A 922,746-nucleotide genomic window follows, 5' to 3' on the forward strand; every position below is an offset into this window, starting at 1 on the left:
CGGGAACTGCACCGGCCGTCGACCGCGGCCACCCTGAACCTGGCCGCCGTCGCGGCCCAGGCGGCGAGAATCTACCAGCCGTACGACGCCGGCTTCGCCGCCCGGCTGCGCGCAGCGGCCGAGCGGGCATACACCGCGGCCCGGGCCAACCCGGCGCTCTTCGCACCGTACGAGGACCGCAGCGGCGGGGGGCCCTACAACGACGGGGACGTGTCCGACGAGTTCTACTGGGCCGCCGCCGAGCTGTACCTGACCACCCGGGACGCCACCTACCTGGCCGCCGTCCGGGTCAGTCGGTTCCACACCGCCGGCACGGCCTTCAGCCAGAACGGCTTCTACTGGGGCTCGGTGGCCGCGTTGGCCCAACTCGACCTCGCGCGGTTCGGCACCGAACTGAGCGACCGCGAGCAGATCAAGGGGTGGGTGGTCGCCGCCGCGGACCGGTTGATCTCGTTCCAGAAGGCCGAACGCTTCGGGCAGACCTACTCCCCCACCACGGGTCGCTACGACTGGGGCTCGAACGCGTCCATGCTGAACAACCAGGTGGTCCTGGCCACCGCCCACGACCTCACGGGTAACGCAAGGTACGCCGACGCCGTCTTCGAGGGCCTCGACTACCTGCTGGGCCGCAACGCCCTCGGGCAGTCGTACGTCACCGGCTACGGCAGCAACGACGCGAAGAACCAGCACAGCCGGTGGTACGCCAGATCGTTCGACGCCCGACTGCCGAACCCGCCGGTGGGGTCGGTCGCCGGTGGGCCCAACTCCAGCCTCCAGGACCCGCTCTCGGCGAGTTGGCTGCACGGGTGCGCTCCCCAGCTCTGCTACGTCGACAATCTCGAAGCCTGGTCGGTCAACGAGATCACCATCAACTGGAACTCCGCGTTGACCTGGGTGGCGGCGTTCGCCGCCGATGTGGCCGGCCGGCGATGAGCAGGCCGACGGCGCGGGCAAGGGACCAGGTCGCTCCCGAGGTGAGACGGCATGCTGATCTCCGCTGACTCCTCGACGCGTCTGATCGGGCGGACGGCCGAGCTCGCGGTGCTCAACGGGGCCGTGGAACGGCTGCGTGGCGGTACCGGCACCGTGGTCTGGGTCGAGGGCGAACCGGGGATCGGCAAGTCGGCAGTGGTCGCGGCGGCCGCCCAGATCGGCCGGGAGTGGGGCTGCCAGGCGTCTGTGGGTGTCGCCGACCAACTGGCGCACCCGCCACTGCTCGGTGTGTTCCTCGACTGCCTGGAGATCGGGCGGCGCTCGGCGGATCCCCGTCGGGCGAGGATCGCGGCCTTCCTCAGTGACCGGCGTGCCACGCTCGACCTCGCCGACGCGACGCGCACGGCGGCGGCCGTGGAGATGGTCGTCGCACTGGTCGACGAGTTGTGCGCCGCCGGCCCGACCATGCTCGTCGTCGATGACGTGCAGTGGGCCGACGACGCGTCGCTGGACGTGTGCCGTCGACTGGTCCCGGTCGCCGCGCACCTGCCATTGCTGCTGGTCATGTCGTACCGTCCCGGCGCACACGGGTCGACGGTGCGACGGCTGCGCGACGTCACCCGACGGCGGGATGTGGTCCGCGTCCCGCTGGGTCCACTCCCCCCGGACGCGGTCCGGGACCTGCTCGCCGCACTTGTCGGCGTGCCACCAGGTGACGGACTCGTCACGCTCGCCAGTCAGGCGGTTGGCAACCCGCTCTTCCTACAGGAACTGGTCGGAGCACTGGTCCGGGAAGATCTGTTGGACATCAGCACGCGAGCCGAGGTGCGCGAATCCCGTACCGGCGTCGTGCCGCGGTCGCTCGCCGCGGCCCTCGACGACAGACTGAGTTTCGTCCCGGCGGGCACCATCGAGCTGATGCGGGCGTCGGCGCTGCTCGGGGGCGAGTTCGCGGTCACCGAACTCGCGGCGCTACTCGGCCGAACGGCGATCGACCTCTGCGCCGACCTCCACGAGGCGGTCACGGCGGGCATCCTGGTCGAGGCCGGCCCGCGGATGCGGTTCCGGCATCCGTTGCTCCGGCAGGCTCTCCTGGACGGGATGCCGGCCGCGCTGCGCGCCGCGCTGCACCTGGACGTGGCGCGGGCCCTGGAGGCCGCCCGCGTCGAGCCGCAGCGGGTCGCCCAGCATCTCCTCACCTCCGGCGTGGTCGGCGACCGCTGGGCACGACAGTGGCTCGCCGATGTCGCACCGGTGCTGGCTGCCTGGGCGCCGCACCTCGCGGCCGAACTGCTCCGCCGGGAGGTGGATCATGACCCGGGCGACGAGCACGAGCGGTCGGGGCTCACCATGAACCTGGCCCGGGTCCTTCTCGCCACCGGCGACCACGAGGAGGCCGCGAAACGGGTACGGCAGGCCCTTGGCGCGATCGTCGACCCGGGTGACCGGGGCCATCTGCACTGGATACTCGCCCGCGCGCTGTTCAGCGGCGGGCACAACGACGCGGCGGTGGCGAACCTGCACCGGGCCCTCCGCGCCGACGACCTCCCGGACCCGTGGCGGGCGCGGTTGCTCGCCTCGCTGGCGATGTTCCAGCGCGCGGGTGTCGGGGACCTGACGGCGGCGGACGCCACCGCCCGGGGCGCGCTGCGCACCGCGGCGGTGGCCGGGGACGCCTTCGCGACGGCGTACGCGCTGACCGGCCTCTGGGCGGGCCACTCGGTCCGGCGGCAGCACCGGCTCGCGCTCAAGAGCGTGGAGCAGGCGATCGAGACGCTGGGCACAGGAGTCGATCACGTCGACCTGATGGCGTTCGTGCTACATGGACGGATCTTCTCGCTGCAGAACCTGAGCCGGTGGACGGACGCGGAGGCGGCGCTGCGGGATGCCCGGGACGTCCTGCGCGCGGCCAACCGCATCGACGACACGACCTCCGGCGTGACCGCCGCGGTGTTGCTGTTCTGGCTGGGGCGGTGGGACGACGCCCTGGCTGAACTCAACGCCGTGGCACAGAGCACCTCATCGGCGACGTACCGTGGGCTGCGCGAAGGTGGCCCGGGGTGGCTCCGGCACGGAGTCGCCGCGCTCATCGCCGGCCATCGGGGCGAGCGGGGCCGGGCCGCCGCGCACCTGCGAGCGGGATTCGACCGGCCTCTGGTCACCGTCGCGGACCGGGAGAACATCGACTTCCTGCTCGTGGCGCGGTCCGTCGCCGCCGAGCAGGACGGCAACCTGCGGGCGGCACTGGACCATCTGAACGATCTACTCGAACGGCGGCCGGGCGAGATGACACTGACCCACCAGTGGCTACCTCGGTTCGTCCGGCTCGCTCTCGCTGCCGACGACCGGTCCGCGGCGGAGGCCGGGGTACGCGCCTGCCTGACCGAAGCCGCGGCGGAACAGGTGCCGGCCAGAGCCACTGCGGCGGCTGACCGGTGTCGTGGCCTGTACCACGCTGACGCGGCGGCTATCCGTTCGGCGGTGGCGCACTACCGGGCCAGCGGGGTGCCGGTGGAACTCGCCGGGACGCTGGAGGATCTCGCCGTCGTCCTCGCTGAGCGGGACGACAGCGCGCCGGCACGGGCCGCCTTGGACGAGGCGATCGACCTGTACGACGGTTTCGGCGCGGCCTGGGACGTCCGTCGGGCCGAGGCCAGGTTGCGCAGTCGGGGCATCCGGCGCGGGGTACGGGGTTCCCGGGCCAAACGGGCCGGGCACGGCTGGGACGCGTTGACCCCGACCGAACGGAAGGTCGCCACGCTCGTCGCTGCCGGCCGTTCGACGCCGGAGATCGCACAGAGCCTGTTCCTCACCCGCCGGACGGCCCAGACGCACATCTCGCGAATCCTGGCGAAACTCGACCTGCGCAGCCGGGTGGAGATCGCCGGCGTGGTGCTGCGTCAGGCCCCGGGCGGCGTTCTCGACTCCTGACCGGGTGGCCACCCGTCCGGACCCTTGGGTCCGGACGGTGCCACCCGGTCCAGTGTCAGCCGGCCGGTCCGATGAGCCGCCAGGGTTCCAGGTCCGAGTTGGCCCCGGTGCCGGGCACGTTGCCCTGGGTCCACCACTTGGCCTGCCAGACCTTGCCCGCGTACTTCACGGTGATGTTCTCCACCGACTGGGTCGCCGGGTTGTAGACCTTGCCGGCGTCCCAGGCCGGCGCCGAGCATCCGCCGGTCGCCGGGATCACCTTCGCGGCGCCCCGGTTCTGCTCCGGCACCGAGGAGAACGTGGTGCCGCCGAGCTTGAGTGTCGTGTTCACCGGCCCGGTCGCCGGGATGTAGTAGATGATCGGCACGTCCAGGCTCTGCCCGGCCGGGATGATCTGGCAGTGGTCGAGGGTGAGGCTGACCCGGTGGAAGGTGCCGGAGAGCCCGGTGCCGACATTGGGGCCAGTGTGCCCGGCCTGCACCTTCCATCGGCCGCCCTGGGCGCCGGTCTGCCAGTTGCCGTCCTTGATCAGCGGGGGCGTCGAGGTCGGCAGGTCGAAAGAGATGACGTTGTCCCGGCCGCCACCGATGGTCACCCCGGTGTTGTTGCTGATCCGGACGGTCGGGGTCAGCGGCCACAGACTCGCCGTGTCGGTCGGGTAACGGATCAGGTCGACGCTCACGTCGAGGGCCAGTGCCGGACGCTGCACCGAGCTGCCGGCGCTGCGGTTGTCGCCGTACGCGGCGGTGCCCTGGAGCCGTTCGTGCAGCCGGTTGGTCAGGGTGTGACCCATCACGCAGGGGTTGTCGGTGGTCGCCTCGGCCGGGCACTCGTAGTCACCGGAGAGCTCCCACATCATCACGCCGCCCGCGCCCTTGCGGTTGACGTAGTCGACGACGTGGTCCAGACCCTCGGTGTCCTGGATGGAGAGGTAGGTCTTCTTCTCCGGGTTCCACAGCCACGCGGTGCGGGTGGTCGCGTCCCAGTGCCGGTCGTACGTGCCGGTGCGCCGGTCGTTCGGGTCGCTGTCCGGGGTGAGGCCGACCGCGTTGGCGTAACGGGGGGTGAGGTCGCGCTCCAGGTTCTTGGCGTGCCACATCGGGTTGACCCCCGCGCCGACCTCCCGACCGTTCGCGTCGCGGTCGTGCCAGATGTTGTCGATGCCGACCGCACCGTCACCGCACGGGCGGACCAGGCCGGTACCCGGCTGGCAGGCGCTGCCGACGGATCTGCCCCACATACCGTTGCTGCCGCCGGTGACGTTGCGCCAGCCCCGGCTGTAGTACGGGATGCCGATGTTGATGCGCCCAGCCTGCATCGCGCCGCGCAGGTGGTGGAAGGCCCAGTCGGTGTTGAAGTAGCCGAGCTTCTGGTACTCCGGCGTGGAGTAGAGGTCGCTCAACTCCGGGTCCTTGCCGTCGTCGTGCAGGGCGGCGTTCGGGCCGACCACGTCGTTCCAGGAGCCGTGGTAGTCGTACGCCATCAGGTTCGTGTAGTCCTGGTAGCGCAGCGCCTTCTGGTTCTCCATGCCCCGCACGAGATAACCGGAGGCCGACGTGGCGGAGGTGAGCAGGTAGTAGCGGCCGTTGGTGGCGGACGCGCGGTCCAACTTCTCCCGCAGCGTCTTCATCAGGGCCGTGTACGAGGTCGGCAGTCCCTTGCGACGGGAACGCGCGTCGCCCCAGTCGTTCGGGTTGCCGGTGTCGTCCAGCACCGTCGGGTACTCGAAGTCGATGTCGACGCCGTCGAAGCCGTACCGGCCGAGGAAGTCGACGACCGAGTCGGAGAAGGTGTTGATCCCGGCCTGGTTGGTCGTACCGTCGGCGTTGGTGGTCATGCCGTAGAAGCCGCGGCTCTCCGCCCAACCGCCCACCGAGATCAACGTCTTCACCCGGGGGTGCAGACGCTTGTAGGTGGTCAGCAGGTTGAAGTGCCCCCGGTACGGCAGGCTCTGGTCCATCTCCGTGCCGGGGACCGACCAGGTCATGCCGATGGCCGGGTTGTTCGGGCCGTCCGCGCCGACCGAGATCCGGTTGTTCTCGACCCGGGCGAACGCGTAGTTGATGTGCGTCAACCGGGACCACGGCATGTTCTTGACCAGGTAGTAGGGCTTGCCGTCGGCGCCGGTGCGGCTGCCGTTGAAGTAGCCGATCACCCGGCGGCTGCGGCCCTGGCCGAGCCACTCCCGTCCGTCGCCCTGGTAGACCCCGCAGTAGGGGGTGCTGGTGCCGGCGGTCGGGATCATGCCGTCCGGGCGGCACTGCGCGTGGTCGGTCGGCACGACCGGTCGGGTGCCTCCGTTGTCACCGCCGGCATGCAGCTCCATCGGGTCGCCGGCCCCGCCGTTGCGGCTGCCGCCGGCACGGCCGGCGGGATTGCGGGCAACGATCTCGTCGATCAGCTTTCCGCCCGGGAAGTCCATCATCACGATGCCGAGCCGGTCCATGGTGTCTCGCCCGCCGAAGTTGCCTGCCCGGTTCGGGTAGAACTCCGGGCACCTGTCGTTGCTGGCCCGCAGGCACTGGGTGAGGAACTCGTTGACCCCGGTCGCCGTCGGGGTGCCACCGGCGACCGTGTACGGATGGGCCCAATCCCCCGTGCCGCTCGTGTAGTTCAGGTAGAGCGAGCCCGGCTCGTGGTCGTGTCGGGTCTGCTCGCCACGGTTGGCGTCCCACACCCCGTTGGTCTTGCGCAGATGTGCCCGGACCTTCTCCCATTTGTCGTCGATGTCGCTGACCTGGGGAACGCTGTAGTCGTCCTGCGCGTAGCCCTCGTAGGAGCCGCCAGCGGGGTAGAGCTGCCCGATGCCGTAGCCGCCGTAGATGCCGCCGGCCGGTCCCCGGAACCCGAGCAGGACGATCTTCCCGCGTACGGCGCCGAGGGTCGGCGTGGTCGTCTGCTCGACACCGTTGACGGAGTTGGCCCAGAACAGGCTGTCCCAGGCTTTACCCTGCTTCGTCTCGTCACCGTTGCCGGTGTGGTAGCGCCCGGTGAGGTACGAGTCGAAGACCTTCCGGCGCCATTCGGTGCTGTCGTAGCCCTGCGCGTCGGCACAACTCGCTCCGCTGCCCAGACACTCGGCCTTGAGGTTCAGCAGCACCGTCTCGGTCGGGTTCGCCCGCAGGAACGTCTCGATCTTCGTGAGCACGTCGGTGAAGTTGGCCCACTGGTAGTAGACCCCGTGGTGGACGGTGAACGTCAGTCCGGCGTCGCCCTTGTCCACCCGGACCCGGATGTCGATCGACCGGATGCCGGCGTCCAGTTGGATGGCCAGGGTCTCGGCGCTGTAGCCGTGGCGTTCCTGCGTCTGGGTGAGGCTCGTCGAGATGAACTCGCAGTCGCCGTTGCCCGCTGACTGGCCGCAGAGCGCGAGGGTGTCGTGGGTGCCGGGAATCGACAGGTCGGCCAGGCTGGCGTCGTCCGACACCCGTGCCATCCAGTCCCGGTTCGCCTCGGCGGCGGACTCGATGGTGCCGTAGTGGTCGTTGGCGAAAGCCGGCGTGGCCGGAGCGGAGACGACCGTCGCGGTCGTCACGACCAGTGCCGTGGCTAGCAGTGCGATCACCAGCCGTGGCCGTCGGGCTCGCCGCCGCCACCGGAGGTTCGGCGTCTTCGCCGAACCCGGTGGCGCGGATGCTGGGTGTGTCGTCGACATGGCAGACCTCCGGCAGGCGTGATCGCACGTGCGACCACGCATCGATGGAACTGCCTGCAGTCTTGGCGCCGCGTCACGTCGAGACATCTGTCAGATGACGACGATGTACGCCCCGGCTCGGCTACGCAATTACCACCGATGCGGTGCCGAGCCCCGCTGACGGATGGTCTACCCGTCACGAATACGTCGTGATCGAGCAGACGGGGAAACCACATGATCACCCAGACCGATGTCGCCACCACCGCTACGGCACCGACCCGCTGGCAGGATCGGACCGGACGCATCCTGATGGCGATCACGGCAGCGGCCACCCTGGTGCCGTTCGTCGAGGGCCTCACCCGCCTCGGTGACCTTCCCGAAGACCAGATCCTGACCGAATACTGGCGGACCTGCGCGTACCTCGTCTTCGCCGGCATGTGGGCCCTGCTGGCGGTCGCGCCCCGCAAGCAGCGCGGCATGTGGGAACTCCTGCTGCTCCACAAGATCGCCGTCACCGTCCAGGCGGCGTTCATCCTCGATGTTGCGCACGCGGCACGGACCCTGATCGCCGACGCGTCCGTCTCGCTGACCACCATCGCCGGCTACGTGCTGTGCCGTGGTTGGTACGCCTGGCGTCGCGGAGCGCTGGGCCCCACCGACAACCGCTGACCACGTCGTCCTCGTGGGCGAGCAGGTGGCAGTGGTACAGGTACGGCGTGTCGCGGCCGGCGCTGCCGTCGCATCGGCGACAACTGCGTACGTGCGCGGCCGACAACCCGCACGCCTGGCGTCCTCAGTGAGGCACGGACGGCCGCTCGGGTGGTTTGCCGCTGGCGCGCGCCAGGTCGGCGACGGCGATAGCGGCCAGCACGACAACGGCGGCGACGGCCACAATCAGCGGCGGCACGAAGGTCATGGTGGGCGCGATCCCGGCGAGCACGAGTGCGCCGATCAGCCGAGAGCGGGAGACCCGGGCGAACACCGCGTGCTCCACCAGGGCGCGCCCGATCAGGAACAGGATCGGACCCCCGAGAATGACGACGGTCCAGGCTGCCTTGGTGTGCCCGAGCGGGTGCCTGATCACGATCTCGTAGCCCACGGCGACCGCGACGATGCCCGTGATCATGAGGACGTGCGCGAGGAACGCCTCACGGATGAGACGGGGTGGCTCGCGAGCGGCGGCGAGCGCTTCGGGTAGCAGTTGGCCCGCCTTGAAGAGATAGACCCGGAACAGCAGCACCGTGGTGACGAACGAGACCGCGAAGGCCGCGGCGGCCCCACCCTGCCGGTGCGAGGCGTCGCTGTAGGCCGATCCGGTCGTCAGGATGAGCTCGCCGAGGGCGATGATGAAGAACTGCCGGTAGCGCTCGGAGATGTACTCGGCGGAGACGGGCCACTGCTGTGGAGTGCGCAGCGTCCACGGCGCGGGGTAGAAGAGCAGCAGTGCCGTGGCGTCGATGGCGATCGCGAGCGCCCACAGCACTCCGCGAGCCGGTTCGGGCAGGATCGCGCCGGCGATCCACGGCACGGCGGACAGCGAGAACCAGAGGAGCACCCCGGCGGCACGGCGCTGCGCCGCGTGACCGCGTAGCGCCGGCACGATGACGAGACCACGGATGATGTGGACCCCGACGTACGCCCCGGCGAACGCCAGGCTCCCGTCGCCGAACGCCCGCGGCACCGCGACCGCCATGATCGTGGCACCGAGCATGGCCGTGTAGACCATCCCCTGGAGCTGCGGCGTCTGCAGGTCGTAGATGTCGGTGACCCACGCCGTGACGAACCAGAGGACGAGGAAGGCCAGCAGCAACAGCACCGTCTCGCTGGCGTCGGAGAGAACCGCTCGCCCCTCGTTGAGATCCTCCACCAACCGGTGGGAGAGCCGGTTCAGGGCGAAGACGAACACCAGGTCGAAGAAGAGCTCCAGGAGATTCGGCCGTTCCGGTTGCCCCGGCTTACGAAGCAGCGTTGCCGCCCTCGTTGACATCCGGCCGCCGATCCTGCCAGCTTCGTTCGTTCTCCGGGAATTAGTACCATTCCTGGCGTTCTGCCGGTGCTGTTACCGCCAGCAGCAGCGTTCTTTCACCCGCCCGGGCGGTCTCGTCAGGGCCGCGGGTCACTGCCTGGGGAGTACGGCCGACGCTGTCGATGCGTTCGCGGTGATGGTGCGTGCCGTCGGCGCCGGCGTTCTCCCACAGTGGCTAGCGGCGGGGCTCCCAGCGGAAGAGCCGGTTGGCGAGCAGGACGGCGACGACGACCCAGGACAGGGTCGGCGCCAGGAGGACGAGCGATTCGCTCAGGGCGACGCCGCCGTTCCAGGCGTTCACGGTCAGCTCGGTGGCCGCACCCCCGGGCAGCAGCCGCTTGAGCGCTGTGAGGTCGGTGGTGCCGGTGGTGCCGACCCAGGTGGCGACACCGATCACGCCCAGGCTGACGGGCAGGGTGGTGACCTGGGCGTGCTCCGGTGAGTTGGTCAGCCCGGCGGTGGCCAGGGCGAGACCGATCATCATGGCCAGGGTCGCGAGGACCGCCACCGCCAGCAGGACGACGTTGCCCGGCTCGCCGGTGATCGAAGCCAGCACGGTCAGGATCGCGGTCACCTGCACCAGGGCGATGGCGGTGGCGGGCAGCAGCAGCCCGACGAGGATGCCGCTGTCACCTGCGGCGGTCGAGCGCAGCCGCTTGAGGAACAGGTTCTGTCGGCGGGACGCCAGGGTGGTCACGGCAGTGGTGTAGAGCCCGAAGGCGGCCACTGTGAACATCACGATGGCCGCGATGTAACCGAGGCTGCCGATGGCGGCGAAGGTCTCGTGTTGGCGGACGAAGAGCGCGCTCACCGCCACGGGGATGATGAGGCCGGTGACCAGCACCAGCCGGTTGCGGAAGATCTGGATCAGCTCGCCGAGTGCGATGGGAAGCATGATTCTGGTCCTTTGCGGGTCAGGAGTCGGCAGCGGGCGTGCCGCTGATGGCGCGGAAGACGTCGTCGAGCCGGGTTGCCCCGGCCTGGAGGTCCCGCAGTTCGACGGAGTGGTCCTGCGCCCAGCGGAGCAGGGCGTGCAGGTCGTTCTGCAGGTCGAAGGTCTCGATCACGACCTTTCCGTCGGAGCCGACGACGGCCTGCGAGGGCAGCGTCGACACCGGCGCCGCCAGCTCGAAGCGGATGACGGCCGGCAGGGTGCGGGTCAACTCGGCGACGGTCCCCTCCCGGTGGAGGGCGCCCTCGTGCATGAGGCCGATGCGGTCGGCGCGCTGCTGCGCCTCCTCCAGGTAGTGCGTGGTGAGCACGACGGTGGTGCCGTTCTCGCGCAGCCGGTCAACCGTCGCCCACAGGGCGTCGCGGGACTGGATGTCCAGGCCGGTGGTCGGCTCGTCCAGGAAGATGAGCTTCGGGGTCCCGTAGACGGCGGTGGCGAAGTCCAGCCGCCGCTTCTCGCCGCCGGAGAGCTGTGCGACCTTCCGGCCGGCCCGACCGGTGAGGTCGACGAGGTCGAGCACCCGGTCGGCGTCGTCGGTGCGGCGGGTGAGCCGGCCGATCAGGTGCACCGACTCCCGGACGGTGAGGTCCGGGGAGAATCCGCTCTCCTGGAGCATGACACCCATCCGGGGACGAACCGCCCGTCGGTCCTGCGGGCTGCGCCCGAAGATCCGTACGGTGCCGGAGGTGGGGGCCCGGTGGCCCTCGATGGTCTCCAACGTCGAGGTCTTGCCCGCACCGTTCGTGCCGAGCAGCGCGTAGAGCTCGCCGGGTCGCACGTCGAAGGAGAGGTCCTTGACGGCGTGGAAGTCACCGTAGGTGAGGTTCAGCCGGTCGACTTCGATGACTGGTGTGGTGGACATGTCCCCATGACAGCGCGGATCCGCGCAGGCCGTCAGTGGCGCCACGTCACCACCGCATGTGACGCGGTGTCACTGGTCGTTACCGCTGCTTACCGGATACTGAGATGGTGACCGCACGATCGGAGCGCTTCACCGAGTCGACGCAGGGACGGCTGCGCCGGCTCACCCTGGTGACGTCGCTGCCGCCCGTCCTGATCGCCGCGGCCGTCCTCCTGTTCAGCGACGCGCACACCTGGTGGCACTTCCTCGTCCTCGCCCCCGGTGTCGGCGCGGCGTTGGTGGCCTTCGAGCGGTGGACCGCGAACGACCTCGCCCGGGTCGCCCTCCCGTGTCTGACGGTGGCGGCGGCGGTGTGGCCACTGGGGGTGCTGGTGACCGGCAGCCCCAACGCGTACTGGGGGTTCTGCGCCGTGGGCTCCCTGGCCCTGCGCGACGTGCGGCGGAAGGTCAGGGCATCGGTCGCGCTCCTGTCCTACGTGGCTGTCGTCGGCGCGACCCGGCTCCTGGTGGAGCGCGACGACCCGGGAAGCGTGCTGTTCACCTACGTCCTCGTGCCGACCCTCATCACCGTCCTGGTGACCGCCCTGACGGTCGTCGGCGAACGGTTCTACGACCTGATCCGGGAGCTCGAACAGACCCGGGAACGCGAGGCGGAACTGGCCGTCGTCCGGGAACGCGTCCGGTTCGCCAGCGACCTGCACGACATCCAGGGCCACACCCTGCACGTCGTCAAACTGAAGATCGCGCTGGCGCGCAAGCTGCTGCTCGCCGACGCCGGGCGGGCGGAGAAGGAACTCCGCGAGACGTACGACCTGGTCAGCGACACCATCGCCCAGACCAAAGATCTGGCGTACGCCCAGCGGCGGCTCAACCTCTCCACGGAGATCGAGAACGCGAAGAACCTGTTCGAGGCGGCGGGCATCCGGGTGCGGGTGAGCAGGGAGGCCGAGGTGAACGTCCGCACCAGCGAGCTGTTGGGTCAGGTGTTGCGGGAGACGACGACGAACATTCTGCGGCACGCACAGGCCACCCAGGTGCAGATCACGCTGTCCGAGTCGGGCATCACCATCGACAACGACGGCGCGGCCGGTGACGGCCCGGGCGAGCTCAGAGGGCTGTCCGCCCTGCGGCAGCGCGTGGCGGGCGACGGGGGTGAGTTGACCGTGGAACAGCAGCAGGGACGGTTCCGGACGGCCGCGGTGTTCCCGCCCGCCCGTGCCCGCACGTCAGCGGGCGCGCCGGAGGGCGGGCGATGACGACGATCGTGCTCGCCGACGACGAGGTGCTGCTCCGGACGGCGCTGGCCACGCTGCTGCCCATGGAGGGCGACATCACCGTCCTCGCCGAGGCGTCCGACGGTGCGACGGCGGTCGGGGCCACGCTGCGGCACCGGCCGGACGTACTGGTCATCGATCTGGAGATGCCGGGCCTGGACGGGCTCGGCGCGGTCGCGCAGATCCGTCGTGAGCGTCCCGAGCAGGTCGTCCTCATGCTGACCCGGCATGCCCGGCCCGGTGTGTTGCGTCAGGCTCTGAAGCTCGGTGTGCAGGGCTTCGTCAGCAAGTCCGCCGAGCCGTCGCACATCACCTCGGTCATCGCCACCCTGCACGCCGGCAGACGCTGGATCGACCCGGAGGTGTCCGCGCTGGCCGTCATCGACGACTGCCCCCTCACCGAACGGGAGATCGACGTGCTGCGGGTGACCGGCGAGGGCTACTCGGTGGCCGACATCGCCGCCCGGCTGCACCTCGCGCAGGGGACGGTGCGAAACTACCTCTCCAACGCGATGCAGAAGACCCAGACCCGGACCCGCCACGAGGCGGCGCGTTACGCGCGGGAGCACGACTGGCTGTGACACCAGCACGTCGCAGCCCCATCGGGTACGCAAACCGGGTGGCGGAACGTGAAAATGACCTAACCCGACAATTCCTCCCCTAGGTTCGATGCGCAGGAGGCCGCCGAACCGGGGAGAGACGTGGACAGCTATCCGGCGATCGAAGATCACGGGCTCATCGGCGACCTGCAGACCGCCGCGTTGGTGACCTGTGACGGAACGGTCGACTGGTTCTGCGCGCCCCGCTTCGACTCGCCGAGCATCTTCGCCGCGCTGCTCGACAAGGACAAGGGCGGGTACTTCCGGATCGCGCCGTGCGACGTGCGGTACGTGACCAAGCAGCTCTACCTCCCCGGCACACCCATCCTGATCACCCGGTTCATCAGCGCGGACGGCGTGGCCGAGGTGATGGACTTCATGCCGGTCACCGGCGAGCGGGCCACCGACACGCACCGCCTGGTCCGCCTCGTCACCATGGTCCGCGGCAGCATGCGCTTCAAGGTCGAGTGCCGGCCCCGGTTCGACTACGCCCGCGAAGAGCACCAGTTGGAGACCCACCGCCACGGCTACGTCTTCCGCAGCAGGTCGGCGAGCCTGACGTTCAACCCGGTCGACCCGGTCCGGCACCTGATCGCCGAACGCGGCGACGTCCGTCTCGAGAACGGCGACCTGGTCGCGTACGGCACCCTCAACCAGGGCGACACCGGCGGGGTGGTCCTGGAGACGGGCGACGTCGACCCGCGGATTTTCTCGCCCGAAGAGGTCCAGGGGATGTTCGAGTGGACCCGGGACTACTGGCGGCGCTGGCTCGAACGCTCGCGCTACACGGGGCGCTGGCGGGAGATGGTCGAGCGCTCCGCCATCACGCTGAAACTCATGACGTACGCCCCGACCGGGGCGATGATCGCCGCGCCCACCGCCGCCCTGCCCGAACTCGTGGGCGGAACCCGCAACTGGGACTACCGCTACACCTGGGTACGCGACACGTCGTTCTCGGTGCACGCGCTGCTCGGCCTCGGCTTCACCGAGGAGGTCAGCCGGTACATGGACTGGCTGGACGAGCGGATCCGCGAGGCCGGCGACCTCCAGGACCCCCTGAAGATCATGTACCGGGTCGACGGCTCCTCCGACCTGCACGAGGAGACCCTCGATCACCTGGAGGGCTACCGCGGCTCGCGTCCGGTGCGCATCGGCAACGGCGCCGCCGACCAACTTCAGCTCGACATCCACGGCGAGGCGCTCTACGCCATGCACCTCGCCGACGAGCAGGGCATCCGCGTCTCCCACCAGGTGTGGAAGAGCACCGTCCGGCTGGTCGACTGGCTCTGCCGCCACTGGGACCAGGCCGACGCCGGCATCTGGGAGAGCCGCCACCACCCCCGCAACTACACCTTCGGCCGGGTGATGTCCTGGGTCGCGCTGGACCGGGCCGTCCGCCTGGCCACCCGGACCGGCCGACCCGGCGACATCACCAGCTGGACCGACCAACGCAACCGTATCTACAACCAGGTCATGGAGCGCGGGTACGACCGGGGTCGCGGCACCTTCGTGCAGGCGTACGACGAGAGCGTGCTCGACGCGGCGTTGCTCGCCATGCCGGCGGTCGGGTTCGTCACGCCGAGCGACCCACTGTGGCAGTCCACGTTGGCCGCGATCGAGCGCGAACTCGTCTCCGACAGCCTGGTCCACCGGTACGACCCGGTCCACTCCCCCGACGGCCTCCCCGGCCACGAGGGCACCTTCAACATGTGCACCTTCTGGTACGTCGAGGCGTTGGCCCGCTCCGGTCGCCTCGACGACGCGCGACTCACGTTCGAGAAGATGTTCACCTTCAGCAACCACCTTGGTCTGTACGCCGAGGAGATCGCGTCGACCGGTGAACAGATCGGCAACTACCCCCAGGCGTTCAGCCACCTGTCGTTGATCAATTCAGCCCTGACCCTCAACGACCTGCTCGACGCCGAGGCCGACGCCCGACGCCGCCGGTAGAGCGGGCAGCCGTCCGCACCGCGGTAGTACTCGTCGAGGAAAACCGCGTAGCGCCCGGCGTCGTAGGATTCCTACACCCAGGCGATCTCGTCGAGGATCTGGCGGGCTTCATCGGTGCGCAGAGCACTGACGTACTCCTGGGTCCTGGCCACGCCTGCTCCCAGCATCAACTCGGCGTCGATGGCACCTGTCGCATCCATACTGGTCCCGCGTGCGCGGCTCAGCAGCAACGCGTCCTCGACGGCGCCGGCGTGCCAGAGTTGGACAGCGCAGATCCGCATCAGCTCTGTGTTGCCGGGGACCGTGCCCGTCCCTGCGTAGAAGTCTGCCTCGTGCCGGGTCTCGCGGATCAGAATGTCGCGAACGATCGGAACGCAGCCAGCGTCGACGCGAAGGCCATGGGCCGCCAGGTGCTCGGCGGCGTCCCGCTCGTGCTGGTCGATGAGGTCCATTCCCACCCGCCGTGTGTAGCAGGAGCGGAGCCCCTTCGGCCAGCAGCCGGACGAGTCGAGTGCGTCAGCGGGCGGCACCGATTTGCGAGCGACAAGCGGCACCGGCACTGGTAGGCATGACCTGGTGAGCGAGAATCCGCAGTCGAACCCCGGCATGTACGACGCCTTCGCCGAGGAGTTCCTCGAACACGCCCGTGACGGCGCCTACAACGCCTACTACGACCGGCCCGCGGTGCTGTCCGTCCTGGGCCCCGTGCGTGACCTCGCGGTGCTCGACCTGGGCTGCGGGCCGGGGCTGTACGCCGAGAGCCTGGTGGCGCAGGGCGCTCGCCGGGTCGTCGGTGTGGATGCCAGCGCGGCGATGGTGCGGTTGGCGGGTGAGCGGGTTCGCGGACCGGTCGAGTTCCGTCGACACGATCTCGACACCCCGATGGCGTGGGCCGCCGACGGGGAGTTCGACGCGGCGGTGATGCCGTTGGTGCTGCCGCACGTCGAGAACCGGGTCGGTGCCCTGCGGGAGGTCGCCCGGCTGCTCCGGCCCGGTGGGCGGCTCGTCGTCTCCACCCATCACCCCATGGACGACTGGCGTCGTCTCGGCGGGAGCTACTTCACTGTGGAGAGGGTGCGGGAGAGCTGGAACAGGGGGTGGGAGGTGGCCTACTGGCGTCAACCGTTGGACGTGACGTGTGACGAGTTCCGCGAGGGAGGTTTCCTCATCGAGCGGATCCACGAACCGCGACCGTCCGAGCTGATGCGCGAGCGCTACCCGGAGGTCGCCGAACGACTGTCGTCCTGCCCCGCCTTCGTCGTGTTCTCACTCGTGAACTCGTCCGGCCACCGCTACTGATCAACGGCAGGCCGACCCTCGGCGAGCTGGTCCGGGCGGCCGTTCACTCGTACCGGTACCGGAGCGCGTCGGCCTCCGCCTGCTCGATGTCGGCGATCGTCAGCTCCGGCATCCGCAGCTGGGCCAGCGTCACCTCGGCCGAGGTCGGCTGCGCGTCCGCCGGCAGCCACTGCTCCGGCTTCCAGGCCCCGCTGCGCAGCAGCGACTTGGGGCAGTGCGGGTAGACCTCGTCGATTCCCACCACCAGGGCGCTGGCCGGGGGCTTACCCACGGCGGTCAGCTGCGACAGCAGGTCGGGGCGGGTGGAGACGCAGGCCCGACCGTTCACCCTGAGCGTCGTGGTGCGCCCCGGGATGACGAACAGCAGCCCGGCACGCCCGGTCGTCACGATGTTCTGCAGACTGTCCAGACGCTTGTTGCCCGTCGCGTCCGGTATCGCCACCGTCCGCGCGTCCAGGACGGCGACGAAACCGGCGGGGCCGCCGCGCGGGGAGACGTCACAGTTACCCTCGGCGTCCACGCTGGCGACCAGGACCAGCGACGAGCAGGCGATCAGTCGTCGGGTCTGCTCGGTGAGCTCGGTCATCTGCTTGCGCACTGCCATGTCGCTGGGGAGTGCGTAGGCCCGGCGCAGCGTCTCGTGGTCGCGGACAGCGTCGAGGCGCAGCGAGTCGAAGGCGCTGGTGGCAGGGGCTGACGTCATACCGCCGACCCTAACGGAGCAGCTCGGCGGGGGCCGTCCCGAGAACGTGGGAAGGCCTCGGGGCGACGCTGGCGCAGACCGCGCTGCACGACCGGCTGGCGCAGCTCGATCGCGCCGTCGGCCACCTTCCATAAAATTTCCGGAACTGCTCGGCAGCGGACACGTTTCCCGAATAGGTGGGCGGGAGTGTCAATAAGATAATCGCGATAGCCGACGACCCGGAACCGCAAGGGATTGAGATTCCCCTCTCTTCCGGCCTTCTTCCTGGCCGACCCGAAAAGCCACTCCTATGCTTGCCGCCGAATGCACTGCGGCTCATCCGGGCCGAGGGGACACCATTGCGAGGACTTGCGAATGCACCGGAAGTCTGCCCTGAACGACGGCACCACCGGGGTCAGCGACGTGACACCGGGCGGCGAACCGCCGGCCCCCACCACCGAGGGCGTCGCGCGCCGGTCCGCGGTCGCCGAGGAACAGGCGTTTCTCGACCTGGCCACGGCCCAGCGCGACAGGCTGGTCGACCACCTTCAGGTCGAGCTGTCGTCGGATGCCCTGGACCCGTTGGAGCAGGCCCGGCAGCGGATGCTCCGCCGGCAGTACGAGGAGCTACGGCGCGCACGGGAAGGGCTGGTCTTCGGCCGACTCGACGGTCGTGACGGCACAGTGCGACACGTGGGCCGGGTCGGACTCCGCACCGACGACGAGGACGCTGAGCCGCTGCTGCTCGACTGGCGCGCTCCCGCAGCTCGCCCGTTCTACACCGCGACGGCGCTCGACCCACAGGGTCAGGCACGACGCCGTCACATACGCACCAGGGATTCGGTCGTCGTCGGTGTGGACGACGAACCACTGGACGGGACGGTCACCGGGGACCTCGTGGGTGAAGGCGCCCTCCTTGCCGCCCTCGACCAGCGGCGCACCGGCCACATGTCGACGGCGATCTCCACGCTGCAACGCGAACAGGACGACATCATCCGGGCCGAGGCGACCGGGCCGCTGATCGTGCAGGGCGGTCCCGGCACCGGTAAGACGGTTGTCGCCCTGCACCGCGTCGCCTACCTGCTGTTCGCCCACCAGAGGATGGCCGACCAGGCGGTCCTGGTCCTCGGCCCTTCGCCGCGCTTCCTCGAGTACATCGCCCAGGTGCTGCCCGCGCTCGGTGAGACCGCCGTCGTCTCGGCGACCTGCGACACCCTGCTACCCGGGATCCGCGTGGGCCGCGACGAGAGCAGGCTCGTCGCCGAGATCAAGGGCCGCGCGCTCTGGCAGCTCGCGCTGGAGAACTACATCACGTCGCTGCTTCCCCGGCCCCGCGAGATGACGTTGCGCTGGGAGGGTGAGTCCTACGTCATCGCCGCCGAACTGGTGGCGCAGGCGCTCGCCTCGGCGGTGCAGGGACGCCCGTACCACCGCGCCCGCGTGGCGTTCGCCGAGCAGGTGCACCACCTCCTCGCCGAGGCCGTCGTCGAGCATCGCGAGGCGCTGCTGGCGGAGATGGAGGAGGGCTTCGAGGACATCCTCGCCCGCGTCGACAGGGACCTGCGGCAGGACCACCATTCCAGCCGGAAGCCCGCCGGCAGCGACATCGACGGACTGCTGTCCGAGGAGGAGGTCGAACACCTGCGTGACCGCATCGCCGAGAACGCCACCATCGCCCGGTTCGTCGAGGCCTGGTGGCCCACCCTCGACGCCGAAACCCTGCTGGGCGGCTTCCTGACCGACAGCGCCCTGCTGACCCGCTTCGCACCGCAGCTGTCCCCCGAGGAGATCACCGCCGTCTCGGCCGAGCCTGCACAGTGGGCGTCGAGCGACATTCCCCTGATCGACGCTCTCGCCGACCTGCTCGGCGAGGTCGGCGCCCCGCAGCCACCGGGCGAGTTCGTCGCCGACCGCGCTCGCCGGCAGCGGGGGTGGGTGTACGGCCACGTCGTCGTCGACGAGGCGCAGGAGCTGTCCGAGATGCAGTGGCACATGGTGCTGCGGCGGTGTCCCAGTCGCTCCGTCACGGCGGTCGGCGACATCGACCAGGCGGAGGCAGCGCACCGCCACACCAGTTGGGCGGAAGCGGTGCGGGCTGCTCTCGGTGACCGCTGGACCGCCGCGGAACTGACTATCTGCTACCGGACCCCGCGTGAGGTCATGGACCTCACCGCACCGGTCCTGGAGAAGGCGGGCAGCCACAACGCGCCGCCGCGGGCGGTGCGCTCCTCCGGCGTCGCCCCCTGGGAACTGACGGTCACACCCGCCGAGCTTGCCGGCACCGCCGCCCGGGCCGTGCGACAGCTGCGGCAACGGTGGTCCGGCGGCACGGTCGGCGTCATCGCCCCCGCGGACCTCGTCGCCGAACTCCGGGCCGTCCTGGGTGACGTGCCAGTGCTCACCGCCACCCAGTCCAAGGGGTTGGAATGGGACGCGACGCTGGTCGTCGACCCCCAGCGGATCGCCGCCGAACCGCGTGGCTGGAACGGTCTCTACGTCGCCCTGACCCGATGCACGCAGGAACTCGGCCAGCTGATTCTCACCCGGTGACCGACGAAGAAGCCGCACGCACAGACTCCGAAAAGGTTGGATATCGACTCGATTCGATGTAGCGTGGGAACGCTCCCAGACCGCATCCACCATCACCTTGATCGAGGAGCTGACCATGTCGCGACGACGTCGCCCGGCCACCATTCTGGCCGGGCTGCTCATCCTCACCCTGTCCGCGCTCCTGTCGCCGCCGACGTCGGCGACCGCCAGTGCCGGCCCGTCCCGCACCCGTGCGGTGCCCCTCACCGACCTGACCGTGGTGTCCGAACGGGTGGCCTTCGGTCTGCAGCGCCCGATCGCGATCACCGGGCTGCCGGACGGCCGGATGCTGATCGCCGAGAAGGCCGGCACCGTCCGCGCCTACCACCCCGACACCGGCCTGGCGGCCGACCCGGTGCTCGACCTGACCGCCCGGATCGACGCGTCGGACAACGAGCGTGGCCTCCTCGGCATCACGCCCGCGCCGAACTTCGCGCGCACCGGGATGCTCTACGTGGCCTACACGAGCCTGCCGGCCGGCGCGCTGACCCTGGCGCGGGTGCCCCTCGGGGCGCCCGACCGGTTGCAGGTGCTGCTCACCCAGGAGCACGCCGAGTACGGCAACCACAACGGCGGGCAGGTGGCGTTCGGCCGCGACGGCTACCTCTACTGGTCGACCGGCGACGGCGGCGGCGCGAACGACCCGTTCAAGTCGGGCCAGAACCTCGGCACCCTGCTCGGCAAGATCGTCCGGATCGACGTCAACCGCTCCTGCGGGGGAAAGCCCTACTGCGTACCCTTCGACAACCCGTTCGTTCGCACGCCGGGCGCGCGGCCGGAGATCTGGGTGTACGGGCTGCGCAACCCGTGGAAGTTTTCGATCGACCCGGTCGACAACTCACTGTGGATCGGTGACGTCGGCCAGGGCCTGATCGAGGAGATCAACCACATCCGCCCGTCGCAGCGGGGCGCGAACCTCGGCTGGTCCTGCCGCGAGGGCACGCCGGTCTTCGACCAGACGCAGTGCCGGCCGGGCGTGCGGCTCACCGACCCGATCGCCGAGTACGACCACTACATGACGGAGAACTGCTCCATCATCGGCGGTCTGGTCTACCGGGGTTCCGTCACCCCGGAGGCGCGCGGGACCTACATCGCGAGCGACTACTGCTCGACCCGCGCGTTCGCCATCCGTCCCAAGTCCACGGGTGGCTACGAGTCCGCTGAGATCGGCACCTTCCCCACCCAGCCGACGGCGTTCGGCGCCGATGTGAACGGCGAGCTGTACGTGCTCAGTGACCTCCCGGGGTGGCTGAGCAAGGTGCGGTTCGAGCGGGTCCAACCCGTCTCGAACCGCTGATCCTCGAAGCACTCCGCGACACCCGTGGGGACGGCCGCTCTCGGGCGGCCGTCCCCGATCAACGGGTCAGAGACCGGCGGCGTGTGCGGCGGCGGTGCCACCGACCACGGGAAGGACGATGGTGCTGCTCTTGAGCGACACCTTCAGGTTCGCGGCGGTGGTGTCCGCCTGGCTGGAGTACTGCGGGTAGCTGGCCACGATGATCACGCCGATCCGGTGGCCGGGCTTGAAGACGTAGTCCTCCGGCAGCAGCGGGAAGCTGAAGTTGTACGACTCCCCCGGCACCAGCGGCACGCCGACGCGGATCGACTGCCGGTTCTGGGCGTCCATGATGCCCTTGGTGACCAACTCGTAGTCGGCGGTGGCCACCCGCTTCGCCGTCTGCTTGTAGCAGCCGTCGTCGGTCGGGCTGCTCTGGCCCCAGCAGTCCTCAGTGGTCAGGGTGATGATCCCCTCGCCGGAGGCCCGGTGGGCGACCCGCTCGTCGGTGCCGTAGTCGACCAGGATCGCCCCGAGGTTGGTGTCGGTCTGGTCGGCGGAGGCCCGCAGCTGCACGGTGGGGGTGCCGGAGATGTGCAGCGGCGCGGTCAGTGGCGCGGAGAGGAAGGCCAACCGGTTGGGCTGCACCACGTCCGGGTTGAGGATCATGGTGTTCTGGCTCTGCGTACGGTTGTCCTGGAAGGCCCCGGTCGCCGGCTTCGCGGTGGGCACCAACCCGAGACCGCCCGCGCCGGTGGTGCCGGGCTGCAGGAACACCTCGGTGTCGGCCTTGCCGGGGATCGGCCAGTCGGCGTGGGTCTCCCACACGTCGGCGGAGCGCTCCAGGTCCACCCTCGGCTCGTCCATGATGCCGTTGGCGACGCCCTGCAACCAGAAGTCGAACCACCGGTGCAGCGTCGACACCCACACCGCGCGGCGCGAGTCGAACGGGTCGACGTGCCCCTCCTGCGACAGCCACAGCTTGCGCGGCACGTTGTTCTCCGCCAGGGCGTACCAGAACTTGCTGAAGTGGTCCGGCCGGACGTTGTCGTCGTTCAGGCCGTGGTAGAGCAGCACGCTGGCGGTGACGTTGGGGACCTTCTTGACGTAGCTACGCTCGTTCCAGAAGGACGTGTAGTCGCCGTGCTCGTCGCCGTCGGCGGCCCCGATCGCGTCGCGCACCGGCTTGCAGTAGTCCCGGCGCTCCGGGTTGGTGACCGTGTTGGCCAGCGACGACACGTAGCTGTTGCCACGGGTGATGACGCCGTTGCTGCGCACGTAGTCGTAGTACTCGGTCGGTCCGCTGATGGGCACGACGGTGGTCAGGCCCTTCACGCCGGTCACCGCCGTGGCCATGGCCAGCGAGCCGTCGTACGACTTGCCGATCATCCCGGTCTTGCCGTTGTGCCAGTCCGCCTTGACGATCTGACCGGCGGCGTTGCGGGCGGTGGCCCGGCCGTTGAGCCAGTTGATGGCCTGCTTGGCGCTCAGGTTGTCCTGGTTGGCGTTGGTGGTGGGGCAGCCGGTGGAGTTGTTGGTGCCGACCATGTCCAGCAGGATGACCGCGTAGCCGCGCGGCACGAAGTAGTTGTCGTAGAACAGCGGCCACTTGTCCAGCAGCCCGTCGCCGTCGAGGTCCGCCTTGCACTCGGACTCGTTGCCTCGGCAGACGGTCGAGTAGTAGGGGCTGGCGTCCATCACCACGGGGGCCTTGAGGCCGTGCGCGGTGGCGGCCGGCCGCATCAGGTCGAACGCGATGATGTCGCGCAGGCCGTCGTTGTCGCTGTCGAAGGTGGAGTCGATGAAGAGGCGTTCCCGGATGGCGTCGGCGTAGCCGAACACCGGCTGGGTGACACCGTCCTGGACGACGATCGACGGCGGGTCGTCGGCCGCCTGCGCCTGCGGCGCCGCACCGAGGGCGGCGAGCACTGTCGCGGACAGTACGGCCGCGCCCGTGCGCCAGCGCGTTCCCCTTGTAGCCATGCGGTCTCCTTGATGTGTCCGAGGTTGCGTAACGCTACGAGCCGCCGGTTCGGTGCCACCACCTGCACGTGTAGGAACTTCGCCGGGTGTGGTTCGACGGGACTACGGCCGGTCGGCCAGCACCAGCTCCCGCAGCCGTTGGTCGAGTGCCGGGGCGTCCAGGCCGCCCGGCCAGCCGCGGAGCAGGGCGCCCCCCTTGGCCACCAGCACGACGGCCGGCGGCTCCCGCACCGCGTACGAACGCGCGATCGTCTGCTGGTCGTCGAGGACGACCGGATATTCCACCCGGTGGGCGCGCAGGTAGTCCTGGACCTCGTCGGCCTGGTCCGCGCCGGCCACGCCGACGAAGATCACCCGGTCCCGGTAGCTGCGGGCCAGCTCGCTGAGGGCCGCCTGGCGGTCGGCGCAGGTGGTGCACCAGGAGGTGAAGAAGGTGAGCACGACGGGACGCTGCGCCCACACGTCGGCGACGGCGAACGGTGTGCCGTCGGTCAGCGCGCCGGTGAACGCCGGGGCGGCCGGAGCGGTGCTGGGCGCCGGGCGCAGCGCCAGGTCGGCGGGGACCGGGCCGGGCAGCGCCGCCGCTCCGCCGACGGGCGGCGGTGCGGGCGCGGGCTCGGGCGTGCGGCATCCGCCCAGCAGTGCCGCCGCCAGCACCATCGGCAGGAGTGCCCGCCTCATGACGGGACCACCGCCACCAGCGCCGGGCCCTCGCTGCTGTCCGACGTCAGGTCGAGCGGCGGCCGGCCGTCCACCTCCAGCCGGTAGGAGTCCCGCTGCGGTACGCGTACCGGGATGGCGAACTCGCAGTAGGTGGGTAGTCGCTCGACCCCCAGGTCCTCGGTGAACGCGGCCACCGCGGTCCCGGCCGTCAGCTGACCGCTGGCCACCGCCGCCCCGTCCGGGTCGAGGACGCGGTACGGCGACCGGTTGTGGAAGTGCTGGTACGGACCGGTGCCGGCGCAGTCCACCCCGGCGGCCCGGATGTTGATGTCGCGGACCAGGACCCGGACCGTCGTCGGGGAGACCGTCTCCTCGGCGGCGCCGACGGCGCCGCAGCCGGTCACGCCGGCCAGCAGCAGGGGCAGCAGCGCCATGGTGCTTCGCCGCACGTCATCCTCCTCTCGCCCGCCTGCCGGGTCCGCGGCGGTTGGGCACCGCGGACCCGCCAGGAGCGGGGTCAACCTCGGGCGTGGGTCAGGACTTCTCGACCCGGCACTGCTTGGTCACCGTCTTCGTCGGGTCGCTCTCCGAGGTCGCGGTGAGCTTCACGAAACCGGTGTCCGCCGCGGCGGCGGTTGCACCCACCGACACCCTGACCGTGGTGGCCTTGCCGAACGGCGCGGTGGCGAGCTGGTTGGGCAGCCAGGTCCGCCAGCCCTTGCCGGCCACCTCCGCCGACAGGCGGTAGACGTCCGACTTCAGGTACGCGCTGACGTTCTCCGGGTGCTGCTGCCCGCCGGCCGAGTACGTACCGGTGTTGGTCAGCTCGAACGAGCAGGTCACCCCACGGTTGGTCGGCTTGCCGCCGCCGGTCACCTCGCCCTTGCCCAGCGCCACGTCGTGGCTGCTCGGCCCGCCGGTGCCGTCCAACGAGCGCACCGCCACGGTGTACGACAGCGAGCCGGCCGCGTCCCGCTTGAGGTCGATGACGTAGAAGTGCAGCCGGTTGGCCTCGTCGACGTACTCGTACTGGCTGCCGGTGTCCGCGCCGGCGTGGAACAGCGCGTCGGAGAGCTGCCGGTAGTCACCCATGGTGATCTTTTGCGGGGTGCCGTCCGGCCGGTAGAAGTCGATCATGTCGATGTCCTGCGGGTTGGCGTCCACCACCCACTGGAACGGCGCGCTGTCGGCGTTCTTCGTCTTGCTCAGCAGCACGCCGCTGTCCGGGGTGAACGAGTCCGCGCCCATCCGGTCGACGACCTCGACCGTGTAGTTGTTGAAGCTGCCACCGTCGCAGAGCGGGTCGGTGCTGACGCCGCACGCCGGCGACAGGTCCTTGTTCAGCGCGATGTTCACGCCGCTCAGACCCTTCGGGCCGGCGTCGACCGCCCGGGCCGTGACCTGCGCGACCACCATCCCGGAGGAGGCCAGCGACTCCCGGGACAGCCGCAGCACGTGCTCCTCGCCGAGCAGGCCGATCTTGAGCTTGTCGCGCAAGGTGTGCAGTGAGCCCATCGAACCGCCGTTGGTGGGCGGGATCTGCCAGCGGGTGTGTGGACCGCCCGGGCCGTTGAAGGACCCGCGCGACATCATGCTCCAGATCCCGGTGTACGCCCGGCGCAGCGGCTCACCGTACGGGTTGTTGTAGTTGTCGCCGATGCCCAGCAGATGGGTCAGCTCGTGGGCGTAGACGCCCATTCCGGAACTCTCGCCCTGCGTGGAGGAGCCGCCGCCGGCGTTCGGCCACAGTGTCGCCGCCGCCTTCCACGAGGTCCAGTCCACGTAGCGGGTCTTGGCCCAGTTCGGCAGGTTGGGGTCCGGCGGGCCCCAGGCGTCCGGCACGTCCTCCTTGTTCTGGAAGATCATCTGCCCGAACTCCTGCCAGGTCGACGACTCGTCCTGGCCGGCGCTGAGGATGAACACCAACTCGTACTGGTTGGCCACCTCCTCGCCGACGGCCGCCCGCCAGGCGCCCAGGCCGTCGGTACGGATGTTCTTGCCGCACACGTCCCCGCTCGGGCAGGCGCCGGGGTTGAAGCCGTTGTCCAACCCGTACTGGTAGGACTTGGCCGGCATCTGGTACGGCCCGAACCCGGTGAGGTCGACGCCGTAGCGGCCGTTGGAGTCCTGCATCCAGTACTCGTGCAGGGTGTGGCCCTTGTTCAGGGTGTTCGGGGTGTTCAGGAAGTCCTGGTAGAACTTCGGCACGTCCGTGCGAGGAATGTTGGTGGCGACGGACTGGGGGTTGCCGAAGACCGTCGAGCGGGCCCGCTGGGAGACCGCGAACGTCTCGTCGGGATAGTCGAGCGCCACCAGGGCGATCTTGAAGTTGCGGACCGAGCCCGACACGCTCGGGTCGGCCCAGTTCTTGCCGGGCACTGCCCGGTAGTCGTTCCAGGTCATCGTGTCCGGGTTCTGCCAGGCCTGCGGGTCGAGGACCTGGAACGGCGCGGTGCCGCCGGCCGGGTTGGCCGGGGCGGCGGCGGCCTGCGCCGCCCCGGTCGCCACGAGCGTGGTCACCACTGCTGCGGCCAGCACGGCCCGCCGCAGCCGGGTTCGATGGGGGGTACGGTGCACGGAACCACCTCTCGTCGGAGGACAACGCGGTGCCGACGTCCCGGTGAGGGGGCATCGCGGGACACCTGTCAGCAGGCCGCGCAGCGAATCTAGGAGGGCGGGCCGGTGCCGGTCACCGTGCAGATGTCGGCAGGTGGGCCGGCGACTTCCGACACCTGAAGGACCGGCGCTCGTCGGCGGATCAACCAGGGCTGCCCCCGGAGGCCGGTTCGACGGTGGCCGCGAGAGCCCGCAGCACGTCCCGACGCACCCGCTCGGCGGCAGCCACGGGCAGGGGCCCACGTGGTGGACGGCACCGCCCGCCGAACCGCCCCGCGCAGGCCATGGCGAGCTTGACGGCCTGCACCGACTCCGGCCGGGTGGCCCAGCCGAGGATCGGGTGCAGCTCGGCGTAGAGCGGCAGCGCCCGGCCCAGGTCCCGGGCGACGCCCAGCTCGTACAGGCGCACGGCGTGCCGGGGCAGCGCGTTGGGCAGGGCAGCCACCCATCCGGTGGCACCACACAGCACCAGTTCGAGGGCCACGTCGTCGGCGCCGACCAGCACGTCGACGTGCGGGCAGAGGTCCCGCAGACGGTGCAGCCTGCGTACGTCACCGGTGACCTCCTTGACCGCGACGATCCCGTCGATCTCGGCGACGGTCGCCAGCAGGTCCGGCGTGAGGTCGATCCGACTGGCGCACGGCTCGTTGTGGGCGACCACCGGCAGGCCGACGGCCGCCACCTCGCGGTAGTGGGCGACCACGTCGGCGTCGCGGGCGGCAGGCCCGTCGGGTGGCCGTGCGAGCACGCCGTGGGCGCCGGCCTCGGCGGCCTGCTCTGCCCAGCGGCGGGCCTGCCTGCTGCCGTAGCCACCGACGCCGGGCAGCACCGCGCAGCCGGCGGGCGCCGCCTCGACCGTCGCCCGGACCACTGTGGCCCGCTCGTCGTCGGAGAGCGCCCGGTACTCCCCCATCGACACACAGGGCGCGAAACCGTGACACCCCTCGGCGGCGAGCCACCTGACGTGTTCCTGGAGTTGGTCGATGGCGACCGACAGGTCGGCGCGAAACGGCGTGGTGACGGCGACCAGCACGCCGCGCCAGGGCCTACCAGTTTCCACTCGGATGTCCCCTTCTCCGCCGACGCCGCCCGGTGCCGGGGCGCTGGCACGGTGCGTATCGGAACCCTAGGAACGCCCGCCGCCTCCGGTCTTCGGACAGATGCCGGAAGCGTCGCGACGCCGCCCGTCTTTTTGTCGCGGATTCGACAGTGGACCTTGCGCGATGACCCATCCGCACCGGAGGGTGAGGACTGGCGGTCGCGCGATCCCTGTCACGCAGCGCAACCATGGGAGTCGTATGCACGGTGAGCTCCAGCGAATCGTCGACGCCGTCGCCGCCCGGGTGGGGCGACCCGCCCTCATCGAGGACCGGCGACAGCGGGTGGTCGCCTACAGCGAGCACGACGGCCCGATGGACGAGGTCCGCCGGACGTCCATCCTGCGCCGGCAGACCACGCCGGAGGTGATCGCCTGGTTCCGGGGCATGGGCGTGCTCACGGCGTACGCGCCGATCCGCACACCCGCGTGCCCCGAACTGGACCTGCTGGCGAGGGTCTGCGTGCCGATCCGACACGACGACCTGCTGCTCGGGTTCGTGTGGTTCATCGACGCGGACGGTTCGATGACCGACGCCGACATCGCCACGGCGACCGGTCCCTTCGCCGATCTGTCGCTGGCCCTGTACCGGGAGAACCTGCTCGGCGAGCTCGCCTCGCAGCGGGAGACCGAGGCCACCCGTACCCTGCTGGTGGAGAGCCGGCAGGCGCGCGAGCACGCGGCGCGGGCGCTGCTGGAGGAGGGCGTGGTGGCCGGCGACGGGACGACCGTCGCGCTCGTCGCGCAGCTCGTGCCGGCCGGCGGGCGGCAGCCCGACGAGGTCGCCCGGATCGCCCTGGAGCAGGCGCTGGTCACCACGCGCCGCTGGATCGGAGTGCGGGAGACGCTGCACCTCGTCTGTCACGACCACGGGGTGCTGCTGGTCTGCGGCGACCGGGTCGCCGGCCGCCCCTCGCCGGAGGTCTCCGCCGGGCACCTGGACGAGGCGCTGGGCACCGCGACCAGGGGTCTCGCCTCGGTGGACCGGACGGTGACCGGGATCGGTCAGCCCCGCGCTGGCCTGTCCAGTGCGGTGGAGTCCTACCAGGAGGCTGCGCAGGCCGCCCGGGTCGGTGCACAACTGCCGGCGCTCGGCCGGGTGGTCTCCTGGGCCGGCCTGGGCATCTACCGGGTCCTGTCCCAGCTGGACAGTCAGCACCTCGACGTCGCGGGCGTTCACCCCGGGTTGGAGCGCCTGCTGCGCGACGATGCCCACCAGGTGCTGCTGGAGACCCTGGAGGCGTACCTCGACCTGGCGGGCAACGCGCACGCGACCGCCGAGAAGCTCCGGCTGCACCGGACGACCCTCTACTACCGGCTGCAACGGGTGGAACACCTCGCCGGGACGGACCTCAAGGACGGCAACGAACGGCTGTGCCTGCACCTGGCCATGAAGCTCGGTCGGCTCAGCGGCCACTACCGCACGGCGTGACCGCCAGGATCTGTAAACAACCCTTGATATTAATCGTCACGAACGTCAATATGTGGAGGTCGCGGGTCGCCGAAGCCTGGGGAGAGAGCCATGAGAAGCCGCCGGATCCTCGCAGTGCTGGCCGGGGCGGCGATGACCGTCACCGCCACCGTCGCCTTCGTGCCCAGCAGCACGGCAGCCGTGACCTCGGCCAACGCCGTCCCGATGGTCGCCTGCACCGCACCGGGCTGGGCCGAGGGCAGCACCTACCAGGCGGGCGCCCAGGTCACCTACGGCAGCCGGCTCTACCAGGCGCTGGTCACCCACACCGCGCACCCCGGCGCCGGCTGGAACCCGGCGGCGACCCCGTCACTGTGGCGGGATCTCGGCGCGTGCTCGGGGACCACGCCACCACCCACCACGCCACCACCCACCACGCCACCGCCGACGACCCCGCCGCCCACCACGCCGCCACCGACCACACCTCCCCCGACCACGCCGCCGCCGACCGGCGGAACCTGTGCGGTGAAGTCGCGGCCCACCGGCAAGGTGTTGCAGGGCTACTGGGAGAACTGGGACGGCGCCTCCCACGGCGTGCACCCTGGGCTCGGCTGGATCCCGATCACCGACAGCCGGCTCACCCAGCACGGCTACAACGTGATCAACGCGGCGTTCCCGGTGATCCGCTCGGACGGCACGGTCCTCTGGGAGAACGGCATGGACGCCGGCGTGAAAGTCGCCACCCCGGCCGAGATGTGCCAGGCCAAAGCGGCCGGCGCCACCATCCTGATGTCGATCGGCGGGGCCGCCGCCGGCATCGACCTGAGCTCCGCCGCCGTCGCCGACCGGTTCATCGCGACGATCGTGCCGATCCTGACGAACTACCACTTCGACGGCATCGACATCGACATCGAGACCGGCCTGACCGGCAGCGGCACCATCAACACCCTGTCCACGTCGCAGGCCAACCTGATCCGGATCATCGACGGCGTGCTGGCCCGGATGCCGTCGAACTTCGGCCTGACCATGGCACCGGAGACCGCCTACGTCACCGGCGGCAGCGTGGTCTACGGCTCGATCTGGGGCTCGTACCTGCCGATCATCAAGAAGTACGTGGACAACGGCCGACTCTGGTGGCTGAACATGCAGTACTACAACGGCAGCATGTACGGCTGCGCCGGCGACTCGTACCCGGCGGGCACCGTGCAGGGCTTCACGGTGCAGACGCAGTGCCTGAACAACGGCCTCACCATCCAGGGCACCACGATCCGCGTGCCGTACGACAAGCAGGTCCCGGGCCTGCCCGCGCAGATCGGGGCCGGCGGCGGCTACCTGTCGACCTCGCTGGTCACGCAGGCCTGGAACTCCGTACCCGGCCTCAAGGGCCTGATGACCTGGTCGGCCAACTGGGACGGGTCGAAGGGCTGGACCTTCGGCGACAACGTGAAGCGCCTGCAGGGCCGCTGACGGACGGGGGCACGGGCGGCGCGTCCGCCCGGCCGGAGTGGTCAGTCCTCGGCAGCGGGTCGGCTACGCACCACCAACTCGTCGATCTCCAACCGGCCGACGCGCAGCTCCCGCACGATCGCCCGGCGGATCGCCAGCCGCCCGATGACCAACGCCCCGACGGCGACGGCTCCGACGGCCAGCGCCCCCACGGCGAGGGCTCCGAGCGAGGCCGCCCCCGCAGCCCGCGCGCCCGTGGCCGCCGCGCCGGTCGCCGGCGCACCGTTGGCCCGCGTCCCGGTCAACCGCATCACGCCCACCTCTCGCCTCATTCCTGCATTGTCGGCGTACCGCCGCCTACTCGCCCTCTCAGCTGCCGAAGAAAGTCAAGGCCGGCAACCCCCACGGGTTCCCGTCACCGGCTGTTCTGTTCCGGGCCGGCAGGCCGGACGTGCCTTAGGATTCCGCGAGGTATCCGCGCCGTCGGCGCGGAGGGCGGCACCGATCCGAGCGGCGAGACGGTGCCACCGGGTCAGGCGTGCGGTTCGAGGGAGTGTCGCAACGATGAGCAGCGCCGCACAAGGGCCGTTCACCAGGGACGATGTCTTCGCTGGCGACGGCGAGGTCGGCCGTGACCTCGCGAAGGTGGACTGGGCGTCGACTCCGCTGGGGGATCCCGCCGGGTGGCCGCAGAGCCTGCGGACGGCGGTGAGCATCCTGCTGTCGTCGCGCTTCCCGATGTGGATGGCCTGGGGTCCTCAGCTGACCTTCTTCTGCAACGCCGCGTACCGGCGCGACACCCTCGGCCGCAAGTACCCGTGGGCGCTGGGTCGACCGGCCAGTGAGGTGTGGGCGGAGATCTGGCCGGACATCGGCCCTCGGATCGATCGGGTGCTGACCACCGGCGTCGCGACGTGGGACACGGCGCTGCTGCTGTTTCTGGAGCGGTCCGGTTACCGGGAGGAGAGCTACCACACCTTCTCCTACAGCCCGCTGCGCAACGACGACAACGCCCTCATCGGCATGTTGTGCGTGGTCAGTGAGGACACCGACCGGGTCGTCGGCGAGCGGCGGATGGCCACGCTGCGTGATCTCGGGTCCGATCCCAGTGTGGTGCGTACCGAAGAGGAGATGTTGACCTTCGCCGGCCGGCAGCTCGGCCACAACGACCTCGACCTTCCGTTCACGGCGATCTACCTCCTCGACGACGACGGCAGCGCTCGCCTGGCGGCGGCCGCCGGCATCCCCGCAGGTCACCCCGCAGCCCCGAGCACGATCGCGGCCACCGAGTCGACCCCGGTATGGCCGGTGGCGGCGCTGGCGCGGGGCGAGTCACCGCTTGTCCCACTCGATGGCGCTCCGTTCGCAGACCTGCCGACCGGGGCCTGGTCGCAGCCGCCCACCCAGGCACTCGTGGTGCCGCTGCTGCAACAGGGCGACACGCCGTACGGCTTCCTGGTGGCCGGCCTGAACCGGTACCGACCGCTCGACGACGGGTACCGGGGCTTCGTCGAACTGGCCGCGGGCCACGTCGCTGCCGGTATCGCCAGCGCCCGCAGCTACCAGGCGCAGCAGCAGCGGGCCGAGGAACTCGCCGAGATCGACCGCGCGAAGACGGCGTTCTTCTCCAACATCAGCCACGAGTTCCGCACTCCACTGACGTTGATCATGGGTCCACTGGACGAGTTGCGTACCCGCCTCGGCGACACCGACGAGGGGGTACGCGAGGAGTTGCAGGTCATGCACCGCAACGGGCTGCGACTCGGAAAGCTGGTCAACGCGCTGCTGGACTTCTCCCGGATCGAAGCCGGACGGATGCAGGCCCACTACGAGCCGGTGGACCTCGCCGCGGTCACCGCGGATCTCGCCAGCGTGTTCCGCTCCGCCGTCGAACGCGCGGGTCTCACCTTCGAGGTGGACTGCCCCCCGCTACCCGAGCCGGTGTACCTCGACCGTGGCATGTGGGAAAAGATCATCCTGAACCTCCTCAGCAACGCCCTGAAGTTCACCTTCGACGGCGCCATCCGGGTGTGGGTGCGGGCAGAGCACGACCGGGCCGTGGTGACAGTTGTCGACACGGGGATCGGTGTGCCCGCCGAGGAGATGCCCCGACTGTTCGAACGGTTCCACCGCATCGACAACGCCCGCTCCCGCTCGAACGAGGGCAGTGGCATCGGCCTGGCGCTGGTGCGGGAACTCGTCGGGCTGCAGGGTGGTGACATCAGCGCCGACAGCACCGTCGGCCAGGGCACCACCTTCACCATCGGGCTGCCCTTCGGTAGCGGTCACCTGCCGCCGGGCACCGTCGCCTACGGCGGGGAGCGCGACGTGTCCGCCGCCGCCGAACCGTTCGTCGAGGAGGCGCTGCGCTGGCTCCCGCAGGAACCATCAGCGGGTACGCCCACCGAGGTCGCCGGACACGGCGGGTGGGAGACGACGACAGACGTACAGCCAAACTCGGCGCGCATCCTGGTCGCCGACGACAACGCCGACATGCGGGAGTACCTCAGCCGTCTGCTGCGCGCGGCCGGCTACCGGGTCGAGGCGGTCACCGACGGTCACCTGGCCCTGCAGGCGGCCCGCGCCCATCGACCCGATCTCGTCGTCAGCGACGTGATGATGCCCGGCCTGGACGGTCTGCAACTGGTAGCCGCGCTGCGCGCCGAACCCCGTACCGCCGGAACTCCGGTCCTGCTGCTGTCGGCGCGGGCAGGGCAGGAGGCCTCCATCGAGGGGTTGGAGGCGGGGGCGGACGACTACCTGGTCAAGCCGTTCGCCGCCGCCGAGCTGCTGGCCCGGGTGCGGACGAACGTGACGTTGGCCCGGCTGCGCAACCACCACGCCCGGTGGCGCACCGCCCTGATCGACTCGCTTCAGGAGGCCTTCTTCGTCTGCGACGAGGACGGCTCCGTCGTCGAGATCAACACCACCTTCACCGACATCCTCGGCTACGGCCCCGAAGGGCTTCCCTATTCCGCAAATCCCCCGTGGTGGCCGAGCCAGGAGACCGAGCCCGAGGCATACCAGCAGGTCACCGAAGCGCTCGCCCAGCTCACCGGTCAGACCAGCGGTGCGTACACCATCCCGGTGACGCACCGGGACGGCCACCGCCTGTGGGCCGCCGCCGCCTTCAACCAGGTGCAGGACCCGGACACCGGCCGACGGGTGATCGTCGGCACCTTCCGCGACGTCACGGCGGAGCACTACGCGGTGCAACGGGAGAGCGCACTGGCCGCCCTGAGCATCCGCCTGTCGCAGGCGGACAACCTCGCCGACGCGTTGCACGGCGCCCTCGACGAGCTACGGGGGCTGTGGCGGGCCACACGCGTGCTCGCGGCTGTCTTCGACGGCTCCCACACCCCGACGATCACCGCGACCGATCCTCACCAGCGCTGGGACACCCTCACCGACCAACGTCGGCGGACGCTCACCGACCTGCGCAATCGGCCCCTGCTCACCACTGTCGCGGACCACACCACGGGCGTCGGCATCGCCGTGGAACATCCCCACGGCACGATGGCCCTGTGGATCGACCTCGGCGAGAGGCGCCCCGTCACCGAACAGGACGAGACCCTGCTGGCCCTGCTGGCCGGCCACCTCGGCCAAGGGCTGCGCCGGGTGCAGCACATCGATCAGCAGCGGGAGACCGCCCTCGCGCTGCAACGGGCCATCCTCGGCCCCGCACAGCTGCCCAGCGGCTTCGCCGCGCGCTACGCTCCCGCCACCCGGCCGTTGAAGGTCGGCGGCGACTGGTACGACACCATCGCGCTCGTCGACGGGCAGATCGGCATCGTCGTCGGCGACTGCGTCGGTCACGGACTGCGCGCCGCCACCGTCATGGGCCAGCTCCGCAGCGCCTGCCGTGCCCTGCTGCTGCAGGACTCCAGCCCGTCGCGCACGCTCACCGCACTCGACCGTTTCGCCGCTCAGTTGCCCGGTGCCCTGTGCGCGACGGTCTTCTGCGGCGTCCTCGACCCGGCGACCGGTCAGCTGCGTTACGCCAGTGCCGGGCACCCTCCGGCCATCGTCACCTCACCCGACGGCAGCACCCGGTTGCTCGACCAGGGCCACTCCCGCCCCCTCGGCGTTCGCGGCAGCGCCGAGCGGCCCGAAGCCGAGGAACGAGTGCCGGCACGGGCCACCCTGATGCTCTACACCGACGGGCTCGTCGAACGCCGCCGCAAACCGCTCACCGCCGGCATCGGCCACGTCGTGACGGTGATCCAGAACGGACGCGCCCACCCCATCGAGACGCTCGCCACCGACGTCATGGACCAACTCAGCCCGCCGGGGGGATACGACGACGACGTCGCGGTCCTGCTCTACCGCCATCCCGGCCCGCTGGAACTCGACTTCGCCGCCGAACGCACCGGCCTCGCACCCGTGCGCAGCGCGCTGCGAAGCTGGCTCGAGCGCTGCGGACTGAGTCCCACCAACGCCTACAACGTCCTGGTGGCCGCCGGCGAGGCCTGCGCCAACGCCATCGAACACGGACACCGCGACAACCCCGGCGGACGGATCCGGCTACGGGCCACCGCCACCGCCGACGGCCTGCACCTCAGCGTCACCGACAGCGGGCACTGGAAGCCACCTCAGCCGGAAGCCGGCACCCACCGGGGACGAGGCCTGCTCCTCATGCGGGCCCTGATGGACGCCATCACCGTCACGCCCAGTGCCACCGGCACCACCATCGACATGCAGGCGAGGATCCCATGAGCACCACACTGACCCTCACCACCGGCCAGCAGCCCGACGGCGCCCTCGTACTGACCGCCATCGGGGAGGTCGACATGAGCAACGCCGCCGACTTCGGGGACGCTCTCACCCGCGCCGTGGAAGCCACCCCCGGCCCGCTGACTGTCGACCTGACCGCACTGGAATACCTCGACAGCGCGGGCTTGGCCGTCCTGTTCCCCCACGTCGAGCGGATCCACCTCATCGCCAGCCCACTCCTGGCTCCCGTCCTGACCATCGCCGGGCTCGCCGACCTGATGACGGTCACCGCTGCCTGACCTCCGACGGCAGGAGATGCCCACCGATGAAAGGCCGTTACGCCAACCTGAACCGAATCCGGACCCTCGACCCCGAGCGCGACTACCTGGACATCTACCAGACGATGCTGCGCTACGAGTTCCCGTGGGACATGAAGCTCGGCCTCAACCTCGCCTTCAACAGGTCCTTCTCCATCCCCGCCATCGCCGCGGTGCACACCACCACCGGTGAGCTGACCGATCGCACCCAGAAGCGGATCGACGACACCGGCCTGCTGATGTACGAGATGGTGCTCAACGGCTTCGATAAGCCCCGTGGTCGGGACGCGTTGCGGCGGGTCAACCAGATCCACCGCCCGTACGACATCGGCAACGACGACTTCCGCTACGTCCTCGGCTGCCTGGTGGTCGTTCCGACGCGGTGGCTGCAGGAGTACGGCTGGCGTCCGCCCTGTTGCCACGAGCGGCAGGCCACCTACCTGTTCTACCGGCAGCTCGGCCGACAAATGGGCATCACTGACATCCCCGGGTCGTACGAGGAGTTCGAAGCCTGGTTCACCGCGCACGACGCTGCTCACCTCCAGCCCAACGACGACGCGGCGGCCATCGAACGGGCCACCCGGATGCTGATGCTCACCCGGATCCCCCGGATGCTCGGACCGCTGGGAAACACACTGGTCAGTGCCATGTACGACGCGCCACTGCGGCAGGCGATGCGCGTCGACACGCCGCCGTGGCCGGTCCGGGCCGGCCTGCACGTGGCGCTGAAGCTGCGATCGCGGTCGCAACGGTGGTTCGGCGCGCCACGGACGACGGCGCTGTTCGCCGACGGGATCAAGACCAAGAGCTACCCCGACGGGTACGAGATCAGCCAGCTCGGCCCGCAGCACGACAGCCTGCACGAGTAGGACGACGCCTTGACCTGGTCCAGGCCGGCGAGGCCGACCTCTTCGGTGTGAACTCTCGGCAAGTCGGTTGGATGGGGCGTGGAACGAGGTCAGACCGACCGGCGCGCCTTGATCGACTCCGTTTCGGCGAAGTCGCGGTATCAACCCGTCCCGGATACCCCCACATCAGCGAAGTCGTGTGGATCATGCGTGAGATGGGCGGTCTGTCCGCAGGCGCGGGTGGTCAGGGACCTCGCGTCGGGGTTGAGGCTTCGCAATGTGTCCTGTTTGGGGGCATGGGCGTGTGGTCGGTGCCACCCGTCGGCAGCATCATGCAGATCACCGCCGCCGGCGTCCTCCTGCCCAGCCAACGCATCCCTGTCGGCGAGCCGGAGTTGCCACGCAGACACGAGAGGCAGCCTCTGCCAGGTGGCAGACTCAGCCCATGATCCGCTACGGCATTCAGGACTACCAGCCGCAATGGCTCAACGGCCGTAGCAACATCGCAGCCGCCCACGCCCGACGCCTCGCCGGACTGGTCGGCCTCACCCTGCAGCATGTCTGGTTGGTTTGGGACCTCGATGATGACGAGTGGTTCACCGACGCGCCCGTCCTGCTCGACTTCGGTGCCGAGCAGGTCGAGATCGATCATCAGAAGTTTGACGACCTCTCCATCACCTGGAACACCATCAACCCGCTCCGGGCAATCGAGGATCCCTACTTCCACCTCGCCTGGCGCCCGGACCCGACGCCGGAGCTTGTTGACCTTCCTGGCCACACGCTGCGCCACGTTGAACTGCTCGAATGGATCGGAGGTGACCAGGACATGGCAGACGGCAGTCTTGCGGTCGGCTTCGACCTCGATCCAGCATGGCTGACCGTCTTCAACGCCCTGGACGAGAACGGGCTCGAATGCCAGAAACCAGGACAGCGCTACCGGCGTAACCGCATCGACCCATGACCAACCCCACCGCGCGGTAGAGCCGCACCTACGTCGAACGCCGACGAGCGCCTGCGCAACGTTGTCGCACAGACCACCGTGACATGAATCAGGTGACGACCAGGCGGAAGACCTGCCGGGAACCGCCTTCCCGGCCCGGATCGGCAGCCTCGGCAGGGGTGAAACCAAGGCGCTCGTAGAAGACACGTGCACCGCTGACGGAGGCACCAGGGTGATCGGCCCCAAAGGTGACCACCTCAACGGTGCCCGGGCCCGACACAAACCTCCGCGTCACCTCCGCCATCAGCGCACGACCGACGCCCTTCCCCCGTGACTGCTCAGATACGACAAGCCAGAGGACGTGGTAGGTCGGGGCCTTCGCCGCGAACAACAGCCCACCCAGGAGATCCGGACCCGAGGAAACAGCGACGATCGCCGTCGACCGACGAACATGCTTTCGCACGGCGTCATGGAAGCCGAGATCCTCGACCATCGGGCCGAACCAGCACTCGACCTGAGCCGCCAGGCCAAGGAAACCATCGAAGTCCTGCTCTCCCGCAAGTCTGACGATCATCCGAGCAGTCTGACAGGAACAGGGCAAACCTTGCCTGACGCGGCACCAGCTGCGTACGCCTTCCGCTGAGGTCCGTGGGAGTGCGTGGCTCTGGGCCTCGGTTGTCGCCAGTTCCTCACCGCGCTCGACGCAGTGCCCCCGCGCCTGACCGTCAGGGCGATACCGGTACCGAACCCGCGACCTCTTCGGTGTGAACTCTCGGCAGGCTGATCGGACCGGGCACGATGGGAGGTCAGACGGCCTGTTGGTGCGCCTCTCGGCTCGGTTTGGCTGGCACCGATGCTGTACTGCTGACATCAGACGAGGCGCTGGATCCGCACCTTCGGGTGCACGTTCCTCAGGTGGCCGTGCTTGTGTTGGCGAACCTGTTCGTCCCAGACCTCCTGGTCGTAGTCCGAATCTGGCGGGATCCACCTGTGGGAGCCGTCGCTGTAATGGAACTTCTCGTCGCCGGGCCGCAGGATGCTCACCGAAGCCAGCCGAGGAACCGTCTGTGCAGCGCCCCCGCCGGCACCCAGGTCAGGTCCTCGGAGGCCCGTACCAGTTGGGCACCCAGGTAAATGGCCAGGGAGATCGGCGCGCCGTCGAACTCGGCGCGTAGCTCGCGCTGCCGGGTGCGGCAGGGCCACGGAGCATCGCAGCCACCGCAACTCCAGATCGGCAGCACCGGGCCATGCGTGGTCACGCGCGGCCTCCGAGCAGCGCCGCCGTCAGAGACCGCGCCTGCCGGGTGGTCGCCCAGTTCACCTGCCAGCACGGGTACGGCGTGAGCCGCGACCACCACGCCCGGCAGCCGGCGCAAAGACCGTCTTGCCCGGGCAGATGTACGAGCAGGATGTGCCGCTCGGCCTCGTTGATCACTGCTCCTCCTCGGTGGGCCAATGCCCCCGGTTGATCGGAATGCGGTGCCGGCTGCGACAGGGCAGTTCCGCCCCACAGCGGCAGTTCCAGCTCCACTTCCGCCACGACCACGCCGGGCGGTGTCGCCGTGCCAGGGTCATCGCGACGGCGATCAGGTACTGGTCGTAGGTCACTCGTCGCCATGGCGATGTCCTGTCCCGCATCACTGGCTCCCTCCACCGGGCAGCACTCCATGGCCGACCCCGAAACGACGGAACCGGATCTGGAACGTTCGGTAACTACGACGCTACGATCACGACGACGGCGGTTGGACTCACCCGCAGTACGAGTGAGCAGGCCAGATGAGCTGCCGCAGCCTTGATTCACGGCGGAACGTCGACCACGGGTCAACGTAGGGATGACGCATGAGAGGTCCCGGACGATCAATAGCGCATCGCGGCGAGGTGACCGGCTACCTGTTCAAGCTGATCCGGGAGTCGATCCCGCTCACTCAGGAGCAGATCGCCGTCGACCTGGACGTCGATCGCGTGACCGTGCAGAGCTGGGAATCCGGGCGCCGGCCATTCACCGCAGTACCGCTCGGGCAGACGATCGCCGTCCGACGCCGGCTCGGACAGCTCGGCGCGAACACGCTCCTGCTCGCCGCACTCGACGACGCCGCCGAGGCGGACCTCACCCTCGCCGCCGTCCTCGACGCACATGTGGACCGCTGCGACATCGCCGAACACCCGCTGGGCTGGTCCGTACTCACCCATCGTCTGACCGACTTGATCCTCTGGGCCGTCCTCGGGCAGACACCGACCTTCGCCAAAGGGCTACCCATCGCCCATCCCCGGCGTGGCCCAGTCGCGTCCGGACCGACCCTGCCCGTCGACGAGCAACGTACGTTCTTCGCTCAGCTTCACGTGCTCGCCGATCGCGCCGCAGCCGGACGGCATCGGAACGTGCTGCTGCACCGGCAAGCCTGCTTCCTCGCGGGCATGGACCCCACCAAGGCAGCAGCAGGATGGCTCACCCAGACCACCGCCCGAGCACACCGCACGACCACCTTTCACACCTGGTCACCGCTGTGGCCCGACGCCCGCTCCGTCGTCACGTCCCTCGCCAACCAGGGTGATCCGGAACCGTTACGGGACTTCATCGCTCGCGCCCACCCCGACGACGCCTGCGAGCGAGCAGCTCTCAACTACTCGGCCTACTGGGTGGGCGAGATCCCCTTCCGCCACCGCGACGACTCCTTCATGCCCAAAACGCTCGCTGACTGGCACGGCTCAGTCCTTCTTCGGCACCTGGTCCAGCGCCTCGATCCCGGGCATCCCTTCGTCGACCTCAACATCCACAACGCCTGGGCTTTGCTGGCCGCACGCCGCGGTCTCGCTCTCGACAACCCCACCACGACTCGGGCGCTCCTCGACCGCAGCGTCCCGCTGCTGGACAGTGACCGGATCTCCGCGCAGTCACGGCAGGAACTAACCTCTATCGTCTACAGCCTGCGGGCGGACGGACTCACCGGCACAGGGACGGGCAGATGACCGACGACCACGACGCCGCCGGAGCGATGAACTTCATCTTCGAAGCCGGCGTCCTCAAACGCGCCGCTCGAACCGGCTGGTGGTTCGCCGGCGTCAAGCAACCCGAATCCATCGCCGAACACTCGTTCCGAACGGCTCTCATCGGAATGATGCTCGCCGCCATGGAGGGCGCGGACCCAGCCCGGGTGTCGATGCTCTGCGTCCTGCACGACACCCAGGAAACCCGGATCACCGACATCCCCCACATCGCCAAGCGCTACCTCACCGCCGTACCCAACACCGCCGTCACCGCCGACCAGGTCGCCGCCTGTCCACCGGCCGTCGCCGACGTCATCACCGCCGCCGTCGCCGAATACGAAGCCGGCGAGACACTGGAAGCCGTCGTCGCCCGCGACGCCGACAAGCTGGAATGCCTTGTCCAAGCCGTCGAGTACCGCCACCAGGGCATCGACAACGTGCAGCGCTGGATCGACAGCTCACGAGCCGCTCTGAAGACCGCCAGCGCCCACCGCCTTGCCGACGCGGCGCTCAACGGACAACCCCTGGCCTGGCTCATACCCCCGCCGCAGCAGAAGTAAGCCTTCAACACTTGGCGTTGTGTTGACCGTTGACGGCCTGGCTCCACATGATGTGCGACGTGATCAGTTGGCTTCGGCGCCTGCCGGGCATCAACGTTTCGGCGGCGCAACGCGACGTGTGTCGACGATTCGCGGTCGAGCCATCGCCGCCGACCCAGCAGACGATGGTCGGCATCGCCCTGTCGCGCCCCGCGAGTTGGAGCCGCTCAACGCCCTGCGGCATCCGATTGCCGGCAACAGCAACGGCTGGTTCGTGTGGCGCGGCCCCGAGATTCCTCAGGATGACGACGGGTTCTTCGCGCCAGTGCATATCGAGCACCTCGACGAATACGCCCGCGAACTCGAGCCGTACCTGGCGCTTCCGCCGGGTTGGGGCGTTGTGTTGGCACCTGATTACGAGGACGTCTGGTACGACGAGAGCCTCCTCGACGTCTGACTCCGGCACGTCGTCGGTCGGCCGACGCAGCAGAGCACTAAGTTCGGCAACGCCGTCACTGACCTGCCCGATTAGCCGGTCGGTTCGGGCTTGATGCGAGATCAGACGGCCTACTCACTCACCTCGGCTCAATTTCTGCTGGCACCGTTGCTGAACCTGGCCGCCGCACTGCTGGCACGGCTTGGCCGTTCTCTCTGGTCCATCCAAGGAAGCGTCGGTGCAGCAAGCCGGCCGGTGTCCAGGGCATGTCCTCGGTCGCCTGGACGAGGTAGGACCCGAGGTAGAGAGCCATCGACACCGGAGCATCCGCATACTCCGCGAGCAGTTCGTGCTTCCGGGTGGCGCAGGGCCAGGGCAGGCCGCAGCCGCCGCAGCTCCAGATCGGCATGACCGGGCCATGGACGGTCACCGTAGACCCGCCAAGAGGCCAGAGGCGTTCGCCCGTGCCTGCCGGCGAGTCGCCCAACCGACCTGCCAGCACGGGTACGCGGTGAGCGGCGCCCACCACGTCCGACCGCCGCTGCACATCCCGTCGAATCCTCGGACGTGCACCGCAGTGACTGCCTTTTGCTGCCCGTTGATCACTGCTCACCTTCCTGCGGCCAGTGACCACGACCGATCGGTACCCGGTGCCTGGCGCGGCATGGCAGGTCTGCTCCACAGCGACAGACGTACTGCCAGAGCCGCCACGACCACACCGGCCGATGCCTACGGGCGAGAGTCAGCGCGGCGGCCGAGAGGTATTCGTCATACGAGACGCGCCGCACCGACCCTCCCTCGTTCGACCACGAGGACGGCTTCCTGCCCTCGAAGCTGGAGGGACGCGGCGACCAGGCGATACCGCACCGCCCACCGCATCCCGTGAGCACGAAGCTACGGTGGGTCGCGGAGCGGAATGGGTAAGGTTCCTACCCCTGGATCACGAGAGCAGCCCGACCTTGACCGCAAGGTCACGGGCGTCGTCACGAGTGGAACGCGGGCCGTCGAGCAGGTCCAAGGTGATCTGACGGGCGTACCCGTTGAAGCGGATCGTCTCCGGGGCCGACTCGTACGCCTGCCGGAGGGTCGACACGGCCGCCTCCTTGTCATCCTTGCCGTAGTGCGCCCGCGCGACCTCGATGAGATGACGGGCCCGCCGCGGCCTCGACGGGATCGCCGCAGAATCATGACGGTGCGCCTGTCGCACCGCCTCACCGGACTTCTGCAACTCCACGGCCACGGTCACCGCATGGGCACCCATGATGACCTGCGAAAACGATGTCTGCGGCTGATAGAAGCCCTGCGGCAGGCGCTGCGCCACGCGGTCCGCGCGATCCCAGTACCGCCAGGCCCGCCCTTCCTCACCAGCACGAGCGGCGGTGTAGGCAGCCTCGAAGTTCAGTGCACCCCAGAGCGCCAACAGGTTCGTGTTCCCGTCGGCCGCGCCCAGCTCCAGCGCCGACAGGAGGTCCAAGGTCACGGCCATCGCGGTGTCCCAGTCACCGGCATCCCGATGCACCTGGCACAGGAACCATCCCGCGCACGCCACCGCCTCCGGGTCGCCGGACTCCTGCGCCGCCACCATCGCCCGGTCCGCGACCCGCCACAACAACTCCGCAGCGGGCTGATAAGCAAGGAACATCTGCGTCAGCCCGAATGTCTCCGCCAACAAGGCCTGAGCATGCTGACGCTCAACGCCCTCGTACGCCAACGCGGCGCGCTGCACGTCGCGCAGCAGCCCCGGCAACAACCCGCCCAGCACCGTGCGGTGATCCGACGCCTGATGGCGTGCCCGCCATGCCACGGCAAGGCGCTCCTTCAAGCTCGTCAACGACTCCGGAGGATCCTCGTCGGACATCGTGAAGCGGTTCAAGGCGTCCCGGACGGACCCCAGCGCGGGGTGTTCCGGCCCGTTCACCGCAGCAGACCGGCCACCCAACTCCCCGGCCAACGCGGATACCTCGACTTTTAGAGCACGAGCGATGCGATCCAGCATGTGAATGCGCGGCGGCAGGATGCGGTCGGTCTCCACTGCCTTGACCCACTCGGCGCTACGCCCCACCAACCCACCGAGCACCGCACGAGTCTTCCCGGACCGCTCGCGATAGACCTTCAACCGCTGCCCGAAAGTCAACTCCGGCAAGGAATCCATCCCGGACCTCCTCGTAGCACGGGACGCATCGTCGGCACCCAGGCCCCCGTACCACCGACGCTACCGGCCTGTCCGCTGCCTCATAACCCCCACACGCCGCGAGTCAGCTTGCCGCTCAACCTGAAGGTGACCTACGTGCCCGACTCGAAGTTCTGGAGCCTGCAGTGGCGGGAGTTCGGCGTCCTGATCGCGATGACCGCCGTGCTGTCCCTGCTGTCGCTCTGGTGGGTACGCCGCAGACTGGTGCGACGGCACGGCCGGTGAGGGGGTAGGCGGCGCGACTGCCGCCACCGGCCAGCGCGGGGAAACGGCTTCCCTTAGTGTTCGGCAATGCAGATCATCGAAGGCGCTGGTCGATGGACCGCCCCCGCCGGGACCGTCAACGACTGGGTCGAACACCTGAGGGTGCCGGACCTGTCGGTGGGGACGTACTGCATCCCAGCGGACGGTCTCGACGATCAGAGCCCGCACACCGAGGACGAGATCTACGTGGTCACCGCCGGGCGGGCCCGGATCGTGACCCCGGACGGCGCAGCCGAGGTGGGCCCGGGTTCGGTGATCTTCGTGCCGGCCGGCGAGGAGCACCGGTTCGACGAGGTGACCGAGGACCTGGCACTGCTGGTGGTGTTCGGTCCGGCGTACGGCTCGCGCGCACCAGACCGGCGAGCCGGGTAGTCGGTCCCAGCCCTGGCTACAGGTCGACGGCCCGCTCCGGGCAGCGCCGTACACCCGCTCAGATCGCTCAACGGCGCACCCGATAGCGCAGGTGGAGCACCCGGTTGCCCTGAATCACCACGTCGGGATCCTCCAACAGGTGCTGCGCGTCGACCGACCCGAAGTAGCGCTTGCCGGACCCCAACACCACGGGTACGACGTCCATGCGCACCTCGTCGATCAGCCCTGCGGCAAGCACCTGGCCACCGACGTCGCCGGCGGCGACCTCGACGAGGCGGTCACCCGCCAACTCCTGCGCCTTGGCCACGGCCGCCTCGACACCGTCGACGAAGTGGAACGGCGCATCGGGGTCCCAGCCCTCGGGCGCCGGTCGGTGCGTCACGACGACCACGTGGTCGACCCCGCCCGGAGGCTTCCCGTCCCAGCCGTCCGTCATGTCGAAGACGTGGCGGCCGGCGATTGTCGTCCCGATCTGGTCCCAGTACGGCCGGGTGTGGTCGTAGGACGCCTGCGACACCTTCAACACGCCGCTCTCGTCGAGCGGCACGTCACCGCTGAGCAACCAGTCGAACAGCGGGCCAGGCTGGTCGTTCTCGTCCGCGATGAAGCCGTCCACCGACACCGAGCCGTACATGACTACATCGCCCACAGGCGCTCCTCTGTTTGGGGAATCCCCACAGGTTAGAGCCTCGCGGGCCGCCACTCTTGTAAGAAATCAATCGGCCGGCAGCGGCCAGCCGTCCAATACGTGACCGGGGTGTTCGCGCAGGAACCGCCGACGGACCTCGACGTACCGGGTCGGTGTGAGCCCGGTGAAGGCCCGGAACTCGTGGCCGAAGTGAGCCTGGTCGAAGTAGCCCGCGCTGTTGGCGAGGTCGGCCCAGTCGATCGGTTCGGCCGGGTTGATCGAGAGCACCGTGGCGGTGAAACGGTAGGCACGGGCCAACCGCTTCGGTGTGACGCCGACGAGCTCCTTGAACCGCCGCGCCAGGTGAGTGCTGCTGACACCGGCGGAAACCCTCAGGTCGTCGATAGCTGCCGCCCCGCTGGTCGCCGCGATGATGCGGCTCGTATGGCGGACCAGCCCCAGGCCGGCGGTCTCGCACAGCCGTCGCATCAGCTCCTCCTCGATCAGCGTCAGCATCTCGTACGGTCCCTTGGCGGTAGCCAGCCGGTCTCGCAGCTCGGCGATGGCGGGTCGACCCCACGCCTGCTCCAAGGACACCGGCCGGTCACACAGCTCGGCCGCTGGCATCGGCAGGAACGGCGCCGGCCCCCACGGCTTGAAGTGCACGCCGACGGACCGGGTCCAAGGTGGGTAGCCGAACTCCAACGCGCGGCTGGGCGTGGTGACCACGCAGCCGTCGGCGTACTCGGTCGTCTCGATGTCGGTGCCGGCACGGATGCGGAACGGCGCCCCGAGATTGACGATGAGGAACGCCGCCGGACTTGCCGGCAGCGTCAGCCGGGCGTACGGCGGAGCGCCCTCCAGGTAGTAGAGGTCGTCGATCAGCCCGTCCAGCGGCGGTCGCGGCACTCTGGACACGTACTCCACGCCCACAGCATCACCGACGCCCCGTCGGAGACGTGCGCCGGGATGGCCCCGACCGACGCCGATCCGGAGACCAGTTCAGGTTCTGTCGCGGTGGCGGCGGGATTCGATGTCGCGCAGCACGTCGGGGTCCCACTGGCTGGCATTCCAGTCGTCGGATTGGGACTAGCGATAGGCGCCTCTTCGAACGACAAGCCCGCGCATCGGCACCGCACGTGCCGTGGCGGTCGGATCAAGGGCTTGGTCGGCGCACCAGCGGAGGACGACTCTCAGGCGGGACGGTGGCTGGTTGACCGCTTACAGATCCATGGCGTAGACCCGGACCTGGCGGCCGGTATCCGGCTGCACCGTCTCGCGCTCCAGGGTCATGCCCAGCTTGACCATCACTCGCGCTGACGCCTCGTTGCCGACAACATGGATGCTGACCAGCCGCCGCAGTCCAAGCTCGGCACGAGCATGGGCGACCACGGACTGGGCCGCCTCGGTGGCCAGGCCTCGGCCCCAATGCGCACGGCCAAGCCGCCAGCCGATCTCCACGGCCGGCATGATCTCGGGCAGGAAGGTTGGCACGGCCAGCCCGGTGAAACCGGCCAGCTCGCCGGTCTCCTTGACTTCCACCGCGTACAACCCGAAGCCGTGCTCATCCCAGTGCCGCCGATAAATGGCCAAGCGCTCTGCGGTGGCTGCCCGGTCCAGGGTGCGACCGTCATGGATGTAGCGCATCACCTCAGGCTGTGCGTTCACCGCAGCCAAGCCGTCCAGGTCGTTGCTCTGCCAGCGTCGCAACAGCAGCCGCGGAGTTTCCAGGGACGTGGGATCAAGGAGACTGGTCATGTCAGGTGCGTCCCTTCGTAGCAAGACGGCGACGGAACTCGGCTCCGAGCCGCGATGTCCCGACGGCCGGTGGCACCGTCGATGAGCGAACGACAGCGACCGGGACAAGGCCTGCCTGACGTCAGGCGAGCCGGGACGCCGACGGGCTCCTGACTCGCTAGCCGGCGCTTGCCTCACGTTGGATCTGCTCGAATTGAGCGGCCATCGCAGCGGCCAGGGCCTGCGCGGCGGACAGCGGACGCACCATGACCGTGAAGTCATCGATCAAGCCGCGCTCGTCCAGGTGCAGGAAGTCACAACCCTCGACGGCCACGTCGCCTATTCGCGCCTCGAAAACCAGCGCGTGATCGCGGCCGCCCTCGCCGCTCAGCTCACGGACATACCGGAAGTCCTCGAAGACCCGCAGCACACCCCGCAGGATCGCTGCGGTGATTGCCTTGCCCGGATAGGGCTTGAAGGCCACCGGGCTGCGAAACACCACGTTGTCGGCCAGGGTTGCCGCAAGGGCATCGGGGTCCCGTGCTTCCACCGCCGCACGAAAGTCGATCACCACCCCAGCGTACGGGTCTCGCCTGAAGGCCCATCGTCGATGCCGCTTGGGATGAGATCCACATGATCCAGAACGATTCCAGCGGCGTTGACTCGGAGCCAGGTAAGCGCAATCCTGTGGAAGCGCTCCCATCGTCGAGCTTCTATTCGAAAGGAATGCTCGTGCGTCCCACCACCGCTCTCCTCCCGGTCGTGCTCGCCACGGCCCTCGGCGGTCTGGTCCTGCCGGAGCCCGCCCTGGCCGTAGCCGGCCCGGCGCTGGCCGTGGACACCACCGCCGCCCGGCACCAGATCAGCCCGTACATCTACGGCATGAACTTCGCCGACGAGGCGCTCGCCCGCGACCTGCGGCTGCCGGTGCACCGGTACGGCGGCAACGCCACCACCCGTTACAACTATCGTGCCGACACCACGAACCGCGCGGCCGACTGGTACTTCGAGAACATCCCCAACGACAACCCGAGCCCGGAGGACCTCCCGGCGGGCTCGGAGTCCGACCGGTTCGTGCGGCAGAACAAGGCCACCGGCGCCGCCACGGTCATGACGATGCCGATGCTCGGCTGGATCGCCAAGGACCGGTCGCGGGCCTGTGGCTTCAGCGTCACGAAGTACGGCCCGCAGGAGTCCACCGACCAGTGGGCACCGGACTGCGGCAACGGCAAGAAGCCGGACGGGTCACTGGTCACCGGCAACGATCCGACGGACACCAGCATCGCCGTCGGTCCGGAGTACGCCACCGACTTCGTCAACCACCTCAAGGGACAGTTCGGCGCCGCCGCCGACGGTGGAGTCCAGTTCTACAACCTGGACAACGAGCCGGACCTGTGGCACTCCACCCATCGCGACGTCCGCCCGACCGGGCTGGGCTACGACGAGCTCCGCGACCGCACCTACGAGTACGCCGCCGCGATCAAGGCCGCCGACCCCGGCGCGAAGACACTCGGCCCCGTCGGCTGGGGCCTGAACTCGATCTTCTTCTCGGGCCTGGACCAGGACACCTGCTCGCGTACCGGCTGCTGGTCGAACCCACCGGACAAGGCCGCGCACGGCGGCCAGGACCTCGGCCCCTGGTACCTCGACCGGATGCGCGAGTACGAGCAGCAGCACGGCACCCGCATCCTCGACTACTTCGACGTCCACCTCTACCCGCAGCAGTCCGGCGTGCTCGGCGACGCGGCCGGCGACGCCGCCACCCAGGCGCTGCGACTGCGCTCGACCCGCCAACTCTGGGATCCGACCTACGTGGACGAGAGCTGGATCAACCAGCCGGTCCGGTACATCCCGCGCCTGCGTGAGCTGGTCGACCAGCACTACCCGGGCACGAAGATCGCGATGACCGAATACAACTGGGGCGGCTACGGGTCGCTCAACGGCGCCCTCGCCCAGGCCGACGTCCTCGGTATCTTCGGTCGCGAAGGACTCGACCTGGCGACCCTCTGGACCGCACCGACGGCCGACCAGCCGGTGGCCAACGCCTTCCGCGTCTACCGCAACTACGACGGCAAGGGCGGTGCGTTCGGCGAGACGTCCGTCCAGGCCACCAGCGCCGACCAGGGCAAACTGGCGGTGTACGCCGCCGAGCGGAGCGCCGACAAGGCACTCACCATGGTCGTGGTCAACAAGACCGGTGACGACCTGACCAGTTCGGTCGCCCTCACCGGCGCGTCCGCCAGCACCGCCCAGGTCTACCGCTACAGCGGGGCCAACCTCGCCGGTGTCGTCCGGGAGGCCGACCAGCCGGTGACCGCCGGCGGCCTCACGACCACCTTCCCGGCCAACTCGATCACCCACCTGGTGCTGCCGCGCGGCGCCACGCCCGGCGACACCCAGGCACCGACCGTCCCCGGTAAGCCGACCGCCGGAACGATCACCAGCCAGAGCATCGCGCTGGCCTGGACACCATCCACTGACGACACCGCCGCCACCGGGTACGACGTGCACCGGGTCGACGCCGCCGGCACCGTGAAGGTGGGCAGCGCCACCGGCACCACGTACACCGTGACCGGGTTGACGCCGGACACCCCGTACACCTTCGTGGTGACCGCCCGTGACGCGGCGGGCAACGTCTCGGCGGCCTCGCCCGGCCTGAGCGTGCGGACCGCGCCCACCGCGCCGACCAGCGGCTGCACGGTCGCCTACACGGCCAATAGTTGGCCCGGCGGCTTCACCGCGAGCGTGACGATCAAGAACACCGGAACCACCGCGATCGACGGCTGGAAACTCGCCTTCGACTTCCCGACCGCCGGCCAGAAGGTCGACCAGGGCTGGTCGGCCACCTGGAAGCAGAACGGAACGAGTGTCACCGCGGACAGCATGAGCTGGAACGGCAAACTCGCCCCCGGCGCCTCGACCGGCATCGGCTTCAACGGCACGTGGAGCGGCACCAATCCGGCACCGACCGCCTTCACCCTCAACGGCCAACGCTGCGGGTGACCTGAGAAACCCCTACTCCGTCCCACACCGGCGGGAGAGAGGGCCGGGGCGCACCGACGCCTCGGCCCAAATCTCGGGTTACTCCCGCGGCGCGATCAGCCGGTCGTCGCTGGTGTCGCGAACGGTGATCGCCTCCACCGGGCACGAGTCGGCGGCGTCGATGACGACCTCGTCCGGGGCGACGACCTCGGCCCGCGGCGCGGACAGGCCGTCGACCAGGCGGAAGTGCTCGGGCGCGGTGCCGGCGCAGATGCTCGTGCCGATGCAACGGCGCGAGTTCACACCGATCCGCCAGGTGGCGCTCACCAGGCCACCGGCATGCCGAGCAGGCCCCGCACCAACATGCCCCGCTTCCACTCCAGCTCGGCCTCCGGTACGGCGAGCCGCAAGCCGGGCAGCCGAGTGACGATGGTGGCGACGGCGACCTGCAACTCCATGCGGGCCAGCTGCGCGCCGACGCAGTGGTGTACGCCGTGACCGAAGCCCAGGTGCGGGTTCTGCTCACGGTCGAAGTCCAGCCGGTCCGGGTCGGCGAAGACGGTACCGTCCCGGTTCGCCGACGACAGTGAGCCCAGAACCGGCTGACCGGCCCGGACCAGCACCCCGCCGACCTCGACGTCCTCCTTGGCGTACCGGGCGAAGGAGGATCCGACGCCGAGCGGCACGTACCGCAACAGTTCCTCGACCGCGGCCGGCACGAGCGACGGGTCGGCCCGCAGCCGAGCGAGCTGGTCGGGGTTGTGCAGCAGGACGTAGATGAAGTTGGGGATCTGGGTCACCGTGGTCTCGTGGCCGGCAGCCAGCAGCCCTCCGGCCAGCTCCACCAGCTCGGTCTCGCTGAGCCGATCCTGATTCTCGTCGCGGGCCCGCACCAACGCACCGAGCAGGTCGTCGATCCCCGGGTCGCGGCGGCGCTCGGCGACCAGACCACCGATGTAGCCCCAGAGATTGTTCAGGTACTCCTGGACCGTCTCCTCTGGCAGGGAGGTGGTCGAGACGATCGCCTCGGACCAGATGTGGAAACGGTCGCGGTCGGCGTACGGGACCCCGAGCAGCTCGCAGATCACCTGGATCGGCAGCGGCGTGGCGACGTGCTCCACCAGGTCGGCCGGAGGACCGAGCCGGATCATGTCGTCGATCAGCGTGTCGGCGATCTCCTGGGTTCGGGGACGCAGCGCCTCCACCCGACGTGCCGTGAACGCCTTCGCCACCAGCCGGCGCAGCCGGGTGTGATCGGGCGGGTCCATGGTCAGCATGCCGCTGTACTGCTGGCGTGGGGTGAGCCTGGGCTCGTCGCGCTCGACGGCCGGGGCGCGGCCGAAGCGCACGTCGCCGAGGACCAGACGGACGTCCTCGTACCGGGTGGCGAGCCACGCCTCCTCGCCGTAGGGGCACTTCACCCGGGTCATCGGCTCGTTCTCGCGCAGCTCGCCGTAGGTCGGATCGACGACGAGGCGGTCGGGCACACTGAACGGGTACGGTCGCGCGGGCGGAATGACACGGCTCTCGGTGGTCTGCGCGCTCTCCGTCATCCGGGTTCCCTTCGTCGAGACGGCGTGATCCTCGGGCCGGACCACGTTCAAAGCGGCGCCGCGTTGCCCGAGTCCAGCGCTTGCGGACAGCACATATCCACGCTCAGTGATCTCTCGACATCGGATCGTAGCGATAGATGACGATGATCGCCATGGAGGTCGGCCCGCCACCATCGCGACAGCGGACTTGTGGCCCGGGAGACGACGAGGTGCCCGCTATCCTCCGCCGCCGTACACGAAGGGCTGCACAGCCCAGTAGTGCGCGGCGGCAGACGGCACCGAGCCGACGGCGAGAACCCACTCGTCGCCGAGCGTGCCGATGACGAGGTCGCCCTTCTCGAACCGCAACACGATTCCAGCGGAGACCGTGTCGCCGCCGTGGCCGAGGATGACCGCGCCATCGGTGAGCCGGGCGCCGATGAACCTGGACAGCACGTCCGGATGCCGCGTCGGGCCGACCCTGATCTCGCCGTACTCGTCCAGGTCGGTGGATCGGTACGGCTTCTCCTTCGCGAGCAGGAGTTGGTCGCCACGGCCGTGCAGATTGACCGGCATCCCGCCTTCGAAGTACAGCCAGGCATGCAGCAGGCTCGCGGCGTCCGGTTCGCGCCGTCCCTCGGACCAGTGCCGGGCCTCGGTCACGGCGTCGAGCCGTCGGCCCACCGCGCCCTTCAGCCACGACGCGATCATTTCGGGATCGCTGAAGCCCACGTACGGCACCGGGTGCTCGATACTCAGCGCCTGCCACACGGCGCGGGCGGTGGCCTCGTAGACATCGCCCAGGCCGGTGTCGACGTCGGTGGTGACAACGTCGGTGACAGTTACCCGTACCTCGGTGGGAGATCTGTGCAGAGCCCACCGGGCGCCCAGCTCAGCTTCCCGCCGGTGTTCGTCGGTCGCGGCGGCGGTCACCTCGACGTCGGACCGATCCGACGCTGCGACCTCGACCGTCACCTTGGCGAATCGCGCGGAACGACTCGTCTGTGCCAGCAGGCGGAAGGTCGTCACGACTCCGATGGTTCCAGGCAGGTTCCGGCGTTGGCGTGCCGGGGGCCGGGCAAGCCGACACGACGCTCGTCGCTCGATGACTCCGTCCTGATTGCCGCGACATCCTGCTTGTCCACGTCGGAGAACGGAGGCCGGCGAAGCCTTACCATGCGAGCGTGGCTCACATTGCCCGGTCCCGTGGGCCGTACCCGCTACTTGTCGCCGCTGTGGTTCTGCTAGCGCTCGGTGCGGCGACGGCCTGGGCGGTCGGTGACGCGCTGGGGCTGCGCCACTCCCCCGCCGCCGTGCCGCGCGAGGACGCTGTCGCCGCGCCGGCGCGGACGCCCGCCCCGGTCCCGCCGTTGGCGTCCCTCGTCGTACCCGACGAGCCGCGCGTGAGGAAGGCCGCCGGCGCCGTCGCCGACGCGGTGGTCTTCCGCGGCCTGCCCCGGCCGGCGCTCGTCCCGGCCGCGTCGAACCCGCCCAGGTCCGCGCCGGGCACCGGCACGGCGCGTAGCGCGGCCCCGGACCTGTCGGCGGTGACCACGCTGCGGGCCGGCGTGCAGGCCACCCTCAGCGGTACGCCCGAGTCGTACCGGCTTGACGTGCGCGACGCCGAGTTGGCCGTCCAGGGCGGCGACGTCGCGGGCGTGGCAGCCGGGATGTACCGGCTGGCCGACGGGATCCGCTCCGGCGCCGAGGTGCTTCCCGCGGCGGACGCGGGTCGGGTGGTCATCCCCCGGCTCGGCCTGCGGCTGACCGACGCGGGTTCGGTAGGGCGCGAGGCCGACCCGGCCGTCTTCGCCGCCGGCGACGACTACGGCCTGAACACCGACGTGGTCACCTCGGCGGTGCTGCCGGGCGCGCCGTGGGTCGACGCCGCCGCGGTGGCCCGCATCGACGCCCAGTTCCGGCAGTTCGTCGACCACTCGGTGGCGCAGGGATTCAACGGAATCGTCGTGCCCGGCTTCCTGGAGTACGTCACGTTCGCGAAGGTCGGCGACGGGCGCGCGGTCTACCCGCCCGGAGACCCGCACGTCGACCGCGCACGGGCGATGGTCGCGGCGTTCGGCCCCGTTTTCCGGTACGCCGAGGACATGGGTGTGCGGGTCTTCCTGCTGACCGACATGCTCGCGGTGTCGCCCCCGCTGGAGGCGTACCTGACGCGGACCGTCGGCGGCCTCGACACGGCCGACCCCCGGCTGTGGGCGGTCTACCAGGCCGGCCTGGCCGAGCTGTTCGAGAGCATGCCGTTCGTCGACGGCCTCATGGTCCGCGTCGGCGAGGGCGGCGAGGTGTACGCCGGAAACGGCTGGGACTACTCGTCACGGCTCGCGGTCACCACGGAAGCGTCCGTGCGGGCGATGCTGCGGGCGCTGCTGAACACCGCCGGCCCCGCCGGGAAGGAGATCATCTTCCGTACGTGGACGGTGGGCGTCGGCGCCGTCGGAGACCTGCACACCAACCCGGAGTCGTACGCGCAGGTCCTCGGCGGGTTCGACGACAGGCACCTGATCGTGTCCACCAAGTACACCCTGGGCGACTTCTACAGCCACCTGCCGCTCAACACCACCCTGCTGGGCGGCGGACACCGCCGCATCGTGGAGTTCCAGGCCCGGCGCGAGTTCGAGGCGTTCGGCTCGCTGCCCAACGACCTCGGTCCGCTGCACCGCCAGGCGCTGCGCGCGTTCCTCGCCGGCAACCCGAACGTCGAGGGGGTCTGGAACTGGACCCAGGACGGCGGGCCGCTGCGCGCCGGGCCCATGTCGCTGTACCTGCGCGCCGGGTTCTGGCAGCTCTACGACCTCAACACGTACGCCGTCGGTCGCCTGGCCTGGGACCCGAACGCCGACCCGGCGCAGGTCACGGCGGACTGGGCGTACCGTACGTTCTCCGGCGACCCGGCCACCGTCGCCGCGATCGGGCAGGCCATGGCGCTGTCCCGGCAGGCGGTCACCAAAGGCCTCTACATCGGTCCGTACGCCGACCGGTCGGTGCGGGCGCTCGGGCTGGAACCGCCGCCCATGATGTGGATCTTCGAGTGGGACATCCTGACCGGCGACTCCGCGGCGTTGGACAGCATCTACGCGGTGACCGGCGGTCGCGTTGACGAGGCGATCGAGGAGGGCGCGCAGGCCGTCGTGCTGGCCCGGCGCATGCGCGACCTGGTCGCCGCGACCGATGCGGCGACCTGGCGGGACGCCGAACTGCGCGGGCGCTTCACCGCGACCCTCGACTACCAGGTCGACCTGTTCGAGACGCTGAGCGCGTACCGGACCATGGTGCTGCGGCACGCGCAGTGGCTGGACACGGGCGCACCGGCCGCCCGTGACGAATGGCGGCGGGCGTCGGCGGCGTACCACGACGCGCGCGACGCGCACCGGCAGCGCTACGGCGCCGACCTGGACCTGCCCGCGTACAACTTCACCGCCGCCGACCTCGGGGCGCAGCGCGCGGACCGGGACCCGGCGATGGCCTGGGCGGCCCGGGCGATGCTCGGGTCGATCCTGCTGGTGGTGCTGCTCGGCCTGTACCGGCGCGGGTTCGGCGCAGCCGCCGCGCGCGCGCTGCTGCTCGGTGCGCTCCGGCCGTGGCGGGTCGCCGCGCTGCCGACGCCCGCGACGCGGGCGGACCGGGTGCTGGTGTGGCTGGTCCCGGCCGTGGTGCTGGTGGCGAGCCGGCTCGTGCTGACCTGGTTCGCCGCGCCGGCGCACCTGCTGGTCACCCTCGGTGGGTGGGCGCTGTTCGCCCTCGTCGTACGCCTCGTCGTCGGCCGCCGTGATCCGTTCCACCTGTGGGCAGTGGTCGGCGGCGTCGCGCTGCTGCGCAGCGTCCTGCTGCTGGCGGCGCTCGCCGGGCGCGGACCGGGCGGGTACTGGTTCGCCTTCTGGACCGCGCCGGGCCTGCGCGCGGCGTACGTCACCGTCGCGTTCGCGGCGTTCTGCTGGCTGTTCGTGGCCGTCGCCGTGGTGCTGCGGGACCGCTACGGCCTACGCCGCCGAAGCGCCGTCGGGCTGACCCTCGCCGCCGCGGGTGTGCCCCTCGGCGTGCTGTCCGCAGTGGTCTGGGCAGTGGGCCTGGAACGCGCGCTGACGGTGTGGAACGACCAACTCGCGCTGCTGCCCTGGGGTCTGTCCCGCATCCTCGGCATCACCGTCCACCTGGGCGTCCCCGTCGAACTCCCGGCATACACCGCCGCCGCCGGAGTCGCCCTGGCCGCCGCCGGCCTGCTCCTGTCACTGGGCCGGCGGCGACAGTCGGCCTGACCGCCCTACCCCGAGGCCGTCGCTCAGGTCGCCGGGCTCCGCAGCAGGTCGATGGTGGCAGCGGCCTGACCGGCGATGTCGCGGAGCACTCGGGCAGCAGGCGAGACGTCGTGGACGAGGCTCACGGACTGGCCCGCGTACAGGGCCATGGCGGCCAGGTCACCGGTCATCCCGGGCAGCGGCATCAGGTCCTCGTACCGATGATGCTCCTGACCGGACGCGTCAGCGGCGACGACATCACCCTCGCCGGGTCGCAGTGGGGCAGGCGGTGAGCCGGCCGTCTGCCAACGCCGCACTGTCGTGTTGCGCAGTGCGCGATGCGGGGCGTTCGGCCACCCGCCGTCGAAGCAGAGGGTGTGCACGGTGTCCGCTCCGGTGGCCGCGATCAGGTGCTGCCGGTACACCTCATGGGTGGCTGCTTCGTCAGCGGCGAGGAAGCGGGTGCCCAGCATGGCGGCCTGGGCGCCGAGCGCGAGCGCGGCCGCGACACCACGCCCGTCCGCGATCCCTCCCGCAGCCACCACCGGTACCGGCCCGACCGCGTCGACGACGGCCGGCACCAGGGACATGGTGGTCGTGCCGCCACGGACGTGACCGCCTGCCTCCCACCCTTGAGCCACCACGACGTCGACGCCGGCCGTGACGGCGTGCACGGCCTCGGCGAGGTCACCGATCGTGTGCAGGTGAAGCGCACCGGCCTGCTGGATCCGGCTGTGCACCGGCGACGGGTCGCCCCAGAAGGTGGAGATGATCGGCAGCTTCTCCTCCAGGCACACGGTGAGCACATCGTCCACCGGGAAGTCGAGAACCACGTTCGCGCCGAACGGCCGGGTGGTGAGCTCCCGGGTACGCCGGATGGACTGCCGTGCCTGATCGGGGTTCTGCCACGTCAACGCCAGCATGCCGAGACCGCCGGCCTCCGACACCGCCGCCACCAGTTCCGGTACGGCCGCGGAACCCACGGGCGCCTGAATGATGGGCAGGTCGATGCCCAACCTGCCACACAGCGCGGTGCGTAATCGCCTCACGAAGCTGCCCCGATCGCTTCGGAAATCGAATCATTTCACGGGACGGTACTGTATCGGATATCGAAGCATCAAGAGGGGGCGGCGCAGGCGATGACGGCACCCAGGCCGGGCCAGCAGGTACGCGGATCGAGCACCGGACGACCTCTCATGGCCGCCCTCGACCTGTTCGGGCGTCGCTGGAACCTGCGCATCGTCTGGGAGTTGCACCACGGGCCGGTCGGCTTCCGCGCGCTGCAGCAGCGCTGCGACAACATGTCATCCAGCGTCCTCCGGCAGCGGCTGACCGAACTGGTCGACGCCCACCTCGTCGCCCAGCAGCCGGACACGGCGTACGCGCTCACCGACCTCGGCCGCGGCGCCTACCAGGCCCTGCGCCCGCTCGTCCGCTGGTCCGACACCTGGGCCTCAGTCCTGAGCGCGGACGACAAGACCTGAATCGCGGCACGTCGACCCTGGCGCTTGGCGAACAGAGTCGCTACCGTGCTTCTGAATCCGAAGCATTCGGAGGTTGGTCATGCGCAACCGTGCGCCCGGCGCTTCCCGGTTCGTCGACGTCACTGCCACCTGATGGCCAGCCCACCGGTGGCGGTGGTGAACGCCTGCACCCGCCACGGACAAGGCGGCAGCCCCACCACAGTCGTGATCGACGATAACGTGCTCACCGACGACGAACGGCATGCGATCGCCCGGAGGGCCGGCACCTCCCACACCGCGTTCGTCGACACCAGCACAGCGGACGTTCCCAGGGTGCGGTTCTTCACCAGCGCCCGGGAACTCACCAACTGCGGGCATGGAATCATCGCGGCACAGGCCGTCCTGCTGCAGCGCAGCGGCGGCACCGAGCACCACGGCCGCCAATGCAGCGCAGGCCGCACCTTCGCCACGACCGCCATCCGACGCCACGACGGCATCGAGGTCTGGTTCGACCAGGGCGTCATCGCCCTACCGGACGGCGCTCACGCGACCGACCATGGCATCATCGCCGCCCTCGGCCTGGAACGAACGGACATCGCCGCCGACGTACGGGTCGCCTCACCCGGCACACCACGACTCCTCGTCCCCGTCCGTGATCGCCGGACGCTGCTGTCCATACAGCCCGACCACGATCGACTGGCAACCGAGTGTCGGCGACTCGGTTATCTCGGCTGCTTCGTCTACGCGCTGTCGCCGACCACGAGAACGGGCACCGCCCGGATGTTCGCCCCGGCGATCGGCGTCGACGAGGACATCGCGAACGCCAACAGTGTCGGCTGCCTCGCCGCACACCTGCTCGACACCACCGGCAACGGCGCAATCGAGATCCACCAGGGCGACGGGCTCCAGAGCCCGTCATCGGTGTCCGCCATCGCGACACACACCGCAGACGGCATCGTCGCCAGAATCGGCGGAGTGGTCGGTCTCAGCGCACCGCATGCTCCTTAGCAGCACCGCCGCCAGCGCTTCTATCCAGGACTGGCACCCCGACGGCGTTCCTCATCGCGACCTTCGACCAGCGCGAAGCCACGGGCCAGATAATTTGCCAGCGCGTGCGGATGATCCCAGCTTGAGGTACGCAACCAGACCCGACGGGTTTGCCCGCCAAGCCCCGCACCGTTCTGCGGCCCCGGCACGTCCCAGGCGCGCTGAGTCAGTAGTGCCAGGGCGTAGCCGCCGTATCCATGCCCAATGCACTCCGGTATGAGGCCGAATGTGTCCAGCTCCACCTCCGGCCCCGAGTGCCAGCGCAGACAGCCCCAACCAGCCAGCTGGTCGTCTACCTCTATCCACCAGTGACGCAACGCAGGGTCGCTGAGCCATTCGACCCAGTTCCGATGCGACCATGTCAAACTCGACCATCGATGCGCCGAGCCGATGCGATCATGCACCTCACGCAGCTGCGGCAGGCTCACCCCAGCCGGGTCGTCGATCGGCACCAGGACCAGGCCCTCGACAACCCTCGCCCACCGAAGCTGGCCCGGACTCGTCATCTGAAGGTGTGTGATCACCTTGTCGGACCCCATGCCTGTTCTCCTTTCCCGGTCAAGACAAGAGAGCCATAGAGCCAGCATCATCAGTGGCGCGGGGGTCACAGATGCCTGCGATGGATCTGACTTTCCCAGCCAATGGGCGGCGACCGTCCGCTCGGCACCGTCGCACGCTCTCGGTGTGCCCTTCGGCTTTCTCGACCGGGAGGCTTCGCTCGTCGACCTGCCCCGATGGTGGGACTCCCAGCCTGCTGATGGGCCTGCACCCACTCCCTGCTGATGCAGGGTTGGTCCGGGGGAAACGCACTGATCTCGGCTACGTGCGCCCGTCCCGGGTGGATCGTGTCCCGGCCCGGAAGGACTCGCTGCGGAGCCGCGGACCGCCGCCTCGGCTCTAGAGTTCTGCCGTGTCTGGACCTGAGCCGAAACGCGGCACGGTGGTGCGCGGAGTCATCTCAGAGATCCATAACTTCGGTGTCTTCGTACGCCTCGAAGCGGCGGAGAGCACGGCTGGGATTCGGGAACGGCACGAGGGCCATAAGATTCACCTCCATGGTCCGCACCACGCCTCCGCGCCCCCTGGACATCGCCGCGCTCTTCCCCGAACTGCGGGAGCACTCCCGCACGGCTACCCGCCTGCATCCTCGCCGCGGCGCTCCGACCGTCACGGACAGCTCGGTCGGCGGACCACTGCTGTGGCCGGCCGACGAGGTGTGGCCGGTCTGCGACGACGCCGGGGCGCACGAGTCATACAACCTGACCACCCCGGCCGCCCTGCGCCGCAGGCGGGAGATCCTCGCGATTGCAGAAACCCGGGGCCGGTTGCCGGGCGGGGACTTCTTGACCGCGGAGGAGCGGGCCGAGCTCGACGCGGCCGACGCTCTGGACCTGGACGACCTGATCGAGGATCCGATCCCGTTGGTCCCGGTCGCGCAGCTGTACCGACGAGACATCCCGGACTACGCCGGTCCGGACGGCACCGACCTGCTCCAGGTGCTGTGGTGCCCGGTAGACCACTCAGACCGGCACTACGGCCCTCGCGTCTTCCTCCACTGGCGCGACAGTTCCGCCGTCGGCCCACTGCTCGGAGCGGCCCCCGAGCCACCGGTGGTCAGCCACATGTACCTGCCGATTCCGTGCGTGGTGCATCCTGAGCAGGTCCGCGAGTACCAATACGCCGATCTGCTCCCCGACGACCTACGCGAGCGAATCGACGCCTGGGATGACGACGAGGACGAGAGCCGTCCCCACTATCAGAGCGACTTGTCGCTGGCACCGGGATGGAAGGTCGGCGGATACGCGAACTGGTCACTGACCGATCCGTACCCGATGGACTGTGCGGTCTGCGGCACCACGATGACCTTGATTTTCACGGCGGGCTCAAGCGACTGGAACGGTATGGACTGCAGCTGGCGCCCTTCCGAGGAAGATCCGGCCGCGTCGCCGGACACCGCCGATGTGCAGATCGGGCGCGGCTACTCCCTGTACACCTTCCAGTGCCCCGAATCATTCGACCATCCCCCGGCCACCGCCATGCAGTGACGCGGCTCGGAAGCAGTCGCCACCGCGATCGGGCTAGATGGGCTCTCCGGCCACGCCGCTGAATCCGACGAGGCCGTTGTCCTGTGCCAGGGACAGAATCTCTGGCAGATAGTCGAGCTGGCGGACAGACAGCGTCAGAAGCACGTACTTCAGTGCGTCGTCCGGACTGTCCTCCAGGTCGAACGTCGAGGGCTCCAGCACGTCCTCGATGTCCGTCCAGCGGGCAAGCAGCCCGTCCCGGAACCGTTTCACACCCGGGTCTGTCGCCAGGTCGCTGGTGTCACCCTCAGCGAGCCGGTCGAAGATGTCGGCAGGATCACCCGTGCCGCGCTTCCAGAAACCAAAGTCGCTACTCACAGCGGCATCCTAGGAGTGGATGTCGTGTCTGCCCAGGCGAGCACGGCGGCAGACGCGGGCAGCCGCCGTAGGTCGACCGGCTCCAGATCACCGCCGGCAGGTCCGGCACGCCCGCCTAGCGCTCCTGTCCCGGTACGGTGGGCCGGTGGAACCCTTGTGGCGACGCCGTGCTCCAGGGCCCACGATCGAGTGGTTGCTCTGCCACCCCAGGCTGCCGATGATCGCCGGCTGGGACACCGGACGCCCAGCGCCGCCGATGCCGACCGGCCATGCGACGCTCAAGCTCCGCGACCAACGGGCCACGCCCCGTGACCCCCGCCATAGCCGCTCAATTCCTGGCATGACAGCACGGCACCCTCAACTCCAGACCCCTTGTGCCCGGAGGAACGACGACCATGGACAACGCATCTCAGCTCATCCAGGAGCGCAGTGCCCCGCCAGCCACGCTGGTGATCTTCGGTGCCTCCGGTGACCTGACCCGGCGCAAGCTGCTGCCCGCAATCGAGAGCCTGGCACGGCACGAGCGGCTCCCGGACCAGTTCGCGCTGGTCGGCGTCGCGCGCACGCCGATGACCAACGAGCAGTTCGCCGAGAGCGCCCTCGGCGAACGCACCCTCGCCAGCAAGCGCCAACTCCAGGGCAGCGTGCGGTACGTGGCCGGCGGCTACGACGACCCGGAGACCTACAAGCGGCTCGTGGAGACCCTCGACGAGTTGGACGCGCAGCGGGGCACGTCCGGCAACCGGCTCTTCTACCTGTCCACGCCGGCCGGGGCCTTCGAGCCGGTGATCAACGGGCTGGCCGGTGTCGGGCTCAACCAGCCCCGCGAAGGCTCGTTCTCCCGCCTGGTCATCGAGAAGCCGTACGGTCGCGACCTGGTCACGGCGCGCGAGCTCGACGGCGTCGTGCACAGCGCGTTCGACGAGCACCAGGTCTTCCGCATCGATCACTACCTGGGCAAGGACACCGTCCAGAACGTGCTGGCGTTGCGCTTCGCGAACTCGATCTTCCAGCCCATCTGGGATCGCTCCTGGGTCGACCACGTGCAGATCACCGTCGCCGAGACCCTGGGGGTCGGCAGCCGGGGCGGCTTCTACGAGGAGGCCGGCGCGATGCGGGACATCGTGCAGAACCACGTGCTCCAGGTCCTCGCGCTGGCACTGATGGAACCACCGGCCTCGTTCGAGGCCGAGGGCCTGCGCAACGAGAAGGTAAAGCTGCTGCAGGCGATCCGGCTCCCCACCGACCGGGACATCGCCGAGGCCGCGGTCCGGGGACAGTACACCCGGGGCGGCACCCGCGAGGACCTGATGGCTGGCTACCGCGAGGAGCCCGGCGTCGACCCCCTGTCGCGGACCGAGACCTACGCGGCCATGCGGCTCAACGTGGACAACTGGCGGTGGGCCGGGGTGCCGTTCTACGTCCGCACCGGAAAGCGCCTGCCGGCCCGGCTCACCGAGGTGGCACTGCAGTTCCAGCGCCCGCCGCACCTGCCGATCCCGACCGACCAGCTCACCGGCCTCGACGCCGACGCGCTGATCCTGCGGATCCAGCCGAACGAGGGCATCTCGCTGCGCTTCGGCGCCAAGGTGCCGGGTCACTCCTTCCGGGTCCGCACCGCCACGATGGAGTTCTCCTACGACCAGACGTTCGTCGAGGAGTCCCCGGAGGCGTACGAGCGTCTGCTCCTGGACGCGCTGATCGGTGACGCGTCGCTGTTCATCCGCAGCGACGAGGTGCAGCAGTGCTGGCGGATCGTCGACCCGATCATCGACAACTGGGCGAAGGACCACTCACCGATCCCCACATACGAGGCCGCCTCCTGGGGCCCGACCGACGCCGACCGGCTCATCGGCCGCAACGGCCGCAAGTGGCGCAACTCCGCATGACCCTGCCACACCGCGGCTGATCGCACTGCTGAGGCTTGGTTGCCAGTGGACACGCGGTCAACCAAAGCCCGCGACCGACGGCATCGTCCCGTGACGCCGTCGCCCAGGTTGAGGTCGCCGAAGGGCCGCCGGTGCGCATTGCGCATCGGCGGCCCACCGTCTCAGCCGTTGTCGATCAGGCTGGCGATCTCGTTGTAGATCAGGTGCGCCTTCGCGCCCTGGTTCGACGGACAACCGCCGAGGTGGTGCAGGGCGATCACCCGGTGGCTGGCGTTCAGTACGGGTGAACCCGAGTTGCCGCCGGAGGTGTCACAGCTGTAACTGATGTTCCAGGTGTTGTAGTTCGCGTTGCGGACGGCGCAGGTCGCCCCGTTCTGGGTGTCCTCGAAGATCGACAGCCGTTTCGCGGTGCCGTCGCCGTGCCCGGGGATGTAGATCCGGGTGCCGTTGCTGGTGGCGGCAGTTGCCAGGTACAGCGTGCCGAATCCCTGGATGGCGGCGAAGTTGTTCACCGAGAACAGGGCGTAGTCCAGCTGACTGGAGCCACCGCTGCTCACCTTGTAGAGGGTGGCACCGCTGACCTTGGTGCCGGCACCGGGATTCCCGCCACCACAGGTGGCGCACTGGTAGTTGAACTGCATCTCGCTGCCGCTCACGGCGGACTGCGTCTCGAAGCAGTGCTTGTTGGTCAGCATCCGGTTGGTGTTGCCGACCCGCCAGGTGGTGCACAGTCCACCGCCGCTGATCAGCAACCGCGCCACCGCCCTGCCCCGGGCGTACTCGGTGGGGTGGCTGTTCTGGTAGCAGACCACGTCGCGGCGGGCGTCGGTGCTGCACACGGACTGCGTGGAGAAGTTGTGCGCGGTGATCTCGCTGCGGTCGTATCCGCGCCAGAACCGGTCGATGGTGGCGGCGTTGCCACGTGCGGGGCGGCTGCTGTGCAGTGTCACCACGGCGGTGTCGCCCTCCACCGACATCGCCCAGAAACCCGGCTGTCCGTCGGTGGTGTAGTCCGAACCGGTCGCCCGGTTCAGGTGGCGGTCGTACCGGTAGCTCTCCTTGCCGTCGCGGCTCGACACGGTGACGTAGTCGCCTTCGGCCAGTCGCAGTGAGCTGAAGTGAACCTTGACGTAGGTGGCGCCCGGGTGCTGGATGATCTGCGTCCCGCCGTTGGGGGCGGAGGACAGGGAGCTGTCGACGGTACGGAGCTCACCGACCGTGGTCACACCCTCTGCCGAGAACTGGTCCGATTCCGGTGCTCGCTGGGACGGTGGGGCGACAGGGGCGACCGGGTACGCCTCGGCGGCGGGTACCGACAGGATGCTCAGCCCGAGTGTGCAGGCAGCGAGCGCGACTGCGCCCGTTCGTAGGCGGCGCAGGGCATGTTTCATCTGTCGCTCCCTCTCAGGATTCAGCACCGAGACGTGCTTTCGGTCTTCCTACCTGAGATCACGCAAGACATGTAATCCCATCTATGTCATAGCTGCGTGCAGAGCCGCTTCACCTGCGGTGGGGATGCGCCCTGATGTTCGGCCTCACCGGCGGATGAAGGGTGCAGGCGAGGGCGACGTCAGAATTCCCGTGGTCTGCCGCGACAGCCGAGGAAAGCGCAGGGGCTGGAATTACCACATCCTCCGCTCGCGCGGAGGTTCCCGAGTTGAACGGGAATAGAAGGAAGCACCTGCATGGCCTCGGCTGTCGCCGCTCACTCAGGGATCAGCTCGCTGAGTCGAGCCAGTGTATATGCCTCCGACCCGTCCGGAAGGCCCTCGGGCTCCTGAACGCCGATGAACGTGACCGGCTCGTCCGGTAGCCGACCGTCCCACGTCACCACCTCGGCCTCTGCGCGCCAACGGTCGACAAGGTAGGCGACGGTGAGGTAGCGCCGCTCCATCAGTGCTCGCACTCGGTCGGCCGTGGTGAATGTGTTGTCCTCCACCCGGTTGAACGACGGCCAACCCCGCAGATACAGGTGCAGCCAGATGGCCTGCCAGCCGGCCTCGCTCCTGGCGAACACCATCGGCAGCGCGATCCGACCCTTGCCGCGCAGGTGCGAACGCGCCCGGACCGTCCGTGCGTCGAACGGGGCACCGCGCTGGTCCTGTGTGCGGGTCTGGTAGCCGAACATCGACTCGGCGACCTCGTCGAACGACTCGCCCGCGTAGATGTAGACCTGCGGAACGACATAGTGCCCGCCGCCCGTCAGGGGCATGTCGATGAACTCTGTCGCACCGTTCGTCGCCTCGGTGATGTCGCCGGAATGCACCACGCCGTCGTGGTGGTAGTTCGTCCACGACACGTGGCCTGCATCGTGGAACTCGTCATCGAGCAGCAGCACCGACAGGTCGTAGTCGGTGCGACGATGTGCCTGCCGCCAGTACATGAAGAAGCGCAGCAGCTCACCGGACACCGGTGACCGCGATCCCCTCGGAAGGACAGCGAAGCCGCCCTCCGCTGCTCTGCCGGACAGCGGCAGTGCGACGTCGAGCACCTCCGGGTCCACCAGTAACGGTCGATCCTGCTGCGGCAGTCGGGCGCTGATCTCGGTGTCGAGCAGCGACGACAGCTCGGCCACCAGCTCGGCCGGCAGCGGTGGCCGCTCGTCGGGACCTACCCACGCGCTGCGCGAGCGGCTCGCGAACATCCGGGCCGACGCGCGCGTCAGCCGGTTGTCGACATGCTCCCGCAGCGAGAGCAGCACCCGTCCGGACGCCGAGCCGAGCGCACCGGTGACTGCGTCGACGACAACGGCTCGCTCCGGCTCCGACGCCAGCCGCAGCAGCCGGTCCGCAGATCGCAGAAGCAGGCCCGGCGCGGCGGACAGCACCGAGGTGGCCGAACTGATGGCGCCGGCGCGGATCGCCGCCTCCGCCCGACCGGCCAGGTTACGTACGCGCCGCTCGCCACGCGCGACCTCGAACACGGCCTGTGCGTGTGGCCACTGGTCGTACTCGTGCGGGTGCAGCCGCTCCCCGAGCCGCTTCCACCGCTCCGCGTAACGCACGACATCGCCGAGCTTGCCGGGACTCGCGCCGACGACGCCGTTCAGCGCGGCGAGAAGCACCCTGCGCTCGGGGCGTCGGAAGGCACGGAATCGCGTGGACGTCACGAGCGACGCGTCCCCGCCCGAGACCTGGCAGGCGAGGCGCAGCACGTCGGTCGTCGAGTCCACACCGACCAGCGGCCGACCGAGGACGAGCCGAATCCCGTTGAGCACGGCACGGTTCTCCCGTACCGGGATCTCGACCGGCTGCGCCCCGTCCACGCAGGCGACCGCGAGCTCGCTGAGGATCACGAGGTCCGCTTCGCCAAGCGGTGTGGAGCTACCGGCCAGCGCCAGGTACAGCCGCGTTGCCTCCACGTCGACGGCGTCACCGAGGCGTAGCAGGGTCACCCGGTCACCGGCCGCGGTGACCAGCTCGTCGTGCGCGGCCAACAGCTCGGCATAGGTGTGCTGGTAGGTCCCATAGGCCGGCAGGTCCAGCAGGTTCACCGCACCCGAGGCGACGGCGTCCCGCAACTGCTCGTCGGTTGCCGTGACTCCGACGGTGAGAACGGCCGCCCGCAGCCGATCCGCCCAGAACTCGGTGGTGTCCGGCACGTCATCAGGGAAGCCGATGAAGTAGGCGTTGTGTCTGACATGGTCGCCCACCAGTTCGCGCACGGCGGAGACCACCATGGCTGCCAGGTCCATCGCCGGCGCAGGGGCCAGGGCACCGATGTGCTCCAGCAGAGCCCGCGACGCCGAGAAACCGACATCGAGGAGCGCCGCGTCCAGCTGTCGGGCCACGGCCGTGCCATCGCCAGCCGCGTCAGTGCTGACCGGCACGCGCAGGGTCTTCTGGATGATCAGTTTCTCGAGCACGTGGTTCCCCGTTCCGGTCAACTCCGGCAGTTGCCGCTCCGCAGCCGCGGCACAGTGGGTCGCCGGGGACTCGAACCCCGAACCCTTCGATCCAACCAGGAGAAGGAAGCACACCCATCACCGCGCAAGCGGGGAGCGGACACGCTACTCAGTCGAATGCTCTAGCCAGTTGAGCTAGCGACCCAGATGTCGATCATCGCACCGGCCGGTCCGACATGGCTATTCCGTTTCGAGCTCGCCGGTTGGGCTACGCCCGCTTGTCCCGAAGACGCGATATCCGAGATCGGTCGGACCGGCGTGGTGGGACACCGCCGTCCGCGCGGGCGAGCGGCGGGCCAGGAGATACCCGATCACTGCGGCGGTGAGGCCGGCGAGCCCGGCCGTCGCGAAACCGCCCGCCGGCGCGGAGAGGTCGATCGCCACGCCGACGAGCGGGGATCCGAGCGCGAAACCAGCGCTCTGCGCCGACGACTGGAGGCCGATGACCTCACCCCGTACAGCAGGTGGCGCGAGCCCGCTCACCGCGTCAGCCACCCTGGCAAGGGTCGGCGCGGTGAGTAGCCCGCTACCGACGACTGCCACACACAGCCAGGGCCAGTCGTGGGCCAGCCCGGCGGGAATCGTCACGAGCCCGAGCAGGCCGAGCAGCAACCAGGTGGGCAGTGGGCGGGTCAGCGCGCCGTAGATCAGTCCGCCGATGACGGACGAGACGCCGAACACCACGACGACAACGGCGGCCCAGGACACCTGACCCGCCTCCCGCAGCGTGGCGACGATGGCGAGGTCGACGCCACTGAGCAGTGTTGTCGTCCCGAACGCCATGATCAAAGCGGCGACCATCGTGCCGCTCAGCCACCGCCTCCGTGGGGGGCGCTCCGCCGCGGCGGCGTCCGCCTCGCCCTCGGCGTGCAGGGGCGGGTTGAGTACGGCGATGCCGACACCGCCGGCCAGGATGGCGGCACCGACCCCCCACGCCACCACCTCGGGAGACACCGTGGCCGCGCCGAGAATCACCACCGCCGGCCCCACGATGTACGACAGTTCGCCCTGCACCGATTCCAGCGCGAACGCGGCCCGGCGCTGCGTCGGCGTCGTCATCGCGGCGATCGCCTGTCTGCTCAGCGCCTGGGCCGGCACCATCAGCAGGCCGGCCACGAAGCTGGCGACCAGCAGGAGCCCGTACGGCAGGATCGGCACGCCCAGCCAGAACACGACCTGCACGGTGACGGTCACCAGCAGGACGAGGCGCAGGCCCCGCGAGTCGATCATGCGACCGAGCAGCGGCCCGCCCAACGCCACGCCGGCGGTCAGGGCCGCCGCCACACCACCCGCCGCCGCGTAGTTCAACTTCAGGCCGAGGACGACGAAGAGGGTCAGCGCCATCACGTCCGCGGTTATCGCGGTGCGGGCGATCAGCGAGACGCCCAGCAGCGGTGCCATCCCTGGCACCGCGAGCACCTGCCGATATCCGCTCACCCAGATGACGCTAATTCCCCTAGCGCCCCATAAGAAGACGCCATCTTGTTCAGGCCGGCATAATGAATGCTTATGGCAAGGGACCTGGAGACCGCCCTGCTACGGTCGTTCGTCGCCGCCGTGCGAGAGGGCAGCATCAGCCGCGCCGCCACCGCCCTCGGGCACAGCCAACCCGGTCTCAGCCAGCAGTTACGCAAGCTCGAGAGCACCGTCGGCCGTCCGCTGCTGCACCGGTCGTCGTCCGGTGTCTCGCCGACCCGGGCAGGCGAAGAACTCCTGCCGTACGCCGAGCGCATTCTCTCGCTCGCCGCCCAGGCCCTCGCCGAAACGACCGGCACGCTCACCGGCCACTGCGGCGTCGGGTTGCTCGAAGACCTCGCCGCGTCCCACCTTCCGCAGGCCCTCGCCGACCTTGCCGGGCTCCATCCCGGCGCGACGCTGGAGGTGCTCAGCTGTTCGAACGCCGCCATGCGGGAGGCCTACGACGCGGGCCGCGTGCAGCTCGTGCTCGACGCGGTTCCGGACATTCCCGGGCCGCCGCGCTGGACGGTGCGCGCCCCGCTGGTCTGGGCGTCCGGGCAGGGTGTGGAGGTGGCCGCCGATCCACTGCCCGTGGTGTTGTTCTCCAACCCGTGCTCCTGGCGTACGTCAGTGCTGGACACACTGGAACGCGCCGACCGGCGTTGGCGGGTGGCCTTCGAGAGCAACAGCCTGGTCGGGGTGCTGGCCGCGGTACGGGCCGGGCTCGGCGTCGCGGCGCTCATGCCCGCGAACCTCGAACCGGGCATGATCTGCCGCGATGCGAGTGCCCTGCCCGTCCTGCCGGATGTCGAGTTCGGTCTCGCCCGGCACCCCCGGACCGAGGGTGATCCGCTCGTCGACGCGGTGGAGACGGCGCTGCGTCGCATCGTCTGAGCACGTGGCGACACTGCCGTCACCGGCTGATGGGTCGTAGGGTTCCGGTATGGCACAACGACTCGTCAGCGTGTGGCAACCGTTCTTTCTGGCCAGCGGGAGTCGCGGCGCTGCCGTCGATGCCGCGACCGAGTTGGAAGAACTCGGCTATTCACGGATCTGGTTCTCCGGCGGCTTCGGCGAGAACGTCGCCCCGCGCTTCCGGGAGATCCTGGACGGGACGACACGCATCGGGGTCGCGTCCGGCATCGTGAGCATCTGGCACTCGTCGCCTCCCGAGGTGGCGGCGTTCGTCCAGGACGCGCAGGTGGCGCATCCCGGCCGGTTCCTGCTCGGTCTCGGCGCCAGCCACGCGGTGCTGGTGGAGGGCAACGGCACCGACTATCGCAAGCCGTACTCACGGATGGTGGACTACCTGGACGGCCTCGACGCGGCCGGCGTGGCGCCCGAGCGACGCATCCTGGCCGCACTGGGCCCGCGGATGCTCGACCTCTCCCGCGACCGTTCCGCCGGGGCACACCCGTACTTCGTCCCGGTCGAGCACACCGTCGAGGCCCGGGCGGCAATCGGGCCCGACCGGCTGCTCGCCCCCGAGGTCGCGGTGGTCCTGGACGCAGACGCCACCACCGCGCGCGCCACCGCCCGGCAGTACGCGAACCTTTACCTGGCGCTGCCGAACTACACCAACAACCTGCGGCGATTCGGCTGGACCGACGAGGACTTCGCCGGCGGCGGCAGCGACCGCCTCATCGACGCCCTGATCCCCTGGGGCACCGTCGAGAAGGTGGCTGCCGGGCTGGAGAAGCACTACCAGGCCGGCGCGGACGAGGTGGCGATCCAGGTGCTCAACGGCGGCGACGCCACGACGTTCCCCGCCGACGCGTTCCGCGCTCTCGCAGCGGCCCTGATCTGACCCTCGCACAACCCACGTCCGTACGGCGCCGATGCGGCCACGGCTACGGCCTCAAGACCATGCCGTGCCAGCCGACGGGACGTGGCCAGCGTGGTCCCAGAAGGCCCGTGCGCCCTACGATGTGGACGAGTACGGCGATGACTGAGGCTTGGCGTCCAGCCAAGGTCGGGCCCATCGTCGCTCAGTTGGTCACCCGGCACGGCTGTTCACGGTGAGCCCTCCACCGTCCAGGCTCGGCGTCGTAGCTCGTCCACCACTGTGCCGGCACGGAACGCCCAGAAGATCACAGCTTCGTCGTGGTCGTTCCGCACGAACTTGACGCCGTCTGCCAGCACGGGGATTCGGCCGATCCGGGAGATCGATACAAGGTTCGTACGGGTGACGCGAAAGTCTCCGAACAGGGACGAGACGGTGATGCCGCTCGCTCCCACGCGGAGCCGGGCGAACGGCCACGTGGCACTCCGGTAGGGCTGAGAACCCTGCCCCCACGACCTCAGGCCGGGGTCGACGTAGGCGACACCCCCACGCGTGCTGAACCCCCCATCAACCACCCGCCGATCATCACCGACGCTCGCAACCTCTGTGCCGATGATCAGACGGGGGTACGTGCCGCCCAATGCCCGGCGTGGGATCCGCCTACCGGGGCCGTCGGCTCGGCTGACACCACCAGGGTGGCCGCGACATCCAGCTCAGGGCGTAGCGGGCAACCCGGCCCGGCACAGTTCGAGAGCGTCTCGCGCACCGCGCAGGGCTGCGATCACATTGGGTGAGGGGTGCACGTGTACTTCAGGAAAGTCGATACCGGCCGATCCGTCGGTGATCGGGTAGGCCAGTTGTTCATGCCCGAGCCGGAACTGGGCGTCGATGCCGGTGCGGTTGCCGCGCGGGTCCTGGCGATGCCAACGGCCGTCGAGGTATACGGCGACGAGGCCGTGCAGGAAGGGCTCTCCCCCGTCGGTCAGCTGTTGGTAGCACAGCCCGGCCGGGACGCCGGCGGCCCGAGCCACGGCCACCAGCAGGTGCGACTTGGCATAGCAGAGGCCGACGCCAGCGCCGAGCACCTCGCCGGCGGTGACGGTGATCCGCGGATCCTGGGCGTCCACGGAGTGCCGGATCCGGTCACGAACCCAGGCGAAGGCGGCTCGCATGAAGTCGACGTCGTCCGGATGCGCCGCGCGTAGTTCACCGACTAACGCCCGTACTGCCGGATGGTCCACCTCGACGACCAGGTCACCGCCCAGGTACTCCATCGGATCGCCCGCGACCAGTTGCATAGCTGTCCCTCTCCCGCCGCTTGTTCAGACGGGTTCGATGCTGCTCCTTCGCGCCATGACCCATCCCGTCGCGGATGCGGCGCTATCTCACCGCAGCCACGCTTCTCCTGTCACCCTCGTTCCCGGACGCAGCTACGGCAACGCGCACTGTCGGCTTGGTCAGGCCCAGGCGTGGTCGAGGGCCAGTGCGAGCCGTCTGGCCCACTGCTCGGCGGTGCCCGTGATTCCGGCGTACTCGTCGGTGAAGTTGGACCAGTCGACGTTCCACGACAACACGGTCTCGGCCCCGAAGGCATCGGCCTCAGCGCCGAGTTCCGGGCGCATGAGCTGGCGGACGAGAGATTGGTCGACAGTGGTGTGCTCGGCGAGGAGGACCGCGTCGTAGAGGTCCTTGCCCTGCGGGTACCTGTCGGTGGCCAGCCACAGCAGCTTCCACGCCAGGGACAGCGAGGCGGACGCGGCCAGTAACGGCTTGTCGACGTCAGGCAGGATCAGCACCTCTGGGGGCAGCGGAAGGTGTTCACCGAAGACGATGTCGATCTGCACGTGGCCGGGCGGTGCCTCCGGGGTGCTGAACGGGATGAGCAGACGGCGTCCGTCCGCCCGTTCGTAGGTCCAGATGGCGGACTCGGTGATCTGGTCTGGTCGTACGCCGGCGCCCGTTGCGGCTCGGATCGCGGTCTTGATGTCATCGAGCAGTGTGCGGGCGTCGGTGCTGTCGCTGGTGATGGTGTGTGGGGTGACGACGAAGTCGAGGTCGCCCGGCTCACGGGCGGCCTCGCCGACCCAGGCCGCCATGGTGACGCTGCCGCGCAGGACCAGGTGCTGACCCGAGGTGGTTGCGGCGATGGCCGCCAAGACATGATGCATGGCGGCGCGTCGGGCTTTGGTCCACACCTGGCCGGTGGCCGCCACAACGAAGTCGGGCTCCCCGGCACGGTAGGCGTTCGCGTACTGCTTGAGGGCCGGGTCGAACGCCGCCCGCTGGCGCACGGCCGAGCCGGCGGACAGTGGCTGGTAGGTCGGCGGGTAGTCCGGCAGGCCGGCGGGCGCGGACCTCATCCTGTTCTCGCGCTCCACCGTCCAATCGCTGGGGCCGGCATTGGGCGAGTCCAGCCAACCCTCGTCGTAACGGAGGTGGCTGTCGAAGACGACGTACTCCTGCTCCACCGTCGTGGGCTGGTGGCCCGCGGCCCGGAGGGTCTCGACGAGCTCATCCAGCCGCTGCCTGGCCGTGTCGAGTCCAACCCCGTGACAGCGCTGGTTGACGAACCGCTCCTGCGCACCGTCGGCAAACTGCCGACGGGCGTTGCGGGACAGCCGCGCGCCGTGCGGCGCGACCAGATCGGTCAGAGCCGTCAGATCCGCCACCGCCGCACTCGGTAGCAGCAGTTTGATGTGACGTTCGAAGTACCGGCCATCCGGCTCCGCTGCCGCCTGCAGGTCTGACTCGGGTACGCCGGCGCACCACGGCGCTGCCTCGATCTTCGAGCGGCACGGGTGTATCCCCGCCTCACGCAACTCGCGTTGCCAACGCTGCACCGCGCCCTGCTGCTCAGTCAGCGTGCCTCGCCCGTTCAGGCTGAGCATCGGTTGGGAGACGTACGCGCCGCGGTCGAGCATGATGTGGACGAACTTCACACCATGCTCGATGGCGAACGCCCGCAGCTTCTCGGCCTGAGAAGCGTACGCCGTAATGTGGATCTCGAAGTCCCCCGACACCTCAAGCATCGGCGGAGTTTATGGCACGGCCCTCAGGCCGGAGAACCCGATTACCCGATGCGGCGGGACGCAGCCTTCCGGAGCTGGTTTCGGGCGTCACTCCCGCCCAGGTCCGGTGCCCGGCCACGGCGATGAGTGGATGTTTGCTCGGCGAGGGCCTGGATACTTGTCGCGCATGTTTGACGGTTTCGAGGACGAACGGATCGATGTCGGGGAGGTGAAACTCCGGGTCCGGTACGCGGGGCGCGGGCCCGCGGTCCTCCTCATTCACGGTCATCCGCGTACGGGGTCGACATGGCATCGAGTCGCGCCGCAGCTGGTTGATCTCGGGTTCACCGTCGTCTGTCCCGACATGCGGGGCTACGGGCGATCCGGCAAGGCGAAGATCCTCGCCGATCACTCCCAGCAGTCCAAACGGGTGGTCGCCGCGGACATGGTCCGGCTGATGGACGGACTGGGCCATTCGACGTTCGCGACGGTCGGTCACGACCGTGGGTCGTACGTGGCGTTACGCCTGGCGCTGGACCATCCCGACGCGGTCAGCCAACTGGTGGTCATCGACGGTGTGCCCATCAGTGAGGCCCTGGCCCGATGCGATGCGAAGTTCGCCCACGACTGGTACCACTGGTTCTTCTTTGCCCAACCCGACAAGCCGGAGCGCGCCATCGCCGCCGACCCGGATGCCTGGTACGCCAGTAAGGCCCGGCCCGACAGCATGGGAGCCGACAACTACCAGGAGTTCCGGCAGGCCATCCACGATGCGGCCACCGTGCGGGCCATGCTGGAGGACTACCGGGCCGGCCTCGGCGTCGACCGAGCACACGAGGAGGCCGACCGGCGTGACGGTCGCGGTGTCCGCTGCCCAACTCTCGTGCTCTGGTCGACCCGCGATGACCTCGAAGACCTGTACGGCGACCCGTTGGCTGTCTGGCGCCCGTGGGCCGCCGATCTCCGCGGCCACTCGATCGATTCCGGCCACCACGTCGCCGAGGAGAACCCCGACGACCTGACCGCAGCGCTGCACGACTTTCTGTCCTGAGCCTCCCGCCGCGCACGCCACCACCAAGGTCAGCGGCCCGGACCACGGTGGCACGTCGTCCTTCGACGAGATCGCGGGCGCATCCAACGCTCCTACCGAGCGTTGACAGAAGAAGTGCACCTGTCGTTCGCTGAATGCCACAGCCCCGGCCTGCCATGGCCTGGAGGAGCCGGGAGACCCCAGGATGAGAAGCCAGAAAGCGCGCCAGGTTCACCTCGCGACGTTGGTGGTGATGGGCGTGCTGTTCAGCGGATGCGCGCGGCAGGGCCACCCGGAGGCGGCAGGCCCCAAGCCGCCGGTCACGGCCACCACGGGGGCGACCGTACCGCTGTCGCCGGAAATGTTGATCGGATCCTGGACGCTCGTTGACGTTGCCGACCCCGGCGCGGGTACGATCCTGCGCCTTGCGGACGGTGAGCTGCACGTGATCGGCAGCCACTGCGGCACCCTGGGCGGGTCCTGGTTGGCCAACGACGAAGGCGTTTTCCTCGCCGACGTCTCGTCGGCTTCCGCTGTCGTCGTCGACAGCACTCCTGGCTGCGAGAAGGCTAGCCAAGAGACGCCCGGGTGGCTGCGGAGCGTGAGCGCCTACCGGTTCGACGCGGCGGGCTCGCCCGTTCTCCTGGACGGACGAGGGCAAACGGTCGCCCGGCTGATCCCCGGAGCGACACCGACTCCCGAGCCCGACACGGCCGACTCCGTGCTGGAGCCACCGGTGGTCACCGACGAAGCGCGACGGGCCCTGGCGCCGGCCGTCGCACTACCGGCGACGCTCGTTCCCGTCGACCAGCGCCAGCCAACAGGCCGTTGGGCGCCCAAGCGCGGACACAAGGCGGCCTACCTGGAGTTCACCGCCGACGGGGAGTGGCACGGATCCGACGGCTGCAACGACCAGAGCGGCCGGTGGATCACCGCCGCCGGCGGCACCCTGCTCGCCACCTCACGAGCAGCCACATTGGCGTTCTGCACCGACAGCGTGCCAATCGAACAGTGGGTCACCACGGCCAGACGAGCCGGTCTCGACGGCAAGGCCCTCGTGTTTCTCAACGCCCACGGCGACGAGACAGGCCGGCTGCAGCCCAAGAACTAGACGCACCTGTCACGCACAACGCCAGCAGCGCTCCGAACGCCTTGCGCAGCATCACGACTTCCACAGGGCCAACCCGCTGGTCTTCCTACGCCACACCCCTTGATCGAGGTGTCGCGACGACCACGTGAACCCGCCCGGTACACGTCGTTCCGGTTCACCACCCACCCCCGGGCGCGTGGGTCGCGCTCAGGGGCCCTGACGGTTCCCGATGCTGAACGGATCGATCCCGGGGAACGGTGGAGCGTCGCCGCCGCTGCGTACGTAGCTGTAGATCGCCAGCACCGAGGCGAGCTGGGCGAGCGCGAAGGTCGCCTGCGCGGTGGCGTTGCCCATCCGATACCCGATCAGCAGCATCCGCACCGGCCGGAATCCGGCCGTGCCGAGCTGCCGCACCGTCCTGAGGTCCATCGACATCGAGGTCAGCGACAGCACCGCGAACGTCAGCGCGGACCGCAGCAGGATCAATCGGTCCACCGGCTCGCCGATCAGCGCGTTGAGCGCGGCGTCGGCGCCGAACGCCAGGACCGACACAGCGGTCAGGGCCAGCGACTTGGTCGGACCCCGGCGGCCGGGCAGGCGCCGCCACAGGACGCCGAGGACGAAGCCGCCCGCGGTCCAGTTCAGCACCCCCAGGACCACACCGCCCACCAGCCCGGTGACCAGCATCATCTGATCGGCCGGGCGCAGCCAGGGCGACGTCGTCCAGTCCGCCCACAGCAGCCACGCGGTGGCGGGGAGCCCGATCAGCGTTGCGGCCACCGCGCCGGCCACGCCGTTGCGAAACGCCGACCGGTACGGGCCGACCACGAACAGCGCGTCCAGGGGTGTCACCCCGGCCGGGAGGGCCACGGCGGGTGCGTCCGGTGCCGTCTCCGGCTCGACGACCGGGGTGGGCCGGCTCAACCAGTGCAGCCGGCCGATCAGCGGAACTGTTCGCCGGCCGCCGTCGCCGGGAGTCGCCTCGCCCTCGGCACTCACGGCGCGTTCCCGGGCAGCGGCGCGGCTCTCCACCGTCCGCCATCGATCCGCCTCGGCGACGAGCACCGAATGCGGGACGTCCGCCAGTGCCCGCCACAGCGGATCGTTGAGCCGGCCGACCGGCCCGGTGAGCACGAACAGGCCGGCCAGGCCCACGGTGAGACCGAACGGGAACCACCAGCCCGCCCAGGCGTCTCCGAGCGGAAGGCAGACCAGCCCGTAGCCGAGGCAGGTCACGGCCCGGACGCCCGGGGGCAGAGTGAGGTCGTCATCGGTGAGCAGGTCGCGCAGCAGCGGTACCAGCAGCACCGCCGCCAGGAAGTACGCGAAGCCGTAATTCCAGTTCACCAGGTCGTTCGCGTACGCCGCCAGGTCGTTGCCGAAGACCGACATCCGGGAGTCGATCGGGAACTGCACCCACCGGAGCCGTTTCCAGTCGGCTCCGGAGTCGAGGTAGCGCTGCAGCAGGACGGCGGCGGTGACCGGCACGGCCAGCAGCAGCGACCAGCGGCCGGAACGGGACCGCAGGAAGGCCCGGGTCGTGAGCCGCTGCGGCAAGCGGCCCCGCAGCGCAGCCTGGACCGTGTATCCGAACGCCAGGCATGCCAGCAGGGTCAGCGCGGCTGCGCCGGCCAGCCGGAAGCCCCACTGGGCCGGCTCGTCGCGGACCACCAGCGGCGCGATGCCGGACACCGCCAGCAGCACGGCGGCGACGAAGCCGACCAGCAGCCTGGGCAGCCACAGCAGCAACGCCGCGACGACCAGGGTCACGCTCCACAGTGCCGTGGTCAGGTAGTGGAACCAGTGCCAGGGGATGGTGCCGGGGCCGTCGCCGATCCAGTCGTCGCCGACGTATCCGGCCACGATGAGCACCGGGATTGCCAGGATCAGGCTGGCCACCCGACGGGTCGGCCGGGTCAGCCCCGGGCGGCGGACCCGTCGCAGCGCCACGATCAACAGGATCAGCAGGGCCGCGTCGAACACCCAGAACAACACGTCGGACGCCCATCGCCAGCCGTCGTGCTGAGACAGGTGGGTACTCAGAATCCGGGCGTCCGGCTGGACGAAGACACCGGGCACCTCGGCGTCCCACGCGGGTTTCTCCCAGGTGGCGCCGCGCGAGCCGGCCACCGTCGGCGGCCAGGGGAACACCCCGGTCGCCCACGAGTCCGGCAGCTCGACGCGGACCTGCGTGAAGGTGGCCTTTTCCAGGACCGGTGACCGGAGTAGCTCAACCCGCCAGGGTGTCGACGAGGTGGTGATCGACCAGGACCCGACTCGTACCGGGTTCCGCTCGTCGAAGTGCACGTCGCCGTAGACGACGTCGGTGAAGGACACGAACCCGTCGGCGATCGAGACCGCAGGGGTCCGGTCCCGACTCTCGGACCACGAAATGTCGGCCGGTTCGTAGGACAGCAGGCATCGCATCGCCAGCCGGCGGATCTCCGAGTCCGGGCTGGCGCTCAGGCCGATGCTGAGCGGCCAGTCCTGCGGGACCCGCACCGTCGTGGTGCTCGTGGCCTTGGGCAGGTCGAGATCGCGGGCTTCGATGCGCAGCTGGGTGGAGACCGTCGTAGTGCCGGTGAGCCCGGCTGGCTCACACCAATCGGCGGGATCGGCCGACGCGGATGCGGTGGGCCACATCCCCGCCAGCAGGCCGGCAGTGAGAAGGCCCACGAATCCGACAAGACGACGTCCCGGCCTACCCATCGAGCAGATGCTGTCTAACCGGCCGGCCACGCCCGGCAGCCTACTCGCGCCCATCCGGTCGACCACGCGCACGTCGTGTCGGATCACCCTGGCCGCGGAGCCGGTCGCAATGGCGCTGCAGCCGTCACGGAGGAGAGCTCTGGCAGCGGGCAATGACACTCAAGCCCCCGTGGCCACGCCCGCTGCCAGAGGCTCGTAATGTTACGCATACACCGTGTAGCTGTGTCAATCCTTGATTCCATCAAGGATCTTCGTGTAAACCTTGTGTTCCAAGTCGCAGGGAGTCCCGATGGTCGCGGCGGACGATTCAGCCGGCGAGACGTTCGCCGAACGGCTCGACTGGCTATTTCTCCACGTCACCGACCCTGCGGGCAAGCCCTACAGCGTCCGGCACGTCGCGAACGAGTTGACGCAACGAGGCTGCAAGATCTCCCACACTCACCTGAGTAACCTCCGACAGGGCCGATCGCCCGACCCACGGCGTTCGGTTGTCGACGCCATCGCGGCGTTCTTCGGGCAGCCGCCCACCTTCTTCGCTGAGACGTCAGAGGATCAGCATGAACACAGGCTCGCCCAGGCTCTGTCCGATCCGCACATCAAGCAGGTAGCCATGCGCCTGATAGACGCCCGGCTGTCACCCGAGGGCCACGCGGCAGTCGTCGCCATGATCGAGCAGGTGCAGCGACTTGAGGCTGCCGCCCGTAGCCGGCTGAAAAACACTGATCGGCAGCCATGAGCGACGTCCCCAGACAATCAAGCCACCGACCGCCGGTCACCGCCGGCTGCGTACGGCTGCAGGGCTGGTGGTGGCACGACGGCCGGACCACAGCGTGGAACGAGCAGCAGATTCGCCGATGTGACGAGGTCCTGCACAGCCTGACCCTGTCAACGCCCTTCACGGTGGGCGAGCTCTGCACGGAACTGGAGCGGGCCCGAGGCCGACCGCTGGTGGTGAATGCTGTCCGCGCGCGCCAGGCAGCCGCTCGCGCCATGTGGTGCCGCGGCGCGACGACGGACCACATCCTGATCGTCTCGGCTCTCCCTCGCCTCCATCGGGACCATCTCGTTCTGCATGGCGTCGGCCACATGGTCTTCGACCACGTCGGTAGCCCCGCCGTCGACCGCGATATCAGGAGGGCGCTTCACACAGCTGATCTGGCCGGCCTACGGCGGGATCTCAAGCGCGTCGTCTATACCCACCGCGAGGAGCACCAGGCCGAGGTGTTCGCCACCCGGGTGCTGCAACTGACGAATGGCTGGGTGGCACCGAAACCATCGTCAGGATCCCAGACACAGATGCTGGAGCAGCTCTCCTCCGTTCTCGAGTACCACGCGGGCAGGGCGGTGCGGTGCGGCCGCTGAGTGTTCGCCACGGGACCACACCACGTCGAAGCCCGATGAGCAGGGAATGCGATGCAACGCCATCCCGATAGCAGCGTGAGCCAAATGCGACAGCAGGCGACGCAGCTCCTCGCCGCACTCAAGCTGCCCTCGACCTTCACCTTCGCCCAACTTCACGACCGGGTCGAGCATCGCCGCGGTCGACAGGTCCACCTCATCCCCCGACACCTGCCCGCCCTTGCCCCGCACGGCCTTTGGGTGGCGGGCGAACTCGCCGACTACGTCTTCTACGACGCCAACGCCAGCAAGGTGCGACAGAGCCTCATCATCGGCCACGAATACGGGCACATGATGTTCGACGACGTCGCCATCCCGAATGATCTCGAATGTCTTGCGGCCATGCTCATGCCGTCGGTGGATCCGTCGGTACCCGAGATCGCACTGGCGCGTCTCGCCTACGACGAGCCGATCGAGCGTCGGGCGGAGGTCTTCGGGACAGTCGCCGTGCAACGCGCCGAATCGTGGTCCACGATTCCGACCTCCGTGCCAGCTGATCCTCGAGTCTTCGCCAGGCTGGTGGCGACGCTGGAAGGCCGGGCCACCTGATGGTGAGCATCGCTCACGGCCTCATGACCGCGGTAACGCTCGTCTGCTGGGGTATGAGCCTCTACAAGTTGCGCGACCTGGCGCGGGACCGGGACAACCGCCCCCTTCGGGCACTGTGCCTCGCCCTGATCGCGATCACCATATCGATGACCCTTCAGCCGCTCGCAGCAAAGATCGACGAGCTGTTGGGGATCCCGGACATCACTCGCCTGCTGTCCAACTGCCTCTCACTGGTGTGCGCCACAGCGGCGCAAGCATTTCTCCTCTTCATGACCAGTGCCGACGTCAGCACCCGGCGGCGGGTGCGGCGGCGGACCATCGCTCTGGCGCTCACCGTCGCCGTCATGATCATGATGTTCGTCGTGACACTCCTGGACGGCAGTCGCTCCGATCCGCGCGTTCGCGTCACCGAGTACGACGGCGGGCCTTCCCACCCTCCATTCCAGTTCGCGTACCTGGCTTACCTGCTCGCGTACCTGGCCTACCTGGGCTGGTCACTGACGCAGGTGGTGGTCCTGGCGAACCGTTACGCTGCCATCGCCCATCGACCGCTGCTGCGCTTCGGCCTCCGAATGATCACGGTCGGCTCGCTGTGGGGGCTCGCGTATGTGGCCGCCAGGCTCGTGGCCATCGTCCTGGCAAACAGGTCCTCCGACTGGGCTCTGATCACGGATGCGGTAGTGGTACTGGCGTTCAGCACGTCGATCCTGCTGGTCCTCATCGGATCCACAATTCCGTCCTGGGGTCCTCGCGTCGGCCTGGACCGGCTGTGGGCAGGGGCGGCAGCCGTCCGTGACTACTACCGGCTGTACCCGCTATGGACACGGATCCATGCCGTGCTACCTGAAATCGCGCTGCTTCCGCCGCCGTCAGGCGTCCGCGGCGCTCTCTCGATCGCCCGGGACGCGTCCCTGCGACGGGTCAGGATCACCGTGGAGATTCTCGACGGCTACGCCACCCTGCGGCCGTGGATGTCGGCATCAGTGGCCGCCCACGCGCACGATGCCGCCCAGGAAGGTGGCCTCCTCGGTGACCAGCAGACGGCCATGGTCGAAGCCGCCGTCATCGGTGCGGCGCTGGCGTCCCGACTCGACGGCACGCCCCCGTCCGGTGAGGCCGCCGAAGCAGTCGCCCTGCCGCTGGGGCCGTCCCGAGACTCGGCCGCCGGTGACCTCGACGCCGCCGACCAGGTGACGTGGCTCGCCCAGGTAGCCCGCGCGATCGAATCCCCGATGGCCGCACAGATCATCACACGCGCCACATCCGAGACGTCGTCTCTTGATACGCAGCCGTCCGAGAGGTAGAACCCCATCGTGCCCGCACTCGTTGACCTGCCCGCCGACAGCACCTACCGAGTGGCACGGGTCGTCACCGAAGCATGTGCACCGGCCGTCTTCGCGGCCCTGATGCCGCTGATCATCGCCCTGCACAGCACCGCCCCCGCCGTGACGACCGGCCTCGGGTGGGCACTGCTCGCCATACTGTTCTGCTCCGTCGTCCCCTACGCCGTCATCTGGGTCGGAGTACGACGGGGACGACTCACCGACCACCACATCGGCGTACGCGAGCAGCGCCGCATGCCCCTGGTCTACGGACTGCTGTCCGTCCTCGTCGGTCTCGCCGTGCTCGTCCTCGCCGGCGCGCCCCGACCGCTCGTCGCCATGGTCGTGGTGATGTTCGCCGTGCTGCTCATCGTCACCGCGATCAACCAGGCGTGGAAGCTCAGTGCACACGCCGCGGTCGCCAGCGGCTCGATGTGCGTACTGATCATCGTGTTCGGGGCGGCGCTGATCCCATCGCTGGCGATCGTCGTCCTGGTGGGCTGGTCCCGCGTACGGCTGGGTGATCACACCATCGGGCAGGTTGTCGCAGGCGCTCTGGCCGGCGTCCTCATCGCTGTGCCGACGTTCATCCTCCTCGCGTGAACCGACGTTGCTTCCGGCGGAGAGTCGGCAGTTGGCGCCCCGCCGCTCAGTGCCGTAGGGACCGTCAACCACCGGGCGAATCGCGGCTACCGCGCTGCTGCGGGCCGCTCCGGTGACGCGCGACACCCGTCCACCGACCGATCTGCGACGTTGACATGCCATGACGTCGCGGTCACGGCTGTCGCTGCGCCGTGGTGGTAGGTCGCAGCGGTCAGCCAGGCCACCGCGAGGGCGGAGGAGTCCTGCTGGTTCAAGCGGCCGAACGCGTCGCGACTCCGTCGGTGACCCGCGCGCCGTAGTTCACGTAGCACGGACGCGGCTGTCGGCAGTTGGGCGTCCATGAGCGCCCGCGCGTCCCGGTCGACGTCCGGCACCAGGGCGGCGCGGCCGGCGGCGACCACCCGTTGCAGGTGGTGGGTGAGGAGGTGCAGCGGCGGTTGGGGTTGGTCGTTGTCGTAAGGCTCTGTGGTTCCGGCGTCGGGTAGGTCGGCACGCTGGATCTGGTCGACACCAAGGTCGACGTGTCCGCCGAAGCGGTCCGGCAGCCAGGGCGCGGCCACGGCGAGTCCGTGGACCTGGCGGGGTCCGTGGAAGCGCCCGATCATCCGTACCGGCATGGCGGTGGCGTGAGCGGCGAGCAGCCGCAGGTTCGCGACGTACGGGAGCACCGGATCGTCGTGTGGAGCGACGACGACGACCGGCCCCGGCAGTTGCGTCGTCCGCAGGAGTAGGCCTCGTCGGTCGGCGGCGAGGACACCGTCGAGGAAGGCGAGGTCGTGACCGGCGGGCCGCTCGTGTGGGGCGACGTCGAAGGCGTTCAGCCAGCGGGCGGCCTGTTCGGGGATCGGTTGCCGCCAGAGGACGTCGGCGGGTTCCTCGTGCCAGGTGCGGCCGGTGGTTCGTACGGCCTGCACGGTCCTGCCCTGGCTGAGACGCCGGTCGGCGGACGCCTGGGCGTTGACGACGGTGATCCCGGCGCGGTCCAAGTCCCGGTGGCTGATCGTCACGTCGCCGAGGTTCACGCTCGCCTGGGCGGTGTTGCGGGCTGTGTCGCCGTCGCCGGGGCGGGCCTGTGCCAGGCTCCAGATGGTCGATGCGCCGTCGGTCAGGTAACTGATCGCGCCGACGTGCCCGGTGGTGGTGCGCAGCGGCTCGGTGCACAGCCCGTACAGGTGCAGATCGCCGGCCGGGCCGTAGCCGCGCCGACTCACGCCCCGGGCGGCCTGCTGGTCACCGATGCCGCTGATCAGGAGGTGCGAGACGGTCAGCACGTCGCGCAGTGCCTCGGTGAGGTCGGCCAGCCGGAATGCGGGGACGCTCTGGCGGGCTGCGCGGAGGAGTTCCACCACTGTGGTCGCGGCTGTCGCCAGTCGGGGCAACCCGATGGCGCGTGCCTGGTGGATGGCGCGGAGCAGGTCCGCCTGGGTCACCGCGCCGGCGCCTGCCACCCCGTGTTCGAGGATCTGCGCAACCACGTCGCGCGTCCGGGTGGCGGCGGCCTTCTCGTCGGCGGTGGCGGCCGCAGCGGCGGGATCGGCCTCCGTGGTCACGACGGACTCGACGCTGGCCCCATCCGAACCGGTCGCGGCCGCGTGGTGTGGCTGCGTGCTCAGGACGGGGGCGGCGCTGAGCACCGCGGCTCGGTGCAGGCAGCGTGGTGCGAGCAGGCAGGTGCAGGTAGCTCGTTCGGCGGTGTCGAGTGGGGTGGTGAGGGTGACGGTGACCTGGTCGTCGATGGTGATCGTCGCGCCCGAGTCGGACGTGGTGACGGTCCAGGTCGACTGCCTCTCGAGAGCCTGGTCGAGCTTGGACCGCAGCCGGGCGGGAAGGGCGGCGACGGCGTCGGCGACGACGTCTGGTGCGACGGCGGGCAGGTTCATCGGACCTGGTCTCCGATCCAGCGGGCCAGTTCAGTGGGGCTCAGCGCGGCGACAGGCATCCCGGCGGCAACGAGTTGCCCGGCGACGCCGGTGCTGTAGCGGGGTTGACCTCGGTCGTCGAGGCTGGCGCAGCCGAGCAGGGTCACCCCGTCGTCGGCGAGTGCCCGGACGGCGGCCAGTAGCCCGCCGATGGGATGTCCCTCCTCGAAGTCGCTGACGAGCACGACGAGACTGCGGCTGGGGGTGGTGACGAGCTGCCGGGCGTAGCGCAGGGCGGCGGCGATGTGGGTGCCGCCGCCGACGCTGATCTCCAACAGCAGACTGAGCGGGTCGGCGACCCGGTCGGTGAGATCGACGACCTCGGTGGAGAAGGTGACGAAGTGGGTTCGGAGGGTCGTCACGCCGGCGAGGACGGACGCGGTCAGCGCCGCCCAGATCGTGGACGGTTCCATCGACCCGGACACGTCGACGAGGAGGATGACCTGCCAGTCGACGCTGCGTCGACCGCGGCTGCGGAAGACGAACCGTTCGGGGCGGATCTGCGCCGCGCCGTGGGAGTCGAGGTGCGCGGTGTGCAGGTTGGCGTGCACGGTGGCGCCGAGGTCGAGGCGTCCGGCGGGTCGGCGGGTACGTCGTGGTGTGGCGAGCCCGGTCAGTGCCGGTCGGATCTGTCGGGCCAACTGCGCGGTCAGCTCGGTGACGAGCCTGGCGACGAGTGGGCGCAGTCGGTTGAGCCGCGCCTCGGGAAGCCCGCCGGCCAGCGCCAGGACGGTGTGCAGCAGTTCCACCGAGGGGCGGACGTCGTCGGGTGCGATGGTGAGCAGGGCGTCGGCACGTCCTCGTTCGGCGGCGCGGGCGAGCACCTCGTCGCGTACCGCGGCGCCGAACAGCGCTTCGAGGTCGTCGGCCCAATCCCGCACCTGCGGGTATGCGGGTTGTCTGCCACCGCCGGGTCCGGCGGCGGTGTGGGAGCCTTCTCCCCTACCACTGCCGTACAGCTCGTCGAGTGCGGTGGCGAGTCGACGGGCGTGCGGTGGCAGGTCGTCGGGGCGGCGGCCGAGCAGCAGCCGCCAGCGCTGCGCGGCGGGCAGCGTGTGCGCTCGGTGAGCCGGGCGGGGCTGCGCCGGCGACGGTGGTGGAGCCGATTCCTCGGCGGTGTGGTCGTCCGTGCCCGGTGGCAGCCCGAGGGCGGTCAGGGCCTGCCGTCCCGACTGGTCGACGGCGAGCCAGTCCGCGAGCAGGCCGGGTGCGACGCTCACGGACGGGTCGAGGTCACCGATGCGATGCCGGACGGTGTCCAGAACACGGTCCCGGTCGGCGGGGCTCAACACCTCGAAGCCACCGCGCAGCGCCGGCAGCCGGCGGATGAAGTGCTCGTCGTCCCAGCCGTCGATGGTCTCCAGCAGCGGAGTCAGCGTGTCCCCACCGGCTTCGAGCAGGGCGCCGGCGAGACTGAGCGCTCCGCGGAGTCGGTCGGTGCATTCGGCGGCCGGCATCTCGGTCCAGGACGCCAGGACCACGCCGAACGCGTGGGGGGCGGCGATGCCGAGCAGCACCTGGACGGCGTGGGCTGCCCCCCGCATCAGGGGTGATCCGTCGCGGGCGAGGCGGCTGACGGCGTGGCCGAGGCGCAGCAGGTGGCCGCTGTCGTCGGCGTTGCGGACAAGGTCGAGCAGCGCGCGGGCGTCCCCGGGGTCGGTGGATCCGGCCAGCCCGTCGATGGCGCGGACTGCCGCGGCGTGCAGGTGTGTCAGGTGCTCGTCGAGGCCGGCTGGTGGTGACGGGGTGGCGGGGATGTGCCCCCGGCGCAGCCGCTGGAGCAGTTGGGTGGCGGCGGCGAGGTCGGCGAGGGTGGCGGTGCCGGTCACGGCGGTGTGCAGGTCGGCAAGGCGGACGTCGACGGCGTCGGGTAGTCCGCACGCGGCGGCGCGGGTGAGCCCGGCGACAGCTTGTGCGGCGGTGGGGCCGCCGTCGGTCACCTCTCGGCGGCGCCGGGTGTTCAGCATGCCGGCGGCGGCCTGGGCGAGGGTGACACCGTGCGGGCTGGCGGCGGCGAGTCCGGCGTCGGTGCCGGGCTGCCAGTGCAGCCGCCAGCGGGTGGTGAGGGTGTCGGCGGTGGTGGTCTCGACCGGCTCGGCGTAGGGCACCTGGCAGGCGTGCAGTCGCTGCAGGGTGGCCTCTCGTCGCCGGTCGAGTGGGGTACGCAGGGGATCAAGCCGAACGGTGCGGGGCGGGTCACCGGGGCCGGGCAGGCGCAGTTGCTGTAGCAGGGCCGTGGTGGCGGGAGTCAGCCCGCAGACGGGTGTGTCCGGGCAGGGGTGACCGCGGCGCTGTCCGATCAGAGTGTGCTGCATGGCGACGGCGACTGCTCGGCCCCGGCCGGCCGGTTCGCCCTGGGCGAGGACGGTCTGCAACGCTTCGACGAGTTCACCGCGTCCGGCGGCGGGCAGGTTCCGCAGTCGGGCCAGGTCGTGGGCGAGCCGGGTGATCTCGGCGGCCTCCGCCGGGCCCGTGGGGTGTCCCTGGTCCCGCAGGTGCCGGGTGATCTCGACGGCGAAACCGCGTAGGTGGGTGGCCAGCGCGCTGGGATCGGCGTGCGCCTCGTGGACAGCCTGTTGCCATCGAGGGTCGCGGATCCCGGCGGGATAGCCGGACCGCGCGTCGAGCAGGTCGAACGAGTACGGCACCAGAGAGACGACCGGGGTACGTCGTTGTGCCTGGGCCTCAGGTGTCGGTGGCGTGGTGGATGCCGGGTGTCCCGGTGTGGTCAGCGCGGGGGCGTGGAAGGCGCCGACGACGACGGCGAGCCGGCCGGGGGTCTCCGCGATCTGCTGCCGCATCCACGCCTCGCGCCGCTGGTCGAGGGCGCCGATGCCGTTGGCGGCATCGGTGCGGAGCGCCCAGCCGACGGCCAGCGCCGACCGGCGTACCGCCTCCGGCGGCGAGCCGGGGGCCGCCGCCTCGACCCAGCGGTCCCACAGGTCGTCTCCGGTCCGACCGGTCAGGGTGGCCCGCACGCTGTCGGCGTAGCCCTTCACCTGCGATCCGACGGCTGCCGGACGTTCCTGCCATGTCGGGTCGCTCAGCGGAAGATCGCAGCAGCGGGCCGGCACGCCTCGCCGATGCGCCCACCGCAGCGCGGCGAGCTCCGGGGAGAAGTCGGCGAACGGGTAGAAGGCGAGCGGTCCGCCCTCGTCACCGCTGGCGGCGGCCAGGGCCACCGGCGCCCGGGTGTCGGGGTGCGCCAACCAGGTCAGCCACGGCTGCATGTCGGCGGGCAGCTCGACCAGCACCGCGTCCGGGGCCGCCGCGTCCAGCAGGGCGGGGATCGCCGCGGCGAGCACCGGCGAGTGATGCCGCACGCCGATCAGGGTGACGCGGCCGGTGTCGCTCAGACGTGCGACGGCGGCGCGCGGGTCGTCAGCGGTGCTGTCGTCAGTCACGCAGGACATCGCGCTGTTCCCACAGCTGCCGCCACATCCGGCCGCCGGCCTCGGCGCGGCGGCGCAGGGCGCCGTCCCAGTACGCCAGCAGCCGCGCATGGTCGGCCGGGTCGTCCTTGCGGACGACACCCACCAGGTGCCCGGGCAGCAGCGACAACGGGTCCGGGCCGGGAAGGTACGCGGTGGACAGGCCGATCGACGCGGCGACGGCGACCGCCTCGGCGGTGCTCATGACCGAGGACGGACGTTCCACCTCCCAACCCTCGACGGTGCTGCCGGTGCGCAGGTCACGGAAGGCGGTCACCAGGGTCTCCAGCACCGCCTCGTCCACCGCGTACGCGGCGCCGACCCGTTCCACGGCGGCGCGGGCCTGCCGGGTGACGAGGGCGACCTCGGCGTCGAAGTCGGCGATCGGAGGCACCACCTCGAAGTTGAACCGCCGTTTCAACGCCGCGGACATCTCGGACACGCCCCGGTCCCGCAGGTTGGCCGTGGCGATGACGCAGAAGCCAGGAGCCGCGTAGGCGACGCTGTCGTCGGGGAGTTCGGGCAGGACCAACCGACGGTCGGACAGGATCGACACCAGCGCGTCCTGCACCTCGGGCAGGCAGCGGGTGATCTCCTCGACCCGGGCGACGGCGCCGGAGGTCATCGCGGTGAGCACCGGTGAGGGCACCAATGCCTCCCGGGACGGCCCCTTGGCCAGCAGGAGCGCGTAGTTCCAGCCGTAGCGCAGCTGTTCCTCGGTCGTCCCGGCCGTACCCTGCACGGCCAGGGCGCTGGTGCCGCACACGGCGGCGGCGAGCAGCTCGGACAGCATCGACTTGGCGGTGCCCGGTTCGCCGACGAGCAGCAGGCCCCGTTCTCCGGCGAGGGTCACCACACACCGCTCGACCAGGGCCCGCTCCCCCACGAACTTCGCCGCGAAGGTGACCTGACGACCGTCGGGGCCCTGCACGGGGCGGCCGGCGGAGCCGGCGATGAACGTGACCACCGCCTGGGGGGTCAGCGTCCAGCCGGGCGGGCGGGGACCACGGTCGGCGGCCGCCAGGAACGCCAGCTCGTCGGCGTACCGGTGCTCCGGCGGGTCGATCTGTCGGGTGTTCACGCCTTCTCCTGCAGGTCGAGGTAGCGAGGTTTGTCGCCGGCGCTCACGCGATCCCACACCGCGCGGAACAGCTCCGGCATCGTGCGGTTGACGAGCGTCAACCCGTTGAGGAACAGGTACAGCGGCTGCTTCCAGGTCTCCATGGGTGGGGTGGGGTTCTTCGCCGCGAGCCAGCCGCCGGGCAGGAAGACTCCGCGACCGGCCCGTTCCCGCTTGCCTGCCACCACCAGCCCGGAGTCGAGCAGAGCCGCCTGGGCGTGTTTGAGGGTGGCGGGCTTCCACGCGTTCCAGGTCCGCACGTTGACATCCGTGGGGTTCGGCAGGGCGAGCAGCTGCAGGTAGTAGCCGGCCGAGTCCCGGTCGAGGCCGGTGTGAGCTGCGACGGTGTCGACCAGGTCGGGTGCGCTGACCCGGGGGTCGCGATGGTCGCCGCTGGCTCCGTCCGGTGTGGCCAGTGTGGCGGCGATGTCCGGGGAGAGCACCAGCCGCAGCGTGTCCGTGACCGGGCCGAAGATGAAGCTGATCGCCGGGTCCTGCGGTCCGCTGAGCCGGGCCGGGGCGAGGTGGTGCACGACCACGTTCCCGACGGCGGCTCCGGTCACCAGCGCCGGTCCGACCTGGGGTGGCTCGTCCGCATCGTGTCGCCCGGCGCCGATCAGCAGCCGCGGGTTGCGCAGCCGCTGCCGCAGCAACTCCAACGCCCGGGGCAGAGCATCGCGCATCGGGTCACCCCACGGCAGCTGGTACGCCAGCCACAGCAGCGCCACCGTGCACCCGTACAGGTGGTTGCCGTCGAACGGGGTACCGCTCGTGGCGGTGGTCTCCAGTCGGCCCCAGTCGCCGGGCTGGCTCTCCCCGTCGGTGGTCAGCCAGCTTCCGGGTGCCGGATCGGCGATCGTCTGCAGGATGTCGGCCGCTCGGTTCGTGGGCAGGACGCGGGTGGCGTCGGCGAGCAGTTGCTCGCCGATGACGACGCGGGCGCCACGCAGTGCCAACCAGGCCGTGGCGAGACGGTCGACGTCCGGGCCGGTGCGCCACAGATCGGCGGGGTCCTGCGGCATCGCCGCGTCCACCAACGCGATGCGGTGCCCGTACGACAGCGACTTCAACGCGTCGCGGGCGGTGCGCGCCTGGGTGCTGTTAACCCCGAGGATGCGCCGCTGGTCGGGGGTGAGGAAGTTCGCCTGCCAGTCATCGATGCCGGGAAGACCAGCCAGCAGCAGGGCGGCCTCGGCCCGCGTCATGCCCGTGCGCCGCACCAGGTCGTCGACGCATTCCGCGCGCCACGGGGCCGGGCCCTGCTCGGCGAGCAGCCGGCAGAACGCCCTGATGCGATCGGCGCCCCGCCAGCCGGCCGCGACGGTCTCCGCCTCGACGGTGGCGCCGGGCGGCGGGGTGAACCGCCCGTCCGCGGCCCACTGAACGGCCGTACGCCGAAACTGCCTGCCTCGCCCGGCGTACCAGATGGGGCTGTTCTCTGGCAGTAGCACCGTGACCTGGGCTCCGTCGCGCTGCACGACCCGGTGGTTCTCCGGGGGTGCCTCGTCCCACGCCGCGGTGAGCACCCGCACCGCCTGTGCCGGGTCGGCCAGAACGGTACCGGCCAGGGTGGACAACACCTGGGCCAGTGCGGAGCGCTCCTGCTCACCGGTGGCCGGCGCGGCGGCGCGGAGGGCCAGGGCACCGAGCCCGCCGAGCGCGTCCACCCAGGTCGGGGTGGCCTGCGGTACGTCCTCGACCGTTGCGGCCGCGAGGACATCGGCGACCGCGGTGATCTGGCGGAGGATCTCCCGCCGCGTCTGGGCACGGCCGCTGTAGTAGGTGAACCGTTCCGCCGGCAACAGCCCGGACCAGGCGGTGCGCAGCAGGTCGTCGGCGACGGCGTCGGCAGTGCCTTCGTCGACCGGCTCGGTCGCCACCAGCTGCGGCACCCCTTCCAATCGCCGACGCAGCCGTACCGCGCGCACCACCTTGTCCGCCACGGCGGTGCGCAGCACCGGGTCGGTCACCTCCGTCAGCACCTCGGTGACGAGGGCCAGCGCCACCGCGTTGATCTCGGTGGACGTCGTGACGGTGTCGTCGACCGCCATCAGCCGGGCCGCGTCGGCGGCGTCGAGCCGCCGCAGCCGGGCCGAGCCCGGCACGTCGCGCGGGGCCAGTGCGTGCCACCAGGCCAGCGGCGGAACGTGCCGGGATGGTCGGCACCGGTCCACCGGTTCTCGGCCGTCGGCGCTCCACACGGTCAGCTCCAACTCGGCCCGGTGATGGGGCCGCCCGGTCACCGGTAGCACGACGTCGCTGCCCGGTAGCCGGAGACCGGCAACCAGCGCGTCGCTGTGGAACGGGTGGCGGCTGGCCCGGACCGCGCTCGGATGCCAGGACACCCGCCGTCCGTCGACCCCCTCCCCCACCTGCGTTCCGTCCGACAGGCGGGTCACCCGCCAACCGACCAGCCCGTCGCGCCAGCCCAGTGGCGACGAGGCGAACTGTGCCGGTGCCGGCCGCAACTCGCACAGGTCAGCGAGAAGGGTCGCACCCGGGGGCAGGTCGGCGGCGAAGAACGCGGGCAGGCTGTACCGGCCGCCCTCGCCCGTCGCCGGGTCGTACTCCCGCCAGCGCCGCTCCCTGTCCATCGGGTCGGTGGGCTGTTCGCACCGCCAGAACGAGACGCCGTCACCAGCGACCGGATACGTCGCGGCCGGACTGCGGGTGTCCCCGGCGTGCCAGGGCCGACTGCCGGTGGTCGTCGCGCCATCGGGTAACGGCAACGGGATCGACCGGCGGCCCCACAGGGCGTGGGCGGTCGACTCGCCGGGCTCGATCAGCTCCTCCGGGTCGGCCGACCAGTAGCCGGCGGACCGGCCGCCGGTGCTGTGCCAGGTGACGAGGAGCTGCCCGTTGACCAGGCGGCAGCTGGTCTCGGCGTGGGGGTAGCGCGCGTGCGGGCTGTCCGAGGGCGGGTACCGGAAGATGTGTTCACTGGTCGGAACGTCGTCGTCGACGTCGACGACGTGTGCCGTCCGGTTGTCGTGCACCACCAACTGCGGCCAAGCGTCGCCGAAGCGTCGACCGAGCTTGTCCTCGGCCACCTGCTCATATGCCGGCCAGGACAGCTCCGCCACCAGACCGGCCCGCAGTGACCGGGCGAGCACCCCAGGCACGTCGACCTTCGCCAGGGCGGTGAACGCGCCCGGCGCCAAGGCCACACCGGCAGGCGACCACACGGCCGCGAGCTGGGACAGCGCCTCGTCCAAGCCGATCACGGTGCCCTCCGACACCCGGGCCGCCCGTTCGACGAGTAGCTCCGCCAGCACCTCCCGCAGACCGGCCGCGCCCAGCGTCTCGGTGATCAACCGCGCCGGCAGTGGCCCCGATCCTTGACTGTCGTGCAGCTCCGACAGGGCGTCGGCGGTCCCCCGTGCCAGCAGCACCCGACACCTGGGGTCGGCGGCGACGGCGCGTAGGTCCCGCCGGCCGGGGCCGGCGTCGCGCACCCAGGCCGACACGGTGAACGCGGCGCTGTCGGTGTCGATCACCACCGGCACCCCACCAGCGAGGCACACGTCGAGAACATCCAGGTCGGCCCGGTGAGCGAAGTCGTTCCACAACGTCACCGGCCGGCCCTCCGCCCGCAGCCGCGGCACCAGGTCCGCGACGACGCGGACGAGCCGCTCACAACGACGCCGGCTGCCCCGTTCCCGCAACGCCATCAGCCGCTCCAGCCACCGCGCCGCGGACATCGTCGCCGCCCCGTCCCCCAGCAGATCGAGCGTGCCGGTGGCGTCCAGCAGTTCCAGCCAGAAGTCGGTGACATCCGTGGACCAGCCGGGCGGCTCGGGGAGAATCTCCGCCAGCCGCGCCCGCACCGCCGGGTCGCGCTTGGCCAGCCGCAGCAGGGATCTGCGATACGCCTTCCACACCGCCTCGCTCGAGCGGACCATCGCGGGGAACGCCAGTAGCTGCCGGATCACCTCCTCGGCCTGCTCCTCGACGTCCACGCCGGCCGCCTTCGCCAGCCGCCGCAGGTCCTCCGCCATCCCGGCGTACGGCGGCAACCCGCCGGCGACGCGACGAATGGCCAGGGTCCGCACCAGCTCGTACGCCTCGGTCGCCGGTCGCCGCGTCGCAACCGCGCGGGAGTACTCGGTCAGCGCCTTCGCCGTCAGCGCACCGGCGAAGGCGAACTCCAGGTGCACGTCCCGCAGCCGCTCCTCGTCCACCGGCAGCCCGTGCACCTGCTCGGCCCGGCGGGCCTCGGCGAAGCAGCCGCCGGCCATCCGCGGGTTGTCGGCGGCGCGGAACGCCCGCCCGGCCTCCTCCCAGAACGTCGGCAGGAAGTGCGGCGCCGCCGCGCCCAACCGGTCGGCGAGCTGCTGGTAACCATCGCGGGCGTTACCCGGCTTGGAAGCGGCGCTTCGCGCGAGCCGGGCCATCTCCTTGACCATCGCCAGCGCGTGCCGGCCGTTCGCCGGATCATTGATCAACGCCCAGGCCGGAAACCCGAGCGACTGCCGCCGGGCCGTGCCCACCGGCGTCGGCTCGGCGGTACGGCTGAAGCCGAGGAACTCCATCGACAGGTCCTCGGCCTCGCCCAGGGTCGCCCCGGCGAGACGGACGACGGTGCGGCCGGTCAGCGCCGGATGGGTGTAGTGGCGCGCGGTCACCACATCACGGTCGGTCTGCGCCTCACCGTCAGGCAGGATCCCTCCCGCCTCCAACAGGGCCTCACTCATGCCCGCTCACCGTCCTCGTCGACAACCCGGCCGGCGTGAAGATTCGCCGCCATCCGCATTCCTTCCGACCACGCCACCGGCCCCACCGCCGCCAACCCGACCGCCTCGCCATCCGGACCGGTGAAATAGAGCGGGCCGGTCTCGGTCTCGTACAACGGGTCGCCCTCGCCGATCCACACCGACGCGACCATCGGGACGCCGTCCTCCCACACCCGCACCGACGCGGCGCCGCCCTGCACGCGGTAGCCCGCCGACGTCGCCCGCGCCTGCACGTGGCGCAACTCCTTGTAGCGGCCCCCGGCATACCGGGCCAGGTCGCGCCGCCGATCGTCGAGTGACTCCGGCAGCGCCCACACCTCACGGAACAACTGCAACGTCTCCTGCCGCACCCCAAGATCCGCGGCGAACTCCCGCAGATCTGACAGATCAGGCAGACGAACCGGGTGCGGCAGAACTACCTGCACGGCGGTGAGCCGTCCGCTCTCGCCGTCCAGGTCCACCACACCCAGACCCTTCTCGGGGTCCGCGTCACGCAGCAGGCCCGCGCGGTCGGTGTCCCATCGCCCCGCACCGTCGACCGGCACGACGACCAGATCACGCAGCGACGTACGCCATGCCTCGTCTGCCCACACCTCGCAGATCACCGTGGTCGGCACGGGCAGCGACCGCACCATCCACTGCTCGACCTCGCGTCGGCAGGAGATCTCGTGCCGCTTCAACCACTGGGAGAGCTGCCGCAAGCCGACCACCACGTCGGTGTCACGCAACGCCTTCGGCAGGCTCTTGAGCAGCCTGCCCTGGCGGTTACGCGCGATCACCTTCCCTCGTTCCAGGCCTACTTCATAGTCGACACCGACTGCCAGCCAGCCCATGTTGATCTCCTCCCGCCGAGCAGTGAGCGGGATTGTGCCACCCGGGACCGACACTCGAGATCACCGTCCGATGAGAGCTCGCACCGGCAAGCAGGGCTCTCCACAGAGCGGCACGGCTACCACGGCCAGTGCTGACCCAGGTGGGTCGGGTCGTCGCCCGGAGCCACCACGAACACGTGCTCGCCGCTGTCGCCGAACACCAGCAACGGCCCCGTCTGCGACGCCAGCGCCACCGTCGCGGCCAACACCGCCCTGCCGGACGGCTTACGGAGCCCGATGTCGGTCACGGCCTGGCCCAACTCCACAGGCGCGTCCCCGCTGGCACCATCGACTCCCACGCTGACCTCCCCCAGGTCCAGGCCACCCACAGATGGGCAGGTGGCCGGATCCGGGCAGCCCGGAAGTTCGCTGGTCACGTCATGTCCGGCTAGCTGGAACCACGGCACGCCGTGACAGCCGGCCCTCCGGAACGCAGCCAGCACCTGCGCCACCGTCGGCAGCTCACGAGGGGCCGGTGGCTCGTCCGGCAGACCAAAGGACGACTCGGCTTCAGCCACCCACTCACGTCCACCGCCTGAGGCCGCCACATGCAGCGGCGTGACCATCAAGTGCCAACTCACAGCACGCATCGTGCCATCCAACGCCCGCCACCCGAGACGCGAACAGTCCCCTTCGGGACGGCCTCGACCTACCATCGCTGCCGAACCTGTCGATCTCGACTCGGCGTCAAAATCCTCCGACGCCGATCCGTCAACCATCATGCGAGCCCAGGCATTGCCGGCGGCCGGCGCGTCCTCCGTCGGCTGATGGCGGCCCTACCGACTCTCCTCGTCAAGCAGTGGTTCGAGTTGCCGGAGCAGGGTCGCCCGGTCGACGTTGGGCGGCAGCTCGATCCGCAGGCTGATGGTCGCTCCTTCAACCGTTAGCACCGCCGACTTTTCCCGGTTTCGGAGGCGCCAGTTGCGTATCGCGGTGACCAGCGCCTCGGCCTGCGGCTGCAGCGTTGCCAGGGTGGCCAGGTTTGCCAGCACGGCGACGCCCTCGATGGCCATGGTGATCGCCCCGGCATCGCGAACTCCCTCGTAGGGCAGATCGAGCTCCTCTATCACTTCCGTCGGCAGTAGCAGCTTGACGCTGTTCACTTTTCCCCTCTCACGAGTGAGGCGATCCGCTCCTGGATGGCCGGCTCCAGTCCGCACAGGGTGGGCGAGGCGGTCGCGCCACTGAAGTAGCCCTGCACGTGATGAATGCCCAACCGAAAGATGTCGTAGAGGCGGACGGGTGCGTCATCGTCGAAACCCTCGACGATGACCGTCCTGGGTTGCCCAGTATGTCCTTGGTCGCTGGCGTAGCGGGCGATTTGCGTAACGAGTGTCAGTTCCTCCAGCGCCATGGGGTGGTGCAGGATCGCCCGGTCGACCTTGATCTGGGTTAGCGGCAGCTCGGCCATCCGCGCCAGCGAGGCGTAGCCCACTCCGAAGTCGTCAACCGCGAAGCTGATCCGCAGCTTTTTGGCCAACGCCGTAAGTCGGTTGTGGAAATAGACCAGCGGCTCCTGCGGCCATAGTTCTCCCGGCTCGGGCGTGATCGGATCCTGCTCGGATATCTCCAGCGTCAGGGTCCGAGGGTGCAACCCCGCCTCAGCGAGCGCCTTGCTCACCTGACTGAGGTATGCATCGCTGAGCAGCGAGCGGACCGCAACATTGACCGAAAGCGGCTTGGTGCCCTGCCACCCGGAGGCAGCGTCCGCCTCTGCGTAGGAGTGGATTGCCCTGGTGACGAGGATTGCATCGCGTTCGACGATGAAGCGGTCGCCCCAGTCATGGGCCATTCGCAGCGCCGACCAGGGTGCGCGCGGCTCGCCGTCGTTACGGCGGGCCAGCGCCTCAAAGCTCTGGACACTCACGCCGGTCGCGCGCTGGTCCAGCTCGACGACCGGCTGAAATACCATGATCATCGATCTGATGAGCTGCTGATAGAGACTGAAGGCGTCTTCGTACAGCTTGAGCGGCAGTCGCCCGCAGGACCTGCGCAGGGCGGTCAGGACCGTCATCTCCGACTGCAGGGGATCGGCTGCCGGGTCGGAATCCCAGACCGCTCGGAGCATGACAGCCAGCGGTTCGCCCATGTCCAACTGAGCAGCAGCCGGGTCGACCACGGCAAGGGTGAGCGTTCGGTCGCCGGCAAAGGAAAGTGGCACGCAGAGCATGCGGCGACTGATGCCGTGCGAGACGACGTATCCCGGTGTAGCAGTCGGATGTTTCATCCGGTCGGTGGCGGCAGTCTCCAGCATTGGCGACAGCACATCCTTGTCGAACAGTGCCGTCTGGTTGACTACGCCGAAACTGCTACCGGTGAACTCCACCACTGCCGCTGATTCCGCGTCCAGCGCGTACCGGATGAGGTCCACGCGCCCGTCGCGTTTGTCCTGGTGGGATTGGTGCGCCCAGCGCGTGTCGGCGCGGAACAGGCGGTCCAGCAGTTGCCGGATCGAGCTCGTCTGGTCATCGAGTGGATTGAGGCAAGGGCGCGTGATCCCGGGGTTCGCCGGGCTGTTGAGGACCTGCCGGTCGTGCCGCGACATGGGTCGATGCGTCAGCACCGTGGTGGCCCCGTAGACGTGCGCCGTGTGCACGGGCGGCGGATCCATCCCCTGTCTGGACACGTACGTGGCCATCTGCGCGAATGATACCTGTCCCGCCTCGTCGCCGGCCTCACCCCGCAGCGCCCGCAACACGTGATAGGTCAACATGCCGTGCCCGTTCTCGACGCTTTCCCGGGTCACCGATCCGCTCGGGCAGGCAAGCAGCGCATTGTGCCTGGGCCGGTCCACCGCTTCGACGTACGACTGCAGCACCTTGGCGTTGCGGCGGTCGGCGTCGGCGTAGATGCCCGCGTGGCAACAGTCGAGCACGAGAAACGATGCCCCCGCGAAGGCGTCGAAGATGTCCCGTTTGAGGAAAGACATCCGCAACCCGTTGTCTGGTTCGTGAGCAAGCACCGTCGGATCGAGGTCTGCCGTCACCAGGTATGCATCCAGATTGTCCATCCACTGTGGGACGAGAGTGTGGCCCGCAAAGTAGACGAACAGGACATCCGACGGTGCAGCCTGCAGAGCCAGATCGCGGAGGAAGACCTTTATGTCACGCCAGGTGGCCTCGGTGCCGAGGAACATCCTCACCGCGCCGTCGAAGGAGCCGACCTCCTGGTCCAACAACACGTCGCGCAGCGCGAGAGCATCGCTCTCGGCGAACCGGAGGGGAGGCAACTGGACGTCGCGGCCGCACTGGTCGACTCCGATCAGGACCGCCCAACGCTTGCTCGGTGCCATCAACCCCCCAAAGCGGGCCCGCAGCGGTTACCACGTGAGTTCAGACGGATGCCAGCTGTCACCCTACCGACCACGTCGGGAACTGGGTGCCCTGAGCTGGAGGTCAGATTTCCGTCACGTCTTGCCACAGTGCCCCTGCGGTAATGGGCGTCGGTCAGCAAGAAGTCAGCGAGCGTCGACCCTCGGCACCAGGGAGTCGGCGCGCCGCCTGGCCCGAGAACGCAGATGAGGCGGCAGGTCAGCGTTCCAGGAGCCCTGCGCACCATCCGGCCCGCAGGGCCGACGAGATCCTTCACTGGCTGGAACAGCGTCTCGGCCCACTGCCGATGACGCTGGCGTCGTGGATCCGGCATCGTGGGCGACGTATGGCTGGTCGGAACACACCCGCAATGGCCTGACACGGCGGCAGCCGACCCGCACGCTCTGGAGCTGACGGGATCCGTCGAGGTCAAGACAGCACGGTACCTCGGGGCGCTGGACCCGCCGGTGCGCAACGACCTACTCCGCTGCCGATGTTCCGGAACCCCGGCGAGGGCCTGCAACAACCCCGGCGTGTCCTGTTTCGACAGCGGGAAGAGGCGTCGCTGCACCGATTTCGACTCCTACGCGACAAGACGCCAGCGTGAGGCCCGGCCATCTGGGCGCCATTGATGTCGGTCTTGACTCTATGCACCGCTCTGCTCATGATTTACTGCGGCGGTCCAACAGTGAGGGTCAATGTGATGACGCAGGCAGAGCCACCGGCAGGAGGCCCCACATCATCCGCCACTCGCAGTGAGCCTGAACAAAATGGCCGACTCGTGCGCGCCGGTCACGCCACGAGGGACTGGCTGACACGGGGGACCCATCGGCGGGAACTGATTATCGCGAGCCTCGGTTCAGTGCTCCTCGCTGTCGCGATGATCTGGCTGATCCCGCCGTACGCGCTTCGCGTGACGACTGCCGGCGCCAGGACTGCGCCGATCGCCGACCCGGCCCACACCATCGTCGGTGACGCGGGTGACCCGACGGCCCAAGCATGGTTGGTGGGATGGAATGGCCACGCTCTCACTCACGGTCTGCGCGGCCTGTGGGACACCAACGCTTTCTATCCCGACAAGTACGGCCTGGCCCTGAACGACAGCCTGCTCGGCTACGCCCCGGCAGGGCTGATAGGCAGCGGTGTAGTCGGTGCCGTGCTGCGCTACAACATCCTGTTCGTGCTGGCCTTCGCGCTCGCCTTCCTCGGCGGCTACGCGCTCCTGCGCCAACTTGGCGCGAACAAGGTCGCCGCCGCGGTGGCCGGGGCCGCCCTCGCCTACGCACCCTGGCGCTACGGCCACGCCGGCCATCTGAATATTCTGTCCACCGGTGGCATCACTCTGGCTCTGGCGATGCTGGCGCGCGGCCACGGATTTTCGTTCACCCGTGGCTACCTTGCCGAACGGGTCCGGCCGGGATGGGCGTTCGCCGGCTGGCTCGTCGCGGCCTGGCAGGTCAGCCTAGGCTTCGGCGTGGGGCTGGGATTCGTGTACGTCCTCGCCGCCCTGTGCCTGATCACACTGACGGCCTGGCTGATCCACCGCCCGCGCCTCAGCCCGCGACTGATCGTCAGTGATCTGACCGGCGGGCTGGTCTTCGCCGCGGTGACCGGATACTTCGCGTACGCGTACCAACAGGTCCGCGAGCTCAACCCATCTGTCACGCGAGACTGGGACTACGTCGCGTACTTCTCCCCGACCCTGCGCGGACTTCTCGTGGCTCCGCAGTCCTCGCTGCCCTGGGGCACCCTGCACAACGACGCCCGCATCGCTCTTGGTGGCGCATCGACTGAGAAAGTGCTGCTGTGCGGGTACGCACTGTACCTACTGGCCTTCGCCGGTCTCTTCCTATCCCGCTGGTCACCGACGCAACGGCTGCTGCTGCTGCTGGGGACGGTCGTCGGAGTGCTGTTCGCCCTGGGCACGAACGGGCCGATCTACCGCCTGCTCTATCTCTACGTGCCCGGGTTCGATGGATCCCGTACACCAGGTCGGTTGATCTTGTGGCCCACTCTCTGCCTGGCCATCCTCGCGGCCGGCCTGGTCGCCCACCTGGCCGACGTGGCTCGCAGGGACGCCAAGCCGACATGGTCGGTGGACGCGGCACGGCTACTGACCGTTCCGTTGCTGGTCCTCGTGCTAGCTGAGGGCCTGCCCAACCTCGACCACCCCCCAACCCCCGCCAAACCGGCCGCGATGACGCTAGCCTCCACGCACGCCCCGATCATGGTGTTGCCGTCCAACGACGGCATCGACCTCCACGTCCTGCTGTGGTCGACCGACGGTTTCCCCACCATGGTCAACGGTGCGGCCAGCTACACCACACCCAACCGTCAGGCGATCCGCGACGTCATGACGACCTTCCCCAGCCAGGCTGCCTTGGATCAGTTGCACCGGCTCGGCATCCGCAGCGTCGTCCTGCTGCGCGACCGGGTCCTGGGCACCCCATACGAACCACTGCTCAACATCCCCGACGTACCCGGCATCACCCGCCACGACGTCGGAGCAGACGTGGTCTACACCATCGACGCCAACACGAAGTGATGGCGAGCGTGTCCTCGGGATACGAGTATCGTTCTGCGACAGCCAGCTACTCACCTCGGTCGCAGCGACGTCATTGACGTGGGCTGTAGTCGATTGCCGCGCCGAGTTCACGACGGGAACTGATGCCGAGTTTGGTGAAGATTTTCCGCAGGTGCCACTCGACCGTCCGCGGGCTGAGGAACATCACGGCGCCGATTTCCGGGTTCGTCCGGCCTGCCGCACCGAGCCGGGCGATCTGCGTCTCCTGCGGGGTCAACTCTTCCGGTACGCCCACGGCCCGCTTGCGGACCGTCTCGCCGGTGGCAGCCAGTTCCCGGCCCGCCCGTTGGGCGAACGCCTCTGCCCCCATCGTGGAAAACGCCTCGTACGCCGACCGCAGCTGGGCCCGGGCGTCGACACGGCGGTTCGAGCGGCGCAGCCACTCCCCGTACAACAGCCTGGCGCGGGCCAGTTGCAGGCCAAGCTGGGTGCCGGCGAGCCGGTCAATCGCCGTCCGGTAGCGTTCGTCCGCTTCCTCGTCCGGCCCGGCGAGCGCGTCCGCGAGGGCCTGCGTGCCGATCGCCCAATCCGTCGCGGCCGGGCTGGTCCGCTCGGCGAGACGGTCGCGTGCCTGCGCCGCGACGGCGTGCGCACCCGAGCGTGCGGCGGCCTCGACCAGCTCACCGAGCGCCCACTGCTGAACGGCCAGGTCGTCCTGCTCGGTCGCCCATCGCACGGCGTCCAGCGCGGCCGGGTAGTTGCCGAGCCCGTTGAACAGCACTGCCCTGCTGTAGCCGGCGACGCTGAGCAACCAGCCCATGCCGCCCGTTCCGGCTTCCTTGGCCAAGGCGTCGATCAGCTCGGTGGCCGGCTCCTCCCGGCCCCGGTAGGCCGCCAGGATGACTGCGGTGGCCGGGTGTGGCGACGGTCCTGCCGCGTACGCGAGGGCCTCGGCCTCCTCGAGCAGGTCGGACGCGTCGGCGAACCGCCCGGCGAAGATCAGCGCGGTGGCCCGGAACGTCAGCGCGGTGGGCAGCAGCGACAACCGCCCCGTCTCCCGGGCGAAGTTCACGGCCTGTTCGGTGAGCGTCAGAAAGGCACCGTCGTCCCACACCTCGTGCAGCACCAGACCGACCAGCCAGGCCAGATCCACGTCGGTCTCCACGGTGACCGCGTGCAGCGCCCGGGCGAAGAGCGGCACGGCCGCGGCCTGCCCGTCGAGGCTCCACGTGGTGAAGGCCGCCAGAAGCAGGCCGGCCGGCTCCGCCCCCTCCGGCACTCGCCGGGCGGCCTGAGCAATGAGCCGCAGGTCGTCGCCGCCGAACCGTCCGGCATTCAGAGCCGCGCCGACCGCTGAAAGATAGGTCTCCCGGGCCGCGGCCGGGTCCAGCGCCTCCAGCCGACGGGCGGCCTCGAGCAGTGGTGGAACCGCCGCCCGGCCGGAATGCAGGGCGAACGCGACGCGGGCCCGCAGCCGCTGCACCTCAGCGAGCTGAGCCGGGTTCAGGGAGCTCAGCTCGGCGGCGGCCAGCAGGCTGGCTACCTGGTCGGTGGCGCCGGCGGCGAATCGGGCCTGCGCCGCGTCCAGGAGCCGCCGGCCGCGGACCGTGGGATCAGCGGTGAGCTCGGCGGCCCGTTCGAGGAAGGCCGCGGCCGCAGCCCGACCGCCACGGGCCAGCGCTCGGCCTGCCGAGCGTTCCAGCTCATCGGCGACCTCCTCGTCCGGCCCCACCGCGGCATGCGCCCGGTGCCAGGCGCGTCGGTCCGGGTCCTGCCGCGGGTCGGTGACGTCGGACAGCGCCCGGTGCACCGCGCGCAGTTCGGCGGGGTGGGCCGCACGCCGGCTCGCCGAGCGCACCAGCGGGTGGCGCAGCCGTACCCGGGTGCCCAACTCGACCAGGCCGGCCGCCTCCACCGGCACCGCCGCCTCGGGACCGACACCCAGCCGGTCCAAGGCACGCCAGAGCAGCGACACGTCGCCGACCGGCTCCACCGCGGCGGTCAGCAGCAGCCGCCGACTGTCGGCCGGCAGCGCCGCGATACGCCGCTGGAAGCCCTCCTCCATCCGGCCGGCCAGCGGCGTTCCGCTGCGCCCACCGAATCCGAACGCCAGCTCCGCCGGGGACAGACCGCGGGGCAGCTCAACAAGCGCGAGCGGGTTACCGCGGGTCTCGGCGATGATCCGATCCCGGACCTGGGTGTCGACCAGACCCGGTAGCACCGAGTCCAGCAACGCACGCGCGTCCGTGTCGGGCAGGCCGTCGACCCGCAGCTCCGGTAGGCCGCCGAGTAGTTGCTCATCGGTGGGGCTACGCACGGCGAAGAGCAACGCGACCGACTCCGCGTCCAGACGGCGGGCGACGAAGGTAAGGATGGTCTCGGACATCCGGTCCAGCCACTGCGCGTCGTCCACGACACAGACCAGAGGCTGCTCGGCCGCTGCCTCAGCCAGCAGGCCGAGCACGGCGAGACCGACGAGCAGCCCTTCCGGCGGACGACCTACCTGGAGGCCGAACGCGGTGGCAAGCGCGTCCCGCTGCGGTTCGGGGAGCCGATCCAGGTGTCTCAGCAGCGGAACGCACAGCAGCTGAAGCGCCGAGTACGCCAGGTCGGTCTCCGCCTCGACACCCGAGGCTCGCACCACGCGATCGGTCGGCGTCCGCTCGGTCAGGTAGTCCAGCAGGGCAGTCTTGCCCACCCCGGCCTCGCCGCGCAGCACCAGCACACCGCTCTGGCCGGCCCGGACGTCGCGCATCAGCCGATCGAGCACGTCGCGCTCACGGTGCCGGCCGAGCAGCCCGAAACACATGTTGTCACTCGGCACGTTGTCCCCCAGCCGAAATTACTACAACGCTGACGCACGTCGCGGGCGGGCCGGTCAGTATGCGACGTGCGATCCAGGGACGTGGCGCTCTGGTGGGTTACACGGGTACTCACTCGGTGAGCACCGGGTCCTGGGCCGTCTCTCGGGTGGTCGGTGCGGCCCCTGCGTCGTCGCGGCCCGGCTTGAAGCAGCAGGGCGAGCATTGTTCCGGCAACCACGTGCGGAGTGGGCCCGAGGAAGCCGGTGCCGGTCGCGTGCGCGAAGGCGTCGAGCACGGATTCCCGGACCGCAGGTGGCAGCAGGGCGATCGTCTCCGGCCCGGCCGGGTCGACGGTGCCGCTGACCGGCGGGTCGTGCAGTCGGTCGGTGAGGTCGCCGGTCAGCAGGCTGCCGACGATGGCAACACCGACGGCGGTCGCGGAACCGGACGCCCCGGGACGAACGATCACATCCGCCCCTGAACCCCCGGGCTCAACCCCACCCACACGCGCGGCACAGTGCGGAAGCCGACGCGCAGGCGGTCACCCGCCGGCCGAGCAGACAGCGCGCTCGCGATCATCCCCGGGGCGACTCACGGGGCGTCAACCAGTGGGTCGAGGCGGAGAACCAGGGTATGACACGGGCTCGCCGGGCTCCGCGGTCGGACAGTCTGTGAGGACGTCAGTCGGGAGATCCAGGAGAAGGCGATGTCCGTGATCCATTTTGTTGAGGCGACAACCGCGACGCCGGAGCAGGTTCTTGCGGCGCTCACCGATTTCGGGCCGGGCCGCTCGGAGGTTTTCGGCAACAGCGCCGGCGAATATCTGAAGGTGCATGGCCAGGGTCCCGGCTGGGCTGACGTCACGGAAGGCTCGGGCGGTATCTGGGAGCGGCTGCGCTACGACTGGTCGAACCCCCGCCGTGTCACCATGACGACGACCGACTCCAACATCTGGGGCGGCCGGTCGGGTCACACCTACACGCTGCGGCCGCAGCCGGACGGGACGACGGTCCTGGACGTCGTGGTGGTCCGCGAGGGCAAGAACGTCAAAGGCCGCTTGACCGGCGCTGTGCTGGGCTCGGTCGGCAAGGGCGTGCTGGGTAAGGCGTTGAAGAACACGCTCAGAGCCATCGAGACCCGCAGCACCGCCATCGGTGGTTGACCGCACGCTCGGCGCTGCGGGCGCGGCACGGCCGCACCCCCGGGCCGACCGACGGTGTACGCCTGATGGGTCGGGCGTCCGCCGACACCAGGGATGACCTGCTCCTCCCCCGGTTGCTGGACCACCCCGGCACCGGGCGTCAATTGACCCGGGTGCCCTCGAGGGACCAGACACGTTGCTCGGACACGACCCTGCGGATCGGCGTGCCTATCAAGATCTGCGCCCCTCGGGGAGCACGGAAAGGAATGACACAGTGACAACGGCACAGCGCCCCATCAACTCGGGATTCACCGCGGCCTCCACAACCCAGGACGTCCTGGCCTCGGTCGACCTGACCGGCAAGACCGCGATCGTGACCGGCGCCAACTCCGGACTGGGACTACAGACCGCGCTGGCGTTGAGCTCCGCGGGAGCCCACGTGGTGGTCCTCGACCGCGATGTCGCCAATGCCCGGGCCGCGTTGGCGGCAGCGTCCGCGGAATACGCGGTGATGGACCTCAGCGACCCGGCCTCGGTCGACAGAGTGGCAAAGGACTTCGTCGACTCCGGCCGACCCGCGCACATCCTGGTCGCCTCGGCGGGGATCATGGCCGCCCCGTTCGGGCGTGACTCGCGCGGCAACGAACTCCAGCTGTCGATCAACTATCTCGGTCACTTCCAGCTCACGGCCCGGTTGTGGACAGCTCTGCGGGCCGCAGGGGGCGCCCGCGTCGTGACCCTCACCTCGCTCGGACACCGTCACTCGCCCGTCGTGTTCGACGACCCGAACTTCACGCACCGCGAGTACGACCCCTGGGCCGCGTACGGCCAGTCCAAGACGGCCATGTCGCTGTTCGCGGTCGAACTCGACCGGCGTGGACAGGCAGATTGCGTACGCGCCTTCGCCGCCCACCCCGGCAGCATCGTCGCCACCGGACTGAAGCAGTATCTGACGATCGAGCAGCTGGCGGCGGCCGGTATGACCAACCCCGACGGCAACCCGATCCTCGACCCGAGCAAGCAGCTCAAGACCCCCGAACAGGGTGCCGCAACTCCGGTCTGGTGCGCCACGAGCCCACAGCTCGCCGGCATGGGTGGCGTCTACTGCGAGAACTGCGACATCGCCGAGATCGCCCGCGACACCGACGCCGACACCGCGAACCTCGGCGGCTTCAACGACCTCTCGGGAGCCGCGCCACACGCGATCGACCCGGCGCAGGCCAAGCACTTGTGGACACTCAGCGAGGAACTGACGGGCGTCCACTTCCTGTAGTAATCGACCGAGACCGGCGTTCGCCAGCCCGCCGGATCGCGGCGGGTTGGTTTCGCCACTGCTACCTGCCCGAGGTCAGCTGGTGACCATGACCAGACTGATTCGCGCGACCGGGCTGCGGACGCCGGTCGAAGGCTACGTCGACCGGTCGCGCTTAGCGGACACAGATGCTCCAGAGCCGGTGGACCGGGTCGGCAAGCCGCCCGGCCACGGCGAAGCCGGCCGTGCCGCGGGTGCAACAAGCCCGGGCGTGCCCGGGTCCTGGACCAGGGCGCACACCAGTGCCCCACCCTGGGGTCACGTCGCCCCGATTCGGTGAGGGTAAGGGTATGAAGCGACGCTTGATGATTCTGATGGCCGCAGCGGTCCCGCTAGCGGCCTCCCTCACGCCCGTGGCTGTGAACGCCGCCACCCGCGACGGCGGTACGACCGCCGCCACCACCTGCGCCGCCGTTCCGGTCTCCGCGCCGCCTGGCACCGCAGTGGTGTCGGTCAAGGCTGTCGCCAAGGCCGGCGGCGACTTCACGTTCCCCTCCACCCCGGGGCTTCCGCAGAATCCGCCGATCAACGCCGTGCCTGCCTGGTGCGACATCAACGTCGTGGTGACCCACCCGGGCGCAAACGACACCGTCACCATCAAGGTGTCGCTCCCTCAGGATGCAAGGAACTGGAACGGACGTTTCCAGGCCACCGGCGGCAGCGCCTACTCCGCCGGCGACCTCAGCGATCTGAGCGTCCCGCTGATCAGCGCGGTCAAGGGCGGATACGTGGGCGCGGCCACCGACGCTGGCGTCAAGACCGGTCTCGACGCCAGTTGGGGGCTCACCCCCGACGGAGAGATCAACACCGGCCTGCTCACCAACTTCGCCTCCCGCTCGGTGCACGACATGGCGGTCATCGGCAAGGACGTGGCCAACAAGTTCTACCACCGCACGGTCAGGTACTCCTACTTCACCGGCTGTTCGACCGGCGGCCGCCAAGGCTACGCGGAGGCACAGAACTACCCGACGGACTTCCAGGGCATCCTGGCCAACGCGCCGGCCATCGAGTGGAACCGATTCGAGATCGCCACACTGTGGTCGCAGGCCGTCTACAACGAAGAGAAGGTCGCTCCCTCGCAGTGCGAACTGGCCGCCTTCAACACCGCGGCGGTCGCGGCCTGCGACACCCTCGACGGCGTCAAGGACGGCGTCATCGACAATCCGCAGGACTGCACGTGGGACGCCCGCCGCCTGGTCGGCACGAGGGTCGTCTGCGAAGGCAAGGAAATCACCATCACCAAGGCGGTCGCCGACGCGGTCAACAAGATCTGGGCCGGCCCGGTCTCACCATCCGGCAAGAAGCTCTGGTACGGCCAGAACAAGGGCTCCGCGTTCAACTACATCGCCAACCCCGGCGCGCCCTTCCAGGTGCCCGACCAGTGGGCCAAGTACTTCGTGACGAAGAACCCGTCGTTCGACAGCACCAAGCTGACCTACCAGACGTTCACGCAGCTCTTCACCTCGGCGACCAAGCAGTACGACAGCATCATCGCCAACAACAACCCGAACCTGTCGAGGTTCGCCAAGGCTGGCGGCAAGCTGCTCACCTGGCACGGCCAGTCAGACCAGCTCATCCCGACCCAGGGCACCGTCGACTACCGCAAGCACGTCAACGCCACCCTCGGCGGCAACAAGCGCGTCAACAACTTCTACCGCGTCTTCTTGCTGCCCGGCGTGGACCACTGCGGGACGCCGCTGTTCAGCACCGGTCCGCTGGTCAACCCAGGCGCCGACCTCGACGCTCTGGTCAACTGGGTCGAGAAGGGCCACGCCCCGGCGACTCTCCCCGTCACGTCCGTGGACGGCAAGACCACCAGCAACATCCACCACTACCCTCGGTGACCCACCAAACCAACCACGACTACACCAACGAGGCGGCGAAGTTCCGCCCCGTGGCGACCTGACCTGAACCGCGTCAACACGGCGGCCCCGGATCGACATCCGGGGCCGCCACTGCAGATTCGCTGTTGAGCAAAGGTGCGGTTCACCATTTCGCATCCGGAACGGCACCATCGACTCGAACCTACGAGCGTGCGCCGCGGCGAGTCAGGCGTCCGGGGCACCAACCCGTACCCGGGGCCCACACCAGGGACGGTGTCGGGGTCAGTCCCCGGTGCGCTAGGTGTTTCGCATGACCACTTCCGCGATCACGTTCCATTTCGAGGTGACCGTGCTGCCGGCTACCGACGTCGACCGCGCCGAATCCTTCTACGAAGGGCTCGGGTGGCGACTCGACGCTGATTCTCCGGTCGACGGTGATCCATGCGTCACCCCGTTCACCCCGCCCTCGCCGGGCAACCGTGGGTCACCCAGCAACACGACATGGTCGGCTTCCACATCGAAGCCGAGCACCGGATGCAGGTAGTCGCCCTCGGGAGCCATCAGGACCGGCTTGCCCAGCCTGCGCCCGATCGCCGCAAAGAACTCGCACAGCATGTCCAGTCGCTGCTGACCTTGCAGTTCCCTCACGTCGATATCGAAGTCGATCTCGACCGCCGAATATGGCCAGAAGTTGACCAGGACGCCGGCGACCGGCCACACCCGAAAGATCGGCAGCTCAGCGCCGACAGGTCGCGCCAGCACTTCGGCTGCTGAGGGAAGTGGTACGAGGTCGTTACCGACGGAGTACTCCCACTTCCAGCCCTGCGTCTGGACCAGGTCAAAGACCGCCTGCCAGTCCTCCACCGACGCATCTTCGACACGCACGTCTGGCAACGCACCCATCAGGTCCGGGTCGAAGAAGTTCTTGGCGTCGTCCCACACAAGGTCAGGCACCCCGTCATGCTGACTGAACCGCGACTGGGACGCAGCCCTATTGCGCCACCATGCGCTTGCGTCTTGGCACCTCCACCGCGAGCGATCCCTCGCTTGCACGTTCTGGGCGCTCCGTCCTGGCTGGTCCGCGCATGTCTCGGACATCGGAAGATGGTCCGCTGCCAGCGCCTCCAACAACGGTGCGGTCATGGTCGCCTGGCAGGACGTCACCCTCGGCCGCGTTCATGCCGGCAAGACCGTCACCATCACCGTCTCGGACACCGCGCTGGCGATCGAGTGCGACGACGGCATCCGCACCGTCCACCGCATCAACCCCCACCCGGTCACACGCATCAAATCCCATCGCCCCCCGAACGGCCGCACCCGTGCCTCGATCCACGCCGGTGGAACCCGCACGTCACGCGCAACTCTCCACGATCCGACGTGGTGCGCGCTCATGCCGATGTCAGCGCTTTCGACCAGCTACCGCTAGGGCCGGCATTCTCAAAGATCGACTCGGTCCCAGGTGCGGGCGCTAAGTCCTAGGGTCCGCCTCTATACGCTGTGTGGATGCCTTCAGCGAAGCAGCTTCTGCTGCTCCTCGGGGCCGCGCTGCTCGCAGTCGTGGGCGCACTGTTCGGGTCCCCCTGGGCGACCGGGGCCGGCGGCGTCGTCGTGCTGGGCGTCCTCGCCGTCCACCCCGCGGTGACCGGTCCCGCCGTGTCCTGGTCGACGCGTCTGCTGCTTCAGGGTGGCCTGCTCCTACTCACCGTCGCGGGCGTCGTCGAGATGTGGGCATGGGCGGCTTCGCCATTCGGCGACGCCCCACCGAGCCCGAGCGAGCTGGTCGCGCTGGTGACCGACCCCGCACGGCAGCGGACGCAGTTCTTGCGACAGCTAGCCGTGGCAAGCTGTCTGATCCTGGCCTGCGCCTGCCTCGGCGTCGCTATCGGGCGGTTGCCGCGGGATCGGCTGCGTCGGATCGGCCGGGCCGCGCCGGCTGTGGGCGTGCTCACGCTGGTCACCCTGGTATTCGTCGCCCTCCTCCCGTCGGGGCTGACCGCCCTGCTCGGCTCGTTCACCAATGTGGCCGTTGCGGCGTTGCTCGTACTCGGGGGGTATGTCTGGGTCGTGAGCCGCTCGGTCCGGCGCCATGGCACCGCCCCGATCGTCGCAATGGGTGCCACGCTGCTAGCCGCGGTGGCCTGGCTCGCGGTGGACGATGCCTGGCGGAGTCGGCCGGAGCCGCGCGGCAGCGACGCCTTCTACCAGGCGGGCGTCAATGTGTCCGTGACCGTCGAGACCGGGCCCGACGTCGAGACCGCCGTCGCCGTCGCGGCGCTGTTGCTCGGAGCTGCCTTGACCGTGCTGGCCTGCGCGAGGCTCAGCACGACCCACAGCCAGAGGGGCTGAGCTTGGCACCCTTCAGCGGTGACTTCTGAATGGCGAGCGCGCACATCTACCGATGACAGGTTGTCGCGGCGGCGAGCACGACGGACCCTGCGTACCCTGCCGTGGTGCAGATCGACCTGGTTGCCCTGATCGTTGACGAGTACGACCCCGCGATCGCGTTCTTCACCGACGTACTCGGCTTCGATCTCGTCGAGGATTCCCCATCGCTGACCACTGACGGACGGCCCAAGCGGTGGGTCGTCGTCCGGCCGCCGGGGGCCCAGACCGGCATTCTCCTCGCTCGCGCCGACGGAGAACACCAACGTGCCGCAACCGGTAACCAGGTAGCCGGCCGAGTCGGGTTCTTCCTCCGAGCCGACGACTTCGACGCCGCTTACCGACGGATGGCCGAGGCCGGTGTCACCTTCGTCCGGGAGCCACGAGCCGAGCCCTACGGCCGGGTCGCGGTCTTCCTCGACATCGCCGGCAACCGGTGGGACCTCCTCGGATCCGCCTGACGTCGCCGCAGTTGCCAGTCGAGGCGCCCAGGTCAGACGTCCTGATTCGCTGCTGACAAGGCGCGGTGACCGTGGGCGTGCTTTCCCGATCGACCGACGCGGCTGAGGAGCCAGCGCTGGTGCCAACCGTAGCGGAGGGCCGGCAGCTCACGAGCGGTCGGCGGACCGGTGCGAGCCCGGTCTGGGGCCTGTGTCGAAGTCGGTTGGCACGCCCCGTTTAGTCCGAGTTGAACCAGACGAGTACACCGGGGCCGTCCGGAGTGAGCACCGGTATCCATGCCTCGTCGGCCTCGCGGATCCGGCTCTCGTCCAGTCGCAGGGCGTGTGGCTCCTCGCGGCGTCCATCACACGCCCAGTAAGAGATGCCGCCGATGATCTGGCGGAGCCTGTTCCGCTCCTCGTTCGGCCATGGATAGTTCCACGTACCGGCGCCACGGAAGTCCTTCTCGAACAATTGGCGAAGTGCGGTCACCGCGTCGGCGCCTGCCATCGGAACGAGGAAGCCCTCCACCTGCCCCTGTCGACACGCCGTGCCGCCGTACTGCTGCTGGTAGAACACACCAGTCTGGGCCTCTACGACCACGTAAAGCCACCCACCGGCCATCCCGTCAGGGTCCAGGAAGACGAACCGTCGAGAGCTCATGGTGCCAGTCTTCCTGGTAACAGGCCGTACGCCGAACGACATTCCAAACGGACGGAACACGCCATGAGACAGGGCCGGAGCCTGCGCCAAGTGGGTCATAGCCATTCGTTGATGGCGGCGAGGTGTCGTGGCCTCGTAGCGGACGGCGAGCTTGTCGAAGCGGGTGGCCACGGCGCGGTTGCGCCTGAGCCGGATGATGCCGCACTCGACCGCGCGACGCCGCTAGGTGTCGTATTCGCCGTTCCACGGCTCGTGGAACCCAAGTCCCTGCGGGTAGAGCTCGGCCCATGGCCTGCCATGGCCCTCGTCTGGGTCGTCGGTGGTCTCATCGATGAGGCCGAAGACGACGGTGTCGAAGTCGACGCGGAAGGGTCGGATGGCGATATTGCAGTTCGTGACCGCATCGAGGCCGGCCAGCCAGTCCGACAAGACCTGCTCGGCGGCCTCCACGGCTGCGGGGCTGTCGCCCCTGAAGCCGGTGAACCGGAGGTTCGAGCCAGTGTGGTGCCCGCTGTCGTCGAAGAGATGGAGCACCGCGTAGATCCGCTGCTGGTTCCACCGGTCGTGACCTGGCCTGACGCCTTCCTGGTAGGCGCCGGTAATGTCAGCGAAGAACTGTCCGCCCGCATGCCGTCCGATGCGGCCGGTACGGTAGTCGGGCTCGTACTTGATCGGGATGACGTCTGGGAGTTGCACGGCGCGGATCATAGCCAGCGTCGCCCGGCGTCCGCTCACGCCGCGTAGTGCGCGCTGGCGTGGTCGAGTCCATAACGCTGTTTGCGTAAAGCCCGATCAATTGCCCTGACCAGGCATGTCGCAAGGCCGAAGAATCAGCGAGCGTGTCCATTCCGACTGCCTCTCGACCATGAGCTTCACCTGGGTTCCCGAGTCTGGCGGCCGGCCCTCGTATTCGACCACCTCACGCCAGTCGCCGAACCGGACGCTGTACTCCCGGTTGCCAGGAAAGATGTACTCGACTCTCGCGTCGATACGGGCACCCACGGGCCAGCGGCGGGTGAGCTCCGCCCATTCCGGACCGGTACACCGCTGGACGCGGCTGCCCCGATCGCGCATACCTGCATCGAGCGGAAACAGTCGTACCTCGTGCCCGCGGTGCTGGAGCACCTCGAAGAAGCCGCTACGCCCAACGGGCGGCCATAGCGAAGGCTGCCTGGGCAACTGCAGCACATCAACCCAGCCCGGAACCGGATCGCCGATGTCGACGCCCATGCCCGCCCGTCCCACACCGGCCGGGTATCCGCTCACCCGTCCTCGGACTCGCGTCCCTCGTGGAAGCCGCCGCCGCACGGCACTCAGTTCATCCTCAGCCATGGCCATACCATCATGGCGTGCCTCGGCCACCGCCGCGATCAAGAATCCAACGCGGCGCACGGATTTGCCGCTAGCCGCTACCAGCGGCTGCCGGCGAACGCTGGCCATCAGCTGAGGGCGGCAGGCTGTCCCGCCGCGTGACCTGTAGACCGGTAGGCCGGGGCCTGTCTCGGCGGTTACGCTGCGCCGGTGGCAGAGTTGCCGGGGACGTGGAGCGTTCCGGTGGTACGGGCGGACTTCACCGATGACGCCGTCTGGAACCGAATCAGAGAGTGGATCGCGCAACCGACCGAGGAGGGCTTCGGCGCGGACGTGGATTTCGTTGAGGACCGCGCGTTGAACGGCCTGGACGAAGCGACGATCGTAGCCGGCTACCCACCGAGCTACCCGCACGAGTACCGGCACCCGGCGCTGTTCGTGGTCGACGCTGTCGCTGTATCCACGTCAGACCATCCCGTGCTGGTCATCAACCTCAGCGCCAGGGTGGACGCGCGACCGTTCCGGGCGCTGCCACGGCAGGTGCAGGCGATCCAGAACAACCTGTCGCTCGCGAATATGGACTACATCGAGTTTGCGACGTCAGCGGGCGCGGATGGTGTGTTCCGAGGCTTCTGACTCACGATCAGGGACACTCTCATGCCGCGATCCGCGTTGCCATGCCCGAGATTCCTTCAAAGCCGCCACCGACCCGGATCTTGCTCAGCTTCGGTCTGCTCGTCCGGCCGCAGGCGGTGTGTTGCGACATCCAGCCGGTCGCGGAGTTTGTGTACGCCTCGAGCGCCTTCATCGTGTCGGCCAGGTCGATGTCGAGCGACCTGCAGCTCAGCCGGCGTAACCCGATTCTCGAGCCCAACAGGCCCGTCCGGCATGATCAGCTCGCTACAGGGTTTCGACGCGTTTCGGTAACAGGCTGAGCTACATCAGTATGAAGGCCATGGAGCTCACCCGGCTGCTGATCTAGCCGGCGAGGATCCGGGCGACGGCGGTGCTCAGCACGCGTACGCCGCGGGTCGAGCCCGCCTCCAGCCCGGTCAGGTCGCGCACCCGGGCCAGCCGGTAGTCGAGCGTGCGCGGGTGGATGCACAGCGCGGCCGCGGTGTCGAGCCGGTTCATGTCGTGCTGGTAGTAGGTGTCCAGCGTGGAGACCAGGTCGGGGCCGGCGTCGAGTTGCGCCGCCACCACCTGAAGCCACTGCCCGACCTCCGCCAGCCGGGCGGCGCCCAGCTCGGCGAAGACATCGGTGACCGTGTACGCGTGGCGCGGCACGGCCCGCGCCGGTGCGACCTCGCTGACCTGCCGGGCCAGCGCCACGGCGTCGCCGAACGCGCGCGCCCGCCCGGGCGCGGTGCCGGCCGCGCATGGTCGGCCGGTCATCGAGGCCACGTCGCGGGCCAGCGCGAGCCCGCGCTCGACCGCCGGCTGCCGGTCGCCCGGCGAACTGGGGATCAGCGCGACCACCTCGTGCGGCTCCGGCCAGCTCAGCGGCATCCAGTGCGTCTTCAGCAGCGCGCCGGCGAACTCGTCCCGCGCCGCCTGGTCCGGTCCGGGCGACCCGCCGGCCACCCGGACCACCGTCGCGACGACGTGGTCGGGGACCGGCATGTGCAGGCCGCGCGCCAGCTCGGTCGCGCTGTCGTCGCCGGCCAGCAGCATCACCGTCAGCAGCCGCACCTGGGCGACGGTCGCCAGCGCGCGCCGCTGCCCCTCGATCCAGCCCCGGGTGTACGCGCCCTGGGCGGCCAGTCCCGCGGGGGCCAGCCAGGCGAGCGTGTGCATCGTCGCGGCGATGTCGTTCGGGCCGGCGGCCTCGTACACCTCGCGCAGCGTCAGCCGGGTGTGCACGAGCAGCACCTGCCGCTGCGCGGTCAGGGTGAGTCCCTTCTCGCCGCGCTGGCGGCCCATCGCGGCCATCAGGTCCAGATCCTGCACGTGGAACGGTGCGCTGTCCGCCGCGAGGTCGACAGTGCGCTGACGGAGGAAGACCGCGAAATCGAGCATCTCCGACCGCACTCGCGGCATCACCGCGAGGTTGCGGTATTCCAGCAGCTCCTCCTGGTAGGCGTCCACCGCCCGGCGGGCGTTGTCGGCCACTCGCTGCCGCCAGAGGCTGAACAGACCGCCCATGCCGGTCAACGGTAATCGATGCGTTCCGGCCACGCCGCCCGGTTGACGCGGACCGGACAGCCTTGCGGACATTCGCAAGAACCGGGGTACGCCGGCGACCTGGTTCTCGCAATGTCACGAAGACCCGGCCACCGGCACCCTGGGACGCTTCGCCATGGACGTCAGACGACGGCCCGGCCGGGTCGGGCGCGACCAGGTACGCGCCCCGGCATCCGCAGATCGCACAGCAATCGAGAGGTGGTTCTGGTTATGACATGGCGTAGTCGACCCTCCGCCGGAGCACGACCCGGCATTCTCCGCGCATCCAGTCTGCTGTTGGCGGCGACGGCGATGCTCGCCGCGTTCATGGCCGCACCGTCTGCGGCGGTCGCGGCACCCGCGCCGAGTGGCGATGCGGCTGTCGCGGCCATCGCAGCCGAGCGGGCATCGGCGAGCTCCGCCGGCAGGTTGAGCGTCACGACCTCGACGGCGGCCGCCGCCTCACCGGCGAAGGGCGACGGTTTCTCGGTGATGTCGGGCTCCTGCCCGTACGCCGGGCAGTACGTCGACCCGTGGCTGATCGTGTTCCAGGGCTGCACCCTCACCGGCCAGCCGACGACCGCGGTCAGCGCCCGGTGCTCCAACGGGGCCGCCCTGGGCCCCGTGCACGTGCCGCCCGGCGTCTACGACATCTATGTCGACTGCTACCCGGCGTTCTTCAGCTCGCTCGCGTTCATCTGATCGGCCCACCCCGGCACGGATCCCGTTGCGGGATCCGTGCCGGCGGTGCCGGTGACAGCGCAGCGCGTCCAGGTGCGGGCCGACCGTGTTGGCGAAGCGATCGCCGATCGTCACGTCCCAGTTGACCGACCAGGTCATCGCGCCGCAGGACCGACAACGGTCGGGCGCGTCCGTCGACCGCGAGGTGGATCTTCGTGCTCGGCTCGCCCGCGGGATCGACCGATGCCCTCGACGGCTCTCCACGATCTGCGTCGCCACGTCGATGACCTCATGTCTCACCCTCGGCGAGGTCCGATGTCTGCTGGCACACCTGATCACCACCACTCGACCCCTCGACCACGTTCATCGACGGTCACGGTGGCGACGCCGACACCAGCACCGCGCCACAACCGCCCAAGACTCCACCTTTACCAGATGCGCCCGGCGTACTAGTCGACGACCCGACGGAGTTCGATGCGGTAGCTCTCTTCAGTGGCTGAGGACTGGACGAGGGTATCGCCGGCACAGTGGTACCGGTCGGGGGACAGTGACACCGAGGACTCGGATGATCCCGGGCCCTGGTCGGCACCGTCGATGCTCCACACCTGCGTGCCGTTAGACACCGCGTCGTAGTAGGCGATCGTGCCGTCGCGGATCTGGTAGCGGGCGGTGATCTGGCCCTTCACGGTCAGCGCGACGCGACGGCCCTCGATGGTTGCCGTATAGGCGACGCCCGCACCGTAGTCGAGGATCGTGGTGCCGTCAGCGTGGTAGGTCTGGGTGGCGCCAGCGCCGGTGAACCGGTAGCGCAGCGAGCCGAATGGAGCCGCGTCCTCTTCGCGGACGACCTCCCGCCAGGCACCGATTACGCAGGGGTCGGCCGCGGGTGGGGCGAGGTCGGGGACCGCCGGTGGGGGGTTCGGCTTCCAATGCTGGTAATGGCCGGGGGCCTCGGCGGCGGCGGCGCTCATCCCGAGCAGGGCCAAGAGGCCGAGTGCGGCAGTCGTCGTCCGGCCCGGGTGTCGGGTTTGCACCGCTTCCGGACTGGTGACCGCCCGGTAGTTGAGAAGGGCTCTGGCCGCGGCGCCGACCAGGGCTGCGAGCACGGCTGCGATGGCGCCCCAACTGAGGATGCTGTGGAAGTGGAATCCAATGTAGCCGTCGAGCAGCAGGAGCCGGCCGTCGCACGGCTGCGCGAGATTGGTCTGTTGAACACCGGTCAGCCCGACACAGGACGACACCGCCCGGCTGACGTAGAGCCCCAGGGTGGCCAGTACCGCGGTGGTACAGACCGCCACCGGGACGAATACGGGTCGCAGGCGGGTTCGGCCCGCCGCGACGATACCGGCTGCCACAGCTTGACCCAGTACCGCGAGGGCGGTGTAGACGTTGTGGTACACCCGTAGAAACCCCGGGTTCGCGTCCCACTCCATATTCGCGGGGGCGTGCAGGATCTCGACGGGGAGTGCGGCACGGGCGGCGAACGGCAGGGCCGCACCGACGGCGATCACCGCCAGTCCTGCACCCAGACCAGCCAGGAGAGCGCGGCGGAGGCCGACGAGACGTTCGCTGCGACGCCACCAGCGCAGGACGACCACGGGGACGGCCCACAGGAGCACCATGCCGGCGGAGGTGATCGGAGTTTGCATCGCCTGGATCTGGAACTCGAGCATCAGGCCGGTCCAGTCGGCGAGCGTGGCGTACCAGCCGATCGCCCATCCCGGATCCGGCCTGCCGGGCCGATAGCTCGCCACGATGCTGCCGCTGAAGGACATCCAATACCAGAGGGCGAGCAGCGGAGCGCTTACGGCGACCGCGCTCACCACGATCGCGCGGCGTTGCCGGACGCCCAGCCGACCGGCGTGACCATGCTGCACGGACCACACCCAGGCGGCGGTGAGCGTGAGGCCGATCAGTAGCAGCACGGTGCTCACCGCGAAGACAGCGACGCCGGTGTCTTCGCCAACGACACCGGTGACGCTGGTCTCTATCGCGCCCATGGACAGTGGTCCGCTGGCAGCCAATCCGGCACTCAGTGCCGCAGGCAGCAGGAGCATCCGTCTCCGGGGCGCTGCCGGGTCCCGGCTGACAGCCGCCGCCAGGATGGCTGTCAACATCGTGGTGACTGGCAGCACAACCAGCGTCATGGCCATGAAGCGCGAGCCCAGCAGGTTGCCGCCGAGCAGGCTGACGCCGCGCAGCGCGAGGCCTGCGGTCAGCCCGATACCGGCCATCTCCCATCCGCCCATCCGGGCCAGCCGGTCCGTATCCGTGAGCGTCCTGGCCCGCTCGGCGGGGCTCGGATGCGTGCCGTAGCGGGACCGACCGCCCCATGCTGGCAGCGCCACCCCGCGCCGCGCCCGGGTCCCCGGCCACGGCAGAGCCGCCACGACTCTCGGCAGCGCCCCGTCGCTGTCGGACTCGGCGGCCACCACGTCGGCGTGGGTCTCCCGAGCACGCAGAATGGCATTGCGGGCCAGGTACACCACGGCGGCCAGAACCAACACGGTGACCAGGCGATGCGTCAACCGGCCGGGGTCGTCGCCGATCTGCAGCAGTGCGGCCGGAAACGGCCGCCGCAGCAGGTCGGGAAACAACGAGAGGACCAGGAACGGTGCCAGCGCAAGGAGCGCGAACGACCACCAGATGGCGATCGTCAGGTACGCCTGGTCCACGTCGCGGTTACGCAGATGAGCGAGTTCGTGACGGATTACCGCTCGGAAGCCCGGTCGATCGATGTCGAAGCGCACCAGCAGCCCGACGTCCAGAGCCACCCGTCGGCACCGCGGAAGCCCGAATGCCTGGCCTCCGTGAGTAGCGGCATAGGGGGCGAGCAGCCACGTCGGTTGATGCGGCAGGCCGGCCTGCCGCGAGAGCATCGCCAGGTCGGCAAGCACGTCGGCGTTGCCGTCGGCAGGGAGGGGGGCGAGCCGGCGCCGCCGGGCTAGCCACCATGGATGCAGGGCGTACAGCAGACCTGCCAGACCGATCTGGCCGGCCAGCCCGACGCCGACCGTCGTCGCCTGCGCCGCGAAGAACGGCCGGACACACTGCTGCATCAGGTACGTGCCGGTGATCGCCTGGTCGTAGCCGGTGGGCAGGCTCGCAACTCTCGCGGCGATGCCGCGCAGGCACGGGTCCACCTGGTCGTCGTTGAGCTGTTCTGTCGCGGGCAGCGACAGGAACACGGTTGTCAGGGCGACCACGCTGGAAGCGAGCACCGCCATCATGAGGGTCGCGAACCGTATGTCGGTTCGTGCCTTCCACCACCGGTGTTGGTGTGACGGTGGCGCCGGGCTACCGGCGGCGATCGCGGGTCCACCGTCGGGACTCACCGTCGCGTCGGCGCTCATTCCGGCTCCTGACCTGTGGTCCCGTCGCCGACGGCCGCCGCCGCGATCAGGGCGGCGCGGTGCGGGGACATCCGACCGTGCCGGACGAGGGCCTGCATCACGATCTCGCGTACCTCCCGCCACTGTTCACGTGTCAGCGGTGCCGCCGACGGCGGCGTGTCGACCGGACTGTCGGCACCCGACGAGGTGTCGGCCGGCCTGCCCAGCACCCGGCGCACGCCCGCCCGCGTCAGGACGACACCACGATCGGCCAGATAACGGACCACCTCTGCAGCGGCGGCCATCAGCACCGGAGTCAGAAGTTCCTCGACACCCGGCGGCCCGAAGCTCAACTGACCGCCACCATCGTCACCGGTGAGCGCCCGCGCGGGGTTGGCGAAGTACGCCATCCGCAGGACGTCGAAAACTCGGCGCTCCGCGGCGACCTGCTCGGGTTCGACGACGCCAATCCGATCGAGCATCACCCGGGCGGTCTCGGTCACCAGCGCCTCGTCAGAGGTTGGTGAGTCGGTCATACCGCTACTCGTTCAAAAACCCTTTGGACAGTCGGGATGACGAGCGCATGCGCGCACGGGCGCGGGACAGTGCTGGTGTGCATGAATCCACGGTAGGGGGCCGCGGACGCCGATGATAAGAGCGTCCAGGGAGAATGTCGGAATGACGACCCGGCCACAGTTTTCGAGATGGAATGAATAGTCCGAGCTTTATTCATCACGCCGCGCGAAGAGGTGACGTATCGGAAGACATGGCTCCGCCGTCGCCCGCCGGACCGACCCGGCCGTCGCCGATTGGGTCGCTGCCGTCGGTCGGTCCGCACTCTTCGCATCTGTCGATTACCCGACGGTCGACCGGAAGCGCGTCGACGAATGGCCGGCGATCGGGGGCACTCTCCGCCGATGACCCGACTGACCGAGACGTGGAGCCAGGCTGACCCGGAGTGCACATGCGCCATCTGACGAACGTCAAAGTGGACGGTCTACCACGCGCGCTCAAACACCGCACACGTTTCCCTGAGGACTGAGAATTTGTAATTCGTCACGGACCTCACTCGCCGACCCGTGGATCGAAGAGATCACCACCGAGGAACGGATCGCACCACCGCGCGTTCCTTACCGGACCCGCCCGACGACCTTACGAAACTGGTTCGGCGGGCCGATGAGACTCGTGACGGCGTCTATCGCGCCGCGCGAGGCAGCCTCGGCGTCCGCGGCGGCATCGTCGACCAGGCGCGGCGGCCAGCCAGAATTCGTTCGCCGGCCATCCGCCTCTGAGGTAGGCCCATGACACGAGCACTTCGCGGCAGATCGAACGGCTGGGATGTCACTCCGCGAGGCGGCGGAGGGCTTTCCGCTTCGAATGCTGCATATAGGGTCACTCCGTGAGTCTCCCGGGGGCCGTCGAGGAACTCTGCCAGCGCTTCCTCTCGCTGACTCCGAAGGGCCTGGTGGCCGGCCTCTACTTGACTGGTGGTACCGGGTTCGGGGAGTGGATCGAGGAGCAGTCGGACGTGGACTTCGTCGCCACCCTTGCTCACCGGCCATCCGACGAAGAGGTGGAGCAACTGCGGCAGGCACACGAGCAGCTGGCGGCGTACTCCCCGATCGACTTCGACGGGATGCACGTCCTCGTCTCCGACCTGGCGTCCGATCCGAGGAACCTGCCACCGGTGCCCCTGGTGCTGCACCGCGAGTTCCGAGTTGGGCACCTGGACGAACTCGTCGCCTGGCACGAGTTGGCCCGGCACGGCGTCACGATCACCGGCCCGGAGCTGTCGACCCTCGACGTCTGGACCGACACGCATGTCCTGCACACGTACACCGTCAACAACCTCGACACCTACTGGCGCACCATCACCAAACAGCTCGCCACCTTTTCCACCAACGCGCCGCAGCCGGAGCTCGAGGACCTCTTCAGTACGGCGGGACGGCAGTCCGCGGGCACATCGGCGTACACCTCAGCGAAAGCGGCCATGATCTGCGCCTCAGTGTCGGCAGTGAGCAGCCTTTTTTGCCTGGCTTGAACGTGCCCGTGGGCAGGGGCAGGCCGTAGCTCATGAAGCTGTGGACGTGGTCGTCGGCGAACTTGAGCCCACCGAGGACCACGGTGCGGGCGCCGGCGTCTTTGAAGGTCTGCCAGACGTGACGCAGGTGTGCATCAGTGGCGTTGAGTCCTTCGGCGACCGGTGGCGAGCACCGCAACGAGCGCCACGACAAGCCGAGAAACACCGGCCGGCGCAGACACGTCTCGAACATACCGGCTAGCCGGCTGGCAGACTGCCCGGACGACGAGCCACTATGGTGCCGGGTATGCCCGCAGCAGAGACCCCGGAGCACATCGCCCGGACCCGCATGGTCACCGCCCGGGCGGTCCTGCAGGGCCAAGCCGATCTTCGGACGTACCCCTATCGCCTCTTGGCCGTGGTCTCCCACCACGGCGTCAGCGGCGACAAGGTCAGCGAAGCGGTCGCTGCCGCCGAGGTCCTCGGCCAGTTCGGCTGGGACCTCGTCAACATCTCGGAGTTCGCCTCCAACAAGATCGTCTACGCCTTCCTGCGGCGACGGTGACGATGAGGCGGACGCTACCCCTGCGGACGGCCGTTGATTTGCTCGACGGGCGGGAGCCGCCGAACGGGTTCGTCACCGATGGAGTAGACCTCCAGGCAGCACAGATAGCCCTCACCATCGACGAGTAGCACGATGCCGGCGGAGAACTCGTCGTTGCTGATGCCAGCCGAGACTGGTGCAGCGGACAACACCGGAGCCGGCGCTGCGGCACGGTCCACGGCAAGGTTGACGGTGACACAGCCGCACCCGCACCGGCCCTCGACTGTGGCGAACGGTAACTGCGCACGCAACTCGTCGCGCCCAGGGAACGGCACGGACAGCAGCCGCGCTATGACGTCCCGCTCGATGACGGTGAGCGGGCGAGGTATGTCATCGCCGGTCATAGTGCCGCCTGATGGGGCAGGCCGGCATGGAACCGCAGCAGCCAGACCTTGTGCTCGCCAGGATCGGGTGAGCACTTTCGATCAGCTGGTCGAGTTGACCGGCACGATCACGGGATGGCCCGTGATCGGTCACGGTCGCCTCCCGATTGAGCCATAGCCGACGGTGTCATCAAAACCTGACCGGGGATGCACAGCGGAATGATGAAGTTGCAAGCCACTACCGGGCTCCCCATTCGACGACACCAGTGAGGTCGTTGGTCACGCGGTTAAGCGAAATCCACGATCCACCGGGAGGGGCCTGCATACGCCAGTCGTTGTCACGCCAAAGCAGGGTGAGCGTAAGCACGTGGTAGCGCGCGGTGCCTACTGACGGGGCGCGCAGAACTAGCCCGATGACGGCAGTGTCGGGGCTGTAGGACTGGTAGCTGAAGCCAGCGATCTGGCTCAGCTCGCCGGGCTCCGAGGAGTGGTCGGGGTTGGCGCGCAGGGCGGCCAGGAGCTGGTCGCGGTTGTTGCTGGGAAGGAACTGGCGTTGGACGGTGGGTTCCCAGCAGTCGCGACCTGCGGAGGCTGATGAGCGGATCATGATCTGCGCCGCCGCGATAAGAGCGCCGTCGGGCGTGTGTGCATAGCTCACGGCAGTTCCGCCGGCGATGCGGGTAGGGCCGGCCGTCGCGCTGACCGGCACGGCGGTCTGGCCGACCAGCTCCCACCGCACACCGTCCGGCGGGGCGATCGGCACAGCGGTGGCCAGACTCTGCGCCGTCGTGGTGCCGTCAGGGACCAAAGCCGCGGATGGCGTCGTGCCGGTGGCATCGACTTCGTCATCGCCGCCCCGTGTGATGGCGAGCAACACGGCGGCGATGACGACGGTCACCACGAGCGCTGCGGAGGCGATGACGCCCGGCCGCGTCCACGGCGGACGGTCGGCGAAGTCCTGGCGGGCAGTGCGGGGCATTGGAGATCCTCCTGAATCAGCGCGGTGACCACCGATTTTGCCTATCGGCAGCACAAATCAGATGGATGATCTTCGTGGTGCAGAGAAGGCGTGCCAGCCGCCATCAGGTCGGAACTCGCCTTCGTTGGGTGAGGGCGCCCCGCTGTTGGGCTGACCCGGCTGCTACGAGGTGTCCCGGTTTCCCGGAAGGTCTGCCGCAATCATTATCGGACTCGACCCAGCGACGACCGCGTGCTGTCAACGTGTGGATAACGCTGGTCGGTGCTGAGAACTAGCGCAATACGCCGTCCGTGCCGTCGTCGTCCGCGCCCCATACGTCGTCGTCTTCCCTGAGCCAGGTGCCGTGTTGGGACTCTTCGTTGCCGTCGCCGGCCCCGCTGTTCGCCCCAGCCAGGCCGCCCCGGACGCCACCGCCGGCAGCACGGGAGCCCGTGCTGCCGGACCCACCCCTGCCGCCCGCGCCGACCATGCCAGGTGCCATCGCCGCACCGCCCCTGCTGGACGGACCATTGGCACCGCGCCCGGCACCACCGGCACCAGCCGCGCCGCCCATCATCGGCGACATGCCGAGGCTGACCGGGCGGCCCAGGGAACCACCGCCCGGAATGGGGGCACCGGCCCCGCCCAGGCCTGCCGTGCCACCAAGGCCACTGCCCCCAGCGCCCAGGCCAGTCGCGCTGGGCACGCCACCGCCGGCACCGAACCCGGAGTTCACGCCGGTGAGGGTCCCCGTACCTGCGCCTGCCCCGGCCAAGCCGCTGCTGTACTCGCCGGCCAGAACGCCGTCACCGAGGTCGTTGCCGACGCCCGAGGACGCGCCGCTGCCGCTTGGGGCGTTGCCGTCGTAGCCGCCAGTGCCGGCGGAGAGGTCCGGGTGGGTGCCCGAGCCGAAACCTGCCCCGCCAGAGCTGACGTGACCGGTTCCCAGAGGAGGTTCACCGCCGAGACCGCCGGTTGAAGGCCCTCCACCGAGGCTGGCTGCCTGGCCGGCACCGCCGGTGCCCGTCGGACCTTGCAGGTCCACTCCGGTCGGGCCGCTGCCTGTGCGCTTCTCCGACAGATCACCTCCGGGGGTCTCCCGCTCCCGGGCTGCGTAGTCGTCGCTGACCTGGTCGTAGGCTTTGCGCGCGTCCTCGGTGTTGTTGTTGAAGAATTCGCCGATCCGGTCGTTGAGCTGGCCGAGCTTCTCCATCGGCCAACTACCCGCGAAGTCGGCACGAATGCTCGCCTCGAACAGCCCCGTCTCGATGACGATGGCACCATTGCGGGCCGCCGCCAGGTCGCCCACGCACCCCTGTGGGACCGGCATCGCGTTCTGCGCACGCTCCAGATCCTGCGCCGCGGTTTGCAGGACGGTCACGATGCTGTGCTGACCGCCGCCCGACTCCCGGGCGCCGTCCACAATCGTTTCGGCCTGCTTGATCAGCCCTTCCATGTGCGTGCGAAACGCGTCATACGCCGGGCCCTTCCAGCTCTCGCCCAGGTCGATGACGTCGGCGTCCACCAGCCGCTTCACCTCCTCGACGTTGCCCAGCAGCGCCTGCCAGCCCAACGCCGCGCTGGTGATATCGGCCGGCCGGCCGGCGACCAGCACCTGCCGCGCCATGTCCTCCCAGCTCAGGGCGCTCACGTCAGACTCCTTCCGCGCTGGGACCCAGACCCAGGCCGCTGGCCTTCAAGGTCCGCTGCATCTCCTGCGCTGACATCTTGTTCGCGTCTTCGGCGGTGTCGTACTTGCGCTTGACCTCGCGCAGCGCATCGGCCGCCCGGTACATGTCGTCGGAGAGCTTCGTCAGCGACTCCGAGGTCGTCCGGTGCAGAGCATGGTGCGCCGCGGCCAGGCTCAGCCCTTTGGGAAAGCCGCCCAGCGCGCCGCCCGGGCTGGCCAGCGCCGCTTCGCCGCCGAGCAGGTCCTTGATCTCCTCCATGTCGACGGCGAGCCGGCGCAAGTAGCTTGCATGCCGCTCGATGTTGTCGGCGGCCGCTTCCAGACGGTCCGCCTCCCACTCGGTAACGTCGCGCTGACCGGGCCCACCCACGAGCTGCGACGGCGCCGATCCTGCGCCGGCGCGGACGTCATCCTGGCGGAACCCAACGGACGGCCCGTGCGCAGCCACCGTGGCAATAGGCCGCAACGGGCTGCCCGCCGGCATCACATCAGCGACGCCGGGCGGCACCCGCATCCAGGCCCCCACCTGCGGTGGGCTGTTGCCCTCGTCGCTCATCTCCGTCCTCCCCGTTGATCGGTCAGCGATGTATCAGCGCTGGTGCGGGCCGCCCAAGCCCTGGGGCGGTGCGGTCCCGGGCTGCCCCGATCCACCGGGCTGCCCCGGTAGCGCCGCGGGCGGAGGGAATGGGGGTCCGGGCTGCGGCCTGGGCTGATGAGGATGAGGATGCTGCGCATCCGACCGCGGAGGCGGCGAAACTCCCGGCGGGCCGTAGCCGGGCGGCGGGACGCCCGGGTGGCCGTACCCGGGCAGCGGGAACTCCGGACCACCCACCAGCGTTCTGCCCGGTCCGGGTCCGACCGGCGGCGCGGTGCGACGGCGCCGACGGCGGGCGACGACTACGGCCAGCACCACCGCGCCGATGACGACGGTCAGGCACAGCACGCCCGCGACCATGATGCCGGTCTTGTTCTTAACCTTGATGGCGACAGCCGGCCCTTCAGTCTGCCCGCCTGCGGGGGAGGCCGTCGCTCCGTCCGGCTGCGCGCCGGCAGCCAGCAGCGGGTTGACGTCTACGGCTGACACCGGCCGCTGCAGCGCCGCAAGCACATCCACCGCGCCGAAGCCGAACTCCGGATCCCGACCCGGCACCCCCACGTCCCGGGCCGTCCGGATCAGGCGATTGATCACGTTCGCCGCGTCCAGGTCCGGGTAGCGTGACCGCACCAGCGCGACCACCCCGGCCATGATGGCGGTCGCCTGACTAGTGCCCGAGGCAACCGCGTAACCGTTGCCCTCCACCACCGTCGGCACGGGAGCGATGATGTCGTCACCTGATGCAGCGAGGACCACCTCAGGGCCGACGACCGAGGCGCTGGCGAGGCCTCCCGATCGTGTCGTCGCGTTCACCGCAATCACACCAGGCGCGTTCGCCGGGGAGTCGACCGTCCGACCGCCCGCGCCGGTCGCCGCGACGAGCACGACGTTCTTGCTCAGGGCGTACTGGACCGCCTCGACGATCCGGATGCTGGCGGGCTGCTCGAAGCCGATGGACAGGCTGATCACGTCGGCTCCGGCGTCGGTGGCCCAACGGATGTCCCGCGCCACCTCAGCGTCGTTGCCGTTGCCCTCGCTGCCGCTCAGCGCGATCGGCAGGACCTTCGCCTCCGGCGCGATGCCGAGCTGCCGGTTCCGGTCGCCGCCCCGCCCGACGATCAGGCCGGCCATCGACGTGCCGTGTCCCGCCTCCTTATCCCGGTCGATCTGGCCTTGCGGAGATCCCGCCGGGGCGGCACCGGGGCGGCCGGCCAGTTGGCCGGCGAGCGCCGGGTGCGTCGCGTCGACACCGCTGTCGATGACGGCGACGGTCACCCCACGCCCCTTGGTGATCTCATGAGCCTGCGGAATCTGCAGCGCGTCGAGATACCACTGCAGACCGCGTACCGTGTCGGCCGCCGACGCTGGAGCTGGCACGCCCACCACCCCGGACCCGACCACCACGCCGACCATAGACACGGCGACGGCGAACTTCAGCCCCGATCGGCGACCCTTACCCGTACGCACGGCACTCCCCGAACCTCGTTGACCAGCTACGCGTTGCGGCTCCGGTCCGGCTCGAGCCGGACCGGAGCCGCACGTCTGATGTTCTCAGCCCCGCACCTTGGTTGGCCTTGCCTATCTCGGTGGAGACGTCGCTGCGCGGCCAGCACCGACGGCGCCGCCGATCTCATTCAAAATCTTGCCAACGTCCCGGACGGCGGGGCAGTCGCTGCTTCGATCTCAAACACCAGTTCACGCCCTTCCGTCTCTTGTGGCGCTGGATCCGCGAGGCGGCGGTCCTCCAGCGCATGGCCGCCAACCAACCGGCCGCGTTGCAGGTGAGACGCTAGCGCAACGCGTCAAGATCCCGCCACCCTGTGTTACCAGCTGAGCCGGCACGACACCTCGTGCAGGTGATCCGACGGTCGCCATCCACGCCGGACTCGTCGGCAACCCGCCGCACAGTCCGACACCACCGCCGGACCGGAGGTTACCCAACCGTTGGCCAACGGTTGGGTAGCCAACGCGCTGCTCCCCCAGCAAACCCCACCGTCACGACCGCTCTTGGTGGTCGTGAGCACGGGCCAGCCGGTGTGGAAGCCACCCACCGATGACCAGATCCTCCGCGACACCCGAGAATCCCAGCGGGCCGGACCCATCGTCCCGAGACGGCAGACCCGGCCCATACGCCGACAGCTCCACCTTCGGCCACCACCACGACTTCCTTCACGTCGACGTCATCGTCGGTGGCTCGCCGATCTGGATATCGGTGTGGCGCAGCAGCGCCCTTGGCGAGATCAGCGAGTCCACGTTTCGCCGCCAGCTGGCGCGTCGGATCATCGCCGTCTACAGCCGGCGCGGCACGACCGTGGTCGACTTCGACGGCGACCCGACCGTTCGCGACGAGAGCATTGCGGCGGGCCGCGCCTACCGTCCGGTCACCCATGCTGCGGACCTGGCCGGTCTCGACACCGTGGAACAGGTCGACCTGGTCGTACTGCGCTGGCCGCGATCCCAGCCGCTCGCGCGACCCAGGTCGGTCGACGGTGCGGTGGTCGACCTCTTCCGTGCCCTCCGGCTGGTCATCACCCCGGACGGCTTCGCGGTCCTCCTCGTCGAGCAGCGTTCAGCCCAACCGGCGCCCACCGAGATCGTGCGCCTGGCCGGGCTTGTCCCCGAGGCTCACGCCGGTGGGATGAACTACCTCCAGCACGTCCTCGCGGTCACCACACCAGTAGGCCCCACTGCTGACAGCGCAGACGCCGATCCGTCGGCGCCCAGTCGGCACGGCTGGCCGACCGCCCTGCACCTGCTGGTCTTCGTCGGGCGAGCAGGCCACCGTGACTGACCAGCCGGAGACTGCCGCCCACCGCCGTCTGTCGCGTCGCCGCCCAGCTCGTCCACGGGTACGGCCGATCAGCTACCGGCAGGCGTGCGCCTACATCAGCGCCCACCACCAGCAGCTCGAACGACCGCAGGGACACAGGTTTTCCCTCGGGCTGACCAACCACGCCGGCCACCTCATCGGGGTCGCAATGGTCGGCCGTCCCGACGCCCGCCACCACGACGACGGCCTGACCGCCGAAGTCACCCGCCTGGCGACCGACGGGCCACACAACGCGCACTCGGTCCTGCTTGCCGCCGCATGGCGAGTCGCCCGGCGCATGGGCTACCGACGCATGATCACCTACACCCGCAAAGTTCTCGGGTTCGCGATTTCTGAAGTGCTGGTAGCCAGGAACCGGAGCGATGTCGGCGTTCGCTGAGCCTACATCGGGGCTCCGGTTCGCGAACCCGTGACGGGCCCAGCGTGCTGGCGCCGTTGTCTCTCGCCGCCGTGGTCGGTGGCTGAGCTTCGTGGTGGTGCGCTGAAGGGCGTCCGGTGCGTGGATAATCGCGTTTCGGGGCGCCCTTCGCGTCCATACGGCTATGTCGCCGTGATCAGGTCCGGTGGGTCACGGCCAAGCAACTCCTCGTCCCTAGATGCAGGATTCCGTAGTTGCAAATCTGAAGAATCCTGACCAAGCTGCGCTGCTGCCCAGGCCGCGCCACCGCGAGCGTGCAAGCCATCCTCGTCCTGCACCACGTCGAAGCCGACCGCCACGCAGGAGGGAATGGCTGATCATGACAATTTGAGGCCGAAATAATAGGCAACTTTGACATAGGAGTCACTCGATTGATTGACTGAAAGTACTTCTCGCGTTACGTTCAGCGCTCGTCACGCCATTGATGCATGTGCATATCAAGGCGCGTGCGTCACAACGGGAGGACTGATCTTGATCAGGAGTATGCGAACAGCGAGCTTAGCTATCGCCCTGACCGTCGCCTTGCTGTCGACCGGAGCGAGCGCCGTAGCCTCTCCACGGGCATCGGGTCCGTCGCCGGCCGTGGCTCGGCCAGGGCTGGCGCCCGTCGGTGCGGTGGGCACGTACCTCGACGAGAAGGGCAACGTCCTGTCGATGCGGGGGCGGGACGCCGACCTGGTAGCAGGCAGTGCCCTGCTCCTTGGCTGCACGCCGGGCAACGGAGCTGACCAGCCGCACTGGTCGTCGCCTGACGTCTCGGGTCATGGCACCTACGTCAAGGGAACGTGCACCAACAACACGGCTAAGGTCTACAACTGCTTGTACGAGTGGTATACCGACAGCACCTGGCGGCAGAAGGCGTGTTCGAGCACGGTGACGGTGAACGCCGGCGGCGGGAGTGCAAACAGGTCCAACGCCCGGCACGTCTGTCACTCGACCAGCCAACTCATCTCCTGGCGCAATCACGAGGATGTCGACGTCATCGGTGAGGTCGACGACGGCAACAATCCCTACAGGGACGCCAGCGTCTGGTGCGTAGTGAACTAGCTGTAGTGATCAGCAGCGTTGTTGACCGTGGCTGATCGGTGGTTGGCCGCCGAGTGAGGTGCGCCAGCGATGGCAGTTGTAGGTGTGAAGCCAGGCGGGTAGGCCCAGGCTGGCGGGCGTACACGGTCAGTCGGGCGTTACGGTGGGCAATAGAGACCTCCGGTAGGTATGGGCGTCAGCACCTCACACCTCGCCGGAGGTTCCTCCATGGATCGAGCCGACACGCCGTCAACAACGCTCATGGTCACCACAACTAGCGGTCTATTATTCCGACGATGACACTGCAGCCCACTGACGAGTTCTCTGCAGCGGAGTGGCTGTATACGACCGATGTCGGCCCGACGCGGTTGATCACGTTCGGGCCAGCCTCGTTCCCCGCGTACGCACGTCTTCGCTACCTGCCCGATCCGGTCCTTCCGGATATGCGCGAGTCGGACGTGCGGCTGCCATCTCGCCGAACCGCCGAGATCGACATGGCCCGAACAGCGTTGGAGGCCCTCGCCGACTACAGCTCCTCCACGCGCGACTGCTATGTCTGCGTGTGGGAGGGCGGCGCGACGTTCCGGAATCCTGCACTGACTCGCGGACCCATGCTGGACCTTCCGCACCGGCGATACGTCCTGTTCACTGGCACCCTGGGCGACTTGATGGGGTGGGGCGACTTGTTCGACTCCGAAATTTGCTCAGCGCCGGCATTTGTCTGGCCGGCAGATCACGCGTGGTGTTTCGCCAGCGACGTCGACCCTCATTGGGCCGGCATCGGTGCCGACCGTGGGGTTGTCGACCGCCTCGTCGCGGACAGGAACCTCGATGTGGTGCATGCCGACCCGGAAGAGCCGCAGCCGACGTATTACTGAGCCACTTTTTCGTGACGGTGCAGGTCTCGGTAGGGGCGGCAACCCTTTGTCTACATGGGATTAGGCTCCCGGTAAGACCGCAGTCGACCAAGATCCAATGCTCCCCGGCCGGGAGCCTCGCCATGCTGTCTTACCCTGCCGCGATTCCGCTGTCCAGCCATACCCTGAACCACCTCGCCGCGCTCATCCGCCGACACCGTGACCAGCACCGATCCCGAGGGCAGCCCCTCGACCCCGCCCGCCAGGCCCTGCTCGCCCTTTCGCCGAGGACCTACTGACGGCGATCGGTGACCCGGCGGCGCAAGCTCGCGGGTTCTGCCTGTTGGCTGAGCTGGCACTGGCTTTGGTCCGGGCGCAGACCGGGCAGAGCATGGAGGAGCTGATCCAGGAGTTGACTCCGCTCCTCGCCGCTGCGGCCCACTCCGAGCCACCGGAGCCTGACGGCACGCCACCTGTGACGCGTTAGGTGAGCGCTGTGAGGTCGGGTGTTCGACGGTGGCGGCGTAGCGGTTGCCGGCGGCGATGCTCAGGCCGAACAGGTCGGCCAGTCGGCGGACGTCTCCGTTGGTGGCCTGGGCTTCGTCGAGGATGCGGTCTTGGCGGATGTCGGTGGCGGACAACCGGGGTCCGGTAGCCTTCCAGATCCAGGTTCGGCTGACGGGAGCGTCGGTGTTGGCGGTTCGGGTGGTCACGAACAGGTAGGCATTGTTGGTGCGTGGCCACCGGCTGCGGCGGTAGTCGAGCCAAGCGGCCAGTGCCTGCTGAACGGGCTCGGCCAGGGGTATCGCCCGGTCGTAGACGTGCAGCATTCGGTCGCGGACGTCGGTGAGCCGCAGCATCTGCACCTGGCTGGTGCGCACCCCGTGGAAAGCGATGAGCGCGGCGACCGCGGCGTGTGCGGGGTTGGTCGAGGCCAGGGCCTGCGGTAGCGCGGTGAGGTCGACCGGGAGCGGCTGCCGGGTCTCGTGCCGACCGGTGGCGATCCGGGCGGTCGGGTCGGTGAAGATCATCTTCCGGGCCTTTAGCAGTCGAAAGATCGACTTGAGCCCTTGGCCGACCTGTGACCGCGGGTTTCCCGATGGCAGCAGCGCGCGGACCACGTCGTCGGGGGTGATTTCGCGCAGGCTGTCGTGCCCAGATGCCGTCCACTGCAGTAGCGTGGGCAGCGCCCAGCGTAGGTGCAGCTGGATGGTGGTCTCGCTGCGTGGCCGTCGCCGCGGCGGGGTGAGGCTCCCGTGCTTCATGACTTCGAACCATAGGGTCAGCTCTGCCGCCATCGCGTTCGGGAGACGGCAGATCTGACCGGTCGCCCATGCGTCGAGGGCGTGCACGCGGTCATCGGCCAGCATGCCGGCGTCGGCTAGGACTCTGGTCACCGCGTCGACGGGCAGTCTGATGGTGCTGAGCAGTGTCACGTCGCTGGCCCGGACCGGCTCGTCGCGGTGGTCCCTCAGGCCAATCATGATGCGCAGGCCGATGCATACTTCTCGCCGCAGCCGGTCTGTCCAGCCGAGTCGCGCCGTGATAATCGCGGCGTGCTCGTCAAGTTCGGCAACCTGCCGCGGGTCGGCGCGGCGTTGCAGGTCGGCGCGGTCGCTGCCGGTCAGTGTTCTCGGCGTGGCCGGCAACAGGGTGAGCTGCTGCCACGCGGGCCAGACGAGATTGCCGTCGTCGGGCGGCCCGCCCCGGTGCTTTGGCGCGTCGCTCGGCGTGCCGGTCGTGTTGCGGTGCAACATGTTCGCCAGGAACAACTGCTGTCCGTACCGGTTAGCCGCCGCGACGTCCAGGTCGCCGTTGGGCTTGCGATGCAGCACCGACTGCCGGTAACAGAGCCGGCATACCCCGGTCCCCGTAGGCGCGAGGTGCACCACCCGTGCGCAGCAGACGCAGGCACCGGCACCCGGGCTCGCGCGGCGCCACTGCTGACAGCCGAAGCACAGCCAGCTCTGGTTGCGAACGGCACCCCACGCGTAGCAGTCCCGGCAGGCGTCGACCTCGGGTGGCGCATAGCGATGGCAACGCCGGCACAGACCGGACGTGAAGTAGCCAGTCTTGGCGCCGCACCGCACACACGGGGGCGGTGTCACCGGGCCGCCGGGCCAGCAGGTGAAGCAGAATTTCACGCCGCGCATGGCCACCGGCTGCTGCCGGCAGACGGTGCAGCGGGTCAGGCGCGCAGCGTGGACGCTGGGCGGCGCTGTCGTCATGCCGGCGGCAAGGATCGGTTACGGCCCAGCCGCGGTACGACCGGGCTACCGGTTGGCGCAACGTCGGCGTTGGCGGCCCGTTTGAGCTCGTCGCGGCGGGACTTCACCTGCTGCGGCTCGTGAAGCAGCAGCTCCGCCGGGGTGCAGTCCAGCACGGCGCAGAACACGTCGAGGTCGTCCAGGCGGATCGACGTCGGCGTGGTCGTCCACAGCGCCGACATCTTGCCCGCGCTGATCTCCAGTCCGTGCTCGGCCAGCAACCGGCGCATCTCCGTGGACTTCCAGATCCCGCGTTCAGCGGCCTTCAGCCGCAGGTTCCATCGCATCCGCTCACCTCTTCCCGCCAGCGAGCCGGGCCGCAACCCGCTCGTTGGCCTGGGCCCAGGCGCCCTCAATGTGCGATTCGTGCACATGGATATACCGAGTCGTGGTCGACAACCACGAGTGGCCTAGGAGTTCCTGGATCGCCTTGAGGTCCACGCCGCGGGCGTACAACGACGATGCGCAGAAGTGCCGCAGGCCGTGCGGGGTTAACTGGCCATCCCATGCCGGGAGCCACCGCCGCACCGCGTCGGCCAGCCCGGTCCGCAGCGCGTTCGCTCCTGCCCGCAGGCACCTGCCGGTCAGCCGATCGCGGCGCTCGCTGGGCAGCAGCGGCGCGTTCGGGTCGTCCCAGTCGTCGCCGAATTGGTGCCGCACGTCGCGCAGCCACCAGGTCAGTAACTCGTCGACCGCGTTGATCCCGGGCACCAGTCGCGTCTTGGGCCCTCGGCCCCGGCTGCCCTTGCCGTACCGCACGTGCAGCTTGCCCAGCTCACCGAGATCCGGTCGCCAGTCCCTGACGTCCAGCATGACCGACTCGCTGATCCGCAACCCGGCACGGCGCCACAACGACGCCGCCAGGTAGTCGCGGGCAGCGGGCAGAAACTTGCGCGCCTCGGGCAGCCACTCCCGCCACCGGGCAAACAGCTCCTCCACCTCTGCCTGCGACGGCGGCACACGCGGAACGTCGTGGTACGGCTTCGTCGGCCGATTGAACTCATCGATCGGCTGGTCCACGACATGTCCGGTCAGCGTATGGATGTCGCCCTGGTACCGCATCACCAGGAAGCCGTAGAACTGCCGTAGAGCGATCGATTTGTTGTATCGGGTGCTAGTCGCCTGATCCTTCGACGAGCGAAGCCACGCCAGATACCGGTCGGCGTCCGACGCTTCCGCCGTCCATACCGGTCGCTGCAGGAACCGGATGAACTCGAACAGCGTGGCGCGGTGGCTGGCCACCTGCTCATCACCAACGCCGCCGGCCGACATCGCCAGCGCGTACTGATCGAGAAGTTCCTGCTCGAAGTCTTCCGTCTCCTGAGCGGTCACGAGCTCGCGCGGCGAACGGATCGAGCGCACCACTGCCAGCGCCACACCGCACCTCGCGTTCATCCCGGGAACGATCTTTCAACGAATCCCGTAGATAGTTCGGTATTCCCGACCAAACGTCAACCCCGTGCCGGATCACTCGGCGCAGCGTCCCGCCAGCACCGCAGGTCAACCACGAGAAGGAGGTCCCACATGAACTGATGACAAGCCTGGTTACTGACAGGCCCGCCGCCGGCCTACGGGCCGCGGGTTGGAAGGTCATCACCGAAGCCCCTCCCACACGCGGGCGGAATCGGCCCGGCCGGCACCGAGCGCCCCGCGGCGCTGGCGAGGCGACCCGGATTCACTGGCAGGTCACCACCGAGGACTGGCGCACGCGAACCCAAGCCGCTGACCGCGTCCACCGGTGGGCCAGAGATGGACAGGGCCCACGGTGACCGGCCACACCGCAGCCGCGCACGCACCGGCGGACCGGTTGCTCAACCACCGCGAAGGGCTCACCGGCACCCTGCGGCCGGTCCTCGCTGAATGCTCGACCTGGAGCGTCACCCCATGCCGATAGACGCAGGAAAGATGCTCGCTGGCCTGCCCACTCCCTGGCGCGGTTTCCTGGAGGACTGGCATCGGTCACTCCGGTCCGCAACTATCCGGAGACGACCCGCTACAACTACCTGCTCGCCGCGGCACAACTGGCCCGCTACCTGCAGGATCGTGCGAAATCGGCACCTGACACGTCGGAGGCAGCACACGATCCCAGGTCCGTGGCCCGGGCACACGTGGAGGAGTTCCAGGCGTGGATGGTGGATACACGCTCACCCGCAACCGCCCTGAACAAGCACAAAGCTCTGCAGCAGTTCTTCAAATGGCTCGCGCTCGACGAGGAGGAGATCGATCGATCTCCGATGGAGCGCGTTCGGCAGCCCAAGACGCCACAGAAGCTGATACCGATCATGCGCGACGACGACACGAAACGCATCCTGGACACGTGTCGCGGGAGAGCATTCGTCGACCGTCGAGACGAGGCGATCATCCGCCTGCTGTACAACACGGGTGCGCGGCTGTCCGAAGTTGCCAACCTTCATGTTGACGATCTCAGCCTCGCCGACACGGACACTGTCCGCTACCACGGCAAGGGCGCCAAGGACCGCCGGGTACGGCTGGGACCCAAGACCGCGCGGGCCATGAGCCGCTACCTCCGAACGCGGTCCCAGCACAAAGGGTCACTCCTTGCCGGGCTCTGGCTCGCGGACCGCGGCACACGGGCACTTGCGGCCAACGGCATCAAGCTCATGCTGAAACGTCGCGGCCGACGCGCCGGCGTCGCGAACGTCCACGCCCACCGCTGGCGGCACAACTTCGCCCACGAGTGGAAGCGCGCCGGCGGCGACACGGGCGACCTGATGCTGCTGCTCGGCTGGACCTCAGACGACATGCCCCGGCACTATGGCGCAAGCGCAGCCGCCGAACGCGCCCAGGAGAGCCAATCCCGTGTCGGGATCGGTGAGCGTGTCTGAGCCCGAAGAACCGATAGCCGGGTCGACGGGGCTGACGCCGGAGCAGCGTCGACGCCGGGCACGCATAGCCGCCCACGCATCCTGGGCCAGAACAACCGACCGCCGCGCTCGCACGGCAGCTGGGACGAAGGGCTTCCTCGAACGCTTCGAACGACAGGTCGACCCCGACGGCCTGCTCGATCCAGATGTACGCGCGGAAATGGCACGACACGCCAGGACGGCGTACATGTTGCATCTGGCGGAGCTGTCCCGGAAGTCCCGCCGTCGGCGTACAGATCCGAGTCCATAGGCAGGTGCGCCGTGACTTAAAGGATCGGCATGGCAAGAGCTCCCCGATCGGCTGTCCACCGGCCCCTACCACAGCGCGGGCGGCGGCGCCGTCTGGTCAGGCTGAGCGGAGGCATCGCAGACGCACAAGCGGATTTCAGCCAAAAAGGACGCGCGGCCCCGCACCGCTGATCGGGCAGAATGCCCTACGTGAACGCGCCAGCACCACGCCGGGCCGAGGAGAGATCCGTTCGGCTCGACTACGGGCAGTTCTGCCTCTGCGGTAGTCCATCGCCTGATGCCGACTATATGACCCTGCTCGAACAAGCGATCAATGGCTCAGGCGTCGCGGCATACGACCACGGGGTCATCGTTATCTCCCCTCACCAGAACAACTTCGAGATGCCGTTCCGTCTGGAGGTGTGGGACGACCGGCCGCTTGACGATCACGAGGATTGGGAGGAGGTCTTTGAGGCCAGCCTCCTGGTGGTCGATGACGTGCTTCGCTACTTCAGCCCCACGGACGCCGTCGCCGACTTCGAGGTGCCGAGCGGTCGGTATGCCGCACGAATATCGGGTCGGGGGTTCGTCAACCGCGGCTGGCCCGGCTCGATCAACCCGGCGACCGGTGGCGGGTACAACTCTGGCCGTCGGCCGGCGACATCCCCGCGCGCCGGCTCAAGGAATGGCATCATCCTGCCACCTGAAGACAGCGCCACAACGGGGCAAGACACCGCCTCCAAGATGGAATGACCGGGCGCGTGACGCCAGCAGTCCAGCGACCTCGGCCGGTCCCGTCCGGCGGCCCGGATCGCCGCCCTGCGGCCAGATCGGCCGCCGCCACCCGCGCCGTCCGGGCCGGCGCTACCGCAGTGCTCCCCCGTGACATGACCGCAGAACTCTGCTCGAAGCCTGCCGGGCGGTCAGCCGCAACGAATCAGTGCTGCCCACCGTGACCGTCCGTGAACTGCGGCGCCACACCGCCGGCTGGGACGACGACGTGCACCTCGACGACCACGAGATGGCTGGCTGCGGAGGTTCGCGAACGGAGCGACGGTGGCAGGGGTGGCGGCCGCATCCGGTTATTCCGAACAGATGATGTTCCGGCTGCTGCGGGACCTCTACGCTCGGCTGGGCGGCGGCGGGCGTACCGCGGCGATGCTGCTCGCGCGGGAACAAGGCCGGGTGTAGGTCGCCGGACGCAGCATTAGCCACTGTGACCGAGCGCGATTGGATCTCTGACACGCGCGACATCATGGCGTCGCGCTTCCCATCAGCGCCGTGGGAGATGCTCCTCGGCAGCGACGCCTGGCCGACGCGGCGCGCCGGTGACGCCAGTCGACCACGATGGCCCCTCGAACAGAGACAATCGCGACAGTAAGCAGGGTCTACTGTCACCGGATTCGTGAACCGGCGCCGCCGGCATGGCAACTGACGATAGTGCGAATCATGGCTGACGGGCTGAGCCCAACCATGGCGAGGGGACGTCGATGAGACTGCTGGAGACGATGATGCCGCAGGTAGCGGCGCTGATCGGCGTGGTGGTCGGCACTGTCGGCACGATCATTGCCACGACAGTGGCCGAACGTGCTCGATGGCGGCGCAATCAAATGGTGCGATGGGACGAGCGGCGGCTGGACGCCTACGCCGACTTCACGCGTGCCGTGAAGGAAATCCACTTGCTGGCGCTGGGAATGCTCAGCGCCCACCGGCCCGGCGCCCGTACCCCTGCACTTGACGGCGAAGAGGGGTTAACGCGGTTGGCTGAGGCGGATGTGCGGCACACGCTGACGTGGGAGGCAGTCCTGCTGCTCGGTGATGAGGTCACCATAAGGGCAGCCTCCGCATGGCGTCACGCGGTGCGAGCTCTGGAGCAGGCCGCGCGGTCCTTACCGGACCCGCCCAACGACCTAACGGAACTGGTTCGGCGGGCCGACGAGACCCGTGACGGCTTCTACCGCGCCGCGCGAGGCAGCCTCGGTGTGCGCGGCGGCAGCGTCGACCAGGTGCGGCGGCCAGCCAACAACCGTGTGCCGGCCATGCGCCTCTAACGTAGGTCCATCACACGAGCATCTTGTAGCAGATCCGGACGGCTGGGATGTCACTCCGCGAGCAAGCGGACGGCTTTCGGCATCGAATTCGGCGAGTAGGGTCACCCCGTGACTCTCCCGGGGGGCCGTCCAGGAACCCTGCCACCGCTTCCTCTCGCAGGCCCCGAAGGGGCCTGTGACCGGGCTCTGCTTGACTGAGGGCACCGGGTTCGGGGAGCGGATCGAGGGCAGTCGGACGTGGGATTCGTCGCCACCCTCACCCACCGGCCAACCGAAAGACCTACCCCAACACGGGTAGCCGTGTCCGTATCAGCGGTCCGTCGAGGTTACCCGCCCCGGCGGCAACACCCCGAATCATCCGAACGACAGGGGCAGGAAGTCATACCGGGCCAGGCGGCCGAGGGTCCCCGGCTGGATTCGATCAATAAGACCTCCGATCTCCTCAACGGTCAACTGGCGAGGTTGGTTGGATGGCGGAATGGACTACCGGAAGCTCTTCGCGGACGTGCATCGACGGCCGGGGATGTACACGCTGGACGGCTCGTTCCACGACTTCACGGTCTTTATCCGGGGCTGCGAGGCCGGCAACGACTGGCAGCTGCTTGCAGGCTTCAGGGAGTGGCTGGTGACACGCTGCGGGCGCGGAGACAACCTGATCTGGGAGGCGCTGGTGCTGCACCAGGCGTTCCCGGATGGGCCACCGCAACGCGAGCAGCTTGAGACGGAGATCGAGCTCAATCAGTTAGCTGTCGAAGCGCTGTTTCGCCTGCTTGACGAGTTTCTGCAGCGACGGACAGAGCATGGTGGCCTGGCTGACATCTTCGACGAGTACGTGACCTGGCGAAGGGAACAGAGCTGGTCGTGATCCATGCGGCGGCGTCTAGCCTCGCCTCGAATGCCTTGGCAGGGTCGTATCGCTGGCCGGTCGCCAGGCAGTGACGCAGACAACCGAGGAGCTGGTTGAACAGGTTGCGTAACACGGCGGGGTGCCGGTCCCCGTGGTCGCGTTGGCGTTGGTAGTGCTGTTTGGCGGGCTCGGCGTCGGTGGCGGCGACGAAGGCCCACAAATACCCCGCAGCGGCGAGCCGGTCGTTTCTTACCTTGCGGCGGGTGCTGGAGATGCTGCGACCAGAGGCCCGGGTGACCGGAGCTGCGCCGGCATAGGCCTTCAACGCACGGGCATCAGCGAACCGGGCGCGCTCGACGTTCAGCGTTGCCAGCAGTGCCAGAGTCTGGATGCCCATGGCTTCCTCCACGACGGCCAGGTGGCGCAGTTGCGGACGGCGCAGCGACTGCTGCAGCTCGGCGGCCAGGTCCTCCACGCCACGTTGGCGGCCGCCGCGGCGCAGCGCGGCATCCCGCGGACCTCGGCGGGCCGTTCGGGATTCATTAGGTAACGGGGGCCGCGCTATTCGGATGCCGGCTTGCGACTCCGCGTGCCGAACCAGGCTCAGCGCAACGCGATGTGGGCGTCCGTGAGGAAGCGGTCGCGGTCGTCACCGTGGGCGATTGCCGCGTTGTAAACCGCGTCAATCGCAGCGGCCAACGGATCGTCATTCGCCAGGGCTATCAGTGCGGGGAACGCGGCGGCCTGCTGGAGCGCCTCGGTGACACGGCGTTCGCCGAATGCTCCCGAACCCAAGTCCAGCGTGACGGTGGTGTGGGGCACCTCGGGATCGGACAGGAGCCGGTTGAACGCGGCGGCGCCGCCCTGTTCAGTGAAGGACCGGGGCAGCGGACGGCCGGCCTCGGCGGTGGCGAGCGCGTCGGCGATCCACCCGATCTGCTCCAGCCCGGCCACCCGCATCGCGCGACGGGCCGCCCAGCAGGCTGCCTCCCGCTGGCGGGCGGCGGGCAGCGCGTCGATGCGGTCGAGCAGCCGGCGGTCGATACGGGCCAGGGACCGCGCCTGGCCGAAGAGTTCGCGGACACGATCCGACGGTGGAGCACCTCCCCACCGCTCGGCGTCGCGCTCGGCCCGCAGGCGGCGGTACTTCTCGGCCAACGCGGTCGCCTCGGCCGCCTGCCCACGCAACGTCTCCACCCACGGATACGACACGGCGGCGTCGAGCAGATGGTCCCAGATCAGGCCGAGGGCGAAGGCGTGGCGTCCCAGCACACCCTCGTGCCGCAGCGTGAAACCGTCGGGGCCGGACGTCAGCCGTACGGTACTCGACTCGTTGTCCGGCAGCGTTTCCAGCGGATCAGGGAAGATCGGCTCGTCGGCGGTGGCCCACGACCACCTGAGAATCTCGTCGTCGACCTGCTCCAGCCGGACCTCCAGGTCCCCGGCGGGCAGCACTCCCACAGGCACCTCGACCGGCGCGAGCCGGTGGCGGACCACCGCCACCCGGGACAGGCCCGCGTCGTCCTCGTACGGGTCAGGTGGCATCGGCGGCAGGATCGCCGGACGACCAGACGGGCGCGCAACCAGTGACAGCATTCCCCACTCGGCGGCCTTCGCCGGCTTCTGCTCCCAGTCGCGGCCCCCCGGGTCGGCCAGCACGGTGCGCCATGGCGTCTCCTCGGACACCGCCCAGACGTGCAGCTCGTGCTGCTCGGGCGGGTCGTCGTCGGTGCGTACGGTCTCGTGCAGGCGGTCGCGCGCGTGCACCCGCACCCGGATCAGCCCGCGCGGAACAACGACGTCGGTGAGGGCCTCCGCGGTGCCGCCCATCAGGCCGACGACCGACAGCCGGCCGCTGGGACTGAAGAGGGTCGCCTCACTGATCGCGTCCCAGCCGACGTCGACACCCGTGGGACGCCCGGGCAGGACACACACGCGCGCCTCGATCCAACCGGTGTGTATGCCGCAGAAGCCGGTGAACTGATACGGCCCGACAACGTGCAGCAGGCCGTCGCCGAGGGTGTAGATCCCCATGCCGGACGCGCCCGGCACGGCCGACACCTCGTACTGACAGTGGCTGACGAACAACCTCGCCCAACTGGTCACAGATGCCGGACTTCGATCATCTGCGTCAGTCAAGTCGGCCACTCCCAAATCCTACGGCCGACCTCATCGAACCCTGGCAGCACGAAATCGCGTTCGTGTTCTGGATCGAGGCGAGGTCTTACTGTCCCTCCACACAGGTCTGCCCAGGGTAGCGGCTCAGGAAGGCCGCAACGCGCGCGCACAAGGAAGTGATCGGCCGGTATAACGTCGGCAGCGGATGCAGGCGAGGCAGCGATGCATCACTGTGCGTCACTGACAGCCACTACGCCAGTCCACCCGGAGTGGCAGAATGAGTGCGCGTCGGAGTCTCGGGCGCCTCGCCACCGGACGGTGTCTCACGGCTGCAGTTCGGCGCCGCTACCCTGGCATGTCGTGGGCGTGTTTGTTGATTACTTTGCGGCGTCGAGCGTGGAGCTGGAACGTCTCGACCTCTCGGCGGGGCCGGCGGGTACCGGCTCGCCGTATGTCGACTGCAAGGGATGGATCGATGGGCTGGCCGGTCGGGTCGCCGAGCTAACTGGTCGGGATGCCAGCGAGTTCGGTGACGATGTCGTTGTTTCCGTCGAAGCAGAAGGGCCAGGGCTGACGCGGGTGCGGTTGGAGGTCACCCAGGCGTTGGCTGACGTGACCGACGAGCGGTTGGCCGAGCACGCCGAGGATGAGCTTCTGGACCAGCACGAAGCCGATCGGTATGTCCAGCTGCGGGATCTGGCGCGGTCGGCAGGAGCCGACGGTCGTGGTCTTTACTGCTGGTCGTCGGTGTAGTTGACGAGCATCCAGAAGATCTGGTCACGAACGCCGGGTGGCAGCCGGCGGCTGAACCTTTTCCGAGACACCAGAGCGTATCCGTCGTTGTACTTGATCGCCCAGTCGGCCCCGAATCGGAGGGACCGCACCGTCTTGGTCTTGGTCTCGTCGTCCGGCCAGTCAGCCATGGCGGCTAGCGCTGCCTCCACGCGCTGGTCGATGCGGTCGAGGACGGCGTAGTCGGGCAGGCCCGGAAATCTCTGGGCGTCAAGATCGATGTGTCGGAACGCGACACCGAGCAGTTCCGCGCCGGTGAAGTCGTTGCCGCTGAAGGCGTTGCGGTCCCGACCGAGCGCCGCGTTGCGCTCAGTACCCCAGAAGTTGACGTCCTGGATCTTGCCGCGGAAGACGCATCCAACGAACTGTGCATTGTGTGTAGAGGTCAAGTCGCGCAGGCGGGCACCGTCGAACACGCAGCGCTCAAATCGGACGTTGCCGAAGTAGGCCTCCGGAGGTATGCGGGTGCGAGCGAAGACGCACTCCCGGAACACCGTCTCCGGCCAGCTCAGTTCGTCCCACCGCTCGCCGCGATAGCCGGTAGCGCCGAACAAGACGTGGTCGAACGCGGTCCGGGAGAAGTCGCAGCGTTCGAACACCGAGTCATGCGCCAGCAAGCTGGAAAACCTCAGCCCGGAGAAGTCGACACCAACCAGCCGCGCCTGAGCGAAGCTGACATCGAGGTTGCCATCCGCTACCCCGAACCGCCCGCCGTTCAGCTCGCCCCGGGCCAGCCAGTACCGGCGCAGACCCATCTGCGCCGCCTCGATTTCAAACGCTCCGCTCACATCACACCGTCTCGCAACCACCTGGGGGCGAGAACATATCGCGATGACGGCTGTCTGCGTTTACGGGGCTCCATGAACACCCTCAACACGACAGATCCGAACTCCGAGCCGCCGTTTGGCCACTCATCACGCAATGTCACCAATCGGATGTCGACCGGTCCTACAGGCGTCACGCACCGCCGATCGGCGCTAGGTCGGCGAAGCCGATGTAGCTCTGTTACTACAAGACGTACCGGAATCTGTACCGGGGCAAGTGGGCCGCACCCAGCCCGACTCGACTCAGGTCCGCCGATCGACGACAAGAGCAATGCGGTCGGCCAAGCCGGGACTCGGCCCGGCCGACCGCATTGCCACGTCTACACCCCTTTCCCGATGCCCAGTTGCACCTGGATCTCCTGGGCGCGTTCGGCCGCCGCGCTGGCGCCGTAGTGGCGAGGCATGTCCTCCGAGGTCCAGCCCAACAGCAGCATCAGGTCACCGGTGTTCCCGCCGGCACGCTTCCACTCGTGGGCGAAGTTGTGCCGCCAGCGGTGGGCGTGCACGTTCGCGACGCCCGCGGCGAGGCCCAGCCGCTTCAGGCGAATCTTGATGCCGTTGGCCGCCAACCTCCGGCCGCCGCGGTCGGCGAGCCACAGATCCGGCAGCTCCGATCCCTTGTGCTTGCCTCGCGCCCGGAGGTAGCGGCTGATGGCCCGGGCCGTCTTCGGCCCGAACCGCACCCGGCGGTCCTTGGCGCCCTTGCCGTGGTAGTGCACCGACTCCGTATTCAGGTCGACGTCGTCGAGCAGCAGGTTGCCGACCTCCGACAGCCGCGCTCCGGTGTTGTAGTACAGGCGGATGATCGCCTCGTCGCGCAGGTGCGGAAAGGTCTTGCCCTTGCAGGCGTCGAGGAGCTTCTTCGTGTCCTCGTCCCGGATGATCGGGATCAGCTTCTGTGGCGTCTTGGGCTGTCGAACCCGGTCCATTGGAGAGCGGTCAATGTCCTCCTCAGCCAGCAACCACTTGAAGAACTGCTGCAGACCCTTGTGCTTGTTCAACGCCGTCGACGCCGACCGGGTCTCGATCATCCACGCCTGAAACGCCTCCGCGTGCCCACGGGTCACCTCGGTGGGATCCTCCGCGGCGTCGGCGGCATCAGGGTCAGGCGAATGCTCGGCCAGATATCGGGCCAACTGCGCCGCCGCCAGGAGGTAGTTGTACCGGGTCGTCTCCGGGTAGTTGCCCGCCCGCAGCGTCCGGTCCCAGTCCCGCAGGTACCCCGCCCAGGTCGAGGACAGGTCGGCGGTGAGCTTGGTGAGGTCCAGTAGAGCCATGTCGGTCACCCGTCGAGTCAAGGGGTCGATAAGCGGCGTGCTCGACCTCGACGAACCACCGTGAACACGAAAAAGAGGGTTTCCACAGGCTCTGACCTGCGGAAACCCTCTCACTGTCGGGACGGCCGGATTCGAACCGACGACCCCTTGACCCCCAGTCAAGTGCGCTACCAAGCTGCGCCACGTCCCGCCCCCGCGTGGTTTCCCACTGCGACAGCCGGTACAGCTTAGCGCAGCAGTCGCGGCCCTTTCGCACAGGCCCCACCCGCGCCACGCAGCGGCCGGGCCACCCCGCATCGCGCCGCCCGGACCACCCCACACCCCCTAAAGCGTCCTAGGGGGGTGGGGTGGGAGAAATGCCGGACGGGCAGTTCGCCCATCCGGCATTCTTCGAGCAGAACGGCAGACGCGTCAGCCGTGTGCCTTGCCTCGACCGCCGGGGCCGAGCTTCTTCCTCGGGCGGACCGAGATCTCGATCGGGCTGCCCTCGTACCCGAATTCCTCGCGGAGCTTGCGCTCGACGAAGCGCTGGTAGCCGGCGTCCAGCGGGCCGGTGGTGAACAGCACGAACCGCGGCGGTGCCACGCCGGCCTGCGTCGCGAACAGGATCCGCGGCGCCCGTCCACCACGCACGGGGTGCGGGGTGGCCTGCACCAGCGCGGTCAACCACTGGTTGAGGTGCGCGGTCGGCACCCGCGTCTCCCAGCTCGCCAGGGCCTTGTTCAGGGCCGGGGCCAGCTTGTCCACCGCACGACCGGTCATCGCGGACAGGTTCAGGCGGATCGCCCAGGGGATGCGGCGCAGCTCCCGGTCGATCTCCTTGTCCAGGTAGTACCGGCGGTCGGCGTCGACCAGGTCCCACTTGTTGAACGCGATGACGAGCGCCCGGCCGGCCTCGGTCACCATCGTCAGGATCCGCTGGTCCTGCTCGCTGATCGGCTCGCTGGCGTCCAGGAGCACGACGGCGACCTCGGCGGCCTCGATAGCGCCGGCGGTACGGAGGCTGGCGTAGTACTCGGTGCCGCTGGCCTTGCCGACCCGCTTGCGTAGGCCGGCCGTGTCGACCAGCTGCCAGGTCTGGCCGCCGATGTCGACCAGGCTGTCGACCGGGTCCACAGTGGTGCCCGCTACCGAGTCGACGACCGCCCGATCCTCGCCGGAGAACCGGTTGAGCAGGCTGGACTTGCCCACGTTCGGCCGCCCGACCAGTGCCACCCGGCGCGGCCCGCGCGGGCGGTTCTCCACGATCGTCGGCGCTTCCGGCAGCGCGGCGAGGATGGCGTCCAGCAGGTCGCCGGAGCCACGCCCGTGCAGCGCGGACACCGGGAACGGCTCACCGAGACCGAGGGACCACAGCGAGGTGGCCTCCATCTCGATGGAGTTGTTGTCGGCCTTGTTGGCCACCAGGATCACCGGCTTGGCGCTGCGCCGCAGCATCTTCACCGCGGCCTCGTCCACGTCGGTGGAACCCACCATCGCGTCGACCACGAAGAGGACCACGTCGGCGGTGACGACCGCCGTCTCGGCCTGCGCCGCGATGGCCGCGGCGCGGTCCTTCGCGTCCGGCTCCCATCCGCCGGTGTCCACCACTGTGAACGCCCGACCGTTCCACTGCGCGTCGTACGGCACCCGGTCCCGGGTCACGCCCGGGACGTCCTCGACGACCGCCTGTCGACGGCCGATGATCCGGTTGACCAGAGTGGACTTACCCACGTTGGGGCGACCGACCACGGCCACCACCGGCTGCGGGCCACTGGGTTCCTCGACGGCGACGTCGGGCTCCCGCAGCTCGACCCACCCAGCTGCATCGCTACTCATGCCGCTCCTCCGCTGCGCTCCGAAGCGTCATGGGAAACAACCACACCCCGCTCGGTGAGCATCTCGCGCAGTCGCGCGACGACCTCGTCGATGCCCAGCTCGGTGGTGTCGAGCACCACGGCGTCGGGTGCCTGCGCCAACGGGTTGACCTTGCGGGTCGAGTCGAGCCGGTCCCGTCGCGCCAGATCGGCCGCGGTGGCCGCCACGTCGGCGGCGTCCTCGGCGCTGCGCCGGGCGGCACGGGCCGCCTCGGAGGCGGTCAGGAAGACCTTCAGGTCGGCGTCCGGCGCCACGACCGAGCCGATGTCGCGGCCCTCGACCACCATCCGACCAGCATTGGCGATCATCTCGCGCTGCCGGGAGACCAGCAGCTCACGGACCGCCGGCACGGCGGCGACCGCGGAGACCGCCCCGGTCACCTCGGCGCCCCGGATGTCGGCGTCGACGCCCACACCGTCGACGGTGACGGCGTACCCCTGGGGGTCGGTGCCGATGCGCAGGTCGACCTCGCCGGCGACCTTGGCCACCGACGCGGCGTCGGTGAGGTCCACGCCGGAGCGCAGCACGGCCCACGTGATCGCCCGGTACATCGCCCCGGTGTCCAGGTAGCGCGCACCGATGCCGGCGGCGAGCCGCCGCGACACGGTGGACTTACCCGAACCGGACGGCCCGTCCACAGCGACCACACATCGCCCGGCCCGTACGTTTTCCTCCACCGTGTCCTCCTCAGCCCGTACCTCACGGATCGCCCGGTGATTCGGCGCCGCAAGCGGTTCGTCAATCGTCATCAATCATGCCCGGGTCCTTCGGCGGACCCGCACGCGCCGCCACCGGAGGCGACCCACGCCACCTCCGGCGGCCGTCGTCCGGCCATCGGTGGAGCCTACCGGCAGCCGTACCCCGGAACCGGGGGTCAGTCACCCACCGCGTGGAACAGGGCGGCGACCTCCGCGTTGGTCAGCCTCCGGATCCGCCCGGTGCGCAGTTCGCCGAGCCGGATCGGACCGATCGAGGTACGCACCAGCCGGGTGACCGGGTGTCCGACCTCGTCCATCAACCGACGGACGATGTGCTTGCGCCCCTCGTGCAGGCTCAGCTCCACCTGGGCGGTTTTACCCAGCGTGTCCACCACCTTGAACGAGTCGACCTTGACCGGCCCGTCCTCCAGCTCGACGCCGGCCAGCAGCCGCTTGCCGAGGTTGCGCGGGATCGGCCCGACCACCTCGGCGAGGTAGGTCTTCAGCACCTCGTAGGACGGGTGCATGAGCTTGTGCGCGAGGGTGCCGTCGTTGGTGAGCAGCAGCAGGCCCTCGCTGTCCGCGTCGAGGCGCCCCACGTGGTAGACCCGCTGCTCCACCCGGTTGCCGATGAACTCGGCGAGCTCGTTGCGCCCCTTGTCGTCCGCCATGGAGGTGACCACGCCACGCGGCTTGTTCATCGCCACGTAGACGAGCCGGACGTCGACCTGGAGGCGCTCGCCGTCCACGTGGATCACGGCGGTGGCCGGGTCGACCTTGTCGCCGAGCTTGGCGACCCGCCCGTCCACTGTCACCCGGCGGCGGAAGATCAGATCCTCGCAGGCACGCCGGGAACCCACGCCGGCGGCGGCGAGCACCTTCTGCAGGCGCTCCGCCCCCTCGAAGACGGGGGCGTCGGGTTTGGGGGCACGGTTATCGGGTCGCATCAGCAAGCTCTTCTACGTCGTCGGGCAGGAAGGGTGCGAGGGGCGGCAGCTCGTGAACGGTGTTCAGCCCGAGCTTCTCCAGGAACAGCGTGGTGGTCTTGTACAGGAACGCCCCGCTGTCCGTTTCGGTGCCGCACTCCTCGACGAGGCCGCGAGTGACCAGCGTACGGATGACCCCGTCGCAGTTCACACCCCGGATGGCTGAGATTCGCGAGCGGGTCACCGGCTGCTTGTAGGCGACCACGGCGAGCGTCTCCAACGCCGCCTGGGTCAGCCGTACGGACTGCCCGTCCAGAACGAACCGCTCGACGTACGTAGCGTATTCCGGCCGGGTGTAGAGCCGCCACCCGCCGGCCGCCCGGCGCAGCTCGAACCCGTGCCCGGCGGCGGTGTACCCGGCGGCGATGTCGTCGAGCATCGGGCCGACCCGCTCGGCCGGTTGCTCCAGCACCTGGGCCAGCACCAGCTCGCTGACCGGCTCGTCGACGACCAGCAGGATGGCCTCCAGGGCGCCGCGCAGCTCGGCGTCGGACAGCTCCGGCGCGGGCTCCGGCGCGGCCGTCACCCTCCGTCGCCCGGATGCCTGCCGAGGGGGTACGTCCCGAGCGCCGCTCGGCTCAGCTGCCGCGACCGGATCCGGGGCGACCTGGCCCGCCCTGGGTGGCGTAGCGGGCTCCGTGGCGATGTCGGTCACATCGGGTGCCGGGCCGGGTGCGGCGGCTGCGGCGGCCTCGGACTCGGTGGCTGCACGGTCAGGGGCCGCAGGGTCGGCAGCCTCGGAGGCGGTGGGCTCAGGGTCGGCGGCCTCGGAGGCGTCTGCCGAGGGCGCGGGCTGCCGGGGGCGTTCCCACGGGGGGACCCAGGCGGCGGCCTGGTCGGCCAGCGAGTCCCGGCGTTGCTCGTCACTCATCCCGCTCATCCTCCGTGGTTCCCGTCCCGTCCGGGCCGCCGGCCTCCCCCGCCGGGTCGGCCGGCTCCGACCCCACCGCCTCGGGCACCTCCGACAACGCCACCGGGTCGTGGCCCTCCGACAACGCCACCGGTGGCTCGGGGTCGGCCGGGGTGCCGGCGTACTCGTCGACGTGCAGGTCGGTGTCCCCGTCGGCCGGGCCGGTCCAGCGCACCGTCAGCTCCTCCAGGGCCTGCTCCTGGACGAAGGACACCAGGCCCTCCCGGTACAGCTCCAGCAGCGCCAGGAACCGCGCCACCACCTCCAGGGTGGCCTCGCAGTCGGCGCAGAGCAGCGAGAACGTGGCAGTGCCGGCCCGGCGAAGCCGGGCGGTGAGGATCGCCGCGTGTTCGCGGACACTGACCCGGACCATGTGCACGTGGGCGATGGACACCTCGGGCACCGGTTTCGGGGTCATCGCCTTCACGGCAAGCTTCAGCAGCCGCTGCGGGCCGATGCCGAGCACCAGGTCGGGCAGCGCCTCCGCGTAGCGGGGTTCCAGGCTGACCGCCCGCGGGTACCGGCGGCCGCCGACGGCCTCCAGCTCGGCGATGTGCGCGGCGGCCTCCTTGTACGCCTTGTACTGCAACAGGCGGGCGAAGAGCAGGTCCCGGGCCTCCAGCAGGGCGAGGTCCGCCTCGTCCTCGACCTCGGCGGAGGGCAGCAGCCGGGCCGCCTTCAGGTCCAGCAGGGTCGCGGCGATGAGGAGGAACTCGCTGGCCTCGTCCAGGTCCCAGTCGTCGCCCATGGCCCGGATGTAGGCGATGAACTCGTCGGTGACCGTGTGCAGGGCGACTTCGGTGACGTCGAGCTTGTGCTTGCCGATCAGTTGCAGCAGCAGGTCGAACGGGCCGGTGAAGTTGGCCAGCCGCACCGTGAAGCCGGCGGAAGCCGGCTCGGCAGCCACGTCGGTGGGCGGCACACCGTCGACCACGGCCGTGTCGGCGGCCTCGGGCGGGTCAACTGGTGGCGCGGTCACCGGACGACCGTAGTCCACGAGAGCGGCACCGGGCGTTCCGGCTACCGCTCCGACTGGGCGGCGATCACCTCGCGGGCCAGCTGACGGTAGTTACGTGCCCCGGAGGACGCCGGGTCCATCGTCGTGATGGGGGCACCGGCCACGGTGGACTCGGGGAACTTCACCGTCTTGGTGATGACCGTCTGGTAGACCTTGTCGCCGAACGCCTCGACCACCCGCTGCAACACCTGACGGCAGTGCGTGGTGCGGCTGTCGTACATGGTGGCGAGGATGCCTTCCAACTCCAGGTCGAAGTTGAGCCGCTCCCGCACCTTGTCGATGGTGTCCAGCAGGAGCGCCACACCGCGCAGGCTGAAGAACTCGCATTCCAGGGGGATGAGCACACCGTGCGCCACGGTCAACGCGTTGATCGCCAGCAGGCCGAGTGACGGCTGGCAGTCGATCAGGATGTAGTCGTACTCCTTGCGCACCGAGCGCAGGACCCGGGCCAGGGCCATCTCCCGGGCCACCTCGTTGACGAGCTGGATCTCGGCGGCGGAGAGGTCGATGTTGGCCGGCAGCAGGTGCAGGCCCGCCACGTCGGTCTTGATCAGGACGTCCTCGGCGGTCACGTCGTCCTGCATGAGCAGGTTGTAGACGGACAGGTCGAGGTTGTGCGGGTTGACACCCAACCCGACCGAGAGGGCGCCCTGCGGGTCGAAGTCGACGAGCAGCACCTTGCGCCCGTACTCCGCGAGGGCCGCGCCCAGGTTGATCGTGGTGGTGGTCTTGCCGACGCCGCCCTTCTGGTTGGCCATCGCGATGATGCGCGCGGGGCCGTGCCGGTCGGTGGGCATCGGCTCGGGGATGGGCTTGCGCATCGTGTAGGCAGCCGGATCCGCAGGACCCAGATCCGCGCCGAGCGTGGCCTGCTGCTCGCGGAGCTCCGACGTCCAGGTCTCGGCACGGTCACCATTGCCAGCCATGTGCTCGTTGCCCCCTCCCGACGACCCACCCGGCGTCGGAGCCGTCCGACGTCCTTCGCGGCGCCGCTGCGCACCCCGGTCGTGTCGCTCCAGGAGGTCCGCGCCGATGCCGACTGTACGCCACCGACCAGCAGGGGGTTCGGCACCGGCCCGGCGTGTCGGCACCGACCGCTACCGGGTTCAGCCCCGGGCGCGCGGGTGGGCGGTGGCGTACACCTCGCGTAGCCGCTCCACGGTGACCAACGTGTAGACCTGGGTGGTGGTCACCGACGCGTGGCCGAGCAACTCCTGGACCACCCGGACGTCGGCGCCGCCGTCGAGCAGGTGGGTGGCGTACGAGTGGCGCAGGGTGTGCGGGGACACGGCGGCCGGCCCGTCGACGGGCAGCCCGGCCCGGTCGGCGGCCTGCCGCAGGATGCCCCAGGCGCCCTGGCGGGACAAAGCGCCGCCGCGGGCGTTGAGGAAGACCGCCGGGGTGCCCCGGCCGGCGGCGGCCAGCAGCGGCCGGGCCCGGACCAGGTAGGCGCGGACCGCGTCGACGGCGTACCCACCGATCGGCACCAACCGCACCCGGCCGCCCTTGCCGCGCAGCAGCACGGTGCCCTCGTCGGTGTCGAGGTCGTCCACGGCGGCGCCGACCGCCTCGGAGATCCGCGCGCCGGTGCCGTACAGGAACTCCAGCAGCGCCCGGTCGCGCAGCGCGCGGGGGGCGTCCTCGCCGGTCGCGGTGGCGGGGCCGGCGAGGTCCAACAGCCGGACCACGTCGTCGACCGGCAGGGCCCGGGGCAGCCGGCGGGGCGGGGTGGGCGGGCGGACGTCGCGGCTGGGGTCGGCGCCGGCGAGCCCTTCGCGCATCGCGAAGCGGTGCAGGCCGCGGACCGCGCTGGCCGCGCGGGCGGCGGAGGTGACCGCCAGCGGAGGGTGGTCGTCGTCGCCGGCGCGCAGCCGCGCCAGGTGCGCCTCGACCAGGCCGGCGTCGACCGACGCGAGGTCGGCGACGCCGGCGTCGGCCAGGGTCGTCAGGTAGCGGTCCAGATCCCGGCGGTACGAGGTGAGCGTGTTCGCGGAGAGGCCACGTTCGACGGTGAGGTGGTCGAGGTAGCCGCGCACGGCACGGCGCAGGGCCGGCGCGGGCTCGTCGCCCGCACCGGCCCGTTCGACTGTGGAGTCGGTCAGCCCAGCACCTCGGCCAGCGGGAGCACGTCCATGCCGTGCGACTCGGCGACCGGGCCGTAGGTGACCCGACCGTCGTGGGTGTTCAGGCCCAGCGCCAGCGCCGGGTCGTTGCGCAGCGCCTGCCGCCACCCCTGGTTGGCCAACTCCAGGGCGTACGGGAGGGTGACGTTGGTCAGCGCGTAGGTGCTGGTGTTCGGCACCGCGCCCGGCATGTTCGCCACGCAGTAGAAGATCGACTCGTGCACCTTGTAGACCGGGTCGGCGTGCGTGGTGGGGCGCGAGTCCTCGAAGCAGCCGCCCTGGTCGATGGCGATGTCGACGAGCACACTGCCCGGCTTCATCCGGGAGACCAGCTCGTTGCTGATGAGCTTCGGGGCCTTCGCGCCGGGCACCAGGACCGCGCCGATGACCAGGTCGGCGTCGAGCACCGCCCGCTCGACCTCGTAGGCGTTGGAGGCGATGGTCTGCAGGTGACCGCGGTAGATGGCGTCGGCCTGCCGCAGCCGGGCGACGTTCTTGTCCAGCAGCAGCACCTCGGACTGCAGGCCCAACGCGATGGCGGCGGCGTTCAGGCCGGACACACCGGCGCCGATGACGACGGTCTTGGCCGCGTACACGCCGGAGACACCGCCGGGCAGCACACCCCGACCGCCACCGGTACGCATCATGTAGAACGCGCCGACCTGCGGGGCGAGCCGGCCCGCGACCTCGGACATCGGGGCGAGCAGCGGCAGCGACTTGTCGGGCAGCTCCACCGTCTCGTACGCGATGCCGGTGACCTTGCGGTCGACGAGCGCGTCGGTGCACTCCTTGGAGGCGGCCAGGTGCAGGTAGGTGAAGAGCACCTGCCCCTCACGCATGCGGTGGTACTCCTCGGCGATCGGCTCCTTGACCTTGAGCACCAGCTCGGCGGTCCCCCACACCTCGTCGGCGGTGTCCAGGATCTTCGCGCCCGCGGCGGCGAACTCCTCGTCGGTGATGCTGGAGCCCTCACCGGCGCCGGCCTCGACGAAGACCTGGTGGCCGTTGCGGGTGAACTCGTTGACGCCCGCTGGCGTGATCGCCACGCGGTACTCGTGGTTCTTGACCTCGCGTGGGATTCCGACCTTCACGATGCAGACACCTCTCTTCGGGGCTGCTCTCCCCCGACTGCTCGGTGCCGCAGCGGCCCCTTTGCCACCGCGGTCCACCGGTCCCGCCGGCGGCAGTCTAGGCGCGCCCCGCGCCGCCGAGAGCCAGCACAGTGACATCCGGTGCCCGAGTGTCCTGACGATCTGTCAGGGCACCGACCCGGGCTCCGCGGCGGATGGCCACCTCAGCCGTCAGGACAGTGTTCGGCCATCATCGTCCCATCTGTCGGGTGGCGTTGCGGACAGCGGGCAAGTGGATCACTAGTGTGTCCGCCCATGACCACTCCTCCTTACCAGCCCGGGTACCCCCAGCCGGGGTACCCGCAGGGCGTCTCCGACAAGAGCAAGATCATCGCGGGCATCCTCGGTATCCTGCTGGGCACCTTCGGTGCCGGTCGGTTCTACACCGGACACACCAAGATCGCCGTCCTCCAGCTCGTCGTGAGCGTGGTGACCTGCGGCTTCGGCGCCCTCTGGGGCGTCATCGACGGAATCCTCATCCTGGTCAACGGCGGCACCGACGCACAGGGCCGTCCGCTGCGCGACTCCTGAACCAGAACGACGACAGGGGCCCCGCGGCTGACCGCGGGGCCCCTGTCGTCGTACCCCCTCACCGGTGCGGACCGGCGGCGCTGCTCAGCGGGGCAGCGGCGCGTCCGCCCGACGCACCGTCGACCAACCGGTGTCCCGGGCGCGGGCCGCGGCGAGCAGCCCGGCCACCGCGGACGCGTTGGTGATCTCACCGGCCAGGACCATCGCGACGGCCTCGTCCAGGTCGATCCGCACGACCTGGAGGTCGGCCTCCTCGTCGTGGCGCTCGTGGCGCTCGTCGGCCGGCACGTCGGCGATGTCGCGGGCCAGGAAGACCCGCACCACCTCGTTGGTGAACCCGGGCGAACTGTGCAGGTCGACCAGCACGTCGACCCGCCCGGCGGTGAGGTCCGCCTCCTCGGCCAGCTCCCGCAACGCGGCGGCCGGCAACTCCTCACCGGAGACGTCCATCAGCCCGGCGGGCAGCTCCCACAGGTGCCGCCCAACCGGGTGCCGGTACTGGCGGATCAGCACCACCTGACCGGCGTCGTCGAGCGCCACCACGGCCACCGCGCCGACGTGCCGCACCACGTCACGCACCCCGGTCCCGCCGCCGGGCATGGTCACCTCCTCGGTGACCACGTCGAAGATCCGCCCCCGGTAGCGCTCCTGCCGCGACCGCACCTCGTAGCGGTGCTCCAGCCCGCTCACGCCGGCCCCCCGCTGGTTGGCTCGCTGCCCTCGTTCACGAGGCCGAAGCGGCCTTCGTCGCGGCGCCGTTGCGGGCGGCCTTACGCGCCGACGGGGCGTCCGCCGCCGCGTCCAGGTCGACCGGCAACTGGTCGGCCTGCGAGTACGCCACGGCAGCCTTGACGAACGACGCGAACAGCGGGTGCGGGCGGGTCGGGCGGCTCTTCAGCTCCGGGTGCGCCTGGGTGGCCACGAAGAACGGGTGCAGGCTGCGGTCCAACTCCACGAACTCGACCAGCCGGCCGTCCGGGGAGGTGCCGGAGATGTGCAGACCCGCCTTCGTCAGCGCGTCCCGGTAGGCGTTGTTCACCTCGTAGCGGTGCCGGTGCCGCTCACTGATCTCGGTGCTGCCGTACGCCTCGGCGACGAGCGAGCCCTCGGTCAGCGTCGCCGGGTACGCCCCGAGCCGCATGGTGCCGCCCAGGTCGCCCTTGCCGGCGACGATGTCCTCCTGGTCGGCCATCGTGGCGATCACCGGGTGCGCCGCCTTCTCGTCGAACTCCGCCGAGTTCGCGCCGTCCAGACCGGCCAGGTGACGGGCCACCTCGATGGTCATGCACTGCAGGCCGAGGCAGAGGCCGAGCAGCGGGATGCCGTTCTCCCGGGCGTACCGGGCGGTGCCGATCTTGCCCTCGATGCCGCGGACGCCGAACCCACCGGGGATGAGGATGCCGTCGACGCCCGCCAGGGCCGCCGCCGCGCCGGCCGGGGTGACGCACTCGTCGCTGGGCACCCACGTGAGCTGCACCCGGGCCCGGTGACCGAAGCCGGCCGCGCGGATCGCCTCGCTCACCGACAGGTACGCGTCCGGCAGGTCGACGTACTTGCCGACCACCGCGACGGTGACCGTGTGCCGGGGCCGGTGCACCCGCTCCAGCAGGTCGTCCCAGCTGGTCCAGTCCACGTCCCGGAACGACAGGCCGAGTCGGCGCACCACGTACGCGTCGAGCCCTTCGCGGTGCAGCACCTTCGGGATGTCGTAGATGCTCGGGGCGTCCGGTGCGGCCACGACCGCCTCGCGGTCGACGTCGCAGTACAGCGACAGCTTCTCCTTGAGCTTCTCCGGGATCTCCCGGTCACAGCGCAACACGATGGCGTCCGGCTGGATACCGATGTTGCGCAGCTGCGCCACCGAGTGCTGGGTCGGCTTGGTCTTCAGCTCACCCGACGGCGCCAGGTACGGCACCAGGGAGACGTGCAGGTAGAAGCAGTTGTCCCGGCCGAGGTCGTGGCGGACCTGACGGATCGCCTCCAGGAACGGCAGCGACTCGATGTCGCCGACGGTGCCACCGACCTCGGTGATCACCACGTCGGGGAGCTGACCGTCCTCGTCCGGGTCGGCCATCGCCAGGATCCGCGACTTGATCTCGTTGGTGATGTGCGGGATGACCTGGACGGTGTCGCCGAGGTACTCGCCGCGCCGCTCCTTGGCGATCACGTCGGAGTAGATCTGACCCGTGGTGACGTTCGCCTTGCCGGACAACGCCCGGTCGAGGAACCGCTCGTAGTGCCCGACGTCGAGGTCGGTCTCCGCGCCGTCCTCGGTGACGAAGACCTCACCGTGCTGGAACGGGTTCATCGTCCCCGGGTCGACGTTCAGGTAGGGGTCGAGCTTCTGCATCACCACACGCAGCCCGCGCGCGGTCAGCAGGTTGCCGAGGCTGGAGGCGGTGAGGCCCTTACCCAGCGAGGAGGCGACGCCCCCGGTGACGAAAATGTGCCTGGTCGTCCGTGCTGATGGGGCCAAGGCCTGCTCCCGTGTCGTCTGTCGCGGTCATGCAGACCGCCGTGCTTGATCAGCAAAGTGATCACGCGATCCACGGGATTCGACGGTAACACCTCCCGGACGGGTACTCGCAGGCCGCACCCCAGCTGCGACACCCGCGGGTCATCCGGCGCTCAGGAAGCGGCAACCTCGGTCGATGACCGGGTGGCCTGCCGGGGCGCCACGGCGGACCCGCCCGCGGGCGGCTCCGCCGGGCCGTCCGGGCCTGCGGTCGGGGCGTCCGGGGCCGGGGCCGCCGCCGGTGCGCTCGCGGGCGGGCCGCTGACCGGCCGGGGATGGGCCGCACCCAACGGCCCACCGCCGGTCGGGATGTCATCCCCACCGGTCGGGCCGACCCCGCCGGAGCCCGAGTCGTCGTCGGCGCCGCTCTCACGGAACCGGCCCGGGACCGGACGGGTACGGTCCGCGGCGTGCCCGAGCACCCGCAGCGAGGCCAGGACAGCCATCGGCACCAGCACCGCGGCGGCGGCGCCCATCACGTCCAGCGCCGCGCCGTCGAGCAGACCACCGAGCACCGCGGCGACCACCGTCCCGCCCAACGCGGCCCGGACCGCCGGGTAGATGCCGAACAGCCGCATCAACCCACCCCACGGCTGCAACAGGGCGAACCACACCAGCAACCCACCGGTCAGCGCCAGCACCGTCAGCGGGCTGTTGACCAACGTCTCGAAGTTCTCCGTGCTGGACCGGTGCACGGTGAACCCGCCGGTGCCGTCACCGAGCGCGGAGAGGAACCGCCCCAGGCTTCCCCGCTCCGCCGGCGGGCGACGCAGGTCCACCACACCGAAACCGATACCCACCGCCAGGGCGGCCATCGCGGCCCACGCCAACCGGCTGATCGTCAACCAGCCACCGGCGCTGATCACCGCGGCGACGCTCACCCCGGCGGTGAGCGCGATCGCGCCGACCGGATCGGCGCCCAGGTACGGGCTGCCGACCACCACCACGGCGAGACCACCCACGGCCACCGTCACCGCCGGCCGCCACCCCCTGGGCACCCGTTGGGCGAGCCACCCCCCGGCGAGCAACGCCCCGGCCAGGAACACGCCCAACCCCACCGTGCTCAGCCCGGAGTACCGGCCGCCCTGCAACGCCGAGTAGCCGACCACACCGTTGAGCTGCAGGCGGGCCCCGGTGAGCACGTCCAGCCCGACGACCAGTGCGGTGAGGCCGGCCACCGCGCCGAGCGGGCCGAGGGTGCCCGCGTACCCGGGGGCGAACCGCACCGCCGCGGTGCCCGCCGCCACCAGCAGCGCGGTGACCCCGGCGAAGATCCACCCGGGGTGGTCGCCCTGCCACCAGGGCACCGCGTCGGCCAGCAACGCCGCCGGCACCGTCACCGCCACGGCGACGAGCAGCAGCTCCACCACCGCCACGATCCGCCCGGAGACGGGGTTCGGGCCGGTCGGCCCGGCGTGCGGGCGGGCCCGGCGCAGCAACGGCAGGATCCCGAGCGCCAGCAGCACCTGCACCCCGGCCAGCACCGCGAAGAACACCCCGGAGACGTCACGCTGGGCGGCCGCCTCCCGATCGGCGTCGGCCGGCGCGTCGATCGCCTCGGCCAGGTCGGCGGGACGACCACCGACGCTGACCGCCGGACGGCCCAGGAAGAGCCGCTCCGGCATCGGCCGACCCAACGCGGCGAGGGCGGTCGGCGCGAGGTCGACCAGTTGCAGGTAGCCGTCGCGGCCGGTGCTGGCCGAGGTGAGCCAACCCCGCTCCCAGCCCGGCCCGTGCGCGACTGCCACGTGCAACCGCGACGACTGGGCGGTGTCGGAGATCCCCGCGACCAGCACCAACGACCGCGGTGGCCGGGCCGCCAGCACCCGGGCCAGCTGCGCGTCCGCCGCCCTGACCTCCGCGGCGCGGGTCGCCGCGTCGGTCCCCTCGACAGTGCCCAGGTCGACGATGCTCAGCACGCAGGCGCCGAGCAGCGGCCGCGGGTCGGCGGGCAACGCCGGGGCGTACCTGTCGACGCGGCCGAACGGGCGGGCGGCGGCCACCGCCGCACCCGGGCCCACAGCGACCGAGCAGCGCACCGACTCCGACAGCGAGCCGGGCAGAGCGCCCCACGGCAGGCGCTGCTGGTTGTGCTGGACCACGCTCTCCTGATCGGGCAGGTTCGCGCCGATGCCGTCCGGTTGTTCGACGGTCACCCCCGCCTTCGGGCAGCCCTCCGGCGAGCGGCTGCCGTTCCACGCGGCGAAGCTGCCCGCTCCCACTGTCAGCCAGCCGTCCACCGGGCAGGTGGGTCGGTGTGCGGAGCGCACCGACAGGGAGCCGATCGACCCCTCCTGGGCCATCCGCCACAACGTCGGGGTGCGCTGCGGGTCCACGTCCTCCCAGCGCAGCCCCGCGACCCCGGCCAGCACCACGAAGTCGGCGGTGCGTCGCGGGCTGTCCTGCGGCGGGCGCGCGGCGAGCGCGGCGACGCCCAACGACACCACGAGGATGGTCAGCAGGGCGGGGGTGATTCGGCGCAGCATCACCGGTGTCCCGTTCTGGGGGCGTCGGAGCCCGGGGTGGCCGCCGGGCCGGCGCGGTCGGCGGCCAGCTCGGCGTAGAGGGCGGCCAGAGCGGCCACGGTGTCGGTCTCGGTCGGCCACGTCGCCGCCCGCTGCGCGCCACGCCGGCCCAGCTCGGCCCGGGCCGCCGGGTCGTCCAGCAGCGCCCGCACCGCCGCGTCGACCGCGTCGACGTCGCCCGGCGGGATCAGCGTGGCGGCGTCGCCGACCAGGTCCGGCAGCCCACCGACGGCGGTCGCGACCAGCGGCACGCCGGCGCGCAGCGCCTCCTGGGCGAAGAGTTGCCGGGCCTCCCAGTCGCTGGTCACCACCGCCAGGTCGGCGCCGGCGAGCAGGTCGGCCACGTCGGTGCGGTGCCCCAGCAGGGTCACCGGGGCACGGGCCGCGGAGGTCCGCGCGGCCAACGGCAGATACGCCGGCCCGCTGCCGGCGATCACCACGACCGGCGGCGGGGTACGCGTACGCCACCGGGCCGCCGCGTCGATCAGCACGTCGTAGCGCTTCTGCGGGTGCAGCCGACCCACCGACAGGATCAACGGCTGGTCCGGGCGCACCCCGAACTCGGCGCGGACCGCCGCCGCGCGTCGACTCGGCGCGGGCAGCGTCGGCGCGGCGACCGGGGCGAGCCGGGCGTCGGCGGCGCCCAGCGCGGCGGCCCGCCGCACCAGGTCCTCGGAGGCGCCCAGCGCCACCCGCGCGCCCCGGGCCACCACCCGCTCCACGAGCCGGGACACCCCGCCGCGCAGACCGCCCGCGAGCACCGCGTTGTGCCAGGTGACGATCAGCGGCGCGGTGGGACGGGCCAGCACGGCGACCAGCCCGGCGCGCAGGCCGTGGGCGTGCACCACGTCGACCCCGGAGGTGGTGAGCACCCGGCGCAGGGCGAGCACCGCCCGGGCGTCGGCGGGCGTCGGGCTGGCCGGGATCTCCACCGGCGCGAAACGCGCACCGACCCCGGTGAGGTCGAACTGCTCCTGGGTCGCCGCCGGCCCGCAGACCAGGACGGTGGCACCGCCGGCGACGAGGCCACGCGCCACCGACCGCACGTGCTGGCCGACCCCGCCGGTGCTGGACGCGAGCACCAACGCGACAGTGCCCGACCACCCGGCGGACAGAGCTGGCTCACTCATCGCGCCGCCGTCTCCTTCCCATCGTCCCGCTCCGGGGAGACCGCACCGGCCGTCGGACCGCCGCCCCGACCTCCGCGTCGACGCAGACGCCGCAGCACCCCGGCGAGCAGTGGCGCCACGTCCCGCCGGTCGACGAACCAGACCACGGCGAGGAACACCGCCCCGACCAGAACCCCGGACAGCATGCCCTGACCGAGTGCCGCCGCCATCGTCGGGGTGCCGCCGTCCGACGAGTCGAGCCAGCGGCTGAGCCCCCACCCGGCGAGCGCGGCGAGCACACCGGCCAGCACACCGGCGCCCGAGGCCCGTGCCGCGCCGGCCAGCGCCGGCCGCCCGGCGCTGCGCCGCACCGCCAGGAGCAGCAACGCCCCGAGCACCAGCATCCCCACCGAGGTGGCGGACGTGACCGCGAACACCCGGTCCCGCAGCGGCAGCAGCGCGCCGAACAGCACGACGACGGCCGGCACCACCAGGAAGCCCACAGCGGTGGCCGCCGTCGCCGCCCGGGTCTCCCCTCGGGCGTACAGCGCCCGGGTGAGCACCGCGAAGAGGCCGTAACCGACCAGCCCGGGGGCGTACCCGATGATCGCGGCGGCGGCCGTCGACGCGGTGGACGCCGGGAAGAAGAAATACCCGACCGGCCCGGCGGTGCCGATCAACGCGGCGGTGCCGAGGAAGCTGAACAGCAGCACCCCCCGCACGGCGGGTGCCAGCGTCGCCCGGTAGGCACCCTCGTCACCGGCGGCCCGTGCCGCCGCCAGCGTCGGGTACGCCGCGACCGCCAACGGCACCGCCAGCACCGCCCACGGCAGCAGGTAGACGGTCTGCGCCAGGTTGTAGACGCCCGGGTTGCTCCGCGCTCCGGCGGTGACCTGGTTCAGGCTGACGATCAGGGCGATCTGCTGGGTGGTGACGGTGACCGCGCCGGCCACCGCCAACCCGCCGACCCGGGCCCGCGCGTCGGCCGGGAACCCGAACCCGGGCCGCATCCCCAGGCGCAGCCGGCTGACCGGGATGAGCAGGGACAACGACAGCACCACCACGCCGAGGGTCGTACCGACCGACAACAGCAGCTCACCGCCCCGACTCACCCCGCCGACCGTCGCGTTGCGCCCCTGCGTCGCGGTGAACCCCAGGTAGACCACGATCACGGTGAGGCTGGACAGCAGCGGCGCGAGCACCGGCCAGGCGAAGCGCCGATGCGCCTGCAACACCCCGGTGAGCACGATGCCCACCCCGTACAGCGGCAACTGCGGTGCGAAGATCCGCAACATCCGGATGCCGCTCTGCTGCTGGGCGGCGGTCAGATGGTGCCCGAGCGACTCGACCACCGGCCCGGCGAGCAGCACCACCAGCACCGCGAGCGGCACCAGCAGGGCCAGCGTCCAGGTCAGCAGCGCGCCGGTGGTCCGGGCCACCGTCGTCCGGTCGCCGGCCGCGACAGCGCCGGCCAGCAGCGGTACGACGAGGCTGGCCAACGCGCCACCGGCGACGATCTCGAAGATGAAGTTCGGCACCGCGTTGGCCACCACGTAGGTGCCGCCGAGGTCGGTGTTGCCGAGGCTCCAGGTGAACAGGGCGGTGCGGCCGAAGCCGGCCAGCCGGCTGGCCACGGTGAGGACGGCGATGAGCGCGGCTGCCCCGGCCAGCCGGCCGGCGCCGGCGAGGGGGGCCGGTCGGGTCACGTCAGTCGGCGCGTCGGCCCAGTGCGTCGAGCTCGCGCAGCCCCGGGGTCCGCTGGATCACCGCCGTGAAGCTGACCTTCTCACTGGCGGCGGTGAGCCCGGCGAGCACCGCGAGCAGACCGGCCCGGCCGAGCGGGCCGGTACGGGCGGCGAGCGCGACACCCAGCAGCGCCCCGAGGGCGTTCGCCCCGCTGTCACCGAGCATCACGTCCTCGCCCAGGTCGTCGCGGAGCAGACCGGCGGCGGCACCGGCGGCACCCGCGGCGATCCCGCCGTGCGGCCCACCGGTCAGCGGCGCGGCGAGCAGCAGCCCGGACTTGATGGCCCGGCCCGGCCGCAGGTCGAGCAGGTTGAGCAGGTTGGCCGTGCCGGCGATGACCCCGGCGCCCAGGAGCACGTCGACGCCCCGACCGACCGCGCCGTGGCGCTGCCGGCGCGGGTGCGCCGCGACCCGCTGGTCGGCGGCCAGCAGCGCCGCCGCGCCCAGGCCGGCGGCACCCACCCCGGCCACCTTCACCAGGCCGGCGGTGACCCGCCCCTCACGCAGCGCGGCGAGGTGACCAGCGAAACCCTTCGCCGCCTTCTGTTCCGGCCGCGCGCCCACCACGTCGTCGTACAGGCCGACGGCACCCGCCCCGAGGCCGGCGACCAGCGCCGCCCCACCGGAGGGGCCGCTGGTGGCACCGAACGCGCCGACGGCCGCCGCACCCGCGGCGAGCGCCGGCCCGGCGGCCAGGCTGACCGTGCGGCCCCGGAAGTTGGTGCGCTCCAATGCCGGCCCCGCCGGCGAGGTGCGGACCTCACGCAGCGCGTACCGGGCCGCCGCGGCGCCGGCGCCGACGAGCAGCAACCGACCAAGCATCCTCATGCCGCCACCCTGCCGCGTGTCAGGCCCGCTCGCTCGCGCACGTCGATTACGGACACCGGAGTACGTCGTTCGCTCACTGGGGCAGTTTAGGCAGCAGGGACGGCGCGTTGTCGCCGACGCCGTACTGCCCGGCCTTCTTCTCGGTGAGCTGCTCCACCAGGGCGAGGCTGGTGACCAGCTGACCCTGCACGGTGTTGGCGTTGTCGACCGTCGAGATGGTCTGGGCGAGCACCGGGTCACCACGGACCACGGACACCAGGTTGCCGCCGACGGAACCCTTCCCGGCCACCACGATCGACCCGGTCCGGTCGAACTGCTCGGCGATCTTGACGACCGACTCGTCCCGCTTCTCGGAGTCCTTGTCGACGTACGGCTGGCCACTGACCACCACGACCGCCTCCGCCGAGCCGGTGACCTTGTTGTTGTCGGTGGTCAGGTAGCCGGCGTTGTTGTAGGCGGCGAGCACCGCCCGCCGGTCGGCGTCACTGACCGGCGCGACCCCCTGGGGACGGTCCAGCAGGACGCTGGCCAGCAACGCGCTGGACGTCTCCACACCGTGCCCGTTGCCCGGCAGGCCGGTGGTCTGGGCGGTCGGGCGGGCGGCGGTGACGGCCAACTCCAGCAGGTTGGTGTTGTTGTCCGGGTTGATAAACTTGTCCTGCAACTCGACCCGCCCGGTGAGGGTGGCGCCGGCCTGCTGGAGCTTCTTGAGCACGCCCTCGGTGTGGTCGCGCCCGTTGGGCAGCGTCAGCACCAGCACGCGGCGCCCGGTCAGGGTGCCGGGGAGGATGACCTGCGAGATCTCCTCGGCGAAGTCCTCCTCCAGCGCGAGCTGCTTCTCCATGTTGTTGACCTGCTGGCGCCAGTTCTGGTTGTCCTTACGCAGCCCGGTGACCTGTCCCTCGAGCGAGTCGGCGACCGGGCCGTTGAGGGCGGCTGTGCCGACCACCAAGCCGATCGCCAGAGCCAGGAAGACCGCGGTGAGGGACACCACGTGGTAGCGGAAGTTGATCACGCTTGCAGCCTCTTGATCGGTCGGGAACTAGAAGAGCCGGTACAGCTGGAACACGAGATTGTCCCACCACTCGGCGACCACGCCGAGGTACGCCTTCCCGACTGTCGACACGGCCACCGCGGACGCCATCGCCGCGATCGCCGACAGCACCAGCAACAACAGGGACGAACCGGAGATGCTCTGCCGGTAGAGCCGGCTCACCCCCTTGGCGTCGACCAGCTTGCCACCGACCTTGAGCCGGGTCAGGAACGTCGAGGCCATGCCACCACGCCCCTTGTCCAGGAACTCGACCAGCGTGGCGTGGGTGCCGACCGCGACCAGCAGCGAGGCGCCCTTCTCGTCGGCCAGCAGCATCGCCAGGTCCTCGCTGGTCGCCGCGGCGGGGAAGGTGATCGCCGGGACGCCGAGACCGTTGACCCGGGGCAGGCCGGGCGCCCGCCCGTCCGGGTACGCGTGCACGATCACCTCGGCGCCGCAGCGCAGCACGTCGTCGGTGACCGAATCCATGTCCCCGATGATCATGTCGGGGGTGTAGCCGGCCTCGACCAGCGCGTCCGCCCCACCGTCGACGCCGATGAGCACCGGTTTGAACTCCCGGATGTACGGGCGCAGCACGTCCAGGTCGGCCTTGTAGTCGTACCCGCGCACCACGATCAGGCAGTGCCGACCCTGCATCTGGGTCTCGATGTCCGGAACGCCCACCCCGTCGAGCAGCAGGTCGCGCTCCTGGCGCAGGTAGTCCATCGTGTTGGCGGCGAACGCCTCCAACTGCACCGACAGACCCTCCCGGGCGTCGGCCATCGCCTTGGCGACCGACTCGGCGTCCTGGAGGCTGCCGTGGGCCACCGGCTCGTCACCGGCGAAGACCGTGTTGCCCTCGATACGGACCTGGTCGCCCTCGCGGATCCGCTCGAAGACCCCCTCGCCGAGATCGTCGAGCAGCGGAATGCCGGCGGCGATCAACACCTCCGGCCCGAGGTTCGGGTAACGGCCGGACACCGAGGGCTTCGCGTTGAGCACCGCCCCGACACCGACAGCGACGAGCGAGTCGGCCGCCACCCGGTCCAGGTCGACGTGGTCGATGACCGCGATGTCACCGGGGCGCAGCCGGCCGACCAGCCGTTTCGTCCGGCGATCAAGGCGCGCGGTGCCGAGGACTCTGCCCGGCTCGGGGTTCCGGTTCCGGCGCAACGTGGGTAGACGCATCGTGACCATCCTGGCATGTGAGGCAGGCTTTTCTGTCGCGACATGCCTGAGCAGGGCCGCCTACCCAGGGAAGCACACGTCGGCACAAGCCGGTGTGCTTGCGCTCACAATACGCGGCGTCACAGCCGCCTTTCCTTGGCGGCCACGGCCAGAAGCTCCTCGGCGTGAGCGATACCCAGATCCGAATCCGGCAAACCCGCCAACATCCGGGCCAGCTCCCGAGCCCGCTCGGTGTCCTCCACCACCCGCACACCGCTGGTCGTCACCGCGCCACCGGTGTCCTTCGCCACCACCAGGTGCCGGTCGGCGAACGCCGCCACCTGCGGCAGGTGCGTGACGACCAACACCTGGTGACTACGCGCCAACCGGGCCAACCGCCGACCGATCTCCACCGCCGCCTGACCACCCACACCCGCGTCGACCTCGTCGAAGACCAACGTGGGCGGGCCGCCCGACCCGGCGAACACCACCTCGATCGCCAACATCACCCGGGACAACTCACCACCGGACGCCCCGCGCTGCAACGGCAACGACGGCGCGCCCGGGTGGGCCAGCAACCGCAGCTCCACCTCGTCACCGCCGTCCGAGGTGACACCCACCTCGACCCCGTTGACCGACAACGTCGGCTCGGCCCGCCCCGCCGGGCGCGGCAGCACCGCCACCTCGATCCGCGCGTGCGGCATGGCCAGCCCGGCCAACTCCACGGTGACCTGGTCGGCGAACCGCAGCGCCGCCTCCTGCCGGGACGCCGACACCCGCCCGGCCAGGTCCGCCACCTCGACCGCGAGGCGCTGACCCTCACGCTCCAACTCGTCCAACAGGTCGTCGGAGGTGTCCAGGTCGGACAGCCGCGTCCGCGCCCGGTCAGCCCAGGCGATCACCCCGTCGACGTCGTCGGCGTACTTACGGGTCAGGGCACGCAACGCCGCCCGCCGCTCGTAGACGTGCTGCAACCGGGCCGGGTCCGCGTCGAGCGTCGCCAGGTACGCCGACAACTCCGCCGACACGTCGGTGACCAGGGTCGCCGCCTCCTCCAGGCGCGACGCCAGGTCACCCAGCGCCGGGTCGGTGCCCGCCTGCGCCTCCAGGGTCCGCCGGGCGGTGCCGAGCAACGCCGCCGCGTCCGGTGTCTCGTCGGTGGCCTCCGCGCCACCGGCCACACACTGCTGGGCGATCTGCGCGGCCGTCCGCAGCCCCTCGGCGTGCTCCAGCCGCTGCGCCTCGGTCTTCAGCTCGTCGTCCTCACCGGGCTGCGGATCGACCCGGGTGATCTCGTCGAGACCCAACCGCAGCAGGTCGGCCTCCTGGTTGCGCTCGCGGGCGTTGCGCCGCCGGTCGGCCAGGTCGTCGACCACCCGCCGCCACCCCGTGTACGACTCCCGCAACGCGTCGAGCAGCTTCTCGTGCTCCGGGCCGGCGAACCGGTCCAACGCGGCCCGCTGCTCAGCCGGACGCAGCAGGCGCAACTGGTCGGACTGACCGTGCACGGCCACCGCCTGCTCGCCGACCTCACCGAGCATCGACACCGGCATGCTCCGACCGCCGACGTGGGCGCGCGAGCGCCCCTCCACCGTCACCGTGCGGCTCAACAGCACCGAGCCGTCCTCGTCGGGCTCCCCACCGGCCTCGGTGATCCGCGCGTGCACGGCGTCGGCGACCCGCCCGAGCAGACGCAACCGCCCCTCGACCACCGCCCGACCCGGCTGGGCACGAACCCGCCCGGCGTCGGCCCGGCCGCCGAAGAGCAGACCGAGGCCGGTGACCACCATCGTCTTGCCCGCACCGGTCTCGCCGGTGATGACGTTCATCCCGCCGGTCAACGGCAGCGTGGTGTCGTCGATGACGCCCAGTCCGGTGATGCGCAGCTCTTCCAGCACAGCCACCGACAGTAGACGCGAGGGGCGACAGTTGACCAGCCGACGGGCCCCGGCGCGGCCGGCATCCGGCCGACGTACAGTTCTGCCCCGTGTTGGACGTGATCGGCCTGACCTCGGCTGAGGAGGAGCTCTACCGCTGCCTGCTCCAGCTCACCGCGGCGCGCGTCGACGACCTGGCCCGTCGCCTGCACCGGCCGCGCGAGCAGGTCGTCGCCCAGATCGAGGCGCTGCGCGCCAAGGGACTGGTACAACCCACCGACATCGACCCGGACGCGCCCCTGCTCCCGACCGCCCCGGACGTCGCCCTCGGCGGCGCGTTGCTGCGCCGCCAGGAGGACCTGGAGGCCGCCCGGCACCGGGTCACCCAACTCGCCGAGGAGTACCGGTCCGGGTTGCGCCGGCACCACGTCGACCACCTCGTCGAGGTGATCGTCGGAGCCCGGGTCCTCCGCGACCGCCTGCGCGACCTGCAGAACTCGGCGCGTACCGAGGTGCTGTGGTTCTGCCGCGCCAACCCCCTGGCCATGGCCGGCCCGGAGAACGTCGAGGAGTTCGACGCGCTGGCCCGCGGGGTCAGCTACCGCGCCGTCTACGAGCGTGACCTGCTGCTGGAACCGGGAGCGTTGGCCGACCTGGCCAAGGGCGTCGCCGCCGGCGAGCAGGCCCGGGTGCTGGACCGGCTGCCCGTCCGACTGGCCATCGTGGACGCTAGCACCGCCATCTGCCCGCTGGTGCCCGACCGCGACGGCGGGGAGCCGAGCGCCGCCGTGATCGGCCGCAGCCAACTGCTCGACGCGCTGCTCGCCCTCTTCGAGAGCCACTGGCGGGTCGCCACCCGACTGCGCCTCGACGGTCCCCTCACCGTCGCCGCGCCCGAGGGTCGGCGGCCGGACCCCGAGGACCGACCCGGCGACGGCTACCAGCCCGACGCCGACGAGGCACGACTGCTGTCGTTGTTCGTGGCCGGCGTCCCCGACAAGTCCATCGCCTCGCAGCTCGGGGTGAGCCGCCGGACCGTGCAACGACGCATCGCCGACCTGATGGCCGCCGCCGGGGTGGACACCCGACCCGGGCTGGCGTTCCAGGTCGCCCGACGCGGCTGGCTCTGACCGCCCGGAGCCGGGGCGGGGCGGCCCACGGCCACCCCACCCCGGCCTCCGGTCAGCGCAGCCCGTACGCCTGGAGCACCGTCTGGTCGACGGTGTTGCCGGCCCGGTCGGCGGCGTGCACCCGCAACGACACCGTTCCACGCCCCGCCGGCACGGTCGCGGTGTACCGGGTGCCCGACCCCTTCGTCGGCGCGTCACGCCAGGTGACTCCCCCGTCGAAGGACACCTGCACCCGGACGCTGGCGCCGGTCGGCGCGGGCACACCGGTCGGCTGACGCAGGGTCAGCGCCACCTGGTGCGGCCGGTTGCCACGAACCGTGCCGAGCAGATCCGCCGGCACCTGGTAGTCCACCTGCAACAGCGACAACGGCGCGGCGGCCCCACCCGACGGACGGGCCGAGGTGAACTCCCAGGCCGTGTCGGTACGGGTGGCGTAGCGCCACTCCGCCGAGGACCGCTTCGTGGTCAGGTCCAGCCGATAGCGGGCCCGACCCGCGGTGGCGGGCACCGGGGCCCACCCGCCGGACAGGTCGGCGATCTGCTGCCCGTCCCGACTGACCCGGGCCTCCACGGTGTCCGACTCCTCGCTGTTACCGGCCACCGCGTAGTGCCCACCCGCGTCGACGAACTCGGGCACCCGCAGGTCCAGGCTGTCGCCGGTACGGGTGGGCACCGGCGCCCCACGGGCCGGCACGGCCGGGCGGACCACCGGCGCGTGCCAACTCTCGGTCTCCCGGTCGTCGGCGGCGTACCGTCGGGGCTCCTGGGCCAGGCCACCGGTCAACTTCCCCCACTGCATGAACATCGACTTGTGCAGCACCCGGTGCTGCCACCAGGTGTCCCCAGCGCTGACGAACTCCTGCCGGGTGGTGCCGTTGCGGACCAGGCGCTGGTCGTCGTTCCAGGCGTACTCCTGCCACGGACGCCAACCGAACCGCTCCTCGGTGGCCCACCCGGCGCCCGTGTCGCCGTAGCTCGCGGTCACCTGCGCGGTGTTCTTCGCGGTCACCGTGTGCACGATTCGCTCCGGCACCCGCCCCTTCGACACCTGCCACACGTCGTACAGGTAGGGGCTGTCCACCGTCAACGTCAGGTCCAGCGTCGCCCGACCCTTACGCGCCGCCGCAATCAACCGCTGCCCGTCGTCGTACGCCACCACCATCGCCGGGATCGGCAGCCGCTCCTCAGCCGGCCGCCACACCGTCCACGCGGTCTGGTCCTCCGGACGCACGATCAACACCACTGCGGCACCCGCCGCCGCGGCGGCGGCTACCTGCTCCTCCTCCGACCGGTTCGGGTCGGCGGTGAGGAGCGCGGCGGCCCCCCGCACCCGGGCCAGCTCGGCGGGGGCGCCGACACCGGCCCAGACCAGCGGCAGCTTACGCCGACCGGTCGGCGCCGGGGACCTGCCCAGCAGGTTGATGTCCGACGGACCGGACACCCCACTGACCGTCGCGTCCACCATCGGCGCGACGAGCTGCCAGCGCGAGGCGAACTCGAACTCACCCTGCCGCACCTGCCGGGTCGGCGTGACGTTGACCTGCTGGACCGTGCTGTACGCCATCACACCGTGGTCGATCTGCCGACCGTTGCCCAACACCCGGTGCACGTAGTAGCTGAGCGTGGCCCGCTGCTCGCTGGGCTTCGGCGTCTCGATCCGCACCGGCGTGCCCTTGCGGGCGTCGAGCACCACCGTCAGGTCCCGGTCGACGACCAGTTCCGGCTCGACGGTCTGGGTCATCTGCTCGTCCAGGGGTGCGCCGTGCTCCACCAGCGCGGTCAGCAGGTACGTGCCCTCCTCGACCCGCAGGGTGCCCTCACCCGGCCACCAACCCCAGTAGTCCGACTCGGGCTGCTCACCGAACAGGGTCAGCGCCGGAGACAGCCCCGGCTGACCCTTGCGGTCCAACACCTTCACGGTGACCTCGTGCAACGGACCACTCACGGTCAACCCGACCGGCGTCCGTACGGCGACACCGTCCGCACCGGTCGCCACCAACCAGCCACCGTGCGGGCCCCGGGCCAGCTTCGCCGGGTCGGCCCGCAGCGGCACCGCCACACTGCCACCCGCCGCGACGGTCACCGTGCCGGAGCCGACGGAGACCCCGTCGGTATCGGCCGCACCGCTGTCCAGGTTGCGCAGGTCCAGCGCGAGCCGCAGGGTCTGCGCCGCACCAGTCCCGTTGGTGTACGTCACGGTCCGCTCGACCGCGTCGCCGCCGGTGGCGACCCGACCGAAGTCGACGGTCGCCGAAGCGTACACCCGCTGGGTGAGCGCCCGCGCCACGTCGACCCGGCCGCCACCCTGCTCGAACACCGTCAACGCCGGGTTGGCCCTCGTGGTGCTGACCAGCGCGTCCTTGAGCGTCCCGGGAGCCCAGTCGGGGTGCTCCTGCGCGAGGATCGCCGCCGCGCCGGCCACGTGCGGGGTGGCCATCGAGGTCCCGGACGCGGTCGTGTAGGCGTCGCCCACCGGCGTACCCATCGTGGTGCCGGCTGCCCGCGCGGCGACGATGCCGACGCCCGGCGCGGTGATCTCCGGCTTCAGGCCGTTGTCACCGAGCCGCGGACCACGGCTGGAGAAGTCGGCGAGATTGTCGTCGCGGTCCACCGCGCCGACGGTGAGCGCCGCCGCGGCCGCGCCGGGCGCACCGACGGTACGCGCCTCACCCGCGTTGCCGGCGGCGATCACGAACAGCGCGCCGGTCTCGGCGGACAGGTCGTTGACCGCCTGGCTCATCGGGTCCGTGCCGTCGGTCGGACCGCCGCCGAGACTCATGTTGACGACCTTCGCGCCGGAGCGGGCGGCCCACTCCATGCCCGCGATGATGGACGAGTCGTAACCGGAGCCGCCGTCGTCGAGCACCTTGCCGACCAGGAGCTGCGCGCCGGGGGCGACGCCCTTGCGGAGCCCGTCGGACGCCGCCCCACTGCCGGCGATGGTGGCCGCCACGTGGGTGCCGTGGCCGTGGCCGTCGCGGGCGCTGCCGCTGCCGGAGAAGTCCTGCGCCTCGGCGATCCGCCCGGCCAGGTCGGGGTGGGTGGCGTCGACGCCGGTGTCGAGCACCGCCACCTTCACACCGCTGCCGTCCCGGCCAGCTGCCCAGGCCGTCGGCGCGCCGATCTGCGGCACGCTGTGCTCCAGTGTCGGACGGACCTTCCCGTCCAGCCAGATCCGGGCGATGCCGCCGCCCAGCCGGGGCGCGGCGGCCGTGGTCCGGGTGGTCGGCGTGCCGGCGAGCGAGCTCCACAGACCGCCGAGATCCCCCTTGCCCACCCGCAGCGCCGCACCGTTGATGCTCTCCAGGGGGCGGGCGTCGGTGGCACCGGCGAGCGGCCGCACCCGACCGGCGGCCGGCTCCTGGTACCGCACGATCAGCGGCAGGTTGCCCCGCGCCGTGTCGCCGTAGCCGTCGGCCGCCAACTCCTGCACGTCGAACAGGTTGGCGTCGAGGACCCCGCTGCTCACGTAGGGCAGCGCGTCGCTGGGTAGCACCCGCAGCGTGCCGTCGACCTGCGTGGTCTGGAAGAAGATCCGTTCGCGCCCGGGTCCCGGGCGGACGGTGGCGGCGACCCGACCAGGCGCCGCCGGTGCCAGGTCGACCTGGTCACCGGTGATCAGCGTGATGCGGACGGGCGCGGCGCCCGGGGTGGGCGTGCCCGATGTCGGGCCGGTGGGCCGGGCGGGCGGGTCGGCGGACGCCGGTGCGGCGAGGCCGACCACCAACGCGCCGACCGCGCCGACGGCGAGCCAGCGTGGGGACCAGTGCATGCGATGTGCTCCTCTACTCCTCCAGGCCCACCATCCGTAGATGAGGGCCGATCGGAGTCTGCGTCGGAGCCTGTCACCAGGTCACTAGTCACCAGCCGCCGCAGCGGCGACATGTCGCCAGGTGGACAACCACCGTCCACCCACGGTGTGCGTCATCGTCACCGGCTGCCGCCCGGGCGGTGCGCCGGCAGGCTGTCACCGGTGGCTGCCGCGCCGACCGCGCACCGGCGGGCTGTCACCGACGGCTGCCACGCCAACCGTGCACGGGCAGGCCGAACTTGGCGACCAGCCGGTCGGTGAACGGTCGGGGCCGCAGCCGCACGATGCGCACCGGCAGGGCACCCCGACGTACCGTCACCCGGGCCCCCGGCGGCAGGTCGTAGACCCGACGCCCGTCGCAGGAGAGCACGGCCAGGGTGGTGAACGGGTCGACGGTGATCACGAAAGTGGACGTCGGTGCGGTGACCAGCGGGCGGCTGAACAACGCGTGCGCGCTGATCGGCACCAGCAGCAGCGCCTCCACCTCCGGCCAGACCACCGGGCCGCCGCCGGAGAACGCGTACGCGGTGGAGCCCGTCGGGGTGGCGCAGACGACACCGTCGCAGCCGTAGCGGGACAGCGGCCGCCCGTCCACGTCGACGAGCAGTTCGAGCATCTGCGCCCGCTCGCCCTTCTCGATGCTGATCTCGTTGAGCGCCCAGGACTCGATGGTCGGCCCGCCATCGAACTCGGCGGTGACGTCCAGGGTGAGCCGCTCGTCGACGGTGTAGTTGCGACTGACGACGTCCTGCACCGCGACGTCCAGATCGTCGATCTCCGCCTCGGCGAGGAAACCCACCTTGCCGAGGTTGATGCCGAGCAGTGGCGCCTTCGCCGGGCGGGCCAACTCGGCGGCACGCAGGAAGGTGCCGTCCCCGCCGAGCGCGAAGACGATCTCGGCGCCCTCGGCGGCCTTCTGCCCGGCGACCGGCACCACACCGGGCAGGTCGAGGTCCTCGGCCTCGTCGGCGACCACCCGTACCTCGAAACCCGCGTCGATCAGGTCGGCCGCGACCGACCGGGCGTGCTCCGTGCTGCGACGACGGCCGGTGTGGGTCACCAGCAGAGCGGTCCGGCTCACCGGGTCGCCCGCCCGTCCCGCACCGGGCGGCGTCGCACCACCGTCGCCCCACTCCCACCGTGTGTCGTCGCGGCGCCCTCACTGCGCGCGTTCACCCTGCGACCTCCTCCGCCGCCGCCGTCACGTCCGGCACGTCGCCGGCCGCTGTCGGGCCGTCCGGCCCGGCCGCCACCACGGCCCGCACCCGCTGCGGGTCGGCCGGCGGTGCGCCCCGGCGCAACCATACGAAGAACTCCACATTGCCGCTCGGCCCGGGCAGCGGGCTGGCCGCCACGTCGGCCAGGCCGAGGCCGAGCGTGGCCGCTACGGCAGCCACGTCCAGGACCGCCTCGGCACGCAGCTCCGGATCGCGGACCACACCACCGGCGCCGACCCGCTCCTTGCCCACCTCGAACTGCGGCTTCACCATCAACGCCAGGTCACCGTCGTCGCGGGTGCAGCCGGCCAACGCCGGCAGCACCAACCGCAGCGAGATGAACGACAGGTCTGCCACCGTGAGGTCGACCGGCCCACCGATCGCGTCCGGGACGAGGGTACGAACATTCGTGCGTTCCAGGACCCGGACCCGCTCGTCGGTGCGCAGCGACCAGGCGAGCTGCCCGTAGCCGACGTCCACGGCCACCACCTCGGCGGCGTCGGCGCGCAACAACACGTCGGTGAAGCCGCCGGTCGAGGCGCCCGCGTCCAGGCAGCGCCGGCCGGCGACCCGGAGCCCACCGGCAGCGAACGCGGCCAGCGCGCCGGCCAGCTTGTGCCCACCCCGCGAGACGTACTCCTCGGCCGGGTCCTCGCCCGTCACCAGCAGCGGATCGGCGGGGTCGACCATCGCGGCGGCCTTACGCGCGACCACCCCGCGCAGCTGGACCCGGCCGGCCTCCACCAGCCCGGCGGCCTGCTCCCGGGAGCGGGCCAGACCGCGCCGGACGAGTTCGGCGTCCAACCGGTTACGACGTGCCATGGGTGGTTCTCCGGATCTGCTTCAGGCCTGGTCGTGCCGCTCAGGTCTGGTCGATGGTGGCGAGGGTTTCCCGCAGCGTCTCGTAGGCCGCCTCGTACTGGGCGATCTGGTCGGCCGGGGCGAGCGTCGCGGCGTTGGCCATGGCCTGCACGGCGGCGTCCACCGCCGGGTGCCGTGCCGGCTCGTCCCCGAGCTCCGCCGGCGGGCCGGGGCGGGCACCGGCCGGAGGAGGACCCGGGCGGGGCGGGGCCGCGCCGCCAGTGGGTGGCCCGGGTCGGGGCGGGGCGCCACCGGCCGGCGGGCCGGGGCGGGGCGGGAACGTGCCGCCGGTCGGCGGGTGGGGCCGGCTCATCCGGTGACGCCCGGTGGCCGCTTACGGACCGCCTTCTTGGCGGGCATGGCCGCCGGGGTCGGGGTCTCGTCGTCGGTGCGGCTGATCGTCGCTGGCGGCTTCTTCGCGATGGCCTTCTTGGCGACCGCCTTCTTGGCCACGGCCTTCCTCGCCACCGGCTGCACGGCCGCCGACTGCTCGGCCACCGCCTGCCCCGCCGCCGGCTCGTCGGGCGTAGCCTGTCCCGCCGCCGGCCTGTCGGGAGCATGGGCGGAGACCGGGGCACCCGCCGGGCCGTCGGACGGCACCAGACGGTCTCCGGGCCGCGCGGCGCGGGTCGGGTCCGCCTGCTCCGACGGGCTGGCGGTCGGCGTGTCCGCCGGCTCGGAGGCGCGCGCCTCGCGCAGCTGCCGTTCCAGGTCGTGCACCCGCCGGGTCAACTCGGCCACCTCGTCGGCGGTTGCCAGGCCGACCGCCCCGAGAGCACGGTCGACCTCGAAGCGGACCAGCTTGGTCAGCGCCTCCCGGTTGGCGGCGCCGGTGGTGACCAGCTCCTCGCCGAGCGCCTGGAGTTGGGCGGCGGTCGCGCCACCGGAGCCGACGAGGCGTCGTGCCACGTCCTGGGCCTTCTTCCGGGGCGCCTCCGTGAGGCCCATGGCCAGTTCGAGGTAGGCGCGCCACGCGTCCTGCATGCCTGAGTCCTTCCACGGGGCGGGGTGTGCAGGTGTCACGCTACCGGGCACCCCGGACTGTGCCGTGCGGTACGGTGCCGAGGACGGCGTGGCGATCAGCGAGGGGGACATGTGGCCAGCGTGGACGAGTGCCGGCAGGCGTTGCAGGAGCTGGCCGCCCGGCTGGACCGCAACGCGGAGACGGTGCGCGAACGGATCGATCTGGACCGGACGCTGGCCTGCCGCATCACCGACCTGGACACCGCGTTCCACGGCCGCATCACCGGCGGTCGGCTGGTCGAGCTCGCCGACGGCGACGACCCCAAGGCCAAGATCGCATTGAGCACGTCCAGCGACGACCTGCTCGCCCTGGTCCGCGGCGACCTCGACGTCACCAAGGCGGTGACCTCCCGCCGAGTCTCGATCAAGGCGAACCCGTTCGACCTGATGAAGCTGCGCAAACTGCTCTGACGAACGCCGCGCCGACCCGGGCAGGGGTCAGGCGGTGGCGCTCAGACCGAAGCTCTCCACCGCGCGCGCCGCGTCCGGACCGATCGGGCGGATCTTCGGCAGCGCCGGCTCCGACCCCGACCAGGCCACCGCACACAACGCCGCCACCGCGTCCAACGGCCGACCCGACCCCGCCAACTCCAACGCACCGTCGCGGTCGGTCACCGACCAACCGCCGGCGTCCGCCGGGCCCGGCACCCGCACAACGGCCGCCGGGTCGAAGAGCCCCGCCAGGTCCCTCGCGACGTACGTGGGCCGCCGACGCGGCTCCGCGGCCAGCAGATCCGGTACGCCATGGACACCGGTGAGCACCAGCAGACTGTCCAGACCGGCGCGGCGGGCACCCTCGATGTCGGTGTCCAACCGGTCACCCACCACCAGGCTCCGACCGTCGCCCGCACGTCGAGCTGCCGTCTCGAACAGCGCCGACTCCGGCTTGCCGACCACCACGTCGGGGTCGCGTTCCAGCGCGGTGCGCAACACGGCCACCAGCGAACCGTTGCCCGGCAGCGGGCCCCGCCCACTGGGCAGCGTCCGGTCGGTGTTGGTGGCGATCCAGAGAGCACCGCCCCGCACCGCGACCGAGGCCTCGGCCAGCTCCGCCCAACCCACCTGCGGGCCGTACCCCTGCACCACAGCGGCCGGATCCTCGTCGGCCTTGCTGACCGGCGTCAGGCCGACCGCGCGCAACTCCGCGCGCAGGGCCTCCGCGCCGACCACCAGGACCGGCGTACCAGCGGGCAGCCGGTCGCGCAGCACCTCGGCCGACGCCGCCGCGGAGGTGAGCACCTCCTCCGGTCGAGCCGGCACACCCATGCCCGTCAGCAGGGCCGCGACCTCGCTGGACCGACGGGACGCGTTGTTGGTGGCGTACGCCACGGCCACGTTCTCGTCGTGCAGCCGGGCCACCGCCTCGACGGCGCCGGGGATCGGCCGGTCGATCAGGTAGATCACACCGTCCAGGTCGAAGACGACCAGGGTGTACCCGTCGACCAGCCGCTCCCCGACGTCCGCGCTCATCGCTGCGTCGACCCCGACTCGTCGGTGCCGGCCGGCGCGGTCCGCTCGGTGTCGACCGCGTTGCCGGACGTCGCCGTGCCGTCGGAGTCGGCGTCCGCGGCAGCGCTGGGCGCGGCCTCGTCCGGGTGACGATCCTCGTCCTCGTCGTCGAAGCCCTCGTCATCACCGGAGCGACCGACGACATCGTCCTGCTCGTCGTCGTCGAAGTCCTCGTCGTCTTCGTCGTCTTCGTCGTCTTCGCGGTCGTCGTCTTCGCGGTCGTCGTCTTCGTCGTCGTCGCCGGTCAGGTCGGCGTCGGGTCGGGCCGGGACCGCCCCGGGAGTACCCGGGCCTGCGGCGATCTCCTCCGCGGCCTCGTCCTCCTCGTCGCCCTCGATGACGACACCGTCGAGCTCCAGCAGCCGCTCGGCGGCGTCGGTCTCACCCTCGGTGTCGACGTCGGCAGCGCGGGAGAACCACTCGCGGGCCTCCTCACGCCGGCCCACGGCGAGCAACGCGTCGGCGTACGCGTACCGCAGCCGGGCCGTCCACGGCACCGTGGCCTCACTGGTGAGGTCCGGGACCTGGAGCATCGCGACCGCGGCGTCCTTCTGGCCGAGGTCCCCCCGCGCACCGGCGGCGACGATCAACAGCTCGATCGCCACAGCCTGGTCCAGCTTCTCCCGGTCGGCACCACGGAACAGGTCGATGGCCCGCTCCGGCCGGCCCAGAGCCCGCTCACAGTCCGCGAGCACCGCCAGGTGGCTCTGCAGCCCGGTCATCCGGTGGTACGTGCGCAGCTCGGCGATCGCCGTCTGCCACTCCCCCGCGTGGTACGCGGCCAGGCCGACAGCCTCGCGGACGGCGGAGATGCGCGACGCGAGCCGCCGGGCGGCCAACGCGTGCGCCAACGCCTCCGCCGGATCCTCGTCGATCAACTGACCGGTGGCGACCAGGTGGCGAGCCACCGTCTCGGCGACCGGCTTGTTCAGCGAGAGCAGCTCAGCGCGAACGTCCTTGTCGAGGTCGGTCGCGACGATGTCATCCGGCAGAGCCGGGGCAGAGCTACGGCCGCCCTCGAACGACTCGGCGCCACCCGCGCGGTCGTCCCGGCGGAACTCGCCCTCGCGACGCGGTCGCTCGTCAGAGCGGGAAGCACCCGCCCGGTCACCGCCCCGGTAGCCGCCGTCACGGTCACCGCCCCGGTAGCCGCTGTCACGGTCGCCACCACGGAAACCGCCCGCACGGGGCGCGCCACCCTCGCGGCGGTCGCCGCCACGGAAACCGCCCTCGCGCTCACCACCACGGAAACCGCCGTCACGGTCGCCGCCACGGAAACCACCCTCGCGACGATCACCGCCACGGAAGCCGCCGTCACGGTCGCCGCCACGGACACCACCCTCGCGACGATCACCGCCGCGGAAGCCGCCGTCGCGGTCGCCGCCACGGAAACCACCCTCACGACGATCACCGCCGCGGAAACCACCCTCGCGAGGAGCGCCGCCGTCACGCGGTCCGCTCGGCCGCGAGCTGTCCCGGTCGCCGCCACGGAAGCCACCTTCACGACGGTCACCGCCAGGGAAACCGCCTTCGCGGTCACCACCACGGAAGCCACCGCCCTCGCGGGACGCAGCAGGCCGAGAACCCTCGCGGAAACCGCTCTCACGACGGTCACTGCCACGGAAACCACCGTCGCGGTCACCACCACGGAAGCCACCGCCCTCACGACGGTCGCCCCCACGGAAACCACCCTCGCGAGGAGCTCCGGAGCGCGAACCATCACGGTCACCGCCACGGAAACCACCGTCGCGCTCACCACCACGGAAGCCACCGCCCTCACGACGGTCGCCCCCACGGAAACCACCCTCGCGAGGAGCTCCGGAGCGCGAACCATCACGGTCGCCGCCACGGAAACCACCGTCGCGCTCACCACCACGGAAACCGCCGCCCTCACGACGGTCGCCACCGCGGAAACCACCCTCGCGAGGAGCTCCGGAGCGCGAACCATCACGGTCGCCGCTGCGGAAACCACCTTCGCGACGGTCGCTACCGCGGAAACCACCGTCGCGGTCACCACCACGGAAGCCGCCACCTTCGCGGGACGCACCAGGCCGAGAACCCTCGCGGAAACCGCCTTCGCGACGGTCACCGCCACGGAAACCACCCTCGCGGTCACCACTCTCGCGACGATCAGCGCCTCGGAAGCCGCCGCCCTCACGGCGGTCACCGCCGCGGAAACCACCCTCGCGGTCACCACCACGGAAGCCACCGCCCTCACGACGATCGCCCCCGCGGAAACCACCCTCGCGGTCACCACCACGGAAGCCGCCACCCTCGCGGGACGCACCAGGCCGAGAACCCTCGCGGAAACCGCCTTCGCGACGGTCACCGCCACGGAAACCACCGTCACGGTCGCCGCCACGGAAGCCACCGCCCTCACGACGGTCACCGCCACGGAAACCACCGTCACGGTCACCACCACGGAAGCCACCGCCCTCACGACGGTCACCACCACGGAAACCACCCTCACGCGGGGCGCTGGAACGAGAGCCGTCGCGGTCACCGCCCCGGAAACCACCGTCACGCGGGGCACCCGAGCGCGAGTTGTCGCGGTCGCCGCCACGGAAGCCACCGCCCTCGCGGCGGTCACCCCCGCGGAAGCCACCCTCGCGGCGGTCGCCGCCGCGGTAACCACCCTCACGTGGGCCGCTGGAGCGCGAGCTGTCCCGGTCGCCGCCACGGGAACCAGAGTCGCGGCCGCCGGCGTATCCGCCGCGGGTGCCGCCGCCGCTGTCGCGGTCGCCCCGGTACGGGGGCCGGTCTCGGTCGTCGCGGCGTGGGCCGCGGTCGCGTCCGCCCGCACCGTCAGTACGGTCTTCGTATCGACGGGGACGGTCTCCGCCCTGCGGTCCTGAACTCACAGGTACATCCTTCCTGATTGCGCCACCAATGGCGCTACGCAGTCGAGGGCCGACCCTCATGGGGCGGCCCTCGACTGGAAGTTTGTCCGGCGGCGTCCTACTCTCCCACACCCTCACGAGTGCAGTACCATCGGCGCTGGAGGGCTTAGCTTCCGGGTTCGGAATGTAACCGGGCGTTTCCCCTCCGCCATGACCGCCGTAACTCTATGAACATATCAAACAACCCCAGCAACACACATGTCACGGGTGTTCGCTCGTTCAGAGTTGCACAGTGGACGCGTAGCAGCTTAGTAGTCAAGTCCTCGGCCTATTAGTACCGGTCAACTGAACCCGTTACCGGGCTTACATTTCCGGCCTATCAACCCAGTCGTCTAGCTGGGGGCCTTACCCCACCAAAGGTGGGTGGGATACCTCATCTTGAAGCAGGCTTCCCGCTTAGATGCTTTCAGCGGTTATCCCTTCCGAACGTAGCTAACCAGCCGTGCCCTTGGCAGGACAACTGGCACACCAGAGGTTCGTCCGTCCCGGTCCTCTCGTACTAGGGACAGCCCTTCTCAAGTATCCTACGCGCACGGCGGATAGGGACCGAACTGTCTCACGACGTTCTAAACCCAGCTCGCGTACCGCTTTAATGGGCGAACAGCCCAACCCTTGGGACCTGCTACAGCCCCAGGATGCGACGAGCCGACATCGAGGTGCCAAACCATCCCGTCGATATGGACTCTTGGGGAAGATCAGCCTGTTATCCCCGGGGTACCTTTTATCCGTTGAGCGACACCGCTTCCACTCGCAAGTGCCGGATCACTAGTCCCGACTTTCGTCCCTGCTCGACCTGTCAGTCTCACAGTCAAGCTCCCTTGTGTACTTGCACTCAACACCTGATTGCCAACCAGGCTGAGGGAACCTTTGGGCGCCTCCGTTACCTTTTAGGAGGCAACCGCCCCAGTTAAACTACCCACCAGACACTGTCCCTGAACCGGATAACGGTCCGAAGTTAGATACCCAAATCAACCAGAGTGGTATTTCAAGATTGCCTCCACCCATACTGGCGTATGGACTTCACCGGCTCCCACCTATCCTACACAAGCTAATTCGAGTACCAATGTCAAGCTATAGTAAAGGTCCCGGGGTCTTTCCGTCCTGCCGCGCGTAACGAGCATCTTTACTCGTACTGCAATTTCGCCGGGCCTGTGGTTGAGACAGTGGGGAAGTCGTTACGCCATTCGTGCAGGTCGGAACTTACCCGACAAGGAATTTCGCTACCTTAGGATGGTTATAGTTACCACCGCCGTTTACTGGCGCTTAAGTTCTCCGCTTCGCCCCGAAGAGCTAACAGGTCCCCTTAACGTTCCAGCACCGGGCAGGCGTCAGTCCATATACATCGAATTACTTCTTCGCATGGACCTGTGTTTTTAGTAAACAGTCGCTTCCCCCTGCTCTCTGCGGCCATACAACGCTCCACCCGCGCGGGGCTTCACGTCTCCGGCCCCCCTTCTCCCTAAGTTACGGGGGCAATTTGCCGAGTTCCTTAACCACAGTTCGCCCGATCGCCTCGGTATTCTCTACCTGACCACCTGTGTCGGTTTGGGGTACGGGCCGCTAAGAACTCGCTAGAGGCTTTTCTCGGCAGCATAGGATCACTGACTTCACCTGAATCGGCTCGGCATCACGTCTCAGCCCACATGTGGTGCGGATTTGCCTACACCACGGCCTACACGCTTACCCCGGCACAACCACCGGCCGGGCTCAGCTACCTTCCTGCGTCACCCCATCGCTTGACTACTACCCGCCAGGTTCCCACGCTCCCCCAGATCAGTCCGAAGACCTCACCAAGTTCGGGTGGTTAGCACAACGAGGTTCATCAGGGACGCTCTTTCGCGGGTACGGGAATATCAACCCGTTGTCCATCGACTACGCCTCTCGGCCTCGCCTTAGGTCCCGACTCACCCAGGGCGGATTAGCCTGGCCCTGGAACCCTTGGTCATCCGGCGGAAGGGTTTCTCACCCTTCTTTCGCTACTCATGCCTGCATTCTCACTCGTGCCGCGTCCACAACTGGGTCACCCCGCTGCTTCACTCGCGGCACGACGCTCCCCTACCCATCCACACACCTGCACGCACCATCAAGGGCACGCGAGGATAAAATGTGAATGCCACAGCTTCGGCGGTGTGCTTGAGCCCCGCTACATTGTCGGCGCGGAACCACTTGACCAGTGAGCTATTACGCACTCTTTAAAGGGTGGCTGCTTCTAAGCCAACCTCCTGGTTGTCTATGCGACCCCACATCCTTTTCCACTTAGCACACGCTTAGGGGCCTTAGCTGGTGATCTGGGCTGTTTCCCTCTCGACTACGAAGCTTATCCCCCGCAGTCTCACTGCCGCGCTCTCACTTACCGGCATTCGGAGTTTGGCTGATTTCGGTAAGCTTGTGGGCCCCCTAGACCATCCAGTGCTCTACCTCCGGCAAGAAACACGCGACGCTGCACCTAAATGCATTTCGGGGAGAACCAGCTATCACGGAGTTTGATTGGCCTTTCACCCCTAACCACAGGTCATCCCCCAATTTTTCAACATTGGTGGGTTCGGCCCTCCACGCGGTCTTACCCGCGCTTCAGCCTGCCCATGGCTAGATCACTCCGCTTCGGGTCTAGGACACGCGACTGAATCGCCCTATTCAGACTCGCTTTCGCTACGGCTCCCCCACACGGGTTAACCTCGCCACATGCCACTAACTCGCAGGCTCATTCTTCAAAAGGCACGCCGTCACCCCGCAAGGCTCCGACGGATTGTAGGCGAACGGTTTCAGGTACTATTTCACTCCCCTCCCGGGGTACTTTTCACCATTCCCTCACGGTACTCGTCCGCTATCGGTCACCAGGAAGTATTTAGGCTTACCAGGTGGTCCTGGCAGATTCACGGCAGATTTCAGGGGTCCGCCGCTACTCGGGAACACCCACAGAAGGTCAGCAACTTTCACCTACCGGACTCTCACCGTCTACGGTCAGCCATTCCAGACTGTTCGACTAGCCACTGACTTTGTAACTCCTCGAACAAGTGTCAGCTTGTTCAGCAGGGTCCCACAACCCCGACCACGCAACCCCTGACAGGTATCACACGCAGCCGGTTTAGCCTCAATCCGCTTTCGCTCGCCACTACTCACGGAATCACTATTTGTTTTCTCTTCCTACGGGTACTGAGATGTTTCACTTCCCCGCGTTCCCTCCACACACCCTATGTGTTCAGGTGTGGGTGACACCACATGACTGGTGCCAGGTTTCCCCATTCGGACACCCTGGGATCACAGCTCGGTTGACAGCTCCCCCAGGCCTATCGCGGCCTCCCACGTCCTTCATCGGCTCCTGGTGCCAAGGCATCCACCGTTCGCCCTTGACAACTTGACCACAAAGATGCTCGCGTCCACTGTGCAATTCTCAACAAACGACCAACCCACAACCCGATCCGCCCCACACCAAACCCAGTCCTCCAGGACCAGCGGTATGTGGGGCCAGGCCATGCCTGGCAACCCCGCGTGATCCCAGACCACGCACAAGGCTCTGAAACAACAACACCATGGTTGTTCTTTCAGGACCCAACAGGGTGCTCACATCCCCCCCAGCCGCACCAGAAGCCACCGTTCCCACCACCCCAAAGAGTGGCTGTACTAGGCGCCGCCGGCCGTTGCCAGGGCAGAACTTGCCAGTGTCTCCGCCATTCGAGCACCCCGGCCCAACACTCGTGGACCGCGGGCTCCTTACCACCTTTCGGTGGAAGGTGCTCCTTAGAAAGGAGGTGATCCAGCCGCACCTTCCGGTACGGCTACCTTGTTACGACTTCGTCCCAATCGCCAGCCCCACCTTCGACGGCTCCCTCCACAAGGGTTGGGCCACCGGCTTCGGGTGTTGCCGACTTTCGTGACGTGACGGGCGGTGTGTACAAGGCCCGGGAACGTATTCACCGCAGCGTTGCTGATCTGCGATTACTAGCGACTCCGACTTCACGGGGTCGAGTTGCAGACCCCGATCCGAACTGAGACCGGCTTTTTGGGATTCGCTCCACCTCACGGTATCGCAGCCCATTGTACCGGCCATTGTAGCATGCGTGAAGCCCTGGACATAAGGGGCATGATGACTTGACGTCATCCCCACCTTCCTCCGAGTTGACCCCGGCAGTCTTCGATGAGTCCCCGCCATAACGCGCTGGCAACATCGAACGAGGGTTGCGCTCGTTGCGGGACTTAACCCAACATCTCACGACACGAGCTGACGACAGCCATGCACCACCTGTGACCGCCCCCGAAGGACCCCCCATCTCTGGAGGTTTTGCGGCCATGTCAAACCCAGGTAAGGTTCTTCGCGTTGCATCGAATTAATCCGCATGCTCCGCCGCTTGTGCGGGCCCCCGTCAATTCCTTTGAGTTTTAGCCTTGCGGCCGTACTCCCCAGGCGGGGCGCTTAATGCGTTAGCTGCGGCACAGGGAACCGGAGAGGCCCCCCACACCTAGCGCCCAACGTTTACAGCGTGGACTACCAGGGTATCTAATCCTGTTCGCTCCCCACGCTTTCGCTCCTCAGCGTCAGTATCGGCCCAGAGACCCGCCTTCGCCACCGGTGTTCCTCCTGATATCTGCGCATTTCACCGCTACACCAGGAATTCCAGTCTCCCCTACCGAACTCTAGCCTGCCCGTATCGACCGCAGGCTTGGGGTTGAGCCCCAAGTTTTCACGGTCGACGCGACAAGCCGCCTACGAGCTCTTTACGCCCAATAAATCCGGACAACGCTCGCACCCTACGTCTTACCGCGGCTGCTGGCACGTAGTTGGCCGGTGCTTCTTCTGCAGGTACCGTCACTCTCGCTTCGTCCCTGCTGAAAGAGGTTTACAACCCGAAGGCCGTCATCCCTCACGCGGCGTCGCTGCATCAGGCTTCCGCCCATTGTGCAATATTCCCCACTGCTGCCTCCCGTAGGAGTCTGGGCCGTGTCTCAGTCCCAGTGTGGCCGGTCGCCCTCTCAGGCCGGCTACCCGTCGTCGCCTTGGTAGGCCATCACCCCACCAACAAGCTGATAGGCCGCGAGCCCATCCCAAGCCGAAAAACTTTCCACCACCAGCCATGCGACCAGCAGTAATATTCGGTATTAGCCCCCGTTTCCGAGGGTTATCCCAAAGCTTGGGGCAGGTTGCTCACGTGTTACTCACCCGTTCGCCGCTCGAGTACCCCGAAGGGCCTTTCCGCTCGACTTGCATGTGTTAAGCACGCCGCCAGCGTTCGTCCTGAGCCAGGATCAAACTCTCCAACAAAAAATTAGTTGAACAGCTATCCCGGCAACAAACAAATTGTTGCCAAAGGAATCCCAACCAGCCAAACCAAACAGTCTGACCAGTCCGGGGTATAAATCATAATTGGCACTGGCTTTACAAGCACCCTGTTGAGTTCTCAAAGAACAACCACACACCGACCAGAAGCCCCACACTCGGTGGAACCCCAACCGGGGCTTTACCGCTCTGCGTGCCTCACGCTTTCAGCGCCAGGCACTTTTACTACGTTACCCGCCGGTTTCCGCTGTGTCAAACCGGTGTTTCCCAGTTCGTCATGCTTCGTCCGGTCGTGCGGGCACCATGTCTCGACCGGCTCGCGCCGCTCTCGTCACGGATTTGGCAGGCCGGCCGCTGCGGTTTCCCGCAGGCTCGCCCGGTGCCCTGCCGGTCGTAAACCTTACCCGGTCGGTCTCGCCGCACCAAATCCGCCTCGCGGCCAATCCGGTGGGCCCCGCCCGGCCGTGCCTCACAGAAGCGAACCCCTGCCTGACCCGGTCACCAGCTCGTTCTTGGGGCTTAGGACTTTCGTCCCGTTTGCCCCGTTCCGCGCTGGCAGAGAGAAAGTTACGCGTCCGGCGGGATGATCGTCAAATCCGCCGGACGCGTCCCCCGTCACATCGTCGACACTCGGCTATTCGCCCAGCTCAACGCCCGCGAACGAACGCTTGCCGCGGCGCAGCACCAGGTACCGCCCGTGCAGCAGGTCAGCCGGCGAAACCTCGGCGTCCACCTCGGTCACCCGGTTGTTGTTCACGTAGGCGCCACCCTCGGCGATCACGCGGCGGGCCTCCTTGAGGCCGTTCACGAGCCCGGAGTCGCGCAGCAGGCCCGCCACATCCGGCAGCTCACCGGAGAGCCGCACCAGGCCGGCCTCGGTCAGCGCCGCGCGGAGCGTCTCCGGTGCCAACTCGTCCAGTGACCCGCGCCCGAAGAGCGCCTGACTGGCCGCGATGGCCTGCCGCGTCTCCTCGGGCCCGTGCACGAGGGTGGTCAGCTCCTCGGCGAGCGCCCGCTGCGCCAGGCGGGCCGCCGGCCGTTCGGCGGTGGCCTTCGCCAACTCCTCCAGCTCATCGCGGGTACGGAAGCTGAAGTACCGCAGGTAACGGTCGACCTCCTGGTCCTCCACGTTGAGCCAGAACTGGTAGAACGCGTACGGCGTGGTCATCGTCGGGTCGAGCCAGACCGCGCCGCCCTCGGTCTTGCCGAACTTCGTGCCGTCGGACTTGGTGACCAGCGGCGTCGTGAACGCCTGCACCGGCCCCGCGCCCCGTCGGCGTACGTAGTCGACGCCCGCGGTGATGTTGCCCCACTGGTCGGACCCGCCGAACTGCAACTGGCAGCCGTGTCGGCGGTGCAGCTCGAAGAAGTCGTTGGCCTGGAGCAGCTGGTAGCTGAACTCGGTGAAGCTGATGCCGGTCTCCAACCGGGCCCGCACCACCTCCCGCGCAAGCATCTTGTTCACCGGGAAGTGCTTGCCCACGTCGCGCAGGAACTCGACGACCGACATCTCGCCGGTCCAGTCCAGGTTGTTGACGACCTGGGCCGCGTTCTCGCCGGTGTACGACACGAAGGGCGCCAGCTGGTCGCGGATGCGCTCCACCCACCCGGCGATCACGTCGGGCGGGTTGAGGGTCCGCTCGGCGCTCTCCTTCGGGTCACCGATCTGCCCGGTCGCCCCGCCGACCAGCAGCAACGGGCGGTGGCCGGCGAGTTGCAGCCGGCGGGCCACGGTGACCTGCATGAGGGAGCCGACGTGCAGGCTCGCCGCGGTGGGGTCGAAGCCCACGTAGTACGTGGCGGACTTCCCACCGTCGAGCAGCTCGCGCAGCTCGTCGAGGCCGGTCGAGTCCTGTATCAGGCCACGCCAGAGCAGGTCGTCGGTCAGGGAGTCCCGCCCGGGCGGCGGGAGGCTACTGTCGGTCACGGTCACCGATTCTCCCCCATCGCCGGCGCCAACCCGTACCGGGTTTGCCGCAACCCGCCACGGTTAGGCTTGCGCCAAGTTGATCGAGGAGGGATTCGCCGTGGAGATTCCGGACGTGACGGGTGGTCTCGTCGCCCTGCTCGGCCTGACGTTCAAGGAGGCGTCCCCCGACCGGGTCGTCATCACCTGGCAGGTGCGACCGGAGCTGCACCAGCCGTACGGCATCCTGCACGGCGGCGTGTACTGCTCGGTCGTGGAGACCGCGGCGAGCGTGGGTGGCGGCCTCTGGCTGGCCGACCGGGGCACCGTGGTCGGCGTGTCGAACCAGACCGACTTCCTGCGGGCCGTCCGCGACGGGGAGCTGACCGCCGTCGGCACTCCGGTGCACCGGGGTCGCAGCCAGCAGCTGTGGCAGGTGGAGATCACCGACGCCGACGATCGGCTGGTCGCCCGTGGTCAGGTGCGGCTGCAGAACCTCTCCCGCGACTGAGCCACGACCTCCGGTCGGCTCAGCTGCGGGCCTCGTCCAACACCGGCTCCGGGGTCTGCTCGGCATCGCTGTCGCTGTCGTCGGGTACGCGGCTGAGCCGTACCTCGGTGATCGCCCGGTGGTCGATGTCCGCCACCATCAGGACCCAGCCGTCCAGGGTGACGTCCTCCCCGGCCACGGTGGGGATGTGCCCGAGCCGGGCCAGCACCAGGCCGGCGACGGTGGTGTAGTCCCCGGCGGGCCGCGAGGGCAGCTCCACGCCGATGTCCGGAAGGTCGTGCACCGGGAAGGTGCCGGGCAGCAGCAACGCGCCGTCCGGGTCGCGGCGAACCGAGCTCACGTCCCGGTCGGTCTCGTCGTAGATCTCCCCGACGATCTCCTCCAGGATGTCCTCCAGCGTCACGATGCCGTCGACGGCGCCGCGCTCGTCCACGACCAGCGCGATGTGCTGGCGCTCGGCCTTGAACTGACGCAGCGCGTCCACGACGGGCAGCGAGTCGGGCAGCAGCATGGGCGGCCGGGCGATCTCGTCGACCGGGCGGTCGTCGGGCACTCCCACCAGGTCACGCAGGTGGATCACGCCGGCCGTGTCGTCCAGGCCGCCGTGGCGCACCACCGGCGCCCGGGAGTGCCCGGTCGCGGCCAGCACGAGCCGCGCGGCCTCCGCCGTGGTCCCGCTGTCGAGCGTGAAGACCTGCAACCGGGGTACGAGGACAGCCCGCAACCGCCGGTCCGCGATCTCCACCGCGCCCGCGATGATGGTGCGTTGCTCCTTGGTGAATCCGTGGTTGCCGGCGACGATGTCGCGCAGTTCGTCCGGGCCGATCTCCTCCGGCTCGTGCTTGGGGTTGAGCCCGACCAGGCGGACCACCAGGTCACTGGTCGCGCCGAGGGCCCAGACGGCGGGGCGGGTGAAGGAGGCCAGCAGGTCGAGGGGGCGGGCCACCAGCAGCGCCCACCGCTCGGCGGACTGCATGGCGATCCGCTTGGGCGCCAGCTCGCCGAAGACCAGGGTGACGAAGGTCAGCACGAGGGTGACCGCCACGATCGCCACCGTCTCGGCGGCGCCCCCGAACACCCCGAGCAGCGGCACCAGGGGCTTGGCCAGCGAGACCGCCGCGGCTGCGGACGCCAGGAAGCCGGCGAGGGTGATGCCGATCTGGATGGTGGCGAGGAAGCGGTTCGGGTCCTTGGCGAGCCGGGCCAGCACCCGCCCCGCACGGCTGGCGCGCTCCAACCGCTGGATCTGGCTGTCCCGCAGTGACACCAACGCCATCTCGCTGCCGGCGAAGAGCGCGTTGATCACGATCAGGATTCCGACCAGGGCCAGTTGGCTCCCGTAGCTCTGCACGCCCGGTTCGCTCCCTCTCCGGTGATGGCACCGGCCGGTACGCGCGGCGCCCCGCCGGTCGGCGAACCCGCCCGGCGTAGGCGTGTCTTTGCCCCGTCGCGCGCCGGCCGAATCCTGCCGCAGCGAGGGTAGCCGAATCGGCGACGCCCGTGCCGCCGGTGCCGCTGCTGGCGATCGGGCGTCGGTGCCGCTAGGCCGGGCCGGGGGTCGGTGCGGTCGGCAGGTCGAGGACGTACGAGTCGCCCTCCGGGCGGAAGCCGAGCCGGTGATAGTAGGGGGCGACCATCCGGGGCGGGCTGACCACCCGGTGGAAGCCCCGTTCGGTGAACAGGTGGCTGCGCCGGTAGACGAACTCACCCGGGGTGAAGTCGCGGAACTTCGGGGTCACGTAGTCCAGGTCGATCTGGGCGACGCCGCGCGCCTCGGCGTGCGACAGCACCACCCCGACCACCTCGTCGGCCGTGACCACCAGGAACGCGGAGCGCCCCGACGCGTCCGGGTCCCACCGGAAGCCGGGGTTGAAGCGGGCGATGTCGGCGGCGTGCACCCGCAACGTGTGGGCGAGGAACTGGTCGTCGACGCCGACCTCCACCACCTGGTAGGTCTTCTCGTCGTGACGGGTGGCGAGCATCCCGCGCAGGTACCAGATGTTGATCACCGCGAGCACGATGTTGAGCCCGACCATGGGCCACACCCCGATCGCGGCGTTGTAGCCGATCAACACGACACAACCGACGAGGTTGAGCGCGCGCAGCCGCAGGACGCGCGACTGCAACAGGGACCAGACCAGCACCGCGGAGCCGGCCCAGCCGACCAGATCCAACCAGTTCACCCCGCGAGACTAGTGCCCGCCCAGGTCAGCGCCATCGGCGGGCAGCTCCAGCAGCCATTCCTCGACATCTTCGCCGCGACCGTTCGCGTACCCCGAATCCTCACCAACCACCGCGAACCCGCACTTGCGGAGCACCGCGAGGGACGCGGCGTTGTCCTTGGCGGCGCGGGCGTGCACCGGTCGGGGCAGCTCGCGCAGCAGGGCGGTCAGGGCCGCCGTGGCGTGACCCCGGCCCCAGCGCGCCGGGTCGATCCAGTAGCTGACCTCGGTCTGCTCGCCGGCCGGCCAGGCGCTCACGTAACCGACCACCTCGCCGTCGACCTCGACGGTGCGGACCAGGTTCGCCGGGTTGGTCAGCACCCGTGCCCAGTGCTGGGCGAACTCCCGACGGTCGGACGGATCCTTGGGGCCGAACGCGGCCATCCGGTTGGCCTCCGGGTCCTGCTGGTGCAGGAAGAACTCGACGAGGTCGTCCTCACGGACCGGACGCAGCAGCACTTCGGAGGTCACCCGGCGAGGGTACGCAGTCGCTGTGACAGTCGGTTGGTGTCGACCCAGCGCGACACACACCATCGGGACCGGCGCGTCCGATCCCGCCGCTGCTGCCGAACGGTCGACAATGAGCTGACCGACCCAGGGAGCGCCGATGAACCGACCCGTCGTGGTGGGCGTGGACGGATCGCCGTCCAGCCTCGTCGCCGCCGAGCACGCGGCCCACGCCGCGCAGCTCCGGTCCCGACCGCTGCACCTGGTGCACGGCTTCCTGCACCCGCTCGGCTACGGCGTGGCGCTCAACCCGTACGACCTCGGGGTGCCGGCCCCTTCCGAGGACGCGCAGAAGATGTTGGAGCGTACGGCGGCCGAGCTGGCCGACAGGTGGCGCGGCCTGGTCGTCGAGGTGCGTCAGGTCGCCGGCGGCCCCGGCATCACCATGATCGAGGAGTCCCGCCGGGCCGACCTCGTCGTGGTGGGCAGTCGAGGGCTGGGCGGGTTCGCCGGGCTACTGCTCGGCTCGGTCGGCGCACAGGTCGCCGCGCACGCGCACTGCCCGGTGCTGGTGGTCCGCCCGGACGAACAGCCGATCCCGGTGGACGGCCCGGTGCTCGTCGGTGTCGACGGTTCCGCGTCGTCAGGCCTCGCCGCGGGCTACGCGGCCGACGAGGCGGCACGACGCGACGTGCCTCTGGTGCTGGTGCACGTCGGCCCGCCCGACGAGGGCCGGACGGTGCCGGAGGAGATCGAGGAGTCGCAGGCCGCACACCAGGCCGACGCGGTGCGGCTGCTCGCCGACGCCTCCGCCACGGTCCGCGCCGAGCATCCCGACCTGGTGGTGCGGGAGCATCCCGTCCGGGCCGCCGGGGCGGCCCAGGGGCTCATCGAGGCCAGCGGCAACGCCTCGCTGCTGGTCGTGGGCACCCGGGGCCGGGCCGGGTTCACCGGCATGTTGCTCGGCTCGGTCAGCCAGGCGGCGATCCAGCACGCGCACTGCCCGGTGCTGGTCGCCCACCCGTACCCGGTCAGCTGACCGGCGCGCCGTCCCCCCGGCCGAGCATCTGGAGGAAGTCGGTGGTGAGGGCGAACGGGTCGGCGGGCCCGCCGGCCGGCGGTCGACGATCGATCTGGTCGGCCAGCTCCCCGGCGGCGCGCCGGATCCGACCGCGCAACGCGCCGTCGGCGGTGCCGTCCGCCCAGTCCTCCGGGGCGGCGAAGACCGCCGTCGGGACCACCACCGACCGCAGGTACGCGAACATCGGGCGGACGGCGTGCTCCAGGGCCAGCGAGTGCCGGGCGGTGCCGCCGGTGGCCCCGATCAGCACCGGCCGGTCGACGAGCGACTCGGAGTCCAACACGTCGAAGAAGGACTTGAAGAGCCCGTTGTAGGAGGCGCTGAAGATCGGCGTGACGGCGATCAGACCGTCCGCTGCGGTCACCCTGTCGACGACCTCGCGCAACGCCGCCGGCGCGAACCCGGTGAGCATGTTGTTGACCACGTCGTGGGCGTACTCCCGCAGGTCGACGACGTGCAGCTGGACCTCGGCGCCGCGCCGGACCAACTCGTCGCGGGTGGCCGCGGCGAGCTGGTCGGCGAGCAGCCGGGTCGACGAGGGCTGACTCAGCCCCGCCGAGACCACGGCCAGGGTGCGCTTCATCGCGCCGCCCCCTCCGGTGCCTTGCCGGTCACGTCGTCGACGGCGTGCACGGTGCTGTCCTTCGCGCCACCGGCGGCGGCGACCAGCGAGGCGTGGGTGGGCGCCTCCGGCACGTGCGCCGGGCGCAGCGCGGCGAACTCCTTGCGCAGCACCGGCACGACCTCCTCGCCGAGCAGGTCGAGCTGCTCCAGCACCGTCTTCAGGGGCAGACCCGCGTGGTCCATCAGGAACAGCTGCCGCTGGTAGTCGCCGACGTACTCCCGGAAGCCCAGGGTGCGGTCGATGACCTGCTGCGGGCTGCCCACGGTCAGCGGGGTCTCCCGGGTGAACTCCTCCAGCGACGGCCCGTGCCCGTAGACCGGGGCGTTGTCGAAGTACGGGCGGAACTCCCGGACGGCGTCCTGCGAGTTGCGGCGCATGAACACCTGCCCGCCCAGGCCGACGATGGCCTGGTCGGCGGTGCCGTGGCCGTAGTGGGCGTAGCGCTGGCGGTAGAGGCTGACCATCCGCTGGGTGTGCTCCTTGGGCCAGAAGATGTGGTTGGCGAAGAAGCCGTCGCCGTAGTAGGCGGCCTGCTCGGCGATCTCCGGGCTGCGGATCGAGCCGTGCCAGACGAACGGGGGCACCCCGTCGAGCGGGCGCGGCGTCGCGGTGAACGACTGCAACGGCGTGCGGTACTTGCCCTTCCAGTCGACCACGTCCTCGCGCCACAGCCGGTGCAGCAGGTCGTAGTTCTCGATGGCGAGGGGGATGCCGGCGCGGATGTCCTTGCCGAACCACGGGTAGACCGGGCCGGTGTTGCCGCGGCCCATCATGAGGTCCACCCGACCGTTGGACAGGTGCTGGAGCATCGCGTAGTCCTCGGCGATCTTCACCGGGTCGTTCGTGGTGATCAGCGTGGTCGCGGTGGACAGCAGCAGACGCTCGGTCCGCGCGGCGATGTAACCCATCATGGTGGTCGGGGACGACGGCACGAACGGCGGGTTGTGGTGCTCGCCGGTGGCGAAGACGTCCAGGCCGACCTCCTCGGCCTTGAGCGCGATGGCGACCATCGCCTTGATCCGCTCATGCTCGGTCGGCTCCCGGCCGGTGGTCGGGTCGACCGTGACGTCGCCGACGGTGAAGACTCCGAACTGCATGACCAGCTCCCTGCGTGTTGAACCGGGTCATTCGTCGTGCCCGGACGCAGCTGTCAACTTATTTGACGAGTCAACTATTCCGCCGGCGGGCTGCCCCGGTGTGGCGTCGGTCACCTCCAGGGACGGCTCCCGGTCGGTCCGGGCCTCGCTCAGCCGCCCGCGACCGACGGCAACACCTGCACCTCTGCGTCGTCGCCCACCGGCGTGGCGAGACCACCGGAGTGTCGGCAGTCTTCCCCGTCGACGAAGACGTTGACGTAGCGGCGCAGCTCACCCCGCTCGTCACGGATCCGCCGGGACAGCCTCGGATGGTGGGCGGCCAACTCGTCGAGGACCGCCCGGAGCGTCCCGGCGGCGGCGACGCTCAGCCGACTGGCACCGCCGGCCTCACCCCGCAGCGGGCCGGGCAGCAGCACGGTGACCACGTCACACCGTCGCAGCGCGGACGCAGAGCACATCCGGAAGATGGGTGGCCAGCGTCGACCAGGAGTCGCCCTCGTCGCGGCTGGCGAAGACCGAGCCGGACCGGGTGCCGAAGTAGACCCCACCCGGGGTGGAGTCGTCGGCGCACATCGCGTCACGCAGCACCGCCGGGTAGAACGGCCCCTCCGGCAGCCCCACCGACAGCGGCTCCCACTTGCCGCCCGCGTCGGCGGAACGGAACACCCGGCACCGGTGGTCGGTGGGGAACCGCTCGCTGTCGGCCACCAACGGGAAGGTCCACACCATGCCGCCGCGCCCGGGGTGGGCCACCATCGGGAAGCCGAAGTCGCTGGGCAGCCCGTCGGCGATCGAGGACCACGTGCGGCCGTCGTCGTCGGAGCGGTAGACGCCGTGGTGGTTCTGCGCGTACAACCGCTCGGGGTTGCCCGCGTCCCGGGCGACCTTGTGCACGCACTGGCCGAACTCCGGCCACTCGTCGGGCATGAAGTACGCGCGGATGCCGGTGTTACCCGGGGCCCAACTGGCCCCCGCGTCCTCCGAGCGGTAGACCCCGCCGGTGGACATGGCTACCAACAGCCGGGCCGGGTCACGAGGGTGCGGCAGCACGGTGTGCACTGCCTGACCACCGAAGCCGGCCTCCCACTCCGGGCGGTGCGGGTGGTCCCAGAGGGACCGGACCAGCTCGAAGCTTCGACCACCATCGGTGGACTTGAACAGGGCGGACGGCTCGGTGCCGGCCCAGACCACGTCCGGCTCGTCAGGGCCCGCCGGCATCAGCTGCCAAACCCGACCGAGGGAGACGCCCGTGTCACTCGGGAACGCGACCGGCGCCTGGTCGGGCTCGTCCCACGAAGCGCCGAGGTCGTCGCTGGTGACCACGCTGGGCCCGAAGTGTGAGCTGGTCACCCCGGCGAGCACCCGGGGGGTGGAGCGACGGGTGTCGACAGCGACCGCGTAGACACCCGTCATCGGAAAGTGCGGGCCGGTGATCTCCCAACTGCGCCGGTCGTCGCCACTGGTGGCGAGGAACAACCCCTTGGCCGTGCCGATCGCGAGCAGTGTTGTCATCACGTCCTCCGAACCGTCGGTGAGCAGGTCCGGTGATTATCGCCACACCCCCCGACAGAATCCGCCGCTCACGCGCCGCGCGGCCCGCTCAACGCCGGGCGCGGGGCACGTGTCGGCGGTACGCACTGACCGTCGGGTCGCCGTCGAGCCAGAACCGCCAGGGCAGGTCGTGAGCGCCGGTGACACCGACCCGGGGACCCGCGACCACCGCCTCCGGTGGTACCGGATCGGCCGGCGGCCGCAGGCGAACCGGGCTGTTGCCGAGCAGGTAGGCCCCGTACGCCGCGCGGTCGATGCCGAGAGCGGAGCAGAGTCGGGCGGGTCCGCGGGCCAGGTCCACGTCCCGCCGGACGGCTGGCCGGCGCTCCCGTGCCGTAACCAGCCCGTCGACCACCTCGCCGGCGCGCAGCAGCACGGCGGCGGCTTCCCCCTCGACCCCGGTGACCACGTTCATGCACCAGTGCATTCCGTAGGTGAAGTAGACGTAGGCGTGCCCGGCCGGGCCGAACATCACGGCGTTGCGGGGCGTGCGGCCCCGGTGTGCGTGCGAGGCGGGGTCGCCCCCACTGCCCGCGTACGCCTCGACCTCGGTGATCCGGACGGTGACCCCGCCCGCGTGCAGCCGGCAGCCCAGCAGGCCGCGCGCCGCCGGCAGCAGTGGGCCGGCGAGCAGGTCCGCCAGCGCCGCCAGGTCGACGTCGGTGCCGTGGTCACCGGGCAACAGGTCCATGGCCCGAACGGTACCCAGCCGTCCGCCTGCCACCCCGCCGCCAGGTCCGGCCGGGTCGCCGTGCGTCACCCGCTCACCGAGCACCGGTTCGAGGTGGCGCTCTGCCGCGGGGCGCGACACCCGCCCGCTTCAACAAAGCGTTGACAACGGCATGTTCATGGTGTGTGCTCGGGACATGACGACCGACGATCCGTTCACCCCACCCCACCCGGCCCACGCCCGCGCCCACCGCACCCACGAGGCACTCCAGCGGATCAGCCAACGGCACGCCGGCACCGACAGCCGGCGCGGACGCTGGGCCCACCCGTACGTGCTGGACCCCTGGGAGGCGGTGGCCCTGATCACCGCGCTCGCCGCGGGCGGGGCCGAGCGCGAGCCGACCGAGGAGCCGGTCGACGCCGGTGACCTCACCGCCGCGCTGACCCTGCTGCCGCACGTCCGCGCCGAACTGGACGCCCTGGAGGCCGGGCTGATGACGCTGGCCCGCGACCGAGGGCTGACCTGGCAGGCCATCGCGTACGGGCTGGGCCTGGGCAGCGCACAGGCGGCCCGGCAGCGCTACGAGCGGGTCGCCGCCCGCTCGGCCGAGCCGACCGCCGCACGGACCGAGCCGCCCCACTGACGGACGCTCGGCGTGACCACCAGGGGCCGCTCACCGCTTGTCTGTCCCGGGCACACGCCGCGCTCGTCCGGGCGGCTCCCCGAGAGCGCGCTCCGGAACGTCGAGATCGCGCTCGAACATGGACGTAGTGGCCTCGTGAGCGGCCAAGGCCACTGGATCCTGGTTACAGCACGATCTTGCAGGCCGAGGCGGGGCGAGCTGAGCCGAGGCGGCGGTCGTGGCGACGTGGCGGCGGCACGTCGCGTGCCGACCGGCGGCCGGGCGGGCAGACTGGGCCAACGACGAGGAGGTCACCCATGGAGCGCGCGGACATGCTGGCGTACTGCCTGGCCAAGCCGGGAGCGTGGCTGGACCGGCCGTGGGAGGGCGACGAGGTGGTGAAGGTCGGCAGCCGGATCTTCGCGTTCCTCGGCGACGGCGCGGGTGAGCCGACGGTCGGCGTCAAGTGCGGACCGACCCGCGAGGTCGCCGACGAATGGCTGCACCGGCACCCGGACGACGCCCGGGTGATGGCCTACATCGGCCGGTCCGGGTGGAACACGCTGCGCCTCACCGGCGGGATCGACGCCGACGAGTTGACCGAGGCGGTCGACTCCTCGTACGACATGGTGGTCGCCAAGCTCCCGAAGCGGGAACGCCCGACGGCCTGAACCGACCGCGGCGCCGGCGGAACCCGCCGACGTCGCGGCGAGGTCAGCGCGGTACGACCGACTCGGTGGCCCACTCCCGCCAGCCGGCCAGCCGGTCGGCGGCGGAGGCGAGCTGGTCGGCGACCGGGCCGGGGCCGGTCGAGCCCGGGGTGGTGCGGGCCGCCAGGGCCGAACGGACCGAGAGCACGTCGCGCACCGACGGGTCGAGGTGACCACTGATCGCGGCCAGGTCCTCGTCCGAGACGTCCTCCAGCTCGCACTCGCGGGCCGCGCAGAGCGCCACCAACCGGCCGGTGATCTCGTGCGCGTCGCGGAACGGCACGTTGCGCCGGACCAGCCAGTCGGCGACCTCGGTGGCCAGGGAGAACCCGACCGGCGCGGCGGCGACGAGGCGGTCCACCCGCACCGACATCGTGGAGATCATTCCCGCCAGGGCGGGCAGCAGCAGCTCCAGGGTGTCGACCGCGTCGAAGGCCGGCTCCTTGTCCTCCTGCATGTCCCGGTCGTAGGTCATCGGCAGACCCTTGAGCATGGTCAGGACGGTCACCAGCCCACCGACCAGCCGCCCGGACTTGCCGCGCGCCAGCTCCGCGATGTCCGCGTTCTTCTTCTGCGGCATGATCGACGAACCGGTGGCGAACGAGTCGTCCAGCTCCACCCAGCCGAACTCGTGCGACGTCCAGAGCACCACCTCCTCGCCGAGGCGGGACAGGTGCACCCCGATCATGGCGGTGGTGAAGAGGAACTCGGCGACGAAGTCCCGGTCGGCGACCGCGTCCATCGAGTTCGCGAACGACGTACGGAAGCCCAGCTCCTTGGCCACGGCCACCGGGTCCAGGGGCAGCCCGGAACCGGCGAGCGCGCCCGCGCCGAGCGGGCTCACGGCCGCCCGGTGGTCCCAGTCGCGCAGCCGCTCCAGGTCCCGCAGCAACGGCTGCACGTGGGCCAGCAACCAGTGCCCGAAGGTGACCGGCTGGGCGTGCTGGAGGTGGGTCATGCCGGGCGCGGCGGTGTCGATGTGCCGTTCGGCCTGCTCGACCAACGCCTCGGCCAGCTCGACCAGGCGGCTGGCCACCCCCCGGGCGTGGTCCCGCAGGTACAGCCGCAGGTCGGTGGCGACCTGGTCGTTGCGGGACCGGCCGGCGCGCAGCTTGCCGCCGAGGCTGCCGAGGCGCTCCAGCAGACCGCGCTCCAACGCGGTGTGCACGTCCTCGTCGTCGATGGTGGGGCGGAAAGCCCCGGAGGCGCAGGCGGCCTCCAGGTCGTCCAACGCGGCCAGGATCCGACCCAGTTCCTCCGGGTCGAGCAGGCCGGCGCCGGCGAGGACCCGGGCGTGCGCCCGGGAACCGGCGATGTCGTACGGGGCCAGGCGCCAGTCGAACTGCACGCTCACCGACAGTCGGGCGAGCGCCTCGGCGGGACCACCGGCGAACCGGCCACCCCACAGGCTCGTCCGGTTGGTGGCTGCGCTGTTCTCGGTCAGGCTCTTGTCGTCCACGTCGCCCATCATTTCTCGGCTTGCCTTTCGGTCGCGACGGCGGGGCACACTCGCGGCGCTCGCTCGCTCATGACGCGGTGGTCCCCTCGGCGGTGTCGTCGCGTCGGGCCCAGCCGGCGAGCTTCTCACCGAGCGCCGCCCCGCCGACGGCCTCGCGGGCCACCACGAGGATGGTGTCGTCGCCGGCGATGGTGCCGACGATCTCCGGCAGGCCCGCCCGGTCCAACGCGCTGGCCAGGTACTGGGCTGCGCCCGGCGGGGTACGCAGCACCGCGATGTTGCCGCTGGAGTCGACGCCGTTGAGCAGCTCGTGCAGCAGCCGCATCAGGCGGGCCGGCGCGGCCTCGGCGTCGCGCAGCGGACGTTTGCCATCCTCGGGGATCAGGTAGACGGCCGGACCGTCGCCGCCGCGCACCTTGACCGCGCCCAACTCTTCGAGGTCCCGCGAGAGGGTGGCCTGGGTGACACCGACACCGTCGGCGGCGAGCAGGTCGGCCAGCTCGGTCTGGGAACGGATGGCCTTGTCGCGGATCAGCTCCACGATGCGGGCGTGTCGGGCCGCACGGGTCAACGGGGCGGTCATCGGGACTCCCCGTCCAGCAGGAACGTCAGCAGCGCCTTCTGCGCGTGCAGCCGGTTCTCCGCCTGGTCGAAGACCGCGCTCTGCGGGCCGTCGAGCACCTCGTCGGTGATCTCCTCACCGCGGTGCGCGGGCAGGCAGTGCAGCACGATCGCGTCCGGCGCCGCCTGGCTGAGCAGCTCCTTGTTGACCTGGTACGGCAGGAACGGCGTGATCCGGTCCAGCCCGTCGGACTCCTGCCCCATCGAGGTCCAGGTGTCGGTGGCGAGCACGTCGGCGTCGCGGACGGCCTGGGCCGGGTCGGTCAGCACCCGCACCGACCCGCCGGTCTCGGCGGCGATCCGGGCCGCCTGATCCACCACGGCCGGATCGGGCGCGAACCCGGCCGGCCCGGCGACCCGGACGTGCATGCCGGCCGTCGCCCCGGCCAGCAGGTACGACTGCGCCATGTTGTTCGCGCTGTCCCCCACGTACGCCAGGGTGCGCCCGGCCGTGCCGCCACACTTCTCCCGGATGGTCAGCAGGTCGGCCAGCAGCTGGCACGGGTGGAAGCCGTCGGTGAGCGCGTTGACCACCGGCACGCCGGCCCCCGCCGCCACCTCGGCGATCCGGTCGTCGCCGTGGGTGCGCAGCACGATGGCCGCGACGTAGCGGGACAGCACCCGCCCCGCGTCGGCCAGGGTCTCGCCCCGGCCGAAGTGGGTGACCTGCGTGTCCACGACGAGGGGGTGCCCGCCCAACTCGGCGATCCCGGCGTCGAACGAGATCCGGGTCCGCAGGCTCTGCTTGTCGAAGAGCACCGCCACCGAGCGGGGGCCGACCAACGGCCGGTGACCGAACCGGTCCGCCTTCATCCGCTCGGCGAGGTCGAGGACTGCTGACTGCTCGGCAGGTGAGAGGTCGTCGTCGCGCAGGAAGTGCCGGGTCATCGAGTCGTCCCTGTGGTGGTGGTCAGCGTGCTGGGTTCGGGTGCCGCGCCGGCGGCGGCCGGGGCCGTCGCGTCCAGCGCGGCGGGCAGCGCGGCGAGGAAGGCGTCGGCCTGGGCGGCGGTGAGGATCAGGGGCGGGACCAGCCGGAGCACACCCGGCTGCACCGGGTTCACCAGGAAACCGGCCTCCCGCAGGGCGTCGGCGAGCACCGACGCCACCGGGGCGGTGAGCACCACGCCGAGCAGCAGCCCCGCGCCGCGTACACCGGCGATCAGGGGGTGGCCCAGCGCCTCGATGCCTCGGCGCAGCCGCTCACCGACCCGCTTGACGTTGTCGAGCAGCCCTTCGTTGGCGATGGTCGCCACCACGGCGAGCGCCGCCGCGCAGCTGACCGGGTTGCCGCCGAACGTGGTGCCGTGCGAGCCGGGGGTGAGCAGGTCGGCCGCCGGGCCGAAGGCCAGCGTTGCACCGATGGGCAACCCACCGCCCAGACCCTTCGCCAGGGTGACGACGTCCGGCTCCACACCCTCGGCCTGGTGCGCGAACCAGTGCCCGGTCCGACCGATGCCGGTCTGCACCTCGTCGAGGACCAGCAACGCGCCGTGCCGAGCGGTGATCCGCCGGGCCGCCGCGAGATAACCGGCCGGCGGGACAACCACACCGTTCTCACCCTGGATCGGCTCGACGATCAGCATCGCGGTGGCGTCGGAGACCGCTTCCTCCAGAGCAGCCACGTCGCCGTAGTCGACGTGGGTCACCTCACCGGGCAGCGGCCGGAACGGATCGGCCTTGGCCGGCTGACCGGTCAACGCGAGCGCACCCATGGTGCGGCCGTGGAAGCCACCCCTGGTGGCGACCACATGCGTGCGGCCGGTGCGCCGGGAGAGCTTGAACGCCGCCTCGTTGGCCTCCGCGCCCGAGTTGGCGAAGAAGACCCGGCCGGGCCGGCCGGCGAGCGCCAACAACAACTCGGCCAGGGCCACCGGCGGCTCGGCGACGTAGAGGTTGGAGACATGCCCGAGGGTCGCGACCTGCTTCGACACCGCCGCCACCACGGCCGGGTGAGCGTGCCCGAGGGCGTTCACCGCGATGCCGCCGACCAGGTCCAGGTATTCCCGGCCGGTGTCGTCGACCACGACGGCACCGGCGCCGGAGACCAGCGCCAGCGGCGGCGTGCCGTAGTTGTCCATCATGGACTGCTTCCAGCGCTGCCCCAACGTGCTCACGGCGCGACCATCCCGTCTCCCGGCACCACCATCGTTCCGAACCCTTCCGAGGTGAACACCTCCAGCAACGTGGAGTGCGCCACCCGACCGTCCACGACGTGCGCGGCGGGCACTCCCCCACGCACCGCCCGCAGGCAGGCCTCCATCTTCGGCACCATCCCCGACTCCAGGCTGGGCAGCAGCTTGGCCAGGTCGTCCGCGCTGATCTCGGAGACCAGGCTGCTGGTGTCCGGCCACTCGGCGTACAGGCCGGCGACGTCGGTGAGCACGACCAGCTTGCGAGCCTGCAACGCGATCGCCAGCGCGGCGGCGGCGGTGTCCGCGTTGAGGTTGTGCAGCACCCCGTCGACGTCCGGCGCCACCGTGGAGATCACCGGGATCCGACCGGCCTCGATCAGGTCGGTCACCGCGGACACGTCGACCGACTCGACGTCCCCGACCTGACCGACGTCGACCGGCAACCCGTCCACGTACGCCGGGCGACGCACCGCGGTGAACAGCCGGGCATCCTCACCGGACAGACCGACGGCGTACGGGCCGTGCGAGTTGATCAGACCGACGAGCTCCCGGCCCACCTGCCCGACCAACACCATCCGGACCACGTCCATCGCCTCGGCGGTCGTCACCCGCAGGCCACCCCGGAACTCACTGGCAATGCCGAGCCGACCCAGCATGGCGGAGATCTGCGGACCCCCGCCGTGCACCACCACCGGCTTCAGGCCGGCGTAGCGCAGAAAGACCATGTCCGCCGCGAACGCCCGCTGCAACTCGGCATCGGTCATCGCGTTGCCGCCGTACTTGACCACGACAGTGGAACCGGAGAAACGCGCCAACCAGGGCAACGCCTCGATCAGCGTCTCCGCCTTGGCCTGGGCGCGAGCCAGGTCGCTGCTGAGACTCATGTCGAGTACGCCGAATTCTCGTGCACGTACGCGTGGGACAGGTCGTTGGTCCAGATCGTCGCCGCCGACGTACCCGCGTGCAGGTCGATGCGGATGGTCACGCCCCGCCCGGTCAGGTCGACCTTCGAGCGGTCCTCGGCACCGGCGCCACGGCGGCACACCCACACCCCGTTGACCGCCACGTCCACCTCGTCCGGGTCGAACGCGGCAGCGGTCGTGCCGACGGCGGCGAGGATCCGGCCCCAGTTGGGGTCGTTGCCGAACAGCGCGGTCTTGACCAGGTTGTTGCGTGCCACCGTACGGCCCACCTCGACGGCGTCGTCCTCGTCGGCGGCGTTCATCACCTCGATGGCGACCTCCTTGGTCGCGCCCTCGGCGTCGGACACCAACTGCTGGGCCAGGTCGTGACAGGCCGCGGTGACCGCGGCGGTCAGCTCCGCAGCCGTCGGCTCGATGCCGCTCGCGCCGCTGGCCAACAGCAATACCGTGTCGTTGGTGGACATGCAGCCGTCGGAGTCGACCCGGTCGAAGGTGACCCGGGTCGCCGCGCGCAGCGCCTCGTCCAACACCGCCGGCCCGGCCACCGCGTCGGTGGTGAGCACGCACAGCATGGTCGCCATCCCCGGAGCGAGCATCCCGGAGCCCTTGGCCATGCCGCCGACCGTCCAACCGCTGCCCCGGGCCACAGTCGTCTTCGGCCGGGTGTCAGTGGTCATGATGGCCTCGGCGGCGGCCGCCCCACCGTCGCGGGACAAGCTCTTGATCGCCGACCGGACACCGGGCAGCAGCTTCGGCATCGGCAGCCGCTCACCGATCAGGCCCGTCGAGCAGACCGCGACCTCACCGGCGCCGAGGATCAGCCGCGGGCTCACCGAGGTCAGCGCGGCGGCGGTGTGCTCGGCGGTGGCGTGGGTGTCCTGGAAACCGCCCGGGCCGGTGCAGGCGTTGGCGCCGCCGGAGTTGAGCACCACCGCGCGGACCACACCACCCTGCACGACCTGCTGGCTCCAGAGCACCGGCGCGGCCTTGACCCGGTTGGTGGTGAAGACACCGGCGACACCGGCGTCCGGGCCGTCGTTGACCACCAGCGCGACGTCCGCGCCGCCGCTGGACTTGAGTCCGGCGGCCACGCCGGCCGCCCGGAACCCCCGGGGGATGGTGACACTCACGGCGCCTGCCTTTCGTTCGCGACTGCGGGGCTCCGCTGCGCTGCACTCCTCGCGCTCACGGTGCTGGGCCTTTCGTTCGCGACTGCGGGGCTCCGCTGCGCTGCACTCCTCGCGCTCACGGGGTGACCCCCCAGATGGACAGGCCCGTCGTCTCCGGCAGGCCGAGCATCAGGTTGGCGTTCTGCACGGCCTGACCCGCGGCGCCCTTGCCCAGGTTGTCGAGCGCGCTGAGCACGATCAGCCGACCCGAGTCGACGTCGACCGTGGCCTGCAGGTGACAGGAGTTGGAGCCCAGCGTGGCGGCCGTGTGCGGCCACCGCCCCTCCGGCAGCACGTGCACGAACGGCGCGTCCGCGTACGCCCGCGTCAGCACCTCCTGCGGGTCGACGCCGCGCGCCGGCACCGCCGTGACGGTGGCCAGGATGCCGCGCGGCATCGGCGCCAGGACCGGGGTGAACGACAGGCCGGTCGCGCCGGTGGCCTGCTTGATCTCCGGTACGTGCTGGTGGGTGCCGACCCGGTAGGGCGACAGGTCGCCCATGACCTCGCTGGCCAACAGGTGCGCCTTGGCCGCGCGGCCGGCCCCGGAGGTGCCGGAGGCGGCGACCACCACCACGTCGGCCGGGTCGGCAGCGCCGTCGGCGATCAGCGGCGCGAGCGCCAGGGTGATCGCGGCGGCGTAGCAGCCGGTGTTGGCCACCCGGGTGGAGCCGGCGATCAGCTCCCGCTGACCGGGCAGCTCGGGCAGGCCGTAGGTCCACTGCCCGGCGTGGGTGCCGCCGTAGTACTGCGCCCAGGCGTACGGGTCGGCCAGCCGGTGGTCGGCACCGAGGTCGACGACGCGCACCTCCGCCGGCAACTGCGCGGCGAGGGCCGCCGACTCACCGTGCGGCAGGGCCAGGAAGACCAGGTCGGCGTCGGCCAGCGTGGCGGGGTCGGTCGCGCCGAGCACCAGGTCGAGACCGGTGAGCTGGGGGTGCACAGCGTCGACGCGGTGCCCGGCCTGGCTGTGTGCGGTGGCGGCGACCAGGTCGAACTCCGGGTGCCCGGCGATCAGACGCAGCAGCTCACCCCCGGCGTAGCCGCTCGCACCGGCAACCGCGACTCGGATCCCCATACTCACCTCCGCATGACTATGCAGAGAAGATTAACAAGGACGACTCACGAGTGCAAGTTCATGCAGCCTACTGCATGCTAATGAATAGATCGACTGCATGGCGGGCTGCCTGGCCATCCGGGCCGACGTCGCGGACGGTGTGCCGGAACGGCGACGCCCGTAGCTGGCCCGATCAAGGCGGGTGCCGCGCCGCCGGGCTTGAAGTCGATGTACGACCGGGTGCGGGACCTGAGCACACAGGCCAGCGGGCCGGTGCCCGTCGCCGCCCGGACCGTTGCGGTGATCGCGGCGCCCGCCCTGAACCGGGCGTCGACGCCTCGCTCGCCCAGACCTCGGATGTGAGCGAGAAAGCCGGAGGTGCTGCCGGCGCCGTCAGTATGGATCAGCAGCGGTGTCCCGTGCCGGTGGGCGTCAGGGATCTGCGTCAGTACCCCCGCCGATATTTCGAGGTGGGCAACCGGCCGCGGGTCTCACAGGTATGCGCCCACAGGACGTCCCGCGCTGCCGCACGGGCCTGCCGCAACCGGACCAACGCTGCCGCATCGAGGCTGTCCAGCACCCGCCAACCGGTCGCGTCGCAGGCGACCTGCCCAAACAATTCGGGCTGATGGCGTGGCACGCTCACGGCGATCGCTTCGCCACCGTCGGCGAGCATCACCGCCAGATCCACGGCGACCCGGCCCGGCTCAAGGACCGGGCGTCGCTGCCCCAACCCCGTGAGCGCATCACCGAAACCGCTGGCCGACCCGGTCACCTCAGCGATGTCGGCCAGCAGGCGGGCGCCGGCGTGACCGACCACGCCCCGACCGCCACCAGAGACCGCGAGCCTCGGACGCATGCCGGTACGCTGCACCTTGAAAGTGCCTTCCGCGATGGATGGGTGAGACCCTCGATGCCGGCGACCGCATGAACGACGGGCTCGACGTCGATCCCGCAATCGCGCGCCCGCTCGCACAACTCCCGGTCTTCCACGAGGTCGTCGCGTGAGTCCTCAGACTGGTCGCGGGCAGAGAGTGGACCAGCCGTCGACGAAGCTCGGCGGCAGCCAAGGGGAAACTCACCGCTGACACCGACCCCTTGCTGCCGGAGCTAGCTCACATCCGAGCGGACGAAGCGCCGGAACCCGACGGTCAGCGGGAGCAGAATCCATACCAGGAGAACGCTGACAGCCTGACCGATCTCGGTAGGGCCGGCAATGGCCGCGCTGCTGATCTGCTCGAAACCGGTGATCAGGGAGAACCACTTTCCAGCGTCTCCTAGGACAAGGCCGATGACAGTGTCGGACACCAGGGTCAGCACGAGAAACGCGGTGAGGGCCACCGACGTGAGCCGGACGACAGTGGCCACCCCGACCGCCATCAAGGTATAGACAGTTGTCAGAATCATGTTCTGAAGAAGCCCACCGTCCACGCCGAAGGCATCGGCGTAAGACACCAATCGGGCGGGATGCGCGACGTGCGTGGCAATCACGGCGAAGGCGAAGGCGATCAGGGGCAACGCGAGGGACAGCAGGACGCCCAGGCCCAGCTTCCCGGCGAACACCCGCGCCCGGCGAGGTGAGAGCGTGAAGGTCAGCAACGCCGAACGGGTCGACCATTCGGAGGTGAATGCCGTCAGCGCAATGATCGGAACGAAGAGCACGAGCGGTGCCACCGCCATGGCAAATGAGTCGCGCACCAGGACGACACGTGAATCCGCGGGTGCCGCAGCCGCGATCACCGCGCCGGCGGCGACCAGGACGACGGCCACCAGGAGCAGGCCGCGGCCGCTACGGGTGGTGACGATCTTCCTGCACTCGACGGCGACGTGATCCGTCAGGCCCATGTCATACGCCTTTCTCGGAGCCGACCGCCGAAATCCTCGAAATCGATTCGAAGTACATTTGCTCGATCCTGTCGGTGGACGCGACTGTCAGCTTGGTTACCACGATTCCGTGATCAAGAGCTAGCTGGCCGATGCGTTCGGCGAGAGTACGCGCGAAGACGTCACCGCCCTGTCGGTGATGTTCGATGCCTTCCTTATCCAGGGCATCGCGCAGAGCTGCGGCATCGGTGGCGGACACCAGGACACCTGGCTCACTGCCGATCAGTTCCGCCAGGGTGCCCCGCGCCGCGACCCGCCCCTGATCGACGATGACGAGGTTGTCGGCGATCGACTCGACCTCCTTGAGCAGGTGACTCGAGAGCAGCACGGTGTGCCCCTGTTCGGCGTGCTGCTGCAGCAGTCTCCGGATCCAGGCCATACCGCTGGGGTCGAGGCCGTTGACCGGTTCGTCGAGAATCAAGTACCGCGGCTCGCCGAGCAGCGCTAAACCGATGCTCAGGCGTTGACGCATCCCGAGGGAGCAGTTACGGACAAGCTTTCCGTACTCGGGGGCGAGCCCGACCTGCGCGAGCACCTCGTCCGCCCGGGCCGTCGGGACTCCGATAATGCTCGCGGCCAGCCGGATCGTCCCGCGCAAGGTCCGCCCGGGGTGCAGGCCGCTCGCATCCAAAGAGACACCCACGGTCCGGCCCGGGTTCGGCAGTTCTCGGTAGGGGACCCCGTCTATCGTGGCCAGGCCGCGCGTGGGGGAAACCAGACCCAACAGCATCTTGAGAACTGTGGACTTGCCCGCACCGTTCGGGCCGAGGAGCCCGGTGATGGTTCCGGGGACGCAGTCGAAGCTCACGTCCGTCACCGCAGCCCGCCCGCCGAAGTCCTTGCAGATGTCGGTGACCGAGATCAACGGCTGGCCTCGCTGGCGGTGCGGAACTCCGGGGGTACCCGGTGATCGGCGATGATTGCGGCGATCACGACCACCACTTGGACGGCGAGCAGCACAAAGATCACTCGTACGGAGCCCACCTGAAGGTGCGTCTCGCGCGTCATCGTCAAGACGAAGTCGACGGCGATGATAGCGATTGCGACCACCAGGCAACCGATGGCCAGCCGGGTCGGCAACGACCGGACCTTGCCCTTGGGGAACTTCTCGGCGTAGGTCGAGGCCGGCCCGAACTGCTGCTCCGGCTCCTGACCCGATTCCCGGGAAAGCTCTCGCACGTCACGCAGGATCTCGACGATTGTGGACTCGGGGACTCTCCGAAGTCGAAGGTAGAACGCAAGGCTGCCGTAGTAGCTCACTTTTTCTCCATCTCGGAAGTCGGGAAGGACAGTGCCGACGCGACGGTCGTGTTGAGCCGCCGCCACTCACTCACCAGGCGTTCGAGCTCCTGCCTCCCCCTGTCGGTCAACCAGAACACTTTGCGTGCCGGACCCGGCGAGTCGATCTCCCATCGGTGGTCAACTAGGCCCAACTCCTGCTGCCGGGCCAGGAAGGGGTAGAGCGTGCCGCCCTTGACGGAACCGAATCCAAGCGAACCGAGGATCCGGAGGATCACGTACCCGTGTGCCTCGCCCCTGGCGAGCACGCTCAGCGACACCAACGGCAGGACTGCCCGCAGCCAGCCCGATGACCATTCAGCCTCGTCCATGGCTTTAGCCTAGCAACTATCTAAGTAGAGTCGCAACCTAGATAGCTTCCTTTACTCTCTCGGCGGCACCCGCCGCCTGCTCATCGCTCCCTGTGACCGGGCCGGCGGCCATGTCGCGGAGGAGTTCCTCGGCCATTGGGATACCGGCGAGCCGCCGGCTCGACAGCGCCAGACCTGCACCTACCCAGCCCAGCACAACAACCAAGGCGAGGATCGGCAGAGAACCTGCGGTAGCGAGGCCACCAAACGGCGGCGTAAGGAGGAGGAGAAACACGATCGAATGCAGCAGGTAGAGCGTGAGGCTGCGCTGCCCGAGTGTGGCGAGGATGCGGACCCCGGACGAGGCACGCAGCCCGGTCCATTTCTCGGCGATCGCCCACCAGCAGGCCAGGGCCCCCAGCAGACCACCGATCTGCGCCGCCACCAGGTGCCATGGATGGGCGGCCACGGCCCGGATGTCTCCCCAGTGTTCCGCCAAAACGGCCGCGTATGGCAGGCAGAGCGTAAAGGATCCGACGAGCAGCACGACGACCAGCGGGAAGGATCTGCTCGTCGGACGATCGCCCGCAGATCTGTCGCGCAGGACGACCGCGGCCGAACGGTAGCCGACTAGCATCGGGAACAGGAGCCCGCTGCTCAAAAAGGGCGTGGACAAGACGTACAGCAGCCACTCGGTCCAGCGCGCCCCCAAGGCCACCGAGGCGGAGTCGGCCAACACCGACGCGGTAGCCTCGTCGCCCGCTGTCAGCAGCAGCGTGAACGGCAGGACTAACGTCTGAAGCAGGAACAGGACGCCACTGGCCCAGGTCGCCAAGCGCAGCCGGCGTGGCTTTCGGGTCGCCCACACCAGGACGTACAGCAGGATCCCGTAGACGGCAAGAATGTCGCCGGAGAATACGAGCATCCCGTGTAGCGCCCCGAGCAGGATGAGGGAGAGGTTGCGCCGCACGACTGCCGCTCGCCGCTGAGGTGAGTCGGCACGGCGCAGCAGTACGTACATTCCGAACCCGAGGAGCAATGCGTACAGGGGCAGCCCTCGGTATTCGATCAGGACAGCCAGTGCTGGAACGTACGGCCCGAGTCTCGAAGTCAGCCGCGTGAGCGGGAAGAGCATCGGCGTCCGTGGGTGCCGTTCGGCCCGAGCGGGCCGAACGGCACCCACGCCGAGCAGACCGGCACAGGGGCTGCCGACCAGTCCGGCCCGCGGCAGCAGACCGTCGTCGCGGGGGTCACCGGGGCTCGGCCGTCGGCGCTGAGCAAAGCAGACGGGCCCGAGCCGGACTGGGCGTTCGACGTGACCGAGGCGTACGGCACAGCGCCGCTTCCCACGGATGTCGGCCGGGGCGGCGTCGGCGCTTGGACCGCCGGCGGCCCAACGGCCGGCGCAGACGGTCGCGGTGAACAGGCCGGAAACGGCGACGAGCTGCCCTTCCTGCCGTTGACCGAGCCGCTGGCCGAGCTGCTCCGCAAGCGTCTGTCAGGGTCTCTGACGGAGATCCGGTGCGACCGCCTACCGAGCCCAGATCGCCTCGCCGACCTGCTGCTGCCCGGGCTGCTGCCACGGCTCAACGCAATGGTTCAGCGCACCTGCCTGCTGGAGTTGGCTGCCTGTCGGGAGGCGGGCCTGCTCGCCGGGCAGACTCCGCAGGAGCGGTTCGCGGATTTCCGTAAGCGGCTGTCCGACCCTGTCGAACGGCACCGGCTGATGGTCCGCTACCCCGTCCTAGCCCGCCAATTGGCCGTGACCGGACGGGCCTGGATCGGCCACGCGATCGAGTTGGTGACCCGCCTCGCCCAAGACCTGGCGGACCTGGTGCGGACCTTCTCCCCGGATCGTGACCCCGGCACGGTCGTCGATATCCTCACTGGTCTCGGCGACCCACATCGTGGCGCACGATCCGTGGCGATGGTGTGCTTCTCCGGTGGCTTGCGCATCGTCTACAAGCCAAGGCCGATGGCGGTCGACGGACACTTTCAAGATCTTGTGGCCTGGGTCAACGAACGCAGCCCCGGTCCACGCCTACGGATCCTGCGCTGCCTGGACCGGGGCACCTACGGCTGGATGGAGCACGTCGACTGCTCACTGCCCTGCGACGAACAGGCCGAGCGGCGCTACCACCGGCGGCAGGGTGGCCTGCTGGCCATCCTCTACCTGCTGCACGCCGGCGACTTCCACTCCGAGAACCTGATCGCGGCCGGGGACCAGCCAGTACTGGTGGACCTGGAATCTCTCTTCCAACCCGAGTTGCCGTCGCTGCGGCCCGTCGGAGAGTCGAACGTGGAGCGGCTGGCGGCGGGGCTTCTCTCCGGGTCGGTGATGCACGCCGGGTTGTTACCGATGCGCCCTTCGCCGTGGGGCACCGGCGAAGCCGGCATGGCGGAGGTCGGCACGCCCCGGCCGCACAGGGCGGAAGTGCGGCTGCCATCCCTGGCCGGAGCGGGCACCGACCAGATGCGGTTCGAGTTGACGTTTCGCGCCGAGGCGGTGCCCGAGGCCGGCCCGGCGGAGCGCCCCGTGGGCAAGGTCGCGCCGCAGGACCAGGTCGATCAGATCGTGCAGGGCTTCACCGAGGTCTACCGAACCATCGAGGGGCACCGAGACGAGCTCGGCGCGGTAGACGGGCCGCTGGAGGCCTTCGCCGCCGATGAGGTGCGAGTGCTGGCCCGCGACACGATGACCTACGCCGTGCTCCTCGGCGCGTCGTTCCATCCCAGCCTGCTGTTGGACGGCTTGGATCGCGACAAGCACTTCGATCGGCTGCTGCGCGAGGCGGATCACCGACCGGGCCTGCGGGCGATCGTCGAGGCGGAGCGCAGGGACCTCTGGCAGGGCGACATCCCCATCTTCAGCACCGGTGTGGCTCAGAGCCCGGTACGTGACAGCAGTGGGCAGCCGTTGCCGGATGTACCGGCGGTCGCGGGACTGGGGATTGCTCGTACCGTACTCGCCGGGCTTGGCCCCGCGGACCTCGCCCGCCAGACCTGGCTGATCCGCGCATGCATCGCGGTCAACGGAATAAGGCGGGACCAGCCCTACCTCTTCCACCGGCATCCCACCCAGCCTGCGGAGTTGCCCGCCCCGGACCACCGGATCGCCGATGCCGTGGCGGGGATCGCCGACCAACTGGCACAACTCGCGGTGCAAGACGATGACGACGCCGCTTGGATCGGGGCGCAGTTCGGGTTCCGCCGTTTCTGCTCCGTGGAGGTGCTCGGGCCAGGCCTGCACGACGGGTTGCTGGGGATCGCCCTGTTCCTCGCCTGGCATGCCGAGATTGCGGGGGACCGGTGCGCCCATCGGCTGGCCCGCAGCGCGGTCCGGACCGCCGTGCGTCAGATCCGCCGGGGTCTGCTTGGCCGGGTGGCTGGGCTCAGCGGGCTAGGTGGCGCGGTCTACGGCCTGAGCCAGCTTGGGGCTCTGTGGGAAGACGACACGCTGTTCCGCGAGGCCGACAGGCTCATCGAGGAGCTACCCACGCTGCTCGCCGCCGACCGGGAGTTCGAGGTGATGGAGGGTACGGCCGGCGCCTTGTTCGGCCTGGTCGCGCGTCATCATGTCAGGCCGTCCGGAAGGTCGCGCGAGTTGGTCAGGACGGCGGCCGACCGATTGGTGTCGACCCAGCGGGCCTACGGCCCCGGCGCGAGCTGGCTGCCGGCGGAGGTGGTGGCCAACGGTCTCGCCGACCGACCATTGGCGGGTTTCGGCCACGGTACGGCCGGGATCGCCGCAGCCCTGCTGGCCGGCGCGGATCTGCTTAGCGACGAGAGCTACGCGGTGGCTGCCGCCCGCGGTTTCGAATACGAGAGGGACCTTTTCGATCCCCGGAACGGGTACTGGACGGATATCCGTGACCACTCGCGGGCGGGAGAGGTCAGGATGAGGTTCGACGACGGCTCAGTCCGGTCGAACCGGTCGGTCGCGTGGTGCCACGGCTCACCGGGGATCGGGATGGCACGACTCGCGGCGATGTCCCGCCCCGGCCCGGCTGGGTGCCGGCCGGAGTTGTCCGAAGAGCTGTCCTCGGCGGTCGACGACACCTTGCAAAGCGGCTTCGGCAACGGACACTCACTGTGCCACGGCGATCTGGGCAGCCTCGACTTCCTGCAACTGGTCGGCGACCAGACCGGTGATCCGGCGCTGCTGCACAGAGTCCGTCGACAGGCGGCCGCGATGTTGGACTCGGTCGCCACAACTGGTTGGCACTGTGGGCTGCATCGCGACGTCGGAATACCCGGCCTGCTCACCGGCCTGGCCGGGATAGGCTACGGGCTGCTACGGCTGCTCGCCCCGCGCCGGGTGCCGTCGCTCTTGGCCCAACAGTCCCTGATGAGCCGGTGACGCGGATGCGTGGCTGGCGGAGGTCGTGCGCTGGCCATGCCGTAGAACCCCGGCGAGCACTCGTTGGTGCGCCGCCAGGGACTTGAACCCCGAACCCGCGGATTAAGAGACCGCGGGTCCGGGGCCGCTCCCGTCAGGCGCCGCGCAGGGTCGCGCCGAAACGTTCCGCCGCGACGGCGACCGCCGCGTCCCGCGCCGCGACCGCCTCCTCGACGGTGAGCGTCCGGTCCGGGGCCCGGAAGGTCAGCTTGTACGCCAGCGACCGGCGGCCCTCGCCGAGCTGCGCACTGGAGTAGACGTCGAACAGCCGCACGTCCTCCAGCAGCTCACCGGCGCCTGCCTCCAGCGCCCGGCGCACCTGCTCCGCCGGCACCGACTCGTCCACCACCAACGCCACGTCGATCAGCGCCGGCGGGAAGCCGGAGACCGTCGGCGCGGGCGTGACCGGGCTCGGCGGCAACGCGTCGAGGTTCAGCTCCATCGCGCAGGTGCGACGGGGCAGCTCCAGCGCCGCGACGACCACCGGGTGCAGCTCACCGGCGTGCCCCACGACGGTGCCGTCGACCAGCAGCTCGGCGCAGCGGCCCGGGTGCCACGGCGCGTACTCGGCCGCGCGCACCTCGACCCGCTCGTCCGGAATGCCGGCGGCGGCCAGCACGTCCCGGGCCGCCTCGATGGCGTCCGCCCAGCCGGCCGGTCGACCCGCACCCCACCAACCGGCCGGGTCGATGTCGCCTGCGAGCACCACCGCGACGTGCACCGGCTGTGCCGGCACGACCGCGTCGGCGGCGGCGAACTCCTCGTCGGTGGGACGCCGGTCCACGCCCATCGCCGGCGGGCTGCCGGCACCGACGCGCGGGTGGAAGACCGCACCGATCTCGTAGAGGGCCAGGTCGCGAAGACCCCGGCCGAGGTTGCGCTTGAGGACCCCGAGCAGCGGGCCGAGCAGCGTGGTGCGCAGCAGCGGCTCCTCCTCGGACAGCGGGTTGGCCAGCCGCACCGCGGGCCGACGCGGGTCGTCGGCCGGCAGGCCGAGCTGGTCGGCCAGCTCCGGCGACACGAACGGGTGCGCGAGCACCTCCACGTACCCCCGCTCGGCCAGCGACCCGGCGACGGCCCGGCGGCGACGCTGCCGCGGCGTCAGACCGTTACCGGGAGGGGCGGTCGGCAGCACCGACGGCACCTTGTCGTACCCGTCGAGGCGGACCACCTCCTCGACCAGGTCGGCCGGGTCGGTCAGGTCGGGCCGCCAGGTCGGTGGGGTGACGCTCAGCGTCGTCCCTTCGCCGCTGGCCACGCCGACCGCGCCCGGGTCCTCGGACAACCGGTCGGAACCCTGCGCGACGGTGCAGCCGACCCGCTCGAGCAGGGCGACCACCCGCGCCGGCGGGTACTCGACCCCGATCCGCCGGGTCGGCAGGTCCGCCGGGAGGCTGATCGGGGTACGCGGGCGGACGTGGTCGATGTCGAGGATCTCCGCGCTCGGCGTGCCGCCGCCGTGCTCGGTGAGCAGCCCCACGGCACGCTCCAACGCGACCAACGGCACGGCCGGGTCGACGCCCCGCTCCCACCGCTTCGCGGCCTCGCTGAACAGCTTGTGCCGGCGGGCCGTACGCCCGACCATCGCCGGGTCCCAGTGGGCCGCCTCGAAGAGCACGTTCGTGGTGACGCCGGTGTCGACCTCGCTGGTCTCCCCGCCCATCACCGCGGCGAGGGAGATGGGCCCGGTGTCGTCGCAGATCACCATGTCGTCGGCGGTGAGCACCCGACTGACACCGTCCAGGGTGGTCAGCTTCTCCCCCGCCTCGGCGCGGCGGACCACCAGCGGCCCGGCGATCCGGTCGGCGTCGAAGGCGTGCATCGGCTGGCCCAGCTCCAGCATCACGTAGTTGGTGATGTCGACAGGCAGCGAGATGCTGCGGATGCCGGCGGTCACGAGTCGCTGGGCCATCCACGACGGGGTGGGCGCGCTCGGGTCGACGCCCCGCACCAGGCGGGCGGTGAACCGGTCGCAGCCGACGGTGTCGCGGACCTCCACCGGGTACGCCGGCGTCTCGGTGCCCCTCGGCGCGGGCACCAGAGCCGGGTCACGCAGCGGCACCTCGAACGCGTGCGACAGCTCCCGGGCCAGGCCGCGCAGGCTCAGCGCGTACCCCCGGTCGGGGGTGATCTCCAGGTCGAGCACGACGTCGTCGAGACCGACCACCGGGCGCGCGTCGTCGCCCGGCTTGGCCGTCACGTCCGGCCCCAGCACGATGATGCCGGAGTGGTCGTCGCCCAGACCCAGCTCCTTCGCCGAGCAGATCATGCCCGCCGAGTTGTGCCCGTACGTCTTACGGGCGCCGATCGCGAACCCGCCGGGCAGCACACCACCGGGCAGGATCACCACCACCCGGTCACCGACGGCGAAGTTCCGCGCCCCGCAGACGATCTCCTGCGGCTCCCCGGTGCCGTTCGCGTCACCCACGTCCACCCGGCATAACCGGATCGGCTTCTTGAAGCCGGTGAGTTCCTCGATCTCGCGTACCTCACCGACGACGAGCTGACCGGTGACCGACCCGGCCAGGTCCACCACGGACTCGACCTCGATACCGAGGTCGACCAGTGCCTGCTCCAGGTCACCGGTGGGCAGGTCGGCGGGGAGGTCGACGTACTCCCGCAGCCAACTGACAGAAACTCGCATGACTTCAGACCACCGTTCCCGTGTCTCGTACCCGCATCGCCTACGCCCCGGTCCCGAGCGCGCGGCTGAACCGCACGTCGCCCTCGAAGAGATGGCGGATGTCGCTGACGCCGTGCCGGATCATCAGGGTCCGGTCGATGCCCATGCCGAACGCGAACCCGGAGTAGACCTCCGGGTCGACCCCACAGGCGCGCAGCACCCGCGGGTTGACCATGCCGCAGCCACCCCACTCGACCCACTGCGGGCCGTCGCGGTGCTCCGGGAACCACACGTCGAACTCCGCCGACGGCTCCGTGAACGGGAAGTAGTGCGGCCGCCACCGGGTCTTCGCCTCCGGCCCGAACATCGCCCGGGCGAAGTGGTCGAGCGTGCCCCGCAGGTGCGCCATCGTGATGCCCTTGTCGACCACCAGACCCTCGGCCTGGTGGAACACCGGGCTGTGCGTGGCGTCGATCTCGTCGGTGCGGTAGACCCGGCCGGGCACGATCACGTAGATCGGCGGCTTGCGGCTGAGCATGGTGCGGGTCTGCACCGTGGAGGTGTGGGTGCGCAGCACCAGGCCGGACCCCTCCGGTGCGATGTGGAAGGTGTCCATCAGACCGCGCGCCGGGTGGTCGGCGGGGATGTTCAACGCGTCGAAGTTGACCCACTCCAGGTCGACCTCAGGCCCCTCGGCCACCTCGTAGCCCATCCCGACGAACAGGTCGCTGATCGACTCCATCAGCGTGCTCAGCGGGTGCCGGGCGCCGCGGGGACGCCGGTCGTAGGGCAGCGTGACGTCCACCCGCTCCTCGACGAGCACCCGCGCGGCCTGCTCACGCTCCACCACCTCGGCGCGCTCGGCGTACGCGGACTCGATCGCCCGGCGGGCCTCGTTGACCCGCTTACCGGCGTCGGACTTCGCGGCCGGCGGTAGCGCGCCGATCTCCCGGCGGGCCAACGAGACCGGGGACCGGTCACCGAGGTGCACCGAGCGCAGGGCGGTCAACGCGTCCGGGTCGGCGGCGGACTCGAACGCCTTCGTGGCGTCCGCGACGGCCTCGGCCAGGGCGGCGGGGTCGAGCAGGGCGACCTGCTTCGGGTCGTACGGATCGTTGCGGTAGCTCATGGCGTACGGGCACTCCCTCACGGCGGCGCCAGCCCTCATCGGGGCGGCGAAGCGAGTCTACGGACGCGCGGCTGTGCCGCAGCCCGCCGGTAGGAGTTGTGCAGGGAGCAGGTCAGGCCCGCCGCCCGCCGACACCGGCGGGCTGGCTAAACGAACGCCGTGTCGCGTTCATGGACGGACGCTCTCCCCTGCTGTCAGTCGCGCCGAGGGTCACCCTCAGCGCTGTGCTCTCGCTGAAGCGTACAGGCAGACGGCCGCGGCGGCAGCCAGGTTGAGGCTCTCGGCGCGCCCGTACAGCGGCACCCGCACGCGGGCGTCGGCCGCTGCCGTCAACTCCTCGGGCAGCCCGTGCGCCTCGGAACCGAACAGCCAGGCGGTGGGCCCGACGAGTCGGCCGTAGTCGGTCAGGTCGTCCAGGTCGTCGTCGCCGTACCCCGTGGTCGCGAAGATCGACAGCCCGGCGGCGCGCAGCGCGTCGACCACCGCGACCGGGTCGGGCGCGCGGACCACGTCGACGTGGAAGAGACTGCCGGCCGAGGCCCGCACACACTTACCGTTGTACGGATCCACGGCGTCGCCGGCGAAGATCACCGCACCCGCGCCGGCGGCGTCGGCGGTGCGCAGCACCGTGCCGGCGTTGCCCGGGTCACGGATCTCGGCGAGCACCGCCACCAGCCGGGGCCCACCCGCGAGAGCCTGCTCAAGTGTGACGTCCAGGTGCTGACAGACCGCTACCAACCCCTGCGGGGCGACGGTCTCGGTCAGCGCCGCGAGGGCGTCGTCGGTCACCTCGGAAACCGGCACGTCGGCGCGGGCCGCCGTGGCGGCCAACTCCGGATACCGGTCGAGCGCGGCGGGCGTACCGAAAAGCTCGGTGACCACCCCCGGCCGGGCGAGGGCCTCACGGACGGCCTGCGGGCCCTCGGCCAGGAAACGACCGGTCGCGTCGCGGTCCCGGCGGCGTTGCAGACGGCGGGCGGCGACAACCCTGGGGGTACGCGGGGTGAAGGCCATGGGGTTCGCTCCTCCGGCACGATCGAGGCGCCCCCCGGACGGCGATGCCGACCCGGGAGACGCCTCTCTCTGGTGCGTGGGGATCAGGCGGCCTGAGCCGCCGCGCCGCCGGTGCCCTCGGCCGTGACCGCAGCCCGGGCCAGCTCCACGATCGCCGCGAACGAAGCGGCGTCGTTGACAGCCATGTCGGCCAGGATCTTGCGGTCCACCTCGATGCCGGCCAGACGCAGGCCCTGGATCAGACGGTTGTAGGTCATCCCGTTGGCCCGGGCGCCCGCGTTGATCCGCTGAATCCACAGCTGCCGGAAGTCGCCCTTGCGGTCGCGACGGTCCCGGTAGGAGTACTGCATCGAGTGCAGCACCTGCTCCTTGGCCTTGCGGTACAGCCGGGAGCGCTGACCGCGGTAACCACTCGCGGTCTCCAGCAGGGTACGACGCTTCTTCTGGGCGTTTACAGCCCGCTTGACGCGTGCCATCTCAACTCCTTCTTACGTAAAGGTGGCGCGCGTCAGCGGCCGAGCAGCTTCTTGATGCGCTTGACGTCGGCCTTGGCCAGCACGACCGTGCCGGTCAGCCGGCGGGTCTGGGTGGAGGGCTTCTTCTCCAGGTTGTGGCGCAGGCCGGCCTGCTGGGCAACGATCTTGCCCTTGCCGGTCACCCGGACCCGCTTACCCATACCCGTGTGGCTCTTCATCTTCGGCATGTGGAACGTCTCTCCCCTGTTACTCGCCGCTGGTGGCGGCGGTGCCGGTGTCACCGGCTGGTGCGGTCTCGCCGACCGCCGCGGTGTCCTCGGCTGCCGGAGCGGCGGACTCGTCCGCGGCCCGGTCCCGAGGGCCACCGCGAGACGCCGTGGCGGCGACCGCGGAAGCCTTGACGGCCCGGTGCGGAGCGAGAACCATGATCATGTTTCGGCCGTCCTGCTTGGGGGCGGCCTCGACGTATCCCAGGTCCGTGATCTCGGATTCGAGCCGACGCAGAAGCCGGTAACCCAGCTCCGGGCGACTCTGCTCGCGACCGCGGAACATGATCGTCACCTTGACCTTGTCGCCCGCCTTGAGGAACCGCACCACGTGACCCTTCTTGGTCTCGTAGTCGTGCGGGTCGATCTTCGGCCGAAGCTTCATTTCCTTGATGACGGTCTGCTGCTGGTTACGCCGCGCTTCGCGCGCCTTCAGTGCGCTCTCGTACTTGAACTTGCCGAAGTCCATGAGCTTGCACACCGGCGGGCGCGCCATCGGCGCAACCTCGACCAGGTCCAGATCGACGTCCGCGGCCAGCTGAAGAGCGCGCTCCAGTGGGACGATGCCCACCTGCTCACCCTCTGGGCCGACCAGTCGGACCTCACGTGCCCGGATCTGCTCGTTCACGCGTGGTTCGACGCTGATGGGGCCTCCTCGAGTCGTTTCTGCTCAGGTGCCGACCCCTGCGGCTCCCGGATGGGAACCGACCCGAAAAGCAGAAGGCCCCGGCGCATGCCAGGGCCCGCTCGACCGGCCAGCACGATCACAGGATCGCGCATCCGACGCCGGGACATGCCCGGAACCGGTGACCGGACCCGGCCACCGTAGCGGCGACTCGGGTGGGAGCAGGCGCTCCGCTTTCAAGGCTGCCTGCTCGCACGCGGAGACAGCCTGGTCGACTCGACAACACTACACCGACGTCCCGGCCACCCCCAAACCGGGACACCCGGGGCACACTCCGGGGCCGCCCCGAGGCCTCGCGCCGCTGCCTCACAGCCTCGCTTCCCCGCTGCCTCGCTCGTTCCGCCGCCCGGCTCGTCCCGCTCGTTCCGCTCGCCCCGCTGCCCGGCTCGCCCGGCTCGCCCCGCTGCCCGGCTCGCCCCGCTGCCCGGCTCGCCCCGCTGCCCGGCTGCCCGGCTGCCCGGCTGCCCGGCTGCCAAGATCCGCGCATTTTCCCCGAAGTTGCTGCCTCCAGCATCGCTGAGGCAGCAACTTCGGGGATGTTGTCTGGATCTTGCGATCGAGGCCCGGTCAACGGTTGACGGCGAGCGCAGGTCGGCGGTCGGGTGCGGCTGGGCGGCCACGGACGCAGATTGACCGACGGTACGGCACTCGGCGGCCGGCTGCGCGTCGCTCAGTGGTCGGGAGCGCGGCGCCCAGTGGTCGGGAGCGCGGCACTCGGCGGCCGGCTGCGCGTCGCTCAGTGGTCGGGAGCGCGGCGCTCAGTGGTCGACGGCGCGTTCGGCCAGGTGGGCCTGGTGTGCCTGGTGCAGTCGCCGCAGCGCGCGGACCCCTTCGACGGCCAACTCCTTGTCGGCAGCCTGCAGGGCGACCATCGGCAGCAGGTCGTCATCGTGCAGTTCCAGGCTGGCCCACGGCGCGCCCCGGTCGAAGCGGACTCCCCGCACGACCTCCCAGGGCAACTCGTAGGAGCTGATCACGTTGCGCACCTGGATGCCACGCGCGTCCGCCACCACCCGCGGACGGGTGAACAGCAGGAACCCCAGCGCACCGAAGATGCCCAGGCCGATCATCGCCAGCTGGTCACCACGCTGGAAGCTGCCGTAGCCGTCACCGGTCGGCCCACTCAGCGAGGTGGCGACCAGGCCGAACACCACCACCAACGCAATCGCCGCCGACCAGCAGACCACGCGAATACGGCGGGGCTTCAGGCGGACCGGCTCGATTTCACTCACCCCACCAGTCTGCCATCCGCACCCAGCCCCTCAAACGCACCACCCGCTGACCACCGCCTCAAACCTCACCGTCAATCGCACCGTCCCAAGATCGCGACCGAGCCGGCCGTCATCCGGGACCACAACCGCAAGATCGCGCTCGAACCAGGATGCAGTGGCCTCGGCTCGACGTGGAGGCCACTACACCAAGGTTGGAGCGCGATCTTGCGGTTGTCGGGAGTGATTTCCCAGCGCCGCCGGACGCGAGGCCGGCGCGCGGCAGTAGATCCACTCCGGTTCGGCGAACTGGGGGTGTCGCGGCGAGCCGGACACCCCCAGTTCGGGGAAGCCGAGTTGATCAAGGCGCAGGGCGCGGGCCAGGGCCCGCCGCGCGACACGCGAGGCGCGACACGCGAGGCGCGAGGCGCGACACGCGACGGCCCGACGGCGCGACGGCGCGACGGCGCGACGGCGCGACGGCGCGACGGCGCGACGGCGCGACGGCGCGACGGCGCGACGGCCGGGGCGTAGGTGTCAGAGGCGACAGGCGTGGATATTGGTGACGAGGATGGCGCGGGCGCCCAACTCGTACAACTCGTCCATGATCCGGTGGACGTCGTCGCGGAGCACCATCGCCTGTACCGCCACCCAGCCCTCGCGGTGCAGGGGCGAGACGGTGGGCGACTCGATGCCCGGGGTGAGCCCGCTGGCCCGGTCCAGCAGGCCGGCTGGCACGTCGTAGGCGAGCATCACGTAGCGGCGGGCGACCAGCACCCCGTGCAGGCGACGCAGGAGCTGCTCGGCCTGTGGGTGCGCGGGCGCGTCGGCACGACGGACCAGCACCGCCGAGGAGCGCAGTAGCGGCTCGCCGAAGACGACCAGGCCCGCCTGGCGCAGGGTGGCGCCGGTCTCGACCACGTCCGCGATCACGTCGGCGACCCCGAGGCGTACGGCGTTCTCCACCGCGCCGTCGAGGCGGATCACGTCGGCCTTGACCCCCGCCTCGCGCAGGTGCCGCTCGACCAGTCCCGGGTACGCGGTGGCGATCCGGTGGCCGCCCAGGTCCTGTACGTCGGCGATGTCGTCGGGGCGGGCGGCGAAGCGGAAGGTGGCCCGCCCGAAGGCGAGGTCGACGACCTCTTCGGCTGGCGCGGCCGAGTCGATCAGCAGGTCCCGGCCGGTGATGCCGAGGTCGAGGTCACCGGAGCCGACGTAGGTGGCGATGTCCTTGGGGCGCAGGTAGAAGAATTCGACGTCGTTGGCCTCGTCCCGGCAGACGAGGTCCTTGGGGTCGGTGCGCTGGCGGTAGCCCGCCTCGCGCAGCATCTGGGCGGCCGGTTCGGCCAGGGTGCCCTTGTTGGGGATGGCGACACGCAGCATGACGGAGTGCTCCTTCGATCCGGATGACGATCAACGGGTGAGGGCACTCACAGATGTCGGTAGACGTCCTTGAGTTCGAGACCGCTGGCGAGCATCAGCACCTGGACCTGGTAGAGCAGTTGGGAGATCTCCTCGGCGGTGCGCTCCGGCCCCTCGTGCTCGGCGGCCATCCACGACTCGGCGGCCTCTTCGACGACCTTCTTGCCGATGAAGTGCACGCCCTTGTCGAGGGCGGCGACGGTGCCCGAGCCCGGGGTGCCGGCGGCGGCCTTGGCCTGCAGCTCGGCGAACAACTCCTCGAACGTCTTCACGGAAAGCGATTCTTCCAGCCACCCGACCGGCGCCCCACGTCCGGGTCTGCCGACACCCAGCCAGCGGGACAATTCCCTACCGACATGGTCGGAGAATTGTCGATCGACGGCTGTCACGCTCTACGCTGTCCGCCATGGCCAGCAGCTCACGTCTCCTCGCGCTCACCCTCGCCGGTGCCGCCGTGGTCGCCGCCGCCGGATGCGCGCCGCAGGACACCACACCGACCCCCGTCGTCACCGCGCCGCCGTCGTGCGCCAGGGACAGCCTGCCCACCCGTACGCCGGGCAAGCTGACCATCGCGACGGACCAGCCCGCGTACGAGCCGTGGTTCTCGAAGGACAAGCCGGACAACGGCGAGGGCTTCGAGTCCGCTGTCGCGTACGCGGTGGCCGAGAAGCTCGGGTACGCCCGCGCCGACGTCACCTGGACCCGGGTCAAGTTCGACGCGGCGATCGCGCCCGGACCGAAGAACTTCGACGTCGACATCAACCAGTTCTCCATCACGGAGGAGCGCAAGCAGGCCGTCGACTTCTCCGCGCCGTACTACCTGGTGCGGCAGACCGTCGTGGCGTTGAAGTCCTCGAAGATCGCCGGGAAGACGTCGCTGGCCGACCTTCGCGACGCGCGGCTCGGCGCCCAGGTCGGCACCACCAGCTACCAGGCGATCACCGACGTGATCAAGCCGGCGGCCGAGCCGCGGGTCTACAACAGCAACGACGACGCCAAGAAGGCCCTGCAGAACGGGCAGGTGGACGGTCTGGTGGTGGACCTGCCGACCGCCTTCTACATCACCGGGGCGGAGATCACCGACGCCACGATCGTCGGCCAGGTGCCGCAGGTCGGCACGCCGGAGGCGTTCGGGTTGCTGCTGGACAAGAACTCTCCCCTGACGTCCTGCGTGAGCGGCGCGGTCGGTCAACTCGCCGCGGCGGGGACGTTGAAGGAGTTGGAGCAGAAGTGGCTGGCCCAGGTGGCGGGCGCGGCCGAGCTGCGGTGACAGTGCTGGATCGCGTTCCCACCGAGGCACAGCGGCGGCGGTCGGCGTACCGGCGTCGGCAGACCGTCTACAGCGTGCTGGTCGCGGCCTCGTCCACGGCGGTGCTCGGCACGCTGCTGGTCGTCGCGGTCACCGGCGCGCCCGGGTGGGAGCGGGTCCGGCAGTCGTTCCTGGATCCGGCGATCGCCCGGGACGCGCTGCCGGCCGTGGTGACCGGGCTGTGGCTGAACGTCCGACTGCTGGTCTGTTGTGCGGTCGGGGCGCTGCTGCTCGGGTTGGTGATCGCGGTGCTGCGGACGGTACGCGGCCCGGTCTTCTTCCCGGTCCGGGCGCTGGCCGCCGGTTACACGTACACGTTCCGTGGTCTGCCGTTGATCATCGTGCTGTACCTGCTCACCCTCGGTGTGCCCGGTCTGCGGTTGCAGGGGATGCCACCGGTGCTGGTGCTGGGTGGGCTCGCGTTGGTCCTCACCTACGGCGGCTACCTGGCCGAGGTGTTCCGGGCCGGCATCGAGTCGGTGCATCCCAGTCAGCTCGCCGCGGCCCGCTCACTGGGCCTGACCTACCGGCAGACGATGCGGCACGTGGTCCTGCCGCAGGCCGTCCGTCGGGTGGCGCCGCCCCTGCTCAACGACGTGGTGGCGTTGCAGAAGGACGTCGGGTTGGTCTCGCTCGCCGGGCCGATCGACGCGGTCCGCGCCGCCCAGATCGCCACCGCCCAGTCGTTCAACTACACGCCGTACATCGTGGCGGGGGTGCTGTTCGTGCTGCTCGCCATCCCGCTGATCGCGGTCACCGACTGGGTGACGCTGCGGGCGGCCCGCCGACAGTCGGGAGGGTGACGATGGCGTTGCTGCGCTGCCGGGGTCTGCGCAAGGAGTTCGCCGACCACGTCGTGCTCGACCAGCTCGACCTGACCGTCGACGAGCATCAGGTGGTGGCCCTGATCGGTGCGTCCGGGTCCGGCAAGTCGACGCTGCTGCGGTGTGTGAACCTGCTGGAGGAGATCGACGACGGGACCATCGAGTTGGACGGGGAGGACATCTCCGATCCCCGGGTGGACGCCGACCGGGTCCGTCGGCGGATCGGCATGGTCTTCCAGGCGTACAACCTCTTCCCGCACCTGAGCGTGTTGGAGAACGTCACGCTCGCGCCGCGCCGCGTACACCGGCGGGATCGTGCCCAGGCGGAGGCCCAGGCCCGGGAGCTGCTCGACCGGGTGGGGCTCGGCGCGAAGGCGGACGCGTACCCGGACCGGCTCTCCGGCGGTCAGCAGCAGCGGGTGGCGATCGTCCGGGCCCTTGCCAACTCACCTCGGCTGATGTTGCTGGACGAGGTGACCTCCGCGCTGGACCCGGAACTCGTCGGCGAGGTGCTGGCGATGATCCGGGACCTGAAGGCCGACGGGATGACGATGGTGCTGGCCACCCACGAGATGGGCTTCGCGCGGGAGGTCGCCGACCAGGTGTGTTTCCTCGACGCGGGGCGCGTCCTGGAAAGCGGCCCGCCCGAGCAGGTGCTGGGCGAGCCGACCCAGCCTCGGACCCGGCAGTTCCTGCGCCGGATCATCGAGGCCGGTCGGCTCTGAGCGAGCGAGAAAGCGAGGGTCAGCCGCCGAAGCCGACCCGCTGGGCGTTGCCGGCGGCCACGACCCGGACGGCCAGCGCGGCGTCGAGCGCGGCGACGGTGGCGGCCCAGCCCTTGTCCTCTGCCGAGCCGGGCAGACCGGCGCGGTCCCGGGCCTGCTCGATGGTCTCCACCGTCAACACCCCGTGCGCCACCGGCTTGCCCTCGTCCAACGCCACCCGGGTCAGACCGTCGGTGACCGAACGGCAGACGTAGTCGAAGTGGGCGGTGGCGCCGCGCACCACCACGCCGAGGGCGACCACCACGTCGCAGCGGCGGGCGAGGGCCTGGGCGACCACCGGCAGCTCGACCGAACCGGCGACGCGGGCGACCACGGACCGTGCCCCGCAGGCCTCGGCGGCGGCCAGCGCACGCTCCACCATGTGGTCGGTCAGATCACCGTGCCAACGGGCGGCGACGATTCCGACGGTCAGCCCTGCGGCGTCCACCGCCTCGACTCCCGGCTCCCCGAAACCCGCCATCGTCATGCTCCGATCTCGTCGTTGGCGACCGGACGCCCCAGCGGCGCCTCGGACACCTCGTCCAGCTCGTCCAGCAGGTGACCCATCCGGTCCCGCTTGGTGCGCAGGTAGCGCATGTTCTCCGGGTGCGCCCCGGCCGGCAACCCTTCGCGGCCGGTGATGGTCAACCCGTACCCCTCCAGCCCGGCCCGCTTGGCCGGGTTGTTGGTCAGCAGTCGCATCGAGCGCACACCCAGGTCGTAGAGGATCTGCGCGCCGGTGCCGTAGTCCCGGGCGTCGGCCGGCAACCCCAGGTCGAGGTTGGCGTCGACGGTGTCGCGGCCCAGGTCCTGCAACTGGTACGCCTGCAACTTGTGCAGCAGCCCGATGCCACGGCCCTCGTGGCCGCGGACGTAGAGCACGACGCCCCGACCCTCCCGCGCGACCCGGGCCAGCGCGGCGTCCAACTGCGGGCCGCAGTCGCACCGCAGCGAACCGAACACGTCCCCGGTCAGGCACTCGGAGTGCACCCGGACCAGCACGTCCTGGCCGTCACCGATATCCCCCAGCACCATCGCCACGTGCTCGGCGGGGTCGTGCTCGGCGCGGTAGCCGAGCGCGCGGAACACCCCGTGCCGGGTGGGCATCCGGGCGTCGGCGACCAGCTCGACCTGCTTCTCGGTACGCCGCCGGTAGGCGATCAGGTCGGCGATGGTGACCAGGACGAGACCGTGCTCGGCGGCGAACTTCTCCAGGTCGGGCAGCCGCATCATGGTGCCGTCGTCGTTGACCAGCTCGCAGAGCACACCCGCCGGCCGCAACCCGGCCAGCCGGGTCAGGTCGATGGCGGCCTCGGTGTGCCCGGGCCGGCGCAGCACTCCGCCCTCGCGGGCGCGCAGCGGCACGACGTGCCCGGGGCGGGCCAGGTCGGTCGGGTCGGTGGACGCGGCGGCGAGCAGCCGGATGGTGTGCGCGCGGTCGGCCGCCGAGATGCCGGTGCTGATCCCCTCCCGGGCGTCCACCGTCACCGTGTACGCGGTGCCGCGCCGGTCCTGGTTGGTGTGGTGCATCGGCGGCAGGTCGAGGCGGTCGGCCTCGCTCTCGGTCAACGGCACGCAGACGTACCCGGAGGTGTAGCGCACCATGAACGCCATCAGCTCCGGCGTGGCCAGCTCGGCCGCGAAGATCAGGTCGCCTTCGTTCTCCCGGTCCTCGTCGTCGACCACGACGACCGGCCGGCCGGCCGCGATCTCGGCGATCGCCTGCTCGATGTCCCCGAAGCTGCTCATGCCACCACTCCGCTTCGCTCCATGGCGTCATGACCTTCCACGGCGCCGATGATTCGCTCGCTGCGCTCGCTCATGCCACGGCCTCCGTGTAGACGGGTTTGCGGACGGTGGCCGGCCGGGTCGCGCGCGAGGTGCGCCACCAGGCGGCGAAGCCCCAGACGCACAGCGCGCCGTAGATCAGGTACATGACCGCCGACGGGTAGAACCCACCACGCAGCAGCAGCGGCACGCCGACCGCGTCGACCGCGATCCACAGCAGCCAGAACTCCACCCAGCCGCGGGCCATGCCGTACGTGGCCAGCAGGCTGCCGGTGAGGATCCAGGCGTCGGGCAGCGGACCCCACGAGCCCAGTGCCTTGAGCACCGGGTACGCGGCGGCGGTGCCGACCACGGCGGCCAGCAGCAGGATCAGCCGCTCCCGCCCGGTGGCCCACCGTGGGACGACCGCCGCGTGCCCGTCCTCGGCGCGGCGGTTGCGCTGCCAGCGCCACCAGCCGTAGACGCTCACCGCGAAGAAGAACACCTGTCGTCCGGCCTGCCCGTACAGGTCGTGCGCCTGCGGGGTGGCGAACACCCCACCGAGGAAGACGGTCAGGAGCAGCGCGTTACCGATCATGCCGACCGGCCAGGCCCAGACCACCCGGCGTAGCCCGAGCAGCGCGGAGATCAGGCCGAAGGCGTTGCCGACGATCTCCCGGACCAGCACCGGCGAACCGGCCACCTGCACCTGGGCGTCCAGCAGCCAACCGAGCGGACCCATCAGGCCACCCCGCCCGTGATCGGGGCCACCCCGGAACCGTCGGTGCCGGCCAGCCGGTCGCCGAGCAGCCGCTCGACGTACTTGGCCAGCACGTCGACCTCCAGGTTGACCGGGTCGCCGACGCCCTTCGCGCCGAGCGTGGTCAGCTTCAGCGTGGTCGGGATCAACCCGACGGCGAACTCGTCCGCGCCCACCCCGGCCACGGTCAGCGAGACACCGTCGATGGTGATCGAGCCCTTCTCCACCACGTACCGGGACAGGCCGGCGGGCAGCCGGAAGCGGACCGTCTCCCACTGCTCGGCCGGCTCCCGGGAGACCAGCTCGCCGACCCCGTCCACGTGGCCCTGCACCAGGTGCCCGCCGAGCCGACTGCCGAGCGCGGCGGCCCGCTCCAGGTTGACCGGGTCGCCGACGCTCAGCGCGCCCAGCGCGGAGCGGCGGAGCGTCTCGCCCATCACGTCGGCGGTGAAGACCCCGTCGGCCACGTCCACCACGGTCAGGCAGACGCCGTTGACCGCGATGGAGTCGCCGTGCCGGGCGTCCGAGGTGACCAACGGACCACGGACGCCGATCAGCGCGGAATCGCCCGCCGTCGCCGTGACCCGGACGATCTCCCCCAACTCCTCGATAATGCCGGTGAACATGTCAGCCCTCCCTTTTGCGGGGCAAAGCGGTGATCCGGAGATCCGGACCGATCTGCGTAACGTCGACGAACTCCAGATCGATCGCCTCAGCGATGGTGCTCACTCCCGCGTCGACCAGAGCGGTCGGTCCGGCGCCGAGCAGTCGCGGCGCGACGTACCCGATGACCTTGTCGACCAGGCCGGCCCGCAGGAACGCGCCGGCCAACTGGGGGCCGCCCTCCAGCAGCAGCGAGCGGACCCCCCGCTCGTGCAGCGCCGCGAGCAGCGCCGACAGGTCGACCCGGCCGTCCGGGCCGGCGCCGACCTCCTCGGCGGTCGCGATCCACGTCCGCGCGGCGCCGTCGCGGACCCGGGCGTCAGCCGGGGTACGCCCCGAGCTGTCCACCACCACCCGCAGCGGCTGCCGGATGGCCAGGCTGCCGTCGCGCAGGTTGCGAGCGGTCAGCCGGGGGTCGTCGGCGAGCACGGTGCCCACCCCGGCGAGCACCGCGTCGACAGTGCCCCGCAGCGCGTGCACGTCGATCCGGGCGGCCTCCGAGGTGATCCACATGCTGGTGCCGTCCAGAGCGGCGGCGCGCCCGTCGAGCGTGGCGGCGTACTTCCAGATCACGTACGGCCAGCCGCGGCGCATCGAGGTCAGCCATGCGACGTTGCCGGCCTCGGCCTCGTCGCCGCGTACCCCGAGGTCGACGCGGACCCCGGCGGCGCGCAGGGTGGCGGCGCCACCGGACGCGACCGGGTTGGGATCGGGTACGGCGATGACCACCCGGGCGACCCCGGCCTGGACCAGCGCGGAACTACAGGGGCCGGTGCGGCCGGTGTGGTCACAGGGCTCCAGGGTGACGACCGCGGTGCCGCCCTTGGCCCGCTGCCCGGCCTGCGCCAGGGCGACGATCTCGGCGTGCGGCCCGCCGGCGTACGCGTGGAAGCCCTCCCCCACGACCTGGCCGTCCTCGTCGAGCAGCACGCACCCGACCACCGGATTGGGGCTGGTCGTACCGAGCCCGCGCGCCGCCAACTCGATCGCACGCCGCATCGCCTCGTCAACGGAGACGCTGGCCATCGCCCTGCCCTGCCCTCTCACTCGCCGTCCGCGCGCTGGCGGTCAGGGAGGCGGCGGCCATGGGGCCGCGGGCAGGCGGAGGCGGAATCCGGGAACGGCACAGCCGCCCCGGGAGGTCGGCACGGCACGCTGAAGCCAGCGGCCGGCACGGACCGTCCGTCCCGCGCGCTGTCTCCCATCCGGACTGTCTGGGCGCGGACGAACCGCCCCCAACCGTCGGCCCCGGATTTTCACCAGGTCCACCGGGCGGCAGAGCCGTCCGGGTCGCGGGCTGACCACGGTTGGACCGTGGATCACCGCCGGTTCGGAATTTCACCGAGTCCCGCCAGCGCGTGGTGGGTTATACCGGCAGTCTTACACGCTGACGCCGCTCCGCCGCCACCTAGGCGAGCTACTTCACAGCGGGATCACGCGTCAGGTGACGCCGCGACGCCGGTCCACCGCCACGTACGACCCGGGTTGGCTCTTGGCGACCGTCTTCATCTCCGACGCCACCGCGATCACCTCCAGGGGGTCGGTGAACCGCCTGCCGGCGTCGGAGAGGGACACCCCGATGGAGAGCGTGACCAGGGCGGCGCGACGGATGTTGCCCCGCCGGTCCTTCAGCTCGACGAAGCCGCGCTCCCGGTCGGTCGGGTCGTAGAGCGTGTCGGCGGCGGTCTCGAAGTCCACCACCGCCTGGGAGGTCAGCGGGCGGACCTGGTCCGGGGCGCAGACGATGACGAAGTCGTCACCGCCGACGTGGCCGAGAAAGGCCGGCGGCAGGCCGACACCCACCACCGCCCGGTGCAGGCTGCGGGCCAACGCGGAGATGAAGTCGTCGCCCCGGACGAAGCCGTACCGGTCGTTGACGCTCTTGAACCGGTCGATGTCGACGTAGCCGACGGCGTAGTCCACGCCCTGCCGCACCCGGTCGCTGATCTCCCGACGGATCCGGCTGTTGCCGGGCAGCCCGGTCAGCGGGGAGACCTCCCGGAACTCCTTGTTGCGGCGCAGCGTGGACGAGACCCGGGCCACCAGTTCGGCGGTGTCGAACGGCTTGACCAGGTAGTCGTCGGCGCCGGCGCTGAGCCCCAGCACCTTGTCGACGGTCATCCCCTTGGCCGTCAACATGATCACCGGCAGGGCGGAGGTCATCGGGTCGGCGCGCAGCCGACGGGTCAGCTCCAGGCCGTCGATCCGGGGCATCATGAGGTCGACCACCGCCAGGTCGGGACGCTCACGTTCGATGACCTCGAGGGCCTCCTGGCCGTCGCTGGCGTGGATCACGTCGAAGCCGTGCAGGCGCAGGTTGAACTCGACGAAACGAGCGATGTCCTCGTCGTCGTCGACGACGAGGATGATGTCCTTGCGGTCGCCGTCGGGTTCCACGTCAGGCGCCGGGAGCCGCGCGTTCCGCCAGCGTACGCAGCCGCCGTACCGCCTCCGCCGGGTCGGCGGCGCCGTAGACAGCGGTGCCGGCGACGAACGCGTCGGCGCCCGCCGCGGCGGCCTGCTCGATGGTGTCGGCGGCGATCCCGCCGTCCACCTCGATGCGCAGTTCCAGGTGCCCGGTCGAGACGTGCCGGCGGGCGGCACGCACCTTGTCGAGCAGGTGCGGGATGAACCGCTGCCCACCGAAGCCGGCCTTGATCGTCATGATCAGCAGCGTGTCGAAGCTGGGCAGCAGGTCCAGGTACGGCTCGATCGGGGTGTCCCGGTCGATGGCCAGTCCCGCCTTCGCGCCGGCCGACCGCAGGTCCTTGGCCAGCGCCACCGGATCGTCGGAGGCCTCGGCGTGGAAGGTGACGTTGTACGCTCCGGCGTCGGCGTAACCGGGAGCCCACCGACGCGGATCCTCGATCATCAGGTGCACGTCGAACGGCATCGCGGTGACGGCCCGCAGGCTCTGCACCACGGGCAGGCCGATGGTCAGGTTCGGCACGAAGTGGTTGTCCATCACGTCGACGTGCAACCAGTCCGCGGCGTCCTCGACGGCACGGACCTCTTCGGCGAGGCGGGAGAAATCGGCGGCCAGGATGCTCGGCGCGACGATCGGCGGCGGTACGGTCACGTGGCCAGTGTACGAACGTGGCGACCCGCTACCCGCATCGCGCCACCTTCGGGGACGCGCTGTGACCCAGCAGTGACCACTGGTGCAGAATTGGCCGATCCGGATCCCCCAATCCGGACGAACAGACGTCAATGGCTGGCCGATCGGCGGAAAGGCGACGACACTCCAACCGGGACTGTGCCATAGGCTGCACGCCCGCCGGGGTCTCGCCATGGGCGCGGCGACCGGCCGCCAGCTCCCGGGAAGGGCGGACGATGCGACGGTGGCTCCCAGCGCTGGTGCTGGCCGGCGTCACGACGATACTGCTGGCCGGTTGCGCGCCGGCCCGAGGCGCGGACGGTGACCTCACCGACGACTGGCCGGCGCTGCGGGTACCGAAGCCGTTCAGCCCGGCCACCGACACCTGTCTCCCCCGGATCATCCCGGTCGTGCAGGCCAGCACGTACGAGACGGTGGACTGCGCGCGCAACCACCTGGCCGAGACCATCCACGTCGGCACCTTCACCGGACCGGACGCACTGACCGAGGCCCGGCCCGAGCCCGGCTCGCCGGCGCTGCGCACCGCCCGCGCGGAGTGCGACCAGCGGGCCCGGGAGGTGCTCGGCGGCGACTGGCACACCGCCCGGCTCGCGTTGAACCTCGCGTTGCCGTCCGCCCCCGCCTGGTCCGGCGGGGCACGCTGGTTCCGCTGCGACCTGAGCGAGACCGGCAGCATCGACAACACCCGACCGGTCAACCGCACCGGCAGCCTGCGCGGCGCGTTGATCGGCGACAGCCCGCTCACGCACCGCTGCTTCGACCCGAAGCTGATCGGCGACAACCTCAACTACATGGCGCCCGTGCTCTGCACCGAACCGCACCGCGCCGAGTTCGTGGGCGTCTACGAGGAACGCGACATGAGTTGGGCCGACTTCAGCAAGGCCGCCGCCCAGGCGCACCGGCGTTGCATGGAGCTGATCGCCACGTTCGCGGCGGTGCCGAACAACAGCGAACTGCCGTACCGAGCGGGGTCGATCTACTACCCACCGTCGCAACGCGAGTGGGAGGAGGGCGACCGCGGAGTGCGCTGTTTCCTGTGGAGCGACGACCGCAAACTCACCCGTTCGATGCGCGGCGCCGGCCCCGAGGGACTTCCGGCGATCTGAGCGGTGGTGCCGTATGCTGCTGCGCCGTGGCGCCACCGCCCGGCCGGGTCCGGTCGGCGGCCACCAGCGGCGGGGAGGTCAGGGATGCGACGGTGGTTGACGGCGTTCGCCGGAGGTGCGGCCCTGACGCTGGCACTGGCCGGATGCAGCGCGCCCGCCGGCCTCGACCGGGACCTCGTCGACGACTGGCCGGCGCCCGTCGCGGCGCAGCAGTTCGTCCCCGCCGCCGACGTCTGCCACCAGACCACCCAGCAGGTCGGCTTCCTGACCGGCTACAACCCGACGCCGTGCACCGAGGCGCACCGGGTCGAGACCATGCACGTCGGCACCCTCACCGGTCCGGCCGCCGAGCCCGGCACGACGCCGCTGCCCGGTTCGGCGGGCATGCGGGCCGCGCAGGCCGCGTGCGACAAACAGGTCAACAAGGCGGTCGGCGCCGACTGGCGCTCCGGGCGACTCGGCCTGACCGTCGTGCTGCCGTCACCGCAGGCCTGGGCCGGCGGGGCCCGCTGGTACCGCTGCGACGTCACCGAGATCGTCAGCATCGACGACACCACCGTCGACCTGCGCACCGGCAGCCTCCGGGGCTCGTTGTCCGGTGCCGCCCCTCTGGCGTACCGCTGCTTCAACCCGAAGATGGTCAAGGACGACATCGACGAGATGGTGCCGGTGTCCTGCACCGCGAAGCACCACGCCGAGTTCGTCGGGGTGTGGCAGGCCCCGGACGTCAGCTACGCCGAGTTCTCCCGCACCACCAAGCGCACCCACAAGGCCTGCCAGTCGATGATCGCCAAGTACGCGAAGGTGCCGGACAACTCCCAACTCGACTTCCGCGCCGGAACGATCTACTACCAGCCGTACGAGGAAGAGTGGAAGAACGGCAACCGCGGCGTGCAGTGCTTCCTCTGGATCTCCGACCGGGACCTGACCCGCTCGATGAAGAACGCCGGCCCCAAGGGCCTCCCGGTCACCTGAGCCGCCGCGTCCGGCCGGGGGAACCGGCCGGACGCGAACCGCGTCAGTTTCGGCGCAGGACCGCGAGGAACATCGCGTCGGTGCCGTGGCGGTGTGGCCACAGCTGCACGGTCGGCCCGTCGCCCAGACCGGGCATCCCGGCCGGCAGCAACGGACGGGCGTCCACGAAGTCCACCGCGACACCGCTGCGGCGGGCCGCCTCGGTCACCGTCACGTGCGTCTCGACGGTGTGCGGCGAGCAGGTGACATAGGCGACCAGGCCACCGGGCCGGACCGCCCGCAGCGCCGCACCGAGCAACTCCCGTTGCAGCCGGGTCAGCGGCGGCAGGTCCGACGGCTGGCGACGCCAGCGCGACTCCGGCCGACGACGCAGCGAGCCCAGCCCCGTGCACGGTGCGTCCACCAGCACCCGGTCGAAGTGCTGCTCGGGCAGCTTCGGGTCGCCACCGACCTCCCGGCCGTCCATGGCCAGCACGGCCACCGGCAGGCCCCGGGTCGCCTGGGACACCAACCGGGCCCGGTGGTCGGCCACCTCCACAGCTGTCACCCGGGCACCACGCTGGGCGGCCAGGGCACCCAGCAGACCGGCCTTGCCACCCGGACCGGCGCACAGGTCCAGCCAGCGCCCGTCCGGACCGTCGAGCGGCGCGTCGGCGAGCGCCGCCGCCACCAACTGGGAGCCCTCGTCCTGGACGTGGGCAAGGCCGTCGGCCACCGCCGGCACGTCGCCGGGCGCCCCGCCGGGCAGATAGACGGCGTACGGCGAGAAGGCACCGGGTGCACCGCCCACCTGGTCGGCCAGGTCGACCGGGTCGATCAGCCCTGGCCGGGCACAGAGGTGCACCGCCGGACGCTCGTTGTCCTCGATCAGGAGGCGGGTCGTCTCGCCGAGGTCGCCGCCGAGCGCCTCGGAGAAGGCCCGCACGATCCACTGCGGATGGCTGTACGCCAGGGCCAGGTGCCCGACCGGATCGGTCTCCATCGGTGGGGCGAGCTTCGCCACCCAGGCGTCCACGTCACGGGTGGACACCTCGCGCAGCACCGCGTTGGCGAAACCCGCGGCACCCGGCGCGACCGAGCGAACCAGGTCCACTGTCGACGAGACAGCGGCGTGCGGCGGCACCCGGGTGTACAGCAACTGGTACGCCCCGAGCCGCAACGCGTCACGTGCCGGAGGGTCGATGCGGGCCACGTCCCGACCGGACGCGTCGGTCAGGATCGCGTCCAACGTGCCCAGATGGCGCAGGGTGCCGTAGGTCAGCTCGGTGGCGAAGGCCGCGTCCCGGCCGAACAGCCCCTCCTCCCGCAGGATGGTGGGCAGCACCAGGTTGGCGAACGCGTCGTCGCGGTGCACCGCCGCCACCGCCTCGTACGCGGCCCGACGCGGTCGGTCCAGTGGCGGCCGGGCCGGCCGACGGTCCCCGCCACGCCCCGAGGGCGGACCCGAGCGCGTGGGACGCGTCCCCTCCGGGGCCGTCACGCGAACTCCTCGCCGGTGCCGACGCGCACGCCGCGCGCCCAGTCGGTGGCGCCCATCGCCCGCTTACCGGCGGCACGGACCTCACCGAGGCGCACCGGCACGGTCGCCGTGCCGGCGAGCACCCGGGACTTCTCCACCAGCAACTCCCCCGGCTTCAACTCCGGGCCGTCGGGCTCCGGCACGACCGGGCCGAGCTTCACCCGCTCGCCGCGGAACGTGGTCCAGCCCCCCGGGGCCGGGGTGCACGCGCGCAGGCGACGGTCCACGGCGAAAGCGGGGTCGCCCCAGCGCACCCGGGCGTCGTCCACTGTCAGTTTCGGTGCCAGCGACACCCCGTCGGCGGGCTGCGGCTCGGCCCGCGCGGTGCCGTCGGCGATCGCGTCGAGCACCGCCACCAGCAGCCCGGCGCCGGAGTCGGCGAGCCGCCCCAGCAGATCGCCGGAGGTGTCGGCGGCGCGGATCTCGTCGGTGAGAGTGCCGTAGACCGGGCCGGTGTCCAGGCCCTCCTCCAGCTGGAAGACGCTGGCACCGGTCAGCTCGTCGCCGTGCAGGACGGCGTGCTGCACGGGCGCGGCGCCACGCCAGGCGGGCAGCAGCGAGAAGTGCAGGTTGATCCAGCCGTGCCGGGGGATCTCCAGGGCGGCCGGCGGCACCAGCGCGCCGTAGGCGACCACCGGCACGCAGTCCGGTGCGAGGGCGCGGAGCCGGTCGAGGAACTCGGGCTCGCGGGGCCGGGCCGGCGTGAGCACCTCCACGCCGTGCTCGTCGGCCCACTCGCCGACCGGGGACCGGGACAGACCGCGCCCCCGCCCGGCGGGCGCGTCGGGCCGGGTGACCACGGCGACCAGCTCGTGCCGGGAGGCGGCGACGGCAGCCAGGGCGGGCACGGCGACGGCCGGCGTACCGGCGAAGATCACGCGCATCCGGGTCACCGCCCCAGGCCGAAGGGACCACCCGCGCCGTGCGGGTTGACCTTGACCGTGGGCGGGGCGGACGCGTCGTACCACTCGGCCTGGCGGATCGCCTTCATCGCCTCCTTGCGACCGGCGGCGTCCAGCCGGTCCAGGAAGAGCACGCCGTCGAGGTGGTCGGTCTCGTGCTGCACGCAGCGGGCCATCAGGCCGGTGCCGACGATCTGCAACGGGTCGCCGTAGCCGTTGAAGCCCTTGGCGATGACGTTCTGGCGGCGCTTGGTGTCGAAGTAGAGCCCGGGGATGGACAGGCAGCCCTCCGGGCCGTCCTGCTCCTCCTCGTCGGGGAACTCGAGCACGGGGTTGACGAGGTGCCCGAGCACGTCGTCGACGTCGAAGGCGAACACCCGCAGGCCCACACCGAGCTGCGGTGCGGCCAGACCGGCGCCGTTCTGCTCACGCATCGTGTCGGTCAGGTCGGCGATGAGCCGCCGCAACTCGACGTCGAAATCGACCACCGGATCGGCCGGCGTGCGCAGCACCGGATCCCCAAACAGACGGATGGGCTGGACGGTCACGCGGGGTGGCTCCTTCACGGGTCGGACGAGCGGTGCCGTACCAGTCTACGGAGTGCCCGGCCAGCGGCAGGGCGGCGCACCTCGATCACCCGCCGCCGGTGTGCCCAGCGTCACCGGCGGTCGGCCCGGGCCAGCAGGTCACGCACCCGTTCGGCGGCCGGGTGGCCGAGGTCGTCGAGGATGCCCACGGCTCGTCGCCAGCTCCGCGCGGCGCCGGCCGCGTCCCCCACCGCCTGCCGGCTCTCGCCGAGCCGGGACAGGGTGTCCGCCTCGTCGAAGCGGTCACTGACCCGCCGGTACAGCCCGATCGCCCGCTGGAAACAGCGGATCGCCGCACGGTGCTCGTCCAGCCGGGCGTGGATGAAGCCCAGACTGTCCCAGGTGTTCGCCTCACCGTGCCGGTCCCCCGTCGTCCGGAGCAGCCGCAACGCCTCCCGGCAGTGCCCGAGCGCCGGCTCGTACTGGCCGAGCTGGGCGTGCGCCCAGCCCACCGCGTTGCGGGCGCTGGCCTCCCCGGCGACGTGCCCGGCGGCCCGGTACAGCGCCAGGGCGCGCTCGCTCTGCTCCAGCGACTCGGCGTGCCGGCCGAGCCCGTCGAGCATCGCGCCGAACGCCCGGTGGGTACGCGCCTGCCCGGTGTGGTCACCCAGCTCCGCGAAGAACGCCAGGGCCTGGCGGTAGTTCCTCGCCGCCTCGTCCACCCGGCCCAGCCGGTACTGCACCCGGGCGAGGTCGCGGTGGGCGTTGGCCTGCCCGGGTCGGTCGCCGGCCCGCTGCGCCCCGGTCAGGGCGTTGTGCTGGGCCACCGCCAGGTCCGGCCACCGCCCCCGGCGTTGCAGGAAGTCCACGAGTGTCCAGGCCAGCTGCCACGCGTGACCGTCGAACCCGGCCCTCGTGGCGTGGGCCACCGCCGCCAGCAGCACCGGATACTCGACGCCGAACCAGGCGAGCGCCTGACCGAGGTCGGTGATCTCCTCCGGCAGCACACCCGGTGCGGCGGTCGCGAGGGTGACCGGATCCCGGCCCGGTTGCAGCAGCAACGCGGCGGCGTGTGCCGTGTGCAGGTAATGGTCGAGCCCTCGCCGGATCGCGGCCCGCCGGGACTCCGCCGGTTCGAGGCGTTCGACCTGCTCGGCCGCGTACGCCCGGAGGAGGTCGTGTGCGCCGTACCGGCCGGGGGCGTGTTCGGTGATGAGGTGCGCGTGGGCCAGCTCCGCCAGCAGCCGGGGCACGTCGGCCCGGGGCAGCCCGGCCAGGCTGGCCGCGGCGGCGACCCCGATGTCCGGGCCGGGGTGGCAGCCGAGGAGCCGGAACAGGCGTGCCGCCGACGGGGTCAGGCCCCGGTACGACCAGGAGAAGACGGCCTGCACGTCGGTGCTGGTGTCGCCCCCGTCGAACGAGTCGAGCAGTCGCGGCGACGCGCGCAGTTCGGCCGCGAGGGTGGCCAGCGGGAACGCCGGGTTCTCGGCGGCTCTCGCGGCGAGGACGGCGAGCGCCAGCGGTAGCCGCGCACACCGTTCGATGATCTCGTCCACCGCCTCCGGCTCGGCCGCCAGCCGGTTCGCGCCGAGCCGCCGGGCCAACAGCTGCCAGGCCTCCGCGGTGCTGAGCAGGTCGACGCCGACCGGCCGGGCGCCCTCGGTGGCGACCAGGCCGGCGAGCCGGTTGCGACTGGTGACCAGGACCAGGCAGCTCGCACTGCCGACCAGCAGGGGCCGGACCTGCTCGGCGTCGCGGGCATTGTCCAGCAGCACCAGCATCCGGCGGCCGGCGAGCAGGCTGCGGTAGAGGCCCACCTGCGCGGGCAGGTGGGTGGGGATCCGTTCGGGCGGCACCTCCAGGGCCTCCAGGAAGCCCCGCACCGCCTCGACCGCCGTCACCACCGTTCCGGTGGAGTCGAACCCGCGCAGGTCGACGTAGAGCTGGCCGTCCGGGAAGCGGTCGGCGACCCGGTGCGCCCAGTTGACGGCGAGGGTCGTCTTGCCGACCCCGGCCGTACCGGACACCGTCAGGACGGTGACCGGTGCCACGTCGTCCCCGGGCACCGGGGACACCGCGCACCCGGCGTCGAGCCGCGCGAGGTGGGTTGCCCTCCCGACGAACCCGGGCAGCGCCGGGGGCAGCTGGCGGGGCACCGGAAGCGGCGGGAACGCGGTGCCGGTGCGCGGGCCGCCGGCCCTGGGCCGAACGCCGACCCGTCTGGTGGTGGGGTGGTCCCGGGTGAGGTGTCGACGCCGCTCCTCGACCCGGTCCCGCGCGGTGGCCAGCACCCCCTGCTCGGCCGGGGTCGCCCCGAGCAGTCGGATGAGGGCGTCGAATCGTTCCGGCGGCGGCAGGATGTTGCCGGAGAAGTACTCCCCGATGATGCCGCGCGACCAGCCGGTCTTCGCGGCCAACTGCCGGTACGTCAGCAGTGTCTCGCCCTGCTGGCGGGCTTCCCGACGGCGCAGTTGGCGCAGCAAGCCGGCCAGCTCCGCAAGGGTCTGCGCCTCGGCGCCGGCACGGGCAAGCTCGAACGCTCCGGACGACCCATGTGACGTCTGACGAGTGCCGGAAGGTACCCACTGGTCGGACATGCGGCCCCCACCCCCGGTCATCCGGCCCCCCGGATGCGCACGGGCAGGGTAAGTCGACCCCCGCGCCGATCGATAGACAGTGGCCAATGTATGACAGTTCCACTGCGGACCGTTTCCCCGTCCGGCGGTGTCCAACCGTGTCCAGCCCCGTCCAGGATCTGCCCCGCCACGCCGACGTCCCTGCCACCGTCCCTGGTGCGGGCACGGCCCGCTCCACGATCCCTGGGGGAAGAGGTACCCGATGATCCGTCCACACCCGACCACCCGGCGCCCCGTGGCGATGCTGCGTCGCGTCGCCGTCACCGCGGTCAGCCTCGCGCTGCTCGCCGCGGGCATGACCGCCACATCCGCCGCCGCCGCACCCGCCGCCGCACCGGGCGGAAAGGCCGCCACCGCCGGGTCGTTCATCGACAGCACACCGGTGCCCGGCGGCTTCGCCTCCTGGTCGGAGTTGCTCCGGCTGCAGCAGCGCATGAACAGCGCCGCCGAGCGGATCACCAAGGCGGCCGAGCGCAGCCCGAACTCCGGCTTCGCCGGCATCGTCGCCGACCCCACCAACCGCCACCTCCAGGTCTACTGGAAGGGTGAGCCGCCGGCGAGCCTGGTGGCCAACGCGCGGGCCACCGTCGCCACAAAGGTGCTGCCCGCCGCCTACTCGCAGCGGGAACTCCTCGCCGCGGCCGACCGCCTGCGGGCCAAGGCGGGCGACGAGATCACCACTGTCGGGCCGCGCGCCGACGGCGCCGGCCTGCTCGTCGGCACCCAGGACGGGCTGCTCGGCGCGACGGCCATGGCCGGCGTGCCGGTGACCGTGCAGACCAAGGTCGCCGCCGCGCCCGCGACCCGGTGGGACGACACCGCGCCGTGGTGGGGCGGTGCCGCCTGGCGCAACGCCACCACCGGCGGTGGCTGCTCGACCGGCTTCGGGGTCTTCAAGAACGGGAACGCCCGGATCCTCTCCGCCGCGCACTGCGGCAACCTCAACAACGTCGCGACCGACCCGACCGGGCAGGCGATGGGCACCGTGAGCACCCGCAACGCCAGCACCGACACCCTGCTGTTGTCCGGCGGCTCCGGCGGCCGGGTCTTCAACAACAGCACCGACGCGCTGGGCAACGTGGTCAGTGAGTTCAGCAACCAGGTGATCGGCGCGTCGGCCAGCCAGGTCGGCAACTGGGTGTGCACCTCCGGCGCGTACTCCGGCACCCGCTGCTCGATCCAGGTGAAGGCCCGCAACCTGTGCATCAACGTGCGCGACTTCGGCCAGGTCTGCGGGCAGGTCCAGGCGGAGAACACCACCGGCGCCAACGCCGTCGGTCAGGGCGACAGCGGTGGCCCGGTGGAGATCGTGAACGCGGCGAACACCCTCCAGGTCTGGGCCACCGGCACCAACACCGCCATCGACGACACCTTCACGTCGACGGCCTGCACCGGCTACCGCCCCACCGGGCGGGTCTGCGCCTGGCGGTTCTACTACGAGGACATCTTCTCGGGCATGGCCGGCGTCGGCGCCACGGGCGTCGTCCTCGGCTGAGGTAGCTCGGCGACCCGCCGAACGACTCGGTGGCCGGGTCGGTGCGCACACCCGCGCACCGGCCCGGCCCTTGCCTGCTCTCAGGCGCCGGCGGCCGGCTGCCCGGCTAAGGAGCGGCCCCCCGGACGCCGGCCGGCGCGCCCAGCGACACCAGCAGGCTCTCGTAGCCACGCAGGGTCAGCCGGGTCCGGTGCCGGGGCGGCTCGACCAGCGCCAACTCGGGGAGGCGACGCAGCAGCATCGGGAACGCCAACCGCGCCTCCAGCCGGGCCAGGCCGGCGCCGAGGCAGTAGTGCGGGCCGGCGCCGAAGGACAGCGGGTGCCCCTGGTCCCGCATCGGGTCGAAACGCTGCGGGTCGGCGAACCGGCGCGGGTCACGGTTCGCCGCGCCGAGCAGCAACAACGCCGTGCTGCCGGCCGGAAGGTCGAGCCCGCCGCAGCGCACCGGCGCCGTGCTGGTCCGGGTGGTCAACTGCACCGGCGAGTCGTAGCGCAGCAGCTCCTCGACGTACGTCGGGGCGAGTGCGGGATCGGCGCGCAGCTCGGCGGCGGCGGCCGGGTGACGCAGCAGCACGACGAGACCGTTGCCGAGCAGGTTGGTCGTGGTCTCGAAGCCGGCCACCAGCAGCACCACCAGGTTGGCCAGCAGTTCGTCCCCGGTGAGCCGTTCGCCGTCGGCGTCGTGCACCTGAACCAGCGCGGTGGTCAGGTCGTCGGCCGGTGCCCGCCGCCGGGCGACGATCAGCTCCACGAAGTAGTCGCGCAGCTCGGCGGCCCCCGCGTCGGCGACCGTCAACTCCTCGGGAGTGATCTCCGGCTCCAGCACCCCGGTCAGGTCACCGGCCCACCGGCGGAACAGCGGCCGGTCAGCCGCGGGTACGCCGAGCAGCGCGCAGATCACCCCGACCGGCAGGGGGTACGCGAAGTCGGCCAGGATGTCGACCGGAGCCCCGCCCGCGGCACTGTCGACCAGCACGTCGAGCAACTCCTCGGCCTGCGTCCGCACCACGTCGCGCATGCCGGCGATCCGGCGCGGAGTGAACGCCCCGGCGGCCAGCCGACGCATCCGGCTGTGGTCGGGCGGGTTGGTCCGCAGCATGGACCTCGCGATCGACGACACCGCCGGGCTCTGCCGCCAGTTCGGCCAGACCTGGTCCCGAAGCGCGTCGTCGAGCACCCCGAGCCGGGGGTCGCGCAACAGCTCGTCGACCTCCGGATAACCGGTCACCACGTACAGGCCCGGCAACGCCTGCACCACGGGGCCGTGGGCGCGCAGCCGCTCGTACGTCGGGTACGGGTCGACGCGCCCCTGCGGCGACATGAGCAGTGTCAGCGCCTCGGCAGCCTCCATGGCCGGCCCTCCGTCGATGTGTCGGAGGTTCCATCATCCCGGTGCGGCCGCCGTCCAGCAGCCCTCAGGACCGCACCGTCGACGCCGAGTGCCCGGATGAGCGGCGGGTCGGGCACCGGCGGGCGGCCAGCGCCGGGTCGGACACCGGCCGCCGGGGCTCAGGCGCCGGCGCCCGGGTCCCCCGCGAGGACCGCGTCACCACGCAGCAACGCCGGCTCGGGCAGCGGAAGCTGGATCTTGTGCGCCGCCTCCCAGTCGTAGATCAGGCCGGGGCGCACCTGGGCGGCGAAGTAGTCGATCGCCGTCATCCCACCCACGACCGGCTCGTCGACCTCGGCGACCAACTGGGCGGGGACGAGGGAGAACCCGTTCTGCAGGGCGGCGCTGAGCCGGCGGTGACCGTCGACGACGAAGAAGTACTCGCCGGTGAACCCGATCTTCAACGGTTCGAGGGCCTCGTCGCCGGCCTCGGCCACGTCGCCGACGAAGTCGGTGTCCCACAGACCCCGCAGGGCGGCGATGTCCTCGGTCGGGTAGACGCGGGCCGGGTCGAGCAGCAGCAGCGGTGGCGCGTCCCGCAGCACCTCCGCGCCGAGCGTCCCCTCGTACGCGGCGATGATGTGCTCGATCACCTCGGCGGCGGTCGCCCGGGTGGTGTCACAGATCAGGTCGTAGTTGCGCAGTCGGGCCTTGTCCACGCCGTACCGGATGATGAACCGGCTGCGCTCACTGGCACTGCGCTCGCGGAGCTTGGCCTTGGCCTCCTCCAGCGAGGCGTAGCTCTCCGCCGGACCGGAGGGCCGGGCGAGCACCCGACGGGCCGCCTCACCCGGCTCGGTGATCATGTGAACCTTGAGCGCGTCGGTGAAGAAGTGCCAGGCCAGCCGGGAGTCCATGATGAGGCGCTCACCGGAGGCGGCGATGTCCCGCTGGAGCTGGTCGACGTAGCCGTCGACGGCCTGGTCGAGCTCGGCGTGCAGATTGAGCTGCAGAGCGGTCATCTGCCGCTGCTGCGCCATCTCCCGGTAGAGGTCCCCAACGCTGACCCGGCGCATCCCGAGCCGCTTGGCGATCTCGACCGACACGGTGCTCTTGCCGCTGCCGAGGTCGCCGTTGAAGACGATCGATTGTCCAACGGTCACGACTTGTCCACCCCTGATCACCGGCTCATTGACATCATCGACACCGCGTCCGACCGACGCGTTACCGCCATCGTCGCGACAGCCCCCGGCGGCCCCGACTGAGCACGTCTGACGCTCCGTCGCGACCTGGAGCCGCCGTACGCCTCGGCATGACGGGCGATGCTACCACTCCGACACCACCCCCCTGCCGGACGCAGTGTGCGAGGCCACGTCCGCCCGGCGGGGTCCGCCGCCGCCGGCACCAGCCGAAACTCCTCAGAACAGGCTCAGCGGATCCACCTGGAGACGGACCGGGTCGGCGGCCTTGCGGGCGGCACGAGCGCCGGCCGCCGAGTGCAACGCCTCGGCGAGCGCGGCAGCCCGGGCCCGGGGCACCCGGACCAGCATCCGCTCCCGTCCCTCCTCGGCCGGCACGGGCCCGAGCACCTCGGCGTCCGCGGGCAGCCGGACCGCGGTGAGCAGGTCCGCCACCGCCTCGGCCGGGCCCGTGACGCTCGCCATCCGGACGGCCGGGGGGAAGCCCAACTCCCGGCGCTCGGCCAACTCCCGGCCGGCGAACCAGGCGGCGTCCCAGCGCAGCAGCGCCTGCACCGGGGCCAGCGCGCCGTCGGCGACCACCACCACCCGCCCCGCCGGGGCCGGTCGGGCCAGCGCCGCCGCAGCCAGCCAGCGCCGCAACGCCTCCTCACCGGCGCGCAGGTCGGCCCGGGTCAGCAGGGCCCACGAGTCGAGCAGCAGCACCGCTCCGTAGCCGCCCTCGGCGACCGGTTCGGCACCGGGGGTGGCCACCACCAGGGCCGCCCCGCCGGGAACATCCGTCAGCACCTCCTCGCGGCCCGACGTGCGTACCGCCACGCCCGGGAACGCCCGGCCCAACTCCTCGGCGGTCCGCCGGGCACCGGTCACCGCCGCCCGCAACCGCCGCCCACCGCACTGCGGGCAGGCGTACGCGGCGGCCACCCGGGCGCACCACCGACAGGCCGGGGTGCCACCGGCCGACGGCAACGCGAGCGGGCCGGCGCAGTGCGCGCAACGGGCCGGGGTGCGGCAGTCGGCGCAGGAGATCGACGGCAGGTAGCCGCGGCGGGGCACCTGCACCAACACCGGCAGGTCCTGGCGGAGGGCGTCGCGAGCGGCCGTCCAGGCCAGGCTGGGCAGCCGGGCGGTGGCGGCCCCGGGGTCGCGGGCCAGTTGGGGGTCGTCGCCGGTCGGCGCGATCGCCGGGACGCGGGCCCGCACCGTCGCGCGGTCGGCGACCACCTCCCGCGCCCAGCCCGTCTCCAGCAGCAGCTGCGCCTCGGCGCTGCGCGCGTAACCCCCGACCAGCGCACCGGCCCCGGCGAGCTGGGCGCGGATGAGCAGCACGTCGCGGGCGTGCGGGTAGGGCGCCCGGGGCTCGGAGTGCAGGTCGTCGCCGTCGTCCCAGACGGCGACCAGACCGAGGCGGTCCACCGGGGCGAACATCGCCGCCCGGGTGCCGATCACCACCGGCACCCGCCCCCGGCGGGCGGCGAGGAACGCGCGGTAGCGGCGCGCCGGCCCGAGCGCGGCCGTGAGGCTGACGTGCCGTCCCTCCCCCAGGACGGCGGTGAGCGCGGCGTCGAGCCGGTCGAGGTCGCGGGCGTCGGGCACCACGACGACAGCGCCGCGCCCCCCGGCCACGGTGGCGGCCACCGCGTCGGCGTAGCGGGCCGCCCAGTCCTCGCCCGGCAGCGCCGACCAGACCGCGCGGGGGGCCCGCCCGTCGGTGAGCGCCCGCAGCAGCGCCGGACCGGTCGGGTAGTCCCGCCAGCCGCGCGGGTCGACCACCGCGGCCTCGGCGACCGCCGCGGCGGGCTGGTCGTCGCGGGGTTCCTTCTCCACCCGGGCGTGCCGGGGCGGCACGGCGAGCCGGAGCACGTCGGCGAGGTTGCCCGCGTACCGGTCGGCGACCGCGCGGGCCAGCCCGGCGATCTCGGGCGCCAGCACCGGCTCCGGCGACACCACCTTCTCCAGGTACGCGAGGCGGCCGGTGTGCCCGGAGTCGTCGGCGCGGGACAGCAACCACCCGTCGACGAGCTGCCCGGCGAAGCGCACCTTCACCCGGGTGCCGGGCACCGCCACCTCGTCCAGCTCGGCCGGCACCAGGTAGTCGAACGGCCGGTCCAGGTGCGCCAGTCCGACATCTACGCAGACGCGCGCGACCGGCGACCCGTCCGCGGGTCGCCGGTCGCTACGCCTGGTGGCGGTCAGGCTCCCGCGGCCGACTTGAGGTCGGCGGCCCGGTCGGTGCTCTCCCAGGTCAGGTCCGGCAACTCGCGGCCGAAGTGGCCGTACGCGGCGGTCTGCTGGTAGATCGGGCGGAGCAGGTTGAGGTCCCGGATGATCGCGGCCGGGCGCAGGTCGAACACCTCGGTGACGGCCTTCTCGATCGAGGAGACCGGCACGGTCTCGGTGCCGAACGTCTCGATGAACAGGCTGACCGGGTGCGCCTTGCCGATGGCGTAGGCGACCTGCGCCTCGCACCGCTCGGCCAGGCCGGCGGCGACCACGTTCTTGGCGACCCAGCGCATGGCGTACGCGGCCGACCGGTCCACCTTCGACGGGTCCTTGCCGGAGAACGCGCCGCCGCCGTGGCGGGCGTACCCGCCGTAGGTGTCGACGATGATCTTGCGGCCGGTGAGCCCGGCGTCACCCATCGGGCCGCCGATCTCGAACCGCCCGGTCGGGTTGACCAGCAACCGGTAGCCCTCGGTGTCCAGACCGAGGCTCTCCAGCTCCGGGGCGATGACGTGGTCACGCACGTCCGGGGTGAGCAGCGAGTCCAGGGAGATGTCGGCGGCGTGCTGGCTGGACACGACGACGGTGTTCAGCCGGACCGGGCGCAGCCCTTCGTACTCGATGGTGACCTGGGTCTTGCCGTCCGGGCGCAGGTAGGGGATCGTGCCGTCCTTGCGGACCGCGGCGAGCCGACGGGCCAGTCGGTGCGCGAGGGCGATCGGCAGCGGCATCAGCTCGGGAGTCTCCGAGCAGGCGAAGCCGAACATCATGCCCTGGTCGCCGGCGCCCTGCGCGTCCAGCGCGCTCTCCGACGCCCCGGTCCGCAGCTCGAAGGCGTTGTCCACGCCCTGCGCGATGTCCTCGGACTGCGCGCCGATGGAGACGCTGACCCCGCAGGAGGCCCCGTCGAAGCCCTTCTTCGACGAGTCGTAGCCGATGTCCAGGATGGTCCGGCGGACGATCGTCGGGATGTCGGCGTACGCCTTGGTGGTCACCTCGCCGGCGATGTGCACCTGGCCGGTGGTGATCATGGTCTCGACCGCCACCCGGCTGTGCGGATCCTCGGCCAGCAGCGCGTCGAGGATGCCATCGCTGATCTGGTCGGCGATCTTGTCCGGGTGGCCTTCCGTGACCGATTCGGACGTGAAGAGACGGCGTGTCACGGCACTCCTAAGCGTGTGAGGTCGTTCCGCGGCAGTCTAATCACCACTGCGGCTGGTGTCGGGATCGGTCGCGCCCTTTACCACCCGTCAGGAACCGCCGGGTAGCCGCGCCACGACGAGATCCCACACCGCGTCGGCCACCGACTCCTTGGCCTGCTCGGGCAGTCGGGCGACCGAGCCGTCCGCGCCGATGACCGTCACCGTGTTGGTGTCGGCGCCGAAGACCAGGTCCGGACCGACCTCGTTGATCACGATGAGGTCGGCCCGTTTCCGGGCGAGTTTCGCCCGGCCGTTGGCCTCGGCGTCGCCGGTCTCGGCGGCGAACACCACCAGCAGTTGCTCCGGTCGTTTGCGCTGGCCGAGCTCCGCCGCGATGTCGGGGTTCGTGACGAGGTCGATGGTGGGCGCGACGCCATCGTCGGACTTCTTGATTTTGCCAGGCACGTACGTGGCCGGCCGGAAATCGGCCGGAGCCGCCGCCATCACCACCGCGTCGGCCTCGACGGCGGCCTTGACCGTCGCCTCCCGCAACTCGGCGGTGGTGCCGACCCGGATCAGGTCGACGCCGGCGGGGTCGGGAAGGGACACATTGGCCGCGATCAGTGTGACCTGGGCGCCCCGGGCGACGGCGGCGCGGGCGAACGCGTACCCCTGCTTGCCGGAGGAACGGTTACCCAGGAAGCGGACCGGGTCCAACGGCTCCCGGGTGCCACCGGCGGTGACGACCACCCGGCGGCCGGCCAGGTCGACGGGGGCGGAGCCGCCCCGGGCCAGCACCTGCCGGGCGACGGCGAAGATCTCCGCCGGGTCGGGCAGCCGCCCCTTGCCGGTGTCGGCGCCGGTGAGCCGGCCGACGGCGGGGTCGATGACCCGCACACCCCGGGAGCGCAGCGTGGCGACGTTGGCCACGGTGGCGGGGTGCTCCCACATCTCGGTGTGCATGGCCGGAGCGAGCAGCACCGGGCAGCGGGCGGTCAGCAGGGTGTTGGTCAGCAGGTCGTCGGCGAGCCCGTGGGCGGCCTTCGCGAGCAGGTCGGTGGTGGTCGGCGCGACCACCACCAGATCGGCCTGCTGACCGAGACGGACGTGCGGCACCTCGTGGACGTCGGTCCAGACGTCGTCGGCGACCGGCTGACCGGAGAGCGCCGCCCAGGTCGGCGCCCCGACGAACCGGAGCGCCGACGCGGTCGGCACGACCCGAACCCGGTGACCGGATTCGGTGAAGAGTCGCAGCAGCTCGCACGCCTTGTAGGCGGCGATGCCGCCGCCGACCCCGAGGACGATCGAGGCGGACATCGGCCGGCGAGGGCTTACGGCTGGTCGGTCGGCTCGGCGGTGAGCAGGCCCGAGTTGATCTCGCGCATGGCGATGGAGAGGGGCTTCTCCTGGGGGGTGGTCTCGACGAGCGGGCCGACGTACTCCAGCAGACCCTCACCGAGCTGGCTGTAGTAGGCGTTGACCTGGCGCGCGCGCTTGGCGGCGAAGATGACCAGCGCGTACTTCGACGTCGTCTTCTCGAGGAGCTCGTCGATCGGCGGGTTGGTGATGCCTTCGGGGTTGGCGATGGATCCCACGAATTAACCTCTGCGTCTTTCGAGCCGCGCGCACGCGGTGCTGAGTCTCAACGGCGGCCGACCGTCAGCCACGCACGCGCGACCAGGTCGGATCCGGATAAGAAGAACCGAGTAAGCCTACCAGCTCCTCGACGACCCGCTCGGTGAGGTCGTGGGTCAGCGTGTGCTCGAAGGCCGCCGCCACCTGGGCGTCGGGTCGGTAACCGGGTGGGCGCAGCAGCACCAGCCGGGAGTCCGGCAGGCGCGCGCGCACCAGCGGAGCGCCGGGCAGGTCGAGCGGGAGGAGCACCGGTTGCCCGGCGTCGAGCCGGGCCCGCAAGGGTGGATAGGGGGTGCCCCGGCGGTACGCGCCGATCCGGGACCACTCCAGCAGCTCGCCCGCGACGAGCCGGCGGTCGAACTCGGCCGGGGCGAGGAAGACGCGGTCAACCCCGTCGATCTCCGACTCGCGGCGCGGCCGTGTGGTCGCCGGCACCGGCAACCACACGGACGGAGAACGCGCCCGGACGAGCTCGACGACACTCTCCCTGCCGGAACCCGAAGGTCCAGCCAGGACAGTGAGCCGAGCCGCCGGGCGCGCCTCGTCATCCGTGCTCACTGCTTGTTTCTACACGCTGCCAGGTTCAGTTGGCGGCGAACTCTCCAAGCAGTGCCTTGCGCTGCTGCTCGCCGAGGCCACGCAGGCGACGGCTGTCGGCGATCTTGAGCTTCTCCATGATCTGGGTAGCCCGGATCTTGCCGATGCCCGGCATGGCCTGCAGGACGGCCGAAACCTTGAGCTTGCCGACGACGTCGTCGCTCTCGGCGCGCTCAAGGACAGCACCGAGGGTGGTCTTGCCCTGCTTGAGCTGCTCCTTCAGCTGAGCACGGGCCTTGCGGATCTCCGCGGCCTTCTCGAGCGCGGCAGCGCGTTGTTCGGGGGTCAGTGACGGGAGCGGCACCAGTTCTCCTCAGGTCCCTATCGCGGCGGGCGGGGCGCACCGCCGCATCTGTGAAACGTGGTGTCGCTGTGAACCAAGGGGTCCGTGGTTCCCAGCGCGGGGAAAACTAGCGGTCAACGGAACTTTCGGCAACGTGGGGGGCCCATGATCAACGGAAAGTGACCGACCCGTCAGTCAGTCAGAGGGCAGGCAGGACGGCCCGGCAGTCGGCCAACACCCGGTCCGCGGCGGCCCGCAGGGTGGCGACGTCGGGGCCTGCCGAGAGCACCTCCCGGGAGTACGACGGGAGCACCGAGGCGAGGCTCGCACCGAAGACGGTCCGCAGATCCGCCGCCCCGCCACCCTGCGCGCCAAGGCCCGGGGCGAGCAGCGGACCCCCTACGCCGGTGAGGTCGTGGCCGGTGTCACCGATGGTCGCCCCGACCACCAGACCGAAGCTCCCCAGCGGGGTCGCACCCCTGTTGAGCTGGGAAATCTCGTCGATCACGGTTTGCGCCACGGTGCGGCCGTCGGCCGCACGGGCCTGCTGCACGGACGCGCCCTCCGGGTTGGAGGTGAGGGCCAGCACGAAGACACCGCCGCCGTGCTCGGCGGCCAGCTCGAACATCGGGGCCAGCGAACCGACGCCGAGGTAGGGGCTCGCGGTGACCGCGTCGACATACATCGGGCTGGATGGATCAAGGTACGCGGAGGCGTACGCGCTCACCGTCGAGCCGATGTCGCCGCGCTTGACGTCGAGGAGAACGAGCGAGCCGGCATCTCGTAACTGTCGGATAGTTGACTCAAGAATGGCCACGCCGTGGGATCCGAACCGCTCGAAAAAGGCCGACTGAGGCTTGACCACCGCAACCCGGTCACCGAGGGCTTCCACGACGGTCCGGGTGAAGCGGTCTAGACCCTGGACGTCGTCGGCGAGGCCCCAACGGGCCAGCAGACCGGGATGCGGGTCGATGCCCACACAGAGTGGCCCCCGCTCGACCATCGCCCGGTGCAGCCGGGTTCCGAAGCTCTCCATCCGGTGCTCCCTCTCTCTTGTCGGCCGGGCGGCGACGCGCCTCCCGGAGGTACCCGTGTGGTCAGCCGGCCGCCACGGCCGCCGCCACCCCGGCGGCGATCCGGGCCAGGTCGGCGTCGTCGGTGACGTACGGCGGCATCGTGTAGACCAGGTCGCGGAACGGGCGCAGCCACACCCCCTGCCCGGCCGCGGCGGCGGTGGCCGCGCCGAGGTCCACCTCGTGATCCAGCTGGACCACCCCGATCGCACCGAGCACCCGTACGTCGGCGACGCCCGGCGTACCGCGCAGCGGCTCCAGGCCGGCGCGCAGGCCGGCGCCGACCCTGGCGACCTGCCCCGCCCAGTCCCCGGCCCGCAGCAGACCGATGGAGGCGTTGGCCACCGCGCAGGCCAGGGGGTTGCCCATGAACGTGGGTCCGTGCGCCAGCACGCCGGCGGCGGAGATGCCCCGGGCGATCTCCGGGGTACACAGCGTCGCCGCCAGCGTCAGGTAGCCCCCGGTGAGCGCCTTACCCACGCACAGCACGTCCGGGGTCACCCCGGCGTGCTCGGCGGCGAACATCGCACCGGTACGGCCGAACCCGGTGGCGATCTCGTCGAAGATCAACAACACTCCGTGGGCGCGGGTCACCTCCCGCAGCACCCGCAGGTAACCGGGATGGTGGAAGCGCATCCCGCCGGCGCCCTGGACGACCGGCTCGACGATCACGGCGGCCAGTTCGTGGGCGTGCCGCTCGACGGTCTCCACCAACGCCGCCACGTACGCGTCGTCGGGCGGGTCGTCGAAGCCGCCCGGCGGCACCGGGGCGAACACCTGTCGCGGCAGCACGTCGCCCCAGAGGTGGTGCATCCCGCCCTCCGGGTCGCAGACGCTCATCGGGTGGAACGTGTCACCGTGGTAGCCGCCCCGCCAGGTCGCCAACCGACGCCGCTGCGGCTGCCCGACAGCCCGCTGGTACTGCAGGCACATCTTCACCGCCACCTCGACGCTGACCGACCCGGAGTCGGCCAGGAACACGTGCTCCAGGCCCTCCGGCGTCAGCTCGACCAGGGTGCGGGCGAGCTGCACGGCGGGCTCGTGGGTGAGCCCGCCGAACATCACGTGGCTCATCCGTCCGAGCTGGTCGGTGACCGCCGCGTCCAGCACCGGGTGCCGGTACCCGTGGATCGCCGCCCACCAGGACGACATCCCGTCCACCAGCTCACGGCCGTCGGCCAGCCGCAGGCGTACGCCCTCGGCGCTGCGCACCACGTACGGCGGGGTCGCCGGCGGCAGCGCCGCGTACGGATGCCAGACATGGTCCCGGTCGACGGCCAGGATCTCCTCGGGGGTCACGCGTACTCCTTTCCGGGCGCGAACCGGCCGGACGGCGGTCGTCCTTCGGCCGGTCGCACCACTCCGTCGCCGCCTTTGCTCTGCACCCACGGACGCGACACCTCAGCACGTGACGCCTCAGCACGCGACACCTCAGCACGTGACGCCTCAGCACGCGACACCCGGCGGCCGGGGGCCGCGCTGCGGCGGGCGGTGGTGCATCCACGGGTGCAGAGCAACCGAGTGACGGTCGTGGTGGTGCACCCACGGGTGCAGAGCAAAGGGCCCGTGGCAGGGGTGGGGTCCGTGGCAGGGGTGGGGGTGGGGTCCGTGGCGTGGGGCCGGCTCGGCACCGGGTCGGGCCGGGCCGGCACCACGCCGCGTGCGGTCACCGGCCGGCGACCGGATCCGGTGTCACCGCCGTGGCACTCGCCCGGGCGGCGGCCCGGACCAGGGCCGGGCCCCGGTAGATGAAGCCGGTGTAGAGCTGCACCAGGGAGGCTCCCGCGTCGAACATCCGGGTGGCGTCGTCCGGGTCGAGCACCCCACCCACCCCGATGATGGGCAGCCGACCACCGGTCTCGCGATGCACGAAGGCCACCACCTCCCGGGCGCGACCGGTCAACGGCCGACCGGACAGACCACCGGCCTGCTCGCCGCGCTCGACGTCCACGGCGGCGAGCCCGTCGCGCGACAGCGTGGTGTTCGTGGCGATCACCCCGGAGGCGCCCCGGGCCAGGCAGACCTCCAGCAGTTCGGCGATCGCCGCCTCGGTCAGATCAGGGGCGATCTTGACCAGTACCGGTTTCTCCCCCACCAACGCGCCGAGCAGCGCGTCCAGGTGGGCGCGATCCTGCAGGGAGCGCAGACCCGGAGTGTTCGGCGAGGACACGTTCACCGCGAAGTAGTCACCGTGCCCACGCAGCGCCCGGTACGACGCGAGGTAGTCCTCGACCGCGTCGTCGAGCGCAGTCACCTTGGACTTGCCCAGCGAGATGCCCAACGGCACCCCGAGCGGGCGCGGCAGCGCCGCCAGCCGGGCGGCCAACGCGGCGGCACCGGCGTTGTTGAAGCCCATCCGGTTGACCACCGCCTCGCTGGCCGGCAGGCGGAACAGCCGTGGTCGCGGGTTGCCCGGCTGGGCGTGCGCGGTGACAGTGCCGACCTCGACGAAGCCGAAGCCGAGCGCCGGCCACGCCGGCAACGCCGCGCCGTCCTTGTCCATGCCGGCGGCCAACCCGATCGGGTTGGGGAACCGTACGCCGAACACCGTGCGCGGCGCATCGACCGCGTACCGGGCCCGCAGCGCGGCCAGGGCGGCCGGACGCCGCGACAGACCGGCCAATCGTCGCAGCGTCCACTCGTGCGCCGCCTCGGCGTCGCCACCCCCGAGCCGGAACAACCCGGGTCGTACGACCCGCTCGAACACCGTCACTGGGCCGCCCGCAGGGTGGCGTGCAGGTCCTGCAGCGGGCGTACCCGCATGTCGCCCCGGATGCGCGCCTCGATGCCCATCACGGCCGCGGCGGCCCCGGGCACCGTGGTGATGCAGGGGATGTCCGCGGTGACGGCCGCGCTGCGGATCTCGTAGCCGTCGGAGCGGGCGCTGGCGCCCGAACCCTGCGGCGTGTTGATCACGAGCGCCACGTGGCCGCCGCCGATCAGCGACACCGCGTCGTCACCCTCGCCCGCCTGGTAGTGCTTGCGGATCTGCTCGCAGGCGATGCCGTGCCGGCGCAGCACCTCGGCCGTGCCCGTGGTCGCGACGATCTCGAAGCCCAGGTCGGCCAGCCGCTTGATCGGGAAGATCATGCCGCGCTTGTCCCGGTTGGCCACCGAGACGAAGATCTTCCCGCCGGTGGGCAGCGACCCGTACGCGGCCGACTGGCTCTTGGCGAACGCGTGCCCGAAGTTGGTGTCGATGCCCATCACCTCGCCCGTCGACTTCATCTCCGGGCCGAGCAGTGAGTCGATCCCCTTGCCGGAGCGGGTCCGGAAACGCTTGAACGGCAGCACCGCCTCCTTGACCGCGACCGGCGCGTCGGCGGGCATCGTGCCCCCGTCACCGGTCGCCGGCAGCAGACCCTCGGCGCGCAGCTCGGCGATGCTCGCGCCGAGCGCGATCCGCGCCGCCGCCTTGGCCAGCGGCACCGCCGTCGCCTTCGAGACGAACGGGACGGTCCGCGACGCCCGCGGGTTGGCCTCCAGGACGTAGAGCACGTCGTCCTTGAGCGCGTACTGCACGTTGAGCAGGCCACGGACGCCGACGCCACGCGCGATGGCCTCGGTGTAGCGGCGGACCTCGGCGAGGTGCGAGCCGGCGAGGGTGATCGGCGGCAGCGCGCAGGACGAGTCGCCGGAGTGGATGCCGGCCTCCTCGATGTGCTCCATCACGCCACCGATGTAGACCTCGCCGTCGGCGTCGCAGAGCGCGTCCACGTCGATCTCGATGGCGTCGTCGAGGAACCGGTCCACCAGCACCGGGTGGTCGCCGGAGATGTCGGTGGCCCGTCCGATGTAGTCGCGCAGCGTCGGGTCGTCGTAGACGATCTCCATGCCCCGCCCGCCCAGCACGTACGACGGCCGGACCAGCACCGGGTAGCCGATCTCGTCGGCGATCGTCTTGGCCTCGTCGTAGGAGGTGGCCAGGCCGTGCGCGGGCGCGCGCAGCCCGGCCCGGGCCAGCACCGCGCCGAACGCGCCGCGCTCCTCGGCCAGGTGGATCGACTCCGGGGAGGTGCCGACGATCGGCACACCCGCGTTCTTGAGCCGCTGCGCCAGCCCCAGCGGGGTCTGACCGCCGAGCTGGACGACCACCCCGACCACGCCCGGCCCGCCGGCCGCCCGGCCGGACGAGTCCTCGGCGTGCCAGACCTCCAGGACGTCCTCGAACGTCAGCGGCTCGAAGTAGAGCCGGTCGGCGGTGTCGTAGTCGGTGGACACCGTCTCCGGGTTGCAGTTGACCATGACGGTCTCGTAACCGGCCGACCGCAACGCTTGGACCGCGTGCACGCAGGAGTAGTCGAACTCGATGCCCTGGCCGATCCGGTTCGGGCCGGAGCCCAGGATCAGCACCTTCGGCCGGTTCGACGGCACGACCTCGGTCTCCAGGTCGTACGTCGAGTAGTGGTACGGCGTCGTCGCCTCGAACTCGGCCGCGCAGGTGTCCACCGTCTTGTAGACCGGACGCACGTCGAGGCGGTGCCGCAGGGTGCGTACGCCGTCCTCGGCCGCCAACTCCGGGCGCAGCGCGGCGAGCTGCCGGTCGGACAGGCCGGCCCGCTTGGCCTGGCGCAGCAGGTCGGCGTCGAGCACCGGCGCGTCCACGATCTCGGCGCGCAGCTCGATCAACGCGGCGATCTGGTCGAGGAACCACGGGTCGATCCCGCCGGACGCCTCGGCGACCTCGGCGATCGACGCGCCGAGGCGCAGTGCCCGCTCCACCGTGTACAGCCGACCGTCGTGTGGGATCCGCAGGGCGGCCAGGGTGTCCGCGAGGGTGACGCCGTCGGGGTCCGGAGTGGTCCAGAAACCAGATGATTGGGTTTCCATCGAGCGCATCGCCTTGTTCAGCGCCTCGGTGAAGTTACGCCCGAGGCTCATCGCCTCGCCCACCGACTTCATCGTGGTGGTCAGCTCCGGGTCCGCGCCGGGGAACTTCTCGAACGCGAACCGGGGGATCTTCACCACCACGTAGTCCAGGGTCGGCTCGAACGCCGCCGGGGTCTTCAACGTGATGTCGTTGGGGATCTCGTCGAGGGTGTAGCCGATGGCCAGCTTCGCGGCGATCTTCGCGATCGGGAAGCCGGTCGCCTTGGAGGCCAGCGCCGAGGAGCGCGACACCCGAGGGTTCATCTCGATCACGACGATCCGGCCGTCGACCGGGTTGACCGCGAACTGGATGTTGCAGCCGCCGGTGTCCACCCCGACCTCGCGCAGCACGGCGATGCCCAGATCACGCAGGCGCTGGTACTCCCGGTCGGTGAGCGTCATGGCCGGTGCCACGGTGACGCTGTCGCCGGTGTGCACACCCATCGGGTCGACGTTCTCGATCGAGCAGACCACCACCACGTTGTCGTGCCGGTCGCGCATCAGTTCGAGTTCGTACTCCTTCCAGCCGAGCACGCTCTCCTCGATGAGCACCTCGTGCACCGGGCTGGCGGCGAGGCCGTCGCCGGCGATGCGGGCCAGGTCCTCCGGGGTGTGCGCCATGCCGGAACCCAGGCCACCCATGGTGAACGACGGCCGGATCACCACCGGCAGGCCCAGCTCGGCGACCGTCGCCTCGACCTCTTCCATGGAGTGGCAGACCCGGGAGCGCGGCACCAGCCCGTTCGGGTCCTCGACACCCAGGCGTACGCCGGCCTTCGCCACGATCTCCTTGAACAGCTGCCGGTCCTCGCCGCGGTTGATGGCGTCGATGTTCGCGCCGATCAACTCCACGCCGTACTTCTCCAGGATGCCGCCCTCGTGCAGGGCGACGGCCGTGTTCAGCGCGGTCTGCCCGCCGAGGGTCGCCAGGATCGCGTCCGGGCGCTCCTTGGCGATGACCAGCTCCACGAACTCCGGGGTGATCGGCTCGACGTAGGTCGCGTCGGCGAACTCCGGGTCGGTCATGATCGTGGCCGGGTTGGAGTTGACCAGGCTGACCCGGATCCCCTCGCTGCGCAGCACCCGGCAGGCCTGGGTGCCGGAGTAGTCGAACTCGCAGGCCTGCCCGATGACGATCGGCCCCGAGCCGATCACGAGGATGTGCTGGAGATCGGTCCGCTTAGGCATTGCTGCGCCCCCTGCTGTGCTGCCGACCCTCGATCAGCTCGGCGAATCGGTCGAAGAGGTAGTCGGCGTCGTGTGGGCCGGCCGCCGCCTCCGGGTGGTACTGCACGGTGAAGGCGGGCACGTCGATCGCCCGCAGCCCCTCGACCACGTTGTCATTGAGGCAGACATGGGACACCTGAACGCCGCCGAAGTCGGTGTCGATCACCTGGTCGGGGACGACGGCGCCGACGCCGGCACCGGGGACCTGGACGGCGAAGCCATGGTTGTGGCTGGTCACCTCGACCTTGCCGGTGGCCCGGTCGAGCACCGGCTGGTTGATCCCGCGGTGGCCGTAGCCCAGCTTGTAGGTGCCGAAGCCGAGCGCCCGGCCGAGGATCTGACTGCCGAAGCAGATGCCGAACAGCGGCACCTCCCGCCGCAGCGCCTCCCGGGCCACCGCCACCGGACCGTCGGCGGTGGCCGGGTCGCCCGGACCGGGCGACAGGAAGATCGCGTCGGCGCCGGTGGCGAGCAACTGCTCGATGCTCGACGACGCCGGCAGCACGTGCGTGGTCACCCCGCGCGCGGCGAGCCGACGCGGCACGTTGCGCTTGATGCCGAGATCCAGGGCGGCCACCGTGAACCGGTGCTCGCCGAGCGCCTCGACGACGTACGGCTGCGCGGTGGTCACCTCGGCGGACAGGTCCGCGCCGGTCATCTGCGGTGCCTGCCGGACCCGGGCCAGCAGGCTCTGCGGGTCCTTCTCGACGCTGGAGATGCCCACCCGCATGGCGCCCCGCTCCCGCAGGTGCCGGGTCAGCGCCCGGGTGTCCACTCCGCTGATGCCCACCACACCCTCGGTGGCGAGCCGGTCCTCGAGGCCGCCGGTGGCCCGCCAGTTCGAGCCGATCCGGGCCGGGTCGCGCACGACGTAACCGGCCACCCAGATCCGGCCGGACTCGTCGTCCTCGCCGTTGACGCCGGTGTTGCCGATGTGCGGCGCGGTCTGCACCACCACCTGCCGGTGGTACGACGGGTCGGTGAGCGTCTCCTGGTAACCGGTCATGCCGGTGGTGAAGACCGCCTCGCCGAAGGTCTCCCCGACGCTGCCGTACGCCTCACCGGGGAACGTGCGCCCGTCCTCGAGTACGAGGATCGCGGGCCTGCGCTTGGCCATTACTTGACTGCCTTTCCGTCCAGGACCGTCGGCTCGCCGCGCAGGAAGGTCGCCACGATGCGACCTGGCAGCGTCATGCGGGCGTACGGGGTGTTGCGACTGCGACTGGCCAGCTCCGCCGGCTCGATGATGCGGCGGGCGGCCGGGTCGACCACTGTCAGGTTGGCCGGCACGCCGGGCGCCGGGTCGACGCCGTGCCCGGTCAACCCCGCGATCCGGGCGGGGGTACGCGACATCCGCTCGGCGATCAGATCCCACTCGGGGCCGAGCACGTCGAGCGCGATGGACAGGGCCGTCTCCAGACCGAGCATGCCCGGCCGGGCGTACGCCCACTCGCACTCCTTGTCCTCCACGGCGTGCGGGGCGTGGTCGGTGGCGATGATGTCGATCACCCCGTCGGCGAGCGCGCCGCGCAACGCGGCGATGTCCGCGGCCGTCCGCAACGGCGGGTTGACCTTGAAGACCGGGTCGTAGGTCTCGGCGCGCTCGTCGGTGAGCAGCAGGTGGTGCGGGGTGACCTCGGCGGTGACGCGTACCCCGCGTGCCTTGGCCTGGCGCAGCACCTCGACGCTGCCGGCGGTGGAGACGTGGCAGACGTGCAGTCGGCTGCCCACGTGTTCGGCGAGCAGCACGTCGCGGGCGATGATCGCCTCCTCGGCGACCGCCGGCCAGCCGATCAGCCCGAGCCGGGTGGAGACCTCACCCTCGTGCATCTGGGCGCCCTCGGTGAGCCGGGGCTCCTCGGCGTGCTGGGCGATGATGCCGTCGAACGCCTTGACGTACTCCAGCGCCCGGCGCATCAGCAACGGGTCGGCGACGCAGTGCCCGTCGTCGGAGAAGATCCGCACCCGGGCCGCGGAGTCGGCCATCGCCCCCAGCTCGGCCAGGCGCTCGCCGGCCAGCCCGACGGTGACCGCGCCGATCGGTTGCACGTCGACCAGGCCGGCTTCCCGGCCGAGCCGCCAAACCTGCTCGACCACACCGGCGGTGTCCGCGACCGGGGAGGTGTTGGCCATGGCGCAGACCGCCGTGTAGCCGCCCAGCGCGGCAGCGCGGGACCCGGACTCGACGGTCTCGGCGTCCTCCCGACCGGGTTCGCGCAGGTGGGTGTGCAGGTCGACCAGGCCGGGCAGGGCGACCAGCCCGGTGCCGTCGACGACCGTGGCGTCCGGCGCGGACAGGCCGTCGGCGACCTCGGCGACCACGCCGTCGCGGATCAGCAGGTCGGTCGGCGGGCCACCGACGACGCTCACGTTGGTGATCAGGTACGCGCTCACCGGTTGTTCCCTCCGAGCAGCAGGTAAAGGACAGCCATCCGCACGGAGACCCCGTTGGTGACCTGTTCGACGATCGTGGAGCGGGGTGAGTCGGCGACCTCGGCGGTGATCTCCATCCCCCGGTTCATCGGGCCCGGGTGCATGACGATCGCGTGCTCGGGCAGCCGGCGCATCCGGGGGCCGTCCAGCCCGTAGCGGCGGGCGTACTCGCGCGCGGAGGGGAAGTAGGAGTCCTTCATCCGCTCCCGCTGCACCCGCAGCATCATCACCACGTCCACGTCGGGCAGCACGCAGTCGAGGTCGTAGGAGACGTCGGTGCCGGGGGCGAGGGCTCCGGCGATGTCGACCGGGATGAGTGTCGGCGGGCCGACCAGGGTGACCTTGGCGCCGAGGGTGGAGAGCAGCAGCACGTTGGAGCGGGCGACGCGGGAGTGCAGGACGTCCCCGACCACCGCGACCGACAGGCCGGCCAGCCGGCCCAGCCGGGCCCGCATGGTGTACGCGTCCAGCAGCGCCTGGGTGGGGTGCTCGTGGGTGCCGTCGCCGGCGTTGACGACCGACCCGTCGACCCAGTTGGCCAGTCGGTGCGGAGCGCCGGAGGCGGGGTGCCGGACGACGACCGCGTCGGCGCCCATGGCCTGCAGGGTCAACGCGGTGTCCTTCAGGCTCTCGCCCTTGGTGACGCTGGACCCCTTCGCGGAAAAGTTGATCACGTCGGCGCTGAGCCGCTTCGCCGCGGCCTCGAACGAGATCCGGGTACGGGTGGAGTCCTCGTAGAAGAGGTTCACCACGGTCCGGCCGCGCAGCGCGGGCAGCTTCTTGATCTCCCGGCCGGCGACGGTGGCCATCTCGGCGGCGGTGTCCAGGATCTCGGTGGCGGTGGCGGCGTCCAGGTCCGCCCCGGAGAGCAGATGCTTGATCACTCTGCTGGCCTTTCGGTCGCGACTGCGGGGCTCCGCTGCGCTGCACTCCTCGCGCTCACTGGGCTGGTCCCCCGTAGAGCCGGACCTCGTCCACGCCGTCGATCTCGGCGAGCGTCACCTTCACGCTCTCGGCGAGCGAGGTCGGGATGTTCTTGCCGACGTAGTCGGCGCGGATCGGCAGCTCCCGGTGACCGCGATCGACCAGAACGGCGAGCTGGACGGAGGCCGGTCGGCCGACGTCGTTGAGCGCGTCGAGCGCGGCCCGGACGGTGCGGCCGGAGAACAGCACGTCGTCGACGAGGATGACCCGCTTGCCGTCGATGCCGCTGGACGGCAACTCGGTCGGGCCGACCGCGCGGGTGGCGTGCCGGCGCAGGTCGTCGCGGTAGAGGGTGATGTCGAGCACACCGACGGGTACGGCGACGTCCTCGAAGGTGCTGATCCGGTCGGCGAGCCGCCGCGCCAGCGGGGTGCCTCTCGTGGGAATCCCCAGAAGCACCGTGTCGGCGGCACCCTGGGTCTTCTCCAGGATCTGGTGGGCGATGCGGTCGACCACGCGCTGCACGTCGGCGCTGTCGAGGATCACCTTCACCGAGGGTTGTCGCGGTGGTGACGAGCGGGCAGCCGGTGGGTACGCCACGGCGGACCTCCTTCCCCGCCTCACGGGACGGGTCGTTAAAGGATGTCGGGCACCTCCGGCCGGACCGCGGAAGCGGACCAGGGCCGGGGCTTCACGCCACGTTACCAGTGGTCACCGGGCCGATGGACAGCGGCCGCTGACCACCGGGTCAGGACCACGAAAGGGGGATAACTTCCCGGACGCTCCCCAACGGTAGGGTCACGACCACTTGACCAGGTGTCCCATTCCCCGTACCGTCACGCTCCGTAGCGATCGACGGGAGAACCCCGAGCAGCACTGGGAGTGTCCGAATGCCCTCTGAATACGCCAAGTCGCTGGGCGCCCGCCTGCGCTCCATCCGCCAGCAGCAGGGTCTCTCCCTGCAGGGTGTGGAGGAAAAGTCGAACGGGCGGTGGAAGGCCGTGGTGGTCGGCTCGTACGAGCGCGGCGACCGGGCCGTGACGGTGTCCCGCCTGGCCGAGTTGGCCGAGTTCTACCGTGTCCCCGTCTCGGAGTTGCTGCCTGACGGCAGCGGCGTCCGGCACGAGCCCACCAGCAAGATCGTCCTGGACCTGGAGCGGCTCTACGACGAGGCCTCCGAGGACCTGGCCTACGTCGCGCGCTACGCCCGCGCCATCCAGCAGCAGCGGGGTGACTACAACGGCCGGGTGCTCTCCATCCGCGCCGACGACCTGCGGGCACTCGCGATCGTGTACGACGCCTCACCGTCGGGCCTGATCGAGCGGCTCACCGAGCACGGTGTGCTGGTGGCCGACCCCCGGGCGTTCTTCGCCTCCTGAACGACAGCTCCACCCGAAAGGGCCCGTGCCATCCGGCACGGGCCCTTTCGATAGTGGTGCCGCCTCGATCAGCGGGTGGCGTACTCCGCGATCCGGCCGAGCACCCCGTTGAGGAAGCGCGGCGAATCGTCGGTCGACATCTGTCGGGCCAGCTCCACGGCCTCGCTGATCGCCACCGCGTCGTCGATCTCGTCGACGTAGAGCAACTCGTAGACAGCGATCCGGGCCAGATTCCGGTCGACGACCGGCATCCGGTCCAGCGTCCAACCCTCGGCGTAGCTGGCGATCAGCTCGTCGATCCGGTTGAGGTGTTCGGCGACACCCTCGACCAGGCCCACCGCGTAACCCAGGTGCTCCGGTCGGGGCTGCTCGATCCGCTGCACGTAGCCGGCGAGCACCTCCACCGGAGGCTTGTCCCGCAGGTCGGCCTCGTAGAGGACATCCAGCGCCCGCTTACGCGCCTTGCGGCGCGCCGGCATCTGCTGCTTGGAACCCTCGGCCATCAGGCGCGGCCGAGGTAACGGCCGTCGCGGGTGTCGACCTTGATCTTCTCGCCGGTGGTGATGAACAGCGGCACCTGCACGGTGGCGCCGGTCTCCACCGTCGCCGGCTTGTTGCCACCGGTGGAACGGTCGCCCTGCAGGCCCGGCTCGGTGTAGGTGACCTCCAGCACGACGCTGGTGGGCAGCTCGATGTAGAGCGGCACACCCTCGTGCTGGGCGACGGTCGCCTCCGCCTCGGGAAGCAGGTAGTTGGCTGCCTCGCCGACGGTGCCACCGGGCACGGTGATCTGGTCGAAGGTCTCCAGATCCATGAAGACGAAGTCCTCGCCGTCGGCGTACAGGTACTGCATCGTGCGCTTGTCGACGGTCGCGGTCTCGACCTTGGTGCCCGCGTTGAAGGTCTTGTCGACCACCTTCCCGGACAGCACGTTCTTCAGCGTGGTGCGCACGAAGGCGCCACCCTTACCGGGCTTGACGTGCTGGAACTCGACGACGGCCCAGAGCTCGCCGTCCAGGTTGAGTACCAGGCCGTTTTTGAGGTCGTTGGTGGAGGCCATTTCCTGCCTTGATCATCAATTGGCGGACAGACCAGAGAAGTCTACTAGCTGCGTCTAATCGGTCGTTCCCCGCTTCCGGCGGCCCGTCAGCGGGTGGTCAGGTGGTGCAGGGCGAGACGATAGCCGTCGATGCCGAGGCCGCAGATCACCCCGGTCGCCACCGCGGACACCACCGAGTGGTGCCGGAACTCCTCCCGGGCGTGGATGTTGGAGAGGTGCACCTCCACCAACGGCCCCCGCAGCATGGCGCAGGCGTCCCGCACGGCATACGAGTAGTGCGACCAGGCGGCCGGGTTGAGCACCACGGCGGCGCCCTCGTCGGCGGCGGTGTGCAGCCAACCGAGCAGCTCGTGCTCGGCGTCGGTCTGCCGAACCGTCACGTCCAGCCCCAGCTCCCGACCCGTGGCCTCGCAGAGCGCGACCAGGTCGGCGTAGGTGGTCGCGCCGTACACCTCGGGCTCGCGGGTGCCCAGCCGGCCCAGGTTCGGCCCGTTCAGGACGTAGACCTTCACGGGTGGGAGACCTCCTGGTAGGCGGCCTCCAGCAGTGCGTCGTCCGGGCCCTCCACCATCGCCGGGCGGGCCAGCCCGTCGAGCACCACGAACCGCAGCTTGTTGCCTCGGGCCTTCTTGTCCACCCGCATGGTCGCCAGCAGCCGCGGCCACGCGTCGGCCGGGTAGCTCACCGGCAGACCGAGCGCGGTAAGGGTGACCCGGTGCCGCTCGGCGGTCGGGGCGTCCAGCCGGCCGGCGAGCCGGGCCAGCGCTGCGGCGTACACCAGGCCGACCGCGACGGCGTGGCCGTGCCGCCACCGGTAGCCCTCGTTCTGCTCGATCGCGTGGGCCAGGGTGTGACCGTAGTTGAGCACCTCCCGCACGCCCGACTCGCGCAGGTCACCGGCGACCACGTCGGCCTTGACCCGGATCGCCCGCTCGATCAGCTCCCGCGTCGCGGGCCCGCGCACGTCGGTGGCCGCCGCCGGGTCGCGCTCGACCAGGTCGAGGATCGCCGGGTCGGCGATGAAGCCGCACTTGACCACCTCGGCGAGCCCGGCCGCGACGTCGACGGCGGGCAGGCTGTCCAGGGTGGCCAGGTCGGCGAGCACCCCGACCGGCGGGTGGAACGAGCCCACCAGGTTCTTGCCGGCGGCCGTGTTGATGCCCGTCTTGCCGCCGACGGCGGCGTCGACCATGCCCAGCAGCGAGGTCGCCACCGGAACCCAGCGCACCCCACGCAACCAGCAGGCCGCGACGAAACCGGCCAGGTCGGTCACCGCGCCGCCACCCACCCCGACCACCGCGTCGGTGCGGGTGAACCCGGCCTCCCCGAGCCGGTCCCAACAGGCCGCGGCGACGTCGATCTGCTTGCCCGACTCGGCGTCGGGCACCTCGATCGGCAGCGGCTCGACGCCGGCGGCGCGCAGCCGCTCGCCGACCGCGTCCGCGAGCGCCTTGAGCGGGGGCGCGTGCAGCACCGCCGCCCGACTCGCCCCGGGCAGCAGACCGGGCAGCGCGCCCAGCAGGTCACGCCCCACCAACACGTCGTACGGCCGCTCGCCGCCGACCGGAATCCGGGTCACCTCGTCCATCGCCGGCAGCCTAGTCCAGCGAGCGGCGCGGCGACGGCGTCTGTCCACCTGCTGGCCGGGCGGCCCACTCCACCTGGAGAAGTGCCAGCACCCGACCAGCGGGATGTGACACGGGCCACTCCCGCAAAGCGGGCGGATTCTGTCCGCAATCGATCGTACGGTCGGTCGGTAACCGAGAGAAGGAGCGACAGATGGCGACGTTCGTGCTGGTCCCGGGGTTCTGGTTGGGTGCCTGGGCGTGGCGGGAGGTGACCGCGACGTTGCGGGCGCAGGGGCACGAGGTGTACCCGATGACCCTCACCGGGTTGGCCGAGCGCAACCACCTCGCCGGGCCGGAGGTCGGCCTGGAGACGCACACCGCGGACATCGTCCGGCTGATCGAGGTCGAGGATCTGCGCGACGTGCTGCTGGTCGGGCACTCCGGGGGCGGCATGCCGGTCGCGCAGGCGGCCGACCGCATCCCGGACCGGATCGCCCGGGTGGTCTACGTGGAGAGCGGACCACTGCCGGACGGCACCGCGCAGTTCGACACGGTGCCGCCCGAGGAGCAGGAACGGCTCCGGGTCGCGATCGGCGACGGTGATCTGCTGCCGCCGCCGGCCTGGGATCCGACCGCCGACCCGACCAACCTGGCCGGTCTGGACGAGCCCACGCTGGCTCTGCTGCGCGCCCGGGCCACCCCGCAGCCGCTGCGCGCGGCCACCGATCCGGTCCGCCGCACCGGCGGTCGTCCGGTGCCGACCGCGCTGGTCGCCAGCACCTTCCCGCTCGCCGTGGTCCGGCAGATGATCGACGAGGGACACCCGTTCTTCACCGGCCTGGCCGACGGTCAGCTGCACGAACTGCCCACCGGGCACTGGCCGATGCTCAGCGAGCCGAAGGCCCTGGCCGACGTCCTCGACCTGATCACCCGCAGCTGAGGCGCCGCCCGACTCACCCCACGTCGATCATGGACTTGTGGTGCCGGGTTTGCGGGGCCACGGGCAGTTCGTCCCCACCACAACTCCATGATCGACGGGGTTGAGGCGGGGCGGCGTCAGCGGGGCAGCAGCGCGGCGACCTCGGCGACGACCGCCGCCGGGGTCCGGCCGTCGGTCACCACCGTGTCGGTGGCGACCTCGGCGTAGAGCGGCCGACGCTGGTCCAGAAGGTGCTTGAGGGTCGCCCGCGGGTTGATCGCCAGCAGCGGGCGGCCCGCGCCGAGCCCGACCCGCTTCACCGCGTCGGGCAACTCGACCGAGAGGTGCACCACCCGGTGCCCGACCAGGGCGGCCCGGGTCTCCTCGGCCAGGACCGCGCCGCCACCGAGGGCGAGCACGCCCGTGCCGCCGGCCAGCGCCGCGGCCACCGCGGCCCGCTCCAGGGTACGGAAGTGAGCCTCACCCTCGTCGATGAAGATCTCCGGGATCGGCTTGCCGGCCATCTGCTCGATGTCGACGTCGGTGTCGCGGAACTCCACCGAGAGGGTGTCGGCTAGCGCCCGCCCGACGGTGGTCTTGCCGCAGCCGGGCGCGCCGACCAGCACGACGACCGGCGCCATCAGCGGATGACCAGCGCGTCGAGGTAGCCGGCCAGGTTGCGGCGGATCTCGGCGATCGAGTCGCCGCCGAACTTCTCGGTGGCCGCCTCGGCGAGCACCAGCGCCACCATCGCCTCGGCGACGACCGCCGCGGCCGGCACCGCACAGACGTCGGAGCGCTGGTTGATCGCGGTGGCCGGCTCGCCGGTGGTGACGTCCACAGTGGAGAGGGCCCGGTTCAGCGAGGAGATCGGCTTCATGGCCGCGCGGACCCGCAACGGCTCGCCGGTGGTGATGCCACCCTCCAGGCCACCCGCCCGGTCGGTGACCCGGCGGACGCCGGTGGCGGACGGAATGATCTCGTCGTGCGCCTCCGAGCCACGGGACCGGGCCTGCTGCCAGCCGTCGCCGATCTCCACACCCTTGATCGCCTGGATCGACATCAGCGCGGTGGCCAGTCGGGCGTCGAGCTTGCGGTCCCACTGCACGTGGCTGCCCAACCCCGGCGGCACCCCGTACGCCAAGACCTCGACCACGCCGCCGAGGGTGTCGGCGGCCTTCTTCGCGGCGTCGACCTCGGCGACCATCAGGGCGCTGGCCTCCGGGTCGAGGCAGCGCAGCGGGTCGGCGTCGATGCGGGCGGCGTCGGCCGGGACCGGCCGCAGACCGGGCTTCGCGGCCACCGGGCCCAGCTCGACGACGTGCGAGACGATCTCGATGCCGAGCGCCTGACGGATCAGTGCCTTGGCGACCGCGCCGACGGCGACCCGGGCGGCGGTCTCCCGGGCGCTGGCGCGCTCCAGGATCGGCCGGGCGTCGGTGTGGCCGTACTTCTGCATGCCAGCCAGGTCCGCGTGGCCCGGCCGCGGACGGGTCAACGGTGCGTTGCGGGCCTGCCGGGCCAGCTCGTCGGGGTCGACCGGGTCGGCCGCCATCACGGTCTGCCACTTCGGCCACTCGGAGTTGCCGACCCGGATGGCCACCGGGCTGCCCAGCGTGACGCCGTGGCGCAGGCCGCCGAGCAGCTCGACCTCGTCCCGCTCGAACGACATCCGGGCGCCCCGGCCATAGCCCAGCCGCCGGCGGGCCAGCTCGTCGGCGATCACGGAGGTGGTCACCTCGATGCCGGCCGGCACCCCCTCCAGCATCGCGACGAGGGCGGGACCGTGCGATTCACCTGCAGTCAGCCAACGCAACACGGTGCTCAGTCTGTCACGCCCGGTCGCCGCCCCGCCGTGCCGCCCGGCGCGTCCCGCCCTGCGGACGCCGCCGCCCGGTCGGGCCGGGCGGCGGCAGCTCAGATCCCCCGGCCGCGCTTGTGCAGGGTGCGCAGTACCGCGTCGGCCCGGACCACCCGACCGGCGACGGCGAGAGCCAGGTAGGCGCGCGGTTCCCGGGGATTGCTCCGCAGGGTGCGACGCGCCCAGCGCAGCGCGCCCCGCCGGTCACCGGAGGCGGCCTGGGCGAACGCGATCTGCCCGGCGACGCGGGCCGCGCCGGCCGGTTGGGTGGCGAACTCCGGGTAGCGCCGCAGCAGCCACTGCAGGGCCTCGGAGATGGTGTCCCAGCGCTGCGCGAAGTACGACCGCTTGTGCCAGCGGACCAGCACCGACGGCGTCCGCAGGTTGATCAACGGTGCGCTGCGCGCGGCCCGGAGCAGGAACTCGTAGTCCTCCGCGTAGCTGCCCGGGATCTCCTCGTCGACCAGCCCGAACCCGTCGCGCAGCGCGGTGGCGCGGATCAGGAAGGTCGACGGGTGCAGCTCCGTCATCCGGTCGCGCAGCAGGTCGTCCAGGGTGATCCGCTCCTTGTCGAGCACCCGGTCGACGGTGCTGCCGTCGTAGCTGACCCGGATGCCGCAGCAGACGAACTCGGCCCCCGGGTCGGCGGCCAGGGCGTCGACCTGGGCAGCCAGCTTGCCGGGCAGCCACTCGTCGTCGTCGTCGCAGAACGCGACCAGCTCGCCCCGCGCCGCGAGGGTGCCGCTGTTGCGCGCACCGGCCAACCCCGGGGTACGGACGTTGCGGATCACCCGCACCGCCCGATCCGGGCCGTCCCCCAGCCCGCTCAGCGACTCGTCCGGCGTGGACTGGTCGAACACCACCACGACCTCGACCTGGCCCGGGTACTCCTGGCCCAGGATCGCGCGCACCGCCGCCCGCAGCAGCTCGGGACGGTCCCGGGTGGGCACCACGACGCTGACGCTCGGCTGCGGGGTCATCGGGAGGTCTCCTTCGTGCCCGGACGCGGGCGGGATCGGATCCGCCACCGGGACCGGCGCGGGGTCGAGCCGGCAACCAGGTCGTCGACGATCCGCCCGACCCGGGCCACCGCCGCCCGTCGCGCCTCGTGCGCCTCCGGGTCGGTGGTCACCGCGTAGCGGGTCGGGTCGGCCAGCCCGGTGCTCAACGCGTCGTGCAGCGCCTCCCGGGTCTCGCAGAGCGCCACCAGCCCGGCGGCGCCGAGACGGCGGGCGAACAGGAGCTGGTGGTCGTCGACGTGCTCACCACGCGCCGGGTTGCGGGGGACCACGATGGGCAGGTGGCCGTGTCGGCGGGCCTCCAGGATGGTCGCCGGCCCGCCGTGGCAGACCACCAGGTCGGCGTCGGCCATCGCCTGCTGGAGCGCGTCGTGACCGAGGAACGGCACCGCGCCGGGCAGCGGCGGCACCGCGGTGTGCCCGTGCTGCACGGTCAACCCGACCGGGTCGGTGACCTGCGCGTGCCACTGTGCCAGCCAGTCGACGAGCCGGTCGAAGGGGTGCTTGTCGGTGCCGACCGCGACCAACACCCGGACCTGCGAGGTCGACGTGCTGTCTCGTTGGCGCGGCAGGCGGGCCGCGTCGACGGTCGGCTGTGGCTGTGGCTGCGGACGCCGGGCGGTGCCCGTCTCGCCGGTCACAGCAGTGTCCCCACGACTGTCGCCTCGGGGTACTGCCGGCGCTGCTCGTCCCACTGCACGAGCATCGCGGACAGGAACGGGCGGCAGAGGCGGGCGGTCAGGGTCGGGGTGTCGATCCGGTCGTACACCTCGATGTAGACGGTCGGGATGCGCCACAACCGGGCCAGCACCACGAACGGGACCGCCACCCCGGCGCCCGTGGTGACCACCGCGGCGACCCGCCGCGCCCGCAGCACCCGCCAGGCCAGCAGCGCGTTGCGCAGCAGGTTCGGCACGTTACGGGTGGTCGGGTGGTGCGCCGGCACCAGGTCCTCACCGTCGAGCAGGGACAGTGCCTCCGGGGTGTCGAAGGTGACCCAGCAGCGCCGCCACTGTTCGTACCAGGGCCGCAGGGCCAGAAGTTGGGCCAGGTGGCCGCCGCTGGATCCCACCAGCAGCAGCACCGGGGCCGTACCGTCGTCGTTCTTCGTGTCCACGCGACTCCCCACAAGTTCGCTTGGAATTTCAGTTCACGCCAGGCAAGAGCAGATCACACGTCGTCCGGTCGTTGAATAGCGCGACCGGACGAGACGTCGATCTCCACTTCGGGTCGTCGGGCGCACCGATCGTCCGAAGTCCATCGATCGTCATCACCACCTGCGATTTTGTCGTCACTCTGCGACGCGCCCCCGACGCCGCGATTCCCCCGGATCAGCCGCTATGTCGTTTCTCGATGACGTCCAAGAGTGCGGGATGCAGCGCGGCGTTCCAGCCCGCCCCCGCGTCGGCCAGCCGCCAGGTGCGCAACCACATCTCCACCAGGTACGCGTCGGCGACCAGCCGCCGCTGCGCGACGTCCAGGCCGAGCCGCTCGCCGTGCCGGCCCAGGTGCCCGTCGACGGCCGACGCCGCCGCATCGGCCGACTCCCCCCGCAGCACCAACGCCCGCTGGAACGCGTCGTGCGCCAGATCGAAGCCGACCGGGACGTCCGGGGCGCTGTGTTCCCAGTCCCAGGCGACCAACCGGCCGGCGTGCCGACCCAGATTCCACGGCACCCAGTCACCATGCCAGTGGCCGAACTCCACACCGGTGTCGCCATGCCGGTGGGCCAACGCGGAGACCGCCGCGACCGCCCGCGCACCGGCCGACTCGACCGCGGCGGCCCGAGCGGCCAGCTCGGCCAACCGGGCCAGGAAGGTGGACCCCGCCAACGGTCGGGGCGTACCCGCCGGGCCGCCCCGCCGGGCGACCGCGAGCAACGCCGCGATCCGCGGCGGGTCGTCCACCGGCACACCGCGTACCGCCGGTGGCAACGGCTCGATCACCGCGACCACCTGGCCCGCCCACGCCGTCTCGCTGAGCAGCCTCGGCGGCGTCGGGTGGTCCGCCACGTCGGCGACACCGCCCAGTGCTCGCAGGGCCGCCGCCTCCGCGCTGACCAGCGCCCGGGTCGCGTCGTTCCAGCCGATCTTCGCGTAGCCGCGCGGACGGCCGTCGGCGGTGAACAGTTGCAGGGTCGGCTTGCCGTTCGGGTCGGGCGGCCGCACCCCGCACGCGGCCAGCAGCGGCCGGCCACCCAGGTCGGCGGCCAGCCGCTCGGTCAGCAGCACCTCCGCCGCCGACACCCCGGCGGGCACCGAGACGGTCAGCGTCGGAAACGACGCGAGCCCCACCCCGCCGAACCGGGCCAGCCCACCCAGCACCGCCCGCACCGCGCGCACCTTCGGCGGACGCAGCGCGTTGTACGCCAACAGCGACGCCGCCCCGGCCCGGGGCGCGCCCAACGGCACCAGGAACCGGGCCCGGGCCACCGACGGCACCACCGCGTACCGGGCCACCTCCCGGTGCCCGACCGGCGGCGCGCCGCCCACGGTCAAACCGACCCGGTCGTCCGGGAACACCGCACGGCTCACCCAGCCCAGACCGTCCACCCGGGTGCGCGGGTCGGCGTCCGGGCCCACCCGCGTCGTCACGCCGCCCGGTCCGCCCAGTCGAGGTCCAACCCGAGCCGCTCCCGCAACGCGTCGTTGTACGGCCGGTAGTAGTCGGTCAACTCGGCACGCACCGCCGGCTCCAGCGGCGCCGAACGCCGGTCGTTGTAGACCTTGAAGTTGGGCAGGTCGTACGCCGGAAGCCCGAGGAAGTCGAGGGTGCGCCGGTAGGTCGCGCGGGAGTCGCGGTAGAGGTCCTCGCTGGGCAGGAAGAGGATCTGATCGGCGTCGAAGCGCTCCAACCACGGCTCCAGGTGCTCCAGGTAGCGCCCCCGGGCCCGGTACGTGTACCAGTCGTACGCCTCGCTGAACGACTCCGGCTCGGCGATCAACCGCTCCCGCTCCCCCGCCGTACGCTCCGGCTCGGCGGCCAGCGCGGCGGCGAAGTCCAGCGGCTCGATGCCGTGGGTGCGGCGTTCCTTCCAGTGCGAGTACGCCCGCTCCACCGGGTCCCGCAGCAGCACGATCAGCTTCACCGTCGGCATCAGCGCGGAGACCCGCTGCGCGGCGAGCGGATGGAACATGTACAACGGGGCGGCCTCACCGACCCGGACCGGCCCGCCGTGCCGTTTGGCCAGGGCGTCCCGCTGCCGCTCGGTGGGGAAGTGCGAGCGGTACCACGCCTCGCCGCGACCCCAGTGCTCCTCGAAGTAGTGCGCCGACTTGGTGTTCCACGCGGGGAACAGGCGGGGCACCAACGGGTGCTGGATGAGGTAGTTCCACAGCGAGGTGGTGCCACCCCGCTTGGTGCCGATGATCAGGAAATCCGGCAGCGGCCGGCGATCACTGGTGCGTACCCCGTAGTCGACAAGCGACTCCTTCACCCGGGTGGTCACCTGGGTCGGCACCAGTTGCTTCACCCGGTCACGGATGGACGCCACGACGGACCTCACCTGCCTCTCGTCGATGCCGGGGCGGGGTCGGCGGCCGCAGCCGCCTGCCCCCCTCCACGGATCTGCCTCATGGTCCCCCGGATGCCGGCGCGCACCCGGGGCAACGTCAACATGCCGACGCAGCCGGCCAGCAGCACCGCCAGTGCCACCGCCAGGCCGGGCAGGCCACGCCCGCCCGCCACCACGCCGACGGCGCAGGCCAGCCCCACACCGGCGCCGGTGGCCGCGGCGGCCCGCACCATCGCGGCGTCGAACAGCGACTCCCGGACCACCGACCGGGCGAAGCCGGCCGCGGTGAGGTTCTCGGTGGCGATGCCGGCGGCCCAGGCGACCGCCGCGCCCGTGGCCCCGTAGCGGGGAATCAGCCACAGGCCCAGCGAGACGGTCACCGTCAACCCGGCCACTGTCGCCACCAGGTGCAGCCCGCTGCGCCCACCCATCAACAGCAGGCTCTGCACGTTGCCCACCCCGGTGTTGACGAGCATCGCCAGCGCGAGCACGGTCATCGCCGGGACACCCGCGGTGAACTCCGGCCCGAACAGGTGCAGGAAGGCCGACGCGAACACCGCGAGCAGCAGGTACACCGGCCAGGACAGCACCAGCCCCCAGCTGGTCAACTGCCGGTGCACCGCCGCCGCCGCCGACCGCTCGCCGCGACCGAGCAACCGGGACAGCTGCGGCGACACCGCCACCCGCAGCCCCTGCATGGCCAGTTGACCGGCCAGCACGTACCGGCCGACCGCACCGAACACGCCGGCGTCCGCCGGCCCCGCCAGCACCGAGGTGAGCAGCACACCCACCCACATGCTGCCCGCGTCGATGGCCGCCGACGCGGCCCGGGGCAACGCGAAGCGCCAGAACGTCGACCAGTCGGAGCGGACCGGTGTGAGCGTCGCACCCCGGCCCAGCCCGAGCGGACCGGCGACCAGGATGAGGCAGACCAGCAGCGCCAGGCCCGCCGGCACCAACCAACCGGTCATGCCGGCGAGCAGGCCAGCGCCGACCAGCGCGGCGGCCCCGACCAGCACCGGACGGGCGATCGGCAGCAGGAGGAACTGCACCCCGACGTACGCCCGGATGGGCCGTACGCAGCGCAGCGCGGCGAGCAGCAGGGTCATCGCGACCACCACCGGCACCGCCGCGAACGAGACGGTGAGCAGCGCGTCGCCGCTCGCACCCGAGCCGCGCAGCAGCCGGGGCGCGAGCGCGTCGGCGACCAGCACACCGGCGCCGGCGACCAGGATCGCGGCCAGCAGCGGCGGGATCAGCGCCACCGGGAGCACCCGGGCGGCGTCCCCACCCGCGCCGAGACGGCGGCGGGGCAGCGCCCACATCAGACCCGTCTCCGCGCCGAGCGTGCAGACAGCGGTGGCCACGGTGACCACTCCGATCGCGGCGAAGAACGCGCCCGCGCCGGTCGTGCCGTACCCCCGGGTGATGACCACGGCCAGCACGAACCCGAACAGCCCGCTGGTGGCCGCGCCGAGCAGCCCGGCGACGCCGCTGCGCGCGCTGCGGCGGGTCTCCGCCGCCCCCGCGTCGGCGGCCGGCTCGTCCGGGACGGCCGGGGGTCGGGTGACGGCGGTCATGCGGGCACCGCCGCGTCCAGCCGGGCCGGTGGTCGCGGCTCGGCCCACCTCATCAGGCGTTCCCGTTCGCTGAGCGCCATCGCGAAGGCGACAGCGAAGAACGCGACGGCGAGGTTCTGGTTCGCCATGCCGTAGAACGGGATCTGCACCAGGCAGACCACCGGCACCACCGCCAACCACTGACCGGCCGCCGAGGTCGCCCGGGCGCAGATCACCGCGGCGGCGACGAACCAGGCCAGGAAACAGACGAGCGCGGGTACGCCGTGACTGAACAGCACCATCCACAGCTGGCCCTGGGTGCCGATCGGCGCGGCCGCCGACACCGTGTCGACGTTCACCGGCGCGCCGTAGCCCAACCACGGCGACTCCTGCACGCGACGGATCACCTCCGTGTAGAGCGAGAGCCGGTCGGTGTTGGTGTCACTGGAGTCGACCCGCTTGCTGATCAGGTCGGTGATCGGGATGAACAGCGTCGCCAACGCGCCGATCACCACGACACCGACGATGGACGCGGCGACCCGGACGTTGCCGCGCAGACTGGCCCGCACCCCGAGCACCGCCAGCCCCGCGCCGAGGCTGAGGAACATCGCCCGGTTGAGGGTCAGGAACGCGGGCGCGAGCGACAGCGGCAGCGACGCCAGCAGCGCCCAGCGCAGCACCCCCTGCCGGCGCAGCATCGTGTACGCCACCACGCAGGGCAGGGTCATGGCGTACGCGCTGCCGTAGTTGTTGGTGTACGCGAACGGCGCGGCGGGGCGGTAGATCGGGTTCAGCGAACGCGCGCTGTACTCCGCTGTGGTCAGGTGCACCATGTCCTGGATGAACGGGGTGCCGGCCACCCCGCCGGGCAGCAGCACCTCCATCGGCGTGGTCATCGCGAACCGGGGCACCAGCACCCCGAGCCACCCCAGCGCCACCAGCCCGAACCAGAACGCGCAGAGCGGGGTGAGCACCGCCACCAGACCGGCCCGTTCCCGGGCGGCGGCGTAGACGTAGACGCCGACCACCAGCGCGGTCAGGTAGAAGGCCAGCCGCAGCGCGAACGTCAGCAGCGAGGCGGGCGACGTGAGCTGGGTGGCGCTGACCAGCACGATGGCCAGGAACAGCAGCCAGATGCCCACCGCCGGGGGCAGCGGCACCCGCCCCCGGGTGAACAGCAACGCCAACAGCAGCGCACCCAGCAGGGGCCACCCGAGGTAGAACCCGCCGAGCAGCCACCAGAGCGGCACCAGGCCGAACATCAGCCACAGCGGCCACAGCGGCAGCCGGGGCGGGGCGGGCCGGGGCGACGGCGCGACGGCCGCCGGATCGCCCCCGGGCGGCGGCTCGGTCGCCGGGGCGCGGGTGAGCGACACGCTCAGGCCCGGCCGTTGCGGGTGAGCACGAAACCCAGCGGGGTGACGCCCGCGGCACGCAGCCGCTCCACCAGGCGACGCAGGTCGCTCTGCCGGGTGCGGTCCCGTTCCACGACCACCACCGCACTGCCCTGCCGGGCGACCGCGACGCCGCGCTCGTCGGACTCCGCCGGTGGGGCGTTGAACAGCACCAGGCCGTGGTCCGCGCCCTGCCGCCAGGTGCCGAACCGGACGCTGCCCACGCCCACCGCCACCTCGTCCGGGTCGGCGACCCGACCGTTCTCCGGGCGGGCCGAGGCCACCCGGGGCAACGTCAGGGTGGCGTCCGGGTCGGTGGACGGGCGGGCGCCGGGCGGGTGCGGGGAGGGCCGGCGGGTGGCCGTGCCGTCGGTGCCACCGGCGGCGGTCGAGGTGCTGCCGGCCGGACGGGGCTTGGGCACCAGGGGTCGCGACGGGTCGACGGGCAGCCGCCCCCGGTCGGCGAGCACCGTGGTGCGCAGCCGCTCGACGCGCCCGTTGTCGTCGGCGACGAAGACCTCCCGACCGTCGGCGGCGAGCGCCACCGCGAGCCCGGCGGTCAGCGCCGTGGCGTCCTCCCGGGCGGTCACCAACGCCACCCGGGCAGGTTGGCGAACGCGCTCGGCGACCGCCATCGCCACGTACCGGATGTCGGCGTCGACAGCCCGTGGGCTGCCGCGCAGCGGCGGCCGGCGGACCGTGCCGAGCAGCGGCAGGCCGGTGGCGTCCCGGCCGTCGGCGACCGAGCGGACCCGCCGGTCGGTGGACTCCCAGGCGTACGCCAGCACGATGCCGATCAACGCGCCACCGAGCAGGCCGGCGACCAGGTAGAGCGGTCGGTGCCCGGCGGAGGTGACCAGCGCCTTCTCCGCGGTCTGGGTGACCCAACCGGGGTTGACGTCGACCGCGGCGATCTCGGTGCGGGCGGCGTTGAGCTGGGTGAGCTGGTTGTTGATCCCGGCCAGCTCGGCCACCAGCGCGTCGGCGGCGGCGGTGTCCTTGGTGCTGCTCGCCCGCTTCTGGAGCGCGGCCTGCTGGGTGACGACCTTGGTGATGCTGGCGTCGTAGGACCGCAGCATCTCGGCGCGCTGCTGCTCATACATGGTGCGTCGGACGTCCAGGTAGGCCTGGGCGGCCATGTTGGCACTCTGCACCGCCCGCTGCGCGTCACCGGTCTGGTAGGTGAAGCGGAGGATCTGCCCGCCGGTGGGAACCTCGACCTCCAGCGCGTTGCGGATGTCGCGCGGGTCACCGCCGGCGGAGCTGGCGAGCCGCTGCACCACCTCGGTGCCGGTGGCGATGCCGCTCTCCACGTTCATGTTGACCGCACGGTCGGCGCCCGCGCCGCTGGGGGTGAACGCGTCGGTCACCACCGGCCGGACCGCCACCACCGCGCTCGCGCTCATCGCCGCCGGCACGAGCAGCACGTAGCCGAGCGCGGCGAGCAGGCCGACCATCGCCACCGCCGCCACCAGCCGCACTCGGTGCAGCGGCACCCGCAGCAGGTCGGTCAGTGTCACGGTGCCCGGGGTCGCGGAGGACGGGGTGTCCGTGGACCAGGGGCCGGGCGTCGCATCAGTCATGGAACTTCTTCACCGTCTGTTGAGGATTGCCGACGACCACGACACCGGGTGGTACGTCCGTGCGGACCACGGTGGCCGCGCCCACGACGCTGTCCCGACCGACCCGCACGCCCTTCATCACCAACGCGTGCGCGCCGACCCAGACGTTGTCCTCCAGGACGATCGGCGCACGGGTGGCCGGGCCGGGTGGGTCGTGCCGCTGCGCGGGCGGCAGGTTGTGGAAGTCGTTGTCGAGCAGCTCGCAGTCGGACAGGAGGCAGCGGTCGCCCACTGTCACCGACGTCCAGGTGCCGACCCAGGTGGCGTTGAGCAGGCAATCGGCCCCGACGCGTACCTCGCCGGGGCCCGCGAAGCGGACGAGCTTGTTCAATCGGGTGCGGTCACCGATGGTCACCCGCACACCGCGGCGCAGCCGGATGCGACCACGGATCTCCACGTCCCGGCCGAGCGTCAACCGCCGATAGCGGAGCCGGTACCAGCCGCGTTTGACCGCGAAGACCAGACGCACCGCGCGTCTCTTACGGATGCCAGCGGCGCCGAGCAACGACCCTCCCCATATCGCGGGGCCGGCGGCGGTGGTGTACCCGCCGCCGGCCCAACGTGAACAATCTACCGATGCTTGGTTACGAACGGTTGACCATTACTGTACGGAGAAGAATGTCGATGGGGTAGACCAGGACAACTCGGGCGTCGCCGTGGTGATGACAGTCGCCCCCGCACCGTTGACCGCCGCGGTCGGCGCGGCCGTCGGGTCGAACGGCACGCTCCGCAGGGCGCCGTCGGTGGCGCCGTAGACGATCTTGCCGCCCACCCACGCCATGCCACGCACCGTGGACCAGGTCACTCCCGTCGTCGGCAGGGTGAACTCGGTGGCACCGAGGTAGTTGCCGTCGATCTCGAAGTAGCGGTAGTAGAGGTTGTTGGCCCCGGTACGGGTGTAGTAGAGCCGCCCGTCGAGGAAGAACGCGCCGGTCAGCAACGCCGGGTTGTACCAGTCGTTGTAGCCGGACGCCTCCCACGGCGAGCCGATCGCCGCGCCGTTGAACAGCGACACGTCGATCCGGCTGCCGGTCGGGGTGCCGGCCACCGTGTGCGACCAGTAGATCCGGTCGTCCACCCGCCAGGTCGCGCCGGCCGACGTGTACGCGGGCTGGCTGACCGTGACCGGCTCGCCGAGCGCGGCACCGTCGAACGGCACCTTCGCGAGGGTGCCCGGAGCGGTGTTCAGGTAGAGGTTGCCGGTGGTGGCGGCGGGCGGGTTCTTCGGGGTGAAGGTACGGCCCCCGGCGAGCGGGAACATGCCGAGGCGGCCGTGGTACTCCTCGCCCATGCCGTCGGAGTTGTGCCCGAAGTAGAGGCCGTCCGACCCGCGCCAGAGCACCGGCACCGAGGAGCCCCAACTGCTGGTGCCCGAGGGCATCGAGGCGCTGCCGCTACGCCGCGGGTTCCAGTTCACCGGCATGCCGGTCGCGGGGGTGACGGCGGCGATGCCGAGCCGGTCGATCGCGCCCGTGCCCGCGTTGTCGCTGGCGTTCGGGTTGTTGAGCCACCGGAAGTGCCCGCCCAGGTAGATCACGTTGTCCGCGACCTCGACCGAGGTGATGGTGTCGTTGCCGGTGAAGTCGACCCAGGTGGCGACCTGGCCGCTGCCCCGCGCGGCGGTCTCGAAGCGCACCAGGGCGTCGCAGTACGCGGACGGCCAGCCGCCGCCGCCGTTCGTGCCGACCACGAACCACGTGCCGTCGCCGCCGAACTTCACGTCCTGCACGTAGTGCACGAAGGTCGTCGGCGACGCGCACGGCGCGACGAACTTCTCGCTGCTCCAGTCGATCAGCGTGGGCGTCGCGGAGACGTCGACCAGCGCGATCTGGTTGCGGGCCAGGCCGTTGACGAGGGTGAAGTTGCCGCCGACGACGAGCGTGTCGCCGTCCGGCGTGACGTCGATGGTCCAGACGTACGACGTGGTGCCGTGCCGCCCGACGGTCGCGTCGACGACGAAGGTCGGGTCGATCGCGCCGGTGGTCGCGTTGAGCCGACCGAGACCGACGTGCGCGGTGCCGTTGAGCCAGTTGAACGCACCGGCCACGTACAGCCAGTTGCCGTGCAGGGTCACGTCGCGGATCGCGCCGCCGTCGGAGCGCCCCACCCAACTGTCGATGATCGCGCCGGTCGACGGGTCGAGCGCGACCAGGTTCTTCCGCGAGACGCCGTTGACGTTCTTGAAGGCGCCGCCGACGATCAGCGTGCCGCCGGGGCCGGCGACGAGCGTGTTGACCGCACCGTCGAGCACCGGCAGGAAGGTGGTGGACATCGTCCCGGTGGTCCGGTCGTACGCGAAGAGGTAGCGCTGGGTGACCCACGGGGAGGTTGCGGTCTGCCGGAGCTGGGTGAAGCTCCCCCCGACGAAGACCGTGTCGCCCACCTGCGCGAAGGCACGGGTTTCGCCGTCGCGGGCATGCGGAGTCGCGTCGGCGGGATTCGCCGACACCAGGGTCGCCGTCTCCGGGACCGGTACGACCGCAGCCGACGAGGTGGTGGGGACGCCCAGGACCGCGGCGACGATCGCCAACGCGACCACCCCCGCCCGAGCACGACGTCGTCCTGCGAAACGCCACAAGTGCGGAAGTTTGGGCACGCTGCGCCTCCAGATTGGATGAGAACCCGAGGTAGCGTGCCTCGTCCAGCCTGGTAAACAAAATCCGCCGATTGGGCGGTGCATGAATCCGCTAGCCGACAGAACGCCAGGGGTCGGGTGACCGACCCCCGGCGAACGGCGTTCCGTCAGCGCGTCATGGTCGTCAGCGGCTCCCCCCGGTGGGTTGCCGCAGGTACGGGTCCTGCCCGGCCTTCGCGAAGCCGGCCACCGCCGCGGCGTTGTGGTTCATCGTCATGTCGCAGGTCGACGTCCGGCTGGTCATGCCGGCCGAGTTGAAGTAGATGGCAGCCTTGATCTTCGGGTGCGCCTTCAGCGCCGCCGGGAACTCCTGGAACCAGCGCTGCTTCGCGCCGGGGTCGGCGGCGTCGAAGTTCGTGCCGAACTCGGCGAGCATCCGGGGCTTGCCGGCGCCGATGCCGTTGTCGTCCAGCCAGCGGTAGAAACCGCCCACCGTCGTGCTCGGGCTCTTCCACACCGTGCTGCCGTTACAGACGTGGAAGTTGTACGGGTCGTAGGCCACCCAGTCGACGTACTGGTCGCCGGGGTACAGGCCGGCGTAGCGCGAGTAGTGGCCGGACCAGCCCATCATCGTCCAGACCCAGACCGCGTTGCTCGCGCCGGCCCTGGCGAACCGTTCGTGCACGTAGCGCCAGGCACGGACGAAGTCGGCGTCGCTGCCCTTGTTCGGCTCGTCCTCCGGCTCGTGGTCGAAGCCCATGAAGACCGGCACGCCGGCGGCGCGGATGCGGCCCGCGACCGCGTCGATGGTCTCGTCCTGCCGTCCACTGTAGACATCGGACCACTTCAGGGTGGTGCCGGTGGAGAAGTTGCGCGACTCCCAGGCGAAGAACATCAGCCGGCCCTCGCGCATCTGCTGCTGCTCGTAGACGTCGGGGAAGGCGCCGTTGCTGCCGGTGTTGGAGAAGTCGTGGTAGCGGTGCACGATGTCGAACTTGCGGCCGACCTGCGCCTCCACGTCGGTGACGGCCTTGCCGTGGTCCCAGCCGCCGCTCGAACCGGCGGGCGAGTACATGCCCCACCAGGCGCCGCAGGACGGGACGAGCTTGTTCGACACGGATCCGCACTTGCCGGTGGGAAGAGTGGTGCTCGCGCTCGGGGTGGCCGTCCGGCTGGGTTCGACGGTGGGCGAGGGCTTCGGTGAGGCCGTGGTCGGCGAGGCGCTCGGCGTCGGCGGCGGTACGGGCCGGGTGGTCGGCGACGCCGACGGCCGGGGCCCGAGGTCGTAGCTGATCACCAGGCTCGGGCGGAGATCCGGGCTGCGGTTCTCGACCGATGCCCAGTAGACCCGACTCTCCAGGCCGGACTGGACCAGCGAGACCGTCCAGACCCCGTTGCCGGTGACCAGCTTGGAGACGTCCCACTCGTTGAAGCCCTTGGACACGCTGCCCACGCTGTCCAGCACGTCACCGGCCGCGCCGAGGGTCGGCCGCGCCTCGCGGGCGCTCAGCGGCGACGCGTGCGCCGTCACCGTCGCGGCGAACTTCTGCCAGGCGTGCATCCGTAGCGTCGCCCGGACGTTGACCGCGGCGGCCGGCACCGTGGTCACCTCGAATTCGACGACCGCCTGGCGACCACCGCGCGGGTTACCGTCGCAGCGCGTCGCGCAGGTGGCCAGGGTCGTCTTGGCGGAATTGTCGCCGTCCTGCGACACCGTGGTCGCGGTGGTGTCCGCCACCGCCCGGATCGACAGATCGTCGTTGGCCAGCAGCGGCATCATGGTGGCCACGAGGCCGGCCACCACCGATCCGCCGACGACGCCGATGGCGATCGCCTTGCGCCGGGGCCCGGAGCGGAACCGGGTGATGCGGTGCAATCCGTGCCTGGTCAAGGAAACTCCCTGTGTCTGCGTCCGTAACGGTGAGCAGCGTATCGATGACCAGGCAAGGTCGTCGGAAGGACAGTTTTCCGTAAGCGCGTCTTAACCATCAGCTAAGGAAGTCGGCCGACGTCGCCTCCGCCAGCGCCCCGCGCATCGCCTCGACCGGGGCGGTCACGCCGGTGAACTGCTCGAACTGGCCGATCGCCTGTGCCAGCAGAAGGTCCAATCCGGACACCAGGCGCAGGCCGGCCGCAGCGGCGGAGGCGGCCAACGGCGTGGGCCACGGGTCGTAGACCGCGTCGAACAGCACCGTCCCCGGCCGCCACGCCACCGCGCCGGCCAACGGGTCGGCGACCCCCTTCGGCACCGTGGAGACCGCCAGGTCCGCGGCGGAGAGATGGCGCTGCGCGTCGGCCCAGCCGGCGGCGGTCAGCACGACACCCAGAACGTCGGCCACCGGCCGCAACTCGTCGACCGCCTCGGGTCGGCGGGCGACCACCGTCACCTCGGGGCAGCCCAGCTGCTCGGCGGCGGCGAGCGCGGCGCGGGCCGTCCCGCCCGCACCGAGCACCGTCACCGCGGCACCCGCGCCCACCCCGGCCGTGGTCAGCACCCGCACCATGCCGGCGACGTCGGTGTTGTCGGCGTACCAGGAACCGTCCGGGCGGTGTACCAACGTGTTGGCCGCGCCGACAGCGGCGGCGACCGGCGAGGCCTGCGCGGCCACGGCGAGCGCCGCCTCCTTGCCCGGCATCGTCACCGACAACCCGGCCCACTCCGGGCCCAGGCCGGCGACCAGATCCGGCAGCTCCGCCGCCGCGCACTCGATCCGGGTGTACGACCACCCGGTCAGCCCGGCGGCGGCGTAACCGGCGGTGTGGATCACCGGCGAGAGGGAGTGCGCGATCGGTTTGCCCAGCACCGCGGCCCTGCGGGTCGCCTCGATCACCCCGCACCGCCCAGGGCTCCTGCTGCCGTGTTCCGCATCACTCTCCGCTCTCCCGGGAAACTCGGATCGACAGTACCCAGCGCGCAGGCCGGGCCACCAGAGAACGACCGTCTCGGGAGACGCTCGGGGGTCGAACCATCCCTTGACGGTCATCGATGTGAGTGACAGCATTCCGGCGATGGCACGACCGATCTGAAAATGGGGGGGAACCTTGAACAAACGCATGCTGCGTGCCCTTATCGCAATTGCTGCGGTCTTCAGCCTTTCGCTGATGATCGGCGCGCCCGCCAAGGCCGACCCGGCAGCGGGCAGCTGGTCCGACAACCACCAGCTGTGCAATTCCAGCTCCTGCGTGCGGGCCGGCAACATCGTTCGGCTCTGGCAGGCCATCATCTGGGCCGACGACCTCAGCGGCAGCGTCGGCACCAGCTTCATCGACGGCGAGTTCGGCTCCAACACCGCCGCCAAGACCCGGACCTGGCAGGACGTGATGAACATCGGCGTCGACGGTTCGGTCGGCCCGCAGACCTGGGGCGAGGCGTACGGAGCGGTCAACCGGAACACCGGTTACGACACCAGCACCCAGACCGGCTACTTCTATTACGGCTACAACCGCACGTTCGCCCTGCGCAAGCAGAACAGCAACGGCGTGTGGACGTTCCTGAACCCGCGCACCGGTTCCTGGACGGGCACGAGTCACTGACAATGGCGCCGTAGCCGCGTCACGGTAAAGGCTCCCTTCCCCGAACCGACCACATTTCTGGTCGGGGGACGGGAGCCTTTACCGTCGGCTGTCGGACCGGTCAGATGATGCCGGCCTCCCGGGCCTTCGCCTCGTTACGCTGATGCTGCTCGTACGTCTCGGCGAACTCGGAGTGCCCCTCCTTGTCGATCGCCACGAAGTAGAGCCACTTGCCCGTCGGCGTGGCCATCGCCCCGTCCAGGGCCTGCTTCCCCGGGTTGTTGATCGGGGTGGGGATCATGCCGCGCAGCTTGCGGTTGTACGGGTTCTTCGGGTCGTCCAGTTCGGCCGCCGTCATCTGCTTGGACGACTTGGTCGGCTTGCCGATCGACTCCAGGTAGTAGTTGACGGTGACGTCCATCTCCAGGCAGTTGCACGGGAACTCGCCGTACGCCCTGTTGTAGGCCACCCGGGCGACCTTGCCGAGGTCGTCCTTGTTGCCCGCCTCGGCCTGGGCCAGCGACGCCACGATCAACGCCTCGTAGGGGCTGACCTTGCGTTCCTTCTGCACCCGGTCGGCGAACTTCATCTCACCGGTCACCGAGAGGAAGTTGTCCACCATCAGCTTGAGGATGCTCTCCGCGGTGGCCTTCGGCGGGATCTCGTACGTGTCCGGGAAGAGGAAGCCCTCGACGGACTTGACGATCTTCTTGCCGTCATCACGCTTGAACCACCAGTCCGGAACGCCGAGCGCCTCCGGGTCCTTCGCGGCGGCCTCGAACTCCTTGACCGGGATCTTGGTCTTGTCGGAGAGCAGCTTGTAGATGTTCTTGGCGGTACGGCCCTCGGGGATGGTGAGGCCGTTGACGATCTTGTTCTTCAGGTCGAGCATCGCGGTCACGGCGTTCGCACCGCTCATCTGCTTGCGCAGCTTGTACGTGCCCGGCTGGATGTTCTTGCTGCGCGAGTTGGCCTCGGCCGCCTCGATGAACGCCTTCTGGCTCTTCACCACGTCGGCGGCGACGAGGGCGTCGGCCATGTCGGCGAGCAGCGCCCCGTTCTTGATCTCGACGGTGATCTCACCCGACCCGGCGCCGTCGTAGTCGGGGGTGACGAAGTAGTTCTGGATCCGGTCGAATCCGTAGAACGCGACACCGCCGATGCCGCCCAACAGGACCAGCGCCATCAACAACGCCAGGAATGTCTTGCCCCGGCCGCCACCGGACTTGCCGTTGCGCTTGCGGAAGCCGCGCCGGTGCCGACCCTTCTCCCCCCGCTCCGCCTCGTCGAACCCAAGGTCCAGATCGTCGATCATTACGTCCGCCTCCGCTGCGCGTCCAGCCAGCTCTGCAGAATCTCCACCGCGGCCGCCTGATCGACAACCGCACGTTGACGCTTACCTCGGACGCCACGCTCGGCAAGCCTACGAGAAGCGACCACTGTCGACATCCTCTCGTCAGTGAGCGTTACCGGGACGGGCGCTATCACATCGACCAGTCGGTCAGCGTACGCCTTCACATGGACGGCCGCCGGGCCGTGTTTACCCGCGAGATTGACCGGAAGACCGACGACAACAGCGACGGCCTCATGTTCGGCCACCAACGCGGCCAACTCGGCGACATCGCTCGGCACCGCGTCCGGCGCCGCGGTGAGGTCACGAGCGAGCGTGACCAGCGGCGTTGCCAGGATCCCGTCCGGATCCGAGCGGGAGACACCCACCCGCACCTGACCGACGTCGACGCCCAGTCGCACACCGCGCGTCAACTCAGCCACCGACGGTCACCACCGGCTGGGTACGAACCAGGGCGGGCCACATGGCCCGCCCTGACCCACAGCGATCGTCCATCACGCCTCGGTGATCGCCTTCTCGACGGTGAGCAGCAGGTTCGGCGCCTCGCCCGCCGGCAGACCGCCGCCCTGGGCGAGGTCGGGGCTGCCGCCCCCGCGCCCGGAGAACGCCGCCTTCACCAGATCCGACGCCGCCAGGCCGCGACCGCGCGCGGCGGCGTTGACCGCCACCACCAGAGACGCCTTGCCGTTCGACCGGGCCGCCACCGCGACCACCGCCGGCCGCGCCGGGTCGATCTTGCCGCGGATCTCCTGGGCCAGGGTCCGCACGTCGTTGCCAGCCGCACCCTCGGGCGCCTCGGTGCCCACGTACGCGACCCCGCGCACGTCCTTGGCCTGCGCCGCGAGCGCTGCCGCCCCGCCCAGCACCAACTGGGCGCGCAGCTTCTCCAGCTCCTTCTCCGCGTCCCGCAGCTGCGTGACGGTCTGCTCCACGCGGTCGGCGACCTGGTCGTTGGGCACCCGGTACAGCTCGGCCAGCCGGGACACCAGCAGGTGCTCCTTGGCCAGGAAGCCGAAGGCGTCCATGCCGACCAGCGCCTCGACCCGGCGGACACCGGAACCGATCGACGACTCGGAGAGGATCTTCACGAGGCCGAGCTGGGCCGAGCGGGCCACGTGCGTGCCGCCGCACAGCTCCCGGGCGTAGTCACCCACCTCGACGACCCGCACCTCCTCGCCGTACTTCTCGCCGAACAGCGCCATCGCGCCGATCCGCCGCGCCTCGTCCAGCGAGGTGATGAAGGCGTGCACCTCCAGGTCGGCCAGCAGCACCTCGTTGACCTGCTGCTCCACATCCCGCAGGACGCTCGGCGACACCCCGGTCGGGGTGTTGAAGTCGAACCGGAGCCGGCCGGGCGCGTTCAGCGACCCCGCCTGCGTGGCCGACTCGCCCAGGAAGTTCCGCATGGTCTGGTGCACCAGGTGGGTGGCGGTGTGCGACCGGGAGATCGCCCGACGCCGAGTCGTGTCGATCTCGGCGAAACCGGCCTCACCGGCCCGCACCTCACCCCGGATCACGCGGGCGCGGTGCACGATCAGGCCGGGCACCGGCTGCTGGACGTCGAGCACCTCGACCTGCCCACCACCGACGGTGATCATGCCCTGGTCGGGCTGCTGGCCACCGCCCTCGGCGTAGAACGGGGTGGTGTCGAGGACCAGCTCGATGGTGTCACCCTCGGTGGCCGCCTGGCGCGGGCCGTCCGCGCCGAGCAACGCCCGCACCGTCGACTCGCGGGACACCTCGCTGTAGCCGGTGAAGGTCACCGGGCCGCCCGCGTCGAGCACCGACCGGTACGCCGACAGGTCGACGTGGCCGGTCTTGCGGGCCTGCGCGTCCGCCTTCGCCCGGGTGCGCTGGTCCGCCATCAACCGGCGGAAACCCTCGTCGTCGACGGTGAGGCCCTGCTCCGCGGCGATCTCCAGGGTCAGGTCGATCGGGAAGCCGTACGTGTCGTGCAACTGGAACGCCTTCGCCCCGGACAGCGAGCTGCCACCCGCCGTGCGGGTCTCCGCGATCGCGGTGTCCAGGATCGTCGTGCCCGCCCGCAGGGTGGACAGGAACGCCTCCTCCTCCGCGTACGCGTAGTCCGCGATCCGGCCGAAGTCGGTCGCCAACTCCGGGTACGACGGCGCCATGCAGTCGCGCGCCACCGGCAGCAGCTCGGGCAGCGCCCGGTCCTGCCAGCCCAGCAACCGGATCGACCGGATCGCCCGGCGCATGATCCGCCGCAGCACGTACCCGCGCCCCTCGTTGCTCGGGGTCACCCCGTCGCCGATCAGCATCAACGCCGTCCGGACGTGGTCCGCGATCACCCGCAGTCGCACGTCGTCCGGGTGCGACTCACTCGCCACGTGACCCGAGTGCGCGCCGTAGCGCTTGCCGGTCAGCTCCGCCGCCCGCTCCAGGATCGGCCGGACCTCGTCGATCTCATAGAGGTTGTCGACACCCTGCAGGATCGACGCCATCCGCTCCAGGCCCATGCCGGTGTCGATGTTCTTCGCCGGCAGGTCACCCAGGATCGGGTAGTCGTCCTTGCCGGTGCCCGGCCCCCGCTCGAACTGCATGAACACGAGGTTCCAGAACTCCATGTAGCGGTCCTCGTCGACCGCCGGGCCGCCCTCACGGCCGTACTCCGGGCCCCGGTCGTAGAACAGCTCGGAGCACGGGCCGCACGGCCCCGGAACCGTCATCGACCAGAAGTTGTCCGCCTTGCCGCGACGGACGATCCGCTCGTCGGGCACACCCACCGACCGCCAGATCTCGAACGCCTCGTCGTCGTCGAGGTAGACCGTCGGCCAGATCCGCTCCGGGTCGAGACCATAGCCACCGTCGGCCTGCGACTTGGTGATCAGGTCCCAGGCGAACGGGATCGCGCCGTCCTTGAAGTAGTCACCGAAGGAGAAGTTGCCGTTCATCTGGAAGAACGTGCCGTGCCGGCTGGTCTTGCCGACCTCGTCGATGTCCGGCGTACGGATGCACTTCTGCACGCTGACGGCCCGCTGGTACGGGGGAGTCTGCTGACCCAGGAAATATGGGACGAACTGCACCATGCCGGCGTTGATGAACAGCAGGTTCGGGTCGCTGATGGCGGGCAGCGGAGCGGACGGCACCACGGTGTGTCCATTCGCCGCGAAATGGGCGAGATACCGCCGCTTGATCTCCGCCGTCTTCATCGCTGGTGTTCCTCCGGAAAGATGTCTCGATCACCGATCCGCGGGTCTTCCCGCAGGTCGGCGAATTTGTCGTCGAACGCCTCGCCCTGGGCGAACGCCTGGTGGATCTCCTGCTCGCGTTCGGCCATCCCGACCCGGACGTCCTCCACGAAGTTACGCAGCGACTCGACCAGGCCGCCAGCGGATTCCGTCAGGGAGCTGGCGATGCCGGCCGGTGTGTACGCCTGCGCGGTCCGGGTCGCCTTGCGGACCACGATCACACCGACGGCCACCCCGATGCCGAGCCAGAACAAGCGCCTCATGTCCCGCTACCTCCTGGTGCGCCGGGCCGGTCAGCTGTTGCCGCGTCGCGCGGCCCGTCGCTGCTGCTTGATGGTGTCGCGGACCTCACGCTCGGTCTCGGCGTGCCGGCGGCCGGCGGCGGCCTTCCGCACGCCGTAACCGAACGCGGCCACCTTGACCAGCGGGTTGGCGGCCGCGGCGGAGACGACGGTGGCCAGGTTGGCGACGTTGGCGGTGACGTTCTGCGCGTGGCTGGTCATCGTGTCGACCTTCGCCAGCTGGAGGTTCACGCCGTCGAGCGAGGTCTGCACCTGCTCCAAGGCCGTGTTGACGTTCTTCACCGTCGTGTTCACGTCGCCGAGCAGCGGCGCGGTCCGATCGTTGAGGTCATTGATCATCCGGGTGGTGGCGTCAACCGTGTGCCGCAGCCGCAGGATGGGCAGCGTCAGGATGAGCACCAGCACCGCGAACGCGGATGCCGCGATCAGCGCCGCGATCGCTCCAAGTTCGCTCACGCCTGTCCTCCTCAAGCAGAAGTTCCGCAGGACCCGACGTCCCGGGAACGCACCACGATGGCACCCGTACCGGCCGCCACGCCGTCGGCGGTCACCGGTAGCGGGCGTGCCCGCCAGCCCCAGACCCTACCGTCCGTGATGGAGCCCGGCTCACGACGGTGAGGGTGTCAGCTCACCCAGCGGATCGCCGCTGACCGTCGGGTACGGATCCTCTCCGGTCAGTGACGGGTCGGTGGACGGCTGCGGCCTGGTGCGCTCGTCGTCGATCGCGTTACGGACCTTCACCGACACCAACGAGCCGGTGCACTCGGTCGCAGCGGCCGACGGGTCGGCGGATGGCACGGCCGGCTCGCCGTCGACCGGCGGCGGCACGCAGGTGGGCTCGCGTACCCACAGGTCGAGCGTCAACTCGTCGCGCCGCCAGCAGGTGTAGCTGCCCTTCGTCTCCTGCTCCGGGCAGCGGCTCACCTTCCACGGCTGCCAACCGTCCTGCCGCAACGCCTTCTCGTAGGCCTGTGCCGTCTCGGCCGGCGCCTTCTCCGAGGTGACGGTGCGTTCCCGCAGCCGGCAGTCGAGCAGGCACCACCGGCTGCCGCTGACGTCGTCGACGGTCTTCGCCGCCGCCCAACCCGGCACGTCGAGCTGGTCCAGGTTGTCGAAGACCGGATCACGGCTCAACGTCCGGAGACCGAAGAAGATCGGCACCGCGCCGAGCAGGACGACGCTGACCAGCACCAGCACCGCCGCACGCAGACGCCGCCGTTCACGCGACTCCCGATGCGCCTCGGACCGGGCACCCGCCGGGTCGGCGTCTCCGGCCGAGTCGGCGGGGCGAAGCGCGGGACCGCCGGGCTGCTCCGGTACCGGCCGTTCCGCCGGCCCGGACGGGGTCGGCACCACCGCGGCGGCCCGCGCCACCCCGACGGGATCGCCGGGGCGGCCGGGCGGCGGCACCGGGGCGACGCCGCTCGGCTCGGCGCGGCCGGGCTCCCGGTGCGGCGGCAGGGCACGTCCGGCGGCACGGTCGGAGGGCGCGGGCCGGGCGATCGGCGGGCCGCCCGCTCGTTCGTCGACGAGGGGTGGCTGCGCGGCGCCCGGCGGGCGGACGGCGGCCCGGGCCGGACCCTCCGGACGGGCACGTGGCGGGCCGTCCGCACCCGGGGGGACCGCGACACGGGCAGTGCCGTCGGGACGCGTACCCGGTGGGCCGTCCACTCCCGGAGGCACCGCGGCACGAGCCGGACCCTCCGGACGGGCGGCGCCGCGAGCCTCCGCACCGGGGCGGGGTGGGCCGTCGGTGCCGCCCCGGCCGACGCCCGGCGCAGGGGCGTCCCCCGGTCGGACCCGTCCGGGTGGGGCGGAGCGGGCAGCGCCACGAGCCGGTGCGGCAGGACCGCCGCCGGGCGCGGGGCGTCCCGCGACGTACGGTTCGTCGCCGCGGGGCCCGGGTCGACCCGGACCAGCCGGGCCGTCGGGGCCGGGTTCGGCCGCCGGACGACGTCGCCGACCGGTCGGATCGACGGCGGGCGCCCCGTCCGGACCGGGCCCGACCGCCGCACGACCACGCCGATCGGTCGGATCCGGCGGGGCCGCCGCAGCACCTCGACCCCGGCCGGGTCGGTCGCCGGGAGACGGCGGATAGGGCAGAGCCTGCTCGCCGGTGGAACCTGACGCGTCCGGCCGGACGGCACGATGGCCCGTCGTCGCCTCCGCGCCCGGGTCGGTCGGCGGACCGGCGGGCCGGCGGGTCGGGCGCTCCGCGGCCGGGTCCGGTACGCCGAGTCGACCGGCCGTGTGGTCGACGATGTCCGCCGTGTCGGCGGGTGGCGCGGGTCGCCGACCCGGCGGCGGCGGGGTGGCCCCTCGGCGGTCGACGACGGGCAGACCCGGGTCGGTGTGCGGCAGGCGACCGGCCTGGCGGAGCCAGTCGGCGGGCCGCTCCGGGCGGTCCACCCGGGGCTCGCCGCCGGCTGGCGTACGCCGCTCCGGTTCGTCGGGGGCGGCCCGGCGGCGACCGGCGCCGTCCGCCGGGACGATGGTGGGCGTCGCGCCGCTGTGCCCGCCGGACGCGGCGGGCACCGGTGGGGCGTTACCCGAGCGGGGCACCACCGGCTCGTCGGGTTCGGCGGCCCGGCGACGGCCGCCGCCTGCGGGGCGGGCGGGCTCGGCGGCGCGGCGGCCGGTGGGCTCCGCCGCCCCGGGGTCGACCGGGCCGGGCCGGCGTCGGGCGGTACGGGGGTCGTGCGCGATGGCGGGGTCGGGGCGCAGGCCGTCGACGGCCTGGGGGACGGCGTCCGTCGGCGCGCCGTCGAACCGGGTCACGCCGACAGCGGACGGCCCGGCGGCCCGTGCCGGGTCGGGCGCTGGTCCGGCGGGCCGGCGACCGGCGGGCGTGCCGTCGGCCGGCGGCCGGGCGCGGCCGGGCTCGACGGGCTCCGGGCCCGGCCGACGGCCCGGCGGTGCGGCGTCCGGACGGCGCAGCGGAGGCACGGCGTCCGGCTGTCCGCCGGAGGCGTGGGGATCCGGGCGACGACCGGTCGGTACGGCGGCTTCGGGGCGACGCCCCGTCTGGTTGCCGGAGTTCGGAGGGCCCACGGGTGGTCCGGGGGGAGCCGCCGCGGCGCGAGCACGGACGGGACCGCCGGGCGGGTCCGCGCCCGGGTGGGGCCCCGGTGGGCCCGCCGGGTCACCGCCGACCGGACGGGCGGTGGGCGGCGGCGGTGCGGCAGCGCGGGCACCGGGGGCCGGTTGCACGCCGCGACGCGCCGGCTGGCCGGGGGCAGCGGCGCCGGGGCCGGGGACACTGGGAGGCCGCTCGTCCGGGCGGCGGCCCGCCTCCCCCGGCCAGGGGCCGTCGGTCGGCCGACGAGGGCCGGGACCGTCCGGATCGCCCGGTCGCGGCGCGGGCGGGCCGGGTGCCTCCGGCGGCACCGGTACGCCCGCACGGGCACCAGCCGGCGCACCCCGCTGCGGCCCGGCCGGCGCACCCCCGGCGGGGCGGTTCGGCTCTGCCGGGGCACCGTCCGGGCCCAGTTCGGTGCGTTGCTGCTTGGCCGAGCGCAGGTCGTCGATCCAGCCGAACTCCTCGCCGGCGACCGGCTCCTCCGGCTCGGGCTCCGCCGCCCGACCGCGACCCCAGCGACGCGCCTTGGCGCGGGGATCGCGCCGCTCGTCCGCGCCCTCGTCCGGGCGGTCCCCACCACGCGATCTCACTGTCGACCCTCTCCTGCGGCGTCGGTGCCGCTGTCCTGCATAGTGCCGGGGGTGCCCGTGCCCGTCGCCGGGCGACCGCTCTCGCCAGGGAGCGCCGACGCGGTCTGCGCCGTTACGGACGGCTCTGCTGCCGGGGTGTCCGGACGGGCGGCCGGGGCGGGCAGACCACGCACGATGCGGCGCAGCACCGGCAGCCGGCCGGCCACCGCCCGTTCCGCCCCGTGCGGACTGGGCTGGTAGTAGTCGGTGCCCACCAGATCGTCCGGGACGTACTGCTGGGTGACCACGCCGCGCTGGTCGTCGTGCGGGTAGCGGTAGCCGGTCCCGTGACCCAGTCCCCGGGCTCCGGCGTAGTGCGCGTCGCGCAGCCCTCGTGGCACGGAGCCGCCACGACCCGCCCGGACGTCGGCGATCGCGGCCCCGATGGCGGTGGTGGCCGAGTTCGACTTGGGGGCGGTGGCCAGGTGGATCACCGCCTGGGCCAGGTTGAGCTGCGCTTCGGGAAGCCCGACGTACTCGACCGCGTGCGCGGCCGCGGTGGCGACGCTCAAGGCCCCGGGGTCGGCCATCCCCACGTCCTCGCTGGCGAAGATGACCAGGCGGCGGGCGATGAACCGGGCGTCCTCGCCGGCGACCAGCATGCGCGCCAACCAGTGCACGGCGGCGTCCACGTCCGACCCGCGCATGCTCTTGATGAAGGCGCTGACGACGTCGTAGTGGGCGTCGCCGTCGCGGTCGTAACGCACCGCTGCCACGTCGACCGCCTGCTCGGCGGTGGCCAGGTCGATCCGGCCGGTGCCGAGCGCCGTGGCGGAGGCCGCCGCCGCCTCCAGCGCGGTGAGTGCCTTGCGGACGTCACCGGAGGCGAGCCGGACCAGGTGGTCCTCGGCCTCGGTGGTCAGTGTGAGCGCCGCGTCGAGGCCGCGCTTGTCGGCGACCGCGCGACGCAGCAGGCCCCGCACCGCCTCGTCGTCCAACGGTTGCAGGGTGAGCAGCACGCACCGCGACAACAGCGGTGAGATGACCGAGAAGTATGGGTTCTCGGTGGTGGCGGCCAGCAACGTGACAGTACGGTCCTCGACGGCGGCGAGCAGCGAATCCTGCTGCGTCTTGCTGAACCGGTGCACCTCGTCGATGAAGAGCACGGTCTGCGGGCCGCCCGAACGGCGCTGGCGGCGGGCCGTCTCGATCACCGCCCGCACGTCCTTCACGCCGGCGGAGAGCGCCGACATGGCGACGAAGCGGCGGTCGGTCGCCCCGGCCACCAGATGCGCGATGGTGGTCTTGCCGCTGCCGGGCGGGCCCCAGAGGATCACCGACATCGGCGCGCCGCCGGACACCAACTGCCGTAACGGGGCCCCCGGGGCGAGCAGGTGATCCTGCCCGATCAGCTCGTCGAGGCTCGTGGGGCGCATGCGGACGGGCAGTGGCGAGTCGTCGGCCACCGCGGTGAAGCCGTCGACACCGGCGGCACCGTCGGGCGCGCTGCGCGACCCGGCGGGTTCACCGAAAGAGAAGAGGGCGTCGGACTCCATCACGAAGACAGTACCGGGCCGGGCCCACGACGCCGGAATCGCGCCGGGGGCCCGCCACCGGTGATCGGTTCCGGTCAGCCACGACCGGGGCGCCGGCCCCGGTACCAGCGGCCGCCGCCACCGCCGCGCGGGCCGCTGCCGACGCCGCCCAGGTAGAGCGAGAGCAGGAGGAGCCCGATGAGCACGAGCGTGTTCCAGTTGAATAGGTCCGGTGCTCCGAAGTCAGTGTTGAGCAGGTCGAGCAGCAGGGCGAAGCCAAAGACGATGGCCGCGAGAATGGCGAGCATGTCGGTCCTCCGGTGGGGGTTCCCAGTAGGTCGGCGCGTGATGTACCCAATCGGTCGGCTCGCCAATCTCCATGGTGGATCGGGGCGACCCGACGGCGGCGCGCCGCCCTCGACTTCTAGGCTGGGTCCATGCTCATCGACGACCAGGTGCTGACGGACCGGGACGCCGTCCTGGGCGCTGTCGGCCACCACCCGTTCGCCCGGCACGCGCTCGGGCGGGCCACGCCGACGGCCGCGTACCAGCGCGACGGCGCCGTGCTCTGGTTGGTGGCGCCCGAGCACGGACCGGCCGGCTGCGCGATCGGCCCGGCCGAACCGACGCTGGAGATCTGTGTCGCGCTCGCCGCCGACGGAGTGCTGCGTCCGGGACAGCGGCTGCACCTGCCCCGGCACGATCGCGGTCTGCTGACCGGACGACTCGCGGTGGACGAGCACAGCGACTGGGACTTCCACTGGACGACCACGCCACCACCGGCCCAGCCGAACGAACAGCAGGTGGTACGCCTCACCGACGCCGACCTTCCCGCACTCACGGCACTGGTCGACGAGGCGTTCCCCAGCAGCACCTCCCGCCCCGGCGACCCGCGGGTGGTCGACTGGTACGGCATCCGGGCCGGCGACCGGCTGGTGGCGTGCGGCGCGGACCGCAGCCAGGGCGACCTAGGCTTCGTCGCCGGCCTCACCGTCGCCCCCGACCAGCGAGGGCGCGGCCTGGGCGCGTCCCTGACCGCCGGGATGACCCGGGCGCTGCTGGCGCGGCATGACACCGTGGGGCTCGGCGTCTACACGCACAACGTCGGCGCGGCCCGCCTCTACCGTCGGCTCGGCTACACCTTCACCCTCGCCCTCAGCTCGATCCGCCTCGCCTGACCTGCCGGACGCGTTCGCTCGACTCTCGGCGGCGGGCACGGGAGCCGCGCCCGGCTCGACGGCCGGGGCCACGCCCGATTCGCCGGGCACGTGGGCGGCGGTCGGCTCGACGGCCGGAGCGGCTCGACGGCCGGCCAGCCAGGCGGGCAGGTAGAGCGGGGCGGCGACGGCCAACACCACCGCGCCGACCACCATCGCGGTCCCCACGCTGGTGGCCGCGGCCAGCGCGGTCAGCACCACCCCGCCGAGCGCACCGGCCGGCTGCGCCATCATCGAGTTCAGCGAGAGCACGCTGGTCCGGTACGGGCCGTCGACCTGCCGGTGCAGCAGCCCACTGTGCAGCGGATTGGACGCGCCGTGCACGGCGTAGCAGGCCAGGTACGCCACGAGCACCCCGACCGGGCCGGCGAACAACCCCATTCCGACCACCGTCACGCCCTGCAGGACGCGCAGCAGAGCAGCCCCCGGAGCGGCACCCAACCAGCGCAACAGCAGCGGAGTCAGCGCCGCACCCGCCGCCGAGGCGAGCCAGGCGGCCGAGTTCGCCGGACCGAGCAGCGCGGCGGCGCGGTCCGGATCACCGATCACCTCGGCGAGCCGGACCGGCAGCAACGACTCGAAGGTGACCATGCCGAAGCCCCAGAACAGCTCCACCGCCACCAGGGCCAGCAGCACCCGGGAGCGACGCAGCAGCCCGACCGCCTCCCCGATCATCCGAGGCGCCTGCGCCACCGAGGACCGCAGCGCCACGAACCCGGAGGCCGGCCGCTCCTCGACCAGCAGCAGCACCAACGCGACCAGAGCGATCACCTGCGCCAGAATGGCGGCGAGCACGGGCACCGTCAGCGCGGTGACCGGCCCGATCGGACCCAGCGCGATCAGCCCACCGCTGATCAACGCGCCCCCGGCGATGGCCCCGCCGACCACGGTGCCGGCGTACCCCAGACCGCGCTCGTACTCCGCGTCCGGGTCGGCGGCCAGCGTGGCATCGACGTACCAGGACTCCAGCGGGCCGCTGTCCAACGCCCGGTAGACACCCTGCAGGGCCCAGACGACGAAGAACAGCACGAACGAGTCGGCTACCGCGAACAACGCCAGCGACGCCAGGTTGAGCACCCCGGCGGCGAGCAGCACCGGTCGTCGGCCGAGCGCGTCGGCGAGCCCACCGGTGGGCAACTCCAACGCCAGCACCAGCAGCCCCTGCGCGGTGCTGACCAGGCCGATCTGCGGCAACGACAGGCCGCGCTCCTGCATCAGCAGGATCATCACGGGGATCATCAGACCCGTGGGGAGCCACCGCAGGCCGTAGAGCGTGAGGTAACGACCCCGAACCTGGCGTACGGTCAGCGCGCTCACGGCATCTCCTCCACTCGCGACTGCGGGGCTCGCAAACCCGGCTCACTCCTCGCGCTCACGGCATCTCCTCCACTCGCGACTGCGGGGCTCGCAAACCCGGCTCACTCCTCGCGCTCACCAGCGCTCGTCCAGTCGGGGGAAGCCCGCCAGGAACACATGCACGGGTTTCACATCCGAGGCGTCGACGTCGGCCTCGTCGTGCTGGCGGATGTCGACCGCGGCTTCGTCGCGGTAGCGCATCAGCACTGCCCACAGGTCGTCGTTGAGAGCACGTAGCCGGTCCGGGGCGAGCGGCAGCACCAGGTCACTCATGCCCGCCGCGTCTCGCCACGCCCGCGACTGGTGGTGCTCCACGGCCATCCAACGCTCCGCCAACTCACCCATCAGCCGCACCTGATCCGCTTGGATCCACTGGACCGCTGCGCGCGCATCCGGGTCCTCGTCGAAGTCGGTGGGCTCGAAGTGACTCATGTCGTGCGCCGACTGCCACCAGCGCTGCCGCCCGCTGCCGCGGTCGGGGTCCTCGGCCACGAGCCCCACCTCGGCGAGTTGCCGCAGGTGGTAGCTGGTCGCCCCGGTGTTGGTGCCCAACCTCTCGGCGAGGGCAGTCGCGGTCGCCGGGCCGTCGATGCGCAGCGAGCCGAGCAGTCGCATCCGCAGCGGGTGAGCCAGCACGCGAACCTGCCGGGCATCCAGATCAACGCGGCGTGGCTCGGTACGGCCGTCGAGTGGCTCGTTCTCCATGAGTGCACACTATTCCTGCACACTTCCTATGCACAACTCCTGTGCAAAGAAAGTGTGCGTCAGATGTCACGGAGCCAAAAGTTCGCGCACCCCGCGCAGGCGCGTCCGGAGCAGGTCGGTGGCTCGGGCGGAGTCCAGGCGTACGTCCAGGGGTCGGGACAGTCCGAGGGCGGCCCCGGTGGCGGTCTTCAGCCCGGCCGGGTCCAGGCCCTCCCGCTCGGCGACCAGCAGACCCAGCTCGGCCCGACTCACCGCGTCCGGGCCGGCCACGTTGAGCAGCCCGGCGTACGACGAGACGACCAACTCCAGCACGGCGTCGGCCAGGTCGGTGACGTCGATCGGGCACCGCAGCTCGTCGGAGAACAGGACCGCCCGGCCGGCGAGCGCGTCCCGGCAGAGCTGGATCTGTTTGCTGCCCTCCCCCAGGATCAGCGAGGTACGCACCAGTGCCGCGCCGGGGTCGATCGCCCGCACGGCGGTCTCGGCCGCGGCCTTCGCGGCGCCGTACGCGTGCACCGGCGTCGGTGGTTCGTCGTCGGGGTACGGCGTGGGTCGACCGGCATGCAGGGCGTCGCTGGACACGTGTACCAGCCGGGCACCGGCTTCGGCGGCGGCGAGCGCCACATGCGCGGCCCCGTCGGCGGTGACCGCCCAGTCCCCGTACCGATAGGGGGTCCCCACCACGGCGTCCGGCCGCACCTCGGCGACCAGCGCGCGCACGGCGGGCCGGTCGGTCACGTCCAGCCGCCGCGCGTCAACCCCCGGAACGCCGATCAGACCGGAGTGGAACGTCCCCACGACCGACAGACCAGCATCGACGGCCCGCGAACACACCGCACGCCCCAGAAGCCCGCTGCCCCCGACAACAAGTACCCGCACCTGAACCCACTCCCCCGCCAACGATCAAGAGGTTTGCGTCATCTCGCTGGGCGATGATGACGCAAACCTCTTGATCAACGACGTGAGGGCCGGGGTGCGGTCAGACCGGGTCGGCTACCGGGGCGGCCGGGCCGGCCGTTCCGGTGTGCGCCGCCGCGGCCGGCTTGGGCTTCGCGTCGATGCCGGCCTCGGTGCGCTGCTGGGCGGTGATCGGCGTGGGAGCGCTGGTCAGGGGGTCGAAACCACCACGGGTCTTCGGGAAGGCGATGACCTCACGGATGGAATCGGCCCCGGCGAGCAGCATGCACACCCGGTCCCAGCCGAAGGCGATGCCGCCGTGCGGCGGGGCGCCGTACTTGAACGCCTCCAACAGGAACCCGAACTTGTCCTGCGCCTCCTCGGGCGTGATGCCGAGCAGGTCGAAGACCCGCTTCTGCACGTCACCCCGGTGGATACGGATCGACCCGCCGCCGATCTCGTTGCCGTTGCAGACGATGTCGTAAGCGTACGCCAGGGCCCGGTCCGGAGCGCCCTCGAACCGGTCCACCCAATCGGCGTTCGGCGAGGTGAACGGGTGGTGCACGGCCGTCCAGCCGCCCTCGTCCGTACGCTCGAACATCGGCGCGTCGACCACCCAGCAGAACGCCCAGGCGCTCTCGTCGATCAGGCCGGACCGCTTGGCGATCTCGACCCGGGCCGCGCCCAGCAGTTCCTGCGCCTCCCGCGTGGTGGCGCTGGCGGCGAAGAAGACCGCGTCGCCCGGCTTGGCGCCGACCGCGTCGGCCAGCCCGCCCAGGTGCGCGGCGGAGAGGTTCTTCGCCACCGGCCCGCGCGCCTCGCCGGTCTCGGCGTCCAGCACCACGTACGCCAGCCCCCGGGCGCCACGCGCCTTGGCCCAGTCCTGCCAGCCGTCCAGCTCCTTGCGGCTCTGCGCCGCGCCGCCCGGCATCACGACCGCGCCGACGTAACCGCCCGCGTCGATCGCACCGGCGAAGACCCGGAACTCGGTGCCGCGCAGGTACTCGGTCAGCTCGGTCAACTCGACGCCGTAGCGCAGGTCCGGCTTGTCGGAGCCGTACCGAGCCATCGCGTCGTGCCAGGTGATCCGCGGGATCGGCCGGCTGATCTCGTGCCCGGCCAGGTCCTTCCAGAGCGCCGAGACGATCGCCTCGCCGAGGTCGATCACGTCGTCCTCGGTGACGAACGACATCTCAATGTCGAGCTGCGTGAACTCGGGCTGCCGGTCGGCCCGGAAGTCCTCGTCGCGGTAGCAGCGGGCGATCTGGTAGTACCGCTCCATGCCGCCGACCATCAGCAGCTGCTTGAACAGCTGCGGCGACTGCGGCAGGGCGTACCAGCTGCCCGGCTGAAGACGCACCGGGACCAGGAAGTCGCGGGCGCCCTCGGGGGTCGAGCGGGTCAGCGTCGGCGTCTCGATCTCCAGGAAGTCCCGCTCGTGCAGCACCGTCCGGGCCAGGTGGCTGGCGCGCGAGCGCAGCCGCAGCGCGTTCGCCGGGCCGCTGCGGCGCAGGTCCAGGTAGCGGTACCGGAGCCGGATGTCGTCGCCGGCCTCGATCTGGTCGTCCACCGGCAGCGGGAGCGGGGCCGCCTCGGAGAGCACCTCCAACTCGGCGGCGGTCACCTCGACCTCGCCGGTGGGCAGCTCCGGGTTCTCGTTGCCGTCCGGCCGGCGGGTCACCTCGCCGACGACCTTCACGCAGAACTCGTTGCGCAGCGCGTGCGCGTCCTCCTCGCGGAACACCACCTGGACGACGCCGGAACCGTCGCGCAGGTCGACGAAGATGACCCCGCCGTGGTCGCGCCGGCGGGCCACCCACCCGGCGAGCGTCACCGTCGAGCCGGCGTCCGCGGCGCGCAGGCTTCCGGCATTGTGGGTACGGATCACGGCTGGCAACTCCTCATCGTGGAACAGTCCTCACCGGCATTCTGTCAGGGGTGGCCGTCCCACCTCCCGGGCACCCGCCAGGCCGGCGCGATTCGCAGGTGGGGCGGAGCGGCGAACCCGACTCGGCCGACGGACCGGCCGGTTAACGTGGCGAAATGCGCGCCGTACCGAACTGGGCCGTCGCCACGGCGGCCGCCGCACCCCTGTTGCTGGTGACCGGCTGGACGGTCGCGGAGGCGCGGCAACCCGCCGGCTACGACCCGGTGCGGGACACCATCAGCGAGTTGGCCGGGCACGACGCCGTCGACGCCTGGATCATGATCACCTGCCTGGTGCTGCTCGGCTGCTGCTACCTGGCCGTCGCCGCCGTGCTGCACGCGGCCGGGCTGCCCAGTCGTTTCCTGCTCGCCGTCGGTGGGGTGGCGACCATCGCGCTCGTCGCGTTTCCCCGGCCCACGGTGGGTGGTTCGCTCAGCCACGGCATCGTGGCGACCGTGGCGGTCCTGGCCCTGGCCCTGTGGCCGGCCGGTTCGGCGCTGTGGCTGCCGCGCGGGCACGACACCGCGCACCCGAACCGACCCGAACCGCCCTGGGCGTTCCGCCGGGCCGTGGGACTGAGCGCCACAGTGGTGCTGCTCGCGCTCTTCGGCTGGTTCGCGTTCGAGGTGACCAGCGGGTCCCGCACCGGGCTCGCGGAGCGGGTGACGGCGGTGGCGGTCTCCCTGTGGCCCCTGTTGGCGATCCTCTCCGCCCGGCGGGCGCACCTGGCCTGGGTCGCCGGTGGCGTGACACCTGTCGGCACGGCTCCGGTCACCGGTGTCGTACCCCCGGATCCCCTGCGGCCGGCGGACGGACCGGACCGGCTCGCCTGAGCCGGCCCGCACACGCGGCGCGGGCCGCCGGAAACCTCCGGCGGCCCGCGGTCGGTGAGGTGATCAGAAGACGCTGACGCCGTAGCGGCTGAGCGCCTCGGTGACCGGCTGGAAGAAGGTCGTGCCGCCGGTGCGGCAGTTGCCGCTACCACCGGAGGTCAGGCCCAGGGCCGTGGTGTTGGCGAACAGCGAGCCGCCGCTGTCGCCCGGCTCGGCGCAGACGTTGGTGCGGATCAGACCGGAGACCGAACCCTCGGCGTAGTTCACCGTGGCGTTGGTCGCGGTCACCGAGCCGCTGCGCAGGCCGGTGGTGCTGCCGGAGCGCTGCACCGCCTGGCCGACGGAGGCGTTGCCGGCGCCGGTGATGTCGCGGAAGCTGCCGTTGTAGAGCGACACGTTGCCGGCGGCGTTGGCCGAGTTGTTGTGCCGCACGATGCCGTAGTCGTTACCCGGGAAGCTGGTGCCGGTACGGCTGCCGAGCAGCGCGGTCTGGGCGGAGTTCGAGTACCAGCTGGCCGAGATGTTGGTGCAGTGCCCGGCCGTCAGGAACGAGTAGGTGCTGCCACTGCGCACGTTGAAGCCGAGCGAGCAGCGCCCGCCCCCGCCGGCGTAGATGGCCTGACCGCCGGAGATCCGGGTGCTCAGCACGCCGGCCTCGGCTTCGACCCGGACCGCGCCGTTGGCCCGCGCGGCGGCGGCCTTGACCCGCTCCAGCTTCGCCCCGGTGACGGTGCTGTCCACGGAGACGACGACCTGGTTGGTGACCGGGTCGCTCCACCAGGCGGTGCCCGGAATCTTGGCGGAGCGCTCCAGGTCGGCGGTGGCCCGGTTGAGCTCGGCGGCACCGCGGGTGACGTAGCGGACGACGGCGCCGGCCCTGCTCGCCTTGCTGGCGGCGGCGGCGTCGGTCACCGTGACGACGGACCTGCCGCTGGCGTCGATGTACGAGCCGGCCGAGCGGTCGCCGAGTGCCGCGGAGAGCGCGGCGGCGGCGTCCGGCGAGGCGGCGGGAGCGGCCTGGGCGGGTGCGCCGATGAGCGCGCCGACGACCAGGGATCCGGACACGGCGACTGTGGCCGCGACGCGGAACGAGGACCTCGTGGGTCGCATGTAACAAACCTCCTGGGCGGGGGAGCGGGTCTCGTCGTGGGGGACGACGGACCCGAGGGCAACCCGGCCGATCTGCGAAAACCGGCCGAGTGAACTGAAGTATTCACATACTTAAGATCATTGACAAGGCTTGGATTCGCCCGAATTTGCCGATCTTGGTCGGCCGTCTCGGCGCAACACCCCTGACTCGCTGGTGAACAACCACCGTCACACCGAAGTCGATATTCGTGCGCACGATCATCGATGCCTGCTCAATGCGTGGGTAGCGTCGGCGGATCGCCTCAGGACGTACGGCGACGGGCGCCGGGGCCCGGGCGCGGCACGACGTCGCGCGTCCGCTCCACGTCGTGCCCGTCGGCGCAGCGCAACTCGACGCGTACCGGCGCGTCGCAGTCACGGTGCGCGACGGTGAGCGGCGGCCCCTCCGGGTCGGCGAGGTACCGGTCGCCCCAACCGAGCACGGCGACCAGCACCGGCCAGAGGTCCAGGCCCTTCTCGGTCAGCCGGTACTCGTGGCGCACGCGACTGCCCGGTTCCCGGTACGGCTCACGGGCCAGCACGCCCTCCTCGACGAGGCCGGCCAGGCGGTTGGTCAGCACCTGACGCGGAATGCCGGTGCGCACCCGCATGTCGTCGAATCGGCGCACGCCGGTGAACACCTCCCGGAGCACCACGAGGGTCCACCGCTCGCCGAGGATCTCCATCGCGCGGGCGATGGTGCAGTTGTCCACCGACCAGTCCAGTGCCGCGGGTCGCATCCGCCCAGGCTAGGTCTCGTTGACAGACTCAGCAACCGGCTGCCAGGCTGCGTCCATGACGCAGACGCAGGAACCGGGGCGCAGCCGCACCTTCAGCTGGGCGGACCCGGCGGCCAACGCCGCCCAGGTCGGTCGACGCAGCGGCATCGACATGCTGCGGGCGATGATCGCCGGCGAACTGGCCGCACCGCCGGTGATGCACCTCCTCGACATGACCCGGATGCAGGCCGACGAGGGGCGGGTCAGCGTCGAGCTCACCCCGCAGGAGTTCCACTACAACCCACTCGGCACCGTCCACGGTGGCGTGCTGTCGACCCTGCTGGACACCGCCGCCGGGTGCGCCGTGCACACCACCCTGCCGGCCGGCGTCGGCTACACGTCGCTGGACCTCAACGTGAAGTTCCTCCGCCCGGTCACCGTCGACAGCGGCACCCTGCGCTGCGAGGGCACGGTGCTGCAACGCGGCCGTCGCACGGCCCTGGCCGAGGCCCGCATCACCGACGCGAACGACCGCCTGATAGCCCACGCCACCAGCACCTGCCTCCTCCTCCCCCAACCCCAACCCTGACCCCCGAACCCCGCACCCCCTTTTGAGTTGATCAAGAGGTTTGCGTCAGGAAACGGGGCTCCGGTGACCGAAACCTCTTGATCAACGCGCGCAGGGGCCCCGGGGGTTGGGGGGTGGAGGGGTTGGGGGTTTAGCGGGCGGCCAGGCGGGCGGCTCGGGCGTCGCGCTTCTCCTCGAAGCGGCTCGCGGCGCGGTCGAGGTCCTGCAGGTGGGCCGCCAGCTGCTCCTGGGCCGCCGCGCCGTCGGCGTCGAGGCCGGTCACGTTGAAGACGTCCCACTGACGCAGGACCGGCTGCAGCACCTCGTCGCGGTGTTGACGCAGGTCGTAGATGCCGGCCAGGGCAATTGCCACGGACTTACGGGCGAAACCCTCGATGCCGTTGCCCGGCATCTGGAAGTCGGCAACCACGTCGGCGACCGCCCGCATGGCCTGGCTCGGGGCCAGCTCGAACGCGGCGGCGAGCAGGTTGCGGTAGAAGACCATGTGCAGGTTCTCGTCGGCGGCCACCCGGGCCAACAGCGCCTCGCAGGCCGGGTCGCCGGTGGCCTTGCCGGTGTTGCGGTGCGAGATCCGGGTGGCCAGCTCCTGGAACGAGACGTACGCGAGCGAGTGCAGCACCTCGTCGCCGTGGGCGTTGGTGTAGCCCTCCGACATGTGCGTCATCCGGGCCCGCTCCAACGCCACCGGGTCGACGGCGCGGGTGACGGTCAGGTAGTCGCGGATCGCGACGCCGTGCCGGCCCTCCTCGGCGGTCCACCGGTGCACCCAGGTGCCCCACGCGCCGTCGCGGCCGAACAGGGTGGCGATCTCGTGGTGGTACGAGGGCAGGTTGTCCTCGGTCAGCAGGTTCACGATCAGCGCGGTGCGGGCCACGTCCGGGATCGTCGAGTCGGTCGGCGACCACGCCTCGCCGCCGAGCGGCCCGTCGAAGGTGCGCCCCTCGCTCCACGGCACGTACTCGTGCGGGAACCACTCCTTGGCCAGAGTGAGGTGTCGGTCCAGGTTGCGGGCAACCACGGGCTCCAACTCGACGAGCAGTGCGGTCTGACTCAGTGTGGTGCTGACGGTCACGAGAAGCTCCCTACGGTGGCGTAACTTACGCTACCGTAGGTCCCCGCGGCCGTTAGCGCCAGTGGGGGCTCTCAACCGACCGTCGGCTTGAGGTCCTCCACGGGCGGCATCCACTCCTGGGCGACGGCCGTGACCTGCTCACCCGAGCGGATGTCCTTCACCTCGTCCGACGCTCCGTCGACGCCCGGGAACCAGACGTACGGAATCCCCCGCCGCTCGGCGTAGCGGATCTGCTTACCGAACTTCGCCGCGCTCGGCGACACCTCGGTGGGCACGCCACTGCGGCGCAGGGCCTCGGCGACCCGGTTACTGGCCGTCCGCCGCTCCTCGTTCGTCACCGCGACGAGCACGGCGGTCGGCACCTCCCGGGAGACCGACAACGCCCCCGCGCCGAAGAGCAACCCGAGCAGCCGGGTCACCCCGATCGAGATCCCCACCCCGGGGTACGAGACAGCGCCCGCGCTGGCCAGGTTGTCGTACCGGCCGCCGGAGCAGATCGAGCCGAACCGCTCGTAGCCGCGCAGCTGGGTCTCGTAGACAGTGCCCGTGTAGTAGTCCAGACCACGGGCGATGCGCAGGTCCGCCACGCAGAGGCCGGGCGAGTGCTCGGCGGCGGTCTCCACCACCCGGACCAACTCGTCGACGCCCTCGTCGAGCAGCGGGTCGCTCACCCCGAGGGCCCGGACGGCGTCCGCGAACGAGGCGTCCGGCGCGGAGATCTCGGCGAGCGCCAGGCACGCCTTGGCCTGCGCCTCGCTCGCACCGGCGGTCTGGGCCAGCAGGTCGGCCACCTTCGCCGGGCCGATCTTGTCGAGCTTGTCGACAGCGCGCAGCGCCGCCTCCGGGTCGGTCAGCCCGATGCCCCGGTAGAAGCCCTCGCAGATCTTGCGGTTGTTGACCTGGATGGTCACCGGCGGAATCGGCAACGAGCGCAGGGCGTCCCCGATGACCAGGGGCATCTCCGCCTCGTGGTGCGGGGCGAGGGTGTCCCGGTCGACGATGTCGATGTCGGCCTGGACGAACTCCCGGTAACGGCCCTCCTGCGGCCGCTCACCCCGCCACACCTTCTGGATCTGGTAGCGGCGGAACGGGAACGCCAACTTGCCGGCGTTCTCCAGCACGTACCGGGCGAACGGCACGGTCAGGTCGAAGTGCAGGCCCAACTGGTCGTCGCCGCCCGCGCCCTCCGCGTCGGCGTGCAACCGCCGAATCACGTAGACCTCCTTCGAGGTCTCGCCCTTGCGCAGCAGCTGGTCCAGCGGCTCCACCGCGCGGGTCTCCAGCGGCGCGAAGCCGTACAGCTCGAAGGTGGCCCGGATCCGGTCCAGCACGAACTGCTCGACCATCCGCTGACCGGGGGTCCACTCCGGGAAACCGGAGATGGGCGTGGGCTTGCTCATCGGCGTACTCCTTGCGGTTCCGCGCCCGCGGCGCGGTGGTGTCGTGGGTCCGCGCGCGGCGCGGAGAAGGTCTAGAGGCCCCGGGTGGGCGCCGCCGGTCGGCCGCCGCCGACCTGCGCCACCTCGACGAGGTACGGGTTGCTGACGCGCTCGCGACCGATGGTGGTGGCGGGCCCGTGGCCGGGCAGCACGACAGTGTCGTCGGCCAGCGGAAGGATCTTGTCGCGCAGGCTGGCGAGCATGGCCGGCATGCTCCCGCCCGGCAGGTCGGTGCGGCCGATCGACCCGGCGAAGAGGACGTCGCCGGAGAGACACAGCTCGTCGGCCTCCCAGCTCGACCCGGCGCCGGGCAGCCGGAACAGCACCGACCCGCCGGTATGGCCCGGGGCATGGTCGACGGCGATCTCCAGACCGGCGAGGGTGAGTGTGGCGCCGTCGGTCAGCTCCGCCACGTCCTCCGGCTCGGTGTAGGTCAGCCGGCCCCCGAAGAGCGACGTCAGGTCGCTGGAGAGCCCCTTGGACGGGTCGGCCAGCATCTCCCGGTCACCGGGGTGCACGTACGCGGTGATGCCGCGCGCGCCGCAGACCGGCGCGACCGAGAAGGTGTGGTCGAGGTGGCCGTGGGTGAGCAGCACGGCGGCCGGATGCAGGCGGTGCTCGGCGAGCAGCGCGTCGAGCTGGTCGAGCACCCCGATGCCGGGATCGACCACCACGCACTGCTCCCCCGGCGCGGTGGCGACCACGTAGCAGTTGGTGCCGAAGGCGTCCGCGGGAAAGCCGGCCACGAGCACGGGCGCTGTCCTCTCCGTCGAGCAGTAGTCGTCCTGCCCAGCAGCCTAACGGGCTTGCCCACCGACTTCGCCGCGTCCGCCTCAGGCATCCCGTACGGCACAGTGACAACTTCCGATAAGCGCTGCTCGGAATGGGGTGGACCTCGTACACCACATTCCCAGTCGCTAGCCGTACACTCTGGCGGGCGTGTGGCGCGACACACGTGACGCCCGGACGGGCCGGGACGCCCGGCCGCCGGCGACGACCAGGTGAAGGAAAGGGGAGCACGGGTGGCTTCCAGCAGGGACCGGCAGCGCAAACTGGCGCGGGCCAAGCTCGACCGGCAGATGGCTCGCCGGGCCGCCAACCTGCGGCGCCGTCGGCAGATCCAGGCCGGAGTCGGGGCCGCTCTGATCCTCGTGTTGGTGGTGGCCGGCTCGGCCTGGGCGCTCGGGGCGTTCGACTCCGACCCGAAGCAGAACACGGACGCGGCGGAGACCTGCATCTGGACGCCGCAGGACGCGACCGCCAACACCAACCTCAAGGACGTCGGCACGCCGGCGACCAAGGACCTGCCCACCGACGGCACCCGGACGATGACGGTGACCACCAATCAGGGCGCGCCGATCACCGCCGAGCTGAACCTGACCAACTCCCCGTGCGCGGCGGCGAGCATCGCCCACCTGGCCAGCCGGTCGTTCTACGACAACACCACGTGCCACGAGATCACCGCGGACGGCGCGCTGCGCTGCGGCGACCCCAGCGGCACCGGCCTCGGTGGGCCGACCTACTCGTTCTACGACGAGGAGTTGCCGACCGTGCCGTCGGCGTCCCCGTCCGCCAGCCCGGCCCCCGGCCAACCACCGACGTACCCCAAGGGCACCGTCGCGATGATCTCCAACCCGCCGGGCAGCAACGGCAGCCAGTTCCTGCTCTTCTTCAAGGACTTCACCACCACCGACCCGAAGTTCCCGGTGATCGGCCGGGTGACCGGCGGGCTGGACGTGGTGGAGAAGATCGGCGCCCTCCCGACCGTGGACAATGGGACCGGAGCCAAGGTCAAGCCCAGCACCGACGTGACGATCCAGAGCCTCACCGTCGGTGAGCCGGTCACCGGTGCGGCGCCGTCGGCCACCGGCGCTCCGGTCAGCAGCCCGAGCGCCGGCTGACCGGCCGCCACCACCCACCCAGTCGGCACTCAGCAGCAGACAGCCAGGAGGATCCAGGCGTGACGTCCACCAGAGAGCGGCAGCGCGCGGCGGCACGCGCCCGGCTCGAGAAGGAGATGGCCGAGCGCTCGGCCAAGGCCCGCAAGCGCCGGCAGACGCAGGCGATCGTCAGCGCGGGTGTCGCGCTGGTGCTCGTGGTCGCCGGCACCGTCTGGTTGGCGGTGAGCCTGGGCGGCGACGACGACAAGAGCGACACCACCACCGCGGCGCCGGGCGCGTCCGAGTGCGCGTACAACGCCCTGCCCACCGAGCAGCGGCCCCCGCAGATCAAGGACGTGGGGTTGCCGAGCAACGAGCAGTCCGCCAAGGGCGTGCAGACCATGACGATCGACACCAACCTCGGCCCGATCACGGCCAAGGTCGACCGGTCGCTGGTGCCGTGCACGGCGGGCAGCTTCACCTACCTCGCGGAGAAGAACTTCTTCGACAACACCAAGTGCCACCGCCTGGTGAGCGAGGGCATCAAGGTGTTGCAGTGCGGTGACCCCAGCGCCACCGGCAACGGCTGGCGGGACACCGACGGCCAGGGCGGCCCGAGCTACCGCATGGCCGAGGAGAACCTGCCCACCGACAAGCGCCCGCCGTACCCGGAGGGCGTCATCGCGATGGCCAAGTCGCAGGATCCGGGAAGCACCGGCAGCCAGTTCTTCATCGTCTACGGCGACTCGCCGCTGGACCCGGCGTACACCGTGCTCGGCACCATCACCGGTGGTATGGACATCGTCAAGGACGTGGCCAAGGCCGGTGACGACGGGGCGTTCGCCCAGCAGGCCGGTGGTGGCCACCCGAAGAAGGAGGTCATCATCAAGGACCTCACCATGAGCAACCCGCAGGGCTGACGCCCGCGCGACGACGAAGCGCCCGCCGGCTGAGCCGGCGGGCGCTTTCGTGTGTACGGGTCAGGCGCCGGAGGTCACCCGGTAGGCGTCGAAGACGCCGTCGACCTTGCGGACCGTGGCCAGCAGGTGGCCCAGGTGCTTCGGGTCGGCCATCTCGAAGCTGAACCGGCTCACCGCCACCCGGTCACGGGTGGTGGTGACGGTGGCGGAGAGGATGTTGACCCGCTCGTCGGAGAGCACCCGGGTGACGTCGGCCAGCAGCTTGTGCCGGTCCAACGCCTCGACCTGGATGGCGACCAGGAACGTCGAGGCCGACGTGAGCTTCCAACTGACCTCGACCACCCGCTCGCTCTGCGCCCGCAGGTCCTCGGCGTTGGCGCAGTCGTCGCGGTGCACGCTCACCCCGCCGGAGCGGGTGACGAAGCCGAACACCGAGTCCGGTGGGACCGGCGTGCAGCAGCGGGCCAGCTTGATCCAGACGTCGCTGACGCCCCGGACCACGACACCGGGGTCGCTGCTGCTCTGCCGGCTGCGCGGTGGCCGGGTGGCGACGGCGGTCTCGGCGATGTCCTCCGCCGCGCCCTCCTCGCCGCCGTACGCGGCCATCAGCTTCTGCACCACCGACTGCGCCGAGACCTGGCTGTCGCCCACCGCCGCGTAGAGCGACGCCACGTCGGCCAGGTGCAGGTCCCGTGCGATCGACATGAGCGCGTCGGAGGTGAGCATCCGCTGCAGGGGCATGCCCTGCTTGCGCATCGCCTTGACGATCGCGTCCTTGCCGGCCTCGATCGCCTCCTCGCGCCGCTCCTTGTTGAAGTACTGCCGGATCTTCGTCCGTGCCCGAGGGCTCTTGACGAAGCCCAGCCAGTCCTGCGTCGGGCCGGCGGTCTCGGACTTCGACGTGAAGATCTCGATCACGTCGCCGTTGGACAGCGTCGACTCCAGCGGCACCAGCTTGCCGTTGACCCGCGCGCCGATGCACTTGTGCCCGACCTCGGTGTGCACCGCGTACGCGAAGTCCACCGGTGTCGAGCCGGTCGGCAGCGGGATGACGTCACCCTTCGGGGTGAAGACGTACACCTCCTGGCTGGACAGGTCGAAGCGCAGCGCGTCCAGGAACTCGCTGGGGTCGGCCGCCTCGCGCTGCCAGTCGAGCAGCTGCCGCAGCCAGGTCATCTCGTCGATGTGCGCCGGCGGGCCGACGATCTGGGTGCCCTTGTGCTCCTTGTACTTCCAGTGCGCGGCGATGCCGAACTCCGCGGTGCGGTGCATCGCGTACGTGCGGATCTGCATCTCCACCGGCTTGCCGGTGGGCCCGATGACCGTCGTGTGCAACGACTGGTACATGTTGAACTTGGGCATGGCGATGTAGTCCTTGAACCGCCCCGGCACCGGCTGCCAGTTGGCGTGGATCACGCCCAGCGCCGCGTAGCAGTCCCGGACCGTGTCGACCAGGATCCGCACACCCACCAGGTCGTAGATGTCGTTGAAGTCCCGACCCCGCACGATCATCTTCTGGTAGATCGAGTAGAGGTGCTTCGGCCGACCGGTGGTCTCCGCCTTGATCTTGGCGGCCTTCAGGTCGGTCTGCACCTTCTGCGTCACCTGCCGCAGCAGCGCCTCGCGCTGCGGCTGATGCTCCCCGATCAGCCGGTTGATCTCCTCGTAGCGCTTCGGGAACAACGTGCCGAAGGAGAGATCCTCCAGCTCCCACTTGATCGTGTTCATACCGAGGCGGTGCGCCAGCGGCGCCAGGATCTCCAGCGTCTCCTTGGCCTTCTGCTCCTGCTTGGGACGGGGCAGGAAGGTCAGGGTGCGCATGTTGTGCAGCCGGTCGGCCAGCTTGATCACCAGGACCCGCGGGTCCTTCGCCATCGCGACGACCATCTTGCGGATCGTCTCGGCCTTGGCGGCGTCGCCCAGCTTGACCTTGTCGAGCTTCGTGACGCCGTCGACCAGCAGGGCGACCTCGCCGCCGAAGTCGGCGCGCATCTGGTCGAGCGTGTACTCGGTGTCCTCGATGGTGTCGTGCAGCAGCGCGGCGACCAGTGTGGTGGTGTCCATCCCCAGGTTGCCGAGGATCGTCGCCACCGCGAGCGGGTGGGTGATGTACGGGTCGCCGGACTTGCGGTACTGCCCGGAGTGCCACCGCGCGGCCGTGTCGAAGGCGCGCTGGAGCAGCCGGGCGTCGGCCTTGGGGTGGTTGTCCCGGTGGCTCGCGATGAGCGGCTCCAGCACCTCGCTGACCTGCGAGGTCTGCCAGGGCGCGTTGAACCGGGCCAAGCGGGCCCGGACCCGCCGGCCGGTGGGCGCGTTGGACAGGGCGAAGCCACCGCTGGGCGACGGGTCGATGCCCGCGTCCGTCGGGAACGGCACCACCACCCCGTCGGCGCCGGGTGCCGCCTCGGCACCCGGCGGGACACTGATCGGGGAGGCCGTGCTCTCGCCCGCCGCCCTGCTGGAGCCGTTGCCGGTGCCCGTCACCCGGGCCGGCACGTCGCCTGTCCGGTCGGTCACCGAGCCGTCAGCGTCGCCTGTCGGGTGCACCGTGCCCTCCGCCGGAGGGACGACATCGTGGGACACCGGCCTCCTCACCGCTCGCCGGAAACACACCGACCGAACATCGGTCGGCCTGGTCTCGCCTCGCCGGACGTGTGCCGCCGGCTTCGGCAAAGGGCAATGCTACCCGCACGGACGGGCCCCTGCCGCTCCGCCGGACGGTCGGCACCGGCTTCACCTCGACCGATCGCCACCAAACGGTCGCGGACCCGCCGAGGGGGCCTAAACGGTCAACAGGGCGTGAACGGGACGCTGGGCCAGCCGCTCCCGCCCACCCAGGAAGCCGAGCTCCAGCAGCACGGTGAAGCCGGTGACCGTCCCGCCGGCCCGCTCGACCAGATCCAGCGTCGCCTCGGCGGTGCCGCCGGTGGCCAGCACGTCGTCCACCACCAGCACCCGGTGCCCGGCCGTGAACGCGTCCTCGTGCACCTCCAGGGTGGCCTCGCCGTACTCCAGGGCGTAGGAGGCCGAGTGCGCCGGGCGGGGCAGCTTGCCCGCCTTGCGCACCGGCACCACGCCCACGCCGGCCGCGTACGCGACGGCCGCCGCGACGACGAAGCCGCGCGCCTCGATGCCGACCACCACGTCGAAGGCGTCCCGCCCGTGGTACGCGACGATCCCGTCGACCACCTCGCGGAACACCTTCCCGTCGGCGAACAGCGGCATCAGGTCCTTGAACAGGACGCCGGGCTTCGGGAAGTCGGGCACGTCCAGCACCCGGCTGGCGACCAGTCGGGCGGTCTCCGGACCGCTGTCCCCGCGCGCCTCGGTGCTGTGGGTCTCCGTCACGGCTGTCTCGCTTCCCTTCGACGACGAACGGCGTCCGGCAACAGCATGCCGGACGCCGTTCGGGCGTTCCCGTTCGGGTGTTTCGCCTCGGGTCAGCGCCGCTTGGCGCCACCCGGCCGGTTGCCGCCGCCACCCGGGCGACCGCCACGGGCGCCGGTCGGCCGCTTGCCCGCCGGCCGTGCGCCCACCTTCGGGGCGGCGCCGGCCAGCGCCGCGGCGTCCGGGTCGAGCGGCTCGTCGGTCGCGTCGGCCTGCGCCGGACTCGCCGGACCCTTGCCGCCGGGGACCTCGCCCCGGGCGACCGCGCCCCGCCGGGCCAGGACGCGCTTGTTGTGCGCCTGGATCCGCGGGTCGTAGTTCTTCAGCAGCGCCAGCAGCGGCGTGGCCACCAGGATGGAGGTCAGGAACGCCACCGCCATACCGACGAACAGCACCAGACCGAGGTCCTTCAGCGTGCCGGCGCCGAGCAGGCCGGCACCGATGAAGAGCAGACCGCCGACCGGCAGCAGGGCGACCACCGAGGTGTTCAACGACCGCATCAGGCTCTGGTTGACGGCCAGGTTGGCCGCCTCGCCGTACGTCTGGTTGTTGTTCGCGGTGATGCCCCGGGTGTTCTCCTGGACCTTGTCGAAGACCACCACCACGTCGTAGAGCGCGAAGCCCAGGATGGTGAGGAAGCCGATGATCGTCGACGGGGTGACCTCGAAGCCGACCAGCGAGTAGATGCCGGCGGTCAGGAGGAGGTTCATGATCAGTGAGGAGACCGCGGCGACGGCCATCCGCCACTCGAAGCGCAGGATCAGGTAGACCATCACCAGCGCGATGAAGATGACCAGACCGAGCACGGCGCGCTCGGTGACCTGGCTGCCCCACGCCTCGCTGACCTGGTTGTTGCTGATCTGGTCCTCGTTGATGCCGAGGTCCTCGGCGATCTGGGCCTTGACCGCGGTGGCCTGCTCGGCGCTGAGCTGCCCGGTGCGCAGCTCGTAGGAGTCGCCACCGGGGCCGCCGACCTTCTGGGCGGTGACCACGTGGGTGCCGGTGTTCGCCGAGGCCAGCGCCGAGTCCACCTCCCGCTCGGCGTCGTCCAGGGTGCCGACGCTGGCCGGCACCTGGAACGAGTTGCCGCCGGCGAACTCGATGCCGAGGCTGAAACCGCGAATCGAGAAGCTGAGGATCGCGATCAGGACCAGGACCCCGGCGACGCCGAACCAGAGCTTGCGCCGGCCGACGATGTTGAGACCGGCCTCGCCGTTGTAGAGGCGGCTCGCCAGACCGTTTTGAGCCATCTCAGGCCTCCTTGGCGCGCGGGTTGCGGGGCTGCTGAGTCGGCTGGTTGCGAGCCGGGAGCGCCCGGCCCAGACCGCTGACCCGCGGGGACAGGAACGCCCGGGTCCGGGCGAACATCGTCATGATCGGGTGACGGAAGAGGAAGACCACGACCAGGTCCAGCACGGTGGCCAGACCGAGCGCGAAGGCGAAGCCCTTGACCGTGCCGACCGAGACCACGTAGAGCACCACAGCGGAGAGCAGGGTGATCGCGTTGGCCGAGATGATCGTCCGGCGGGCCCGGATCCACGCGCGGGGCACCGCGCTACGCGGGCTGCGCCCCTCCCGGATCTCGTCCTTCAATCGTTCGAAGTAGATGACGAACGAGTCTGCCGCCACACCCAGTGAGACGATCATGCCGGCGATGCCGGCGAGGGTGAGCGTGAAGCCGATCTGCCGGCCGAGCACCACCAGCGCGCCGAAGACCAGCAGCGCGGAGAGGATGAGGCTCAGGAAGATCACCGAGCCGAGCAGCCGGTAGTAGAAGAACGAGTAGATGATGACCAGCAGCATGCCGATGCCCGCCGCGAGCAGACCGGCGCGCAGGTGGCTTGCGCCCAGCGTGGCGGTGACGTTCTGCGACTCCTGCCGCTCGAAGGTCACCGGCAGCGCGCCGTAGCGCAGCTGGCCGGCGAGCGCGCTGGCGTCCTTCTGGTTGAAGTTGCCGGTGATCTGCGAGTTGCCGGTCAACACACCCTGGATCTCCGGCGAGGAGACGATCTCGTTGTCCAGCACGACGGCGACCCGGCACTTGCCGTCCTGACCGAGCGCGGTCGCGTCGCAGGCCTGGCCCTCATTGTTGAACGACTCACGGGTCAGCGCGGTCCACTTGCTCTGGCCCTCGCCGGAGAAGTCCAGGCTGACGACCCAGGAGCTGGTCTGGTCGAGCACCGCGTCGGCGTCGTCCACGTCGGTGCCGAGCACCTTGGCCTGGTCCAGCAGGTACTTCGACGCGCCACCCTCACAGGCGACGACCTGCTGCTTCGGATCGGAGATCGACGCCGGCGGACGCTTGTCGAGCTGGGCGCAGCCGATCGTCGGCACGTTGAACTGCATCTGCGCCGGCAGCACCGCCACCTCCTGGGGCGACAGCGTGCCGAACGGCTTGAGCTTGTCGCCGAGGGACGGGTCGGCGGTCAGGTCGGCCGGGGCCTGCAACCCGTTGGCGGCCTGCCAGGCGGCGGCGCCGACCTTCTGCTCGACGGCCTTGCGCTGCTCCTCGATGCTGGCCGGCACCGGCTCGGCGCTGGCGCTCGGCGTCGGCGTCGCGGCGCTCGCCGAGGCGGAGGGCGTCGGGGTGGCGCCGGGCGACGCGGGGGCCATGCCACCCTGACCGCCACTGGGCGACGAGGTCGCCTTCGGCGCGCCGCTGCCCGACGGCGTCGGGGTCGCGCTGCCGGACGGGGTCGGGACGGCGCTGCCCGACGGGGTCGGAGCGGCGGACGGCGGCGCGGCGATCGTCCCGCTGCCGTCCGCCGCCTTCAGCACCTTGCGGAAGCGCAGCTCGGCCGCGCTGCCCACCTCGTCGAGGTTCCGGTTCTCACCGGGCAGGGAGATGACGATGTTCCGATTGCCCTCGGTGACCACCTCGGCCTCGGCGACGCCGAGCCCGTTGACCCGGTTCTCGATGATCTGCCGGGCCTCCTCGAGGTTCTCCGCCGTCGGCGGCTTGCCGTCGATGGAGTTGGTCGCCTCCAGCGTCATCCGGGTGCCGCCGATCAGGTCCAAGCCGAGCTTTGGCTCGAGCCGGTCCTTCAAGCTGCCGTTGGCTCCGGCGAAGAACACCAAAAGATAGAGGACCACGAAGATGAACCCGAGCACGGCGAGCTGCCGCCCGGGGCGCATCTGTCCCTGAGGTGGTGCCACGGCTGTCCTGTCTCCCTGTACGGTCGCGCCGCTCTGCGCAGCGACGGCGGTGTCGGGCCGGTGATCCGCCCGACGGGTCTGCCTTGAGCCGACGTGCGGCCGGCACGAGGACCGGGCGGGGTGCTGCCCCGACGGTCACGGGAACGTGCCGACGCCCGGCGTCGACCCAACTATCCAGTTTTCACGTCTCGTCCGCTGCCCCGTCGGGCGCGGCGACCCGGAAGCCGGGTGGGCCGGCCGTACGCCGGACCCGGCGCTCCGGAAGGAGACGTCAGTCCTTGGCGGTGTCCGCGTCCTCGGTGACCGGCTCGCTCGGCAGCTCCGCGCGGGTGACGACCCGGGCGATGGCCGGACGGGCGTAGCGGGTCTGCACACCCGGTGCGACCTCGATCAGGACGGTGTCGTCCTCGATGCCGGTGACCGTGCCGTAGAGCCCACCGATGGTCACGACCTCGTCGCCGGGGCCGAGGTTGGACTGCATCGCCTCTGCCTCTTTGCGGCGCTTCTGCTGGGGCCGGATCATCATGAAATACATGACGCCGAAGAGCAGGGCGATCATCAGGATCGGCGTGAAACCGCCGGCCCCGCCGCCCGATGCTGCGTAATGCACGGTTACTGACCTTCCCATTGGCCGCCTTCCGGGCACCGGGGGTGCCGGAGCGGAGGCGGATTCTCACGTCCTGTACAGACCGCGGCGAAGTCTAAACCCTGCACCTGAGAACACCGAATGCGGCACAGATCACGTTCACATCACGGCTGTTCGGTATCCAAGGAGAACAGATCGGGCACCGCTGGACTATCTGCACCAAATGTACCATTCGGCGGGTTTCGCCCCAGGTGTCGCCAAGCCGCCTCCGTGGCCACCCGCCCCCGGGGCGTACGAGCCAACAGACCGGCCCTGACCAGGAACGGCTCGCAGACCTCCTCCACCGTGTCCGGCTGCTCCCCCACCGCCACCGCGAGCGTGGACAGGCCCACCGGACCTCCCCGGAACGAGTCGACCAACGCCGTCAACACCGCCCGGTCCAGCCGGTCCAGACCGAGCGCGTCCACGTCGTACACCGTCAACGCGGCACGGGCGGTCTCCAGATTGACCACCCCGTCGGCCCGCACCTCCGCGTAGTCCCGGACCCGGCGCAACAACCGGTTGGCGATGCGAGGCGTGCCCCGGGACCGCCCGGCGACCTCGGCGGCACCCTCGGCGGTGATCGGCACGCCGAGGATCCGCGCCGAACGGTGCAGCAACGTCTCCAGATCCGCCGGAGCGTAGAAGTCCAGGTGCGCGACGAAACCGAACCGGTCCCGCATCGGCCCGGTCAACAGACCCGAACGGGTCGTCGCACCCACCAGGGTGAACGGCTCGACGTCCAACGGGATCGCCGTCGCCCCCGGACCCTTGCCGACCACCACGTCGACCCGGAAGTCCTCCATCGCGCTGTAGAGCAGCTCCTCGGCCGGCCGCGCGATGCGGTGGATCTCGTCGATGAAGAGCACGTCGCCCTCGGCGAGGCTGGTCAGGATGGCCGCCAGATCACCAGACCGCTCGATGGCGGGGCCACTGGTCACCCGGATGCCGGCACCCAACTCGGCGGCGACGATGTTGGCCAGACTCGTCTTGCCCAGCCCCGGAGGGCCGGAGAGCAGGATGTGGTCCGGCGGCGAACCCCGCCGCATCGCGCCCTGCAACAACAGGTCGAGCTGGTCGCGCACCCGGTCCTGGGCGATGAACTCGGCCAACCGCTTCGGCCGGACCGTCGCCTCCGCGTCCCGGTCGGCGTCGCTGACGTACGCCGAGACGAGCCCGTCGGTCTCGCTCACCGGGCTGCCCTCGATCGCGCCTGCGGGGCTCGCAAACCCGGCTCACTCCTCGCGCTCACCGTGCCGCTCTTCGATCGCGACTGCGGGGCTCGCAAACCCGGCTCACTCCTCGCGCTCACCGCTGCGGCCCGCCGTCGTCGCTGGTGGCTCATCGGGTACGACCCAGCAGGCGAATGGCCTGCTTGAGCAGGACCGGCACCGGCGGCGTCGGACCGTCGATCGTCTCCGCCACGGCGGCCACCGCCTGGTCGGCCTGACCGGCCGTCCAGCCCAGCCCGACGAGTGCCTGCCGGACCTGCTCCGGCCAGGCGCCACCGGTCACGCCGGCCGCACCGTCGGCGCCGATCGGCACCGGACCGATCCGGTCGCGCAGCTCCAGCACCAGACGCTCGGCGCCCTTCTTGCCGATGCCGGGCACCCGGGTCAGCGCCGCCGTGTCGGCGTTGGCGATCGCCTTGCGTACCGCGTCCGGGGTGTGCACGGCCAGCACCGCCTGGGCCAGGCGCGGGCCCACCCCGCTCGCGGTCTGGAGCAGCTCGAACAGCGACTTGGCGTCGTCGTCGGCGAAGCCGTAGAGGGTCAGCGAGTCTTCCCGCACGATGAGGCTGGTGGCGAGCCGGGCGACCTGGCCGACCCGCAGGTCGGCGAGCGTCCCGGGAGCGCAGTGCACGGCCAGACCGACACCGCCGACCTCGATCACCGCCTGATCCGGACCCGTCGCGGTCACCGTGCCCCGCACGCTGGCGATCATCGCGTTCCTCCTCGTCGTGCCCGATCGGCCGCCGCCGCCAACTTCGAGCGTGTCCCGCCGCGCCAGATGTGACAGATCGCCAACGCCAGCGCGTCGGCCGCGTCGGCCGGCTTCGGTGGCTCGGCCAGCCGCAGCAACCGGGTCACCATCGCCGTCATCTGCGCCTTGTCGGCCTGACCGGAGCCGGTCACGGCCGCCTTCACCTCACTCGGGGTGTACGTCTGCACGGGCAACCCCGCACGCGCCCCGGCCAACACGGCGATGCCGCTGGCCTGCGCGGTGCCCATCACCGTCCGCACGTTGTGCTGGCTGAACACCCGCTCGACGGCGACGCTCTCCGGCTGGTGCTCGGCGACCAGCTTGGTCAACGACCGGTCCAGGTGCAGCAGGCGCAGCGGCAGCTCGTCGGCCGGGTCGGTGTAGACCACGTAGTACGCGACCAGAGTGCAGGGCCGTCCCGGCACACCCTCGACCACGCCCACACCACACCGGGTCAACCCCGGGTCGACACCGAGCACGCGCACGCCGCCTCCTCCCCCAGCCGTCAGCAGTACGTGTGTTCGACACCCTAACCGTCGCCCTTCCCGCCAGCCCCACGGGACACGCCCCGCGCGCCCCGCCGCACCCCGCACCCCGCACCCCGCACCCCGCACCCCGCACCCCGCGCCCCGCGCCCCGCGCCCCGCGCCCAAGATCCGCACAACATCCGGGATGGTGCTGCCTCCGGTTCGCGGGAGACAGCACCATCACCGTTGTTGCGCGGATCGTGAAGACGGACGCCATCGCCGGCGGGCCGGGAGTGCGTTCGGAACGCCCGCAGCCGTCAAGGTCACGCTCGATCCAGGATGTAGTGGCCACAGAGCGCCGCGATGCCACTACATCCTGGATCTTGTGCGATCTTGCGGCACACGACGGGCGGGCGGGGAGAGCGCGCGGCGCGACGTTTCGCACCCTGCCCGGCGCGTCATTGCCTGTCGTCGTTGCATCATGTGCGCACCTCTCAGCGTGATCCACTCCAGGTCGCCGACGTGGCGGTATCTCCGCCGGTGGATACCGCCACACCGGCGTAACGGAGTTGATCACCATGCGCAACGGAATCGATCAACGCGACGGAGCCGACCACACACGAGCGGCCCGCACGAACGGGCACGCACGAACGGGCACGCACGAGCGGGCACGCACGAACGGGCACGCACGAACGGGCACGCACGAACGGGCACGCACGAGCGGGCACGGGCGAGCGGCGCGCACGGGCCACACAGCTTCGGCCTGGAGTATGTGTCGCCGACCCATGTGCCGGGGAGGGCACAGCTCGTAACTTCTTGCGCCATGACGGCAGAACCCGTGGCGGTCCCCCACGTCGTACAGGTTGACCTCGCTGGCCGGACCGCCCTGGTGACCGGGGGTGGCAGTGGCATCGGGCGGGCGTGCGCCCTGCGGCTGGGCGCGGCCGGCGCGAAGGTGCTCGTGGTGGACCGCAACCTGGAGGCGGCGAAAGCGGTGGCCGCCGAGGCCGGCGGCCGGGCCGAGGGTGTGGACCTGTCCGACGCGGCGGCGGTGGACCGCCTCGACGTGGACGTGGACATCGTCGTGAACAACGCCGGACTTCAGCACGTCGCGCCGCTCCAGGACTTTCCGGTCGAGCGCTTCGAGTACATCCAGCGGGTGATGGTGGAGGCCCCGTTCCTGCTGATCCGTCGGGCTCTGCCCCACATGTACGCCCGGGGTTGGGGTCGTGTCGTCAACATCTCCTCGGTGCACGGGTTGCGTGCCTCGCCGTACAAGGCCGCGTACGTCTCGGCGAAGCACGCACTGGAAGGGCTGTCGAAGGTGGTCGCGTTGGAGGGCGCCGCGCACGGGGTGACGGCCAACTGCATCAACCCGGCGTACGTGCGCACGGCGTTGGTGGAGAGCCAGATCGCCGACCAGGCGGTCAGCCACGGCATCGCCGAGACCGAGGTGATCGAGAAGATCATGCTGGCCCGGGCGGCGATCAAGCGACTGATCGAGCCGGAGGAGGTGGCCGAGCTGCTGGCGTACCTCTGCTCGCCGCCGGCGGCGTTCATCAGCGGCGCGTCGATCGCCCTCGACGGGGGCTGGACGGCCAACTAGTGGGCCCGAGCACAATGTCGACCATGTCATCGCCGGTGGAGTTCCTGGAACTGCTCGCGCGGGAGGCCGCGGCGGTCGAGTTCGAGGGGCCGTTGGTGGCGGCGCGCGCCGCCGGGTTGCCGCCGGACCGGCTGGCCGAGCTGGAGCAGGCCAGGTCGGTGGCGTTGCGGGTCCGCGCGTTGTTGGAGCGCCGACGCCGCCGCGAGACGGAGCTGTCCGGCCTGTACGACACGGTCAGCGACCTGGCCGGGCTGCGCGACCTGGACGACGTGCTGCGGGCGATCGTGCACCGGGCCCGCAATCTGCTCGGCGCGGACGTGGCGTACATGACGTTGAACGACGACGAGCGCGGCGACACCTACATGCGGGTGACCGACGGGTCCGTCTCGGCCCGGTTCCAGCGGCTCCGGTTGCCGATGGGCGCCGGCCTCGGTGGCCTGGTGGCCCAGTCCGGGGCTCCGTACGTCACCGCGAACTACGGCGAGGACGCGCGCTTCCACCACACCGGCGAGATCGACGCCGGGGTCGGGGAGGAGGGCCTCGTCGCGATCCTCGGGGTGCCGCTGCGGCTCGGCTCCACCTCGATCGGCGTGCTCTACGCGGCGAACCGGTCGGCGCGGCCGTTCGTCCGGGAGGAGGTGGCGCTGCTGGTCTCCCTCGCCGCGCACGCCGCGGTGGCGATCGACACCGCCCGGCTGCTGACCGAGACCCGCTCGGCGTTGGCCGAGTTGTCGGCGGCGAACACCACCATCCGGGCGCACAGCAGCTCGGTGGAGCGCGCGGCGGCGGCCCACGACCGGATGACGGCGCTGGTGCTGCGCGGCGGTGGTGTGGAGGACGTGGCGGCCGCGGTGACCGAGGTGCTGGGCGGTGCGCTGCTGGCGCTGGACGCCGAGGGCCGTCTGCTGGCCCGGGTGGGCGAGATCGACGAGCCGGACCGGGCGGACATCGTCGAGGCGGTGGCGGCGTCGCGCACCGAGGGGCGCAGCGTGCGCCGCAGTCCGCTCTGGTACGCGGCGGTGGTGGCGGGCACGGAGAACCTGGGTGCCCTGGTGCTGCGTCCGGACGACGAGCTGGTCGACGCCGATCAGCGGATCCTGGAGCGCGCCGCGCTGGTGACCGCGCTGTTGCTGTTGTTCCGTCGGACGGTCGCGGAGGCGGAGGGTCGGGTCCGTGGCGAGCTGCTGGACGACCTGATCGCCCGGCCGCTGCGGGACACCGACGCGTTGCGCAGCCGGGCCCGCCGGCTCGGGGTGGACCTGGACGCGCCGCACGTGCTGGTGGCGGTGGGCGACGACGCGATCGCCGCGACCGGCTCGGCCCGGCAGCGGGTGTTGTCGTGGGCCACCACGTACGCCTCGGCGCGCGGCGGACTGGCGGCGACGCGCGACGGCCGGGTGGTGCTGATGCTGCCTGGGCAGGACGCGGGCGGCAGCGCTCGCGCGGTGGCCCGGGACCTGTCCCGGGCGACCGGCCGTCCGGTGACCGCCGGGGCGAGTGGCCCGTCGAACGGGCCGGGGGCGCTGGCCGCCACGTTCCAGGAGGCGGACCGGTGCCTCACCGCGCTGGGCGCGCTGGGCCGCTCCGGTCAGGGTGCGAGCACCGTGGAGCTGGGGTTCGTCGGGTTGCTGCTGGGGACGGTGGGTGACCGGGGCGAGAAGGACGTGACCCAGTTCCTCAGCGCCACCGTCGGGCCGGTGGTCGACTACGACGCCCGGCGCGGAACGGCTCTGGTGAAGACGCTGGAGGCGTACTTCGGGCTGGGTGGCAGCCTGGCCCGGGCCGCCGAGCAACTGCACGTGCACGTCAACACGGTGACCCAGCGGCTGGAGCGGGTGGGGCAGTTGCTCGGCGCCGACTGGCAACGGCCGGACCGGGCGCTGGAGGTGCAGCTCGCGCTGCGCCTGCACCGGCTGCGCGCCCCGGCCGGCTGACCACCCGTGCGGGGGCACGCCGTGCGCAGCGAGGGCGGCCCGGCTGCCGAACCCGGGCCCGGCGCGACGGCCGCACCCGGGCCCGGCGTGGAGAGCCACGCCCGGCCCGGTGCGCCGGGTCAGCGGGCGCGGATGCCCTCCAGCACGGCGTCGACGACCCGCTCGGGCAGGGTCTGCTCGTCCAGGTCCGGGTTCCACTGCAGCACCCGCTGGATCAGCATGGGCCCGGTGAGCAGCGCCATCGTCACCTCCACGTCGATGTCGGCGCGGAGCACACCCTCGTCGATGCCGCGTCGCAGCACCTCGCGCATCAGCTGCCGGCGGGGCGAGATGATGTTCTGGTAGAGCTGGAACTGGTCCGCGCTGCGGTTCACCGCGGGCACCAGGCAGGGCATGATCTTCGCCGCGCGTGGGTCGACGTTCTTGCCGATCGCGCCGACCAGCAGCACCAGGTCCTCGCGGACGGAGTGCCCGGCCGGCTTCGCCAGGACGCCCTTGAGTCGCCGCAGCGCGTCGAGCAGCAGGGCGTCCTTGCCGGCCCAGCGGCGGTAGATGGTGGCCTTGCCGACCCCGGCCCGGGCGGCGATGGCCTCGATCGAGAGCGCCTCGATGGTGCTGCCTTCGGCGAGCAGGTCGAGGGTGGCTTCGATGATCGCCTCGTCGGCGCGGATGCTCCGCGGTCGCCCGGGCGGCCGCGGAGCATCGGCAGTGGACGTCATGTCCGACATTCTCCCCGAACCTATGCCGTGCCGGCCAACTCGGGCTCGGCGACCGGGGCCGCCGGGGCGAGGCTGGTGTCCTCCCGACCGGGCATCCAGCGCAGCACCACGATGATTCCGAGCGCGGCGATGATCCCGGAGAGCCCGGCCGCCCAGTGCATGGCGGTGACGAAGGCGTCGTTGGCGGCCGAGATCAGCGCCGGCGCCGCCGGGCCGAGCTGACCCGCCGCCGCGTACGCCCCGGAGATCGACTCGTTGGCCGCGTCGCGGGCACCCGTGGGCAGCCCGGTCAGCGCGTCACCGATGTCGCTGCGGTAGACCGCGGAGAGCACCGAGCCGAGGACCGCGACACCGAGCGCGCCGGCCACCTGACGGATGGTGTTGCTGACCGCGGACCCGACACCGGCCTTCTCACGCGGCAGCGCCGACATGATCGACTCGGTGGCCGGCGGCATGATGTTGGCCATCCCGGCGCCCTGGATGAGGAAGACGAGCAGCACGATCCAGATCGGGGTGGAGGCGCCGATGAAGACGAACGCGGCGAGCGAGATCACGGTCAGCGCCAGCCCCACGGTGGCGACGGCCTTGCCGCCGTAGCGGCGGACCATCGCGGCGCTGCGGGGCGCGAAGATCAGCTGGGCGCCGGCGAAGGGCAGGAAGAGCAGACCGGTCTGCAGCGGGCTGTAACCCCGCACCAGCTGCAGGTAGAACGAGCCGAAGAACATCGAGCCCATCGCGGCGAAGAACACCAGGCCGACGATGGCGACCGGGGCGGCGAAGCGGGGCACCTTGAACAGTCGGACGTCCAGCGACGGGTGGTCGCTGCGCCGCTCGTGCTGGACGAACCAGGCCAGCACGGCGATGCCGACGAGGATCGAGCCCCAGGCCACCGGGCGGTCGAAGCCGTGCTCGCCGCCGTCGATGATGCCGTAGGACAGGGCGACCAGACCGACCACGGAGAGCAGCACGCCGAGCACGTCGACGCGACCCGGGCGTGGGTCACGCGACTCGGGGACCAGCAGGGCCACCAGGACCACGCCGGCGACGACGACCGGCACGTTGATCAGGAACACCGAGCCCCACCAGAAGTGCTCCAGCAGCGCGCCGCCGAGGATCGGACCGATGGCCACGGCGAGACCGACGGCGCCGGCCCAGACGCCGATGGCCCGACCACGCTCACGCGGGTCGAAGACGTTGGAGATGATCGACAGGGTCACCGGCATGATGGCCGCGCCGCCGACGCCCATCAGGGCGCGGGCCGCGATGAGCTGGCCAGGGCTCTGGGCGTACGCCGAGAGCAACGACGCCAGGCCGAACAGCCCCAGACCGACCATCAGGAAGCGCTTGCGGCCGGCGCGGTCGCCGAGGACTCCGAAGGTGAACAGCAGCCCGGCGAAGACCAGGGTGTAGGAGTTGATGGCCCACTCCAGCTCACCCTGGCTGGCCCCGAGGCCGTGCACCGGGTCGGCCAGGGTGCGCAGGGCCACGTTGAGGATCGTGTTGTCGAGGACGACCACGAGGAGGCTGATCACCAGCACCCCCAGGATCGCCCACCTCCTCGGGTGGCCCGTGTTGTTGTGCAGCTCCATGCCTGGTTTTCCCCCCACGCTTCACCCGCGGCGCAATACGATACGGGTCAGACTCGTAACGTGGGTCAGCGTACGACCCCCATTAACGATACGGCACCGATCCGTATCGTATGTGGTGGGCATCACGCCCCGCAGGCACGTCCCGACAGGCGGCAACCGCGTCCGGCAGTGAGCCCAGGTGCGCCGTCGGTCGGGTGAGCGGCTCGATCCAGCCCGGCCCCGCGCCGTACACCCGCAGGCGGGGGAAGTCCCGGGCGAAGCGCACCAGCCGGTACGCGCGGCCGGTGACCGGCGTCTGCGACCAGAGCACGACGGTGTGCGGGCGCGCGCGGTGCACCGCACTGGCCAGCGCCGACCAGGGCAACATCGGGCCCAGATTCAGACAGCCGCGGCCCTGTTCCCGCAGCGCGGCCGCCAGCGCCAGCAGACCGAGAGTGTGGGCCTCCCTCTCGACGCCGGCCAGGAGCACACCGCCGGCGGGCAGTGGGCGGCCCGGCTCCCGTCGGTACACGTCGAACGCGACCCGGACACCCTCACTGAGGGCGTGCTCGACGACGACCTCCGCGGGGGTCCGCCCCGGCAGCCGGGCCAGCAACGGACGGCAGACCTGCTCCCAGAGCGCCGGCACCCCCCACGCCTGCGCCAATTCCAGCACCAGCGTGGCGACGCCGTGACCGTCCAGGTCCTCGGCCGCCGATCGGACCTGCTTGTGCGCGATCTCCACAGCCTCGGCCGGCATCGGATCGGTCAGCACCAGACGTACCCCCGGGTAGATGGTTTCCACCCGGGGTTCGCTGAAACTACGCGCGGTGGATGCGCCGGCGCGGATTTAACCGCCGGCGGGCGGCGGACGTGCGGTGGCTTCACTCCCGCACGTCAGCGGCTTGACCCGGTCTCCTAGGTTGATGATCCACACAGCCCAGCGGAAGGTCCCACCCCATGCCCGTCGGCTTCACCATGGCGATCGTCCTCGCCGTCGCCCTGGCGGTCAGCGCCATCCTGGCCCTGGTCGCCCCCGCGCGGCCGTTGAAGCGGATGGCCGCCCTCGCGGCGCTCGTCTTCCTCGCCCTCACCCTGCTGGTCGGCGTCACCGCCAGCGCCCACTCGGTGCCCATCCGGTCGGTCGGCATCGTCACCAGCTTCGGCAAGCCCACCGGCGAGGTGACCGGCTCGGGGCTGAAGTGGGTGGCGCCGTGGCAGAAGGTCGGCGAGTGGGACGCCGGCCGACAGAAGTACGACCACATCGGCGGCGACAACTGCGTACGGGTCCGCACCGGCACGCTCGCCGACGCGTGCGTCGAGGTGCTGGTCGAGTGGCAGGTCAAGCCGGAGAACGCGCCGAAGCAGTTCATGGACTACAAGGGAGACTTCGACAGCTTCCGGGGGCAGCGGGTGGGTGTGCAGCTCGACAGCGCGGTCAACGACGCGTTCGCCGCGTACAACCCGTTGGAGAAGATCGACGCCCGGACCGGTGACCTGAACGTCGACCTGAAGCCCTTCGCGGCGAACATCAAGACCAGCGCGGAGACCCGCCTCGCCACCGACGTGGACATCCTCTCGGTGACCATCACCCGGGTGAACCACGACGACAAGACCGAGGGCAACATCAAGGCGTTCCAGGACAAGCTGGCCCAGACCCGCAACCTGGAGCAGGATCGCAAGAACGCCGAGATCTCCAAGCAGATCACCGAGACCAATGCCACTGTCGACAAGGTGACCCGATGTCTGGAGATCGCGGAGAAGAACGGCGCCAACCCGGGCCTCTGCATCAACCCGGGCATCGTCACCGGCAAGTGACGGCCACCCGAGAGGAGACCATCATGACCGACGCCGGCGTGCGAGGCCCGCAGCCTCGGCGAGGGACGATCCACCGGATGGACAACGTCGCCATCGTCGTCGACGACCTCGCCGCCGCCGTGGCGTTCTTCGTCGAACTCGGACTTGAACTGGAAGGCGAGGCGACAGTCGAGGGCAGCGCGGTGGATCGCCTCGTCGGCCTTGCGGGAGTCCGCTCGGACATCGCGATGATGCGCACCCCGGACGGCCACGGACGGGTCGAGCTGACCAGGTACCAGACACCGCCCAGCCGGGAGGGTGACCCGCGCGCGCCGACGAACACGCTGGGTGCCCATCGCATCATGTTCGCCGTCGACGACATGGACGACATCCTCGACCGTCTGCGCCCGCACGGAGCCGAACTCATCGGCGAGCTGGTGCAGTACGAGAACAGCTACCCGCTCTGCTACCTGCGCGGCCCCGCCGGCATCGCCATCGCACTGGCCGAGCAGACCAGCTAACGCCGGGGGATCGCGACTGGACGCCGCAGCCGGGCCGGCTACGGCGTCCAGTCGCGCCGGAGCAGTCCGTAGATCACCATGTCCGCGAAACCGTCGCCGTCGTACTCGCGCTCCCGCAGGGTGCCTTCGTGCGTGAAGCCGCACGCCTCCGCGGTCCGCCGCATGGCCGTGTTGCTGGCCAGCGTCTCCAACTCCAGACGGCGCAGGTTGCGGTTTCGGAAGCCGTACCGGCAGAGCAACCGGATCACCTCGGTCCCGTAACCCTGGCCACGTGCCTCGGGTAGCAGCGAGATGCCGAGGTGGGCGTACTGGTTGAACGCACTGATCCCCCACAGCACGCTGCCGCCGAGGAACGTGCCGTCGGCCACGGTTTCGGCCACCAGCGACACAGTGGCCTGGCCGTCGGGCGGGTCGGCGACCTTCTTCTCCAGCCGGGCCCGGATCTGCCCGACGTGCAGCGGCAGGAACGGCTCGCCGTCGGTGACCAGGTGCAACTCGGGATCCCCGTACAGACGGAACATGTTCGGCGCGTCGTCGGGAGTGGGCGGGCGCAGTCGGACCCGCTCGGTGGCGAACATGCCGCGACGCTAACAGCCACCACGCAGGCCCACGACCCGGTTTCGGCCGGACGCTCAGTCCAGTGTGACCACCCAGCGAGCGCCCTCGCCCCGCGCCAGCCGATCGAACGCCGTGGGTGCCTCGTCCAGCGGAATCGTGCCGCTGACCAGCACACCCAGATCCAGCGCGCCGTCGGCGAGGGCGGCGGCCAGCACCGGCACCTCCCGGTCCGGGTCGGACGAGCCGTAGACCGAGGAGCGCAGGGTACGGGCGGAGTGGAAGATGTCCAGCGCGCCGAGGCTGACCATGTCGTCCTTGGCGCCCATGCCGACCACCGTCACCGCTCCCCCGCGCCGGGTGAGCCGCCAGGCGGCGCGGATGGTGGCGGCCCGGCCGACGCACTCGAACGCGTGGTCGACGCCCCGGCCTTCGGTGCGGGCACGGATCTCCTTGGAGAGCCGGTCGTCGGAGAGCAGGAAGTCGGTCGCCCCGGCGGCGAGCGCGAGGTCGCGCTTGGCCTCGGCGACGTCGACGGCGAGGATCGTCGTGGCACCGGCCCGGCGGGCGGCGGCCAGGACGGCGAGGCCCACCCCGCCGAGCCCGACCACTGCCACGCTCTCACCAGGTGCCACCCGGGCCGTGTTGCCGACCGCGCCGACGCCCGTGAGCACCGCACAGCCGAGCAGGGCGGCCTGCTCGGGCGGCAGCCCGGCCGGGATCGGGATGACGGCGCGTTCGGGCACCACCACCGCCTCGGCGAGCGCGCCGAGGCCGAGGGTCAGGTGCAGCGGTACGCCGTCGTCGGTCTCGCCGCGGGGCACGGTCGGGGCCGTGGTGGCGGCGCAGAGCCACGGCTCGTCACGACGGCACCACCAGCAGGCCCGGCAGGCCGGCGCCCAGTTGAGGACCACCGGGGTGCCGACGGCCAGATCCACGCCCGGCCCGGTCGCGGCCACCACTCCGGTCGCCTCGTGCCCGAGCACCAGCGGGAATCGCGCGGCGAGGGTGCCGTTGGCCATCGACAGGTCGGAGTGGCAGACCCCGGCGGCGGTGATCGTCACCCGGACCTCGCCGGGGCCGGGAGCGGGCAGGCGTACCCGCTCGATCCGCAGCTCGGCGTCGGACCCGCGCGCGACCAGCGCGCGGACGGTGACCGGCGCGGCCGGGGTCGTCTCCGCGCCGCTCATCGCTGGATCGCCTTCAGCTCGCAGAACTCGGCGAGCCCGTGCACGCCCAACTCCCGGCCGAGCCCGGACTGCTTGTAGCCACCGAACGGGGCGAGCGGGTTGAACGGCGCGCCGTTGATGTCCACCGCCCCGGTGCGCAGCCGACGGGCCACCGCGAGCGCCGCGTCGGGGTCGGCGGACCAGACCGCGCCGGCCAGCCCGTACCGGGAGTTGTTGGCGATGGCGACCGCCTCGTCGGTGTCGGTGAACGGGATGACGGCGAGCACCGGGCCGAAGACCTCCTCCTGGGCGAGCGCGCTGTCGGGGTGCACGTCGGCGAAGACGGTCGGCGCGACGAAGTGCCCCTGCGGCGGCACCGGGGCGTCCGGGCCACCGACGACCAGCCGTGCCCCGTCGGCCAGGGCCCGATCGATGTGGCCCCGCACCCGGTCCGCCTGGGCGGCGCAGACCAGCGGGCCGAGGCGGGTGGCCGGGTCGAACGGGTCACCGAGCCGGTAGCCGGCGACCGCCGTGGCGACCAGGTCGAGCGCCTCGTCGTACCGGTCGCGGTGCACCAGCATGCGGGTCCACGCGGTGCAGGTCTGTCCGGAGTTGAGCAGGGCGTTGCCGACACCCACCTTGACCGCGGCGCCCAGGTCGGCGTCGGGAAGGATCACGTTGGCGGACTTGCCGCCCAACTCCAGGGCGACCCGGGCGATCCGGTCGGCGGCGAGGCGCATGATCCGGGCGCCGGTGGCGGTGGAGCCGGTGAACGACACCAGGTCGACGTCGGGATGCCCGGCCAGCGCCTCACCGACCACCGCCCCGACGCCGGTGACCAGGTTGAGCACGCCCGGCGGCAACCCGGCCTCGGTGACCGCGTCGAAGAGCAGGTACGCGGTCAGCGGGGTCAACTCGCTGGGCTTCAGCACCACTGTGCAGCCGGCGGCCAGGGCGGGGGCCAGTTTCGCCATCACCTGGTGCAGGGGGTAGTTCCACGGGGTGATCGCGCCGACCACGCCGATCGGCTCGCGGACGACGAAAGAGTTGCCGATGCTCTCCTCGACCGGCGCGCGGGCGGCGAGCGCGACGTGGTCGCGCAGGACGGTCAGCGGCAACCCGACCTGCACCCGGGTGGCGAGCTTGAGCGGTGCGCCCAGCTCCACGGCGATGGTGCGGGCCAGGTCGTCGGCGCGCGAGGCGAGCGCGGCGTGCAGCCGGTCCAGGTGTGCGGAACGCTCGGCGGGGGCGGTCGCCGACCACCTGGGGAACGCGGCGCGGGCTGCGGCCACGGCCGCGTCCACGTCGGCCGGGGAGCCGGCCGGCACCTGACCGATCAGCTCACCGGTGCTCGGGTTCTCCACGTCGATCAGCTCGACGTCGGCGGGGGACGTCCAGTCGCCGCCGAGGTGCAGGTGGCGCCGGAGGCGCAGGGCGTCGGGCAGCGGCGACGGCGGGGCGGCGAGGTCCATGTCGTCCCTTCGGGGGTGGGCGACCGGCGATGGCGACGGGGTCGCGGCGGGCGATGAAACTAGCGCTGGGAGTTTGGACGCTACCCGTTGGGCCCGGTGGACTCCACCGCGCCGGCGGTACGGACGGGGTCCACGGTCCGGGCGTACTCGGCGGCCAGCCCGTGCAGCAGGGCGTCCAGGCCGAGGGCGAAGGCGCCCTCGTCCACGCTCTGCTGGTGTTCGGCGAGCCGGTGCGCGTCGCGCAGGTGCGGGTAGTGCGCGGCGTACAGCTCCGGGTCCTCGACGAAACCGCGGGCGAACGAGCCGAGGGCCGACCCGGCCACGAAGTACCGCAGCGCGGCGCCGATGTGGGTGGCCCGGGCGGGGGGCCAGCCGGCGCGGACGAGGCCGCCGTAGACCGCGTCGGCCATGGCCAGCGCGGCCGGTCGCCGACCGGGCCCCTGCGCGAGGTACGGCACGATGTTCGGGTGCGCGGTGAGCGCCCGCCGGTACGACCAGGCCCAGTCGCGCAGCGCGGCGACCCAGTCCCGGCCGGTGAAGCCTCCGGTGTCGACGGTGCCGGTCACCGTGTCGGCGACCGCGTCGAGGATCTCGTCCTTCGTGGCGAAGTGGTTGTAGAGCGAGGGCCCGCGAACGCCCAGCTCGGCGGCGAGCCGGCGGGTGGAGAACGCGGGCAGGCCCTCGGCGTCGATGAGCGCGGTGGCGGTCTCGACGATCAGCTGCCGGGTGAGCCGGGGCTGGCGGGGTCGGGGCACTGCGCTCCTCGAGGTCTCGGCCGTCAGGTCTGGACGCGGCAAAACTTGCAGCGCTAGTTTAATGGGTGACCGGCTGCGCCGACGCCAGGAGGACCACCGTGGACTTTTCGCTCACCGACGAGGAGCGGGCGGTACGGGACACCGTCCGATCGTTCATCCGCCGCGAGGTGATGCCGCTGGAGGCGGAGGTGCTCCGCCGGGAGCGGGCACACCAGCCGGGCCTCGACCACTCCGAGGTGCGTGAGCTGCAACTCAAGGCGCGCAAGTTCGGCTTCTGGGGCCTGGCCACCCCGGAAGAGTACGGCGGGATGAACCTCCCGGCGGTGCTCCAGTCGTTGATCTGGACGGAGCTGGGCCACACGTTCGTACCGTTCCGCTTCGGCGGCGAGGCGGACAACATCCTGTTCCACGCCACCGAGGAGCAGAAGCAGGAGTTCCTCATCCCGACCATCGAGGGCGAGCGGCGGTCCTGTTTCGCGATCACCGAGCCCGGCGCCGGCTCGGACGCCGCCAACATCCGACTGTCCGCACGCCGGGACGGCGACGACTGGATCCTCGACGGCGAGAAGACCTTCATCACCGGTGGGCACGACGCCGACTTCGCCATCGTCGTCGCGGTGACCGACCGGGAGAAGGGCGCCCGCAACGGCGGCGCGACCGCGTTCCTGGTGGACCGGTCGATGGGTTGGCGGTCGGAGTTCATCCAGACCATGGGCGAGGGCGGGCCGGCGTCACTCATCTTCGACGGCGTACGCGTGCCGCACCGCAACATCCTCGGCGAGATCGGGCAGGGCTTCACCCTGGGCATGGAGTGGATCGGCAAGGGCCGCTACACCATCCCGTCGCACGCGATCGGCATCGCCGAGCGGGTGCTGCAGATGGCGATCGACTACGCCAACACCCGGGAGACCTTCGGCACCAAGATCGGCGCCAACCAGGCCATCCAGTGGATGATCGCCGACTCGGAGACCGAGCTGGAGGCGGCCCGCTGGCTGGTGCTGCGCTCGGCCTGGACGGTCGACCAGGGCCTCGACCCACGGCACGCGTCGTCGATGGGCAAGCTCTACGGCGCCGGCATGGTCAACCGAGTGGTCGACCGGGTGCTCCAGATCCACGGCGGCATGGGCTACACGCGTGAGCTGCCCATCGAGCGCTGGTACCGGCAGGTCCGGCTCTACCGGATCTTCGAGGGCACCGACGAGATGCAGCGGCTGATCATCTCCCGGGACCTGCTGCGCGGCTACACGAAGATCGGCGGTCACCTGGCCTAGGGGCCGCCCCGCCCCCGCCCCGCCCACGCCCCGCCCACGCCCCGCCCACGCCCAAGATCCGCGCAACGTCCGGGATGTTGCGCGGATCTTGGCGGGGTTTCGACGCGGCGCAGCCGGAGCAGCCGGCCGCTCGTGAACCACCTGCGCCCTTCGGTCGGCCGTCCCCCGCACCGGTTCAGCCGGTCAACGCGGCCAGGGCCGCGTCCACGTCGGCCTCGGTGGAGTAGATGTGGAACGAGGCCCGGACCCGCCCGGCGCGAACCGCCGCCCGGATGCCGGCCTCCGACAGACGCCGCTCCGCGTCCGGCACGTCCACGGTGACGATGGCGCTCTCCCCCGGCGGCTGGCCGAGCCCGGCCCGGAACCGGTTGGCCAACCCCACGTCGTGCGCCTGGATCGCCGGCACGCCGATCTCGGCCACCAACTCCAGCGCGGGTGCCGCCCCCACCCAACTGAACCAGGCCGGTGAGATGTCGAACCGGCGGGCGTCGTCGGCCAGCCGCAACGGCGGACCGTAGTAGGAGGCGTGCGGGTCGCGGCCCGCGTACCAGCCGGCGGCGTCGGGGCGCAGTCGCTCGCGCAGCGCCGGAGCCAGGTAGGCGAACGCGGTCCCGCGCGGGTTCATCAGCCACTTGTAGCCGCCCACCGTCACCACGTCGGCCCGGCTCCCGTCGAAGGGCAGCCAACCGCACGCCTGGGTCGCGTCCACCACCACCAACGCGTCGTACGCGCGGGCGGCGGCCACGATGTCGTCGTACGCGGCGACCGCGCCGTCGGCCGACTGCACCAGGCTGAACGCGACCAGGTCGGTGTCCGCGTCGATGGAGTCGACGAGCGACTCCAACGGCACCACGCGGACCGAGATGCCACGCTCCTCCTGAACGAGCCAGGGGAACAGGTTGGAGGTGAACTCGACGTCCGGGACCACCACCGTCGTGCCGGCGGGCAACGCCGCAGCGACCGGCGCGAGCATCTGCGAGACGGAGGCGCCGACCGCCACGTCACCCTCCGGCACGCCGATCAGGCCGGCGAACGCGGTACGGGAGCGCTGCACCGAGTCGCCCCAGCCCTCCCACGAGGTGCTGCCGACCCGCCACTGGGTGAGCGCCTCCTGCAACGCCGTCCAGGCCGGCTCGGGCGGCAGCCCGTAGGAGGCGGTGTTCAACCAACCGGGCTCCGGCTTCCACAACTGCTGCGCCTGCTCGAACTCCATGTCCTCGACGGTAGGCCGACCGGCGCACGACGGGCACGGCCAATCGGCGATCGGCGGCCTGCCGCGGTGAGTCGGCAGGTCAGGGCTTCCCGGGCGGCTCGCCCGGAGTCTCCCGTCGGATCCGGGCGAGCGCGAGGGTGTCGGCGAGAGCGGCGAGCCACCTGTCGACCTCGACCAGGTGCCGGACCGCCTGCGGGTCGACCGAGCCGAGCAGTGGCCGGACCCGTTCCAGCTCGTCGGCACAGGTGACCGGGGCGGGGCTCGGCCCCGACGACCGGCCGTGGGTCACCTCCTCGGCCACCTCGTCGTACGCGGAGCGCAGGCGGGCGACGGCGTCGCGCAGCAACGCCGCGGCGGCGGGCCAGCCGGCGAGACAGCCGGGTGGGTTACGCCGCAGCAGTGACCCGACGCCGGGCACCACGTAGTGCCCGGCACTCAGGACGGCGTCCCAGTTGACCTGCTGCCGGTGCGGGTCGTGCCGCTCGGAGTGGTACTGGCAGTACGACGAGTCGAGCAGAACCAGCTGACGACGTACCCGGTCGATGGAACGCTGCGGTGAGGGGGCACCGCCGAGCACCGCCTCGACGGTCTCCTCGACCGCGTCCGCGCTGGCCGCGAGGTAATGGACGGCGTTGTGCCGCAGGTCGTGGCTCGCGCCACGGGGCCAGATGGCCACCCCGGCGAGCACCCCGATCACCGCGCCGAGCAGCACGTCGACGAGCCGCGCCTCGGCGAGCCGCCACCCCTGCGGGTCGAGCTGGGCGAAGACGACGGTCAGCAGCACCGTGAACAGCGCCTGCTGCCAGACCGGACCGAGCAGGCGTCCGACGCCGAAGGCCAGGATCAGGGTGACCGGCAGGACGACGGCGTAGACGATCGGCAGGTCGACGAGGAGCATCACGGCGCCGCTGACGAGCGCGCCGGCGACCGTGCCCAGCACCGACGGCCGCAGCGCGGAGCGGGTGTCCGCGGCCGAGGTGCGCAGGACCGTGAGCGTCGCCAACAGCACCCAGAAGCCGTGCGTGAGCTGTAGCAGTCCGGCGGCCACCCGGGCGACGGCCAGGGCGACGGCCAACCTCAGCGAGCTGTGCAGGTGAGCCGAGCGGGGGGCCAGGTGGGAGCGGAACTGCCACCGGTACAGCGTCCACTCGTTGTGTCGCGCGTAGTCGAACAGCCCCGGCGGGGCATCCACGCCGTCGAGTCGCAACCCGGTGGCCAGTCGGGCGCCGACGGCGAAGACCCGCACCTGGTCGGCGAGGGCCAGCGCCGTCGCGTCCCGGCACGACCGGGGCACGTCCGGCGGCTGACCGACGGCCGCGCCCACCGCGGCTTCGGCCCGCCCGACCACGGCGTCCAGACCACCGAGGTCAACGGGCGCTCCGCCCGGCACGAGGCTACGACCGGCCGCCCGGGTCGTGTCCGCGCCGACGCGCAGCAGTCGCGCCGCCGCCAGGTCCGGGATCGGCTCCGGTGGGATGTCCGCCGCCAACCGGTCCGCCTCGGCCAGGACCTCCCGCAATGCCGCCGCGCAGATCCGCAACGCCCGGTCCTGAGCGCCCGCCGCGGTGGGCGCCCACGCCGGGGGGTTACGGGCCAGATCCAGCGGGCCCACCATGTCGTACGCCCGCCGGCGTCGCGCGTCCCGGCCCGCGTGGTCCGGGTGCGGCTCGGTCAGCGCGCGGGCGGTGGTGTCGAGGAACGCCGCGACGCCGTCGGCCGCGTCGGCGAGCCGCTGCCGGTAGGAGACCGGCACCGGGTCGGGCCAGAGGAGCACCTCGGCCGCGGCGAGCAGCACGATGGCGAGCGTGACGCCGCCGAGACGTTGCGGCAGGGTGTCCGGCTGGTACGGCGGGAAGGACGCCAGGATGTAGAAGAGCTGGAACGCGCTGGCCCACCCCACCAGGCGCGGGTTGCCGACCCCGCCGAACGCCACGACGAAGCCGATGACCAGCATTCCGCCGGCCGCCGCCCACGTGCTCCAGGCCAACAGGGATCCCGCCGCGATCAGCGCCCAGACCGCCGGCAGCGAGATGACCAGGATCCGCGCCCGTTGCGGCGCGGGACCGGGCAGCTGCGCGAACGCCCCGGCGGCGATCGTGCCGAACAGACCGTAGGTGGCGAGCACCGAACTCCCGGCGCCGTAACGGCAGCCGTAGAAGACGACGGACGCCACGAGTGTCAACCGGGCGGCACGTCGCAGGACGGCGTACCCCGGGTCGCGGCGGCGCAGGCGGCCCAGGAGGCTGGTTGCCGGCACGCCTGCTCCCCCGGGCTCGTCGCGACACCTCCCCGGCAACCCATTCTCCCCGGAGCCGGTCGGGAACGGCGGGTTTCGGGGCGAATCAGCGCCGAGCGCCGACGGGTCGGCGTCGAGCGCCCCGGAGCAGGCTGAGCCGGAGCGCGCGGAGCAGGGTGCCGGGGCGGCCCAGGGTCGCCGGGTGGTCGAGCATGGTGGTGACCCGGCCCAGCCGGGCGTTGAGCACCGGATCGGTCAGCGACGTCCGGAACAGCAGGTCCCCGAACCACTTGGTGACCCGGTACCCGGGCGGGTACGGCCCGTCGACGTGCGGGAGCTCGATGTCGGCGGTGGTGGAGATCTGCCAGGCGGCGTCGACGACCACCCGCACCTGGTCGAAGTACGCCCGCGCCGGCTGCTCGTGCGGCGTCGGGCCGGATCGCAGGTACGCCGACAGGCAGGAGGCGTGCAGCGTCGCGGAGGTCATGCCCTGGCCGTACACCGGGTTGAAGGACGCGACGGCGTCGCCGGCCGCGACCAACCCGGCGGGCAGACGGTCGAGCTTGTGGAAGTCGCGGCGTCGGCTGTCCGCCTGGTGGTACGTGACCACCCCGCCCAGCATCTCCCCGTGCTCGGCGATGTCGCCGAACATCTGCGGGTAGTGCTCCCGGCAGCGCGCGGTGAAGTCGGCGACGTCGCGGCTGGGCCGGTCGTCGTCGTAACCGGCCACCAGCATGATCCAACGGTCTCCCTCGACCGAGTTGATCCCGCCGATCCGGGCGGTGCGCCCCTTGCCGGCCATGGTGTGGAAGACCGCGACCCAGGTGTCGCTGACCTTCTCGTCACGCCGGTAGAGCGCCGTCGCGTAGTTCAGCTTGATCGGCATGCGTTGCATCGGCGGGCGGGGCCACCCGTGCTCGGCCAGCCAGTCGCTGAGCCGGCTGGACCGGCCCATCGCGTCGACCACCAGGTCCGCTGGTGCGACGACCGCCTCGCCGCCGCCCTCGGGTACGTACCGCGCGCCGGTGACCCGCCGCTCGTCGAAGACCAGACCCTCCGCCCGGCCGTACACCATGCGGATGGTGTCCACGGCGAGCGTCCGCCGGCGGACCAACGCCTCCAGGAACGGACGCGTGGTGATCAGCGCCGGACCGGTGCCGGTCGCCGCCGGGGGCAGCCCGGGCATGCCGTTGACGAAGACCTTCGCGGTCCCCGGGTCGTTCGGCGGCGGCGGAGCGCCGAGCGCGAGCGCCTCGTCGGCGATGCCGGGAAACCAGCGTTCCAACTGGACCTGGCCGGCGGGCAGCAGCGCGTGCACCTGACTGCCCTGGGGCACACCCGGCCGGGGCCCGGCATCGACATCGGACGGGTCCCGTTCGACGATCAGGACCTCCTCGGCGTGGTCGCTGAGCACGCGCGCCGCCAACAGCCCGGCCATGCTGCCGCCGAGCACCACCGCACGTCGCATGACCACACGTGTCCCCGCCGGTCGTTCGGCGGTCGCTATCTGCGAGAACAGCCGGGACGGAGACAGGGACATGCGATCACTCCTCGGACGGTCGGGGAACCACGACATCCACGACCGTAACCATCGGAGCGTCAGCCGTCAGCGCTCAGGTGGCCCGCCACTTCTGGTTGGCGTTGCCGGTGCACTGCCAGATCTGCAACCGGGTGCCGTTGTCGGTGTTCCCGTCGAGCACGTCGACGCACCTGTCCGCCCTGGTGTTCACCAGGTCGTAGGCCTTGTTGAGGGTGAACTTCTGCGACGAGGCGCCGGAGCAGTCGGCCAGCACAACGGCAGCCCCGTCCGCGGTGGAGTGGCCGGCGACATCCAGGCACTTGCCCATCGAACGGACCGTGCCGTCCGCCGGGAAGGTCCAGAGCTGCTTCGCGGTACGACGACAGTCCCAGATCTGCAACCGGACACCAGCTGTGGCGTTGCCGTCGGGGATGTCGATGCACCGGTCGCTGGCGAAGCTGGAGATCTGCTTCCCTGCGGGCGCGCCGGCCTGGCTGGGCGAGGCCGGAGGTGGAGCCGACGGCTGCTGTGCCGAGGTCCCCGGAGCTGTCGTCGTGCCGCTGCCCACCCCCGGCGACGGTGGCCCCGCGCTCGTCGGGGGTGGGGGGCCGGCGGATCCGGACGGTGGGCCGACGGTGACCGGCAGGCCCTGGAAACCATCGGCGATCAGCGCGAAGACGGCCGCGCTCGCGGACCACTCGGCGGCGGACGTGGTCCAGTCGATCGAGTACGCGTGCCCGTTGGGAGCGACGAACGCCCGGCTGACCATCTGCGTGGGCGTCCCGTCCTTGTCGGTGTACGTCCACTCCCACTCGGCGGCCCGCACCTGGTAGGGCAGTGCGGCGAGCCGGACCCGGCGGTAGTCGGCGTACCGCCGGCGTTGCGTCGCCTCCCGCGCCCGCAGCTCGGCGACCAGGTCCGTGGGAACGGACCGGAGTTCGCCGACGACGAGGACCCGGCTGCCGTCCGGCTCGCGGAACTCGGCCCGCTCACCGTCACGCCGCGCCTGCCAGCCGTCGGGCACCGGCACGAGGAAGCGGGGATCGTCGCGGTAGTAGCGCCAACCCGCCGGTGGCGGTGGCAGCACCCGGGACACCGGCGTCTCGGCGATCGCGGACGGGTTCCCGGTCGGCGCGGCCACGTCGCCCGTACCGCCGGACGGCCCGCGGTTCACCAGCAGGGACGCGGTGACCAGGACGACGAGCAGCAGCCCGGCGGCGGTCACCGAGCCGATCAGCCGAACCCGACGCCTGCCGCCCGGCTCCGGCGCGGGCGGAGCGGCGGTCGGTGGCGGCGCGGGCGGAGCGGCGGCTGGCGGCGCAGGTACGACCGGCGGAGCGGGTAAACCGGCGGTTGTCGGCGGCCCCTGTTCGACCGACGACGCGGGCGCGGCGGCGTCCACCGGTGGCGCGTGTGGGTTCGGTTCGGGCGTGACGAACTCGGGCACGATCCGGGGGCGGGACGGGCCGGTGCTGGTGTTCACCGAGTCGACCGGTCCACTGCCGGTGGCGCCCGGCCGGACGGTGGTCCGGTCCGGGTCGGCGGCCTGGCGCAGCAGCCGCTCCGCCTGATCCGCGGTGATCCGCTGATCCGGCTCCCGGCGTAGCAGTCCTTCCAGGAGCGGGGTCAGCCGACCGGCCCGCTGGGCCGGCGGTGGCGCTTCGGTGGCCAGGGCTGCCAGCGTGGCTATCGGCGACGAGCGGTGGTACGGCGTACGCCCCTCGACCGCCGCGTAGAGGGTGGCGCCGAGCGACCACAGGTCGGCGGCCGGCCCGACGTCGCCGTCGGTGGCCCGTTCCGGCGCGAGGAACGCCGGCGAGCCGAGCACCATTCCGGTCTGGGTCATCCGAGGATCCCCGGGAAGGGTGGCCAGCCCGAAGTCGGTCAGCACCACCCGACCGTCGTCGCCGAGCAGCACGTTGGCGGGTTTGACGTCCCGGTGCAGCACGCCGGCCCGGTGCGCGGCCCGCAACGCGCTCAGCACCCCCAGCCCGATCCGCGCGGCGCGATCCGCCGGCATCGGCCCCTCGGCTTCGAGCACCTGGTGCAGGGACCGGGACGGAACGAGCTCCATCACGATCCAGGGGTCGTCGTCCGAGTGCAGCACGTCGAAGACGCGTACCACGTTGACGTGGCCCAGACGGGCGACGGCCCGCGCCTCGCGCATGGACCGTTCACGCAGCTCCCGGCGTTCGTCGTCGCGTAGGCCCGGCGGTGCCACCAACTCCTTGATGGCCACGTCCCGTTGCAGCATCTCGTCGCGGGCCTGCCACACGCGGCCCATCCCGCCCTGGCCGAGCGGGCGGACCAATCGATAACGGTCGGCAATCAACTGTCGAGGAGCGTCGGGCACGACAGGAAGGTACCCGGCAATGGTTACGTGCCCAATTTTGGCGGCGGCCGGAAAAGCGACAGTTGGATATGTCACAGGTGACGTCGACAGGCAACCAATGGGCCTTTCCGGAGCAATTGCGCCAGCACCGCGGCAACGTGTCGCCCACCGCAATGTTACCGGCACGTATGTCGACCACCCGCTATTGATATCGAATGAATTCGAACTCGCCGGGGCAGCCGGACGCCACCTGTCGCAGGGCCGGAAGGCCGGGTGGCCCGCGTCGACGGTCGCCACCTGGACATGCGGCAGCATCGTCCTGGGCCCGGGGCTGGCCGCGGCCTTCGCCGCCCTCTCGATCGCCGAGGTCTTCTATTCGCCAATCGTCGCGGCGTGCGGCAGCGTGCAGGAAGATCCCGATCGGAGTCCACCACGTCCCGGACGTGGCGGTTGGCAATAATTGCGCATCCTTTTCCCGACTGCGGGGCGACTCGGGAATATGTCGAGGAATTCGCCGGTCACCTCCTGGGCCCGGCCAACGACCTGCAGGCCGCCGGGCCGGCGGTCCTCGCTCTGGGCGGTCAGCAGGTCGCGGAAAGAATGCGGGCGGCGCGACCTCGCCCGATGGCCACGGGCGGCATACCTGACGGACGTTGCGACGACGCCGGGTCAGCGAGCCGACTGCTCGTGCCGGGTGATGTGCTCGCGGAACCAGTCGAGCGTGAAACGGTGTGCGGCCAGGCCGTAGTCGAGCGTCGCGCGTTGGTGGACGGCGAGGTCCCGGTGCTCCTCGGCGACATCCGAGGTCTTGAGCTGTTGGTCGAGGGCCGAGAGTTTGGCCAGGTCGGCCTCGACGCGCGCCGTGATGCGGCGCAGCACCGGTAGGCGCTCAGCCGGCTCCAGCAGACCGAGGAAGTAGAGCCTGGACAGCGCCGCGGTCTCCAGGTCGGGCCCGGCCGGTTCCGCTGTCATCCACGCGTGGAACTCCCGACGACCAGCGTCGGTGACCTGGTAGACCTTACGCCCCCGGCCTCCGGTCTCGGCGCTCGCGACCTCGATGAGACCGCGGGCGAGAAGGGTGTCCAGCGCACGTTTGATGCTGCCGGAACTGGCGCTGTAGAAGAGCGCGACGCCGGCCTCGAAACCCTTGATGAGGTCGTAGAAGCTCTGCCGGGCGACCAGGAGCAGACCGAGGATCACGTGGGCCACCGGTCGAGTGTAGACCGTTGCCTCTCATAGACATGTCTAGTAGACATGTGGTGTGACACTGAGCCTCGCCGGCGACAATCACGTCCCCGCCGACGTCGACGCGCGACTGACCGTCCTGTTGGAGAAGCTCGTCGCCCGACGCGACGTGCACCACGCCACCATCGCCGTCGCGAGCGGCAACGGCGAACTGCGCTGGTCGGCCGCCGCCGGCCCGGCCGATACGGGCGATCCTCCACCGCACCCCGACACGCCGTTCTTCGTCGCGAGCGTCACCAAGCGCTTCATCGTCACGCTCGTGCTGCAGGCGTACGAGCGCGGCGAGCTTGAGCTGGACGCTCCGATCGACAGCTACCTGCCGGCGGAGACAGTCGCCGGGCTGCACGTCCTGGGGGATGTCGACCGGACGTCGGCGATCACGGTGCGCCACCTCGCGAGCCACACCTCCGGGTTGCCCGACCAGTTCGAGAAGCGTCGTACGGGCCCGAGTCTGTACGAGCGCCTCGCCGCCGGGCACGATCTGGCCTGGACCTTCGAGGACACGATACGGACGACGCGCGAGCAGCAACGTCCACACTTCGCCCCGCAGGATCTCGCCGCGAGTCGACAGAAGGCCCGTTACTCCGACACCGGCTTCCAACTGCTCATCCGAATACTGCAGACAGTGACCGGCCGCTCGTTCGCCGATCTGCTGACCGACCGCATCGTCGGCCCGCTCGGCCTGACGCACACCTGGCTCCCCGGGCGTCGCCCGCCTGACCCGGCGACGGCGACACCCGCGCCGCTCTACGCCGGGCAGCGCCGCGTCGAGCTGACCTCGATGATCGAATCCTGCAACGACCTGTTCAGCACCACCGGAGATCTCCTCACCTTCCACCGGGCGCTACTCGGCGGCGCACTCTTCCACGACGCCCACTCGATCGACCTGCTCACCGAGCGGCGCAACCGGCTGCGCAACATCCCCATCCTCCGATACGGGCTGGGCACCATGATCTTCACGGTCGGGCGACTCATGTCGCCGGGGCACCGTCCGGTCACGCTGATCGGCCACTCGGGAGCCACCGGCACGTGGCTCTTCCACTGCCCGGAGCTGGACCTCCACCTGGCCGGCACCGCGGACCAGACCAGAGGGCAGGCCATCCCCTTCCGGGTCATGGCGCGGTGTCTGAGCGCCTGGCGCTCGTGACCTGCCCAGGAACTTCCGGACGGCGCTCGACTCCCTCAGGTCGAACCGACCACGTGGGCCTGGGCCGGCGATCGTTGATCTTGTAGGCTCGGTCGGCAACGCCACAGTGGCCCGTCGACCATCGAAGAGGATCGAGGCAGCCCGTGCTCACCGTAGGCTTGGCGGACACTGTCGTGGTGCCTCCGAGCGAGCGGTTCGGGTATTGGCACGACCTGGTGGCACGCGAGTCGGTGCCGATGCGCATCCACAGTGCCCACGCAGCGGACTTCCAGGCCCGGGCAGAGGTCATCAGCCTGGGCGAGGTAGTGCTCTCGACCTGGCGGTACCCCTCCCTGGACATGCAGCGGACCGGCACCTTCATCCGCCGCAGCGACCCGGAGATGTACCAGTTCGCACTCCCGTTGTCCGGGCAGGGCGGGTTGGAGCAGGAGCGCCGGACCAACACCTTCACGCCGGGCAACTTCGCCATCGTTGACACGTCCCGACCACACCAGTCGACCCATCAGGGACGGTCGCGCCACGAGGGCATGTTGACCACCCGGACGATCCTCGTCCCGCACGGCCTCCTGCCGGTGCATCCCAACAAGATCACGCGGGTGCTCGGCACGACCATCTCCGCCACCGAGGGCATCGGCGTCCTGCTCAACCAGTTCGTCCACCAGGTGATGACCCACCCCGAGCAGTACGACGAGCGCGACATCCCGCTCCTGGGCACCGTCGTGCGGGACCTCATCTCCGCGATGGTCGCCCGCCAGTTGGACCTCACCGACACCCTGCCGACCGAGGTACGCGGCCACAACCTGCGCCTGCTGGTCAGGGCGTTCATCGACGAGCACCTCGCCGACCCGGACCTGTCGCCCAGCGCCGTCGCCGCCGCTCACCACGTCTCGCTCCGCAGCCTGCACCGCGCGTTCGAGACCGAGGACCAGACGGTCGCCGAGATCATCCGCAGGCAGCGCCTGGATCGGTGCGCCCGCGACCTCCGCGATCCTCTGCTCCGGGGGCGCCCCATCCACAGCATCGCCGCCCGCTGGGGTTTCCGCTCCCCGGCCCACTTCAGCAGGGTCTTCACCACCACGTTCGGGGTGTCCCCCCAGGCCTTCCGCGGCGACCCACGCGCCCACCCCCAGTTGTCCCGTGAGAACTGGCCAGCCCGCGGCGGGCCCGAACGACGCCCGGCGGCGTTGCCCTCACACCCGCTCGAACCGCCGGCGTCTCCCGGGTGACCGCGCGCCGCTACCTGGAATACCTGGTGACCACCGACAGCGCAGTTACCGGCCCGGTGAGCACCTCGACTCGGCCATCTGCGCGGATGTGCCGTCGACAGCCCAGGCGCGTCAGGCGATCTGACGAAGGTCGTCGCCGTAGTCGAAGATGATCCGCATCCGGGCACCGAGTGCTCGTGCGTATCGGCTCAGCGTCGCGACCTCGTTGGCCTCCAGATCACCGTTCTCGATCTGACTGACCCGGCCGGGCGTGACCCTCATCTGACGCCCCGCCTATTGCGGTGGCGGAGTGAAGATCCGTTGTTAGACTGGGCCCGTTGGGTCAGCGGTACGACCAGGGAGACCAGACATGGCGGGTGACGACGACATCTCCGGGTGAGACCGGATGTGTGCGGCCATCGGTTCGGCGCGTTCTACGCAGCTGCGGTGGCCATGACGGCGTTCCACCGGTCCCGTTTGTCGTCGGGCGCGCTCGAACGCGCCCAACCCACCCTTTGAGGTCACTCGCATGTCTGATGCGTTCATCGTCTGCTCGAACCTGTCCTTCTCCTGGCCGGACGACACCCCGGTCTTCTCGGAGCTGTCCTTCACCGTTCCCGGCGGTCGCACCGGCCTGGTCGCGCCCAACGGCGCCGGCAAGAGCACCCTGCTGCGGCTGATCGCCGGGGAGCTGCGGCCCAGCGGCGGCAGCGTCACCGTCGACGGTCTGCTCGGCTACCTCCCGCAGACCCTCCCCCTGGCCGGTGACCTGGCCGTGGCGCAGGTGCTCGGCGTCGCCGAGCGGATCGCGGCACTGCACGCCATCGAGGCCGGAGACGCCAGCGAGGCGCACTTCGCCACCATCGGCGACGACTGGGACATCGAGGAACGCACCCGCGGTGAGCTGGACCGCCTCGGCCTCGGCGACCTGGCGCTCGACCGGCCGTTACGCACCCTCAGCGGCGGGCAGGTGGTCTCCCTCGGCCTGGCCGCGCAGCTGCTCCGACGCCCGGACGTGCTGCTGCTCGACGAGCCGACCAACAACCTCGACGTGGAAGCCCGGCACAAGCTCTACGACGTGCTCACCGACTGGTCCGGGTGTCTGCTGCTGGTCAGCCACGACCGGGAGCTGCTGGATCGGATGGACCGGATCGCCGAGTTGGAGCGCGGCGAGATCCGCTGGTTCGGGGGCAACTTCACCGCGTACACCGAGGCGGTGCAGGCGGCGCGGGAGGTCGCCGAGAGCAACCTGCGCAACGCCGAGCAGGAGGTGAAGCGGGAGAAGCGGGAGATGCAGCAGGCCCGGGAGCGGGCCGACCGGAGGGCCAGCAACGCCTCGAAGAACCTGAAGAACGCCGGGCTGGCCCGGATCGTCGCCGGCGGGCTCAAGCGCAGCGCGCAGGAGTCGGCGGGCAAGGCCCAGGAGACACACTCCAGCCGGCTCGGCCAGGCCAAGGCCCGACTGGACGAGGCCGGCCGGGCGGTCCGCGAGGAGGACCGGATCGTCGTGGACCTGCCGGACACGACAGTCCCGGCCGGACGGACGGTCTTCACGGGTACGGGGATGCGGGCCCGCTTCGACGACCGGGAGCTGTTCGGCGGCGACGGCGCCGACCTGGTGATCCGGGGTCCGGAACGGATCGCGCTCACCGGGGCGAACGGCGTCGGCAAGTCGACCCTGCTGCGCCTGGTCAACGGCGACCTCGAACCGGCCGGGGGTGACGTCAAGCGGGCCGACGGCCGGATCGCGTACCTGTCGCAGCGGCTGGACCTGCTGGACCTCGACCGGACGGTGGCGGAGAACTTCGCCGCGTACGCGCCGAGCCTGCCGGACGCCAGGCGGATGAACCTGCTCGCCCGGTTCCTGTTCCGGGGTGCCCGGGTCAACCTGCCCGTCGGGGTGCTCTCCGGCGGTGAGCGGCTGCGCGCGACCCTCGCCTGCGTGCTCTGCGCCGAGCCGGCACCGCAGCTGCTGCTGCTCGACGAGCCGACCAACAACCTGGACCTGGTGAGCGTCGGTCAACTGGAGAGCGCGCTGAGCGCGTACCAGGGCGCTTTCGTCGTGGTCAGCCACGACGAACGGTTCCTTGCCGAGATCGGCGTGCAGCGCTGGCTGCGGCTGGCCGACGGCCGGCTCCGCGAGATCGCCGCCCCCGAGCGGGGCTGAGCCCGGCGACCGTCCGCGGCCCGGCCGGCGATGACGCCGGCGGGGCCGCGGACCGGTCAGCTCACGTTGGCCGGGCCGAGGACGCTCTTCAGGTCACCCATCAGCGCGGTCGTCGCCGCCACCCGGAACGGGCCCAGCCGCAGGGTGGTGGTGCGCCCGCCGTTGAGGAGTTTGACGTGCACCTCGGTGTCGCCGGGGTGCAGCACCAGGGTCTCCTTGAGCTTCTCCATCAGTGGCGGTGTGCAGCGGTGCACCGGGATGGTCAGGGTGACCGGCTTGTTGGTGGCGCTGGTGCTGACGTCCGGCATGGACATGTCCATCGCCATGATCCGGGGGGTGTCGTCGCGGCGGTCCACCCGCCCCTTGACCACCACGATGGCGTCCTCGGCGATGTACTGCCCGATCACCTCGTAGGTGTTGGGGAAGAACAGCGCCTCCACCCCACCCGCCAGGTCCTCCAGCGTGGCCGACGCCCAGGCGCGGCCCTGCTTGGTGACCCGGCGCTGCACCCCGGAGAGGATGCCGGCGAGGGTGACCACCGCCCCGTCGGGCACCGCGCCGTCCTCGGCCAGGGACGCGATGGTGGTGTCGGCGGCGGCGCCGAGGATGTGCTCCAGACCGAACAGCGGGTGGTCGGAGACGTACAGGCCGAGCATCTCCCGCTCGAAGGCCAACTTGTCGCGCTTGTCCCACTCGCTGTCACCGATCACCGGCATCACCGTCGTGCTGCCGGTGTCGGCGTCCCCGAAGCCCGCGCCGAACAGGTCGTACTGGCCGACCGCCTCCTTGCGCTTGACGTCGGCGTACGCGTCGATGGCGTCGGCGTGGACCGCGAGCAGACCCTTGCGGGGGTGGTCGAGGGAGTCGAACGCACCCGCCTTGATCAGCGATTCGATGGTCTTCTTGTTGCAGACCACCGCGTCCACCTTGGACAGGAAGTCGTAGAAGTCGGCGTACTCGCCCTTCTCGTCGCGGCACCGCATGATCGAGGCGACCACGTTCGCGCCGACGTTGCGGACCGCCGCCAAACCGAAGCGGATGTCCTTGCCGACCGGGGTGAACGGCCCGGCCGAGGTGTTCACGTCCGGCGGCAGCACCTGGATGCGCATCCGGCGACACTCGGACAGGTAGAGCGCCATCTTGTCCTTGTCGTCACCGACGGACGTCAGCAGCCCGGCCATGTACTCGGCCGGGTAGTGCGCCTTCAGGTACGCCGTCCAGTAGGAGACCAGGCCGTACGCGGCGGAGTGCGCCTTGTTGAACGCGTACCCGGCGAACGGCACCAGGACGTCCCACACCGCCTGGATCGCCTCGTCGGAGTAGCCGCGTTCGCGGCAGCCGTCCCGGAACGGGATGAACTCCTTGTCGAGGATCTCCTTCTTCTTCTTACCCATGGCCCGGCGCAGCAGGTCCGCCTGACCGAGGCTGTAACCGGCGAGGATCTGCGCGGCGCGCTGCACCTGCTCCTGGTAGACGATCAGGCCGTGGGTGGGTGCCAGGATCTCCCGCAGCGGCTCCTCCAGCTCCGGGTGGATCGGCGTGATCTCCTGGAGGCCGTTCTTACGCAGCGCGTAGTTGGTGTGCGAGTCGACGCCCATCGGGCCGGGCCGGTACAGCGCCAGGACGGCGGAGATGTCCTCGAAGTTGTCCGGCTTCATCAACCGCAGCAGCGACCGCATCGGCCCACCGTCGAGCTGGAACACGCCGAGGGTGTCACCCCGGGCGAGCAGGTCGTACGCGGCCTTGTCGTCGAGTGGCAACGCCAGCAGGTCGAGCTTCTCGCCGTGGTTGAGCTCGATGTTCTTGACCGCGTCGTCGATGATCGTCAGGTTGCGCAGGCCGAGGAAGTCCATCTTCAGCAGCCCGAGCGACTCGCAGGTCGGGTAGTCGAACTGCGTGATGATCGCCCCGTCGGCGTCGCGGCGCATCAACGGGATGTGCTCGATGATCGGCTCGGCGGACATGATGACGCCGGCGGCGTGCACACCGGTCTGCCGGATCAGCCCCTCGATGCCCTTCGCCGTGTCGATCACCTTGCGGACGTCCGGGTCGGAGTCGTACAGGCCGCGGATCTCGCCGGCCTCGGCGTACCGGGGGTGCTTGGTGTCGAAGATGCCGGTGAGCGGGATGTCCTTGCCCATCACCGCCGGTGGCATCGCCTTGGTGATCCGGTCGCCGACCGCGTACGGGTAGCCGAGGACCCGGGCGGAGTCCTTGATCGCGGCCTTCGCCTTGATCGTGCCGAACGTGGCGATCTGGGCGACCTTGTCCTCACCCCACTTGTCGGTGACGTACTTGATCACCTCACCGCGCCGACGCTCGTCGAAGTCGATGTCGACATCCGGCATGGAGACCCGCTCGGGGTTCAGGAACCGCTCGAAGATCAGACCGTGCTGGATCGGGTCGAGGTCGGTGATGCCCAGCGCGTACGCGACGAGGGAGCCGGCCGCCGAACCACGGCCCGGGCCCACCGAGATGCCCTGGCTCTTGGCCCACTGGATGAAGTCGGCGACCACGAGGAAGTACGACGGGAAACCCATCTGGTTGATGACGCCCAGCTCGTACTCCGCCTGGACGACGTGCCCCTCCGGGATGCCGTTCGGGTAGCGGCGGCCCAGCCCGGCGAAGGTCTCCTTGCGGAACCAGGACTCCTCGGTCTCCCCCTCCGGCACCGGGAAGCGCGGCATCAGGTTGTGGAACTCGAACATGCCCTTCGGGTCGACCTTCTCGGCGACCAGCAGGGTGTTGCGGCAGCCCTCCTGCCACAGCTCCGACGAGTCCACCGCGCGCATCTGGTCGGCGCTCTTGATGAAGTAGCCGCCACCCTCGAACCGGAACCGGTTCGGGTCGTCGATGTTGCTGCCGGTCTGCACGCAGAGGAGAACGTCGTGCGCGGTGGCCTGCGCCTCGTGCGTGTAGTGCGAGTCGTTCGTGACGACCGGCGGGATGTCCAGCTTGCGGGCGATCTCGGTCAGCCCCTCACGGACCCGGCTCTCGATGGAGAGGCCGTGATCCATGATCTCCAGGAAGTAGTTGTCCTTGCCGAAGATGTCCTGGTAGCTCGCGGCGACCTTGAGCGCCTCGTCGAACTGGCCCAGGCGCAGGCGGGTCTGCACCGCGCCGGACGGGCAGCCGGTGGTCGCCATGATCCCCTCGGCGTGCTCGGCGATCAGCTCCATGTCCATCCGGGGCCACTTGACGTAGTGCCCCTCCATGGACGCCCGCGAGTTGAGGGTGAACAGGTTCTTCAGACCCTGCGCGTTCTTCGCCCACATCGTCTTGTGGGTGATCGCGCCGTTACCGGAGATGTCGTCGCTCTTCTGCTCCGGCCGACCCCACTTGACCCGAGCCTTGTGATAGCGCGACTCCGGCGCCACGTACGCCTCGACGCCCAGGATCGGCGTGATCCCGGCGGCCATCGCCTGGTTGTAGAAGTCGTTCGCGCCGTGCATGTTGCCGTGGTCGGTGATCGCCACGGCCGACATGCCGAGCCGGTTGGCCTCGGCGAACAGGTCCTTCAGCCGGGCCGCTCCGTCGAGCATCGAATACTCCGTGTGCACGTGCAGATGCGCGAACGAATCAGCCATGCGTGGCGCCCCCCGGCGGTGTGGATCTTGGTGGTCGGAGCCGACCGGGACCTACCCTACCGAGGTGATCTCGGCGGCTCCACCGTCCGCGCCGACGGTCGTGGCCCTCGTCTCCTGCCCGGTCCCGGATGCGCCTAGGCTCGCAGGATGGCGAGGTACTACGACGTGCACCCGGAGAACCCCCAGCCCCGGATCATCGGCCAGGTCGCCGACCTGATCCGCGGTGGCGGGCTGGTCGCCTACCCGACGGACTCCTGCTACGCGCTCGGCATCCAACTGGGCAACCAGGACGGGCTGGACCGGATCCGGCAGATCCGCCACCTCGACGACCGGCACCACTTCACGCTGATCTGCCGGGACTTCGCGCAGCTCGGCCAGTTCGTCCAGATCAGCAACTCGGTCTTCCGGTCGGTGAAGGCGTCCACCCCGGGCAGCTACACCTTCATCCTGCCGGCCACCCGTGAGGTGCCGCGCCGGATGTTGCACCCGAAGAAGCGCACCGTCGGCGTACGCGTACCCCGGCACACCGTCACCCAGGCGTTGCTGGCCGAGCTGGGCGAGCCGCTCGTGTCGAGCACCCTGGTCCTGCCCGGCGACGACGAGCCGATGACCCAGGGCTGGGAGATCAAGGAACGGCTCGACCACCAGGTCGACGCGGTGCTCGACGCCGGCGACTGCGGCATGGAGCCGACGACCGTGATCGACCTGTCCGGCCCGGAACCGGAGATCCTGCGCCGGGGCGCCGGCGACGTGTCCCGCTTCGAATAGCCGTCGGGTGCCGGACCGAACGGGGACGCTGCGGCACCACCCGCCGTACGCTCGGGGATCGGCACCGGCGAGCATTGGACACCCGGCATGCCCGACGCGGACGACATCGACGCCCTGGCCCGGTCCGCCGCACACGGCGACCCGGCGGCGTTGGACGCCCTGCTGCTCGCGGTGCGCCCCGAGGTGCTGCGACTGTGCGCCCGGTTCCTGCCCCATCGGGAGGACGCCGAGGAGGCCTGCCAGGACACCCTGCTGGCCCTGGCCAACGGCATCACCCGGTTCGAGGGACGCTCCTCGTTCCGCACCTGGCTGCACCGGCTCGCCGCCAACCGGGCCCGCTCGACGTACCGCGCGCTGCGCCGCCGCTGCCGGCTGGAGGCCGGCGGCGTACCACTGCCCGACCGGGCCGACCCACGACGGACGAGCGTGGTCGCGGGCACCCGCCTCGACCTGCTCGACGCCTTCGACGCCGTCCGCCCCGACCTCGCCGAGGTGGTGGCCCTGCGCGACGTTCTCGGGCTGAGCTATCCCGAGATCGCCGAGTTGCTCGACGTGCCGGTGGGCACCGTGAAGTCGCGGTTGCACCTGGCCCGCCACCAGGTCCGACAACGGCTCGGCACCGACCCGGGCTGAGTTGGCGCGACGCGTCGACGATCGGGGGGAAGGGGGACGGGTGACTGCTCTCCGCCGGGCGGCCGGCCGGGCCGGCACCGCTCTCGCGGTCACCGTGGCGGTCGCCGCCTGCGGCAGCGACGCGGTCTCGCCGCTGCCCGTACAGCCACCCGGACCGTCGACGACGGCGGTGGCGTCTGCCCCCACGCCGTCGGTGACGCCCGGCGTCAGCCGGTCGGCAACTCGGCCGCCGCCGGCCGCCGAGGCGCCGATACCGCCCGCGCCGGTCAGGACCCGGGGTACGCCACCGCGACCGACCCCGTCACCGACCACGCCGACCAGCAGTTGCCTCGGCGCGGTCCGCTACGACCTGCCGGTGGCCGACACCGAACTGGAGTTGCTGCGGTCGCTCTGCGTCGCCACCGGCGCGGTGCTGCGAATCCAGGGAATCGGACCCGGCCTGGTCACCGTGGACCGGCCGGAGCTGGTCTCGCAGCACTACGAGGCCGGGGTGGTGGACATCCGGTTCGTCCGACCCGGCACCGTCGCCGTCACGATCCCGAAGGACGACCGCGCGCACACCATCACCGTGGTGGTCCGTTAGCCGACTCAGCGCACCCGCACGCCGGCGAGCAGGGTGTCCACGAACGCGGTGGTGTCGTCCGGGGGCGTGATCTGCACGTACACCAGGGCGGCCCGGCCGGGATGCAGGCCGGCGGACTCGACGATCCGCGGCCGACCCCGGTCGCAGCGGTACGCCACCACCGTCCATTCGACGCCCGCCTGGCGGGTGGTGCGAGCCGGGGCGGGCGTGCAGTCTCCGTGCGTCCGCTCGGCCAGGAATCCGGCCGGTGTGGTGCGGGCCGCCGTGGCGGCGGAGAAGCCGACGAACGCGCCGGGCAGCCGGGGGTCGGCGGCCCAGCGGTGCGGTTGCGGCGACATCACCAGCGCCGCCTCCGGTCGGCCAGCGGCGTCGAACTGGCCCGCCCAGGTGCTACCCGTGGCGGACCAGCCGGCCGGCACCAGCACGGTCAACGGCCCGCTCGTGTACGTCTCCGCGGCGGGCCGCCCCGACCCGGCACCACCGGGCTCCGCGTCCACCCCGCCCAACAGCGCGGCGGCCACGAGAGCCGGCCCGGCCCACCGCAGCCGGTGACGACGGCCAGCCGCCCGGCCGGGTGACGGTGGCAGCCGTGCCGGGCCGCTCGCGCGCACCAGCGCGGCCCGCAGGGCGGCAGCGTCGGGATAGCGGTCGTCCGGACGGTGGGCGATGGCTCGGGCGAGCACCGCCGCGACCGCCGGTGGCACGCCGTCCCGGAGTCGAATGTCGAGGGCGCGGCGACCCGGGGCGGCGCCCACCGGGTCGGCGGCCAGCAGTCGGATGCCGAGCCGGCCGAGCCCGTACACGTCGGCGCGGGTGTCGACCACCGCGCCCGGGTCGTCCTGCTCCGGGGCCATGTACCCGGGAGTGCCGGCCCGGGCGGTCAGCCCGGAGGCGGCGGCGAGCGCCTTCGCGAGGCCGAGGTCGGCGATCAGCACCTGTTCGGCGTCCGGGCCGACAGAGCGGAACAGGATGTTGCCCGGCGTGAGGTCACGGTGCACGACGCCGTGTCGGTGCAGCACGGCGACCCCGGCGCAGACCTGGCCGAGCAGCCGCAGCGCCGAGGAGGCGGGGATCTCGTCGGCGGCCAGGCGGTCCCGCAGGCTCCCCCGGTCCGCCCAGGCCAGGACCGCGTACGGGCGACCGTCGGGCAACTCGCCGACGGTGTGCACCCGGATCAGTCGCTCGTGTTCCAGTCGGCGCAGCAGCCGGGCCTCGTCCAGAAAGCGTTCCCGCACCCGCAGGTCGTGGCTCCAGTTCTCGGCCAGCACCTTGATCGCGACGCGGGTGTCGAGGACCGCGTCGTAGCCCAGCCATACCGTCGCGAACGATCCGACGCCGAGCAGTCGCTCGACGGCGTAGGGCCCGATCCGCAGCGGAGCCGTCACGGTGTCACCCCCGGCCGGCGTTTCTCTGCACAGTAGACCGGGCCGGGCGTGAACCTCACGAACCGTTGGCTCCGGCGCGGTGACTAACAGGGCAGGACACCTCGTCACCGAAGGAGAACGCCATGAAACGTCAGTCACTCCTCCTCACCATCGCCCTCCTGACGCTCGGCACGCTCGTCCCGGCCACCGTCGCCGGCCCGGCAGCGGCGGCTGCTCCGGTCGGCGCCACGCCGACCGCGGGACACCAGCACCCGCAGGTGCTCGGCGTGGGCGGCGCCGGGGCGTACCGGATCGGCGCCAGCCTGGCGGCGCTCACCGCGGCCGGGCACATCGACTGGACCGCGTCGAGCTGCGGCGGGGTGGTGCACGCCGGCGCGACCGGCTCCTGGGCCGGCGTGATCCTGCTGGCCTTCCGCGACGGCCGACTGGTGGAGGTCGGTACGGCCACCGCACCCCCGCACTCGCCCGCCGGGGCGTCGGTCGGCATGTCCTTCGCCGAACTGGAGGACATCTACGGGCGGCGGGGTTCGCTGATCCGCAACGACGCGGGGGACGCCGAGGCGTACCTGGTGCGGGTCGGCTCGCGGGTGGAGTTGTTCACCGGGCACCCGATCCGGCCGGGCGTCGGCTACTTCCAGGTCGGGCCGGCCAGCTTCGTCGAGCGCAACTTCCGGCAGGGCACGGCCTGCTGAGCAGGGATTACTGCGGGGCGTCCGGTGTGGGCCGGGCGCCCCGTTCCCGTACCTGCGGGCAACACAACGGTATCGCCGTAGACAACACTGTGTGTCACACAGTATGGTGTGACACATGGTTAGCGAGGACGTTCTACGGACGCACCTACAGGAGTTGCGTCGAGGCACCGTCGTGGTGGCCAGCCTGGTCGCGCTACGCCGACCTGACTACGGCTACGCACTGCTGCAAAGGCTCACCGAACACGGCTTTCCGGTGGACGCCAACACCCTCTATCCGCTGCTGCGCCGCCTGGAGGACCAGGGGCTGCTGACCAGCGAGTGGAACACCGAGGAGAGCCGGCCGCGCAAGTTCTACCGGACCAGCGACGAGGGCGAGTCGATGCTGAGCCGGCTACTGGACGACCTCGCCGCCGTGCAGACCTCCGTCACCGGGCTGATCCAAGGAGTGGACCGATGAACACCCTGACCGACCGCTACCTCGCCGCCACCCTGCGCTCGGTGCCTGCTCCGCGTCGCGACGAGATCGCCAACGAGCTGCGCGCGTCCATCGACGACATGGTCGAGGGTCGGACCGACAGCGGCCAGGACGCCGCCACCGCCGAGCGGGAGGTGCTCACCGAGCTGGGCAACCCCGACGTGCTGGCCGCCCGGTACGCCGACCGCCGGCTGCAACTGATCGGCCCCACCTACTACCTGCTCTGGCTGCGACTGCTGAAGCTGCTGCTCAGCTTCATCCCGGCGCTCGTCGGCACGATCGTCACGGTGGTCGAGGCCGCCGAGGGAAAGGGCTTCGGCGCCATCGGGCCCGGCCTCGTCGTGGCTATGCAGGTGGCCGTCCAGATCGCCTTCTGGCTCACAGTGACCTTCGCCGTCATCGAGCGCAGCCAGGCCGCCGTGGACCTGCCGGAGTGGACCGTCGACCAGCTGCCCGACGCCCCGGCCCGCCGGGGCATCCCCCTCGCCGACACCATCGCGTCCGTGATCATGCTGGTGCTGACCATCGGCTACCTGCCGTTCCAGCACTACCGGTCGTGGGTGCGGGACACCGACGGCGAGAACATCCCGCTCCTCGACCCGGCCCTCTGGTCGTTCTGGCTGCCGGCGCTGATCGTCGTGCTGGTCCTCAGCGTCATCTTCGAGGTCGTGAAATACCGGATCGGCCGTTGGACCTGGGGCCTGTTCGGCGTCAAGGCGCTGCTCAACCTGGCGTTCTCGGTGCCGCTGGCGTGGCTGGCGCTCTCCGACCGGCTGCTCAACCCGGCCCTGGGCGAGCGACTGAGCTGGGTCGCGGAGGCGGACAACCGGGAGTCCATCGGACTGGCCATCGCGGTGGGTACCGCGGCGGTCGTGGTCTGGGACCTGGTCGACACCGCCCGCAAGACGCGCCAGCAGACGGCGTGAGCGACACCCGAGGCGGCCCGGCGCGGAGTACGCGCCGGGCCGCCGCCCGTCGGCGTGCGGGCAGCGACACCCGACCACCCCGTGACCACGGCGGCGGACGCCCGCCCGGTCTACGGGCGGGCAGACCGTCGTGGCATCGTTCCCGAATGACCGAGGCACCGCGAGAGGAATGGCGCCGCCCGGGCCCGACGGCCGAGCAGCGGCGCAACGACCTCTGGATCGGGCTGGCGGTGACCGGGCTGGCGGTGTTCAGCCTCACCCTGGCCCGCAGCGCCGGGATGTTCCTGCTGGGCCCTCCGCCGTCCGGCCCGGAACAGCTCTTCTGGACCGTCGCGGTGACCCTGCCGCTGATGTGGCGGCGGCGCTGGCCGGTCGCGATCCTGCTGGTCGTCTCGGTGGCGTTCATCGCCGCGCAGGCACGGTCCGCCCCGGAGACCCAACTCTCCTCGGGGGCCCTGTTCAGCGCCCTCTACTCCGTCGGCGCCTGGAGCAGCGACCGTCGCCTGGCCCGCCGACTGCGGATCGGCGTGATCGTCACGATGTTCGTCTGGTTGGGCATCTCCTACACGGCGGTGATCGACCAGATTCCGCCCGGCACCTTCTCCGACGCGGTCGGGCCGGTGCCCCCGGTGCTCGCTGCGATGGTCAGCGGTGTGCTGGTCAACGGACTGTTCTTCGGCTTCGCGTACTTCTTCGGCGAGACGTCCTGGGTGGCCGCGCGGCGGGAGCACGAGCTGCGCGAACAGGCCGAGGAACTACGCCGCTCGCAGGCCGAGGCCCGGGAGCGGGCCGTGCTCGGCGAACGGGTCCGGATCGCCCGGGAGCTGCACGACGTGGTCGCCCACCACGTGTCGGTGATGGGCGTGCAGGCGTCCGCCTGCCGCCGGGTGTTCGACCGCGACCAGGACAAGGCCCGCACCGCACTCACGGCGATCGAACAGAGCGCGCGTACCGCCGTCGACGAACTGCGTCGCATGCTCGGCGTGCTGCGGACCTCCAACGGCGCCGACGCCGCGCCGCCGGCCGCCGGCGGCGTCGAGCGGATCGGCGAGCTGGTCGAGCGGGCCCGCGTCGCCGGCCTGACGGCAACCCTCGGGGTGTACGGCGACGCTGTCGCGTTGCCCGAGTCGGTCTCGCAGGCGGCCTACCGGGTGACGCAGGAGGCGGTCACCAACACCCTGAAACACTCCGGGGCGGGCCTGTTGGACGTACGGGTCCGGTACCTGGCCCGGGAGGTGGAGGTCGACGTGACCGACGACGGACGGGCCGACGGCCGGACCAACACCCAGGGTCTGGGGCTGATCGGGATGCGTGAACGGGTCACCGCCCACGACGGCGACCTGGAGGCCGGGCCGCGCGCCGGCGGCGGTTGGCGGGTCCGCGCCCGTTTCCCCCTGGCCTCGGCGGCGGGCCCTCGGCACCAGCCGGGCGACGAGCGACTCCGGACCGTTGACGGGGAGGACAGGGCATGAGCACCACAGGGCAGACGGTTCGGGTCCTTCTCGCCGACGACCAGCATCTCGTCCGCACCGGCTTCCGGGTCATCCTGGAGGTGGAGGACGACATCGAGGTGGTCGGCGAGGCCGCCGACGGCGAACGAGCCGTCAGCATGACCCGGGCCACCAGCCCCGACGTCGTACTCATGGACGTCGAGATGCCCGGGATGGACGGCCTGGAGGCCACCCGGCAGATCACCGCCGACGGGCCCGGTGCGCCCGCGGTGCTGATCCTCACGACGTTCGACCGGGACGACTACCTGTTCGCCGCGCTGCGGGCCGGGGCCAGTGGTTTCCTGCTCAAGAACGGCACACCCGAGGAACTGGTCGAGGCGATCCGCGTGCTGGCCCGGGGTGATGGCCTGCTCGCCCCGGAGATCACCCGGCGGGTGATCTCCACGTTCGCCCGCCCCGGTGACCCGGCGGGCACCGCCCACCGGGGCCAGGACGCCGACGCCGCGCTGGCCGAGCTGACGCCCCGGGAACGCGAGGTGCTGGTCCTGCTCGCCGCCGGATCGAGCAACGCGGAGATCGCCGCGACGATCCACCTGGGCGAGGCGACGGTGAAGACGCACGTCAGCCGGGTCCTGGCCAAACTCGGCCTGCGCGACCGGGTGCAGGCGGTGGTGTTCGCCTACGAGAACGGGGTGGTCCGGCCCGGCGGCTGACCGCCGTCCGTCGCGAGGCGGACCGCCCGTTCAGCCGCCGGACGGACGGCGGGAAGGCGTGTTCGATCTAGCGTGGATCCGTGACCAGAACGCTCCGCCTCGACGGTGTCGACCGCAGTTTCGGCGACCGCCAGGTGCTCAACAACGTGTCCTTCGAGGTGGCCGCCGGGCGGATGACCGGCTTCGTGGGCGCCAACGGCGCCGGCAAGACCACCACCATGCGGATCATCCTGGGTGTGCTCTCCCCCGACGCCGGCGAGGTGAGCTGGGGCGGTACGAAGCTGACCCGCCAGGACCGTCGGCGCTTCGGCTACATGCCGGAGGAGCGGGGCCTCTATCCCAAGATGACCACCCGGGAGCAGGTGAGCTACCTCGGCCGGCTGCACGGCCTGGACGCCGCCGCGGCACGACGGTCCACCGACACCCTGCTGGAACGGGTCGGCCTCGGTGAACGCGGCGACGACCTGCTGGAGACGCTGTCGCTGGGCAACCAGCAGCGTGCCCAGATCGCCGCCGCGCTGGTGCACGACCCCGAGGTGCTGGTGCTCGACGAACCGTTCTCCGGCCTCGACCCCCTCGCGGTCGACACCGTCGTCACCGTACTGCGGGAGCGGGCCTCGGCCGGAGCGCCGGTGCTCTTCTCCAGCCACCAGCTCGACGTCGTGGAGCGCCTCTGCGACGACCTGGTGATCATCGGAGCCGGGGTGATCCGGGCCGCCGGCAGCCGGCAGCAGCTACGTGACTCGTACACGACGCCCCGCTTCGAGCTGGTGGTGGCCGGCGACGCCGGATGGGTCCGCGACCACCCCGGGGTGACGGTGGTCGAGTTGGACGGCCCGCGCGTGGTCTTCGACCTGCCCGCCGGCGCCGACGACCAACAGGTGTTGCAGGCGGCCCTCACCCGCGGCCCGGTCCGCGCCTTCCGCCCGGTCAGCCCCTCGCTCACCGAGATCTTCCGAGAGGTCACCCAGTGAACGTCACCCAGGCCACCCGGCTGGTCGCCGAACGCGAGATCCGGGTCAAGCTCCGCGACCGCACGTTCCTGTTCGGCACGCTGTTCTTCCTGCTGATCGCCGCGGCCGGCACCATCCTGCCGCCGCTGCTCTCCGGCGGGCCGTCCACCGTCGCGGCGACCGAGAGCGTGGCCGGTCCGCTGCGCGCCGCCGGCCTGGACGTCCGGGTGGTCCCCGACGACCGGGCCGCCGAGCAGGCCGTCCGCGACGACGACGTGGACGCCGCCGTGGTCTCCGGACCGGCCGTCCTGGCCATGGACGAAGCCCCCGACGACGTGGTGCGGGCCCTGAGCAGCCAGCCGACGGTACGTCTGCTCGACCCAGACGCGGTCGACCCGGCGGTGGCGTTCCTGGTGCCCCTCGTCTTCGCGTTCGTCTTCTTCCTCACCTCGCAGACGTTCGGTGTGCAGATCGCGCAGAGCGTCATCGAGGAGAAGCAGACCCGGATCGTGGAGATCCTGGTCGCCGCCGTGCCGGTCCGGGCCCTACTGGCCGGAAAAGTCGTGGCCGGCGCCATCCTCGCGTTCGCGCAGATCGCGGTGATCACGGTGGTGGCGGTGATCGGGCTGCGAATGGGCGACAGCGACGGACTGCTCCACCTGCTCGCCCCGGCGATCGGCTGGTTCGTGCCGTTCTTCGTGATCGGGTTCGTGCTGCTCGCGGCGATGTGGGCGGCAGCCGGCGCACTGGCCAACCGGCAGGAGGACATCGCCGCGGTGTCGACGCCGGTGCAACTCGCCGTCATGCTGCCGTTCTTCGCGGTGATCTTCCTGAGCGACAACGACGCCGCGATGCGGGTGCTGTCCTACCTGCCGTTCTCGTCGCCCACCGCCATGCCGCTGCGGCTGTTCACCGGCGACGCGGCCGGCTGGGAACCGATCGTCTCGCTGGTCGTCCTGCTCCTCGCCGCCGGCGCGTTCCTGGTCGCCGGCACCCGGGTGTACGAGGGGTCGCTCCTGCGCACCAACGGCCGGACCTCCCTGCGTACCGCCTGGCGGGAGCGGGAGACGATCGGCTGAGCCGACGGTTCGCCTGCGGGCGCCGGTGTCCTGGTCGGACACCGGCGCCCGCTGTCGTACGGCACCGTTCCGACCCTCGTTCGGTGGCTGCGAACAGTGCGAACACTCCTAGGGTGATTGTCATCGCCGCGACCGGGGGGTTCTTCATGGCTCGCAAGACGTTCGACCCGCTGCGTCACGGCAACGGGGCGCAGTCCCAGTGCGCGAAGCTGGTGGTACGCGACCACACGTCCCGTGCCGCCCGGACGTTCCACACCGGGTCGAGCGCGGTCCGACGGTCGACGCCGAGGCGGGACAACTCCACGTCGCTGAACTGGAACACCCCCCAGCGCCGTGACCCGTCCGCGGCGATCTCCACCCGGTACGGGTCGAGCCCGGACAGGCACCGCGCCACCTGCTCCGCTGCCACCGGATCCTCCGGGAACGCCTTCCGCACGTACCGTCCGACCCGCTCCTCCGGCCACCTGGCCGCCACCAGATCACCCGACAGTTGGTCGAGCATCCTGCCGTCGGCGGTGCCGCTGACCGGCAGGCCACCCAGTGCCTGGAAGGCGATCAGCCGGCTGGTGGTGTCCGGGCCGAACCAGCCGTCCACCGGCACGAACAGTCCGCCCGCCACCAGTCGTTCCTGGAGGCTCTGCACGCACGGGCCGTACATGCCCTGGCGCAGGACGACCGGGCAGTCCTCGGTCGGCGCGTCGTCCGTCGTGGGGTTGGCGCGCGGCAGCAGCGCCCCGGCCGCGCCGACCGTCAGCACGGCGAGCAGCGCGACCGCCGCCAGCCGGAGGCGGCGGCGGGCCGACCGGGGCACGTCGGGTGACACCGGCTCCGGTGGGACCGGCCCGGTCGGCGGGGCCTGGTCCGACGGCAAAGCCGGAGCGGCCGACGGGGCAGGATCTGCCGACGGGGCAGGATCGGCGGGTGGAGCTGGGTCGGCGGGCCTGTCCGTCGCGATCCCCGTCTCCTCAACCACCACCCGGTCCCGTTCGCTGAGGTGGGCCTCGATGTCACGCCGCACCGTCAACCACCGCTCGACCTCGCCGGCTGTCGTACCGCAGGCCGCCAGCAACGCCACGACGGTCCGTTCCCGGGGCAGGGTGCTCCGACCCAGCATCGTGGCCAGCGTGCTCGCGGGAAGCCAGTGTCCGGTGGCCGAGGCCCGGCGGGAGATCTCCCGGTAGGTCAGGCCGGAGCGCCGACGGACGTCTCGGAGCAACGCGACGTACTCCCCCGCAGTGGACGCCTGCGGCGCCAGATCCAGGGCAGCGTCATCCATCGAATCCCCCAGTTCGTTGGTGTCGTCGGGTCCGGGCCGGTCCCGGTCCGGACCCGTGGGCCGTACGCCGTCAGCGGCGCGGCCGTCGAGCAAGACGCTAGAGAAGGCCGTTGGTCGGAACAATGGCCTGACCGCCTCGGCGCGGTGTCCACGCAGCTCAAGGCCAGCTGTCCGGGTTTGTCCGACCATCTCGGACAGTCGCCGGACCCCGCCTTGCCCCGACGGCTGCGCGGTCTGGAGAATCGGGCGATGTCCACGGGGGAACTTCGACCGGACGAGGCGGCTGACCCGGCCGAGTTCGTCGACCTGCTTCGCCAACTCAAGGACCGGTCGCGGCTCACGTACCGCCAGTTGGAGCAACGCGCGGCGGCGGCCGGTGACGTGCTCGCCCGCAGCACCGCGGCGGACGTCGTCCGTCGGACCACACTGCCGCGACCCGAGGTGGTGGCCGCCTTCGTCCGGGCCTGCGGTGCCGGCGACGAGGTCGAGGCGTGGCTGCGGGCGCGGCACCGCCTCGCGGTGGGCGCCTACGCACCGGAGTCGCCCACGCCCGACCAGCCGTCCACGGACCGCACCGCTCCCGACCACCTGTCCGCCGCGGTCACGGTGCCGGGGGTCGTGGACGGGAGCGTGGCCCGTTCGCGGTGGTTCAGCCGGCCCCTGCCGCTGGCGCTGTCTCTCGTCGGCACCCTGCTGGTCGCGCTCGGCGTCGGTGTCTGGATCCAGCGGCCCGACGACAAGCAGCGAAAGACGCCGCTCGGCGCACCGACCACCTCCGCGAGCGCCGCCCCGACGTCCCCACCGGACGACAGTGCCGGCCCCACGCTCGCGCCGAGCGCACGGTTGAGCCAGATCCGGCCCGCCCGTAGTCCGCAGTTCTGTGTCACCGAGGGGCGGGATCGCACCGGCCGGTACCGGCACGAGGTGGCAGTGCAGCGTCCCTGCGCGGAGGCCACCCCACCGGACACCTACCTGGAGCCGGTGTCGGACGGGGTGTACCTCATCAAGTGGGACCACCCGGCACACGGGGTGGGGTGCCTCAGCGTCCGGGACGAGGATCCCGGACGGAACATGCTCGAACCCGTGAGCGACTGCTCCACCACCTCGTCCCGACTGTTCCGGTTCGAGTCGACCGGGTCGACGCCGACGTCGTACCGTATCCGGCCGGCCGACGGCGACCTGTGCGTCGGCCTGCGCGACGACGACACCGAGGCCTCGGCCGAGGCGCTGGCCGAACCGTGCACCAACGGCGCGGACCAGGTGTTCCTGGTCGACACACTGCCGGGCCGCTGAGTCGGGGGACGCTCAGCGGGCCGGGGGCACCCGGTCCCAACCGACCGGCAGCGGCGGCGCGGACCAGGCCGGGTCGGGCTGCCAGGTCGCCCACGCCGGGTCCCACCACCGCTCACCGGCGTCGAGCAGCGCGGCGATCCGATCGCCCTCGGCCTGGATCGCGTCACCCATGCCCGGGTAGCGCCCCTCGTCGAGGCGCTGGGCGAACAACTCCACGTCCTTCCACACGTACCGGTCGGCGTCCGCACCCCACCACAGGTCCAGCTCGTGGTCCAGGGTGTCCACCCCGATCGGGGTACGCCGCACCGGGTCCTGGAGGTTGAAGTACCAGCCGGCGAAGTCGCGCCCCGGCCCCGTCCAGAACACGTCGATCGAGTGCGCCTCACCGGGGCGTTGCAGCATCAACTTGCCGTGGCCCCACCAGGAGCGGTGCCCGGCGGTCTCCCACGGGTGCCTGCCGCAGGGGAAGACACCGTCCGTCGGGAAGCCGAACTCGGCACCCGGCGGGAGGTAGAGCGCGAGCAGGTCGGGCGAGTCCTCGACGCAGATCGTCGGGCAGGCGAACCACACCTCGCCGCGCAGCACCTCACGCCGCACCACGGTGTCGCCGGGCGCGAACCGGTCCGCCAGCACTGTCACCTCCGCGCTCTCTCCACCGAGGTCTCAGGCCGGAGCAGCCCTCGGGCAGCCCCGGCCGGTCACGAGTCAGACGGGCTCGATCGTGAGGTCGGTGACCTGGTCGTCCTTGATATCAAACACGAGGGCGAAGGACAGAGGTCCGCCGGGGAAATCACCGTCCCCGGAGGCCACCAGCCGGTCGTCCGCGAACGAGGTCGGCGTGAGCACGACCTTCGGGTTGATCAGGTGCCCCTGGATCCACTCGCGGATCTCGGCCTCGCCGGCCCAGGTCTTCCCGTCATCGCGCACGGTGGCCCCGTCGCCGAAGCGAAAGCCGGTAGCGCTGGGGTTGACCCGAATCTACGGACAGGGTCGATGAGTTGACCTCACGCCATTTTGCTGAACGAACTGCTCGTGTAGGCGGTGGCCTCGTAGGCGGCAGAGTGCGGGCGACCTCCGGTTGGGCCAGGCCCATCGGTGACGCCGTTGCGGCGGAACCATCTTCGTGCGGCCGGCCGAGCTACGAAGACTGCCAGCCAGCCAGGCGAGGCGGGCGAGTGCGCCGCCCCCACCTGGAGCCGGACCGGACGTGCGGAAAATGGAGTCGTCACATGCAGGTGACCGAAGCCTTAGATGCGATCGCGGCACTTATCAGTGCCAGCGAGCACCCCGACATCACGGCGGTAACGCGCTACGGCGGGGACACCAGCCCGGGCAGGCAGTCACCCCCCGGTGTCAAGGTCATCTATCGATCTGGCTCGTCCGCCCTGTTGTGGGCTGCCGAGAAGCCACGCCCTGTTCCGACTCCGGAGCCACTCCCGGCGGAGATGCCCCCGCCTACGCAGCGGGCAACCCGAATGCTCGCGTTCGCCACACAGCTACTCGACTACGCGCGCCCACCCGTCTCCACGACGTGGGAGACGTGCGCGTACCCCGGCGTTCACCTGTCGTCGTCCACGCTACGGATCAACTGCGCGGATGGCACGAAGATCTACCTCCGAGTGACAGTGGCATCCGGCCCCGGCCGTGAACCGGAGGCGGATCCTCACCCGGATTACCGGATTCCCGAAGGAGTCCGTGAATGGCCCCTCAGAGTCACTGTGCCGTCTGCGGCGCAAGGGTAGGCGTCGCGCCCGGCAAGGGCTGTCCGCCGCACCAGGCGATGGGCAGCAGGGGCACTTGCCCCGGGTCGGGACAACCGACCTCCTGACTGAACCACAAAACGGAGGGGGCCCGGTGAAGGCCCCCTCCGTTACGGCTTTCTGGCCTCGCTGCCGTACCTCGTGAGATCTTGGACAGTTTCCGTTCGCACATGACGGAAACTGTCCAAGATCTTTGTCTCCGGGCGGCTGCGGTGGCCGCGATGACCTCGCGTTGAAGGTGTTCAGCGCCCTCAGGCGTCGACGGCCGCCATCACGTCGTCGCTGACGTCGAAGTTCGCGTAGACGTTCTGCACGTCGTCGCAGTCTTCCAGCACGTCGATCAGCTTGAAGACCTTGCGCGCGCCCTCCTCGTCCAGCGGGATGTTCATGCTGGGGATGAGGGAGGACTCGGCCGACTCGTACTCGATGCCGGCGTCCTGCAGGGCGGTGCGGACCGCGATCAGGTCGGTCGGCTCGGACACCACCTCGTACGCCTCACCGAGGTCGTTGACCTCCTCGGCGCCGGCGTCGAGGACGGCCATCATCACGTCGTCCTCGCTGGTGCCCTCCTTGGGGACGATCACCACGCCCTTGCGGGAGAACAGGTACGACACCGAACCGGCGTCGGCCAGCGAGCCGCCGTTGCGGGTCAGCGCGGTGCGCACCTCGGTCGCCGCCCGGTTGCGGTTGTCGGTGAGGCACTCGATCAGCATCGCGACGCCGTTCGGGCCGTACCCCTCGTACATGATCGTCTGCCAGTCGGCGCCGCCGGCCTCCAGGCCGGAGCCGCGCTTGACGGCGCGGTCGATGTTGTCGTTCGGCACCGAGCTCTTCTTCGCCTTCTGGATCGCGTCGAAGAGGGTCGGGTTCCCGGAGGGGTCGCCGCCACCGGTGCGCGCGGCCACCTCGACGTTCTTGATCAGCTTGGCGAACATCTTGCCGCGCTTGGCGTCGATGACGGCCTTCTTGTGCTTGGTCGTCGCCCACTTTGAGTGGCCGGACATCTTCTACCTCCGTCTGTCATTCCACGCCTGCATCGACTGCCGCACCGATGACGCGCCGCATCGGGCGGTCCGGCGGCCGGTCGGCTCCGCGGGAATTGCCGCACCGGGCGACGGCCCTGCCGAACCGCGGCAATCTTACCGAGGTCGCACCCGGGCGTGTCACATCCGGCACCCGCCGGGGTGCCGCCGGCGACCCATGGGACAACCAGCCGGGGCCGCAGAACATGCCCCGCCGGGCTGAGGGCGACCGGCCCGACCGCTCAGGCGGCCCGCACCAGATCCACGAAGTACGCGTGCACCCGCAGGTCACCGGTCAACTCCGGGTGGAACGAGGTGGCCAGCAGGTTGCCCTGCCGGACCGCCACGATCCGGTCGGCGGCCGGGCCACCGGTCACCGTGCCGATCACCTCGACACCGGCACCGACCCGCTCGACCCAGGGCGCCCGGATGAAGACCGCGTGGAACGGCTCCCCCGGCACCCCGGTGATCTCCACCGGGGCCTCGAAGGAGTCGACCTGCCGACCGAACGCGTTGCGCCGCACTGTCATGTCGATCCCGGCGAAGCCGCGCTGGTCGGGTCGGCCGTCCAGCACCGTCGTGGCCAGCATGATCATGCCGGCGCAGGAACCGTAGACCGGCATGCCGTCGGCAATCCGCTTGTCGATCGGCTCGCGCATCTCGAAGATGTCGGTGAGCTTGCTGATGGTGGTGGACTCGCCCCCGGGAACCACCAGGCCGTCGACCGCGGCCAGCTCCGTCGGACGGCGCACCGGGCGGGCGTCCGCACCCGCCGCGGCCAGCGCCGCCACGTGCTCGCGGACGTCCCCCTGAAGAGCGAGAACACCGATCACGGGTACGGCCATCCGTCGGTCACCAGCCCCGCTCGGCCAGGCGGTGCGGCTGCGGGATCTCGTCGACGTTGATGCCGACCATGGCCTCGCCGAGACCACGGGAGACCTTCGCCAGCACGTCCGGGTCGTCGTGGAAGGTGGTGGCCTTGACGATCGCGGCGGCCCGCTGGGCCGGGTTGCCCGCCTTGAAGATGCCCGAGCCGACGAAGACACCCTCGGCGCCGAGCTGCATCATCATCGCGGCGTCGGCCGGGGTGGCGATCCCACCGGCGGTGAACAGCACCACCGGCAGCTTGCCGCTCTCGGCGACCTCCTTGACCAGCTCGTACGGGGCCTGCAACTCCTTGGCCGCGACGTACAGCTCGTCGGCCGGCAGCGAGGACAGCCGACGGATCTCCTGGCGGATCTTCCGCATGTGAGTGGTGGCGTTGGAGACGTCGCCGGTGCCCGCCTCGCCCTTGGAGCGGATCATCGCCGCGCCCTCGGTGATCCGGCGCAGCGCCTCGCCCAGGTTGGTGGCGCCACAGACGAAGGGCACCGTGAAGGCCCACTTGTCGATGTGGTTGGCGTAGTCGGCAGGGGTGAGCACCTCGGACTCGTCGACGTAGTCGACGCCGAGCGACTGGAGGATCTGCGCCTCGACGAAGTGGCCGATGCGGGCCTTGGCCATCACCGGGATCGACACGGCGGAGATGATGCCGTCGATCATGTCGGGGTCGCTCATCCGGGACACCCCGCCCTGCGCGCGGATGTCGGCGGGCACCCGCTCCAGGGCCATCACCGCGACGGCGCCGGCGTCCTCAGCGATCTTGGCCTGCTCGGCGTTGACCACATCCATGATCACGCCGCCCTTCAACATCTCGGCCATGCCACGCTTCACGCGGGCCGAGCCGACGACGGGGGCGGTACCGGTGTTCGAGGCGGTGTTTTCGGGCACGGGTCATCGCTCCTTGGACGGACTCCGGGGGTTGGCAGAAAAATGCTACGTGCGGTTCAACGCCGCACCGACAGCCAATCAGACCCCCGGTGGCCTGCCCTGTGGCACTGATCACCGGTCGTGCGCGACCCCCGGTCAGGTGGCGGGGACGTCCGCGGGCACCGTCAGGGTCGGGTCGTCGATGTCGAAGTAGCGCGGCCACTCCCGGCCCCGCCCCATCCGCAACAACCGCACCAGCGGCCGGCTGCGCGCCGAGCGGGCGTCCCGGACCAGGTCCGTGTGCACCTGCCGGGACAGCGCCAGGCGGCGACTGGCGGCGATGACCGCCGCGCAGTCCGGATCGTCCGGGTCCAGCTGGACGGCACGCAACTGCCGGGTCAGGTCGTTCTCCGCCGCCTCACGCTCGTCCGGGCCGGCGTCCAGGGCGATCCGGGCCGCCGCGTACAACTCGACGCCGAAACGCCGCTCCGCCAGCACCGCCGCCGCGGCCGCCCGGCGCAGCAGGTGGGCGTCGAGGGCCCGGGCCGCCAGCTCCGCGCGGCCCTGCAACCTGTCGACCCGACCGGCCGTCCAGATGAGGTACGCCGCGACCAGCCCCACGACCACGCTCGCGGCCACCACCCACCACATGTGCGGCATCGTAGTGCTGCTCCGTTTCAGCTCCGATTGGGTGCGGTCCGGCCGGTTGACCGGTCAGCGCACACCGTGAGTCACACCGGTCAGCCCAGCCCCACCCATTCCTGGTCGATGACCCGCCCGTCGGTTGCCTCGATCGCCGCTGCGTATACCTCCAGAACACGGCGGGCAACCACCGGCCAGTCGAAATTCGCCACGACCTGATCGCCGCAGGCGGTCAACGTCGTCCGCGCGGAGGCGTCGTCCAACAGCTCGCTCAGCGCGTCGCGCAGCCCCACCGGGTCGCCGGTGGGAAAGAGCCGACCGGCGCGCCCACCGTCGAGCACCCGCCGGAACGCGTCCAGGTCGCTGGCGACAACCGTCGTACCCGCGGCCAGGGCCTCGGTGAGGATCATGCCGAACGACTCGCCACCGGTGTTCGGCGCCACGTAGAGGTGGACGCTCCGCAACATGCGCGCCTTGTCCGGTTCGGTGACCAGGCCGAGGAACGTGACCCGCTCGTGCAGATCGGCCGGGAACTGGTCGTACAGGTCGTCGGGGTCACCGGGGCCGGCGACGAGCAACCGCAACCCGGGCCGGGTGGCGGCCAGCGCCACGAACGCGTCACGCAGCACCGGGAAGCCCTTGCGCGCCTCGGTGAACCGGCCCAGGAACCCCAGCGTGCCGCCCGTACCCGGGCCGCACTCCCCCGGCCAGCCCGGCAACGGCTCGGCGTCGGCGAACTTGGCCACCGCCACCCCGTTGGGGATCTCCACGGCCCCGCCGTCCATGTGCTCCACCTGCACCTTGCGGGCCAGCGCGCTGACCGCGATCCGGGCGGTGATCCGTTCCAACACGATCTGGAGGACACCCTGCGCCGCCGCCAACACCCGGGAACGGGTCATCGCGGTGTGGAACGTGGCCACCACCGGGCCCCGCGCGGAGAGCACGGCCAGCAGCGACAGGCTCAGCGTGAGCGGCTCGTGCACGTGCAACACGTCGAAGTCGCCGTTGGTGATCCAGCGCCGGACCCGGGCGGTCGAGACCGGGCCGAACGCGATCCGGGCCACCGATCCGTTGTACGGCAGCGGCACGGCACGGCCGGCGGACACCACGTACGGCGGCAGCGGCGCATCCTCGTCGGCCGGGGCGAGCACGCTGACCTCGTGCCCGAGAGCGATCAACGCCTCGGCGAGGTCCATCACGTGGTTCTGCACGCCGCCCGGGACGTCGAAGGAGTACGGGCACACGATGCCGATCCGCATGCGTCAGCGCCCCCTGTCCGTGATCGTGGGACACCATCCCACCGTGCCCACCTCCCCCTAGGCCGGACCGGAGGCCGACGAGGGCGGCGCCGTGCCGTCCCCCGCCGCCCGCTGGTCCAGCCACATCCGCTGCAACATGTGCCAGTCTTCCGGATGCCGGGCGATACCCGCCGACAGACCGTCGGCGATCAGCTGGGTCAGCGACCGGACCCGCTGGTCCAGAGGCCCCACCTCGGGCCCCGGCACCGGCAGTGGGCCGGCGAGCGACGCGCAGGCCGCGTCGGGTTCGTACCACATCGAGGCCACGTAGAGCGGCGCTCCGGTGTGCAGGGCGAGCAGCGCGGGCCCGGCGGGCATCCGGGTCTTCCCGCCGAAGAAGTCGACCTCCACACCACGGGCGGAGAGGTCCCGGTCGGCCAGCAGCGGCACCACCGCACCGGCGCGTACCCGGTCCAGCAGCACCTCGAATGCCGGACGCGGCCCCCCGTGGGTCGGCAGGATCTCCATCCCCAGGCTCTCCCGGAAGGCGATGAAACGCTCGTAGACGCCCTCCGGCTTGAGTCGCTCCATGACCGTGGTGATCGGCCAACCGGTGGCCGCCACCCAGGCCCCCGCGGCGTCCCAGTTGCCGGAGTGCGGCAACGCCACCACGGCGCCCCGGCCCGCGGCCACGTCGGCGGCGAGCAGCTCGGCGCCGTCGAGCCGGAAGCCGGACAGGATCTGCGTCCGGCTCAACGACGGCAGCCGGAACGCCTCCATCCAGTACCGGGCGTACGAGCGCAGCCCTCGCTTGACGAGATCGTTCAGCTCGGCGTCGGGCAGCTCCGGGCCGACCACCCGGCGCAGGTTCGCGCGCAGTCGGTCCGTACCCCCGCCGCCGCGTCGGTGGGCGCGGTCCGCGCCCGCCCGAAACGCCGCGGCGACCAGCGGCCGGGGTAGCGCGCGGACCACCCGCCAGCCGGCGACGTAGCCCAGCTCGGTGAGGTTCACGCGGCCCGGCCGCCGGTCGTCCGGGGCCGACCCACCGCGCCGTTCACGCCTGGCCGTCCGGCTGGAGCTGCTGGGCCTGGCGGTAGACGTGTGCCATCCGCTGCCCCACCGTGAAGATCGACACGGCGGCCAGCAGCCAGAGCGCGATCTCCAGCGCCGGATCGACACCGACGCCGGTGAGGATGCCGCCGACGCCGACGATCAGCAGCCGCTCGGTGCGCTCGGCGATGCCCACGTTGCAGGTCATGCCGAGCCCCTCGGCGCGGGCCTTGACGTAGGAGACCAGGCTCCCGGCGGCCAGGCAGACCAGCGCGGCGGCCACCCCGGAGTAGTTGTCCTGGGTGGCCAGCCAGTACGCGACCGCGCCGAAGACGGCGCTGTCGGCTACCCGGTCCATGCTCGAATCGAGGAACGCGCCGAACCTGGTGGAGCCACCGCTCATCCGGGCCATCGTCCCGTCGAGCAGGTCGGTGAGCGCGAACACGGTGACGATCAACGCGCCCGCGACCAGATGGCCGCGGGCACCGAAGCCGAGCGCGCCGACGAGCACACCGACGGTGCCCGCGACGGTGACGGCATTGGGGGTGACGCCCGCGCGCAGGAGGGCACGGGCAATCGGCTCGACGACGCGGGTCATCCCCGCGCGGGCCGACACTTGGAAGATCTTCGCCATGGCGGTCCCCACGATAACGGTCCGCCCAGCTCCGCCGATACGGCCGGTCCCGCCGACGCGCCTGCGAGAGGCTTGTGCCTACCCGGCAACGGGTGTGAGATCGAGCCGGGAGGTGAGCCAGCTCACCCATCCACCCGTCCCGTTCCCGCTGTGCAGCAGACCACCGGAGGATATCGCCGCGCTCTCGCCCCGGGCCGCTTCCACCTCGCGCGGCGGTCGCCACCCACCACCGGCTGAGGGAGGTGCGCCCGATGGCGCAGAAGAACCAGGACAAGGGCTCCACCGGCGGCACGCCGGTCATCACCGAGCCCGAGCGGGTCCGCAACGTGGTGCTCGTCGGGCACTCCGGAGCGGGCAAGACGACACTTGTCGAGGCCCTGCTCGCGGCGACGGGCACGATCGGCCGGGCCGGCTCCGTGCTCGACGGCACGACGGTGGGCGACCACGACCCCGCGGCCGTGCGCCAACAACGCTCGGTCAGCCTGTCCTGCGCGCCGCTGCTGCACAACGGCATCAAGGTCAACCTCCTGGACACCCCCGGGTACGCCGACTTCGTCGGCGAGCTGCGGGCCGGGTTGCGGGCCGCCGACGCCGCGCTCTTCGTCGTCTCGGCGGCGGGCGGCATGGACGCCGCCACCGTCGCGCTGTGGGAGGAGTGCGCCGCCGTCGACATGCCCCGCGCGGTCGCAATTTCCCGACTGGACCAGCCCCGCGCCGACGTCGACGAGACCGTCGCGCTCTGCCAGCGCCTCTTCGGCGACAACGTGATGCCGCTCTACCTGCCGATGCTCGGCGACGACGGCGTGTCCACCGAGGGCCTGCTCGGCCTGATCACCCGCCGGGTCTTCGACTACAGCGCCGGGTTGCCCGCCGACGTCCGCGCCCCCGACCCGGAGCACCAGCGCGCCATCGACGAGTCCCGCGACGAGCTGATCGAGGGGATCATCGCCGAGAGCGAGGACGAGACCCTGATGGACCGCTACCTCGACGGCGAGGACATCAGCGACGAGGTGCTCATCGACGACCTGGAGAAGGCCGTCGCCCGGGGTCACTTCTACCCGGTGGTGCCGGTCTGCGCCCAGACCGGCGTCGGGCTGGACGTGCTGCTGGAGGTGCTGACCGCCGCGTTCCCGTCGCCGCTGGAGCACGAGCTGCCGGCGGTCACCGGCGTGGACGGCTCGCCGCGACCGCCGTTGACCTGCGACCCGGCCGGGCCACTCGTCGCCGAGGTCGTCAAGACCACCGTCGACCGCCACGTCGGCCGGGTCTCGCTGGTCCGGGTCTTCTCCGGCACGCTGCGCCCCGACCAGACGGTGCACGTCTCCGGTCACGGCATGGCCGAACGCGGGCACCCCGACCACGACGCCGACGAGCGGGTCGGGCACCTCTACACCCCGCTGGGCGCGACGCTGCGCGAGGTGCCGCTCTGCGTGGCCGGCGACCTCTGCGCGATCACCAAGTCGGGCAGCGCGGAGACCGGCGACACCATCTCGGCCAAGGCCGACCCGCTGTTGATCGCCCCCTGGGAGATGCCGGAACCGCTGCTGCCGGTGGCGATCGTCGCCCACAGCCGCGCCGACGAGGACGCCCTGGCCCGCAACCTCGCCCGCCTGGTCGCGGGCGACCCCACGCTGCGGTTGGAACGCAACCCGGAGACCCACCAGCTGGTCCTCTGGTGCATGGGCGAGGCACACGCCGACGTGGTGCTCGACCGGCTCCGCGCCGGAGGCGTCGAGCTGGACACCGAGCCGGTCAAGGTGTCACTGCGCGAGACCCTGACGGTGCCCGCGAGGGGGCACGGCCGGCACGTCAAGCAGTCCGGTGGCCACGGCCAGTACGCGGTCTGCGACATCGAGGTCGAGCCGCTGCCCCGGGGCAGCGGCTTCGAGTTCGTCGACCGGGTCGTCGGCGGCGCGGTGCCGCACAACTACATCCCCTCGGTGGAGAAGGGCGTCCGCGCCCAACTCGAACGTGGCCTCGTCGCCGGTCACCCGGTGGTGGACCTGCGGGTGACCCTGGTCGACGGCAAGGCGCACAGCGTCGACTCCTCCGACGCGGCCTTCCAGACCGCCGGCGCGCTGGCCCTGCGCGACGCCGCCGACCGTGGCCGGCCCGCCCTGCTGGAGCCGATCGACGAGGTCACCGTCCGGGTGCCCGACGGTTCGGTGGGCACGGTGATGAGCGACCTGTCCGGCCGACGGGGCCGGGTGCTCGGCACCGAGCCCGACCCGGACGCCGACGGCCGTACCCTCGTGCGCGCCGAGGTGCCGGCCACCGAACTGCTGCGGTACGCCGTCGAGCTGCGCTCGATGACGGCCGGCACCGGCACCTTCCGCCGTCACTTCGTCCGTCACGACCCGATGCCGGCCCACCTGGCCGACCAGATCCGCAAAGAACACACCCCGTAACCCACCCCCGCCCCGCCTCTGGCCCCGCCCCTCCCCGCCCCGCCCCTCCCCGCCCCGCCCCTCCCCGCCCTCCCCTGGCGTCGATCATGGAGTTGTGGTGGTTGACATATCCCGCTATGCCCGATCTTTCCGCCACCACAACTCCATGATCGACGCGGACAGGGGGTGGGGCGCGGGGCGGACAGGGGGTGGGTGGGGCGCGGGGCGGACAGGGGTGGGTGGGGCGCGGGGCGGACAGGGCGGGGTGGGGGTGTTGTTAGGGGTGCACTGTGGGGTTTGGGGGTGCGGGCCAGTGGGGGCGGTCGGCGTCGCGTAGGGCCGCCGTGCGCAGTGCCGCCAACTGGCGCTCGACCTCGACGAACTGGTCCGGCGGCAGCGGGCCCCGGTGCAGCGCTGCGGCGTTCTCCTCGACCTGGGCGACCGTACGGCAGCCGGGGATCGGGATGGTGCGGCCGCTGCGGGCCCAGATCCAGCCCAGCGCGCCCTGGGCGAGGGTGCGCCCGTCGGCGGTGAGCGCCGCGCGGACCGCCCCCACCCGACGGAGCCACTCCGGCGCGGGTCGGCCACCGCGGAACCACTCCAACCAGCCGGGGGTCAACCCGCGTACGTCGTCGTGGGGCAGGATCGACCCGGCCGAGTACTTGCCGGTGAGCAGCCCCATGCCCAGTGGGCCCCGGTTGACGCTGGCCAGGTCGTACTTGTCGCAGACGGCGAGCAGCTCGGGGGCGTCGCGCAGAACGGACAGGGTGTGCTGCACGGCGGTGGCCCCGGTGGCGGAGTGCCCGAACGCGGTGGCCCGGTCGGGACGGTCGGTGCTCCACCCGTACGCGCGGATCAGGCCCTCGGCGACCAGCTCCTCGCAGCCGCCGACCAGCGCCTGGGCGCGCGGCACCGACAGGTCGGCGAGGTGCAGCTGGTAGAGGTCGATCCGGTCGGTGCCGAGCCGGCGCAGTGAGGCGGTCACGGCGGTGCGCAGGTACGCGGGTGACGCGTCCTCACCGGTGGCCTGTCGGCTCGCCTCGTCGAAGGTGTAACCCCACTTGGTGGCGATCACGGCCTCGTCCCGGCGGCCGGCGAGCGCCCGGCCGAGCACCCGCTCGCTGTGCCCGGCGCCGTACGTGTCGGCGGTGTCGAACAGGGTGACGCCCAGGTCGAGGGCCCGGCGGACCGTCCGCACCGACTCGTCGTCGTCGACAGCCCCCCAGCCCAGCGGTTGGGTGCCCTCAGCCCACGGGCCGCCGATCGCCCAGCACCCCATGCCGAGGGCGCTGACCTCGATGCCGCTGCGTCCCAACGTCCGTGTCGTGACTGCCATCGGCCGATCGTGCCACCTCCACGGGTCGGGGCGTAGCAGATCCCGCGGCCGGAATCGTGGGTGCGAGCCGACCGACCATTCGGCATGATCACCCGCATCCGGAGGCTGGGTGTGGACATCGGCGGCGTGATCATCGAGCTGGCCGACGGGGACGCCGACACCTCGTTCTTCGGCGCGCACTACCTGCGTACACCTGTGGTCCACGAGGCGTTCGACGCGCTCGCGGCGCTCGGCCCGGCGTTCGACGAGGTGCACCTGCTGTCCACGTGCGGGGAGGCCACCGACCGTCGCACCGCTTCCTGTTCCGGCCCCGCCCGGCGGAGGTCGCCGCTCGCACCGCGCTGCTGCCTCTCGTACACCGGGTGGAGAGCTGGCCGGAGCTGACGCCGCTGCTGCGCGCCGACCAGCCCCACCGGCGCGGGCCTCGCGGCGCGGCGACGGTCAGGACGGCCAGGCGCGGGCGAGCAGGTCGCGGGTGTCGTGCAGCAGTTGCGGCAGGACCTTGGTGCGGCCGATCACCGGCATGAAGTTCGCGTCGCCGCCCCAGCGGGGCACCACGTGCTGGTGCAGGTGCGCGGCGATGCCCGCGCCGGCGACCCCGCCCTGGTTCATGCCCAGGTTGAAGCCGTGCGCGTTGCTCACCTTGCGGATGACCCGCATCGCGGTCTGGGTGTACGACGCCAGCTCGGTGGTCTCCGGCACGTCCAGGTCGGTGTAGTCGGCGACGTGCCGGTAGGGGCAGACCAGCAGGTGCCCGGGGTTGTAGGGATAGAGGTTGAGCACCACGAAGACGTGCTCGCCACGGGCCACCACCAGGCTCTCCTCCGGCGGCAGCTGGGGGGCTCGGCAGAACGGACAACCGGTCGGCTTCTCGTAGCCCTCGGCCGGGCGGTCCTCACCGGAGATGTAGGTCATCCGGTGCGGCGTCCAGAGCCGATCCAGGCCGTCCGCCATGCCGTCGATGTCCGTGTGCCGTTCCGCCCCTGTCACGAGTCGATCCTACGGAGCCCCGCAGGCGTGCCGCGACACCTGCCCGACGGGAAAACGTCAAGACGGGAGGCCACTACTTCCTGTATCGAGCACGATCATGCGGCGAGCGGGGGAAGCGCGCCGGCCGCGTCACTCCGCGGCGGCCGAGGGGCCGATGTTGGTGCGGGAGCTGACCACGTCGAGGACGTGGGTGATGGCCTCGGCGACCGGCACACCGTTGCGCTGGGAGCCGTCGCGGTAGCGGAAGGAGACGGTGCCGGCGGCCACGTCGTCGTCACCGGCGATCACCATGAACGGGATCTTCTGCTGCTGCGCGGTGCGGATCTTCTTCTGCATCCGGTCGTCGCCCGCGTCCACCTGGGCGCGGATGCCCTCGGCGCGCAGCGCCGCCACGAAGCCGTGCAGGTAGTCGGTGTGATCCTCCCGGATCGGGATGCCGACCACCTGCACCGGCGCCAGCCAGGCCGGGAACGCGCCCGCGTAGTGCTCGGTGAGCACCCCGAAGAACCGCTCGATCGACCCGAACAGCGCCCGGTGGATCATGACGGGCCGCTGGCGGCTGCCGTCGGCGGCCTGGTACTCCAGACCGAACCGCTCCGGCTGGTTGAAGTCGACCTGGATGGTGGACATCTGCCAGGTCCGGCCGATCGCGTCGCGCGCCTGCACGGAGATCTTCGGCCCGTAGAACGCCGCGCCACCCGGGTCGGGCACCAGGTCCAGGCCGGAGGTCGCGGCGGCGGTCCGCAGCGCCTCGGTGGCCTCCTCCCAGTCCTCGTCCGCGCCGATGAACTTGGGCGAGTCGTCCCGGGTCGACAGCTCCAGGTAGAAGTCGTCCAGCCCGTAGTCACGCAGCAGGTCCAGCACGAAGCTCAGCAGCGTGGACAGCTCGCCGGCCATCTGCTCGCGGGTGCAGTAGATGTGCGAGTCGTCCTGGGTCAGGCCCCGGACCCGGGTCAGGCCGTGCACGACACCGGACTTCTCGTACCGGTAGACGGTGCCGAACTCGAACATCCGCAGCGGCAGCTCCCGGTACGACCGCCCGCGCCCCCTGAAGATCAGGTTGTGCATCGGGCAGTTCATCGCCTTAAGGTAGTAGTCCGCGCCCTCCAGCTGCATGGGCGGGAACATGGTGTCCGCGTAGTAGGGCAGGTGACCGGAGGTCTGGAACAGCTGCGCCTTGGTGATGTGCGGGGTGTTGACGAACTCGTACCCCGCCTCCTCGTGCCGCCGCCGCGAGTAGTGCTCCATCTCCCGGCGGATGATGCCGCCCTTGGGGTGGAAGACCGCCAGGCCGGAGCCGATCTCGTCGGGGAAGCTGAACAGGTCGAGGTCCGCGCCGAGCTTGCGGTGGTCGCGCCGGGCGGCCTCCTCCAGCAGCTTCAGGTACGCCTTGAGCTCGTCGCGGGTCGGCCACGCGGTGCCGTACACCCGTTGTAGTTGGGGGTTCTTCTCCGACCCGCGCCAGTAGGCGGCGGCGGACCGCATCAGCTTGAACGCGCCGATCAGGCGGGTGGTCGGGAGGTGCGGGCCCCGGCACAGGTCCGACCAGCAGACCTTGTCCTCCTTGGCGTCGAGGTTGTCGTAGATGGTCAGCTCGCCGCCGCCCACCTCCATGACCTCGTCGGTGTCCAGGCCCTCGCCCTTGACCTCGATCAACTCCAGCTTGAACGGCTCGTCGGCCAGCTCCGCGCGGGCCTCGTCGAGGCTGCCGAAGCGGCGACGGCGGAACCGCTGCCCGGACTTGATGATCTCCTGCATGCGCTTCTCGAGCTTGCTGAGGTCATCGGGCTGGAACGGCTTGTCGACGTCGAAGTCGTAGTAGAAGCCGTTCTCGATCGGCGGGCCGATGCCCAGCTTGGCCTCGGGGAAGACGTCCTGCACGGCCTGGGCCAGGACGTGCGCGGTGGAGTGGCGCAGCACGTTGAGCCCGTCCGGCGAGTCCAGGCTGACCGGCTCGACGACGGTCTCCTCGGCCGGCGACCAGTCCAGGTCACGCAGCTGACCCTGCGGGTCGCGAACCACGACGATCGCCTTGGGGCCGTTCGCGGGCAGTCCGGCCGCGGCCACCGCGTCGGCCGCCGTCGTCCCGGCGGCGACGACGACGGGGTCGGCCACGGCGGGGGTACGGGGTGCGGACACGATGACTCCTCCAAGCGGTACGAAACGGTGCCGATCCTCGGCTCCTGCCGATGCTATCGGTCGTGCCGTCGCCGCCTTCCGGACGGCTCGCGTTGAACCTTTCCGGCTCCGCATCCGAACTACAGGGTGTGGCCGGAAACCGGTGCCGGCCGCGCGGAGACGGATGGGGGCACGAGATGGCGAGCACGCACGGCGGCCAGCACCGGCGGCGGATCGCGGCGGTGACCGCGCTGACCGCCGCCGGGCTGCTGATCTGGCCCGGCGCGGCGTCCGCGGCGGACGTGACGACCACCCCGACCGAGGCCCGGCAGGGCGACGCCGTACGCCTCGAACTCACGGTGCCGGAGGAGCGCGCCGGCACGAAGACGAACCAGATCGAGGTCCGGTTGCCGGCCGACGCGCCGATCGCCGAGGTGTACCCGATGTCGGTGGACGGGTGGGCGCCCCGGCTGAGCTCCCGCACCCTGGACAAGCCGCTGGCCGGGATCCACTCCTCCGGGGTGAGCACGGTGACCACGGCGGTGACCTGGGTGCGGGTCGGCGATAGCGGCTCCGGGCCGGCCCGACTGGCGCTGTCCATGGGACCGATGCCGCAGGCGGAGCGGCTCACCTTCGAGGTCGTCCAGACGTACGCCGACGGCATTGTGGTCCGGTGGGCGGACGCGACGGGCGCACACCGCGCCCCGGTGCTGACCCTGTTGCCGGCGGCTCCGGGCGCTGCCGGACCGGCCGCGCACGGCGCAGGCCACGGCGTACCGGCCCCCGGCGCACCGGCCGGTGCCGACGACGGTTCGGCCGCCCGTGCCGGCGACGCCGGCGAAGAGTCCGGCAGCGCCGACGGAATGCTGGCCGCCGGCCTGCTCGCCGGGCTCGGTGGCGGTGCGGCGATCGGCTGGCTGGTCAGCCGGTGGCGTCGACGCGGCCCGGCCGAGCCCCTGACGCTCACCGAGGCGACCGGCGAGGCGGACCAGCCCCCGACCCTGGCCGAAGTGACGGGCCGCCGCACCGACGGGCCCGCGACCCGGGCCGACGCCACCGGACCCACCGACGCACCCGCGACGCCGGCTGAACCGGTGCCCGCTTCTCGTTGATCGACTCCGGTTTTCCGGAAACCGCGGCATCCCCGTCGCGAGGACGGCCCGACTTCCGGAAACCCGAGTCGATCACGCCCAGGCCGCCCAGCACGCCCTGGGCGACGTCGTCGTACCAGCTGGCCCGCCCCTCAGGTGCGCCGCGACGCGATCAACTTGCCAGGGCAAGTACGGTCTTGTCGTGGCCTCCGTGCTCCTGGTCGAAGACGATCACGTCGTACGCGGCGCGATGCTGCGGTCCCTCACCGATCGTGGGCATGCCGTGCACGCCGTGGGTACGGCGTTGGACGCGCTGCGTCGGGTCGCCGCGGAGACACCCGACCTGGTGGTACTGGACCTGGGCCTGCCCGACCTGGACGGCTCGGACGCGTTGCGGATGCTGCGGGGCATCACCGACGTCCCGATCATCATCGCCACCGCCCGCGACGACGAGCAGTCCGTGGTGAAGCTGCTCCGCGCGGGCGCGGACGACTACATGGTCAAGCCGTTCACGGGGGCGCACCTGGACGCGCGGATCACCACGGTGCTGCGCCGGGCCGGGCGGGCCAGCCGGACGGTGCAACCGGCGGTGCACAGCGTCGGTGGGCTCCGGGTGGACGTGGGCGAGCGCAGCGCCCTGCTCGACGGGGAGCCCCTGGCGCTGACCCGGAAGGAATTCGACCTGCTGGCGTATCTCGCCGCGCGACCTGGGCGGGTAGTGTCCCGCCGGGAACTCTTGGAGGAGGTATGGCGGCAGCCATCGGTCGGCGAGGACCAGACAATCGACGTACACCTGTACTGGCTTCGCAGAAAGATGGGCGAGTCCGCGGCGAAGCCGCGCTACCTGCGCACCGTGCGGGGGGTCGGATTCCGGTTGGTGGCGCCGGACTGAGGACGGCGCTGGCCCTGCTCACGGCCGGCATGTGCAGTCTCGTCGCGCTCGCCTTCCTGATCCCGCTCGGGCTCAGCCTGCGGGAGCAGAGCCGGGACGAGGCGATCGCCGACGCGGCCCGGCGTAGTGCGCTGGTGACCGGCGCGCTGGCGGTCAGCACCGACCCGGCGGTCGTCGAGCGTGCCGTGGTGGCCAGCGCCGAGGGGTCCGACTTCCCGCCGGTGGTGCACGGGTTGGGGTTGGACGAGTCGACCGGTCGGGCCGGCGGCGACGACCTGGACCGGGCCCGCGCCGACAAGCGGTCGCTGGTCGTCGACGTCGACGGCGGCGTGGTGCGACTCGACCCGGTGGTCCTCGGTGACCGGACGGCGGTGGTCGAGGTGTTCCTCCCGGATTCGTCGTTGGGCGAGGGCGGCGGCACCTGGATGCTGCTGTTCGCGGTCGGCGCGGCGATGGCCGGGGCGGCGGTGCTGGTGGTCGACCGGGTGGCCGCCCGCGCGGTGGACTCGACCAAGGGTCTGGTCAAGGCCGCGCTGTCCATCGGTGACGGCGACCTGGGGGTACGGGTCGAGCCGACCGGTCCCCGTGAACTGGCCGAGGCCGGGTACGCCTTCAACCGGATGGCCGACCGCCTCGACGCGGCCCGCACCGACGAGCGGGAGTTGGTGGCCGACCTGTCGCACCGCCTGCGTACCCCGTTGACGGTGCTGCGGTTGGACGCCGAGGCGTTGGAGTCCGACGACACCAGCGTGGGTTCGTTCAGTCCGGCGGAGCTGGACCGGCTCCGCGGCATCCGACGGATCCGGCAGGCGATCGTCACCCTGGAGGGTGAGATCGACGTGCTGATCAAGACGACCCGCAAGGCGGTGGCGCACGAGGCCGGGCCGGCGATGTGCGACGTCAGCGAGGTGGTCCGGGACCGGATGGTGTTCTGGGCGGCGCTGGCCGGTGACCAGAACCGGCCGCACCGGGTCAACGGCGCGCAGTTGCGCATCCCCGCGCCGGTGCCACGGGCCGAGCTGGCCGCCGCGCTGGACGCGGTGATCGGCAACGTCTTCCGTTACACGCCGCAGGGCACCGCGTTCGAGGTGGCCGTGTCGCGGCGGGACGGCTATGTGGCGATCCGGGTCGACGACGCCGGACCCGGCATCGCCAACCCGGACCGGGCGCTGCGTCGGGGGGCCAGCGACCAGGGCTCGACCGGGCTCGGTCTGGACATCGCGAAGCGGGTGGCGTTGCAGGCCAACGGCTCGGTGAGCATCGACCGTGCCCGGCTGGGCGGGGCCAGCGTGGTGATGCTGCTGGCCGACCCGGAGGCGACGCCCCGTCAGGTCAGCCGGTTCGGTCTGGTGGGTCGGATGGCGCGGGACGCCCGGGACACGAAGGCCACCGGCCGGCGCTGGCCGCGCCAGCGCCCGACCGACGAGTGACGGTGCCGGCCGGGGTTGTGCCCCGGTGCAAGTCTTCCTTAGATCGCGGTTAACGACCGAGCTGCGACGGTTGCGGGCTGACAGGATCAGTGCAGGAACCCAACAGTTTCACCGGTCGAGCGCACCACGCACCCACGGCCGGTGAAGCCGCGCGCGCGGCGGGAGTCTCAGGTCCCCCCACACCCACGCTCCCGCCGCGCGCCCTGCTCTCTCTTCCCCTCGGCGTCGGCTCAGCCGGCGCTGGCGCGGTACGCGTCGATCTCGGCGGTGATCCGCTGCTTGCCGGCGGTGTCGAGGAAGGACGCGGTCACCGCGTTGCGAGCCAGCCCGGCCACGCCCTCGCGATCGGCCCCGAGGAGTCGGGCCGCCACCGCGTACTCGTCGTTGAGGGTGGTGCCGAACATCGGCGGGTCGTCGGAGTTGATGGTGACCAGCAGCCCGGCGTCGACGAGCTGACGCAGCGGGTGCTCGTCGAGGTTGGCCACCGCCCGGGTCCGTACGTTGGACGTCGGGCAGACCTCCATCCCGATCTGCCGCTCGGCCAGGTAGGTCAGCAGCTGCGGGTCCTGGGCGGCGGAGATGCCGTGCCCGATCCGCTCGGCGCCCAGCTCGTTCAGCGCGTCCCAGATCGTCTGTGGCCCGGTGGTCTCCCCGGCGTGCGGCACCGAGCGCAGACCGGCCGCGCGGGCCTGGTCGAAGTAGGGCCGGAACTGCGGCCGGGGTACGCCGATCTCGGGGCCACCCAGCCCGAAGCTGACCAGCCCGGCGGGCCGCTCGTCCAGGGCGATGCGCAGCGTCTCCTCGGCGGCGGGCAGGCCGGCCTCGCCGGGGATGTCGAAGCACCAGCGCAGTTCCAGGCCGAAGTCGGCCAGGGCGCGCTGGCGGGCGTCCTCGATGGCCTCGCAGAACGCCGGCGCGGGGATGCCCCGACGCACGTGCGAGTACGGGGTGATGGTCAGCTCCGCGTACCGGACCTGTTGGCGGGCCAGCTCCCGGGCCACCTCGTGGGTGAGGATCCAGACGTCCTCCGGGTCGCGGATGAGGTCCACCACGCTCAGGTACACCTCGACGAAGTGCGCGAAGTCGCGGAACTCGAAGTAGGAGGCGAGCGCGTCGGGGTCGGCCGGCACCGGGGTGCGTCCCTCGTGGCGGGCGGCCAGTTCCGCGACGATCCGGGGCGAGGCGGAGCCGACGTGGTGCACGTGCAGCTCCACCTTGGGCAGGCCGGCGATGAAGGTGGTCAGATCGGTCACGGGTTCTCCTGTGCATGGTCGCCGGTGTCGGCGACGAGGGCCTGGTCGCCGGTGTGGGCGACGACGAAGACGCGGCGGAACGGGAAGTACACCTGACCCTGCCGCACCGGGTACGCGGCGGTGAGGCGTACCCCCAGCTCGGTGCGGAAGGCCGACCAGCCGGCGGCGTCCAGCGCGGCCCGGACCGGGCGCAGCGCGGTGCCCTCCATCCAGGTCAGGACCGGGTGCTCGGCGGCGGGCCGAGCCGGCAGCAGGTGCACGTAAGTAGTCTCCCAGGCGTCCACCGCGCAGCCTGCGGTGGTCAGCAAGGCCGCGTAGTCGGCCGGGTCGTCGACGGGGTCCGCGCGCAGCAGCGGGGCGACAGACCCGCGCCAGGCCGGCCGGTCGGCGACCTCGCGCAGCGCGCGGTGCGAGGGAGCGTCGAAGTTGCCGGGGACCTGCATGGCGAGCCACGCGCCGGCGGGCAGCTCGGCGGCCCAGCGGCGCAGCAGCTCCTGGTGGCCGGGCACCCACTGGAGCGCGGCGTTGCTGACGACCACGTCCTCGTCGCCGGTCGGACGCCAGTCGCGCAGGTCGGCGACCGCGAAGTCGACGGGAGCGCCCAGGGCGGTGGCCCGGTCGATCATCTCGGGTGCGGAGTCCAGGCCGAGGACCCGGCTCGTCGGCCAGCGCTCGGCGAGGGTGGCGGTGAGCTGGCCGGGGCCGCATCCGAGGTCGACCACGACCCGGGGTCGCGCGGCGGGGATCCGTGCGACGAGGTCGTGGAAGGGTCGGGACCGCTCGTCGCCGTAGCGCAGGTAGGCCGTCGGATCCCACACGTCGCCCCCAAACCGTACGTCCGTCTTGTTTCAAGGTACGACTCGCGTGGCACCGCGGCAACCCGATCACTAGGCTCGGGGCATGGAACAGCGCAGCTTCACCCGGCTCGGCCGGACCGTCGGCGCGGTCGGCCTGGGCGCCTGGCAACTCGGCGCCGACTGGGGCACCGTCAGCGAGGCCGACGCGATGGCGGTGCTCACCGCCGCCGTGGACTCCGGAGTCACCTTCCTCGACACCGCCGACGTGTACGGCGACGGCCGCAGCGAGCAACTGATCGGCCGCTTCCTGCGCTCCCGGCCCGACGCCGGGCTCACCGTCGCCACCAAGATGGGCCGCCGCGTCGAGCAGCGACCGGAGGCGTACACCCTGGCCAACTTCCGGCAGTGGACCGACCGCTCCCGGGCCAACCTGGGAATGGACACGCTGGACCTGGTCCAGCTGCACTGCCCGCCCACCGCCGTGTTCTCCTCCGACGAGGTCTTCGACGGACTGGACACCCTGGTCGCCGAGAAGGCCATCGCCGGGTACGGGGTCAGCGTCGAGACCTGCGACCAGGCCCTCACCGCCATTGCCCGGCCGGGTGTGGCGAGCGTCCAGATCATCCTGAACGCGGTCCGCCACAAGCCGTTGGAGCAGGTCCTGCCCACCGCCGCGGCGGCCGGTGTGGGCATCATCGCCCGGGTGCCGCTGGCCAGTGGCCTGCTCTCCGGCCGCTACGACGAGCACACCGAGTTCCCCGCCGACGACCACCGCAACTACAACCGGCAGGGCGCCGCGTTCGACGTCGGCGAGACGTTCTCCGGTGTCGACTTCGCGCAGGGGCTCGCCGCCGTCCGCCGGCTCGCGCCGCTGGTCGACGCGGACCGCACGATGGCGCAGTTCGCGCTGCGGTGGGTGCTGGACCAGGCGGGCGTCACAGTGGTCATCCCCGGTGCCCGCGACGCCGACCAGGCCCGGCGCAACGCCGCGACGGCGGCCCTGTCGCCGCTGACCGACGAGCAGTTGGCAGCCGTACGCGAGATCTACGACGAACTGATCCGCCCGCAGGTGCACGACCGGTGGTGACCCGCGCTTCCCGGGTGCTCGCGTCGCGCCGCCCGGCGGACGATGCTGGAGGGCGGCGCGCTGCCTCGGGCAGCGGGGAGGGGACGTGATGAGGGGCTGGCTTGCGCTCACCCTCGGCCTGTTGGCCGTCGTGATCGGTGCGGTGTGGACGGTGCAGGGCCTCGGCTACGTCACCGGCAGCCTGATGACCGATGTGCGGATCTGGGCGGTGATCGGGCCGCTCGTGTCGCTGGCCGGGCTGGTGGTGCTCTGGTTCGGTCTGCGCTCACGCCGCCGCACCTGAGCGACCCGGACACGGGGAAAAGCCCTGCACCCCGGGAGGGGTGCAGGGCTTTCAACGACCCTGGCCGGGTCGCCCCACTGGCCGGTGGGAGCCGGCCGTCTCACTCAGATGGGACGAACCTGCTCGGCCTGCGGGCCCTTCTGACCCTGAGCGATCTCGAACTCCACCCGCTGGTTCTCCTCCAGCGAGCGGTAGCCGCTGGTCTGGATGGCCGAGAAGTGGACGAACACGTCAGCACCCCCACCATCCACGGTGATGAAGCCGAAGCCCTTGTCAGCGTTGAACCACTTCACGGTTCCCTGAGCCATGTGTATCTCCCTCTAAAAACTGGTGGCCGTGCACGCCGTCCGGCCGATTGGCCGTTTTCGAGCAGCGGCGCCTGAGGTGGCCCCACGAAGGAGACTTCTCTCAACCCACGCCATCTCTCAACAGCGTGGACCAGCAAATCACGTACGCAAAAAGTCTGTCACGACCTCTCCGACGAATTTCTCCGACATGTGACCTGACGGATGCCCGAGATCCGCTGGGCGGCGTACGAACCCATGCGAAAGCCCCCTTCCCATCGATGCGGGAAGGGGGCCGACGTCGCTGTGGTCAGTCCGGCCAGGAGCCGGTCATCCGGCGGACACCGACCGCGCCGCCCCGGTCCACGGCGGCCCGGACGACCGCGAAGATCGCTCCCTGCAACGCCGCGGCAGCCAGGATCTCGCCCCAGCCGCGATCCTCGTCTGTCGCGTTCGGCGCCTCACCGTCGCCCGCGGTGACCTTCCAGACCTGCCGGAAGATCGCCCCGGCCACCGTGCCCGCGGCGATACCCAACAACACGCCGACCGGCCGGTACGCGACCCGGCTGATGCTCTTGCTCACCTACGCCTCCCCCGCACGATCATCAACACCACCACGGTGGCCACCGCACCGGCGGCGATGGCCGCCCACGGCACCGGGTTGCGGCGTACCACCTCGCCCTTGTCACGCACCAGCTCACCCTTGTGGTGGGCCTGCGCCCGCGCCATCCCGGCGCCCCGCACGGCCTGCCCGCGGACCCGGGCGACGGTCTGCGCCGCCTGCTCGCGCATCCGCTCCTTCGCCTGCCCTGCGGACTCCTTCAGGCGCGCCTTGACGTCGGCCTTGGCGGCCAACGCCTCCATCGTCTCGCCCAGCTCGACCCGGGTGCGACGGATCTCCTCGCGCAGCGCCTCGGTGTCGCCGGTCCCGTTGCCGGTCATTGCCGCCCCCTGTCCTTCACCGCGGCGGTGACAGTGTCCACGTCGGCGCGGAGGCTGCGGACCGTCGCCGCCGGCACGGGCGGGACGGCACGGCTGACCTGCTTCTTGCCCACCAGGGCGAGGATGCCGGCCACCAGGAAACAGGCCACCGCCACGATCAGCGCGGCGGCCCAGGCGGGCAACACCAGGTCGAGCAGCAGGATCGCCGTGGCGACCAACGCGCCCAGGCCGAAGAACGCCAGCGCACCGCCGCCTCCGAAGAGGCCGATCCCGATGCCGGCGTGCTTGCCCTTCTGGGTCAACTCCGCCCGGGCCAGCGCCAGTTCGTCCCGCACCAGACGGGAGACCTGTTCGGTGGCCCGTTGCACCAACTCGGCGGTGGAGGGCTCGCTCCCGTTGTGGGATGTGCGGGCGTTCGCCACGTCAGCCATGCTGTCCTCCTTTCCTCATCACCGCGCTGTATGCCCGGAGTCGCCGCCCGTCAATCCTAAAGCGCGCCGAGCAGCCGCCCGTCCGCGTTGTCCACACGCCGCGCCGCGAATACGCCGGCCGATGCCGTGATCGCGGCAGAGACGTCCGGCAGCACATCCCCCACCCAAGCCCGACCAAACCTCCCAGCCCACCCGGTCCCCTTCCCGCGTGATCAAGAGGTTTCGGTCACGAAACGCGGCCTCGGTGACGCGAACCTCTTGATCAACCCTGATCAGGGGTCCGGGGTGGGCGGGTCAGGGGCGGGTTTCTTCGGGGCCCACGAAGGCTTCGCTGCGGGCGTCGCCGTCGTCGCTGCCGCCGAAGACGCGGGCGTCGTCGGGCGCCTCGGTGTCGGACCGGCGGCGTACCGGCCGCCTCGGCTGCACCCACTGCCAGGGCAGGTTGCTGGTGGAGTCACCCAGCTCGGTGCGCACCCGGGGCATCGCGGTCGGGCGGTTGTCCCGGATCCAGGTCACCAGGTGCTCCCGGACCAGGCAGCGCAGATCCCACAGGCTCCCCGCGTCGGCGGCGCTGACCAGCGCACGAATGCGGACCATTCCGCCGGTGGCGTCGGTGACCTGCAGGACGCACACCCGCCCGTCCCACAGCTCGGTGCCCTCGACCAGGCGGCGCAGTTCCTCACGCATGGTCTGCACCGGCACCGCCCAGTCGACGTCGAACTCGGCGGTGCCGAGCACCGCCGACTCGGTGCGCGTCCAGTTCTGGAACGGCTTGGTGGTGAAGTACGAGGTGGGCAGGATCAGCCGCCGGTCGTCCCAGATCTGCACCACCACGTAGCTCAGGGTCAGCTCCTCGATCCGACCCCACTCCCCCTCGACGACCACCACGTCGTCGAGCCGGACGGCGTCGCTGAAGGCGAGCTGGAGGCCGGCGAACACGTTGCCCAGCAGGCTCTGCGCGGCGAGCGCGGCCACCACACCGACCACACCGGCCGAGGTCAGCACACCCGCGCCGATGCCTCGCACGCTGGGGAACGTCATCAGCATCACGCCGACGGTCAGGATGACGATCACGGCGATGGTCAGTCGGCGCAGCATCACCACCTGGGTCCGGACCCGCCGCGCGTGCCGGTTGTCCGGCACGTCGACCCGGAACCGGGCCAGCGCGGTGTCCTCCACGACGACCAGCAGCGCGGCCACCAACCAGGCCACCGTCGCGATGACGGCGAGGACGAGCAGGTGCAGCAGCAGGCGACGCCAGCTCTCGCCGACCGCGTACCCGGTGCTGAAGCGGACGGCGAACTGCACGGCGAGGACCGTCCCGGCGACCTGGAACGGGCGGTGGGCGTGGTCGGTCAGCTCGGTCAGCAGCTGTGACCGACGGCCGAACCGCCGGGTCAGCCGGTGGACGACCTCGACCAGGAAGAGAGCGACCGCCGCCGCGACGAGCGCGGCGACGGCCGTTTCGAGATAGTTCTGCACAGCTCCGTTGCTTCCCTTCGATCAGACGTCGGGCACTCCGGGCAAAAGCCCAAGAGTGCCCGATGTCCGCGATATCGACCAGCTCAGACCTTGCGGTACCGGGACTGGAGGAAGCAGTAGACGCCGAAGGCGGCGATGCCCAGGGCGACCAGGGTCAGCAGGAACATGCCGTACGACTGCTCGCGCAGCGTGTGCAGCGCGGCGTCCAGACCACGGGCCTTCTCCGGGTCGTAGTTGACCGCCGCCACGATGACCAGCAGACCGGAGATGCCGTACGCGACGCCCTTGGCGATGTATCCGGCCATGCCGAGTCGGCGGGCCAACTGGCGGGTCTTCGGGCTCATCTCACCGGTCTTCAGGTGCTTCTCGAACTTCTTGCGGGCGCCGTAGATGACCAGGCCGACGCCGATCGCGGCCAGCACCAGACCGGCCAGGCCGACCAGCCACCGGCCCCCGCTGGAGGTCATCAGCTTGCCGGTCAGCGCCTCCTGCTGGTCGGCGCTGTTCGACCCGGCGTCCTTGAAGACCTTGAACGCGGTCCAGGCGAAGTAGAGGTAGACGATGGTCCGGCCCGCCGAGGCGACCCGTTCCATGACCCGCTCCTTGCCGCGCTCGGCGCGGTGGCCGACCGCCGCCTCCAGCGCCTGCCAGATCGCCATCGCGAGCAGACCGATGGCGACGGCGATGACCAGGAACTTACCCAGGGGCTGTGCGGAGAGGGTACGCAGCGCGCCGGACTGGTCGCCGTCGTCGGACGACGTGCCGAACGCGATCTGCAACGCCAACCAGGCGAAGAGGAGGTGGACGATGCCGTAGCCGATGAAGCCGGCCCGGGCGAGGAGTTCCAGCCACCGGCTGTCCGCCGTTCGGGAGGCGGTGGCTTGCGCGCTACGGGTGAGTGACATGCCGCCACAATCTCCGATTACGACGATTTCCAAACGTCGGCCACCGCCTCCCCGACGGGGATCAGTTACCCGGGTTGCGGGAAACGCGGACCTTGACCTGCTGGTCGGTGACGCTGTCCAGGGTGACCGCGAAACCGCCGGCCTCGGCGGCCTGCTGACCCGTGGTGAGGGTGAGCTGCTCACCGGCGACCTCGACGGTCACCTGGTCGCCCTCGGCGCCGACCAGTTTGGCCTCGACGCCCAGGATGGTGGTGCTCGCTTCGACACCTCGCTCGAAGGTGACGGTGCAGGCGTCCAGCCCGCAGTCGGTGGAGGCGCCCTGGGAGCTGCAACCGGCGAGCACGGCGAGGCCGAGCGACAGACCGGCGAAGAGACCGGCGGCGCGGCGGACGGAGGGCATGGGCATGGTGGCGGGTCGGTTCGTCACCCCGCCAAGAGTACGAGACGCCCGCGACGCCGAGGCGACAGCGAGCGCGGGAACCGCCCCGGCTAGGGTCCGGGACATGCCGTTCGACATCGCCCGCACCCGGGCCGCGTACCCCGCCCTGACCGAGGGTTTCGTCCACTTCGACGGTGCCGGTGGCACCCAGACCGCGGCGGGTGTGATCGACGCGGTCACCGACGCCATGCGGTCGGCGGTCGGCAACCGCAGCGCCGCCTCCGTACCGGGGCGCCGGTCGTTGGAGCTGGTGGCCGAGGCCCGTTCGGCGGTGGCCGACCTGCTCGGCGCCGACCCGGCCGGGGTGGTGCTCGGGCCGAGCGCGACCGCGCTGACGTACACCCTGGCCCGCACGCTCGGTGCGACCTGGCGCCCGGGTGACGAGGTGGTGGTGTCCCGGCTCGACCACGACGCGAACATCCGGCCGTGGGTGCAGGCCGCCGAGGCGGCCGGCGCGACGGTGCGCTGGGCCGAGGTCGACCCGGGCACCGGCGAGCTGCCCGCCGACCAGTACGCCGACCTGGTCGGTGAGCGGACCCGCCTGGTCGCGGTGACCGCCGGCAGCAACGCCATCGGCACCGTGCCGGACGTGCCGACCATCGCCAAGGCCGCGCACGCGGTCGGCGCGCTGGTCCACGTCGACGGAGTGCACTCGGTTCCGCACGGCCCGACCGACCTGGCCTCGCTCGGCGCGGACGTGCTGGTCACCAGCGCGTACAAGTGGTCCGGCCCGCACCTGGCGGCGATGGTGGCCGACCCGGCCCGGTGGGCGGCGCTGCGCCCGGCGAAGCTGATGCCGTCGTCGGACGCGGTGCCGGACCGGTTCGAGTACGGAACCCCGAGCTTCCCGCTGCTCGCGGGTGTGACGGCGGCGGTGGAGCACCTGGCGGGGTTGGACCCGGACGCGGTCGGGGACCGGCGGGCGCGGCTGCGGGCCGGGCTGGCCGCCGCGCAGGCGCACGAGGAGGCACTGCTGGACCGGCTGCTCGCCGGGCTGGCGCAGCGGCCGGCGATCACCGTCTACGGTTCGCCGGCGCGACGCTGCCCGACGGTGTCGTTCCGGGTCGCCGGGATGTCGCCGGGGGCCACCCAGGAGGCGTTGGGCGCCGCCGGGTTCTGCCTCTCCGTCGGCAACTACTACGCCTACGAGTACTTCCAGATGATGGGTCTGCGTGACAGCGGCGGCGCGGTGCGGGCCAGCATCTACCACTACAACACCGCCGACGAGGTGGACCGGTTGCTCGCCGAACTCGACGCGCTGGCCGACGGCGCGGGGACAATGGCCGGATGAGCACCCTGGTCGAGGACAACCCGGCGAAGCACCGCTTCGAGATCCTGGTCGACGACGCGCTGGCCGGCTTCACCGCGTACCTGATGCGCGGGGAGGTCCTGGTCTTCACTCACACCGAGGTGGACCGGGGCTTCCAGGGCAGGGGCGTGGGCGGCGCGCTGATCCGGGGCACCCTCGACGAGGTCCGCGCCCGGGGGGCCACCGTGGTGCCGCAGTGCCCCTTCATGGCGGCGTTCATCGACAAGCACCCCGAGTACGCCGACCTGGTGGCCGACCTGCCGTGACCCGCGCCCGCCGGCGGGCGCGGGTCGGTCGACGGGGGGCCGCCGGTCAGCGGGCGCCGGTCAGCACCTCCGCGGCGGCCCAGCCGCTGGCCCGGGTGGCGCCGTGGGTGGCCAGGTGCACCGAGCCGGTCACCAGCTCCGGCACGCCCAGCTCGACCACCACCGCGTCCGGCCGGGCGGCCAACGCGCGGTGCACGGCGGAGCGCATCCAGTCGTGCCGGTGCAGGTCGCGGACCACCAGAACCAGTGGGCGGGTGCCCGCTGCGGCACCGGGGTCGGCCGGCACATCGGGCTCGGCGTAGCGGACCGTGCTGGTGCCGGGCAGCAACTCGCCCAGGGGAGCGCCGATCCCCCACGGGGTCTCCGCGCCGATGGCGATGTTGCGCAGTGGCTCGAACTCGACGACGTACGCCGCGCGGGTCAGCGGCAGCGCGTCCGTGGCGCTCCGGGAGGCGGTTACCCGGACGGCGCGGCGGGCGGCGACCAGCCCGACGTCGGCGGTGTCGCGCCGCCCGGCCGACCCGGCGGTGCGGGCGGCCATCGTCCAGGCGGCCAGTTGTCCGACCCGCTTGGCGGCCTCGGCGAGTCGCTCCTCGGGAAGGTCACCGGAGACGACGGCGGCGACGATGGCGTCGCGCAGCTCGCGCGCCGCCTCCTCGTCGGCCCGCTCGCCGCCGATGCAGATCGCGTCGGCCCCCGCCGCCAGGGCGCGGACGGTCGCCCCGGCGAAGCCGTACCGGTCGGCGACGGCGCGCATCTCGATCGCGTCGGTCACCACCACACCGGAGAAGCCCATCTCGTCGCGGAGCAGCCCGCCCAGGATGCGCTGGCTCAGCGTGGCCGGCAGCTGCGGGTCGAGCGCCGGTACCAGCAGGTGGCCGGTCATCACCGCCTGCGCGCCGGCGGCCACGGCGGCCCGGAACGGAGCCAGCTCGCAGGCGTCGAGCCGGTCCCGGTCGGCGGTGATCCGCGGCAGGTCGTGGTGGGAGTCGACGCGGGTGTCGCCGTGGCCCGGGAAGTGCTTGGCGCAGGCGGCCACGCCACCGGCCTGGAGCCCGCGTACCCAGGCGGCGGTGTGCCGCGCGACCAGCGCCGGGTCGGCGCCGAAGGAGCGCACGCCGATCACCGGGTTGTCCGGGTTGGAGTTGACGTCGGCGTCCGGGGCGTAGTTGAGGGTCACTCCGGCCGCGGCCAGCTCGACGCCGAGGTCCCGGGCGACCGCCTCGGTCAGCTCCGGGTCGTCGACCGCGCCGAGGGCGAAGTTGCCGGGCCGGGTACTGCCGTGCACCGATTCGAGCCGGGTGACGTCGCCGGCCTCCTCGTCGATCGCGACGATGATGTCCGGCCGTTCCGCGCGCAGCGTCGCGGTGAGCGCCGCCACCTGTGCGGGGTCGACGACGTTGCGGGCGAAGAGCACCACAGCGCCGAGGCCCTCACCGAGCCATCGGCACACCCACGGTGGCGGGGTGGTGCCGACGAACCCGGGTTGCAGGACGGCGGCGGCGAGCGCCGGGAGGTGGCCCGCGGGGGTGGTCACACCGCCCCCTCAGGACGCCCGGTCTCGATCGCCGGCGTCGGTGCGCCCCCGTCGATCCGCTGGTTGCGCTCGCTCATGCGGCCCCCGTACCCCATCTCTCGCGCGCCATCGGCGCACCGCCACCGGCAGGCGGTCATGCCATGGTCACACCGGGCGATTCAATAGTCAATAAACCTTACAGTTGCCTCAGGGCCCGGTCCCCGGGGAGAGTGCGGGGATGGACCCCGCCCTGCTGGCCGACGCGACGAACCCCGCCGACATCCCCGGCGTACGCCTGCTCGGCCTGGTGGTCGGCGCCCTGCTGCTGCTCGCCGCGATCCGCGCGATGTTCGGCCGGCGCTGACCGAACGGGCCCCGGCCGGTGTGGCCGACCACGCCCGGGGTACGGCTTCCCCATCAGCAGGAGCGCACGCTCGAAGGGGAGACCATGAGGATCGGATACTTTCTGTCCAGTGAGGAGCTCACGCCAGCCGAGTTGCTGGAGCAGGCGCAGGGTGCCGAACGGGCCGGCTTCGAAGCGCTGTGGATCTCCGACCACTACCACCCCTGGGTCGACGCCCAGGGCCAGAGCCCTTTCGTCTGGTCGATGATCGGCGCGCTCAGCCAGGTCTGCGCACTGCCGGTGACCACCGCGGTGACCTGCCCGACCGTCCGGATCCACCCGGCTGTGATCGCGCAGGCGGCGGCGACCAGCGCGGTGCTGCACGGCGGGCGGTTCGTGCTCGGCGTCGGCACCGGCGAGGCGCTCAACGAGCACATCTTCGGTGACGCCTGGCCGCAGGCGGACGTCCGCCTGGAGATGCTGGAGGAGGCCGTCGCGGTGATCCGCGAGCTGTGGGGCGGCGGGTTCGTCAACCACCACGGCACGCACTACACCGTCGAACACGCGCGGATCTACACGTTGCCCGACACTCCCCCGCCGATCTACGTCTCCGGCTTCGGCCCGAAGGCGATCGACCTCGCCGCGCGCATCGGCGACGGCTACGTGAGCACCGTGCCCGACGGCGAGATGGTCCGGCGTTTCCGCGAGAACGGTGGCGGTGACAAGCCGTGCCAGGCCGGCTTCAAGGCGGCGTACGCCGACAGCGAGGACGAGGGGATGCGCATCGCGTACGAGCGGTGGCCGAACGCGGGGGTGCCCGGCGAGCTGTCCCAGGTGCTGCCCTCACCACGGCACTTCGAGCAGGCCTCCGAGCTGGTCGAGCCGGAGATGTTGAAGGAGGCGTTCGTCTGCGGGAACAGCGTGGACGCGCACCTGGAGATGATCGACAAGTACGCCAAGGCCGGCTTCGACGAGGTCTACGTGGCCAACACCGGCCCGCACCACCAGGGCCTGTTCGACCTCTACCAGCGCGAGGTCCTGCCCCGCCTGCGCTGACCACCCGGCCGCCCGACCGAGCCCATGATCGCCGGATTGCGTTTCGGCGGTCATGGGCTCGGGTACCTCCGGCCGTCGATGAAACTGTCCACGCATTCGATGACGTTGCGCCGCGCGGCCCGGAGCCTCTTCGGCTGGAAGGCACTGCGGCCCAACCAGTTGGCCGCCATGCGCGCGGTGATGAAGCGACGTGACGCCCTGGTGGTGTTGCCCACCGGCGCCGGCAAGTCGGCCATCTACCAGATCCCGGCCAGCCTGATCCCCGGCCCCACCGTGGTGATCTCTCCGCTGCTGGCGCTCCAACAGGACCAGATCGCCGCCCTCAACGAACGGCAGCGCCCCGAGCTGCGGGCGGTGCGGATCAGCTCGAACGAGTCGGCCGCCCAGCAGGCCGAGGCGATCACCGAGGTCCGCGAGGGCCGGGCCGAGTTCCTGTTCATCACCCCGGAGCAACTCAGCAACCCCGACCGGATGGCCGAGGTCGCCTCGCTGAAGCCGGCGCTGGTGGCGATCGACGAGGCGCACTGCATCTCCGCGTGGGGGCACGACTTCCGCCCCGACTACCTGGCGCTCGGGCACCTCATCGAAGGCCTCGGTCGGCCGCCGGTGGTCGCGCTCACCGCCACCGCCTCCCCGCCGGTCCGCGACGACATCATCGCCCGCCTGCGCCTGCGCGATCCGGACGTGGTCATCTCCGGGCTGGACCGGCCCAACCTCTTCCTGGAGGTCGCGCACTGCCCGGACGAGGACTACCGGTGGCGGCGTCTGATGACGCTGCTGCGCGACGAGGGGCGGCCGGGAATCATCTACGTGCCGACCCGCCGTTCCTCGGAGGAGTTAGCCGCCCGGCTGACCGACGCCGGCTTCCCGGCGCTGTCGTACCACGGCGGGATGCCGGTCGGGGCGCGCGCGGAGCTGCACGAGGCGTTCCTCGCCGACGAGGTCCCCATCATGGTGGCGACCTCGGCGTTCGGGATGGGCATCGACAAGCCGAACATCGCCTGGGTGGTGCACATGGCGCTGCCCGACTCGCCGGACAGCTACTTCCAGGAGATCGGCCGGGCCGGTCGCGACGGGCAGCCGGCCCGGGTGCTGCTGCTGTGGCGGGCCGAGGACGTGGGTCTGCAACGGTTCTTCAGCGGCGGTCTGCCCGACGCCGACGAGTTGCGCGACCTGGCCGCGTTGCTGCGTCGCAAGCCGGCCACCAAGACCGAGCTGCGCGAGGCCACCGGGCTCGGGCCGCGCAAGCTGGGCCAGTATCTGGCCCTGCTGGAGCAGGTCGGTGCCGCCGAGCCGCGCGCCCGCCAGCGCATCGGCGCCCCGCGCTACTCCCCCACGCCGACCGACGCCGCCACGGCGGCACTGACCGAGGCGGAGCGTCAGCAGACGGTCACGCGGTCCCGCACCGACATGATGCGGGCCTTCGCCGAGACCACCGCCTGTCGGGGGCAGACCCTGCTGGCCTACTTCGGCGAGCAGATGACCGACGTCTGCGGCCACTGCGACAACTGCCACAACGGCACCAGCGTCGCCGACCAGGGCGCGGTCGGCCCGTTCCCGGTGCACAGCCGGGTGCGTCACCCGGAGTGGGGCCAGGGCCTGGTGCTCTCCTACGAGGACGACAAGATGACGGTTCTCTTCGACGAGGTCGGGTACAAGACGTTGTCGGTGCGCGTGGTGTCCGAACAGGGCCTGCTGACCCTGGACTAGCCTGACCCGGGTGCCCGTGGCGGGCCCGGTGGATCGACCGATCAGAGCACCGTTTGACCAAGCAGAGCAGGGCGGAAGGGGCATTGCCGTGATCGAGCAGCCGGCGTACACCGGTTTCGGTTTCTCCGACGGGGAGTGGGGGTTGCTGGTCGGCCTGCCGCAGTCGGTGTTGACCGCGGCGAGCGCCGCCGAGTCCGACGGCACCCGCCGGACCATGGCGGAGACCGCAGCCGGCCTGGAGACCATCTCTGCCGGCCGCGAGTCGGCCAGCCCGTTGGTCGCCGCCGTGGCCGGTGAGATCGTGACCCGGGTCGGCGACCCGGAGGCCGGCGCGGAGCTGCCGGTCATCGCGCCCGACGACCCGCGCGCGCTGATCGACGACGTGCTGCTGCGGGCCGGCCAGGCCTCCGCGCTGCTGGCCGCCCGTGTCGACGAGGGCGAGGCCGGCGCGTACCGGCACTGGCTCGTGCAGATCGCCGAGCAGGTGGTGGGCGCCGCGTCCAGCGGTGGACTGCTGGGCATCGGCGGCGAATCCGTCAGCGACTCCGAGCGGCGCTTCCGCGACCGGCTCGCGCACGTGCTCAACGACTGACCGACGACAGCGAGGGGTCGACCGGACCGGTCGGCTCGGCGGCCAGTGCCGTGGAGTCGGCCGGTCGGACGCCGCGCAGGGCGACCAGCGCGGTGACCGCGCCCAGCAGCATCACCGCCATGGCGGCGTACGCGGCCAGGTGCAGCCCGTCGGTGAACGCGACGGCGGCGACGTGTCGTACCCCGTCGGCCAGGTCCGCCGGCAGCCCCTGGGCGACGGCGAGCGCGCCGCCCAGCGTCTCCCGGGCCGCGTCGCCGGTGTCGGCGGGCAGCCCGGCCGGCAGGCCGTCGACGATCTCGCGGCGGTAGACCGCCGCGCCCACGCTGCCCAGGATCGCCATTCCCAGCGCACCACCCAGTTCGCTGCTGGACTCGGTCAGCGCCGACGCGACACCGGCCTGCTCGGGCGGCGCCGCGCCGAGGACGAGCTCGGTGACGAGGGACATCACCATCACCAGGCCACCCGCGTACACACTGGCGCCGACGAGGAGCAGCCACAGTGGTGTCTCCGGCGTGACCCGGGTCAACACCACGAAGCCGACCGCGGCGATCCCGAAGCCCGCACCGATCAGGTACGCCCGCTCGACGCGGTGGGCGAGGGCGGCGGCGGCCGGCGCGACTCCGCCCACGGCGAGGGACGGCACGAGGCTCCACAGTGCCGCCCGCAGCGGGCTCAGGCCGAGCACCAGCTGGAGGTGCTGGGTGGTGAAGATGGCGAAGCCGACGAGGGCGAACATCGCCAGCAGGTTGACCGCGAGCGCCCCGCCGAAGCCGCGACGGCGGAACAGCCGGAGGTCGACCATCGGGTACGCCCGGGTCCGCTGGCGGTGCAGGAAGAGCGCGCCCACCAGCAGGCCGCCGACGATGGCGAGCACCCGCAGCGGGCTGACGCCGTCGCGCGCCATCTCCTTGATGCCGTAGATCACCGGCAGCAGCGCGCCGAGCGACAGCGCCGCGCTGATCAGGTCGAACCGCCCGGTCGCCGGGTTGCGGAACTCGGGCACCAGGAGCGGGGCGAGCAGGAGCAGCATCAGCATCGCGGGGATGTTGATCAGGAAGATCGAGCCCCACCAGAAGTGCTCCAGCAGGACGCCGCTGAGCACGGGGCCGACCGCGATGCCGCCGGTGAGGGTGGCGGTCCAGACGGCGACGGCGGTGCCGCGCTGCCTGGCGTCGTGGAACATATTGCGCACCAGGGCGAGGGTCGAGGGCATCAGGGTGGCCCCGCCGACACCGAGCAGGGCGCGGGCGGCGATCAGCGTCGCGGTGCTGTCGGCGTACGCGGCCAGCAGTGACGCCGCCCCGAAGGCGGTGGCGCCGATGAGCAGGAGTCGACGTCGGCCGATCCGGTCGCCGAGGGCGCCCATGGTGATGAGCAGCCCGGCCAGCACGAAGCCGTAGATGTCGAAGATCCAGAGCTGCTCGGTGGCGGTGGGGCGCAACTCCGCGCTGATGAACGGGACGGCGAAGTAGAGCACCGACACGTCCATCGAGACCAGGAGCAGCGGAAGCATCAGCACCGTGAGCCCGGTCCACTCCCGCCGACCCGCTCGCGGTGCCGGTGTGGTGGTGGTCGTCATGATCATCTGCCTTTCTGCGTATGGCGTACGCTGTTATGCGTAGACCATACGCAGAACTAGGATGGCGGGGCAAGGAGGAAAAGTGGCGGCGAAGACAGACGACAGCGGGCCGAAACTCCCGCCGGCCATCGAGAGCGCCTGGGGGCTGCGAGAACGCCCACCCAAGGGCCCCCGGCCGGGCATGAGCGTGCCCACCATCGTGGACGCCGCCGTGCGCGTGGCCGACGCCGACGGCCTGGCAGCCGTGTCGATGAGCCGGGTGGCCAAGGAGTTGGGCGCCGCCACCATGGCCCTCTACCGGTACGTCGGCTCGAAGGACGAGCTGCTGCTGCTCATGGTGGACGCCGGCTACGGCCCGTCCCCCGGCCCGCCCGCACCGCAGGACGACTGGCGTGCCGGGCTGACCCGCTGGGCCTGGGCCGAGCACGAGGTGCTGCGGCAACGGACCTGGCTGCTGCACGTGCCGATCAGCGGCCCGCCGATCACCCCGCAGCAGCTCGGCTGGCTGGAGGACGGGCTGCGCTGCCTCGACGGCACCACGCTCGGCGAGAGCGAGAAGATGTCGGTGCTCCTCCTGATCACCGGGTACGTCCGCAACGAGGCCACCCTCACGTCGCAGATCGCCGAGGGCGCCCAGGCATCCGGCGTCACGCCGAGCGAGATGATGCCCGCCTACAACCGGATGCTGGCCCGGCTCATCGACCCGGCCCGCTTCCCGGCGCTGCACCGGGTGCTGGGCGCCGGTGTGCTCAAACAGGACGACGACCCGGACGACGAATTCGTCTTCGGCCTGGACCGGATCCTCGACGGAGTCGAGGCACTGATCCGACGCCGAGCAGCCTGAGGGGGCCCGGATGTTGCCGAGAGACACCATCGACACCACAGTCCTGCCACCGGCCGAACGGTTCGGCATGTGGCTGGACCTGGTCGCCCGCACCTCGGCACCGCTGCGCATCCGGTCCGCGCACAGCGACGACTTCGCCGCGCGCGCCGACTTCATCGACCTCAGCCCGGTCCAACTGGTGCAGTACGAGTACCCGTCCCTGGACGCCACCCGGGGCCGCAAGCAGGTCCGTCAGTCCGACCCGGAGCTCTACATCCTCGCCCTCACGACCGGCGGTGTCGGCACGTCCAGCCAGGACGGCCACCGCAGCGAGATCCAGGCCGGCGAGTTCACCTTCTACGACGCGTCCCGGCCGCACGACGTCTGCCACCACGCGACGGAGCCGGAACGGGACCAGGCGACCTCGATCATCACGATGATCCCCCACGCCGCGCTGCCGCTGCCGCCGCAGCGGATGGCCGCGCTCTACGGCGGCCGGATGTCCGGCAGCGAGGGGATCGGGGCGCTGCTGGCGCAGTTCCTCGTCCAGGTGACCGGGCACCCCGAGCAGTACCATGCCGCCGACGCGAGCCGGCTCGGCGCGATCGGGCTCGACCTGGCCACCACCATGCTCGGCCGACACCTGGTCGCCGAGGACGCCGTACCCGCCGAGGTGCGCCGCCGGGCACTGCTCGCCCAGGTGCAGGCGTACGTCCACCGGCACCTGGGCGACGCGACCCTCAACCCCGGGGTCGTCGCCGACGCCCACCACATCTCGGTGCGGTCCCTGCACCGACTGTTCGAGGCCGAAGAGAGCACTGTGGCGTCGTACATCCGCGATCTGCGGCTGACCCGGTGCCGACGCGACCTGTCCGACCCGGCGCTGCGCAACCAACCGGTGCAGACCATCGCGGCACGGTGGGGCTTCCCCGACAAAGCCCACTTCAGCCGGGCGTTCCGGGCAGCCTACGGGGTGAGCCCGCAGGAACATCGCGACACCGCCTCGCATCCGGCGCGGATCGTCAACGGCGCGGCGTCCGTGGTCAACTCGAGGCGGGCAGACTGACACCACGTGGCCGACCGCTCGCGGTGGGCCGCCAACGGGGGCCGTGGCGAGGCGCCCGCCGTGTGAGCGCGGCGGGCGGCCGCCCGGTGGCCTCCCGACCACGCCGAGTCTCCGGCCCCGCCACTTCCCCCCAGGATCGTAGGCGGGGCCGGTCAGGCCTTCTCCAACAACTCCAGGACGACCCGCTCGGCCTCCTCGCGTGACGCCTTCGGATCCACCGACGCCACCACCCCGTCGTGGTAGAGGTCGACCACCCGAGGATCCACGTACGACGCACGAGCCACCGTCGGAGTGTTGCCCAGCAGCTCGGCCACCGCGCGCATCACGGCGACCACCGCCCTGCGGCGCGCGGTCACCGACCGGGCCGGAGCGACGGTGGCCAACTCGGTGGCGGCGAGCACCGTCGCGTGCCAGGTGCGGAAGTCCTTGGCGGTCATCTCCCCACCACTGGCGTCGCGCAGGTAGCCGTTCACCTCGTCGCTGCGCACATCCCGCCAGTCCCGACCGTCCCAGTAGCCGAACAGCCGGTCCGCCCGCCGACGCCGACGGCGCAGGTTGACCAGCACCTGACACAACTCCGGGTCCTCGATCCGGCGTACCTGCTCGATGCCGCCCTTCGCCGGGAACACCAGGACCACGCAGCCGCCGCGGGACCGGGCGTGCTCGGGGCGCAGCGTCGACACCCCGTACGTCGGGTCGTCGCCGGCCGCGTACTGGTCGCTGCCGACGCGGAACATCCCCATGTCCAGCAGGCGGGCCACGGTGGCGAGCACCCGGTCCCGGTTCAACCCCCGGCCGTCCAGGTCACGCCCCACCCGCTCCCGCAGCGCCGGAAGCCGCCGGGCCACCTCCAACATGTGGTCGAACTTCGCCTCGTCCTGCTTCTCCCGCCACCGCGGGTGGTAGACGTACTGCTTGCGTCCGGCCGCGTCGACCCCGATCGCCTGGATGTGGCCGTTCGGGTACGGCGAGATCCAGACGTCCTGCCAGGCCGGAGGAATGACCAACTCCCGCAGCCGGGCCAGGACCTCCTCGTCGCGGACCGGAGCACCGGTCGGGTCGACGAAGTGCCAGCCCCGACCGCGCCGACGCCGCCCGTACCCCGGTCGACCCGGGTCACTACGCCGCAACCGCACTGGAGACCCGCACCACCCTCTCCACCTCGGCCACCGCGGCCAACACCTCGTCGAGACGCAGGGCCGCCATCGTCGGATGGCTTCCTACCCCGTCCCACCTGGGCCAATCCCCGTCGCCGGCCCAGAGGACACGGTGCCGGGGCCGGTCCGGCGGCGGTCCCCAGCGCGCCGGCGGCACCGGCCCGAAGAGGACCACCGACGCGGTGCCGTACCCGGTGGCCAGATGGGCCACGCCGGTGTCCCCACTGACCACCAGCCGGGCGTTGGCCACCAGCGCGGCGAGCGTGCCGAGGTCGGTCCGGCCGGCCAGCACCGCGTCCGACCCCAGACCGGCAGCCCCGGCCACCCGGGCCGCCAGGGCCCGCTCGTCGGCCGACCCGGTGAGCAACACCCGGTGCCCCTGGTCGGTCAACGCCCGGGCCAGCGCGGCGAACCGCTCGGCCGGCCAGCGCTTGGCGGGGACCTTGCTGCCGGGATGCAGCACCGTCACACCGGTGGGCAGCCCGGCCGACGCGGGCCGACGCAGGCCGAGGTCGGCCCGGTCGGCCGGAATGCCGTACCAGGACAGCAGCCGGCACCACCGGTCCACCTCGTGCTCGTCGTCGGACCACTGCGGACCGTCGGCGTGGTCGCCGTCCGGGTCGGCGAAGGCGAGCAGCCGTCCGGGCCGGGTGGCCGCCAGCAACCGGTGCGACTGCGGGCCGCGTCCGTGCAGGTTGACGGCGACCTGCGGGGCCGAGCCGACCCGGACGGGCCGGTCCAGCCCGCGGGTGTCCACCAGCCGGTCCACGCCGCCGACCAGGTCGACGAGCGGACCCAGCCCGGCGGGCGCGGCGAGCACCAACTCCCGAGAGGGGTACGCGGCTCGCAGCGCCCGCACGGCGGGCACCGCTGTCACCAGGTCGCCGACGCCGAGGGCGCGCAGCACGAGGATCACGGGTACGACGTCTCCTGCTCGGCGCAGACCACCAGCTCACGCACCGCGCAGCCGGGCGGTTGGTGCAGCGCGAACATGATCGCGGCGGCGGTGTCCACCGGATCGTTGAGGATCGCGTCCGGTCCGGGCTTGTACTGCGGGTCGCGCTCGTCGAAGAACGCCGTGCGCATCCCGCCCGGAATGAGCAGGGTGACGCCGACCTGACCGGCGAGTTCGGCGGCGAGGGCACGGGTGAAGCCCACCACCCCGAACTTCGCCGCGCAGTACGCGGTGGCGTCACTGACCGCCTTGACTCCCAGGGTGGAGGCGACCGTGACGATGCGGCCCCGGGACGTCAGCAGGAACGGCAACGCGGCCCGGATCACCGCCGCCGTGGCCAGCAGGTCGACAGCGACGATCCGGTCCCAGGTCTCGCCCGGCACGTCGAGGAGTCGACCCGGCACGTCCATGCCGGCGGCGGTGACCACCGCGTCCAGACCGCCGGCCTGCTCAGCGAGGTGCTGGGTGGCCACCTCCGCGGCCCGCGTGTCGGCCAGGTCGCACTCGGTCCAGGACACCCCGTCGACCGGTGGCTGCCGGTCCAGCACGACCGGGCGGCCACCGGACGCGGCCACCGCCGCGACCACCGCCGCGCCGAGCCCGCTCGCGCCCCCGGTGACCAGGACCGTCGGCCCGGCCCCGGGCCGCGTGGCGGTCATCGGGTCTGCTCCGCGAGCGTACGAACGATCATGTCGGTGGTGGACCGACCGTCCAGGTAGGGCACCACCACGGTGTGCCCGCCCCAGCGGCGCAGGACCTCCGCCTCCGGCAGCGCGGTGGCGTCGTCCCCGCCGCCGGTGGCGTAGTCGCCGCCCTTCACCCAGATGTCCGGGCGCACCCAGGACAGGGTCGCGGCCGGGGTCGGCTCGTCGAAGACGAGTACCGCGTCGACGCAGCTCAGCGCGCTCAGCACCCGGCTGCGGTCACTCTCGGACATCACCGGCCGATCCGGGCCCTTCAACCCGGCCACGCTGGCGTCGGAGTTCAGGCAGACGATCAGGCAGTCCCCGAGCTGCCGGGCGGCCTGCAGGGTGGCCACGTGCCCGGCGTGCAGAAGGTCGAAGCAGCCGCCGGTCGCCACCACGGTGCCGCCCGCGGCGCGTACCTCCCGCAGGAGCGTGGCGACCGCGGCGACGCCCACCGGATCGCCCGCCACGCCGCCCCTCGGCAGCGACCGGAAGACTCCCGGGCCGGGCGCGCTCCTCGCCGGCGCCAGATCGGACGGCAGCGCCGCGGCCACTCCCCCACCGGCCACGAACCTGGACGCCTCGGCGACCGCCGCCTGCACCGCCTCGGAGACCAACGCGCCCCCGGCCAACGCGAGGCTGGCGGCGGCCGCGAACCGATCGCCGGCCCCGCACGTGTCCCCCTCGGCGCTGCCCGGGGTCGGCACCACGAGCGGCGTCGACCCGGCATGGCAGAGCAACGCGCCGTCCCCGCCCAACGTCACCGCCACCGCACCGGCCCGCCAACGCCGCCGCAGCCCCTGCGCCCCACGGGACGCGGTGGCCAACCGGGACGCGCCGGGCACCGCCGGGACCAGCTCGCGTACCTCCGACTCGTTCGGGGTGGCCAGGTGCACACCCGGCACCGCCTCCGGGCCACGCGGGTGCGGGTCCCACACCACCGGCGCACGGGTCGCGGCCAACGCGTCGCGCAGCGCGGGCTGCCGGGCCACCCCCCGGCCGTAGTCGCTGACCAGCACCGCCGACGCCGAACCGATCACCCGAAGGACCTCCTCGGACGGCTCACCCGGCTCCCCGGACGCACCGCCACGGTCGTGGCGGAGCAACACCCTGCCCCGAGCCCGGAGACGGATCTTCTCCGGTGTCGCACCGGGCAGGGCCAGCGGGTACACCTGCACGCCGGCGGCGGCGAGCAGCGCGCTCAGTCGGGCGCCGCCGGCGTCGTCGGCGAGCGCGGTCACCAGCACTACCTCGGCGCCCTGCGCGGCGGCGAACACCGCGGCCAGACCGGCGCCACCGGGCCGGTCGACGGCCGAGGTCTCGTCGAGCACCGGCACCGGGGAGTCCGGGCAGAGACGGTTCACCACCCCCTCCACGTCCCGGTCGAGCAGGGTGTCGCCGAGCACCACCACGGGTCCCCTCACGCTTGCCTCCTCATCCTCACGCGTCGATCTGCTGTGCGGCCCCACCGTCGAGCACCACGTCGACCCCGGCACGCACCGGCCCGGCCTCCCCCGGCACGTGGCGGACGATCGCCGCCGCGTCGGCCGCCGCCAACGCGGCGGGCAACTCCTGTTCCAGGTACTCGCAGAGAAGGTGACTGGTCACGAGATGCAGCTCCTGGACGACCTGGGTGTCACCGGACACGACGGCCAGCACGTCGTCACAGGCGTCGGCCAGGGGGTTGGGGAGGGCCCCGGTGAGCGCCCAACTGGTCACGCCGACGCCACGGGCGGCCTGCGCGGCGCGGACGAGGTTGGAGCTGGCTCCGCTGGTGCTGAGCAGCAACAGGACGTCACCGCGGCGGCCGTGGGCCCGCACCTGCCGGGCGTAGACGTCGTCGTATCCGTAGTCGTTGGCGATGGCGGTGAGCGCGCTCGTCTCCGCGTGCAGCGCGATCGCCGACAGCGGCTGGCGGTCGTCGTGGAGCTTGCCGACCAGTTCGGCGGTGAGGTGCTGGGCCTCCGCCGCGCTGCCGCCGTTGCCGGCGACCAGCAGACGCCCCCCGGTGGCCAGCCGGTGCGCCAGGTCGGCACCCCAGCGCGCCAACTGCGACTCGCACCGCCGGTACGACACCAGCGCCGCCGCGAGGTTCGTCAGGTGGGTGTCGAGCAGGCTGCCCGCCGGCATCAGGCCACCACCCGGGTCGGCCGGCGGACGGCGGCCACCTCGCTGTAGACCTCCACCAGCCGCTCGGCGGTGGCCGCCCACGAGTACCGGGTCCGGGCCCGCTCGCGCGCCGCCGTGGCGTACGCGAAACGCCTGATCCGATCGTCGAGCAACCCCTGGATCGCGCCGGCCAGCGCGTGCGGGTCCCGCGCCGGTACGAGATCACCTGTCGTGCCGTCGACCACGGTGTCCCGGATACCGCCGACGGCGGTGCCGACGACCGGCACCCCGCAGGCCATCGCCTCCAACGGAGTCAGCCCGAACGGCTCGTACCAGGGCGCGGCGACCAGCAGGTCCGCCGAGCGGTACCACCGGCCCATCTCCTCCCGGGGCACCGCGCCGACCAGGTGCACCCGGTCGGCCACCCCGCACGACTCGGCGAGGGCCCGCAGCCGCCGCGCGTAGGGGTCGGTTTCGAGCAGCCCTTCGGGCGGGCCGCCGACGACCACGCACTCGGCGTCGGCGACCAGCGCCATCGCGCGGATCACGGTCTGGAAGCCCTTGCGTTCGACCAGCCGGCCCACGGTCAGGATCCGGGCCCGACCCGGCTCCCGGTCGGCGGCCGGCCCGAGCGGGGCGAACGTGGCGAGGTTGACCCCGGACGGCACGACGGTCATCCGGGACCGGGGAACCCCCATCCGGACGAGTTCCCCCACCTCGTCGCGGCACTGCGCGACGATCCGGTCCACCGAACGGCCCAACTCGCGTTCGTAGGACACCCGCCGGGCGGGGCTGGTGTCCTGCACACCCTGGTAGCGGCGCTTCACGGTGCCCAGCGCGTGGTACGTCTGCACCACCGGCACACCGGTCTGCCGCCCGGCGGTCAGCGCCGCCAGGCCACTCATCCAGAAGTGCGCGTGGATCACCTCGGGCACCCACTCCCCGCCCCGCCAGCGCTCGGTCAACCAACGGCTGAACTCCCGCATGTGCGGCAGCAGCGCGTCCTTGGCCACCGGCTCGGCCGGGCCGGCGGGCACGTGCACCACGTCGTACCCGTCCGGGCTGCGGACGGTCACCGGCAGGTCGGGCGCGTCCCGGCGCGTGTAGACCCGCACCTCGTGCCCGGCGGCGGCGAGAGCGGCGGACAGCTCCGCGACGTGCGTGTTCTGGCCGCCGGCGTCCTCCCCTCCGAGGACGGCGAGCGGGCTGGCGTGCTCCGAGATCATCGCGATCCGCATACTTCCTCCTCCAGCAGCCGGTCCCAGTCAGCGAGGAAACGGTCCAGGCCGTACCTGTCGCGCGCGGCGGTCCGCGCCGCCGCTCCGGCCTGACGTGCGGTCGCCGGTTCGTCGATGAACCGGCGGGCGGCGTCGAGCAGGGTGTCGGTCCGGGTGGCGAGCGCTCCGGCCTCCGGGGGCACCGCCATCACCGCCTCGGTGGTGGCGAGCGCGACGACCGGCATGCCGATCGCCATCGCCTCGATGAGGCTGAGCCCGAGCGACGTCCACCGGCACAGGTGCAGGTACGCGCGCCGCCGGCCCAGCTCGGCGTGCATCCGGTGCTGGGGCACGTCGTCGTGGCTGGTGAGTCGGTCGGCGGGCAGCCCGAGGTGGTCGGCGAGCCCGGCGACGCCCATCCCGAAGACGTCCAGCGGGGCGATCTCGGCGAAGCGGGGCAGCAGGTCGGTGCCGGTGACCCGGCCACGCCGGACCGGCTCGTTGATCACCACGGCGAGTCGGTCGAGTTCCCCGGTGTAGGACACGGCGGGGGCGACGATGCCGTGGTCGACCACCGTGGTGCGGGTCGTGCCGGTGTCCCAGAAGATCTGGTTGAACCCGGTGACGTGGGCGATGAGCAGGTCGTCGCGGTCGGCCATCGGGTGCCGGGTGTTGGGCACGTCGCCCTTGGGGGTGTTGTGTTCGACGTAGATGGCGGGGACGTCGCGTCCGGGGCGGCGACGCAGCCACTCCTGCGCCCGGTCGATCTCCTCCGGTCGTTGCAGGATGACCAGGTCGACGTCGGTGTCGGGCAGTTCCTCCGGGGTGACCTCGACGGCGCTGTCCGGCCAGGGGTAGGTGCGGGCCCGGCCGAGCCCGTACGGGCCGCGGTCGGGTGTGGTGGGGATCAGATAGCGGTGTCCGCCGTGCACGAACGATGTGGTCCAGGACCCGTGCACGTGCCAGAGCAGGATGTTCATCGGCCGCCACCGTTACCGACGGCGAGCATCCGCAGGGCGTCGACCACAGCGCCCGGGTCGACGTCGCTGAGGCAGGGGTGGCCGGGGACCGGGCAGCTGGCGGCCCGGGTGTCCCGGCACGGCGCGGACGCGTCGCCGAGCCGGACGGTGGGCACCCGGTAGGGGCCCCACTGCCCGAACGGGACGGTCGGCGCGAAGAGACTCACCACCGGCACACCGGCGGCGGCGGCCAGGTGCGCCGGCCCGGTGTTGCCGACCACCACCGCGCTGGCGTCCGCCACGATCCCGGCCAGGCCGGCCAGGTCGGTTCGTCCACCCAGGTCGGTGCCACCCGCCGCCGCGACCCGGGCGGTGACCGCACGCTCGTTCGGACCGCCGGTGACCAGCACCCGGTGCCCGGCGGCGGTCAGCGCCGCGGCGATCCTCGTCGCGACCTCGGGCGGGCAGGCCCGGCTCGACGCGGCCGAGCCGGGGTGCAGCACCACGTACCCCGGGTCGCCGAGATCAGACGGGCGCTCCGCCACGACGTCGTGGCGGAGCCGGAGCACCGGTTCGTCGCCGTCGGGCAGCCGGTGACCGGCGGCGGCGGCGAGAGAGAGCGCGCGTTCGGGTTCGGGGACGCCCACCGGCACCCGGTGCCGGACGTCCAGCAGCGAGCCCGGGTAGTCGTCGCTGATCGCCGCGATCCGGCCGATCCCCGCCATCCGCAGCAGCAGTGCCAGTGGCAGCGCGGACTGGTGGAACGACGTGAAGACCACCGCCTGGTCGGCGTCGACCGCGCCGAGGCGGGCGGTCAGGCTCCGCATGTCCTCCGGGTCGACAGGTTCCGGCGTGCTGTCGATCCAGGGCAGCGGGTGCTCGATGATCTCGTCGACGCCGGGCAGCAGATCGGCGGCGGCACGGCCCCGTGGCCCGCAGAGCAGCACCACCCGCTGTGCCCCGGCCGCGACGGCACGGATCGCCGGCCCGGTGACCAGCACGTCCCCCGCCGAGTCCGACCGGACCACCAATGCGGTCCGCACCGGCCCGTCGGGCGGGGTGGTCGGCAGCACGGCCCGTTGCCGGCGCAGGATCTCGTCCACCGCCGCCGGCAGGTCGGAGGCCGTCCATCCGGCGGCGGCGATCTCCTCCGGTCTCGTCACCGGAGTGGGCACCAGGACGCCCGTCGCCCCGGCGGCCAGCGCGGCGGCGACGTCCCGGCCGATGTCGCCCACCATCACACACCGGGACGCGGTGGTGCCCAGCTCCCGGGCGGCGGCGTACACCAGTCCCGGTGCCGGCTTACGGCAGTCGCACCGGTCCTCGTCGTCGTGTGGGCAGACCAGCCAGGCGTCGAACCGGCCCAGCAACTCCTCGACGCGGGCGTGCACCGCCCGCATCTGCTCGCCGGTGAAGTAGCCCCGGGCCAGACCCGACTGGTTCGTGACCACCGCCAGCCGCAGCCCGGCCGCCCGCAACCGGTCCAGCGCGGCCCGCGCTCCCGGCACCGGTCGCACCTTCTCCGGGTCGCCGTTGTACGGGACGTCCTCGATCAGCGTGCCGTCGCGGTCCAGCAGCACGGCGTCGTACAGGACGGGTCGGAGGCTTCCAGCGGTGCCCGGCAAGCCGGCACGGTCAGCAGCGGCGTAAACCGGGGCTGACCTGCGCTGATAGCGATCCTCCTGGTCCTGTCGCACAGCCGGCGGGTTCCCTGCGCCCCGAGGAGTAAACGTCGTCGCCGAGGGGGTGGGCCAGCGCCACCAGCGGCGCCCCGCGTCGGCCTTACCCGCCGTGCCGGAGAAGCTAACCCGCCGGTCGTTAGCGCCGTCGTGGCGCGGGTATGGGAATCCAGTGGCGATTGTGGAGAAAGTGATCGACGCTCCCCCGCAGCAGGTGTTCGACGTGCTGGCCGACGGGTGGACGTACAGCGACTGGGTGGTCGGCACGGCACACATGCGCGACGTCGACGAGGCCTGGCCCCGGGTGGGCAGCCAACTGCACCACCGGGCCGGGCCGTGGCCGTTCTCGCTGCAGGACGCGTCGACGGTGCTGGTCTGCGAACCGCCGCACCGACTGGTGCTGAAGGCCGGGCTCTGGCCGGCGGGTGAGGCGATAGTGGCCTTCACGCTGGAACCGGTCGGCGAGGACGCCACCCGGGTACGCATCGGGGAGGACTTCGCCGCCGGCCCGCTGCGGTGGCTGCACAACAAGCTCAACGACCTGGTGCTGCACCTGCGCAACCGGGAGACGCTGGATCGGCTGGCCGACATCGCCACCCGGCAGAAGGGGTGACAGTGACGCACACCGTGGTGGTGACCGGCGCGAGCGCCGGCGTCGGTCGGGCCGTCGCGCACGCGTACGCGGCCCGGGGTGCCCGGCTGGCGTTGCTGGCCCGGGGCGAGGCCGGCCTCGCCGCCGCCGAACGGGAGTGCCGGCTGCGCGGCGCGACCGACGTACGCGCCTACCGGGTCGACGTGGCCGACGCGGGAGCGGTGCAGCAGGCCGCCGACGACGTGGTGCACCGGTGGGGCGGCATCGATCTGTGGATCAACAACGCCATGGTGTCGGTGTTCGCGCCCGCCTGGGAGATCCCCGCGCGCGAGTTCCGTCGGGTCACCGAGGTCACCTACCTGGGCACCGTGCACGGCACCCTGGCGGCGCTGCGTCACATGCGGGCCCACGGGCGGGGCACGATCGTGCAGGTGGGCTCCGCGTTGGCCTACCGGGGGATCCCCCTGCAGTCGGCGTACTGCGCGAGCAAGCACGCGGTGCAGGGCTTCAACGACTCGCTGCGGGCCGAACTGCTGCACGACTGCCCGGGGGTGAGGCTGTCGATGGTGCAGCTGCCCGCCGTCAACACGCCGCAGTTCTCCTGGGTCCGTACCCGCCTGCCCCGGCATCCGCAGCCCGTACCGCCGATCTTCACGCCGGAGTTGGCCGCGCGGGCCATCGTCTGGGCCGCCGACCGGGGCACCCGGGAGCTGAACGTGGGCGGCCCGACGTGGCAGGCCCGGCTGGCCGACATCCTGTTCCCCGGGCTACTCGACCGGAAGCTGGCCCGCGACGGCTACGACAGCCAGCAGACCGGCGAGGAGATCGACAGGGCCACCTGGCAGGACAATCTCGACCATCCGGGCGACCAGGGCACGGACCGGGGCGCGGCGGGCATCTTCTCCGACCGGGCACACGACCGGTCGGCGGCGCTCTGGGTCGGCACCCACAAGCCGGCGCTGACCGGTGTCGCACTCACCGTCGCGGCTCTGACCCTCGCCGCCGTCGCCCGACGCCGGCGCTGACGGTCCTCGCGGCGCTGACGGTCCTCGCAGCGCCGGCGGCCCGGCAACCCCGCGACCAGTGGATCGATGATCGGCCACCGTGTGCCACTGGCTGCCGCAACGCCCGGAAGGGGTGCCTCTTCAACCCGAATGTGACAACTGGATACCCTTTCCATTGAGCCCCCTGTCCGCAAACCGAGGATGTCCGCATGATCGAGCCTGTGCAGCTGCCGTCGCCGTGGCGGGACGTACGCCTGACCGTCGTCGTGCCCACCTACAACGAGGCGGGAAACCTGCCCACACTTGTGGGGCGGCTACTCGCACTGCCGCTGCCCGGCCTGCGCATCCTCGTCGCCGACGACAACTCTCCCGACGGCACCGGTGACGTGGCCGACAAGCTGGCCATCGAGCACCCGGAGCGGATCGAGGTCGTCCACCGCGCCGGCAAGGAGGGCCTCGGCCGGGCGTACGTCGACGGGATGGGACGGGCGCTGGAGGGCGGCGCCGAGTACGTGGCGCAGATGGACGCGGACCTGTCGCACCCGCCGGAGGCGCTGCCGGGCATGCTGGGAGCGCTGCTCTCCACCCAGGCCAGCGTGGTGATCGGTTCCCGCTACGTGCCGGGCGGCGAGCTGGACGAGAACTGGCCGCTGTACCGCCGGGCCCTCAGCGGCTGGGCGAACCTCTACGTGCACACCCTCCTGCGGGTGCGCATCCGGGACCTCACCGCCGGCTTCAAGATCTGGCGGGCCGACGCCCTGCGGGACATCGACCTCAACCGGGTGCAGTCCAACGGCTACAGCTTCCAGGTGGAGATGCACTACCTCGCGACCAAGCTGGGGCACACCATCCTGGAGGTGCCGATCCGCTTCGAGGAGCGCCAGGAGGGCGCGTCCAAGATGACCACCGCGACCAAGGTGGAGAGCGCCCTGATGCCCTTCCGCCTGCGCAGCAAGCACCGCAACATCACCAACTAACCCCTAACCCCCTCACCCCCAGCTCGGGTCGATCATGGAGTTGTGGTGCCCGTTCACACCCCGGGCAGGTGTTTTGTCACCCACCACAACTCCATGATCGACGGCAACTGGGCGTGAGTGGTTAGTCGGGGTAAACCGCTCGGTGGGCCGTGGCGATGGCTGCGGCGTAGGCCCGGCCGGTCAGGGCACGGTCGCGGGCCAGCGCCGCGCGGGCCGCGTTCGCGCCGGGCGCGCCGTGCACCCCGCCGCCGGGGTGCGCCGACGCACTGGCCAGGAAGAGCCGGTCCACCGGGGTGTCCGCCCGGCCCAGGCCGGGGATCGGGCGCAGGAACAGCTGTTGGTACGCGGCGGCGGTGCCACCGCCGAGGGTGCCGCCCACCAGGCTCGGGTTGCCCTTCTCCAGGTCGGCCGGGCCCGCCACGTGCCGGCCGACGACGAGCTGCCGGAAACCCGGTGCCGCCGCCTCCAACACGTCCTCCATGCGCTGCACGTGACCGGCGACGTCCTCGGCCCGCCAGTCCCGACGGAACGGCAGGTGGGTGTACGACCAGAGCGACTCGGTGCCCGGCGGGGAGTGGCTCGGGTCGGCGACGGACATCTGCCCGAGCAGCAGGAACGGGTCCTGGGGCAGTTCGCCTCGGGCCAGCTCGCCCGCGTACCGGGTCAACCCGTTCAGGTCCGCGCCCAGGTGCACGGTGCCGGCGCCGGCCAACTCCCGGTTGCTCCAGGGCATCGGCGCGGACAGCGCCCAGTCCACCTTCAGCGTGGAACCGTCCCAGCGGAAGTGCGCCAGGTCCTCCACCAGCCGTGACGGCAGCGCTGCCGCACCGACCAGGTCGAGGTAGAGCGCCGGCGCCGGCACGTCGGCGAGCACGGCCCGGCGGGCCCGCCACAGCGCGCCGCCGACGGTGCGGACCCCCATGGCCCGGCCGCGCGCGGTGAGCACCCGGTCGACGTGGGCACCGTAGAGGATCACCCCGCCGCGCTCCTGCAACCGCGTTACCAGCGCGTTGGTGATCTGCTGCGCGCCGCCTTCGGGCACCGGCCAACCGATCTGCTGGCCGAGCATGGCCAGCAACCAGCCGTACACCCCGGAGCCGGCCTCCTCCGGGGACAGGTCGGTGTGCAGGGCGCAGCCGGCCAGCAGGGCCGGCCCGCCGGCACCGTCGAAGAGTTCGTCGCCGAGCTTGCGCACCGGCACCACCAGGCGCCGGGCCAGTCGCAGCGCGCCGGCGACGCGCAGCCGACGCAGCAGACCCAACCCGCCCCGGACCGGCGGGAACGGCGAGGTGATCGCGTCCAGCATCGGCTCGGCCACGTCGAGCCAGTCGGTGTACGCGTTGAGCCAGCGCTTGCCGTCACCGGGGGCGAACTGCTCCAGCGAGGCCGCCGTGACGTCCAGGTCCCGGTTGATCACCGCGGCCCGTCCGTCCGGCAGCAGGTGCGCCAACACGTCCGGGGCGTGCCGCCAGGACAGCCCGTGCCGACCCAGGTCAAGGCCGGCCAGCACCGGTGACGCGTACCCCAGGGGGTAGAACGAGCTGTAGAGGTCGCTCAGGTAGCCGGGCGCGGTGACCTCGGCGGAGCGGACCGCGCCACCGGGCGCGGAGGTGGCCTCCAGCACCACGACCTCCCAACCGGCGTCGGCCAGCAGGTTGGCCGCCACCAGGCCGTTGTGGCCGGCCCCGACGACGACGGCGTCCGCGCTCTGTGCGGCGGTGGTGGTCATCCGATCCGCCTACCCGGCGTGCAACCGGGCGAAACGCGTTTGTCTCGGCGAGGCCGGGGCATCCAGCGCCGCATGTACACGGTTGCGCAGCTGGTGGGCGGGGTGTGGGGCGCGGGCGGCGACGGCGGTGAACTGGTGGTGTGTGATCCGGCGGACGGCACGCCGGTCAGCACGGTGCCGGTGGCCACCGCCGACGAGGTCGGCAAGGCGGCCCAGGCGGCACGGAACGCGACGGCGCAGTGGGCGGCGACCGCGCCGGCCGAACGGGCGGCGGCGCTGCACCGGGCCGCGGACGCGGTGGCGGCGGCCACCGAGGAGCTGGCTGAGGCGGTCACGGCGGAGATGGGCAAGCCGTTGGCGGACGCCCGCGGTGGCGTCGAGGCGGGCATCGGCACCCTGCGACAGTACGCGGAGCTCGCCCCGCTGCGGGGCGGGCGGACCCTCAACGGTGGAGCCGACGCGCTGGACTTCCTCACCCCGCAGCCGCGCGGGGTGGTCGCCGCGATCACCCCGTGGAACGACCCGGTGGCGGTCTCCTGCGGCCTGCTCGGCGCGGCCCTGGTGACCGGCAACGTGGTGCTCTACAAGCCGAGCGAACGGACACCGGCGACGGGTTGGCTGCTGGCCCGGGCGCTGGACGGGGCACTGCCGGCCGGTGTCCTGTCCCTGCTCACCGGCGGCCCGGAGGTCGGTGCGGCGCTGGCCGCGCAGGACGTCGACGTGGTGGCGCACGTGGGGTCGACAGCGACCGGTCGGGCGATCGCCGCCGCCGCGGCCCGTACCGGCGCGAAGGTGCTCCTGGAGAACGGGGGCAGTGATCCGTTGATCGTCGACGCGGGCGTCGACCCGGAGTGGGCGGCCGGTCAGGCCGCGCTTGGCGCGTTCGCCAACGCCGGGCAGATCTGTGTGGCGGTGGAACGGATCTACGTGCACCGGGAGGTGGCCGGGGACTTCGTGGCCGCCCTGACCCGGCACGCCGAGGCGCTGCGGGTCGGGCCGGGCCGGGACCCGGGCACCGAGCTGGGTCCGCTGGTCGACCGGCGGCACCGCGACCACGTGCACGGGCAGGTGACGGCGGCGGTGGCGGCCGGCGCACGGGTGCGGGCCGGAGGCGACGTGCCGGACGGGCCGGGGGCGTTCTACCCGGCCACCGTGGTCACGGACTGCCGGCACGACATGCCGCTGGTGCGGGAGGAGACGTTCGGACCGGTCGCGCCCGTGGTGGTCGTCGACTCGTTCGACGAGGCGCTGCGCTGCGCCGCGGACTCCCCGTACGGGCTGGCCGCCACCGTGTTGACCACGTCGATGAGCCACGCGCAGCAGGCCTGGCGGGAGCTGCCCGTGGGCACCGTGAAGGTCAACGCGGTGTTCGGGGGAGCTCCGGGTGGCGCCGCGCACCCGCGTCGCGCCAGCGGGCAGGGCTTCGGGTACGGCCCGGAACTGCTGGACGAGTTCACCGCCACCAAGGCGGTGCACATCGAGGCGCCGGGCGGAGGCGTTTGGTGAACGGTACGGGCGGACGCAGGGGTGGTGCGTCCGCCCGTCCCGTCGTCTGTCAGGTCAGTCCCCGCGAGCCTTGCGGGTGGCCCGGTCGTTGGCCTTCTGGATGGCCTTGACCAGGTCCGGCTTGTTCATGCTGGACCGTCCGGGGACGTCCAGTTCGCGGGCCACCGACATCAGGTGGTCCTTGGTCGCGTTGGCGTCCACCCCACCGGCGGTGGGTGCGCGCCGCTCCGGCCCGCCACCGGCGGCCTGCCGGTCGCTCGGACCCTTGCGGCCCTTCGGCTCCCAGTGGTCGCCCACCTTCTCGAACTGGTGCTTCACCGCGGCGAACGCGGTCCGGTGCGACCGCTCCCCCTCGCCGTAGGTCTCGACCGCCGAGTCGTGGGTCTTCTCCCAGGTGCGCTGCGCCTTGTCCGAGGAGCGTCGCAGCGTGCTGGGCAGGTCTTCGCGCCCGGGCATCTCGTCCTCCTCCGCGTCGTTCGGATCCCCCTCACGTTCCCCCGGGGTCGCGGCCTAAACGGGCGGCGCGCGGTTCCCCCGGTGTCGCGGCCTGACCGGCGGCGCGGTGGTCGGGTTTGTCGATTTCCCGGTGCGGGTACCGGCGGGCCAGGCCTGACCGGACGACCGGTCACCCGGTGGCCGGTACGGCAGGGAGCGGGCATGACGACCTTGGAGCCCGGTACGACGCTCGACGGTGCGCGGCACCCCCGGATACCTCGCCGGATGCGGCAGTTGAGCTGGCGGACCTGGCGTGGGGTGCTGGTCCGTAGCGTGCAGAACTTCGTCAACGACAACTGCTCGGACTGGGCCGCCGCGCTGACCTACTACGGGGTCCTCGCGCTCTTTCCGTCGGCCATCGTGGTGGTGGCCCTGGTCGGCCTGGTCTCCTCCGGCGAGCAGACCGTCGACACCGTGGTCGACCTGGCCAACCAGGTCGGCGCCGGTTCGGTGCTGGCCGACAGGGAGGGCAGCGTGGTCGGGGTGATCCGGTCGGTGGTGGTCGACCAGAGCAACCCCCGGCTGCTGCTGAGTTTCGGCCTGCTGGGCGCGCTGTGGTCCGCGTCGGGTTTCATCGGCGCGTTCACCCGGGCCTCCAACGCCGTGTACGGGGTGGACGAGGGCCGCCCGGTCTGGAAGCTGCGCCCGTTGCAGATCGGCCTGGCCGCGATCACGTTGGTGCTGCTCGCGGTGGTCGCCCTCGCGTTGATCGTCAGTGGCCCGGTCACCGACGCGGTTGGCGATCTGATCAATGCCGGCGGGCTGGCCCGCACGGTGTGGAGCGTGGCCAAGTGGCCCGTGCTCGCCATGATCATGATGGTGTTGTTGTCCCTGCTGTTCTGGATCGCGCCGAACGTGCGCCAGCCCCGGTTCCGCTGGCTCACCCCGGGCGGCGCGGTGGCCCTGGTCGCCTGGGCGGCGGTCTCCTTCGGCTTCGGCCTCTACGTGGCCAACTTCGGCTCGTACAACACCACCTACGGCAGCCTGGGCGCGGCCATCGCCTTCCTGGTCTGGCTCTACCTGAGCAACTCCGCGTTGATGCTGGGCGTGCAGATCAACGCCGAGGTGCAGCGCGGGCGACGGTTGCAGGCCGGCGACCAGGACCCGGAGGACCCGGTCCTGCCACCACGCAGGCCGGCCGACGACTGAGCCTCCGTTTCCGGCCCGGATGTCCGGCCCCCGGCCGGACCGAGGGCCGGTGCCGGTTTAGCGGGCGGGGTGCCGGGTAGCGCAGAAGGCATGGAGCGTGGCAACAGCAAGCACGGACCGAGGATCGACGAACAGATGAGCCAGGAGGTCAGCGGCCTCGTGCAGGGGCCGGGGACCGGCGGCTCTCGGGTCGACGAGTCGCGGGTGCCGGAACCGGCTGGCGAGGACCAGCCGGAGACGACCACCGCCCCGGCCGGCGACCTGCGCACCGGCACCCCACAGGGCATGAGTTCGGCGGACGTCGAGCAGCGCAGCCGGCTCGGTCGGTTCATCTCGATGAGCGCCCTGCCGGGCGACCGCCTGGTCCTCATCGCCAGCGCCCGCGAGAACGAGGCGCCCGACGACATCGTGGCGGCACTGGAACGACTGCCCGAGGGCACCGTCTACCAGACCGTCTCCGAGGTGTGGGCCGCGCTCGGCAACAAGAACGAGACAACTCGCTGGTGACCGGGTCGCCCCCCGATCCGACGACCATTAGCGACTGAAGGAGGTTCTCTGATGAGTGGCGTAACCGAACATGTCGACGTTTCCGTGCCCGTACGCACCGCGTACGACCAGTGGACGCAGTTCGAGGAGTTCCCCGAGTTCATGGAGGGTGTGCAGGAGGTCCGGCAGCTCTCCGACACGATGACCCACTGGAAGGTGGACATCGCCGGGGTGAAGCGCGAGTTCGACGCCGAGATCACCGAACAGCTCCCGGACGAGCGCGTCGCGTGGCGCTCGACCGACGGCACGCAGCAGGCCGGCGTGGTGACCTTCCACCGGCTCGACGCGGACAAGACCCGGGTGACCCTGCAACTCGAGTTCGAGCCGCACGGGGTGGTCGAGCAGGCCGGCGACAAGCTCGGCATCGTCGACCGACGCGCCAAGGGCGACCTGGAGCGCTTCAAGACGTACATCGAGCGGCGCGGTCAGGAGACCGGCGCCTGGCGCGGGTCGGTGGACCGCCCGCAGCCGTGACCCTGGACAGCTTCACCGATGGCCGCCGGATCTCCGGCGGCCGTCGCCGTCTCCGAGCCCACCCACGCGACACCGTTTGCGATCATCGCGCCCGGGTACGGCTGAGAGCATGACCGACGACAACATCAGGGTGTGGCGGGACGAGGAACGACTGCCGTTGGAGGAGCTGGAACGTGCCGTGTCCGGTTCCAGCCTCGACGGGCAGGCCGACGACGTGACAGCCAACGACGCGGGCGAAGAGGCCGCGTTCGGGCACGGACCGGCCGCGTCGGACCGCGAGGGGCAGGCCCGGGGCAACACCCGGGAGGCCACCGACCCGCAGCGCGCCTACCGCCCGTCCACCACCGGACGGACCGGCCCGGACGTCTGATCGCCGTCGGGCTGGGCGGGCAGCACCACCGCAGCGGGCGGACCCGCGGACGGCCGACGCGCACCCCACTCGTAGAGCGCGATCAGCCCCAGCGCGAGCACCACCAGGGCCGATCCCAGCACCTCCACGGACGTGTTGCCGATCAGCACGCCCAGCGCGGCGGGGACGAGCGCCGCGCCGATGCCGGACGCGCCGATCTGCAGCCCGATGGCCCGGTCCGTGTGCGCCGGGCCGACCCGGTCGGCGGTGGTGAGGGTGAGCAGCGGGAACACCGGCGCGGCGGCGAAACCGACGACGACCAGACCCAGCACCGCCAGCGCCGCCGGCCCGGGGATCGCGATCAGCGCGGCCCCCACTGCCATTCCGGCCAGGCTGGCCCGCAGCACCAGGCTCGAACCCAGCCGCTCGGCCACCACACCCTGCACGATCCGACCGACGAAGAGGCTGCCCCAGTACGCGGAGACACAGCCGCCGGCCACCGCGGCGCTCAGACCGCGCCCCTCGGTCAGCAGGAGGAACGCCCAGAGACCGGTGGACACCTCGATGGCCACGTACAGCGCGAAGGCGAGCGTCCCGGACCAGACCGCCGGCAGCCGCAGCGTCTCCCGGACCGGCACCCGGACGACCGCCGACGGGGCGGGCGCGGTCCCGGCGGCTTCCGTCGCGGTGGCGTCGAGCGCGGTGGCGACCGGAACTCCGCGTTGCCAGGACCGCACGGTCAGCGCGAACGCGACGGCGAGGACGAGCTGGGCGGCGGCCACGATGCCGTACCCCCAGCGCCACGCCAACCCGGCGCTGAGCACACCGGTCATGATCAGCGGGCCGATCGCCACCCCCAGGCCGAAGAAGGCGTGCAGCCAGTTCATGTGCCGCGGCCCGAAGGCCCCGGCCGCGTACGCGTTGAGCCCGGAGTCGACAGCGCCCGACCCGAGCCCGAGCAGCAGCGCACAGCCCACCAGCACGGCCAGCACGGGGCTCACCGAATAGCCGGTCAGCGCCAGGCTGGCCAGCAGGGTGCTCCCGGCGAGCAGGGCGCCCACGCCCACCCGGGCCAGCGTGAACCCGGCCAGCACGCTGGAGGTGAGATAGCCGACGGTGCCGGCGGTGAGCACCCAACCGACCGCCTCGGTCGGTACGTCGAAGTCGCCCCGGATCGAGGGCCAGCCCACGCCGAGCAGGCCGTCCGGTAGACCGAGGCTGACGAACCCGAGGTAGGCCAGCAGGAGCAGCGAAGCGCGGGGGCGTGGTGACGGGGTGGACACGAGGCACCATCCTGCCGCAGGGGCACCCTAGCGCGGTCGGCGGCGGGGTGCCCGCCACGGTAAGAAGTCGTGTCCGGACGGTCGAGAAAACGGACAGCTCATCCAGAATCGGCCGATCGGGGGACGGCAATCCGGCGTGTTCGCGTAAGAATTCCGGGATGCATCAAGGCTCCGGAGTCCTCTCCCCGCGTCAGCGCCGGCTCGCCTGGCTCGGTTTCCTGCTCGCCGCGCTACAGGCGCCCGTGTCCGCCTGGCTCGTCGCCGACGAGTCGTGGCTGTTCAGCCTTTGTGTCGCACTGATGGTGGCCGTCGTGATCATCGCGGACGACGCGGCACGGCGTCGGCCGGCCGACGCGACAGGCGACTAACCCGCATCGCCCGGCCGGGCTTCGTGTCCCGGCCGGCCCGGGCTGCGGCGGCGCTCCTTCATCTCCGCCTCGTAGAGGTGCCGTCGCCCGCCCACCAACTCGTCCCGGGCCTGCTGGTCCACCTCCCGGAACAGCGCGTGGTAGCCGTCGTCGAAGTCCTCGACGATCTGGAACGTCCACCGCCCGGCGATGACGTTGCGGCCCCGCAACTCGGTGCCGATCCGCTCGGCGAGCCGCGGATGCCCGGCGGCGCGGAACTGTTCCACCGCGTCGTCGAGCATCAGGTCGGCGTGCCCGATCAACTGGTGCATCGAGTACAGGTGCCCCCGGGCCCGCTCCACGCACTCCAGCGCCTCGCTGAGCTTGCCGAGCGCGGCGACTGTCGCGTCGCTCACGCCGGCCGGCCGACGGTGCTGCTCGTCCGGCCCGTCCACCTGGTGTGCCATCCGTACCTCCGTGCCGTATGCCGCCATCCGCGGGTGCTGTTCCTGCTGCCCCGTCTGTGCCGGATCAACCCCCGCGGTCAGCACCTGTTCCTCCGGTGGCGTAGCCGACATCCGCCGACCGGCCGAGGTCGACACGGTCACCCGTCGGTTAGCCTCGGTCACCATGCGTGTGCCGTTCACCCGGGTCGCCTCCCGTACCGCCGTCGACTCGGCGCGGTCCACCCTGGCCGCCCTCACCGTCTCCGTGGGCACCGTCGGCCTCGCCGCGGCCGCCGCGCGACCAGGGCTGCTCGCCCTCGTCGACCAGCACGCGGCCGCCGTACGGGACAGCCTCGACGGGGACCGCCAACCGCTGAGCCCGGCGATGCTCGCCGGCTACGCCGAGGGGGTCCGCGCGGCCGCCCTGGAGCACGGGTGGGCACCCCCGGACGGGCCGGTGGACTGGAGTCAGCCGGAGTGGCTGCTCACCCGACTGCTCGCGGTCTGCGCGCTGGCCCGCTCGCTCGACCGGGCCTGAGCCGCACGCCGGCCCGGTCACGGGGCGGGGAGGGCGCCCCGCGTCGTCCGCGGAACACCCTCCCCACCAGCCGTGCCGTCGCGCCCGCTATGAGCGGTACTGCTGGGCTTCGTCCACCCGAGGCATGGCCTGGGTGCGGTCCCCGCCGCGGTCGGCCATCTGCCGCTCCACGTCGCTGCGCCCGGCCGTCGTCGCCGAACGCTGCTGCTGCACCGCCCGTGCCTCCTCGGCCGCCCGACGCAGCCAACCGTCCCACCGGTTCTGCATCGGCTTGACCAGACCACCACCGACACCGACGATCAGGATGCCGGCGACCGTGGCGAGCACCGCGATCAGCACCGGGGTCGTCACCGTGGTGGCGATGCCCACCTGGTTCAGCGCGGCGATCACACCGAGAGCGATGATGAAGATCGCCGTCAGGTCGGCCAGCACCTTGCCGTACGAGAGCCCTCCCAGCGCGCCGGTGACCAGATCCCGGACGGCGTTGGCGATCGCGGCCGCCACCACCACGATGACGATCGCGATGAACGCACGCGGCAGCCAGGCCACCACGCCGCTGATCAGGTCACTGATCGCGTTGGGTCCCCAGACTCCGAAGGCGAACTGGAGCGTGAACAGCAGTACGGCGTAGTACGCGAGTCTGGCCAGGATGTCGCTGGCGTCGTACTTCGTTCTCTCCAGGGCCCGTTTGATCCCGCCGCGTTCGACCGCCTGGTCGAAGCGCACCCGTTCCAGCACCGTATCCACGATCTTGAGGACGGCTCTGGCGATGAGCCAGCCGACCACGAGGATGACGATGAAGGCCACTGCCTTCGGGATGAAGAGCAGCACTGACCTCCAGGTGTCGGCGATGGCATCGCCGATGTCGGCCTGCCGGACCGCGAGGGTTTTCAGCATGATGTCCCTCCTGTCGCATGGACTGCGCCGGGCGCATACCCGGCAACCGGTGCGGCAGTCCGTGCGGAGCGCCGACATTTTTACGACAAGCCCTCCGACAGGGGCCCTGAACTGCCCTAACGTCCCCCGCGGCCGGGGACCGCGACGGCGCACCGCCATGATCGGATGCCTTTTCCCACCGGCCGACTAGGCTGCGGGACATGCCAGGAACGGTCGGGCGAGTCCCCACGCCAGCAACTCCCGGCCCGGGCGCGTCCACCGGGTCCGGTGCGGTCGCTGCCGTGCTCGCCCACGACTGGGCCGGCACCCCGCTGGGCCCGCCGGAAAGCTGGGACGTGGCGGTCCGGGCCGTGGTCGAGCTGATCGCCGCCTCACCGATGCCGATGGCGCTGGCGTACGGCGACGACCTCGTGCTGCTCTACAACGCCGGCTACGGCGAGTTGCTGGGCACCAAGCACCCGAGCGCCCTCGGTCGACCGGCCGCCGAGGTGTTCGCGGAGATCTGGGCGCTCCCGGGCGTCGGTGCGGTCATCGAACGCTGCTACCGGCAGGGGGTGCCGTTCCTGGAGAAGGAGTCGACGCTGCCCCTGGTCCGCGGGCACTCCGCGACCGTGGAACAGGCCGTCTTCACCAGGGGATACTCACCGGTCCGGGACAGTCTCGGGCGGATCGTCGGCGTGTTGACGGTCGCGGCCGAGACCACCCACGTCACCGAGCAGTTGCAGAGCCTCAGCGAGGTGGCCGCGGCGCTCGCCGGCACGCTCACCCTCGACGACGTGGCCCGGGTGGCGCTGCGGTACGCGATCACCACGTTCGACCCCGACCAGGCCTCGTTCGTCGTCGACGAGGGCGGCGGCGGTTGGCGGATGGTGCGCCGGGTACGCGGCGAGTTGCTGGACGAGGCCGACGAGCGACTCCCCCCGCTCTGGCGGCGCGCGCCGGCGGACTGGTCGTCGCCTGTGGTGCAGGCGGCGCGCTCCGGTGGCCCGTCGTTCGTCCGGGACGGGCAACCGCTGCGGGACACCGCTGTGGATCGCCACGACCAGAAGATCCGCTCGGTGGCGGCCCTGCCGCTGGGCACCTCGGTGGTACGCGGCGGGCTGGCGGTCGGCTACCAGGTCCCGCACACCTGGTCGCCGGCCGAGCGGGCGCTGCTGGCCGCCTCGGCCGAGCTGATCGGTCAGGCCGCCGAGCGGGCCCGCCGCTTCGAGACCCAGCACGGCACCGCCCAGTTGTTGCAACGCAGCATGCTGCCCGAGCATCTGCCGGACCTGCCCCGGCTGCGGATCGCGGCCCGTTACGACCCGGGGGTCGACGGCAACGCCGCCGGGGGCGACTTCTACGACGCCTTCCTGCTGCCCAGCGGCGCGCTCGGCGTGGTGCTGGGCGACGTCGCCGGCCACGACGTGCAGGCCGCCGCGCGGATGGGACAGGTCCGGGCCGCGCTGCGCGCGCTGGCTCTGGCCGACTCCGCGCCGGACGCCGTGCTGGCCGGGCTGGACCGGCTGGTGAGCAGCCTGGGCGTGGAGGCCGGCACACACGAACTCTTCGTCACAGTGGTGTTCGGCGTGATCGACGCGGATCGGCGGGAGCTGACCCTGGCCAGTTCCGGGCACCCCGCGCCGCTGATCCGTCGCGGCGACCCGGGGGGCCGCTCGCACGCCGAGTACCTCGACGTTCCAGCCGGTCCTCCGCTGGGTCTCGGCGGCCGGCCGGGCACCGTGACGGTCCCGTTCCGCCCCGGTGACACCCTGCTGCTGTTCAGCGACGGGGTGGTCGAACGCCGACGGCACAGCCTCACCGCCGGGCTTACCACCCTCGGCGACGCCGTCGGGAAGGCCGGCAGCGGTGACCCGCGCGCCCTCTGCGCGGTGGCGACCGCGGCGGTGCCGGGCGGCACCGAGGACGACGTGGCCGTACTCGCGGTCGAACACGCCCTCAAGCCGAGCCGGTCGGCGAGCATGGAGATGCCCGCGGAGCCGACCGCGCCCAGCCGGGTCCGGCACTGGATGACCGGTCAGCTCACCGGCTGGCAGGTGGCCGAGTCGGTGATCGGGGCGGCGGTGCTGTGCACCAGCGAACTGACGACCAACGCGTTGCTGCACGCCGGCACGGCCGCCCGGGTGGAGATCGACCTCAGCCCCGAACGGCTGCTCGTCTCGGTCGCCGATTCCGGCACCCGGGGCACCGTGACCCGGGCCCGCACCGACACGTTGAGCAGTCGCGGGCGCGGTCTGGGCCTGATCGAGGAGCTCAGCGACGCCTGGGGCACCGACCCGTCGGTCCGCGGCTCCACGGTCTGGTTCGAGATCCTCATCCGAAACGCCGACGCCGCCTGAAGACCGCCCAACCGGGTAGGAGGACGCCATGCGTACCGACAACCCCGCCGGAGTCCTCTTCGACGTCGACGGCACTCTGGTCGACACCACCTACCTGCACACGGTGAGCTGGTGGGAGGCGTTGCGACAGACCGACCAGCCGGTGCCGATGGCGACGGTGCACCGCTCCATCGGGATGGGTTCGGACAAGCTCCTGGACCACCTGCTCGGCCCCGAGCGGGACCGCGACGCCGACTCCAGGCTGCGCGACGCGCACGACACCCTGTACGCCGAGTACTGGGAGCGGCTCACACCACTGCCCCGGGCCGCCGACCTGCTGCGCGCCTGCGCGGAGCGAGGGATGCGGATCGTGCTCGCCACCTCCGCGTCGGAACCCGAGGTCGGCGCGTTGCGCCGGGCGCTGGCCGCCGACGACGTGATCGACACGATCACCTCCTCGGCGGACGCGGAGCAGAGCAAGCCGGCCCCGGACATCCTGGTCGCGGCGTTGGAGCAGTCCGGGCTGGCTGCCGAGCGGGTGGTCTTCGTCGGTGACTCGGTGTGGGACGTCGTCGCGGCCGGCAAGCTGGACATCCCGTGCGTGGGGCTGACCTGCGGCGGCACCAGCCGGGGCGAGCTGGCCGGGGCCGGCGCGGTGGCGGTGTACGACGACCCGGCCGCGTTGCTGGGCGAGTTGGCGGATTCGCCGCTTTTCCGGCCCAGAGGATGAGTGTCACTCCGGTTCACCCGCCGGTACGCGCATAGCGGGAGGCCGTGCGGGGCAAGGTGTGTCACCACCTGCCCGCGCCTCGCGGGTGCGGCCGAGAGGTGGTGCCGTGGAGCCGGTAGATGTGGCGTTCGCGCTGGTCGGTGTGGGCGCCCTGCTCGCGGGCATCCTCCCGCGGATCCTGGAGCAGCGTCCACTGTCCATGCCGATCGCCTTCCTCGCCCTCGGCATGCTGGTGTTCCTGCTGCCGGTGGGACTACCGACTCCCGACCCGCTGGCCCACCCGGAGTTGGCGACCCACCTCACCGAGATCGGCGTGATCGTCGCGTTGATGGGCGCCGGGCTCAAGATCGACCGACCGTTGAGTTGGCGGCGGTGGTCGTCCACGTGGCGGCTGTTGGCGATCGCGATGCCACTGTGCATCGCGGCGGTCGCCCTGCTCGGGTGGTGGTGGGCGGGGCTGGTGCCGGCCGCCGCCCTGTTGTTGGGGGCCGCGCTGGCCCCGACCGACCCGGTGCTCGCCGCCGACGTGCAGGTCGGTGAGCCGACCGATGTGGAGGATTCCGAGGACGAGGTCCGCTTCGCGTTGACCTCCGAGGCCGGGCTCAACGACGGGCTGGCGTTCCCGTTCGTCTACGCCGCCATCGCGATCGCCTCGACCAGCCTCGCCCCCCGGGAATGGTTCGTCGAGTGGTTCACGGTGGACGTGCTGTGGAAGGTGGGCGTCGGGGTCGGCGGCGGCCTCCTCATCGGCTGGCTGCTGGGCAAGTTGTTCTTCCGCGCGCCCAGCAAGCTGCGGCTGGCCCGGCACGCCGAGGGTTTCCTGGCGCTGGCCGCCACCTTCCTCGCGTACGGGCTGGTGGAGGTGGTCGGCGGGTACGGCTTCCTGGCGGTGTTCGTAGCCGCCCGGGCGATCCGGGCCGCCGAGCGGACCCACGAGTTCCACTCGGTGCTGCACGACTTCGCCGAGCAGGTCGAACGGCTGCTCACCCTGGTGTTGTTGCTGCTGCTCGGCGGCGCGATCGTGGGCGGCCTGCTCATCCCGCTGACCTGGTCGGCCGCCGCCGTCGGGTTGGCGCTGGTGTTCCTGATCCGGCCGCTGTTCGGTTGGTTGTCGCTGCGCGGGGCGCCGGGAAAGCCGGCCGAGCACTGGGTCATCTCGTCGTTCGGCATCCGAGGCGTCGGCTCGTTCTACTACCTCGCGTACGCCACCACGAAGGCCGACTTCCCGCAGGCCGAACTGCTCTGGGCGACTGTCGGCCTGGTGGTGCTCGTGTCCGTGGTGGTGCACGGAATCACGGCGACACCGGTGATGCAACTGCTGGACCGGGAGGGCGAGCGGACGTCCGACCCGACCGAGCGGGACAGCGAGGCCCGGCCCGTCGCGGCGGCCGGGCACCCCTGACGACCTGGTCAGGTCAGGCGGGCAACCAGGGCACGGCCGAGGTCCCGGCCGGAGCGCCAGGCGGTCTGCACCTGCGGCTTACCGAACGCGTCGCCGGCCAGGCCGATCCCGTCGGCGTCGAGGTGGTGGGTGGCGCCGGCGGTGTCGACGGTCGGCTTCGCGTACGTCCAGCGGTGCACGTGCACGTCGACGGCCTGCTCGGGAAGGCTCAGGAGGTCGCGGACGGCCTGCTCGACAGCCGGTCCGGCCCCGGTGGGCTGGGCCAGGTGACCGGCGGCGAACTCCGCGACGGTGTGCGCGACGAGCACCGGAGCGCCGTCACCACGCCGGTCACCGTCGTCGCAGACGAGGCTGAGCACCGGGTGGTCGTTGACGAACGCGCCCCGGAAGTCCGGCCACCGCCGGGTCGGGAAGCGCAGCACCGCGGCCATCGTCGGCGACCAGCCCTGCGCCTGCACGACCCCTGTGGCGTCGGCCAGGGCGGGGTCGAGCAGCAGGGCGGCCTGCGGGCCGGGCATGGCCAGAGCGACAGCGGCGCACGGCTCGCCGTCCACTGTCGGGCCGGGCTCGACGGTGAGCACCAACCGGTCGACCGTCACCGGCACCTCGCTGGCCAGGTGTTCGACAAGCGACCGCAGCCCGCGCGGCGCGGCGAAGCGCATCGGTCCCGGCACGTCCCGACGTCCGTCACGGTCGTACGACTGGAAGGTGTCGGTCCACTCGCGGACCAGGCCGGCGGCGCGCCACTGCGCGACCACGGCGGTGAAGTCCGGGTCGTCGGCGGTGAAGTACGCGGCGCCGATGTCGGCGGGCCGACCTCCGAAGCGTTTACTGGCCATCCGGCCTCCGCAGACATGCCCCCGCTCCCGGACCTCCACCGGCACCCCGGCGCGCACCAGTTCCACAGCGCAGGCCATCCCGGCGATGCCCGCTCCGACCACCACCACACCCGACCGGTCCACCGTCATCCGATGATCGTAGGCGGCGGGACGACGCCAGTTTCCACCCCACGCCCATGCCGCGCCCCACGCCCCACGTGTCACGCCCACGCCCACCCTGCGCCCCGCGCCCACCCTGCGCCCCGCGCCCACCCTGGTCCCACGCCCACGCCCACGCCCACGCCCACGATCCGCGCAACATCCCGGATGTTGGCGACGAGCGCCCGGGACGGGCCGCCAGCAGGCGGCCTCCGGCGATCGGGCGGCAGACAACAGGCGGCAGGCGGCAGCGCACGGTGGCCAACAGGCGGGCGGCGGCGGGCGGGGCCGGGGCGCGGACAGGGCCGGGCCGGGGCGCATGAACCGCCGATGATCGGGGTACTGGCACACCTGTTCGAAGGAAGGGTGATGACGATGACCGACCGCGACAACCAGCAGGCCGACCAGAGCGCCGCGATCAAGGACCCGGACGAGTGGGTCACCGGCGACGAGCCGCCCACTGCGGCTCAGGAGTCCTACCTGGGCACCCTGGCCCGGGAGGCGAACACGGAGATCCCGGCCGACCTGACCAAGGCCGAGGCTTCCAAGCAGATCGACGAACTCCAGGCCCGAACCGGCCGAGGCCAGTAACACTCCGTCGATCATGGAGTTGTGGTGACCGAATTGCGACGGATACACGCACCTTGTCACCCACCACAACTCCATGATCGACGGCGCGGCGCGGCGCGGGACGGCACGGCGCGGGACGGCGCGGGACGGCGCGGGACGGCGACTGCGCGGGACTGGGCGGTTAGTCGCGGGTGAGGCGGTGCAGCGTCACCTCGGTCAGGCGGCCGGTGCTGATCGTGGCGCTGAGGTAGGTGGCGTGCGGTTGGGAACGCCGGTCGGTGGGTGACCCGGGGTTGAGCAGGCGAAGCCCACCGGGCGCCTCGGTGTCCCACGGGATGTGCGAGTGCCCGAAGACCAGCAGGTCGACGTCGGGGAAACGGGCCGCGCAGCGCTTCTCGCGAGCGGTCCGTGGGCCGGTCTCGTGCACCACGGCGACCCGCAGGCCGTCGAGGTCGACCCGGGCCACCTCCGGCAGCCGGGCGCGCAGCGCCGGCCCGTCGTTGTTGCCGTACACCCCGACGAGTCGGCGCGAACGCGCTGTCATGGCGTCGAGCAGCGCCTCGTCCACCCAGTCGCCGGCGTGGATCACCACGTCGGCCGCCTCGATCGCGGCCCAGAGCGGGCCGGGCAGGTCCCGGGCCCGCTTGGGTACGTGGGTGTCCGCCGTGAGCACCAACCGCATGCCGGCATTCTCCCCCGCGCCCCAGCCGTCGGCCTGGTGACGCGCGCCGGCAGCCGGCGGTTCAGGAACGCGCCGGACTGAAGTGCTTCGGGGGCATGCCGAGACCGCGCAGCGCGGGATCCCGCTCGACGTCGGTCAGCACACCGGCGGCGTTGATCAGGCCGATGTGGGAGAACGCCTGGGGAAAGTTACCCACCTGCTCGCCGGTCAGCGGGTCGATCTGCTCGGCGAACAGGCCCAGGTCGTTGACCCGCCCCGCCAGGTCCTTGAACAGCGTGTGCGCCCGGTCGCGGTCGCCGGCCAGCGCCAGGCAGCACACCAGCCAGAACGAGCAGATGAGGAAACCGGCCGGGTCGCCGTCCCAGCGCCGCAACAGGCCGTCGTGCGACAGCCGGTCCTCCACCGCCCGGATCGTCGAACGCATCCGCGGGTCGTCGGCCCGGAGGAACCCCACCAGCGGCATCACCAGCACCGAGGCGTCCATCTCGTCGGAATCGAAACTGCCGGTGTACGCCTGGATCCGCTCGTTCCACCCGCGATCGAGCACCTCCGCACGGACCTCGTCGCGGGCAGCCGCCCAACGTGCCACGTCCTGCGGGTCGCCGAGCCGGTCACCGAAGCGGACCGCCCGGTCCAGCGCGACCCAGCACTGCACCTTCGACGACACGTGGTGGTGTTCGACGCCGCGCTCCTCCCACATCCCCGCGTCGGGCAGGTTCCAGTCCCTCGCGGCCTGGTCGGCGAGCACCCGCAGAACGTGCCGTACCTCCTGATCCAGCGGCACCAACCTGTCGCGCATCAACCAGGCGGCATCCATCGTCTCGCCGTAGATGTCGGTCTGCCGTTGCTGCCAGGCGTCGTTGCCGATCACCACCGGGGGGCTGTCCCGGTACCCGCCGAGCTGCTCCAGTCGGTGTTCGGTGAGGTCCCGCTCCCCCAGCACCCCGTACATGATGGGCACCGGTTTGTCCTCGACCCGGCCCATCGCCCGACCCAGCCAGGCGAACTGCCGCTGCACCTCGGCGACGCACGTCGAGCGCCACAGCGCCCGCAGGGTGAGACTGAAGTCGCGTACCCAGACGTAGCGGTAGTCGTAGTTGCGGTCCCCGCCGAGCTTCTCCGGCAGTGAGGTGGTCACCGAGGCCACCACCGCGCCGCTGGGCCCGTACGTCATGCCCTGCACCACCAGGCGGCTGCGCCGCACCTCCTCGGCGTAGAGGCCCTGGTACCCGTGCTCGTCGGCCCAGGAGCGCCAGCCCGCCACGGTGTCGGCGATGGTCCGGTCGGCGTCCGGCACCTCGGGCAACGGCGCGTCGTAGGTCGGGGCGTACCCGAGGGTGAAGTTGTGTGTCGTGCCGGCGCGGACGGTGAACGTCGCGGTGGCCTCGCCGTCGCCGGGGGTGAATCCCACCGAGCACCGCAGGGTGAGCCGGGCGGCGCCGGCGACGGCCTCCAGCATGTCGTCCCGCTCGACCAGGTACGCGATGGTGCGGCCGTACTCGAAGCGCGGCCGGTAGAAGGATCGCATCGGCACCTCGCCGGACAGCCCTTCGACGGAGCGGACCAGCACCTGCGGTGAGTCCACGCCGATGTCGTGACCACGAGCGCCGGGCTCGAAGGCGAGCGCGTCGGTGAGCGCCACCTCCCCGTGTGCGGTGCGGAAGACCGTCCGCAGCACCAGGGTGTCGTCGAGGTAGTGGCGTTCGACCGTGTAGTCGCCCTCCGGACGGATCGACCAGTGCCCGGCGCCGTCGTCGAGCAGCCGCGCGAACACCGACGGGGCGTCGAACCGGCCCGGGCACCACCAGTTCACCGAACCGGTGTGGTCCACCAGCGCCGCGCTGCGCCCGTCGGCGAGGAAGCCGTAGTCGCTGATCTGTCCGCTCTGCACCTGGGTACCTACCCGGGCTGGTCGGACCCATGCCCCGGGGGCGCGGCGGCCGGAGCACGCCAGCCGGCGTTACCGCCGGCCGTGGGCGGGAACCCCGGGAGCTGACGAGGGAGGATGCTCATGACGTCAGCTTCGGGGCCGACCGCCGCGTGGCGGCCCGGCACACAGGGTGGCGACCTGCTTCCGTCCGGGCCGGCCGGCCGCCTGTCGACGCCGGCCGGTGACGGCCACGGGCCGGAGGCCGGTCCGCCGACGGTGACGATCGGCTCGTACCCGGACTATCCGGCCGCGCAGCGGGTCGTCGACTATCTGGCCGACAACCGTTTCCCGGTGGAACACAGCGCCATCGTCGGCACGAACCTCACGCTGGTGGAGACGGTGCTCGGGCGGATGACCACCGGTCGCGCCGGCCTGCTCGGCGCGGGCACCGGTGCCTGGTTCGGGCTCTTCATCGGTCTGCTGTTCGGCATCTTCACCGTCGGCAACTGGCTGGCGGTGATCCTGGTCGGACTGGTCATCGGCGCGATCTGGGGTGCCGTGTTCGGCGCGGTCGCCCACGCCATGACCGGCGGACAGCGCGACTTCACCTCGGCCAGCTCACTGCGCGCCGGCCAGTACGCGGTGACGGTCGACGCGCAGCTCGCCGACCAGGCCCGTCAGCTGTTGGCCCGGATGCAGGTGCCGGGCGCGAACGCCCGCTGAGCCACGATCTGACGGCCGCCCGTCCCGGCAGCGCTCGGGGCGGGCTGCCGGTCAGTCGTGGTACGCCAGCTCGCCGGCGCGGATGTCGACGTCGACCCGGTTCTCCGGCGGTGCGAGTGGGCAGGCCCAGCGGTCGTCATAGGCGCAGCTCGGGTTGTAGAGGTAGTTGCCGTCGAGCCGGACCCGGTCGCCGGGCAGCAGCTCGACGCCCCGGCCGAAGGTGCCCTTCACGGTGTCGGTGAGGTACCGCCCGCCCCCGTAGGTGTCCTGCCCGCAGGTGCCGTCGCGCACCGGGACGAACAGTCCACCCCCGTACGCCTCGATCCACCACAGGGTCAGCGGCCCCCACGGCGTCTCGGCCACCGCCACCCGCCGGTAGGTGACCACCCCGTCCGGGCCGCCGGTGTCGATCCGCAGCTCGCCGCCGGCCGGCCGCAGTGGTGCCTCCACCACGGCGTCCGGGTTGGCGGGGAAGTAGCGGACCCCGGTGAAGTCGGCGCGCTCCGCGGGCGGGATCGGACTCTGCGGGTGGGTGGCGAACAGCTCGTCGCGCTGCGCCCGGAAACCGGTCAGGTCGACGTCGGACAGGTACAGCCGGGCCACCCGCTCCCGCCAGTCGGCCAGCTCAAGATGATCCACGCCGTCGAGCCTATGTCGTGGCGGCGGGGCCGCTCACCGGGACGGCCAGTTGCTCAGCACGGCGTCGAGGGCGTCCAACGTGCGGGCCCACGAGTCGTCGGTCGTGCGTGGGGTGTGCCGGAAGCCGCCGGTCTTCTCCAGGCTGACGAACCCGTGGAACGTGCTGTGCATCATCCGCACCGCGTCGGTCTGGTCGGGCTCGGCGAGGTGATAGCCGCGCAGGATGGCCCGGGTCATCTCCGCGTGCCGGACGCCGGCGCTCGCCGCGGCGGTCTCCGGGTCGAGGTCGATCTGCATCGCGGCGTACCGGCCGGGGTGCTGCCTCGCGTAGTCCCGGTACGCGTTGGCGAAGGCCACCAGCGCGTCCTTGCCGGCGCGCCCGGCGAGAGCGGTGGCGACCCGGTCGGCCAGTTCCGCCAGGGCCAGCAGGGCGATCCGGACGCGCAGGTCCCGCGCGTTCTTGATGTGGAAGTAGAGGCTCGCGTCCTTGACCCCGAAGTGGCGCGCGAGTGCGGCGACCGTCACGTTCTCCACGCCCACCTCGTCGGCCAGCTCGGCCGCGGCCAGCGTCAGGCGCTCGGCGGTAACCCCGGCACGTGCCATTCAACACACCCCTCTAGCTTTTAACCTAGGACGACTAGGCTGGTGCCTATGTTAGTCCAATCCGAGTCCGCCATCCGCGCGTCCTTCGTCAACACCACTCAGGGCGAGGCGAAGCGACTGACCGTACCGAACGATCTCGAACTCCGATCCTGGGACGACCTCGACTTCCTCGGCTGGCGGGACCCGGCCGCACCGCAGCGGGCCTACCTGGTGGCCGAGGCCGACGACGGCCTGATCGGGGTGGCGTTGCGGGTGGCACCCCAGCAGACCGGGCGCACCCGGCGCAGCATGTGCTCGCTGTGCCTGACCACCCACAGCGGCGACGGCGTCTCACTGATGACCGCCCGCAAGGCCGGGCCGGGCGGGCGCCAGGGCAACTCGGTCGGCGTGTACGTCTGCTCCGACCTGGCCTGCTCGCTCTACCTGCGGGGCAGGAAGCACGCCGGGCCGCGCATGCACGAGACGCTGACCCTGACCGAGAGGATCGAGCGCACCCGCACCGCCCTCACCGCGTTCCTCCGCAGGGTCACCGAGTGAGTCGGTGACCCACCCGGTCGGTCGCCAGGCGGGCGTGCAGATGCTCGTCGTAGCGGCGGCCGTCGCCGTACCGGTACGACTCGCGCAGCGTCCCCTCGGCCCGGTAGCCGGCCCGGTCGGCCACTCGACAGGAGGCCGGGTTGGCCACCGCGTGGCACAACTCCACCCGGTGCAGCCCGAGGTCGGCGAACGCCCAGTCGGTGAGCCGGAGGACGGCGCGGCCCGCCACCTGACGACCCCGGGCGGCGGGCACCGTCCAGTAGCCGATGGACGCGTCGCCGTCGTGGATGCGGTGCAGCGACACCGAGCCGAGCAGGCCGCCGTCGACCGCCGAGGTCACCGCCATCGAGACGTGGTCCCCGGCGGACCAGTCGGCGCGGCGGCGCACCCAGGACAAGGCGACCTCGTCGTCGATCGGGCCGCCGCCCTGCGGGTTCCACTGGACGATCGCCGGGTCGCGCAGGGCGTCGCGCACCGCCGGGGCGTCCTCGTCCCGCCAGGGACGAAGCAGCAGGTCCTCGGTGGTGAGGTGTACGTGTTCCACGAGGCCGGAGTCTGACACATCGCGCCCCGGCCACGCCGCCGCATTGTCGAACCTTTCCTTCAAAGCTGTACTAACCACCGGTCTCGCGCGGAAAAGGTGATCCAGGCAACGCGCGGGAGCACTATTTAAATTTTGAACTAGTGCTATCGTCATCGGCATGACCGAGAGCCTGGACAGCACCCGAGAGGCCGCCTGGCGGGCCTACATCGAGGCCAGCCAGCGTCTCTACACCCAGCTGGAAGAAGACCTGCGCGCCGAGAGCGATCTCAGCTTCGCCGACTACCACGTGCTGGTCCTGCTCTCCGAGGCACCGGGGCAGCGACTGCGGATGGGTGAGCTGGCCAGTCGACTCATCTTCTCGCCGAGCCGACTGACCTACCAGATCTCCTCGATGCAGCGCCGCGGCATGGTCAGCAAGGAGCCCTGCCCGGACGACCGACGCGGCAGCGAGGCGGTCCTCACCGCCGCCGGGCTGCTCGCACTTCGGGAAGCCGCACCGCACCACCTGGCGTCGGTGCGCACCCACCTGATGGACGACCTCGACGACGCCGAGGTCGCCTGCCTCACCCGGGTCTTCGGCCGGATCGGTGACCGCCTGCGGGCGTCCCGGCCCGGTGCGACCACCCATGCCACGAGCTAGGAGCATTCGATGCCCGCGATCACCGTCGACAACGTTCTCGTCCTCCCCCGCCTGCCCCAGCTGGAGGAGTCCACCACCTTCCGTCCGGTCCGCACGGTGACCACCGCGCCCAGCGGCTTCGAGGGCGAGGGCTTCCCGGTCCGTCGCGCCTTCGCCGGGGTGTCGACCACCGACCTGGACCCGTTCATCCACCTCGACCAGATGGGCGAGGTCGACTACGCGCCGGGTGAGCCGAAGGGAACACCGTGGCACCCGCACCGGGGCTTCGAGACGGTCACCTACATCATCGACGGCGTCTTCGACCACCAGGACTCGCACGGCGGTGGCGGCACCATCACCGACGGCGACACCCAGTGGATGACGGCGGGCAGTGGCCTGCTGCACATCGAGGCGCCGCCGGAGCACCTGGTGATGAGCGGCGGCCTCTTCCACGGCACCCAGCTCTGGGTCAACCTGCCCCGCTCGGCCAAGATGAACCCGCCCCGCTACCAGGACATCCGGGGCGGCGAGTCGGCACTGCTCACCACGCCCGACGGCGGCGCGCTGATCCGGGTCATCGCCGGTGAGATCGCCGGGCACCGCGGTCCCGGTTCGACGTTCACCCCGATCACCATCACGCACGTCACCGTGCAGCCGGGCGCTCAGGTCGACCTGCCCTGGCAGCCCGAGTTCAACGCCCTGGTGTACGTGCTCGGCGGGCGCGGCACGGTCGGCACCGACCGGCGGCCGGTGCGTACCGGCCAGCTCGCGGTGCACGGTCCGGGTGACGCGCTGCGGTTCGGCGCCGACGTCGCGCAGGACAGCAACACCCCGGCGCTCGACCTCTACATCATGGGAGGTCAGCCGATCCGGGAGCCGGTGGCACAGTACGGCCCGTTCGTGATGAACACCCGGGACGAGCTGCTCAAGGCCTTCGAGGACTTCCAGGCCGGCCGTCTGGGCGTGATCCCCAGCGAGCGGCTGCCGCACACCGGCGGCCAGGGCACCCGGCCCTGACGAAGGCCCGCGCCAGGTCGGCAGGCCCGCCCTGACGGCAGGTCACCACGGCGATCGGCGCCGACGCTCCCACGACACCGCCGGGGCGTCGGCGCCGCCTCAGGAGACCGCGAATATCCCGGCGACGCCCAGAATCACCATCAGCAACACCGCTACCAGCGCACCCCGTTCGCTCTCCACCGCCGGCTCGCGGTCCTCGGTCACGGGATTCGTCGTGTCGCGGGGCATGGTGTGGCCTCCTCGGCTGTCGTCGCGTCGCTCTTCGATGGCGTTGACCAGGTCACTGGTCCGTCGGCCCGGCGTGCGGACCGGGGTCGCCCGTCCTACCGTGAGGACGTAGCCGACCTTCAGGGGGCTGGACGGTGCCGTCGCAGGACTGGTTTCTCACCGCTGAGGAACGCGCCAACCCGGTGTCTGGGATACCCGTCTGGACCACGGGAAACCTCGCTGAGCCGTTGATTCACGGTGCCGCGTACTTCGACCGGCTGGTCGACGAGGTGCAGGCGCTGGGCCCCGGTGACCACCTGTTCTTCACCGACTGGCGGGGCGACCCGGACCAGCGGCTGCGCCCGGACGGCCCGACCGTGGCCCAGCTCTTCGCCCAGGCCGCCCAGCGTGGCGTGGTGGTCAAGGGGCTGATCTGGCGCTCACACCTCGACGTGCTGGCCTACAGCGAGGCGGAGAACCGCGACCTCAGCGAGACGGTCTCGGCAGCCGGCGGCGAGGTGCTGCTCGACCAGCGGGTCCGGCGCGGCGGGTCGCATCACCAGAAACTCGTCGTGTTGCGGCACCCGGACGCACCGGAACGGGACATCGCGTTCGCCGGCGGGATCGACCTGTGCCACAGCCGGCGCGACGACGCCGATCACCACGGCGACCCGCAACCGGTACAGATGTCCCCCTGCTACGGGCCCACCCCGCCCTGGCACGACATCCAGCTCGCGGTACGCGGTCCGGTGGTCGGCGCGTTGGACACGCTGTTCCGGGAACGCTGGACCGACCCGATGCCCCTGGATTCGGAGAACCCGATGGCCTACCTGCGGGACCGGCTGCGCGGCGCGGACCTGCGCCCGGACCCGCTGCCCGAGCAACCGGCCGATCCGCCGCCCTGCGGTCCGCACCGGATCCAGGTGCTGCGCACCTACCCCGCCGTCCGCCCCCGTTACTCGTTCGCGCCCGACGGCGAGCGGACCGTGGCCCGGGGTTACACCAAGGCGGTACGCCGCGCCCGTCGACTCATCTACCTGGAGGACCAGTACCTCTGGTCCGCCGAGGTCGCCGACCTGTTCGCGCACGCGCTGCGGGACAACCCTGATCTGCACCTGGTCGCCGTGGTGCCGCGACACCCGGACGTGGACGGCCGGTTGGCGCTGCCACCGAACATGGTCGGGCGGGAGCAGGCGCTGTCGCTGTGCGAGCGCGCCGCACCGGACCGGGTGCACGTCTTCGACGTGGAGAACCGCTCCGGCGACCCGGTCTACGTGCACGCCAAGGTATGTGTCGTCGACGACGTGTGGGCCAGCGTGGGCAGCGACAACTTCAACCGCCGGTCCTGGACGCACGACAGCGAGTTGTCCTGCGCCGTGCTCGACGAGACCCGCGACCAGCGGGAGCCCACCGATCCCGCCGGTCAGGGGGACGGCGCTCGGGTCTTCGCCCGGGACCTGCGGCTACGGCTCCTACGCGAGCACCTGGACCGTGACCCGGCCGGCGCGGACGACGCCGACCTGCTCGACCCGGCGGACGCCGTCGCGGCCGTCACCGCTGCCGCCGACGCGCTCCAGCAGTGGTACGACGACGGCCAGGTGGGCGAACGGCCGCCCGGACGGCTGCGCCCGCACCGACCCGAGCGGCTGCCGTGGTTCACCAGGGCGTGGGCGTTGCCGGTGTACCGGCTGGTCTACGACCCGGACGGCAGGCCACTGCGGGCGAGGCTGGCCGGCACCTGGTGAACAGGTCGGGCCGGCTCCGGCGCGGCGACCGGGTGCACTGTCAACCCGCCGGGATAGGCGAACGAGGAGCGCGGCGAGTAGTAGCCGAAGCCGATGGTCAGCGGGTTGGCCGGGCGGAGCGCGTACATCGGGTGCCCCGGTTGGAGGAACTCCACCGACTCGATCTCGAACGGGGAGACCGGCTCGGCGATGAAGGGGTACGCCGAGCTGAGCAGTTGACCGTCACGACGGGTGAAGTAGCGGTGGTGCCCGCTGCTGATCACGTGACCGGTCTCCCCCACGCGGCACCGGGCCTGGATCACCGTCGTCCCGTCGATCTCCGTCTCGGAGAGCAGGTCCTCGCCGCTCACCTCGATCCTGGTCCGCCCGGAGAGCACCGGGGCGCCACGGGCGGCGGCGTACTCACGGACCCGCCGACTGGAGGCCACGTAGTGGCTCCACCAGCCCCCCGGGTTGAGGCCACCGGGGGCGTCCACGCCGACCAGTGAGACCCCGAGGTAGGTCAGCGAGTACGCGCCGAAGCCGGAGGTCTGCGTCTCGTCGTCCACGATGTACTGGTTGAGGAACACCTGACGGTCGGGGCGGGGGCACAGCCCTGGCGGAACCAGTGCGGCGACCGCGTCCGGGTCCGCCGGCAGCCAGCTGAAGTAGAGCGTTCGACTGTTCACGACGAGCTGGGGAGCGGCTGGATCGAGCACGGTGCCTCCGAACCGGGTGTGTAAGGCGACGCTACGGCCGGTCCCGCCAGCGGGACAACGACGGATAGGCGACACTCCTGCCCTGATGTCGGATTTCATCTTGACCGGTTGGCCCGCCACGACGGCCGGTCGGTCATCCCTCCGGCCCGACCGGGCAGCGAAGCACCACCGCAGGACGGGTAAGGCTCCTCACAGCCGGACCGCCTAATGCCAGATTTGCGACCTTTGCCCCTCGAAACACCTTAAGTACATCAGCCTTTCGGCTAGATTTTTGCGAGACGATCAGGTTAAGGTGAGTCCCGAACGGCCCATGAAGAGCTAAACCAAAGAGCCACACCTTTTTAGTCCGCGGACGAGGTGCAGGGAGGACCACCATGACCGCGTCAACGATCACCGAGCAGTCGAGCACCGCCGTGAAGGCACCCGCGAAGCTCGACCCGCGCGCGCTCACCGACAGCGCCGCCGACCTGCTCAACGCCATGGCTGCGCTGCCCGCCAACCACCCGTCGCGCGCCGCCCTCCGGGACCGCGCGATCGAGGCCTGGCTCCCGCTGGCCAACCACCTGGCCCACCGCTACAGCGGGCGCGGCGAGCCGACCGACGACCTGGCCCAGACCGCCGCGGTCGGCCTGATCAAGGCCATCGACAAGTTCGACCCCTCCCGTGGTGTCGACTTCGCCGGCTACGCGATCCCCACCATCATCGGCGAACTCAAGCGGCACTTCCGGGACCGCACCTGGGACATCCGCGTGCCGCGCCGGCTCCAGGAGCTGCGGCTGGCCATCTCCGACGCCAACAGCTCGCTCCTGCAGACCCTCGGCCGCTCGCCGACGGTCGCCGACATCGCCGCCCACCTCAAGCTCACCGAGGAAGAGGTCCTGGAGGGCCTGGAGGGCGCCCGCGCGTACAACGCGGTGTCGCTGTCCACCCCGACCGGCGACGGTGAGCGGGCCACCGAGCTGGGCGACATGCTCGGCGGCGAGGACAACGAGTTCGAGCTGGCCGAGCTGCGGGTCGCCCTCGGCCCGGCACTGGCCACCCTCGACGAGCGCGAGCAGAAGATCCTCACGCTGCGCTTCTACGGCAACCTGACCCAGTCGCAGATCGCCGACCAGATCGGTGTCTCGCAGATGCACGTCTCCCGGCTGCTGACCCGGGCGCTGACCAAGCTGCGCGGCCAGCTGGACGGCACATACTGAGCACGTGACGAAGCGGAGGGCCGGGTCCGTGGACCCGGCCCTCCGCTCGTGTTCGTGATGTCACGCGAGCGTGACATCACCTGTGCGGTCAGTTCCCCGCCGGCTCCCGCCACATCGGCCAGAACGGCGTGCCGTCGGGCACCCGGAACGGCTCCCCGGCCAGGTAGCCGTGCCTCGCGTACAGGTCCCGGCTGCGCGGGCTGCTCGCCTCCAGGTACGCGGGCATCCCGTTGGCGTCCAGCCAGGCGTGGTGGTGCCGCATCAGGGCGCTCCCCAATCCCTGCCCCTGCCGGCCCGGCCGGGTCGCCAGGAAGGCGAGGTGGTGGTGGTCCGGGTGGGGGTGGTTCGCCGCGAACAACTCGTCGAGGTGCTGGAACCGGTCGGTCCACTCACCGCAGGCGGCGGCCAGTCGGGCGTCGTAGTCCGCGGGCGGCGGCGCCGGCTCACCGACCGACGGGAACCAGACCGCTACCGACGCCCGGTCCTCGGTGGCGTGCACCATGCCGTGCCGCATGGCGTGGTCGACCAGGATCTCGAAGTCCCCGGCCAGCACGGCCTCCCGCTTGCTGGCGTCGGGCACCAGCCAGTACGTCACCTCCAGCACGGTGAACGCCTCGGCGATCCGACCCGCCACCAGAGCGGTCTCCTCCGGCCCGAGCCGCTCGATGACCACGCTCATCGGGTCGCCTCCGCGGTGGGCTGCGCCGACGGCGTGACGACGGCGGCGCTGCTCGCCGCGCCCAGGCCGATCCGGGCGTACGTGTCGGGACGTCTGCCGCGCAGCACCAGCGCCCAGCCGATGCCCAGCAGGGCAGCCACCGGGTACGCGGCGGGCAACGCCCAGCGCAGGGTGGAGTCCGGCGCGACGCCGAGCAGGTTGGCGAAGTTCGACACCGCCAGCCAGATGATCACGAGGAGCGCGACGGTCGCCAGGCCGGGCGCGACGACCCGCCGCCAGACGTTCTCGCCACCGGCGGAGCGGGCGAAGTAGGCGATCACGGCAACCGAGGTGGTGGCGATCAGCAGCAGTACGCCGAACCCGCCGGTGGTGCCGCCCCAGAAGAACAGTTGGACGACCGGATCCCAGCCGTTGACCGCGTACACCAGGATGACCACCAGGCCGAGGGCGCTCTGCGCCAGCGAGGCCGCCCGGGGCGCCCCGGAGCGGGCCGAGGTCTGCCCGAACACCGCCGGCAGCACCCGCTCCCGACCGAGCGCGAACGTGTAGCGGGCCGTGGTGTTGTGGAACGAGATCATCGCGGCGAGCACGGAGGTCAGGAAGAGCACCTGCCCGATGGTGACCACGGTGTCGCCGAGGTGCGCGGCGGCCAGGTTGAAGATCAGCCCCACGCTCTGCTCGCCGGCCTCGGCGACGATCCTGTCCGGCCCCACGGCGACCGTCATCGTCCAGGACGACAACGCGTACAGGCCGGCGATGATCGCCACCGAGAGGTACGTCGCGAGCGGCACCGTCCGCTTGGGATCCTTGCTCTCCTCGCTGAAGACCACGGCGGACTCGAAGCCGACGAAGCCCAGGATCGCCAGCACCAGCACCGCGCCGACTCCCGGCACGAAGAGGTTGTCCGGCGCGAAGCCGGCGAAGCTGACCTGGTCACCGGCGGGGTTGCCGATCTGCCCCAGGTCGAAGACGAGGATCACCACGATCTCGGCGACCAGCAGCGCGGCCAGGACCAGACCGTTGATGTCCACCCGGAGCAGACCGAGCAGGCCGACCAACGCCCACGCCACCAGGGCCACGACCGCCCAGTGCGGGTGCCCGCCGAAGATCCGGTCCAGCACCGGCTCGGCTGCCGCGCCGATGGTGCCGTACAGCCCGACCTGCAGCGCGTTGTACGCGATCAACGCGACCCAGGCGGCGCCCACACCCGCCGGGCGGCCGAGACCTCGGGAGATGTAGGCGTAGAAGGCGCCGGCGTTCTCCACCCGCCGCGACATCGCCACGTAGCCCACCGAGAACAGGGCGAGCACGGCGGCGACCAGCAGGAAGGCCAGCGGGATGCCGGTCACCCCGATGACGCCGTAGCCGGTGGTGACGACACCGGCCACCACGGTCAGCGGCGCGGCCGCGGAGAGCACGAAGAAGATCACCGAAGGGATGCCGAGGCGGCCTCGGGCCAGGGCGTCGGAGACGTTGCTCGGTCGGTCGACTGTCGATGTCGGGGGCATACGACTACTCCGGTCGTCGAGGGGGAGGGGTAGGGGTTACCGGAACATCAGGGAATGCCGCGCAGCACGGCGGCGCCGACGGCGGCCTCGGTGTGCCCGACCAGTTCCTTCAGCGGCGCCGGCAGTGCGGGGATGAGGACGTTCAGCCGGTGGTGGGCGCGCGGGCCGGCGCTCCACAGCACCTCGCGGGTCAGCCCGGCGGCCACGACGATGCCGAGCAGCAACGCGTCCGGCACGTTCGGCGGGTCGGGCCGGTCCAGCAGTGCGCGCAACCGGGTCGCCGGCCAGGCCACCGCGTTGAGGTCGATCGGCAGGTAGGTGACCGAGGTGCGCAGCAACCGGCGACTCTCCTGGCGGCGCAGCACGCCGGCGCGGGCCAGCCGCTCCCCCACCGACGTCGTCGCGCTCTGCGCCAGGAAGCTGAGCCAGGTGCGCAGCTCCTGGTGCTGGGGTTCGCCGATCAGCTGGTCGAGCACCGTGTGCGCCAGCGCGTCCGCGGGCGGGCGACGGTCGATGACGGTGACCTGCCCGGCCGACACGGTGATGTGTCCGTAGAGGAGCAACTCGCCGAGCAGCCCGCTGGCCAGCCCGAGCCCGGTCGCCGCCGGGTGCAGCTTGGCCTTGCCACGACTGTCGTTGTGCGCGATCAGGAAGAACTCGTCGGCGATGAGCAACGGCCCTCCCGCACAGGTGTGTCCACAGTGATCGCGACCGGGAAAGGATGCACCGAGAGCTATTGCAACGCAACTCCCAGATTTGAAAGTTGCACTCCGTGCAGGCGCGACCTGCGGATCTTGGTCTGTCAGACTCGGACAGTGACCGCCACCCCCACCAACCGACCCGCCGCCAGCCCGACCGTGCGCCGCAGACGCATCGCCCGGGAGCTTCGCCAGCTCCGGGAACGCGCGGGCATGACCCTCGACGTGGCCGCCCGCCAGCTCGACATGTCGAAGAGCAACCTCTCCCGGATCGAGACCGCGCAGATCGGCATCAAACCGCGCGACGTCCGCGCCGCCCTCGCCCTCTACGAGGTGACCGGCTCGGACGCGGAGGCCCTGATCGAGATCGCCCGTGGGGCACAGCAACGCGGGTGGTGGCAGAACTACAGCGACGTGCTGCCCGAGTGGTTCGAGTTCTACGTGGGGCTGGAGGCCGAGGCGGCGGCGCTGCGCACGTACGAGGCCGAGTCGGTGCCGGGGCTGCTGCAGACCGAGGCGTACGCCCGGGAGATCTTCCGCCGCACCGCCGGCGAGGACGGCCTGGAGCGCAAGGTCGCGGCCCGGCTGCACCGGCAGGAGGTCCTGCGCCGGGAGAACCCGGTCCAGCTCTCGGTGGTGCTCAACGAGGCGGTGCTGCTGCGCCCGGTCGGCGGCAGCGCGGTGATGGCCGAACAGTTGGTCCATATGAGCCGGATCGCGCAGTTACCGAACGTAACAATTCAGGTACTTCCCTTCGCGGCCGGCGGCCACCCGGCGATGAGCACCCCGTACGTGATCATCAACTTCGTCGATGCCGGCGACGCGTCCGTGGTTTACCTGGATAACCTCACAATGGGACTGGCTCTGGAGGAGGCCGACCAGGTGCTCGGGTATAGCCTTCTGCACGAGGAGCTGTGCCGGATGGCGCTCGATCCGACGGCGTCCTTGACCCGTCTTGAGCATGCTTCTCGTAACTTTGCGTGACCGCTTCGGCGGCACGCCGACGCAGACGAGAGGTACCCCGGATGACGGCGCACGACCTGACCCGAGCGGCTTGGCGCACCAGCACGCGCAGCAGTGGCAACGGCAACTGCGTGGAGGTCGCGACAGCCGACGGTCAGATCGCCGTACGCGACAGCAAGGACCGCTCCGGCCCGGTGCTCGCCTTCGGCCCGGCCGCCTGGCGGGCCTTCGTGTCCGGCGTGAGCGAGGTCCGTCGCCGCTGAGGCGTCCCCTCCGGTGCGAGACTGGGCCGTGCTCTCCGACGTGACAGTGGACCTGCCGGTACGCCCCGTGCTGCCGGCGCTGGTCGCGGCCCTCGACGCGGCCGGCACCGGCGTGCTGGTGGCACCGCCGGGCACCGGCAAGACCACCCTCGCGCCGCTGGCCGTCGCCGAGCGGGTCACCGGTCGGGTGGTGATCGCCCAACCCCGGCGGGTGGCGGCCCGCGCCGCCGCCCGACGGATGGCCGAGCTGCTCGGCGAGCGGGTGGGCGACCGCGTCGGCTACGCGGTCCGCGGCGAACGCCGGGTCGGGCCGGACACCCGGGTGGAGGTGGTCACCACCGGCCTCCTGCTGCGGCGGCTGCACCACGACCCGGAGCTGCCCGGCACGGGTGCCGTGCTGCTCGACGAGTGCCACGAACGACAACTCGACGCCGACCTCGCGGTGGCCTTCACCGTGGAGGCGAGGGCTACCCTCCGGCCGGACCTGTGGTTGCTGGCGATGTCCGCCACCCCGGACACCGACCGGTTCGCCGCGCTGCTCGGCGGGCCCGCACCGGCCCCGGTCGTACGGGCCGACTCGGCACTGCACCCGGTCGCGCGGATCTGGTCGCCACCGGCGCGCCCGATCGCTCCACCCGGGGCCGGGCCGGTGGACCGGGCGCTGCTGGACCACGTGGCCGCCACCATCCGGCGCGCGCTGCGCGAGCGCGACGGAGACGTGCTGGTCTTCCTGCCCGGAGCCGGCGAGATCGCCGCGATCACCGGGCGGCTGGCCGACCTGCGCGACGCCGTCGCGCTGCTGCCGTTGCACGGTCGGCAACGCGGCGCCGAGCAGGACGCCGCCCTGCGTCCGGCTGACCGACGTCGGGTGGTGCTGGCCACCGCGCTGGCCGAGACCAGCCTGACCGTCCCGGGCGTGCGGGTCGTGGTGGACGCGGGCCTGTCCCGGGTGCCCCGCGTCGACCTGGCCCGGGGGTTGGGTGCGCTGGTGACCGTGCCGGTCTCCCGGGCCGCCGCCACCCAACGCGCGGGCCGCGCCGGCCGGGAGGCCCCCGGGTACGTCTACCGGTGCTGGTCGGAGGCGACCCACGAGCGACTGCCCGCGCGCCCCGAACCGGAGATCGCCACCGCCGACCTGACCGGCTTCGCGCTGGAGCTGGCCGCCTGGGGTCGACCGGACGGCGTCGGACTCGCGCTGCCCGACCCGCCACCGGCCGCCGCGATGACGGTGGCCCGGGACACGCTGCGCACCCTGGGCGCGGTCGACGTCGACGGCCGGATCACCGCCCGGGGACGCGCGATCGCCGCTGCCGGAGCGCATCCCCGGCTGGCCCGGGCGCTGCTCGACGGCGCCGGTCGGGTCGGCGCCGACCGGGCGGCCGAGGTGGTCGCCCTGCTCGCCGAGGAGAGCACCGCCGGCCCCGGCGACGACCTGGTGGCCGGCTGGCGTCGGCTGCGCGCCGGTGTCGACGCGGGTGCGACCGCCCGCTGGCGCACCGAGGTACGACGGCTGCGCGCCGCGCTGCCCACCGAGGGTCCCGCGGGCGACAGCCGATCCGGAGCCGGGGCCACGACGCTGAGCGACGATCTCGCCGCCGGGCTGCTCGTCGGTCTGTCGTACCCGGAACGGTTGGCCCGGGTGCGGCGGCCGGGCGGTTCGGCGTACCTGATGACCGGCGGGACCGCCGCGGACCTGGCGGCCGGCTCGGGGCTGGCCGGTGCCGACTGGCTGGCGGTGGCGGTCGCGGACCGCGCGCCCGGCGCGTCGGCGGCGCGGATCCGCCGGGCCTCACCGGTGGACGAGGCGACGGCCCGGGAGGCGGCCGGCCCGCTGCTGCGCACCGATCGGGAGGTGGGCTGGTCCGACGGGGACGTGGTGGCGCGGGAGGTGACCCGCCTGGGCGCGATCGAGCTGGTCCAGCGCCGGCTGGAGCGACCGGACCGGGCCGAGGTGGCCGCGGCGTTGCTGACCGGCCTCCGTCAGGAGGGCCTGGGGCTGCTGACCTGGACGCCGGCGGCGCGGGCGCTGCGCGAGCGGCTGGCGTTCCTCCGGCACCACCTGGGCGACCCGTGGCCGGACGTCGGCGACGAGGCGTTGCGCGACGCGGCACCCACCTGGTTGGGGCCGGAGTTGGCGGCAGCCCGGCGTCGTGCCGACCTGGCGCGGGCGGACGTGACGTCGGCGCTGCGCCGGCTGCTGCCCTGGGCGCAGGCCGCCCGACTGGACGAGGTGGCCCCGGAGCGGATCGAGGTGCCCAGCGGTTCACGGATCCGGGTGGACTACACCGATCCGGCCGCGCCGGTGCTCGCCGTGAAACTCCAGGAGACGTTCGGCTGGTCGGTGGCGCCACGCGTCGGTGACGGACGGGTGCCGGTGCTGCTGCACCTGCTCTCCCCCGCCGGCCGTCCGGTGGCGGTCACCGCCGATCTGGCCTCGTTCTGGCGCACCGGCTACCCGCAGGTCCGTTCCGAGTTGCGTGGACGTTATCCACGGCACCCGTGGCCGGAGGACCCGGGCACGGCGACGCCCACCCGGCACGCCACCCCGCGCCGGCGTTGACCGCCGGCCCTACTCCTCCGACACGTCGGCCACCGCCACCGTGACGTTGTCCGGTGCGCCGGCGTGCAACGCCAGGTCGATGAGCTTGCCGACGCACTCCGACCGGTCCGGGTAACCGGTGAGCACCTCGGTGAGAGTGTCCGGACGGACGACGTTGGAGAGACCGTCGCTGCACAGCAACCACCGGTCGCCGGCCCTGGGCACCATCGTCGCGTACGACGGGGAGACCTCGTCGCCCTGCAACGCCTGGGTGACCACGGCACGCCGCGGGTGGCTGCTGGCCTGGTCCGGCGTGATCACGCCCTGGTCGACCAGCATCTGGACGAACGTGTCGTCCCGGGTGACCTGCTTGAGCACGCCGTCGCGGAACAGGTAGGCCCGGGAGTCACCGACGTGGGCGAGGGCCAGGCAGCTGCCGGTACGGGCGAAGAGCAGGGCGGTCAGTGTGGTGCCCATGCCCTGACGCTCGGGGTCCTCGGCGACCGCCTGCCGGATGCGGGAGGTGGCCAGGGCGATGGCACCTTCGAGCGCGGCGACCAGGGCGTCCTCGGGTGTCTCCACGTCCAGCGGGGCGACGGCGTCGATGGTGAGGGCGCTGGCCAGGTCGCCGGCGGCCATTCCGCCCATGCCGTCGGCGACGGCGACGAGCCAGGTGCCGGCGTGCAGGGCGTCCTGGTTTCCGCTGCGGATCAGCCCACGGTCGCTCGTTCCCACGGAACGCAGCTTCAGGGTCATGGGAGGCAGCCTGCCAGGCGAAGGGCGCAGTTGTCTCTAGGAGATCAGGACGACGGCGCGTGGCGCGGCCAATCTCACGTCTTGGTGACGCACGTGTCCGTGCGCCGCCGCGCCCGAGCGCCCATGTCGGATAGCACAACCCATCCAATCGGATCAATTGACATCGTCTACCGACGCTGGAAACATCGAGCCGATATTGGGAGCGCTCCCAGCTTCTTGTCGCCACCACCGTCCCGTTTCCGTCCCGGAAGGACTCCCCGTGACGTCATCCCGACGCCGCCTCCTGTTGGCAGCGGCGACCACTCTGGCCCTCACCGGCGCGGGCGCCGGCGCGGCCCACGCCGACCCACCACCGGACGCCCCCGAGCAGATCGACAACGGCGACTTCAGCGAAGGAGTGAGCCCCTGGTTCTCCTTCGGCACCGGTGCGCTCGCGGTCACCGACGGGCAGCTCTGCACCACCGTCCCGGGTGGCCTGGCCAACCCGTGGGACGCCGGCATCGGCCAGGACGGCGTGCCGCTGATCGCGGGCGCCGAATACACCCTCGGCTTCTCCGTCTCCGCCACGCCCGGCGCGGCCGTCAAGGCGGTGCTGCAACTCGGTAGCGCCCCCTACACCACGTACGCGGCCGTCGACGCCACCGCGACCGGCACCCTCCAGCGGGTCGAGCAGACCTTCACCGTGCCGGACGACAACCCCAACGCCCAACTGATCTTCCAGGTCGGTGGTGCCGCGCAGGCGCAGACCATCTGCCTGGACGACGTCTCGCTGCGCGGCGGCGAGCCGCCCGAGCCGTACGTGCCGGACACCGGGCCGCGGGTCCGCGTCAACCAGGTCGGCTACCTGCCCGGCGGTCCGAAGAACGCCACTGTCGTCACCGAGGCCACCACGGCGCTGCCCTGGCAACTGCGCTCCGCCGCTGGCGCCGTCGTGGCCAGCGGCACCACGACCGCCCGCGGTGTCGACGCCGCCTCCGGGCAGAACGTGCACACCGTCGACTTCTCCAGCTACCGCACCCCGGCCAGCGGGCTCACGCTCACCGTGGACGGCGAGACCAGCCACCCGTTCGACGTCTCCGGCACGCTCTACGACCAGCTGCGCTCCGACTCGTTGCAGTTCTTCTACGCCCAGCGCAGCGGCATCGCCATCGACGGTGACCTGATCGGCGACGAGTACGCGCGCCCCGCCGGTCACCTCGGCGTCGCACCCAACCGGGGCGACACCAGCGTGCCCTGCCAGCCGGGCGTCTGCGACTACTCGCTGGACGTACGCGGCGGCTGGTACGACGCCGGCGACCACGGCAAGTACGTGGTCAACGGGGGCATCGCCACCTACCAGCTGCTGAGCACCTTCGAGCGGACCAAGACGGCGGCCACCGCCGACGGCGGCGCCGCGCTGGGCGACAGCACCCTGCGGGTGCCCGAGCGCGGCAACGGCGTGCCGGACATCCTCGACGAGGCCCGCTGGGAGCTGGAGTTCCTGCTGCGCATGCAGGTGCCGGCCGGCAAGCCGCTCGCCGGGATGGTCCACCACAAGATCCACGACCAGAACTGGACCGGCCTGCCGCTCGCCCCGCAGGACGACGCGCAGCCGCGCGAGCTGCACCCGCCGTCGACCGCGGCCACCCTCAACATGGCCGCCACCGCCGCCCAGTGCGCGCGCCTGTTCGCCCCCTACGACGCGGCGTTCGCGAACCGTTGCGCCACCGCGGCGAAGACGGCCTACAGCGCGGCCAAGGCCAACCCCGCGGTGTACGCCAGCCCGACCGACGGCACCGGCGGCGGCGCGTACGACGACAGCAACGTCACCGACGAGTTCTACTGGGCGGCGGCCGAGCTGTACCTGACCACCGGGGCGCAGACCTACCTGGCCGACCTGACCGCCTCCCCGCACCACACCGGGAACGTGTTCGACACGCTGGGCTTCAGCTGGCAGAGCGTCGCCGCGTTGGGCCGTCTCGACCTGGCCACCGTGCCGAACGGTCTGCCCGCCGCCGACCTGGCCCGGGTCCGCGCCTCGGTCACCACGGCCGCCGACACCTACCTCGCCGAGCTGCGCCGGCAGGCGTACGGGCTGCCGATGCCCGGTGACGCCAACAGCTACTTCTGGGGTGGCAACGGCAATGTCATCAACAACGCCGTGGTGCTGGCCACCGCCTTCGACCTGACCCGCAACCCGGTCTACCGCGACGGTGCCGTGCAGGCGATGGACTACATCCTGGGTCGCAACGCGCTGAACATCTCCTACGTCACCGGTTGGGGCGAGCACGCCGCGCAGAACCAGCACAGTCGCATCTTCGGCCACCAGCTCGACCCGAGCATGCCCCGGCCGCCGGCCGGCTCGATCGCCGGTGGCCCGAACGCGGCCCTCCAGGATCCGTTCGTGGCGAAGTTGCTGGCCGGCTGCAAGCCGATGTTCTGCTACGTCGACGACATCAACTCGTACTCGACGAACGAGGTCGCGATCAACTGGAACTCGGCGCTGACCTGGATCTCCTCGTTCCTGGCCGACCAGGGTGACTCCGGCGCGGTGCCGGCCACCACCTGCTCGGTGGCCTACACCAACTACGGCGCCTGGCACGGCGGCACCGGGTTCACCGCCCAGCTGACCGTCCGCAACACCGGTGCCACGGCGATCAACGGGTGGAACGTGCGGTTCGCGTTCACCGGCGACCAGCGCGTGCGCGAGGCGTGGCTGGCAAAGGTCACCCAGTCCGGCGCGACGGTGACCGCGCGCAACGAGTCGCACAACGCCAAGATCGCACCGGGTGGCTCAGTGATGTTCGGCTTCAACGCGACGACCACCGGGGGCGCCAACCCGAGCCCCGGCCTGGTGACCGTCAACGGGGCGGCCTGCTCGCTGAGCTGACGTCTTCCTGGGTGGCCGCCCTTCCCCCGGGGCGGCCACCCAGGGCTCCGCCTCGGCTCGACCGCCCTTATGCAACAGGCCTTAGCCGCGTGCCGCGTTGTGCTCGGCGACCAGACCCGGCAGGTCGTCGAGCGTGTCGATGCGGAACAGGCACTGCTCAGCCACGGCCGGGAGGTCCAGGATGTGCCCCCACGGCGAGCGCCGGATCAGGCAGGCCTTCATCCCGGCCGCCAGGGCCGGACGTGCGTCGTTGTCGGGCCGGTCGCCGACGTACAGGATCGACGACGCGTCGCCGCCACCCTCGGCGAGGACCCGCTCGAAGAAGCCGGCCGACGGCTTCGCCACACCCCAACCGTGCGACGTGCCGATCACGTCCACGGAAAGATCGAGAGCGCGCAGGGTCGCCTCGGCGTGGGCCGGCTGGTTACCGGCCAGGCCCACCAACAGACCCTGGTCCCGCAACGCGGTCAGGCACCCTCGCGCGTCCGGATAGAGGTCCTCCGCGCCGAACGTCTCCGGCTGACCGGCGGTCGCCCGACGATCGAGCTCGGCCGCGAGATCGAAGTCGGGGCGGAAGGTTCGGAACGTCTCCTGGTAGTCCAGCCCTCGGGCGATCACCGCACCGAAGACCGCCGAGAACGTGTGCCGTGGAACGCCGAGCCAGTCCGCCCATGTCGCGAACTCGCGGGATTCGTCCAGAATCGTTCCACCGACATCGAAGAAGACCGCATTGATCATTGCTGACCCCCGTCATGGCGCAGCTCCGGGCGGAGCATAAATAGCAATCGACTCCCGCGCTCCCCGCGCGGGCTGCGGGCTGCGGGCTGCGGGCTGCGGGCTGCGGGCTGCGGGCTGCGGGCCGACCATGCAGTTCGTGCCGGGTGCTTTCGAGTTGATGTCGTAGACGATTCACCAACCGTGCGCGCCAAACCCGGTGGAACCGTCGCTCCGGGTGGGCCATGGTGGGGGCCATGGACGACGGTGATCTGACCGCGGCGGAACGTCGTGTGTGGGCGGCGATGCCGGCGGGAACGCGGGCCGCACTGGCCGGGCTGTCCGGCGCGGATCTGCGCAGCCTGCTGTTGGGCGTGGCCCGCGACCGGGCGGCGACGGTGCGTCCGTCCGAGGTGGTACGCCGTTGGCGCGAGGACCGGTTCGTCCGCCCGGCCAGCGCGGATCCGCGCGTACTCGCTCGGGTGGAGGCCCGGATGTGGCACCTACTGCCCGCCGACGTCTTCGGGGTGGAGTTGTCTCCGGTCGTGCCGGTGGGCGCCTGCTCGGCGGTCGCGTCGGGCAGCCAGAACAGGATCGTCACCACGATGCGGGCCAGCGAGGTGCTGAGCGACCCCACCAACGCCCTCGCGATCGAGGCAGCCGTGCGTCGCCGTCGACAGGACGAGGTGCACCTGGCCGCCGCCCATCGCGTACTGCGGGCGCAGGATTTCGGTAACGGCGCGTCGTCGCACTTCCGGCTCTTCGCCCTGGTGTCCAGCGCCCGGGACACCGGCTCGGGCAGCACCCAGGCCCGCCTGCTGGTCCGGCACCTCACCTACTGGCAGACGGTCCTCGCCGAGCTGGCGCCGGCGGCCGCGCCTCAGCTGCACGTCACGACCCTCGACGACGACGTCGCCGTCCGGGAACGGCTGGCGGACACCGTCCGACCGGCGCTCGACGAGGGTGCGGTGCCGCTCGTGGACGAGCCGGAGCGCACCCGCGGTCGCGGCTACTACACCGGTTGCGCCGTACGGATCAGCCTCCTCGACGGCGAGCTGGAGATCGGCGACGGCGGCCTCACCGACTGGACCGCCCGACTGAGCGGCGACGCCAAGGAACGCTGCCTCATCTCCTGCCTCGCCACCGAACGCCTCGCCGGCCACGTGGCCCACTGAGGCGGGCTCGTGCGGTGCTCGGTCCCTGCAGCTGACCTCCAGGCCGGCTCTTCGACCAGCGCGGGTAGGGCTGGGCCGAGAACCGCCTTCGACATTGCCGAGCAGCGCGCTGCGATCGCGACCAAAACTGTCGTACACCTGTTCTAGTCTCGATCCATGGTGGAGGGGTTGGCGCAGGCGGAGGCGGCCGTCGCCGACTGCCTCGACGCCTCGGCGTGGGCTCTTCCAGAGCAGGGCCTGGTCGCGGCACTCGACGCCACGCACCGGCTCGCGCAGCGCCTGGCGGCTGTGCAGCTGGCCCTGGTGCGCGAGCTGGACGGTCGTGGCACGGCCCGGACGCAGGGCGCGTCGTCGACGGCGGTGTGGTTGCGAGACCGGTTGCGGCTGAGCATCCCCGCCGCCCGCCGGCTGGTCGATCTCGCTGGTGCGCTGGACGCCGGAGCGTCCGGCGTGCGTGCTGCTCTGGCCAGCGGTGCCATCACCGTGGAGCAGGCCCGGGTCATTGGCGACACGGTCCGCACGGTGCACACGACCGCAGGCGCCGAAGCGGCCGAGAAGGCGGTCGGCGTGCTCGTCGAGTGGGCCGGGCAGTTCGAGCCGACGCTGCTGCGCAAGCTGGGCACCCACGTCCTCGACCATGTCGCCCCGGAGGTCGCCGACGCCGCGGCGCGGGCGGCGTTGGACGCCGAGGCGCGTCGAGCCGACCGGGACCGTCACGTCACGCTGTCCGAGCTACGCGACGGCCGGATACGGCTGTCCGGCAGCCTGGATGCGGAGGCGGCCGGGCTGCTGCGCGCGGCGCTCGACCCACTGACCGCGCCGTCCGGTCCGCACGATCCGCGTTGTCCCGGGCAACGCCGTCACGACGCGCTCGCCGACCTCTGCCGACTCGCCCTGCGCACCGGTGAGCTACCTGAGAATGGCGGCGAGCCCGCCCAGGTCGTCGTCACCACCAGCTTCGACGTGTTGACCCGGCAACTCGACGCCGGCGCTCTCGACACCGGGCCACGCGTGACCCCGGAGACGGTACGCCGTCTCGCCTGCGACGCGGCGATCCTGCCGGCCGTCCTCGGCGGCAGCGGCCAGACGCTCGACGTGGGCAGGCAACGCAGACTGGTCACCGGCCCTCTGCGACGCGCCCTGGTCCTGCGCGACCGCGGCTGCGCCTTCCCGGGCTGTGACCGCCCGCCCCGCTGGTGCGACGCCCACCACATCCGCCACTGGGCCGACGGTGGCAGCACCAGCCTGGCCAACTCGGTGCTCCTCTGTGCCCACCATCACCGACATCTCCACCGTGGCGATTGGACGGTTCGGCTCGGCGGCGACGGCCACCCGGAGTTCGTCCCGCCTGCCTGGCTCGACCCCGACCGAATTCCCCGCCGCAACCGGTACCACCGGCGGACGTGACGTCCCCGTACGCGTCCAAACGGTCAGGAGGCAGGGCGTCCGCGCCTAGGCTGGCACCGTGTCGATCGTGAACCTCGTCGAGAAATTCGGCGCGGACGGCTCCCTGGAGAGTTCGTGGGTTCTGCCACCGGATGCCGTTGAACCACTGCGCGCACACGTCGACGTCACACCACAGGGGTGGTTTGTGGACGTGTGGCCGGTGACCTCGGACATCGCCGTCATCGTGCAGCCCTGGGTCGCCGAGCCAGTCGAGGCCGAGTCAGGTGCCTGGTTCATCGGTTCCGTTCATACGGCCGGCTAGGACGGCCGCCACCGATCAGGACGCCGGGTGATAGGCGCGGTCGGGGTCCTTGCAGACACTGCATCGGCTGAACGACGGGCGGCGGCGGCGCGAGGCGAGGTGGTCCGTGGGGCTCGGCCCGACCGGAGATCAGTAGACGACCTGGACACGGACTGTGACGGGGGCCGCACTCTGCGGGGCGTCGGTGTGCGGGCAGCGGCTCTAGGGTCGATGGATGGGCACGCGGGCAGGCTTTCGCGGCCGCTGGCGGTCGTTGTCGCCGCTGCCGCCGCCCGGTCGGCTGCGCACGCTGTCGCTGGCCACCCTGGCCAACACTGTCGGCACGGGGTTGTGGGTGACCGCTGCGGCGCTCTACCTGACCCGCTCCGTGGGGCTGACGCCGACGGAGGTGGGGCTGGGGCTCACCGTCGCCGGCCTGGTCGGGCTCACCGCCAGTGTGCCGCTCGGTGGGCTCGCCGACCGGCATGATCCGCGAGCGTTGCGTGCGATCCTCCAACTGGCGCAGGCCGCTGTCGCCGCCGCGTACCTGTTGGTCGGCTCGTTTCCGACGTTCCTGCTGGTGGCCACTGTGGACGCGCTGCTGGTCTCCGGCAACCTGGCGGTCCGTGCCGCGCTGGTCGCCGCGGTCGGCGGGCCGGAGGGCCGGGTGCACGCCTTCGCCACATTGCGCGCGGTGGCGAACCTGGGTGTCACGCTCGGCGCGGGGCTGGCCGCGTTCGCGCTGGTGGCGGACACCGGGTGGGCGTACCGGCTGCTGGTGCTCGGCAACGTCGCGACCTACCTGGTGTCGGCGGCGCTGATCATGCGACTGCCGTCGTATCCGCCGGTCCGGCGGCCGGTCCGTCCGCGACCGGGCCGCGCGTTGCGCGACGGGCGTTTCCTCGCGGTGGCCGGCGCTTCGGCGGTGCTCTCCCTGCACGGGGTCGCACTGACGCTGATCCTGCCGCTGTGGGTGGTGACCCGCACCGACGCGCCCCCGGTGACGGTCGCCGCCGTGCTGCTGGTCAACACGCTGCTCACCGTGCTCTTCGCGGTACGGCTCAGCGGGAGCACCCGGCACGCGGTGCCGGCGGCGGCGACGATGCGGCGGGCCGGCCTGGTGCTCGCGGCCGGGATGCTGCTCTGGGCCGCGACCGCTGTCGCGCCCACCGCGGTGGCGGTCGGCCTGCTCCTGCTCGCGACGGTGGTGTACACCGTGGGCGACCTGTGGCACAGCGGTGCCGGGGCGGCGCTGGCCTACGACCTCGCCGCCCCGGACGCCATCGGTGCCTACCAGGGGGTCGACGCACTGCTCGCCGGGCTGGCCCGCGCGGCCGGGCCGGCAGTGCTGACCTGGCTGATCCTCGACGGAGGCCCGATCGGTTGGCTGGCCCTGGCCGGGCTGCTCGCGGTCACCGGTGTGGCCGTGCCACCGCTGACCCGACAGGCCCTGGCGCACCGCGCCGAACCGCCTTGGGCCGACGGTCAGCCGATCTCCTCGTCGACGTAGCACCAACGCCACGCCTCGCCGGGCTGCGCCGAGCGGATCACCGGGTGCCCGGTGGACGCGAAGTGCTTGCTCGCGTGCTGGTTGGGCGACGAGTCGCAGCAGCCGACCTGCCCGCAACTCAGGCAGGTACGCAGGTGCACCCAGTAGGTGTCGCCGGCGGCGACGCAGTCCGCGCACTCGTCGGGGGTACGCGCCTCGACGGCACCCGCCTCGGTCAGGTGCTCACAACTCACTTCTCGACCTCCCGCAGCAACGACTCTTCCAGGTCCAGGTCACGATAGGCCCGCACCAGCACCTCCTCAGGAATCTGACCGGAGTCCCGGGCGGCCCGGAACACATCCCGCTCGGCGTCGATCATCTCCTGCCGCAGCCGACCGTACGCCTGCGACGGGGTCTCCCGGTCGGTGCCGCCGAGCCGTTCCCACGCCATGTTGGTGCGGTCCTCCACCGCTCGACGCAGCCGGTCCACCACCGCGTCCGGGGCGCTGTCGGCCAGCGCGTCGAGGCGTTCCTGGGCGGCCCGGCCGGCCTGCTGCTGGACACCGGCAGCGGACAGCGCGTCCTGCACCGGGTCGTCCGGTGGCAGTCGCAACCGACGCGCGACCAACGGTAGCGTGGCGCCCTGGCCGACGAGTGTGAAGACGATCACCGCGAAGGCCAACCAGATGAACAACGCCCGGGGGTACGGCTCGTCGTCGGCGAGGGTCAGCGGCAACGCGAGAGCGGCGGCCAGGGTCACCACGCCGCGCATCCCGGCCCAGCCGATGATGATCGGGAACTTCGGCGACGGCCTGGGGTCGCGGCGACGGACCCGGGGCACCAACCGGGCCAGGTAGGTGGCCGGGAAGAGCCAGACGAACCGGGTGAGGAAGACGGCGGCGAGCACCGCGACCGTGATGAGGGCGAGCGAGCCGATCGGCTCGTCGAGGTCGCGCAGCACGTCCCGCAGTTGGAGTCCGACCAGCAGGAAGACCAGGCCCTCCAGCAGGAAGCGGACCAGCCGCCAGAACGCGCCGGTCTGCAACCGGGACGCCGCCGACAGCAACTGGGGCAGCTTGTGGCCGAGCACCAGGCCGGTGACGACGACCGCGACCACCCCGGAGGCGTGCAGGTGCTCGGCGGTGAACACCACGGCGAACGGGATGATCAGTGACAGGGCGTTGTCCAGCAGCGGGTCGGTGATCCGCCGGTGCAGGAACCCGAAGACCACCGCCCCGAGCGCACCGATCAGGATGCCGCCGCCGGTGGCCCGCAGCACCTCGACGGCGACGTCGGCGGTGCCGACCGTCGAGCCGACGGTGGCCATCGTCGCGACCCGCAGCAGCACCAGCGCCGTGGCGTCGTTGACCAGGCTCTCCCCCTCCAGGATGGTGACGACCCGGCGGGGCAGGCCGACCCGCCGGGCCACCGCCGTGGCGGCCACCGCGTCCGGCGGGGCGACCACCGCTCCGAGGGCCAGGCAGATCGCGAACGGCAACTGCGGCAGCAGCAGGTGCAGCACCAACCCGACCACGAACGCCGTGAACAGCACCAGGCCGACCGCGAGCAGCAGGATCGGCCGGATGTTGTTCTTGAACGCCGGCACCGACGTCTCCAGCGCGGCCACGTAGAGCAGCGGCGGCAGGATGCCGATCAGCACCAACTCGGGGTCGAGGTGCACCCGTGGGAAGCCCGGCAGGTACGAGAGCGCCAGGCCGAGCACGACCAGCACGATCGGCGCGAGCAGGCCGAGCCGGCGGGCCAGCGCGGCGCCCAGGGTGGCGATCGCCAGGAAGACGACGACCGGAAACAGGCTTTCCATGGGGTACGAGCCTAGGGGTGCGACGGGTTGCGGCCCCGATCAGCCAGCCGGGCGCAGCTTCGGCAGCACCTCGGCCCCGAACGCGTCGATGAACCCGCGCTGCTCCTGCCCGACGTGGTGCAGGGCGATCTGGTCGAAGCCGAGTTCCAGGTACTCCTCCAGCCAGCCGACGTGCCGGCCGAGGTCGGCGGACACGTTGACCACCTCGGCGACCCGGTGGGCGGGAACGTCGGCGGAGACCACGTCGAAGTGCTCGGCGGTCTCCAGGTCCCAGCAGACCGGTGGGGCGAAGACGTTGCTGCGCCACTGGTCGTACGCGATGGCCTCGGCCTGCGCCTGGTCGGGTGCCCAGGAGACGTGCACCTGGAGGTGCAGCGGCCCTTCCCCACCGGCGTCCCGGTACGCGTCGATCATCTCGCGCAGGTGCGCCACCGGCGCGTTCACGGTGATCAGCCCGTCCGCCCACTCGGCGCACCAGCGGGCGGTGGCCACGCTGACGGCGGCGCCGACCAGCGCGGGCGGCTGCTCCGGGCGGGTCCACAGCCGGGCCCGGTCCACCCGGACCAGGCCGTCGTGGCTGACCTCCTCGCCGGCCAGGAGCGCACGGATAACGTCCACGCACTCCCGCAGCCGGGCGGCGCGGATGTCCTTACGCGGCCACGGGTCGCCGGTGATGTGCTCGTTGCTGGCTTCGCCGGTGCCGAGCGCCGCCCAGAAGCGGCCCGGGTACATGGCGCCGAGGGTGCCGATGGCCTGCGCGATGATCGCCGGGTGGTACCGCTGGCCGGGTGCGTTGACCACCCCGAACGGCAGGCCGGTGGCCTGCAACGCGGAGCCCAGCCAGGACCAGGCGAAGCCGGATTCGCCCTGCCGGGCGCTCCACGGGGAGAAGTGGTCCGAGCACATGGCGGCGTCGAAGCCGGCCCGCTCGGCGTGCATCACCGCCTCCAGGAGGGCGCGCGGACCGATCTGCTCGTGTGAGGCGTGGAATCCGAACGTCGTCATGGGCGCACTTCCTACCCACGTCGGCGTCGCCTGATGCGTGCGCTATTCGGCGTGTGCCCCCGCACCGGCCGAGGCGACGCCCTCGCCCACCCAGACCGTCTTGGTGTTGCAGAACTCCCGCATCCCGAGCGCGGACAACTCCCGCCCGTAACCGGAGTTCTTCACCCCACCGAAGGGCAGCTCCGGGTAGGACGTGGTCATGCCGTTGACGAAGACGTTCCCGGCGTCCAGGTCGGTGGCGAAGCGTTCCTGCTCGTCCGGGTCTCGGGTCCAGGCGTTCGAGCCGAGCCCGAAGCTGGTGCCGTTGGCGACCTCGATCGCCTCCTCGTAGGACGAGACCCGGAACAGCCCGGCGACCGGGCCGAAGACCTCCTCGGACCACATCCGCATCTGCGGGGTCAGGTCGGTGACCACCGTCGGCGGGTAGAACCAGCCGTCGCCGCCGGGCAGCTCGCCGCCGCAGAGCACCGTCGCGCCCTTGTCGACCGCGTCGCGGACCTGGGCGTGCACCTCGTCACGGCCCCGCTCGCTGGCCAGCGGGCCGACGTCGGTGTCCGCGTCCATCGGGTCACCGACGCGCAGGGCGGCCATGTTCGCGGCGAACTTCTCCGCGAAGGCGTCGAACACGTCGGTGTGCACGATGAACCGTTTCGCGGCGATGCAGGACTGGCCGTTGTTCTGGCAGCGGGCGGTGGTGGCCACCTCGGCGGCCCGGTCCACGTCGGCCGAGGGCATCACCACGAACGGGTCGCTGCCGCCGAGTTCCAGGACTGTCTTCTTCAGCTCCCGGCCGGCGATCTGCGCGATGGACCGACCGGCCGGTTCGCTGCCGGTGAGCGTGGCGGCGCGCACCCGGGGGTCGCTGAGGATCCGGTCGACGGCGTCCGAGCCGACCAGCACCGTGGTGAAGGCCCCCTCGGGGAACCCGGCCCGCCGGAACACGTCCTCCAACAGCAGGGCGGTCTGCGGCACGTTCGAGGCGTGCTTGAGCAGGCCGGTGTTGCCGGCCATCAGCGCCGGCGCCGCGAACCGCATCACCTGCCAGAGCGGGAAGTTCCACGGCATCACCGCGAGCACCACACCGATCGGCTGGTAGCGGATGAACGCCCGGGTCGCCTTGACGGCGGCGGAGTCGGCCGGCTCGTCGGCGAGGAACGCGGGGGCCTGGTCGGCGTAGAAGCGGGCGGCCGTGGCGCACTTGGTCACCTCGGCCTGCGCGGAGGCGTACGTCTTGCCCATCTCGGTGGTCATGATCCGGGCGATCTCGTCGCGCTCGGCGTCGAGCAGGTCCGCGGCGGCGTTCATCCACCGGGCGCGCTGGTCGACCGTCGTCGCCCGCAACTGCTGGTACGCGAGGTGGGTGCGCTCGATGGCACCGTCGAGCTGCTCGGTGGACATCGCCTCGTAGGTCTTGAGCACCTGTCCGGTGGCGGGGTTGGTGGTGGCGATGTGGGGCATCTCGTCCTCCTGTCACTCGAACAACGAGTGGCGTACGCCCGGCTCCTCGCGGCGGCGGGCGGCGCGGCGGCGCTGGATCACGACCAGGTCGACCACGGCGACCACAGCGAAGATCGCACAGACCACGCCGAGCCAGGCGATGCCGGCCCAGAACGCCAACACCGCGAAGACCACCATGATCACCAGCCCGAAGCCGGCGAGGGTGAGCCGGAGGTTCAACGCGCTGTAGGCGTGGCCGACCGTGCCACGGGCGCGCCGGGGCTGCGATCTCGTCATACCCCCGCACCTACCCCCGATCGGCCGGGTTAACCGGCGGGGCGCGCTCCCACCCCCGGGCGGCCTGGTGTGCTCGATTACATCCGTTCGCGCCCACGGCCTTGCCGACCGCAGGATGGGCGCATGTCAATGACCCTCGCCGTGCCGGTGACCGTCGCCATCGCCCGTCGTGTCGACCCGGGCCGGTCCAGCGAGATGGTGGCCTGGATGCGGGCCGGCACCGCGCTGGCCGAGGCGTTTCCCGGGTTCCTCGGCGCCGGTTGGGTGCAGAGCGGCCCGGGTTCGCCGGAGTGGCACATGCTCTACCGCTTCGCCGACGCCGAGACGCTGCGCCGGTGGGAGGAGTCCCCGCAGCGGCACTGGTGGCTCAGCTCGGCGCAGGGCATCGTCGAGCACACCCGGGTCGAGCGGCGTACCGGTATCGAGGGGTGGTTCGACCCGCCGTCGGAGCACTCGGTGGACCTGGTCGCGCCGGTCGCCCCGACGTCGCCGCCGAGGTGGAAGCAGGCGGTGACCATCTGGCTGGCGTTCTTCCCGCTGAGCCTCAGCGCCACACTGCTGACGAGTCACTTCCTCGGCACGGTGCCGTTGGCGGCGCGGGTGCTGCTGATGACGCTCTGCCTGACCCCGCTGATGACGTACCTGGTGCTGCCCCGGATCACCCGGGCGTTGCACTGGTGGCTGCACGGCCAGCGGGCGCCCTGGCGGGGCTTATAGCACCCCGACGGCGTGGGCGTCGGCGCTCTGCCGCATAGCCGACAGCAACTTCGCGACAAACCCCGTCCTACGCATAGAGTTACCGCGCTGTCGCTCTGTGCTGCGGGAACGGGAGACGTCATGCCTCGACGCTGGGTCGCCGCCCTGGCCTGTACCGCGGCGCTGGTGGCGCTGGCCTGCGAGGGCGGCACCTCCGCGACACCCCGCCCCACCACGAGCGCCCCGCCGTCGAGCGGGCCGGGTGGCATCGCCGCGCTCGGCGACTCGATCACCACCGGCTTCGCGTCCTGCCTGGTGTTGACGTCGTGCGAGCGCAACTCCTGGTCGACCGGGGACGGCCTGCGGGTGCAGAGCCACTACCGACGGCTGCTGGAGCAGAATTCGGCGATCCGCGACCGGACGTACAACCATGCCCGTCCCGGCGCCCGCGCGGAGGCGCTGGAAGGCCAGGCCCAGGCGGCGGTACGCGACCGCCCCGACTACGTCACGGTGCTGATCGGGGCCAACGACGTCTGCCGGGGCGGGGTGGACGCGATGACGCCGGTCGCCGAGTTCCGGGCCGACGTCGACCGGGGCCTACGGGTGCTGAAGACCGGCCGCCCGAAGGCCCGGGTGCTGGTGGTGAGCATCCCCGACCTGTACCGGCTCTGGGAGGTCGGGCACGGCGACTCCCGGGCGGTTCGCGCGTGGCGACGGGGCATCTGCCCGTCCCTGCTGGCCGAGGCGACCTCGACGGCCCCGGCCGACCGGGCTCGCCGGGCCGCCGTGCGGGAGCGGATCCAGGCGTACAACACCGAGTTGGTGGCGGCCTGCCGGGCGTACGGCTCACGCTGCCGACACGACGGCGGCGCGGTACACAAGGTCCGGTTCACTCTGGACCTGCTCAACCCCCTGGACTGGTTTCACCCCAACGCCACCGGCCAGGGCCGCATCGCCGAGGTCACCTGGCGCTCCTCCGGCCTGGCGAACTGACCGGCCCGGCCGACCCTCAGCGCTGGCGGGGCTCCGGGACGCCGACGCCCCGGGGGCGGTAGAGGGCCCGCGATCGCTTCGCGAGGTCCTTCGTGGCCGACGAGTTGGCCCAGGTGCCGAGCACGATGGCGGCGCCGGGGATGACCTTGGCGACCATCCGCTTGGCGGCCCGGACACCGGCCATCTGGGCCAGCCGGACGCCGAGTTGCAGCATGACCCGACCGAGCGGGCGCTGGCCGCCCAGGCCGAAGAGCGCGTCGGCGCGTTCCCGGCCGGCGGCCACGCCGAGCGCCAGCCGAGCGCTCTCGGCGACCTTGTGCACGCGCTGGAGCACCAGCAGGTCGGTGGCCCGGTCCCCGTGCAACGGGTCGACGTCGTAGGCGGCGGCGATGTGCAGCACCATCCGCGCCTGGGTCCAGGCCAGCACGCCCACGTCGATCACCGCCCCGGGCAGCCCGGCCACGCCGGAGACCGCGCCCGACAGCCGGGCCAGGTTGACGAACTTGCGGGCCGCCTGGTCGGCGAGGACGTCGGCCGACACGCCGGGCTGCTCGGCCCGGGCCCGGGCGGCCCACTGCACGGCCTCCGGCCCGAGCCGACGTACGGCCTCCAGGGCGAGGTGTTCCGGCGCGTACTGCGGGTCGTCACGCATCCGGTCCCAGAGACGAGCCGGTGGACCCTCGGGGGCGTCCACCGGCTCGGCCGGAACGCCGGCGGATGGCTGCGGAGTGGGGGCGGCGGGCTGGCCGCCGACGGGTGGGGTGTCGGTCACCGGGTCTCCCCAGGGGTGGAGATGGCGGACAGGGCGGCCGATGGAGCGGTCAGCGGCGGCGGTTGGACAGCCGGGCCGCCAGCCCCTTGAGCTTCTGCTGGTTGGCCGGCTTGGCCATCTCCCGACGGCCTCGCTCCACCAACTGCTGCCCCTTCGGCGATCTGAGGAACGTGGTGATTCGCTGCATCAGTGACATGGCGTCCTCCTGTCGATGATCCCTGCGTCATGTGTACCCCTAACCCGCAACACATGTACCCGGGATGCGACAGCCTCAACCCTCACCGTCCACAGTGGTCGGTAGATTACCGCCCCGCCGACACGATGGCGTCGACGACCCGGGTGGCCCGCCATTCGTGCTGCTGGTAGTGCTCGGGGTACGCGGAGACCTGCACCGCCTGAGCGGCGTCGGTCAGCCGCATCCCCTCCCAGCCGGGCACCTGTTCCAGCGCGGCGAGGAACTGCCGGGTGGCGAACTCCGGGTCCATCAGCCGACCCACCGGGCCCCAACCGCTGCTCGACCGCTGCTGGAACAACCCGACCGAGTCGTGGTCCCAGCCGACACCCTGGTGCGGGTAGTCCTGCGACTCGGGCAGCACACCGCTGGCCACGTTGTAGAGGTTGCTCTCCTGCATGGCGGTGGCCACCGCGATCACCAGCCCGCGGCGGGGCACCCCCATCGTGCGGCCGGTCCGGACGATCGCCTCGGCGTTCGCCATCTGAGCCCGGTCCAGGCCGGCGACGGGAGCCGGGCGGGTCGGGCGAGCCGGCTTGGCCTTGCGGGTTTCAGGCGTGGTGTCCGGGTCGGCCGGGGTCGCCGTGGCGGATGCGCTCGGGGCAGCCGTCCGGTCGAGGCCGCGCGAGGCGGTCTGCTGCTCGGCGCGCTGCGCCAGCTCGGAGGTGGACGGCGACGCGCCCCGCGGCGCGGCGTCCGCGCTGTCGTCCCGTACCTGCGCGACGGCGGCCAGGCCGAGGCAGCACACCACCCCGGTGGCCAGCGCCACCTGCGCCCGGCGTCGACCGGTCAGGTCCCGGGCGTACGCCCGGAGCCGGCTCGCGGCGGTTGTCCGTTCGGCTGAGGTGCCATCCTCCGTATCGGCAGTGGGTGCACTCGGGGCGTACGGGTCGTCGAGGGTGCCGTCGTCACGCATCAGCCGAGGCTAGGCAGACGCGAACGCCGATCACGCACGGTGATCACGTGGTGATCGCCACACATCAGGTCCGCTCCGGTGGACGACAGGGTCGGGCCGACCCGCCCGGGGAACGGACCTCGCGTACCGGATGAAGCCGGCATTGTGCGCAGCCCGGCCCGGTCGGGGGCAGGCGGACACATCCGACCGCCGGACCTGACATGATCGACAAACTCGGCCTTTGGGCTGAACCGGACCTCCACCGATCGGTCCACCAGGCCCACCTCGCGGCGAAAACAGCTGATTGGTCCGGTCACGCCCATCCCCCGGGCGGCGGACCGCCCGGAGCAGGAATGCGCCAGGATGGCGGGTACGTTGCCCGAACGGGTGCTCTCCGTCGCGACGGCACCCCGCAGGCACATTTCAGGGAGGTCCGCACCGGTGCTCGACCCACACGAGCTCTACCAGCTCACCGACGATCTGCCCGACCTCGGGCAACCGGTCCTGATCCAGGCCCTCACCGGGTTCGTGGACGCCGGCAACGCCAGCCGGCTGGCACGCGAGCAGCTGCTCACCTCGCTGGAGAGTCGGCCGATCGCCACCTTCGACGTCGACCAACTCTTCGACTACCGATCGCGACGACCGGTGATGACCTTCGTCGAGGACCACTGGGAGGGCATCGACGCCCCCTCGCTCGAACTCCACCTCCTGCACGACGACGACGAGACACCGTTCCTGCTGCTCACCGGCCCCGAGCCGGACCTGCAGTGGGAACGGTTCGTGGCCGCTGTCGCCGGGCTCGCCGCCCGGCTGGACGTCCGGCTCACCGTGGGGCTCAACTCCATCCCGATGGCGGTGCCGCACACCCGTCCGACCGGGGTGACCGCGCACGCCACCCGCCCGGAACTGATCTCCGGCTACGAGCCCTGGCTGCAACGCGTCCAGGTGCCCGGAAGCGTCGGTCACCTGCTGGAGTTCCGCCTCGGCCAGCAGGGTCGCGACGCGCTGGGCTTCGCCGCCCACGTGCCGCACTACGTGGCGCAGACCGAGTACCCGGCCGCCGCCGAGGTGCTGCTCACGTCGGTGTCCCGCAGCACCGGCCTGCTGCTGCCCGGTGACGGGCTGCGCTCGGCCGCCGAGGTGGTTCGGGTGGAGATCGACAGGCAGGTCGCCCAGACCGACGACGCCGCCGCCCTGGTCCAGGCCCTGGAGGAGCAGTACGACGCGTTCGCCCGAGGCCGGGGCGAGAAGAGCCTGCTCGCCCCGGACGCCGGACCGCTGCCGACGGCCGACGAACTCGGCGCGGAACTGGAACGGTTCCTGGCCGAACAGACCCGTCCCGGCGACACCCCGGCCGGCTGACCCGGCGTAGCGGCGGCGGATACGGCAGGCTGGAGGCATGCGCCTGGCGACCTGGAACGTCAACTCGGTGAAGGCCCGCCTACCCCGACTGGTGGAGTGGCTGGCCGACACCGGGCCGGACGTCGTCTGCCTCCAGGAGACCAAGTGCCCCGACGGCGCCTTTCCGGTGGCCGAGGTGGGCACGTTGGGTTACACCGTGGCCAGCCACAGCGACGGCCGGTGGAACGGGGTCGCCATCCTGTCCCGGGTCGGGCTGGACGACGTCCGGGTCGGGTTCGCCGGCGAGCCCGGCTTCCCCGCCCCGGAGGCCCGGGCCATCTCCGCGACCTGCGACGGGGTCCGGGTCTGGTCGGTGTACGTGCCCAACGGCCGAACGCCGGACGACCCGCACTACGCCTACAAGTTGGCCTGGTTCGCCGCGCTACGCGACGCGCTGGAGACGGAGTTGGCCGGCGGGCTCCCCCTGGCGGTCAGCGGTGACTTCAACGTCGCCCCGACCGACGCCGACGTCTGGGACCCGGCCGTCTTCACCCACTCCACGCACGTCACCCCGGCCGAACGGGCCGCCCTCGCCGCGCTGCGCGACCTGGGCCTCAGCGACGTCGTGCCCACCCCGATGAAGGGGCCGCACCCCTTCACCTACTGGGACTACCGGGCCGGGATGTTCCACCAGAACAAGGGCATGAGAATCGACCTGGTGTACGCGTCCGCGCCGTTCGCCCGGGCAGTCCGCTCGGCGTACGTGGACCGGGAGGCCCGCAAGGGCAAGGGCCCCTCCGACCACGCGCCGATCGTCGTCGACGTGGACCTGGTTCCGGCGGTCGAGACGTTCTGACCTCGCGCCGCCCATCTGCCGCCGGCTGCGGTGGGCTGGCGGACCGAGGTGGCTAGGGTGGGCAGATGGCAGTCGTGAAGATCAACGCTATCGAGGTTCCGCCCGGTGGCGGCGCCGAGCTGGAGAAGCGGTTCGCCGCCCGGGCCGGCACCGTGGAGAACTCCCCCGGCTTCCTCGGCTTCGAGTTGCTCCGCCCGGTGGCCGGCGAGACCCGCTACTTCGTCTACACCAAGTGGGAGAGCGAGGAGGCGTACCAGGCCTGGGCCGCCGGCCCCTCCCGCGCCGCCCACGCCACCGCGCCCGGCGACAAGCCCCGCCCTCCGGTCGCGACCGGAGCCAGCCTCCTGGAGTTCGACGTGGCACTCCAGGTCCCCCAACCCTGACCACGGCACCGCCCCGCCACCAGCCCTGGCCGCAGCCCAGGCCAGCTCTGGCCGCAGCTTTTGATCCACTCGTGTTCGTCGGGAGGCGGCTCCGCCCACCCAGCGCTTGATCCACTCGAGTTCGGCGAACTGGGGGTGTCCGGGCGGCTGGGATACCCCGACTTCGCCGAACGCGAGTGGATCAAGCGGTTGAGCCGGCCTCAGGACTTGCGGGAGGACCGGGCTGGAAACATGATCTCCGCTGAAGTCCAGGAGAGTCGATCATGCCAACCAGACCACCGCACTACCGCCGTGTTGCGGACGACATCGAGCTGAAGATCCGCTCCGGTGAATACCGGCCTGGGCGCCAGTTGCCATCCGTGTCGGAGATCGGCGAGATCTACAACGTCGCGCGGTCAACCGCGTATCGCGCAGTCAAAGAGCTGCATGACCGCAACCTCGTCTACGGACAGCAAGGCCAAGGCGTGTTCGTCGCCGAGGCCGAGTAGCGCGCTGCACCCCACGGGCCGCTCACCCAGAGCTTGATCCACTCGGGTTCGCCGAACTGGGGGTGTCCGGCGGCTGGGATACCCCACTTAAGCGAAGACGAGTGGATCAAGCGCCGGAGCGTGGCCTCACTACTTGCGGGAGGACTGGAAGGTGGCGAAGGCGATGACGTTGTCGGCGTAGCCGGTGCGTCCGCCGATGAACTGCCCGCCGCAGGTGATCAACCGCAGACCGGGGGGCCCGTCGTGGCCGTAGATCCGTTCGGCGGGCAACTGGTCCTTCGGAAAGTGCTCCACGGTGTCGACCCGGAACACCACCACCGACTCGTCCGCGCGGGCCACCTCGATCAGGTCGCCGGGCTTCAGCTTGCCCAGGTCGTAGAAGACCGACGGGCCGGTCTTGGTGTCCACGTGCCCGACGATCACCGCCGGGCCGGGCTCGCCCGGCGTCGGTCCACGGTCGTACCAGCCGGTCTCGTTGTGCCGTTCCAACGGCGGTACGGCGATCGAGCCGTCCCGGGCCTGCCCGACGGGCGCCACCGGCGCGGCCACCTTGATCGCCGGGACGCTGAGGCGCACCGGACGACTGGCCGACAACCCGACGGACTCGCTGCGGGGCGGCCGGTCGGCGCCGGCCGGGGCGAAGTCGAACGGCCCGACCGAGCGGCCCAGCCCCGCCCCGGTGGCGAAGACCCCGGCCAGCACCAGCACCACGGCCAGCGGCACCGACCACGGGCTACGGCCAGAGGGCCGGCTGCGCCGGGGCGCGACGGCGGTCGGCGGACGAGCAGCCACAGTCGGACGCTCGGGGTTCAGCGGACTGTCGTCCAGCGGTAGCCGGCGGACGTCGAAGCGATCGTCGCGCGTTGGGCGAGGGTTGGCGGACGGGCGGGGACCCGACGACGGGCGGGGCCCGGAGGACGGGCGGGGACCGGGCGGTGGCGACGCGGGTCGGAAGATCCCCATGGCCGGCTCAGCGCCCAGCGCCACGGACCAGACGCGGCCGACGCAGCGCCACCACGGCGAGGACCAGCCCGGTGATGGTCAGCGCCGCACCCACGGGCAACAGCAGGTTGCCGGTGATTCCTCCGGCGCCACCACCGAAGCCGGTGGCCGGACCCCGACTGGGTTGGGACGGCACCTTCTTGACCACCTGGAGCATGGTCGAGGCGGTCTCGCCGTCCCGGCATTCCAGCTTGACCCGGTAGTTGCCGGGACGGGTGCGCTCGCGCACCATCGGCGCGGCGGTGAGCACCCCGCGCTGCGGCTGCACACCGACCGCGCCGAACGCGTCCGAGACGACGGTCGCACCCACCGAGTTGTCCCGACAGCTGGCCCGGATGCCGACCAGGTAGCCGGGCTGCACGGTGCTCGGGCTCACCTCGACGAAGATGTCCACCGGCGCCGGCTGAGGCGCACCACCCGGCGGCCCTCCAGGTTGCGGCGCGGGCGCGACGGCAGCGTGCTGGGGCAGGGCGAGCACCACAGCACCAGCCACAGGAGCGGCAAGCACCACAGTGACAGGCTCGGGCACCGCGAGCACGGGAGAAGCAGCCAGCGCCGGAGGCGCAGCGAGCAGAGGGCCGGCGAGCACTGTCAGCACGGAAAGGATCACGCCGCCGCGGGTCACTGTCACGATGCCCCCTCTCGACGCCGTGCGGCCGTGTCGGGCAGCGGAGCACCCGACCTGCCGTACCAGTTGGATCCTCTCATTTCCGGTCGCACATCACATCCGATCCGGCGACGGCGTCGCGTACGCTCGGGTCGCTGTGACGACCACCGACCATGACCCCGCCGTCCCGCCCGTGAGCCGGACGATCCGCACGTTCCACCCTCGCCGGGGGCGGATGAGCGACCGGCAGACCGACGCGCTGGGCCGGCTCTGGCCCGCGTACGGCCTGGATGTGCCGGACGGACCGGTCGTGCCCGTGGACCTGCCCGACCTGTTCGGTCGCCGGGCCCCGGTCGTGCTGGAGATCGGCTCGGGCATGGGCGACAGCACCGCCGCGATGGCTGCCGCCGACCCGGACCGAGATTATCTGGCGGTCGAAGTGCACACGCCGGGAATCGCCAACCTGCTCGACCTGGTGGAGCGTGGTGGCCTACGCAACGTACGGGTGGCGGAGGGCGACGCGTTGTCCCTGGTCAGCGGCTTGCCCGAGGGTGTGCTGGACGCGGTGCACGTCTTCTTCCCGGACCCGTGGCCCAAGACCCGCCACCACAAGCGGCGGATCATCCAGCCGGCGCACGTGGCGTTGCTGCGGTCCCGGCTGCGTTCCGGCGGCACGCTGCACTGCGCGACCGACTGGGCCGAGTACGCCGAGGCGATGCGGGAGACCCTGGATGCGGATCCGGAGCTGGTGGACGCGTACGGCGGTTTCGCGCCACGTCCGGCGCACCGCCCGGTGACGAAGTTCGAGCGGCGGGCGATCACGGCCGGCCGACCGGTCGCGGACCTGATCTACCGCCGCCGCTGACCGGCGGCGGCACCGCACCGGGGCCGGCGGGAACCACCCCGTGGAGGGGCCGGCGGAGGCCGGGTTGGCGTACCGGGGCATGATCCAGGCACCATGGACAGGCTATGACGCTCACCGCCGCGCTACCGAGAAGCGCCGACCCCGACACCCTCTTCGACGCGTTCGCCGGCTGGGCGAAGGAGCGCGGCCTCGACCTCTACCCCCATCAGGAGGAGGCGGTCATCGAGATCGTCTCCGGCGCCAACCTGATCATGAACACTCCCACCGGCTCGGGTAAGAGCCTGGTGGCGATCGCGGCGCACTTCGCGGCGCTCGCCGACAACCGGACGACGTTCTACACCGCGCCGATCAAGGCCCTGGTGTCGGAGAAGTTCTTCGCGCTCTGCGAGGTCTTCGGCGCCGAGAACGTCGGCATGCTGACCGGCGACGCCAGCGTCAACGCCGACGCCCCGATCATCTGCTGCACGGCGGAGATCCTGGCCAACCTGGCGCTGCGCGAGGGCACGAAGGCCGACGTCGGCCAGGTGATCATGGACGAGTTCCACTTCTACGCCGAACCCGACCGGGGTTGGGCGTGGCAGGTGCCGATCATCGAGCTGCCGCAGGCCCAGTTCATCCTGATGTCCGCCACCCTGGGGGACACCACCCGGTTCGTCGACGACCTGACCCGGCGCACCGGGCGGCCGACCGCCGTCGTGCGTTCGGCGGAGCGGCCGGTCCCGCTCATCTTCTCGTACGCGATGACGCCGCTGCACGAGACACTTGAGGAGCTGCTGGAGACCAAGCAGGCCCCGGTGTACGTGGTGCACTTCACCCAGGCCGCCGCGCTGGAACGCGCCCAGGCGCTGACCAGCGTCAACGTCGCCACCCGCGCCGAGAAGGACATGATCGCCCAGGCGATCGGCAACTTCCGGTTCACCGCCGGCTTCGGCAAGACGCTGTCCCGGCTGGTCCGGCACGGCATCGGGGTGCACCACGCCGGCATGCTGCCCAAGTACCGCCGCTTGGTGGAGACCCTCGCCCAGGCCGGCCTGCTCAAGGTCATCTGCGGCACCGACACGCTCGGCGTCGGCATCAACGTGCCGATCCGCACGGTGCTCTTCACCGGCCTGTCCAAGTACGACGGGGTACGCACCCGGCTGCTCAAGAACCGGGAGTTCCACCAGATCGCCGGGCGGGCCGGCCGGGCCGGCTACGACACCATCGGCCGGGTCGTCGTGCAGGCCCCCGAGCACGTCATCGACAACGAGAAGGCCCTCGCCAAGGCCGGCGACGACCCGAAGAAGCGCCGCAAGGTGGTCCGCAAGAAGCCGCCGGAGGGTTCCATCGGCTGGGGTCAGCCCACCTTCGACCGACTCGTCGACGCCGAGCCGGAGCCGTTGACCTCCAGCTTCCAGGTCAGCCACTCGATGCTGCTCAACGTCATCGGCCGGCCCGGGGACGCGTTCGCCGCGATGCGGCACCTGCTCACCGACAACCACGAGGACGCCGCCGCCCAGCGTCGGCACATCCGCCGGGCGATCGCCATCTACCGGGCGTTGCGGGCGGGCGGGGTCGTCGAGGAGCTGCCCGAGCCGGACGAGACGGGCCGGCGGATCCGGCTCACCGTCGACCTCCAGCTCGACTTCGCGCTCAACCAGCCGCTGTCCCCGCTCGCGCTCGCAGCCATCGAGTTGCTTGACGCCGAGTCCCCGTCGTACGCCCTGGACGTGCTGAGCGTCATCGAGTCGATCCTCGACGACCCCCGGCAGATCCTGTCCGCGCAGCAGTTCAAGGCGCGCGGTGAGGCGGTCGCCGCGATGAAGGCCGAGGGCATCGAGTACGAGGCCCGCCTCGAACTGCTGGAGGACGTGACCCACCCGAAGCCCCTCGACGAGCTGCTCAACGCCGCGTACGAGATGTATCGGCAGGGCCACCCGTGGGTCGCCGACCACCAGCTCTCCCCCAAGGCCGTCGTCCGCGACATGTTCGAGCGGGCCATGACCTTCACCGAGTACGTGCAGTTCTACGGGCTGACCCGCTCGGAGGGTCTCGTCCTGCGCTACCTGGCCGACGCGTACAAGACGCTGCGGCAGACGGTGCCCGAGGACGCCAAGACCGAGGAGCTGATCGACCTCATCGAGTGGTTGGGCGAGTTGGTCCGCCAGGTCGACTCCAGCCTGATCGACGAGTGGGAGCGGCTGCGCAACCCGTCCGACGTGGCCGAGGTGGCCCAGGCGCACGCCGCCCTGGCCGACCGGCCGCCGGCGGTGACCCGCAACGCGCGGGCGTTCCGGGTGCTGGTCCGCAACGCGTTGTTCCGCCGGGTGGAGCTGGCCGCGCTGCGCCGCTGGGACCTGCTGGCCGAGTTGGACGCCGAGGACGGCTGGGACTACGACGCGTGGTCCGACGCGCTGGGGCCGTACTTCGAGGCGTACGACTCGATCGGGGTCGGGCCGAACGCCCGCGGTCCGGCGCTGCTGATGATCGAGCAGGGTCGGGAGCGGTGGACCGTGCGGCAGATCTTCGACGACCCGGACGGCGACCACGACTGGGGCATCAGCGCCGAGGTCGACCTGGCCGCCTCGGACGAGGTCGGCGCGGCGGTCGTCCGGATCACCGACGTCGGCCAACTCTGAGGTGTCTGCCCCCGACGGACCGTCGGGGGTGGACCGACCCGGGAAGGAGCGCCGGGGTACGCCGGGCGGCGATGTCCTCGATCCAGCCGAGCAGCAGCACCGCGCCACCGGTCAGGAGGCACACCCCGGTCAGCCGCAGCGCGATCGAGGGGGCCGAGTTGTACGCGAGCACCGGCGCGAGCAGCAGGAACATCCCGAGGCTGGCCGGGATGTGCCAGAGGTAGATGGTGACCGCCCGCGCGTTGACCAACCGGAGGGTCCGGCCGAACGGCGACGTGCCGGCGAGCCGGGGCCGGAGCTTCAGCAGCACGGCCACGACGGCCATCGACCACACCGTGGTGCCGCCCGCGATGTGGCTGAGGTCGCCGGCCCGGCCGGTCACCATGGCACCGACGACCCACGTTGCGCCGACCCCGGTCAGGCCGGCGACCAGGCAGCCGTACCAGCGCCACGGGATCTGGCGCAGGAGGCCGTCGCGGTGCGCGAAGCCCAGCAGCCAGCAGGACAGGTAGGCGGCGACGAAGTACCCGGTGCGGACCCCGGCGAGGTGCATGCCGACGGGGAGCACGGTGGCGACGCCGACGCTGGGCCAGGGCCAGCGGCGGAACGCCCACAGCAGGATCGGTGACAGCAGCACCAACCACAGGTAGGTGACGACGTACCAGAGCCCGACATGGAACGCCCAGGCCCAGGCCGGTCCGCCCACCGGGGGGACCCGCAGGGGCAGCGCCCACCAGAGGAGTTCGGCCCAGCCGGCGACGCCGGTCGGCAGCGGCCTCCACCCGGGGGACAACACGACCAGGGCGATCGCGCCGAAGGCCCAGAACGGCAGGAGTAGCCGGCGCAGCCGCCGGACGACGGCCGACGGGCCGTGCCGGTCCAGCGACGCCGCCATCAACGAACCGGCGATACCGAACATCAGACCCATCGCCGGCACCAGCAGGCTCAGCCAGATCCAGCCGGTGACGTGGTAGAGCACGACACGTCCCAACGCGACCGTTCGCAGCAGGTCCAGGTAGCGATCCCGGTCGGCCGTGGACTCGGCCGACCGGACGGATCGCGCCCCGGCACGACGCCCGGGATCGATCATCCTGGGCGCCCAGATAATGGTCACAGGGCACACTAGCCCCCAGAAGTCGGACATTTCAGCCAGGTCCTCGAAGAAGTGTCCGCCTGCCCCTCGTCAAAGGCGCCCTACGTCCGGGGTGGCGCCGTCGAGGCACCGACGACGAGCCCGGCGGCTCGGGGTGGTCGAGCGGTCGCCGGCTGACTTTTGTCGGGGCCCTCCGAGAGACGACTTCCGGTGCCCAGAATCGCTGGGCGATGTCAGAGGTGTCGATTAGAATGTATGTACTAATCGGGTTCCTGACCTGGGAGGACGCCCATGACCGCGCCCGCCTCCACCCCCCTCACCCCCTACGCCACTCTGCTCGGCTTCACCCGCTACGTCGACCGCACCGGCCCCACCAAGGCGACCTTCGTCGGAGGGCTGCGCAAGCAGCGCGCGAGCCGGTCCGGCTTCAACCCGCACGGCCAGTTCGTCAAGGCGCTCAAGGCCGACATCGCCTTCCACACCGGCGGCACGCACCTGACCGGGGTGGTCGACGTGGTCAAGCCACGGTGGCGCCCGCTCTACCAGGCGCTCGTCCCCGGCGCCACGGCCTGGCTGCACTCCCTCGGCGAGCCGGCCACCGTCGACCTCGCCCAGACCCGCGACGCCCTGGCCATGCTGGGTGACCTACCCGTCAAGATCAACCCCCATTTCGGGGTACGCCACTCCGACGGTCGCGCCGAAGCCGTCCGCCTGCACTTCGACGAAACTCCACCGAGCGAGGAGTCGGTGCTCGCCACCCTGCACCTGATGGCCCGCCACATGGACGCGGTGCTCCCGCACGCCGAGCCGGTCCTGGTCGACGTCCGTCGCGGCCGGGCCCACCACATGCCCGCCGACGCCAAGCCCGACCAGATCGAACGATGGCTGTCCGGCGAAGCAGCCGCCTTCCGCGCCATCTGGTCCACGGCCGCCTGACCCCCACCCCCCACCCCGTCCGCTGACGCCGCGCTCCCTCCCCACCCGCGCACCCCACCCTCTCGGCGGCTCAGCAAGATCGTGCTCGATCCAGGATGTAGTGGCCTCCCTCGACCGGGAGGCCACTACATCACTGATGGAGCGCGATCATGAGCGGTGCGCACCGCACGTGGGCGGGCGGCACGCGCCCACGTGCGCCATGGTGCGGGACGCGCGGGGCTGGGTCAGGCGGCGGGGAGGTATTTGGCCAGGTCGTCCAGGATCTTGTTGGCGGCGCCGACGCCGATGCCGGTCATCCAGACCTCGTCGGAGACGGGGTACGCCTTGCCGGCCTTGACGGCGTTGAGGCCCTTCCACAGGGTTCCGCCGGTGACCTTGCTCTGCTCGGCTGCGGCCTTGTCGCCGTACGCGGTCACGAAGATGACGTCGCCGTCGACCTCGTTGACGCGCTCGGGGCTGACCAGGTCGAAGCGCTTGTCCTCCTTGTTGGCGAGCAGCTGCCGGTCGGGGCGGCCGAGGCCGGTGTCGCCGATGACGATGCCGGAGAACGAGTCCGGGCCGTACACCCGGATGTTGCCGGGCAGGAACCGCACGATCGACACCTTGCGGGCGGCGGGGTCACCGAGGGTCGCCCCGACGTCCTTGGCCCGCTTCTCGTACGCGCTGAGCAGGTCCTTGGCCTGCTGCTCGCGTCCGAGTGCCTTGCCGTCCAGGAGGAGGTTCTCCTTCCAGGTGATGCCCACCTTGTCGGTGAACACCGTCGGCGCGATGGCGGCCAGCTCGTCGTAGAACTTCTCCTGGCGGAACTTGCTGCCGAGGATGAGGTCGGGCTTCAGCGCGTTGATCGCCTCCAGGTCGGGCTCGGCGAGCACCCCGACCTCCTTGATGCCGGCGAGCTTGTCCGCGCCGAAGTAGGTGGGCCAGCTCTTGGCCTCACCGGCCGTGGCGGCGCCGACCGGGGTGACGCCCAACGAGAGCGCCGTGTCGATCTTGTCGGTGTCGAGCACGACGACGCGCTTGGGCTCAACCGGGACCTTGGTGGTGCCCATGGCGTGGGTGATCTCCCGGGTCTCCCCGGCGGTGGAGCCGGCGACCGGGTCGCTCTCACCGCAGGCGGTGAGTCCGACGCCGAGGGCGGCGGCCGCGGCGAGAGCGGCGACGAGACGACGCATCAGAGTCCTTTCGAGGGGTACGAGTCGGCGAGCGGGTTGGCCGCGTCACCGGTGGTGGGTCGGGCGGCCGGTACGGACGCCGTCGACGAATCACGGTCTGGAGCGCCGGCGGCAGCAGCGGCCCCGGCGGCGGGTGCGCCAACCGGGCCTCCGGTGTAGGCGGGCACCACCAGCGGCGCGCCGGTCACCGGGCAGGGAACGACCACGCAGGCCAACCCGAAGACGTCACGCACCAGGTCGGCGGTGAGGATCTCCCGGGGCGGTCCGGCGGCCACCACGGCGCCGGCGCGCATCGCGACGAGGTGGTCGGCGTAGCGGGCGGCCTGGTTCAGGTCGTGCAGCACGGCGACGACGGTGCGGCCCCGCTCGACGCGCAGCCGGTGCAGCAGGTCCAGCACCTCGACCTGGTGGGCCAGGTCGAGGAAGGTGGTCGGCTCGTCCAGCAGCAGGGCGTCGGTGTCCTGGGCGAGCGTCATGGCGATCCAGACGCGTTGCCGCTGACCGCCGGAGAGGCTGTCCACCGGCCGGTCGGCCAGGTCGGTCACGTCGGCCAGGGCCATCGCCTGGTCGACCGCCGCGCCGTCCTCCGACGACCACTGTCGCCACCAGCGCTGGTAGGGCTGCCGACCGCGCCCGACCAGGTCCGCCACCGTGACACCCTCGGGCACCAGCGGGCTCTGCGGCAGGACGCCGAGGCGGCGGGCCACCTCCCGGGTCGGTAGGTCGCGGATCGCGGTGCCGTCCAGCAGCACGGTGCCCCGGCGCGGGTTGAGCAGCCGGGCCATCGTGCGCAGCAGGGTGGACTTGCCGCACGCGTTCGGGCCGACGATCACGGTGAACGCGTCGGTGGGCAGGTCCAGGTCGAGCCCGTCGAGCACCGTCCGCTCGTCGTAGCCGGCGACCAGGTCGCGGGTGGAGAGCATCACACGACTCCTCGGGGCGTCACGACGACCGCCGCCGGCCGCGCAGCAACAGGAAGATCAGGTACGGGCCGCCGATCGCGGCGGTCAGCACACCGGCGGGCAGTTGGGTGGGCGCGAACAGGCGTCGGCCGGCCAGGTCGGCCAGCACCAGCAGCAACGCGCCGAGCAGGGCGGCGCAGACCAGGGGTGGCCGTTCGGCGCGGACCAACCGGCGGGCCACCTGGGGGGCGACCAGGGCCACGAAGTCGACGGCGCCGACCTGGGCGGTGACCATCGCGGCGACGAGGACGCCGGTGCCGGCCAGGCCGATGCGGCGGGCCACCGGGCGCAGCCCGACCCCCCGGGCGGTGTCGTCGTCCAGGGCGGTGCTGTTCAACGCCCAGCCGGCCCAGGCGAGCACCGGCAGCAGCACCAGCATCGTGCCGGCGATCCAGGCCGCCTCGGTCCAGCCCTTGCCGGCGAGGGTGCCGATCAGCCAGATCTGCGCGCGGAGACCGTCGATCGGATCGGCGGTGAGCATGACGACTTCGGTGAGTGCCCGGAAGGCGAACGCGACCGCCACCCCGGCGAGCACGAACCGCTGTGCGGCCAGCCCGTGCCGGGCACCGAGGGCGAACAGCAGCACCGCGGCGAGCAGCCCGCCCACCAACGCGGTGGGTGCCACCAGCACCGCTGCCATTCCGCTGGTCAGGGCCACCGTCGCGGCGAGCCCGGCACCCTGGGTGATGCCGATGACGTCCGGGCTGGCCAGGGGGTTACGGGCCACGCTCTGGATGAGCGTGCCGGCCACGCCGAAGGCCGCGCCGGCCGCCGCCGCCAGCACGACCCGGGGCAGCCGAAGATCAAAGACCACGAGGTCGTACGGCGTGCCGGACCCGGAGAGGGCACGCAGCACGTCGGCCGGTGCGACGTACGGGGTGCCGAGCGAGAGGCTGAGCACGACGGCCAGCAGGAGGAGCACGGTCAGCACGGCGGCCACCAGCACCGCCCGGCGGCGGATCAGCAGACTGACCGGACCGATCCGCAGCAGCGACCGCCCGGCCAGCCGGGCCTCCCCGCCGGAGGGGCCACCCGCGGCGGCGGGGTGCGGCGGACCGGTGGTGGCGGACGGGCGCTGGGTGGCGGTCACGCGGTCACCACCCGGGCGCGGCGGACCAGCACGGCCAGCAGCGGCGCGCCGATCAGGGCGGTGACGATCCCGGCCGGTATCTCGCCGGGTGGTGCGACGACCCGCCCGATGATGTCGGCGCCGAGGAGCAGCGCGGGCCCGAGCAGGGCGGAGACGACGAGGGTCCAGCGGTGGTCCGCGCCGACCAGGGCGCGGGCGAGGTGCGGCACGGCCAACCCGACGAAGGCGACCGGTCCGGCGGCGGCGACCGCGGCCCCGGTCAGCAGCACGGCGGCGATGCCACCGCCGAGGCGGACCAGGCCGATCCGGTGGCCGAGACCTTTCGCGACGTCGTCGCCGAGGGCCAGGGCGTCCAGACCTCGGGCCACCAGCGCGGCCAGCACCAGCCCGGCGAGGACGAAGGGCAGCACCTGCGCGCTGACCGACAGGTCCCGGCCGGAGAGCCCGCCGACCACCCAGAACCGGTACTCCTCGAAGGTGCGGGCGTCGATGCTGAGCAGCGCGTACACCCCGGAGGCGAGACTGGCGTCGAGCGCCGCGCCGACGAGCGCGAGGGTGACCGGGCTCGCGCCGTCGCGGGTTCGGGTGGCGATGGCGAAGACCAGCAGCCCGGCGACGAGCGCCCCGGCGATGCCGAACCAGACGTACCCGGCGAGCGTGCTGATGCCGAAGACGGAGATGGCGAGGACCACGCCGAACGACGCGCCAGCGCTGATGCCGAGGATGCGGGGCTCGGCGAGGGGGTTGCGGGTGAGCGCCTGGAACAGCACGCCGGCGACGGCGAGCGCGAGCCCGACGGCGAGGCCGAGGGCGGTACGCGGCATCCGCAGCTCACGGACGATGGTGCTGGCGTCTCCGCCGTCGGGTGCGACGAGGGCGTGCCATACCTGGTCGATGCCGAGTTGTCGACTGCCGACCGCGAAACTGGCCAGCACGGTGAGCAACAGGACCAGCGCGGCTCCGGCGGTGACGGCCACCCGACGCCCGGTACGAGTGCTGGCCCGACTCCGGGTCGGCCGGCTGGCGAGGGCGGTCACGGATCTCCTGCACGATCGGGCTTAGGTTCGCCTAACCTTAGCCGACCTGCGGAAAGAGACCTAACCGGTAGGTGTCGATGCCGATCCGGGCCCGGCCGGCGCGCTCGCCGCCCCACCGTCACCGGTCACCGAACCGCCGTCTCCGGCGGCGGCGGCACCGCGCGGCAGCACGTTCAGCGGTCGCATCATCTCGTTGTCCTCGTGTTCGAGGAGATGACAGTGCCAGGCGTACCGTCCGGGCCGGTCGAAGCGCGCCTTGATCCGGGTCACCTCCCAGGGGTACGCGAGCACCGTGTCCATCCACCCCCGGTCCCCCGGGTCGGGTCGCACACCGCCCGAGTGCCCACGCCCGAGCAGCTCGAACTGGACCTGGTGCAGGTGGACCGGGTGGACGTGCCGGGTGAAGTTGCGCACCTCCCAGACCTCGGTGTCGCCGAGGGTGGGCTGTTCGGTCGGCGGATCGCTCCAGCGCAGCGGTAGGCCCCGGCCGCGCTCGTCGAGGACGCCGAGCAGCATGATCGTCGACTCGCCGGACCTCCGCTCGTTGAGCGACAGCCGGCGTACGCGCTCGGCGGCGCCGAGCCTCGGGTGCGACGGCAGTCGCAGCTGCTCGGGCGGCACGCTCGGGTCCCCGCCGGTCGCGTCGGTGACCACAAAACGCAGCACCTGACCTGTGGTTCGCGGGTCGGCCGGGGCGAAGTCCACTCCGGGTCGGCCGCCGCCGTACATCCCGTCGGGGCCCTCGTTGACGAGGTACAGCTCGGTCCCGGCCGGCACGTCGGTGAAGTCGACGATCGCGTCGACCCGCTGGGCGGGGCCAAGCGCCACGCGTTCGTGCGGCACCGGCTCCGGGAGGAGGCCGCCGTCGCTGCCGATCTGCCACACCGGCAGCACCGGGCGGGCCGGTCGCGCGGTGGCGTTCGCGGCCACGCTGAGCAGCAGGAAACGGCTGTTGCAGCCGTTGAGCAACCGGAACCGGTACCGCCGGCGCTGGACAGTGAGCGTGGGCCAGGTGCGGCCGTTGACCACCATGGTGGAGCCGGAGAAACCGGGGACCCAGACCGGCCCGTCGGGGTGCGGCGAGTAGCCGCCGGGGTAGAAGAGGTCACCGTCGGCGGTGAAGCTGCGGTCCTGGATCATCAGCGGAATGTCGTGGTACGCGGTGTCCGCCGGGTCGTCGCGGGCCGGTGCCGGGCCGGGCAGCACCCCGTCGGGCAGGTCGTCCCCGCCGAGCAGGTAGAACCCGGCCGGCCCGGCGTAGACGTTCTCCCGGGTGAGCCCGAGCGTGTGGTCGTGGTACCAGAGGGTGCAGGACCGCTGGTCGTTGTCGTACTCGAAGGTCGCCGAGCCGGCGGCCCAGCGCAGGTCGTACCGCTCGGCGAACCGGGACCGGAACTCGGCGTACGCGCCGCCGGCCAGGGCGAAGTCGGGGGGTACGTCGCGGGCCGCCGGCAGGTACCACGCCTCGGCGTGCCCGTCGCTCTCCTGCGCGCTGTGCGCGCCGTGCAGGTGCACCACCTGCGGCACCGGCCCCCGGTACCCGAGCCGACTGCCGTCCGGGCGGCCGTGGCCGTCCCGGTGGTCGACCCCACCGGCGGGGTTGGCCCAGTGCACCGTGGGGTCCACCGGCAGCAGGTGGGGCAGATGGTCGCCCCGGTCGTCGACGAGCTGGTTGACCCAGGTCACCCGGACGGGTCGACCCACCCGGGCCATGATCGTGGGCGCCGGGCATCCGAAGCTGCCGGCGTGCGCGGTGGAGCCGTAACCCCACACTGTGGTACGCGGCCAGGGGCGGGGCAGGATCTGCTGGCGGAACTGTCGTACCGCGATCACGTACTCGTCGCGCTCGGGCCCGGTCGCCACCGCCGGCATGGCCGGTGGGATCCGCAGTGGCGCGACGTACTTCGGGATGTCGCCGACGTCCAGCGGCGCCATCGCGGCCAGCGCCCGCCCCGACGCCGCCCAGCCCGCCGGAACCAGAGCCGCCGCACCGCCGGCGGCGCCCGCCGCGAGCACCTGTCGCCTGCTGACCATGCCGCGCCTCCCAACGCCCTCTCCCCAGAAAGAGAATGGGTTTCGCGGACGACCACAGGACGGACAGATGACGGTTGACACCCAGAAGAGGGACATTCACGTCATAGGGTGTGAGCATGCGATTCGACCAGCACACGGTCGTGCTCCTGGTCCGACCGTCGGATCCGCCGGAGCTGCCGCAGGACGCGATCGATCGGATTCAGGACGCACACCTCGCCCACCAGGCGGGCCTCGTGGAGCAGGGGTTGGTGCTCGCCGCCGGCCCGTTCCTGCACGGCGACGACGAGCACCTGCGTGGTTTCGTCGTGCTGTCCATCGCGCCGGACGAGGCCCGCGCCCTCTACGCCAACGACCCGGCGGTGCGTGCCGGCCGCCTGCTCGCGCAGGTCACCACGTGGCTGCTTCCGGAGGGCAACCTGCGGTTCGAGGGCGTGCCGGTGCCCCGGTCGATGATGGAGGCGGCCTCCGGCGACTGACGCCGGAGCCGGTCAGCCGACCGTGCCGTTCCCGGCCGCTGTCGCCAGGTCCGCCAGCGGGATTACCCCCAGGTCGTCCACCGGGCCGATGATCACCCGCAGTGCCGGGAAGTGGTCCCGCAGCACCCGCACACACCTGTCACACGGCGCGGTGACCTCGCGGCCCCGGTCGGCGACCGTGACGATCGTCTCCAGTTCGGTGACGCCCTGCGTGGCGGCCGTGCCGATGACCACCAGCTCGGCGCAGACGTCTCCGGTCACGTGCTGGACGTTCACTGCGGTGAAGACCCGCCCGTCGGCGTTCCGGGCGGCCGAGGCGACGGTGTGGTGCTGGCTGCGACACCGCAGCTTGGCGACCGCCGTGGCGGCCTGCACCAACGCACGGTCGGTGTCCCGCATGTCCATTCCGGCCCCCCGGCGCTCGATGTCGGTCGCCCACTCTAGGCCGCCGCCGCACCGGCAGCGCGGTAACCCAGGGGCGGTGCGCCGTCCGGCTGCCTATCCTTGGGCACGACATGCAGAATCCAACCGCCTCCGTCGCGACCGACCCGGTCCGCGAGCTGCACCGCCGCCTCACCCCTCTGATGGTCCGCGACCAGCGCCGGCTCCAGCGCCGCCTCGACGGTGCCCGCAAGCTGCGCGACCCGCAGCGCCGGGAAGCGGCCCTCGCCGAGATCACCGCCGAGGTGGTCCGGGCCGAGCAGCGGCTCGCCACCCGGCGCGCGGCGGTGCCCGTGATCACGTACCCGGCGGGGTTGCCGGTCAGTGAGCGCAAGGACGACATCGCCGCGGCGATCCGCGATCACCAGGTGGTGATCGTGGCCGGCGAGACCGGCTCCGGCAAGACCACCCAGCTCCCGAAGATCTGCCTGGAGCTGGGGCGCGGGGTGCACGGCCTGATCGGGCACACCCAGCCCCGGCGGCTGGCCGCCCGGACGGTGGCCGACCGGATCGCCGACGAGCTGGGCACCGAGCTGGGTGACGTGGTCGGCTACAAGGTGCGCTTCACCGACCAGGTCAGCGAGCGCAGCCTGGTGAAGCTGATGACCGACGGCATCCTGCTGGCCGAGTTGCAGACCGACCGCATGCTGCGCCAGTACGACACGTTGATCATTGACGAGGCGCACGAGCGCAGCCTCAACATCGACTTCATCCTCGGGTACCTGCGGGAGCTGCTGCCCCGCCGACCCGACCTCAAGGTGATCATCACCTCGGCGACCATCGAGACCGACCGGTTCGCCTCGCACTTCGCCGACGCCGAGGGCGATCCGGCGCCGATCGTGGAGGTCTCCGGCCGCACCTACCCGGTGGAGGTGCGCTACCGCCCGCTGCTGGAGGTCGCCGAGGGCGAGGAGGACGGCGACGCGGACGAGGAGAACGTCCGCGACCAGATCCAGGCGATCGGCGACGCCGTCGAGGAGCTGGCCGCCGAGGGCCCTGGCGACATCCTCGTGTTCCTCAGCGGTGAGCGGGAGATCCGGGACACCGCCGACGCGCTGGGCAAACTGGTCCAGAAGAAACGCTCGCTGCTCGGCACCGAGATCCTGCCGCTGTACGCCCGGCTGTCCGCCGCCGAACAGCACCGTGTCTTCGCCGCGCACAGCTCCCGCCGGGTGGTGCTCGCCACCAACGTCGCGGAGACCTCGCTGACGGTCCCCGGCATCAAGTACGTGGTGGACCCGGGCACCGCCCGCATCTCCCGCTACTCCAGCCGGCTCAAGGTGCAGCGGTTGCCCATCGAGCCGGTCTCGCAGGCGTCGGCCAACCAGCGCAAGGGCCGCTGCGGTCGTACGTCGGACGGCATCTGCATCCGCCTCTACGACGAGCAGGACTTCCTGTCCCGCCCCGAGTTCACCGACCCGGAGATCCTGCGGACCAACCTGGCGTCGGTCATCCTCCAGATGACCGCGATCGGGCTGGGCGACCTCGCCGCGTTCCCGTTCATCGACCCACCGGACAAGCGCAACATCACCGACGGCGTCAACCTGCTGCACGAGCTCGGCGCGTTGGACCCGACCGAGGCGGACCCGGCGAAGCGGCTCACCGCGCTGGGCCGACGCCTGGCCCAGCTCCCGGTCGACCCCCGACTGGCTCGGATGGTGGTCGAGGGCGAACGCAACGGCTGCGCCACCGAGGTGCTGGTGATCGCCGCCGCGCTCTCCATCCAGGACCCGCGCGAACGGCCGGCGGAGAAGCAGGCCCAGGCCGACCAGGCGCACGCCCGGTTCGCCGACAAGGAGTCCGACTTCGTCGCGTACCTCAACCTGTGGCGCTACCTGCGCGAGCAGCAGCGGGAGCTGTCCTCCAGCGCGTTCCGCCGGATGTGCAAGGCGGAATACCTGAACTACCTGCGGGTCCGCGAGTGGCAGGACATCGTCGGCCAACTGCGGCAGGTGCTGCGTACCCCGGCGGAGAACGACCGACGCGGCGGGCGGCCGGCGCGCGACACCGCAGGCGGCGCGGACGCCGGCCGGAATGCGGGCCGCCGCGGCGGCGCGGACCTGCCGGAGGAGATCGACACCCCGAAGGTGCACCAGTCCCTGCTGCCCGGCCTGCTGTCACACATCGGCCTCAAGGACGCCCAGAAGCACGAGTACCTGGGCGCGCGGGGCGCGAAGTTCGGGATCTTCCCCGGGTCGGCGCTGTTCAAGAAGCCGCCACGGTGGGTGATGGCCGCCGAGCTGGTGGAGACCTCCCGACTCTGGGGCCGCATCGCCGGTCGGGTCGAGCCGGAGTGGGTCGAGCCCCTCGCCCAGCACCTGGTGAAGCGCAGCTACAGCGAGCCGCACTGGGAGAAGAAACAGGCCGCCGTGATGGCCTACGAGAAGGTCACCCTGTACGGCGTCCCGCTGGTCAGCTCCCGGAAGGTCAACTTCGGGCGGATCGACCCGGCGCTGAGCCGGGAGCTGTTCATCAGGCACGCCCTCGTCGAGGGCGACTGGCAGACCCACCACCAGTTCTGGGCGGACAACAAACGGCTGCTCGCCGAGATCGAGGAGCTGGAGAGCCGGGCGCGACGCCGCGACATCCTGGTCGACGACGAGACCATCTTCGGCTTCTACGACCAGCGGATCCCGGCCGACGTGTCCTCCGGCCGGCACTTCGACAGTTGGTGGAAGAAGACCCGCCGGGAGCAGCCCGACCTGCTCACCTTCACCCGCGACCTGCTGGTCAACGACGGCCGGCCGGGGGTGGACGAGGACGACTACCCGGACGAGTGGCAGACGCAGGGGGTGAGCCTGCCGCTGACGTACCGCTTCGAGCCGGGCACGCCGGATGACGGCGTCACCGTCGACATCCCCCTGCCGCTGCTCAACCAGGTGCCGGCGGAGAGCTTCGACTGGCAGGTGCCGGGGTTGCGCGAGGAGACGGTGATCGCGCTGATCCGTACGCTGCCCAAGGCGATCCGCCGCAACTTCGTCCCGGTGCCGGACTACGCCCGCGCCGCCCTCGCCGCGATCACCCCGGGCGAGGAGCCGCTGCTGGACGCGCTCACCCGGCAACTGCGCCGGATGACCGGTGTCACGGTGCCTCGCGACGCCTGGGAGCCGGGCAAGCTCCCCGCGCACCTGCGGGTGACCTTCCGGGTGCTCGACGCCGACGAGAAGCCGGTCGCCGAGGGCAAGGACCTGCCGGCCCTGCAACGTCAACTCCGCCAGGAGGTACGCCAGGTGGTGGCGGCCGCCGCGCCGGAGGTGGCCCGTACCGGGCTGCGCGAGTGGAGCATCGGCACCCTGCCCCGGACCATCGAGCAGGTCCGCGCGGGCTACGCGGTGACCGCGTACCCGGCGCTGGTCGACGAGGGCGCCACGGTCGGGGTGAAGGTGTTCGACTCCCCCGCCGAGGCGGAGGCGGCGCACTGGGCCGGCACCCGTCGGCTGCTCCGGCTCACCGTGCCGTCCCCGGCACGGTTCCTCCAGGGCCGGCTGGACAACGCGGCGAAGCTGGCGCTGAGCCGCAACCCGCACGGCGGCGTGCAGGAGCTGATCGAGGACGCGGCCGGCGCGGCGATCGACCGGCTGATCGAAGCGGCGGGCGGCCCGGCCTGGGACGCCGACGGTTTCGCGGCGCTGCGCGAGAAGGTCCGCGCGGACCTGGTCGACACCGTCGTCGAGGTGATGGACCGGGTCCGCAAGGTCCTGGCCGCCGCCTACGCCGTCGAGCAGCGCCTCGGCGCCACCCGCAACCTCGCCGTGGTGGCCGCGCTGGCGGACATCCGCAATCAGCTCGCCGGGCTGGTGCACGCCGGTTTCATCACCGAGACGGGGTACGCGCGGCTGCCCGACCTGCTGCGCTACCTCAGCGCCATCGAGCGCCGGATGGAACGGCTGGGCGGCAACCCGCAACGCGACCGCCAGCAGCAGGACCGCGTCGCGACGGTGCAGAAGGAGTACGCGGACCTGCTCGCCAACCTGCCGCCGGCCCGCCGGCAGGAGACCGCCGTCCGGCAGATCCGCTGGATGATCGAGGAGTTGCGGGTGAACGTGTTCGCCCAGGCGCTGGGCACCCCGTACCCCGTCTCCGAGCAGCGGATCTACCGCGCGATGGACGACGCGGAGGGTCGCTGAACCGACCCGGGCCTCGGTCGCGGCCGGCGGGTCGGGCCGAGCCCGGGGTCAGGTCAGTGGCTCGACGCCGGGCGGCAGCTCGCCCCGGTCGATCGCGGACTGGATGTAGTCGAGCAGGATCCGCCGGAGTTCCCGCCCCGCGTGGGTGGGCACGACGTCGCGGCGGCGGGCCACCGCGATGGTCCGCCGCACCCCGGGCGGGGCGAGGGACGTGATCCGCACACCTGGTCGGCGGGCCAGCACGATGCCCGGCACCAGCGCGATGCCGAGCCCCGCCTCGACGAAGCTGAGCACGGCGTCCATCTCGCCGCCGTCCACGGCGAAGCTCGGCTCGAACCCCGCCTCGCGACACGCCTGGATGGTGGCGTCGCGCAGGTCGTAGCCCTCCCGGAACATGACCATCGGCAGGTCGCGCAGGTCGGTGATGCGCAGCTCGCCGGTCGCCGAGGCGGTCGGCACCTCGTCGACCGAGGCCACCACCAGGCTCTCCCGCAGGATCGGGTCGACCCGCAGCCCGGGGTCGGCGCCCTGCGCCGGCATGATGATCAACGCCAGGTCGAGGTCGCCGCGGAGCAGGTCCCGCACCAGGTCCTGGGAGCCGCCCTCCTCCACGCGCAGGTCGATGGTGGGGTGCGCGTCGCGGAACCGGCGTAGCACCGGCGGGGCGAGCGAGGTGGCCAGACTCGGGGTGGCCCCGAGTCGGACACGGCCGCGACGTAACCCGACCAGCTCCTGGACCTCCCGGGTCGCGGTCTCCACGTCGGCGAGGATCCGGGTCGCCAACGGCAACAGCACCTCACCCGCCGCGGTGAGCGCGATGTTGCCCCTTACCCGCTCGAACAGCGGTGCCCCGAGGTCGGCCTCCAGAGCGTGAATTTGCTTACTGAGAGAAGGCTGAGTGATGCCCACAAGGTCGGCGGCTTGGGTGAAATGTCGTACTTCGGCCACTGCGACGAAGTACCGAAGCTGATGGAGCTGCATCTACATAGCTTACGGCTATCAACACTGCGAGTTTGATGCATTGGACGACTGATCAAAGTGCTCCTAGCGTCGGTCGTGTGGTAATCACGAAAACTCGGTCGCCCATCCGCTCGAACGTCGGCCTCAAGGCCGTCATGGCGGTGACGGGCATTGTGCTGGTGCTGTTCCTGATCGCGCACATGCTCGGGAACCTGAAGGTGTTCACGGGGGAGGCCTCGTTCGACCACTACGCGCACTGGCTGCGCGACATCGGCAAGCCACTGCTGCCCGGCGTCTGGTTCCTGTGGATCCTGCGCACCGTGCTGGTCGTGGCGGTCGTCGCCCACATCGTCGCCGCCACCGTGCTGGCCCGGCGCGCCCGCGCCGCCCGCCCGGTCAAGTACGCCCACCGCAAGAAGGTCAACGGCAGCTACGCGGCCCGCACGATGCGCTGGGGCGGCGTGATCATCCTGCTGTTCGTGATCTACCACCTGCTGGACCTGACCACCGGCACGCTCAACCCGGTCGGAAACGAGAGCAAGCCGTACGGCAACGTCGTCGCCGACTTCGCGCCGGAACGCTGGTACGTCACGCTCTTCTACACGCTCGCCATCGTCACGGTGGGCTTCCACCTGCGCCACGGCGCGTTCAGCGCGTTCCGCAGCCTCGGGCAGCAGACGCCGCGCGGCGAGCGTCGGGCCCGCGTCGCGGCGCTGGTCTTCGCCGTGCTGCTCTGCGCCGGATACCTGGTGGTCCCGTTCGCCGTACTCACCGGATTGGTGTCCTGACATGGAACTCTTCACCGAGGGCGACCCGATCGCCGACACCAAGGCACCCGCCGGCCCGATCGAGAAGCGCTGGGAGACCCGGCGCTTCGAGGCCAAGCTGGTCAACCCCGCCAACCGCCGCAAGAAGACGGTCATCGTGGTCGGCACCGGCCTGGCCGGCGGCTCGGCCGCCGCGACCCTGGCCGAGCAGGGCTACCACGTCAAGTCCTACTGCTACCAGGACAGCCCGCGCCGGGCGCACTCCATCGCGGCCCAGGGCGGCATCAACGCGGCGAAGAACTACCGCAACGACGGCGACTCCGTACACCGGCTGTTCTACGACACCGTCAAGGGCGGCGACTTCCGCTCCCGCGAGTCGAACGTGCACCGCCTCGCCGAGGTCTCGGTCAACATCATCGACCAGTGCGTCGCCCAGGGCGTGCCGTTCGCCCGCGAGTACGGCGGCCTGCTGGACACCCGCTCCTTCGGTGGCGCCCAGGTGCAGCGCACCTTCTACGCCCGGGGTCAGACGGGCCAGCAGCTGCTGCTCGGCGCGTACCAGGCCCTCGAACGGCAGATCGGCCTCGGCAACGTGGAGATGAACACCCGGCACGAGATGCTGGAGCTGGTCCTCGTCGACGGCAAGGCCCGCGGCATCGTCGTGCGGGACATGGTCACCGGCGAGATCAGCACCGAGATGGCCGACGCCGTCGTGCTCGCCTCCGGCGGCTACGGCAACGTCTTCTACCTCTCCACCAACGCCAAGGGCTGCAACGTCACCGCCACCTGGCGGGCCCACCGCAAGGGCGCGTACTTCGCCAACCCCTGCTACACGCAGATCCACCCGACCTGCATCCCGGTCTCCGGCGACCACCAGTCCAAGCTGACCCTGATGAGCGAGTCGCTGCGCAACGACGGCCGCGTCTGGGTGCCGAAGGCCAAGGGCGACGACCGCAGCCCGAAGGACATTCCCGAGGACGAGCGGGACTACTACCTGGAGCGGATCTACCCCTCCTTCGGCAACCTGGTCCCCCGCGACATCGCCTCCCGCGCCGCCAAGAACGTCTGCGACGAGGGCCGGGGCGTCGGCCCGACCAAGCTCGGCGTCTACCTCGACTTCGCCGACGCGATCAACCGGCTCGGCCGCAAGGCCATCGAGGCCAAGTACGGCAACCTCTTCGAGATGTACGAGCGGATCACCGGCGAGGACCCGTACGAGGTGCCGATGCGCATCTACCCCGCCGTGCACTACACGATGGGCGGCCTGTGGGTCGACTACGACCTCCAGTCGAACATCCCCGGCCTGTTCGTGATCGGTGAGGCGAACTTCTCCGACCACGGCGCGAACCGGCTCGGCGCCTCGGCGCTGATGCAGGGCCTCGCCGATGGTTACTTCGTCCTGCCCACCACCATCGCCAACTACCTGGCCTCCGGTCCCCTCGACACTGTCGACGCCAGCCACCCGGCGGCGATCGAGGCGCGCACCGACGTCGAGGACCGCATCCGGCGACTGCTCGCGGTCGACGGGGACCGGACCGTGGACTCGTTCCACCGCGAGCTGGGCCAGATCATGTGGGAACACTGCGGCATGGAGCGCAGCGAGGCCGGGCTGCGCAAGGCGATCGGCGAGATCCGCGACCTGCGCGAGCAGTTCTGGCAGCGGGTCAAGGTGTCCGGCACCGGCGAGGAACTCAACCAGTCGCTGGAGAAGGCCGGCCGCGTCGCCGACTTCTTCGAACTGGCCGAGCTGATGTGCATCGACGCCCTGCACCGCGAGGAGTCCTGCGGCGGCCACTTCCGGGCCGAGCACCAGACCCCCGACGGTGAGGCGCAGCGCGACGACGACCGGTTCGCGTACGTGGCGGCCTGGGAGTTCACCGCCGACGGCGAACCCTCGGTGCTGCACAAGGAAGACCTGACCTTCGAATACGTCCACCCCACGCAGCGGAGTTACAAGTGAACCTGACCCTGCGCATCTGGCGCCAGAAGGGCCCTGAGGACAAGGGTCGGATGGTGACCTACCCGGTCGACGACGTGTCCCCGGACATGTCGTTCCTGGAGATGCTCGACGTGCTCAACGAGCGGCTGATCCTCGCCGGCGAGGACCCGGTGGCGTTCGACCACGACTGCCGCGAGGGCATCTGCGGCATGTGCGGCCTGATGATCAACGGTGACGCGCACGGGCCGCAGCGCGGCACCACGGCGTGCCAGCTGCACATGCGGCAGTTCAAGGACGGCGAGACGATCGACATCGAGCCGTGGCGGGCCAGCGCCTTCCCGGTCGTCAAGGACCTGGTCGTCAACCGCAGCGCCTTCGACAGGATCATCGCGGCGGGCGGTTACGTCACCGCGCCGACCGGCAGCGCGCCCGAGGCCCACTCCACCCCGGTGGCCAAGGCCAACGCCGACGCCGCCTTCGAGTCGGCCGCCTGCATCGGCTGCGGCGCCTGCGTCGCAGCCTGCCCGAACGGCTCCGGCATGCTCTTCACCGCCGCCAAGCTCACCCAGCTCTCGCTGCTCCCGCAGGGCCAGCCGGAGCGCTACACCCGGGTGATCGGCATGGTCGACGCGCACGACGAGGCCGGCTTCGGCGGCTGCACCAACGCCGGCGAGTGCACCCCGGCCTGCCCGAAGGGCATCCCGCTCAACACCATCGGCCGGCTCAACCGCGACTACCTCACGGCCACCGCCAAGGGCGGAGCCAACAACACCCCCGGCTCCTGAGCCTCACCAGACCGCCGTATCCCGGGCCTCTTCCGGGGTACGGCGGTCTGCTGTTCGGCCCCCGGGGGGTTGCGGTGGTGGGGCTGGGGCGGCCGCCCCAGCCCCTGACCTCGGTCACGGCTCGCCCGCAGGTTCCGGTCCCCATGGGGTACGCCGCATCTCCCGATCCGCGCCGCGCGCTTCATGGTCCACTCGGATTTCAGGAAGTCGGCCTGTCAATGCGCTCGGATACCGCGACTTCAAGGAACGCGAGTCGATCATCCCGGTTCGCCGCCTCGCCGGTCTGGGGGTGTCCGGCGGCGGTGATGCCGCCACATCGGCGACCTGGAGTCGATCAGGCAGACAGCCCTCGCAGTCCGGTTCAAGCGCTCGACGCCGGGTAGCAGTCCCCTGAGACGGCGTCGAGAGGGGACGAGCGACATGAAGGCACTGACCTGGCAGGGCAAGCGGGACGTACGGGTCGAGGAGGTGCCGGACCCTCGGATCGAGGCGCCGACCGACGCGATCGTGAAGATCACCTCGACCGCGATCTGCGGTTCCGACCTGCACCTGTACGAGGTTCTCGGGCCGTACCTGAAGCCCGGTGACGTGCTGGGCCACGAGCCCATGGGCATCGTCGAGGAGGTCGGGTCGGAGGTGACCGGGCTCAAGCCCGGAGACCGGGTGGTGGTGCCGTTCAACATCGCCTGCGGGAGGTGCTGGATGTGTTCGCGCCAGCTCTACGCGCAGTGCGAGACCACCCAGGTCACCAGCGAGGGCAAGGGCGCGTCCCTGTTCGGCTACACGTCGCTCTACGGTTCGGTGCCGGGCGGGCAGGCCGAGTACCTTCGCGTCCCGCAGGCCCACTTCGGGCCGATCAAGATCCCGGAGTCCGGTGCGGACGAGCGCTACCTCTACCTGTCCGACATCCTGCCGACCGCCTGGCAGGCGGTGACGTACGCCGACACCCCGCCCGGCGGCACCCTGGCCGTCTTCGGCCTGGGCCCGGTGGGACAGTTCTGCGCACGGATCGGTCGCCACCTGGGCGCCGGCCGGGTGATCGGGTTGGACCTGGTGCCGGAGCGGTTGGAGCTGGCCCGCCGGCACGGCATCGAAGTGCTCGACGTCCGTGAGTTGTCCGACGTGGCGGGCGCGCTGATCGACCTGGTGGACGGGCGGGGCCCGGACGCGGTGATCGACGCGGTCGGGATGGAGGCGCACGGCTCGCCGGTGGGCAAGCTGGCCCACGCCGCCGTCGGGCTGCTGCCCGACAAGGTGGCCCAGACGATGACCGACCGCGCCGGCATCGACCGGTTGTCCGTCCTGCACGCTGCGGTCAAGGGGGTCCGGCGTGGTGGCACCGTGTCGGTCTCCGGGGTGTACGGCGGCGAGGCGGACCCGATGCCGCTGATGGAGATGTTCGACCGGGGCGTCCAACTGCGGATGGGGCAGTGCCACGTGCGCCGGTGGACCGACGAGATCCTGCCGCTACTCTCCGGCGACGACGACCCACTGGGCGTGGAGGACCTGCGTACCCATCGGTTGCCGCTGTCGCGGGCGCCGCAGGCGTACGAGATGTTCCAGAAGAAGGAGGACGGCTGCATCAAGGTCGTGCTCGAACCATGAGTGCGGGCAGGGTGGTGGTGGTCGTCGGCGCGACCAGCGGGATCGGCCGCGCCACAGCCCGGGCGTTCGCCGAGCGCGGCGACCGTCTCGTCCTGGCCGCCCGCGCCACCACGACCCTGGCCGAGGTACGCGGGGAGTGCGCCGCCGTCGACGTGCTGACCGTGCCGACCGACGTCACGGAGCCGGGCGCGTTGGACGCGCTCGTGGACGCGGCACTGGAACGGTTCGGTCGCGTCGACGTGTGGGTGCACACGGCCGCCGTGATGGCCTACGGGCGTTTCGACGAGCTGCCCAGGCGGGTCTTCGACCAGGTGGTCCGGACCGACCTGCTCGGCACCGCCGAGTCGGTACGGGTGGCGCTGCGACACTTCCGGGCGGCCGGGGCCGGCACCGTGGTCGTCACCGGTTCGGTGCTCGGGCACATCACCGCCCCGTACATGAGCGCGTACGTGGCGAGCAAGTGGGGGTTGCAGGGTCTGCTCCGGACGGTGCAGCAGGAGTTGCGGGACAGCCCGCGGATCCGGTTGTCAGTGGTCAACCCGGGCAGCGTGGACACTCCCGTGTACCAGCAGGCGGCCAACTATCTGGGTCGGATCGGGCGACCTCCGCCACCGGTGGCGAGCCCGCAGCGGGTGGCCCGGGCCATCGTGCACTGTGTGGACCGGCCCCGCCGGGAGGTCTCCGTGGGCCGACTCAACGTGCTGTTGCGAGCCGGTTTCACCGTACTGCCGGGGGTCTACGACGTTCTGGTCGGGCCGTTGATGCGGGCGGCGGGCCTGGGTGGACGGCCGGTCGCCGCGCACGACGGCTCGGTCTTCACGCCGAATCCGGCCGGCGAGGCGGTCCGCGGCGGTCACCTGCCTGACCTGCGGCAGCTCGCCCGACACGTGCCCGGTCCGGTCGGCGCCGTGCTGCGCCGCCGGTTCGGTTGACCTGTTCGGGACTGTTCGGGACGGCGTTCGGGGGCATCGTGCATCGATCAACTCGCCTAGGGTGGTGGGCCAGCAAGCGCTCAGGCACACCACGATCGGGGAGACGATTCACCATGCGACTGAACCGCAGAACGGCACTCGGACTGGGCACTGTGGCCACCGCCGGGGCGGTGTTGGGCACCGCCGGCACGGCCGGCGCCGCCGAGAGCACCGAGGCCTCCCCGGCCACTCCCGCCCGTGCCGCCCGCCGGGTGGCCGCCGTCTTCGCCAAGCACAGCGTCGAGGCCGGCGGCAACTGGCAGGCGTACGTCAGCGTGGCCGACCCGGCCGGGTCACCGGTGGTCGCGGTGGAGGCCGACGCGGACCGGCGGATCGAGGCGTACAGCGTCAACAAGATCGCCGTCGCCACGGCGGTGCTGGACAAGGTCGACCGGGGGCTGCTCACCCTGGACCAGCAGGTCGAGGTGTCCGCGGCGATCGTCGTGCCCGGCGGTGACGGCATCTTCAGCCTGGACGGCGCGTACCCGAGCGTGGTGACCCTCGGGCACGTGCTGGCCAACCTGCTGACCGTCTCGGACGACACGGCGGTGCGGCTGTGCGGCCTGGTCGCCCCGGCCGCCGAGATCAACTCCATCCTGGTCGCCAAGGGTTTCCCGAACACCCAGGTCCAGCCGGTGGCCAACCCGAACCGGTTCTTCCTCGGCACCAGCACCCCCAGGGAGACGCACGACCTGCTGCGGGCCCTGGTCGCCGGCACGCTGCTCTCCCCCGCCTCGACCACGTACCTGTTGGGGCTCCTGCGGTCCCCGGTGGCGTTCACCGACGGCATCCGGCGCACCATGTCGTCGGACGACCGGGCGCGGATCGCCACCAAGGCCGGCTGGTTCGCCGACGCCCGGCACGAGGCCGGCGTGATCTTCGACCGTTCCGGGGCGGCGGTCCTCACGTACGCGCTCTTCGCCGACGGGCAGGCCAACCCGGAGGACTTCGGCGCCACCCACCCGGCGGTGCAGGCCCGGGCGGCCATGGGCCCGAAGTTCCTGGCCGCCGTGGACCGGCTCGCGGGCGTGGGCAGGACGTTCCGGATCACCGCCCGGCGCCCCAGCAACGGCGGCTGACCGCGATGCCGGGTCGGTCGCCGCTCGCGGTGACCGACCCGGCCTGGCGACCGCCGGGGCACGAGCCGGTCCGGGTGACTACCGTGTAGGGCGGACACGTCGGAGGGACGGCAATGGCACGAGCGCGGAGCACTGACGTCGAACGGTCACTCGGCCGGCGGATGCGGGGCGTGGCCGGGCTGGCCGCGCTCGCCGGCCTGGCCTGGGTCGCCCGGGATGTGCCGGCGGCGCTCGGCGGCCGGCTCAGCGGGGCCCGCGCCGAACGGGCGGCCCGCTCGCCCCAGTTCCGCGACGGCACCTTCCACAACCAGGCCGGCACCCGCACGATGGTCGCCGAGCCGGGCCGCAACCTGGTCCGCGAGCTGATCTTCGGTAAGCAGAAGCGACGCCCGACCACACCCGTGCCGCTGCTGCGCCCCAGCGCCCCGCCCGGGTCCGCCGACGCCTCCGACGAGCTGAACATCGTCTGGTACGGGCACGCCTCGACGCTGATCGAGATCGAGGGCCGCCGGGTGCTGCTCGACCCGGTGTGGAGCGAGCGGTGCTCCCCCTCCGGGCTGGTGGGTCCTCGCCGGCTGCACGGGCCACCGGTGGGCATCGACGAGCTGCCGCCGCTGGACGCCATCCTGATCTCGCACGACCACTACGACCACCTCGACATGGCCACCGTGCGGGCGCTGCTCGCCGGGCAGTCCGCGCCGTTCCTGGTGCCGCTCGGGGTGGGGGCGCACCTGGACCGCTGGGGCGTACCCGCCGAACGGATCATCGAACTGGACTGGTCCGAGTCGCACCGGGTCGCCGGGCTGGAGATCACGGCGACCGCCGCCCAGCACTTCTCCGGCCGGGGGCTGCGCCGCGACGGCACGCTCTGGAGCTCCTGGGTGGTGGCCGGGGCCCGCCGCAAGGTCTTCTACACCGGTGACTCGGGTTACTTCGACGGGTACGCGGCGATCGGCGCCGAACACGGGCCGTTCGACGTGACGCTGATGCAGATCGGCGCGTACGACCGGGCCTGGCCGACCATCCACATGTTCCCCGAGGAGGCGGTCGACGCCCACGTCGACCTGCGCGGCGGGCTGTTCGTCCCGGTGCACTGGGCGACGTTCAACCTGGCCCTGCACGACTGGTCCGAGCCGGTCGACCGGCTGTGGGCCGAGGCGAAGGCCCGCGACGTACGGCTCGCTGTGCCTCGCCCGGGTGAGCGGGTGGTGGTCGACGAGCCGCCCGCCGTCGACGGCTGGTGGCAGGCCGTCGCCTGAGACAGCCCGCCCCGCCGACGCCCTGGCCCTGAGCCGTCCGGCCCGGGTCTCGCGGGTCAGAGCACGAAGGCGTCGGTCCAGAGGGCGCCGGAGCGGCCGGAGAGCGCGTCCAGCATGGCCACCGCCTGCCCGTCGGTGAGCTGCGCGACGAAGTCCACGATGGCGCGCCCCCGGGCGCGGCCGATCCGGTCCGGGATGCGCGGGTGCAGCTCGGCCTCGGCCAACTCGACGAGGTCGTGCAGTCGGCGGGGCAGCCGTGACTCCTCCTCCGGGTCGAGCAGCCACTCCCAGAGCGCCTCGACCAGGGTGCCCAGCAGGCGGGCCTGGCCGCGCTGGTGCAGGGCGAGGTCCGGGCGGGCCAGGACGAACCGGTGGTGGACGAACTTGAGCACCTGCACCTCGTGCCACTGCGCGCAGCCCAGCAGCACGTACCCGGAGCGCACCGACGGCTGGTCCGTCACGGTGATGGCCTCGACGAAGCGGGTGGACCAGCGGGCGGAGAACCGCGCCACGTACTGCTCGGCCTCGATCGAGCCGTCGAACGGCATCGCCAGCAGCCCGTCGACCAACTCCTCGCGGACGTGCTCGACGGCGGCGGCGAACGCGTCGTCGTCGGCGATCCAGGCGTCCTTGCGGTGCAGTTGCCGCCGCAACCGCTCGATCGCCGCCCCGGGCCGCCGCGCCGACGTGGCCAGCGCCGCGTCGGTGATCGCCCGGAAGTGCCCACTCTCGCGCTGCCACGCCATCAGCTCGGCAGAGACCGAACCCTGTTGGAGCACACCGACCCGGTAGAAGTCCTCCACGTCGTGGATGGCGTACGCGATGTCGTCGGCGGTGTCCATCACCGACGCCTCCACGGTCTGCTGCCACTCCGGGATGCGGCCGGCGAACGGCTCCCGGGCCTGGCGCAGGTCGTCGAGTTCCGTCCGGTACGCGCCGAACTTCGACGAGCCGCTCTCCGGGTCGTCCGGCGGCGGGGTGGCCCCGCGCGGCGGCGGGTCCATCGTGCGGGGGTGCGGGTCGGGATGGTCCAGCCGGGTCCACGGGTACTTCAGCATCGCCGCGCGGACCGCGGCGGTCAGGTCCAGCCCGGTGGTGGCCGCGCCGCGGATCTCGGTGCTGGTGACGATCCGGTACGACTGGGCGTTGCCCTCGAAACCGTCGGCCAGGCCGAGGCGCTGCCGGGCCAGCCGGTCCAGCACCCGCTCCCCCAGGTGCCCGAACGGCGGGTGACCGAGGTCGTGGGCGAGCGCCGCCGCCTCCACCACGTCGGGGTCGAGGCCACCGAGCTTGTCCAGCAGGTCACACCACCGGTCGTCGGCCGTCAGCCGCTCGGCGATGGCCCGGGCCACCTGGGCGACCTTGAGGCTGTGGGTGAGCCGGTTGTGCACCAGCAGCCCGGAGCCGACCGGGCTGATCACCTGGGTGACACCGCCGAGGCGGGCGAAGAACGGTGAGCCGACGATCCGGTCCCGGTCGGCGCGGAACGGGTTGGCCGTCAGGTCACCGAGGGCTCGGGCGCTGCCGCCGAAGAGCCGCCGGGCGCGCGGCTCCGCAGGTGTTTCCATGATCGCCACGCTAGCGCAGGCCGGAAGGGACCGCCGCCGGGTCACCCGGGCGGGCGCGGCGGTTCGGTCTGCCGCCCCGGCCGGGCGCGGCGACAGCGACCGGGGCCGCCCGGCAGAATGCAACCGGTACCCACTCCCGAAGGCGGATCGAGATCGTGACCCAGTCTGTTCATCAGCGGATCGCCGACGAGCTCGGCGTGGCCGAGCGTCAGGTGCGGGCGGCCGTGGAGCTGCTCGACGGCGGCGCCACAGTGCCGTTCATCGCCCGCTACCGCAAGGAGGCCACCGGCCTGCTCGACGACACCCAGCTGCGCACCCTGGAGGAGCGGCTGCGCTACCTGCGCGAGCTGGACGAGCGGCGGGCCGCGGTGCTGGAGTCGATCCGCACCCAGGGCAAGCTCGACGAGGCCCTGGAAGCGCAGATCATGGCCGCCGACTCGAAGTCCCGGCTGGAGGACATCTACCTGCCGTACAAGCCCAAGCGGCGGACCCGGGCGCAGATCGCCCGCGAGGCCGGGTTGGCCCCGCTGGCCGAGTCGCTGCTGGCCGACCCCAGCCAGGACCCGCGGGCCACCGCCGCCGGGTTCGTCGACGAGGACAAGGGTGTCGCGGACGTCGCCGCCGCGCTGGAGGGCGCGCGGGCGATCCTCATCGAGACCTTCGCGGAGGACGCCGACCTGATCGGCACGCTCCGCGAGCAGATGTGGTCGCGGGGCCGCCTCGTTTCCCGGGTACGCGACGGCCAGGAGACGGCCGGCGCGAAGTTCGCCGACTACTTCGACTTCTCCGAGCCGTACCCGAAGCTGCCCTCACACCGGATCCTGGCCATGTTCCGGGGCGAGAAGGAGGGCGTGCTCGACCTGACCATGGATCCGGAGGAGGCCGGCGACGCCGACGCCGTACCGACCGGACCCAGCCGGTACGAGGCGGCCATCGCCGGACGGTTCGGGGTGTCCGACGCCGGTCGTCCGGCGGACCGCTGGCTGACCGACACCGTGCGGTGGGCGTGGCGCACCCGCATCCTCATCCACCTCGGCGCGGACCTGCGGTTGCGGTTGTGGCAGGCGGCCGAGGAGGAGGCGGTACGGGTCTTCGCGACGAACCTGCGGGACCTGCTGCTGGCCGCGCCGGCCGGCACCCGGCCCACCATGGGTCTCGACCCGGGCCTGCGGACCGGCGTGAAGGTGGCTGTGGTGGACGCCACCGGCAAGGTGCTCGCCACCGACACCATCTACCCGCACGAGCCCCGTCGGCAGTGGGACGCGTCGATCGAGACCCTGGCCCGGCTGGCCGGGGCGCACGGGGTGGAGCTGGTGGCAATCGGCAACGGCACCGCCTCGCGGGAGACCGACAAGCTGGCCGGCGACCTGATCAAGAAGTATCCGCAGCTCAACCTGACCAAGGTGATGGTCTCCGAGGCGGGCGCGTCGGTCTACTCCGCGTCCGCGTACGCCTCGCAGGAGCTGCCCGGGATGGACGTGTCGCTGCGCGGCGCGGTCTCCATCGCCCGGCGGCTCCAGGACCCGCTCGCCGAACTGGTCAAGATTGACCCGCGGTCGATCGGAGTGGGGCAGTACCAGCACGACCTGTCCGAGGCGAAGCTGTCCCGGTCGCTGGACGCGGTCGTGGAGGACTGCGTCAACGCCGTCGGGGTGGACGTCAACACCGCGTCCGCGCCGCTGCTGACCCGGGTCTCCGGGATCGGGGCCGGGTTGGCCGAGAACATCGTGCTGCACCGGGACGCCAACGGGCCGTTCCGGTCGCGCTCCGAGCTGAAGAAGGTGGCACGGCTCGGCCCGAAGGCGTTCGAGCAGTGCGCCGGCTTCCTGCGTATCCCCGACGGCGACGATCCGCTGGATTCGTCGAGCGTGCACCCGGAGGCGTACCCGGTGGTGCGCCGGATCCTCACCAGCACCGGTCAGGACCTGCGCTCGGTGATCGGCAGGAGCGGGATCCTGCGCGGCCTGCGGGCCACCGACTTCGTCGACGAGCGGTTCGGTCTGCCCACCGTCACCGACATCCTCGCCGAGTTGGAGAAGCCGGGCCGCGACCCTCGGCCGGAGTTCCGCACCGCCACCTTCGTCGAGGGCGTGGAGAAGATCAGCGACCTGACGCCCGGCATGGTGCTCGAAGGCGTGGTCACCAACGTGGCCGCGTTCGGCGCGTTCGTCGACGTCGGGGTGCACCAGGACGGGCTGGTGCACGTCTCGGCCATGTCCCGGACCTTCGTTAAGGACCCCCGCGAGGTGGTGAAGTCCGGTGACGTGGTCAAGGTCCGGGTGCTCGACGTGGACGTACCCCGCAAGCGCATCTCGTTGACCCTGCGCCTGGAGGACGAACCCGCCGTCACCGGTGGTGGTGGCCGGACGAGCCAGGAGGGTCGCGGCGGCCCGGCGCAGCGCGGACCGCAGGGTGGTCGTGGCGGTCAGCAGGGCGGACGTGGTCCGCAGGACCAGCGCGGCGGCCAGGGTCGACGCGGCGGTCAGCCACAGGGTCGCGGCGGTCAGCAGCAGGGTCGCGGCGGCGGTCCGGCTCCGGCCAACGACGCGATGGCCGAGGCTCTGCGCCGCGCCGGGCTGGCCTGACGGGTCAGCCTTCCCCGGAGGCCGTCGGCCCTGCGACGCTCCCGGCCCCTCGATCACGTGGTTGCGTGATCGAGGGGCCGTGTGGCCGAGGCCGAGTGACCCGGGGGTCGACGGGGGTGACGGGCCCTTTGGAGCTGATGCCGTTAACGAATCGCGGGAGTGGTCACGATTGATCGCCGTCTTGATTGCGGTTCGTCGCCGGCTTGATTGCGGTTGATCGTGGTTGGGTCGCCGGCTTGGCCGCGGTTGTTCGCCAGCTTGGCCGCGGTTGGCCACCGGCTCGGCCGCGGTTGGCCGCCAGCTCGGCCGCCGGTTGATGTCACAGACGATTCAGCTCCATAGGGCGACCACAGCGGACCCGGGGGGCAAGCGCGACCAGTGCGGCGGGCGGGTGAAAAAATCGGCTCGTGTGCACGCGGGGTCCGGGGCGATGATCTCACGGTGAATATGCACGCGGATCAGGTCGACGTGGCGGTGGACGTGGTCGCCGCGCTGGTGGCCGAGCAGTTTCCCCGGTGGCGGGGCCTGCCGGTGCGGCCACTCCCCTCGACCGGCACGGTGAACGCCCTGTTCCGGCTCGGCGCGGAGGTCGTGCTGCGGTTCCCGCTGCGGCCGAACGCCTCTCCGGATCTGCGCGGCGAGCTACGACGGGAGCAGGAGCACGCGCGGATGCTCGCCGCGCGGATGCCGGTCGCGGTGCCCGAACCGCTCGGGCTCGGTGAGCCGGGCGACGGATATCCGGGGTCGTGGGCGGCGTACCGGTTCATCCCCGGGGAGACGGCCGAGCGGGACCGGATCGGCGACCTGGACGGCTTCGCCCGTGACCTGGCCGGCGTCGTGACCGCCCTTTGTGGCATCGACACCGGCGGTCGGGTGTGGTCCGGGTCGGGTCGGGGTGGACCCCTGGCCGACCAGGATGCCGATGTGCGGGCCGCGCTGGCCGCCAGCGACGCACTCACCGACACCGGCGCGCTCGCCGCGGTCTGGAACCGGTGCCGGCACGCGCGCCGCGACGATCCCGCCGACAGGTGGATCCACGCCGATCTGATGCCGGGCAACCTGCTGGTCCGCGACGGTCGGCTGGCCGCGGTCATCGACCTGGAGACGGTCTGCGTGGGCGACCCGGCGGTGGACCTCATGCCGGCGTGGAACCTGCTCGACGCCGGGTCCCGGGAGACGTACCGGCGGGCGTTGGGCGTGGACGACGCGACCTGGGAGCGCGGGCGCGGCTGGGCGCTGGTGCAGGCGATCAACGCGCTGCCGTACTACGTCGAGACCAACCCGGTGATGGCCGCGATCGCCCGGCGCACACTGCGGGCCGTCCTCGAGTAGGCCCGTCGCGTACCGTCGACGTCGTGACTGAGCCGGACGGCCGGACGTGGCGGGACCAGCAGCGGCAGGCGGTGCGCGCGCACGCCGACGCGGACGCGCGGCGGCGGGCCGCCGAGCAGGCCGAGGCGGCGACGCTGGTGGCCTGGTTCGTGGCCGAGGCGACCCGGCGCGGGCTGCCTCCCACCCGCCTGGTCGCCCGCGGTTACGACGGCCGCGGGCGCTACCGGACCAGGCTGACCGGGTGGTACGTCGACCGGGCCGAGACCCGGGCCGTGGACGTGGACGGCCGGTTCCACCTGTTGCACGTGCCGGGCGGCCTGCGGGCCCGCCTGTTCGGCGCCGAGCCGCAGCCCAGCCCGGCGCCGCTGGTCGTCGGTGCCGGTGGCCGCGACGGCGAGTCGATCCCGTTGCGGACGCTGCTCAGCCGCCTGTTGGACGACCCGGCCATCGGCGGGTAACGCCCACCACCCGCGCGCCGGGCAGGCAGCCCACGCCAGGTTGAACGATCACCAGTAGTAGCTGAGGCACCCTTTCACCTGGCGTTACTACTCTCCGAAGCCTCTTCGTCACCATGGTCCGACCGGTCAGTTCTTCCCCTCCCGACTGGCCGACGCATGCCTGCCGCTCGGGCGGTTAGCCGCCGAGCCTGCACAACGCCGCCGAATTGGCCGTGTCCGACTACGGGGTTTCGGGGTTGATCGGGGGAATGCGGACCCCGTGTCGCTATTCGCCTTCGACACGCCGTCTATCCCTGATATGACAAATGCGTACGTTTTGTGTAGGTCACGTGGGAGGTCGCAACGTGCCAGTGCCTGGTGGTCTCGTGGATGCTGATCTGCCCCTGCGCCGACGCAGCCCGGAGCGGAGCAAGCGAATCATCGACGTGGTCGTGGCGGCGGTCGTTCTGATCCTGGCCACGCCAGTGTTGGTCATGGTGGCGGCCCTGGTCGCGATTGGTCTCGGACGGCCGGTGCTGTTCCGCCAGTGCCGCGCCGGGCTGCACGGACAGCCCTTCGAACTGGTCAAGTTCCGCACCATGCGGCCACCCAACCTGAAGCTCGGTCTGCTCGGCGACAGCGACCGGCTCACCCCACTCGGGCGTTGGTTGCGCGCCACCAGCCTGGACGAGTTGCCGACGCTCTGGAACGTCCTACGGGGCGACATGAGCCTGGTCGGCCCACGACCGCTCCTTCCCGAGTACCTCAGCCGCTACTCCCCCCACCAGGCCCGCCGGCACGAGGTACGTCCTGGTGTCACCGGCCTGGCCCAGGTGCGCGGGCGCAACAGCCTGAGCTGGGAGGAGAAGCTGGACTTCGACGTGCGGTACGTGGACAGCCACAACCTCCGTGGCGACCTGACGATCGTCGCCGCGACCGTGCGGACGGTACTGCGCCGCGAGGGAATCTCCGCGGCCGGGTCCGTCACGGCGCCCGAGTTCCTCGGTACGCCCGGCTGGTCGTCGCCACACACCGAACCCCACCCGGTGACCACACGCTCGGGCGGTGCCCGATGAGTCAGACGGTGTATCTGTCGCCGCCGGACGTCGGGCCGCTGGAGGAGTCGTACCTGGTGGCGGCTCTGCGCTCCGGCTGGGTAGCCCCGGTGGGCCCCGACCTGCAGGCATTCGAGCGCGACGTCGCCGAACGGGTCGGCACGGGCGGCGCCGTCGCCGTCAACTCCGGCACCGCCGCCCTGCACCTGGCACTACTCGGCGTTGGCGTGGGCCCCGGCGACGCGGTCATCGTGCCCACCCTCACCTTCATCGCCACCGCCAACGCGGTCCGTTACATCGGGGCCCGGCCGATCTTCGTCGACTGTGAACCCCGAACCGGCAATGTCGACGTCGACCTGGTCGACGAGGTGGTGCGGCGCCTGCGGTCCCGGGGGGAGCGGGTCGGCGCCGTCGTGCCGGTGGACATGTTCGGCAGCTGCGCCGACTACAGCCGACTGACGCCGGTCTGCGCCGACGCCGGGATCCCGCTGGTCGAGGATGCCGCGGAGGCGCTCGGCGCTCGGCATCGAGGGCGTCCCGCCGGGTCCTTCGGACAGGTCGGGGCACTCTCCTTCAACGGCAACAAGATCATGACCACGTCCGGCGGTGGGATGCTCGTCTCCGACGACGCGGCCCTGCTGGCCCGGGCTCGCCACCTCGCCACGCAGGCGCGGGAACCGACACCGCACTACGAGCACCGCGAGACCGGCTACAACTATCGGCTGAGCAACCTCCTGGCCGCGCTCGGCCGCGCCCAGCTCGTCCGGCTGGACGGGATGATCGCCCGACGCCGCCACCTCCGCGACCAGTACGCCAAGGTGTTCGCACCGGTGCCTGGGGTCGAACTGGTCGGCCTCGACGACACCGACTCGAACTGCTGGCTCACCGTCATCACCGTCGACGAGGAGCAGTGCGGCTGGCAGGCCGCCGACCTGGCGGCGTACCTGGCCACCCGCAGCATCGAGACGCGGCCGGTCTGGAACCCGATGCACCGTCAACCCGTCTTCGTCGGCGCCGACAGTCTGCTCACCGGAGCCGCCGACCGGCTCTTCACCCACGGACTCACCCTGCCCAGTGGCAGCGCGCTCACCGAACGGCAGGTCGGACGGGTGTTCGAGGCGATCGACGACTTCCTCGGTGGGCATCGAGCGGGGCGACCGGCATGACGATTCCACTGGTGATCGTCGGTTGCGGCGGCCACGGACGCGAGGTGCTGAGCATCGCCCGCGCGATGAACTCCGCTTCGGGCGCACCCCGCTGGCTCCTGCTCGGCTTCGTCGACGACCGGCCCAGCGAGACGAACCTCAAACGGGTGCAGCAACTGGACGTGCCCTACCTCGGTGGGCTGCCGTGGCTGCGCGAAGCCCCGGCGGACACCCATCACGTCATCGGTATCGGGGACCCCCGGATACGACGTGCGGTGGCCCAGCGCGTCGACGCCTACGGCACGCCGGCGACCAGCCTCGTCCACCCGGCGGCGACGATCGGCCCGGACACGCGACACGGCCCCGGTTTCGTGGCGTTCGCGGGAGCCCGGGTCACCACCAACGTGACCATCGGCCGGCACGTCCACCTCAACCAGAACGTCACAGTCGGCCATGACAGCACACTCGCCGACTTCGTCGCGGTGAACCCACTCGCGGCCGTGTCGGGCGACTGCCAACTCGGCGAGGCGGTGCTCATCGGCACCACCGCCGCCGTGCTGCAAGGACTGCGGGTCGGTCGGGACGCCACGGTCGGCGCGGGTGCCTGTGTCACCCGGGACGTGCCCGCCGCTGCCGTCGTCAAGGGCGTACCGGCGCGCTGACCAGCAGTGACCGACCCAGACGGGATCGATACCGACGCCGTGCCCTCGTGGTCCGGCACGAGGAGCAGGACGTGAGCACAAACCGCGGCGGTGCCGGTGAACGGCCACTGCGCGTACTTCAGGTGACCAGTACTGCCGTCGGCGGCGACTGGTTCCACGACCAGGTGACCGGCCTGGCGCGGCGAGGTCACGAGGTGTGCGCGGTGGTGCCGGGCGAGGGGCCACTCACCGCCCGCCTGCGGGCCGCCGGGGTACGCACCGAGGTCGTGCCGATGTCCGGCTGGCGCCCTCGGCAACTCCCCCGGGTCGCGGCGGCCCAACTGCGACTCGTCCGCCTGATCCGACGATTCCGCCCCGACGTGGTGCACGGGCACCTGGTGAAGGCGAACATCGCCTGCCGGTTGGCCAGCCTGGCCGCTCCACGGCCGCTGCTGGTCAACCAGATCGCCGGCGTCGTCCACCTGCGCAGCCCCCTGTTCAATCGCATCGACCGCGCGACTCTGCCCCGGGTAGACGTCCTGATCGGGTCGTGCCACGCGTTCGCCGACCGGTACCGACAGCTGGGCGCCCGGACGACGACGGTCAGCCACTACGGCTGCGACGTCCACCGGCTCGACCCGACCGCCAGCGGTCAGCCGTTCCGCGCCGAGTTCGGACTGGCTGCCGACACCCCTACCGTCGGAATGCTCGCGCACATGTACCGCAGCCGGTTGCAGGCGTTCCAGGACATCGGTTTCAAGGGCCACGAGGTCTTCATCGACGCCGCCCCCCGCCTGTTGGACCGGGTGCCGACCGCCCACCTCTTCGTCGTGGGTGACGAGTTCACCGGTGACGTCGGCTACCGCCGCCGGTTGGAGGAGCGCGCCGCCCGGTTGGGGGTGGCCGAGCGGATGCACTTCACCGGCCGCCGGACCGACGTGCAGGACGTCCTGGCCGGTCTGGACGTGGCGGTCACACCGTCGCTCGAGGAATCCGCGTCGTACGCCACCGTCGAGGCGCTGTTGATGGAGCGAGGCGTGGTGGCCAGCGACGTCGGCGGGCTGCCCGACACCGTGCAACATGGCGAGACCGGCCTGTTGGTGCCGCCGGCGGACCCGGGCGCGCTGGCCGACGCGGTCGCCGAGCTGCTGGAGGCACCCCAGCAGCGGGCTGCGATGGGTCGCCTCGGGCGTGACCGCTGCCTGCACCTGTTCGACATCGAGCGAACGGTCGCCGACGTCGAGGCGATCTACCGGGCGGCGCTCGACGGCCGTCCGCTGCCGCAGTCCGGGCGGCTGTCGGAAGTAGCCAGGTGACGGCCGCGACGCCGCCCGTCGGATCGGGTGCCGGCCCGGGCGCGGATGCCGGACTCGCCGCAGCCGATGGTCCTGACCTGGTCGGGCCCGGTCAGCCCAGCACCGCGCCGAGCGGGCCGACGCGTGTCTCGGAAAGCACAGTGTCGGCCGCCGCCGCCGGGTCCGTCGGAACCAGAGTCGTCCTCCTGGCCGTGAGTCTGGTGACCGGCGTGCTCGCGGCCCGGGTGCTCGGCCCCCACGACCGAGGCGTGGTGGCGGTCGTCCTCGCCTGCGCCTCGATCTTCGGAGCGCTCCTCACCGTGGGAATGGAGACGGCCAACCTCCGGTACGCGGGCGGCTCGGTCGCCGCCCACCGTCGGACGGTGTGGTGGAGCCTTCGCCACGTCGGCACCGTGGGAGTTGGCGTGGCAGCCGCCTGGGGGGCACTGGCGGTGGTGGTCGGACCGGCTGTTCGCATCGGCCTCGACCCGGTCACCTTCGCCCTCGCGCTGGCCCTCGGTCCAGTGGTGTTGCTCTCCTCGCTGCTCGGCACGGCCGAGATCGGTCGTAGTCACGCCTCGGTCTACAACCTGACCGTCATCGGAGGACTGCTCGTCTACGGTGTGCTGCTCGTCGTCCTGACGGCGACCGGTCGGGCGGACACCAACACGGTCATCGGGGCGTACCTCCTGGGGCAGGCGTGCGCGGCGGCGGTGCTGCTGGTCCGGGCGCTGCCGTTGAGCCGCGAGCCCGGTCCGCCCGAGGACAGGGCGGCGTACCGGTCGTTCGCGCGCCGGGTCTACGCACCGAACCTGGCCCAGTTCGCGATGGTCCGCAGCCAGGTCCCCGCCATCCACCTCATAGCCGGTGCCGGTGCCGTCGGCGTCTACTCGGTGGCGGTGCCGTTCGCCGAGATGCTCCTGGTGCTCCCGGTGGCGCTCAGCCTCATCCTGGTGCCAGCGGTCGCACACGGCGGCGCCGACTGGCACACGGTCCGCCGGATGTCCGTCCGGACACTGCTCATCACCGCCGTCGGGGCGGGACTGCTGGCCGCGGTCGCGCCGTTGGCCTTCCCGCTGCTCTTCGGCGCACAGTTCGCCGAGGCCGTGCCGGTGCTGTGGGCAATGCTCCCCGGTCTCATCGTGCTCGCGGTCGCCCGCACCGCGCAGAGCTACCTGACGGCGGTCGACCGTCCGGGCCCGCCCACTCTGGCGGCTGTCAGCGCCGCTGTCGCCGGGCTGCTCGCCATGGCCGTCCTCATTCCGCGGTTCGGCACGCTCGGAGCGGGCCTCGCCGTGTCGGCCGGATACGTCCTCTATGGCCTGGTCGTCGGCTGGGCCTTCCTCGGTTACCGGCCTGCCCAGGGCCGGAGAAACGGTCCGACGAACATGACGATCACACACGGGGGCCGACACACGAGGTCACCACGACGGGAACGCGAATCCGTGCTGCCGGCGTGGGGTAGGGCGGCCGGTGTGCTCGTCGCCGGCGCTGCCGCCGGCGTGGTGGCGGTGCAGGACACCACGCTCCTGCTCAGACTGGCCGCTCTCGCCGCCGTGGTGCTCGTCATCACGCTGCCCGGGTTCGGTCTCTACTGCATCGCGCTGGCGGTACCCGCGTCGCAGTTGCCCCTCGCGTTGGCACCGGACACCACGCCGTTGCTGGCGCTGATCCTGTGCACCCTGGTCGGGACGCTGCTCCGGGGCCGTCCGGCCCGTCGCGGCATGCCTGCCGTCCTCATCGTCACCGCCCTGACCTGCCTCCTCGCTCTTGGTGTGGCCATCGGTGGTCAACCCAGCCAGGCGTTCCGCTCGGTCGCCGCCATCGCCGTACCGCTGGCGTGCATACCGCTGATCGACAGTGCCCGGGCTCGGTCGCGGAGCGTCCTGCTCGTCTTCGCGGTCGCGGCCACCGCCGTCGGCCTGGTGCACGCCGGCCTCGCTCTGGTCGGGACGCCGATGCTCGCCGAGGAGAACCCGGCCCTCGCCGAATCCCTCAGCGGTCTGAACCACAACGCGTGGGGGCCGATGCTGCTGCTGGCCCTCGCCGTGCTGCTGTCCCGGCTGCGGCCGGGAGTGTCGGGCCCGGCCCGCCTCCTCACCGTCGCGGGGGTCGTCGCCGTGACCGTCAGTGTGGTCCTGTCCTACAGCCGCTCGACGTACATCGGTGGAGCGCTGCTCCTGCTCTGCTTCGTGATCCAGCGGCGCCGCACGGTGGCCCTGGCCCTCACCGGCATGGTGGTCGTCCTCACCGTCGGTCTGACCGGCGTGCAGTTGGTGCCGGAAAAGGTGGCCGAACGGATCGCGTACACCACTGTCGACGGACGGCTGGACAGCTCCAGCAGCGTGCGCCTGGACCTGTGGCTCAGCGCCCTGCGGATGGCGGGTGACTACCCGGTGACGGGCGTGGGATTCCAGAACTTCCGAGCCCACCTGCCGGAGTACTTCCAGTCCGAGATCACCGTCGCGGCCGTCGACGTGCAGATCGACAGTCTCAACCACGCCCACAACACGTACCTGACGGTGCTGACCCAGACCGGCCTCGTCGGCGTCCTCCTGGTGGGCGGGCTCCTGTTCATCGTGATCCGTCGGCTCCGCCGACGCCTGCGCGCCGGCGACTCCACAGCGGAGGCGGCGGTTCTCGGCATGGCCGCGATCGGAGGTTGCAGCCTGTTCGGCGAGCCACTGCTCACCCTTCCCGTGCTCATCCCGTTCGTGCTGCTGCTGGCCGTGGCCACCGCCCGCCAGCCGGTCGAGACGGAAGCCGCCTCCGGTGAGCGTCGCGTCGGGCCGAGGCACGCGGTCAGCGACAGACCTGTCCCGACTCCCGGCCCGATCGGCTACCGCGCAGGTCGTCGCCGCTCCACCGCCGACCGGGTCCTGATATGACCACGAAGGAGACGAAGGTGACCGCGCGTTCCGACCTGTCGGGGGTCGACAGCGCCGACCGGCCGCACCGGCAACGGGCTGCCCCGGACGGCACTTCCCCTACCGCGCTCCCATCCGTGATGCTGCTCTGCGGCGCGAGTTCACTGCACGCCCGTAAGTGGGCGGTCGCGCTCGCCGAACGCGGCCACCGGGTCGTCGCCGCCAGCTGGATCGGCGCGGAGCCGATCGACGGCGTCGACCTGCGCGTCGCTCCCGGGACCGGTCAGACCAGGCACGGGCCGTGGGGTGCGGTGTGGCAGCTCGTCGCGGCCGGCTGGTGGCTGCGCCGACAGGTACGCGAGGCGCGCCCCGATGTGTTGCACGTGCACTCGGTAGGGATGGCGGGCCTGCTGTCGCTGCTGGCACCGCGTCGGCCCGCCCGGGTCGTCACGCCCTGGGGCGTGGACCTGCAGTCCGCGCGTCGGTCCCGGTTCCGTCGTTGGGTGGCCCGCGCCGCCCTGCGCCGCTGCGACCTCGTTCTCCCCACCGCAGGGTCGGTCCGTACGGAGATCGTCGAGAGCTACCGCATACCGGCGGCCCGTACCCGCACCGTCTCGTGGGGCGTCGACGACCGGCTGTTCGCGCTGCGGGACACGGTGACGCCGTCGTCGGTCCGGCGGGAGTTCGGCATCCCGGACGACGCGACGGTGCTCTTCGCCGCCCGGACGACCGGCCCCGTCTACCGCACGCCCGAGGTTCTGCGGGCGTTCGCACAGGTGGCGATGACTCGTCTCGATCTCCACCTGGTCGTCCTGACCGGGCACCGTCCCGCCGAGGCGGCAGCGGCGCAGGCGCAGCGACGGTGCGTCACGGAGGCCCAGGAACTCGCCGAGCGTCTGCCCGGACGGGTCACCGTCCTGGACCGGTCACTGAGCCCGGAGGACACCTTCCGACTGATGCGGGCGAGTGAGGTGAGCATCTCGGTTCCCCGCTTCGACCAGCGCAGCTGCACCGTCCTGGAGGCGGCGCACGCCGGTTGCCGGCTCCTGCTCGCCGACCTGCCGCCGTACCGCGAGCTGGTCGAGGACGGCTTGGTGGCCGACATCGTCAGTGGCCCGTTGGAGGCCGCGTTGGCAGAGCAGTTCCTGGCCGCCCGCCCGCTGGAGCCGGCGCTGCGGGAACGGAACCGGCGCTTCATCGAGACGTCGGAGTCCTGGTCCCGTCAGGTTTCCGTGGTGCAGGAGTGCTATCGGCGGTTGACCGCGGACCGGGTCGAACAGCGTCGGGGCGGAGTGTCCCGGTGAAGATCGTCTACCTGCACCAGTACTTCCGTACCCCGGCCATGTCCGGAGGTACCCGTTCCTACGAGTTCGCCCGGCGCCTGGTGCGCAACGGCCATGACGTGCAGGTGGTGACCAGTGACACCGAGCCCGCACCCGGCACCCGGCAGACCTGGCGGACCACTGTGGAGGCGGGTGCGGTGGTGCACTGGGCGGCTGTCCCGTACCGCAACGCGATGTCCATCCGGGATCGGCTCTCGGCCTTCGGCCAGTTCGCCCGGTTGGCCGCCACCCGGGCTGCCTCGCTGGAGCAGGACGTCGTCTTCGCGACCAGCACTCCGCTGACCATCGCGATACCCGCCGTCTACTCGGCCCGACGTCGGCGCGTGCCGATGGTGCTGGAGGTGCGCGATCTCTGGCCGGAGGTGCCGATCGCGCTGGGCGCTCTGCGGTCACCGCTGACCCGACGCGCGGCCACGGCGCTGGAGGGGTGGGCGTACCGCAACGCCGCGCACATCGTGGCGCTGTCACCCGGTATGGCGGCGGGCGTTCGCGCGCGGCATCCCGAGGCTGCCGTGACTGTCGTGCCCAACGCCTGCGACCGCGAGTTGTTCGCCGACGCGGACTCGTCCGGTCAGGCGCTCCGGGCTCGCACGCCGTGGTTGGGCGACCGGCCGCTGGTCCTGTACGCGGGAACGCTCGGTTTCGTCAACGACGTGGGTTACCTGGTCCGCATGGCGGCGACGCTGCGTCGCACCCATCCGGACGTGCGGGTGGCGATCGTCGGGCAGGGCGCGGAGACGGCGCGGGTGCGGGCGCTGGCGGCATCGTCCGATGTCCTGGGCCGGACCCTGTTCCTGTTCGACCAGATGCCGAAGGCCGAGGTGGCAGCGTTCTTCGGTGCGTGCGACCTGGCCGTCTCGACGGTGCGGGACGAGCCGGCGTTGCACGCCAACTCGGCGAACAAGGTCTTCGACGGGTGGGCCGCCGGTCGACCGGTCGCCGTCAATCACGAGGGATGGATCGCCGACATCCTGCGGCGCAGCGGCGCCGGCCTCGTGCTGCCCGCAGCAGATCCCGTCGCCGCGGCGGGGCTCGTCGGCGCGTTCGTCACCGACCCGACCCGAACCGCTGCGGCGCGGACCGCCGCCCGGGTGCTCGCGGCCACCGAGTTCGACCGTGACCTGCTCTTCGACTCGTTCGAGGCGGCGCTGCGCGGTGCGGTGGCGCCGCAGCGGACGCCGGGGTCGCCAATCGGGCGAACTTCGCAAAGTGTCACAAATTAGTCATTAACCGATTAGCTTTGGTAGGACGCCAATAAAACCATCTGGGCGTAATAACCCCAGATAAGCCGCTATGCAGCAGGAGTTTCCACATGGATCTTTCGGGGACAAGCCCCAGCGAGTCCGCACGCCTCGGCCGGTCGCGGAGCAACCTCCGGCTGACCGGCGGCCTCCTCGCAGCGGACACCCTCGCCTGGATCGCGGGTTTCGCCGTCGCCGCGTGGGTGCGCTTCGAGTTCTCGCTCACCGGCCCGGCCCTGGCCCGCGCGATCGGCATGGGCGTGCTGGCTGCGGCCCTGCACGTCGCGGTGTCCGCCGTCCGCCGTCACCACGCCGGTCGACACCCCCTGGGCAGCGTCGAGGAGACGCAGGGGCTCGCCAACACCGCCCTGGCCACCGGTGTGCTCGTGCTGATCGCGCTCGTGCCGATGGCGTCGCGGCCGGTACCCGCGAGCACACCACTCGTCGGCGCGGCGATCGCGCTGCTCCTCATGCTCGGCACCCGACTCACCTACCGCAACCGCAGCGACCGTACGCTGCGCCCAGATGCCGGCCGCGCCGAACCGGTCCTGCTCTTCGGCGCGGGATCGGCCGGGCAGGGTCTCCTGCGGGCGATGCTCAGTGATCCGGCCGGTCAGTTCCTCCCGGTGGGCATGCTCGACGACGACCCGCAGAAACGGCACCTGTCCCTGGCCGGGGTGCGCGTGCTCGGCTCGCGCCACGACGTCGGCACCGTCGTACGACGCACGGGCGCCAAGATGGTGATCTTCTCGGCCGCGAACGCGGACTCCGATCTGATCAACGAGGTCCGCGAGAGCACCCTGAAGACCGGGGCGACATTCAAGATCCTCCCTTCGGTGCGGGAACTGGTCGACCACCGGATCACCGTCAACGACGTCCGGGACCCGGACATGGCTGACCTGCTCGGCCGCCGACAGGTCGTCGGCGACCTCAGCGACGCGCAGTCGCAGCTGCGTGGGCGTCGGATCCTGGTGACCGGCGCAGGTGGGTCGATCGGCTCCGAGCTGTGCCGTCAGATCATGCGCGCCGACCCGGGCGAGCTGATGATGCTCGACCGGGACGAGTCGGCCCTGCACGCGCTCCAGCTGTCGATGTCGGGTCGGGCGATGCTCGACAGCCCCGAGCTGATCCTCGCCGACCTGCGGGACGAGGAGCGGATCCGACGGGTGATGGCGGAGCGTCGACCCGACATCGTCTTCCACGCCGCCGCCCTGAAGCACCTGACGCTGCTGCAACGTCACCCGGGCGAAGCGGTCAAGACGAATGTGTGGGGCACGCAGGCGGTCCTCAACGCGTGCCGCGACGTGACGAGATTCGTGAACATCTCCACCGACAAGGCCGCCGACCCGATCAGCGTGCTCGGCTACTCGAAGCGGATCACCGAACGGCTGACCGCGAACGCCGGCGCGACCCACGGCGGCACGTTCCTCAGCGTCCGGTTCGGCAACGTCCTGTCCAGCCGAGGCTCCGTGGTCACGGCGTTCCGGGCCCAGATCGAGGCCGGGCTGCCCATCACCGTCACCCATCCCGACGTGACCCGTTACCTGATGACCGTCCAGGAGGCGGTACACCTGGTGCTCCAGGCCGCCGGCATCGGCCGCGACGGTGAGGCGCTCGTGCTCGACATGGGTGAGCCGGTGAAGATCGACGACATCGCCCGCCAGTTGGCGACCCAGGCACCCGGGCCGGTGCAGATCGTCTACACCGGGCTCCGACCGGGCGAGAAACTCCACGAAGACCTCATCGGGGCCGGCGAGCAGGACCTTCGCCCACTGCACCCGCTCATCTCGCACGTGGCGGTGCCCCCGCTCGACCCCATCGAGATCACCACACTGGACCCGTTCGACGACCCGGAGAAGATCATCGATCGCCTCGCCTGGCTGTGCGGTCAACCGACCGGCGTCGTCGCGCAGGCCGCCAGAGCGATCACGTCGGCACCCACACAACGCTGACCCACCGGCCGCATCCCGCAGGTGACGTCCAGGGGAGACCCTCGGCGCACCTGCGGGGCGCGCGCCCGCGCGACTGTGACGGTTGGCACCGACATCGACACGGGCAGCAACGACACGCCCATCGACCGATTGACAGAGATCAGTCCATCCCGAAAGGCTCGCGCCTACAGGTCCTTCACCCAAGGAGGCGCGATGAGACCGAGACGACTGGCGATCGCCAGCGTGGTCACCCTGCTCGGCGCACTGGCACTGACTCCACCCGCCAGCGCGAAGCCACCGTCCGAACCGGGCGCCCGCGACGGCCTGGAGGTCTACGTCGGCACTGTCGACGCGAAACAGCGGGACCAGCTCCGCGCGGCGGGGGTCGACCTCGGCCACGACGCGAAGACGGACTCGACCGGCAGGACGACAGTCGAGACGGTGCTCAGCCGCCGGCAGGCGAAGCGGCTGACCGACCAGGGCGTCCCATTGTCGGTGAAGAAGGTGCGCGGCAAGGACGCGTCGCAGGCGCTGCGGGAGCAGGCGGCGGCGGGCTGGACGGCCTTCCGGCCCTACGGGGAACCGGGCGGTCTGCGCGACGAGCTGAACGCCACCGCGGCCCGCTATCCGAAGCTGACCAAGGTCGAGACGATCGGTCGCACCCAGCAGGGCCAGCCGATCATCGCCGTGAAGGTCACCAAGAACGCGCGGACCGTCGCGGACGGGAAGCGGCCCGCCGTGCTCTACGCCGGCGCGCAGCACGCCCGCGAGTGGATCACGCCGGAGATGACCCGCCGGTTGATGCACCACGTGCTGGACAGCTACGGCACCGACCAGGAGATCACCAAACTTCTGGACACGACCGAGCTGTGGTTCCTGCCGGTGGCCAACCCGGACGGTTACGACTTCACCTTCACCCCCGGCAACCGGCTGTGGCGCAAGAACCTGCGGGACAACAACGGCGACGGACAGATCACCTCCGGCGACGGCGTGGACCTCAACCGCAACTTCAGCTACAAGTGGGGGTACGACAACGAGGGCTCGTCACCGGAGCCGAACAGCGAGACCTACCGGGGCCCCGGCCCCAACTCGGAGCCGGAGACCAAGGCCCTGGACCAGCTCTTCAAGCGGGTCGGGTTCGAATTCTTCGTCAACTACCACTCGGCGGCCGAGCTGCTGCTCTACGGCCTCGGTTGGCAGGTGAGCACGCCCACCCCGGATGACGAGATCTACAAGGCGATGGCCGGGGACGACGCGCACCCGGCGGTGCCCGGGTACGACCCGGACATCTCCGCCGAGCTGTACACGACCAACGGTGACACCGACAGCCACGCCACCGTCCGGTACGGCACGCTGGGCTTCACCCCGGAGATGTCCACCTGTGAGGCCGCCTCGGCGGTCGACCCGGACGACGAGTGGCGCCCGGAGGACTGCGTCAGCGGCTTCATCTTCCCCGACGACGAGACGTTGATCGCCGGCGAGGTGAGCAAGAACCTGCCGTTCGCGCTGGCCGTGGCCAAGTCGGCGGCGGACCCGGACGAGCCGGTGTCGGTGGTCGGCCGGAGCACCCCGGACTTCGTGGTGGACGCCTTCGACACCTCGTACGGGCGCACCCAGCAGGTCGCCGCCATCACGCGGCGGGCGCTGAAGAACGTGAAGATGCACTACACGGTCAACGGCGGGCGACCGAAGACCGTCGCGGTCCGCGAGTGGCGCGGCGGCGAGCGGTACGGCGGCACGCACGACGACTACTACGCGGAGCTACGCGGGACGGTCGGCGGCACGAAACCGGGAGACCGGGTGGAGGTCTGGTTCACCGGCAACAAACCCCGGTCCGGGGTGGTCGCGAGCGAGCACTTCACCTACCGGGTGCACACCGACATCGGCGGTGACGTGCTGGTCCTCGCCGCTGAGGACGTCACCGGCCTCAGCCCGGCGCAGACCGGCACCTCCGCGAAGTACGCCGACGAGATCGCGGCGTCGTTGAGCGCCGCCGGGCGCAGCAGCGACGTGTACGACTTCGACGTGATGGGCCGCAGGGCGCCGCACCCGCTGGGGGTGCTGTCGCACTACCGGGCCGTGGTGTGGGAGACCGGCGACGACGTGATCATGCGCTCGCCCGGTCAGGTCGCCGGCACCGCGGCCAAGGCGGCGCTGGACACCGAACTGGCCGTCCGGGACTACCTGAACGAGGGCGGGAAGCTCCTGGTCAGCGGCCAGTACGCGCTGTTCGCCCAGGGCGCCAACGGTTCGTACGTCTACCACCCGGACGCGCCGCCGGAGTGCACCAACGCCGACGACCTCACCTGCCTGCCGCTGCTCAACGACTTCCAGCAGTACTGGTTGGGAGCGCACACCTACGTCAGCGACGGCGGCACCGCGCCGGAGGGCGAACCGTTCCCGGTCGTCGGCCGCGACGGCGCGTTCACCGGCTTCGACGGGCAGCTCAACGCGGCCGGTTCGGCGGAGAACCAGGGGCACACCGCGTCGTTCCTGACCACGTCGAGCTTCCTGCCGCCGGACGAGTTCCCGCAGTTCGCCAGCTCCGCCCCGGTGGGCTGGACCCGACCGGGTGGCGCGCCGTTCGACCCGCGTACGGGTGAGTGGTACCTGCACAGCGGGCAGGCCGACGAGTCGTACAAGCGGCTCACCCGCACTGTGGACCTCAGCGCGGCGACCAGCGGCGAGCTGCGCTTCTTCACCTCGTACGAGATCGAGCAGAACTGGGACTTCCTCTTCGTCGAGGCCCACGAGGTGGGCAGCGACAACTGGACGACCCTGCCGGACGTCAACGGCAAGACCAGCACGGTCACCGGGGAGAGCTGCACCTCCGGTTGGGGCCAGTTGCACCCGTTCCTCGCCCACTACCAGGGCGCTGGCTGCTCCCCCACCGGCAGCACCGGAAGCTGGAACGCGGCGACCGGGACGTCGAGCGGGTGGAAGGAGTTCGTGGTCGACCTGACCCCGTACGCCGGCAAGCAGGTCGAGGTGTCGATCACGTACGCCTCGGACTGGGCCACCCAGGGCCTCGGGGTCTTCCTGGACGACGCCCGGGTGGTGGTCGACGGGTCGACGGTGGCGGAGACGTCGTTCGAGTCCACCGACCTGGGCGGCTGGACGGTGGCCGGGCCTCCGGCCGGGTCCGGTGGCAACGCCAACGACTGGTCGCGCAGCCAGCAGGCGTTCGAGGAGGGCTCGGTGGTGGTCACCGGGGACACGGTGTACCTGGGCTTCGGGTTGGAGGGCCTCTCCCCAGCGGCCCGCGATGACCTGGTCGCCCGGTCGTTGACCCACCTCACCGGTCAACCCCGCCCCTGACGGCGGCGAGGTGCGCCGGCGGTCCGTGGGCCGCCGGCGCACCTTCGGCGTACGCCGGGTGGGCCGCCGGCGCACCTTCGGCGTACGCCGGGTGCGCCCCGCACCTTTGTGATGAGCTGTACGGGTGTCGGGGCTGGGACTTGTGCTGCACCCCACCCGGGATGTCACCGAGGTGGTCGAAATCATCGAACGGTGGGCCACCCGCCACCACAAGACGCTGTTCGTTCGCGAGGAGGACCAGCACCGCGTCCCGTCCTGCGTCGAGCCGTTGCCGGAGGGCGAGGTCCCCGTCCGCGCCGACGCGTTGATCAGCATCGGCGGTGACGGCACGATGCTGGGTGCGCTGCGCTCCGCCGTCCGCGATCCGAAGCCGGTGCTCGGCGTACACCTGGGTCGTCTGGGGTTTCTGGTGGAGATCGAGCCGCCGGAGTTGCCCGACGCGCTGAGCCGGCTGCTGTCGAAGGACTTCACCGTCGAGTCGCACGCGTGCCTCGCCTGCGACGTGTGCGGTGACGACGTCGTGGCGTTCAACGACATCGCGTTGGTCCGCCAGCCGGGCGCCGGTTTCGTCAGCGTCACGCTCGCCATCGACGGCCAGCAGTACGGCTACTACCGCAGCGACGCCGTGGTGGTCAGCACCCCGATCGGCTCGACGGCGTACAGCTACGCGGCCGGGGGTCCACTGATCTCCCCGGCGGCGGATTCCGTGGTGATCACACCGGCGGCGCCGATGGCCGGCATCTCCCGGGCGGTTGTGCTCTCGCCGGACGAGAAGATCCGGTTGGAGTTGCAGCCCAACTCGTCGCCGGTCGTGGTGGAGATGGACGGGTTGGTGTTCCGGGACGCGGCCACCGAGGGGGCGGTGGACATCTCGTACCGTCGCGACGCCGGTCTGGTGGTCCGCTTCGACCCGTTGCGTTACCAGGAGCGCAACCAGTTGAAGATGACACTGCTCGACCTGCCGTTCCTCCCCGAGCAGCTCCGCGAACTGCTGCCCGAGGAGCTACGCCGGCGCAGCCAGGAACTCCCGCCCCCCGCCGACCCCCCACCCTGCTGAGCCCCAACCCCACCCCCACCCCGGTCCCCCTGCCCCGCCCCGGAGCTGTCGATCAAGAGGTTTGCGTCATGCCGCCCGGCGTGTCGTGACGCAAACCTCTTGATCACCGGGAGCGGGGGTGGGGGTGGGGGTGGGGGTCAGGTCTGGGTCAGGGCTTGGTCTACCAGGGTTTTGGCTTCTTGCTGGATCTTCTTCAGGTGGTCGGGGCCCTGGAAGGACTCGGCGTAGATCTTGTAGACGTCTTCCGTGCCGGAGGGCCTCGCGGCGAACCAGCCGGACTTCGTGCTGACCTTCAGGCCGCCGATCGGGGCGTCGTTGCCGGGGGCGGTGGTCAGCGTCGCGGTGATCGGCTCACCCGCCAACTCGGTGGCGGTGACCTGCTCCGGGGAGAGCTTGCCGAGCACCGCCTTCTGCTCCCGGGTGGCCGGGGCGTCGATCCGGGCGTACGACGGGGCGCCGAAGCGCTCGGCCAGCTCCGCCCAGTGTTCGCTCGGGCTCCGCCCGGTGGTGGCCAGGATCTCGGAGGCGAGCAGGCAGAGCAGGATGCCGTCCTTGTCGGTGGTCCAGGTGGAACCGTCGCGGCGCAGGAACGACGCCCCGGCGCTCTCCTCACCGCCGAAGCCGACCGCGCCGTCGAGCAGGCCGGGCACGAACCACTTGAAGCCGACCGGCACCTCCAGCAGCGGTCGGCCCAGGTCGGCGGCGACCCGGTCGATCATCGACGAGGAGACCAGCGTCTTGCCCACGGCGGCGGCCGGACCCCATTCGGTACGGGTACGGAACAGGTGGCCGATCGCCACCGCCAGGAAGTGGTTCGGGTTCATCAGGCCGGCGTCCGGGGTGACGATGCCGTGCCGGTCGGCGTCGGCGTCGTTGCCGGTGGAGATCTGGAAGTCGGCGCGGGCGGCGATCAGCGACGCCATCGCGTTCGGCGAGGAGCAGTCCATCCGGATCTTGCCGTCCCCGTCCAGGGTCATGAACCGCCAGGTCGGGTCCACCGTCGGGTTGACCACTGTCAGGTCCAGCCGGTGCCGCTCGGCGATCTCGCCCCAGTACGCCACGCTCGCCCCACCGAGCGGGTCCGCGCCGATCCGCACCCCGGCGTCGCGGATCGCGTCGATGTCGATCGCCGCCGGCAGGTCGTCGACGTAGTGGGCGAGGAAGTCGTACTCCCCGGTGGTGTCCGCGGCCCGGGCCCGCGCCTGGGTGATCCGGCGGACCTCCTTGAGCCCGGCGGCCAGGATCGCGTTGGCCCGGTCCTGGATCCACCGGGTGACGTCGGTGTCGGCCGGACCGCCGTTGGTGGGGTTGTACTTGAAACCGCCGTCGTCGGGCGGGTTGTGCGACGGGGTGATGACGATGCCGTCGGCGAGACCGCTGGTCCGACCCCGGTTGTGCGTGAGGATCGCGTGCGACAACGCCGGCGTGGGGGTGTAGCCGTCACGGCTGTCCACCAGCACGGTGACCCCGTTGGCGGCGAGCACCTCCAGCGCGTCCACCGCGGCGGGCGCGGACAGCGCGTGGGTGTCCCGGGCGAGGAACAGCGGCCCGTCCAGCCCCTGCTCGCGCCGGTAGTCGCACAGCGCCTGGGTGACCGCCAGGATGTGGTCGGAGTTGAACGCGTTGCGCAGGCTGGAGCCGCGGTGCCCGGAGGTGCCGAAGGAGACCTGCTGCGCCGGGTCCGCGGGATCCGGGTGCTCGGCGTAGTAGGCGGTCACCAGGCGCGGCACGTCGACCAGGTCGGCGGGCTCGGCGGGCTGGCCGGCACGGGGGTGGGTCACTGCAGGATCCTCCTCGGTGTGTGCGGGTCGGTCACGGCTCGACCTTCTGGCCCTTGCCGATCACCACGATGCCGTTGTCGGAGACGGTGTAGCGCTGCCGGTCCTTCTCCAGGTCGACGCCGATCTCGACGCCCTCCGGGACGAAGACGTTCTTGTCCAGGATGGCCCGCCGGACCACCGCGTGCCGGCCGATCTCCACACCCTCCATCAGCACCGAGCCCTCGACGTGCGCCCAGGAGTGCACCCGCACCTTCGGCGACACGATCGAGTTCTCCACCAGCGAACCGGAGATCACCACGCCCGGGGAGACCATCGAGCCGACCGCGCGGCCGACCCGCTCACCCCACTGGTGGACGAACTTCGCCGGCGGCCACGGCAGCTGCTCGGTGTAGATCGGCCAGTCGAAGTTGTACATGTTGAAGACGGGGTGCACGTTGATCAGATCCATGTGCGCGTCGTAGAACGAGTCGAGCGTCCCCACGTCACGCCAGTAGCCGCGATCCCGGTCGGTGCTGCCCGGCACCTCGTTGTCGCGGAAGTCGTAGACGTTCGCCTCGCCCCGCTCGACGAGCATCGGGATGATGCTGCCGCCCATGTCGTGCTTGCTGGTCTTGTCCTCCGCGTCGCGCTCGACCGCCTCGCAGAGCGCGCGGGTGGTGAAGACGTAGTTGCCCATCGAGGCGTAGATCTCGTCCGGCGCGTCGGGCAGACCGACCGCGTCGGTCGGCTTCTCGCGGAACGCCCGGATGCGCTTGCCGTCCTCGCCGACCTCGATGACGCCGAACTGGTCGGCCATCGACAGCGGCTGGCGGATGCCGGCAACGGTGACCGCGGCGCCGGAGGCGATGTGGTCCTCCACCATCTGCCGGGGGTCCATCCGGTAGATGTGGTCGGCGCCGAAGACGATCACGTAGTCGGGCTGCTCGTCGTTGATGAGGTTGAAGCTCTGGTAGATGGCGTCGGCCGAGCCGGCGAACCACCACGGGCCGCGACGCTGCTGCGCGGGCACCGGGGTGACGTAGTTGCCGAGCAGCGTGGACATCCGCCAGGTCTTGGTGATGTGCCGGTCGAGGGAGTGGGACTTGTACTGGGTCAGCACGACGATCTTGAGATAGCCGGCGTTGGCCAGGTTGGAGAGGACGAAATCGACCATGCGGTACATCCCGCCGAACGGGACGGCCGGCTTGGCCCGGTCCGTGGTGAGTGGCATCAGGCGCTTGCCCTCACCACCCGCCAGGACGATCGCGAGAACCTTGGCAGCCATGCCCCGACGCTATCCACCCGCGTCGCACTTCACCACTCGTACGGGGACTCTTCTGCACTAGGGTGCGGGGTCATGACGGAACCCACCCCGCTGCGCGTCGATCTGCTCACCCGCGAGTACCCGCCGGAGGTCTACGGCGGCGCGGGCGTGCACGTCGAGTACCTGGCCCGGGAGTTGCGCCGCCTCAGCGACGTCCGCGTGCACTGCTTCGGCCGGCCGCGCACCGAGCCGGGCGTCACCGCGTACCCCGAACCGCCCGGCCTGACCGGCGCGAACGCCGCGCTGCGCACGATGGGCGTGGATCTGGAGATGGCCGCCGGCACGGCCGGCACCGACGTGGTGCACAGCCACACGTGGTACGCGAACCTGGCCGGACACACCGCGAAACTGCTGCACGGGGTGCCGCACGTGGTGACCGCGCACAGCCTGGAGCCGCTGCGGCCGTGGAAGGCCGAGCAACTCGGCGGCGGTTACGCGCTCTCGTCCTGGATCGAGCGGACCGCGATGGAGGCCGCCGACGCGGTGATCGCCGTGAGTGGGGGGATGCGCACCGACGTGTTGACCGCCTACCCGCAGATCGACCCGTCGAAGGTCCGGGTCGTCTACAACGGCATCGACACCGTGCAGTACGCCCCGGACCACGACACCGACGTGCTCGACCGGCTCGGCATCGACCCGTCCCGCCCCAGCGTGGTCTATGTGGGAAGGATCACCCGGCAGAAGGGGCTGCCGTACCTGCTGCGGGCCGCCCGGGAGTTGCCGGCGGACACGCAGCTCGTGCTGCTCGCCGGCGCGCCGGACACGGCAGAGATCGCCGCCGAGGTGGAGGGGCTGGTCGCCGAGTTGCGGGCCAACCGCTCCGGCGTGGTCTGGGTGGCCGAGATGCTGCCCAAGCCCGAGGTGATCCAGGTGCTCACCCACGCGACGGTCTTCGTCTGCCCGTCGGTCTACGAGCCGATGGGCATCGTCAACCTGGAGGCGATGGCCTGCGAAACGGCAGTGGTGGCCACCGCCACCGGTGGCATCCCCGAGGTCGTGGCCGGCGACGAGACGGGCCTGCTGGTCCCCATCGAGCAGGCCACCGACGGCTCCGGGACGCCGCTGAAGCCGGAGACGTTCGTGGCCGATCTGGCGGCGGCGATCAACACGCTGCTGGCCGACCCGGCGCGCACGGAACGGTTCGGCCTGGCCGGTCGCCGGCGCGCGGTGGAGCACTTCTCCTGGGACGCCATCGCCGGGCAGACCCTGGAGGTCTACCGGTCCGTCGGCGCGGCCTGAGGCACCGCTCGGATCCTGCACCGTCAGCTTCACGTCGAGGCTCACCGCTGTCTCACCCCAAGCCCGCCGACCTAGATCAACTCGGATTTCAGGAAATCGTCGTATCCGGGTCGCGCGGACACCGCGGATCCCTGCAACCCGAGTGAGTCTTGACAGCCGCCGGCCAGCTTCCGGTACCGCGCATAAGCCTTGCCGGCGAGGAAGCCCGCGAGGTATGGAAGCTCCTCGCGAAGGAAGTCCCCCGCCGGCAGCGCCTCGTCCAACTCTTCGATGCGGTCGAACCGGACCGACACCTCGGCGTACACGATGGGGTTGATCACCAGGTTGCCCGCGTCGCGGGCTTCGGCGAGGGCGGCCCCGGACCACTCCGCCCACTTGGGGTCGTCGGTGAAGATGTCCAGCAGCACATTGGCGTCGACCAGGGTCGTCGTCGCGTCGGATGGACGCGACGGCACTGCGCGGAGCCGATCACTCGCCACGCAGCAACTCCATCAGCTCTTCGGTGGACATGTGCTCGGTCTCCTTGGCGCTCCCCCGACCGTGCTTGGCCGCGCGCGAACGGATCTCGCGCAGTAGGTTGGCGGGGTGACTGGACGGTTCCCGATCGAAGACGTCTCCCCCGTCGTCTCGTGCGGGCGGTACCCGGCCAAGGCGGTGGTCGACGAACCGGTTCCGGTGTCGGCGCGCGCCTACCGGGAGGGGCACGACGCGCTGGGCTGCACCGTGGTGTGGTCCGGCCCCGACGGCACCACCCGGCCGTTCACCCGGATGCGCCCCGGTGAACCCGGCCAGGACCGCTGGCACGCCATCATCACGCCGGACGCCGTCGGCGAGTGGACGTTCTCCGTCGAGGCGTTCGGAGACCCGTACCTCACCTGGCAGAACGCGGTGACCAAGAAGATCGCCGCCGGGCAGGGGCCGGAGGACCTGGCCAACGACCTGGCCGAGGGCGCGCGGGTGCTCGCCGCCGCCCGGGACCTCGTCCCGGCCGCCGACCGACAGCGGGTCGCCGACGCGCTCACCGCGCTCGTCGAGACCGACCTGCCGCTGGCGCAGCGGGTCGACCCGGCGCTCGCCCTGGCCGACCTGCTCTGGCAGCACCCGGTGCGGGAGTTGGTGACCGCCGGCGAGACGTACTCGATCTGGGTTGACCGCAAGCGGGCGCTCTTCTCCGCCTGGTACGAGTTCTTCCCCCGCTCGGAGGGGGCCGTGGGCGGCCGGTCCGGCACGTTCGCGACCGCCACCGACCGGCTGCCGGGGGTGGCCGCGATGGGCTTCGACGTGCTCTACCTGCCGCCGATCCACCCGATCGGCCGGGTCAACCGCAAGGGCCGCAACAACGCGCTCACCGCCGGGCCGACCGACGTGGGCTCGCCGTGGGCGATCGGCGCCGCCGAGGGCGGCCACGACACCATCCACCCCGACCTGGGTACGCCGGCAGACTTCCGGGCCTTCGTCCAGGCGGCCGCGGCGCAGGGCCTGGAGGTGGCGATGGATCTGGCGTTGCAGTGCGCGCCCGACCATCCCTGGGTGACCGAGCACCCGGAGTGGTTCACCACCCGGGCCGACGGCAGCATCGCGTACGCGGAGAACCCGCCGAAGAAGTACCAGGACATCTACCCGGTCAACTTCGACAACGACCCGGAGGGCATCCGGGCCGAGGTGCTGCGGGTGGTGCTGCACTGGGTCGGCGAGGGCATCCGGATCTTCCGGGTGGACAACCCGCACACCAAGCCGTTCGACTTCTGGCACTGGCTGATCGCCGAGGTCAAGGCTGTCGATCCGGACGTGCTGTTCCTCGCCGAGGCGTTCACCCGCCCGGCGATCATGCACGGTCTCGGCAAGATCGGCTTCACGCAGTCGTACACCTATTTCACCTGGCGCACGACGGCCGCGCAGATGCGGGAGTACTGCGAGGAGCTGGTCGAGTCGGCCGACTACATGCGGCCGAACTTCTGGCCGAACACGCCGGACATCCTGCACGAGTCGTTGCAGCACGGCGGCCCGCCGATGTTCAAGATCCGGGCGGTGCTGGCCGCGCTGCTCTCCCCCTCCTGGGGCATGTACGCCGGTTTCGAGCTGTTCGAGCACGTGGCCCGCCCGGGTGCCGAGGAGTACCTGGACAACGAGAAGTACGAGCTGCGACCCCGGGACTGGGCCGCCGCCGAGGCGCAGGGCCGCTCGCTGGCCCCGTTCCTGACCACCCTCAACCGGGTACGCCGGGACAACCCGGCGCTGCACCAGCTGCGCAACCTGCGGTTCCACGAGATCGACAACCCGGCGTTGCTGTGTTGGTCGAAGCACGACCCGGAGACCGGCAACACCGTCATCGTGGTCTGCTCGTTCGACTCGCGTGAGGTGCAGTGGGGCAACACGACGCTGGACATGCCGGCGCTGGGCTTCGACTGGCACGAGCGGTTCACGGTGCACGACGAGTTGACCGGCACCAGCTACGACTGGGGTCAACGCAACGCGGTGCGGCTCGACCCGTACCTGCAACCGGCGCACGTGTTGACAGTGCGCCGCCCGACCCCGCCGGCCGCGCCGGAACCGGCGGGCGCCGAACCGGCGGACCTCACCGTCGCCGACGTGCCCGACGACCTCTCCGGTGGCACCGCACCGACGACCCCGGCCCCCGCGCCGGCGACTCCGGCGATCCCGGCCCCCGTGCCGGCGACTCCGGCGATCCCGGCCCCCGCGCCGGCGACTCCGGCGACCGTGGCGTCCCGCAAGGCGGCCCGCTCGGCTGCCGCACGCCCGTCCCGCTCCGCGCCGACCCCTCCCGCACCGAAGGACGCCCGATGGACCAGCTGATCTCCGGCGCGACACACGACCCGCACGCGGTGCTCGGCGCGCACCCGGCCGACTCCTCGACGACGATCCGCACGCTGCGCCGGGGGGCCGGCGACGTGGTGCTGCTCGTCGGCGACGAGCGGTACCCGATGAAGCGGGTGCACGACGTGGGCGTCTTCGAGGCCACCGTCGACGGCACGGTGCTCGACTACCGGGTGGAGGTCGACGGCGCCGCGCACGACGACCCGTACCGCTACCCGCCGACCCTCGGCGAGCTGGACCTGCACCTGATCGGCGAGGGCCGGCACGAGCGGCTGTGGGACGCGCTGGGCGCCCGGGTCTTCGACGAGGGCGTGGCGTTCAGCGTGTGGGCGCCCAACGCCCGCGGTGTCCGGGTGATCGGTGACTTCACCGGCTGGGCGCCCGACGACGGCTGGCCGATGCGGTCGCTCGGCTCCACCGGCGTGTGGGAACTGTTCGTGCCCAACGCCCGCGTCGGCGCCCGCTACAAGTACCGGATCCTCGGCGCCGACGGGCAGTGGCGGGACAAGGCCGACCCGCTGGCCGCGTACGCGGAGGTGCCGCCGGCCACCGCCTCGGTGGTGCACCACTCGACGTACCGGTGGAACGACGCGGACTGGCTGGCCCGACGGGCCGAGCGGCAGCCGCACCAGGAGCCGATGAGCGTCTACGAGGTGCACCTCGGCTCGTGGCGCCCCGGACTGAGCTACCGCGAGCTGGCCGAACAGCTCACCGAGTACGTCACCGGGCTGGGCTTCACGCACGTCGAGTTCCTGCCGGTGATGGAGCACCCGTTCGGCGGCTCCTGGGGTTACCAGGTCACCGGTTACTTCGCACCGACGTCCCGCTTCGGCGACCCGGACGACTTCCGCTACCTGGTCGACCGGCTGCACGCCGCCGGCATCGGCGTGATCCTCGACTGGGTGCCCGCGCACTTTCCCAAGGACGAGTGGGCCCTGGCCCGCTTCGACGGCACCCCGCTCTACGAACACCCCGACCCGCGCCGTGGCGAACACCCCGACTGGGGTACGTACGTCTTCGACTTCGGCCGCAGCGAGGTGCGCAACTTCCTGGTCGCCAACGCGCTCTACTGGTGCGACCAGTTCCACGTCGACGGGCTGCGGGTGGACGCCGTCGCCTCGATGCTCTACCTGGACTACTCCCGCAACCACGGCGAGTGGGCGCCCAACCAGTACGGCGGACGGGAGAACCTGGAGGCCATCGCGCTCATGCAGGAGGTGAACGCGACGGTCTACAAGCACCACGCCGGGGTCGTCATGATCGCCGAGGAGTCCACGGCCTGGCCGGGCGTCACCCGCCCCACCGCCGACGGCGGGCTGGGCTTCGGGTTCAAGTGGAACATGGGCTGGATGCACGACACCCTGCTCTACACCTCGAAGGACCCGATCTACCGCCAGCACCACCACCACCAGCTCACCTTCTCCCTGGCGTACGCCTGGAGCGAGAACTACGTGCTGCCGATCAGCCACGACGAGGTCGTGCACGGCAAGGGCTCCCTGGCCGGCAAGATGCCCGGCGACGCCTGGCAGCGGCTGGCTAACGTGCGCGCGCTGTTGGCGTACATGTGGGCGCACCCGGGCAAGCAGTTGCTCTTCATGGGCTCCGAGCTGGCCGACGACCGGGAGTGGAGCGAGGAGCGCGGCCTCGACTGGTACCTGCTCCACGACCCGGCCCGCGCCGGTGTGCAGCGGCTCGTCGGCGACCTCAACCGGGTCTACCGGGACACCCCGGCGCTCTGGGCGCAGGACACCGACCCGGCCGGGTTCCGGTGGATCGCCGGCGACGACGTCGCCAACAACACCGTGTCGTTCGTCCGGATCGCCCCGGACGGTTCGACGCTGGTCTGCGTGGCGAACTTCTCCGCCCAGCCCCTGCACGACTACCGGATCGGCCTGCCCGCCGGCGGGACCTGGCAGGAGGTGCTCAACACCGACGCGCAGCACTACGGCGGGTCGGGGGTGGGCAACCTGGGCGAGGTGCGGGCCGAGGACGTGCCGTGGCACGGGATGGTCGCCTCGGCGGCTCTCCAGGTGCCGCCGCTGGGTGCTGTCTGGCTGCGCCGGGGCTGACCCGTGCCACCGACACCGGCCGTGGGTTCGCTGCGGCCGGGGCCGCACGTCACTTCCGGCGGGCGCCCGGATTCAACGGCAGGGTCACCAGATCCACCAGGAACATGTGGCTGAAGCGCATCTGCCGCTGCACCGGCCCTTTCCCGAGCGGGCTCACCGAGAAGTGGGCAGCTTGGATCGCCATCGTCGCGATCGCCGTCAACACGGAAACAACGAGGACCGCGACAAGGGGGGCGACGATGCCCACCGAAACACGCTGGCTGATCAGGTGATGGGCCTTGAGGACCTGAGTCGACGCGACGACGGCGATCGACACGAAGATCACCCGCCACGACAGCACGAGCAGTCGATAGGACATGCGGCCCCTGGTCGCGGCCACCTGCTCGTCGGACATCTACTTCTCCTCAACAAGCACGGACCAACGACGGTACGAGTAGCGCGAAGACCGACCAACCGCCCACCAGGAACAGGAGGTGCCGTTTCCAGGCAACTGCTCGCTCCAGGTGGTCCTCGGCGGCTGTCCGGGCATTCGCGTAGCTCTCGATCTTCTCGACCGCCCGATGGGCTCCGGGATACCCCACCAGCCGGCCTATAAGGGAGGGCTGGAACGCGTAGCAGTGCACATCGTCCGCGTCTCGAACCCGCACGACGAGACCGTGCTCGGCGTCCACCTGCTGCACGCGACTCCACGGGATCACTGTCGACAGTCCCGGGTTGACCACCAGGAGGGCGGCCGGGGTCACCTTCACGTAGGAGAACATGGTGGCGAGCGTGGTGAGGTGACAGATGCCGACGAAGAACGCGGCGACCAGCATCAACTGACCCCAACCGTTGGCCGGGTTCCTGCTGAACATCACCATCATGAAGCCGAACAGGGCCCACAGCATCAGACCGCCGAACCAGACGCCCCAACTCCTCATCGCCATCGACGGCTCCTGCCACGGCGGTTGACCCAGGCGTAGTACCTCGGGACGCCCACCACGGTCCGAAGCAGATAGACCCCCATCAAAATGAGCAGCAACACCACCAGTCCGGTCCGCACCATTCCCAGCGCTGCCAGAGCGAGAGCCCAGATGCGCCACGCCGGACGGCCGTACCGGCAGTCGGTGTTGCCCTTGCCGTGACAGACCTCGCGGAACTCGACCGGCTCGCCCCGGTCGTCGGGGGTGACCGTCGAGTGCCCGACGACGGTCCGCACCTCGCGACCGTCGTCGGTCCGTACCGTCACGGCGCAGTGCCACCAGAAACCGAACCCGTCGCCGCTCACCGGACCGACCCGGCGGCAGTCCTCGACCGTCGCCTCCGCCGGGCGTTGCGCGGGAGTCGACGTCACCACTCCGGTGCCCGGGTAGAAGCTCGCCACCGTGTCGAGCACCAGTGTCGCGCCGACGATCCCGACGGCGAAGGCGACCACGGCAGCGAACTGCCTCAGACGTCCCCAGAAGGGTCCACGCCGCTCGTACGCGGCGATCTGCTTACCCTGGAGGCGCGCGGTCTCGTCCACGTCGCCGTCGTTCAGGGGGACCCACCGCCGTCGCCCGCCTCGGCGGGCCCTGGCCCGGAGCCGCTGATCCGCATCGCCTCCCTGATCCGCCGTACCGTCTCGTCCCGGTAGGGAACGGCGTCACGCGCCTGCCAGAGGAAGCCCACGCCGGTGGGGAGGACGGTGCAGAAGGAGACGGTGTCGCCGTACCGGGAACTGATCGTCAGGCGCGCCCCGGATGCCGGTTCTGCGGCCGTCACGTCGGACAGGCTCATCGACTTGGCACGGACCCAATCCTCTACGGGGTTGCGGATCCTCCAGATCCGAACAGGTGCGAAGAGCAGGCGCCGGTTGGTGATGATGAGCAGGGCCCCGGCGGCGCTCAACGGCGTCGCACCGAAGGGGAAGTATCCGCGCTGGGAGAACAGGATTCGTTCGTCCGACGCCAACCGTGGCTGCACAAACCTCATTGCCCCCGCCTTCCGTCTCCCGCTCCGGCGGGTCGGATGGGACCGTAGCGCAGCGCGGCAACCCCAGGCCGCCCGGCGCGGGCAGGGGCGCTTGCGCCCACGAGCATTCGCGGGTCAGGTGACGAACGCGGAGATGTCGGCGGCGATCTCGTTCGGGTATTCGCCGTTGAGGGCGTGCGACGCGTCCGGGTAGGTCTTCACGGTGCCGTGGGTCAGGGACCGCTCCGCCAGCTTCGCGGCCTCGCCGGCGTCGTGCAGGCGGGACTTCCCCGCCATCAGGACGAGCACCGGGACGTCGACCGCCGCGAGTTGGTCCTCGGAGGGTCGGGCCGGGGCGGACAGCTTCACCACGTACGCCTGCATGCCGGCCTCGATCATCCGGGCGACCGGCACGTCCTCCACCGGAGCGCCGTTCGCCGTCCAACTGGTGAAGCTGTCCCGCCAGGATCGCGGCGCCCAGCGGACGCTCACCGGGATGGACCGCAGCACCACCTCCGCTGACAGACCAGCGAAGACCAGGACCGGATCGAGCAGTACGACACTGCCGACCTTCTGTGGTCGGTGCACTGCGAGGTTCATCGCCGTCCACCCGCCGAACGACACGCCGACCAGATGGATTGTCGGCTCGGGCAGCGCCAGCAGGACCTCGTGCAACCACTGCGCGTGCGCGGCCGTGTTCTTGATGGGGCGCTGCTGGATGCTCATGCCCGGCTCACCGAGCAGGTCGACGGTGTAGACGTTGCGCGACCGCAGCAGCGACGGCAGGTTGTCCGCCCAGACCGGTGACGCCGACGCCCGGCCGGGCAGAAGCAGCAGGGGCGCCGCGGCCGGGTCGGTGCCGCCGCTGAAGTGGTAGAGCCGCACGACGCCGTATCCGGTCCGGACGTCGAGGGTGCGGTCGGGCTCCGGCAGGTCCGCCATCGCCTCCCGGTACGCACCGACGAAACGATCATGGGACTCCGTCGACGTGAAGTAGCCGATGGGTGCGGGGTCGCGCAGCGCGTACGCGATCGCCACCGTGATCACCGCGAGCGCCGCGGCGGCCCGGAGAAGGCCGCGCCGATGCGCCCGCAGAGAGTCGCCCACCTGCCGCACGCGCTTCATCACCATGAGGTCAGATTACTAACCGCTTGGTAGAAAATACAACCGCTCGGTCAGGGAGGGCTGGGCGAAGGGCCGGTACGGTAAGCGGGTGCACCCGAACGACGCCACGTCAGCGCAGGTCCGCGCCGCCAAGCCACTCACGATCACCGAGCAGGCGCGACGCGCGCAACTGATCGGCGTGACCATCGATCTGGTTGCCCGACATGGTTACCCGGGCACGTCACTCGCCCGGATCGCGGAGGCGGCCGGCATCTCCAAGGCCGCCGTCCTCTACCACTTCCCGTCCAAGGACGCGGTCGTGCAGACCGCCTACGCCTCGGTCCTGGAGTCCCTCACCGCGTACGTCGGCGCCGAAGTCGGGGCACGATCCGGAGCGCCCGCCGTGGAGGCCTACGTCCGGTCCCTGGTGGCGTACCTGCGGAACCACCCGGACCACACCCGGATGATCGTGGAGGCGTTGAGTGGGGAGACCGGCATCAGTGACACGCCGAACGCGCGCAGTCGGCGGGAGGCGGTCGCCGGTCTGATCGAGGCGGCGCGGGCGGCCGGCGACTACCGGCAGAGCATCGACCCGCAGACCACCGCCGTCATCGTGAACGGAGCCATCGACGCGATCGTCTCCGAGCGCCTGGCCGACCCCGACTTCGACAGCCGCCACGCCGCCGAGGAACTGGTCACCATGCTGCGCCGGTCCCTCGGCACCGCAACGGAGGACGCCGGCAAGCCGTCGTCCTGATCGGCCGTCAGACCAGGCCGGCGTCGCGCAGCAGTTGCCAGAGGCCGGCGCCGTCCGGGGCGGAGAGCCACTTCTGCCCCACCGGCCCCGACGACGGACGTCCGGCCGGGGCGGGCAGGGTGCCGGCCAGCACCGACTGCGTCGGGGAGAGGCGGCGGATCGCCACCCCGGCGACGTTCTCCGGGTGGGCGGCGGCAAACTCCCGGTAGATCTCCTGGTCGTGCTGGCCGTCGTCGCCGACGAGCAACCAACGCACGTCGGGGAACTCCTTGGCCAGCCGGGCCAGGGTGGACCGCTTGTGTTCCATGCCGCTGCGGAACCAGCGATCGGCGGTCGGGCCCCAGTCGGTGAGCAGCAGCGGCCCGGCCGGGTAGAGGTGCCGGGACAGGAAGCGGGTCAGGGTGGGGGCCACGTTCCACGCGCCGGTGGAAAGGTAGAAGACCGGCGCGCCCGGGTGCGCGGTGACCAGCCGCTCGTAGAGCACCGCCATGCCGGGCACGGCGGCTCGGGCGTGTTCGTCGAGCACGAACGTGTTCCAGGCGGCGAGCAGCGGCCGGGGCAGCGCGGTGACCATCACCGTGTCGTCGATGTCGGAGAGGATGCCGAACGTGACGTCCGGGTCCAGGATGCGCACCGGCGCGTCGACGGGCTCGGCGTCCGGGACGCTGAGGCGGACGGTGCCCCAGCCGGGCGGCAGGTCGGCCTCGACGAGTGTGTCGACGAAGCCGCTGCGGTCCGCCTGGGTCTCGTGCCGCACCCCGCCAGCCTCGATGGTCACCGTGACGTGCTTGTTGGGCAGCGTGGTGAAGCTGCGCCAGCCGCGGACCTTCTCCAGCCGACCCCGTTGGCGGGTGTCCGGACGCCCCAGCAGCACCCGGCACATCACCCGCACCCAGCCCGGAGCGCCGTAGCCGGTGTACGCGACGATGTTGACCCGCCAGCCGGTGCGCCGCAGGCGACGCTGCACGAGCTGGTGAACGGCGTCCTCGATCCGCGCAGCCCGGTGCAGGGTCGGAACGGCCAGCTGGCCGGCGGGAGTGGGTGGCACGCGCCAACCCTGCCACACGGCGGTGGCCACGGCCACGCGAGTGGCCTCCGACTGCCCCGATCCACCTCGGCGGCCCGACGGAACGTGAAACACTCCGGTCGGGACGACGACGGGGGCGTTGGTCGTGTCGCAACCAGAGCAGCACCGTGGGCGATGGCGTCCGCGACTCGACCGGCCGGCGCTCGTCGCGCTGCTGTTCGGGGTGGCCGGTGTGGTCTACCGGCTGGTCCTGACAGTGTTCACGGTGCCGGTGTCGAACAGCGACGAGGCCACGTTCGGCCTTGCCGCGCTGCACATCGGGCAGGGCCGGGAACGCCCGGTCTTCCTCTACGGCCAGCACTACATGGGGATGGTGGAGTCGTACCTGGCGGCGCCCCTGGTGGCGGTGGCCGGGCCGAGCTGGCCGGTGCTGCGGTTGCCGATGCTCGCGCTGTACGCGCTGTTCCTCTACCTGATCCACCGGTTGACCCGCCGGATCTGCACACCCTGGTTCGCCACCTTCGTCGTGGGCCTGCTCGTGCTCGGAGGCGAGCGGGTGGTGCGCGACCAGCTCACCGTGGTCGGCGGTCGACCCGAGGTGAAGCCCGCGGTGCTGGCGATGCTGCTGATCACGGTGGGGTTGGCCGCCGGCACGATCCACCGCCGACGACTCGCCGTCACCGCGTTCGGTCTGCTCGTCGGGCTGGCCCTCTGGTCGGACTGGCTGATCCTGCCGTACCTGGCGGTGGCCGGGCTGGCCCTGGTCTGGGCGGTGCGACGGGAACTGCTCGGCTGGTCCGGTCTGCTGCTGGTGGCCGGGGCCGCCGTCGGCGTGGCCCCGATGATCGTCGACAACCTGCGGGCCGGGCCCGGTGACGACTCGCTGTCGGTGTTCCGGGAGATCAGCACCAAGGCCGGGCCGCTGCCGCCGTGGTCCGACCGGATCCGGGGCGGCCTGCTGGAGGGGGTGCCGCTGGCGCACGGGCTCTGCCCGGTGGACGGCTGCGGTCGGTGGCAACAGTGGTTCGGGGTGCTGTATCCGGTGCTGCTGCTGGCCGGCGCGGTGTTCGCCGCGCTCGCGTACCGCCGGGCGGCCCGGCCACGCGGGGAGCAGGCCGGTCGGGCGGCTGCGGGCCTGCGCGGGGCGCGGGTCGGGCCGGTCGTGCAGCTCGCGCTCGTCGTCGGCGCCGCGTTGACACTGCTGTCGTACGTGCGCAGCCCGCTCGCCGCGACCAGCCCGCTGGACAACGCCCGGTACCTGTCGGTGCTGCAACTGTCGCTGCCGGCGGCGCTCTGGCCACTCTGGGTGGTGGCGGTCGCCTGTTGGCGGGGCACTGTCGGCGCGCTCGGACGGCTCGCCGGGGCGCTGTCCACCGCCGTGCTGGCCGCCCTGACCGCGACGACGCTGGTGATCACGGTGCTCTTCGCGGCAACGGGCACCGCGCCGTCGCGCACCGAGGAACGCCAGGCCCGGGAGTTGGCCGCCGCGCTGCGGGCCGACGGCCCCCACCAGGTGTACGGGGACTACTGGACCTGCAACCGGTTGATCTTCAACACGAACGAGACGGTGGTCTGCGGGGTGCTCGACGGCGACCTGTCCCCCGGGCAGAACCGCTACCTGCCGTACTGGCGGCAGGTCGGTCGGGCCGAACGGCCGGGTTACGTGACGGAGGTCGACTCGCCGATGGACCGGAGGCTGCGCCGACTGCTCGCCGACCGGGCCGATGCCGCATTGGTGCGCGAGGTCGGTGGGTATCGCGTGTACCACCCCGACACCCCGGTGCGCCCCTGGCGGTAGGGGCGGGTCGTACGCTGGCCGGGCCGCCGCCGTTGCACCGCCCGAGGAGACCCATGCTCATCCTGCTGCCGCCCTCCGAGGGGAAGGCCGACGCCGGCACCGGACGACGCTGGTCCCCGGACCGGATGTCGCTGCCCGAGCTGAACCCCGCCCGGGAGCGGGTGCTGGACGCGCTGGTGACGCTCTGCGCCGGGCCGGACGCGGACACCGCGCGGGCGGCGCTCGGGCTCAGCGAGGGTCAGCTCGGCGAGCTGCGCCGCAACGCCCGACTGCGGGAGGCCGCCACCGCGCCTGCCGAGCGGCTCTACACCGGGGTGCTCTACGAGGCGTTGGACCTGGCCTCACTGCCCGCCACGGCGCAGCGGGCGGCCCGCCGGTCGATCATGATCAGCTCCGGGTTGTGGGGCGTGGTCCGGCTGGCCGACCGGATCCCTCCGTACCGCTGCCCGATCGGCGCCCCCCTGCCGGACGTGGGGGCGTTGTCGGCGTACTGGCGCACCGAGCTGGCGCCGGTGTTGGACGCCGCCGCCGGCAACGGCCCGGTGCTGGATCTGCGCTCCGGCGCGTACGCGGCCACCTGGACGCCGCGCGGGAAGCTGGCCGAGCGGACCGTCACCGTCCGGGTGCTGCACGAGCGGGAGGTCGACGGCGTGCCGGTCCGCTCGGTGGTCAGCCACTTCAACAAGGCGACCAAGGGGCGTCTGGTGCGTGACCTCCTCGTCGCCGGCGCTCGGCCGCGCACCGCCACCGATCTGGTCGCCGCGTTGCGGGACCTGAAACACACGGTCGTGGAGCAGACCCCCGCGCCCGGGCGGGCACGGCAGGTGGATCTGGTGGTCACCGACCTCTGACGGGTCGCCAGCCGCAAGATTTGCTCAAGGCTGGGCCGGAGCAGTTCCGTAACGGGGGCGCAGGGGCCACGGTAGGGACACCCAGACTCCGACGAGGGAGCCTCCGTTGACCTCCGAACCCGCAGTGCTCGACCGGCCCCGCCCTCCGGCGGTGCCGTCTCCGATGGACTGGCTGACCCTGGGCGACGCGTTCGAGGCCGCCTGCCTGCTGCGCTGCACGCCGCCCCCGGCCACCGCCCGGTCGAGCACGGCACTCCCGGCGTACGCGTCGGGGGTGGAGTTCAACCGGGAGGACGCGGCGCAACGGATGCGGCAACTGCTCGCCCGGTTGGACATCCCGGTCACCCACGAGGTCATCGTCGGAGGTCTGCGCCGCCGCTACGAGCTGCATCGGCTGTGGGTGCCCCAGGAACACCGGAGTGCGTACACCCGGGTGGTGGACGCGGGTTGGTGGCAGGGGCGCCGTGAGCTGCTCGGCGGGCCGCTGCCCGGGGCCTCGCCGGCACGCCGGCGGTTGGCGACCCGGCTCTCGGCGGCGGCCTGGCGCTCGGCGCTGCTGGCCGCCGGGCGGCACGTCCGCCGGCACATCCTCGGCGTACGGCTCACCGACCGGGAGCTGGCCGCGGTGCTGATCCGGAGCGCGGCGGTCCTGGACGTGCCGGCCCGGCTCCGCCCCGGCACCGGTTGTTTCCTGGTCAGCGTGGACGACGGCCCGGACCGGGCGCGGATCCTGAGCAGCGCGGCCCTGGAGCCGGCGCGGACAGCGACGGCACCCGTCACGCCCCCGACGAACCGAGCCGTGGCCGCGGCGACGGCAGGGCGTCCGCCCTACTGATCCCACCCCGGGCACCGGCGGAGGGCTTGCGCGCACGGGCCCGACGGCGCACAGTGCACCGCGTGAGTCGTACCCTGTCCCGCCGGCCCGGACGGCACCGCGCCTGGTGGGCGGCCCTGATGACGGTGCTGCTGACCGCGGCCCTGACCGCCGGATGCCGGGACGCCCCGACCGCGCCGACGACGATCCGGATCGCCACCGGCAGCCCCACCGCCGTCTACTACGCGTTCGGGCAGTCCCTGGCGGCCATCCTCAACCGGGATCTGCCCGACGTGCGGGCCAGCGTGGTGATCACGGCCGCGTCGGCGGAGAACGTCCAACTGGTCGGCTCGGGAGCGGCCGAGCTGGGCTTCACCCAGGCCGACGTGCTGCCCACCACCACGGCGGAGAACGCGACGGTCGAGGCCATCGCCCGGGTGTACGACGACCAGCTGCACCTGGTCACCACGGGCGGCGGCCCGGTCCGTACGGTCGCCGACCTGCGCGGCCGTCGCGTCTCCGTCGGCGCACCCGGCTCGGGCACCGAGATCACCGCGACCCGGCTGCTGGAGGTGGCCCGCCTCGGCGGCGACGAGATCCGTCGGGAACGGCTCGGGCTGGACGACTCGGTGGCGGCGTTACGGTCCGGACGGATCGACGCGTTCTTCTTCTCCGGCGGGTTGCCGGTGCGGGGCATCGAGGAGTTGGCCTGGCGCAGCGCCACCCGGATCGTGGACCTCAGCGAGTGGACCGAGCCGCTGCGCGACCGCTACGGCCAGGTCTACGTCTCCCGGGACATCCCCCGCTCGGTGTACGGGGTGGACGCGGTGACCACCGTCGCCGACCCGAACTACCTGATCGTCCGGGCCAACCTGCCGCAGCAGTTGGTCCGGGAGGTGACCAGGTTGTTGATGGAACGCCGTGCCGAACTGGCCGCCGCGCATCCGGCGGCGGGACGGATGAGCCCCCGCTCGGCGATCGTCACCGCGCCGCTGTCGCTGCACCCCGGGGCCGCCGACTGGTACCGGGCGGCCAAGCCCTGACGACAGGCCCTCAGCGCGCCGGGGCGGGCCGCAGGTCGGCGGCCGGTTCCTCGTCCACCGGCTCCGCCGCCGGGTCGGGTTCCGCCGCCGGGAACCACAGGGCGGCGACCAGCCCGCGCGACTCCCCCGGGCGCATGGTGAGCCGTCCGTCGGAGGCGTCCACCAGCACGGCGGCGATGGTGAGGCCCAGCCCCGCGCCGTCCACGTTCTGCGCGTCCGGCGCTCGCCAGAACCGCTCGGTCGCCTGCCGGAGCTGACTCTCGGTCATGCCCGGGCCGGAGTCCCGCACCTCCAGGGACACCCCGTCGTCGCGGCGGTCCACGGTCACCGTGACCGCTCCGCCCGCCCCGCTGAACTTCACCGCGTTGTCGATCAACGCGTCCAGCGCCTGGTCGACGGCGGTCGGCACGGTCCGGGCGTACACCGGGGCGTCGCTCGTGGCCAACCGCAGGGCGACCGAACGGTGCCGGGCCAGCGGCGCCCACGCGGACACCCGGGACGCGGCCACCGCGGCGGCGTCCACCGTGACCCGCTCGTTCTCCTCCCGTTCGGCCCGGGCGAGGGTGAGCAACGCGTCGAGCACCAACGCCAGCCGGTCGGTCTCCTCCAGGGCCAGCTGGTGCTCGGACCGGCCGTCCGGGTCGGTGAGGCTGGGGCCCAGCTCCTCCACCCGCAGCCGCAGCGCGGTGAGCGGGTTGCGTAGCTGGTGGCTGGCGTGCGCGACGAAGGCGCGCTGACGGTCCATCACGTCGGACACCACGTCGGCCATGTGGTTGAAACTGGTGGCGAGGCGGCGTAGCTCCGGAGGGCCCAGGCGGTGCTGCACCCGGGCGCCACGGTCGCCCTCGGCGATCTCGTGGGTGACGGCGTCCAGTTCGGTGACCGGGCGCAGCACCCAACCGGCCAGCCCGAACGCGGTGAGCACGCAGGCCAGCACGGCGAGCAGACCGGCCAGGGCGAGCAGCAGCCACCACGCGGCGACAGCTCGCCGGATCGGGCCGGACGGCGACGCGATCACCACCGCGCCGAGCACCTCACCGCCGTCGTTGATCGGCGCGGCCACCACCACCGGGGCGGTCGTCCAGGGCCAGATCGACTCGGGGGCACTGGTCTGCTGCCCGGACAGCGCGATGTCCAGGACCATCGCCGTCCCCGGGCTGGGCTGCCACCTCGGCGACGAGACGGGGGTGCTCCGGTCCCGGTCGACGACCGCCACGCCGATCGCGTACAGGTTGTCGTAGCTGTTCAGCTCCGACTCGATCGGGCCCGGTCCGCCGTCGCGCAACGCCGGGCCGGCCAGCGAGGCGAACCGGGTGGCGTCGGCGAGCCGGTCGGCACGCACCCGTTCGGTCTCCCGGCTGGCCATCGTGGCGGCCAGCGGTGTCTCCAGGGCGATGAGGACGAGGACCATCAGCAGCAGGTAGCTGATCACCAGTCGGCGGCGCACGTCAGCCCCTCACGCGTCACGCAGCCGGTAGCCGACGCCGCGGACGGTCTCCACCAGGCGGGCGTCACCGAGCTTGCCGCGCAGCGACCCGACGTGCACCTCGACCGTGTGCCGATCGGCCCAGGTGGTGCCCCACGCGTCGAGCAGGATGCGATCGCGCGGCACCGCCACCCCGGGCTGGCGGGCCAGCGAGAGCAGGACGTCGAACTCCTTGCGGGTCAGGGTGACGGCGCGGCCGTCCACGGTCACCGTCCGGGCGGCCACGTCGATGCGTACCGACCCGGCCTCGATGAGGTGTCGCTCCGGCGCGGCGTTGGCCGCCCGGCGCAGCACCGCCTCGATCCGGGCCTGCAACTCCACCATCGAGAACGGCTTGACGACGTAGTCGTCCGCGCCGAGGCGCAGACCGAGCACCCGGTCCCGCTCCTCACCCCGCGCGGTCACCGCGATGATGCCGAGCTGGCTGCTGCGGCGGCGCAGCTCCCGGCACAGGTCCGTGCCGTCGCCGTCGGGCAGGGTCAGGTCGAGCAGCACCAGGTCACACGGGGCTGCGGAGAGCGCGGCCGCGACGGTTGCCGCGTGCTCCACCTCGTACCCACGGCGGGTCAGGGCGGAGGAGAGCGCACCGGCGACCCGGCGGTCGTCCTCCACCAGCAGGATCCGCACCCGTGCCTCCGTCCGTCGCAACCGTTCTGCGAATGGTGGCAGAAGGGGGCGCGGAGCGGGAGGCCGCCTACCCGTTACAGGCCGAAGACGTCGTCGGCGGTGGCGTCCCGGACGCCGTCGGTGAAGCCCCGGAAGCCCGGGTCCTCGTGGCTGGCCGGCACGCTCGTCACGGTGACGCCGCCGGCCTGGGTGACCGCGTCGACCAGGGGCGGATAGTCGATCTCGGCGTCCTCGAAGGCGTCGTCGTCCGCCTCGGCCAGGTTGATCACGTGCTGGACGTCGTCGGACGGGGTGTCCGGGTCCTCGGCCCACTCGCCGCCGGCCCGGTAGCACTCGTCGTACAGCGCGCGCTGGCTGTCGGTCCAGTCGTCGTCGTAGCTCTGCATCGCCCATCCCCTCCGCGGCCTTGACCTGAGCATGCCCGGCCGGGGGTGACGAGCGCGGCGGTACCGGGGAAAACCGGCTCGGCGAGCCCACGGCAGCGCCGTAGGCTACCGAGGTGATCTACAAACTGCTGCCCAGCACGGAGTGGGACGACGCCCTCGCCACCGGCGCCTTCACCGGCTCCGCCCTGGACCGGCAGGACGGCTTCATCCACCTCTCCGGCGGCGACCAGGTCGTGGAGACGGCGCGGCGACACTTCGCCGGCGTGACCGGGCTGACGCTGCTGAGCGTGGCGGAGGACCGGCTGGGCGACGCGTTGCGGTGGGAGCCGTCGCGCGGGGGGCAGCTCTTCCCGCACGTGTACGGTCCGCTGCCGGTCGCCGCGGTGGTGGCGGCGCAGGCGTTGCCCGCGGACACCCCGGTTCCCGAGGCGGTCGCCGCCCTCCTGGGCTGACACGGTCGCGCCCGACCCGACAGGTGTCGGGCCGGGCGCGCAACGCCATCCGTGCGAAGTCAGCGGCAGAGCCGGTCGATCTCCTCCTGGAACCGGTCCATCGGGTTCGCCTCGGCGGGGCCGAGCAGGTAGGTCTTCAGCTCCCGGCGGGCCTCGGTCATCGGGTCGTCGCCGGCCCGGGTCACCGACACGATCTTCTCCAGCTCGCCGCAGTCCTTCGAGAGCAGGTACGCGGCCCGGGCCGTCGGGTAGTCCCGGCGGAAATCGTCCTCGGACAGACCGGCCGGGTTGGCCACCACGTACGGGCGCTGACTCTGCACGAAGTCGGAGACCACGCTGGACACGTCGCTGATCAGCAGGTCCGTCTGGTTGAAGCAGTCGAACAACGCCGGCGTACGACCGGTGACCACCAGGTGCGCGGTGCCGTCCAGGGAGGACGCGTCCGCGTCGCCGCCGGCGGCGCGGATGGCCGCGACGATCCGCTCGTGTGCGGCCCTGGCCTTGGTGGACCGCGACCCGGTGAGCGGGTGCGGCTTGTAGACCAGTCGCAGCCGAGAGTTCGTGGCCAGCAGCCCCTTGACGATCCGCTCACCCATCAGCACCAACGAGGTGTGGTATGGGTCGTCGTCGAGCCAACCCTCCCAGGTGGGGGCGTAGAGCACGGTGAACGGCCGGTCCACCGACTCGGCGCCGAAGGTGTGCACCCCGGCGAGCTGCGGCCGACCGATCTCGACGATGTCCGAGTCGAGCACCCCCACGCCGGCGCGGGCGTACCGCTCCCGACCGGCCAGCCCGGCGACCCAGACCTCGTCGTACACCTTGCTGTAGGGGTTGACGCTGGCCTGCTTGTCGCTGTCACCGTGCCCGACGAAGACGTGCTTCGTGGCGGGCTCGCGAAGCATGTGGATGTTCGCGCCGACGTTCGCGGCGTACAGCGCCGCGCGGATGCCGCCCAGGTCGAGGTTCATGAAGTCGACACCCGCCGGTACGCAGATGACCGGCAGCCGGGTGTCGGCCAGTTCCAGGAACGCCTCGCGGCTGCGCATCAGGACCACCGCGCGCTGGTGGAGCGCCTCTGCCGGGGCGAGCCACATGTTGGCCTGGTAGACGTCCTTGGCCGGGCCCGCGAAGTAGAGCGCCACCTCGGGTCGGTAGGTGTCCATCCACCGCTGGACGGCGGGCAGCAGCGGCGCCTGCGGCGCGCCCCTGCCCCGCAGCCAGGTCAGCGCCAGAACGGCGGCCACCACACCGGTGGCGACGACCGCCACAGTGCCGGCGGCGAGGAACGGCGTCGCGTCGTGCTGCACGGCGGCGGCCACGGCGGCCGGCACCAGCAGCAGGTTGAGCAGCGGCATCCGGTCACCGGTGACCGCCGTCACCCAGGCCGGCGGCCGGGGGGCGGCGCGCAGCGGACCCAGCTCGATGTTGCGCACCAGGGCGGACGTCGGGTTACGACGCTCGACCATGATGGAGAGCGCCCCGGCGAAGACGGACGCGACCCACACCACGGCCGGCAGCACCAGCAGCAGGCTCAGCTCGCCGCCACTGAGCCGCACCTCCGCGACGACCAGCAGCACCGCCGCGAGGTCCCGGGTCAGTTGCCGGTACGACCAGTGCAGACCCGCCTTCTCCAACAGCACGTGCGATGCCGGAGACCAGCGGGCGAGGAAGAAGTCGCCGAACACGGCGGCCAGCCCGGCGACCACGAACAGCGCCACCCAGCCCAGTGCGCCGGCGACGAGCATGACCAGGTAGGCCAGCACCAGCAGCGCCGCGCCGGCGGCCACTCCGATCCGACCTGACAACGTGCCGAACAAGCGAGTTCGCTCCCTACGATCTTCGTATCGGGCTGGGCTCGGGTCTTCGCGCACACCAGGAGCCGCGACTGAAGCGCCTGGCGGGCGCTCGTCACGTCACGCCAGCACGAGGCTGACGGACGTGACTGCGACCTTAACGCGAAAGGTCGCGGTGGCACCAAGCGGGTATGCGAGCGGCATTCCGGTCAAAACGGTGCACCGGTACCGTCCTCACGATCCGCCGGGGGCGCCGACGCGGTAACAGACCATGGCACCGGGCGCCTTGCGCGACGCCAAGGGTTCCAGGCCGAGGGTCGGGGCGGCGGCGGGGACGGCGGTGTTGCCCTTCCACGCGCAGACCATGCCCACGCCCACCCGGTCCATCGCCGCGGCGACGTCGGGGATGGACACGGCCTGCCCGCCAGGGGTCACGGGCTGCCCGTCGGCGAACGTCGCGAGCAGCAGCCGGTCGGTGGCGAACTGGGTCTGCGGGCCGTAGTCGGTGAGGTAGAGGTCACGCGGTAGCACCACCCGCACCTCCGTGGTGACCATCGGAAGTGACCGCATGACCGACGACGGGGCGAGCACCAGGCCGGCGGGGCGGTCCAGGTTCCTGATCCAGAACGAGGCGGCCTTGCGGTTCTCCGGCATCCGCCAGGTCGGGCCGTCCTCGAGCGCCTTACCGCCGTACCACATCGGCTTGCCCTGGGTGTAGAAGACGAACACCAGCAGCACCGGCAGGACGACGGCGAGGACCTGGTTCACCCGGGCCGGTCCCGGCAGCCGGACAACGGCGAGGAGACCGACGAGCGCCGGGACCGGCAGGATCCACGGCACCCGCCAGAGCACCGCCGTCAGACCGCTCAGGTCACCGCCGAGCTTCAACACCCCGGGCACCATGAGGACCGTCACCGCCAACGCGGCGCCGACGGCGAGCTGCTGGGGGACGCCACGCCGGATCACGAGCGGCGACCACCAGACGGCGAGCCCACCGATCAGACCGAGGATGCCGAGCCACAGGGTCAGCTCGTAGATGGTCCGCAGCTCCTGCAACGGGGCGTACGTCGCCGCGGCCTCCTCCACGCCGCCGCGCAGCACCTGGACGAGCACGCCGGACAGCAGCGGATAGGCCGAGGCGGCCAGGAAGCACAGGACGGCCTCCCGCACCCGCCGGGTGACCAGCAGCGCCACGCCGGCCGCCCCGGCCAGCAACGGCAGCAGGAACACGGCGGTGGTGGTGTAGCCGACGCTGGCGACCGAGAGCAACGTGAGCAGGACCAACGCCCGCCGGGAGCGGTGCTCCAGGTAGTCGGTGAGGTACACCCAGGCGAGAGGGATCAGCGCGTGCAGGAAGACGCTCTTGCCCTGGGTGAGCCGGGGCAGGTGGTAGGTGTTCAGGGCGTCGGCGTAGTACGCCACGAGCAGGATGTAGGCCGCCGCCACTCCGAACACGACCAGCGGACGACGCGGCGCCCACCGCTGCACGAGACGCCACAGGGCGAGGACCGCGAAGACGGCCAGCACCGGCAGCAGGAGGTACCAGAGCACCGACCCGGTGTGCACGTGCAGCGCACGGGCCAGCGCCCCGACGAACACCTCGAACGAGGGCAGCGGCGGGTTCGCCGAACCGCCCGGCAGCACGCCCTCGGTGAACAGGAAGTCCCGGAACGGGATGGTGTCCCGCTCGGCCACCCACACCGACTTGCCCACGTAGAAGACGTCGTCGAGGGACACCCGGTTGATCAGCGTGCCGAAGTACGCGGCAGCCAGGGAGACCACGAGGACCACGTACCCCTGCACCGGAGTGGTCGCCCGGACGGACGCGGCGGGGACCGCGCCGGCCGACCTGTCGGCGCGGGGCAGCGCCAGCCACGCGGACACCACCGCGACCAGACCGAGCCCGGCCGCCAACCACCAGCTCAGCAACCCCTTACCGAAGGCGGCGAAGGCGGCGGCGCCGACCGCGGTGGCGACCGGCAGGGCGTACCGACGCAGCAGCGACGCACGGTCGGCGGGAGCGTCGGTCGGGCTGGTCACCGCGTCGTCGGTCTCGGCGGGCCGTGCGGCCACGTCCCGACGACGCAACCTCCAGGCGCCGTACGCCGCGACCGGTTGCAGGATCACCCAGATCAGGAAGACGACGGACGGACGCAGGTTGAGGCCGAGGTTGAGGTGGTAGAGCAGCGTCCAGATGGCGAAGCTGACGACCGCCGCGTCGGTGAAGACGACGGGCAACCCCGCCACCGCGGCGTTGAGCCGCCCGATCAGACCGCGCCGGCTGCTGCCGCCGGAACGAGCACCGGCGTACCTCTGGTCGGTTGGCGCTGGCGTCGCCACAGCGTCTTCCACTTGCGTCACGGGGCGTCCTTGTCGTCCGGCGGCGAAATGAGGGCGAAAAGCGGATGTCTGATCGATGACAGCCGGGTGCCAAGGGGGCAGCCTAGCGGAATCGGACGGGCGGACCGCTGCTGCGGGCGACCGAGTGTCGGACCCCTGGTCAACCCGCGATCGGGGCCGGACGGGGTCGGGGCAGGACGCGGTCCGCACCGAGTCCGACGGCCACTGACTCGACCAGGTTGTCGAGGTAGGTGTCGGTGATCGGCAGGCGGGCGATGGCCAGCCGCCAGTAGAGCGGGCCGACGATCAGGTCGATCGCCGCGTCCGGGTCGGTGTCGGCGGGCAGCTCGCCGCGCTGCACCGCGCGGGTGACCAGGCGACCGCCGATCTCCTGTTGGCGCGCGCGCAGCACCCGACGCAGGGTCTCGTCGATGCTCGGGTTGCGGGCGGCCTCGGCCAGCAGGTCCGGGATGATCTGCGACGCCAGCGGGTGCCGCAACGCGTGCGCCACCGCCTGGAACAGCAGAGCGAGGTCACCGCGCAGGGTGCCGGTGTCCAGCGCCGGCAGTTTGCCGTGTGCCGCCGCGGCGACGATCTCCAACACCAGGTCGAGCTTCGAACTCCACCGCCGGTAGATCGCCGTCTTGCTGACGCCGGCCCGGCGGGCCACCGCCTCGATGGAGAGCCGGCCGTAGCCGACGGCGGCGAGCTCCTGCATCAGCGCACGCCGGATCGCCGCGGTGATCTCGTCGCGCAGCACCGCCGCTCCGGCCGGGGCCCGCCTCTTCTCGGTCGTCATCCAGGGCTCTTATCGCAGGTCACGGGGACCAGCGTAACGCAACGACGATACGGTTGCGTCCCGACGTGTTTCGGACTACTGTCCACGCAGCGACGAGGCGGCGCCCCGCGCACATCTCCCACTAGGATCCCATCGTCGCGAGCCACCCCGTCTGCACAGAGATCGGAGCGCCATTTCCATGGCCACCACCGCGCTGGTCGACCCCGACACGGGCCTGACCCAGGCGCAGCTGGCCGCTCGACACGGGCTGAGGGTCGCCGGTGAGCGCCCCAGCGTCGTCGAGTACAGCCGCCGACTATGGGCGTACCGGCACTTCATCGCCGCGTACGCCAACGCCAAACTGGTCGCCTCGTACAGCAACGCCAAGCTGGGTCAGCTCTGGCAGGTGCTCACCCCGCTCACCAACGCGGCGGTCTACTACCTGATCTTCGGGGTGGTGCTGGCACAGAACGACATGCCGAACTACATCGCCTACCTGACCACCGGGCTGTTCATCTTCAACTTCACCCAGAGCGCGGTCCTGGCCGGCACCCAGGCGATCAGCAGCAACCTGGGGCTGATCCGGGCGCTGCACTTCCCCCGGGCCAGCCTGCCGCTGTCCACCACGTTGACGCAGTTCCAGCAACTGCTGGCCTCGATGGTGGTGTTGATCGGCATCGTGCTGGTCACCGGCGAGCCGATCACGCTGCAGTGGTTGCTGCTGATACCGGCCCTGTTCCTGCAGGCGATCTTCAACGCCGGCGTGGTGCTGCTGGTGGCCCGGATGGGTTCCAAGGCGAGCGACCTCAAGCAGGTCATGCCGTTCGTCCTGCGCACCTGGATGTACGGCTCCGGCGTCCTCTACAACGTCAGCCTGTTCGAGCGGCTGCCGGCCTGGGCGACGACGCTGGTGCAGTACAACCCGTTGCTGGTCTACATCGAGCTGGCGCGGTACGCGCTGCTCGAGGAGGCGCCGCTGCTCAACGAGTCGCTGACCCAGCTCTGGCTGGTCGGGGCCGGGTGGGCCCTGGTCGCCGGGATCGGCGGTTTCATCTACTTCTGGCGGGGCGAACAGGAGTACGGCCGTGGCTGAGCACTTCGACACGCCCATCGAGGCGACCGCGACGATGACGCCGACGCAGGAGCGCATCCCGACCGTCGTCGTCGACGACGCGCACATCATCTACCGGGTGCACCAGGGCGCCGGCGGCGGCACCACACCGGTCGCCGCGCTGCGCCGACTGGTCAAGCGCACCTCCGCGCCGAACATCCGGGAGGTGCACGCGGTCAAGGGCATCTCCTTCACCGCGTACCGGGGTGAGGCGATCGGGCTGATCGGCACCAACGGCTCCGGCAAGTCCACCATCCTGCGGGCCATCGCCGGGCTGCTGCCGGTCAACCGGGGCGCGATCTACACCCAGGGGCAGCCGTCGCTGCTGGGCGTGAACGCCGCCCTGCTCAACGACCTCTCCGGCGAGCGGAACGTCACCCTCGGCTGCCTGGCCATGGGCATGCATCCCGACGACGTCGCCCGGCAGGCCGCGGGCATCATCGAGTTCTCCGGGATCAACGAGCGGGGCGACTTCGCCAGCCTGCCGATGCGGACGTACTCCTCCGGCATGGCGGCCCGGCTACGGTTCTCCATCGCCGCCGCCAAGAAGCACGACGTGCTGCTCATCGACGAGGCGCTCGCCACCGGCGACAAGGGCTTCCGCAAGCGCAGTGAGCAGCGGGTGCGGGAGTTGCGCGAGGGCGCGGGCACGGTGTTCCTGGTCAGCCACCAGCTCTCCTCCGTACGGGACACCTGCGAGCGGACGATCTGGCTGGAATCGGGCGTCCTGCGGATGGACGGCCCCACCGACGAGGTCGTCCGGGCCTACGAGGCGTACGCCAACAGCAAGTAGCGCCTCGGCATCGACACGACGCCACGGACCGCGTCGCCCGCGTTGGGGCGGCGCGGTCCGCGCGTTAAGGTTCATCCCGTCGCCGCTCGGGCGGAACTTTCCGTTAACGCATCCCTGAGAGTGAGGATCCGGCAATGACGCAGGACCAGACCACTGGCCCGGACGCCGCAGCGGAGACCCCGACGCCATGGCGGCCCTCGCGGACGGTGGCCGTGGTTCTGGCCGGCGGCACCGGGACCCGGCTGGGCCTCGGCATCCCGAAGCAGCTGCTGAAGATCGCCGGCAAGCCGATCATCGAGCACACCCTGGCGGTCTTCGAGGCGGCGCCCGAGATCGACGAGATCATCGTGCTGATGGCGTCCGGTCACGTCGACGACGCCCAGCAGATCGTCGACAAGGCCGGCCTGCGCAAGGTCACCAAGGTGATCGAGGGTGGCGACACCCGCAACGCCACCACCCGGATCGCCCTGGACGCGGTCGGCCCGGAGGACTGCAACATCCTCTTCCACGACGCGGTACGCCCGCTGCTCAGCGGCCGGATCGTGCGGGAGTGCGTCAACGCCCTCTGGACCTACGACGCCGTGGACGTGGCCATCCCCTCCGCGGACACGATCATCCAGGTGGACGACAACGACTGCATCACCGACATCCCGGTGCGGTCCCGGCTGCGCCGGGGGCAGACCCCACAGGCGTTCCGTTCCCCCACCATCCGTGAGGCGTACCGGATCGCCGAGGGTGACCCGAACTTCGCCGCCACCGACGACTGCGGCGTGGTGCTGCGCTACCTGCCCGGCACCCCGATCAAGGTGATCGACGGTTCGGACGAGAACATCAAGGTCACCCACCCGGTCGACGTGCACCTGGCCGACAAGCTCTTCCAACTCGCCGCGGCGCAGGCGCCCCGGCTGACCGACCACCGCAGCTACAGCGAGGAGCTGACCGGCCGCACCATCGTGGTGTTCGGCGGCAGCTACGGCATCGGCCACGAGTTGACCGAGCTGGCCCGCCGCTTCGGCGCCCAGGTCTTCCCGTTCAGCCGTTCCAGCACCGGCACCCACGTGGAGCGGGCCGAGGACGTCGAGGCCGCGCTGACGACCGCGTTCGAGGCCACCGGTCGGATCGACCACGTGGTGGTCACCGCCGGGATCCTGGAGCGGGGCGAGCTCGCCGAGATGGACGAGGAGACCATGGACCGGGTGCTCCAGGTCAACTTCGTCGGCCCGGTGACCATCGCCCGACAGGCGCTGCCCTACCTGCAACAGACCAAGGGCCAGTTGCTGCTCTACACCTCCAGCTCCTACACCCGGGGCCGGGCCCGCTACGCGCTCTACTCGGCCACCAAGGCCGCCCTGGTCAACCTCACCCAGGCGCTCGCCGACGAGTGGGCCGACGTCGGCGTACGCGTCAACTGCATCAACCCGGAGCGGACCGCCACCCCGATGCGGACGCGGGCCTTCGGCGAGGAGCCGGAGCACACGCTGCTCGCCGCGGAGGCCGTCGCCCAGTCGTCCCTGGACGTGCTGATCTCCGACCTGACCGGCCAGGTGATCGACGTACGCCGGGCGCCCGGTGACGGGGTGACGCCGAGCGTTCCGGCGCAGGGCGGGCCGGGTCAGGTCGAGACGTCGGCCGACGTGGCGTCGGCCAACTGACGCCCACGGCTGCGGAACCACGAACGGAGCGACATGCGCGGCGACCTGGTCCGTAAGCTGGCTGCCCGCTGCCTGAGCACCGGGTTGGCCGTCCTGGCCTTCGTCGTGCTGGCGCTCACCGACGCCACCGGCTGGGGCCTGGCGTTGGCTGTCGCGGCAGTGGTCGCGTCGGCCGTGGAGCAGCGGGTCCGGCCCGGCGCCGACCTCGTCGCCGAGACGACGCTGATCGCCGCCGCGGTCCTGGTGGGTTACTGGCGTCGGCTGGACGACGGCGTCGACCTGGCGTTGGTCGCCACCGCGCTGGTCCTGCTGGGGCTGGTGCTGCTGGTGGGGCCCCTGCGCACCGCCGGCAACCTGGAGATGCGGACGGCGAACCTACCGGTGCGCACCTGGACGCCGGTGGTCGCCGACCAGCTCGGCACCGCGCTGCTCGGGCTGCTCGCCGTGGTGGCCCTCGCCGCCGCGCTGACGCTGCCGGCCGTGGTGCCTCTGGTCGCCAGCCTGCTGGTCGGTGCGGGTGTGGGGGCGGTCGCACTGGACCTGGCCCGGCGGCGGTTCCGGCCGGGCGCCGGCGGCGGCGCGGTGGGTCGCGCGCTGCGTCGGCACCAGCCGGAGTTCGTGCTCTACTTCTCCGCCCCGCCCGGCTCCGAATACCAGGTCACCATGTGGCTGCCGTACCTGCAACGGATCGGCCGCCCGTTCCTGGTCATGCTGCGCGAGCCGGAGTTCCTGGCGCCGATCGCCGCGGCCACCGACGCTCCGGTGGTCTACTGCCCGACCCTGCGGGCCATGGACGAGGCGCTGGTGCCGAGCCTGCGGGCGGCGTTCTACGTCAACCACGGGGCGAAGAACAGCCACTGCATCCGCTTCACCCAGCTCACCCACGTGCAGTTGCACCACGGCGACAGTGACAAGGCACCGAGCGCCAACCCGGTCTCCGGGATCTTCGACCGGATCTTCGTGGCCGGGCCGGCCGCGATCGACAGGTACGCCCGCGCCGGGGTGCAGATTCCCGCCGACAAGTTCGTGGTGGTCGGCCGCCCCCAGGTCGAGTCGATCCAGGTACGCCAGGAGCCGGCGCGGGGCCTGGCGCACCCCACTGTGCTGTACACCCCCACCTGGACCGGGCACCACGCCGACGCCGACTACTGCTCGCTGCCGGTGGCCGAGCAACTGCTGCGGCGGCTGCTGGAGCGCGGCGCGACGGTGATCCTGCGGGCCCACCCGTACACGACGCAGAACCCGGCGTCGGCACGCCAGTTGGGCCGGCTGACGGAGCTGCTGACGGCCGATCGGGCCCGCACCGGCCGGCAGCACGTGTTCGGGTCGGCGGCCCGGGAGCTGAGCCTGACCGAGTGCGTCAACTCCTCCGACGCGTTGGTCTCCGACGTGTCGGGGGTTATCTCGGACTACCTCTACTCCGGCAAGCCGTACGCGGTCACCGACATGGGTGGCGAGGGCGACCGGTTCGTGGAGCGCTTCCCGCTGGCCGGCTCGGGGTACGTGCTGCGTCGCGACCTGTCCAACGTGGACGAGGTGCTGACCGACCTGCTGGACACCGACCCGCTGGCCGAGGCGCGGTGGGCCACCCGCCGCCGCTACCTGGGCGACTTCCCCGCCGAGTCGTACGCCGACGCCTTCCTGGGCGCCGCCCGCCGCGAGCTGACGTCGGCACCGGAACTGGCCACACCCACACCGGTGTAGACCAGTTCAGCGGTACGGGTCGAGCAGCGCCAGCACGGCCGCCGGGTCCTCCACGTGCGCGTTGTGGCCGAGACCGGGCAACGTGACGACCGGCACCCCGTACTCCTTGAGCTGTTCGTCGCTGACCATCGGGTCGTGCTCCCCGCGCGCCAGCACGACCGGCGCGTCGGTCGCCGCGAGCAGCGCGGTCAGGTCGGGCTCGCCGACGGCGAACGCGGTCGGGTCCATGGCGAGACGCCACCGGCCGTCGACCTGCCGCAGGCCGGCGTCCACCACCGGGTGGTCCGGCGCGACCAGGCCGGCCAGGCCGGACACCCGTAGGTAGCGGCGGGCTGCCTCGGCGCGGGTGGCGAACCAGCTGACCGGGCGGGCGGCGAGGTCGGCGGCACGGGTCAGCTCGTCGGGTGACCAGACGGCCTTGATGCCCAGCCCGACCACGGCGTCCACGGGCGTCCCGGCGGCGCGGGCGGCCAGCGCGAGGCCGACCACCCCGCCCAACGAGTGCCCGAGCACGACGAGCCGGTCGCCGGCCACCAGGCCGCGCGCTATCCGGTCCGCCAACCCCGCAAAGGTGTACGACGGCAGCGGCGCCGCCCAGCCGTGGCCGGCGAGGTCCGGTGCCAGCCACCGCCCCGCCCAGCGCTGTTCCAGCAGCGGCGCCCACGGCAACCAGACGTCCCCGCTCGTGCCCATTCCGTGCAGGAGCAGCAGGACCCGCCCACGACCGGCTTGACCACCCGATTCATCCACCACGGCCGCAGTCTCCCACGGTTCACGGCCCGGTACGAGAGCCGCCGTCCACGCCGGACACCGACGCACCGACGAAAATGCCGCGGGCGTCGGCCCCTTGTGGGGGACGACGCCCGCGGCGGTCAGCGTGCCTGGGTCAGGCGGAGTAGCCCCGGCTGGCGATCCAGTTGGCCAGGTCGATGGTGGTGATCCAGTACGCCGGGTCGGCGGCGTTGGCCGAGTCGGCGATGCGCACGGTACGGCCGTTGTCCTTGTAGCCCACGACGGCGATGTAGTGCCCGCCGCCGTAGGAGTGGTAACCGCCGTCGGTGTCGACGGCGTCGCCGACGACGTTCGCGACCACGCCACGGCCGTCGGTGATGGCCTTGACGACGTCGGCCTGGAGCCGGTCCATCTGGGCCGGGCTGGGGGCGCCGGCGAACATCCGGGTCCGGTACGGGGAACCCTTCACCTCGGCGTTGAGGACCCGGGTGGTGTCCTCGGCCGAGTTGGTGCCCATCTCGGTGGTGCCCAGTTCGGCGCCGAGCTCCTCCTGGGTGCGGTCGATACCGGTGGCGCTGAGGGCGTTCCGGGTGGCCGCCGGGCCGCAGTTGTAGTACGTGTTCTGCGCCTCGTAGTCGTAGTCCAGGACCTTCGTCGCGGGCGGCTTCGGCGGCGTCGGCTTACGGGTGAGGTCGGGGTTGGCCTTGGCCTTGGCCTTGGCCGACGCGGCGGTGGTGGCCGGAGCGGCGGTGCTCGGCGCGGCGCCGGCCGACGGGGACGCCGCACGCGCCTCGCCACGGGAGGCGGCGACGTCGCTGCGCATCTCGGCGACGGTGGTCGCGGTGCGCCCGCCGGCGGGTGCGTCGTCGGCGGTGGTGAGCAGGGCGCCGGTGGTGGTGGCGATCGCGAGGGCCGCGGCGGAGGCGGCAACGATCTGGTACGGGCGCTCGGTGGCGAAACGGCGGAGCTGACGCTGCAGGGTGTGCTTCACGGGGTCCTCCACGGATCGGGGGGAGAGCGGCACAGCGGCGACCGGACCGGTATCCGGGCAGGCGCCGGCGCGCGGACCGTGGTCCGCGGATGGTGAACCGCTCAGGGGAACGCCCGGCGTGGCCGGGCGGCTAGGCGATGACCCGGGGGGTCAGCTCACCGTCACTGGACGAATGAGCGCGGGTACCGCCGCGCCGTGGAGGCGAGGGAACAACCGAGGGGTGGAAAGGTGCTGCACGTGGATGGAACTCCTTCCGACACCGCCTACCGGGTTAGCTGACGGATTCGGGCGGGAAGATCGCCCTACCGCGGGCTCTGGCTCGCGGATTCACCCCGGACTTACTGGTGGGTCCCCGGTTCGTTCATCACGATTGAGCGGGTCGGCGCGGCGTCGCCTCTTGCGATCGGTTACCGCACCGGACGGGACGACAGTACTGGCCCGTTCGCACCCCTGCCAAGCCAGCTCCACCTGCATAAACCTGAAATGTCGCGGCAATTTCTGCGCGTATTGCCGATGATGCGACTCGATGGGACAAGCGGTTACGGTGACGCCTACGGGCGACAACCGGACAGGCCGCCGAGAATGCGACCAGATTCTCCGGAAGAATGGCGCCGATCGCGCCGGACGCCCGAATTCCGGTCGGCGTGAGCCAGCTCACGTCACGAATCGGGCTCAACTCGCCCGCGCGGGCCGCCACCGCGCCACGACAGCGGGTCGGAACGCACCGGTCACCGCCCGCCGCGCGGGTAGCGGGTGCGGTCGCAGCCGGGCCGCCGCCGCGCAGCTCTCCGTCGCGAGGGCTCGCGCTGAGTCGGCAGCCAGTTCCGCGTCCCGCCAGGCAGCCCGCTCCCGGGATGCGGCGGCCTGGTAGTCGGCCAGCCTCGCGTCCCGGATCGTCCGGCTCAGCAGCACCTCCTGCTCGACCGGGTGCCGCCGGGGATCCCAGCCGCGCCGCTGGGCGAACACGTCGCCCAGCTGCGCCATGCTCAGGTCACCCCGCCAGTACGCCGTCATCGCGGCCCGGTGCAGGTAGCGCTCGCGGGCGGCGTACTCGGCCGGGGTGTGGGGGGTCTGCGGGGTCGGCAGCGTCTCGGCGCCCGCGAAGCGACGCGCAGCGGCGTCCGCCTCGTCGTAGGCGTCCCAGGCCCGCTCCAGCTCCGCCTGAGCGGTCAGCCAGTCAGCACGTCGCCGCTGCGCGGTCCTGGCCGCCCCGGTCGCGGCGACCGCCACCTCCTCGGCGTACCGGCGCAGGTCGGCGGCCTCGGCGGCGGCCACCTCACGAGCGGTGGGGGCGGCCGTGCGCGGGTCGTCCGGGGGTGTGTCCCGCTCGGGACGGGCCACCAGCAGGGCGAGTACGCCCAGGGCCAGCAGGAACAGGGTGGACCAGATGGCGGCGGCCTGCGGCACCTCGGTCACGAACTGGTAGAGGACAGCGGTCTGCATGGTCGGCACCTCGGAAGAGAGCGATGCGATGGGTAGCTCCAGCGCCACCGGGCCAGGGGCGGTGAACGGGCCGGTGGGGCGCGGAGCTGGTGGGTCGACAGGCGCGGCGGCGGGACGGTCGTCCCGGTGACTCAGCGCCCGGGCGGGGCTCGGGGTGCCCGGCTGCTCGGGGCGTGACCGAGGGGCAGCTGCTCGGACCCGGCCGCGCGCAGCGAGCCGGCCGCGAGAGTGACCTGGTCACCGGGTGGCGTTGGTTGCGGGTCGACCGACCACGCCGGAGAGGATGCCTCGACGGGCTGCTCGGTCGTCGCCCGCGCCTCGTGCATCGCCACCTGCGCGCAGGTGGACGGGCAGGCCGCCGGGAGTGATCCGAGGGCGAACGGAGCTGGCACGGCGGCCGAGGCCGGGCCCGCGCCGAGCGCCAGGGCCGCGACGACGGCGAGGCTGGTCAGCACCCGCGTCGCCCAGCGCGCCACCCACCACAGCGGACAGGTGATCGCGACCGGAAGCACGACCTCACGCTACCGTCGTGCCGACCTCACCGCACCGACCACGGGCGTGTCGTCGCACGCCGCGCCGAACCCCCACTGAGCAGGGTGGACGGTGTCAGCGCGAGTCGACGTACGGTGATCGGTCGGTGGTCTGCCCGCTCTCCCCGGCGGCGTCGGCCGGTCGGCCGTCGGCGTCGGGACCGCCCTCGCGTTGCCGGGGAACGGACGCCGACCGGGCCGGGCGGCGCGGTGCGAGTCGACGCATCATCGGCGTCTCGACGAAGCGGTGCAACAGCCCGGCGAGGACCAGGTTCACGGCCAGGAAGCCGAGCACCACCGCTGGTCCACGCCAGCCCGTGAACCCGGTCCCCCAGTCGCCGCTCCACCGCAGCACGCTCGTCATCACCAGGACGTGCACCAGGTAGAAGGCGAAGGAGACCTCCCCGAGCCAGACCAGCGGCCGGGAGCGCCACGGCGACCGCCTGTTCCGCACGTCGGCGTCCGCGGCGGCGGCGATCACCAGCACGTACGCGACGGCGAGCAGCGTGGTCCACAACTCCGCGCGGATCCACTGGGCGGCCGCCACCCAGGTGCCCACGAAGACCAGGCTGGCGACGGTGAGCCCCGGGCCGCGCCAGAGACCCCGCCGCATCAGCTCGGCCGCCACGGCGCCCAACCAGAACTCCAGCGACCGTACGGGCGGGAAGATCTGGGTGAACCACCACCGGCTCGCCTCCGGCACCAACTGCTGGGCCGGCCAGAGCGCGAGGATCAGCAGCGGCAGCGCGACGATCAGCACCCAGAGCAGCTTCGGGTTGGCCCGGCGCAGCAGCGGCAGCACCAGCGGCAGGCACAGGTAGAAGAAGAACTCGCAGGAGAGCGACCAGCTCACCGTGTTGACGCTGTAGAACCAGCCCATCCGGGGGTCCCACGCCTGCAACAGCAGCAGGTTCTCCAGCGCGACCGCCGGCAGGACCGGGTCGGCGAACCACCAGGCGACCAGCAGGGCCGCACCCCACAGCACCACGTGGTTCGGGTAGATCTTGGCAACTCGACGCCGCCAGAAGGTGCGCCGGGAGTCGCCGACGCGGGCCGACCAGACCAGCACGAAACCGCTGAGGATGAAGAAGAACTGCACCCCGGACAGGCCGAGCGTGAACAGCGCGTCGACCACCGCCTTGTAGTCCGGTTCGGCGATGATCCGCATGGTGCCGGCGTGAAAGCCGAAGACCAGCAACGCGGCGATCCAGCGCAGCCCGGTCAGCGAGGGCAGCCGGGCGGGCGGGCCGGCGGGCCGGGCGGTCGACACCGCAGCGGCGCTGGTCATGCCGGGATCCTGAAGATCCGCAGGGTCACCAGCACGTCCGTATCCTCCTCGGCGCGGCGTCGGACGACGCGACGGCGACGCCCGCGACGGCCCGGCAGGGCCGCACCGAGGCACCCTACCGGGTCACTCCCGGGTGAACCGGACGTGTCCCACCCGCCCACAGCGGTACGGGCACGTGCCACGGTCGCCGGATCGGCGGACTGCGGGCCGGCCGCCGTTAACCCCCCGCTCGGGGGGAGTTCAGGGACTCCACCATCGGCGGTCACGTCAGGTTCCGGGTTCGGCCACCCGGACCGTCAAAGGTGGCGGGCGTGGTCAATGAGCCGACGCACGCACCGCTGCTGAGCATCGTCGTGCCCGTGTACGGCGTCGAGGCGTACCTGTACCAGTGCCTGGAGTCGATCCGGGCCGACATCCCGGCGGGCGAGTCGGACGCGGTCGAGATGATCGCCGTCGACGACGCCTCCCCGGACGGCTGCGGCGACATGCTCCGCTCCTACGCCGCCGGCCGCGACGGGGTCCGCGTCGTGCACCTGAGCAGCAACGTGGGCCTCGGCCTGGCCCGCAACGCCGGGCTGGACGTGGCCACCGGCCGGTACGTCTGGTTCGTCGACAGCGACGACTGGTTGCCGCCGGGCACGATCGCGGCGGTGCTGGACCGGCTGCGCCACCACCAGCCCGACGTGCTGATGCTCGACCACCTGCGGGTGCACGAGGACGGTCGGCGGGAGGTCGACGCGAGCAGTCCCCTGCTGCGCGGCATTCCCGGCGTGACACGCCTCGACGACCAGCCGCACCTGCTGCGGGTGCAGCACACCGCCTGGAACAAGGTGGTCCGGCGGGACTTCCTGGACCAGTTGGAGCTGCGCTTCTTCCCCGGCTGGTACGAGGACATCCCGTTCAGCCACCCCCTGCTGATCGGCGCCGAGAAGATCTCCGTGCTGGACCGGGTGTGCTACCTGTACCGGCAGGGTCGGTACGGCGCGATCACCTCCACCCGCAGCGGCCGGCACTTCGACGCGTTCGCCCAGTACGAGCGGTTGCTGGACTGGGTCGCCCGCAAGCACCCGGACGAGCGGTTGCAGGCCGAACTGTTCCAGCTGATGATCAACCACTATCTGGTGGTGGTGGGCAACGACGGCCGGCTGCACCCGCACCTGCGGCGGGACTTCTTCCACCGGGCCGCCGAGCACTACCGCCGGTACCTGCCCGCCGGTGGCTATCCGCTGCCGTCGGGCGTGACCGGGCTCAAGCACCGCCTCGTGGGGCGCGACGACTGGCTGGCGTACTCGGCTCTGCGCCAGGCGCACCGGGTCGCCGGTCGCCTGCGTCGCACCGGCCCGACCGGCGGCGTCGACGCCGGTTCCGGCTCGGTCACCGCCGACGACGACGCGGGTCGAGGAGCTGGCACCGCGACGACCGGCGACGGCGAGCTGGTCACGACCGCGCAGCGGCGCGACGCGCTGGCCGGGAGCCGCCGGCCGTGACCGCTTGCACCGCACCACACGCCGGGGGCCGGGTCGGCTCCCGGCGCCCTGGTTCTCCAGGTCGTCCACCCGCCGGGCGGACGACGACAGCACCACCGCACCCCGGTGCGGGCGTACCCGAGCAGAGGTCGGAATGACGGCGACAATCACCATCGGACCGCACGCGGTCGGTGCCGAAGAGCGACCGTTCGTGGTCGCCGAGATGTCCGGCAACCACAACGGAGATCTGAACCGGGCACTCGCCATCGTGGACGCGGTGGCCGAGAGCGGGGCGCACGCGCTGAAGCTCCAGACGTACCGACCGGACACCATCACGATCGACGTCGACACCCCGGCATTCCGGATCTCCAGCGGGCACGAGCTGTGGGGCGGGGAGAACCTGTACCGCCTCTACGAGCGGGCGCACACCCCGTACGAGTGGCACGCCCCGATCTTCGAGCGGGCCCGCGAGCGTGGCCTGACCGTGTTCTCGTCGCCGTTCGACGCGACCGCCGTGGAGCTGCTGGAGTCGCTGGACGCGCCCGCGTACAAGATCGCTTCTTCGGAGCTGGTCGACCTGCCGCTCATCCGGCTCGTGGCGAGCACGGGCAAGCCGATGGTGATCTCCACGGGCATGGCGACGGTCGCCGAGATCGACGCCGCGGTGCGGACCGCCCGCGACGGTGGCGCGGCGGGCATCGTCCTGCTGGCGTGCACCGCCTCCTACCCGGCGCCGCCGGCCGACAGCAACCTGCGCCGCATCCCGGTGCTGGCCGGCGCGTTCGACGTGCCGGTCGGGCTGTCCGACCACACGCCCGGCATCGGGGTGGCGGTCGCCTCGGTGGCGCTCGGCGCCTGCTTCATCGAGAAGCACGTCACGCTGGACCGGGCCGACGGCGGCGTGGACTCGGACTTCTCCCTGAACCCGGCGGAGCTGACGGCCCTGGTGGCCGAATCCGGTCGCGCGTCCGCGGCCATGGGCGGCACCGCGATCGGCCCGACCCCGGCCGAGCGGGAGGGCCTGCGGTTCCGCCGTTCGCTGTTCGTGGTCGAGGACGTGCGGGCCGGCGACCCGGTGACCGTCCACAACGTCCGGTCGATCCGACCGGCCGGCGGGCTGGCTCCGGTGGAGATCGACCGGGTGCTCGGCCGCACCTTCACCACCGACGTCCCGCGCGGCACCCCACTGACCTGGAACCAAATCTAAAGCCCCACCCCACCCCACCCCACCCCGTCGATCATGGACTTGTGGTTGCCGCTTTGCCCAGATATGCCCACTTTGGGAGGCACCACAACTCCATGATCGACGGGGTCGGGGGGTGGGGCGAGGCCGTCAGTGGCGGCAGCTCGGGCGGTGCGGGGCGAAGCCGACGGTGACCATCAGGTCGGCCACCCGCAGGGTTCGCCAGAGGGCACCCCCCTGCGCCGGAACGCCCAGCCCGTGCCGGCGCCACCAGGTCACGATCGGGACGTCGGCCAGCTTGCAGCAGCACTCGGCCCGGGTCCACCGGGCCCAGAAGTCACCCGTGCCGAACCGGCGGGCCAGCGCCGGTGGCACCGGGGCGCCGGTGCGCTCCGCGTCGATCGCCACCCGCCAGCCGGGGACCGGTGGGCCGTACCAGCCGACGCACCGGCCGTCGTCGAGGTGACTGCGGGTCACCGCGTCTGCCATCGCGGCCGGTGACCCGATGCGCAGGTGCTGCTCGGCAGCGGCCAGCAGGCCTGGCACCGGACGCGGCACAGGGGCACCGACCGCGCCCGGACGCGGCACAGCGGGACCGACCGCGCCCGGACGCGGCACAGCGGGACCGACCGCGCCCGGACGCGGCACAGCGGGACCGACCGCGCCCGGACGCGGCACAGCGGGACCGACCGCGCCCGGACGCGGCACAGCGGCGACGCTCAGCACCGCACGCGGCACGGCGATACCGCCGACCTCTGGCGACACAGCCGCCGGGGCCTCGCCGACCGGCCGCGCCGATTCACCCGCGAGCAGACCCGGCTGCGGGTCAGATGGCGGCGGCACCGTCCACCACGATGACCTGGCCGTTGATGTTGGTGTGCTGGCGCAGCAGCATCCGTACCACAGGTGTGACCTCCTCCGGCTCGGTCAGGTGGCCGGTCGGCGTGCGGCGCACGATCTGGTCGAGCTGGGTCGGGCCGAGCACCGCGGACATCTCCGAGGCGAAGAAGCCGGGTGCGACCGAGTTCACCAGCATCCGGCCGCCCAGCTCCCGCGCCAGCGACCGGGTGGCGGCGTCCATGCCACCCTTGGTGGCCGAGTACGCGACCAGGCCCGGGAAACCACGCTGCCCGCAGATCGAGGTGATGTTGACGATCCGTCCGCGTAGCCCTTTGGCGAGCATCCGACGGATCACCAGCCGGGTCAGTTGCAGCGGGGCGGTCAGGTTGGTCTCGATGATCCGGGCGATGTCGTCGGTGGCGGTGTGCGCGTGCAGCGAGTCCTGCCCCATCGCGGCGTTGTTGACGACGCCGTCGATCGGGCCGAGCCGCTCCTCCGCCGCACGGACGAAGCTCTGCGCGGCGCGCAGGTCGGTGACGTCCACCGACCCGACGTGCACCCGGTCGGGGTGCTCGGCGGCGATTTCCTCCAGCTCCGGGGTGACGGTACGGGCGAAGGCGGCCACCCGTACGCCGGCGTCGAGCAGGTCGGTGACGATGGCCAGGCCGAGCCCCCGCGAACCGCCGGAGACGAGGACCACTGAGCTGGGTGGGACGAGCTGGGCGTCAGACATCGCTCTTCAGGGTCTCCTTGACGGGAATCTCGGTCAGTACGCGGATCCGGCGTGGCACCGCGTACTCGGGAAGCCGGTCGGCGCACCAGCGGACCAGCGCGGCCTCGGCGGTGTCCCGGTGCTCGGCGGGGGTGAGGACCACCTCGGCGACCACCATCCGGCCGAGCACCGGTGCGCGGCGGCCGGTGACGCGGGCCCAGGCGACCGCCGGGTGCTCGGCCAGCACACCGCGGACCACGCCGGCGGAGACCTTGCTGCCGCCGACGTTGATCTCGTCGGAGTCGAGGCGGCCGGTGATCAGCACCCGGTCGTCGCGCACCTGCACCCGGTCTCCGGTGCGGACCGGGCCGGCCAGCCCCGCCCCGTGGAACGGGGAGGTGACCACCAACTCGTCGTCCATCACCGAGAGCGTCGGGCGGCCCGGGGTCTCCCGGTCCAGCCAGGCGACCGGGAACCCGGCCTGCCCGTCGTGCACCACGATGGACGCCCCCACCTCGGAGGACGCGTAGATCCAGGAGATCCGGGCCGCGGGGAAGACGTCGCGGAGCTGGTCCAGGATGGCCTGGTCCACCGGCTCGCCGCCGAGGGTGATCTGGCGCAGCGGCACCCGGGCCAACGCGGCGGCGTCGCGGTAGAGGGTGCGACGCCAGAAGGTGGGGGTGCCGGAGGCGGCGTCGACACCGTGTGCGGCCGCGACGGTGGGCCAGTCGTCCAACTCGTCCGGCTCGACCACCACCAGGTGCTGGCCGGGCTGGGTCAGCGACAGGGTGACGACCTGCCACCAGGCGTACGTGCCGGGGGCGTACGGGCACAGCCACGTCCGATCGGGCTGGTCGGCCCGGACTGTGGTCAGTGTGTCGAGGGTGTGCCCGACCCGCTTGGGACGCCCGGTCGAACCCGAGGTCAGCAGCCACAGCCGGCCGGCTTCGGCGGCTCGCGGCCGGGCCGGCACGCTCGGGTGCGCGCCGTCGTCGTCGAGGACGCTGACGGTGAACCCGGCGTCGAGCAGCTCGGCACGCATCGCCGCGTCGACCCGGCTCGCGGCGCTGAGCAGCAGCTCGGTGCCGTACACGGCGTGCTGCCGGGCGGCGGTGAGCGCGTGCACCGCGGCGTGGGCGAGCACCGCGCCGGGGTCGGGGAGGACCGGCAGCGGCAGCGTGCGCCAGGTCAGCGTGGCGCCGCCGACGACGAGCCGGTTGTCGACGCCCGCCGGCTCCGGGCCCGCCGGTGGCCGGCGGCCCGCTGTCGCGACGGTCACTGGTGCTGGAGCTCGACGAGGAAGTCGAGGACGTCCCCGACGGTGGCGATGCGGCGCAGGCCGGGTGCGTCGAAGTTGAGCTCCTCCCCCGTCTCGTCCTCCACCCGCAGGGCCAGCTCGGAGAAGTCCAGCGACCGGAACCCGATCTCCCGCAACTGCGCCGCGTCGTCCGCGGGCAGGTGCTTGTCCTGGTTCTCAAGCACCTGAGCCATGAGGTCGCGAATCTGCGCGCGACTCAATTCGTTCATGCGCCGGAGTCTACAACCCAACGAATGCTTATCCGATGTGCCGGTAGGCCCGGGTAGGGTTCCGAGAACCGGCGTGAACAGATAAGAAAGCGAGAGCACGTGCTGCGCGAGGCGACAGCCAACGACGTTCACCTGATGTTGTCCTGGCGTAATCAGGAAACCAACCGTCAGGTCAGCAAGACCAGTCACGAGATCACCCCGGAGGAGCACGGCCGGTGGTGGTCGGCGGTCCGGGACGACCCGTCCCGGCGGGTTCTGGTGTACGTCCGAGACGATCGCCCCTGCGGGGTGGTCACCTTCTTCGACCTGCGGTTGGAGGGTCCACGGACGGGAGCGTGGGGCTTCTACCTGGACGCCGAGGGGCTGGACGGTCGGGGCGAGACGCTGCCCGCCTGGCTGGGGGTCATGCGAGAGGCCGTGGAGTACGCCTTCGACGGGCTGCACCTGGATCGTCTCGACGGGGAGGTGCTCGGTCACAATACCGTCGTACGACAGATGAACCGACGTTTCCGATTCGTCGAGGGCACCCCTCGGCAGGAGTTGTCCGACGGTCAGGAAATCACGGTGATCCCAATTTCTCTGGCCCGGTCCGACCGCCGCCACCGCTGATTGCCGCACGAATTCCCGCTGCCGACGGAATCCATTAACCGACCATGCTCCCGGTGGACATCCGCCGTTTACGAACGGTGGGTGTCCACCGGGTGCGGGTGGGTCAGGCGCGCCGCCAGGCCGCCCAGTGCTGCGCCTGGTTGCCGCCGAGCCGGACGAAGCCGTACGCGGTGCCGTCCCAGTCGTCGGCCCGGCCGGGCGCCCAGCGGGCGAACACCACCTGCGCCTCGGTCGGCGGCTGCTCGACGCCGAACCAGCGAACGTCGGTCCAGGTCACCTGGTGGCTGAGGTTGAACCGCAGGATGTAGTGCACACCGGTCGACGCCCACACCCGCTCGCCGGGGCGTACCCCGACGTCGGCCACCGAGGGCGTCGGCGTGCTGCTCGCGACCATGGGTCGCACCATGCGGTGGTCGATCACCTGCATGGTCACCAGGTTGGCCACGACGATCACGCCGAGCGCCGGCATCCGCAGCCGGGGAACCAGGACGGCGGCGGCCAGCAGCAGGCAGCCGGCGATCCCGACCAGCGACCCGACGACCGGCCGCATCTCCCGCCAACCGCCGGTCAACGCCATCAGGTCCGGTGCGCCGAAACCGCCGTAGCGCAGGTAGTGGCCGCGACTGGCCACGTACGCGAGCCGGGCGGCGATCAGGGCGCCGCCGCCGACCAGCAGGGCCACCGCGACCGCCGCCCGGCGAACGACCACCCGGCGACCGGCGGTGAGCAGGACCCCGAGCCCCACCAGCAGCCAGAACGGCGCCAGCATCTGCACGTACCGGCCGTAGATCGCGTCCAGCGGCTTACCGGTGATGCCGGCCAGGATCACCGACGCGCCGCCGGCCACCCCGACGGTCACCACCAGCGCCACGCCCATCGTCCAGCGGGTAGCGTCGCCGTGCCGTGGCCGCCACAGCTCCCGTACGGCGGAGGCCCAGGCCACTCCCGCCATTCCGAAGGTGATCACCACGAGGTACCAGAGTTGGGTGGCGACGGCGGCACCGACCCGGACCACGCCCTGCGCGGAGGCGACCGCCTCGACGGTGCCACCGCCGGGGGTGCTGCCGAGCAGGTAGACCTTGTCGCCGAGATAGCGGATGGTGGTCGCGTTGACCAGCGCCATGGCGAGCACCGGGAGCAGCGCCGCGAGCACCGCGGGCGGGTTGATCCGACGGCGGACGAACAGCAGCAGGACCAACCCGGCGTGCACCGCCACGATCACCAGGCCCCGGGAGTGCAGCAGGTGGAACCCGCCGACCAGCAGACCGACGGTGGCGGCCGCGAGCGGGCCGGGCCGTTCGATCCAGCGGTGCACGGTGAGCAGCCAGGCGACCACCAGCGGCGCCATCACGGTGTCGATCATCGCGATGCCGGCGTAGAAGGCGGTGGCCGGCAGGGTCGCGGCAGCGACAGCGCCGAGCAGCGCGTACGACCGGGGCAGCCGGAGCAGGCGGCGACCGAGCAGGTACGCCAGCGGCAGCAGCGTCGAGTTGATCATCGCGTTGATCAGCTGGACGATCCGGTAGCTGTCGGAGAAGTCCCGGTCCCCGAGGAACGCCGGCGAGATCAGCATCGGGTAGCCGACCCGCCGCAGCAGGTCGTTCTCGCTGCTGAAGCCGCCCGGGCCGCCGGCCAGGGCACGGGCGGTGTTCAGGTAGCTGTCCTCGTCGGTGTGCGCGATCGGCAACACGATGTGCCGGGACAACCACATCCGCCAGGCGACGCTGAGCACCCAACCGACGACCAGCAGCACCGGCACCACCCAGCGCCGGGGGGACACCGGGTCCGGTGTCGCCGCGACGACCTCCGGCCGTTCGATCACGTCGCTACCGGATGCCATCAACGCCTCCAGGGTTGCCAGCCGGATCGGGCCCGCGCGGACTCCGCGGGCAGGTGGGCCCGCGTCGGTGACGCCCGGGATGAACCGCCCGCACCAGGCGGTGCGGATGTCGGATGAACGCGGGAAGCGGCCGCGAGAAGGGCCGCCGAGTGTCCCGCGCGGCCACTGTAACGGCCGGAACCGGACTGGTCAGGCCGGTCGCCGGCCCAACGGAAGTGTTCGCCTGCGCGGTGCCCGGCATTCACGAGGGCAGAGGTCGTGGTTCACCGGCGAGCGCCGAGGAGTTAACCCACCGTCGTTAGCGTCGCACCCCGGTCGGCCGGCCGAGGGCCGCTCGTTCATCCACGAACACGGGAGCACCACATTGAGTGAGTTGAATGGATCGTCCATTCTGATCACCGGGGGAACGGGTTCCTTCGGCAGGACCTTCCTCCAGCACATCCTCACCGAGGCCGACCCCGCCCGCGTGGTGGTGTTCTCCCGCGACGAACTCAAGCAGTACGAGCTGCGTCAGCAACTGGGCGACGACCCGCGGCTGCGCTGGTTCATCGGCGACATCCGGGACCGGCACCGCCTCACCCGGGCCATGCACGGTGTCGACCACGTGGTGCACGCCGCCGCCCTGAAGCAGGTGGACACCGCGGAGTACAACCCCTCCGAGTACATCGCCACCAACATCACCGGCTCGCAACACGTCGTCGACGCGGCGATCGAGGCCGGCGTCCGGAAGGTCATCGCGCTCTCCACCGACAAGGCGTCCAGCCCGATCAACCTGTACGGCGCGACGAAGCTGGTCGGCGACAAGCTGTTCGTCTCGGCCAACCACTACGCCGCCCAGCACCCCACCCGGTTCGCCGTGGTGCGCTACGGCAACGTGGTGGGCAGCCGCGGCTCGGTCGTCCCGCTGTTCCGGCGGCTCGCCGCCGAGGGCAAGAGCCTGCCGATCACCGACAAGCGGATGACCCGCTTCTGGATCACCCTGGAGCAGGCCGTCCAGTTCGTCATGGACTCGTTCGACCAGATGCAGGGCGGCGAACTGTTCGTGCCGCGCATCCCCAGCATGCGCATCCTCGACCTGGTCGAGGCCGTGGCCCCGGACGCCACCACCCACGAGGTCGGCATCCGCCCGGGCGAGAAGCTGCACGAGGAGATGATCGCGCCCGACGACAGCCGGCGGACGCTGCGCGCCGACGGCCGGTTCATCGTGCAGCCGACCATCGCCACCTGGGGTTACCAGCCGCCGGTCGACTGCGACCCGGTCCCGGACGGCTTCGCGTACCAGTCGGACACCAACGACGAGTGGCTCACCGTCGAGCAACTGCGCGACATGCTCGGCATCACCGCATGACGGGGATGCTCCCGTACGGCCGGCAGTCGGTCACCGAGGAGGACGTCGCCGCCGTCGTCGACGTGCTGCGCGGCGACTGGCTCACCACCGGTCCACAGGTGGACGCCTTCGAGGCGGACCTCGCCCGGTGGACCGGTGGGGTGGGCGTCACCACCGTCTCCAACGGCACGGCGGCGCTGCACGTGGCGTACGCGGCCGCCGGGGTGGGACCGGGTGACGAGGTGGTCGTCTCGCCGATGACGTTCGTGGCGACGGCCAGCAGCGCCGCCGCCCTCGGCGCGACGATCGTGTTCGCCGACGTGGAGGACGAGACCTTCTGCCTCGACCCGGCAGCGGCGGCCGACGCCGTCACCTCGCGTACCCGGGTCGTCGCCGCCGTCGACTACGCCGGCCACCCCGCCGACTACGACGCGCTGCGGACGTCGTTGGTGGGCTCCGACGCGTTGTTACTCGCCGACGCGGCACACTCGATCGGCGGCACGTACCACGGTCGACCGGTCGGCTCGCTCGCCGACCTGACCACCTTCTCGTTCTTCCCGACGAAGAACCTGACCACCGCCGAGGGCGGCGCCGTCGCGGCGCTCGACCCGGCCGCGCTGCAGCGGGCCCGCCGTTTCCGCACCATCGGCCTGGTCCGCGACCGCGCCGAGTTCCGCTGTCCCGACGAGGGCGGCTGGCACCAGGAGGTGCACCAGTTCGGGCTGAACTACCGGCTGCCCGACGTGCTCTGCGCGCTGGGTCGCAGTCAACTGCGCCGCCTCGGCGAGTTCAAGGCCCGCCGGGCCGCGCTGGTCGCCCGCTACGACGAGGCACTGGCCGACCTGGACGGTGTGCTGACGCCGACCCGGAAGTCGTGGGCCGACCCGCTCTGGCACCTGTACCCGATCCGCGTGCTCGACGGGCGTCGCCGCGAGGTGTACGACCGGATGCGGGCCGCCGGCATCGGTGTCCAGGTCAACTACGTCCCGGTGTACTGGCACCCGGTCTTCGCCGACCTGGGCTACCGGCGCGGGTCCTGCCCGGTGGCCGAGTCGTTCTACTCGCAGCAGCTGTCGTTGCCGCTCTACCCGGGGCTCAGCGACGCCGACCAGGATCGCGTCATCGACGCGCTGACCTCGGCCCTGCGGGCCGGCTCGGTGCGTACCACCGCCTGATGGGAACCTGATGCACCACGCCAACCACTTCTACGGTCATGCGCACGTGCTGGCCCGCTACGCCGGCCTCGGCGACCGGCACCCACCCCGGATCAACGGGTACGTGCAGCACGGCTGGAACATCGGTGACGGCCTGGCACCCGGCCACCCGTACGCCGACCGCACCCCCAGCCTGCTCTGGTCGGAGCAGACCCGCCGGCGGGCCTGGTCGGTGGGTCGCCGCAACGTGGTCGTCATCGGGGCGCCGTTCACCTACCTGCTGGCCATGCGCCCGGAGGACCCCCCGGCCGAGGAGCGCGAGGGCACCATCTGGTACCCGTTCCACGGCTGGGAGGGTCAGCACGTCAAGGGCGACCACCGTCAGTTGATCGCCCTCATCCAGGCCACCGAACCGGGCCCGGTCACGGTCTGCCTCTACTGGCACGAGTACCGGATGCGCAACGTCCGCCGCCTCTACGAGCGGGCCGGGTTCCGGGTGATCTGCCACGGTTACCGGGGGCACTGGTGGAAGGACACCGACCCGGAGTTCCTCGACAAGCAACTGACCGAGCTGCGTCGGCACCGCCGGGTGGCCTCCAACCGGCTGACCAGCGCGATCTTCTACGGCATCGCCGCGGGTTGCGAGCCGGCGGTCTACGGCGACCCGATGATCCTGTCCAACGAGGACCCGACCTTCGGCGGCACCGCCCGCATCCGCCGGCAGTGGCCGGAGCTGCACGGCACCGCTGTCGACCTGCCCACCGCTGTCGAGATCGCCCGCACCGAACTGGGCACCGACCACCGCTGCACGCCGGCCGAGCTGCGTGAGCTGCTCGGCTGGGCGAACCTCCCGGAGGAAGAGGACGACCGTGACGACTGAGACGGCACCCGCCGGCCGCATCACCCTGCCGGGCGGCGAGATGCTGGCCTGGTCGGACCTGCCGCAGCAGCGGTTGGCCGACGGTGGTCCCCTCGCCGCCCTCGCCACCCGGCTCGTGCCTCCGGGCACCCGGGTCCTGCTCGCCGGGCCGCACGATCCGGCCCTGCTCGGCCAACTCGGCCACGCCGAGGTGACCTGCCTGCTGCGCAGCCACCCGGACGCGGTCGCGCTGGCACCCCGGGCCGCCCACGTGGTGGTGGGCGGCCCGGCCGGGCTGCCCGACGACGAGACGTACGACGTGGTGATCGCCGCCGCCGGCCTGGACCCGGTGGAGTCGGTGGAGGGCACCCGGCTCGGCTGGAGCGGTGTGCTGGCGCGACTGGTCGCCGCCGTACGGCCCGGTGGCGCGCTGCTCCTGCGCCTGGACAACCCGCTCGGTCTGCACCGACTCGTCTCCGCCACCCCCTGGTACGCCGCCCGGGACGACTCCGCCTGGGTGATCGGTGGAGTGCTGGACCGCGGCCACCCGGCCAACCGCGACCAGCTCCGCGACCGGCTCACCGAGGCGGGACTGCGACCGACGGCGTGCTGGGCCGCGTACCCCGATGCCGGCAGCCCGACCGCGCTGCTCGACGCCGACCACCTCGACCGGGACGCCGGATCCGGCCTCTTCGACGCCGTGCTGCACGGTGCCTGCGCGGGCGGCTCCACGAGGGACACCGTGCTCCAGGACCCGGCGCGGCTGGCGGTCGACGCGCTGCACGCCGGGCGCGCCGCCGACCTCGCGCCGGGTTGGCTGGTGCTCGCCCACCGCCCCGCCGACGGGGAGCGCCCGCCCGCCGCCGACCGGGACCTGCCGGTGGCGCTGATCCAGACCGGCCGTCCCGGGATCGGCGTGGCGGAGGTGCTGCACGGCCCGTCGGGTTGGCGGTGGGGGCTCGCCCCGACCACCGGAAGGCAGACGCCGTCCGCCGCGCCGTTCGCCAGCCGCGAGGCCGCGTACCGGGACGCGGACGCGTTGTCCGGGCCGGTGCCCTCCGGTCGGCTGCTGCGTACCCTGCTGCTCGACGCGGCCCTGCGCCGCGACCTGACGACGGTGCGCACGCTGCTGCACGGGTACGCGGGCTGGCTCGCCGACCAGGCCGACGCCGACGGTCGGATCGCCGGGGCGGCGGCGCTGGCCGAGGCCGACAACGTGGTCGTCGACGGTGAGCGGTACGCGGTGCTCGACCCCAGCTGGCGGGCCACCGGCGCGTTGCCGACCGACGTGGTGCTGGCACGCGGCCTGTGGCGTTTCGCCGCGGCTCTGCTCACCGGCGGGTACGCCCACCCGTGGTCGTCCACCCTCGACGTCCCGGGTCTGACGGTGGTGCTCGGCGGCCTCGCCGGGCGCGACCTCGACCGCGCGACCGTCACCGAGGCGGTGGAGACCGAGGCCGCCATCGCCGCCGCCCTGCACGGGTTGGACGTCGACGGCAGGATCAACCTCGCCACCGAGCTGCGGACCGTCGCACCGACCGATCCGCCGATCGGCTTGCGCAGCTACCAGCAGCTCCGTGAGGCGTGGTTGCGTCAGCGCGAGGAGATCACCCGGCTGGCCGCGCTGACCGCGTGGACCGAGGAGCTGCTCACCTCGCGGGAGCGGGCGCTACGCCGCGCCGAGACGACCATCGGCCTGCTCAGCGGCTCGATCAGCTACCGGGTCGGCCGGCTCGCCATCACCCCGGCCCGGCTGGCCAAACGGGGCGCCCGGGCCGCCAAGCGGCGGGCCACCGCCGTACTCGCGCCGAAACAGGAGGAGCAGCAGTGACCGGGTCGGCGGCGACCGGCCGGGTCGACGCGGCACCCCGGATCATCGGCATCGTGCAGGCGCGAATGGGGTCGTCCCGGCTGCCCGGCAAGGTGCTCCGCCCGCTCGCCGGGCGTTCCGTGCTGGGCCGGGTGGTCCGTGCCGCCGCCGACAGCGGGATCCTCGCCGATCTGGTGGTCGCGACCAGCACCGACCCGATCGACGACGCCGTGGTGGCCGAGTGCGACAGGCTGGGCGTGCCGTACCACCGAGGGCCGGTGGACGACGTGCTGGACCGGTTCCTGGGTGCGCTCGCGGCGCACCCCGGGGACGCGGTCATGCGGTTCACCGCCGACTGCCCGCTGCTCGACCCGGAGATCATCACCCTGGTCGCGTCGGTGTACCGGGCGGTCCCCGGGCTGGACTACGCCAGCACGTCGATCGCCCGCACCCTGCCCCGAGGGTTGGACGTCGAGATCATCCGGGCGGAGACGCTGCGTACCGTCGGCCGGCTCGCCACCGACCACCACCGCGTGCACGTCACGTCGTACGCGTACACCCATCCGGAGCTGTTCCGCGTGCTCGGCGTGACGCTCACCCCGGACCGCTCCGGGCTCCGGCTGACCCTCGACACCGAGCAGGACTGGGCACTGGTCAGCGCCGTCGTCGACCACTTCGGCGACATCAGCGTGCCGCTGGCGAAGCTCACCGACTGGCTCGACGGGCAACCTGACCTGCGCGCGCTCAACGCCGACGTACGGCAGAAGCGGTTGGAGGAGTCCTGAGCACGCTACGGGTCGGGTTGCGCTGCGACGCGGGGCCACGGCGAGGCGTCGGCCACCTCGTCCGCTGCCTGGCGCTCGCCGAGGAGTTCCTGGCCCGGGGCGCCCACGTGGCCGTGTTCGGCACCGTCGAACGGCTCGGCTGGGCCACCGCCGAGCTCGCCGCGCGGGGTATCCCCCTGCACCCGGGCCCGGACACGCCGGACGGGCTGGTCGAGGCAGCCCGCCGACACGAGCTGGACGTGATGGTCCTCGACTCCTACGAACTGGACCCGGCCGGGGCGGGCGCGCTGCGCGACGCCGGTGTGTTCACGCTCGCCGTGATCGACGGGGACAGCCGGGGTCAGGTCGCCGACCTCTACCTGGACCAGAACTTCGGAGCGCAGCAACCGGAGCTGCCCGGACGGCTGCTCGCCGGCAGCGGGTACGCCCTGCTGCGCGACTCCGTGACCACCGCCCGACCGCCGGTGCCCCCGTCCCCCACGGCGGTCAGCCGCCCCCGGGTGCTGGCCTTCTTCGGCGGGACGGACGCCGTCGGCGCGGCCCCGGTGCTGACCCGGGTGCTGGTGGCCACCGGGCATCCGATGGACCTCACGGTCATCGTCGGCCGACCGGAGATCGAGGCCGAGGTGGAGGACGTCACCCCCGGTCGTGGGCAGATCGTCCGACCGGTTGCGCCCACCACCTCGCTGCCGACCCTGATCACCGAAGCCGACCTGGTGGTCAGCGCCGCCGGCACGTCCACCTGGGAACTCTGCTGCCTCGGCGCACCCGCCGCCCTCGTCTGCGTGGTCGACAACCAACGCGAGTCGTACCACCGGGTGGTGCGACACGGCCTCGCCGCCGGTCTCGGCGAGCTGCCGGAGCTGACCGCCGCCGGAGTCCCCGGACGGGCCGCCCGCGCGGCGGCGGCACGGACCCTGCACGGGCTGCTCAGCTCAGCGCAGCGGCGCGCGACCCTCGCCGGCCAGGCGTGGTCGACAGTCGACGGGCAGGGCCGGGCCCGGGTCGTCGACGCGGTGTGCGACGCCGTCTGCCCACCCGCCGCCGCCACGTCGTGATCGACGCTGCCGGCCCACCCGCCGCCTCCACGCGGTGATCGACTCCGGGTCGGCGATGTGGGGGTGTCCGGGCAGCGGGACGGCGCCACCTCGCCGAGACGAACCGCCACTAGCACTGGTGTACGAAAGAGCTGCTAGGGTGACCGGATGACGCAGGCCGCCTACCAGCCGTCGATGCTCGACCTGACCGACGCCGGGCCGACAGTGCAGTCGTTGCCCGGCCAGATCCGCCGGCACCAGCTCAGCCGGGGCGCCTGGGTCGACCACCTCCCCGGCTGGGTGCACGGCTCCGACACGGTCCTCGACACCCTGCTGACCGAGGTGCCCTGGCGGGCCGAACGCCGCACCATGTTCGACAACGAGGTCGACGTGCCCCGCCTGCTCTGCTGGTACGACGGCGACGCTCCACTGCCGCACCCGGTGCTCACCGCGGCCCGGGCCGCGCTGACCAGGCACTACGCTCCCGAGCTGGGCGAACCCTTCGTCACCGCCGGCATGTGCCTCTACCGCTCCGGTCGGGACAGCGTGGCCTGGCACGGCGACACCATCGGCCGCTCCGCGCACACCGACACGGTCGTCGCGATCGTCTCCTTCGGCGCGCCCCGGCCCCTGCTGTTGCGCCCGCGCGGCGGTGGCGACAGCCTGCGCTTCCCGGTGGGCCACGGCGACCTGATCGTGATGGGCGGCTCGTGCCAACGCACCTGGGAACACGCCGTCCCGAAGACCACCCGCCCGGTCGGCCCCCGGGTCAGCGTCCAGTTCCGCCCCGTCGACGTCGCCTGAGTGCCCTGTCGTTCTCAGAGCAGGCCGGCGAGTTTGTAGAGGACCAGCGAGCCGGCGACGGCGACGTTCAGGCTCTGGCCATGCCCGATCATGGGGATCTCCACGGCCGCGTCCAACTGGTCGAGAGCCTCGGGCGGGATGCCGCTCGACTCATGCCCGAGCAGCACCACGGTGCGCCCCCGAGCGGCGGGCAGGTCACCGAGCCGGACGGCCTCGTCGGCCAACTCCACCCCGAGGATCCGGGCGCCACCGGCCCGTTCGGCGGCCAACCACCGCAGCGGACTGCCGACCCGGTGGACGCAGCCCGGCCGGCGCAGGGTGTTGCCGCGGGCCAGGGCCTCGTCCACCCACCGGAACGGCGGCACGGCCAGGCAGGCGCCGACCGCGTCGCAGGTGCGCAGGAGGGTACCCAGATTCGCACCGTGCAGGGGCCACAGCGGAGCGGCGATCAGGTGCCCCCAGCAGCGATGGTGACGGGGTCGGCGGGCGGCGCGCACCTCGCGCGGCGGCCGAACCCGGATGGCGGCGCTCACGCCGCGTCGGCGACTCCGCCGGACAGAAGAGAGTTCATGTGAGAGGCGCTTGGCGGCGCGCCCGGGCCATCGTCGACAACAGAACCCTCATCTTAACGCGCAGGCCCCTCCGCATGATCGTGCTCGATCACAGATCGAGATCGAGCACGATCATCGGCGGTTCGAACGCCTGAAGGCCGCGTTCGTGGTCAGTCGCGTTCGATGAGGTGGCCTACCACCGTCGGGCCGAGCATCACCGCGAAGCCGGAGCCGTCCCGGCGGGGGTCCGCCGCCGGCAACTCCACCGGCTCACCCGTGCCGGTCGCACCGACCGGGCGCGGACCCACCCAGGCAACCGCCACCTCCGTCTCACCCTTGAGGAAGCGGTGCGCGCGCACGCCGCCGGTCGCCCGACCCTTCGCCGGGTACGCCTTGAACGGCGTCACCTTGACCGTCGCTCCGGTGGAGGTGACGACCATCGGCTCGCCATGCCCCGGATCGTCGGTACGCACCGCCCCGAAGAACGCCACCCGTGCCCCGGTCGGCAGGTTGATGCCGGCCATTCCCCCGCCCTTGAGGCCCTGCGGACGGACCAGCCCGGCGGAGAAGCGCAGCAGTGCCGCGTCCGAGGTGACGAAGGTCAGCGTCTCGTCGCCGTCGGTCAGCCAGGTCGCCCCGACCACCTCGTCGCCCTCACGAAGACCGATCACCTCGAACTCGTCGGACCGCACCGGCCACTCCGGAGCGCAGACCTTCACCACGCCCAACCGGGTGCCCAGGGCCAGCCCCGGTGAACCCTCCGCCTGCCCGCCCAGCGGCGCCAGGCCGACGACGGTCTCCCCCGCCTCCAGCGGCACCAGCTCCGCCGCGGACATGCCTCCCCGCAGCGACACGGTGCCGGCCTGCTCGGGCAACACCGGCAGCGGCAGGACGTCGACCTTGAAGGCCCGACCTGCGCTGGTCAGCAGCAGCACCCGACCACGGGCGGTGGAATGGACGATCGCGCGTACCGTGTCGTGCTTGACCCGACCGTTGCGTCGGCGCCCCTCGGCGCTCTCCTCCGACTCCGCCGCGGTCCGGGCGACCAGCCCGGTCGCGGACAGGATGACCTGACAGGGGTCGTCGGCGACCTCCAGCGGGCCGGCCGGAGCGGACGCGGCCAGCACCTCCTTCAGGTCACCGTCGACAAGTGTCGTACGCCGTTCGGTGCCGAACTGCTTGACCACTGCCGCCAACTCGTCGGAGACCACCTTCCGGAGCACCCGCTCGTCGTCGAGGATCCTGCTCAGCTCGGCGATCTCGGTGCGCAGCCGCTCCTGCTCGGTCTCCAACTCGATCCGGTCGAACTTGGTCAACCGGCGCAGCGGAGTGTCCAGGATGTAGGTGGCCTGGATGTCGGAGAGACCGAACCGGCTCATCAGCCCGTCCTTCGCGGCCTGCGCGTCGTCGCTGCCCCGGATCAGCCGGACCACCTCGTCGATGTCGAGCAGCGCGATCAGCAGACCGTCGACCAGGTGCAGCCGCTCCTGACGCTTGCGGCGGCGGTACGACGTGCGTCGGGTGACCACCTCGTAGCGGTGGGCCAGGAAGACCTCCAGCAGCGCCTTCAGCCCGAGTGTGCGCGGCTGCCCGTCGACCAGGACCAGGTTGTTGACGCCGAACGACTGCTCCAGCGGTGTCAACCGGTAAAGGTCGGCGAGCAGCGCCTGCGGGTTGACGCCCACCTTGCACTCCACCACGAGGCGGGTGCCGCTCTCCCGGTCGGTGAGGTCCTTGACGTCGGCGATGCCGGTCAACCGCTTGGTCTTGGTGACCTCGTTGGTGATCGCGGCGATGACCTTCTCCGCGCCGACGCCGTAGGGCAGCTCGACCACCGTGATCGCCTGGCGACCCCGGCTGCCCTCGATCGGGCCGATCTCCACCTTGCCGCGCATTCGCACCACGCCGCGCCCGGTCTCGTACGCCCGGCGCACCTCGTCCAGGCCGAGCAGCACCCCACCGGTGGGCAGGTCGGGGCCGGGAACGAACTCCATGAGTTTGTCCAGGGTGGCGTCCGGGTGGTTGATCAGCCAGCGGGCGGCCTGGACGACCTCGGCCAGGTTGTGCGGGATCATGTTGGTGGCCATCCCGACCGCGATCCCGGACGCGCCGTTGACCAGCAGGTTGGGGAAGGCCGCCGGCAGCACCGTCGGCTGGGTCAGCGAACCGTCGTAGTTGGGCTCGACGTCGACGGTGTCCTCACCCAGCTCACCGACGAGCAGCATGGCCTCGCGGGACATCCGGGCCTCGGTGTTGTGGTTCACGAACCCGCCGGCGAGGAAAGAGTGATCCTCCGAATTGACCCGGACCGAGTAGACCTCGGCCGGATCGCATCGCGTCACCTCGGCAATGCGCTCAAACCGGTAACCGGAGTCCATGACCGGGATGATCGTCGCCAAGATCTCTGGCTCTTTGATGCGATCGATGATGCGCAGGCGCTCAGTCTCCCATCGCTCGACGCGATCGAAGTTGTGGGTCGTCAGCCACTTGCGCCCGCTGCCACGACGGTCGAAGTCCAAGGTGTCGCGCACATATGCAGCAACGAAAGGCACATGGTCCTTACTCAACCGATGCGGCCGCAGCGGCGCATGTCGCAGAACCTTGTCCAGCTTCGCCTGCTTGGTGCGCAGGAAGCCGACCCGGTTGGCAAAGGCCTTGATGTTCCGTAGCCCCGAGATCACCAAGCGGTGTTCGACCGAACCGCTCGGACGTGTGTAGCGGCGCCAGCAGGCGACGACACCAAATTCAGTGAGGAGTTCTTGCACCTCGCTGGTAAGCCGCTCGCTGTAACTGGTGTATTGAATAGTGAAGCTGTCGTTGGCAACCCGCACGCCACCGTCACCCTCGAAGAGGGCCATGAGGAAGGCACGCTTGACGCCCCAGCCGCCGTTCCAGACAAATTGCGGGACGAACTTTTCCCTCGCCTGATGTCCGATGAACTCGGCCAACGGACTCGCGCGGAACGCGTCCATACCGCCGGCGTAGATCTGAACATCGAGCTCTTGGATGCGCTTCCGGTCGCGACGGGTCTGCCTCTCGCTGACGTAACGCTGACCGCCGACAACCTGGTCGTACGCGTGCAGCACCTCGCCAAAGAAGTGGTCGTCGGTGTTGTTGAAACCGGCCCTGGACTCGCTCGCGAAACCCTCGGACGCCCACGCACCACCAAGAACGCCCAGCGAGTACTCCCGAGCGGTGGGAGTCACCTGACACCAAGCGTTCCGAGCCACGCACACGACCGAGCCGACTGTCAGCTCGTCCAGCCGTCGCCATTGGAAGAGGGGTACACCCATGGGTGACTCGAGGCAAAGCACCAGGTGATTTTCGCTCCCTCGGAGCGAGAACCCAGTCTCCGTCGCGATCCGGACCGTCGGGTGAACACCCGAGTTGAAGACCTTGTCGACGTGGACGGCCTTACCGTCCTTGTCGAGAACCTCGACGTCAACCGTCGCCTCAGTGTCCGCTGGAAGGTTCACCAGGTCGGCGATCCGAGGACTGGTTCCGTCGGCAAGTCGGATGCGGGTGTCTCCGGTGACGCAGTAACGGCTGGCAGCCGGACCGTCGTCCGGGGACCCGAAGTTTCCATGCCCGTCAATGAGGGGCACGTTGAGCGAGAAGTCCTGCGCGAGGCGGACCATGGCGTCGTAGATCGCCGTGTCGCCGTGCGGATGATACTTTCCCATTGTATCCCCGACAATTCGGGCAGACTTCACATGCCCACGGTCGGGGCGGTAGCCCTGCTCGTACATCGACCAGAGGATGCGCCGGTGCACGGGCTTGAGGCCGTCGCGGGCGTCGGGCAGGGCGCGGGAGTGGATGACCGAGAACGCGTACTCCAGGTAGGAGTCGGAGACCTCGGTGACCAGCGGATTGTCGAACACCCGCGCGCCGGCCTGGTCGAACGAGGAGAGGTCGACCTTGTTTTCCTTGCGGCGTGCCATGACTCAGCTCTCCACTCGAACGGAACGTGGGCTCATGCGTCGATCGCCTCGCGATCCACCCGGTCGGCGGAGTCGATCAGCCAGTTGCGGCGCGGCTCGACCTTCTCGCCCATCAGCAGTTCGAGGATCCGTTCGGCGGCCTCGACGTCGTCGAGGGTGATCCGGCGGACCGCGCGGGTGGCCGGGTTCATCGTGGTGTCCCACAACTCGTCGGCGTCCATCTCACCGAGGCCCTTGAAGCGCGGGATGGGGGTGACGATCTGCTTGCCGGCCTTCTCCAGCTTGCGGACCGTCGTCTCCATCTCGGCCTGGGTGTAGGTGTAGACGGTCTGCGGGTTGCGCCCCTTGGTGGTGATCTTGTGCAGGGGCGGCATCGCGGCGTAGAGCCGACCGGCCTCGATCAGCGGGCGCATGTAGCGGGCGAAGAGCGTGATCAGCAGCGTACGGATGTGGGCGCCGTCCACGTCGGCGTCAGCCATGATCAGCACTCGACCGTAGCGGAGCGCGGAGAGGTCGAACGTGCGCCCCGAGCCGGCCCCGAGGACCTGGACGATGGCGGCGCACTCGGCATTGTCCAGTACCTGCTGGAGGTTGGCCTTCTGCACATTGAGGATCTTGCCGCGGATCGGCAGCAGCGCCTGGTATTCCGACGAGCGCGCCATGCGGCTCGTCCCGAGGGCGCTGTCACCCTCCACGATGAACAGCTCGCTGCGGTCGATGCCCGTGGCGCGGCAGTCGACGAGCTTCGGCGGCATGGACGCGCCCTCCAGGGCGGTCTTGCGCCGTGCGGCGTCCTTCTGTTGCTTCTGGGTGAGCCGGACCCGGGCCGCGTCGACGATCTTCTGCAGGACGGTGCGCGCCTCGGCCTTGGTGCGCCGGTCCTCCAACCAGGCCTTGACGTGGGCGTCGACCAGGCTCTGGATGACCTTGGTGATGCCGGTGGTGGACAGCTCGTCCTTGGTCTGGGAGGTGAACTGGGGTTCCGGGATGCGCACGTGCACCACGGCGGTCATGCCCTCCAGGACGTCGTCCAGGGTGGGTGGCTCCTCCTTGGCCTTGAGCAGGCCGCGGGTGTTGCGGACCGCGTCGGCGAGGGAGCGGACCAGGGCCCGCTCGAAGCCCTTGCGGTGGGTGCCGCCGTGCGCGTTGCGGATGGTGTTGGTGAAGCACTCGACGGTGCGGTCGTAGCCGGTGCCCCAGCGAAACGCCACCTCGACCTCGGCGCGGCGCTGCACGTTGGACTGCATGACGCCGTTGGCGTCGGCGGCGTTCTCCCGGTAGGTGCCCTCGCCGTTGACCAGCAGCGTGCCGGAGACCGGCCGGTCGCCGGCCGGGGCGAGGAACTCCACCATGTCACTGAGCCCGTTGGGGTAGTGGAACCGCTCCTCGACGGGCGTCTCACCGGTCAGGTCGCGCAGCAGGTAGGTCACGCCGGGCACCAGGAACGCGGTGTTGCGCAGCTTCATCCGGACCGCGTCGACGTCGAGCGCGGCGCCGGTCTCGAAGTAGCGGGCGTCGTGCCACCAGCGGATCGACGTGCCGGTGCGCTGGCCGCGCTTCATCGCGCCGGTCACCTGGAGCCCGGGGCCGGCGGTGAAGGGCGCGTCGGGCCCGTCGCCGTCGAAGATTCCCGGCACGCCGTGTCGGAACGACATCGTGTGGATCTTGCCGCCGCGGCGGACGGTCACGTCGAACCGGCGCGACAGCGCGTTGACCGCCGAGGCGCCCACACCGTGCAGACCGCCGGAGGTCTTGTAGCCGGAGCCGCCGAACTTGCCGCCGGCGTGCAGCCGGGTGAGCACCAGCTCGACGCCGGAGATGCCGGACTTGGCGTGCACGTCGGTGGGGATGCCCCGGCCGTCGTCGTCGACCTGCACCGAGCCGTCGGCGTGCAGGATCACCTCGACGAGGCTGGCGTGACCGGCGACACCCTCGTCGGTGGAGTTGTCGAGGATCTCGTTGACGAGGTGACCCACGCCACGGCTGTCGGTGGAACCGATATACATGCCGGGCCGCTTGCGGACGGCGTCCAGCCCCTCGAGGTGGGTGAGGTCATCGGCCCCATACAGGGTGTCAGGCTCTGCGGTCAACTGGTCGTACTCCCCGGTCTCGGCGGTGTGCAGCCGGTCACCGGCGACATCAGCCGGCGTGGCGCGCCGCAGCGAGCCTAGCCCGAGGCTAGGACAACTGTCGGAGGCCCCGCGCGACCCGCCGCGCGTCGGTGCGTGGACGTGAGCCAGGAAACAGCCTCCGGGTGATCATGGGACCACGCAGAGAGACAGTCGCCGGTACGCTCACGACGATCGCGACCGATCGACCGATCGAGCGCACGAGTCAGGAGGCGGTCGGGGTGGACGAGACGACACGTGCCGCCCTGCGGCGCTCCCTCGGCACGCGTGCCCGGCGTTGGCTGCTCGCCGGCACGGTGCTGGCCGGTCTGCTGGCCGCCGTGGCGCTGGTCGCGGCGGCGGCTCCCGCCGACCGGACGTTCGCCGCGCTCTCCGAGACCGTGCAGAGCCTGATGTCCGTGGTGACGCCGTTGTTCGGCATCCTCCTCGTCCACGACCTGCGCGGGGCGCGGGCGGGCCTCGGCAGCCGCCCGGGGTCGCCGGTCCGGCCCGGCCCGGTCCTGCCCGGTGTGCTCGCGGTGGGGTTGCCGGCCGTCGTCATCGCCGTCGCCGGAGTGCTGATCTGCGCGGCGACGCTGGCCCTCGCCCCGGCCGACGTCGCCGACGAGCCGTGGCGGCACGCGGGGACGGTCGCGGTGGGCAGTGTGCTGGTGCAGATCGTCGCCGGGTTGGTCGGCACCGGGCTGGGGCTCCTGCTGCGCTCCACGGTGGTCGCGTTCCTCGCCACGATCGTCCTGCCGCTGGGCCTGTTCGCGCTGCTGAGCGGCGTGGAGGCAGCGCAGCCGTGGCTGACCCCGTTCGGCAGCGTGCGCAACCTGCTCTCCGGGGACATGAGCCTGCTGCGGTGGGCGCAGTGGTTGTGCGTACTGCTGCTGTGGGGTGTCGGTCTGAACGTCGCCGGCACGGCGGCGTCGAAGCGTCGCAGCGGCACGGCCGGCAGCTAGGCCGGCAGTCCACCTGACCCATCGCGGGTCCGTCTCGGGGAGGCGGACCCGCGTTGGCGTGCGTGTCGTTCGTCGAACGAATCTGTTACGGCCCATTGACGCCCGTTGCACGAGGGTGATGTGATCTCGCTCTCAGAGAATCTTTCATCTTTCGATGGATGGGGGCCCCATGCCCAGGTTCCGACGGACCGCGCTCGCCGCGGGACTGACGATCGCCATGGCAGCGCTGTCGACAGCTGTCGCGCTGCCCGCACCGGCGTCCGCCGCGCTGCCCACCGCCGCGGTGGCACTCGGGGACAGCTTCATCAGCGGCGAGGGCGCCGGGGCGTACACCCCGGTGGTCGACGCCAACGGGGTCACCCAGGGCTTCCCCGGCTGGACGGCGGCGAACAACAACGCGTTCTTCTGCCACCGCTCGGCGAACGCCTCGCTCCACAAGGCCAACCTGCCGGGCATCCAGAACCGGTTCAACCTGGCCTGCTCCGGCGGCCAGCCCCACGACATCGCCAACGCGTCGCAGGCGCGCACCAGCGGCCGTACGGTCGCCGCGCAGCTCGACCAGCTCCGCGCCGTCGCGCAGACCCAGGACATCGACCTGGTGCTGATCGGCCTGGGCTCCAACAACAGCTCGTTCACGTTCGGCAGCGTCGCGGAGAAGTGCGCCAACCGCTTCATCGCCGACGCGTGGACCGGCTGGTGGGAGTTCTGGGCGTACCTGAACGGCCCGGTGGAGCAGAAGCCGTGCAGCGACGCCGACCTGGCCACCGCCGCGCAGCTCAGCGCCGCGACCGCGGAGACCACCGCCGCGGTACGCCAGATCCTGACCACACTGGACCAGGTCGACGCGGACGGCCAGCACCGGGTGGTGTTCCAGGACTACACGAACCCGCTGCCGCTGGACCTGAACCCGCAGTTCCACGAGGAGGACAGCCGCGACGACACCCGGGACAAGTTCCGCGACCTGGGCGCCGAGCGGTACGCGGCCGGCTGCCCGATCCACCGGGCCAGCCTCGCCCCCGGCCACCGCTTCTCGCAGGCCCTGGGCACCATCGTGAAGTCCACCCGGGACACGCTGGCCGCCGAGTTCCCGGCCGACGACCTGGTGTACCTGAACGTGCAGCAGGCCTTCAACGGCGCCCGGCTGTGTGAGCAGACCAGCAGCCCGTCGGGCGCGCTCGCGACCCCGATCCGGCTCCAGGACGGCGCGACCGGCACCTTCGTCACCAGCCTGTCCGGCAAGGACAAGATCGCGATCCAGCGGATCGCCAACACCTGCGTGAGCTACTTCCAGACCTGCCAGGAGTCGTGGCACCCGAACGCCACCGGGCACCAGGTGCTCGGTCAGTGCCTGAGCGGCGCCGCCACCACCGGCGCCCGGTCGGTGGCCTGCGTACGGTCCAGCAACGGGACGATCTCCGTCTCCTGAACCGGCTCGTCACCCGGAGGGCTCCGCCACCAGGCGGGGCCCTCCGTCTCGTCCCACCGCCTGCGGCTACCCGTCGGTAACGTCGGGTCGTAAGCTGAACCGATGAGCGGGGAGCCGGAGTACGCGCAGGAGTTCGTCGACGTCGACGGTGGTCGACTGGGTGTACAGGTCTATCCGGAGCCGCCCGGCACGACGGACGCGCCGGTGGTGGTGATCTGGCCCGCCATGGGGGTCCGCGCCCGCTACTACCGGCCCTTCGCCGCCGAACTACGCGCCGCCGGCCTGGCCGTCGTCGCGGCCGACCTGCGGGGCACCGGCGCGAGCACACCCGCCCCGAGCCGGGCCGACCGGTACGGCTACTCGGAGCTGGCCGGTGACGTCGACGCCGTCCTGGCGGCGCTCAAGCCCCGACTGGACGGGCGTCGCCGACTCCTGCTCGGGCACTCCCTCGGCGGGCAGGCCGCGCTGCTGCATCTCGCCCTGCACGGTGACGACGAGGTCGACGGGCTGGCATTGATCGCGGTCGGCATCCCGTACTGGCGGAGCTACCCGGGTCCGCGGGGCCTCGGCGTGCTGCCGTACACCCAGGGGATCGCCGCCACCGCGGCGCTGCTGGGGGTCTGGCCGGGGTGGGGCTTCGGCGGCCGGCAGGCACGCGGCGTCATCCGCGACTGGGCCCACACCGCGCGGACCGGCCGGTTTCCGCGCCTCGACGGTACGGACACCGACGCGGCGGTACGCGCGGTGCGCTCTCCGGTGCTCGCCGTCAGCGTGGACGACGACCAGTTCACCCCGCACGAGACCATGGATCATCTCTGCGCGAAGCTCACCGGCGCTCCGGTGACCCGGGAGCGCTACACAGTGGAGCGGGCCGGCGCGCCACTGGACCACTTCACCTGGGTCCGGGCCGGCGCGGCGCTGGCGCGGCGGATCGCCGAGTTCGTCGGCGACCTGCCGCCCCGCTGAGACGTGTCGGCCGGTCGCCGTGCGACGGCCCGGCCGGGCGGCTCACTCGTCCTGGTCCAGCGGCACCAGCTCGTCGTCGCGCTCCACCTGGATCGCGGCGTGGTCCTTTCGCTGCGCGACCTCCGCCGTGTTCCGGTGCGGGTCGTTGTCGGGGTGCATGAGCACGGCGTCTGTTTTGGGGGTCTTCTCCCGGCTCTCGTCCGGCTGCGACATCGCGTTCCCCTCTCGTCGGCGTCGCTTGCGGAGGTACCCGCCACGGCGGGAAGGACTCCTGCCGGGGGCGAGGTGACCCACCGACGCCCGCAACGTCCCCCACCTGCCGCTACGACGTGGATCGGTCCGCCCGGGGCGGGGTTAGCCGCCCGAGCGGCGGGTAAGCCGCACCGCCCGACACGGCGGAAGGGGATCACATGTCCGAACGGCACACCGCACTGCGTTCGATGCACGATCTGGGCCTGGCGGCCTGGTTCGGCGGCTCCCTCATGGGTGCCTTCGGCGTCAACGGAGCAGCGGCGAAGATCAGCGACTCGACTCAGCGACTCCCGGTCGCGTCGGCGGGGTGGTCCAAGTGGACCCCGGTCAACGCGGCGGCGATCGGCGCCCACCTGGCCGGCGCGGTCGGCGAACTGGTGACCGAGAGCCCACGGGTGGCGGCTCAGTCCGGCGTCGGCCGGGCCAGCGCCATCAAGACCGCGTTGACGATCGGCGCGCTGGCGGTGACCGGCTACAGCCGACTGGTCGGCATGCGGCTGGAGAAGGCCGGTGGCCCGTCGGTGAGCGGCGCCACCGAACCGAACCACCAGACGCCGGCGAGCGTCGCCTCCTCGCAGCGGCAGATGAAGTTGCTTCAGTGGGCCATTCCGGCGCTGACCGGAACGCTGGTGGTGGTCACCGCCTACATGGGCGAGCAGCAGAAGCCGGGGCAGGTGTTCCGGGGAATGCTCGGCCGGGCCGGTGGGATGAGAAGCGCTCCGAAGGGCATGATCAAGATGGCCGGGATGAGCAACGGCAAGCGACCGATGGCGATGGCCGGACGCTGAACGTCGGGCCGGTGGGCGTCCCGCCGCCACCTCGACGGCGGGACACTCTCCGGCCCCACGCGAGCGCGTCGGCACCGAACGACGATCGCCCGCGGCGACGCGGGCGCGTACGACGGCAGCAGCGTCCCGTCCGTTCGCCGCTACCGGCGGACGCGCAGGGACGGCACATCGTCCGCCGACGGCGGCGGACCGACGAGCGGGGTGGCCATGGCGGCGGACAGCGGACGCGGCGGCGACAACGACCGGCTGGAGCCGGAAGCGGTGCAGCCGTGGGGCACCGGCGACGGTTTCGACGCCGACGCGCCCTGGGGCACCGACGAGGACTCGCCGATGGACGAGGGCAGCGAGGAGACCGCGGTGCCCGGGGGACGGCGCGGGGAACGACGCGCGGGCGCACCGGCGGGCCGACGCGACCCGGCCGGACGGCACGGATTCGGGTCGGTGGAACCGACCCGTACACCGATGGCCGGACCGGGCGCACCACCCGACCCGGCGCCCAGCGGACGGACCTTCCCGGACGACGCCGACGTCGGCGAGTCGACGCAGGACGCTCTGCGCACCCGGGGCCGGCGCTCCTAGGGTCGCCGTCAGCCGGTGGCCGACGTGGCCCGCGCGCGGTCGTCGAGCATCGTCTCGGCGAGCAGTTGCGCCAGCCGGGTGGCGTCGCGTTGTGCCTGCCCGGCGCAGCAGTTGTTGAACAGCACGTGCAGGTCGTCCGTGTCGGCGGCCAACTCGGCCAGCAGCCCGGCCCAGTGCGCGAGCTCGTCCTCGGCGTACGCGTACCGGAACTTCTCCTGCTTGTCGCCACCGCCCCAGGCCTCGCTGTGGCCGTGGAACCGGACGATCCCCGGCTGCGCCGTGGTGGTCAGGATCGGCGGCACCGACGACGGATGCCCCTGCGGCATGTCCACGCAGACCACTGACAGGTCGTGGTCGCGCAGCAGGTCCAGGGTGCCCGGTGCCGCCGGGCCGTCGAACCAGGACCGGTGCCGCAGCTCCACGCCGACCCGCCACGGACGGCAGCGCTGCGCCAGCTCCACGATCCGACGCTCGGCGGCGGCGCTGCGCGCCAGCCACGGCGGGAACTGCAACAACACCGCGCCGAGCTTGCCGGCCGCCGCGATCGGGTCGAGGGCCGCGCGGAAACGGGCCCACAGCTCGTCGTACGCCTGCGGCGGCAGGTCGCGTCGGCGGATCCGGCTCGGGCCGGCGGACGGGCGCAGGTCCCGGGGCAGCGCGGCGACCGGCGTCGGGTGCCCGGTGAAGAGGCTGAAGGCCTTGACGTCGAACGTGAAGTCGTCCGGTGTGGCGTCGACCCAACCGTGCGTGGTCTCGGGCACCGGGATCGCGTAGTAGGACGTGTCCACCTCGACCAGTGGGAACCGACTGGCGTAGAAGCCCAGTCGGCGGGCCGGCGTGCCGGCCGATCGCGGGTACCACCCGGAGCGCAGCAACGACTGGTCCGCCCAGGACGACGTGCCCACCTTGATGACACCCATGTCATTCAGTGGACAGCCACGGACGGGGATCGGCAACCGCTGGGCGGGTGTCGGGGGCCGGGAAGTGTCGGTGCCTCGTCCTACGGTGACACCGAGGTTCGACGGACAGCGACGAGGGGTGGCACATGACCAGCACCGAGCAGCTCACCGGTGAGCGGGCCGACCTGCTAGAGACACTGCGTAAGCACCGGGGTTTCCTCCTGCACACCGTCAACGGGCTCACCGACGAGCAGGCGGCGGCCCGTCCCACCGCCAGCGAGCTCTGCCTCGGTGGCCTCGTCAAGCACGTGACCAACGTCGAGCACCGGTGGATGCTCTTCGCGGTGGGCGGCGCGGAGGCGATGGAGCGCGCCGAGGTGGACTGGGTCGGTCAGTTCCGGATGGCGCCGGGCGAGACCCTGGCCGGGCTGGTCGAGCGCTTCCAGGAGGTGGCCGACCACACCGACGAGCTGCTCACCGCCCTCGACCTCGACGTGGCACACCCGCTGCCGCAGGCGCCCTGGTTCGAGCCGGGTGCGAGTTGGACGGTCCGGCGGGTGTTGCTGCACCTGATCGCCGAGACCTCCCAGCACGCGGGCCACGCCGACATCCTGCGGGAGTCGATCGACGGCGCCAGGACGATGGGCTGACCGGCCGTCCCCGGCCGCCGCAGGTTCACGCCCCGCTGCGCGGCAGCCGCCGCTCAGTGCGGGCATCCCCCGGCCGCTCAGCGCAGGCGGGCACCGGGCCGGTGGGCCGTGGTCCGGTCCCTGGCGTAGGCGTCGGAGCGACCCCAGCGGCCGGGGATGTCGAGCAGTTCCAGCCGACCGAAGCCCTCCGGCACGGCGGGGTTGACCAGCAGGTTGTCACCTGTGGGTCGCAACCCCAGCATGGTGCCCAGCAGCATCAGCAGCGCCCCCGACGACCACGCCTGCGGGCGACCGGCGGCCGGCAACTGGACGGGATACTTCGTCAAGGAACGATCGTGGCCGGCGATCATCTCCGGCACGGCCCCACCGAGGGTGTGCGCCATGTCGAAGATGCCGGCCGTGATCGTGGCCGCCTGTGCGTCGAACCGGTAGCGGCGCAACCCGGCGGCGATCACGGCGTTGTCCGCCGGCCACACCGCGCCCAGATGTGACCCCATCGGGTTGTACGGACGCTGCCCGGTGGCGAAGCTCCGCACCCCCCAACCGCCGAACAACCGCGACCCGACCAGGTGTTCGGCGACGGCCCCGGCGCGGTGGTCCGCGACGATCCCGCTCCACAACAGGTGTCCCATGTTGGACGACAGCGCGTCGACCGGCTCGCCGTACGGGTCGAGCGCCAACGCGTAGTACTCCTGGTGCGGCAGCCAGAAGTCCCGGTTGAAACGCTCCTTGAGTGCTGCGGCCTCCCGCTCCAGCCGGTCGGCGTACGCGGGGTCGCCCCAGAAGTGCCGCGCCAGCCGGGCGCCACGCCTCTTCGCGTCGTACGCGTAACCCTGCAACTCGCAGGTGGCGCGGGGAAGGGCCGGTTGGTGGCCGTGCGCATCGGTGATGGCGTCCGGGGTGTCCTTCCAACACTGGTTGACCGCGCCGCTGCGCTCGTTGCGGCGCTGGTAGCGCACGTAACCGTCGCCGGTCAGGTCGCCGTACTCGTCGATCCAGTCCAGCGCCATGCGGACCGGTTGGCGCAGCTCGTGCACCAGGGCCGCGTCACCGGACCAGCGCTCGTACTCGTCGAGCAGGATCACGAAGAGCGGGGTGGTGTCCGCCGCGCCGTAGTACAACGCGTTCGCCCGGTCGCCGAACGCGCCGGACTCGCCGTAGCGGAGGTGGGCCAGGATCTTGCCCGGCTCCTCGTCCAGTTCGTCGTCGAGTTGTGCGCCCTGGAGGAACGCCAGCATCCGCAGCGTCGCGGGGGTCAACTCCGGGGTGAACGCCATCGTCTGCAGGCAGGTGATGATGCTGTGCCGTCCGCACAACCACATCGTCCACGGCAGACCGGCGATCGGCACCCGCTCGGGGGACGACCACGGCTTGTACCGCAGTGCCGCCAGGTCGGCCAGGGCGCCGGAGTACATGTCCTCCAACCCGTCGCGTTCGGCGACCAGCGTCGGGGCCCGCTCCATCCAGTTCGCCAGGTCCTCGCGCATCCCGCCCCGCACGGCCCGCTGGTGCGACTCCAGGGAGGCGCGTACGTCCTGGCCGCCCTCGCCGCCCATGTTCATCGCGATGTGCAGGTCGGTCTCCCACTTGCCGTCCGGGGCGACCCGGATCCGGAACGTCATTCCCTCCTCGTCGACCTCGACCGGGGCCGTGCTCTGCACTGTGGTCTGTCGAACGAACCGTTGCCGCTGGTAGCGCAGCACGAGCTGGCGTCCGGTCGAGTCCGGGGTGACCTGGACGACCCGCCGCCGGAGGTGGCCGATCTCGGCGATGTCGGTGAAGTCGCTGCCCATCTCCAACCGGACGGTGAACTCGGCCGGCTCCGCCGAGTGGTTGAGCACGGTGATCTTCTCGTGCATGCAGTCGTGGATCGAGCGGTGCCGGATGATCGACACGTCGGCGTCGACATAGTGGCTCGCCGCGCCCGGGACCAGGAAGTACCGGGTCTCGAAGTACGTCATGTCGTCGCGGGACAGCGCGTTGATCCGTTCGCCGTCGATGGTGAGCACCCAGTGGGACAGGAAACGCGTGTCGTACGCGAAGAGACCGACGGGTGTGCGCGCTTCGGCCTCGATGTCGCCCTGGGCGTCACTGATGGCGAACACGTTGCCGGCGATGACATGCAGCAGTTCCTGCTTCACGATCGACCCTCCCGAGCGGCCGTCGCGGGCCGGGCGGCCAGGGCGGCCCGACCCAGCTCCCGAGGGTGGCGGGCGCCGGCCGGTCCCGCGAAGATCCGTCGCAGCACCAGCAGCAGGCGCATGTCACCCTGCATCGTCAGCTCGTTGCGCAGCATCGCCGCTCCGGGATGCAGCTCACCGTTGACCATGCTGTCGAACACCCAGCGGTCGGCGCGGACCACCAGGTCGGCGTCGTCATCCGAGCGGGTCACCTGGACGTGCTGGTCGGCGACTCTCAGGTACCAGTGGTCGGTGCAGCCGTCGCTGCGTACGTCCAGCCGCAGCGTTCCCCTCGTGGTCTCCGGCAGGTCGGGGCGCCGACCGTCGTCCAACTGTTGCAGGTACCGCTCTGCCGTCGCGCCCATCAGGTCCCCTCCCCCACGCTTCTCCGCAGGATCGCCCGCGCCCGGGTGAGACCGGTTCACCCGAAACGGGTGAGACGCACCGCCGGCCAGTTTGGGCCGTGGCGAAGGGGGCAGCCACCGACTCCGTCGAGCGAGGGAGCACCGGATGCGCGCGCTGCGGTTGCCGGAATGGAGGTCGACGCCGGAGCTGGTCGAGGTCCCCGACCCGACACCCGGGCCGGGTCAGGTGGTGGTCCGGATCGGCGGTGCCGGCGCCTGCCATTCCGACCTGCACCTGATGGACGAGTTCGAGCCCGGCACCATGCCCTGGAATCCACCGTTCACCCTCGGCCACGAGAACGCCGGCTGGGTGCACGCCCTCGGCGACGGGGTGACCGGGCTGTCCGTCGGGCAGCCGGTGGCCGTCTTCGGCGCGTGGGGCTGCGGCACCTGCGCCCGGTGCCGGGTCGGTGTCGACACGTACTGCGAAAACCCATCCGGCGCTCCGGTGCCCAGCGGTGGCGGCGGGCTCGGACTGGACGGGGGGATGGCCGAGTTCGAGCTGGTCCCGGACGCGCGGCACCTCGTACCCCTGCCGGAAGGGCTGGATCCGGCTGACGCCGCGCCGCTGACCGATGCCGGGCTCACCCCGTACCACGCGGTTCGCCGCTCCTGGCCGAAGCTGCCGCCCGGCAGCACGGCCGTGGTGATCGGAGTCGGCGGGCTGGGGCACGTGGGCGTACAGATCCTGAAGGCCACCACCGCCGCCCGCGTGCTCGCGGTGGACAACCGCCCCGAGGCGTTACGGCTGGCCGAGGAGTGCGGTGCCGACCGAACGATCAGCTCCGGTCCGGGTGCCGCCGAGGAGATCCGGCAGGCCACCGGCGGTCGGGGCGCCGACGTGGTGCTGGACTTCGTCGGCACCGATGCCACCCTCGCCCTGGGCGTGGCGACGGCCCGCACGGTGGGCGACCTGACCATTGTGGGTCTCGGCGGCGGCACCCTGGCGGTGTCGTTCTTCTCCGTGCCGTACGAGGTGAGCATCGCGACCACCTACTGGGGTAGCCGCCCGGAACTGGTCGAGGTGCTCGACCTGGGCGCCCGTGGTCTGATCCGGCCGACGACCACCCACTTCGCGTTGCAGGACGCGCTCGACGCGTACCGGCAGATGCGCGACGGCACGCTGCAGGGCCGGGCCGTGATCGTGCCGTGAGCGGTCAGCCGGTTTCGAGCAGGCCGCGCAGGTAGCCGGCCTGACCCACGTGTTGCAGGTCGTCCTCGGCGACGCTGACCAGCCCGACGCCGAGGGTGACCGGCGGGTCCCACCCCTCGTCGACGACGCGGTCCAGGTCCGCCGCCGGGCGCAGGCCGGCCAGGAACCTTCCGGTACGCGACGCGACGGCCAGGTACCGCCGAGCGCGGTCGCCCGAACCTCGGCCGCTACGGTGATCGAATGGTCGCGGCGGTGGAGTTGTACCTGGACCCGGACGCCACCCGTCGGATCCGGGTGCTGTGGGACGCGCTGGAGACCGAGGGAGTGCAGAGCATGCGCTCGCTGCTGGAGCAACGTCACCGTCCGCACGTCTCACTGGCGGTGGCGCCCCGCTTCGACCCGGAGCAGGTCGCCGCGGCCCTGCACGGGACGGTCGTCGCCGCTCCCCTGCGGCTGGAGTTCCAGCACGCCGGTCAGTTCGTCGGTCGGGTGCTCTGGCTCGGTCCGACGCCCACCCCGGAGCTGCTGGCCCACCATCGCACGGTCCACGACCGGCTCGCCGCCGCCGGCATCCCGTTGGCCGAGCACTACCAGCCGGGCCGTTGGGTGCCGCACTGCACGCTCTCCATGCGGGTGCCGAACGCGCTGATGGCCGCCGCGGTGCGCCGTTGCCTGGAGGTGTTGCCGCTGACCGCGACGGTGGTCGGGGCGGCCCTCACCGACCACGCGCGGGGCATCGCCCACCCGCTGCCCTGACCCTGCACAAAAATGTCCGGTTTGGCGGGCGTCAGTCGGGAAACCGAAAAGAAGCGGTGGTCATGAGGCCTGACGTGGGATGGTTCGACGTAGATGCCGTCCTGCCGAGCGTGTCCCGCCCGGCCGGCCGCGCGGGGTCACGCCGCGCTGCCCACGGCGGCTTCGACGAGGAGGGGCAGTGCCTATGCAGGCTCAGCGCAGGCCACCGCGAGCGGAGCGGAGCCAGAGCCGGGACGACCGGACGGCCGGCGGTATGACCGGGGCGGCCACGCCCCTGACGATCTGGGCCGCCGCCGTCCTGCTCGGCCGGATCAGTGCCGGCGACGACGACGTCGAGGACGAACGGCACATCCTGCGCGGCATCGAATGATCCTCGGCGGGCGGCTCACAGCCAGCCGCGCCGCTTGAAGATCAGATAGAGGGTGCCGCAGACCAGCAGCATCAACAGCAGCGCGAACAGGTAGCCGAAGCGCCAGTGCAACTCCGGCATGTGGACGAAGTTCATGCCGTACACGGTGCCGATCAGCGTGGGCGCGAACAGGATCGCGGCCCAGGACGAGACCTTCTTCAGCTCCTCGTTCTGCGCGTAGCTGGCCGCCGTGAGGCTCCGCATCTCCTCGTTCTGCTGCTGCGAGACGAGTGTGGCGTTGACGGTGAGGATGTTCTGCAACAGGTGCCGGAACCCGTCCACCCGTTCCACCACCTGGGTCAGGTGGTCGGTGACGTCCCGCAGGTAGCGGCGCAGCTCCTCGTCCGTGTCGGCACTGCCCGCCCCGTCGGCCAGCGCGTCGAGCACCGCGAGCAGGGGTCGCGCGGCGCGCTGGAACTGGATCACCTCGCGGCTCAGGCCGTAGATGCGCCGGCTCGCGTTCGGGTCACCACCGAACACCTGGGTCTCGATCTCGTCGATGTCGTTCTCCAGCCCGGCAACGACCGGCGCGTACCCGTCGACGACCTGGTCGAGGATGGCGTACAGGACCGCCTCGGGGCCCCGGGCGAGCATCTGCGCCTCGACCTCCATGCGCCGCCGCACCGCGGCCAGGTCCGGCGCCTCACCGTGCCGGACGGTGACCACGAAGCCCGGCCCGATGAACAGATGCAGCTCGGAGAACTCGACCTCCTCCCGGAGGTCGTCGTAGCGGGCGGCGCGCAGCACCACGAACAGGGTCTCCCCGTAGCGTTCCAGCTTGGGTCGCTGGTGGGCGTTGATCGCGTCCTCGACCGCCAGGTCGTGCAGGCGGAACTCCCGCGCCAGTGAGGTGATCTGCTCGATGTCGGGCCGGTACAACCCGATCCAGGCCATCGCGCCGTCCTGCTCCTGCAGGCAGCGGTACGTCTCGGCGAGGCCGGACGGGGAGGCGAACCGGTGCCCACGGAGGTAGACGGCGCTGTCCACCAGGCCACCGACGGGCGGGGTGGGCGACTCCGTGGGCGGTGGCACGCCGACGGGCGTCTCGTACTCGTCGAGTTGGCGACCGAAGCCCCCACCCGGGCGGAAGCGACGGCCACCGACCATGCCCTGTCCCCTCCCCGGTGACGCCCGGTCCGGCACGACTCCCGCCACCGCGGGGCCGCTGCTTCCCCCCTGCCCCGCGCCCGAAACCCGCTGGGACGCGGGGTGGGTTCCCCGCACCGCCGGACGGGCGGCCGACCGTGGGCGGATACTCACGGTTACCAGGGGCGGGACTGACGGGGGACGCGCCGGTGGAGGTCGACAAGCGCGCGGGCCGGCTGCGGGAGTGGCTGCTGCGTGCCGGCGCCGAGGAGCCCGTGCAGCACCCGGGGCCGCACGGACGCCCGCCGGAGCACCGGCACCACCCCTGGTGGAAGGTGATGTGCCTGACCGGTGTCGACTACTTCTCGACGCTGGGCTACCAGCCGGGCATCGCGGCGCTCGCCGCCGGGGCGCTCTCGCCGGTGGCGACCCTGGTGCTGGTGCTGGTGACCCTGCTGGGCGCCCTGCCGGTCTACCGACGGGTGGCGGCGGAGAGCCCGCACGGCGAGGGCTCCATCGCGATGCTGGTACGCCTGCTGAGCTACTGGCCGGGCAAGTTGCTGGTGCTGGTGCTGCTCGGCTTCGCGGCCACCGACTTCATCATCACCATCACCCTCTCGGCGGCCGACGCCACCGCGCACATCGACGAGAACCCGTTCTGGCCCGGCGGGCTCAAGGGACACGAGGTGCTGCTCACGCTGCTGCTCGTGGCGCTGCTGGGCGCGGTGTTCCTCAAGGGATTCACCGAGGCCATCGGGATCGCCGTCGTCCTGGTCGCGCTCTACCTGACGCTGAACGCGGTGGTGATGGCCGACGCGCTGTGGCGGGTGGTGACGCACCCGAGCGCCGTCGAGGACTGGACCACCACGCTGACCACGAGCCACGGGGATCCGTGGATGGTGGTCGCCCTGTCGCTGGTGGTCTTTCCGAAGTTGGCGCTGGGTCTGTCCGGCTTCGAGACCGGCGTGGCCGTGATGCCGAGCGTGCGCGGCGACCCGCAGGACTCCGAGGCGCGACCGCTGGGCCGCATCAGGGGCGCTCGCCGGCTGCTCACCACCGCCGCCGTGATCATGAGCGTCTTCCTGATCACCAGCAGCGTGACGACCACGATCCTGATCCCACCGGAGGCGTTCCAGGCCGGCGGGCCGGCGAACGGCCGCGCGTTGGCCTACCTGGCGCACGCGCATCTCGGGGAGGTGTTCGGCACCGTCTACGACCTGTCCACCATCGGCATCCTCTGGTTCGCGGGGGCGTCGGCGATGGCCGGGCTGCTCAACCTCGTACCCCGCTATCTGCCTCGCTACGGCATGGCCCCGACCTGGGCACGGGCGGTCCGGCCACTGGTGCTGGTCTTCACGGCGGTGGCGTTCCTGATCACGATCGTCTTCGAGGCCAGCGTGGACGCGCAGGGCGGCGCGTACGCCACCGGGGTTCTGGTGTTGATCACCTCGGCCACGACGGCGGTGACCCTCGCGGCGGTGCGGCACCGGCAGCGCGGCCGCACTGTCGCGTTCGGCACCATCGCGGTGATCTTCGTCTACACCACGCTGGCGAACGTGGTGGAACGCCCCGACGGCGTCAAGATCGCGGCCTGTTTCATCGGCGGGATCATCGTGGTCTCGCTGCTCTCCCGGTTGTCGCGCGCCTTCGAGCTGCGGGTCGACCACGTCGAGCTGGACCCGGTCGCGACCCGGATGATCGACGGGCGCGACGGACGGCGGATCCGCCTCATCGCCCACGAGCCCGACGGCCGGGGTGAGGCGGAATACCGCGCCAAGCTGGCGCAGACCATGGCGGACAACGACTTCCCCGACGACACCGACGTGCTCTTCGTCGAGGTGCACGTCAGCGACCCGTCGGACTTCGAGACCGAACTGGTGGTGACCGGCAGACTGGTCGACGGTCACTTCCCGGTGCTCAGCCTGACCAGCTCCGCGGTGCCCAACGCGCTCGCCGCCCTGCTGCTGGAGATCCGCGACCGGACCCGCCGGCGTCCCCACATCTACTTCCAGTGGACCGAGGGCGGCCCGGGCCGCAACGTCCTGCGCTACCTGGCGTTCGGGCAGGGTGAGATCGCCTCCGTCACCCGGGAGATCCTGCGTCGGCACGAGCCCGATCCGCGCCGACGACCCCACGTGCACGCCGGCTGACGGGAGTGCCGGCCACCCATCTCCCCTGGTGAGCGTGGTCATAACGACTGGACGACCCACCCGTGCCTGCTGCTAGCCTCGGCGCAGGTCATGAGCGCCAGCGCGAAGCCCCGGCTCGCTGGCCGGCAACCCTCCTCCGCGGTGGGGTGCCCCGGGTGAAGACCAGGCACCGACAGGACGTCGGTGCAAGCGTGGCCTGGCACCCAGGTCAGCACAGACCCGGGAGAACCATGCACATCCTCAGCACCACTCCACCGACCGACGTCGCGGGCGTCCGCGCCGGTTGGCCCTCGCCGGCACTGACCCGGCGGCGGCACGTGGACATGATGCGAATGTGCAGCGCCGCGTGTCGACGCGGCACCACGCACTAGCGCAGCCCTCCTCCCGAACCTCCCTCACCGGTACGCCCGTCGGGCGCACCGCCGGCGACGCACATCCGTGCGCGCCGGACGCGACCTTCCCGGAGACACCCGTGCGACTTCTTCCTGCCCTGACCCGTGCCACCGCCCTGGGCGCGGCCGCCGTGCTGGCCGCCACCACGCTCACCGCCTGCGGCGGCGACAGCTCGTCCGACACCGGCGCCAACCCGTACGGCCTGGCACAACCGGGCGTGCTGCGGGCCGGCACCCTGACCGACGCCCCGCCGAACGTGTACCTCAAGGACGGCACGTTCACCGGCTTCGACAACGACCTGCTGACCGCCGTGGCCGGCAAGCTCGGCCTCCGGGTCGAGTTCGTCGGCACCGACTTCTCCGCGTTGCTCTCCCAGGTCAACAACCACAAGTTCGACGTCGGCAGTTCCTCGATCACCATCACCGAGGCGCGGAAGAAGACAGTCGACTTCGGCAACGGTTACGACTTCGGCTACTTCGGCCTGGACGTCCCGGCCGGCTCGCCGATCACCGGCTTCGACCAGCTCGCCGGCAAGCGGGTCGTGGTGGTGCAGGGCACCGTGCAGGACGACTACGCCACCGGCAAGCAGCTCGACCCGGTGCGGGTGCCGGACTACAACGGCGCGATCAACCAGCTCAAGGCCGGCACCGCCGACGCGTGGATCGCCCCGGCGGAGATCGGCGAGAAGTCGGCCGCCGACAGCAACGGCAAGATCACCGTGGCGGCCAAGCAGCTCAGCCCGGCACCCACCGCGTACGCGTTCGCGAAGGGCGGCGACAAGCTGCGCGAGGCGCTGAACAAGGCTCTCGACGAGGTCATCGCGGACGGCACCTGGAACCGGTTGCAGGCCCAGTACTACCCCGGCCGGCCGATCCCGGCGGACTTCACGCCGGGCAGCGGAGCGGTGGCGGCACCGTCCGCGTCGGTCGCGCCGTCGGCGTCCACGTCGGCGTCGGCCGCGTCCTGAACCGGTGACGAGCGAGCGGGACGGTAGGAGAGACGACCGATGGATCCGTTGAGCACCCTGTGGGAGACGTTCTTCGACCTCGACGCGATGCGCGAGGCGCTGCCCGAGATGCTGACCGTCGGGTTGCCGAACACGCTGATCCTGGCGGTCTCCGCCGCCCTGCTCGGCTCGGTGCTGGGCCTGCTGTTGGCCGTCGCCGGGATCTCCCGCAGCCGGTGGTTGCGCTGGCCGGCGCGGGTCTACACCGACGTGTTCCGGGGGCTGCCGGCCGCGGCGACGATCCTGTTGATCGGCGTCGGGCTGGCACCGCTGGGCATGCGGGTCTGGGGACCGGACCCCTACCCGTTGGGGATCCTGGCGCTGTCGCTGATCGCCGCCGCGTACATCGGGGAGATCTTCCGCTCCGGCATCCAGTCGGTGGAGGCCGCCCAGTTGGAGGGCGCCCGCGCGCTCGGCTTCTCCTGGTCCGACGCGATGCGGCTGGTGATCATCCCGCAGGGCGTCCGGCGGGTCCTGCCGGCCTGGGTCAACCAGCTCATCGCGCTGATCAAGGACTCCAGCCTGGTCTACTTCCTCGGCCTGGTGGCCAGCCAGCGGGAGCTGTTCCGGATCGGGCAGGACTACGCGGCCACCACCGGCAACGAGTCCGCGCTGCTCCTGGCCGGGCTCTTCTACCTGGCGCTGACCGTTCCGCTGACCCACGTCGTCAACGGGATCGACCGGCGGCTGCGCCACGGCCGACCAGCCACCGCAGCCGCCGACGAGGACGACGACCTCCCGCTGCCCGCCACCGTCCAGGGAGACCGGCGATGACCACCGACACCACCACCTCGGTCAGCCTCGACGTACGGGACGTGCACCTCGCCTTCGGGCCGAACCGGGTGCTGCGCGGCGTCGACCTCACCGTGCCGCGCGGGGGGACGGCCTGCGTGATCGGCCCGTCCGGGTCCGGCAAGTCGACCCTCCTGCGCACCATCAACCGGCTGATCGAGCCGGACCGCGGCGACGTGCTGTTGGACGGGCGCAGCGTGCTGGGCGACGACCCGGACGGCCTGCGGCAGCGGGTCGGCATGGTCTTCCAGCAGTTCAACCTGTTCCCGCACATGAGCGTGCTGCGCAACGTCACCCTCGCGCTGCGTCGGCTGCGCAAGCTCGGCGAGGACGAGGCGGAGGCCGTGGCCCGGGCCCAACTGGACCTGGTCGGGTTGGCGGCCAAGGCCGACGCACGCCCGGCGCAGCTCTCCGGCGGTCAGCAGCAGCGGGTCGCGATCGCCCGGGCGCTGGCGCTGCGGCCCGAGGTGATGCTCTTCGACGAGGCCACCTCGGCGCTCGACCCGGAGCTGGTCAAGGGCGTGCTCGGGGTGATGGCCGACCTGTCCGCCGCCGGCATGACCATGGTGGTGGTCACCCACGAGATGGGCTTCGCCCGGCAGGTCGCCGACACCGTCGCCTTCATGGACCGGGGCGTGGTGCTGGAGGCCGGGCCGCCCGAGGCGGTCTTCGAACGGGCCGAGCACCCCCGGCTCCGCCGGTTCCTGTCCCAGGTGCTCTGAGTCGCGGCGGCACCCGGGCGGTCACTCGTGGGGTCCGCGCCCCAGCAGCCGGATCTCCTCGTTGTCCAGGGCGGCCTGAAGCTCCTGAAGCACCAGGTCGTCGATCTCCCGGTTGTCGCGCAGACGGGTGACCTCCCGACGTTTGTGGGCCAGGACGCGCAGGCGCAGACGACGTTCCAGGCGGCGCTCCTCGGCGGTGCTCCCACCGCTCTCGTTGAGGTCCTCCAGGTGCCGCTGGTACTCGGCGCGCAGCCGACGGACCGACTCCTCCTGCGCGCCGACCTCGGCCGCGACCTGGGGCAGAGCGGCCAGGCCCGCCTCGGTGGCCCGCCGCCGGGCGTGCCGGGCCTCGTCGACGCGTTCGGGGTCGCCGACCAGCCCCGCCCAGTGCACGACCAGCGGCAGGGTGGTGCCCTGGAGCAGCATGATCAGCACGATCACCAACGCGGTGACGAAGATGATCAGGTCACGCTCGATCACCGGTTGACCGTCGACGGTCACCGTCGGCACGGCCAGGGCGGCGGCCAGCGACACCGCGCCCCGGAAGCCGGACCAACCGGCGACGGTCCCCACCCGCCAGCTCGAGGGCCCCTGGCTCGGGTCCATGATCCGGCGCCGTCGCAGCCTGGCGATCTGCGAGGTGAGGTAGACGAACAACAGCCGGGTGCCGATGACGACGAGGGTCACGACGAGCACGATCACCAGGGCGCGCTCGGGCGAGGTACTGGTGATGCCCCGCACCGCGCGGGGTATCTGCGTACCGAGGAGGACGAACAGCCCGCCGTTGATGAGGAACGTGGACAGGTCCCAGAACGCGTACGCCAGCACCCGGGACCGGGCGCGGATCACCCGTGGACCGGCGTAGGAGAGCACCAGACCGGCGACCACCACCGCCAGCACACCGCTGGCGTGCACGGCATCGGCCAGCAGGAACGCGGCGAACGGCGTGAGCACGCTCAACGCGCCCTCCCGAAGCGGGTCGTCGAGCCGTTTGCGGACCAGCACCACGGCCACCCCCACCAGCGCACCGGCCAGGACGCCGCCGACGCTGGCGCCGACGAACTCCTCACCGATGCGCAGCGCGCCCGGGTCCGCGCTGTGCACGAGCAGGCCGACGGCCACCGCGAAGATCACCAGGGCGGTGCCGTCGTTGATCAGACTTTCGGCGTGCAGGGTGGTGAGCAGCTTTCGGGGCAGCCGTTTCGCGAGCCCGGTGACCGCTGCGGCGTCGGTCGGGGCGAGGACGGCGCCGAGCACCCAGGCGGCAGCGGGGTCCACCCCGAACGCCTGCGCGGTGAACGAGACAGTGACCATGGTGAGGACCACCAGCACCACGGCGAGCGACCCGATCACCGGAAGGTTGGCCCGGATCTCGCGCAGACTGATGGTGAGGCTCTCCCGGTACAGGATCGCCGGTAGGAAGATCAGCAGCACCAGCTCGGGTTCCAGGGTGACCTCGGACAGCGGAGGCGTCAGGCCGAGCAGCACCCCGAACGCGATGAGCAGGACCGGCGGGGCCACCCGGTACCGTCCGCCGAGCGTGGTGCCGATCAGGACGGTGACGCCCAGCACCACGATCATGACGAGCGCCTGCACGGCGTACCCCCTCGATCGTCGCCGGCGGTGGACGCGCCGGTCCTTCCATCTGACCGCACCCACCGGCGGGTTCCGAGGAGAATCGGCAAGTCGCCGTGGACGGCGAACGACGATCAGCGGGCGGGAGCGGCCGTCCGGGCCCGGTCGCCGACCGCGCGGGCGACCTGGCGGTGCGCGGCCGATTCCTCCGCGCGGCCCAGTGCACCGGCCAGGGCGGCGAGGTGCCCGGCCACCGGGCCGACGGTGAGCACGCCGCTGCCGGCAGCCAGTTCCTCCGCCGCCGGCAACAGGTCGGCGTGAACCCGTTCCATCGTGCCCCGGTCGCCGAGGACACGCGCCGCCCGACCGACGAGGCAGAGGCGCACCTCCCGGAGAAGATCGTGCGGCCCTTCCGGAAGTGCCCGCAGGGCCGCTGCCGCAGCGTCCCGGTCACCGTCGGCGAGCAGCAGCAACGGCCGGACCCACGGCTCGTGCGGCCCCCAGTCCATCGTCGCCCAACCCGCCCCGCCCGGAATCGGTCGGTCGAGCGCGTCGGCCCCGTCGTCGACGGCGTCGGCCAGCCGCAGGCCGAGCAGCGCGAGCGGGAGCAGCCCACGCGTCAGGCCCGGCATACCGTCCGCGGGCAGGTGCCGGGCCGCCGCGTGGAAGGCGTCCGCCGCCGCGGCCGACTCGCCGTCGAGAGCCAGGCGCAGCGCGGCGAACCACCTGGTGAACACCGCGACCAACGGCAACTCGTAGCGCTCGGCGAGGCGGTCGGCGGCACGGGCGTGCGCGTCGGCCGCGGGCCGGTCGGCCAGCGCGCAGTACGCCTGGACCAGCACGAGGTGGCCGAGCACCTCGAAGGTCACCAACCGGTGCCGGGCGGCCAGGTCGACCACCTCGCGACCGATCCGGGCCCGGTCACCGGCGAGGCCGGCGCGCTGGAAGGTGTGCATGAAGCGGGCGTTGAGCGCGAAGGCCAGCAGCCCGGGGTCGCCGAGCGTCCGGGCGATCGTCTCGGCCTCGTACGCCGCCCGGCGACCACTGTCAACGGTGGTGCCGCGCAGCTCCAGCGCGAGGGTGCTCAGGAGCCGGCTGCGCCGCGCCGAGCCGGTCGGACCGAGAGCGCTCAGGGCCCGCTCGGCAGCGCGGACGATGTGCCCGGAGAGCCGGTCGTCGTCGTTGCGCGTCCAGACGGCGGGTACGTCGAAGCCGGCCAGCACCTCCTCGATCAGCAGCGGATCGCCGACCGACTCGGCGGCGGTGATCGCCTCGGCCCGTCGCCCTCGCGCCTCGGCCAGCCGCCCGGTCACGGCCAGCGCCCGCCCCAGACCGAGCAGCGCGGTCAACCGCTCACGCTGCTCGACGCCACCGGCACTGTCGTACGCCTCGATGACCTGCCGCCACAGGCGGGCCGCCTCGTGCGGGTTGCCGCCTCGTTCGGCCTGCTCGGCAGCCGTGCGGGCGTACGCGCCGGCGCGACCGGCAGCGGCCCGTCCACCGGCGCGGAGCAGGTGGTGCGCGATCGCGGCCGGCGCGACCGGATCTCGTCGGCGCAGCGCTTCGGCGATGGTCGCGTGCCACGCGGCACGGCGCGGTGTGGACAGGTCGGCGTAGAGCGTGTCGCGGACCAGGATGTGGGTGAAGCGCAGCTGACCGTCGGGCTCCCGCTCGGCCAGGAAACCGGCCTGGAGAGCGCGGTCGACGGCGTCCAGCACGACTGCGGGGTCGCCCGCCAGGGAGGTGAGGATCTCCAGGTCGAGGTCCCGGCCGAGCACGGCGGCCTGCCGCAGCACGGTGCGCGTCGGTGTGGGTAGCTGCGCCAACCGGTGTCGGATCACGTCGCGCACGCCGGGCGGCACCGAGGCCAGTGCGGTCTCCCCCTCGCTCGCGTACAGCTGGGCCAGCTCGCGGACGAAGAACGGGTTGCCTCCGCTGCGGTCGTGGATCAACTGGGCGGTGCTCGGGGAGAGTGCCGTGCCGACGACGGCGCGGGCCAGCTCACCCGTCGCCGACGCGGAGAGGCCGGCCAGGTACTCCCGGGTCGGCTCCAGCCCGGCGACGCGGGCCAGGGCGGCGGTCAGCTCCGGACTGATCTCGGTGGCCCGGTAGGTGCCGAGGACGAGCACCGGCCCGGTGGCCGGGTGTGGACCGGTGAGCAGGGCGGTCAGCAGGTCCAGGGTGTCACCGTCGGCGCGGTGCAGGTCGTCGAGGACCACGAGCAGCGGCCCCCGGTCGCCGACCGCCGCGATCAACGACGCCACCGCCCGGTGCCGACGGAACCGACCACCGGCGGGGTCGCCCGGTTCGTCGGTCGGACCGGAGGCCTCCACCAGGCCGGTGAGCGCGTCGGTGACCTGGGTCCACGGCCAGGCCGGCGGGGCCCCCTCGTACTCCGGGCTGCGTCCCCACGCGGTGGTCCAGCCCTCGGCGGCCAACTGTCGGGCCACCGTCTCGGCCAACGCGGTCTTGCCGGCACCCGGGTCGCCGCCGAGGAGCGCGAGGGTGGGCGTACGGCGTCGGAGCGCGGCCTGGGCGGCGTGCCGCAGGCGGTCCAGCTCCGCTTCTCTGCCGAGGAACGGACGCTGCGGCGCCGGCTGCGGTGCCGCGGGCTCCCGGAGTCGGGGGGTGGCGGCGGCGTCGGGGGCCGGGGTGAGATGCGGCGCCTGGGCCAGGACGTCGGCTTCCAGCCGCTGCAACTCGGGCCCGGGATCCACGCCCAACTGCGTCACCAGGACGTCGCGCGCCTCGCGAAGCGCAGCGAGGGCGTCCCCCTGCCGACCGGCGCGGTACCGGGCCACCGCGAGCAACCGCCAGGCGTCCTCCCGCAGCGGATGGCTGGCCAGGTGGGCGGGCAGGTCGGCGGCGGCTTCGTCCGGCCGCCCCAGTGCCAGCAGCGCCTCCGCCCGCCGCTCGACGGCGAGCATGCGCAACTCGTCCAGTCGGTTGATCTCCGCCGCCGCCCAGATCTCGTTCGCGCAGTCCGCGTACGCGGGGCCCCGCCAGAGTCGGAGTGCCCCGTCCAGGGCGGTCAGGGCCTGCGCGGGACGTCCCGCCGAGAGCAGTGGACCCGCCTCGCCGACGGCTGCCTCGAACCGGCCGGCGTCCACCGCGTCCGGGGCGACCCGCAGCACGTACCCCGGTGGCTCGGTGACCAGGATCCGGGGCGGCTGCCGTGGTGGCCGGTCGGGCTCCAGGGCCCGCCGCAGGTCGGCGACGAACGTCCGGATCGCGCCCACCGCGCCGTCCGGCGCGACCTCCCACAGGTCGTCGACCAGACGCCGCACCGGCACCACCCTCCCGTGGGCGATCAACAGCCGGGCCAGCACCAGGCGGTGCCGGTGCCCACGCAGCGGTGCCGGGCCACGCCCGGTGACGGCGGTCACCGGCCCGAGGACGCCGAAGGTCACCACGTCCGGTGTGGTCGGCTGCCTGGTCATGGCACCAATCTAGGCGCTGATCGGACGCTGACCGCTTGCTGATCAGCGCGGAGAAGGCTCGACGACGTACGACGACGCGGGGCCGTCGCCCCCGCCGGCACTGCTCACCAGAGAGGTTCTCCCGTGGACCCCAGGATCAACGGATTCGACTACCGGCGCGTGGGCGTCGCGGACGGTGTGACGCTCAACGTCGCCGTCGGTGGTTCCGGACCAGCTGTCGTGCTGCTGCACGGTTTCCCGCAGACCCACCTCATGTGGCGGCACGTCGCGGCCGACCTGGCCGCCGACCACACCGTCATCTGCCCCGACCTGCGCGGCTACGGCGACAGCGACAGACCCGTCGACACCGACGGCACCGGGTACGCCAAGCGCACCATGGCCGCCGACGTCGTGACGCTGGCCCGCGCGTTCGGCCACGAACGGTTCGCGCTGGCGGGCCACGATCGGGGCGCGCTCGTCGCGTTCCGCGCCGGCCTGGACCACCCGGCGGCGATCAGCCGGCTGGCGTTGCTCGACGTGGTGCCCACCCTGGACATGTGGGACGTGCTGCACGGCACCTCCGCGGCGGTCGCGTTCCACCTGTATCTGATGGCGCAGCCACCCGGGCTGCCGGAAGAGTTGATCGGTGGCAGCCCGGACGCCTTCTTCGGCCACTTCCTGGACGTCTGGACCCGCGATCCGGAGGCCCTACCGGCCGACGTGCGGGCGGCCTACCTGCGGGCGTCCCGTGACGCGGTCACGTCGATCGTCGCCGACTACCGGGCGTCGGCCGGCATCGACGTGGCCCACGACAGCGCCGACCGGGCGGCCGGCAACCGGCTACGCATGCCGGTGACGGTGCTCCAGCAGGACTGGGGCGCCGCGCTGGGATATGACGCGGCCGAGGTGTGGCGGGCCTGGGCGCCCGACCTGGAGCACCGGACGGTCACCTCCGGGCACTTCATGGCGGAGGAGGCACCGGCCGAGGTGGTCCGGACGCTGCGGGCCCTGCTCGACCGCTGACCGATCGGAGGTCCGGCCGCGCCGCCATCACCCTGGGTAAGATATGCGACACCCCTCGTGGTGATCGTGGTGGCGCGGCCGGACCGCCGCGCTCCGTCGGGCCCGACCCACGGCAATCGGGTCCGAATGGGCCCTGACCTGCGGTAATGCAACGTGACACGGAGTGGACGACAACCGGTCATCGGTGATACACAGGCAGATACCGGCAGCCAACGACGTCGAGTCGCTCCATCTCCTCGCCTTACGACCGTCCATCCGCACCGCACCAGCGTCGGCGTGCCGCTCCCCCCGTCGCGATCGGACGGCACCGGCCCGTGAGGCCGTTGCGGGAGGTCGGCCCTCGACCAAGGAGTTGCCGTGGGAACCCTCCGTATCCGAACCAGACACCAACCGTACGAGATCGCTGTCCTGGCCGCCGCACCCGTGTGTGGCGTCCTGATGCTGACCCTCGACGTCCGGCCGACCTCTGTGCAGACGGCCATGCCCGGGCCCATCCAGGTCGCCTGGGAGCTGGGGCTGATCGCGGTGGGCGTGGGCGGATTACTGGGCATCCTGTGGCCCGGCCGGCTCTCCACCGGGCTCGGCCTCGAACTCGCGTCGGTGCTGGTGCTCGGCACGATCACCGGCATGTACGCCGTGGCCCTGGTAACCATGTCAGGTCGAAATTCCATCGTCGCGACGTCGTTCGTCATGGCGGTGACGGTCGGATCCCTCTGGCGGGCCACGCAGATCGCCGTCGACCTGCGCCGCCTGGCCCGGGCTTGCGAAATAGTTGGTTACGAACCCCTGCAGGCAGGTGTCACGTGATTACCTCCCCGGCGCCGGCCGCACCGCACTGGGTGCAGCTGGCGCTCAGTGTGCTCGGCATCCTCGGCGGCGGCACCGGCCTCGCCGCCATCGCCACCGTCGTGGTGCAGCGCGGCAAGTTCAGGGCCGACGCCGCCGACACCCTCACCGAGGCCGCCCTCACCCTGGTGCAGCCGTTGCAGACCCGGATCACCCAGCTGGAGGGCGAGGCGCTGAGCGCGCGCTCCGAGCTGGGCGTGCTCCGCGAGCAGGTCAACCAGTTGCAGTTCGTGGTCCGGGTGCTCACCCGGACGTTGGACCGCTGGCGGGCTGCGATCCGAGCCCCGGACGCCACCCTCCGCAAGATCCGCGCGACGGTGGCGGAGACCGACAGGGCGACCGAGGAGCGCTGACCACGCGCGATCCCGTCCGTCGGCAGACGGCCGTACGACCTCAGGGGAAGCCCTGGATACGGGCACGAAGCTCGTCGACCGCCGCCCGGAACTCGGGGTCGGACTCGCCCGGATGGTGTCCCCGTACGGGCGGCGGACAGCGCTCCCCCGGCGCTGGCAGCAGATCCGACGGATCCCGCAACCGCCGGTCGACGCGGCCGGCCGGATCGGTCGGGTCCGGGGGCGGATCACCGGGCCGATGGGCGGCGAAGATCCAGCCACCGATGGGGTCGGTGTCCCGCCAGAGGTTGAGCCATCGCCAGTCGATCCGCTCTCCGACCTGCCGCAGCACCTCCTCGTTGAGGTAGGCGGGGAAGATCCGGGCGTACAGGCGGTCCAGCGGCGATCCGTAGGTGAGCAGCGCGACCCGCGCACGGACGTGCGGAGGCAGCCGCAGCACAGCCAGAGCGAGCAACGCCGACCCGTGGCTGTGCCCACAGAGCAGCACCCCGTCGTACCGCTCGGTCAGTTGGGTGATCCGGTGCGCCAGCTCGGGTACCGCCCGATCGGCGTAGCTCGGAGGCGCGAACGGGTGCGCGGCCCGGGGCCAGAAGGTGCCCAGGTCCCACAGGATGCCGACGTGCCGGCGGAACCACGGCGTCCGGTAGGCGAACACCCCTCCCAGGAGCAGGGCGACCACCGCCGCCGTCGCGGAGTAACTGCCCAGGGCGAGCCCCATGTCCACCACTCCGACCGGAAGCCGGAAAAACCGCGTAGCCAGTTCGTCGGGTGTCAGGTCGACCAGCCGCAACAGGCCGGCCAGCAGTCCGATCATCGTGAGCGTCGCCCACGCGACGGCGAGCAGTCCCACCCACTCGACGAACCGTGCGCGGGCGACCGCCCTCGTCACCTCTCGCAGCCGCCCGGCACCCTGCGGTGGCACCGTCGGGAAGTCGCGGGCCGTCACCGACGCGGCCGCGCGGCGACGACGTCGCCGAGACAGCCGGGTCAACGCGACGCACACCAGGACACCGACGGTGACGTGCATGAAGAAGGACAGGAGCGTCCACTGGTACGGCACCGGTGGCCCGCCGTCGCCGCGATACCCGTCCAGCAGGTTCCCGCTCTGGTAGACGAGGTTGGCGGAGAACGCTCCGGCGAGGCCCACCGCGAAGGCCGCGACCACCGCCGCGCCCAACCCCCGCGACAGCGCGCGGTGACGGTCCCCGGGGTTGCGATGCCACAGCGCCAGCGCACTCAGCGACACCAGCAGGATCATCTCTGCGAGTAGCGCCCAGGTCGCGATGGTGTCGTAGCCGGGCAGTGCGGCCGCCGAGGGCCAGGCCCGCTCGTCCAGGACGATGGCGGCGAGGGTGGCCCCGGTCAGGCCGACGGCCACCGCGCGCAGCGTCTCGGCGGTCCGGGTGACCCTCTCCCTCATCGCCGCCCGGTCGAGCAGGCCGGGCACGACGAGCAGTCCGGCGCAGGCCAGCAGCACCGCGACGCTGAGCGTCAGCAGCAGGGCGGTCACCACCGTCGCGCCGACCGACACGCGAGCGGCGAGCAGTATCAGATCGAGCATGGCGAGCGCGGCGGCCACGTGGATCGCCCGCAGCCGCCCCACCAGCGGCTCGACGACCCACAGGGATGTGCCGGTCGGCCGGGGCCGTCGGGTGCCGAGCAACCGCAGGAACGCGACGGCGGCGACCGGCAGGAGCGACAGAACTGCCAGCCGCAGCCCGACCTGACGCCCGTCGAGCCCGCTGACCTCGTCGAACGGGCCCCGGCAGCGCGCCGCGCCGAGACACCGCCAGGCGAGCAGGTCGAGGGCGACTCCGGCGACGGACACCACGTACAGCACGGTGAGGTCGAGCGCGAGGAGCCGGCACAGGCTGGTCACCCAGGCACCTTCGCGGCGGGCCGTGGGCCGCATCCACACCGCCAGGTTGCTGAGCATGAACGGCAGCAGGAGGACCAGGGAGAGGGTCCGGGCCACGGTGCCCGACGGCAGGTCACCCCAGCGGTACGCCTCGAGCGTCCTGCCGTCCGGGTTGTCGTCGGGCCGGTCGGCGCGGTGGAAACCCCCGCTGGCGTCGCCGGCGACCTGCCGGACCGGCGCCTGATCGAGGATGGCCGTGGGCTCCGCACCGGACACACCGTGCACCCGCAACTCCACCACGTCGTGCTCGCGCGGTGGGTCGCCGTGCTGTCCCGTTCCGTCCGTCATCAGACGGCTACCGGGCCGGCCGACCGGCCGCGCCGGACCGCTTGGCGGCCCGCCACGGTAGGAGCATCGCGTCGAACAGGACGATCAGCAGCAGCACCCCTGCGACGACCGCGCTGCTGGCGAGCTGCGGGAGCTTCCAGGTCGCCAGTCCGGCCACGATGAGGGCCGGCACACCGACCAGTCGCGCCCAGGGCAGACCGCTGTCGACAGCGGCCGCGAGCAGGATCCGGGCGGTCAGGAACAGCGCGGGACCGATCACACCCACGGCCAACTGTCCGTTGTCGCGGGCACCCGGGTCGTCGATCGTCATCTCCATCGCGACCGAGGTGGCCAGGACCCCGGCGATCATGACCAGATGCAGGTAGCCGGCCATCAGCGCCAGCATGCTGCCCGGCGGCCCGGCCGCCACGACGGCCGCACCCAGCCGCGTGCCGGCAGGGACCAGGTAAAGCCGGGCCAGGGCCACCGCGGTCACGAACGCCAGAGCGAACGCCACTGTGCTCTCCCGGTCCATGCCGGAATCGCTGTACGTCACACCGGCGATCAGGATCAGCTCACCCAACGCGATGATGAAGATCTGCTGGTAGCGCTCGGAGAGGTGCTCCCCGTTCACCTGGAGCTCGGGCCAGGTGCTGCGCCCAAGCCGCGGGAACGGCCAGCGCAGCCGCGCGAGGGCGTACTCCAGCAGCAGCGCGAGCGCCCAGAGGATCTCCCGGGCCGGGGCGACGAACGCCCCGACGATCCAGAGCACACCGGAGATCGCGAACCAGATCGCCACCCGCGCGCTGCGCACCTGCAGCTGATGCCCCCGCAGCGCCGGGAGCAACAGCGCGCCCCGGCCCAGGTGGATGGCGACGTAGGCGGCGGCGAACACCGGGGCGTGCGAGTCGAACGCGGTGGGAACGGCGGCGGCCATCAGCAGACCGCCGAACATCACCCAGAGCAGGAGTACGACGATCAGTGGGGCCCGGGGGTCGAACCAGTCCGCCGACCACGCGGTCACGAACCACACCCACCAGAGCGCCGCCAACAGGATCAGCACCCGGAAGCCGCCGACCATGCTGGTGTCCTCAAGCAACGCCCGGGACAGCCGGGTCAGCGCGAAGATGAACGCCAGATCGAAGAAGAGTTCCAGGAACGACGTCCGGCGGGGATTCTCCCGGCGCTGGAGCAGCCGGTCGGCAAGCCCGTTCGTCATCGCCCGCCTTCCCTGACGTCAACTGCCGCCCCAGTCGTACCACCTGGGCAGCCGGGCCCGGGCGCGTTCCCCCAGGCCGGGCCGCCTTCGTGAGCGAACGCTCGGGACGGCGGGCCGGGCCGGCGAAGACGGCACGTCCCCCGATGCGGGCGACGTCCGGGCCCTGGTTCTCCGGGCAGTGACAGGACCAGGGACGGGCGGCCGGTCACCGCTCCTACGATGGGCTGGTGAGCACGGCCGGCCCGCTCGGCGAGTACCTGCGTGCCCGGCGCGAGCTGATCGGGCCGGGCGATGTCGGGCTGCCCGCGCACGGCCGTCGGCGGGTGCCCGGCCTGCGTCGTGAGGAGGCGGCCCTGCTCGCCGGCATCAGCGCCGACTACTACCTGCGGTTGGAGCAGGGTCGGGACCGGCACCCGTCGGCGCAGGTGCTCGACGCGCTGGCCCGCGCGTTGCTGCTGGACGCGGAGGCCACGGCACACCTGCACCGCCTCGGGGCGCCGGTCCCGACCCGCCGCCCGGCGCGACGGCCGGAGCGGGTGCCGGCGGGAGTCCGGCAGTTGGTCGGGTCGTGGACCGAGACGCCCGCGTTCGTGCACGGTCGGTATCTGGACGTGCTCTTCGCCAACCCCCTGGCGACCGCGTTGGCACCGATCTTCAGCGCCGGGGTGAACCTGCTGCGCGCCGTCTTCCTGGACCCGAGCGTGCCGGCGCTGTACCCCGCTCTCACGGCGGTCGCGGCGAACGCGGTGGCCGGCCTGCGCGCGCAGGCCGGCACCGAGACGGACGACCCCCGACTCACCGAGCTGGTCGACGAGCTGACGGCCGGCAGTGAGCGGTTCCGCCGGTTGTGGGCGCGCCACGACGTCAGCGCCCGCGCCGGCGGTGGGTCACGGGTGTTCCGGCATCCGCGGGTGGGCGAGTTGGAGTTGCGCTACGAGAAGTTCACCATCAGCGGCACCACCCAGTCGCTCGTCGTCTACCACGCCGAGCCGGGCAGCCCGTCGGCGCGCACCCTGGCCCGGCTGGCCCCGACGGCGGGGCCGGGCTAACCGGTGGTCGCCCGCTCGGCGACCACCACCGCGATCCCGTCGAGGACGCGTTGCAGACCGAACTCGAAGGCGTACTCCGGGCCGTACGCGCCGCCGTGCCGCTGACCCGCCGCGGTGCCGACCCGGGAGGCGGTCGGGTAGCTGTCGGCCGCCATGAACGTCTCCAGCCAGGGCGCGTGCGACTGCCACCACTGGCCGTCGGTCATGCCGGTCTCGCGTTCCAGGTCGACCACCTCGGAGGCGGCCCGCGCCGCGCTCTTCACGTGGCCGAGCACCAGGGTGAGCACCGCGTCCATCTCGACGTCGGTGAGCCCGATGTCGGCGACCGCGCCGAGCTCGTGGTCGTACTTCGCCATCAGGTGCGGGCCGAGCACGGGTCGGGTCGTCTCGGCCCGCAGCATCCAGGGATGCCGCTGGTAGAGCGCCAGGTTGTCGCGCGCGATCCGGTCCAGCCGGGCCCGCCAGTCGCCCTCGACGACGGGGCGGGGCATCTCGCCGTACGCGCTGTCGATCATGACGGCGACGAGTTCGGCCTTGCCCGGCACGTAGGTGTAGACCGACATCGTGCCGACACCCAGCGCCTCGCCGACCCGGCGCATCGTCAACGCGTCGAGACCCTCCGCGTCGGCGATCTCGGTGGCGGCCCGCACGATCCGCTCGACGCTGAGCCCGGGCCCCGCGCTGCGGCTGGCCGGCTCCCGGGTGCGCCAGAGGATGGCCAGGCTCCGGGCCGGGTCCGCGGTCGCCCTGCGCTCATTCGCCATGATCCGGCCATCCTACCAACGCCGGCGTACGCCGTACGCCACCCGGACGCGGGCAGGTAGTGCTGGGCCTACCCGCAACAGTGGATCTGGACGGCTGGGACGGCCCCTCGCCCGCGATTAGCGTCTGTGGCATGACCCCGGAACGTCCTTCGCACCTGGCCGAGGCGCTGCGCCGCCGCGACTGGCTGATCTCCGCCTGGCCCTGGCGGGCGCTGGCCTACCTGGTCAGCACCGTGCCGATCGCGGGCGTGCTCGCCATCGGGCTGCTCATCGTCGGCGCGCCACTGCTCGCCGCCGTCAGCGGGTTGCTGCTGCACGACCGCCCGCCGGGCGTTCCGCTCATGCTGTTCCTGGCGGTCGGCAGCCTCTCCGTGCTGGCGCTGGCGCCGATCGTCAGCTTCCCGGTGGCCGCCGTCGAGCGGTGGCGGCTGCGGCTCGTGGACGGCCGCCCGCTGCCTCCGTCGCCGTGGCCGGGCCTGGGTGCCCGGTACCGCACCGCCGCCGGATGGCGGGAGGTGGCGTACCTCTTCTGGCTGGGCGGGGTCACCCCGATCACGTACTGGCTGTTCCTGCTGCTGCTGGTGTTCGACGTCGGGCTGATCACCAGCCCCTGGTTGGCCGGCGACCCCAACGAGCCGGTGGTGATCTGGCAGCCGATCGAGACCACCGCCGAAGCCGTCCCGTACGCGATCGTGGGTGTGCTGCTCCTGCCGGCCCTCTGCTACGCGGCCGGTCTGTTCACCGCCGTGCAGGCCACCGTGGCCCGCTGGGCGCTGGCCTGGCCGGTCGACGCGGCGGCGTTGCGCGAGGTCACCCGTTCCCGTACCCGCCTGGTCGGCGCCTACGAGGCCGAGCGACGCCGGATCGAGCGGGACCTGCACGACGGGGCGCAGCCCCGGCTGACCAGCCTCACCCTTCAGCTCGGGCTGGCCCGGCTGGACGTACCCGAGGACTCCCCCGCCGCCCGGCCCCTCGCCGTGGCCCACGACCAGGCCCGGGGACTGATGGTGATGCTGCGGCAACTGGTGCACGGCATCCGCCCACAGAGCCTCACCGACCTCGGCCTGGCCGGCGCCGCGCGGGAGTTGGCCGACGCGTCCACCGTCGCGGTCACCGTCCACGCCGACCTCGACGGCGAACTGCCGGAGATCGTCGAGACGACCGCGTACTTCGTGGTGTCCGAGGCGCTGGGCAACGTGGTCCGGCACTCCGGGGCGACCCGCGCCGACGTTCGCCTCACCCGGACCGACGGCGACCTGGTGGTCGAGGTGTCCGACGACGGTCGAGGCGGCGCCGACCCGAGCCTGGGTACGGGCCTGACCGGTCTCGCCGACCGGGTCGCCGCCGTGGACGGCCGGCTGCTGCTGTCCAGCCCGCCCGGCGGGCCTACCCTGGTCCGGGTGGAGCTGCCGTGCCGCCGCTGACCAGGGTCGTGCTCGCCGAGGACGAGGTGCTGCTGCGGGAGGGCCTCGTCGCGTTGCTGACCCGTTTCGACTTCACGGTCTGCGCCGCCGTCGGCTCCGCGCCGGCACTGCTGGACGCGGCCCGCGAGCACGAACCGGACCTCGTGCTGACCGACATCCGGATGCCACCCGGGCGTCGCGACGACGGACTACGCGCGGCCGTCGTGTTACGCGCCGAGCAACCCCACCTGCCGGTCGTGGTGCTCAGCCAGTACGTGCAGACGGGGTACGCGGCGGCGCTGCTGGACAGCGGCGACGGCCAGCGGGTGGGCTACCTGCTCAAGGACCGGGTGGCCGAGGTCACCGAGTTCGTCGACACGCTGCGTCGGGTCACGACCGGCGGCACGGCGATCGACCCGGACGTGGTCCGACAACTCCTGCACCGGCCGCGCGACCCGCTCGCCGCGCTCTCCCCCCGGGAACGCGAGGTGCTGGCGCTGCTGGCCGAGGGCCGGTCGAACGCGTCGATCGCCTCCCGGCTGCACGTCACCGAGGCCGCGGTGGGCAAGCACGTCGGCAACATCCTGATCAAGCTCGACCTGCCGCCGAGCGACGACACCAACCGTCGGGTACTCGCGGTCCTCACCTACCTCCGGGCCGACCCAGCGGCCTGACCAGCACCGGGTCGAGATCACGGCCGCCCGCTCGGGGCGTAGATTCTCTCCGCGGTACCGCCGCCGCATCGGGGCGCGGACCAGGAAGAGGGAGGCACGGGCATGGCGGAGGCGCTGCGGGTCGGACTGCTGGGGTACGGGTTGGCGGGGCGGGTGTTCCACGCGCCGTTGATCGCCGCGACGCCCGGGCTGCGGCTCGACGCCATCGTGACCCGCGATCCGCAGCGGCGCGAGCAGGCCGGCCGACTCTTTCCCGACGCCCGCCTGGTGGACGACGCCGACGAGTTCTGGCGTACCCCTGACGATCTGGACCTGGTCGTGGTGGCGACGCCGAACCGGCTCCACGTGCCGATGGCGCGGGCGGCGCTCGCGGCCGGGCTGCCGGTCGTGGTGGACAAGCCGTTGGCCGCGACGGCCGCGGAGGGCCGCGCGCTCGTCGACGAGGCGACCGAGCGTGGGGTGCCGTTGACGGTGTTCCAGAACCGGCGCTGGGATGGTGACTTCCTGACCACCCGCCGCCTGGTGGAGCAGGGCGAGTTGGGGCGCGTGCTGCGCTTCGAGTCCCGGTTCGAGCGTTTCCGTCCGACGATCAAGCCGGGCTGGCGGGAGCTGGCCGGTCCCGAGGAGGCCGGTGGCGCTCTCTTCGACCTGGGCGCGCACCTCGTCGACCAGGCGGTGCAGCTCTTCGGTCGGGTCGACCGCGTGTACGCGGAGGTGGACCGTCGCCGCGCCGGCGCGGCCGTCGACGACGACGCCTTCGTGGCGTTGACCCACGCCAACGGGGTGCACTCGCACCTCTGGATGGGCGCGATCACCGCCCAGCTCGGGCCCCGCCTGCGGGTGCTGGGTGACCGGGCCGGCTACACGACGTACGGGCTCGACGTGCAGGAGGCGGCGCTGCACGCCGGCGGCCGGCCCGACCAGCCCGGCTGGGGCGAGGTCCCGGCGGAGCGGTACGGCATGCTCGGCGTCGACGGTGACCTGCGGCCGGTGACCACCGAGCCCGGCTCCTACCAGACCTTCTACGCGCAGGTGGCGGCGGCGCTGCGCGACGGCACGCCGATGCCGGTGGACCCACGGGACTCCGTCGCCACCGTCGAGCTGATCGAGCTGGCGCACCGGTCGGCAGTCGAGGGCGTCGTGCTGCCGGTCCCGACCGCCTGACCTCGCCGGGCGACCGGGAGGCACGCGATCCTAGTCGGCGCTCTCCTCGGAGAGGGCGTCGTCCGGCGCCCGGGCGTCGTCGTCGGTCAGCGCGTCGTCCGACGAGGCGGCGAGGTCGGCGAGCCGTCGCTCGGCCTCCCGGACCTCCTCGTCGAGCCTGGGGTTCTCCTCGTCCGGGCTCTGCGACATGGGCGACCTCCATCGGGCGCGCGACCAGCGGCTTCTCGGATACCCGGCCTGAGGGCGGGGACACGGAGATCCGCCGACATGCCTTGATCAAGTGATGAGAAGTAGCTCAATCCGCTCCCCGGAACCTACTTTTCGTCACTTGATCTTGGACTGGGCACTGGCGCTTCTGGCGGACGTTCCCTTCCGTCATGCTGCGGAAGCGACGACCCGCGAGCCGACCGCAGTCGAGGTGGTCAGTGATTACCGAGCGCCGGGCCGGTCGGCGCGCGCCGGGCTGGGGGAGCCCGGGAGCGTTGCCGACCCGGCCCGGTGCCGGATCAGCGCTGCTTCAGCTCGCGCCAGGATGGGTGGGTGCCGCGCCAGGCGTCGGCGAGGATGGCCGCCGAGGCCCGGCTGGGGCACTGCTGCACCCGCTCACGACCCGACGCCCCACCGATCTGGGCGCGGACCTCCCAACCCTGCCCGTCAGTACGGATGTACACGTCCCTGCGCCCGCGCGGGGTCGTGTCCCCGTTCCACCAGTGCTCCTCCACCTTCATTCGCCGACCGTATAGCAATTCCCGCGCAGAGGGTACGGCGCAGGTATGCCCGGACCGGGGCAAGAGCGACAATCAAGGCGCAATTCGGGTCAAGCGTTGGTGGTTCGAAACCAACGGGTGATTTTTTCGCCCCTGACTTGCCAATCAGCAACCCCTCGCCCTCACGCAGGAGAGGTCAGGCCGGGGCCGTCAGGAGGTAGTCGTCGGCTTCGGGGCTCCACCGCAGGTCCAGCACGCCGGCGGTGGCAGCGGCCTTGCAGAACTGGAGGAAGCTGCGGTAGCCGAGCTTCTTCTCGCTGAAGTCGGGGCGGGCCCGGCGTACCTGGTTCTTCAGCCCGGACAACGCCACCGGGTTGCCACCGCTGCCCAGGTCCGCCACGACGCCCCGGAGCAGGCCGAACGCCACCTCCCGGTCACCGTGCTCGGGCAGGGAGACCTCCGGGTCACCCTTGGCGGGCCCTTCGGCCAGCTCGACCACCGTGCGCTCGGCGAGGTGGCGCAGCAGCTCGCCGAAGGTGCGGAAACCGTAGTCGGACTCACTGAACGTGGGGTCCTTGCGCAGCAGGGTGCGCTTGAGCCGGGACGCGGTGACCTCGCCGTTGGCGCTGCCCTGCAACCCGGCCACCGTCTGGGCGACCAGCACGGCGAGCGTGTCCACGTCCCGGCCGGGCTCCGCACCGGCGGGTCGGCGGTCCACCTCGGGCTCGGGCTCGGGCGGGCGCTGGTTCGCGCCGACGTGGCGGGCGGGACGCGTCCGCTCGCTGCGGGGCGGTGGGATGTCCACCCCTTCCAACCTGTCGTAGTAGAGGAACTCGTCGCAGGCCGGCGGGAGCAGCGCCGACGTGGACCCCTCGACCCCGACACCGATGACCCGTTTGTTCAGCTCGCGCAGCTTGTGCACCAGCGGCGTGAAGTCGCTGTCCCCACTGCAGATCACGAAGGTGGAGATGTAGTCACGTTCGAACGCCAACTCGATGGCGTCGACGGCCATCTTGATGTCCGCGGCGTTCTTCCGGGACGCGCCCATCCGTTGCGGGATCTCGATCAGCTCGACGTGCGACCGGGTGAGCATCCGTCGGTCCTCGTCGAAGTACGACCAGTCGGCGTACGCCCGGCGGACCACCACCCGGCCCCGTTCGGCGAGCGCGTCGGCGATCGGCCGGAAGTCGAAGTCCGCGCCACCACGGTGGTCGCGCGCGCCGAGCGCGAGGTTCTCGTAGTCCAGGAACAGGGCGATCCGGTCTTCTTGATCCACGAGGGTCAGCCTACGCCCGGCGTGAGCGGGTCGAGGCAGACGACGCGCGCCATCTCAACTCGACAACCGTCCATTTCTTGCGGCCTGATTGTCGCTTCTTTTCGTGCTTCGCTTGCGACCTTGCAGCTCGGTGTTTGGTGCTGACATCATGACGATCAATGCCGGGCGTCGGGGGCGCCGGGCCGGCCTCCCACCACCATCCACCCAGGAGGGTCACCGATGTTTCGGACCATCATGCCGGCGCGGGGACGCCCCGGCCGTCCGGCCGCCACCGCCGCCGCGCTCGCGGCCGGCCTCACCCTGCTGGTCGTCACCCCCAGCGTGGCCGTCGCCCGACCGACCGCCTCCCCCGGCGCGACGCCCGTCGTCACCCGCGCCGCCCTCGACCCGGCGTTGGTCGCCGGGCGCGGCGCGAATGTCGGCTTCGTCGAGCAGGAGGCCGAGAACGCCCGCACCAACGGCGAGATCATCGGCCCCGACCGGACCGCCTACACCCTGCCGTCGGAAGCCTCCGGCCGCCGGGCGGTCCGGCTCACCCCCGGGGAGTACGTGGAGTTCGTCCTGCCCAGCGCGGCCAACGGGATCACCGTGCGGTACAGCATCCCGGACGCGCCACAGGGCGGCGGGATCACCGCGCCGCTGCGGGTGGCCGTGAACGGTAAGCACCTGCGCACCATGACGCTCACCTCGCAGTACTCGTGGCTCTACAACCAGTACCCGTTCACCAACGACCCGCAGGCAGGTCTGCTGCACCCGGACTGGTGGATCACCGAGTGCCAGTGCGTGCCGGCGGCCACCACCCCGTACCCGAGCATCAGCACGCCGTTCCGGCCCACCCACTTCTACGACGAGCAGCGACTCCTGCTCGGACGCACCTACCGGGCCGGCGACCGCATCCGGCTCACCGCGCCACCCGGCAGCCCGGCCGCCTGGACGGTCATCGACCTGCTCGACTCCGAGCTGGTCGCCCCGCCGCGGGTCCGGCTGCTCGCGGCGAACGTGCTGGCGTTCGGGGCCGACCCGACCGGCCGGCGGGACTCCGCCGACGCCCTGGACAAGGCCATCGCCTTCGCCCGGCGCACCCACCTGAAGGTCTACCTCCCACCGGGCACCTACCAGGTCAACCGGCACGTCATCGTCGACGACGTGACCATCGAGGGCGCCGGCAACTGGCACACCATCATCAAGGGCCGCGAGGTCGCCCTGCCGACGCCCGCACCGGACGGCTCCGTGCACACCGGAGTCGGGTTCTACGGCCGGGACGCCGCCGACGGTGGCAGCCGCAACGTCCACCTCTCCGGCTTCGCCATCGAGGGCGACGTCCGGGAGCGCATCGACACCGACCAGGTCAACGCGATCGGCGGCGCGATGAGTGACTCGACGATCGACGGGCTCTACCTGCACCACACCAAGGTGGGTGTGTGGTTCGACGGGCCGATGCGCAACGTGCGGGTCACCAACACCATCATCGTCGACCAGATCGCCGACGCGCTCAACTTCCACACCGGAGTGACCGACTCCGTGGTGGCACACACCTTCGTCCGCAACACCGGCGACGACGGCCTGGCGATGTGGTCGGAGAAGACGGCGAACGCGCGCAACACCTTCGACCACAACACAGTGCAGTCGCCGACCCTGGCCAACGGCATCGCCATCTACGGCGGCACCGACACCACCGTGTCGCACAACCTCGTCGCCGACCCGGTACGCGAGGGCAGCGGCCTGCACGCCGGTTCCCGCTTCGGCGCGGAGCCGTTCACCGGGTACCTGCGGTTCACCGGCAACACCACGGCCCGCGCCGGCACGTACGAGCTGAACTGGAACATCGGACTGGGCGCGATCTGGGTCTTCGCCCTGGACCGCAGCATCGACGCGGCGATCGAGGTGACCGGCGACGCGTACCTCGACAGCACGTACAACGCGATCATGCTGGTCAGCGACTGGCCGGTGAAGGACCTCTACTCGATCACCGACGTGCGGTTCCGGGACGTCCGGGTCGACGGCACCGGCACCTCGGTCGTCAGCGCCCGCGCCGCCGGGTCCGCCTCGTTCGCCAACGTGGACGCCCGCAACGTGGGCGCGGTCGGCGTCAACAACTGCGGATCGTTCCACTTCACCCCGGCCGGTTCCGAGTTCACGCTGACCGACCTGGGCGGCAACGACGGCGGTTGGCTCGCGCCGTGGCTGTTGCCCAACACCATCACCTGCGACGACCGGCCGCCCGTCTCGCCGCCCCCGCCTCCGGCACAGTGGTGAACGCGGTGGGCGGCCCGACCCTCTCGGGCCGCCCACCGCAGGCGAAGACAGGTCAGAGCAGCCTGGCGTACGCCAGCGGCACGGTCGTCGGCTGACCGTCCCAGCTCCCGGCCAGCACGGCACCGGCCGACCCGTCGGGACCGACGCCCGGCCGGTGCACGACGACCAGCCCGACGGCGTCGGTGTCGATGAGCGTGCGGTCCTCGTCGACCACCGGGCGCACGGCGCCGATGGCGGGCACCTCGGCCTCCCCGACGCCGCTGACCACGATGGTCACCGTCGGCTCGCGCACCTCGCGCCGGCCGTCGACCTCGAAGTACTGCTCGGCCTGACCGGCGCCGGTGAGAATCGCGCGGGCGAGCGCGGCGGCGTAGACCGGGTCGCCACAGCCGTCGTACACCCAGCGGGTGCCGAGCACCGAATGCTCGGTGGTGCCGACCAGCCAGTCCTCGGCCCCGTCGAGAGGCGCGGCGCGGTAGGTGAGCGGGACCTGGTGGACCGGCCCGTCGGCGGTGCCGACCAGCATCGTCTCGATGCCGACCTCACCCGCCGGGTCGTCGAAGCGGTACGCGCCCCGGCTCACCACGTCCGCGCCGGTCAGCGTGCCGGAGGTCCCGATGGACCCGGTGAACCACGGTTTGTCGGGCAGCCAGGCCGCCAGCAGGTCGAGTTTCGTGGGGCGCAGTGTGGCCCGGTGCAGCAGTGCCATGACCGCAGCCTAAGGCCTGATTCATAAGGGCGGTCGAGCCGAGGCGGAGTCCGGGCGGCGATTCGGCAAGGCCTTAGGTCAGAGGCCCGTGCACGGGTTGCCGCCCACCGTGCAGCTCTCCGGCGTCCGGGCCTTGGGCCGGTTGTCGCGTACGTCGAAGCGGAACGTCTGGGATCCGCCCGCCGGCAGGGCCGCGCCGGTGAACGTGATCGACCTGCCGTCCTGTCGCGACTCCGCGCCCTCGACGTCGTCGACGGTGCTGCCGTCGGCGAAGGTGACCACCACGGCCCAACTCGCCGCCGGAGTGGCTGCGGGGTTGCCGACCACCACTTCGCCGGTGTAGCCGAACAGCCGGCTGGAGTCGGTCTCGTAGCGGGCGGTCAACGGCGGCGGGGGTGGTGGTGGCACGGCCGCCGTGGCTGTCGGTGTCGGCTTCCCCGACGGAGTCCGACTCGGACGGGCGGTCGGCGACGTGGCCGTCCGGGACGGACGCACGGAGGTCGTCGCGCGTGGGGTGGCGGTGACCGCGACGGCCGTCACGGACGGCGACGGGGACGCCGGCGCGGGAGGCGCGGCGCTCTGCTTCCCACCGACCGGGAGCGCCAGCCACGCCGCCGATCCACCGAGGACCGCCAGCCCGACCAGCACGGCGGCCACCGTGCGCCGACGGGCGCGGGCCGGCCCGTTGCGGGACGCGCCGACCAACGGCAGTTCGGTGGTCATCCCGCCGTCGCCGCGCCGTAGGTCGACCTGCTGGAAGGCGAGCCAGTCGAGGATGGCCGGCAGTCGCACGGTCAGCGCCTGCCGGAGTTGCTGCTCGCGTGGCTTCTGCTGCTCGACGGACCACCCGCCGTGTGTGGTGACCTCCCGCACCTCCAACCGGCAGCCCTGCGTCGTGGCCGTGACGTCGCAGGTCACCTCGCTGAGCCGGCCGGCCTCGTCGCAGGCCAGCACGAGACGTTCCGGGTCCTGCCGGTCGGTCACCTCGACCTCGACGTCGGCCCCGAAGCCGGGCAGCCCGGCGGTGTGCAGCACCAGCCGATCCGGTACGCCCTCGGGCGTCTCGGCCTCGGCGAACCACCGGCCGAGCAGTTCCCGATCGGTCAATGCGAGCCATACCCGCTCGGGTGGGTGGGACAGGTCGACCTGCGCGCCGATCTCGATCACGGCGAGACTCTAACGGGTCTCCCGCCCCGCCCGCCCGGGCCGGCGGTCGGCGCCCTGGTCACCCCCAGCGGGTCGACCTCTCGGTCAGCGCGGCGAGGGCCGCCCGGGCACCGGCGCTCACGTCGGCGACGACCTCGGCCGCCGGCAGGTCCCGGGCCAGCGTGTGCGCCTGCCCGGCCCACGCGTTCGCCACCGACGCGTCCCCGTCGCGCCGGGCGGCGGCCAGCAGCGGGCGCGTCAGGTGCAGCACCTGCGGGTAACCGGCCGGCGCCGCGGCGTCGTGCCGGCGCAGGAAGTCGTTGGTCACGCCCCGGGCCCGCTTGCCGGTGAACGACCGGGTCAACGCGGTGGGCGCGGTACCGGCCACCGCCTCCCGGTGCATCGGCGAACTGCCCGCCTCCGGGCACCGCAGAAAGGCGGTGCCGAGCTGCGCGGCGGTGGCGCCGGCAGCCAGCGCGGCGGCCAGCGCCGGGCCGTCGACGATGCCCCCCGCCGCCACCAGTGGCAGGTCGCAGCGGGCGGCGGTCAGCCGGAGCAACGGCAGCAACGCGTAGTCGTCGTCGTCCGGCAGGCCGCCGCGATGGCCACCGGCCTCGGTGCCCTGCACCACGACCGCGTCCACACCGAGGTCGGCGGCGGCCGTGGCGGCCTCCGGGCGGGTGACGGTGGCCCACACCTCGGTGCCCCGCTCACGCAGGGCTGCCACCGCCGCCCGGTCAGGCAGCCCGAACACGAAGGACACCACCGGGACCGGGTCCGCGAGCAGTGCGGCCAGCTTCTCCGGGTACGCGTCGTCGCCGCCCACCGGATCACCCAGGGTGACGCCGCGCTGGGCGGCCTGCGGGGCGAGCCGTTCGGCGTACGCCCGGACGGCGGCCTCGTCGACGTCGCCCGGGTCGGGCAGGAAGAGGTTGACCCCGAACGGCCGGTCGGTGCGGGCGCGGACCTCGGCGACGTCGGCGGCCAGCCGGCCGGCGTCGATCATCCCGGCGGCCAGGAAGCCCAGCCCTCCGGCCGCGGAGACGGCGGCCGCGAGCGCGGGCGTGGACGGGCCGCCGGCCATCGGAGCGGCGATGATCGGGTGACGCAGCGTGGACAGCGTGGACATGGGCCCATCCTGCCGCACCGCCCCGTCCGCTCAGCGGCGTGCGGTGTGCCTCCACCGCAGCGCACCGGCCAGCCCGAGCAGAGCCAGCAGTGTCCCGGCGCCGGCGACCAGCAGCCAGGTACGGCCGCCCGGCCCGATGCCGTCCTCGGCGATGGGGCGAACGTGGGTGGGCGCCACCGGGCCGGTGGAGCCCGTCGGGCCCGTGGTCGGTGCCGTCTCGGCAGTGGCCGGGTAGCGCAGGATCGTCGGACGGGTACCCGGCGGTTGGTCGGCGGACTCGGAGACGGTGAGCAGCGACCCGCCGTCGCGACTGTAGGTGATCGACTCGCCCTGGGGTTCGTCCGGCAACGGCGTGCTCCTGGGGGTGCCGGAGGTCAACGCCCTGACCACATCCCCGTCGGGGACGTCGTACTCGAAGGCGTCGGCGTAGGTGCGCAGCACCACCCGACGCCCGTCCGGCGCGGTCGCCGCGCCGGTGACCACACCCCGCCCGAGGAACGAGAACGGGTTGCTGGTCGTCGTCGTCGGGAGGGTCACCTGGCCGGCCAGGGCCAGCGGCGTCGTCGCCCCCGGTCGCAGCGCGGCGGTCGGGCGGTACAGGAAGACGGTGCCGCTGCCACCCTTGGTGATGACCATCGGTTGGCCGTCGGCGTCGAGCAGCAACGCCTCGGCGTCGTGCGGGCGGTCCGGGTAGGTCATCCGGTGCAGCACCGGCCGCTCCGCCCCCGGTGCGAGCCGCCACACCCCGACAGTCGTACGCGAACGGTCGTTGTCGCCGATGTCGGCGACCCAGACGGTGCCGTCCCGGCCGACGGCCAGGTCCTCGGTGTCCCTGGGCCGGGACGGGTAGGAGACCGCCCGGACCACAGCGCACCGCTGGTCGAGGAAGAAGATCCGACGGCGGGCCTCGTCGTCGGCGCCGTCGTTGACGACCACGTACCCGTCGTCCGTGGCGACCATCCCGGACAGCTCGCGGAGCCGGTCGTCGCGGATCTGGCACACCGGCGTGCCGACCGCCGCCGCGACCGCCACCCCCGGGGTCAGCGCCACCGTCGGTACGACCACGCCGGTGAGCAAGGCCCCCAGCGCCGCCCCCACCCGGGCGCGCCGTCCCCCGCTCAACCGCCCGCGTACCCGCATCGCCATCCTCCTCGTCGCGGCCGTGCTCCGGCCACCCGCCCATCTTGTCCGATGCCGACCACCGACGGCGGCAGTCGCGGGCACGCGTCCACACCCCTGGTCGATGTACCGTCGCTCCGCCTCGTTCTCGATCGGAGGGATGATCATGCCCGGGACCGACACCTCCGCGGCCCGCCCGTTCGGGCGGCGGCTTCTCCACCGCCTGGGCCGTCCGAGCACCGGCGCGGCTGTCGTCTGGGTGCCGCTCGCCGCTGTCGTGTGCGGCCTCTTCACCGGCGCGTCGGCCAGTCGGGCCGCCTGGGAGACGTCCCGGCCGCAACCCGACCGGGCCGAGGCCGGCGCCGTCCTGACCATGGCCTTTCCCGGCCACGACCTCGGCGAGATCGACACCCCGCCCGCGCTCTTCGTCGTCTACGGGCACGCGTTGCGTCCGGGCACCGTGAAGACGCTGGTGCTCGGTGACGGCGGTGAGTACCAGGAGAGCGCCACCAGCGCCGCCGCAGTCGGCGCGCCGCCGGTGCCCGCCGAACAGATCGTCGCGGTGGCCCGGGACCGCCTCACCGATGCCGGCTGGACGGTGTACGACCCACCGGTGGCCGAGGGCATCAGCTGCGCGGACAAGGTGTGCGCCACCCCGCTCGCGATCACCGACACCACGCTGGTCGCTCGACGCGGTGACACCATCCTGAACGCCTCGATCTCCTCGCAGACCACCGCCGACGCCTCCTACCTGGCGGTCGAGCTGCACCGCGCGCCACCGCCGCTGGTGGTCCCCGCCGGGGTGCTCGGCACGCTGCTGGGCGCGGTGGCCGGGTGGTGGGTCTTCGGCTGGGCCAGCCGCCGCTCCGCACCGCGCGGCGGCGCCGTGGGCGTCCTGTTGGGTGTGGCCGTGGCGCTGTGGTGGCTGCCGGTGCTGCTGGCCGTCCCGTCGCTGCTGCGCCACCACCGCGGCGAGCCACACCCGGCCTGGCACCCGTTCTGGGAGTGGCTCGGTCAACCGGCCGCGTCGTTGCTCTTCCTGGTCGGCGCGGTGTGCGCGCTGCTGGGGCTGGGACTGGCCGCCGTGCCCCGCCGGGAGAGGTAGCAAGCGTGCGACGGGCGACGGCGGGTAGGCAGCGGCCCGGCGGCATGTCGAGACACGCCGGGCAGGAGGCTCCGATGAGCACGTACCGGGATGATCAGGGCGCCACGTTCCCTCCTCCGGAGGCGGATGCCCAGGAGCAACGGCAGAGCGCCGTGGACTACGGGCCGCCGGATCGGATGTCGGGTGACGTCGACCCCGAGGCGTCCGAGGCGGACCTGGCCGAGCAGGGCGCTCTGCCGGCGGGTGCGCTCGAAGACGTGACGTCGCTGCCGGCCGACGCCGACCCGGCCGACGCCCTCGAACAGCGCCAGGAGATCCCGACCCGCGACGAGGGCCGACGAACCTGACGCGCCCGTTGCCACCGACCACGGGCTGACCCGACACGCTGCGAACGGCGTTATGACTGTGGGTCTTATTCATGACTCACAGTCATGACGCTCGCGGACGTCCGTGACCCTCGCGGCCCACTCGACCAATCTCCCCGGGCAGCACACCTAGCCCGCGACGACCTGCCAGAGCAGGAAGGCGTTCAGTGCGACCACCAGGACCGCCACCAGGGACGCGGCGGCCGTGGTGAGCGGGTGGTTGACCAGGTTGCCCATCAGGTCCCGGCGGCGGGTGAAGGCGACCACCGGGATCAGCGCGAACGGGATGCCGAAGCTGAGGATGACCTGGGACAGCACGAGTGCGCGGGTGGGGTCGAGGCCGATGGCGAGCACGGCCAGCGCGGGCACGAGGGTGATCAGCCGGCGCAGCAGCAGCGGAATCCGCCGCCGCAGGAAGCCCTGCATGATCACCTCGCCGGCGTAGGTGCCCACACTCGTGGAGGCCAGCCCGGAGACCAGCAGGGCGATGGCGAACCCGAACGCCGCGGCGGTGCCGATGGTCTGTCCGAGCCCGGCGTGCACACCCTCCAGGCTGTCCGCGCCACTCGGTCCGCCGCCCCGGAAGCTGGCGGCGGCGATCAGCAGCATGGCGAGGTTGACCGCGCCGGCCGCGCTCAGGGCGAGCAGCACGTCCGTGCGTTGACCACGGAACAGGATCCGCCGCTCGGTGTCGTCGGTGGCGGGGATGCGGTCGCGGGTCAGCGCGGAGTGCACGTAGATGACGTGCGGCATGACCGTGGCACCGAGGATGCCGGCGGCCAGCAGCACGCTGTCGGTGCCCTGGAGTCGAGGCACCAGGCCGGCCACGGCGGATCCCGGGTCGGAGCCGGCGGCGAGCAGGTTCGCCGCGAACGCCAGGACGATGACGCCGAGCCCGACGGCGATGGCGATCTCGAAGGCGCGGAAGCCCCGCGAGCGCAGCGCCAGCACGGCGAACGCGGTGGTGCCGATGATGATCCCGCCGGGCAGCAGGGGGATGCCGAAGAGCAGGTACAGGGCGACCGCGCCACCGATCACCTCGGCGAGGTCGGTGGCCATGGCGACCAGCTCGGCCTGCACCCACATGGCCTTGTTGAGGGGCTTGGGCAGACGTTCCCGGCACAGTTCGGGCAGGCTGCGACCGGTGGCCAGGCCCAGCTTCGCGGTGAGGGTCTGCACCAGCATCGCCATCAGGTTGGCCACCACCACGACCCAGACCAGCAGGTAGCCGTACCGGGCGCCGGCGGCGGAGTTGGTGGCGAAGTTGCCGGGGTCGACGTACGCGACCGCGGCGACGAACGCCGGGCCGAGCAGGATCAGTCGCCCGCGTACGCGCCCGCGCGCGCGGGCCACCTGTAGTGGAGTGGCCCTCGGCGTCGTCAGTTCGTCGGTGACCATCGCACACCTCCCCTTCCGCCTGGATCGCTGCCTGGTCCTTCCCGAGTCGCTGACCCGGGCGGGCCAACCTCTGGCCCGCCGGTGCCACGTGGTCGACACGCCCGCTGGTCGACGGTGACGCGCCGGGCCGGGCCGGGCTCGTGCCGCGTCGGCCTTGACAGAAGTCAACGCGCCGATGAAGCTGTCTATTAGTCCTACTGTCGTAGGACAACAGGAAGGATCATCACGAGTGATCGAGTTCGTACTGGACAGCCGGTCGAAGGTGAACACCTACATGCAGCTCGTGCAGCAGGTGAAACAGGCGCTGCGAGTCGGCCTGCTGACGCCGGGCGACCAGTTGCCGAAGGTTCGGGACGTCGCGCAATCCCTGGCGATCAACCCGAACACGGTGCTGAAGGCGTACCGGGAGCTGGAGATCGAGGGCCTGGTCGGCGGCCGACCCGGGGTGGGCACGTTCGTCCAGCGCACCCTGGCCAGCGCGTCCCTGCCCAACCAGGCCGAGCTCCGCGACGACCTGGTCGCCTGGCTGCACCGGGCCCAGGCCGCCGGCCTCACCGCCGAGGACGTCATCGCCCTGGTGGAGACCACGCTGCGCGCCACCCTCGCCGAGGACACCCCGCAGAAGGAACCCGCATGAGCGCAACGAGAGGACAGAGAATGGACCATGTCTTGGAGGCAGAACGGCTGGGCAAGCGGTACGGCAGCACCTGGGCGTTGCGGGACTGTTCGCTGGACCTGCCGGCCGGCCGGATCGCCGCGTTGGTCGGGCCCAACGGCGCGGGCAAGAGCACGCTGTTGCACCTGGCCGTCGGGCTGCTCAAGCCCGACGCGGGCACGGTGCGGGTGTTCGGCCGGTCGACGTACGGCGACACGGACGGCCTCGCCGACATCGGCTTCGTCGCCCAGGACACCCCGCTCTACCGCGACTTCACGGCGTCCGAGCTGGTCGTCGCCGGGGGCAAGCTGAACAAGCGGTGGGACGCCACGTTGGCTCGCCAGCGGCTGGCGCAGCTCGGCATTCCGCCGGACAAGCCGGTCGGCAAGCTCTCCGGCGGGCAACGGGCCCAGGTGGCGCTCGCCCTCGCACTCGCCAAGCAGCCCCGGCTGCTGCTGCTCGACGAGCCGGTGGCGAGCCTCGACCCGCTGGCCCGGCGGGAGTTCCTCCAGTCGCTGATGGGCAGCGTCGCGGAATCCGGCACCACCGTCCTGCTCTCCTCGCACCTGCTGGCCGACCTGGAGCGCGTCTGCGACTACCTGATCGTGCTGAACGCCGCCAAGGTGCAGCTCACCGGCGCGGTCGACGACCTGGTCGCCGAGCACCGACAGTTGGTCGGCCCACGACACGACGGCGGCGTGATCGGGGGCGTCGCCGCCGTCGTCCGGGCCAGCCACACCGACCGGCAGTCGACACTGCTGGTCCGCACCGACGGGCCGGTCACCGATCCGGCCTGGACCATCCGTGAGGTCAGCCTGGAGGACGTCGTCCTGGCCTACCTCGCCGAGGGCACCGCGCAGACCAGGCACAGCGAGTGGGGGGTGGCAGCATGATCTGGTTGACCTGGCGGCAACACCGCAAGCAGGCACTCTTCACACTGCTGGCGTTCGCCGTGCTGGCGGCCGTGCTGGTGCCGATCGGCCTGTCGATGCGGAACAGCTTCGCCGACCTCGGGCTGACGGACTGCGCCGCCCAGCTCGCCCGTGCCGACGTCGCCGCGACGACCCGCGAGACCTGCGAGGGGAGCTTCCAACGCTTCAGCAACCAGTACGGCAGCCTCAACCTGCTGGCCGTCCTGCTGATCACCCTGCCGGTGCTGGTCGGCCTGTTCTGGGGCGCCCCACTGGTCGCCCGGGAGGTGGAGCAGGGCACGCACCGGTTCGTCTGGACCCAGGGCGTCGGCCGCACCCGCTGGGCGCTGACGAAGTTCGGGCTGGTCGGCGCCGCCGTGCTGCTCCTCGCGATCGGCTACGGCCTGGGCATGTCGTGGTGGGTCGAGCCGCTGACCCAGGCCGCCCAGGAGGGCCGCCTCGGCATGATCGTCTTCGACCTGCAGGGCATCGTCCCGATCGGCTACACGCTCTTCGCCGTGGCGTTGGGCGTCTTCGCCGGCACCGTCTGGAAGCGGATGCTGCCCGCCATGGGCATCACCCTCGCCGGGTTCATCGGAGCCCGGGCGGCGGTGGAGGTCCTGGCCCGGCCGCACTACCTGGCCGCCCGCACCAAGACCTTCCCGATCGAGGGGGACGGAGCACGGGAGAGCAGCCGGGGAGACTGGATCCTCGCCCAGGGTATCCGGAACCCGGACGGGACGATGATCGCGGAGGACACCCGGATCCAGTGCCCGACGGGCGGGAGAGGGCCGGACGGTCGGGTCTGCGGCGCCGAGCTGGGCCTCGAACCGGGAGCGTACAACTGGCAGCTCTACCAGCCGGCCGACCGGTTCTGGCTGTTCCAGGGCATCGAGACGGGCATCTTCGTCGCCGTCGCCCTGCTGCTGCTCTACCTGGCCGTGCGCCGGGTCCGCCGGATCGCCTAGCCGGATCACTGAGGTGGACGACGGTGCTCGTCGGGGAGCCGGGGCCCCGGCGAGCACCCGTCAGCGCAGACCCTCCGGGGTCAGCGAGAGCCAGGACGCCAGGTCGCGCAGCTCGTCGTGCACGGCGCGGCTCACCTGCGCGGTGAAGGGCACGTCCTCGTGGACGGCGTGCACGGTGAACGTGCCGCGCCGACGGTCGGCCGTGGCGTCGACCTTCCCCACCAGCCGGTCGCCGTGCAGGATCGGCAACGCGAAGTAGCCCCATCGGCGGTTCGCCTTCGGCTTGTACATCTCCAGCACGTACGCGTACTCGAAGAGCTCTTCGAGGCGGACCCGGTCGTGCACCAACCTGTCGAACGGCGACAACACCCGCCGTACGCCCGGTGAACGGCTGCCCGAGCGCGGCTGGGTCCACCCGCCAGGCCCCCGGGACTCCCTCGCCGCGGGCGACCAGGAACTCCAGCATCTGGGTGACGTTGCGGTTGTTGGTCCAACCCGACGACGGCCAGGGCACCGCGCAGGTGTCCGGGATGTCCCGGGACAACAGTGGCCCGGAGCGACCGAGCAGGTCGAGCACGTCGCGCCGGAACGAGTCGTTCGCGCGCAGCCACTCGCGCTGCCGTTCGTGAGCGGGCCAGGCGGCCATCGCCGCGAGGTGGAGCCCCAGGTCGTCCATCGGTCGCAGCATGGCCTGGTGCTCGAAGAGCGCCCGGTCCCGTTCGAGGGCTTGACGCAGGTGCGCGGGCTGGTACGACGAGCCCAGCCGGCTCCAGCAGACCAGGTCGGCGCTCGGCGCGACGGCCGCCGTCGGGTCGATCTGCAGCAGCGTCAGGTGCCGCACCACAGTGAGCAGGTCGGTCGGGCGCGGGGCGGCCAACAACTGGGCCCGCACGGCGATCCGTCGTGCCTGCGCGCGATCGAGCTGGTGCACACCCACGCCGGCGAGCCTAACGCCGCGCACCGACACGCTGCTGACCAGCGCAGTCGGATTCCAGCCCGTCGCCAACGCGACTGAACGCGCCGGTCCGATCACGATCGGTGCTCCGATGTGGACCGCAGGTCCGCGTCCGGTGGGCCGCAGCGATGGGAGCGTACGCGTGAAGTCCAGAGTCCTCCGTCGGGTCGCCGCGTCCGCCGTGGCACTCGCCTGCGCCGTGCTGGGGGCGGTGGCGCTGCCGGCCGCCCCGGCGTCCGCCAGCCCGATCCGCAACACCACCCCCTGGTCAGTGCTGTTGTGCAAGTTCAGCGACAAGCCGACGGAGCCCAAGACGCCGTCGCACTTCGCCAACTTCCTCACGGCGACCGGCATCGGCACCGGCGGGGTGGCGGACTACCTGGCCGACCAGTCCGGCGGTCGGGTGTCGTTGGCCGGCTCGGTGGTGCGGGGCTGGTACACGATGCCGTACACACTGGCGCAGTTCCAGTCGATCGACAGGTGGACCCGGACCCAGCGCTGCGTGGACACCGCGGCGGCCGCCGGCTACGCGGTGCCCGCCGGCAACCGGATCGCGGTCATGCTCAACGACTGGGTGGACTCCGGCGCGGCCGGTGGTCGGGTGCTGCTCGACCCGGGCGCCTGGAACGTCGGCTTCGCCGCGCACGAGATGCTGCACGGCTACAACCTGGGCCACTCGTTCTCCAACGACACCACCTACCAGAACGCGTCGTGGTCCCAGCCGGGCGAGTACGACGACCCGTGGGACGAGATGAGCGCGATGCACATCTACGCCTTCGGCACCGCGAACTACGGCACCAGCGCGGTCGGGCTCAACGGTCCCAACCGGGACGAGTTGGGCTGGCTGCCGAAGAACCGGATCTTCACCATGGGCGCCGACGGGGTCGGCTCCCGCAGTCTCACCCTGGCCCCGCTGGAGGTGCCCGCCGCGAGCGGCCCGCAGCTGGTCCGGATCCCGTTCGACCCGGCCGACCTGTTCCACTACTACACCGTCGAGTTCCGCCGGAAGACCGGTTGGAGCGCCGGCATCCCGGCCGACACGGTGCTGCTGCACGAGGTCCGCAACGGCACACCCACCCTGCTGCGTACCGGCCCCGGCGGCGGTCCGGCCCAGTCACTCAACGCGGGCGGCGTGCAGATCGGCGTGAACTGGCTCTCCGGCAACGCCGCCTCGGTGACCGTGACGACCGACGTGGTCAACCGCTGCCTGCAGGGGTACGTCTGGCGCGAGGCCCGCGCGGGCGACCTGGTCTGCGTCACCGGAGCCACCCGCAGCCAGGTGTGGGCGGACAACGCCGCCGCGGCGAGCCGTTGGGTGAACGGCCCGTACGGCCCGCACACCTGCGTCGCCGGCTACGTCTGGCGGGAGGCGTACGCCGGGGACGACGTCTGTGTCACCGGGGCGCAACGCACCCAGGCCGCCGCCGACAACGCCGCCGCCGCGTCCCGCCGCAACCCGGCGCGGCTGGTGTCCGGCCCGAACACCTGCGTCAGCGGGTACGTGTGGCGCGACGCCGACCAGTCCGACTACGTCTGCGTGACCGGCACGACCCGCTCCCAGGTGCTCGCGGACAACGCGGTCGCCGCGAGTCGCTGGGTCAGCGGCCCGTACGGCCCGCACACCTGCGTCGCCGGCTACGTGTGGCGGGAGGCGTTCATCGGGGACGACGTCTGTGTCACCGGGACGCAACGCACCCAGGCCGCCGCCGACAACGCCGCCGGCCCCGGCCGGGTGCTGCGTCCGGGCGGCTGACCGACCGCGCCCCCGGTGGCTGCGGCCACCGGGGGCCTGCCCGGCCGGAGGTGCGGGTGTCGGCCGCCGGAAGCGGCGCGAGAGGTGGACCTGGGAGCGCCGGCCGGGCGGCGGCACCAGCGTGGTGCGGGAGCTCCCTAGATCGGGTCGACGGGATCCATCTGGCCGACGACACCGACGTTGAGCGGGTCGGCCAGCAGCTTGTCGAACGCCAACTCGGCGGCGCCGATCAGGACGGCGTCGCGGCCGAGGGCCGCCGCACGCAACCGCAGGTACTCGCGGGAGGCGGGCAGTGGCATGGTGTCCAGCCGCTCACGGACCACGTCCGCGCCGGCGGTGAAGATGTCGCGAAGCGACCCACCGAACACCACGGCGTCCGGGTTGACCACGTTGACCAGGTTCGCCACACCGAAGCCGAGCCAGTCGGCGACCTGCGCGACCGCCGCGCCGGCGGTCCGGTCGCCGTCCGCCGCCGCGCGCAGCACCTCGGCCACCGCCGCGCGGTCGCTCGGATCCCGGCCGGCGTGCCGCAGCAGGGCCGCTTCGGAGATCTCGGTCTCCCAGCAGCCACGCGACCCGCAGCCGCAGGGCAGGCCGTTCGGGTTGACCACCATGTGGCCGACCTTGCCGCTGTGGCCCCGGTGGCCGATCACCAGCCGACCACCGACGATGATGCCGGCGCTGATGCCGAGGTCGCCGTGCAGGTAGATGATGTCGTCGATGCCCGTCGCCACACCACGGACCTGCTCGGCCAGGGCAGCGATGTCGGCCAGGTCGCCGGTCACGAAACCCGGGCCGGCGCTGAACTCCGCCTCCAGGGCGACACCGAGCGTCTCGTCGACGCCGGCGATCCGGATCCTGCCGTCCGGCTCGCGGGTGGTGTCGGTGGCCGCGACCGCCCCACCGACCAGCAGGGCGTCGGGGGCCACGGATCGTTCCATGTCCCGGACCAGGTCGGCGAGGGGCCGGACGGCGTCGATCGCCGACGTGCCGCTGGGTCGCGGGATCTCCCGCAGGTCCAGGATCTGCCCCCCGAGACCGACCCGAGCGGCGCGTAACCGGGCCGCGTCGATGCTCAGGGCGTGCGCGTAGACCCGGTCGGAGCGGGGACTGACCACCAGCGACGGCCGACCGGCGCGGCGCACGCTCGCCGGCGCCCCCTCGGTGACCAGCCCGCTGGCCACCAGGTCGGCGGCGAGGGCGCCGATGGTGCTGCGGTTGAGGCCGAGCTGGCTGGTCAGTTCGGCCCGGGACGTCGGTCCGTGCAGGTGGACGTAGCGCAGGACGGCGCCGAGGTTCTGCCGCCGGATCTCCTCCTGGCTCGCGCCAGGGACCGCCGGAAGCGGTGATTCGGTGGTACGACCGACGCCGGTTGGCCTGGCCCGGACTGGTGCCGCCACGGTCAGACCTCCTTCCGGGTCGAAGCCGATGGGCGCGGGGGTGCGGAGACGACGATGGGTCCCGGTGGTGGAGACCCGGGACCCATCGGCGTTGCTACCTACCGTGCGGTGATTACTTGGTGAGCGGCGCGAGCTTCGGGTCGTTGGCGTACGCCTCGGCCGCGTTCGCCTTGGTGACGGCGACCGGCGGGAGCAGGTACGTGTCGACGACCTTGCTGCCGTTGTTGTAGGACTTGGTGTCGTTCACCTGCGGGGTGTTACCGGCCTGGAGAGCCTTGACCATGTTGATGGTCTCCTTCACCAGGTTGCGGGTGTCCTTGTTGATCGTCATGTACTGCTCGCCCTTGACGATCGACTTGACCGACTCGACCTCGGAGTCCTGACCGGTGACGACCGGGACCGGCTTGCCAGCACCCTTGACCGAGGTGATGATCGCGCGGGCCAGGGTGTCGTTCGGGGAGAGGACGCCGTCCAGCTCCTTGTTGCCGTAGGTGGAGGTCAGCAGCTGGTCCATGCGGGCCTGCGCACCCTCGGCCTTCCAGCCCTGGATGGCGGTCTGCTTGACGTCCTTCTGACCCGAGGCGACGACGACGTTGCCCTTGTCGATCTCCGGCTTGAGCACGTCCATCGCGCCGTTGAAGAAGACACCGGCGTTGTTGTCGTCCGGCGAGCCGGAGAACAGCTCGATGTTGTACGGGCCGTTCGGCTTCTTGGCCTTCATGCCGTCCAGCAGGGCCTGGCCCTGGAGCTGGCCGACCTTGAAGTTGTCGAACGCGACGTAGTAGTCGAGGTCCGGCGTGTTGGTGATCAGCCGGTCGTACGCGATGACCTTGGCGCCGGCGGCGTGCGCCGCGGCGACCTGGGTCGCCAGCTGCGCGGCGTCGGTCGCGCCGATGACGATGACCTTGGCGCCCTTGGTGGTCATGGCGGTGATCTGGGCCTGCTGGTCGGCGACCGTGGTCGACGCGCCGGCGTACTGCACGTCAGCCTGGAAACCGGCCTCCTTGAGACCGTTGGTGAACAGGTCACCGGCGAGGACCCAGTTCTCCGAGGTCTTGGCCGGGAGGGCCACGCCGATCAGCGAGTTGGCCGCGAAGCCCTTGGCGTCGCCGCCCTTGGAGCCCGCGTCGTCGCCGTCGCGACCGGAGCCGCAGCCCGCGAGGGCCAGCATGGCGGCGGCGCTGACCGCGACCACCGACGTGCCGAAGAATTTGCGCATGGTGAGGACTTGCCTTTCTGGAGGTGTAACGGGGTGGTGAGAGTTCGGTGGCCGTCAGCCGGACACCGCTGCCTTGGCGGGCTCGCGCTCCGCGTCCGGCGGTGAGGCGGGCGGGGCGGAGTCGTCGCGGCGGAACGGCCGCATCAGGCTCCCGATGATGGAGAAGCGCCCCTGGCTCTTGTTGTAGACGTCGATCGCGACGGCCAGCAGCAGGACCAGGCCCTTGATGATCTGGACCTTGTCGGTGCCCACGCCCTGAAGCTGGAGGCCGTTGTTGAGCACGGCCATGACCAGACCACCGACGATCGAGCCGCTGATGGTGCCGATACCACCGGCGACGGCTGCGCCACCGATGAAGACAGCGGCGATGGCGTCCAGCTCCCAGCCGTTACCGTCCTGCGGGCCAGATGCCTGCGAACGGGCCACGAAGATCATGCCGGCCAGCGAGGCCAGGATGGACATGTTCATCATGACGAAGAAGTTGACCCGCTTGAGCTTCACGCCGGACAGCTCGGCCGCCCGGGAGTTACCGCCCACCGCGTAGATGTGCCGGCCACCGGCCGTGTTGCGGGTGTAGAAGGAGTACGCGATGACCAGCGCCACCAGGATGATGCCGGAGATCGGGAAGCTGGTGCCGACGCGACCACTGGCGAAGCGCAGCGCCGCGAAGGCGATGACCCCGACCATGACGGCCATCCGCAGGATCGAGATCCACATGGGCGCCGGGTCGGCGTCCATCGCCCGACGGGTGTTGCGGGCCTGGATCTCGCGCCACACCACGGCTACCGCGGCGGCCAGGCCGAGCAGCAGCGTGGCGTTGTTGTAGCCGGTGTTCGGGCCGAACTCGGGCAGGAAGCCCGAGCCGATCTCCCGGAAGCCCTCCGGCACCGGGATGCTCTGCGCGTTGCCGATGAACTGGTTGCCACCGCGGAAGAGCAGCATGCCGGCCAGGGTGACGATGAACGCCGGCACCCCGATGTACGCCACCCAGAAGCCCTGCCAGGCGCCGATCACCGCGCCGATGGCGAGGCCGAACACGATGGCGGCGGGCCAGGGCAGATCCCACTCGGTCATCGACTTGGCGACCAGGATGCCGGTGAACGCCGCGACCGAGCCGACCGACAGGTCGATGTGCCCGGCGACGATCACCATGAGCATGCCGATGGCCAGAATCAGGATGTACGAGTTCTGCTGGAACAGCGCGATCAGGTTGTCCGACCGCAGCGTCAGCCCGTTGGTCCAGATCTGGAAGATCAGAACGATCGCCACCAGGGTGAAGATCATGCCGAACTGACGGGCGTTGGAGGTCGTGCCTCCAAACAGGTTCTTCTGAAGGTCCTTGATACGGCTCATCGGGTGGCCAACTTCTTCGTCGAGGTCATCTGCTTCATGAGGGTCTCCGGGTCCGCGTCCGCCCGAGCGATCTCGCCCGTGATGGCGCCTTCGAACACGGTGTAGATGCGGTCGCAGAGCCCGATCAGCTCAGGCAGCTCCGAGGAGATGACGACGACGCCCTTCCCCTGGTCGGCGAGCCGCTGGATGATGCCGTAGATCTCGTACTTCGCACCCACGTCGATGCCGCGGGTCGGCTCGTCGAGGATCAGCAGGTCCGGGTCGGTGAACATCCACTTGGCCAGGACGACCTTCTGCTGGTTGCCGCCGGAGAGCTTGGAGACGCCCTCGTCGACCGTGGGGGCCTTGGTCCGCAGCTCCTTGCGGTACGACTCGGCCGCCTGGTACTCCTCGACCTCGTTCAGCACGCCGTGGTGCGAGATCTTGGACAGCTTGGCGGCCACCGTCGACGTCTTGATGTCGTCGAGCAGGTTGAGGCCGAGCGCCTTGCGGTCCTCGCTGACGTACGCGAGCCCGTTGTCGATGGCGTCCGCCACCGACTTCAGGACGATCTCCTTGCCGTCCTTGATGATCGTGCCCGACTCGTACACCCCGTAGGAGCGACCGAAGACGCTCATCGCGAGCTCGGTGCGGCCCGCGCCCATCAGGCCGGCGAAGCCGACGATCTCGCCGCGGCGCACCACGAAGCTCTCGTTCTTGCAGACCATCCGGTCGGCGGAGATCGGGTGTCGGACGTTCCAGTTGCGGACCTCGAAGAAGACGTCGCCGATCTTCGGGGTGTGGTCCGGGAACCGGCTGCTCAGCTCACGGCCGACCATGCCCCGCACGATCCGGTCCTCGTCGACCCCGTCCGCCTTGACGTCGAGGGTCTCCACGGTCCGGCCGTCGCGCAGGATGGTGATCTGGTCGGCGATCGCCTCGATCTCGTTGAGCTTGTGCGAGATCATGATCGAGGTGATGCCGCGGGAGCGGAACCCGCGCAGCAGGTCCAGCAGGTGCCGGGAGTCGGCCTCGTTCAGCGCCGCGGTGGGCTCGTCGAGGATGAGCAGCTTCACGTCCTTGGCGAACGCCTTGGCGATCTCCACGAGCTGCTGCTTACCGACGCCGATGTCCTTGATCAGGGTGTCCGGATCCTCCTCCAGACCGACCCGGGCCATCAGGTCCAGCGCCATGCGGTTCGCGGCCTTCCAGTCGATCGCGCCCCGCTTGCGCGGTTCGTTGCCGAGGAAGATGTTCTCGGCGATCGACATGCCCGGAATGAGCGCGAGCTCCTGGTGAATGATCACGATGCCGGCGTTCTCGCTGGCCCGGATGTCGGAGAACTTGCTCTCCGACCCCTGGTAGACGATCTGGCCGTCGTAGCTGCCGTGTGGGTAGACCCCGCTGAGCACCTTCATCAGCGTGGACTTGCCCGCACCGTTCTCGCCGCAGATGGCATGGATCTCGCCGGCGCGAACCACCAGGTTGACGTCGGAGAGGGCCTTGACTCCGGGGAACTCCTTGGTGATGGAGCGCATCTCAAGGAGGATCGGCACGTCGCTCATAGCTCGTACCACCTCGCCAACGTCATCGGTTGCCTCCGGAAGGTTGAACCTTCACTTGGTTTTGTTGTTGACGGCAACGTATTGCGGCCGCAGGGTCATCCGCAAGGCGAGGGCCTGTTGAAAATGTAACAATCCGGCAATATAGACGTACCGCAGTATTCGCCCGTCACAGCCGCATCTCCAGCCCCGCCCGGCACCTTCGCGCGCCGGTGGCAACGTTGTCAAATGATAGTCACGACGCACCCGGGCCCGACGACCCCTTGACCGGGCCCGCCACCAGGCATGATCCACGGCAACCTGGCGGCCGTCGCCGCACCCGCGTGCCGACCGCCATCGAATGACCCTGATCGGGCGGCGACGCCGTCAGCACCTCCGGGACACCACCCGGACTCGACGGGAAGTGGTGTGACCCACGCCTCTCCCGGCGGGTCGGATCGACGGACGTCGTCGTGACACGCCCGTCACCAGGAGCGGGATCCGCGCCCTAACGTCCCTTAAGGCCGATTCCGGATCGATCCGCACGGTCTTTCCCCGCTGGCGGTCGGCTGGCTGCACGACCTCGAAGCCCTCGCCGCGGACGGCACGGACATCGCACGTGCCGACGCTCCTGCTGGCGGGCGCCGACACGTGGGAGCCGATGCCCACCACCGTCAACGCTTCGGCGGCGGCGATGCCGACGGCGCGTCACGTCGTCAGGCCCGGCCAGTCGCACTTCGCGACCATGACGGCACCCCACCTCTTCGCCGACGCGCTGCGGCAGGTCTTCGCGGAGGTCTCGGGATAGCCCGGGCGCGAGACTCAGCGGGCCAACCGGTCGCGCAGTATCGGGACGCCGTCACCGGACAACTCGGCGAGGACGATGGACCGACCGGTCAGCGCGAGCATCACCGCCTCTGCCGCGCCCCGGACCACTCGCCCCTCCCCTGATGCCCAGCCCAGGTCGGTCGCCTCGAACCGCAGGCCGTCGGTGTGACCTCTGCGCACGAAGGAACCGATCGCGCGACGGTGCACCAGGAAGTCCAGCGACGTCCGGAGCCGATCGGGACGCAGGTCGTGCGGCAGGCCCAGCGGGCGGCGGATGTCCTGTCCGTGCACCTGGAGGTCGGTGAGCTGGCCGAGGAAGCCAACCCGCGGTGCCCGGAACGGCGTCTCGGCGTTCTCGCGCAGCAGCGCCGAGATCTCATCGGCCGGTCGGCGGGCGACCATCTCGGCCAGCCGGGCGTTGGCGTGGTGCAGATTGAAGCGACTCCGTAGCAGGAGGGGCAGAACCCAGCGGCGGCGAGCGGCGAAGGGGGCGACGAGATGAGCGGCCACCTGCCGGACGGTCCATGCGCCGCACAAACTCGGGACGCCCAGTTGCTCGGGCGTCAGCGTATCGATCAGGTCGGCGGCCCGTCGCCGCTCGTCGCTGATCATGACCATGAGGTCGGTGGGTGTGGGACCTGGCGGGCCGGCGGACGGCGTGGTCATCGGAGTCCTCCCCGTTAGGACAGTGAACTCGGTCAGTATGCCGACCGCGTCCGTCCGAGACTGCCCCTCGCGGCTGGCTCACGAACCGGGAGCGCCCTCGCCGACGGGGCCCGCCCTCGCCGGTGCGGAGGCTGGGCCGCACCGGCGAGGGGTCGGGTCTACTCGGATGCCTGCTGCTGCCGGAACTGGTCGACCGGCAGGCCGCCGCGACCCCAGTTCTCGGTCGCGACCTCGTCGATCACCACGAAGGTCGACGTCAACGGTTTGTTGAGAACGTCGCGCAGCACCTCGCTCACGCCCTTGATCACGGCGGCCTTCTCCTCGGCGGTCGCCGCGGACGTGCCGGGTGTGCTGCCCTCGCGGGTGATCTGGATGGTGACGATCGGCATCGTCTGCTCCTCTCCGGGGCCGGGTCAGGTCAGTGGCCGGCGTTCTGGCCACCGTCGACGTGCAGGATCTCGCCGGTGACGAACGGGGCGGACTCGAGGTAGACGACGGCCTCGACCACGTCGCTGGTCTCGCCCATCCGGCCGACCGGGTGCAGGCCGGCGAGCGTCTCGTGCGTCTCGACCGGGTGCATCGGGGTCTTGATGACGCCGGGCGCGACGGCGTTGACCCGCACACCGCGACCCGCGTACTCGATGGCCAGGGACTTGGTGGCCGAGCTGAGGCCGCCCTTGGTCAGCGACGCGAGCACCGACGGGACGTTCGAGTTGGGCTGGTCGACGAAGCTGGTCGTGATGCTGACGATGTGGCCGGCGCCACTGGCCACCAGGTGCGGCATGACGCGCCGGGTGAGGTGGAAGAACCCGGCGAGGTTGATTCCGGTCACCTGGTCGAAATCCTCGTCGGTGTAGTCGGTGAACGGCTTGGCGACGAAGACGCCGGCGTTGTTCACCAGGGTGTCGATGCGCCCGAAACGGTCGAGGGCGGCGTCCACCACCCGCTGCGCCGTGTCGGCGTCGGCGATGTCGCCCCGGACCGTGACGACCTGCGGGTCGTCGGACGCGCCGATCGAGCGCGAGGTGGCGACCACGCCGTAGCCGAGCTTGCGGTAGGCGTCCACGAGGCCGGCGCCGATGCCCTGGGACGCACCGGTGACCACGACGACCTTCTGTACCTGGCTGGTGTTCATGGGAACCCTTCCTGACTGGCCGAAGCCCTGGGGGCCGGACCTGGAGGCCCGACCGGATGACCACTAGACGACTGGTCGACTAAAAGCTAGCCGACCGGTCGTGTATCGTCAAAGCATGGGACGGACCAGTGACGCACGGAACAAGATCCTCGACGCTGCCGCCACGCTGATCGAGCAGCGCGGCTACTCGGCCCTGGGCGTGGCCGAGATCTGCGCGACGGCCGGCGTGCCGAAGGGCAGCTTCTATTACTTCTTCGAATCCAAGCAGGCCCTCGCCCGCGCCGTCATCGACGAGCACTGGGTCGCCCAGCGTCGCCAGTGGGAGCAGTTGCTCGGCACCGAGCACGACCCGCTGCGGCGACTACGGGACCTGTTCGTGGCGACCGAGGACATCCAGCGCGTCGGCCAACAGAACTCCGGGGTCGTCGCCGGCTGCCTGTTCGGCAACCTCGCCCTCGAACTCAGCAACCAGACCGAGGAGATCCGCGGTCGGCTCCAGGAGATCTTCGAGGAGCAGATCACCCTCATCGAGAAGGTCGTCGTCGAGGCGAAGGAACGCGGCCTGGCCGGTCCGTCGGTCGACGTCCGGGAGGCCGCCCGTTCCATCGTGGCCCAGATCGAGGGTCGGGTCCTACTCGCGAAGCTGCTCAACGATCCGACCCAACTGCAAACACTGTGGCGCAACTGCCTGGATCTTCTCCAGGTGCCGCCGGAGGCACGCACCACGATCGACTGAGTGGGCGGACAGCGCTGACCGATCAGGCCGGCACACCGACCGGCCCCGCTCAGTAACATCGGCGAGGAACGATATCCAGGCGGACCCTCACCGACCCGATCGGGCACCCGACATGACGACCGAGCAGACCACTCCCCCGCGCACCGGCGTCGGCATCACCACCAATGGGCTGGGCCGCAGCGTCCGAGGCGGTCGTCAGATCCTGGACGACGTCTCGCTGACCATCGCGCCGGGCGAACTGGTCGCGATCATCGGTGCCAGCGGCGCCGGTAAGACCACACTGCTGGAGCTGCTCGGGGGCGTACGGCGACCGACAGCGGGCACCGTGACGTACGACGGCAGCGCCGACCCGGGCGTCGTCGGCTTCGTCCCGCAGGACGACATCATCCACCGGGAACTGCCCCTGGCCCGCACCCTGCGGTACGCCGCCCGCCTGCGCCTCCCCTGCACGACCGGGACGGCCGAGGTCGGCGACCGGGTCGCCGAGGTGCTCGCCGAGCTGCGACTCAGCGCACGGGCCGGCACCCCGGTGGGCCTGCTCAGCGGCGGTGAACGCAAACGCGCCAGCATCGCTGTCGAGCTGCTCACCCGACCCGGCGTGTTCCTCCTCGACGAGCCCACCTCCGGGCTGGACCCGGCGATCGCCGTGGAGCTGCTCCAGGTGCTCCGCACCCTCGCCGACACGGGAACGACGGTCGTGCTCACCACCCACCAGATCACCGACGTGGACCACTGCGACCGCGTGGTCGTGCTGACCCGCGACGGCCGGCTGGCGTTCACCGGCACCCCGGCCGCAGCCCGGGAGTTCTTCGGCCTGCGGTCCCTCGTCGAGGTGCACCTCCGTCTCGACGAGGCGACGCACCCGACCCGGTGGCCCGACCGTTTCGCCGAGCAGCGGCGCGACGCCGAACCCGCAGGCCAGCGCACCGCCGCTGGTGACCGGGCCGCACCGGTGCCCGTCGGCCGGCTGCGCCAGTGGTCCGTCCTCACCGCACGCAACGCGGAGATCGTCGTCCGCAACCGGCTGACGCTGGCGATCCTGCTCGGCTCACCGCTGATGGTGCTCGGCATGTTCGCGCTGCTGTTCCGTCCGGGAGCGTTCGAACCGAGCCGGCCGAGCCCCACGGTGACGGTGATGATCCTGTTCTGGATCGCGTTCGGCGGCTTCTTCTTCGGGCTGACCTACGGGCTGCTCCAGATCTGCACCGAGCTACCCATCCTGCGTCGGGAACGGCTGGCGGGCGTCCGGCTGGTGCCGTACCTGATGGGAAAGGTCGCGGTGTTGCTGCCGCTGCTGGCAGTGGTGGACCTGGCAGTGCTCGGGGTGTTGCGCGGCATCGACCGGCTGCCACCCGTCGACGGCCGCGACTTCGCCGCCCTGTACGCGACGCTGCTGCTCTCCTCGACGGCCGCGCTCGCCCTCGGCCTGCTGTGCTCGGCGGCCGTGTCCGACGCGGCACAGGCGACGCTCATGCTGCCGATGCTGTGTTTCCCGCAGGTGCTGTTCGTCGGTGCGATCCTGCCGGTGCCGGCCATGGCGGTCGGCGGCCAGTGGCTCAGCGTCGCCATGTCGAACCGGTGGGCGTTCGAGGCCCTGGGGCACACCGCCGGGGTGGAGCGGCTCTGGCGCGACGGCGGCTCACCGCTCGGTCCGCCGCTGCTGACCACCTACGGCGACAGCTTCTCCCGTCCGGTGTGGATCAACTGGCTGATACTCGGTGGCTTCGTGGTGCTCTTCCTGAGCGCCACCTGGGCGGTGCTGGCCCGAAGGGACTCCCGTGGCAACCCGTGAGCCGGCAGCGCCCACCTCGCCGACGGCGTGGCCAGGATATTCCGCCACGAGCCGCATCGATGACCTGCGGGCCACCGAATACCAGCACCTGGACCGGAACGGGCAGGTGTACCTCGACTACGCCGGGGCGGGGGTGGCGGCGCAGGCCCAGGTACGCGAGCACCACGATCGACTGCTCGCCGGCCTGTACGGCAACCCGCACTCGGAGAATCCCACCAGCAGCGCGGCGGGCTCGCTGGTGGAGTCGGCCCGGCGCGCGGTGCTCGACTTCTTCCACGCGGATCCGGCCGAGTACGCCGTCGTCTTCACCCCGAACGCCAGCGGCGCCTGCCGGCTGGTCGGCGAGGCGTACGACTTCCGTCGGGGCGGGTCGCTGGTGCTGACCTGGGACAACCACAACTCGGTCAACGGTGTCCGCGAGTACGCCCGGTCGGCCGGCGCGACCACGCGCTACGTACCGCTGAGCGGGCCGGACCTGCGGGTCGCGGAGTCCGACCTGGTCGCGGTGCTCGATGCCGGCCGGGGCAGCCGGGCCGCCCGGCGGGGTCGGCCCGGTGGCCGGGGTCTGTTCGCCTACCCGGCGCAGAGCAACTTCTCCGGTGTGCAGCATCCGCTGGACTGGGTGGAGGTGGCGCACCAGCGCGGGTACGACGTGCTGCTCGACGCCGCCGCGTTCGCCCCGACGAACCGGTTGGACCTCAGCGTGGTCAGGCCTGACTTCGTGTGTCTGAGCTGGTACAAGCTCTTCGGTTACCCCACCGGGGTCGGCGCGCTGGTGGCCCGCCGCGACGCCCTGGCCCGGCTGCGCCGGCCGTGGTTCGCCGGCGGCACCATCCGCGCGGTCAGTGTGCAGGGCGACTGGCACCGGTCGACGGACGACGAGTCGGCGTTCGAGGACGGCACGCTCAACTTCCTGAGCATCCCGGACGTGGAGTTCGGGTTGCGGTGGCTCGACTCGATCGGCGTCGACCTCGTCCATGCCCGCGTCGCCCTGCTCACCGAGTGGTTGCTGGAACGGCTGACCACGCTGCGGCACGACACCGGCGGGCCCCTGGTGCAGGTGTACGGGCCGACGACGGGCGCGCGGCGCGGCGGCACCGTGGCGTTCAACCTCTGCCACCCGGACGGCACCCTGGTCGACGAACGGCTCGTCGCACGGGAGTCCGCGGCGGCCGGGTTCTCCCTGCGTACCGGCTGTTTCTGTAATCCGGGCGCGGGTGAGGGGGCGTTCGGGATCAGGAGGGAGTCGGTGCGGCAACGGTTGTTGGCGCGGGTCGACACGATCGACCAGTATCTCGACGCGTTGCATCTGCCGACGGGCGGCGCGGTACGCGTCTCGTTCGGGCTGGCGTCGACAGCGACCGACGCGGAGCGCTTCGTCGCCTTCGTGCAGTCGACGTACCTGAACCGTGACGTCGGGGTGGGGTCGCCTCTGCCACCCCGGCTGCGCTGCTGACGGCAGCGCGGGTCAGTGCGCCCTAGCTGACCTGGGCTGCCGGGGCCGGGCGGTGCTTGATCTCCTCCATGAACGGGAACCGGGTGGTGAGCTCGGTGAACGGCAGCCCGGCCCGCCAGGCCGCCGCCACCTGGGCGACCTGCACCAGGTCCATGACGTCGCCGCGCGCGAGGACCTCGCCGGAGACCCGTAGGTCGATCATGAAGTATCGGGCCTGCGAGCCCAGCTTGACGCAGACCACGCCCTGGTCGGAGTGCAGTTCGGCGCAGGTGAACCGGCTGCGCCCCTGGTCGGGGGCGCTCACGCGGCCGATGTCGAGCCCGTGGCGGGTGGCGGTCTCGTGGAGCGCGGGGGCCAGGCCACCGTGCTCGACCAGGTCCGGATAGAGGCGCACACCCAGCGCCGTCGAGGCGTCGCTCATGACTGACTCCCACTTCCTTGTGACAGAGACCAGCAGCGCGCAGGTTACGAGGAGGTTTCCCGCACGCCTCGCCATCCTGTCCCGGTTGGACGTCCCACGGCAATAGGAAGGGTCGATTCGACCGCCATCGAGTAACGGTCGGAGTTCCCGACCTCCGTCGATGAGCGGACGCCGTCCACCTCGGAGACATCGACGAGCCTTCGCACCCTCGCCGCACTCCGACATCCCGCCGCCCACCGGTCGGCATCGGACGCTAACGGACGGTTGTCATATTGGAAACACTCTTGACAGAAAGGACTGCGGATCGACATGCTTCAGTTGGAGAGCGCTCTCCGGCTCTTCGTCACGACGCCTCCGTCACCCCCACGCTGAGGAGCCTCCCGTGTTCACAGCCCGCCTCGGACTCCGCTTCCGACCACTCGTACTCGCGGCAGCCGCGCTGGTCACCACCACCGTGGCACTCGTCGTCCCGCCGCAGCCCGATCGGGCCCAGGCCGCCATCGGCCCGATCAGCTGGCAGGACGAGTTCAACTCCCCCGCCGGCACGCCCGTCGACCAGAACAAGTGGCGGTTCGACACCGGCGGCGGCGGTTGGGGCAACAACGAACGGCAGTACTACACGAGCAGCACCAGCAACGCCGTCCACGACGGCCAGGGCAACCTGGTGATCACCGCCCGCCGGGACAACCCCGCCAACTACCAGTGCCACTACGGGCGCTGCGAGTACACGTCGGCCCGGCTGCTGTCGGCGGCCACCTTCACGCAGACGTACGGCCGGTTCGAGGCGCGGATCAAGATCCCGCGCGGTCAGGGCATCTGGCCGGCGTTCTGGATGCTCGGCACCGGCGGCGGATGGCCCGACGCGGGCGAGATCGACATCATGGAGAACATCGGCCGGGAGCCCAACACCGTGTACGGCACCGTGCACGGGCCCGGCTACTCCGGCGGCGGCGGCATCACCGGCAGTCGCACCGTGGGCAGCCCGCTCGCCGACGGCTTCCACACCTACCGGGTCGACTGGGAGCCGAACGTCATCACCTGGTACCTGGACGGGGTGCAGTACCACCGGGTCGACCCCGCGCGGCTCGGCGGCAACCGCTGGGTGTTCGACCACCCCTTCTTCATGATCCTCAACGTCGCGGTCGGCGGCAACTGGCCCGGCTACCCGGACGGTTCGACCCAGTTCCCGCAGCAGATGCTCGTCGACTACGTCCGGGTGTCCAGCTACACCTCCGGCGGAGGCGATCCCGCTCCCGGCACCAGCCGGATCCGGGGCGCGCAGAGCGGTCGCTGCATCGACATCCCCGGCGCCAACCCGGTCGAGGGCGCCAAGTTGCAGATCTGGGACTGCAACACCACCGCCGCGCAGTCGTGGACCTTCGCCTCCGACGGGACCGTCCGCGCGATGGGCAAGTGCATGGACCCCGCCTGGGCCGGCACCGCCAACGGCACCGAGGTCAACCTGGTCAGTTGCAACGGCAACACGGCTCAGCGCTTCACCCTCAACGGCTCCGGCGACCTGGTCAACCTCAACGCCAACAAGTGCGTGGACGTACGGGAGGCCAACCCCAACAACGGCGGCAAGCTGCACCTGTGGGACTGCCTGGGCGCGGCCAACCAGAAGTGGTCTCGCATCTGAGTGCACCGGCACCGCGAGTGGGCCGGTCGAGCACAGTCTCGGGCGGCCCACCGCCCCGCGCGGGCCGCTCCGCCGCCTGGGTGAATCGCGGGCCAACCCTCGCTCCGGTGGAACCCCCGCCCACTACGTTCGGATCAATCCAGACATCCGGCCGTTGCGGGAGTGAGTTCATGTCGCATCACCTCGACACCCCCCTCGCCGCCCAGGGCGGTCAGCTCTACATCGACGACCTCTTCGTCTTCGACGGTGACCGCGCCACGGTGTTCGTCATGGACGTCAACAGCTCGGTGACCAGGGCCGACATCAAGCGTGGTTTCCACGCCGAGGGCCGGTACGAATTCAAGATCCACGTCAACGGCACGGAGCTGGAGGACCTGACCTACCGGTTCGCCTTCGGTGAACTCGACGGCGACGGCAAGCAGGCCTTCCAGTTGTACGAGCTGACCGGATCGGACGCCCGCGACGACGCCGCGATGGGCACCCCCATCGCCGAGGGACGGACCGGTGAGATGGCGACCGGCACCAACGTCCGGATCTGGGCCGGACGGATCACCGACCCGTTCTTCGTCGACCTCGACGAACTCGCCACCATCAACGGCGCGGTCAAGGACGGGTCGATCGTGGACCGGTCGTCGTGGCGCGTCGACCAGGCCAAGAACAGCTTCGCCGGCACGACCGTCGAGTCGATCGTCCTGGAGGTGTCCCACGACGAGCCCCTGCTGCGCGACGGCACCGAGATCGGCGTGTGGTGTCGCACCCTGCTGGCCACCGACGCCGGGGGCTGGCGTCAGATCAACCGCGCCGGCCACCCCATGATGTGGCCGATCTTCTGGCCGCACGACACCGACTTCTCGAACCCCGCCAACGCCCGCCACCCCAGTCGCGACCTCGCCGAGGACGGCGAGGAGATCGCCAACGCGGTGGCGGGTGTCGTCGCGGCGAACGGCACCGCACCGGACCCGCAGGCGTACGGCTGGAGCGTCGCCCGGCAGCTCTACCCCGACCTCCTGTCCTACACGGTCGGCACGGCCGCGAACTACGGTTTCGCGGTCCGCAACGGGCGGGCGCTGGCCGACAACGCGCCCGAGGTGATGTTCTCGCTGGTCCTCAACACCGGCACCACCTCGGGCCTCACCCCGGAGGTCACCAAGGGTGCCCGCGCGAGCAGCTTCCCCTACGTCGTGCCGGCCTGAGAGTCGGCGGCGCAGACTCCGGTAGCCGACGCTCGGCCGCGTGCCGAGGGCCCGGCTCGCCGGCCGGATCGGCTCGTCGCCCCGTCGCGATCGCCCGCTGTCGTAACGACCGGCGGGCGATCGACTTCTTCCCGCCCACTACTGCCAGGCGACCGGGTGACCTGCGCGCTGTTTCCCCATCTCTGGGCGATTTGCGTAGTTACTCTTCGAAGGCGCCGTATGGGCGATTCGAGGATAAGGAGATTCGATGCGCAGGAAACTTCTCGCGGGTGTGGCCGGCGTCGCCGCCGTCGTCGCGCTCGCCGGACCGGCCGCCGCGGACACGACCGGCGACACGATCGTGACCCTGACCGTCGACGCCGCAGGCGGTCTGTCGATCACCGTGCCGGCGACGGCGAACATCGGGCACGGTGTCGAGGGCTCGACCGTCACCGGGCAGCTCGGCCCGGTCACGGTGCTCGACCAACGCGGATCGCTCACCCCCAACTGGACGGCCAGCGTCATCTCCACCGACTTCGTCACCGGCGGCGGCAGCTCGGGAGAGACGATCCCCAACATCAACGTCCTCTACTGGTCGGGTCCCCCGACAGCGACGGCCGGCGGCGGCACCTTCACGCCCGGCCAGCCGACCGCGGCCCAGCAGGTGATCATCAACGTGCCGCGGACGGCGATGAGCCACACCGGCGGCACGGGCAACAACTTCGCCACCTGGAACCCGACCCTGGTGGTGAACGTGCCCGTCGGCACCGTCCAGGGTGTCTACACCGGGACGGTGACACATTCGGTGGTCTGACCCGCTCGGCCGGCTGGCGCTGCTGGCCTCGGTCGCCCTCGTGGCGCTCGGGGTTTCGGCGGCGCCAGCCGTTGCCGTGCGGGAGCACCGACAGGAACCCGCCGAGGACGCCGCGATCAGCATCCGCATGCTCGACATCCCCGCCAGCCGCGCGCAGGACCCCCGCGCCCAGGTCTACATCGTGGATCACCTGAAGCCCGGGACGACGATCAACCGCCGGGTCGAGGTGCTGAACTCCTCCGGCGAGTCGCAGGAGATCGACTTCTACTCCGGGGCGGCGTCGGTGGAGAACAACGCCTTCACCGTCCCGGAGGGGCGTACGGGCAACGAACTCAGTGGATGGATCCGGTTGAAGACCGCCACGATGGTGCTGGACCCGGGCGAGCGACGGCCGGTCGAGGTCGAGATAGCCGTGCCGAAGAAGGCCTCGAAGGGCGAGCGGTACGCGGCGATCTGGGCGCAGGTCACCAGTGCGAAGGAACGCACCGGCAACGTCACCCAGATCCACCGGGTGGGCATCCGGGTCTACCTGGACATCGGTCCGGGTGGAGAACCGCCGACGGACTTCCGCATCGACGGGCTGGCCGCCGAACCCGGGATCGGCGAGTTCCCGGTCGTCACCGCGCAGGTCACCAACACCGGCCAGCGTGCGCTGGACATGACCGGCACGCTGTCGCTGAGCAAGGCGGCGGTCCGGGCCGGGCCGTTCAAGGTGACCAACGGTGTGACGATCCTGCCCGGGCAGAGCGGCCAGGTCCGGATCGAGGTCAACCAGGCGCTGCCCGCGGGGACCTGGGACGTGCAGGCGAAACTCGCCAGCGGCATCGTGGAACGCACCGCGACCGGGAGGATCAGCCTGCCCGTCGCCGCGCCGATGACCGTCGCGACGTCCGCCGGGCCGAGCTGGCTGGTCTACGCGGTGGGCGGGATCGCCCTGCTGGTGCTGGTCACCCTCGGCGGCTGGTACCTCGTCCGCCGGCAACGGCTCGCCTGACCCCGACGACAGACAGACGCTGCCCGGCCGTTCCCCTTCGGAACGGCCGGGCAGCGTCGTCTCCGACGACGGGTTCTCAGATCACCGAGTGCGTGACGACCGCGACGTAGGTGCCGACCACCACCCCGGACGGGAGCGTCACCCACAGCGTCGGGTTCCAGGTGGCGGAGTTCGCACCGCCGGCCTGGCCGGTCCACTGGGCGGCCGTACGCGGGGTGTTCAGCACGGCGCCGGGTTGCGGGACGAAGGTGCCGACACCGGTGGCGGCCAGGGCGGCCCCGGAGGCGTACGTGATGCTGCTGTTGGGGATGGTCTCCCCGCCCGAACCGGAACCCGTGGTGAAGCTCGTGCTGGAGACGACGCTGACCCAGTTGCCGGAGAACGGCCCCCGGTCGTCGGTGACCGTCACCGGGCCGAGTTGTCCCGAGACCCCTGTCGCACCCGAGGTGACGGTGCCCAGTGTGGAGATCGCCGGAACGCTGATGGAGAGCCCACCGAGCGGATTGATGACCAGCTCGACCGGTCGGGTCGCGGACTGGTTGAACGAGTCGGTCACCCGCACGGTGAACGGGAACGTCCCGGACACGGTGGGTGTGCCGGAGAGCAGGCCGGTGACCGGGTCGAGGGTCAACCCGGTGGGCAGGCTCCCGGCGCTGACCGACCAGGCGAAGGGAGCCGTGCCGCCGTTCACGGTGAGCTGGTACTGGTACGGGTCGTAGGCCTTGCCGGGCGGCGGTGGGGCGAAGGTCAGCGTCGGTGCCGGGTTGACGGTCACCGACGCGGAGGCGGCCGACTGTGGACCGGTGCCGGCGGCGTTGATCGCCGCCACCCGGAAGGTGTAGGTGGCGCCGCCGGTCAGCCCGGTGACGGTCTGGGTCGTGGCGGTTCCGGTGAAGGTCTGCGGAGTCTGCGCCACGCCGCCGAGGTACGGCGTCACCGTGTACCCGGTGATCGCCGACCCACCGTTGGCCGGGGTGGTCCAGCTCAGCCTGGCGGCGGTGGTCCCCGCGGTGACCGAGGTGATCGTCGGGGCGCCGGGCAGGGTGTACGGAACCACCGCCGCCGAGGCCGGGCTCGCCGCGCCGGTTCCGAACGCGTTCACCGCCGCCACCCGGAAGGCGTACGAGGAGCCGGCGGTCAGGCCGGTCAGGGTGCGGCTGGTGGTGGAGGCGTCGAACGTGAGCGTCGGTTGCGTGACACCGTCCCGGATCGGGGTGATCAGGTAGTTGGTGATCGGGCTGCCGTTGCTGGCCGGCGCGGTCCAGGTCACTGTGGCGCTGGTGACGCCCGCCACGGCGGTGGGCGCGGCCGGGGTGCCCGGGGTGGACGCGTAGACGTAGTTCGCCGAGCCGGCCGAGCCTCGGGTGACGACGCTGACCGTGACCGTCCCCGGGCTGGATCGGGCGGGCATGGAGGAGATGGCGAGCGTGCCGTTCGCGTTCACCGTGAAGCAGCCGGGGGCCGGTCCGGAGGTGCAGGGCAGCAGCAGCACCGAGGTGCCGGCCTGCTGCTCGGCGGTCGTACCGATGGTGATGGCTGTCGCGCCGGTGAGGTTGCTGCCGCCGACGGTGACCGGGATGCCACCGGAGATCGAGCTCTGGGCCGGGGTGACGGTGACGCCGGTCGGTGCGGTCGCGGGCGCGACGGGGGTGGCGCCGGTGGCGAGCCCCGGGTTCGCGTCGATCGACGACGAGGTCGCCACGGTCGCGGTCTGGATCTGCGTCGGAGTGACACCGGCGCCGGTGACGGTCGCGACGACGGTGATCGGCGGCAGCGAGGTTCCACCGGCGAAGGGGCCGTTGCTGTTGGTGCAGGTGATGGTCTGCCCGGACGGTGCGCCGCAGACCCAGCCGGACCCGTAGGCGGCGCGCGGTACGACACCGGCCGGCACGGTCTGGGTCACCGAGATCGGTGCCGTCTCGGTGGCACCGGCGTCGACTCCCGCGGTGATGGAGTAGGTGACCGGGTCGCCGGGCTGCGGGGTGGGGCCGACGGCGCTGGTCTGCGAGACGTTGAGGTCGGGGACCGGGTTGAAGCTGACGACCCGCGCGTTGTCGACCTCGTGGAAGTCGGTGACCGAGCCGGTGGAGCCCACCCAGCCGAAGGCGACCTGCCGTGGGTAGCCGTTGGCGTTCAGCCAGGTCGGTGACGGGTACAGGCTGGGCGACACGACCGGGAGCATGCCCTCCAGAAGTCGCGCCTGCCCGCCGACCGGGGTGAATCTGATCCGGTACTGGCCGGCGGGGGTGGTGATGCCGGTGTCGGTGGTGTACGGCGACGAGGTGGTGTTGATGACGACCTCGACCGGCACCACGGAAGCGGCCCGGGTGCTGGCCCGCAGCGGCAGGGCGGGGGCCGAGGTGCTGCCGGCGGTGCTGTTGACGGCGCAGTAGCCGACGCTGTTGCGGCCCGGACCGCGCACCACGACCTGGCCCGGGACCCGCCCGCCGGTGGTCGAGATGTAGGGCGGGTTCGTGCAGCCGGTGCCCTGGTAGACGCTGTTGCTGAAGTTGCCGAAGACATCCAGGCCGACACCGAGGTAGCCGTTGGAGAGTCCTGCCGACGTCCCGTTGAACGCCGCCGAGTAGCCCAGTGAACCGCCCGGCTGGCCGAGGGCCGACGGGGATCTGGGGTCGGCGGGGTCGACTGCGGCCAGCACGAAGGCGAGCCCGTCCGCGCCCGTGCTGGTGCCGCCGTACTGGTAGGTGTTGAAGGTGACGTGGATGCCCTGCGAGGTGGGGACGCTCACCGCGCCGACAACCCCGCCCTCCCGGTTGAGGGTGGCGGGGGTGAGGCGCAGCTTGCCCGAGCCCTGCGGGTCGGTGGACGTGGTGCAACTGAGCAGGGGGCCGGTGGTCGAGTTGCCGGCCGCGGTCAGGCAGGCGGCGTTCGTCCCGAGAAGCACGGGCACGCCCGGAACCGCCACGGCGCCGATGCCGTTCGCGGTGTTGTTGCGGAACGGCTGATCGAACAGGACGGACCCGGCCGCCGACGCCGGGAGTGGCCCGAACGCGAGCATTGCCGCGATCAGGACGACGACCAGCGCACCGGCACTGGCCGGACGACGCCGGCCCCACAACGACATGCCCACTCCCCGCTTTCACTTCAGTCCCGATCGGACTATAACCCCCCAAACCACCCATATTTTCGGTACGCGGATAACAGCCGGAGACCGCCGTCGCCGCGATGGAAACGGACCGACCCCCGTCGGCTCCCGCCGAGGGGGTCGGTCCGCGGAGAACGAGGACGAGGGGCGGTCAGCCCTCGATGTCCCGGGGGTCACGGCTGCGGGGATAGGTGTTCTTCTCCCCGATCGTGCCGTCCTGCTTCTTGACCACGTGTTCGACGCCCCGGTCGGCCGCCATCTCACGGCCCTGGGCCTGCGCGTCGGCCTTCACGTCATGCGTGCTGCTGGCCCGCTCGTTGCCCTCCGGCTTGTTCTTCCACTGCCCGTCCTCGTGGTACGTGTCGACGTCACCCTTGGCCATGGCCAGCTCCTCCCTGCGTCCGGACTGTTCCCCGAATCAGTGCCCCGGGACGCACCGGGCAAACCGCCGTCCTCACGAGCCGGCCGGGCAGTTGTTGCTCACCCGCCGCAGGATCTGTTCACGCTCGTCGGTGGTGATGCCCGACGGCTCACCGTCGAAGTAGGTCTCGACCTTCTCCCAGCCGCGCCGCTGCTCGTAGTGCAGGTGCGGGGCACCGGAGTTGCCGGTGCTGCCGAGTTTCCCGATCTGCTCGCCCTGGGCGACCTTCTGACCGACCTCGACCAGCGGCGGTTCGAGCAGGTGCAGGTACTGCGTCTCCCACGTGCCGCCGTGATCGATCTTCACCCAGTAACCGCCGCCACGCCCGCGTGGACCCTCCGGGTTCTCCGGGGTACGACCACCGAGCGACCCGTTGACGCCGGCCACGGTGACCGTTCCGGCATAGGACGCGAGGACCGGACGCCCCCACGTCTCACCCTCGACGGGAAAGAAGTCGACGTCGTAGTCGTCGTGGCCGGGATAGGTGCTCAGTTGCCAGGTCTCGCCGCAGGCGACGGGCATCTGGAACAGCGGGCGCGGACCCGCCGGCCGCAGCATCGGCACCACGACCACCGCGACGCCGACGACGGCTGCCACCGCGACGAGCGCGAGGAGAACGAGGAGAATGCGGCTTCGCGGGCGGCGGTGGGTGCGGGCTCTGGCGGGGCGGCCGGTCGTCACCGGCCCGAGCATGGCAGACGCCGACAACCTCGCGCCTCCGGGTCGCCGCCGGACGAGTCGCCCCGGATCGGATACATTGCAGTCGCATCGTAAACGAGCTACGGTCGGCAGCAATACAGTCGTATTGCAACGAGAGTGGGCTCCCCGATGCACGTGATCCCGTTGTCCGAGGTGACCAGCGAGATGCTCGACCTGGTCGGCGGTAAGGCCGCTGGGCTGGGCGAGCTGATCCGGCGCGGCGAACGGGTCCCCGACGGCTTCTGCGTCACCACCGAGGCACACCGGGACGGCGTGATCCCCACCGCTGAGGTCGCCGCCGCGTACGAGCGGCTCGGAGCGGGCCCGGTCGCCGTGCGCTCCAGCGCCACCGCCGAGGACCTGCCCGACGCGAGCTTCGCTGGACAGCAGGACACGGTGCTCGACGTGATCGGCACCACCCAGCTGATCGCCGCCATCGAGAAGTGCTGGGACTCGCTGCACAGCGACCGGGCGACCACCTACCGCGACGCCCACCAGATCGACAGCCGGCAGGTGCGGATGGCCGTCGTGGTGCAACGCATGATCACGCCCAAGGTCGCCGGGGTGCTCTTCACCGCGAACCCGTTGACCGGTCGTCGCGACGAGATGGCCGTCGACGCGGCTCCGGGTCTGGGCACGACGGTGGTGGACGGCGCGGCCACCGTGGACCACTACGTCCTCGACGGCGTCACCCGGGACCACACCGGATGCCTGACGTCCGCGCACCTGGCCGACCTGCGCGCCACCGGCGAGCGACTCCAGACCCACTTCGGCCGCCCGCAGGACATCGAGTGGGCGATCGACGCGGACGACGTCCAGTGGCTCCTCCAGTCCCGACCGATCACCAGCCTGTTCCCACAGCCACCCGCCACCGACAAACCTCTCCCCCGGGTCTACCTGGAGTTCGGTCACGTCCAGGGCATGCGGCAACCGGTCACCCCGATGGGCATGTCGACCCTGCGGACACAGATCGCCGCCATGCTGGCGTCGCTGGGGGTACGGGTCGAGATCGTCGACATCGGTGGCCGCCTCTACGGAGACCTGACCGACCTGGCTCGGGACCGGTCGTCCCGCAAGCGGCTGGTCAAGCTGCTGGCTGTCGACTTCGGGCCACGCGCCCAGGCGGTGATGCAGCACGTGCTGGCCGATCCCCGCTTCGCCCCGACCAGCGGCGGCGCCACGCGCGACGGAGCGCCGACGGCCGCGTCGCTACGGACGGCCCGACGCGCGGTGGTGGGCATCCTGCGGGCCCTGGCCCGTCCCGACGCCGCGCGGATCCGGATGTTCGAGGCGATCGAGCAGATGAGGACACGATCGGCCGCCCCGGCCGACCTGACTTCCGCCGCCGACCGGCTGCGCTTCGTGCAGGCACGGGACGCCGACGCCGACGACACCGCGGACGCGATCATGTGGCCGATCGTCGCGGGGATGCTCGCCGCCGCGCTGCCGGCCACGCTGCTCAAAGGCCTGGCCGGCCCGGACGAGATCCACACCGTGCTGGGCGGCATGCCGCACAACGTCACCATCGAGATGGACCTGGCCCTGTGGCGGCTCGCCCAGAGCGCGGGCGACCACCGGCAACTCCTCCTCGACACCCCGCCGGCCGAGTTGGCCGCCCGCCACCTGCGTGGAACCCTCCCCGACATCGGCATGACCGCCTTCCTCGACGCCTACGGTCACCGGGGCGTCGCCGAGGTCGACCTCGGCGTACCACGCTGGGAGGAAGATCCCACTCCGGTCTTCGCGGCGGTCGCGAACTACCTCCGGGTCACCGACCCCCAGCAGGGCCCCGACCGACGGTTCCAACGGGCCGCCTCCGCAGCGGAGACAGCTCTGCGGGAGCTGAGCCGGCGAGCCCGCCGCCGACGGCCGGTGCGGGGCACCGTCGCCGCCTTCCTGCTGCGCCGGGCACGGTCCCTGGCGGGCCTGCGCGAGGCCGGCAAGTTCGCCGGGCTCCACCCCCTGCGCGAGACCCGCCGTCAGCTCCTGCTCATCGGGGCCGACCTGCGCGACTCCGGGTTGCTGGACCAGCCCGACGACATCATGTTCCTGACTCTCGACGAGGTGCACGAGGCCGTACACCAGGGGGTTGATCCGCGGGCCACAGTCACCGCCCGACGGGCCGTGCACCGGCGGGAACTACGGCGCGTGGCGGTGCCCGTCGCGCTGCTCTCCGACGGCACGGACGTCGAGGCTGTCCTGCCGACGGTGCCCACCGGCGACGGAACGCTGACCGGCGTGGGCGCGTCGGCGGGCCGGGTGACCGGCCCCGCCCGGGTCGTCCACGACCCCCGCACCGCCCACATCGAACCCGGCGACGTCCTGGTGGCCGCGACCACCGACCCCGGCTGGACGCCGCTGTTCCTCACCGCCGCGGCGCTGGTCACCGAGACCGGCGCGATCATGGCGCACGGCCCGACGGTGGCCCGTGAGTACGGCATCCCCGCCGTCATCTGCGTCCCCGACGTCACCCGGACGATCCGCACGGGGCAGGTCGTCACCGTGGACGGCGCCGCCGGCACCGTCACGCTCCACTGACCACCGACAGCTACCGAGAAGGACGACCATGAGCGACACGAACGCCCCGACCAGGGCGCGGGTGGGCCCCCTGCTGCGCCGCGCGGCGCAGGCCGAGGCCGCGACGTGGCGCAGCCTGTACGTGTGGGCGCGACGCCGCCCGCTGCCGCTGGCTCCCGGCGACGAGCCGTTCGGCTACCTCGGCGTGGTCAAGCCGATCCTGGGCATCTTCATCGGCCTGTCGGCCGTGGAGATCCCGATCTTCGATGTCGTCGTCACCCACGTGGTGCCCTGGCGGCCCGCCCGGTGGATCGTGCTCGGCCTCGGCATCTGGGGTCTGCTCTGGATGATCGGCCTGTACGCCAGCATGACCATCCATCCCCACGTCGTCGGCGACAAGGGCCTGCGGGTCCGGCTCAGTTCCGGCATCGACGTCTTCGTCCCGTGGGCGGACGTCGAGGCGCTGCGCAAGCGTTACCGCTCGCTGCCGTCGAGCCGGTCGGTGCAGGTCGAGCAGGAGGGCGACCGGCGGGTGGTGTCCATCTCGGTCGGCAGCCAGACGAGCATCGACGTCCTGCTACGCCGGCCGATGACCTTCGACCTGCCGAGGGGTGGGTCGGTGCCGACGAACGAGCTGCGACTCTACGCCGACGACCCCGACGGCCTCCTGCGCAGCGCCCGGGGCACCCCCACGGGCAGCACCGTCAGCCGGTAACCGCCGCCGCCTGCGGGGTGTCCGGGTCACCCACTCTGAAACGATCGAGGCCATGCCCAAGAAGGTCGATCACCAGGAGCGACGCACCCTCATCGCGGACGCGTTGATGCGGGTCGCCGCGGACCAGGGGCTGGAGGCCGTCAGCCTCCGACACGTGGCCGCCGCGGCCGGTGTGTCCGCCGGGATGGTCCAGCACTACTTCCGGACCAAGGACGAGATGATGGCGTTCGCGTTGAGCGTCGTACGCGAGCGCAGCCAGGTCCGGGTCACCGAGGCGGTTGCCCGGCTGGGCGAGGACCCGCCGCCTCGACTGCTGCTGCGGACCCTGCTCGCCGCCCTGCTGCCCCTCGACGAGCACACCCGCGACGACGGGCGGGTGGCGCTCGCGTTCCTCGCGTACACGGCGGTGCGGCCGGCCGCCGCGACCGGCCTCCGGGAGGGCACCCGGCAGCTCACCGAGTTCGTCGCCGGCATCCTGCCCGCCGGCCGGGGCGACGCCGCCGCGGCCGGCCTGCTGGCGCTGATGGAGGGGCTGGGTGTCTACCTGCTCGGCGGGCAGTACACCGCCGAGCAGGCGCTGGGCGCGCTCGACGCCCACCTGGACCTGCTCTTCGGCTCGACGCCCACCTGAGCGGACGTGGTCGTACCGCGCCTCAGCAGCGCGGGCCGGGTCGACGAGGATTGTGCGATGCCGTCGGGCGTGGCACTCTGCGGACTCGGTACCGGGAGGGCGGGTGCAGATGTTGACCATCGACGGCATGTCGGTCGGCTACAGCCAGGACCGGACCGTCCTGCGGGACGTGTCGGTGACGGTGCGCCCCGGCCGGATCCTGGCGCTGACCGGTTCGTCCGGCGCCGGCAAGAGCACCCTGCTGCACGCGATGGCCGGGCTGCTGCGCCCACGCCACGGGGAGGTACGCGTCGACGGGCAGCCGCTGCGCGATCGTGACCACGCGGTCGCGCACCGAATCGTCCTCGTCCCGCAGGACAACGGTCTGTCCCCGATCCTCACCGCCGCCGAGAACCTTCAGGTGGCGCTCGTGGCCGACGGCGTGACACCACCCGAGGCCCGTCGGCAGACCACGGCGATGCTGGATCGGCTGGGCCTCGCCGGCCAGGCCGACCAACTCGTCGAAGAGCTGTCCGGTGGCCAACAGCAGCGGACCGCGGTCGCCCGCGGCCTGGCCCTGCGCGCAGGCGTGTTGCTGGCCGACGAGGTGACCAGCGAGTTGGACGCGGGCAACCGGCAGCGCGTTCTGGACCTGCTGCACGACGAGGCGCGGCGGGGCGCGGCCGTCGTGTTCGCCACCCACGACCCGGAGGTGGCCGCCGCCTGCGAAGCGGAGCTGCACCTCGTCGAGGGCCGGGCGGAGGTCCTGCGCGACTGAGGGATCCGGACGACCGACAGGTTCCGGTCCGTTCGCACGGGGCGGCGGGGCATCAGCCCGGTCGATACCCTCGGCATCAATGCTGACCGTCATCTGGGGCGCGATCGCGGCCCGCCGGGCGCAAGCCCTGGCGGTGCTCCTGCTCACCGTGCTCGCCAGCGCCGCCGCCGCGGCCGCGCCGAGCTATGTCGCCGCCGCCGGCCAGGCCCTGGCCCGCTACGAGGCGTCCAGGGCGACGCCGAACGAGCTTCGCCTGCGACTGGCCGACCCCGTCGAATATCCGGGGATGCCCGCCGACCCCGCGCGGACCCCGTTCGCCGACCGGGTGCGGCAGCTGACGCCGGCCGGGTTCGAGGTCGTCCTGGGTGCGCAGAGCACCGACGTCGCCGCCGGCCGTGCCGGAACGGTGACCTCGACGCTGGTCTTCCGCGCGGGGGTCTGCGAGCGGGTCACCGTGTCCGGCGCCTGCCCCCGGGCCACCACCCGGGGGCAGGCGCCCGAGGTCATGGTCAGCACGCAGACCGCCGCGCGGCTCGGTGTCGCCGTCGGTGACCGGTTCACCTTCGGCGTGGTGCCGGTGCGGGTGGCCGGCGTCTACCAACCGCTGGACGTGACCGATCCGTTCTGGCTGGGCGCGGAGTACATTCGTCCGGCTGCGGCGGGCCCGTCCGGCATTCCGGCCGTGGGCAGCGCGGAGGACGCCATCTTCACCGCTGAGGCCGCGCCCCTGACCGACGACAACGCGATCCTGCACCGGTCGACCGCCGACCTCTACGTCACCGGGCACCTGCTCGACACCCGTTCCGAATCGGACCTGCGTGATGCTGTCGCGGTGGTGACGCGGGACGGCACCCGCGCGGGCCTCGGGGGCGGCAGCAGCCTGCCCCTCCTCCTCGACCGGGTGGCCCTGCAACGTGGCCAGTTGGCCGACGGCGTGACGCTGGGCGCGGGGCTGCTCGTCCTGCTCTGTTGGCTGGTCCTGTTCGTCGCGGTCAGCTCGGCCGCGGATCAGCGTCGACCGGAGCAGGGCCTGCTCCTGCTCCGCGGGGTGCAGCGCCGACGGCTGTGGGCGCTGGCGATCGGCGAGCACGCCGTACCCGTGCTGATCGCGATCCCCCTCGGCTGCCTGGGCGGCGTCGCCGCCGCCACCCTGCTCGCCGCCCACACCCTTCCGGCCCGTGCCGACGTCGCAGTCGACGCCACAGTGATCGGCTTCGCCGCCGTCGGCGCGGTCGGCGCGCTCGCCGCGGTGCTGCTTGCCCAGCTTCGGATGTTGTCCGGCTCGGTCGTCGACCTGCTGCGTCGGGTTCCGGCACGGACCCGCGGCTGGCGGGCGACCATCGGTGACGTCGTCGTGGTGTCCGTCGCCGTGGCCGCCGTGGTGCAGTTGCGCTCCGGCGGTTCGCCCAGCGGACTGGCCCTGGTGGCACCGGTAGCCGGGGCGCTCGCCGCCGGTGTGCTGCTGGCCCGGGTCGCGATGATCATCGGCGCGGCGACGGGCGCGGCGCTGCTGACGCGCGGGCGGACAGCCACCGGTCTCGCCCTGGTGCAGGTGGCCCGACAACCCCGGTTCCGGCCCCTGATCGCGCTTCTCACAGTGGTCGTCGCGATGCTCGCCTTCACCGCCGCGACGAGCGAGGTCGCGTCGGCCGCCTACACCGACCGGGCAGTTGTCGAGGTCGGCGCGCCGCGCGTGGTCCAGGTCGACGCGACGTCCCGCTCGCACCTGTTGAAGGCCGTGCGGACGGCCGATCCCGACGGGCGCTTCGCGATGGCCGCAGTGGTGACCAGCGTGTCCTCCGCGGCCGGCACACCGCTACTCGCGGTGGACTCCGACCGGCTGGCGACGGTGGCCGCGTGGCATCCGTCCTACGGCGTGTCCCTGACGGACGTCGCACGGAAGATCCGCCCGGCCGCGCCCGGGGAGCCGGTGTACTTCCGGGGGCAGCTGCTCGACATGGTCCTCTCCGCCACCTTCGACGCCGAGGCCTTCGCCGGGAACAAGGTTCGCCTCACGGTCACGGTGGCCAGTGCCAACGGCACCCGGGTGGTCGCCTCCCTCAAGGACGTCGAGCCCGACCGAAAGACCTACTCGTTCCAGGTGCCCGAGTGCGCGCAGGAATGCCGCCTGACCAAGATCGAGATCGTCGCTCCGGTGGTCTCCCGCCAACTGGAGGTCCGCTTCGAGGAGTTACGCGGCAGCGACGAGGACGGCGGACGCGAGATGGTGGTGCTGACCGGCGCGCAGTTCGCCGACCTGACGCGGTGGCGGCTGTCGGACACGAGCACCACCCGCGCGAGCGCGACGACCGCGGCGTTGGTCCTCACCGTGGACGAGAACCGGCGGGCGACGCCGGCCGCCATCAGTGTCGTCGACGCGCCGTTTCCGCTCCCGGCCTACCTGAGCGGATCTCCAGAAACCCGGCTCGGCGCGGCCTACCCGCACGACGGCGTCGACGGCACACCGAGTACGGCATCCGTCCAGGGGCTGGCCGATCGGCTGCCGCGACTTGGTGGCAGCGGTCTGGTCGTCGACCTGGAGTACGCGGACCGCCTCGCCGTCGCCCGCCAGAACGGCAGCGAGGAGGTCTGGTTGACCTCGTCGGCTCCCGCCGACGTCCTCGACCGACTTCGCGCCCAGGGCCTGGTCATCACGGCCGATCGGACGACCGCCACCGTGCGACAGGAGTTCGACCGGCAGGGTGCCGCGCTGGCAGTGCGCTTCAACCTGTTCGCCGCGCTGGCCGGGGTGCTGATCGGGGCGGCCGGCCTGGTCGCGATGGCGGCGGCCGAGCAGCGTACCCGGGTGGCCATGTTGGTGGCGTTGCGCCGGCAGGGGCTGCCGCCACGAGCGGTGCGCGGGGGTTACGGGTGGCCGGTCGCCGTCGCCGCCGTGTCGGGCGGCCTCGTCACAGTGCTGATCTGGCTGCTCACCCGGAGCGGGCAGCGCCTGTTCAGTGACGGCCGCTCACCGGTCCCGTTGCCCGACTGGCCGGACGTCGGCCGACTGCTGCTGTTCACGGTGCCGACCATCACGTTGTTCGCCCTCACCGCACTCGTGCTCGGTCGGGTCGTCGCCGCCTCGGTGCGTCGCAGGAGCAGCCGATGACCGCCGCGCCGCAGGACGCGCCGACGACCGCCGCGCGGCCGGCCGGGGGTGTGGCCGTCACCTGCCACCGGCTCATCCACATCTACCCCAGCGCCGCCGGTGACGTCGTCGCGCTCTCGGGTGTGGACCTGCGGATCACGCCGGGCGAGATGTTGGCGCTGGTGGGGCCGTCCGGCTCGGGAAAGTCCACTCTGGTGGCGATCCTCGGCGGGCTCATGCAACCGTCCGCCGGGCGCGTGCACGTGGGCGACCACGAGCTGTCCCGGCTCTCGGCCAAGGGCCTGGCGGCCCTTCGCGGGGCCACTGTCGGCACGGTGCTCCAGGGCGCCGAACGCAACCTGCTGCCGTACGTGTCGCTGGCGCGCAACGTCTGGTTGGCGCAGCGACCCGCCGCGCGCATCGCCGGGCGCCGGCTCGATCCACCGGAGGCGGTCCTGGACCTCGTCGGCCTCGGCGGTGCCGGCGCGCGGCGGGTGGGCGACCTGACTCCCGGGCAGCGTCAGCGGGCCGCTCTGGCGCAGGGGCTCGCGGCCGGGCCCGGGCTGCTCCTGGTCGACGAGCCGACCAGCCAGCTCGACGCGTCCGGTCGGGACGAGGTGCTCGCGGCGCTGGCCACCGTCAACGCGGAGCGGGGCACCACGGTGATCGTGGTGACCCATGACGGCGAGGTGGGTGCCCGGTTGGGCCGCGCCGTCACGATCCGGGACGGCCGGGTCGGGGCCGAGGGGCGCGGCGGGCGGGACTTCGCCGTGGTGGCCGGCGACGGCACGATCCAGTTGCCGCCCGAGATGCTGGCCCGTTTCCCGGCCGGAACGCTCTTCGAGGTCGACCACGTCGACCGGGCGGTGACGCTGCGCGCCGTCGCCACCCCGTCGTCCGGCGACCGGGACGACGGGGTGGCGGGGGTCGGCGGCGAGGCCGATCACGCAGGCTGAATGGGCCTTCTCGGCTCAGTGGGTCGGGGTGCCCCGCGCCGTGAGCCGGCGGTCGGTGGTGGACACCTGCCACTCGACTGTCACGTCGGCGCCGGCCATGCCGCCCTGCCCGTCGGCGTTGAGCAACGTCGACGAACGGCGATGGGCGGGCGCGGAATCCCCCATGACGGAATGCCGTCCGCGCCAAGGCGGTCAGGTGTCCTGACCGCCCGACGAGGCCGCAGCGTCAGGTCAGCGGGGACGGTGACTCGGCGCCGGGGATCACCAGCTTCGGCGCGCCGGACCCGTCGGCCGGGACGCTCCACACGTCCGGCCGCCCGTCGTCCTGCCGCAGCGTGTAGGCCAGCGTGCCGCCGTCCAGCCAGGCGGCCTGGTCGTCGACGCTCGTCGTCTCGGCTGTCGCGGTGACCCGCATGGTCGCCAGGTCGAGGACCGAGAGCCGCCACCCCTTCGCGGGATCGGCGTCGACGGCCTCCTTGAACGCAAGCCGGGTGCCGTCCGGTGACAGCGACGGACACTCGACGTTCTCCTTCACCGTCTCGACGGTGCGGGCGGCGACGTCACCCCGGACGAGGTATCTCTTACCCCCGGTCGACATGGTCGCGTAGAAGCGGTTGTCGTCGGCGGTGAAGGTGACGCCCCAGTAGTTGACGTCCGGGTGGCGGTAGCCCCGACCGTCCTTCGTGATCGCGAACTCCTCCAGCGAGGCGACGGTCGCACCGCTGCTGGTGTCGAGGATTCCGGTGCGGGTGGAGAAGCCGCTGGAGGTGTAGGAGTCGCCGCCGACGAACGTCGTCCAGGAGACCATCCGTCCACTGGCCGAGACCCGGGCCCGGTTCGGCAGACCCGGCACGCTGATCGCCCGGGTCTCGCGCAACGCGGCGTCGAGCACGACCATCCGGTACGACCACGTGGTCTCCGGCTTGAGGCAGACACCGGTGCCGGCAGCGGCGTACACCCGCAGGCATTCCAGACCGGAGACGGTACGCGGTCCGGTCGGGTCGGCGGCGGCGACGGTGGAGACGTGCCGGTCGGTGATCGCCAGCAGGCGCGGACCGGGTGTCAGGGTGACCGCCTGATCGCCGGTGGCCGGAGGTGGCGTCGGGGTGGTCTCCGCCGCCGCCATGGCCACGTAACCGGCCGCCACACTGCCCAGCAGCACGGCCGAGGCGATCAACACGCCGAGTTTCGCCCGGGTCGACGTCGCGGTCATGGGAGCACCTTCCGGGTGTTCAGGCGGGACGGGGAGATCAGCAGGAGCAGCGTGAGGACCAGGACCCCGGCGACGGCTGCGGCCGCCCCGCGGATCGCGGTCTCCGGCCCGAAGGCCTGCCAGGCGAGACCGAACAACACCGAGGAGACGAGGTACGCCAGGGCCTGCCCGGTCTGCACGAGTGCGATCCCGGTGGTCCGCAGCCGGGCCGGCAGGACCGGTCCGGCGAGCGCGATGAGCACGCCGTCGGTGGCCGCGTAGAACGCGCCGTAGAGCGTCAGCGTCAGCACGATCAGCGGCCAACCGTCGACCGGCCCGGCCAGCAGCAGGTACGTCGCACCGAGAGCGACGTAGCCGCCGATCACCACGGGCAGTCGGCCGATCCGGTCGGCGAGGACACCGAGCGGGGCGGCGAGCAGCAGGTAGGCCAGGCTGGTGCCCACCGCGAGCAACGGGAACCAGCGCAGGCCGAGATCCTCCCGACGCTGCAACAACAGGTAGACGAACCCGTCGCCGACGGTGGCCAGCCCGAGCATCGCCGCGGCCAGCACGAGTCGACGGGCCGGTCCGCCACGGAACAGCCCGAGCGCCTCCCGGACGGAGACCTTCGGCTCGTCCCTGACCTCGCCCTTCACCTCGTCCGGTGGCCGCTCCCGGACGAACAGCACGAGGACGACCACCGCCAGGGCGGCGACGCAGAAGCTGGTGACGAACACCGCGTCGTACGACTGGCCGACGACCAGCAGGACCGCGAACGCGGCGAGCGGCCCGAGGAACGCTCCGAAGCTGTCCATCGCCCGGTGCACCCCGAACGCCCGACCCAACGCCTCCGGTGGGGTGGAGAGCGTGATCAGGGCGTCGCGCGGGGCGCTGCGGACCCCCTTGCCGAGCCGGTCGACGGCGATGACGGCGCCGATCGCCGGTATCGACCGGCCGGCGAGCAGGAGCCCGAGCTTCGCGACCGCCGAGAGGGTGTAGCCGACACCCGCGATCAGCTTGCGCCGCTGGAACCGGTCGGCGGCGTAGCCACCGACGACCCGCAGGAGCGCTGTCGCGCCGGTGTGGACGCCGTCGAGCACGCCGAACGCCACCGGGCTGAGTTGCAGGCCCAGCACCAGGTAGAGCGGGAGGACGGCGGCCACCATCTCCGCCGAGACGTCGGTGATCAGACTGACCGTGCCGAGCGCGACGACGTTGCCGCTGACCATCGCGAACCGTCGGCGTCGTGGCCCGGACTCCGAAGGGTCGGCGACCGGTCGGGAGACGGTCGACAGGTACACGAGCATCTCCTCAGGTCGGTAGCTGACGGTCAGCCATCGTGGCGACTGGGCGGAGAGGCGGCAAGGGTCCGTCGGGAACCGCTGGACGTGCGTCGGGTGAACATACGACAAACATCGAGATGTTTCACTGCCTGAGCGTACTGTTCATACGACCGTGGCCCTTCGGACCGTCGACTCTCCTACATTCCTTGCGCTCTTCCCACGATGTGAAGGAGTCCTGGATGGACATTCGATTCCCCCGTCCGCCGGTGACGCTGGGGGTGGTCACTGTGGTCCTCGCCGCGACCGCCGCCGTCGTCGTCACCGGCGCCGGCTCTGCCTCGGCGGCGAGCGTGACGTTCACGCCGGTCGCCGACACCTACGTCCAGAGCGACACGGCCTCCACCAACTACGGCACGTCCACGCAGATCGTGGTCGACAACTCCCCCGTACGGCGGTCGTTCCTGCGCTTCACAGTGAGCGGCGTCAGCGGCACGGTGACCAGCGCCAAGCTGCGCCTGCGCACGATCAGCGGCAACAGCGGCAGCGACGCCGGTGGCACGTTCCGCCGGATGTCCAACACGACCTGGTCGGAGACCGGCACCACCTGGAACAACCAGCCGGCCATCGACGGCGCCACGCTCGGCACGGTCGGCGCGGTCAGCGGCAACACCTGGTACGAGGTCGACGTCACGACTGCGGTGACCGGCAACGGCACGTACAGCTTCGGTGCGACCTCGGCCAGCGGTGACGGCGCGTACTACGACACCCGCGAGAGCGGCGCGGACGCCCCGCAACTGGTGGTCACCACCGGGACCACGACGCCTCCGTCCGGCGACCCGGTGTTCGTCGGCGCGGGTGACATCGCCGACTCCGGCTCCGGCGACAGCGCCACCGCCGCGTTGCTCGACAGCATCTCCGGCACGGTCTTCACCACCGGCGACAACGTCTACGACAGCGGCACCGCGTCGCAGTTCAGCACCTACTACGAGCCCACCTGGGGGCGGCACAAGAGCCGCACCCGCCCGTCGCCGGGCAACCACGACTACAACACGTCGGGCGCGACCGGCTACTACAACTACTTCGGTACGTCCGCCGGCCCGAGCGGCCGCGGCTACTACTCGTTCGACCTCGGCAACTGGCACATCGTGTCGCTGAACTCGAACATCAGCATGTCGGCGGGGTCGACGCAGGAGCAGTGGCTGCGTGCCGACCTGGCCGCCACCAGCAAGCCGTGCACGATGGCGTACTGGCACCACCCGCTGTTCACGTCCAGCTCCAACCACGCCCCGTCGACGTCGACGCGCCCGCTGTACCAGGCGCTCTACGACTACAACGCCGACGTCGTGGTGTGGGGGCACAACCACGTGTACGAGCGGTTCGCCCCGATGAACCCCTCCGGTGGCGCCGACAGCAGCAGGGGTCTGCGCAGCTTCGTCGCCGGCATGGGCGGCGCGAGCCACTACGGCTTCGGCACGATCCAGCCCAACAGCGAGGCGCGTAACAGCTCGGCGTGGGGCGTCCTGAAGTTCACCCTGCACTCCGGCAGCTACGACTGGCAGTTCGTGCCGGTGGCCGGGCAGACGTACAGCGACAGCGGCACCGGCACCTGCCACTGACCGCGCGATCCCGCTGCACCGCTCGCGGTGCAGCGGGGTCCCTCCCGCCCCTCGCTCCACGACCCACGCCCACCCTGGACGCCGCACCCCAGGCCGCCGATTCACGCGCACGCCCGGAACTCCCGGCTCCCGCTCCGTCCCCGGCCCGGCTTTCGCCCTGGCGCCGGCCCTCGCCCTGGTTCCTGGTCCTGGCCCCGGCCCCGGCCCCGGCCCCGGCCCCGGCCCCGGTCCCGGCCCACGATCTCGGGCCGGGCCCCGGTCCCGGTCCTGGTCCCGGCCCCGGTCCCGGCCCACGATCTCGGGCCGGGCCCCGGTCCCGGTCCTGGTCCTGGCCCCGGTCCCGGCCCTGGCCCCGGTCCTGGCCCCGGTCCTGACCCCGGTCCTGACCCCGGTCCTGGCCCCGGTCCTGGTCCTGGTCCTGGTCCTGGTCCTGGTCCTGGTCCTGGTCCTGGTCCTGGTCCTGGCCCTGGCCCCGGTCTTGGTCCTGGCCCACGATCTCGGGCCGGGCCCCGGTCCTGCAACCCCCGGGCCCGCGACCCCAGGATCCGTGACCGTGCGGCCCACGACGTGCCCTCGGGCCTCACGACCTCAAGCCCCTGCGCGGAAGTCCGGCGAGCGCCCCACACCCGGGTCGCGGTGGGCAGGGATGACTTCCGTGGCTCGCTGTAGACCTGCCCCAGATCTGGGGCGGCCGCAGTTCAACTGGCGGTTGCTCCGGAAAGGGACATACCAGGCATTCAATCGAAACGGCCCACTCGATCACGGTCATCCGTGCCACCCCCGGCGAGATCTTGGACAGTTTCCGTTCCGCGCGAACGGAAACTGTCCAAGATCTCGAAAAACGCGGCGACCGACGACGCCATTTGCCCGCCAAACGCCCGAACGGTGGGCCGGCCCGGCGACCGGCAGTGGGCCGGCCCGACAGCCGGGCAGTCGGCCACCCGGCGACCGCGCGGGTGGGCCACCCCGCCGCCCGCGCAATCGGCTACCCCAAGCGGCCGCACGACAGGCCAGCCCCGGAACACCGCACGATGGGTCGGCGCACGACAGCGACCAGGACCAATTGCCTAGATGTCACCCGCACCGCAGGTTCACCGGTCACACGCGCGACACCACGGCAAGGCCGGTCCCGGTCGAACCCTTTGCGAGGTCGCGGCCCATATATGGGGCAGCTATACAGGGCCGCACCCGAAGGGGTGGACCCGAGCCCGGCGAGCCAGTTCCGGCATCCCACGGCCAGCAGCCGGCCGCCCGCGACGCCCGCGGTCGAAACGGATCGGGCGACCGGCCTCGGCACCGCTGGAGGATCGGCACCGCACGGGACGGCACCCCGCCAAGCGACATGTGCCCCCACCCGCGGAGCGGGCAGGGGCACACGTGCGTACGGTCCAGGCGTCAGCGGGCGGTGCCGGCCCGACGCTTGTTGTAGACGTCGAAGGCGACCGCGACGAGCAGGACGAGGCCCTTCACCACCGACTGGGTCGACTGGTCGATGCCCATCAGCTGCATGCCGTTGCTCATCACCGCCATGATCAGACCGCCGACCATCGCGCCCACCACGGTGCCGACACCACCGGTGACCGCCGCGCCGCCGATGAAGGCCGCGGCGATCGCGTCCAGCTCGAACATGTTGCCGGCAGCGGGTTGGGCGCCGTTGGACCGCGAGGAGTAGATGACGCCGGCCACCGCGGCCAGGAAGCCCATGTTGACGAACATCCAGAAGTTGACGGTCCGGACCTTCACCCCGGACAGCGCCGCCGCCGACAGGTTGCCGCCGATCGCGTAGACCTGGCGACCGAAGACGGTACGCCGGGTGACCAGGCCGTAGACCAGCACGAGGACCGCGAGGATGATCAGCACGATCGGCAGACCGCGGGCGTGCGCCAGCTGCCAGGCGAAGTACATGATGACCGCGCCGACCAGCACGACCCGGGCCACGAACAGCGGGAACGACTCCACGTGCTGCTGGTAGCGGATGCGCGCCACGCGGGTGCGGAAACCGCTCACCGCGTAGCCGGCCACCGCGACGGCGCCGATCAGCAGGGTGAAGGCGTCGAAGCCGTTTCCGCCGAGCAGGCCGTTGAGGAAGCCCGCCGCGACCTTCTGGTATTCGGCCGGGAACGGCGACAGCGAGATGTTGTCGAGCACCCGCAGGGTGAGGCCCCGGAACAGCAGCATGCCCGCCAGGGTCACGATGAAGGCCGGAATGCCGGCGTACGCCACCCAGAAGCCGTGCCACGCGCCGACCGCGATGCCGACGGCGAGCGCCGCCAGAACGCCGATCCACCAGGGGTGACCCTGCTGGATCACCAGGACGGCGGAGACCGCTCCGGTCAGCGCGACGACCGATCCGACCGACAGGTCGATGTGGCCGCCGATGATCAGGATGACCATCCCGATCGCGAGCACCAGGATGTAGGAGTACTGGAGGACGATGTTGGTGATGTTGCCGGGGCTCAGCAGCACCCCGTCGGTCAGGATCGCGAAGAGCCCGACGATGACGACCAGTGCGACGTAGATCCCGCTCTGCCTCAGGTTGTTCAACACCAGCGCGCGTAGGTCGCTCGTCCCGCTGTGCAGGGCGGCGGCGGGCGCGCTGTCCGGGGGCGTCGGGCGCTCCGTCGAAGGGGTCTTGATGTCGGTCATCCGACGAGCTCCTTGTCCTTTGTCATCAGCTCCATGAGGCTCTCCTGAGTCGCCTCGGCCACCGGCATCTCACCGGTGATCCGGCCGGCGGCGAGGGTGTAGATGCGGTCGCACATCCCGAGCAGCTCCGGCAGCTCGGAGGAGATGACGATCACTGCTTTGCCGGCGGCCACCAGCCGGTTGATGATCGTGTAGATCTCGTACTTGGCCCCGACGTCGATCCCGCGGGTGGGTTCATCCAGGATCAGCACGTCCGGGTCGGTGAACAGCCACTTCGACAGCACGACCTTCTGCTGGTTGCCGCCGGAGAGCTTGCCGACCACCGCCATGACGCTGGGGGTCCGGATGTTCATCTCCTGCCGGCTCGTCTCGGCAACCTTGATCTCTTCGTTGCCGTTCACCCAGCCCAACCGGGACAGGCGGTCCAGCGCGGCGGCGGACACGTTGCGCCGTACGTCGTCGATGAGGTTGAGGCCGTAGTGCTTGCGGTCCTCGGTGACGTACGCGATGCCGTTGTCGATGGCCTCGGCGACGGTACGCGCCTGGACCTCTTTCCCGCGTACGAACAGTCGGCCGCTGATGTCGCGCCCGTACGACCGACCGAACACGCTCATCGCCAGCTCGGTGCGGCCGGCGCCCATCAGACCCGCGATGCCGACGACCTCACCGGCGCGCACGGACAGGCTGACGCCCTCGACGACCATCCGGTCCTGGACCGGGTGCCGCGCCGTCCAGTCCTCGATGCGGAGGACCTCCTCGCCGGGGGACGACTCGCGGTCGGGGTAGAAGCTGTCCAGGTCACGTCCGACCATGCCCCGGATGATCCGCTGCTGGGTCACGTCGCCGGACGTCATGTCGAGGGTCTCGACAGTGCGTCCGTCCCGGATGACGGTCGTCGCGTCGGCGATGGCCATGATCTCGTTGAGCTTGTGCGAGATCATGATGCAGGTGATGCCCTGGTCACGCAGTGCCCGCAGCAGGTCGAGCAGGTGCGCGGAGTCGATGTCGTTGAGCGCGGCGGTCGGCTCGTCGAGGATGAGCAGTTTCACCTGCTTCGACAGCGCCTTGGCGATCTCCACCAGCTGCTGTTTGCCGACGCCGAGCTGGATGACCGGGGTGACGGGGTTCTCGTGCAACCCGACGGACGCCAGCAGCTTCGCCGCCTCGGCGTTGGCCAGGTTCCAGTCGATGAGCCCGCTGCGGCCACGCCGCTCGTTGCCGAGGAAGATGTTCTCCGCGATCGACAGGTACGGCACCAGGGCGAGTTCCTGGTGGATGATGACGATGCCGTTGGCCTCGCTGTCGCGAATGCCCCGGAACTGCATCGGCTTGCCGTCGAAGAGGATCTCACCGTCGTACGAGCCGGACGGGTGGACGCCGGACAGCACCTTCATCAGGGTTGACTTGCCGGCGCCGTTCTCCCCGCAGATGGCGTGGATCTCCCCGCGACGGACGGCGAGGGTGACGTCCTCCAGCGCGGTCACGCCGGGGAAGGTCTTCGTGATGCGGCGCATCTCAAGGATGGTGTCGTCCATGGTCACTGTCCTCTGTCAGGTCGGACGCGGTACGCCACGGCGTCGGGCCCGGCGGAGACCGCCGGGCCCGACGAGTGGCTTTACTTCTTGGCCTGGCCGGCGGCGACCTCTTCCGCCGTCCAGTAGCCCGAGTCGATCAGCGTGGCCTTGATGTCGTCCTTGTAGACCGTGGCGATCGGCAGCAGGTACGACGGGACGACCTTGACGCCGTTGTTGTACGTCTGGGTGTCGTTGGCCTGCGGCTGCTTCTTCTGCAGGAACGCCTCGGACGCGTTGACGGCCTGCTCGGCGAGCAGTCGGGTGTCCTTGAAGACGGTGGAGTTCTGCACGCCGTCGTTGATCAGCTTGATCGAGGCGATCTCCGCGTCCTGGCCGGTGACGACCGGGAGCTTCTTCGCGCCGGTGCCGTAGCCGGCGTTCTGCAGGGCGGTGATGATGCCCCGGGAGATGCCGTCGTACGGGGACAGCACGCCGTCGACCTTCGCGCCGTCGTTGTAGCTGGAGGTCAGCAGGTTCTCCATCCGCTTCTGTGCGGTCTCCTGCTGCCACCGCAGGGTGGCGATCTGCTCGGGCGTGGTCTGCTTGGACTTGACGACGAGCGTGCCGTCCTCGATGAACGGCTTCAGCGTGTCCATCGCACCGCCGTAGAAGTACTGGGTGTTGTTGTCGTCCAGCGAACCGGCGAAGAGCTCGACGTTCAGCGGGCCCTTGGCGGTGCCCTTCGAGCCGTCCTTGTTCAGCAGGCCCAGACCGACGAGCAGGGCGGTGCCCTGGGCGACGCCGACCTTGTAGTTGTCGAAGCTGACGTAGAAATCGACGTCCTTGCTGCCGCGGATCAGCCGGTCGTAGGAGATGACCGGGATCTTCGCGGCCGCGGCGGCCTGCAGCTGGCTGTTGAGCGCCGTGCCGTCGATCGCCGCGATCACCAGGACGTCCGCACCCTGGGTGATCATCTGGTCGACCTGCTGCGACTGCGTGGGGATGTCGTCGCCGGCGTACTGGAGGTCGACCTTGTAGCCCTTGGCCTCAAGCTTGGACTTCACCGCGTTGCCGTCGGCGATCCACCGCTCCGAGGTCTGGGTCGGCATCGACACGCCGATGGTCAGGTCGCTGGGCTTCTCGCCGCTCTTGTCGCCGCCGCTGCCCGCTCCCTCGCCACTGCACGCCGCAAGGCTCAGCGCCAGCGCCGCGCTGCCGAGAGCAACCAGGAATTTCCTGCGCACGGGGTTCTCCTCTCTGGACTCCCCCGCCGACTGCCGGGGCAACTGTCATCTTTCGGGTAGTGTTAGCGCTCACATAGGTTGCGTCAACACCTGCTCCGAAATACCGGTGTCACGGTCTCGTAACGGAGCATCCAGGCGAGCGTAGCCATGCGGTCAATCGACCAGGAGTGAGGGTGCGGCGACTCTCCGGGTCGGTCCGACGCTCCACACGCCGATGCCCGCGGACGACGTTAGTCGTCCGCGGGCACCGACAGAAGCGGCGGTTCAGAGAACTACCGCTGTGACCACCGCTGGTTGGCCGCCGCGGTGCAGTTCCACAGGATCACCGTGGTGCCGTTGGCCGTGCCGTTGTTGTTGACGTCCAGGCAGAGCCCGGTCTGAACGTTGCTGATCGTCCCGTTGGCGTTGACGTTCCACTGCTGGTTGGTCCCGCCGTTGCAGTCCCAGATCTGCACCTTGGAGCCGGCCGCCGCGTTCGACGGCGCGTCCAGGCACTTGCCGAGGGACTGGAGGGTCTGACCGTTACGCGTCCAGCGCTGGTTGGCCTGGCCGTTGCAGTCCCAGATGACCGGCTGGGTGCCGTTGGCGGTGTTGCTGTTCGGCACGTCCAGGCAGCGGTTGGAGGCGGCGCTGGCGTACGCGCTCGACGTGGTCGGCGGCGGGGTCGTCGGCGGGGTCGTCCCGCCACCGCTGACCCGGTACACCACGGTGCCGTGCGCGGGGACGCTGGCGCTGATCGTGCCGCTGCTGGAGCTGGTGCCGTTGGTCCACGCGTCCACCAGGGTGAACGACGAGCCGGACTTGCCGATGGCCGCGGCCGTGGTGGAGATCGTCGTCGTCGAGCCGCCCTGGTTGAACAGGGCGACGGCGACGTCACCGTTGGCGAGGCGCTTGGCCAGCACCCGACGCGTGCCGTCGAAGGACACCTGCACGCCCTGCAACCCGAGCGAGTCCTGGTTGATCGCGATCAGGTTGGCGTTCTTGAGGATGGTCTGCGTCGCGGCGTTCATGTTCCGCACGTCGTTGCCGGCGATCAGCGGCGACGCCATGATCGCCCACATCGCGAAGTGGCTGCGCATCTCCGTGTCGTTCATGCCGCCGCGGCCGATCTCCATCATGTCCGGGTCGTTGAACCCACCCGGGCGTGCGTAGGAGGCCAGCGGAACGGTCACGTTGATGATGTTCTGGATGCCCATCGGGTAGCCGTTGGTCTGTCCGGTGTCCCACGCGTTGGTGATGTCCTCGGTGGTGCGCCACATGTTGGCCACGTCGCCCCAGTTGCGCTGCGGGCCGGTCTTGGCGTGGATGCTGTTCGGGTTGATGCTGTAGACGATCGGCCGCCCGGCGGCGGCCAGCGCGTCCCGCATCTTGGCGAAGGTGGCGACCTGGTCGTTGATGCTGCCCTCGGGCGAGCACCAGTCGTACTTCAGGAAGTCGACCCCCCAGGCGGCGAACTGGCGGGCGTCCTGCACCTCGTGACCCCGGCTGCCGGTGGCGCCGGGGTAGGCGCCGAAGTACTGCGCGCAGGTCTTGTCGACGGGCACCTGGTAAAGGCCGAACTTCAGACCCCGGGCGTGCAGGTAGTCGCCGAGCGCCTTCATTCCGCTGGGGAAACGGGTCGGGTCGCCCTGGATGTTGCCGGAGGCGTCCCGGTTCGGGTTGAACCAGCAGTCGTCGACAACGACGTACTCGTAGCCCAGGTCGCGCATCCCGCTGCTGACGATCGCGTCCGCCGTGCTACGGATCAACGCCTCGTTGATGTTGCAGCCGAACTGGTTCCACGAATTCCAACCCATTGGCGGAGTACGCGCCACGCCGTTGTCGAGCGCCTGCGCCGCGGGGGCGCGGAGGCCGACCAGGGCGCCGGCCACGAGCAGGCCGGCTGCCAGTGCGCTCCCCCAGCGTCGACCTCGAGTGATGCGGTTCATCGAGCCTCCTTGTCGGTGGCGCCCGCCCCTGACTACGATCTCCGGTCGATGGGCCGATAGCTGGACGCCAATTGTTGTTAGCGTTAACAGAGACGACCATCATGTTACGGTCACATTTCACGAGGTTCAATACCTGGACCGCAACGCATTGCCACTCATCGATACTCAAGATCACGTAGCGATTGAGTGCGGTCTTATCGTCCGGAGCGACGCGAACCCAGCCGTCAGCGACGGGGTGGGGCGACGCTCTCCCGGGCGACCAGGGTCGGGGCGACCGTCTGCCGCAACGCGCCACCGGTGCCCGACTCGATCTGGGTCAGCAACATCTGCAGACTCGCCCGCGCGACCGCGTCGAAGTCCGGACGGACGGTGGTCAGCGGCGGGATGAAGTACGCCGCCTCCGGCACGTCGTCGAAGCCGACCACGCTGATGTCGTCGGGCACCCGTCGGCCGAACTCGTGCAACGCCCGCAGCACGCCCAACGCGAGGTGGTCGTTGGCGGTGAAGACCGCGGTGACCTCCGGCATCCGCGCCAACATCTGCCCGCACCGGTAACCGGAGGACGCGGACCAGTCCCCCGGCATCAGGGGCGGCGGCACCAGGCCGGCGGCCAGCAGCGCCTCCCGCCAGCCGTCGATCCGACCGACGCTGTCGAACCAGTCGGACGGCCCCGAGACGTGCCAGACGGTGCGGTGCCCCGCGTCGAGGAGATGTTGGGTCGCCGCACGGGCGCCCGCCACCTGGTCGACGGTCACCAACGGCACCGGTCGACTCGGGTCACCGTCCACGGTGACCAGCGGGACATCCTTCGGTAGGCGCTCCAGCGCCTCACCGGCCGACTCGACCGGCGCGATGACCACGATGCCGGCGACCCGGTGCGACAGATGCCGCTCGACGGCGGCCGAGATGGACCGGTGGTCGAGGTTGCGGACGCTGCCGACGCTGACCGCGAAACCCTCCTGGGCGGCGGTCTGCTCCAACGCGGCCAGCAGGGATGCCGGACCGTAGAGCGTGGTGTTCTGTGCGACGACGCCGATGACCTGCGATCGACCGGTCACCAACGCGCGTGCCGCGCCATTGGGACGGTAGCCTAGCTCGGCGATCGCCGCCCGCACCCGGAGCCGGGTCTGCTCACGGACGTTGGGATGCCCGTTGAGCACCCGCGACACCGTCTGATGGGAGACACCAGCGAGACGAGCAACATCCGTCATCGCGGGACCGTGGACGGCCATTTCGCTCCCCCCGCTACATCTCCGGCCCGCGGCCCGTCGACGTCGACTGGAGCGGCCCGGCCCGATCCCCCTCGCTCAGCCACCACGCCGGTGCTGAATCCCAGGTGACCAGCGCTGGATCGCCGACAGTCTACGCCAGCCACTGCCCCAAACACGGCATGCCTGTCGGTGGACTGCGCAACGCAGCGGTGACGCACAATCCCAACCCCCGTCTGGAGTACGCGACCGGGTGTCGTACTCCGTCGATGCGCGCCGGCACGCCGGCCTGCCCTACGCCCCTGGACAGAGCGCGGAGCAGGCCGGCGAGGACCAGCGGTGACGTCGACTCGACGTGCCGGCGGGCACGTGTCTGCCAGCGCCGCTGGTCAGACCATTGATGGTGTGAGCGGTGTCACGGTGTTGTCAGGTCGAACCGGCGCACGGTGACCGCGCCGCCGAGCGCCTGGGTCGCGTGGTTGAAGACGGCGAACCGGTAGCCCATGAAGAACTGCCAGTTGTTCGCCAGGGTCAGGGCGTTGCCGAACGAGGTGAAGTTGACCCCGTCCGTGCTGTACGAGAAGCGGGCCTGGCGGCCCGATCCCGGTCTGATGTCGGCGTTGGCCCGCAACCAGATCCGACCACCCGAGACGCTGGTGCTCGCCACCTCGCTGCCGGTACTCGTGGTGTTCCAACTGCCGTCCATCGTCAGGCCGTTCTGCATGACCAGTCGGGTGGACCCGTTGTCCCGTCTGATTCCGATCCAGGCGGACGAGTTGCGCAGCACCGCCAGACCGGTGCGGTCACCGTCGCGCATCGTGGAGTAGTCCAACTCGATGGTGGCTGTCGAGGTGGGGCCCTGGATACGGTGCGTCAGCGTGTTGCGCGCCTTGTACAGATCGCCGGTGACGGTAGCGGTCTGCAGGTTCAGCCCGTTGTTGACCGACCACTTGCTGTTGTCGGGGTTGTGGTTCCACTCCCACTGCGGGCCGAGCGTGGTGCCGGCGAACGTGTCGGTGCCGGTCAGCGGCTTGACCGCCCGGGGCGGGGCGGGCAGGTTCGGCTTCGGGTACGTGTTGCCCCACCTGCCGTTGACCGTCTGCAACACCGGCCAACCGTCGCCGGTCCAGGTGATCGGCGCCAGGGCCGGCATCCGGCCACCGGGGTACGCGTCGACGAAGGACATGTAGTACCAGTCGCCGTTCTGCGTCTGCACCAGACCGCCCTGGTGCGGCACACCGCCACCGGAGATCGGGCCGGGCAGATCCAGCAGGACCTGACGCTGCTCGTACGGGCCGAACGGGCCGTTCGTCGACTTCAGCACGTACTGGCCGTTGGCCGGGCGGGTGAGCCAGATGTAGTAGGCGCCGTTGCGCTTGTAGAAGCGGGCGCCTTCCAGCGTCCCGATGCTCGACGGCGTCTGGTACACCTGCTGGGCCCGGACCTGGGACTTCCCGTCGGCGGAGAGCTGGGCGACGCTGATGGTGCCGTTGCCGTACGCGATGTACGGGGTGTCGTTGTCGTCGAACAGCAGGCCGGCGTCGTAGTAGCAGTTCGGGATGGTGGCGTGCTTGCTCCAGGTGCTGTCGACGGCGGACGCGGTGTAGATGTGGGTCTGCGCGAAGTCGATGCACCCGGCCCAGTAGTACTGCCGGTTGCTCGGCCGGTAGTTCAACGTCGACGCCCAGATCCCGTCGACGTACGCGTTACCGCCACTCATGTCGTACTTCGAGCCGAAGTCGAGCCGGGGCACGGCGTGACCGGCGAACTCCCAGTTCACCAGGTCGTACGAGCGCAGGACCGGCGCTCCGGGCGAGTAGTGCATGGTGGACGACGTCAGGTAGTAGACGTTGTCCACCCGGATGATGTCGACGTCGGCGAAGTCCTGCCAGATGGCCGGGTTCGAGAACGTGCCGTTCGACGGGGGCGGCGTGGTCGGCGGTGGTGTGGTGGGGTCGGTGCCGCCGTCGACGCGGACGAGTTGCCACTGCTGGTTGGTGCCGTTCCAGTCGTCGTACTGCACGATGTTCCCGCCGTCGGCGGTCGAGGCGCCCTGCACCTCCATCACCCTGTTGCTGTTCCGGTTGATCAACCGGACGTAGCCGCCGTCCGAGTCGGCCAACCGGAACTGCTGGTTGGTCCCGTTGTTGTCGGACCACTGCACGACCGCCGCACCGTTGGCCGTCGACCGCTGGTACACGTCGAGCACCTTGCTCGACAACCGCGACTTCAACCGGTAGTAACCACCACCGGAATCCACGAACTGCCACTGCTGCTGGTTGCCGTTGTTCCGGGTCCACTGGGTGATCCGGGCACCGTCGTTCGTGGCCAGGTTGTACACATCCAGGGCCTTACCGCTGTTGCGGTTCACCAACACGTACCACGCGTTGGTGTCTACGGTCGCCGCCGAGGCCGGCGACGGGGCGACGGCCGCGAGGGCCACACCGACCACCGCCGCCACCACGGCCGCGCCGAGTAGTGACAATCTTCCGCGTCGGCGCGGCGCTCCCCGGGGAACCCGTGCAATGGAAATCATGATCCTCCTTCGCTGGCCTGAGGCGCCGGACCATCTCAGCCGGCATCCGCGTCGCTGGTCGGCACGTTGGCCAGACTGTCGATGTGATCGCTAACAGCACCCTCCGCCACGTCCCGGAGATCGTTCGACCTCGACGGGGAGGCACGGATCAGAGCCGGCATGGCGCAGGAATCGAGCTACGTTGATGCTTACTGTTATCGATAACAAGACCGTAGTCAAGACGAAACATGAGTCAGCGGTCCGAGCAGCGGCGGCAGCGCCGAAGGACGCGGGAAGCGCGCCGCCGAAGGACGCGAAGAGGCCGGGCAGCGTCCCCCGCCGGGCGCGAAGAGGCCGGGCAGCGTCCCCCGCCGGGGCGCGAAGAGGCCGGGAGATCGTGATCCACTCGGGTTTATTGAAGTCGGGCCTTCCGCGCCGGGCCGATACCGCGTTTTCACGGAAGCCGAGTGGATCAACCCCCGTGTGTTCGGGGGGCCGGGCAGGTGGCAGGCAAGAGCACCGACGTGATCGACCTGGGCCCGTCGGACCCAGGTCGATCACGCACCGGCGGCAGGCCTCAGAAGCCCCGGGCCAGCCGGTAGTAGGCCTGGTTCCAGCGCAGCTCGTCGGCGAAGCGGCGGGTCTGGGTGTCGGCGTCGATGACGACCAGCTCGGTGCGGCTCATCTCGGCCAGGTCGTGCAACTCCTCCACCCCGACCGCCTGGGACAGCACCGTGTGGTGCGGCGCGCCGGCGGTGATCCACGCCTCCGCCGAGGCGGGCAGGTCCGGTCGCGGGCGCCAGACGGCGCGGGCCACCGGCAGCCGGCGCAGCGGCTGCGGCGGGGTGACCACGTCGATCTCGTTGGCGACCAGCCGGAAGCGCTCCCCCATGTCGGCCAGGCCGAGCACGACCGCCGGGCCGGGTGCCGCGTCGAAGACGAGCCGGACCGGGTCCTCCCGCCCGCCGATGCTCAGCGGGTGGATCTCCGCGTTCGGCGTGTCGGACGCGATCGTCGGGCAGACCTCCAGCATGTGCGCCCCGAGCACCAGCTCCTCACCCGGGGTGAGGTCGTAGGTGTAGTCCTCCATGAACGACGTGCCGCCGTCTACGCCCACCGACATCGCCTTGAGGGTCCGGACCAGCACCGAGGTCTTCCAGTCCCCCTCGCCGCCGAAGCCGTAACCGTCGGCCATCAGTCGCTGCACGGCGATGCCGGGCAGCTGACGCAGACCACCGAGGTCCTCGAAGTTCGTCGTGAACGCCCGGAACCCACCCTCGTCCAGGAAGGCCCGCATGCCCAGCTCCAGCCGGGCCGCGTACCGCAGGGAGTCGTGCCGCTCCCCCCCGGACAGCAGCTCCGCGGCGACGCGGTACGTGTCCTCGTACTCCTTGACGAGGTCGTCGACCTGCGCGTCGGTGACCTGACCGACCACCTCGACCAGGTCGTTGACGCCGTAGGTGTTGACCGACACCCCGAACCGCAGCTCCGCCTCGACCTTGTCGCCCTCGGTGACCGCCACGTCGCGCATGTTGTCGCCGAAGCGGGCCAGGCGCAGCGACCGCATCGCCGACCAGCCGAGCGCGGCACGGGCCCACGCACCGACCCGGGCGCTCACCCGCGGGTCGCTGACGTGCCCGGCGACCGTCTTGCGCGCCACACCGAGACGGGTCTGGATGTACCCGAACTCACGGTCGCCGTGGGCGGCCTGGTTCAGGTTCATGAAGTCCATGTCGATGTCGTTCCACGGCAACAGGACGTTGGCCTGCGTGTGCAGGTGCAGCAACGGCGTCTGCAACGCGTCGAGCCCGGAGATCCACATCTTCGCCGGCGAGAAGGTGTGCATCCACGCGATGACCCCGATGGCGCCCTGGGCGGCGGCGTCCCGGCAGACCTGCAGGATCTCACCACTGTTGGTCAGGACGGGCTTCCAGACCACCCGGGCGGGAATCTGCGGCGAGTCGTCGAGCGCGGCCGCGATCTGGCGAGACTGCTCGGCGACCTGCCGGAGCGTCTCCTCGCCGTACATGCCTTGGCTGCCGGTGAGGAACCAGATCTCGGGTGCGTTGTGTGGTGCCATGGGGTTGCCTTCCAGGAGAGGAACGGTCACTTGTAACGGATTCCGATGAGGCGCTGAAGGAGGATGAACGCGAACAGCAGGCCGCCGATCACGATCTTGGTCCACCAGGAGTTCAGGCTCCCATCGAAGGTGATCAGGGTCTGGATCACGCCCAGGACGAGCACGCCGAGCACAGTGCCGAAGGCGTAGCCGCCGCCCCCGGTGAGCACCGTGCCACCGATGACGACGGCCGCGATGACGTCCAGCTCCATGCCCACCGCGATCAACGGCGCGCCGGACAGGGTGTAGAAGGACAGCAGGATCCCGCCGATCGCCGAGCACAGACCACTGATCGTGTAGACCGCGATCCGGGTCCGCCCCACCGGCAGACCCATCAGCAGGGCCGACTGGGGATTGCCGCCGATGGCGTACACGTTGCGTCCGAGCCGGGTGTAGGCCAGCGTGTACGCGGCCACGGCGACCACGACGAAGGCGATCAGCACGCTGATCGACACGAAGTTGCCCCGGGGATCACCGATGCGCTCCTGCGACATCCTGGTCCAGAACCCGTCGGTGATCGGGATGGACGCGTCGGAGATGAACGTGCACATGCCCCGGGCGAAGAACATCCCGGCGAGCGTGACGATGAACGGCTGGATCTCGAAGAAGTGGATGACGCAGCCCATCAGCAGACCGAGGGTCGGCCCGATGAGCAGGGCGATGACGAGCACCAGCGCCGCCGGCAGACCCTCCTGGAGCAGCCACGCCGACACCATCGCCGTCATCGCGACGACCGAACCGACCGACAGGTCGATACCGCCGGTGAGGATCACGAAGGTCATCCCGATCGCGACCACCAGCAGGAAGCTGTTGTCGATGAACACGTTGAAGATGACCTGGACGTTCGAGAACGCCGTGTACTGGGACACGCCGATGCCGTACATGACCAGCAGCAGGGCGAGCGTGGCAAGGACCGGTATCTGCCGCCGTGGCAGTCGGAACCGGGTACGCCCAGCGGTGAGCGATCCAGTGGTCATGCCGGCACCTGCTCCTTCGGCTTGTCGGCGATCGTGGCGGGCGGCGGTAGGTCGCGTCGACGGCGGGCGAACTTGGCCCGGAAGGCCGGCGCCTGGACGAGGCAGACGACGATGACGACGACCGCCTTGAACAGCAGCGAGGTCTGCGGCGAGATGTCCATGGCGTACACCGTGGTGGTCAGGGTCTGGATGATCAGCGCGCCGAGGATCGTGCCGCTGAGGAAGAACCGGCCACCCGCGAGGGACGTGCCGCCGATGACGACAGCGAGGATGGCGTCCAACTCCACCCAGAGGCCGACCGCGTTGCCGTCGGCGCTCGACACGTTGGCCGTCATCATGAAGCCGGCGACCGCCGCGCAGGCGGCGCTGATCACGTACGCGAGGAAGATGACCCGGCCGGAACGGATGCCGGCGAGTCGACTCGCCTCCGCGTTACCGCCCACCGATTCGACGATCATGCCGAGGGCGGTGCGGCGGGTGAACCCGGCGACGACGAGCGCCGCGGCGAGGGCGATGAAGATGGCCAGCGGCAGGGTCAGCAGGTGGCCCAGCCCGATCGCCCGGAACGGCTCCGAGTTGATGGTGATGATCTGACCCTGGGTGATCAGCTGGGCGAGGCCACGACCCGCCACCATGAGGATCAGCGTGGCGATGATCGGTTGAATCCCGATCACGGCCACCAGCACCCCGTTCCAGGCGCCGAGCACCAGTGAGATCGCCATCGCCAACGCCAGCGCGGTCAGCACCACCGTGAGGCTGTTCTGGTCGGGCTGCTTGCTGATGTACATGCAGGCGATCGCGCCGCTGATCGCGCAGAGCGAGCCGACCGACAGGTCGATGCCCCCGGTCGAGATGACGAGCGTCATGCCCAGCGCGACGAGGATCAACGGTGCGCTCAGGCGCAGGATGTCGATCGGCGTGCCGTACAGGTGCCCGTCCTTGAGCTCGATGGACAGGAACCCGGGACGGTAGATCGTGTTCGCGGCGAGCATGACGACCAGCACGGCGGCGGGCCAGAACAGCCGGTGACCGGTCACCGCCCGGTAGCGGCCCATGGTGGCGCTCATCGGTCTGCCTCCTGGAGGGACCCACTGGCAATGGTTTGCATGATGCGGTCGGCGTCCAGGCTCTCGTCGTTGGCGAACTGGGCGACCATCTGCCGGTCCCGCATGACCGCGACCTTGTGGCTGAGACGCAGCACCTCCTCCAGCTCGGCGGAGATGAACAGCACCGCCATCCCGCCGTCGGACAACTGGGTCACCAGCTTCTGGATCTCGGTCTTCGCGCCGATGTCGATGCCCCGCGTCGGTTCGTCGAGGATCAGCAGCCGTGGTTCGGTGATCAGCCACCGGGCCAGCAGCACCTTCTGCTGGTTGCCGCCGGACAGGTTGCGTACCGGCACCTCCGGGTCCGCGGGCCGGATGCTGAGCGCCTTGATGTACTTGTCGACCAGCTCGTCCTGACGGCGGCGCGGGATCGGTCGCAGCCAGCCACGGGCGGCCTGCATGGCGAGGATCATGTTCTCGCGGACCGACAGGTCCGCGACGATGCCCTCCGCACGGCGGTTCTCCGAGCAGAAGCCGACGCCCTGCTCGATGGCCTGGGCGGGGGTACGCAGGCTGCTCGCCGTGCCGTCGACGGTGACCTGACCACCGTCGGTCCGGTCGGCGCCGAACAACAACCGGGCCACCTCGGTACGCCCGGAGCCGAGCAGCCCGGCCAGGCCCACCACCTCACCGGCGTGGATGGTGAGGCTGAACGGCTCCACCGCGCCCTTCCGGGCGAAGTCCGACACCGACACCAGTGGGGTGCCCTCCTCGACGGCGGCGAGGTCCCGCCGGGAGTGCTCCTCGATGCCCTCCAGGACGTCGAGTTCCTTGCCGATCATCTTCTCGACGAGGGAGAGCTGGGGCAGCTCAGCGGTCAGGTACTCACCGACGAGACCACCGTTGCGCAGCACGGTGATCCGGTCGGCGATCTCGTAGACCTGGTCGAGGAAGTGGGTCACGAACAGGATCGCGATGCCCTCGTCGCGCAGTTGCCGCATGATGCGGAACAGTTGCGCCACCTCACCGGCGTCGAGGCTGGACGTGGGCTCGTCCAGGATCAGCACCCGCGCCTTGATGTCGATCGCCCGGGCGATGGCGACCATCTGCTGGATCGCCAGAGAGTACGAGCCCAGTGGCGCGCTGACGTCGAGGTCGAGGTCGAGGCGGGTCAGCAGCTCCCGGGCCCGGCGGCGGACCTCACCCCAGCGGACGGCGCCGAGGAGTCGGGGCTCACGGCCGATGAAGATGTTCTCCGCCACCGACAGGTTGGTGCAGAGGTTGACCTCCTGGAAGACGGTGCTCACCCCGGCGGCGGTCGCCTGCATCGGTCCGCTGAAGGACACCTGCTGGCCGTCGAGGGTGATCGTGCCGCCGTCGGTGTCGTAGACACCGGTCAAAACCTTGATGAGGGTCGACTTGCCCGCGCCGTTCTCGCCCATCAGGGCGTGCACCTCGCCGGGGAAAAGCCGGAAGTTGACGTCGTGGAGTGCGCGCACCCCGGGGAAGGACTTGCTGATCCCGGTCATCGTCAGGACCGGACGGCTATCCGTCATCCCATCAGACCTCTTCTGGGTCGTCGACACGGAAGGGCCGCTGCGCTCCCGTGCGCCCGCCCGGTCGTCCGGACGGGCGTGGCACGGGGTGGTCGCGGGCCATGCCCGGTCCGTTGCGGGTAGGGGGACGACGCGGCGGGGCCGCCACGCGAGCGCGGCGACCCCGGCGTCGATCAGTACTTACGGTTGGGCAGCGCTTCCTTGGCCTGCTCCTGGGTGAAGGTGGTCTCCTCGGTCTCGATCCGAGGCGGCACCTCCTCGCCGGCGTGCACCTTCTTGGCGAGGTCCATCAGCTGTGGGCCGAGCAGCGGGCTGCACTCCGCGATGAAGTTGAACTTCCCGTCGGCGAGCGCCTGCATGCCGTCCTTGACCGCGTCGACGGTGATGATGGTGATGTCCTTGCCCGGCACCTTGCCGGCGGCGGTGATGGCCTCCAGCGCACCCAGACCCATGTCGTCGTTGTGCGCGAACAGCACGTCGATCTTCGGGTTGGCCTTGAGGAACTGCTCCATGACCTGCTTGCCACCGGCCCGGGTGAAGTCACCCGGCTGGGAGGCGATGATCTTCAGGTTCGGGTTGGCGGCGATCGCCTCACCGAAGCCCTTCTTGCGGTCGTTCGCCGGCGCCGCACCCGTGTTGCCCTGCAGCTCGACGATGTTCACCGGACCCGAGGCGGTCTTCTTCTGCTCGACCAGCCACTCACCGGCGAGACGGCCCTCCTTGACGAAGTCCGAGCCGAGGAACGTCTTGTACAGCGTCTTGTCGGCCGAGTCGACCGAGCGGTCGGTCAGGATGACCGGGATGCCGGCGTCCTTGGCCTCCTTGAGCACGGTGTCCCAGCCGGACTCCACCACCGGCGAGAAGGCGATCACGTCGACCTTCTGCTGGATGTAGTTGCGGATCGCCTTGATCTGGTTCTCCTGCTTCTGCTGCGCGTCATCGAACTTCAGCTCGATGCCCGCGGCAGCGGCGGATTCCTTGATCGAGGTGGTGTTCGCGGTACGCCACCCGCTCTCCGCACCGACCTGGGAGAAGCCCATCGTGATCTTGCCGTCGTCCGTGGACCCGCCGCCGCCGCCGGTGTCGCTGTTGCCACAGGCCGCCACGCTGCCGACCAGCAACGCGCTGGCGAGGACCGCGACAGCGCGCCACCGAACGGACTGCGTTCGCATCTTTCCCATCGAATCTCCTTGGCTGGATGTGGTGGGTAACCGCGCCGACCGCCGAAGAACCCGAAGAGCGGCGTACGCGGGTGGTGCGTGCTGGTGCGTGGTGGTGCAGACCGGCGGGTCCTGATGATCGGGGAAGAGTCAGGAACCCGCCGGTGCGACTGGTTGTTGACCGTAGACGTTCTGGTAGCGGTCGTAGAGGGCGTCGATGTCCGCCTGCGCCATCGGCACCGGCTGACCGAGGGTGTGGGCCAGGTGCGCGGTACGCGCCACGTCCTCGCACATGACCGCCGCCTTGACCGCCGCCTTCGCGTCCCGGCCGATGGTGAACACGCCGTGGTTGCGCATCAGCACCGCGGGCGAGCGGTGCCCGGAGAGCGTGGCGACGATGCCCTTGCCGATGTCGTCGCCGCCGATCAGCGCGAACGGGCCGATCGGGATCTCCCCGCCGAACTCGTCGGCCTGCGCGGTGAGGTGGCAGGGAATCGACTCCCCGCACGCGGCCCAGGCGGTGGCGTACGAGCTGTGCGTGTGCACCACACCACCCACCTCGGGCATGGCCCGGTAGACGTAGGCGTGGGCGGCGGTGTCGCTGGACGGGGCGAAGTCGCCCTCGACGAGGACACCGTCGAGGTCGCAGACCACCATCGTGTCCGCGGTGAGGTCGTCGTAGCTCACCCCGCTCGGCTTGATCACCAGCAGGTCCTGGCCGGGAACCCGGGCGGAGACGTTGCCGGACGTCCAGGCGACCAGGTTGTAGCGGGTCAGCTCGCCGTGCAGGCGCGCGACCGTCTCACGCAGCTCACGGATCTGTCGGGTCACCTCGGCGTTCACGCGACCACCTCCAACGCGGTCTCGGGTGTGGTCGCGGCGCTGTCGACAGCCGCGTTGCGGATCGCCCGCAGGCGCATCATGACGTCGTTGCCCCCGCGACCGAAGTGGTCGTGCAGCGCGCGGTACTCGGCGTAGAGGGCGTCGTAGGCGCGGGCCCGCTCGGGGTCCGGACGGTAGACGGCCTCGTGCACCCGACCCATCGCCTGCGACGCCTCGTGGACCGTGGGGAACTCTCCGGCGGCGACGGCGGCGTGGATCGCCGATCCCAGTGCCGGCCCCTGCGCCGAGGCGATGATGTTCAGCGGTCGCCTGGTCACGTCGGCGTAGATCTGCATCAGCAGCGCGTTGTTGGTGAGACCACCGGCGATCACCAGGTCGTTGACCGGGACGCCAGCCTCGACGAAGGCCTCGATGATCATCCGGGTGCCGTACGCGGTGGATTCCAGCAGCGCCCGGTAGATGTCCTGCGGCCGGGTGGCCAGGGTCATCCCGACGATCATCCCGCTCAGGTCGTGGTTGACCAGCAGTGACCGGTTGCCGTTCCACCAGTCCAGCGCGATCAGGCCGTGCGCGCCGACGGGCTGACTCGCGGCCAACTCGGTGAGGCGCTCGTGCGTGTCGGAACCGGCCGGGGCGGCGTGCTCGACGAACCAGCCGAAGATGTCCCCGACACCGCTCTGCCCGGCCTCGTAACCCCATGCGCCGGCGCTGATGCCGCCGTCCACGACACCGCACATCCCGGCCACCTCGGCGACCTCCGCGCCGTTGACCACGTGGCAGGTCGAGGTGCCCATGATGGCGACGAGCCGGCCGGGCTCCACCGCCTGCGCGGACGCCGCGGTGACGTGCGCGTCGACGTTGCCGACGGCCACCGCGATCCCCTCCGGCAGGCCGGTCCAGGCGGCGGCCCGCGCGGTGAGCGAGCCGGCCCGGGCGCCGAGAGGCAGCAACGGGCCGTCCAACTTGGCCACGAAGTCACCGAAGCCGGGGTTGAGCGCGGTCAGGAAGTCCTCGGAAGGGTACTGACCGTCCTGCAGGATGCCCTTGTAGCCGGCCGTGCAGACGTTGCGGGTCTCGGTGCCGCAGAGCTGCCAGACGATCCAGTCGGCCGCCTCGATGAAGCGCTCGGCACGGTGGTAGACCTCAGGGTCCTCCTCCAGGATCTGGAGCCCCTTGGCGAACTGCCACTCGGCGGAGATCTTGCCGCCGTACCGGCCGATCCACGGCTCTGCCCGCTCGTGGGCCAGCGCGTTGATCCGGTCGGCGTGCGGCTGCGCGGCGTGGTGCTTCCACAGCTTCACCCAGGCGTGCGGTCGGTCGCGCAGCTCGGGGTCCTCGCAGAGCGGGGTGCCGTCGGCGCTGGTCGGCAGCACCGTGCAGGCGGTGAAGTCGATGCCGATGCCGACGACCGCGGCAGGATCCACCCCGGCGGCTGACAACGCCGCCGGAACGGCGTACCGCAGCACGTCGCGGTAGTCCTCCGGGTTCTGCAGGGCCCAGTCCGGGGGTAGCTGTCGACCTCCCGGGAGCGCCGCGCTGATAACTCCGTCGCCGTACTCGTGCACCGCGGTCCCCAACTCGGCACCATCACCGACACGGACCACCAGAGCTCGCCCGGACAGGGTGCCGTAGTCGACACCGACGACATAGCGGTCGCCTGCTCCGTCCACACGGTTCATGTTCACCTCCACCGTTAACGGGGATAGTGTTAACGCTCACATCAACCCCCGTCAAGACATCCACCCGCAACAGCTCCGTAACGGAACAGCGAAGGCGGACCAACTGGGGCGCGTCAATAACGGACCGGTGCAAAACGCGCAAATGTGGTGCCGACCACGGCACCCAGGCCTCGGACGGAGCGCCACGCGGATCGGGCGACGACCGGAGGCACCTCGGCAGGCTGGACGACCGGCACTGCCGGTCGGACGCGACGAGTCGATCATCCGACTGCGACAGTGTCGCGCTCGATCATGATGTCAGCGATAACATCATCGAGGCGCCCCGGATCGACGGCCAGATCCGCGAAACGGCCGCAGTCGACCGCGTTGGCTCATAGCTGAGCATTTCGGCGGATCCCGCGGGGCAGCGCGACAGTCGTGTTATCGATAACATTCGACGTTTCGTGATCGCCCGGGTCCATCCGCCCACGAAGGAGCGCGTCGGGCGCGGCCATGGCCGCGAGGTCTGGTTGATCCACTCGTGTTCTGTGACATCGCGGTATCCGAGGCGCTGCGACAGACCGACATCCCGGAACCCGAGTCGATCATGCAGGCACCGCCGGCAGGCGGGGCAGGCGCCGACAGGCGGGGCGGGCACCCCGCGAACACGGAGAGCCGGCGACCCGACCCGATGGGCCGAGCCGCCGGCTTCCAGCGCGGAGGCGATGCTGCGGTGCGGGGGTGGTCCGGTGGCGGAGCGCCGGTCGGATCAGGCGACCCGGTTGCGGTTGTAGAGGGTCTTGGCCCAGAAGAAGCACGCGACGGTGATGACGGCGCACCAGCTGACCGCGATGATCCCGTTGGCGCCGATCCCGGTGCCGAGGAGCAGGCCGCGCAGGGTCTCCATGACGGGCGTGAAGGGCTGGTACTCGGCGAACCACCGCACCACTGTGGGCATGGAGTCGGTCGGGACGAACCCGCTGCCCAGGAAGGGCAGGAGGATCAGTGGCATGGGCAGGTTGCTGGCCGTCTCGACGCTGTCACTGACCAGGCCGAGGGCGACCGACAGCCAGGTCAGCGCAAAGGTGACCATGGCGAGGACACCGACGGCGGCCAGCCACTCGACCGGGTTGGCGGTGGGTCGGAAACCGACGAGCAACGCCACGCCGGTGACGGCCGCGAGGCTGAGCAGGGTCTGCGCGAGGCTGCCCAGGACGTGACCGGTGAGGACCGACGGCCGGAAGATCGCCATCGTCCGGAACCGGGCGATGATGCCCTCGGTCATGTCCATCGCGACCGAGATGGCGGTGCCCTGGGCCGCGCTGACCACCGTGATGAGCAGGATGCCGGGGGTGACGTAGTTGGCGTACTCGGATCGGCCGCCGGACGGCCCCAGCCCGGCGCCGAGCGTGCCGCCGAAGACGTAGACGAAGAGCAGCAGGATGATGACCGGGATGCCCATGAGCAGGAAGGTCATCGACGGGTAGCGCCGCATGTGCAGGAGGTTGCGCCGCAGCATCGTGCTCGAGTCACGGACGGCGAGGGAGAGCGTGCTCATCGCGCGGGGGCCCTTTCGTGGTCGGGTCGGCCGGCGCGGGTGTCGGGCTGACCGGTGAGGGTGAGGAAGACGTCGTCGAGGTCGGGGGTGTGCACGGTGAGCCCGGCCACCGTGATCGAGGCGCGGTCGAGCTGGTCGAGCAGGGAGCGCAGCGCCCCGACCCCGCCGTCGCTCGGCACCTGGAGGGTGAGCGCGGCATCGTCCCGGGTGGCGACCGGCAGCGCACGGGCGGCCGAGGCGAGCCCTTCCTGGTCGGCGAACTGCAGCACGACGTGGCCTCCGGGGATGAGCCGCTTGAGCTCGCGCGGCGTGCCCTCGGCGATCAGCCGGCCGTGGTCGAGGAAGGCGACGCGGTCGGCGAGCTGGTCGGCCTCCTCCAGGTACTGCGTGGTGAGCAGGATGGTGACGCCCTCGGCGACGAGGCCGCGGATGATCTCCCACATGGCGCGGCGGCTACGCGGGTCGAGGCCGGTGGTCGGCTCGTCGAGGAAGATGACGCGGGGCTCACCGACCAGGGTCATGGCGAGGTCGAGCCGTCGGCGCATCCCACCGGAGTACGTCGACGCCGGCTTGTCCGCCGCGTCGGCCAGGTCGAACTGGTCGAGCAGCTCGTCGACCCGTCGCCGGCCGGACGTCTTGTCCAGGTGACGCAGGTCCGCCATCAGGTTCAGGTTCTCCCGGCCGGTGAGCAGGTTGTCGACGGCGGAGAACTGGCCGGTGACCCCGATCAGCTCGCGTACCGCGTCCGGATCCCGCTGCAGGTCGTGGCCGAAGACGCGGGCCTGCCCGCCGTCGGCGGCGACCAGGGTGGAGAGGATCTGCACCGTGGTGGTCTTGCCGGCGCCGTTCGGGCCGAGCAACGCGAAGATGGTTCCCTCGGTGATCATCAGGTCGATGCCGTCCAGCACGACCGTGTCGCCGTAGGACTTCCGGAGATCGGTCGCGACGATCGCGGGCTTCGTGGAGCTGGTCATGGTCTCCTCTTTACGGTCCGTGGGTGGCGGGTCAGGCGCGGCGGATCATGATGTCGCCGTAGGAGGTGTTCGCCCGGACCTCGACCGTCTCGTCGGTCTGCGCCGGGCTGTCGGTGCTCTCCAGGGCGTTGTGTACGCGGCCGTGCTTGGAACTGACGTCGAGCCAGGCGGCCGTCCCGCGCCGGATGCCGACCTCGATGGCCCCGTACGAGGTGGTCAGGTCGATCGCACCCCGGACGACCTCGCCCAGCCGGAGGTTGCCGTAGGCGGTGCGTGCCGTCACCGAGGCGGTGGTCGCGTCGAGGGTGATGTCGCCGTACGCGGTGTTGACCCGGACGTCGCCGCCGCTGCGGCCGATCCAGCAGTCGCCGGAGGAGTTCTTGATCTCGACGGGTCCGTCGACCGCGCCGAGGCGTACCTTGCCGGACGACGCCTTCACCCGGGCGGAGCCGGTGACCCGCTCCACGGCGACCTCGCCGTGGCTGCTGTCGATGTCCAGCGGCCCGGTCCCGTCGAGGCGGATCCCGCTGCCGGTCTTGATGCGGCACTCGCCGAGTTGGCCCTCGCAGCGGAACGCCGCCCACGACGACTCGGCGTGCACCTGCGACCCGGTCGGTAGCTCGATCAGGACGTCGACCGACGGGCCGGACCAGAAGCCGTAGCGCCGCCACGTCTTCGGCACCCTGATCAGCAGCTTTCCGGCGTCGTACTGGACGGTGGCCTGTTCGGCGGTGCTCACGTCGGCCTTGCTCGACGGGTCGCGGGGTCGCACCGTCACCACCGTGTCGGTGCGGTCGGTCGCGCTGATCCAGACGTCCCCGACGGGCAGTTCGATCTGGACGGCGATGGGCTCTGGCGTCTCGAAAACAGGCATGGTGGTCTCCCGGACGGTGGTCGGTGGCGGTCGCCGCTGGTCGGCGGCGTGGAGGAAGAAAGGGGGTACGACGGGGTCAGCGCGCCCAGCCGGTGAAGTGCTGACCGGAGCGCGGCTCCGGCCGGCGGGGTGGCCGGCGTTCGGTGTCGCCCGCCCCGACGGCACCGGCGACGGCGCGCACCAGCCAGGCGTTGACGGAGAGCCCGGCGCGCCCGGCGGCCTCCTCGACGCTGGCCTTCAGGTGGTCGGGAAGGCGGAGGTTGATCCGCGAGGTGCCACCGTCCTCGCCCTCGGGCGCCGGCGGTGGCGCCGGCAGCGTCGGCGGGCCGCTGACCTCGCGCGTCTCGTCGACCGGCGGGCTGGCCGGCGTCACCACGAAGTCGGGCTCGCGCCCACGCAGGCGGACGTGCACCGAGCCCGGCGCCAGGTCACGGGTGATCTCGTCGGCCGCGTCGGACAGTGCCTCCAGCAGGGTGAGGCGGGTGGCCGCCTCCAGTTGGGTGAAGAGCCGCTCGGCCAGCGCGCGGCCGTCGGCGTCGACGCCCTCCGCGGCCACGGCGAACTCGTTGCGCAGGTTCTCGACGTACGACCTCAGCTCCATGGCACCATCATGGCACCACTTTGGCTCAGAACGCAACCCATGATGGCTCACCGCGGTGCCAAACTGTTCGGCGAGCGGCCTGAGCCGATCCTCAAAGATCCCCAAAATTGCGCCTGACCAGGCGATTCGCGTCCTCCTGGTGCAACCCGGTGGCCACCAGGAGGTCGCTGACAGTGGTACGGACCTGCGCCACCACCACCGCACCGGAGAAGCCGACGCCCTCGCGGTAGGCCCGACCGGCCATCCGCACCGCCCGCAGCGACTGCTCCCGCGCCCGGTCCGGCTCCACGCCGGCGGCGAACTGCCGCTTCAGTACGCGCACGGCCTCGGCGAGATCGGCCACCGCCTGCGGCAGCGGCTCCGGAACCGGTTCGTCGTCCTCGATCAGGGTCACCGCTCGACGGATCAACGTTCCGCTGTTGCGGATCGCGCGGTCGATCGGCTCCGCCGCCTGCGCGTAGCGACCCACCGGCCCGCGCCGCTGGTGCCGGTACACCGGCGACAGGGTGCTGGCCTCCCGGGCACCCTGGGTCGCCTCGACGAACGCCTTCAGTGGGCCCTTGCTCCGCCGCAGCTCACCCCGGGCGGTGCGGGCACGAGCGGCATCACGCTCCGCCAACGCGCCGGCAGTGGCCTCCAACTGGGTGACCAGGAGGTCGAGCGCCGGCCGCGCGGCGCGGTTGAGCACCCGGAGCGGGTTCAACGGCAGGAGTACCGCGGTGACCAGCAGCGCCACGCCTCCCCCGACCAGGGCATCCACGAACCGAGGAATCTCCAGGTCACGGATCGACGGGCTGAGCGTGGCGATGAGCACCGCCGTCGCACCGGCCTGGATCACCACGGCGGCACTGCCGGCGAGGAACAACGCGACCACGATCGCCAGCACGACGACCAGGGAGAGCTGCCACCACCCGGTGCCGATCACCACGAGCAACAGATCGCCGATCAGCACCCCGACGGTCACCCCGAGGATCAGCTCGACGGTCCGACGCAGCCGTTGACCGACCGACGCGGCAAGGGTCGAGACAGCGCTGATCGGCGCGAACACCGGCTGCGAGACGTTGAGCAGCTCGTGCGCCACGAACCAGGACAGCGCCGCCGCCAGCCCCGCCTGCACCGACAGACCGCCAACGGCCCGTACCCGGCGGACCCGGTCGCGCACGGTGGCCACCGCGCGGCCGCGCATCCGGCCCACCGTGCCCGACAGACCACCCGTGGCGCCGTCGCCGGCGCGGGCCGGAGCACCCTCGTCCGCTCCGCGCCGACCGGCAGCGACCATGGCGGCACCTACCCCGCCCTGGTCGGATCAATCCTCCCGACGCCGGCGGCGCTCAGCGCGAGGCGAGCGTCTTCTCGGCGTACGCCCAGAGCCGATCGGCGGCAGCCGGATCCATGGCGTGGGCAGCCACCCCGCCGGTGGCGTCGGGGCCGCCGGGCACGACCTCCGCCTCCTGGTTGTCGTCGAAGTACCGGCCGCTGACGCCGTCGAGCAGGGGCGAGCCGGCGAGCAGCACGGTGGTCGACGCGCCCTGGTCGGGCTTCTTGTAGTAGTCCGCCTCGATGAGGTTCCCCGCCTCGTCCATGGCGCCCATCGCGCGCATCGTGTCGTCGTCGATGTGACGCTGGAGGTTGGTGAAGATGTACCCGGGGTTGAGGGCGTTCGCGGTGATCCCGTCCTCCGCCCATCGGCGGCTGATGCCGACCGCGAGCAGGACCTCGGCGGTCTTCGACTGGCCGTACGCCGACCACGGGTCGTACGGGCGCCGCTCGAACTGCGGGTCGTCGAAGTCCAGCGGCGCGGCCAGGTGTGCTCCGGAGCTGACCACGACGACCCGAGCCGCCTCGGCGGCCCGCAGGTTGTCGTGCAGCCCTCGGGCGAGCGCGAAGTGGCCGAGGTAGTTGGTCGCGAGCTGAAGCTCCCAGCCCTGGGCGGTGAGCTGCCGGGTCGGGATCGCCATGATCCCCGCGTTGGCGACCAGCACGTCGAGCGGGCCCTGCCAGCCCGCGACGAAGGCGTCGACCGACGCCAGGTCGGCGAGGTCGAGCGCGGACGCGCTGACCACGCCGCTGGTGGCGTCCGACGCGAACTCCTTGACCAGCGCGTCGGCGCGTCGGGGATCACGGGTCGCGACAGTGACCTCGGCGCCGGCCCTGGCCAGCGCGCGCACCGTCTCGACACCGATGCCGGAGGCTCCCCCGGTGACGATCATCCGGCGGCCCGTCAGGTCGACACCGTCGAGGATCTCGGCGGCGGCGCTGCGGGCGGTGAAGGGGGTGGTGAGGCGTGGGTTCGATGTCATGGAACCCAGGCTAGGAACATCGGAATCGGACTGCCTATAGTCTAGGGTCCTTCATACTTTAGTGAGCGTCCAGGAGGTCGGGATGGATCCCCTCGAAGATGTCCTGGCGTTGCTGGGCGCTTCGAGCCACCTCTCCGCCGGCCTGGTCGCGGGCGGGCGCTGGGCCGTCGCCTTCGACGCGCCGGCCGGGGCCAAGTTCAACGCCGTCCGGCGCGGCCGGTGCTCCCTGCGGGTCGCGGGCCACGACGAGTCGATCAGCCTCGGCGAGGGGGACTGCTTCCTGCTGACCCGGCCGGTGGCCTACACCCTCTTCAGCGATCCCGACGTGCCCGTCGAGCCCGCGTACCCACTCTTCGCCGCCGCCGACGGCGGTGTGGCGCACGCCGGTGACGGCGACGACGTCTTCCTCATCGGCGGCGCGTTCTCCCTGGGCGAACGGGCGCGCGGCCTCCTGCTCGACAGCCTCCCGCCAGTCATCCACGTGCCCGCCGACACCCCCGAGGCCACCACCGTCCAGTGGGCGCTCAGCGAGATCGACGCCGAACTGCGGCAGACACGACTCGGGTCCACGCTCGTCGCCGAGCACCTGGCGCTCGTCCTGCTGATCCGGGTTCTGCGCCTGCACCTGGCCCGCGACCCCGAGCTCACCAGTGGCTGGTTGGCCGGCCTCGCCGACCCGGTGATCGCCCCCGCGCTGCGGGCGCTGCACGCGCGCCCCGCGCAGCCGTGGACGGTCGACGCCATCGCCCGGACCGCCGCCGTCTCCCGGTCGACACTGGCCGCCCGCTTCAAGCGGGTCGTCGGCGTCGGACCCCTGGAATACCTGACCGGCTGGCGGATCGAACTGGCGGCGGACCGTATCCGGCGCGGTTCCGACACTGTCGCCAGCATCGCGCAGGCTGTCGGCTACGGCTCCGAGAGTGCCCTCAGCGTGGCGTTCAAGCGCGCTACCGGTTTCTCGCCACGCGCCTACCGCACCGAGGTGGCGCGGGCGACCCGGCCCGGTGGACGCGAACCGGCGGCGGCCGGTCCGGGTGTCGAGTGACCGGCAAACTCCTCGTCGCCCGCCGCGGTTGATCCCGTCCGGATCGGGTAGACCGGTCCGCCGTCGTCGGGGCGGCGGGCCGGATTGGTGAGCACCAGGCTCGCTCCGGTCGGGTCGTGGGACACGGGGGCGGCCGAGCGCCTGCGGGGGGACGTCGCATGGATCAGCACGGTTGAGCGGGCCGGACGGTCCCCGCGACGTCGTGGAGCTGCGGGTGCATGGGGTCTCCGGCGCGAGCGCCGCTCAGGTGCTGGACCTGCGGCAGACCGCACAGGTGGCGGGTGACCAGAGCGGTGGCTTCTACCGGCCGCGACCACAGGGCTCGGACAGCACCGTCGCGCGCGGTGTGACCGTGGAGGCGTACCGCTGGGGTGATCTGCCCTCCGGGACCGTCGCCCGTACCCTCGCCGTGGTTTTCCTCCTGCCGTTCATGCTGGTCAACGTCGCGACCTGGATGCGCCCGGCGAGCCCCGATTCCGAGGCGGTGGTCAAGTCCCTGTGCCGTCTGCTGGCGCTGACCCTCACCGTGCTGTACGTGCTCGCCGTCGCCGGCGTCGCCCTGGATCTGGTGGGCTGGAAGTGCCTGTCCTCGCCGCGCTGCCTGGCGGGGCGCAGCTGGTTGTCCTGGTTGGGAGAGCGGCCGGTCGGGGCGCAACTGGCGTCGACCGCGCTGGTGCCGCTCGCCGCGATCGGCCTGATCTGGCGGATCAGCAGCCGCCCGGGGCGGACGTTCGAGGCGTTTCGCGCGCCCGACCAGGGGATCGGCGGGTCGCGGCTCGGCACGGTCGGCCAGTGGGACGCCGAGCCGCTGGTGGGCCGGTTGCGCGCCATCCACGTCGCTGCGGCCTTCGCGACACTGGACCTCACCGTGCTGCTGGCCCGGAGCGCGACCGGCGCCACCGGGGTCACTGTCGCGCTGACGGTGGTGACCGCCGTGATCCTGGCGGGCTGCGTGGGCCTGCTGTGCACGCCGCCGCTGATCGACCGGGCCGCCGACGATCACCGGCTCGACCGGGTCACCCGAACGCTGCGGAACGTCGCCGTCGTCGTGACCGTCGCCGTCCTGGCTCACCTGCTGACCGGGCCACGCCGCTGGCACGAGGGACACGGGCTTCCCGGGTACGAGACGACCCTGGCCGTCCTGTTCGCCGCACAGACGGCATTGTTGGTCGTGCTGGGCGTGGTCCTGCTCTGCCATCGGCAACGCGGTGGCACCCCGCTGTTCGGGCTGGGCGCCCTCGTCATCGCGGCAACCGGGATCAGTCTGTCCGGGGCGTACTCCGCCGAGCTGGTCTACCGGGTGGCGGACTTCCTCGACCGCGACGTGCCGACCGGGGAGGGCATCGCCACCGGCCCGCCCCGGGCGTACACGTGGGTGATCTACGGATTCATCCGAGCGCTGCTGGCCACTCTCGTCGTCGCCGGCCTCGTCGTCCTGCTCACCCGTCGCGGTCGGCGTCGCGCCGCGGCGGCGATCGTGGCGCACGACTACCCGCAGGCCCCCGCGGAGGCCGAACCTCGACTACGGCAGGTCCGCGACGCCATCGCCCGGGCCCGCTTCACCGAGAAGCTGGTTCCGCTGGCCGTGTTCTACGGGTGCCTCGCCGGGCTCACCACGGCCACCACCACCATCGGCCTGCTCGGGGAGTTTCCCAGCGACCTCCTCGAACGAAACCTCGGCCTGCCGGCGGACGCGACCACCTTCGGCATCGCGTTCGGGAGCTGGGTGATCGCGGTGGCCATCCTCGGTCTGATCATCGGGGGGATCTTCACCTACCGGACCGTCCCGTTCCGCCGGCACATCGGCGTCCTCTGGGACCTGGGCACCTTCTGGCCTCGGGCCGCCCACCCGTTCGCTCCACCCTGCTACTCGGAGCGGGCCGTGCCGGAGTTGGCCCGTCGCATCACGTACCTCGTCGAGCGCGGGCACGCGGTGCTGCTCACCGGGCACAGCCACGGTTCGGTCCTGCTCGCCGCGACGGTGCTCCAGTTGCCGCCGCACGTCGGCGACCGCATCGCTCTGCTCACCCACGGGTCGCCGCTGCGCCGCCTCTACGCGCGGCTCTTCCCCGCGTACGTCGACGACGTGGCGCTGCACGAGATCGGCCGCCGGGTCGGTTGGCGGTGGGTGAACCTGTGGAGTGACACCGACCCCATCGGCGGCTGGATCTTCTCGGGGCACCGGACACCGGTGCCGGACGACGTCGGCGGCCCCGCCGTCCGGGTGGATCGCCGGTACCGTGATCCGCGCGACGTGGTGACGCCGCCCAGTGACAGCGTCCCCCCACCCATCCGTGGGCACTGGCCGGGCGAATCCGACGAGCCGTTCACCGCGGCGGCCCGGGACCTGGTGCGGCGCCTCGGTGAGCGGGCCGATCCGCCCGGCACGGCGACGTAGCGGACCGCGTCACCGTCGGCTGGTCGCCCGCGCCCGCCAGTCGTCGAGACGCGTACCGGCGAGGCGGGCGCCGTCGGCGGGAACGAGGGAGCGTTCGCCGAGCTTCGCGCCGAAGTAGCGGGCGTCCGGGTCGGCCACCACCGACCGATGGTCCTGCTGGGCGGTGAGGAGGTCTCGGCCCAGGTCGTCGAGGCGGAACTGCTCCGGGCCGGCGATCTCGACCACGGCGTTCGTCGGCGCACCGACCACGACCTGCGCCACCGCGGCCGCGACGTCGTCAGCGGCCATCGGTTGGATGAACACCGGGGCGAGGTGCACGGTGTCGCCGTCCGTGGCGGCGTCGACGATCCCCTGGAGGAACTCGAAGAACTGGGTGGCGTGCACGATCGAGTACGGGGTCCCGGAGGCGGCGACGAGCTTCTCCTGGGCGACCTTCGCCCGCATGTAGCCACTGTCCGGGATCCGGTCGCTCCCCACGATGGAGAGCACCACGTAGTGGCCCACCCCGGCGTCCGACGCGGCGGCGAGGAGCGTCCGGGTGGACGTCTCGAAGAACTCCAGCACGGCCTTGTCCTCGAACGACGGCGAGTTCGACACGTCGACGACGACGTCGGCACCGGTCAGCGCATCGGCCACCCCTTCACCGGTCAGGGTGTTCACGCCGGTCTTCGGCGATGCCGGCACCACCTCGTGGCCCTGGGCGCGGAGGTCGTCCACGAGCTTGGAACCGATGAGGCCGCTGCCCCCGATGACGACGATCTTCATGGTCGAACCACGTCCTTCCTGCATGGGTTAGTCGTGCTGCCACCCAGTAAGACGGAAAGCGTGCGCCGGTGCAGGACAATCGCCGGAGAAACAGTCCGACGGAGACCCGGAGGTGGCCGTGGCCGAGGTGTCGCACCCGGTGTTCGCCCGGGTCTACGAACGGCTGAGCGTCGCCATGGACCGGGCCGGTACGGCGGCCTTCCGGCGGGACCTGGTCGCCGGTCTGTCCGGCCGGGTGATCGAGATCGGTGCGGGCAACGGACGGATGTTCTCCCACTATCCGCCGTCGGTGACCGAGGTCGTCGCCGTCGAACCGGAACGGCGTCTACGGGCCGCCGCCGAACGCGCGGCGTCGTCCGCACCGGTCCCGATCACTGTCGTCGACGGACTGGCCGACCGGCTGCCCGGCGGGGCCGGCGAGTTCGACGCCGCAGTGGTCGCGTTGGTGCTGTGCACAGTGCCCGATCAGGCGAGCGCGCTGGCCGAGACCGGCCGGGTGCTGCGCCACGGCGGCGAGTTGCGGTTCTTCGAACACGTCGCGGCCGAGAGGCAGAGCCGTCTGCACCGGACCCAGCGGCTGCTCGACGCGACGGTGTGGCCGAGGTTGTTCGCCGGCTGCCACACCGGCCGGGACACCCTGGCCGCCATCACCACAGCGGGTTTCGTGGTCGAGGAGGTGCGCCGGTTCCGTTTCCCGGCCACCAGCAACGGCCCGTCCTCGCCCTGCGTCCACGGGCTCGCGACCTGGCCGGCCTGATCCGTCAGCGACCGGGCAGGGTGGCCAGCCAGTCGTCCAGCTCCGCCGGGGAGCGCAGCAACACCACGGGCGGCGCGGACGGATCGGTCCGCCAGGCGCGCATCCGCCGTCGCGCCCGACCGAACGCCGTCACGTGCCACACCAGGATCGAGTCCGGAGACAGCACGCTGCCCAGCGTCTCGCGGTTGCCGTTGCAGATCTCCTCGCCCGTGCGCACCCGGCGGACGGTGCGCCGCAGCAACCGCCCGAACGAGAGCCACCGGGGATAGTCCAGGCCGACGACCAGGTCGGCGCGGGCCAACGGCACGTCCCGCCAGCCGTGGTACGCCCCGTCGACGATCCAGCGGTCCCGCCGGCAGATCTCCTCGATCCGACCGCGTTGCCGCGCGACGGGCACCTCGACCCAACCCGGCTCCCAGAGCAGGTCGTCCACCGGGTACCAGGGCAGCCCGAGGTGTTCGGCCAACCGCGCGGCGAGGGTGGACTTGCCGGACCCGTACACCCCGTAGATCAGGATGCGGCGCGGTGGGCTCATCGCGGCAGCGTAAATCACTTGTCGTACGCGGCGCGCTTCGCGAGAGTGACTCCCATGACGTACTGACGGACCCACTCCCCCTCCGCCCCCGGTGACACCTTCCCGGGCGGCGTGACTCGTCCGTTGCCACGTTCTCCCGGTCAGAAGCGGGCTCTCCTTGATTCAGCAACAGTCTCTGCCCTCGTCCAACCCCGCCACCGTCACGGTGTTCGCCTCGCCCACCAGCTGGATCGAGTCCGACGCCCTCGCCCAGTGCCAGCAGGTGGCCGCCCTCGACGGCATGATCCACGTTGCCGGGATGCCGGACCTCCACCCGGGCAAGGGCGCGCCGATCGGCGCGGCCATGGCGTCGACGGTGCTGTACCCGTTCCTGGTGGGCTCCGACATCGGCTGCGGCATCGCCGTGTTCCCCGTCAGGCTCAAGCGGGCCGTACCGGAGCGGCTGGCCGCACGGTTCCCCGACCTCGATCGGACGATCGGCGCCGACGACAGGGCCTGGGCGGTCGTCGAGGGTGATGTCCCGGCCGGTCACCTCGACGGTCTCGGGACGGTCGGCCGGGGCAACCACTTCGTCGAGCTGGCCCGGGTCGGGCCTGTCCTCGACCCGGGCCACGCGGCTCGTCTGGGGGTCGACGTCGAGGAGCTACGCCGCACGCCGCTGGGTTCCCTCGTGGTGTGCGGTGACCGTCAACTCCTCTTCGAGGAGGCGCCCACCGCGTACAAGCGCATCGAGCAGGTGGTCGCCGACCTCGTCGAGCACCGACTGGCCACGCCGGTCGCCAACACGATTCCGCTGGTCACCTACAAGACGGCCGACCTCGGGCCCGCCAGCCGGACCGACCGGCGGGGCCGCCGTGGTGGGCGGGGGCGGTCGTGAGCGTGCTCCTGCTGCTGTCCGCCGGGCGCGGCCCACGGGAATGTGCCTGGGCGCTGACCCAGCTCCTGCGCCGCCTGACGGCGGAGGGCACCCGTCGAGGGGTGACGGTCGCGCAGGTGCAGGCGGTGCCCGGCGACCGGTCCGTGCTCGTCCAGATCTCCGGTGTCGACGCGGAGGCGTTCGCCGACTCGTGGACCGGCACGCTGTGCTGGCAGGCCCCGAGCCCCTACCGGACGAGCACCGGCCGGAAGAACTGGTACGTCACCGCCCAGCGCCCCCACCTCGACGCGGTGCCGACGGCGTTCTCCGAGGCGGATGTCGACATCGTCGGCTGCCGCACCGGAGGGCCGGGCGGCCAGCACCGGAACAAGGCCAGCACCGCGGTACGGGCGACGCACCGCCCCTCGGGCATCGTCGTGGTCGTGGACGAGGAACGGCAGTTCAGCCTCAACCGGCGGCGCGCGCTGAACCTGCTGCGGCAACGCGTCGAGGACGGCGACGAGGTGGCCCGACGGGCCGTCACCACCGCCCGCTGGCGCATCCACGACGATCTCGTCCGCGGCGATCCCGTCCGCGTGGAGCGTCCGGAGCCGCAGCGGCCGGGCCGCCCGCGGTGACGGGCTCCGTCAGACCTCCAGCACCGCGTCCGCGAACGCCTGCGGCGCCTCCTGCGGCAGGTTGTGCCCGACACCGCCGCCGATGGTCCGGTGCTCGTAGCGCCCGGTGAACTGCTTGGCGTAGACGCTGGGCTCCACGTGCGGCGCGCCGTTGGCGTCCCCCTCCAGGGAGATGCTGGGCACGGTGATCTTCGGCTGCGTGGCCAGGCGCTTCTCCACGTCGTCGTACTGTGGCTCGCCGTCGGCGAGGGCCAGCCGCCACCGGTAGTTGTGCACCACGATGTCGACGTGGTCGGGGTTGTCGAACGCCGCCGCGCTGCGGTCGAACGTCGCGTCGTCGAATGTCCACCGTGGTGACGCGGTGCGCCAGATCAGCTTGTTGAAGTCACGACGGTTCTTGTCGTAGCCGTTGCGGCCGCGCTCGGTGGCGAAGTAGTACTGGTACCACCACGCCAGTTCCGCCTTGGGCGGCAACGGCGCCTTACCCGATTCCTGGCCGGCGATGAGATAGCCGCTCACCGAGACCAGGCCCTGGCAGCGCTCGGGCCACAACGCGGCCACGACGTCCGCGGTCCGCGCACCCCAGTCGAACCCGGCCAGCTTCGCGCTGTCGATGTGCAGGGCGTCCATGAGCGCGACGAGGTCGAGCCCCATGGCGGCCGGTTCGCCGTTGCGCACGGCGTCGTCGGAGAGGAAGCGGGTGGTGCCGTAGCCCCGCAGGTACGGCACGACGACCCGGTAACCGGCGGCGGTGAGCAGCGGTACGACGTCGACGAAACTGTGGATGTCGTACGGCCAGCCGTGCAGCAGGATCGCGGCGGGGCCGTCGGGCGGCCCGGCGTCCACGTACCCCACGTTCAGGACACCGGCATCGATCTGCCGTAGGTCGGTGAACGATCCCGCACCGGCCACTGTCATCGACCTCTTTCCCGCGTCCCGACCTGTTCCGACCTGCTGGTGCTGTCGAATGTAGGAGCGGACGCCGTACCGGACGGCGGATTGCCCGAACTCCGCTGGGCCGGTCCCGGGCTGGGTAGGATGCGGGCCCCGCTTCCGGGCGAGGTCCGAGAGGGTCCGGCGGGCCGGCGGGGCCGGACCGTAGGGTGATGGCATGGCTGAGCGACCTCTGACCCTGATGGCGGTGCACGCCCACCCCGACGACGAGGCGACGAGCACCGGCGGCGTGCTGGCCCGCTATGCCGACGAGGGGATCACGACAGTGCTCGTGACGTGCACCGACGGGCGGTGCGGCGACGGCCCGGGCGGGGTGAAGCCGGGTGACCCGGGGCACGACCCGGCCGCCGTCGTGGCGATGCGTCGGGCCGAGTTGGAGGCCAGCTGCGCGGTGTTGGAGGTCAGCCACCTGGAGACGCTCGGTTACGCGGATTCGGGGATGATGGGGTGGTCGACCAACGACCAGCCCGGCGCGTTCTGGACGACGCCGGTGGCGGAGGCTGCGGGCCGGCTCGCCGAGTTGATCCGGCAGTACCAACCCGATGTCATCGTCACGTACGACGAGAACGGTTTCTACGGCCACCCGGACCACATCCAGGCGCACCGGATCACGATGGCGGCCGTCGAGCTGACCGACAGCCCGGCGAAGGTCTACTGGACCACCGTGCCGCGTACGGCGTTCGAGCAGTTCGGTCGGGTCATGCGGGATCTCGGCGTGGACTGGGCCGAGCCGGACGAGACGGTGCCGCCGCTCGGCCTGCCGGACGACGAGATCACCACCTGGGTGGACGCCAACAGCTACGGCGGGCAGAAGTTCGACGCGCTGGCCGCGCACGCCAGTCAGACCGAGAACATCTTCTTCCTGCAACTGGGCCGCGACCGGTTCACCGAGCTGATGGGCGTGGAGACCTTCGTGCGGGTCCGTGACCGGACGGGCGCGCCGACCCCCGAGGGCGACCTCTTCGCCGGCCTGCGCTGACCGGCGCGGATCAGCTCCCGCAAGGCCTGGCGTCGTCGGCCGCCCGGCCGGTGTTCCCGCGTGCGTCGCTCCGAGACGTCGGCGACGCTGTCGGACCGACCGATAAGGCACCGAAAGCAGCGGGCCCCCGGCCACTGAAAGTTTCGCGGCGCTGGTGCACAAGCCCGCGCAGGTCATATGACGAATTTCCGGAAGTTTTCAGCGTTGACGCCCGGACATAGACGGCCTTAACGTTTCGAGCAGGTTTCCGGTCACCGGCCGGAACTACCGGTCCCGGCCGCACCCGGCCGCTCCGCCCCGAATCCGCTCCTTATCCGCCATGACCGGACCCGCACCTTGTTGATCGACAGTTGTCGATCAATGGTCTGGAAGGGAAGGCACATGAAGCTGAGACAGTGGACCACCGTCGGAGTGGTCGCCGTCGCGACCGTCGCGGCGTTGAACACCGTGCCGGCCACCGCCAGCCGGCCGTACGACCCGACGGCGCAGAGCCTCGGCGCCCTGGGTCTGCGCCACGGCCTGCACGTCGGCACCGCGGTGAACATGGATGCCCTCAACGACGCCGGCGACCCGCAGTACCGCGCGCTGGCGTCCTCCGAGTTCGCCTCGGTCACCGCCGAGAACGTGATGAAGTGGGAGGTCCTGGAACCCACCCGGGGCACCTACAACTGGGCGGCGGCCGACCAGTTCGTGGAGTTCGCCAAGCGCAACCGGCAGAGCGTGCGCGGTCACGTGCTGGTCTGGCACAACCAGCTGCCCGCCTGGTTGACCAGCGGCGTCGCCGACGGCTCGATCAGCAAGCAGGAGCTGCGCGAGCTGCTGCGCAAGCACATCACCACCGTCGTCAACCGCTACAAGGGCAAGATCTGGCAGTGGGACGTGGTCAACGAGGCCGTCAGCGACCCGTGGGACACCCCGTCGACCCTGCACTACAAGGGCTTCTGGGCGCAGAACCTGGGGCCCGGCTACATCGCCGACGCGTTCCGCTGGGCGCGGGCGGCCGACCCCAAGGCCCTGCTGTTCTACAACGACTACAACATCGAGGCCTTCGGCTCCGGCAACCCGGCCGACGACAAGACGCAGTTCGTCTACGACATGACCAAGGGCCTACGCGCCCAGGGTGTCCCGATCGACGGCGTCGGCGCCCAGGGCCACCTGGGCACCCAGTACGGCAACTTCGACACCCTCCAGGTGACCGCCGCGTTGAAGAAGTTCAGCGGGCTCGGCGTCGCCACCGCGTTCACCGAGGTCGACGTCCGTAGTCAGATGACGGAGGCCGTCCGCGCCGGCAACTCGGAGGAGATCAACCCCCGGCTGCAGGCGTCGGCCGCCAACTTCAGCGTGCTGATGAAGGCGTGCCTCGCCGTGCGGAGCTGCCTGTCATACACGGTCTGGGGTTTCAGCGACAAGTACTCGTGGGTGCCGGACTGGTTCAACGACCCGCCGGAGGGCCTGGCCACCATCTACGACGAGAACTACCAGCCCAAGCGGGCGTACAACGAGTTGAAGTCCGACCTGATCTTTGCTGGGCCGCCGTACGTGCTGCCTCGGATCGCACCCAAGCCGCGCCGCTGACCCGACGGCCCGGCTGATCCGGCGACGCGTGCGTCGGCGTAGGGACCGTGTGGGGCGCGGCGGAGCCCCACACGGTCCCTACGGCACCGTCGGACGTCGGTGTTCGACTCACGTTCGGCCGGACCGTTCCGCCATCCGGACGCCATCGGGGGTCCTGGTGCCGGTTCTACCGGTTTATTGATGGTTTTGGTGTCACTATGGCAGGCGTGGGAACTGCGAAAACTGCCATGCCTGCCATCTCGCCGCTCACCGGCGACCCCATCAAGCGGGCCGATGCCGAACGACTCGCCGGGGTGCTGAAGGCGTTCGCCGACCCGGCGCGACTCCGGCTGCTCAGCCTGATCCAGTCGGCGCCGGACGGTGAGGCCTCCGTCAGCGACCTCACCGGGGCGCTCAACCTCTCCCAGCCGACGGTGAGTCATCACCTCCGGATCCTCACCGAGGCCGGCCTGCTGGAACGCGACAAGCGTGGGGTCTGGGCGTACTACCGCCTGGTGCCCTCCGCCATCGCGCAGATCGCCGACCTGCTGACGCCGCCCCGGAAACGGGCGACGAAGAAGGCGCGCTGACCGGGCGTTGCCTCGTCACATCCGATCGAGGGTTCGGATGCCGAGCAGGTGCAACCCCTGCCGGAGCGTCCGGGCGGTCAGCTCGGCCAGCAACAGCCGACTCTCCCGCAGGCCGTCCGCGGCGCGCAGCACGGGGCAGTGCTCGTAGAACGCGTTGAACGCCGTGGCGAGCCGGTGCAGGTAACCGGCGAGTCGGTGGAATTCGAGGGGCGTGTCCAGCCGGGCCTCCGTGCCGGCCCGCCGGACCATCGACCGGACACGCGCGTACGCGTACGCTCCCAGTCCAGGTGGTTGACCCGCACCACCCGGTGCCCGAGCCACTCCAGCAGCCGTACCGCCGCGTCGCCGATGACCGTGGAGCGCAGATGCCCCACGTGCATCTCCTTGGCCACGTTCGGCGTCGAATAGTCGACCACCACGGTCTACGGCGCGGTCGTGGGCGGCACCCCGAGCCGGGAGTCGCCGGCCAGCCCGGAGGCCAGGTCGGCCAGTGCCCGGTCGGCGATGGTCAGGTTGAGGAAGCCCGGCCCGGAGACCTCCGACGACGCGCAGACGTCGTCGAGCACCGCGCGCTCCAGGACCGCGGCGGCGATGTCGCGCGGCGGCCGACCGAGCCGCCGGGCCAGCGCCAGCGCCGCGTCGGACTGGAAGTCAGCGCGCGGAGACCGCCGCACGAGCGGGTCGACCGGGCCACCGGCCACCTCCGCGAACGCCGGCACCAGCCGGTCGGACAACAACCTTTCAAGATCCATGAGTACGCCGATCTCACTCGGGCCCGCGCTGTCACGCGAGCCGTCGAACGGGGAGATGCGGGCGGACCGGGAACGACCGGTCGGTGACCGGCGGCTCGATCCGCCGGTCGCAGGAGAACAGGTCAGCGCGGGCGGGCGACGGATCGCCGGCGTCGCACACCAACCAGGACGTCACACGACGCTCCGGTGCAGAGCACGATCACGCTGGTCATGGCAGCAGCCTAACGGTTGTCCCGGTGTGGCGGCATCCCGGTTTCGGCAGGTCCGGTTACCGTCCAACAGCGGTGTGTGGTCGTTTCGGCCGACTCGTCGCAGGGAACTGCCCGGGACAACCGAGGGAGGATCATGAGCCGACACCGACCGACGTCGACCACCCGTACGCGCGGCGTCCTCGCGTTGATTCCGCTGATGGGAGGCGTCGCACTGGCCGCCTGCACCTCCACCGAGGACCCGCCGGCCTCGACCCCGTCGATGGCGGCCCCGACGGTCGCCTCGGCATCGGCGAATCCGACCGACGCGCCGACGCCGAGCGCCGACACTCCGACGACCATCCCGACGTCGGCGTTCGTCGAGCTGCCGACCGAGTTGCGGAAGTCGCCCCGGCGGACGACGCCGGTGACGGATGCCCTACCGACGATGTGCGGCAACGAGTTCGGGACCGGCGGTCGGCAGGTCACGGCGAGCGCCGCGATGACCAACACCTACCAGAGGGCCGGCGCCACCGAGGCTGAGACACCGCAGGGCATGATCCACCAGGTCATCTTCACGTTCGACGGCGACGGCGCGTCGGCGTACCTGGGACGTCTGCGTACCGACGTGCGGGCGTGCCCCGCCTACGACCAGTCCGGAAACCGGGTCACCGTCACGAGCGAGCCGCTGACCGGCGTCGGCGACGAGGCGCTGCTGCTGACCCGCACCTGGCCCGAGACGAGCCTGAACGGAGACCGCACCGGCGACACCGCGACCAGCCAGATCGCCGTGGCCCGGGTCGGCAGGGCCGTGACGGTCTTCAACGACCAGGGGTGGGAGGGCACCAGCGGCAACCCCACCATCATGGACCGGGTCGTCCGCGACGGCGCGAAGACGATCGACGCCTGGCAGGGGTGACCCCCGCCCGGTCGACGACAACCACCGCGGTACGGCGGCGGGCGGGCGTACATCCCCGGCGGTAGGGCGATCAGCATCTCCGGCATGACGACTCACACGCACTCCCGTTCATACGCTGCTGCGTGTCACCCGTCCTACCGACCAAGGGGAAACATGATGTCCGTCCACAATCTGCTCGCCGCCGCCGTGACCGCTCCGCTGGCGATCGAGCCGGCCGCGCACATGTCCGTCCAGCCCACCTCCGCCACGGCTCTCACCATGAGCTCCGGGCGGCTCGGTGCCACAGTGGCGGTCCTGCTGGGGCTGGTCGGCACCGTCGTCGGTGGGCTGGCCCTGGCCCGCCCGGTCAGTCGCGTCGGCACCGGATCCGGGCGGCTCGGGGGTGTGCTGGCCCTGGCGTCGGGTCTGCTCGGTCTGCTTCTCGGGGCGCTGGTGGTGGCCACCTCCGACGGCGGTGTCGGCACCGGCAACGGGCGGGGTGGCGCCTTCGTGGCACTGGTGGTCGGGGTGGCCGGCGTGGTCCTCGGTGGGCTCGCCCTGGCCCGCTCGCGCCGCACCGGCCAACTGAGCGTCTGAGGCCGGCTGAGTTCGGAGGCCGGCTGAGCGTCTGAGGCCGGGTCAGGAGCGGGCCAGCCAGGCGGGAACGGTCAGGCCGGACTCGTAGGCGAGGATCACCAGCTGGGCCCGATCCCGTACCCGCGTCTTGGTCATGATCCGGCTGACGTGCGTCTTGGCGGTGGCCGGACTGAGCACCAGCCGTGCGGCGATCTCGTCGTTGGACAGGCCCGCGGCGACCAGGGCCAGCACCTCACGCTCCCGCTCGGTGAGCACACTCAACCGCGGTTTGGGGTCCGGATGCGTCGCCCGGGTGGCGAACTCGGCGATCAGTCGGCGGGTGATCGACGGCGCGATCAGCGCGTCGCCCCGGGCGACCACCCGGACCCCGTGGATCAGCTCCGCCGGCTCGGTGTCCTTCACGAGGAAGCCGCTCGCGCCGGCCCGCAACGCACCGTAGACGTATTCGTCCAGGTCGAAGGTGGTCAGGATGATCACACGGGCTTCGGTGCTCGCGACGATCTCCCCGGTGGCGGCGAGGCCGTCCCGCACCGGCATCCGAATGTCCATGAGGACGACGTCCGGCCGGAGCTGCTCGGCGAGTCGCACCGCCGCGGCCCCGTCGGCGGCCTCACCGACCACCTCGATGCCGTCCTCGCCCTCCAGGATGGAACGAAAGCCCGCGCGGACCAGCGTCTGGTCGTCGACGATCAGCAGCCGGATCATGCCGGCTCCGAGGCCGGTGACGGGCGGGGGCGCAGCGGCAGGCGGGCGCGAACCCGGAATCCGCCGTCCGGTCGGGTGCCGGTGGTGAGTGAGCCGCCGAGCGCGCGGGCCCGCTCGTGCATGCCGAGGATCCCGCTGCCCGGCGCACCGGGCGCGCCGGTGCCGTCGTCCTCCACCTCGACCAGCACGTCGCCACTGTCGGATCGCACCCGGACCACAGCGGTGGTGGCCCCGGCGTGCCGGGTGACGTTGGTGAGCGCCTCCTGGACGATCCGGTACACCGCCAGATCGACCTCCGGCGGCAGGGCGCCGACCTCCGCGAACTCGGTGCGGATGTCCACCTCGGAACGCCCGACCGTCGTGATCAGATCGTCGAGGCGGTGCAGGCCCGGCGCGGGCACTACCGACGCCGCATCGTCCTGCCGGAGCGTGCCGAGCGCCGTTCGCAACTCGCGCAGCGTCTCCTTGCTGGCCTCCTTGATCGCGGTGAGCGCCTGCTCGGAGCGGGCGGCGTCCGGTCGGTGCAGCGCGGCACTGGCCTGCACGTTGATCATCGAGAGGTGGTGGCCGAGGACGTCGTGCAGGTCGCGCGCAATGCGCAGGCGCTCCTCGGTGGCGCGTCGCCGTGCCTCCTCCTCCATCCGCTGCGTGGCGGCCTCCGCCCGGGCGCGCGCTTCCGCGAGGTAGGCCCGGCGGTTGCGGGTGACCCCGACGATGACCGCGACGAGCCAACCGGCGTGCAGCAGGGTCGCCCCGTTCATGGTGTCCGGGGACCGGTTGTAGCTGTCCGCGACGGCGAAGGCGATCACCGAGGCGAGACCCAGACCGACGGCGACCCGGAGGTGACCCTCGTCGACGACCGTGTAGAGCGCCACCACGAACACCAGCATGATCGGGCCGGGCTTGTGCAGTAGCGCCCCGTACGCGCCGACGGCGGCGAGGGCCAGCACGCCCACCGGCACCGGATGACGGCGACGGGCGTACAGCGCGGCGGAGGACGCCAGCACCACCGGCAGCGCCGCCCACTCGGCGGCGGTGTCGATGCCGCGCGACTGCACCACCAGGCCGACGAGGGCGACCAGACCGACGGCGAGCACCAGGGCGGTGTCCGCCGGTCGACCACGCCACGGCGACCCCGACATGGACCGCAGCCTAGCCTTCCGACGATCGACGGAGAACCGCCCGAACCGCCGGTGCGACGGCCGTCCGTCCCGGCGCCGTGGTCAGTCGGCGGCCGACCGCGGCCGGGGACCTGCGGCCGCGTCGGTGTCGTAACCGGCGGCCTGGAGGGCGAACAACTCGGCGTACCGACCGCCGGCGGCGACCAGTCCGTCGTGGGTGCCGGCCTCGACCAGCCGGCCCAGGTGCAGGACGAAGATCCGGTCGGCGTGCCGGACGTTCGCGAGCCGGTGCGTGATGAGGATCGTGGTGGCGCGACCTCGCCGGTCACGGATGGCCTGGAACAGGGCGTCCTCCGCGCGGGGATCGAGCGCCGAGGACGGCTCATCCATGATCAGCAGTTCGGCGTCGCGCAGGAAGCCACGGGCCGCCGTGATGCGCTGCCACTGCCCACCGGAGAGGTCCTGACCACGGGCGAAGGTGCGGTCGAGCAGTGTCTCGTACCCGTGGGGTAGTTCGTTGATCATGTGGTGGGCCACCGCGCGGGCGGCGGCGGCCTCGATGCGGTCCTGCCGGGCCTCGGCCTCGACGTCGCCGATGGCGATGTTGGTGGCGGCGGTGAACGGCCACTTGTGGTATTCCTGCGTCACCACGGCGATCCGGGCACGCAACCGGCCGACGTCCCAGTCCGACATCGGCCGGCCGTTCCACTCGATGGTGCCCTCGCTGGGCACGCGGAGGCCGGCGATCATCGCGGCCAGGGTCGTCTTGCCCGAGCCGTTCTCCCCGACGAACGCCACCGTCTGCCCGGCGGTGATCGTCAACGAGACGCCGTCCACCGCCGGTGTGTCCCGGTCGGGGTAACGCAGACTCACCTCCCGAACGCTCAGCTCCCCCAGCCGTTCGGGCTCGGCATCGGCGGGCCGGGTGGCGTCGGGCAGGTACGCGGCGGCCCGCGCCATGAAACCCGTGTAGTCACCGAAGTGCTGCCCCTCGGTGTAGACGTGGTCGACCTGGAAGGTGGCGATGGCCAGGGATCGCTGGGCGGACTGCACAGCGATGACGCAGGTCGCCGCGGCGGCGAGCGGGATCTGCCCGTCCAGGAGCAGCAGGCCGAGCAGGACGTAGACGGTGCCGGTGGCGAGACCGCCGATGATCGCCCCGACGGTGGTGGTCGTGGTGACCCGGCGGGCGAGAGCGAGCTGGATGTCGGTCTCCACCCGCATCACCCGGTCGTACTGGTCGAGCAGGAATCCGCGCAGCCCGTACGACCGCAGCTCCGGCGCCGAGGCGCGTTCGGCCATCAGCTTGTGCAGCAACCACAGTCGACGCCGACGCACCGACCCGGCGGTGTACGTCCGGTAGCGCAGGTGTCCGGACCGTAGCGACGCCCAGGCGTTCGGCACTGTGGCGACCACCAACGCCAGCAGCAGCAACGGATGGATGATGACGACGGCCGCCGCCACGGCGAGCAGCCCGGCCAACCCGGCGAGCAGGTTCATCGACGCCTGCACCAGCCCGATCGTCGACTCGGTCCCCCGGGAGGCGCGTTCCATGTCGTCGGCGAACGCGTCGGCGTCGAACGCCTCCAGCCGGACCGCCGTCGACACCTCGAACAACCCCCGCTCGACCTCGCGGCTCACCCGGGGCGTCAGCCCGTTCTGCGCGTACCCGGTGGCGATGCCCATGCCGGCGCGGAGCGCGACCGTCGCCGCCAGCACGGCCAGGGCAGGCAGCGCCGCCCGGACCTTGTCGGCCGTCGGCCCACCGGCGAACAACTCGACCAGCACCCGTTGGGTGGCCAACAACCCGAAGGCCGCCATCACCCCCGCGCCGACGGTCGCGGCGGCCACCACGCTGGTACGGAGTCGGTCCGCGCGCCAACTGATGCCCAGGGCTGTCCAGACCAGCCTGGGCAGTTCCGCGAACACGGCGAAGACACCGGCCTCCGCCCTCGCCCGCACCCCCGTCTCCCACCACATCTCGCGCAGCTCCGGCAGCACCGACTCGGCACTGACCGGACCGGGTCGGTCGGGCGGAGTGGGTCGGGTCCCTGCGGTGGCGGTCTCGATCATGGACGTACCTCCCGAGCGGCGCAGCCGTCGCCAGTCCGCCGGGTAGTGCGGTCGGAGTGGCGGGTTCCTGGAGGATTGGACCACCGGACTGTCGCTGTAGGCAATCGGCTGAATACTGCGGGTTACATGATCCTCGCTCCACTGAGCCGGATCGTTTGTCGGACGCGCGTGCCATGATGCGGCTCACCTCACAGCAGGGAGTACGGCGACATGGCCACGGCGATCGTTCGGGACGAGACAGCCACCGGTAAGGCGATCGACCAGTGGTCGATGACCGCCCTTCCGGACCGGATCTCCGCACGGGAGCTGGTCCGGTTACGGGTTCGCGAGGAGGTCGCCCGCTTCAACGCTCACCAGCCCGACCACTTTCGAGGGCTGGTCCAGCCGAGCGAGACGGAAGCGACGCTGAACGGCTACCGGGTCGCCCCCGGCAGGCGGCTCGACTGGGAACGACAGGCGGACGCCGCCTGCGCCGCCTTCGAGCGCAACGGTTTCGTGCTGCTGGCCGGCAACCGCCAGATCGAAGACCTCGACGAGGAGATCGACCTGACCGCTGATCCGGACGTGGCCTTCGTCCGGCTCGTCGCGTTGGTCGGCGGCTGACATGGGCGATTGGACGGCATCGCTCCCCACTCTGACCGACGCGGATCGACGACAGGTGGAGGCGGGGCTGGCCGAGGCCGACGCTCGGATCAGGGCCGTGCTGCACGTCGTGAGCACCTACCACTGGGGATCCTCGCTGACCGAGGTGCCGGAGTGGAAGGTCGTCGCGTCGTGGCCGGTCGCGCAGCGCCGCAGCGCCGCACTGGCCATGCATCGGACAGCCTGCACCAGTTCGATACCCGTCGCGCTCAACGAGGTGCTGCGCAGCCTGGCCGACGGTGACCTGCCGTGGACTCGGTCCGACCTCGTGTGGTGCCTGGACGTCGCCGGGCGGGGCGAGGAATACGACAACGGCGCCCACGTGGAGTTGCCGGCCATCATCGCCGCACGCCTGCCGCCCGCCGAGCTGGTCGACCTGGTGCCGGCCCTCGCCGCCCTCATGAGCGAACTGGTCGACGACTACTTCATCACGGCGACGTCGCGGCGGCGTGCGGTCCTACTGGTCGGGCAGGCCATCGACCGCGCCACTGGCCGCCGCCTGCCGTCCACGCTGTTGCACGACGGCGACGCGTTCGGCCCGACGGTGCGCGCGGAGATGGGCACCGCCCTCGCCGCGCCCGGTGTGCCGGAGCTGTTGACGCACTGCGCCGCACTGGAGAAGCCTGCGGCAACGGCGAAGTGGCTCCGGCGCGTCGACGAGCTCCTCGTCAGCACACCCGGCGCTGACGAGGTCGTCCGGGCGGTCCTGGAGGCGTTCGTCGCGCACGGCCGGTCCCTGCACGACGACTCGGACCGCCTCGTCCGCGGGCTCGTCTGGGTGCTGTCCCGGCAGCTTGACGAGCGGGCGACCGACCTGTTGGCACGGGTCACCGCCGCCGCGGCAGCAGCCCCGCGACAGGCGGCCGGCTTCCCCCACGCCCAGAAGGCGGCAGTGGCTGCCATTCCGCTGCTCGCCGAGCGCAGTGGCGAGGCACCCGTCCGCACGTTGGCTCGACTGTCGGCGACGGTCCGGAACAAGGCGGTGCAGAGCCGGGTCCAGGCGGCGCTGGCCCGCCTCGGTGGGCTACGTGGATGGTCGCCCAGCGAGGTCCTCGAACTCGCCGTCGACGACCACGGGCTCGACTCCGGCGGGCGCCTCCGCACGCCTGTCGGGCCGTACGAGGCGACGATTGAGGTGACCGGCGACAGGGCGCGCCTGACCTTCGCCCGCGACGGTGGTCCACTCAGGGGCGTCCCGGCGCCGGTCCGGGAGGCGTACGGTGACGAGCTTCGGCAGTTGCGCGACCTCGTCAAACGCGTGGGCGCTTCGTTGGTCGCCGAGCGCCAGCGGGTGGAAGGGCTGCTGTCCGAGGAGCGCACCTGGTCGCACTCGGACTGGTCGTCCCGATTCCTCGACCACCCGATCACCGCGGCCTACGGACGGCGGTTGGTGTGGGAGACCAGCACCGACGGCCACCGGTGGACGGCGGGTCTGCCCCGACGCGACAGCGACGGATGGACGATCGCCGACCTGAGCGGCCGGGCCGTCACCGGCGACCGGGTCAGACTCTGGCACCCGGCCCGGGCGACGGCGGACGAGGTCCTCGCCTGGCGTGAACACGTCCTCGCCACCGCCCTGGCACAACCGTTCAAGCAGGCATTCCGGGAGGTCTATCTGCTCACGCCCGCCGAGGAGCTGACGCACGCCTATTCCAACCGGTTCGCCGCGCACATCCTGCGCTACCGGCAGGCGAACGCCCTCATGCGCGCCCGGGGTTGGCAGGCCGGATACCTCGGCACCTGGGACGGCGGCTACGACAGCGAAGCCACCAAGCCGTTCGGCGGTGGTACGTGGCGGGCGTCGTTCCACCACCAACTGGTCGAGAACGCCGACGAACGTCGTTACGACGTCGAGTTCTGCTCCACCGACCAGGTGCGTTTCGCCAGACGCGACGGCGCGACCTGGCAACCGACGCCTGTCGTCGACGTGCCGCCGCTGGTGTTCAGCGAGGCCATGCGCGACGTCGACCTGTTCGTGGGCGTCACCTCGATCGCCACCGATCCGGAGTGGGCCGACCGCGGCGAGGACCGGTTCCACGCCTACTGGCACCGCACGGCCGGAGCGGCGCTGACCCAGTCGGCCGAGGTGCGGCGGGACGCGCTGGGCCGGCTGCTTCCTCGCCTGACCATCGCCGACCGGTTGCGCCTCGGCGACCGCTACCTGCACGTGCGTGGGACCATCCGCGAATATCGGATCCACCTCGGGTCCGGCAACATCCTGATGGCACCCGACGACGCCTACCTGTGCATCGTTCCGGCGCGGGACCGCACCGGTCGGCTGCATCTTCCGTTCGACGACGACCCCATGCTGTCGACGATCCTGTCCAAGGCGATCATGCTCGCCGCGGACGACACGATCACCGACGCCACAGTGCTCCGACAGCTCGCCCGATGAGCGGGGAATTCACTCTCTGCGCAGCGCGTCGAGGTTCTGCTTGAGCGCTGCCGCGATCTCGCCCGCCGCGACGAGCTGATCCGGCGTGAGGGCGTCGACGAACAGCTCGCGGATGGCGCGCAGGTGCGGGAAGGTGGCTGCTCCGAACGCCTCGGCACCGGCCGTGGTGAGCAGCACCTCCGCCCCGCGGGGCACCGTCGCGCACTCCTGGCGGCGGATGAGACCACGTCGCTCCATCCGCCCCAGGTGGTGGGACAGGCGGCTGCGCTCCCAGCCGATGTGTGCGGCGAGTTCGGACGACCGCATCGACTGCCCCTCCGCCTCGCTGAGAGCGAGGAGCACTGCGTAGTCACCGGTCGAGAGCGAGGAGTCGCCCTGGAGACGGGATTCGAGTCGGGAACTCAGCGCTGCCGTCGTCTCGATGAAGGCCCGCCAGATCCGCAGCTCCTCGGCGGTCGGGAGTTGGCGGCCGGCCCGCCGGCCGGGTGTGGTCTCCGTCATCTCACTCTCCCCGGGAATTGACGCGTCAATCGCCAAGTTAGCATCATTGACACGTCAACCGGTAGGTCTGCTCTCGTGGATCGCCGGCTGCGAGAGCACCGAGGAGGAGACGATGGCAGCTACGGACTTCGAGCTGGGGCTCAACTCGTTCGGCGAGGTGGCCACCGACGGCGACCGCGTCCTGAGCGACGGCGAGACCGTACGGCTGCTCGTGACCGAGGCACGACTCGCCGAGTCGGTCGGACTCGACGTGTTCAGCCTGGGTGAGCACTACCGGGAGGGTCACAACGACTCCGCGACACCCGTGCTGCTCGCGGCAGCCGCGACGGCGACCGAGCGGATCCGCCTCGGCACCTCGGTCACGGTGCTCAGCACGAACGACCCGGTACGCCTGTACCACGAGTTCTCGACCCTCGACGCCGTCTCGAACGGCCGCGCCCAGATGGTCCTCGGCCGCGCCTCGGCGACCGAGTCGTTCCCGCTGTTCGGTTACGACCTGACCGACTACGAGCGGCTGTTCGAGGAGAAGCTGGATCTCTTCCTGCGACTGCAGCGCGACGAATCGGTCACCTGGTCCGGAACGGTGCGAAGCGCACTGGTCGACCAGCGCCTGCACCCCCGGATGCGGCCCGGCGGCATCCCGACCTGGATCGGCGTCGGGGGCAGCCCGAACTCGGTGGTCCGCGCCGCCCGGCACGGCCTCCCGCTCATGCTCGCGATCATCGGCGGGCGACCCCAACGGTTCGGCGGCCACGTGGACCTCTACCGCAAGGCGCTCGAACAGTTCGGGCATACCCCGCAGCCAATCGGGCAGCACTCTCTGGGCCTTGTCGCCGACACCGACGAGGAGGCGGTGGAGACGTGGTGGCGCTACTGGCAGCCGGTAGCGGCGGCGCTCGCCCGCGAGCGCGGCTTCTACAAACCGGACCGCGCACGCTACGAGGCGGAAATCGACCACGGGGCGCTCTTCGTCGGGTCACCCGAGACGGTGGCGCAGAAGATCGCCGGAGTCGCCCGCGACCTGCGGCTGAGCCGCTTCGACCTGAAGTACGACATCATGCACCTCCCCCGCGACGCACGCGCGCGCACCATCGAACTGCTCGGCAGCGAGGTCGCCCCGCGGGTCCGCGAGTTGTTGGCAAAGGAGCCCACCCATGTCTGACGTTCTGTTCGGCCTCGACACGTTCGGCGACGTACCGCAGGACGACTCCGGCAAGCTCGTCTCCCACGCGGCGGCGATCCGGCAGGTCGTCGACGAGGCGGTACTCGCCGACGAACTCGGCGTCGACGTCATCGCCCTGGGCGAGCACCACCGGCCGGAGTACTCGGTGTCGACGCCGGAGACGGTCCTGGCCGGCATCGCCACCCGTACCTCCCGGATCAAGCTGGCCTCCGGCGTGACGGTGTTGAGCTCCGACGACCCGGTCCGCGTGTTCCAGCGCTTCGCCACCGTCGACGCGCTGTCGAACGGCCGGGCCGAGGTCATCCTCGGTCGCGGCTCGTTCACCGAGTCGTTCCCCCTCTTCGGCTACGACCTGCGCGACTACGACACGCTGTTCGAGGAGAAGATCGAACTGTTCGTGAAGTTGCTGGACGAGAAGCCGGTGACCTGGAGCGGCACCCTGCGGGCACCGCTGGAGAACGCCGACGTCTTCCCGAAGACCGAGTCGGGTCACCTGGACACCTGGGTCGGCGTCGGCGGCTCGCCGCAGTCGGTCGTCCGCACCGCCCAGTACGGCCTCCCGCTCATGCTCGCCATCATCGGTGGCGCCCCCGAGCGGTTCGCGCCCTACATCGACCTGTACCGCCGGGCGGCCGACCAGCTCGGCACGACCGCGCACCCGGTCGGCATGCACTCGCCGGGCTTCATCGCCGACACCGACGAGGAGGCCAAGGAGATCTACTGGCCGCACTACCGGGTCATGCGGGACCGCATCGGCAAACTGCGGGGCTGGCCGCCAATCCGCCGGCAGGAGTTCGACTCCGAGGTGGAGAACGGTTCCCTCTACATCGGCTCCCCGGAAACCGTGGCCCGCCGGATGGCCCGTGCGATCCGCAGCCTCGGTGTCGGCCGGTTCGACCTCATCTACTCGGCCGGCGCACAACCGGCGAGCGCCCGGATGCGTGCCGTGGAGCTGTACGGCTCCAGGGTGATCCCGATGGTCCGCGACATCCTGGCCTGATCAGCCCGTCAGTACCGAGAGGACGACATGAACGACAACGACCGGAGCCGGCCCACCACCCTCGGCATCCTCGGGGCCGGCAAGGTGGGAACAGTGCTGGCCCGCCTCGCCGTCGCCGCCGGCTACCGGGTGTTGGTGGCCGGCTCCGGCGACCCGGCGAAGATCGCGCTCACCGTCGAGGTCCTCGCCCCCGGGGCGGAGGCCACCACGGCCCTCGACGCCGCGGCCCGCGCCGACGTCGTGATCCTCGCCCTGCCACTGGGCAAGTACCGCAGCATCCCCGTCGACACACTGCACGGCAAGCTCGTCGTCGACGCGATGAACTACTGGTGGGAGATCGACGGCATCCGCGACGACCTCACCGACCCGCGTACGTCGTCGAGTGAGACAGTGCAGGCCTTCCTGTCCGGCTCACGCGTCGTCAAGGCGTTCAACCACATGGGCTACCACGACCTCGAGGACGGGGCCCGGCCGGCGGGCGCGACCGACCGCAAGGCGATCGTGATCGCCGGTGACGACACCACCGACGTCAGCGCCGTCGCGTCCCTGGTGGACGCACTCGGCTTCGACCCGGTCGTCGCCGGCCCGCTGGGCGAGGGGGTACGCCTCGAACCCGGCAGCGAACTGTTCGGCGCGAATGTGAGCGCCGACGACGCACGGGCCATGCTCGACCGCTTCCCGGAGTCGGAGCGTGGACGGATGATCGCCGCCGCCCGAGAGCAGTCCTAGCCGTCCCGGCGGCCGTCCCCCGATCCGCGCAACACAAGGTCCGCGCACCATCAGGGATGGTGCTGTCTCACGAGCTCCGGAGGCAGCACCATCCGGGACGTTGTGCGGATCTTGGACGCGGGGCGCGTTGGGTCAGCGGTTGTCGTAGCCGAAGGCCGTTTGCGGGTCGAGGCGCCGGCCCTCGGCGTACTCCTTGTCGAACGCGGCGGCGCCGAGGGCCTCGGTCGCTGCGGCGCGCATCGTGGCGAGATCGGCCGCGTCGTCCGGATCCGGCACCTGGTCGATCGTCGCGAACGCCGCGTCCGTGACACCGATCATCCGCGCCGCCCGCGCGTGGTCGCCCTCGGCCGACGCGAGCGCGGCGCCGGCGACGCAGACGTACGGCACGAAGTCGGCCCAGGCGTTGCGGAACACCCGCTCGCGGTTCTCGGCGAACAGTGTCCTCGCCGCATCGAGGTTGCCCAGCCCCAGCTCGCAGAACGCCAGGTTGTGGTGCTCGGAGTTGACCGTCTGGGGTTGGCCGAGCGTCTCGTTGAGCGCGATGTTCTCGCGGTACAGGTCCCGGGCGCGCGCCAGGTCGCCGGACATCCGCGCGACGGCGGCCAGCACGTGCCTCGGCCGTTCCTCCAGGCGGCGGTCGCCGGAGCGCAGCGCCACCTCCAGGGCCTCCCGTGCGCGGGCCTCCCCACCCGGCAGGTCACCACCGCGAATGGCGACCCGGGCCAGGCTGTAGCGGGCCTCCACCTCGCCTGCCGGGTCGCCGGCCGCCTGCGCCCGCTCGATCTCGGCCTCGCTCATCCGCACCACGGCGTCGGTCTCGCCTCGCCGGAACGCCGACCGCACGTTCTCGCTGAAGCTCATGGCCTTCTCCCCCATCACGATCACCGCGGCGCGAACATCGTCCAGTTCTCCACGAGCACGAATCCCATCGACTCGTAGAGGGGTCGCCCCATCGGGCTGGTGTGCAGGTAGGCGGCGTCCGCGCCGGCCGCGATGCCGTCGCGCAGCACCGTTTCGGTGAGCGTGCGGCCGAGGCCACGACCCCGGGCGGACGGTACGACGCCGATGTTGAACACGCCGATCACACCGGAGGTCAGCATTCCGAGGGCGGTGCCGACGGGACGGTCGGCCTCCTCGGCCAGGTAGCCGGTGATGCCGTCGGTGTCGAGGACCGCGCCGCCCATCAGCGGGCCGAAGGCGCCTTCGGGCGCCTCGAAACTCTGTGTGAGGGCGTCGGTGTACGTGTCGTTCTCCGTGGCACCAACCCGACGCACCGGATTCTGCTGGGGCGGGTCGGGCCGGAACGCGATGTCGTCAGTGGCGCAGGCCAGGAAGGGCATGACGCTGCGTCCCCGCAGCCCGTGCCGGGCCGCGAGGTCGACGACTGCCGCGCTCGCCTCACCCCGAACGATGATCGACCAGTCCGGAACCTGCCTGGCGACCTCGGTCGCCAACTCGTCGAGCGACTCGGGATCCGGGTCGGTGGTCGGGTCGAAGACCCCGTTGAGCGACGCGAGGCCTGCGTGGGTGATCCCCGCACGAGCGGTGCCGCGTTCGGCGTACCAGCCCTTCGGGGTGACCTGGCAGAGGGCCGCGATGGCGTCGACGTACGCGGTCGCCAGCCGGTCGGCGGCGGTGGTGCTCATGGCTTCTCCCCCAGGGAACGGTCGTCCTGCCAGAACGCCAACCTAGCCAGCGACCTCTTTCGTGAGCAAACGTGACCATTCGGGCAGTTCGCGCCGGGCCACACCGATCAGGAATCAAGAAGCCCCTGGACGCGCGTCCGGCCTAGCCTTTTCCCAGGCAGCCGGCACGACACCGAGCCGGACGACGAGAGGGAGCCTGAGCATGGCCGCGAAGACCACCACCACCACCGATTCCGACGGCTTCACCGCCGAGGAGCGCGCCGCGATGAAGGAGCGCGCCGCCGAGCTGCGCGCCGAGGGTAGGAAGGGCGCGAAGAAGGCCGACGGGTTGCAGGCGGTCCTCGACCGGATCGCACAGATGGAGCCGGAGGATCGCGCGCTCGCCGAGCGCGTACACGTGACGGTGAGCGCGGCCGCCCCGGAGCTGTCGCCCAAGACCTGGTACGGCATGCCCGCCTACGCGAACGAGGACGGCAAGATCGTCGTCTTCTTCCAGGACTCCGGGAAGTTCAACTACCGGTACTCGACGCTGGGCTTCCAGGACCCTGCCAACCTCGACGACGGGGACCTGTGGCCGGTGGCGTACGCGCTGAAGAACTGGAGCCCCGAGGTGGAGAAGAAGATCACCGCTCTGGTGCGGACGGCGGTCTCCTGATTTCTGCATGCGTCGGGGCAGCCGCTCTGGCACGACCGACCCGAGGTGCACGATGATCGTGATCGGAGCTGAGGGAGGCGGACAGTGCGGACAACAGGGCGCGGGCAGGCGGTGGGACGAGTCGCCCGATGACGGCGAAGGCAGGTCAGGCGTTCGACATCGGTCGGGCGGTGTCCGACGTCGAGTCGCTGCTCGCCGCCGAGCTGCCCACGGACGGTGACCCGGTCAGCGAGGGGGACCCGGCCACCGGGGAGTGGACCGGCACCCGGGGGGCGGGCTACCGCATCATGCCGATCTGGGAGGGCGACGACCTCACGGGTGTGTACGGCGTCGACTGGAACGAGGCCGAGGATGCCGCCATGGCGAACCTCGCCCTCGTCACGGGTGAGCTGGACCGCCGGTGGGGGCCGCACCGGAAGGTACCCATGCACGTACCCATGTTCCGGAAGCAGGCCGGCACACCGATGCCGGCGCTCTTCCAGTCGCTGTCCGACCTGGACTGCTACGGCGACCTGGCGGTCTGGGGCCCGACGCCGGCCGATGGTCGATGGGTCGCGGTGTCGGTCAACCAGTGCGACGGTGACGCCCCGATGATCATGACAGCGGTGGTCAGCCGGTTCGCCATCACCGAACTGCCGGAGTGACGAGTGATGATCACTGATCAGCCTTGGCCGTCGCCGCCGACGAGCGGACCCGCGCCGCCCTGCTGGCCCTCGTCCGGCCACAACGCACCGCGACGACGTGACGCTTGACATGAAGTACGGTTGAGGTCTTAGCCTCCCGTCCGTCACCTCAGCCTGTCGTCGGAGGGAATCTGATGTACCTGCCACGTCTTCTCCGCCCGCGTACCGTCGCGAGCGCGCACTGCGACCTGCCCTGCGGCGTCTACGACCCGGCCCAGGCCCGGATCGAGGCTGAGTCGGTCAAGGCGATCTCGGAGAAGTACCAGGCCAGCGACGATCCGGAGTTCCGCACCCGCGCGCTGGTCATCAAGGAGCAGCGCGCCGAGCTGGTCAAGCACCACCTCTGGGTCCTCTGGACCGACTACTTCAAGGCACCGCACTTCGAGAAGTACCCCCACCTGCACGACCTCTTCAACGAGGCCACCAAACTGGCCGGAGCCGGTGGTGCGAAGGGCGCAGCCGACCCGGAGGTCGCCGAACGGCTCCTCGGCAAGATCGAGGAAATCTCGAAAATTTTCTGGGAGACCAAGCAGAGCTGACCCGGCGGGACCGGGTGGCACCTGCCACCCGGTCCGGCGTACCGCATCCCAGGAGGACCGCATGGCGTCGCGCACCGATCTCGTCGAAGAGCTGATGAGCCGTTACCCGCAGGTGCCGCGGGAGGCGGTCATCAAGGAGGACCTGCTCCGCGGCGGGCTCGCCTTCGACGACGCGGCGCTGACCGACAACGAGAACGGCAGCGTCAAACCGAAGTCGTACTTCATCTTCTCCTTCGACCACCGGACGCTTCCGGAGTTGGGGACGGCCGCGCTGCGCCGACCGCCCGAGGAGATCGTGCTCACCGGGGGGCCGTACGAGCTTCGTCGTACCGTCGTGTCGGTCCGCACCAACCCCGGCTCGCCGTACCGCGTCGGAACCGACGGCGACGGCCGGCTGCGCCTGTCCCTGGACGGACGGCCGATCGCCGATGTGGGGCTGCCGCCGATGCCGGCCTACTACCGCCACACGCTCGCCAACGGAAAGTCGGTGATGGAGGTCGCCCCGACGATCCAGTGGGGCTATCTGATCTATCTCACCGCGTTCCGGGTCTGCCAGTACTTCGGCGCGAAGGAGGAGTGCCAGTACTGCGACATCAACCACAACTGGCGGCAGCACAAACAGGCCGGTCGGCCGTACACCGGTGTCAAGCCCGTCGACGAGGTGCTGGAAGCCTTGGAGATCATCGACCGGTACGACACCGATCGCGCCTCGCAGGCGTACACGCTGACCGGCGGCAGCATCACCTCGCAGGTCGACGGGCTGGCCGAGGCGGACTTCTACGGCCGGTACGCGCAGGCGATCGAGGAACGGTTCCCGGGGCGGTGGATCGGCAAGGTCGTCGCCCAGGCGCTGCCCCGAGCCGATGTGCAGCGCTTCCACGACTACGGGATCCGCATCTACCACCCCAACTACGAGGTGTGGGACAAGCGGCTGTTCGAGTTGTACTGCCCGGGCAAGGAGCGCTACGTCGGCCGGGAGGAGTGGCACCGCCGCATCCTCGACTCCGCCGAGGTGTTCGGCCCCCGCAACGTGATCCCGAACTTCGTGGCGGGCGTCGAGATGGCCGCCCCGCACGGCTTCACGAACGTGAGCGAGGCGATCGACTCCACCACCGAAGGGCTCGACTACTTCATGTCTCGCGGGATCACGCCGAGGTTCACCACCTGGTGTCCGGAGCCCACCACACCGCTCGGCCGGACCAACCCGGAGGGCGCGCCGCTCGAATACCACGTCCGCCTGCTGGGGGCGTACCGGGCGACGATGGACGCCCACGGCCTGTCCAGCCCACCCGGGTACGGTCCGGCGGGGCCCGGCCGAGCCGTCTTCTCGGTCAGCTCCTTCATGGACACCCTCTCGCCCGAGGCTCCCTGACCGGTGGCAACCGCCGGTCACCTCCGTCGGTGCCGCGGTGAGCGGTGTACCGCAGAGTCATGTTCAGACTCTGCGGTACACCGCTCATCGGCCCGAGCCCGGTCCGCGTGAGTCGGGATCAGCTGGCGTACGTCTCGAATTCGGCGACTCGGGGCGTACCGCCGGAGCTGTTGATCTTGAAGTTGATCTTTTTCAGCGAGGTCGCGGAGAAGGTGATCGAGCCCGCCCCGCTGCCGGAGGCCAGAACGGCGCCGGTGTCGTTGTTGACCAGTTGCCAGGACCCGATCGAGCCCTGCGTGCCGGACGGCTCCCGGATGACCACCCGGGACACCCGGGTGGCCGAGCCCCACTTGATCGAGATCGTGCCGGTCGATCCGGCCGGTGACCAGTACGTGGTGATGTCGCCGTCGCGCACATTGCCGTAGCTCGTCCCACTGGCCTTGCTGGAACCGTCGGCGCCGGCACCGAGGCTCAGGTTGGTCCCGCCGGACGGCGGCGGGGTGGTCGGCGGGGGCGTCGTGGGCGGAGGCGTGGTCGGCGGAGGCGTGGTCGGCGACGGGGTCTGCGGGGAGCAGTTGCCGTCCGACACCCGCAGGCCCGTGTTGGCGCCGGCCGTCTGCCGGACGGTCTCCGGCACACAACTCGCTCCGTCGAGGCGGTACGGGTACGGGATGCTCACGCTGGTGGTGGACGTCAGGTTGGGGCCCGCCGGGTAGGTCTCGCTGCCGGCGCCGGACCAGGTCACGTTGTCGAGGACGTTGCCGCTGACCTGCCAGTAGCCGCGCTCGCTGGTGTAGAACGTGCCGAGGACGTCCTTGGAGTTGCGGAAGTAGTTGTTCTCCACCTTGGCCTTGGCGCCGGCCCGGGAGTTGATTCCGGATTCGTGCAGGCTCACGTAGTGGTTGTTGTAGATGTGGGCCGTGCCGCCGCGCAGCAGCGGCGTACGCGAGTCGATGTTCTCGTACAGGTTGTGGTGGTAGGTGATGAAGCCGTTCGACAGGTCGCTCTCGCTGGACCCGACGAGGCCGCCCCGGCCGGAGTTACGCAGGATGCTGTAGGACAGCGTGACGTACTGGGTGTTGTCCTTCATGTCGAAGAGCCCGTCGTAGCCCTCCGACTCCCCGCCCGACGCCTCCAGGGTCACGTGGTCGACCCAGACGTTGCGGACGGTGCTCTCCATGCCGATGGCGTCCCCGCCGTTCGAGGTGGGTGAGCCGGACTTCTTGACGTTCCGGATGGTGACGTTCTGGATGATGATGTTGCTGGAGTCCCGGATGTGGATGCCGAGCTGGTCGAAGAGGGCTCCGCTGCCGACCCCGATGATGGTGACGTTGCTGATCTGCTTGAGCTCGATCACGCCCGCCGCGGTGTTGCAGCTCGACCCGGAGACCTTGCTGGTGTTGCCGTGGTTGATCGTCCCGGACACCTCGATGACGATCGGGGTGCTGCTACTGGCCCGGCCGCACAGGGCGGCGTGGATGGCCGTCCCCGTGGTGGCCCGCACGGTCTGACCGCCCGCGCCACCGGTCGTTCCGCCGTTCTGGGTGGCGTAACCGGTGGCGCTGCCCACCGCCGCCGACGCCTCGGGGGTGGGCAGGGCCGCCACCCCGACCACGATCCCCACGGCCGCTGTGGCCAGCACCGCCTGACGTCGTAACGCGCCTGGTCGTCCCATCTCGCCTCACTTTCGCATTCGTTCCGCCCACGGCGTCGCCTCGACGGTCGTCGCGACCACACCGCCACACCTTTACCAATAGGCGTATGTGAATCACGAAAGAATTCATCGAAGTCGCATAAGCCCTGGTGGAATCAGGGATTCACCGGGCGCTCGCAGCACCACTGTCGGCACTGACCGCCCGGCCTCTAACGGAAACATCGATGTAACGCAATCGTAGGAAAGCGGTTTCCGCAAAGGCAAGGGTTGACGTTTGCAGGTTTGTTGCAGTGCCGGGAGGTCCGGCCTGGCCCGACCCCGGGGCGAGCCCCACGCCTTCGCGTATTGACACCACACGACGCGCCGTCGATGCTCTGCTAAATCAGTTTAGCGGCGATCTCGCACCCCTCCACCCAGCGCGACCGCCGTCGGCTGAGCGCACCACCACCGAGAAAGGACTCGCATGAGACTCCGAAACGGACTCATCCCGCTCGCCGCCACCCTCGTGCTGGCCAGCGCCTCCGGCACGGCGTACGGCAGCCCTGGCGACAAGCCCGGCACCGAGGACGGGATCCGCAGCATCACCCCGATCACCACTGTCTACACCTACGGCCAGAAGGTCTCCGCGGTCGCGATCGAGTACGGGTCGACCGTCAACCCCCGCACCCTCGACACCGGAACGTTCTCGGTGCGCGACACCGTCTACAACTTCCGCTTCAACCCCGTCGAGGACCTGCCGAAGCTCGCCGACCGGACCGTCACGCACACGTACACCAACGGGGTGCCCGGCACACGCAGCGACCACCGGTCGACGCCGGGCCGGTACGTCATCGTCGAGCTCGACCCCGCCGACACCGGCGGCAACACGGTCATCGTCTCCAAGTGCCCGACGTTCCTCTGCACCGTGAAGGTCAACCCCGAGCTGCCCACCCGGGTCGTGCAACGCAAGGACGTGCACGCCCAGCCCGGCCGAGGGGCCGGCAAGGGCCCGGTGCTCGCCCGGGCCACCCCGCACGAGTCCCGGCCGGTCACCGAGAAGCCGGTCAACCAGCTCGTCGACGAGTTCACCTACGGCTCGTACCTCAGCGGCGGCATGGTGCTGCCGTACCACTACCGCCTGCCCAAGAACTACCAGCCCGGCCGCACGTACCCGCTGATGGTCGTCCTGCCCGGTCACGGGATGGGCTGGGACGGCGACAACCTCGGCGTCCAGCTCGCCGCCGACATCCCGGCGACCGCCTGGCTGCAACCGGAGTGGACCGGCAGCTCCGAGGACGTCATCGTCCTGGCACCGCAGCACCAACGGGTCGGCGGGGCCGCCGAGGCGGATCTGCTGATCAAGCTGCTCGACCAGTTCGTCGGCGAGTTCGCCGTGGACACCCGCCGGGTGTACGCGACCACCGTCTCGTACGGTTCCCAACTGCTCTGGGCGGCGTTCGCCAAGCGGCCGGACCTGTTCGCCGGCGGTCTGGTGACCGGCGGCTTCCCGGTCAACGCCGCGCAGGCGACGGCGATCGCCACGGCCGAGGTGCCGGTGTGGATCACGCACGGCGAGCACGACCACCTGCTCAACGTGTCGGGCGCGCGCAACTCTGCCAGTCTGCTGCGGCAGGCATACGAGGCCCGGGGCAAGAGCCCCGAGCAGACCGCCGACCTCGTGCGCTACACCGAGTACGCCGACAGCGCGTTCACCTCGCCGGACTACCACGCGGCGTTCGGCCCGACCTACGAGGACAGCAGCATCCTGCGGTGGCTCCTCGGCCAGGCCAAGCCCGCCACCGCCGGCAGCTGACGGTGCGGATCCGGGCGACGCCTCGCCGCTGATCGGGCAGCGCTGGATCAGCGCGGTCGGTTATCGGGAGGCGTCGCCCGGCTCGAGTTCGGCACCAGCCGGCGCACCGCCGACGAGCACGGAATCGCCACGCCGGCCTGGGGTGGTTTCGGGAGGGGGGTAGGTCAGGTCAGGCAGGAGCGGAGGGCGGCGGTCAGGCGGTTGGCGCGTTCGTCGCCCATCCCCCGCATCTGGTTGACCACGTACCCGAACCCGACCTGGTGCTCGGCGTCGCCGAAGGCCAGGTTCCCGCCCGCGCCGTCGTGGCCGAAGCTGCGCTCGCCCAGCAGCGGCCGGCCCGGCGGTGAGTGCAGCAGGAAGCCGGTACCCCAGCGATGCCCGGTGTCCGGCGGGCCGTGCCGCTGCTGGCCCCGCGAACGGACGACCACCGCGTCGTCCACGGACGCGGCCGTCAGCAGCGGGCCGTCCCGGATGTCCGAGACGCAGGCCGCGTAGAGGCGCGCGAGACCGTCCGCGGTGCTCACCGCACCCGCGCCGGGAACGCCCGCGGCCCGGATGGCCGGGTCGTTGAAGCTGACCAGACCGTCGTCGTCGGCGGGGAAGGCGAAAGCGCCGCCCATGGTGATTCCGCGTTCGGCGACCGGGTCGACGAACGGGTCGGCGTCCGGAGGTGGCGACAGACCCCAGGCGACGGTGTCACTCTCGGCGGCCGGAAGCCCGAGCCAGGTACGCAGACCGAGCGGCTCCGCGAGGACCTCGGAGAAGTACGCGCCGGGCAGCTGGCCGGTGATCCGGTGGATCACCTCGCCGACCAGCCAGCCGTAGGTCATCGAGTGGTAGCCGTGCGCGGTGCCCGGCTGCCACAACGGGGTCTGCGCCTCGATCGCCTTGATGACCGGATCCCACGCCAGAACCTCGTCGAGGGCCAGGGGCCGGTCCAACGCGGGCAGGCCGGCCTGGTGGGTGAACAGCCACCGCACGGGGATGTCCGCCTTGCCGTGCTGCCCGAACTCCGGCCAGTAGCGCGTCACCGGAGCGTCGAGGTCGAGCCTGCCCTGCTGGACCAGGAGGTAGGCGCAGATCGCCAGGATTCCCTTGGTGCAGGAGAAGACGACGACCGGAGTGTGCGCGTCCCAGGGGCGCCCGGTGCGCGCGTCGGCCACCCCGCCGTACAGGTCGACCACCTTTCGGCCGCGTACGTAGACGGTGGCGGCGGCGCCGATCTCCCCCTGGGTGGCGAAGTTGTCACGGAACACGTCGGCGACGGGGCCGTAGCCCTCGTCGACATGGCCGTGGATCTGCGGCTGTGTGAGCACTGCCTACCCCTTCACTGACCCCTGGATCAGGGCCTTGATGAACTGTCGCTGGAAGATCAGGAACACGATGAGGGTGGGCGTGAGGATCAGCAGCGATCCGGCGCACAGCAGCACCAGGTCGGTGCCCCACTGACCCTGGAACGCGCCGAGCGCCCCGGCCATGGTCCGTTTGGTGGCGTCGTCGACCAGGACGATGGCGAGGAGGAACTGGTTCCAGGTCCAGAGGAACATCAGGATCGTCAGCGAGGCGATGGCCGGCCGGGCCAGTGGCACCTGGACCCGCCAGAACATCTGCCACGTGCTGCTGCCGTCCACCCGGGCCGCCTCGGACAGCTCGATCGGCACGTTGGTGAAGTGCGCCCGCATCCAGAACACCGCGAACGGCATGTAGAGGCCGATCAGCGGCAGGATGATCGCCCAGCGCGTGTTGAGCAGGCCGAAGTCCTGCATCTGGTAGTAGAGCGGGGTGACCACGGCCTCGAAGGGCAACGTGAGGCCGAGCAGGAGCAGACCGAAGACGAGTCGACCGCCGGGCACCCGGAGCTGGCCGAGCCCGAACCCGGCCATCGTGGCGATGAGCACGGACACCGGCACGACGCCGGCCACGATGAGCAGGCTGGAGCGCAGGAGGGCGCCCATGTTGGCGGCGGTGAAGGCGTCGGCGAAGTTGCCCCACTGCGGGTCGGACGGCCAGGCCAGGCCGGTGGGCACGGTGCCGCGTGGCTGCAACGCCGCCGAGAGCATGCTCACGAACGGCAGCAGGGTGACGAGGACCAGGACGAGCAGGAAGACGCGGCCGGTCACCTGTTCACGGCGGCTCAGGTTCACGGCTTCTCCCCTCGGGTCAGTCGCTGGATCGGCAGCACGCAGACCAGCACCAGCAGCATGAGGACGACGGCGAGCGCGGAGGCGAGCCCGACCTGACGCTGCGAGAAGGCCAGCCGGTAGATCTCCAGTCCCGGAACGGTGGTCTGGAGGCCGGGACCGCCGCTGGTGGAGATGTAGACGATGTCGAAGCTGGCCAGGGCGGCGATGATCGTGACGGTGAGGCAGACGCCGATCTCCTGGCGCAGGCTGGGCAGGGTCACGGCGAGGAACTCACGGACCGGGCCCGCGCCGTCCAGGCGGGCGGCCTCGTAGAGCGCCGGATCGATCTTGCTCATGCCGGTGACCAGCAGGATCGTGCAGAGGCCGAGCAGGACCCAGGCTCCGATCACGCCCACGGCAGGCAGGGCCGTGTCGAAGTCGCCGAGCCACGCGCGGGCGACACCACCCAGGCCGACCGCGCGCAGCGCCTGGTTGATCAGCCCGTTCGACGAGAGCAGCCAACTCCACGCGATGCCGGCTGCCACCAGGGGAATGACCTGCGGCAGGAACAGGATGGTCCGCACGACCGTCCCGAACGCGCCGGTGGTGATCCGGCGAACCATGCTCGCCACCAACAGACCGAGCACGACGGGGATGAAGCTGAAGAAGACGATCAGGACGACGGCGTTGCCGATGATTTTGAGCAGGTCGCTGTCGGTGAACACGGTGACGTAGTTGTCCAGACCCGCCCAGCGGGCCACCCCGATCCCGTTCCAGTCGTAGAGCGAGTACTGGAACGTCAGGACGAGCGGGCGGAGGACGAACACCGCGTACATCACCAGGGCGGGCAGGACGTACAACCAGCCGGTCCCGGCCACGCGGGCCCACCGAAGTCGGTGAGCCCGCGTGGGGGTCGGACGGACGCGACGATCGTCCCGCCCGGTTGGTGCGCTGCCGAGGGCAGACGTCATCGGGACAGTTCCTTCGCGTACTCGGCCTGGACGGCCTTCACGTACCCCTCGGGAGTCTGCTGTCCGGCGACCAGCTTCTGCATCTCCGGCGTGATCGCGGCGGCGAAGATGCCACCGGTGGCGTTCGCGGTGAAGTCCACCGCGCCGTTCTCCGCGCCGAGCTGCTGCGATGCCTTCAGGGTCTCGGCCAGGACGGTGTTCGGGGCGGCGGCCGGCACCGGGAGGTCACTCGGGCCGCCGGGGCTGGAGCCTCCGACGGTCACCGCGATCTCGCGCGCCTTCTCGTTGGTGTGGGCCCAGTTCAGGAAGAAGGCGGCGGCGTCGGGGTTCTTGGCCTTGGCGGAGACACCGAAGGTGTTCGGGGCGGACATCGCGACGTGCTTGCCGCCGGGGGCCTCCGTCGGGAACAGGAAGAAGCCCACGTTGCCGGGCATCCCCTTGTCCAGGTTGGCCGACTCCCAGTCGCCGTTGAACATGAACAGGCCGTTGCCCTTCTGGAACTCCCCCACCATGCCCGCGTAGTCGATGGCGTTGGCGTCCTTGGGGAAGTAGCCGGCCTGCGCCCACTTCTGGATGGTCTGGGTGGCCTTCAGCGCGGCCGGGGTGTCGAACGTGGCCCCCGGCTTCTGGAAGATCCAGTCGGCGACCTGGGTCGGGTCGCCGAACTGGTTCTGCAACGCCTGGTGCGGGAAGTTGATGCCCGCCGTGTTCTTGTTGAACTGCATGATCGGCTGGACCCCGGCGGTCTTCGCCTTCGCCAGCAACTGCTCGAAGTCGGCGACGGTGGCCGGCGGCTGGGTCATGCCGACCTGGGCGGCCAGCTTCTTGTTGTAGAAGACGCCGGTGACGCTGTAGCCGAGCCCCATGCCGTACAGCGATCCGGTGCCCCGGGTGTTCTCACCGACGCGCAACTGCATGAGCTGCGAGGCGGGGAACTTGTCCCACCCGTACGCGGTGAAGTACGGGTCCAGGTTCTTGAGCAGGTCGTCCTTGACCAGGTCGACCATCGTGGGAAGTCGGATGATGTCGGGCGAGTTGTCCGACGCCATCACCCGTGGCGCGTTCTCCACGATCACCGTGAACTGGTCCTCGCGGATGGTGAACGTGACGTTGGAGTGCTGCTTGGAGAACTCGTCGGCCAGTGCCTTGGCCAGGGGGAAGCCGGTCTCCGCGTACATCTCCAGGGTGATGGGCGCGGTCCCGAGGTCGGTCTTCACGGCGGCGTCGGACTTCGGGGCCGACGACCGGTCCTCCCCGGGCGCGCTGCACGCCGTCGCGGCCATCCCGACAGACAGCAGCGACGCGAGGAGAACGGTTCTCCGTCGCGCGAGATTTGGTAGCAATTCTGCCATTTCATGACTCCTCGACTATTCATCCACCACGCGGCCCACGACCGCGCGACAGCTCCACCGGAACACCGCGCCGGAGCGACCGGCGACGATGTGCGCGTCGTGACCCGTGGATCGAGCACGACACCACACCTGTCACCACGAGGCCCGGGCACGGCCACCGGCGGCGCCTCTGGATGCACCAGAAGTGGTCGCTAAACTGATTTAGCAGAGCATGCGCGTGGCACGGGAAGCTGTCAAGGACAACCTGGCAACAGGGCGGAAACGTCGGGTTCACACCACTGGAGGCGTGACCGACGCGAGATCTCGGGCGGCGACGCATCATGATGGGCAGGAGCAGCGCCGATGGCACCGCGCCCGATTCGGAGGACTGATGGGCAGCAACAGAGCAACACTCGCCGACGTCGCGCGGCGAGCCGGGCTGTCCAAGACCGCCGCGTCGATGGTGCTCAACGGCCGGGAGGGCACCCGGCTCTCGGCCGAGGCGCACCAGCGCGTGTTCGCCGCCGCCGAGGAACTCGGCTACCGGCCCAACCTCGCCGCGCGCAGCCTGCGTACCCGCAAGACCGCCACCATCGCGTTCGTCTCCGACATCGTCGCCACCACCCGGTTCGCCGGCGACCTCATCCGCGGCGCCCTCGACGCGGCCCGCGAGCGGGACCACGTGCTGCTCATCACCGAGACGCAGGGCGACGCCACGTTCGAGCAGTACGCCATCGAGGCGATGCTGGACCGGCAGGTCGACGGGGTGATCTACGCGGCGATGGCCACCCGACGGCTGACGGTGCCTCCGGCCATCCTCGGCGGCCCGGTGGTGCTGCTCAACGCCACCAGCTCCGACCGCCTGCCCAGCGTGCTCCCCGACGACGACCGCGCCGGCCGTACCGCCGCCACCACGCTGCTCGAGCTCGGCCACCACGACGCGATAGCGCTCATCGGCCGCAATCGGCTCAAGGAGGAGGACCCGGAGGTCTCCCTCGCCGCGCGGGCGCGTCTGCACGGCATCCGGCAGGCGCTGGGCGACGCCGACGTCTCCCTCCTCGCCGAGTGCTTCTGCACCGAGTGGTTGCCCGAGCACGGGTACGCCGCCATGCGCGGTCTGCTGAACCGGTCCCCGCGGCCCAGCGCGGTCATCTGCATGAACGACCGCCTGGCCTTCGGCGCCTACCAGGCACTCGGCGAGGCGGGGCTGAGGGTCCCGGAGGACATCTCGGTGATCTCGTTCGACGACGATCCGATCGCCGCCTGGCTGCGTCCCGGCCTGGCCACCACGGCGCTGCCGCACGAGCAGATGGGGCGGCGAGCGGTCGAGCTGCTCCTGGACGGCGGCGACACCGAGCCGTCACTCGTGCCGATGCCCCTGCGACGCCGGAGGTCCCTCGCCCCTCCGGCGCAGTGACCGCGGGCCCGCCGAGCCATCGGGCCTCCGCGCCGGCGGACCACTCGCACCGACCCCGCCCGAGCCGACGCTAAAACGGTTTAGTGCTAGGTTTCCGGCCATGCTTCGTCTACCCGACCACTGGGTGTGGGACAGCTGGTACGCCCGGGACGACAACGGCCTCTGGCACGTGTTCTTCCTCCGCGCCTCCCGTGCCCTGCACGACCCGCACCGCCGTCACCACCGCGCCACGATCGGCCACGCCGTCTCGTCGGACCTGCACTCGTGGCACCTGGTCGCCGACGCCGTGGTCCCCGCCGACGCTCCCGCCTGGGACGACCTGGCGACCTGGACCGGCTGCACGGTCCGCGGCCCGGACGGACGCTGGTACCTGTTCTACACCGGGGTCGGTCGCGCCGAGGGTGGTCTCGTGCAACGCATCGGCCTCGCCGTCTCCACCGACCTGACCACCTGGCACCGGCACGGCACCGAGCCGATCGTCGAGGCCGACCCGACCTGGTACGAGCTGCTCGACAAGGACCTGTGGTACGAGCAGGCCTGGCGTGACCCGTGGGTGTTCCCCGACCCGGACGGCGACGGCTGGCACATGCTCATCACCGCGCGCGCCAACACGGGACCGACGAACACCCGTGGCGTCGTCGGCCACGCCACCTCCCCCGACCTCCTCACCTGGACCGTCCAGCCGCCGCTGTCGACACCGGCCGGCTTCGGTCACCTGGAGGTGCCCCAGGTAGCTGTCGTCGACGGACAGCCCCTGCTGCTGTTCTCCACCGATGCCACCAGCAGCGCCCGACGCGACGACCACCGGATCTGGGTGGCGACCGGCGAGACCGTCCGCGGCCCGTGGGACATCGCGTCCGCCCGCCCGTTCACGCACCCGCACCTGTACGCGCCGCGGCTGGTCCCCGGACCCGCCGACACCTGGTCACTCATCGGTTTCCTCGACCACGTCGACGAGACGTTCGTCGGGGAGCTCACCGACCCCATCCCGGTACGTTTCGACGCGTCGACCGGGCTGGTGCCGGACCCGGCGCGCACGCCGGCCGCGACCTGAAGGCACGGTCCGGGCTGTGGCAGTCGCCCCAGCCCGGACCGTGGACAGCCCTCAGTCAGCTCAGCTTCGCAGCTGCCACTGCTGGTTGGCCCCGCCGTTGCAGGACCAGAGGATCAACTTCGTGCCGTTCGCCGTTCCGGCGGCGTTGGCGTCCAGGCAGAGGCCCGACTGCACGCCCGTGATCGTGCCGTTCGCGTTGACGTTCCACTGCTGGTTCGCCTGACCGTTGCAGTCCCAGATCACCACCTGGGTGCCGTTGCTGGTGCCCTGGCCGGAGGCGTCCAGGCACTTGGTGCCGTACACCATGAGCTGCCGGCTGGCGGTGTGCGTCCACCGCTGGTTGGTGGCGCCGCTGATGCAGTCCCAGAGCTGGGCCTGCGTGCCGTTGGTCGTGCTCGAACCACCGATCTCGGCGCAGCGGCCCGACTGAACGCCCACGATCTGCACGTTCTGCGGGTTGGTGCCGCCGCCGCTCTGCACACCGGCGGCATTGATCACCGTCTGCGCGCCGGACGGCCAGTTGCCTCCGGACACCGTGACGTTGCCGTTGACCACGTTGCCGCGATCACCGTTGGTCACGTTCGTGCTGTTGTTCGTCGCCCAGTTGTTGGTGACGGTGAAGTTGCCCATGTTCTCGGCGTACCAGTAGTTGGCGGTGGCCCAGGTGCCGGTGCTGGAGAAGACGTTGTTGCGGGCGGTGTAGTAGCGGGAGCCCTCGTCGAAGTAGAGCCCGAACCAGCCGTTGGTCCGCAGGCAGTAGTTCTGGTTGATGGTGCCGCCCGGGTTGGCCGAGAGCGTGTAGATGCACCCACCGTCGGTCATCTGCTGCATGACGTCGTGCACGTAGTTGCCGATGACCTGGTTGTTGGCCGCCGTGGTCGCCGTCGTGTAGCGCGGCTGGTAGTTGTAGAGGCCCCGGTTCGCGTAGTGCTGGCTGCCACCGGCGTCGTTGGCGCCCCAGCCGTAGCCGACCGACAGACCGGTGTACGGCATGTTGTAGACCTCGTTGTGCGAGACCAGCGCGGTGTTCACGTAGGTGGTCAGGATCGAGACCACACCCCGGTACTCCAGACCGAGGTCGTGCACCCGGTTGTTGCTGATGGTGATGTTGCGGTTGACCATCCGCTGGTCGCTGGGGTGGTGGGCGTCGGCGCGTACGCCGCCGACCACGATGCCCCCGGCGGAGTTGCGGGCGATCTCGGACCGGGTCACCGTGATGTTGCTGGCGCCCAGGCCGACGCCGCTGGCGTGGGCGTTGGCGTCGTTGCCGATGCCGATCGCCGTCTGCCCGAGGTTGACGAACTGGGAGTCGCTGAAGGTGATGGTGTTAGCGGCCGAGACCTGCACGGCGGCGGGCATCTGGTTCCAGTTCGGCCGGGTGGCCTCGAACTGCGGGCAGCCGGCCTGGCAGGAGGTCAACGCGTCGGACGGACGGGACCACGTGCCGGTGATGTGCGCGCCGGTCTGCTGGTCGGCGAAGCCGTTGCTGCTGCTCGGGCCGAGCCAGCTGGTGCCGGTGAAGGTGATGCCGCTGAACGAGATGTGGTGCGCCGGCGCGTCGTAGGTGCCGCCGACGTTGACGAGGGACTGGAGCTGCGGCAGCTCCACGCTCACGGAGCTCATGTTCTGCCCCGCGAGCGGGATGTAGTTGAGCTGGCCGTTGCTCGGGTTGAGGTACCACTCCCCCGGCGAGTCCAGGAACTCGTACGCGTTGGTCAGGTAGAACGGGCCCGCGCGGTGCGGGCTGGAGAGGGTGTCGAACCCGAAGGTGTTGTTGTTCCACGCGGGCTGCTGCATGGTCAGGAAGTTCCCGCTGATGCTCTGCACCGGCGAGTACCGGTCGGTGAACGAGCCGACGCTCTCCACCTCGACCCGGTTCTGGTTGCCGAGGTTGTTGAGGTAGTTGAGCGCGCTGTTGCTGAACCGCATGCCGCTCGTGGTGAAGGTGAAGTCGGCGCGGTTCACCGCGGTACGCGCCCGCGTGGCGACGGCCCCGTTGACGTAGAGCTGCCGGGCGTCGAGCCCGGCGCCGACGTTGGCCCGCCAGATGTTCTTCCCGGAGTCGACCTGCGACCACCCGGTGACCGCCCGGGCACCGGTGATCGTCGGCCGGGCGGAGGCGGCGGCCCGCCAGATCACCTGGTAGCCGTTGGTGCCCGAGTCGGCCGCGGTGAACCGCATCGGTGCCGTGAGCCGGTAGGTGCCGTTGGCCAACTCCACCACGATGTCACCGGACATGGAGGTGTTCTGCGACCGCACCGCCGCCTGGGCGGCGGTCAGCGAACACGGCTGGCTGGCCGTACAGCTGCTGCCGGTGCCCGAGGGCGACGCGTAGAGGGTGGTGGTGGCCGCGGCGGCCGGAGACGCCGCGACGGTCACGGCGACCACTGCGGTCACCGCCGTCGCGGCGGCGCCGGCCAGCAGCCGGCGCAGCGGAGGGTAAGAGGACACGGGAGGGTACTCCTGACGTGCGGAGGGCAGGGGGACGGGACGCCTCGGCGGGCGGGCAGGAGGCGTGGCTGGCGGGGGCGGGCGGCGGCTACCCGAGGATCTCCCGGAGATAGCGCAGGCCGTCGGTGGCGAGGCGATCCTGCGAGGGGGCCAGCGGACGCCAGATTGCCGCGGCGGTGGCGATGGTCTCGTTCTCCGCCGTGAACGACTCGATGCAGATCGCGCCCTGGTAACCGGTGTCCCGCAGGACACTGAAGAACCGGGGCCAGTCGAAGTGGTCGGCACCGGGGGCGCCCCGGTTGGAGCCGCTGACCTGGACGTGCTTGATGTGCGGGCCGGCGACGGCGAGGGCCGCGTAGGGGTCGGCCTCCTCGATGTTCATGTGGTACGTGTCGATCATGATGCCGACACTCGACGGAAGGCCGTCGATCAGCTCGACCGTCTGCTCGATCGTGTTGACGACGCTCGTCTCGTAGCGGTTCAACGCCTCGACACCGATGCTCACCCCGCACTCGCCCGCCTGCTCCGCGACCGGCGCCAGGGCGCGCCGGAAGTCCGCGTAGCAGGCGGCGCGAGCCGTCGGCGACATCCGCCAGGTCCGACCGACTGAGGCGTACACGGGGCCGCCGACGCATCCAGCGCCGACGGCCGCCGCGTTCGCCACGCACTCCTTGAGGTACGCCACCGTCGACTCGACGACCGCCGGCGGAGCATCGACCAGGTCCCGCCCCGGCGGGGTGACCGCGCAGACGCCGGCGGCGACGAGGCCGTGCTCGGCCAACAGGTCCCGGGTACGGACCGGATCCCAGTCACCGGGTTGCTCGATCGGCAACTCGACAGCGTCGAAGCCGAACGACGCGATCCGTGGGATCAGCTCGGCCAGGGCCTTGTCGTCGACCGGAGAGGCCCACACCCACGGGTTGACGCCGATGGCGTACATCGGAACCTACTTCCAGCGCTGCGGGTAGCCGGGCAGGTCGGTGCAGCCGCACATCGCGTAGTGCAGGGGCGGCATGTTCGCGTCGAGGTACTGGTCCAGGTTGTCCTGGGTGACGGTCGGCTGCGGCAGCTTCCACGGGTTGGAGACCTGCTCGCCGTCGAGGATCCGCAGGGCGGCGATGATCGGCGTACGCCACTGGTAGGTCGGGTAGGTCGGGGCGATCGCGGTGAGCTGCTTGTCCTTCCAGATCTTCAGGAAGTCGAGCTGGTCCTCGCCGTTCATCGGCGGGACCGGCTTGCCCGCGTCCTGGAACGCCTCGACCGCCGCGACGGCCGTCGCTCCGGCGTCCATCCAGACCCCGTCGATCGTGCCGTACCGCTGGATGTAGTCGTCGACGATCTTCTTGGTCTTGGCCGGGTCACCGTCGGTGAACTCGACGCCGACGACGTCGACCTTCGCCTTGTCGAACGCCACCTTCGCCGCCGACCAGCGGGTCTCCAGGACGTCCACGCCGGGCAGGATCCGCAGGGCGAGGACCTTGCCGCCGGGCTTCATCTTCTGGCTGACGAACTCCGCGCCGACGTGACCGAACCCGTACCCGCCGATGGGGTTGATGAACGTCACCGGGCACTTCGTGTTGACGCCGCGGTCGAAGACGACCACCGGCAGGCCCGCCTTGCAGGCCGCCTCGACAGCCGGGGTGAGCGTCGCGGTGGTGTTCGGCGAGACGATGAGCGCGTCGCAGCCCTTGCCGAGCAGGTCGTTGATGTCCGCGATCTGCTTCTGGTCCTTGCCCTCGGCGTCGACGTGCACGAACTCCTTGATGCGGCTCTTCTGCGCCTCGACCTCGGCCTGCATGGTCTTGAAGCCGACCTGCCGCCACGGGTTGTTCAGGGCCGCGTTGGAGAAGCAGATCTTGTGCGGCCCGTTCTTCTTGAACGTGGCGGTGTTCACCATCTTCGGGTTGAGCGCCTGCTCCCACGGCTTGTCGGCCGGCCCGGTGGCGGTGGCGGTCAGCAGTGCCAGCTCGGCGTCGTAGTCGGCCTGCACGAAGAACTTCGACTGCTCACCGGTGCCCGACCCCGCGGCCGGGGCACTCCCCGAAGGGGACGCGGCCGGTTCGTCGGTGGCGCACGCGGTGAGGGACAGCAGGGTGACAGCGGCCAGCGCCGCCAGGGAACGTCGCACTATGGCTCCTCTTTATCTCGACGTGGAACGCGTTGCGGAGACCGCCACGGCGAGCAGGATGATCCCGCCCTGGACGGCCGACCTGAGGGCGCCGGAGACGCCGTAGAAATTCATCAGGGCGAACAGCAGTTCGAGGGTCAGCGCGCCGAGCATCGCGCCGAGGACAGCGCCGCGGCCCCCGCCCAACGCGACCCCACCGAGGACGACGGCGGTGATGGCGCCGAACTCCAGGCCGGCACCGGCCTGGAACGACACCCCGCTGTAGCCGCCGAGCAGGATCGCCGCCACCGCCGCCGCGAGGCCGCTGAGGATGAAGGCGAGGGTTCGGGTACGCCAGACGCGTACGCCGCTCAACTCGGCGGTACGCGGGTTGTCGCCGACGGCGACCAGGGTGCGCCCGAAGTCGGACCGCATCAGCAGCACGGCCACCACTGCCAGGACCAGCAGCACCAGCAGGGCGTACGGCACCCGGCCGAGCAGCGGCACGTCCTCGAAGGCCCGCCGGCCGAACCGACGGAACTCCTCGGAGAGCGCACCCTTCGGGGCGCCGTCGGACCACAGGTAGACCGCCCCGAAGAGGATCAGGAACATGCCGAGGGTGGTGATGAACGACGGCACCCGCAGTCGTGTCGTGACGAGGCCGTTGACCAGGCCGACGAATGCCCCGAAGGCGAGCAGGAGCAGCACCACCGGCCAGGTACGGCCCGGGTCGCCGTCGATCAGCCGGGCGGCGACCACCACCTGCGCGGTGACCAGTGAGCCGACGGACAGGTCGAACTCGCCGGAGACGATCACGAAGTACTGGCCGGCGGCGAGCAGGATGATCGGCGCCGAACGGCCGAGGAAGGACATCAACGACGGGGGCGCCAGGAAGTCGGGCTGTCGAATGCCGACGAGCACCAACAGCACCCCGAGGATCACGAGGATCGGCAGGACCCCACCGGGACGCACCCGGGGGAGCCGCAGGGGCAGCGAACGGGACTGGACGGTCTGCATGGCTAGGACGCCTTTCGCAGGGCCCTGCGGGCGTAGACGGCGACCGCGGCGATGATGATGACGCCGCGGATCACCTGCTTGAAGAAGGCGTCGACCTCGAGCTGGTTGAAGATGGAGTCGATGCTGGCGAGCAGCAGCACCCCACCGAGGGTGCCGATGACGCCGCCGCGACCGCCGGCGAGGGCGGTCCCGCCGATCACCACGGCGGCGATCGACTCCAGGTCGTAGAGGCCCTCGGTGCCGACCCGGGGCGCACCCGAACCGAGCCGACTGGCGAGGTAGATGCCGGCCAGCCCCGCGCACATCGAGCAGAGCATGTGGGCGGTGACGAGGACCCGGTCGTTGCGGACACCGGAGAGTCGGGCCACCTCCGGATCGCCGCCCACGGCGACCAGGTGGTGCCCGAACCGGGTCCGCGAGAGCGCGAACCAGGCCGCGGCGGTCACGGCGAGCAGCAGCAGGAACGACACCGGCACCGGCCCGACGCGCTGGTAGCCGAGCGCCTGCACCAGCGCGGGTGCGGTGGTGCCGGCCGGGCCGTCGTAGCCGTTGTCGAGGTAACCCTTGAGCAGCAGCCCGACGCCGAGGGTGGCGATGAACGCGTTCACCCGGAACCTGGTGACGAGCAGCCCGTTGAGCAGCCCGACGCCGGCGCTGACCACGAGCACCAGACCGATCGCCGGCAGCACCGCGCCGTCGCTGCCGTTCATCGTCTCGGCGGCGACGAGCGTGCTGAGGCTGATCACGTACGCCACCGACAGGTCGAGCGAGCCGCCCAGGATGACCAGGGTCTGACCGACGGCGACGAGCCCGAGCCCGGCCGCGACGTGCAGCAGACTCACCGTCGTGGACTGGTTGAAGAGCTGACCGCCGTCGACGAGGACGACCAGCCAGCCGATCGCCAGGGTGAGGAACAGGGCCACGAAGACGCCCGGCACGGGGCGGCGGGCCGGAAGGAGCGACAGGGCGCTCATGCGGCGGCCTCCCGTGCGGCGCCGATCGCCAGGGCGACGACGTCCTCCTCGGTCGCACCGGCGGGCAGTTCGCCCGCGATGCGCCCGTCCCGCATGACGACGATGCGGTCGCTCATCCCCAACAGCTCGGGCAGGTCGGACGAGATCATCAGCACGGCCGCGCCGTCGCGGGCGAGGCTGCGGACGAGGTCGTGGATGGCCGACTTCGCGCCCACGTCGATCCCCCGGGTCGGTTCGTCGAAGAGCAGGATCCGCGGGTTGAGCGCGAGCCAGCGGGCCAACACGACCTTCTGTTGGTTTCCGCCGGACAGGAAGCGGATCTCCTGGTCGTCGCCGGCGGAGCGGACCTCCACGGCGGCGAGCAGCTCGCGCAGGCGTTGCGTGCGGGCCGCCCGGCCGGACCGGGCCGCGAAGACAGCGCGGCTGGCGAGCAGCGCGTTGTCGAGCACCGACTGCCGGGGCACGATCCCCTCGCCCTTGCGGTCCTCGGTGACGTACGCGATGCCGGCCCGCATCGCGGTGCGGGGCGAGCGCAGCCGGACCGGTCGGTCGTCGACGGTGACGTCACCGGTCGTGAACGGGGTCACGCCGAAGATCGCCCGGGCCAGCGCCGAGCGCCCGGAGCCCTGGAGGCCGCCGATGCCGAGCACCTCACCGGCGCGCAACTGGAGGTTGATCTCGTGCAGCTTGCGGTTGCCGGCGTCGCGGAGGTTGAGCCGCACCGGGCCGCGGTCCTCGGGGGCGGCCCGGTCCGGGTAGTAGCTGGACAGCTCCCGGCCGACCATGTGGCGCACCAACTCGTCCGCGTTCGTGGCCGCGGTATCCACTGTGGTCACCCGACGACCGTCCTTGAGGACGGTGATCCGGCTGGACAGATCGAAGACCTCGGCGAGCCGGTGCGAGACGTAGAGCAGGCCGATGCCTCGCTCCTGGAGTCGGCGCACCAACCCGTAGAGCAGCTCCACTTCGTGGTCGGCCAGCGAGGCGGTCGGCTCGTCCATGATGAGCAGGCGGGCGTCCAGGGCGAGCGCCTTGGCGATTTCGACGACCTGTTGCTGCGCGACGCCGAGCTGTCCCACCCGGGCGTCCGCCGGCAGCGCGGTCTCGCCGATCGAGGTGAGCAGCTGTGTGGTGCGGTCGAGCATCGCCCGACGGTCGACCAGCCCGCGACGGACCGGCTCGTGCCCGAGATAGACGTTCTCCGCGACGGTGCGCTCCGGGAGGAGGTTGAACTCCTGGTGGATGATGCCGACGCCGGCCCGCTGCGCGTCGCGCGGACCACGGAACGTGCGCTGCTCGCCGGCGAACTCGACGGTGCCCTCGTCCGGGGCGTACCCGCCCGAGACGATCTTCATGAGGGTCGACTTCCCGGCGCCGTTCTCGCCGACCACGGCGTGCACCTCGCCCGGCGCGACGTCGAGGTCGACATCGTCGAGGACCCGTACGCCAAGGAAGGACTTGCCGATGCCCCGGAGGTTGAGTAACGGCACCGGCCGTGGGTCTGACATTCCGAAAGCCCTCACAGACAGTAGTTATCAACAAGATTCGATCAAACGCTACGGCGACTTCGAGGTGCCAGCCATCGAACTTTCGTAGGTACCGGTGGATGCTTACGTTCTTCTATCGCGAACATTCTCTTGACATCGACGAAACATCACACGTATGAAGATAGATGTTTGGATGCTGGTCCGCAATCCTCGACCGGGGCCGATTGCCAGGCCCGGCAGCCAGACCGGCAGCGATGCCGCAGCGGGGCAGTCGATGGCGGCCGTCGTCAACCGGGCAGAACGTCGGACGTCACCTCGTCGATTGACAGCCATGGATCTCTAGCTCATCCTGACCTCGTGGACCACGGGACGAGCACCACGGCGACCGTCACGCTGAGTGATGTCCTGCGGGTCTAAGTGCCGTTACGGCGAACGGCATGAGGACAGACCGGAACCCTCGCGCCCACCCGCGCGTGCAGGCACAACCTGACGCAGCGTGGTGCTCGTGGGTCGCACCCCCACGCCCGCTCAACCTAGGAGACGGCATGCGTCGCAACACATTGCTCATCTCAGTGATCGCCGGCTTGTTGCTGGCGCTCGGACTCGCCCCACCCGCGTCGGCTGCTCCGGCCTTCCGGGCCCTGGTCTTCACCAAGACCACCGGCTACCGCCACGACTCGATCCCCGCCGGGATCAGCATGATCCAGCAGCAGGCGGCGGCGAACAACTTCGAGGTGGTGGCGACCGAGGACTCCAGCGTCTTCACCGCCAGCAACCTGGCGACCTTCGACGTGATCGTCATGCTCCAGACCTCCGGCATGGTCTGGACCTCGGCGGCGCAGCGCCAGGCGGTGGAGGGCTACCTCGCCAGCGGCAAGGGCATCGTCGCCATCCACAACGCCACCGACATGGGCATCGAGGGCGAATACCCGTGGTGGGACCAGACCATCAACGGCGGCGCCCACATGCCCGAGCACTCCCCCGGCGTGCTCCAGGGCACAGCCATCGTCGCCGACAAGAAGCACCCGTCGACGGCCAGCCTGCCGGATCGGTGGACCCGCAGCGAGGAGTGGTACAACTTCGACGCCAACCCGCGCGGCAACGTGCACGTGCTGGTGACCGCCGACGAACGCACCTACAACCCGGGATCCCGGGCGATGGGCCCGGATCATCCGATCTCCTGGTGCCGCAACACCAGCGGCGGGCGGGTGTGGGCCACCGCGATGGGCCACGCGATCGGCTCCTACAGCGAGGCGAACTTCCAGAACCACGTGCTCGGTGGCATCCGGTGGGCGGCCGGCAACGCCGCCGGAGACTGCGGCGGCACCGTGTGGGGCAACTTCGAGAAGCGGACCCTCGACGACAACACCGTCGACCCGATGGCGCTCGGTGTGGCACCGGACGGACGGGTCTTCTACGTCCAGCGCGGCGGCCAGGTGAAGATCTTCAAGCCCTCCACCAACAGCACCGTCACCGCCGGCACGCTCAGCGTCTACACCGGCGGTGAGGACGGCCTGACCGGCATGGCGCTGGACCCCAACTTCGCCACCAACGGCTACATCTACCTGTACCACTCACCGGCCAACAGCAGCACCGACGTCAACCGGGTCTCCCGCTACACGGTCAGCGGTGACACGCTGAACACGTCCAGCGGCGTGACGATCATCGACATCCCCGCGTACCGGGACCGGACGTTCGCGGAGCCCGGCCACACCGGCGGCTACATCAAGTTCGGTCCGGACGGCAACCTCTACATCGGCACCGGCGACGACACGCCGCCGAACCTCGACCCCAACTGGCAGGGCTACGCCCCGCTGGACTGGCGCTCGGGCAAGTCCAACCTCGACGCCGCCCGCAGCGCCGGTAACACCAACGACCTGCGCGGCAAGCTGCTGCGCATCCGGCCCTCGGCCAACGGCGGGTACACCATCCCGACCGGCAACCTCTACCCCCAGGGCACCGCGCAGACCAAGCCCGAGGTCTACGCGATGGGCTTCCGCAACCCGTTCCGCTTCTCCATCGACCCGGCCAACGGCTGGGTCTACCTGGCCGACTACGGCCCGGACCGCAACCCGCCGACCACCAACCGTGGCCCGGAGGGCCTGGTCGAGCTCAACGTGATCAAGCAGGCCGGCAACTACGGCTGGCCGTTCTGCCACGGCAACAACCAGCCGTACGCCCCGTTCAACCCGGACACCGGCGTCGTCGGCGCGAAGTTCAACTGCTCCGCGCCGGTCAACAACTCGCCGAACAACACCGGTCTGACCAGCCTGAAGCCGGTCGTCATGCCGAACATCTGGTACGGCTACCCCGCCTCGACGACCTTCCCCGAGCTCGGCTCCGGCGGCTCCGCCCCGATGGGTGGGCCGATCTACCGGTACGACGCGGCGAACCCGTCCGAGACGAAGTTCCCGCCCTACTACGACGGCGTGCACTTCTTCTACGAGTGGGCGCGCAACTACGTCAAGGAGGTGCACTTCGACTCCTCCTCGGCGGTGACCCGCACCAACCCGTTCCTGCCCAACGTGCGGTTCAACAAGCCGATGGACATGGAGTTCGGCAAGGACGGCTCGCTCTACCTGCTGGAGTGGGGCACCAACTTCGGCGGTGGCAACAGTGACTCCGGGCTCTACCGGATCGACTACAACCAGGGCGGTCGGTCACCGATCGCCAAGGCCACCGGCACGCCCACCAGCGGCAGCGCACCGCTGACCGTCCAGTTCAGCAGCGCCGGCACGACCGACCCGGACGGCAACACGCTGAGCTACCTGTGGACGTTCGGCGACGGCACCACCTCCACGGCGGCCAACCCGTCGAAGGTGTACACCTCCAACGGCAACTACACCGCCCAGTTGAAGGTCACCGACAGCACCGGCAAGACCGGCTTCGCCAACGTCCCGATCACCGTCGGCAACAGCGCCCCGGTGCTCACCATCACCACACCGGGCAACGGCGGCATGCTGACCTTCGGTGACAAGGTGTCGTACCAGATCACCGTGACCGACCCGGACGGCGGGACCGTCGACTGCTCGAAGGTGTTCCTCAACCCGGCGCTGGGTCACGACGACCACGCGCACGAGACCACCGAGTACCCGGGCTGCTCGGGCACCATCTCCACCGACCTGCTCGGTGGGCACCCCGATGGCGCCAACCTGTTCTACGTGCTGAACGCCCGCTACACCGACAACGGTGGCCCCAGCGGTGGGGCGCCGCTCACCGGTACCGCACAGGCGATCCTGCAGCCGAAGCACAAGCAGTCCGAGTACTTCAGCAGCCAGTCCGGCATCCGGGTGGTCGACCAGGCGGCCGCGGAGAGCACCAAGCGCATCGGTGACATCTCCAGCAACGACTGGATCGCGTTCAGCCCGATGAACCTGTCGGGGATCTCGACGGTCAGCTACCGACTGTCGTCGCCCTCCGGTGGTGGCTCGATCGAGTTGCGGGCCGACTCGCCCACCGGCACCCTGCTGGCCACCACCGCGGTGCCCAGCACGGGTGGCTGGGACAACTACCAGTCCACGACACCGGTGAACGTCGCCGCCCTCGGCGGGACGCACACGCTCTACATGGTGTTCAAGAACGCCAACAACTCGTTCGATGTGGACTCGCACACCTTCGGCGGTAACGGCGTCGGGACACCCGGCACCGGCACCGGCACCGGTCTGGCGGGCAAGACCTACACGGTCGCCGCGCAGCACAGCAACAAGCTGTTGGACGTCAGCGGTGTCTCCACCGCCGACGGCGCCCAGATCACCCAGTGGGCGTCCACCGGTGGCAACAACCAGAGGTGGCAGGCGGTCGACGCCGGTAACGGCGCGCTCTACCTCAAGGCCGTGCACAGCGGCAAGTGCGTCGAGGTGATCGGTAGCTCGACCGCGGCGGGTGCCTTCCTCCAGCAGGCCACCTGCAACAACGGCAACCAGCAGAAGTTCACCGCCACCGCGACGGGAACCTCCGGCGTGTACACGGTGAAGAGTGCGCTGAGCGGGCTCTGCATGGACGTCAACGGCGCTTCCACGGCCGACGGCGCCCGGGTGTTGCAGTGGAACTGCACCAACGCGACGAACCAGCAGTGGCGGTTCACCGCGCTGTGATCCGCGGCTTGTCGCGGTAACGAACGACGTCCCGGTCGGGGCCGGTATCCGATGATCGGAGCCGGTCCCGACCGGGACGTCTCCCTTTTCAGCCGCGTCCGGCGTCCGCACCGGGCGACACGGCGAGCAGGCCCGCCTGCGCCAACGCGTCCCAGAGCTCCTCGGGCACGGCGGTCCCGAACCGTCGCATCGTCTCGGTGACCTGCGCGCCGTCGCGCACTCCGACGACCGTCGACACGACCGCCGGATGCCGGCGGACGAACGCGAGTGCCGCCTGGGGCAGAGTCACCCCGTACGTCTCGCAGACCGCCGCGATCCGTCGCGCCCGCTCGATCAGCTCCGTCGGCGCCTGCTGGTAGTTGTAGACGGCATCGGCCGGTGGCCGCTCCCGCGACAGCAGCCCCGAGTTGTAGACGCCCGCGACGACCACGCCCACGCCCCGGTCGGTGGCGGCCGGCAACAGGTCGTCCGCCGCCCCCTGCTCCAGCAGGGTGTACCGTCCGGCGCACATCAGCACGTCGACGTCCGTCTCCCGCACGAACCGCGCCAGCATCGCCGACTGGTTCATGCCGGCGCCGATCGCGCCCACGACGCCCTGGTCACGCAGCTCGACCAGGGCGGGTACGGCCTCGCGTGCGGCCTGCTCCCAGTGGTCGTCCGGGTCGTGGAGGTAGACGACGTCCACCCGGTCCAACCCGGTCCGCTCCAGGCTGGCCTCGATCGAGCGGAGGACACCGTCGCGGCTGAAGTCCCAGACCCGCCGGTGGCTGGCCGGGACGTCGAATCCGTCGGAGTCCCGCAGGTGCGCGTCCTGCGGGGACGGCACCAGGAGTCGCCCCACCTTCGTCGACACCACGTACTCGTCACGTGGCCGCTCGCGCAGGGCAGCGCCGAGTCGACGCTCGGACAGCCCCAGCCCGTAGTGCGGCGCGGTGTCGTAGTACCGGACGCCCGCCTCCCACGCCGTGTCGACCGCCGACGCGAACTCCTCGTCCGTCGTCGTCCGGTACAGGTTGCCGCCCTGGGCCGCACCGAAGCCCAGCTCGGTGAGGCGTACCTGCGGGCGGAGCGGCAGTTCCCGTACCCTCACGACGCCTCCAGCCCGTAGACGCGGCGTGCCGTGTCGGCCCAGATCGATGCCTGATCGGTCTCGTCGTGGCCGCTCAGCAACTCCGCCAGCGCCTCGACCCACCGGGCGTACGAGCTGGCGAGCAGGCAGACCGGCCAGTCCGAGCCGTACATCAGTCGGTCCGGTCCGAACGTGTCGAGCGCGGCCTCGACGGCCGGTCGGAGGTCTCCCGGCGTCCAGGGCGACCGGTCGACCTCGGTCACCAGACCGGAGAGCTTCGCCGTCGTGTTGGGCGCGTCCGCCAGCGCCCGTAGGCCGCGGGTCCACTCCGCCATCTCCGGACGCCCCAGCGCGGGCTTGCCCAGGTGGTCGAGGACGAAGTTCACCTCGGGCAGGTCGCGCGCCAGGCGCGCGGCCATGGGCAGCTGGTGCTGGCGGACCAGCAGGTCGTACACCAGGCCCGCCGCGCCCACCGCGGCGATCCCCCGCCGGACGTCCGGACGGTCCAGGTACGCCGGGTCGGTCTCGCTCTGCACGAGGTGACGGATGCCGACGAGGCGGTCCCCGCCCGGTGCGGCCCGCAGGCGGTCGATGCGGGCGACGACGTCGGTGGCGGTCAGGTCCACCCAGCCGACGACCCCGCGGACGAGGGTGTCCCCGGCCGCGATGCCCAGCAGGTCCGCCGTCTCGGCCTCGGAGGCGATGGACTGCACCACCACCGTCGCGGTGACCCCGGCCGCCTGGGCCGGCGGCGCGAGGTCGGCGGGTTCGAAGTCGGCGTCGATGGCCGCCATCGTCACCGGGTCGATCCACGTCTGGGGGTGCCGTGCGCGGACCCAGAGGTGGTGGTGCGCGTCGACGATTCCGGCTCGCCGAGGCCCCTGCCCGCCGGTCATCGGCCCAGCCAACCGCCGTCGACGGGCAGCACGATCCCGTTGACGTAGTCGGACGCGGCCGACGCCAGGAACACGGTGGCGCCCCCGAGATCGTCGGCGCGGCCCCAGCGGGCGGCGGGGATCCGACCGAGGATCGCCTGGTTGCGGTCGGGATCGTCGCGCAGCGCCTGGGTGTTGTCGGTGGCGATGTAACCGGGTGCGATGGCGTTGACGTTCACCCCGTGGGCGGCCCACTCGTTGGCCAGCGCCTTGGTGAGGCCGGCGACGCCCGACTTCGACGCGGCGTAGCCGGGGACGGTGATGCCGCCCTGGAAACTCAGCAGCGACGCCGTGAAGATGATCTTGCCTTGGCCGCGCTCGACCATCGTCCGGCCGATCTCCCGACTCAGGACGAACTGGCTGCTGAGGTTCACCTCGATGACCTGGTCCCACATCTCGTCCGGGTGCTCCGCGGCCGGAGTACGGGCGATCGTGCCACCGTTGTTCACGAGGATGTCGATGGGCCCGAGAGCGGTGAGGTCCCGGGCCAGGCCGTGCACGGCGGCCCGGTCGCCGAGGTCGACCCGCAGCGCGGTGAACCGTCGGCCGGCGGCCTGCACGCGGGCTTCGACCTCGCTGCCGCTGGCTTCGAGCTGGGCGGAGACGCCGACGATGTCAGCACCGGCCAGGGCCAGGGCCTCGGCCATGGCGAGGCCGATGCCACGCCGGGCCCCGGTGACCACCGCGGTCTTACCGGACAGGTCGAACAGCGCGGTCACCTGCCACCTCCCTGGACATCGAGCAGAACCTTCATCACGCCGCCACCTTCGAGCGCCGTGAAGGCGTCGGCGGCCGCGTCGATCGGCTCGACCCGGGAGATGAGTTGTCGCGCCGGGATCGCGCCCGAGGCGACCAGCCGGATCGCCTCCTCCATGTCGTCCCGCTGGTAGAGCCGGGCGCCGAGGAGCTCCAGTTCACGCCAGAAGAACCGGTGCAGGTTCACCTCGCGGGGCCGGGGGTGGATCGCCACCATCACCAACCGGCCCCGGGTGGTGAGCACGTCCACAGCAGTGGTGACACCGGCGGCAGCGCCGGACACCTCGAAGGCGATGTCGGCGCCCGCTCCGTCGGTGCGGTCGCCGACGAGAGCCACGACATCGGTCGACCCCGGGTCGACGGCCTCGATGCCGACAGCGCCCGCCACCTCACGCCGGTACGGGTCCGGCTCGACCAGGAGCACCCGCGCGCCTCGGCTCTGCGCGACGGTCGCGATGAGCACCCCTACCGGCCCGCCACCGACCACGACCACCTGGTCGTCGGCGGAGACCTTCCCCCGCCGGACGTCGTGCACGGCGACCGCGACCGGCTCCACGAGCGCGGCGTGGTCGAGCGGCAGGTCCTCGGGCAGCGGCAGGACCAGCCCCGCCGGGACGTTCCAGGAGGACTGCATGGCGCCCGGTGAGTCGATACCGAGGAAGTTCATGGCGTGACAGATGTGCGAGGTGCCGCGCCGGCAGGCCGGGCACTGTCCGCAGGGGCGGGTCGGCATCACGGTGACGGGCTGGCCGACGGTCACGCCGTCGACGTCCGCGCCGACCGCCGCGACACGCCCGGACATCTCGTGCCCGATGATCGCGGAGTCACCGACCCGGGCGTCCATGTCGCCGTGGTAGATGTGCAGGTCGGTACCACAGATTCCGGTGTAGGCCACGTCGATCCGTACCTCTCCGGGACCGGGTGGCGCCGGTTCGCGGTCTTCGATTCCGAGGTCACGCGCCCCCCGGTAGACGACTGCCTTCATCGATCCTCCGTCTCGACGGTCGGTACGTCGGTCGTGCCGACCGAGCATGGTCGTGGGTGCACCGCCGCGGCGGTGCACCCACGCTCCTCCTTCTGTGGTGCTCAGCTCGCTACCGCCCGGTGGGCGCCACCTCGTGGTGCGAGTTCAGCGACACCACGGGCACCGGATGGCCGGCGACGATACCGTCCACGCCGGCCAGCAACCAGCGGCCGGCCAACTCCGGCCGGACGTTGGGGGTGTCGGCCGTCTGCGCCTGCGGGCGGCGCTCCGCGGCCCGGATCAGCTCCTCGTCGACGCGGACGCCCAGCCCGGGTGAGTCGCCGAGGATGAAGGCGCCGTCCTCGACGTGCAGGTCGATCGAGACACCGACCGGTCGGTGAAGATCCTGCAACTCGCTGGTCAGGTGGTTCGGCACCGAGGTCGCGGCGTGCAGCAGACCGATCGGGCTGTTGCCGATCGGGCTGACCGGCAGGTCGTGCGCGTGGGCCAGGGCGGACACCCGCAGGAAGTGGGTGACGCCCCAGACGGCGGCCATCTGGACGACATCGACAGCGCCGGCGGCGATCAGCGGGCGGTACTGTTCGAGCCCGGTGAGGTTCTCCCCGGTGGCCACCGACGCGCGCACCCCCCGACTGACGGCGGCGCAACCCTCGGCGTCCCACCGCCGGACGGGCTCCTCGATCCAGATCAGGTCGAGGGAGCGTTCGATCTCGCAGACGTGCCGCACGGCCTGCTTCCGGGTCCAGGCCTCGTTCACGTCGAGCATCAGGCCCGCTCGCCGGCCGTGCCCGGCCTCGGTGAGGACGTCTCTGACCAGGCCGAGCCGATGCTGGTCCCGCTCGATGTCGAGGCCACCCTTGAGCTTGGCGGCGCGCAGGCCGTAACTGGCGTAGACCTCGTACGCCGCGACGAGTTCGTCGTCGGTCAACCCGATGTCCAGGCCGGAGGCGTAGGCGTTGACCCGTCGGTCCCGCCCGCCGAGCAGCCTCCACAGTGGCTCGCCGGCGGCCTGCGCCTTGATGTCCCACAACGCGGTGTCGAGAGCGCCGATGGTGCCGAACACCGGCCCCGCGTGGCCGGCCTTGAAGGTGTGCCGCAACATGCGGTCGTACAGGGTCGTCACCGCACGGGGGTCTTCGCCCTCGATCGCAGCGAAGATCCGCTCGATCTCGACGTGCGGCCCGAGGCCGACGCCCGTGATGCCCTCGTCGGTGTCGACGAGGACGATCGAGATCGGGACCACCCCGTCGGCGAACACGCCGTTGGCGTCGCCGACGGGGCGCCCCCATTCCTGGACCGTGGTGAGCGTCCGAAATCCCGTGATCCGCATGTCAACCCTTCGTGGAACCGGCGGCGACGCCGTCGGCAATTTGGCGCTGGAGGAACAGGTAGACCAACAGGACGGGTATCGCGGCGATCAGCACCCCGGACGCGAACGTCGGGATGTTGTCGGAGTACTGCCCTCGCAACGAGGTCACCCCGATCATGAGCGTCCGGTTCTCGGCCGAGGGCATCATCACCAGCGCCATGAGGACGTCGTTCCAGCAGAACAGCGTGTTGAGGATGCCCACCGACAGCAGCGCCGGGGTGCCCAGGGGCAGCATGATCCGGCGATACACGCCGTAGACGGTGTTGCCGTCGATCCGGGCGGCGTCGACGATCTCCGGTGGGATGCCCTTGTAGTAGCTCGTCATCAGGAACACGGTGAACGGCAGGAACTGGGCCACGTAGACGAGGATCAGACCCGGGTACGTGTCGATCAGCGCGGTGTCGGCCATGATCCGCGCGAGCGGCACCATGATCACCTGGAACGGGATGAAGAGCCCCGCCAGGCAGCCCAGGAACAACGCCGACGAGCCACGGAACCGCAGCTGGCTCAGCGCGAAGCCGGCCATCGACCCGATCAGGAGCAGCAGCAGCACCGACGACGCCACCACGACCAGCGAGTTGACGAAGTAGCGGCCCATGCCGACGCTGGTCCACGCCGTGCTGATGTTCTCCCATTGCAGGGTGCTGGTCAGGGAGAACCGGTCCAGGATGTAGTCCCGGCGGGTCTTCAACGCGACGTTCGCGGTGAAGAGCAGGGGGTAGATCGTCGCCACCGCGAGCAGTGACATCGGGATGGCGACCATCCACCGTCCCAGTCGGACGCGGGACATCAGTCCACCTTTCCCGATCGTTCGAGCAGTTTGATCTGCAACATGCCCACCACGAGCATGATCGCGAAGAGGATCGTGGACGCTGCGGACGCGAGCGCCGGCCGGTTCATCTGGCCCTGCTGGATCCAGATGTAGTACTCCGGCAGGTACGTCGAGCCCTCCGGGCCACCGCTGGTCATGACGAACAGCAACCCGAACATGGAGGTCAGCATCCCGATCATCGTGGTCACGAAGACGAACTGGATGGTCCGCGAGAGGCTCGGGACGATCACGTGCCAGACGACCTGCCGCAGTGACGCGCCGTCCACCCGGGCGGCGTCCAGCAGCGCGGCGTCGAGCGTGGCGAAGCCGGCGAGGAACACCACCAGGGCCATCCCGAAGGTGGCCCAGATGTGGACCCCCGCCACCACGAACATCGCGATGTCCGGGTCACCGAGCCAGTCCACCGGGCCGGCTCCGACCACGCCGAGGACGGCGTTGACGGGGCCGTCGAAGGCGAGCAGCAGGTTGAAGATCGCGCCGACGATGACCGGGGAGAGCACGGCGGGGAAGAAGTAGACGCTGCGGTAGAGACGGTGGCCCGGCACCCGCAGGTAGATGAACGTGGCAAGCAGACCGGGGATCGCCACCGCCACCGGAAGGAGCAACACCAGCAGGCCGACGTTGCCCAACGCGGTGCGGAACAGCGGATCGGAGAACAACTCCTGGTAGTTGCCGAAACCGACCGCTTCCCCGTTCTTGTCACCGTCGCCGGTGAAGGAGAAGTTGACGCCGAGGATCAGCGGGTAGAGCCGCAGCGCCACGATGATCAGGACGGCCGGGGCGACGAGGATGTAGGGGGCGTAGCGCTCGGCCCCCAGGCCGCCGCGGGTGCGACGGGGACGGGTGCCACCGCGGTGCGCTGGGGGTGTGGCCGCCGGGCCGCCGGCCCGCCCGGCCGAAGCCAGGCGGACCGACGGTTGCGTGTTTCCGATCGGCACGAGGTCAGCCCGCCTGGTCGGAAGCGGCCAACTGCTTCACCACCTCGTCGACGGTGATCGAACCGCTGAGCAGCTGCTGGGAGAGGCGCCCCATCAGGTCGATCGTCTTCGAGGAGAGCGCGACGTGCAGAGCCGGCTTACCGGTCTTCAGCTCGCTGACGATGGTGGAGGCGGCCGGACCGGCCTGCGACACGTCGATCGTGACGTCGGCGGCGATCGCGCCGGCGTCGGCGTAGAACGCCTTCAACGCCTCGGCCGAGGTCAGGGAGCGCACCAGGTCGGCGGCCACCTTCGGGTCCTTCGTCCACTTGGCGACGGCGTAGCCGATGCCACCGTCGTACGGCAGGCTCGGCGTGGTGCCGGCGGTGACGACCGGGGGCTTCATGACGCCGAGCTTCTCCGGGGTGAGGAACTCGTTGAAGGACTTCCAGTGCCCGACGTCCGACATGAGGCCCATGACGTGGGCGGCCTTGCCGGACTGGAAGGCCGCGAAGGAGTCGTTGAACATCGCCGTCGAGTTGGCCCCGTCGGTGTTCATCTTCTTGTCCCCGGTCTCCTTCCAGAGCTCGAAGACCCGCTTCACGTTGGGCGAGTTCCAGTCGCGCTTGCCGGTGATCCAGGCGTCGTACTCAGCGGCGGTGAGCGTCACCGACCCCATGCTGGAGAGCCAGAACTGGATGCCGACACCCTCCTTGTTGCCGAGGGCGAAGCACCGGGAGCCGGCCTTGGTGACGGCGGCGCAGTCCGCGACGAACTTGTCCCAGGTGGTGGCCGGGCTGGCCGGGTCGAGGCCGGCCTTCCGGTAGATGTCCTTGTTGTAGTAGATCGGGTAGCCCTGCAGCGTCACCGGACCGCCGTAGACCTTGCCGTCCTTGGTGAACGCCTCCCAACCGGCCAGCCGCTGCTTGTCCTCGGCCACGTAGTCGGTGATCGGCACCAGCGCGTCCACCCGGTCGCGGATCTGGCCGCCGCCGTTGAACATCATGACGTCCGGCCCCTTGCCGGACTGGATCGCCGCACCGAGCAGCGTGTAGTACTGATCAAAGGGCTGCGCGACGAACTCGACCTCGACGTCCGCGTGCTTCTTCTTGAAGTCGGCCTTCGCCTTGTCCAGATACGATTTGGCGAACGGCTCGCCTGACTTCCAGTCCCACACCACCAACTTGCCCTCGGAGCTCTTGGAGGAGCCCGAGTCGCTAGCACTTCCACAGCCGGTCAGGGCCAGTCCAACAACGAAGACGGCCGACCATATTGCGCGCTGTCTCATGAGTTGTCACCTCTGAAAGTGGGGTGGCCGACGGCGCTACCGTCTGCCATCGTTGGTCGGAAAGTAACTCGTATGACGTGTGACGTCAATACTCGGCCGTAGACTGGCGAGGTCGTCGTGCCACGGCGGGTCATTCGGAGGGGACATGACGCCAGCTCAGGAGACAGCCCTGAACAATCCGGCGGCCCCGGCGTGGGTCCGTCGACCGACAAACCTCGCCCGGGCGGTCACCGCCGAACTCGTGCAGCGCATCGTCCGTGGCGTACATCCGTCGGGAACGTCCCTGCCTCCGGAGCCGATCCTCTGCGAGACCTTCTCGGTGAGCCGCACCGTCGTCCGCGAAGCCGTCAAGATCCTTCAGGAGAAGGGGCTGGTGCAGGTCCGACAGGGTGCCGGCACCATGGTCACCCCACCGTCACAGTGGGACATGCTCGACGAGCTCGTCCTCGCGGCCACCATCGCCGAGGACGACACCCTCGCGATCCTCGACGACCTGGTCGTGACCCGACGGGTGCTCGAATCCGACATGGCGAACGTCGCCGCCCGGCTCGCCGACGCGGAGACCATCGACCGCCTGCGCGAGATGGTGGACGGAATGGACGACCTCGTCGACGACCACGTGACGTACCACGAACACGACCGGGCCTTCCACGACACGATCATGCAGGCGTCCGGCAACCGCATCGCTCGCGGCGTCGTACGCGCACTGGAGAGCCAGGTCATCAACACCGCCAGCTACATGGGCCGCACCGAACGCTCGCTCTGCGTGGCGTCGAACCAGGGCCACCGGCGGATCTACGAGCGCATCGCCGCACACGACTCCGAGGGCGCCGCCGAGGCGATGTTCACCCACATCACCGAGGCCTGGCTGGTCCGCCGCAGCGGTTCGGGCAGACCGGTTCGACTGCAACGCTGAGCGGCAGCGCACGCCCCCGGGCACGGGAGCGGGCGCTGCCGCCGACGTCAGCGCCGGCCTCGCCGGCGACCACGGTCAGGAGAACTGCGAGAAGAACCTCCAGATCTCACCCTTGGTCCAGGTCGTGATGCCGCTCTCGGCGTACGTGCCGTCCACCGGGCCGGGCATGTGGCCGTTGTCGTACGCGGCCCACTGCACCGGGTACCCGGACCGGCAGCCCGAGTAGGTGGTGGTGATGTGGGTGCGGCTGCCCGCCCCCGGCTCGGGCGGGTTCTGGGCGGTGCACCCGTTGTTGCGCACGAACGTGTCGCGCAGCGACCGCCCCTGTCCGATGCTCAGGACGTTGTCCGAGATGCCGTGCAACCCGAAGTACGCGATGGGCTGCGTCCCGCCACTGCACCCGCTGATCTGCCCGCCGGAGATGACCGCGACGGCCCGGAAGACGGTGGCGCGGGCACAGGCGATGGCGTAGCTCATGCCCCCGCCCCAGCTGAAGCCGAGGGCGAACCGCTGCCGCGGGTTGACGCAGAGGCTGCTCTCGATCCGGCTGATCATGTCGTCGACGAAGACGATGTCCTCACCGCCGGAGTTGCCCCAGCCGTTGCCGAGGCCCTGGGGCGCGACCAGGATCGCGCTGTTGTTCGACTGCTCCTGCTGCCCGTAGTAGGACCACGGCGCTCCGCTGGTGCCACCGGAGGAGACGTCCTGCATGGTGCCGCCCCGCCAGTGGAAGGCGAAGATCAGCCGGTAGGGGTTGCTGTTGTTGTAGTTGGCCGGCACCCGCAGGGTGAACGTCCGGCTCTTGCCGTTGCTCTGGATCGTGTGCGTGCCGCTGGACAGGGTCGGCGCCTTGCCGCAGCCGCTGCCACCGGTCGGTGGCGGGGTGGTGCCGCCGTCGGTGCGGACGAGCTGCCACTGCTGGTTGGCACCACCGTGGTCGGCGTACTGCACGATGTTGCCGCCGTCGGCGGTGGAGGCGCCCTGCACCTCGACGGCCTTGCTGCTGTGCCGGCTGATCAGTCGGACGTAGCCGCCGTCCGAGTCGGCCAGGCGGAACTGCTGGTTGGTCCCGTTGAGGTCGGACCACTGCACGATCGCGCCGCCGTCGGCGGTCGAGAAGCCGCTGACGTCGAGAACCTTGCCGGAGTGCCGGGACTTCACCCGGTAGTTGCCGCCCCCCGAGTCCACGAACTGCCACTGCTGGTTGGCCCCGTTGTTACGGGTCCACTGGCTGATCCGCGCACCGTCGTTGGTGGCCGAGGCGTACAGGTCGAGCGCCTTGCCGCTGTTGCGGTTGACCAGGACGTACCAGGCGTTGGTGTCCACTGTGGCAGCCGCCGCGGGCGTCTGGTTGACAGCGACCAGCGCGCTGGCCGCCATGACCGCGGCCGCAGCCGCGGCCATCCCTGACCGCCAGTGATGCCGTGGCGGGGAGGCGGGACGGGCCTCACCGATGACCTTCATGGTCCACTCCTTCGATCGGGGCGACCCACGAGCAGAACGCGCGCGCGTGCCCTGGGGTGCGTGCCGGCGACTGGTGGTGGCGTCAGCACGTCTGAGGGGGTTGCGGACGAGATGCGGCCGCCGCCGAGCGACCGTGGCCCAGGCCACGGACCGAATGAGGAGCAGGCCCGCGCCGGGTACGCGGCGCCCATCCGGCTCCGGGCAGCCAGTGGTCCGCGGGTGAAAATTAGCGCTAACGACGTCATACGTCAAACGATTGGCATCGATTTCGCGAGGTTCCCCTCGGCCGGCAGCATGGGTGCTGGTAGCGGCCCTGCAAACGTCGCGCCGCGACGGAGCGGTGACTTGACGTAGCTCTTGTTATCGCTCACAGTCGATGGACGATGGGGTGGCGTCGATCGGGCGAGCGGCACCTCCCCAGCGGGCACAAGCAGCGGCCCGCCCCGGGTGGGGGCGGGCCGCCGTCCTGTCACCTGACTCGTCCGGTCGCTATCCGATCCGGACCAACTGCCACTGCTGGTTGGTGCCGCCCCAGTCGGCGTACTGGACGATGTTGCCGCCGTCCGCCGTGGACGCGCCCTGCACCTCGACAGCCTTACTGCTGTTGCGGTTGATGAGACGCACGTATCCGTCAGCCGAATTGGCGATCCGGAACTGTTGGTTCGTGCCGTTGAGGTCGGACCACTGCACGATCGCGCCGCCGTCGGCGGTCGAGAAACCGCTGACGTCGAGAACCTTGCTGGAGTGCCGGGACTTCACCCGGTAGTAGCCGCTCCCCGAGTCCACGAACTGCCACTGCTGGTTGGTGCCGTTGTTCCGCGACCACTGGCTGATCCGCGCGCCGTCGTTGGTCGCCGAGGCGTACAGGTCCAGGGCCTTGCCGCTGTTGCGGTTCAGCAGCACGTACCAGGCGCTGGTGTCCACGCCGGAGCCCGGCGGTGGCGTGGTGGGCGGGGTGGAACCGCCGTTGAGGGCGTCCAGGACGGCGGTGTACGCGGCCTTCTTGTTGCCGTTGCAGTCGAACAGCAGTGCGTTGTCCGAGCCGCGCCACGAGTCACAGTCGCGCACCCCCCAGGTGGTGATGCCGGTGCACCGTGAGACGGCCAGGCAGGCGCGGGTGACGGCGCCGTAGATGTTGGCCTGGTTGCCGCCGGTCATCACGTCCAGCTCGGTGATCTGCACGTCCACGCCGAGGTCGGCGAAGCGCTGCAGGTTCGCCTGGTAGTCGGACGCCAGCGACGTGCCCAGGTGCGACTGGAAGCCCACGCAGTCGATCGGCACACCACGGGACTTGAAGTCCCGCACCATGTTGTAGATCCCGGTCGACTTCGCGTTGATCCCGTCGGTGTTGTAGTCGTTGTAACACAACTTCGCGCCCGGATCCGCCGCGTCCGCCGCCCGGAACGCCGCCTCGATCCAGTCGTTGCCGGTGCGCTGCATGTTCGAGTCGCGCCGTCCACCCGAACCACCGTCGGCGAACGCCTCGTTCACCACGTCCCACGAGTGGATCTTCCCGCGGTAGTGCGTCGCCACCTTGGTGACATGGTTGATCATCGCGTTGCGCAACGCGCTGCCCGACATGCCCTGCGCCCACCCCGGCTGCTGCGCGTGCCACAGCAGCGTGTGACCCCGCACGCCCATGCCGTTGGCCTGCGCGTGGCTGACCAGCCGGTCACCACTGGCGAAGGTGAAGGTGTTCTGCTGCGGCTCGGTGGAGCTCCACTTCATCTCGTTCTCGGCCACGACATCGTTGAACTCACGGTTCAGGATGGTCGTGTAGGCGCTGGTCGACAGCTTGTTGACGGCGACAGCCGCGCCGAAGTAACGGCCCTTCTCGGCGGCCGCCGCCTTCAGCGTCGTGCCGGCGCCGGATGCGGGAGTCAGCGCCACCGTCATGCCGGTGGTGAGGGCGACGGCGAGGGTCGCCGCCGCCAGCAACGTTCTGCGTGATTTCATGTCGTTCCTTTTCAGTGGATGCATCGGTGGTGGTGATGTGCCACATCGATCAGGACGGCCGCCCGGTGCGGCGCACGCGGTCAGGGAAGGCGTTCGCCGGCGCTGCCGGGAGCCCTGAGGTGACGTCCGCCCGCCCGGAGGGGACGCCGGGATCCGAGGCACGACCCGCAGGGCTCGCCCGGTGAACCCAACGAAACGATAAACCTCGATATCGAGGGTGAGCGATAACATGCCGTTCGTCAAGACGAAACGAGCCGTTCACGCCGACGCGCCGGAACACTCCGCCCCGCTCACCACCGACCGCCTGCGAAGATCGCCGTCATGCACGGCGCGAACTGCCGGAACGGCCACGCTGCCGCATCACCGGAAGACGCCTGAGGGTGGCCCTGTTATCGCTCACAGCTAGCATGCGAGACCGAGCGGGGCCGGCGGTCCGGCGCGTACTGACGGCGACCAGCCCCGTCCCCGGGGGGCGGTAGCCACACCGTCGCGACGATTCGGCGATGCGGACGACGACCGCCGCCCGGCAGCTCCGACGGTAGAAGGGCGGGCGCCTGCGGGTCGCCCTCAGTCGTCAGGGCTGAGGAAGTCGGTGATCAGGGTAGCGAGACCCTGTGGTCGTTCGGCGACCATCGCGTGGCTGGCACCCGCGAGATGCCACACCCGCAGAGACGGGTTCTCCACAGCGGCGAGCCGTTCGGCGGTGACCTTGCGGTACGCCTCGTACAGGCCGTGGAACGGCTGCTGTTCGGGCAGATCCTCGGTGGCGAGGACGAGCAGCAGCGGGCAGCGGGTGTCGCGGTAGGCGGGCATCAGGTCGAGGGAGTCCATGGCGTCGCGGAGCTGCCGGGTAAGGTCCGGCGCGGGCCGCAGCCGGCTGCGGCCGTCCTCGCCGGGCACGAGGTTGCGCTCGAAGGCCGCCACCCAATCGTCCGGCGCGCCTCCGTAGCGCTGGGCCATGGCCCGCTGCCCCGCGACCAGGGCAGCCACCTGTTCGGCGGTCAGCGGCTCGGCCACCATCGCGGCCATCCCGTCGAAGACGGCCCGCAGCGTGGCCAACCCGGTCCCAGCCTGCTCGGGATCCAGCCCGGCGAGCTGGTCGCGACGGTTGAGCGGCGGATTGCCGTCGAGGCTGACGGCACCGGGGCACTCCGGGTGACGCTGCGCCCACAGGGTGGCGAGCATGCCGCCGAGGGAGACGCCGACCACCGCCGGGGAGGTGAGGCCGAGGTCGTCGCTGACGGCGGCCAGGTCGGCCAGCACGTCGTCCCAGCGCCACGGGCCGTCTCCGGAGCGCCCGTGACCACGTAGGTCGACGGTGACCACCCGGTGGGCCGGGCGCAGGTGCTCGGCGAGGGTGGCCATCTGGGCGAGGTTGCCGCCGGCACCGTGCAGGAGCAGCAGCGGCTGGCCGGATCCGCCGAAGTCGCGGATCGCGATGGGCACGGTCCCGGAGTCGACAATGGTCTCAGCCACGTCGGGTTCCTTCCCTGAGCAGCCGGTCTCGTACGGAAGCGCAGCGCACGCCGCCTTCGGGGTGGCGGGCGAGCTTGTCACGGGAGACCAGGTCGTGGACGCCCTGGCGGGTGATGCCGAGCATGGCGCCGGCCACCGCGTACGACACGGATTCTGCGGTCGGGTGGCCGACCCGTCGAGCGACGGCCTGGCCGAGCGGGCTGCGCCACCAGTCGATGGGTGGGTCGAACGGTGTGTCCCCCGGATAGAGGGTGGAGATCGCGCGCATGACCGCGCCGACGGCGGCCCGCTGGTCGCCGCTGACGATCGTGGTGGCCAAGGATCGGGCCCGCTCCCGGATGACGGCGCGCAGCGGGCCGATGGCGTCGTGGCCGTCGACCAGGATGTCGAGGGGGTCGAGCAGCCGGATGTCGATCAACCGGATGAGGTGCTCGGTCAGTTCGTCGTGCGTGGGTGCCATGCCGCCTCCTCCACTACTTGACACCCATCGTCAAGCGCTTGACGGCCAGTGTCAAGCACGATGGGCGTGAGCACGGTGCTCGGCAGCGCCGTGCACGGCCGCAGACCGGGTGCGGCACCGGCGAGAACCACGACGCTCCCGTCAGTCGGCAGCGCCGCCGTGCCCCCGCTCGGCCAGGCTCGCCTCGAGGCGTACCCCGGCGAGCATGTCGGCGGTGGTGTGCGCCCGGATGCCGGGCTGCGTGCCGTCGGCGAACCGGGCGACGACCGCCCGGACGTGTCGCTCGGCGGGCGCGGCGAGGCCGTCGTAGACGGCCGCGAACAGCTCCTGCGCCGGCCGCCGCAGCCACCCCTCGGGAAGGAGTTCCACGGGCAACTGCGGATCGAGGACGGGGAACCGCCGGAAGGTGTCCATCACCTCGGTACGGGCCCGTACCGCGGCGGCACCGTCGACCTCCCCGGACACCACAGCGGGCAGCAGCGGCGTCCAACGCCGGAGGAACGCCTCGTAACTCCGGCTGATCGCCTCGATGTCCCAGGCCTCGATCGGGGCACGGTGGATGGCCGAGTCAAGGGGTGCCTGCCGCCCGCGAAACACCGTCACGGCACCGAGGGTGAGCTGGTCGAGACGGGCACGAGCCGGGGCGTTCAGGTCGCGCGGCGAGATCCACAGCCCGTCGTACAACGGTGCGTAGCCGAGCCACCTCAGCTGCGCCCGCAGGGCCCGCCGCTGCCCGCTCAACTCCTGTGGCAGCGAGAAGGCGACGACCGTCCAGCACCCGTCCCATCGCACCGTCGAGGTGGTGGAGGTGAGGATCCAGTGGGCTCCGGCGGAGAGGCTCGCGGCAGCGCCGCGGCTGAGCCGGTACGAGCTGCGGCGTCCCAGTCGGCTGCCCTCCAGCACGCCGCGCCGGGCCAGCCGGCTGATCGCGGTGCGCGCACCGGCCGTCGTCACGCCGGTCTCCCCGAGCAGCGCCACGATGGCGGCGGACGGGAGCGAGACACGGGTCCGCAGTGTGTAATCCGCCAGCAGGGTCACGGCGACCCCCTGGGGTGAGTTGCCCGCCTGCCGCCGGGGCAGCCGGAGCTCGTGATCTCCGTCGTCCGGATAGATCTCGTCGATGTCGAACGGGCTTGCCACAGGCGCTCCGTGCTCTTCAGGGACGGTGTGACGACTGTAGACGGAGCAGCGCCCGGCCGGCTCCCGGGCTCGATCGACGATAGAAAGACTTCGATTGACACTTGTCGGTCCCGGGGGAACACTAATTGCCATGCAATGCCGCCCGGAGCCGGGCAGGGACAGGGCAGACCACAGGTAGCGGGCAGGCGTGATCAGGCGGGCACCGGGCGCACCCGCCACCGGATCGCGCCACCAATCCAGCCGCACCGGCAATCGAAGGAGTCGTCCGTTGACAATCAAGAGAAAACTGCTGCTCGCGCTCGCCGTGCCACTGGTGACGGCCGGCCTGGTGATCCCCGCGTTCCGACCCGCGTACGCGGCGTCGCTGACCGAGGTGACCAGCTTCGGGGACAACCCGGGGCGGATGCGTATGCACGTCTACGTGCCGGACAACCGGCCGGCCAGGCCGGCGACGGTGGTGGCCATGCACGGCTGCGGCGGCTCCGGCCCCGGGTTCTACTCCGGGAGCGAGTTCGCCGGCCTCGCCGACCGCTACGGGTACATCGTGATCTACCCGTCCGCCACCCAGCAGGCCGGCTTCGGCAACTGCTTCGACACCTGGTCGGACGCCGCCAAGCGGCGAGGCGGGGGCAGTGACCCGGTCTCGATCATCTCCATGATCCGGTACGTGCAGCAGCAGTACGCGGCCGACCCGGACCGGGTCTACGCCACCGGCAGCTCGTCCGGCGGCATGATGACCAACCACATGCTGGCGCTCTACCCCGACGTGTTCAAGGCCGGCGCCGCGTTCATGGGCGTGCCGTTCAACTGCTTCGCCAACGCGGCGGACTACCCGCCCGGCAGCAGCCAGTGCACCGGCGGGAACATGAACCGCACGCCGCAGCAGTGGGGCGACGCGGTGCGCCAGGCGTACCCCGGCTTCGCCGGACCCCGTCCACGCGTGCAGCTCTGGCACGGCACCAACGACACCCTGGTGCCGTACTCGCTGTTGCAGGAGACGATCGAGCAGTGGACCAACGTGTTCGGCCTGAGTCAGACACCCACCTCCACCGACACGCCCCAGGCCAACTGGAACCGGCGTCGGTACGCCGACACCAGCGGCACCGTCCAGGTCGAGGCGTACAGCATCCAGGGCGCCGGGCACAGCCTGCCGTCCGGCGGTATGGCCGCCGCCGCCCTGCAGTTCTTCGGCCTGACCAACCCCACGACCCCGCCGCCGACCACCCCGCCGCCGACGACTCCGCCCCCGACCACGCCGCCGCCGACCAACGGCGCGTGCCGGGTGACCGTCGCCGTCAACGCCTGGAACAACGGCCTGACCGAGAACATCACCATCACCAACACGGGCACCAGCGCCGTCAACGGCTGGTCCCTGGTCTTCACCCTGCCCAGCGGACAGACCATCACCTCGGGCTGGAACGCCACCTACTCGCCCAACTCCGGGCAGGTGACGGCCCGCAACGTCGCGTACAACGGGGGCATCCCCGTCAACGGCTCGGTGACGATCGGTTTCCAGGCCAGCCACAGCGGTAACAACGCCCGACCGGCATCGTTCACCCTCAACGGCGCGTCCTGCACGGTCGCCTGAGACCGGACCGACGTCGACGAGACCGTGCGCCGGTCACCACCTCGCGTGGTGACCGGCGCACGACTCGTTCCGGCGTCGCCGGGTCAGCGGTAACCGGCGCCCACCACGCTGGCCTGCACCGCGTTCTCGGTCGCGTCGGACGGGTAGCCGGCGACCATGGCTCCCTCGTAGAAGGTGCCGGCGCTCAGGTTCGCGCCGCCGTCGGGCTTGCAGCAGTCACCGCCACTGCCCAGGATGATCGCGCCCTGCTTCTTCATCGGGCTGTATCCCGGCGGGAGCGCGCCGTCATAGAGGGTGTAGAGGCTGCCGGACTGCGCGTCGCTGCCCTTGATGGCGAAGCGGGTGGTGCCGTTGTTCTTCAGCGTCGCGGTGACGAACTTGCTGGTGAACGCACGCTGGTTCGGGTTCCAGGCCTGGCTGCCACCCGGGAACAGGCCCCACTCCAGGTCCGCCTGCACCCAGGGGCCGGAGCCCGAGCAGCCGCCGAACCAGCACTGCTTGCTGAAGTTGATGGCGTCCATCGCGCCGGCGGCGTCCGCCTTCCTGGTCGTCTCGCTGTTGCCGTAGTCGAAGCAGCAGCCGCTGTTGACGTGGGTGCCGCTGGTGACCATGTACATGCCCTCGGGCGCCGCACCGGTCGGCACGCCGGTGAGGTGCCCGTCGCGCCAGTAGCTGTTGCCCGGGTTGATGTAGAGCGAGTACGCCTTCGCCCCGCCCACGGTCAGCGACTCCGACGTGGCGATCGCCGGTCTGCTCTGCGGCGAGCCCGGAACGACGCTGGAGCCCTGGTACCAGAGGTCGTTACCGCGTCCGGACTGGTCGAAGACGACGGTGATCACGCAGGTCGTGCCGGCGCAGAAGGAGTCCTGCGTGGCGGCGACGGCGGTGCCGCCGGCACCGGACACCGCGATGTTGCGGGTCGTGTTGTCCGACGAGCGACGCACCTGGTAGAGGTTGCCGGTGTACGCCGCGTAGAGGGCCCGCGTCGTGCTGTGCGCCGCGATGCACGGCGTGCCGCCAGAGGCGTAGATGTCACACGGGCGCGCGCCGCTCGGCGGTGGGGTGGTCGGCGGTGGCGTCGTCGGCGGGGTGCTCGGCGAGGTCCACTGCTGGTTCGCGCCGCCGTTGCAGGACCAGAGGATGATCTTGGTGCCGTTCGCCGTGCCGGCGGCGTTGGCGTCGAGGCAGAGCCCGGACTGCACGCCGGTGATGGTGCCGTTGCTGTTGACGTTCCACTGCTGGTTGTTCTGACCGTTGCAGTCCCAGATGATCACCTGCGTGCCGTTGGTGGTGCCCCGGCCGTTGGCGTCCAGGCACTTGTTGCCGTACACCGTGAGCTGCCTGCTCGACGTCCAGGTCCAGGTCTGGCCGGCGCTGCCGGTGCAGTCCCAGAGTTGGGTCTGGGTGCCGTTGGTGGTGCTGGAGTTCGGCACCTCCAGGCAGCGACCGGACTGGGCGCCGACGACCGTGGTGCTCTGCCCGGGCTCGATCGCCGCGGACACGGCTGCCGCGGCTTCGGCCGCGAAGGGTGAGGTGGTCGGCGTGGTGCCGTAGCCGACGAGGACGCCGACCAGGGCAGCGGCCAGAAAGGTCAGACGTCGCGCGCGGCGGCGTCTCGGGATGGGATCGAGGGCCGTTCCTGGCCCACCGGGGGACGGGGTTCGCACGAGGTACTCCTCGGAGTCGGCGGAGGTGGGGGATGGGCGACGCGCCACGGGCGAGGGCGGGGTCGGCGAATCGATTCGCAACGAATGGTAGGATCTTTATTTCATTCATGTCAATGAATGCGGTCGGTAGGTGATGCGCCGACCACCCGACGAGCGGCCGGCGCATCACCTACCCCGAGACACCTACCGCCCCAGGAGCCGCCACGTCTGGTTCAACGGGCTGCCCTGATTGACCGCTCGGCAGGTCCACTGGTGGACCTGCGCGCCGGCCGCCGTGGAGACCGCGTTGACGTCCACGCACTTGCCACTGTGCCGGGCAACGAGTTGGTAGTCGTGCGAGTCGTTACCCGAGTAGGTCACCTTGCGCAGCGCGAACTGCTGGTTCGAGCTGTTCAGGCAGGTCCACTGGTGCACGGCCGCACCGTCGGCGGCGGACACCCCGCTGACGTCGAGGCACTTCCCGCTCTGCTGGTTGACCACCGTGTACGTGTTGGCCACCCCGGCGACCGGCCGGAAGTTCCACAGCTGCTGGTCACCGCCGTCGCAGTGGTTCTGCTGCTGGACGTTGCCGTCGGCGGTGCTCAGGCCGGCGTTGTTCAGGCACTGCTGGGAGTGCTGCGCCACGGCCACCGACTGGAAGCCGCCCTCCGAGGGAGGCAGCAGCGTGAGCGTGTAGGTGTCGGTCTGGTTGGAGTACGGCAGAGTCACCGTGGCGTTGTTGTTGGACACGTTCACCACGCTGTTCGAGACCGTGACCGGCCCCTGCACGGCACCGCCGTTGTTGTGCGGGATGCGCTGGGCGAGCACCCGGACCTGGTTGTTCTGCACGATGCCGCTGGTGGTGTCCAGGCGTTGCAGGTTGACGGTCAGGTTCCCGGTGGTCCGACCACCACCGATCAGGACCTTCGCCGAGCCGGAATCCTTCGTGGCGTACGCGTCGAACGACTGGCTCGGGGTCACCCCGACGATCTGCCCGGTCTGCGAGGCGTAAAAGCGGTAGTTCCACCACTCGCCCTTGGGCTGGTGCTGACCGGCAGAGTTACGGATCAACAGGTTGCCGAGGTCGTTGTGCAGACTGCCCCCGCTGGCCCAGTTCGCGCGCAGGCCGTCCGCCCGGGCCCGCTCCAGGCGCGCGATGTACCACGCACCGTCGGCCGGGTTCTGCTCGTCGGGGGCGCCGTACTCGTTGATCTGGTACGGACGCGGGTGGGCGATGCCGCGCGGGTCGAGGGTGGCGTTGGCCGCCGCGACGTTGGCGACCGGGTCACCGGGCAGGGAGTGCCAGCTGATGATGTCCGGCACCGTGTTGGTCGAGCGGACGAAGTCCAGGTACTGGTTCCAGAACGTGTGGTTGGTCGACGGTACGCAGGCACAGCTCGGCCCGACGATGAGCTGGCTGGGGAACTCCGCCCGGATGCGCTGGTAGGTGCGGCGCCACAGTTCGAGGTACTGCGAGATGGGGCGGTTCCAGAAGATGGTGATGTTGGGTTCGTTCCAGATGTCCCACTGCACCGACAGCCCGGACGCCCGGACGTCGCCGATCAGGCGGGTCAGGAAGTTGTCGTAGTCGGTCCAGTTGCCGTTGTCACCGGGAAAGCGGGAGATCCCGGCGCCGTCGGCACCCCAGAGGTCGTGCGGCAGGATGATGAACTGCCCACCGAGGGCGTTGGTCCGGCGCGCCTGGGCGAGTGTGGAGTTCCAGCGGCGGTCGTAGGTCCCGCCGACCCAGCCGCTGCCCGGAAGCTGTGCGCCGCCGGCACGCATGTACTGGAACTTGACGTCCCGGTAGAAGTGGTCGGCCGGACCGCTGGCGTTCTCGGTCATGCCGTAGATCCAGCCGGAGGCGCGGTAGGTCGGCGTACCGCTGGTCGAGGAGAAGTTGACACTGATCGACTCGTCGGCGGCCTGCGCGGGGGACGGGGCGACGGCGACGGCGGTCGTGGCGGCGAGCAGGCCGACCACGAGTCGGGCGACGATCGCACCGACTCGTCCTGACCTGCCGCGGGACGGGGTTTTCACGGGCGGCTCCTTGGTGGGGCGTGGGGGACGCTCTCCGGAGGGCAGCGCTTGCGAATCGATTCGCACGGATCGTAGGACCGGGCACTGAACCGTGTCAATGAATTGACAGCCGGATGAAGACCGTGTTTCCGCGCTCGGCCGCCGATCTCTTGACCACCGGTTCCAGACCGTCTTATCTTCGTGCGAACCGATTCGTCGAATCGATTCGCCTCATGGCCGTGCCCCGCTCGGCCCGCGACTGTCACACCACCCCACCCTGACGATCGACTTGAAGTGAGGCACCACATGACCGGACTCAGTCGTCGGCGGCGCCTGGCCGCCGTCGCCGTGATAGCCCTCGCCGCAGCGGCCGGCAGCGCCTGCTCGTCATCCTCGGACACGCCCACCGACGGCGGCGGCGCCTACCTCGTCTGGGACCCCTATCCACAGTTCGCCGACGACTCCGAGTGGGTCGCGCTGCTCAAGAAGTGCGGCACCTCGGCGGGCGTGACCGTCGAACGGACCGGCTACGACACCACCGACCTGACCAACAAGGCACTGCTCGCCGCCCAGCAGGGCAACTCCCCGGACGTGCTGATCGTCGACAACCCGGTCATCTCGACACTGGCCGAGGCCGGCGCGCTCACCACCACCGACGACAACAAGCTGGACGTGTCGTCCATGGAGAAGAACCTGCTCGGCGCGGGACAGAGCGAGGGCAAGACGTACGGGGTGCCGATCGGCGCGAACACCCTCGCCCTCTACTACAACAAGGACGTCCTCACCGCCGCCGGCGTCGACCCCACCGCCGTCAAGGACTGGACGTCGCTGAACGAGGCGCTGGGCAAGGTCAAGGCCAAGGGGAAGAAGGGCATCACCTTCTCCGCGATCGGCACCGAGGAGGGCAGCTTCCAGTTCCTGCCCTGGTTCTGGGGCTCCGGCGCCCAACTGACCGGCCTGGACTCCCCGCAGGCGGTGGCCGCGCTGACCCTCTGGACGGACTGGCTCAAGCAGGGCCACGCTCCGAACTCGGTCATCAACAACACCCAGACGACGAGTTGGCAGGAGTTCGCCACCGGCGACTACGCCTTCGCCGAGAACGGCACCTGGCAGCTGGCGAACGCCGAGAAGCTCGGCTTCGCGTACGGCACGATCGCGATCCCGGCCAGCTCGGGCGGGCCCGCCCCGGCGCCCACCGGCGGTGAGTTCGTCTCCATCCCGGTGCAGAAGAACACCGGACGGTACGACACGTCGCAGAAGCTCGTCACCTGCCTGACCAGCGCCGACAACCTCCTCACCACCGACACCACGCTCTCCTACGTCGCACCCGTCGCCGCCGTGCAGGACCGGCAGGTGACCGCGGACCCCAAGCTCACGGTCTGGGTCGAGGCGGTCCGGGCAGCCAAGGGCCGCACCGGCGACAACCTCGGCACGAAGTACCCGAAGATCTCCGAGTCACTGTGGACCGCGGTGCAGGCGGCCCTCAGCGGCGGGAAGTCTCCCCAAGAGGCGCTGGCCGCAGCGCAGGCCGCGGCCACGAACAGGTAAGGCGTCGAAGCGACAGCATGGTCCCCACGACAGAGACCCCCACCGACGTACGGGGCCCGGGTGAGGCGGCGACCGTCGCCCCACCCGGGTCTCCCCCGCCCCGAGTTCGCCGGCCGCGCCGGTGGCTGGCCTGGGGCTTCCTGGCACCCGTGACCCTCTACCTGGCGGCCTTCTACGCGTACCCGCTCTACCGCAACATCGAGTTGAGCCTGCGGGAGTACACGGTCCGCTCGTTCGTGCAGGGCGGTGCGCCCTTCGCCGGTCTGGACAACTACCGGACGGTGCTGGCCGATCCGGCCTTCGTGCCGACGCTGACGCACACGGTGGTCTTCACCGGCGCGTCGCTCGCCTTCCAGTTCAGCATCGGCATGGCCCTCGCACTCTTCTTCCACCAGCACTTCCCGCTGTCGCGCACCCTGCGCGCGCTGTTCCTCGTACCGTGGCTGCTGCCGTTGATCGTCTCGGCGTCGACCTGGTCGTGGCTGCTCAACAGCGACTCGGGCCTGGTCAACTCCGCGCTCAAAGTGGTGGGCGTCGACCCGGTCAACTGGCTCACCTCGCCGGGCTGGTCGCTCACCTCGGTGATCATCGCGAACATCTGGATCGGCATCCCGTTCAACCTGGTGGTGCTCTACAGCGGCCTCCAGGCGATCCCGGCCGAGGTGTACGAGGCGTCCGCCCTCGACGGCGCGACCGGATGGCAACGGTTCTGGGCGATCACGTTCCCGCTGCTGCGCCCCGTCTCCGCGATCACGCTGCTGCTCGGGTTGATCTACACCCTGAAGGTCTTCGACATCATCTGGATCATGACCAAGGGCGGACCGACCGGCTCGTCCGCGACGCTCGCCACCTGGTCGTACCGGCTCGGCTTCGGCAACCTGCTGCCCGAGTTCGGACCGGGCGCGGCCGTCGGCAACCTGCTCATCGTGCTGGCCCTGATCGCCGGGCTCGTCTACATCCGCATCGAGCGAAGGCAGCACCTACGATGACCACCTCCACGCCGCGGGCCTGGTGGAAGACCGCAGTCGGCCTGGCGCTGACCGGGCTGATGCTCTTCCCCGTCTACTGGATGATCAACGTGTCGTTCACCCGGGACCAGGACATGCGGGCCAGTCCCCCGCACCTGATCCCCATCAACGGCACCCTGGACGGCTACCGGGCGGTGCTCGACCAACAGCTGCCCTACCTCGGCACCAGCTTCCTCGTCGGCCTCGGCACCGTCGCGCTGACCGTGGCGCTGGCCGCCCCCGCCGGATACGCGCTGGCGAAGCTCCGACCACCCGGCGGCCCGGCGCTGAGCTTCGTGCTGCTGATCGCCCAGATGATCCCGGGCATCATCATGGCGATGGGCTTCTACGCCATCTACCTCAGCCTCGGCGTCCTGAACACACTGCCCGGCCTGATCCTGGCCGACACGACACTCGCGGTGCCGTTCGCCGTCCTGATCTTCACGGCCTTCATGTCCGGCATCCCCGACGAGTTGCTCCAGGCCGCGGTGGTCGACGGCGCCAGCCGGCTACGGACCTTCTGGTCCGTCGTCCTGCCGGTCAGCCGCAACTCGATCGTCACGGTGTCGCTGTTCGCGTTCCTGTGGTCCTGGTCGGACTTCGTCTTCGCCTCGACCCTCACCGGCGGCGGCGACCACCAGCCGATCACCCTCGGCATCTACCACTACATCGGCAACAACAACCAACAGTGGAACGCCATCATGGCCACCGCTGTCGTCGCCTCCGTCCCCGCCGCCCTGCTGCTGGTCCTGGCCCAGCGCTACGTCTCGATGGGCGTGACCGCCGGCGCCGTCAAGGACTGACCACCCGCACCACAGAAAGGCACCCGCCACCCATGACCGCCGCCCCGTCCGGTCCGGAGTTCGGAATCCAGGACATCCCGTTCAGCTACCGAGGATCCTGGTTCGACATCTCCCCGGTGGTAGCCGAGAAGACGTACGCCGACGATCTGCACCTGGTCTCGCACCAGACCGGTCTGCACCCCGTCCTGCGTCTCGCCCCCACCGTCGCCGACACCACCATCGTCGCCACGCCCACGCTGCTGACCTGGCGCAACGGCGCCGACCGGATCGAGGCCGTCTACGACGGGCCGGACACCCTGCGGATCCGGGGCCGACGGCTCGGCCTGCGGGTCGCCGCGGCAGCCGGCACCCTGACCCCGTTCAGCGGCACCTACCTGTACCTCGACCCGGTCGACGGGTCACACGTGTTCACCTCGTACGAGACCGGTCGCCGCTACCGGGTCACGGTGCTCTCCGGCACCGTCGCGCGGACCGACGGCGTGGAGGCGCTCGGCACCGCCGACCGGTCCCTGGACCTCCCCGCCGACGGACAGTGGGAGATCGCGATCGAGGAGTACGCGACAGCCCGCCGCCGGTACGACGGGTCCGTCCCGTTCGCGCAGTTGTGCCGCGCCCGGGCGGCGGAGTTCACCGCGTTCGTCGACGCGATAGCGCCGTGGCGTGGCCCGGACACGCCGGCCGCCGAACTGGCCGCGTACGTCCTGTGGTCGGCGACCGTCGCCCCGGCGGGCTTCGTCAGCCGCCCAGCCGTCCTGATGTCCAAGCACTGGATGGACAAGGTGTGGAGCTGGGACCACTGCTTCAACGCGATCGCCCTGGCCGCCGGCGAGCCGGAACTGGCCTGGCACCAGTTCCACCTGCCCTTCGACCACCAGGACGAGGCCGGCGCACTACCCGACTCGATCACCCACTCCGAGGTCCTGCACAACTACGTCAAGCCCCCCATCCACGGCTGGGCGCTGCGACACCTGCGTCGACTCCTCCCCCAGCCGCCGGACCGGGCGGCGCTGGCCCAGACGTACGACCGACTGGCCCGCTGGACCCGGTTCTGGCTCGACGCGCGCCGGGCGCCCGGTCAGGACCTGCCCCACTACCAGCACGGCAACGACAGCGGCTGGGACAACGCCACCACCTTCGACGGCGACCGCGTGCTCCAGACGGCCGACCTCGCCGCGTTCCTGGTGTCCCAGCTCCGCTGCCTGGCCGACCTCGCCGCCGAACTGGGCGAGCCCACCGACCAGTGGTCCCGCGAGGCCGACCGGATCTGCGCGGCCATGCTGCACGACCTGTGGGACGGCCAACGGTTTTTGGCCCGCAGTCCGCACACCGGTCACCGGCGGGCGAGCCGCAGCCTGCTCGACCTGATGCCCATCGCACTCGGCGCGGACCTGCCCGCGCCGGTCGCCGCCGCCCTGGCGCGCGGCGCCGAGACGCACCTGACCACGCACGGGCTGGCCACCGAACCGACCGACTCGGCCCACTACCTCGCCGACGGCTACTGGCGTGGCCCGATCTGGGCGCCCTCCACCGTCCTGGTCGAGGACGGCCTGCGGCGGGCCGGGCAGACCAGGATCGCCGACGAGATCAGTCGACGGTTCCTCGCCCTGTGTGAGAAGTCCGGGTTCGCGGAGAACTTCGACGCCGAGACCGGTGCCGGGCTCCGGGACCGCGCGTACACCTGGACGGCCAGCAGCTACCTCATCCTGGCGGCCGCCCAGGAGCAACGGCGTGGCACCGGCGGGTAGCTCAGCGCGCCGGAACCGGACCGGTGCTGGACCGCAACGAGATGGGCGGAGTGTAGAGGCGGTGCCGTGGCACGGCACCGCGCTCGGCGATCGTCTCCAACAGCAGCGACACCGCCTCGGCGCCCATCTCGACCATCGGCACGTCGGCGGCGGTCAACGGGGGGCGGAAGTCCTCCGCCCAGTGCTGGGCGGCGACCCCGGTGACGGAGAAGTCACCCGGCACCGACATCCCGGCGCTGGTCAACGCCCGCTGCATCCCGGGCAGGGCAGCCTCGTTGATCGTCGCCACCGCGGTCACGTCCGGATGCGTCGCGAGCAACTGTTCCACGCACGCCTCCCCGGAGGCGGTGTCGTCGCCGCAGCAGACCTCCACGCCGACCAGGCCGCGCTCCGCCGCAGCCGCCCGGAAACCCGCCAGCGCGCGGTGGCTGGGGCCGTAACCCGCGGCCACCAACTCGGCGGAGCGGTTCACGAGGGCCACCTGCCGGTGCCCCAGGTCGGCCAAGTGGTGCACGCACCGGGCGATCAGGCCGGCGTAGTCGATGTCGATCCAGCTCATGCCGTGCGGCTCGGCCGTCCGACCGATCGTGACGAACGGCAGCCCGGCCTTGGACAACCGGGTCACCCGGTCGTCGTCCAGTCGGATCTCCATCAGGATCACCCCGTCGACCCGACGCCCGGTGACGATCCGCTCGAACGACCTGTCGTGGTCGCCACCGGACGGGGACAGCAGCACATCGAGGTCGTGGCGGGCTGCCGCCTCGACGACACTGGCCACGAAACCCAACTGCATGTCGGTCAGCCGCTGGCTCGCCGGCGGGATGACCAGGCCGAGAGTGCGGGTACGCCCCTCCTTCAACGCGCGGGCGCTGGCGTTCGGCCGGTAGTCCAACTCGTCGATGACGGCCTGGATCCGCTGCCGGGTCGCCTCCGACACGGCCCGTTTCCCGCTCAACACGTACGACACGGTGCTGCGGGACACCCCCGCCCGGCGGGCGATCTCGCCGATGTTCATGGACCGCCCTCGAATCAACTCCTGCCCCGACACGGGGACGCACCAGGCTCTGCCGACGAGCATATCGACAGTGAGCTCGCCGACTGTCGACCCGGTGCGGGCCTCAGCGGGTGCCCGGTGGCGTGTCGGTCGCCCCTCGCGCCCGGTCGGCACCGCCGGAGCGCTTGAGCATGACCACACCACCGGCGACGAAGACAACGGCCAGGATCAGGCCGACGAGATTACCCTCGGGCAGGCTACTGAAGATCCCCAGGAGGCCGAGGATGACAAGCACTCCACCGAGGAGCCGCAGGAAGTAGCCGCCGACAGACGTGACCCGTTCATTCGCCATGGTGGTTCTTTGCCCGGCGCGCGGATTCCGCAAACGGGCCGCCGCCGCGGTGACGGCGCCCCGACCGGGACCGGTAGTTTCACAGTCGGTGGAAGTGGAGGCCGCATGGTCACGGGGTGGCACGGCTGGTTCGGCACGTTCAACGGCGTCGTCCTCATCACGATCGCCGTCCTGCCGCTGGCCGGGCTGGTGGTGTGGGCGCTGGCCCGTCGCCGCGCCGGCCGAAGCACGGCGTTACGGATGTCGCTGGCCGAGGTCGGCATCGTCTACGGCACTGTGCCGTGGGTCTGGATGATCATGTTGCCGGGTGACCAGGCCGGCGTCGCCCCCGGTCGGGTGAGCCTGGTGCCCCTGCGGGACCTGCTCACGATCGTCTCCGACGGAGGGCCGCTGACCGCGACGGTCCAGGTCGTCGGCAACCTGCTGGTCTTCGCGGCGCTGGGATTCTTCGCCCCGCTGCGGTTCGCTGCGCTGGCGTCGGTGCCGCGCATCCTCGTGCTCGCGGCGGCCTGTTCGGTAGTGGTCGAGGCCGCACAGTACGTCCTGCGGCTAGACCGGGTGTCGTCGGTGGACGACGTGCTGCTCAACGCCGCCGGGGCAGGGCTGGCCGCGTTGGCGTCGCGGCCCTGGTGGCCCACCGCAACGCCCGATCGACCACCCCGACCGGCCCCGGCACACCGAGCGGGCGGGGCGTGACTCGTATAGTGCCGGCGTGGACAGGGACGACAAGGTCCGGCAGGCGTACGCGTCCGTCGCGGATCTGTACATCGGGCTGTTCGGCACGCGCGAGCAGGTGGACCCGGACGACCTCGCCTTCATCGGGCGACACCTGGCGAGCCGGACGGGCCGGGTGCTCGACCTGGGCTGCGGCCCCGGCCATCTCACCGGTCACCTCCGCTCGCTGGGCGTCGACGCGACGGGGATCGACCTGGTCCCGGAGTTCCTCGCCCACGCGCGGGCGGCCCACCCGGACGTCGAGTTCCACAGCGGATCGCTGGAGAGTCTCGACGTCGTCGCCGGCTCGGTCGACGGCATCCTCGCCTGGTATTCGTTGATCCACCTGCCGCCGGAGGAACTCGACGGGGTGCTCGCCGAGTTCCGGCGGGCGTTGGTCCCGGGCGGACCGTTGGTGCTCGGCATGTTCGACCACGACGAGGTCGGCCCCTTCGACCACAAGGTCGTGACCGCCTACCGCTGGCCGGTCGACGAGATCTCCGAACGACTCACCCGGGCCGGATTCGTGAAGGTCGAACACCTCCGACGGCCCGGGAAGGGCGACCAGCGCCCGCATACCGCCTATGCGGCGGTCGCGGGAAACAGCTGAACCGGACGAGCTGTCAGGCAGGGCGGTGACCGGCACCCCGCACGCGGAACTCGTTGCCGTCCGGATCCGCCAGCACGACCGCGCCGTCCTCGGCGACGTCGAGTCGAGTGGCACCGAGGGAGACCAATTCGTCAACCGCGGCCTGGTGGTCGTCGGCAGCCGGGACGAGTTCGAGGCGTTGCCGGTTCGGCTCGTTCTTCGGCGCCACGGGCGGGCCACCCCAGGCGATCTTGGTGCCGCCGCGCGATGACTGGATCGCCGTCTCCTCGTTCTGGTCCCACACCAGCGGCCAACCCAGCGCCCCGCTCCAGAACAGGCCCACGTCCCGGGTGCCCTCGCAGGTCAGCTCACCGAGGAAGCCGGTGGCGGCGAGGTAGGAGTTGCCGGGCTCGATCACGCAGAACGCGTAACCCGCCGGATCGGCCAGAACCGTGTGCCCCTCCTCGGGCAGCTGCCCGACGTCGAGGTGGTCGCCACCGAGCTTCAGCGCCGTGGCGATGGTGTGCTGCTGCTCGTCGACATCGGCGCTGGTCAGGTGCAGGTGCATGCGGTTCGCGCCGAGTTGGCCCGGGCGGCCCGGAACGAACCGGAGACCGAGCTGGGTGTCGTTGCCCGGCAGGAGCACGCCGCCGGCGTCCTCGACGACGTCCCGATTCAGCAGAGCGGCCCAGAACCCCGCCGCACGACCCGCGTCGACGGCTTCGTACGTGACGGCCAGAAGGTGTGTACCCATCACCGGACAATAGGCAGCGCTCCGGCACGACACCACCGCATTAACGCGTCGACGCTTACCGGGCCGACGGTCCGGCTCGTCGTAGGGAAGACTGGCCGGCATGGCTGACCCGAGCGCTGTGAAGGCTACGCTGCACCACTACCTGCGGCAGACTCGCGAGAACCTGATCTGGAAGCTGGACGGGCTGAGCGAACGCGACGCCCGACTGCCCCGCACCGCGACCGGCACCAACCTGCTGGGTGCCCTCAAGCACTGCCTCAACGTCGAAGCCGGCTACTTCGGGCCCACCTTCGGGCGCGAGTTTCCGACACCCGGGGACCTCGTGCCCCTGACGGCGTTCGACGAGGACCCGCAGGCAGACTGGTACGCGCGCGAGGACGAGACGAAGGACGGCCTCCTCGACACGTACCGCCGGGTCGCCGTGTTCGCGGACCAGACGATCGACGAGCTGCCACTCGACGCGCCAGGGCTGGTGTCGTGGTGGCGACCCGGAGCACAGGACGTGACGCTGCACCAGGTGATCCTTGACGTGACCTGCGACCTCGCCCGTCACGCCGGGCACATGGACATCATCCGCGAGCAGCACGACGCGGCGATCGGCCTGCGGCGGGAGAACAGCGTCATTCCCGACGGCTACGACTGGCCGGCGTACGTCACCAAGCTGACGAAGCTGGCGGACCGCTTCGGCTGAGCCGGACCCGGCCACTCGTCGCGGGTGCCCCGGAGTGCCGGCCACCAGCAGTCCACGAGGTGATCGAGGACGACGCGGACCTGCTCGCCGGCTGTCGGCACGGCCAGCGCCGGCGGTGACCGTCGGTCACCTCCGTCCGGGGGCGGTTGCGGTAGTGGGCGATATACCTCAGAGGCACAAATATGGGTCTGAGGTATATCGCTCACCAGCACATCGACCCGGTGGGCAGCACCAGAGCGGCGGCGAGCCCACCAGCGAACGAGGCTCGGAGGGTCAGCAGCCGATGCGGCTGGACCCGAGCGCGACGTCGTCGTACCAGAGGGTGTCGGCTCCGCCGCCGTAGCTCTCCCAGCCCAGCTTCAGGTCGGTGAGCTGCGGACGCCAGGTGCGGTTGTACCACTGGCCGTCGATGTCGTGCGTCGGCGCGCCGTCCGCGGTCAGCCCGGTGACGGCGGTGCCGTCCACCCAGGTACGGAGCTGGCCGGCCGACCCGTCCACCATGAACTCCACGCACACCCACCGGTTGGTGGGTAGTGGCAGGCTCTGGGCCACCCCGGCCGGGCTCTGCTCGGGCAGGGTCGCGTCGTCGGACGCGCGGTTCCACTGCAACGCGCCGTTCTGGCCGCCCAGCCGCAGGTCCTTGTTGCCGTCGGCGGAGTCCGCCATCGCCACCATCGTGGTGTGCTCGGTGGGTTGGGCGGTGGTGTGCCGCATCCAGATCCGGCCGTACCGGACACTACCGACGCTGCCGAGGTTCTTGGTGGACTTGACGAAGACGTGGTTGCAGTAGCCCGCCGCGCCGTTGATCCGCACCGCGCGGCTGCCGCTGTGTGTGGTGGCCGTGTCGATGGTGGCCGTGCCGGCGCCGGAGCAGTCCGGGCTCACCACGGCCCAGTCGCCGGACGGCGTCGACCCGGTCTGGTTCTCGAAGCCGTCACAGAGCACAGCGCCGGCACACCCGGCCGGTGGCGGCGTCGTCGGAGGCGGCGTCGTCGGGGGTGGCGTCGTCGGGGGTGGCGTGGTCGGGGGCGGCGTCGTCGGAGGCGGCGTGGTCGGAGGGGGCGTGGCGCCGTTGCACGGTACGCCGTTCAGCGTGAACCCGGTCGGTGCGCCGCCGCTGGAGCCGTACGTGCCCTGCACACCGAACTCGGTCGAGCCACCGGCCGGAATGCTGCCGTTGTACGACAGGCTGCGGGCGGTCACCGTCGACCCGGACTGGCTGACAGTGGCGTTCCAGCCGTTCGTGACGCGCTCGTCCCCGGCGTACGTCCAGGTGGCGGTCCAACCGGAGACGGCCGTGTCCCCCGGGGCGATCTTGACCGTGGCGGTGAATCCGCCGGGCCACTGGTTGGCCGTGTAGTCGACGCGGCAGCCCTGGGCTGCGGTCGCCGGACCGGTGAGCAGGGCTGAGCCGGTCACGCTGGCGGCGGCGGCCAACGCGGCGACGACCGCCAGGGTCAGGGCGGGGCGGGCGCGGAGAATCGTCATCAGAGAGGTCCTTCTGCCATCAAGCTGTGAAAAGGCGGCGCGACGGCGCGCGTCCTGGACGGACGAGGCGCGGCAACGCACCGTGGGTGCGGCGCAGCGGTGCGCCACAGCGGCTGGTCGGCGCGTACGACCGAAGTGCCCGGCTCGGGGTTGGACCTGTCAGCCGCCGGCAGCCCGATCACCCGGACCCTGGCGGCGCCCACATCCAGGCTATTCACAGATTTCGATTCAATCAAGCGTCCGCAGCCTCGATCGTGGCCTTCGCCGGCCCACCGACACCGGCTGTGATCGACTGGTGGGGTGACCGAACCACTCCTCACCCTGCCGGCCGACGTCCAGGCACGCCTGGCCCAGGAGCCGAACGTCTGGCTGTGCACGTTGCGGCGGGACGGCTCCCCACACCTGACGCCGGTCTGGTTCGTCTACGTCGCCGGCACCTGGTGGATCGGTTCCGGCAGCCGCAGCGTCAAGGTCCGCAACGTCATTGCCGACCCACGGGTGTCCCTGGCCCTGGAAGGCGGCAACGCACCCGTGGTGGCAGAGGGCACCGCCCGGGTGCACCGAGACGACTTCCCGAGCACGGTCGTGGAGGCGTTCGCCGGCAAGTACGACGGCTGGGAGGTCGGCCGGCAGGTCAGCCCCGGAGGCGAGCGCGTGCTGCTGGAGATCCCGGTCCGGCGGTGGCTGCTGGCCGGCACGGCGCAGTAGGCCGCGACCCACGCGCCGGACCCATCGCGATGCAGTGGGGTGGCGTACACCCGACACCGACTCACGCGGTAGCCGACTGTGACCGTGACATCACCAGACGCACACTCCTCCCCGACACGTTCCCGTCGGATGGAGGAACACATGCGTCTCCGCTCGTTCGTCACCGCAACACTGGCGGCCGTCCTGGCCGCCAGCGCACTCGCGCCGACGGCACCCGCCGCGGCGGCCACCGCCGATCGCTGGGGGTTCGCGTACGTCAAGGACCCGACCGTCGCGGTCTGGACCGTGCTGGACACCAGCCGGCAATGGGGTAGCTGGAAGACCGCGTTCCCGGCCGCCTGGGCCGACGGCATCAAGCTCGCACCCGGCCGGTTCCAGGTTCGCTTCCCGCAGGTGGGTGCCAGCTCGCGTGGTGTGCCGCACGTGACCCCGGTGAACCGGACCGGGCACTACTGCGAGGTGGTCCGCTGGTTCCAGTCCGGCGCCGACGAGATCGTCGACGTGCAGTGCCACAAGCCCGGCGGCACGCGCGACGACACCCCGTTCACTGTGCTCTGGACGACCAGCTCGGGTGTGCTGCCGGTCGGCACCTCCCACGCGTACACGCAGTGGAGCGGCGGCGCGCTGGTGCAGTCGTACAACTCCACCGGTGCGGTGAACGCGGTCGGGCCGGTGGGCATCGGGCAGTACCTGGTGCGGCTGCCCGGGGTGGGGTTGGCCGGTGTGCTCGCCGGAAACGTGCAGGTGACCGCCGTACAACCGAACGCCGGCCCGCGCCGGTGCAAGGTCTACTCCTGGAGCGCGGTCGGCAGCGACGTGCAGGTGTACGTCTTCTGCTACGACCAGGCCGGCGCGTTCGTCAACACCGACTTCGCCCTCTCGTACCACCGTCGGCGGCCGGTGATCGGCTCCCTCGGCCCGCCGTCGTACTTCGGCTACCTGGGCACCGCCGTCGGCGGTCCGACCAACGACAACTCGGTGCTCGGCGTCGGCGCGAACACGGTCGCACCGCTGGCTCCGTCGGGCCGCTACCTGGCGACCTTCCCGCAGATCGGCCTCAAGGAGACCCACGCCCAGGTCGTGGCGCAGGGTGCCGGCAGCAACTACTGCCACCTGACCCAACCGTGGACGTACACCACGAACGCCGACGTCGACGTCATCTGCTTCGACAACACCGGCGCGGTCACCCCGCACCGCTTCCTGGCCACCTTCACCTCCCGGCTCTGACGCCGGGCCGTGTCGGCGGTGACCGTAGGCAGGTCACCGCCGACGCGGCGGCGCGGGGTCCGGGCTCAGCCCAAGTCGACGACTTCCACAGTGGGTGCGAAGTGCCGGACCGCGGGGGCCGACACACGCCGGGGCGGCGGCGCGTGCGGCCCGCCGAAGGCGGCCATGACGGGGGTACGTCAGCTGCACACCACCGGCAGCTCGTCGCGACCGGTGCACAGCACTACCTAGTAGGTGAAGGTCCAGAGGAAGTAGAAGCCGGGGCCGGTGGGGCCGGACTGCCGGTATTCGCAGTAGTACCAGCTCCACAGGCCGGTCCTGGCGCCCTCGCTGCCCCAGCTGTTGCAGAACTGGCCGTCGTAGTAGACGCCGCGCAGCGTGCCGCCCGGCGGGTCCGCCGCAGCCGGAGTGGCGGCGGCTCCGACCAGTCCGCCCAGGGCGAGCGCCATCGTCACCAGCAGGGTCTTCCATCTACGTCCGCGCACGGAGCCTCCTTACGTCACTGCCACGGCGCACAGCGGCTCCACACCGAGCCGGGCCCAAGGCATCGAAGTTCGTGAAAGTAAGGCTTGCACGGGCGCGCACGGTTCGGGTCCCGACAACGGGCGACGCCCTCGCGATGATCCGCCAGGGGGATCTCCGTCGAACGGGCATCCGCCCTGACGGCACGGGGTCAGCTCGGGCAGCCCGCCGCGGGGTCGCACCCGGGGCGAACAACCAGCCCCACTCCTGAGGATCCACGTGTGGCGCGGCTCAGCCTGTCGCGCGGGTGCGGCGGGCGGCGACGTAGCGGCGGATCTTCTCGGACGTTCCGCAGTCGTCCATGCTGCACCAGCGGCGACTGCGGTTCTTGCTCTCGTCGAGGAAGAGGAAGCGGCAGCCTCCACATCCCTTGATCCGGTCCAGTGCGCCGGTGGTGAGCAACTGGATCGCCGCGTGCACCACCGGCCGCAGCGGCCGGGCGAGCGTCTGGTCGTCGCGCCAGGTCCAGGTGAACGCGCACCCTCGATCGAGCCGTGCGTGGCCGAGCGCGTCCGCTTCGTCGTCTCGCAACCGGGCCAGGACCGGCATGCCCGGGCTGCGGTCGGCGGCCACGGCCCGGAACACCTCGTCGAGATCGTCGCGGACGCGCAGCGATCGGGTGAAGGCGGCCTGAGAGCCACCCGGATCGTCGCGGGACCGCCGGCGCAACGCCGTCGCCTGCGGCTCGCTGAGTGCGCCCGCGTACACGCCCCAGGCGACCAGCTCCGGGTAGCCGGTCAGCACGTCGTCGTCGGGGGGCCCGACGGGCGGACCGGCGCGGGTGTTGACAAAGTCCAGGGCGAGGTTGCCGCCGACCAGGCGCATCCGCGTGACGCCCGCAGGTGTTTCCATCGAAACTCACTTTACCAGTTGACCGTCATCGAAGGCCGCCACTAGCCTGTTTCCACCGTAGACAGTTTAACCGGAAACATCGGGAGGGTCTGATGGGTCGTGGTCGGGCAGTGGGGGCGCTGATCGGCTTGTCCGGCGGGACGTTCCTCTACACCACCGCCGAGGCGCTGCCGATCGGGCTGCTGCTCCCGATGGCGGTTGACCTGGCCGTCTCGCCGTCGCAGGTGGGCATGCTGGTGACCGCGTACGGCGCGGTGGTGATGGTCGCCTCGGTCCCGTTGACGGCCCTGGTCCGCCGGGTTCCCCGCCGGTGGCTGCTGTCCGCCCTGCTGGCCGGCTTCGTCCTCAGCACGGCGGCCACTGTCCTGACGAGCACCTTCGCGCTGCTCCTGGCGGCCAGGATGGTCACCGCAGCAACCCATGCGCTGTTCTGGGCCGTGGTGGTGCCGGCCGCGGCCGAGCTGTTCCGGCCGGCGCTGCGTGGGCGGGTGGTCGCCGTCGTGTTCGCCGGCGGCACCGTCGCGTTGGCCCTGGGGGTGCCCGCGGGCACCTGGCTGGGTGAGCACGCCGGGTGGCGGGCCTCCTTCCTGGCGGTGGCCGGGCTCGGTGCGGTCGTCCTCGCCGTGGTGGCCGCGCTGCTGCCCTCGACGCGGCCGGAAGAGGGACACGCCGCCCGGGGTGCGGCACCCGACGCCCGACGTTTCTGGCTGCTGGTGGCGGTGGCTGTGTTGGCGACCGCCGGCGCCATCGCCGCGTACACCTATGTCGCAGTGTTCGTCACCGAGGTCAGCGGATTCTCCGCCTCGTCCGTCGGGGCCGTCCTGTTCGCGCGCGGCATCGCCAGCGTGCTCGGCATCCTGGCCATCGGCCCGCTGCTGGACCGCAGCCCGTGGAACGCTCTGCTCATCACCGTCGCGGTGCAATCGGCGGCACTGCTCGGCTTGTCCGCATTCGGTCAACGACCGTCGGTGTCCGTCGGTCTGATCGCGCTGGCCGGCCTGGCGTTCACCGCCTTCACCGCGGCACTCGGCGGCCTTGTGTTGCAGGTGGCACCCGGGCGCTCCGACCTCGCCGCGGCCACGGTCTCCGCCGCGGTCAACGTCGGCATCACCGCCGGCGCGTTCGTCGGCGGACTCGTCCTACCGAGCCACGGCGTACGAGCCACGGTTCTGATCGGCGCCCTGCTCGGCGTCGTCGCTCTGCTGCTGGCTCTCGGCGAACGACTCGTCCGGCCGACGCCCGCCGCGCGGGAAGGACGACGCCAGGCGGAGTCGATCCAGATGGCGCAGTGACTACCATTGCCGGAATGCCGATCACGGCCCGCAGGGTACGGCTGCTCACGCCGCTGGCCGCGCTGGCGTTCCTGAGCCTCGCACTGCTGATCCGCGTCGTCGACGACGGGGCTCTGCGGCAGCACTCCGGCACCGCGCTGTACGCGTCGATGGTCTGGTGCGCGACGCTGTTCGTCAGGCCGCGGATGGCACCGGTGCCGGCCGGCGTCGTCGCCACCATCTTCTGCTGGATGGTCGAGATCGCGCAGCTGACCGGTGTGCCGGCCGCACTGTCCGCGCGGAGCCTGGCTGCGAGGCTGGCGCTGGGTGTGCAATTCGACCCTGTCGACCTGGCCTGGTACCCGGCCGGCGTTGTTCCCCTGGTGGTGCTGCATCACCTGGTACGCGTTCGTCACCGCCGGGCGGCGTCGACCCGTGAGCAGCCGGCCGGGTTGATACCGGGCGGCACCGGTTAAGGGCTGTTTCACAGGGGCGGCCGACCGGCGGCGGCGCGTTCCGCCCCGGATACGTCGGTGGCATCCGGGGCGAAACCGCGACGCCGCCGGTCGCCTGATCAGGCTGCCGACGAGAGCGCTGCCTCGCGGATGACGCGCAGCGCCCCGGCCCAACTCTCCAACTGGTCGAACAGCAACTGGGCGCTGCCGGCGTGCAACTCGGCCGGCGTGAAGTCGGCGAAGTTCGCGAAGTCGGTGAACACCGAGAAGCTCAACTGCTGCTGGACGTGCGCCACCTGCAGCTCACTCAGCACCCCGCGCAGGTGCTCGATGGCCCGGGCCCCGCCGACGGCCCCGTAGCTGACGAACCCGGCCGCCTTGTTCGTCCACTCGTCGTAGAGGAAGTCGATCGCGTTCTTGAGGACGCCGGAGGTGGAGTGGTTGTACTCCGGGGTGACGAACACGTAGCCGTCGTACTCGGCGATCCTGCCGGCCCACGCCTTGGTGTGGTCCTTCGAGTACTGGCTCGGGCCCGCCTTGGCCCCGACCGGCTCGTCCAGGTGCGGCAGCGGATAGTCGGCCAGGTCGATCAGCTCGTACTCGGCGGCGGGGCGACCGGCAGCCTGGGCCAGCACCCAGTCGGCCACGACCTTGCCGTTACGGCCGGGACGCGTGCTGCCGAGGATCACACCGATTTTCAGGGTGGACATGCCCACTCCTTCGATTACATGAACTTTCATGCAAGACGCTAGCAGGCTGATACGTGAAGGTTCATGTGACGGTAGACTCGGTGCCGTGGCGACCGAAGGCCCGACCTGGCTGACTGCGGACGAGATGCGCGCCTGGCGCGCTCTGCACGCGGTCGCGGTCGTGCTGCCGGTCGCGCTGGAGGTGCAGTTGCAGCGCGACGCCCAGCTCAGCCATCTGGAGTACTACGCTCTGGCCGGCCTGTCCGATCGCCCCGATCGCACGATGCGGCTCAGCGACCTCGCCATCCTCACCGGGGCCGAGTTGTCCCGGATCTCCCACCTGATCGCCCGGCTGGAGAAGCGCGGCCTGGTGCTGCGCCGGCCGGATCCCGACGACGCTCGTTACACGAACGCCGTCCTCACCGAGCAGGGCTGGGAGAAGGTCAGACTGGCCGCGCCCGCACACGTGGCGACCGTACGCAAACTGCTCTTCGACGGTCTCGATGCCGCCGGGCTGCGGGATCTCCAGAACGTGGCCGACCGCATCGTCGCCGCTCTCGGCGCGACGGATCTGCCTCTCCCGGCGACGATCCGCAAGGCCATCCGCCCGCAGTGACCCGACCCATCTCGCACGTCACCGACTGATCGCCGCGTTCGCGTCAGCACCGGGCACCGTCGTTTCGAGCGCGTCGCAGGTCAGCCGTTCGCGCGCTGGATCTTCGCCAGCGCCGCCGCGTACTCGGCGTCGGTGAGCGCGCCACGCTGATGTTGCCGAGCCAGCGCGTGGATGTCCCGCCGCTGATCAGCACCGGGAACACCGCCGGCGGTGCGCTGTCGGCGCACTCGGGCGGACGGGCTCGTCGGTCCGGCACCGCCAGCGAAAGGCAGCGTCGACCCGCCGATTGGTGCGCCAGGCCGGGGCTGCGCGTCACCGTGGTGAGCCCGAAGCGTCGCCAGGATCTCGTCGTAGTGCTCCGGCCAGGTGGCCAACCGCCCCAACTCGGGTCGGAACGTGAACGGCCGCAGCAGGTCACCGCGCTGGATCGCGGTCTGGATCGGTACGCCGTCGGTTCGCTCGATGATGATCGCCGAACGACCCGTGTCCAGGCCCGCGATGGTGGCGATGCCGCTGTCGACGGACGCCACCGACCGCCAGGGCACCGTGGTCGTGCGCAGGAGGGTCCTGGACCGGATACCGAACGCGCTGACGTAGACCCCGAGCATCGCCTGCCGTACGGCGACGGCGAAGCAGACAGCCAGCCACACCCCGATCAGGATCGCGACGGGCAGGGGGAACGGTCGCTCGCGGACGTACATGATCGACAGGAACGTGGCGAAACCAACCACCCCGACCAGGCCCACCATCGCGAAGCCGGTCGCGGCGTCCAGGGAGTACGGGCGCTGCCATCTACCCATGCCGGCATTGTGCTCTGCGGTCGCCAGGCGAAGCCCCGGCGCCCGGATCCGCCCTGCTCCGAGCCGGGGCCATCTCCGTGGATCCCCGGCCGCCGGGTAGGGTGACAGGAATATGTGAATCTCGCGGTGCAGCCGCTGTGCCCGTTCTACGCGAGGTTCATCGGTAGGCACCCGGAATACCAGGACCTGGTCCGCGCCGGCGCCCACCACCGGATCGTGCTGGGCGGGCACGATGGGTGACCCGCAGCCGAAGTCGTACCACGGGGCCGACATCACCGTCACCTTCGACGGACGCCGCTGTCTGCACTTCGCCGAGTGCCTGCGCGGGCTACCGGAGGTCTTCGACGTCAGGGCGCGCCCGTGGATCAGCCCGGACAACGCCGGGTCGGCCGCAGTCGCCGAGGCGGTGGAACGCTGCCCCAGTGGCGCGCTGCGGTACGCCCTTCGTGACGGTGCCGAGGAGTCCCCACCCACCCCGACAGTGGTCACCGCCGTGGAGGGCGGACCGATCCTGCTGCACGGCGACCTGACGCTGACCGACCACGGCCGGGATTCCCTTCGGGAGACCCGGATGGCCCTCTGCGCCTGCGGCCGGTCGTCCAGGCGACCGTTCTGCGACAACACCTGCCGCGCCTGACCGGACCACCGGCTCGACCCCGTTGCTTGACGGCTCAACTTTCCACACGGTAGCTTCCAAGTCCATCCATTACTGTCTATGGAAGTGGGTAGATCGTGCCGTTGACATCCATCGCTCTCGCCGCAGCCGTCGCCGGCGTGCTGGCCACCGCCCCCGCCGCCCCGACGGCATCCGCCCAGGCGGCAAACGGAGGCTGGCCGCCCGGCAACTGCCCGCAGGGCACGTTCTGCATCTGGCCCAACTGGGACCACCCGGCGGAGGGCCCCACCGCGACGCCGTCCCTGGTGACCAGCAGCGAGTGGTCCGGCAACGTCACGGCCTTCAACTACTACAACCACACGTCCCGGAACGCCGAGATCACGTGGTCCTACAACTACCTCGGGACGATCCACACCGGCGCGGAGTGCGTTCGCCCCGGCGGCGGGAACTTCTACGTGCCCCTGATCGTGACGAAGGTGACCTGGCAGCCGCGAACCTGCTGATCCCGCACCGCCACCCTGCGCCAAGTGTGCTGCTGAGCGGACGGCTCGTTGGGAGCGGTACCAGCCGGGGCGGAAATTCCGACCGTCCAATCGCTACACTCGCCGCAGCACCGGCACCGCCGCCCGCAGACCTCAGCCTGCGCTGGTCCGAATCGAATGGAGACGCCTGTGACCCGCGACAAAGCGGTCCCCCCCGGCATCGACCCCCGTATTCCCAGCGTGGCACGGGTCTATGACTACTTCCTGGGCGGCAAGGACAACTTCGAGGTCGACCGGCAGGTGGCCGAGCACGCGAAGCGGATCACGCCAGACGGGCCGGCAGCCGGCCAGGCCAACCGGGCCTTCCTACGCCGAGTGATCCGCTTCCTGGTCAGCGAGGCGGGCATCGACCAGTTCCTCGACATCGGATCGGGGCTGCCCACCCAGGGCAACGTGCACGAAGTCGCCACCGAGCAGAACCCGAAGGCTCAGGTGGTATACGTGGACAACGATCCGATCGTCCTGACGCACGGGCGGGCTCTGCTCGCCGCGGAGGGCACCGCCACGGTGATCCAGGCGGACATCCGGACGCCGCAGGAGATCCTCAACCATCCGGACGCACGTCGGTTCCTCGACTTCGACCGGCCGATCGGGTTGTTGCTCTTCGCGATCCTGCACCACCTCGGCGACGACGAGGACCCGCGAGCGGTGGCAGCGGAATTGATCGAGGCGCTCCCGTCCGGCAGTTACGTGGCGATCTCCCACTTCCGCGACCCGGGTGAGCGCGACCCGGAGGGCTCCCGCAAGGCCCGTGAGGTCGAGCGGGTCTTCAACGAGTCGTTGGGCACCGGCCGCTGGCGTACGGACGAGGAGATCCTCTCGTTCGCCGACGGGCTGACGGTGCTGGAGCCAGGGCTGGTGCCGCTGGCCGAGTGGCGTCCGGATCCGGACGCACCCGCTCCGACGCAGACCGACACCTATCACACCTTCGTTGGCCTCCTCGCGCGCAAACCGTAGGCGCTTCGCCTTCCGGTGACGTCCGTCGGCGGGGTGCTCCCCGCCGACGGACGAGCCGCGAGCCCGGAAAGACGACAAGCACTTACCCCTCCTGAGCAGGCATTCTTGGCTTATGGACCAGCCGAGGAACCTACCCATGGAGGCAGCACAATGTTCACCACGAAGTTCTGGAAGGCCACCGCCGAGCGCGCGGTGAAGAGTGCCGCACAGGGTCTGCTGCTCTACTGGGGCGCCGACGTCGTGTTCAACGCCTGGCAGGCGGACTGGGCTGCGGCGGGTGGCATCGCGTCCGGTGCCGCGGTGCTGTCGGTGCTCACCTCACTGGTGAGTGCGAAGGTGTCGGGAGAGGGCGACTCCCCCAGCCTTGTCGGTGCCGAGCAGTAACCTCACGTCGCTGCGAACGGTTCGTCCCCGCCGGCCTCGGCCTGCGGGGACGTCTCAGCGTCAGCTCTCGTCAACATCGACGGTCGGCAGGTCGAGGTAGGCGAGCAGGCGCAGGACGCCGGCGAGGTGCTGCAGGTCGTGCCACAGCACCAGCACGTCGTCGTCCGCCGACGGGCGCAGGAGCGCATGCAACTCCGCCACGACATCCAGCAGCTTGCCGCAAACCCGGCGAAGGTCCTGGACCCTCAGCACATCCGTCACGTCCACCACCCTCGCGGGGACGCGACCGCACACAACGACATTTCAAGATCCGCGCCGCTGGTCGGCAGTCCATCTGACGTGGACCAGCGGCACGAACACGGTGGTCGCGCCGGATCAGGTTTAGGGAGGACCGCCACCAGGTTTTTCCGGTGCAGGGACAAGGTCCCTGCCCACGCTCGCGCGGCCAGGGGGTGCAAATTTTGCGCCGCTGAACGATGCGCTCTGACTCAATCTCCAATACGGGGCGGTGAGATCGTCATGCTTGGGAAACCGCAGCACCGGCAGGACAATAACGCTGATGGACAGCGCCACGATGGCGAAGCCAGCGAAGGGGACGCACAATTGCCCCACTGTGAGGCGGCTTTCTACGGGTATCACCGTGCCCGGCCCGAGCAGGAGAGCTGAGACTGCGGCTATCTCGCCGATCAGGAACACGAGGCCGGTCACGATGGCGACGTTGCGCTGCCGCTCCAGCGCCGCCTGATGATTACTGAAGATCTTCTTCTGCTGTTCGTACAGCCTCTTGTGATGCTCGTAAAACGGTGCCGGAAGCGAGGGGATGCCTACGCTGGCTCGGCCCGCGCCCACGGTGCTACCACTGGTCCCACGCGAGGTCGGATGCTGGCGCTCACGTTCAGCCTCGGCTCTCATTTTTGCCTGTTCGTACTCGGAGGCAAGCGCGCCGTGCGCATCCTCGAGATCCTTCCGCTGTCGCTGCAGCAGCAGATTTGCCTCCACCGCCAAGGCAATCATGATCGTCGGTAGGACTTGCGCCGTGGTCGAATAGAACGCCTCGTGTTCCACGGCCCCATGGTGGCACCCCCAGACGAAATGCATGACTACCTGATCGTCCGGCATCTCCGCTCGCTGCCGGTGATCGACAAGGGCACCCTCCCGACTGATCCGACGAGCCGGGGCACCCTGACCACTCTCGGCGGCGCCGGTTGCCAGCGGATCTCTGCGGCGCTAGGTTGAACTGCCATCGATGAACATCGACATCGCAAGGTCGGGGGCCCGCATGTCCGCGTCTGTCACTCGCCGCACCGTCCTGGCCGGTGGCGCCGGTGCCGCCATCGGCCTGGCGCTGCCCGGCTCCGCCGCCCACGCCGGTGATCGCCATTCCACCAGCGTGCGCTTCACCCTGGACGCGACAACGCTCGACGGCGGGGAGCAGGTCACCTCGGTCACCCTCGACACCGGCCGGCTCGGGCCGATCGACCCCACCCGGCTCACCCCCGGCACGTTCAGCGTGCACGCCAAGGCCACCAGCCCGATCCCGATCGCTCCCGGCGACCTGATCTTCAGCGAGTACGACCTGGACCGCACGGTGACCGCGGCCCGGCTCGACCGGCGCGGAAACATCGTGCTGGAGTTGAGCCACGCCGAAGGTCAACCCGGTGGTGGCACCCTCGGCTACATCCTGAGCAGGGGCCGTAACGTCCAACTGGACCTCGCCTACACCATCACGCAGAACACCCCGCTCGTCCGGCGCACCGGCGCACCGCTCACCATCACGCGCTTCGTGCAGGGGCGGCTCTCGAATCCCGAGGTGGACGCCTTCAGCCACCACGTCTCGGGCTCGGGCCTGAAGTACCGGCTGTACTCCCCCGAGCGTTCCACCCACCACGGTCGTCGACCACTGATCCTCTGGCTGCACGGCGGCGGCGAGGGTGCGTCACTGCCCGACGACTACTACGACAACGAGACGACGTTGCGCGCCAACCGGGGGGCGCTGGGTTTCGCCACCCCGGAGGCCCAGCGGATCTTCTCCGGCGCGTACGTCGTCGCTCCGCAGAGCACCTCGTACTGGATGGAGGACGGCCCCCGCTTCGCCCCGCTGATCCGCGAGATCGTCCAGGATCTCGTACGCCGCAAGCGTGTCGACCCCGACCGGATCTACGTGGTCGGTTGCAGCAACGGCGGCTACATGTCCCTGGAGATGACCGTCGCCTACCCCGACCTGTTCGCCGCGTCCGTGCCGATCTGCGGCGTCGTCGAGCCGCTCGGTGGAGACGGCCCACCGCTGATCACCGACGCGGAGCTGGCGGGCATCCGCACCCCGACCTGGCTGGTCACCTCGCGCGACGACGACACCGTGCCACCCGAGACCAACACGATCCACGCCCACGACCTCATCCCGGGATCACTGGTGAGCCTGTACGACAACGTGGTGTGGAACGGGTACCAGTTCTCCGGTCACTGGTCCTGGATCTACGTGGCCCGCAACGACCCGAGTCTCAACGGCACCCACATCTGGCAGTGGATGGCCCGCCGCCGTCGGTGATCCGCCGTGCCCGCCTCAGCTCACCAGGTCACCGGCGCGGTAGACGGCGAGGGGGCGGCGCAGCACGGTGATGTCGCTCGTCGGGTCACCGTCCACGATCAGGAGGTCGGCCTCGAACCCGGGGTGGACGCGGCCCTTGCGCCCACCCAGGCCGCACACCTCGGCACCGACCGAGGTGGCCGCGGTCAGGGCGGCGGTGGCGGGGATGCCGCAGGCCACATAGTCGACAAGCGTCTCCGGCAGGATCCCGTGCGGCTTCGCGGGGCCGAGGCCCGCGTCCGAACCGGCCACCAGACGGACCCCGGCCCGGTGCAGGGCGGCAGTGCCGGCTCTCAGCGCGGCCTCGCTGAGCCCGGCCCGTGCCGCCATCTCCACCACCTCCGGCGGCGTTACCACGGCCGGATCGGTGCCGAGCGTGGCGCAGACAGCGATTCCGGACGCGGCCAGCCGGTCCGCGAGTTCCTCGGGCACGCGCGCCCCGGCTGCGGTCACGCACGTGCAGTGCTCAATGCCGTCGACCCCGACGCGCAGCGCCTGCTCGACAGCGCTGAGCGCGTGCGCGTGGGCGGTCACCGGCAGGCCCGCGTCGTGCGCCTGGTTGCGGGCGGCGGCCAACTCCTGGTCGGTGAACTGCGGCCGGGTGGTGTCCGTACCGGGGGTGAACACCCCACCGCTGGCCATGATCTTCACCAGGTCGGCGCCGGCCGCCGCCCGCAGCCACACGGCCTCCCGCACACCGTCGACACCGCGCGCCTCGCCCCCCAGCGCCCAGCAGTGCCCGCCGACGCTGGTGACCGGCGCACCCGCCGCCACAACCGTCGGCAGGTCGTCACGCACGCCCCGCCCCCGCCATCGGAGCACCGCGTCACGTCGGTCGCCCAGGTCGCGTACCGTCGTGATTCCGGCCCTCAGGTGCGCGCGCAGTGACGCCTCGACGACGGCGTCGAGGTCCGCCTCGGCGCGGTCCGCGAGTCGGCCGAGCGCGTCGGGGCCGGCATCCGCGCACAGGTGTACGTGTGCGTCGACCAGCCCGGGCAGCAGCGTGCTGTTCGGCGCCTCGCGCACCGGCCAACCTTCCGGCGCCTCGGGCCGACCGCTGCGCACGTCGACGATGCGCCCGCCGTCGAGCAGGACCAGCACCCCGCCGTCCACGAGCCGCTCGCCGTCGAACATCCGTTCCGCCCGGACAGCATGCTTCGTCATCGTCACCCCAGCTCGTGCACGGCCACAGCCCCGGCGTCGTCCTCGCCCCGCGGTGACCACCGGTCGTGACCCGACGATCGCACCGCCACCGGGTGCCCAGCCTCCCCCGCCAGGGTGATCTGGTCTCCCTCCGGCGGGTCAGGGGCCGCGAGGAGCCGACCCGCGACGTCCTCCGGCGGGAATCAGGCCGGCGGCGAGGCCGCGGCGGTTCCCGGGAAGCGCTCCACGAACGTGCGGTACACCGGTGTGCCCGGCAGACCGTCGTGGATGGCGAACACCACGTGGTCGAACCGGTCGACGACCTGGAGCGCCTCGGCGAACGCGCCGGCCACGGTGGCGGGATCGTTGCGGAACACCCCGCACCCCCACGCGCCCAGCACGACCGTCCGGTGCCCGTGCGTGGCCGCGACCTCCAGCACCCGCCGGGCACGTCGGGCCAGCACCGCAGGCACGTCCGTGGCGTGCGTGGGCTGGTTACGGACGATCGCGCCGAGGTTCGGCGCGGCGGCGGTCAGAAACGACGTCGGGTACGACTGATCGAGCAGGTTGCCCCGGTCGTCCCGGAACACCGGCACGCGCGGGGAGTAGATGACCCGGTCGCTGTAGCGCAGGTCGCCCTGCTCCCGGTGGAACGCGTAGAACTCCGGCGCGGCGAGGAGACACGGGTAGAGCGCCGATGCGCGGGCGATGCTCTCCTCCTGCGCCTTCGCCCCGCCCAGGAACCCGCCGCCCGGGTTCTTCGCCGAGGCGAACACCAGACACGCGGCCTCCGGCCCCAGCCGGTGGGCCGCCTGCAACGTCGACTCGTGGGTCACCTCCACAGTGCCGACGCCGGGTTTCGCGTCCCGCACCGCGAGGACCTCGTCGGGCAGGTGATGACGGGTGCCGGCGATTGCCGCCCGTACCGCATCGCCGATGACGACCTCGGCACCGCTGCCGTTGCGGTAACGCCCCGACCCGGCGATCGCCACCGTCTGCCGAGCGATCTCACGAAGACGACCGCTCACCGGCACACCCGGCGCATGGGAAAGTCCACAGCCAGCAGGCTAGGCAGGCCGAGCCCTTACCGACAAGCACTTTCCGCACGCCACGGAGGGCCGGCGAGCGTTGCCCGCCGACCCTCCGGGTGCGCTCACCGTCCGTACAGCTCGAACTCGTAGAGCGAGAACCCGTACGAGGTGGCCCGCTTGGCTCCGTACACCCGCACGTATCGAGCGGTGACCGGGGCGAAGGTGGCGTTGTCGACGCCGCCGTTGCCGGTCGTGGTGCTGAACACCGGCGTCCAGTACGAGCGGCCCAGGCCGCCGGCCACCGGGTCGCCGAGCACGGTGCGCAGGTCCTTGTCGACGTAGCCCCACCAGCCCTGCTGGAACGACGAGCCCTTGTGCGCCTGACCCTGCAGGGCCCAGCTCACGGTGCCGTCGCGCCCGCCGTTCTGGCCGCCCGACGGCGCCTCGTTCACCTGCATGGCGTCGACCAGCGCGGCGTAGAGGTCCGGCCCGAGGCCGGGGCGGAACTGCGCCGAGGCGAGCAGCGGCCACCAGGCGTCGAAGATCCGGATGGCGTCGGCGTGCTGGTAGACCTTCGAGCCGGGCGACGTCTCCACCCGCCGGGCACCGGCCTGCTGCCAGGCCCGCAGCTTGCCCACCGCGTCGGTGAGCGCCGGGTCGGTGAGCGGTGTGCTGTCCAGCACCCGCAGCAGGTCGCCGAGGACCTGCTGGCCGCGCAGGTCGGTCACCGCCGCGTCCGCCATGATCTTGACGACGTCGGCGCGGCCGAGCTTGCGCTGGGCGATCGCGGCGCGCACCGGGCCGTCGAGCAACTGACCACGGTGTACGGAGCCGAAGCTGAAGTTGCCGTCCGCGGCCCCGAAGTCCCGCGCCTGCTTGTTGTTCCAGCTGACGTAGTAGTCCTGGTTGACCGACTGCGGATGTGCCGACACCGGTGTGTAGGTGGCGTCGTTGGTGTCCGGGTTCCAGCCGACCCACTCGTACGCCGCCTCCGCCTTCGTGGGCAGGTTCGGGTCGGCGGTGGCCGGGCGGACCGGGTTCGAGCCGGAGTTGTAGTACGCCGCCTCGGTCGAGTTGACGTAGAACCAGTTGAACGCGTACCCGACGCCGGCCGCGGACGCCTGGAACGCCGCCGCGTCGCCCATCGCCGACGGGTCGTTGAACGCCTGGAAGCCGATCGCCGAGTCCGCCTCGTGCCGGTAGGTGGAGCGCAGCTTGGTGAAGGCCGTCGGCTGGCCGTTCACCAGGCCCCGGTAGGCCACCAGCCCGTACTTGGTGCGCAGCGCCCGCAGTGTGTACGACCCGGCCGGGGTGGAGTCGGCGATCGTCGGGGACCAGGAGTTGCGCTGCTCCAGCGCCTCCATGGCGAGGCACTGCCCCCGGTAGAGGTACCGGTTGGTGCGCAGCGTCGGTGCGCTGCCGTCGGTGGTGCACAGCGGCACCGCGTACGTGTCGGTGAGGTCCTGCGAGGCGGACGTGGCGCTCCATGCGTAGTCCTGGCCCCGGCCGAGCAGCACGTAGAGGTTCAACCCGGCGAACGCCGCGCCGCGCGCGCTGACCCCCGGCCCCTGCAACTCCTGGAGCATGAGCAGTTGCGGGGCGAAGTAGCCGGTCTGCGGACCGAACACGGCGACCGGGTTGCCGCTGGTGGTGTGCTGCCCGGAGACCACCACCGCGTTGGACATGCCGTGCGCGCGCAGGTTGGACAGGCCGCCGAGCAGCTCCTTGGTGGCGGTGCTGGCCCCGGCGCGGGAGGCTGCCCCGCCGGTCTGGTCGTAGGCGAGGGGCTCGGCGACCACCGTCCCGGCGTCGGGGAGCACGGCGCTGGTCGCACCCGGTGGCGTCGCCCCGTACGGGAAGCTCTGCCCGTCGTGCACTGTGAGCACGGTCTCCGGGTCGTTCTGCGAGCGGAACGCCGCCCACACCCGGTCGCCCTCGGTGGCGCCGTACTTGGCGCGGGCGGCGACCCGGACCAGGGCGGACTGGATTTCGCTGCCGCCGCCCCCGCCGAAGAGGCCGCCGATCACGCCGGCGGTGGCGATCAGGTCGGTCATGGTGAAGTGCTTCGGCTTGCCGGCGCCGGCGAGCACGTACTCGCCCGGGTAGTTGTCCTCGGCGATCGACTTGTCGATGTAGGCGTTGATGCCGGCGATGTAGTCGACCACGTCGGTGTAGAGCTGCTGGCCCCGCGCACCCTTGGTGCGCAGCGCCTCCACCTGGGCCTGGAGGTCCGCCTCGGTGTACGGCGAGTTGGCCCAGACGCTCTGTTCCAGCTCGCGGTTGCCCGGCGCGCCGCCGGCGAACGAGGTGACGTTGCCGCGGCCGACGTGCCGCAGCAGGTCCATCACCCAGAGCCGGTCCTGGGCTCCGGCGTAACCGGCGCCGAACATCGTGCCGGCACGGGTGGTGCCGGTGATGTGCGGAACGCCGGTGGCCTTGTCCCGCACGATCGTGACGTCCGCGCGCGGCGAGACGGTGCTCTCCACCTGCGCGGCCGGGACGCCGAACGAGGCGTCGTTGTAGAAGTGGGCGATCTGCTCGTCGGTCAGCCCGGCGTAGTTGTAGACCAGGTTGGCGTACTCGTCGAGCTGGTCGCTGGAGTGCGCCGGGCGGGTGCCGAGCGCCTGGTGCGCCAGGATGGCGACGAGCGTGGCGTTGCCGTTCTGCCCCGGGGGCAGGATGTCGGAACACTGCCCGAGGCAGTAGTCGTTGGCGGCGAACGTGGTGGCGGCCAGGGCGGGAGACGGCGGGATCACCGTCAGGACGCTCGCGGTCACTGTGGCGGCGGTGAACGCCGCGAGCCGGTTACGGAGAGCGGTACGGGGCATGGCGATCCTCCGGGGGACGCGGAGCAGGGCCGTTCGGTATCGCCCGGCTACGGTGCCGACGCCTCGCCCTCCGCGCCCGGGCGATCCACAGGGAGGTGAGAATGACTCATATCGATCTCCGGGCAATGATCGGCGCACGACCACCATCTGGGATACCCGTCGTTCACCACGCGCCAATGCCGACGTTTCGCCGATTTCCCCGCACCGGCCACCCGGGTCACGGGCGTGCCGGTGGCCGGCGACCGCCCGACACCGCACCGAAATGGCTGGCCTCGCCGACCCGCACCGGCCTACCGTGCAACGAGGTATCAACCTCCGACGCATTCACGAGAGGACCTCACCCCGCGTGACACCGCCTGCTCTCCAGACCTGACACCTTCCCCGCGCCTGGGTTGCCGACGTCACCGTCGGTTCGTTCCCATGCCTTCCGTCAGGTCTTTGGAGAGATCATGTCTACGCGTCCCCATACCGCGCTGCCCTGGCCCGCCGGGCGCACGGGGCTCCCCCTGCTCGCACTCGGCTGCGTCCACTGCGATTCCGGCGTCGGCGACCGGACGTTCCGCGTCATCGCCGACGGCGAACTCGCCCACACCAGGCCCCTGATTTCCTACGCCGCAGGCTTCCCGCTTCAGCGTGCGCACCCGATCCTCGCGACACGCCGCTCCGGCAGATCCTCGGGCCGTCGGCCGCCGCTGGGGCGGGAGCATCGCTGGCCCCGCCCGTGGCGGCATCAGGCCGCGGCCCGTGCGCGGTCGCTCCTGTGGCGCGAACACACGTCGGGACCGGCCCGGTACCGACGGAGGAGGCGACCGCCCGGGTGCGTACCCTCGGCCCGCGCTCGGAGACCCGTCATCCGGGCGGGGTCGAGCGCGGGCCGAGCGGCGTCATCCGAGGTTCGCGGTGGGTGGCACCAGAGGCCGGCTACGCGCCGACGATCGTGGTCCGGCCGCGCTGCGACGCCTGGCGCTGCCCGCAGCCGGCCGGTCAGGCGTCGGCGGCGGGCTTCAGCACGTCGAGGCACCACTGGCGGAAGGTGGTCGGCGTACTCCATTCAGGGGTGCGGGCCACGCCGTTGTCCAGGCCCGCGTTCTTGGCCACGGCCATGTCGAGCAGGCCCTGGGCGATGGCCTCGGAGCGGCCGGCCCGCAGCATGTCCTCCTTGTAGGCCTCGCCGGAGACCTGCTGGTAGCGGACGGGACGGCCGAGCACGTCGGCGACGACGGCGGCCATCTCGTTCTGGGTGAGATCCTCCGGGCCGAGGACGGGCACCTCCTCGAAGCCCGTCCACGTGTCGTCGCGCAGCAGGCGGGCGGCGGTCGCGGCGATGTCCCGGGCGGCGACCGTGGGCGCGGACAGGTCCGGCGCGGTGGGGCCGTACAGGACGCCCTGGCGGGTGATCGGGGCGAGCTGCCACAGCACGTTGTCCATGAAGGACGGCATGGTCAAGGCTCGATACGGTACGCCGGTCGCGGCGATCAGGTCGTCCATCGCGAGCGTCGCGGTGACGTGCCCGGCCCGCCGGGCCGCCGGCGTGCCGCGGCCCAGCGCCGAGATGCCGACCACGCGCGGGACGGTGGCCAGCGTGTCGAGCACCGGGCGGGTGAAGCCGGAGTACGCCTCGTCCAGGCTCGTCGACTGCGGGTCGGCCAGCACCAGCCAGAAGACGGCAGCGGCACCGGCGAACGCCTCGGCTGCGACTGCCGGGTCACCGTGCGAACCCCGGACGACCTCGACCCGCTCGACGACGCCCGGCGCCAGCCGTGCCGGGTCACGGGCCACCACCCGCACGGGCGCGCCGACGTCGAGCAGATCCTGGACCAGACGGCCGCCGATGGTGCCGGTCGGAGCGGTTACCACAATCATGGCTTTCATCCTGTTCGGTGGGGAAACTGACGTAGCCAGTCAACGCGGATCCGTGGCGGAGCGGAAAGACCGTCTTCCTCTCGATTGATACCGTGGCGATATGAGTGATCTGGAGACACGGCAGCTCCGCTATTTCGTGGCGGTGGCCGAGGAGCAGCACTTCGGCCGGGCCGCCGACCGGCTCGGGATGGCCCAGCCGCCGCTGTCACGCGCCATCCGCAATCTGGAACGGCAGCTCGGCGTCCAGCTCCTGATCCGTACCACGCGGCAGGTGGCGTTGACCCCGGCCGGCGAGACCCTGCTGGCCGACGCCAAGGTGGCGCTGGACGCGATCGGCGCCGCCCAGCGCCGGGCCCGCCGGGCCGGACAGGAGACGCCGACCCTGCGGTTGGCGCTCAAGGCCGACTACGACGGCGGGCTCCTACCGCTGATCCTGGAGGCGTACGACGTCATGCCGGTCGAGCTGCTGCTCGGCGGACGCGGCGAGCAGGTGCCGGCGCTGCGCGACGGGCGTGCCGACGTGGCGCTCATCCCGGCGCTCGAAGACGAGGACGGGCTGGACAGCGAGCTGCTGCTGACCGGGCCGAGCGTGGTGGCGCTGCCGGCCGCCGACCCGCTGGCGGCGCGGACGACCATCCGCCTCGCCGACCTGACCGGCCGTCAGCTCCCGGACGGGTCACCGGCCGAGGAGGCCCGCATGGTGGGCGACCGGCGGCCGCTGGACCTCGCGCAGATCTTCAACCTGGTCGAGGTGGGCACCGCCGTGTGGTTCCTGCCGGAATGGGTGGCTCGGCGCTACTCCCGGCCGGGCACCGCCTTCCGCACCGTGCCGGAACTCGATCCGGTGACGCTGAAGGTGGCCTGGCCGGCCGAGTCACGCTCACCCGCGGTGGCGGCCTTCGTACGCGTCGCCCGCCAGGTCGCCGAATCACCCGAGAAGCAGTTGCTCCGCGGCTGACGCGGATCTCGAAGGGACGGAGATGGTCATGAGCGCGCGCGACGTTGTGGGCGTGATCGAGTCAGACCCCGCAGCGATGAGAGTCCTCCGGGCCACGGCCGGCCTTGGGCTACCGGACTGGTGGATCGGTGCCGGCTTCGTCCGCAACCGCGTCTGGGACGCCATCAGTAACCTTCCCGTCTCGCCGGAGCGCGACGTGGATGTCGCCTACTTCGACCCGGGGAAGCTCGACCCGGGCGAGGACGCCCGCGCCGAAGCCCGCGCCGCAGTGGTCCTGCCCGAGGTGCCGTGGGAGATTCGCAACCAGGCCCGGATGCACCTGCGCAACGGCGACGAGCCCTACACGTCCACCCTGGACGCGATATCGCGCTGGCCCGAAACGGCGACCTGTGTCGCGGTGACCCTGCGGGGCGACTCTGTTCGCCTGGTGGCCTGCCACGGCCTGACCGACCTGGTGGGATTGGTGGTCCGCCCCTCGCCGGCCTTCGACAACGCAGCCGGGCGGGCAACGGTCGAGCGCCGCGCCAAGGCCAAGGGATGGCTCGACCGGTGGGCCGGGCTCCGGCTGGAGATCTAGCGCTGAGGGCGACGCGTGCCCGTCGCACCGCACGACTCATCGATCGGGCTGACCGCATGGGGCTTCCGCCACCTGCTTGATGTGGGCTGCCCGCTGCTTGAGCAGCCGTCGCAGATACGGCGCGACGAGCGCGCGGGTCACCAGCGCTCCCAACGGCCCCAGAGGCGCGGTGACGGTCATTCGGTCGATCATCTGCGTCCCGCCATCGACGTCTCGAAAGAGATGTTCGTGACGGAGGGCGCGGAAGGGACCCCGCGTCTGCTCGTCCACGAAGCGGTGCGGACGTTCGTAGGCGGTGATGCGGCTGGTCATGCGCCAACGCAGACCGAGATGCCGAGCGCGGAAGGTGACCTCGTCCCCGAGCGTGAGTCGGCGTCGACCCGTGCTGGTGGTGGCCGTCTCCCGGCTGCCGTGCAGCGACGCGGCATGAACGTCCACATCACGTTCCAGGTCGAACACCACTGTCGGATCGGCGCAGATGACAGACACGATCTCGATCAGCGCCGCCACGTCGGAAGCCTAGAGCACCGCTACGGCGGAATCCCGGTTGAGCGGTCGACTCCCGATCGGTGACGATCAAGCTGTGTCCGTACCCACCCGTCAGGTCCGCGGCTGCTACTCGGCCGACACCATCACCGTCTACCAGGCGTACTCCGCGCAGATCGCGCTGCCGGCGGTGGCAGCCAACCGTTTCGTGCCCCCCTTCAAGCGGGATCGGATGACATGGATCAAACCGTCGTTCCTGTGGATGATGTACCGCAGCGGCTGGGCCACCAAGCCAGGGCAGGAGCGTGTGCTGTCCATCGACATCACGCGGGAAGGATTCGAGTGGGCGCTGGCGCGGGCCTGCCTGAGCCACTACGACCGGGACCTGCACGGCGACAAGGCGACCTGGTCACGGCAGCTGAAGACCAGCCCCGTACGGGTTCAGTGGGATCCGGAACGGTCACTGCATCTCACGGCACTGCCGTACCGGTCGCTGCAGGTCGGGTTGTCCGGCGAGGCAGTCGATCGGTACGTCGACGACTGGACGGTGACCGTCACGGACATCACCCCCACCGTGCACCGCGTCCGGGACCTTCTGCGTAGCGGCGACGATCAGCAGGCGGCGGCTCACCTGCCTGTCGAACGCGCCTACCCCGGCCCCGATCGTCGCCAGCGTCAACGCCAGCCCGGACGTCACCGGGGCACTGCCTCGATGATCAGGTTCCGGTTCGAGCTGTACCCCTTGGACGAGGTGTCACCGTGGGGCGGTGACCGGCCGACGCTCCACTGGTTCGGGCTCACCGAAGGCTGGTACTGGCTCGAAGCAGGCGGGCAGGAGCTGCTGCGCCGCACCCGGCAGACCCACCCGCATCCCTTCGTCGACTACTACCTGGCCCGGCTCTGGGAGGACGTCAACCTCCTCACACCCACGGTGCTGGAGCCGGTGCCCGACGACGTGCAGCCGTTCATCGACTCCCACCCCGCGCAGTGGGCGTGCGACCCTCTCGAGTTCGTGGCGGAACCGGACGGGTACCGAACCGACGGTGGAGACGCTGACGCGCCCGGCCATCCAGTCCTCACGGCCGCGATCTGGTACGGCGAGCACAACCTGGACCTCGGTTACCTGCGCAACCCGCCCCGGCTCCGGTTCTGGCGCACCACCCGCGGCGTTCGTGACGAGATCACCGTGGACTGGCAGCACCAGGACGACGGCGAGATCGGTTTCACCGCCGACCACGCAGTGCGGCTCAGCGTCCCGACCAGCGCATACCGTGAGGCCGTGCACACCCTCCACCGCGATCTCATGAACATGATGGGGCAGCGGATCGAGGAGTTGGAACGCCGCGGCGGCCTACCGGGCGTGGACCTCGATCTCGTCCAACTGCGGCGGGAACACGAAGACCGGCAGCACTGGCTTGCCAGGAACCTCGGCCGCTCCCCCGCTACCGACTGGGACGCTGTCCGTCGAGGCGCACGCCAGCTGCTCGTCGACGGTGAACGGGCGGACGCCGCGGCGAGCTAGGCACTTCCGCGAGCAGACATGGCGGGTACGCAGACGTCGTCGGCCACCGAGCGTCGAGGAGAAGGCTGCCGCCGCGCGAGCCGCCATCCGATCCATACGCCGTAGCTCGCCGCGCTCTGGTCGCGACATCTTCCGGCGGGGTCGAGGCGTCCCTGACCGGCACTCCGCCGCCATCGCGGAAAACGCCGCCCTGGGAGACGCTGCGAACTTCGATACCGGCGGTGGCGGAGGGGGAACGGACTGGAACCGCCGACACCCGTCCAGACGTGCGCGCGGGACTGCCGAACGCACCCTTCTCAGCATGGCCGCTACACCTGACCCGCCCGAACCGATCCCGGTAGGACACCGGGGTGACCGGTGGCGCGTCAGCTGGCGGCACCATGATGGCGTTCCCGCAGGTCCCGATCACGTCGGCGCGGCCTCACCGCCCGGCGTCGTACGCACGCCGTGCTCGTTCCACCTCTCCGAGGCTGGCGTCGGCCCACGTGGCCAGGTGCGCGAAGAGCGGGCCGAGGCTCGCACCCAACTCGGTGATCTCGTACTCGACTCGTGGGGGCACCTCGGCGTGGTAGGTGCGCGTCACGAGGCCGTCGCGTTCGAGTTGGCGGAGCCGCTGCGTGAGCACCTTGGGCGTGATGCTGGTCAGTCGGCGCTCCAGCTCCACGAAGCGTTGCCGGCCGTACTCGTGCAGGGCCCACAGGATCGGTGTGGTCCACCGGCTGAACACGATGTCGACGACCGGCGCGACCGGGCACGCCAGCTCGGGATCCGTCGATTGCTGCACGTGCCCTCCGTCACAAACTCATTACTTTCCTCTAGGTACCTACTATATCGGCGCTACTAGCGTCTCCTTCAGCCGCGCGAACGACGCGGTCGAACTGGAGACACGCACATGTTTGTCGTTGTAGGAGCCACCGGAAACGTCGGCAGAACCCTCTCGTCACTTCTTGCGACCTCGGGTTCCGCGGTGACGGCGGTATCCCGAGGGCGACGCCCGATCACCCTGCCGGACGGGGTTCGCCACCACCGCGCGGACCTCGAACGGCCAGAAAGCCTGAGCCCGACGCTCACCGACGCCGAAGCGCTGTACCTGCTCGTGGAGGGCGCCGGAGCCCACCTCGACATGCGCGAGATCCTGCGGGTCGCCGAAGCCTCTGGTGTGGAGCGCATCGTGCTTCAGTCCTCACAGGCGGTCGTCACACGGCCGGACTCGCCATCACACACGCCCCTGAACGCCATCGAGGATCTCGTCCGCCGATCCGGACTCGGCTGGACGATCCTGCGCCCCGGCGGTTTCGCCTCCAACGCCCTTGCCTGGGCTGAACCCATCCGGGGCTCCCGGATGGTGTCCGCACCGTTCGGCGATGTCGGCCTGCCCGTGGTCGACCCGGCCGACATCGCCGAAGTGGCGGCCGCCGCCCTGCTCGACGGCTCGCACAACGGCCGCACCTACGAACTGACCGGCCCAGCCCTGAGCACGCCACGCGAACGGGTCGCCGACCTCGCCGCCGCGCTCGGTGAGCCGATCGGCTTCGTGCACCAGACGCCCGACGAGGCCCGCGAGCAGATGCTGCGGTTCATGCCACCCCCGGTGGTCGAGGGCACGCTGGCGATCCTCGGTACGCCCACCAACGCCGAACAGCGGATCAGCCCGCACGTTGCCGAGGTGCTGGGTCGACCACCCCGCCCCTTCGCCGACTGGGCGACGCGCACCATCGCCGCCTTCCGCTGATGCGTCGCGCCGATCGGGCTGCCCTGGGCTTCGGTAGGGCCCAACCCAGCCTCCGGGGACGGGCCGCCGACCTACCTGCCCGATCTCACGGGCGGCGCTGGTCATCGGAGGCGGCTGGAATCAGCCTGGCTGCCACGTCGTCACAGTCGCCGGACCCGCTGACGGTTTGCCACAGGCCATGGGCCCGGTAGTAGGCACGCAGCGGCTCGATCTGCTTCTCGTGGTTCTCCTGTGCATGCGCGTACATCAGCAGGAGTTCGTCGCGTCGCTCAGCTTGCCCGGGGTCCAGTTCCATCCGTCGTTCCACCCGGCGGTGAACGGCCAGGCGGAATTGGTCCTCGGTCAGGACGAGTTCGATCACTGTGTCGGGGACGTGGCCGCTTTGCGTCAGCAGTTCGGCCTGACGGATCCCGCGCGGGAAGCCGTACAACACCCATCCGCCGTCGACGCGGGCCAGGGCTTGGGCGACGGCCTTGACCATCAGCTCGTCCGGGACAAGATCTCCGGCCTGCATATACCCGTTCGCCTCCTCGCCCCGCGGAGTCCGCCGGTGGACGTGTTCGCGGAAGACGTTGCCTGCGCTGACAGGCTACGGAAGCTCCACATCGACGGCCGGGAGTTCACCTGGAAGGCCGACATTCGGTCCGCCCTCGGCCCCGACGGGCTCCTGCACCGCTACATCAGGATCCGCGTGTGGGGTGGGGGAAGAACGGTCGCGCCCTACAGGTCGACGTGACCGAGCGGCCCACCGTCGCCTCCGGTGGTCAGTACGTCGAGACCGACGTGCACGGCAGTCGGGAGACGTACCCCTCTCCGACAGCTGAGGACGTCCGCGTTCTTGTCCGTTACGGGCTCCGCGCTGGATGGGCACCGGAGGCGCTGGGTGGGACGTTCCCCGTCACGCCGCCGGCTGAGCCTGACCTACCGGGATTCGTCATCATCGACCTTGCGTGAACCGAGTGTCGGGGCACCACCTGGTGGACCTACACGCGCCCGTTCAGCAGCGAGTGCCCCGCAGCAAACAGCATCCCCACGCCAGCCAACGTCACCATCACCCCGAGGAGCCTGTCGAACACAATGAAGAAGGCGCGGCGTCGCGCGAGTTGGTCGTCATCCCAGCGGAAGGGACTAACCGGACGAACGAATCGCATCGACAGCTCGATGTGCTTCGTCGCGATGCCGCGATAGTCGCTGGCGAGGGCTGGCCCGATCACGAGAAAGAGCACTGGCACCATGAGTTCGAGCACGACACGCCCCACCACTGATCTCCCGCCGAGCGACTCCCGGTTAGCCTCGCTGCCATTGCGAGACTAGTCGGCAACCCCAAGCCAACCCGCCCGATCTCCTTCCGGTCCGACGGCCGTGGCACCGCCTGACCCGAACCGATGACGGTAGGCGCGGCGACAGCAGGCCCGAACCGCCGATCCGCCCCGCCGGGCGCGCTGCATCGCCGGCGCCGACGGCCGGATCAGGCATCGTCCTAGGTCATCCAACTCGGCGACGCTCGAGCCAGCGACACTGGCGCGTCCACGGGACCAGCCGCGACCACCAAGTCCGGCAGCCGACGCACCAACGGTGGCGTCCTAGCAGGTGATCCGCCAGGGTCTTCTGCTTTGCGCCGCTGGTCACCGCTCACCGTTCCCGGGCCAGTGGCCGCGCTCGATCGGGATTCGGTGCTGGGCTGGCAGGGCAAATCGACTCCGCACCGGCAGACTCGCCGCCGCGCCTCCAACAGCGGCGTCGTGATGATGGTCGGGCAGAAAGTCGCCCTCGGCCGCGTGCATGCTGACAAAACCGTCACCATCAATGTCACCGAGACCGAACTGGCCATCGCCTGCGACGACGGCATGCGCACCGTGCGACGCACCACCGACCAACCCGTGCGGAATCCGAAAGCCAGCCGGCCGGGCAAGGTCGCCCAGCTAACCGCCGTGCCAGCTCGGCCGAACCGTCCTGCGGAGCACGACCAATGACGCATTGCGCCTCGACGAGGTCAGCCGCCGTTAGTAATCACTCCGAAGCGGCACCCGGCAATGGCTTCCACCCGTTCCAACAGCGGCGGATACAGCTCATCCGCGTAGGGCCCCGTGATGGTGATCTCGACGGTCGGTGCACGTCGGACATCGCAGCTGCGGGCGGGCACCATCTCCAGCAACCAGAACTGGATTCGCCTGGCCTGTCCCTCGTCCAGGCTTACGGCCGGATCCTCGGCCACAAGACGGATCATGCGGTAACGATGCCACGTCGGGCACGATACGAGGCCCAGAGCCGAGCCCGGCAAACCCTAGAACCTAGGTCAACCGTCAAGCATCTCCTGGGACGCATCCGTCAAGCATGTGGCGGGACCAGACATGTCGTGTCCCGGGACGCCGGCAGTCCGGCTGTGATCCGCCAGCTGATGTGCGACGCAGCTCCGCCAGGTGATGCGCGACAATCCAGTAAGGCAGGGGCGACAGGATGGCCACCCAGGCAACGCCCTGCCACGGCACCGCATATGTCAGGGCACCGCACCCTCAAGCAGGACGCCCTGCCGATCACACACCGCGCATCGCTGACACGCCCACCAAGCCTGGTCTTCGCCCTCTCCGACGTAGCACGCGTCTTGGAAATCGCTGCCGCATGAGCACTCCGTGCCAAGCGGTGTCCGGTGCAGGTGGTGCCCGACATGCCCGAGACGGCCGCGTTCGAGCGACTGCCTCCGGACGATCCGCTCGTTTGCGCGACCACGGGCGCGGGCTGCCATCCGCGCTTCCCAACCTTCGTCCACGGCATCACCGTAGCCACCCCTTCGGGCGGCATATCACTCACCGCTGGGAAAGCAGCAGGTATCCGGACCTGCCGCGACCAGCGCGCTGAGGCGTCGCAGATCTGTCACCGCCCCGGGGAACGATCTTCCCGGGACGGTGACTGCTGATGGTGCAGGGTGGGGGCGGCAGGTTTCGAACCTGCGACCCCTCGCTTGTAAGTTCTAGGCGCGTCGTCCGGCGGGGTCCGTCCGGATCCGCGACCTCGGACGCCCGTCTGCGTCCGGCTGCCGGCGGTTGCCCTTGTGTCGACGCGTTGCTGTCACCGCTGCTGTCGGCCACTCACGGCGCGGAAACGACATCAGACTCGGCGACGAGGTTCCCTCCCGCGAAGGTCGCCGTATGGAAGCGGGACGCCCAGGGCTCGCCACAGGTCATGGAGCACCCTCCCGAGCCGTTCGCTGTCGTCCGTCGACAACTGAGCGATTGGTATGCCGGCGGCCTGATGCTCGCCGACGTTGTAGATCAGGTCCGCGAGCGCAGTAGCTGTCGGCAGGTCAAGGTGAAGAACAACTTCCTCTTCCTCAGGCATGTCCCGCACCCTACGGCTCCAGCAGAATCCGGCGTACCGGTCGACTTGTCCGTCACCCACCAGGTCAGAGCCGTGACCATGGCTCCGACCTGGTTCTATGTTCGGGTGCCGATGGTCGTTCATGGCCAACACCGGAAGCCCTGTCCACGCGATCAGGCCGACCCGTCGGCCTCCGTCACGGGCTCGCTGGAACTGGTCCCTCGGGTCGGTGGGGCGGTGTCCCGGCGGCTGTCGGTGGCTCGCCGCCCCGAGGCCGTAGGCGGCCGGGGCAGCTTGCCGCCGGCCGGGCTTGCCGCCTCGCACCGCACGCAGAGCGCGCCGACTTGATCCAGAACAGAGAAAATCCGGCAGTAACGACCGATCGTGCGAGGCGAAGGCGTCGTGACTGGCGACTCGGTTGCGAGATCTGCGTATCGCGTTTGTGCCCAGCACTGCACGCCCGCCTCCTGGATCGAGGACGGGCGCGCGAGGGCGTAACGATCAGCAGCAGTTCGACGGGGCTCCACTGGTGGCCGGCTGTTTCTCGGCGTCGGTCGGTTCGCCGCAGCGGCACTCACCCTCGGTCGTCTTGGTGAGGGTGTCGGCGTCGGCCTTGACGGTGTAGACCTCCCACGGCTCGTTGCCGGGGCCGCGCACCCATACCTTGTCTTGGAGCGCGTAGCAGCACTCGGTGTTGTTCTCTTCGAGCGTGATGAGACCGGAGTCGGTGAGGCGCTTGGCGGCGGCGTGGACGTCGTCGGTGCTGGCAACCTCGACGCCGAGGTGGTCCATGACAGTGGGCTGGTCGGCCTCGCTCTCAAGGAGCACGAGCTTGAGTGGCGGGTTCTCAATGGCGAAGTTGGCGTAACCGGGACGGCGCTTGGCCGGCTCGACGCCGAACAGCTTGGCGTAGAAGGCCACGGAGCCTTCAAGGTCGGATACGCGCAGGGCGAGCTGGACACGGGACACAGCCATCTCCTTATCTAGATGCTTATCAAAGCAAGAGCTACGTTGCACCCTGTTTTGATATCTGTCAAGGTAGAGGCATGTCGAAACAAGAGCTGCCGGTGGTGGACCTCAACGCCGTGGCCTGCTGCTCGCCGCTCGCGGTCCGCCCCATGGACGCCGAACAGGCGGCGATGGTCGCACCGCTGTTCAAAGCCCTCGGTGACCCGATCCGGCTGCGGCTGATGTCGATGATCGCCTCGGTGCCGGAGATGTGCGTCTGCGACCTGACCCCGGCGTTCGACCTGTCCGGGCCGACCATCTCCCACCACCTCAAGGTCCTGCGTGAGGCGGGCCTGGTCGACTCGGAACGGCGCGGCACCTGGGTCTGGTACCGGGTGAAGCCGGAAGCGTTCCGTCATCTCGGCGCACTCCTGGACATCTCCGCCGCCCCGGCCGCCAGCAGTACCGGGTGAACCTCGGTCTGCCCCGGCGGGCCTCGGCGGAGCTCACCGGCACCGCCCTGGCCCTGGGCGCGCTGATCCGGTACCGGCTGACCTGATGTTCGGCCTGCCTGCCGTGGCCTGGTCCCGCAGCGAACGGACCTGGGAAACCTGTGGCCGACCGAGGTGGCCAGCCAGCCCTTCGCTGTCGTCCGCCAGGTACGCGACGACATCCGCGTTCCGGTTCAGAGGCTCATCGACACCCTCCGCCCGCTGCTGTGCGCAGTCCCGGCCGCGAGGAGCAACGTGGAAGTACCAACTCCGGCACGCCTCCGCAGGTGACCTGCCATCCCGATGCTCCTATGGCTGTCAACCTGCGACCCCTTGACCGCCAGGCAACCAACGTGACCCGCCGAACTGCACTGTTCTGGGCATCAGCCTGCGGTAGCCGTCCATGGTCGCCCGTGGACGTCCGCCGTCACTCGTACCCGTCGTCACCCAGATAGTCACTCAGCCGTTGCTGGGGCTGGAAATCCCCCGTGCCGCGAAGGATGCCGCGACCTCATCGAAGACCCTCACGGCAACCTCACCGAGCACCCGCCGGGCCGCCGCCACCAGTCGGGCCCAAGCCTCGGCGCTTGGCCGGTCGTCGCTGTCGGCCTCCTCTGCCGCCTCCTCCAACGCGTCATCCCGGGACTGGTCGTCGCTTCGGGACACGAAGATCAGGTCATAGCTCATGGCGATGGACCGTACATCCATCCGGCCTCGCCGGAGGGTGCGCCCGGACCGTCGGTTTGGATGGTGTCGACTGTCAGCTCGGGAATCGTGTCGAGTCAGGGCCGGCGAGCGCAGTGTCTGCTGGTGTTGAAGGGCCAGATGACCGAGTGAAGCGGGGTGGCGGGCCGCTGGTAGCCGGTGTTGACCGCTGGATCGGGCACGAAACGGGCACGCGCTCGTGAGGCTGAGGCTTGAAACTTAACCCCAACCCTGCCTGGCCCCTTGGTCGCCTGGCAGGTTAGGGGCATGGAGTTCCCTGACGATCAGGGGCTGGGCACCGCGATCAGGATTGTCGACTCTCCTGCCTGGTCGGTTCACGCCGCAGCCGGGCGGCATCTTGCGACATCTCGCCTCGTCGACGAGGTAGCGGACATCCTCCACCGCCTCCTCCTAGATCCCCAGGACACTGCGGTGACCTGGGAAACTGCTGGTGGGACCCAAGGGGGCGAACGCGGTCTCCAGGTCGACGTTCCAGTAGAGATCGACACCGACGCCCGAAAGATCGATCTCCGCGCCGAACCGCTCCTCCACCATGTCCAGCAGCACGCCGCACACCAGGCGAAGGTCCTGCACCCTCAGCACGTCTGTCACGTCCACCGCCCTCCCGGAAGTGCATCAGAGACACATCGGCCGCGACTGCTCCACCTAAGCAGAAAGGCCACCTCCCGAACCCGGGAAGCGGCCTCTGAACTGCCAGAACTGAGAGTGGGCGATGCTGGTATCGAACCAGCGACCTCTTCGGTGTGAACGAAGCGCTCTCCCACTGAGCTAATCGCCCTCAGCGACACTGACTCTACCCGATCGTGGAACCGGACCGGAAATCCGGGGTCAGTGCGTCGCGAGGTAGTGCATCGCCTCGGCGATCACGTCGATGCCGAGGCTGTACTTGAGGGACAGCCAGACCACTGTGGCGACGAAGACGAGGCCGACGGAGCCGAGCACGATTCGCACGCCGAGTGACTGTCGAGTCACCCACTGCGTCCAGCCGTGGACGTGTCGGCGGGTGAAGCCGAGTAGCCGGCGCGCCCAGTGGTATTCGACGGCCCAGATGCCCAGGCCGGCGATCACCAGCAGCCAGCCCGGTCCGGGTAGCGGGATGAGGGCGATGCCGATGGTCACCACGAGCGCACCGGCGATCGCGATGAAGATCTTGAGTGCGATGCGGCCGGTGGGGTTGGCGCGGATGAGGTCAAGGGTCATCGAGATCCGTTCCCGCCAGCGTGGTCGGCGCGGCCGGTCCGCGACCACGAGGATCCCACCGGCACGGCCGGCGTCGAGCCGCGGCCGATCGGCCCGTTCGGGCTGCTCCATCGGCACTTCGTCCCCCCGCTTTTCGGCTACTCGGACCGCGACGTTCGGCGGGCCGGGCGCCGTCGCCTGATCCACTGAGGATCGCTTCGCCACCATTTCACCCCCCAGTGTCGCTCGGGCCCGTCACTGCAACGCCCGACTGGACGTTACCGGAGTAAGTCGACGACTGAGCCACCCGATGCCGGGCGGGATCACGCACTGGGCAGAACCGGAAATCCTACATGAATTCTCACATTCACGCGGCCTTTCCGTCCCCCTTCCCACCACTGGGTGAAGTCAGCGTATGGCGGAGCGTAGCCAGGAGTAGCACCTGAGTATGGGAAAAGCGGGACACGCGCGTTCCGCAGCGGTGCCGGGGGGAGAACGTCCATGAGTGTCATCCGACCGACGACCGTAGAGGTCGAGACGTCGCTAAGGCTCGTCGCGCCTGACGCCACCGCCTTGCCGGTGCGTGCCAGTCTGCGTTACGACCCTGCTGACCCGTATGCGGTCCATGTCCTGTTCCATGCCGAGTCGGCCGGGGGCGAGGCGGTGAGTTGGTCGTTCGCTCGCGAACTTCTGGTCACCGGCCTGGACGAGCCGGCCGGCATCGGGGACGTGCGGGTCTGGCCCTGGGCCACACCGCGCGGCGATTTCGTCGCGCTGGCCCTCTCATCACCGGACGGCAACGCCCTCTTCGAGGTGCCGCGCAGCGTCCTGGTGCGTTTCCTTCGACGGACGTACGTCGTCGTCCCGCGCGGCCGTGAGGCCGAGCACCTGGACGTCGACACGGCGGTGAACCGGCTGCTCGCCGGTCGCTGACCGCCCGAAAGAGCAACACCGGCCAACCCAGGGCCGCGCGGATCTGCCGAGTCCGCGCGGCCCTGGCGGTACTACGCGGACACGCTCACCCGGGTCGGCCGGTGCTCAGCCGTGCGTGGTGATGCCTCCGTCGACGGGAATGACCGCCCCGGTGAGGTACGCGCCGGCGCGTGAGGCGAGGTAGATGGCGGTGCCGGCCATGTCCTCGGGGCGACCGATGCGGCCCAGCGGCACCTGCTGCTCGATGGCGGCCCGGCTCGCCGGGTCGTCGAGCGCGAACGCCATCATCTTGCTCTCGAACGGGCCGGGCGCGATGGCGTTGACGGTGATCTGCTCGCCGGCCAGGTGGTGGGCCAGGCTACGGGTGAGCATGTGCACGGCGGCCTTGGTGGCCGAGTACGCGTACACCTCCATCCACGGCACCCGGATGCCGTCGATCGACCCGATGTTGATCACGCGGGCCGGGTCGTCGGCGTTCGCGGCGGCGCGGAGCGCCGGCAGCAGCGCGGTGGTGAGCCGGAAGACGGCCTTGACGTTGACCGCCCACAGCTTGTCGAACGCGGCCTCCGGGTAGTTCTCCAGCGGCGCGCCCCATGTGGCGCCGGCGTTGTTGACCAGCACGTCGAGTCGGTCGAAGCGTTCGCGCACGGCGGCGGCGAGCGTCTCGGCGCCGGTGTCGTCGCTCAGGTCGGCGGGGATGGCCTCGCAGCGCCCCTCGGCGGAGAGTTTTTCGGCGACCGCCTGACACACGTCGGCCTTGCGGGACGAGATGACGACGTGCGCGCCGGCGCGCACGAAGCCCTGGGCGATCATCAGGCCGATCCCCCGCGACCCGCCGGTGACCAGGACCGTCTTGCCTTCGACCGAGAACAGTTGCGTCATGCCCATCCCATCGCGTGTCGGCGGGGCCGCCGGCCGGTCCGTCGGCCGACGGTGGGTCGGCCGGTCCGGGTGGCCGACGGAGCGCCGGTCGGACCGCGGGACCGAACAAGCGCTACCGCCGGGTAACGTAGCCCGGTCGCGGGATCACGACAAGCCCACGTCGACGCGCCGACTGCGGCCCGCAGACCGACCGGGATGCGATGACCTGCGGTTCGGGCTACCGTCGCAGGCGATGGTCTCCACCGATCCTGCCCCCGCGTCATCGATCGGAGCGGCGTCACCCGTGCCCGACGAGATTGCCACGTTCGCGCTGGCCGACCTCTCCGGTTCCCCGGGCTGGCGTCGACCGGTGATCGTCGAACGGGAACTGCTGATCCTCACCACGCGCGGTCACGGCGACGCCGAACTCGACTTCCACCTGCTTCCCTGTCGGCCCGGCACGTTGCTGCGGGTCCACGCCGGCCAGGTGCTGCGCTGCGCCGGCCGGCAGTTCGACGCCACAGTGGTCGCCTGGGAACCCGAGGCGCTGCGCGGTTTCGGCGTGGAACTGGACACACCGGTGACCTGGCGGCAGTTGGCCGGTGAGGACGAGGACGCGGTGATCAGCGAGGTGAGCCAGCTGGCGGTGGACTGCCGGCGGCACCCCGACAGCCTCACCGCCCGCGCGCTGCTCCGTCACCAACTGGCCGTGCTGCTGCTGCGGCTGACCCTGGCGAACGCCGACCGGTCGACGCCCCGACCCGAGGACGAGACGTTCCACAGGTTCCGCCGGGAGGTGGAGCACGGCTACCCGCACACCCGACGGGTGGAGGACTACGCCTCCAGCCTCCGCTGTTCCGTGCGGACCCTGACCCGGGCGTGCCTGGCCGTCACCGGTCGCAGCGCCAAGCAGGTCATCGACGAGCGGGTCGCGTTGCAGGCCGGCCGGCTCCTCGCCGCGACCGACCAGCCGATCGCCCAGATCGGTCGGCACCTCGGCTTCTCCGAGCCCACGAACTTCGGCCGCTTCTTCACCCGTGAGGTCGGGGTCAGCCCCGGCGCGTTCCGCGCCGCCCGGGATCAACCCGCCGCCCGGGTGGTCCGGCCCCGGCCTCCGGCCGAGCCCACCGGCGTCAACGGCGGCAGGTTCCGCGCCGTCGACACGACCGACGGCGGCCACGCCACGCGACGCGGGTCGCCCGGCGCACCGACGGGCGACACCGGCCGGGCATGATGGCACTGTGCAGATCTCCGCGCGCGGCGACTACGCGGTACGGGCAGCGCTGAGCCTCGCCACCGCGTACCCTTCGCTGCTGTCCACCCAGGCCATCGCGGCGGAGCAGGACATGCCCCGCAAGTTCCTGGAGGCGGTCCTGGCGGACCTGCGCCGGGCCGGCATCGTGCGTGCCCAGCGCGGCGCCGAGGGCGGCTACACCCTGGCCCGTCCGCCGCGTGAGGTGACCGTCGGCGCGGTGCTGCGCGCGGTGGAGGGGCCGCTGGCCGGGGTACGCGGGCTGCGCCCCGAGGAGACCCGCTACGAGGGCTCGGCGGAGAATCTGCCCGGCCTGTGGGTGGCGGTGCGCGCCGCCGTGCGGCGGGTCGTCGACGAGGTGAGCCTCGCCGAGATCGTCAGTGGTCGACTGCCCGCCCACGTCCGCAGGCTCACCGCGATGCCCGACGCCTGGGAACCGCGCTGACGCCACCGAGTTGGTCACCCCGGGCGCGGCCGGCTCGGGGACCTCGCCGTTGCTCGCTCAGCCGACGCCCTCGTGGGTGCGGATCACCTCACCGGCGTCCAGCCGGGGCAGCCGTGCGCGCTCCGCGCCGGGGCCGGGGCGCCCCAGGTTGAGTAGGAGCAGCACCTCGTGACGACTGTCCAGGGCGGACAGCGAAGGGGTTTCAAAAGTGGCCGGTCCGGGAATGTTCGATCTCGACACGGCAGGGAACGGTGACGAGGGGAGACCTCCGATGGGCCTCATGTTTCGCAAGCGCAAGAAGTACGGACCGATCATCCTGAACTTCACCGAGAACGGCTTCTCCTCGTGGAGCATCAAGATCGGGCGCTGGTCCTGGAACTCGAAGGCGCGGGCGCACCGGGTCGACCTGCCGGGTCCGCTGTCGTGGAAGCAGGACAAGGCCCGGTCGTAGCATCCCGGGAGTCGAGCGGGGTGCCGGTGATTCACCGGCACCCCGCTCGGCGTCTGGACGGGGCCGACGTCGCACTCAGCGCGTCAGCGCGATGATCTCGTCGCCGGCCAGCCTGCCCGCCTCGCGTTCACGGCGTACGTCGCCCGCGTCGAGCAGGTCGGCCAGTGCCCGGTTGGCGTCGGCGGCACGGTAGACGGTGGCGGTGAGCGTGTGCCGGCGCAGCTCGGTGACCGGCCGCGAACCGCCCCGGCGCAGCTCGGCCAGCAACTCGTGGGCCAGCGGTTCGGGGTCGGGATCGCCGACCACGTCGACAGTGACGCCCATCGGGTCCTGCGGGTCGCGGTAGCGCAGGTCGAGATCCGCACCGACCGCCCAGAGCGCGTCGCGGACGGCCTCCAGACTCCGGTCGGAGCGGCTGCCGAACGCGATCACACCAGCGGCTTCGCCGTCCGGCAGCACCGGCGCCACCTCGGCGACCAGGGGGAAGCCGGCGGAGACGAGCGCGTCGCGCGCACTGTCACCGGTGTGCAGCAACAGCTCTCCGGCGCGACCGTTGGCCGCGGCGGCGAGGAGCTTCGGCGTCACCGAGCCGGGCAGGTCCACGAAGGAGAACAGCGGGGCGCCGGCCGCGCCGGCGGCCTTCACCGCGACCGGAAGCCGGTACGGGTCACCGGAGAGCAGGTGCACGGTGACCTCGGCGGGCAGCTCGGCCTCGATCGGGCCGAGTCGGGCCGGCAACTCCGCGCTGTCGGCCAGCACCAGCACCGTCACCTGCCGGCCGCGCACCTGGCCAGCGTGCGCGGCGACCAGCCGCAGCGCCGCCTCCGCGCTGCCCGCGTCCGTGCCCGCGATCGCGACGGTCGCCCGCCGGGAGCGGTGCAGGGCCGCGGGCAGCCAGGTCGTCAGCTGGCGGACCAGCAGCTTGCGGAGGAAGTCAGTGGTGCGGTCGGTCGACATCGGTCCGTTCTACCTCACGACCGATCACGCGGGGACAGAGATCCCCACCCCACCCTTGGTCTGCCCGCCGTAGCGCTGCCGCTCGGCGTCCAGGTCGAGCCGGGTGATCTGCTTGCGGGCAGCGAGGGCGCTGTCGTCGAGCAGGTCGGCGGGGATCAGCCAGACGATCTCGAACTCCAGACCGTCCGGGTCCTTGCCGTAGAGACTCTTGGTGGTGCCGTGGTCGGAGGTGCCGACCAGTGCGCCGGCGGCGGCGAGCCGCTCGGCGGTGGCGGCCAGCTCGTCGAGCGTGTCCACCTCCCAGGCGAGGTGGTAGAGGCCGACGGTGGACCGGCCGGCGGTGGACCGCCCGGCGCCGGCCCCGATCTCGAACAGGCCGAGGTCGTGGTCGTTGGTGGAGTCGGGCGCCTGGAGGAAGGTGGCGCCGCGGAAGCCGTCCGGGGTCATCGCCACCGGGCGGAAGCCCAGCACGTCGCTGTAGAACGCGACGCTGCGGGCGAGGTCACTGACGTAGAGGACCGCGTGGTTGAGCCGGTGAATACCCATGACCCGATGCTAGCGCGATTTTGTTGAGCGTTCAACTATCTGGGGTATGATGGCGGTCATGACGCGCTGGCTGGACCCCGACGAGCAGCGCACGTGGCGCGCGTACCTCACCGCGACGCGGGCGCTGATGGACACTCTCGACCGCGAGCTGCAACGCGACGCGGGCATGCCGCACGCCTACTACGAGATCCTGGTCCGCCTCTCCGAAGCGCCCGGTCGGCAACTACGGATGAGCGAGCTGGCCCAGGCCGCCGGGTCGTCACGCAGTCGGCTCTCGCACGCCGTCGCCCGACTGGAGACCGCCGGCTGGGTGCGCCGGGAGGACTGCCCCACCGACCGGCGCGGGCAGATCGCGCTGCTCACCGACGAGGGTTTCGCCACCCTCGCGGCCGCCGCCCCCGGCCACGTCGAGGGGGTACGCCGACACCTGTTCGACGCGTTGAGCCCCGCCCAGGTGGACCAGCTGCGGCGGATCAGCGAGGCATTGGCCGAGCACCTGACCGGATCCTGACCAATCGACACCGGCGCGGGTCTTGTACTTACCGTCGTCGGATGAGCACGATGGGGCGTGTCTTCCGGCTTCGGTGAACTGACTGATCAAGCGCACGACCTCGTGTCGGCCGGCGATCTGGCCGGCGCGCAGCAGCTTCTGTCCGACGCGCTCACCGACGCCGACCCCCGCCCGGCCAACGCCACCACGGAGCTGGCCGAGGCCGCGAGCCTCCAGGCGCGGGTGTTGGTCGCCCTCGGTGAGCCGCACTCCGCCCGGGGCTGGGCCGCCTTCGCGTACGCGGCCACGACCCGCCTGCACGGCCGCTCCGACCCGCGCACGGTGGCCGCTGCGGCGACCCTGGCGGCCGTGCTGCACCGGGTCGGCAGCCACTCCCGAGCCGCCCGGCTCTACCAGGAAGTCATCATCGAGCTGACCGCGCAGGACGGCCCCGAATCCCTGCGGGTGCTCGCCGCGCACGCCGACCTGGCCACCGTGGAGTACGCGCGGGGCCAGTGCACGGTGGCCCGTGACCGGCTCCAGGACGCCTGGGAACTGCACCGCGAGGTGTACGGCGACGGTCACCCCAGCGGCATCAAGATGCTGGCGCGGCTCGGGGCGATGCAGCGTGACTGCGGGCAGTTCACCGAGGCCCACGACAATCTGGCGCTGGCCCGCGAGCTGTGCCGGCAGCATCTGCCGGCCGGCGACCCGCTGGCGGCGCAGGTGGCGGCCCTGGCCCGGGCGGCGGCCAACCCCGACCACGTGTGCACCGACAACCCCCCGACCGCCCGGGACACTCCGGTCGTGCCGGCCGCCCGCGTCCCACAGCAGGACGACGGCCCGGCCGAGGCCGGCCATCCGCCAACGCCTCCCCCACACCACGCCGCGACGACGACGACGGCCGGCGGGGCGGTGCCGAATCCCCGAGCGCCGGCCGACGAACCCGTCGGGGCGGCGGGGTGGCCGCCGGAGACGGCGAGCGAGTCCACGCCGTACCCCACGGATGCCCCGGTGCCCCCGTCGGTGGTCGGGCTGGCGGGCGGCACCGAGGAGCAGTCCGGTGTGTACCGGCTGCGCCGACCGCCCGCGCCGGCCGACCCGTACGCGCCACTGGAGCCGTACACCCCGTCCCGGCTGCTGCCGGTGCCGGTGCACCGCGCGCCGCCGACGCAGCGCAACCGGCTGGTGCCGGTGTTGGTGGCCGGCGTGGTCGTGGTGCTGCTCGGCGCAGCCGCGGTGATCGCCGGGGTGGCCCGGGTCGGCGGCGACGACGAGCCGACCCCGCCGCCGGTCACCGGCTCCCCCACCGCCGCTCCACCGGCCAGCACCGCACCCGCCCCGACCGCCACCCCGCCCACCTCAGGTGCCGCCGCGGCACCGATCGGCAGTCCACCCGGCACGGTGACGTTGCGCGACAGTCGGGACAGCATCGTCCTCAACTGGACGTACCCCGCCGGCAGCGAGGGCCCGGTGGTCATCGCTGGTGGCCGCACGGGCCAGGACCGCAACGTCTTCGCGACCCTGCCCGCCGGCACCACCAACTACGTGATCTACGCGCTCAACCGCACCAACGACTACTGCTTCACCGTGGCGGTCGTCTGGTCCACCGACACCGTCGCGAGCTCCGAGCAGGTCTGCACCCGCCGCCGCTGACCCGCCGCTCACCGCCCGACCCGCTAGGCGCGCCCTCACCGCCCGACCCGGCCAGCGACGCCCTGCCAGTCGCGCCCTGTCGGCCTCACTCAGCGTGACGCATGCGCCGACGACCGTACCGTCACACGCCGCCACATCCAGCGCACCCCACCACGTCTCTCAACCCGCCTTTGCTGTGCTTACCTATAAGCACCACTGCGATTGAACAGGCGACATGTCGCGGCAGGCGTTGCGGCACACGCACGGCGAGCATCGCACTGTGTAGCTGTCGCATCCGCGGGTGCACAGCAAAGGGCGGCCATGGGGTGGGTGGGGGGTCCGTCGGCGTCACGGACTGTCGATGCCGTCACGGCCCGTTCGGATGTGGCCCACGGCTGTCCTCGGTGGCGGCCACCGCCGGCAGCAGCAGGCGCACCCGCAGCCCGCGCGGCTCGGGCCCGTCGGTCAGGGCGATGCTGCCGCCCGCACGCCGCACCAACTCCCGGACGATGGCCAACCCCAGGCCGGCGCCCCCGTCGTCACGGGCCCGCCCGTCGTCCAGGCGGGTGAACCGATCGAAGACCCGCTCCCGGTCCGCGACCGGGATCCCCGGGCCGTCGTCGGTCACCGTCACCAGGTGGTACGCCCCGACACCCGGCCCGACCGCCGGCCCCGCCGGCCCCGCCGTCGACGTCGGCCCCGCCGTCGACGTCGCCTCGGTCGCGAGCACGACAGCGCTGTCCGCGTGCCGGACCGCGTTGTCGACCAGGTTGGCCAGCACACGTCGCAACTCTTCGCCGTTGCCGGTCGTCCACAGCGGTCCGGCGGGCGACTCCACCCGGACCGGTGGCGACGGGTAGCGGGCGGCGACCTCGGCCAGCAGGGCGCCCAACTCCACCGGACCGACCCCTCGGCTCGGTGGAGTTTCGTCCAGGCGGGCCAGCAGCAGGAGGTCGTCCACCAGCCGGCTCAACCGGTCGGTGTCGGCGAGCAGGTTGGCGGTCACCGCCGTCCAGTCCGTCCGGTCGGCGAGGCGCTCGGCCACCTCCAACTCGGTCCGGATGTTGGTCAACGGGCTGCGCAACTCGTGTGCGGCGTCGGAGACGAATGCCCGCTGACGGATCCGGGCGGATTCCAGCCGGTCCAGCATGCCGTTGAGGGTGACCGCCAACCGGTGGATCTCGTCGGCGGAGGCGGGCACCGGCAACCGGCCGGCGCCGGCCCGTCCGGTGATCTCCTCCGCGCCTCGGCGCAGCGCCTCGACCGGCCGCAGGGTCGCGCCGACCACCCGCCAGGCCACCGCGGCCAGCACCGCCACCAGCAGCGGGAACGCCACCAACAGGATGGCCCGGACCACGTGCGTGCTGTGCCGCACGTCGGCCATCGAACGGGCGACCAGCACGGTGAGCGGGTCCGCCGCGGTGCCCACGGGTACGGCGACCACCCGGACCGGGCCGGCCAGTCCGACCCGCTCCGCCGGCACCTCCAGTCGCTGCCGACGGTCGTGGTCCAGCCGCTCCGGGCGGACCATCGGCACCAGCCGGTCGGCGTCGATCGAGGCGGCCCTGATCCGCCCCTGCGCGTCGACGACCTGGACACGCACCTGGCCGCCGGCCACCGGCAGCGGATCGGGTAACGCGTCCTCGGCGGCGAGCAGGGCGACCGCGTCGGCGGTCCGGAACGCCTCGGTGTCGACAGTTCGCTGGAGCACGAACCCGAGCGCGCCGAGCAGCACCACCCCGCCCAGGGCGAGCCCGACCGTGAGGCCGAGCACTCCGATCGCCATGAGCCGGCCCCGCAGACCGAGCACCGGCATCCAGCGGTTCCCCGCCCGGTGGCCATCCGCCGGGCTGCTCACGTCGCCAGCCGGTAGCCGGCGCCCCGGATCGTCTCCAGCCGGTCGCGGCCGAGCTTGCGACGCAGGTAGCCGATGTACACCTCGACGGCGTTCGGCGCGGTCTCCACGCTCGCGTCCCAGACGTGGTCGAGCAACTCGGTCTTGGAGACGACCTGGCCGGGTCGGCGCATCAGGTAGTCCAGCAGCGCGAACTCCCGCCCGGTCAAGACCACCTCGGCGTCGGCCCGGGTCACCTGTCGACGGGCCGGGTCCAGTCGCAGGTCACCGACGGCCAGCACGGTCGGACGTTCCGGCGCGCCCCGACGCAGCAGCGCCCGCAGCCGGGCCAGCAGCACCACGTACGAGAAGGGTTTAATCAGGTAGTCGTCGGCGCCGCAGTCGAGGCCGTCGGCCTGGTCGTACTCGCCGTCCTTGGCGGAGAGCATCAGCACCGGCAGCCAGTGCTGCTCCGCCCGCAGCCGTCGGACCAGCTCGTAGCCGGAGAGGCCGGGCAACATCACGTCGAGGATCATCGCGTCGTAACCGCCGTGCCGGGCCGCGTCCAGGCCGGCCGGGCCGGTCCCCGCCACGTCCACCGCGAACCCCTCGGCCTGCAGGCCACGTTGCAGGGCGGCCGCCAACCGGGCCTCGTCCTCCACCACCAGCACGCGCACCACCCAAGAGTGCCACCCGGGTCAATCGTGACGGTCCGGCTTCCTCAGCACGCTCACAGGACCGGGAGGGCACGATGTACGCAGGAGGTGTCACCATGTCCGTCCTGAAGAGCCGTCCCGTCCTTCGTTGGCTGGTCCCCGCCACCGCGGCCGTCGCCGTCATCGGCGGTGGCGCTGCGGTCGGCACGTTCGCCGCCGAGGCCGAGCCGAGCCTGCCACCGCGCACCGCGGCCCAACTCCTGGTCGACCTGCAGACGTCCCGGCTGGAGGGGTTGTCCGGGACCGTCGTGCAGCGCGCCGACCTGGGCCTGCCGCCGCTGGTCGGTCTGGTCCCCGGCAACGAGCTGACCACCATGCTGACCGGCACGCACACCCTGCGGGTCTGGTATTCCGGCCCGGACCAGCAGCGGGTCGCGCTGGTGGACACCCTGGGCGAACAGGACGTGATCCGCAACGGCCGGGACCTGTGGACCTGGCAGAGCCGCACCAACACCGCCACCCACCGCACCCTCAGCGGAGATCTCGGAGCCGGGAAACCGGCTCCCGAGGCGGCAGCCAACCTCCCGGCCACCCCGCAGCAGGCCGCCGACCTGGCGTTGGGAGCGGTCGACCCGAGCACCGAGGTCAGCGTCGGCCGGTCGGCCACCGTCGCCGGGCAGGACGCGTACGAGCTGGTGCTCCAACCGCGCGACCGGGCGTCACTGGTGCACCAGTTGCGGATCGCCATCGATGCCGAGCGGCACGTGCCGCTGCGCTTCGAGGTGCTCGCGAAGGGCAGTGACCGGCCCGCGTTCGAGGTGGCCTTCACCCAGGTCGACTACCGCCGCCCGGACGCCGACCAGTTCACCTTCAACCCGCCGCCCGGCGTGACGGTCACCGAGGAGAAGGCCGAGGCGCCGACGGCCGGTAAGCCCGGTCACGCCGTACCGCCGACGGCCGGTAAGCCCGGTCACGCCGACCCGGCGGGCGACCCGAAGGTCCGCGCGGTGGGCTCCGGCTGGACGACGGTGCTGGTCGCCCGCCTCGACGGGCCGCTCGCGGGTGGGAAGGCCCCGGCGAAGCCGGCGGCACCGGCCGCCGGCTCGGTGCCGGACGTCGACGTGTCGACGTTCCTCGGCGGGCTGACGGCCGTCAACGGGGACTGGGGCAGCGGCCGGCTCCTCACCAGCAAGCTGTTCAGCGTGCTGCTCACCGACGACGGCCGGGTGCTCGCCGGCGCCGTCACTCCGGAGCGGCTGTACGAGGCCGCCCGCGGCTGATCCTGCGGTGTCAACGCCGGGTCGACCTGACGGTCGGCCCGGCGTTTCGCTGCCCGGCGTCAGGAGGCGGTGGTCGCACCGAGGGCGTCGAGGTAGGCGTCGGCGAGGACCGCGTGACCGGGCAGGTGCGGGTGTACGCGGTCGTCGGCCCAACGCTCCGCCGGGCTCACCGCCAGCACCCGGTCGAACGCCGCCTGGTTGGCCACGTGCACCGCGTCGAACTCGGCGGCCAGCCTGGCCACCACCGCCGCGTACCGGTCGGTGTCGGCGCGCTGCGGGTCGTCGCGGTCGGCCTCGATGAGGAACGGGTCGCCGAGGATCAACCGGCAGCCGGTGGCGGCAACCGCCCGACGCAGCAGGTCGCGCAGGGTGCGTTCGTACTCGTCGATGGCGACGGCCTGGTCCGGTCGGTCGGTGTAGCGCCGCCAGATGTCGTTGATGCCGATCAGCACCGCGAGCCAGTCGGGGCGCTCGGCGATGGCGTCGTCATCCCAGCGGGCGGCCAGGTCCCGTACGGTGTTGCCGTTCACACCCCGGTTGACCCATTCCAGCCGCAGCTCGGGGTGCCGTGCGTCGACCAGGGCCCGCACGAGGCTGACATAGCCGCTTCCGTAGGGCGCGGCGTTGTCGCGTCGACCACAATCGGTGATGCTGTCGCCGATGAAGACCACCCGTTGACCGGTCCGCAGGATCATCCGCCGCCACCTCGCGATCACCGGCGCGCCGGCCCGAGCGGCTTGGTGGGAACCGGCGGGGCGCGCTATCTTCAACAGTTCGAGGGCACAAAAAAGAACGGCTAAAAGCCGTTCCTGCAAAGGATTCTAATCTTTAGGGAGACGGCTTGTCAAGGCACTCCGGCGGTTCCGGCGAATTGCCGCTCGACGACGAGATCGGTCGCGAGCAGGAGTACGTCTCGATGCTCTACGACCGGCTGGACGGGTTGCGTGAGCAGGCCGCCGACCGGCTCACCGCCGAACTGCGCAACACCGGCGGGACGCTCCAGGACCGCTCACAGCGCGACAGCTCGGTAGCGATGTACGCCGATCAGGTCGAACAGTTCTCCGCCGTGGAGAACGGACTGTGCTTCGGCCGCCTCGACGGTGACGACGACTCCCGCCACTACATCGGCAGGATCGGCATTTTCGACACCAGTGGCGACTACGACCCGTTGCTGATGGACTGGCGGGCCCCCGCCGCCCGCCCGTTCTACCTCGCCACCGCCGCCAACCCGCAGGGCGTACGTCGACGCCGGCACCTGCGCACCCGGCAGCGCAAGGTGACCGGGCTCAACGACGAGGTGCTCGACATCGACACCGCCTCCCCCGGTGGCCACGAGGAACTGACCGGCGAGGCGTCACTGCTCGCCGCGCTCAACGCGGGTCGCACCGGCCGGATGCGCGACATCGTCGAGACCATCCAGGTCGAACAGGACGAGATCATCCGCGCGGAGCTGCCCGGCGTGATGGTCGTCCAGGGCGGGCCGGGCACCGGCAAGACCGCCGTCGCGCTGCACCGGGCGGCGTACCTGCTCTACACGCACCGACGGGAACTCTCCAGCCGGGGCGTTTTGCTGCTCGGCCCGAACGCGACCTTCCTGCGCTACATCTCCCAGGTGCTGCCGACGCTGGCCGAGACCGGCGTGCTGCTGCGTACCCAGGGTGATCTTTTTCCGGGGGTGAGCGCCCAACGCGTCGAGCCGGCCGAGACTGCCGCGCTGAAGGGCCGGGCGGTGCTGGCCGAGGTGCTGGCGCTGGCCGTGCGGGACCGGCAGTGGGTGCCGGACGAGCCGCTGGAGATCGAGGTCGAGCGGGAGACGCTGACCCTGGACCCGGAGACGGTGCGTACCGCCCGGGACCGGGTGCGCCGCACCGACCGGCCGCACAACCTGGCCCGTGCGTTGTTCGACGTGGAGATCGTGCACGCGCTCGCCGAGCAGGTGGCCGAACGGATCGGCGCCGACCCGCTGGGCGGGGACAACCTCCTCGACGAGGCGGACCGGGCCGAGATCCGGCGGGAGCTGCGGGAGGAGCCGGAGATCCAGGCCGCGCTCGACCGGCTGTGGCCGGTGCTGACCCCGCAGCGGCTGCTCGCCGACCTGTACGCCGACCCGGACCGGATCGCCGCCGCCGCGCCGATGCTGACCGACGACGAGCGCGCGCTGCTGCGGCGCGAGCCGGGTGGCTGGACGCCGGCCGACGTACCGCTGCTGGACGAGGCCGCCGAGCTGCTCGGCGAGGACGAACGGGCCGCCGCCGCCCGGCGGGACCGCATCCGCATGATGGAACGGGAGTACGCCGAGGGTGTGCTGGAGATCGCCCGGGGTTCCCGTTCGATCGACGTCGAGGACGAGGCCGAGGGTGGTGAGATCCTCGGCGTGACCGACCTGATCGACGCCGACCGGCTGCTGGAGCGGCAGGAGGAGGCCGACCGCCTCACCACCGCCCAGCGGGCCGCCGCCGACCGGACCTGGGCGTTCGGGCACGTGATCGTGGACGAGGCGCAGGAGCTGTCGCCGATGGCCTGGCGGCTACTGATGCGCCGCTGCCCGAGCCGGTCGATGACGATCGTCGGTGACGTCGCGCAGACCGGGGCTCTCAGCGGTACGCCCTCCTGGGCGGACGCCCTCGCCCCGTACGTCGCGCAGCGGTGGCGGTTGACCGAGTTGACGGTCAGCTACCGCACACCGGCCGAGATCATGGCGGTCGCCGCGGACGTGCTGGCCGAGATCGACCCGGCACTGCGTCCGCCGCGCTCGGTGCGCGAGAGCGGCGTACCCCCGTGGGACCGGACGGTGCCCGACGAGCAGCTGGCGGCCGAACTGGTCGCCGAAGCCACCCGCGAGGCCGCCGGGCTGACCGACGGTCGGCTCGGCGTGCTCGTGCCGGCCGGACGGGTGGGCGAGTTGGGCTCGGCCGTCACCGCCGCCCTGCCGGAGGCCGCCGTCGGCGAGCATCCGGAGTTGGAGAGCCGGGTGGTGGTGTTGACCGTCGCGCAGGCCAAGGGCCTGGAGTTCGACTCGGTGCTGGTCGTCGATCCGGACCGGATGGTCGCCGAGTCCCCTCGGGGCCGCAGCGACCTCTACGTGGCCCTGACCCGCGCCACCCAACGCCTGGGCATCCTCCGCCCCGCCGCGGAGCCCCCCGCCCGGACCTGACACACCGACACCCGACGCACGGGTCGATCATGAGGTTGACGTGGACTGTGATCTCCGACAGCCACGTCAACCTCATGATCACCCCACGGGCGGTGGGTGGGTGGGGTGGGTGGGTGGGGTGGGTGGGTGGCGGTTAGTCGGTGGATGTGTCTTCGATGGACTTCGCGGGGCCGGTCGCCGAGGTTGACTGGTCGCTGGTGCCGCCGCCCCTCGGGGTACTCAGGCCACCGGTGGTGGCGTCGCCGGTGGTCGTCGGGGCCACCGTGCCCGGGTGCCGCTCGGGCTGGCGGGCCACCCGGCGTACGCTCGCCGGCCCGGCGGTGCCACCCGTGGTGGTCACCGCGCCCTGACCGCCCACCGGGCCGCCGTCGCGCAACACCTGCGGGTCGATCCGTTCCCGCGCCGGATCGAGTGGGTCGTCGCGCTGGATCTGGCTCTCCACATCGGTGCGGGGCACTGTCACCTCGTCGAGGGCGCCCTTGCCGTACACACCGCCGGCGATCCGGTCCTCGGCCTCACGGGCGGCGTTCTGCCGCATGTCGTCCTCACGCACGTCCATCACCTCGCAGAAGCTGTGGAACCGACTGCGTGCCCGGCCACCGGCCGACCAAACCCGGGCCGACCGGCAACGGTCGTCCACGGCGGTTCACCGGTACGCCGTCCACTGGCCGCCTTCCCGCCGCCCGAGATGTCCATGCTGTCCGGCGACCGGTGGGAGATGCCCGCCGGCAGGAGGGGATGACAGCGTGCGCACAGTACGCCGTACCGCCGTCGCGGCCTTGGTGGCCGCGACGGTGACGACCGGGCTCGCGGTGCCCGCCCAGGCGAAGCCGCGACCGGACCGGACATTCGACGTGCAGGCCCACCGGGGCGGCCTCGGGCTGCGGGTGGAGAACACCCTCGCCTCCTTCGGCAACGCCCTCCAACTCGGGGTGACCACCCTCGAACTGGACGTGCAGATCACCGAGGACGGTCAGGCCGTCGTCACCCACGACCGGAAGATCAGCGGTGCCAAGTGTGTCGACACCACCCCGGTGACGGCCGGCGACGCGGAGTTCCCGTACGTCGGCAAGTACATCAACACGCTCACCCTCGCCCAGGTGCGCACGTTGGACTGCGGGTCGAAGACCCTCGCGGACAAGCCGGGGCAGGTCGCCGCCCCGGGCGCCCGGATGCCGCTGCTGCGTGAGGTCTTCGCGCTGGTCAACCGCTACCGGGCGAAGGACGTGAAGCTCAACGTCGAGACCAAGGTCGAGGCCGGAGCGCCCACCGAGACCGCGCCCCGCGAGCAGTTCGTCCAGGTCACCGCGGCCGAGATCCGCGCCGCCGGGCTGCTCAAGCAGGTCACCGTCCAGAGCTTCGACTGGGGCGCGCTGATGCGCATGCGCCAGGTCGAGCCGAAGCTGCCGCTGGTCGCCCTGACCAACTACGACTTCCTGCAGACCGGCAAGCCCGGTGCCTCGCCGTGGCTGGGCGGTCTGGACATCGACGACTTCGGCGGCGACCCGATCACGGCGATCCGGAGCTTCGGCGCCAGCGCCTTCTCGCCCGTGCACGGGATGCCCCAGAACGGCACGGTGACCGACCCCGGCTACCAGCCGTACGTCACCAGGGAGATGGTCGCCCAGGCGCACCGCTACGGGATCAAGGTGATCCCGTGGACCGTCGACGACCTGCCGACCATGGCGAAGCTCATCGACGACGGCGTGGACGGCATCATCACCGACTACCCGGACCGGCTACGCGGCCTGCTGGCACAGCGCGGCTACCGGCTGCCGAAGGCGTACGCGTCGCCGTTCGACATCCAGGCGCACCGGGGCGGTCGGGCCACCCGACCGGAGAACACCCTTCCGGCGTTCGCGAACGCGCTGTCCAACCGGGCCATCTCGACGCTGGAACTGGACACCGGCGTGACCGCCGACGGCAAGCTCGTGGTGCTGCACGACCGCACCGTCAACGGGTCGCACTGCGTCGACACCAAGCCGGTGCGCCGCGGTGACCGGATGTTCCCGTACGTGGGCAAGCCCGTGCACGAGCTGACCCTGGCGCAGCTCAAGACCGTGGACTGCGGCACGAGGACGCTGCCGGAACTGCCCGCGCAGGTGCCCGCGCCGGGTGCCCGGATCCCGACCCTGGACGAGGTCTTCGCCCTGGTGAAGGCCAGTGGCCGCAGTGACATCGGGATGAACATCGAGACGAAGATCAGCCCGGTGGTGGACGACACCGAGCCGTACCGCAGCTTCACCCGCAAGCTGGTCGACGCGATCCAGCGCGCCGGCTTCACCGACCGGGCCACCATCCAGTCGTTCGACTGGCGCACCATCACCTACGCCCGCCAGCTCGACCGCCGCATCGGCACCGTCGCGCTGGTCTGGCAGTACGGGCCGGCGGAGTGCAAGACCCTCGCCGACGAGTGCTCGTTGCAGGCGGCGTACGGCGACCCGTCGGTGAAGAGCCCGTGGACCGGCGGACTGGACTGGTGGAAGTACCGGGACCTGGGCAAGCTGACCCGGGCCGCCGGCGCCGGCACGGTGTCGGCCAACTGGCAGGTGCACGACCCGAAGCAGGGCACTGTCGCCTCGGCCGACTGGTACCTGCGGGAGAACCCGGCATACTTCCACGGACCGGACGTCCGGACCCTTCAGACGCGCGACCACCTGAAGGTGATCCCGTACACCGTCGATGACGCGGCGGTGATGCAGCGGGTCATCGACCTCGGCGTCGACGGCATCATCACCGACGACCCGGACCTGTTGGTGAGCGTGGCCGTCCGCAACGGCCTGCGCTGACCCGACGCACACCCGATCGCCGGCCGGATTTTTCCGGCCGGCGATCGGTGTTACCTGCTCGGTGGCCTCGGGTAGTCGGGGGTTGTCCCCGCCACGAAAGCGAACCGTGCCGTGGCCGAAACGCGGTAGCGGGGCGAGGGAAGGCAGGTACGACTCATCGCATCCTGAGGAGGACCAGATGAGCACGCAGGCTGCTTCCACCCGGCCGATGAACCGGCCCATGAACGACCCGCAGAACCCCGCCTCGATGCGGGACATGCAGACCCAGCAGATGCCGGTGATGCATGACGGGCGCCGCAACGACATGCAGGCACCCGGTACGGAGACCAAGCAGGCGTTCAAGACCACCGAGTTCTGGATCTACCTGATCGCGGTGGCCGCCGTACTGGGCGCGTCGCAGGTCGTCGGGCAGAACTCGGCTGGGGTGGACATCTTCCGGGCCGACAACGCCTGGTTCCTGATCACCCTGCTGACGTTGGGCTACCTCGGTAGCCGCGGCCTGGCCAAGGCCGGCAGCAACCACCGCAGCGGCGAGGAGCGTAAGGCCCGGCACTAACCGGCCCGCAGCTCACAGTGGCCTCCGGGAGACTCTCCCGGAGGCCACTGTCGTCGTGTGTGGACGGACTACTCGTCGCCGCCGAAGTCGCCGAAGTCGCCCTCGAACGCGTCCTCGATCATCTCGCCGGCGATCATGCCGCCCGCGACGCCGAGGGCCGCACCGGCCACCATGCCACCGACGCCCATGCCGCCCCGGCCGTGACCGTGACCCGGGCCGTACCCGTGGCCGTGCTGTGAGCGGAGGCTGCCGTAGCGGGACGTGGTCTCACGCAGCCAACCGTCGACGACCTGCGCCCAGTCAACGCGGTCGACGTCGGCGTGCGACACCTGGTAACGGCCGAACGCGTCGTGCCCGGCGCTGAGGAAGCCGCCGCGCTTGTCGCACTCCAGGATCACCTCGACGCCGTACTGGCTGGTCACGAAGGTCAGCTCGACCTCACGGATCGTGTTCGCGTACTGCGGGGAGGCGAAGAACTCGATCTCCTGGTAGAACGGCAGCGTCTGCTGCACGCCCCGGATGTGACCGCGCTCCAGGTCGGCGCTCTTGAACCGGAAACCGAGGCGCTGGAACGCCTCCAGGATCCGCTCGTGCACCGGCAGCGGGTGCACCGCCACGTGGTCCAGGTCGCCCTTGTCGACGGCGCGGGCGATGGCCAGCTCGGTGCGCAGACCCATCGTCATGCCGTGCAGGCGCTGCCCGTACACGTCGGTGATCGGGGTCTCCCACGGAATCGGCAGCTGGAACGGGATCGACAGCTGCTGCTTCGGGGCCAGCTGCAACGGGCCGCTGACCACCATCCGGTGGAACTCCATCGTGCCCGCGTACTCGGCGTCGTGTCCTTCGACCTCGACCCGGGTGACCAGGCCGATCACCACCTGCTCGATGGCTGCCTCGGCATCGCCACCGACGAGGTTGACCTGCCCGTCGAGGGTCAGGCCGGGCCGGGTGTTGGGGTTGGTCAGCACGGTGTCCACGCTGGGACCGCCCACGCCGAACGCGCTCAACATCTTCTTGAAGACCATCGGAACTCCTGTGCGACAGCCGACCGATCCAGGATGGAGTCGGACGTTCACTCACCGCGCACCCTATCCAGAACCCCTGTGAGATGGCTGTGAAGCGCGCGGGGCTGGGCCTCGCGCGCCGGATCGGCGATGTGGCGTTGTCCGCCGGTCGGTATACCGCCACATCGGCGAGGTGGGGTGAGTCATCGCCGAGCGCGGCTCACGCCGAGGTGACGTCTGCGATCATTGGTCGACGGCTGAGCGGTTTCGCCGTGATCAACTCGGGTTCTTGAAAACCGCGGTGTCCGAGCGACCGGGACACCCCGGTTTCCAGGAAGCCGAGTCGATCAGGGGTGGGTGCGGGCGAATGCGCCGTTCTTCACCCCCGCGACGAACGCGGTCCAACGATCGGCGCTGTAGACGAGCGTGGCCGCCGCGCGATCCTTGCTGTCGCGGACCGCCACCCGACCGGACCCATCCAGCACCGGCCCCGCCTCGACGCAATTGCCGCCATTGTCCGGACTTCTGGTGCTGACGTGCCAGGCCACGTTAGGCATGGACTCGCTCATGACAGCTCCTCCGCGAGTGCTGTTATCAGCTTCGCCGACTCGCTCACGCTGAGTGCGGCCTCCCTCAGGCGATCGTACGCGCGGACGTACCGAAGAGCTTTGCCCGATTCGAGGAACAGGCGCCCACCGAGGGTTTCGGCGTGGGCCACATCGGGATACGGAGCTGGCATCTTGAACAGCCAGAACGTCCCGTCCAACCCGGCGTGCAGCCCGAGTGTCAGTGGGACGACGCGTATCTCGATCGTTGGTCGCGCTGTCGACCTCGCCAGGTGGCTCAACTGCGCGGCCATCACGCTTCTGCTCATCACCGGCCGCCGTAACGCCGACTCCTCGATGATGACGGCCAGCCTGGTCGATGAAGGTCCGTCCAGGAGCCGCTGCCGGTCGATCCGCAGCTGAACCCACCTCCGGATCTCCATCTCGCTGGCTGAGCTTGGCTCCGCGTTTCTGATCACCGCCTCGGCGTAGTCACGTGTCTGAAGCAGACCGGGTATCAGCAGTGACGCGTAGGTGCAGACCTGTTCGGCTCTCGACTCCAGCCAGGGGAAGTCGATGAACGAGGTGTCGTAGATCGTCTTGTCGAAGCTGCTGTCCCAGCGGTCCACGCGCCAGGCATCCTGAGCAAGCTGAATCATTCGCTCCCGCTCCCCCTCGTCATAAACGCCGTAGAGGTCGAGTAACGCGATGACCAGATCTCGCCGGAACGGCCACTCGGCCCGCTCATAACGAGCCAACGACGAGAAGTCGCGCTCAAGATACTGGGCGACGTACTTGAGGGTCAGGCCGCGCTTCTCGCGCAGCTCGCGCATCTGCTGGCCCAGCCACTGAGCCCGCAGTGTGCGGACGAACGGCTCCCTGTTCGCGACCATGACCACCTCTCGAAGTATTCCGTCAAGGAATCTGTTGGTGTCGTTGCACCAATGCCGAGGCCACTGGAAACGTGGCCTGCGGGTGAGGGTGATCGCCGGCCCCCGGGAAAGCCCGGTGCAAACACGGCAACCGCGGCTGTGCCAACAGCCGAGAAGGTGACGAGAGACGGCTTTTGCGAGTGGCAGTCGCATACCGGCTCTCGTCGGGTCTCAACTGGAGCGTCGGGATCAATCCCGGCTCCGAACCGACTTGACGAATAACTATCACGGGAAAGGGCGCCCGCGCGACCCTGACCCGCCCGCCGATTCACGACGCGCGAGGTGACGAATGACCCGAGGCACGCTCTACGACGGCACGCGGCTGGCGCGACTGCACCCGAGTCAGGTGCGCGACCGGCGGTTCTCCACCGTCGGCTTCGGCCGCCGGGGTCACGACCCCCGGGAGGTACGGCGGTTCCTGCACCGTGTCGCGTTGGAACTGGCGACGCTGCACCACGATGTCGCCCGGCTCAGCGAGGAGAACGCGCGGATCAAGCGGGCGCTGCGCGACTGGCAGAGCGCCTGGTCCGAGCGGCGTCAGGCATGAGCCCGGGCTGGGAGCACCAGTACAGCGGGCTCTTCACGCCGCTGCCACGTTTCGCCGTCGAGGCGTACACCGAAACGGCGGAGCCGACGCCCCGGTACGTGATTCATCTGCCGGTGGTGGTCGCCGACCTGGCCGGGGCCCTGGACCTGGCCCGGACGCTTGCCCGCGCGCTGGCCTCGATGCCGCAGGTCGACGTCGGCGGCAGCACCATCTCAGCCGAGGACGCGCAGCACGTACGACATTGGGTGTTCTGCGACCGGGTCATGCCCGCCCACCGCCGGTGCGCCTGGCAGGCCGACCACGACGGCGCCTGCTCGCCTGTCGACGATCCCTAGATCGACATCTACCCTCGTGGACGATGAGAACGGGGAGACGACGACGCGCGGCAGTGCTCGGTGCGGTGGCCGTGCTGCTGGTGGTGGTCGGCTGCGTCACGGCAGTGGCGGTCGAGACGCGCGGATGCCAGGAACAACGACAAGCCGACGAGGCGAAGGTCCGCGTCAGCCGCTGGGAGTCACCGGAGGACCTGCCGCACATCGGTGCGTATTCGGAGATCCACTGGCAGGCGCGCGCGTTGGGCAACCCGTGTTCCCTGGTCCCCGGCCCGACCGACTGGGATTACCAGGGCGTCGCCGTCCTGCGTCCGCAGGACGCGCGGGCGCTGGCCGAGCAGTTCGAGTTCGTGCCGTTCGCCGCCGACGAGCCAGCCAAACTGCTGCACTCGCGCACGCCTGCGAACGTCTGGCCCGGCCTCGTACCGTTCCTCCCGACCGAGCCGCGGTGGCTGCACAGCCAGGCCTACGACGAGACGCTCTCGTCGTCTGGCGGACGGGTGGTGTTCCTGGACGTGGAACGCCAGACGCTGCTGTTCATGCTCTGAGCCACGCCTCATGCGCGGCCTCAAGCCGGGTGTTGAGCTCTCAGGCGGTCCACGATGGTCCGGGCCAGCGCTACGAGCCGGGCTCGCAGGTCGTCGTCGGCCCGCCCACCAAGGTCGTCTTCAAGGTGCGCGGCCAGGGCCGCGACCGCCGGGAGCAGGTCGTCGATTGGGCTGCCCTCGTGTCCCACCACGTAGAGACGGTGGGTTCCCACCTCGGCGGAGATGCTGCGATCGAGTATCCGCTCGCAGGTGTCGAGGGCGATCAGCGTCGCCGCAGTTGGCAGGTCCAGCTCTGGAAGCCCGAGTTCGCCGATGACCGCCGCCAGGCGCACGTTCGCTTCGTACGCCGGCAGTGTCCGGGCTGACTCGGCCGCGAGCGCCACGACGGCGTCGCTGTCGACACCGGCCACCAGCAGGTCGCAGGCGAGCATCACCGCCTGGTGCGGATCGGCGTCGTCGAGCAGGGCGCGGGCCTGTTCGGTCCGAAGCCGGTGGTGAAGTTGGTCGTCCACCCGCCAAGGTTAGGGGACGCCTCTCGCGCTGACCGGCCCGATGCCGGGCGAGGTTACGGGACGCCTATCAGCACCACGATGGGCGGACGGCCGCGTGGTCAACTCGGGTTCCTGAAAACCGCGCTGTCCGAGCGACCGCGACACCCCGGTTTCCAGGAAGCCGAGTCGATCAAGGTCCGGGCTGCGGCGTCTAGACCTCCACGACGACCAGCTCGCCGACCTGTTCGCCGATCGTGGTGCGGGCCTCGGCCGGCAGCCCGGCGTCGGTGATCAGGACGTCGGCGGCTTCCAGTGGGGCGATGGTGGCGATGCCGATGGTTTCCCACTTGGTGTGGTCGGCGAGCACCACGAGCCGGCGGGCGGCACCGATCAGGCACCGGTTGACCCCGGCCTCCAGCAGGTTCGGGGTGGTGAACCCGGTACGCGGGCTGAGCCCGTGCACGCCGAGGAAGAGCAGGTCGACGTTGAGCGCGCTGATCGCCGCCTCGGCGACCGGGCCGGTCAACGCGTCCGACGGGGTGCGGATGCCGCCGGTCAACACGACTGTCTGATCGGCGCGCGGGTTCTGGTAGAGCGCGTCGGCCACCGGGATCGAATTGGTCACCACGGTCAGTCCGCGTACGTCGGAGAGCAACGTCGCCAGCGCGGCGGTGGTGGTGCCGGCGGACAGCGCGATGGCCATCCCCGGCTCCACCATTCCCGCAGCCCGCTCGGCGATGGCCCGCTTCTCCGCCTGCTGCCGGATCGACTTGGCCGCGAAGCCGGGCTCCTCGGCGGAACCCGGCCCGGCGAGCGTCGCGCCGCCGTGCACCTTGTCCACCAGGCCGCGCTCGGCCAGCACCTCGAGGTCGCGTCGAATGGTCATGTCGGACACGCCGAACCGGCTGACGAGCTGACTCACCCGCACACCACCGCGTTGGCGGATCAGGTCGAGGATGGCGGTCTGCCGCTGCTGGGCGAGCACCTCAGGGAACCTCCTTCACAGCGGAGGCATCGGCCCGGGCCTCTCGGACGACCGCCACCTCACCGGCCGGCACCGTCAGCTCACCGGCACACGGTGCGCCGGTCAACAACTCGACGCCGGTCGCCGGGAGCCGTGCCTCAGCGTCGGTGTGGTTGAGCACGAACAGCCAGGTGCGGTCGCCGTCGCGTCGGCGTACCACCTCCACGCCCGTCGGCGCCGGCGCGGCCGGTCGGACGCCGGCCTCGTCGACGAGCCGGGCGACCAGCCGGTCGGTGGCCGGCTCGTCCAGCCGGGTGCCGACGTACCAGGCGGCACCGTCGCCGACCCGGTGCCGGGTCAGCGCCGGCACGCCCGGCAAGGGCCCATCGGTGTACGACGCCAGCACCTCCGCGCCTTCGGTGTGCAGCCATTCGGTCCACACGTCGGCGGTGCTCCCATCGTCCAGTCGGATCTGCTCGCCCTCGCGCAGCGGGAAGAACTCCTCGGTCCGTACGCCGAGCAGCTCCCGGAACGCGCCGGGGTAGCCGCCCAGCCGGATGTGGTCGTTGGCGTCCACGATGCCGCTGAAGTAGGTGACGGCGGCGGTCCCGCCGCCCTCGACGTAGCGGTGCAGGGCCTCGACGTCGGCGTCCCGGACCAGGTAGAGGGTCGGTGCCAGGACCAGCCGGTAGCCGCTGAGGTCGGTCGACGGGTGCACGATGTCGGCGGTCACGCCGGCCCGCCACAGCGAGCCGTAGAGGGCGTTGAGCCGGTCGGCGTAGGTCACGTCGACGCTGGGGTGGGAATCCAGCTCGACCCCCCACCATGCTTCCCAGTCGAACAGGATCGCGACGTCGGCGTCCACCCGACTGCCGCGTACCTCGGCGAGGGCCTTGAGGTCCGCGCCGAGCTGACAGACCTCGCGGAAGACCTTGGTGTCCGGCCCGGCGTGCGGCACCAGCGCGGAGTGGAACTTCTCGGCGCCGGCTCGGGAGGCACGCCACTGGAAGAAGAGCACGCCGTCCGCGCCGCGGGCGACGTGGGACAGGCTGTTGCGGCGCAGTTGGCCGGGCAGCTTGGCCACGTTGCGCGGTTGCCAGTTGACCGCGCTGGTGGAGTGCTCCATGAGCAACCAGGGCGCGCCGCCGGCGACGCCCCGGGTGTGGTCGGCGGCGAGCGCCAGCCCGAGGTGCCCCTGCGGGTCGGCCGCGTTCAGGTAGTGGTCGTTGGACACAAGGTCAACGTCGTCGGCCCAGGAGTGGTAGTCCATGTTCTTGGCCAGGCCGATCATGAAGTTGGTGGTCACCGGCTGGCGGACCAGTGTCGTCAACACCTCACGTTCGGCGCGTAGCTGGGCGCGCTGCTCGTCGGAGGAGAAGCGCAGGAAATCCAACTGCTGTGTGGGGTTGGCGAAGGTCGGGGCGGTGCGGGGTGGGTTGATCTCGGCCCAGTCGCCGTAGCGCTGGCTCCAGAACGCGGTGCCCCAGGCGTCGTTGAGCCCGTCCAGGTCGCCGTAGCGCTCCCGCAGCCAACCGCGGAACGCTTCGGCGCTGACGTCGCAGTAGCAGTGCACGTTGTGGCAGCCCAGCTCGTTGGAGACGTGCCACATCACCACGGCGGGGTGCTCGGCGTACCGGCCGGCGACCGCCCGTACCAGGCCCAGCGACCGCTCCCGGAAGACCGGCGAGCTGGGGCAGTACGCCTGTCGGCCGCCCGGCCAGAGGATCGCGCCGTCGGCGCGGCGGGGCAGCGTCTCCGGGTGGGCACGGGCCAGCCAGGGTGGTGGGCTGGCGGTGGCGGTGGCCAGGTCGACCTGGATGCCACCGTCGTGCAGCAGGTCGAGCACCCGGTCCAGCCAACCGAACTCGTACCGTCCCGGCGTGGGCTCCAGCAGCGCCCAGGAGAAGATCCCGACGGAGACCAGGTTGACGCCGGCCCGACGCATCAACTCGACGTCTTCCGACCAGGTCTGCTCGGGCCACTGCTCGGGGTTGTAGTCGCCGCCGAAAGAGATGCCGTCACCCTGCCATCGCCGCATGACAGCTGAGGGTGCACCGGGTGAAGCACGCAAGTCAACAGGTTCCAACATCGACTATCTTTCCAACGTTTACCCCGTAACAGCCTTGTCACGACTGGGTTATCAGAGGCGAACATCCCTCTTGACAGAGGCCTGCGGACGGGTAGCTTGATGCCCCAATGGCCGATCGTGTTCGCCAATGTGGATTCTCGGTGGATCCCGATGAGTGATCACGACAACGGATTCACCGTCACCACCCTCTGCTGACCCTTGGACTAGCACCTCTTCATCCGCAGGAGGCACAGATGTCCCGTCCCCAATCCCAGGCCGAGTACCTGGCTCGACTCGTACCGCCCTCCGTCGCCGGCCTCAACCGACGCTCGCTGCTGGCCGGCGCGGCCGGCACGGGAGCGCTGCTCGGCACCGGTCTGCTCGCCGGCTGCGGTGACGACTCCGGCTCCGGCGGGTCCTCAAAGGAGGTGTCGCTGGGCTCGAACCAGTCCGACCCGAAGCCCAAGGACGTCCTGGTCAAGGTCACCGACGGGTTCAAGACCTCGTCCGGGGTCCAGGTCGGAATCAACACGGTCGACCACAACACGTTCCAGGAGAACATCAACAACTACCTCCAGGGCAAGCCGGACGACGTGTTCACCTGGTTCGCCGGCTACCGGATGCGCTTCTTCGCGCAGAAGGGCCTGGCCGGCGACGTCAGCGACGTGTGGAGCAAGCTCTCCGGCTTCTCCGACGCGTTCAAGAAGGCGTCCACCGGTGACGACGGCAAGCAGTACTTCGTCCCGGCGACGTACTACCCGTGGGCGGTCTTCTACCGCAAGTCGGTCTGGCAGCAGTACGGCTACCAGGTGCCGAAGACCATCACCGACTTCACCGACCTCGGCGCGCAGATGAAGAAGGACGGGCTGATCCCGATCGCCTTCGCCGACAAGGACGGCTGGCCGGCGATGGGCACCTTCGACATCCTCAACCTGCGCATCAACGGCTACCAGTTCCACATCGACCTGATGGCCGGCAAGGAGGCCTGGACCTCCGACAAGGTCAAGAAGGTCTTCGACACCTGGGCCGGCCTGCTCCCGCTGCACCAACCGGACAGCCTCGGGCGCACCTGGCAGGAGGCCGCCCAGTCGTTGCAGCAGAAGAAGAGCGGCATGTACCTGCTCGGTCTCTTCGTCGGCCAGCAGTTCAGCAACGACGAGCAGGACGACCTCGACTTCTTCACCTTCCCGGAGATCGACCCGTCGATCGGCGCCAAGGCGCTGGACGCCCCGATCGACGGCTACATGATGGCCCGCAAGCCGAAGCACGAGGACAACGCGCGCAAGCTGCTGGAGTACCTCGGCGGCAAGGAGTCCGCGGACATCACGCTCAAGAACGACCCGGCCGTCCTGGTCGCCAACAGCGGCGCGAACGTCGGCGGTTACACCGCGCTGCAGAAGAAGGCAGCCGAACTGGTCGGCTCAGCCACCGAGATCGCCCAGTTCCTCGACCGGGACACCCGGCCGGACTTCGCCTCCACGGTGATCATCCCGGCGATCCAGCAGTTCATAAAGAACCCGAAGGACATCAGCGGGCTCACCTCGTCCATCGAGAACCAGAAGAAGTCGATCTTCACTGACTGACGGCGGAAGGGGGAGGACATCGTGTCCGACCTGCCCCTGATCCAAGCGGATCGCGCCGTGCCGCCGCCGACGGCGACCACCCCCACGGGTGGCCGCCGTCGGCGGCTACGGCTCCTGTCCCGCACCGACCGCGTGGTCATCACGCTGATGGTGCTCGTGCCGCTGCTCCTCGTCACCGGCTTCGTCTGGCTACCGGCGGCAGCCACCGTGCTGCTGTCCGGCACCAACTGGGACGGCATCGGCCCACTCAACGAGATCGAGTTCGTCGGCGCACGCAACTACGACGACGTGGTGAACATCTACCCGCCGTTCGTGCCGGCGGTCCAGAACAACCTGCTCTGGTTGGCGGCGCTGTTCGTGGTCGCCACGCCCTTCGGCATGTTCCTGGCCGTCCTGCTCGACAAGGAACTGCGCGGCAGCCGCTTCTACCAGACCGCGCTCTACCTGCCGGTGGTGCTCTCGCTGGCGCTGATCGGCTTCGTCTGGCAACTGCTGTACTCCCGCGACCAGGGCCTGATCAACGCCGCGTTCAACAGCAACGTCGACTGGTACGGCGACTCGAACGTCAACATCTGGGCGGTCCTGGTCGCCTCCGGCTGGCGGCACGTCGGGTACATCATGCTGCTCTACCTGGCCGGGCTGAAGGGCGTCGACCCCTCGCTGCGGGAAGCCGCGGCGGTCGACGGCGCCTCCGAGACCCGCACCTTCTTCCGGGTGGTCTTCCCGGTGCTCCGGCCGATCAACATCATCGTGCTGGTGGTGACCGTGATCGAGTCGCTGCGCGCGTTCGACCTGGTCTGGGTGGTCAACAAGGGCCGCAACGGGTTGGAGCTGATCTCCGCGTTGGTCACCCAGAACGTGGTGGGTGAGGCGAGCCGCATCGGGTTCGGCTCGGCGCTGGCGACGATCATGCTGGTCGTCTCGCTGGTCTTCATCACCATCTACCTCGCTACCGTGATGAGGGAGAACCGGGAATGAGCGTCGACACTCCGGTACGGCGGCGCAAGCTGACCCCGCAGCGGCTGCTGCTGCACGCTTTCCTCATCGCCGTGTCGCTGGCCTGGCTCTTCCCGATCGCCTGGGCGGTGCTGACCTCACTGCGCTCGTACGACTACACCGCCGCCAACGGTTACGTGTCGTTCGGCGGCTGGACGTTCGACAACTACGTCACCGCCTGGCGGACGGCGGAGTTCGGCCAGCACTTCCTCAACTCGCTGTACATCACAGTGCCGGCGGTGCTGCTGACCCTCTTCCTCGCGTCCTGCGTGGCGTTCGTGATCGCCCGGTTCAGTTGGAAGCTCAACATCGTCCTGCTCGGGGTGTTCACCGCGGCGAACCTGCTGCCCCAACAGGCGTTACTCATCCCGCTGTTCCGGATGTTCACCGAGGTGCCGCTGCCGGAGTTCATGAGCGACTCCGAGCTGCTCTACGACAGCTACTGGGGCCTGATCCTGATCAACGTCGCCTTCCAGTGCGGGTTCTGCGTCTTCGTGCTCAGCAACTACATGAAGGCGCTCCCCCGCGACCTGTACGAGGCGGCGATGGTCGACGGCGCGAGCATCTGGCGGCAGTACTGGCAGGTCACCATGCCGCTGTGCCGACCGGCCCTGGCCGCGCTGGCGACGCTGGAGGTGACCTGGATCTACAACGAGTTCTTCTGGGCCACCGTCCTCATGCGCACCGGCGACAAGTTCCCGGTGACCAGCTCGCTGAACAACCTGCGCGGCGAGTTCTTCACCGACAACAACCTGGTCTCGGCGGGCAGCGTCCTCGTCGCGATCCCCACGCTCGTGATCTTCTTCATGCTCCAGCGACACTTCGTCCGGGGCCTGACCTTGGGAGCCTCAAAGGGATGACGATCCTGCACCTGCGCCGCGCGCGGACCAGCCTGGTGCTCGACGCGCGCGGCCCGGGGCTGCCCCGGGTCGTGCACTGGGGTGGCGACGTCGGCGACCTCGACGACGACGGCCTGCGCCAGCTCACCGACGCGACAGTGCCGCCGGTGGTGCCGAGCAGCTTCGACGAGCCGCCCGTGCTGTCCCTGCTGCCGGAGGCGAGCGCCGGCTGGGGCGGGCGCCCAGGTCTGGCCGGGCACCGCGACGGACGGGACTGGTCCACCGCGTTCCGCCTCGACGACCTGGACGTCGACCAGCCCGCAGACGGTGGGGCCCGGGTGACAGTACGGGCATCTGACGCCGCCGCCGGGCTGGCCCTGACCATCGAGATCACGCTCGACCCGTACGGCCTGCTGACCGTCCGGCACCGGCTGCGCAACGACGGAGACAGCCCGTACGAGCTGCGGGAGCTGACCCCCGTGCTGCCGGTGCCGCCGGTCGCCACCGAACTGCTCGACCTCACCGGCCGCTGGTGCCGGGAACGGTCCCCGCAACGGCACCCGTGGCAGCAGGGCGCCTGGGTCCGTGAGGGTCGACACGGGCGGACCGGGCACGACGCCACGCTGCTGCTGGTGGCCGGCACCGCCGGGTTCGGCTTCGGCCACGGCGAGGTGTGGGCGGTGCACACAGCGTGGAGCGGCGACCACGTCACAGTCGCCGAGCGCCGGCCCACCGGCGAGTCGACACTCGGAGGCGGCGAGCTGCTGGCCCCCGGTGAGATCCGGCTCGGCCCCGGCGAGTCGTACGAGACTCCAGTGCTCTACGCCGTCTGGTCCGACGTCGGGCTGGACGGGCTCAGCGACGTACTCCACTCGCATCTGCGGGCCCGACCCGGACACCCGCGCTCCCCCCGCCCGGTGACCCTCAACGTCTGGGAGGCGGTCTACTTCGACCACGACCTGGACCGGCTGCGGGTTCTCGCCGACCGGGCCGCGCAGATCGGCGTGGAGCGGTTCGTGCTCGACGACGGCTGGTTCCGCGGTCGGCGCGACGACACCGCCGGCCTCGGCGACTGGTACGTCGACGAAGGCGTCTGGCCCGATGGTCTGCAACCGCTCATCGACCACGTGACCGGCCAGGGTCTTCAGTTCGGTCTCTGGGTGGAGCCGGAGATGGTGAACCCCGACTCCGACCTGTTCCGCGCGCACCCGGACTGGCTGCTGGCCGTACCGGGGCGACTTCCTCCGGCGTGGCGCAACCAGCAGGTGCTCGACCTGGACCGCCCCGAGGCGTACGCCTATGTGCTGGACCGTCTCGACGCCCTGCTCACCGAACACCAGGGCATCAGCTACCTCAAGTGGGACCAGAACCGGGACCTCACCGAGGCCGGGCACCACGGCCGACCCGGTGTGCACCGGCAGACCCTCGCGGTCTACCGGCTCCTCGACGACCTGCGCAGCCGTCACCCCGGCGTGGAGATCGAGAGCTGCTCGTCCGGCGGGGCCCGCGTGGACCTGGCCATCCTGGCCCGCACCGACCGGGTCTGGGCCAGCGACTGCAATGACGCCCTGGAACGGCTCAGCATCCAACGCTGGACCGGGCTGCTACTGCCGCCGGAACTCGTCGGCACGCACATCGGCCCGCAACGCTCGCACACCACCAACCGCGTACACGACCTCGGCTTTCGGGCGGCCGCCGCACTCTTCGGCCATCACGGCATCGAGTGGGACATCGCCTCGATCAGCACCGCCGAGCAGACCGAACTGGCCGCCTGGGTGGCACTGCACAAACGGCTGCGCCCGCTGCTGCACGGCGGCCGGGTGGTCCGGGTCGACCACCCGGACCCGGCCGTCTGGGCACACGGCGTGGTCGGCAGCGACAAGACCCAGGGGGTGTACGCGGTGGCGCGGCTGGCCACCTCCGCCACGCCGTCCCCCGGCGCGGTCCGGCTGCCCGGCCTGGACCCGACGCGCCGTTACCGGGTGCGGCCCGTGTCGGACGTGCCGTTGCCCGCGACCATCGACCTGTCCAGGCTGGCCTGGTTGGCGGACGGTGTCGTCCTGACCGGGGCCGCGTTGGCCCGGGTGGGGTTGCAGATGCCCGCGCTGCACCCGGAGCAGAGCCTGGTGCTGGAGGTCGTCGAGGTCGGTTAGAAGAACGTTGGTCGGGGTGTCGAGAACGGTGCAGTCTGCTCCTACCTCACTGTGAGAGCACCGATGATGGTGCGCAGGTGTGAGGAGCGAGACGATGAAGTGCATGCTGCTGATGCAGTTCAGCGCCGCGGGGACCGACTTCCCGAGCATCGACACCTGGTCCCCGGCGGAGGTCCAGGCGCACATCGCGTTCATGGGCGAGGTCAACGAGAAGCTGACCGCCGCCGGGGAGTGGGTCGACGGGCAGGGTCTCGGCGGCCCGCAGCAGGCCCGGATCGTCCGCGCCGGTGAGGGCGGCGCTCCGGTCGTCACCGAGGGGCCGTTCGCCGAGACGAAGGAGTTCCTCGCCGGGTTCTGGATCGTCGACTGCGACAGCCCGCAGCGGGCGGTGGAGCTGGCCGCGCACATCTCCACCGCTCCCGGCCCGGGTGGCCGTCCGCTGAACATGCCGATCGAGGTGCACCCGGTGATGTCAGCGCCACCGCAGGAGCTGTGAGCGCTGACCACCGATCCCCGCGTCGAGGACCTGCTGCGCGACCTCGCGCCGCAGGTCCTCGGCGTGCTCGCCCGCCGGTTGGGACGGTGCGGCGGGCGCGACGCGGCGCGCCTGCCTGCGGCGCGGCGCGTGCGCTGTGGTCGGAGCGTGCGCTGTGGTGCGGCAGGCGCGGTCGGCGGGCAGACGAACATGGCCTCCCGGACCGCCTTTGGAGCTGATGTCGTAAACGATTCGCCCGCCGAACGCGCATCGCGCTCAACCAGCGAAGCGATCACCACAGCCCGGCAGCCCGGCAGCCCGGGCGAGGAGCAAGGGCGAGGAGCAAGGGGCAAGGAGCAGAGGGCAAGGGGCGAGGAGCAGGGGGCAAGGGGCGAGGAGCAGGGGGCAGCCAGCCAGTCGAGCAGGAGTAAGGAGCAGGTGGCCCAGCGGCAGCGGCAGCGGCAGCGGCAGCGGCAGCGGCAGCGGCAGCGGCAGCGGCAGCGGCAGCGGCAGCGGCAGCGGCAGCGGCAGCGGCAGCGGCAGGCAATCACATCATGAGGGGTATGCGCGGCTGAATCGTTTACGACATCAGCTCCAAAGGAGCCGAGTGAGACGTGCCGGGGTCGCCCGCCCACCGACGGACGCGGGCCACACGACGAGTGGACGATGGGTCTGTGGATGTCGAGCGGTGCCGGACGCCAGCGATAGCCTGACCACCGACATCCGCCGTCGAGCATTCAGGACTGGGGAGCGCATGGCGTACGTGCTGCTGGGGATCGCCATCCTCGCCGAGGTGCTGGCGACCAGCCTGCTCAAGAGCACCGCAGGGTTCAGCCGACTCTGGCCGACGGCGGGCTGCCTGACCGGTTACGTACTGGCGTTCCTGCTGCTGGCCCAGGCGGTCAAGGAGATCCCGGTCGGCGTCGCGTACGCCCTCTGGTCGGGTCTGGGAACCGCCACGATCGTGGCGATCGGGGTGGTGTTCCTGGACGAGCCGGTCGGGCCGGCCAAGCTCGCCGGCATCGCATTGATCATCGCCGGGGTGGTGATCGTGAACCTGACCGGCGGGCACTGATCAGACGGAAGGTCCCCCGCATCCCATCAGGAAGCGGGGGACCGTCGATCGTGCAGTAACGAGCTACTCGCCGTCGAACCTCATGTTGAGCCACCAACCGAACGATCGCGGATCGTCCCTCCACGACCCGAACGGGATGTTGAAGCCTCCACTCGGGGTCGATGTGAAGGTGTTCATGCTCGTGGTGTCGTTGGCGAACCTGTAGAGGACAGCCAGGTCGTCGCGCTTGTCGCCGTTGTAGTCACCGACGGCCAGCTTCATGCTCGCGAAGTGACCGAAGGAGGTCGACGACCAGGACGCGGCGGGCGCGTTGAAGGTCCCGTCCGCCTTGCCCGTGAAAGTGTGCAGACTGGTGCTGCTGGAACCGACGTACTTGAGGACGGCCACGTCGTCGCGACCGTCTCCGTTGAAGTCACCGTCCATCACCTTCATGGCCGAGAGCGCCGCGAACGGCTTGTCCGACGGCGTGGACCAGGCGGTGTAGGACGTCGAGAACTTACCGTCGGCCTGCCCCGGCCAGGTCAGGATCGCCATGGACCCGTTGGCGTACGCGTAGAAGAGGGAAGCGTCGTCGCGGCCGTCACCGTTGACGTCACCGGCGAAGACGGAAACGCTGTTCCAGTTGCCGAAGGTAGACGCCCGCCAGGCCTCGACCGGGGCGTCGAAACCGCCGTCCGGTCGTGCGATCCAGTTGATCCATGCCTCATCGCCGGTGCCGGACAGGTATCCGTAGAAGGCGGTCAGGTCAGCTCGGCCGTCACCGTTGAAGTCGCCGGAGGCCATCTTCATGCTGGTGATGTGCCCCCAACCGGCCGGGGCCGTCCAGGACCGCAGCGGGGCACCGTACTTGCCGTCCGGGCCGGTGATGAACGTGTCGATGGCGAAGCTGCCGTCCGCGGCGGTCGACAACGCCACCACGTCCTTGACGCCGTCGCCGTCGAAGTCGTCGTTGAACACCTTGACCCGGTCCCGGTTGTACCGCTTCTCGGTGCTCTTCCACGACCCGATCGGGTTGCCGAACCCACCCGTCGAGGTCGCCGGGAACGTCACCGGGGCGGCCTCCCCCGGGTCGTACGTGTAGAGGAAGTTGACATCCTCGTAGGTGTCGGTGGACACGCCCTGCGGCATGGTCGTGGCGAACCAGGACGCGAGGTCGTCGACCCGAGTGTCCACGGCGTCGCGGCGGGTCTCCGTCTCGGCGAGGCAGCCACCCTGCCACGAGCTGTGGTGCACGCCGACCAGCTGCGGCTTGCCACTCACCATGCGCACGGTGGGGCCACCGAGGTCGCCCCGGCAGATCCCCGCCTGACCGCTACCCAGGATGTTCAGCGTGGACGACCCGACCGCCTGGACCCCGAAGGAGCCGCTGTGCAACTGGTCCGGAACCCAGGCGCTGGCGGTACGGCCGAAGCCGGCGCCGGTCAGCTGCTCGCCGACCGTCGGCGCGGCCCCGAGCGCCACCGGGGTCACGTCGACCCGCCCGGACAGCCGCACGAGGACCAGATCGCGATCGGGGTGCGGCACGATCCGGAAGGCCGGAACGACAGCCCCGGTCGTCGCGGTGAGGGTGGGTCGCCCGACGGTGACAGTCGTCGGCTTGGTGGGCTTGCCCGCGACGACGGCCTGGCCGTTGAAGCTGAAGCAGCTCTTGGCGGTGAGCACCCACCAGGCGTCGACCAGCGAGCCGCTGCACGATCGTTCGAGCGAGCCGACATCGACCTTGGCGACGAAACCGAACGACGCGTCGGTCACGGCGGTGCCGCCGGTGACAGCCTGGGCGGGCGAGGCGTTGAGGAACCCCGCCACCAGGGTTACAGCGAGCAAGCCTGCCTGGGCCGCTCGCCGTCGATAGGACGATGACACTAATGATCCTTCCTGGATCACAAGGCAGGGACGCTGCGCGGCACGCACCTGGGGCGACGTGCGTCGGAACGCGGCGAGGACACGCCTTGCCGCGCTCACCTGGCCGGCTGTCGAGCACGGCGCGCTGGCTCCGGGCGTGGTGAAGCGGGTCATGCCCGTCGAATGCGGGCACGACCGTGCACAGTCGTACATGAAGGACCCCCGTGGCCCCTGCGGGCTGAACGGTTACCGGAAAGCAACCGCAGGCTCACCTTAGGGATCAATCAATTCCACCACCGTCCCTGCGGGATGTGTGGAATCCCACACCAACAAACCTTGCCAACATCATCGACGGTGGGCTATGTGGAGCACGTGCGGCCCGGGACCGGGTGGCCGGGTTCGCGCGAACCCGGCCACCGTTACCTGCCCACGGTCAACCGGCGGTGCAGCTCACCGTCGGCGGGGTGTTGCTGCCGGTCCAACCGCCGATGAAACCGAAGCTGGTGCTGGCACCGGCGGTCAGTCGGCCGTTGTAGTCCGCGTTGCGCGCGGTCACCGTGGCTCCGCTGCTGGTCAGCGTCGCGTTCCAGGCCTGGGTCACGCTCTGGCCGTTGGCGTACGTCCACCGGGTGGTCCAACCCGTGATCGCGGCGGCGCCGGCGGTCACCCGGACCTCGCCCTGGAAGCCACCCTGCCACTGGTTGGTCACCGTGTAGGTCGCCGAGCAGCCGCCCGTCGGCGGAGGCGTGGTCGGTGGCGGGGTGGTCGGTGGCGGGGTGGTGGGCGGAGGCGTGGTCGGCGGCGGGGTGCCGCCGAAGACGCTGGCTTCCCGGGCGGTCTGCCGGATGCCGTTGACGCCGTTGAAGAGCCGCTGCCCCCAGGTGGTCAGGTTCGCCGGGTTGAAGGACGTGACCAGGTCGAGATATTCGACGCCGCCGCCGTTGCCGCTCCACGACCAGCCCAACCAGCCGATCCCGTTGGCCTGGGTGTACGCGAGGATGGCGTCCTCGTCCGGGTCCCCGTCGGAGTGGTTGAAGCCGAACTCACCGACCACGATGGGCAGTCCCACCGAGCGGAACCGGCCCAGGTAGTCGCTGATCTCGGCGGCGGTGTCGAACACCCCGTACATGTGGATCGAGAAGACGGTGTTGCGGGCCGGGTCCGCGGCGAAGACCGACGCGGCGTTGTCGCGCATGAAGAACCCCCAGTCCTGGCCCCAGTTAGGCGCGTCCACCATGATGGTGTGGGTTAGCCCGGCGGCGCGCAGGCGCTTGATCGCGTCGGCGCTGTCGGTGGCCCACGAGCCGTAGTTGTAGTTGCCGTACGGCTCGTTGCCGATGTTGACGATGACGTACCGCTCCTGGCCGACGAGGACGTCGGCGAGACTGAGCCAGTAGTCGACCGCGCGGGCGAGGGTGATGGCGCCGTCCTGCTCGCCGTACCCGGTGGTGTCGTGCACCTCCAGCACGCAGATCAGCCGGTTGGCCTTGCACAGTGAGATGACGTTCGCGACGTCGGCGTTGGTGTTGCGGGTCCACCGGTCGCCGCTGGACAACACCACCCGCACGGTGTTCGCCCCGAGGGTCTTGACGTCGGCGAACGAGCTGGTCTGCTGTGGATACCAGGTGTGCGCGTGGTTGACGCCGCGCATGACGAATTCGGTGCCGTTGGCGTCGTACAGCTTGCCGCCCGCGACGGAGAAGCCGGCCGCCGCGTGCGCCGGCTGACCGAATGCCAGCATGGCGACGAGCAACGCGAGCAGCGCCGCACCGACGGCAGAGAGTCGAGTCTTCATGGCCTTCCTCAGGGAGAACCCCCGGTGCCCGACAGGGGTGGGACGAGACAGGGGAAGGCGGCTGCAGCCCGGCAGCCGCGCCCGGCTCCCGGAACGCACGCATCAGCGTAGGGCGATGGATATGCCGTCGCAACCGGTTCAGTAGACAGGCCCTCGGCCCGAACAGCCGTAACGGCCCACGCAGGCGCAGGCCGTCACGGGGCGATCATCCCCACCACAGGATGTGCGCCACATCCGGCTCTTAACCGGTTAAGAGCGACGGTAAGCAGGTCGCCGCGATCCGTCAAGCATCGCCGGAGCCGAACCGGACGGGAGGGTTGACGGCTGCCGACCTGGGTATCCCGGGAACGATCCGTCGGTGGAGAGGGGAAACCAGGATGGTCAGCGTCGGCTACACCCTGATGAGCGAGCAGGCCGGTCCCAAGCAACTGGTGGACCACGCCATTCGAGCCGAAGCGGCCGGCTTCGACCACCTCGTGGTGTCCGACCACTACTACCCCTGGCTGGACTCCCAGGGCCATTCGCCGTACGCCTGGTCGGTGCTCGGCGCGGTCGCCCACGCCACCTCCCGCGCGCAGCTGATGTCGTTCGTGACCTGCCCGATCCGCCGCTACCACCCGGCCGTCGTCGCGCAGAAGGCCAGCACGATCGGGGCGCTCTCGGACGGCCGGTTCACCCTGGGCCTCGGAGCGGGCGAGAACCTCAACGAGCACGTCGTCGGTAGCTGGCCGCACGTGCAGCAGCGACACGAGATGTTCGAGGAGGCGTTGCAGATCATCCGGCCGCTGCTCAACGGCGAGACGCTGACGTTCTCCGGCAACCACTTCGACGTGCCCGACGCCTACGTCTGGGACCGGCCGGAGCGGCCGGTGCCGATGGCCATCGCGGCGTCCGGTCGGCAGTCCGCGACGTTGGCGGCCGAGTACGGGAGCGGCATCATCTCCACCGAACCGGACCGGCACATCATCGAGATGTACGACGACGCGGGCGGCGCCGGCCAGCCCCGCTACGGGCAGGTGGCCATCTGCTACGGCCCCGACGAGGCGGAGTGCCGCAAGATCGTGCACGACCAGTTCCGCTGGTTCGGGATGGGATGGAAGGTCAACGCCGACCTACCCGGTCCGGAGTCGTTCGCCGCCGCCACCCAGTTCGTCCGCGAGGAGGACGTCGCCCAGGGCATCTCCTGCGGCCCAGACGTGGACGTGCACGTCGAGGCGTTCCGCACGTTCGTCGACGCGGGCTTCACCCACGTGGCGATCATCCAGGTCGGTGGGGAGAGTCAGCCGATGTTCCTGGACTGGGCGCGGGATCAGCTGCTGCCCCGGCTGCGCGAGCTGTGAACCACCCGACGACAGGTGGGCCGCGCCCGTCGGCCGGGCTCACACCCGACGGCCGGTTCGGGCTGGGCGAGCTGCGGCTCGCCCAGGCTGCTTCCCGGGCGGCCGGCGGGCCGACCAGTGTCACGACCGCTCCGACGGCGGTCGCGGATGCGATCCGCCACCTCCTCGCCCCGCAGCACACACTCACGGACAGGTGAACCTCATGCGCATCGGTAACACGGAGATCCGCCCGCTCGGTGGTGGCATCGGCTGCCTCCTGATGATCCTCTTCTCGATCGTGGCGTCGGTGGTGCTGACCGTCCTGGTCAACCTGGTGCTGTGAGGCGCGGTCAGCGGCGCAGACCCAGTGCACTGAGCATCTCCCGGGAGGCCACGCGGGCCGGGTCGAGCACCGCGCGGCGGGTCCAGCGGGCCGCCGGCGTGACGGTTGCCCGCCAGAGCGCGCGCAGGGCGCGCCCCACCGGCACGACAGTCACCGACCAGACCCAGCGGACGCCCAGGAGCAGCGGACGCACCGTGTGGCGCCACAACCAGCGCAGCCCGTGGCCGATCGGGCGCAGGACCAGTCGGTAGACCATCCGCAGCAGCCAACCGGCGGTCCGCCACGCACCGACCACCGCGACGACGACCAGCCGGCCGAACCCGACGACGACCCAACGGATGCCGCGTGCCAGTCCGACGAGCGCGGCACCCAACGCCCCGACGAGCAGGCCGACGCCGCGCCACAGCAGCCGCCCGACGGGGGTGAGCGCCGCAACCACCCATCGCAGCGGCCGCAGGACCAGGTGCTCGACGAGCCAGGCCAGCGCCCGACCCAGCGCCACGAGAGCCGGGCGCAGCCCTCGGCGGACCAACCACACCAGCGGCGACCAGACCACCGTGCGGGCCACCCAGGCGGCTGCGACCGCGAGCCACACCAACGGCAACCACACCAGAGTGCGGGCCACCCATGCGACACCCCGGCCCAACCACACCAGCGGCAACCAGACGAGGGTGCGGGCCACCCACGCGACACCCCGGCCGAGCCACACGAGTGGCAGCCAGACGAGATGGCGTGCGGCCCAGGTCAGTGGGAGCCAGATCAGTTTGTGGGCGCACCAGACCAGGGGACGCCACAGCAGCCGGTGCAGGGCCCAGACCAGCGGTGCCAGCAGCCAGTCGCGCAGGAACCGCCCGGCCGGGCTGAGCAGGTGCCGGTACAGCAGCCGGCCGGTGGCCGCGATCAGCTCCCAGAGCAGGCGTACCGGCAGCACGAAGACCAGCGCAACACCGCGCGCGAGGGCCGCGACGAGCGGAAACTCGACGGTGGCCGGCTCGGTCGTGGCTACGGCCGACGGTGCTCGGGGTGCGAGCGTCGCCGTCGGGGCGGCCGGACGATCGGACGGTGGCCCGGGAAGCGGCGGCCGGATGGTGGGGCGGTCGGTCACGGTCGGCACGGTAGCCCGACCGCGCCATCAGCGGGGGCCCGCTCCGGTCACAGCTCGACGGTGGCCAGGAGTGGATAGTGGTCGGAGGCGGTGTCCGCCGTTCCGCCGCGGATCACCCGGCAGTCGCGCACCCGTTCCGCCAGGGCTCGGGTGCCGAGCAGATAGTCCAGGCGCATCCCGGCGAACTCGGCCCCGCCGAACCCGGTGGGAACGGTGTGGCCGTCGGCCTCCGCCGCCCCGGCGTTGGAGGCGGGCCACAGGTCGACCAGGTCGGCGGCGAGCAGCCGGGCTATCGCCCGGGTGTCCACCGCGCCGCCGCCCCGACGCAGGTGCCGCCGCCGGTAGAGCATGGGCATGCCGGCGAGGCGAGCGGTGTGGTCGACGGTCGGGTCGAGCGAGTTGAGGTCACCGGCGAGCAGTGTCAACGGTCCTCGGCTGCGTCGCATCGCGGCGACCAACCAGTCGACCTCCATCCGTCGCCGGCCCCCGGAGTACGGATAGAGGTGGGTGCCGAAGACGGTCAACGGGCCGGCGGAGGTGTCCACCACGACGCGGGCGGCGGCGTGGTGGAACGGGCGGCGCACCGGCCCCGCGTCGACGACCCGGTGCGACGGCCGGACCAGCACCGCCACCGGCTGGCCGAAGCAGGATCGGGCCAGGTGGGGCGTCATCCCCACCCGGCCCGCCACGGTGGCCATCAGCCCGTCCCGGTCGAAGCCGCGCAGTTCCTGCAGGGCCAGCACGTCCGGTGCCTGCTCCTCGATGACCTGGACCACCGCGTCCAGCCGGTCGGAGCCGCCGCGGTCCCGACCGCCGGTGCGGATGTTCCAGGTCATCACCCGCAGCACGGCGACGCTCAGTCCGCTCGGCCGGCCCGCGCCAGCTCGTCGTCGAGGGTGTCCACGTCCTCCGACTCGATCGCCGGATGGTTGCCTTCCTTCAGGTCGGCGTTGGGCCGGATCACGAGGTAGAGCAGCCCGATCCAGAGCGCGGACAGCAGGATCGCGCCCATGAAGTCGGTGGGGTGGTGCATCCCCCGGTACATCCGGGAGGTGGCCACACCGACCGGCATGAGCACTGCCAACCCCACGAAGATCCAACGCCACCACCTGTCGGTACGCGGGAACACGATGACTGTGATCGCCAGCCAGACGCAGATCGTGGCGGCGATGTGCCCGGACGGGAACGACGAGGTGGGCATCGGCCCGTCGAGGTTCTCCACCGCCGGGCGGGGCCGGTCGACGGCTCGGGCCGACGCGAGGAACAGGGTCAACTCGCCCACCATCGCCAGCGCCACGAACAGCACCGGCCGCCAGCGCCGCCACACCGCCAGCACCAGCGGACAGAACACCAGTGAGATCAGCAGGATCGCGTGGGTGTCCCCGAACTTGCTCCACCACCAGCTCACCTCGGTCAACGTGTCGGTGTGCCGCTCGGCGAACCAGCGCGGAACGTCGGTGTCGAGGGTGTCGAAGACGGTGCCCTTGGCGTGGTAGCTGACGTAGGTGCCGAAGGCGTACAACGCACCGAACACGAGCACCCAGCCGACCAGCAGCTCGGCCACCGCGGAGCGGGGGTGGGCCAGCACGTGCTCCTCGGCCGGGGCGGGTGCGATGTCGTGCCCCGCCTCGGGCTCCAGGCCCTCGGTGAGCGGCGGCACCGGCCGCCCGCGTTCGCGGCGCCACAGCCGGAAGGCGTACGCGGTGACGCCCAGCCAGGCCGCGCCGAGCAGCCAACCGCCCAGCACGTCCGAGACGAAGTGCACGCCCAGCGCGATCCGGGTCAGGCCGATCAGTGCCACCAGCACGCCGACGCCGACGATCGCCGGCTTCCGCCAGCGGGGCGCCATGGCCGGCAGGAACACCAGCAGCAGTGCCCCGTACGCGACGAACGAGCCGAGCGCGTGCCCGCTCGGGAAGCTGTTGCCCGGGGCGCTGGCGATCGGCACGTCCACGATCGGGCGGAGCCGGCCGACCAACGTCTTCAGGGACGGATCGAGGATCAGACCACCGACGCCGGTGATGATCAGGTAGACGGCGAGGCGGGGCTGACGCCGGATCAGCAGCCCGACCACGGCGATGGTGACCAACCAGATGAGGATCGGCCGGCCACCCAGGTCGGTCACCGCCTGGAGGACGGTGACGAGCGCGTGATGCGGGGCGACGAGCCCGTTGAACCACTCGGCGGCGGCGTGGTCGGCGTCCTGCAGAGGGCTCCACCTGACCCGCACGAGCAGCAACAACAGCCCGAAGGCCACCCCGGCGCCGGTGACGGCCACCAGGCCGGCGATGCTCCGCTCGGCGAAATGCCCGATCGGGCGCCGTGCCACCTCTTTGACCGCGGTCACCCCGCACCTCCCTTGTCGGCTCTGGCGAGGCGCTTTACCCGATCCGCGTCACGCGTACACGCGAGGTGTCGCTACAGGGCTGTCATGTCCCCGGTGTCGAGCAGTTCGGCTCGGTCGGTGTCGGGCTCCCACAGGTCCGGTTGGGCCGGCTCCTGGACACCGATGCGCAGCGCCTCCAGCTGGGCGGCGAACGCCAGCCCACCGAAGAGCGCCATGCCGGTCAGGTTGGCCCAGAGCAGCAGCGCCATCATGCCGGTCAACGCACCGTAGGTCTGCCCGAAACCGTCACTGAACTTGACGTACGCGGCGAGCAGCAGGCTGGCCAGCCACCAGAGGGCGGTGGCAATGCCCGCGCCGAAGAACAGCCAGGACAGGCCGGGCTGTTTGCGACGGGGGGCGTGCCGGAACAGCACCGCCACGGCGAGGACGGTCAGCCCGAGGCTGAGGGGAAAGCGGACCACGTTCCAGATGACGTTGGCGAGCGCGCCCCACTCGTAGTGCTCCCGCACCGAGCGGCCCATCGCGCCACCGCCGACGAGGATCAGGAAGCCGGCGAGGGCGGGCAGGCCGGCGGTGACGGCCAGCACGGCGGCGCGCAGGTACTTGCGCAGTGCCGGGCGGTCCCGTTCGACGCCGTAGATGCGGTTGGCGCCCCGTTCGATCTGGGCCATCGTGGTGGTCAGCGCGACCAGGCCGGTGAGCAGACCGAGGGTCAGCGCCAGCTCGCCGGCGTCCTCGGCGCGTTCGCCCTCGCCGAGGAGATCGCCGACGACCTCCGCGCTCTGGCCGGGGGTGAGCGCCAGCACCGTGTCGGCGACGACCCGGCCGCCCTCCTCGACGCCCAGCTCGGTGATCAGCCCGGTGAGGGCGATCAGGAACGGCACCACCGCGAGGCAGAGTTGCAGCGCGAACGCCCGGGAGTGGCTGAAGCCGTCTCCGTAGCGGAACCGGATGAACGCGTCGCGCAGCAGGTGCCAGCCGCCCTCCCGGCGCAGCGTGTGCCAGGCGTCGTCGGCGGACAGCTCCTCGTCGGCCATCAGCCGGGTCTCCGGCACGATCCGGGTGCTACTCACGGCGCGCTTCCTCGATCAGCTGCTCGCCCCGCTCTCCGGCGCCCTGCGCGTCGACGGCCAGGTCGGGTGCGTCCTCCGGCTGGGGCACGCACAGCCACAGCGCCTCCGGCCGGATCTCCGCCCGGAGCTGCCGGCCCGGGGAGATGAGGTCGCCGTCCAGCTCACGCGGTTGGGCCCGATTGCTGGTGATCACGACGCGTTTGCCGCGGAACACCTCCATCCGGGGCACCTCACCGCGGCGACGGACCACCGCCCAGCCGAGCGCGAGCCAGTGCCGCAGGTTGTGCGGTGTGAGCACGGCGACGTCGAGCCATCCGTCGTCCGGCTCCGCCTCGGTGAGTAGTGTGACGCCGCCCTGGAGTCGACCGACGTTCGCGATCAGCACCGAGCGGACCCGCCGGCGTACCGGAGGGCGGTCGTCGACGCGGATCTGCACCCGCATCGGCCGGTCCCGCAGGTGGCGGACGGCGCCCATCACGTACGCGGGCCAGCCGATGCGGGCCTTGGTGGTCTCGTTGGTGGCTTCGAGCATCTGGGCGTCGAAGCCCATGCCCGCCATCACTGTGAAGTACTTGTCCTCGACGGCGCCGACGTCGAGGAGTCGTCGGCCCCGCTCGACGGCGACCTGCAACCCGGCGGCCAGGTCGGTGGAGAGGCCCAGGTTGGCGGCGAGCAGGTTGCCGGTGCCCTGGGGCAGCACGGCCAGCGCCACGTCGGTGCCGACCAGCCCGCTGACGCAGGCCATCACGGTGCCGTCGCCGCCGCAGGCGAAGACCAGGTCGACGCCGTCCTTGACGGCCTGTTCGGTCTGTCCCCGGCCCGGGTCCTCGACGGTCGTCTCGTACCACTGTGGGGCGGGCCAGCCGGCCGCGGCGAGGGCGTCGTCGACGATGCGGCGCAGCTCGTCGAGATCGTCGACCTTCGACGGGTTGACCACCACCGCGGAGCGCAGCCCGCCGTCGCCGCCGGAGGGCCGCCTGTCGTGTCCAGCATTCACGGCGCCAGTGTGCAGCAACCGGACGGCTTCAGCGACCCGGCGACCCGGAGGCGTCGGAAGCGCCACAGACAGGTTTCAACGCCAGCTCACCCGTCAGGCCGCCGCCCGGAGCGCGACCTCCACCCGACGGCGCAGGTCATCGAGGTCGATCCCTGCCTCGGTGAGCACCAACGCGCCCAGCCCCTGCCCCTCCCGGAGCACCCCGAGCAGGATGTGCTCGGTGCCGATGTGCCTGTGACGCAGGCGCAGCGCCTCCCGCAGGGACAACTCCAGCGCTTTCTTGGACCGGGGCGAGAACGGGCCGCCGAGGTACCGCTTGCGCCCCCAGCGGCGGCGCGGCGCCGGCACCGCCTCGCGTAGCGCGTCCGGGCCGAAGGACTGCTCGATGCGGGCCACGATCGCCGCCAGGTCGATGCCGATCTCCCGCAGGGCCGCCGCGTCGGCGTCGCCGAGACCGGCGCCACCGGTGGTGGTGTGCCGGCGTACGCGTTCGCGCAGGTCGTCGGCGCGCACACCGGCGTCGGCGAGCAGCCGGCTGGCCAGGCCCGCGTCGTCGGCGAGCAGGGCGAGCAGCAGGTGCTCGGTGCCGACGGGCCGTCGACCCTCGACCCTTGCCTCCTCCAGCGCCCGCCGCACCACGTCGCGCGCCCGGTCGGTGAACCGTTCGAACATCACGCCTCCCAGGATGAGGTGACCGCCGGTCGCCCGGCGTGCTTCTTGTGGACCGCCTGCCGGCTGACCTCGAGCGCGTCGGCGATTTCCTGCCAGGACCAGCCCTGTCGTCGGGCGTTGTCGACCTGGACCACCTCGAGCCGCTCGAGCAGCCGGCGTAGCGCGCGGACGGCACGCAGCCCGACCCGGGGGTCGGTGCTGCCGGCCGCCGCCGCGAGTTCCGTCGCCTGACTCATGCCGTCAACATACGTTGACAGCGCAAGCTGTGTCAACCCCAGTTGACGAACGGGCTCCGCTCCCTACTTGACAGCTCTATAGCTAGCCGTTATCCATTAACGATCTAGACGAAGGACGTGCTTGGTGCAGGACGTGGTGCTGGCCATGCTGGCCAAGGAGCCGGCGCACGGATACGAGCTGCGCAGCCGGCTGCGTGCCGCGCTCGGACCGCTGGGCGAGGCGATGAACGCCGGGCAGATCTACGTGACGCTGACCCGCCTGGACAAGGCAGGGCTGGTGACCTCACAGCGGGCCGAGGGCCTGCCGGACCGGCCCGAACGCCGGGTGTACGCGCTGACCCCGACAGGGCAGCAGCGGGTCGCCACCTGGCTGGCCGAAGTGAACTGGCCGAAGCCGGACCTCGCGGAGTTCCACCTCAAGTTGGTGGCTGCCGCGACCGCCCGGCTGGCCGATCCGGTGGCGTTGGTCGATGCGCAGCGGCGTGAGGTGCTGCGCCGGCTGCGCGACGCCCAACGGGCGGCGTTGGACCGGTCGGTGGACCCGGTTGCCGGGCTGCTGCTGGAGGGTGTCGTGTTGCGGCTGCGGGCCGACCTGGCATGGCTGGAGGCGTGTGAACGCGTGTGGGCCGAATGTGATCCGACCGGGCGGAAGGCGGGGGCGTGACCGGGTCGACGGTGTTGCAGGCGCGTGGACTGAGCATGCGGTACGGCGGCGAGCGCGCGCTGGTCCGGGCGGTCGACGAGGTCGATCTGAACGTGCCGGCCGGACAGTCGCTGGCGGTGATGGGGCCCAGCGGCTGCGGCAAGTCCACCCTGCTGTACCTGCTCGGCGGGCTGCAACGTCCGACCGACGGGCAGGTGTGGCTCGCCGACCGTCGCATCGACACGATGAGCGAACGCGCCCTGGCCCGGCTGCGGCGTGACAACCTCGGGTTCGTCTTCCAGTCGTTCCAGCTCATGGACGAGCTCACCGCGGTGGAGAACGTGGAGCTGGCCGCGTTGCTGGCTGGCCAGTCACCGGGGCGGGCCCGCAAGCGGGCGATGTACCTGCTGGACCGGGTGGGGCTGGCCGACCGCGCCAGGCACCTGCCCTCGGCGCTGTCCGGTGGGCAGCGCCAGCGGGTCGCCATCGCCCGTGCGTTGAGCAACGAGCCGCTGGTCGTGCTGGCTGACGAGCCCACCGGCAACCTGGACAGCGCCGCCACCCTGGACGTGCTGCGGCTGTTCGAGGAGCTGCGCACCGCAGGGCAGACCCTGGTGGTGGTTACCCATGACCCCCGCATCGCGGCGGTCGCCGACCGGGTGATCGCCATGCGTGACGGCGCGTTCGTCGACGACAACCGGCTTGCCGGCGCCGCCACCGGGACCCTCTACGACGGGCGGCGCTGACATGGCCGGCCGCCTCCTGCTCGTCTGCCGGCTGCTGATGCGGGACCTGCGCCGCCGCCGAACCGAAACCCTCCTGCTCCTGACCGCGATCACCGCCGCCACCGCCACACTGACCATCGGCCTCACGCTCAACGAAGTCGCCGACCGGCCGTACCAGCAGACCCGGACCGCCACCGCCGGCCCAGACGTGATCGTGACACCCCGGGCCACCGGTCAGGCGGCACTGGACGAGCTCGCATCGCTGACCACCGGGGCCGGCGTCACCGGCCACAGCGGCCCGTTCCCGATCGCTTACCTGACGATGACAGCCCGCGGCAAGTCCGCGCACGCCGTGGTAGCGGGCCGGGACAGCACACCCGCGTCGATCGACCGACCCGCCGTGACCGACGGCACCTGGGTACGCCCCGGCGGCGTCGTCGTCGAGCGCGCCTTCGCCGACGCCCTCGGCATCCGCACCGGCGACACGGTCGACATCGACGGTCACCCGTTGCGCGTGCTCGGGACCGCGGTCACCGCCGCGAGAGCGACGTACCCCTACGCCGGGTGGCACTACCCGGGCAGCGTCCTGGTCGAGCGCGGCGGCCTGGTCTGGGTCGACCGGAGCGACATCGCCACGCTCGCGGGCGGCCAGCCGCTGTCGTACACCCTCAACCTCAAACTCGCCGACCCGGCGGCCAGCAGCACGTACCCCATCGGCGACCAACTCACCACCTGGCAGGCGATCAGCTACCTCAACGGTCGGCTGTACAACGACGCGCAGATCGCTCTGCTCGTCGGCAGCTGGCTACTCAACGGTCTCGCGCTGGCCGGCGTCGCCGGCATCGTCGCGGGCCGGATCATCGGCCAGCGTCGCCGAGTGGGGCTACTCAAAGCCGTCGGCGCCGGACCGGCCATGATCGCCACTGTCCACCTCGCCGAGTATCTGGCGATCGGGCTTGCCGCCGCAGCGACGGGCCTGGTCACAGGCTGGCTCGCCGCGCCCGCGCTGATCCGCCCCAGCGCCGGACTCATCGGCTCCGTCAACGCCCAGCCACCTGCGCTGCGCATGGTGGTCGCCGTCACGGTCCTTGCCCTCGCGATCGCTGTGGCGGCGACTCTGGTGCCGGTGTTGCGCGCGGCCGCCACCAGCACCGTTCACGCGCTCGCCGACGCCGCAACGCCACCGCGCCGCCGGCGGTGGCGCATCTGGCTGTCGCGGCGGCTGCCCACCGCGCTGCTGATCGGAGTACGTATCAACGCGCGCCGGCCGCGCCGCGCCCGGCTGGTCACCGTTAACACCCTGATCACCACGACCACCCTCGTCGGCATTCTCATGGTCAACTCCCAGGCTGTGCGCTTCGACCTCGGCTACACCGAACTCGCCAATCCCCGGGTGGAACGGGGCGAGCAGGCCACGCTCGTGCTGACCGTCGTGCTGTGCGTCCTCGCGCTCATCAACGCGGTCGTGAGCGCCTGGACCGCAGTCCTCGACGCCCGGCAACCACTGGCCGTCGCGCGGACGCTCGGTGCGACGCCCGCGCAGGCCGGTCTGGGCCTGGCGGTAGCGCAACTACTTCCCGCCGTACCCGGCGTCGCCGTGGGGATCCCGGCCGGCGTCGGGCTTGTCACGTTCGTCAGCACCGGCGAGGTCCAGTACCCACCCCATTCCACGCTGCTCGCCACCGCGCTCGGAGTCCTGCTCGCCATCGCCGCGCTCACCGCCATCCCAGCGATGGTTGCCACCCGGCGTCCGGTCGTGGACACGCTCCGGTCCGCACCGACCTGACCGCCGAGGCAACCGATCCCACCCGCCACCATGCTCACCCGACTACCCTCGGACAGGGACAGCGTGGTCGTCCCGGGACCGACCCGATCACCGCCGACGGCAGCGCGTGCGGGCCGTGGGGGCTCCGGTCGTCGGGCTCGCCCACGTGGCACCATGTTCCGCTATGGATCACGAGGGGCGGTTTCGTCGGGCGGCGCTCGCATTGGACATCCCGGACGACGAGGTCAGCCGGTTCATCCAGCACCTCCGTCTCTCGATCCGGTTGAGCGCAGGATCCAGCGGTGTTCCGGTCGGACAGTTCGGTGGGTCGCCCCGGTTGCCGGTGGGCACGGACTGGCCGTCCGACGGGGTCAGGCCGTTACCGTTCATCTTCTCGGTCGACTGCGCGGCGCTGCCGAGAGTCGACGGTCTCGGCCTGCCGGCAGACGGCTCGCTGCTGTTCTTCCTCAATTACGAGCAGGCCGCCGCCACCGGGGAGCGGAGGTACGGGCGCGTCGTGCATGTGCCGGCGGGCACCGACACCACGGTGGCGGCAGGATCCATTGACCAGCCGTTCGTCGAGGAGCAGTACGCCGTCGGCGCGACGCTGCGCGCGGAACTCCCCGGCTGGTTCGAGGCGGACGAGGACGAGGACGGCGACGAGGACGACCTGTCGCCCTTCCAGCAACAGTTGGCTCGTGACCTTGAGCGTGACCTGCCGCACCGTGACGAACTCCGTGCTCTGGCCAACGATCTCTGGCCGTCTGACGGCGGGTACGCCAGCGCCTACGTCGGCGGGTACGCCGACCAAGAGGTGATCAAGAGTATTGCGGAGCAGACCCTCGCGTGGCGCGAGAAGACCGGCGAGATCGTCATCCCCGTCGCGAAATGGTATTCCCATGTGGAGCGGGAAACCCACCGGCTGACCACCGAGTGGGTGTCGCTCGCCCATTTTCCGGTAGCTGGCGATCTCTATTACCGGAGCGTCGGGAGTTTCGTGATCCGTCACGACGACCTGGCCGCCGGCCGGCTGGACGAGGCACTCTCCATGGCTGAACTGATCCCGTAGCCCACCGGCCGCCCGGCCAGGATCGGCGTCGCGGAGAGCCCACAAACTCACAATCGACCCACAGCCGCGACCATCCGACTACCCTCGGTCAGGGACAGCGTGGTCGTGCCGGGCGCGACGCCCGGGAGGTGATGTCGATGGCCGCAGCCGCCGACGCGGCGGTGCTGGTCGGCCTCGGGTCGACCCTCGACCTCCCGGTCGTCGAACAGGCCGCGCAGGAAGCCGCCGGCCACCGCCGACCCCTGCACCTGCTGCACACCTTCGACTGGCAGGCGGCCTTCGCCGCGGACACCGTCGCCGCACCCCGCGACGAGGCCGAGAAGCTGCTCACCATGGCGGCCCACCTCGCGCACCAGACCGAGCCGGAGCTGACCGTCCGCTGCGAGATCGTCGAGAGCGCCATGCTGCCCACCCTGATCCGCCGGTCGGAGACGGCCTTCCTACTGGCCGTCGGCGACAGCGGGATGGCCGGCAGCGGTCAGTGCGTGCCGGCCGAGACCCCCGCCGTGCAGTTGGCCGCCCGGGCCGGCTGCCCCCTGCTCGTGGTCCGCCGCGAGCCGCCGCCGCAGGGCCCGGTGCTGGTCGGGGTGGACGGCTCACCCAGCTCACACCTCGCGCTGCAGTGGGCCCTGCAGTGCGCGGCCAGCCGCGACGGCCGGCTGTTGGCACTGCGGGCGGTGGAGTACGACGAGGACACCGACGCGGTCGCCGAGCAGCTCAACGAGGCGTTGACCCAGCACGTCGGCAGCAACGGCGCGGTGCCCGTCGAGTGCCGTGTCGTGCGCGGTGATCCCGCCGAGGTGCTGATCGACGCGTCCCGCTCGGCGCAGGTGGCGCTCGTCGCCGCCAGGGGCGACGAACCGGGCCGAGCCATGTTGGGCGCTGTCGCCCAGTCCCTGCTCTACCACTCACCGGCACCGGTCGTCGTCGTCCGCGGCCTGGCCGAGAAGCCGCTGACCGGGCCCGACGCCCACCCGAAGCGGGACCAACGGCCCTGACCCCGGGGCGTCCGCAGCGGCGAGGCTGAAGCCCGGAAACCCCCTACCGCGAGAGGCAGCATCATGGATACCGCTCTCGACACGCACGGCGTCCTGACCGACGAGGAGCTACGCCGGCTGGACGCCTACTGGCGAGCGGCGAACTACCTGACCGTCGGGCAGATCTACCTGCTCGACAACCCGCTGCTGCGCGAGCCGCTGACCGCCGACGACATCAAGCCCCGGCTGCTCGGGCACTGGGGCACCAGCCCGGGGCTCAACCTGATCTACGCCCACCTCAACCGGGTGATCGTGGCGCGCGACCTGAACGCCATGCTGGTCACCGGCCCCGGCCACGGCGGCCCGGCGATCGTGGCCAACACCTGGTTGGAGGGCACCTGGTCGGAGCGGTACCACGACGTGGCGCGCGACGAGGCCGGGATGTCCCGGCTGTTCCGCCAGTTCTCCTTCCCGGGCGGCATCCCCAGCCACGTCGCGGCGGACGTGCCGGGTTCGATCCACGAGGGCGGCGAGCTGGGGTACGCGTTGAGCCACGCCTACGGCGCCGCGTTCGACCACCCGGACCTGGTGGTGGCCTGCGTGATCGGCGACGGTGAGGCGGAGACCGGGCCGCTGGCCGGGAGTTGGCTCTCCAACGTGTTCCTCAGCCCGGCGCGCGACGGCGCGGTGCTGCCCATCCTGCACCTCAACGGTTACAAGATCGCCAACCCGACCGTGCTGGCCCGGATCCCCGAGGCCGACCTGCTCGACCTCCTGCGCGGGTCGGGCTACCAGCCGTACGTGGTGGCCGGTGACGACCCCGCCCAGGTGCACCGCGTCCTCGCCGCGACGATGGACCGCGCGCTGGACGAGATCGCCGAGATCCAGCGGCGGGCCCGCTCCCAGGGCGTCGTCGAACGCCCCCGCTGGCCGATGATCGTCCTGCGGACGCCGAAGGGCTGGACCGGCCCACGCGAGGTCGACGGCGCCCAGGTCGAAGGCACCTTCCACGCCCACCAGGTGCCGCTGGCGGGCGTCCGCGACAACCCCGCCCACCTGGCCGAACTGGAGCGGTGGCTGCGCAGCTACCGACCGGAGGAGTTGTTCGACGCGACCGGCGCGCCGGTCGACGAGGTGCGGACGCTCCCGCCGCGCGGGGATCGGCGGATGAGCGCCAACCCGGTCACCAACGGCGGCGTGGTGCTGCGCGACCTGACCCTGCCGGACTTCCGCGACTACGCGGTGGAGGTCCCCGAGCCGGGCCAGCCGATCGCCGGCGCCACCGGTGCGCTCGGTCCGTGGATCCGGGACGTCATCAGCGCCAACCCGCAGACGTTCCGGCTGTTCGGCCCGGACGAGGTCGCCTCCAACCGGCTGGGTGCCGCGTTCGAGGTGACCGACCGTGCGTGGGTGGCCGCCACGGTGCCCGGCGACGACCACCTCTCCCCCGACGGGCGGGTCATGGAGGTCCTCTCCGAGCACCTGTGCCAGGGCTGGTTGGAGGGCTACCTCCTGACCGGCCGACACGGGGTGTTCACCAGCTACGAGGCATTCATCCACATCGTCGACTCGATGCTGAACCAGCACGCCAAGTGGCTGAAGGTGACCCGGGCCATCCCCTGGCGGCAGCCGCTCGCCTCGCTGAACTACCTGCTGTCCAGCCACGTGTGGCGTCAGGACCACAACGGCTTCTCCCACCAGGACCCGGGCTTCATCGACCACGTGGTCAACAAGAAGGCCGAGGTGGTACGCGTCTACCTGCCGCCGGACGCCAACACCCTGCTCGCCACGATGGACCACTGCCTGCGCAGCCGGCACTACATCAACGTGGTCGTCGCCGGTAAGCAGGCCGCCCCGAACTGGTTGACGATGGCCGAGGCGATCCAGCACACCCGACGCGGCCTCGGCATCTGGGAGTGGGCCAGCAACGACGGCGGCAGCGAGCCGGACGTGGTGCTCGCCTGCTGCGGGGACGTGCCCACCCTGGAGACGTTGGCCGCCGTCGGGCTGCTGCGCCGGCACCTCCCGGAGCTGAAGGTGCGACTGGTCAACGTGGTCGACCTGATGCGACTCCAACCGGACACCGAGCACCCGCACGGCCTGACCGACAAGGAGTTCGACACCATCTTCACCGCGGACCGGACGGTCATCTTCGCGTACCACGGCTACCCGTGGCTGATCCACCGACTCACCTACCGCCGCACCAACCACGAGAACCTGCACGTGCGCGGCTACAAGGAGGAGGGCACCACCACCACCCCGTTCGACATGGTGATGCTCAACGACCTGGACCGCTTCCACCTGGTCATCGACGTCATCGACCGGGTGCCCGGCCTGGCGGCCCGCGCCGCGCACCTGCGTCAGCAGATGGTCGACGCCCGGCAGGCGGCCCGCGACTACACCCGCCGGTACGGCGAGGACGACCCCCAGGTCGCCGAGTGGCGCTGGGTCCGCGAAACCGATCCGACCAACCCCTGAAGGAGGACGACGTGCGCGACGCGGAGATCCTGGTCGGCTACGACGGCTCCACCGACGCGTCGGTGGCCCTCGACTGGGCGCTGCAGGAGGCTCGGCACAGCGGTCGACCGGTGCGACTGGCGTACGTCTTCGAGTGGTTGACGGTCGCCGGCTGGGTCGGTCCGGGCGTGGCACCCGGGGTCTGGCCCGACGACACCGCTCGCCGGCAGGTCGACGACCTGGTCCGCACTGCGGCGGCCGACGCCGCCACCGCGAACCCCGGCCTGACGGTCACCGGCGAGGTGTACGACGGGCCGCCGGCCCTGGTGTTGCAGGAACGCTCCGCGGAGGCGGGCCTGCTGGTGCTCGGCAGTCGGGGGCACGGTGGCTTCGGTGGTCTGCTGGTCGGGTCGACGGCGGTGTCGGTGACCGCGCACGCACACTGCCCGGTCGTGGTGGTCCGGGACGGGACGGCCGGCGGGCCGGTCGGCCCGGTGGCGGTCGGCGTGGACGGGTCGGACCCGTCGCTGGTGGCGCTCGGTTTCGCCGCCGAACGGGCCGCGCAACGGCAGGTGCCGCTGCGCGTGCTGCACGCCTGGACACCGGGCCCCGGCGGGGCGGCCGGCGTGCCCGACGAGCGGGCGTCGGTCGAGGCGGCGTTGGAGCCGTGGCGGCGGACGTTCCCCGAACTGGACATCACCGTCGACCTCGTCGGGGGCAGCCCGGCGTCGATGTTGATCGAGGCGAGCCGCGACGCGCGGCTGGTGGTGGTCGGCAGTCGAGGCCGGGGCGGGTTGGCCGGGATGCTGCTCGGCTCGGTCAGCCAGCAGCTGATCCAGCACTCCCACTGCCCGGTCGCCGTGGTCCGCGAACGCTGAGCCGCACAGGGTCGCCCGCGTCGAGCGCGGCCCGGGTCAGCGGCGCTCCGGCACCGGTTCGGCCGGGTCGAGGGTGAAGAACTCCTCCTCTTCCTGCGCCAGGTGCAGGCGCAGCACGGCGTCCAGCCCGTACAGGGTCGCGAGCAGGTCGGGAACCTGGTCCGGGCGAAGCCGCCCATCGTCGGTCTGCCCCAGTTGGACGCCGAGCAGGTCGACCTGGCGGCGGATCTCCACGTGCGCGCGGCTCATCGTGGAGGTCGCCTCGCCGCCGCCCAGCGGCTCGGCCAGCGCGGGGTAGAGCTCTCGATCCTCGGCGGCCTCGTGCGGAAGCACCTGCTCGGTCAGCCGGCGGTGCGTCTCGCGTACCGCCGGCAGGCACCTCGGCGAGGCCGGGTCGGTGGCGACCAGGTCGGCGGTGTCGCGCAGCCCGGCCAGCACACCGCGTACCGCCTGGTGTTCCCGGGCGGCGCGGGCGAGCAGCTCCCGCGTACGCGGTGCGACAGCGCGACGGCGCAGTCCACCCCGCAGGGCCCGCAACGCGTTGAGGATGACCAGCACGTCGATGCCCTCCTGGAGGAACGCGCCGACCACCGGGGGGAGCCGACCGGCCGCCGCCACGAGCATCGCCAGCACGGCCAGCCCCATTCCGACGGTGGCGCTCTGCACGGCGATCCGGCGGGCGTACCGGGCGATCTCCACGGCGTCGGCGAGCCGGTCCAGCCGGTCCACGGTGAGCACCGCGTCCGCCACGTCCGCCGAGGCGGTCGCCCCGGTGGCACCCATCGCCACACCCACGTGCGCCTCGGCCAGCGCCGGCGCGTCGTTCACCCCGTCGCCGACCATCACGGTGACCGCCCGGGCGGCCTCCTCCTGAACCCGGGCCACCTTCTCCTTCGGTGTGCACCGGGCCAGGACGTCGTCCACGCCGACGGTCGCGGCGACCTGCGCGGCGGTTGCCGGACGGTCGCCGGTGACCAGCACGATCCGCCGCAGCCCCGCCGCTCGCAGCCGGCGCACGGTCCGGCGGGCGTCGGGGCGTACCGGGTCCTCCAGCAGGATCGCGCCGAGCACCCCGCCGTCGTCACTGACCCACACCGCCGACCAGCCGGCCAGCTCGGTGCGGGCCCGCGCCCGGTCCGCCCACTCCGGCAGCTCGCCAGTGAACTGACCGACACGGACCAACCGGCCGTCCACACGGCCGCTGACCCCTCGGCCCGGCTCCTCGGTCACGTCGGTCGGCTCGGTCAGCGCCAGTCCGCGCTCCCGGGCCTGCCGAACCAGCGCGGCGGCCAGCACGTGCGGGGAGAGCTGTTCCACCGAGGCCGCCAGCCGCAGCACCTCGCCCCGGTCGCCGCCCGGGGCGACGACCGTCTCGGCGGCACGCGGGTGGCCGGCGGTGAGCGTGCCGGTCTTGTCCACCAGCAGGGTTCGGGCCCGTCCGAGCAGTTCCAGCGAGCCGCCGTCGCGGACCAGCACACCACGCCGGGCCACCCGGGACAGCCCGGAGACGATGGCGATCGGGGTGGCCAGCAGCAGCGGACAGGGGGTGGCCACCACCAGCACCGCGACCGCCCGGACCACGTCCCCGGAGAGCAGCCACGCCAGCCCGGCCAGGACCAGCGTGAACGGCACGAACGCGGCGGCGTACCGGTCGGCCAGCCGGACCATCGGGGCCTTGTGCGCGGTCGCCTCCTCGGCCAGTCGCACGATGCCGGCGTACGTGCTCTGCGCCGCGTTCCTCACCGCCTGCATCCCGAACGCGGCCCCCGCGTTCACCACACCGCTGGCCACCGACTCCCCGGCCGCCCGCTGGACCAGCCGAGACTCGCCGGTCACCACCGACTCGTCCAGGGTGGCCGCCTCGTCGACGGTCCCGTCCACCGGCACCACGTCGCCGGGCCCCACGAGCAGTCGGTCCGCCGCCGCCACCCGATCCAGCGGCACCACCTCGATCGCGCCTCCCAGGCCGCGTCGGCGGGCGGTACGCGGGGCCCGGGCCAGCAGCGCCCGCAGGTCCCGGGTGGCGCGGCGCTGCGCGTACGCCTCCAGCGACCGTCCGGTCGCCAGCATCACCGCGATCACCGCCCCGGCCAGGTACTCCCCGACCGCGAGCGCGCCGGCCAGGGCCAGCACGGCGATCACGTCGACGCCGAAGTGCCGGTGCCACAACGAGCGCAGCATCGACCACGCGGCAGGGAGCAGCGCGGCCACCGTGACGGCCGCCCAGATCACCTCGGCCGCGTCCCGCTGCCCGGCGACCCGCAGCGCGGCACCGGCGACTACCGCGACGCCGAGCCCGACGAGCGGCGTCCACGCCCACCATCGCCGGACGCGGCTGCGCGCCGGCTGCTGGTCGACGCACTCGGTCGACTCCGCTGCCATCTGCGCATCGTCGCAGCCCACAGCGTCGCATCGGCCCGACACCGCCCGATTCGTCCGCCGCCCGGCGGCCGGGTGCGGGCCGGTGGGCCGGTGGCCCGGTGGGATGCGGTCAGGCCGTCGCCGGCGTGGGCCGGCCCGGGTGGGCGGGACGACCCGGTACGACGGGACCTACGGCCCCTGCCTCACCACCCCCGATGCCGCCAGGATGGAACGGCAACCCACCGCGCGGCACCGCATCGTGAGGCACGATGAGCAGAGACGGAAAGGTCGTGACCATGAGTCAGGAGAGCCAGCCGGCCACCGCGCTGGCGGAGGCCGCCGCCACCGCCGGCCACGCCCCCTCGGTGCACAACACCCAGCCGTGGAGCTGGCGGGTGCTGCCCGACGCGCTGGAACTTCGCTCCGTCGCCGACCGGCAGCTCGCCGCCTCGGACCCGGAGGGCCGGCTGCTCGCGGTCAGCTGCGGCGCCGCCCTGCACCACGCCCGGGTGGCGCTGGCCGCCCAGGGATGGCGCGCCGTGGTGCGACGGCGGCCCGACCCGGACGACAGTGCGCTGCTGGCCCGGCTGACCGACCTCAGCCGCGTCCCGGCCGACCCGGAGGCCATGCGTCTCGTGCAGTGCATGCGGGTACGGCACACCGACCGGCGGCCGGTCAGCGACGAGCCGGTGCCGATCTCCGCGCTCGACCAGATCACCCGAGCGGTGACCGGCGAGGGCGGTCGGTTGCACATCCTCGACCGCGACCAGGTGCTGGAGCTGGCCGCCACCGCCGGGCAGGCCCACGCTGTCGAGGCGGAGGATCCGGAGTTGCGCGCCGAACTGGCGTACTGGACGAGCCGGGCCGACGCCGGCACCGGGCTGACGGCGGAGGTGCTGCCCGAGCAGCCCGCGCAGACCACGGTGCCGGGCCGCGACTTCGGCCGCCCCGGCAGCCTGCCCATCGGCCCGGGGCACGACCAGGCCGCGGCGTACGCGATGCTCCACGGTGACGAGGACGGACCGGACAGTTGGCTGCGCGCGGGCGAGGCCCTGTCCGCCGGATGGCTCACCGCCACCCGCCTCGGCGTGTCGGTGGTGCCGCTCAGCGCTGTGGTGGAGGTGCCGGGCACCCGGCAGACCCTGCGTCAGCTGCTCTCCGGGATCGGCTTCCCGTACCTGGTGCTCCGGTTGGGCATCGCGGACCCCGCACACGCGGGGCCACCGCACACGCCGCGGCTGACCACCGCACAGGTGGTCGACACCTCCGCCGTCCGCTGACCGGCTCTGGCGACGAGGTCACCGGCGCTACCATCCCTCGATGACCAGCAGCGTGCCGCCGCCTCGTCAGGACCCCACGGCGACCCCGTCGCTCGGCTTGAGTCCACTGTCCCGGGTCCACCTCGACGAGCTGCTCCAGGAGATGCTGGACCGGGTCGGTGAGGTCGTGACCAGCCGGGAGCGGCTGCGGGCCCTGCTCGACGCGGTGGTCGGCATCGGCAGCAACCTCGACCTGCGGACCACCCTGCAACGCATCGTCGGGTCCGCCTGCGACCTGGTGGGGGCCCGGTACGGCGCCCTGGGCATCCTCGGCCCGGACCGACTGTTGCACGACTTCATCGTGCACGGCATCACCCCGCAGCAGCACGCGAAGATCGGCGACCTGCCACACGGGCGGGGAGTGCTCGGCCTGCTCATCGACGAGCCGCGACCGCTGCGGATGCCGGACATCACCCAGCACCCCCGCTCCTACGGTTTCCCCGCCAACCACCCGCCGATGCACAGCTTCCTGGGCGTGCCGGTGCGCATCCGCGACCAGGTGTTCGGCAACCTCTACCTGGCCGAGAAGCAGGGCGGCGCGCAGTTCACCGACGACGACGAGGAGCTCGTCGTCGCGCTCGCCGCCGCCGCCGGCGTGGCCATCGAGAACGCCCGCCTCTACGCCCTGGCGCACCGACGGGAACGGTGGCTCGCCGCCACCGCCGAGATCACCTCGGTGCTGCTCGGCGAGGTACGCCGTACCGACGCGTTGGCACTCGTCGCCCGCCGGGCCCGGGAGGTCGCCGAGGCCGAGCTGGCGCTGGTGCTGCTCCACGACGCCGACCTCGCGCAGTTCACCGTCGAGGTGGTCGACGGTGCCGACGCGCAGGCCCAGGCACTGGTCGGCACGGTCCTGCCGGTGGCCGACACCAGCTTCGGCGCGGCGGTCGCCGAGGGCCGCCACGACCGGGTGGACGACCTGGCGCACGCCGCGCCGTGGCCGGCCCTGCTGCGCACCGGGCCGGCGGTGATCTCACCGCTGGCGACCGCCGAGACGTTGCACGGCGTACTGGTCGTGGCACACCGCACGGATCGCGGCGCTGTCAGCAGCGAGGACGACGTGGCCCTGCTGGGCAGCTTCGCCGGTCAGGCGGCGCTGGCCATGGAACGGGCCCGCGGTCAGGAGGAACGGCAGCTGCTGGTGGTCCTGGAGGACCGCGAACGGATCGCCCGCGACCTGCACGACGTGGTGATCCAGCGGCTCTTCGCCACCGGGCTGCAACTGCAGAGCACCGCGCCGATGGCGGGTCGCCCGGAGGCCGCCAAGCGGATCAACACGGCCGTCGACGATCTGGACGCCACCATCCGGGACATCCGCCGGACCATCTTCGAGCTGCGGACGCCGATGACCGCCGCGCTGCGGACCGAGATCCGTGAGGCGATCGAGCTGGCCGCCGAGTCGTTGGGCTTCACCCCGCACCTGGAGGTGACCGGCCCGGTGGACAGCGCCGTGCCGGACGCCATCCGCCCGGACCTCACCGCTGTGCTACGCGAGGCGTTGTCCAACACGGTCCGCCACGCGCAGGCCACCCGGGTGGCCGTCGCCGTACGCGTCGACGCCGGGCGGGTGAGCGTGACGGTCACCGACGACGGGGTGGGCTGTGACCCGGCCGCCGCCCGGGGTGGGTTGGTCAACCTGCGTGAACGCGCCGAGGGGCACGGCGGCACCTTCACCATCCGCCGGGTCGAGCCGCACGGCGCCGAGGTGAGCTGGTCCGTGCCGCTGCACGACTGAGCGACCCGGATCAGGGGTTCCTGCCGAGCAGACGAGTGGCCAGGACGGCGGCCTGGGTGCGACGTTCCAGGCCCAGCTTGGCCAGCACGCTGGACATGTAGTTCTTCACCGTCTTCTCCGCCAGGAACATCCTGGCCGCGATCTCCCGGTTGGTGAGCCCTTCCGCCACGTACTCCAGGATCCGTCGCTCCTGCTCGGTGAGTGACCTCAGCTCGTGCGGCTGCTCGACCCCGTTGCGGATGCGCTCCAACACCCGGGCGGTGACCGCCGGGTCGAGCAGCGACTGGCCGGCCGCCACCCGCCGCACCGCGTCGACCAGGTCGGTGCCCCGGATCTGCTTGAGCACGTATCCGGCGGCACCTGCCATGATCGCGGCGAACAGCGCCTCGTCGTCCTCGTACGAGGTGAGGATCAGGCCCCTGATGGACGAGTCGACGGCGCGGACGTCACGGCACACGTCGATGCCGTTGCCGTCGGGCAGCCGCGCGTCGAGGATCGCCACGTCGGGCCGTGACGCCGGGATGAGGCGCGCCGCCTCCTGCGCGGAGCCGGACTCGCCGACCACCTCGATGTCACCGCCGCTCTGCAGCAGGTCGGCCAGGCCACGGCGGACGACCTCGTGGTCGTCGAGGAGGAAGACGCGGATCATCATTCGTTTCTACCCCCGTACCCCGTCGCGCCGCACGGGCCGAAAGTCCCGACCGGGCCGGGCGGCGTTCGGGGCGCGCGGGCCCACCCGGTCGGGACGTCCGGCCCTGCCCGGCGGCCGACCCGACGGCGCAGCGTGGAGGTGTGCCGGCCGCGGCGGCACCGTCAGCCGCCGGTCGGGAGAGGAGCACCACCATGGACATCGGCTACACCCGAGCCCACCTGCGGGCCGCCGCCGTGGACGCGGTCCGGGCGCCCTCGTTGCACAACACCCAGCCGTGGCGGCTGCGACTGCGCGACGGCGGCATCGAGGTGCTCGCCGACCCGACCCGCCGGCTGCCGGCGACCGACCCGAGCGGCTGGGGTGTCCGGCTCGCCTGCGGAGCGGCGCTGTTCAACCTGCGGCTGGCGCTGGCCGTGGCCGGAATCCCCGCGCGGGTACGCCTGCGCCCCGACCCGGCCGAACCGGACCTGCTGGCCCGGCTGGTGCCGGCCGCCCCGCGTTGCCCCTCCCCCGCCGAGCAGAGCCTGCACTCGGCCATCCCCCGCCGGTTCAGCAACCGGCTGCCGTTCTGGCCGGACCGGGTGCCGGCCGACGTCCGGTGGCGCCTCGGCGAGGCGGCCCGTGCCGAGCAGTGCTGGTTGGAGTTGCTGATCGGGGTGAGCGCGGTCTCCGCGATCGGCGAGATCGCCCGCGGCGCGCACCGGGTGCTGGAGCGGGACCCGGCGTACCGGGCGGAGAGCGAGCGGTGGCTGCGCCGGGAGCCGGCGCCGGACGGCGTACCCGCCTCGGCCGGGGGTCCGCAGGGCGAGCCGCAGGACGTCCTGCCGACGCGCGGCTTCGGTGGGCGCGACCGCGCCCCGGGGCGGGACTTCGAGCCGGAGCCCCTCGTCGGAGTGCTCGGCTCGTTCGGCAACACGGCAGTGGACCAGGTGGTCGCCGGCCAGGCCCTGCAACGGTTGCTGCTCGTCGCCACCGATGCCGGGCTCAGCGTGTCGATGCTCTCCCAACCGATCGAGGTGCCGACGGCGCGGGAGCAGCTGCGGCTGTCGCTGGGGCGGTTCGGCACGCCACAGATGGTGCTGCGGATCGGGTACGGCCAGCCGGGCCGACCGACCCCGCGCCGCGACGTGGACGAGGTGCTCGACCTGCCGGCGGTGCCGGCCTGAACGGTGGCACCCCGGTCAGCCGACGAGCAGCGCCGCCTCCCGGGTCGGGTCCAACCCGATCGAGCTGCGCTGCGGTCGACCGGCGCGCGGCGGAACCGCACCGACCTCGCGCAGCCACCGCCAGGTGTCGGCGACGGTCTCGGCCACCCGGGCGTACGCCCTCGGTGACCGTCGCGCCGCCGACAAAGCCCGTTCCGCCCAGCACCAGCAGTCTCATGCACGCCACCCTGCCGGCACGGGTCGGCGGGCGGCACCCCGTTTCATCGGTGGCGGATCTGCCCGCAGCAGAACCGCTGGCCTCCGCCCAGGATGCAGGAAAAGCCGCCCAGGGGCATGGTCAACGAAGCCGCCGATTGCGAAGCTGCTTCAATCTGCGTCAGCACGGGCAATCGAGACGCTGGACGCACGCGGTGGCTCGACGTCGGCACGAGGACGGAGATGGGGATGTCCAGCACACCGCTGTCGCTGCCACAGCCATCCGCGCGGGCACCCGAGTTCGGCCGCGACGCGCTCATCGTCTGCGAGAACCTGGTGCGGATCTACCAGACCGGTTCGATCGAGGTGCAGGCACTGCAGGGGCTGGACCTGGCCGTGGAGAGCGGTGAGCTGGTCGCCGTCGTCGGTGCCTCCGGGTCGGGCAAGTCGACGCTGCTGTCCATCCTGGCCGGCATCGACGCCCCCACCGCCGGGCGGGTCCGGGTCGGCAGGTGGAATCTGCTGACCATGTCCCGCGCGGACCGGGTGGACTACCGGCGGCACACCGTCGGGTTCGTACGGCAGCAGACCGCGAGCAACCTGATCCCCTACCTGACCGCACGGGAGATGGTGGACCTGCCGATGGCGGCGGCGCGCACCGCGAAGGACGAGCGCCGGGCACGCGCGGCCGACCTGCTGGACAGCCTCGGTGTCGCCGACTGCGCCGACCGGCGTCCCGGCCAGCTCTCCGGCGGCCAACAGATGCGGGTCGCGATAGCGGTGGCGCTGGCCAACCAGCCGCAGGTCCTGCTCGCCGACGAGCCGACCGGCGAGTTGGACGCCGCCACGTCCGCGGAGGTCTTCGGCGTGCTGCGGGACGTCAACCGGCGCTACGGCGTCACCGTCGTCGTGGTCACCCACGACCCGGAGGTCAGCGGCCAGGTCGAACGGACCGTCGCGATCCGGGACGGACGCACCAGCAGCGAGGTGCTGCGCCGCACCACCACCGACGCGGCGGGCGACGAACACACGATCGCCGAGGAGTACGCCGTGATGGACCGGGCCGGGCGGGTCCAGGTGCCCCGCGAGTTCCGCCAGGCGCTGGCGCTGACCCGACGGGTCCGGCTGGCCCTGGAGCCCGACCACATCACGATCCGCCCCGACTCGGGACACGGCGAATGAGCAGCGAGCCGCTGCTGAGCGTGCGCGGCGTCCACCGCAGCTTCGGCACCGGGCCGACCGTCGTACACGCCCTGCGCGGCGTGTCGTTCGACGTGGCCGCCGGTTCCATGGTGGCCCTCGTCGGCCGGTCCGGCTCGGGCAAGACCACCTTGCTCAACGTCATCGGCGGCCTGGACCGCCCGGACGCCGGCACCGTGCACGTCGACGGCGCCGACGTTACCGCGCTCGACGAGGACGGCCTGTCCCGGCTGCGGCGCGAGAAGCTGTCGTACGTCTTCCAGAGCTTCGGGTTGATCCCGGTGCTGTCGGCGGCGGAGAACGTCGCCGCCCCGCTGCGGCTGGCCCGCGTCGCCCCGGCCGATCGCGAACGGCGGGTCGAGTTGCTGCTGGAGCTGGTCGGCCTGGCCGACCACGCCGCGCAACGTCCGGCCGAGCTGTCCGGCGGCCAGCAGCAGCGGGTGGCGATCGCCCGCGCGCTGGCCGCCTCGCCCCGCCTCCTGCTCGCCGACGAGCCCACCGGGCAACTCGACGCCGAGACGGGTCTGTCGGTGATGGCCCTGCTGCGCGGCATCGTGGAGTCCGAAGGCGTCACCGTCCTGGTGTCGACGCACGACGCGGTGATGATGGCCCTGGCCGACCGGGTGATCCGCATCCACGACGGGCACCTCGACGAACCAGCCGCCGGGCAGCCGTACCAGCCCGTGCCGGACGTCAGGTGACACGACGATGCTGAGGCTGGTCAGTCGGCGCGCCCGCGCGCAGTGGCCGTTGCTGGCGGCGCTGCTCGGGGTCGTCACGATCGGCGCGACACTGCTGGGCACCTGCACCCTGCTGGTCACCCGCACCGCCGAGCGGGCGCTGGAGGTCGCCCTGGCCCGCGCCGCCCCCGCCGCCGTCGACGTGACCGTCTACACCGGCACCGTCGAGGGCCCGAACGTGTCGTCCGTCGCCGCCGACACCCGCACCGCGGTGGCCTCCGTGCTCGCACCGTTCCCGGTGACGACGACCGCTCGGGCGTCGACGGTGCTGCGGGCGCTACCGCCCACGCTCGCCCCGGGCACCACCGTCGGGGCCCAGGCGTACCTGTCCGGGCTGGACGACCTGCCGACCCGAGCCGAGCTGGTCACCGGGCACTGGCCACGACAGCCGGGCGACGCGGTGCTGCTGGAGTCCACCGCCCACCTGCTCGACCTCACCCCCGGTCGCCGGGTACGACTCGGCGCGGAACTGGCCCACCCGCCCGTCCCGGCCCTCGACGTGACAGTCGTCGGTGTCGTACGCCCGCTGCCGGGGCGCGGCTGGGACCGCGACCCGTTGGCCGCGGCCGGCTCGGCCATCGGCTACCGGGACGGCCGGTTCATGCAGCCGGTCAACGCCTACGGCCCGTTCCTCGTCGACCTCGCCGACCTGGTCACCACGGGAGCGACAGTCGACCGGATGGAGGTCACCGCCCATCCGGACCTGTCCCACAACAACCGCCGCGACCTGGAGGCCGTGGCCGGGGCCGTCGACAATGCCGACCGCCGGCTGGCCGGCGCCCTCGGCGACCGTGTCCAGCTCGCCCGGGTCGCCTCCGAGCTGCCGCTGACCCTGCGGGCCGCCGACGACCAACGGCGTGTCACCGCCGCCGTCGTGCTCGCCGTCGCCGTCCTCGGTGGTGTCCTGGCCGCGACGGCGCTCGTCCTCGCCGGCCGGCTGACCGCCGGCCTCCGCGCCGACGAGACCGCCCTGCGGTCCGCCCTGGGCACCAGCCGTCGCCAGCTCGCCGCCACCGCGACACTCGAGGCCGGACTCGTCGCCACCGTCGCCGCCGCGCTCGCGATACCGGCCTCGTCGGCCCTGCACGCCGGCCTGACCCACCTACCGCCGTTGGACGCCGTCGGCCTGACCGTCCGGCCGACCGTCATCGGCGCCCAGGTCCTCGCGGTCGTCGGCGGCGCGCTGACACTGGCCGCCGTCCTCACCGTCCTGGCGATCCGGCAGGCCCCGGCGGCCGGCGACCGGCGTACCCGCCGTGAACTGCTGGCCCGGTCCGGCGCCGACCTGATGCTCGCGCTGTTCGCCGCCGTCGGATGGTGGCAGCTGTACGCGCAGCCCGCCGCCGCCAGCCCTCGCGCCGACGCGGTGCGGGTGCTCGCGCCCGCGCTGCTGCTCACCGCTGGCGCCGCCCTGGCACTCCGGGTGGTGTTGCCCGCCCTTCGAGGCGTCGACCGGCTGGCGTACCGCGCCCGCGGGTTGGCGCTTCCGCTGGCGGTCGCCGAGGCCGCCCGCCGGCCCCAGGCGGTCGCCGCCGGGCTGCTCGTCGGGCTGGCCTGCGCGGCCGGGACCTTCGGCCTCGCCTTCGACGACACGTGGCACCAGTCGCAACGCGACCAGGCCGCGGTCTCCGTCGGCACCGACCTCGCCCTCACCCTCACCACGACACCGGTGGCCGGAGACGGCGCGGTCGTCAGCGCGGCCACCGCGGGAGTGGTGAGTCCGGTCCTCAACCGTGGCACCTCGGTCGGTCAGTGGCTCGGCACCGCCGGCGACGCGCCGCGCCTGGTCGCCGTCGACACCACCCGCGCCGACGGGCTGCTGCGCGGACGGCTGGACAGCGACAGCGGCTGGGCGGACGTGGGCGCCGCGCTGGCCCCACGCACCCGGGCCGCCGGCCTCGCCGTCCCGACCGACGCCCCACTCGTCCTGAGCGGAACCACCACCGGCGGCACCCCGCTCGCCGTGACGCCCCGGCTGCTGCTGCAGGACGCCACCGGCCTCCGCACGTCCTGCACCGGCCCCGCCGTACCGCTCGACGGCCGGGAGATTCGGCTGCCCGCCTGCGCGACGGCCGACGGGCTGCGCCTCGTCGCGGTCGCCCTGCCGGTCACCGCCGAACCGGTCGGCGGACGCGTCGCCGTAGCCGTCACGCTCACCGTGCCGCCCGCCGGATCGGCGGCGGGGTCCACCGACGGACCGGGCTGGACCGCCACGTCCGCGCCGCCGGTCCCGGGTAAGGTGACCGACCCGACCGCCCTGGTGTCCGCCACGCCGACCGGAACGACGCTGCGGATGGCGGCGACAGTCGACCTCGGCGGTGCCGAGGACGCCGCCCGGACCCTCGTCGCCAGCGCCTTCCCGGACCCCGGCCGGGTGCCCGTCGCCGTCTCCGAGCGCTTCGCCGACGAGGTCGGCGCCGGGCGGGGCAGCCAGCTCAGCGTCACGGTCGGGATCACGCCCGTCCCGGTCGTCGTCGCCGAGGTCGTGCCGACCGTACCGTCCGCCCCCGGCGCCGTCGCCGTCCTGGCCGACCTGGACACGCTGTCGCGCGCCCGCGTCGTCACCGGCGACCTGACATTCCCCGTCGATGCCTGGTGGGTCGGTCACCCGGCCGGGCCCGGTGCCGCCGAGCGGGCCGCCGCCCTGCACCTGGGGACCGTCGCGACGCGCGAAGCGGAGACCGCCCGCCTCCGCAGCGGCCCGCTCCAGGCCGGGTTGCCGGCCGCGCTGCGGCTCGTCGTCCCGGCCGCAGCCCTGCTGCTGCTCGCCGGCGTCGTCCTGCACGTCACCTGTGACCTCCAGGTCCGCGCCGTCGAGGTGGCGCGGCTGCGCGGGCTGGGAATGTCCCGGCGCGGCATCCGGGCCGTCCTCCTCGGCCAGCACGCCGGTGTCCTGCTGCCCCTGCTCGCGGCGGGCGCGGCCGTCGGCGCGCTCGCCACCGCCGCCGTCGCTCCCCTGCTCGTACGCTCCGACACCGGCGCCGCACCCGTCCCGGCCGCCCAACCACACTGGCCGTGGTCGGCCGAGGCCGCGCTGCTCGCCCTACTGCTGGCCGGATGCCTGTTGGCAGTCGCCGTCGTGGTCACCGTCCAGGTCCGCCGGGCCGACGCCGCGCACCTGCGGGTGGCGCCGTGAACCGGTGGCCGACCCGCCGACTGCCGGCGCCGCACTGGCCCAGCATCCGTGGCCGCGGGCGTACCGACGCCGGGCCGCTGCTGCTCACCGCCGCCGTCATCGCGACCGTCGCACTGCTCGCCGGGGCAGCGCCGGCGCTGCTGCGCGCCGCCGCCGACGACGCCGTGCAGGACGCGGTGCGCCGCGCCGGCCCCGACGCGAACGTCCTCGCGCACGCCGACTGGGAACGCGACGACGGGCCGACCGGCGGACGGGTCCGGATGCCCGGCCTCGCCGACGCCGTCGACGACTTCCGCGCCCGGGTGACGTCCGCGCTCGGGCCCGACCTGGACACCGCGCTGCTCCCACCCGTCGCCGTCGTCAACGGCCCGATCCTCAGCATCACCGACGGCAACACGCCACGGACCTTCCAGTTCACCTACCTGGCCGGTGACCCCGGCGGCCCGGACGTGACCTGGATCGCCGGCAGCGCGCCCGGCCCCGCGGTCGTCGACGAGTACGTGGAGACCCCCTACGACGGGCCGCCCTGGCCGGTGCAGGTCGGTCTCTCCGAGGTGGACGCCGCCGCACTCGACCTCGGCCCCGGCGATCGAATCCCGGTCAGGGACGGCCAGGGTGGCGACAAGGACGTCCGGATCAGCGGGATCTACCGACCCGTGGACAGCGACGACCCGGCCTGGCGACTCGCCCCGGCGCTCCTGCGCCCGACGCCTGGCGTCGACGGCGTGGGGATCACCCGCTTCGGCGGCCTGTTGTCGCGCGAGTCGTTACCGGACGCCCGGCTCGCCGTGAACGAGGACCAACTGCCGCGCACCATCCACCTCGCGCCCGAACCCGGCGCGCTCACCTGGGACACCGCCGCCGCGCTCGCCGGCCAGGTGGTCAAGCTCAAGGCCACCTCCGGCGCGTCGAGCGCGCGCGACCAGTCCCTGAGGTGGGAGTCGCAGCTCGACACGACCCTGCGCGACGCCCGTACGCAGATCAGCGCCGCCTTCGCGCAGGCCGCCGTCCTGCTCGTCGGGGTGCTGACCGCCACGGTACTGGTTCTGCTGCTCGCCGCCGATCTGCTGGTCCGCCGCCGTACCCCGACGCTGGTCATCACCCGGCAGCGTGGGGCGGCGCTTCCCGACCTCGGCGCGGAACTGGTCCTCGAGTCCACAGTGGTGTCCCTGTCGGCCGCCGCCGTCGGGCTCGCGCTCGCCCGCGTGGCCGTTGCGGGCGTCTCCTGGGTCTGGGCCGTTCCCGTGGTCCTGGCGGGTGCCGTCGCCGGGCCGGCGTTCGGCACCCTCGCCGCCGCCCGCGCGGGCCGCGACCGACGTCAGCCCGCCAACCCCGCCGCCCGGCGCTGGATCCGGGCCACCGGCCACCTGCGCCGCGCCGCCGTGGAAGCCGCTGCCCTGATCGCCGCGGTCGCCGCCTTCGTCACACTGCACCAACGCGGGCTTCTGCCCGTGGCCACCGACGGCGACACCGGTGAGCTGACCGGCGACCTGATCCTGCCGATCAGCGCCCTCGCCCTGGGCGCGCTCGTCGGCGCGCTCGTCCTGCTCCGGCTGGTGCCCCTCGCGGCGCGGTTCGCGCTCCGACAGGCCCTGCGCTCACGCCGCCCGCTGGGCGTGTTCGGTGCCGCCCAGGCGGCCACGACGGCCGGACGCGCGCTGCCGCTGCTGGTGCTGGTCTGCACCACGGCGCTCGCGTCGTTCGCGCTCATCCTCGGCGCCACCGTCACCCGGGGTCTGAGCGACGGCGCGTGGAGCACCGTCGGCGCCGACGCCCGCCTTGACGTCGGTGCCGACGCCGAGGCCGCCACGCCCGCGCTGGCCGGGCGCATCGCCGCCGCACCCGGGGTGGGGCAGGTCGTCGTCGCGCAGGTGACCGACTCCGCGCGCCTCTTCAGCGAGTCGACGCTGCTCACCCCACGACTGGTCGTGGTGGACACCGCCGCGTTCCAGCGCCTGCTGGCCACCACTCCGCTGCCGGACGCGCCGGCACTGGCCCGGCTCACCGCACCCGGTCCCGGCCCGGGCGAGGTCCCGGCGCTGGTGCGCTCGGGAGACGGTGCTCTGCGGACCGGCACGCGGCTGCAGCTACCCCGCGACGGCGCACCGGCGATCCGTCTCGCCGCGGTCGGCACCGCTCCCTCCGTCGGCGGCGTGGCCGACGTCGTCGTCGTGGACGCCGCAGCCCTCGCCGACGCCGGGCTGCCCGCCGTTCCGAACACCGTCTGGGTGACCGGCCCGGGCGCGGCGCAGGCCGTGGCGAACAGCGGCGTCGCCGCCGACGTCGTGCTGCGCGCGGACGTCCTGCGGGCGCAGCGGGTGGCGCCACTGACCGTGGGGCTCCTCCGGCTGGCGTGGACGGCCGCCGTGGTGCTGCTGGCGCTGGGGCTGCTCGGCCTGACGCTCGCCGCCGCCGCAGGCGCGGCGCAGCGGTGGCAGACCCTGACCCGGTTGCGGACCCTCGGCCTGCGACCACGCGACGCCCGTTGGGTCGCCGCCGCAGAGGTGCTGCCACCGGTCGTGGTCGCCGCGGTGTGCGGTCCGCTGCTCGCGGCCCTGCTCGCACGCCTGACGCTCGGCCCGCTCGACCTGCGGCTGCTCACCGGCCAGGGCACCGACCCGGCGGCGGTCCTGCCGTGGTGGCTGCTCGCCCTGGTGAGTGCGGTGCTGCTGGCAGCGGCCACCACTGTCGTACCTGTCGAGTCGGCGCTGCGGCGACGCGACCGGCTGAGCGAGGTGCTGCGCGCCGGCGAGTGACAAGGCTGCCGGAAACGGCGAGGCCCGTTACCGGCTGTCCGGTAACGGGCCCGCTGATCTGCGTATGGATGGTGGGCGATACTGGGTTTGAACCAGTGACCTCTTCCGTGTCAAGGAAGCGCGCTCCCACTGCGCCAATCGCCCGTGGCGACCGCCGAACCCGGCAGTCAGGCCCCGATGGGGCAGATCGCGAGCGGACGACGGGATTCGAACCCGCGACCCTCACCTTGGCAAGGTGATGCGCTACCAGCTGCGCTACGTCCGCACGTCCCCGACTCGCGTCGGCGACAGGTGAACTCTACCCGATGCCAAGATCGCTTGGTGCGGCACCCTGGGCGGTCGGCGATTGCGCTGGTCGCCGCCGGGGTACTGAAGGGCTCGACAGCGCACCACACCCCCTTAAGGAGGCTGTCGTGGGTATCGGCACCAGCATCTTCCTGATCGCGCTCGGCGCGATCCTCACTTTCGCCCTGGACGCGAGCGTCGGCGGCATCAACCTCGACGTGGTCGGTTGGATTCTGATGGGCGCCGGCGTGCTCGGCCTGATCATGACCACGATGATCTGGGGTCGGCGTCGCCAGGTCGTCACCACCACCGAGCAGCCGGTGGAGTACCGCCACGTCGAGGAGCGGCGGGACATCGCCCCGCCGATGTGACCCGACCACGGTTCGTCAGCGGCACAGCCGGCAGGTCCGGCGACCACGGACCGGCCACCTCGACGAGGGCGGCCGGTCCGTCCCGCTCGGGCGGGAGAACATTCACCACTGTTTTGGCTGGTCGAGGCGGTGTCCGGCACCGCGTTACGATCCAGATCATGGAGTCCCTGGACACGGTGCTGGCCGCGCACCGGGCGTACCTGCTCGGTTGGAACATCGGCCCGGTCGGAGGTCCGGACCTGGCGACCTACCGCAGCGACGTGCCGCACCCGACCCTCAACGGCGTGCTGCGCGTGACCGGGCGCACACCGCAGGACGCGCTCCTGGAGGCCCGGCGGCGCCTGCACGGCGTACCCCGGGTGTGGTGGGTCGGCCCGGACAGCGACCCCGGCACGGCCGACGGCCTGGTCTCCCTCGGTGCTGTCGAGTTCGCCCGCCTGCCGATCATGACCGCGGTGATCGACGAGGCCGCGGAGGGTCCGACGCCGGCCGGCCTGCACATCGCCGAGACCACCGACCTGACCGCGTTCGTCAGGGCCTACGCCCGGGTGTCGGGAATCCCGGCGGACGGCGTGGCGGCGACGATCGAGCGGGAGAAGGCGTTCTCCGGTGACGGCACGGTGATCAGACTGGCCGGTCGGCTGGACGACGGTCGGGTCGTCGGCACCGCCGTCGCCTGGCTCAGCCACGGCCTGGTCACCCTCTACTTCGTGGGTACGCAGCCCGAGCAGCGGCGCAGCGGCATCGGCGCGGCGATGACCAGGGCGGCACTGCGCCTGGCCGGCGAGCGGGGTGCCCGCACCGCCGCGCTCACCTCCTCGCCGATCGGTGAGTCGGTCTACCGCCGCCTCGGTTTCCGACCGGTGGGCGAGTTCCGCGTGTTGACCTTCTGAGCCGTACGCGGGGAAGCCCCCGCGCTCGCCCAGTGATCCGCCCAGGGACGGCCCCCGCGCCGCCGCGCAGGGAAGAAGGCATTGACTACGACGCTGAGACAGCGTTGTCTTTCCTGTGGTACCTGGGGAGGGAGTGCGGTGGTCGACGATGTGTCTCTCGTGTTCTGTGTGAGCGCCGACGTGTCGGTGCGGGAGCGGATGGTGCGGCGACTGGACGGGCTCGGAACACTGGTGATCTGCACCGACCTCGCCGAGTTGCAGGCCATGATCGGCCCCGCCGTGACCAATGCCCCGGCTCCTCTCCTCAGCAGCGTCGCGCCGTCCGCTGCCGGCCACGCCGATGCCGGCCCTGCCGCCGGCGTCGACCCCGCCGCGACGCCCCACGACGCTGCCGTCGCCCCTGGCACCGCCGCGGCCGCTGCCGCTCCAGGCGGGAGCAGTTTGCGAGGTCTTGAGATCGATCCGCTTCACCACCTGGTGACGTGGCGTGGGCAACCCCTGCCCCTGACCCGGTTGGAGCACAACCTGCTCACCCAGCTCGCCGTCGCGCCGGTCCGGGTCTGGACGTACGAGAGGCTCTTCGAATCGGTGTGGGGCTGCGTCTACCTGGGCGACTCGTCGGTCCTGCACTCGGCCGTGAAGCGGTTACGGCAGAAACTGCGTGCTGCCGGCGGCACGCTGCGCGTGCACACCGTGCGCGGGATCGGCTACCGACTCAGCGTCGACTGACCTCCCCCCGCTCCCACAAGCGGGCGGTCGGGCAGTCGGGCAGTCGGGCGGTCGGGCGGTCGGGCGGTCGGCATATGCGAAACGGCTCGTCACCGGGTCTTGCGGTGACGAGCCGTTTCCTGTGGTGGGCGATACTGGGTTTGAACCAGTGACCTCTTCCGTGTCAAGGAAGCGCGCTCCCACTGCGCCAATCGCCCGTGCTTGTTGCCGAGGTGGGGACGGGATTTGAACCCGCGTACACGGCTTTGCAGGCCGTTGCCTCGCCTCTCGGCCACCCCACCGAGGTTGCCCCCGTCATGCGTGGCGGCAGCTCCGAGCGGACGACGGGATTCGAACCCGCGACCCTCACCTTGGCAAGGTGATGCGCTACCAGCTGCGCTACGTCCGCACGCCCCCGGACGTTCCCGGGTGACGGATGAGAACTTTAGCCGAGCCGGCGAACGACTGCCAACTCGGGGTCGTCTCGGCGCGTCTGACCCTTGCGGGACGAGATCACCCCCATCTCCCGCAGGCTTCCTAGGAGGATGGCCTGGTGCCTCGACCCGCTGGTGACAGTCACACTCCGACACCACCAGGCAACGATCGTCATCACCGTGTCGCAGAGCGACCGGCGGACCGCCCGCACGGCGTTTTCCGGCGGCAGACCTCGGTGAATGCTCCCCTACAGAACGATCGACGGCACCCCGGGGAAGTGTCCGGCTTCCGACTGACAGAGCACCGCTCAGCACGTGGTGGTAACTGTTCGTGTTCACTCGGATGGGCTACGGTAACGGTCGTGACGAGACGTGCGGCCGAGATCCGCCTGGATGCCCTGCTGCGCACCGCCTGCGACGTGATCGTGGAGCGCGGTCTGGCCAACACCCGAACGGCGGACGTGGCGAACGCGGCAGGCGTGAGCCAGGCACTGGTCTTCTACCACTTCGCCACCAAGGAGCGGTTGCTCGCGCAGGCCTTCGCGTACGCGGTCGAGCAGGATCTGGCCCGACTGGACGCGGTGACCCGCTCCTCGGCCCCGCCGCTGACCAAGCTCCGCAGGATCCTCAAGCTCTACACCCCGGCCGGGCGGGCAACCTCCTGGTCAATGTGGATAGACGGCTGGTCCGAGTCGCTGCGCACTCCGGAGCTGGAGAAGGTCTCCCGCCGGCTCGACCTGCGCTGGCGTCAGGACCTCGCCGAGGTGATCTCCAGCGGGGTGGCCGACGGCACCTTCCAGTGCGCCGACCCGGACGGAGCCGCCTGGCGGATCAGCGCGGTCATGGACGGCCTCGCCGTCCAACTGGCCGTGCACGACCGGGTGATCTCCCGCCGGCAGTTCGGCGAGTGGGTCCGGCTGGTCACCGCCCGGGAGCTCGGTCTGGACCCTGCCGTCCTGGACTGAACCGGGCAGAACGCACCAATACCCGACCAAGCCCGGCAAAACGGCTCGCACCGCCCCGCCGACCGGAACAATCGGCAGCATGGATCTGCTGGAGGCGTACCGCCGGAGCCTGGCCGAGTTCGTCGACCGGGTGGACCAGATCGCGCCCGACCAGTGGTCCGACCCGACACCCTGCTCGGACTGGGACGTCCGCACACTCGTCAACCACGTCGTCACCGAGTCCCGGTGGAGCGTCCCGCTGCTCGCCGGACGGACCATCGAGGAGGTCGGCGACCAGCTCGACGGCGACCAGCTCGGCGCCGACCCGATCGCGACCGCACGGGAGGCCGCCGCACAGGCCGAGATCGCCGCCACCCACCCCGGCACGATCGACCGCACCGTGCACCTCTCCGGCGGCGAGACCCCGGCCGCGGAATACCTCCGGCAACTCCTCGCCGAGCACCTGATCCACGGGTGGGACGTGGCCGTGGCGATCGGCGCCCAGCCTCGGCTCGACCCGGACGCGGTGCACGTGGCCGCCCAGTGGTTCGCCGGGGAGATCGACGACTACCGGCGCAACAACCTGGTCCGCACCGGGGTACGGGTGCCCGACGACGCCGACGAACAGGACCACCTCCTGGCCGCCTTCGGCCGCGACCCCGACTGGGCGCCGACCGACTGACCACCCCGCGCCCGTAGCCGGCCGACCACCGGCCCCACCTCCCCGCACCGATCGCCGCGACCGCCCCGGGACACCCCGAGGGCGGCTTCGCCAGTCCTCGGTCCCACGCCACGTCGACATTCCGGGCCCTTGCCGCCACCACGACCGGCTGATATCCACGTATGCGCATGCGTTACCGCGCATCGACGGCCGGCGACCGCCGGCCATCCCGCTCCCACGAGGAGGTCCCGTGCCACAACCGGACTGGTCACCCCCGATGAGCCGGCGCCGACGCCGGCTCATCGCCGTCCTGGCGACGACGGCGACGGTCGCCGCGCTGCTCCCCACCGGCGTGAGCACCGCGGCCCCCACCGGCAACGCGGCGTCCGCCGAGCGCACGTCCGGACCGTTCGCCGAGGGCCACGAGCCCGCCGACGCCGACAACCGCACCGGTACGGCGGCACCCGACTCCCGCCAGCGCGGCCTGGCCCGCGCCGCCGACCCCGACGTCCGGTGGAACCGGCTCGGCACCCCGCAGGCGCTCGGCCCCGGTCGCACCCCACTCGCCACCGGGCTGCCCGCCGACCCGGAGGCCGCCGCCCGCGCCTATCTGACCGCCAACCGCGACCTGTTCGGGCTGGACGCCGCCTCGGTGGCCGCCATGGACCGCGTGCTGGTCCGGCCGATCGGCAGCGGTGCCGTGGTCACCCTCCGGCAACGCTTCGGCGACCTGCCGGCCGGGCCGGACGGCCTCGTCACGCTCGCGGTCGCGGGCGGCACGGTGCTCTCGGTCAGCTCCTCGCTGGCCCGCGACGGTGGCACCCCCGCCCCGGCCACCCGCACCCCCGAGCAGGCGTACGCCGCCGCGCTCGCCGACGCCGGGCTGACCGCCGACGCGGTGGCCGGCCACACCATCCGGGCAGTGGCCGTACCCACCCCGGTGGACGGGCCACGGGCCGCGTACGAGATCACCATGATCGGCGCGGACACCGAGCACCCCGCCGCGTTCACCACCTACGTGGACGGCACCACCGGGCAGGTGCTGGTCCGCGAGGATCTCGTCGACTACGACTCCGACAACCCCAGCTGGGCGGTCTTCCCGGCCACCCCGCCCCGCGACCTCGGCCCGGGGCAGGACCCCCGGGTGCGGTGGTGCGCCGACCCGGTGCCCGGCTGCGTGGCCGCCTCCCGCGACCCGGCCACCGGCCAGCCGTGGGACGTCGACGCGGCGACCGGCACGCCGACGTACACCTCGCGCGGCAACTCGGCCAACACGGTGCTCTCCTGGGGCGCGAACACCCCTGTCGTCCCGGCCCCCACCAGCCCGGAACGCCGCTACGAGTATCCGTTCACCGACCAGTGGCACCAGGCGAAGTGCAACCCGGAGGTGTTCACCTCCGCCCAGCGCAACGACGCGGACGCCTCGATCGCCAACCTCTTCGCCATGCACAACCGGATGCACGACTGGTCCTACCGGTTGGGGTTCACCGAGTCGGCGTGGAACCTCCAGGCGGTCAACCTCACCCCGTCCGGGCTGGGCGGTGACGCCGAGCAGGGCCGCGCCCAGCAGGGCGCGTTGACCGGCAACCGCAACAACGCCAACCAGGGCACCCCGCGCGACGGGCTGCCGCCGACCACCAACATGTACCTGTGGCAGCCGCAGGCGGGCGGGCCGTACCCGCCGTGCGTGGACGGCGACTACGACATGACGGTGATCGGCCACGAGTACACCCACGCGATCACCAACCGGATGATCGCCGGCCCGGACAGCGGCATCAGCGGTCACCAGGGCGGGGCGATGGGTGAGTCCTGGGGCGACCTGCTCGCCGCCGAGTACCTCTTCCAGCACGGGCTGCGCGCACCCGGCGAGACGCCCTTCGTCACCGGCGGCTACGTCACCGGCAACCTGGTCAGCGGCATCCGCAACCACGACCTCAGCCGTAGCCCGCTGAACTACTCCGACATCGGCTACAACACCGGTGGACCGGCCGTGCACGCCGACGGGGAGATCTGGGGCGCCACGAACTTCCGGGTCCGCTCCGCGCTGGTGAAGCGGTACGGCCTCGGCACCCCGCAGCGGCAGCTCGACTGCGCACAGGGGAAGGTGGCCGCCGACCAGTGCCCGGGCAACCGGCGCTGGTCGCAGCTGGTCTTCGACTCGTTCCTGCTCCAGGCCGCCAGCCAGGTCAGCATGCTGGACATGCGGGACAACATGCTCACCGCCGACCTGCTCCGCTTCGGCGGCGCCAACCAGGACCTGATCTGGGCCGAGTTCGCCCGCTCCGGGATGGGCCGGGACGCCGCCACCAACGGGGCCGGCGACACCGACCCGACGCCGAGCTTCGCCTCACCGCGCGGCGGCAACGCCACGCTCACCCTGCGCCCGCGCGGGGACAGCGCCGACGCCCCCATCCGGGTGTACGTCGGGGCGTACGAGGCTCGGGCCACGCCGATCGCGGACACCGACCCGGCCACGGCGATCCCGGACACCGTTGACCTGGTGGCCGGGACGTACGACCTGCTCGCGGTCGCGCCCGGCTTCGGCCACCAGCGGCTCGGCGTGGTCGCCACGGCCGGCAAGCAGGGCTACGTCGACCTGCGGATGAGCCGCAACCTGGCGTCCACCGCATCCGGGGCGACGATCACCGGTGACGGGGTCAACCTGGACCGGATCGGCGACGACACCGAGGCGACGAACTGGGCCTCGCTGGACGGGGTGGCCGGCCGGCAGGTCACCGTGGCGTTGCCGGGCGACGGCCCGCACCCGGTCAAGCGGGTGAACGTCAGCGCGATGCTGCGCCCGGCGATCACCGGCGACGCCGACACCGGCAGTCAGAACGCGCTCAGCGCGCTGCGCTCGTTCGCGGTGTCCGCCTGCGACGCGACGACCACCGACTGCGCGGATCCGGCGCGGTGGAAGCGCGTCTACACCAGCGCGGGCGACGCGTTCCCCGGCGGGGCGTACCGGGCGTACGTCCGGGACATCAACCTGCGGGCGTTCGCGGTGCCCACCACCGTCGCCACCCACCTGCGGCTGGAGGTGCTGGCCAGTCAGTGCACCGGCGGTCCGCAGTACGCGGGCGAGCAGGACGCCGACCCGGCCACGACGACGGACTGCGCGACCGCCAGCCCGGCCCGGAGCCAGGTCAGGATCGCCGAGTTCCAGGCGTTCTCGACGTGACACAGTGGGGGCCGGCGGCAGGTCGCCGGCCCCCACTGTCCTCGGTCAACGGCGGGCCGGTCGCCACCTGTCGACGGCGGGGCGTTCCCACCGCCGATCCACCGGCGGGCCGTCGGCCTCGTCCGGCTGGTCGCCCGGAGCCCGAGTCAGGTGCCGCAGCCGCAGCAGCAACCCCATGCCGAGGAAGAGCAGCAGCGCGCCGAGCAGGAAGGCGGCCTGCACCACACCGAACCCACCCGACTGCGACACCGGGCGGCCGGCGGCCGGTGGCGCGGCGTCGACCGGGTAGTCCGCCACCGGTTCCTCCCCGGCCGCGCTCTCCTCCACGGCCGGCTCGCTCGGCGGGTCGGTGGGCTCCGACGGGGTGACGCTCGCCCTCGGCTTGCTGGTCGGGGCGCCACCCGCGGCCACCACCGAACGGGTGGCGGTCTGCCGGGCCAGCAGGCGCGAGTTGGCGTCGTACGCCTCGGCCGCGAGGGTGACCCGTCCCTGGGTGACGTCCTCGGCGAAGGCCACCCGGTAGCGGGCGGTGACCGTGCGGCCCGGGCAGAGGGTGCCCGGGTCGAGCTGCCGGTCGGTGAGCCGGGCCACGTCGCCCTCGGTCCGGATCTCCAGGGGGAAGTCCCCGGCCTCCTCCACCCGGTCCATCTTGACCTGGTCGAGTCGCAGGCCCTGCACGCTCAGCACCATCGACCAGCGCACCTTCACGCAGCCTCCGCGCCGATCGGTGCGGGAGACGACGGCGGACACCGTGCGTACCTGCTCACCGGCGGTGAACCGGGCCGGCAGCCCACTCAGTTCGGTGGTGAACGCCGCCTGCGCCGGAGCGGTCAGTGCCAGCTCCACCCCGCTCAGACAGGCCAGCACCACCCCGACCCGCACCGCGTACCGCCACACCGTCACCACCGCCGTCCTCCGTTCGGTCGCCTCCACTGGGCAACGCTAGGAGCAGCGCGAGGGGCCGACCAGACGGGTGTGTTCGCACGGGGCGGTAAGGACGGGAGGGGTTTTCACCGACCGTGGTGAACCGGTCACCACTCCCCCGCGACACGCCCGGAGTCGGGCCGCTGGGACAATCGGCGACGTGTCCGAGCTCTCCCGCACGTTCGTCCGGCTGCATGCCCGGCTCACCCCCGTCGCGTTCGTCCCCGAGGTTCGCCTGCACCAGGCGGACGAGCCGATCGGGCTGTGGGAGCTGACCGAGGGCCAGTTCTCCACCGACCGGCCGCCGCCGTTCTGGGCGTTCGCCTGGGCCGGTGGGCAGGCGCTCGCCCGCTACGTGACCGACCACCCGGAGCTGGTCGCCGGCCGCCGGGTGCTCGACCTCGCCTCCGGCTCCGGCCTGGTGGCCATCGCCGCCGCCCGCGCCGGAGCGGCGTCCGTGCGGGCCGTCGAGGTCGACGAGCTGGCGGTCGCGGCCGTCGCCCTCAACGCCGAGGCCAACGGGGTACGCGTCGACGCCGAGTTCGGCGACATCCTCGACGGCGACGCGGGGGACGCCGAGGTGGTGCTGGCCGGTGACGTCTTCTACAGCGATGCGATGGCCCGCCGGTTCCTGCGGTTCCTGCTCCGTGCCACCCGGGCCGGCGCACCGGTGATCGTCGGTGACCCCGGCCGGGCGTTCCTGCCCCGGGACCGCTTCGACGAGCTGGCCGTGTACGACGTGCCGGTGCCGGAGGCGTTGGAGAGCGTCCGGGTGAAGCGCACCACCGTCTGGCGACTGCGGGCCGGGCTGCCGGGGGCCTCCGGCTAGCGTGTCCGGGTGCTGTTCCGCAGCTGGGCGCAGGTGGCCGACCCCGCGTGGCCGGACGTGGCCCGGGTGCCGGACCACGTCGGCGGCACCCACCTGGTCGTCACCCGACACGCGTTGGTCCGTCAGGTCCTCGCCGACCCGGTCACCTACCGGCCCGACAACGCGCTGGACGCGGTGACGCCGATGCCGGTGACCGCCCTGCGGGTGCTCGCCGGGCACCGGTTCCGGCTGCCGCCGACGCTCGCGAACAACTCGGGCGTCAGCCATCCGCAGATCCGGGCGATCGTCGCGGACGCGTTGCACCCCTCCCGGGTCGCCGCGCAGCGGCAGTGGCTCACCGCGCTGGTGCGGGGCCGGGTCGCCCGGCTCGCCGCCGCGCTCGACGCCGACGAGCCGGTGGACCTGTACGCGGACCTCGCCGCCGACCTACCGCTGCTGGTGCTGGCCCGGTTGGTGGAGTTGCCGGACGCCCCGGTCGGCGCGGTCAAGGAGTTCGCCCGTGCCGCGCTGGAGTTGTTCTGGGCACCGCTGGACGCCGACCGGCAGGTGGCGCTCGCCGCCGAGGTGGGCCGGTTCCACCACGTACTGCGGGACTTCGCCGCCACCGGCGGCGGCCTGGCGGCCGAGTTGCGCGCGGCCGGGCACCCGCCGGACGTGGTGGTCGGCGCGCTGTTCTTCCTGCTGGTCGCCGGGCAGGAGACCACCTCCCAGTTCCTCACCCTGCTGCTGCACCGGCTGACCGGCGAACCGGCGGTACGGGCCGGTCTGCGCAGCGGCGAGGTAGCCGTCGCCGACGTGGTGGAGGAGGGGCTGCGGCTGGAGCCGCCCATCGTCACCTGGCGGCGGGTGGCGGCGACGGACAGCACCCTGGGCGGGACGGTGGTGCCGGCCGGCAGCAGCCTCGTGCTGTGGTTGGGTCGCGCCGGCCGGGATCCCTTGGTCGTCCAGTCGCCCGACGAGTTCCGCCCGGGCCAGCGCGGGTCACGCCGGCACCTGGCGTTCGGGGCGGGCGCGCACCGCTGCGTCGGCGACGTGCTGGCCCGCATGGAGGCGGCCGTGGTGGTGGCCGAGGCCGCGCCGCTGCTGGACGGGGTACGGGTGGTCCGTCCGCCCTGGTGCCCGGACAATCTGACCTTCCGGATGCCGGACGCCTTCGTCGTGCGGCGTTCGCCGGTCGCACCGGCCTGACCGGATCCTCACATCGCTTCGGTAGGTTTCCGGGCGTGTCAGCGACCCCTGCTCGTCGAAGCCTCTCCGCCGTAACGCTTCTGGCCCTGCTGGTGCTGAGTGGCTGCGCAACCGGCCCGGCGCACGCCCGGCGGATCTCCGCGCACCAGCCGACCCCGTCCGCCTCGTCGTTCGCGCCGTCCGCCCCACCGTCCCCCTCACCGTCCGCGACGCCGACACCCGCCCCCGGGAGTCTGGACTGGTACCTGTCGCAGGTGCCGACCTTCCCCGACGCGCCACCGCCGCAACCGGTGCCGCTGCCCCCCACGACCGGCTCGGCCCCGTTCTGGCACCGTCTGCCGACCGACCAGAAGGTCGCGTTCATCACCATCGACGACGGCGGCCTGGCCCGCCCGAGCGACGTGGCCGACTTCGTCTGGCGGGCGCGCATCCCGGTCACAATGTTCCTGAACTCCCCGGCGGCGGAGGAGCACCCGGAGTACTTCCGGCAGATCCAGGTCGCAGGCGGGGTCGTCGAGAACCACACCATCAACCACACCTCGCTGGCCGGCCGGTCGTACGACTACCAGAAGCGGGAGATCTGCGGGGCGGCGGACAGACTGGAGGCGCTGTTCGGCAAGCGGGCGACACTGTTCCGCCCACCGTTCGGCGAACACGACAGCACCACGTTGAAGGCCGCCCACGACTGCGGCGCGAAGGCGGTGGTGCACTGGACCGAGACGGTGCACGAGGGGAAGGTGCGCTACCAGACCCCGGAGAAGGTGGTGCGACCCGGTGACGTGCTGCTCATGCACTTCCGGCCGGCGCTGATGGACGACCTCCTCGCGGCACTGAAGGCGATCCACCGTGCCGGGCTCACCCCGGCGCTGCTGGAGGACTACGTGCTCTGAGCCGGCCGGGGCATGACGAAAGTCAGGGTCGGGAGGTGCCGTTCGGGCGCGGTGCGGCAGCGGGTCGCTCGCCTAGCGTCAACGCATGATCACATTACGTGGGTTGACGAAACGCTTCGGCGCGACAGTCGCTGTCGACGCGTTGACAGTCGACATCGCGCCCGGTCGGGTCACCGGGTTCCTCGGCCCCAACGGCGCCGGCAAGTCCACCACCATGCGGATGGTCCTCGGGCTGGACCGCCCCACCGCCGGGCAGGCCCTGGTGGGCGGGCGCGCGTACCGGGAGTTGCGCCGGCCCCTGCACGAGGTGGGGGCACTGCTCGACGCCCGGGCCACTCACCCGACCCGGTCCGGCCGCGCGCACCTGCTGGCCATGGCCCGCAGCAACGGCATCCCCACCCGCCGGGTGGACGAGGTGCTGGACACCGTCGGCCTGGACGGGCGGGCCGCCCGGAAACCCGGGCGAACCCTCTCCCTCGGCATGGGCCAGCGGCTCGGCATCGCCGGCGCGCTGCTCGGCGACCCGCCGGTGCTGATGTTCGACGAGCCGGTGAACGGCCTCGACCCGGACGGGGTGCGCTGGGTACGTCACCTGATGCGCTCGCTTGCGGACGAGGGACGGACGGTCTTCGTCTCCAGCCACCTGATGAGCGAGATGCAGCTCACCGCCGACCAGCTCGTGGTGATCGGTCGGGGACGGCTGCTCACCGACGCGCCGACCGACGAGGTGATCGCCGGCAGCGCCGTCGCGGTCCGGGTCCGCAGCCCGCACCCGGACGGCCTGGCCGCCCTCGCCGCGCGCCTCACCGCCGCCGGCGCGACGGTCACGGCCGCCGACCGCACCGAGCTGACCGTCACCGGCGTGACCGTGGACCAGGTCGGGGACCTGGCCCACGACCTGGGGGTACGACTGCACGAGCTGAGCCCGCACGGCGCGTCACTGGAAGAGGCGTTCATGGAACTCACCGCCGACAGCGTCGAGTACGCGGGCGGACCGACCGGAGGTGGCGCGCGATGAGCACCAGTACCCGTGGTGGCGTCGTGGCCGCCGAGTGGACCAGGCTCTCCTCGGTGCGCAGCACCTGGTGGACGGCTCTGGCCGGGTTGTTGGTGACGGCCGCCGGTGCCGGCCAACTGGCCATCTACGCCGCCAACGCCAACACCAACGACGACCCGGCCGACGACCGGGGAATCGTCACCGTGGGCAGCGTGCTGATCGACTCGGTCGAGATGACCCAGTACGTGGTGCTGGCGCTCGGCCTGCTGGCGATCACCTCCGAGTTCACCAGCGGCACCATCCGGACCACGTTGCAGTGCACCCCGTCGCGTGGCCGCGTACTGCTGGGCAAGGCAGTGGTCGCCGGAGCTGTCACCTTCGCCCTCGGTCTGCTGCTCGGCGGCGTCGGCGCCCTGGTCGCCCGGCCGGTGCTCGGCGAGTGGGGCAGCGCCCCGGCCGCCGAGACGATCGGCGACATCGTGGCGGTGGCGGTCTACCTGGCGTTGATCGGCGTGCTCGCGCTGGGCCTCGGCGCGGCGCTGCGCAGCGCGGTCCTGACGCTCACCGTGCTGCTGGCCACCCTGATGATCGTGCCGCTGTCCCTCCAGGAGCCGGACATCGACGTGTTGACCCGGATCGCCGACGTGTTCCCCGGCGTGGCCGGCGGTCACTTCCTGGCCGGGGACACCGAGCCGTACCCCAGCCTGGTCGGGTTGCTCCTGCTCGCCGGGTGGGCGGGCGCCGCGCTCCTGCTGGGCCGGGCCGCGTTGCGCCGCCGCGACGCGTGACGCCGCGGCTGAGCGGGGGCACACTGCCTCCGCTCAGCCGTCGACCAGCCCCGCCTCGTACGCGAGGATCGCCGCCTGCACCCGGTTGCGCACGTCCAACCGGGTGAAGATGCTGGTCAGGTAGCTCTTCACGGTGCCCTCCACCAGGTGCAGCCGGCGGGCGATCTCGGCGTTGGACAGCCCGGCCCCCACCAGGGCCAGCACCTCCCGTTCCCGCTCGGTCAACCCGGCGGTACGGTCCCGCGCCACGGGTCGGCGGGCCAGCCGCCCGGCGCCTAGCTCGATCACCCGGCGGGCCACTGTCGGCGACAGGTACGCGCCACCGTCCGCGACCGCGCGCACCCCCGCGATCAACTCACGCGGGTCGCCGGCCTTGAGCAGGAACCCGCTCGCCCCGTGCCCGAGGGCCCGCGCCACGTGGTCGTCCTCGCCGAACGTGGTCAGCATGACCGTCGCGGTCTCCGGCACGATCCGACGGATCTCGGCGGCCGCCGCCAACCCGTCCAACCGGGGCATCCGGATGTCCAGCAACGCGACCCGCGGCCGATGCGCACGGACCAGCTCCACCGCCTCGTGCCCGTCGCCGGCCTCGGCGACCACCTCGATGCCGGGATCGGCGGCGAGGATGGCCCGGACCCCGGCGCGGATCATCGCCTCGTCGTCGGCCAGGACCACCCGGACCCGCTCCGCGCCGGCCGTGTCGCTGTTCACTACGCGATCCACTCCTTGCTGGCCAACCGGCCGTCGGTGAAACAGAGCCGCCAGGTCGGCTGCGCGAGGGGGAAGTTGCCGTCGGTGTAGTACTCGCAGCCGTCCCGGTCGGCGGTCGTCGGGCGTTCCAACTGCCGGCGGGGCAGGCCGGCCAGCTCCGACCGGGCCGTACCGAGGCGCATCTGGTCGAACGTGGCCCGGTCCAGCACCGTGCCCGCCGTCGCCACGGGGTAGTAGACGAGCGAGAGCACCAGGGCGAACCCGACCGGGGCCAGCAGCGCCACCAGCAGACTGCGCCGCACCCGTCGGCGGGCGTCGTGCAGCCGCCGCTCGGCGTCCACCGGCCGCTCCGACGGGCCGGGCTCCCCCACCGCGTCGGGCTGCGCCGGGTCGGACGGTGCCGCCGGGCCCGTCCCGGCCGCGCTCTCCACCGGCCCGGTGGCCGGCAACGCCGCCCGCACGGCGAAACCACCGTCGGTACGAGGGCCGGCGTGCAGCGTTCCACCGGCGAGACGGACCCGCTCGGCGAGGGCGAGCAACCCGCTGCCCTGCGACGGCGGGGCGGGGAGCGGCCCTTCCGGCGGGGCGTCGTTGACGACGGCCACCTCCACCCGGTCACCCGAGCGGGTGACCGACACCTCGACCGGAGCGCCGGGCGCGTACCGGGCGGCGTTGGTCAACGCCTCCCGCACGATCCGGTGGGCGGCGTGACCGGTCATCGCCGGTAGCTCCGCGACCGCCGGGGTCGCCTCCATCCGGACCGCCATGCCGGCCTCCCGGGCGCCCTCGACCAGCTCGGCGACGGTCTCCCCGCTCGGCCGCACCGACGCGCCCCCGTCCTCACGGAGCAGTCCGATGATCTCGTGCAGGCGCTCGGTGGCGGCGGAGACACTCGCGCGCAACTCCCCCGCCGCCGCCCGGTGCCGGTCGTCGAGGTCGGCGGCGACCTCCAGGGCGGCGGCCCGCAACGCGATCAGGCTGAGGTCGTGACCGAGCGAGTCGTGCATCTCCCCGGCGATCCGGGCCCGCTCGCGCAGCCGGATCCGTTCGGCGGCGCCGCGCTGCTCCCGGGTCGACGCCTCGACGTGCCGCCGACCGGCGTCCGCCAGCTCCTGCTGCTGACGCCGGTACCGGCCGACCAGCCAGGGGAACACGGCGGCGAAGAGCAGCACCGAGGCGAGCAGGAACCAGGTGGCCGCGCCGGTGCCGAGCAGCCCCAGGTTGAGCGCCGTGCCACCGCCCACGATCAGCACGAAGACACCGGCCGCCGGACCCACCGACGCGGTGCGCCGCCCGGCGAGGTAGCTGAAGACCGGAATCGCGAACGCGAAGTTGCCGTCGACCACCGACCCCAGCACCACCAGCACGGGGGCGAGCAACGGCTGACGTCGACTCGCCACCACCGCCGCGCCGAGCACCACCATCTTGCCGACGACCAACGGCACCGCGTACGGCGCGTAGGGCGGGCTGAAGCCGGCGTAACCCACCGGGGCGGCGACCACCGCCCAGAGCAGCACGTCCGACAGCAGGCGACGCCGCCGGTCCAGCCGGCCCGGCGACGAGTCGAGGATCCGCACGGCGGTCAGGCTACCCACGCCCGACCTGCGCGGACACCGACGAAAGTCAGGTGTTCAGCCGCTCTCCTCGGCCCAGACCCGCCAGTCGTCGAGCACACCGTGCAGCGCCGGGGTGAGCCAACCCGGGGCGGACCGCCGGAACACCCCCGGGTCCATCGCACCGGCACCGTCGGGCACCGCGCCGAGCAGGTTCGGCACCAGATCCGTCAGATTCGTCCAGTGCACCAGCTCCGGCCGCGCCGGCCAGGCGCCGATCACCACACCGGCCGGCACGGCACGGCGGTCCAGCGCCTCCAGGGTCAACGCCGTGTGATTGAGCGTGCCCAACCCGGCACGGGCGACCACCACCGCCGGCGCGCCCAGCGACACCGCCAGGTCGGCCATCGTCCACGGCTCCCCCGACGGACGCAGCCCCATCGGCACCAGCAGCCCACCCGCGCCCTCGACCAGCACCAGGTCGTGCTTGTCGACCTCGTCACGCACCGCGTCCACCGCCGTGTACAGCTCCAACGGCGGCAGATCGGCGACCCGGGCGGCAGCCAGCGGAGCCAGTGGATCGGGATAACTGGCCAGGGTCCGCCCGGTCAGTGGAGCGGCCAGCCGGTTGACCGCGTCCACGTCGCCCGGCTCACCACCCGCCGTACCGGTCTGACCCGGCTTGACCACCGCCACCCGCAGCCCGGCGGCCTGCGCGGCGGCCGCGATGGTCGCCGTCACCACCGTCTTGCCGACCTCGGTGTCGGTCCCGGTGACCAGGACCGGCCCCTCCCATCCGGTCACCGTGAGACCTTCGTTCGCGACTGCGGGGCTCGCAAGACCGGCTCACTCCTCGCGCTCACTGGGGGCCTCCCCCGGGGCACACTCCACGATGACGTCCAGGGCCCGCTCGAACGCCGCCCGCGGCACCCCGGCGCTGACCGTGAGTCGCAGGCGGGACCGGCTGTCCGGGGTGGACGGCGGCCGGAAGCAACCCACCGCGACACCCTGGTCACGGCAGTCGGCGGCCCAGGCGGTCGCCGCCTCCGGGCCGGGAGCCGTCACCGAGATCACCGCCGCGTCCGGCGCGGAGACGGTCAACCCCGCCGAGCGCAGTCGACCGACCGCCGACGCCACCCGGTCGGCCAGCTCCACCCGCAGGTCGTCGCCGACCCGGGTCAGCCGCAGCGCGGCGTGCACACCGGCGGCGACCGCCGGGGGCAGGGCCGTGTCGAAGATGAACGTTCGTCCCGTCTCGACCAGGTGCCGGACGAACTCGGCCGGGCCCGCGACCACGCCACCCGCGCCGCCGAGCGCCTTGGACAGGGTGGCGGTGACCACCACGTCCGGCTCACCGGCCAGTCCCGCCGCCGCCACCCCGCCGGCGCCGGCCGGACCTGTCACACCCAGCGCGTGCGCGTCGTCGACCAGCAGCAGCGCGCCGTGCCGGCGGGCCACGGCGTGCAGCCGGGTCAGCGGGGCGAGGTCACCGTCGACCGAGAACACCGACTCGGTCACCACCACCGCCGGACGCCCCGGAGCGGCGGCGAGCGCGGCGGCCACCGCGTCCACGTCGGCGTGCGGGGTGACCACCGTCTCCGCACCCGAGATCCGGCAGCCGTCGATCAGGGACGCGTGGTTGTGCGCGTCCGAGACGAGCAGCGTCCGAGGTTGGACGAGCGCCCGCAGCGCACCCAGGTTCGCCAGGTAGCCGGAGGAGAACACGAGTGCCCGGTCGGTGCCCAGCCACTGCGCCAGCTCGGTCTCCAACGCCTCGTGCGCGTCGGTGGACCCCCGCACCAGGCGCGACCCGGTCGCCCCCAGCCCGTACGCCGACAGCGCCGCCGCGGCTGCGGCGGTGACCTCCGGGTGGGTGGCCAGGCCGAGGTAGTCGTTGCCGGCCAGATCGGTCATCTGATCGGCGGCGGGACGCGGACGCAGTCGCCGGGTCAGCCCGGCCTTCGCCCGAAGGTCCGCGCGGCGGTCGAGCGCCGCCAGCCAGTCCGCCACGTCACCCCTTCACCGCCGTCCGTGCCGGTCGCCCCGACATCCGCCGGGCGAAATTACCACCCACCGCCGACGCCCGACGGATCCCACTCGCCCGCAGGTATAGGGGCTGCCAGGTCATTCCGGCCGGTCGGGCCGCCTTGTAGGGTACGAGCCATGCCAGAGATCCTCGACCAGGCCCGGACCCAGGTCCTCGGTGACGGCGTCGGCCTCGACCAGGCCGGCATCCTCGCCGTGTTGAACCTGCCCGACGAGCACCTCCCCGCCGCCCTGCAACTCGCGCACGACGTGCGGATGCGCTGGTGCGGTCCGGAGGTCGAGGTCGAGGGGATCGTCTCGCTGAAGACCGGCGGCTGCCCGGAGGACTGCCACTTCTGTTCCCAGTCCGGCCTGTTCACCTCCCCGGTGCGCTCGGTGTGGCTGGACATCCCGTCGCTGGTCGAGGCTGCGAAGCAGACCGCCGCGACCGGGGCGACGGAGTTCTGCATCGTCGCGGCGGTCCGCGGCCCGGACGCCCGGCTCATGAAGCAGATGCGCGAGGGCGTCGCCGCCATCAGGGCGGCTGTCGACATCCAGGTCGCCGCGTCGCTGGGCATGCTCACCAAGGAGCAGGTCGACGACCTGGTCGACATGGGTGTGCACCGCTACAACCACAACCTGGAGACCTGCCGCTCCTACTTCCCGAACGTGGTCACCACGCACTCCTGGGAGGAGCGCTGGGAGACGCTGCGGATGGTCCGCGACTCCGGCATGGAGGTGTGCTGCGGCGGGATCCTCGGCCTCGGCGAGACCGTCGAGCAGCGGGCCGAGTTCGCCGCGCAGCTGGCCGAGCTGAACCCGCACGAGGTGCCGTTGAACTTCCTCAACCCGCGTCCGGGCACCCCGCTCGGTGACCGCCCGGTGGTGGAGGGCAAGGACGCGCTGCGGGCCATCGCCGCGTTCCGGCTGGCCATGCCGCGCACCATCCTGCGGTACGCGGGCGGCCGGGAGATCACCCTCGGTGACCTGGGCACCCGTGACGGTCTGCTCGGTGGCATCAACGCGGTGATCGTCGGCAACTACCTGACCACGTTGGGTCGACCGGCGACCGCCGACCTGGAGTTGTTGGAGGAGCTGAAGATGCCGGTCAAGGCGCTCTCCGCCACGCTGTGACGACGATGACGACGACCGGGCCGTGGTGCGACAGGTGCGGTGAGCCGGCGACGGCCACCGCCCACCCGGCCTGCGCCACGGCTCGTCAGTTGGAGCCGCCCCGGTTCTGTCCCCGGTGCCGGCGTCGGATGAAGGTCCAGGTGCTGCCGGTGGGCTGGTCGGCGATCTGCGTCGAGCACGGCGACGTGCGGGGCTGACGCCGATGCTGCGTGGGCGGGCGGTGACCCTGCGACCGGCGACGGAAGCGGACGTGCGGGCCCTCGCGGCGATCCGGGCCGAGCCGGAGGTCCGTCGGTGGTGGCGCGGCAGCGACGACCTGACCGGCGCCGTCCGCGCCGACCTCGGCGACGACGACCTGCACGTGTACGCGATCGAGCACGACGGCCAGGTGGTCGGCGCGATCCAGTGGTACGCCGAGACCGACCCGGACTACCGCCACGCCAGCCTGGACGTCTTCCTCGACCCGGCGGTACGCGGCGCCGGTCTGGGTGTGGACGCGATCCGCACCCTGGCCCGGCACCTCATCGACGAGTACGGCCATCACCGTTTCACCATCGACCCGGCGGCGGCGAACAGCGCCGCGATCCGCGCGTACGCCAAGGTGGGTTTCCGTCCGGTGGGGGTGCTGCGCCGCTACGAGCGCGGCGAGGACGGGCGGTGGCACGACGGTCTGCTGATGGATCTGCTCGCCGACGACCTGGTGGAGTGAGCGGGCGGCGCACCCGTGTCGGCGCGCCCGCCCCGGCAGATGCGAGCCGCACTGCTGTTCGCTACATATACCCCATAACACCCAAAGCGGACTTATCGTGCCCTAGTGGGCGTGGACACCAGAGCAGCAGACCGGAGCGCCGGCCCAGTCCTCGCGGGCCGGTTCCGCGGCGACATCGAAGGGCTGCGTGGGCTTGCGCTCGCCCTGGTGCTGGTCGGGCACGCGGGCGTCGCCGCCCTCCCGGCCGCCTTCGTGGCCGTCGACGTCTTCTTCGTGATCTCCGGCTTCCTGATCACCGGCCTCCTCGTCGACGAGATCCGCCGGACCGGCCGCGTCCGCATCGTCGACTTCTACGTCCGCCGCGCCAAGCGGTTGCTGCCGGCCGCCAGCGTCGTCCTCGTGGCGAGCCTCCTGCTCACCTACCTGTTCCTGCCCCCGATCCGCTGGTCCGAGACGGCACGGGACGCCCTGGCCAGTGCCGCCTACGCGATGAACTGGCGTCTCGTCGAGCAGTCGACCGACTACCTGCGGTCCGAGGAGGCTCCCAGCATCCTCCAGCACTACTGGTCGCTCGCCGTGGAGGAGCAGTTCTACCTGGTCTGGCCGCTGCTGCTGCTCGCCGTCGCCCGATACGTCACGCGCCGCACCTCAGCGCGTACCGGCACGCGGCGACCTCTCCCGCGTAGCCGCCCGGGCCGTCACCGCCGACCGTTCCTCGGCGACCGGACGGCCCCGTGGCTGCTCGCCGCCTTCGCGGTGGTCGGCGTCCCGTCGCTGGCGTGGTCGATCCACCTGAGCCAGAGCGAACCCGCCCGGGCGTACCTCGTCACCACCACCCGCATGTGGGAACTGGCGTTGGGTGGTGCGCTGGCGATCCTGAGTGGGCACCTGACCCGTCTGCCGCGTTCCGCTGCGATCACGCTGGGCTGGGCCGGTATGGCCACCGTAGCCCTCGCCGCGATGCTGATCCGACCGGAGACGGCTGCCTACCCCGGGCACCTGGCGTTGCTGCCCACGCTCGGCGCTGTCGCGATCATCGCGGCCGGGCCCAGCGCCGGACGACACGGGCCGGCCCTCCTGCTCAACCGGCGGCCGACGCGTGCGGTCGGGGCGGTGTCGTACTCGTGGTACCTGTGGCACTGGCCACTGCTGGTGGTGGCGGAAGCGCGGTGGGGCCCACTGGGCACCACCGCCGGACTCGCGATGATCCTCTGCTCGGCGGTGCCGGCCGTGCTGACGTACCACCTGGTGGAGAACCCGTTCCGGTACGCACGGATCTCCAGAGCCCGGGTGCTGCGCATGGGACTGGTCGCCACCGGCATGACGGTCATCGCGGGAATCGGACTGCACCTGGCGGTCCGGCCACCCCCGTCCCCCGGCCCCGCCGAACTCGCCGGCGCCGTCCCGGGAGCGCCACCCGGGGACGGCCGGACCGGCGCGCCGGTGGACCGGTTCGCCCGCATCACACCCGATCCCCTGGGCGCCCGGGACGACCTGCCCGACGTCTACCGCGACGACTGCGTCACGCAGGCGCAGGACGCCAGCCTGCGCAGCTGCACCTACGGTGACCGGGACTCGGCGGTCGAGGTGGCGGTGGCCGGCGACTCACACGCGGCGCACTGGGTGCCCGCTCTCCAGGCCATCGCGACGGAGCGCGGGTGGCGACTGGTCACCTACATCAAGACCACGTGCTCCTTCCTGAAAGCGCCGATCACCGTCGCCGGGCGGTCGGACCCGAGCTGCACGGAGTGGAACAGCAGGTTACGCAGGGCCCTGACCGGCGAGCGGCGGCCCCGGCTGCTCATCGTCTCCAGCGTGACCCAGATCCCGTTGGTGGACGGCAGCACGCCACCGCCGGGCTCGGCGACCGCGGACGCGCAGACGGTGGCGTTGTCGGAGACCTGGTCCGAGGTGACCGCCGCCGGCCTGCCACTGGTGGTCATCCGGGACACCCCGTCGTTCACCGTGGACATGGCCGAGTGCGTGTCGGCCCATCGCGAACGGCTCACCGCCTGTGCGCAGCCCCGGGAGCGCGCGCTCGCCTGGGGCGTACCGCAGGAGCGCGCCGCAGCCGCGGTGCCCGACGCCCGCCTGGCCGACCTCAACGCGGTCATCTGCCCGACCGAACGGTGCCCCGCCGTCATCGGCGGTCTGCTCGTCTACCGCGACGCGCACCACCTGACCGCCACGTACGCCCGCAGCCTCGCCCCACAACTGCACGAGCGGTTGCGTCAGCTCGTGTCACCACGGCTGCCGTGACCAGCCGAAGCCGTGTGCGGGCGGGTTACCCGTCCCAGCACAGGTGCCCCACCCAGCCGCACCCGGTGGGCCGTGCCGTGCCCGACGGTCAGCAACTCCCCCACAGGTGTGACTGTGCCCGCGATACCGGGAGGTTATCCCGATCACCGGTGAGATCGTGGACAGTTGCCGTCCGCGCGGGACGGCAACTGTCCACGACCTCGTGGAACCGGTGGCTCAGACGACGGCGCAGGTGGTGTTGTTCACCGTGAAGGCCGTCGGCTTCGGGTTGGTGCCGCTGTGCGCGCCGTTGAAGCCGAAGCTCACCGACGCTCCGGGGGCGAGCGTGCCGTTGTAGGACAGGTTCGTGGCGGTGACCGCCGCGCCGCTCTGACTGACCGCCGCCGACCAGCCCTGACTGACGGTCTGCCCGCCGGTGAAGCTGAACCGCAGGGTCCAGCCGTTGATCGCCGTCGTGCCGGTGTTGGTGATCGTCACGTTGGCGGTGAAGCCGGTGTTCCAGTCGGTCGTGGCGTACCCCACCGAGCAGGTGCCCCCGACGGGCGGGGCCGCGGTGGTCACCGCGACCGGCGCGGACGCCGCGGAGGTGTTGCCGGCCGCGTCCACGGCCACCACGTAGAACTGGTACGCCGTGGAGGCGGTCAGCCCGGACACCGCCTGGGTGGTGCCGGTCGGTGAGCCGACCAGCACGTCGGTGGCGCCGGCCTCCCGGTAGACCCGGTAGCCGGTGACGCCCACGTTGTCGGTCGACGGGGTCCAGGCCAGGGTGAGCCCGGTGGCGGTGACCGCCGACGCGACCGGCGTACCGGGGGTGCTCGGCGCGGTGGTGTCGGTGGAGCCGGTCGGCGGTGTGGTCACGGTGAGCTTCGGTGAGGCCGCCGACGTGTTGCCGGCGCCGTCGCGGGCCACGACGGTGAACTCGTACGACGTCGCCGGCAGCAGCGTCGTGATGGTCACCGTCGTGCCGGTGACCGGCCGGACCACCACCGTGTCGCTGTTGACCTGGACCTCGCGGACGTCGTAGCCGGCCAGGCCACTGCCACCGGTGTCGGTGGACGCCGACCAGGTCAGCGTGACCGAGCGGGACGCGAGGTTGGACGCCACCGGGGTGCCCGGGACGCTCGGCGCGGTGGTGTCCGGCACCACCGGACCCGGCTCCTCACCCCAGACGCGGGTGGTGCCGGAGTACAGCGGGACCTTCCGGTTCGGCCCTGCGGTGGCCTGGTACGACGGGTCGTTCGTCGGGTCCCAGGTGCCGCCCTCCGGCACGCCGACCTTGAACTGCACCTCCATCCGGTGCTGCGACTGACCGGCCGGGGCGATGGTGTACCCGGTGCAGTCCACCTCGACATACCAGATGTCACCGCTGTACTGCTTGGCGGTGGTCGGGGACGGGCAGCCCTGGGTGTAGCCGGCGGTGACCTGCACCGGGCCGGTGCCGTCGGGCCGGAAGTAGTACCGGAACTTCCCGTCGGTCAGCGCCCGGGCCGGGAACGCGGACTTGTTGTAGACCATCACCTTGAGCCCGGTGGCCCGCGGCTCGGCCTGCGCCACAGTGGTCTCCACGGTCAGCTCGTCGATGTCCGGCGTCTCGGCGACGGGGAAGTTCGCCAGCGGCGTGCCCCCGTACTCGGAGGTCAGTCGGACCAGCGCGGAGGTGAAGCCGGCGTTGTAGTCGGTGGCGACCTCGTTCATCACGTAGTCCGACCGGCTGTCGCTGTACGCGTCGTTGGGCGACGACGGGCCACCGACCAGCGCTCCGTAGAGGGTGTGCCGGGTCTCCACGGGCACGGTCTGGCTGTCCCACCAGGAGCCGTGCGCGGTGCGGTGGTGCGGGTTCTTCGGTGGGTTGGCCCCGAACCCGATCACGTAGCTGGAGTTGCGCGGGTTGTCGCCCAGCGCGTAGTTGATCTGCCGGACGGCGAAGTCGTGGTAGCGCGCCTTGCGGGTGGCGTCGGTGGTCTTGTCGCTGTAGACCAGCGCGGCGAACGAGGTGTTGGCGGCGTAGCGCAGCGCGCCCCAGGAGTCGAGCACCGCCATCCCACCGGGCGAGTACGGAACCCGCTGCCCGTTCACGCCGACGGTCCAGTAGTCCAGCCACCGGTTGGCGTCGTCGACGTACTTCTGCTTGCCGGTCAGGTTGGCCAGCAGCACGTACGCGCCGAACTGCTTGTTGTCCCAGGCGATCGTCCACTTGTAGGAGCGGGTGGTGGTCTGGTTCTCGGTGCCGAGCTTGTCGTACTCGCTCTCGGCCTTGGCCAGGTAGCTGGCCTCGCCGGTGGCCCGGTGCAGCCAGATCGCGGCCCACACCAGCTCGTCCTGCCAGCCGCTCCACGAGCGGTAGAAGCTCGTCGCGTCGGTGATGCACTCGTGGTAGGACTTCCGCACCGTGTCGGCGAACGTGTAGAGCTGTTTGGCGTGGGTGAGCAGCTTGTCCGCGTAGGTCGCGTCGGTGGGTCGGAACACCATCGACGAGGCGGCCATCGCCGCCGCCGTCTCACCCGCCAGGTCCGCGCCGCCACAGCTCGCATCGATCTTGTACGCGGGCCGCGCCATCGGCATCACCTCGGCCGGACCCCACCACTTGTGGTCGTCGTCGCCCTTGCCGACCTGCCCGTAGAGGACGTTGGCCGACGGGTGCGCCTTGATGAAGTAGTCGTTGACGAACCGCAGGTTGTTGAGCAGGTGCGGCAGTTGCCCGGAGGAGGCGTAGCCGCTGCGGTACTCCACCGCGCCCCAGGCGAGCATTGTCGCGCTGAACGCCATCGGGAAGCCGAACTTGACGTGGTCGCCGGCGTCGTACCAGCCGCCGGTGAGATCCAGGCCCGCCCCGGCGCCGTCGGTGAGCGCGCTGTCGCCGCGCCAGGAGACCCGGTTCCAGTCCGGCAACCGGCCGGACTGCTGCGCCTCGTAGAAGAGCAGCGACTTCTGCAACGCCTCCGCGTAGTTGTAGGTCGCGGGTGCGGCCGCGGCCGGCGACGACGTCGGCCCGGTGACCACGAGGGACAGACCGGTGAGAAGGGCCACCCCGGCGGCCAGCAGCCGCCGTGGCCAGGGCTGGTCTCGCACCGGCTGCGCAGCAGACCGCCGGCGGATCCGTTCCGGGTAGGACATCGCGGACTCCTGTCGGTGGCGCCGCCGGGCAGCCCGACCGAGGCGGGACGGCTTCGGGTTGCTTCGGGTGCCCGGCGGCGGTGGTGGTGGAGCCGGGACGCGCCTCGGGAGCGCTCCCACAGATGAGCGTCAATCTAGCTGTCGGCTGACGCGTTGGGAAGAGCCAGCAGGTGGACCAGCCCACCCCCACGGTTCACGAGGCGGTCTCAGACTCCCCCAGGCACCCGGGCCGGCGACCCCAGAAAAGGGGACACACCGTTGCCGACCTGCTACTTCGCGCGAGACAGTACGACCATCAGCGGTGCCATCGACGCCGCCGTTCCCGGTCGACCCTGAGGAGAAGCGATGGCATTACGACTCGCCGACGGCACCGCCTGGTCCGAGGTCCTGGCCCGCGCGGTGGCCGCCACACCAGAGGCGTTCGGCGCCGAGGTGGACGGTGTGACCACTCTGCACAACCTGATCGAGGGCGAGTGGCGGGCGGACGGCCAGCCCGCCCCGGTCCGCACCCCGGTGGACAACACGGTCGTCATCAACCTGCCCCGACTCGACGCCGACACCGCCCGCGCCGCGGTCGCCCACGCCGCCGCCGCACACCGGGAGTGGGCACTGACCCCGCTCGCCGACCGTAAGGCCCGCGTCCGCGAGGCGCTGGCATCACTCACCGCCCACCGCGACCTGCTCGCCATGCTGCTGGTCTGGGAGATCGGCAAGCCCTGGCGGCTGGCCTGCGCCGACGTGGACCGGGCGCTCGACGGCGTCCGGTGGTACGCGGGCGAGATCGACCGGATGCTCGCCGACGGCCGCGAGCCGCTACCCGGCCCGGTCAGCAACATCGCGTCCTGGAACTACCCGATGAGCGTCCTGGTGCACGCCGAGCTGGTGCAGCTGCTGGCCGGCAACGCCGTCATCGCCAAGACCCCGTCCCAGGGCGGCGCGGTCTGTCTGACCGTCGCGCACGCGTTGCTGCGCCGCGCCGGCCTGCCCGCCACCCTCGTCAGCGGCGGTGGCGAGGAACTGTCCGAGGTGCTGGTCCGGGCACCCGAGATCGGCGCCGTCGCCTTCGTCGGCGGCCGTTCCAACGGCGGCAAGGTCGCCGCCGCGCTGCTCGACAGCGACAAGCGGCACTTCATCGAGCAGGAGGGCCTCAACGCCTGGGGCATCTGGAACTTCTCCCAGTGGGACGTCCTCGCCGCCCACCTCAGGAAGGGCTTCGAGTACGGCAAGCAGCGCTGCACCGCGTACCCCCGCTTCGTCGTGCAGCGCGACCTCGTCGACGAGTTCCTCGACATGTACCTGCCGGTCGTCCGCTCGGTCCGATTCGGCCACCCGCTCGCCGTCGGCGACGACTGGGCGGCCGGCGACCCGTTGCCCGGGCTGGACTTCGGGCCACTGATCAGCGCGGCCAAGGCCGACGAGCTGCACCGCAAGGTCGACGAGGCGGTACGCGGCGGCGCGGTGCCCCTGTACCGGGGCAAGCTCACCGGCGCGCCGTTCCTGCCCGGGCAGGACACCTCGGCGTACGTGGCGCCGTCGGTGCTGCTCGCCCCGCCCGGCCGGTCCCGGTTGATGCACGCCGAGCCGTTCGGGCCGGTCGACACGGTCGTCGTGGTGGACACCACCGACGAACTGCTGGCCGCGATGAACGCCTCCAACGGGGCGCTGGTCGCGTCGCTGGCCTGCGACGACACCGAGGAGGCCGGCAAGCTCGCCGTGGACCTGCAGGCCTTCAAGGTGGGCATCAACAAGCCACGGTCCCGGGGCGACCGGGACGAACCGTTCGGCGGTCGGGGCGCCTCCTGGAAGGGCGCGTTCGTCGGCGGCGACCTCCTCGTCCAGGCCGTGACCGTCGGCGGAGGCGATCGGCTCTACGGCAACTTCCCCGAGTACAGCAGCTACCCCGCCACCTGAGGCGAGGCGCGGATGGGCCCCTGCTATGCCCGTGGCGTCAGCAGGGAGCCCTTCCTCTGCGGGGTCAGCGGGACGGTCACGGTGAGCAACGCGCCGTCGCGTTCGGTCGAGTCGGGCCGACCCAACCGGCGCAGGGTACGCAGCATCGGGGTGTTCTCGGCCTGGACGTGCAGCACCAGCGCCGCGTACCCGGCCGTGTCGGCGTGCGTGACCAACCGGCGCAGCAACGCCGTGCCGAGCCCACGCCGCTGCCAGTCGTCGCGCACCAGCAGCGCCGCCTCGGCCTCGTCACCCTCACCGAGCAGGCTCGCCATGGCGACCACCGACTCGGCCGCACCGTCCGAGCCGGTGGCCACCACGACCAGAGTCAGCCCTCGACTCGGCTCCAGCAACCGACGCAACCGGTCCGGCCGCGGCAGCGCCGCCCCACCCAGGTATCGCCGGTGCCGGCTGCCCGGTGAACACCGCTCGTGCAGCTCCCGTACGCCGGGCAGGTCGTCGGCGCAGGCCGGGCGCACGGCCACCTCGACACCGTCGGGCAGCACCAGGGTGACCTGCTCGGCGGCCCGACGGACCACCGTGGCGGCCAGCTCGACCAGGGCCTGCGCCCGGGCGTACTCCGCCGGGGTGAAGTCGGGCGCGGCCCGGCGCAGCGCGAACGAGCCGCCCGCCGGGTCCGCCAACGCCATGCTCGCGCCGACGATCCCCCGTTCGACGCCGACCGATGCCGGACGCCAACTGACCGAGTCGGCGCCGAGCAGCGCCCGCAGCGCCTCGCCGGTCGCGTCCGGGTCACGCACCAGTCGGTTGGCCAGCCCGAGCACCCGGGTAGGCTGGTCGGCCAGGCCACGCGCCTCGCTGCGCGCCACCCAGCAGTCCCGGCCCCGACCCCGCTCGACGGCGGCGACCAGCTCGGCCTCGTCGAGCGCGTCCGGCGCGTCGACGAGGAAGTCGTCCACCGCGCCCTGTTCGGTGGGCTGCACCTGCACGGTGAGGATGTTGACCCCGCGCAACGCGAGGCTGGCCGTGAGCACCGACAGGTAACCCGGCCGGTCGTCCACTGTCGCTCGGATCCGCCACAACGTCATGGTTGGCTCCTCTCCCCGGTACGAGCCTCACCCCCGCCTGTTGCCGCGCGGTTGCCCGGCGGTGTCGAGCCGGGAACTCCTCGGGCCGTTCAGGGGCCGGCGACCACCGGGGGCGCCCCGACCAGGTCGAGCCGGTCACCGAGGATGACCGTGCTGGCCCGGACGAGCTGCGTGAGCCGGTCCACCTCGGTGCTGTGGAACGCGGCGGCGGAGAGGGTCTCGGTGCGTTCGCGGGCCACGACCAGCACCAGTCCCGCCCGGCCGAACGGCGCGATTGCGTGGTGGGTGCCGTCGGGCGTGGTCATCGACCGACCGCGCAGCGGGGTCACCTCCGGCAACCGCAACGGCACCGGGGTACGCCAGCTCGCGTGCCCCACCGTCGCCCCGCCACCGCCGGTCCGCGAGGCCCAGTCGACGGGCACCACGGCGGCGACGGCCCAGTCGGCTGCCAGCAGCCCGGGCACGGCGTCGACCAGGGTCGCGAGCCCGTCGGCGGGGTTGGCCGCGACCTGCGCCAGCAGCTCCGCGTCCTGGCCGGTGGTGGTGGGCGCGCCGATCGCCCGCCACACACCGTCCACCCGCACCCCGGGAATCGCCGCCAGGCCGGCCAGCAGTCGCTCCACCCGGGCCGCGCCCGGCCAGACCACCGTGAAGTCGTCCACCGCGCGCCCGCCGAGACGTTCGAGGACCACCACCTGGACGATGTCCGCGCCGGAGACGCCCAACGTGCGGGCGACCTGGCCGAGCGTGCCCGGACGGTCCGGCAGGGTGACCCGAACTCGCAGCAACATGTCTGTCCCTCCGCTCGGCGGGCCGGCCGAAAGACGGCCGGCAGGCTGGACCCAGCCTGGTCGTTGACCATTTCGTCCCTGTTGCAGGGCCATGTCCCGAGCGGAAATTTCGGCGGCTGGTTACGGGGCGGGGCCGGACGGCGACGCTCAGGGCAACCCGCCCAGCGGCAGGACCGGCGTGGAGGCGAGCTGCGCGTGGTAGTCCGCGGCAGAGGTCTCCCGACCCCACTGCGGCATGCCGGTGGGCAGGTCCAGCGGGTCGGTCTCCACCTCGATGACTGTCAACTGGGCCGGAGGGCCGTCGATGCCGGCCAGGATGGCGGCGAGTTCGCCCTCGGTACGGGCGACGTGGGCGGTGAAGCCCTTGTCCCGCCCGAACACCGCCGGCAGTTCGGTGTACCGCCAGTTGTCGATGTCGTTGTACGGCTGGTGCCGCCCGTCGACAGCCCGTTCGACGGTGTAGCCGCCGTTGTTGACCACGATGATGATCGGACGTTGGTTCGTGGCGAGCATCCGGCTGATCTCCTGCACTGTCAGTTGCAGCGATCCGTCGCCGGTCACCAGCACCGTCCGCCGATCCGGTGCCGCCACCCCGGCTCCGAAGGCGGCCGGGGTGGCGTAGCCGATCGAGCCCCAGATGGGCGGCCACACGACCGTGACGTCGGCGGGCAGGCGCATCGTCGCCGCGCCGAAGGACGGGGTGCCGGTCTCCGGGACGAAGATGTCCCCCTCGCGCAGCATCCGCTGGATCGCCGGCCAGAGCCGTTCCTGCCGGATCGGCTCGTCGCTCGACGGGTCGAGTGCGGGCGGCTCGGCGGCCAGCAGCGCCGCACGTGACCACTCCGCCGTACGGTTCGGGGCGATCTCGTGCAGGCAGCGCAGCGCCGCCGGCAGGGCGACCGGGGCGAAACGCGTGCCGGCGACGACGGCGGCGTCGCGTGCAGGCTGATGACCCGGTCCACAGCGATGTCGGCGGTGAACAGGCCGTCCCAGTCGAAGAACGTGGTCCCGACGCAGACGAGGGCGTCCGCGCCCTCCACCACCGCACGGACCTCGTCGACGCTGTCACCGCCGTTGTAGGCGCCCACGTAGTGGGGGTCGGACTCGTCGAGCAGCCCCCGTCCCAGCGACTGCGCGGCGACCGGCCAGTTCCGTTCGGTCGCCAGGGCGGTGACGGCGGCGCCGAGGTGGAAGCGGATCGGCAGGTTCCCCACGAGCATGGCGGGCCGCTCGGCGCCGGCGAGCAGCCGCCGGGCGGCGCTGGCGAAGGCGTCGAGCTGCCCGGGCGAGACGACCGGCTCGGGGCGGGCGAACTGTCGCGCCGGCTCGGCGACCTCGGCGTGGGCCACGTCGCCGGGCATCCGGACGTAGACCGGACGCTGCTGCGACCAGCACTCGGTGAGCACCCGGTCGACCTCCACCAGGGCGTTCTGCGGGGTCAGCGACGTCTGGGCGACGGTCACCTCGCGCGCCACCCGTACCCAGTGCTCGAAGTCGCCGTCGGCGAGCGAGTGGTGCATGGAGGTGCGCTGCCGCATGATCTCCTCGGTCGGACCGCCGACGATCGAGACGATCGGCACAGACTCCGCCATGGCCCCGGCCAGCGCGTTGACAGCCGACAGCTCACCGGGACCGAACGTGGTGAGGATCGCGGCCACGCCGCCGAGGCGGGCGTATCCGTCGGCGCTGTAGCCGGCGTTGAGCTCGTTGCAACTGCCGACCCACTCGATCCCGTCGAACGCCTCGATCTGGTCGAGGAAATCCATGTTGTAGTCCCCGGGCAACCCGAACACATGGCGCACCCCGAGGTCGTAGAGCCGGCTGAGCAACAGCTCGCCGACAGTCGTGGTGCCCCTGCTCGACGTCGCCACGATTGACCTCCATCGCTCCGAAGACCGTCTCCACTGCCCGCCCTCAAGACGATATCCAGGGGATTGTCGGAAAGGTGGGGATTGTGGGCGTTGGTGGTTCGACCTGACCTTGACAACATGAACGGCCTGCCATCAACTAGTCGGATGAGCGATCCGGCCGTCGATGTGTCCCGGCCGGAGGCCGATCCCCCCTCCCCCGCCGGGCTGTCCCTGGACCGACTCCGTGACTACCTGGCGGAGCACCGTCCCGAGCTGGCCGTCGAGCCGCTGCGGGCCCACCTGATCGCAGGCGGCAAGTCCAACCTCACCTACCTGCTGCGCCTCGGCGACCGCGAGGTCGTGCTGCGCCGTCCCCCGCTGGGGCACGTGCTGGCCACCGCGCACGACATGGCCCGCGAGTTCCGGGTCATCTCGGCGCTGGCCCCCACCGAGGTGCCGGTCCCCGGCGCGCTGCTGCTCTGCGCCGACCCGGAGGTGATCGGGGCGCCGTTCTACCTGATGGAACGGGTGCCCGGCGAGGTGTTCCGCACCCGCGCCCAGACCGACCCGCTGGGCGACGAGAGCCGCCGGGCCCTCGCCATGGCGATGATGGACACCCTCGCCGCGCTGCACAGCGTCGAGCCGTCCGCTGTCGGGTTGAGCGACTTCGGCCGCCCGGAGGGCTACCTGGCGCGGCAGGTCCGCCGCTGGGCCGGGCAGCTCGACCGCTCCCGCAGCCGCCCCCTGCCCGGCATCGACGAGCTGCGGGACCTGCTCGCGGCGACCGCCCCGGAGGGCGCGAACGCCGGCCGGATCGTGCACGGCGACTACCGGCTGGACAACCTCCTCGCCTCGGCCGACCCGGTGGCCGTGCACGCGGTGCTCGACTGGGAGATGGCCACCCTCGGCGACCCCCTCGCCGACCTGGGGCTGTTGCTGACCTACTGGGACGTGCTGGGCGGCAGCGAGACCGCCGAGGGCAACCCGGTCGCCGACGGGCTCGGGCCACGCGCCGGCTTCCCCACCGGCACCGAACTGATCGACAGGTACGCCGGGCGCAGCGACGTCGACGTCGGCCCACTGCACTGGCACGTGGCGTTGGGCTGTTTCAAACTCGCGGTCATCTGCGAGGGCATCCACTACCGGCACACGCTCGGGCAGACGCTCGGCGAGGGCTTCGACCGGATCGGCGAAATGGTGGCACCGCTGGTCGCGCACGGGCTGACCGCCGCCAGGGAGCGGTGATGGACTTCTCATACGACAGCCGGACAGAGGAACTGCGCGACGAGCTGACCCGGTTCCTGACCGAGCACGTCTACCCGGCCGAGGCCGTGCACGCCGAGCAGGTGGCGGCGGGTGACCCGTGGTCGCGTACCCCGGTGTTGGCGGAGCTGAAGGTGGAGGCCCGCAAGCGGGGCCTGTGGAACCTGTTCCTGCCCGACCCGCGCTACGGCGCCGGCCTGACCAACCTGCAGTACGCGCCGCTGGCCGAGCTGACCGGGCGCAGCCCGCACCTGGCCCCGGAGGCCGTCAACTGCGCGGCACCGGACACCGGCAACATGGAGCTACTGGCCGAGTTCGGCTCGGAGGCGCAGCAGCAGCGGTGGCTGATGCCTCTGCTGGAGGGTGAGATCCGCTCCGCGTTCTGCATGACCGAGCCGGACGTTGCGTCCTCCGACGCCACCAACATCTCCACCCGGATCACCCGTGACGGCGACGAGTACGTGATCAACGGGCGCAAGTGGTGGTCGTCGGGCGCGATGGACCCGCGCTGCGAGATCTTCATCGTGATGGGCAAGACCGACCCGTCGGCCGACCGGCACCGCCAGCAGAGCATGGTGCTGGTCCCCCGGGACACACCGGGTGTCGTCGTCCGCCGGGGCATGACCGTCTTCGGCTACACCGACGGCTCGCACGGCGGGCACGCCGAGATCGACTTCACCGACGTGCGGGTGCCCGCGGAGAACCTGATCGGCGCCGAGGGCACCGGCTTCGCCATCGCCCAGGCCCGGCTCGGTCCGGGCCGGATCCACCACTGCATGCGGTTGATCGGAATGGCCGAACGGGCCCTCGAACTGCTCTGCAAGCGGGCGCTCGACCGGGTCGCGTTCGGGCGGCCGCTCGCCGAGCAGGGCGTGGTCCGGGAGTGGATCGCCGAGTCGCGGGTGCGCATCGAGCAGGCCCGGTTGCTGGTGCTCAAGACGGCCTGGCTGATGGACACCGTCGGCAACAAGGGCGCACACACCGAGATCCAGGCCATCAAGATCGGCACCCCGGCGATGGCGGAGTGGGTGATCGACAAGGCCATCCAGGGGTACGGCGGCGCCGGCGTCAGCCAGGACACCCCGCTGGCCGCCCTCTGGGCGCAGACCCGAACCCTGCGCCTGGCCGACGGCCCCGACGAGGTCCACCGCAACTCCCTGGCCAAGCGCGAACTCCGCCGCTGGACCTCCTGACCGGCCCCCACCCGGGCGGTGGGGGTCAGGCGGAGGCCCGGTGGACCAGCTGGGTGTCCAGGAGGATGTGCGAGGTGGGTAGCTCCTCGCCGCGGATCCGGGCGACCAGCAGACGTGCCATCTGCCGGCCCATCTCCTCCACCGGCTGGAAGACGGTGGTCAGCGGCGGGTCCGCCTGCAGGGCGATCGTCGCGTCGTCGAAGCCGATCACCGCGACGTCCTCGGGCACGCGCCGGCCGGCCTCGCGCAGGGTCCGCAGCGCGCCGAACGCCATCAGGTCGGACGCGACGAAGACCGCGTCCAGGTCCGGGCAGACGTCCAGCAGTCGGCGCATGCAGGCCGTGCCGCTGCCCTCGCTGAAGTCCCCGTACGCGATCAGGTCCGGGTTGACCCCGACCCCGGTGGCCTTCACCGCCTCGGTGTAGCCGGCCAGGCGGGCCAGGCCGGCACCCATGTCCTGCGGGCCGGCGATGGTGGCGATGCGCCGTCGCCCCAGCCCGGTGAGGTATTCGACCGCCTGCCGGGCCCCGCCAACGTTGTCCACGTCGACGAACCACGCCGGTTGTGCGCCCGGCTGCAACATCCGGGCGGGCCGACCACCGAGCACGGCGGGCAGTCCACGCTCCTCCAGCAACGTCGGCAGCGGGTCGGAGTCGTGCAGCGACAGCAGCAGTACGCCGTCGACGTGCTGGTTGGTCAGGTGGTGCTCGACCCGCTCCCGCTCCACCGGCGACTGCGCCATGGCCAGCCAGAGCTGCATCGGCGTCTCCAGCAGCCCGGAGCTGATCCCCCGCACGATCGAGGCGAAGAACGGTTCGGTGAAGACCCGCTCACCGGACTCGGACACCACCAGCGCGACGGAGTCGGTGCGCTGGGTGACGAGCGCGCGGGCGGCCCGGTTCGGCACGTACCCCAGCTCGGCGATGGCCTGTTGGACCGCGGCCCGGGCCTCCGGGCTGACCTGGGGCGAGCCGTTGACGACGCGGGAGACCGTGCCCCGGCCGACGCCGGCACGCGCCGCGACCGCGTCGAGGGTCGGGCGCCCGAGCGACCGGGTGCGCTGCGTTGTCATGGTGTGCTCCTCCGACGGCGGGCGGACCCGGCGCCACCTGCGGGAGGTGGACGCCGGGACCCGTCCTGATGGCTGGCCCGAGCCTATTGTGCGGCCAGACCGTTGCGCCGGATCACCGAGGCGTACCACTTGGCGCTGGACTTGGGGATGCGAACCTGGCTGTCGTAGTCGACGTGGATCATGCCGAACCGCTTGGTGTAACCCCAGGCCCACTCGAAATTATCCATCAACGACCAGGCGAAGTATCCCCGCAGAGGCACTCCGTCGTCGATCGCTTCGTGCGCGGCGCGCAGGTGCGCGTCGAAGTAGGCCAGCCGGTCGACGTCGTCGACCTCCCCGTCGACCACCGAGTCGACGAACGCGGAGCCGTTCTCGGTGACGTACAGCGGCAGGTCGGTGTAGCCGTGCACCCGACGCAGGGTCTCGCGCAGGCCCGGGGCGTCGATCTCCCACCCCATGTCGGTGACCGGGACGCCCCGGGTGACGAACCGGACGTCCTCGCTGCCCGGCCAGCACGACGGGGACGGGTCGACCGGGTCGCCCTCGACCGCCGCGGCCACCACGTGCCGGCTGTAGTAGTTGACCCCGACCAGGTCCAGCGGCGCGGAGATGGTCGCCAGGTCGCCGTCCCGCACGTGGTCGAAGTCGGTCACCGTGGCGAGGTCGGCCACCAGGTCCTCCGGGTACGACCCGCGCAGCAGCGGGTCCAGGAAGAACCGGTTGGCCAGCCCGTCGATGCGCCGCGCCGCGTCCACGTCGGCGGGGGCGTCGGTGGCCGGGTCGACCGGGTAGAGGTTGACCGTCACGCCGACCTCGGCGGCCGGACGGGCCGCCCGCAACGCCTGCACGGCCAGGCCGTGACCGAGCATCAGGTGGTGCCCGGCACGAACCGCGTCCGCCCCGTCGGTGCGGCCCGGCGCGTGCACGCCGGACCCGTAGCCGAGGAACGCCGAGCACCACGGCTCGTTCAGCGTGGTCCAGTAGCGCACCCGGTCACCGAGCGCGTCGGCCATCAGGGTGGTGTAGTCGGCGAAGCGGGCCGCGGTGTCCCGGGCCGGCCAGCCGCCGGCGTCCTCCAGCGGCTGCGGCAGGTCCCAGTGGTAGAGGGTCAGCCACGGCTCGATGCCGTTGGCCAGCAGCTCGTCGACGAGTCGCCGGTAGAAGTCCAACCCCTTCGGGTTGGCCGCGCCGACGCCGCCGGGCTGCACCCGGGACCAGGAGACCGAGAAACGGTACGACTTGAGGCCCAACTCGGCCATCAGCGCGACGTCGCCGCCGAGCCGGTGGTAGTGGTCGCACGCGACGTCGCCGGTGTGCCCGGCGACGACGCGACCGTCGGTGTGGCTGAAGGTGTCCCAGATCGACGGGGTACGGCCGTCCTCGGCCGCCGCCCCCTCGATCTGGTATGCCGCGGTCGCGGCTCCCCACAGGAATCCGGGTGGGAAGGTCAGCCCGGTGCGTTCGTCGAGGACGTCGACGGCGGGCGGGCTGGCGGGGTTGCTCACGACTTGACGGCACCTTCCATGATCCCGCCGATGATCTGGCGGCCGAACACGAGAAACACGATGACCAGGGGGATGGTGCCGATCGCCGTGGCGGCGAACACCTGGGAGTAGTCGGTGTAGTAGGCGTACGAGAGGAAGGAGAGCGAGACCTGCAGGGTCGGGTTCTCCGGGGTGAGGACGGCGTACGGCCAGAGGAACGAGTTCCAGGTCTCCATGAAGGTCAGCAGACCGAGAACGCCGGCGGCGGGGCGCAGCGCGGGCAGCACGATGTTCCAGTAGATCCGGAACGTGCTGGCCCCGTCGACCCGACCGGCCTCGATCAGCTCGTCGGAGATCGCCTGGCTGGCGTACTGCCGCATCATGAACACGCCGAAGGCGCTGACCAGGAACGGCACGGTGACCGCGTAGAGGGTGTCGTACCACCCCAGGTCCTGCATCATGCTCCAGAGCGGGATGAGCCCCATCTGGGTCGGGATCATCATGGTGATGATGATCGCCAGCAGGAGGCCGTTGCTGCCCCGGAACCGCAGCTTGGCGAAGGCGAACCCGGCCAGCGAACCGGTGAGCACCACCGAGACGGTGACCACCGAGGAGACGATGATCGAGTTCATCATGCCGGTGAAGAAGTTGGCGGCGTCGTTGTCGAGCACCCGCTGGAAGTTGTCACCGAACGCTCCGCCGGGGGTGGACGGCGGCGGCACGTCGTTGATCGAGTCCAGGCTGCGGGTGCCGATCACGATCATGTAGTAGAACGGGTAGATCGAGAGCAGCGCCGCCAGGACGAGCGCCACGTAGGTCAGCGGGCTGGTGCGCCACAGGCGCCGGGAAGCCGAAGTCATCGCTCGCTCCTCACTTCGCCGAACGGCGGACGAGTAGGAAGTTGAACAGCGACACCACGACGATGATCATGAAGATCGCCCAGGCGACCGCGGCCCCGTAGCCGGCGGTGTTCAGGTTTTCGATGCCCATCTCGTACATGTACATGGCCAGCGTCTGGAACTCCCGCTGGTTGCCGCCGAGGATGTTGCCGTTGGCGAAGAGCAGGGGCTCGGTGAAGAGCTGCATGCCGCCGATCGTGGACAGGATGACCACGAAGATGAAGGTGGGCTTGAGCATGGGCAGGGTGATCTGCCAGAACTGCCGCCACGGGCTCGCGCCGTCGATCTCCGCGGCCTCGTAGAGGTCCTTCGGGATCGCCTGCATGCCGGCGAGCAGGATCAGGGTGTTGTACCCGGTCCACCGCCAGTTGACCATCGAGGAGATGGCGAACCAGGAGCTCCACCGCTGTCCGTCCCAGTCGACGGCGTCGACGCCGACGAGGCTGAGCAGCCAGTTGAAGAGGCCGAACTCGCGCTGGAACAGCATTCCGAAGACGATCGCGACCGCGGCCACCGACACCACGTTCGGCACGAAGATGGCCATCCGGAAGAAGGTCTTGGCGCGCAGGAAGGTCCGGTTGAGCAGGTTCGCCAGGAAGAGGGCGAGCAACAGCTGCGGGATGGTCGACAGGGCGAAGATGCCGAACGTGTTGACCAGCGCGTTCCAGAAGTACTCGTCGTTCACCAGCCGGGTGTAGTTGTCGAGGCCGATGAACGAGTGGTCGCCGATCATGTCCCAGTCGTGCAGGGACATCCAGGCGGTACGCACCATCGGGTACAACCCGAACACGCCGAAGATCAGGAAGAACGGGGCGATGTAGAGGTACGGCGAGTACTTGACGTCGAGACGGTTGAATAGCCTTCCCCGGTTACGTCGGGAAGAGACGTCGCGAGAAGGCGGTGCTGCTGGCGACGGCGGTGCCGTCGTGGCCGACAGGCTCATACGAATTTCCTTTTCCGGCGAGGCCCGGGGGCCCTCGCGCAGGGCGCTACGCGGAGGGGACCGGCCGGTGGCGTCCGGGAAGCCCCGAACGCCACCGGCAGGGAATCACTCAGAAGGCACCCTGAGTCTTTGCGTCCTTCGTGAACTGCTCCCAGGCCTTCGCCTTGTCGAGCTGGCCGTTCTCGAACGCCCGCATCGCCGGCTCGAACGCGTTCTCCTTCACCGCCTGGTGCTTCGGGCCCAGGTGGGTCGGCTGGATCTTGGCGACGCTCTCACCGAAGATCTTGCCGGTCGGCGCGTTGCTGAAGTACTCGTTGGTGTAGCCGATGAACGCCTCGTTCTTCAGCGCCTCCAGGTTGGTCGGCAGCGGGCCCTTGAGCTTGAAGGCCTCCACCTGGCTCTTGGCGTTGGTGAGGAACTCGGCGAGCTTCGCCGCCTCCTTCGGGTACTTGCTCTGCTCGGGAACCGCGAGCCAGGAGCCGCCCCAGTTACCGCCGCCACCCGGCACGGACGCGACGTCCCACTTGCCCTTGTTCGCCGGACCGGAGTTGTCCGAGACGATGCCGAGCATCCAGGACGGGCAGAAGGTGACCGCGAAGGTGCCCTGCTTGAAGCCACCCGACCACTCCGGCGACCAGGTCTGCGCCTTGGCGGAGATGTCCGCCATCGAGGTGGCGGTGTCCCAGGCGTTCTTCACCGCGGGGCTGGTGTCCGCGATGATGTTGTTCTCCTTGTCGTAGAACAGATCACCGTTGCCCTGGAACAACACGCCGTTGGAGACGGCGGTGATCGAGTCGACGAACGCCTTGCCGGTGGCCTGCTTGTACTTCCGACCGGCCTCGTGGAAGCCCTTCCAGTCCGACCAGAGCGCCGACACCTGGTCGCGCTCGGTGGGCAGGCCGGCCGCCTGGAACAGGTCCTTGCGGTAGCAGACGCCGAGGCTGCCGACGTCGGTCGGCAGGCCGATCAGCCGGCCGTCGGGCGACTTGCCGAGCTCCCACTTCCAGGGCAGGTATTCCTTCGAGTGGTCGGCGATCAGCGGGTTGAGGTCAGCCCAGTTGCGCGGGTTGGTCTTGAACTCGTTGAGGATGCCCTCTTCCAGGGCGGTGACGTCCGCCGCGCCCTTGCCGGTGGCCAGGTAGCGGACCAGCTTCGGCCGGTACTCGCTGAGCTGTGCGGTCTTGCGCAGCTCGATCTTGATGCCGGTTTCCTTCTCGTACTGCTTGACGAGCTCGTCGTAGCCGAACTCGCTGAAGGTGTCGACGACCAACTTGGTCGGCTTCTCGCCGGCAGCCGGCTTGTCGTCGTCCTTGCCGCAGGCCGCGAGACCGCCGATTGCGGTGGTCGCGGCCAGGGCAGCGGCCGCCAGGCGGGTACGCCGCGTGGTGACACTCATTCGCTGACCCCTCTTTCCGGTGGTGAGGCTGGGTGGTTGTGGTGGGGGTGTCTCATCGCGCCAGGCCGGGGATGCGTGAGTGACCCATGCCACCTCGGGAGCGCTCCCATGAGATTGCCGCCGGGTAACGGGAGTGTCAATAGGGCGATGGGAGCGTTCCCAGATCGTTACCGCAGGCCCCGCCATCCCCTTCCGCCCCAGCCCACACCCCCTCCGACCACCCCGTTGACCCAAGGTGATCAAGAGATTTCGGTCAGAAATCGCCGTGCCGCTGACGCAAATCTCTTGATCGACAGGGCGGACGGGCGCCAGCCGGCGCCGGGGGCCAGGTCAGCAGAAGCGGCGGAGGAGGGTGGTCGCCCGGTCCGGGTCGAAGTGGGACGGGTCGAAGGCGGCGCCCGCCCAGTCGCGCAGCAACGCCAGCCGGGGGTCGGCGAGATCGGCCGGCGCGGCCTGATCGTCCAGGGCCACCAACAGCGCGCGGTAACCCAGCGGCCCACCGATGCCCTCCGGCGGGCAGGCCCGCTCCCCGGCCAGACAGACCGGGTACCGCTCGTCGGGGTCGACGGTCAACGCGTCCTCCACGACCAGGTCGTGCTCCCACCAGTCACCGAAGTCGTAGGTGTAGGAGAACCGGCTGCCCTTGCCGAGCACCGCGTCCAACCGCGCGTCCAACTCGTCGTGCAGCCCCAACTCGCCGTCCGGGTCGGGCTCGCCGTACTGCACGGCGTCGATCTCGAACGAGTGCAGGTGGCAGTCCCGCCACCCCATCGCATGCTGCACCACCCGGTGCAGCCGGTCCAGCGTGTAGCCGGCCGGCACGAGGACCCGCCGCCACACCGATGGGCGGACGCTGGCCAGGGACATCTTCAGCTGGAAGATCTGACGCGGCATGCTGTCCTGCCCTCCCGCGGCTTAGGCTGCGAGCATGATCTGCCGCGCGTGCCGGGCCCGGCGACACGACGACTGCCCGGGCCGGAACTGGTGCGACTGTCAGCACCGTACCGAAGAACCGACCCCTCCGGTCACCGGTCCGGCCGGCGAATGACCGTCGGAATTCCGATCCGACGGCTCTGGCCCGAGCCGTCGGCACAGCCACTCGACGACACCGCGTTGACCGCCCTCTACGGCCGCGACGACCAGCCCCGACTGCGGGTCAACTTCGTCTCCAGCCTGGACGGCGCGGTCACCGTGGACGGCTACTCCGCCGGGCTCTCCGGGGAGCCGGACAAGCGGGTGTTCGGCCTGCTGCGGATGGTCTGCGACGCCCTCGTCGTGGCCGCCGGCACACTCCGCCACGAGGCGTACCGGGCGGTCCGCCTCAACGAGACCCGCCGCGCCTGGCGTCGGGCCAACGGGCTCGCGGAGTACCCGACACTCGTGGTCGTCTCCGGCTCCCTCGACCTGGACCCGGCGCAGGCCGCCTTCGCCGACGCGCCGACCCGCCCGATCGTGCTCACCCACGCCGACGCCGACCCGCCGCCCGGCCTCACCGACGTGGCCGACCTGCTGCGCTGCGGCACCGACCGGGTCGACCTGGCCGCCGGCCTGGCCGCGCTGCACGGGCGCGGGCTCACCCAACTGCTCTGCGAGGGCGGCCCGCACCTGTTCGGCGCACTCACCGCCGCCGACCTGGTGGACGAGTTGTGCCTGACCGTCTCGCCCCTGCTCGCCGGTCCCGGACCGGGCCGGATCACCGCCGGCGACACCGCCCCGCCCCGGCACCTGCCGCTGCGCCACGTGCTCGCCGCCGACGACGGCGTCCTGATGCTGCGCCACGCCCGCCCGTAACGGGCCGTCGCCCGGTCGCACACCCACTGTCGCGGGTGTGACGGCGCATGGTGTCGTCCGCCGCGTCGCGTGGCGACCTGTCGTACTCCTCGGGCAGGATGCACAGCATGCTTCCCGACCGAGCGAGCCGAGTCGCCCGATGACCGACGCCGACCTCGACAGCCCTGGCGAGGCGGTCGGGCGGGTGCTGGGCACCGCCGACGCCACCCCGCTGCAGTTCTGGACGGCCGTGGCGCCCGGCAGCTACCTCCAGCTCGACGACGTGGTGGTGACCCGCCGGGAGCTGCCGGACCGGGAGCCGGTGACGATCGCCGGGGTGGTCACCCAGGTCCGTGCCCGGCACGAGGGCGCCCAGTTCGACTCGGACGTCTTCGCCATCGCCGACGGCACGCTGCCGGCGCAGGTGCAGGAGGCGGCGGAGATCACCACCACGCGCGTCGACCCGGAGCTGTACGTTCCGCCGACGCCGGGCATGGTGGTGCACCGGGCCGAGGGTGACGCCCGGGCACGCGCGCTGCACTTCGACCGGATGGAGCGGCGCATCCCGATGGGGATGGGCCGCGACGGCGTCCCGGTCTACCTCAACGCCGACTTCCTCGACGGCAGCCGGGGCGCGCACGTCTCCATCTCCGGCATCTCCGGTGTGGCGACCAAGACCAGCTTCGCCACCTTCCTGCTCTACTCGGTGTTCCGCTCCGGCGTGCTGGGGGGCGACGCGGTCAACGCCAAGGCGCTGATCTTCAACGTCAAGGGCGAGGACCTGCTCTTCCTCGACCACCCCAACACCCGCCTGGACGAGCCCACCCGCGCGGCGTACGCCAAGCTGGGTCTGAGCGCCGGCGCGTTCCCCGACGTGCGGGTGTACGCCCCGCCGCGCCCCGGCGACTCGTCGGGCACTCCCGACGTGAGCAGCCGGCTCACCGGGGTGGACAGCTTCTACTGGACGCTCGCCGAGTTCTGCACCGACCGTCTGCTGCCGTACGTCTTCGCCGATGCCGACGACGAACGCCAGCAGTACACGATGGTGGTGCACTCGGTGGCGGCGCACCTGGCCCGCTACGCCCAGCCGGCCGACGGCGGGGTGAGCATCGACGGGGTCCGGCTCGGCTCCTACGGCGATCTGGTGGACCACATCGTCGAGGCGCTCAACGATGACGAGACCCGCTCCGACTGGGCGGGCAGCGCGGTCGGTCTGGGCACCGTCAACGCGTTCGCCCGGCGGCTGATCGGCAGTAAGAAGGACCTGGCCCGGCTGATCCGTGGCGACCTGGCGACCCGCCGCCCGCACTCGATCAACACCAGCGAGTCGGCGCAGGTCACAGTGGTCGACCTGCACAACCTTCCGGACCGGGCGCAGCGGTTCGTGGTCGGTGTGACGTTGAAGAGCGAGTTCGAGCGCAAGGAGAAGGCCGGCACCGCGAAGCCGCTGCTCTTCGTCGTGCTGGACGAGCTCAACAAGTACGCCCCCCGGGAGGGCTCCTCCCCCATCAAGGAGGTGCTGCTCGACATCGCCGAGCGGGGCCGCTCGCTCGGGGTGATCCTGATCGGCGCGCAGCAGACGGCGAGCGAGGTGGAACGGCGGATCGTCACGAACTCGGCGATCCGGGTGGTCGGCCGGCTCGACCCGGCCGAGGCGTCCCGCCCGGAGTACGGTTTCCTCCCGCCCGCCCAGCGGCAGCGGGCGCTGCTGGCCAAGCCGGGCACCATGTTCGTCAACCAGCCGGACATCCCGGTGCCGCTCTGCCTGGAGTTCCCGTTCCCGGCCTGGGCGACCCGGGTCTCCGAGGCGGGTCGGGCGCCGTCGGAGACGCTGCGCTCGATCACCCAGTCCGCCGACCCGTTCGCCGTGGTGGGCTCCGGCGGCGGCAGCTCCGACGACGACATCCCGTTCTAGCTGGGGGCCAGCACAGCCATGAAGATCCTGCACACCTCCGACTGGCACGTGGGAAAGGTGCTCAAGGGGCAGTCCCGGGCCGAGGAGCACAAGGCCGTGCTGGCCGGGGTGATCGACATCGCCCGTGCCGAGCAGCCGGATCTGGTGATCGTCGCCGGTGACCTCTACGACACCGCCGCGCCCACCTCGGAGGCGACCCGGCTGGTCACCCGGGCGTTGACGGCGCTGCGCCGCACCGGCGCGGACGTGGTGGCGATCGGCGGCAACCACGACAACGGTCCGGCGTTGGACGCGCTGCGCCCGTGGGCCGAGGCCGCCGGCATCACGCTGCGCGGCGGGGTGCGGGAAAACCCGGACGAGCACGTCATCGACGGCACCACCGCCGGCGGCGAGCGGTGGCGGCTGGCCGCGCTGCCGTTCCTGTCCCAGCGGTACGCGGTGCGCGCGCTGGAGATGTACGAGCTGACCGCTGCGGAGACCAACCAGACGTACGCCGACCACCTGGGCCGGGTGCTGGGGCGACTGACCGAGGGTTTCACCGAACCGGACCGGGTGCACCTGGTCACCGCGCACCTGACGGTGACGGGCGCGTCCACCGGTGGCGGCGAACGCGACGCGCACACGGTGCTGGGCTACGCCGTGCCGGCCACCGTCTTCCCGGCGACGGCGCACTACGTGGCGTTGGGCCACCTGCACCGGGCGCAGCGGGTGATCGGCCCGTGCCCGGTGCGCTACAGCGGCAGCCCCCTCGCTGTCGACTTCGGCGAGCAGGAGAACGTCCCGTCGGTGACGATCGTCGAGGTGACGGCCAGCACCGCCGCCCGGGTGCGGGAGGTGCCGGTGACCGCGGCGAGCGCGCTGCGGACGGTGCGGGGCACCCTGGCCCAGCTCGCCGAGATCGAGGCACCGGACGCCTGGCTGCGGGTGTACGTGCGGGAGCAACCCCGCGCCGGCCTGCGCGAGGAGGTGCAGGAGTTGCTGCCCCGGGCGCTGGAGATCCGGATCGACCCGGAGCTGTTGGCCGCGCCGGGCAGCGGCGCCCGCATCGCGCAGCGGTCGGGGCGTTCGCCCCGGGAGTTGTTCGCCGACTATCTGGACAGCCGGGGTCACGCCGACGAGGGCGTCCAGGAACTCTTCGACGAGCTCTTCGAGGAGGTCGAGCACTGATGCGTCCGATGCGCTTGGACATGGCCGGCTTCACGGTCTTCCGGGACGAGACGACAGTCGACTTCACGGACGCCGACTTCTTCGCCCTGATCGGCCCGACCGGCTCGGGCAAGTCCACGGTGTTGGACGCGATCTGCTTCGCGCTCTACGGCATGGTGCCCCGCTGGGGTGGCGCACGGGGGTTGGCCAACGCCCTCGCCCCGTCGGCGACCGAGGCGCGGGTGCGGTTGGTCTTCGAGTCCGGTGGGGCCCGCTACGTCGCGACCCGGGTGGTCCGCCGGGACGGCCGGGGCAACGTCAAGACCGCGAACGCCGGGTTGCAGGTGATGCCGGCGGGCTTCGACGTCACCAAGCTGGACACCGGGCTGAGCCCGGACGACCTCGGTGAGGTGGTGGCGGGCACCCCCGCCGAGATGGAGCAGGCGGTGCTGGACGCGGTGGGGCTGCCGTACGAGCAGTTCACCAGCTGCGTGGTGCTGCCGCAGGGGCAGTTCGCTGATTTCCTGCACGCGAAGCCTGCGACGCGGCAGCAGATCCTGGTCAACCTGCTGGGCCTGGGCGTCTACGAGGACGTGCAGAAGCGGGCGACGGCGCGGGCCACGCAGGCGGACGCCAAGCTCGACGCGGTCGACCAGGTGCTCGCCGGGCTCACCGGAGTGGACGACGAGGCGTTGGCCGAGGCCGAGGCCCGGGTCGAGCAGATGGCAGAGCTGGCGGCGGCGGTGACGGCGGCGGTGCCGGAGCTGACGGCCGCTCGGGCCACCGCGCGGGAGGCGGCGGCGGCGCTCACCGCCCTCGACGACGAGCTGCGGGTGCTGACCGGGGTACGCGCGCCGGGCGGGGTGGCCGAGGTGGCACGCACGGTCACCGCGGCGCGGGCGGAGGCCGAGGCGGCGGCGACCGCCGTGTCGTTGGCCGAGGAGCGGGAGGAGAAGCTGCGCGGGGAGCTGGCCGGCGTCGGCGACGAGAGCGCGGCGCGGCTGCTCCTGCGGGCGTACGACGATCGGGACCGGTTGTCCGGCGAAGCGGCCACGGTCCGCGCGGCGGTGGGCGCGGCGAACGACGAGCACGCCACGGCGGTGGCCGCGCTGGCCGAGGCCCGGGTGGCGGCCGAGCGGGCCGACGCCGAGTTGGAGGCGGCGTTCCGGGCGCACGAGGAGGCCAAGGCCACCGACCTGGCGGTCAGCTTGCGGGTGCACCTGCACGCCGACGCGCCCTGCCCGGTCTGCGAGCAGCCGGTGACGCGGGTGCCGGACGTGCCGGCCGACTCGGCGGTGGCGGCCGCGACGGCGGCGGGCAAGGCGGCGCGGGCCGCGACCAAGGCGGCGCAGGCGACGGTGCAGCAGCGCGACGCGGCAGCGCGTGACCTGGAGCGGCTGCTGGTGCAGGCGCGGGCCCGCCAGGAGCAGGTGGACGCCCGGTTGGCCGAGCTGGACGGTCAGCTCGACGGCGCGGCGGAGCCGGCCGTGTTGCGTCGGGAGTTGGCCGAGCACGCCCGGTTGCGGGAAGCGTTGGAGGAGGCGGCGACAGCGGTTCGGGCCGGCCGTGAGGCCGCGCGCCAGGCGCGGGCGGGGGTGGACGCCGCCGAGGAGCGGTTACGGGCGGCGTGGCGGGCCTTCGACACCTCCCGGGACGGATTGGCCCGGTTCGGCCCGCCGGCGACCGATCGGGAGGACGTGGCCGCCGCGTGGGGGGCGCTGACCGGTTGGGCGACCACCGAGGCGGACCGCCGCCGCGCGGATCGGGCCGGTCGGGCGGTGGCGGTGACCGAGGCCGAAGCCGCGGCCGATGCCGTGCAGCGCGACATCGCGGCCAGGTTCGCAGCCGTCGACGTGCCGGTCGGTGACGATCCGGTGCACGCCGCGACGGTCGCCGTCGAGCGGGCCGACGCCGACCGGCGACGGCTGCGCGAGCGCCGTGAGCAGGCCGGGGCGCTGCGCGAGCAGCGGTCCGTGCACGAGCGCGAGGCGCAGGTGGCCCGTGCGCTGGCCGGGCACCTGCGGGCCAACAACTTCGAGCGCTGGTTGCTGGCGGAGGCGTTGGACCTGCTCGTCGACGGCGCGTCGGGGATCCTGCGGGAGCTGTCGTCCGGCCAGTACGAGCTGGTGCACGACAAGGGCGAGTTCCTCGTGGTCGACCACCACGACGCCGGGTTGCGCCGGGGCGTGCGCACCCTGTCCGGCGGTGAGACGTTCCAGGCGTCGTTGGCGTTGGCGTTGGCGCTCTCCGAGCAGCTCGCCGGGATGTCGACGACGGCGGCGAGTCTGGAGTCGATCGTCCTGGACGAGGGCTTCGGCACGCTCGACGCGGCCACCCTGGACACGGTGGCCGCCACCCTGGAGAACCTGGCCGCGCGGGGTGACCGGATGGTCGGTGTGGTCACCCACGTGCCGGCGCTGGCCGAGCGGATTCCGGTCCGCTTCGAGGTACGCAAGGACGCCCGCTCGTCGCGCATAGAGCGGACGGGCCGGTGAGCGCGAGGAGTGCAGCGCAGCGGAGCCCCGCAGTCGCGAACGAAAGACCAGCCCGGTGAGCGCGAGGAGTGCAGCGCAGCGGAGCCCCGCAGTCGCGAACGAAAGACCAGCCCGGTGAGCGACGCCGCGTTCTTCGTCGACTCGTGGGATCCGGCGTACGGGGCGTCGTTCGAGGCGTCCGCCTCCGGGCCTGCCGCGCCGAGCAGCGCCCAGGTCGACGTGGACGCAGAGCTGCCCGCTGTGGACTGGCGGGCGATCGGGCTACGCCAGGGGGTCCGCGCGCCCGACGTGGTGCTGCTGGTCGACGGGGTTCGCCGGATCGACGCGAGCATCTGGACTGCGGAGGAGGACGGCGGGTCGTTCCCCGGGCTGGCCGCCTCGTACGCGGCCGGGGTGGTGCGGTGCGACCTGGGTCGGGGGGCGGCGCAGTTGGCCGGTACCCGGGTCGGTCGGGGTCTGTTCACCGCGAGCCCGTCGGCGCAGGACGTGGTGGCGGGTGCGATCCGCTATCCGGTGCACCGGGTGGGTGGCACCGGGGAGCTGGGCAAGTTGCCGGCGGCGGTGCAGGGTCCGCTGACGGCGTTGGAGGTGGCGGTGTCCGACGCCGCCCGGGTCGACGGTGACCTGCTGGTGGTGGACGGCCCGTTGCGGAGTCGTCGGCAGTTGCCGCGCACGTTGGGTTACATCAAGACCCAGCACAGCCAGTACCTCGACGCGCGGCTGACGGCGGTGGTGGTCGGGCTGGCGTCGGGTGAGCGCTCGCCGGTGTTCCGGCTCGGCACCGCCTGGGGTGGCTGGTCGTGGTATTTGCGGCTGCCGGTGGCGATCGGCGCGCCGTGGGCGGGCATCGTGCGGGTGGAGTGCTCGGCCGACCTGCCGGTCGAGGCGGCGATCGAGCTGGCCGACCTGTCGCTGGTCACCCTGCCGCGGTTCGCCTCCACGCCGTACAAGGATCCGCGGGCTCCACAGAACCTGATCCCGATCGCCGGTCTGGAACGACGGTTGCGTGCCCTGCTCGGCGACTCCCGACTGTTGCACCGCGCGTTGACCGCCGCGGCCCGCGCGGCACGGTAGACGGGTACCTGTCGCGATGGGACGTAAACGGGCGGCTGACCGCGTGGTCGAGCAGGTGGACACCGGGCAGGCGGAGCTCGTTCCGGACCCGGACCGGGCGGGTTCGTGGACGCTGCTGCTGGACGGTGCGCCCCAGTCGCACGTGGACCTGACCGATCCCACCCACCTGGAGTTCGAGTACGTCCGGCGGCTGGCCGCCGCGGTGGATCTGATCGCGCCGGCCGGTGAGCCGTTGCGGGTGTTGCACCTGGGCGGCGGGGCGCTGACCCTGCCCCGGTACGTGTCCGCCACCCGGCCCGGATCGACCCAGCGGGTGTCCGAGGTGGACGGCGCGCTGGTGGAGTTGGTGCGTCGGGCGTTGCCGTGGCCGTCCGACGGGCGGCTGCGGGTCCGGGTGCAGGACGCCCGGGCCGTGTTGGCGTCCACCCGGGACGCCAGCTTCGACGTGGTGGTCGCCGACGTGTTCGCGGGTGCGCGTACCCCGGCTCATCTCACGTCGGTGGAGTACGCGGCGGAGGTGGCCCGGGTGCTCCGCCCCGCGGGTTGGTATTTGGCGAACCTTGCCGACGGCCCGCCGCTGCGGCACGCGCGCGGGCAGGTCGCCACGGTCCGCTCGGTGTTGCCGCAGGCCTGTCTGGTGGGCGACGCGGCGGTGCTGCGTGGCCGACGGTACGGCAACCTGGTGCTGGTCGCCGGGCGGACCACCCCGCCGGTGCCGGAGCTGACCCGGCGCGCCGCCGGCGACTGGTTCCCGGGTCGGGTGGTGGCCGGCGACGAGTTGGACCGCTTCGCCGGCGGCGCGCAGGTCGTCCGGGACGCCGACGCGACGGGCTCCGATCCGCCGCCACCGGGGCTGTTCTCGGTGCGCCGCTGACCGTCTGCCGCGCGCTGACTGTGCGCTCCGACAGCGGCGCAGAATTTTTTTCCGGGTTCGTTGATCCGTTCGGGGCGGCGGTGCGTACCACCGGGCGGCCCGCCTCATGGGCCGACGTTGGTGACGGAAAACCCCGGAGGTCTGCATGCATGCGGTGGCGGCCGGCTGGCATGGTGACGCGGTACGCGCTGACTGGCTGTCGGCGCGGTCCTCGTCGCGGCCGACCTCGTCTGCCCGGGGGGTCGACGCGCGAGCGACGTCTCGCCAGAATGGTCCGGTGACGCCGCGACCGGCGCCCGGACGCCATCAGGCGACGACAACCGAGGCCAGCCATTCCGACCAACTGATCAAGCTGCTCTACGCGGAGCACGCTGGTCCACTACTGATGTTCGTCATGCGTCTCACCGGGGGGGACCGGCAGCGCGCGGAGGACATCGTCCAGGAGACGCTGCTGCGGGCCTGGCGCAACGCGCACCGCCTGGGCACCCAGGGGCAGGGCTCGTTGCGACCGTGGCTCGTCACGGTGGCCCGACGGATCGCCATCGACGAGCACCGCAGCCAGGAGGCCCGGCCGCCGGAGACGTACGACCGGGACCTCACCGCGTTCGCCGAGGCGGACAGCACCGACCGGGTGCTCCGCACCATGACCGTGGCGGATGCCCTGCGTACGCTCAGTCAGTCGCACCGGGAGATCCTGATCTCGACGTACTTCCGGGGGCGGACGGTGCCGGAGGCCGCCGAGGAGTTGGGGCTCCCGCTCGGCACGGCCAAGTCGAGGGTCTACTACGCGCTGCGCGCGCTGCGTACGGCTCTGCAGGAGCGGGGGGTGACAGAATGAGCCGGCCGGACCACATGGACGTCGCGGCGTACGCGCTCGGTGTGCTCGACGAGCAGGACACCGAGCGGTTCGAGGAGCATCTCGCTACCTGCTGGGCGTGCGCGGCGGAGCTGGAGACGATGGTTCCGGTGGTGGGGCTGCTCTCCGACATCGACGGCGAGACGATGATGGCGATGGAGCAGACCGCCACCGACCCGGCGTTGTTGAACCGGACGTTGGGCGCGGTCCGGGCCGACCGTCGGCGTACCCGGTTCCGCCAGATGTTGGCGACCGCCGCCGCGGTGGTGGTCTTCGGCGGTCTGACCGGGTACGGGTTCGTCAGCGTGACGGGCAACGATCCGGCGCCGGGGGTGCTCGCCGATTCGACGCCGAGTGCGCCGAGCGACCCGCAGACGGGTGGGCCGACGGGTCCGCCGAGTGGGCCGGGTGTGGGTGGCACCGAGGAGGAGGGTGACCAGCTCGACGCGACGGACCCGACGACGGGTGTCCAGACGACCGTCTTCCTGGTGAAGCGGGAGTACGGCACGCGGATCAATTTCAGCCTGCGGAAGTTGCCCGGCCCGCGCACCTGCCGGTTGGTGGTGCTGCGCAAGAACGCCGACCCTGAGGTGATTTCGACCTGGTCCGTTCCGGAGGGTGGCTACGGCACCAATGCCCGCCCGCAGGGTCTTGAGTTGAGCGCCTCGACGTCTGCTGTGGTGGCCGACATCAAGCAACTCCAGGTGCAGTCGGTTGACCCCAACGGGGTGGCGAGTCCGCTGGTCACCGTGTCCATGTAAGTTCGCGTACCGCATCGGCACCGGTCATTATCACAATGACCGGTGCCGATCTGTCGTTGTGGGGAGACCCCCGTGCAGGGGCGTACGGATTTCCCTCCGATTCGGTTCAATCAAAGATAGTGAAATTGACCACTGTTACTTCTTCAACCTTGACAGCCCAGATCCCGTACCTATGGGTGAACTGCCAAGAATGAGGAGGGCACGTGGCACAGATGAAGCGGTCCGTCATCGTCGCGAGCGCGATGGTCGCACTTACGGCCTGCGCTCCCGCAGGTTACGACCCCGCGAACTCGAGCGCGGTCGAGCCGGTCGCCGTCGCCGCGGCCGAGCCCACCGCGTCGGTCGTTCCGGAGGCGTCGGCGTCCGTGGAGGCGCCGGCCGCCGACGCGCCGCCCGCGAACGTCGAACTGACCGAGAAGTTGATCGGCAAGAGCGTCGCCCGGATGGGCAAGGTGGTCACCGACGAGGACGGCTGGATCCTCTACCGCTTCGACAAGGACACCGCCGACCCGCCGTCGTCGAACTGCGTCGACAAGTGCGCCGAGGTGTGGCCCCCGGCGCTGACCGACGGCAACCCGCAGCTCACCGGCGTCTCCGACGACAAGGTCAGCAGCGTGACCCGCCAGGACGGCACCCGTCAGATCACCATCGGCGGCTGGCCCGTGTACCGCTACATCGGCGACAAGAAGCCCGGCCAGTGGAAGGGCCAGGCCGTCGGTGGCACCTGGTTCGTGGTCCAGCCGGACGGCAAGAAGAACCTGAGCTGCCTGCCCACCTCCACCCCGAAGCCGGTCGCCCCGCCGTCGGACAGCGGCGCGAACGACGCCGGGGGTTCGGGCTACTCGTACTAGAACCCACACCACGAGTCACGGTGGTCGGTCGTCGCCGGGGAGGGCGCGGCCGGCCACCGGTCGTCCGCGGGACGTCGGCATACCGGTGGTGCCGACGTCCCGTCCGGCACGTGGCAGAGTGGGCGGGTGACCGCTACCGAACCCGCCGCGACCAGGGTGTTTCGCCCCCCGGTCGGATACCGGCTGGCAGCCTCGGTGCGGGCGCTCATGTTCAGCCCGTACGACCCGTGCGCCCGGGTCGCCGCCGGCACCTTCTGGTGGGCCACCCGCACCCCCGACGGCCCGGCGACCCTCGCCCTGCGGTCCACCGGTGGGGAGTTGCTCGCGGAGGCCTACGGGCCGGGTGCCGCGCACGTCCTGGACCGCGCCGACGCGATCGCCGGTCTGCGTGACGACCTGACCGGCTTCGCCGAACTGGCCGCAGCACATCCCCTGGTCGCCCGGCTGGCCCGCGAGCACCGGGGGCTACGGATGCCGACGACCGGGCAGGTCTTCCCCCGGCTGCTGCGCGCGATCTTCGAGCAGAAGGTCACCGGCAAGGAGGCGTACCGGGCCTACTCGGCGACCGTGCGGCACTTCCGGGAACCGGCACCGGGTCCGTTGCAGCCGCTGCTCCTGCCACCCGAGGCCGCCGCGGTGGCCGCCACCCCGTACTGGGTGTTCCACCCGTTCGGGGTCGAGCAGCGCCGGGCGGACACGCTGCGGCGCGCCGCCGCGCTCGCCGACCGGTTGGAGCGCAGCGCCGACGCCGCCGACGCCACCCGTCGGCTGACCGCCATCGGGGGCATCGGGCCGTGGACGGCCGCCGAGGTGGTCCGGATCGCGTACGGGGATCCGGACGCGGTGAGCGTCGGCGACTTCCACATCCCGAACACTGTCGCCTGGGCGCTCGCCGGCGAACCGAGGGGCGACGACGCCCGGATGGTGGCCCTGCTGGAGCCGTTCCGGGGCCACCGGGGTCGGGTGTGTCTGCTGCTGGAGGCCGCCGGCATCCAGGCCCCAAAGTACGGCCCCCGCGCGCCGATCCGCTCGTTCGCCCGCTACTGACGCGACGCCGGACCGCCGGCACTGGTGAACCAGCGGTCCGGAACGCTGAACGCGCGCGTGGCCGGGCCGCCGGTCGGCGGCGGTCAGCCCTGCTCGCTGCGACGCCTGAGCCCGTCGGCCTCCATCCGCACGTAGCGGCGGAGCATCCCGCCGCACAGCCGGCCGATCAGGCCGGCCAGCGGCCCGGACTGGTCGACGGCGAGCTCGACGCGGGTGCGCCCGTCGGGCAGCGGCACCAGCCGGTGCTCCGCCGTGGTCCGCACGCCCGCCGTGTCGGAGACCCAGACGAACCCCTGCCGCTCGGTCAGCTCGGTGACCCGCCACACCGCCGGCCGCAGCTTCGGCTGGGTCAGTCGTGCGGTCGCGCCGACGGCGAGCGGTCCCGGCTCGCCACGCTCGGCGCGGGACACCGAGGCCGTCCACTCCGGCCAGCGTGGCACGTCGACGAGCACCGCCCAGACCTGTTCGACGTCGGCGTCGATCTCCGTGTCGGCCTCGAACCGCATCGCGTCCCCCTCCCCCGGCGACGCCGTCCGGCGCACGCTCCGCATACAGACGAGGCTGCCGGGTGGATCGTGACGCCGGAATCCGCCGGGTGGTCGGTCATCCTCCCGGCCGTCCGACAGCGGGCGGGTGGGATCAGGCGGCTTCGCGCAGGTCGGCCAGGCTCAACGGGGTACGCCGACGCAGCAGTTCCTCCAGCTCCGGCACCGAAGCGACCTCGCCGAGCACGTTGCGTCCGCCGCCGAACCGTTCCGGGTAACGGCGGGTCAGTCGGTAGCGGTAGCGGCCCCGGATCAGCTCGACGCTCACCCGCCACCGCCCGCAGCAGTCACAAACCCACTCGGACACCTCGCGAAAGTAGCTCTGACCTGCGGTTATTCAATTCGGTCGGTCAGGACGAGGAGGCGCAGCGGCGGACACGCCGCCCCGCGACCGACGGTGATCTGCCTCACGGCTGTCGGTACCGTCTGATTGACTGGTCGCCGTGGACCTGCCGATCAACCCTCCGGTCGAGCCGATGCTGGCCAAGAGCGTCGCCAAGCTGCCCGCCACGCCCGGGGTGACCTACGAGCCCAAGTGGGACGGTTTCCGGTGCATCGTGTTCCGCGACGGCGACGAGGTGGAGCTGGCCAGCCGCGGCGGCAAGTCGATGACCCGTTACTTCCCCGAGGTGGTCGAGCAGGCCCGACGGCAGCTGCCCGAGCGGTGCGCCGTCGACGGTGAGCTGATCGTGATCCGGCGCGACGGGCCGAGTGGCCAGCCCCGGCTGGATTTCGAGCTGCTGGCCCAGCGCGTGCACCCGGCAGCGTCCCGGGTCAAGATGCTGGCCGAGACCACTCCGGCCGACTTCGTGGCGTTCGACCTGTTGGCGATCGGTGACGAGGCGCTGCTCGACCAGCCCTACCCGCGCCGTCGGGAGCGGCTGGTCGAGGCGCTGGCCGGGGTGCGACCGCCGGTGCACGTCACCCAGGTCACCACCGATCCGGAGACCGCGCGTCGGTGGTTCGACGTCTTCGAGGGCGCCGGGCTGGACGGGTTGATCGTCAAGCCGGCCGACCTGCCGTACGAGCCGGGCAAACGGCTCATGTTCAAGGTCAAGCACTCCCGCACCGCCGACGCCGTGGTGGCCGGTTTCCGCTGGCACAAGTCCGGCCCGGTGGTGGGCTCGCTGCTGCTCGGCCTCTACGACGACTCCGGGGTCCTGCACCACGTGGGGGTCAGCGCGTCGTTCAGCATGGCCCGGCGGGCCGAGCTGCTCGACGAGTTGGCGCCCTACCGGGACATCGGCGGCGAGCACCCGTGGGTGCACGGCGACCACGAACGCGGCCAACGCATCCCGGGTGGCGTGAGCCGGTGGACCGGCACGAAGAACCTGGAGTGGGAGCCGGTGCGTCCGGAGTTGGTGGTCGAGGTGGGCTACGACGCGATGGAGGGTGAGCGGTTCCGGCACACCGCCCAGTTCGTCCGCTGGCGCCCGGACCGCGATCCCCGGTCCTGCCGCTACGACCAGCTCGACCGCCCGATCCGCTTCGATGTGGACCAGGTGCTGCGCGGCGACCCGACGGCCACCGTGGACCGGGCCGCCACCGGCTCGGCGTAGCCTGGCCGTCGACCCGACCTCGGAGGATCACGTGACCCGCACCGCCGACCGCTCTCGGATGGCGTCCCGTCGCCGGGCCCGGCGCACCCTTGCCGCCTTCGTCGTCGCCGCGCTCCTCACCGCCGGCTGCACCCTGCCGGCGTTCGCGCCGCGCACCGAGGCGCAGGGCGAGGCCGCGCCGACCGGCAGCGCGCCGACCTGGCGGCCCTGCCCGGAGGTGCCCGACGAGCTGGTCGGGCGTGGCGCTCCGGACATGCGCTACGAGTGCGCCCGGATCGCGGTGCCGCGCGACTGGGGCACCGGCGCCGGGGCGACGGCCGGCCCGGGCGCCGGGCAGACCTTCGAGATCGCCCTGCTGCGCGCCCGGTCCACCAAACAGCGCGACCGGATCGGCTCGTTGGTGGTCAACCCGGGCGGCCCGGGCGGGTCCGGCGTCGACACCGCCGTCTACCTGTCCTTCGGCACCCAGTTCGGCGGGCTGCCCACCTCGATCACCGACCGCTTCGACATCGTCGGCTTCGACCCGCGCGGGGTGTCCCGGTCCAGCCCGGTGAAGTGCATCTCCGACGCCGACCTGGACGCCAGCTTCGGCTTCGACCCGGACCCGACGAGTCAGCGGGCGTTCGAGGACTTCGTCGGTCTGAGCCAGCGGATCGGGCGCGGCTGCGGCGACCGGTACGGCGACCAGTTGCCCCTGTACGGCACCGAGCAGGCCGCCCGCGACATGGACGCGGTGCGCGCCGCCGTGGGCGACGACAAGCTCACCTACCTCGGCTACTCCTACGGCACCCTGCTCGGCGCCACGTACGCCCAGCTCTACCCGCAGCGGGTGCGGGCGCTGGTGCTCGACGGCGCGGTCGACCCGCAGCAGCGGCTGGTGGAGGGTTCGGAGAGCCAGGCCCGCGGCTTCGAACGGGCCTTCACGAACTTCACCCGCTGGTGCGCGGCGAACGCCGGCCGCTGCCCGATCGCCCCGGACGCCCGCGCCGCTGTCACCTCGGCCATCGACAAGGCCAAGGTCTCCCCGGTACGCGGCGACGACGGGCGGGAGGCCACCGCCGGCTGGGTGTTCTACGCCGTCATCTCCTCGCTCTACACCGAGTCCGGTTGGCAGGAGCTGGCCCAGGCGATCGACAAGCTCGCCGAGGGCGACCCGAAGGACGTGTTCCGGCTCGCCGACTCGTACGCCGGCCGGGAGGACGACGGGCACTACTCCAACCTGTTCGACGCCAACCTGGCGATCAACTGCGCGGACGAGACCGAGAAGCCGAGCCGGGAGCAGATCCGGCAGTTGCAGTCGGAGTGGCGTGGCAAATATCCGCTGTTCGGGCCGGCTCTGGCGGTGGGCATGCTGAGCTGCGTCGAGTGGCCGGGCGGGCGTGACCCGTACCCGACCGGCAAGGCGAACGGCGCACCCCCGATCGTGGTGGTCGGCACCACCGGCGATCCGGCGACGCCCTACGAGCAGACCCCACGGCTCGCCTCCATGCTGGGCGTCGGCCGGGTGCTCACCTGGGAGGGCGAGGGGCACACCGCCTACCCGCAGACGTCCTGCATCACCGACGCGGTCGACGCGTACCTGCTCGACCTGACCGTCCCCCGGGAGGGCCTGCGTTGCCCGGCGAAGTGACCGGTGTGCCACGCTCACGGGCATGACCGACGTGATCTTCCGGGAGGCGGTCCGGGCGGACCTGCCCGGCATCATCGCCCTGCTCGCCGACGACGTGCTGGGTAAGGCCCGCGATTTCACCACTGTCGACGAGGCCTACGAGAAGGCGTTCGCGGACATCAGCGCGGACCCGCGCAACCACCTCGTCGTGGCCGAGCAGAACGGTGAACTGGTCGGCTGCCTACAGATCACCTACATCCCCGGCCTCGGCCGGCACGGCAGCGAGCGGTCGCTGATCGAGTCGGTCCGGATCCGCTCCGACCGTCGCGGTCAGGGGCTGGGCCGCGACCTGGTGACCTGGGCGATCGACCAGGCCCGCGAGCGCGGCTGTGCCCTGGTGCAGCTCACCACGGACAAGACCCGCGAGGATGCGCACCGCTTCTACCTGGGTCTCGGCTTCGTGGCCAGTCACGAGGGCATGAAACTGGCCCTCTGACCGGAGCCGGGATCAGTGTCGCTGTTCTCCTGGTCGTCGGCGCCTCCCACCACACAGCTCGGAGGCGACCGGCCCGGCAGCGACCGGCTCTGACCGCGCGGGTCGGCACTAACGCCGGCCCCGGGCAGCACCCCCTACCCGGACACTGTGGACCTGATGTCGTAAACGATTCACCGCCCCCGATTCGTTTACGACATCAGGTCCACAGCGAGCGCGGATACCATCCGCCCGCGCCCGCCACCGCGCCGGCCGGACCGAACAGCCGCCACCGCCACCGCGCCGGCCGGACCGAACAGCCGCCACCGCCGTCAGCCGGTGCCGTCGGTCAGCCTTCGACCAGGCGACCGTCGCGCAGGACGAGCACCCGGTCGGCGAGGTCGATCAGGGCCGGGTCGTGCGTGGCGACCAGCGCCGTCATGCCGCGGGCGTGCACCACCGCGCGCAGCAGGTCCATGATGGACCGACCGGTCTCCGAGTCGAGCTGACCGGTGGGCTCGTCGGCGATGAGCAGGTCCGGCTCGTTGGCCAACGCGCGGGCCACCGCGACCCGCTGCTGCTGCCCGCCGGACAGCTCGTACGGGCGTTGCGCCATGTGACCGCCCAGGCCGACCAGCTCCAGCAGCACCGCGACGCGTTCCTCCCGCTCGGCGGCCGGCACCTGCGCGAGTCGCAGCGGCACGCCCACGTTCTCGGCGGCGGAGAGGATCGGCACCAGCCCGAAGGTCTGGAACACGAACCCGACCGTGCCACGGCGCAGCCGCAACAGCTCCGCCTCACCGGCCGAGGTGACGTCGTGCCCGGCCACCACCACCTGACCGGTGTCCGGCCGGTCCAGCCCGCCGACCATGTTCAGCAGGGTGGTCTTGCCGGCGCCGGACCGGCCCCGGACGGCGACCAGCTCGCCCTGGTGGGCCGTGAACGAGACGTCCCGCACGGCGTGCACGGCGCGTTCGCCCCGGCCGAAGGTCCGGCTCACCCCACTGACCCGGACCACCTCGCCGGGCTGCGCCGCGGGCACGCCGCCGACACCGCCCGCGCCGGTCATCACCACGTCCCGACGGCTCATGCCCGTGCCCCCCGCTCGTCCGAAGCCCGGTCACCGGGCCGTACCTGCACATGGTCCGGCTCCAGGTCGAGCCGAACCCGTTCCTTCAGCGACAGCGCGTCGACGAACGCCGCCGGTAGCTGCATCCGGCCGTTGCGGTCCAGCACCGCGTACTCCTCGCTGACCAGCTCGGTGTTGCCGTCCGCGCCGATCCGGGCGGTCCGGCGTACCTCGGAGGCGGTCCGGCCGTCGCGGATCGCGACGGTCCGGCGGACCTGCGTGGCCACGGCGTGGTCGTGGGTGACGACCACGATGGTCACGCCCAGCTCGGCGTTGATGGTGCGCAGCGCCCCGAAGACGTCCGCGCCGGTCGCCTCGTCCAACTCGCCGGTCGGCTCGTCGGCGAAGAGCACCTCCGGGTCGTTGGCGACTGCGACCGCGACCGCGACCCGCTGCTGTTCGCCGCCGCTGAGCTGCCCCGGCCGCCGGTCGGCGCAGTAGCCCACGCCGACCATGTCGAGCAGTTCGGCAGCCCGCTGCCGGCGGGCCTTACGGCCCAGCTTGCCGGCCAGCTCCATCGGCAGCTCGACGTTCTCCCGTGCGTTGAGGTACGGCAGCAGGTTGCGACCGGTCTGCTGCCAGACGAACCCGACCAGCTCCCGCCGGTAGCTCAGCCGCCGCTTGGTGGACAGCGAGAGCAGGTCGTAGTCGGCCACCCGGGCGATGCCGGCGGTCGGCGTGTCCAGACCGGAGAGGATGTTCAGCAGTGTCGACTTGCCCGAGCCGGACGCACCGACGATCGCCACCAGCTCGCCCCGGTCGATGACCAGGTCGAGCCCCTGTAGGGCGACCACCTCCACCCCCTCGGTCTTGAAGATACGCACCAGGCCGTCGCAGACGATGTGGCCACGCAGTCGGTCCTGCCCGCCGGCCCGCTCGGCGGCGCGAAGCGCGGCCCGCTGTTGCAGGGCGGCCAGGTCCGGCACCAGTGGAGTCTGGGCGGTAGCTGTCATCTCAGCTCTCCTCTCCGAGCCGAAGCACCTCTCCGAGGCGCAACCGGCGGTTGTTCAAGGCCTCGACGGCGACCGCGAAGCCGAGGGCGACCGCCCCGAGCGCGAGCACCGCGGCGACCAGGCTGGGCTCGAAGGCCACCTGGACGGGCACACCACTGGTGAACGCGGACAGGCCGAGCACCGGGTTGAGCAACAGGGGCAGCACCGCGCCGACCAGCGCACCGGTCAGCACCGACACCGCGACCAGCGGGGTCAACTCGACCAGCAGCAGCCCTCGCCACTGTCGGCGGGACAGGCCGAGGGTCCGCAGCCGGGACAGCACCTGGCCCCGGGCGCGCGCCCCGGCGAGCACCGTGAACGCGATGGCGAGCAGCCCGAGCACGCTGCCGCCGACGGCGCCGGCCAGGAACCCGAACGCCAACACGCCGTTCGCCCCGCCGTCACCGAGATCCCGGCGGACGTCCTCCCGGGTGTCGACGGTGACCCCGATCAGCCGTTCCCGACCACTGAAGGCACCGTTGCGCTGGTAGCGCTCCTGCCCCTGGTCGCCGGCCCGGCGCAGCGCCTCCGCGTCCAGCGAGTCGCCGGCGATCAGCAGGCTGGACGGCGCGGGTGTGGTGATCCGCTCCGGGAGTGCCTGCCAGGGCAGGATCACGAAGCGATCGGCGTTCTCCGACACCAGCGGGAAATCGTCCTCGGTGTCGGCCACCCGGAACTCGTACCGTTGCCCCTGCACCGAGATGAAGGCGGAATCGCGCAGCCCGGCCTTGGCCAGGTCGGCGGCGACCGCCGGTGAGACGATCGCGGGCAGCGGCCCCGGGCCGGGCCGCGCGGTGCGCACCGCGTCCGGCACCGGCAGGTCCACCTGGGATTCGCGGGCCACAGTGTCCAGTCCCGAACCGTCGACCAGCAACACGTCCGTCTGGGCGAGCCGCGCGTCGGTGCCGACCTCGTCGGACGCCAGCCGCTCGTCCTCCTGGTAGACGACCCGGGTGACAGCCCGGACCCCGGGCAGGCGACCCAGCTCGTCGATCGTGTCCGGGGCGAAGCGTTCGCCGCGGATCACCGCGTCGGCCGGCACGATCCGCTCGGCGGCCCGGTCCCGGCTCGCGTCGACCCCGGCGGCGACGACACCGCAGAACGCGGCGGTGCCGATCGCCAGCACCACGACGACCAGCGGCGCGGCGACCGCGGCGCGACCGGCCCGCGCCGTGCCGAGGAAGGCGACGCTGCCCCTGGTCCGCGCGGCAAGCCGGCTGACCAGCAACAACGGCCAGGGGTACGCCCGCAGCGCGAGCACCGCGGCGGCGATCGCGAGCAGCACCGGCACCGACACCAGCAGCGGGTCCACCTCACCCGGGGTGAGGCCACGTCGGCGCAGCAGCACCGCGCCGAGCCCGGCCAATAGCAGCAGGGAAACCTCGACGGTGAGCCGGCGGGCCGACGGGCGTACCCGGATCAGGTCCCGTCGGGACGCCCCACCGGCCGGTACGGCCAACGTCGCCAGCGGCAGCGCGAGGGTGACGAGCACTGTCGCCCCGATGACGTACGGCGCGGTCGGGTCCGGGGCACCGGGGAACAGGGTGCCCAGCCACCAGCCGAGCGCGGCCGCGATGGGCACCACCAGCACCGATTCGGCGAGGCTGCGGCGGGCTCCGGCGGTGGCCGCGCCACCACGGGCACGCAGCAGCACGAACTCGGCGCGACGCCGGCGGATGGCGAGGCTGGCGGCGAGCACGATGAGTCCCGCCAGGGTGGCCAGTACGCCGGCCGCGATCACCGCGAGCAGGGTCCGGGCGGCGTTGATCTGGGCGGCGAACGAACGCAACGGAACGTCGATGCCCTGGGTCAACGTGAGGTCCGCCGGCTTCTCGCGCTGCATCTGCTGCAAGCCGTCGATCATCTGGTCCAGGTTCTGTGCGTCGATCTCGTCGACGCCCGGGCGGTACCGCCAGTTCGACTGGACCGGCCAGCCCTCGGCGGCACGTTTGTTGAGAGTCGACTGCGCGACCACGCCGACGATGGTGAACGGCTGGCCGTCTCCGACCGGTTCGATGATCTGGAGCAGCTGCGGCAGACCGTCCCAGATGCCGTTCGCACGATCGACCGGGCGGAACAGCCCGGACACCACCAGCGGGACGCCGCCGAGGAATCGGCCCTTGTCGTCGGTGTTGCCGATGCGCAGTTGGCTGCCGGACCGCAGGTTGAGTTTGCGGGCCACGTCGACGTCGAGCGCCACCTCGATCGGCCGGTCCGGCACGTACGTCTCGCTGGGCCACGCCCCGTCGACGAGTGTGCTGGCGTTCTGGATGTCGGGCAGGGTCCGTAGGCCCAGGTCGACCAGCAGGTTGCGAGCGGTGAGGTCCGGTCCGACCACCCGGGCCGGGGCGATGTCCGCGCTGTACCACTGCTCGGACACCGTCGAACGCACCTGCGGCGGCATCGCCGCGGCCAGGGCGTCGAATCGTTCCCGGGCCTTGCCCATGACCGTCGCCGTGGGGGGCGCGTCGACCACCCCCGTGCTGTACGACAGGTCGCGACGGGCAGCGGGTTCGCTGACCAGCTGCGCCCGCAGCCCGTGTTCGGCGAGACGGTTGACCAGTCGGGGCACCCCGCTGATCAGCAGTGTGACCACCAGGGTCAGCACCGCCAGGAGCAGGAACTGCCCGCCGTACGTCCGGACCCGCCGGACGGCCGCGCCGACGCTCATCGTTCTCCCCCGATTCGCAGCTGCACCGCCGCCACCCGCTGACGGATGCCGGTGGCGATGAACGCGCTGAAGGCGAGCGCCGCCAGCAGCAGACCGACCGCGGTCAGACCGATCGGAACCCAGGGCAACGCGAACGTCGCCGGGGGAATCGGTCGGCCGGCGGCCGGGGTGAGGATGACCAGCGGGGCCATGGTCGCGCCGACCGCGGCACCGAGGAGCAACCCGACTCCCACGCCGATTCCGGCGAGGAAGGTCTGTTCGGCCAGGAGCGCCCGGGCCATCAACCGAGGTGTGGCGCCGAGGGTGTGCAGCACCGCGAACTCGCCGAGCCGCCGACGGGCGGTGGCCCACACGTCCACCATCAGGCCGACGAGGGCCAGCAGCACCGCGCCGAGCGCGGCGGCGAGCATTCCGGTACGCGAGCCCTGCCAGTACGGGTCGTCGGCGGCCGCCTCCATGACCGCCTCCCGGTTGAGCACCGTGACGCCGGGCAGGTCACCGGCCGCCCGGGCGGCGGCCGTCGGGTCGGTGGCTCCGATCCACCATTCCGGCACCTGTCGCACCGTCCCGTCGGTACGGATCAGGGTGTCGACCGCCGCGGGCAGGTCCAGCAGCACGCCGGGCGCGGTGGTGGTCGGCACGGCGCGCAACTCACCGATCAGGCGCACCGGCACCGTCGCCCCGGAGAGCGTGAAGTCGACGGTGTCGCCGACGCGCAGGCTCAGCGCCTCGCGTACCTGGGGGGTCATCAGCACTGGTACGGCCGCCTTCGGACCCGGCACGACCACGAACCGGGTCGACTCCTGGTCCATGCGCCCCCACTCCGGCTGCCGTTCCACCGGGCGGGTGGTCACGAATCCGCTGCCGCTCAGCTTCACCGGAAGGCGCGGTCCGCGGGCCCAGGTCGTCGCCCACTCACCGGTGAGTTCGGCAGGGCGAGCCGTGCCGGCCGCGTCGACCAGCTTCAGGTCGCTCACCTGCAACCCGTACGAGTCGCCGGCCACCCGCCCGCCGTCGGCCTCGAACCCGGCCACCCGGAGCCGCGCTCCCCCCACGTCGGGTAGCTGGACCGTGAAGCGGGTGGCCCGCCCGTCGCTGGGGGCGGCAACCGCCGGAAGCCGGAAGGCGAGGCCCTCCGTGCTGGTGACCAGCAGCGCCACCGAGATCTGGTGCGGTTCGGACGCGTTCGCCACCGGCGTACGGACGGTTCCGGTGATCGTGCGGGTGCCTTCGGGTAGCTCGATGCCCCCGGCTGCCGCCCGCGCGCCGATCATCCGCTGGTACTGCTCCGAGACCGGCCCGTCGGAGAGGCGGTCGGCGAGGCGGACGGTACCGGGTGCGTTGGCCGGGTCGACACCGATCACGGTCGCCGGCAGGTTCTGCCGGCCGACCCGGACCTCGTCCCGCCAGGCCGGCAGCACCCGGTCCACGGTCGGCAGCGCGGCGAGCTCAGCAGCCCTGTTCGGTGGGGCGACACCGGCCCGCTCGGTGATCCGCACGTCGGCGCCGACCGTGTATCCGGCCTGCTCGACCTGGGACCGCTCACCGGTGCTGATCAGTGACCAGGCCAGGGTGCTGCCGCCGACGGCGAGGGCGAGCAGCAGGACCGGGCCGGCGTGTGGACGCCGACCGGCCTGCCACATGCCGAACATGGTGGCCGTCCAGGGGCGTCGGTCGACGAAGCGCTCCGCGAACCGGGTGAGCGGCGGGAGCACCCGCAGCGCCAGCACGGCACCGGCCAGTACGCCGAGCGTCGGGGCGGCGACCAGCAACGGGTCGAGCCCGAGCTGGCCGCCTGATCCGGCCAGCGGCGAGGCGTACCGGCGGAGCTGCACCCAGGCGAGTACGGCGAGTGCCACGAGCACCAGGTCGACGCTGGCGCGTTGGACGCTCGCCGACCGGTTCGGCCGGGACCGGGACGCCATGTCGGCCACGTACGTGCCGGCGCCGCGCAGCGTCGGGAGGACCATGGCGACCAGGCAGCCGGCCGCGGTGGCCGCCGCTGCCGCCCAGACGAGTGTGGTGTTGCCGCCGGCGGTGTAGAGGGACGCGGACCCGCCGGGTCTGATGTACCGCAGCGCCTCACCGGCGATCAGTGGACCGAGCACGGCTGCCGGGGCGACCACCAGGGTCGCCTCCCGGGCGGCCAGTCCGGCCAGCTGCCGGCGGGCGGCGCCGCGGGCACGCAGCAGCGCGGTCTGCGGGCGGCGGTCCTCGTGCAGGAGGGCTGCGACCAGCACCAGCGCGTACCCGCCGAGCACCAGGATCAGCAGCAGCGGGGTCGCCAGCGAGGAACGGCCCACCAGGTCGGCGCGGCCGATCCGGTCCAGCAGCGTCTCCATCTTCGTCACGGTCTGCCCGGAGCTGCCGAGTTGGGCAGCCTCGGGCACCGCGGTGATCGCCTCGGTGAGCGCCTGCCGCACGGCGGGGAGGTCGGCGGTGTCGACGCCACCGAGGTCCGGTTGGGCCAGCCAGGACGCCGACACCGATCCCGGGAACATGGCGACGAAGTCGGCCGGGTCGAGCGTGAACGGCCCGTACGAGGTGCCGGAAGCGGCGCTGCCCGCGCCGACCCCGGGGGCCAGCAGCCAGTACGTGTCGGTCGGGTCGCGGGGCCGCCAGGTGCCGGCGAGCACCAGTTCGCTGCGTCGTTCGGTGGCCCGGTCGCGCACCGGGATGCGTTCGCCGACGGTGAGGCCCAGGGTGCCGGCGACCCGCTCCGGCAGGCTCACCTCGACGGGGTTCGCGCCGGGGCGGGGCCACGCTCCGGCGGTCAACTCCGCGTGGCCGGCGAGGTCCTCGAGCGTGGCCAGGTTCGCGAAGACCGGCTCGTCGCCCGGGCGGGGAACCTGCCCGAGGTCTCCGGTCAGCTCCCGTCCGGTGCCGTACCGACCGGCGGCGACGGTGACCGGGGCGCCGGCGAGCCCGTCGGCGAGCTCCGCGCGGACGGCCTTGTCCCGGTTCGCGAACTCCGCCGCGTCACGTCCACCGGACCCACTGACCAGCAGCCCGCGCTCCTCGGCCGGCGAGGCGGCGACGAGGGCCCGCTGCCCGGCGTCCACCGCCCGCCGGTTGTAGTCAGACAGCCCGGTGACCAACGCGACGGCGACGAGGGCGGCGATCACCGCGGCAACCAGCAGCCCTCGCGCCTCGCGGGCCCGTCTCCACACCAGCTTCATCCGACGCCTCCCCTGGCCCTGGCGGGCCGACGACCATCAAGACAGGCCACCCACCGGGAAAGGTTCGCGCCCGTTACATGATCGTTATTACGGGAGGGTCGGGCGGCTACCTGCCGCTTCGAACCGTGCGGATGCCGAACACCACCGAGCCGATCACCAGCACGACGCCGATGAGCTGGAGACCCGGGGAGTCGTCGGCCCCTCCGAGTACGACGCCGGCGATGCCGAGCGCCACACCGAGGAACACGACGGCGATCAGGGCGTACCTCATGGGGTTTCCTCCTCCACCCATTCGAGCAGGTCTCCGGGCTGGCATTCGAGCACCCGACACATCGCCTCCAGGGTGCTGAAGCGGACCGCCTTGGCGCGGCCGTTCTTGAGCACCGCCACGTTGGCCGGCGTGAGCCCGACGCGCTCGGCGAACTCTCCGACGCTCATCTTGCGCTTGGCCAACTCGACGTCGATGCGGACGACGATGGGCATCAGATCACCGCTTCCATGTCGGTCCGTAGCGTGGTGGCCTGCCGCAGCAGCGCTCGCATCACCACCATGAGGAGCCCCAGCACGGTGACGCCCACCGTCAGGAGGAACAGCAGGAGTGGCACTCCCGGGTCGTCCGCGTTGAAGCCGACCCACAGGAAGACCCCCACGAGCACCACCCAGGCGGCGGCGATCGCCCAGACGATGGCGTCCACCCACTTGAGGGACGCCTCGGTGAAGATTCGGTCGTTCTTGACCAGGCTGAGCAACTGCCACGTCGCGACGATGACCACCTGGACGCACAGCACCCAGAACACCGTCACGGCGGTCGCCGGCCAGCGCAGGTGCGCGTCCTGCGGCGACTGTTCGGCCATGTACGCGAACTGGCCGGGCAGCGAGAGGGTCTGGAACACGACCAGGACCCCGAACAGCACCACGAGAAAGACTCTGAGAGCGGCTACCGCTCGATGCGTTGTAACCATGCATCGAGTTTCGCTCGTTACCTATCGAAAGTCAATCGGTTCGCTCGTCGGCGCTCCGTGGCACGACACCCTCACCCGCCGGCAACGGCCTCGCCTTCTGCGGGTGGAACGTCTCGTGCCGGGCCAGCATGGCGACGAACTCGACGATCTTCCGCTCGCGGGTCTCCACCCGCTTCACCGCGTTGAGGCGGTGGATGAGGGCGAACCGGTTGGCCTTGGTGAGCACGTCGAGCATCGCCTGCGCGGCGGGCTCGGCGGCGACGGCGGCGAGGAGGTCGGCCGGCACCTCCGCCTCCGACGGTGGGGCGTAGGCCGCCGCCCACCGACCGTCCGCCTTCGCCGCCTCCACCGCGGCCCGCCCGGCCGGCGTCATCCGCCCCGACTCCTCCAGCCGGGCCACGTTCGCCACGTTGCGTTGCGACCAGGAACTGCGCGGCCGGCGTGGGGTGAACCGGATCCACGAGGTCCCCTCGTCGCGTTTGCGGGCCTGCCCGTCGATCCAGCCGAAGCACAGGCCCTCGTCGACGGCCTGCTGCCAGGTCAGCGTCGTGACCGTGCCGCCCTTCCTGGTCAGGGCCAACCAGACCCCGGGCGACGAGGTGTGGTTGGCCGACAACCAGGTGCGCAACCCGTCGGCATCCGCCACGACCAACTCAGCCAGCTCGGCGTTCGTCATGCCGGCACGCTATCCCCCGGGTCCGACAGCCGGTGACCACCGTGGGACGCGACCAGCGCGTCCGCCACGAGGTCGGCGTCGGCGTCGGCCACGTCCGACGGGTACTCCGGCAGCAGGTCGTCCCAGGCGACCAACCACGACCCGAACAACTGGGCCTGCCCCTCCGGCCGGGCGAAGAACCAGACGTGCAGGTGTGCGCCACCATCTCCGAAGCGATAGACGTGGGCCCGCGAGATGTGCGGCAGCGCCTGCACGTGGCGTGCGATGCGGGTGCTCAACAACCCCAGCTCAGCGGCCAGATCGTCGGGCAGATCCTCCATGTCGTGGTGCTCGAGCGGCATCAGCATGAGCACCAGCGGGACGGCGACGCCCTTGATCCGGATCAGCCGCCAGCGCTCGTTGAACCAGATCCCCTCGTTCCGCTTGCGGCAGGCATCGCAGTCCGACGGGTCTTCGCCGTGCCGGGCCGGCTCCGGGAGCACCGGCGGCCGCAACGGCGCCACCCGAAGTCCGTCCGGGTCGAACGGGCTGATGTCCCAACCCGTCATGCGTGCCAACGGAAGACGGTGTTCGCCGTCGGCAGCAGCGAGCGCGTGGTCGTAAAACTCGTCCGGTCGCAAGGCCATGCGGCAGACACTAGTACGAGATGATCCACATTGGCCGGCTCCGGAGCACGCACCTGACCGGCCGCCACGGCGACGGGAGGAGGTTGCGCATGGCCGTCGACCCGATCGGGCGCAGGGGCAGGGACCTGGTGTTCTCCGACAGCACCGATCGTTGGATCGGCCGGCTGCTCCTGCTGTTCCTGGTGGTGGCCCTGCCACGGGAGATGTCCAGGCCGAGCCTGGCCGGGTTGCCGTTCGACGTCGGCGCGGCGGCCTTCTTCGCGATCCTGGGCTGGCTCTCTTTCCGGATGGGTTTCCGCCTGCGGCTGACCGCCCGGCGCGATCACTTCGAGGTGGTCAACCCGCTGAGCGTCGACCGCATCGACTACCGCGACGTGGCCTCGATCGACCGTGATCTGCTCTCGCTCCGCATCACGCTGGTCTCCGGACAGCGGGTCCGGGCGTGGGGTCTGTCCGACTCGCTGCTGCACACCCGAGGATCGAAAGGGCAGGACCTGGTCGACCGCCTCGGCGCGATCGCCGACGAGCGGCAGACCGCCAACGGCTCGCCTCGCTCTCGCAGCCGTTTCCCCGACTGGTGGATGGCGCTCGCACTGTTCGCGCTGTTCTCGGGGGCGATCGTCCACCGCCTGATGACGCACTGACCCGGCGTACCGCACCCTCTTCGTGGCGGCGGCGGCCGGTCACGGGCGGGCCGACGCCCTCGGGATCCGACCGGGGTCGTTGATCTGCCGCCGGAAGGCGAGGTACGCGCTCAGGTTGACCAGCAGCATCACCAGCCCGACCACCGAGGCCAGGAGGCCCACGTCGAGGCTCGGCAGTGCCACGAACGTCAGTGCGGCGAGCACGATGGCGAAGATGTTGAGGAAGGTGAAGCCCAGCACCAGTTCGTTGAGCAGGCGGGACCGACGGTCCTGGAGCCGACCGACCAGTTGCTGGTGCAGCGTTCGGACGAAGTCCAGCCGCTCGTCCAACGTGGTCAGGACGAGCCGGAACTTCCACTGCTGCTCCAGCGCGTTCCAGACGGTGCCGCCAGCCGCGTCGAGGTGGGCCTCCACTGACGAATAGCCGAGCCGGAACAGCCGGATGCGGTGGTAGCCGCGCAGGATGCGCTTGGCCTGGTCTTCGAGAGCGCTCATCGACAGGTCCGCGCGCCCCGGGTCGATCTGGGACAGCTCGGCCGAGAGCACCGCGTCGTAGCGCAGGGCCGCAGCCCAGCAGACGTGGTGCACCCCGGTCAACCGCGCCAACAGCAGGGCCGGGCGCGACCCGAAGTCGTTGACCACAGCCGTGGTGTGCGAACCGACCCGCAACACGCCACCCCGGGCTCCGTCAGGCGTGCAGTCCACGCCGTCCGGGGTGAACGCCTCGGCGATGGCGCGCCGCCGCGCCGGATCGCAGTCCGGGTCCACCCGGACGGCGAAGGTGGTGTTGGCCCAGAGCACGAACACCTCGTCCGCACCGGCCGGCGCCGGCAGGATGGCTCGCAGGAGCCGGGTCACCGCGGGCACCATCCGCTGCACCGGCGGGGCGACCTCGTCGACCACGTCGCCGGCGCCGCTGACGATGCCGTCCGGAAGTTGGTACGTGACGCACAGGAGACCGCAGTCGACATTCCAGAGGCTCACCCGAGCAGAGAGCACCTGCCACGCACCTGATGCCGTCGTGGGCACGAGCGAGGGGTCGATCTCCTCCTCGGCGATCCGCAGGATCTCCTGGCCGCCGCTGATCTCCGTGGTCGGCCGTGGCATGCTGCCGAGCAGTTCGTCGAGGAGCCGTTGACCATAGGGCTGCAACGCCAGATCGTCGAGGCCGTCGGTGAGGTTCCACCCCGTCGGCACGTCACGTGTGGCACCGGTCTCGGTGGACAGCTGACACGGGAAGTAGGCGACCACACGCACCGACGTGACGTCCTTGAGCATCAGCGACCTCTCCCCGACCGACCCTCGCAGGGTATCGAGGAAGTCAACAACGTCGATCATTGCGAGCGCCACATCGACACGGCCCCGGGCCAACCAGCGCAACCAGCGCGGTCCGGCCAACCAGCACTGCGCGGCGGCGGCGCGACGACTCGGCATGCACCGTGGCGGCGTCTCACGGGCGGGCCTTCCAGCCCTGCAGCGCGCGACGCGACGGCGCGCGGCTCGGCAGCGCGCGACCCAGCAGCGCGCGACCCGACGTCCAGGTCTGGTAGCGGCTGGCCTCCGAGTGGCGGGAAACCGAGGCGCACGCGAAGGCCACGGCCACGACGTGATTGGCGGCCAGCCCGTGCCGAGCAACCCTCACCAGTTGGCTACGTTCGCCGGTGGTAGTGGTTGCGGCGCGGGAGCTGGTTCGGATCGAGCCAGGCCGGTGGCACGAACTCGGGTCGCCCGTCGTCGCCGAGCCGGATCACCCAATCGCTGTGGTGAACGTGTCGGTGGTGGTGGCCGCAGAGCA

The 922,746-nt window shown here is 71.3% G+C and carries 811 protein-coding genes, 8 tRNA genes, 3 rRNA genes, 19 pseudogenes and 3 riboswitches (2 of these 844 cut by a window edge); of the genes and pseudogenes, 357 read left to right on the forward strand and 484 right to left on the reverse strand.

Going from position 1 to position 922,746, the window contains the following annotated elements; genetic code table 11:
* Positions 1-933, forward strand: partial view of a glycoside hydrolase family 9 protein gene (locus GA0070612_RS25015; protein WP_157742593.1) — the end only. Its footprint begins 3,438 nt before the window's first position; the window shows 933 of its 4,371 coding nt (coding positions 3,439-4,371); the start codon falls outside the window, past its left edge; its stop codon occupies positions 931-933.
* Positions 934-984: 51 nt separating this feature from the next.
* Positions 985-3,864, forward strand: a complete 2,880-nt coding sequence (locus GA0070612_RS25020; RefSeq protein WP_088990140.1) for an ATP-binding protein — start codon at positions 985-987, stop codon at positions 3,862-3,864.
* A 55-nt stretch (positions 3,865-3,919) separates the two neighbouring features.
* Here GA0070612_RS25020 and GA0070612_RS25025 read toward each other — a convergent pair whose 3' ends face one another.
* A complete protein-coding gene (locus GA0070612_RS25025; protein WP_167393675.1) occupies positions 3,920-7,399 on the reverse strand; it encodes a phosphatidylinositol-specific phospholipase C domain-containing protein in 3,480 nt (1,159 codons plus the stop codon).
* Positions 7,400-7,732: 333 nt separating this feature from the next.
* On the opposite strand from GA0070612_RS25025, the gene GA0070612_RS25030 reads away from it, so the two are divergent.
* Positions 7,733-8,167, forward strand: a complete 435-nt coding sequence (locus GA0070612_RS25030; protein WP_088990142.1) for a hypothetical protein — start codon at positions 7,733-7,735, stop codon at positions 8,165-8,167.
* Positions 8,168-8,291: 124 nt separating this feature from the next.
* Here GA0070612_RS25030 and GA0070612_RS25035 read toward each other — a convergent pair whose 3' ends face one another.
* The 3 genes from GA0070612_RS25035 to GA0070612_RS25045 all read right to left on the reverse strand — a co-directional run bounded on the left by GA0070612_RS25035 (position 8,292) and on the right by GA0070612_RS25045 (position 11,338).
* Positions 8,292-9,485 carry a low temperature requirement protein A gene (locus tag GA0070612_RS25035; protein WP_088990143.1) on the reverse strand — a complete coding sequence of 398 codons (1,194 nt, stop codon included), beginning with the start codon at positions 9,483-9,485 and terminating at the stop codon, positions 8,292-8,294.
* Between the two features lie 214 nt (positions 9,486-9,699).
* Complete coding sequence (locus GA0070612_RS25040) at positions 9,700-10,419, reverse strand: ABC transporter permease (protein WP_088990144.1); 720 nt, start codon at positions 10,417-10,419, stop codon at positions 9,700-9,702.
* 19 nt (positions 10,420-10,438) lie between these two features.
* Positions 10,439-11,338: an ABC transporter ATP-binding protein gene (locus GA0070612_RS25045; protein WP_088990145.1), complete on the reverse strand. Its 900-nt coding sequence runs from the start codon at positions 11,336-11,338 to the stop codon at positions 10,439-10,441.
* Positions 11,339-11,442: 104 nt separating this feature from the next.
* Here GA0070612_RS25045 and GA0070612_RS25050 point away from each other — a divergent pair, with 104 nt between their 5' ends.
* The 3 genes from GA0070612_RS25050 to GA0070612_RS25060 all read left to right on the forward strand — a co-directional run bounded on the left by GA0070612_RS25050 (position 11,443) and on the right by GA0070612_RS25060 (position 15,161).
* On the forward strand, positions 11,443-12,594 hold the full coding sequence (locus GA0070612_RS25050; RefSeq protein WP_088990146.1) for a sensor histidine kinase: 1,152 nt from the start codon (positions 11,443-11,445) through the stop codon (positions 12,592-12,594).
* Positions 12,591-13,193 carry a response regulator transcription factor gene (locus tag GA0070612_RS25055; protein WP_088990147.1) on the forward strand — a complete coding sequence of 201 codons (603 nt, stop codon included), beginning with the start codon at positions 12,591-12,593 and terminating at the stop codon, positions 13,191-13,193. The genes GA0070612_RS25050 and GA0070612_RS25055 overlap by 4 nt, the downstream gene beginning before the upstream one ends.
* A 120-nt stretch (positions 13,194-13,313) precedes the next feature.
* On the forward strand, positions 13,314-15,161 hold the full coding sequence (locus GA0070612_RS25060; protein ID WP_088990148.1) for a glycoside hydrolase family 15 protein: 1,848 nt from the start codon (positions 13,314-13,316) through the stop codon (positions 15,159-15,161).
* 71 nt (positions 15,162-15,232) lie between these two features.
* Here GA0070612_RS25060 and GA0070612_RS25065 read toward each other — a convergent pair whose 3' ends face one another.
* On the reverse strand, positions 15,233-15,613 hold the full coding sequence (locus tag GA0070612_RS25065; RefSeq protein WP_088990149.1) for a hypothetical protein: 381 nt from the start codon (positions 15,611-15,613) through the stop codon (positions 15,233-15,235).
* Between the two features lie 124 nt (positions 15,614-15,737).
* Here GA0070612_RS25065 and GA0070612_RS25070 point away from each other — a divergent pair, with 124 nt between their 5' ends.
* Positions 15,738-16,460 (forward strand): class I SAM-dependent methyltransferase, encoded by a 723-nt coding sequence (locus GA0070612_RS25070; protein WP_197699235.1) that lies wholly within the window; start codon positions 15,738-15,740, stop codon positions 16,458-16,460.
* 43 nt (positions 16,461-16,503) lie between these two features.
* On the opposite strand, the gene GA0070612_RS25075 is transcribed toward GA0070612_RS25070, so the two are convergent.
* Positions 16,504-17,163 carry an MSMEG_1061 family FMN-dependent PPOX-type flavoprotein gene (locus GA0070612_RS25075; RefSeq protein ID WP_088990151.1) on the reverse strand — a complete coding sequence of 220 codons (660 nt, stop codon included), beginning with the start codon at positions 17,161-17,163 and terminating at the stop codon, positions 16,504-16,506.
* A 354-nt stretch (positions 17,164-17,517) separates the two neighbouring features.
* Between GA0070612_RS25075 and GA0070612_RS25080 the strand changes: the two genes are divergently transcribed.
* Complete coding sequence (locus GA0070612_RS25080; RefSeq protein WP_088990152.1) at positions 17,518-19,692, forward strand: HelD family protein; 2,175 nt, start codon at positions 17,518-17,520, stop codon at positions 19,690-19,692.
* A gap of 115 nt (positions 19,693-19,807) precedes the next feature.
* On the forward strand, positions 19,808-21,028 hold the full coding sequence (locus GA0070612_RS25085) for a PQQ-dependent sugar dehydrogenase (RefSeq protein WP_088990153.1): 1,221 nt from the start codon (positions 19,808-19,810) through the stop codon (positions 21,026-21,028).
* 66 nt (positions 21,029-21,094) lie between these two features.
* On the opposite strand, the gene GA0070612_RS25090 is transcribed toward GA0070612_RS25085, so the two are convergent.
* The 5 genes from GA0070612_RS25090 to GA0070612_RS25110 all read right to left on the reverse strand — a co-directional run bounded on the left by GA0070612_RS25090 (position 21,095) and on the right by GA0070612_RS25110 (position 27,329).
* Positions 21,095-22,990, reverse strand: coding sequence for a CocE/NonD family hydrolase (locus GA0070612_RS25090; protein ID WP_088990154.1), 1,896 nt, complete (start codon positions 22,988-22,990; stop codon positions 21,095-21,097).
* 102 nt (positions 22,991-23,092) lie between these two features.
* Positions 23,093-23,671 (reverse strand): TlpA family protein disulfide reductase, encoded by a 579-nt coding sequence (locus GA0070612_RS25095; protein WP_157742594.1) that lies wholly within the window; start codon positions 23,669-23,671, stop codon positions 23,093-23,095.
* Complete coding sequence (locus GA0070612_RS25100; protein WP_157742595.1) at positions 23,668-24,102, reverse strand: hypothetical protein; 435 nt, start codon at positions 24,100-24,102, stop codon at positions 23,668-23,670. The genes GA0070612_RS25095 and GA0070612_RS25100 overlap by 4 nt, the downstream gene beginning before the upstream one ends.
* A gap of 85 nt (positions 24,103-24,187) precedes the next feature.
* Positions 24,188-26,230, reverse strand: a complete 2,043-nt coding sequence (locus GA0070612_RS25105) for a M6 family metalloprotease domain-containing protein (protein ID WP_231924329.1) — start codon at positions 26,228-26,230, stop codon at positions 24,188-24,190.
* 181 nt (positions 26,231-26,411) lie between these two features.
* Positions 26,412-27,329: a dihydrodipicolinate synthase family protein gene (locus GA0070612_RS25110; RefSeq protein WP_088990157.1), complete on the reverse strand. Its 918-nt coding sequence runs from the start codon at positions 27,327-27,329 to the stop codon at positions 26,412-26,414.
* Between the two features lie 238 nt (positions 27,330-27,567).
* Here GA0070612_RS25110 and GA0070612_RS25115 point away from each other — a divergent pair, with 238 nt between their 5' ends.
* Together GA0070612_RS25115 and GA0070612_RS25120 are read left to right on the forward strand one after the other, a co-directional pair.
* Complete coding sequence (locus GA0070612_RS25115; protein WP_157742596.1) at positions 27,568-28,797, forward strand: PucR family transcriptional regulator; 1,230 nt, start codon at positions 27,568-27,570, stop codon at positions 28,795-28,797.
* 90 nt (positions 28,798-28,887) lie between these two features.
* Complete coding sequence (locus GA0070612_RS25120; RefSeq protein ID WP_088990159.1) at positions 28,888-30,243, forward strand: carbohydrate-binding protein; 1,356 nt, start codon at positions 28,888-28,890, stop codon at positions 30,241-30,243.
* Between the two features lie 41 nt (positions 30,244-30,284).
* On the opposite strand, the gene GA0070612_RS25125 is transcribed toward GA0070612_RS25120, so the two are convergent.
* A complete protein-coding gene (locus GA0070612_RS25125) occupies positions 30,285-30,554 on the reverse strand; it encodes a hypothetical protein (protein ID WP_088990160.1) in 270 nt (89 codons plus the stop codon).
* 232 nt (positions 30,555-30,786) lie between these two features.
* Here GA0070612_RS25125 and GA0070612_RS25130 point away from each other — a divergent pair, with 232 nt between their 5' ends.
* The 4 genes from GA0070612_RS25130 to GA0070612_RS25145 all read left to right on the forward strand — a co-directional run bounded on the left by GA0070612_RS25130 (position 30,787) and on the right by GA0070612_RS25145 (position 37,061).
* Positions 30,787-34,938, forward strand: coding sequence for a SpoIIE family protein phosphatase (locus GA0070612_RS25130; RefSeq protein ID WP_088990161.1), 4,152 nt, complete (start codon positions 30,787-30,789; stop codon positions 34,936-34,938).
* Positions 34,935-35,234: an STAS domain-containing protein gene (locus GA0070612_RS25135; protein ID WP_088990162.1), complete on the forward strand. Its 300-nt coding sequence runs from the start codon at positions 34,935-34,937 to the stop codon at positions 35,232-35,234. Before GA0070612_RS25130 ends, GA0070612_RS25135 begins: the two co-directional genes overlap by 4 nt.
* A gap of 26 nt (positions 35,235-35,260) precedes the next feature.
* Positions 35,261-36,121, forward strand: a complete 861-nt coding sequence (locus GA0070612_RS25140; RefSeq protein WP_088990163.1) for an oxygenase MpaB family protein — start codon at positions 35,261-35,263, stop codon at positions 36,119-36,121.
* Positions 36,122-36,545: 424 nt separating this feature from the next.
* Positions 36,546-37,061, forward strand: coding sequence for a hypothetical protein (locus GA0070612_RS25145; protein WP_088990164.1), 516 nt, complete (start codon positions 36,546-36,548; stop codon positions 37,059-37,061).
* 88 nt (positions 37,062-37,149) lie between these two features.
* Here the strand turns inward: GA0070612_RS25145 and GA0070612_RS25150 are convergent, their stop codons facing one another.
* The 5 genes from GA0070612_RS25150 to GA0070612_RS32285 form a co-directional block, all read right to left on the reverse strand.
* The gene (locus GA0070612_RS25150; protein ID WP_088990165.1) at positions 37,150-37,614 is read right to left on the reverse strand and encodes a GNAT family N-acetyltransferase; all 465 of its coding nucleotides are present in this window, start codon (positions 37,612-37,614) and stop codon (positions 37,150-37,152) included.
* A gap of 296 nt (positions 37,615-37,910) precedes the next feature.
* Positions 37,911-38,084 (reverse strand): hypothetical protein, encoded by a 174-nt coding sequence (locus tag GA0070612_RS32005; protein WP_167393676.1) that lies wholly within the window; start codon positions 38,082-38,084, stop codon positions 37,911-37,913.
* On the reverse strand, positions 38,081-38,299 hold the full coding sequence (locus tag GA0070612_RS25155; protein ID WP_088990166.1) for a hypothetical protein: 219 nt from the start codon (positions 38,297-38,299) through the stop codon (positions 38,081-38,083). Before GA0070612_RS25155 ends, GA0070612_RS32005 begins: the two co-directional genes overlap by 4 nt.
* On the reverse strand, positions 38,296-38,475 hold the full coding sequence (locus tag GA0070612_RS32280) for a hypothetical protein (protein WP_197699512.1): 180 nt from the start codon (positions 38,473-38,475) through the stop codon (positions 38,296-38,298). Before GA0070612_RS32280 ends, GA0070612_RS25155 begins: the two co-directional genes overlap by 4 nt.
* Positions 38,472-38,678 (reverse strand): hypothetical protein, encoded by a 207-nt coding sequence (locus tag GA0070612_RS32285; RefSeq protein ID WP_197699236.1) that lies wholly within the window; start codon positions 38,676-38,678, stop codon positions 38,472-38,474. Before GA0070612_RS32285 ends, GA0070612_RS32280 begins: the two co-directional genes overlap by 4 nt.
* A gap of 201 nt (positions 38,679-38,879) precedes the next feature.
* Here GA0070612_RS32285 and GA0070612_RS25165 point away from each other — a divergent pair, with 201 nt between their 5' ends.
* Genes GA0070612_RS25165 through GA0070612_RS25175 form a run of 3 tightly spaced genes read left to right on the forward strand, consistent with a single transcriptional unit; the run spans position 38,880 to position 41,021 of the window.
* Complete coding sequence (locus GA0070612_RS25165) at positions 38,880-40,007, forward strand: helix-turn-helix domain-containing protein (RefSeq protein ID WP_088990168.1); 1,128 nt, start codon at positions 38,880-38,882, stop codon at positions 40,005-40,007.
* Complete coding sequence (locus tag GA0070612_RS25170) at positions 40,004-40,585, forward strand: HD domain-containing protein (protein WP_088990169.1); 582 nt, start codon at positions 40,004-40,006, stop codon at positions 40,583-40,585. Before GA0070612_RS25165 ends, GA0070612_RS25170 begins: the two co-directional genes overlap by 4 nt.
* Before the next feature lie 19 nt (positions 40,586-40,604).
* On the forward strand, positions 40,605-41,021 hold the full coding sequence (locus GA0070612_RS25175) for an immunity protein Imm33 domain-containing protein (protein WP_231924330.1): 417 nt from the start codon (positions 40,605-40,607) through the stop codon (positions 41,019-41,021).
* 118 nt (positions 41,022-41,139) lie between these two features.
* Here the strand turns inward: GA0070612_RS25175 and GA0070612_RS32680 are convergent, their stop codons facing one another.
* On the reverse strand, positions 41,140-41,430 hold the full coding sequence (locus tag GA0070612_RS32680; RefSeq protein ID WP_088990170.1) for a hypothetical protein: 291 nt from the start codon (positions 41,428-41,430) through the stop codon (positions 41,140-41,142).
* Between the two features lie 510 nt (positions 41,431-41,940).
* The gene (locus tag GA0070612_RS25195) at positions 41,941-43,152 is read right to left on the reverse strand and encodes a helix-turn-helix domain-containing protein (RefSeq protein ID WP_088990173.1); all 1,212 of its coding nucleotides are present in this window, start codon (positions 43,150-43,152) and stop codon (positions 41,941-41,943) included.
* Between the two features lie 135 nt (positions 43,153-43,287).
* Between GA0070612_RS25195 and GA0070612_RS32875 the strand changes: the two genes are divergently transcribed.
* Both GA0070612_RS32875 and GA0070612_RS25200 read left to right on the forward strand, forming a co-directional pair.
* Positions 43,288-43,416: a hypothetical protein gene (locus tag GA0070612_RS32875; protein ID WP_269458272.1), complete on the forward strand. Its 129-nt coding sequence runs from the start codon at positions 43,288-43,290 to the stop codon at positions 43,414-43,416.
* A 66-nt stretch (positions 43,417-43,482) separates the two neighbouring features.
* A complete protein-coding gene (locus GA0070612_RS25200; RefSeq protein WP_088990174.1) occupies positions 43,483-43,827 on the forward strand; it encodes a cupin domain-containing protein in 345 nt (114 codons plus the stop codon).
* A gap of 67 nt (positions 43,828-43,894) precedes the next feature.
* Here the strand turns inward: GA0070612_RS25200 and GA0070612_RS25205 are convergent, their stop codons facing one another.
* From GA0070612_RS25205 to GA0070612_RS25220, 4 genes are all read right to left on the reverse strand, one after another.
* On the reverse strand, positions 43,895-44,476 hold the full coding sequence (locus tag GA0070612_RS25205; RefSeq protein ID WP_088990175.1) for a dihydrofolate reductase family protein: 582 nt from the start codon (positions 44,474-44,476) through the stop codon (positions 43,895-43,897).
* Between the two features lie 66 nt (positions 44,477-44,542).
* Positions 44,543-45,382 (reverse strand): helix-turn-helix domain-containing protein, encoded by an 840-nt coding sequence (locus tag GA0070612_RS25210; RefSeq protein WP_231924331.1) that lies wholly within the window; start codon positions 45,380-45,382, stop codon positions 44,543-44,545.
* A gap of 294 nt (positions 45,383-45,676) precedes the next feature.
* Positions 45,677-46,213: a GNAT family N-acetyltransferase gene (locus tag GA0070612_RS25215; protein WP_088990177.1), complete on the reverse strand. Its 537-nt coding sequence runs from the start codon at positions 46,211-46,213 to the stop codon at positions 45,677-45,679.
* 157 nt (positions 46,214-46,370) lie between these two features.
* Positions 46,371-46,763 carry a nuclear transport factor 2 family protein gene (locus GA0070612_RS25220; protein WP_088991751.1) on the reverse strand — a complete coding sequence of 131 codons (393 nt, stop codon included), beginning with the start codon at positions 46,761-46,763 and terminating at the stop codon, positions 46,371-46,373.
* 155 nt (positions 46,764-46,918) lie between these two features.
* Between GA0070612_RS25220 and GA0070612_RS25225 the strand changes: the two genes are divergently transcribed.
* Complete coding sequence (locus tag GA0070612_RS25225) at positions 46,919-49,195, forward strand: glycoside hydrolase family 44 protein (RefSeq protein ID WP_231924332.1); 2,277 nt, start codon at positions 46,919-46,921, stop codon at positions 49,193-49,195.
* 78 nt (positions 49,196-49,273) lie between these two features.
* Here the strand turns inward: GA0070612_RS25225 and GA0070612_RS25230 are convergent, their stop codons facing one another.
* The 3 genes from GA0070612_RS25230 to GA0070612_RS32690 all read right to left on the reverse strand — a co-directional run bounded on the left by GA0070612_RS25230 (position 49,274) and on the right by GA0070612_RS32690 (position 51,735).
* Complete coding sequence (locus tag GA0070612_RS25230; RefSeq protein WP_088990178.1) at positions 49,274-49,501, reverse strand: ferredoxin; 228 nt, start codon at positions 49,499-49,501, stop codon at positions 49,274-49,276.
* Positions 49,498-50,727 (reverse strand): cytochrome P450, encoded by a 1,230-nt coding sequence (locus GA0070612_RS25235; protein ID WP_197699238.1) that lies wholly within the window; start codon positions 50,725-50,727, stop codon positions 49,498-49,500. Before GA0070612_RS25235 ends, GA0070612_RS25230 begins: the two co-directional genes overlap by 4 nt.
* 216 nt (positions 50,728-50,943) lie before the next feature.
* On the reverse strand, positions 50,944-51,735 hold the full coding sequence (locus GA0070612_RS32690; protein WP_231924333.1) for a hypothetical protein: 792 nt from the start codon (positions 51,733-51,735) through the stop codon (positions 50,944-50,946).
* 155 nt (positions 51,736-51,890) lie between these two features.
* On the opposite strand from GA0070612_RS32690, the gene GA0070612_RS25245 reads away from it, so the two are divergent.
* On the forward strand, positions 51,891-54,980 hold the full coding sequence (locus GA0070612_RS25245) for a hypothetical protein (RefSeq protein WP_231924334.1): 3,090 nt from the start codon (positions 51,891-51,893) through the stop codon (positions 54,978-54,980).
* A 23-nt stretch (positions 54,981-55,003) separates the two neighbouring features.
* On the opposite strand, the gene GA0070612_RS25250 is transcribed toward GA0070612_RS25245, so the two are convergent.
* Entirely contained in the window at positions 55,004-55,942 is a 939-nt protein-coding gene (locus GA0070612_RS25250) for an NAD(P)H-dependent flavin oxidoreductase (RefSeq protein WP_231924335.1), read from the reverse strand.
* A 213-nt stretch (positions 55,943-56,155) separates the two neighbouring features.
* On the opposite strand from GA0070612_RS25250, the gene GA0070612_RS25255 reads away from it, so the two are divergent.
* Positions 56,156-56,443, forward strand: a complete 288-nt coding sequence (locus GA0070612_RS25255; RefSeq protein WP_231924336.1) for a winged helix-turn-helix transcriptional regulator — start codon at positions 56,156-56,158, stop codon at positions 56,441-56,443.
* 132 nt (positions 56,444-56,575) lie between these two features.
* Positions 56,576-57,430: a PhzF family phenazine biosynthesis protein gene (locus GA0070612_RS25260; RefSeq protein WP_088990181.1), complete on the forward strand. Its 855-nt coding sequence runs from the start codon at positions 56,576-56,578 to the stop codon at positions 57,428-57,430.
* A gap of 20 nt (positions 57,431-57,450) precedes the next feature.
* Here the strand turns inward: GA0070612_RS25260 and GA0070612_RS31635 are convergent, their stop codons facing one another.
* Positions 57,451-58,008 carry a GNAT family N-acetyltransferase gene (locus GA0070612_RS31635; protein ID WP_157742597.1) on the reverse strand — a complete coding sequence of 186 codons (558 nt, stop codon included), beginning with the start codon at positions 58,006-58,008 and terminating at the stop codon, positions 57,451-57,453.
* Between the two features lie 516 nt (positions 58,009-58,524).
* Between GA0070612_RS31635 and GA0070612_RS25265 the strand changes: the two genes are divergently transcribed.
* Positions 58,525-59,514, forward strand: a complete 990-nt coding sequence (locus GA0070612_RS25265) for a hypothetical protein (RefSeq protein WP_088990182.1) — start codon at positions 58,525-58,527, stop codon at positions 59,512-59,514.
* Between the two features lie 33 nt (positions 59,515-59,547).
* Here GA0070612_RS25265 and GA0070612_RS25270 read toward each other — a convergent pair whose 3' ends face one another.
* A complete protein-coding gene (locus GA0070612_RS25270) occupies positions 59,548-59,871 on the reverse strand; it encodes a hypothetical protein (RefSeq protein ID WP_088990183.1) in 324 nt (107 codons plus the stop codon).
* A 395-nt stretch (positions 59,872-60,266) separates the two neighbouring features.
* Between GA0070612_RS25270 and zwf the strand changes: the two genes are divergently transcribed.
* On the forward strand, positions 60,267-61,760 hold the full coding sequence (gene zwf / locus GA0070612_RS25275) for a glucose-6-phosphate dehydrogenase (protein WP_088990184.1): 1,494 nt from the start codon (positions 60,267-60,269) through the stop codon (positions 61,758-61,760).
* Between the two features lie 161 nt (positions 61,761-61,921).
* On the opposite strand, the gene GA0070612_RS25280 is transcribed toward zwf, so the two are convergent.
* The 4 genes from GA0070612_RS25280 to GA0070612_RS25295 all read right to left on the reverse strand — a co-directional run bounded on the left by GA0070612_RS25280 (position 61,922) and on the right by GA0070612_RS25295 (position 67,101).
* Positions 61,922-63,151, reverse strand: coding sequence for a trypsin-like serine peptidase (locus tag GA0070612_RS25280; RefSeq protein WP_088990185.1), 1,230 nt, complete (start codon positions 63,149-63,151; stop codon positions 61,922-61,924).
* 314 nt (positions 63,152-63,465) lie between these two features.
* Positions 63,466-65,625: a TerD family protein gene (locus GA0070612_RS25285; RefSeq protein WP_088990186.1), complete on the reverse strand. Its 2,160-nt coding sequence runs from the start codon at positions 65,623-65,625 to the stop codon at positions 63,466-63,468.
* Positions 65,626-65,680: 55 nt separating this feature from the next.
* Positions 65,681-65,809 (reverse strand) — tRNA-OTHER (locus tag GA0070612_RS31640).
* A 35-nt stretch (positions 65,810-65,844) separates the two neighbouring features.
* Positions 65,845-67,101, reverse strand: a complete 1,257-nt coding sequence (locus tag GA0070612_RS25295) for an MFS transporter (RefSeq protein WP_088990188.1) — start codon at positions 67,099-67,101, stop codon at positions 65,845-65,847.
* 72 nt (positions 67,102-67,173) lie between these two features.
* Here GA0070612_RS25295 and GA0070612_RS25300 point away from each other — a divergent pair, with 72 nt between their 5' ends.
* Positions 67,174-68,016 (forward strand): LysR family transcriptional regulator, encoded by an 843-nt coding sequence (locus tag GA0070612_RS25300; protein WP_167393677.1) that lies wholly within the window; start codon positions 67,174-67,176, stop codon positions 68,014-68,016.
* A 49-nt stretch (positions 68,017-68,065) separates the two neighbouring features.
* Complete coding sequence (locus tag GA0070612_RS25305) at positions 68,066-68,929, forward strand: TIGR03620 family F420-dependent LLM class oxidoreductase (RefSeq protein WP_088990190.1); 864 nt, start codon at positions 68,066-68,068, stop codon at positions 68,927-68,929.
* Positions 68,930-69,618: 689 nt separating this feature from the next.
* Here GA0070612_RS25305 and GA0070612_RS25310 read toward each other — a convergent pair.
* A complete protein-coding gene (locus GA0070612_RS25310) occupies positions 69,619-70,203 on the reverse strand; it encodes a transglutaminase-like domain-containing protein (protein WP_088990191.1) in 585 nt (194 codons plus the stop codon).
* Between the two features lie 159 nt (positions 70,204-70,362).
* Positions 70,363-71,934 carry a nucleotidyl transferase AbiEii/AbiGii toxin family protein gene (locus GA0070612_RS25315; RefSeq protein WP_088990192.1) on the reverse strand — a complete coding sequence of 524 codons (1,572 nt, stop codon included), beginning with the start codon at positions 71,932-71,934 and terminating at the stop codon, positions 70,363-70,365.
* A 106-nt stretch (positions 71,935-72,040) separates the two neighbouring features.
* Between GA0070612_RS25315 and GA0070612_RS25320 the strand changes: the two genes are divergently transcribed.
* Complete coding sequence (locus GA0070612_RS25320) at positions 72,041-72,964, forward strand: alpha/beta fold hydrolase (protein WP_231924337.1); 924 nt, start codon at positions 72,041-72,043, stop codon at positions 72,962-72,964.
* Between the two features lie 184 nt (positions 72,965-73,148).
* Positions 73,149-74,054, forward strand: coding sequence for an META domain-containing protein (locus GA0070612_RS25325; RefSeq protein WP_088990194.1), 906 nt, complete (start codon positions 73,149-73,151; stop codon positions 74,052-74,054).
* A gap of 186 nt (positions 74,055-74,240) precedes the next feature.
* On the opposite strand, the gene GA0070612_RS25330 is transcribed toward GA0070612_RS25325, so the two are convergent.
* Positions 74,241-76,709 carry a DUF6185 family protein gene (locus tag GA0070612_RS25330; RefSeq protein ID WP_088990195.1) on the reverse strand — a complete coding sequence of 823 codons (2,469 nt, stop codon included), beginning with the start codon at positions 76,707-76,709 and terminating at the stop codon, positions 74,241-74,243.
* 322 nt (positions 76,710-77,031) lie between these two features.
* On the opposite strand from GA0070612_RS25330, the gene GA0070612_RS25335 reads away from it, so the two are divergent.
* From GA0070612_RS25335 to GA0070612_RS25355, 5 genes are all read left to right on the forward strand, one after another.
* A complete protein-coding gene (locus tag GA0070612_RS25335) occupies positions 77,032-77,478 on the forward strand; it encodes a hypothetical protein (RefSeq protein WP_088990196.1) in 447 nt (148 codons plus the stop codon).
* Positions 77,475-78,104, forward strand: coding sequence for a hypothetical protein (locus GA0070612_RS25340; RefSeq protein WP_088990197.1), 630 nt, complete (start codon positions 77,475-77,477; stop codon positions 78,102-78,104). Before GA0070612_RS25335 ends, GA0070612_RS25340 begins: the two co-directional genes overlap by 4 nt.
* Positions 78,105-78,188: 84 nt before the next feature.
* Complete coding sequence (locus GA0070612_RS25345; protein WP_088990198.1) at positions 78,189-78,689, forward strand: hypothetical protein; 501 nt, start codon at positions 78,189-78,191, stop codon at positions 78,687-78,689.
* A 53-nt stretch (positions 78,690-78,742) separates the two neighbouring features.
* Positions 78,743-79,993 carry an MAB_1171c family putative transporter gene (locus GA0070612_RS25350; protein WP_157742598.1) on the forward strand — a complete coding sequence of 417 codons (1,251 nt, stop codon included), beginning with the start codon at positions 78,743-78,745 and terminating at the stop codon, positions 79,991-79,993.
* Between the two features lie 102 nt (positions 79,994-80,095).
* A complete protein-coding gene (locus GA0070612_RS25355) occupies positions 80,096-80,614 on the forward strand; it encodes a phosphatase PAP2 family protein (protein WP_231924698.1) in 519 nt (172 codons plus the stop codon).
* An 86-nt stretch (positions 80,615-80,700) separates the two neighbouring features.
* On the opposite strand, the gene GA0070612_RS25360 is transcribed toward GA0070612_RS25355, so the two are convergent.
* From GA0070612_RS25360 to GA0070612_RS25395, 8 genes are all read right to left on the reverse strand, one after another.
* Positions 80,701-82,494, reverse strand: a complete 1,794-nt coding sequence (locus GA0070612_RS25360) for an SWIM zinc finger family protein (protein ID WP_088990201.1) — start codon at positions 82,492-82,494, stop codon at positions 80,701-80,703.
* Entirely contained in the window at positions 82,491-85,937 is a 3,447-nt protein-coding gene (locus GA0070612_RS25365; RefSeq protein ID WP_231924338.1) for a DUF5682 family protein, read from the reverse strand. Before GA0070612_RS25365 ends, GA0070612_RS25360 begins: the two co-directional genes overlap by 4 nt.
* Positions 85,930-87,045: an AAA family ATPase gene (locus GA0070612_RS25370; protein ID WP_197699239.1), complete on the reverse strand. Its 1,116-nt coding sequence runs from the start codon at positions 87,043-87,045 to the stop codon at positions 85,930-85,932. Before GA0070612_RS25370 ends, GA0070612_RS25365 begins: the two co-directional genes overlap by 8 nt.
* Positions 87,042-91,778, reverse strand: a complete 4,737-nt coding sequence (locus GA0070612_RS25375; protein ID WP_088990204.1) for a hypothetical protein — start codon at positions 91,776-91,778, stop codon at positions 87,042-87,044. Before GA0070612_RS25375 ends, GA0070612_RS25370 begins: the two co-directional genes overlap by 4 nt.
* Entirely contained in the window at positions 91,775-92,650 is an 876-nt protein-coding gene (locus GA0070612_RS25380) for a DUF4132 domain-containing protein (RefSeq protein ID WP_088990205.1), read from the reverse strand. Before GA0070612_RS25380 ends, GA0070612_RS25375 begins: the two co-directional genes overlap by 4 nt.
* Positions 92,651-92,766: 116 nt before the next feature.
* Positions 92,767-92,988 (reverse strand): hypothetical protein, encoded by a 222-nt coding sequence (locus tag GA0070612_RS25385; RefSeq protein WP_157742599.1) that lies wholly within the window; start codon positions 92,986-92,988, stop codon positions 92,767-92,769.
* A gap of 477 nt (positions 92,989-93,465) precedes the next feature.
* Positions 93,466-93,792, reverse strand: coding sequence for a hypothetical protein (locus tag GA0070612_RS25390; RefSeq protein ID WP_088990207.1), 327 nt, complete (start codon positions 93,790-93,792; stop codon positions 93,466-93,468).
* Entirely contained in the window at positions 93,789-95,981 is a 2,193-nt protein-coding gene (locus GA0070612_RS25395) for an EAL domain-containing protein (protein WP_088990208.1), read from the reverse strand. The genes GA0070612_RS25390 and GA0070612_RS25395 overlap by 4 nt, the downstream gene beginning before the upstream one ends.
* A gap of 800 nt (positions 95,982-96,781) precedes the next feature.
* On the opposite strand from GA0070612_RS25395, the gene GA0070612_RS25400 reads away from it, so the two are divergent.
* Positions 96,782-98,545 (forward strand): hypothetical protein, encoded by a 1,764-nt coding sequence (locus GA0070612_RS25400; RefSeq protein ID WP_231924339.1) that lies wholly within the window; start codon positions 96,782-96,784, stop codon positions 98,543-98,545.
* A gap of 70 nt (positions 98,546-98,615) precedes the next feature.
* On the opposite strand, the gene GA0070612_RS25405 is transcribed toward GA0070612_RS25400, so the two are convergent.
* Positions 98,616-101,348 carry a helix-turn-helix transcriptional regulator gene (locus tag GA0070612_RS25405; protein WP_331716383.1) on the reverse strand — a complete coding sequence of 911 codons (2,733 nt, stop codon included), beginning with the start codon at positions 101,346-101,348 and terminating at the stop codon, positions 98,616-98,618.
* A 686-nt stretch (positions 101,349-102,034) separates the two neighbouring features.
* Here GA0070612_RS25405 and GA0070612_RS25415 point away from each other — a divergent pair.
* From GA0070612_RS25415 to GA0070612_RS25425, 3 genes are all read left to right on the forward strand, one after another.
* A complete protein-coding gene (locus tag GA0070612_RS25415) occupies positions 102,035-102,490 on the forward strand; it encodes an SRPBCC family protein (protein WP_088990211.1) in 456 nt (151 codons plus the stop codon).
* A gap of 253 nt (positions 102,491-102,743) precedes the next feature.
* Complete coding sequence (locus GA0070612_RS25420) at positions 102,744-103,742, forward strand: SDR family NAD(P)-dependent oxidoreductase (RefSeq protein ID WP_088990212.1); 999 nt, start codon at positions 102,744-102,746, stop codon at positions 103,740-103,742.
* A 392-nt stretch (positions 103,743-104,134) separates the two neighbouring features.
* Complete coding sequence (locus GA0070612_RS25425) at positions 104,135-105,625, forward strand: tannase/feruloyl esterase family alpha/beta hydrolase (RefSeq protein ID WP_231924340.1); 1,491 nt, start codon at positions 104,135-104,137, stop codon at positions 105,623-105,625.
* Between the two features lie 453 nt (positions 105,626-106,078).
* Here the strand turns inward: GA0070612_RS25425 and GA0070612_RS25435 are convergent.
* A pseudogene (locus tag GA0070612_RS25435) lies at positions 106,079-106,558 on the reverse strand (hypothetical protein); the annotation flags it as partial.
* 187 nt (positions 106,559-106,745) lie between these two features.
* Between GA0070612_RS25435 and GA0070612_RS25440 the strand changes: the two are divergent.
* The 3 genes from GA0070612_RS25440 (at position 106,746) to GA0070612_RS25450 (ending at position 108,447) form a co-directional block, all read left to right on the forward strand.
* Positions 106,746-107,030 carry a hypothetical protein gene (locus tag GA0070612_RS25440; RefSeq protein ID WP_088990214.1) on the forward strand — a complete coding sequence of 95 codons (285 nt, stop codon included), beginning with the start codon at positions 106,746-106,748 and terminating at the stop codon, positions 107,028-107,030.
* Between the two features lie 77 nt (positions 107,031-107,107).
* Positions 107,108-107,950, forward strand: a complete 843-nt coding sequence (locus GA0070612_RS25445) for a hypothetical protein (RefSeq protein WP_157742600.1) — start codon at positions 107,108-107,110, stop codon at positions 107,948-107,950.
* A 101-nt stretch (positions 107,951-108,051) separates the two neighbouring features.
* A complete protein-coding gene (locus GA0070612_RS25450) occupies positions 108,052-108,447 on the forward strand; it encodes a VOC family protein (protein ID WP_197699240.1) in 396 nt (131 codons plus the stop codon).
* 217 nt (positions 108,448-108,664) lie between these two features.
* Here GA0070612_RS25450 and GA0070612_RS25455 read toward each other — a convergent pair whose 3' ends face one another.
* From GA0070612_RS25455 to GA0070612_RS25465, 4 genes and pseudogenes are all read right to left on the reverse strand, one after another.
* Positions 108,665-109,090, reverse strand: a complete 426-nt coding sequence (locus tag GA0070612_RS25455; RefSeq protein WP_157742601.1) for a DUF6210 family protein — start codon at positions 109,088-109,090, stop codon at positions 108,665-108,667.
* Positions 109,091-109,185: 95 nt separating this feature from the next.
* Positions 109,186-109,309 (reverse strand): annotated as a pseudogene (locus GA0070612_RS32695) (IS5 family transposase); the annotation flags it as partial.
* Between the two features lie 3 nt (positions 109,310-109,312).
* On the reverse strand, positions 109,313-109,786 hold the full coding sequence (locus GA0070612_RS25460; RefSeq protein WP_157742602.1) for a hypothetical protein: 474 nt from the start codon (positions 109,784-109,786) through the stop codon (positions 109,313-109,315).
* Positions 109,787-109,882: 96 nt separating this feature from the next.
* Positions 109,883-110,320, reverse strand: coding sequence for a hypothetical protein (locus GA0070612_RS25465; protein ID WP_088990218.1), 438 nt, complete (start codon positions 110,318-110,320; stop codon positions 109,883-109,885).
* Between the two features lie 291 nt (positions 110,321-110,611).
* Between GA0070612_RS25465 and GA0070612_RS25470 the strand changes: the two genes are divergently transcribed.
* Positions 110,612-111,037 (forward strand): DUF6924 domain-containing protein, encoded by a 426-nt coding sequence (locus GA0070612_RS25470; RefSeq protein ID WP_157742603.1) that lies wholly within the window; start codon positions 110,612-110,614, stop codon positions 111,035-111,037.
* Positions 111,038-111,379: 342 nt separating this feature from the next.
* Here the strand turns inward: GA0070612_RS25470 and GA0070612_RS25480 are convergent, their stop codons facing one another.
* Positions 111,380-112,546 carry a PucR family transcriptional regulator gene (locus GA0070612_RS25480; protein WP_088990221.1) on the reverse strand — a complete coding sequence of 389 codons (1,167 nt, stop codon included), beginning with the start codon at positions 112,544-112,546 and terminating at the stop codon, positions 111,380-111,382.
* A 315-nt stretch (positions 112,547-112,861) separates the two neighbouring features.
* Between GA0070612_RS25480 and GA0070612_RS25485 the strand changes: the two genes are divergently transcribed.
* Entirely contained in the window at positions 112,862-113,266 is a 405-nt protein-coding gene (locus tag GA0070612_RS25485; protein WP_088990222.1) for a hypothetical protein, read from the forward strand.
* Between the two features lie 428 nt (positions 113,267-113,694).
* Here the strand turns inward: GA0070612_RS25485 and GA0070612_RS25490 are convergent, their stop codons facing one another.
* Both GA0070612_RS25490 and GA0070612_RS25495 read right to left on the reverse strand, forming a co-directional pair.
* Entirely contained in the window at positions 113,695-116,598 is a 2,904-nt protein-coding gene (locus GA0070612_RS25490) for a M48 family metalloprotease (protein WP_088990223.1), read from the reverse strand.
* Positions 116,595-117,113 carry a hypothetical protein gene (locus GA0070612_RS25495; RefSeq protein ID WP_088990224.1) on the reverse strand — a complete coding sequence of 173 codons (519 nt, stop codon included), beginning with the start codon at positions 117,111-117,113 and terminating at the stop codon, positions 116,595-116,597. Before GA0070612_RS25495 ends, GA0070612_RS25490 begins: the two co-directional genes overlap by 4 nt.
* Before the next feature lie 863 nt (positions 117,114-117,976).
* Here GA0070612_RS25495 and GA0070612_RS25500 point away from each other — a divergent pair.
* Both GA0070612_RS25500 and GA0070612_RS25505 read left to right on the forward strand, forming a co-directional pair.
* Complete coding sequence (locus GA0070612_RS25500; protein WP_088990225.1) at positions 117,977-118,618, forward strand: hypothetical protein; 642 nt, start codon at positions 117,977-117,979, stop codon at positions 118,616-118,618.
* 286 nt (positions 118,619-118,904) lie between these two features.
* On the forward strand, positions 118,905-119,162 hold the full coding sequence (locus GA0070612_RS25505; protein WP_088990226.1) for a transcriptional regulator: 258 nt from the start codon (positions 118,905-118,907) through the stop codon (positions 119,160-119,162).
* Positions 119,163-119,176: 14 nt separating this feature from the next.
* On the opposite strand, the gene GA0070612_RS25510 is transcribed toward GA0070612_RS25505, so the two are convergent.
* From GA0070612_RS25510 to GA0070612_RS25530, 5 genes are all read right to left on the reverse strand, one after another.
* Complete coding sequence (locus GA0070612_RS25510; protein WP_088990227.1) at positions 119,177-119,545, reverse strand: hypothetical protein; 369 nt, start codon at positions 119,543-119,545, stop codon at positions 119,177-119,179.
* 217 nt (positions 119,546-119,762) lie between these two features.
* Complete coding sequence (locus tag GA0070612_RS25515; protein ID WP_088990228.1) at positions 119,763-120,503, reverse strand: hypothetical protein; 741 nt, start codon at positions 120,501-120,503, stop codon at positions 119,763-119,765.
* Between the two features lie 271 nt (positions 120,504-120,774).
* Positions 120,775-122,133, reverse strand: a complete 1,359-nt coding sequence (locus GA0070612_RS25520; protein WP_088990229.1) for a WXG100 family type VII secretion target — start codon at positions 122,131-122,133, stop codon at positions 120,775-120,777.
* A gap of 1 nt (position 122,134) precedes the next feature.
* Positions 122,135-122,728 (reverse strand): hypothetical protein, encoded by a 594-nt coding sequence (locus tag GA0070612_RS25525; RefSeq protein WP_088990230.1) that lies wholly within the window; start codon positions 122,726-122,728, stop codon positions 122,135-122,137.
* Between the two features lie 33 nt (positions 122,729-122,761).
* Positions 122,762-124,144 (reverse strand): S8 family serine peptidase, encoded by a 1,383-nt coding sequence (locus GA0070612_RS25530; protein WP_157742604.1) that lies wholly within the window; start codon positions 124,142-124,144, stop codon positions 122,762-122,764.
* A 676-nt stretch (positions 124,145-124,820) separates the two neighbouring features.
* Here GA0070612_RS25530 and GA0070612_RS25535 point away from each other — a divergent pair.
* From GA0070612_RS25535 to GA0070612_RS32290, 4 genes and pseudogenes are all read left to right on the forward strand, one after another.
* On the forward strand, positions 124,821-125,558 hold the full coding sequence (locus GA0070612_RS25535; RefSeq protein WP_157742605.1) for a hypothetical protein: 738 nt from the start codon (positions 124,821-124,823) through the stop codon (positions 125,556-125,558).
* The gene (locus GA0070612_RS31645) at positions 125,551-125,976 is read left to right on the forward strand and encodes an XF1762 family protein (protein ID WP_157742606.1); all 426 of its coding nucleotides are present in this window, start codon (positions 125,551-125,553) and stop codon (positions 125,974-125,976) included. The genes GA0070612_RS25535 and GA0070612_RS31645 overlap by 8 nt, the downstream gene beginning before the upstream one ends.
* Positions 125,977-126,221: 245 nt before the next feature.
* Positions 126,222-126,332: pseudogene (locus GA0070612_RS31650) on the forward strand (IS5/IS1182 family transposase); the annotation flags it as partial.
* 298 nt (positions 126,333-126,630) lie between these two features.
* Entirely contained in the window at positions 126,631-127,062 is a 432-nt protein-coding gene (locus GA0070612_RS32290) for a hypothetical protein (protein ID WP_231924342.1), read from the forward strand.
* On the opposite strand, the pseudogene GA0070612_RS33140 reads toward GA0070612_RS32290, so the two are convergent.
* A pseudogene (locus GA0070612_RS33140) lies at positions 127,059-127,164 on the reverse strand (IS481 family transposase); the annotation flags it as partial. The gene GA0070612_RS32290 and the pseudogene GA0070612_RS33140 overlap by 4 nt on opposite strands.
* A 173-nt stretch (positions 127,165-127,337) precedes the next feature.
* Here GA0070612_RS33140 and GA0070612_RS32295 point away from each other — a divergent pair.
* The 3 genes and pseudogenes from GA0070612_RS32295 (at position 127,338) to GA0070612_RS32700 (ending at position 128,848) form a co-directional block, all read left to right on the forward strand.
* The gene (locus tag GA0070612_RS32295) at positions 127,338-127,919 is read left to right on the forward strand and encodes a hypothetical protein (protein ID WP_197699241.1); all 582 of its coding nucleotides are present in this window, start codon (positions 127,338-127,340) and stop codon (positions 127,917-127,919) included.
* Positions 127,920-128,041: 122 nt separating this feature from the next.
* A pseudogene (locus GA0070612_RS25555) lies at positions 128,042-128,182 on the forward strand (IS5/IS1182 family transposase); the annotation flags it as partial.
* A gap of 222 nt (positions 128,183-128,404) precedes the next feature.
* A complete protein-coding gene (locus GA0070612_RS32700) occupies positions 128,405-128,848 on the forward strand; it encodes a hypothetical protein (protein ID WP_231924343.1) in 444 nt (147 codons plus the stop codon).
* Between the two features lie 1,274 nt (positions 128,849-130,122).
* Here GA0070612_RS32700 and GA0070612_RS25570 read toward each other — a convergent pair.
* Entirely contained in the window at positions 130,123-130,452 is a 330-nt protein-coding gene (locus GA0070612_RS25570; protein ID WP_088990234.1) for a helix-turn-helix domain-containing protein, read from the reverse strand.
* A gap of 4 nt (positions 130,453-130,456) precedes the next feature.
* The gene (locus tag GA0070612_RS25575; protein ID WP_088991760.1) at positions 130,457-131,542 is read right to left on the reverse strand and encodes a tyrosine-type recombinase/integrase; all 1,086 of its coding nucleotides are present in this window, start codon (positions 131,540-131,542) and stop codon (positions 130,457-130,459) included.
* Positions 131,543-132,186: 644 nt separating this feature from the next.
* Here GA0070612_RS25575 and GA0070612_RS25580 point away from each other — a divergent pair.
* The 4 genes from GA0070612_RS25580 to GA0070612_RS32705 all read left to right on the forward strand — a co-directional run bounded on the left by GA0070612_RS25580 (position 132,187) and on the right by GA0070612_RS32705 (position 136,194).
* Positions 132,187-133,011, forward strand: coding sequence for a tyrosine-type recombinase/integrase (locus GA0070612_RS25580; RefSeq protein WP_231924702.1), 825 nt, complete (start codon positions 132,187-132,189; stop codon positions 133,009-133,011).
* A 477-nt stretch (positions 133,012-133,488) separates the two neighbouring features.
* Positions 133,489-134,031, forward strand: a complete 543-nt coding sequence (locus tag GA0070612_RS25590; protein WP_157742607.1) for a hypothetical protein — start codon at positions 133,489-133,491, stop codon at positions 134,029-134,031.
* A 737-nt stretch (positions 134,032-134,768) separates the two neighbouring features.
* Complete coding sequence (locus GA0070612_RS25595) at positions 134,769-135,329, forward strand: hypothetical protein (RefSeq protein WP_231924344.1); 561 nt, start codon at positions 134,769-134,771, stop codon at positions 135,327-135,329.
* A 478-nt stretch (positions 135,330-135,807) separates the two neighbouring features.
* Positions 135,808-136,194: a hypothetical protein gene (locus GA0070612_RS32705; RefSeq protein ID WP_231924743.1), complete on the forward strand. Its 387-nt coding sequence runs from the start codon at positions 135,808-135,810 to the stop codon at positions 136,192-136,194.
* A 211-nt stretch (positions 136,195-136,405) separates the two neighbouring features.
* Here the strand turns inward: GA0070612_RS32705 and GA0070612_RS32710 are convergent.
* Both GA0070612_RS32710 and GA0070612_RS25605 read right to left on the reverse strand, forming a co-directional pair.
* A pseudogene (locus GA0070612_RS32710) lies at positions 136,406-136,573 on the reverse strand (transposase); the annotation flags it as partial.
* A gap of 206 nt (positions 136,574-136,779) precedes the next feature.
* Positions 136,780-138,228: a hypothetical protein gene (locus GA0070612_RS25605; protein WP_157742608.1), complete on the reverse strand. Its 1,449-nt coding sequence runs from the start codon at positions 138,226-138,228 to the stop codon at positions 136,780-136,782.
* A gap of 426 nt (positions 138,229-138,654) precedes the next feature.
* On the opposite strand from GA0070612_RS25605, the gene GA0070612_RS31660 reads away from it, so the two are divergent.
* Positions 138,655-139,047, forward strand: coding sequence for a hypothetical protein (locus GA0070612_RS31660; protein WP_157742609.1), 393 nt, complete (start codon positions 138,655-138,657; stop codon positions 139,045-139,047).
* Here GA0070612_RS31660 and GA0070612_RS25610 read toward each other — a convergent pair.
* The 11 genes from GA0070612_RS25610 to ald all read right to left on the reverse strand — a co-directional run bounded on the left by GA0070612_RS25610 (position 139,026) and on the right by ald (position 149,870).
* Complete coding sequence (locus GA0070612_RS25610) at positions 139,026-139,874, reverse strand: pentapeptide repeat-containing protein (protein ID WP_157742610.1); 849 nt, start codon at positions 139,872-139,874, stop codon at positions 139,026-139,028. The genes GA0070612_RS31660 and GA0070612_RS25610 overlap by 22 nt on opposite strands.
* Positions 139,875-140,230: 356 nt before the next feature.
* A complete protein-coding gene (locus GA0070612_RS25615; RefSeq protein ID WP_157742611.1) occupies positions 140,231-141,187 on the reverse strand; it encodes a tyrosine-type recombinase/integrase in 957 nt (318 codons plus the stop codon).
* A 116-nt stretch (positions 141,188-141,303) separates the two neighbouring features.
* Positions 141,304-141,377 (reverse strand) — tRNA-Pro (locus tag GA0070612_RS25620).
* A 221-nt stretch (positions 141,378-141,598) separates the two neighbouring features.
* Positions 141,599-143,005, reverse strand: coding sequence for a ribosome biogenesis GTPase Der (der, locus tag GA0070612_RS25625; RefSeq protein ID WP_088990240.1), 1,407 nt, complete (start codon positions 143,003-143,005; stop codon positions 141,599-141,601).
* The gene (gene cmk, locus GA0070612_RS25630; protein WP_088991763.1) at positions 143,002-143,721 is read right to left on the reverse strand and encodes a (d)CMP kinase; all 720 of its coding nucleotides are present in this window, start codon (positions 143,719-143,721) and stop codon (positions 143,002-143,004) included. Before cmk ends, der begins: the two co-directional genes overlap by 4 nt.
* A 197-nt stretch (positions 143,722-143,918) precedes the next feature.
* Positions 143,919-144,689, reverse strand: coding sequence for a pseudouridine synthase (locus GA0070612_RS25635; RefSeq protein ID WP_088990241.1), 771 nt, complete (start codon positions 144,687-144,689; stop codon positions 143,919-143,921).
* Positions 144,676-145,599, reverse strand: a complete 924-nt coding sequence (scpB, locus tag GA0070612_RS25640; RefSeq protein WP_088990242.1) for an SMC-Scp complex subunit ScpB — start codon at positions 145,597-145,599, stop codon at positions 144,676-144,678. Before scpB ends, GA0070612_RS25635 begins: the two co-directional genes overlap by 14 nt.
* Positions 145,592-146,617: a segregation and condensation protein A gene (locus tag GA0070612_RS25645; protein WP_088991764.1), complete on the reverse strand. Its 1,026-nt coding sequence runs from the start codon at positions 146,615-146,617 to the stop codon at positions 145,592-145,594. The genes scpB and GA0070612_RS25645 overlap by 8 nt, the downstream gene beginning before the upstream one ends.
* Positions 146,618-146,658: 41 nt before the next feature.
* Entirely contained in the window at positions 146,659-147,582 is a 924-nt protein-coding gene (locus tag GA0070612_RS25650; RefSeq protein WP_088990243.1) for a ParA family protein, read from the reverse strand.
* 180 nt (positions 147,583-147,762) lie between these two features.
* Positions 147,763-148,758, reverse strand: coding sequence for a site-specific tyrosine recombinase XerD (locus GA0070612_RS25655; protein WP_088991765.1), 996 nt, complete (start codon positions 148,756-148,758; stop codon positions 147,763-147,765).
* Positions 148,755-149,870 (reverse strand): alanine dehydrogenase, encoded by a 1,116-nt coding sequence (ald, locus tag GA0070612_RS25660; RefSeq protein ID WP_088990244.1) that lies wholly within the window; start codon positions 149,868-149,870, stop codon positions 148,755-148,757. Before ald ends, GA0070612_RS25655 begins: the two co-directional genes overlap by 4 nt.
* Positions 149,871-150,098: 228 nt before the next feature.
* Here ald and GA0070612_RS25665 point away from each other — a divergent pair, with 228 nt between their 5' ends.
* A complete protein-coding gene (locus tag GA0070612_RS25665; protein WP_408630584.1) occupies positions 150,099-150,440 on the forward strand; it encodes a TM2 domain-containing protein in 342 nt (113 codons plus the stop codon).
* Between the two features lie 84 nt (positions 150,441-150,524).
* On the opposite strand, the gene GA0070612_RS25670 is transcribed toward GA0070612_RS25665, so the two are convergent.
* The 9 genes from GA0070612_RS25670 to recN form a co-directional block, all read right to left on the reverse strand.
* Complete coding sequence (locus GA0070612_RS25670) at positions 150,525-151,130, reverse strand: NUDIX domain-containing protein (protein ID WP_088990246.1); 606 nt, start codon at positions 151,128-151,130, stop codon at positions 150,525-150,527.
* 34 nt (positions 151,131-151,164) lie between these two features.
* Entirely contained in the window at positions 151,165-152,916 is a 1,752-nt protein-coding gene (locus tag GA0070612_RS25675) for a CTP synthase (protein ID WP_088990247.1), read from the reverse strand.
* Positions 152,917-153,068: 152 nt separating this feature from the next.
* Complete coding sequence (locus GA0070612_RS25680) at positions 153,069-155,441, reverse strand: hypothetical protein (RefSeq protein ID WP_088990248.1); 2,373 nt, start codon at positions 155,439-155,441, stop codon at positions 153,069-153,071.
* Positions 155,441-156,610 carry a glycosyltransferase family 4 protein gene (locus GA0070612_RS25685; RefSeq protein ID WP_088990249.1) on the reverse strand — a complete coding sequence of 390 codons (1,170 nt, stop codon included), beginning with the start codon at positions 156,608-156,610 and terminating at the stop codon, positions 155,441-155,443. The genes GA0070612_RS25680 and GA0070612_RS25685 overlap by 1 nt, the downstream gene beginning before the upstream one ends.
* Entirely contained in the window at positions 156,607-158,295 is a 1,689-nt protein-coding gene (murJ, locus tag GA0070612_RS25690) for a murein biosynthesis integral membrane protein MurJ (protein WP_088990250.1), read from the reverse strand. The genes GA0070612_RS25685 and murJ overlap by 4 nt, the downstream gene beginning before the upstream one ends.
* Position 158,296: 1 nt before the next feature.
* Positions 158,297-159,163, reverse strand: coding sequence for a hypothetical protein (locus tag GA0070612_RS25695; protein ID WP_088990251.1), 867 nt, complete (start codon positions 159,161-159,163; stop codon positions 158,297-158,299).
* Positions 159,164-159,236: 73 nt separating this feature from the next.
* Positions 159,237-160,178 carry a copper transporter gene (locus GA0070612_RS25700; protein ID WP_088990252.1) on the reverse strand — a complete coding sequence of 314 codons (942 nt, stop codon included), beginning with the start codon at positions 160,176-160,178 and terminating at the stop codon, positions 159,237-159,239.
* Positions 160,179-160,205: 27 nt separating this feature from the next.
* Positions 160,206-161,384 carry a putative cytokinetic ring protein SteA gene (steA, locus tag GA0070612_RS25705; RefSeq protein ID WP_088991766.1) on the reverse strand — a complete coding sequence of 393 codons (1,179 nt, stop codon included), beginning with the start codon at positions 161,382-161,384 and terminating at the stop codon, positions 160,206-160,208.
* Between the two features lie 119 nt (positions 161,385-161,503).
* Positions 161,504-163,261 carry a DNA repair protein RecN gene (gene recN / locus GA0070612_RS25710; protein WP_088990253.1) on the reverse strand — a complete coding sequence of 586 codons (1,758 nt, stop codon included), beginning with the start codon at positions 163,259-163,261 and terminating at the stop codon, positions 161,504-161,506.
* Positions 163,262-163,350: 89 nt separating this feature from the next.
* On the opposite strand from recN, the gene GA0070612_RS25715 reads away from it, so the two are divergent.
* A complete protein-coding gene (locus tag GA0070612_RS25715) occupies positions 163,351-164,370 on the forward strand; it encodes a helix-turn-helix domain-containing protein (protein ID WP_088990254.1) in 1,020 nt (339 codons plus the stop codon).
* A 52-nt stretch (positions 164,371-164,422) separates the two neighbouring features.
* On the opposite strand, the gene GA0070612_RS25720 is transcribed toward GA0070612_RS25715, so the two are convergent.
* From GA0070612_RS25720 to GA0070612_RS25735, 5 genes are all read right to left on the reverse strand, one after another.
* A complete protein-coding gene (locus tag GA0070612_RS25720; RefSeq protein WP_088990255.1) occupies positions 164,423-168,142 on the reverse strand; it encodes a S8 family serine peptidase in 3,720 nt (1,239 codons plus the stop codon).
* A 235-nt stretch (positions 168,143-168,377) separates the two neighbouring features.
* Positions 168,378-169,262, reverse strand: coding sequence for an NAD kinase (locus GA0070612_RS25725; protein WP_088990256.1), 885 nt, complete (start codon positions 169,260-169,262; stop codon positions 168,378-168,380).
* Positions 169,263-169,353: 91 nt separating this feature from the next.
* Positions 169,354-170,220 (reverse strand): TlyA family RNA methyltransferase, encoded by an 867-nt coding sequence (locus tag GA0070612_RS25730; RefSeq protein ID WP_088990257.1) that lies wholly within the window; start codon positions 170,218-170,220, stop codon positions 169,354-169,356.
* Between the two features lie 40 nt (positions 170,221-170,260).
* On the reverse strand, positions 170,261-170,572 hold the full coding sequence (locus GA0070612_RS31665; protein WP_157742612.1) for a hypothetical protein: 312 nt from the start codon (positions 170,570-170,572) through the stop codon (positions 170,261-170,263).
* Complete coding sequence (locus tag GA0070612_RS25735; RefSeq protein WP_088990258.1) at positions 170,569-171,243, reverse strand: phasin family protein; 675 nt, start codon at positions 171,241-171,243, stop codon at positions 170,569-170,571. The genes GA0070612_RS31665 and GA0070612_RS25735 overlap by 4 nt, the downstream gene beginning before the upstream one ends.
* A gap of 111 nt (positions 171,244-171,354) precedes the next feature.
* Here GA0070612_RS25735 and GA0070612_RS25740 point away from each other — a divergent pair, with 111 nt between their 5' ends.
* Positions 171,355-171,693, forward strand: coding sequence for an SCP2 sterol-binding domain-containing protein (locus GA0070612_RS25740; protein WP_088990259.1), 339 nt, complete (start codon positions 171,355-171,357; stop codon positions 171,691-171,693).
* Positions 171,694-171,720: 27 nt separating this feature from the next.
* Here GA0070612_RS25740 and GA0070612_RS25745 read toward each other — a convergent pair whose 3' ends face one another.
* From GA0070612_RS25745 to tyrS, 7 genes are all read right to left on the reverse strand, one after another.
* Complete coding sequence (locus GA0070612_RS25745; RefSeq protein WP_088990260.1) at positions 171,721-172,752, reverse strand: HAD-IIA family hydrolase; 1,032 nt, start codon at positions 172,750-172,752, stop codon at positions 171,721-171,723.
* The gene (locus tag GA0070612_RS25750) at positions 172,749-173,699 is read right to left on the reverse strand and encodes a tetratricopeptide repeat protein (protein ID WP_231924345.1); all 951 of its coding nucleotides are present in this window, start codon (positions 173,697-173,699) and stop codon (positions 172,749-172,751) included. Before GA0070612_RS25750 ends, GA0070612_RS25745 begins: the two co-directional genes overlap by 4 nt.
* 20 nt (positions 173,700-173,719) lie before the next feature.
* Positions 173,720-175,315, reverse strand: a complete 1,596-nt coding sequence (locus GA0070612_RS32015) for a hypothetical protein (protein WP_167393678.1) — start codon at positions 175,313-175,315, stop codon at positions 173,720-173,722.
* A gap of 421 nt (positions 175,316-175,736) precedes the next feature.
* A 5S ribosomal RNA gene (gene rrf / locus GA0070612_RS25755) occupies positions 175,737-175,853 on the reverse strand.
* A gap of 89 nt (positions 175,854-175,942) precedes the next feature.
* Positions 175,943-179,052 (reverse strand): 23S ribosomal RNA (locus tag GA0070612_RS25760).
* Between the two features lie 381 nt (positions 179,053-179,433).
* Positions 179,434-180,948, reverse strand: a 16S ribosomal RNA gene (locus tag GA0070612_RS25765).
* The 16S, 23S and 5S rRNA genes sit together here, the layout of an rRNA operon.
* Positions 180,949-181,597: 649 nt before the next feature.
* Positions 181,598-182,890, reverse strand: coding sequence for a tyrosine--tRNA ligase (gene tyrS, locus GA0070612_RS25775; protein WP_088991768.1), 1,293 nt, complete (start codon positions 182,888-182,890; stop codon positions 181,598-181,600).
* A gap of 82 nt (positions 182,891-182,972) precedes the next feature.
* On the opposite strand from tyrS, the gene GA0070612_RS25780 reads away from it, so the two are divergent.
* Positions 182,973-183,380 (forward strand): PaaI family thioesterase, encoded by a 408-nt coding sequence (locus GA0070612_RS25780; RefSeq protein ID WP_197699487.1) that lies wholly within the window; start codon positions 182,973-182,975, stop codon positions 183,378-183,380.
* Between the two features lie 19 nt (positions 183,381-183,399).
* On the opposite strand, the gene GA0070612_RS25785 is transcribed toward GA0070612_RS25780, so the two are convergent.
* The 3 genes from GA0070612_RS25785 to GA0070612_RS25795 all read right to left on the reverse strand — a co-directional run bounded on the left by GA0070612_RS25785 (position 183,400) and on the right by GA0070612_RS25795 (position 186,073).
* Positions 183,400-184,731 carry a hemolysin family protein gene (locus GA0070612_RS25785; RefSeq protein WP_088990262.1) on the reverse strand — a complete coding sequence of 444 codons (1,332 nt, stop codon included), beginning with the start codon at positions 184,729-184,731 and terminating at the stop codon, positions 183,400-183,402.
* A gap of 190 nt (positions 184,732-184,921) precedes the next feature.
* The gene (locus GA0070612_RS25790; protein ID WP_088990263.1) at positions 184,922-185,563 is read right to left on the reverse strand and encodes a hypothetical protein; all 642 of its coding nucleotides are present in this window, start codon (positions 185,561-185,563) and stop codon (positions 184,922-184,924) included.
* 9 nt (positions 185,564-185,572) lie between these two features.
* Complete coding sequence (locus GA0070612_RS25795) at positions 185,573-186,073, reverse strand: GNAT family N-acetyltransferase (RefSeq protein ID WP_088990264.1); 501 nt, start codon at positions 186,071-186,073, stop codon at positions 185,573-185,575.
* A gap of 136 nt (positions 186,074-186,209) precedes the next feature.
* Here GA0070612_RS25795 and GA0070612_RS25800 point away from each other — a divergent pair, with 136 nt between their 5' ends.
* Positions 186,210-187,088, forward strand: coding sequence for a universal stress protein (locus GA0070612_RS25800; protein ID WP_088990265.1), 879 nt, complete (start codon positions 186,210-186,212; stop codon positions 187,086-187,088).
* On the opposite strand, the gene GA0070612_RS25805 is transcribed toward GA0070612_RS25800, so the two are convergent.
* From GA0070612_RS25805 to GA0070612_RS25825, 5 genes are all read right to left on the reverse strand, one after another.
* A complete protein-coding gene (locus GA0070612_RS25805; RefSeq protein WP_088990266.1) occupies positions 187,081-187,713 on the reverse strand; it encodes an FMN reductase in 633 nt (210 codons plus the stop codon). The genes GA0070612_RS25800 and GA0070612_RS25805 overlap by 8 nt on opposite strands.
* Positions 187,710-188,852, reverse strand: a complete 1,143-nt coding sequence (locus tag GA0070612_RS25810; RefSeq protein ID WP_088990267.1) for an LLM class flavin-dependent oxidoreductase — start codon at positions 188,850-188,852, stop codon at positions 187,710-187,712. The genes GA0070612_RS25805 and GA0070612_RS25810 overlap by 4 nt, the downstream gene beginning before the upstream one ends.
* Before the next feature lie 149 nt (positions 188,853-189,001).
* A complete protein-coding gene (locus GA0070612_RS25815; RefSeq protein ID WP_088990268.1) occupies positions 189,002-189,277 on the reverse strand; it encodes a ubiquitin-like small modifier protein 1 in 276 nt (91 codons plus the stop codon).
* 1 nt (position 189,278) lies between these two features.
* Positions 189,279-190,364, reverse strand: coding sequence for a WD40/YVTN/BNR-like repeat-containing protein (locus GA0070612_RS25820; RefSeq protein ID WP_088990269.1), 1,086 nt, complete (start codon positions 190,362-190,364; stop codon positions 189,279-189,281).
* Positions 190,365-190,452: 88 nt separating this feature from the next.
* Positions 190,453-191,094 carry a DNA-3-methyladenine glycosylase gene (locus GA0070612_RS25825; protein WP_088991769.1) on the reverse strand — a complete coding sequence of 214 codons (642 nt, stop codon included), beginning with the start codon at positions 191,092-191,094 and terminating at the stop codon, positions 190,453-190,455.
* Between the two features lie 175 nt (positions 191,095-191,269).
* Between GA0070612_RS25825 and GA0070612_RS25830 the strand changes: the two genes are divergently transcribed.
* Together GA0070612_RS25830 and GA0070612_RS25835 are read left to right on the forward strand one after the other, a co-directional pair.
* Positions 191,270-191,716, forward strand: a complete 447-nt coding sequence (locus tag GA0070612_RS25830; RefSeq protein WP_088991770.1) for a DNA-binding protein — start codon at positions 191,270-191,272, stop codon at positions 191,714-191,716.
* A 296-nt stretch (positions 191,717-192,012) separates the two neighbouring features.
* Positions 192,013-192,366 carry an MmcQ/YjbR family DNA-binding protein gene (locus GA0070612_RS25835; protein ID WP_088990270.1) on the forward strand — a complete coding sequence of 118 codons (354 nt, stop codon included), beginning with the start codon at positions 192,013-192,015 and terminating at the stop codon, positions 192,364-192,366.
* Positions 192,367-192,409: 43 nt separating this feature from the next.
* Here GA0070612_RS25835 and argH read toward each other — a convergent pair whose 3' ends face one another.
* The 13 genes and pseudogenes from argH to GA0070612_RS25900 form a co-directional block, all read right to left on the reverse strand.
* Positions 192,410-193,873, reverse strand: coding sequence for an argininosuccinate lyase (gene argH, locus GA0070612_RS25840; protein ID WP_088990271.1), 1,464 nt, complete (start codon positions 193,871-193,873; stop codon positions 192,410-192,412).
* 58 nt (positions 193,874-193,931) lie between these two features.
* The gene (locus GA0070612_RS25845) at positions 193,932-194,447 is read right to left on the reverse strand and encodes an arginine repressor (protein WP_088990272.1); all 516 of its coding nucleotides are present in this window, start codon (positions 194,445-194,447) and stop codon (positions 193,932-193,934) included.
* Positions 194,444-195,373: an ornithine carbamoyltransferase gene (gene argF / locus GA0070612_RS25850; protein WP_088990273.1), complete on the reverse strand. Its 930-nt coding sequence runs from the start codon at positions 195,371-195,373 to the stop codon at positions 194,444-194,446. Before argF ends, GA0070612_RS25845 begins: the two co-directional genes overlap by 4 nt.
* On the reverse strand, positions 195,370-196,599 hold the full coding sequence (locus GA0070612_RS25855) for an acetylornithine transaminase (protein ID WP_088990274.1): 1,230 nt from the start codon (positions 196,597-196,599) through the stop codon (positions 195,370-195,372). Before GA0070612_RS25855 ends, argF begins: the two co-directional genes overlap by 4 nt.
* Complete coding sequence (argB, locus tag GA0070612_RS25860; RefSeq protein ID WP_088990275.1) at positions 196,596-197,501, reverse strand: acetylglutamate kinase; 906 nt, start codon at positions 197,499-197,501, stop codon at positions 196,596-196,598. Before argB ends, GA0070612_RS25855 begins: the two co-directional genes overlap by 4 nt.
* Complete coding sequence (gene argJ / locus GA0070612_RS25865) at positions 197,498-198,670, reverse strand: bifunctional glutamate N-acetyltransferase/amino-acid acetyltransferase ArgJ (protein WP_088990276.1); 1,173 nt, start codon at positions 198,668-198,670, stop codon at positions 197,498-197,500. The genes argB and argJ overlap by 4 nt, the downstream gene beginning before the upstream one ends.
* A 115-nt stretch (positions 198,671-198,785) precedes the next feature.
* Entirely contained in the window at positions 198,786-199,787 is a 1,002-nt protein-coding gene (gene argC, locus GA0070612_RS25870; RefSeq protein WP_088990277.1) for an N-acetyl-gamma-glutamyl-phosphate reductase, read from the reverse strand.
* 245 nt (positions 199,788-200,032) lie between these two features.
* Positions 200,033-200,661, reverse strand: a pseudogene (locus GA0070612_RS25875) (IS1380 family transposase); the annotation flags it as partial.
* A gap of 215 nt (positions 200,662-200,876) precedes the next feature.
* Positions 200,877-201,611, reverse strand: a complete 735-nt coding sequence (locus GA0070612_RS25880; RefSeq protein WP_088990279.1) for a hypothetical protein — start codon at positions 201,609-201,611, stop codon at positions 200,877-200,879.
* A gap of 1 nt (position 201,612) precedes the next feature.
* A complete protein-coding gene (locus tag GA0070612_RS25885; protein ID WP_088990280.1) occupies positions 201,613-202,515 on the reverse strand; it encodes an ABC transporter ATP-binding protein in 903 nt (300 codons plus the stop codon).
* Entirely contained in the window at positions 202,512-202,910 is a 399-nt protein-coding gene (locus tag GA0070612_RS25890; RefSeq protein WP_088990281.1) for a hypothetical protein, read from the reverse strand. The genes GA0070612_RS25885 and GA0070612_RS25890 overlap by 4 nt, the downstream gene beginning before the upstream one ends.
* A complete protein-coding gene (locus GA0070612_RS25895; protein ID WP_088990282.1) occupies positions 202,907-203,260 on the reverse strand; it encodes a PadR family transcriptional regulator in 354 nt (117 codons plus the stop codon). Before GA0070612_RS25895 ends, GA0070612_RS25890 begins: the two co-directional genes overlap by 4 nt.
* Positions 203,261-203,297: 37 nt before the next feature.
* Entirely contained in the window at positions 203,298-204,374 is a 1,077-nt protein-coding gene (locus tag GA0070612_RS25900) for a DUF418 domain-containing protein (protein WP_088990283.1), read from the reverse strand.
* 12 nt (positions 204,375-204,386) lie between these two features.
* Here GA0070612_RS25900 and GA0070612_RS25905 point away from each other — a divergent pair, with 12 nt between their 5' ends.
* A complete protein-coding gene (locus GA0070612_RS25905; RefSeq protein WP_088990284.1) occupies positions 204,387-207,599 on the forward strand; it encodes a type 2 lanthipeptide synthetase LanM family protein in 3,213 nt (1,070 codons plus the stop codon).
* A gap of 133 nt (positions 207,600-207,732) precedes the next feature.
* On the opposite strand, the gene pheT is transcribed toward GA0070612_RS25905, so the two are convergent.
* The 9 genes from pheT to GA0070612_RS25955 all read right to left on the reverse strand — a co-directional run bounded on the left by pheT (position 207,733) and on the right by GA0070612_RS25955 (position 216,733).
* The gene (gene pheT, locus GA0070612_RS25915) at positions 207,733-210,282 is read right to left on the reverse strand and encodes a phenylalanine--tRNA ligase subunit beta (RefSeq protein WP_088990285.1); all 2,550 of its coding nucleotides are present in this window, start codon (positions 210,280-210,282) and stop codon (positions 207,733-207,735) included.
* A gap of 40 nt (positions 210,283-210,322) precedes the next feature.
* Positions 210,323-211,390: a phenylalanine--tRNA ligase subunit alpha gene (pheS, locus tag GA0070612_RS25920; protein WP_088990286.1), complete on the reverse strand. Its 1,068-nt coding sequence runs from the start codon at positions 211,388-211,390 to the stop codon at positions 210,323-210,325.
* A gap of 216 nt (positions 211,391-211,606) precedes the next feature.
* Positions 211,607-212,404: a TrmH family RNA methyltransferase gene (locus GA0070612_RS25925; RefSeq protein ID WP_088990287.1), complete on the reverse strand. Its 798-nt coding sequence runs from the start codon at positions 212,402-212,404 to the stop codon at positions 211,607-211,609.
* An 83-nt stretch (positions 212,405-212,487) separates the two neighbouring features.
* On the reverse strand, positions 212,488-212,880 hold the full coding sequence (gene rplT / locus GA0070612_RS25930; RefSeq protein ID WP_088990288.1) for a 50S ribosomal protein L20: 393 nt from the start codon (positions 212,878-212,880) through the stop codon (positions 212,488-212,490).
* A 32-nt stretch (positions 212,881-212,912) separates the two neighbouring features.
* Positions 212,913-213,107 (reverse strand): 50S ribosomal protein L35, encoded by a 195-nt coding sequence (gene rpmI / locus GA0070612_RS25935; RefSeq protein ID WP_030488428.1) that lies wholly within the window; start codon positions 213,105-213,107, stop codon positions 212,913-212,915.
* 19 nt (positions 213,108-213,126) lie between these two features.
* A complete protein-coding gene (gene infC, locus GA0070612_RS25940) occupies positions 213,127-213,774 on the reverse strand; it encodes a translation initiation factor IF-3 (protein ID WP_088990289.1) in 648 nt (215 codons plus the stop codon).
* A gap of 815 nt (positions 213,775-214,589) precedes the next feature.
* Entirely contained in the window at positions 214,590-215,063 is a 474-nt protein-coding gene (locus GA0070612_RS25945; RefSeq protein ID WP_088990290.1) for a PH domain-containing protein, read from the reverse strand.
* 513 nt (positions 215,064-215,576) lie between these two features.
* A complete protein-coding gene (gene hisG / locus GA0070612_RS25950) occupies positions 215,577-216,422 on the reverse strand; it encodes an ATP phosphoribosyltransferase (protein WP_088990291.1) in 846 nt (281 codons plus the stop codon).
* A 47-nt stretch (positions 216,423-216,469) separates the two neighbouring features.
* Complete coding sequence (locus tag GA0070612_RS25955) at positions 216,470-216,733, reverse strand: phosphoribosyl-ATP diphosphatase (RefSeq protein WP_030335709.1); 264 nt, start codon at positions 216,731-216,733, stop codon at positions 216,470-216,472.
* A 134-nt stretch (positions 216,734-216,867) separates the two neighbouring features.
* Between GA0070612_RS25955 and GA0070612_RS25960 the strand changes: the two genes are divergently transcribed.
* From GA0070612_RS25960 to GA0070612_RS25970, 3 genes are read left to right on the forward strand one after another with little or no spacing between them, the layout of a single operon-like run.
* The gene (locus GA0070612_RS25960) at positions 216,868-217,731 is read left to right on the forward strand and encodes an ABC transporter substrate-binding protein (RefSeq protein ID WP_088990292.1); all 864 of its coding nucleotides are present in this window, start codon (positions 216,868-216,870) and stop codon (positions 217,729-217,731) included.
* Positions 217,728-218,573, forward strand: a complete 846-nt coding sequence (locus GA0070612_RS25965; protein WP_408630513.1) for an amino acid ABC transporter permease — start codon at positions 217,728-217,730, stop codon at positions 218,571-218,573. The genes GA0070612_RS25960 and GA0070612_RS25965 overlap by 4 nt, the downstream gene beginning before the upstream one ends.
* Before the next feature lie 2 nt (positions 218,574-218,575).
* The gene (locus GA0070612_RS25970) at positions 218,576-219,319 is read left to right on the forward strand and encodes an amino acid ABC transporter ATP-binding protein (protein WP_088990293.1); all 744 of its coding nucleotides are present in this window, start codon (positions 218,576-218,578) and stop codon (positions 219,317-219,319) included.
* Positions 219,320-219,338: 19 nt separating this feature from the next.
* Here GA0070612_RS25970 and ribH read toward each other — a convergent pair whose 3' ends face one another.
* The 7 genes from ribH to rpe all read right to left on the reverse strand — a co-directional run bounded on the left by ribH (position 219,339) and on the right by rpe (position 225,627).
* Positions 219,339-219,839 carry a 6,7-dimethyl-8-ribityllumazine synthase gene (gene ribH, locus GA0070612_RS25975; RefSeq protein ID WP_088990294.1) on the reverse strand — a complete coding sequence of 167 codons (501 nt, stop codon included), beginning with the start codon at positions 219,837-219,839 and terminating at the stop codon, positions 219,339-219,341.
* Between the two features lie 2 nt (positions 219,840-219,841).
* On the reverse strand, positions 219,842-221,107 hold the full coding sequence (locus GA0070612_RS25980; RefSeq protein ID WP_088990295.1) for a bifunctional 3,4-dihydroxy-2-butanone-4-phosphate synthase/GTP cyclohydrolase II: 1,266 nt from the start codon (positions 221,105-221,107) through the stop codon (positions 219,842-219,844).
* 70 nt (positions 221,108-221,177) lie between these two features.
* Positions 221,178-221,867 (reverse strand): nicotinamide riboside transporter PnuC, encoded by a 690-nt coding sequence (gene pnuC, locus GA0070612_RS25985; protein WP_088990296.1) that lies wholly within the window; start codon positions 221,865-221,867, stop codon positions 221,178-221,180.
* Entirely contained in the window at positions 221,867-222,511 is a 645-nt protein-coding gene (locus GA0070612_RS25990) for a riboflavin synthase (RefSeq protein ID WP_088990297.1), read from the reverse strand. Before GA0070612_RS25990 ends, pnuC begins: the two co-directional genes overlap by 1 nt.
* A 1-nt stretch (position 222,512) precedes the next feature.
* Positions 222,513-223,574: a bifunctional diaminohydroxyphosphoribosylaminopyrimidine deaminase/5-amino-6-(5-phosphoribosylamino)uracil reductase RibD gene (gene ribD, locus GA0070612_RS25995; protein WP_088990298.1), complete on the reverse strand. Its 1,062-nt coding sequence runs from the start codon at positions 223,572-223,574 to the stop codon at positions 222,513-222,515.
* Positions 223,575-223,737: 163 nt separating this feature from the next.
* A riboswitch (FMN riboswitch) is annotated at positions 223,738-223,908 on the reverse strand.
* An 80-nt stretch (positions 223,909-223,988) separates the two neighbouring features.
* Complete coding sequence (locus tag GA0070612_RS26000) at positions 223,989-225,026, reverse strand: response regulator (protein ID WP_197699490.1); 1,038 nt, start codon at positions 225,024-225,026, stop codon at positions 223,989-223,991.
* Complete coding sequence (gene rpe, locus GA0070612_RS26005) at positions 224,947-225,627, reverse strand: ribulose-phosphate 3-epimerase (RefSeq protein WP_088990300.1); 681 nt, start codon at positions 225,625-225,627, stop codon at positions 224,947-224,949. The genes GA0070612_RS26000 and rpe overlap by 80 nt, the downstream gene beginning before the upstream one ends.
* A gap of 254 nt (positions 225,628-225,881) precedes the next feature.
* Between rpe and GA0070612_RS26010 the strand changes: the two genes are divergently transcribed.
* Positions 225,882-226,772 (forward strand): septum formation family protein, encoded by an 891-nt coding sequence (locus tag GA0070612_RS26010; RefSeq protein ID WP_088990301.1) that lies wholly within the window; start codon positions 225,882-225,884, stop codon positions 226,770-226,772.
* Positions 226,773-226,856: 84 nt separating this feature from the next.
* A complete protein-coding gene (locus GA0070612_RS26015; RefSeq protein WP_088990302.1) occupies positions 226,857-227,747 on the forward strand; it encodes a septum formation family protein in 891 nt (296 codons plus the stop codon).
* A 43-nt stretch (positions 227,748-227,790) separates the two neighbouring features.
* Here GA0070612_RS26015 and GA0070612_RS26020 read toward each other — a convergent pair whose 3' ends face one another.
* The 4 genes from GA0070612_RS26020 to GA0070612_RS26035 all read right to left on the reverse strand — a co-directional run bounded on the left by GA0070612_RS26020 (position 227,791) and on the right by GA0070612_RS26035 (position 233,292).
* Positions 227,791-229,269, reverse strand: coding sequence for an RsmB/NOP family class I SAM-dependent RNA methyltransferase (locus GA0070612_RS26020; protein ID WP_408630585.1), 1,479 nt, complete (start codon positions 229,267-229,269; stop codon positions 227,791-227,793).
* A complete protein-coding gene (gene fmt / locus GA0070612_RS26025) occupies positions 229,224-230,150 on the reverse strand; it encodes a methionyl-tRNA formyltransferase (protein ID WP_088991772.1) in 927 nt (308 codons plus the stop codon). The genes GA0070612_RS26020 and fmt overlap by 46 nt, the downstream gene beginning before the upstream one ends.
* Before the next feature lie 5 nt (positions 230,151-230,155).
* Complete coding sequence (gene def / locus GA0070612_RS26030; RefSeq protein WP_088990304.1) at positions 230,156-230,716, reverse strand: peptide deformylase; 561 nt, start codon at positions 230,714-230,716, stop codon at positions 230,156-230,158.
* A gap of 110 nt (positions 230,717-230,826) precedes the next feature.
* Positions 230,827-233,292, reverse strand: a complete 2,466-nt coding sequence (locus GA0070612_RS26035; protein WP_088990305.1) for an ATP-binding protein — start codon at positions 233,290-233,292, stop codon at positions 230,827-230,829.
* A gap of 241 nt (positions 233,293-233,533) precedes the next feature.
* Between GA0070612_RS26035 and GA0070612_RS26040 the strand changes: the two genes are divergently transcribed.
* Positions 233,534-234,826: a chymotrypsin family serine protease gene (locus GA0070612_RS26040; RefSeq protein WP_088990306.1), complete on the forward strand. Its 1,293-nt coding sequence runs from the start codon at positions 233,534-233,536 to the stop codon at positions 234,824-234,826.
* 106 nt (positions 234,827-234,932) lie between these two features.
* Here the strand turns inward: GA0070612_RS26040 and GA0070612_RS26045 are convergent, their stop codons facing one another.
* The 16 genes from GA0070612_RS26045 to pyrR all read right to left on the reverse strand — a co-directional run bounded on the left by GA0070612_RS26045 (position 234,933) and on the right by pyrR (position 254,361).
* Positions 234,933-236,177, reverse strand: a complete 1,245-nt coding sequence (locus GA0070612_RS26045; RefSeq protein ID WP_088990307.1) for a cytochrome P450 — start codon at positions 236,175-236,177, stop codon at positions 234,933-234,935.
* Between the two features lie 158 nt (positions 236,178-236,335).
* A complete protein-coding gene (locus GA0070612_RS26050; protein WP_088990308.1) occupies positions 236,336-237,319 on the reverse strand; it encodes an AAA family ATPase in 984 nt (327 codons plus the stop codon).
* A gap of 255 nt (positions 237,320-237,574) precedes the next feature.
* A complete protein-coding gene (locus GA0070612_RS26055; RefSeq protein ID WP_088991773.1) occupies positions 237,575-239,551 on the reverse strand; it encodes a primosomal protein N' in 1,977 nt (658 codons plus the stop codon).
* Positions 239,548-240,741 carry a methionine adenosyltransferase gene (metK, locus tag GA0070612_RS26060; protein ID WP_088947464.1) on the reverse strand — a complete coding sequence of 398 codons (1,194 nt, stop codon included), beginning with the start codon at positions 240,739-240,741 and terminating at the stop codon, positions 239,548-239,550. Before metK ends, GA0070612_RS26055 begins: the two co-directional genes overlap by 4 nt.
* Positions 240,742-240,828: 87 nt before the next feature.
* Positions 240,829-242,037: a bifunctional phosphopantothenoylcysteine decarboxylase/phosphopantothenate--cysteine ligase CoaBC gene (gene coaBC, locus GA0070612_RS26065; RefSeq protein WP_088990309.1), complete on the reverse strand. Its 1,209-nt coding sequence runs from the start codon at positions 242,035-242,037 to the stop codon at positions 240,829-240,831.
* Positions 242,038-242,051: 14 nt separating this feature from the next.
* Positions 242,052-242,315, reverse strand: coding sequence for a DNA-directed RNA polymerase subunit omega (rpoZ, locus tag GA0070612_RS26070; RefSeq protein ID WP_030335666.1), 264 nt, complete (start codon positions 242,313-242,315; stop codon positions 242,052-242,054).
* A 64-nt stretch (positions 242,316-242,379) separates the two neighbouring features.
* Positions 242,380-242,913 carry a nucleoside/nucleotide kinase family protein gene (locus tag GA0070612_RS26075; RefSeq protein ID WP_088990310.1) on the reverse strand — a complete coding sequence of 178 codons (534 nt, stop codon included), beginning with the start codon at positions 242,911-242,913 and terminating at the stop codon, positions 242,380-242,382.
* Positions 242,914-242,938: 25 nt separating this feature from the next.
* Positions 242,939-243,256 carry an integration host factor, actinobacterial type gene (mihF, locus tag GA0070612_RS26080; RefSeq protein ID WP_030335662.1) on the reverse strand — a complete coding sequence of 106 codons (318 nt, stop codon included), beginning with the start codon at positions 243,254-243,256 and terminating at the stop codon, positions 242,939-242,941.
* A gap of 178 nt (positions 243,257-243,434) precedes the next feature.
* Positions 243,435-244,271 carry an orotidine-5'-phosphate decarboxylase gene (pyrF, locus tag GA0070612_RS26085; protein ID WP_088990311.1) on the reverse strand — a complete coding sequence of 279 codons (837 nt, stop codon included), beginning with the start codon at positions 244,269-244,271 and terminating at the stop codon, positions 243,435-243,437.
* Between the two features lie 61 nt (positions 244,272-244,332).
* Positions 244,333-245,607, reverse strand: coding sequence for an adenosylmethionine--8-amino-7-oxononanoate transaminase (locus tag GA0070612_RS26090; RefSeq protein ID WP_088990312.1), 1,275 nt, complete (start codon positions 245,605-245,607; stop codon positions 244,333-244,335).
* A 367-nt stretch (positions 245,608-245,974) separates the two neighbouring features.
* Complete coding sequence (locus GA0070612_RS26095) at positions 245,975-247,021, reverse strand: quinone-dependent dihydroorotate dehydrogenase (RefSeq protein WP_167393680.1); 1,047 nt, start codon at positions 247,019-247,021, stop codon at positions 245,975-245,977.
* Positions 247,018-250,365 carry a carbamoyl-phosphate synthase large subunit gene (carB, locus tag GA0070612_RS26100; protein ID WP_088990313.1) on the reverse strand — a complete coding sequence of 1,116 codons (3,348 nt, stop codon included), beginning with the start codon at positions 250,363-250,365 and terminating at the stop codon, positions 247,018-247,020. The genes GA0070612_RS26095 and carB overlap by 4 nt, the downstream gene beginning before the upstream one ends.
* The gene (gene carA, locus GA0070612_RS26105) at positions 250,358-251,521 is read right to left on the reverse strand and encodes a glutamine-hydrolyzing carbamoyl-phosphate synthase small subunit (RefSeq protein ID WP_088990314.1); all 1,164 of its coding nucleotides are present in this window, start codon (positions 251,519-251,521) and stop codon (positions 250,358-250,360) included. Before carA ends, carB begins: the two co-directional genes overlap by 8 nt.
* The gene (locus tag GA0070612_RS26110; RefSeq protein ID WP_088990315.1) at positions 251,521-252,798 is read right to left on the reverse strand and encodes a dihydroorotase; all 1,278 of its coding nucleotides are present in this window, start codon (positions 252,796-252,798) and stop codon (positions 251,521-251,523) included. The genes carA and GA0070612_RS26110 overlap by 1 nt, the downstream gene beginning before the upstream one ends.
* A complete protein-coding gene (locus GA0070612_RS26115; protein WP_088990316.1) occupies positions 252,795-253,721 on the reverse strand; it encodes an aspartate carbamoyltransferase catalytic subunit in 927 nt (308 codons plus the stop codon). The genes GA0070612_RS26110 and GA0070612_RS26115 overlap by 4 nt, the downstream gene beginning before the upstream one ends.
* Positions 253,722-253,776: 55 nt before the next feature.
* Positions 253,777-254,361, reverse strand: coding sequence for a bifunctional pyr operon transcriptional regulator/uracil phosphoribosyltransferase PyrR (gene pyrR / locus GA0070612_RS26120; protein WP_088990317.1), 585 nt, complete (start codon positions 254,359-254,361; stop codon positions 253,777-253,779).
* Between the two features lie 290 nt (positions 254,362-254,651).
* Between pyrR and bldD the strand changes: the two genes are divergently transcribed.
* Positions 254,652-255,140 carry a transcriptional regulator BldD gene (bldD, locus tag GA0070612_RS26125; protein ID WP_007458348.1) on the forward strand — a complete coding sequence of 163 codons (489 nt, stop codon included), beginning with the start codon at positions 254,652-254,654 and terminating at the stop codon, positions 255,138-255,140.
* Positions 255,141-255,208: 68 nt separating this feature from the next.
* Here bldD and nusB read toward each other — a convergent pair whose 3' ends face one another.
* The 4 genes from nusB to aroB form a co-directional block, all read right to left on the reverse strand.
* Entirely contained in the window at positions 255,209-255,619 is a 411-nt protein-coding gene (gene nusB, locus GA0070612_RS26130) for a transcription antitermination factor NusB (RefSeq protein WP_197699491.1), read from the reverse strand.
* A gap of 23 nt (positions 255,620-255,642) precedes the next feature.
* Positions 255,643-256,200, reverse strand: a complete 558-nt coding sequence (gene efp / locus GA0070612_RS26135; protein ID WP_088990319.1) for an elongation factor P — start codon at positions 256,198-256,200, stop codon at positions 255,643-255,645.
* Positions 256,201-256,286: 86 nt separating this feature from the next.
* A complete protein-coding gene (gene aroQ / locus GA0070612_RS26140; RefSeq protein WP_088990320.1) occupies positions 256,287-256,712 on the reverse strand; it encodes a type II 3-dehydroquinate dehydratase in 426 nt (141 codons plus the stop codon).
* Positions 256,709-257,788, reverse strand: coding sequence for a 3-dehydroquinate synthase (aroB, locus tag GA0070612_RS26145; RefSeq protein WP_088990321.1), 1,080 nt, complete (start codon positions 257,786-257,788; stop codon positions 256,709-256,711). Before aroB ends, aroQ begins: the two co-directional genes overlap by 4 nt.
* Before the next feature lie 191 nt (positions 257,789-257,979).
* On the opposite strand from aroB, the gene GA0070612_RS26150 reads away from it, so the two are divergent.
* Entirely contained in the window at positions 257,980-258,708 is a 729-nt protein-coding gene (locus GA0070612_RS26150) for an alpha/beta fold hydrolase (RefSeq protein WP_088990322.1), read from the forward strand.
* 116 nt (positions 258,709-258,824) lie between these two features.
* On the opposite strand, the gene GA0070612_RS26155 is transcribed toward GA0070612_RS26150, so the two are convergent.
* The 14 genes from GA0070612_RS26155 to GA0070612_RS26220 form a co-directional block, all read right to left on the reverse strand.
* A complete protein-coding gene (locus tag GA0070612_RS26155; protein WP_088990323.1) occupies positions 258,825-259,328 on the reverse strand; it encodes a shikimate kinase in 504 nt (167 codons plus the stop codon).
* A complete protein-coding gene (aroC, locus tag GA0070612_RS26160) occupies positions 259,328-260,506 on the reverse strand; it encodes a chorismate synthase (protein WP_088990324.1) in 1,179 nt (392 codons plus the stop codon). Before aroC ends, GA0070612_RS26155 begins: the two co-directional genes overlap by 1 nt.
* 98 nt (positions 260,507-260,604) lie before the next feature.
* A complete protein-coding gene (locus GA0070612_RS26165) occupies positions 260,605-261,528 on the reverse strand; it encodes a glycosyltransferase family 2 protein (RefSeq protein WP_088990325.1) in 924 nt (307 codons plus the stop codon).
* Positions 261,525-262,139, reverse strand: a complete 615-nt coding sequence (locus GA0070612_RS26170; protein ID WP_408630586.1) for a glycosyltransferase — start codon at positions 262,137-262,139, stop codon at positions 261,525-261,527. Before GA0070612_RS26170 ends, GA0070612_RS26165 begins: the two co-directional genes overlap by 4 nt.
* 65 nt (positions 262,140-262,204) lie before the next feature.
* The gene (locus GA0070612_RS26175) at positions 262,205-262,684 is read right to left on the reverse strand and encodes a glycosyltransferase family 28 protein (RefSeq protein WP_088990327.1); all 480 of its coding nucleotides are present in this window, start codon (positions 262,682-262,684) and stop codon (positions 262,205-262,207) included.
* Between the two features lie 214 nt (positions 262,685-262,898).
* Complete coding sequence (locus GA0070612_RS26180; protein ID WP_088990328.1) at positions 262,899-264,161, reverse strand: hypothetical protein; 1,263 nt, start codon at positions 264,159-264,161, stop codon at positions 262,899-262,901.
* Positions 264,158-265,060, reverse strand: coding sequence for a sulfotransferase domain-containing protein (locus GA0070612_RS26185; RefSeq protein ID WP_088991775.1), 903 nt, complete (start codon positions 265,058-265,060; stop codon positions 264,158-264,160). Before GA0070612_RS26185 ends, GA0070612_RS26180 begins: the two co-directional genes overlap by 4 nt.
* 8 nt (positions 265,061-265,068) lie before the next feature.
* Complete coding sequence (locus GA0070612_RS26190) at positions 265,069-266,661, reverse strand: lipopolysaccharide biosynthesis protein (RefSeq protein ID WP_088991776.1); 1,593 nt, start codon at positions 266,659-266,661, stop codon at positions 265,069-265,071.
* The gene (locus tag GA0070612_RS26195; protein WP_088990329.1) at positions 266,658-268,016 is read right to left on the reverse strand and encodes an O-antigen ligase family protein; all 1,359 of its coding nucleotides are present in this window, start codon (positions 268,014-268,016) and stop codon (positions 266,658-266,660) included. Before GA0070612_RS26195 ends, GA0070612_RS26190 begins: the two co-directional genes overlap by 4 nt.
* Before the next feature lie 2 nt (positions 268,017-268,018).
* On the reverse strand, positions 268,019-269,617 hold the full coding sequence (locus GA0070612_RS26200) for a P-loop NTPase family protein (RefSeq protein WP_088990330.1): 1,599 nt from the start codon (positions 269,615-269,617) through the stop codon (positions 268,019-268,021).
* Positions 269,610-270,125, reverse strand: coding sequence for a DapH/DapD/GlmU-related protein (locus GA0070612_RS26205; protein WP_231924346.1), 516 nt, complete (start codon positions 270,123-270,125; stop codon positions 269,610-269,612). The genes GA0070612_RS26200 and GA0070612_RS26205 overlap by 8 nt, the downstream gene beginning before the upstream one ends.
* 132 nt (positions 270,126-270,257) lie before the next feature.
* The gene (locus tag GA0070612_RS26210; RefSeq protein ID WP_088990332.1) at positions 270,258-272,195 is read right to left on the reverse strand and encodes a hypothetical protein; all 1,938 of its coding nucleotides are present in this window, start codon (positions 272,193-272,195) and stop codon (positions 270,258-270,260) included.
* A 220-nt stretch (positions 272,196-272,415) separates the two neighbouring features.
* Entirely contained in the window at positions 272,416-274,122 is a 1,707-nt protein-coding gene (locus GA0070612_RS26215; RefSeq protein ID WP_088990333.1) for a glycoside hydrolase, read from the reverse strand.
* Positions 274,123-274,219: 97 nt separating this feature from the next.
* On the reverse strand, positions 274,220-275,035 hold the full coding sequence (locus GA0070612_RS26220; RefSeq protein ID WP_408630587.1) for a shikimate dehydrogenase: 816 nt from the start codon (positions 275,033-275,035) through the stop codon (positions 274,220-274,222).
* Positions 275,036-275,333: 298 nt separating this feature from the next.
* On the opposite strand from GA0070612_RS26220, the gene GA0070612_RS26225 reads away from it, so the two are divergent.
* On the forward strand, positions 275,334-275,765 hold the full coding sequence (locus GA0070612_RS26225; protein ID WP_088990334.1) for a peptidoglycan-binding domain-containing protein: 432 nt from the start codon (positions 275,334-275,336) through the stop codon (positions 275,763-275,765).
* A 100-nt stretch (positions 275,766-275,865) separates the two neighbouring features.
* On the opposite strand, the gene mltG is transcribed toward GA0070612_RS26225, so the two are convergent.
* The 8 genes from mltG to GA0070612_RS26265 all read right to left on the reverse strand — a co-directional run bounded on the left by mltG (position 275,866) and on the right by GA0070612_RS26265 (position 286,100).
* Positions 275,866-277,059 carry an endolytic transglycosylase MltG gene (mltG, locus tag GA0070612_RS26230; protein WP_088990335.1) on the reverse strand — a complete coding sequence of 398 codons (1,194 nt, stop codon included), beginning with the start codon at positions 277,057-277,059 and terminating at the stop codon, positions 275,866-275,868.
* Positions 277,059-277,517, reverse strand: a complete 459-nt coding sequence (gene ruvX, locus GA0070612_RS26235) for a Holliday junction resolvase RuvX (RefSeq protein ID WP_088990336.1) — start codon at positions 277,515-277,517, stop codon at positions 277,059-277,061. Before ruvX ends, mltG begins: the two co-directional genes overlap by 1 nt.
* 72 nt (positions 277,518-277,589) lie before the next feature.
* Positions 277,590-280,268: an alanine--tRNA ligase gene (alaS, locus tag GA0070612_RS26240; protein ID WP_088990337.1), complete on the reverse strand. Its 2,679-nt coding sequence runs from the start codon at positions 280,266-280,268 to the stop codon at positions 277,590-277,592.
* Entirely contained in the window at positions 280,265-280,570 is a 306-nt protein-coding gene (locus GA0070612_RS26245) for a hypothetical protein (protein ID WP_088990338.1), read from the reverse strand. Before GA0070612_RS26245 ends, alaS begins: the two co-directional genes overlap by 4 nt.
* Positions 280,571-280,600: 30 nt before the next feature.
* Positions 280,601-281,065: a DUF948 domain-containing protein gene (locus GA0070612_RS26250; RefSeq protein ID WP_088990339.1), complete on the reverse strand. Its 465-nt coding sequence runs from the start codon at positions 281,063-281,065 to the stop codon at positions 280,601-280,603.
* Between the two features lie 150 nt (positions 281,066-281,215).
* On the reverse strand, positions 281,216-281,983 hold the full coding sequence (locus GA0070612_RS26255; protein ID WP_408630588.1) for a hypothetical protein: 768 nt from the start codon (positions 281,981-281,983) through the stop codon (positions 281,216-281,218).
* Between the two features lie 2,291 nt (positions 281,984-284,274).
* The gene (locus GA0070612_RS26260) at positions 284,275-285,813 is read right to left on the reverse strand and encodes a replication-associated recombination protein A (RefSeq protein ID WP_088990340.1); all 1,539 of its coding nucleotides are present in this window, start codon (positions 285,811-285,813) and stop codon (positions 284,275-284,277) included.
* Positions 285,814-285,887: 74 nt separating this feature from the next.
* Complete coding sequence (locus GA0070612_RS26265; protein WP_030488373.1) at positions 285,888-286,100, reverse strand: hypothetical protein; 213 nt, start codon at positions 286,098-286,100, stop codon at positions 285,888-285,890.
* 129 nt (positions 286,101-286,229) lie between these two features.
* On the opposite strand from GA0070612_RS26265, the gene GA0070612_RS26270 reads away from it, so the two are divergent.
* Positions 286,230-286,970, forward strand: a complete 741-nt coding sequence (locus GA0070612_RS26270; protein ID WP_088990341.1) for a GNAT family N-acetyltransferase — start codon at positions 286,230-286,232, stop codon at positions 286,968-286,970.
* A gap of 131 nt (positions 286,971-287,101) precedes the next feature.
* On the opposite strand, the pseudogene GA0070612_RS26275 reads toward GA0070612_RS26270, so the two are convergent.
* The 4 genes and pseudogenes from GA0070612_RS26275 to aspS form a co-directional block, all read right to left on the reverse strand.
* A pseudogene (locus GA0070612_RS26275) lies at positions 287,102-288,326 on the reverse strand (MFS transporter); the annotation flags it as partial.
* Positions 288,327-288,440: 114 nt separating this feature from the next.
* Positions 288,441-289,070 carry an ArsR/SmtB family transcription factor gene (locus tag GA0070612_RS26280; RefSeq protein ID WP_088990342.1) on the reverse strand — a complete coding sequence of 210 codons (630 nt, stop codon included), beginning with the start codon at positions 289,068-289,070 and terminating at the stop codon, positions 288,441-288,443.
* A gap of 66 nt (positions 289,071-289,136) precedes the next feature.
* Complete coding sequence (locus GA0070612_RS26285) at positions 289,137-289,949, reverse strand: sugar nucleotide-binding protein (protein ID WP_088990343.1); 813 nt, start codon at positions 289,947-289,949, stop codon at positions 289,137-289,139.
* A gap of 100 nt (positions 289,950-290,049) precedes the next feature.
* A complete protein-coding gene (gene aspS, locus GA0070612_RS26290) occupies positions 290,050-291,855 on the reverse strand; it encodes an aspartate--tRNA ligase (RefSeq protein WP_088990344.1) in 1,806 nt (601 codons plus the stop codon).
* 155 nt (positions 291,856-292,010) lie between these two features.
* On the opposite strand from aspS, the gene GA0070612_RS26295 reads away from it, so the two are divergent.
* A complete protein-coding gene (locus GA0070612_RS26295) occupies positions 292,011-292,727 on the forward strand; it encodes a DUF998 domain-containing protein (RefSeq protein WP_088990345.1) in 717 nt (238 codons plus the stop codon).
* Between the two features lie 63 nt (positions 292,728-292,790).
* On the opposite strand, the gene GA0070612_RS26300 is transcribed toward GA0070612_RS26295, so the two are convergent.
* The gene (locus tag GA0070612_RS26300; RefSeq protein ID WP_088990346.1) at positions 292,791-293,837 is read right to left on the reverse strand and encodes a S1 family peptidase; all 1,047 of its coding nucleotides are present in this window, start codon (positions 293,835-293,837) and stop codon (positions 292,791-292,793) included.
* Positions 293,838-294,118: 281 nt separating this feature from the next.
* The gene (locus GA0070612_RS26305; protein WP_088990347.1) at positions 294,119-294,595 is read right to left on the reverse strand and encodes a winged helix-turn-helix transcriptional regulator; all 477 of its coding nucleotides are present in this window, start codon (positions 294,593-294,595) and stop codon (positions 294,119-294,121) included.
* A 55-nt stretch (positions 294,596-294,650) separates the two neighbouring features.
* Between GA0070612_RS26305 and GA0070612_RS26310 the strand changes: the two genes are divergently transcribed.
* On the forward strand, positions 294,651-295,163 hold the full coding sequence (locus tag GA0070612_RS26310) for a PaaI family thioesterase (RefSeq protein ID WP_088990348.1): 513 nt from the start codon (positions 294,651-294,653) through the stop codon (positions 295,161-295,163).
* A 130-nt stretch (positions 295,164-295,293) separates the two neighbouring features.
* On the opposite strand, the gene GA0070612_RS26315 is transcribed toward GA0070612_RS26310, so the two are convergent.
* From GA0070612_RS26315 to GA0070612_RS26325, 3 genes are all read right to left on the reverse strand, one after another.
* Positions 295,294-296,235: an acyl-ACP desaturase gene (locus tag GA0070612_RS26315; protein ID WP_197699243.1), complete on the reverse strand. Its 942-nt coding sequence runs from the start codon at positions 296,233-296,235 to the stop codon at positions 295,294-295,296.
* A 71-nt stretch (positions 296,236-296,306) separates the two neighbouring features.
* The gene (gene hisS / locus GA0070612_RS26320; RefSeq protein WP_088990349.1) at positions 296,307-297,635 is read right to left on the reverse strand and encodes a histidine--tRNA ligase; all 1,329 of its coding nucleotides are present in this window, start codon (positions 297,633-297,635) and stop codon (positions 296,307-296,309) included.
* A gap of 71 nt (positions 297,636-297,706) precedes the next feature.
* Positions 297,707-298,426 (reverse strand): MBL fold metallo-hydrolase, encoded by a 720-nt coding sequence (locus GA0070612_RS26325; protein ID WP_088990350.1) that lies wholly within the window; start codon positions 298,424-298,426, stop codon positions 297,707-297,709.
* A gap of 270 nt (positions 298,427-298,696) precedes the next feature.
* Here GA0070612_RS26325 and GA0070612_RS26330 point away from each other — a divergent pair, with 270 nt between their 5' ends.
* Together GA0070612_RS26330 and GA0070612_RS26335 are read left to right on the forward strand one after the other, a co-directional pair.
* Positions 298,697-299,575, forward strand: a complete 879-nt coding sequence (locus GA0070612_RS26330) for a peptidylprolyl isomerase (protein ID WP_088990351.1) — start codon at positions 298,697-298,699, stop codon at positions 299,573-299,575.
* A gap of 59 nt (positions 299,576-299,634) precedes the next feature.
* On the forward strand, positions 299,635-300,474 hold the full coding sequence (locus GA0070612_RS26335) for a peptidylprolyl isomerase (protein WP_088990352.1): 840 nt from the start codon (positions 299,635-299,637) through the stop codon (positions 300,472-300,474).
* Between the two features lie 60 nt (positions 300,475-300,534).
* On the opposite strand, the gene GA0070612_RS26340 is transcribed toward GA0070612_RS26335, so the two are convergent.
* The 8 genes from GA0070612_RS26340 to ruvC all read right to left on the reverse strand — a co-directional run bounded on the left by GA0070612_RS26340 (position 300,535) and on the right by ruvC (position 310,110).
* Entirely contained in the window at positions 300,535-303,057 is a 2,523-nt protein-coding gene (locus GA0070612_RS26340) for a RelA/SpoT family protein (RefSeq protein ID WP_088990353.1), read from the reverse strand.
* A 198-nt stretch (positions 303,058-303,255) separates the two neighbouring features.
* Complete coding sequence (locus GA0070612_RS26345; protein WP_088990354.1) at positions 303,256-303,822, reverse strand: adenine phosphoribosyltransferase; 567 nt, start codon at positions 303,820-303,822, stop codon at positions 303,256-303,258.
* Between the two features lie 92 nt (positions 303,823-303,914).
* Complete coding sequence (secF, locus tag GA0070612_RS26350) at positions 303,915-305,111, reverse strand: protein translocase subunit SecF (protein WP_088990355.1); 1,197 nt, start codon at positions 305,109-305,111, stop codon at positions 303,915-303,917.
* Between the two features lies 1 nt (position 305,112).
* Positions 305,113-307,017: a protein translocase subunit SecD gene (gene secD / locus GA0070612_RS26355; RefSeq protein WP_197699244.1), complete on the reverse strand. Its 1,905-nt coding sequence runs from the start codon at positions 307,015-307,017 to the stop codon at positions 305,113-305,115.
* A gap of 271 nt (positions 307,018-307,288) precedes the next feature.
* Positions 307,289-307,645: a preprotein translocase subunit YajC gene (gene yajC, locus GA0070612_RS26360; protein WP_088990357.1), complete on the reverse strand. Its 357-nt coding sequence runs from the start codon at positions 307,643-307,645 to the stop codon at positions 307,289-307,291.
* A 122-nt stretch (positions 307,646-307,767) separates the two neighbouring features.
* A complete protein-coding gene (ruvB, locus tag GA0070612_RS26365; protein WP_088990358.1) occupies positions 307,768-308,835 on the reverse strand; it encodes a Holliday junction branch migration DNA helicase RuvB in 1,068 nt (355 codons plus the stop codon).
* 148 nt (positions 308,836-308,983) lie between these two features.
* Positions 308,984-309,586, reverse strand: a complete 603-nt coding sequence (gene ruvA, locus GA0070612_RS26370; RefSeq protein WP_088990359.1) for a Holliday junction branch migration protein RuvA — start codon at positions 309,584-309,586, stop codon at positions 308,984-308,986.
* Positions 309,583-310,110: a crossover junction endodeoxyribonuclease RuvC gene (gene ruvC, locus GA0070612_RS26375; protein ID WP_088990360.1), complete on the reverse strand. Its 528-nt coding sequence runs from the start codon at positions 310,108-310,110 to the stop codon at positions 309,583-309,585. Before ruvC ends, ruvA begins: the two co-directional genes overlap by 4 nt.
* Before the next feature lie 805 nt (positions 310,111-310,915).
* Between ruvC and GA0070612_RS26380 the strand changes: the two genes are divergently transcribed.
* Both GA0070612_RS26380 and GA0070612_RS26385 read left to right on the forward strand, forming a co-directional pair.
* Positions 310,916-311,698, forward strand: coding sequence for a 3-hydroxybutyrate dehydrogenase (locus tag GA0070612_RS26380; RefSeq protein WP_088990361.1), 783 nt, complete (start codon positions 310,916-310,918; stop codon positions 311,696-311,698).
* A gap of 14 nt (positions 311,699-311,712) precedes the next feature.
* A complete protein-coding gene (locus tag GA0070612_RS26385) occupies positions 311,713-313,632 on the forward strand; it encodes a helix-turn-helix domain-containing protein (RefSeq protein ID WP_088990362.1) in 1,920 nt (639 codons plus the stop codon).
* 119 nt (positions 313,633-313,751) lie between these two features.
* On the opposite strand, the gene GA0070612_RS26390 is transcribed toward GA0070612_RS26385, so the two are convergent.
* From GA0070612_RS26390 to GA0070612_RS26400, 3 genes are all read right to left on the reverse strand, one after another.
* On the reverse strand, positions 313,752-314,360 hold the full coding sequence (locus GA0070612_RS26390) for a TetR/AcrR family transcriptional regulator (RefSeq protein WP_088990363.1): 609 nt from the start codon (positions 314,358-314,360) through the stop codon (positions 313,752-313,754).
* 11 nt (positions 314,361-314,371) lie between these two features.
* Positions 314,372-315,940: an MFS transporter gene (locus GA0070612_RS26395; protein WP_088990364.1), complete on the reverse strand. Its 1,569-nt coding sequence runs from the start codon at positions 315,938-315,940 to the stop codon at positions 314,372-314,374.
* 82 nt (positions 315,941-316,022) lie between these two features.
* A complete protein-coding gene (locus GA0070612_RS26400) occupies positions 316,023-316,724 on the reverse strand; it encodes a transcriptional regulator (protein ID WP_231924347.1) in 702 nt (233 codons plus the stop codon).
* 155 nt (positions 316,725-316,879) lie between these two features.
* Between GA0070612_RS26400 and GA0070612_RS26405 the strand changes: the two genes are divergently transcribed.
* The gene (locus tag GA0070612_RS26405; protein WP_088990365.1) at positions 316,880-317,737 is read left to right on the forward strand and encodes an SPFH domain-containing protein; all 858 of its coding nucleotides are present in this window, start codon (positions 316,880-316,882) and stop codon (positions 317,735-317,737) included.
* A 23-nt stretch (positions 317,738-317,760) separates the two neighbouring features.
* Positions 317,761-318,237 carry a VOC family protein gene (locus GA0070612_RS26410; protein WP_231924348.1) on the forward strand — a complete coding sequence of 159 codons (477 nt, stop codon included), beginning with the start codon at positions 317,761-317,763 and terminating at the stop codon, positions 318,235-318,237.
* 38 nt (positions 318,238-318,275) lie between these two features.
* On the opposite strand, the gene GA0070612_RS26415 is transcribed toward GA0070612_RS26410, so the two are convergent.
* The 4 genes from GA0070612_RS26415 to GA0070612_RS26430 form a co-directional block, all read right to left on the reverse strand.
* A complete protein-coding gene (locus tag GA0070612_RS26415) occupies positions 318,276-318,815 on the reverse strand; it encodes a GNAT family N-acetyltransferase (RefSeq protein WP_088990366.1) in 540 nt (179 codons plus the stop codon).
* A gap of 54 nt (positions 318,816-318,869) precedes the next feature.
* Entirely contained in the window at positions 318,870-319,982 is a 1,113-nt protein-coding gene (locus GA0070612_RS26420; protein ID WP_197699245.1) for a zinc-binding dehydrogenase, read from the reverse strand.
* Complete coding sequence (locus tag GA0070612_RS26425; protein ID WP_088990367.1) at positions 319,979-321,433, reverse strand: aldehyde dehydrogenase family protein; 1,455 nt, start codon at positions 321,431-321,433, stop codon at positions 319,979-319,981. Before GA0070612_RS26425 ends, GA0070612_RS26420 begins: the two co-directional genes overlap by 4 nt.
* 80 nt (positions 321,434-321,513) lie before the next feature.
* A complete protein-coding gene (locus GA0070612_RS26430) occupies positions 321,514-322,188 on the reverse strand; it encodes a TetR/AcrR family transcriptional regulator (RefSeq protein ID WP_088990368.1) in 675 nt (224 codons plus the stop codon).
* A 98-nt stretch (positions 322,189-322,286) separates the two neighbouring features.
* On the opposite strand from GA0070612_RS26430, the gene GA0070612_RS26435 reads away from it, so the two are divergent.
* Positions 322,287-323,459, forward strand: coding sequence for an acyl-CoA dehydrogenase family protein (locus GA0070612_RS26435; RefSeq protein WP_088990369.1), 1,173 nt, complete (start codon positions 322,287-322,289; stop codon positions 323,457-323,459).
* Positions 323,460-323,634: 175 nt separating this feature from the next.
* Here the strand turns inward: GA0070612_RS26435 and GA0070612_RS26440 are convergent, their stop codons facing one another.
* The 4 genes from GA0070612_RS26440 to GA0070612_RS33145 form a co-directional block, all read right to left on the reverse strand.
* Positions 323,635-324,672 (reverse strand): aminotransferase class V-fold PLP-dependent enzyme, encoded by a 1,038-nt coding sequence (locus GA0070612_RS26440; protein WP_088990370.1) that lies wholly within the window; start codon positions 324,670-324,672, stop codon positions 323,635-323,637.
* A gap of 79 nt (positions 324,673-324,751) precedes the next feature.
* The gene (locus GA0070612_RS26445) at positions 324,752-326,929 is read right to left on the reverse strand and encodes an FUSC family protein (protein WP_088990371.1); all 2,178 of its coding nucleotides are present in this window, start codon (positions 326,927-326,929) and stop codon (positions 324,752-324,754) included.
* An 85-nt stretch (positions 326,930-327,014) separates the two neighbouring features.
* A complete protein-coding gene (locus tag GA0070612_RS26450) occupies positions 327,015-328,448 on the reverse strand; it encodes an FAD-dependent oxidoreductase (protein WP_088990372.1) in 1,434 nt (477 codons plus the stop codon).
* A 73-nt stretch (positions 328,449-328,521) separates the two neighbouring features.
* Entirely contained in the window at positions 328,522-330,780 is a 2,259-nt protein-coding gene (locus tag GA0070612_RS33145; protein ID WP_088990373.1) for a serine/threonine protein kinase, read from the reverse strand.
* 282 nt (positions 330,781-331,062) lie between these two features.
* Between GA0070612_RS33145 and GA0070612_RS33095 the strand changes: the two are divergent.
* Positions 331,063-331,329 (forward strand): annotated as a pseudogene (locus tag GA0070612_RS33095) (hypothetical protein); the annotation flags it as partial.
* A gap of 99 nt (positions 331,330-331,428) precedes the next feature.
* On the opposite strand, the gene GA0070612_RS26460 reads toward GA0070612_RS33095, so the two are convergent.
* A complete protein-coding gene (locus GA0070612_RS26460; RefSeq protein ID WP_088990374.1) occupies positions 331,429-331,968 on the reverse strand; it encodes a PadR family transcriptional regulator in 540 nt (179 codons plus the stop codon).
* A gap of 52 nt (positions 331,969-332,020) precedes the next feature.
* Here GA0070612_RS26460 and GA0070612_RS26465 point away from each other — a divergent pair, with 52 nt between their 5' ends.
* Complete coding sequence (locus GA0070612_RS26465; RefSeq protein WP_197699246.1) at positions 332,021-333,151, forward strand: serine hydrolase domain-containing protein; 1,131 nt, start codon at positions 332,021-332,023, stop codon at positions 333,149-333,151.
* A gap of 143 nt (positions 333,152-333,294) precedes the next feature.
* Complete coding sequence (locus GA0070612_RS26470) at positions 333,295-334,377, forward strand: AraC-like ligand-binding domain-containing protein (protein ID WP_088990375.1); 1,083 nt, start codon at positions 333,295-333,297, stop codon at positions 334,375-334,377.
* A gap of 111 nt (positions 334,378-334,488) precedes the next feature.
* Here GA0070612_RS26470 and GA0070612_RS26475 read toward each other — a convergent pair whose 3' ends face one another.
* Positions 334,489-334,638 (reverse strand): transcriptional regulator, encoded by a 150-nt coding sequence (locus GA0070612_RS26475; protein WP_088990376.1) that lies wholly within the window; start codon positions 334,636-334,638, stop codon positions 334,489-334,491.
* A 247-nt stretch (positions 334,639-334,885) separates the two neighbouring features.
* Here GA0070612_RS26475 and abc-f point away from each other — a divergent pair, with 247 nt between their 5' ends.
* Entirely contained in the window at positions 334,886-336,523 is a 1,638-nt protein-coding gene (gene abc-f, locus GA0070612_RS26480) for a ribosomal protection-like ABC-F family protein (RefSeq protein WP_088990377.1), read from the forward strand.
* A 56-nt stretch (positions 336,524-336,579) separates the two neighbouring features.
* Here the strand turns inward: abc-f and dnaE are convergent, their stop codons facing one another.
* Positions 336,580-340,110 carry a DNA polymerase III subunit alpha gene (gene dnaE, locus GA0070612_RS26485; protein WP_088990378.1) on the reverse strand — a complete coding sequence of 1,177 codons (3,531 nt, stop codon included), beginning with the start codon at positions 340,108-340,110 and terminating at the stop codon, positions 336,580-336,582.
* Between the two features lie 147 nt (positions 340,111-340,257).
* Here dnaE and GA0070612_RS26490 point away from each other — a divergent pair, with 147 nt between their 5' ends.
* From GA0070612_RS26490 to GA0070612_RS26500, 3 genes are all read left to right on the forward strand, one after another.
* Positions 340,258-340,878 carry an L-threonylcarbamoyladenylate synthase gene (locus GA0070612_RS26490; RefSeq protein ID WP_088990379.1) on the forward strand — a complete coding sequence of 207 codons (621 nt, stop codon included), beginning with the start codon at positions 340,258-340,260 and terminating at the stop codon, positions 340,876-340,878.
* A gap of 87 nt (positions 340,879-340,965) precedes the next feature.
* Positions 340,966-341,511, forward strand: coding sequence for an RNA polymerase sigma factor (locus GA0070612_RS26495; RefSeq protein ID WP_088990380.1), 546 nt, complete (start codon positions 340,966-340,968; stop codon positions 341,509-341,511).
* A 40-nt stretch (positions 341,512-341,551) separates the two neighbouring features.
* Positions 341,552-342,094 carry a hypothetical protein gene (locus GA0070612_RS26500; protein WP_088990381.1) on the forward strand — a complete coding sequence of 181 codons (543 nt, stop codon included), beginning with the start codon at positions 341,552-341,554 and terminating at the stop codon, positions 342,092-342,094.
* A gap of 5 nt (positions 342,095-342,099) precedes the next feature.
* Here GA0070612_RS26500 and GA0070612_RS26505 read toward each other — a convergent pair whose 3' ends face one another.
* Entirely contained in the window at positions 342,100-343,479 is a 1,380-nt protein-coding gene (locus GA0070612_RS26505; protein WP_088990382.1) for a serine/threonine-protein kinase, read from the reverse strand.
* A 122-nt stretch (positions 343,480-343,601) separates the two neighbouring features.
* On the opposite strand from GA0070612_RS26505, the gene GA0070612_RS26510 reads away from it, so the two are divergent.
* From GA0070612_RS26510 to GA0070612_RS26540, 7 genes are all read left to right on the forward strand, one after another.
* Positions 343,602-344,171 (forward strand): hypothetical protein, encoded by a 570-nt coding sequence (locus GA0070612_RS26510; RefSeq protein ID WP_088990383.1) that lies wholly within the window; start codon positions 343,602-343,604, stop codon positions 344,169-344,171.
* Positions 344,172-344,286: 115 nt separating this feature from the next.
* Positions 344,287-344,628 carry a PadR family transcriptional regulator gene (locus GA0070612_RS26515; RefSeq protein ID WP_088990384.1) on the forward strand — a complete coding sequence of 114 codons (342 nt, stop codon included), beginning with the start codon at positions 344,287-344,289 and terminating at the stop codon, positions 344,626-344,628.
* Positions 344,625-345,572, forward strand: coding sequence for a permease prefix domain 1-containing protein (locus GA0070612_RS26520; protein WP_088990385.1), 948 nt, complete (start codon positions 344,625-344,627; stop codon positions 345,570-345,572). The genes GA0070612_RS26515 and GA0070612_RS26520 overlap by 4 nt, the downstream gene beginning before the upstream one ends.
* A 146-nt stretch (positions 345,573-345,718) precedes the next feature.
* Positions 345,719-347,044, forward strand: coding sequence for a sensor histidine kinase (locus GA0070612_RS26525; RefSeq protein WP_088990386.1), 1,326 nt, complete (start codon positions 345,719-345,721; stop codon positions 347,042-347,044).
* Positions 347,041-347,736 carry a response regulator gene (locus GA0070612_RS26530; protein WP_088990387.1) on the forward strand — a complete coding sequence of 232 codons (696 nt, stop codon included), beginning with the start codon at positions 347,041-347,043 and terminating at the stop codon, positions 347,734-347,736. The genes GA0070612_RS26525 and GA0070612_RS26530 overlap by 4 nt, the downstream gene beginning before the upstream one ends.
* 80 nt (positions 347,737-347,816) lie before the next feature.
* Positions 347,817-348,710, forward strand: coding sequence for an ABC transporter ATP-binding protein (locus GA0070612_RS26535; RefSeq protein ID WP_088990388.1), 894 nt, complete (start codon positions 347,817-347,819; stop codon positions 348,708-348,710).
* Complete coding sequence (locus GA0070612_RS26540; RefSeq protein ID WP_088990389.1) at positions 348,707-349,768, forward strand: ABC transporter permease; 1,062 nt, start codon at positions 348,707-348,709, stop codon at positions 349,766-349,768. The genes GA0070612_RS26535 and GA0070612_RS26540 overlap by 4 nt, the downstream gene beginning before the upstream one ends.
* Before the next feature lie 175 nt (positions 349,769-349,943).
* On the opposite strand, the gene GA0070612_RS26545 is transcribed toward GA0070612_RS26540, so the two are convergent.
* Positions 349,944-351,044, reverse strand: coding sequence for a peptidoglycan-binding protein (locus GA0070612_RS26545; protein WP_157742616.1), 1,101 nt, complete (start codon positions 351,042-351,044; stop codon positions 349,944-349,946).
* A gap of 249 nt (positions 351,045-351,293) precedes the next feature.
* Between GA0070612_RS26545 and GA0070612_RS26550 the strand changes: the two genes are divergently transcribed.
* Positions 351,294-352,337 carry an RICIN domain-containing protein gene (locus GA0070612_RS26550; protein ID WP_088990391.1) on the forward strand — a complete coding sequence of 348 codons (1,044 nt, stop codon included), beginning with the start codon at positions 351,294-351,296 and terminating at the stop codon, positions 352,335-352,337.
* A gap of 12 nt (positions 352,338-352,349) precedes the next feature.
* On the opposite strand, the gene GA0070612_RS26555 is transcribed toward GA0070612_RS26550, so the two are convergent.
* The 9 genes from GA0070612_RS26555 to pgsA all read right to left on the reverse strand — a co-directional run bounded on the left by GA0070612_RS26555 (position 352,350) and on the right by pgsA (position 360,432).
* Positions 352,350-352,976, reverse strand: coding sequence for a DUF402 domain-containing protein (locus GA0070612_RS26555; RefSeq protein WP_231924349.1), 627 nt, complete (start codon positions 352,974-352,976; stop codon positions 352,350-352,352).
* A 66-nt stretch (positions 352,977-353,042) separates the two neighbouring features.
* Positions 353,043-353,264: a hypothetical protein gene (locus GA0070612_RS26560; RefSeq protein ID WP_088990393.1), complete on the reverse strand. Its 222-nt coding sequence runs from the start codon at positions 353,262-353,264 to the stop codon at positions 353,043-353,045.
* 1,084 nt (positions 353,265-354,348) lie between these two features.
* Entirely contained in the window at positions 354,349-355,101 is a 753-nt protein-coding gene (locus GA0070612_RS26570; protein ID WP_088990395.1) for a YebC/PmpR family DNA-binding transcriptional regulator, read from the reverse strand.
* Positions 355,102-355,361: 260 nt separating this feature from the next.
* Complete coding sequence (gene pdxT, locus GA0070612_RS26575) at positions 355,362-355,964, reverse strand: pyridoxal 5'-phosphate synthase glutaminase subunit PdxT (RefSeq protein ID WP_088990396.1); 603 nt, start codon at positions 355,962-355,964, stop codon at positions 355,362-355,364.
* 7 nt (positions 355,965-355,971) lie between these two features.
* Complete coding sequence (gene pdxS / locus GA0070612_RS26580; RefSeq protein ID WP_088990397.1) at positions 355,972-356,889, reverse strand: pyridoxal 5'-phosphate synthase lyase subunit PdxS; 918 nt, start codon at positions 356,887-356,889, stop codon at positions 355,972-355,974.
* Positions 356,890-357,024: 135 nt separating this feature from the next.
* Entirely contained in the window at positions 357,025-357,528 is a 504-nt protein-coding gene (locus tag GA0070612_RS26585) for a hypothetical protein (protein WP_088990398.1), read from the reverse strand.
* 80 nt (positions 357,529-357,608) lie between these two features.
* On the reverse strand, positions 357,609-358,769 hold the full coding sequence (locus GA0070612_RS26590; RefSeq protein WP_088990399.1) for a glycosyltransferase family 4 protein: 1,161 nt from the start codon (positions 358,767-358,769) through the stop codon (positions 357,609-357,611).
* A 57-nt stretch (positions 358,770-358,826) separates the two neighbouring features.
* Positions 358,827-359,759, reverse strand: coding sequence for a phosphatidylinositol mannoside acyltransferase (locus GA0070612_RS26595; RefSeq protein WP_088990400.1), 933 nt, complete (start codon positions 359,757-359,759; stop codon positions 358,827-358,829).
* 43 nt (positions 359,760-359,802) lie between these two features.
* Positions 359,803-360,432, reverse strand: coding sequence for a phosphatidylinositol phosphate synthase (pgsA, locus tag GA0070612_RS26600; RefSeq protein ID WP_088991784.1), 630 nt, complete (start codon positions 360,430-360,432; stop codon positions 359,803-359,805).
* A 251-nt stretch (positions 360,433-360,683) separates the two neighbouring features.
* Here pgsA and GA0070612_RS26605 point away from each other — a divergent pair, with 251 nt between their 5' ends.
* Positions 360,684-362,840 carry an elongation factor G-like protein EF-G2 gene (locus GA0070612_RS26605; RefSeq protein WP_088990401.1) on the forward strand — a complete coding sequence of 719 codons (2,157 nt, stop codon included), beginning with the start codon at positions 360,684-360,686 and terminating at the stop codon, positions 362,838-362,840.
* A 256-nt stretch (positions 362,841-363,096) separates the two neighbouring features.
* Here the strand turns inward: GA0070612_RS26605 and GA0070612_RS26610 are convergent, their stop codons facing one another.
* On the reverse strand, positions 363,097-364,155 hold the full coding sequence (locus GA0070612_RS26610; protein WP_088990402.1) for an aldo/keto reductase: 1,059 nt from the start codon (positions 364,153-364,155) through the stop codon (positions 363,097-363,099).
* An 84-nt stretch (positions 364,156-364,239) separates the two neighbouring features.
* Here GA0070612_RS26610 and GA0070612_RS26615 point away from each other — a divergent pair, with 84 nt between their 5' ends.
* Entirely contained in the window at positions 364,240-364,539 is a 300-nt protein-coding gene (locus GA0070612_RS26615; RefSeq protein ID WP_088990403.1) for a hypothetical protein, read from the forward strand.
* A gap of 57 nt (positions 364,540-364,596) precedes the next feature.
* On the opposite strand, the gene GA0070612_RS26620 is transcribed toward GA0070612_RS26615, so the two are convergent.
* Positions 364,597-365,109 carry an HIT family protein gene (locus GA0070612_RS26620; protein WP_197699492.1) on the reverse strand — a complete coding sequence of 171 codons (513 nt, stop codon included), beginning with the start codon at positions 365,107-365,109 and terminating at the stop codon, positions 364,597-364,599.
* Between the two features lie 165 nt (positions 365,110-365,274).
* Positions 365,275-367,284, reverse strand: coding sequence for a threonine--tRNA ligase (gene thrS, locus GA0070612_RS26625; protein WP_088990405.1), 2,010 nt, complete (start codon positions 367,282-367,284; stop codon positions 365,275-365,277).
* A gap of 176 nt (positions 367,285-367,460) precedes the next feature.
* Between thrS and GA0070612_RS26630 the strand changes: the two genes are divergently transcribed.
* The 3 genes from GA0070612_RS26630 to GA0070612_RS26640 all read left to right on the forward strand — a co-directional run bounded on the left by GA0070612_RS26630 (position 367,461) and on the right by GA0070612_RS26640 (position 370,676).
* Positions 367,461-368,375 carry a DUF1775 domain-containing protein gene (locus tag GA0070612_RS26630; protein WP_088990406.1) on the forward strand — a complete coding sequence of 305 codons (915 nt, stop codon included), beginning with the start codon at positions 367,461-367,463 and terminating at the stop codon, positions 368,373-368,375.
* A gap of 181 nt (positions 368,376-368,556) precedes the next feature.
* The gene (locus GA0070612_RS26635; RefSeq protein ID WP_088990407.1) at positions 368,557-369,246 is read left to right on the forward strand and encodes a response regulator transcription factor; all 690 of its coding nucleotides are present in this window, start codon (positions 368,557-368,559) and stop codon (positions 369,244-369,246) included.
* Positions 369,247-369,275: 29 nt separating this feature from the next.
* Positions 369,276-370,676, forward strand: a complete 1,401-nt coding sequence (locus GA0070612_RS26640) for a HAMP domain-containing sensor histidine kinase (protein ID WP_197699247.1) — start codon at positions 369,276-369,278, stop codon at positions 370,674-370,676.
* A 230-nt stretch (positions 370,677-370,906) separates the two neighbouring features.
* Here GA0070612_RS26640 and GA0070612_RS26645 read toward each other — a convergent pair whose 3' ends face one another.
* On the reverse strand, positions 370,907-371,929 hold the full coding sequence (locus tag GA0070612_RS26645; RefSeq protein WP_088990408.1) for an adenosine deaminase: 1,023 nt from the start codon (positions 371,927-371,929) through the stop codon (positions 370,907-370,909).
* Positions 371,926-372,747, reverse strand: coding sequence for a trans-aconitate 2-methyltransferase (locus tag GA0070612_RS26650; RefSeq protein WP_088990409.1), 822 nt, complete (start codon positions 372,745-372,747; stop codon positions 371,926-371,928). The genes GA0070612_RS26645 and GA0070612_RS26650 overlap by 4 nt, the downstream gene beginning before the upstream one ends.
* An 82-nt stretch (positions 372,748-372,829) precedes the next feature.
* Here GA0070612_RS26650 and GA0070612_RS26655 point away from each other — a divergent pair, with 82 nt between their 5' ends.
* A complete protein-coding gene (locus tag GA0070612_RS26655) occupies positions 372,830-373,813 on the forward strand; it encodes an aldo/keto reductase (protein ID WP_088990410.1) in 984 nt (327 codons plus the stop codon).
* An 88-nt stretch (positions 373,814-373,901) separates the two neighbouring features.
* Complete coding sequence (locus GA0070612_RS26660; protein ID WP_088990411.1) at positions 373,902-374,096, forward strand: hypothetical protein; 195 nt, start codon at positions 373,902-373,904, stop codon at positions 374,094-374,096.
* A 104-nt stretch (positions 374,097-374,200) separates the two neighbouring features.
* On the opposite strand, the gene GA0070612_RS26665 is transcribed toward GA0070612_RS26660, so the two are convergent.
* The 7 genes from GA0070612_RS26665 to GA0070612_RS26695 form a co-directional block, all read right to left on the reverse strand.
* Positions 374,201-374,404: a cold-shock protein gene (locus GA0070612_RS26665; RefSeq protein ID WP_030338233.1), complete on the reverse strand. Its 204-nt coding sequence runs from the start codon at positions 374,402-374,404 to the stop codon at positions 374,201-374,203.
* 286 nt (positions 374,405-374,690) lie between these two features.
* Positions 374,691-374,963: a DUF4235 domain-containing protein gene (locus GA0070612_RS26670; RefSeq protein WP_088990412.1), complete on the reverse strand. Its 273-nt coding sequence runs from the start codon at positions 374,961-374,963 to the stop codon at positions 374,691-374,693.
* The gene (locus tag GA0070612_RS26675) at positions 374,960-375,322 is read right to left on the reverse strand and encodes a DUF3618 domain-containing protein (RefSeq protein WP_088990413.1); all 363 of its coding nucleotides are present in this window, start codon (positions 375,320-375,322) and stop codon (positions 374,960-374,962) included. The genes GA0070612_RS26670 and GA0070612_RS26675 overlap by 4 nt, the downstream gene beginning before the upstream one ends.
* The gene (locus GA0070612_RS26680; RefSeq protein WP_088990414.1) at positions 375,319-375,753 is read right to left on the reverse strand and encodes a phage holin family protein; all 435 of its coding nucleotides are present in this window, start codon (positions 375,751-375,753) and stop codon (positions 375,319-375,321) included. Before GA0070612_RS26680 ends, GA0070612_RS26675 begins: the two co-directional genes overlap by 4 nt.
* Positions 375,754-376,047: 294 nt before the next feature.
* Positions 376,048-377,235 carry a mechanosensitive ion channel family protein gene (locus GA0070612_RS26685; protein WP_088990415.1) on the reverse strand — a complete coding sequence of 396 codons (1,188 nt, stop codon included), beginning with the start codon at positions 377,233-377,235 and terminating at the stop codon, positions 376,048-376,050.
* A gap of 83 nt (positions 377,236-377,318) precedes the next feature.
* The gene (locus GA0070612_RS26690) at positions 377,319-378,140 is read right to left on the reverse strand and encodes a DUF1206 domain-containing protein (RefSeq protein WP_088990416.1); all 822 of its coding nucleotides are present in this window, start codon (positions 378,138-378,140) and stop codon (positions 377,319-377,321) included.
* Positions 378,141-378,201: 61 nt separating this feature from the next.
* Complete coding sequence (locus tag GA0070612_RS26695) at positions 378,202-378,567, reverse strand: hypothetical protein (RefSeq protein ID WP_088990417.1); 366 nt, start codon at positions 378,565-378,567, stop codon at positions 378,202-378,204.
* 76 nt (positions 378,568-378,643) lie between these two features.
* On the opposite strand from GA0070612_RS26695, the gene GA0070612_RS26700 reads away from it, so the two are divergent.
* Together GA0070612_RS26700 and GA0070612_RS26705 are read left to right on the forward strand one after the other, a co-directional pair.
* The gene (locus GA0070612_RS26700) at positions 378,644-379,870 is read left to right on the forward strand and encodes a cysteine desulfurase-like protein (protein WP_088990418.1); all 1,227 of its coding nucleotides are present in this window, start codon (positions 378,644-378,646) and stop codon (positions 379,868-379,870) included.
* A complete protein-coding gene (locus GA0070612_RS26705) occupies positions 379,867-380,154 on the forward strand; it encodes a GNAT family N-acetyltransferase (protein WP_088990419.1) in 288 nt (95 codons plus the stop codon). Before GA0070612_RS26700 ends, GA0070612_RS26705 begins: the two co-directional genes overlap by 4 nt.
* A 46-nt stretch (positions 380,155-380,200) precedes the next feature.
* On the opposite strand, the gene GA0070612_RS26710 is transcribed toward GA0070612_RS26705, so the two are convergent.
* The gene (locus GA0070612_RS26710) at positions 380,201-381,691 is read right to left on the reverse strand and encodes a glycoside hydrolase family 3 protein (RefSeq protein ID WP_088990420.1); all 1,491 of its coding nucleotides are present in this window, start codon (positions 381,689-381,691) and stop codon (positions 380,201-380,203) included.
* Between the two features lie 217 nt (positions 381,692-381,908).
* Here GA0070612_RS26710 and GA0070612_RS32880 point away from each other — a divergent pair, with 217 nt between their 5' ends.
* The 4 genes from GA0070612_RS32880 (at position 381,909) to GA0070612_RS26725 (ending at position 385,371) form a co-directional block, all read left to right on the forward strand.
* On the forward strand, positions 381,909-382,034 hold the full coding sequence (locus tag GA0070612_RS32880; protein WP_269458273.1) for a hypothetical protein: 126 nt from the start codon (positions 381,909-381,911) through the stop codon (positions 382,032-382,034).
* Positions 382,035-382,118: 84 nt separating this feature from the next.
* Entirely contained in the window at positions 382,119-383,069 is a 951-nt protein-coding gene (locus GA0070612_RS26715) for a TIGR03557 family F420-dependent LLM class oxidoreductase (RefSeq protein ID WP_088990421.1), read from the forward strand.
* Between the two features lie 78 nt (positions 383,070-383,147).
* Positions 383,148-384,779 carry a RecQ family ATP-dependent DNA helicase gene (locus GA0070612_RS26720; RefSeq protein WP_088991786.1) on the forward strand — a complete coding sequence of 544 codons (1,632 nt, stop codon included), beginning with the start codon at positions 383,148-383,150 and terminating at the stop codon, positions 384,777-384,779.
* Between the two features lie 88 nt (positions 384,780-384,867).
* Positions 384,868-385,371, forward strand: a complete 504-nt coding sequence (locus GA0070612_RS26725; RefSeq protein WP_088990422.1) for a hypothetical protein — start codon at positions 384,868-384,870, stop codon at positions 385,369-385,371.
* On the opposite strand, the gene GA0070612_RS26730 is transcribed toward GA0070612_RS26725, so the two are convergent.
* On the reverse strand, positions 385,361-386,950 hold the full coding sequence (locus tag GA0070612_RS26730) for an MFS transporter (protein WP_197699248.1): 1,590 nt from the start codon (positions 386,948-386,950) through the stop codon (positions 385,361-385,363). The genes GA0070612_RS26725 and GA0070612_RS26730 overlap by 11 nt on opposite strands.
* Before the next feature lie 82 nt (positions 386,951-387,032).
* Here GA0070612_RS26730 and GA0070612_RS26735 point away from each other — a divergent pair, with 82 nt between their 5' ends.
* Complete coding sequence (locus GA0070612_RS26735; RefSeq protein WP_088990424.1) at positions 387,033-387,794, forward strand: TetR/AcrR family transcriptional regulator; 762 nt, start codon at positions 387,033-387,035, stop codon at positions 387,792-387,794.
* A 10-nt stretch (positions 387,795-387,804) separates the two neighbouring features.
* Positions 387,805-388,839: an AraC-like ligand-binding domain-containing protein gene (locus GA0070612_RS26740; protein WP_088990425.1), complete on the forward strand. Its 1,035-nt coding sequence runs from the start codon at positions 387,805-387,807 to the stop codon at positions 388,837-388,839.
* Between the two features lie 152 nt (positions 388,840-388,991).
* On the opposite strand, the gene GA0070612_RS26745 is transcribed toward GA0070612_RS26740, so the two are convergent.
* Genes GA0070612_RS26745 through GA0070612_RS26780 form a run of 8 tightly spaced genes read right to left on the reverse strand, consistent with a single transcriptional unit; the run spans position 388,992 to position 397,547 of the window.
* On the reverse strand, positions 388,992-389,975 hold the full coding sequence (locus tag GA0070612_RS26745) for a DNA topoisomerase IB (protein ID WP_088990426.1): 984 nt from the start codon (positions 389,973-389,975) through the stop codon (positions 388,992-388,994).
* Complete coding sequence (locus GA0070612_RS26750) at positions 389,959-390,912, reverse strand: glycosyltransferase family 9 protein (protein ID WP_088990427.1); 954 nt, start codon at positions 390,910-390,912, stop codon at positions 389,959-389,961. Before GA0070612_RS26750 ends, GA0070612_RS26745 begins: the two co-directional genes overlap by 17 nt.
* Complete coding sequence (locus GA0070612_RS26755) at positions 390,909-391,610, reverse strand: SDR family oxidoreductase (protein WP_088990428.1); 702 nt, start codon at positions 391,608-391,610, stop codon at positions 390,909-390,911. Before GA0070612_RS26755 ends, GA0070612_RS26750 begins: the two co-directional genes overlap by 4 nt.
* The gene (locus GA0070612_RS26760) at positions 391,607-393,061 is read right to left on the reverse strand and encodes a PfkB family carbohydrate kinase (protein ID WP_088990429.1); all 1,455 of its coding nucleotides are present in this window, start codon (positions 393,059-393,061) and stop codon (positions 391,607-391,609) included. Before GA0070612_RS26760 ends, GA0070612_RS26755 begins: the two co-directional genes overlap by 4 nt.
* A 16-nt stretch (positions 393,062-393,077) precedes the next feature.
* The gene (locus tag GA0070612_RS26765; RefSeq protein WP_088991787.1) at positions 393,078-393,770 is read right to left on the reverse strand and encodes a D-sedoheptulose-7-phosphate isomerase; all 693 of its coding nucleotides are present in this window, start codon (positions 393,768-393,770) and stop codon (positions 393,078-393,080) included.
* Entirely contained in the window at positions 393,767-394,984 is a 1,218-nt protein-coding gene (locus tag GA0070612_RS26770; protein ID WP_088990430.1) for a glycosyltransferase, read from the reverse strand. The genes GA0070612_RS26765 and GA0070612_RS26770 overlap by 4 nt, the downstream gene beginning before the upstream one ends.
* Positions 394,969-395,943, reverse strand: a complete 975-nt coding sequence (locus GA0070612_RS26775; RefSeq protein ID WP_088990431.1) for a glycosyltransferase — start codon at positions 395,941-395,943, stop codon at positions 394,969-394,971. Before GA0070612_RS26775 ends, GA0070612_RS26770 begins: the two co-directional genes overlap by 16 nt.
* Positions 395,940-397,547: an HAD-IIIA family hydrolase gene (locus GA0070612_RS26780; RefSeq protein ID WP_231924350.1), complete on the reverse strand. Its 1,608-nt coding sequence runs from the start codon at positions 397,545-397,547 to the stop codon at positions 395,940-395,942. The genes GA0070612_RS26775 and GA0070612_RS26780 overlap by 4 nt, the downstream gene beginning before the upstream one ends.
* A gap of 235 nt (positions 397,548-397,782) precedes the next feature.
* Here GA0070612_RS26780 and GA0070612_RS26785 point away from each other — a divergent pair, with 235 nt between their 5' ends.
* The 3 genes from GA0070612_RS26785 (at position 397,783) to GA0070612_RS26795 (ending at position 400,174) form a co-directional block, all read left to right on the forward strand.
* Positions 397,783-398,214, forward strand: coding sequence for an SRPBCC family protein (locus tag GA0070612_RS26785; RefSeq protein WP_331716384.1), 432 nt, complete (start codon positions 397,783-397,785; stop codon positions 398,212-398,214).
* Positions 398,215-398,216: 2 nt separating this feature from the next.
* A complete protein-coding gene (locus GA0070612_RS26790; RefSeq protein ID WP_088990434.1) occupies positions 398,217-399,218 on the forward strand; it encodes an SDR family oxidoreductase in 1,002 nt (333 codons plus the stop codon).
* Positions 399,219-399,406: 188 nt separating this feature from the next.
* On the forward strand, positions 399,407-400,174 hold the full coding sequence (locus tag GA0070612_RS26795; protein ID WP_088990435.1) for a polyprenol monophosphomannose synthase: 768 nt from the start codon (positions 399,407-399,409) through the stop codon (positions 400,172-400,174).
* A gap of 121 nt (positions 400,175-400,295) precedes the next feature.
* On the opposite strand, the gene GA0070612_RS26800 is transcribed toward GA0070612_RS26795, so the two are convergent.
* Complete coding sequence (locus tag GA0070612_RS26800) at positions 400,296-401,903, reverse strand: phytoene desaturase family protein (RefSeq protein WP_088990436.1); 1,608 nt, start codon at positions 401,901-401,903, stop codon at positions 400,296-400,298.
* Positions 401,904-401,975: 72 nt separating this feature from the next.
* Here GA0070612_RS26800 and GA0070612_RS26805 point away from each other — a divergent pair, with 72 nt between their 5' ends.
* Positions 401,976-403,409, forward strand: a complete 1,434-nt coding sequence (locus GA0070612_RS26805) for an aldehyde dehydrogenase family protein (protein WP_088991788.1) — start codon at positions 401,976-401,978, stop codon at positions 403,407-403,409.
* Positions 403,410-403,463: 54 nt separating this feature from the next.
* Here the strand turns inward: GA0070612_RS26805 and GA0070612_RS26810 are convergent, their stop codons facing one another.
* Complete coding sequence (locus GA0070612_RS26810) at positions 403,464-403,865, reverse strand: ChaB family protein (RefSeq protein ID WP_088990437.1); 402 nt, start codon at positions 403,863-403,865, stop codon at positions 403,464-403,466.
* Between the two features lie 201 nt (positions 403,866-404,066).
* Between GA0070612_RS26810 and GA0070612_RS26815 the strand changes: the two genes are divergently transcribed.
* The 4 genes from GA0070612_RS26815 (at position 404,067) to GA0070612_RS26830 (ending at position 406,443) form a co-directional block, all read left to right on the forward strand.
* Positions 404,067-405,053 (forward strand): YihY/virulence factor BrkB family protein, encoded by a 987-nt coding sequence (locus tag GA0070612_RS26815; RefSeq protein WP_088990438.1) that lies wholly within the window; start codon positions 404,067-404,069, stop codon positions 405,051-405,053.
* 90 nt (positions 405,054-405,143) lie between these two features.
* The gene (locus GA0070612_RS26820; RefSeq protein ID WP_088990439.1) at positions 405,144-405,560 is read left to right on the forward strand and encodes a DUF2795 domain-containing protein; all 417 of its coding nucleotides are present in this window, start codon (positions 405,144-405,146) and stop codon (positions 405,558-405,560) included.
* Between the two features lie 51 nt (positions 405,561-405,611).
* On the forward strand, positions 405,612-406,073 hold the full coding sequence (locus GA0070612_RS26825; protein WP_088990440.1) for an SRPBCC family protein: 462 nt from the start codon (positions 405,612-405,614) through the stop codon (positions 406,071-406,073).
* Between the two features lie 109 nt (positions 406,074-406,182).
* Positions 406,183-406,443 carry a hypothetical protein gene (locus tag GA0070612_RS26830; RefSeq protein WP_088990441.1) on the forward strand — a complete coding sequence of 87 codons (261 nt, stop codon included), beginning with the start codon at positions 406,183-406,185 and terminating at the stop codon, positions 406,441-406,443.
* Here GA0070612_RS26830 and GA0070612_RS26835 read toward each other — a convergent pair.
* A complete protein-coding gene (locus tag GA0070612_RS26835; protein ID WP_088990442.1) occupies positions 406,401-407,705 on the reverse strand; it encodes an MFS transporter in 1,305 nt (434 codons plus the stop codon). The two genes, GA0070612_RS26830 and GA0070612_RS26835, sit on opposite strands and share 43 nt — an antisense overlap.
* A 158-nt stretch (positions 407,706-407,863) precedes the next feature.
* Between GA0070612_RS26835 and GA0070612_RS26840 the strand changes: the two genes are divergently transcribed.
* Positions 407,864-408,073, forward strand: a complete 210-nt coding sequence (locus tag GA0070612_RS26840; protein ID WP_088990443.1) for a hypothetical protein — start codon at positions 407,864-407,866, stop codon at positions 408,071-408,073.
* Here GA0070612_RS26840 and GA0070612_RS26845 read toward each other — a convergent pair.
* Positions 408,070-408,519: a hypothetical protein gene (locus tag GA0070612_RS26845; protein WP_088991789.1), complete on the reverse strand. Its 450-nt coding sequence runs from the start codon at positions 408,517-408,519 to the stop codon at positions 408,070-408,072. The genes GA0070612_RS26840 and GA0070612_RS26845 overlap by 4 nt on opposite strands.
* Before the next feature lie 163 nt (positions 408,520-408,682).
* Here GA0070612_RS26845 and GA0070612_RS26850 point away from each other — a divergent pair, with 163 nt between their 5' ends.
* Positions 408,683-409,036: a DUF6401 family natural product biosynthesis protein gene (locus GA0070612_RS26850; protein ID WP_088990444.1), complete on the forward strand. Its 354-nt coding sequence runs from the start codon at positions 408,683-408,685 to the stop codon at positions 409,034-409,036.
* 87 nt (positions 409,037-409,123) lie between these two features.
* Here the strand turns inward: GA0070612_RS26850 and GA0070612_RS26855 are convergent, their stop codons facing one another.
* Entirely contained in the window at positions 409,124-409,933 is an 810-nt protein-coding gene (locus tag GA0070612_RS26855) for a mechanosensitive ion channel family protein (RefSeq protein ID WP_088990445.1), read from the reverse strand.
* Positions 409,934-410,133: 200 nt separating this feature from the next.
* On the opposite strand from GA0070612_RS26855, the gene GA0070612_RS26860 reads away from it, so the two are divergent.
* The 3 genes from GA0070612_RS26860 (at position 410,134) to GA0070612_RS26870 (ending at position 414,383) form a co-directional block, all read left to right on the forward strand.
* On the forward strand, positions 410,134-412,272 hold the full coding sequence (locus GA0070612_RS26860) for an ATP-binding SpoIIE family protein phosphatase (protein ID WP_088990446.1): 2,139 nt from the start codon (positions 410,134-410,136) through the stop codon (positions 412,270-412,272).
* A gap of 28 nt (positions 412,273-412,300) precedes the next feature.
* Complete coding sequence (locus GA0070612_RS26865) at positions 412,301-412,981, forward strand: HAD family hydrolase (RefSeq protein WP_088990447.1); 681 nt, start codon at positions 412,301-412,303, stop codon at positions 412,979-412,981.
* A 106-nt stretch (positions 412,982-413,087) separates the two neighbouring features.
* Positions 413,088-414,383, forward strand: coding sequence for a cation:proton antiporter domain-containing protein (locus tag GA0070612_RS26870; RefSeq protein WP_088990448.1), 1,296 nt, complete (start codon positions 413,088-413,090; stop codon positions 414,381-414,383).
* An 8-nt stretch (positions 414,384-414,391) separates the two neighbouring features.
* On the opposite strand, the gene GA0070612_RS26875 is transcribed toward GA0070612_RS26870, so the two are convergent.
* Positions 414,392-415,330, reverse strand: a complete 939-nt coding sequence (locus GA0070612_RS26875) for an NAD(P)/FAD-dependent oxidoreductase (protein ID WP_197699493.1) — start codon at positions 415,328-415,330, stop codon at positions 414,392-414,394.
* A 399-nt stretch (positions 415,331-415,729) separates the two neighbouring features.
* Here GA0070612_RS26875 and GA0070612_RS26880 point away from each other — a divergent pair, with 399 nt between their 5' ends.
* Positions 415,730-415,951: a DUF3072 domain-containing protein gene (locus tag GA0070612_RS26880; protein WP_088991790.1), complete on the forward strand. Its 222-nt coding sequence runs from the start codon at positions 415,730-415,732 to the stop codon at positions 415,949-415,951.
* Between the two features lie 160 nt (positions 415,952-416,111).
* On the opposite strand, the gene GA0070612_RS26885 is transcribed toward GA0070612_RS26880, so the two are convergent.
* Positions 416,112-416,612 carry a metallophosphoesterase family protein gene (locus GA0070612_RS26885; protein ID WP_088990450.1) on the reverse strand — a complete coding sequence of 167 codons (501 nt, stop codon included), beginning with the start codon at positions 416,610-416,612 and terminating at the stop codon, positions 416,112-416,114.
* A 61-nt stretch (positions 416,613-416,673) separates the two neighbouring features.
* Positions 416,674-418,503 carry a glycoside hydrolase family 15 protein gene (locus tag GA0070612_RS26890; protein WP_088990451.1) on the reverse strand — a complete coding sequence of 610 codons (1,830 nt, stop codon included), beginning with the start codon at positions 418,501-418,503 and terminating at the stop codon, positions 416,674-416,676.
* 120 nt (positions 418,504-418,623) lie between these two features.
* Here GA0070612_RS26890 and GA0070612_RS26895 point away from each other — a divergent pair, with 120 nt between their 5' ends.
* Positions 418,624-419,205 (forward strand): general stress protein, encoded by a 582-nt coding sequence (locus tag GA0070612_RS26895; RefSeq protein ID WP_088990452.1) that lies wholly within the window; start codon positions 418,624-418,626, stop codon positions 419,203-419,205.
* A gap of 51 nt (positions 419,206-419,256) precedes the next feature.
* Here GA0070612_RS26895 and GA0070612_RS26900 read toward each other — a convergent pair whose 3' ends face one another.
* Positions 419,257-419,844, reverse strand: coding sequence for a DUF1684 domain-containing protein (locus tag GA0070612_RS26900; RefSeq protein ID WP_088990453.1), 588 nt, complete (start codon positions 419,842-419,844; stop codon positions 419,257-419,259).
* Positions 419,845-419,877: 33 nt separating this feature from the next.
* Entirely contained in the window at positions 419,878-420,447 is a 570-nt protein-coding gene (locus GA0070612_RS26905) for a TetR/AcrR family transcriptional regulator (protein ID WP_088990454.1), read from the reverse strand.
* 48 nt (positions 420,448-420,495) lie between these two features.
* Between GA0070612_RS26905 and GA0070612_RS26910 the strand changes: the two genes are divergently transcribed.
* On the forward strand, positions 420,496-420,984 hold the full coding sequence (locus GA0070612_RS26910) for an FBP domain-containing protein (RefSeq protein WP_088990455.1): 489 nt from the start codon (positions 420,496-420,498) through the stop codon (positions 420,982-420,984).
* Here the strand turns inward: GA0070612_RS26910 and GA0070612_RS26915 are convergent.
* On the reverse strand, positions 420,974-421,528 hold the full coding sequence (locus GA0070612_RS26915) for a GNAT family N-acetyltransferase (protein ID WP_088991791.1): 555 nt from the start codon (positions 421,526-421,528) through the stop codon (positions 420,974-420,976). The two genes, GA0070612_RS26910 and GA0070612_RS26915, sit on opposite strands and share 11 nt — an antisense overlap.
* 157 nt (positions 421,529-421,685) lie before the next feature.
* Here GA0070612_RS26915 and GA0070612_RS26920 point away from each other — a divergent pair, with 157 nt between their 5' ends.
* Together GA0070612_RS26920 and GA0070612_RS26925 are read left to right on the forward strand one after the other, a co-directional pair.
* Positions 421,686-422,168 carry a MarR family winged helix-turn-helix transcriptional regulator gene (locus GA0070612_RS26920; protein ID WP_088990456.1) on the forward strand — a complete coding sequence of 161 codons (483 nt, stop codon included), beginning with the start codon at positions 421,686-421,688 and terminating at the stop codon, positions 422,166-422,168.
* 9 nt (positions 422,169-422,177) lie between these two features.
* On the forward strand, positions 422,178-423,164 hold the full coding sequence (locus tag GA0070612_RS26925; protein ID WP_088990457.1) for a pirin family protein: 987 nt from the start codon (positions 422,178-422,180) through the stop codon (positions 423,162-423,164).
* A gap of 99 nt (positions 423,165-423,263) precedes the next feature.
* Here GA0070612_RS26925 and GA0070612_RS32885 read toward each other — a convergent pair whose 3' ends face one another.
* On the reverse strand, positions 423,264-423,392 hold the full coding sequence (locus tag GA0070612_RS32885) for a hypothetical protein (protein WP_269458274.1): 129 nt from the start codon (positions 423,390-423,392) through the stop codon (positions 423,264-423,266).
* A 134-nt stretch (positions 423,393-423,526) separates the two neighbouring features.
* On the opposite strand from GA0070612_RS32885, the gene GA0070612_RS26930 reads away from it, so the two are divergent.
* A complete protein-coding gene (locus GA0070612_RS26930; protein WP_088990458.1) occupies positions 423,527-425,116 on the forward strand; it encodes a phospholipase D family protein in 1,590 nt (529 codons plus the stop codon).
* On the opposite strand, the gene GA0070612_RS26935 is transcribed toward GA0070612_RS26930, so the two are convergent.
* A complete protein-coding gene (locus tag GA0070612_RS26935; RefSeq protein WP_088990459.1) occupies positions 425,065-425,814 on the reverse strand; it encodes a hypothetical protein in 750 nt (249 codons plus the stop codon). The two genes, GA0070612_RS26930 and GA0070612_RS26935, sit on opposite strands and share 52 nt — an antisense overlap.
* Positions 425,815-426,188: 374 nt before the next feature.
* On the opposite strand from GA0070612_RS26935, the gene GA0070612_RS26940 reads away from it, so the two are divergent.
* Positions 426,189-427,013, forward strand: a complete 825-nt coding sequence (locus GA0070612_RS26940; protein ID WP_088990460.1) for a SigB/SigF/SigG family RNA polymerase sigma factor — start codon at positions 426,189-426,191, stop codon at positions 427,011-427,013.
* Positions 427,014-427,101: 88 nt separating this feature from the next.
* On the opposite strand, the gene GA0070612_RS26945 is transcribed toward GA0070612_RS26940, so the two are convergent.
* From GA0070612_RS26945 to GA0070612_RS26955, 3 genes are read right to left on the reverse strand one after another with little or no spacing between them, the layout of a single operon-like run.
* On the reverse strand, positions 427,102-427,692 hold the full coding sequence (locus tag GA0070612_RS26945) for a GNAT family N-acetyltransferase (RefSeq protein WP_088990461.1): 591 nt from the start codon (positions 427,690-427,692) through the stop codon (positions 427,102-427,104).
* Complete coding sequence (locus tag GA0070612_RS26950) at positions 427,689-429,200, reverse strand: APC family permease (RefSeq protein WP_088990462.1); 1,512 nt, start codon at positions 429,198-429,200, stop codon at positions 427,689-427,691. The genes GA0070612_RS26945 and GA0070612_RS26950 overlap by 4 nt, the downstream gene beginning before the upstream one ends.
* Positions 429,201-429,247: 47 nt before the next feature.
* Positions 429,248-429,874: a GOLPH3/VPS74 family protein gene (locus tag GA0070612_RS26955; RefSeq protein ID WP_088990463.1), complete on the reverse strand. Its 627-nt coding sequence runs from the start codon at positions 429,872-429,874 to the stop codon at positions 429,248-429,250.
* A 237-nt stretch (positions 429,875-430,111) separates the two neighbouring features.
* On the opposite strand from GA0070612_RS26955, the gene GA0070612_RS26960 reads away from it, so the two are divergent.
* The 3 genes from GA0070612_RS26960 to hrpB are packed head-to-tail and all read left to right on the forward strand — an operon-like array spanning position 430,112 to position 433,684.
* Positions 430,112-430,882: a helix-turn-helix domain-containing protein gene (locus tag GA0070612_RS26960; protein ID WP_231924710.1), complete on the forward strand. Its 771-nt coding sequence runs from the start codon at positions 430,112-430,114 to the stop codon at positions 430,880-430,882.
* 41 nt (positions 430,883-430,923) lie between these two features.
* Positions 430,924-431,124 carry a DUF397 domain-containing protein gene (locus GA0070612_RS26965; protein ID WP_088990465.1) on the forward strand — a complete coding sequence of 67 codons (201 nt, stop codon included), beginning with the start codon at positions 430,924-430,926 and terminating at the stop codon, positions 431,122-431,124.
* Positions 431,125-431,152: 28 nt separating this feature from the next.
* A complete protein-coding gene (gene hrpB / locus GA0070612_RS26970; protein ID WP_088991792.1) occupies positions 431,153-433,684 on the forward strand; it encodes an ATP-dependent helicase HrpB in 2,532 nt (843 codons plus the stop codon).
* A 9-nt stretch (positions 433,685-433,693) separates the two neighbouring features.
* On the opposite strand, the gene GA0070612_RS26975 is transcribed toward hrpB, so the two are convergent.
* Positions 433,694-434,419, reverse strand: a complete 726-nt coding sequence (locus GA0070612_RS26975) for a PP2C family protein-serine/threonine phosphatase (protein WP_088990466.1) — start codon at positions 434,417-434,419, stop codon at positions 433,694-433,696.
* Positions 434,420-434,678: 259 nt separating this feature from the next.
* On the opposite strand from GA0070612_RS26975, the gene GA0070612_RS26980 reads away from it, so the two are divergent.
* A complete protein-coding gene (locus GA0070612_RS26980) occupies positions 434,679-437,288 on the forward strand; it encodes a glycoside hydrolase family 9 protein (protein WP_088990467.1) in 2,610 nt (869 codons plus the stop codon).
* An 81-nt stretch (positions 437,289-437,369) separates the two neighbouring features.
* Here the strand turns inward: GA0070612_RS26980 and GA0070612_RS26985 are convergent, their stop codons facing one another.
* Entirely contained in the window at positions 437,370-438,026 is a 657-nt protein-coding gene (locus tag GA0070612_RS26985; protein ID WP_088990468.1) for an HAD family hydrolase, read from the reverse strand.
* A gap of 233 nt (positions 438,027-438,259) precedes the next feature.
* Between GA0070612_RS26985 and GA0070612_RS26990 the strand changes: the two genes are divergently transcribed.
* The 4 genes from GA0070612_RS26990 to GA0070612_RS27005 all read left to right on the forward strand — a co-directional run bounded on the left by GA0070612_RS26990 (position 438,260) and on the right by GA0070612_RS27005 (position 442,374).
* Complete coding sequence (locus GA0070612_RS26990; protein WP_088990469.1) at positions 438,260-439,177, forward strand: hypothetical protein; 918 nt, start codon at positions 438,260-438,262, stop codon at positions 439,175-439,177.
* A gap of 156 nt (positions 439,178-439,333) precedes the next feature.
* Positions 439,334-440,584, forward strand: coding sequence for an HNH endonuclease signature motif containing protein (locus GA0070612_RS26995; protein ID WP_088990470.1), 1,251 nt, complete (start codon positions 439,334-439,336; stop codon positions 440,582-440,584).
* A gap of 58 nt (positions 440,585-440,642) precedes the next feature.
* The gene (locus tag GA0070612_RS27000) at positions 440,643-440,885 is read left to right on the forward strand and encodes a hypothetical protein (RefSeq protein WP_088990471.1); all 243 of its coding nucleotides are present in this window, start codon (positions 440,643-440,645) and stop codon (positions 440,883-440,885) included.
* 214 nt (positions 440,886-441,099) lie between these two features.
* A complete protein-coding gene (locus GA0070612_RS27005) occupies positions 441,100-442,374 on the forward strand; it encodes an MFS transporter (RefSeq protein ID WP_088990472.1) in 1,275 nt (424 codons plus the stop codon).
* On the opposite strand, the gene GA0070612_RS27010 is transcribed toward GA0070612_RS27005, so the two are convergent.
* The 5 genes from GA0070612_RS27010 to GA0070612_RS27030 are packed head-to-tail and all read right to left on the reverse strand — an operon-like array spanning position 442,350 to position 446,914.
* On the reverse strand, positions 442,350-442,607 hold the full coding sequence (locus GA0070612_RS27010) for a UBP-type zinc finger domain-containing protein (protein WP_088990473.1): 258 nt from the start codon (positions 442,605-442,607) through the stop codon (positions 442,350-442,352). The genes GA0070612_RS27005 and GA0070612_RS27010 overlap by 25 nt on opposite strands.
* Positions 442,604-444,175, reverse strand: a complete 1,572-nt coding sequence (locus tag GA0070612_RS27015) for a Na+/H+ antiporter (protein ID WP_088990474.1) — start codon at positions 444,173-444,175, stop codon at positions 442,604-442,606. Before GA0070612_RS27015 ends, GA0070612_RS27010 begins: the two co-directional genes overlap by 4 nt.
* A 39-nt stretch (positions 444,176-444,214) precedes the next feature.
* The gene (locus GA0070612_RS27020; protein ID WP_088990475.1) at positions 444,215-445,180 is read right to left on the reverse strand and encodes a TIGR03885 family FMN-dependent LLM class oxidoreductase; all 966 of its coding nucleotides are present in this window, start codon (positions 445,178-445,180) and stop codon (positions 444,215-444,217) included.
* A gap of 42 nt (positions 445,181-445,222) precedes the next feature.
* On the reverse strand, positions 445,223-446,638 hold the full coding sequence (locus GA0070612_RS27025) for an NADP-dependent succinic semialdehyde dehydrogenase (protein WP_088990476.1): 1,416 nt from the start codon (positions 446,636-446,638) through the stop codon (positions 445,223-445,225).
* A gap of 12 nt (positions 446,639-446,650) precedes the next feature.
* Positions 446,651-446,914 (reverse strand): DUF6343 family protein, encoded by a 264-nt coding sequence (locus GA0070612_RS27030; RefSeq protein WP_088990477.1) that lies wholly within the window; start codon positions 446,912-446,914, stop codon positions 446,651-446,653.
* A 123-nt stretch (positions 446,915-447,037) separates the two neighbouring features.
* Between GA0070612_RS27030 and GA0070612_RS27035 the strand changes: the two genes are divergently transcribed.
* Both GA0070612_RS27035 and GA0070612_RS27040 read left to right on the forward strand, forming a co-directional pair.
* Positions 447,038-447,631, forward strand: coding sequence for an antibiotic biosynthesis monooxygenase (locus tag GA0070612_RS27035; protein ID WP_088990478.1), 594 nt, complete (start codon positions 447,038-447,040; stop codon positions 447,629-447,631).
* Between the two features lie 120 nt (positions 447,632-447,751).
* Positions 447,752-448,603: a GDSL-type esterase/lipase family protein gene (locus GA0070612_RS27040; RefSeq protein WP_088990479.1), complete on the forward strand. Its 852-nt coding sequence runs from the start codon at positions 447,752-447,754 to the stop codon at positions 448,601-448,603.
* A gap of 16 nt (positions 448,604-448,619) precedes the next feature.
* Here GA0070612_RS27040 and GA0070612_RS27045 read toward each other — a convergent pair whose 3' ends face one another.
* From GA0070612_RS27045 to GA0070612_RS27050, 3 genes are all read right to left on the reverse strand, one after another.
* Positions 448,620-449,375, reverse strand: a complete 756-nt coding sequence (locus GA0070612_RS27045; RefSeq protein ID WP_088990480.1) for an EcsC family protein — start codon at positions 449,373-449,375, stop codon at positions 448,620-448,622.
* Positions 449,376-449,424: 49 nt separating this feature from the next.
* Positions 449,425-449,571, reverse strand: coding sequence for a hypothetical protein (locus tag GA0070612_RS32020; RefSeq protein WP_165435705.1), 147 nt, complete (start codon positions 449,569-449,571; stop codon positions 449,425-449,427).
* Between the two features lie 106 nt (positions 449,572-449,677).
* The gene (locus GA0070612_RS27050) at positions 449,678-450,523 is read right to left on the reverse strand and encodes a peptidase M23 (RefSeq protein ID WP_088990481.1); all 846 of its coding nucleotides are present in this window, start codon (positions 450,521-450,523) and stop codon (positions 449,678-449,680) included.
* A 420-nt stretch (positions 450,524-450,943) separates the two neighbouring features.
* Between GA0070612_RS27050 and GA0070612_RS27055 the strand changes: the two genes are divergently transcribed.
* The 4 genes from GA0070612_RS27055 (at position 450,944) to GA0070612_RS27070 (ending at position 453,570) form a co-directional block, all read left to right on the forward strand.
* A complete protein-coding gene (locus tag GA0070612_RS27055) occupies positions 450,944-451,864 on the forward strand; it encodes a proteasome assembly chaperone family protein (protein ID WP_088990482.1) in 921 nt (306 codons plus the stop codon).
* A gap of 37 nt (positions 451,865-451,901) precedes the next feature.
* Complete coding sequence (locus tag GA0070612_RS27060) at positions 451,902-452,699, forward strand: exodeoxyribonuclease III (RefSeq protein WP_088990483.1); 798 nt, start codon at positions 451,902-451,904, stop codon at positions 452,697-452,699.
* Positions 452,700-452,764: 65 nt separating this feature from the next.
* Positions 452,765-453,082 (forward strand): antibiotic biosynthesis monooxygenase family protein, encoded by a 318-nt coding sequence (locus GA0070612_RS27065; RefSeq protein ID WP_088990484.1) that lies wholly within the window; start codon positions 452,765-452,767, stop codon positions 453,080-453,082.
* Between the two features lie 263 nt (positions 453,083-453,345).
* Entirely contained in the window at positions 453,346-453,570 is a 225-nt protein-coding gene (locus tag GA0070612_RS27070; RefSeq protein WP_088990485.1) for a GntR family transcriptional regulator, read from the forward strand.
* A 129-nt stretch (positions 453,571-453,699) separates the two neighbouring features.
* Here the strand turns inward: GA0070612_RS27070 and GA0070612_RS27075 are convergent, their stop codons facing one another.
* Both GA0070612_RS27075 and GA0070612_RS27080 read right to left on the reverse strand, forming a co-directional pair.
* Entirely contained in the window at positions 453,700-454,362 is a 663-nt protein-coding gene (locus tag GA0070612_RS27075; RefSeq protein ID WP_088990486.1) for a class F sortase, read from the reverse strand.
* A 178-nt stretch (positions 454,363-454,540) separates the two neighbouring features.
* Positions 454,541-455,206: a hypothetical protein gene (locus GA0070612_RS27080; protein ID WP_088990487.1), complete on the reverse strand. Its 666-nt coding sequence runs from the start codon at positions 455,204-455,206 to the stop codon at positions 454,541-454,543.
* A 130-nt stretch (positions 455,207-455,336) separates the two neighbouring features.
* Here GA0070612_RS27080 and trmB point away from each other — a divergent pair, with 130 nt between their 5' ends.
* Together trmB and GA0070612_RS27090 are read left to right on the forward strand one after the other, a co-directional pair.
* Positions 455,337-456,044 (forward strand): tRNA (guanosine(46)-N7)-methyltransferase TrmB, encoded by a 708-nt coding sequence (trmB, locus tag GA0070612_RS27085; protein ID WP_408630514.1) that lies wholly within the window; start codon positions 455,337-455,339, stop codon positions 456,042-456,044.
* 104 nt (positions 456,045-456,148) lie between these two features.
* Entirely contained in the window at positions 456,149-458,662 is a 2,514-nt protein-coding gene (locus GA0070612_RS27090) for a DEAD/DEAH box helicase (RefSeq protein ID WP_088990489.1), read from the forward strand.
* Here the strand turns inward: GA0070612_RS27090 and GA0070612_RS27095 are convergent.
* The gene (locus GA0070612_RS27095) at positions 458,640-459,752 is read right to left on the reverse strand and encodes an acyltransferase family protein (RefSeq protein ID WP_157742617.1); all 1,113 of its coding nucleotides are present in this window, start codon (positions 459,750-459,752) and stop codon (positions 458,640-458,642) included. The two genes, GA0070612_RS27090 and GA0070612_RS27095, sit on opposite strands and share 23 nt — an antisense overlap.
* A 294-nt stretch (positions 459,753-460,046) precedes the next feature.
* Between GA0070612_RS27095 and GA0070612_RS27100 the strand changes: the two genes are divergently transcribed.
* A complete protein-coding gene (locus tag GA0070612_RS27100; protein ID WP_088990491.1) occupies positions 460,047-460,691 on the forward strand; it encodes a hypothetical protein in 645 nt (214 codons plus the stop codon).
* 224 nt (positions 460,692-460,915) lie between these two features.
* Here GA0070612_RS27100 and GA0070612_RS27105 read toward each other — a convergent pair whose 3' ends face one another.
* From GA0070612_RS27105 to GA0070612_RS27125, 5 genes are read right to left on the reverse strand one after another with little or no spacing between them, the layout of a single operon-like run.
* Positions 460,916-461,863: an ABC transporter substrate-binding protein gene (locus GA0070612_RS27105; RefSeq protein ID WP_088990492.1), complete on the reverse strand. Its 948-nt coding sequence runs from the start codon at positions 461,861-461,863 to the stop codon at positions 460,916-460,918.
* Positions 461,863-462,786, reverse strand: a complete 924-nt coding sequence (locus GA0070612_RS27110; RefSeq protein ID WP_088990493.1) for an ABC transporter ATP-binding protein — start codon at positions 462,784-462,786, stop codon at positions 461,863-461,865. Before GA0070612_RS27110 ends, GA0070612_RS27105 begins: the two co-directional genes overlap by 1 nt.
* Before the next feature lie 19 nt (positions 462,787-462,805).
* Entirely contained in the window at positions 462,806-463,915 is a 1,110-nt protein-coding gene (locus GA0070612_RS27115) for a FecCD family ABC transporter permease (RefSeq protein ID WP_231924352.1), read from the reverse strand.
* On the reverse strand, positions 463,912-464,952 hold the full coding sequence (locus GA0070612_RS27120; RefSeq protein ID WP_088990494.1) for a FecCD family ABC transporter permease: 1,041 nt from the start codon (positions 464,950-464,952) through the stop codon (positions 463,912-463,914). The genes GA0070612_RS27115 and GA0070612_RS27120 overlap by 4 nt, the downstream gene beginning before the upstream one ends.
* Positions 464,953-465,012: 60 nt before the next feature.
* Positions 465,013-466,986 carry a multicopper oxidase family protein gene (locus GA0070612_RS27125; RefSeq protein ID WP_088990495.1) on the reverse strand — a complete coding sequence of 658 codons (1,974 nt, stop codon included), beginning with the start codon at positions 466,984-466,986 and terminating at the stop codon, positions 465,013-465,015.
* 116 nt (positions 466,987-467,102) lie between these two features.
* Here GA0070612_RS27125 and GA0070612_RS27130 point away from each other — a divergent pair, with 116 nt between their 5' ends.
* A complete protein-coding gene (locus GA0070612_RS27130; RefSeq protein WP_088991794.1) occupies positions 467,103-467,462 on the forward strand; it encodes a YciI family protein in 360 nt (119 codons plus the stop codon).
* A gap of 12 nt (positions 467,463-467,474) precedes the next feature.
* On the opposite strand, the gene GA0070612_RS27135 is transcribed toward GA0070612_RS27130, so the two are convergent.
* Positions 467,475-467,861, reverse strand: a complete 387-nt coding sequence (locus GA0070612_RS27135; protein WP_231924353.1) for a cytidine/deoxycytidylate deaminase family protein — start codon at positions 467,859-467,861, stop codon at positions 467,475-467,477.
* A gap of 116 nt (positions 467,862-467,977) precedes the next feature.
* Between GA0070612_RS27135 and hrpA the strand changes: the two genes are divergently transcribed.
* Positions 467,978-472,030 carry an ATP-dependent RNA helicase HrpA gene (hrpA, locus tag GA0070612_RS27140; RefSeq protein ID WP_088990497.1) on the forward strand — a complete coding sequence of 1,351 codons (4,053 nt, stop codon included), beginning with the start codon at positions 467,978-467,980 and terminating at the stop codon, positions 472,028-472,030.
* A 48-nt stretch (positions 472,031-472,078) separates the two neighbouring features.
* Here the strand turns inward: hrpA and GA0070612_RS27145 are convergent, their stop codons facing one another.
* The gene (locus GA0070612_RS27145; protein ID WP_088990498.1) at positions 472,079-473,011 is read right to left on the reverse strand and encodes a LysR family transcriptional regulator; all 933 of its coding nucleotides are present in this window, start codon (positions 473,009-473,011) and stop codon (positions 472,079-472,081) included.
* Positions 473,012-473,145: 134 nt separating this feature from the next.
* Between GA0070612_RS27145 and GA0070612_RS27150 the strand changes: the two genes are divergently transcribed.
* The 7 genes from GA0070612_RS27150 to GA0070612_RS27180 all read left to right on the forward strand — a co-directional run bounded on the left by GA0070612_RS27150 (position 473,146) and on the right by GA0070612_RS27180 (position 481,395).
* Positions 473,146-473,778: a succinate dehydrogenase cytochrome b subunit gene (locus GA0070612_RS27150; protein ID WP_231924712.1), complete on the forward strand. Its 633-nt coding sequence runs from the start codon at positions 473,146-473,148 to the stop codon at positions 473,776-473,778.
* A 1-nt stretch (position 473,779) separates the two neighbouring features.
* A complete protein-coding gene (locus GA0070612_RS27155; RefSeq protein WP_088990499.1) occupies positions 473,780-475,717 on the forward strand; it encodes a fumarate reductase/succinate dehydrogenase flavoprotein subunit in 1,938 nt (645 codons plus the stop codon).
* The gene (locus GA0070612_RS27160) at positions 475,714-476,481 is read left to right on the forward strand and encodes a succinate dehydrogenase/fumarate reductase iron-sulfur subunit (RefSeq protein ID WP_088990500.1); all 768 of its coding nucleotides are present in this window, start codon (positions 475,714-475,716) and stop codon (positions 476,479-476,481) included. Before GA0070612_RS27155 ends, GA0070612_RS27160 begins: the two co-directional genes overlap by 4 nt.
* A 420-nt stretch (positions 476,482-476,901) precedes the next feature.
* Positions 476,902-478,086 (forward strand): zinc-dependent alcohol dehydrogenase, encoded by a 1,185-nt coding sequence (locus tag GA0070612_RS27165; RefSeq protein WP_088990501.1) that lies wholly within the window; start codon positions 476,902-476,904, stop codon positions 478,084-478,086.
* Positions 478,083-479,018 carry an SDR family NAD(P)-dependent oxidoreductase gene (locus tag GA0070612_RS27170; RefSeq protein WP_088990502.1) on the forward strand — a complete coding sequence of 312 codons (936 nt, stop codon included), beginning with the start codon at positions 478,083-478,085 and terminating at the stop codon, positions 479,016-479,018. Before GA0070612_RS27165 ends, GA0070612_RS27170 begins: the two co-directional genes overlap by 4 nt.
* A gap of 113 nt (positions 479,019-479,131) precedes the next feature.
* Entirely contained in the window at positions 479,132-480,136 is a 1,005-nt protein-coding gene (locus GA0070612_RS27175; RefSeq protein WP_088990503.1) for a serine hydrolase, read from the forward strand.
* 113 nt (positions 480,137-480,249) lie between these two features.
* Positions 480,250-481,395: an MBL fold metallo-hydrolase gene (locus GA0070612_RS27180; protein WP_088990504.1), complete on the forward strand. Its 1,146-nt coding sequence runs from the start codon at positions 480,250-480,252 to the stop codon at positions 481,393-481,395.
* A 56-nt stretch (positions 481,396-481,451) separates the two neighbouring features.
* Here GA0070612_RS27180 and GA0070612_RS27185 read toward each other — a convergent pair whose 3' ends face one another.
* Positions 481,452-482,963 (reverse strand): deoxyguanosinetriphosphate triphosphohydrolase family protein, encoded by a 1,512-nt coding sequence (locus GA0070612_RS27185; RefSeq protein WP_088991796.1) that lies wholly within the window; start codon positions 482,961-482,963, stop codon positions 481,452-481,454.
* 155 nt (positions 482,964-483,118) lie between these two features.
* On the opposite strand from GA0070612_RS27185, the gene GA0070612_RS27190 reads away from it, so the two are divergent.
* The 13 genes from GA0070612_RS27190 (at position 483,119) to GA0070612_RS27250 (ending at position 503,210) form a co-directional block, all read left to right on the forward strand.
* Positions 483,119-485,548 carry a Tex family protein gene (locus GA0070612_RS27190; RefSeq protein ID WP_231924354.1) on the forward strand — a complete coding sequence of 810 codons (2,430 nt, stop codon included), beginning with the start codon at positions 483,119-483,121 and terminating at the stop codon, positions 485,546-485,548.
* 447 nt (positions 485,549-485,995) lie between these two features.
* A complete protein-coding gene (locus GA0070612_RS27195; RefSeq protein ID WP_088990506.1) occupies positions 485,996-486,880 on the forward strand; it encodes an aminoglycoside phosphotransferase family protein in 885 nt (294 codons plus the stop codon).
* Positions 486,881-486,903: 23 nt separating this feature from the next.
* Entirely contained in the window at positions 486,904-487,338 is a 435-nt protein-coding gene (locus tag GA0070612_RS27200; protein WP_088990507.1) for a hypothetical protein, read from the forward strand.
* Between the two features lie 365 nt (positions 487,339-487,703).
* Positions 487,704-488,393, forward strand: a complete 690-nt coding sequence (locus GA0070612_RS27205; protein ID WP_231924355.1) for a sugar transferase — start codon at positions 487,704-487,706, stop codon at positions 488,391-488,393.
* On the forward strand, positions 488,390-489,538 hold the full coding sequence (locus tag GA0070612_RS27210) for a DegT/DnrJ/EryC1/StrS family aminotransferase (RefSeq protein WP_088990509.1): 1,149 nt from the start codon (positions 488,390-488,392) through the stop codon (positions 489,536-489,538). The genes GA0070612_RS27205 and GA0070612_RS27210 overlap by 4 nt, the downstream gene beginning before the upstream one ends.
* Positions 489,535-490,179: an acetyltransferase gene (locus GA0070612_RS27215; protein ID WP_088990510.1), complete on the forward strand. Its 645-nt coding sequence runs from the start codon at positions 489,535-489,537 to the stop codon at positions 490,177-490,179. The genes GA0070612_RS27210 and GA0070612_RS27215 overlap by 4 nt, the downstream gene beginning before the upstream one ends.
* Before the next feature lie 71 nt (positions 490,180-490,250).
* Positions 490,251-491,474 (forward strand): glycosyltransferase family 4 protein, encoded by a 1,224-nt coding sequence (locus GA0070612_RS27220; RefSeq protein WP_157742618.1) that lies wholly within the window; start codon positions 490,251-490,253, stop codon positions 491,472-491,474.
* Positions 491,475-491,665: 191 nt separating this feature from the next.
* Positions 491,666-494,341, forward strand: a complete 2,676-nt coding sequence (locus GA0070612_RS27225; protein WP_157742619.1) for an O-antigen ligase family protein — start codon at positions 491,666-491,668, stop codon at positions 494,339-494,341.
* Between the two features lie 17 nt (positions 494,342-494,358).
* Complete coding sequence (locus tag GA0070612_RS27230; protein ID WP_157742620.1) at positions 494,359-495,624, forward strand: glycosyltransferase family 4 protein; 1,266 nt, start codon at positions 494,359-494,361, stop codon at positions 495,622-495,624.
* Complete coding sequence (locus GA0070612_RS27235) at positions 495,621-496,886, forward strand: glycosyltransferase family 4 protein (RefSeq protein WP_088990514.1); 1,266 nt, start codon at positions 495,621-495,623, stop codon at positions 496,884-496,886. Before GA0070612_RS27230 ends, GA0070612_RS27235 begins: the two co-directional genes overlap by 4 nt.
* Positions 496,887-496,975: 89 nt before the next feature.
* A complete protein-coding gene (locus tag GA0070612_RS27240; RefSeq protein WP_088990515.1) occupies positions 496,976-498,856 on the forward strand; it encodes a nucleoside-diphosphate sugar epimerase/dehydratase in 1,881 nt (626 codons plus the stop codon).
* A gap of 192 nt (positions 498,857-499,048) precedes the next feature.
* Positions 499,049-502,153, forward strand: a complete 3,105-nt coding sequence (locus tag GA0070612_RS27245) for a M14 family metallopeptidase (protein ID WP_088990516.1) — start codon at positions 499,049-499,051, stop codon at positions 502,151-502,153.
* A 133-nt stretch (positions 502,154-502,286) separates the two neighbouring features.
* Positions 502,287-503,210, forward strand: a complete 924-nt coding sequence (locus tag GA0070612_RS27250) for an NAD(+)/NADH kinase (protein ID WP_408630590.1) — start codon at positions 502,287-502,289, stop codon at positions 503,208-503,210.
* Positions 503,211-503,347: 137 nt separating this feature from the next.
* On the opposite strand, the gene pgm is transcribed toward GA0070612_RS27250, so the two are convergent.
* Positions 503,348-504,991, reverse strand: a complete 1,644-nt coding sequence (pgm, locus tag GA0070612_RS27255) for a phosphoglucomutase (alpha-D-glucose-1,6-bisphosphate-dependent) (protein ID WP_088990518.1) — start codon at positions 504,989-504,991, stop codon at positions 503,348-503,350.
* Between the two features lie 31 nt (positions 504,992-505,022).
* Entirely contained in the window at positions 505,023-506,255 is a 1,233-nt protein-coding gene (glgC, locus tag GA0070612_RS27260) for a glucose-1-phosphate adenylyltransferase (protein ID WP_088990519.1), read from the reverse strand.
* Positions 506,256-506,327: 72 nt separating this feature from the next.
* On the opposite strand from glgC, the gene glgA reads away from it, so the two are divergent.
* On the forward strand, positions 506,328-507,533 hold the full coding sequence (gene glgA / locus GA0070612_RS27265) for a glycogen synthase (RefSeq protein WP_088990520.1): 1,206 nt from the start codon (positions 506,328-506,330) through the stop codon (positions 507,531-507,533).
* 71 nt (positions 507,534-507,604) lie between these two features.
* Here glgA and GA0070612_RS27270 read toward each other — a convergent pair whose 3' ends face one another.
* A complete protein-coding gene (locus GA0070612_RS27270; protein ID WP_197699249.1) occupies positions 507,605-507,988 on the reverse strand; it encodes a type II toxin-antitoxin system VapC family toxin in 384 nt (127 codons plus the stop codon).
* A 130-nt stretch (positions 507,989-508,118) separates the two neighbouring features.
* On the opposite strand from GA0070612_RS27270, the gene GA0070612_RS27275 reads away from it, so the two are divergent.
* Together GA0070612_RS27275 and glgB are read left to right on the forward strand one after the other, a co-directional pair.
* On the forward strand, positions 508,119-510,347 hold the full coding sequence (locus GA0070612_RS27275; RefSeq protein ID WP_088990521.1) for an alpha-1,4-glucan--maltose-1-phosphate maltosyltransferase: 2,229 nt from the start codon (positions 508,119-508,121) through the stop codon (positions 510,345-510,347).
* On the forward strand, positions 510,335-512,437 hold the full coding sequence (gene glgB / locus GA0070612_RS27280; protein WP_088990522.1) for a 1,4-alpha-glucan branching protein GlgB: 2,103 nt from the start codon (positions 510,335-510,337) through the stop codon (positions 512,435-512,437). The genes GA0070612_RS27275 and glgB overlap by 13 nt, the downstream gene beginning before the upstream one ends.
* 49 nt (positions 512,438-512,486) lie before the next feature.
* On the opposite strand, the gene GA0070612_RS27285 is transcribed toward glgB, so the two are convergent.
* From GA0070612_RS27285 to GA0070612_RS27305, 5 genes are all read right to left on the reverse strand, one after another.
* Positions 512,487-512,831 carry a hypothetical protein gene (locus tag GA0070612_RS27285; protein ID WP_088990523.1) on the reverse strand — a complete coding sequence of 115 codons (345 nt, stop codon included), beginning with the start codon at positions 512,829-512,831 and terminating at the stop codon, positions 512,487-512,489.
* A 10-nt stretch (positions 512,832-512,841) separates the two neighbouring features.
* Positions 512,842-513,363, reverse strand: a complete 522-nt coding sequence (locus GA0070612_RS27290) for a hypothetical protein (RefSeq protein WP_088990524.1) — start codon at positions 513,361-513,363, stop codon at positions 512,842-512,844.
* A complete protein-coding gene (locus GA0070612_RS27295) occupies positions 513,354-513,941 on the reverse strand; it encodes a DUF6346 domain-containing protein (RefSeq protein WP_088990525.1) in 588 nt (195 codons plus the stop codon). The genes GA0070612_RS27290 and GA0070612_RS27295 overlap by 10 nt, the downstream gene beginning before the upstream one ends.
* 11 nt (positions 513,942-513,952) lie before the next feature.
* Positions 513,953-514,390, reverse strand: coding sequence for a hypothetical protein (locus tag GA0070612_RS27300; RefSeq protein ID WP_088990526.1), 438 nt, complete (start codon positions 514,388-514,390; stop codon positions 513,953-513,955).
* A 114-nt stretch (positions 514,391-514,504) separates the two neighbouring features.
* Entirely contained in the window at positions 514,505-515,500 is a 996-nt protein-coding gene (locus tag GA0070612_RS27305; protein ID WP_231924356.1) for an alpha/beta fold hydrolase, read from the reverse strand.
* Positions 515,501-515,582: 82 nt separating this feature from the next.
* On the opposite strand from GA0070612_RS27305, the gene GA0070612_RS27310 reads away from it, so the two are divergent.
* Positions 515,583-516,230 carry a TetR/AcrR family transcriptional regulator gene (locus GA0070612_RS27310; RefSeq protein ID WP_088990527.1) on the forward strand — a complete coding sequence of 216 codons (648 nt, stop codon included), beginning with the start codon at positions 515,583-515,585 and terminating at the stop codon, positions 516,228-516,230.
* 7 nt (positions 516,231-516,237) lie between these two features.
* On the opposite strand, the gene GA0070612_RS27315 is transcribed toward GA0070612_RS27310, so the two are convergent.
* Positions 516,238-517,278, reverse strand: a complete 1,041-nt coding sequence (locus GA0070612_RS27315; protein ID WP_088991798.1) for an App1 family protein — start codon at positions 517,276-517,278, stop codon at positions 516,238-516,240.
* A gap of 124 nt (positions 517,279-517,402) precedes the next feature.
* Here GA0070612_RS27315 and GA0070612_RS27320 point away from each other — a divergent pair, with 124 nt between their 5' ends.
* From GA0070612_RS27320 to GA0070612_RS27335, 4 genes are all read left to right on the forward strand, one after another.
* On the forward strand, positions 517,403-519,055 hold the full coding sequence (locus GA0070612_RS27320; RefSeq protein WP_088990528.1) for a hypothetical protein: 1,653 nt from the start codon (positions 517,403-517,405) through the stop codon (positions 519,053-519,055).
* 53 nt (positions 519,056-519,108) lie between these two features.
* Positions 519,109-519,906, forward strand: a complete 798-nt coding sequence (gene yaaA, locus GA0070612_RS27325; RefSeq protein ID WP_088990529.1) for a peroxide stress protein YaaA — start codon at positions 519,109-519,111, stop codon at positions 519,904-519,906.
* 163 nt (positions 519,907-520,069) lie between these two features.
* On the forward strand, positions 520,070-520,741 hold the full coding sequence (locus tag GA0070612_RS27330) for a hypothetical protein (protein WP_231924713.1): 672 nt from the start codon (positions 520,070-520,072) through the stop codon (positions 520,739-520,741).
* Between the two features lie 119 nt (positions 520,742-520,860).
* A complete protein-coding gene (locus GA0070612_RS27335; RefSeq protein ID WP_231924714.1) occupies positions 520,861-521,763 on the forward strand; it encodes a TAXI family TRAP transporter solute-binding subunit in 903 nt (300 codons plus the stop codon).
* Positions 521,764-521,773: 10 nt separating this feature from the next.
* Here the strand turns inward: GA0070612_RS27335 and GA0070612_RS27340 are convergent, their stop codons facing one another.
* The 3 genes from GA0070612_RS27340 to GA0070612_RS27350 form a co-directional block, all read right to left on the reverse strand.
* Complete coding sequence (locus tag GA0070612_RS27340) at positions 521,774-523,210, reverse strand: sensor histidine kinase (RefSeq protein WP_088990530.1); 1,437 nt, start codon at positions 523,208-523,210, stop codon at positions 521,774-521,776.
* Positions 523,211-523,219: 9 nt separating this feature from the next.
* Positions 523,220-523,876 carry a response regulator transcription factor gene (locus GA0070612_RS27345; protein ID WP_088990531.1) on the reverse strand — a complete coding sequence of 219 codons (657 nt, stop codon included), beginning with the start codon at positions 523,874-523,876 and terminating at the stop codon, positions 523,220-523,222.
* 74 nt (positions 523,877-523,950) lie between these two features.
* On the reverse strand, positions 523,951-524,262 hold the full coding sequence (locus tag GA0070612_RS27350) for a hypothetical protein (protein WP_088990532.1): 312 nt from the start codon (positions 524,260-524,262) through the stop codon (positions 523,951-523,953).
* Between the two features lie 113 nt (positions 524,263-524,375).
* On the opposite strand from GA0070612_RS27350, the gene GA0070612_RS27355 reads away from it, so the two are divergent.
* Positions 524,376-524,714 carry a DUF952 domain-containing protein gene (locus GA0070612_RS27355; protein WP_088990533.1) on the forward strand — a complete coding sequence of 113 codons (339 nt, stop codon included), beginning with the start codon at positions 524,376-524,378 and terminating at the stop codon, positions 524,712-524,714.
* 59 nt (positions 524,715-524,773) lie between these two features.
* Here the strand turns inward: GA0070612_RS27355 and GA0070612_RS27360 are convergent, their stop codons facing one another.
* The 3 genes from GA0070612_RS27360 to GA0070612_RS27370 form a co-directional block, all read right to left on the reverse strand.
* Positions 524,774-526,531: a CDP-glycerol glycerophosphotransferase family protein gene (locus GA0070612_RS27360; protein ID WP_088990534.1), complete on the reverse strand. Its 1,758-nt coding sequence runs from the start codon at positions 526,529-526,531 to the stop codon at positions 524,774-524,776.
* 210 nt (positions 526,532-526,741) lie between these two features.
* On the reverse strand, positions 526,742-528,868 hold the full coding sequence (locus GA0070612_RS27365) for a DUF6077 domain-containing protein (protein WP_157742621.1): 2,127 nt from the start codon (positions 528,866-528,868) through the stop codon (positions 526,742-526,744).
* Between the two features lie 139 nt (positions 528,869-529,007).
* Positions 529,008-529,646, reverse strand: coding sequence for a TetR/AcrR family transcriptional regulator (locus GA0070612_RS27370; RefSeq protein ID WP_088990536.1), 639 nt, complete (start codon positions 529,644-529,646; stop codon positions 529,008-529,010).
* Between the two features lie 178 nt (positions 529,647-529,824).
* Between GA0070612_RS27370 and GA0070612_RS27375 the strand changes: the two genes are divergently transcribed.
* From GA0070612_RS27375 to GA0070612_RS27390, 4 genes are all read left to right on the forward strand, one after another.
* Positions 529,825-530,718, forward strand: a complete 894-nt coding sequence (locus GA0070612_RS27375; RefSeq protein ID WP_088990537.1) for an ABC transporter permease — start codon at positions 529,825-529,827, stop codon at positions 530,716-530,718.
* 34 nt (positions 530,719-530,752) lie between these two features.
* The gene (locus GA0070612_RS27380) at positions 530,753-531,529 is read left to right on the forward strand and encodes an ABC transporter ATP-binding protein (protein WP_088991800.1); all 777 of its coding nucleotides are present in this window, start codon (positions 530,753-530,755) and stop codon (positions 531,527-531,529) included.
* A gap of 134 nt (positions 531,530-531,663) precedes the next feature.
* Entirely contained in the window at positions 531,664-533,181 is a 1,518-nt protein-coding gene (locus GA0070612_RS27385) for a bifunctional cytidylyltransferase/SDR family oxidoreductase (RefSeq protein ID WP_088990538.1), read from the forward strand.
* A 33-nt stretch (positions 533,182-533,214) separates the two neighbouring features.
* Positions 533,215-534,885, forward strand: coding sequence for a CDP-glycerol glycerophosphotransferase family protein (locus GA0070612_RS27390; RefSeq protein WP_088990539.1), 1,671 nt, complete (start codon positions 533,215-533,217; stop codon positions 534,883-534,885).
* Between the two features lie 6 nt (positions 534,886-534,891).
* Here the strand turns inward: GA0070612_RS27390 and GA0070612_RS27395 are convergent, their stop codons facing one another.
* The 5 genes from GA0070612_RS27395 to GA0070612_RS27415 form a co-directional block, all read right to left on the reverse strand.
* Positions 534,892-535,638, reverse strand: coding sequence for an alpha/beta fold hydrolase (locus GA0070612_RS27395; RefSeq protein ID WP_088990540.1), 747 nt, complete (start codon positions 535,636-535,638; stop codon positions 534,892-534,894).
* A 133-nt stretch (positions 535,639-535,771) separates the two neighbouring features.
* On the reverse strand, positions 535,772-536,620 hold the full coding sequence (locus GA0070612_RS27400) for a C39 family peptidase (protein WP_197699250.1): 849 nt from the start codon (positions 536,618-536,620) through the stop codon (positions 535,772-535,774).
* Between the two features lie 233 nt (positions 536,621-536,853).
* A riboswitch (cyclic di-AMP (ydaO/yuaA leader) is annotated at positions 536,854-536,995 on the reverse strand.
* 285 nt (positions 536,996-537,280) lie between these two features.
* Positions 537,281-538,051 carry a hypothetical protein gene (locus GA0070612_RS27405; RefSeq protein ID WP_088991802.1) on the reverse strand — a complete coding sequence of 257 codons (771 nt, stop codon included), beginning with the start codon at positions 538,049-538,051 and terminating at the stop codon, positions 537,281-537,283.
* 131 nt (positions 538,052-538,182) lie between these two features.
* The gene (locus GA0070612_RS27410) at positions 538,183-538,563 is read right to left on the reverse strand and encodes a hypothetical protein (RefSeq protein ID WP_088990541.1); all 381 of its coding nucleotides are present in this window, start codon (positions 538,561-538,563) and stop codon (positions 538,183-538,185) included.
* Positions 538,564-538,657: 94 nt separating this feature from the next.
* The gene (locus GA0070612_RS27415; RefSeq protein WP_088990542.1) at positions 538,658-539,869 is read right to left on the reverse strand and encodes an acyltransferase family protein; all 1,212 of its coding nucleotides are present in this window, start codon (positions 539,867-539,869) and stop codon (positions 538,658-538,660) included.
* Positions 539,870-540,180: 311 nt separating this feature from the next.
* Between GA0070612_RS27415 and GA0070612_RS27420 the strand changes: the two genes are divergently transcribed.
* Positions 540,181-541,356, forward strand: coding sequence for a glycosyltransferase family 2 protein (locus GA0070612_RS27420; RefSeq protein ID WP_088990543.1), 1,176 nt, complete (start codon positions 540,181-540,183; stop codon positions 541,354-541,356).
* 133 nt (positions 541,357-541,489) lie between these two features.
* On the forward strand, positions 541,490-542,542 hold the full coding sequence (gene pseI / locus GA0070612_RS27425; RefSeq protein WP_088990544.1) for a pseudaminic acid synthase: 1,053 nt from the start codon (positions 541,490-541,492) through the stop codon (positions 542,540-542,542).
* Positions 542,543-542,668: 126 nt separating this feature from the next.
* Here the strand turns inward: pseI and GA0070612_RS27430 are convergent, their stop codons facing one another.
* From GA0070612_RS27430 to GA0070612_RS27445, 4 genes are all read right to left on the reverse strand, one after another.
* Positions 542,669-543,076, reverse strand: a complete 408-nt coding sequence (locus tag GA0070612_RS27430) for a hypothetical protein (protein WP_231924715.1) — start codon at positions 543,074-543,076, stop codon at positions 542,669-542,671.
* 268 nt (positions 543,077-543,344) lie between these two features.
* Positions 543,345-544,091: an SDR family NAD(P)-dependent oxidoreductase gene (locus tag GA0070612_RS27435; protein WP_088990545.1), complete on the reverse strand. Its 747-nt coding sequence runs from the start codon at positions 544,089-544,091 to the stop codon at positions 543,345-543,347.
* Positions 544,084-545,349, reverse strand: a complete 1,266-nt coding sequence (locus tag GA0070612_RS27440) for an AMP-binding protein (protein ID WP_088990546.1) — start codon at positions 545,347-545,349, stop codon at positions 544,084-544,086. Before GA0070612_RS27440 ends, GA0070612_RS27435 begins: the two co-directional genes overlap by 8 nt.
* Complete coding sequence (locus GA0070612_RS27445) at positions 545,346-545,597, reverse strand: acyl carrier protein (protein WP_088990547.1); 252 nt, start codon at positions 545,595-545,597, stop codon at positions 545,346-545,348. Before GA0070612_RS27445 ends, GA0070612_RS27440 begins: the two co-directional genes overlap by 4 nt.
* A 99-nt stretch (positions 545,598-545,696) precedes the next feature.
* Between GA0070612_RS27445 and GA0070612_RS27450 the strand changes: the two genes are divergently transcribed.
* Positions 545,697-546,206 carry a GNAT family N-acetyltransferase gene (locus GA0070612_RS27450; protein WP_088990548.1) on the forward strand — a complete coding sequence of 170 codons (510 nt, stop codon included), beginning with the start codon at positions 545,697-545,699 and terminating at the stop codon, positions 546,204-546,206.
* Positions 546,207-546,309: 103 nt separating this feature from the next.
* Here the strand turns inward: GA0070612_RS27450 and GA0070612_RS27455 are convergent, their stop codons facing one another.
* Complete coding sequence (locus tag GA0070612_RS27455; RefSeq protein ID WP_088990549.1) at positions 546,310-548,046, reverse strand: glycosyltransferase family 39 protein; 1,737 nt, start codon at positions 548,044-548,046, stop codon at positions 546,310-546,312.
* Positions 548,047-548,410: 364 nt separating this feature from the next.
* On the opposite strand from GA0070612_RS27455, the gene pseB reads away from it, so the two are divergent.
* The 7 genes from pseB (at position 548,411) to GA0070612_RS27490 (ending at position 555,822) form a co-directional block, all read left to right on the forward strand.
* On the forward strand, positions 548,411-549,394 hold the full coding sequence (gene pseB / locus GA0070612_RS27460; protein ID WP_088990550.1) for a UDP-N-acetylglucosamine 4,6-dehydratase (inverting): 984 nt from the start codon (positions 548,411-548,413) through the stop codon (positions 549,392-549,394).
* A complete protein-coding gene (locus tag GA0070612_RS27465) occupies positions 549,391-550,548 on the forward strand; it encodes a DegT/DnrJ/EryC1/StrS family aminotransferase (protein WP_088990551.1) in 1,158 nt (385 codons plus the stop codon). The genes pseB and GA0070612_RS27465 overlap by 4 nt, the downstream gene beginning before the upstream one ends.
* Before the next feature lie 10 nt (positions 550,549-550,558).
* On the forward strand, positions 550,559-551,407 hold the full coding sequence (locus GA0070612_RS27470; protein ID WP_088990552.1) for a hypothetical protein: 849 nt from the start codon (positions 550,559-550,561) through the stop codon (positions 551,405-551,407).
* Entirely contained in the window at positions 551,397-553,217 is a 1,821-nt protein-coding gene (locus GA0070612_RS27475; protein ID WP_088990553.1) for a hypothetical protein, read from the forward strand. The genes GA0070612_RS27470 and GA0070612_RS27475 overlap by 11 nt, the downstream gene beginning before the upstream one ends.
* 65 nt (positions 553,218-553,282) lie before the next feature.
* Positions 553,283-553,981 (forward strand): cytidylyltransferase domain-containing protein, encoded by a 699-nt coding sequence (locus GA0070612_RS27480; RefSeq protein ID WP_088991804.1) that lies wholly within the window; start codon positions 553,283-553,285, stop codon positions 553,979-553,981.
* The gene (locus GA0070612_RS27485; protein WP_088990554.1) at positions 553,978-555,039 is read left to right on the forward strand and encodes a PseG/SpsG family protein; all 1,062 of its coding nucleotides are present in this window, start codon (positions 553,978-553,980) and stop codon (positions 555,037-555,039) included. Before GA0070612_RS27480 ends, GA0070612_RS27485 begins: the two co-directional genes overlap by 4 nt.
* Before the next feature lie 147 nt (positions 555,040-555,186).
* Entirely contained in the window at positions 555,187-555,822 is a 636-nt protein-coding gene (locus tag GA0070612_RS27490; RefSeq protein ID WP_088990555.1) for an alpha-ketoglutarate-dependent dioxygenase AlkB, read from the forward strand.
* 14 nt (positions 555,823-555,836) lie between these two features.
* On the opposite strand, the gene GA0070612_RS27495 is transcribed toward GA0070612_RS27490, so the two are convergent.
* The 5 genes and pseudogenes from GA0070612_RS27495 to GA0070612_RS27505 all read right to left on the reverse strand — a co-directional run bounded on the left by GA0070612_RS27495 (position 555,837) and on the right by GA0070612_RS27505 (position 562,404).
* Positions 555,837-556,355, reverse strand: coding sequence for a TrmH family RNA methyltransferase (locus tag GA0070612_RS27495; RefSeq protein ID WP_088990556.1), 519 nt, complete (start codon positions 556,353-556,355; stop codon positions 555,837-555,839).
* Positions 556,356-556,543: 188 nt separating this feature from the next.
* Positions 556,544-558,625 (reverse strand): annotated as a pseudogene (locus GA0070612_RS32945) (DNA gyrase subunit A); the annotation flags it as partial.
* 441 nt (positions 558,626-559,066) lie between these two features.
* Positions 559,067-559,891, reverse strand: a pseudogene (locus GA0070612_RS32950) (LAGLIDADG family homing endonuclease); the annotation flags it as partial.
* A 21-nt stretch (positions 559,892-559,912) separates the two neighbouring features.
* Positions 559,913-560,314, reverse strand: a pseudogene (locus tag GA0070612_RS32955) (DNA gyrase subunit A); the annotation flags it as partial.
* 32 nt (positions 560,315-560,346) lie between these two features.
* A complete protein-coding gene (locus tag GA0070612_RS27505; RefSeq protein WP_088990558.1) occupies positions 560,347-562,404 on the reverse strand; it encodes a DNA gyrase/topoisomerase IV subunit B in 2,058 nt (685 codons plus the stop codon).
* Positions 562,405-562,574: 170 nt separating this feature from the next.
* Between GA0070612_RS27505 and GA0070612_RS27510 the strand changes: the two genes are divergently transcribed.
* The 3 genes from GA0070612_RS27510 to GA0070612_RS27520 all read left to right on the forward strand — a co-directional run bounded on the left by GA0070612_RS27510 (position 562,575) and on the right by GA0070612_RS27520 (position 565,779).
* A complete protein-coding gene (locus GA0070612_RS27510; protein WP_157742622.1) occupies positions 562,575-563,387 on the forward strand; it encodes a hypothetical protein in 813 nt (270 codons plus the stop codon).
* A 169-nt stretch (positions 563,388-563,556) separates the two neighbouring features.
* Positions 563,557-564,813: an SGNH/GDSL hydrolase family protein gene (locus GA0070612_RS27515; RefSeq protein WP_088990560.1), complete on the forward strand. Its 1,257-nt coding sequence runs from the start codon at positions 563,557-563,559 to the stop codon at positions 564,811-564,813.
* 102 nt (positions 564,814-564,915) lie between these two features.
* Positions 564,916-565,779: an alpha/beta hydrolase family protein gene (locus tag GA0070612_RS27520; protein ID WP_088990561.1), complete on the forward strand. Its 864-nt coding sequence runs from the start codon at positions 564,916-564,918 to the stop codon at positions 565,777-565,779.
* A 42-nt stretch (positions 565,780-565,821) separates the two neighbouring features.
* Here GA0070612_RS27520 and GA0070612_RS31675 read toward each other — a convergent pair whose 3' ends face one another.
* The gene (locus GA0070612_RS31675) at positions 565,822-565,992 is read right to left on the reverse strand and encodes a hypothetical protein (RefSeq protein ID WP_157742623.1); all 171 of its coding nucleotides are present in this window, start codon (positions 565,990-565,992) and stop codon (positions 565,822-565,824) included.
* 197 nt (positions 565,993-566,189) lie between these two features.
* On the opposite strand from GA0070612_RS31675, the gene GA0070612_RS27525 reads away from it, so the two are divergent.
* Both GA0070612_RS27525 and GA0070612_RS27530 read left to right on the forward strand, forming a co-directional pair.
* Positions 566,190-566,819, forward strand: a complete 630-nt coding sequence (locus tag GA0070612_RS27525; protein WP_088990562.1) for a hypothetical protein — start codon at positions 566,190-566,192, stop codon at positions 566,817-566,819.
* Positions 566,820-567,026: 207 nt separating this feature from the next.
* Positions 567,027-567,398 (forward strand): hypothetical protein, encoded by a 372-nt coding sequence (locus GA0070612_RS27530; RefSeq protein WP_088991805.1) that lies wholly within the window; start codon positions 567,027-567,029, stop codon positions 567,396-567,398.
* An 8-nt stretch (positions 567,399-567,406) separates the two neighbouring features.
* On the opposite strand, the gene GA0070612_RS27535 is transcribed toward GA0070612_RS27530, so the two are convergent.
* Positions 567,407-568,318, reverse strand: a complete 912-nt coding sequence (locus GA0070612_RS27535) for a DUF72 domain-containing protein (protein WP_088990563.1) — start codon at positions 568,316-568,318, stop codon at positions 567,407-567,409.
* Positions 568,319-568,443: 125 nt separating this feature from the next.
* On the opposite strand from GA0070612_RS27535, the gene GA0070612_RS27540 reads away from it, so the two are divergent.
* Positions 568,444-568,947: a DinB family protein gene (locus tag GA0070612_RS27540; protein ID WP_088990564.1), complete on the forward strand. Its 504-nt coding sequence runs from the start codon at positions 568,444-568,446 to the stop codon at positions 568,945-568,947.
* Positions 568,948-569,024: 77 nt separating this feature from the next.
* Here GA0070612_RS27540 and GA0070612_RS27545 read toward each other — a convergent pair whose 3' ends face one another.
* Together GA0070612_RS27545 and GA0070612_RS27550 are read right to left on the reverse strand one after the other, a co-directional pair.
* Positions 569,025-571,088: an amylo-alpha-1,6-glucosidase gene (locus tag GA0070612_RS27545; protein WP_088990565.1), complete on the reverse strand. Its 2,064-nt coding sequence runs from the start codon at positions 571,086-571,088 to the stop codon at positions 569,025-569,027.
* Complete coding sequence (locus GA0070612_RS27550) at positions 571,085-571,492, reverse strand: SCP2 sterol-binding domain-containing protein (RefSeq protein WP_088990566.1); 408 nt, start codon at positions 571,490-571,492, stop codon at positions 571,085-571,087. The genes GA0070612_RS27545 and GA0070612_RS27550 overlap by 4 nt, the downstream gene beginning before the upstream one ends.
* Positions 571,493-571,637: 145 nt before the next feature.
* Here GA0070612_RS27550 and GA0070612_RS27555 point away from each other — a divergent pair, with 145 nt between their 5' ends.
* The 3 genes from GA0070612_RS27555 (at position 571,638) to GA0070612_RS31680 (ending at position 573,810) form a co-directional block, all read left to right on the forward strand.
* Positions 571,638-572,684: an NAD(P)-dependent alcohol dehydrogenase gene (locus GA0070612_RS27555; RefSeq protein WP_088990567.1), complete on the forward strand. Its 1,047-nt coding sequence runs from the start codon at positions 571,638-571,640 to the stop codon at positions 572,682-572,684.
* 240 nt (positions 572,685-572,924) lie between these two features.
* Positions 572,925-573,440, forward strand: coding sequence for a 2'-5' RNA ligase family protein (locus GA0070612_RS27565; RefSeq protein WP_088990568.1), 516 nt, complete (start codon positions 572,925-572,927; stop codon positions 573,438-573,440).
* A 178-nt stretch (positions 573,441-573,618) separates the two neighbouring features.
* Positions 573,619-573,810 carry a hypothetical protein gene (locus GA0070612_RS31680; protein WP_145784350.1) on the forward strand — a complete coding sequence of 64 codons (192 nt, stop codon included), beginning with the start codon at positions 573,619-573,621 and terminating at the stop codon, positions 573,808-573,810.
* 15 nt (positions 573,811-573,825) lie between these two features.
* Here GA0070612_RS31680 and corA read toward each other — a convergent pair whose 3' ends face one another.
* Positions 573,826-574,956 carry a magnesium/cobalt transporter CorA gene (corA, locus tag GA0070612_RS27570; protein WP_088990569.1) on the reverse strand — a complete coding sequence of 377 codons (1,131 nt, stop codon included), beginning with the start codon at positions 574,954-574,956 and terminating at the stop codon, positions 573,826-573,828.
* 188 nt (positions 574,957-575,144) lie between these two features.
* On the opposite strand from corA, the gene GA0070612_RS27575 reads away from it, so the two are divergent.
* From GA0070612_RS27575 to GA0070612_RS27590, 4 genes are all read left to right on the forward strand, one after another.
* Entirely contained in the window at positions 575,145-577,085 is a 1,941-nt protein-coding gene (locus GA0070612_RS27575) for an amino acid transporter (protein ID WP_088990570.1), read from the forward strand.
* Between the two features lie 86 nt (positions 577,086-577,171).
* A riboswitch (SAM riboswitch) is annotated at positions 577,172-577,283 on the forward strand.
* A 274-nt stretch (positions 577,284-577,557) separates the two neighbouring features.
* Entirely contained in the window at positions 577,558-578,445 is an 888-nt protein-coding gene (locus tag GA0070612_RS27580; protein ID WP_088990571.1) for an ABC transporter substrate-binding protein, read from the forward strand.
* A gap of 39 nt (positions 578,446-578,484) precedes the next feature.
* A complete protein-coding gene (locus GA0070612_RS27585; RefSeq protein ID WP_088990572.1) occupies positions 578,485-579,258 on the forward strand; it encodes an amino acid ABC transporter permease in 774 nt (257 codons plus the stop codon).
* Complete coding sequence (locus GA0070612_RS27590) at positions 579,255-579,998, forward strand: amino acid ABC transporter ATP-binding protein (protein ID WP_088990573.1); 744 nt, start codon at positions 579,255-579,257, stop codon at positions 579,996-579,998. Before GA0070612_RS27585 ends, GA0070612_RS27590 begins: the two co-directional genes overlap by 4 nt.
* A gap of 21 nt (positions 579,999-580,019) precedes the next feature.
* Here GA0070612_RS27590 and GA0070612_RS27595 read toward each other — a convergent pair whose 3' ends face one another.
* Both GA0070612_RS27595 and GA0070612_RS27600 read right to left on the reverse strand, forming a co-directional pair.
* The gene (locus GA0070612_RS27595) at positions 580,020-581,594 is read right to left on the reverse strand and encodes a Na+/H+ antiporter (protein ID WP_197699251.1); all 1,575 of its coding nucleotides are present in this window, start codon (positions 581,592-581,594) and stop codon (positions 580,020-580,022) included.
* A gap of 113 nt (positions 581,595-581,707) precedes the next feature.
* Positions 581,708-585,013 (reverse strand): BTAD domain-containing putative transcriptional regulator, encoded by a 3,306-nt coding sequence (locus GA0070612_RS27600; RefSeq protein WP_088990574.1) that lies wholly within the window; start codon positions 585,011-585,013, stop codon positions 581,708-581,710.
* A gap of 123 nt (positions 585,014-585,136) precedes the next feature.
* Here GA0070612_RS27600 and GA0070612_RS27605 point away from each other — a divergent pair, with 123 nt between their 5' ends.
* From GA0070612_RS27605 to GA0070612_RS27615, 3 genes are all read left to right on the forward strand, one after another.
* Complete coding sequence (locus GA0070612_RS27605; protein ID WP_088990575.1) at positions 585,137-586,015, forward strand: alpha/beta fold hydrolase; 879 nt, start codon at positions 585,137-585,139, stop codon at positions 586,013-586,015.
* A 438-nt stretch (positions 586,016-586,453) separates the two neighbouring features.
* Positions 586,454-586,822, forward strand: a complete 369-nt coding sequence (locus GA0070612_RS27610; protein WP_231924359.1) for a hypothetical protein — start codon at positions 586,454-586,456, stop codon at positions 586,820-586,822.
* The gene (locus GA0070612_RS27615; protein ID WP_088990577.1) at positions 586,819-587,214 is read left to right on the forward strand and encodes a hypothetical protein; all 396 of its coding nucleotides are present in this window, start codon (positions 586,819-586,821) and stop codon (positions 587,212-587,214) included. Before GA0070612_RS27610 ends, GA0070612_RS27615 begins: the two co-directional genes overlap by 4 nt.
* A 40-nt stretch (positions 587,215-587,254) precedes the next feature.
* Here the strand turns inward: GA0070612_RS27615 and GA0070612_RS27620 are convergent, their stop codons facing one another.
* Both GA0070612_RS27620 and GA0070612_RS27625 read right to left on the reverse strand, forming a co-directional pair.
* Entirely contained in the window at positions 587,255-589,420 is a 2,166-nt protein-coding gene (locus tag GA0070612_RS27620) for a hypothetical protein (RefSeq protein WP_088990578.1), read from the reverse strand.
* Positions 589,421-589,427: 7 nt separating this feature from the next.
* Positions 589,428-590,618, reverse strand: a complete 1,191-nt coding sequence (locus tag GA0070612_RS27625) for a low temperature requirement protein A (RefSeq protein ID WP_088990579.1) — start codon at positions 590,616-590,618, stop codon at positions 589,428-589,430.
* Between the two features lie 227 nt (positions 590,619-590,845).
* Here GA0070612_RS27625 and GA0070612_RS27630 point away from each other — a divergent pair, with 227 nt between their 5' ends.
* Positions 590,846-591,667, forward strand: coding sequence for an MmyB family transcriptional regulator (locus tag GA0070612_RS27630; protein ID WP_088990580.1), 822 nt, complete (start codon positions 590,846-590,848; stop codon positions 591,665-591,667).
* On the opposite strand, the gene GA0070612_RS27635 is transcribed toward GA0070612_RS27630, so the two are convergent.
* Positions 591,664-592,431 (reverse strand): TetR/AcrR family transcriptional regulator, encoded by a 768-nt coding sequence (locus tag GA0070612_RS27635; RefSeq protein ID WP_088990581.1) that lies wholly within the window; start codon positions 592,429-592,431, stop codon positions 591,664-591,666. The genes GA0070612_RS27630 and GA0070612_RS27635 overlap by 4 nt on opposite strands.
* Positions 592,432-592,562: 131 nt before the next feature.
* Here GA0070612_RS27635 and GA0070612_RS27640 point away from each other — a divergent pair, with 131 nt between their 5' ends.
* From GA0070612_RS27640 to GA0070612_RS27650, 3 genes are all read left to right on the forward strand, one after another.
* Positions 592,563-593,855 (forward strand): sensor histidine kinase, encoded by a 1,293-nt coding sequence (locus GA0070612_RS27640; RefSeq protein WP_088990582.1) that lies wholly within the window; start codon positions 592,563-592,565, stop codon positions 593,853-593,855.
* Positions 593,843-594,508: a response regulator transcription factor gene (locus GA0070612_RS27645; RefSeq protein WP_088990583.1), complete on the forward strand. Its 666-nt coding sequence runs from the start codon at positions 593,843-593,845 to the stop codon at positions 594,506-594,508. The genes GA0070612_RS27640 and GA0070612_RS27645 overlap by 13 nt, the downstream gene beginning before the upstream one ends.
* Before the next feature lie 102 nt (positions 594,509-594,610).
* Positions 594,611-595,672 (forward strand): Gfo/Idh/MocA family oxidoreductase, encoded by a 1,062-nt coding sequence (locus tag GA0070612_RS27650; protein WP_088990584.1) that lies wholly within the window; start codon positions 594,611-594,613, stop codon positions 595,670-595,672.
* 30 nt (positions 595,673-595,702) lie between these two features.
* Here GA0070612_RS27650 and GA0070612_RS31685 read toward each other — a convergent pair whose 3' ends face one another.
* The 3 genes from GA0070612_RS31685 to GA0070612_RS27660 form a co-directional block, all read right to left on the reverse strand.
* Positions 595,703-595,861 (reverse strand): hypothetical protein, encoded by a 159-nt coding sequence (locus GA0070612_RS31685; protein ID WP_157742624.1) that lies wholly within the window; start codon positions 595,859-595,861, stop codon positions 595,703-595,705.
* A 317-nt stretch (positions 595,862-596,178) separates the two neighbouring features.
* The gene (locus tag GA0070612_RS27655; RefSeq protein ID WP_030335934.1) at positions 596,179-596,400 is read right to left on the reverse strand and encodes a hypothetical protein; all 222 of its coding nucleotides are present in this window, start codon (positions 596,398-596,400) and stop codon (positions 596,179-596,181) included.
* 175 nt (positions 596,401-596,575) lie between these two features.
* Entirely contained in the window at positions 596,576-597,655 is a 1,080-nt protein-coding gene (locus GA0070612_RS27660; RefSeq protein ID WP_088990585.1) for an NYN domain-containing protein, read from the reverse strand.
* A 219-nt stretch (positions 597,656-597,874) separates the two neighbouring features.
* Between GA0070612_RS27660 and GA0070612_RS27665 the strand changes: the two genes are divergently transcribed.
* A complete protein-coding gene (locus tag GA0070612_RS27665) occupies positions 597,875-599,911 on the forward strand; it encodes a glycosyl hydrolase family 28-related protein (protein WP_088990586.1) in 2,037 nt (678 codons plus the stop codon).
* Positions 599,912-599,963: 52 nt separating this feature from the next.
* On the opposite strand, the gene GA0070612_RS27670 is transcribed toward GA0070612_RS27665, so the two are convergent.
* The 4 genes from GA0070612_RS27670 to GA0070612_RS27685 all read right to left on the reverse strand — a co-directional run bounded on the left by GA0070612_RS27670 (position 599,964) and on the right by GA0070612_RS27685 (position 604,035).
* On the reverse strand, positions 599,964-600,620 hold the full coding sequence (locus tag GA0070612_RS27670; RefSeq protein ID WP_088990587.1) for a CG0192-related protein: 657 nt from the start codon (positions 600,618-600,620) through the stop codon (positions 599,964-599,966).
* A 78-nt stretch (positions 600,621-600,698) separates the two neighbouring features.
* Positions 600,699-601,787, reverse strand: a complete 1,089-nt coding sequence (locus GA0070612_RS27675; RefSeq protein WP_088990588.1) for an SRPBCC domain-containing protein — start codon at positions 601,785-601,787, stop codon at positions 600,699-600,701.
* 58 nt (positions 601,788-601,845) lie between these two features.
* Positions 601,846-602,895: an NAD(P)H-dependent flavin oxidoreductase gene (locus tag GA0070612_RS27680; protein WP_088990589.1), complete on the reverse strand. Its 1,050-nt coding sequence runs from the start codon at positions 602,893-602,895 to the stop codon at positions 601,846-601,848.
* Between the two features lie 30 nt (positions 602,896-602,925).
* Positions 602,926-604,035, reverse strand: coding sequence for a hypothetical protein (locus GA0070612_RS27685; protein WP_231924360.1), 1,110 nt, complete (start codon positions 604,033-604,035; stop codon positions 602,926-602,928).
* 145 nt (positions 604,036-604,180) lie between these two features.
* Between GA0070612_RS27685 and GA0070612_RS27690 the strand changes: the two genes are divergently transcribed.
* Complete coding sequence (locus tag GA0070612_RS27690; protein WP_157742625.1) at positions 604,181-605,119, forward strand: hypothetical protein; 939 nt, start codon at positions 604,181-604,183, stop codon at positions 605,117-605,119.
* A gap of 74 nt (positions 605,120-605,193) precedes the next feature.
* Positions 605,194-605,466 (forward strand): hypothetical protein, encoded by a 273-nt coding sequence (locus GA0070612_RS27695; protein ID WP_088990591.1) that lies wholly within the window; start codon positions 605,194-605,196, stop codon positions 605,464-605,466.
* A gap of 147 nt (positions 605,467-605,613) precedes the next feature.
* Here GA0070612_RS27695 and GA0070612_RS27700 read toward each other — a convergent pair whose 3' ends face one another.
* Positions 605,614-606,882 (reverse strand): Nramp family divalent metal transporter, encoded by a 1,269-nt coding sequence (locus GA0070612_RS27700; protein WP_088990592.1) that lies wholly within the window; start codon positions 606,880-606,882, stop codon positions 605,614-605,616.
* A 229-nt stretch (positions 606,883-607,111) separates the two neighbouring features.
* On the opposite strand from GA0070612_RS27700, the gene GA0070612_RS27705 reads away from it, so the two are divergent.
* Genes GA0070612_RS27705 through GA0070612_RS27715 form a run of 3 tightly spaced genes read left to right on the forward strand, consistent with a single transcriptional unit; the run spans position 607,112 to position 609,416 of the window.
* Entirely contained in the window at positions 607,112-607,519 is a 408-nt protein-coding gene (locus GA0070612_RS27705) for a GntR family transcriptional regulator (RefSeq protein ID WP_088990593.1), read from the forward strand.
* 20 nt (positions 607,520-607,539) lie between these two features.
* Complete coding sequence (locus tag GA0070612_RS27710; RefSeq protein ID WP_088990594.1) at positions 607,540-608,430, forward strand: ABC transporter ATP-binding protein; 891 nt, start codon at positions 607,540-607,542, stop codon at positions 608,428-608,430.
* On the forward strand, positions 608,427-609,416 hold the full coding sequence (locus tag GA0070612_RS27715; protein WP_088991808.1) for an ABC transporter permease: 990 nt from the start codon (positions 608,427-608,429) through the stop codon (positions 609,414-609,416). The genes GA0070612_RS27710 and GA0070612_RS27715 overlap by 4 nt, the downstream gene beginning before the upstream one ends.
* A gap of 60 nt (positions 609,417-609,476) precedes the next feature.
* Here the strand turns inward: GA0070612_RS27715 and GA0070612_RS32730 are convergent, their stop codons facing one another.
* The gene (locus GA0070612_RS32730) at positions 609,477-609,785 is read right to left on the reverse strand and encodes a DNA glycosylase AlkZ-like family protein (protein ID WP_231924361.1); all 309 of its coding nucleotides are present in this window, start codon (positions 609,783-609,785) and stop codon (positions 609,477-609,479) included.
* A gap of 325 nt (positions 609,786-610,110) precedes the next feature.
* Here GA0070612_RS32730 and GA0070612_RS32735 point away from each other — a divergent pair, with 325 nt between their 5' ends.
* Both GA0070612_RS32735 and GA0070612_RS27725 read left to right on the forward strand, forming a co-directional pair.
* Positions 610,111-610,431 carry a hypothetical protein gene (locus tag GA0070612_RS32735; protein WP_231924362.1) on the forward strand — a complete coding sequence of 107 codons (321 nt, stop codon included), beginning with the start codon at positions 610,111-610,113 and terminating at the stop codon, positions 610,429-610,431.
* Positions 610,432-610,513: 82 nt separating this feature from the next.
* Positions 610,514-612,124 carry a hypothetical protein gene (locus GA0070612_RS27725; RefSeq protein ID WP_157742626.1) on the forward strand — a complete coding sequence of 537 codons (1,611 nt, stop codon included), beginning with the start codon at positions 610,514-610,516 and terminating at the stop codon, positions 612,122-612,124.
* 137 nt (positions 612,125-612,261) lie between these two features.
* Here GA0070612_RS27725 and GA0070612_RS27730 read toward each other — a convergent pair whose 3' ends face one another.
* The 4 genes from GA0070612_RS27730 to mmsA (GA0070612_RS27745) all read right to left on the reverse strand — a co-directional run bounded on the left by GA0070612_RS27730 (position 612,262) and on the right by mmsA (GA0070612_RS27745) (position 617,640).
* Positions 612,262-613,524 (reverse strand): ROK family transcriptional regulator, encoded by a 1,263-nt coding sequence (locus GA0070612_RS27730; protein ID WP_088990596.1) that lies wholly within the window; start codon positions 613,522-613,524, stop codon positions 612,262-612,264.
* A 112-nt stretch (positions 613,525-613,636) separates the two neighbouring features.
* Complete coding sequence (locus tag GA0070612_RS27735; RefSeq protein ID WP_088990597.1) at positions 613,637-614,743, reverse strand: substrate-binding domain-containing protein; 1,107 nt, start codon at positions 614,741-614,743, stop codon at positions 613,637-613,639.
* Positions 614,744-614,797: 54 nt separating this feature from the next.
* Positions 614,798-616,096 (reverse strand): multiple monosaccharide ABC transporter permease, encoded by a 1,299-nt coding sequence (gene mmsB, locus GA0070612_RS27740; protein ID WP_088990598.1) that lies wholly within the window; start codon positions 616,094-616,096, stop codon positions 614,798-614,800.
* Positions 616,093-617,640 (reverse strand): multiple monosaccharide ABC transporter ATP-binding protein, encoded by a 1,548-nt coding sequence (mmsA, locus tag GA0070612_RS27745; RefSeq protein ID WP_088990599.1) that lies wholly within the window; start codon positions 617,638-617,640, stop codon positions 616,093-616,095. Before mmsA (GA0070612_RS27745) ends, mmsB (GA0070612_RS27740) begins: the two co-directional genes overlap by 4 nt.
* A gap of 595 nt (positions 617,641-618,235) precedes the next feature.
* Here mmsA (GA0070612_RS27745) and GA0070612_RS27750 point away from each other — a divergent pair.
* Positions 618,236-618,424, forward strand: coding sequence for an alpha/beta fold hydrolase (locus GA0070612_RS27750; RefSeq protein WP_088990600.1), 189 nt, complete (start codon positions 618,236-618,238; stop codon positions 618,422-618,424).
* Between the two features lie 14 nt (positions 618,425-618,438).
* Here the strand turns inward: GA0070612_RS27750 and GA0070612_RS27755 are convergent, their stop codons facing one another.
* The 3 genes from GA0070612_RS27755 to GA0070612_RS27765 form a co-directional block, all read right to left on the reverse strand.
* Entirely contained in the window at positions 618,439-619,110 is a 672-nt protein-coding gene (locus GA0070612_RS27755) for a maleylpyruvate isomerase family mycothiol-dependent enzyme (protein WP_197699252.1), read from the reverse strand.
* A 158-nt stretch (positions 619,111-619,268) separates the two neighbouring features.
* Entirely contained in the window at positions 619,269-619,499 is a 231-nt protein-coding gene (locus GA0070612_RS27760) for a tautomerase family protein (protein ID WP_088990601.1), read from the reverse strand.
* Between the two features lie 29 nt (positions 619,500-619,528).
* On the reverse strand, positions 619,529-620,245 hold the full coding sequence (locus tag GA0070612_RS27765) for an SDR family NAD(P)-dependent oxidoreductase (protein ID WP_088990602.1): 717 nt from the start codon (positions 620,243-620,245) through the stop codon (positions 619,529-619,531).
* A gap of 115 nt (positions 620,246-620,360) precedes the next feature.
* Here GA0070612_RS27765 and GA0070612_RS27770 point away from each other — a divergent pair, with 115 nt between their 5' ends.
* The 3 genes from GA0070612_RS27770 to GA0070612_RS27780 all read left to right on the forward strand — a co-directional run bounded on the left by GA0070612_RS27770 (position 620,361) and on the right by GA0070612_RS27780 (position 624,229).
* Positions 620,361-620,981 carry a TetR/AcrR family transcriptional regulator gene (locus GA0070612_RS27770; protein ID WP_088990603.1) on the forward strand — a complete coding sequence of 207 codons (621 nt, stop codon included), beginning with the start codon at positions 620,361-620,363 and terminating at the stop codon, positions 620,979-620,981.
* A 112-nt stretch (positions 620,982-621,093) separates the two neighbouring features.
* Positions 621,094-622,773 carry an ABC transporter ATP-binding protein/permease gene (locus GA0070612_RS27775; RefSeq protein WP_088990604.1) on the forward strand — a complete coding sequence of 560 codons (1,680 nt, stop codon included), beginning with the start codon at positions 621,094-621,096 and terminating at the stop codon, positions 622,771-622,773.
* Entirely contained in the window at positions 622,760-624,229 is a 1,470-nt protein-coding gene (locus GA0070612_RS27780) for an aminotransferase class V-fold PLP-dependent enzyme (protein WP_088990605.1), read from the forward strand. The genes GA0070612_RS27775 and GA0070612_RS27780 overlap by 14 nt, the downstream gene beginning before the upstream one ends.
* 22 nt (positions 624,230-624,251) lie before the next feature.
* Here the strand turns inward: GA0070612_RS27780 and GA0070612_RS27785 are convergent, their stop codons facing one another.
* Positions 624,252-624,650, reverse strand: a complete 399-nt coding sequence (locus tag GA0070612_RS27785; RefSeq protein ID WP_088990606.1) for a hypothetical protein — start codon at positions 624,648-624,650, stop codon at positions 624,252-624,254.
* A 382-nt stretch (positions 624,651-625,032) separates the two neighbouring features.
* On the opposite strand from GA0070612_RS27785, the gene GA0070612_RS27790 reads away from it, so the two are divergent.
* The 4 genes from GA0070612_RS27790 (at position 625,033) to GA0070612_RS27805 (ending at position 629,269) form a co-directional block, all read left to right on the forward strand.
* Positions 625,033-626,289 (forward strand): glycoside hydrolase family 16 protein, encoded by a 1,257-nt coding sequence (locus GA0070612_RS27790; RefSeq protein WP_088990607.1) that lies wholly within the window; start codon positions 625,033-625,035, stop codon positions 626,287-626,289.
* 170 nt (positions 626,290-626,459) lie between these two features.
* Positions 626,460-627,482, forward strand: a complete 1,023-nt coding sequence (locus GA0070612_RS27795) for a DUF4331 family protein (RefSeq protein WP_088990608.1) — start codon at positions 626,460-626,462, stop codon at positions 627,480-627,482.
* A gap of 247 nt (positions 627,483-627,729) precedes the next feature.
* Positions 627,730-628,275, forward strand: a complete 546-nt coding sequence (locus tag GA0070612_RS27800; RefSeq protein WP_088990609.1) for a hypothetical protein — start codon at positions 627,730-627,732, stop codon at positions 628,273-628,275.
* Between the two features lie 76 nt (positions 628,276-628,351).
* Entirely contained in the window at positions 628,352-629,269 is a 918-nt protein-coding gene (locus tag GA0070612_RS27805) for a COG1361 family protein (RefSeq protein ID WP_088990610.1), read from the forward strand.
* Between the two features lie 76 nt (positions 629,270-629,345).
* Here the strand turns inward: GA0070612_RS27805 and GA0070612_RS27810 are convergent, their stop codons facing one another.
* The 3 genes from GA0070612_RS27810 to GA0070612_RS27820 all read right to left on the reverse strand — a co-directional run bounded on the left by GA0070612_RS27810 (position 629,346) and on the right by GA0070612_RS27820 (position 633,477).
* Positions 629,346-632,354 (reverse strand): fibronectin type III domain-containing protein, encoded by a 3,009-nt coding sequence (locus GA0070612_RS27810; RefSeq protein WP_088990611.1) that lies wholly within the window; start codon positions 632,352-632,354, stop codon positions 629,346-629,348.
* A gap of 172 nt (positions 632,355-632,526) precedes the next feature.
* Positions 632,527-632,757 carry a DUF2188 domain-containing protein gene (locus GA0070612_RS27815; protein WP_088990612.1) on the reverse strand — a complete coding sequence of 77 codons (231 nt, stop codon included), beginning with the start codon at positions 632,755-632,757 and terminating at the stop codon, positions 632,527-632,529.
* A 72-nt stretch (positions 632,758-632,829) separates the two neighbouring features.
* On the reverse strand, positions 632,830-633,477 hold the full coding sequence (locus GA0070612_RS27820; RefSeq protein ID WP_231924363.1) for a M23 family metallopeptidase: 648 nt from the start codon (positions 633,475-633,477) through the stop codon (positions 632,830-632,832).
* A gap of 147 nt (positions 633,478-633,624) precedes the next feature.
* Here GA0070612_RS27820 and GA0070612_RS27825 point away from each other — a divergent pair, with 147 nt between their 5' ends.
* The 6 genes from GA0070612_RS27825 to GA0070612_RS27850 all read left to right on the forward strand — a co-directional run bounded on the left by GA0070612_RS27825 (position 633,625) and on the right by GA0070612_RS27850 (position 642,159).
* The gene (locus GA0070612_RS27825; RefSeq protein WP_088990614.1) at positions 633,625-636,033 is read left to right on the forward strand and encodes a PEP/pyruvate-binding domain-containing protein; all 2,409 of its coding nucleotides are present in this window, start codon (positions 633,625-633,627) and stop codon (positions 636,031-636,033) included.
* Between the two features lie 28 nt (positions 636,034-636,061).
* Complete coding sequence (locus tag GA0070612_RS27830) at positions 636,062-636,727, forward strand: hypothetical protein (RefSeq protein ID WP_088990615.1); 666 nt, start codon at positions 636,062-636,064, stop codon at positions 636,725-636,727.
* Positions 636,728-636,779: 52 nt separating this feature from the next.
* On the forward strand, positions 636,780-637,358 hold the full coding sequence (locus GA0070612_RS27835; protein ID WP_088990616.1) for a TetR/AcrR family transcriptional regulator: 579 nt from the start codon (positions 636,780-636,782) through the stop codon (positions 637,356-637,358).
* A 109-nt stretch (positions 637,359-637,467) separates the two neighbouring features.
* On the forward strand, positions 637,468-638,115 hold the full coding sequence (locus GA0070612_RS27840) for an ABC transporter ATP-binding protein (protein ID WP_167393724.1): 648 nt from the start codon (positions 637,468-637,470) through the stop codon (positions 638,113-638,115).
* 79 nt (positions 638,116-638,194) lie between these two features.
* Positions 638,195-641,224 carry an FtsX-like permease family protein gene (locus GA0070612_RS27845; protein WP_088990618.1) on the forward strand — a complete coding sequence of 1,010 codons (3,030 nt, stop codon included), beginning with the start codon at positions 638,195-638,197 and terminating at the stop codon, positions 641,222-641,224.
* Positions 641,221-642,159, forward strand: coding sequence for an ABC transporter ATP-binding protein (locus tag GA0070612_RS27850; protein WP_088990619.1), 939 nt, complete (start codon positions 641,221-641,223; stop codon positions 642,157-642,159). The genes GA0070612_RS27845 and GA0070612_RS27850 overlap by 4 nt, the downstream gene beginning before the upstream one ends.
* A 15-nt stretch (positions 642,160-642,174) precedes the next feature.
* On the opposite strand, the gene GA0070612_RS31690 is transcribed toward GA0070612_RS27850, so the two are convergent.
* The 3 genes from GA0070612_RS31690 to GA0070612_RS27860 form a co-directional block, all read right to left on the reverse strand.
* A complete protein-coding gene (locus tag GA0070612_RS31690) occupies positions 642,175-642,324 on the reverse strand; it encodes a hypothetical protein (protein WP_157742627.1) in 150 nt (49 codons plus the stop codon).
* Positions 642,325-642,385: 61 nt separating this feature from the next.
* Positions 642,386-643,372 (reverse strand): TolB family protein, encoded by a 987-nt coding sequence (locus tag GA0070612_RS27855; protein ID WP_088990620.1) that lies wholly within the window; start codon positions 643,370-643,372, stop codon positions 642,386-642,388.
* Entirely contained in the window at positions 643,369-644,652 is a 1,284-nt protein-coding gene (locus GA0070612_RS27860) for an MFS transporter (protein WP_408630515.1), read from the reverse strand. The genes GA0070612_RS27855 and GA0070612_RS27860 overlap by 4 nt, the downstream gene beginning before the upstream one ends.
* A 221-nt stretch (positions 644,653-644,873) precedes the next feature.
* Between GA0070612_RS27860 and GA0070612_RS27865 the strand changes: the two genes are divergently transcribed.
* Positions 644,874-646,250 carry a CBM96 family carbohydrate-binding protein gene (locus GA0070612_RS27865; protein ID WP_088991810.1) on the forward strand — a complete coding sequence of 459 codons (1,377 nt, stop codon included), beginning with the start codon at positions 644,874-644,876 and terminating at the stop codon, positions 646,248-646,250.
* Positions 646,251-647,645: 1,395 nt separating this feature from the next.
* Here the strand turns inward: GA0070612_RS27865 and mmsB (GA0070612_RS27875) are convergent.
* The 19 genes from mmsB (GA0070612_RS27875) to GA0070612_RS27965 form a co-directional block, all read right to left on the reverse strand.
* On the reverse strand, positions 647,646-648,896 hold the full coding sequence (gene mmsB, locus GA0070612_RS27875) for a multiple monosaccharide ABC transporter permease (protein WP_088990622.1): 1,251 nt from the start codon (positions 648,894-648,896) through the stop codon (positions 647,646-647,648).
* Positions 648,893-650,431, reverse strand: coding sequence for a multiple monosaccharide ABC transporter ATP-binding protein (gene mmsA, locus GA0070612_RS27880; protein WP_088990623.1), 1,539 nt, complete (start codon positions 650,429-650,431; stop codon positions 648,893-648,895). Before mmsA (GA0070612_RS27880) ends, mmsB (GA0070612_RS27875) begins: the two co-directional genes overlap by 4 nt.
* A gap of 80 nt (positions 650,432-650,511) precedes the next feature.
* Positions 650,512-651,654, reverse strand: coding sequence for a multiple monosaccharide ABC transporter substrate-binding protein (gene chvE / locus GA0070612_RS27885; RefSeq protein WP_088990624.1), 1,143 nt, complete (start codon positions 651,652-651,654; stop codon positions 650,512-650,514).
* Positions 651,655-651,926: 272 nt separating this feature from the next.
* Complete coding sequence (locus GA0070612_RS27890; protein ID WP_088990625.1) at positions 651,927-653,582, reverse strand: glycoside hydrolase family 27 protein; 1,656 nt, start codon at positions 653,580-653,582, stop codon at positions 651,927-651,929.
* Positions 653,583-653,806: 224 nt separating this feature from the next.
* Positions 653,807-654,793, reverse strand: coding sequence for a LacI family DNA-binding transcriptional regulator (locus GA0070612_RS27895; RefSeq protein ID WP_197699253.1), 987 nt, complete (start codon positions 654,791-654,793; stop codon positions 653,807-653,809).
* 412 nt (positions 654,794-655,205) lie between these two features.
* Positions 655,206-657,326 carry an RICIN domain-containing protein gene (locus GA0070612_RS27900; protein WP_088990627.1) on the reverse strand — a complete coding sequence of 707 codons (2,121 nt, stop codon included), beginning with the start codon at positions 657,324-657,326 and terminating at the stop codon, positions 655,206-655,208.
* A 556-nt stretch (positions 657,327-657,882) separates the two neighbouring features.
* Positions 657,883-659,385: an L-arabinose isomerase gene (gene araA, locus GA0070612_RS27905; RefSeq protein ID WP_088990628.1), complete on the reverse strand. Its 1,503-nt coding sequence runs from the start codon at positions 659,383-659,385 to the stop codon at positions 657,883-657,885.
* A gap of 26 nt (positions 659,386-659,411) precedes the next feature.
* A complete protein-coding gene (yjfF, locus tag GA0070612_RS27910; RefSeq protein ID WP_088990629.1) occupies positions 659,412-660,401 on the reverse strand; it encodes a galactofuranose ABC transporter, permease protein YjfF in 990 nt (329 codons plus the stop codon).
* Positions 660,398-661,468 (reverse strand): ABC transporter permease, encoded by a 1,071-nt coding sequence (locus tag GA0070612_RS27915; protein WP_088990630.1) that lies wholly within the window; start codon positions 661,466-661,468, stop codon positions 660,398-660,400. The genes yjfF and GA0070612_RS27915 overlap by 4 nt, the downstream gene beginning before the upstream one ends.
* Positions 661,465-663,003 carry a sugar ABC transporter ATP-binding protein gene (locus tag GA0070612_RS27920; RefSeq protein ID WP_088990631.1) on the reverse strand — a complete coding sequence of 513 codons (1,539 nt, stop codon included), beginning with the start codon at positions 663,001-663,003 and terminating at the stop codon, positions 661,465-661,467. The genes GA0070612_RS27915 and GA0070612_RS27920 overlap by 4 nt, the downstream gene beginning before the upstream one ends.
* Positions 663,004-663,176: 173 nt before the next feature.
* Positions 663,177-664,184 (reverse strand): ABC transporter substrate-binding protein, encoded by a 1,008-nt coding sequence (locus GA0070612_RS27925; RefSeq protein ID WP_408630516.1) that lies wholly within the window; start codon positions 664,182-664,184, stop codon positions 663,177-663,179.
* Positions 664,185-664,313: 129 nt separating this feature from the next.
* The gene (locus GA0070612_RS27930; protein ID WP_197699254.1) at positions 664,314-665,006 is read right to left on the reverse strand and encodes an L-ribulose-5-phosphate 4-epimerase; all 693 of its coding nucleotides are present in this window, start codon (positions 665,004-665,006) and stop codon (positions 664,314-664,316) included.
* Positions 665,003-666,685: a ribulokinase gene (araB, locus tag GA0070612_RS27935; protein ID WP_088991812.1), complete on the reverse strand. Its 1,683-nt coding sequence runs from the start codon at positions 666,683-666,685 to the stop codon at positions 665,003-665,005. The genes GA0070612_RS27930 and araB overlap by 4 nt, the downstream gene beginning before the upstream one ends.
* 748 nt (positions 666,686-667,433) lie before the next feature.
* Complete coding sequence (locus tag GA0070612_RS27940) at positions 667,434-668,222, reverse strand: ABC transporter permease (RefSeq protein ID WP_088990633.1); 789 nt, start codon at positions 668,220-668,222, stop codon at positions 667,434-667,436.
* A complete protein-coding gene (locus GA0070612_RS27945) occupies positions 668,219-669,196 on the reverse strand; it encodes an ATP-binding cassette domain-containing protein (protein WP_088990634.1) in 978 nt (325 codons plus the stop codon). Before GA0070612_RS27945 ends, GA0070612_RS27940 begins: the two co-directional genes overlap by 4 nt.
* A gap of 31 nt (positions 669,197-669,227) precedes the next feature.
* Positions 669,228-670,070 carry a DUF4097 family beta strand repeat-containing protein gene (locus GA0070612_RS27950; RefSeq protein ID WP_088990635.1) on the reverse strand — a complete coding sequence of 281 codons (843 nt, stop codon included), beginning with the start codon at positions 670,068-670,070 and terminating at the stop codon, positions 669,228-669,230.
* A gap of 76 nt (positions 670,071-670,146) precedes the next feature.
* Positions 670,147-670,671, reverse strand: a complete 525-nt coding sequence (locus GA0070612_RS27955; protein WP_088990636.1) for a hypothetical protein — start codon at positions 670,669-670,671, stop codon at positions 670,147-670,149.
* Between the two features lie 91 nt (positions 670,672-670,762).
* Complete coding sequence (locus tag GA0070612_RS27960) at positions 670,763-671,950, reverse strand: FUSC family protein (protein WP_088990637.1); 1,188 nt, start codon at positions 671,948-671,950, stop codon at positions 670,763-670,765.
* Between the two features lie 52 nt (positions 671,951-672,002).
* The gene (locus GA0070612_RS27965) at positions 672,003-672,971 is read right to left on the reverse strand and encodes an SDR family NAD(P)-dependent oxidoreductase (protein ID WP_088990638.1); all 969 of its coding nucleotides are present in this window, start codon (positions 672,969-672,971) and stop codon (positions 672,003-672,005) included.
* Between the two features lie 82 nt (positions 672,972-673,053).
* Between GA0070612_RS27965 and GA0070612_RS27970 the strand changes: the two genes are divergently transcribed.
* Together GA0070612_RS27970 and GA0070612_RS27975 are read left to right on the forward strand one after the other, a co-directional pair.
* Entirely contained in the window at positions 673,054-674,016 is a 963-nt protein-coding gene (locus tag GA0070612_RS27970; RefSeq protein WP_088990639.1) for an AraC family transcriptional regulator, read from the forward strand.
* Positions 674,017-674,188: 172 nt separating this feature from the next.
* Entirely contained in the window at positions 674,189-676,414 is a 2,226-nt protein-coding gene (locus GA0070612_RS27975) for a hypothetical protein (protein ID WP_088990640.1), read from the forward strand.
* Positions 676,415-676,423: 9 nt separating this feature from the next.
* On the opposite strand, the gene GA0070612_RS27980 is transcribed toward GA0070612_RS27975, so the two are convergent.
* Positions 676,424-677,179 (reverse strand): SDR family oxidoreductase, encoded by a 756-nt coding sequence (locus tag GA0070612_RS27980; protein ID WP_088990641.1) that lies wholly within the window; start codon positions 677,177-677,179, stop codon positions 676,424-676,426.
* A gap of 112 nt (positions 677,180-677,291) precedes the next feature.
* Here GA0070612_RS27980 and GA0070612_RS27985 point away from each other — a divergent pair, with 112 nt between their 5' ends.
* Positions 677,292-677,936, forward strand: a complete 645-nt coding sequence (locus tag GA0070612_RS27985) for a class I SAM-dependent methyltransferase (RefSeq protein WP_231924364.1) — start codon at positions 677,292-677,294, stop codon at positions 677,934-677,936.
* Positions 677,937-677,940: 4 nt separating this feature from the next.
* On the opposite strand, the gene GA0070612_RS27990 is transcribed toward GA0070612_RS27985, so the two are convergent.
* A complete protein-coding gene (locus tag GA0070612_RS27990) occupies positions 677,941-678,471 on the reverse strand; it encodes a P-loop NTPase family protein (RefSeq protein ID WP_088990642.1) in 531 nt (176 codons plus the stop codon).
* Between the two features lie 157 nt (positions 678,472-678,628).
* On the opposite strand from GA0070612_RS27990, the gene GA0070612_RS27995 reads away from it, so the two are divergent.
* Both GA0070612_RS27995 and prfH read left to right on the forward strand, forming a co-directional pair.
* Positions 678,629-679,348 carry an RtcB family protein gene (locus tag GA0070612_RS27995; protein ID WP_088990643.1) on the forward strand — a complete coding sequence of 240 codons (720 nt, stop codon included), beginning with the start codon at positions 678,629-678,631 and terminating at the stop codon, positions 679,346-679,348.
* Positions 679,345-679,965: a peptide chain release factor H gene (gene prfH / locus GA0070612_RS28000; RefSeq protein ID WP_088990644.1), complete on the forward strand. Its 621-nt coding sequence runs from the start codon at positions 679,345-679,347 to the stop codon at positions 679,963-679,965. Before GA0070612_RS27995 ends, prfH begins: the two co-directional genes overlap by 4 nt.
* A 9-nt stretch (positions 679,966-679,974) precedes the next feature.
* Here the strand turns inward: prfH and GA0070612_RS28005 are convergent, their stop codons facing one another.
* Positions 679,975-680,883 (reverse strand): alpha/beta fold hydrolase, encoded by a 909-nt coding sequence (locus GA0070612_RS28005; RefSeq protein ID WP_088990645.1) that lies wholly within the window; start codon positions 680,881-680,883, stop codon positions 679,975-679,977.
* A gap of 193 nt (positions 680,884-681,076) precedes the next feature.
* On the opposite strand from GA0070612_RS28005, the gene GA0070612_RS28010 reads away from it, so the two are divergent.
* The 3 genes from GA0070612_RS28010 to GA0070612_RS28020 all read left to right on the forward strand — a co-directional run bounded on the left by GA0070612_RS28010 (position 681,077) and on the right by GA0070612_RS28020 (position 684,042).
* A complete protein-coding gene (locus GA0070612_RS28010; protein WP_088990646.1) occupies positions 681,077-681,898 on the forward strand; it encodes a PIG-L family deacetylase in 822 nt (273 codons plus the stop codon).
* 381 nt (positions 681,899-682,279) lie between these two features.
* Entirely contained in the window at positions 682,280-683,473 is a 1,194-nt protein-coding gene (locus GA0070612_RS28015; RefSeq protein ID WP_088990647.1) for an endo-1,4-beta-xylanase, read from the forward strand.
* 227 nt (positions 683,474-683,700) lie between these two features.
* Positions 683,701-684,042: an ArsR/SmtB family transcription factor gene (locus GA0070612_RS28020; protein WP_088990648.1), complete on the forward strand. Its 342-nt coding sequence runs from the start codon at positions 683,701-683,703 to the stop codon at positions 684,040-684,042.
* Between the two features lie 15 nt (positions 684,043-684,057).
* Here the strand turns inward: GA0070612_RS28020 and GA0070612_RS33100 are convergent, their stop codons facing one another.
* Both GA0070612_RS33100 and argS read right to left on the reverse strand, forming a co-directional pair.
* Entirely contained in the window at positions 684,058-684,291 is a 234-nt protein-coding gene (locus GA0070612_RS33100; RefSeq protein WP_408630517.1) for a DALR anticodon-binding domain-containing protein, read from the reverse strand.
* A 29-nt stretch (positions 684,292-684,320) separates the two neighbouring features.
* Positions 684,321-684,794, reverse strand: a pseudogene (argS, locus tag GA0070612_RS28025) (arginine--tRNA ligase domain-containing protein); the annotation flags it as partial.
* Positions 684,795-685,139: 345 nt separating this feature from the next.
* Here argS and GA0070612_RS28030 point away from each other — a divergent pair.
* Positions 685,140-685,901, forward strand: coding sequence for a hypothetical protein (locus GA0070612_RS28030; protein ID WP_088990649.1), 762 nt, complete (start codon positions 685,140-685,142; stop codon positions 685,899-685,901).
* A gap of 156 nt (positions 685,902-686,057) precedes the next feature.
* Positions 686,058-686,477: a DUF6223 family protein gene (locus tag GA0070612_RS28035; protein ID WP_088991814.1), complete on the forward strand. Its 420-nt coding sequence runs from the start codon at positions 686,058-686,060 to the stop codon at positions 686,475-686,477.
* A 42-nt stretch (positions 686,478-686,519) separates the two neighbouring features.
* Here the strand turns inward: GA0070612_RS28035 and GA0070612_RS28040 are convergent, their stop codons facing one another.
* The 3 genes from GA0070612_RS28040 to GA0070612_RS28050 all read right to left on the reverse strand — a co-directional run bounded on the left by GA0070612_RS28040 (position 686,520) and on the right by GA0070612_RS28050 (position 690,376).
* Positions 686,520-687,182 (reverse strand): response regulator, encoded by a 663-nt coding sequence (locus tag GA0070612_RS28040; RefSeq protein ID WP_088990650.1) that lies wholly within the window; start codon positions 687,180-687,182, stop codon positions 686,520-686,522.
* Positions 687,179-688,324, reverse strand: a complete 1,146-nt coding sequence (locus GA0070612_RS28045) for a sensor histidine kinase (RefSeq protein ID WP_088990651.1) — start codon at positions 688,322-688,324, stop codon at positions 687,179-687,181. The genes GA0070612_RS28040 and GA0070612_RS28045 overlap by 4 nt, the downstream gene beginning before the upstream one ends.
* Before the next feature lie 81 nt (positions 688,325-688,405).
* On the reverse strand, positions 688,406-690,376 hold the full coding sequence (locus GA0070612_RS28050) for an ABC transporter ATP-binding protein (protein WP_088990652.1): 1,971 nt from the start codon (positions 690,374-690,376) through the stop codon (positions 688,406-688,408).
* Positions 690,377-690,586: 210 nt separating this feature from the next.
* On the opposite strand from GA0070612_RS28050, the gene GA0070612_RS28055 reads away from it, so the two are divergent.
* The gene (locus GA0070612_RS28055; protein WP_088990653.1) at positions 690,587-690,979 is read left to right on the forward strand and encodes a hypothetical protein; all 393 of its coding nucleotides are present in this window, start codon (positions 690,587-690,589) and stop codon (positions 690,977-690,979) included.
* Position 690,980: 1 nt separating this feature from the next.
* Positions 690,981-693,413 carry a DUF4132 domain-containing protein gene (locus GA0070612_RS28060; RefSeq protein WP_088990654.1) on the forward strand — a complete coding sequence of 811 codons (2,433 nt, stop codon included), beginning with the start codon at positions 690,981-690,983 and terminating at the stop codon, positions 693,411-693,413.
* Between the two features lie 9 nt (positions 693,414-693,422).
* Here the strand turns inward: GA0070612_RS28060 and GA0070612_RS28065 are convergent, their stop codons facing one another.
* Positions 693,423-693,914, reverse strand: coding sequence for a MarR family winged helix-turn-helix transcriptional regulator (locus GA0070612_RS28065; RefSeq protein ID WP_088990655.1), 492 nt, complete (start codon positions 693,912-693,914; stop codon positions 693,423-693,425).
* Positions 693,915-694,026: 112 nt separating this feature from the next.
* Here GA0070612_RS28065 and GA0070612_RS28070 point away from each other — a divergent pair, with 112 nt between their 5' ends.
* The 3 genes from GA0070612_RS28070 to GA0070612_RS28080 are packed head-to-tail and all read left to right on the forward strand — an operon-like array spanning position 694,027 to position 696,826.
* Positions 694,027-695,076 (forward strand): LLM class flavin-dependent oxidoreductase, encoded by a 1,050-nt coding sequence (locus tag GA0070612_RS28070; RefSeq protein ID WP_088991815.1) that lies wholly within the window; start codon positions 694,027-694,029, stop codon positions 695,074-695,076.
* Positions 695,069-696,097 (forward strand): LLM class flavin-dependent oxidoreductase, encoded by a 1,029-nt coding sequence (locus GA0070612_RS28075; protein WP_088990656.1) that lies wholly within the window; start codon positions 695,069-695,071, stop codon positions 696,095-696,097. Before GA0070612_RS28070 ends, GA0070612_RS28075 begins: the two co-directional genes overlap by 8 nt.
* Positions 696,098-696,124: 27 nt before the next feature.
* Positions 696,125-696,826: an NADPH-dependent F420 reductase gene (locus tag GA0070612_RS28080; protein ID WP_088990657.1), complete on the forward strand. Its 702-nt coding sequence runs from the start codon at positions 696,125-696,127 to the stop codon at positions 696,824-696,826.
* Between the two features lie 132 nt (positions 696,827-696,958).
* Here GA0070612_RS28080 and GA0070612_RS28085 read toward each other — a convergent pair whose 3' ends face one another.
* Complete coding sequence (locus tag GA0070612_RS28085) at positions 696,959-697,687, reverse strand: hypothetical protein (protein ID WP_088991816.1); 729 nt, start codon at positions 697,685-697,687, stop codon at positions 696,959-696,961.
* A 20-nt stretch (positions 697,688-697,707) separates the two neighbouring features.
* Entirely contained in the window at positions 697,708-698,472 is a 765-nt protein-coding gene (locus GA0070612_RS28090) for a GNAT family N-acetyltransferase (RefSeq protein ID WP_088990658.1), read from the reverse strand.
* A gap of 202 nt (positions 698,473-698,674) precedes the next feature.
* On the opposite strand from GA0070612_RS28090, the gene GA0070612_RS28095 reads away from it, so the two are divergent.
* The 4 genes from GA0070612_RS28095 to GA0070612_RS28110 all read left to right on the forward strand — a co-directional run bounded on the left by GA0070612_RS28095 (position 698,675) and on the right by GA0070612_RS28110 (position 701,721).
* Positions 698,675-699,127 carry an iron chaperone gene (locus GA0070612_RS28095; protein ID WP_088990659.1) on the forward strand — a complete coding sequence of 151 codons (453 nt, stop codon included), beginning with the start codon at positions 698,675-698,677 and terminating at the stop codon, positions 699,125-699,127.
* A gap of 128 nt (positions 699,128-699,255) precedes the next feature.
* Positions 699,256-699,771: a hypothetical protein gene (locus GA0070612_RS28100; protein ID WP_088990660.1), complete on the forward strand. Its 516-nt coding sequence runs from the start codon at positions 699,256-699,258 to the stop codon at positions 699,769-699,771.
* Positions 699,772-699,944: 173 nt separating this feature from the next.
* Positions 699,945-700,349, forward strand: a complete 405-nt coding sequence (sodN, locus tag GA0070612_RS28105; protein ID WP_088990661.1) for a superoxide dismutase, Ni — start codon at positions 699,945-699,947, stop codon at positions 700,347-700,349.
* Positions 700,350-700,410: 61 nt separating this feature from the next.
* Positions 700,411-701,721: a radical SAM protein gene (locus GA0070612_RS28110; RefSeq protein ID WP_088990662.1), complete on the forward strand. Its 1,311-nt coding sequence runs from the start codon at positions 700,411-700,413 to the stop codon at positions 701,719-701,721.
* A gap of 118 nt (positions 701,722-701,839) precedes the next feature.
* Here GA0070612_RS28110 and GA0070612_RS28115 read toward each other — a convergent pair whose 3' ends face one another.
* Positions 701,840-703,396 carry a pectate lyase family protein gene (locus GA0070612_RS28115; protein ID WP_088990663.1) on the reverse strand — a complete coding sequence of 519 codons (1,557 nt, stop codon included), beginning with the start codon at positions 703,394-703,396 and terminating at the stop codon, positions 701,840-701,842.
* A gap of 442 nt (positions 703,397-703,838) precedes the next feature.
* On the opposite strand from GA0070612_RS28115, the gene GA0070612_RS28120 reads away from it, so the two are divergent.
* Positions 703,839-705,167 carry a hypothetical protein gene (locus tag GA0070612_RS28120; RefSeq protein WP_088990664.1) on the forward strand — a complete coding sequence of 443 codons (1,329 nt, stop codon included), beginning with the start codon at positions 703,839-703,841 and terminating at the stop codon, positions 705,165-705,167.
* 164 nt (positions 705,168-705,331) lie between these two features.
* Here the strand turns inward: GA0070612_RS28120 and GA0070612_RS28125 are convergent, their stop codons facing one another.
* From GA0070612_RS28125 to GA0070612_RS28140, 4 genes are all read right to left on the reverse strand, one after another.
* Complete coding sequence (locus GA0070612_RS28125) at positions 705,332-706,483, reverse strand: serine hydrolase domain-containing protein (protein WP_088990665.1); 1,152 nt, start codon at positions 706,481-706,483, stop codon at positions 705,332-705,334.
* Between the two features lie 3 nt (positions 706,484-706,486).
* A complete protein-coding gene (locus GA0070612_RS28130) occupies positions 706,487-707,311 on the reverse strand; it encodes a carbohydrate ABC transporter permease (RefSeq protein WP_088990666.1) in 825 nt (274 codons plus the stop codon).
* Complete coding sequence (locus GA0070612_RS28135; protein ID WP_231924365.1) at positions 707,308-708,168, reverse strand: carbohydrate ABC transporter permease; 861 nt, start codon at positions 708,166-708,168, stop codon at positions 707,308-707,310. The genes GA0070612_RS28130 and GA0070612_RS28135 overlap by 4 nt, the downstream gene beginning before the upstream one ends.
* An 89-nt stretch (positions 708,169-708,257) precedes the next feature.
* On the reverse strand, positions 708,258-709,544 hold the full coding sequence (locus GA0070612_RS28140) for an ABC transporter substrate-binding protein (protein WP_231924366.1): 1,287 nt from the start codon (positions 709,542-709,544) through the stop codon (positions 708,258-708,260).
* Positions 709,545-709,983: 439 nt separating this feature from the next.
* Here GA0070612_RS28140 and GA0070612_RS28145 point away from each other — a divergent pair, with 439 nt between their 5' ends.
* Together GA0070612_RS28145 and GA0070612_RS28150 are read left to right on the forward strand one after the other, a co-directional pair.
* Positions 709,984-711,009, forward strand: coding sequence for a LacI family DNA-binding transcriptional regulator (locus tag GA0070612_RS28145; protein ID WP_088990669.1), 1,026 nt, complete (start codon positions 709,984-709,986; stop codon positions 711,007-711,009).
* Between the two features lie 100 nt (positions 711,010-711,109).
* A complete protein-coding gene (locus tag GA0070612_RS28150; RefSeq protein ID WP_088990670.1) occupies positions 711,110-712,063 on the forward strand; it encodes a family 43 glycosylhydrolase in 954 nt (317 codons plus the stop codon).
* Between the two features lie 60 nt (positions 712,064-712,123).
* Here GA0070612_RS28150 and GA0070612_RS28155 read toward each other — a convergent pair whose 3' ends face one another.
* From GA0070612_RS28155 to GA0070612_RS28180, 6 genes are all read right to left on the reverse strand, one after another.
* Positions 712,124-714,514, reverse strand: coding sequence for an RICIN domain-containing protein (locus GA0070612_RS28155; protein ID WP_197699255.1), 2,391 nt, complete (start codon positions 714,512-714,514; stop codon positions 712,124-712,126).
* Between the two features lie 88 nt (positions 714,515-714,602).
* The gene (locus GA0070612_RS28160) at positions 714,603-715,454 is read right to left on the reverse strand and encodes a sugar phosphate isomerase/epimerase family protein (RefSeq protein WP_088990671.1); all 852 of its coding nucleotides are present in this window, start codon (positions 715,452-715,454) and stop codon (positions 714,603-714,605) included.
* 6 nt (positions 715,455-715,460) lie between these two features.
* Positions 715,461-716,642 (reverse strand): ABC transporter substrate-binding protein, encoded by a 1,182-nt coding sequence (locus tag GA0070612_RS28165; protein WP_231924367.1) that lies wholly within the window; start codon positions 716,640-716,642, stop codon positions 715,461-715,463.
* Between the two features lie 12 nt (positions 716,643-716,654).
* Complete coding sequence (locus tag GA0070612_RS28170) at positions 716,655-717,638, reverse strand: ABC transporter permease (RefSeq protein WP_197699256.1); 984 nt, start codon at positions 717,636-717,638, stop codon at positions 716,655-716,657.
* 2 nt (positions 717,639-717,640) lie between these two features.
* Positions 717,641-718,612: an ABC transporter permease gene (locus GA0070612_RS28175; protein WP_088990672.1), complete on the reverse strand. Its 972-nt coding sequence runs from the start codon at positions 718,610-718,612 to the stop codon at positions 717,641-717,643.
* The gene (locus tag GA0070612_RS28180; protein WP_088990673.1) at positions 718,609-720,120 is read right to left on the reverse strand and encodes a sugar ABC transporter ATP-binding protein; all 1,512 of its coding nucleotides are present in this window, start codon (positions 720,118-720,120) and stop codon (positions 718,609-718,611) included. Before GA0070612_RS28180 ends, GA0070612_RS28175 begins: the two co-directional genes overlap by 4 nt.
* Before the next feature lie 524 nt (positions 720,121-720,644).
* Here GA0070612_RS28180 and GA0070612_RS28185 point away from each other — a divergent pair.
* Entirely contained in the window at positions 720,645-724,193 is a 3,549-nt protein-coding gene (locus tag GA0070612_RS28185) for a ThuA domain-containing protein (RefSeq protein ID WP_088990674.1), read from the forward strand.
* Positions 724,194-724,281: 88 nt separating this feature from the next.
* Here the strand turns inward: GA0070612_RS28185 and GA0070612_RS28190 are convergent, their stop codons facing one another.
* The 8 genes from GA0070612_RS28190 to GA0070612_RS28225 form a co-directional block, all read right to left on the reverse strand.
* Positions 724,282-725,283: an aldo/keto reductase gene (locus tag GA0070612_RS28190; protein ID WP_088990675.1), complete on the reverse strand. Its 1,002-nt coding sequence runs from the start codon at positions 725,281-725,283 to the stop codon at positions 724,282-724,284.
* The gene (locus GA0070612_RS28195; RefSeq protein WP_088990676.1) at positions 725,280-726,158 is read right to left on the reverse strand and encodes an amidohydrolase family protein; all 879 of its coding nucleotides are present in this window, start codon (positions 726,156-726,158) and stop codon (positions 725,280-725,282) included. Before GA0070612_RS28195 ends, GA0070612_RS28190 begins: the two co-directional genes overlap by 4 nt.
* Entirely contained in the window at positions 726,155-726,916 is a 762-nt protein-coding gene (locus GA0070612_RS28200; RefSeq protein ID WP_088990677.1) for an SDR family NAD(P)-dependent oxidoreductase, read from the reverse strand. The genes GA0070612_RS28195 and GA0070612_RS28200 overlap by 4 nt, the downstream gene beginning before the upstream one ends.
* Positions 726,913-727,938 (reverse strand): zinc-dependent alcohol dehydrogenase, encoded by a 1,026-nt coding sequence (locus tag GA0070612_RS28205; RefSeq protein ID WP_088990678.1) that lies wholly within the window; start codon positions 727,936-727,938, stop codon positions 726,913-726,915. Before GA0070612_RS28205 ends, GA0070612_RS28200 begins: the two co-directional genes overlap by 4 nt.
* A gap of 109 nt (positions 727,939-728,047) precedes the next feature.
* On the reverse strand, positions 728,048-729,268 hold the full coding sequence (locus tag GA0070612_RS28210; protein WP_088990679.1) for a mandelate racemase/muconate lactonizing enzyme family protein: 1,221 nt from the start codon (positions 729,266-729,268) through the stop codon (positions 728,048-728,050).
* A 1-nt stretch (position 729,269) separates the two neighbouring features.
* Positions 729,270-730,097 (reverse strand): carbohydrate ABC transporter permease, encoded by an 828-nt coding sequence (locus GA0070612_RS28215; RefSeq protein WP_088990680.1) that lies wholly within the window; start codon positions 730,095-730,097, stop codon positions 729,270-729,272.
* Positions 730,097-731,077 carry a carbohydrate ABC transporter permease gene (locus GA0070612_RS28220; protein ID WP_167393682.1) on the reverse strand — a complete coding sequence of 327 codons (981 nt, stop codon included), beginning with the start codon at positions 731,075-731,077 and terminating at the stop codon, positions 730,097-730,099. The genes GA0070612_RS28215 and GA0070612_RS28220 overlap by 1 nt, the downstream gene beginning before the upstream one ends.
* A 4-nt stretch (positions 731,078-731,081) precedes the next feature.
* Positions 731,082-732,344 (reverse strand): ABC transporter substrate-binding protein, encoded by a 1,263-nt coding sequence (locus tag GA0070612_RS28225; RefSeq protein WP_088990681.1) that lies wholly within the window; start codon positions 732,342-732,344, stop codon positions 731,082-731,084.
* A 145-nt stretch (positions 732,345-732,489) separates the two neighbouring features.
* Here GA0070612_RS28225 and GA0070612_RS28230 point away from each other — a divergent pair, with 145 nt between their 5' ends.
* Positions 732,490-733,260 carry a FadR/GntR family transcriptional regulator gene (locus GA0070612_RS28230; RefSeq protein ID WP_088990682.1) on the forward strand — a complete coding sequence of 257 codons (771 nt, stop codon included), beginning with the start codon at positions 732,490-732,492 and terminating at the stop codon, positions 733,258-733,260.
* A gap of 75 nt (positions 733,261-733,335) precedes the next feature.
* On the opposite strand, the gene GA0070612_RS28235 is transcribed toward GA0070612_RS28230, so the two are convergent.
* The 5 genes from GA0070612_RS28235 to GA0070612_RS28255 all read right to left on the reverse strand — a co-directional run bounded on the left by GA0070612_RS28235 (position 733,336) and on the right by GA0070612_RS28255 (position 739,756).
* Entirely contained in the window at positions 733,336-734,724 is a 1,389-nt protein-coding gene (locus tag GA0070612_RS28235) for an RICIN domain-containing protein (protein ID WP_088990683.1), read from the reverse strand.
* 489 nt (positions 734,725-735,213) lie between these two features.
* Complete coding sequence (locus GA0070612_RS28240) at positions 735,214-736,680, reverse strand: endo-1,4-beta-xylanase (RefSeq protein WP_088990684.1); 1,467 nt, start codon at positions 736,678-736,680, stop codon at positions 735,214-735,216.
* Between the two features lie 567 nt (positions 736,681-737,247).
* On the reverse strand, positions 737,248-738,156 hold the full coding sequence (locus tag GA0070612_RS28245) for an alpha/beta fold hydrolase (RefSeq protein ID WP_088990685.1): 909 nt from the start codon (positions 738,154-738,156) through the stop codon (positions 737,248-737,250).
* Positions 738,149-738,616: a hypothetical protein gene (locus GA0070612_RS28250; RefSeq protein ID WP_088990686.1), complete on the reverse strand. Its 468-nt coding sequence runs from the start codon at positions 738,614-738,616 to the stop codon at positions 738,149-738,151. The genes GA0070612_RS28245 and GA0070612_RS28250 overlap by 8 nt, the downstream gene beginning before the upstream one ends.
* A 141-nt stretch (positions 738,617-738,757) precedes the next feature.
* Positions 738,758-739,756 carry a PaaX family transcriptional regulator gene (locus GA0070612_RS28255; RefSeq protein WP_088990687.1) on the reverse strand — a complete coding sequence of 333 codons (999 nt, stop codon included), beginning with the start codon at positions 739,754-739,756 and terminating at the stop codon, positions 738,758-738,760.
* 268 nt (positions 739,757-740,024) lie between these two features.
* Between GA0070612_RS28255 and GA0070612_RS28260 the strand changes: the two genes are divergently transcribed.
* Positions 740,025-741,344 carry an extracellular catalytic domain type 1 short-chain-length polyhydroxyalkanoate depolymerase gene (locus GA0070612_RS28260; protein WP_088990688.1) on the forward strand — a complete coding sequence of 440 codons (1,320 nt, stop codon included), beginning with the start codon at positions 740,025-740,027 and terminating at the stop codon, positions 741,342-741,344.
* An 83-nt stretch (positions 741,345-741,427) separates the two neighbouring features.
* On the opposite strand, the gene GA0070612_RS28265 is transcribed toward GA0070612_RS28260, so the two are convergent.
* Positions 741,428-743,011 (reverse strand): arabinofuranosidase catalytic domain-containing protein, encoded by a 1,584-nt coding sequence (locus tag GA0070612_RS28265; RefSeq protein WP_197699257.1) that lies wholly within the window; start codon positions 743,009-743,011, stop codon positions 741,428-741,430.
* A gap of 183 nt (positions 743,012-743,194) precedes the next feature.
* Positions 743,195-745,030: an RICIN domain-containing protein gene (locus GA0070612_RS28270; RefSeq protein WP_088990689.1), complete on the reverse strand. Its 1,836-nt coding sequence runs from the start codon at positions 745,028-745,030 to the stop codon at positions 743,195-743,197.
* Between the two features lie 285 nt (positions 745,031-745,315).
* Here GA0070612_RS28270 and GA0070612_RS28275 point away from each other — a divergent pair, with 285 nt between their 5' ends.
* From GA0070612_RS28275 to GA0070612_RS28290, 4 genes are read left to right on the forward strand one after another with little or no spacing between them, the layout of a single operon-like run.
* Positions 745,316-746,557: a sugar ABC transporter substrate-binding protein gene (locus tag GA0070612_RS28275; RefSeq protein ID WP_088990690.1), complete on the forward strand. Its 1,242-nt coding sequence runs from the start codon at positions 745,316-745,318 to the stop codon at positions 746,555-746,557.
* A gap of 17 nt (positions 746,558-746,574) precedes the next feature.
* Positions 746,575-747,546 carry a carbohydrate ABC transporter permease gene (locus tag GA0070612_RS28280; RefSeq protein ID WP_088990691.1) on the forward strand — a complete coding sequence of 324 codons (972 nt, stop codon included), beginning with the start codon at positions 746,575-746,577 and terminating at the stop codon, positions 747,544-747,546.
* A complete protein-coding gene (locus GA0070612_RS28285; RefSeq protein ID WP_088990692.1) occupies positions 747,543-748,367 on the forward strand; it encodes a carbohydrate ABC transporter permease in 825 nt (274 codons plus the stop codon). The genes GA0070612_RS28280 and GA0070612_RS28285 overlap by 4 nt, the downstream gene beginning before the upstream one ends.
* A gap of 32 nt (positions 748,368-748,399) precedes the next feature.
* Positions 748,400-750,112 carry an amylo-alpha-1,6-glucosidase gene (locus GA0070612_RS28290; protein WP_088990693.1) on the forward strand — a complete coding sequence of 571 codons (1,713 nt, stop codon included), beginning with the start codon at positions 748,400-748,402 and terminating at the stop codon, positions 750,110-750,112.
* Position 750,113: 1 nt separating this feature from the next.
* Here GA0070612_RS28290 and GA0070612_RS28295 read toward each other — a convergent pair whose 3' ends face one another.
* Entirely contained in the window at positions 750,114-751,127 is a 1,014-nt protein-coding gene (locus GA0070612_RS28295) for a LacI family DNA-binding transcriptional regulator (protein WP_088990694.1), read from the reverse strand.
* Between the two features lie 103 nt (positions 751,128-751,230).
* Positions 751,231-751,458 carry a hypothetical protein gene (locus tag GA0070612_RS28300; protein ID WP_088990695.1) on the reverse strand — a complete coding sequence of 76 codons (228 nt, stop codon included), beginning with the start codon at positions 751,456-751,458 and terminating at the stop codon, positions 751,231-751,233.
* Between the two features lie 105 nt (positions 751,459-751,563).
* Between GA0070612_RS28300 and GA0070612_RS28305 the strand changes: the two genes are divergently transcribed.
* Both GA0070612_RS28305 and GA0070612_RS28310 read left to right on the forward strand, forming a co-directional pair.
* Complete coding sequence (locus GA0070612_RS28305; RefSeq protein WP_088990696.1) at positions 751,564-752,154, forward strand: VanZ family protein; 591 nt, start codon at positions 751,564-751,566, stop codon at positions 752,152-752,154.
* A 16-nt stretch (positions 752,155-752,170) separates the two neighbouring features.
* Positions 752,171-752,782, forward strand: coding sequence for a class I SAM-dependent DNA methyltransferase (locus GA0070612_RS28310; RefSeq protein WP_088990697.1), 612 nt, complete (start codon positions 752,171-752,173; stop codon positions 752,780-752,782).
* Positions 752,783-752,795: 13 nt separating this feature from the next.
* On the opposite strand, the gene GA0070612_RS28315 is transcribed toward GA0070612_RS28310, so the two are convergent.
* Entirely contained in the window at positions 752,796-753,515 is a 720-nt protein-coding gene (locus GA0070612_RS28315; RefSeq protein ID WP_197699258.1) for a VOC family protein, read from the reverse strand.
* 100 nt (positions 753,516-753,615) lie between these two features.
* On the opposite strand from GA0070612_RS28315, the gene GA0070612_RS28320 reads away from it, so the two are divergent.
* Positions 753,616-754,206 carry a DinB family protein gene (locus tag GA0070612_RS28320; protein WP_088990699.1) on the forward strand — a complete coding sequence of 197 codons (591 nt, stop codon included), beginning with the start codon at positions 753,616-753,618 and terminating at the stop codon, positions 754,204-754,206.
* 273 nt (positions 754,207-754,479) lie between these two features.
* Here the strand turns inward: GA0070612_RS28320 and GA0070612_RS28325 are convergent, their stop codons facing one another.
* Entirely contained in the window at positions 754,480-755,694 is a 1,215-nt protein-coding gene (locus GA0070612_RS28325; RefSeq protein ID WP_088990700.1) for a cellulose-binding domain-containing protein, read from the reverse strand.
* Positions 755,695-755,994: 300 nt separating this feature from the next.
* On the opposite strand from GA0070612_RS28325, the gene GA0070612_RS28330 reads away from it, so the two are divergent.
* Both GA0070612_RS28330 and GA0070612_RS28335 read left to right on the forward strand, forming a co-directional pair.
* Complete coding sequence (locus GA0070612_RS28330; RefSeq protein WP_088990701.1) at positions 755,995-756,402, forward strand: pyridoxamine 5'-phosphate oxidase family protein; 408 nt, start codon at positions 755,995-755,997, stop codon at positions 756,400-756,402.
* Between the two features lie 141 nt (positions 756,403-756,543).
* Positions 756,544-757,629, forward strand: coding sequence for a hypothetical protein (locus tag GA0070612_RS28335; protein WP_088991822.1), 1,086 nt, complete (start codon positions 756,544-756,546; stop codon positions 757,627-757,629).
* A gap of 227 nt (positions 757,630-757,856) precedes the next feature.
* Here the strand turns inward: GA0070612_RS28335 and GA0070612_RS28340 are convergent, their stop codons facing one another.
* The gene (locus tag GA0070612_RS28340) at positions 757,857-758,114 is read right to left on the reverse strand and encodes a hypothetical protein (protein ID WP_157742628.1); all 258 of its coding nucleotides are present in this window, start codon (positions 758,112-758,114) and stop codon (positions 757,857-757,859) included.
* Between the two features lie 268 nt (positions 758,115-758,382).
* On the reverse strand, positions 758,383-759,003 hold the full coding sequence (locus GA0070612_RS28345; protein ID WP_088990703.1) for a CGNR zinc finger domain-containing protein: 621 nt from the start codon (positions 759,001-759,003) through the stop codon (positions 758,383-758,385).
* A 92-nt stretch (positions 759,004-759,095) separates the two neighbouring features.
* Here GA0070612_RS28345 and GA0070612_RS28350 point away from each other — a divergent pair, with 92 nt between their 5' ends.
* Together GA0070612_RS28350 and GA0070612_RS28355 are read left to right on the forward strand one after the other, a co-directional pair.
* Positions 759,096-760,295: an MFS transporter gene (locus tag GA0070612_RS28350; protein ID WP_088990704.1), complete on the forward strand. Its 1,200-nt coding sequence runs from the start codon at positions 759,096-759,098 to the stop codon at positions 760,293-760,295.
* A gap of 14 nt (positions 760,296-760,309) precedes the next feature.
* On the forward strand, positions 760,310-760,750 hold the full coding sequence (locus tag GA0070612_RS28355) for a DUF2809 domain-containing protein (RefSeq protein ID WP_088990705.1): 441 nt from the start codon (positions 760,310-760,312) through the stop codon (positions 760,748-760,750).
* Positions 760,751-760,848: 98 nt separating this feature from the next.
* On the opposite strand, the gene GA0070612_RS28360 is transcribed toward GA0070612_RS28355, so the two are convergent.
* Positions 760,849-761,439 carry an NADPH-dependent FMN reductase gene (locus GA0070612_RS28360; RefSeq protein WP_088990706.1) on the reverse strand — a complete coding sequence of 197 codons (591 nt, stop codon included), beginning with the start codon at positions 761,437-761,439 and terminating at the stop codon, positions 760,849-760,851.
* Positions 761,440-761,524: 85 nt separating this feature from the next.
* On the opposite strand from GA0070612_RS28360, the gene GA0070612_RS28365 reads away from it, so the two are divergent.
* Complete coding sequence (locus GA0070612_RS28365; protein WP_231924368.1) at positions 761,525-762,034, forward strand: MarR family winged helix-turn-helix transcriptional regulator; 510 nt, start codon at positions 761,525-761,527, stop codon at positions 762,032-762,034.
* A gap of 80 nt (positions 762,035-762,114) precedes the next feature.
* On the opposite strand, the gene GA0070612_RS28370 is transcribed toward GA0070612_RS28365, so the two are convergent.
* On the reverse strand, positions 762,115-762,834 hold the full coding sequence (locus GA0070612_RS28370; RefSeq protein WP_088990708.1) for a hypothetical protein: 720 nt from the start codon (positions 762,832-762,834) through the stop codon (positions 762,115-762,117).
* Between the two features lie 114 nt (positions 762,835-762,948).
* On the opposite strand from GA0070612_RS28370, the gene GA0070612_RS32740 reads away from it, so the two are divergent.
* The 5 genes from GA0070612_RS32740 to GA0070612_RS28390 all read left to right on the forward strand — a co-directional run bounded on the left by GA0070612_RS32740 (position 762,949) and on the right by GA0070612_RS28390 (position 765,333).
* Positions 762,949-763,074 carry an N-acetyltransferase gene (locus GA0070612_RS32740; protein WP_167393683.1) on the forward strand — a complete coding sequence of 42 codons (126 nt, stop codon included), beginning with the start codon at positions 762,949-762,951 and terminating at the stop codon, positions 763,072-763,074.
* Positions 763,067-763,471 carry a (4Fe-4S)-binding protein gene (locus GA0070612_RS32745; RefSeq protein ID WP_088990709.1) on the forward strand — a complete coding sequence of 135 codons (405 nt, stop codon included), beginning with the start codon at positions 763,067-763,069 and terminating at the stop codon, positions 763,469-763,471. Before GA0070612_RS32740 ends, GA0070612_RS32745 begins: the two co-directional genes overlap by 8 nt.
* 95 nt (positions 763,472-763,566) lie before the next feature.
* Complete coding sequence (locus tag GA0070612_RS28380; protein ID WP_088990710.1) at positions 763,567-763,953, forward strand: hypothetical protein; 387 nt, start codon at positions 763,567-763,569, stop codon at positions 763,951-763,953.
* Between the two features lie 219 nt (positions 763,954-764,172).
* On the forward strand, positions 764,173-764,949 hold the full coding sequence (locus GA0070612_RS28385; protein ID WP_231924369.1) for an SAM-dependent methyltransferase: 777 nt from the start codon (positions 764,173-764,175) through the stop codon (positions 764,947-764,949).
* Between the two features lie 150 nt (positions 764,950-765,099).
* On the forward strand, positions 765,100-765,333 hold the full coding sequence (locus tag GA0070612_RS28390; protein ID WP_088990712.1) for a holin: 234 nt from the start codon (positions 765,100-765,102) through the stop codon (positions 765,331-765,333).
* A 60-nt stretch (positions 765,334-765,393) separates the two neighbouring features.
* On the opposite strand, the gene GA0070612_RS28395 is transcribed toward GA0070612_RS28390, so the two are convergent.
* Positions 765,394-765,594, reverse strand: coding sequence for a hypothetical protein (locus GA0070612_RS28395; RefSeq protein ID WP_088991823.1), 201 nt, complete (start codon positions 765,592-765,594; stop codon positions 765,394-765,396).
* A gap of 120 nt (positions 765,595-765,714) precedes the next feature.
* A complete protein-coding gene (locus tag GA0070612_RS28400; protein ID WP_157742629.1) occupies positions 765,715-766,398 on the reverse strand; it encodes a hypothetical protein in 684 nt (227 codons plus the stop codon).
* A 214-nt stretch (positions 766,399-766,612) separates the two neighbouring features.
* Between GA0070612_RS28400 and GA0070612_RS28405 the strand changes: the two genes are divergently transcribed.
* Positions 766,613-767,878, forward strand: coding sequence for a prolyl oligopeptidase family serine peptidase (locus tag GA0070612_RS28405; RefSeq protein WP_088990714.1), 1,266 nt, complete (start codon positions 766,613-766,615; stop codon positions 767,876-767,878).
* 15 nt (positions 767,879-767,893) lie between these two features.
* Here GA0070612_RS28405 and GA0070612_RS28410 read toward each other — a convergent pair whose 3' ends face one another.
* From GA0070612_RS28410 to GA0070612_RS28425, 4 genes are all read right to left on the reverse strand, one after another.
* Positions 767,894-769,081, reverse strand: a complete 1,188-nt coding sequence (locus GA0070612_RS28410; protein WP_088991824.1) for an amidohydrolase family protein — start codon at positions 769,079-769,081, stop codon at positions 767,894-767,896.
* 182 nt (positions 769,082-769,263) lie between these two features.
* Entirely contained in the window at positions 769,264-770,088 is an 825-nt protein-coding gene (locus tag GA0070612_RS28415; protein ID WP_088991825.1) for a TIGR02452 family protein, read from the reverse strand.
* Positions 770,089-770,213: 125 nt separating this feature from the next.
* Positions 770,214-772,919, reverse strand: a complete 2,706-nt coding sequence (locus GA0070612_RS28420; RefSeq protein WP_088990715.1) for a penicillin acylase family protein — start codon at positions 772,917-772,919, stop codon at positions 770,214-770,216.
* Positions 772,920-773,903: 984 nt separating this feature from the next.
* Complete coding sequence (locus tag GA0070612_RS28425) at positions 773,904-774,782, reverse strand: NmrA family NAD(P)-binding protein (protein WP_088990716.1); 879 nt, start codon at positions 774,780-774,782, stop codon at positions 773,904-773,906.
* A gap of 100 nt (positions 774,783-774,882) precedes the next feature.
* On the opposite strand from GA0070612_RS28425, the gene GA0070612_RS28430 reads away from it, so the two are divergent.
* Positions 774,883-775,740, forward strand: a complete 858-nt coding sequence (locus GA0070612_RS28430; protein ID WP_088990717.1) for a LysR family transcriptional regulator — start codon at positions 774,883-774,885, stop codon at positions 775,738-775,740.
* A 28-nt stretch (positions 775,741-775,768) separates the two neighbouring features.
* Positions 775,769-776,317, forward strand: coding sequence for a nucleotidyltransferase family protein (locus GA0070612_RS28435; RefSeq protein WP_231924370.1), 549 nt, complete (start codon positions 775,769-775,771; stop codon positions 776,315-776,317).
* Positions 776,318-776,353: 36 nt separating this feature from the next.
* Here the strand turns inward: GA0070612_RS28435 and GA0070612_RS28440 are convergent, their stop codons facing one another.
* Complete coding sequence (locus GA0070612_RS28440; RefSeq protein WP_231924371.1) at positions 776,354-776,827, reverse strand: SRPBCC family protein; 474 nt, start codon at positions 776,825-776,827, stop codon at positions 776,354-776,356.
* A 73-nt stretch (positions 776,828-776,900) separates the two neighbouring features.
* Between GA0070612_RS28440 and GA0070612_RS32965 the strand changes: the two are divergent.
* Both GA0070612_RS32965 and GA0070612_RS32970 read left to right on the forward strand, forming a co-directional pair.
* Positions 776,901-777,519: pseudogene (locus tag GA0070612_RS32965) on the forward strand (DUF4291 domain-containing protein).
* Positions 777,520-777,581: 62 nt separating this feature from the next.
* Positions 777,582-778,325 (forward strand): annotated as a pseudogene (locus tag GA0070612_RS32970) (DUF5984 family protein); the annotation flags it as partial.
* Positions 778,326-778,746: 421 nt separating this feature from the next.
* Here the strand turns inward: GA0070612_RS32970 and GA0070612_RS28460 are convergent.
* Positions 778,747-779,109, reverse strand: coding sequence for a winged helix-turn-helix transcriptional regulator (locus GA0070612_RS28460; RefSeq protein WP_088990720.1), 363 nt, complete (start codon positions 779,107-779,109; stop codon positions 778,747-778,749).
* A 108-nt stretch (positions 779,110-779,217) separates the two neighbouring features.
* Here GA0070612_RS28460 and GA0070612_RS28465 point away from each other — a divergent pair, with 108 nt between their 5' ends.
* Positions 779,218-780,057 (forward strand): NAD(P)H-binding protein, encoded by an 840-nt coding sequence (locus GA0070612_RS28465; RefSeq protein ID WP_088990721.1) that lies wholly within the window; start codon positions 779,218-779,220, stop codon positions 780,055-780,057.
* 85 nt (positions 780,058-780,142) lie between these two features.
* On the opposite strand, the pseudogene GA0070612_RS28470 reads toward GA0070612_RS28465, so the two are convergent.
* Positions 780,143-780,583, reverse strand: a pseudogene (locus GA0070612_RS28470) (nucleoside monophosphate kinase); the annotation flags it as partial.
* A gap of 167 nt (positions 780,584-780,750) precedes the next feature.
* Between GA0070612_RS28470 and GA0070612_RS28480 the strand changes: the two are divergent.
* Positions 780,751-781,011 (forward strand): hypothetical protein, encoded by a 261-nt coding sequence (locus GA0070612_RS28480; RefSeq protein ID WP_157742630.1) that lies wholly within the window; start codon positions 780,751-780,753, stop codon positions 781,009-781,011.
* Between the two features lie 29 nt (positions 781,012-781,040).
* On the opposite strand, the gene GA0070612_RS28485 is transcribed toward GA0070612_RS28480, so the two are convergent.
* A complete protein-coding gene (locus GA0070612_RS28485; protein WP_157742631.1) occupies positions 781,041-781,304 on the reverse strand; it encodes a hypothetical protein in 264 nt (87 codons plus the stop codon).
* Positions 781,305-781,706: 402 nt separating this feature from the next.
* Here GA0070612_RS28485 and GA0070612_RS28490 point away from each other — a divergent pair, with 402 nt between their 5' ends.
* Positions 781,707-782,030: a hypothetical protein gene (locus GA0070612_RS28490; RefSeq protein ID WP_088990726.1), complete on the forward strand. Its 324-nt coding sequence runs from the start codon at positions 781,707-781,709 to the stop codon at positions 782,028-782,030.
* Between the two features lie 20 nt (positions 782,031-782,050).
* On the opposite strand, the gene GA0070612_RS28495 is transcribed toward GA0070612_RS28490, so the two are convergent.
* The 3 genes from GA0070612_RS28495 to GA0070612_RS28505 all read right to left on the reverse strand — a co-directional run bounded on the left by GA0070612_RS28495 (position 782,051) and on the right by GA0070612_RS28505 (position 784,341).
* Entirely contained in the window at positions 782,051-782,284 is a 234-nt protein-coding gene (locus GA0070612_RS28495; RefSeq protein ID WP_088990727.1) for a hypothetical protein, read from the reverse strand.
* A gap of 878 nt (positions 782,285-783,162) precedes the next feature.
* A complete protein-coding gene (locus GA0070612_RS28500; protein WP_231924373.1) occupies positions 783,163-783,393 on the reverse strand; it encodes a hypothetical protein in 231 nt (76 codons plus the stop codon).
* 480 nt (positions 783,394-783,873) lie between these two features.
* Positions 783,874-784,341 (reverse strand): ArsI/CadI family heavy metal resistance metalloenzyme, encoded by a 468-nt coding sequence (locus tag GA0070612_RS28505; RefSeq protein ID WP_088990729.1) that lies wholly within the window; start codon positions 784,339-784,341, stop codon positions 783,874-783,876.
* A gap of 77 nt (positions 784,342-784,418) precedes the next feature.
* Here GA0070612_RS28505 and GA0070612_RS28510 point away from each other — a divergent pair, with 77 nt between their 5' ends.
* Positions 784,419-784,793 (forward strand): ArsR/SmtB family transcription factor, encoded by a 375-nt coding sequence (locus GA0070612_RS28510; protein ID WP_088990730.1) that lies wholly within the window; start codon positions 784,419-784,421, stop codon positions 784,791-784,793.
* A gap of 477 nt (positions 784,794-785,270) precedes the next feature.
* On the opposite strand, the gene GA0070612_RS28515 is transcribed toward GA0070612_RS28510, so the two are convergent.
* The 4 genes from GA0070612_RS28515 to GA0070612_RS28535 all read right to left on the reverse strand — a co-directional run bounded on the left by GA0070612_RS28515 (position 785,271) and on the right by GA0070612_RS28535 (position 786,944).
* The gene (locus tag GA0070612_RS28515; protein ID WP_157742632.1) at positions 785,271-785,498 is read right to left on the reverse strand and encodes a hypothetical protein; all 228 of its coding nucleotides are present in this window, start codon (positions 785,496-785,498) and stop codon (positions 785,271-785,273) included.
* A 429-nt stretch (positions 785,499-785,927) separates the two neighbouring features.
* Entirely contained in the window at positions 785,928-786,128 is a 201-nt protein-coding gene (locus tag GA0070612_RS28525) for a hypothetical protein (RefSeq protein WP_157742633.1), read from the reverse strand.
* Between the two features lie 115 nt (positions 786,129-786,243).
* A tRNA-Val gene (locus GA0070612_RS28530) sits at positions 786,244-786,315 on the reverse strand.
* Between the two features lie 50 nt (positions 786,316-786,365).
* The gene (locus GA0070612_RS28535) at positions 786,366-786,944 is read right to left on the reverse strand and encodes a TIGR02611 family protein (RefSeq protein ID WP_197699259.1); all 579 of its coding nucleotides are present in this window, start codon (positions 786,942-786,944) and stop codon (positions 786,366-786,368) included.
* A 273-nt stretch (positions 786,945-787,217) separates the two neighbouring features.
* Between GA0070612_RS28535 and GA0070612_RS28540 the strand changes: the two genes are divergently transcribed.
* Complete coding sequence (locus GA0070612_RS28540; protein ID WP_007457244.1) at positions 787,218-787,649, forward strand: SsgA family sporulation/cell division regulator; 432 nt, start codon at positions 787,218-787,220, stop codon at positions 787,647-787,649.
* Positions 787,650-787,754: 105 nt separating this feature from the next.
* Here the strand turns inward: GA0070612_RS28540 and GA0070612_RS28545 are convergent, their stop codons facing one another.
* A complete protein-coding gene (locus GA0070612_RS28545; RefSeq protein WP_088991827.1) occupies positions 787,755-788,531 on the reverse strand; it encodes a glucose 1-dehydrogenase in 777 nt (258 codons plus the stop codon).
* 232 nt (positions 788,532-788,763) lie between these two features.
* On the opposite strand from GA0070612_RS28545, the gene GA0070612_RS28550 reads away from it, so the two are divergent.
* A complete protein-coding gene (locus tag GA0070612_RS28550; protein WP_088990734.1) occupies positions 788,764-789,744 on the forward strand; it encodes a helix-turn-helix transcriptional regulator in 981 nt (326 codons plus the stop codon).
* 7 nt (positions 789,745-789,751) lie between these two features.
* Complete coding sequence (locus GA0070612_RS28555; protein ID WP_088990735.1) at positions 789,752-790,207, forward strand: RrF2 family transcriptional regulator; 456 nt, start codon at positions 789,752-789,754, stop codon at positions 790,205-790,207.
* Between the two features lie 57 nt (positions 790,208-790,264).
* Here the strand turns inward: GA0070612_RS28555 and GA0070612_RS31695 are convergent, their stop codons facing one another.
* Positions 790,265-790,447: a hypothetical protein gene (locus GA0070612_RS31695; protein ID WP_157742634.1), complete on the reverse strand. Its 183-nt coding sequence runs from the start codon at positions 790,445-790,447 to the stop codon at positions 790,265-790,267.
* A 31-nt stretch (positions 790,448-790,478) separates the two neighbouring features.
* On the opposite strand from GA0070612_RS31695, the gene GA0070612_RS28560 reads away from it, so the two are divergent.
* Positions 790,479-790,658: a DUF4236 domain-containing protein gene (locus tag GA0070612_RS28560; protein WP_088990736.1), complete on the forward strand. Its 180-nt coding sequence runs from the start codon at positions 790,479-790,481 to the stop codon at positions 790,656-790,658.
* 75 nt (positions 790,659-790,733) lie between these two features.
* Here the strand turns inward: GA0070612_RS28560 and GA0070612_RS28565 are convergent, their stop codons facing one another.
* On the reverse strand, positions 790,734-791,615 hold the full coding sequence (locus GA0070612_RS28565; RefSeq protein WP_088990737.1) for a hypothetical protein: 882 nt from the start codon (positions 791,613-791,615) through the stop codon (positions 790,734-790,736).
* A gap of 24 nt (positions 791,616-791,639) precedes the next feature.
* On the reverse strand, positions 791,640-792,161 hold the full coding sequence (locus GA0070612_RS28570) for a VOC family protein (protein ID WP_088990738.1): 522 nt from the start codon (positions 792,159-792,161) through the stop codon (positions 791,640-791,642).
* 49 nt (positions 792,162-792,210) lie between these two features.
* Between GA0070612_RS28570 and GA0070612_RS28575 the strand changes: the two genes are divergently transcribed.
* On the forward strand, positions 792,211-792,672 hold the full coding sequence (locus GA0070612_RS28575) for a MarR family winged helix-turn-helix transcriptional regulator (protein WP_088991828.1): 462 nt from the start codon (positions 792,211-792,213) through the stop codon (positions 792,670-792,672).
* A gap of 57 nt (positions 792,673-792,729) precedes the next feature.
* Positions 792,730-794,307, forward strand: a complete 1,578-nt coding sequence (locus GA0070612_RS28580; RefSeq protein ID WP_088990739.1) for a tetratricopeptide repeat protein — start codon at positions 792,730-792,732, stop codon at positions 794,305-794,307.
* 346 nt (positions 794,308-794,653) lie between these two features.
* On the opposite strand, the gene GA0070612_RS28585 is transcribed toward GA0070612_RS28580, so the two are convergent.
* A complete protein-coding gene (locus tag GA0070612_RS28585; protein ID WP_088991829.1) occupies positions 794,654-796,072 on the reverse strand; it encodes a sensor histidine kinase in 1,419 nt (472 codons plus the stop codon).
* Positions 796,073-796,140: 68 nt separating this feature from the next.
* A complete protein-coding gene (locus GA0070612_RS28590; RefSeq protein ID WP_088991830.1) occupies positions 796,141-796,797 on the reverse strand; it encodes a response regulator transcription factor in 657 nt (218 codons plus the stop codon).
* 95 nt (positions 796,798-796,892) lie between these two features.
* On the opposite strand from GA0070612_RS28590, the gene GA0070612_RS28595 reads away from it, so the two are divergent.
* Positions 796,893-798,056: a LolA family protein gene (locus tag GA0070612_RS28595; protein ID WP_088990740.1), complete on the forward strand. Its 1,164-nt coding sequence runs from the start codon at positions 796,893-796,895 to the stop codon at positions 798,054-798,056.
* Between the two features lie 59 nt (positions 798,057-798,115).
* Here GA0070612_RS28595 and GA0070612_RS28600 read toward each other — a convergent pair whose 3' ends face one another.
* Positions 798,116-798,751, reverse strand: a complete 636-nt coding sequence (locus GA0070612_RS28600) for an SGNH/GDSL hydrolase family protein (protein WP_088990741.1) — start codon at positions 798,749-798,751, stop codon at positions 798,116-798,118.
* A gap of 146 nt (positions 798,752-798,897) precedes the next feature.
* Here GA0070612_RS28600 and GA0070612_RS28605 point away from each other — a divergent pair, with 146 nt between their 5' ends.
* Positions 798,898-801,210 (forward strand): HelD family protein, encoded by a 2,313-nt coding sequence (locus GA0070612_RS28605; protein WP_088990742.1) that lies wholly within the window; start codon positions 798,898-798,900, stop codon positions 801,208-801,210.
* 133 nt (positions 801,211-801,343) lie between these two features.
* On the opposite strand, the gene GA0070612_RS28610 is transcribed toward GA0070612_RS28605, so the two are convergent.
* Positions 801,344-801,763, reverse strand: a complete 420-nt coding sequence (locus GA0070612_RS28610; protein WP_088990743.1) for a hypothetical protein — start codon at positions 801,761-801,763, stop codon at positions 801,344-801,346.
* 193 nt (positions 801,764-801,956) lie between these two features.
* On the opposite strand from GA0070612_RS28610, the gene GA0070612_RS28615 reads away from it, so the two are divergent.
* A complete protein-coding gene (locus GA0070612_RS28615) occupies positions 801,957-803,999 on the forward strand; it encodes a glycerophosphodiester phosphodiesterase family protein (RefSeq protein ID WP_231924374.1) in 2,043 nt (680 codons plus the stop codon).
* A gap of 271 nt (positions 804,000-804,270) precedes the next feature.
* Entirely contained in the window at positions 804,271-804,555 is a 285-nt protein-coding gene (locus GA0070612_RS28620) for a hypothetical protein (protein ID WP_408630591.1), read from the forward strand.
* A 68-nt stretch (positions 804,556-804,623) separates the two neighbouring features.
* Here the strand turns inward: GA0070612_RS28620 and GA0070612_RS28625 are convergent, their stop codons facing one another.
* From GA0070612_RS28625 to GA0070612_RS28635, 3 genes are all read right to left on the reverse strand, one after another.
* Positions 804,624-805,580, reverse strand: a complete 957-nt coding sequence (locus tag GA0070612_RS28625) for a sporulation protein (protein ID WP_088990746.1) — start codon at positions 805,578-805,580, stop codon at positions 804,624-804,626.
* A gap of 326 nt (positions 805,581-805,906) precedes the next feature.
* Entirely contained in the window at positions 805,907-806,128 is a 222-nt protein-coding gene (locus tag GA0070612_RS28630) for a DUF397 domain-containing protein (RefSeq protein WP_088990747.1), read from the reverse strand.
* Complete coding sequence (locus tag GA0070612_RS28635) at positions 806,125-806,997, reverse strand: helix-turn-helix domain-containing protein (RefSeq protein WP_088991831.1); 873 nt, start codon at positions 806,995-806,997, stop codon at positions 806,125-806,127. Before GA0070612_RS28635 ends, GA0070612_RS28630 begins: the two co-directional genes overlap by 4 nt.
* Before the next feature lie 328 nt (positions 806,998-807,325).
* Here GA0070612_RS28635 and GA0070612_RS28640 point away from each other — a divergent pair, with 328 nt between their 5' ends.
* From GA0070612_RS28640 to GA0070612_RS28650, 3 genes are all read left to right on the forward strand, one after another.
* A complete protein-coding gene (locus GA0070612_RS28640) occupies positions 807,326-807,583 on the forward strand; it encodes a DivIVA domain-containing protein (RefSeq protein ID WP_088990748.1) in 258 nt (85 codons plus the stop codon).
* 98 nt (positions 807,584-807,681) lie between these two features.
* Complete coding sequence (locus GA0070612_RS28645) at positions 807,682-807,918, forward strand: hypothetical protein (protein WP_088991832.1); 237 nt, start codon at positions 807,682-807,684, stop codon at positions 807,916-807,918.
* Positions 807,919-807,941: 23 nt separating this feature from the next.
* Complete coding sequence (locus tag GA0070612_RS28650) at positions 807,942-808,463, forward strand: hypothetical protein (protein ID WP_157742636.1); 522 nt, start codon at positions 807,942-807,944, stop codon at positions 808,461-808,463.
* A 20-nt stretch (positions 808,464-808,483) separates the two neighbouring features.
* On the opposite strand, the gene GA0070612_RS28655 is transcribed toward GA0070612_RS28650, so the two are convergent.
* The 3 genes from GA0070612_RS28655 to GA0070612_RS28665 all read right to left on the reverse strand — a co-directional run bounded on the left by GA0070612_RS28655 (position 808,484) and on the right by GA0070612_RS28665 (position 811,956).
* Positions 808,484-808,975: a hypothetical protein gene (locus GA0070612_RS28655; protein WP_088990750.1), complete on the reverse strand. Its 492-nt coding sequence runs from the start codon at positions 808,973-808,975 to the stop codon at positions 808,484-808,486.
* 190 nt (positions 808,976-809,165) lie between these two features.
* Complete coding sequence (locus GA0070612_RS28660; RefSeq protein ID WP_088990751.1) at positions 809,166-809,939, reverse strand: DeoR/GlpR family DNA-binding transcription regulator; 774 nt, start codon at positions 809,937-809,939, stop codon at positions 809,166-809,168.
* Between the two features lies 1 nt (position 809,940).
* A complete protein-coding gene (locus tag GA0070612_RS28665) occupies positions 809,941-811,956 on the reverse strand; it encodes a beta-galactosidase (protein WP_088990752.1) in 2,016 nt (671 codons plus the stop codon).
* Between the two features lie 284 nt (positions 811,957-812,240).
* Here GA0070612_RS28665 and GA0070612_RS28670 point away from each other — a divergent pair, with 284 nt between their 5' ends.
* The 6 genes from GA0070612_RS28670 to GA0070612_RS28700 all read left to right on the forward strand — a co-directional run bounded on the left by GA0070612_RS28670 (position 812,241) and on the right by GA0070612_RS28700 (position 819,107).
* Positions 812,241-813,569, forward strand: a complete 1,329-nt coding sequence (locus GA0070612_RS28670; protein WP_088990753.1) for an ABC transporter substrate-binding protein — start codon at positions 812,241-812,243, stop codon at positions 813,567-813,569.
* A 21-nt stretch (positions 813,570-813,590) separates the two neighbouring features.
* Positions 813,591-814,547 (forward strand): carbohydrate ABC transporter permease, encoded by a 957-nt coding sequence (locus GA0070612_RS28675; protein ID WP_088990754.1) that lies wholly within the window; start codon positions 813,591-813,593, stop codon positions 814,545-814,547.
* Positions 814,544-815,425 carry a carbohydrate ABC transporter permease gene (locus tag GA0070612_RS28680; RefSeq protein ID WP_088990755.1) on the forward strand — a complete coding sequence of 294 codons (882 nt, stop codon included), beginning with the start codon at positions 814,544-814,546 and terminating at the stop codon, positions 815,423-815,425. Before GA0070612_RS28675 ends, GA0070612_RS28680 begins: the two co-directional genes overlap by 4 nt.
* Entirely contained in the window at positions 815,422-817,557 is a 2,136-nt protein-coding gene (locus GA0070612_RS28685) for an alpha-galactosidase (RefSeq protein ID WP_088990756.1), read from the forward strand. The genes GA0070612_RS28680 and GA0070612_RS28685 overlap by 4 nt, the downstream gene beginning before the upstream one ends.
* 94 nt (positions 817,558-817,651) lie before the next feature.
* Complete coding sequence (locus GA0070612_RS28690) at positions 817,652-818,053, forward strand: YciI family protein (RefSeq protein ID WP_088990757.1); 402 nt, start codon at positions 817,652-817,654, stop codon at positions 818,051-818,053.
* Positions 818,054-818,786: 733 nt separating this feature from the next.
* Positions 818,787-819,107, forward strand: coding sequence for a DMT family transporter (locus tag GA0070612_RS28700; protein ID WP_088990759.1), 321 nt, complete (start codon positions 818,787-818,789; stop codon positions 819,105-819,107).
* 63 nt (positions 819,108-819,170) lie between these two features.
* Here GA0070612_RS28700 and GA0070612_RS28705 read toward each other — a convergent pair whose 3' ends face one another.
* Together GA0070612_RS28705 and GA0070612_RS28710 are read right to left on the reverse strand one after the other, a co-directional pair.
* Complete coding sequence (locus tag GA0070612_RS28705; protein ID WP_167393684.1) at positions 819,171-820,931, reverse strand: FG-GAP-like repeat-containing protein; 1,761 nt, start codon at positions 820,929-820,931, stop codon at positions 819,171-819,173.
* Between the two features lie 451 nt (positions 820,932-821,382).
* Positions 821,383-822,744, reverse strand: a complete 1,362-nt coding sequence (locus GA0070612_RS28710; protein WP_088990761.1) for a cellulase family glycosylhydrolase — start codon at positions 822,742-822,744, stop codon at positions 821,383-821,385.
* 377 nt (positions 822,745-823,121) lie between these two features.
* Here GA0070612_RS28710 and GA0070612_RS28715 point away from each other — a divergent pair, with 377 nt between their 5' ends.
* Complete coding sequence (locus GA0070612_RS28715) at positions 823,122-824,084, forward strand: TIGR03557 family F420-dependent LLM class oxidoreductase (protein ID WP_088990762.1); 963 nt, start codon at positions 823,122-823,124, stop codon at positions 824,082-824,084.
* Positions 824,085-824,413: 329 nt separating this feature from the next.
* On the opposite strand, the gene GA0070612_RS28725 is transcribed toward GA0070612_RS28715, so the two are convergent.
* The 7 genes from GA0070612_RS28725 to GA0070612_RS28755 form a co-directional block, all read right to left on the reverse strand.
* Positions 824,414-825,511 (reverse strand): hypothetical protein, encoded by a 1,098-nt coding sequence (locus GA0070612_RS28725; protein ID WP_157742637.1) that lies wholly within the window; start codon positions 825,509-825,511, stop codon positions 824,414-824,416.
* Positions 825,512-825,558: 47 nt separating this feature from the next.
* Positions 825,559-826,359: an endonuclease/exonuclease/phosphatase family protein gene (locus GA0070612_RS28730; protein ID WP_088990765.1), complete on the reverse strand. Its 801-nt coding sequence runs from the start codon at positions 826,357-826,359 to the stop codon at positions 825,559-825,561.
* Between the two features lie 8 nt (positions 826,360-826,367).
* A complete protein-coding gene (locus GA0070612_RS28735) occupies positions 826,368-827,858 on the reverse strand; it encodes a phosphatase PAP2 family protein (protein ID WP_088990766.1) in 1,491 nt (496 codons plus the stop codon).
* 71 nt (positions 827,859-827,929) lie between these two features.
* Entirely contained in the window at positions 827,930-828,931 is a 1,002-nt protein-coding gene (locus GA0070612_RS28740) for a YihY/virulence factor BrkB family protein (RefSeq protein ID WP_088990767.1), read from the reverse strand.
* On the reverse strand, positions 828,924-829,928 hold the full coding sequence (locus GA0070612_RS28745) for a diacylglycerol/lipid kinase family protein (RefSeq protein WP_088990768.1): 1,005 nt from the start codon (positions 829,926-829,928) through the stop codon (positions 828,924-828,926). The genes GA0070612_RS28740 and GA0070612_RS28745 overlap by 8 nt, the downstream gene beginning before the upstream one ends.
* A gap of 93 nt (positions 829,929-830,021) precedes the next feature.
* Complete coding sequence (locus tag GA0070612_RS28750) at positions 830,022-830,600, reverse strand: Clp protease N-terminal domain-containing protein (protein WP_088990769.1); 579 nt, start codon at positions 830,598-830,600, stop codon at positions 830,022-830,024.
* The gene (locus GA0070612_RS28755) at positions 830,600-830,836 is read right to left on the reverse strand and encodes an HTH domain-containing protein (RefSeq protein ID WP_088990770.1); all 237 of its coding nucleotides are present in this window, start codon (positions 830,834-830,836) and stop codon (positions 830,600-830,602) included. Before GA0070612_RS28755 ends, GA0070612_RS28750 begins: the two co-directional genes overlap by 1 nt.
* Positions 830,837-830,960: 124 nt before the next feature.
* On the opposite strand from GA0070612_RS28755, the gene GA0070612_RS28760 reads away from it, so the two are divergent.
* The 7 genes from GA0070612_RS28760 to GA0070612_RS28790 all read left to right on the forward strand — a co-directional run bounded on the left by GA0070612_RS28760 (position 830,961) and on the right by GA0070612_RS28790 (position 839,350).
* The gene (locus tag GA0070612_RS28760; protein ID WP_088990771.1) at positions 830,961-831,500 is read left to right on the forward strand and encodes a PadR family transcriptional regulator; all 540 of its coding nucleotides are present in this window, start codon (positions 830,961-830,963) and stop codon (positions 831,498-831,500) included.
* Positions 831,497-832,225 (forward strand): ABC transporter ATP-binding protein, encoded by a 729-nt coding sequence (locus GA0070612_RS28765; protein ID WP_231924375.1) that lies wholly within the window; start codon positions 831,497-831,499, stop codon positions 832,223-832,225. Before GA0070612_RS28760 ends, GA0070612_RS28765 begins: the two co-directional genes overlap by 4 nt.
* 1 nt (position 832,226) lies before the next feature.
* The gene (locus tag GA0070612_RS28770; RefSeq protein WP_088990772.1) at positions 832,227-833,990 is read left to right on the forward strand and encodes an ABC transporter permease; all 1,764 of its coding nucleotides are present in this window, start codon (positions 832,227-832,229) and stop codon (positions 833,988-833,990) included.
* A gap of 163 nt (positions 833,991-834,153) precedes the next feature.
* Complete coding sequence (locus GA0070612_RS28775) at positions 834,154-835,038, forward strand: DUF1963 domain-containing protein (RefSeq protein ID WP_088990773.1); 885 nt, start codon at positions 834,154-834,156, stop codon at positions 835,036-835,038.
* 137 nt (positions 835,039-835,175) lie between these two features.
* Positions 835,176-836,036, forward strand: a complete 861-nt coding sequence (locus GA0070612_RS28780; RefSeq protein ID WP_088991834.1) for a universal stress protein — start codon at positions 835,176-835,178, stop codon at positions 836,034-836,036.
* Between the two features lie 63 nt (positions 836,037-836,099).
* Positions 836,100-838,493: a phosphoketolase family protein gene (locus GA0070612_RS28785; RefSeq protein WP_088990774.1), complete on the forward strand. Its 2,394-nt coding sequence runs from the start codon at positions 836,100-836,102 to the stop codon at positions 838,491-838,493.
* Positions 838,494-838,504: 11 nt separating this feature from the next.
* The gene (locus GA0070612_RS28790; RefSeq protein ID WP_088991835.1) at positions 838,505-839,350 is read left to right on the forward strand and encodes a universal stress protein; all 846 of its coding nucleotides are present in this window, start codon (positions 838,505-838,507) and stop codon (positions 839,348-839,350) included.
* 36 nt (positions 839,351-839,386) lie between these two features.
* Here the strand turns inward: GA0070612_RS28790 and GA0070612_RS32755 are convergent, their stop codons facing one another.
* Positions 839,387-839,788, reverse strand: coding sequence for a hemerythrin domain-containing protein (locus GA0070612_RS32755; RefSeq protein ID WP_231924717.1), 402 nt, complete (start codon positions 839,786-839,788; stop codon positions 839,387-839,389).
* A gap of 81 nt (positions 839,789-839,869) precedes the next feature.
* Positions 839,870-841,732: pseudogene (locus tag GA0070612_RS28795) on the reverse strand (heavy metal translocating P-type ATPase); the annotation flags it as partial.
* A gap of 248 nt (positions 841,733-841,980) precedes the next feature.
* On the opposite strand from GA0070612_RS28795, the gene GA0070612_RS28800 reads away from it, so the two are divergent.
* The gene (locus GA0070612_RS28800; RefSeq protein WP_231924376.1) at positions 841,981-842,991 is read left to right on the forward strand and encodes an Acg family FMN-binding oxidoreductase; all 1,011 of its coding nucleotides are present in this window, start codon (positions 841,981-841,983) and stop codon (positions 842,989-842,991) included.
* A 40-nt stretch (positions 842,992-843,031) separates the two neighbouring features.
* The gene (locus tag GA0070612_RS28805) at positions 843,032-844,765 is read left to right on the forward strand and encodes a sensor histidine kinase (protein ID WP_088990776.1); all 1,734 of its coding nucleotides are present in this window, start codon (positions 843,032-843,034) and stop codon (positions 844,763-844,765) included.
* A 10-nt stretch (positions 844,766-844,775) separates the two neighbouring features.
* Here GA0070612_RS28805 and GA0070612_RS28810 read toward each other — a convergent pair whose 3' ends face one another.
* Positions 844,776-845,414 (reverse strand): response regulator, encoded by a 639-nt coding sequence (locus GA0070612_RS28810; protein ID WP_088990777.1) that lies wholly within the window; start codon positions 845,412-845,414, stop codon positions 844,776-844,778.
* A gap of 194 nt (positions 845,415-845,608) precedes the next feature.
* Here GA0070612_RS28810 and GA0070612_RS28815 point away from each other — a divergent pair, with 194 nt between their 5' ends.
* The gene (locus tag GA0070612_RS28815; protein ID WP_088990778.1) at positions 845,609-846,583 is read left to right on the forward strand and encodes an Acg family FMN-binding oxidoreductase; all 975 of its coding nucleotides are present in this window, start codon (positions 845,609-845,611) and stop codon (positions 846,581-846,583) included.
* 15 nt (positions 846,584-846,598) lie between these two features.
* Here GA0070612_RS28815 and GA0070612_RS31700 read toward each other — a convergent pair.
* A pseudogene (locus tag GA0070612_RS31700) lies at positions 846,599-846,778 on the reverse strand (reductase); the annotation flags it as partial.
* A gap of 249 nt (positions 846,779-847,027) precedes the next feature.
* Between GA0070612_RS31700 and GA0070612_RS28820 the strand changes: the two are divergent.
* From GA0070612_RS28820 to GA0070612_RS28835, 4 genes are read left to right on the forward strand one after another with little or no spacing between them, the layout of a single operon-like run.
* Positions 847,028-847,960, forward strand: a complete 933-nt coding sequence (locus GA0070612_RS28820; RefSeq protein WP_088990779.1) for an ABC transporter ATP-binding protein — start codon at positions 847,028-847,030, stop codon at positions 847,958-847,960.
* Positions 847,957-848,679 carry an ABC transporter ATP-binding protein gene (locus GA0070612_RS28825; protein ID WP_088990780.1) on the forward strand — a complete coding sequence of 241 codons (723 nt, stop codon included), beginning with the start codon at positions 847,957-847,959 and terminating at the stop codon, positions 848,677-848,679. Before GA0070612_RS28820 ends, GA0070612_RS28825 begins: the two co-directional genes overlap by 4 nt.
* A 7-nt stretch (positions 848,680-848,686) precedes the next feature.
* Positions 848,687-851,854: a permease gene (locus GA0070612_RS28830; RefSeq protein ID WP_088990781.1), complete on the forward strand. Its 3,168-nt coding sequence runs from the start codon at positions 848,687-848,689 to the stop codon at positions 851,852-851,854.
* On the forward strand, positions 851,851-854,610 hold the full coding sequence (locus tag GA0070612_RS28835) for an FtsX-like permease family protein (RefSeq protein WP_088990782.1): 2,760 nt from the start codon (positions 851,851-851,853) through the stop codon (positions 854,608-854,610). The genes GA0070612_RS28830 and GA0070612_RS28835 overlap by 4 nt, the downstream gene beginning before the upstream one ends.
* A gap of 69 nt (positions 854,611-854,679) precedes the next feature.
* Here GA0070612_RS28835 and GA0070612_RS28840 read toward each other — a convergent pair.
* Positions 854,680-854,754, reverse strand: a tRNA-Val gene (locus tag GA0070612_RS28840).
* Positions 854,755-854,802: 48 nt separating this feature from the next.
* Positions 854,803-854,875, reverse strand: a tRNA-Gly gene (locus GA0070612_RS28845).
* Between the two features lie 148 nt (positions 854,876-855,023).
* Between GA0070612_RS28845 and GA0070612_RS28850 the strand changes: the two genes are divergently transcribed.
* From GA0070612_RS28850 to GA0070612_RS28860, 3 genes are all read left to right on the forward strand, one after another.
* Complete coding sequence (locus GA0070612_RS28850) at positions 855,024-855,266, forward strand: DUF6458 family protein (protein WP_088990783.1); 243 nt, start codon at positions 855,024-855,026, stop codon at positions 855,264-855,266.
* A 158-nt stretch (positions 855,267-855,424) separates the two neighbouring features.
* The gene (locus GA0070612_RS32310; protein ID WP_088990784.1) at positions 855,425-856,159 is read left to right on the forward strand and encodes a GNAT family N-acetyltransferase; all 735 of its coding nucleotides are present in this window, start codon (positions 855,425-855,427) and stop codon (positions 856,157-856,159) included.
* A 180-nt stretch (positions 856,160-856,339) separates the two neighbouring features.
* Complete coding sequence (locus tag GA0070612_RS28860; RefSeq protein ID WP_408630592.1) at positions 856,340-856,888, forward strand: winged helix-turn-helix domain-containing protein; 549 nt, start codon at positions 856,340-856,342, stop codon at positions 856,886-856,888.
* A gap of 122 nt (positions 856,889-857,010) precedes the next feature.
* Here the strand turns inward: GA0070612_RS28860 and GA0070612_RS28865 are convergent.
* The 3 genes from GA0070612_RS28865 to GA0070612_RS28875 form a co-directional block, all read right to left on the reverse strand.
* Positions 857,011-857,085, reverse strand: a tRNA-Val gene (locus GA0070612_RS28865).
* Between the two features lie 13 nt (positions 857,086-857,098).
* Positions 857,099-857,169: transfer RNA gene (locus GA0070612_RS28870), tRNA-Cys, on the reverse strand.
* Positions 857,170-857,203: 34 nt separating this feature from the next.
* A tRNA-Gly gene (locus GA0070612_RS28875) sits at positions 857,204-857,276 on the reverse strand.
* A 387-nt stretch (positions 857,277-857,663) separates the two neighbouring features.
* On the opposite strand from GA0070612_RS28875, the gene GA0070612_RS28885 reads away from it, so the two are divergent.
* The 3 genes from GA0070612_RS28885 to GA0070612_RS28895 all read left to right on the forward strand — a co-directional run bounded on the left by GA0070612_RS28885 (position 857,664) and on the right by GA0070612_RS28895 (position 862,087).
* A complete protein-coding gene (locus GA0070612_RS28885; RefSeq protein WP_088990786.1) occupies positions 857,664-858,266 on the forward strand; it encodes a TetR/AcrR family transcriptional regulator in 603 nt (200 codons plus the stop codon).
* Between the two features lie 79 nt (positions 858,267-858,345).
* The gene (locus GA0070612_RS28890) at positions 858,346-858,927 is read left to right on the forward strand and encodes a TIGR03086 family metal-binding protein (RefSeq protein ID WP_088990787.1); all 582 of its coding nucleotides are present in this window, start codon (positions 858,346-858,348) and stop codon (positions 858,925-858,927) included.
* 229 nt (positions 858,928-859,156) lie between these two features.
* On the forward strand, positions 859,157-862,087 hold the full coding sequence (locus GA0070612_RS28895; RefSeq protein WP_197699262.1) for a M36 family metallopeptidase: 2,931 nt from the start codon (positions 859,157-859,159) through the stop codon (positions 862,085-862,087).
* 45 nt (positions 862,088-862,132) lie between these two features.
* On the opposite strand, the gene GA0070612_RS28900 is transcribed toward GA0070612_RS28895, so the two are convergent.
* Positions 862,133-863,020: a hypothetical protein gene (locus tag GA0070612_RS28900; RefSeq protein ID WP_231924377.1), complete on the reverse strand. Its 888-nt coding sequence runs from the start codon at positions 863,018-863,020 to the stop codon at positions 862,133-862,135.
* 151 nt (positions 863,021-863,171) lie between these two features.
* On the opposite strand from GA0070612_RS28900, the gene GA0070612_RS28905 reads away from it, so the two are divergent.
* The 5 genes from GA0070612_RS28905 (at position 863,172) to GA0070612_RS28925 (ending at position 867,703) form a co-directional block, all read left to right on the forward strand.
* Positions 863,172-863,840: a class I SAM-dependent methyltransferase gene (locus tag GA0070612_RS28905; RefSeq protein WP_088990789.1), complete on the forward strand. Its 669-nt coding sequence runs from the start codon at positions 863,172-863,174 to the stop codon at positions 863,838-863,840.
* 9 nt (positions 863,841-863,849) lie between these two features.
* Entirely contained in the window at positions 863,850-865,028 is a 1,179-nt protein-coding gene (locus GA0070612_RS28910) for a cytochrome P450 (RefSeq protein ID WP_088990790.1), read from the forward strand.
* 35 nt (positions 865,029-865,063) lie between these two features.
* Positions 865,064-865,918, forward strand: coding sequence for a polysaccharide deacetylase family protein (locus GA0070612_RS28915; RefSeq protein ID WP_231924378.1), 855 nt, complete (start codon positions 865,064-865,066; stop codon positions 865,916-865,918).
* An 85-nt stretch (positions 865,919-866,003) separates the two neighbouring features.
* Positions 866,004-866,936, forward strand: coding sequence for an ABC transporter ATP-binding protein (locus tag GA0070612_RS28920; RefSeq protein ID WP_088990791.1), 933 nt, complete (start codon positions 866,004-866,006; stop codon positions 866,934-866,936).
* Positions 866,933-867,703, forward strand: a complete 771-nt coding sequence (locus tag GA0070612_RS28925) for an ABC transporter permease subunit (RefSeq protein ID WP_088990792.1) — start codon at positions 866,933-866,935, stop codon at positions 867,701-867,703. Before GA0070612_RS28920 ends, GA0070612_RS28925 begins: the two co-directional genes overlap by 4 nt.
* A gap of 33 nt (positions 867,704-867,736) precedes the next feature.
* Here GA0070612_RS28925 and GA0070612_RS28930 read toward each other — a convergent pair whose 3' ends face one another.
* Genes GA0070612_RS28930 through GA0070612_RS28945 form a run of 4 tightly spaced genes read right to left on the reverse strand, consistent with a single transcriptional unit; the run spans position 867,737 to position 871,977 of the window.
* Positions 867,737-868,354, reverse strand: coding sequence for a response regulator (locus tag GA0070612_RS28930; protein ID WP_231924719.1), 618 nt, complete (start codon positions 868,352-868,354; stop codon positions 867,737-867,739).
* Between the two features lie 59 nt (positions 868,355-868,413).
* Positions 868,414-869,991 carry a sensor histidine kinase gene (locus GA0070612_RS28935; protein WP_231924379.1) on the reverse strand — a complete coding sequence of 526 codons (1,578 nt, stop codon included), beginning with the start codon at positions 869,989-869,991 and terminating at the stop codon, positions 868,414-868,416.
* A 54-nt stretch (positions 869,992-870,045) separates the two neighbouring features.
* On the reverse strand, positions 870,046-870,771 hold the full coding sequence (bioD, locus tag GA0070612_RS28940; protein WP_088990795.1) for a dethiobiotin synthase: 726 nt from the start codon (positions 870,769-870,771) through the stop codon (positions 870,046-870,048).
* 42 nt (positions 870,772-870,813) lie between these two features.
* Positions 870,814-871,977, reverse strand: a complete 1,164-nt coding sequence (locus GA0070612_RS28945) for an 8-amino-7-oxononanoate synthase (RefSeq protein ID WP_088990796.1) — start codon at positions 871,975-871,977, stop codon at positions 870,814-870,816.
* A 153-nt stretch (positions 871,978-872,130) separates the two neighbouring features.
* Here GA0070612_RS28945 and bioB point away from each other — a divergent pair, with 153 nt between their 5' ends.
* From bioB to GA0070612_RS28965, 4 genes are all read left to right on the forward strand, one after another.
* Complete coding sequence (gene bioB, locus GA0070612_RS28950) at positions 872,131-873,126, forward strand: biotin synthase BioB (protein WP_088990797.1); 996 nt, start codon at positions 872,131-872,133, stop codon at positions 873,124-873,126.
* A gap of 5 nt (positions 873,127-873,131) precedes the next feature.
* Entirely contained in the window at positions 873,132-873,323 is a 192-nt protein-coding gene (gene bsaP / locus GA0070612_RS28955) for a biotin synthase auxiliary protein BsaP (protein ID WP_088990798.1), read from the forward strand.
* Positions 873,324-873,328: 5 nt separating this feature from the next.
* Entirely contained in the window at positions 873,329-873,835 is a 507-nt protein-coding gene (locus GA0070612_RS28960) for a GNAT family N-acetyltransferase (protein ID WP_088990799.1), read from the forward strand.
* Positions 873,836-873,946: 111 nt separating this feature from the next.
* Positions 873,947-876,094, forward strand: a complete 2,148-nt coding sequence (locus GA0070612_RS28965) for an acyltransferase family protein (RefSeq protein WP_088991839.1) — start codon at positions 873,947-873,949, stop codon at positions 876,092-876,094.
* Positions 876,095-876,310: 216 nt separating this feature from the next.
* On the opposite strand, the gene GA0070612_RS28970 is transcribed toward GA0070612_RS28965, so the two are convergent.
* The gene (locus GA0070612_RS28970) at positions 876,311-879,208 is read right to left on the reverse strand and encodes a glycoside hydrolase family 9 protein (protein WP_231924380.1); all 2,898 of its coding nucleotides are present in this window, start codon (positions 879,206-879,208) and stop codon (positions 876,311-876,313) included.
* Between the two features lie 345 nt (positions 879,209-879,553).
* Between GA0070612_RS28970 and GA0070612_RS28975 the strand changes: the two genes are divergently transcribed.
* The gene (locus tag GA0070612_RS28975; RefSeq protein WP_088990800.1) at positions 879,554-881,119 is read left to right on the forward strand and encodes an aldehyde dehydrogenase family protein; all 1,566 of its coding nucleotides are present in this window, start codon (positions 879,554-879,556) and stop codon (positions 881,117-881,119) included.
* Positions 881,120-881,142: 23 nt separating this feature from the next.
* Here GA0070612_RS28975 and GA0070612_RS28980 read toward each other — a convergent pair whose 3' ends face one another.
* The 3 genes and pseudogenes from GA0070612_RS28980 to GA0070612_RS28990 form a co-directional block, all read right to left on the reverse strand.
* Positions 881,143-882,207, reverse strand: coding sequence for a GNAT family N-acetyltransferase (locus GA0070612_RS28980; RefSeq protein WP_088990801.1), 1,065 nt, complete (start codon positions 882,205-882,207; stop codon positions 881,143-881,145).
* 89 nt (positions 882,208-882,296) lie between these two features.
* Positions 882,297-882,998 carry an ACT domain-containing protein gene (locus tag GA0070612_RS28985; protein WP_088990802.1) on the reverse strand — a complete coding sequence of 234 codons (702 nt, stop codon included), beginning with the start codon at positions 882,996-882,998 and terminating at the stop codon, positions 882,297-882,299.
* A 147-nt stretch (positions 882,999-883,145) separates the two neighbouring features.
* Positions 883,146-884,869 (reverse strand): annotated as a pseudogene (locus GA0070612_RS28990) (alpha-keto acid decarboxylase family protein).
* 144 nt (positions 884,870-885,013) lie between these two features.
* On the opposite strand from GA0070612_RS28990, the gene GA0070612_RS28995 reads away from it, so the two are divergent.
* Together GA0070612_RS28995 and GA0070612_RS29000 are read left to right on the forward strand one after the other, a co-directional pair.
* Positions 885,014-886,093 (forward strand): phosphotransferase family protein, encoded by a 1,080-nt coding sequence (locus tag GA0070612_RS28995; protein WP_088990803.1) that lies wholly within the window; start codon positions 885,014-885,016, stop codon positions 886,091-886,093.
* Positions 886,093-887,304 carry an acyl-CoA dehydrogenase family protein gene (locus GA0070612_RS29000; RefSeq protein WP_088990804.1) on the forward strand — a complete coding sequence of 404 codons (1,212 nt, stop codon included), beginning with the start codon at positions 886,093-886,095 and terminating at the stop codon, positions 887,302-887,304. The genes GA0070612_RS28995 and GA0070612_RS29000 overlap by 1 nt, the downstream gene beginning before the upstream one ends.
* A 25-nt stretch (positions 887,305-887,329) precedes the next feature.
* Here GA0070612_RS29000 and GA0070612_RS29005 read toward each other — a convergent pair whose 3' ends face one another.
* The 6 genes from GA0070612_RS29005 to GA0070612_RS29030 all read right to left on the reverse strand — a co-directional run bounded on the left by GA0070612_RS29005 (position 887,330) and on the right by GA0070612_RS29030 (position 893,992).
* The gene (locus tag GA0070612_RS29005; protein WP_088990805.1) at positions 887,330-888,376 is read right to left on the reverse strand and encodes a LacI family DNA-binding transcriptional regulator; all 1,047 of its coding nucleotides are present in this window, start codon (positions 888,374-888,376) and stop codon (positions 887,330-887,332) included.
* 83 nt (positions 888,377-888,459) lie between these two features.
* Positions 888,460-889,881, reverse strand: coding sequence for a GH1 family beta-glucosidase (locus GA0070612_RS29010; protein ID WP_088990806.1), 1,422 nt, complete (start codon positions 889,879-889,881; stop codon positions 888,460-888,462).
* Positions 889,878-890,720, reverse strand: coding sequence for a carbohydrate ABC transporter permease (locus GA0070612_RS29015; RefSeq protein WP_088990807.1), 843 nt, complete (start codon positions 890,718-890,720; stop codon positions 889,878-889,880). Before GA0070612_RS29015 ends, GA0070612_RS29010 begins: the two co-directional genes overlap by 4 nt.
* Positions 890,721-890,730: 10 nt before the next feature.
* Positions 890,731-891,702, reverse strand: a complete 972-nt coding sequence (locus GA0070612_RS29020) for a carbohydrate ABC transporter permease (RefSeq protein ID WP_088990808.1) — start codon at positions 891,700-891,702, stop codon at positions 890,731-890,733.
* Between the two features lie 109 nt (positions 891,703-891,811).
* Entirely contained in the window at positions 891,812-893,098 is a 1,287-nt protein-coding gene (locus GA0070612_RS29025; protein ID WP_088990809.1) for an ABC transporter substrate-binding protein, read from the reverse strand.
* Positions 893,099-893,428: 330 nt separating this feature from the next.
* Positions 893,429-893,992, reverse strand: a complete 564-nt coding sequence (locus GA0070612_RS29030) for a plasmid pRiA4b ORF-3 family protein (protein WP_088990810.1) — start codon at positions 893,990-893,992, stop codon at positions 893,429-893,431.
* Between the two features lie 150 nt (positions 893,993-894,142).
* Between GA0070612_RS29030 and GA0070612_RS29035 the strand changes: the two genes are divergently transcribed.
* From GA0070612_RS29035 to GA0070612_RS29080, 10 genes are all read left to right on the forward strand, one after another.
* A complete protein-coding gene (locus GA0070612_RS29035) occupies positions 894,143-894,889 on the forward strand; it encodes a pyrimidine reductase family protein (protein ID WP_088990811.1) in 747 nt (248 codons plus the stop codon).
* A gap of 139 nt (positions 894,890-895,028) precedes the next feature.
* Entirely contained in the window at positions 895,029-896,783 is a 1,755-nt protein-coding gene (locus GA0070612_RS29040; protein WP_088990812.1) for an ATP-binding protein, read from the forward strand.
* 18 nt (positions 896,784-896,801) lie between these two features.
* A complete protein-coding gene (locus tag GA0070612_RS29045) occupies positions 896,802-897,950 on the forward strand; it encodes an exonuclease SbcCD subunit D (RefSeq protein WP_088990813.1) in 1,149 nt (382 codons plus the stop codon).
* The gene (locus GA0070612_RS29050) at positions 897,950-900,424 is read left to right on the forward strand and encodes an AAA family ATPase (RefSeq protein ID WP_088990814.1); all 2,475 of its coding nucleotides are present in this window, start codon (positions 897,950-897,952) and stop codon (positions 900,422-900,424) included. The genes GA0070612_RS29045 and GA0070612_RS29050 overlap by 1 nt, the downstream gene beginning before the upstream one ends.
* 114 nt (positions 900,425-900,538) lie before the next feature.
* Entirely contained in the window at positions 900,539-901,498 is a 960-nt protein-coding gene (locus tag GA0070612_RS29055; protein ID WP_088990815.1) for a hypothetical protein, read from the forward strand.
* Between the two features lie 16 nt (positions 901,499-901,514).
* Complete coding sequence (locus tag GA0070612_RS29060; RefSeq protein WP_088990816.1) at positions 901,515-902,372, forward strand: spermidine synthase; 858 nt, start codon at positions 901,515-901,517, stop codon at positions 902,370-902,372.
* A 145-nt stretch (positions 902,373-902,517) separates the two neighbouring features.
* Positions 902,518-903,210 carry a sigma-70 family RNA polymerase sigma factor gene (locus tag GA0070612_RS29065; protein WP_088990817.1) on the forward strand — a complete coding sequence of 231 codons (693 nt, stop codon included), beginning with the start codon at positions 902,518-902,520 and terminating at the stop codon, positions 903,208-903,210.
* Complete coding sequence (locus GA0070612_RS29070) at positions 903,207-903,989, forward strand: anti-sigma factor family protein (protein WP_088990818.1); 783 nt, start codon at positions 903,207-903,209, stop codon at positions 903,987-903,989. Before GA0070612_RS29065 ends, GA0070612_RS29070 begins: the two co-directional genes overlap by 4 nt.
* Positions 903,990-904,192: 203 nt before the next feature.
* The gene (locus tag GA0070612_RS29075) at positions 904,193-904,840 is read left to right on the forward strand and encodes a hypothetical protein (RefSeq protein ID WP_088990819.1); all 648 of its coding nucleotides are present in this window, start codon (positions 904,193-904,195) and stop codon (positions 904,838-904,840) included.
* 126 nt (positions 904,841-904,966) lie between these two features.
* Positions 904,967-905,887 carry a DNA-3-methyladenine glycosylase family protein gene (locus tag GA0070612_RS29080; protein ID WP_088990820.1) on the forward strand — a complete coding sequence of 307 codons (921 nt, stop codon included), beginning with the start codon at positions 904,967-904,969 and terminating at the stop codon, positions 905,885-905,887.
* 83 nt (positions 905,888-905,970) lie between these two features.
* On the opposite strand, the gene GA0070612_RS29085 is transcribed toward GA0070612_RS29080, so the two are convergent.
* Complete coding sequence (locus GA0070612_RS29085) at positions 905,971-906,438, reverse strand: SRPBCC family protein (protein WP_231924381.1); 468 nt, start codon at positions 906,436-906,438, stop codon at positions 905,971-905,973.
* A gap of 88 nt (positions 906,439-906,526) precedes the next feature.
* Positions 906,527-906,739 carry a hypothetical protein gene (locus tag GA0070612_RS29090; protein WP_088990821.1) on the reverse strand — a complete coding sequence of 71 codons (213 nt, stop codon included), beginning with the start codon at positions 906,737-906,739 and terminating at the stop codon, positions 906,527-906,529.
* A gap of 136 nt (positions 906,740-906,875) precedes the next feature.
* Between GA0070612_RS29090 and GA0070612_RS29095 the strand changes: the two genes are divergently transcribed.
* From GA0070612_RS29095 to GA0070612_RS29105, 3 genes are read left to right on the forward strand one after another with little or no spacing between them, the layout of a single operon-like run.
* The gene (locus GA0070612_RS29095; RefSeq protein ID WP_088990822.1) at positions 906,876-907,991 is read left to right on the forward strand and encodes an ATP-dependent DNA ligase; all 1,116 of its coding nucleotides are present in this window, start codon (positions 906,876-906,878) and stop codon (positions 907,989-907,991) included.
* Between the two features lie 58 nt (positions 907,992-908,049).
* On the forward strand, positions 908,050-909,621 hold the full coding sequence (locus tag GA0070612_RS29100; protein ID WP_088991842.1) for an alpha/beta hydrolase: 1,572 nt from the start codon (positions 908,050-908,052) through the stop codon (positions 909,619-909,621).
* Between the two features lie 22 nt (positions 909,622-909,643).
* Positions 909,644-910,096: a GNAT family N-acetyltransferase gene (locus tag GA0070612_RS29105; RefSeq protein ID WP_088990823.1), complete on the forward strand. Its 453-nt coding sequence runs from the start codon at positions 909,644-909,646 to the stop codon at positions 910,094-910,096.
* Between the two features lie 325 nt (positions 910,097-910,421).
* On the opposite strand, the gene GA0070612_RS29110 is transcribed toward GA0070612_RS29105, so the two are convergent.
* From GA0070612_RS29110 to GA0070612_RS29145, 9 genes are all read right to left on the reverse strand, one after another.
* Positions 910,422-911,141, reverse strand: coding sequence for an ABC transporter ATP-binding protein (locus GA0070612_RS29110; RefSeq protein ID WP_088991843.1), 720 nt, complete (start codon positions 911,139-911,141; stop codon positions 910,422-910,424).
* A 17-nt stretch (positions 911,142-911,158) separates the two neighbouring features.
* Positions 911,159-912,154: an ABC transporter ATP-binding protein gene (locus GA0070612_RS29115; RefSeq protein ID WP_088990824.1), complete on the reverse strand. Its 996-nt coding sequence runs from the start codon at positions 912,152-912,154 to the stop codon at positions 911,159-911,161.
* A 1-nt stretch (position 912,155) separates the two neighbouring features.
* Complete coding sequence (locus GA0070612_RS29120; protein ID WP_088990825.1) at positions 912,156-914,864, reverse strand: FtsX-like permease family protein; 2,709 nt, start codon at positions 914,862-914,864, stop codon at positions 912,156-912,158.
* Positions 914,861-918,043, reverse strand: coding sequence for an ABC transporter permease (locus GA0070612_RS29125; RefSeq protein ID WP_088990826.1), 3,183 nt, complete (start codon positions 918,041-918,043; stop codon positions 914,861-914,863). Before GA0070612_RS29125 ends, GA0070612_RS29120 begins: the two co-directional genes overlap by 4 nt.
* Before the next feature lie 106 nt (positions 918,044-918,149).
* Positions 918,150-918,314, reverse strand: a complete 165-nt coding sequence (locus tag GA0070612_RS32040) for a hypothetical protein (RefSeq protein ID WP_167393685.1) — start codon at positions 918,312-918,314, stop codon at positions 918,150-918,152.
* Complete coding sequence (locus GA0070612_RS29130; protein WP_030488645.1) at positions 918,311-918,526, reverse strand: helix-turn-helix domain-containing protein; 216 nt, start codon at positions 918,524-918,526, stop codon at positions 918,311-918,313. Before GA0070612_RS29130 ends, GA0070612_RS32040 begins: the two co-directional genes overlap by 4 nt.
* Complete coding sequence (locus GA0070612_RS29135) at positions 918,526-918,960, reverse strand: DUF2975 domain-containing protein (RefSeq protein WP_231924382.1); 435 nt, start codon at positions 918,958-918,960, stop codon at positions 918,526-918,528. Before GA0070612_RS29135 ends, GA0070612_RS29130 begins: the two co-directional genes overlap by 1 nt.
* Positions 918,961-919,036: 76 nt before the next feature.
* On the reverse strand, positions 919,037-919,681 hold the full coding sequence (locus GA0070612_RS29140) for a YdeI/OmpD-associated family protein (protein ID WP_088990828.1): 645 nt from the start codon (positions 919,679-919,681) through the stop codon (positions 919,037-919,039).
* Positions 919,678-920,307, reverse strand: coding sequence for a hypothetical protein (locus GA0070612_RS29145; protein ID WP_088990829.1), 630 nt, complete (start codon positions 920,305-920,307; stop codon positions 919,678-919,680). Before GA0070612_RS29145 ends, GA0070612_RS29140 begins: the two co-directional genes overlap by 4 nt.
* A gap of 89 nt (positions 920,308-920,396) precedes the next feature.
* Here GA0070612_RS29145 and GA0070612_RS29150 point away from each other — a divergent pair, with 89 nt between their 5' ends.
* Positions 920,397-920,951 (forward strand): hypothetical protein, encoded by a 555-nt coding sequence (locus GA0070612_RS29150; RefSeq protein WP_088990830.1) that lies wholly within the window; start codon positions 920,397-920,399, stop codon positions 920,949-920,951.
* Positions 920,952-920,990: 39 nt separating this feature from the next.
* Here the strand turns inward: GA0070612_RS29150 and GA0070612_RS29155 are convergent, their stop codons facing one another.
* The 3 genes in view from GA0070612_RS29155 to GA0070612_RS29160 are tightly spaced (at most 16 nt apart) and all read right to left on the reverse strand, a layout consistent with a single transcriptional unit that may run on beyond the window.
* On the reverse strand, positions 920,991-922,385 hold the full coding sequence (locus GA0070612_RS29155; RefSeq protein ID WP_157742638.1) for a hypothetical protein: 1,395 nt from the start codon (positions 922,383-922,385) through the stop codon (positions 920,991-920,993).
* Positions 922,386-922,401: 16 nt separating this feature from the next.
* Complete coding sequence (locus GA0070612_RS31710; RefSeq protein WP_157742639.1) at positions 922,402-922,593, reverse strand: hypothetical protein; 192 nt, start codon at positions 922,591-922,593, stop codon at positions 922,402-922,404.
* A 7-nt stretch (positions 922,594-922,600) separates the two neighbouring features.
* Positions 922,601-922,746 carry the end of an HNH endonuclease signature motif containing protein gene (locus tag GA0070612_RS29160; RefSeq protein ID WP_088990832.1) on the reverse strand. The gene runs 1,105 nt beyond the window's last position, so 146 of the gene's 1,251 nt are visible here — the last part of the coding sequence; its start codon lies beyond the right edge, outside the window — the gene reads right to left on this strand; it ends in the stop codon at positions 922,601-922,603.

The organism is Micromonospora chokoriensis (assembly GCF_900091505.1).
GTDB classification, from domain to species: Bacteria; Actinomycetota; Actinomycetes; order Mycobacteriales; family Micromonosporaceae; genus Micromonospora; species Micromonospora chokoriensis.

Coding starts and splice junctions, on each gene's coding strand:
- GA0070612_RS28510 (WP_088990730.1), top strand. CDS start 784,419: ATGTCGAAACAAGAGCTGCCGGTGGTGGACCTCAACGCCGTGGCCTGC.
- GA0070612_RS33100 (WP_408630517.1), bottom strand. CDS start 684,291: ATGGTCCGGCGGGCCGGCACGGAGGCCCGGCTGGACACGCCCCTCGAA.
- GA0070612_RS25465 (WP_088990218.1), bottom strand. CDS start 110,320: ATGGGCGTCGACATCGGCGATCCGGTTCCGGGCTGGGTTGATGTGCTG.
- dnaE (WP_088990378.1), bottom strand. CDS start 340,110: ATGGCTGATTCGTTCGCGCATCTGCACGTGCACACGGAGTATTCGATG.
- GA0070612_RS28355 (WP_088990705.1), top strand. CDS start 760,310: ATGCCGATCACGGCCCGCAGGGTACGGCTGCTCACGCCGCTGGCCGCG.
- GA0070612_RS28500 (WP_231924373.1), bottom strand. CDS start 783,393: ATGCCTGAGGAAGAGGAAGTTGTTCTTCACCTTGACCTGCCGACAGCT.
- GA0070612_RS25505 (WP_088990226.1), top strand. CDS start 118,905: ATGCCCGCAGCAGAGACCCCGGAGCACATCGCCCGGACCCGCATGGTC.
- GA0070612_RS29100 (WP_088991842.1), top strand. CDS start 908,050: ATGGCGTCCCGTCGCCGGGCCCGGCGCACCCTTGCCGCCTTCGTCGTC.
- GA0070612_RS29065 (WP_088990817.1), top strand. CDS start 902,518: ATGCATGCGGTGGCGGCCGGCTGGCATGGTGACGCGGTACGCGCTGAC.
- GA0070612_RS25800 (WP_088990265.1), top strand. CDS start 186,210: ATGAACCGACCCGTCGTGGTGGGCGTGGACGGATCGCCGTCCAGCCTC.
- GA0070612_RS27285 (WP_088990523.1), bottom strand. CDS start 512,831: ATGTCCGACGAGCAGGTGGCCGCGACCAGGGGCCGCATGTCCTATCGA.
- GA0070612_RS28690 (WP_088990757.1), top strand. CDS start 817,652: ATGAAGTGCATGCTGCTGATGCAGTTCAGCGCCGCGGGGACCGACTTC.
- GA0070612_RS27065 (WP_088990484.1), top strand. CDS start 452,765: ATGGCAGTCGTGAAGATCAACGCTATCGAGGTTCCGCCCGGTGGCGGC.
- pseI (WP_088990544.1), top strand. CDS start 541,490: ATGACGGCGACAATCACCATCGGACCGCACGCGGTCGGTGCCGAAGAG.
- GA0070612_RS27770 (WP_088990603.1), top strand. CDS start 620,361: ATGGGACGGACCAGTGACGCACGGAACAAGATCCTCGACGCTGCCGCC.
- GA0070612_RS26975 (WP_088990466.1), bottom strand. CDS start 434,419: ATGACCCTGAAGCTGCGTTCCGTGGGAACGAGCGACCGTGGGCTGATC.
- GA0070612_RS26515 (WP_088990384.1), top strand. CDS start 344,287: ATGGTTAGCGAGGACGTTCTACGGACGCACCTACAGGAGTTGCGTCGA.
- GA0070612_RS27005 (WP_088990472.1), top strand. CDS start 441,100: ATGGGCACGCGGGCAGGCTTTCGCGGCCGCTGGCGGTCGTTGTCGCCG.
- GA0070612_RS29000 (WP_088990804.1), top strand. CDS start 886,093: ATGGACTTCTCATACGACAGCCGGACAGAGGAACTGCGCGACGAGCTG.
- GA0070612_RS28285 (WP_088990692.1), top strand. CDS start 747,543: ATGACCACCTCCACGCCGCGGGCCTGGTGGAAGACCGCAGTCGGCCTG.
- GA0070612_RS32040 (WP_167393685.1), bottom strand. CDS start 918,314: ATGAGGTACGCCCTGATCGCCGTCGTGTTCCTCGGTGTGGCGCTCGGC.
- hrpA (WP_088990497.1), top strand. CDS start 467,978: ATGCAGAATCCAACCGCCTCCGTCGCGACCGACCCGGTCCGCGAGCTG.
- GA0070612_RS28005 (WP_088990645.1), bottom strand. CDS start 680,883: ATGACAGTGGCCGGTGCGGGATCGTTCACCGACCTACGGCAGATCGAT.
- GA0070612_RS25635 (WP_088990241.1), bottom strand. CDS start 144,689: ATGCGACCCGATAACCGTGCCCCCAAACCCGACGCCCCCGTCTTCGAG.
- GA0070612_RS28435 (WP_231924370.1), top strand. CDS start 775,769: ATGAGCGCGCGCGACGTTGTGGGCGTGATCGAGTCAGACCCCGCAGCG.
- GA0070612_RS27025 (WP_088990476.1), bottom strand. CDS start 446,638: ATGCCCCACATCGCCACCACCAACCCCGCCACCGGACAGGTGCTCAAG.
- GA0070612_RS26245 (WP_088990338.1), bottom strand. CDS start 280,570: ATGAGGCGCTTGTTCTGGCTCGGCATCGGGGTGGCCGTCGGTGTGATC.
- GA0070612_RS26395 (WP_088990364.1), bottom strand. CDS start 315,940: ATGGAGCTGCACAACAACACGGGCCACCCGAGGAGGTGGGCGATCCTG.
- coaBC (WP_088990309.1), bottom strand. CDS start 242,037: ATGTCCGCCTCGATCGTCCTCGGGGTCGGCGGCGGCATCGCCGCCTAC.
- GA0070612_RS27785 (WP_088990606.1), bottom strand. CDS start 624,650: ATGAGCGACGCCTCGACGGCGCTGGGTGTGCGCCTCTATCCGGACCTG.
- GA0070612_RS28670 (WP_088990753.1), top strand. CDS start 812,241: ATGTCCCGTCCCCAATCCCAGGCCGAGTACCTGGCTCGACTCGTACCG.
- GA0070612_RS25090 (WP_088990154.1), bottom strand. CDS start 22,990: ATGGCTACAAGGGGAACGCGCTGGCGCACGGGCGCGGCCGTACTGTCC.
- GA0070612_RS26640 (WP_197699247.1), top strand. CDS start 369,276: ATGTGCAGTCTCGTCGCGCTCGCCTTCCTGATCCCGCTCGGGCTCAGC.
- GA0070612_RS27435 (WP_088990545.1), bottom strand. CDS start 544,091: ATGTCTGACGCCCAGCTCGTCCCACCCAGCTCAGTGGTCCTCGTCTCC.
- bsaP (WP_088990798.1), top strand. CDS start 873,132: ATGACGACGACCGGGCCGTGGTGCGACAGGTGCGGTGAGCCGGCGACG.
- GA0070612_RS28405 (WP_088990714.1), top strand. CDS start 766,613: ATGTCCGCGTCTGTCACTCGCCGCACCGTCCTGGCCGGTGGCGCCGGT.
- GA0070612_RS26590 (WP_088990399.1), bottom strand. CDS start 358,769: ATGCGGATCGGCATCGTGTGCCCGTACTCCTTCGACGTCCCGGGCGGC.
- GA0070612_RS25030 (WP_088990142.1), top strand. CDS start 7,733: ATGATCACCCAGACCGATGTCGCCACCACCGCTACGGCACCGACCCGC.
- GA0070612_RS29120 (WP_088990825.1), bottom strand. CDS start 914,864: ATGAGCGTCGGCGCGGCCGTCCGGCGGGTCCGGACGTACGGCGGGCAG.
- GA0070612_RS26490 (WP_088990379.1), top strand. CDS start 340,258: ATGGCGAGGTACTACGACGTGCACCCGGAGAACCCCCAGCCCCGGATC.
- GA0070612_RS25170 (WP_088990169.1), top strand. CDS start 40,004: ATGACCGACGACCACGACGCCGCCGGAGCGATGAACTTCATCTTCGAA.
- GA0070612_RS25075 (WP_088990151.1), bottom strand. CDS start 17,163: ATGACGTCAGCCCCTGCCACCAGCGCCTTCGACTCGCTGCGCCTCGAC.
- carA (WP_088990314.1), bottom strand. CDS start 251,521: ATGGCCAAGCGCAGGCCCGCGATCCTCGTACTCGAGGACGGGCGCACG.
- GA0070612_RS27145 (WP_088990498.1), bottom strand. CDS start 473,011: ATGCAGCTCCATCAGCTTCGGTACTTCGTCGCAGTGGCCGAAGTACGA.
- GA0070612_RS26015 (WP_088990302.1), top strand. CDS start 226,857: ATGCGACGGTGGTTGACGGCGTTCGCCGGAGGTGCGGCCCTGACGCTG.
- GA0070612_RS29155 (WP_157742638.1), bottom strand. CDS start 922,385: ATGCCGAGTCGTCGCGCCGCCGCCGCGCAGTGCTGGTTGGCCGGACCG.
- GA0070612_RS32880 (WP_269458273.1), top strand. CDS start 381,909: ATGGACCCCGCCCTGCTGGCCGACGCGACGAACCCCGCCGACATCCCC.
- GA0070612_RS27040 (WP_088990479.1), top strand. CDS start 447,752: ATGCCTCGACGCTGGGTCGCCGCCCTGGCCTGTACCGCGGCGCTGGTG.
- GA0070612_RS27150 (WP_231924712.1), top strand. CDS start 473,146: ATGGCGGTGACGGGCATTGTGCTGGTGCTGTTCCTGATCGCGCACATG.
- GA0070612_RS27890 (WP_088990625.1), bottom strand. CDS start 653,582: ATGAACCGCATCACTCGAGGTCGACGCTGGGGGAGCGCACTGGCAGCC.
- GA0070612_RS27490 (WP_088990555.1), top strand. CDS start 555,187: ATGACGCAGGCCGCCTACCAGCCGTCGATGCTCGACCTGACCGACGCC.
- GA0070612_RS28185 (WP_088990674.1), top strand. CDS start 720,645: ATGCGTCGCAACACATTGCTCATCTCAGTGATCGCCGGCTTGTTGCTG.
- GA0070612_RS25925 (WP_088990287.1), bottom strand. CDS start 212,404: ATGGCCTTCACCCCGCGTACCCCCAGGGTTGTCGCCGCCCGCCGTCTG.
- GA0070612_RS25125 (WP_088990160.1), bottom strand. CDS start 30,554: ATGAGGCGAGAGGTGGGCGTGATGCGGTTGACCGGGACGCGGGCCAAC.
- GA0070612_RS27390 (WP_088990539.1), top strand. CDS start 533,215: ATGCGCGGCGACCTGGTCCGTAAGCTGGCTGCCCGCTGCCTGAGCACC.
- GA0070612_RS25150 (WP_088990165.1), bottom strand. CDS start 37,614: ATGATCGTCAGACTTGCGGGAGAGCAGGACTTCGATGGTTTCCTTGGC.
- mmsA (WP_088990599.1), bottom strand. CDS start 617,640: ATGAGCGACGTGCCGATCCTCCTTGAGATGCGCTCCATCACCAAGGAG.
- GA0070612_RS25835 (WP_088990270.1), top strand. CDS start 192,013: ATGGAGCGCGCGGACATGCTGGCGTACTGCCTGGCCAAGCCGGGAGCG.
- GA0070612_RS26410 (WP_231924348.1), top strand. CDS start 317,761: ATGACCGACGCCGGCGTGCGAGGCCCGCAGCCTCGGCGAGGGACGATC.
- GA0070612_RS25845 (WP_088990272.1), bottom strand. CDS start 194,447: ATGACCGCCCCGTTGACCCGTGCGGCCCGACACGCCCGCATCGTGGAG.
- GA0070612_RS26960 (WP_231924710.1), top strand. CDS start 430,112: ATGACCCTCGACGTGGCCGCCCGCCAGCTCGACATGTCGAAGAGCAAC.
- GA0070612_RS28810 (WP_088990777.1), bottom strand. CDS start 845,414: ATGATCCGCGTCTTCCTCCTCGACGACCACGAGGTCGTCCGCCGTGGC.
- GA0070612_RS27415 (WP_088990542.1), bottom strand. CDS start 539,869: ATGACCAGCGCCGCTGCGGTGTCGACCGCCCGGCCCGCCGGCCCGCCC.
- GA0070612_RS26690 (WP_088990416.1), bottom strand. CDS start 378,140: ATGTCACTCACCCGTAGCGCGCAAGCCACCGCCTCCCGAACGGCGGAC.
- GA0070612_RS28350 (WP_088990704.1), top strand. CDS start 759,096: ATGGGTCGTGGTCGGGCAGTGGGGGCGCTGATCGGCTTGTCCGGCGGG.
- GA0070612_RS28085 (WP_088991816.1), bottom strand. CDS start 697,687: ATGAGCTTCAGCGAGAACGTGCGGTCGGCGTTCCGGCGAGGCGAGACC.
- GA0070612_RS28360 (WP_088990706.1), bottom strand. CDS start 761,439: ATGTCCACCCTGAAAATCGGTGTGATCCTCGGCAGCACGCGTCCCGGC.
- GA0070612_RS25720 (WP_088990255.1), bottom strand. CDS start 168,142: ATGCACTGGTCCCCACGCTGGCTCGCCGTCGGCGCGGTCGGCGCGTTG.
- GA0070612_RS26885 (WP_088990450.1), bottom strand. CDS start 416,612: ATGCGGTTGGTGCTCACGGCGGACACCCACGTACCCAAGCGGGCCCGG.
- GA0070612_RS26495 (WP_088990380.1), top strand. CDS start 340,966: ATGCCCGACGCGGACGACATCGACGCCCTGGCCCGGTCCGCCGCACAC.
- GA0070612_RS26825 (WP_088990440.1), top strand. CDS start 405,612: ATGAGTGGCGTAACCGAACATGTCGACGTTTCCGTGCCCGTACGCACC.
- GA0070612_RS32295 (WP_197699241.1), top strand. CDS start 127,338: ATGACACTGCAGCCCACTGACGAGTTCTCTGCAGCGGAGTGGCTGTAT.
- GA0070612_RS28890 (WP_088990787.1), top strand. CDS start 858,346: ATGGATCTGCTGGAGGCGTACCGCCGGAGCCTGGCCGAGTTCGTCGAC.
- GA0070612_RS25040 (WP_088990144.1), bottom strand. CDS start 10,419: ATGCTTCCCATCGCACTCGGCGAGCTGATCCAGATCTTCCGCAACCGG.
- GA0070612_RS27895 (WP_197699253.1), bottom strand. CDS start 654,793: ATGACGGATGTTGCTCGTCTCGCTGGTGTCTCCCATCAGACGGTGTCG.
- GA0070612_RS28995 (WP_088990803.1), top strand. CDS start 885,014: ATGAGCGATCCGGCCGTCGATGTGTCCCGGCCGGAGGCCGATCCCCCC.
- GA0070612_RS29110 (WP_088991843.1), bottom strand. CDS start 911,141: ATGACCGGCGCGGGCGGTGTCGGCGGCGTGCCCGCGGCGCAGCCCGGC.
- GA0070612_RS26940 (WP_088990460.1), top strand. CDS start 426,189: ATGACCGCGTCAACGATCACCGAGCAGTCGAGCACCGCCGTGAAGGCA.
- GA0070612_RS27760 (WP_088990601.1), bottom strand. CDS start 619,499: ATGCCGATCGTCACCATCCAGATCACCCGCGAGGGCAGCACACCCGGC.
- GA0070612_RS26525 (WP_088990386.1), top strand. CDS start 345,719: ATGACCGAGGCACCGCGAGAGGAATGGCGCCGCCCGGGCCCGACGGCC.
- GA0070612_RS29015 (WP_088990807.1), bottom strand. CDS start 890,720: ATGACTTCGGCTTCCCGGCGCCTGTGGCGCACCAGCCCGCTGACCTAC.
- GA0070612_RS27940 (WP_088990633.1), bottom strand. CDS start 668,222: ATGAGCACGCTCTCCCTCGCCGTCCGTGACTCGAGCACGATGCTGCGG.
- GA0070612_RS27830 (WP_088990615.1), top strand. CDS start 636,062: ATGAGCGACACGAACGCCCCGACCAGGGCGCGGGTGGGCCCCCTGCTG.
- GA0070612_RS28925 (WP_088990792.1), top strand. CDS start 866,933: ATGAGCACCAGTACCCGTGGTGGCGTCGTGGCCGCCGAGTGGACCAGG.
- GA0070612_RS26675 (WP_088990413.1), bottom strand. CDS start 375,322: ATGACCGGCAACGGGACCGGCGACACCGAGGCGCTGCGCGAGGAGATC.
- GA0070612_RS28825 (WP_088990780.1), top strand. CDS start 847,957: ATGAGCAGCGAGCCGCTGCTGAGCGTGCGCGGCGTCCACCGCAGCTTC.
- GA0070612_RS29115 (WP_088990824.1), bottom strand. CDS start 912,154: ATGACAGCTACCGCCCAGACTCCACTGGTGCCGGACCTGGCCGCCCTG.
- GA0070612_RS25360 (WP_088990201.1), bottom strand. CDS start 82,494: ATGAACCTGCCCGCCGTCGCACCAGACGTCGTCGCCGACGCCGTCGCC.
- yajC (WP_088990357.1), bottom strand. CDS start 307,645: ATGGGAAGGTCAGTAACCGTGCATTACGCAGCATCGGGCGGCGGGGCC.
- GA0070612_RS28515 (WP_157742632.1), bottom strand. CDS start 785,498: ATGAGCTATGACCTGATCTTCGTGTCCCGAAGCGACGACCAGTCCCGG.
- rplT (WP_088990288.1), bottom strand. CDS start 212,880: ATGGCACGCGTCAAGCGGGCTGTAAACGCCCAGAAGAAGCGTCGTACC.
- GA0070612_RS25395 (WP_088990208.1), bottom strand. CDS start 95,981: ATGGCACCGAGCAAGCGTTGGGCGGTCCTGATCGGAGTCGACCAGTGC.
- GA0070612_RS27960 (WP_088990637.1), bottom strand. CDS start 671,950: ATGGTCGCTGCCGGTCGGCGCGGAGCGGACGAGGGTGCTCCGGCCCGC.
- GA0070612_RS26615 (WP_088990403.1), top strand. CDS start 364,240: ATGATCACCCGCATCCGGAGGCTGGGTGTGGACATCGGCGGCGTGATC.
- GA0070612_RS28295 (WP_088990694.1), bottom strand. CDS start 751,127: ATGAACATCGGCGAGATCGCCCGCCGGGCGGGGGTGTCCCGCAGCACC.
- GA0070612_RS27695 (WP_088990591.1), top strand. CDS start 605,194: ATGAGCACGTACCGGGATGATCAGGGCGCCACGTTCCCTCCTCCGGAG.
- GA0070612_RS27980 (WP_088990641.1), bottom strand. CDS start 677,179: ATGAAGATCGTCGTCATCGGGGGCAGCGGCCTCATCGGTTCCAAGCTC.
- araB (WP_088991812.1), bottom strand. CDS start 666,685: ATGAACCGTGTGGACGGAGCAGGCGACCGCTATGTCGTCGGTGTCGAC.
- GA0070612_RS27525 (WP_088990562.1), top strand. CDS start 566,190: ATGTCCGAACGGCACACCGCACTGCGTTCGATGCACGATCTGGGCCTG.
- GA0070612_RS25045 (WP_088990145.1), bottom strand. CDS start 11,338: ATGTCCACCACACCAGTCATCGAAGTCGACCGGCTGAACCTCACCTAC.
- GA0070612_RS26550 (WP_088990391.1), top strand. CDS start 351,294: ATGTCCACGGGGGAACTTCGACCGGACGAGGCGGCTGACCCGGCCGAG.
- GA0070612_RS25035 (WP_088990143.1), bottom strand. CDS start 9,485: ATGTCAACGAGGGCGGCAACGCTGCTTCGTAAGCCGGGGCAACCGGAA.
- GA0070612_RS28080 (WP_088990657.1), top strand. CDS start 696,125: ATGAACGACAACGACCGGAGCCGGCCCACCACCCTCGGCATCCTCGGG.
- GA0070612_RS28815 (WP_088990778.1), top strand. CDS start 845,609: ATGGACATCGGCTACACCCGAGCCCACCTGCGGGCCGCCGCCGTGGAC.
- GA0070612_RS27170 (WP_088990502.1), top strand. CDS start 478,083: ATGAGTGCGGGCAGGGTGGTGGTGGTCGTCGGCGCGACCAGCGGGATC.
- GA0070612_RS29025 (WP_088990809.1), bottom strand. CDS start 893,098: ATGAGTGTCACCACGCGGCGTACCCGCCTGGCGGCCGCTGCCCTGGCC.
- GA0070612_RS25440 (WP_088990214.1), top strand. CDS start 106,746: ATGGTCGCCTGGCAGGACGTCACCCTCGGCCGCGTTCATGCCGGCAAG.
- GA0070612_RS25305 (WP_088990190.1), top strand. CDS start 68,066: ATGGCACAACGACTCGTCAGCGTGTGGCAACCGTTCTTTCTGGCCAGC.
- GA0070612_RS27710 (WP_088990594.1), top strand. CDS start 607,540: ATGGACCATGTCTTGGAGGCAGAACGGCTGGGCAAGCGGTACGGCAGC.
- GA0070612_RS26310 (WP_088990348.1), top strand. CDS start 294,651: ATGACGCAGACGCAGGAACCGGGGCGCAGCCGCACCTTCAGCTGGGCG.
- GA0070612_RS26665 (WP_030338233.1), bottom strand. CDS start 374,404: ATGGCTCAGGGAACCGTGAAGTGGTTCAACGCTGACAAGGGCTTCGGC.
- GA0070612_RS26770 (WP_088990430.1), bottom strand. CDS start 394,984: ATGCGGATCGCGATGATCTCGGAGCACGCCAGCCCGCTCGCCGTCCTC.
- GA0070612_RS27030 (WP_088990477.1), bottom strand. CDS start 446,914: ATGACGAGATCGCAGCCCCGGCGCGCCCGTGGCACGGTCGGCCACGCC.
- GA0070612_RS27070 (WP_088990485.1), top strand. CDS start 453,346: ATGCCAACCAGACCACCGCACTACCGCCGTGTTGCGGACGACATCGAG.
- GA0070612_RS27715 (WP_088991808.1), top strand. CDS start 608,427: ATGATCTGGTTGACCTGGCGGCAACACCGCAAGCAGGCACTCTTCACA.
- GA0070612_RS27110 (WP_088990493.1), bottom strand. CDS start 462,786: ATGCTCTCCACCCGCGACCTGGTCGCCGGCTACGACGAGCGGACGGTG.
- GA0070612_RS25050 (WP_088990146.1), top strand. CDS start 11,443: ATGGTGACCGCACGATCGGAGCGCTTCACCGAGTCGACGCAGGGACGG.
- GA0070612_RS27565 (WP_088990568.1), top strand. CDS start 572,925: ATGGTCGCGGCGGTGGAGTTGTACCTGGACCCGGACGCCACCCGTCGG.
- GA0070612_RS28805 (WP_088990776.1), top strand. CDS start 843,032: ATGACCAGCAGCGTGCCGCCGCCTCGTCAGGACCCCACGGCGACCCCG.
- GA0070612_RS27535 (WP_088990563.1), bottom strand. CDS start 568,318: ATGGGTGTCATCAAGGTGGGCACGTCGTCCTGGGCGGACCAGTCGTTG.
- GA0070612_RS31665 (WP_157742612.1), bottom strand. CDS start 170,572: ATGAGCCGGCCCCACCCGCCGACCGGCGGCACGTTCCCGCCCCGCCCC.
- GA0070612_RS29035 (WP_088990811.1), top strand. CDS start 894,143: ATGACCGTCGGAATTCCGATCCGACGGCTCTGGCCCGAGCCGTCGGCA.
- GA0070612_RS27865 (WP_088991810.1), top strand. CDS start 644,874: ATGGACATTCGATTCCCCCGTCCGCCGGTGACGCTGGGGGTGGTCACT.
- GA0070612_RS28195 (WP_088990676.1), bottom strand. CDS start 726,158: ATGACCGGCGGGCAGGGGCCTCGGCGAGCCGGAATCGTCGACGCGCAC.
- GA0070612_RS27180 (WP_088990504.1), top strand. CDS start 480,250: ATGGCACGAGCGCGGAGCACTGACGTCGAACGGTCACTCGGCCGGCGG.
- GA0070612_RS26925 (WP_088990457.1), top strand. CDS start 422,178: ATGCCCGCGATCACCGTCGACAACGTTCTCGTCCTCCCCCGCCTGCCC.
- pheT (WP_088990285.1), bottom strand. CDS start 210,282: ATGCGAGTTTCTGTCAGTTGGCTGCGGGAGTACGTCGACCTCCCCGCC.
- GA0070612_RS28225 (WP_088990681.1), bottom strand. CDS start 732,344: ATGAGACAGCGCGCAATATGGTCGGCCGTCTTCGTTGTTGGACTGGCC.
- GA0070612_RS27060 (WP_088990483.1), top strand. CDS start 451,902: ATGCGCCTGGCGACCTGGAACGTCAACTCGGTGAAGGCCCGCCTACCC.
- GA0070612_RS31635 (WP_157742597.1), bottom strand. CDS start 58,008: ATGGGGTCCGACAAGGTGATCACACACCTTCAGATGACGAGTCCGGGC.
- fmt (WP_088991772.1), bottom strand. CDS start 230,150: ATGCGCGTGATCTTCGCCGGTACGCCGGCCGTCGCCGTGCCCGCCCTG.
- pheS (WP_088990286.1), bottom strand. CDS start 211,390: ATGAGCTACCGCAACGATCCGTACGACCCGAAGCAGGTCGCCCTGCTC.
- GA0070612_RS26270 (WP_088990341.1), top strand. CDS start 286,230: ATGCTCATCGACGACCAGGTGCTGACGGACCGGGACGCCGTCCTGGGC.
- GA0070612_RS27175 (WP_088990503.1), top strand. CDS start 479,132: ATGCGACTGAACCGCAGAACGGCACTCGGACTGGGCACTGTGGCCACC.
- GA0070612_RS27240 (WP_088990515.1), top strand. CDS start 496,976: ATGGATCTTTCGGGGACAAGCCCCAGCGAGTCCGCACGCCTCGGCCGG.
- GA0070612_RS27640 (WP_088990582.1), top strand. CDS start 592,563: ATGACCCCGGAACGTCCTTCGCACCTGGCCGAGGCGCTGCGCCGCCGC.
- GA0070612_RS26520 (WP_088990385.1), top strand. CDS start 344,625: ATGAACACCCTGACCGACCGCTACCTCGCCGCCACCCTGCGCTCGGTG.
- glgB (WP_088990522.1), top strand. CDS start 510,335: ATGGACCAGCTGATCTCCGGCGCGACACACGACCCGCACGCGGTGCTC.
- GA0070612_RS29125 (WP_088990826.1), bottom strand. CDS start 918,043: ATGAAGCTGGTGTGGAGACGGGCCCGCGAGGCGCGAGGGCTGCTGGTT.
- GA0070612_RS27610 (WP_231924359.1), top strand. CDS start 586,454: ATGCTGACCCTCGACGTCCGGCCGACCTCTGTGCAGACGGCCATGCCC.
- GA0070612_RS31690 (WP_157742627.1), bottom strand. CDS start 642,324: ATGGGGGATTCCGCGCCCGCCCATCGCCGTTCGTCGACGTTGCTCAAC.
- GA0070612_RS25680 (WP_088990248.1), bottom strand. CDS start 155,441: ATGCTGCGCCGAATCACCCCCGCCCTGCTGACCATCCTCGTGGTGTCG.
- GA0070612_RS28830 (WP_088990781.1), top strand. CDS start 848,687: ATGCTGAGGCTGGTCAGTCGGCGCGCCCGCGCGCAGTGGCCGTTGCTG.
- GA0070612_RS27655 (WP_030335934.1), bottom strand. CDS start 596,400: ATGAAGGTGGAGGAGCACTGGTGGAACGGGGACACGACCCCGCGCGGG.
- GA0070612_RS28090 (WP_088990658.1), bottom strand. CDS start 698,472: ATGAGCACCACCGCCGCCGACCGGCTGGCGACCGCGTACGTCGACGCC.
- GA0070612_RS26045 (WP_088990307.1), bottom strand. CDS start 236,177: ATGGAGGCTGCCGAGGCGCTGACACTGCTCATGTCGCCGCAGGGGCGC.
- GA0070612_RS28545 (WP_088991827.1), bottom strand. CDS start 788,531: ATGACGCAACTGTTCTCGGTCGAAGGCAAGACGGTCCTGGTCACCGGC.
- GA0070612_RS25490 (WP_088990223.1), bottom strand. CDS start 116,598: ATGAGCGCCGACGCGACGGTGAGTCCCGACGGTGGACCCGCGATCGCC.
- ribD (WP_088990298.1), bottom strand. CDS start 223,574: ATGGCCAGCGTCTCCGTTGACGAGGCGATGCGGCGTGCGATCGAGTTG.
- GA0070612_RS25115 (WP_157742596.1), top strand. CDS start 27,568: ATGCACGGTGAGCTCCAGCGAATCGTCGACGCCGTCGCCGCCCGGGTG.
- mmsB (WP_088990622.1), bottom strand. CDS start 648,896: ATGACCGACATCAAGACCCCTTCGACGGAGCGCCCGACGCCCCCGGAC.
- GA0070612_RS26660 (WP_088990411.1), top strand. CDS start 373,902: ATGAGGGGCTGGCTTGCGCTCACCCTCGGCCTGTTGGCCGTCGTGATC.
- GA0070612_RS28035 (WP_088991814.1), top strand. CDS start 686,058: ATGTCCGTCCACAATCTGCTCGCCGCCGCCGTGACCGCTCCGCTGGCG.
- GA0070612_RS25535 (WP_157742605.1), top strand. CDS start 124,821: ATGACCAGATCCTCCGCGACACCCGAGAATCCCAGCGGGCCGGACCCA.
- GA0070612_RS28305 (WP_088990696.1), top strand. CDS start 751,564: ATGGTCACGGGGTGGCACGGCTGGTTCGGCACGTTCAACGGCGTCGTC.
- GA0070612_RS26755 (WP_088990428.1), bottom strand. CDS start 391,610: ATGACCGCCACGCGGCCCGGGGCCGGGCCGACGGTCCTGGTCACCGGG.
- GA0070612_RS26630 (WP_088990406.1), top strand. CDS start 367,461: ATGGCGAGCACGCACGGCGGCCAGCACCGGCGGCGGATCGCGGCGGTG.
- GA0070612_RS25480 (WP_088990221.1), bottom strand. CDS start 112,546: ATGGGCGGTCTGTTCAGCCTCTGGCGGCAGCGAGTGGCCGACAACGCC.
- GA0070612_RS28930 (WP_231924719.1), bottom strand. CDS start 868,354: ATGATCCGCGCCGGGGTCCGGGCCATCCTCGCCGCCGATCCCGGCATC.
- GA0070612_RS28710 (WP_088990761.1), bottom strand. CDS start 822,744: ATGAAGACTCGACTCTCTGCCGTCGGTGCGGCGCTGCTCGCGTTGCTC.
- GA0070612_RS26415 (WP_088990366.1), bottom strand. CDS start 318,815: ATGTTCGCCACCGAGCGGGTCCGACTGCGCCCGCCCACTCCCGACGAC.
- pyrF (WP_088990311.1), bottom strand. CDS start 244,271: ATGGAGAGCTTCGGAACCCGGCTGCACCGGGCGATGGTCGAGCGGGGG.
- GA0070612_RS28960 (WP_088990799.1), top strand. CDS start 873,329: ATGCTGCGTGGGCGGGCGGTGACCCTGCGACCGGCGACGGAAGCGGAC.
- GA0070612_RS25215 (WP_088990177.1), bottom strand. CDS start 46,213: ATGACCAGTCTCCTTGATCCCACGTCCCTGGAAACTCCGCGGCTGCTG.
- GA0070612_RS27765 (WP_088990602.1), bottom strand. CDS start 620,245: ATGAACACCAGCCAGGTACAGAAGGTCGTCGTGGTCACCGGTGCGTCC.
- GA0070612_RS26845 (WP_088991789.1), bottom strand. CDS start 408,519: ATGGCACACCAGGTGGACGGGCCGGACGAGCAGCACCGTCGGCCGGCC.
- GA0070612_RS28210 (WP_088990679.1), bottom strand. CDS start 729,268: ATGCGGATCACGGGATTTCGGACGCTCACCACGGTCCAGGAATGGGGG.
- GA0070612_RS26605 (WP_088990401.1), top strand. CDS start 360,684: ATGGCGCAGAAGAACCAGGACAAGGGCTCCACCGGCGGCACGCCGGTC.
- GA0070612_RS28560 (WP_088990736.1), top strand. CDS start 790,479: ATGGGCCTCATGTTTCGCAAGCGCAAGAAGTACGGACCGATCATCCTG.
- alaS (WP_088990337.1), bottom strand. CDS start 280,268: ATGAAGACGGCGGAGATCAAGCGGCGGTATCTCGCCCATTTCGCGGCG.
- GA0070612_RS27470 (WP_088990552.1), top strand. CDS start 550,559: ATGCACCACGCCAACCACTTCTACGGTCATGCGCACGTGCTGGCCCGC.
- GA0070612_RS25980 (WP_088990295.1), bottom strand. CDS start 221,107: ATGAGCAGCTTCGGGGACATCGAGCAGGCGATCGCCGAGATCGCGGCC.
- GA0070612_RS27195 (WP_088990506.1), top strand. CDS start 485,996: ATGCACGCGGATCAGGTCGACGTGGCGGTGGACGTGGTCGCCGCGCTG.
- GA0070612_RS25140 (WP_088990163.1), top strand. CDS start 35,261: ATGAAAGGCCGTTACGCCAACCTGAACCGAATCCGGACCCTCGACCCC.
- GA0070612_RS25595 (WP_231924344.1), top strand. CDS start 134,769: ATGAGACTGCTGGAGACGATGATGCCGCAGGTAGCGGCGCTGATCGGC.
- GA0070612_RS32020 (WP_165435705.1), bottom strand. CDS start 449,571: ATGTCACTGATGCAGCGAATCACCACGTTCCTCAGATCGCCGAAGGGG.
- GA0070612_RS26700 (WP_088990418.1), top strand. CDS start 378,644: ATGCCGTTCGACATCGCCCGCACCCGGGCCGCGTACCCCGCCCTGACC.
- GA0070612_RS32310 (WP_088990784.1), top strand. CDS start 855,425: ATGGAGTCCCTGGACACGGTGCTGGCCGCGCACCGGGCGTACCTGCTC.
- GA0070612_RS28680 (WP_088990755.1), top strand. CDS start 814,544: ATGAGCGTCGACACTCCGGTACGGCGGCGCAAGCTGACCCCGCAGCGG.
- GA0070612_RS27755 (WP_197699252.1), bottom strand. CDS start 619,110: ATGACCACGCCGTCCGCCGGCCCGCCAGGTCCCACACCCACCGACCTC.
- GA0070612_RS28325 (WP_088990700.1), bottom strand. CDS start 755,694: ATGACGATTCTCCGCGCCCGCCCCGCCCTGACCCTGGCGGTCGTCGCC.
- GA0070612_RS25315 (WP_088990192.1), bottom strand. CDS start 71,934: ATGCTTGAGGTGTCGGGGGACTTCGAGATCCACATTACGGCGTACGCT.
- GA0070612_RS28370 (WP_088990708.1), bottom strand. CDS start 762,834: ATGGGTAGATGGCAGCGCCCGTACTCCCTGGACGCCGCGACCGGCTTC.
- GA0070612_RS27480 (WP_088991804.1), top strand. CDS start 553,283: ATGGGGTCGTCCCGGCTGCCCGGCAAGGTGCTCCGCCCGCTCGCCGGG.
- GA0070612_RS25570 (WP_088990234.1), bottom strand. CDS start 130,452: ATGCGATGGAACCTGCGGCTGAAGGCCGCTGAACGCGGGATCTGGAAG.
- GA0070612_RS27555 (WP_088990567.1), top strand. CDS start 571,638: ATGCGCGCGCTGCGGTTGCCGGAATGGAGGTCGACGCCGGAGCTGGTC.
- GA0070612_RS26965 (WP_088990465.1), top strand. CDS start 430,924: ATGACGGCGCACGACCTGACCCGAGCGGCTTGGCGCACCAGCACGCGC.
- GA0070612_RS28180 (WP_088990673.1), bottom strand. CDS start 720,120: ATGTCAGACCCACGGCCGGTGCCGTTACTCAACCTCCGGGGCATCGGC.
- GA0070612_RS28040 (WP_088990650.1), bottom strand. CDS start 687,182: ATGATCCGGCTGCTGATCGTCGACGACCAGACGCTGGTCCGCGCGGGC.
- scpB (WP_088990242.1), bottom strand. CDS start 145,599: ATGAGTGACGAGCAACGCCGGGACTCGCTGGCCGACCAGGCCGCCGCC.
- GA0070612_RS27970 (WP_088990639.1), top strand. CDS start 673,054: ATGGATCCCCTCGAAGATGTCCTGGCGTTGCTGGGCGCTTCGAGCCAC.
- GA0070612_RS25260 (WP_088990181.1), top strand. CDS start 56,576: ATGGCCAGCCCACCGGTGGCGGTGGTGAACGCCTGCACCCGCCACGGA.
- GA0070612_RS26805 (WP_088991788.1), top strand. CDS start 401,976: ATGTACACGGTTGCGCAGCTGGTGGGCGGGGTGTGGGGCGCGGGCGGC.
- GA0070612_RS26150 (WP_088990322.1), top strand. CDS start 257,980: ATGGCGACGTTCGTGCTGGTCCCGGGGTTCTGGTTGGGTGCCTGGGCG.
- GA0070612_RS27130 (WP_088991794.1), top strand. CDS start 467,103: ATGCGATTCGACCAGCACACGGTCGTGCTCCTGGTCCGACCGTCGGAT.
- GA0070612_RS26155 (WP_088990323.1), bottom strand. CDS start 259,328: ATGGCGCCGGTCGTCGTGCTGGTCGGCGCGCCCGGCTGCGGCAAGACC.
- GA0070612_RS26720 (WP_088991786.1), top strand. CDS start 383,148: ATGAAACTGTCCACGCATTCGATGACGTTGCGCCGCGCGGCCCGGAGC.
- GA0070612_RS26530 (WP_088990387.1), top strand. CDS start 347,041: ATGAGCACCACAGGGCAGACGGTTCGGGTCCTTCTCGCCGACGACCAG.
- GA0070612_RS26585 (WP_088990398.1), bottom strand. CDS start 357,528: ATGCCGCACATGTGGTGGGTGGTGGCCGCGAGCGTGGTCGTGGGGCTG.
- GA0070612_RS27920 (WP_088990631.1), bottom strand. CDS start 663,003: ATGACGGATAGCCGTCCGGTCCTGACGATGACCGGGATCAGCAAGTCC.
- GA0070612_RS25380 (WP_088990205.1), bottom strand. CDS start 92,650: ATGGGCTGGCTGGCAGTCGGTGTCGACTATGAAGTAGGCCTGGAACGA.
- GA0070612_RS27305 (WP_231924356.1), bottom strand. CDS start 515,500: ATGGTGATGAAGCGCGTGCGGCAGGTGGGCGACTCTCTGCGGGCGCAT.
- GA0070612_RS26510 (WP_088990383.1), top strand. CDS start 343,602: ATGAAACGTCAGTCACTCCTCCTCACCATCGCCCTCCTGACGCTCGGC.
- GA0070612_RS26715 (WP_088990421.1), top strand. CDS start 382,119: ATGAGGATCGGATACTTTCTGTCCAGTGAGGAGCTCACGCCAGCCGAG.
- GA0070612_RS27540 (WP_088990564.1), top strand. CDS start 568,444: ATGACCAGCACCGAGCAGCTCACCGGTGAGCGGGCCGACCTGCTAGAG.
- glgC (WP_088990519.1), bottom strand. CDS start 506,255: ATGGCTGCCAAGGTTCTCGCGATCGTCCTGGCGGGTGGTGAGGGCAAG.
- GA0070612_RS25225 (WP_231924332.1), top strand. CDS start 46,919: ATGCTCGTGCGTCCCACCACCGCTCTCCTCCCGGTCGTGCTCGCCACG.
- GA0070612_RS25445 (WP_157742600.1), top strand. CDS start 107,108: ATGCCTTCAGCGAAGCAGCTTCTGCTGCTCCTCGGGGCCGCGCTGCTC.
- GA0070612_RS28070 (WP_088991815.1), top strand. CDS start 694,027: ATGGCAGCTACGGACTTCGAGCTGGGGCTCAACTCGTTCGGCGAGGTG.
- GA0070612_RS28640 (WP_088990748.1), top strand. CDS start 807,326: ATGACCCGAGGCACGCTCTACGACGGCACGCGGCTGGCGCGACTGCAC.
- GA0070612_RS28075 (WP_088990656.1), top strand. CDS start 695,069: ATGTCTGACGTTCTGTTCGGCCTCGACACGTTCGGCGACGTACCGCAG.
- GA0070612_RS26385 (WP_088990362.1), top strand. CDS start 311,713: ATGTCGACCATGTCATCGCCGGTGGAGTTCCTGGAACTGCTCGCGCGG.
- GA0070612_RS28145 (WP_088990669.1), top strand. CDS start 709,984: ATGGGCAGCAACAGAGCAACACTCGCCGACGTCGCGCGGCGAGCCGGG.
- GA0070612_RS27700 (WP_088990592.1), bottom strand. CDS start 606,882: ATGGTCACCGACGAACTGACGACGCCGAGGGCCACTCCACTACAGGTG.
- GA0070612_RS25020 (WP_088990140.1), top strand. CDS start 985: ATGCTGATCTCCGCTGACTCCTCGACGCGTCTGATCGGGCGGACGGCC.
- GA0070612_RS26225 (WP_088990334.1), top strand. CDS start 275,334: ATGATCGGCGCGCCCGCCAAGGCCGACCCGGCAGCGGGCAGCTGGTCC.
- GA0070612_RS28715 (WP_088990762.1), top strand. CDS start 823,122: ATGGTCAGCGTCGGCTACACCCTGATGAGCGAGCAGGCCGGTCCCAAG.
- GA0070612_RS26200 (WP_088990330.1), bottom strand. CDS start 269,617: ATGACTGATGCGACGCCCGGCCCCTGGTCCACGGACACCCCGTCCTCC.
- GA0070612_RS28315 (WP_197699258.1), bottom strand. CDS start 753,515: ATGGGTACACACCTTCTGGCCGTCACGTACGAAGCCGTCGACGCGGGT.
- GA0070612_RS27670 (WP_088990587.1), bottom strand. CDS start 600,620: ATGGCACTGCTGCACCGGGCCACACTGCGCCCCACGAAACTCGACCTG.
- GA0070612_RS28550 (WP_088990734.1), top strand. CDS start 788,764: ATGGTCTCCACCGATCCTGCCCCCGCGTCATCGATCGGAGCGGCGTCA.
- GA0070612_RS28010 (WP_088990646.1), top strand. CDS start 681,077: ATGGCTGAGCGACCTCTGACCCTGATGGCGGTGCACGCCCACCCCGAC.
- GA0070612_RS28290 (WP_088990693.1), top strand. CDS start 748,400: ATGACCGCCGCCCCGTCCGGTCCGGAGTTCGGAATCCAGGACATCCCG.
- GA0070612_RS28115 (WP_088990663.1), bottom strand. CDS start 703,396: ATGGGACGACCAGGCGCGTTACGACGTCAGGCGGTGCTGGCCACAGCG.
- GA0070612_RS25350 (WP_157742598.1), top strand. CDS start 78,743: ATGAGCCTCTACAAGTTGCGCGACCTGGCGCGGGACCGGGACAACCGC.
- GA0070612_RS26840 (WP_088990443.1), top strand. CDS start 407,864: ATGCATCAAGGCTCCGGAGTCCTCTCCCCGCGTCAGCGCCGGCTCGCC.
- GA0070612_RS29040 (WP_088990812.1), top strand. CDS start 895,029: ATGACCGACGCCGACCTCGACAGCCCTGGCGAGGCGGTCGGGCGGGTG.
- GA0070612_RS28635 (WP_088991831.1), bottom strand. CDS start 806,997: ATGGTCGCGAACAGGGAGCCGTTCGTCCGCACACTGCGGGCTCAGTGG.
- GA0070612_RS26855 (WP_088990445.1), bottom strand. CDS start 409,933: ATGCTGAAAACCCTCGCGGTCCGGCAGGCCGACATCGGCGATGCCATC.
- bioB (WP_088990797.1), top strand. CDS start 872,131: ATGCCAGAGATCCTCGACCAGGCCCGGACCCAGGTCCTCGGTGACGGC.
- GA0070612_RS27375 (WP_088990537.1), top strand. CDS start 529,825: ATGGCCACCACCGCGCTGGTCGACCCCGACACGGGCCTGACCCAGGCG.
- GA0070612_RS25340 (WP_088990197.1), top strand. CDS start 77,475: ATGAGCGACGTCCCCAGACAATCAAGCCACCGACCGCCGGTCACCGCC.
- GA0070612_RS27215 (WP_088990510.1), top strand. CDS start 489,535: ATGACGATTCCACTGGTGATCGTCGGTTGCGGCGGCCACGGACGCGAG.
- GA0070612_RS27455 (WP_088990549.1), bottom strand. CDS start 548,046: ATGGCATCCGGTAGCGACGTGATCGAACGGCCGGAGGTCGTCGCGGCG.
- GA0070612_RS26730 (WP_197699248.1), bottom strand. CDS start 386,950: ATGACGACCACCACCACACCGGCACCGCGAGCGGGTCGGCGGGAGTGG.
- GA0070612_RS25895 (WP_088990282.1), bottom strand. CDS start 203,260: ATGGACGAGGCTGAATGGTCATCGGGCTGGCTGCGGGCAGTCCTGCCG.
- GA0070612_RS25510 (WP_088990227.1), bottom strand. CDS start 119,545: ATGACCGGCGATGACATACCTCGCCCGCTCACCGTCATCGAGCGGGAC.
- GA0070612_RS25375 (WP_088990204.1), bottom strand. CDS start 91,778: ATGAGTGAGGCCCTGTTGGAGGCGGGAGGGATCCTGCCTGACGGTGAG.
- GA0070612_RS29140 (WP_088990828.1), bottom strand. CDS start 919,681: ATGACGAACGCCGAGCTGGCTGAGTTGGTCGTGGCGGATGCCGACGGG.
- GA0070612_RS25120 (WP_088990159.1), top strand. CDS start 28,888: ATGAGAAGCCGCCGGATCCTCGCAGTGCTGGCCGGGGCGGCGATGACC.
- GA0070612_RS26380 (WP_088990361.1), top strand. CDS start 310,916: ATGACGGCAGAACCCGTGGCGGTCCCCCACGTCGTACAGGTTGACCTC.
- GA0070612_RS26405 (WP_088990365.1), top strand. CDS start 316,880: ATGCCCGTCGGCTTCACCATGGCGATCGTCCTCGCCGTCGCCCTGGCG.
- GA0070612_RS28920 (WP_088990791.1), top strand. CDS start 866,004: ATGATCACATTACGTGGGTTGACGAAACGCTTCGGCGCGACAGTCGCT.
- rpmI (WP_030488428.1), bottom strand. CDS start 213,107: ATGCCGAAGATGAAGAGCCACACGGGTATGGGTAAGCGGGTCCGGGTG.
- GA0070612_RS25730 (WP_088990257.1), bottom strand. CDS start 170,220: ATGGCACGTCGTAACCGGTTGGACGCCGAACTCGTCCGGCGCGGTCTG.
- GA0070612_RS27990 (WP_088990642.1), bottom strand. CDS start 678,471: ATGAGCCCACCGCGCCGCATCCTGATCTACGGGGTGTACGGGTCCGGC.
- GA0070612_RS26945 (WP_088990461.1), bottom strand. CDS start 427,692: ATGAGCGTGGTCATCGAGCGGCTCGGGCCGGAGGAGACCGCTCTGGTG.
- abc-f (WP_088990377.1), top strand. CDS start 334,886: ATGTCTGATGCGTTCATCGTCTGCTCGAACCTGTCCTTCTCCTGGCCG.
- GA0070612_RS27625 (WP_088990579.1), bottom strand. CDS start 590,618: ATGACGAACGGGCTTGCCGACCGGCTGCTCCAGCGCCGGGAGAATCCC.
- GA0070612_RS28150 (WP_088990670.1), top strand. CDS start 711,110: ATGCTTCGTCTACCCGACCACTGGGTGTGGGACAGCTGGTACGCCCGG.
- pdxT (WP_088990396.1), bottom strand. CDS start 355,964: ATGGCCGTACCCGTGATCGGTGTTCTCGCTCTTCAGGGGGACGTCCGC.
- hisG (WP_088990291.1), bottom strand. CDS start 216,422: ATGCTGCGTGTCGCCATCCCCAACAAGGGCACCCTGGCCGAACCGGCC.
- GA0070612_RS28015 (WP_088990647.1), top strand. CDS start 682,280: ATGAAGCTGAGACAGTGGACCACCGTCGGAGTGGTCGCCGTCGCGACC.
- GA0070612_RS28215 (WP_088990680.1), bottom strand. CDS start 730,097: ATGTCCCGCGTCCGACTGGGACGGTGGATGGTCGCCATCCCGATGTCA.
- GA0070612_RS29045 (WP_088990813.1), top strand. CDS start 896,802: ATGAAGATCCTGCACACCTCCGACTGGCACGTGGGAAAGGTGCTCAAG.
- GA0070612_RS27810 (WP_088990611.1), bottom strand. CDS start 632,354: ATGTCGTTGTGGGGCCGGCGTCGTCCGGCCAGTGCCGGTGCGCTGGTC.
- GA0070612_RS28160 (WP_088990671.1), bottom strand. CDS start 715,454: ATGTACGCCATCGGCGTCAACCCGTGGGTGTGGGCCTCTCCGGTCGAC.
- GA0070612_RS28585 (WP_088991829.1), bottom strand. CDS start 796,072: ATGGCGATCGGAGTGCTCGGCCTCACGGTCGGGCTCGCCCTGGGCGGG.
- aroB (WP_088990321.1), bottom strand. CDS start 257,788: ATGGACGAGGTGACCCGGATTCCGGTCGGCGGCGAGCGGCCGTACGAC.
- GA0070612_RS26010 (WP_088990301.1), top strand. CDS start 225,882: ATGCGACGGTGGCTCCCAGCGCTGGTGCTGGCCGGCGTCACGACGATA.
- GA0070612_RS28275 (WP_088990690.1), top strand. CDS start 745,316: ATGACCGGACTCAGTCGTCGGCGGCGCCTGGCCGCCGTCGCCGTGATA.
- GA0070612_RS26620 (WP_197699492.1), bottom strand. CDS start 365,109: ATGGCGGACGGCCTGGATCGGCTCTGGACGCCGCACCGGATGACCTAC.
- GA0070612_RS27835 (WP_088990616.1), top strand. CDS start 636,780: ATGCCCAAGAAGGTCGATCACCAGGAGCGACGCACCCTCATCGCGGAC.
- GA0070612_RS25085 (WP_088990153.1), top strand. CDS start 19,808: ATGTCGCGACGACGTCGCCCGGCCACCATTCTGGCCGGGCTGCTCATC.
- GA0070612_RS29105 (WP_088990823.1), top strand. CDS start 909,644: ATGACCGACGTGATCTTCCGGGAGGCGGTCCGGGCGGACCTGCCCGGC.
- GA0070612_RS27680 (WP_088990589.1), bottom strand. CDS start 602,895: ATGTCCACGCTGTCCACGCTGCGTCACCCGATCATCGCCGCTCCGATG.
- GA0070612_RS26440 (WP_088990370.1), bottom strand. CDS start 324,672: ATGGAGTTCGAGCAGGCGCAGCAGTTGTGGAAGCCGGAGCCCGGTTGG.
- GA0070612_RS27620 (WP_088990578.1), bottom strand. CDS start 589,420: ATGACGGACGGAACGGGACAGCACGGCGACCCACCGCGCGAGCACGAC.
- ribH (WP_088990294.1), bottom strand. CDS start 219,839: ATGGCGGGTTTCGGGGAGCCGGGAGTCGAGGCGGTGGACGCCGCAGGG.
- GA0070612_RS28565 (WP_088990737.1), bottom strand. CDS start 791,615: ATGTCGACCGACCGCACCACTGACTTCCTCCGCAAGCTGCTGGTCCGC.
- GA0070612_RS29005 (WP_088990805.1), bottom strand. CDS start 888,376: ATGACAACGCAGCGCACCCGGTCGCTCGGGCGCCCGACCCTCGACGCG.
- GA0070612_RS27685 (WP_231924360.1), bottom strand. CDS start 604,035: ATGCGGGTACGCGGGCGGTTGAGCGGGGGACGGCGCGCCCGGGTGGGG.
- GA0070612_RS27665 (WP_088990586.1), top strand. CDS start 597,875: ATGTTTCGGACCATCATGCCGGCGCGGGGACGCCCCGGCCGTCCGGCC.
- GA0070612_RS28140 (WP_231924366.1), bottom strand. CDS start 709,544: ATGGCCGCGACGGCGTGCAGCGCGCCCGGGGAGGACCGGTCGTCGGCC.
- GA0070612_RS25525 (WP_088990230.1), bottom strand. CDS start 122,728: ATGAGCGACGAGGGCAACAGCCCACCGCAGGTGGGGGCCTGGATGCGG.
- GA0070612_RS27135 (WP_231924353.1), bottom strand. CDS start 467,861: ATGCGGGACACCGACCGTGCGTTGGTGCAGGCCGCCACGGCGGTCGCC.
- GA0070612_RS27925 (WP_408630516.1), bottom strand. CDS start 664,184: ATGGGAAAGATGCGAACGCAGTCCGTTCGGTGGCGCGCTGTCGCGGTC.
- GA0070612_RS27840 (WP_167393724.1), top strand. CDS start 637,468: ATGTTGACCATCGACGGCATGTCGGTCGGCTACAGCCAGGACCGGACC.
- secF (WP_088990355.1), bottom strand. CDS start 305,111: ATGGCTCAAAACGGTCTGGCGAGCCGCCTCTACAACGGCGAGGCCGGT.
- GA0070612_RS26815 (WP_088990438.1), top strand. CDS start 404,067: ATGACGACCTTGGAGCCCGGTACGACGCTCGACGGTGCGCGGCACCCC.
- GA0070612_RS27330 (WP_231924713.1), top strand. CDS start 520,070: ATGGACTGGCTGACCCTGGGCGACGCGTTCGAGGCCGCCTGCCTGCTG.
- pnuC (WP_088990296.1), bottom strand. CDS start 221,867: ATGGGTCCGCTCGGTTGGCTGCTGGACGCCCAGGTGCAGGTGGCCGGT.
- GA0070612_RS27650 (WP_088990584.1), top strand. CDS start 594,611: ATGGCGGAGGCGCTGCGGGTCGGACTGCTGGGGTACGGGTTGGCGGGG.
- GA0070612_RS28975 (WP_088990800.1), top strand. CDS start 879,554: ATGGCATTACGACTCGCCGACGGCACCGCCTGGTCCGAGGTCCTGGCC.
- GA0070612_RS26920 (WP_088990456.1), top strand. CDS start 421,686: ATGACCGAGAGCCTGGACAGCACCCGAGAGGCCGCCTGGCGGGCCTAC.
- GA0070612_RS26295 (WP_088990345.1), top strand. CDS start 292,011: ATGCGCGCCGTACCGAACTGGGCCGTCGCCACGGCGGCCGCCGCACCC.
- GA0070612_RS27105 (WP_088990492.1), bottom strand. CDS start 461,863: ATGCGTCGTCTCGTCGCCGCTCTCGCCGCGGCCGCCGCCCTCGGCGTC.
- GA0070612_RS25325 (WP_088990194.1), top strand. CDS start 73,149: ATGAGAAGCCAGAAAGCGCGCCAGGTTCACCTCGCGACGTTGGTGGTG.
- GA0070612_RS28050 (WP_088990652.1), bottom strand. CDS start 690,376: ATGATCGAGACCGCCACCGCAGGGACCCGACCCACTCCGCCCGACCGA.
- GA0070612_RS26165 (WP_088990325.1), bottom strand. CDS start 261,528: ATGACCCCGCAGCCGAGCGTCAGCGTCGTGGTGCCCACCCGGGACCGT.
- GA0070612_RS29150 (WP_088990830.1), top strand. CDS start 920,397: ATGGCCGTCGACCCGATCGGGCGCAGGGGCAGGGACCTGGTGTTCTCC.
- GA0070612_RS31675 (WP_157742623.1), bottom strand. CDS start 565,992: ATGTCGCAGCCGGACGAGAGCCGGGAGAAGACCCCCAAAACAGACGCC.
- hisS (WP_088990349.1), bottom strand. CDS start 297,635: ATGAGCAAGCCCACGCCCATCTCCGGTTTCCCGGAGTGGACCCCCGGT.
- GA0070612_RS25745 (WP_088990260.1), bottom strand. CDS start 172,752: ATGAGCGCGGACGTCGGGGAGCGGCTGGTCGACGGGTACACCCTGGTC.
- GA0070612_RS27015 (WP_088990474.1), bottom strand. CDS start 444,175: ATGGAAAGCCTGTTTCCGGTCGTCGTCTTCCTGGCGATCGCCACCCTG.
- GA0070612_RS28465 (WP_088990721.1), top strand. CDS start 779,218: ATGTTTGTCGTTGTAGGAGCCACCGGAAACGTCGGCAGAACCCTCTCG.
- GA0070612_RS26390 (WP_088990363.1), bottom strand. CDS start 314,360: ATGTCGGACATGACGTCCACTGCCGATGCTCCGCGGCCGCCCGGGCGA.
- GA0070612_RS27165 (WP_088990501.1), top strand. CDS start 476,902: ATGAAGGCACTGACCTGGCAGGGCAAGCGGGACGTACGGGTCGAGGAG.
- der (WP_088990240.1), bottom strand. CDS start 143,005: ATGAGTAGCGATGCAGCTGGGTGGGTCGAGCTGCGGGAGCCCGACGTC.
- GA0070612_RS28535 (WP_197699259.1), bottom strand. CDS start 786,944: ATGGTGGCGAAGCGATCCTCAGTGGATCAGGCGACGGCGCCCGGCCCG.
- GA0070612_RS26610 (WP_088990402.1), bottom strand. CDS start 364,155: ATGGCAGTCACGACACGGACGTTGGGACGCAGCGGCATCGAGGTCAGC.
- GA0070612_RS27090 (WP_088990489.1), top strand. CDS start 456,149: ATGACGCTCACCGCCGCGCTACCGAGAAGCGCCGACCCCGACACCCTC.
- GA0070612_RS28065 (WP_088990655.1), bottom strand. CDS start 693,914: ATGACGGAGACCACACCCGGCCGGCGGGCCGGCCGCCAACTCCCGACC.
- GA0070612_RS25900 (WP_088990283.1), bottom strand. CDS start 204,374: ATGCTCTTCCCGCTCACGCGGCTGACTTCGAGACTCGGGCCGTACGTT.
- GA0070612_RS27735 (WP_088990597.1), bottom strand. CDS start 614,743: ATGCGCAAATTCTTCGGCACGTCGGTGGTCGCGGTCAGCGCCGCCGCC.
- GA0070612_RS28410 (WP_088991824.1), bottom strand. CDS start 769,081: ATGACGAAGCATGCTGTCCGGGCGGAACGGATGTTCGACGGCGAGCGG.
- GA0070612_RS28280 (WP_088990691.1), top strand. CDS start 746,575: ATGGTCCCCACGACAGAGACCCCCACCGACGTACGGGGCCCGGGTGAG.
- GA0070612_RS28700 (WP_088990759.1), top strand. CDS start 818,787: ATGGCGTACGTGCTGCTGGGGATCGCCATCCTCGCCGAGGTGCTGGCG.
- GA0070612_RS28970 (WP_231924380.1), bottom strand. CDS start 879,208: ATGTCCTACCCGGAACGGATCCGCCGGCGGTCTGCTGCGCAGCCGGTG.
- GA0070612_RS26860 (WP_088990446.1), top strand. CDS start 410,134: ATGCCAGGAACGGTCGGGCGAGTCCCCACGCCAGCAACTCCCGGCCCG.
- GA0070612_RS26880 (WP_088991790.1), top strand. CDS start 415,730: ATGACGATGACCGACCGCGACAACCAGCAGGCCGACCAGAGCGCCGCG.
- GA0070612_RS26680 (WP_088990414.1), bottom strand. CDS start 375,753: ATGGCTGACGTGGCGAACGCCCGCACATCCCACAACGGGAGCGAGCCC.
- GA0070612_RS27795 (WP_088990608.1), top strand. CDS start 626,460: ATGTCGCATCACCTCGACACCCCCCTCGCCGCCCAGGGCGGTCAGCTC.
- GA0070612_RS25735 (WP_088990258.1), bottom strand. CDS start 171,243: ATGCAGGACGCGTGGCGCGCCTACCTCGAACTGGCCATGGGCCTCACG.
- GA0070612_RS28620 (WP_408630591.1), top strand. CDS start 804,271: ATGCCGGTGATGCATGACGGGCGCCGCAACGACATGCAGGCACCCGGT.
- GA0070612_RS29030 (WP_088990810.1), bottom strand. CDS start 893,992: ATGCCGCGTCAGATCTTCCAGCTGAAGATGTCCCTGGCCAGCGTCCGC.
- GA0070612_RS27590 (WP_088990573.1), top strand. CDS start 579,255: ATGACCACCGACACCACCACCTCGGTCAGCCTCGACGTACGGGACGTG.
- GA0070612_RS28170 (WP_197699256.1), bottom strand. CDS start 717,638: ATGCAGACCGTCCAGTCCCGTTCGCTGCCCCTGCGGCTCCCCCGGGTG.
- GA0070612_RS25065 (WP_088990149.1), bottom strand. CDS start 15,613: ATGGACCTCATCGACCAGCACGAGCGGGACGCCGCCGAGCACCTGGCG.
- GA0070612_RS25415 (WP_088990211.1), top strand. CDS start 102,035: ATGTCCGTGATCCATTTTGTTGAGGCGACAACCGCGACGCCGGAGCAG.
- GA0070612_RS26570 (WP_088990395.1), bottom strand. CDS start 355,101: ATGTCCGGCCACTCAAAGTGGGCGACGACCAAGCACAAGAAGGCCGTC.
- pgsA (WP_088991784.1), bottom strand. CDS start 360,432: ATGGCGAAGATCTTCCAAGTGTCGGCCCGCGCGGGGATGACCCGCGTC.
- GA0070612_RS28045 (WP_088990651.1), bottom strand. CDS start 688,324: ATGTCGGGGTCGCCGTGGCGTGGTCGACCGGCGGACACCGCCCTGGTG.
- GA0070612_RS26705 (WP_088990419.1), top strand. CDS start 379,867: ATGAGCACCCTGGTCGAGGACAACCCGGCGAAGCACCGCTTCGAGATC.
- GA0070612_RS25455 (WP_157742601.1), bottom strand. CDS start 109,090: ATGAGCTCTCGACGGTTCGTCTTCCTGGACCCTGACGGGATGGCCGGT.
- GA0070612_RS26795 (WP_088990435.1), top strand. CDS start 399,407: ATGATCGAGCCTGTGCAGCTGCCGTCGCCGTGGCGGGACGTACGCCTG.
- efp (WP_088990319.1), bottom strand. CDS start 256,200: ATGGCCTCCACCAACGACCTCAAAAACGGCCTGGTACTCAACCTGGAC.
- GA0070612_RS27600 (WP_088990574.1), bottom strand. CDS start 585,013: ATGACCAGGCAGCCGACCACACCGGACGTGGTGACCTTCGGCGTCCTC.
- GA0070612_RS28205 (WP_088990678.1), bottom strand. CDS start 727,938: ATGAAGGCAGTCGTCTACCGGGGGGCGCGTGACCTCGGAATCGAAGAC.
- GA0070612_RS28630 (WP_088990747.1), bottom strand. CDS start 806,128: ATGAGCGAGTCCATGCCTAACGTGGCCTGGCACGTCAGCACCAGAAGT.
- GA0070612_RS25970 (WP_088990293.1), top strand. CDS start 218,576: ATGGCGTTGCTGCGCTGCCGGGGTCTGCGCAAGGAGTTCGCCGACCAC.
- GA0070612_RS25145 (WP_088990164.1), top strand. CDS start 36,546: ATGATCCGCTACGGCATTCAGGACTACCAGCCGCAATGGCTCAACGGC.
- GA0070612_RS27635 (WP_088990581.1), bottom strand. CDS start 592,431: ATGGCGAATGAGCGCAGGGCGACCGCGGACCCGGCCCGGAGCCTGGCC.
- GA0070612_RS25280 (WP_088990185.1), bottom strand. CDS start 63,151: ATGAAACATGCCCTGCGCCGCCTACGAACGGGCGCAGTCGCGCTCGCT.
- GA0070612_RS28300 (WP_088990695.1), bottom strand. CDS start 751,458: ATGGCGAATGAACGGGTCACGTCTGTCGGCGGCTACTTCCTGCGGCTC.
- GA0070612_RS25830 (WP_088991770.1), top strand. CDS start 191,270: ATGACGACCGACGATCCGTTCACCCCACCCCACCCGGCCCACGCCCGC.
- GA0070612_RS25080 (WP_088990152.1), top strand. CDS start 17,518: ATGCACCGGAAGTCTGCCCTGAACGACGGCACCACCGGGGTCAGCGAC.
- argH (WP_088990271.1), bottom strand. CDS start 193,873: ATGGGCGACGTGGACGACAAGAGCCTGACCGAGAACAGCGCAGCCACC.
- GA0070612_RS28600 (WP_088990741.1), bottom strand. CDS start 798,751: ATGATCCTGCGGACCGGTCAACGGGTGGTCTTCATCGGCGACAGCATC.
- GA0070612_RS27585 (WP_088990572.1), top strand. CDS start 578,485: ATGGATCCGTTGAGCACCCTGTGGGAGACGTTCTTCGACCTCGACGCG.
- GA0070612_RS27855 (WP_088990620.1), bottom strand. CDS start 643,372: ATGACCGCGACGTCGACCCGGGCGAAACTCGGCGTGTTGATCGCCTCG.
- GA0070612_RS26985 (WP_088990468.1), bottom strand. CDS start 438,026: ATGATCAATGCGGTCTTCTTCGATGTCGGTGGAACGATTCTGGACGAA.
- GA0070612_RS28060 (WP_088990654.1), top strand. CDS start 690,981: ATGGGCGATTGGACGGCATCGCTCCCCACTCTGACCGACGCGGATCGA.
- GA0070612_RS27775 (WP_088990604.1), top strand. CDS start 621,094: ATGACGACCGAGCAGACCACTCCCCCGCGCACCGGCGTCGGCATCACC.
- argC (WP_088990277.1), bottom strand. CDS start 199,787: ATGGGGATCCGAGTCGCGGTTGCCGGTGCGAGCGGCTACGCCGGGGGT.
- GA0070612_RS27915 (WP_088990630.1), bottom strand. CDS start 661,468: ATGAGCGCCACCATGGGCCGCTACCGGGCGGTGACCGGTCACCGGCTG.
- GA0070612_RS27380 (WP_088991800.1), top strand. CDS start 530,753: ATGACGCCGACGCAGGAGCGCATCCCGACCGTCGTCGTCGACGACGCG.
- GA0070612_RS25495 (WP_088990224.1), bottom strand. CDS start 117,113: ATGACCGACTCACCAACCTCTGACGAGGCGCTGGTGACCGAGACCGCC.
- GA0070612_RS28800 (WP_231924376.1), top strand. CDS start 841,981: ATGAGCAGAGACGGAAAGGTCGTGACCATGAGTCAGGAGAGCCAGCCG.
- GA0070612_RS28100 (WP_088990660.1), top strand. CDS start 699,256: ATGACGGCGAAGGCAGGTCAGGCGTTCGACATCGGTCGGGCGGTGTCC.
- GA0070612_RS28020 (WP_088990648.1), top strand. CDS start 683,701: ATGCCTGCCATCTCGCCGCTCACCGGCGACCCCATCAAGCGGGCCGAT.
- GA0070612_RS29060 (WP_088990816.1), top strand. CDS start 901,515: ATGGGACGTAAACGGGCGGCTGACCGCGTGGTCGAGCAGGTGGACACC.
- GA0070612_RS32885 (WP_269458274.1), bottom strand. CDS start 423,392: ATGCCCCGCGACACGACGAATCCCGTGACCGAGGACCGCGAGCCGGCG.
- GA0070612_RS28570 (WP_088990738.1), bottom strand. CDS start 792,161: ATGGGTATTCACCGGCTCAACCACGCGGTCCTCTACGTCAGTGACCTC.
- GA0070612_RS28055 (WP_088990653.1), top strand. CDS start 690,587: ATGGCCACGGCGATCGTTCGGGACGAGACAGCCACCGGTAAGGCGATC.
- GA0070612_RS26910 (WP_088990455.1), top strand. CDS start 420,496: ATGTTAGTCCAATCCGAGTCCGCCATCCGCGCGTCCTTCGTCAACACC.
- GA0070612_RS25345 (WP_088990198.1), top strand. CDS start 78,189: ATGCGACAGCAGGCGACGCAGCTCCTCGCCGCACTCAAGCTGCCCTCG.
- GA0070612_RS26425 (WP_088990367.1), bottom strand. CDS start 321,433: ATGGACCTCGCCGCCCCGCCGTCGCCGCTGCCCGACGCCCTGCGCCTC.
- GA0070612_RS27900 (WP_088990627.1), bottom strand. CDS start 657,326: ATGATTTCCATTGCACGGGTTCCCCGGGGAGCGCCGCGCCGACGCGGA.
- GA0070612_RS26950 (WP_088990462.1), bottom strand. CDS start 429,200: ATGCCCCCGACATCGACAGTCGACCGACCGAGCAACGTCTCCGACGCC.
- GA0070612_RS26895 (WP_088990452.1), top strand. CDS start 418,624: ATGACGTCAGCTTCGGGGCCGACCGCCGCGTGGCGGCCCGGCACACAG.
- GA0070612_RS25685 (WP_088990249.1), bottom strand. CDS start 156,610: ATGAGTGAGCCAGCTCTGTCCGCCGGGTGGTCGGGCACTGTCGCGTTG.
- GA0070612_RS26775 (WP_088990431.1), bottom strand. CDS start 395,943: ATGAACATCCTGCTCTGGCACGTGCACGGGTCCTGGACCACATCGTTC.
- GA0070612_RS25650 (WP_088990243.1), bottom strand. CDS start 147,582: ATGGCTGGCAATGGTGACCGTGCCGAGACCTGGACGTCGGAGCTCCGC.
- GA0070612_RS27815 (WP_088990612.1), bottom strand. CDS start 632,757: ATGGCCAAGGGTGACGTCGACACGTACCACGAGGACGGGCAGTGGAAG.
- GA0070612_RS27445 (WP_088990547.1), bottom strand. CDS start 545,597: ATGAACGAATTGAGTCGCGCGCAGATTCGCGACCTCATGGCTCAGGTG.
- GA0070612_RS26450 (WP_088990372.1), bottom strand. CDS start 328,448: ATGTCCCTGTCTCCGTCCCGGCTGTTCTCGCAGATAGCGACCGCCGAA.
- GA0070612_RS27550 (WP_088990566.1), bottom strand. CDS start 571,492: ATGGGCGCGACGGCAGAGCGGTACCTGCAACAGTTGGACGACGGTCGG.
- GA0070612_RS27950 (WP_088990635.1), bottom strand. CDS start 670,070: ATGCCTGTTTTCGAGACGCCAGAGCCCATCGCCGTCCAGATCGAACTG.
- GA0070612_RS27530 (WP_088991805.1), top strand. CDS start 567,027: ATGGCGGCGGACAGCGGACGCGGCGGCGACAACGACCGGCTGGAGCCG.
- araA (WP_088990628.1), bottom strand. CDS start 659,385: ATGGCACCACACAACGCACCCGAGATCTGGTTCCTCACCGGCAGCCAA.
- GA0070612_RS25880 (WP_088990279.1), bottom strand. CDS start 201,611: ATGGGCCTGACGGATCACGTCGCCGTCGAGTGCAGGAAGATCGTCACC.
- GA0070612_RS25805 (WP_088990266.1), bottom strand. CDS start 187,713: ATGAAGCGCACCCTGGCCGTGGTCTCGGCGGGGCTGAGTCAGCCCTCG.
- GA0070612_RS28770 (WP_088990772.1), top strand. CDS start 832,227: ATGGCCGGCCGCCTCCTGCTCGTCTGCCGGCTGCTGATGCGGGACCTG.
- GA0070612_RS25515 (WP_088990228.1), bottom strand. CDS start 120,503: ATGCCCCGCACTGCCCGCCAGGACTTCGCCGACCGTCCGCCGTGGACG.
- GA0070612_RS27945 (WP_088990634.1), bottom strand. CDS start 669,196: ATGACCAGCTCCACGAAGCCCGCGATCGTCGCGACCGATCTCCGGAAG.
- GA0070612_RS28250 (WP_088990686.1), bottom strand. CDS start 738,616: ATGGCACCCACGCACGACGAACTGACCGAGCACCTCATCCGGTTGATC.
- GA0070612_RS28430 (WP_088990717.1), top strand. CDS start 774,883: ATGAGTGATCTGGAGACACGGCAGCTCCGCTATTTCGTGGCGGTGGCC.
- GA0070612_RS26300 (WP_088990346.1), bottom strand. CDS start 293,837: ATGCGACCCACGAGGTCCTCGTTCCGCGTCGCGGCCACAGTCGCCGTG.
- GA0070612_RS28320 (WP_088990699.1), top strand. CDS start 753,616: ATGGCTGACCCGAGCGCTGTGAAGGCTACGCTGCACCACTACCTGCGG.
- GA0070612_RS29050 (WP_088990814.1), top strand. CDS start 897,950: ATGCGTCCGATGCGCTTGGACATGGCCGGCTTCACGGTCTTCCGGGAC.
- GA0070612_RS26995 (WP_088990470.1), top strand. CDS start 439,334: ATGGTGGAGGGGTTGGCGCAGGCGGAGGCGGCCGTCGCCGACTGCCTC.
- GA0070612_RS25200 (WP_088990174.1), top strand. CDS start 43,483: ATGCAGATCATCGAAGGCGCTGGTCGATGGACCGCCCCCGCCGGGACC.
- argB (WP_088990275.1), bottom strand. CDS start 197,501: ATGAGTCTCAGCAGCGACCTGGCTCGCGCCCAGGCCAAGGCGGAGACG.
- GA0070612_RS26830 (WP_088990441.1), top strand. CDS start 406,183: ATGACCGACGACAACATCAGGGTGTGGCGGGACGAGGAACGACTGCCG.
- steA (WP_088991766.1), bottom strand. CDS start 161,384: ATGCGTCTACCCACGTTGCGCCGGAACCGGAACCCCGAGCCGGGCAGA.
- GA0070612_RS28420 (WP_088990715.1), bottom strand. CDS start 772,919: ATGCCCCGTACCGCTCTCCGTAACCGGCTCGCGGCGTTCACCGCCGCC.
- yaaA (WP_088990529.1), top strand. CDS start 519,109: ATGCTCATCCTGCTGCCGCCCTCCGAGGGGAAGGCCGACGCCGGCACC.
- GA0070612_RS29020 (WP_088990808.1), bottom strand. CDS start 891,702: ATGAGCCTGTCGGCCACGACGGCACCGCCGTCGCCAGCAGCACCGCCT.
- GA0070612_RS25960 (WP_088990292.1), top strand. CDS start 216,868: ATGGCCAGCAGCTCACGTCTCCTCGCGCTCACCCTCGCCGGTGCCGCC.
- GA0070612_RS26260 (WP_088990340.1), bottom strand. CDS start 285,813: ATGGAGTCCGACGCCCTCTTCTCTTTCGGTGAACCCGCCGGGTCGCGC.
- bldD (WP_007458348.1), top strand. CDS start 254,652: ATGCCCTCTGAATACGCCAAGTCGCTGGGCGCCCGCCTGCGCTCCATC.
- GA0070612_RS27350 (WP_088990532.1), bottom strand. CDS start 524,262: ATGCAGAGCTACGACGACGACTGGACCGACAGCCAGCGCGCGCTGTAC.
- GA0070612_RS28575 (WP_088991828.1), top strand. CDS start 792,211: ATGGCGGTCATGACGCGCTGGCTGGACCCCGACGAGCAGCGCACGTGG.
- GA0070612_RS25095 (WP_157742594.1), bottom strand. CDS start 23,671: ATGAGGCGGGCACTCCTGCCGATGGTGCTGGCGGCGGCACTGCTGGGC.
- GA0070612_RS26475 (WP_088990376.1), bottom strand. CDS start 334,638: ATGAGGGTCACGCCCGGCCGGGTCAGTCAGATCGAGAACGGTGATCTG.
- corA (WP_088990569.1), bottom strand. CDS start 574,956: ATGGTCGGTGGCCGTCGCTTCCGCCCGGGTGGGGGCTTCGGTCGCCAA.
- GA0070612_RS26035 (WP_088990305.1), bottom strand. CDS start 233,292: ATGTCCGACCAGTGGGTACCTTCCGGCACTCGTCAGACGTCACATGGG.
- GA0070612_RS29070 (WP_088990818.1), top strand. CDS start 903,207: ATGAGCCGGCCGGACCACATGGACGTCGCGGCGTACGCGCTCGGTGTG.
- GA0070612_RS29145 (WP_088990829.1), bottom strand. CDS start 920,307: ATGGCCTTGCGACCGGACGAGTTTTACGACCACGCGCTCGCTGCTGCC.
- GA0070612_RS25990 (WP_088990297.1), bottom strand. CDS start 222,511: ATGTTCACCGGCATTATCGAGGAGTTGGGGGAGATCGTCCGGGTCACG.
- GA0070612_RS25195 (WP_088990173.1), bottom strand. CDS start 43,152: ATGGATTCCTTGCCGGAGTTGACTTTCGGGCAGCGGTTGAAGGTCTAT.
- mmsA (WP_088990623.1), bottom strand. CDS start 650,431: ATGGACGACACCATCCTTGAGATGCGCCGCATCACGAAGACCTTCCCC.
- GA0070612_RS27405 (WP_088991802.1), bottom strand. CDS start 538,051: ATGCAGACCGCTGTCCTCTACCAGTTCGTGACCGAGGTGCCGCAGGCC.
- GA0070612_RS28665 (WP_088990752.1), bottom strand. CDS start 811,956: ATGCGGCGATGGCAGGGTGACGGCATCTCTTTCGGCGGCGACTACAAC.
- GA0070612_RS27800 (WP_088990609.1), top strand. CDS start 627,730: ATGCGCAGGAAACTTCTCGCGGGTGTGGCCGGCGTCGCCGCCGTCGTC.
- GA0070612_RS26905 (WP_088990454.1), bottom strand. CDS start 420,447: ATGGCACGTGCCGGGGTTACCGCCGAGCGCCTGACGCTGGCCGCGGCC.
- GA0070612_RS28175 (WP_088990672.1), bottom strand. CDS start 718,612: ATGAGCGCCCTGTCGCTCCTTCCGGCCCGCCGCCCCGTGCCGGGCGTC.
- GA0070612_RS28785 (WP_088990774.1), top strand. CDS start 836,100: ATGGATACCGCTCTCGACACGCACGGCGTCCTGACCGACGAGGAGCTA.
- GA0070612_RS26850 (WP_088990444.1), top strand. CDS start 408,683: ATGCGTGTGCCGTTCACCCGGGTCGCCTCCCGTACCGCCGTCGACTCG.
- GA0070612_RS27100 (WP_088990491.1), top strand. CDS start 460,047: ATGACCGCGCCCGCCTCCACCCCCCTCACCCCCTACGCCACTCTGCTC.
- GA0070612_RS27290 (WP_088990524.1), bottom strand. CDS start 513,363: ATGGCGATGAGGAGTTGGGGCGTCTGGTTCGGCGGTCTGATGCTGTGG.
- GA0070612_RS27845 (WP_088990618.1), top strand. CDS start 638,195: ATGCTGACCGTCATCTGGGGCGCGATCGCGGCCCGCCGGGCGCAAGCC.
- GA0070612_RS25055 (WP_088990147.1), top strand. CDS start 12,591: ATGACGACGATCGTGCTCGCCGACGACGAGGTGCTGCTCCGGACGGCG.
- GA0070612_RS27185 (WP_088991796.1), bottom strand. CDS start 482,963: ATGGAAACACCTGCGGAGCCGCGCGCCCGGCGGCTCTTCGGCGGCAGC.
- GA0070612_RS29085 (WP_231924381.1), bottom strand. CDS start 906,438: ATGCGGAGCGTGCGCCGGACGGCGTCGCCGGGGGAGGGGGACGCGATG.
- GA0070612_RS26865 (WP_088990447.1), top strand. CDS start 412,301: ATGCGTACCGACAACCCCGCCGGAGTCCTCTTCGACGTCGACGGCACT.
- GA0070612_RS26420 (WP_197699245.1), bottom strand. CDS start 319,982: ATGAGCGGCGCGGAGACGACCCCGGCCGCGCCGGTCACCGTCCGCGCG.
- GA0070612_RS32285 (WP_197699236.1), bottom strand. CDS start 38,678: ATGCGGGACAGGACATCGCCATGGCGACGAGTGACCTACGACCAGTAC.
- GA0070612_RS28230 (WP_088990682.1), top strand. CDS start 732,490: ATGACGCCAGCTCAGGAGACAGCCCTGAACAATCCGGCGGCCCCGGCG.
- GA0070612_RS28595 (WP_088990740.1), top strand. CDS start 796,893: ATGTCCGTCCTGAAGAGCCGTCCCGTCCTTCGTTGGCTGGTCCCCGCC.
- GA0070612_RS27095 (WP_157742617.1), bottom strand. CDS start 459,752: ATGATCGATCCCGGGCGTCGTGCCGGGGCGCGATCCGTCCGGTCGGCC.
- GA0070612_RS27850 (WP_088990619.1), top strand. CDS start 641,221: ATGACCGCCGCGCCGCAGGACGCGCCGACGACCGCCGCGCGGCCGGCC.
- GA0070612_RS26280 (WP_088990342.1), bottom strand. CDS start 289,070: ATGGAGAACGAGCCACTCGACGGCCGTACCGAGCCACGCCGCGTTGAT.
- GA0070612_RS27155 (WP_088990499.1), top strand. CDS start 473,780: ATGGAACTCTTCACCGAGGGCGACCCGATCGCCGACACCAAGGCACCC.
- GA0070612_RS27300 (WP_088990526.1), bottom strand. CDS start 514,390: ATGAGGTTTGTGCAGCCACGGTTGGCGTCGGACGAACGAATCCTGTTC.
- GA0070612_RS25130 (WP_088990161.1), top strand. CDS start 30,787: ATGAGCAGCGCCGCACAAGGGCCGTTCACCAGGGACGATGTCTTCGCT.
- GA0070612_RS32745 (WP_088990709.1), top strand. CDS start 763,067: ATGGGTGACCCGCAGCCGAAGTCGTACCACGGGGCCGACATCACCGTC.
- GA0070612_RS28750 (WP_088990769.1), bottom strand. CDS start 830,600: ATGTTCGAACGGTTCACCGACCGGGCGCGCGACGTGGTGCGGCGGGCG.
- GA0070612_RS27370 (WP_088990536.1), bottom strand. CDS start 529,646: ATGACGACCGAGAAGAGGCGGGCCCCGGCCGGAGCGGCGGTGCTGCGC.
- GA0070612_RS27965 (WP_088990638.1), bottom strand. CDS start 672,971: ATGACATCGAACCCACGCCTCACCACCCCCTTCACCGCCCGCAGCGCC.
- GA0070612_RS26990 (WP_088990469.1), top strand. CDS start 438,260: ATGGACGACGGTGATCTGACCGCGGCGGAACGTCGTGTGTGGGCGGCG.
- yjfF (WP_088990629.1), bottom strand. CDS start 660,401: ATGACCACTGGATCGCTCACCGCTGGGCGTACCCGGTTCCGACTGCCA.
- GA0070612_RS25355 (WP_231924698.1), top strand. CDS start 80,096: ATGCCGCTGATCATCGCCCTGCACAGCACCGCCCCCGCCGTGACGACC.
- GA0070612_RS25235 (WP_197699238.1), bottom strand. CDS start 50,727: ATGACGGAGAGCGCGCAGACCACCGAGAGCCGTGTCATTCCGCCCGCG.
- GA0070612_RS27125 (WP_088990495.1), bottom strand. CDS start 466,986: ATGGTCAGCAGGCGACAGGTGCTCGCGGCGGGCGCCGCCGGCGGTGCG.
- GA0070612_RS25825 (WP_088991769.1), bottom strand. CDS start 191,094: ATGGACCTGTTGCCCGGTGACCACGGCACCGACGTCGACCTGGCGGCG.
- GA0070612_RS28980 (WP_088990801.1), bottom strand. CDS start 882,207: ATGACGTTGTGGCGGATCCGAGCGACAGTGGACGACCGGCCGGGTTAC.
- GA0070612_RS25335 (WP_088990196.1), top strand. CDS start 77,032: ATGGTCGCGGCGGACGATTCAGCCGGCGAGACGTTCGCCGAACGGCTC.
- GA0070612_RS28780 (WP_088991834.1), top strand. CDS start 835,176: ATGGCCGCAGCCGCCGACGCGGCGGTGCTGGTCGGCCTCGGGTCGACC.
- GA0070612_RS28685 (WP_088990756.1), top strand. CDS start 815,422: ATGACGATCCTGCACCTGCGCCGCGCGCGGACCAGCCTGGTGCTCGAC.
- GA0070612_RS28495 (WP_088990727.1), bottom strand. CDS start 782,284: ATGATCCGTCTTGTGGCCGAGGATCCGGCCGTAAGCCTGGACGAGGGA.
- ruvA (WP_088990359.1), bottom strand. CDS start 309,586: ATGATCGCCAGCGTGCGGGGCACGGTGACCGCGACGGGTCCGGATCAG.
- GA0070612_RS28755 (WP_088990770.1), bottom strand. CDS start 830,836: ATGAGTCAGGCGACGGAACTCGCGGCGGCGGCCGGCAGCACCGACCCC.
- GA0070612_RS26800 (WP_088990436.1), bottom strand. CDS start 401,903: ATGACCACCACCGCCGCACAGAGCGCGGACGCCGTCGTCGTCGGGGCC.
- GA0070612_RS27465 (WP_088990551.1), top strand. CDS start 549,391: ATGACGGGGATGCTCCCGTACGGCCGGCAGTCGGTCACCGAGGAGGAC.
- GA0070612_RS27520 (WP_088990561.1), top strand. CDS start 564,916: ATGAGCGGGGAGCCGGAGTACGCGCAGGAGTTCGTCGACGTCGACGGT.
- GA0070612_RS28345 (WP_088990703.1), bottom strand. CDS start 759,003: ATGGAAACACCTGCGGGCGTCACGCGGATGCGCCTGGTCGGCGGCAAC.
- GA0070612_RS27385 (WP_088990538.1), top strand. CDS start 531,664: ATGACGCAGGACCAGACCACTGGCCCGGACGCCGCAGCGGAGACCCCG.
- GA0070612_RS26265 (WP_030488373.1), bottom strand. CDS start 286,100: ATGCTCGCCATTCTCGCGGCCATCGTCTTTGGCTTCGCCCTGCTGCTC.
- nusB (WP_197699491.1), bottom strand. CDS start 255,619: ATGCCGGCGCGCCGCAAGGCGCGTAAGCGGGCGCTGGATGTCCTCTAC.
- GA0070612_RS26655 (WP_088990410.1), top strand. CDS start 372,830: ATGGAACAGCGCAGCTTCACCCGGCTCGGCCGGACCGTCGGCGCGGTC.
- GA0070612_RS27955 (WP_088990636.1), bottom strand. CDS start 670,671: ATGGAGCTGAGGTCGTACGTCGAGAACCTGCGCAACGAGTTCGCCGTG.
- GA0070612_RS28650 (WP_157742636.1), top strand. CDS start 807,942: ATGAGAACGGGGAGACGACGACGCGCGGCAGTGCTCGGTGCGGTGGCC.
- GA0070612_RS28540 (WP_007457244.1), top strand. CDS start 787,218: ATGAGTGTCATCCGACCGACGACCGTAGAGGTCGAGACGTCGCTAAGG.
- GA0070612_RS27335 (WP_231924714.1), top strand. CDS start 520,861: ATGACGGTGCTGCTGACCGCGGCCCTGACCGCCGGATGCCGGGACGCC.
- GA0070612_RS31685 (WP_157742624.1), bottom strand. CDS start 595,861: ATGTCGCAGAGCCCGGACGAGGAGAACCCCAGGCTCGACGAGGAGGTC.
- GA0070612_RS26740 (WP_088990425.1), top strand. CDS start 387,805: ATGTTGCCGAGAGACACCATCGACACCACAGTCCTGCCACCGGCCGAA.
- GA0070612_RS26190 (WP_088991776.1), bottom strand. CDS start 266,661: ATGACCGCCGTCACCCGACCCCCGGCCGTCCCGGACGAGCCGGCCGCC.
- GA0070612_RS25695 (WP_088990251.1), bottom strand. CDS start 159,163: ATGAGGATGCTTGGTCGGTTGCTGCTCGTCGGCGCCGGCGCCGCGGCG.
- GA0070612_RS25135 (WP_088990162.1), top strand. CDS start 34,935: ATGAGCACCACACTGACCCTCACCACCGGCCAGCAGCCCGACGGCGCC.
- GA0070612_RS26810 (WP_088990437.1), bottom strand. CDS start 403,865: ATGCCCGGGCGCGAAGACCTGCCCAGCACGCTGCGACGCTCCTCGGAC.
- GA0070612_RS26040 (WP_088990306.1), top strand. CDS start 233,534: ATGATCCGTCCACACCCGACCACCCGGCGCCCCGTGGCGATGCTGCGT.
- GA0070612_RS25300 (WP_167393677.1), top strand. CDS start 67,174: ATGGCAAGGGACCTGGAGACCGCCCTGCTACGGTCGTTCGTCGCCGCC.
- GA0070612_RS25255 (WP_231924336.1), top strand. CDS start 56,156: ATGGCCGCCCTCGACCTGTTCGGGCGTCGCTGGAACCTGCGCATCGTC.
- mmsB (WP_088990598.1), bottom strand. CDS start 616,096: ATGAGCCGTATCAAGGACCTTCAGAAGAACCTGTTTGGAGGCACGACC.
- GA0070612_RS26545 (WP_157742616.1), bottom strand. CDS start 351,044: ATGGATGACGCTGCCCTGGATCTGGCGCCGCAGGCGTCCACTGCGGGG.
- GA0070612_RS25265 (WP_088990182.1), top strand. CDS start 58,525: ATGGTCCGCACCACGCCTCCGCGCCCCCTGGACATCGCCGCGCTCTTC.
- GA0070612_RS28240 (WP_088990684.1), bottom strand. CDS start 736,680: ATGAAATCACGCAGAACGTTGCTGGCGGCGGCGACCCTCGCCGTCGCC.
- carB (WP_088990313.1), bottom strand. CDS start 250,365: ATGCCTAAGCGGACCGATCTCCAGCACATCCTCGTGATCGGCTCGGGG.
- GA0070612_RS28095 (WP_088990659.1), top strand. CDS start 698,675: ATGGCCGCGAAGACCACCACCACCACCGATTCCGACGGCTTCACCGCC.
- GA0070612_RS27690 (WP_157742625.1), top strand. CDS start 604,181: ATGCCCGGGACCGACACCTCCGCGGCCCGCCCGTTCGGGCGGCGGCTT.
- GA0070612_RS25310 (WP_088990191.1), bottom strand. CDS start 70,203: ATGCAACTGGTCGCGGGCGATCCGATGGAGTACCTGGGCGGTGACCTG.
- GA0070612_RS27020 (WP_088990475.1), bottom strand. CDS start 445,180: ATGACGACGTTCGGATTCCACGCCTCACACGAGCAGATCGGTCCGCGC.
- glgA (WP_088990520.1), top strand. CDS start 506,328: ATGACGGAACCCACCCCGCTGCGCGTCGATCTGCTCACCCGCGAGTAC.
- GA0070612_RS26820 (WP_088990439.1), top strand. CDS start 405,144: ATGGAGCGTGGCAACAGCAAGCACGGACCGAGGATCGACGAACAGATG.
- GA0070612_RS28425 (WP_088990716.1), bottom strand. CDS start 774,782: ATGATTGTGGTAACCGCTCCGACCGGCACCATCGGCGGCCGTCTGGTC.
- GA0070612_RS27825 (WP_088990614.1), top strand. CDS start 633,625: ATGCACGTGATCCCGTTGTCCGAGGTGACCAGCGAGATGCTCGACCTG.
- GA0070612_RS27050 (WP_088990481.1), bottom strand. CDS start 450,523: ATGCGTGACGACGGCACCCTCGACGACCCGTACGCCCCGAGTGCACCC.
- GA0070612_RS28390 (WP_088990712.1), top strand. CDS start 765,100: ATGTTCACCACGAAGTTCTGGAAGGCCACCGCCGAGCGCGCGGTGAAG.
- GA0070612_RS28775 (WP_088990773.1), top strand. CDS start 834,154: ATGGATCACGAGGGGCGGTTTCGTCGGGCGGCGCTCGCATTGGACATC.
- GA0070612_RS25810 (WP_088990267.1), bottom strand. CDS start 188,852: ATGCAGTTCGGAGTCTTCACCGTCGGCGACGTCACGGTCGACCCGACC.
- GA0070612_RS25615 (WP_157742611.1), bottom strand. CDS start 141,187: ATGGCTCTACTGGACCTCACCAAGCTCACCGCCGACCTGTCCTCGACC.
- GA0070612_RS25165 (WP_088990168.1), top strand. CDS start 38,880: ATGAGAGGTCCCGGACGATCAATAGCGCATCGCGGCGAGGTGACCGGC.
- GA0070612_RS28625 (WP_088990746.1), bottom strand. CDS start 805,580: ATGGTCTTCAAGAAGATGTTGAGCGCGTTCGGCGTGGGCGGTCCCAGC.
- mltG (WP_088990335.1), bottom strand. CDS start 277,059: ATGATCGACGATCTGGACCTTGGGTTCGACGAGGCGGAGCGGGGGGAG.
- GA0070612_RS28120 (WP_088990664.1), top strand. CDS start 703,839: ATGAGACTCCGAAACGGACTCATCCCGCTCGCCGCCACCCTCGTGCTG.
- GA0070612_RS27245 (WP_088990516.1), top strand. CDS start 499,049: ATGAGACCGAGACGACTGGCGATCGCCAGCGTGGTCACCCTGCTCGGC.
- zwf (WP_088990184.1), top strand. CDS start 60,267: ATGGACAACGCATCTCAGCTCATCCAGGAGCGCAGTGCCCCGCCAGCC.
- GA0070612_RS28110 (WP_088990662.1), top strand. CDS start 700,411: ATGGCGTCGCGCACCGATCTCGTCGAAGAGCTGATGAGCCGTTACCCG.
- GA0070612_RS28335 (WP_088991822.1), top strand. CDS start 756,544: ATGCGTCTCCGCTCGTTCGTCACCGCAACACTGGCGGCCGTCCTGGCC.
- GA0070612_RS29130 (WP_030488645.1), bottom strand. CDS start 918,526: ATGCCCATCGTCGTCCGCATCGACGTCGAGTTGGCCAAGCGCAAGATG.
- GA0070612_RS27510 (WP_157742622.1), top strand. CDS start 562,575: ATGGGACCACGCAGAGAGACAGTCGCCGGTACGCTCACGACGATCGCG.
- GA0070612_RS27210 (WP_088990509.1), top strand. CDS start 488,390: ATGAGTCAGACGGTGTATCTGTCGCCGCCGGACGTCGGGCCGCTGGAG.
- GA0070612_RS28030 (WP_088990649.1), top strand. CDS start 685,140: ATGAGCCGACACCGACCGACGTCGACCACCCGTACGCGCGGCGTCCTC.
- GA0070612_RS28820 (WP_088990779.1), top strand. CDS start 847,028: ATGTCCAGCACACCGCTGTCGCTGCCACAGCCATCCGCGCGGGCACCC.
- GA0070612_RS27515 (WP_088990560.1), top strand. CDS start 563,557: ATGCCCAGGTTCCGACGGACCGCGCTCGCCGCGGGACTGACGATCGCC.
- GA0070612_RS25820 (WP_088990269.1), bottom strand. CDS start 190,364: ATGACAACACTGCTCGCGATCGGCACGGCCAAGGGGTTGTTCCTCGCC.
- sodN (WP_088990661.1), top strand. CDS start 699,945: ATGTACCTGCCACGTCTTCTCCGCCCGCGTACCGTCGCGAGCGCGCAC.
- GA0070612_RS32705 (WP_231924743.1), top strand. CDS start 135,808: ATGGACTACCGGAAGCTCTTCGCGGACGTGCATCGACGGCCGGGGATG.
- GA0070612_RS28235 (WP_088990683.1), bottom strand. CDS start 734,724: ATGAAGGTCATCGGTGAGGCCCGTCCCGCCTCCCCGCCACGGCATCAC.
- GA0070612_RS28985 (WP_088990802.1), bottom strand. CDS start 882,998: ATGTTGCTGCGAGTTCGGGTCACCCTGCCGGACCGTCCGGGCACGCTC.
- argF (WP_088990273.1), bottom strand. CDS start 195,373: ATGACCCGGCACTTCCTGCGCGACGACGACCTCTCACCTGCCGAGCAG.
- GA0070612_RS27035 (WP_088990478.1), top strand. CDS start 447,038: ATGTCAATGACCCTCGCCGTGCCGGTGACCGTCGCCATCGCCCGTCGT.
- GA0070612_RS26305 (WP_088990347.1), bottom strand. CDS start 294,595: ATGCGACCCGCGGCACTGGACTGGTCGGTGGACAACTGCACCATCGCC.